The organism is Mycobacteroides chelonae CCUG 47445, from assembly GCF_001632805.1.
GTDB lineage: Bacteria > Actinomycetota > Actinomycetes > Mycobacteriales > Mycobacteriaceae > Mycobacterium > Mycobacterium chelonae.
Genome location: NZ_CP007220.1, coordinates 3,735,680 through 4,653,145, shown reverse-complemented (window position 1 = coordinate 4,653,145; position 917,466 = coordinate 3,735,680). Strand labels below are relative to the sequence as shown.

882 protein-coding genes, 5 tRNA genes, 8 pseudogenes and 3 riboswitches (2 of these 898 only partly in view) are annotated in these 917,466 nt (G+C 64.1%); of the genes and pseudogenes, 520 read left to right on the top strand and 375 right to left on the bottom strand.

What is annotated here, in order from left to right; all coding sequences use genetic code 11:
• Positions 1-1,204, bottom strand: the 5' portion of a protein-coding gene (locus BB28_RS22670; RefSeq protein ID WP_046255154.1) for a M13 family metallopeptidase. It extends 779 nt beyond the left edge of the window; only the first 1,204 of its 1,983 coding nucleotides appear in the window; its start codon is at positions 1,202-1,204; its stop codon lies off the left edge, out of view.
• Between the two features lie 126 nt (positions 1,205-1,330).
• Between BB28_RS22670 and BB28_RS22665 the strand changes: the two genes are divergently transcribed.
• Positions 1,331-1,810, top strand: coding sequence for a hypothetical protein (locus BB28_RS22665; protein WP_046256099.1), 480 nt, complete (start codon positions 1,331-1,333; stop codon positions 1,808-1,810).
• Complete coding sequence (locus BB28_RS22660; RefSeq protein WP_046255153.1) at positions 1,807-2,520, top strand: hypothetical protein; 714 nt, start codon at positions 1,807-1,809, stop codon at positions 2,518-2,520. Before BB28_RS22665 ends, BB28_RS22660 begins: the two co-directional genes overlap by 4 nt.
• On the opposite strand, the gene BB28_RS22655 is transcribed toward BB28_RS22660, so the two are convergent.
• The gene (locus BB28_RS22655; RefSeq protein ID WP_046255152.1) at positions 2,517-2,936 is read right to left on the bottom strand and encodes a CoA-binding protein; all 420 of its coding nucleotides are present in this window, start codon (positions 2,934-2,936) and stop codon (positions 2,517-2,519) included. The two genes, BB28_RS22660 and BB28_RS22655, sit on opposite strands and share 4 nt — an antisense overlap.
• An 80-nt stretch (positions 2,937-3,016) precedes the next feature.
• Here BB28_RS22655 and BB28_RS22650 point away from each other — a divergent pair, with 80 nt between their 5' ends.
• Positions 3,017-4,252 (top strand): GNAT family N-acetyltransferase, encoded by a 1,236-nt coding sequence (locus BB28_RS22650; RefSeq protein WP_046255151.1) that lies wholly within the window; start codon positions 3,017-3,019, stop codon positions 4,250-4,252.
• Here BB28_RS22650 and BB28_RS22645 read toward each other — a convergent pair whose 3' ends face one another.
• From BB28_RS22645 to BB28_RS22635, 3 genes are all read right to left on the bottom strand, one after another.
• Entirely contained in the window at positions 4,253-4,696 is a 444-nt protein-coding gene (locus BB28_RS22645; protein WP_046255150.1) for a CD225/dispanin family protein, read from the bottom strand.
• 109 nt (positions 4,697-4,805) lie between these two features.
• Positions 4,806-5,336: a helix-turn-helix domain-containing protein gene (locus tag BB28_RS22640; protein WP_046255149.1), complete on the bottom strand. Its 531-nt coding sequence runs from the start codon at positions 5,334-5,336 to the stop codon at positions 4,806-4,808.
• The gene (locus BB28_RS22635) at positions 5,333-8,107 is read right to left on the bottom strand and encodes an MMPL family transporter (RefSeq protein WP_046255148.1); all 2,775 of its coding nucleotides are present in this window, start codon (positions 8,105-8,107) and stop codon (positions 5,333-5,335) included. The genes BB28_RS22640 and BB28_RS22635 overlap by 4 nt, the downstream gene beginning before the upstream one ends.
• 353 nt (positions 8,108-8,460) lie before the next feature.
• Between BB28_RS22635 and BB28_RS22630 the strand changes: the two genes are divergently transcribed.
• Positions 8,461-9,207 carry a hemophore-related protein gene (locus BB28_RS22630; RefSeq protein ID WP_046255147.1) on the top strand — a complete coding sequence of 249 codons (747 nt, stop codon included), beginning with the start codon at positions 8,461-8,463 and terminating at the stop codon, positions 9,205-9,207.
• Between the two features lie 84 nt (positions 9,208-9,291).
• On the opposite strand, the gene BB28_RS25655 is transcribed toward BB28_RS22630, so the two are convergent.
• The 5 genes from BB28_RS25655 to BB28_RS22610 form a co-directional block, all read right to left on the bottom strand.
• Positions 9,292-9,417: a hypothetical protein gene (locus tag BB28_RS25655; RefSeq protein WP_046255146.1), complete on the bottom strand. Its 126-nt coding sequence runs from the start codon at positions 9,415-9,417 to the stop codon at positions 9,292-9,294.
• A 77-nt stretch (positions 9,418-9,494) separates the two neighbouring features.
• A complete protein-coding gene (locus BB28_RS22625) occupies positions 9,495-9,896 on the bottom strand; it encodes a DUF3054 domain-containing protein (RefSeq protein WP_046255145.1) in 402 nt (133 codons plus the stop codon).
• A gap of 30 nt (positions 9,897-9,926) precedes the next feature.
• On the bottom strand, positions 9,927-10,466 hold the full coding sequence (locus BB28_RS22620) for a YceI family protein (protein ID WP_046255144.1): 540 nt from the start codon (positions 10,464-10,466) through the stop codon (positions 9,927-9,929).
• Positions 10,467-10,521: 55 nt separating this feature from the next.
• The gene (locus BB28_RS22615; RefSeq protein WP_046255143.1) at positions 10,522-11,730 is read right to left on the bottom strand and encodes a lysylphosphatidylglycerol synthase transmembrane domain-containing protein; all 1,209 of its coding nucleotides are present in this window, start codon (positions 11,728-11,730) and stop codon (positions 10,522-10,524) included.
• Positions 11,731-11,757: 27 nt separating this feature from the next.
• Complete coding sequence (locus tag BB28_RS22610) at positions 11,758-13,281, bottom strand: adenylate/guanylate cyclase domain-containing protein (RefSeq protein ID WP_030097357.1); 1,524 nt, start codon at positions 13,279-13,281, stop codon at positions 11,758-11,760.
• A 142-nt stretch (positions 13,282-13,423) separates the two neighbouring features.
• Here BB28_RS22610 and BB28_RS22605 point away from each other — a divergent pair, with 142 nt between their 5' ends.
• From BB28_RS22605 to BB28_RS22540, 14 genes are all read left to right on the top strand, one after another.
• Complete coding sequence (locus tag BB28_RS22605; protein WP_046255142.1) at positions 13,424-14,302, top strand: alpha/beta fold hydrolase; 879 nt, start codon at positions 13,424-13,426, stop codon at positions 14,300-14,302.
• A 55-nt stretch (positions 14,303-14,357) separates the two neighbouring features.
• A complete protein-coding gene (locus BB28_RS22600) occupies positions 14,358-15,557 on the top strand; it encodes an AI-2E family transporter (protein WP_046255141.1) in 1,200 nt (399 codons plus the stop codon).
• Positions 15,558-15,566: 9 nt separating this feature from the next.
• Positions 15,567-16,742, top strand: a complete 1,176-nt coding sequence (macS, locus tag BB28_RS22595) for a MacS family sensor histidine kinase (RefSeq protein WP_046255140.1) — start codon at positions 15,567-15,569, stop codon at positions 16,740-16,742.
• 41 nt (positions 16,743-16,783) lie between these two features.
• A complete protein-coding gene (locus BB28_RS22590; protein ID WP_046256098.1) occupies positions 16,784-17,416 on the top strand; it encodes a response regulator in 633 nt (210 codons plus the stop codon).
• 493 nt (positions 17,417-17,909) lie between these two features.
• The gene (locus BB28_RS22585; RefSeq protein ID WP_046256097.1) at positions 17,910-18,767 is read left to right on the top strand and encodes an MlaE family ABC transporter permease; all 858 of its coding nucleotides are present in this window, start codon (positions 17,910-17,912) and stop codon (positions 18,765-18,767) included.
• Position 18,768: 1 nt separating this feature from the next.
• The gene (locus BB28_RS22580) at positions 18,769-19,626 is read left to right on the top strand and encodes an MlaE family ABC transporter permease (protein WP_046255139.1); all 858 of its coding nucleotides are present in this window, start codon (positions 18,769-18,771) and stop codon (positions 19,624-19,626) included.
• Entirely contained in the window at positions 19,627-21,195 is a 1,569-nt protein-coding gene (locus tag BB28_RS22575; RefSeq protein ID WP_046255138.1) for an MlaD family protein, read from the top strand.
• Entirely contained in the window at positions 21,192-22,250 is a 1,059-nt protein-coding gene (locus BB28_RS22570; protein ID WP_046255137.1) for an MlaD family protein, read from the top strand. Before BB28_RS22575 ends, BB28_RS22570 begins: the two co-directional genes overlap by 4 nt.
• A complete protein-coding gene (locus tag BB28_RS22565; RefSeq protein ID WP_046255136.1) occupies positions 22,243-23,289 on the top strand; it encodes an MCE family protein in 1,047 nt (348 codons plus the stop codon). The genes BB28_RS22570 and BB28_RS22565 overlap by 8 nt, the downstream gene beginning before the upstream one ends.
• Positions 23,286-24,413 (top strand): MlaD family protein, encoded by a 1,128-nt coding sequence (locus BB28_RS22560; RefSeq protein WP_046255135.1) that lies wholly within the window; start codon positions 23,286-23,288, stop codon positions 24,411-24,413. Before BB28_RS22565 ends, BB28_RS22560 begins: the two co-directional genes overlap by 4 nt.
• Positions 24,413-25,606 (top strand): MlaD family protein, encoded by a 1,194-nt coding sequence (locus tag BB28_RS22555; RefSeq protein WP_046255134.1) that lies wholly within the window; start codon positions 24,413-24,415, stop codon positions 25,604-25,606. The genes BB28_RS22560 and BB28_RS22555 overlap by 1 nt, the downstream gene beginning before the upstream one ends.
• Positions 25,603-26,853 (top strand): MlaD family protein, encoded by a 1,251-nt coding sequence (locus tag BB28_RS22550; RefSeq protein WP_046255133.1) that lies wholly within the window; start codon positions 25,603-25,605, stop codon positions 26,851-26,853. Before BB28_RS22555 ends, BB28_RS22550 begins: the two co-directional genes overlap by 4 nt.
• A gap of 26 nt (positions 26,854-26,879) precedes the next feature.
• A complete protein-coding gene (locus BB28_RS22545; RefSeq protein WP_046255132.1) occupies positions 26,880-27,536 on the top strand; it encodes a TetR/AcrR family transcriptional regulator in 657 nt (218 codons plus the stop codon).
• 86 nt (positions 27,537-27,622) lie between these two features.
• Positions 27,623-29,455, top strand: a complete 1,833-nt coding sequence (locus tag BB28_RS22540; protein WP_419894508.1) for a DUF2339 domain-containing protein — start codon at positions 27,623-27,625, stop codon at positions 29,453-29,455.
• 27 nt (positions 29,456-29,482) lie between these two features.
• Here the strand turns inward: BB28_RS22540 and mmpL3 are convergent, their stop codons facing one another.
• Genes mmpL3 through trmB form a run of 3 tightly spaced genes read right to left on the bottom strand, consistent with a single transcriptional unit; the run spans position 29,483 to position 34,021 of the window.
• Positions 29,483-32,488 carry a trehalose monomycolate exporter MmpL3 gene (gene mmpL3, locus BB28_RS22535; protein ID WP_046255130.1) on the bottom strand — a complete coding sequence of 1,002 codons (3,006 nt, stop codon included), beginning with the start codon at positions 32,486-32,488 and terminating at the stop codon, positions 29,483-29,485.
• 37 nt (positions 32,489-32,525) lie between these two features.
• Positions 32,526-33,191, bottom strand: coding sequence for an NYN domain-containing protein (locus tag BB28_RS22530; protein WP_046256096.1), 666 nt, complete (start codon positions 33,189-33,191; stop codon positions 32,526-32,528).
• A 14-nt stretch (positions 33,192-33,205) separates the two neighbouring features.
• Positions 33,206-34,021, bottom strand: a complete 816-nt coding sequence (gene trmB / locus BB28_RS22525) for a tRNA (guanosine(46)-N7)-methyltransferase TrmB (RefSeq protein ID WP_046255129.1) — start codon at positions 34,019-34,021, stop codon at positions 33,206-33,208.
• Positions 34,022-34,150: 129 nt separating this feature from the next.
• Between trmB and BB28_RS22520 the strand changes: the two genes are divergently transcribed.
• The 5 genes from BB28_RS22520 to BB28_RS22500 all read left to right on the top strand — a co-directional run bounded on the left by BB28_RS22520 (position 34,151) and on the right by BB28_RS22500 (position 39,918).
• Entirely contained in the window at positions 34,151-35,215 is a 1,065-nt protein-coding gene (locus BB28_RS22520) for a hypothetical protein (protein ID WP_046255128.1), read from the top strand.
• Positions 35,212-36,675 carry a hypothetical protein gene (locus BB28_RS22515; RefSeq protein WP_046256095.1) on the top strand — a complete coding sequence of 488 codons (1,464 nt, stop codon included), beginning with the start codon at positions 35,212-35,214 and terminating at the stop codon, positions 36,673-36,675. The genes BB28_RS22520 and BB28_RS22515 overlap by 4 nt, the downstream gene beginning before the upstream one ends.
• 8 nt (positions 36,676-36,683) lie before the next feature.
• Entirely contained in the window at positions 36,684-37,040 is a 357-nt protein-coding gene (locus BB28_RS22510) for a DUF6802 family protein (protein WP_046255127.1), read from the top strand.
• A gap of 176 nt (positions 37,041-37,216) precedes the next feature.
• Positions 37,217-39,037, top strand: a complete 1,821-nt coding sequence (locus BB28_RS22505; RefSeq protein WP_046256094.1) for a phosphoenolpyruvate carboxykinase (GTP) — start codon at positions 37,217-37,219, stop codon at positions 39,035-39,037.
• A 47-nt stretch (positions 39,038-39,084) separates the two neighbouring features.
• Complete coding sequence (locus tag BB28_RS22500; protein WP_046255126.1) at positions 39,085-39,918, top strand: LLM class F420-dependent oxidoreductase; 834 nt, start codon at positions 39,085-39,087, stop codon at positions 39,916-39,918.
• A gap of 58 nt (positions 39,919-39,976) precedes the next feature.
• On the opposite strand, the gene BB28_RS22495 is transcribed toward BB28_RS22500, so the two are convergent.
• Positions 39,977-40,201, bottom strand: a complete 225-nt coding sequence (locus BB28_RS22495) for a hypothetical protein (RefSeq protein ID WP_046255125.1) — start codon at positions 40,199-40,201, stop codon at positions 39,977-39,979.
• Positions 40,202-40,354: 153 nt separating this feature from the next.
• Here BB28_RS22495 and BB28_RS22490 point away from each other — a divergent pair, with 153 nt between their 5' ends.
• Positions 40,355-41,326: a cytochrome c oxidase assembly protein gene (locus tag BB28_RS22490; RefSeq protein ID WP_046256093.1), complete on the top strand. Its 972-nt coding sequence runs from the start codon at positions 40,355-40,357 to the stop codon at positions 41,324-41,326.
• Here BB28_RS22490 and mmsB read toward each other — a convergent pair.
• The 6 genes and pseudogenes from mmsB to BB28_RS22460 form a co-directional block, all read right to left on the bottom strand.
• Positions 41,314-42,225: a 3-hydroxyisobutyrate dehydrogenase gene (gene mmsB, locus BB28_RS22485; RefSeq protein ID WP_046255124.1), complete on the bottom strand. Its 912-nt coding sequence runs from the start codon at positions 42,223-42,225 to the stop codon at positions 41,314-41,316. The genes BB28_RS22490 and mmsB overlap by 13 nt on opposite strands.
• A 15-nt stretch (positions 42,226-42,240) precedes the next feature.
• The gene (locus BB28_RS22480) at positions 42,241-43,587 is read right to left on the bottom strand and encodes an MFS transporter (RefSeq protein ID WP_046255123.1); all 1,347 of its coding nucleotides are present in this window, start codon (positions 43,585-43,587) and stop codon (positions 42,241-42,243) included.
• 76 nt (positions 43,588-43,663) lie between these two features.
• Complete coding sequence (locus BB28_RS22475) at positions 43,664-45,121, bottom strand: aldehyde dehydrogenase (RefSeq protein ID WP_046255122.1); 1,458 nt, start codon at positions 45,119-45,121, stop codon at positions 43,664-43,666.
• Positions 45,118-46,245, bottom strand: coding sequence for an Rv3169 family protein (locus tag BB28_RS22470; RefSeq protein WP_046255121.1), 1,128 nt, complete (start codon positions 46,243-46,245; stop codon positions 45,118-45,120). Before BB28_RS22470 ends, BB28_RS22475 begins: the two co-directional genes overlap by 4 nt.
• Positions 46,242-47,442 (bottom strand): annotated as a pseudogene (locus BB28_RS22465) (phosphotransferase family protein). The gene BB28_RS22470 and the pseudogene BB28_RS22465 overlap by 4 nt, the downstream one beginning before the upstream one ends.
• Positions 47,443-47,485: 43 nt before the next feature.
• On the bottom strand, positions 47,486-48,265 hold the full coding sequence (locus BB28_RS22460; protein WP_046255119.1) for a class I SAM-dependent methyltransferase: 780 nt from the start codon (positions 48,263-48,265) through the stop codon (positions 47,486-47,488).
• Between the two features lie 81 nt (positions 48,266-48,346).
• Here BB28_RS22460 and BB28_RS22455 point away from each other — a divergent pair, with 81 nt between their 5' ends.
• Positions 48,347-49,579 carry a glycosyltransferase family 4 protein gene (locus tag BB28_RS22455; protein WP_109550464.1) on the top strand — a complete coding sequence of 411 codons (1,233 nt, stop codon included), beginning with the start codon at positions 48,347-48,349 and terminating at the stop codon, positions 49,577-49,579.
• On the opposite strand, the gene BB28_RS22450 is transcribed toward BB28_RS22455, so the two are convergent.
• Complete coding sequence (locus BB28_RS22450) at positions 49,580-51,262, bottom strand: MmpA family trehalose lipid delivery protein (RefSeq protein WP_109550465.1); 1,683 nt, start codon at positions 51,260-51,262, stop codon at positions 49,580-49,582.
• A gap of 10 nt (positions 51,263-51,272) precedes the next feature.
• On the bottom strand, positions 51,273-52,454 hold the full coding sequence (pgfA, locus tag BB28_RS22445; RefSeq protein WP_030097323.1) for a cell envelope lipid trafficking protein PgfA: 1,182 nt from the start codon (positions 52,452-52,454) through the stop codon (positions 51,273-51,275).
• 192 nt (positions 52,455-52,646) lie between these two features.
• Here pgfA and BB28_RS24800 point away from each other — a divergent pair.
• A pseudogene (locus BB28_RS24800) lies at positions 52,647-53,795 on the top strand (acyltransferase family protein); the annotation flags it as partial.
• On the opposite strand, the gene BB28_RS22435 reads toward BB28_RS24800, so the two are convergent.
• Positions 53,708-57,952 carry a DUF3367 domain-containing protein gene (locus BB28_RS22435; protein ID WP_046255118.1) on the bottom strand — a complete coding sequence of 1,415 codons (4,245 nt, stop codon included), beginning with the start codon at positions 57,950-57,952 and terminating at the stop codon, positions 53,708-53,710. The pseudogene BB28_RS24800 and the gene BB28_RS22435 sit on opposite strands and share 88 nt — an antisense overlap.
• A gap of 43 nt (positions 57,953-57,995) precedes the next feature.
• On the bottom strand, positions 57,996-58,169 hold the full coding sequence (locus BB28_RS24795) for a DUF2613 domain-containing protein (RefSeq protein WP_005063958.1): 174 nt from the start codon (positions 58,167-58,169) through the stop codon (positions 57,996-57,998).
• Between the two features lie 201 nt (positions 58,170-58,370).
• Here BB28_RS24795 and BB28_RS22430 point away from each other — a divergent pair, with 201 nt between their 5' ends.
• Together BB28_RS22430 and BB28_RS22425 are read left to right on the top strand one after the other, a co-directional pair.
• Positions 58,371-59,420, top strand: a complete 1,050-nt coding sequence (locus tag BB28_RS22430) for an NADase-type glycan-binding domain-containing protein (RefSeq protein ID WP_046255116.1) — start codon at positions 58,371-58,373, stop codon at positions 59,418-59,420.
• Positions 59,421-59,488: 68 nt separating this feature from the next.
• Complete coding sequence (locus tag BB28_RS22425) at positions 59,489-61,168, top strand: sulfatase-like hydrolase/transferase (protein ID WP_046255115.1); 1,680 nt, start codon at positions 59,489-59,491, stop codon at positions 61,166-61,168.
• A 13-nt stretch (positions 61,169-61,181) separates the two neighbouring features.
• Here BB28_RS22425 and BB28_RS22420 read toward each other — a convergent pair whose 3' ends face one another.
• Genes BB28_RS22420 through BB28_RS22400 form a run of 6 tightly spaced genes read right to left on the bottom strand, consistent with a single transcriptional unit; the run spans position 61,182 to position 64,718 of the window.
• On the bottom strand, positions 61,182-61,514 hold the full coding sequence (locus BB28_RS22420; protein ID WP_046255114.1) for a TfoX/Sxy family protein: 333 nt from the start codon (positions 61,512-61,514) through the stop codon (positions 61,182-61,184).
• 49 nt (positions 61,515-61,563) lie between these two features.
• Complete coding sequence (locus BB28_RS22415) at positions 61,564-62,082, bottom strand: YbaB/EbfC family nucleoid-associated protein (protein ID WP_046255113.1); 519 nt, start codon at positions 62,080-62,082, stop codon at positions 61,564-61,566.
• Positions 62,075-62,725 (bottom strand): HEAT repeat domain-containing protein, encoded by a 651-nt coding sequence (locus BB28_RS24790; RefSeq protein WP_075874174.1) that lies wholly within the window; start codon positions 62,723-62,725, stop codon positions 62,075-62,077. The genes BB28_RS22415 and BB28_RS24790 overlap by 8 nt, the downstream gene beginning before the upstream one ends.
• Before the next feature lie 31 nt (positions 62,726-62,756).
• Complete coding sequence (locus tag BB28_RS22410) at positions 62,757-64,106, bottom strand: putative toxin (protein WP_046255112.1); 1,350 nt, start codon at positions 64,104-64,106, stop codon at positions 62,757-62,759.
• A 2-nt stretch (positions 64,107-64,108) separates the two neighbouring features.
• Positions 64,109-64,402: a WXG100 family type VII secretion target gene (locus BB28_RS22405; RefSeq protein WP_046255111.1), complete on the bottom strand. Its 294-nt coding sequence runs from the start codon at positions 64,400-64,402 to the stop codon at positions 64,109-64,111.
• A 10-nt stretch (positions 64,403-64,412) separates the two neighbouring features.
• Complete coding sequence (locus BB28_RS22400; protein ID WP_046255110.1) at positions 64,413-64,718, bottom strand: WXG100 family type VII secretion target; 306 nt, start codon at positions 64,716-64,718, stop codon at positions 64,413-64,415.
• 45 nt (positions 64,719-64,763) lie between these two features.
• Between BB28_RS22400 and BB28_RS22395 the strand changes: the two genes are divergently transcribed.
• On the top strand, positions 64,764-65,213 hold the full coding sequence (locus tag BB28_RS22395) for a hypothetical protein (protein WP_046255109.1): 450 nt from the start codon (positions 64,764-64,766) through the stop codon (positions 65,211-65,213).
• A 12-nt stretch (positions 65,214-65,225) separates the two neighbouring features.
• On the opposite strand, the gene BB28_RS25600 is transcribed toward BB28_RS22395, so the two are convergent.
• Both BB28_RS25600 and BB28_RS22385 read right to left on the bottom strand, forming a co-directional pair.
• Positions 65,226-65,822 (bottom strand): hypothetical protein, encoded by a 597-nt coding sequence (locus BB28_RS25600; protein WP_225421960.1) that lies wholly within the window; start codon positions 65,820-65,822, stop codon positions 65,226-65,228.
• A gap of 9 nt (positions 65,823-65,831) precedes the next feature.
• Positions 65,832-66,074 (bottom strand): hypothetical protein, encoded by a 243-nt coding sequence (locus BB28_RS22385; RefSeq protein ID WP_225421959.1) that lies wholly within the window; start codon positions 66,072-66,074, stop codon positions 65,832-65,834.
• A 446-nt stretch (positions 66,075-66,520) separates the two neighbouring features.
• Here BB28_RS22385 and BB28_RS22380 point away from each other — a divergent pair, with 446 nt between their 5' ends.
• Positions 66,521-67,747: an RNA polymerase sigma factor gene (locus tag BB28_RS22380; RefSeq protein WP_046255108.1), complete on the top strand. Its 1,227-nt coding sequence runs from the start codon at positions 66,521-66,523 to the stop codon at positions 67,745-67,747.
• An 18-nt stretch (positions 67,748-67,765) separates the two neighbouring features.
• The gene (locus BB28_RS22375; protein ID WP_046255107.1) at positions 67,766-68,893 is read left to right on the top strand and encodes a glycoside hydrolase family 3 N-terminal domain-containing protein; all 1,128 of its coding nucleotides are present in this window, start codon (positions 67,766-67,768) and stop codon (positions 68,891-68,893) included.
• Here the strand turns inward: BB28_RS22375 and BB28_RS22370 are convergent.
• Both BB28_RS22370 and BB28_RS22365 read right to left on the bottom strand, forming a co-directional pair.
• Positions 68,890-70,179: a cytochrome P450 gene (locus tag BB28_RS22370; protein ID WP_046255106.1), complete on the bottom strand. Its 1,290-nt coding sequence runs from the start codon at positions 70,177-70,179 to the stop codon at positions 68,890-68,892. The two genes, BB28_RS22375 and BB28_RS22370, sit on opposite strands and share 4 nt — an antisense overlap.
• A 58-nt stretch (positions 70,180-70,237) precedes the next feature.
• Positions 70,238-71,578 (bottom strand): cytochrome P450, encoded by a 1,341-nt coding sequence (locus tag BB28_RS22365; RefSeq protein ID WP_046255105.1) that lies wholly within the window; start codon positions 71,576-71,578, stop codon positions 70,238-70,240.
• A 350-nt stretch (positions 71,579-71,928) separates the two neighbouring features.
• On the opposite strand from BB28_RS22365, the gene BB28_RS22360 reads away from it, so the two are divergent.
• From BB28_RS22360 to BB28_RS22350, 3 genes are all read left to right on the top strand, one after another.
• Positions 71,929-73,779: a fatty acyl-AMP ligase gene (locus tag BB28_RS22360; RefSeq protein WP_046255104.1), complete on the top strand. Its 1,851-nt coding sequence runs from the start codon at positions 71,929-71,931 to the stop codon at positions 73,777-73,779.
• 144 nt (positions 73,780-73,923) lie between these two features.
• Complete coding sequence (locus tag BB28_RS22355; protein ID WP_046255103.1) at positions 73,924-74,280, top strand: YciI family protein; 357 nt, start codon at positions 73,924-73,926, stop codon at positions 74,278-74,280.
• 1 nt (position 74,281) lies between these two features.
• Complete coding sequence (locus BB28_RS22350; protein WP_046255102.1) at positions 74,282-74,644, top strand: YciI family protein; 363 nt, start codon at positions 74,282-74,284, stop codon at positions 74,642-74,644.
• A gap of 2 nt (positions 74,645-74,646) precedes the next feature.
• Here BB28_RS22350 and BB28_RS22345 read toward each other — a convergent pair whose 3' ends face one another.
• Positions 74,647-75,387: a MerR family transcriptional regulator gene (locus tag BB28_RS22345; protein WP_046255101.1), complete on the bottom strand. Its 741-nt coding sequence runs from the start codon at positions 75,385-75,387 to the stop codon at positions 74,647-74,649.
• Between the two features lie 80 nt (positions 75,388-75,467).
• Between BB28_RS22345 and BB28_RS22340 the strand changes: the two genes are divergently transcribed.
• Complete coding sequence (locus BB28_RS22340; protein WP_046255100.1) at positions 75,468-76,358, top strand: metal-dependent hydrolase; 891 nt, start codon at positions 75,468-75,470, stop codon at positions 76,356-76,358.
• Positions 76,355-77,650 carry a cytochrome P450 gene (locus tag BB28_RS22335; protein WP_046255099.1) on the top strand — a complete coding sequence of 432 codons (1,296 nt, stop codon included), beginning with the start codon at positions 76,355-76,357 and terminating at the stop codon, positions 77,648-77,650. Before BB28_RS22340 ends, BB28_RS22335 begins: the two co-directional genes overlap by 4 nt.
• On the opposite strand, the gene BB28_RS22330 is transcribed toward BB28_RS22335, so the two are convergent.
• Complete coding sequence (locus BB28_RS22330) at positions 77,647-78,534, bottom strand: TerC family protein (protein WP_046256088.1); 888 nt, start codon at positions 78,532-78,534, stop codon at positions 77,647-77,649. The two genes, BB28_RS22335 and BB28_RS22330, sit on opposite strands and share 4 nt — an antisense overlap.
• Positions 78,535-78,708: 174 nt before the next feature.
• On the opposite strand from BB28_RS22330, the gene BB28_RS22325 reads away from it, so the two are divergent.
• Positions 78,709-79,326: a TetR/AcrR family transcriptional regulator gene (locus BB28_RS22325; protein ID WP_030097306.1), complete on the top strand. Its 618-nt coding sequence runs from the start codon at positions 78,709-78,711 to the stop codon at positions 79,324-79,326.
• 4 nt (positions 79,327-79,330) lie between these two features.
• On the opposite strand, the gene BB28_RS22320 is transcribed toward BB28_RS22325, so the two are convergent.
• From BB28_RS22320 to BB28_RS22305, 4 genes are all read right to left on the bottom strand, one after another.
• Positions 79,331-81,121 (bottom strand): SulP family inorganic anion transporter, encoded by a 1,791-nt coding sequence (locus tag BB28_RS22320; protein WP_046255098.1) that lies wholly within the window; start codon positions 81,119-81,121, stop codon positions 79,331-79,333.
• The gene (locus BB28_RS22315) at positions 81,122-82,240 is read right to left on the bottom strand and encodes a sulfate ABC transporter substrate-binding protein (RefSeq protein WP_046255097.1); all 1,119 of its coding nucleotides are present in this window, start codon (positions 82,238-82,240) and stop codon (positions 81,122-81,124) included.
• A 234-nt stretch (positions 82,241-82,474) separates the two neighbouring features.
• Entirely contained in the window at positions 82,475-83,317 is an 843-nt protein-coding gene (locus BB28_RS22310; RefSeq protein WP_046255096.1) for a MaoC/PaaZ C-terminal domain-containing protein, read from the bottom strand.
• Positions 83,318-83,319: 2 nt separating this feature from the next.
• Complete coding sequence (locus BB28_RS22305; RefSeq protein WP_046255095.1) at positions 83,320-84,678, bottom strand: 3-oxoacyl-ACP reductase; 1,359 nt, start codon at positions 84,676-84,678, stop codon at positions 83,320-83,322.
• Positions 84,679-84,777: 99 nt separating this feature from the next.
• Between BB28_RS22305 and BB28_RS22300 the strand changes: the two genes are divergently transcribed.
• Positions 84,778-86,103 carry an acetyl-CoA C-acetyltransferase gene (locus tag BB28_RS22300; protein WP_046255094.1) on the top strand — a complete coding sequence of 442 codons (1,326 nt, stop codon included), beginning with the start codon at positions 84,778-84,780 and terminating at the stop codon, positions 86,101-86,103.
• A 227-nt stretch (positions 86,104-86,330) separates the two neighbouring features.
• On the opposite strand, the gene BB28_RS22295 is transcribed toward BB28_RS22300, so the two are convergent.
• Positions 86,331-86,954 carry a TetR/AcrR family transcriptional regulator gene (locus BB28_RS22295; RefSeq protein ID WP_052740330.1) on the bottom strand — a complete coding sequence of 208 codons (624 nt, stop codon included), beginning with the start codon at positions 86,952-86,954 and terminating at the stop codon, positions 86,331-86,333.
• A 78-nt stretch (positions 86,955-87,032) separates the two neighbouring features.
• Between BB28_RS22295 and BB28_RS22290 the strand changes: the two genes are divergently transcribed.
• A complete protein-coding gene (locus tag BB28_RS22290; RefSeq protein ID WP_052740328.1) occupies positions 87,033-88,061 on the top strand; it encodes an oxygenase MpaB family protein in 1,029 nt (342 codons plus the stop codon).
• A complete protein-coding gene (locus BB28_RS22285; protein WP_046255093.1) occupies positions 88,058-89,188 on the top strand; it encodes an NDMA-dependent alcohol dehydrogenase in 1,131 nt (376 codons plus the stop codon). The genes BB28_RS22290 and BB28_RS22285 overlap by 4 nt, the downstream gene beginning before the upstream one ends.
• On the opposite strand, the gene BB28_RS22280 is transcribed toward BB28_RS22285, so the two are convergent.
• A complete protein-coding gene (locus tag BB28_RS22280; protein WP_046256085.1) occupies positions 89,189-90,682 on the bottom strand; it encodes a molybdopterin-dependent oxidoreductase in 1,494 nt (497 codons plus the stop codon). It abuts the gene before it with no gap.
• A 67-nt stretch (positions 90,683-90,749) separates the two neighbouring features.
• On the opposite strand from BB28_RS22280, the gene BB28_RS22275 reads away from it, so the two are divergent.
• On the top strand, positions 90,750-91,190 hold the full coding sequence (locus BB28_RS22275) for a shikimate kinase (RefSeq protein WP_046255092.1): 441 nt from the start codon (positions 90,750-90,752) through the stop codon (positions 91,188-91,190).
• A 12-nt stretch (positions 91,191-91,202) separates the two neighbouring features.
• Here BB28_RS22275 and BB28_RS22270 read toward each other — a convergent pair whose 3' ends face one another.
• From BB28_RS22270 to BB28_RS22260, 3 genes are all read right to left on the bottom strand, one after another.
• Positions 91,203-91,886, bottom strand: coding sequence for a DUF1361 domain-containing protein (locus BB28_RS22270; RefSeq protein ID WP_046255091.1), 684 nt, complete (start codon positions 91,884-91,886; stop codon positions 91,203-91,205).
• 33 nt (positions 91,887-91,919) lie between these two features.
• Positions 91,920-92,873: an alpha/beta hydrolase gene (locus tag BB28_RS22265; RefSeq protein WP_046255090.1), complete on the bottom strand. Its 954-nt coding sequence runs from the start codon at positions 92,871-92,873 to the stop codon at positions 91,920-91,922.
• Positions 92,874-92,967: 94 nt separating this feature from the next.
• Positions 92,968-94,803, bottom strand: coding sequence for an acyl-CoA dehydrogenase (locus BB28_RS22260; RefSeq protein WP_046255089.1), 1,836 nt, complete (start codon positions 94,801-94,803; stop codon positions 92,968-92,970).
• Between the two features lie 270 nt (positions 94,804-95,073).
• Between BB28_RS22260 and BB28_RS22255 the strand changes: the two genes are divergently transcribed.
• Positions 95,074-95,643 carry a DinB family protein gene (locus BB28_RS22255; protein ID WP_046255088.1) on the top strand — a complete coding sequence of 190 codons (570 nt, stop codon included), beginning with the start codon at positions 95,074-95,076 and terminating at the stop codon, positions 95,641-95,643.
• Here BB28_RS22255 and BB28_RS22250 read toward each other — a convergent pair.
• Positions 95,640-97,406 carry a serine/threonine-protein kinase gene (locus tag BB28_RS22250; protein WP_046255087.1) on the bottom strand — a complete coding sequence of 589 codons (1,767 nt, stop codon included), beginning with the start codon at positions 97,404-97,406 and terminating at the stop codon, positions 95,640-95,642. The two genes, BB28_RS22255 and BB28_RS22250, sit on opposite strands and share 4 nt — an antisense overlap.
• A gap of 110 nt (positions 97,407-97,516) precedes the next feature.
• Here BB28_RS22250 and BB28_RS22245 point away from each other — a divergent pair, with 110 nt between their 5' ends.
• Both BB28_RS22245 and BB28_RS22240 read left to right on the top strand, forming a co-directional pair.
• Positions 97,517-98,479: an isopenicillin N synthase family dioxygenase gene (locus tag BB28_RS22245; RefSeq protein WP_046255086.1), complete on the top strand. Its 963-nt coding sequence runs from the start codon at positions 97,517-97,519 to the stop codon at positions 98,477-98,479.
• A gap of 88 nt (positions 98,480-98,567) precedes the next feature.
• On the top strand, positions 98,568-98,888 hold the full coding sequence (locus BB28_RS22240; protein ID WP_046255085.1) for a hypothetical protein: 321 nt from the start codon (positions 98,568-98,570) through the stop codon (positions 98,886-98,888).
• Between the two features lie 57 nt (positions 98,889-98,945).
• Here BB28_RS22240 and BB28_RS22235 read toward each other — a convergent pair whose 3' ends face one another.
• Positions 98,946-99,743, bottom strand: a complete 798-nt coding sequence (locus BB28_RS22235) for a crotonase/enoyl-CoA hydratase family protein (RefSeq protein WP_046255084.1) — start codon at positions 99,741-99,743, stop codon at positions 98,946-98,948.
• 28 nt (positions 99,744-99,771) lie between these two features.
• Here BB28_RS22235 and BB28_RS22230 point away from each other — a divergent pair, with 28 nt between their 5' ends.
• Positions 99,772-100,260 carry a flavin reductase family protein gene (locus tag BB28_RS22230; protein WP_030097287.1) on the top strand — a complete coding sequence of 163 codons (489 nt, stop codon included), beginning with the start codon at positions 99,772-99,774 and terminating at the stop codon, positions 100,258-100,260.
• Here BB28_RS22230 and BB28_RS22225 read toward each other — a convergent pair.
• Complete coding sequence (locus BB28_RS22225; RefSeq protein WP_046255083.1) at positions 100,257-100,691, bottom strand: tautomerase family protein; 435 nt, start codon at positions 100,689-100,691, stop codon at positions 100,257-100,259. The genes BB28_RS22230 and BB28_RS22225 overlap by 4 nt on opposite strands.
• 27 nt (positions 100,692-100,718) lie before the next feature.
• Positions 100,719-101,414: an SDR family oxidoreductase gene (locus BB28_RS22220; protein WP_046255082.1), complete on the bottom strand. Its 696-nt coding sequence runs from the start codon at positions 101,412-101,414 to the stop codon at positions 100,719-100,721.
• 89 nt (positions 101,415-101,503) lie between these two features.
• On the opposite strand from BB28_RS22220, the gene BB28_RS22215 reads away from it, so the two are divergent.
• Positions 101,504-101,971: a winged helix-turn-helix transcriptional regulator gene (locus BB28_RS22215; protein ID WP_046256084.1), complete on the top strand. Its 468-nt coding sequence runs from the start codon at positions 101,504-101,506 to the stop codon at positions 101,969-101,971.
• Positions 101,972-101,975: 4 nt separating this feature from the next.
• Here the strand turns inward: BB28_RS22215 and BB28_RS22210 are convergent, their stop codons facing one another.
• The 9 genes from BB28_RS22210 to BB28_RS22175 form a co-directional block, all read right to left on the bottom strand.
• Positions 101,976-102,272 (bottom strand): ArsR/SmtB family transcription factor, encoded by a 297-nt coding sequence (locus BB28_RS22210; RefSeq protein ID WP_030097283.1) that lies wholly within the window; start codon positions 102,270-102,272, stop codon positions 101,976-101,978.
• Between the two features lie 82 nt (positions 102,273-102,354).
• Complete coding sequence (locus BB28_RS25395; protein ID WP_046255081.1) at positions 102,355-102,510, bottom strand: hypothetical protein; 156 nt, start codon at positions 102,508-102,510, stop codon at positions 102,355-102,357.
• 74 nt (positions 102,511-102,584) lie between these two features.
• Entirely contained in the window at positions 102,585-103,193 is a 609-nt protein-coding gene (locus tag BB28_RS22205; RefSeq protein WP_046255080.1) for an SRPBCC family protein, read from the bottom strand.
• Between the two features lie 23 nt (positions 103,194-103,216).
• Positions 103,217-103,963, bottom strand: a complete 747-nt coding sequence (locus tag BB28_RS22200) for a succinate dehydrogenase/fumarate reductase iron-sulfur subunit (RefSeq protein ID WP_030097281.1) — start codon at positions 103,961-103,963, stop codon at positions 103,217-103,219.
• A gap of 1 nt (position 103,964) precedes the next feature.
• Positions 103,965-105,878 (bottom strand): fumarate reductase/succinate dehydrogenase flavoprotein subunit, encoded by a 1,914-nt coding sequence (locus BB28_RS22195; protein ID WP_046255079.1) that lies wholly within the window; start codon positions 105,876-105,878, stop codon positions 103,965-103,967.
• Positions 105,879-105,923: 45 nt separating this feature from the next.
• Positions 105,924-106,733: a hypothetical protein gene (locus tag BB28_RS22190; RefSeq protein WP_046255078.1), complete on the bottom strand. Its 810-nt coding sequence runs from the start codon at positions 106,731-106,733 to the stop codon at positions 105,924-105,926.
• Positions 106,730-107,002, bottom strand: a complete 273-nt coding sequence (locus BB28_RS22185; protein WP_030097278.1) for a hypothetical protein — start codon at positions 107,000-107,002, stop codon at positions 106,730-106,732. The genes BB28_RS22190 and BB28_RS22185 overlap by 4 nt, the downstream gene beginning before the upstream one ends.
• A gap of 110 nt (positions 107,003-107,112) precedes the next feature.
• Positions 107,113-108,153 carry an isocitrate/isopropylmalate dehydrogenase family protein gene (locus BB28_RS22180; protein ID WP_419894507.1) on the bottom strand — a complete coding sequence of 347 codons (1,041 nt, stop codon included), beginning with the start codon at positions 108,151-108,153 and terminating at the stop codon, positions 107,113-107,115.
• Between the two features lie 8 nt (positions 108,154-108,161).
• Entirely contained in the window at positions 108,162-109,577 is a 1,416-nt protein-coding gene (locus tag BB28_RS22175; protein ID WP_046256083.1) for an NAD-dependent succinate-semialdehyde dehydrogenase, read from the bottom strand.
• A gap of 51 nt (positions 109,578-109,628) precedes the next feature.
• Here BB28_RS22175 and BB28_RS22170 point away from each other — a divergent pair, with 51 nt between their 5' ends.
• Both BB28_RS22170 and BB28_RS22165 read left to right on the top strand, forming a co-directional pair.
• On the top strand, positions 109,629-110,933 hold the full coding sequence (locus BB28_RS22170; RefSeq protein WP_419894532.1) for an aspartate aminotransferase family protein: 1,305 nt from the start codon (positions 109,629-109,631) through the stop codon (positions 110,931-110,933).
• Positions 110,933-111,427, top strand: coding sequence for a DUF3830 family protein (locus BB28_RS22165; RefSeq protein WP_030097274.1), 495 nt, complete (start codon positions 110,933-110,935; stop codon positions 111,425-111,427). Before BB28_RS22170 ends, BB28_RS22165 begins: the two co-directional genes overlap by 1 nt.
• 7 nt (positions 111,428-111,434) lie before the next feature.
• Here BB28_RS22165 and BB28_RS22160 read toward each other — a convergent pair whose 3' ends face one another.
• Together BB28_RS22160 and BB28_RS22155 are read right to left on the bottom strand one after the other, a co-directional pair.
• Positions 111,435-112,826 carry an amidase gene (locus BB28_RS22160; protein WP_046255075.1) on the bottom strand — a complete coding sequence of 464 codons (1,392 nt, stop codon included), beginning with the start codon at positions 112,824-112,826 and terminating at the stop codon, positions 111,435-111,437.
• Positions 112,819-113,736, bottom strand: a complete 918-nt coding sequence (locus BB28_RS22155) for a D-2-hydroxyacid dehydrogenase (protein WP_046255074.1) — start codon at positions 113,734-113,736, stop codon at positions 112,819-112,821. Before BB28_RS22155 ends, BB28_RS22160 begins: the two co-directional genes overlap by 8 nt.
• 139 nt (positions 113,737-113,875) lie before the next feature.
• Here BB28_RS22155 and BB28_RS22150 point away from each other — a divergent pair, with 139 nt between their 5' ends.
• Genes BB28_RS22150 through BB28_RS22135 form a run of 4 tightly spaced genes read left to right on the top strand, consistent with a single transcriptional unit; the run spans position 113,876 to position 116,861 of the window.
• The gene (locus tag BB28_RS22150; protein ID WP_030097271.1) at positions 113,876-114,637 is read left to right on the top strand and encodes a maleate cis-trans isomerase family protein; all 762 of its coding nucleotides are present in this window, start codon (positions 113,876-113,878) and stop codon (positions 114,635-114,637) included.
• Positions 114,630-115,394, top strand: a complete 765-nt coding sequence (locus tag BB28_RS22145) for a maleate cis-trans isomerase family protein (RefSeq protein WP_081252313.1) — start codon at positions 114,630-114,632, stop codon at positions 115,392-115,394. The genes BB28_RS22150 and BB28_RS22145 overlap by 8 nt, the downstream gene beginning before the upstream one ends.
• Positions 115,375-116,067, top strand: coding sequence for a GntR family transcriptional regulator (locus BB28_RS22140; protein ID WP_046255072.1), 693 nt, complete (start codon positions 115,375-115,377; stop codon positions 116,065-116,067). The genes BB28_RS22145 and BB28_RS22140 overlap by 20 nt, the downstream gene beginning before the upstream one ends.
• 29 nt (positions 116,068-116,096) lie before the next feature.
• On the top strand, positions 116,097-116,861 hold the full coding sequence (locus BB28_RS22135; protein ID WP_046255071.1) for an isocitrate lyase/PEP mutase family protein: 765 nt from the start codon (positions 116,097-116,099) through the stop codon (positions 116,859-116,861).
• Here the strand turns inward: BB28_RS22135 and BB28_RS22130 are convergent.
• Complete coding sequence (locus tag BB28_RS22130; RefSeq protein WP_046255070.1) at positions 116,858-117,796, bottom strand: hydrogen peroxide-inducible genes activator; 939 nt, start codon at positions 117,794-117,796, stop codon at positions 116,858-116,860. The genes BB28_RS22135 and BB28_RS22130 overlap by 4 nt on opposite strands.
• 96 nt (positions 117,797-117,892) lie before the next feature.
• Here BB28_RS22130 and BB28_RS22125 point away from each other — a divergent pair, with 96 nt between their 5' ends.
• Complete coding sequence (locus BB28_RS22125) at positions 117,893-118,480, top strand: peroxiredoxin (RefSeq protein ID WP_046255069.1); 588 nt, start codon at positions 117,893-117,895, stop codon at positions 118,478-118,480.
• A gap of 1 nt (position 118,481) precedes the next feature.
• A complete protein-coding gene (locus tag BB28_RS22120) occupies positions 118,482-119,009 on the top strand; it encodes an alkyl hydroperoxide reductase (RefSeq protein WP_046255068.1) in 528 nt (175 codons plus the stop codon).
• Between the two features lie 59 nt (positions 119,010-119,068).
• Here BB28_RS22120 and BB28_RS22115 read toward each other — a convergent pair whose 3' ends face one another.
• The 4 genes from BB28_RS22115 to BB28_RS22100 all read right to left on the bottom strand — a co-directional run bounded on the left by BB28_RS22115 (position 119,069) and on the right by BB28_RS22100 (position 124,526).
• Positions 119,069-119,797, bottom strand: coding sequence for an isochorismatase family protein (locus BB28_RS22115; protein WP_046255067.1), 729 nt, complete (start codon positions 119,795-119,797; stop codon positions 119,069-119,071).
• Positions 119,798-119,884: 87 nt separating this feature from the next.
• Positions 119,885-123,070, bottom strand: coding sequence for a bifunctional cytochrome P450/NADPH--P450 reductase (locus BB28_RS22110; protein ID WP_052740326.1), 3,186 nt, complete (start codon positions 123,068-123,070; stop codon positions 119,885-119,887).
• Between the two features lie 173 nt (positions 123,071-123,243).
• The gene (locus BB28_RS22105) at positions 123,244-123,990 is read right to left on the bottom strand and encodes a cutinase family protein (RefSeq protein WP_046255066.1); all 747 of its coding nucleotides are present in this window, start codon (positions 123,988-123,990) and stop codon (positions 123,244-123,246) included.
• Positions 123,991-124,043: 53 nt separating this feature from the next.
• On the bottom strand, positions 124,044-124,526 hold the full coding sequence (locus BB28_RS22100; RefSeq protein ID WP_046255065.1) for a DUF4383 domain-containing protein: 483 nt from the start codon (positions 124,524-124,526) through the stop codon (positions 124,044-124,046).
• Positions 124,527-124,623: 97 nt separating this feature from the next.
• Between BB28_RS22100 and BB28_RS22095 the strand changes: the two genes are divergently transcribed.
• Both BB28_RS22095 and BB28_RS22090 read left to right on the top strand, forming a co-directional pair.
• Entirely contained in the window at positions 124,624-125,295 is a 672-nt protein-coding gene (locus BB28_RS22095; protein WP_052740409.1) for a TetR/AcrR family transcriptional regulator, read from the top strand.
• A gap of 255 nt (positions 125,296-125,550) precedes the next feature.
• On the top strand, positions 125,551-126,519 hold the full coding sequence (locus BB28_RS22090) for an acyl-ACP desaturase (protein WP_030097259.1): 969 nt from the start codon (positions 125,551-125,553) through the stop codon (positions 126,517-126,519).
• Between the two features lie 27 nt (positions 126,520-126,546).
• Here BB28_RS22090 and BB28_RS22085 read toward each other — a convergent pair whose 3' ends face one another.
• The 3 genes from BB28_RS22085 to BB28_RS22075 all read right to left on the bottom strand — a co-directional run bounded on the left by BB28_RS22085 (position 126,547) and on the right by BB28_RS22075 (position 128,654).
• A complete protein-coding gene (locus BB28_RS22085; RefSeq protein ID WP_046255064.1) occupies positions 126,547-126,975 on the bottom strand; it encodes an Hsp20/alpha crystallin family protein in 429 nt (142 codons plus the stop codon).
• Positions 126,976-127,126: 151 nt separating this feature from the next.
• Positions 127,127-127,588 (bottom strand): MarR family winged helix-turn-helix transcriptional regulator, encoded by a 462-nt coding sequence (locus BB28_RS22080; RefSeq protein WP_046255063.1) that lies wholly within the window; start codon positions 127,586-127,588, stop codon positions 127,127-127,129.
• 382 nt (positions 127,589-127,970) lie between these two features.
• Entirely contained in the window at positions 127,971-128,654 is a 684-nt protein-coding gene (locus BB28_RS22075; protein WP_075874137.1) for an MspA family porin, read from the bottom strand.
• Positions 128,655-129,127: 473 nt separating this feature from the next.
• Between BB28_RS22075 and BB28_RS22070 the strand changes: the two genes are divergently transcribed.
• The 3 genes and pseudogenes from BB28_RS22070 to BB28_RS25740 form a co-directional block, all read left to right on the top strand.
• Entirely contained in the window at positions 129,128-129,787 is a 660-nt protein-coding gene (locus tag BB28_RS22070; RefSeq protein ID WP_046255061.1) for a VC0807 family protein, read from the top strand.
• A 20-nt stretch (positions 129,788-129,807) separates the two neighbouring features.
• Positions 129,808-130,476 carry a VC0807 family protein gene (locus BB28_RS22065; RefSeq protein WP_046255060.1) on the top strand — a complete coding sequence of 223 codons (669 nt, stop codon included), beginning with the start codon at positions 129,808-129,810 and terminating at the stop codon, positions 130,474-130,476.
• A 44-nt stretch (positions 130,477-130,520) separates the two neighbouring features.
• Positions 130,521-131,081 (top strand): annotated as a pseudogene (locus BB28_RS25740) (VC0807 family protein); the annotation flags it as partial.
• A 59-nt stretch (positions 131,082-131,140) separates the two neighbouring features.
• Here the strand turns inward: BB28_RS25740 and BB28_RS22055 are convergent.
• The 10 genes from BB28_RS22055 to BB28_RS22010 all read right to left on the bottom strand — a co-directional run bounded on the left by BB28_RS22055 (position 131,141) and on the right by BB28_RS22010 (position 138,191).
• Positions 131,141-131,692 carry a GNAT family N-acetyltransferase gene (locus tag BB28_RS22055; RefSeq protein WP_064393546.1) on the bottom strand — a complete coding sequence of 184 codons (552 nt, stop codon included), beginning with the start codon at positions 131,690-131,692 and terminating at the stop codon, positions 131,141-131,143.
• An 18-nt stretch (positions 131,693-131,710) separates the two neighbouring features.
• Positions 131,711-132,586 (bottom strand): 5-oxoprolinase subunit C family protein, encoded by an 876-nt coding sequence (locus BB28_RS22050; protein ID WP_046255059.1) that lies wholly within the window; start codon positions 132,584-132,586, stop codon positions 131,711-131,713.
• Positions 132,583-133,218, bottom strand: a complete 636-nt coding sequence (locus BB28_RS22045) for a 5-oxoprolinase subunit B family protein (RefSeq protein WP_046255058.1) — start codon at positions 133,216-133,218, stop codon at positions 132,583-132,585. Before BB28_RS22045 ends, BB28_RS22050 begins: the two co-directional genes overlap by 4 nt.
• Before the next feature lie 39 nt (positions 133,219-133,257).
• Entirely contained in the window at positions 133,258-133,971 is a 714-nt protein-coding gene (locus BB28_RS22040; RefSeq protein ID WP_046255057.1) for a queuosine precursor transporter, read from the bottom strand.
• A 10-nt stretch (positions 133,972-133,981) separates the two neighbouring features.
• Positions 133,982-134,374: a hypothetical protein gene (locus BB28_RS22035; RefSeq protein ID WP_046255056.1), complete on the bottom strand. Its 393-nt coding sequence runs from the start codon at positions 134,372-134,374 to the stop codon at positions 133,982-133,984.
• The gene (locus BB28_RS22030; RefSeq protein WP_081252417.1) at positions 134,374-135,354 is read right to left on the bottom strand and encodes an ABC transporter substrate-binding protein; all 981 of its coding nucleotides are present in this window, start codon (positions 135,352-135,354) and stop codon (positions 134,374-134,376) included. Before BB28_RS22030 ends, BB28_RS22035 begins: the two co-directional genes overlap by 1 nt.
• A 60-nt stretch (positions 135,355-135,414) precedes the next feature.
• Complete coding sequence (locus tag BB28_RS22025; protein WP_191985279.1) at positions 135,415-135,957, bottom strand: TetR/AcrR family transcriptional regulator; 543 nt, start codon at positions 135,955-135,957, stop codon at positions 135,415-135,417.
• Between the two features lie 41 nt (positions 135,958-135,998).
• The gene (locus BB28_RS22020; RefSeq protein ID WP_046255054.1) at positions 135,999-137,066 is read right to left on the bottom strand and encodes an NAD(P)-dependent alcohol dehydrogenase; all 1,068 of its coding nucleotides are present in this window, start codon (positions 137,064-137,066) and stop codon (positions 135,999-136,001) included.
• A complete protein-coding gene (locus BB28_RS22015; protein WP_046255053.1) occupies positions 137,063-137,530 on the bottom strand; it encodes a DUF4334 domain-containing protein in 468 nt (155 codons plus the stop codon). The genes BB28_RS22020 and BB28_RS22015 overlap by 4 nt, the downstream gene beginning before the upstream one ends.
• A 67-nt stretch (positions 137,531-137,597) precedes the next feature.
• Positions 137,598-138,191, bottom strand: a complete 594-nt coding sequence (locus BB28_RS22010; protein WP_081252312.1) for a LysE/ArgO family amino acid transporter — start codon at positions 138,189-138,191, stop codon at positions 137,598-137,600.
• A gap of 71 nt (positions 138,192-138,262) precedes the next feature.
• Between BB28_RS22010 and BB28_RS22005 the strand changes: the two genes are divergently transcribed.
• The gene (locus BB28_RS22005) at positions 138,263-139,138 is read left to right on the top strand and encodes a LysR family transcriptional regulator ArgP (RefSeq protein WP_046255052.1); all 876 of its coding nucleotides are present in this window, start codon (positions 138,263-138,265) and stop codon (positions 139,136-139,138) included.
• Here the strand turns inward: BB28_RS22005 and BB28_RS22000 are convergent.
• Positions 139,135-139,914: an IclR family transcriptional regulator gene (locus BB28_RS22000; RefSeq protein ID WP_046255051.1), complete on the bottom strand. Its 780-nt coding sequence runs from the start codon at positions 139,912-139,914 to the stop codon at positions 139,135-139,137. The two genes, BB28_RS22005 and BB28_RS22000, sit on opposite strands and share 4 nt — an antisense overlap.
• A 142-nt stretch (positions 139,915-140,056) precedes the next feature.
• Here BB28_RS22000 and BB28_RS21995 point away from each other — a divergent pair, with 142 nt between their 5' ends.
• The 4 genes from BB28_RS21995 (at position 140,057) to BB28_RS21980 (ending at position 144,977) form a co-directional block, all read left to right on the top strand.
• Positions 140,057-140,548, top strand: coding sequence for a MaoC family dehydratase (locus tag BB28_RS21995; RefSeq protein ID WP_046256076.1), 492 nt, complete (start codon positions 140,057-140,059; stop codon positions 140,546-140,548).
• Positions 140,545-141,372 carry an HpcH/HpaI aldolase/citrate lyase family protein gene (locus BB28_RS21990; protein WP_046255050.1) on the top strand — a complete coding sequence of 276 codons (828 nt, stop codon included), beginning with the start codon at positions 140,545-140,547 and terminating at the stop codon, positions 141,370-141,372. The genes BB28_RS21995 and BB28_RS21990 overlap by 4 nt, the downstream gene beginning before the upstream one ends.
• A 91-nt stretch (positions 141,373-141,463) precedes the next feature.
• A complete protein-coding gene (locus BB28_RS21985; RefSeq protein WP_046255049.1) occupies positions 141,464-143,104 on the top strand; it encodes an AMP-binding protein in 1,641 nt (546 codons plus the stop codon).
• Complete coding sequence (locus BB28_RS21980; RefSeq protein WP_046255048.1) at positions 143,094-144,977, top strand: acetoacetate--CoA ligase; 1,884 nt, start codon at positions 143,094-143,096, stop codon at positions 144,975-144,977. Before BB28_RS21985 ends, BB28_RS21980 begins: the two co-directional genes overlap by 11 nt.
• Before the next feature lie 17 nt (positions 144,978-144,994).
• On the opposite strand, the gene BB28_RS21975 is transcribed toward BB28_RS21980, so the two are convergent.
• On the bottom strand, positions 144,995-146,050 hold the full coding sequence (locus tag BB28_RS21975) for a ferredoxin--NADP reductase (protein WP_046256075.1): 1,056 nt from the start codon (positions 146,048-146,050) through the stop codon (positions 144,995-144,997).
• A 59-nt stretch (positions 146,051-146,109) separates the two neighbouring features.
• On the opposite strand from BB28_RS21975, the gene BB28_RS21970 reads away from it, so the two are divergent.
• The 4 genes from BB28_RS21970 to BB28_RS21955 are packed head-to-tail and all read left to right on the top strand — an operon-like array spanning position 146,110 to position 150,217.
• The gene (locus BB28_RS21970; RefSeq protein ID WP_052740322.1) at positions 146,110-146,994 is read left to right on the top strand and encodes an SDR family NAD(P)-dependent oxidoreductase; all 885 of its coding nucleotides are present in this window, start codon (positions 146,110-146,112) and stop codon (positions 146,992-146,994) included.
• A gap of 36 nt (positions 146,995-147,030) precedes the next feature.
• A complete protein-coding gene (locus tag BB28_RS21965) occupies positions 147,031-147,951 on the top strand; it encodes a ferritin family protein (RefSeq protein WP_046255047.1) in 921 nt (306 codons plus the stop codon).
• Between the two features lie 11 nt (positions 147,952-147,962).
• Positions 147,963-149,462 (top strand): flavin-containing monooxygenase, encoded by a 1,500-nt coding sequence (locus BB28_RS21960; protein WP_046255046.1) that lies wholly within the window; start codon positions 147,963-147,965, stop codon positions 149,460-149,462.
• Positions 149,459-150,217, top strand: coding sequence for a MerR family transcriptional regulator (locus tag BB28_RS21955; RefSeq protein WP_046255045.1), 759 nt, complete (start codon positions 149,459-149,461; stop codon positions 150,215-150,217). The genes BB28_RS21960 and BB28_RS21955 overlap by 4 nt, the downstream gene beginning before the upstream one ends.
• A gap of 17 nt (positions 150,218-150,234) precedes the next feature.
• Here the strand turns inward: BB28_RS21955 and BB28_RS21950 are convergent, their stop codons facing one another.
• Genes BB28_RS21950 through BB28_RS25170 form a run of 3 tightly spaced genes read right to left on the bottom strand, consistent with a single transcriptional unit; the run spans position 150,235 to position 151,842 of the window.
• On the bottom strand, positions 150,235-150,495 hold the full coding sequence (locus tag BB28_RS21950; protein ID WP_046255044.1) for a cytochrome C oxidase subunit IV family protein: 261 nt from the start codon (positions 150,493-150,495) through the stop codon (positions 150,235-150,237).
• Positions 150,496-150,499: 4 nt separating this feature from the next.
• Positions 150,500-151,093 carry a cytochrome c oxidase subunit 3 gene (locus tag BB28_RS25175; protein WP_046255043.1) on the bottom strand — a complete coding sequence of 198 codons (594 nt, stop codon included), beginning with the start codon at positions 151,091-151,093 and terminating at the stop codon, positions 150,500-150,502.
• Complete coding sequence (locus tag BB28_RS25170; RefSeq protein ID WP_046255042.1) at positions 151,090-151,842, bottom strand: hypothetical protein; 753 nt, start codon at positions 151,840-151,842, stop codon at positions 151,090-151,092. Before BB28_RS25170 ends, BB28_RS25175 begins: the two co-directional genes overlap by 4 nt.
• 533 nt (positions 151,843-152,375) lie before the next feature.
• On the opposite strand from BB28_RS25170, the gene BB28_RS21935 reads away from it, so the two are divergent.
• Positions 152,376-152,771: a hypothetical protein gene (locus BB28_RS21935; protein ID WP_046255041.1), complete on the top strand. Its 396-nt coding sequence runs from the start codon at positions 152,376-152,378 to the stop codon at positions 152,769-152,771.
• On the opposite strand, the gene ligD is transcribed toward BB28_RS21935, so the two are convergent.
• Positions 152,768-153,964: a non-homologous end-joining DNA ligase gene (gene ligD / locus BB28_RS21930; RefSeq protein ID WP_046256073.1), complete on the bottom strand. Its 1,197-nt coding sequence runs from the start codon at positions 153,962-153,964 to the stop codon at positions 152,768-152,770. The genes BB28_RS21935 and ligD overlap by 4 nt on opposite strands.
• Before the next feature lie 121 nt (positions 153,965-154,085).
• On the opposite strand from ligD, the gene fadD2 reads away from it, so the two are divergent.
• From fadD2 to BB28_RS21915, 3 genes are read left to right on the top strand one after another with little or no spacing between them, the layout of a single operon-like run.
• On the top strand, positions 154,086-155,756 hold the full coding sequence (gene fadD2, locus BB28_RS21925; RefSeq protein WP_046255040.1) for a long-chain-fatty-acid--CoA ligase FadD2: 1,671 nt from the start codon (positions 154,086-154,088) through the stop codon (positions 155,754-155,756).
• 3 nt (positions 155,757-155,759) lie between these two features.
• Positions 155,760-157,007 (top strand): saccharopine dehydrogenase family protein, encoded by a 1,248-nt coding sequence (locus BB28_RS21920; RefSeq protein WP_046255039.1) that lies wholly within the window; start codon positions 155,760-155,762, stop codon positions 157,005-157,007.
• Positions 157,008-157,034: 27 nt separating this feature from the next.
• Entirely contained in the window at positions 157,035-157,499 is a 465-nt protein-coding gene (locus BB28_RS21915) for an SRPBCC family protein (protein ID WP_046255038.1), read from the top strand.
• Positions 157,500-157,529: 30 nt separating this feature from the next.
• Here the strand turns inward: BB28_RS21915 and BB28_RS21910 are convergent, their stop codons facing one another.
• The 6 genes from BB28_RS21910 to BB28_RS21885 all read right to left on the bottom strand — a co-directional run bounded on the left by BB28_RS21910 (position 157,530) and on the right by BB28_RS21885 (position 164,238).
• Positions 157,530-158,471, bottom strand: a complete 942-nt coding sequence (locus BB28_RS21910; protein WP_046255037.1) for an alpha/beta fold hydrolase — start codon at positions 158,469-158,471, stop codon at positions 157,530-157,532.
• The gene (locus BB28_RS21905) at positions 158,461-160,644 is read right to left on the bottom strand and encodes an acyl-CoA dehydrogenase family protein (RefSeq protein WP_046255036.1); all 2,184 of its coding nucleotides are present in this window, start codon (positions 160,642-160,644) and stop codon (positions 158,461-158,463) included. Before BB28_RS21905 ends, BB28_RS21910 begins: the two co-directional genes overlap by 11 nt.
• 14 nt (positions 160,645-160,658) lie before the next feature.
• On the bottom strand, positions 160,659-161,510 hold the full coding sequence (locus BB28_RS21900; RefSeq protein WP_046255035.1) for an SDR family oxidoreductase: 852 nt from the start codon (positions 161,508-161,510) through the stop codon (positions 160,659-160,661).
• A gap of 65 nt (positions 161,511-161,575) precedes the next feature.
• Positions 161,576-162,532, bottom strand: a complete 957-nt coding sequence (locus tag BB28_RS21895; protein ID WP_046255034.1) for a 2-hydroxyacid dehydrogenase — start codon at positions 162,530-162,532, stop codon at positions 161,576-161,578.
• On the bottom strand, positions 162,508-163,632 hold the full coding sequence (locus BB28_RS21890; protein ID WP_046255033.1) for an alpha/beta hydrolase: 1,125 nt from the start codon (positions 163,630-163,632) through the stop codon (positions 162,508-162,510). The genes BB28_RS21895 and BB28_RS21890 overlap by 25 nt, the downstream gene beginning before the upstream one ends.
• Positions 163,633-164,238, bottom strand: a complete 606-nt coding sequence (locus BB28_RS21885) for a TetR/AcrR family transcriptional regulator (protein WP_030097221.1) — start codon at positions 164,236-164,238, stop codon at positions 163,633-163,635.
• Positions 164,239-164,353: 115 nt separating this feature from the next.
• On the opposite strand from BB28_RS21885, the gene BB28_RS21880 reads away from it, so the two are divergent.
• Entirely contained in the window at positions 164,354-164,935 is a 582-nt protein-coding gene (locus BB28_RS21880) for a VOC family protein (protein ID WP_046255032.1), read from the top strand.
• Here the strand turns inward: BB28_RS21880 and BB28_RS21875 are convergent.
• Positions 164,925-165,527, bottom strand: a complete 603-nt coding sequence (locus BB28_RS21875; protein WP_046256072.1) for a TetR/AcrR family transcriptional regulator — start codon at positions 165,525-165,527, stop codon at positions 164,925-164,927. The genes BB28_RS21880 and BB28_RS21875 overlap by 11 nt on opposite strands.
• Before the next feature lie 71 nt (positions 165,528-165,598).
• Between BB28_RS21875 and BB28_RS21870 the strand changes: the two genes are divergently transcribed.
• From BB28_RS21870 to BB28_RS21860, 3 genes are all read left to right on the top strand, one after another.
• Positions 165,599-166,534, top strand: coding sequence for an oxygenase MpaB family protein (locus BB28_RS21870; RefSeq protein WP_052740320.1), 936 nt, complete (start codon positions 165,599-165,601; stop codon positions 166,532-166,534).
• Between the two features lie 633 nt (positions 166,535-167,167).
• On the top strand, positions 167,168-168,694 hold the full coding sequence (locus BB28_RS21865) for a sugar transferase (protein WP_225421958.1): 1,527 nt from the start codon (positions 167,168-167,170) through the stop codon (positions 168,692-168,694).
• A 64-nt stretch (positions 168,695-168,758) separates the two neighbouring features.
• Complete coding sequence (locus tag BB28_RS21860) at positions 168,759-169,661, top strand: class I SAM-dependent methyltransferase (protein WP_046255031.1); 903 nt, start codon at positions 168,759-168,761, stop codon at positions 169,659-169,661.
• Here the strand turns inward: BB28_RS21860 and BB28_RS21855 are convergent.
• Positions 169,658-170,842: an alpha/beta hydrolase family protein gene (locus tag BB28_RS21855; RefSeq protein WP_046255030.1), complete on the bottom strand. Its 1,185-nt coding sequence runs from the start codon at positions 170,840-170,842 to the stop codon at positions 169,658-169,660. The two genes, BB28_RS21860 and BB28_RS21855, sit on opposite strands and share 4 nt — an antisense overlap.
• A gap of 261 nt (positions 170,843-171,103) precedes the next feature.
• Between BB28_RS21855 and BB28_RS21850 the strand changes: the two genes are divergently transcribed.
• Positions 171,104-171,514, top strand: coding sequence for a DUF6188 family protein (locus BB28_RS21850; protein ID WP_030097214.1), 411 nt, complete (start codon positions 171,104-171,106; stop codon positions 171,512-171,514).
• A 92-nt stretch (positions 171,515-171,606) separates the two neighbouring features.
• A complete protein-coding gene (locus tag BB28_RS21845) occupies positions 171,607-171,726 on the top strand; it encodes an integrase (RefSeq protein WP_225421957.1) in 120 nt (39 codons plus the stop codon).
• Between the two features lies 1 nt (position 171,727).
• Here BB28_RS21845 and BB28_RS21840 read toward each other — a convergent pair whose 3' ends face one another.
• Entirely contained in the window at positions 171,728-172,198 is a 471-nt protein-coding gene (locus BB28_RS21840) for a very short patch repair endonuclease (protein WP_263854167.1), read from the bottom strand.
• A gap of 116 nt (positions 172,199-172,314) precedes the next feature.
• On the opposite strand from BB28_RS21840, the gene BB28_RS21835 reads away from it, so the two are divergent.
• On the top strand, positions 172,315-173,328 hold the full coding sequence (locus BB28_RS21835) for a DNA cytosine methyltransferase (RefSeq protein WP_046255028.1): 1,014 nt from the start codon (positions 172,315-172,317) through the stop codon (positions 173,326-173,328).
• Here the strand turns inward: BB28_RS21835 and BB28_RS21830 are convergent.
• The 3 genes from BB28_RS21830 to BB28_RS21820 all read right to left on the bottom strand — a co-directional run bounded on the left by BB28_RS21830 (position 173,289) and on the right by BB28_RS21820 (position 175,541).
• The gene (locus BB28_RS21830; RefSeq protein WP_052740318.1) at positions 173,289-174,284 is read right to left on the bottom strand and encodes an HNH endonuclease; all 996 of its coding nucleotides are present in this window, start codon (positions 174,282-174,284) and stop codon (positions 173,289-173,291) included. The genes BB28_RS21835 and BB28_RS21830 overlap by 40 nt on opposite strands.
• Positions 174,285-174,683: 399 nt before the next feature.
• Positions 174,684-174,757: transfer RNA gene (locus BB28_RS21825), tRNA-Gly, on the bottom strand.
• Positions 174,758-174,872: 115 nt separating this feature from the next.
• Positions 174,873-175,541, bottom strand: coding sequence for a TetR/AcrR family transcriptional regulator (locus BB28_RS21820; RefSeq protein ID WP_046255027.1), 669 nt, complete (start codon positions 175,539-175,541; stop codon positions 174,873-174,875).
• 180 nt (positions 175,542-175,721) lie between these two features.
• On the opposite strand from BB28_RS21820, the gene BB28_RS21815 reads away from it, so the two are divergent.
• From BB28_RS21815 to BB28_RS21800, 4 genes are all read left to right on the top strand, one after another.
• Complete coding sequence (locus BB28_RS21815; protein WP_046256068.1) at positions 175,722-176,153, top strand: MmpS family transport accessory protein; 432 nt, start codon at positions 175,722-175,724, stop codon at positions 176,151-176,153.
• The gene (locus BB28_RS21810) at positions 176,150-179,053 is read left to right on the top strand and encodes an MMPL/RND family transporter (protein ID WP_075874138.1); all 2,904 of its coding nucleotides are present in this window, start codon (positions 176,150-176,152) and stop codon (positions 179,051-179,053) included. The genes BB28_RS21815 and BB28_RS21810 overlap by 4 nt, the downstream gene beginning before the upstream one ends.
• A 303-nt stretch (positions 179,054-179,356) precedes the next feature.
• The gene (locus BB28_RS21805; RefSeq protein ID WP_046256066.1) at positions 179,357-180,640 is read left to right on the top strand and encodes a S1C family serine protease; all 1,284 of its coding nucleotides are present in this window, start codon (positions 179,357-179,359) and stop codon (positions 180,638-180,640) included.
• Between the two features lie 56 nt (positions 180,641-180,696).
• The gene (locus BB28_RS21800) at positions 180,697-183,309 is read left to right on the top strand and encodes a winged helix-turn-helix domain-containing protein (protein ID WP_064393545.1); all 2,613 of its coding nucleotides are present in this window, start codon (positions 180,697-180,699) and stop codon (positions 183,307-183,309) included.
• A 20-nt stretch (positions 183,310-183,329) separates the two neighbouring features.
• Here the strand turns inward: BB28_RS21800 and BB28_RS25165 are convergent, their stop codons facing one another.
• From BB28_RS25165 to BB28_RS21785, 3 genes are all read right to left on the bottom strand, one after another.
• On the bottom strand, positions 183,330-185,663 hold the full coding sequence (locus BB28_RS25165) for an alkaline phosphatase family protein (protein ID WP_126315447.1): 2,334 nt from the start codon (positions 185,661-185,663) through the stop codon (positions 183,330-183,332).
• Positions 185,664-185,870: 207 nt separating this feature from the next.
• The gene (locus BB28_RS21790; RefSeq protein ID WP_046255025.1) at positions 185,871-186,326 is read right to left on the bottom strand and encodes a nucleotide triphosphate diphosphatase NUDT15; all 456 of its coding nucleotides are present in this window, start codon (positions 186,324-186,326) and stop codon (positions 185,871-185,873) included.
• A gap of 131 nt (positions 186,327-186,457) precedes the next feature.
• On the bottom strand, positions 186,458-188,965 hold the full coding sequence (locus tag BB28_RS21785; protein WP_046255024.1) for an arylsulfatase: 2,508 nt from the start codon (positions 188,963-188,965) through the stop codon (positions 186,458-186,460).
• A 348-nt stretch (positions 188,966-189,313) separates the two neighbouring features.
• On the opposite strand from BB28_RS21785, the gene BB28_RS21780 reads away from it, so the two are divergent.
• Complete coding sequence (locus BB28_RS21780; protein ID WP_030097203.1) at positions 189,314-189,526, top strand: CsbD family protein; 213 nt, start codon at positions 189,314-189,316, stop codon at positions 189,524-189,526.
• A gap of 25 nt (positions 189,527-189,551) precedes the next feature.
• Here BB28_RS21780 and BB28_RS21775 read toward each other — a convergent pair whose 3' ends face one another.
• Positions 189,552-190,355 (bottom strand): transglutaminase-like domain-containing protein, encoded by an 804-nt coding sequence (locus BB28_RS21775; RefSeq protein ID WP_046255023.1) that lies wholly within the window; start codon positions 190,353-190,355, stop codon positions 189,552-189,554.
• A 130-nt stretch (positions 190,356-190,485) separates the two neighbouring features.
• On the bottom strand, positions 190,486-191,319 hold the full coding sequence (locus tag BB28_RS21770) for a formylglycine-generating enzyme family protein (RefSeq protein ID WP_081252414.1): 834 nt from the start codon (positions 191,317-191,319) through the stop codon (positions 190,486-190,488).
• 223 nt (positions 191,320-191,542) lie between these two features.
• On the opposite strand from BB28_RS21770, the gene BB28_RS24775 reads away from it, so the two are divergent.
• Together BB28_RS24775 and BB28_RS21765 are read left to right on the top strand one after the other, a co-directional pair.
• Complete coding sequence (locus tag BB28_RS24775; protein WP_318278301.1) at positions 191,543-192,112, top strand: WhiB family transcriptional regulator; 570 nt, start codon at positions 191,543-191,545, stop codon at positions 192,110-192,112.
• A gap of 116 nt (positions 192,113-192,228) precedes the next feature.
• The gene (locus BB28_RS21765) at positions 192,229-192,642 is read left to right on the top strand and encodes an MmpS family transport accessory protein (protein ID WP_046255022.1); all 414 of its coding nucleotides are present in this window, start codon (positions 192,229-192,231) and stop codon (positions 192,640-192,642) included.
• Here the strand turns inward: BB28_RS21765 and BB28_RS21760 are convergent.
• A complete protein-coding gene (locus BB28_RS21760) occupies positions 192,632-193,531 on the bottom strand; it encodes an alpha/beta fold hydrolase (protein WP_046255021.1) in 900 nt (299 codons plus the stop codon). The genes BB28_RS21765 and BB28_RS21760 overlap by 11 nt on opposite strands.
• 23 nt (positions 193,532-193,554) lie before the next feature.
• On the opposite strand from BB28_RS21760, the gene BB28_RS21755 reads away from it, so the two are divergent.
• The 5 genes from BB28_RS21755 to BB28_RS21735 all read left to right on the top strand — a co-directional run bounded on the left by BB28_RS21755 (position 193,555) and on the right by BB28_RS21735 (position 198,896).
• A complete protein-coding gene (locus BB28_RS21755; RefSeq protein WP_081252307.1) occupies positions 193,555-194,262 on the top strand; it encodes a L,D-transpeptidase family protein in 708 nt (235 codons plus the stop codon).
• A 43-nt stretch (positions 194,263-194,305) separates the two neighbouring features.
• Complete coding sequence (locus BB28_RS21750) at positions 194,306-194,986, top strand: L,D-transpeptidase family protein (RefSeq protein WP_109550471.1); 681 nt, start codon at positions 194,306-194,308, stop codon at positions 194,984-194,986.
• 52 nt (positions 194,987-195,038) lie between these two features.
• Complete coding sequence (dcd, locus tag BB28_RS21745) at positions 195,039-195,608, top strand: dCTP deaminase (protein ID WP_030097194.1); 570 nt, start codon at positions 195,039-195,041, stop codon at positions 195,606-195,608.
• Positions 195,609-195,724: 116 nt separating this feature from the next.
• The gene (locus BB28_RS21740; RefSeq protein ID WP_046255020.1) at positions 195,725-197,458 is read left to right on the top strand and encodes a DUF7159 family protein; all 1,734 of its coding nucleotides are present in this window, start codon (positions 195,725-195,727) and stop codon (positions 197,456-197,458) included.
• A 97-nt stretch (positions 197,459-197,555) separates the two neighbouring features.
• A complete protein-coding gene (locus tag BB28_RS21735) occupies positions 197,556-198,896 on the top strand; it encodes a UDP-glucose dehydrogenase family protein (RefSeq protein ID WP_046255019.1) in 1,341 nt (446 codons plus the stop codon).
• Positions 198,897-198,909: 13 nt separating this feature from the next.
• Here BB28_RS21735 and BB28_RS21730 read toward each other — a convergent pair whose 3' ends face one another.
• From BB28_RS21730 to BB28_RS21720, 3 genes are read right to left on the bottom strand one after another with little or no spacing between them, the layout of a single operon-like run.
• On the bottom strand, positions 198,910-199,581 hold the full coding sequence (locus BB28_RS21730) for a hypothetical protein (RefSeq protein WP_046255018.1): 672 nt from the start codon (positions 199,579-199,581) through the stop codon (positions 198,910-198,912).
• A 39-nt stretch (positions 199,582-199,620) separates the two neighbouring features.
• On the bottom strand, positions 199,621-200,370 hold the full coding sequence (locus BB28_RS21725; protein WP_064393544.1) for a GAD-like domain-containing protein: 750 nt from the start codon (positions 200,368-200,370) through the stop codon (positions 199,621-199,623).
• Entirely contained in the window at positions 200,363-201,904 is a 1,542-nt protein-coding gene (locus tag BB28_RS21720) for a hypothetical protein (RefSeq protein WP_126315444.1), read from the bottom strand. The genes BB28_RS21725 and BB28_RS21720 overlap by 8 nt, the downstream gene beginning before the upstream one ends.
• 4 nt (positions 201,905-201,908) lie before the next feature.
• On the opposite strand from BB28_RS21720, the gene BB28_RS25160 reads away from it, so the two are divergent.
• Positions 201,909-202,097: a hypothetical protein gene (locus BB28_RS25160; RefSeq protein WP_126315442.1), complete on the top strand. Its 189-nt coding sequence runs from the start codon at positions 201,909-201,911 to the stop codon at positions 202,095-202,097.
• Positions 202,098-202,544: 447 nt separating this feature from the next.
• Here BB28_RS25160 and BB28_RS21715 read toward each other — a convergent pair whose 3' ends face one another.
• The 5 genes from BB28_RS21715 to BB28_RS21695 all read right to left on the bottom strand — a co-directional run bounded on the left by BB28_RS21715 (position 202,545) and on the right by BB28_RS21695 (position 212,089).
• Positions 202,545-202,703 carry a hypothetical protein gene (locus BB28_RS21715; RefSeq protein ID WP_157889446.1) on the bottom strand — a complete coding sequence of 53 codons (159 nt, stop codon included), beginning with the start codon at positions 202,701-202,703 and terminating at the stop codon, positions 202,545-202,547.
• Positions 202,704-203,104: 401 nt separating this feature from the next.
• Entirely contained in the window at positions 203,105-204,415 is a 1,311-nt protein-coding gene (locus BB28_RS21710) for a pyridoxal phosphate-dependent aminotransferase (RefSeq protein ID WP_046255015.1), read from the bottom strand.
• Between the two features lie 7 nt (positions 204,416-204,422).
• Positions 204,423-207,611 (bottom strand): (Fe-S)-binding protein, encoded by a 3,189-nt coding sequence (locus tag BB28_RS21705; RefSeq protein ID WP_075874140.1) that lies wholly within the window; start codon positions 207,609-207,611, stop codon positions 204,423-204,425.
• Positions 207,612-207,773: 162 nt separating this feature from the next.
• Positions 207,774-210,170 carry an isoniazid response ATPase/transcriptional regulator IniR gene (gene iniR / locus BB28_RS21700; RefSeq protein ID WP_052740313.1) on the bottom strand — a complete coding sequence of 799 codons (2,397 nt, stop codon included), beginning with the start codon at positions 210,168-210,170 and terminating at the stop codon, positions 207,774-207,776.
• Between the two features lie 74 nt (positions 210,171-210,244).
• Positions 210,245-212,089 (bottom strand): Hsp70 family protein, encoded by a 1,845-nt coding sequence (locus BB28_RS21695; protein ID WP_046255011.1) that lies wholly within the window; start codon positions 212,087-212,089, stop codon positions 210,245-210,247.
• 180 nt (positions 212,090-212,269) lie between these two features.
• Here BB28_RS21695 and BB28_RS21690 point away from each other — a divergent pair, with 180 nt between their 5' ends.
• Positions 212,270-212,914: an Rv0340 family IniB-related protein gene (locus BB28_RS21690; RefSeq protein ID WP_046255010.1), complete on the top strand. Its 645-nt coding sequence runs from the start codon at positions 212,270-212,272 to the stop codon at positions 212,912-212,914.
• Here BB28_RS21690 and BB28_RS21685 read toward each other — a convergent pair.
• Genes BB28_RS21685 through BB28_RS21665 form a run of 5 tightly spaced genes read right to left on the bottom strand, consistent with a single transcriptional unit; the run spans position 212,911 to position 216,223 of the window.
• Positions 212,911-213,327 (bottom strand): DoxX family protein, encoded by a 417-nt coding sequence (locus BB28_RS21685; RefSeq protein WP_046255009.1) that lies wholly within the window; start codon positions 213,325-213,327, stop codon positions 212,911-212,913. The genes BB28_RS21690 and BB28_RS21685 overlap by 4 nt on opposite strands.
• Positions 213,328-213,355: 28 nt before the next feature.
• Positions 213,356-214,279 carry a M56 family metallopeptidase gene (locus BB28_RS21680; protein ID WP_046255008.1) on the bottom strand — a complete coding sequence of 308 codons (924 nt, stop codon included), beginning with the start codon at positions 214,277-214,279 and terminating at the stop codon, positions 213,356-213,358.
• Complete coding sequence (locus BB28_RS21675; protein ID WP_030097182.1) at positions 214,276-214,638, bottom strand: BlaI/MecI/CopY family transcriptional regulator; 363 nt, start codon at positions 214,636-214,638, stop codon at positions 214,276-214,278. Before BB28_RS21675 ends, BB28_RS21680 begins: the two co-directional genes overlap by 4 nt.
• Positions 214,639-214,655: 17 nt before the next feature.
• Positions 214,656-215,537 carry a cytochrome c biogenesis CcdA family protein gene (locus BB28_RS21670; RefSeq protein ID WP_046255007.1) on the bottom strand — a complete coding sequence of 294 codons (882 nt, stop codon included), beginning with the start codon at positions 215,535-215,537 and terminating at the stop codon, positions 214,656-214,658.
• Entirely contained in the window at positions 215,534-216,223 is a 690-nt protein-coding gene (locus BB28_RS21665) for a DsbA family protein (protein WP_046255006.1), read from the bottom strand. Before BB28_RS21665 ends, BB28_RS21670 begins: the two co-directional genes overlap by 4 nt.
• Before the next feature lie 344 nt (positions 216,224-216,567).
• On the opposite strand from BB28_RS21665, the gene BB28_RS21660 reads away from it, so the two are divergent.
• The 6 genes from BB28_RS21660 to BB28_RS21635 all read left to right on the top strand — a co-directional run bounded on the left by BB28_RS21660 (position 216,568) and on the right by BB28_RS21635 (position 223,065).
• Complete coding sequence (locus BB28_RS21660) at positions 216,568-217,785, top strand: IniB N-terminal domain-containing protein (RefSeq protein WP_046255005.1); 1,218 nt, start codon at positions 216,568-216,570, stop codon at positions 217,783-217,785.
• Positions 217,786-217,911: 126 nt separating this feature from the next.
• Positions 217,912-219,771, top strand: coding sequence for a dynamin family protein (locus BB28_RS21655; protein WP_046255004.1), 1,860 nt, complete (start codon positions 217,912-217,914; stop codon positions 219,769-219,771).
• Positions 219,768-221,270, top strand: a complete 1,503-nt coding sequence (locus BB28_RS21650; protein ID WP_046255003.1) for a dynamin family protein — start codon at positions 219,768-219,770, stop codon at positions 221,268-221,270. The genes BB28_RS21655 and BB28_RS21650 overlap by 4 nt, the downstream gene beginning before the upstream one ends.
• A gap of 4 nt (positions 221,271-221,274) precedes the next feature.
• Positions 221,275-221,931, top strand: coding sequence for a hypothetical protein (locus tag BB28_RS21645; RefSeq protein WP_046255002.1), 657 nt, complete (start codon positions 221,275-221,277; stop codon positions 221,929-221,931).
• Between the two features lie 18 nt (positions 221,932-221,949).
• A complete protein-coding gene (locus BB28_RS21640) occupies positions 221,950-222,603 on the top strand; it encodes a hypothetical protein (protein WP_046255001.1) in 654 nt (217 codons plus the stop codon).
• 78 nt (positions 222,604-222,681) lie between these two features.
• Entirely contained in the window at positions 222,682-223,065 is a 384-nt protein-coding gene (locus tag BB28_RS21635; protein ID WP_046255000.1) for a hypothetical protein, read from the top strand.
• Here the strand turns inward: BB28_RS21635 and BB28_RS21630 are convergent.
• The 3 genes from BB28_RS21630 to BB28_RS21620 are packed head-to-tail and all read right to left on the bottom strand — an operon-like array spanning position 223,059 to position 225,032.
• Positions 223,059-223,541 (bottom strand): hypothetical protein, encoded by a 483-nt coding sequence (locus tag BB28_RS21630; RefSeq protein ID WP_046254999.1) that lies wholly within the window; start codon positions 223,539-223,541, stop codon positions 223,059-223,061. The genes BB28_RS21635 and BB28_RS21630 overlap by 7 nt on opposite strands.
• 57 nt (positions 223,542-223,598) lie before the next feature.
• On the bottom strand, positions 223,599-224,072 hold the full coding sequence (locus BB28_RS24770; protein WP_046254998.1) for a hypothetical protein: 474 nt from the start codon (positions 224,070-224,072) through the stop codon (positions 223,599-223,601).
• Positions 224,073-224,096: 24 nt separating this feature from the next.
• A complete protein-coding gene (locus BB28_RS21620) occupies positions 224,097-225,032 on the bottom strand; it encodes an LLM class F420-dependent oxidoreductase (protein ID WP_046254997.1) in 936 nt (311 codons plus the stop codon).
• A 161-nt stretch (positions 225,033-225,193) separates the two neighbouring features.
• Here BB28_RS21620 and BB28_RS21615 point away from each other — a divergent pair, with 161 nt between their 5' ends.
• Together BB28_RS21615 and BB28_RS21610 are read left to right on the top strand one after the other, a co-directional pair.
• Entirely contained in the window at positions 225,194-225,661 is a 468-nt protein-coding gene (locus tag BB28_RS21615) for a redoxin domain-containing protein (RefSeq protein ID WP_046256059.1), read from the top strand.
• A 15-nt stretch (positions 225,662-225,676) separates the two neighbouring features.
• Positions 225,677-226,528 (top strand): cytochrome c biogenesis CcdA family protein, encoded by an 852-nt coding sequence (locus BB28_RS21610; RefSeq protein ID WP_046254996.1) that lies wholly within the window; start codon positions 225,677-225,679, stop codon positions 226,526-226,528.
• Between the two features lie 2 nt (positions 226,529-226,530).
• Here the strand turns inward: BB28_RS21610 and BB28_RS25155 are convergent, their stop codons facing one another.
• Positions 226,531-226,782 carry a hypothetical protein gene (locus BB28_RS25155; protein ID WP_126315440.1) on the bottom strand — a complete coding sequence of 84 codons (252 nt, stop codon included), beginning with the start codon at positions 226,780-226,782 and terminating at the stop codon, positions 226,531-226,533.
• A gap of 544 nt (positions 226,783-227,326) precedes the next feature.
• On the opposite strand from BB28_RS25155, the gene dnaK reads away from it, so the two are divergent.
• The 4 genes from dnaK to BB28_RS21585 are packed head-to-tail and all read left to right on the top strand — an operon-like array spanning position 227,327 to position 231,503.
• A complete protein-coding gene (gene dnaK, locus BB28_RS21600; RefSeq protein WP_030097167.1) occupies positions 227,327-229,195 on the top strand; it encodes a molecular chaperone DnaK in 1,869 nt (622 codons plus the stop codon).
• Positions 229,192-229,884: a nucleotide exchange factor GrpE gene (grpE, locus tag BB28_RS21595; protein ID WP_046254994.1), complete on the top strand. Its 693-nt coding sequence runs from the start codon at positions 229,192-229,194 to the stop codon at positions 229,882-229,884. The genes dnaK and grpE overlap by 4 nt, the downstream gene beginning before the upstream one ends.
• Positions 229,885-229,929: 45 nt before the next feature.
• Positions 229,930-231,114 (top strand): molecular chaperone DnaJ, encoded by a 1,185-nt coding sequence (dnaJ, locus tag BB28_RS21590; RefSeq protein ID WP_046254993.1) that lies wholly within the window; start codon positions 229,930-229,932, stop codon positions 231,112-231,114.
• Positions 231,111-231,503 (top strand): heat shock protein transcriptional repressor HspR, encoded by a 393-nt coding sequence (locus tag BB28_RS21585; RefSeq protein ID WP_046254992.1) that lies wholly within the window; start codon positions 231,111-231,113, stop codon positions 231,501-231,503. Before dnaJ ends, BB28_RS21585 begins: the two co-directional genes overlap by 4 nt.
• Here the strand turns inward: BB28_RS21585 and BB28_RS21580 are convergent.
• Both BB28_RS21580 and BB28_RS21575 read right to left on the bottom strand, forming a co-directional pair.
• Positions 231,500-232,654: an FAD-binding oxidoreductase gene (locus tag BB28_RS21580; RefSeq protein WP_046254991.1), complete on the bottom strand. Its 1,155-nt coding sequence runs from the start codon at positions 232,652-232,654 to the stop codon at positions 231,500-231,502. The genes BB28_RS21585 and BB28_RS21580 overlap by 4 nt on opposite strands.
• Positions 232,655-232,967: 313 nt before the next feature.
• On the bottom strand, positions 232,968-234,002 hold the full coding sequence (locus tag BB28_RS21575; protein WP_046256058.1) for an ABC transporter permease: 1,035 nt from the start codon (positions 234,000-234,002) through the stop codon (positions 232,968-232,970).
• Positions 234,003-234,099: 97 nt separating this feature from the next.
• Between BB28_RS21575 and BB28_RS21570 the strand changes: the two genes are divergently transcribed.
• The 6 genes from BB28_RS21570 (at position 234,100) to ttfA (ending at position 240,415) form a co-directional block, all read left to right on the top strand.
• Positions 234,100-234,723, top strand: coding sequence for a TetR/AcrR family transcriptional regulator (locus tag BB28_RS21570; RefSeq protein ID WP_046254990.1), 624 nt, complete (start codon positions 234,100-234,102; stop codon positions 234,721-234,723).
• Between the two features lie 72 nt (positions 234,724-234,795).
• Positions 234,796-235,281 (top strand): SRPBCC family protein, encoded by a 486-nt coding sequence (locus BB28_RS21565; RefSeq protein ID WP_225421955.1) that lies wholly within the window; start codon positions 234,796-234,798, stop codon positions 235,279-235,281.
• 59 nt (positions 235,282-235,340) lie between these two features.
• Positions 235,341-235,877, top strand: a complete 537-nt coding sequence (locus tag BB28_RS21560; protein WP_046254989.1) for an SRPBCC family protein — start codon at positions 235,341-235,343, stop codon at positions 235,875-235,877.
• A gap of 39 nt (positions 235,878-235,916) precedes the next feature.
• On the top strand, positions 235,917-236,834 hold the full coding sequence (locus BB28_RS21555) for an SRPBCC family protein (protein ID WP_046254988.1): 918 nt from the start codon (positions 235,917-235,919) through the stop codon (positions 236,832-236,834).
• 141 nt (positions 236,835-236,975) lie between these two features.
• On the top strand, positions 236,976-239,522 hold the full coding sequence (gene clpB, locus BB28_RS21550; protein WP_046254987.1) for an ATP-dependent chaperone ClpB: 2,547 nt from the start codon (positions 236,976-236,978) through the stop codon (positions 239,520-239,522).
• Between the two features lie 158 nt (positions 239,523-239,680).
• Positions 239,681-240,415, top strand: coding sequence for a trehalose monomycolate transport factor TtfA (ttfA, locus tag BB28_RS21545; RefSeq protein ID WP_030097156.1), 735 nt, complete (start codon positions 239,681-239,683; stop codon positions 240,413-240,415).
• Here ttfA and BB28_RS21540 read toward each other — a convergent pair.
• Together BB28_RS21540 and BB28_RS21535 are read right to left on the bottom strand one after the other, a co-directional pair.
• Positions 240,412-243,210, bottom strand: coding sequence for an MMPL/RND family transporter (locus BB28_RS21540; RefSeq protein WP_046254986.1), 2,799 nt, complete (start codon positions 243,208-243,210; stop codon positions 240,412-240,414). The genes ttfA and BB28_RS21540 overlap by 4 nt on opposite strands.
• The gene (locus BB28_RS21535; RefSeq protein WP_046254985.1) at positions 243,210-243,677 is read right to left on the bottom strand and encodes an MmpS family transport accessory protein; all 468 of its coding nucleotides are present in this window, start codon (positions 243,675-243,677) and stop codon (positions 243,210-243,212) included. Before BB28_RS21535 ends, BB28_RS21540 begins: the two co-directional genes overlap by 1 nt.
• Positions 243,678-243,799: 122 nt before the next feature.
• On the opposite strand from BB28_RS21535, the gene BB28_RS21530 reads away from it, so the two are divergent.
• The 6 genes from BB28_RS21530 to BB28_RS21505 are packed head-to-tail and all read left to right on the top strand — an operon-like array spanning position 243,800 to position 248,296.
• Positions 243,800-244,591, top strand: a complete 792-nt coding sequence (locus BB28_RS21530) for an SDR family NAD(P)-dependent oxidoreductase (protein WP_046254984.1) — start codon at positions 243,800-243,802, stop codon at positions 244,589-244,591.
• On the top strand, positions 244,578-245,150 hold the full coding sequence (gene pyrE, locus BB28_RS21525; RefSeq protein ID WP_046254983.1) for an orotate phosphoribosyltransferase: 573 nt from the start codon (positions 244,578-244,580) through the stop codon (positions 245,148-245,150). The genes BB28_RS21530 and pyrE overlap by 14 nt, the downstream gene beginning before the upstream one ends.
• Positions 245,147-246,061 carry a hypothetical protein gene (locus tag BB28_RS21520; RefSeq protein WP_046254982.1) on the top strand — a complete coding sequence of 305 codons (915 nt, stop codon included), beginning with the start codon at positions 245,147-245,149 and terminating at the stop codon, positions 246,059-246,061. Before pyrE ends, BB28_RS21520 begins: the two co-directional genes overlap by 4 nt.
• Entirely contained in the window at positions 246,054-246,737 is a 684-nt protein-coding gene (locus BB28_RS21515) for a TrmH family RNA methyltransferase (protein WP_046254981.1), read from the top strand. Before BB28_RS21520 ends, BB28_RS21515 begins: the two co-directional genes overlap by 8 nt.
• Positions 246,738-246,768: 31 nt before the next feature.
• Positions 246,769-247,866 (top strand): glycoside hydrolase family 76 protein, encoded by a 1,098-nt coding sequence (locus BB28_RS21510; protein WP_046254980.1) that lies wholly within the window; start codon positions 246,769-246,771, stop codon positions 247,864-247,866.
• Position 247,867: 1 nt separating this feature from the next.
• Positions 247,868-248,296, top strand: coding sequence for an acyl-CoA thioesterase (locus BB28_RS21505; protein ID WP_046254979.1), 429 nt, complete (start codon positions 247,868-247,870; stop codon positions 248,294-248,296).
• A gap of 15 nt (positions 248,297-248,311) precedes the next feature.
• Here the strand turns inward: BB28_RS21505 and BB28_RS21500 are convergent, their stop codons facing one another.
• Complete coding sequence (locus tag BB28_RS21500; protein ID WP_046254978.1) at positions 248,312-248,767, bottom strand: hypothetical protein; 456 nt, start codon at positions 248,765-248,767, stop codon at positions 248,312-248,314.
• Between the two features lie 102 nt (positions 248,768-248,869).
• Complete coding sequence (locus BB28_RS21495; RefSeq protein ID WP_046256056.1) at positions 248,870-249,529, bottom strand: DedA family protein; 660 nt, start codon at positions 249,527-249,529, stop codon at positions 248,870-248,872.
• Between the two features lie 119 nt (positions 249,530-249,648).
• Here BB28_RS21495 and fbaA point away from each other — a divergent pair, with 119 nt between their 5' ends.
• From fbaA to BB28_RS21480, 3 genes are all read left to right on the top strand, one after another.
• Entirely contained in the window at positions 249,649-250,707 is a 1,059-nt protein-coding gene (gene fbaA, locus BB28_RS21490) for a class II fructose-bisphosphate aldolase (RefSeq protein WP_263854166.1), read from the top strand.
• Positions 250,708-250,800: 93 nt separating this feature from the next.
• Positions 250,801-251,295 (top strand): hypothetical protein, encoded by a 495-nt coding sequence (locus tag BB28_RS21485; RefSeq protein ID WP_225421954.1) that lies wholly within the window; start codon positions 250,801-250,803, stop codon positions 251,293-251,295.
• A gap of 288 nt (positions 251,296-251,583) precedes the next feature.
• Positions 251,584-261,135 carry a hypothetical protein gene (locus BB28_RS21480; RefSeq protein ID WP_157889445.1) on the top strand — a complete coding sequence of 3,184 codons (9,552 nt, stop codon included), beginning with the start codon at positions 251,584-251,586 and terminating at the stop codon, positions 261,133-261,135.
• Here the strand turns inward: BB28_RS21480 and BB28_RS21475 are convergent.
• Positions 261,132-261,911, bottom strand: coding sequence for an Rv0361 family membrane protein (locus BB28_RS21475; protein WP_030096231.1), 780 nt, complete (start codon positions 261,909-261,911; stop codon positions 261,132-261,134). The genes BB28_RS21480 and BB28_RS21475 overlap by 4 nt on opposite strands.
• 103 nt (positions 261,912-262,014) lie before the next feature.
• Here BB28_RS21475 and BB28_RS21470 point away from each other — a divergent pair, with 103 nt between their 5' ends.
• Complete coding sequence (locus BB28_RS21470) at positions 262,015-262,443, top strand: DUF3151 domain-containing protein (protein ID WP_030096232.1); 429 nt, start codon at positions 262,015-262,017, stop codon at positions 262,441-262,443.
• A 141-nt stretch (positions 262,444-262,584) separates the two neighbouring features.
• Positions 262,585-263,496 carry a cation diffusion facilitator family transporter gene (locus BB28_RS21465; RefSeq protein ID WP_046254976.1) on the top strand — a complete coding sequence of 304 codons (912 nt, stop codon included), beginning with the start codon at positions 262,585-262,587 and terminating at the stop codon, positions 263,494-263,496.
• A gap of 12 nt (positions 263,497-263,508) precedes the next feature.
• On the opposite strand, the gene BB28_RS21460 is transcribed toward BB28_RS21465, so the two are convergent.
• Complete coding sequence (locus BB28_RS21460; protein WP_046254975.1) at positions 263,509-264,273, bottom strand: site-2 protease family protein; 765 nt, start codon at positions 264,271-264,273, stop codon at positions 263,509-263,511.
• 10 nt (positions 264,274-264,283) lie between these two features.
• Positions 264,284-264,955, bottom strand: coding sequence for a diacylglycerol kinase family protein (locus BB28_RS21455; RefSeq protein WP_046254974.1), 672 nt, complete (start codon positions 264,953-264,955; stop codon positions 264,284-264,286).
• Between the two features lie 148 nt (positions 264,956-265,103).
• Between BB28_RS21455 and BB28_RS21450 the strand changes: the two genes are divergently transcribed.
• Positions 265,104-266,399, top strand: a complete 1,296-nt coding sequence (locus tag BB28_RS21450) for an adenylosuccinate synthase (RefSeq protein WP_030096236.1) — start codon at positions 265,104-265,106, stop codon at positions 266,397-266,399.
• Entirely contained in the window at positions 266,396-267,058 is a 663-nt protein-coding gene (locus BB28_RS21445; RefSeq protein ID WP_081252305.1) for a PaaI family thioesterase, read from the top strand. The genes BB28_RS21450 and BB28_RS21445 overlap by 4 nt, the downstream gene beginning before the upstream one ends.
• A gap of 4 nt (positions 267,059-267,062) precedes the next feature.
• Here the strand turns inward: BB28_RS21445 and BB28_RS21440 are convergent, their stop codons facing one another.
• A complete protein-coding gene (locus BB28_RS21440) occupies positions 267,063-268,643 on the bottom strand; it encodes a Na+/H+ antiporter (protein ID WP_046254973.1) in 1,581 nt (526 codons plus the stop codon).
• A gap of 60 nt (positions 268,644-268,703) precedes the next feature.
• Here BB28_RS21440 and BB28_RS24765 point away from each other — a divergent pair, with 60 nt between their 5' ends.
• The 7 genes from BB28_RS24765 to BB28_RS21410 all read left to right on the top strand — a co-directional run bounded on the left by BB28_RS24765 (position 268,704) and on the right by BB28_RS21410 (position 276,109).
• Positions 268,704-269,021, top strand: a complete 318-nt coding sequence (locus BB28_RS24765; protein ID WP_075874142.1) for a UBP-type zinc finger domain-containing protein — start codon at positions 268,704-268,706, stop codon at positions 269,019-269,021.
• A gap of 71 nt (positions 269,022-269,092) precedes the next feature.
• Positions 269,093-270,457: a formate-dependent phosphoribosylglycinamide formyltransferase gene (gene purT, locus BB28_RS21435; protein ID WP_046254972.1), complete on the top strand. Its 1,365-nt coding sequence runs from the start codon at positions 269,093-269,095 to the stop codon at positions 270,455-270,457.
• Positions 270,454-270,903, top strand: coding sequence for an Rv0361 family membrane protein (locus BB28_RS21430; protein WP_046254971.1), 450 nt, complete (start codon positions 270,454-270,456; stop codon positions 270,901-270,903). The genes purT and BB28_RS21430 overlap by 4 nt, the downstream gene beginning before the upstream one ends.
• 11 nt (positions 270,904-270,914) lie before the next feature.
• The gene (locus BB28_RS21425) at positions 270,915-271,340 is read left to right on the top strand and encodes a rhodanese-like domain-containing protein (RefSeq protein ID WP_046254970.1); all 426 of its coding nucleotides are present in this window, start codon (positions 270,915-270,917) and stop codon (positions 271,338-271,340) included.
• Positions 271,337-272,569, top strand: coding sequence for an O-succinylhomoserine sulfhydrylase (locus tag BB28_RS21420; RefSeq protein WP_046254969.1), 1,233 nt, complete (start codon positions 271,337-271,339; stop codon positions 272,567-272,569). Before BB28_RS21425 ends, BB28_RS21420 begins: the two co-directional genes overlap by 4 nt.
• 62 nt (positions 272,570-272,631) lie before the next feature.
• Positions 272,632-273,105, top strand: coding sequence for a hypothetical protein (locus tag BB28_RS21415; protein WP_046254968.1), 474 nt, complete (start codon positions 272,632-272,634; stop codon positions 273,103-273,105).
• Between the two features lie 10 nt (positions 273,106-273,115).
• The gene (locus tag BB28_RS21410; protein WP_046254967.1) at positions 273,116-276,109 is read left to right on the top strand and encodes an MMPL/RND family transporter; all 2,994 of its coding nucleotides are present in this window, start codon (positions 273,116-273,118) and stop codon (positions 276,107-276,109) included.
• Positions 276,110-276,122: 13 nt separating this feature from the next.
• On the opposite strand, the gene BB28_RS21405 is transcribed toward BB28_RS21410, so the two are convergent.
• Positions 276,123-277,625 (bottom strand): carotenoid oxygenase family protein, encoded by a 1,503-nt coding sequence (locus BB28_RS21405; protein WP_046254966.1) that lies wholly within the window; start codon positions 277,623-277,625, stop codon positions 276,123-276,125.
• 97 nt (positions 277,626-277,722) lie between these two features.
• Here BB28_RS21405 and BB28_RS21400 point away from each other — a divergent pair, with 97 nt between their 5' ends.
• A complete protein-coding gene (locus BB28_RS21400; RefSeq protein WP_046254965.1) occupies positions 277,723-278,343 on the top strand; it encodes a TetR/AcrR family transcriptional regulator in 621 nt (206 codons plus the stop codon).
• Here the strand turns inward: BB28_RS21400 and BB28_RS21395 are convergent.
• Entirely contained in the window at positions 278,340-278,735 is a 396-nt protein-coding gene (locus BB28_RS21395; protein WP_046254964.1) for a PPOX class F420-dependent oxidoreductase, read from the bottom strand. The two genes, BB28_RS21400 and BB28_RS21395, sit on opposite strands and share 4 nt — an antisense overlap.
• Before the next feature lie 123 nt (positions 278,736-278,858).
• On the opposite strand from BB28_RS21395, the gene BB28_RS21390 reads away from it, so the two are divergent.
• The 7 genes from BB28_RS21390 (at position 278,859) to BB28_RS21360 (ending at position 285,523) form a co-directional block, all read left to right on the top strand.
• Positions 278,859-279,740: an amino acid ABC transporter permease gene (locus BB28_RS21390; RefSeq protein ID WP_046254963.1), complete on the top strand. Its 882-nt coding sequence runs from the start codon at positions 278,859-278,861 to the stop codon at positions 279,738-279,740.
• A complete protein-coding gene (locus tag BB28_RS21385) occupies positions 279,737-280,498 on the top strand; it encodes an amino acid ABC transporter ATP-binding protein (RefSeq protein WP_046254962.1) in 762 nt (253 codons plus the stop codon). The genes BB28_RS21390 and BB28_RS21385 overlap by 4 nt, the downstream gene beginning before the upstream one ends.
• Complete coding sequence (locus BB28_RS21380) at positions 280,495-281,427, top strand: ABC transporter substrate-binding protein (protein WP_046254961.1); 933 nt, start codon at positions 280,495-280,497, stop codon at positions 281,425-281,427. The genes BB28_RS21385 and BB28_RS21380 overlap by 4 nt, the downstream gene beginning before the upstream one ends.
• A gap of 1 nt (position 281,428) precedes the next feature.
• Positions 281,429-281,917, top strand: coding sequence for a GNAT family N-acetyltransferase (locus BB28_RS21375; protein WP_046254960.1), 489 nt, complete (start codon positions 281,429-281,431; stop codon positions 281,915-281,917).
• 92 nt (positions 281,918-282,009) lie between these two features.
• Positions 282,010-283,050: an LLM class flavin-dependent oxidoreductase gene (locus BB28_RS21370; RefSeq protein ID WP_046256051.1), complete on the top strand. Its 1,041-nt coding sequence runs from the start codon at positions 282,010-282,012 to the stop codon at positions 283,048-283,050.
• Complete coding sequence (locus BB28_RS21365) at positions 283,047-284,159, top strand: LLM class flavin-dependent oxidoreductase (protein WP_046254959.1); 1,113 nt, start codon at positions 283,047-283,049, stop codon at positions 284,157-284,159. Before BB28_RS21370 ends, BB28_RS21365 begins: the two co-directional genes overlap by 4 nt.
• Entirely contained in the window at positions 284,144-285,523 is a 1,380-nt protein-coding gene (locus BB28_RS21360) for an NtaA/DmoA family FMN-dependent monooxygenase (RefSeq protein WP_419894506.1), read from the top strand. Before BB28_RS21365 ends, BB28_RS21360 begins: the two co-directional genes overlap by 16 nt.
• 22 nt (positions 285,524-285,545) lie before the next feature.
• Here the strand turns inward: BB28_RS21360 and BB28_RS21355 are convergent, their stop codons facing one another.
• A complete protein-coding gene (locus BB28_RS21355) occupies positions 285,546-286,277 on the bottom strand; it encodes an MBL fold metallo-hydrolase (protein ID WP_030096255.1) in 732 nt (243 codons plus the stop codon).
• A gap of 85 nt (positions 286,278-286,362) precedes the next feature.
• On the opposite strand from BB28_RS21355, the gene fgd reads away from it, so the two are divergent.
• Genes fgd through BB28_RS21330 form a run of 5 tightly spaced genes read left to right on the top strand, consistent with a single transcriptional unit; the run spans position 286,363 to position 293,979 of the window.
• Entirely contained in the window at positions 286,363-287,376 is a 1,014-nt protein-coding gene (gene fgd / locus BB28_RS21350) for a glucose-6-phosphate dehydrogenase (coenzyme-F420) (RefSeq protein WP_030096256.1), read from the top strand.
• A gap of 28 nt (positions 287,377-287,404) precedes the next feature.
• Positions 287,405-287,755, top strand: coding sequence for a nitroreductase/quinone reductase family protein (locus tag BB28_RS21345; protein ID WP_030096257.1), 351 nt, complete (start codon positions 287,405-287,407; stop codon positions 287,753-287,755).
• 31 nt (positions 287,756-287,786) lie between these two features.
• Positions 287,787-290,780 carry an alpha-mannosidase gene (locus BB28_RS21340; protein WP_046254957.1) on the top strand — a complete coding sequence of 998 codons (2,994 nt, stop codon included), beginning with the start codon at positions 287,787-287,789 and terminating at the stop codon, positions 290,778-290,780.
• Positions 290,777-292,864 (top strand): phosphate acetyltransferase, encoded by a 2,088-nt coding sequence (gene pta / locus BB28_RS21335; RefSeq protein WP_046254956.1) that lies wholly within the window; start codon positions 290,777-290,779, stop codon positions 292,862-292,864. The genes BB28_RS21340 and pta overlap by 4 nt, the downstream gene beginning before the upstream one ends.
• The gene (locus tag BB28_RS21330) at positions 292,861-293,979 is read left to right on the top strand and encodes an acetate kinase (RefSeq protein WP_046254955.1); all 1,119 of its coding nucleotides are present in this window, start codon (positions 292,861-292,863) and stop codon (positions 293,977-293,979) included. The genes pta and BB28_RS21330 overlap by 4 nt, the downstream gene beginning before the upstream one ends.
• Here BB28_RS21330 and BB28_RS21325 read toward each other — a convergent pair.
• The 3 genes from BB28_RS21325 to BB28_RS21315 are packed head-to-tail and all read right to left on the bottom strand — an operon-like array spanning position 293,968 to position 298,558.
• On the bottom strand, positions 293,968-296,250 hold the full coding sequence (locus BB28_RS21325; RefSeq protein ID WP_046256050.1) for a serine/threonine-protein kinase PknG: 2,283 nt from the start codon (positions 296,248-296,250) through the stop codon (positions 293,968-293,970). The two genes, BB28_RS21330 and BB28_RS21325, sit on opposite strands and share 12 nt — an antisense overlap.
• A complete protein-coding gene (locus tag BB28_RS21320; RefSeq protein WP_046254954.1) occupies positions 296,250-297,233 on the bottom strand; it encodes a glutamate ABC transporter substrate-binding protein in 984 nt (327 codons plus the stop codon). The genes BB28_RS21325 and BB28_RS21320 overlap by 1 nt, the downstream gene beginning before the upstream one ends.
• Complete coding sequence (locus BB28_RS21315) at positions 297,230-298,558, bottom strand: hypothetical protein (RefSeq protein ID WP_046254953.1); 1,329 nt, start codon at positions 298,556-298,558, stop codon at positions 297,230-297,232. The genes BB28_RS21320 and BB28_RS21315 overlap by 4 nt, the downstream gene beginning before the upstream one ends.
• A 76-nt stretch (positions 298,559-298,634) precedes the next feature.
• Here BB28_RS21315 and BB28_RS21310 point away from each other — a divergent pair, with 76 nt between their 5' ends.
• Entirely contained in the window at positions 298,635-299,183 is a 549-nt protein-coding gene (locus tag BB28_RS21310) for an NUDIX domain-containing protein (RefSeq protein WP_030096264.1), read from the top strand.
• A gap of 9 nt (positions 299,184-299,192) precedes the next feature.
• Complete coding sequence (locus BB28_RS21305) at positions 299,193-299,564, top strand: hypothetical protein (RefSeq protein ID WP_046254952.1); 372 nt, start codon at positions 299,193-299,195, stop codon at positions 299,562-299,564.
• Between the two features lie 43 nt (positions 299,565-299,607).
• Here the strand turns inward: BB28_RS21305 and thiE are convergent, their stop codons facing one another.
• Complete coding sequence (gene thiE, locus BB28_RS21300) at positions 299,608-300,294, bottom strand: thiamine phosphate synthase (RefSeq protein ID WP_046254951.1); 687 nt, start codon at positions 300,292-300,294, stop codon at positions 299,608-299,610.
• A gap of 24 nt (positions 300,295-300,318) precedes the next feature.
• A riboswitch (TPP riboswitch) is annotated at positions 300,319-300,434 on the top strand.
• Between thiE and thiO the strand changes: the two genes are divergently transcribed.
• The 8 genes from thiO to BB28_RS21260 all read left to right on the top strand — a co-directional run bounded on the left by thiO (position 300,433) and on the right by BB28_RS21260 (position 307,776).
• Entirely contained in the window at positions 300,433-301,494 is a 1,062-nt protein-coding gene (gene thiO / locus BB28_RS21295) for a glycine oxidase ThiO (RefSeq protein WP_046256049.1), read from the top strand. Its footprint overlaps the riboswitch before it by 2 nt.
• A complete protein-coding gene (gene thiS / locus BB28_RS21290) occupies positions 301,491-301,688 on the top strand; it encodes a sulfur carrier protein ThiS (protein WP_046254950.1) in 198 nt (65 codons plus the stop codon). Before thiO ends, thiS begins: the two co-directional genes overlap by 4 nt.
• Before the next feature lie 65 nt (positions 301,689-301,753).
• Positions 301,754-302,476, top strand: a complete 723-nt coding sequence (gene thiG, locus BB28_RS21285; protein WP_046256048.1) for a thiazole synthase — start codon at positions 301,754-301,756, stop codon at positions 302,474-302,476.
• Positions 302,477-302,493: 17 nt separating this feature from the next.
• On the top strand, positions 302,494-303,447 hold the full coding sequence (locus BB28_RS21280; RefSeq protein WP_046254949.1) for an ABC transporter ATP-binding protein: 954 nt from the start codon (positions 302,494-302,496) through the stop codon (positions 303,445-303,447).
• Positions 303,447-304,199: an ABC transporter permease gene (locus BB28_RS21275; RefSeq protein ID WP_046254948.1), complete on the top strand. Its 753-nt coding sequence runs from the start codon at positions 303,447-303,449 to the stop codon at positions 304,197-304,199. Before BB28_RS21280 ends, BB28_RS21275 begins: the two co-directional genes overlap by 1 nt.
• A gap of 18 nt (positions 304,200-304,217) precedes the next feature.
• A complete protein-coding gene (locus BB28_RS21270; RefSeq protein WP_046254947.1) occupies positions 304,218-305,717 on the top strand; it encodes a M28 family metallopeptidase in 1,500 nt (499 codons plus the stop codon).
• Between the two features lie 128 nt (positions 305,718-305,845).
• Positions 305,846-307,342, top strand: a complete 1,497-nt coding sequence (locus BB28_RS21265) for a M28 family metallopeptidase (RefSeq protein ID WP_046254946.1) — start codon at positions 305,846-305,848, stop codon at positions 307,340-307,342.
• A gap of 38 nt (positions 307,343-307,380) precedes the next feature.
• Positions 307,381-307,776, top strand: coding sequence for a hypothetical protein (locus BB28_RS21260; RefSeq protein ID WP_030096274.1), 396 nt, complete (start codon positions 307,381-307,383; stop codon positions 307,774-307,776).
• Between the two features lie 7 nt (positions 307,777-307,783).
• Here BB28_RS21260 and BB28_RS21255 read toward each other — a convergent pair whose 3' ends face one another.
• Positions 307,784-308,500, bottom strand: a complete 717-nt coding sequence (locus tag BB28_RS21255) for an NUDIX hydrolase (RefSeq protein ID WP_046254945.1) — start codon at positions 308,498-308,500, stop codon at positions 307,784-307,786.
• 95 nt (positions 308,501-308,595) lie between these two features.
• Here BB28_RS21255 and BB28_RS21250 point away from each other — a divergent pair, with 95 nt between their 5' ends.
• Entirely contained in the window at positions 308,596-309,546 is a 951-nt protein-coding gene (locus BB28_RS21250; RefSeq protein WP_046254944.1) for a TauD/TfdA dioxygenase family protein, read from the top strand.
• Positions 309,547-309,550: 4 nt separating this feature from the next.
• On the opposite strand, the gene BB28_RS21245 is transcribed toward BB28_RS21250, so the two are convergent.
• The 8 genes from BB28_RS21245 to BB28_RS21210 all read right to left on the bottom strand — a co-directional run bounded on the left by BB28_RS21245 (position 309,551) and on the right by BB28_RS21210 (position 321,430).
• Positions 309,551-311,551 (bottom strand): amidase, encoded by a 2,001-nt coding sequence (locus BB28_RS21245; protein WP_046254943.1) that lies wholly within the window; start codon positions 311,549-311,551, stop codon positions 309,551-309,553.
• 3 nt (positions 311,552-311,554) lie between these two features.
• Complete coding sequence (locus BB28_RS21240; RefSeq protein ID WP_046254942.1) at positions 311,555-312,580, bottom strand: agmatine deiminase family protein; 1,026 nt, start codon at positions 312,578-312,580, stop codon at positions 311,555-311,557.
• Positions 312,581-312,632: 52 nt separating this feature from the next.
• On the bottom strand, positions 312,633-314,087 hold the full coding sequence (locus BB28_RS21235) for an NAD-dependent succinate-semialdehyde dehydrogenase (protein ID WP_046254941.1): 1,455 nt from the start codon (positions 314,085-314,087) through the stop codon (positions 312,633-312,635).
• A complete protein-coding gene (gene gabT, locus BB28_RS21230; RefSeq protein WP_046254940.1) occupies positions 314,087-315,442 on the bottom strand; it encodes a 4-aminobutyrate--2-oxoglutarate transaminase in 1,356 nt (451 codons plus the stop codon). The genes BB28_RS21235 and gabT overlap by 1 nt, the downstream gene beginning before the upstream one ends.
• 136 nt (positions 315,443-315,578) lie before the next feature.
• The gene (locus BB28_RS21225) at positions 315,579-317,153 is read right to left on the bottom strand and encodes an APC family permease (protein WP_371258672.1); all 1,575 of its coding nucleotides are present in this window, start codon (positions 317,151-317,153) and stop codon (positions 315,579-315,581) included.
• Positions 317,146-318,045 carry a universal stress protein gene (locus BB28_RS21220; protein ID WP_046254939.1) on the bottom strand — a complete coding sequence of 300 codons (900 nt, stop codon included), beginning with the start codon at positions 318,043-318,045 and terminating at the stop codon, positions 317,146-317,148. The genes BB28_RS21225 and BB28_RS21220 overlap by 8 nt, the downstream gene beginning before the upstream one ends.
• A 2-nt stretch (positions 318,046-318,047) precedes the next feature.
• On the bottom strand, positions 318,048-319,991 hold the full coding sequence (locus tag BB28_RS21215; RefSeq protein ID WP_046254938.1) for a primary-amine oxidase: 1,944 nt from the start codon (positions 319,989-319,991) through the stop codon (positions 318,048-318,050).
• A gap of 2 nt (positions 319,992-319,993) precedes the next feature.
• Complete coding sequence (locus tag BB28_RS21210) at positions 319,994-321,430, bottom strand: gamma-aminobutyraldehyde dehydrogenase (protein ID WP_046254937.1); 1,437 nt, start codon at positions 321,428-321,430, stop codon at positions 319,994-319,996.
• Between the two features lie 158 nt (positions 321,431-321,588).
• Here BB28_RS21210 and BB28_RS21205 point away from each other — a divergent pair, with 158 nt between their 5' ends.
• The gene (locus BB28_RS21205; protein ID WP_081252304.1) at positions 321,589-323,106 is read left to right on the top strand and encodes a PucR family transcriptional regulator; all 1,518 of its coding nucleotides are present in this window, start codon (positions 321,589-321,591) and stop codon (positions 323,104-323,106) included.
• A gap of 106 nt (positions 323,107-323,212) precedes the next feature.
• Positions 323,213-323,833 carry a TetR/AcrR family transcriptional regulator gene (locus BB28_RS21200; protein WP_030096286.1) on the top strand — a complete coding sequence of 207 codons (621 nt, stop codon included), beginning with the start codon at positions 323,213-323,215 and terminating at the stop codon, positions 323,831-323,833.
• Here the strand turns inward: BB28_RS21200 and BB28_RS21195 are convergent.
• The 3 genes from BB28_RS21195 to thiC form a co-directional block, all read right to left on the bottom strand.
• Positions 323,830-324,474 (bottom strand): alpha/beta hydrolase family protein, encoded by a 645-nt coding sequence (locus BB28_RS21195; protein WP_046254935.1) that lies wholly within the window; start codon positions 324,472-324,474, stop codon positions 323,830-323,832. The genes BB28_RS21200 and BB28_RS21195 overlap by 4 nt on opposite strands.
• Positions 324,471-325,304, bottom strand: a complete 834-nt coding sequence (gene thiD / locus BB28_RS21190) for a bifunctional hydroxymethylpyrimidine kinase/phosphomethylpyrimidine kinase (protein WP_109550477.1) — start codon at positions 325,302-325,304, stop codon at positions 324,471-324,473. The genes BB28_RS21195 and thiD overlap by 4 nt, the downstream gene beginning before the upstream one ends.
• A 2-nt stretch (positions 325,305-325,306) precedes the next feature.
• Positions 325,307-326,938, bottom strand: coding sequence for a phosphomethylpyrimidine synthase ThiC (gene thiC, locus BB28_RS21185; RefSeq protein ID WP_046254934.1), 1,632 nt, complete (start codon positions 326,936-326,938; stop codon positions 325,307-325,309).
• A riboswitch (TPP riboswitch) is annotated at positions 326,929-327,037 on the bottom strand. It overlaps the preceding gene by 10 nt.
• Positions 327,038-327,316: 279 nt before the next feature.
• On the opposite strand from thiC, the gene BB28_RS21180 reads away from it, so the two are divergent.
• From BB28_RS21180 to BB28_RS21170, 3 genes are read left to right on the top strand one after another with little or no spacing between them, the layout of a single operon-like run.
• A complete protein-coding gene (locus BB28_RS21180; RefSeq protein WP_046254933.1) occupies positions 327,317-329,053 on the top strand; it encodes an MFS transporter in 1,737 nt (578 codons plus the stop codon).
• A 53-nt stretch (positions 329,054-329,106) separates the two neighbouring features.
• Positions 329,107-329,799: a DUF5642 family protein gene (locus BB28_RS21175; protein WP_046254932.1), complete on the top strand. Its 693-nt coding sequence runs from the start codon at positions 329,107-329,109 to the stop codon at positions 329,797-329,799.
• 4 nt (positions 329,800-329,803) lie between these two features.
• The gene (locus BB28_RS21170) at positions 329,804-331,078 is read left to right on the top strand and encodes a hypothetical protein (protein ID WP_046254931.1); all 1,275 of its coding nucleotides are present in this window, start codon (positions 329,804-329,806) and stop codon (positions 331,076-331,078) included.
• On the opposite strand, the gene BB28_RS21165 is transcribed toward BB28_RS21170, so the two are convergent.
• The 3 genes from BB28_RS21165 to BB28_RS21155 are packed head-to-tail and all read right to left on the bottom strand — an operon-like array spanning position 331,065 to position 332,847.
• On the bottom strand, positions 331,065-331,559 hold the full coding sequence (locus BB28_RS21165) for a hypothetical protein (RefSeq protein ID WP_126315438.1): 495 nt from the start codon (positions 331,557-331,559) through the stop codon (positions 331,065-331,067). The two genes, BB28_RS21170 and BB28_RS21165, sit on opposite strands and share 14 nt — an antisense overlap.
• A 23-nt stretch (positions 331,560-331,582) precedes the next feature.
• Entirely contained in the window at positions 331,583-332,182 is a 600-nt protein-coding gene (locus BB28_RS21160; protein WP_126315436.1) for a hypothetical protein, read from the bottom strand.
• The gene (locus tag BB28_RS21155; protein WP_046254928.1) at positions 332,179-332,847 is read right to left on the bottom strand and encodes a hypothetical protein; all 669 of its coding nucleotides are present in this window, start codon (positions 332,845-332,847) and stop codon (positions 332,179-332,181) included. Before BB28_RS21155 ends, BB28_RS21160 begins: the two co-directional genes overlap by 4 nt.
• 47 nt (positions 332,848-332,894) lie before the next feature.
• On the opposite strand from BB28_RS21155, the gene BB28_RS21150 reads away from it, so the two are divergent.
• Positions 332,895-334,217, top strand: a complete 1,323-nt coding sequence (locus BB28_RS21150; protein ID WP_046254927.1) for a hypothetical protein — start codon at positions 332,895-332,897, stop codon at positions 334,215-334,217.
• Here BB28_RS21150 and BB28_RS21145 read toward each other — a convergent pair.
• From BB28_RS21145 to BB28_RS21115, 7 genes are all read right to left on the bottom strand, one after another.
• Positions 334,201-334,755: a hypothetical protein gene (locus tag BB28_RS21145; RefSeq protein WP_046254926.1), complete on the bottom strand. Its 555-nt coding sequence runs from the start codon at positions 334,753-334,755 to the stop codon at positions 334,201-334,203. The two genes, BB28_RS21150 and BB28_RS21145, sit on opposite strands and share 17 nt — an antisense overlap.
• Positions 334,752-335,336, bottom strand: a complete 585-nt coding sequence (locus BB28_RS21140) for a hypothetical protein (protein ID WP_046254925.1) — start codon at positions 335,334-335,336, stop codon at positions 334,752-334,754. Before BB28_RS21140 ends, BB28_RS21145 begins: the two co-directional genes overlap by 4 nt.
• Entirely contained in the window at positions 335,336-335,983 is a 648-nt protein-coding gene (locus BB28_RS21135; protein WP_046254924.1) for a hypothetical protein, read from the bottom strand. The genes BB28_RS21140 and BB28_RS21135 overlap by 1 nt, the downstream gene beginning before the upstream one ends.
• 32 nt (positions 335,984-336,015) lie before the next feature.
• Entirely contained in the window at positions 336,016-337,218 is a 1,203-nt protein-coding gene (locus BB28_RS21130) for a DUF7373 family lipoprotein (RefSeq protein WP_225421953.1), read from the bottom strand.
• A gap of 74 nt (positions 337,219-337,292) precedes the next feature.
• A complete protein-coding gene (locus BB28_RS21125; protein ID WP_030096296.1) occupies positions 337,293-338,093 on the bottom strand; it encodes an exodeoxyribonuclease III in 801 nt (266 codons plus the stop codon).
• A gap of 9 nt (positions 338,094-338,102) precedes the next feature.
• Positions 338,103-339,002 carry an N-acetylglutamate synthase, CG3035 family gene (locus BB28_RS21120; RefSeq protein ID WP_046254923.1) on the bottom strand — a complete coding sequence of 300 codons (900 nt, stop codon included), beginning with the start codon at positions 339,000-339,002 and terminating at the stop codon, positions 338,103-338,105.
• Positions 339,003-339,016: 14 nt separating this feature from the next.
• Positions 339,017-339,610, bottom strand: a complete 594-nt coding sequence (locus tag BB28_RS21115) for a peptide deformylase (RefSeq protein ID WP_046254922.1) — start codon at positions 339,608-339,610, stop codon at positions 339,017-339,019.
• Positions 339,611-339,786: 176 nt separating this feature from the next.
• Here BB28_RS21115 and BB28_RS21110 point away from each other — a divergent pair, with 176 nt between their 5' ends.
• From BB28_RS21110 to BB28_RS21095, 4 genes are all read left to right on the top strand, one after another.
• Positions 339,787-340,134, top strand: coding sequence for a DUF3263 domain-containing protein (locus BB28_RS21110; protein WP_030096299.1), 348 nt, complete (start codon positions 339,787-339,789; stop codon positions 340,132-340,134).
• Between the two features lie 61 nt (positions 340,135-340,195).
• Complete coding sequence (locus BB28_RS21105; RefSeq protein ID WP_030096300.1) at positions 340,196-340,660, top strand: LytR C-terminal domain-containing protein; 465 nt, start codon at positions 340,196-340,198, stop codon at positions 340,658-340,660.
• Positions 340,661-340,711: 51 nt separating this feature from the next.
• On the top strand, positions 340,712-341,431 hold the full coding sequence (sodC, locus tag BB28_RS21100; protein ID WP_046254921.1) for a superoxide dismutase[Cu-Zn]: 720 nt from the start codon (positions 340,712-340,714) through the stop codon (positions 341,429-341,431).
• Positions 341,432-341,439: 8 nt separating this feature from the next.
• On the top strand, positions 341,440-342,561 hold the full coding sequence (locus tag BB28_RS21095; RefSeq protein ID WP_046254920.1) for a glutamate--cysteine ligase: 1,122 nt from the start codon (positions 341,440-341,442) through the stop codon (positions 342,559-342,561).
• Here BB28_RS21095 and cysC read toward each other — a convergent pair.
• From cysC to BB28_RS21080, 3 genes are all read right to left on the bottom strand, one after another.
• Positions 342,558-344,459: an adenylyl-sulfate kinase gene (gene cysC / locus BB28_RS21090; RefSeq protein WP_046256044.1), complete on the bottom strand. Its 1,902-nt coding sequence runs from the start codon at positions 344,457-344,459 to the stop codon at positions 342,558-342,560. The genes BB28_RS21095 and cysC overlap by 4 nt on opposite strands.
• Positions 344,460-344,494: 35 nt before the next feature.
• Positions 344,495-345,448 carry a sulfate adenylyltransferase subunit CysD gene (gene cysD, locus BB28_RS21085; protein ID WP_046254919.1) on the bottom strand — a complete coding sequence of 318 codons (954 nt, stop codon included), beginning with the start codon at positions 345,446-345,448 and terminating at the stop codon, positions 344,495-344,497.
• 168 nt (positions 345,449-345,616) lie between these two features.
• A complete protein-coding gene (locus BB28_RS21080; protein WP_046254918.1) occupies positions 345,617-346,540 on the bottom strand; it encodes an IclR family transcriptional regulator in 924 nt (307 codons plus the stop codon).
• A 119-nt stretch (positions 346,541-346,659) separates the two neighbouring features.
• Here BB28_RS21080 and BB28_RS21075 point away from each other — a divergent pair, with 119 nt between their 5' ends.
• The 5 genes and pseudogenes from BB28_RS21075 to dtd all read left to right on the top strand — a co-directional run bounded on the left by BB28_RS21075 (position 346,660) and on the right by dtd (position 350,582).
• On the top strand, positions 346,660-347,832 hold the full coding sequence (locus tag BB28_RS21075; RefSeq protein WP_046254917.1) for a hypothetical protein: 1,173 nt from the start codon (positions 346,660-346,662) through the stop codon (positions 347,830-347,832).
• A complete protein-coding gene (locus BB28_RS21070; RefSeq protein ID WP_046254916.1) occupies positions 347,832-348,617 on the top strand; it encodes an SDR family oxidoreductase in 786 nt (261 codons plus the stop codon). Before BB28_RS21075 ends, BB28_RS21070 begins: the two co-directional genes overlap by 1 nt.
• A 17-nt stretch (positions 348,618-348,634) precedes the next feature.
• Positions 348,635-349,798 carry a sulfotransferase family protein gene (locus tag BB28_RS21065; protein WP_046254915.1) on the top strand — a complete coding sequence of 388 codons (1,164 nt, stop codon included), beginning with the start codon at positions 348,635-348,637 and terminating at the stop codon, positions 349,796-349,798.
• 84 nt (positions 349,799-349,882) lie between these two features.
• Positions 349,883-350,149, top strand: a pseudogene (locus BB28_RS24760) (FAD/NAD(P)-binding protein); the annotation flags it as partial.
• A 1-nt stretch (position 350,150) separates the two neighbouring features.
• Complete coding sequence (gene dtd / locus BB28_RS21060) at positions 350,151-350,582, top strand: D-aminoacyl-tRNA deacylase (RefSeq protein ID WP_046254914.1); 432 nt, start codon at positions 350,151-350,153, stop codon at positions 350,580-350,582.
• 1 nt (position 350,583) lies between these two features.
• Here dtd and BB28_RS21055 read toward each other — a convergent pair whose 3' ends face one another.
• Positions 350,584-351,018 carry a hypothetical protein gene (locus BB28_RS21055; RefSeq protein ID WP_081252303.1) on the bottom strand — a complete coding sequence of 145 codons (435 nt, stop codon included), beginning with the start codon at positions 351,016-351,018 and terminating at the stop codon, positions 350,584-350,586.
• A gap of 61 nt (positions 351,019-351,079) precedes the next feature.
• Positions 351,080-352,282, bottom strand: a complete 1,203-nt coding sequence (locus BB28_RS21050; protein WP_046254912.1) for a 3-ketosteroid-9-alpha-monooxygenase, oxygenase component — start codon at positions 352,280-352,282, stop codon at positions 351,080-351,082.
• A gap of 141 nt (positions 352,283-352,423) precedes the next feature.
• On the opposite strand from BB28_RS21050, the gene BB28_RS21045 reads away from it, so the two are divergent.
• Positions 352,424-352,945 (top strand): gamma carbonic anhydrase family protein, encoded by a 522-nt coding sequence (locus tag BB28_RS21045; protein ID WP_046254911.1) that lies wholly within the window; start codon positions 352,424-352,426, stop codon positions 352,943-352,945.
• Between the two features lie 3 nt (positions 352,946-352,948).
• Here BB28_RS21045 and BB28_RS21040 read toward each other — a convergent pair whose 3' ends face one another.
• Positions 352,949-353,425 carry a nitroreductase family deazaflavin-dependent oxidoreductase gene (locus BB28_RS21040; protein ID WP_046254910.1) on the bottom strand — a complete coding sequence of 159 codons (477 nt, stop codon included), beginning with the start codon at positions 353,423-353,425 and terminating at the stop codon, positions 352,949-352,951.
• A 123-nt stretch (positions 353,426-353,548) separates the two neighbouring features.
• Between BB28_RS21040 and BB28_RS21035 the strand changes: the two genes are divergently transcribed.
• Positions 353,549-354,895 (top strand): FAD-dependent oxidoreductase, encoded by a 1,347-nt coding sequence (locus tag BB28_RS21035; RefSeq protein ID WP_046254909.1) that lies wholly within the window; start codon positions 353,549-353,551, stop codon positions 354,893-354,895.
• Positions 354,896-354,956: 61 nt separating this feature from the next.
• Here BB28_RS21035 and BB28_RS21030 read toward each other — a convergent pair whose 3' ends face one another.
• Genes BB28_RS21030 through BB28_RS21015 form a run of 4 tightly spaced genes read right to left on the bottom strand, consistent with a single transcriptional unit; the run spans position 354,957 to position 358,610 of the window.
• Entirely contained in the window at positions 354,957-355,358 is a 402-nt protein-coding gene (locus BB28_RS21030; RefSeq protein WP_046254908.1) for a nuclear transport factor 2 family protein, read from the bottom strand.
• Positions 355,355-356,551, bottom strand: coding sequence for a thiolase domain-containing protein (locus BB28_RS21025; protein WP_109550479.1), 1,197 nt, complete (start codon positions 356,549-356,551; stop codon positions 355,355-355,357). Before BB28_RS21025 ends, BB28_RS21030 begins: the two co-directional genes overlap by 4 nt.
• A gap of 2 nt (positions 356,552-356,553) precedes the next feature.
• Positions 356,554-357,621, bottom strand: a complete 1,068-nt coding sequence (locus BB28_RS21020) for a thiolase domain-containing protein (RefSeq protein ID WP_046254906.1) — start codon at positions 357,619-357,621, stop codon at positions 356,554-356,556.
• On the bottom strand, positions 357,621-358,610 hold the full coding sequence (locus BB28_RS21015) for a Zn-ribbon domain-containing OB-fold protein (RefSeq protein ID WP_109550480.1): 990 nt from the start codon (positions 358,608-358,610) through the stop codon (positions 357,621-357,623). Before BB28_RS21015 ends, BB28_RS21020 begins: the two co-directional genes overlap by 1 nt.
• 77 nt (positions 358,611-358,687) lie before the next feature.
• Here BB28_RS21015 and BB28_RS21010 point away from each other — a divergent pair, with 77 nt between their 5' ends.
• The gene (locus BB28_RS21010) at positions 358,688-359,719 is read left to right on the top strand and encodes an LLM class F420-dependent oxidoreductase (protein WP_046256042.1); all 1,032 of its coding nucleotides are present in this window, start codon (positions 358,688-358,690) and stop codon (positions 359,717-359,719) included.
• Here BB28_RS21010 and BB28_RS21005 read toward each other — a convergent pair.
• Together BB28_RS21005 and BB28_RS21000 are read right to left on the bottom strand one after the other, a co-directional pair.
• Positions 359,716-360,345: an LON peptidase substrate-binding domain-containing protein gene (locus BB28_RS21005; protein WP_191985242.1), complete on the bottom strand. Its 630-nt coding sequence runs from the start codon at positions 360,343-360,345 to the stop codon at positions 359,716-359,718. The two genes, BB28_RS21010 and BB28_RS21005, sit on opposite strands and share 4 nt — an antisense overlap.
• A 15-nt stretch (positions 360,346-360,360) precedes the next feature.
• Positions 360,361-361,203 (bottom strand): crotonase/enoyl-CoA hydratase family protein, encoded by an 843-nt coding sequence (locus BB28_RS21000; protein ID WP_046254905.1) that lies wholly within the window; start codon positions 361,201-361,203, stop codon positions 360,361-360,363.
• Between the two features lie 53 nt (positions 361,204-361,256).
• On the opposite strand from BB28_RS21000, the gene BB28_RS20995 reads away from it, so the two are divergent.
• Together BB28_RS20995 and BB28_RS20990 are read left to right on the top strand one after the other, a co-directional pair.
• The gene (locus BB28_RS20995) at positions 361,257-362,909 is read left to right on the top strand and encodes an acyl-CoA synthetase (RefSeq protein ID WP_046254904.1); all 1,653 of its coding nucleotides are present in this window, start codon (positions 361,257-361,259) and stop codon (positions 362,907-362,909) included.
• A 3-nt stretch (positions 362,910-362,912) separates the two neighbouring features.
• Positions 362,913-364,028: an NAD(P)H-dependent flavin oxidoreductase gene (locus BB28_RS20990; protein WP_046254903.1), complete on the top strand. Its 1,116-nt coding sequence runs from the start codon at positions 362,913-362,915 to the stop codon at positions 364,026-364,028.
• An 82-nt stretch (positions 364,029-364,110) separates the two neighbouring features.
• Here the strand turns inward: BB28_RS20990 and BB28_RS20985 are convergent, their stop codons facing one another.
• The 4 genes from BB28_RS20985 to BB28_RS20970 all read right to left on the bottom strand — a co-directional run bounded on the left by BB28_RS20985 (position 364,111) and on the right by BB28_RS20970 (position 368,869).
• Positions 364,111-364,968: a DUF559 domain-containing protein gene (locus BB28_RS20985; RefSeq protein ID WP_046254902.1), complete on the bottom strand. Its 858-nt coding sequence runs from the start codon at positions 364,966-364,968 to the stop codon at positions 364,111-364,113.
• 93 nt (positions 364,969-365,061) lie between these two features.
• Entirely contained in the window at positions 365,062-366,567 is a 1,506-nt protein-coding gene (locus BB28_RS20980; protein ID WP_046254901.1) for a long-chain-fatty-acid--CoA ligase, read from the bottom strand.
• Positions 366,568-366,576: 9 nt separating this feature from the next.
• The gene (locus BB28_RS20975) at positions 366,577-367,674 is read right to left on the bottom strand and encodes an acyl-CoA dehydrogenase family protein (RefSeq protein ID WP_046254900.1); all 1,098 of its coding nucleotides are present in this window, start codon (positions 367,672-367,674) and stop codon (positions 366,577-366,579) included.
• A 16-nt stretch (positions 367,675-367,690) separates the two neighbouring features.
• The gene (locus BB28_RS20970) at positions 367,691-368,869 is read right to left on the bottom strand and encodes an acyl-CoA dehydrogenase family protein (protein ID WP_046254899.1); all 1,179 of its coding nucleotides are present in this window, start codon (positions 368,867-368,869) and stop codon (positions 367,691-367,693) included.
• Positions 368,870-369,087: 218 nt separating this feature from the next.
• Here BB28_RS20970 and BB28_RS20965 point away from each other — a divergent pair, with 218 nt between their 5' ends.
• The 12 genes from BB28_RS20965 (at position 369,088) to BB28_RS20910 (ending at position 380,724) form a co-directional block, all read left to right on the top strand.
• Positions 369,088-369,279, top strand: a complete 192-nt coding sequence (locus BB28_RS20965; protein WP_030096329.1) for a ferredoxin — start codon at positions 369,088-369,090, stop codon at positions 369,277-369,279.
• 96 nt (positions 369,280-369,375) lie between these two features.
• The gene (locus BB28_RS20960; protein ID WP_046254898.1) at positions 369,376-370,281 is read left to right on the top strand and encodes a 3-oxoacyl-ACP reductase; all 906 of its coding nucleotides are present in this window, start codon (positions 369,376-369,378) and stop codon (positions 370,279-370,281) included.
• Positions 370,282-370,506: 225 nt separating this feature from the next.
• Positions 370,507-371,274 carry an MlaE family ABC transporter permease gene (locus BB28_RS20955; protein WP_005071300.1) on the top strand — a complete coding sequence of 256 codons (768 nt, stop codon included), beginning with the start codon at positions 370,507-370,509 and terminating at the stop codon, positions 371,272-371,274.
• 53 nt (positions 371,275-371,327) lie between these two features.
• A complete protein-coding gene (locus BB28_RS20950; protein WP_043076719.1) occupies positions 371,328-372,134 on the top strand; it encodes an MlaE family ABC transporter permease in 807 nt (268 codons plus the stop codon).
• 6 nt (positions 372,135-372,140) lie between these two features.
• Complete coding sequence (locus BB28_RS20945) at positions 372,141-373,340, top strand: MCE family protein (protein WP_046254897.1); 1,200 nt, start codon at positions 372,141-372,143, stop codon at positions 373,338-373,340.
• A gap of 2 nt (positions 373,341-373,342) precedes the next feature.
• Entirely contained in the window at positions 373,343-374,377 is a 1,035-nt protein-coding gene (locus BB28_RS20940) for an MCE family protein (RefSeq protein ID WP_046254896.1), read from the top strand.
• Complete coding sequence (locus tag BB28_RS20935) at positions 374,370-375,428, top strand: MCE family protein (protein ID WP_030096334.1); 1,059 nt, start codon at positions 374,370-374,372, stop codon at positions 375,426-375,428. The genes BB28_RS20940 and BB28_RS20935 overlap by 8 nt, the downstream gene beginning before the upstream one ends.
• Positions 375,425-376,831 carry an MCE family protein gene (locus BB28_RS20930; protein ID WP_046254895.1) on the top strand — a complete coding sequence of 469 codons (1,407 nt, stop codon included), beginning with the start codon at positions 375,425-375,427 and terminating at the stop codon, positions 376,829-376,831. The genes BB28_RS20935 and BB28_RS20930 overlap by 4 nt, the downstream gene beginning before the upstream one ends.
• Positions 376,828-378,036, top strand: coding sequence for an MCE family protein (locus tag BB28_RS20925; protein WP_044105039.1), 1,209 nt, complete (start codon positions 376,828-376,830; stop codon positions 378,034-378,036). Before BB28_RS20930 ends, BB28_RS20925 begins: the two co-directional genes overlap by 4 nt.
• Positions 378,036-379,565, top strand: a complete 1,530-nt coding sequence (locus BB28_RS20920; RefSeq protein WP_046254894.1) for an MCE family protein — start codon at positions 378,036-378,038, stop codon at positions 379,563-379,565. Before BB28_RS20925 ends, BB28_RS20920 begins: the two co-directional genes overlap by 1 nt.
• Complete coding sequence (locus BB28_RS20915; protein ID WP_046254893.1) at positions 379,562-380,242, top strand: hypothetical protein; 681 nt, start codon at positions 379,562-379,564, stop codon at positions 380,240-380,242. Before BB28_RS20920 ends, BB28_RS20915 begins: the two co-directional genes overlap by 4 nt.
• Positions 380,221-380,724, top strand: a complete 504-nt coding sequence (locus BB28_RS20910) for a hypothetical protein (RefSeq protein ID WP_046254892.1) — start codon at positions 380,221-380,223, stop codon at positions 380,722-380,724. Before BB28_RS20915 ends, BB28_RS20910 begins: the two co-directional genes overlap by 22 nt.
• Here BB28_RS20910 and BB28_RS20905 read toward each other — a convergent pair.
• The 5 genes from BB28_RS20905 to BB28_RS20890 form a co-directional block, all read right to left on the bottom strand.
• Entirely contained in the window at positions 380,721-382,232 is a 1,512-nt protein-coding gene (locus BB28_RS20905; protein ID WP_046254891.1) for an alpha,alpha-trehalose-phosphate synthase (UDP-forming), read from the bottom strand. The two genes, BB28_RS20910 and BB28_RS20905, sit on opposite strands and share 4 nt — an antisense overlap.
• 10 nt (positions 382,233-382,242) lie before the next feature.
• Positions 382,243-382,407 (bottom strand): hypothetical protein, encoded by a 165-nt coding sequence (locus tag BB28_RS25390; RefSeq protein ID WP_046254890.1) that lies wholly within the window; start codon positions 382,405-382,407, stop codon positions 382,243-382,245.
• Between the two features lie 215 nt (positions 382,408-382,622).
• Positions 382,623-384,353 carry a PE-PPE domain-containing protein gene (locus tag BB28_RS20900; RefSeq protein ID WP_052740308.1) on the bottom strand — a complete coding sequence of 577 codons (1,731 nt, stop codon included), beginning with the start codon at positions 384,351-384,353 and terminating at the stop codon, positions 382,623-382,625.
• Positions 384,354-384,581: 228 nt separating this feature from the next.
• Positions 384,582-385,025 (bottom strand): SRPBCC family protein, encoded by a 444-nt coding sequence (locus BB28_RS20895; RefSeq protein WP_046256039.1) that lies wholly within the window; start codon positions 385,023-385,025, stop codon positions 384,582-384,584.
• 58 nt (positions 385,026-385,083) lie between these two features.
• Positions 385,084-385,422: an ArsR/SmtB family transcription factor gene (locus BB28_RS20890; protein ID WP_046254889.1), complete on the bottom strand. Its 339-nt coding sequence runs from the start codon at positions 385,420-385,422 to the stop codon at positions 385,084-385,086.
• A gap of 202 nt (positions 385,423-385,624) precedes the next feature.
• Between BB28_RS20890 and BB28_RS20885 the strand changes: the two genes are divergently transcribed.
• The 5 genes from BB28_RS20885 (at position 385,625) to BB28_RS20865 (ending at position 390,745) form a co-directional block, all read left to right on the top strand.
• Positions 385,625-386,818: an MFS transporter gene (locus BB28_RS20885; protein WP_046254888.1), complete on the top strand. Its 1,194-nt coding sequence runs from the start codon at positions 385,625-385,627 to the stop codon at positions 386,816-386,818.
• On the top strand, positions 386,815-387,342 hold the full coding sequence (locus BB28_RS20880) for a mycothiol transferase (protein WP_046254887.1): 528 nt from the start codon (positions 386,815-386,817) through the stop codon (positions 387,340-387,342). Before BB28_RS20885 ends, BB28_RS20880 begins: the two co-directional genes overlap by 4 nt.
• 41 nt (positions 387,343-387,383) lie before the next feature.
• Positions 387,384-388,910: an aldehyde dehydrogenase family protein gene (locus BB28_RS20875; protein WP_046254886.1), complete on the top strand. Its 1,527-nt coding sequence runs from the start codon at positions 387,384-387,386 to the stop codon at positions 388,908-388,910.
• Positions 388,911-388,968: 58 nt separating this feature from the next.
• A complete protein-coding gene (ppk2, locus tag BB28_RS20870; RefSeq protein WP_046254885.1) occupies positions 388,969-389,835 on the top strand; it encodes a polyphosphate kinase 2 in 867 nt (288 codons plus the stop codon).
• Positions 389,836-389,908: 73 nt separating this feature from the next.
• Positions 389,909-390,745, top strand: coding sequence for a hypothetical protein (locus tag BB28_RS20865; protein WP_046254884.1), 837 nt, complete (start codon positions 389,909-389,911; stop codon positions 390,743-390,745).
• A gap of 8 nt (positions 390,746-390,753) precedes the next feature.
• Here BB28_RS20865 and BB28_RS20860 read toward each other — a convergent pair whose 3' ends face one another.
• The 3 genes from BB28_RS20860 to BB28_RS20850 form a co-directional block, all read right to left on the bottom strand.
• Complete coding sequence (locus tag BB28_RS20860) at positions 390,754-390,945, bottom strand: hypothetical protein (protein WP_046256038.1); 192 nt, start codon at positions 390,943-390,945, stop codon at positions 390,754-390,756.
• 447 nt (positions 390,946-391,392) lie between these two features.
• Positions 391,393-391,830: a PNPOx family protein gene (locus BB28_RS20855; protein WP_081252301.1), complete on the bottom strand. Its 438-nt coding sequence runs from the start codon at positions 391,828-391,830 to the stop codon at positions 391,393-391,395.
• 59 nt (positions 391,831-391,889) lie between these two features.
• Positions 391,890-393,917: a prolyl oligopeptidase family serine peptidase gene (locus BB28_RS20850; RefSeq protein WP_046254882.1), complete on the bottom strand. Its 2,028-nt coding sequence runs from the start codon at positions 393,915-393,917 to the stop codon at positions 391,890-391,892.
• Positions 393,918-393,995: 78 nt separating this feature from the next.
• On the opposite strand from BB28_RS20850, the gene BB28_RS20845 reads away from it, so the two are divergent.
• From BB28_RS20845 to BB28_RS20825, 5 genes are read left to right on the top strand one after another with little or no spacing between them, the layout of a single operon-like run.
• Positions 393,996-394,274, top strand: coding sequence for a putative holin (locus BB28_RS20845; RefSeq protein WP_030096352.1), 279 nt, complete (start codon positions 393,996-393,998; stop codon positions 394,272-394,274).
• Positions 394,267-395,028: a hypothetical protein gene (locus BB28_RS20840; protein WP_046254880.1), complete on the top strand. Its 762-nt coding sequence runs from the start codon at positions 394,267-394,269 to the stop codon at positions 395,026-395,028. The genes BB28_RS20845 and BB28_RS20840 overlap by 8 nt, the downstream gene beginning before the upstream one ends.
• A gap of 38 nt (positions 395,029-395,066) precedes the next feature.
• The gene (gene lpdA, locus BB28_RS20835) at positions 395,067-396,464 is read left to right on the top strand and encodes a dihydrolipoyl dehydrogenase (protein ID WP_046256037.1); all 1,398 of its coding nucleotides are present in this window, start codon (positions 395,067-395,069) and stop codon (positions 396,462-396,464) included.
• Positions 396,465-396,518: 54 nt separating this feature from the next.
• Positions 396,519-397,658 carry an SMI1/KNR4 family protein gene (locus BB28_RS20830; protein WP_126315434.1) on the top strand — a complete coding sequence of 380 codons (1,140 nt, stop codon included), beginning with the start codon at positions 396,519-396,521 and terminating at the stop codon, positions 397,656-397,658.
• 31 nt (positions 397,659-397,689) lie between these two features.
• Entirely contained in the window at positions 397,690-398,190 is a 501-nt protein-coding gene (locus BB28_RS20825) for a beta-class carbonic anhydrase (RefSeq protein WP_046254879.1), read from the top strand.
• A gap of 3 nt (positions 398,191-398,193) precedes the next feature.
• Here BB28_RS20825 and BB28_RS20820 read toward each other — a convergent pair whose 3' ends face one another.
• The 4 genes from BB28_RS20820 to BB28_RS20805 are packed head-to-tail and all read right to left on the bottom strand — an operon-like array spanning position 398,194 to position 403,498.
• Entirely contained in the window at positions 398,194-399,522 is a 1,329-nt protein-coding gene (locus tag BB28_RS20820; protein WP_046254878.1) for an NtaA/DmoA family FMN-dependent monooxygenase, read from the bottom strand.
• Between the two features lie 9 nt (positions 399,523-399,531).
• Positions 399,532-400,713, bottom strand: a complete 1,182-nt coding sequence (locus BB28_RS20815) for a GNAT family N-acetyltransferase (RefSeq protein WP_046254877.1) — start codon at positions 400,711-400,713, stop codon at positions 399,532-399,534.
• Positions 400,710-401,969, bottom strand: coding sequence for an acyl-CoA dehydrogenase family protein (locus BB28_RS20810; protein WP_052740305.1), 1,260 nt, complete (start codon positions 401,967-401,969; stop codon positions 400,710-400,712). The genes BB28_RS20815 and BB28_RS20810 overlap by 4 nt, the downstream gene beginning before the upstream one ends.
• The gene (locus BB28_RS20805) at positions 401,966-403,498 is read right to left on the bottom strand and encodes an APC family permease (RefSeq protein WP_046254876.1); all 1,533 of its coding nucleotides are present in this window, start codon (positions 403,496-403,498) and stop codon (positions 401,966-401,968) included. Before BB28_RS20805 ends, BB28_RS20810 begins: the two co-directional genes overlap by 4 nt.
• Positions 403,499-403,729: 231 nt before the next feature.
• On the opposite strand from BB28_RS20805, the gene BB28_RS20800 reads away from it, so the two are divergent.
• Together BB28_RS20800 and BB28_RS20795 are read left to right on the top strand one after the other, a co-directional pair.
• Complete coding sequence (locus BB28_RS20800) at positions 403,730-404,149, top strand: MerR family transcriptional regulator (protein ID WP_046254875.1); 420 nt, start codon at positions 403,730-403,732, stop codon at positions 404,147-404,149.
• Between the two features lies 1 nt (position 404,150).
• Entirely contained in the window at positions 404,151-405,140 is a 990-nt protein-coding gene (locus BB28_RS20795) for an aldo/keto reductase (RefSeq protein WP_046254874.1), read from the top strand.
• Here the strand turns inward: BB28_RS20795 and BB28_RS20790 are convergent.
• Positions 405,137-405,670: a carboxymuconolactone decarboxylase family protein gene (locus BB28_RS20790; protein ID WP_046254873.1), complete on the bottom strand. Its 534-nt coding sequence runs from the start codon at positions 405,668-405,670 to the stop codon at positions 405,137-405,139. The two genes, BB28_RS20795 and BB28_RS20790, sit on opposite strands and share 4 nt — an antisense overlap.
• The gene (gene ramB / locus BB28_RS20785; protein WP_030096364.1) at positions 405,667-407,097 is read right to left on the bottom strand and encodes an acetate metabolism transcriptional regulator RamB; all 1,431 of its coding nucleotides are present in this window, start codon (positions 407,095-407,097) and stop codon (positions 405,667-405,669) included. The genes BB28_RS20790 and ramB overlap by 4 nt, the downstream gene beginning before the upstream one ends.
• Positions 407,098-407,631: 534 nt before the next feature.
• Between ramB and BB28_RS20780 the strand changes: the two genes are divergently transcribed.
• Genes BB28_RS20780 through BB28_RS20770 form a run of 3 tightly spaced genes read left to right on the top strand, consistent with a single transcriptional unit; the run spans position 407,632 to position 413,867 of the window.
• Positions 407,632-408,048 (top strand): MmpS family transport accessory protein, encoded by a 417-nt coding sequence (locus BB28_RS20780; protein WP_030096365.1) that lies wholly within the window; start codon positions 407,632-407,634, stop codon positions 408,046-408,048.
• Positions 408,045-410,924 (top strand): MMPL/RND family transporter, encoded by a 2,880-nt coding sequence (locus BB28_RS20775; protein WP_046254872.1) that lies wholly within the window; start codon positions 408,045-408,047, stop codon positions 410,922-410,924. Before BB28_RS20780 ends, BB28_RS20775 begins: the two co-directional genes overlap by 4 nt.
• A gap of 9 nt (positions 410,925-410,933) precedes the next feature.
• Positions 410,934-413,867 carry an MMPL/RND family transporter gene (locus BB28_RS20770; RefSeq protein ID WP_046254871.1) on the top strand — a complete coding sequence of 978 codons (2,934 nt, stop codon included), beginning with the start codon at positions 410,934-410,936 and terminating at the stop codon, positions 413,865-413,867.
• A gap of 95 nt (positions 413,868-413,962) precedes the next feature.
• Here BB28_RS20770 and BB28_RS20765 read toward each other — a convergent pair whose 3' ends face one another.
• Both BB28_RS20765 and rfbA read right to left on the bottom strand, forming a co-directional pair.
• Positions 413,963-414,301 carry a hemophore-related protein gene (locus BB28_RS20765; RefSeq protein ID WP_046254870.1) on the bottom strand — a complete coding sequence of 113 codons (339 nt, stop codon included), beginning with the start codon at positions 414,299-414,301 and terminating at the stop codon, positions 413,963-413,965.
• A 135-nt stretch (positions 414,302-414,436) separates the two neighbouring features.
• Positions 414,437-415,303 (bottom strand): glucose-1-phosphate thymidylyltransferase RfbA, encoded by an 867-nt coding sequence (rfbA, locus tag BB28_RS20760; protein ID WP_046254869.1) that lies wholly within the window; start codon positions 415,301-415,303, stop codon positions 414,437-414,439.
• Positions 415,304-415,768: 465 nt separating this feature from the next.
• On the opposite strand from rfbA, the gene BB28_RS20755 reads away from it, so the two are divergent.
• The 8 genes from BB28_RS20755 (at position 415,769) to BB28_RS20720 (ending at position 424,821) form a co-directional block, all read left to right on the top strand.
• Positions 415,769-417,028, top strand: coding sequence for a glycosyltransferase (locus tag BB28_RS20755; RefSeq protein ID WP_046254868.1), 1,260 nt, complete (start codon positions 415,769-415,771; stop codon positions 417,026-417,028).
• A gap of 140 nt (positions 417,029-417,168) precedes the next feature.
• On the top strand, positions 417,169-418,242 hold the full coding sequence (locus BB28_RS20750; protein ID WP_046256034.1) for an NAD-dependent epimerase/dehydratase family protein: 1,074 nt from the start codon (positions 417,169-417,171) through the stop codon (positions 418,240-418,242).
• Positions 418,243-418,406: 164 nt separating this feature from the next.
• The gene (locus BB28_RS20745; protein ID WP_046254867.1) at positions 418,407-419,534 is read left to right on the top strand and encodes an acyltransferase family protein; all 1,128 of its coding nucleotides are present in this window, start codon (positions 418,407-418,409) and stop codon (positions 419,532-419,534) included.
• 190 nt (positions 419,535-419,724) lie between these two features.
• On the top strand, positions 419,725-420,459 hold the full coding sequence (locus BB28_RS20740; protein ID WP_046254866.1) for a class I SAM-dependent methyltransferase: 735 nt from the start codon (positions 419,725-419,727) through the stop codon (positions 420,457-420,459).
• Between the two features lie 219 nt (positions 420,460-420,678).
• On the top strand, positions 420,679-421,479 hold the full coding sequence (locus BB28_RS20735) for a TylF/MycF/NovP-related O-methyltransferase (protein WP_030096374.1): 801 nt from the start codon (positions 420,679-420,681) through the stop codon (positions 421,477-421,479).
• 49 nt (positions 421,480-421,528) lie between these two features.
• Positions 421,529-422,797, top strand: a complete 1,269-nt coding sequence (locus tag BB28_RS20730; RefSeq protein WP_046254865.1) for a glycosyltransferase — start codon at positions 421,529-421,531, stop codon at positions 422,795-422,797.
• Positions 422,794-423,918, top strand: coding sequence for an acyltransferase family protein (locus BB28_RS20725; RefSeq protein ID WP_046256033.1), 1,125 nt, complete (start codon positions 422,794-422,796; stop codon positions 423,916-423,918). Before BB28_RS20730 ends, BB28_RS20725 begins: the two co-directional genes overlap by 4 nt.
• Before the next feature lie 114 nt (positions 423,919-424,032).
• The gene (locus tag BB28_RS20720) at positions 424,033-424,821 is read left to right on the top strand and encodes a TylF/MycF/NovP-related O-methyltransferase (protein WP_046254864.1); all 789 of its coding nucleotides are present in this window, start codon (positions 424,033-424,035) and stop codon (positions 424,819-424,821) included.
• Positions 424,822-424,824: 3 nt separating this feature from the next.
• Here the strand turns inward: BB28_RS20720 and BB28_RS20715 are convergent, their stop codons facing one another.
• On the bottom strand, positions 424,825-426,084 hold the full coding sequence (locus tag BB28_RS20715; RefSeq protein ID WP_046254863.1) for a glycosyltransferase: 1,260 nt from the start codon (positions 426,082-426,084) through the stop codon (positions 424,825-424,827).
• Positions 426,085-426,264: 180 nt separating this feature from the next.
• On the opposite strand from BB28_RS20715, the gene mtf2 reads away from it, so the two are divergent.
• Complete coding sequence (gene mtf2 / locus BB28_RS20710; protein ID WP_046256032.1) at positions 426,265-427,044, top strand: fatty-acid O-methyltransferase Mtf2; 780 nt, start codon at positions 426,265-426,267, stop codon at positions 427,042-427,044.
• A gap of 61 nt (positions 427,045-427,105) precedes the next feature.
• Positions 427,106-427,351, top strand: a complete 246-nt coding sequence (locus tag BB28_RS20705; RefSeq protein WP_030096380.1) for a hypothetical protein — start codon at positions 427,106-427,108, stop codon at positions 427,349-427,351.
• A gap of 1 nt (position 427,352) precedes the next feature.
• Here the strand turns inward: BB28_RS20705 and BB28_RS20700 are convergent, their stop codons facing one another.
• The gene (locus BB28_RS20700) at positions 427,353-427,550 is read right to left on the bottom strand and encodes a hypothetical protein (RefSeq protein WP_046254862.1); all 198 of its coding nucleotides are present in this window, start codon (positions 427,548-427,550) and stop codon (positions 427,353-427,355) included.
• A 736-nt stretch (positions 427,551-428,286) separates the two neighbouring features.
• On the opposite strand from BB28_RS20700, the gene BB28_RS20695 reads away from it, so the two are divergent.
• The 4 genes from BB28_RS20695 to BB28_RS20680 all read left to right on the top strand — a co-directional run bounded on the left by BB28_RS20695 (position 428,287) and on the right by BB28_RS20680 (position 447,614).
• A complete protein-coding gene (locus BB28_RS20695; protein WP_005062145.1) occupies positions 428,287-428,517 on the top strand; it encodes an MbtH family protein in 231 nt (76 codons plus the stop codon).
• 23 nt (positions 428,518-428,540) lie between these two features.
• A complete protein-coding gene (locus BB28_RS20690; RefSeq protein ID WP_075874145.1) occupies positions 428,541-438,917 on the top strand; it encodes a non-ribosomal peptide synthetase in 10,377 nt (3,458 codons plus the stop codon).
• Positions 438,914-446,644, top strand: a complete 7,731-nt coding sequence (locus BB28_RS20685; RefSeq protein ID WP_046254861.1) for a non-ribosomal peptide synthetase — start codon at positions 438,914-438,916, stop codon at positions 446,642-446,644. The genes BB28_RS20690 and BB28_RS20685 overlap by 4 nt, the downstream gene beginning before the upstream one ends.
• A 166-nt stretch (positions 446,645-446,810) precedes the next feature.
• Positions 446,811-447,614, top strand: a complete 804-nt coding sequence (locus BB28_RS20680) for a GAP family protein (RefSeq protein ID WP_046254860.1) — start codon at positions 446,811-446,813, stop codon at positions 447,612-447,614.
• Between the two features lie 99 nt (positions 447,615-447,713).
• On the opposite strand, the gene BB28_RS20675 is transcribed toward BB28_RS20680, so the two are convergent.
• Positions 447,714-448,607: a CPBP family intramembrane glutamic endopeptidase gene (locus tag BB28_RS20675; protein ID WP_052740304.1), complete on the bottom strand. Its 894-nt coding sequence runs from the start codon at positions 448,605-448,607 to the stop codon at positions 447,714-447,716.
• A 243-nt stretch (positions 448,608-448,850) separates the two neighbouring features.
• Between BB28_RS20675 and BB28_RS20670 the strand changes: the two genes are divergently transcribed.
• The 3 genes from BB28_RS20670 (at position 448,851) to BB28_RS20660 (ending at position 452,206) form a co-directional block, all read left to right on the top strand.
• Complete coding sequence (locus BB28_RS20670; protein ID WP_046256029.1) at positions 448,851-449,615, top strand: acyl-[acyl-carrier-protein] thioesterase; 765 nt, start codon at positions 448,851-448,853, stop codon at positions 449,613-449,615.
• Positions 449,616-449,886: 271 nt separating this feature from the next.
• Entirely contained in the window at positions 449,887-451,179 is a 1,293-nt protein-coding gene (gene aceA / locus BB28_RS20665; protein WP_046254859.1) for an isocitrate lyase, read from the top strand.
• A 157-nt stretch (positions 451,180-451,336) separates the two neighbouring features.
• A complete protein-coding gene (locus BB28_RS20660; protein ID WP_046254858.1) occupies positions 451,337-452,206 on the top strand; it encodes a 3-hydroxybutyryl-CoA dehydrogenase in 870 nt (289 codons plus the stop codon).
• Positions 452,207-452,425: 219 nt separating this feature from the next.
• Here BB28_RS20660 and BB28_RS20655 read toward each other — a convergent pair whose 3' ends face one another.
• Genes BB28_RS20655 through BB28_RS20640 form a run of 4 tightly spaced genes read right to left on the bottom strand, consistent with a single transcriptional unit; the run spans position 452,426 to position 457,402 of the window.
• Positions 452,426-454,408 carry a 5-oxoprolinase/urea amidolyase family protein gene (locus BB28_RS20655; protein ID WP_046256028.1) on the bottom strand — a complete coding sequence of 661 codons (1,983 nt, stop codon included), beginning with the start codon at positions 454,406-454,408 and terminating at the stop codon, positions 452,426-452,428.
• Positions 454,409-454,413: 5 nt separating this feature from the next.
• Complete coding sequence (locus BB28_RS20650; RefSeq protein WP_225421952.1) at positions 454,414-455,022, bottom strand: urea amidolyase associated protein UAAP2; 609 nt, start codon at positions 455,020-455,022, stop codon at positions 454,414-454,416.
• A complete protein-coding gene (locus BB28_RS20645) occupies positions 455,019-455,852 on the bottom strand; it encodes an urea amidolyase associated protein UAAP1 (RefSeq protein ID WP_046254856.1) in 834 nt (277 codons plus the stop codon). The genes BB28_RS20650 and BB28_RS20645 overlap by 4 nt, the downstream gene beginning before the upstream one ends.
• Positions 455,852-457,402, bottom strand: a complete 1,551-nt coding sequence (locus BB28_RS20640) for an amino acid permease (RefSeq protein WP_046254855.1) — start codon at positions 457,400-457,402, stop codon at positions 455,852-455,854. The genes BB28_RS20645 and BB28_RS20640 overlap by 1 nt, the downstream gene beginning before the upstream one ends.
• Before the next feature lie 260 nt (positions 457,403-457,662).
• Between BB28_RS20640 and BB28_RS20635 the strand changes: the two genes are divergently transcribed.
• Both BB28_RS20635 and BB28_RS20630 read left to right on the top strand, forming a co-directional pair.
• Positions 457,663-458,322 (top strand): TetR/AcrR family transcriptional regulator, encoded by a 660-nt coding sequence (locus BB28_RS20635; protein ID WP_046254854.1) that lies wholly within the window; start codon positions 457,663-457,665, stop codon positions 458,320-458,322.
• A gap of 74 nt (positions 458,323-458,396) precedes the next feature.
• A complete protein-coding gene (locus tag BB28_RS20630) occupies positions 458,397-459,266 on the top strand; it encodes a cyclopropane mycolic acid synthase family methyltransferase (RefSeq protein ID WP_046254853.1) in 870 nt (289 codons plus the stop codon).
• A 25-nt stretch (positions 459,267-459,291) separates the two neighbouring features.
• On the opposite strand, the gene BB28_RS20625 is transcribed toward BB28_RS20630, so the two are convergent.
• Both BB28_RS20625 and BB28_RS20620 read right to left on the bottom strand, forming a co-directional pair.
• Positions 459,292-460,131, bottom strand: coding sequence for a polyphosphate kinase 2 family protein (locus BB28_RS20625; RefSeq protein WP_046254852.1), 840 nt, complete (start codon positions 460,129-460,131; stop codon positions 459,292-459,294).
• Between the two features lie 25 nt (positions 460,132-460,156).
• Positions 460,157-460,876 (bottom strand): TetR/AcrR family transcriptional regulator, encoded by a 720-nt coding sequence (locus tag BB28_RS20620; RefSeq protein ID WP_046254851.1) that lies wholly within the window; start codon positions 460,874-460,876, stop codon positions 460,157-460,159.
• 76 nt (positions 460,877-460,952) lie between these two features.
• Between BB28_RS20620 and BB28_RS20615 the strand changes: the two genes are divergently transcribed.
• The 6 genes from BB28_RS20615 (at position 460,953) to BB28_RS20590 (ending at position 465,008) form a co-directional block, all read left to right on the top strand.
• Entirely contained in the window at positions 460,953-462,287 is a 1,335-nt protein-coding gene (locus BB28_RS20615; protein ID WP_046254850.1) for a DUF445 domain-containing protein, read from the top strand.
• Positions 462,288-462,386: 99 nt separating this feature from the next.
• Positions 462,387-462,803, top strand: a complete 417-nt coding sequence (locus BB28_RS20610) for a helix-turn-helix domain-containing protein (RefSeq protein ID WP_030096397.1) — start codon at positions 462,387-462,389, stop codon at positions 462,801-462,803.
• A 32-nt stretch (positions 462,804-462,835) separates the two neighbouring features.
• Positions 462,836-463,486: a hypothetical protein gene (locus BB28_RS20605; RefSeq protein WP_046254849.1), complete on the top strand. Its 651-nt coding sequence runs from the start codon at positions 462,836-462,838 to the stop codon at positions 463,484-463,486.
• 48 nt (positions 463,487-463,534) lie between these two features.
• Positions 463,535-463,813, top strand: coding sequence for a DUF2516 family protein (locus tag BB28_RS20600; RefSeq protein WP_046254848.1), 279 nt, complete (start codon positions 463,535-463,537; stop codon positions 463,811-463,813).
• Positions 463,813-464,190 (top strand): DUF2599 domain-containing protein, encoded by a 378-nt coding sequence (locus tag BB28_RS20595; protein WP_046254847.1) that lies wholly within the window; start codon positions 463,813-463,815, stop codon positions 464,188-464,190. The genes BB28_RS20600 and BB28_RS20595 overlap by 1 nt, the downstream gene beginning before the upstream one ends.
• Before the next feature lie 356 nt (positions 464,191-464,546).
• Entirely contained in the window at positions 464,547-465,008 is a 462-nt protein-coding gene (locus BB28_RS20590) for a transglycosylase family protein (protein WP_030096401.1), read from the top strand.
• A 34-nt stretch (positions 465,009-465,042) separates the two neighbouring features.
• Here BB28_RS20590 and BB28_RS20585 read toward each other — a convergent pair whose 3' ends face one another.
• Positions 465,043-465,861, bottom strand: a complete 819-nt coding sequence (locus BB28_RS20585; protein WP_046254846.1) for an isocitrate lyase/PEP mutase family protein — start codon at positions 465,859-465,861, stop codon at positions 465,043-465,045.
• 18 nt (positions 465,862-465,879) lie between these two features.
• On the opposite strand from BB28_RS20585, the gene deoC reads away from it, so the two are divergent.
• Positions 465,880-466,572 carry a deoxyribose-phosphate aldolase gene (gene deoC / locus BB28_RS20580; RefSeq protein WP_046254845.1) on the top strand — a complete coding sequence of 231 codons (693 nt, stop codon included), beginning with the start codon at positions 465,880-465,882 and terminating at the stop codon, positions 466,570-466,572.
• Here the strand turns inward: deoC and BB28_RS20575 are convergent.
• The 3 genes from BB28_RS20575 to BB28_RS20565 are packed head-to-tail and all read right to left on the bottom strand — an operon-like array spanning position 466,569 to position 469,181.
• Positions 466,569-467,522: an LmeA family phospholipid-binding protein gene (locus tag BB28_RS20575; RefSeq protein ID WP_046254844.1), complete on the bottom strand. Its 954-nt coding sequence runs from the start codon at positions 467,520-467,522 to the stop codon at positions 466,569-466,571. The two genes, deoC and BB28_RS20575, sit on opposite strands and share 4 nt — an antisense overlap.
• A gap of 15 nt (positions 467,523-467,537) precedes the next feature.
• A complete protein-coding gene (locus tag BB28_RS20570; protein WP_046254843.1) occupies positions 467,538-468,326 on the bottom strand; it encodes a carbon-nitrogen hydrolase family protein in 789 nt (262 codons plus the stop codon).
• Between the two features lie 9 nt (positions 468,327-468,335).
• Complete coding sequence (locus tag BB28_RS20565; protein WP_064393539.1) at positions 468,336-469,181, bottom strand: hypothetical protein; 846 nt, start codon at positions 469,179-469,181, stop codon at positions 468,336-468,338.
• A gap of 128 nt (positions 469,182-469,309) precedes the next feature.
• Between BB28_RS20565 and BB28_RS20560 the strand changes: the two genes are divergently transcribed.
• The 3 genes from BB28_RS20560 to BB28_RS20550 are packed head-to-tail and all read left to right on the top strand — an operon-like array spanning position 469,310 to position 472,699.
• The gene (locus BB28_RS20560) at positions 469,310-469,768 is read left to right on the top strand and encodes a lipoprotein LpqH (RefSeq protein ID WP_030096411.1); all 459 of its coding nucleotides are present in this window, start codon (positions 469,310-469,312) and stop codon (positions 469,766-469,768) included.
• Between the two features lie 55 nt (positions 469,769-469,823).
• Positions 469,824-471,509, top strand: a complete 1,686-nt coding sequence (locus BB28_RS20555; protein ID WP_046256026.1) for a hypothetical protein — start codon at positions 469,824-469,826, stop codon at positions 471,507-471,509.
• Positions 471,491-472,699 carry a CHAT domain-containing protein gene (locus BB28_RS20550; protein ID WP_046254842.1) on the top strand — a complete coding sequence of 403 codons (1,209 nt, stop codon included), beginning with the start codon at positions 471,491-471,493 and terminating at the stop codon, positions 472,697-472,699. Before BB28_RS20555 ends, BB28_RS20550 begins: the two co-directional genes overlap by 19 nt.
• A 2-nt stretch (positions 472,700-472,701) precedes the next feature.
• Here the strand turns inward: BB28_RS20550 and BB28_RS20545 are convergent, their stop codons facing one another.
• Positions 472,702-473,139 (bottom strand): hypothetical protein, encoded by a 438-nt coding sequence (locus BB28_RS20545; RefSeq protein WP_046256025.1) that lies wholly within the window; start codon positions 473,137-473,139, stop codon positions 472,702-472,704.
• Between the two features lie 68 nt (positions 473,140-473,207).
• Here BB28_RS20545 and BB28_RS20540 point away from each other — a divergent pair, with 68 nt between their 5' ends.
• Positions 473,208-474,536, top strand: coding sequence for a magnesium transporter CorA family protein (locus BB28_RS20540; protein ID WP_046256024.1), 1,329 nt, complete (start codon positions 473,208-473,210; stop codon positions 474,534-474,536).
• Entirely contained in the window at positions 474,533-475,612 is a 1,080-nt protein-coding gene (locus tag BB28_RS20535; RefSeq protein ID WP_046254841.1) for a hypothetical protein, read from the top strand. Before BB28_RS20540 ends, BB28_RS20535 begins: the two co-directional genes overlap by 4 nt.
• Positions 475,613-475,627: 15 nt before the next feature.
• Here the strand turns inward: BB28_RS20535 and BB28_RS20530 are convergent, their stop codons facing one another.
• Positions 475,628-476,143 carry a DUF2505 domain-containing protein gene (locus BB28_RS20530; protein ID WP_046254840.1) on the bottom strand — a complete coding sequence of 172 codons (516 nt, stop codon included), beginning with the start codon at positions 476,141-476,143 and terminating at the stop codon, positions 475,628-475,630.
• Between the two features lie 10 nt (positions 476,144-476,153).
• Positions 476,154-476,657: a DUF2505 domain-containing protein gene (locus BB28_RS20525; protein WP_046254839.1), complete on the bottom strand. Its 504-nt coding sequence runs from the start codon at positions 476,655-476,657 to the stop codon at positions 476,154-476,156.
• A gap of 26 nt (positions 476,658-476,683) precedes the next feature.
• On the opposite strand from BB28_RS20525, the gene BB28_RS20520 reads away from it, so the two are divergent.
• Positions 476,684-477,775, top strand: a complete 1,092-nt coding sequence (locus tag BB28_RS20520) for a UDP-N-acetylmuramate dehydrogenase (RefSeq protein ID WP_046254838.1) — start codon at positions 476,684-476,686, stop codon at positions 477,773-477,775.
• On the opposite strand, the pseudogene BB28_RS24755 reads toward BB28_RS20520, so the two are convergent.
• Positions 477,683-478,917, bottom strand: a pseudogene (locus tag BB28_RS24755) (MFS transporter); the annotation flags it as partial. The gene BB28_RS20520 and the pseudogene BB28_RS24755 overlap by 93 nt on opposite strands.
• Positions 478,918-479,004: 87 nt before the next feature.
• Here BB28_RS24755 and BB28_RS20515 point away from each other — a divergent pair.
• The 3 genes from BB28_RS20515 to BB28_RS20505 all read left to right on the top strand — a co-directional run bounded on the left by BB28_RS20515 (position 479,005) and on the right by BB28_RS20505 (position 481,403).
• Positions 479,005-479,439, top strand: coding sequence for a winged helix-turn-helix transcriptional regulator (locus BB28_RS20515; RefSeq protein ID WP_046254837.1), 435 nt, complete (start codon positions 479,005-479,007; stop codon positions 479,437-479,439).
• A 56-nt stretch (positions 479,440-479,495) separates the two neighbouring features.
• A complete protein-coding gene (locus BB28_RS20510; protein ID WP_046254836.1) occupies positions 479,496-479,939 on the top strand; it encodes a hypothetical protein in 444 nt (147 codons plus the stop codon).
• Positions 479,940-480,038: 99 nt separating this feature from the next.
• Positions 480,039-481,403, top strand: a complete 1,365-nt coding sequence (locus tag BB28_RS20505; protein WP_046254835.1) for a L,D-transpeptidase — start codon at positions 480,039-480,041, stop codon at positions 481,401-481,403.
• A gap of 49 nt (positions 481,404-481,452) precedes the next feature.
• Here BB28_RS20505 and BB28_RS20500 read toward each other — a convergent pair whose 3' ends face one another.
• The gene (locus BB28_RS20500) at positions 481,453-482,202 is read right to left on the bottom strand and encodes an SDR family NAD(P)-dependent oxidoreductase (RefSeq protein WP_046254834.1); all 750 of its coding nucleotides are present in this window, start codon (positions 482,200-482,202) and stop codon (positions 481,453-481,455) included.
• A 312-nt stretch (positions 482,203-482,514) separates the two neighbouring features.
• Between BB28_RS20500 and BB28_RS20495 the strand changes: the two genes are divergently transcribed.
• The 23 genes from BB28_RS20495 to BB28_RS20385 all read left to right on the top strand — a co-directional run bounded on the left by BB28_RS20495 (position 482,515) and on the right by BB28_RS20385 (position 508,389).
• Positions 482,515-483,753, top strand: coding sequence for an ROK family transcriptional regulator (locus BB28_RS20495; RefSeq protein WP_046254833.1), 1,239 nt, complete (start codon positions 482,515-482,517; stop codon positions 483,751-483,753).
• A 138-nt stretch (positions 483,754-483,891) separates the two neighbouring features.
• Positions 483,892-484,353, top strand: coding sequence for an SRPBCC family protein (locus BB28_RS20490; RefSeq protein ID WP_046254832.1), 462 nt, complete (start codon positions 483,892-483,894; stop codon positions 484,351-484,353).
• Between the two features lie 64 nt (positions 484,354-484,417).
• Positions 484,418-485,749 (top strand): D-inositol-3-phosphate glycosyltransferase, encoded by a 1,332-nt coding sequence (mshA, locus tag BB28_RS20485; protein ID WP_046254831.1) that lies wholly within the window; start codon positions 484,418-484,420, stop codon positions 485,747-485,749.
• Positions 485,746-486,249, top strand: coding sequence for a type III secretion system chaperone family protein (locus BB28_RS20480; RefSeq protein ID WP_046254830.1), 504 nt, complete (start codon positions 485,746-485,748; stop codon positions 486,247-486,249). Before mshA ends, BB28_RS20480 begins: the two co-directional genes overlap by 4 nt.
• Before the next feature lie 77 nt (positions 486,250-486,326).
• Positions 486,327-487,901 (top strand): AMP-binding protein, encoded by a 1,575-nt coding sequence (locus tag BB28_RS20475; protein ID WP_046254829.1) that lies wholly within the window; start codon positions 486,327-486,329, stop codon positions 487,899-487,901.
• Between the two features lie 51 nt (positions 487,902-487,952).
• Positions 487,953-488,507 (top strand): pyridoxamine 5'-phosphate oxidase family protein, encoded by a 555-nt coding sequence (locus BB28_RS20470; protein WP_046254828.1) that lies wholly within the window; start codon positions 487,953-487,955, stop codon positions 488,505-488,507.
• Positions 488,508-488,630: 123 nt separating this feature from the next.
• On the top strand, positions 488,631-489,551 hold the full coding sequence (locus tag BB28_RS20465; protein WP_046254827.1) for an SDR family NAD(P)-dependent oxidoreductase: 921 nt from the start codon (positions 488,631-488,633) through the stop codon (positions 489,549-489,551).
• Positions 489,551-491,590 carry an alpha/beta hydrolase fold domain-containing protein gene (locus BB28_RS20460; RefSeq protein ID WP_046254826.1) on the top strand — a complete coding sequence of 680 codons (2,040 nt, stop codon included), beginning with the start codon at positions 489,551-489,553 and terminating at the stop codon, positions 491,588-491,590. Before BB28_RS20465 ends, BB28_RS20460 begins: the two co-directional genes overlap by 1 nt.
• 12 nt (positions 491,591-491,602) lie before the next feature.
• The gene (locus BB28_RS20455; RefSeq protein WP_046254825.1) at positions 491,603-492,544 is read left to right on the top strand and encodes a reductase; all 942 of its coding nucleotides are present in this window, start codon (positions 491,603-491,605) and stop codon (positions 492,542-492,544) included.
• Complete coding sequence (locus BB28_RS20450) at positions 492,541-494,082, top strand: flavin-containing monooxygenase (protein ID WP_046254824.1); 1,542 nt, start codon at positions 492,541-492,543, stop codon at positions 494,080-494,082. Before BB28_RS20455 ends, BB28_RS20450 begins: the two co-directional genes overlap by 4 nt.
• 132 nt (positions 494,083-494,214) lie before the next feature.
• Positions 494,215-495,543, top strand: a complete 1,329-nt coding sequence (locus BB28_RS20445; protein ID WP_052740302.1) for a phthiocerol/phthiodiolone dimycocerosyl transferase family protein — start codon at positions 494,215-494,217, stop codon at positions 495,541-495,543.
• Between the two features lie 56 nt (positions 495,544-495,599).
• Positions 495,600-496,130: a hypothetical protein gene (locus BB28_RS20440; RefSeq protein ID WP_126315432.1), complete on the top strand. Its 531-nt coding sequence runs from the start codon at positions 495,600-495,602 to the stop codon at positions 496,128-496,130.
• Between the two features lie 43 nt (positions 496,131-496,173).
• The gene (locus BB28_RS20435; RefSeq protein WP_046254822.1) at positions 496,174-496,944 is read left to right on the top strand and encodes a phosphoglyceromutase; all 771 of its coding nucleotides are present in this window, start codon (positions 496,174-496,176) and stop codon (positions 496,942-496,944) included.
• Positions 496,945-497,094: 150 nt separating this feature from the next.
• On the top strand, positions 497,095-498,408 hold the full coding sequence (locus BB28_RS20430; RefSeq protein WP_046254821.1) for a sensor histidine kinase: 1,314 nt from the start codon (positions 497,095-497,097) through the stop codon (positions 498,406-498,408).
• Positions 498,405-499,091: a response regulator transcription factor gene (locus BB28_RS20425; protein ID WP_030096443.1), complete on the top strand. Its 687-nt coding sequence runs from the start codon at positions 498,405-498,407 to the stop codon at positions 499,089-499,091. Before BB28_RS20430 ends, BB28_RS20425 begins: the two co-directional genes overlap by 4 nt.
• A gap of 149 nt (positions 499,092-499,240) precedes the next feature.
• Positions 499,241-500,521 carry a TetR/AcrR family transcriptional regulator gene (locus tag BB28_RS20420; protein WP_046256022.1) on the top strand — a complete coding sequence of 427 codons (1,281 nt, stop codon included), beginning with the start codon at positions 499,241-499,243 and terminating at the stop codon, positions 500,519-500,521.
• Positions 500,522-500,593: 72 nt separating this feature from the next.
• Positions 500,594-501,943 carry an ABC1 kinase family protein gene (locus BB28_RS20415; protein ID WP_046256021.1) on the top strand — a complete coding sequence of 450 codons (1,350 nt, stop codon included), beginning with the start codon at positions 500,594-500,596 and terminating at the stop codon, positions 501,941-501,943.
• A gap of 101 nt (positions 501,944-502,044) precedes the next feature.
• Positions 502,045-503,046 (top strand): alpha/beta hydrolase, encoded by a 1,002-nt coding sequence (locus tag BB28_RS20410; protein ID WP_046254820.1) that lies wholly within the window; start codon positions 502,045-502,047, stop codon positions 503,044-503,046.
• The gene (locus BB28_RS20405; protein ID WP_046254819.1) at positions 503,043-503,900 is read left to right on the top strand and encodes an SDR family NAD(P)-dependent oxidoreductase; all 858 of its coding nucleotides are present in this window, start codon (positions 503,043-503,045) and stop codon (positions 503,898-503,900) included. Before BB28_RS20410 ends, BB28_RS20405 begins: the two co-directional genes overlap by 4 nt.
• A complete protein-coding gene (locus BB28_RS20400; protein WP_046254818.1) occupies positions 503,897-505,447 on the top strand; it encodes a flavin-containing monooxygenase in 1,551 nt (516 codons plus the stop codon). The genes BB28_RS20405 and BB28_RS20400 overlap by 4 nt, the downstream gene beginning before the upstream one ends.
• Positions 505,448-505,622: 175 nt before the next feature.
• Positions 505,623-506,267 (top strand): hypothetical protein, encoded by a 645-nt coding sequence (locus BB28_RS20395; protein ID WP_046256020.1) that lies wholly within the window; start codon positions 505,623-505,625, stop codon positions 506,265-506,267.
• Positions 506,264-507,835: a flavin-containing monooxygenase gene (locus tag BB28_RS20390; protein ID WP_046254817.1), complete on the top strand. Its 1,572-nt coding sequence runs from the start codon at positions 506,264-506,266 to the stop codon at positions 507,833-507,835. The genes BB28_RS20395 and BB28_RS20390 overlap by 4 nt, the downstream gene beginning before the upstream one ends.
• Positions 507,836-507,849: 14 nt before the next feature.
• Positions 507,850-508,389: an SRPBCC family protein gene (locus BB28_RS20385; protein WP_046256019.1), complete on the top strand. Its 540-nt coding sequence runs from the start codon at positions 507,850-507,852 to the stop codon at positions 508,387-508,389.
• Between the two features lie 3 nt (positions 508,390-508,392).
• On the opposite strand, the gene BB28_RS20380 is transcribed toward BB28_RS20385, so the two are convergent.
• From BB28_RS20380 to BB28_RS20330, 11 genes are all read right to left on the bottom strand, one after another.
• Positions 508,393-509,202, bottom strand: a complete 810-nt coding sequence (locus BB28_RS20380) for a hypothetical protein (RefSeq protein WP_046254816.1) — start codon at positions 509,200-509,202, stop codon at positions 508,393-508,395.
• A gap of 3 nt (positions 509,203-509,205) precedes the next feature.
• Positions 509,206-510,012: a hypothetical protein gene (locus BB28_RS20375; RefSeq protein WP_046254815.1), complete on the bottom strand. Its 807-nt coding sequence runs from the start codon at positions 510,010-510,012 to the stop codon at positions 509,206-509,208.
• Complete coding sequence (locus tag BB28_RS20370; protein ID WP_046254814.1) at positions 510,009-511,085, bottom strand: MlaD family protein; 1,077 nt, start codon at positions 511,083-511,085, stop codon at positions 510,009-510,011. The genes BB28_RS20375 and BB28_RS20370 overlap by 4 nt, the downstream gene beginning before the upstream one ends.
• Positions 511,082-512,116, bottom strand: coding sequence for an MlaD family protein (locus BB28_RS20365; protein ID WP_046254813.1), 1,035 nt, complete (start codon positions 512,114-512,116; stop codon positions 511,082-511,084). The genes BB28_RS20370 and BB28_RS20365 overlap by 4 nt, the downstream gene beginning before the upstream one ends.
• Complete coding sequence (locus tag BB28_RS20360; RefSeq protein WP_046254812.1) at positions 512,113-513,360, bottom strand: MlaD family protein; 1,248 nt, start codon at positions 513,358-513,360, stop codon at positions 512,113-512,115. Before BB28_RS20360 ends, BB28_RS20365 begins: the two co-directional genes overlap by 4 nt.
• A gap of 8 nt (positions 513,361-513,368) precedes the next feature.
• A complete protein-coding gene (locus tag BB28_RS20355; RefSeq protein ID WP_046254811.1) occupies positions 513,369-514,391 on the bottom strand; it encodes an MCE family protein in 1,023 nt (340 codons plus the stop codon).
• Positions 514,388-515,401, bottom strand: a complete 1,014-nt coding sequence (locus BB28_RS20350) for an MlaD family protein (RefSeq protein ID WP_046254810.1) — start codon at positions 515,399-515,401, stop codon at positions 514,388-514,390. The genes BB28_RS20355 and BB28_RS20350 overlap by 4 nt, the downstream gene beginning before the upstream one ends.
• Positions 515,398-516,486, bottom strand: a complete 1,089-nt coding sequence (locus BB28_RS20345) for an MlaD family protein (RefSeq protein ID WP_046254809.1) — start codon at positions 516,484-516,486, stop codon at positions 515,398-515,400. The genes BB28_RS20350 and BB28_RS20345 overlap by 4 nt, the downstream gene beginning before the upstream one ends.
• Before the next feature lie 3 nt (positions 516,487-516,489).
• A complete protein-coding gene (locus tag BB28_RS20340; protein WP_030096459.1) occupies positions 516,490-517,368 on the bottom strand; it encodes an ABC transporter permease in 879 nt (292 codons plus the stop codon).
• Between the two features lie 2 nt (positions 517,369-517,370).
• Positions 517,371-518,333 (bottom strand): MlaE family ABC transporter permease, encoded by a 963-nt coding sequence (locus BB28_RS20335; RefSeq protein WP_046254808.1) that lies wholly within the window; start codon positions 518,331-518,333, stop codon positions 517,371-517,373.
• 349 nt (positions 518,334-518,682) lie between these two features.
• Positions 518,683-519,342: a TetR/AcrR family transcriptional regulator gene (locus tag BB28_RS20330; protein ID WP_046254807.1), complete on the bottom strand. Its 660-nt coding sequence runs from the start codon at positions 519,340-519,342 to the stop codon at positions 518,683-518,685.
• Positions 519,343-519,633: 291 nt separating this feature from the next.
• On the opposite strand from BB28_RS20330, the gene BB28_RS20325 reads away from it, so the two are divergent.
• The 8 genes from BB28_RS20325 to BB28_RS20290 all read left to right on the top strand — a co-directional run bounded on the left by BB28_RS20325 (position 519,634) and on the right by BB28_RS20290 (position 528,700).
• Positions 519,634-520,329 carry a TetR/AcrR family transcriptional regulator gene (locus BB28_RS20325; protein ID WP_030096462.1) on the top strand — a complete coding sequence of 232 codons (696 nt, stop codon included), beginning with the start codon at positions 519,634-519,636 and terminating at the stop codon, positions 520,327-520,329.
• A gap of 186 nt (positions 520,330-520,515) precedes the next feature.
• Complete coding sequence (locus BB28_RS20320) at positions 520,516-521,370, top strand: metal-dependent hydrolase (protein ID WP_046254806.1); 855 nt, start codon at positions 520,516-520,518, stop codon at positions 521,368-521,370.
• 29 nt (positions 521,371-521,399) lie between these two features.
• Positions 521,400-522,971: a flavin-containing monooxygenase gene (locus tag BB28_RS20315; RefSeq protein ID WP_046254805.1), complete on the top strand. Its 1,572-nt coding sequence runs from the start codon at positions 521,400-521,402 to the stop codon at positions 522,969-522,971.
• Positions 522,968-523,888 (top strand): SDR family NAD(P)-dependent oxidoreductase, encoded by a 921-nt coding sequence (locus BB28_RS20310; RefSeq protein WP_046254804.1) that lies wholly within the window; start codon positions 522,968-522,970, stop codon positions 523,886-523,888. Before BB28_RS20315 ends, BB28_RS20310 begins: the two co-directional genes overlap by 4 nt.
• A 9-nt stretch (positions 523,889-523,897) precedes the next feature.
• The gene (locus BB28_RS20305; protein WP_046254803.1) at positions 523,898-524,848 is read left to right on the top strand and encodes an SDR family NAD(P)-dependent oxidoreductase; all 951 of its coding nucleotides are present in this window, start codon (positions 523,898-523,900) and stop codon (positions 524,846-524,848) included.
• 4 nt (positions 524,849-524,852) lie between these two features.
• Positions 524,853-525,737: a metal-dependent hydrolase gene (locus BB28_RS20300; RefSeq protein ID WP_046254802.1), complete on the top strand. Its 885-nt coding sequence runs from the start codon at positions 524,853-524,855 to the stop codon at positions 525,735-525,737.
• 53 nt (positions 525,738-525,790) lie between these two features.
• Complete coding sequence (locus BB28_RS20295; protein ID WP_046254801.1) at positions 525,791-526,861, top strand: PDR/VanB family oxidoreductase; 1,071 nt, start codon at positions 525,791-525,793, stop codon at positions 526,859-526,861.
• 15 nt (positions 526,862-526,876) lie between these two features.
• Positions 526,877-528,700, top strand: coding sequence for an SDR family oxidoreductase (locus BB28_RS20290; protein WP_046254800.1), 1,824 nt, complete (start codon positions 526,877-526,879; stop codon positions 528,698-528,700).
• Between the two features lie 14 nt (positions 528,701-528,714).
• On the opposite strand, the gene BB28_RS20285 is transcribed toward BB28_RS20290, so the two are convergent.
• Positions 528,715-529,491 (bottom strand): class I SAM-dependent methyltransferase, encoded by a 777-nt coding sequence (locus tag BB28_RS20285; RefSeq protein WP_225421951.1) that lies wholly within the window; start codon positions 529,489-529,491, stop codon positions 528,715-528,717.
• A gap of 243 nt (positions 529,492-529,734) precedes the next feature.
• Between BB28_RS20285 and BB28_RS20280 the strand changes: the two genes are divergently transcribed.
• The 3 genes from BB28_RS20280 to mca are packed head-to-tail and all read left to right on the top strand — an operon-like array spanning position 529,735 to position 532,742.
• Positions 529,735-531,291 carry a flavin-containing monooxygenase gene (locus BB28_RS20280; RefSeq protein ID WP_046256018.1) on the top strand — a complete coding sequence of 519 codons (1,557 nt, stop codon included), beginning with the start codon at positions 529,735-529,737 and terminating at the stop codon, positions 531,289-531,291.
• Positions 531,281-531,826, top strand: coding sequence for an SRPBCC family protein (locus BB28_RS20275; protein WP_046254798.1), 546 nt, complete (start codon positions 531,281-531,283; stop codon positions 531,824-531,826). Before BB28_RS20280 ends, BB28_RS20275 begins: the two co-directional genes overlap by 11 nt.
• Positions 531,827-531,881: 55 nt before the next feature.
• Complete coding sequence (gene mca, locus BB28_RS20270; protein WP_046254797.1) at positions 531,882-532,742, top strand: mycothiol conjugate amidase Mca; 861 nt, start codon at positions 531,882-531,884, stop codon at positions 532,740-532,742.
• Between the two features lie 4 nt (positions 532,743-532,746).
• On the opposite strand, the gene BB28_RS20265 is transcribed toward mca, so the two are convergent.
• Positions 532,747-533,562 (bottom strand): DUF3109 family protein, encoded by an 816-nt coding sequence (locus BB28_RS20265; protein WP_046254796.1) that lies wholly within the window; start codon positions 533,560-533,562, stop codon positions 532,747-532,749.
• A gap of 34 nt (positions 533,563-533,596) precedes the next feature.
• Between BB28_RS20265 and BB28_RS20260 the strand changes: the two genes are divergently transcribed.
• From BB28_RS20260 to BB28_RS20220, 9 genes are all read left to right on the top strand, one after another.
• A complete protein-coding gene (locus BB28_RS20260) occupies positions 533,597-534,544 on the top strand; it encodes a Ppx/GppA family phosphatase (protein WP_044105077.1) in 948 nt (315 codons plus the stop codon).
• Positions 534,545-534,580: 36 nt separating this feature from the next.
• Positions 534,581-535,849: a membrane protein gene (locus BB28_RS20255; RefSeq protein WP_046254795.1), complete on the top strand. Its 1,269-nt coding sequence runs from the start codon at positions 534,581-534,583 to the stop codon at positions 535,847-535,849.
• A 16-nt stretch (positions 535,850-535,865) separates the two neighbouring features.
• Positions 535,866-536,711, top strand: a complete 846-nt coding sequence (locus BB28_RS20250) for a sugar phosphate isomerase/epimerase family protein (protein WP_046254794.1) — start codon at positions 535,866-535,868, stop codon at positions 536,709-536,711.
• A gap of 5 nt (positions 536,712-536,716) precedes the next feature.
• The gene (locus tag BB28_RS20245; protein WP_081252300.1) at positions 536,717-537,523 is read left to right on the top strand and encodes a thioesterase family protein; all 807 of its coding nucleotides are present in this window, start codon (positions 536,717-536,719) and stop codon (positions 537,521-537,523) included.
• A 29-nt stretch (positions 537,524-537,552) separates the two neighbouring features.
• Positions 537,553-538,008 (top strand): nitroreductase/quinone reductase family protein, encoded by a 456-nt coding sequence (locus BB28_RS20240; protein ID WP_046254792.1) that lies wholly within the window; start codon positions 537,553-537,555, stop codon positions 538,006-538,008.
• A gap of 11 nt (positions 538,009-538,019) precedes the next feature.
• Positions 538,020-538,463, top strand: a complete 444-nt coding sequence (locus BB28_RS20235) for a nitroreductase/quinone reductase family protein (protein ID WP_046254791.1) — start codon at positions 538,020-538,022, stop codon at positions 538,461-538,463.
• A gap of 66 nt (positions 538,464-538,529) precedes the next feature.
• Positions 538,530-539,129 carry a TetR/AcrR family transcriptional regulator gene (locus BB28_RS20230; RefSeq protein ID WP_046254790.1) on the top strand — a complete coding sequence of 200 codons (600 nt, stop codon included), beginning with the start codon at positions 538,530-538,532 and terminating at the stop codon, positions 539,127-539,129.
• On the top strand, positions 539,122-540,483 hold the full coding sequence (locus BB28_RS20225) for a hydroxysqualene dehydroxylase (RefSeq protein WP_225421950.1): 1,362 nt from the start codon (positions 539,122-539,124) through the stop codon (positions 540,481-540,483). Before BB28_RS20230 ends, BB28_RS20225 begins: the two co-directional genes overlap by 8 nt.
• A 68-nt stretch (positions 540,484-540,551) precedes the next feature.
• Complete coding sequence (locus tag BB28_RS20220; RefSeq protein WP_046254789.1) at positions 540,552-541,493, top strand: R2-like ligand-binding oxidase; 942 nt, start codon at positions 540,552-540,554, stop codon at positions 541,491-541,493.
• On the opposite strand, the gene BB28_RS20215 is transcribed toward BB28_RS20220, so the two are convergent.
• Complete coding sequence (locus BB28_RS20215) at positions 541,490-542,734, bottom strand: serine hydrolase domain-containing protein (protein WP_046254788.1); 1,245 nt, start codon at positions 542,732-542,734, stop codon at positions 541,490-541,492. The two genes, BB28_RS20220 and BB28_RS20215, sit on opposite strands and share 4 nt — an antisense overlap.
• A 175-nt stretch (positions 542,735-542,909) precedes the next feature.
• Here BB28_RS20215 and proC point away from each other — a divergent pair, with 175 nt between their 5' ends.
• The 8 genes from proC to BB28_RS20180 all read left to right on the top strand — a co-directional run bounded on the left by proC (position 542,910) and on the right by BB28_RS20180 (position 548,890).
• Positions 542,910-543,797 (top strand): pyrroline-5-carboxylate reductase, encoded by an 888-nt coding sequence (gene proC, locus BB28_RS20210; protein WP_191985241.1) that lies wholly within the window; start codon positions 542,910-542,912, stop codon positions 543,795-543,797.
• A 142-nt stretch (positions 543,798-543,939) separates the two neighbouring features.
• The gene (locus BB28_RS20205; protein ID WP_030096487.1) at positions 543,940-544,200 is read left to right on the top strand and encodes a helix-turn-helix domain-containing protein; all 261 of its coding nucleotides are present in this window, start codon (positions 543,940-543,942) and stop codon (positions 544,198-544,200) included.
• Between the two features lie 197 nt (positions 544,201-544,397).
• Complete coding sequence (locus BB28_RS24750; protein ID WP_003402602.1) at positions 544,398-544,499, top strand: 30S ribosomal protein bS22; 102 nt, start codon at positions 544,398-544,400, stop codon at positions 544,497-544,499.
• A gap of 63 nt (positions 544,500-544,562) precedes the next feature.
• Complete coding sequence (locus tag BB28_RS20200) at positions 544,563-545,627, top strand: SDR family oxidoreductase (RefSeq protein ID WP_030096488.1); 1,065 nt, start codon at positions 544,563-544,565, stop codon at positions 545,625-545,627.
• 22 nt (positions 545,628-545,649) lie between these two features.
• Positions 545,650-546,723, top strand: a complete 1,074-nt coding sequence (locus BB28_RS20195; protein WP_046254786.1) for a lysophospholipid acyltransferase family protein — start codon at positions 545,650-545,652, stop codon at positions 546,721-546,723.
• A 60-nt stretch (positions 546,724-546,783) separates the two neighbouring features.
• Entirely contained in the window at positions 546,784-547,713 is a 930-nt protein-coding gene (locus tag BB28_RS20190) for an NAD(P)H-dependent flavin oxidoreductase (RefSeq protein ID WP_046254785.1), read from the top strand.
• 338 nt (positions 547,714-548,051) lie between these two features.
• A complete protein-coding gene (locus BB28_RS20185) occupies positions 548,052-548,654 on the top strand; it encodes a DUF4352 domain-containing protein (protein ID WP_126315430.1) in 603 nt (200 codons plus the stop codon).
• Positions 548,651-548,890, top strand: coding sequence for a hypothetical protein (locus BB28_RS20180; RefSeq protein WP_052399535.1), 240 nt, complete (start codon positions 548,651-548,653; stop codon positions 548,888-548,890). Before BB28_RS20185 ends, BB28_RS20180 begins: the two co-directional genes overlap by 4 nt.
• 10 nt (positions 548,891-548,900) lie before the next feature.
• Here the strand turns inward: BB28_RS20180 and BB28_RS20175 are convergent, their stop codons facing one another.
• The 3 genes from BB28_RS20175 to BB28_RS20165 are packed head-to-tail and all read right to left on the bottom strand — an operon-like array spanning position 548,901 to position 550,967.
• Positions 548,901-549,182, bottom strand: coding sequence for a hypothetical protein (locus BB28_RS20175; protein ID WP_030096496.1), 282 nt, complete (start codon positions 549,180-549,182; stop codon positions 548,901-548,903).
• Positions 549,179-549,523, bottom strand: coding sequence for a heme-binding protein (locus BB28_RS20170; protein ID WP_030096497.1), 345 nt, complete (start codon positions 549,521-549,523; stop codon positions 549,179-549,181). The genes BB28_RS20175 and BB28_RS20170 overlap by 4 nt, the downstream gene beginning before the upstream one ends.
• Positions 549,524-549,533: 10 nt before the next feature.
• Positions 549,534-550,967: a DUF1254 domain-containing protein gene (locus BB28_RS20165; protein ID WP_046256016.1), complete on the bottom strand. Its 1,434-nt coding sequence runs from the start codon at positions 550,965-550,967 to the stop codon at positions 549,534-549,536.
• Positions 550,968-551,076: 109 nt separating this feature from the next.
• Here BB28_RS20165 and BB28_RS20160 point away from each other — a divergent pair, with 109 nt between their 5' ends.
• Positions 551,077-552,081: an AraC family transcriptional regulator gene (locus BB28_RS20160; RefSeq protein ID WP_046254783.1), complete on the top strand. Its 1,005-nt coding sequence runs from the start codon at positions 551,077-551,079 to the stop codon at positions 552,079-552,081.
• Here the strand turns inward: BB28_RS20160 and BB28_RS20155 are convergent.
• Positions 552,078-552,545 (bottom strand): FAS1-like dehydratase domain-containing protein, encoded by a 468-nt coding sequence (locus BB28_RS20155; RefSeq protein WP_030096500.1) that lies wholly within the window; start codon positions 552,543-552,545, stop codon positions 552,078-552,080. The two genes, BB28_RS20160 and BB28_RS20155, sit on opposite strands and share 4 nt — an antisense overlap.
• An 85-nt stretch (positions 552,546-552,630) precedes the next feature.
• Positions 552,631-553,554: an HAD family hydrolase gene (locus BB28_RS20150; RefSeq protein ID WP_030096501.1), complete on the bottom strand. Its 924-nt coding sequence runs from the start codon at positions 553,552-553,554 to the stop codon at positions 552,631-552,633.
• Positions 553,555-553,651: 97 nt separating this feature from the next.
• On the opposite strand from BB28_RS20150, the gene BB28_RS20145 reads away from it, so the two are divergent.
• From BB28_RS20145 to BB28_RS20095, 11 genes are all read left to right on the top strand, one after another.
• Positions 553,652-553,906, top strand: a complete 255-nt coding sequence (locus BB28_RS20145) for a glutaredoxin family protein (RefSeq protein ID WP_030096502.1) — start codon at positions 553,652-553,654, stop codon at positions 553,904-553,906.
• Between the two features lie 111 nt (positions 553,907-554,017).
• Entirely contained in the window at positions 554,018-555,358 is a 1,341-nt protein-coding gene (locus BB28_RS20140; protein WP_046254782.1) for a glutamyl-tRNA reductase, read from the top strand.
• Entirely contained in the window at positions 555,355-556,278 is a 924-nt protein-coding gene (gene hemC / locus BB28_RS20135; RefSeq protein ID WP_030096504.1) for a hydroxymethylbilane synthase, read from the top strand. The genes BB28_RS20140 and hemC overlap by 4 nt, the downstream gene beginning before the upstream one ends.
• 31 nt (positions 556,279-556,309) lie before the next feature.
• Entirely contained in the window at positions 556,310-557,959 is a 1,650-nt protein-coding gene (locus BB28_RS20130) for a bifunctional uroporphyrinogen-III C-methyltransferase/uroporphyrinogen-III synthase (RefSeq protein WP_030096505.1), read from the top strand.
• Between the two features lie 40 nt (positions 557,960-557,999).
• On the top strand, positions 558,000-558,980 hold the full coding sequence (hemB, locus tag BB28_RS20125) for a porphobilinogen synthase (protein WP_046254781.1): 981 nt from the start codon (positions 558,000-558,002) through the stop codon (positions 558,978-558,980).
• Positions 558,981-559,011: 31 nt separating this feature from the next.
• Positions 559,012-559,491, top strand: coding sequence for a hypothetical protein (locus tag BB28_RS20120; RefSeq protein WP_030096511.1), 480 nt, complete (start codon positions 559,012-559,014; stop codon positions 559,489-559,491).
• 22 nt (positions 559,492-559,513) lie between these two features.
• The gene (locus tag BB28_RS20115) at positions 559,514-559,951 is read left to right on the top strand and encodes a hypothetical protein (protein ID WP_030096512.1); all 438 of its coding nucleotides are present in this window, start codon (positions 559,514-559,516) and stop codon (positions 559,949-559,951) included.
• Positions 559,944-560,462 carry a hypothetical protein gene (locus BB28_RS20110; RefSeq protein ID WP_046254780.1) on the top strand — a complete coding sequence of 173 codons (519 nt, stop codon included), beginning with the start codon at positions 559,944-559,946 and terminating at the stop codon, positions 560,460-560,462. Before BB28_RS20115 ends, BB28_RS20110 begins: the two co-directional genes overlap by 8 nt.
• Before the next feature lie 20 nt (positions 560,463-560,482).
• Positions 560,483-560,725, top strand: coding sequence for a hypothetical protein (locus BB28_RS20105; protein WP_046256015.1), 243 nt, complete (start codon positions 560,483-560,485; stop codon positions 560,723-560,725).
• A gap of 41 nt (positions 560,726-560,766) precedes the next feature.
• A complete protein-coding gene (locus BB28_RS20100) occupies positions 560,767-561,525 on the top strand; it encodes a class I SAM-dependent methyltransferase (protein WP_046254779.1) in 759 nt (252 codons plus the stop codon).
• A 47-nt stretch (positions 561,526-561,572) separates the two neighbouring features.
• Positions 561,573-563,750 (top strand): heavy metal translocating P-type ATPase, encoded by a 2,178-nt coding sequence (locus BB28_RS20095; RefSeq protein WP_046254778.1) that lies wholly within the window; start codon positions 561,573-561,575, stop codon positions 563,748-563,750.
• Between the two features lie 23 nt (positions 563,751-563,773).
• On the opposite strand, the gene BB28_RS20090 is transcribed toward BB28_RS20095, so the two are convergent.
• Positions 563,774-564,553 (bottom strand): sulfite exporter TauE/SafE family protein, encoded by a 780-nt coding sequence (locus BB28_RS20090; RefSeq protein ID WP_030096517.1) that lies wholly within the window; start codon positions 564,551-564,553, stop codon positions 563,774-563,776.
• A gap of 98 nt (positions 564,554-564,651) precedes the next feature.
• On the opposite strand from BB28_RS20090, the gene BB28_RS20085 reads away from it, so the two are divergent.
• The gene (locus BB28_RS20085; RefSeq protein WP_046256014.1) at positions 564,652-566,736 is read left to right on the top strand and encodes a M13 family metallopeptidase; all 2,085 of its coding nucleotides are present in this window, start codon (positions 564,652-564,654) and stop codon (positions 566,734-566,736) included.
• 27 nt (positions 566,737-566,763) lie between these two features.
• Here BB28_RS20085 and BB28_RS20080 read toward each other — a convergent pair whose 3' ends face one another.
• On the bottom strand, positions 566,764-567,135 hold the full coding sequence (locus tag BB28_RS20080) for a nitroreductase family deazaflavin-dependent oxidoreductase (RefSeq protein WP_030096519.1): 372 nt from the start codon (positions 567,133-567,135) through the stop codon (positions 566,764-566,766).
• 21 nt (positions 567,136-567,156) lie between these two features.
• Here BB28_RS20080 and BB28_RS20075 point away from each other — a divergent pair, with 21 nt between their 5' ends.
• From BB28_RS20075 to BB28_RS20040, 8 genes are all read left to right on the top strand, one after another.
• Positions 567,157-567,546, top strand: coding sequence for a nitroreductase family deazaflavin-dependent oxidoreductase (locus tag BB28_RS20075; protein ID WP_046254777.1), 390 nt, complete (start codon positions 567,157-567,159; stop codon positions 567,544-567,546).
• Between the two features lie 52 nt (positions 567,547-567,598).
• Positions 567,599-568,903, top strand: a complete 1,305-nt coding sequence (gene hemL / locus BB28_RS20070; RefSeq protein WP_046256013.1) for a glutamate-1-semialdehyde 2,1-aminomutase — start codon at positions 567,599-567,601, stop codon at positions 568,901-568,903.
• Between the two features lie 9 nt (positions 568,904-568,912).
• Complete coding sequence (locus tag BB28_RS20065) at positions 568,913-569,515, top strand: histidine phosphatase family protein (RefSeq protein WP_046254776.1); 603 nt, start codon at positions 568,913-568,915, stop codon at positions 569,513-569,515.
• Positions 569,516-569,518: 3 nt separating this feature from the next.
• The gene (locus BB28_RS20060) at positions 569,519-570,118 is read left to right on the top strand and encodes a TlpA disulfide reductase family protein (RefSeq protein ID WP_046254775.1); all 600 of its coding nucleotides are present in this window, start codon (positions 569,519-569,521) and stop codon (positions 570,116-570,118) included.
• Positions 570,115-570,906 carry a cytochrome c biogenesis CcdA family protein gene (locus tag BB28_RS20055; RefSeq protein WP_046254774.1) on the top strand — a complete coding sequence of 264 codons (792 nt, stop codon included), beginning with the start codon at positions 570,115-570,117 and terminating at the stop codon, positions 570,904-570,906. The genes BB28_RS20060 and BB28_RS20055 overlap by 4 nt, the downstream gene beginning before the upstream one ends.
• Positions 570,906-572,504: a cytochrome c biogenesis protein ResB gene (resB, locus tag BB28_RS20050; protein WP_109550489.1), complete on the top strand. Its 1,599-nt coding sequence runs from the start codon at positions 570,906-570,908 to the stop codon at positions 572,502-572,504. Before BB28_RS20055 ends, resB begins: the two co-directional genes overlap by 1 nt.
• Positions 572,501-573,460, top strand: a complete 960-nt coding sequence (gene ccsB, locus BB28_RS20045) for a c-type cytochrome biogenesis protein CcsB (protein ID WP_030096526.1) — start codon at positions 572,501-572,503, stop codon at positions 573,458-573,460. Before resB ends, ccsB begins: the two co-directional genes overlap by 4 nt.
• Before the next feature lie 248 nt (positions 573,461-573,708).
• Positions 573,709-575,094 (top strand): MinD/ParA family ATP-binding protein, encoded by a 1,386-nt coding sequence (locus BB28_RS20040; protein ID WP_030096527.1) that lies wholly within the window; start codon positions 573,709-573,711, stop codon positions 575,092-575,094.
• 34 nt (positions 575,095-575,128) lie between these two features.
• Here BB28_RS20040 and BB28_RS25385 read toward each other — a convergent pair whose 3' ends face one another.
• Positions 575,129-575,290 (bottom strand): hypothetical protein, encoded by a 162-nt coding sequence (locus BB28_RS25385; RefSeq protein WP_044105092.1) that lies wholly within the window; start codon positions 575,288-575,290, stop codon positions 575,129-575,131.
• 76 nt (positions 575,291-575,366) lie between these two features.
• Between BB28_RS25385 and BB28_RS20035 the strand changes: the two genes are divergently transcribed.
• Positions 575,367-575,678: a DUF4229 domain-containing protein gene (locus BB28_RS20035; RefSeq protein ID WP_030096528.1), complete on the top strand. Its 312-nt coding sequence runs from the start codon at positions 575,367-575,369 to the stop codon at positions 575,676-575,678.
• A 26-nt stretch (positions 575,679-575,704) separates the two neighbouring features.
• Here the strand turns inward: BB28_RS20035 and BB28_RS20030 are convergent, their stop codons facing one another.
• The 3 genes from BB28_RS20030 to BB28_RS20020 are packed head-to-tail and all read right to left on the bottom strand — an operon-like array spanning position 575,705 to position 579,628.
• Positions 575,705-576,871 carry a hypothetical protein gene (locus BB28_RS20030; protein WP_046256012.1) on the bottom strand — a complete coding sequence of 389 codons (1,167 nt, stop codon included), beginning with the start codon at positions 576,869-576,871 and terminating at the stop codon, positions 575,705-575,707.
• Positions 576,872-576,881: 10 nt separating this feature from the next.
• Entirely contained in the window at positions 576,882-578,141 is a 1,260-nt protein-coding gene (locus tag BB28_RS20025) for a sulfotransferase family protein (RefSeq protein WP_046254772.1), read from the bottom strand.
• A gap of 17 nt (positions 578,142-578,158) precedes the next feature.
• Positions 578,159-579,628 (bottom strand): flavin-containing monooxygenase, encoded by a 1,470-nt coding sequence (locus tag BB28_RS20020; RefSeq protein ID WP_046254771.1) that lies wholly within the window; start codon positions 579,626-579,628, stop codon positions 578,159-578,161.
• A gap of 51 nt (positions 579,629-579,679) precedes the next feature.
• Between BB28_RS20020 and BB28_RS20015 the strand changes: the two genes are divergently transcribed.
• Positions 579,680-580,624, top strand: coding sequence for an SDR family NAD(P)-dependent oxidoreductase (locus tag BB28_RS20015; protein WP_046254770.1), 945 nt, complete (start codon positions 579,680-579,682; stop codon positions 580,622-580,624).
• A gap of 5 nt (positions 580,625-580,629) precedes the next feature.
• On the opposite strand, the gene BB28_RS20010 is transcribed toward BB28_RS20015, so the two are convergent.
• Together BB28_RS20010 and BB28_RS20005 are read right to left on the bottom strand one after the other, a co-directional pair.
• Positions 580,630-582,804: an aminotransferase class III-fold pyridoxal phosphate-dependent enzyme gene (locus tag BB28_RS20010; RefSeq protein ID WP_046254769.1), complete on the bottom strand. Its 2,175-nt coding sequence runs from the start codon at positions 582,802-582,804 to the stop codon at positions 580,630-580,632.
• Complete coding sequence (locus BB28_RS20005) at positions 582,801-584,186, bottom strand: wax ester/triacylglycerol synthase family O-acyltransferase (RefSeq protein ID WP_046254768.1); 1,386 nt, start codon at positions 584,184-584,186, stop codon at positions 582,801-582,803. Before BB28_RS20005 ends, BB28_RS20010 begins: the two co-directional genes overlap by 4 nt.
• 216 nt (positions 584,187-584,402) lie before the next feature.
• Here BB28_RS20005 and BB28_RS20000 point away from each other — a divergent pair, with 216 nt between their 5' ends.
• Positions 584,403-584,876, top strand: coding sequence for a nitroreductase family deazaflavin-dependent oxidoreductase (locus BB28_RS20000; RefSeq protein ID WP_044105277.1), 474 nt, complete (start codon positions 584,403-584,405; stop codon positions 584,874-584,876).
• On the opposite strand, the gene BB28_RS19995 is transcribed toward BB28_RS20000, so the two are convergent.
• Positions 584,863-586,194 carry a cytochrome P450 gene (locus BB28_RS19995; protein WP_030096536.1) on the bottom strand — a complete coding sequence of 444 codons (1,332 nt, stop codon included), beginning with the start codon at positions 586,192-586,194 and terminating at the stop codon, positions 584,863-584,865. The two genes, BB28_RS20000 and BB28_RS19995, sit on opposite strands and share 14 nt — an antisense overlap.
• A gap of 407 nt (positions 586,195-586,601) precedes the next feature.
• On the opposite strand from BB28_RS19995, the gene BB28_RS19990 reads away from it, so the two are divergent.
• The 4 genes from BB28_RS19990 to BB28_RS24745 all read left to right on the top strand — a co-directional run bounded on the left by BB28_RS19990 (position 586,602) and on the right by BB28_RS24745 (position 589,496).
• Positions 586,602-587,774 carry a cytochrome P450 gene (locus BB28_RS19990; protein WP_046254767.1) on the top strand — a complete coding sequence of 391 codons (1,173 nt, stop codon included), beginning with the start codon at positions 586,602-586,604 and terminating at the stop codon, positions 587,772-587,774.
• A gap of 54 nt (positions 587,775-587,828) precedes the next feature.
• On the top strand, positions 587,829-588,050 hold the full coding sequence (locus BB28_RS19985; protein WP_046254766.1) for a sigma-70 RNA polymerase sigma factor region 4 domain-containing protein: 222 nt from the start codon (positions 587,829-587,831) through the stop codon (positions 588,048-588,050).
• Between the two features lie 6 nt (positions 588,051-588,056).
• On the top strand, positions 588,057-588,638 hold the full coding sequence (locus tag BB28_RS19980; protein ID WP_046254765.1) for a Clp protease N-terminal domain-containing protein: 582 nt from the start codon (positions 588,057-588,059) through the stop codon (positions 588,636-588,638).
• Between the two features lie 486 nt (positions 588,639-589,124).
• Complete coding sequence (locus BB28_RS24745; protein ID WP_162269705.1) at positions 589,125-589,496, top strand: hypothetical protein; 372 nt, start codon at positions 589,125-589,127, stop codon at positions 589,494-589,496.
• Positions 589,497-589,516: 20 nt separating this feature from the next.
• On the opposite strand, the gene BB28_RS19975 is transcribed toward BB28_RS24745, so the two are convergent.
• Positions 589,517-590,389 carry a 1,4-dihydroxy-2-naphthoate polyprenyltransferase gene (locus tag BB28_RS19975; RefSeq protein WP_046254763.1) on the bottom strand — a complete coding sequence of 291 codons (873 nt, stop codon included), beginning with the start codon at positions 590,387-590,389 and terminating at the stop codon, positions 589,517-589,519.
• A gap of 36 nt (positions 590,390-590,425) precedes the next feature.
• Positions 590,426-591,043 (bottom strand): superoxide dismutase, encoded by a 618-nt coding sequence (locus BB28_RS19970; protein ID WP_046256011.1) that lies wholly within the window; start codon positions 591,041-591,043, stop codon positions 590,426-590,428.
• Positions 591,044-591,486: 443 nt separating this feature from the next.
• On the opposite strand from BB28_RS19970, the gene BB28_RS19965 reads away from it, so the two are divergent.
• Complete coding sequence (locus BB28_RS19965) at positions 591,487-592,260, top strand: S-methyl-5'-thioadenosine phosphorylase (RefSeq protein ID WP_046256010.1); 774 nt, start codon at positions 591,487-591,489, stop codon at positions 592,258-592,260.
• Here the strand turns inward: BB28_RS19965 and BB28_RS19960 are convergent.
• The gene (locus BB28_RS19960; RefSeq protein ID WP_046254762.1) at positions 592,257-592,754 is read right to left on the bottom strand and encodes a pyridoxamine 5'-phosphate oxidase family protein; all 498 of its coding nucleotides are present in this window, start codon (positions 592,752-592,754) and stop codon (positions 592,257-592,259) included. The two genes, BB28_RS19965 and BB28_RS19960, sit on opposite strands and share 4 nt — an antisense overlap.
• A gap of 52 nt (positions 592,755-592,806) precedes the next feature.
• Here BB28_RS19960 and BB28_RS19955 point away from each other — a divergent pair, with 52 nt between their 5' ends.
• Positions 592,807-593,265: an SRPBCC family protein gene (locus BB28_RS19955; RefSeq protein ID WP_046256009.1), complete on the top strand. Its 459-nt coding sequence runs from the start codon at positions 592,807-592,809 to the stop codon at positions 593,263-593,265.
• Here the strand turns inward: BB28_RS19955 and BB28_RS19950 are convergent, their stop codons facing one another.
• From BB28_RS19950 to BB28_RS19940, 3 genes are read right to left on the bottom strand one after another with little or no spacing between them, the layout of a single operon-like run.
• Positions 593,266-593,784 (bottom strand): cupin domain-containing protein, encoded by a 519-nt coding sequence (locus tag BB28_RS19950; protein WP_046254761.1) that lies wholly within the window; start codon positions 593,782-593,784, stop codon positions 593,266-593,268.
• 33 nt (positions 593,785-593,817) lie between these two features.
• Positions 593,818-594,966, bottom strand: coding sequence for an o-succinylbenzoate--CoA ligase (menE, locus tag BB28_RS19945; protein WP_075874146.1), 1,149 nt, complete (start codon positions 594,964-594,966; stop codon positions 593,818-593,820).
• Positions 594,963-595,304, bottom strand: a complete 342-nt coding sequence (locus BB28_RS19940) for a DUF3349 domain-containing protein (protein WP_030096546.1) — start codon at positions 595,302-595,304, stop codon at positions 594,963-594,965. The genes menE and BB28_RS19940 overlap by 4 nt, the downstream gene beginning before the upstream one ends.
• Before the next feature lie 62 nt (positions 595,305-595,366).
• Here BB28_RS19940 and BB28_RS25595 point away from each other — a divergent pair.
• The 3 genes and pseudogenes from BB28_RS25595 to BB28_RS19930 all read left to right on the top strand — a co-directional run bounded on the left by BB28_RS25595 (position 595,367) and on the right by BB28_RS19930 (position 597,161).
• Positions 595,367-595,581: pseudogene (locus tag BB28_RS25595) on the top strand (hypothetical protein).
• On the top strand, positions 595,566-596,849 hold the full coding sequence (locus BB28_RS19935; RefSeq protein WP_030096547.1) for an inorganic phosphate transporter: 1,284 nt from the start codon (positions 595,566-595,568) through the stop codon (positions 596,847-596,849). The pseudogene BB28_RS25595 and the gene BB28_RS19935 overlap by 16 nt, the downstream one beginning before the upstream one ends.
• Positions 596,850-596,879: 30 nt before the next feature.
• The gene (locus BB28_RS19930) at positions 596,880-597,161 is read left to right on the top strand and encodes a hypothetical protein (RefSeq protein ID WP_030096548.1); all 282 of its coding nucleotides are present in this window, start codon (positions 596,880-596,882) and stop codon (positions 597,159-597,161) included.
• Positions 597,162-597,190: 29 nt separating this feature from the next.
• On the opposite strand, the gene BB28_RS19925 is transcribed toward BB28_RS19930, so the two are convergent.
• Positions 597,191-597,577 carry a VOC family protein gene (locus BB28_RS19925; RefSeq protein ID WP_046254760.1) on the bottom strand — a complete coding sequence of 129 codons (387 nt, stop codon included), beginning with the start codon at positions 597,575-597,577 and terminating at the stop codon, positions 597,191-597,193.
• 28 nt (positions 597,578-597,605) lie between these two features.
• Positions 597,606-598,490 (bottom strand): SDR family oxidoreductase, encoded by an 885-nt coding sequence (locus BB28_RS19920; protein WP_046254759.1) that lies wholly within the window; start codon positions 598,488-598,490, stop codon positions 597,606-597,608.
• Between the two features lie 132 nt (positions 598,491-598,622).
• Between BB28_RS19920 and BB28_RS19915 the strand changes: the two genes are divergently transcribed.
• The 3 genes from BB28_RS19915 to BB28_RS19905 all read left to right on the top strand — a co-directional run bounded on the left by BB28_RS19915 (position 598,623) and on the right by BB28_RS19905 (position 600,743).
• The gene (locus BB28_RS19915) at positions 598,623-599,459 is read left to right on the top strand and encodes an SDR family oxidoreductase (protein ID WP_046254758.1); all 837 of its coding nucleotides are present in this window, start codon (positions 598,623-598,625) and stop codon (positions 599,457-599,459) included.
• Positions 599,460-599,553: 94 nt separating this feature from the next.
• Positions 599,554-600,213, top strand: a complete 660-nt coding sequence (locus tag BB28_RS19910; RefSeq protein ID WP_046254757.1) for a hypothetical protein — start codon at positions 599,554-599,556, stop codon at positions 600,211-600,213.
• Positions 600,210-600,743: a hypothetical protein gene (locus BB28_RS19905; protein ID WP_052740297.1), complete on the top strand. Its 534-nt coding sequence runs from the start codon at positions 600,210-600,212 to the stop codon at positions 600,741-600,743. The genes BB28_RS19910 and BB28_RS19905 overlap by 4 nt, the downstream gene beginning before the upstream one ends.
• 16 nt (positions 600,744-600,759) lie before the next feature.
• Here BB28_RS19905 and BB28_RS19900 read toward each other — a convergent pair whose 3' ends face one another.
• The 4 genes from BB28_RS19900 to BB28_RS19885 all read right to left on the bottom strand — a co-directional run bounded on the left by BB28_RS19900 (position 600,760) and on the right by BB28_RS19885 (position 603,348).
• Complete coding sequence (locus BB28_RS19900) at positions 600,760-601,680, bottom strand: 1,4-dihydroxy-2-naphthoyl-CoA synthase (protein ID WP_046254756.1); 921 nt, start codon at positions 601,678-601,680, stop codon at positions 600,760-600,762.
• A gap of 56 nt (positions 601,681-601,736) precedes the next feature.
• On the bottom strand, positions 601,737-602,426 hold the full coding sequence (locus BB28_RS19895; protein WP_474100044.1) for a hypothetical protein: 690 nt from the start codon (positions 602,424-602,426) through the stop codon (positions 601,737-601,739).
• A 116-nt stretch (positions 602,427-602,542) separates the two neighbouring features.
• Complete coding sequence (locus BB28_RS19890) at positions 602,543-603,001, bottom strand: carboxymuconolactone decarboxylase family protein (protein WP_046254755.1); 459 nt, start codon at positions 602,999-603,001, stop codon at positions 602,543-602,545.
• Positions 602,998-603,348 (bottom strand): GNAT family N-acetyltransferase, encoded by a 351-nt coding sequence (locus BB28_RS19885; protein WP_046254754.1) that lies wholly within the window; start codon positions 603,346-603,348, stop codon positions 602,998-603,000. The genes BB28_RS19890 and BB28_RS19885 overlap by 4 nt, the downstream gene beginning before the upstream one ends.
• 49 nt (positions 603,349-603,397) lie before the next feature.
• On the opposite strand from BB28_RS19885, the gene BB28_RS19880 reads away from it, so the two are divergent.
• Positions 603,398-604,405 (top strand): pirin family protein, encoded by a 1,008-nt coding sequence (locus BB28_RS19880; RefSeq protein ID WP_046256005.1) that lies wholly within the window; start codon positions 603,398-603,400, stop codon positions 604,403-604,405.
• Positions 604,406-605,599 (top strand): GGDEF domain-containing protein, encoded by a 1,194-nt coding sequence (locus BB28_RS19875; protein ID WP_046254753.1) that lies wholly within the window; start codon positions 604,406-604,408, stop codon positions 605,597-605,599.
• On the opposite strand, the gene BB28_RS19870 is transcribed toward BB28_RS19875, so the two are convergent.
• Genes BB28_RS19870 through BB28_RS19860 form a run of 3 tightly spaced genes read right to left on the bottom strand, consistent with a single transcriptional unit; the run spans position 605,596 to position 607,165 of the window.
• Positions 605,596-606,045, bottom strand: coding sequence for a nitroreductase/quinone reductase family protein (locus tag BB28_RS19870; RefSeq protein WP_046254752.1), 450 nt, complete (start codon positions 606,043-606,045; stop codon positions 605,596-605,598). The two genes, BB28_RS19875 and BB28_RS19870, sit on opposite strands and share 4 nt — an antisense overlap.
• Before the next feature lie 32 nt (positions 606,046-606,077).
• Positions 606,078-606,779: a Clp protease N-terminal domain-containing protein gene (locus tag BB28_RS19865; RefSeq protein WP_046254751.1), complete on the bottom strand. Its 702-nt coding sequence runs from the start codon at positions 606,777-606,779 to the stop codon at positions 606,078-606,080.
• 59 nt (positions 606,780-606,838) lie between these two features.
• Positions 606,839-607,165 (bottom strand): hypothetical protein, encoded by a 327-nt coding sequence (locus BB28_RS19860; RefSeq protein WP_046254750.1) that lies wholly within the window; start codon positions 607,163-607,165, stop codon positions 606,839-606,841.
• 138 nt (positions 607,166-607,303) lie between these two features.
• Here BB28_RS19860 and BB28_RS19855 point away from each other — a divergent pair, with 138 nt between their 5' ends.
• The 6 genes from BB28_RS19855 to BB28_RS19830 all read left to right on the top strand — a co-directional run bounded on the left by BB28_RS19855 (position 607,304) and on the right by BB28_RS19830 (position 613,099).
• Positions 607,304-608,272 carry an o-succinylbenzoate synthase gene (locus BB28_RS19855; protein WP_075874147.1) on the top strand — a complete coding sequence of 323 codons (969 nt, stop codon included), beginning with the start codon at positions 607,304-607,306 and terminating at the stop codon, positions 608,270-608,272.
• Between the two features lie 11 nt (positions 608,273-608,283).
• On the top strand, positions 608,284-609,120 hold the full coding sequence (locus BB28_RS19850) for an alpha/beta fold hydrolase (protein ID WP_046254749.1): 837 nt from the start codon (positions 608,284-608,286) through the stop codon (positions 609,118-609,120).
• Positions 609,121-609,132: 12 nt separating this feature from the next.
• Entirely contained in the window at positions 609,133-610,755 is a 1,623-nt protein-coding gene (gene menD, locus BB28_RS19845) for a 2-succinyl-5-enolpyruvyl-6-hydroxy-3-cyclohexene-1-carboxylic-acid synthase (protein WP_046254748.1), read from the top strand.
• Positions 610,752-611,192: a DUF3592 domain-containing protein gene (locus BB28_RS19840; RefSeq protein WP_109550491.1), complete on the top strand. Its 441-nt coding sequence runs from the start codon at positions 610,752-610,754 to the stop codon at positions 611,190-611,192. The genes menD and BB28_RS19840 overlap by 4 nt, the downstream gene beginning before the upstream one ends.
• Positions 611,193-611,253: 61 nt before the next feature.
• Positions 611,254-612,396 (top strand): glycosyltransferase family 4 protein, encoded by a 1,143-nt coding sequence (locus tag BB28_RS19835; RefSeq protein WP_046254747.1) that lies wholly within the window; start codon positions 611,254-611,256, stop codon positions 612,394-612,396.
• Positions 612,397-612,415: 19 nt separating this feature from the next.
• Complete coding sequence (locus BB28_RS19830; RefSeq protein WP_030096568.1) at positions 612,416-613,099, top strand: demethylmenaquinone methyltransferase; 684 nt, start codon at positions 612,416-612,418, stop codon at positions 613,097-613,099.
• A gap of 13 nt (positions 613,100-613,112) precedes the next feature.
• Here BB28_RS19830 and menJ read toward each other — a convergent pair whose 3' ends face one another.
• Positions 613,113-614,342: a menaquinone reductase gene (gene menJ / locus BB28_RS19825; protein ID WP_046254746.1), complete on the bottom strand. Its 1,230-nt coding sequence runs from the start codon at positions 614,340-614,342 to the stop codon at positions 613,113-613,115.
• Between the two features lie 38 nt (positions 614,343-614,380).
• On the opposite strand from menJ, the gene BB28_RS19820 reads away from it, so the two are divergent.
• Positions 614,381-615,367 carry a polyprenyl synthetase family protein gene (locus BB28_RS19820; RefSeq protein WP_046256002.1) on the top strand — a complete coding sequence of 329 codons (987 nt, stop codon included), beginning with the start codon at positions 614,381-614,383 and terminating at the stop codon, positions 615,365-615,367.
• Between the two features lie 67 nt (positions 615,368-615,434).
• Positions 615,435-616,307 carry a zinc metalloprotease HtpX gene (gene htpX / locus BB28_RS19815; RefSeq protein WP_046254745.1) on the top strand — a complete coding sequence of 291 codons (873 nt, stop codon included), beginning with the start codon at positions 615,435-615,437 and terminating at the stop codon, positions 616,305-616,307.
• A 12-nt stretch (positions 616,308-616,319) separates the two neighbouring features.
• Here htpX and BB28_RS19810 read toward each other — a convergent pair whose 3' ends face one another.
• On the bottom strand, positions 616,320-616,856 hold the full coding sequence (locus tag BB28_RS19810) for a TIGR03086 family metal-binding protein (RefSeq protein WP_046254744.1): 537 nt from the start codon (positions 616,854-616,856) through the stop codon (positions 616,320-616,322).
• Positions 616,856-617,296: a PaaI family thioesterase gene (locus tag BB28_RS19805; protein ID WP_046254743.1), complete on the bottom strand. Its 441-nt coding sequence runs from the start codon at positions 617,294-617,296 to the stop codon at positions 616,856-616,858. The genes BB28_RS19810 and BB28_RS19805 overlap by 1 nt, the downstream gene beginning before the upstream one ends.
• A gap of 57 nt (positions 617,297-617,353) precedes the next feature.
• Between BB28_RS19805 and BB28_RS19800 the strand changes: the two genes are divergently transcribed.
• Positions 617,354-617,944 (top strand): TetR/AcrR family transcriptional regulator, encoded by a 591-nt coding sequence (locus BB28_RS19800; RefSeq protein ID WP_046254742.1) that lies wholly within the window; start codon positions 617,354-617,356, stop codon positions 617,942-617,944.
• Between the two features lie 9 nt (positions 617,945-617,953).
• Here BB28_RS19800 and BB28_RS19795 read toward each other — a convergent pair whose 3' ends face one another.
• Positions 617,954-618,319: a DUF4873 domain-containing protein gene (locus BB28_RS19795; RefSeq protein WP_046254741.1), complete on the bottom strand. Its 366-nt coding sequence runs from the start codon at positions 618,317-618,319 to the stop codon at positions 617,954-617,956.
• Between the two features lie 119 nt (positions 618,320-618,438).
• Between BB28_RS19795 and BB28_RS19790 the strand changes: the two genes are divergently transcribed.
• The 7 genes from BB28_RS19790 to BB28_RS19760 all read left to right on the top strand — a co-directional run bounded on the left by BB28_RS19790 (position 618,439) and on the right by BB28_RS19760 (position 625,528).
• Positions 618,439-619,422, top strand: coding sequence for a diiron oxygenase (locus tag BB28_RS19790; RefSeq protein ID WP_046254740.1), 984 nt, complete (start codon positions 618,439-618,441; stop codon positions 619,420-619,422).
• A gap of 91 nt (positions 619,423-619,513) precedes the next feature.
• Entirely contained in the window at positions 619,514-620,497 is a 984-nt protein-coding gene (locus tag BB28_RS19785; RefSeq protein WP_046254739.1) for an AurF N-oxygenase family protein, read from the top strand.
• Between the two features lie 93 nt (positions 620,498-620,590).
• Positions 620,591-622,195 (top strand): flavin-containing monooxygenase, encoded by a 1,605-nt coding sequence (locus tag BB28_RS19780; protein WP_046254738.1) that lies wholly within the window; start codon positions 620,591-620,593, stop codon positions 622,193-622,195.
• A 33-nt stretch (positions 622,196-622,228) separates the two neighbouring features.
• The gene (locus BB28_RS19775) at positions 622,229-623,092 is read left to right on the top strand and encodes an SDR family NAD(P)-dependent oxidoreductase (protein WP_046254737.1); all 864 of its coding nucleotides are present in this window, start codon (positions 622,229-622,231) and stop codon (positions 623,090-623,092) included.
• A gap of 9 nt (positions 623,093-623,101) precedes the next feature.
• Positions 623,102-624,169 carry a ferredoxin--NADP reductase gene (locus BB28_RS19770; protein WP_046254736.1) on the top strand — a complete coding sequence of 356 codons (1,068 nt, stop codon included), beginning with the start codon at positions 623,102-623,104 and terminating at the stop codon, positions 624,167-624,169.
• Between the two features lie 37 nt (positions 624,170-624,206).
• The gene (locus tag BB28_RS19765; RefSeq protein ID WP_046254735.1) at positions 624,207-624,698 is read left to right on the top strand and encodes a hypothetical protein; all 492 of its coding nucleotides are present in this window, start codon (positions 624,207-624,209) and stop codon (positions 624,696-624,698) included.
• Positions 624,699-624,718: 20 nt separating this feature from the next.
• On the top strand, positions 624,719-625,528 hold the full coding sequence (locus tag BB28_RS19760; RefSeq protein WP_046254734.1) for an RsiV family protein: 810 nt from the start codon (positions 624,719-624,721) through the stop codon (positions 625,526-625,528).
• Here BB28_RS19760 and BB28_RS19755 read toward each other — a convergent pair whose 3' ends face one another.
• Complete coding sequence (locus BB28_RS19755; RefSeq protein WP_030096583.1) at positions 625,529-626,551, bottom strand: NAD(P)H-dependent glycerol-3-phosphate dehydrogenase; 1,023 nt, start codon at positions 626,549-626,551, stop codon at positions 625,529-625,531.
• A 34-nt stretch (positions 626,552-626,585) separates the two neighbouring features.
• Between BB28_RS19755 and BB28_RS19750 the strand changes: the two genes are divergently transcribed.
• Positions 626,586-627,635, top strand: coding sequence for a TIGR03617 family F420-dependent LLM class oxidoreductase (locus tag BB28_RS19750; protein ID WP_046254733.1), 1,050 nt, complete (start codon positions 626,586-626,588; stop codon positions 627,633-627,635).
• Here the strand turns inward: BB28_RS19750 and BB28_RS19745 are convergent.
• Positions 627,632-628,279 (bottom strand): LysE family translocator, encoded by a 648-nt coding sequence (locus BB28_RS19745; RefSeq protein ID WP_046254732.1) that lies wholly within the window; start codon positions 628,277-628,279, stop codon positions 627,632-627,634. The two genes, BB28_RS19750 and BB28_RS19745, sit on opposite strands and share 4 nt — an antisense overlap.
• A gap of 12 nt (positions 628,280-628,291) precedes the next feature.
• Entirely contained in the window at positions 628,292-628,783 is a 492-nt protein-coding gene (locus tag BB28_RS19740; RefSeq protein ID WP_030096586.1) for a YajQ family cyclic di-GMP-binding protein, read from the bottom strand.
• 91 nt (positions 628,784-628,874) lie between these two features.
• Here BB28_RS19740 and BB28_RS19735 point away from each other — a divergent pair.
• A tRNA-Tyr gene (locus BB28_RS19735) sits at positions 628,875-628,957 on the top strand.
• Between the two features lie 76 nt (positions 628,958-629,033).
• On the opposite strand, the gene BB28_RS19730 is transcribed toward BB28_RS19735, so the two are convergent.
• The 3 genes from BB28_RS19730 to BB28_RS19720 are packed head-to-tail and all read right to left on the bottom strand — an operon-like array spanning position 629,034 to position 630,726.
• A complete protein-coding gene (locus BB28_RS19730; protein ID WP_046254731.1) occupies positions 629,034-629,891 on the bottom strand; it encodes a metal-dependent hydrolase in 858 nt (285 codons plus the stop codon).
• Positions 629,888-630,262 (bottom strand): 2TM domain-containing protein, encoded by a 375-nt coding sequence (locus tag BB28_RS19725; protein WP_046254730.1) that lies wholly within the window; start codon positions 630,260-630,262, stop codon positions 629,888-629,890. Before BB28_RS19725 ends, BB28_RS19730 begins: the two co-directional genes overlap by 4 nt.
• The gene (locus tag BB28_RS19720; protein ID WP_046254729.1) at positions 630,259-630,726 is read right to left on the bottom strand and encodes a PadR family transcriptional regulator; all 468 of its coding nucleotides are present in this window, start codon (positions 630,724-630,726) and stop codon (positions 630,259-630,261) included. The genes BB28_RS19725 and BB28_RS19720 overlap by 4 nt, the downstream gene beginning before the upstream one ends.
• Before the next feature lie 175 nt (positions 630,727-630,901).
• On the opposite strand from BB28_RS19720, the gene BB28_RS19715 reads away from it, so the two are divergent.
• Positions 630,902-631,153 (top strand): hypothetical protein, encoded by a 252-nt coding sequence (locus BB28_RS19715; RefSeq protein ID WP_199347551.1) that lies wholly within the window; start codon positions 630,902-630,904, stop codon positions 631,151-631,153.
• Between the two features lie 16 nt (positions 631,154-631,169).
• Here the strand turns inward: BB28_RS19715 and BB28_RS19710 are convergent, their stop codons facing one another.
• The 5 genes from BB28_RS19710 to BB28_RS19690 form a co-directional block, all read right to left on the bottom strand.
• Positions 631,170-631,412 (bottom strand): hypothetical protein, encoded by a 243-nt coding sequence (locus tag BB28_RS19710; protein WP_064393538.1) that lies wholly within the window; start codon positions 631,410-631,412, stop codon positions 631,170-631,172.
• Between the two features lie 44 nt (positions 631,413-631,456).
• A complete protein-coding gene (locus tag BB28_RS19705; RefSeq protein ID WP_052740296.1) occupies positions 631,457-632,401 on the bottom strand; it encodes a trypsin-like serine peptidase in 945 nt (314 codons plus the stop codon).
• 120 nt (positions 632,402-632,521) lie between these two features.
• Positions 632,522-633,793, bottom strand: coding sequence for an alpha/beta hydrolase family protein (locus tag BB28_RS19700; RefSeq protein WP_046254727.1), 1,272 nt, complete (start codon positions 633,791-633,793; stop codon positions 632,522-632,524).
• 17 nt (positions 633,794-633,810) lie between these two features.
• Positions 633,811-635,337, bottom strand: coding sequence for a S8 family peptidase (locus BB28_RS19695; protein WP_046254726.1), 1,527 nt, complete (start codon positions 635,335-635,337; stop codon positions 633,811-633,813).
• A gap of 80 nt (positions 635,338-635,417) precedes the next feature.
• Positions 635,418-637,223: a peroxidase family protein gene (locus BB28_RS19690; RefSeq protein WP_046254725.1), complete on the bottom strand. Its 1,806-nt coding sequence runs from the start codon at positions 637,221-637,223 to the stop codon at positions 635,418-635,420.
• Positions 637,224-637,471: 248 nt separating this feature from the next.
• Here BB28_RS19690 and BB28_RS19685 point away from each other — a divergent pair, with 248 nt between their 5' ends.
• Positions 637,472-638,596, top strand: a complete 1,125-nt coding sequence (locus BB28_RS19685; protein WP_046254724.1) for a catalase family protein — start codon at positions 637,472-637,474, stop codon at positions 638,594-638,596.
• Between the two features lie 103 nt (positions 638,597-638,699).
• Complete coding sequence (locus BB28_RS19680; RefSeq protein ID WP_046255999.1) at positions 638,700-641,309, top strand: LuxR C-terminal-related transcriptional regulator; 2,610 nt, start codon at positions 638,700-638,702, stop codon at positions 641,307-641,309.
• A gap of 25 nt (positions 641,310-641,334) precedes the next feature.
• Here BB28_RS19680 and BB28_RS19675 read toward each other — a convergent pair whose 3' ends face one another.
• Complete coding sequence (locus BB28_RS19675; protein WP_052740294.1) at positions 641,335-641,580, bottom strand: hypothetical protein; 246 nt, start codon at positions 641,578-641,580, stop codon at positions 641,335-641,337.
• 276 nt (positions 641,581-641,856) lie between these two features.
• Between BB28_RS19675 and BB28_RS19670 the strand changes: the two genes are divergently transcribed.
• Positions 641,857-643,131, top strand: a complete 1,275-nt coding sequence (locus tag BB28_RS19670; protein WP_046254723.1) for a S8 family serine peptidase — start codon at positions 641,857-641,859, stop codon at positions 643,129-643,131.
• Positions 643,128-643,352, top strand: a complete 225-nt coding sequence (locus BB28_RS19665) for a hypothetical protein (protein WP_044105109.1) — start codon at positions 643,128-643,130, stop codon at positions 643,350-643,352. Before BB28_RS19670 ends, BB28_RS19665 begins: the two co-directional genes overlap by 4 nt.
• 58 nt (positions 643,353-643,410) lie before the next feature.
• Here BB28_RS19665 and BB28_RS19660 read toward each other — a convergent pair whose 3' ends face one another.
• From BB28_RS19660 to BB28_RS19650, 3 genes are all read right to left on the bottom strand, one after another.
• On the bottom strand, positions 643,411-643,842 hold the full coding sequence (locus BB28_RS19660; RefSeq protein WP_064393537.1) for a hypothetical protein: 432 nt from the start codon (positions 643,840-643,842) through the stop codon (positions 643,411-643,413).
• 152 nt (positions 643,843-643,994) lie between these two features.
• A complete protein-coding gene (locus tag BB28_RS19655) occupies positions 643,995-644,852 on the bottom strand; it encodes a universal stress protein (RefSeq protein WP_046254722.1) in 858 nt (285 codons plus the stop codon).
• Between the two features lie 9 nt (positions 644,853-644,861).
• Positions 644,862-645,854 carry an Acg family FMN-binding oxidoreductase gene (locus BB28_RS19650; RefSeq protein WP_046254721.1) on the bottom strand — a complete coding sequence of 331 codons (993 nt, stop codon included), beginning with the start codon at positions 645,852-645,854 and terminating at the stop codon, positions 644,862-644,864.
• 173 nt (positions 645,855-646,027) lie between these two features.
• Between BB28_RS19650 and BB28_RS19645 the strand changes: the two genes are divergently transcribed.
• Positions 646,028-647,587: a bifunctional aminoglycoside phosphotransferase/ATP-binding protein gene (locus BB28_RS19645; RefSeq protein WP_046254720.1), complete on the top strand. Its 1,560-nt coding sequence runs from the start codon at positions 646,028-646,030 to the stop codon at positions 647,585-647,587.
• Positions 647,588-647,613: 26 nt separating this feature from the next.
• Here BB28_RS19645 and BB28_RS19640 read toward each other — a convergent pair whose 3' ends face one another.
• The gene (locus BB28_RS19640; protein WP_046255996.1) at positions 647,614-648,171 is read right to left on the bottom strand and encodes a type 1 glutamine amidotransferase domain-containing protein; all 558 of its coding nucleotides are present in this window, start codon (positions 648,169-648,171) and stop codon (positions 647,614-647,616) included.
• A gap of 285 nt (positions 648,172-648,456) precedes the next feature.
• Here BB28_RS19640 and BB28_RS19635 point away from each other — a divergent pair, with 285 nt between their 5' ends.
• The 7 genes from BB28_RS19635 (at position 648,457) to BB28_RS19605 (ending at position 652,946) form a co-directional block, all read left to right on the top strand.
• Positions 648,457-649,164, top strand: coding sequence for a glycosyltransferase family 2 protein (locus BB28_RS19635; protein WP_046255995.1), 708 nt, complete (start codon positions 648,457-648,459; stop codon positions 649,162-649,164).
• The gene (locus BB28_RS19630) at positions 649,161-650,102 is read left to right on the top strand and encodes an acyl-CoA dehydrogenase family protein (protein WP_046254719.1); all 942 of its coding nucleotides are present in this window, start codon (positions 649,161-649,163) and stop codon (positions 650,100-650,102) included. The genes BB28_RS19635 and BB28_RS19630 overlap by 4 nt, the downstream gene beginning before the upstream one ends.
• Positions 650,099-650,866, top strand: coding sequence for a PIG-L deacetylase family protein (locus tag BB28_RS19625; RefSeq protein WP_046254718.1), 768 nt, complete (start codon positions 650,099-650,101; stop codon positions 650,864-650,866). The genes BB28_RS19630 and BB28_RS19625 overlap by 4 nt, the downstream gene beginning before the upstream one ends.
• Complete coding sequence (locus tag BB28_RS19620; protein WP_419894531.1) at positions 650,863-651,492, top strand: SAM-dependent methyltransferase; 630 nt, start codon at positions 650,863-650,865, stop codon at positions 651,490-651,492. Before BB28_RS19625 ends, BB28_RS19620 begins: the two co-directional genes overlap by 4 nt.
• Positions 651,493-651,613: 121 nt before the next feature.
• Entirely contained in the window at positions 651,614-652,171 is a 558-nt protein-coding gene (locus BB28_RS19615) for a Dps family protein (RefSeq protein ID WP_046254716.1), read from the top strand.
• Between the two features lie 141 nt (positions 652,172-652,312).
• The gene (gene mbp1 / locus BB28_RS19610; protein ID WP_046254715.1) at positions 652,313-652,546 is read left to right on the top strand and encodes a microaggregate-binding protein 1; all 234 of its coding nucleotides are present in this window, start codon (positions 652,313-652,315) and stop codon (positions 652,544-652,546) included.
• Positions 652,547-652,688: 142 nt separating this feature from the next.
• Complete coding sequence (locus BB28_RS19605) at positions 652,689-652,946, top strand: DUF7218 family protein (RefSeq protein WP_046255994.1); 258 nt, start codon at positions 652,689-652,691, stop codon at positions 652,944-652,946.
• Between the two features lie 14 nt (positions 652,947-652,960).
• On the opposite strand, the gene BB28_RS19600 is transcribed toward BB28_RS19605, so the two are convergent.
• On the bottom strand, positions 652,961-654,115 hold the full coding sequence (locus tag BB28_RS19600) for an NAD(P)/FAD-dependent oxidoreductase (protein WP_046254714.1): 1,155 nt from the start codon (positions 654,113-654,115) through the stop codon (positions 652,961-652,963).
• A gap of 127 nt (positions 654,116-654,242) precedes the next feature.
• Here BB28_RS19600 and BB28_RS19595 point away from each other — a divergent pair.
• The 14 genes from BB28_RS19595 (at position 654,243) to BB28_RS19530 (ending at position 661,794) form a co-directional block, all read left to right on the top strand.
• Positions 654,243-654,315 (top strand) — tRNA-Thr (locus BB28_RS19595).
• Positions 654,316-654,353: 38 nt separating this feature from the next.
• Positions 654,354-654,430: transfer RNA gene (locus BB28_RS19590), tRNA-Met, on the top strand.
• A gap of 39 nt (positions 654,431-654,469) precedes the next feature.
• A complete protein-coding gene (gene rpmG / locus BB28_RS19585) occupies positions 654,470-654,637 on the top strand; it encodes a 50S ribosomal protein L33 (RefSeq protein WP_030096611.1) in 168 nt (55 codons plus the stop codon).
• 86 nt (positions 654,638-654,723) lie between these two features.
• Entirely contained in the window at positions 654,724-655,194 is a 471-nt protein-coding gene (gene hadA / locus BB28_RS19580; protein ID WP_046254713.1) for a (3R)-hydroxyacyl-ACP dehydratase subunit HadA, read from the top strand.
• Positions 655,194-655,625: a (3R)-hydroxyacyl-ACP dehydratase subunit HadB gene (gene hadB / locus BB28_RS19575; RefSeq protein ID WP_046254712.1), complete on the top strand. Its 432-nt coding sequence runs from the start codon at positions 655,194-655,196 to the stop codon at positions 655,623-655,625. The genes hadA and hadB overlap by 1 nt, the downstream gene beginning before the upstream one ends.
• Positions 655,626-655,627: 2 nt before the next feature.
• Complete coding sequence (locus tag BB28_RS19570; protein ID WP_046254711.1) at positions 655,628-656,098, top strand: FAS1-like dehydratase domain-containing protein; 471 nt, start codon at positions 655,628-655,630, stop codon at positions 656,096-656,098.
• 169 nt (positions 656,099-656,267) lie between these two features.
• A tRNA-Trp gene (locus BB28_RS19565) sits at positions 656,268-656,340 on the top strand.
• Between the two features lie 47 nt (positions 656,341-656,387).
• A complete protein-coding gene (gene secE, locus BB28_RS19560; RefSeq protein ID WP_046254710.1) occupies positions 656,388-656,798 on the top strand; it encodes a preprotein translocase subunit SecE in 411 nt (136 codons plus the stop codon).
• A gap of 24 nt (positions 656,799-656,822) precedes the next feature.
• Positions 656,823-657,617, top strand: a complete 795-nt coding sequence (nusG, locus tag BB28_RS19555) for a transcription termination/antitermination protein NusG (RefSeq protein WP_046254709.1) — start codon at positions 656,823-656,825, stop codon at positions 657,615-657,617.
• Positions 657,618-657,695: 78 nt separating this feature from the next.
• Positions 657,696-658,124 (top strand): 50S ribosomal protein L11, encoded by a 429-nt coding sequence (gene rplK / locus BB28_RS19550; protein ID WP_030096617.1) that lies wholly within the window; start codon positions 657,696-657,698, stop codon positions 658,122-658,124.
• Positions 658,125-658,268: 144 nt separating this feature from the next.
• The gene (gene rplA / locus BB28_RS19545; protein WP_030096618.1) at positions 658,269-658,979 is read left to right on the top strand and encodes a 50S ribosomal protein L1; all 711 of its coding nucleotides are present in this window, start codon (positions 658,269-658,271) and stop codon (positions 658,977-658,979) included.
• 153 nt (positions 658,980-659,132) lie between these two features.
• Positions 659,133-659,333 (top strand): hypothetical protein, encoded by a 201-nt coding sequence (locus BB28_RS19540; protein WP_046254708.1) that lies wholly within the window; start codon positions 659,133-659,135, stop codon positions 659,331-659,333.
• A gap of 62 nt (positions 659,334-659,395) precedes the next feature.
• Entirely contained in the window at positions 659,396-660,046 is a 651-nt protein-coding gene (locus tag BB28_RS19535; protein ID WP_030096619.1) for a response regulator transcription factor, read from the top strand.
• Positions 660,047-660,090: 44 nt separating this feature from the next.
• Complete coding sequence (locus BB28_RS19530; RefSeq protein WP_046254707.1) at positions 660,091-661,794, top strand: sensor histidine kinase; 1,704 nt, start codon at positions 660,091-660,093, stop codon at positions 661,792-661,794.
• Positions 661,795-661,832: 38 nt separating this feature from the next.
• Here BB28_RS19530 and BB28_RS19525 read toward each other — a convergent pair whose 3' ends face one another.
• From BB28_RS19525 to BB28_RS19490, 8 genes are all read right to left on the bottom strand, one after another.
• Entirely contained in the window at positions 661,833-663,104 is a 1,272-nt protein-coding gene (locus BB28_RS19525) for a PucR family transcriptional regulator (RefSeq protein ID WP_161581977.1), read from the bottom strand.
• Between the two features lie 283 nt (positions 663,105-663,387).
• Entirely contained in the window at positions 663,388-664,197 is an 810-nt protein-coding gene (locus BB28_RS19520; protein WP_085230472.1) for a hypothetical protein, read from the bottom strand.
• Complete coding sequence (locus BB28_RS19515) at positions 664,197-664,889, bottom strand: MspA family porin (protein ID WP_046255992.1); 693 nt, start codon at positions 664,887-664,889, stop codon at positions 664,197-664,199. The genes BB28_RS19520 and BB28_RS19515 overlap by 1 nt, the downstream gene beginning before the upstream one ends.
• A gap of 457 nt (positions 664,890-665,346) precedes the next feature.
• A complete protein-coding gene (locus BB28_RS19510; protein WP_075874148.1) occupies positions 665,347-666,258 on the bottom strand; it encodes a LysR family transcriptional regulator in 912 nt (303 codons plus the stop codon).
• Positions 666,259-666,482: 224 nt separating this feature from the next.
• Entirely contained in the window at positions 666,483-667,694 is a 1,212-nt protein-coding gene (locus BB28_RS19505; RefSeq protein ID WP_046254705.1) for an RNA polymerase sigma factor, read from the bottom strand.
• 6 nt (positions 667,695-667,700) lie between these two features.
• Positions 667,701-668,399, bottom strand: coding sequence for a YciI family protein (locus tag BB28_RS19500; protein WP_046254704.1), 699 nt, complete (start codon positions 668,397-668,399; stop codon positions 667,701-667,703).
• Positions 668,400-668,523: 124 nt separating this feature from the next.
• The gene (locus BB28_RS19495) at positions 668,524-669,402 is read right to left on the bottom strand and encodes a diacylglycerol kinase (RefSeq protein WP_046255990.1); all 879 of its coding nucleotides are present in this window, start codon (positions 669,400-669,402) and stop codon (positions 668,524-668,526) included.
• A gap of 5 nt (positions 669,403-669,407) precedes the next feature.
• Positions 669,408-671,000: an FAD-binding oxidoreductase gene (locus tag BB28_RS19490; protein WP_046254703.1), complete on the bottom strand. Its 1,593-nt coding sequence runs from the start codon at positions 670,998-671,000 to the stop codon at positions 669,408-669,410.
• Positions 671,001-671,063: 63 nt separating this feature from the next.
• On the opposite strand from BB28_RS19490, the gene BB28_RS19485 reads away from it, so the two are divergent.
• Both BB28_RS19485 and BB28_RS19480 read left to right on the top strand, forming a co-directional pair.
• Positions 671,064-671,663, top strand: a complete 600-nt coding sequence (locus BB28_RS19485; protein WP_046254702.1) for a TetR/AcrR family transcriptional regulator — start codon at positions 671,064-671,066, stop codon at positions 671,661-671,663.
• A gap of 20 nt (positions 671,664-671,683) precedes the next feature.
• Complete coding sequence (locus BB28_RS19480; protein ID WP_046254701.1) at positions 671,684-673,129, top strand: glycerol-3-phosphate dehydrogenase/oxidase; 1,446 nt, start codon at positions 671,684-671,686, stop codon at positions 673,127-673,129.
• Here the strand turns inward: BB28_RS19480 and BB28_RS19475 are convergent.
• From BB28_RS19475 to BB28_RS19460, 4 genes are all read right to left on the bottom strand, one after another.
• Positions 673,108-673,968 (bottom strand): cyclopropane mycolic acid synthase family methyltransferase, encoded by an 861-nt coding sequence (locus BB28_RS19475; protein WP_046254700.1) that lies wholly within the window; start codon positions 673,966-673,968, stop codon positions 673,108-673,110. The genes BB28_RS19480 and BB28_RS19475 overlap by 22 nt on opposite strands.
• A 178-nt stretch (positions 673,969-674,146) precedes the next feature.
• Positions 674,147-675,091: an alpha/beta fold hydrolase gene (locus BB28_RS19470; protein WP_046254699.1), complete on the bottom strand. Its 945-nt coding sequence runs from the start codon at positions 675,089-675,091 to the stop codon at positions 674,147-674,149.
• A gap of 1 nt (position 675,092) precedes the next feature.
• Positions 675,093-676,397: an ABC1 kinase family protein gene (locus BB28_RS19465; RefSeq protein ID WP_070933411.1), complete on the bottom strand. Its 1,305-nt coding sequence runs from the start codon at positions 676,395-676,397 to the stop codon at positions 675,093-675,095.
• A 107-nt stretch (positions 676,398-676,504) separates the two neighbouring features.
• Positions 676,505-677,464 (bottom strand): alpha/beta fold hydrolase, encoded by a 960-nt coding sequence (locus BB28_RS19460; RefSeq protein WP_046254697.1) that lies wholly within the window; start codon positions 677,462-677,464, stop codon positions 676,505-676,507.
• Positions 677,465-677,740: 276 nt separating this feature from the next.
• Here BB28_RS19460 and rplJ point away from each other — a divergent pair, with 276 nt between their 5' ends.
• The 3 genes from rplJ (at position 677,741) to BB28_RS19445 (ending at position 679,100) form a co-directional block, all read left to right on the top strand.
• On the top strand, positions 677,741-678,268 hold the full coding sequence (rplJ, locus tag BB28_RS19455; RefSeq protein WP_030096639.1) for a 50S ribosomal protein L10: 528 nt from the start codon (positions 677,741-677,743) through the stop codon (positions 678,266-678,268).
• A 64-nt stretch (positions 678,269-678,332) separates the two neighbouring features.
• Positions 678,333-678,719 (top strand): 50S ribosomal protein L7/L12, encoded by a 387-nt coding sequence (gene rplL, locus BB28_RS19450; protein ID WP_030096640.1) that lies wholly within the window; start codon positions 678,333-678,335, stop codon positions 678,717-678,719.
• An 84-nt stretch (positions 678,720-678,803) separates the two neighbouring features.
• Entirely contained in the window at positions 678,804-679,100 is a 297-nt protein-coding gene (locus tag BB28_RS19445; protein ID WP_046254696.1) for a hypothetical protein, read from the top strand.
• On the opposite strand, the gene BB28_RS19440 is transcribed toward BB28_RS19445, so the two are convergent.
• Positions 679,097-679,852 (bottom strand): TetR/AcrR family transcriptional regulator, encoded by a 756-nt coding sequence (locus tag BB28_RS19440; RefSeq protein ID WP_030096642.1) that lies wholly within the window; start codon positions 679,850-679,852, stop codon positions 679,097-679,099. The two genes, BB28_RS19445 and BB28_RS19440, sit on opposite strands and share 4 nt — an antisense overlap.
• Before the next feature lie 49 nt (positions 679,853-679,901).
• Between BB28_RS19440 and BB28_RS19435 the strand changes: the two genes are divergently transcribed.
• From BB28_RS19435 to BB28_RS19405, 7 genes are all read left to right on the top strand, one after another.
• A complete protein-coding gene (locus BB28_RS19435; RefSeq protein ID WP_046254695.1) occupies positions 679,902-681,395 on the top strand; it encodes a carotenoid oxygenase family protein in 1,494 nt (497 codons plus the stop codon).
• 4 nt (positions 681,396-681,399) lie between these two features.
• On the top strand, positions 681,400-681,951 hold the full coding sequence (locus tag BB28_RS24730; RefSeq protein ID WP_052740288.1) for a nitroreductase family deazaflavin-dependent oxidoreductase: 552 nt from the start codon (positions 681,400-681,402) through the stop codon (positions 681,949-681,951).
• A gap of 52 nt (positions 681,952-682,003) precedes the next feature.
• Positions 682,004-682,600, top strand: a complete 597-nt coding sequence (locus tag BB28_RS19425; RefSeq protein WP_030096645.1) for a DUF4126 domain-containing protein — start codon at positions 682,004-682,006, stop codon at positions 682,598-682,600.
• An 81-nt stretch (positions 682,601-682,681) separates the two neighbouring features.
• The gene (locus tag BB28_RS19420) at positions 682,682-684,052 is read left to right on the top strand and encodes an MFS transporter (RefSeq protein WP_046254694.1); all 1,371 of its coding nucleotides are present in this window, start codon (positions 682,682-682,684) and stop codon (positions 684,050-684,052) included.
• 203 nt (positions 684,053-684,255) lie between these two features.
• The gene (locus BB28_RS19415; protein ID WP_030096647.1) at positions 684,256-685,383 is read left to right on the top strand and encodes an ABC transporter ATP-binding protein; all 1,128 of its coding nucleotides are present in this window, start codon (positions 684,256-684,258) and stop codon (positions 685,381-685,383) included.
• A 461-nt stretch (positions 685,384-685,844) separates the two neighbouring features.
• Entirely contained in the window at positions 685,845-689,360 is a 3,516-nt protein-coding gene (rpoB, locus tag BB28_RS19410) for a DNA-directed RNA polymerase subunit beta (protein WP_109365426.1), read from the top strand.
• A gap of 35 nt (positions 689,361-689,395) precedes the next feature.
• Positions 689,396-693,343, top strand: a complete 3,948-nt coding sequence (locus BB28_RS19405; RefSeq protein ID WP_046254693.1) for a DNA-directed RNA polymerase subunit beta' — start codon at positions 689,396-689,398, stop codon at positions 693,341-693,343.
• Between the two features lie 28 nt (positions 693,344-693,371).
• Here the strand turns inward: BB28_RS19405 and BB28_RS19400 are convergent, their stop codons facing one another.
• Positions 693,372-693,797 (bottom strand): hypothetical protein, encoded by a 426-nt coding sequence (locus BB28_RS19400; RefSeq protein WP_046254692.1) that lies wholly within the window; start codon positions 693,795-693,797, stop codon positions 693,372-693,374.
• Between the two features lie 136 nt (positions 693,798-693,933).
• On the opposite strand from BB28_RS19400, the gene BB28_RS19395 reads away from it, so the two are divergent.
• Positions 693,934-695,337, top strand: a complete 1,404-nt coding sequence (locus BB28_RS19395; RefSeq protein WP_046254691.1) for an amino acid permease — start codon at positions 693,934-693,936, stop codon at positions 695,335-695,337.
• Here BB28_RS19395 and BB28_RS19390 read toward each other — a convergent pair.
• From BB28_RS19390 to BB28_RS19375, 4 genes are read right to left on the bottom strand one after another with little or no spacing between them, the layout of a single operon-like run.
• Positions 695,334-695,624: a DUF1905 domain-containing protein gene (locus BB28_RS19390; protein ID WP_046254690.1), complete on the bottom strand. Its 291-nt coding sequence runs from the start codon at positions 695,622-695,624 to the stop codon at positions 695,334-695,336. The genes BB28_RS19395 and BB28_RS19390 overlap by 4 nt on opposite strands.
• A 5-nt stretch (positions 695,625-695,629) precedes the next feature.
• The gene (locus BB28_RS19385) at positions 695,630-696,115 is read right to left on the bottom strand and encodes an SRPBCC family protein (protein ID WP_046254689.1); all 486 of its coding nucleotides are present in this window, start codon (positions 696,113-696,115) and stop codon (positions 695,630-695,632) included.
• A gap of 3 nt (positions 696,116-696,118) precedes the next feature.
• Positions 696,119-696,475 (bottom strand): ArsR/SmtB family transcription factor, encoded by a 357-nt coding sequence (locus BB28_RS19380; protein ID WP_046254688.1) that lies wholly within the window; start codon positions 696,473-696,475, stop codon positions 696,119-696,121.
• Positions 696,476-696,530: 55 nt separating this feature from the next.
• Complete coding sequence (locus BB28_RS19375) at positions 696,531-697,235, bottom strand: hypothetical protein (protein WP_046254687.1); 705 nt, start codon at positions 697,233-697,235, stop codon at positions 696,531-696,533.
• An 86-nt stretch (positions 697,236-697,321) separates the two neighbouring features.
• Here BB28_RS19375 and BB28_RS19370 point away from each other — a divergent pair, with 86 nt between their 5' ends.
• The 6 genes from BB28_RS19370 to BB28_RS19345 all read left to right on the top strand — a co-directional run bounded on the left by BB28_RS19370 (position 697,322) and on the right by BB28_RS19345 (position 702,549).
• Positions 697,322-698,956 (top strand): acyl-CoA dehydrogenase family protein, encoded by a 1,635-nt coding sequence (locus BB28_RS19370; protein ID WP_046254686.1) that lies wholly within the window; start codon positions 697,322-697,324, stop codon positions 698,954-698,956.
• A 21-nt stretch (positions 698,957-698,977) separates the two neighbouring features.
• Entirely contained in the window at positions 698,978-699,865 is an 888-nt protein-coding gene (locus tag BB28_RS19365) for a crotonase/enoyl-CoA hydratase family protein (protein WP_044105293.1), read from the top strand.
• A 2-nt stretch (positions 699,866-699,867) separates the two neighbouring features.
• Positions 699,868-700,611, top strand: a complete 744-nt coding sequence (locus BB28_RS19360) for a PaaX family transcriptional regulator C-terminal domain-containing protein (RefSeq protein WP_046254685.1) — start codon at positions 699,868-699,870, stop codon at positions 700,609-700,611.
• On the top strand, positions 700,608-701,375 hold the full coding sequence (locus BB28_RS19355) for a crotonase/enoyl-CoA hydratase family protein (protein ID WP_046254684.1): 768 nt from the start codon (positions 700,608-700,610) through the stop codon (positions 701,373-701,375). Before BB28_RS19360 ends, BB28_RS19355 begins: the two co-directional genes overlap by 4 nt.
• A 74-nt stretch (positions 701,376-701,449) precedes the next feature.
• Positions 701,450-702,010, top strand: coding sequence for a DUF3558 family protein (locus BB28_RS19350; protein ID WP_046254683.1), 561 nt, complete (start codon positions 701,450-701,452; stop codon positions 702,008-702,010).
• Complete coding sequence (locus tag BB28_RS19345) at positions 702,007-702,549, top strand: DUF3558 domain-containing protein (protein WP_046254682.1); 543 nt, start codon at positions 702,007-702,009, stop codon at positions 702,547-702,549. The genes BB28_RS19350 and BB28_RS19345 overlap by 4 nt, the downstream gene beginning before the upstream one ends.
• Before the next feature lie 7 nt (positions 702,550-702,556).
• Here BB28_RS19345 and BB28_RS19340 read toward each other — a convergent pair whose 3' ends face one another.
• Positions 702,557-702,997, bottom strand: a complete 441-nt coding sequence (locus tag BB28_RS19340) for a DUF3060 domain-containing protein (protein ID WP_046254681.1) — start codon at positions 702,995-702,997, stop codon at positions 702,557-702,559.
• A 38-nt stretch (positions 702,998-703,035) separates the two neighbouring features.
• On the bottom strand, positions 703,036-703,449 hold the full coding sequence (locus tag BB28_RS19335) for a DUF3060 domain-containing protein (RefSeq protein WP_052740400.1): 414 nt from the start codon (positions 703,447-703,449) through the stop codon (positions 703,036-703,038).
• A gap of 176 nt (positions 703,450-703,625) precedes the next feature.
• Here BB28_RS19335 and BB28_RS19330 point away from each other — a divergent pair, with 176 nt between their 5' ends.
• The 5 genes from BB28_RS19330 to tuf all read left to right on the top strand — a co-directional run bounded on the left by BB28_RS19330 (position 703,626) and on the right by tuf (position 708,847).
• Positions 703,626-704,234, top strand: coding sequence for a TetR/AcrR family transcriptional regulator (locus BB28_RS19330; RefSeq protein ID WP_030096664.1), 609 nt, complete (start codon positions 703,626-703,628; stop codon positions 704,232-704,234).
• Positions 704,235-704,557: 323 nt separating this feature from the next.
• Complete coding sequence (gene rpsL / locus BB28_RS19325) at positions 704,558-704,932, top strand: 30S ribosomal protein S12 (protein WP_003929602.1); 375 nt, start codon at positions 704,558-704,560, stop codon at positions 704,930-704,932.
• Positions 704,932-705,402: a 30S ribosomal protein S7 gene (gene rpsG / locus BB28_RS19320; protein ID WP_030096665.1), complete on the top strand. Its 471-nt coding sequence runs from the start codon at positions 704,932-704,934 to the stop codon at positions 705,400-705,402. The genes rpsL and rpsG overlap by 1 nt, the downstream gene beginning before the upstream one ends.
• A gap of 77 nt (positions 705,403-705,479) precedes the next feature.
• Entirely contained in the window at positions 705,480-707,585 is a 2,106-nt protein-coding gene (gene fusA / locus BB28_RS19315; RefSeq protein ID WP_046254680.1) for an elongation factor G, read from the top strand.
• A 68-nt stretch (positions 707,586-707,653) separates the two neighbouring features.
• The gene (gene tuf, locus BB28_RS19310; protein ID WP_046254679.1) at positions 707,654-708,847 is read left to right on the top strand and encodes an elongation factor Tu; all 1,194 of its coding nucleotides are present in this window, start codon (positions 707,654-707,656) and stop codon (positions 708,845-708,847) included.
• 134 nt (positions 708,848-708,981) lie between these two features.
• Here the strand turns inward: tuf and BB28_RS19305 are convergent, their stop codons facing one another.
• Complete coding sequence (locus BB28_RS19305) at positions 708,982-710,331, bottom strand: oxygenase MpaB family protein (RefSeq protein WP_046254678.1); 1,350 nt, start codon at positions 710,329-710,331, stop codon at positions 708,982-708,984.
• A 96-nt stretch (positions 710,332-710,427) separates the two neighbouring features.
• A complete protein-coding gene (locus tag BB28_RS19300) occupies positions 710,428-711,786 on the bottom strand; it encodes an oxygenase MpaB family protein (protein ID WP_046255987.1) in 1,359 nt (452 codons plus the stop codon).
• 113 nt (positions 711,787-711,899) lie between these two features.
• Between BB28_RS19300 and BB28_RS19295 the strand changes: the two genes are divergently transcribed.
• Together BB28_RS19295 and BB28_RS19290 are read left to right on the top strand one after the other, a co-directional pair.
• A complete protein-coding gene (locus tag BB28_RS19295; RefSeq protein ID WP_064393606.1) occupies positions 711,900-712,700 on the top strand; it encodes a hypothetical protein in 801 nt (266 codons plus the stop codon).
• Positions 712,701-712,859: 159 nt separating this feature from the next.
• Positions 712,860-713,681, top strand: coding sequence for a mycofactocin-coupled SDR family oxidoreductase (locus tag BB28_RS19290; protein ID WP_046254676.1), 822 nt, complete (start codon positions 712,860-712,862; stop codon positions 713,679-713,681).
• A 7-nt stretch (positions 713,682-713,688) separates the two neighbouring features.
• On the opposite strand, the gene BB28_RS19285 is transcribed toward BB28_RS19290, so the two are convergent.
• The 4 genes from BB28_RS19285 to ddaH are packed head-to-tail and all read right to left on the bottom strand — an operon-like array spanning position 713,689 to position 718,166.
• Positions 713,689-714,570 carry a universal stress protein gene (locus BB28_RS19285; RefSeq protein ID WP_046254675.1) on the bottom strand — a complete coding sequence of 294 codons (882 nt, stop codon included), beginning with the start codon at positions 714,568-714,570 and terminating at the stop codon, positions 713,689-713,691.
• A complete protein-coding gene (locus BB28_RS19280; RefSeq protein ID WP_046254674.1) occupies positions 714,567-716,042 on the bottom strand; it encodes an APC family permease in 1,476 nt (491 codons plus the stop codon). Before BB28_RS19280 ends, BB28_RS19285 begins: the two co-directional genes overlap by 4 nt.
• 25 nt (positions 716,043-716,067) lie before the next feature.
• Positions 716,068-717,288 carry an ornithine--oxo-acid transaminase gene (rocD, locus tag BB28_RS19275; protein WP_046255986.1) on the bottom strand — a complete coding sequence of 407 codons (1,221 nt, stop codon included), beginning with the start codon at positions 717,286-717,288 and terminating at the stop codon, positions 716,068-716,070.
• 20 nt (positions 717,289-717,308) lie between these two features.
• Positions 717,309-718,166 (bottom strand): dimethylargininase, encoded by an 858-nt coding sequence (gene ddaH / locus BB28_RS19270; protein WP_109550494.1) that lies wholly within the window; start codon positions 718,164-718,166, stop codon positions 717,309-717,311.
• Positions 718,167-718,301: 135 nt separating this feature from the next.
• Between ddaH and BB28_RS19265 the strand changes: the two genes are divergently transcribed.
• Positions 718,302-718,754 (top strand): Rv2324 family transcriptional regulator, encoded by a 453-nt coding sequence (locus BB28_RS19265; protein ID WP_046254673.1) that lies wholly within the window; start codon positions 718,302-718,304, stop codon positions 718,752-718,754.
• A 56-nt stretch (positions 718,755-718,810) separates the two neighbouring features.
• A complete protein-coding gene (locus tag BB28_RS19260; protein WP_046254672.1) occupies positions 718,811-720,001 on the top strand; it encodes an NAD(P)/FAD-dependent oxidoreductase in 1,191 nt (396 codons plus the stop codon).
• A gap of 26 nt (positions 720,002-720,027) precedes the next feature.
• Here the strand turns inward: BB28_RS19260 and mftR are convergent, their stop codons facing one another.
• On the bottom strand, positions 720,028-720,624 hold the full coding sequence (gene mftR / locus BB28_RS19255) for a mycofactocin system transcriptional regulator (RefSeq protein ID WP_046254671.1): 597 nt from the start codon (positions 720,622-720,624) through the stop codon (positions 720,028-720,030).
• A 103-nt stretch (positions 720,625-720,727) separates the two neighbouring features.
• Between mftR and mftA the strand changes: the two genes are divergently transcribed.
• The 11 genes from mftA to BB28_RS19200 all read left to right on the top strand — a co-directional run bounded on the left by mftA (position 720,728) and on the right by BB28_RS19200 (position 732,582).
• Complete coding sequence (gene mftA, locus BB28_RS19250; protein WP_030096679.1) at positions 720,728-720,832, top strand: mycofactocin precursor MftA; 105 nt, start codon at positions 720,728-720,730, stop codon at positions 720,830-720,832.
• 14 nt (positions 720,833-720,846) lie between these two features.
• Entirely contained in the window at positions 720,847-721,149 is a 303-nt protein-coding gene (mftB, locus tag BB28_RS19245) for a mycofactocin biosynthesis chaperone MftB (protein WP_046254670.1), read from the top strand.
• Positions 721,149-722,363, top strand: coding sequence for a mycofactocin radical SAM maturase (gene mftC, locus BB28_RS19240; RefSeq protein WP_046254669.1), 1,215 nt, complete (start codon positions 721,149-721,151; stop codon positions 722,361-722,363). The genes mftB and mftC overlap by 1 nt, the downstream gene beginning before the upstream one ends.
• A complete protein-coding gene (mftD, locus tag BB28_RS19235) occupies positions 722,364-723,542 on the top strand; it encodes a pre-mycofactocin synthase MftD (RefSeq protein WP_046254668.1) in 1,179 nt (392 codons plus the stop codon).
• A gap of 157 nt (positions 723,543-723,699) precedes the next feature.
• Positions 723,700-724,446: a mycofactocin biosynthesis peptidyl-dipeptidase MftE gene (mftE, locus tag BB28_RS19230; protein WP_046254667.1), complete on the top strand. Its 747-nt coding sequence runs from the start codon at positions 723,700-723,702 to the stop codon at positions 724,444-724,446.
• Entirely contained in the window at positions 724,443-725,891 is a 1,449-nt protein-coding gene (mftF, locus tag BB28_RS19225) for a mycofactocin biosynthesis glycosyltransferase MftF (RefSeq protein ID WP_081252406.1), read from the top strand. Before mftE ends, mftF begins: the two co-directional genes overlap by 4 nt.
• A gap of 8 nt (positions 725,892-725,899) precedes the next feature.
• Positions 725,900-727,315 (top strand): mycofactocin dehydrogenase MftG, encoded by a 1,416-nt coding sequence (mftG, locus tag BB28_RS19220; RefSeq protein ID WP_474100058.1) that lies wholly within the window; start codon positions 725,900-725,902, stop codon positions 727,313-727,315.
• Positions 727,316-727,376: 61 nt separating this feature from the next.
• Complete coding sequence (gene eat, locus BB28_RS19215; RefSeq protein WP_046254666.1) at positions 727,377-728,840, top strand: ethanolamine permease; 1,464 nt, start codon at positions 727,377-727,379, stop codon at positions 728,838-728,840.
• Positions 728,841-728,847: 7 nt separating this feature from the next.
• On the top strand, positions 728,848-730,251 hold the full coding sequence (locus BB28_RS19210) for an ethanolamine ammonia-lyase subunit EutB (protein ID WP_046254665.1): 1,404 nt from the start codon (positions 728,848-728,850) through the stop codon (positions 730,249-730,251).
• Positions 730,248-731,033, top strand: coding sequence for an ethanolamine ammonia-lyase subunit EutC (gene eutC / locus BB28_RS19205; protein ID WP_046254664.1), 786 nt, complete (start codon positions 730,248-730,250; stop codon positions 731,031-731,033). Before BB28_RS19210 ends, eutC begins: the two co-directional genes overlap by 4 nt.
• A gap of 46 nt (positions 731,034-731,079) precedes the next feature.
• Positions 731,080-732,582 (top strand): acetyl-CoA acetyltransferase, encoded by a 1,503-nt coding sequence (locus tag BB28_RS19200; protein WP_046254663.1) that lies wholly within the window; start codon positions 731,080-731,082, stop codon positions 732,580-732,582.
• A 9-nt stretch (positions 732,583-732,591) separates the two neighbouring features.
• Here BB28_RS19200 and BB28_RS19195 read toward each other — a convergent pair whose 3' ends face one another.
• The 3 genes from BB28_RS19195 to BB28_RS19185 all read right to left on the bottom strand — a co-directional run bounded on the left by BB28_RS19195 (position 732,592) and on the right by BB28_RS19185 (position 735,116).
• On the bottom strand, positions 732,592-733,848 hold the full coding sequence (locus BB28_RS19195; RefSeq protein WP_046254662.1) for a cytochrome P450: 1,257 nt from the start codon (positions 733,846-733,848) through the stop codon (positions 732,592-732,594).
• 68 nt (positions 733,849-733,916) lie between these two features.
• Positions 733,917-734,387 (bottom strand): hotdog fold domain-containing protein, encoded by a 471-nt coding sequence (locus tag BB28_RS19190; protein WP_046254661.1) that lies wholly within the window; start codon positions 734,385-734,387, stop codon positions 733,917-733,919.
• Positions 734,388-734,447: 60 nt separating this feature from the next.
• On the bottom strand, positions 734,448-735,116 hold the full coding sequence (locus BB28_RS19185; protein WP_046254660.1) for a pyridoxine/pyridoxamine 5'-phosphate oxidase: 669 nt from the start codon (positions 735,114-735,116) through the stop codon (positions 734,448-734,450).
• Between the two features lie 384 nt (positions 735,117-735,500).
• On the opposite strand from BB28_RS19185, the gene rpsJ reads away from it, so the two are divergent.
• Genes rpsJ through rpsQ form a run of 11 tightly spaced genes read left to right on the top strand, consistent with a single transcriptional unit; the run spans position 735,501 to position 740,840 of the window.
• Entirely contained in the window at positions 735,501-735,806 is a 306-nt protein-coding gene (gene rpsJ, locus BB28_RS19180) for a 30S ribosomal protein S10 (protein WP_003883485.1), read from the top strand.
• A 14-nt stretch (positions 735,807-735,820) separates the two neighbouring features.
• Positions 735,821-736,474 (top strand): 50S ribosomal protein L3, encoded by a 654-nt coding sequence (gene rplC / locus BB28_RS19175; RefSeq protein ID WP_030096693.1) that lies wholly within the window; start codon positions 735,821-735,823, stop codon positions 736,472-736,474.
• Between the two features lie 14 nt (positions 736,475-736,488).
• Positions 736,489-737,130, top strand: coding sequence for a 50S ribosomal protein L4 (gene rplD / locus BB28_RS19170; protein WP_030096694.1), 642 nt, complete (start codon positions 736,489-736,491; stop codon positions 737,128-737,130).
• Entirely contained in the window at positions 737,130-737,432 is a 303-nt protein-coding gene (gene rplW / locus BB28_RS19165) for a 50S ribosomal protein L23 (RefSeq protein WP_005055645.1), read from the top strand. The genes rplD and rplW overlap by 1 nt, the downstream gene beginning before the upstream one ends.
• 26 nt (positions 737,433-737,458) lie before the next feature.
• Positions 737,459-738,295: a 50S ribosomal protein L2 gene (gene rplB / locus BB28_RS19160; RefSeq protein ID WP_030096695.1), complete on the top strand. Its 837-nt coding sequence runs from the start codon at positions 737,459-737,461 to the stop codon at positions 738,293-738,295.
• A gap of 9 nt (positions 738,296-738,304) precedes the next feature.
• Complete coding sequence (gene rpsS, locus BB28_RS19155) at positions 738,305-738,586, top strand: 30S ribosomal protein S19 (RefSeq protein ID WP_030096696.1); 282 nt, start codon at positions 738,305-738,307, stop codon at positions 738,584-738,586.
• Positions 738,586-739,059: a 50S ribosomal protein L22 gene (rplV, locus tag BB28_RS19150; protein ID WP_030096697.1), complete on the top strand. Its 474-nt coding sequence runs from the start codon at positions 738,586-738,588 to the stop codon at positions 739,057-739,059. Before rpsS ends, rplV begins: the two co-directional genes overlap by 1 nt.
• Entirely contained in the window at positions 739,059-739,883 is an 825-nt protein-coding gene (rpsC, locus tag BB28_RS19145) for a 30S ribosomal protein S3 (protein ID WP_046254659.1), read from the top strand. Before rplV ends, rpsC begins: the two co-directional genes overlap by 1 nt.
• Before the next feature lie 2 nt (positions 739,884-739,885).
• A complete protein-coding gene (gene rplP / locus BB28_RS19140) occupies positions 739,886-740,302 on the top strand; it encodes a 50S ribosomal protein L16 (RefSeq protein WP_030096699.1) in 417 nt (138 codons plus the stop codon).
• Positions 740,302-740,538 (top strand): 50S ribosomal protein L29, encoded by a 237-nt coding sequence (gene rpmC / locus BB28_RS19135; RefSeq protein ID WP_046254658.1) that lies wholly within the window; start codon positions 740,302-740,304, stop codon positions 740,536-740,538. The genes rplP and rpmC overlap by 1 nt, the downstream gene beginning before the upstream one ends.
• On the top strand, positions 740,535-740,840 hold the full coding sequence (rpsQ, locus tag BB28_RS19130; RefSeq protein WP_005077598.1) for a 30S ribosomal protein S17: 306 nt from the start codon (positions 740,535-740,537) through the stop codon (positions 740,838-740,840). Before rpmC ends, rpsQ begins: the two co-directional genes overlap by 4 nt.
• Before the next feature lie 128 nt (positions 740,841-740,968).
• Here the strand turns inward: rpsQ and BB28_RS19125 are convergent, their stop codons facing one another.
• The gene (locus BB28_RS19125; RefSeq protein ID WP_046254657.1) at positions 740,969-741,820 is read right to left on the bottom strand and encodes an alpha/beta fold hydrolase; all 852 of its coding nucleotides are present in this window, start codon (positions 741,818-741,820) and stop codon (positions 740,969-740,971) included.
• Positions 741,821-741,993: 173 nt separating this feature from the next.
• On the opposite strand from BB28_RS19125, the gene BB28_RS19120 reads away from it, so the two are divergent.
• From BB28_RS19120 to rplO, 17 genes are all read left to right on the top strand, one after another.
• Positions 741,994-743,001: a cutinase family protein gene (locus BB28_RS19120; protein WP_046254656.1), complete on the top strand. Its 1,008-nt coding sequence runs from the start codon at positions 741,994-741,996 to the stop codon at positions 742,999-743,001.
• Between the two features lie 6 nt (positions 743,002-743,007).
• Positions 743,008-744,351, top strand: coding sequence for an MFS transporter (locus BB28_RS19115; RefSeq protein ID WP_046254655.1), 1,344 nt, complete (start codon positions 743,008-743,010; stop codon positions 744,349-744,351).
• Positions 744,352-744,627: 276 nt separating this feature from the next.
• On the top strand, positions 744,628-744,996 hold the full coding sequence (rplN, locus tag BB28_RS19110; protein ID WP_005055680.1) for a 50S ribosomal protein L14: 369 nt from the start codon (positions 744,628-744,630) through the stop codon (positions 744,994-744,996).
• On the top strand, positions 744,997-745,314 hold the full coding sequence (gene rplX / locus BB28_RS19105) for a 50S ribosomal protein L24 (RefSeq protein ID WP_030096705.1): 318 nt from the start codon (positions 744,997-744,999) through the stop codon (positions 745,312-745,314).
• The gene (gene rplE / locus BB28_RS19100) at positions 745,314-745,895 is read left to right on the top strand and encodes a 50S ribosomal protein L5 (protein WP_046254654.1); all 582 of its coding nucleotides are present in this window, start codon (positions 745,314-745,316) and stop codon (positions 745,893-745,895) included. Before rplX ends, rplE begins: the two co-directional genes overlap by 1 nt.
• Positions 745,895-746,080: a type Z 30S ribosomal protein S14 gene (locus tag BB28_RS19095; protein WP_043076460.1), complete on the top strand. Its 186-nt coding sequence runs from the start codon at positions 745,895-745,897 to the stop codon at positions 746,078-746,080. The genes rplE and BB28_RS19095 overlap by 1 nt, the downstream gene beginning before the upstream one ends.
• Positions 746,081-746,188: 108 nt before the next feature.
• Positions 746,189-747,703 (top strand): carboxylesterase/lipase family protein, encoded by a 1,515-nt coding sequence (locus tag BB28_RS19090; RefSeq protein WP_046255982.1) that lies wholly within the window; start codon positions 746,189-746,191, stop codon positions 747,701-747,703.
• A 48-nt stretch (positions 747,704-747,751) separates the two neighbouring features.
• Positions 747,752-749,767: an acyltransferase family protein gene (locus BB28_RS19085; protein ID WP_052740286.1), complete on the top strand. Its 2,016-nt coding sequence runs from the start codon at positions 747,752-747,754 to the stop codon at positions 749,765-749,767.
• A gap of 412 nt (positions 749,768-750,179) precedes the next feature.
• Positions 750,180-750,719, top strand: coding sequence for a hypothetical protein (locus tag BB28_RS19080; RefSeq protein WP_046255980.1), 540 nt, complete (start codon positions 750,180-750,182; stop codon positions 750,717-750,719).
• Between the two features lie 57 nt (positions 750,720-750,776).
• A complete protein-coding gene (gene gdhA, locus BB28_RS19075; RefSeq protein ID WP_046254653.1) occupies positions 750,777-752,129 on the top strand; it encodes an NADP-specific glutamate dehydrogenase in 1,353 nt (450 codons plus the stop codon).
• 56 nt (positions 752,130-752,185) lie between these two features.
• Positions 752,186-752,677 (top strand): MBOE_33420 family protein, encoded by a 492-nt coding sequence (locus BB28_RS19070; RefSeq protein WP_046254652.1) that lies wholly within the window; start codon positions 752,186-752,188, stop codon positions 752,675-752,677.
• 265 nt (positions 752,678-752,942) lie between these two features.
• Entirely contained in the window at positions 752,943-753,341 is a 399-nt protein-coding gene (gene rpsH, locus BB28_RS19065; RefSeq protein WP_030096712.1) for a 30S ribosomal protein S8, read from the top strand.
• A gap of 15 nt (positions 753,342-753,356) precedes the next feature.
• Entirely contained in the window at positions 753,357-753,896 is a 540-nt protein-coding gene (gene rplF / locus BB28_RS19060; RefSeq protein ID WP_030096713.1) for a 50S ribosomal protein L6, read from the top strand.
• Positions 753,897-753,898: 2 nt separating this feature from the next.
• A complete protein-coding gene (rplR, locus tag BB28_RS19055) occupies positions 753,899-754,306 on the top strand; it encodes a 50S ribosomal protein L18 (RefSeq protein WP_030096714.1) in 408 nt (135 codons plus the stop codon).
• 28 nt (positions 754,307-754,334) lie between these two features.
• Positions 754,335-755,000, top strand: coding sequence for a 30S ribosomal protein S5 (gene rpsE, locus BB28_RS19050; protein WP_030096715.1), 666 nt, complete (start codon positions 754,335-754,337; stop codon positions 754,998-755,000).
• Positions 754,993-755,175: a 50S ribosomal protein L30 gene (gene rpmD / locus BB28_RS19045; protein ID WP_005055719.1), complete on the top strand. Its 183-nt coding sequence runs from the start codon at positions 754,993-754,995 to the stop codon at positions 755,173-755,175. The genes rpsE and rpmD overlap by 8 nt, the downstream gene beginning before the upstream one ends.
• A 3-nt stretch (positions 755,176-755,178) precedes the next feature.
• Positions 755,179-755,619 (top strand): 50S ribosomal protein L15, encoded by a 441-nt coding sequence (gene rplO / locus BB28_RS19040; protein WP_030096716.1) that lies wholly within the window; start codon positions 755,179-755,181, stop codon positions 755,617-755,619.
• Between the two features lie 127 nt (positions 755,620-755,746).
• Here the strand turns inward: rplO and BB28_RS19035 are convergent, their stop codons facing one another.
• From BB28_RS19035 to BB28_RS19025, 3 genes are all read right to left on the bottom strand, one after another.
• Positions 755,747-756,976 carry an EstA family serine hydrolase gene (locus BB28_RS19035; RefSeq protein WP_046254651.1) on the bottom strand — a complete coding sequence of 410 codons (1,230 nt, stop codon included), beginning with the start codon at positions 756,974-756,976 and terminating at the stop codon, positions 755,747-755,749.
• 90 nt (positions 756,977-757,066) lie between these two features.
• Entirely contained in the window at positions 757,067-757,870 is an 804-nt protein-coding gene (locus BB28_RS19030; RefSeq protein WP_046254650.1) for a hypothetical protein, read from the bottom strand.
• A gap of 7 nt (positions 757,871-757,877) precedes the next feature.
• On the bottom strand, positions 757,878-759,458 hold the full coding sequence (locus tag BB28_RS19025; RefSeq protein WP_046254649.1) for a hypothetical protein: 1,581 nt from the start codon (positions 759,456-759,458) through the stop codon (positions 757,878-757,880).
• Between the two features lie 105 nt (positions 759,459-759,563).
• Between BB28_RS19025 and sppA the strand changes: the two genes are divergently transcribed.
• Both sppA and BB28_RS19015 read left to right on the top strand, forming a co-directional pair.
• Positions 759,564-761,315, top strand: a complete 1,752-nt coding sequence (gene sppA / locus BB28_RS19020) for a signal peptide peptidase SppA (protein ID WP_046254648.1) — start codon at positions 759,564-759,566, stop codon at positions 761,313-761,315.
• 83 nt (positions 761,316-761,398) lie between these two features.
• Positions 761,399-762,538 (top strand): AI-2E family transporter, encoded by a 1,140-nt coding sequence (locus BB28_RS19015; RefSeq protein ID WP_046255979.1) that lies wholly within the window; start codon positions 761,399-761,401, stop codon positions 762,536-762,538.
• Here BB28_RS19015 and BB28_RS19010 read toward each other — a convergent pair.
• Positions 762,535-763,452, bottom strand: a complete 918-nt coding sequence (locus tag BB28_RS19010; RefSeq protein WP_046254647.1) for a class I SAM-dependent methyltransferase — start codon at positions 763,450-763,452, stop codon at positions 762,535-762,537. The two genes, BB28_RS19015 and BB28_RS19010, sit on opposite strands and share 4 nt — an antisense overlap.
• Before the next feature lie 163 nt (positions 763,453-763,615).
• Between BB28_RS19010 and BB28_RS19005 the strand changes: the two genes are divergently transcribed.
• The 5 genes from BB28_RS19005 to map all read left to right on the top strand — a co-directional run bounded on the left by BB28_RS19005 (position 763,616) and on the right by map (position 768,564).
• Positions 763,616-764,482 (top strand): hypothetical protein, encoded by an 867-nt coding sequence (locus tag BB28_RS19005; protein ID WP_046255978.1) that lies wholly within the window; start codon positions 763,616-763,618, stop codon positions 764,480-764,482.
• 5 nt (positions 764,483-764,487) lie between these two features.
• A complete protein-coding gene (locus tag BB28_RS19000) occupies positions 764,488-765,744 on the top strand; it encodes an HAD family hydrolase (RefSeq protein WP_046255977.1) in 1,257 nt (418 codons plus the stop codon).
• Between the two features lie 129 nt (positions 765,745-765,873).
• Entirely contained in the window at positions 765,874-767,202 is a 1,329-nt protein-coding gene (gene secY, locus BB28_RS18995) for a preprotein translocase subunit SecY (protein WP_030096726.1), read from the top strand.
• On the top strand, positions 767,199-767,744 hold the full coding sequence (locus BB28_RS18990) for an adenylate kinase (RefSeq protein ID WP_030096727.1): 546 nt from the start codon (positions 767,199-767,201) through the stop codon (positions 767,742-767,744). Before secY ends, BB28_RS18990 begins: the two co-directional genes overlap by 4 nt.
• 25 nt (positions 767,745-767,769) lie before the next feature.
• Positions 767,770-768,564, top strand: a complete 795-nt coding sequence (gene map, locus BB28_RS18985) for a type I methionyl aminopeptidase (RefSeq protein WP_046254646.1) — start codon at positions 767,770-767,772, stop codon at positions 768,562-768,564.
• On the opposite strand, the gene BB28_RS18980 is transcribed toward map, so the two are convergent.
• Genes BB28_RS18980 through BB28_RS18955 form a run of 6 tightly spaced genes read right to left on the bottom strand, consistent with a single transcriptional unit; the run spans position 768,565 to position 774,031 of the window.
• Complete coding sequence (locus BB28_RS18980; RefSeq protein ID WP_046254645.1) at positions 768,565-769,443, bottom strand: DUF4190 domain-containing protein; 879 nt, start codon at positions 769,441-769,443, stop codon at positions 768,565-768,567.
• 45 nt (positions 769,444-769,488) lie between these two features.
• Positions 769,489-770,106 carry a dTDP-4-dehydrorhamnose 3,5-epimerase family protein gene (locus BB28_RS18975; protein WP_046254644.1) on the bottom strand — a complete coding sequence of 206 codons (618 nt, stop codon included), beginning with the start codon at positions 770,104-770,106 and terminating at the stop codon, positions 769,489-769,491.
• A 1-nt stretch (position 770,107) separates the two neighbouring features.
• Positions 770,108-771,103 (bottom strand): dTDP-glucose 4,6-dehydratase, encoded by a 996-nt coding sequence (gene rfbB, locus BB28_RS18970; RefSeq protein WP_046254643.1) that lies wholly within the window; start codon positions 771,101-771,103, stop codon positions 770,108-770,110.
• A 20-nt stretch (positions 771,104-771,123) separates the two neighbouring features.
• On the bottom strand, positions 771,124-771,948 hold the full coding sequence (locus BB28_RS18965) for an LLM class F420-dependent oxidoreductase (RefSeq protein ID WP_046254642.1): 825 nt from the start codon (positions 771,946-771,948) through the stop codon (positions 771,124-771,126).
• A gap of 29 nt (positions 771,949-771,977) precedes the next feature.
• Positions 771,978-773,510 carry a flotillin family protein gene (locus BB28_RS18960; protein WP_046254641.1) on the bottom strand — a complete coding sequence of 511 codons (1,533 nt, stop codon included), beginning with the start codon at positions 773,508-773,510 and terminating at the stop codon, positions 771,978-771,980.
• Positions 773,507-774,031 (bottom strand): NfeD family membrane protein, encoded by a 525-nt coding sequence (locus BB28_RS18955; RefSeq protein WP_046254640.1) that lies wholly within the window; start codon positions 774,029-774,031, stop codon positions 773,507-773,509. The genes BB28_RS18960 and BB28_RS18955 overlap by 4 nt, the downstream gene beginning before the upstream one ends.
• Positions 774,032-774,160: 129 nt before the next feature.
• Between BB28_RS18955 and BB28_RS18950 the strand changes: the two genes are divergently transcribed.
• The 9 genes from BB28_RS18950 to truA all read left to right on the top strand — a co-directional run bounded on the left by BB28_RS18950 (position 774,161) and on the right by truA (position 780,240).
• On the top strand, positions 774,161-775,444 hold the full coding sequence (locus tag BB28_RS18950; protein ID WP_046254639.1) for an FAD-dependent oxidoreductase: 1,284 nt from the start codon (positions 774,161-774,163) through the stop codon (positions 775,442-775,444).
• 205 nt (positions 775,445-775,649) lie between these two features.
• Positions 775,650-775,871: a translation initiation factor IF-1 gene (gene infA / locus BB28_RS18945; RefSeq protein WP_003418601.1), complete on the top strand. Its 222-nt coding sequence runs from the start codon at positions 775,650-775,652 to the stop codon at positions 775,869-775,871.
• Positions 775,872-775,893: 22 nt separating this feature from the next.
• Entirely contained in the window at positions 775,894-776,007 is a 114-nt protein-coding gene (gene rpmJ, locus BB28_RS24720) for a 50S ribosomal protein L36 (RefSeq protein WP_003886927.1), read from the top strand.
• 169 nt (positions 776,008-776,176) lie between these two features.
• Positions 776,177-776,551 (top strand): 30S ribosomal protein S13, encoded by a 375-nt coding sequence (gene rpsM / locus BB28_RS18940; protein ID WP_030096736.1) that lies wholly within the window; start codon positions 776,177-776,179, stop codon positions 776,549-776,551.
• 4 nt (positions 776,552-776,555) lie between these two features.
• Positions 776,556-776,975: a 30S ribosomal protein S11 gene (gene rpsK, locus BB28_RS18935; RefSeq protein WP_030096737.1), complete on the top strand. Its 420-nt coding sequence runs from the start codon at positions 776,556-776,558 to the stop codon at positions 776,973-776,975.
• A gap of 15 nt (positions 776,976-776,990) precedes the next feature.
• Positions 776,991-777,596: a 30S ribosomal protein S4 gene (gene rpsD / locus BB28_RS18930; protein WP_046254638.1), complete on the top strand. Its 606-nt coding sequence runs from the start codon at positions 776,991-776,993 to the stop codon at positions 777,594-777,596.
• A 76-nt stretch (positions 777,597-777,672) separates the two neighbouring features.
• Positions 777,673-778,725 carry a DNA-directed RNA polymerase subunit alpha gene (locus BB28_RS18925; protein ID WP_046254637.1) on the top strand — a complete coding sequence of 351 codons (1,053 nt, stop codon included), beginning with the start codon at positions 777,673-777,675 and terminating at the stop codon, positions 778,723-778,725.
• Between the two features lie 60 nt (positions 778,726-778,785).
• On the top strand, positions 778,786-779,352 hold the full coding sequence (gene rplQ, locus BB28_RS18920; protein ID WP_046254636.1) for a 50S ribosomal protein L17: 567 nt from the start codon (positions 778,786-778,788) through the stop codon (positions 779,350-779,352).
• Positions 779,353-779,355: 3 nt separating this feature from the next.
• On the top strand, positions 779,356-780,240 hold the full coding sequence (gene truA / locus BB28_RS18915) for a tRNA pseudouridine(38-40) synthase TruA (protein ID WP_046254635.1): 885 nt from the start codon (positions 779,356-779,358) through the stop codon (positions 780,238-780,240).
• Here truA and BB28_RS18910 read toward each other — a convergent pair whose 3' ends face one another.
• From BB28_RS18910 to BB28_RS18890, 5 genes are all read right to left on the bottom strand, one after another.
• On the bottom strand, positions 780,241-780,957 hold the full coding sequence (locus BB28_RS18910; protein ID WP_046254634.1) for a cutinase family protein: 717 nt from the start codon (positions 780,955-780,957) through the stop codon (positions 780,241-780,243).
• A gap of 42 nt (positions 780,958-780,999) precedes the next feature.
• Entirely contained in the window at positions 781,000-781,551 is a 552-nt protein-coding gene (locus BB28_RS18905; RefSeq protein ID WP_030096743.1) for a cutinase family protein, read from the bottom strand.
• A gap of 132 nt (positions 781,552-781,683) precedes the next feature.
• A complete protein-coding gene (locus BB28_RS18900; RefSeq protein WP_046254633.1) occupies positions 781,684-782,673 on the bottom strand; it encodes an alpha/beta fold hydrolase in 990 nt (329 codons plus the stop codon).
• A gap of 10 nt (positions 782,674-782,683) precedes the next feature.
• Positions 782,684-783,334 (bottom strand): cutinase family protein, encoded by a 651-nt coding sequence (locus tag BB28_RS18895; RefSeq protein ID WP_162269722.1) that lies wholly within the window; start codon positions 783,332-783,334, stop codon positions 782,684-782,686.
• A 1-nt stretch (position 783,335) separates the two neighbouring features.
• A complete protein-coding gene (locus tag BB28_RS18890) occupies positions 783,336-784,388 on the bottom strand; it encodes an EamA family transporter (RefSeq protein ID WP_046254632.1) in 1,053 nt (350 codons plus the stop codon).
• A 72-nt stretch (positions 784,389-784,460) separates the two neighbouring features.
• On the opposite strand from BB28_RS18890, the gene BB28_RS18885 reads away from it, so the two are divergent.
• Positions 784,461-785,015 (top strand): CGNR zinc finger domain-containing protein, encoded by a 555-nt coding sequence (locus tag BB28_RS18885; protein WP_046254631.1) that lies wholly within the window; start codon positions 784,461-784,463, stop codon positions 785,013-785,015.
• Between the two features lie 13 nt (positions 785,016-785,028).
• Here BB28_RS18885 and eccE read toward each other — a convergent pair whose 3' ends face one another.
• Positions 785,029-786,663, bottom strand: a complete 1,635-nt coding sequence (gene eccE, locus BB28_RS18880) for a type VII secretion protein EccE (RefSeq protein ID WP_046254630.1) — start codon at positions 786,661-786,663, stop codon at positions 785,029-785,031.
• 207 nt (positions 786,664-786,870) lie between these two features.
• Between eccE and eccB the strand changes: the two genes are divergently transcribed.
• Complete coding sequence (gene eccB / locus BB28_RS18875; protein WP_046254629.1) at positions 786,871-788,349, top strand: type VII secretion protein EccB; 1,479 nt, start codon at positions 786,871-786,873, stop codon at positions 788,347-788,349.
• Between the two features lie 18 nt (positions 788,350-788,367).
• Here eccB and mycP read toward each other — a convergent pair whose 3' ends face one another.
• Complete coding sequence (mycP, locus tag BB28_RS18870) at positions 788,368-789,810, bottom strand: type VII secretion-associated serine protease mycosin (protein ID WP_046254628.1); 1,443 nt, start codon at positions 789,808-789,810, stop codon at positions 788,368-788,370.
• Positions 789,807-791,342 (bottom strand): type VII secretion integral membrane protein EccD, encoded by a 1,536-nt coding sequence (eccD, locus tag BB28_RS18865; RefSeq protein ID WP_046254627.1) that lies wholly within the window; start codon positions 791,340-791,342, stop codon positions 789,807-789,809. Before eccD ends, mycP begins: the two co-directional genes overlap by 4 nt.
• A 267-nt stretch (positions 791,343-791,609) precedes the next feature.
• Here eccD and BB28_RS18860 point away from each other — a divergent pair, with 267 nt between their 5' ends.
• From BB28_RS18860 to glmM, 7 genes are all read left to right on the top strand, one after another.
• The gene (locus BB28_RS18860; RefSeq protein WP_046254626.1) at positions 791,610-795,596 is read left to right on the top strand and encodes a type VII secretion protein EccC; all 3,987 of its coding nucleotides are present in this window, start codon (positions 791,610-791,612) and stop codon (positions 795,594-795,596) included.
• Positions 795,593-796,972, top strand: a complete 1,380-nt coding sequence (locus tag BB28_RS18855; protein ID WP_046254625.1) for a type VII secretion-associated protein — start codon at positions 795,593-795,595, stop codon at positions 796,970-796,972. Before BB28_RS18860 ends, BB28_RS18855 begins: the two co-directional genes overlap by 4 nt.
• 142 nt (positions 796,973-797,114) lie before the next feature.
• Positions 797,115-797,393, top strand: a complete 279-nt coding sequence (locus tag BB28_RS18850) for a WXG100 family type VII secretion target (protein WP_046254624.1) — start codon at positions 797,115-797,117, stop codon at positions 797,391-797,393.
• Between the two features lie 49 nt (positions 797,394-797,442).
• Positions 797,443-797,730 carry a WXG100 family type VII secretion target gene (locus BB28_RS18845; protein ID WP_030096755.1) on the top strand — a complete coding sequence of 96 codons (288 nt, stop codon included), beginning with the start codon at positions 797,443-797,445 and terminating at the stop codon, positions 797,728-797,730.
• A 288-nt stretch (positions 797,731-798,018) separates the two neighbouring features.
• On the top strand, positions 798,019-798,462 hold the full coding sequence (gene rplM, locus BB28_RS18840) for a 50S ribosomal protein L13 (protein ID WP_030096756.1): 444 nt from the start codon (positions 798,019-798,021) through the stop codon (positions 798,460-798,462).
• Positions 798,459-798,992, top strand: coding sequence for a 30S ribosomal protein S9 (gene rpsI / locus BB28_RS18835; RefSeq protein ID WP_030096757.1), 534 nt, complete (start codon positions 798,459-798,461; stop codon positions 798,990-798,992). The genes rplM and rpsI overlap by 4 nt, the downstream gene beginning before the upstream one ends.
• 103 nt (positions 798,993-799,095) lie before the next feature.
• Entirely contained in the window at positions 799,096-800,415 is a 1,320-nt protein-coding gene (gene glmM / locus BB28_RS18830) for a phosphoglucosamine mutase (RefSeq protein ID WP_046254623.1), read from the top strand.
• Here glmM and BB28_RS18825 read toward each other — a convergent pair.
• The gene (locus BB28_RS18825) at positions 800,412-801,926 is read right to left on the bottom strand and encodes an alkaline phosphatase D family protein (protein ID WP_046254622.1); all 1,515 of its coding nucleotides are present in this window, start codon (positions 801,924-801,926) and stop codon (positions 800,412-800,414) included. The two genes, glmM and BB28_RS18825, sit on opposite strands and share 4 nt — an antisense overlap.
• Positions 801,927-801,986: 60 nt before the next feature.
• Positions 801,987-803,024 (bottom strand): LLM class F420-dependent oxidoreductase, encoded by a 1,038-nt coding sequence (locus BB28_RS18820; RefSeq protein WP_046254621.1) that lies wholly within the window; start codon positions 803,022-803,024, stop codon positions 801,987-801,989.
• Positions 803,025-803,127: 103 nt separating this feature from the next.
• On the opposite strand from BB28_RS18820, the gene BB28_RS18815 reads away from it, so the two are divergent.
• The 3 genes from BB28_RS18815 to BB28_RS18805 are packed head-to-tail and all read left to right on the top strand — an operon-like array spanning position 803,128 to position 805,263.
• Positions 803,128-803,436: a type VII secretion target gene (locus BB28_RS18815; RefSeq protein ID WP_030096761.1), complete on the top strand. Its 309-nt coding sequence runs from the start codon at positions 803,128-803,130 to the stop codon at positions 803,434-803,436.
• Positions 803,426-805,054: a hypothetical protein gene (locus tag BB28_RS18810; RefSeq protein ID WP_046254620.1), complete on the top strand. Its 1,629-nt coding sequence runs from the start codon at positions 803,426-803,428 to the stop codon at positions 805,052-805,054. The genes BB28_RS18815 and BB28_RS18810 overlap by 11 nt, the downstream gene beginning before the upstream one ends.
• On the top strand, positions 805,051-805,263 hold the full coding sequence (locus tag BB28_RS18805; protein WP_046254619.1) for a hypothetical protein: 213 nt from the start codon (positions 805,051-805,053) through the stop codon (positions 805,261-805,263). Before BB28_RS18810 ends, BB28_RS18805 begins: the two co-directional genes overlap by 4 nt.
• On the opposite strand, the gene BB28_RS18800 is transcribed toward BB28_RS18805, so the two are convergent.
• The gene (locus BB28_RS18800) at positions 805,264-806,130 is read right to left on the bottom strand and encodes a dienelactone hydrolase family protein (protein WP_046254618.1); all 867 of its coding nucleotides are present in this window, start codon (positions 806,128-806,130) and stop codon (positions 805,264-805,266) included. It lies immediately after the preceding gene.
• A 65-nt stretch (positions 806,131-806,195) separates the two neighbouring features.
• On the opposite strand from BB28_RS18800, the gene glmS reads away from it, so the two are divergent.
• The 15 genes from glmS (at position 806,196) to BB28_RS18725 (ending at position 821,417) form a co-directional block, all read left to right on the top strand.
• A complete protein-coding gene (gene glmS, locus BB28_RS18795; protein WP_046254617.1) occupies positions 806,196-808,061 on the top strand; it encodes a glutamine--fructose-6-phosphate transaminase (isomerizing) in 1,866 nt (621 codons plus the stop codon).
• A 117-nt stretch (positions 808,062-808,178) separates the two neighbouring features.
• Positions 808,179-809,612: an NAD(P)H-hydrate dehydratase gene (locus BB28_RS18790; RefSeq protein WP_046254616.1), complete on the top strand. Its 1,434-nt coding sequence runs from the start codon at positions 808,179-808,181 to the stop codon at positions 809,610-809,612.
• 10 nt (positions 809,613-809,622) lie between these two features.
• A complete protein-coding gene (gad, locus tag BB28_RS18785; RefSeq protein WP_046254615.1) occupies positions 809,623-811,041 on the top strand; it encodes a glutamate decarboxylase in 1,419 nt (472 codons plus the stop codon).
• Between the two features lie 49 nt (positions 811,042-811,090).
• The gene (gene alr / locus BB28_RS18780) at positions 811,091-812,284 is read left to right on the top strand and encodes an alanine racemase (protein ID WP_046254614.1); all 1,194 of its coding nucleotides are present in this window, start codon (positions 811,091-811,093) and stop codon (positions 812,282-812,284) included.
• Positions 812,274-813,365, top strand: coding sequence for an alpha/beta fold hydrolase (locus tag BB28_RS18775; RefSeq protein ID WP_046254613.1), 1,092 nt, complete (start codon positions 812,274-812,276; stop codon positions 813,363-813,365). Before alr ends, BB28_RS18775 begins: the two co-directional genes overlap by 11 nt.
• A complete protein-coding gene (gene tsaE, locus BB28_RS18770; RefSeq protein WP_046254612.1) occupies positions 813,362-813,829 on the top strand; it encodes a tRNA (adenosine(37)-N6)-threonylcarbamoyltransferase complex ATPase subunit type 1 TsaE in 468 nt (155 codons plus the stop codon). The genes BB28_RS18775 and tsaE overlap by 4 nt, the downstream gene beginning before the upstream one ends.
• Positions 813,826-814,449, top strand: coding sequence for a tRNA (adenosine(37)-N6)-threonylcarbamoyltransferase complex dimerization subunit type 1 TsaB (gene tsaB / locus BB28_RS18765; RefSeq protein ID WP_046254611.1), 624 nt, complete (start codon positions 813,826-813,828; stop codon positions 814,447-814,449). The genes tsaE and tsaB overlap by 4 nt, the downstream gene beginning before the upstream one ends.
• Entirely contained in the window at positions 814,446-814,913 is a 468-nt protein-coding gene (rimI, locus tag BB28_RS18760) for a ribosomal protein S18-alanine N-acetyltransferase (RefSeq protein WP_046254610.1), read from the top strand. Before tsaB ends, rimI begins: the two co-directional genes overlap by 4 nt.
• A gap of 12 nt (positions 814,914-814,925) precedes the next feature.
• Positions 814,926-815,951, top strand: coding sequence for a tRNA (adenosine(37)-N6)-threonylcarbamoyltransferase complex transferase subunit TsaD (gene tsaD, locus BB28_RS18755; protein WP_046254609.1), 1,026 nt, complete (start codon positions 814,926-814,928; stop codon positions 815,949-815,951).
• Complete coding sequence (locus BB28_RS18750) at positions 815,948-816,418, top strand: nuclear transport factor 2 family protein (RefSeq protein WP_075874150.1); 471 nt, start codon at positions 815,948-815,950, stop codon at positions 816,416-816,418. The genes tsaD and BB28_RS18750 overlap by 4 nt, the downstream gene beginning before the upstream one ends.
• A 182-nt stretch (positions 816,419-816,600) precedes the next feature.
• Positions 816,601-816,900 (top strand): co-chaperone GroES, encoded by a 300-nt coding sequence (gene groES / locus BB28_RS18745; protein WP_005056050.1) that lies wholly within the window; start codon positions 816,601-816,603, stop codon positions 816,898-816,900.
• 106 nt (positions 816,901-817,006) lie between these two features.
• Complete coding sequence (gene groL, locus BB28_RS18740; RefSeq protein WP_046254608.1) at positions 817,007-818,626, top strand: chaperonin GroEL; 1,620 nt, start codon at positions 817,007-817,009, stop codon at positions 818,624-818,626.
• A 140-nt stretch (positions 818,627-818,766) separates the two neighbouring features.
• Entirely contained in the window at positions 818,767-819,081 is a 315-nt protein-coding gene (locus BB28_RS18735) for a hypothetical protein (protein WP_046254607.1), read from the top strand.
• A gap of 87 nt (positions 819,082-819,168) precedes the next feature.
• On the top strand, positions 819,169-820,947 hold the full coding sequence (locus BB28_RS18730; protein WP_126315428.1) for an HNH endonuclease: 1,779 nt from the start codon (positions 819,169-819,171) through the stop codon (positions 820,945-820,947).
• The gene (locus BB28_RS18725) at positions 820,944-821,417 is read left to right on the top strand and encodes a DUF6985 domain-containing protein (RefSeq protein ID WP_046254605.1); all 474 of its coding nucleotides are present in this window, start codon (positions 820,944-820,946) and stop codon (positions 821,415-821,417) included. Before BB28_RS18730 ends, BB28_RS18725 begins: the two co-directional genes overlap by 4 nt.
• Here BB28_RS18725 and BB28_RS18720 read toward each other — a convergent pair.
• The 8 genes from BB28_RS18720 to BB28_RS25850 all read right to left on the bottom strand — a co-directional run bounded on the left by BB28_RS18720 (position 821,414) and on the right by BB28_RS25850 (position 828,745).
• Entirely contained in the window at positions 821,414-821,674 is a 261-nt protein-coding gene (locus BB28_RS18720; protein WP_046254604.1) for a hypothetical protein, read from the bottom strand. The genes BB28_RS18725 and BB28_RS18720 overlap by 4 nt on opposite strands.
• Entirely contained in the window at positions 821,671-822,048 is a 378-nt protein-coding gene (locus BB28_RS18715) for a hypothetical protein (RefSeq protein ID WP_046254603.1), read from the bottom strand. The genes BB28_RS18720 and BB28_RS18715 overlap by 4 nt, the downstream gene beginning before the upstream one ends.
• Positions 822,049-822,803: 755 nt before the next feature.
• Entirely contained in the window at positions 822,804-823,628 is an 825-nt protein-coding gene (locus BB28_RS18710; RefSeq protein ID WP_046254602.1) for a hypothetical protein, read from the bottom strand.
• Between the two features lie 311 nt (positions 823,629-823,939).
• On the bottom strand, positions 823,940-826,096 hold the full coding sequence (locus tag BB28_RS18705) for a phage tail protein (protein WP_052740283.1): 2,157 nt from the start codon (positions 826,094-826,096) through the stop codon (positions 823,940-823,942).
• Between the two features lie 54 nt (positions 826,097-826,150).
• The gene (locus BB28_RS18700; protein WP_046254601.1) at positions 826,151-826,363 is read right to left on the bottom strand and encodes a hypothetical protein; all 213 of its coding nucleotides are present in this window, start codon (positions 826,361-826,363) and stop codon (positions 826,151-826,153) included.
• Positions 826,364-827,303: 940 nt separating this feature from the next.
• A complete protein-coding gene (locus tag BB28_RS18690) occupies positions 827,304-827,696 on the bottom strand; it encodes a hypothetical protein (RefSeq protein WP_046254599.1) in 393 nt (130 codons plus the stop codon).
• Positions 827,693-828,406, bottom strand: coding sequence for a helix-turn-helix domain-containing protein (locus BB28_RS25855; protein ID WP_225422056.1), 714 nt, complete (start codon positions 828,404-828,406; stop codon positions 827,693-827,695). Before BB28_RS25855 ends, BB28_RS18690 begins: the two co-directional genes overlap by 4 nt.
• 120 nt (positions 828,407-828,526) lie before the next feature.
• Positions 828,527-828,745, bottom strand: a complete 219-nt coding sequence (locus tag BB28_RS25850; RefSeq protein ID WP_046255972.1) for a hypothetical protein — start codon at positions 828,743-828,745, stop codon at positions 828,527-828,529.
• 235 nt (positions 828,746-828,980) lie between these two features.
• Here BB28_RS25850 and BB28_RS18680 point away from each other — a divergent pair, with 235 nt between their 5' ends.
• Positions 828,981-829,520: a helix-turn-helix domain-containing protein gene (locus tag BB28_RS18680; RefSeq protein WP_046254598.1), complete on the top strand. Its 540-nt coding sequence runs from the start codon at positions 828,981-828,983 to the stop codon at positions 829,518-829,520.
• Between the two features lie 13 nt (positions 829,521-829,533).
• Here BB28_RS18680 and BB28_RS18675 read toward each other — a convergent pair whose 3' ends face one another.
• Positions 829,534-830,988 (bottom strand): recombinase family protein, encoded by a 1,455-nt coding sequence (locus tag BB28_RS18675; RefSeq protein ID WP_234801011.1) that lies wholly within the window; start codon positions 830,986-830,988, stop codon positions 829,534-829,536.
• Positions 830,989-831,246: 258 nt separating this feature from the next.
• On the opposite strand from BB28_RS18675, the gene BB28_RS18670 reads away from it, so the two are divergent.
• The gene (locus BB28_RS18670; RefSeq protein ID WP_046254596.1) at positions 831,247-831,576 is read left to right on the top strand and encodes a DUF4333 domain-containing protein; all 330 of its coding nucleotides are present in this window, start codon (positions 831,247-831,249) and stop codon (positions 831,574-831,576) included.
• Between the two features lie 68 nt (positions 831,577-831,644).
• Here BB28_RS18670 and BB28_RS18665 read toward each other — a convergent pair whose 3' ends face one another.
• A complete protein-coding gene (locus tag BB28_RS18665) occupies positions 831,645-831,935 on the bottom strand; it encodes a WhiB family transcriptional regulator (RefSeq protein ID WP_030096777.1) in 291 nt (96 codons plus the stop codon).
• A gap of 361 nt (positions 831,936-832,296) precedes the next feature.
• Between BB28_RS18665 and BB28_RS18660 the strand changes: the two genes are divergently transcribed.
• The 3 genes and pseudogenes from BB28_RS18660 (at position 832,297) to BB28_RS18650 (ending at position 835,189) form a co-directional block, all read left to right on the top strand.
• Positions 832,297-833,124 carry a hypothetical protein gene (locus BB28_RS18660; RefSeq protein ID WP_046255971.1) on the top strand — a complete coding sequence of 276 codons (828 nt, stop codon included), beginning with the start codon at positions 832,297-832,299 and terminating at the stop codon, positions 833,122-833,124.
• Positions 833,125-833,213: 89 nt separating this feature from the next.
• Positions 833,214-833,795 carry a sigma-70 family RNA polymerase sigma factor gene (locus BB28_RS18655; protein WP_046254595.1) on the top strand — a complete coding sequence of 194 codons (582 nt, stop codon included), beginning with the start codon at positions 833,214-833,216 and terminating at the stop codon, positions 833,793-833,795.
• Positions 833,788-835,189: pseudogene (locus tag BB28_RS18650) on the top strand (anti-sigma-D factor RsdA). The gene BB28_RS18655 and the pseudogene BB28_RS18650 overlap by 8 nt, the downstream one beginning before the upstream one ends.
• Before the next feature lie 16 nt (positions 835,190-835,205).
• On the opposite strand, the gene BB28_RS18645 reads toward BB28_RS18650, so the two are convergent.
• Positions 835,206-835,610 (bottom strand): DUF5319 domain-containing protein, encoded by a 405-nt coding sequence (locus BB28_RS18645; protein WP_005056069.1) that lies wholly within the window; start codon positions 835,608-835,610, stop codon positions 835,206-835,208.
• A 163-nt stretch (positions 835,611-835,773) separates the two neighbouring features.
• Here BB28_RS18645 and guaB point away from each other — a divergent pair, with 163 nt between their 5' ends.
• From guaB to guaA, 4 genes are all read left to right on the top strand, one after another.
• Positions 835,774-837,309: an IMP dehydrogenase gene (guaB, locus tag BB28_RS18640; RefSeq protein ID WP_030096781.1), complete on the top strand. Its 1,536-nt coding sequence runs from the start codon at positions 835,774-835,776 to the stop codon at positions 837,307-837,309.
• Positions 837,310-837,335: 26 nt separating this feature from the next.
• A complete protein-coding gene (locus BB28_RS18635) occupies positions 837,336-838,472 on the top strand; it encodes a GuaB3 family IMP dehydrogenase-related protein (RefSeq protein ID WP_030096782.1) in 1,137 nt (378 codons plus the stop codon).
• A 92-nt stretch (positions 838,473-838,564) separates the two neighbouring features.
• Positions 838,565-840,322 carry an FAD-dependent oxidoreductase gene (locus BB28_RS18630; RefSeq protein WP_046254594.1) on the top strand — a complete coding sequence of 586 codons (1,758 nt, stop codon included), beginning with the start codon at positions 838,565-838,567 and terminating at the stop codon, positions 840,320-840,322.
• A 45-nt stretch (positions 840,323-840,367) separates the two neighbouring features.
• Complete coding sequence (guaA, locus tag BB28_RS18625) at positions 840,368-841,936, top strand: glutamine-hydrolyzing GMP synthase (protein WP_046254593.1); 1,569 nt, start codon at positions 840,368-840,370, stop codon at positions 841,934-841,936.
• A gap of 5 nt (positions 841,937-841,941) precedes the next feature.
• Here guaA and BB28_RS18620 read toward each other — a convergent pair whose 3' ends face one another.
• A complete protein-coding gene (locus BB28_RS18620; protein ID WP_046254592.1) occupies positions 841,942-842,226 on the bottom strand; it encodes a tetraspanin family protein in 285 nt (94 codons plus the stop codon).
• Complete coding sequence (locus BB28_RS18615; protein WP_046254591.1) at positions 842,219-843,361, bottom strand: PspC domain-containing protein; 1,143 nt, start codon at positions 843,359-843,361, stop codon at positions 842,219-842,221. The genes BB28_RS18620 and BB28_RS18615 overlap by 8 nt, the downstream gene beginning before the upstream one ends.
• 92 nt (positions 843,362-843,453) lie before the next feature.
• Between BB28_RS18615 and BB28_RS18610 the strand changes: the two genes are divergently transcribed.
• From BB28_RS18610 to BB28_RS18595, 4 genes are all read left to right on the top strand, one after another.
• Positions 843,454-844,725 (top strand): ATP-binding protein, encoded by a 1,272-nt coding sequence (locus BB28_RS18610; protein ID WP_225421949.1) that lies wholly within the window; start codon positions 843,454-843,456, stop codon positions 844,723-844,725.
• Positions 844,726-844,727: 2 nt separating this feature from the next.
• Positions 844,728-845,366 carry a response regulator gene (locus BB28_RS18605; RefSeq protein ID WP_191985278.1) on the top strand — a complete coding sequence of 213 codons (639 nt, stop codon included), beginning with the start codon at positions 844,728-844,730 and terminating at the stop codon, positions 845,364-845,366.
• A gap of 173 nt (positions 845,367-845,539) precedes the next feature.
• Entirely contained in the window at positions 845,540-846,274 is a 735-nt protein-coding gene (locus tag BB28_RS18600) for a hypothetical protein (protein ID WP_046255969.1), read from the top strand.
• A gap of 70 nt (positions 846,275-846,344) precedes the next feature.
• On the top strand, positions 846,345-847,865 hold the full coding sequence (locus BB28_RS18595) for a DNA polymerase Y family protein (RefSeq protein WP_419894530.1): 1,521 nt from the start codon (positions 846,345-846,347) through the stop codon (positions 847,863-847,865).
• 14 nt (positions 847,866-847,879) lie between these two features.
• On the opposite strand, the gene BB28_RS18590 is transcribed toward BB28_RS18595, so the two are convergent.
• A complete protein-coding gene (locus BB28_RS18590) occupies positions 847,880-848,911 on the bottom strand; it encodes a nucleoside hydrolase (protein ID WP_030096791.1) in 1,032 nt (343 codons plus the stop codon).
• A 124-nt stretch (positions 848,912-849,035) separates the two neighbouring features.
• Between BB28_RS18590 and BB28_RS18585 the strand changes: the two genes are divergently transcribed.
• Positions 849,036-850,373, top strand: coding sequence for a flavin monoamine oxidase family protein (locus BB28_RS18585; protein ID WP_337251441.1), 1,338 nt, complete (start codon positions 849,036-849,038; stop codon positions 850,371-850,373).
• Here BB28_RS18585 and BB28_RS18580 read toward each other — a convergent pair.
• Positions 850,351-852,363, bottom strand: coding sequence for an SDR family oxidoreductase (locus tag BB28_RS18580; protein WP_046254588.1), 2,013 nt, complete (start codon positions 852,361-852,363; stop codon positions 850,351-850,353). The genes BB28_RS18585 and BB28_RS18580 overlap by 23 nt on opposite strands.
• Positions 852,364-852,492: 129 nt before the next feature.
• Between BB28_RS18580 and BB28_RS18575 the strand changes: the two genes are divergently transcribed.
• Together BB28_RS18575 and BB28_RS18570 are read left to right on the top strand one after the other, a co-directional pair.
• The gene (locus tag BB28_RS18575; protein WP_046254587.1) at positions 852,493-852,855 is read left to right on the top strand and encodes a hypothetical protein; all 363 of its coding nucleotides are present in this window, start codon (positions 852,493-852,495) and stop codon (positions 852,853-852,855) included.
• Between the two features lie 2 nt (positions 852,856-852,857).
• A pseudogene (locus BB28_RS18570) lies at positions 852,858-853,373 on the top strand (PH domain-containing protein); the annotation flags it as partial.
• 192 nt (positions 853,374-853,565) lie between these two features.
• On the opposite strand, the gene BB28_RS18565 reads toward BB28_RS18570, so the two are convergent.
• The 3 genes from BB28_RS18565 to BB28_RS18555 form a co-directional block, all read right to left on the bottom strand.
• Complete coding sequence (locus tag BB28_RS18565; protein ID WP_046254586.1) at positions 853,566-854,543, bottom strand: alpha/beta hydrolase; 978 nt, start codon at positions 854,541-854,543, stop codon at positions 853,566-853,568.
• 187 nt (positions 854,544-854,730) lie between these two features.
• The gene (locus BB28_RS18560; RefSeq protein WP_046254585.1) at positions 854,731-855,330 is read right to left on the bottom strand and encodes a TetR/AcrR family transcriptional regulator; all 600 of its coding nucleotides are present in this window, start codon (positions 855,328-855,330) and stop codon (positions 854,731-854,733) included.
• A 63-nt stretch (positions 855,331-855,393) separates the two neighbouring features.
• On the bottom strand, positions 855,394-856,371 hold the full coding sequence (locus BB28_RS18555) for an alpha/beta hydrolase (protein WP_046255966.1): 978 nt from the start codon (positions 856,369-856,371) through the stop codon (positions 855,394-855,396).
• A 147-nt stretch (positions 856,372-856,518) separates the two neighbouring features.
• Between BB28_RS18555 and BB28_RS18550 the strand changes: the two genes are divergently transcribed.
• Positions 856,519-859,800 carry an error-prone DNA polymerase gene (locus BB28_RS18550; RefSeq protein WP_046254584.1) on the top strand — a complete coding sequence of 1,094 codons (3,282 nt, stop codon included), beginning with the start codon at positions 856,519-856,521 and terminating at the stop codon, positions 859,798-859,800.
• Here the strand turns inward: BB28_RS18550 and BB28_RS18545 are convergent.
• Complete coding sequence (locus tag BB28_RS18545; RefSeq protein WP_046255965.1) at positions 859,797-860,258, bottom strand: tRNA (cytidine(34)-2'-O)-methyltransferase; 462 nt, start codon at positions 860,256-860,258, stop codon at positions 859,797-859,799. The genes BB28_RS18550 and BB28_RS18545 overlap by 4 nt on opposite strands.
• 93 nt (positions 860,259-860,351) lie before the next feature.
• On the opposite strand from BB28_RS18545, the gene BB28_RS18540 reads away from it, so the two are divergent.
• Both BB28_RS18540 and BB28_RS18535 read left to right on the top strand, forming a co-directional pair.
• On the top strand, positions 860,352-860,747 hold the full coding sequence (locus BB28_RS18540; protein WP_046254583.1) for a tautomerase family protein: 396 nt from the start codon (positions 860,352-860,354) through the stop codon (positions 860,745-860,747).
• A gap of 26 nt (positions 860,748-860,773) precedes the next feature.
• Positions 860,774-861,328 (top strand): pentapeptide repeat-containing protein, encoded by a 555-nt coding sequence (locus BB28_RS18535; RefSeq protein WP_046255964.1) that lies wholly within the window; start codon positions 860,774-860,776, stop codon positions 861,326-861,328.
• Positions 861,329-861,341: 13 nt separating this feature from the next.
• Here the strand turns inward: BB28_RS18535 and BB28_RS18530 are convergent, their stop codons facing one another.
• Both BB28_RS18530 and BB28_RS18525 read right to left on the bottom strand, forming a co-directional pair.
• Positions 861,342-863,888, bottom strand: coding sequence for an ATP-binding cassette domain-containing protein (locus tag BB28_RS18530; protein ID WP_046254582.1), 2,547 nt, complete (start codon positions 863,886-863,888; stop codon positions 861,342-861,344).
• Between the two features lie 129 nt (positions 863,889-864,017).
• Positions 864,018-864,611 carry an NAD(P)-dependent oxidoreductase gene (locus BB28_RS18525; protein ID WP_046254581.1) on the bottom strand — a complete coding sequence of 198 codons (594 nt, stop codon included), beginning with the start codon at positions 864,609-864,611 and terminating at the stop codon, positions 864,018-864,020.
• An 87-nt stretch (positions 864,612-864,698) separates the two neighbouring features.
• Here BB28_RS18525 and BB28_RS18520 point away from each other — a divergent pair, with 87 nt between their 5' ends.
• On the top strand, positions 864,699-865,109 hold the full coding sequence (locus tag BB28_RS18520; protein ID WP_109550573.1) for a winged helix-turn-helix transcriptional regulator: 411 nt from the start codon (positions 864,699-864,701) through the stop codon (positions 865,107-865,109).
• Between the two features lie 71 nt (positions 865,110-865,180).
• Here BB28_RS18520 and BB28_RS18515 read toward each other — a convergent pair whose 3' ends face one another.
• Both BB28_RS18515 and BB28_RS18510 read right to left on the bottom strand, forming a co-directional pair.
• The gene (locus tag BB28_RS18515; RefSeq protein ID WP_046254579.1) at positions 865,181-865,498 is read right to left on the bottom strand and encodes a hypothetical protein; all 318 of its coding nucleotides are present in this window, start codon (positions 865,496-865,498) and stop codon (positions 865,181-865,183) included.
• A 10-nt stretch (positions 865,499-865,508) separates the two neighbouring features.
• Positions 865,509-866,687, bottom strand: a complete 1,179-nt coding sequence (locus BB28_RS18510; protein ID WP_046254578.1) for an NADH:flavin oxidoreductase — start codon at positions 866,685-866,687, stop codon at positions 865,509-865,511.
• An 89-nt stretch (positions 866,688-866,776) separates the two neighbouring features.
• On the opposite strand from BB28_RS18510, the gene BB28_RS18505 reads away from it, so the two are divergent.
• The 3 genes from BB28_RS18505 to BB28_RS18495 are packed head-to-tail and all read left to right on the top strand — an operon-like array spanning position 866,777 to position 868,606.
• A complete protein-coding gene (locus BB28_RS18505) occupies positions 866,777-867,427 on the top strand; it encodes a nitroreductase family protein (protein WP_046254577.1) in 651 nt (216 codons plus the stop codon).
• 19 nt (positions 867,428-867,446) lie between these two features.
• Entirely contained in the window at positions 867,447-868,292 is an 846-nt protein-coding gene (locus BB28_RS18500) for a bifunctional methylenetetrahydrofolate dehydrogenase/methenyltetrahydrofolate cyclohydrolase (RefSeq protein WP_046254576.1), read from the top strand.
• Between the two features lie 14 nt (positions 868,293-868,306).
• Positions 868,307-868,606, top strand: coding sequence for a DUF3017 domain-containing protein (locus BB28_RS18495; RefSeq protein ID WP_046254575.1), 300 nt, complete (start codon positions 868,307-868,309; stop codon positions 868,604-868,606).
• A 2-nt stretch (positions 868,607-868,608) separates the two neighbouring features.
• Here the strand turns inward: BB28_RS18495 and BB28_RS18490 are convergent, their stop codons facing one another.
• The 4 genes from BB28_RS18490 to BB28_RS18475 all read right to left on the bottom strand — a co-directional run bounded on the left by BB28_RS18490 (position 868,609) and on the right by BB28_RS18475 (position 872,587).
• Positions 868,609-869,286, bottom strand: a complete 678-nt coding sequence (locus BB28_RS18490) for a hypothetical protein (RefSeq protein WP_046254574.1) — start codon at positions 869,284-869,286, stop codon at positions 868,609-868,611.
• 66 nt (positions 869,287-869,352) lie between these two features.
• Complete coding sequence (locus BB28_RS18485; RefSeq protein ID WP_046254573.1) at positions 869,353-870,087, bottom strand: class I SAM-dependent methyltransferase; 735 nt, start codon at positions 870,085-870,087, stop codon at positions 869,353-869,355.
• A 20-nt stretch (positions 870,088-870,107) separates the two neighbouring features.
• Positions 870,108-871,262, bottom strand: a complete 1,155-nt coding sequence (metX, locus tag BB28_RS18480; RefSeq protein ID WP_046254572.1) for a homoserine O-acetyltransferase MetX — start codon at positions 871,260-871,262, stop codon at positions 870,108-870,110.
• Complete coding sequence (locus tag BB28_RS18475; RefSeq protein WP_046255963.1) at positions 871,259-872,587, bottom strand: bifunctional o-acetylhomoserine/o-acetylserine sulfhydrylase; 1,329 nt, start codon at positions 872,585-872,587, stop codon at positions 871,259-871,261. The genes metX and BB28_RS18475 overlap by 4 nt, the downstream gene beginning before the upstream one ends.
• A 140-nt stretch (positions 872,588-872,727) precedes the next feature.
• Positions 872,728-872,864, bottom strand: a riboswitch (SAM riboswitch).
• Between the two features lie 216 nt (positions 872,865-873,080).
• Between BB28_RS18475 and BB28_RS18470 the strand changes: the two genes are divergently transcribed.
• Positions 873,081-875,318, top strand: a complete 2,238-nt coding sequence (locus BB28_RS18470) for an NADP-dependent isocitrate dehydrogenase (protein WP_046255962.1) — start codon at positions 873,081-873,083, stop codon at positions 875,316-875,318.
• 75 nt (positions 875,319-875,393) lie between these two features.
• Here BB28_RS18470 and BB28_RS18465 read toward each other — a convergent pair whose 3' ends face one another.
• Positions 875,394-876,272, bottom strand: a complete 879-nt coding sequence (locus BB28_RS18465) for an alpha/beta fold hydrolase (RefSeq protein WP_046254571.1) — start codon at positions 876,270-876,272, stop codon at positions 875,394-875,396.
• Positions 876,273-876,384: 112 nt separating this feature from the next.
• Here BB28_RS18465 and BB28_RS18460 point away from each other — a divergent pair, with 112 nt between their 5' ends.
• From BB28_RS18460 to yhjD, 3 genes are read left to right on the top strand one after another with little or no spacing between them, the layout of a single operon-like run.
• Positions 876,385-877,212: an exodeoxyribonuclease III gene (locus BB28_RS18460; RefSeq protein ID WP_046254570.1), complete on the top strand. Its 828-nt coding sequence runs from the start codon at positions 876,385-876,387 to the stop codon at positions 877,210-877,212.
• 60 nt (positions 877,213-877,272) lie between these two features.
• On the top strand, positions 877,273-878,307 hold the full coding sequence (gene trpS, locus BB28_RS18455) for a tryptophan--tRNA ligase (protein WP_046254569.1): 1,035 nt from the start codon (positions 877,273-877,275) through the stop codon (positions 878,305-878,307).
• A 19-nt stretch (positions 878,308-878,326) separates the two neighbouring features.
• Complete coding sequence (yhjD, locus tag BB28_RS18450) at positions 878,327-879,355, top strand: inner membrane protein YhjD (RefSeq protein ID WP_081252289.1); 1,029 nt, start codon at positions 878,327-878,329, stop codon at positions 879,353-879,355.
• A 3-nt stretch (positions 879,356-879,358) separates the two neighbouring features.
• Here yhjD and BB28_RS18445 read toward each other — a convergent pair whose 3' ends face one another.
• Entirely contained in the window at positions 879,359-880,645 is a 1,287-nt protein-coding gene (locus tag BB28_RS18445; protein WP_046255960.1) for a D-alanyl-D-alanine carboxypeptidase family protein, read from the bottom strand.
• 76 nt (positions 880,646-880,721) lie between these two features.
• The gene (locus BB28_RS18440) at positions 880,722-881,732 is read right to left on the bottom strand and encodes an SMP-30/gluconolactonase/LRE family protein (protein WP_046254568.1); all 1,011 of its coding nucleotides are present in this window, start codon (positions 881,730-881,732) and stop codon (positions 880,722-880,724) included.
• A 33-nt stretch (positions 881,733-881,765) separates the two neighbouring features.
• Here BB28_RS18440 and BB28_RS18435 point away from each other — a divergent pair, with 33 nt between their 5' ends.
• Entirely contained in the window at positions 881,766-882,674 is a 909-nt protein-coding gene (locus BB28_RS18435; protein WP_046254567.1) for a sigma-70 family RNA polymerase sigma factor, read from the top strand.
• Here the strand turns inward: BB28_RS18435 and BB28_RS18430 are convergent.
• From BB28_RS18430 to sdhC, 5 genes are all read right to left on the bottom strand, one after another.
• Positions 882,671-883,279 carry a carboxymuconolactone decarboxylase family protein gene (locus BB28_RS18430; protein WP_046254566.1) on the bottom strand — a complete coding sequence of 203 codons (609 nt, stop codon included), beginning with the start codon at positions 883,277-883,279 and terminating at the stop codon, positions 882,671-882,673. The two genes, BB28_RS18435 and BB28_RS18430, sit on opposite strands and share 4 nt — an antisense overlap.
• A gap of 112 nt (positions 883,280-883,391) precedes the next feature.
• The gene (locus tag BB28_RS18425; RefSeq protein WP_046254565.1) at positions 883,392-884,174 is read right to left on the bottom strand and encodes a succinate dehydrogenase iron-sulfur subunit; all 783 of its coding nucleotides are present in this window, start codon (positions 884,172-884,174) and stop codon (positions 883,392-883,394) included.
• A gap of 1 nt (position 884,175) precedes the next feature.
• The gene (gene sdhA, locus BB28_RS18420) at positions 884,176-885,930 is read right to left on the bottom strand and encodes a succinate dehydrogenase flavoprotein subunit (RefSeq protein WP_046254564.1); all 1,755 of its coding nucleotides are present in this window, start codon (positions 885,928-885,930) and stop codon (positions 884,176-884,178) included.
• A gap of 14 nt (positions 885,931-885,944) precedes the next feature.
• On the bottom strand, positions 885,945-886,427 hold the full coding sequence (locus tag BB28_RS18415; protein ID WP_046254563.1) for a succinate dehydrogenase hydrophobic membrane anchor subunit: 483 nt from the start codon (positions 886,425-886,427) through the stop codon (positions 885,945-885,947).
• Positions 886,424-886,762 (bottom strand): succinate dehydrogenase, cytochrome b556 subunit, encoded by a 339-nt coding sequence (gene sdhC / locus BB28_RS18410; RefSeq protein WP_030096828.1) that lies wholly within the window; start codon positions 886,760-886,762, stop codon positions 886,424-886,426. The genes BB28_RS18415 and sdhC overlap by 4 nt, the downstream gene beginning before the upstream one ends.
• A 343-nt stretch (positions 886,763-887,105) precedes the next feature.
• On the opposite strand from sdhC, the gene BB28_RS18405 reads away from it, so the two are divergent.
• Genes BB28_RS18405 through BB28_RS18395 form a run of 3 tightly spaced genes read left to right on the top strand, consistent with a single transcriptional unit; the run spans position 887,106 to position 889,878 of the window.
• Complete coding sequence (locus tag BB28_RS18405) at positions 887,106-887,504, top strand: cytidine deaminase (protein ID WP_046254562.1); 399 nt, start codon at positions 887,106-887,108, stop codon at positions 887,502-887,504.
• Positions 887,504-888,793, top strand: coding sequence for a thymidine phosphorylase (locus BB28_RS18400; RefSeq protein WP_046254561.1), 1,290 nt, complete (start codon positions 887,504-887,506; stop codon positions 888,791-888,793). The genes BB28_RS18405 and BB28_RS18400 overlap by 1 nt, the downstream gene beginning before the upstream one ends.
• Positions 888,790-889,878 (top strand): adenosine deaminase, encoded by a 1,089-nt coding sequence (locus tag BB28_RS18395; protein WP_030096831.1) that lies wholly within the window; start codon positions 888,790-888,792, stop codon positions 889,876-889,878. Before BB28_RS18400 ends, BB28_RS18395 begins: the two co-directional genes overlap by 4 nt.
• Before the next feature lie 26 nt (positions 889,879-889,904).
• Here the strand turns inward: BB28_RS18395 and BB28_RS18390 are convergent, their stop codons facing one another.
• The 3 genes from BB28_RS18390 to BB28_RS18380 form a co-directional block, all read right to left on the bottom strand.
• Positions 889,905-891,230 (bottom strand): hypothetical protein, encoded by a 1,326-nt coding sequence (locus BB28_RS18390; protein ID WP_046254560.1) that lies wholly within the window; start codon positions 891,228-891,230, stop codon positions 889,905-889,907.
• 95 nt (positions 891,231-891,325) lie between these two features.
• Positions 891,326-892,324: a GAF domain-containing protein gene (locus BB28_RS18385; RefSeq protein WP_046254559.1), complete on the bottom strand. Its 999-nt coding sequence runs from the start codon at positions 892,322-892,324 to the stop codon at positions 891,326-891,328.
• A gap of 53 nt (positions 892,325-892,377) precedes the next feature.
• A complete protein-coding gene (locus BB28_RS18380; protein ID WP_046254558.1) occupies positions 892,378-893,352 on the bottom strand; it encodes a GAF domain-containing protein in 975 nt (324 codons plus the stop codon).
• A gap of 367 nt (positions 893,353-893,719) precedes the next feature.
• Between BB28_RS18380 and BB28_RS18375 the strand changes: the two genes are divergently transcribed.
• Positions 893,720-894,463 carry an FkbM family methyltransferase gene (locus BB28_RS18375; RefSeq protein ID WP_109550574.1) on the top strand — a complete coding sequence of 248 codons (744 nt, stop codon included), beginning with the start codon at positions 893,720-893,722 and terminating at the stop codon, positions 894,461-894,463.
• A gap of 10 nt (positions 894,464-894,473) precedes the next feature.
• Here the strand turns inward: BB28_RS18375 and BB28_RS18370 are convergent, their stop codons facing one another.
• From BB28_RS18370 to BB28_RS18355, 4 genes are read right to left on the bottom strand one after another with little or no spacing between them, the layout of a single operon-like run.
• Positions 894,474-894,815 (bottom strand): YbaB/EbfC family nucleoid-associated protein, encoded by a 342-nt coding sequence (locus tag BB28_RS18370; protein WP_046254556.1) that lies wholly within the window; start codon positions 894,813-894,815, stop codon positions 894,474-894,476.
• Complete coding sequence (locus BB28_RS18365; protein WP_191985240.1) at positions 894,815-895,168, bottom strand: hypothetical protein; 354 nt, start codon at positions 895,166-895,168, stop codon at positions 894,815-894,817. The genes BB28_RS18370 and BB28_RS18365 overlap by 1 nt, the downstream gene beginning before the upstream one ends.
• Positions 895,143-896,489 carry a C40 family peptidase gene (locus tag BB28_RS18360; RefSeq protein WP_046254554.1) on the bottom strand — a complete coding sequence of 449 codons (1,347 nt, stop codon included), beginning with the start codon at positions 896,487-896,489 and terminating at the stop codon, positions 895,143-895,145. Before BB28_RS18360 ends, BB28_RS18365 begins: the two co-directional genes overlap by 26 nt.
• A 2-nt stretch (positions 896,490-896,491) precedes the next feature.
• The gene (locus BB28_RS18355; RefSeq protein WP_046254553.1) at positions 896,492-896,818 is read right to left on the bottom strand and encodes a hypothetical protein; all 327 of its coding nucleotides are present in this window, start codon (positions 896,816-896,818) and stop codon (positions 896,492-896,494) included.
• A 292-nt stretch (positions 896,819-897,110) separates the two neighbouring features.
• Here BB28_RS18355 and upp point away from each other — a divergent pair, with 292 nt between their 5' ends.
• Positions 897,111-897,752: a uracil phosphoribosyltransferase gene (gene upp, locus BB28_RS18350; RefSeq protein ID WP_046254552.1), complete on the top strand. Its 642-nt coding sequence runs from the start codon at positions 897,111-897,113 to the stop codon at positions 897,750-897,752.
• Positions 897,753-897,763: 11 nt separating this feature from the next.
• Here upp and BB28_RS18345 read toward each other — a convergent pair whose 3' ends face one another.
• Both BB28_RS18345 and BB28_RS18340 read right to left on the bottom strand, forming a co-directional pair.
• Positions 897,764-899,377 (bottom strand): phospho-sugar mutase, encoded by a 1,614-nt coding sequence (locus BB28_RS18345; RefSeq protein WP_046254551.1) that lies wholly within the window; start codon positions 899,375-899,377, stop codon positions 897,764-897,766.
• The gene (locus tag BB28_RS18340) at positions 899,374-900,246 is read right to left on the bottom strand and encodes a purine-nucleoside phosphorylase (protein WP_081252288.1); all 873 of its coding nucleotides are present in this window, start codon (positions 900,244-900,246) and stop codon (positions 899,374-899,376) included. The genes BB28_RS18345 and BB28_RS18340 overlap by 4 nt, the downstream gene beginning before the upstream one ends.
• 3 nt (positions 900,247-900,249) lie before the next feature.
• On the opposite strand from BB28_RS18340, the gene BB28_RS18335 reads away from it, so the two are divergent.
• Both BB28_RS18335 and BB28_RS18330 read left to right on the top strand, forming a co-directional pair.
• Positions 900,250-901,455, top strand: a complete 1,206-nt coding sequence (locus BB28_RS18335) for a M20 family metallopeptidase (RefSeq protein ID WP_046254549.1) — start codon at positions 900,250-900,252, stop codon at positions 901,453-901,455.
• Entirely contained in the window at positions 901,452-902,636 is a 1,185-nt protein-coding gene (locus BB28_RS18330) for a M20 family metallopeptidase (protein ID WP_046254548.1), read from the top strand. The genes BB28_RS18335 and BB28_RS18330 overlap by 4 nt, the downstream gene beginning before the upstream one ends.
• On the opposite strand, the gene BB28_RS18325 is transcribed toward BB28_RS18330, so the two are convergent.
• Complete coding sequence (locus BB28_RS18325; protein WP_046254547.1) at positions 902,633-903,109, bottom strand: gamma-glutamylcyclotransferase family protein; 477 nt, start codon at positions 903,107-903,109, stop codon at positions 902,633-902,635. The two genes, BB28_RS18330 and BB28_RS18325, sit on opposite strands and share 4 nt — an antisense overlap.
• A gap of 104 nt (positions 903,110-903,213) precedes the next feature.
• Here BB28_RS18325 and BB28_RS18320 point away from each other — a divergent pair, with 104 nt between their 5' ends.
• From BB28_RS18320 to BB28_RS18310, 3 genes are all read left to right on the top strand, one after another.
• On the top strand, positions 903,214-904,629 hold the full coding sequence (locus tag BB28_RS18320) for an NAD(P)H-quinone dehydrogenase (RefSeq protein ID WP_046254546.1): 1,416 nt from the start codon (positions 903,214-903,216) through the stop codon (positions 904,627-904,629).
• A 115-nt stretch (positions 904,630-904,744) separates the two neighbouring features.
• Positions 904,745-906,511 (top strand): glycerol-3-phosphate dehydrogenase/oxidase, encoded by a 1,767-nt coding sequence (locus BB28_RS18315; protein ID WP_046254545.1) that lies wholly within the window; start codon positions 904,745-904,747, stop codon positions 906,509-906,511.
• A 60-nt stretch (positions 906,512-906,571) separates the two neighbouring features.
• Positions 906,572-907,426 carry a pseudouridine synthase gene (locus BB28_RS18310; protein ID WP_191985277.1) on the top strand — a complete coding sequence of 285 codons (855 nt, stop codon included), beginning with the start codon at positions 906,572-906,574 and terminating at the stop codon, positions 907,424-907,426.
• Here BB28_RS18310 and BB28_RS18305 read toward each other — a convergent pair.
• The 5 genes from BB28_RS18305 to BB28_RS18285 are packed head-to-tail and all read right to left on the bottom strand — an operon-like array spanning position 907,415 to position 914,339.
• The gene (locus BB28_RS18305) at positions 907,415-908,086 is read right to left on the bottom strand and encodes a hypothetical protein (protein WP_046254543.1); all 672 of its coding nucleotides are present in this window, start codon (positions 908,084-908,086) and stop codon (positions 907,415-907,417) included. The two genes, BB28_RS18310 and BB28_RS18305, sit on opposite strands and share 12 nt — an antisense overlap.
• The gene (locus BB28_RS18300) at positions 908,083-908,685 is read right to left on the bottom strand and encodes a pyridoxamine 5'-phosphate oxidase family protein (protein ID WP_046254542.1); all 603 of its coding nucleotides are present in this window, start codon (positions 908,683-908,685) and stop codon (positions 908,083-908,085) included. Before BB28_RS18300 ends, BB28_RS18305 begins: the two co-directional genes overlap by 4 nt.
• Entirely contained in the window at positions 908,682-909,071 is a 390-nt protein-coding gene (locus BB28_RS18295) for a VOC family protein (protein ID WP_046254541.1), read from the bottom strand. Before BB28_RS18295 ends, BB28_RS18300 begins: the two co-directional genes overlap by 4 nt.
• A gap of 10 nt (positions 909,072-909,081) precedes the next feature.
• Positions 909,082-913,629: an ATP-dependent helicase gene (locus BB28_RS18290; RefSeq protein ID WP_046254540.1), complete on the bottom strand. Its 4,548-nt coding sequence runs from the start codon at positions 913,627-913,629 to the stop codon at positions 909,082-909,084.
• 29 nt (positions 913,630-913,658) lie between these two features.
• The gene (locus BB28_RS18285) at positions 913,659-914,339 is read right to left on the bottom strand and encodes a TetR/AcrR family transcriptional regulator (RefSeq protein ID WP_046254539.1); all 681 of its coding nucleotides are present in this window, start codon (positions 914,337-914,339) and stop codon (positions 913,659-913,661) included.
• Positions 914,340-914,490: 151 nt separating this feature from the next.
• Between BB28_RS18285 and BB28_RS18280 the strand changes: the two genes are divergently transcribed.
• Complete coding sequence (locus BB28_RS18280) at positions 914,491-915,882, top strand: SDR family NAD(P)-dependent oxidoreductase (RefSeq protein ID WP_046255959.1); 1,392 nt, start codon at positions 914,491-914,493, stop codon at positions 915,880-915,882.
• A 33-nt stretch (positions 915,883-915,915) separates the two neighbouring features.
• Here the strand turns inward: BB28_RS18280 and amaB are convergent, their stop codons facing one another.
• Positions 915,916-917,466, bottom strand: the 3' portion of a protein-coding gene (amaB, locus tag BB28_RS18275; protein ID WP_046254538.1) for an L-piperidine-6-carboxylate dehydrogenase. 9 nt of this gene lie beyond the right edge of the window; 1,551 of the gene's 1,560 nt are visible here — the last part of the coding sequence; its start codon lies beyond the right edge, outside the window; the stop codon is at positions 915,916-915,918.

Sequence of the window (917,466 nt, the reverse complement as noted above, 5' to 3'; positions counted from 1 at the left end):
CGGGGTAGCCGATCTTGGGGGTGAACTTGTCGAGCTTCTGCAGGGCACGTTCACGGGTCTCCGGCGTCATCCACTCCAGGTCGGTGATGCTGACCCGGTAGGCCTCACGCAGGTTGTCGACGAGAACCTCCATGCGCGCCTTGGCGTTCGGCGGGAAGTGGCGCGAGACATAGAGCTGGCCCACGGCCTCGCCGAGTAGTGACTCGACCACCGCGACACCGCGCTTCCAGCGGTCGCGGATCTGCTCGGTACCGGACAACGTGCGTCCGTAGAAGTCAAAGTTCTCTGCCACCAGCGGTTCGGTGAGGTACGCCGCGCGGGCGCAGATGAGTCGCCAGCTTGCCCAGAGCTTCCAATCACTCAACGGCTCCGTGGCCCAGAGGCTCGCGAAGGCGGTCAGGTAGTCGGGCTGTCGCACCACCAGTTCGGTGACTTGGCCGGTGGTGGCGCCCAGCCCGGAGATCCATCCGTCCCAATCGAATCCGGGGGCGGTGTGCTCCAGGTCCGCGAACCGCACCAGGTTGTAGCTCAGCTCGGCATCGCGCCGCTTCACGACGTCCCAGTGTCCTGCGGCGATCTTGGTCTCCAGCGCGAGGATTCGGTCGGCGGTATCGGCGTGGTCACCCTCGCCGTACACGAGCGTGAACATGGCGGCGATATGGGTGCGATACGCCTCGCGCGTCGCCGCGTGCTGCTCTTCCCGGTAGTAGGACTCATCAGGCAGGCCCAGGCCGGACTGGCTGATGTGCAGGAGGTAGCGGGAGGAATCCTTGGCATCGGTGTCCACGTAGCAGCCCACCCCGCTGCCGGCGCCGGCCCGCTGCAACGTACCCATGACAGCGGCCAGTGCGGTGACATCGGCAGCCGAGGTGACCCCCTCCAGCTCCTGATGAAGCGGTGCCAGGCCGACAGCTGCCACGGTCTCGATGTCCATGAAACTCGTGAACAGGTCGCCGATCTTCTGCGCCTCGGTACCTTCGGGTGCACCCGAGTCGGCGGCCTCCGTGATGATGCCGCGCACCTGCTCCTCGGCGCGGTCGAACAGAGTTCGGAACGCTCCGTCGACGGCACGGTCGGCTGGAATGGAGTACTCGGCGAGCCAGCGCCCATTGACGTGGCCGAACAGGTCATCCTGCGGGCGGATGGATTCGTCGCGGTAGCTCAGGTCGATACCGGATTTTGGCAGCACGGATTCTGTCGTCACCCGTCCATGGTGGCATGGGTCGCTAGGGTGAGGCCCGTGAGCAAAGAGGCCCCGGCGACCAGCCAAGGCAGTGCAGACGGACCCGTCGTCTCCCGGTACGGCGTGCTGTCGGCCGTTCTTGGCGCGATCACGGTTGTCGCTCTGGTGCTTTCGGTCTTCATCGTCGCCGGCCATCGCAGCCAAGCGGCCCGCGACCGCTACGACTCCCGCGTGCTTGATACCGCGGTGACCTGGGTCAACACCTTGATCAACATGAAGAAGGGCAATGTCGACTCCAGTGTGCAGATGCTGCAGGACGGTACTGCTGGGCAGCTGAGTGATCATCTGGGGGAGATGCTCGCGGGCGTCGTGAAGCTCGCGCGAACGGTCGATGCCGACGCGGCGGGAGAGATCGATGCGGTGGCCATGGACAGGGTCGGCGCGAGAATTCCCGATGAGGACATCGGCCTGCCTTCCGTGGAGCGGGTGGATCGCGTCATGGTGGTGGCCACGTCCGTGACGCGCGATGCCAATGCCGCCCCGAAGATCAATCAATGGCACCTCCGGCTTGCGGTGTCCAAGGTTGGGGACCAGTTGCTGGTCACTGGTCTGGAGCTGCTGCGATGAGCCGTAATGTACTGCGGGTCATCATCTTTGACCTATTGGTGCCGTTCGTGACGATGCTGGCGATTGTCGAGCTTGGCGTGATACTGCGCTGGCCCACCTGGTGGGTGGTGGTGTGCACGGCATCATGTCTGCTTATCGCTCAAGGGTTGGCCGTGAACGCCTATCTGGCCCGACGTGATTCGGTGACCGTCGGCACCGACGATGACGGACCGGCCCTGCGTACCGGGATCGTCGCACTGGCCACGATTTCGGTGCTGTCGGTTGCGGTCGTGGGATACCGGCATTGGACGATTCCCGACCGCGAGGGGAACGCGGACCGCGCGTCCGTGACCGGCGTCGTCGCGGCGGTGGCCGAGGCGGTGGTGAATTTCGCCCCGGGTAGTCCGGATTCGTACGTGCGCAAGGCCACCGAGCATATGACGGAAGGACAGGGGCAATCCTTCACGCGTGACTTCGACAGGGCTACTGCCGAGCTCAAGGCCAAGGGAATCTCGCAGCAGGGTGAGATCATCTCGGTGGGTATCGAAGCCCTCGGACCCGAAGACGCCGTGACCGCCGCCCTGGTGCGACGCACGAGCGTTGCCGCAAAAACGCAACCCGAAGAGTCGGTGCTGGCGCTGCGGATGACCCTTGCCAAACGTGATGGCCGCTGGCTCGTGGACAACATCGCACCGATCGACCGGATCGGCGCGCGGCCGCCCAGGGGCTAACGCGAACTGATACGAGCGAATTCGATTTCGGTACAGCGGTCCATGACAACCTGCAACCCAGCATCGGTGGCCTTGTTCGCGGCGTCGATATCGACGAGATCGAGCTGGAACCAGAGTGTGCGTGCACCGATGTCGATGGCCTCTTGGGTGATGCCCGCCAATTCCTCGCGGCGGCGGAACACATCGACGAGGTCGGGTGTCTCCGGCAGCGCCGCAAGACTCGGGTAGACCCTCTGACCGTCGAGCTCGGAGATCGTCGGATTCACCAAGAAGATTCGGTAAGGACTGTGTGTGGCCAGATAGCGGTAGACGCCGTGACTCGGCCGGTCGGGATTGGCCGAAACTCCAACGATGGCAATGGTCTTTGTTGCCAGCAGTATCTCGGCGATTGCCGTGTCATCGGGGGCAGTCCACACCGCGGTTCCTTTCCTCCTGACCCGTAGCACGCCGAAAACTCAAGTGACAGGTCCTGGCATGGCACGGTAGACATGGGTATGTGTCTGAGCTGACCCTACGCACCATTCAAGACGAGGACGACTACCAGTCGTACGTGAGCTTCGCGTACTCCGTGTTCCTGCAGGATCCCCAGCAGGATGAGATAGAGGCTAGCCGCAAGTTCACCGAGCTGGACCGGATGATCGGATTCCACAACGGACGCAAGTGGGTGGCGACGGCGGGTGCATACAGCCGTCACGTGGTGCTACCGGGCGGAACGGTCGCACCGGTTGCCGCCATCACCGCGGTCACCGTGGCGCCAACGCATCGGCGCCGCGGGCTGTTGACCACGATGATGCGCCGGCAACTGGAGGACGTCCGCTCGCGCGGTGAGGCCATCGCCATGCTGTTCGCCTCGGAAGCGTTGATCTACGGCCGATTTGGCTATGGAGTCGCGACGGAAGCCGCGGAATTGTCTGGCCGGGTCAAGGAGCTGGCTTTCCGGCCGGATGTGGATCTAGGCGACGGCACCCTGGAGGAGGTAGACGCCGCCACCTTCCTGGCATCGGCGCCGGCTGTGTATGACGACGCCATCGCCGAACTACCCGGCCAAATGTCCCGTACGCCCGAGTGGTGGGCGATTTGGACGCTGGATAACGAGGAACGCCAGAAGGAGTCCGGCAAGATCCGCTTCGTCCTGCATTACGAATCCGATGGAACAGTCAGCGGATTCGCTATCTATCGGCCGAAGCCGGGGTGGGGCGACGCGGGCCCCGACGCGGAGCTGCATGTGCACGAGGTGCTGGGTGCCAACCCGCGCGCGTACGCCCGGACGTGGCGTTACCTGCTGGATATGGATCTGGTGCGCAAGATCAAATACCACGGCGCATCGGTGCATGAGGAGCTGCGTTACCTGGTGGCCAACCACTCGGCCCTGGAATGCACTGTGAGCGATGCGATCCACGTGCGACTGGTTGATGTTGCGAAGGCGCTGTCGCAACGGCGCTACGCCACCGAGGTGGACGTGGTGCTGGAGGTCACCGATGAATTCCTGCCAGAGAATTCGGAACGCTACCGTCTGCGCGGCAGTCTGACTGGTGCGAGCTGCGAAATCACCACGGCGGACGCCGATATCGCGTTGACCGTGCGCGATCTCGGGTCCGCCTACATGGGTGGGGTGAGCCTGCAGGCGTTGGCCAGGGCAGGTTTGGTCAGAGAACTTCGAGCAGGCGCGGTGCAACGGGCCGCCATTGCATTCGGCTGGCCCGTTGCACCTAGTGCACCCGATGACTTCTAACTAGTTGTCGCGACCGGGACGGCCCATCGGGCCTGGGCCGTTCCATCCGTCGTCATCCCAGGTGCGATGCCAGCCGCCGTGGTGCCCCCAACCGCCACCGCCGCCACCATGCGTGTGCCACCAAATGGCGCATGCGATACGGAAGGCGATGAACAGGAACAGCAGTACCAGGCCGGTCAGCAAGGCGATCTTGCCGAGGAGCTTGGCGCGGTCCGAGGATTCCTGCGCGCGGTCGTACTGGCCAGTGAGCCAGTACTGGGTGACGTTCAATGCATTGGTAAATGCGCTGAACGCCAACGGCCAGAAGAAGACAATGGAGGCCACTGCCCAGCCGACATTGGTGGGGGGAGGCTTCGGAGCTCCCGCATGAGCCGTCGGTGCGGGCGGGGGCGCGGCCGTCGAAATGGCGCCGGTAGGTTCGTCGGTTTTCGTCTCGTCGGTCATGGCACGAGGTTAGGCCGATTTCAGGCGGGCTGCCATAACGATCGGACAGCTCTCAGGGAACTGACATTGGTTACGCAGGTACCCGGATGTAACGCGATGTGCCTGGCGGCTATCCGCGGGGACGGGTGCGCCCGAACCGCCGGGCGACCCGGCGCATCCGCACCAGCATCGCGACCGAGGGGCTGGTTGTGCCCGCCAGGTACGAGGAGAGTTCGCCACTTGAAACACCTATGCGGGAAGCAAACTCGGCCTGGCGCAGACCGGATGCCTCGAACAGCAGGTTGATCTCGTTGGCTGCTTCTCGTTGTTCGGCTTCGGCAAGGTTGTCGCGCGCCCGGGTGAGGACTTCTTGCAGCACGGTCGAAATGCCGTAGAGCTCATCGGCGCCCACGACTTCCTCTACCTGGCGTGCGGTTCGTCCGAACGGATCGCGCTTGAGCGCGTGGACGATCGCCTGCCAATCGGAAAGGTCGCCACTTTGCAGGGCATCGAGTATCTCGGAGGTGGTCCAGTGGGTGACCGGCTTGTCACTGCGCCCCGGCTGCTCGGTGTGAGCGGAATTGGAGCCGATGTCACCGGAACCCGAAGGCTCGTCGGGCACTTCGGGTGAGACGGCTGGAGCGTCGCTCGTGACCGTCACCTCGCATCCTCCAACATCGCCACCGCCACGGACAGGCACTGCCTGCGCACCGTGGGGCATTCCATTGAGCCGTCACCGGGCTTCGGGTCAGCGAGCCGTCGCACCAGCTGACTGGAAACCCACCTCTGATTGGACTGTACACAGTAATGCTGATCGAGACCGGCGAGGACCTTTGCCGCGGTCTGCGGTTCCATCAGCGAAGCGAGCCGGGCGAACTCGGTGTAATCGCGTTCGGCGTTGCGGCGCATCAACAACAGTCCTTGCATGCGCAGTGCTTCAGCGTCGGTGGGCACCACACACTTTTGCCCTGTCGGCAGCTTTACCTGGGTGATTTCGACCGGTGTCACCCGTGAGAGGGGGCCTGGCATGGCGACGGTGTCGGCATCGGTTCCGTTTTTGCCGGCCTGCAGTGCCTCCAGCGCCACAGTCAAGTTGTCACGCCAGCGGTCCACGAGCACCGACTGGGCGTCGGGTGCGGTGACGGTGCCGCCATCGGCGAGTCGCTTGAGCCGGGCCGCCGAGACAGCGATGGCGTGGTAATCAATACGCGGTTCCTCGAGCCCGGATCCCTGAAGTCGCAGCGCGCTCTCGGTATGCGGGCCCGGAAGCTCGTCGACACACGGGGTTTCGAAATCCACAGTGGGCAGTACCCGATCCAGCCAACCCGGAAGCCACCAGTTGCGCTGGTTGAACATCGCCATCAGCGCCGGTACCAGCACCAAGCGCACTACCGTCGCATCGACGGCGATGGCCACCGCACACGCGACGCCCAGCTGTGCGACCAACGGCATTCCGGCGAACGCAAATCCGATGAACACCGCGATCATGATCAGCGCCGCGCTGGTGATGGTGCGCGCGCTTGTCCGTACGCCGAACGAGACCGCGTCGGCGCAATCACCGGTGCGCAGATAGCGCTCGCGCACGCGTGCCAGCAGGAAGATCTCGTAGTCCATGGTGAGACCGAAGGTCAGTGCGAGCGCTAACGGCGGGATGCTGCTGTCGATGTTGGCCTTGTGGAAGCCCAGGAATTCCAGCCATCCCCATTGGAAGACGATCACCAGGCTGCCGTAGGCGGCGGCGACCGAGAGCACCGTCATCACCACACCCTTGAGCGCCAGCACCGGTGAACGCAGCGTGGCCAGCAGCATGACGAATGCGAGGACACAGACGAAAGCGAACACTCCCAACAGTGCGTGTTCCACCCTGTTGTCGTAGTCGAACAGCAACGCGGTAGGCCCGCCGACGCTGATATCGGCACCCGAATTCTTGAGTGCGTCGGGCACATTCGTGCGTAGCCAGCTGACGGTGTCGCGGGCGGCGTTTGCCTCGGGGTCTACCGACAGCACTGCCGAGATCAGCGCGTCATGCCCACCCGTGGAAAAGATCGGATCGGTGACCCGCGCGATGTTGGGGGCCTGCGCGATTGTCTCCTTCGCGTTCTCAAGGGCTTGCGCATGCTGAGGATCTTGCGCGTTGCCGTCGAAGGTGAGCAGTATCTGCACCGGTCCGAGCGCACCTGGTCCCATCGCGACGGCCGCAGCGTCGATGCCCCGGCGGATCTCATGCGACGAATCGAATTGGCGCAACATGCTATTGGAGACTTGCATATGCAGGCTCGGTGCGGCCAGTGCGAGCAGGAAAATCGAAGCGCCCAGCGCGGATAGCCAGGGCCTGCGCATGACCTCTTGGGTCCACTTGCGCCAGAATGGAATTGAATGCTTGCGCAGCGGTGAGGCACGCAGGAGTCGGGACTGGTTGGCCGCGGCCTTACCGAAGATGGCGAGCAGCGCGGGCATCAGAGTGGTGGAGCTGAGAACGGCGATCGCGACGACGATGATGGCGCCGGAGGCCATCGATGCCAACGCGGGGGTTCCGATCAAGTAGATGCCCGTAAGTGCGGCGATCACCGTCAGGCCGGAGAATGTGACGGTGAGCCCGGAGGTGGCCATGGCCGCGGCGATCGCCTCCTGCCGGTTCTTCCCCGAGTTCAGCTCCTCGCGGTATCGCATGAGGATGAAAAGGGAGTAGTCCACCGCGACGGCGAGGCCGATCATGGTCACCGTCGGCAGGGCGAATACCGAGATAGTGGTGATGTTCGACAGCGCGAGGACGATCGCGACACTCAATGCGACCGTGCACAGGCCCAGGAGCAGGGGCAGCGAGGCCGCGGCCAGGGAGCCGAATGCGGCGATCAGCACGATCAGGATGACCGGGATGTTCCACTTCTCGGCCTGCTTGATGTCCCCGGCGATCTGTTCGGTCATCGCGGCGCCCAGCGCACCTTGGCCGATGACATAGAGGGATACCCGGCCCCCGGCGATCTGCCCGGGCTCGCCGCCGTGCACACCTATCTTCTTGCGAAGGTCCTTGGCGATGTCGGTCGCGCCGGTGTTATCGAAGCCGATCCGCAGGGTCACGACGAACGGACGATCCGGCTGCGGGGTCAGCTGTGGGGGGATGGGCTCGACCGAAACCTGAGGGATCTGCGCCGCCACCTGCTTGAGGTAGTCGACGGCGGCGGTCATATCGGCGACGGTCGCATCGGGCCGGGGCGCGGCGACCAGCGCCAGCGGGGAGGCGCCGTGATCACGGAACCCGGTCTCCATCGCGTCGTGCACCTTCAGCGACTGTGAACCGGCGACCTCGAAACCACCACCGGTGAGCTTTTCTCCATGACTGGCCACCAGGCCCACCGCGGAGGCAATAAGAATCAGCCAGACAGCGACCGTCAACCACCGATACCTGCGAAGGTAGTCGCTGGTGCGCATCATGACTGACTGCACGATGGTTCCTGTCGTTCGGTGTGACGCACGCAGTCTCCTGTGGCGTGGTCGTGATGCTACAGCAACGCGACCAACCTCGCCCCCTGTCTGTATATATCCCGGCAACCTGCGATGACACGTTTACTAACAACCTGCCTTGGCGAAAAACCAGTGGTGGCTGGACATGCTTTTCGCGCTCCCTGGCAACGTTGTGCTGATCCAAAAATAGGATCTTGAAATTCAGAATCTGGCCGACGATAAAGAGTGGGTAACGCTCTGGTCACTACGCGCGTGCGTGTTTCGAAATGGCGCCGAATTTCGATACGTTGGCTGTAATCCCCCAACCAAGTAGGAGGAATGTCATGTCAGCCACAACCTCGCGGCGCACGGCCTACGGCTTGCTGAGCGCAGGTGTTCTCGCTGGCGGGCTCGCGATGAGCGCCCTGGCACCGATTGCCGCGGCCGAACCAATCCCCCCGGTCCCCGCCCCGGCTCCGGCGGCTCCCGTCGCACCGGCACCCGCCCCGAACGCCGCCGCACCCGCTGCGGCGACGGTGACTCCGGCCACACCCACGCCGGACGGATGCCAGGCCAGCAAGATGACCAAGACCGTCGGCAACGTGGTGCAGAACGCTGCGGGCTACCTGGAGCAGCATCCGGATGTGGACGCGGCCTTCACCGAGATCAAGGCCGCCCCGCAGGACCAGATCGCCGCGAAGACGCAGAGTTATCTGGTGTCGCGGCCTGATGTGGCCGGTTCGCTCGGCGGCATCGCCGCACCGCTCAATGACCTGCGCACCAAGTGCGGTCTGCCCCTGGACCTGGCCCAGGTGGTCAACGGTGGCGGACTGAACCCGGCCGCGATGGGCGTCAACCCCGCGCTGCTGACCGCGCTGTCGCAGAACCCGGCAGCACAGCAGGTGGCGCAGAACCCGGCCGCACAGGCTCTCGTGCAGAACCCGGCAGTGCAGTCCGCGATTCAGAACCAGGCACCGGCTGCCAGCTTCCCGCAGGGCCCCGGTCCCGCGCCCGGACCGGCTCCTGCCGCCACCGCTCCGGCTCCGGCCGGCCCGGTGGGCACAGGTCCCGCCCCCGGTCCGCGCGTCTAAGGGCACATACGTCATTCGAGTGCGAGTCTGGCGCGGATTTCCCTGGAGATATCCGCGCGAGGCTCGCACTCGGTGTTTGGGGGGTTAGTGGGTCAGGGCTTCCGGGCCCGCCGCGGGGGAGATGTCATCGTGGCGGTTGAGATACCGCACCGACAGCAGCACTACGGCATAACCGGCGAGGGGCACCAGCACGGCGGCGAGACCTTCCATACAGCCAGCTTGCGGGGGCGCCGGCCGTGTATCCAAGCGCGTTGACGAGATCCTGACGGCGGCTCGCTATTTATTGATCAGCTGCGGGCTGTTCCGACAAGCCGGTTCGCGATGACGCGCCATCCCAGCAGAAATAGGGCAGTCACCAGCGAGGCGACGATGACAAAGCTGAACGCCACGCCCTGGTTGCTCAGGCGGCGCAAGATCATCCCGAACAGCACCGTGCAGACCCACACCGCGATGCCGGTGTGGGCGACGGATGTCGGACGCGACCAACCACGGCTCAGCAGCCAACCGACTCCGGCGCCCGACAAGAATGGCCACGCCGTCTCCCACACACCCACCAGCGTGATGCCTTCGGCGTGGCTGCGCCGGCCGATGGTGCAGAAGACCAAGACGCCGATGACATCCAGTACCAGGGAGAGCAGTACGGATGTCACCGGCGCTTGGGGCGACGAATTCTCTTGCGCGCTGGGCATTCCCCGACCGTAGCGGGTGCCGTGCGGCGGTCAGTTGGAGGGTGCCTCCGGGTGCCCGGCTTCGATGTTGAAGGTCAGTGTGACCTTCTCGCCAACCAGTCCGGCACCGCCGGTGACGCCGAAGTCGCCGCGGTTGATCTCGGCGCCGGCTTCGAAGCCGGCGACAGCGCCACCCTGTGCTCCGTGGCCGACGCCCTCCAGCGACAGGTTCAGCGAGACCGGCTGGGTGACGCCGTGCAGGGTCAGTTCGCCGTCGACGATGTAGTCGTCACCGTCGGCGCGCACCGAGGTGGACCGGTAGGTGGCGGTGGGGTGGTTGTCGGTGTCGAAGAAGTCGGCCGAACGCAGGTGGCCGTCGCGCTGGTCGTTGCGGGTGTCGACAGAGGCCACGTTGATGGTGGCCGATACCGAGGGAGTGCCGTCCTCGGCGACGGTGATGTCACCGCTGAAGTCGGTAAACGAGCCGCGAACCTTCGAAACGCCCAGGTGGCGTACGGAGAAGCTGATGTCTGAGTGAACCGGGTCGATGGTCCAGGTTCCGGGGGCGAGAACTGGCGTGGTGGTGGTCATGAATGCTCCTCAAAGTTGGGGTAGGACATTCATGCCAACCGGACCACAGTCCGCTTTATTTCGGAGGATCGGAAGAATTTTTTGGAGGGTCGGCGGGACGGGCGTCAGGCCCGGGCTCGGGCTCCTTGGATGGGCTCGGCGTGGCGTCGGGGTCGATCTGGCTCTCGTTGCGGAAGAGGAAGAAGAAGATGACCCAGCCGATCGCGGAGATGAAGATCCAGCTGACCGCTCGGTAGATGAGCATGGCGGAGATCGCGTCGGGCAGGGTCATCCCGGAGGACACCAGACCGGGAACCAGGAAGGCCTCCACCACCAGTAGGCCACCGGGCATGAGTGGGAGCGAACCTGCGGCCCGCGCCGCGGCATAGGCGACCATGACACCGACCAGGGAGGGGCGGCTGCCCACGGCGTAGGCCGCGAAGGCCAGGCACGCCACATCGGCGATCCAGTTGAACAGCGACCAGCCGAACGCCTCGCCGAGGGCTCGCCGGGTCAGCGTCACCGCTTCCATCTGCTTGAGGATCTCGCGCCAGCGCGCCACCCCCATCATCGGCGGCTTACCGCGGACATCGTTGACCCAGCGAAGGACTCGCACGCCGATGCCGTCGAGCATCTCCGGTCGCGATGCGACCGCCTGCGCCAAGAGCAAGATGGCCAACAGTCCGCCGATGCTGAAGATCAGCGAGAACGGGTTGGTTTTGGCACCCAACAGGAACGCCCCGCCCAATCCCAGGATCGCCAAACCCACCGCCTGCAGCACCCCGGACATCACTAACTGCCAGGAGGCCACGACCGGGGTCGCCCCCCAGAGCCGCTGCTGCCGATAGATAAAGGTGGCCGAGAGCACGGGTCCGCCGGGCAACGTGGTGCTCAACGCGTTGCCGGCGTAGAAAGCGGCCTCAGAGCGCCATTGACGTATCTTCACGCCCGCCGAACGCAGCAGCGTGCGCTGGATCTGCGCGAAGCTGTGCATCGAGGCCATCGCCGCGAACGCTGCCGCCAGCACCCACCACGGGTTGGCCGTCTTGAGGCTGCGCCAGGCCGATGCCAGCTGATCAGAGACGAATCCGATTTCCACCGCGAGCACGATGGCGAGGACCACGAGGACCGCCCAGCGGATCCACCAGTACTTTCCCCGCTGCTTGATGACGGGTTGGGGCGCGGTATCCGCTTCGGGATCGTCCGGGCACTGGGCCGGACCGCTTCCTTCGGGCGGCGTACAGCCGCCGTCGAGTGGGTCACGGTCATCGGGCACGGGCACCACAGTAACGGCGCGGACTGGCCACTTCTTTCAGGTTCCCGCAGGCCACGCTAGGTGTGTCGCCCTGGTGCGGCCCCGGAGCAGCACAGAGTCGCCATGATCCCAGTGTTTTTGTTCATCGGGGTCGGCGAAATAGAGCGCATTTGTGGAGGCGAGCAGGCGGCTGGGCCGGTGTTTGGCGAGCTCGGTGAGTCGCGAAGCCTCATTCACCGGGTCGCCGATCACCGAGTACTCATAGCGTTCGGGTGCGCCGACGTTCCCGGCGACCGCCAGTCCGGCCGAGACCCCGATGGCGAATTCGAAGGGATGGGGGAAATCCTCGTTGAGCCGGTCGCGCAGTTCTCGGGCCGCCGCGAGGCAGGCGGTAGTGGCATCCGGGCGGTGCAATGGGGCGCCGAAGACCGATAGTGCTTCGTCGCCGACGAATTTGTTGACGAAGCCGCCGCGGCTGTCGACCACTTCCACCACGATGCGGAAGAAGTCGTTGAGGATGGTGAGTACTTCTTCGGGGTCGCGGTCGGAAGCCATCGACGTCGAACCGATCATGTCGACGAAGAACACTGCGACATAACGGTTCTCGCCGCCGAGGTTGGTACCCAGCTGCAGGGCCTGGCTCGCCACGTCGGCACCCACGTGCTTACCGAATAGTTCGCGCAGCTGACGACGTTCCTCACCCACCTGCATCATCCGGTTGAATCCGGCCTGCAAGACGCCCAGCTCGCTGCCGTCGTAGACGTCGACGCGCGCCTCGAAGTCACCCTGCGCCACATCGCTGATGGCGGTGCGCAGCTGGCGCACCGGGTCGGCCAACTGTCCGGCGGTAAGCAGGGCGAGCCCGTAACTGCCGACCAGGGTGGTCGAGACGATAAGCAGGACGGTAAGGGCAAGGTCGCGCGTGGAGGTCAAGTCCTCCGGCTTCCAGAGGGCCATGCCGCACAACGCGATGATCCCGATGGCCGGCGCCAGTGTGCCGATCCACCAGCTCAGGCGGACTCGGACGAATACAGAGGGGGCGAATCGTCCGTGAAACTCGCTGGCGCTCAACGCTTTGGCTGCGATGGGGCGCAGGATGCGCTCACCGAGTAAGTAGGTGAGGCCGAAGCTGGCCGTCGCCGATTGCACACACCCGATGATGGTGGCCAGAGTCCACTTGGAGTCGTGCATGGCGCCCACCGCGATGAACACTCCCGCGCCGATGGCCCAACCACCGAGGTGCAGTAGCGACTGCTGAAGGGGTGCGGTCAACGCGGTGCGTAACTCCAACGCGGTGGGCGGCCCGCCTCGGCAGTACCAGCGGGCAAGCCGGTGTTCCATGTGCAGTGCCCAGCCCACGCTGGTGACGATCATGACTCCGAACAGAAGCCAGAACAGCGGGGGACCGTTCTCGAAGACCCAGTCGTCGGCCGGCCGTTTGAACGGCATCCAATGGCGCAGAAAGTAGAACAGCAACAGCAGGGTGGCGGCATTGATGCCGACCATCGATGCCACGAACACCGTCCAGCGGGGGCCCAGCACATGCATGGCCCGAAACCATTCGCGCAGCCGTTCCATCACCCAGGTATTCCGATCGGTCTACTTCACTTGTACTCTTATCCGTCCGCTATGACGAAGCATGCCAGTTCTTGCAGGTCTTACGGATGCGTATGCAGAGGCCGCGCTCGCGCCACGGAACCTACTGCGCGGTAGGGTTCGGTTCATGACGCAGCGCAGCATGCCCGTCCTCGAGGGCGTGACCCACGAATATGTGCAAGCCGGGGACGTGAAGATCCACGTCGCCGTAGCCGGACCGCAGGATGGACGACCGGTCGTGTTGTTGCATGGCTGGCCCGAGAACTGGTGGATGTGGCACAAGGTGATTCCCGCCCTGGCCGATGCCGGATACCGGGTGCACGCCATCGATCTTCGTGGCGCCGGGTGGAGCGAGGTCGCTCCGGCGGGCTATGAGAAGGAGCAGTTCGCCTCCGATGTGCTGGCCGCGGCCGATGCACTGGGGCTCGAATCCTTCGATCTGGTCGGACACGACTGGGGTGGCTGGACGGCGCAGCTGGTGGCCCTGAAGGCGCCGTCGCGGATCAAGCGGCTGGCCATCCTCAACATTCCGCCGGTGTGGCAGGAGCCGGGACGCGTCGCCAGGCATGCCCACAAGCTGGCCTATCAGCTCGTGGTGGGAGCTCCCGTCGTCGGACCGCTGTCGCACCTGTCGCCGACCCTGTGGTGGTTCATCCGCCGTAGCGGCATGCCCAAGGAATCGGTGGACTTCTTCCGAGGCTGTTTCCGTGACCGCGACCGCCGGGTGGCCGGATCCAAGATCTACCGGTCGATGGTCGGCAAGGAATTCGCCCGGTTGGCACGCGGCCCATACGACGATCAGAAACTCGCGATGCCGGTCCGGGTGCTGTTCGGGCTCGACGATGTCGCCGTGCACCCGTCGCTGCTTGACGGCTTCAAAGACCACGCCGACGATCTGAACATCACCGAGGTGCCCAACTGTGGTCACTTCATCGTCGACGAGCAGCCCGAGCTCGTCGTGAAGTGGCTGACCGAGGTACTCGCCGAGCCTGCGCCGAAGGGATAGTTGCTGAATTGTTCAGCTCTTCGCGCAAGCGGCTCATCGCGGCTACGCTCGGCGCATGACGCACGCTGACGCAGCCGAGTCGGTTCATCCGTATGTGCGCAAGGGGGCGGCATGGGCTTGGCGCCTGCTGGTGCTGCTTGCCTTCGGGCTCACCTCATTGTGGTTGTTCTGGCATCTCAAGACGATCACCATCCCGTTGCTGCTCGCCCTGATGGGTTCGGCGCTGCTGGTTCCCACGGTCAACTACCTTGAGCGGCATAAGGTTCCGCGTTCGCTGGCGGTCGTCGTGGTCATGCTGACCGGTACGGCGGCGGTCGGCGGGATCCTGACTTTTGTGGTGGACCAGTTCATCAAGGGTTTGCCGGACCTGTCGACACAGCTGACCAACAGCATCGAGTCACTGAAGAACTGGGCGATCCATAGTCGGTTCCACGTCAGTGAGGATCAGATCGGCAAGGCCGGCGATGCTCTGGTCAACGCCATCAAGGACAACCAAGGGAGGGTCACCAGCGGGGCGCTGGCGACGGCGACCACGGTCACCGAGATCATTACCGGTGCGGTGTTGACCTTGTTCACCACCATCTTCTTCCTGTACGGCGGCAAGGAGATCTGGGAGTTCGTCACCCGAATCTTCCCGGCGGCGGTGCGGCCGCGGGTGCGTCGTGCCGGTGTCCTCGGCTTCGGTTCGCTGATCGGCTATGTGCGCGCCACGGTCGCGGTGGCCCTGGTCGATGCCATCGGTATCGGCGTGGGCCTCGCGGCTTTCAGTGTGCCGCTCGCGCTTCCACTGGCCTCGCTGGTTTTCCTGGGTGCATTCATCCCGATCATCGGTGCGGCGATATCCGGGTTTGTGGCGGTATTCATCGCACTCATCACCAAGGGAGCCTTTACCGCGTTGATGATCTTGGTCATCGTGATCGTGGTAATGCAGGTGGAAGGCCATGTGCTGCAACCGCTCATCATGGGCCATGCGGTGCAGATCCACGCGCTGGCGGTGGTGTTGTCGATCGCTGCGGGCGGCGTACTGGGCGGGATCATCGGCGCACTTCTGGCGGTCCCGACCGTTGCGGTGCTCAACACCGCGATCCGGGCCCTCATCGAACCCGAGGATTCCGCCGATCCGTATCTGGTTGAAGGAGAAGAGGAAGCGGAAATCCTCGACCCAGAGATGGTGCCGGACGGGGGCCCGCCCGCGGTCGGCGCCGGTCCAGGCAACGGTGTGCCGGAATTGGGCCCGGCTCCGCCCAAGGACTGACGGACCGTTATGGCATCCGGACACGGAACCGTCCCACGTTGGGTGAGCGGTAACGATCCGACGGCATCGCTGTGGCGTGCCGCGCAGGTGTTCCGACTGGCGAGTTTCGGGTATGCGCTGTTGGCTTCACAGCTGACCTCCTACACCCATTACGACCGGCAAGCACTGAGCTGGGCACTGTACGCAGGCATGGCGATATGGACTGGATTCGCGGCAGTTGCTCTGTCGCGCAACTGGTTCCGTCGCTGGCAGCTGGTGCTCTGTGATCAGGTGGTAGTCATCGCGCTGATGCTTGCCGGGCGGCTGGTAGTCGATGTGCAGTGGTACAGCGGACATCAGACGCTGCCGACCACGCTGTGGGTGGCCAATGCGGTGGTGTCCATGGCGCTGCTGCGCGGGCAGCTCGCCGGCGTCATATCGGGGTTCGTTCTGGCCGCCATCAGCATCGCCGCGCGTGGGCTATCCGTCAGTGCGCTGTGGCTCGATTCCACCATGCCGGCCTTGGTGGTGGTGGGGCTTGCACTTGGCGCCGCATCGACCACTGCGAAGCGCACCTTCCATGAGCTGCGACGCGCGGAGCGTGCGGCCGCAGCGGCCATCGAACGCGAACGGCTCGCACGGCAGGTACACGACGGGGTGCTCCAGGTGCTGTCCTACGTGAAACGGCGAGGCACAGAGATCGGCGGTCCGACAGCGGAACTGGCCACCATCGCAGGCGAGCAGGAAGTGGCGCTCCGGGAGCTGATCTCGGGCGCCACTCAGACGATGTCGGCCGACGACGAACTGGTCGATCTGCGTCCACTGCTGCGTACACAGGCCAGTACCGCGGTCTCGGTCTCGGCGCCGGGCTCTCCGGTGCTCATCGGTCAGCACATGGCCAGCGAGCTGGCGGCCGTGGTGCGTAGCGCGCTGTCCAATGTGGCCTTGCATGCCGGGCCGCAGGCACATGCCTACGTGCTTGTCGAAGATCTCGAGGATTCGGTGGTCGTGACGGTGCGCGACGACGGCAGTGGTATCGCCGACGGCAGGCTGGATCAGGCAGAACGTGAGGGGCGGATGGGGGTATCCCGATCGATTCTGGGTCGGGTAGCTGATCTGGGCGGGGCTGTCCTGCTGGAGACAGCGCCGGGCGCAGGCACCGAATGGGAGATCACGGTGCCCAAGTCGCAGGAGGCGGGGTTGTGACCGAACATCCGGAAAACATTGACAGCGAGCAGATTTCGGTGATGGTTGTCGATGACCATCCCATGTGGCGCGATGGGGTGTCTCGCGACTTGCAGGCTGCGGGGCTGCGGGTTGTGGCCACTGCCGACGGGGTTGCCTCCTCTGGACGGATTGCCGCGACAGTGAGACCCGATGTGGTGCTGATGGATATGCAGCTGACAGACGGTGACGGAGCACAGGCAACCGCCGCAGTACTCGCGGCCTCTCCGGGGAGCCACATCTTGGTGCTGTCGGCTTCGGCTGAACGCGAGGACGTGCTGGAAGCGGTCAAAGCCGGAGCCACGGGGTATCTGGTCAAGAGCGCGTCTGCCACCGAGCTCATCGATGCCGTGAAGGCGACGGCCAAGGGGCAGGCGGTATTCACTCCGGGGCTGGCCGGGCTGGTGCTCGGAGAGTTTCGGCGGATGTCGAGCGCTCCGGCGACCGAGAGCGACGACACGCCGCGGCTCTCCGAACGGGAAACCGAGGTACTGCGTCTGGTGGCGAAGGGCTTGAGCGCCAAGCAGATTGCCACGCGGTTGTCGCTGAGCCACCGAACCGTCGAGAACCATGTGCAGTCAACCCTGCGCAAGCTGCAGTTGGGCAACCGTGTGGAACTCACGCGGTACGCCATCGAACACGGACTGGACGAATAGGGCTCTCCGGCGTTCGTGCTTCCACCGGTTAGTGTCGGCGCGCGCTACTTCAGCAAACATTGACAGATCAGCGCGACTGTGACCTGCGGCTCCCGGACCCGCGTTTATGGCTCAGAACGCAATGATCGAGACCGCACTCCGCGGACGGCCAGCCAAGGATGGCGCGTCCGTTGAGTAGGCCTGTGAGCGGGCACACGTTATGCCAAAAGGGCTTTTCACCAATGTAATTCGGCGCGTTGAACGCGCGCTTCGGGACGGTCCCGGCCGCACATGACCATTACCTGTGACCCACGACACAGTACACCGATCGGTGTGATTTAGGATATTACCAACTGTTAAATTAACGCTTCATCATCTAGCGTCAACGCACATTGGCGCCGCAGCCCTTGGCGCCCAGCGAATATCGGGTCGACGAGGAGTCTGGAATGCGTGGTGCGACGATTCATGCGTCTGGTCCCACTGGACTAGGGGTGGCGCTGCGCCAGTGTCGGCCGTGAGCGGGTCGGAAACCGGAGTCGCTGCGGGAGACGGCGTCGCGGCAATCGAGGACTGGGCGACCGGGTACGTCAGGCGTCACCCGCTGGAATCCTTGAGCACGGTCGGTGAGCAGTTCATGCTGGGCGTGCGCACCATTCAATGGTTCTTTGTCGACCTGTTCACCGGGCAATTCCAATGGCAGGAGTTCGTTCGGCAGGGTGCATTCCAGGCCGCGACGGCCGTAACGCCGGTCATCCTGGTGACACTGCCGATCGGTGTCACGCTGTCGATCCAATTCGCGCTACTTGCAGGCCAAGTGGGTGCGACTTCGTTGGCGGGCGCCGCCAGTGGCATCGCGATCATCCGCCAAGCGGCCTCGCTGGTCGCCGCGGTGCTGATGGCCTCGGCCGTGGGTTCGGCCATTACCGCAGACCTGGGCTCGCGCACCATGCGTGAGGAGACCGACGCCATGGAGGTCATGGGTGTATCGGTGATCCGGCGGCTGGTGGTGCCCCGCTTCGCGGCCGCCATCATGATCGCCGTCGCGCTCACGGCAATCGTCTGCTTCGTCGGGTTTCTCGGCGCGTACCTGTTCAACGTCTACTGGCAGAACGGTGCGCCGGGCAGCTTCGTGTCCACGTTCGCCTCGTTCGCGACGCCCGGCGACATGATTCTGGCGGTTCTGAAGGCGATCATCTACGGCGCCATCGTGGCGGTGGTGGCGTGCCAGAAGGGTTTGTCCACCAAGGGTGGACCCATCGGTGTTGCCAACTCCGTCAACGCAGCGGTCGTGGAATCGATCCTGCTGCTGATGATCGTGAATGTCGCCATCAGCCAGCTGTACATCATGCTCTTCCCGCGGACGGGGCTGTGACATGACGGTATCCAGTTATCTGTCACCACGGTTCCGCCCATTCGTCCTTGTTTACAACAAGATTCGCGCATCTATGGCCCGATTCGGCCACATGGTTGCCTTCTTCTTCAGGGCTTTCGCCGGTGTTCCGGTGGTGCTGCGGCAGTATCGCAAGGAGTTCCTGCGGCACCTGTCCGATATCGCCTGGGGCAATGGCTCGTTAGTGGTGGGTGGAGGAACGGCCGGGGTGGCATTGGTCCTCGGGATCACGGCGGGCGCACTGGTGGCAATCGAGTCATACAACTTCCTGGACCTGCTGGGTCTGGGACCGGCAACCGGCATCATCAGCTCGCTGGCCAGCACACGAGAGCTGGCGCCGATCATGGCGTCGTTGGCGTTCGCGATGCAGGCGGGCTGTCGGTTCACCGCGCAGCTCGGCTCGATGCGGATCGCGGAGGAGATCGACGCGATGGATTCGGTTGCCATTAGACCGATTCCGTTCCTGGTGACCACCCGCCTCATGGCATCGATCATCGCCGTGATCCCGCTGTACGTCGCGTGCCTGGCCGTCAGCTATCTGTCCTGCCAGGTTATGGTGCAGATTCTCAGCGGGAGCTCGGTGGGCTCGTACCTGCACTACTTCGGCATCGGTGTCAGCGGTATCGACGTCGTGTACTCCGTCATCAAGACCGTCGTGTTCGTGTGGTTGGCCTCAACTATCCAGTGCTACTACGGCTTCTACGCAAGCGGCGGCCCTGAGGGCGTCGGTATCGCCGCCGGGCACGCCATGCGTGCAGCCATCACCATCGTGATCGTCGTCAACATGCTGCTCACCATGGCGCTCTGGAGTGTTGACGCCGGCGCGAGGCTGGGTGGCTAGATGCCAAACTCCTTCGAAGTGGACGGCCGGGGGCCATCCGAGAGGCAGCTGCTCACCATGGCCGCTGTCACGCTCATCGCAATTGTGACCCTCACCGCGACCATGCTGCTCAAGTCTGCCGGCCGCCTCGACGATTACCTGCGCGTGGTCGCCGACCTGACGAATGTCGGGGATGGGCTGCCGCAGAAGTCGGACGTGAAGTACCACGGCGTACTGGTCGGCGAGGTAGACGACGTCACCCCGGCCACCGGTAACAAGCCGAACTTCGTACACATCAACCTCAAACCGCAGTACGCCAAGGCAATCCCGGCGACCGCAACCGCCCGCGTGGTGCCAAGCAATGTGTTCGCGGTGTCTTCGGTGCAGCTTGTTGACCGTGGGCCGGGTGCGCCCATCCGTGCTGGAGCTCATATCGCCGAAGACCAAGAGTTGCCCACGGTGCTGTTCCAGACCACCGTGAGCAAGTTGCGTGATGTCCTCAATGCGACCGGCCGTGGTCGCGAGGACAATTCAGTGGGCATCCTCGCGGCGGTGGCCGCCGCTACCGACAGCCGCCGCGTCAAACTACTCACCGGCGGTGCCCAGCTCAACCGGCTGATTACCCAATTGAACGAGGTCGTGGCGACGGACTCGGGCCCTTCGACAATCTCGGCACTTCTCGATGCCACCGAAGGCCTCAAGCAGACTGCGCCCGATCTGTTGGATTCGCTACATCAGGCAGTGAGGCCGATGCAGACGCTCGCCGAAAATCGTGAGCAGCTCACAAGTCTGGTACATGCGGGGCTGACCACGGTGGGCACCACCAAGCAGGCTTTCGATAACCATACCGACCAGTTGATCGGTATCACCACACACATGACGCCCCCGATCGGTGTCTTCGCCACTAATGCCGACAAGTTCGTTCCGATCTTCCGGAACATGAACAAGCTGTCCCGCAACTGGTTTGAGCAGATGTGGGTGGCAGATCGGGACCTGCCGCATATGCCAATCGCGGTGACACTGGCTCCGAGCTACACCTACACGCGTGCGGACTGCCCGCGGTACGGGGACGTGAAGGGGCCAAGCTGTTTCACCGCTCCGGAACAGGTGGTGCGACCGGATCTGCCCGAGACGTTGCTTCCGCAGAACTACAAGGTGCCACCGAATCTGCAACCGCCTCGTGGAACGGTGGTAGGCCCCAACGGAAATCTGGTTGCGGTGGGCCCGCCGTATGTGGTGCCGCCGGGAGGCCCGAATCTGGTGGACCCCAACCCGCCGCTGCCGCCCTGGCACCCCTTTCCGGAGCCGCGCGTTCCGGGCACCCACGATCCCGATGATCTCGAGCCGCCTCCGCCGCCCCAGGCGCCACCGATTCCGCCCGCGCCGGTAGCTCCCGGCGCACACGACAGCGGAGGCGCGCCCATCGTCCCCGCATCGTTCGGCGGGAACGTCGGTCCTGTTGGTAGTCAGCAGGAACGGGATCAGCTCGGCGTGATCACCGGCGGCCTGCGAACTCCTGCCACACAACTGTTGCTTGGCCCCGTGGCCCGCGGGACCGCGGTGTCGTTCGTGAAGGAAGGACCGCAATGAAATTCCGTGGCCCGTTGATCGGGCTGGCGGTCTTCATGACCGTGGCGCTGACACTTGGCTGGCTGGTGTACGCCACGCTGCGCCGCGATGTGGCGGGAAGCACCACGGCGTATTCGGCGGTGTTCACCGATGTCTACGGACTGCGTGACGGTGATGACGTGCGCATGGCGGGGGTCCGAGTAGGCCGCGTGCAGAAGATCGAACTGGTCAACAACGACCAGGCGAGGGTCGACTTCGTGGTCCAGAACGACCAGAAGCTGTACGGCAACACAGTGGCCTCGGTGACCTACCAGAACATCGTGGGTCAGCGTTATCTCGGTTTGGCGCTGGGTAAGTCGGGCGACACCAATGTGCTGCCGGGTGGGTCGACCATCCCGGTGGAGCGCACGGACCCGTCCTTTGATGTGACCACGCTGCTCAACGGTTACGAGCCGCTGTTCAGCACGCTATCGCCCGAGCAAGCCGACAATCTGACCAAGGGCGTCATTCAGTCACTGCAAGGCGATAATGCCTCGATTGTCACGCTGGTTAGCCAAACATCAACTCTGACAAAGACGTTTGCAGGACGTGACCAGGCGCTGGGTAATGCCATCACCAGCCTGAACACCGTCACAGGCAATCTTGCGCAGCAGAACGACAACCTTGACAAGATGCTGACCCAGACAAGGCAGACGGTGTCGGATCTGGATCGCAAGCGGCCCGAGCTGGTGTCCTCGGTGGGCTCGATGGCGCAGTCCATGAGGCGCCTGTCGAAGATCACCGACGAGGTGTACCCCTCGCTTGACGAACTCATTACCCGCCAGCCGGGATTCGGACAGCACGTGGTGAGTATTGAACCGCAATACGCGTTCCTGGGAGCCAACCTGCCGCTCACCCTGAAGGGGCTGTCTCGCTTCTACTCCGAGGGAGCATTCATCAACGTCTACATGTGCGATTTGAACCTCACCGGCTTCTTCCCAGGTCTCAACGACGTGATACCGATCATCGTCAACGCCGCCACGCCCGGAAACGTCGCCCAGCACACCCCACGATGCCGGAACATGGCCAATGGCTGAGCAATCCAGATGGCAGAGGATCAAGAACCGGCCGGTCGAGACGTACAACAAGACCTGGCTCGGATTCATCGCTATCGCGGCAATCGCGGCGTTGGTGGGTGGCATGCTGCTGGTCAAGGCCATGGGCTTGGGCTACACCACCTACACGGCGGAATTCGCGCAGGCCGCCTCGTTGCGTGCGGGTCAGCCGATCACGGTGGCGGGTATCCCCGTCGGGAACGTCACGGCCATGAAACTGGTCGGTGATCATGTTGAAGCCGGGCTCAGCGTCCGAGACGACATCACGTTGGGCAAGGACACCAAAGCTTCGATCCGAGTCACCACCATCCTGGGATCTCGGTACTTGGATCTGCAGCCCAAGGGTGCGGGGGCATTGCCTGGCAAGACAATTGACCTCGCGCATACCGAGGTTCCTTACGACCTGCAGGCCGCGCTGGCCGGGGCGACGAACACCTTTGACCAAGTCGATTTCGACAAGGTGGCTCAGTCACTGAGCATCCTCGGCAAGCAGCTGCAGGGGCTGCCCAACGTGGTACCCGAGGCCATGCAGAACATCCAGTCGCTGTCCTCGGTGATCGCCGAGCGGCGCGATCAATTGGGGACGCTGCTCAAGAGCACCGAAAAGGTGACTAACACCCTGCGTCGCCAGCAGTCCGGCATCGGCGTGCTGATCAACCAGGGACAAGATCTGCTCGGTGAACTCGTGGCCCGCCGCGCCACCTTTCACGCAATGCTGCAGTCATTTACAAACCTCGTTGAGCAGCTCAGCAAGGTCCTGATCAAGGACCGCCCGCAGCTCGACGAGATGCTCAAGACGGCGCGTGGGCTTTCCGACATGTTGGGTAAGCACGACGATCTGCTGCGCAGTCTGTACCCGATTGCGCCGGTCTTGATACGCGGTATCGCCAACTCGACGGGTACCGGCAACGCTATCGACATCAACTTGTCGAATGGCCTGTTGGTCGATTCGTGGATGTGTGCGATCAGTGGGCGCGCCAAGCAATTCGGAATGATCCCGTACTTCAAGGACTGCAAATGATGACAATGGGGGCTAAGCGGAATCGGCTGATCGCGATTGTTGGCACGGTAGTCGTGCTGGCCGCGGCCGTCATCGGCGCGGGTGCGTACTTCGTGAAATCGCAGCTGGATCACATCACGCTGACCGCGCAGTTCGACAACGCCTCAGGCTTGTATGAGTCGAATGTTGTCGCGGTGCTTGGTATGCCGGTGGGACAGATTACGAAGATCACGCCACAATCCGGCTATGTCGAGGTGCAGTTCACGGTGGACAAAGATGTGAAGGTGCCTGCCGATGTTCAGGCAGTCACACTGTCCACCTCGATCCTGACTGACCGTCAAATGGAGCTGTCTCCGCCCTACCGCGGCGGGCCGACTCTCAACGACGGGGACACCATCGGATTGGACCACACCAAGACCCCGGTGGAGTTCGACAAGGTGCTGGGCATGCTGGACCGGCTTTCGTTGTCCCTCAAGGGTGATGGTAAGGGTCAGGGACCGGTGGCCGACATCGTCAACTCGGCCGTCGGTATCGCTGATAACAACGGGGAGAAGATCAAGTCCGGGCTCGGCGAGTTATCCAAGGCGCTGCGCTTGAGTTCCGAAGGTGGAGTGACCACGCGCGAACAGTTGGCCACCATCATCAAGAACGTCAGCTCGCTGTTCGACGCCGCGGCAGCCAACGACGGCAAGTTGCGTGAATTCGCCTCCACTGTCCACCAACTGAGCAAAATGCTCGATGACGAGGCTCTGGGGACCGGGTCCACTGGGCACAAGTTCAACGATCTGGTCAAGCAAGCTGGAGACATTGTCGAGGCCAACCGCGACAACCTCAAACAAACCATCCTCAACTCCAATACTGCGCTCAAAGCGGTGGTGGACAACCAGCGTGAGATCTCTGAGTGGATCGACGTCCAACCGTTGGCATGGGACAACATGTACAACGTCGTGGACCAGGACAACAAGCGGCTGCGTATCCGGTTCATGACCGACCGGCTGCTATTCGAGAGTCAGATGGACAAGGAAATCTGCAACATGATGGGCCTACGTCAATTGGGCTGTGGCACAGGGACGTTACAGGACTATGGCCCCGATTTTGGGCTGACCTACATGCTGGACGGACTCGCGGCGATGGGGCAGAAATGATGGTGGCGCGTAAGGTACTGGCGGCCTCGGCGGTCGCGGCCGTTGCTGTGCTGAGTGGTTGTGCCACTAATGGTCTCGGTGACCTGCCGCTGCCCGCGCCGGGTATCGGCAGTGGCGGATACCGCCTCACGGCGCTGTTCGCCAACGTCCTCAATCTGCCGGACAGTGCGAAGGTCAAACTCGCCGGTGCCGACGTGGGACAGGTCGACGAGATGCACGTGAGCAATTACACGGCGATCACCACGCTGCGCATCTCGGACGGGGTTCGGCTGCCCAAGGGCAGCACCGCCGAATTGCGTTCGGCCACACCACTCGGCGATGTTTTTGTTTCGATCCGGCCCCCAGCGGGGGCACCGTCGGACGGTCCGCTCCTCAAAGACGGTGACACCATCGGTCTGGACTCGACGACCGCCGCCGCTACGGTGGAATCGGTGCTCAGCTCGGCCGCGCTGGCCTCCAACGGGGGCGCCGTGCGCAACCTGACCAATATCGTCAATGGTTTCGGAAAAGCGACCGGTGATCAGGGCCAGGCATTCGGCGATCTGATCAACGACTCCAATCAGCTTCTGGGAAAGTTGAATTCACGCTCAACGGAGATCTCCGACGCCCTCACGGAGACCTCGCAGCTGGCTGACCGGATCGATGCCAAGAACCAGGCTATTACCGATATCGTGACGGCGGCGGGGCCGGCCACGGAGACACTGGCCGCCAATACCGCGCAGCTGTCCGAACTCTTGGTGATGACGGGCGACACCACCAAGCAGTTGCAGAAGTTCCCGTCGATTGCCGGTACCGACACCAGCGGTCGCAGCGTTATCAAGGACGCCAATACCGTTGCGAAGGCATGGAACGACGTGGCGCTGGATCCCGATACCAGCCTCGCTGCCTTCAACCGGATCATGCCCACCGCGATCAAAGCAACCGCCGGAAACTCGCTGTCCCTGACTGCGGGAATAGACCAGTTGGTTCTCGGCTCGATACCCGACGCGGGTTCCCACGCCGACACAGGTCTGCACGGCCCCAAGCGATACAACTGGGCGCAGCTGGTGGGGTCCGTTAAGTACACGCTATGGCGCTTGCAGGAACGCGTCGTCGGCCAGGGTGCGTATGGGCAGGAGGTTCCGGTGCGCCCTAGCCCCACCGAGCCCGGTGTCATCGAGACCATCCCGCCCGTTCCGGGAGGTGGGCGATGATCAACGCGCTTGCCAATGCGCTGGTCGGCGCTGTGCGTGCAGGCCACCGCCAGAAGGCGGCGTTGTCGGGTATAGCTCTGGCGCTGACCATGGTCGTCGCGGTGGTCTATCTGTTCGTAGGCGCGTTGCGCGTCAACCCGTTTGCCTCGACGTATCGGGTGATGGTGCAGCTGCCGGAGTCCGGTGGGTTGCTGCCGAATCAGGATGTGGCGTTGCGGGGGGTCAAGATTGGGACGGTGCAGTCGCTCGAGATTACCCAACAGGGTGTGAATGCGACCGCCGAGATCCAATCCAAGTACCGGATTCCGACCGCGGCAAAAGTCCGCGTGACGGGTTTGTCGGCAGCCGGTGAGCAGTACCTGAACTTCGAGGGCGGGCCCGGTCAGCAGGGCCCGTTTCTGCAGGACGGCAGCGTGATCTCTGAGGGTGCGCAGGTGCCGGTGACGTTGGCCAAGCTGTTGGCCGATGCCGATGGTCTGCTGGCGCAGGTGGATCCCAAGAAGCTTGAGCTCATCAAGAAGGAACTGAGCCTGAGTAAGGAGGGCCCGCGCAAGCTCACCGAGATCATCGACGGCGGCACCTTCTTGTTGAGCACCCTGGATTCGGTGTTGCCCGAGACCACCAGCCTGCTCAAGACCAGCCGGGTGGTGCTCACCTTGGCCGCCGACAAGAACTCGGGCATCAAGGCCACCGCGAACGAGCTGGGCCGCACCCTGCGCGGCGTGGACAAGATGCAAAACGGCTACCGCACCCTCGTCGATCAAACCCCCAAGACCCTGGGCGCCGTCGATGGTCTCTTCGCCGACAACTCCGACACCATGGTCGCGCTCCTGGCCAATCTCGCGTCGACAGCGCAGATGCTGTACGTGCGTACCCCAGCCATTAACGCGTTCTTCCCCAATTACCGGGGCTCGGTGTTCGGTGGCATCGCTGACACCATGCGCGACGGTGGCGTGTGGGCCACGGCGGATCTGTACCCGCGGTACGCCTGTGACTACGGCACTCCCCGAGTACCGCCCTCTTCGGCCGATTTCCCGGAACCGCCTATCTATACGTACTGCGCCAACGACGATCCGGCGGTTCTGATCCGAGGGGCCAAGAACGCTCCTCGCCCCGCGGGAGACGACACCGCCGGGCCTCCTATGGGAGCCGATTTGGGGAAGACCACGGACCCCACTCCTAAGGGGAGGTTCACCATCCCTACACCTCAAGGCGGGCCGACACTACCCATCGCGCCCCCGAGCTGATCCAGGACATGCGGTTGGAGTGATACATGGATGACGAGAACAACGCAACCGCACGGAGAAAGCGTCTGCCCCGGGGCCAGGGTTGGCTGCTGCGACAGCAGATCATCGATACGGCAATGGATCTCATCCGTAGGTCTGGCGAGGCGCGGGCCCCGTCGGCTCGCGAACTGACGCGCGCACTGGGCATCACGGCGCCGTCCTTCTATCGGCATTTTTCGAGCACCGACGAGTTGGCGGACGCGCTGTGCTCCAGGTACTTCGAGCAACTCGGTGAGGCACTGCAGCGGGCAACGTCCAACATCTCGACCGCAGTCGAACGCCTACACACACTCGGCCTGGCCTATGTGCGCTTCGCCGCGCAGAACCCGTTGATGTACCGGTTCGCGACCACCCGACCACCACGGCGTGGTATCGAATCTGACGAGATACTCAACAGTTCAGCCTTTTTGCATCTTCGGGGTGTTGTTCAGGAACTTGTCGACGAGGAACTGTTCCCGCCGGGCAATACCCTGGAACCGGCCTTGCAACTGTGGGCGACCACGCATGGGGTTGCCTCGCTGCTCGTCACGAGGCCGCAACTGCCGTGGGGCGAGCAGGAGTCCTTTGCCTCCCGGACGCTGTACACCGCGTACCTGGGTCATGTGGCGGCGGATGCGCCGGACCGGATGCGTGGCGCTGAGTAGCGCTACCTAACGGCGTGAGAAACCCCTACCCATGGAGGTAGGTCTACGTGTTCACTACGGGACCCGTAGCCGCGACGCTCAGAGGCATGACAGATCCACAGCTGCAGCAGATGACCGCCGCGCTCGATGAGCTGGACGGGCGTGAGCGTGCACTGCGTGCAGAGCTCGATGCGTTGCGGGGCCGAATGGTCGAATGGACTCAGGCCGAATATCTTAAGGCGCAGCGGTATTGGGATGACTACCGACGTTCTCAGGGTGCGCCGCCGCTGGCTGCGCCGGTGCCCGCGATACACGCTGCGGTGGCTGCTCCCGTACCGCCCGTCCAGGCTCCGGTGCCCACCACGCCCCAGCCTCGGGAGCCGTTTTGGACGCGTGAAGGATTCGCCAGTAAGGCCATGGCCCTCGCGGGTGCGGTGGTGACACTCGCGGGCGTGGTGATGCTCCTGGTTCTCGCCGCCAAGAGCGGGTACTTCGGCCCGATACCGCGCCTGGCCTCCGGCGCCGTACTTGCCGCGGGTCTAGTTGCGCTGGGCATCCGGGTGCAATCCAGACCTGGCGGCCGCATCGGTGGTATCGCCACCGCAGCGACAGGATTCGCGGCGGGGTTCTTCGATGTGCTGGCACTCACGGTGATCTATCACCGGATTCCGGTGATCGCGGGACTGGCGCTCGGGCTGACCATCGCGGGCGCGGGCCTGGTGCTGGCGCGGCAGTGGAACTCTCAGCCCTTTGCGGCGGGTGTGGTCGGCGCGATCACAGTGCTGGCGCCCTTCCTCACCAACGGCTTTACCGTTGAACTTGCAGCTTTTGCGCTGGTGCTACTGATCGCGAGTCTGCCCGCCCAGATTGGCCGTAATTGGCCAGTGCTGCATGCTTTTCGGACCGTGGGCGTCAGCTTGACGCTGCTGGGCGCCATTGGTGCCGCGGCAGGCGAGGCGCACCCGCACGTCCTGCTCAGCATGGCGGTGCTGGCACTGTTGGTCACCCTGTTGGGGTCGCTGTGGCTGCTTACCGGGGATGAGGGTGATCTCACCTCGTCGGTGATGATCGCGGTTGCTTGCACACCCGGCCTCTATAGTGCCCTGTTCCTCCCGGTATGGCCGTTGGGCGTGCTGATACCGGTCGGGGTCGCCGCAGTGATGGGTGCGGTGCTGCTGCTGGTAGGTGGCCTTCCGATGCACGCGCGCATCACCATGGCTGCGATGGCGGGGCTGGCGCTGCTGCAGGCATCGGTCCAGGGCACCCGGGACGCCCTGCTGGTGGTGGTGCTGCTGATGCTTGCGCTGTCCCTGTCTGCTCTTGGATATCAACTGAGGGAACGTATCTCGCTGGTACTCGGGCAGGCGTTCGGTGTGCTGGGCGGTGCGGCCTACATCGCGTACGTGCCCCCGGAACTGCTGACCAACTCGGCTAGCGCCGTGCGCGGTGCGGGTCCGCTGTTGATCGTGGCGAGCGTGCTGAGTGCCGCCACGGTCGGCATGGTGATGGCGGCGATGCATCGGGTTGGCTGGGCGAGCCCGCAGTCCGCCCCGGCACGTGGCGTGCTGGCCGGGGTATCGATGCTGTACTCGGGGACCGCAGCGGTCGTGCTCGCCGGTACCGCGCTGCTGGGCAACAACGACGGGTTCCTGCTGGGTCATGGACTGGCGACGGTGTCCTGGATGGTCGTCTCCGTGACGCTGCTGTTGGCGGGCCTGCGGCGCTACCGTGACCAGAGCTGGGTCACCAGAACGGGATTCGTGCTTGCTGCGATGGCCGTTGCCAAGCTGTTCCTCTTCGACCTGGCCACTCTCGACGGCATCGCCCGTATTGGAGCGTTCATCGTCACCGGGCTGCTACTCCTGGGTGGCGGCACGCTGTACGCGCGCGAATACGCAACGCGCGATGAGCAATCCGTTTCGGAGATGCCCGTGAAGTAAATTCCAGCTGCCGGTGGAGGGGCGTCGCTAGATGCGGCGCCCCTCGCGGCGTAGCAGGTCCTGTGCGCTGACACTGCCGCCCCGGCTACGGCGAGTGGCCTCGTCCGCTTCCTGTTGCTGTTGCGGCGTCTGCTTCTGCTCGCGATTCTGCCCGGACGCCGGGAGTGCCTCGGTGGCGTCGGCGGCAGGAGGAGTCTGCTGCGAGGACTGCGGAGGACGCGGAGCCCGGGGCGGTCCCTGCCGCGTGGCATCCGGTGTAGCGATGGGCATCGCGGTCGTCGCATCCTCGCCGGGTGTGCCATTGGCGCGGCTCGGCGATGCCGGCTGCGGCTTGGATACCGGGATAGCGGTGGTTGCTTCACCGGATTCGGCGGCGGTGCCGGAGCCGGGCTGCTTGGGGCCACGCAACTCGCCGAGCCAGGACTCGATCTCACGGTCGGCATTACGGCGGTCCGGGCGGTGCGTTCCCGCAACGCTGCTGCGGGTGGTCGGAGCGTCCGGGCCCGTCGGATTGCCGCCGGGTACGCGCGTGGTGGGCGCGTCGGTAGGCGCAACGTTCTTGCCGGGCACCGACATCCGCGTCGTCGCAGGGGCATCCCCACTGTCATCGCCCGCGAGGTTGACCGGAGTGGTCGGGGGAGCGGGAGGCGGCGGAGTGGGCCGCGCCGGTGCGGACGGATCATGTTGGCGCGGTGTGGGTGTCGAGGGCAACCGGGTGCGCTCGGAGGCAATCTGCAGCTTGGTGGTGCGCGCATTGGACCCGACCGGGGAACTGGCAGCCGCGATGGCCTGCTCGCGTCCGGTCGGACGCTTGCGCTCGTCCGCCAGGGTGACCTCGCCCAGCCCGAGCTTCACCTGGATGCGCTTCATCCAGGCCGGTGCCCACCAGCAGTCGTCGCCGAGCAGCTTCATGACCGCAGGGATGAGCAACATGCGGACCACGGTGGCGTCCAAGATCAAGGCGGCGATGAGACCGAAGGCCAGATACTTCATCATCACCAGATCGGAGAAGGCGAAGCCGCCGGCCACCACGATCAGGATCAACGCGGCCGCGGTGATGATCCGCCCGGTATTGGCGGTACCCACGCGCACGGCCTCGGTGGTCGACAGGCCCTGATGCCGCGCCTCGATCATGCGGGACATCAGGAACACTTCGTAGTCGCTGGAGAGGCCGTAGATGACGACGATGATCAGCACGATGACCGGCGCGGTAAGCGGTGTCGGAGTGAAATTCAGCCACTTGGAGAAGTGCCCGTCGACGAATATCCAGGTCAAGATGCCCATCGTCGACCCCAGGCCGAGGGCGCTCATGACGGCTGCCTTGATGGGCAAAACCAGTGAGCCGAATGCCAGGAACATCAGGATTGTGGTGACGCTGATCAGGATCACGATCACCAGCGGAAGCTTGTCGAACACGGTGTCGATCGAGTCCTGCTCCAGTGCGGGAGTACCGCCGACGTACATCGTGACGCCCTTGGGAACGGACATCGCGCGGAGCTCTTTGACCTTGGCCCCGGCTGTATCACGGTTGATCAGGGCGTTCTGGATGACCTTGACGCTGGCGTCGCCGTCGGTCTTGACGGACTGGCGGCGCTGCCACATCTGGCTCTTGTCTCCGCCGGGTTCGACGAACCCGGGAACCTTCATGGCGTCGGCCCGGATCTGGTTGAGCTGCGAGTCCGTGGCGCCCTTGGTCACGATGGTGATGGTCTCGGTACGGAACCCGGGGAACAGCTTGTCGAAGTCCTCTTGAGCCACGCGTACCGAATTCGTTGGCGGCAAGTACTTTTCACTGAATCCGCCGAGCTTGAGGTTGCCCAGCGGGATGATCAGCAGCAGCATCACGATGACGATCGGGACGGCGAATACCAGCGGACGCTGCATCACGAAGACGACGGTGCGTCCCCAGAAGCCGTTCTCCAGCTCCTCGCGCGACTTGGTGCGGCTGAATCGCTTGATGCTCAGGGCATCGACATGGCGCCCGAGAACACCCAGGCACGCCGGCAGGACGGTGACGGCCAGAATCGCGGCGAGTAGCACCGAGGCGATACCGGCGTAGGTCAGCGACCTCAGGAACTGCTGCGGCACGATCAGCATCGGCATCAGGGCAGCCGCGATCAGCGTGGCCGAGAACATCACGGTGCGACCCGAGGTGATGACGGTGCGCCGGACCGCGGTTTCAGTGTCGTAGCCCTCGGCGATTTCCTCGCGGAAGCGGCTGACGATGAACAGCGAGTAGTCGATGGCGATACCCAGGCCGATGAGCGTGACCACCGGCTGAGCGAAGAAGTGCACCGGCGCGAACAGCGTGATCAGCCGCATGATGCCGAGTGCGCCCGCGATGGTCAGACCGCCGACCATCAGCGGCAGGCCCGCGGCGATCACACCACCGAAGACGAAGAACAGCACGACCGCCATGATCGGGAGCGACAGCACCTCCATGCGCTGCTGGTCGGTACCGATGGTTCCGGTCAGCTCGCTGGCTACGGGCTGCAGGCCGGCCAGCTGGATATCCACGCCGTCGAGCAGGAACTTGTTCTTGGCGGGGTCGTGGTCCTTGTCCGGATCGGACAGGGCTTTGTAGTTGTTGAGGATGGTGTCGTCGTCGTCGCCCTTGAGGCTGACCGAGACGAAGGTGTGTTTACGGTCGTCGGTGACCATCCGTTTGACGGTGGGATCTGTGGTGGTGGGGGCGCGTAACCAGCCGGCCCAGCCGTAGACCTCGTTGGGGTTGTCCTTCTGAAGCTGGTCGAAGTGGTCGATGACCTTCTTCTGGAAAGCGGGATCGTCGACAGTCTTACCCTCGGGGGCTGCGATGACGGCGACGACGTGGGTGGTTCGGTCGCGTCCGAGCGCGTCGTCGGCCATCACGGAGGCCTTCACCGACTCGCTGTTGTCCGCGAAGAAGCCACTCTGCGTCACGTGGTCGCCGAGCGTGATCCCGAAAAGCCCGGAACCCAGGCAGACCGTGACGAACGCGGCAACGACGATGAACCGATACCGGTACACCATTCGGCCCCACCAGGCGAACACAGAATCTCCTAACTAGCGTCTCTCACGCGCTGAGTTTTCACGTCCTCGTCGTCAGCAACGCCGACAAGGGTCGGAATGGCTGCAACCAGGCGCCTTCGTCGGGGAGCGAATCTAGACCCACCCGCGGTAAGGCTCGGGGGAAAACTCCGGGTATGTCCTCGAGATCGACGAACTCCAGAGTATCCGAGGTTAGCGCCCAACTCGCATGTTCGCGAAATCCCAGCACACTGACGGGCACCCCGTCACCGGCGATTTTCTCCATCGGTTCACGGAAAGCCTGACCATCCGCCGAGGCCACAAGCACCCCGGCCAGGCCTTCATCGGACCGCAGCTCAATGTGAGCAAGCATGTCGACGTCGACGTCGCTGTCTTCGTCGATCTTGGGTTTGGCAAATACCGCAAACCCAACATTGCGCAGCGCCTCGACCCATGGGCGCACCACGTCGGCACTTCCCGGCGCGATATTGGTAAACACTGTGGCCTCGGGTTCGACGAGGCAATCGGGGTGATCCGCCGAATAGGCGGCCGTGCGTTCGAGCAGCCAGCGGCCCAGGGCGTCGAACCGTGGCCGGTTCTCCGCAGAGGGGCGGCCGCCGATGATGGCGCCCAGGCCCATGTCGAGGTTGGGTGCGTCCCACACCAGCAGTACTCGCAGCACCCGGCGTCGGTGGGCCGTCTCGTCCACGGTGTTGGGGCGCTCCAAGTCCTCGGCGAGGCTCACAATCGCTCCCAGACGAAGTCGTTGATCGCACTGCCGACCGTGTGCGCTTTCCCCTCGAACTTAGTGGTGGGCCGGTTCACGGAGACGGGAATGCGGGGATCGTCGAGCTCGAGGCGCCGCAGCGTGGATTCGTTGTCGCCCACCTCGGCGATGTGCTGGGCGTAGTCCGCATGGTCGGTGGCCACATGCAGGGTGCCGCCCGGACGGAGACGGTCCGACAGCAGTGCCACGGTGCCCGGCTGGAGCAGCCGCCGTTTGTGATGGCGGGCCTTGGGCCAGGGGTCCGGGAAGAACACCCGCGCTGCGGTCAGCGATGCCGACGGCAGCAGGTACTCCAGCACGTCCAGGGCATCGCCGCGGATCAACCGGATGTTCTCGATGCCCTCACGATCGATCGCCGAGAGCAACTGTGCCAGGCCCTTGCGGTATACCTCCACCGCAAGCACATCGAATTGCGGTTCTTCTAGCGCCATCGCAGCGGTGGATGTGCCTGTGCCACAGCCGATTTCAAGAATCAAGGGCGCATTGCGGCCGAACCAGGCCGCGGGTTCTAGTGGCGGGCAGGTGCCGTCGGTTTCGCGGGCGACGCGACCATAGGCCGGCCAGGATTTATCCCAGGCCTTCTGCTGGCCGTCGGACAGCGATGACCCTCGTGAACGGAAGCTGGATACGCGGCGGGGGTGGTGGTCGCGGCCGTCCGTACCGGCAGTGGAATCGACACCGCCGGTCCCAGGGAGCTCGTCGGTGGCTGTTTCAGATGCCACACAGCCCCGCTCCTGGCCGTCATAACGCATCTTCCCATGGTCACTCATGGGCGGCAGATCCCATAATCCCAGCGCATATTGATACTCAACAGTTGCCTACCAGGGTGGAACCCTCCATCGGATCAGGTGACAATGTGAGCATTTCCGTAGGTGCGATGAGATTGGGTCTGCAAAGCAATGACGCGGGGGTTTGAAGTCTTCCGGGGAGCGCTCGACCGGTTCGTCACGCGTCCTGAGGTTCGCCAGGTGCACGGCGGCCAGCGGATTCACGATCTGGCGGTGAGGTCGGGAGACCCTCTTCGGGTTACCGTCCGGGGCCGGGCAGGTGTGGGCGTCACCAGCGTGATTGGCGCGTTGGGACGCACCCTGCCGGTAGCGGACGGGCCGGGGCATGCGCTCATCGAGGTGCCCATCCCGTCGGAGCCGATCACGGCCGACGTCGACGTGGTGGTCTTCGCGGAGGCGCTCAAGCCCGAGGACCGCGCCGTACTGGAGGCATCCAACGCACCCAAGGTGCTGATTCTCAACAAGGCAGATCTGACCGATCCCGGCGCCGCGCGCGGCCCCTGGACCGCTGCTGTGGAGCGTTGCGCCCAGTACCGCGTCGAGACGCGGGTGCCGACACTGCCGTTATCGGCGCACGTTCCGTTGGCCGATATCGATGAGGGCATGGTCGAGGCCCTCAAACTGATGGTCGGGGACCCCGCGGACACCAGTTCCGTCGATGCCTTCGTCACCGGCACACACCAGGTGCCGGTTCCGATGAGGCAGCGGTTGCTCCACGAGCTGGACCTGTACCCCATGGGGTGTGCGATCGGGGCGCTTCGGCAGGTTCCCACCCTGGCCGCCCCGGGGCTCGCCGCACTGCTGCGCGACCTGTCGGGTGTCGATGCGGTGGTGAACGCGATTCGCGCGGCCATCGCCCAGGGCTGGTACCGCCGAATGCGCACGGTGCTCGCCGAACTCCGCAGGATCGGCGTGACGGGTGTACTGCCGGTGCAGATCGATGCCTTCTTGACCAGTGACGACGTGGTGGTCGCGGCGATGCAGTGTGCGGTGGACGCCGCGACGGCAGCGGGCCTGACGGTGGAGCTGAGCGATCATCCAGAAGACCACCGATACCGCGCCGAACACTGGCAGCGATTCGCCGCCGGACCGGTGAACGCCACATACGCCGCAATGGGCACGGACATTGTGCGGGGATCGTTGCGCTTGTGGCGGCTGGCGGGGGGCCGGGCGTGACAACTCCTACCGACAAGCGGGTCGATGAGCTGGTGCTGGCGGTGGATCCCACACTGGGTCCGCTCGGCGTGCACGTGCACGATGCCGTGATGGTGACCGGCAGCTGGCTGGCCGGCGCGAGCACTCTGGCCACCGAGCTGTCCTCACGCATATCAGGAGTGCGCATCGTCGAGCCTGAGGAGCTGCAGCACGGGCAGGCGCCCTCGGCGGTGGTTTTCGTGTGCAGCGGAACCGCACCGTTGACCCCGTCGGACTGCGGTCTGATTCAGCTGGCCGCCGCCAACACCGATGCGCTCGTCGCGGTGGTTTCCAAGATCGATGTGCACCAGTCCTGGCGCGAGGTCATGAACCGGAATCGGGAGATCCTGGCCGAGCACGACTCGCGGTTCAGCGGTGTCACCTGGCTGGGGGTCTCGACGCGTGGCACGGCAGCGGGGCTCGATGAATTGGTGCGGGCAGTGCGCAAGGTTCGTGAGGAACCTGCGCTGGCCGAGCGCAACCGACTACGTGCCTGGGCGACTCGTCTGCAGGGAATGCTGAATGTGCCGCCGGAGGCGGGGGAGGGTGCACGCGCGGACGAGCTGCGCAATCAGCGGCAGGCGGCGGTACGGCGGACGCGTTCGGGTAAGTCCGAACGGACCTTGGCGTTGCGCAACCGCATCGCGCAGGCACGCATGACGCTGCTGTACTTCGCGCGCAAGCGAGTGGGCTCGGTGGCCGGGGAGCTGCGCGAGGACATCGCGGAACTGAAGCGCCGTGATGTGTCCGGCTTCCGTGATCGGGTGCGGCGGCGGGCGGCCGAGGTGGTGGCCGAAGTGGAACAGGGCACCGAGGAACACCTGGCCGAAATCTCGGCCGAGGTGACCCAACGCTGGGCGGCACCGCGCCCCAGTGCGAATCGTCCGGTGCCGCCCGAAGCGGCCGATCCTTCGGTGCGATCACGTCGGCTGGAGACCCGGATGATGGCGCTGTTCGGGGTGTTCTTCGGGCTGGGCGCGGCATTGACGGTGTCCCGGTTGGTGGCGTACGCGCGCCCCGGCCTGGCGCCGGCGGGATTGGCGGTGGGCCTCATCGCGGGTGCCTGCATCGCGGTGTGGCTGGTCGCGGTGCGGGGTCTCTTACATGATCGGACGGTGCTGGACCGGTGGTTGGGAGACACCACGGGAGAGCTGCGGGCGTACTTGGAGCAGTGGGTCGCTGCGCGGGTGCTTGAGGTGGAGACCAGGCTCAACGCCGATCTGGTCGAGATCGATGAACGCGAGAACGACAAGCTGGCCGCGCGGGTCGGGCAAATCGACTCCGAGCTGCGTGAGGCCGCGATGAACACCGCCCGCGCAACGGCGCTGCGCAACCGCGACCTGCCCTCCGTCCATAAAGCGTTAACGACGGTCACCGAACGGCTGGACGCGATCGCGGGGACGGCCGAGAATAGATCGATAGGCCGCGTGCGCGAGGGTTAGGCAGAGACATGATCGAAGGTTTTGACCAGGGTTTCCATGAGGGCCTTGGTGGGCTAGGTGAAGGGGTGCACGAACCCGGCCATGCGCTCAGCCCCGATCTGCACGTCGATCACCACATGTACCTGCCCACCGACGGCGGTCTGGTGGACCTCGGAACAGACCTCATCGACACCGACCATGACGGTATCGGCGACACCGTCACGCTGCATGAACCGGACGGGTTGTCGGTGGTGTCCGACATCGACGAGGACGGTATCGCCGACAAGGTGACCACGTTCGGGGCGGACGGCACGTATGAGACCTGGGCCCGCGGTGCGGGTGCGCACTGGGAGCTCATCGAGCACGGTCGCGTCGGCGGTAAGTAAATGGGCTGGGGTTGTACTGCGGGGAGTACTGGCCGAAGCCCGCTTGTTATTGATGGATACGTACCAACCCCGTTTCACGCTGAATAGCGCCAGCGCTAACCTCATATATCTAGGTTCCGACCAGCGCCGGTGCGGCAACTGCGTACCTCACCCGGCTCAACGAGGAGATGCTCTCGATGACAGCAGCGACCATTCCCGGTCTTGACAACGCTCCGACGAAACACGCCGGATTGCTCGCTTGGGTCCGCGAGGTCGCTGAGCTGACACAACCTGATCGGGTCGTGTTCGCTGATGGTTCCGATGAAGAGTTCGAGCGCGTTTCTCAGCAACTAGTGGACGCGGGCACCTTCCAGCGGCTCAACCCGGAAAAGCACCCCAACTCTTTCCTGGCGCTGTCGGACCCGTCGGACGTCGCCCGGGTGGAGTCGCGGACGTACATCTGCTCGGAGCGTGAAGAGGACGCCGGTCCCACCAACAACTGGGTGGACCCCACCGAGATGCGCGCGACCATGACCGAGCTGTTCCGGGGCAGCATGCGCGGACGCACCATGTGGGTGGTGCCGTTCTGCATGGGCCCGCTCGGTGCCGAGGACCCCAAGCTGGGTGTGGAGCTCACCGATTCGGAGTACGTCGTTGCCTCCATGCGGGTGATGACGCGCATGGGTGCCGCCGCTCTGGAGAAGCTGGGTGACGACGGGTTCTTCGTCAAGGCGCTGCACTCGATCGGTGCGCCCCTGGAGCCCGGTCAGGAAGACGTGCCGTGGCCGTGCAACGACACCAAGTACATCACCCACTTCCCCGAATCCCGTGAAATCTGGTCGTACGGTTCGGGTTACGGCGGTAACGCGCTGCTTGGCAAGAAGTGCTACTCGCTGCGTATCGCCTCGGCGATGGCCCATGACGAGGGCTGGCTCGCCGAGCACATGCTGATCCTCAAGCTCATCTCGCCGGAGAACAAGGCTTACTACGTGGCCGCGGCCTTCCCGTCGGCCTGCGGTAAGACGAACCTCGCCATGATTCAGCCGACCATCCCAGGTTGGCGCGCAGAGACCCTGGGTGACGACATTGCCTGGATGCGCTTCGGCAAGGACGGCCGCCTGTACGCCGTCAACCCGGAGTTCGGCTTCTTCGGCGTGGCGCCGGGCACCAACTGGAGCTCGAACCCCAACGCCATGAAGACCATCGAGGCCGGCAACACCGTCTTCACCAACGTCGCACGTACCGACGACAACGACGTGTGGTGGGAAGGTCTGGAGGGCGAGCCCGAGCACCTGATCGACTGGAAGGGTCAGGACTGGGTTCTGCGTGAGACCGAGACCAAAGCCGCGCATCCGAATTCGCGTTACTGCACCCCGATGTCGCAGTGCCCGATCCTGGCTCCCGAGTGGGATGACCCGCAGGGTGTGCCGATCTCGGCCATCCTGTTCGGGGGTCGTCGTAAGACGACTGTGCCGCTGGTGACCGAGGCCCGGGACTGGCAGCACGGTGTGTTCATCGGCGGCACACTGGGTTCGGAGCAGACCGCGGCCGCCGAGGGCAAGGTCGGCACCGTGCGCCGCGACCCGATGGCGATGCTGCCGTTCATGGGTTACCACGTAGGTGACTACCTGAACCACTGGATCAACGTGGGCAAGCAGGCCGATGAGTCCAAGCTGCCCAAGGTGTTCTTCGTGAACTGGTTCCGCCGCGGCGACGACGGCCGTTTCCTGTGGCCCGGATTCGGCGAGAACAGCCGGGTGCTCAAGTGGATCGTCGACCGGATCGAGCACCGTGCCAACGGTGTATCCACCCCGATCGGAACCGTCCCGGGCGTCGAGGACCTGGACCTGGCCGGGCTGGACGTCGAGGAGGCCGATGTGGCCGAGGCGCTCGCGGTGAACAACGACGAATGGCTCGCGGAGCTGCCGCTCATTGAAGAGTGGTTCGAGTTCATCGGCGACAAGCTGCCTTCCGGCGTCAAGGATGAGTTCGACGCACTCAAGCAGCGGCTGGGATAGTTCGTATCTGGTCGACACTCCAGGTGAATCCTGCATAGGGTTGTGCAATGCGCTTCGCATTCAAGACATCTCCGCAGAACACCACTTGGGACGACATGCTGGCCATCTGGAAGGTGGCCGACGAGATCGACGTCTTCGAGTCCGGCTGGACCTTTGATCACTTTTATCCGATCTTCTCGGATTCCACCGGGCCGTGCCTGGAGGGCTGGATAACCCTCACCGCGCTCGCACAGGCCACCCGGCGGCTGCGCGTCGGGGTGCTAGTGACCGGTATCCACTATCGGCATCCGGCCGTGCTGGCCAATATGGCCTCGGCGTTGGACATCGTGTCCGGTGGTCGCCTCGAACTCGGTATCGGCGCTGGCTGGAACGAGGAAGAATCCGGCGCCTACGGCATTGAACTGGGCAGCATCAAGGAGCGATTCGACCGGTTCGAAGAGGCCTGCGAGGTGCTCACCGGCCTGCTGAGCCAGGAGACGACGAGCTTTGATGGCACGTTCTATCAGCTCAAAGACGCTCGCAACGAGCCCAAGGGGCCGCAAAAACCACACCCGCCGATCTGCATAGGCGGCAGTGGCGAGAAGCGCACGTTGCGGATCACCGCCAAGTACGCCCAGCACTGGAATTTCGTGGGCGGACCGCCCGAGGAGTTCGCGCGCAAGCGCGATGTGCTGGCCGCGCATTGCGCCGACATCGGCCGGGATCCGGCCGAGATCACGCTTTCGGCCCACATCCGGCTCGGCGAGGATCGCGATTACGCGCGGGTTGTCGATGAGGCAGCCGCGCTAGGGGCCGAGGGGCTCGACGTGGCGATCATCTACCTGCCTCCGCCGTACGACACCGCGGTGCTGGAGCCGTTGGCGGAGGCGTTGCGAGGCTGACGACGAGAAGGCATCTACGCGGCGGCTGGCGTTCGTAGATGCCTTCTCGGTCAACGCTTTAACCGGTCTTGCTCTCCAAAGCCGCCAGCGCGGCAGCGACGGCGATGTACTTGTTGGTGCCCAGCTCGCGCACGGTCGAGATGTTCAGGGCTTCCTTGAGTGCGGCGTCGTGCTTCTCGGTGAGACCAGCGAGAGCAGACGGGGGAGCGTCGAGGACGTCCTTGAGGTCCTTGTTCTCGTAGGCCTTGTCGAGTGCCTTCTCGAGATTGACGGATACAGCCATCGTTCCTCCTCTGGTTTGCCCCGCCCGTGGCGCACCCTAGCTACCAAAGCTGTGAACCAACGCCGTTTGGCTAGCGGCGATCCGAACTGCCGATGAACGGCTGGTTCGACACCCGGATGGCCAGTTCATTCAAATATGCGCATAATGCAATCAATGAACGACGTGAGGTGGCTCAGCGGGCTGACCACAATCCCCGCCGAACCGCCGACAGTCTGGTCGCTGTTCGCCTGGAACCCACCCGCCATTCCGGTGCTTCCCGTTGTCGCGGCGCTGCTGGCCGGGTGGTACCTGTTGAGTGTGCTCCGGCTGCGCCGGATGGGCCGCAGCTGGCCGTGGTGGTCAACCGTGTGCTTCCTGTCCGGGTGCCTGATTCTGGGCGCGGTCATGGGATTGTCGATAGACCGCTACGGATTTCGGTTGTTCAGCGCGTTCATGTTTCAGCAGCTGACGCTGTCGATCCTGGTGCCGCCGTTGTTGGTGCTGGGCTCACCGGGGCGGCTGCTGTTGCGCTCGACGCCGCACCATGGGCCCGGCAGATGGGTACTGGTGGCTGCGCTGGCCGGGTTGCGCAGCCGCGCGGCCGCGATGCTGTTGCATCCCGCCGTCACCATTCCGCTTTTCCTGTTCAGCTACTACGGCTTGTATCTATCCCAGCTGTTCGACACCATTGCCGTTACCTGGTTGGGGCATAACGGGTTAGAGATCTTCTTCTTGGCCAGCGGCCTGCTCTTCGTCATCCCCATCCTGTCCACCGACCCACTGCCGATCCGGCAGACCAACCTCGGCAGGATGTTCGACATCTTCGTGGAAATGCCGTTGCACGTGTTCATCGGCGTCATCCTCATGATGGCGCCCAGGCCGCTGATCGGCATCTTCGCCAATCCGCCCGCCGTCTGGGCCGTCGACCCGGTGAAGGACCAGGCGGTGGCCGGCGCGCTGGCCTGGTCGTACGGTGAGCCGATCGCGCTCGCGACTACCTTGATCTTCGCCATCCGCTGGCGGCGTGAGGAACAGGTCGAAACCGAGGCGCGTGAGGCTGACGACGCCCGGCAAGAAGACGAATTAGCTTCGTACAACCGGTTTTTACAGCAATTACATGAAGAGCGGCCGGGTCACGGCTCGTAACCGCGCGCCGACCCGTCGGGCGTCGCGTACTTGACGATCAGCGAGCAGTCCTTGCCGCCCAGGCCCTCGTCGATGAGCTGCTGGAACTGCTCGGTCACCATGGTCGCGGCGGGTAGCTTCACACCGGTGGCCTCACCGGCGGCCAGCGCCAGGCGTGCATCCTTGTGCGCCAGGTCGACCGTGAAGGTGGCATCGAAGTTCCGGTTTGCGGCGGCGGATTCGATGATGTCCGGCACCGGGTACCAGGTCTGCTGCGCCCAGGAGCGCGCCGAGGACACCGAGCAGATCTCCCAGAAAACCTTGGGATCCAGGCCGAGTCGCTCGGCCAGCTGTGAACCTTCGGAATTGGCCATCATGTCGATGAACAGCATCATGTTGTTGCAGATCTTCGCGGCAACGCCGGCGCCACCGTCACCGGCGTGGATCACCCGACCGGCCATCGGTTTGATGTAATCGGTTGCCGCACCAGAATTTTCCAAATCCCCACCCAGCATGAAGCACAGCGTGCCGGCCTGCGCGCCGCTGATCCCGCCGGACACCGGGGCGTCGACGAATCGGAACCCCCGGCGCTCCGATTCGGCGTGACAGTACCGCGAGGTTTCGATGTCGACGGTTGAACTGTCCACCAGAAGCGTTGATGGCGACGCGTTTTCCCAGATGCCGTAGGGCCCCTCGAACACCGAGCGGACATGTTCACCCTTGGGCAGCATGGTGAACACCACCTCGGCGCCCGCCAGCACCTCGGCGATCTCTTCCACCGCGGTCACACCGTTGGCCGCTGCGGCAGCCAGTGCGTCACCCGAGAGATCGAAACCGCGCACCGTGTGCCCGGCCGCCACCAGATTCGCGGCCATCGGGCCGCCCATGTTCCCCAAACCGATCCAGCCATAGGTCGCCATGGGTCCAACCTAGCGTCAGGCGCGTGCTCTGTCGGCGGCATCCAGTGCATGCAGCGAGCTGCCCTTGGTCTCTGGCAGTGCCCAGACGGCAATGAGCGTGATGGGGGCAACGGCGGCGAGGTATATAGCCACCGGTACCCAGCTGTGGTACTTGCTCAGTAGTGCGGTGCCGATGACCGGGGCCAGTGATCCGGCGAAGATCGAGGTCACCTGGTAGCCCACCGACACCCCCGAATAGCGCATACGAGTGGGGAACATCTCCGCCATGATGGCCGGCTGCCCCGCGAACATCAGCGAGTGCACCAGTAGACCGATCACGATGGCCGCCAGGATCACCCATTCGTCTCGGGTGTCGAACATCGGGAACGCCATGAAGCCCCACCCCGCCGCCAGCAGGGCCCCCAATGCATACGGCGCACGTCGCCCCACGACATCGGTGTACCGGCCCACGATCGGCAGGGTGACCGCTTGAACCGCATGAGCAATTAAGAGCAGCAATAAGATTCGCCTGGTATCCATGTGCAGCTCGATCTTGAGATAGGTGATCGAGAAGGTGACCACCATGTAGTAGAGGATGTTCTCGGCCACCCGCAGCCCCATGGCGGTGAACACCCCGCGCGGATACCGCCGGAACACTTCGACGACGCCGTACGAGCTGGCCTTGTTCTCCTCGATCTCCTTGCGTGCCTCCTGAAAGATCGGCGCATCGGAAATCCGGGTGCGGATGTAGTACCCGATGGCCACGATGATGACCGACAGCCAGAATCCGACACGCCAGCCCCAGGCCAGGAAGGCGGCATCGGAGAGGGTCCACGACAACGTGAGCAGTACCAGAGTGGCCAGCAGATTGCCGAGCGGTACCGCCGCCTGCGGCCAGCTCGACCAGAAGCCGCGTTGCGAGTCGGGGGAGTGCTCGGCCACCAGCAGCACGGCGCCGCCCCATTCCCCGCCGACCGCGAAACCCTGCAGGAATCGCAGCACCACCAGCAGGATCGGGGCCCCGTAGCCGATCTGCGCAAAGGTCGGCAGGCAGCCCATGAGGAAGGTGGACACGCCGACCAGCACGATCGCGATCTGCAAGAGGTGTTTGCGTCCGTAGCGATCCCCGAAGTGCCCGAACACGATTCCGCCGATGGGTCGGGCGACGAACCCTACCGCGTAGGTGAGGAAAGCCTTGATGATGTTGTCGAGGTCATTGCCTCCGGCCTGAACCGCGGGAAAGAAGACCTTGTTGAAGACGAGGGTGGCGGCCGTGGCGTAGAGGAAGAATTCGTACCACTCGACGACGGTGCCGGCCATTGATGCGGCGACCACCTTGCGCAGACCCGTTGGAGCAGCGTCGGCCTCGGCGGTGGTGGACACCGTCGAACCCTAGCGTCGAGCGCGAACCTCACGCGGTTTTCGGGCAAGATTTCCGCGTGAGGCTCGCACGCGATGGCTAGATCGATTCCAGGGTGTACCCCATCGGCAGCAGCACGCTCTTGAGCTCGCAGTACTCCTCGATGCCCTCGGGCCCGTTCTCCCGGCCGATGCCGGACTGCTTGTAGCCGCCGAACGGGCAGCTGGGGTCGAAGGCATACCAGTTGATGCCATAGGTGCCGGTGCGGATCTGCGCGGCGACCTCCAGACCCTTGGGCACGTCGGTGGTCCACACGCTGCCGGCCAGACCGTAGTTGGAGTCGTTGGCGATCTTGATGGCCTCGTCCACCGAATCGTAGGCGATGATCGACAGCACGGGGCCGAAGATTTCCTCCTGCGCGATGGTCATCGAGTTGTCGACATCGGCGAAAATCGTTGGCTGGACGAAGTATCCGCCGTCCAGACCTTCAGGGCGCTTGCCGCCGTAAGCAAGCCGTGCGCCCTCCTCGATGCCCTTGGCGATGTAGCCCTCGACACGGGCGCGCTGCTTCTCGGTGATCAGCGGGCCCACCTGCGTGGCGGGATCGTCGGGCAGGCCGACGCCCATCAGCGAGACCATCCCCACAATGCCGTCGACAACCTCGTCATACCGTGACCGCGGTGCCAGCACCCGGGTTTGGTTGACGCAGCCTTGGCCCGCGTTCATCAGGCCCGCGAACACCAGCATCGGCAAGGCCGACGCCAGGTCGGCATCCTCCAGCACGATGGCCGCCGACTTGCCGCCCAGCTCGAGGGTGACCTTCTTGAGGTTCCTGGCGGCGATCTCGGCGATCTCCTTACCGACGACGGTGCTGCCGGTGAAACTGAACACGTCGACGTCGGGGTTGTTGGTCAGCGCCCGACCGGTTTCGGCCCCACCGGGTACCACCGACAGCACGCCCTCGGGCACGCCCGCGTCGGCGAACACCTCAGCCAGGATGAAGCTTGACAGCGGAGTCTCGGCAGCGGGCTTGAGCACCACCGTGCACCCCGCGAGGAACGCCGGGCCGATCTTGTTGAGCGCCAGGAACAGCGGCACATTCCAGGCCGCGATGGCGGCCACCACGCCGGCGGGCTCCCGGGTTACCACCGTTTGGCCGTAGGCGCCGTTGCGCAGTTCCTTCCACTTCACCGCGTCCGCCGCATTGGCGTAGTACTGGATGGCACCGAAGCCACCCAACCACTGCAATGTTTCGATAACCATAGGAGGAGCGCCGGTCTCGTCGGCGATGGCCTTGCAGATTTCGTCCTTACGGGCCTCCAGCCCGGCAACTGCCTTCTGCAATATCGCCTGGCGCTCGTGCGGAGTCAGCTTGGGCCACGGTCCGTCGTCAAAGGCGCGGCGGGCAGCGCTTACCGCGGCTTCGACGTCGGCGGGCGACGCCAGCGGACACTGGCCCACCTTCTGTCCGGTAGCGGGCGAGATGACCTCGATCACCTGGTCAGTGGCCGGCTCGGTCCATACGCCGCCGATGAAGAGTTTGTCGTAATTCGTCATGAATCGCTGTCTCTTTCCTGATGTGTATCAACGAACCCGGTGAAGCCGGAGGGTTTATGTGGGCCTATGGGCCCGAATTCGAACAGTCCACTGCCGTGGGTCTGGACGCCGTTCTCGACCAGGTGGAACGTCGCGAGATTGTCGACGGGGCAGAGCAGTTTGAGTGTGGCGTCCAGCTCCGCGGTCTTGTACCGCTTGCCCTGCACGACGAGGTCGCCCTGCCACATGCCGTGGCGCCAGTCCGGATCCAGGCCGTATCCGGTACCGAAGCCGAAATAGTGCGGCAGCACTATCTCGGCGGTGATGGTGATGTCACCCAACGTGATTACCGCAGAACTCGCCTCGCGAGTGCCGGGAACCAAGGTGATGTCGTGCGTGATGGGGCCGAGTTCCTCGATCCCCTTCGCCGGATCGCGCCATACCCGGCGTGCACCGCTGACCACCTTGGTTCCGTGCTCGTCCTCCTGGTTGATGAACACAATCGAGTATTCGGGGAACGAGATCACGTTGTAGAGCCAGAAGAAGCCGCCCGCCAGGGTGGCACGCCGCCCGGCGGGCTCACCCTCGCCGACGGGCCGGATGCCCCAGGAGCGGTCCCGGTTGCCCGACCAGTTGACGCCATCGAGTTCGTGGGTGGTGCCATCGACCGTCAATTGGCCTGCCCAGGTACCGGTTTGGGCAAATCGCGAGGTATCGAACATGACACGGCCGAGCTGGCGCTGGTAATGACCCGGCTCCAGGGAGGCCGGTATCTCGCCGGTGTAAGTGATATCGAAGGCGAGGTCGTAGTCGTCTCCGGGTTCCAGGATCACCCGCACCTTCTTCAGGCCTTCGACAACCTCGATGCGATACGGCCCGACCTTAAGATCGGCGCGGTCGTCTCCCAGCGCACGCGACGCGCGGAACACCACGACGTCCTCGCCATTGCGTACGGATGCGAATGCATCGGTGACACCCAGGTTCGGGTAGACGCCCAGCCCGGTGATCAGGTACGGCAGGTCGGCGCGGCCGCCGTGACAGCCGAAGTAGTAGCGGTCGTAGAAGTTTCGGTCCGAGGTGCCGACATGACGGACCACATCGGCGATCTGATGGATCGGGTAATCGTCGAAGGGAGACAGGCTCACGCGGAGACCTCGCTCCAGTATTTTCCGTCCAGCATTTTCTCCAGGGTGACCCTGTGCAGGATCAGGTCATCGGGGTCATTCGGCATCTCTGCCATGCCAAAGGCCATGGCACGCATTTGAATTCGAACCATGATCACGGCATGTTGCAACGCTGCATAGGTGGTGTAGAAGTCCAGGTCACTCGCGTGGTGCCCGGTGAGGGCGGCGTACTCGGCGGCGATGTCTTCGCGCCGGCAGAAGCCGGGCAGCCCGGGGAGGCCCGCGATCTCGGCCAGGTCCTGGAAGAACCTGTGCAGGAAGATGATCCATCCCAGGTCGAGCTCGCGCGGTCCGATGGTGGCCATCTCCCAGTCAAGTAGGGCCACCGGCTCGAAGTCTTGATAGATGACGTTTCCCGGGCGCGAATCTCCCCAGCTGACCGTGTCTGCCGCGCGCAGAGATTCGGTCGGCCAATTCGCCCGCAGCCACTCGAATCCGCGGTCGATAAGCGGGATCGCGGGGCCGTCGCCGCGCACCCACTCATAGAGGTCCCGGGTCCGGCGTACGTGGGCATCCAGGCCTGTCTCGCCCTCGCGGGCGTCGTCGAGGAACGCGAACTCCTCAACGGGGGCGGAGTGAACCCGGGCGATCTGGTCGATGGTGAGCCGCTGCATTTTGCGGCGGTCGGCGTCGGAGGCCTCGGTCACCCAGGATCCGAACGTGTAAGGCATACGGTCGGGCGGGACCTCCCCGTCGACGCGCTTCATGACGAAGAACTCTCCGCCGAGCACGGAGGGGTCGTCGCAGTACCAGAGCACCGGAGGCACCACGGCGCTGGTGTATTGGCCGAGCTTGTCCATCACATCGAACTGGCGGCGCATGTCATAGGTGGGGAACACGGGGCTCGAATCGGGCTGCGGTGCCGTCCTGATCACCAGGCGGTGGGCGGCCCGTTCACCGTTTTCGGTCCACTGTGCATCGGCCAGGATCGTCTCGCTGGACATGCCGTTGGCGCTGGGCAGCTCCGCGTGATCCACACTCAGTGCGGCATCGGATGGCAATTGGACCGCAATCCAATCGGCCAGTGCGCCGCGCAAGGTCTCCGGGTCCCGCTGTGATTCCGCGGGGCGTGCAACGTCCTCATGCGTCGCTGTCTGCTCAGTCAAGGTGTCGTGACTTCCGTTTCATGTCCGCCTCGTTGCGTGACGTACGCAACACTACCGGGCAGTCAGGGGAAGTGGAACCTGTTGCAATTCCTGATTCAGTGGGGGCGCAGCACAAGTACCAAATTGCTCACCAGAACCTCCCGCACAGCGGGAACTTTGGTGATCCACCATGCCCATTTTGGGTGGTAGCGGGGAAATGCGGCGACCAGTGTGCCCGTCTCATGGGCCCATTCGAGACCATCGCGCACCGATACCGCAAAAAGTGACGACCCGTAGTTGTTCTTGGGCGGATGGCCGTGCTTGCGGGTGTACCGCCGGGCGGCGCGGGCGCCGCCGAAGTAATGCGTCAGGCCCATTTCGTGGCCACCGAACGGACCGAGCCAGACGGTGTAGGACAAGACGGCCAGCCCGCCCGGCCGGGTGACTCGCAGCATTTCCGCGCCGAGCCGCCAGGGCTCCGGTACATGTTCGGCGACGTTCGAGGACAGGCAGATGTCGACGCTGTCGTCGGCTATCGGCAGGGCCATTCCGGACGCGCGCAGATAGGCCGCTCGTGGGTCGTGGATGCCCGGGGTTCCCTCGGGGGCCGCATGCATCTCACGGGGGTCAGGCTCGACGCCGACGTACCGCGCTCCGGCGTCGGCGAAGGCCGAGGCGAAGTAGCCCGGTCCACCCCCGACATCCAGCACCGTGCGGCCCCGCAGCCCGGCGTTCGTCTCTTGTCGCCACAAGTCGGTGACCAGGTGAACTGTGTCCTGCGCCACCGTGCCGTAAAACTTCTCTGGCGCACTCTGCTCGAACCGGAAAGAGGATAACAAGCTGGCAGAACGCCGTAGGGTGGCCCTTTGGGCAAACAGGTCAGTGATTTCCGGCACGGGTTCTCGTTCTGCTTGGTCTCCTTATTAGGGGAGACGGAATTTCTGGAGGCCCACCCTAACGGCCTAGGGTGCATAGCGGTGTTGAGCGAAGTGTCAGATCAGCAGGGCCTCCCGCGGGAGGTCCTCATGTTGTGTTGGCGCGATACCGCCCATCCGCAGGGTGGCGGCAGCGAAACCTACCTGCAGCGCATCGGTGCCGAACTGGCCGCATCCGGCGTGAAGGTGACGCTGCGATGCGCCGCCTACCCGGGCGCCCCCCGCCGCGAGGTGGTCAACGGAGTGCACATCTCGCGCGGCGGCGGGCGTTTCACGGTGTATCCGCGGGCGCTGCTGTCGCTGCTGGCCGGCCGCTTAGGCCTGGGGGCACTGCGTGATGTGCGGCCCGATGTCGTCATCGACACCCAGAATGGCATCCCTTTTTTCGCAAGCACCGTGGTCAGTGCGCCCGTTGTTGTACTCGTGCATCACTGCCACCGCGAGCAGTGGCCCGTCGCCGGGCAGCTCATCGGCAGGCTGGGCTGGTGGCTGGAATCGCGGTTGTCTCCGCGGATGCATCGGCGCAACCAATATTTGACGGTCTCGCAACCGTCCGCATCGGACCTGGTGTCGCTGGGTGTAGCGCCCGGGCGGATTGCGGTGGTACGCAACGGTATCGACGAGATTCCGGGTTTGCCGGCAGTCGGTGCGCTGGACGGTGTGCGCAGTGAAACACCACGGGTCGTGGTGCTCTCGCGCCTGGTGCCGCATAAGCAGATCGAACACGCGCTGACCACTCTTGCGCTGCTGCGCGATCACGTCTCAGATGTGCACCTCGATGTGGTCGGGGATGGCTGGTGGATGGATCCGCTGGTGGAACATGCCGCGCGGCTTGGTATTTCCGACTCGGTGACATTTCACGGCTACCTCGGCGAGGAGGCCAAGCACCGGGTACTGCAACGCGCTTGGGTGCACCTGATGCCGTCGCGCAAGGAGGGCTGGGGCCTGGCGGTCACCGAGGCCGCGCAGCACGGCGTTCCCACGATCGGCTACCGCTCCTCCGGTGGGCTCACCGATTCGGTCACCGACGGCATCACCGGCCTGCTGGCCCGCGATCAGGACGAGTTTGTCCGGCACACCGCGACTCTGTTGGCGGATAACAAGCTTCGCTACCGAATGGGCGAGGCGGCGCGAGCTCGCTGTGCCGATCTGTCGTGGCAGCGCAGCGCATCCGGTGTGTGGACCGTGCTCAAGGCGGCAGTTCTCGGCGTCCCGATATCCGGGATTATCGGTGAGGAACCGGTGGCGGCTCCGCAGGTCGAAATCCCCGCCTGATCACGGCGCGCGCCGTCGACCACGCAACCAACTGATCGCGGGGGCGGTGCCCGCGGCCAGCAGTGTTACCCACACCAGGTGCGCCGCGATGACGGTGACGCGCCGACTCGACGATGCTCCGATGGGTGACCACGGCCCGGGTACGCGATAGAGCGCGATGTCACCGTCGCGGTAGACGGGCTCGAGCTGTGTCAGTGTTGCTGACGAAACACCTTGCTCACCAGGAGTTTTCGCCTGCACCACCACCCAGCCGACGCCCTGTGCCGCGAGCTCGCGCGGTGCGGCCCCGGTGCGCAGCAGTTCGGCGACGTGGCGTCCCCGGGCGCCGTCCCCGCGTACGTCGCGCCCATCGACGCGTAGATCTCCACTGCTCACCGTGTCACCGCGGATCCAGCGCGGAAACGGATCCAGTACCGGGATCGCGGACGGGGTCCAGGGAAATTGCCGCACGGTTTCCGCGGGCAGCACCGCCACCGGATGCGGATCGGCGTTGATGCCGGCCGCGACTGCGGCCCACCCGGCCGGATAGGTCACCGATTCGACGCGGCCACCTACCCCCCACGCCAGGTCGGGAAGTGTGAATATCAGTGCGGTGCAAGCTAGCCCGGAAGCCACAAGTTGCGAGGAACGTTCACGCAGCACGGTGACGGCCGCCGCGCCGGCCACCGCGTACCCCGGCACCGCCAATGCCACCCATTTCTGGCCATCACGCAGAATGCCCAGCCCCGGCACTTCGGTGATGAGCCAGGTGGTCAGCGTCAGCCCCGGGCCCGTTGCCAGCAGTGCCGGGATGACCACGGCCGCACCGGCTATGCCGAGTAGCCCGAGCGCTGTCCGGGTGCGCCACAGCACCACTACGCCCACGGCCACCACGAACAGGAGTACTGCCGAGAAGGCCAACGCGAACAGAGTCGTGCGTGAGGCCGGCACCGCGGCCGCGTTCCACATACCGCCCAGCGAGGCCAGGCTTCCGAGCGTGCCCAACCCAGGCTCGGCGCGCGCCGCGAAGGCGTGGACCCCCGCCTCGTCCCCGGCAGGTATGGCGGTTCCGAGCCCCGAAGCCACCAGCCACGGCATCGAGGCCAGCAGCGAGATCGTCGGTACGCCCAGCCGTGACCGCAGGCCCGGCGCTGCCGCAAGCCCGACGATCAGCGCGAGCACTGTTCCGGTGGGTGTCAATCCGGCCAAGGCGATCCAGAATGCCAGCGTGCACCAGGCGCCGACACCGGATCCCGATCGCAGCCGGATTGTCGTCAGTGCAACCCACGGCAGGCACCCGTAGCCGACCAGCAGACTCCAATGTCCTTGCAGAAGTCGTTCGGCCACATAGGGATTCCAGACCGCGATGGTGGCCGCTACCAGCTCTCCGGGGATTCCGGCAGTGGGAACCAGGTGGGCGGACAGACGTGCCGCCCCCCAGCCGGCAAGCCATAAACCCACTGCGAGAAGCATTTTGACAAGGAATCCGCCGTCGACAAGCGTTGTCGCGAGAGCGATGAAGAAGTCCTGTGGAACGGCGCGCGGAGCCGCTTCACCGACCCCCAGGGCCGCATCGGTCAGGTACGAGCGCGGTGTCGAGACGGCGTCGCGGATCAGCAGATAGCCGGGTGCGGCAAGTGGTGCGGTAATCGCCGCTGCCAAGCCCAGTGCGTACAGCGGCGCAATAAGGCCTGTGCGGCGCAAGGCGTCCCGGCTAGAGGTGGTTTCGAGGCGACGGGAACTTGTCGGTGTCGGCCTCGCTGGCGGAGGGTTTCTCCGGGCTCCGGCGGCCGAAGAAGCCGTGATCCACCGTATCCAGACCGGGATCGATCAGCGCGGACTCGGCCCGCAGGCTGAACGAGCCCAGCAGGCCGCCGCCGACGAGCGCCACGACGCCTAGGGCCGCAAAGGTGATGGGCAGGATGTTCGACCAGATGGAAAGGCTGTCGCGGGTATCGCGGGCGGCCTTCACCTGCTTCTCGACGGTTTCGTCGTTCGACTGCACGGTGTAGTCGACCATCGGAACCTCGGGCTTGAGCGCGTCACGCGAGTAGTAGTGCAGCGCATGCTCTTTGCTCTTGACGATGATGCCGCTGACCGGGTCGACCCAGAACTCGCGCTGTGCCGCGTAGTAACGGGTCATGGTGATCTCTTCGTCCTCGCGCTCGGCCTCCACACCCCACTGCACGGCGCGCGCGGTCACCTTGGAGTCCTCGTCCTTGTCGTACAGCGAGGGGTAAGAGACAGGCTCCACCAGCTTGCCGTTGGCGTCGTAGCCGACGTTCTGGGTGAAGTGGTAGGCGGTGAGTCCGTTGACATCTTCTTCGCCGGTGTAGTTGGCGTCGAAGGCGCGCTGGGCGACCACGTCGAAGTACTGGTAGGTCTTCTTCTCGGTATCGAAGGGGAACCGGTAGCTCAACCCTTCGTGCTTGAGCGCGATCGTCGTCGGGGGCGTCTCGTCCTCGATGGCGCGCGGCTTCTGCACGCTGCCGCCGGGGTTGTCATCGCTGGAGATGGCCTCGGCGGAGTGACGATCGACGGTGACGGTGTCGACGGTGGCCAGAATCAATCCGGCGTCGCCCTGCTTGTCGGTCCGTCGCAGGGTGATGCCCGCCTGCAGGCCGACCTTGGTGGCATCGGCGGGGCTGACCGTGCTGATCTGCTCCTGCAGTGCCAGCGGCTTATCCGGGTCGGCGATGAACTTCTGTCCGGACAGCGACGCCGGGTCCAGGGCGCGGCCCTTGCCCTCACTCACCAAAGTGGCGTCCCAGTCGAGCGGAATCTTCGCAAGCCGGTTGCTGGTGTACGTGCTGAGCAACAGCGCGGCGATGATAAGAGCCGAGCCGAGCCCCAGCAGTCCGCACGCTGCGATACGCATCATGACCCCGCGGTTCACAGTCGCCGAACCCTCCTTAACGTGCGGTAACCCTGGTCCCGGCGGTGGCCGGATGACACTGCATGCCCAGGGCAAATCTGTCTGACCCTAACAGCCGCTGCCATCAGGTGGTCATTCGGCGATGTTACGGATTCACCGGTCTCGTTCTGGTCAAACGCCGCCGGATCGACTTAGAACCGTACCCTCGGCGGGGTGACAGCAGCGCACGTATCGGCTCCGGCCGTCCATGCCCGGGGCTTCGTCCCGGCATTGGAGGGCATGCGCGCCTGTGCCGCGATGGGGGTCGTCGTCACACACACCGCATTCCAAACCGGCCACAATGGCGGCGTTGATGGCCGCATCCTGGGCCGCTTTGACCTGGCAGTGGCAGTCTTCTTCGCGCTATCGGGATTTCTGCTGTGGCGGCCACACGCGTTGGCGGCGCACGATGGGCCCGCACCCCAGTCGACCGGGCGGTACTTCGCGTCGCGGTTCGTCCGCATCGTCCCGGCCTACCTGGCCGCCGTCTTCGTCATCCTGTTGCTGCTGCCGGACGCTGCGGGGGCCAACTGGGTGGTCTGGGCCGCCAACCTGACGCTCACTCAGCTGTACGTTCCGCTAACACTCACGGCGGGTCTGACACAGATGTGGAGCCTGGCGGTGGAGGTCGCGTTCTACATCGCGCTGCCTGCCATCGCGCTCATCATGCGGCGGGCACCGCTGCGCTGGCGTGCCCCGGTACTGGTGATGGCCGGAGCCGCCAGCCTCGGGTGGGCGTTCATCCCCTTCCACACCACCGTCGGCATCAATCCGTTGACATGGCCACCGGCCTTCTTCTCATGGTTCGTGGCGGGCATGCTGCTGGCCGAGTGGAGCGCCGCACCGCCCGCCTGGACGCAGCGCCTGGCGCGCCGACGGCTGCTGCTCGCCGTGGTGGCCCTCGTCGCATTCGCAGTGGCCGCGTCCCCATTGGCCGGCCCGGAGGGCCTGACGCAGGCACCACCGCATCAGTACGCCGTCAAGATCGCGATGGGTGCGACGCTGGCTTGGGCGCTGCTGTTGCCGTTGACGCTGGATACCCCGGGCACGCCGCACCGGATACTGGGCAGCCCCCTGATGGTGACACTCGGGCGATGGTCCTATGGCCTGTTCATCTGGCATCTGGCGGCGCTGAACATGGTCTTCACCGTGATCGGTCGCTTTCCGTTCAGCGGTCACTTCCCACTGGTGCTGATTCTGACGTTGATCTTTGGCTTCGCGATGGCCGCTGTCAGTTACGCGCTGGTGGAATCCCCGTCACGCGAGGCATTACGGCGCTTCCAGAAACGGCGCGCTGGCTTTCGGGAAGGGAGCCGCACCGCGGCGAAGGCCACTGTGGCCACGGAGATCAGCGCCAACAGCTGAATCCACCATGAGTGGCCGGTGTAGCCGCCCACCGATCGCCACGGATGTCGTGAGAGAGCCGCCCCGGCCAGCAGAAGCGAGCCGCCCGATATATATGCGCCCGCTGCCGTGAGTACGCGTAGCGGGCAGCGTGTTCCTACCTTGAACGCCAGGGCGGCCAGTCCCACCACGGCTCCGGTGATGCCGCTGATGGCCGTGAGGGCGGCCAGCACCGCGACACCCGCGGCCGGGCCGGAGCCCCAGGGGATCACCTGAGGCAGTGCGGTTTTTCGCCGTACCGGGATCAGGGCCAGCAGCGCCAGAACGGGAAGCAGCGCCAGCCCACCGAAGAGTCCCGCGCGGTACCAGGTGTCGAGGCCGAAGGTCAGCGTGATCGGGCCGCGGACGCCGGCCGGAAGCACCCAGCCCTGCTGCCATCCGTTCACCCGTATTGGGTCGAGCGTGTGTCCTTGTCCGTCGCGGGCCGCCCACCCGGGGTTGATGCTTTCGGGGACTACGAGCACCCGGTCCCGCGGTGACGGATCCGTGGAGACCTCACGCCGTGCCGCATCCCATCTGCCCTTGACTGCCGCTGTTGCGGTGGCGGTGGTCGGTGCCGGGCCCGGTGCGGTGAGCTGGACACCGTCGACGATGAACTGCTGGCGAGGGTTGACGGTGACGTCCTGAGGCCCCGCGCCCGTTTCGATAGGTGTCGTATCGCACGGAGTGGCCTGGATGGCACTGCCGTCCAATAGCTTCCGCACCGTGGTGGTGATGGACATGGGGATGAAACGCCCGGCAAGCGCCAGCACCGGCCCATCCGCGCAACCGATTTTGATCACGCGATTGTCGTTGGTGTTTGCGTCGGCGGGAGCGATCGGCCGACCGCTGGTGTCCAGTGCGACAAGTTCGGCAATACCGGGCGGTTTGTTCTGATCGGTTCCGAGCGCGGTCCGGTCGATGATGTCGGTCCAGTTCATCACCGTGACGGTGATGGTGTCGGTCACGCGCGGATGCAGAGACAGCGTGGAGGTGTCGGCCTTGGGATCGATGGAACGCACCTGCGGACCATCCCCGAGATCGATCGCTACCTGCTTGGGGTGTGCGGGGACCTCGGTGCTACTGGGGCGCAATCGAATACCGCCGACGGCGACAGGCTCGGGAAGTTTGATCACAAGAGAGGGGAGATGCTCGCGAAGTACCGAGTTCTGTGGTGCCGTCCAGGCGGTGCCCGGATCACCGTCGGTCGCCGCATAGGACGAGCCCCGCAGGTCGATCAGGTCGGCACTGCCGGAGGCCGTGGTAGTTCCGGGCTGCGTGATCAAATCGCGCAGCTGCGGCCCGGAGCGGGCCCGTACCCAGAGCGAAGGCGTAAGCGAAACAGGCTGGGGCACAGTCAGTGTACGGATGAAGGTGCCCGGCTCCTCGGGAGAGAGCGAGAGCGTCCCTGCGCAGCGCAGTCTTTCCGGTGACGGCATGCAGCCGGGTCGCCCCTCCAGCGGTGATCCCAGGTCCCAGCCAAGCACCGCGGCTCCCGCGGGCGGCGCGGGAATGATTGCGCTGTGGCGTAAATCGACGGAATGGGCGTATCCGGCGGCATCGTATTGAGTGAGGGACAGCTCGGTGATCCCGAACTGCACACCCGAGGTGCCGTCTTCGGTACCGGTGGCTGTCACCTTGATCCAGTTGGTTTCCCCCGGCCGCAGCGCGATGTCCAGGGGTTTACCCGGCTCGTCGAACCGCACCGACGTGGTGCCGTTGTCGGTCTCGACCTCCAGCCGCCGCACCTGCGCTCCCAATGCGGTGGCGCTCGGTGTCACGGTGAGAATCGCGTTGGTGATAGGCCGATCCAGATCTACTCGGATCCATTGTCCAAGAGCAGCTTCCAGTGAGCTGCTGACCCAGCTTGTCGCGTTGTCACGGTCGATGACGGCCGCCGTGCTGGTGCCGGGTGCCACATTGGGCAGCGCCGTGGAATCCGAGGCGGAACTGGACGCGGTGATGGTTCCGCCGGTCCAGCTTCCGTTGACGAGGGGAACCCCGGTGGCGGGGTAGTCGGGCACCCGGTTGAAGGTGCGGCGTTTGTCCCCGGGTGCGCGGATGGCCGAGGAATGGTCGTCCACGCGCCCGTAGTCGGTCTCGCGAGCCAGCGGAGTGTCGGTGACCATCGCGGGCCCGGGGCGCAGACCCGCCCGCGCGGCGTCGGTGGCCAACAGGGATGGGCCCAGCGGTGGCTGGTTCAGCTGGCGGCGCCGCTCGCCCAGACGCTGCAGGGCCTCGGGCCCGCCCGCTACCCGGGGCATGCTGTCGATGTCCGTGAAATACGGATCTCCGTAGGCCTTTTGCCGGCCCACCGCATAGATCTCGACCGCCGGATATTTTGGGCGTAGGTCGCTATCAGCGACAAAGCCCTCCACGGTCCCGGCCCCGACGGGGTCGCCGAACTGGGCGACCTTGGTCAGTCCGGGGGACCCTTCAATGGCGTGGTGCACCAGGATCGGGCGGGCGGAACGGGACGTATCGGGATCGAGGTCGTTGCGCACCACCAGGTACGAGATGCCCTGCTGCTCCAACGTGTCGGCCAGCCCGTCCGAGGGACGGCCGGCGGCGAACAGCTGCTGCACGGAGTCGATGGCACGAATGGTTTCCGGTGGTGTCAACGGGATAGAATCGCGTACACCCCAAGGGGTTTGGCCCAGAGCCTGCAGGGGTTCGTCGCGGGTGAGGCCCCAGGTCTGGATTGCGAACGGGGCTCCCGGCACCACGAGTGCCCGCCCGCCGTCATCATGATCGGCCAGCCAATGCGCTGTGTCCTGCCAGTACCCGGGGATGGCATCGAAACCGCCGCGGGGCACCAGCCGGCCCGTCCAGGCCAGCGAAGTGCTCGCGGCGAGTGCCACGAACAGCGCGATCGCCAAGGCAACTGCCCGATTGCGCTCCGGGCGTGCCAGCGCGGCGAGCCACTCGCGTACGGGCACGCTCGCCGGCAGCGGTATCCGCGATAACGCATGCGCCAGGCCAAGAATCAGTGGTAGACGAATCAGTGGCTCGAGCTTGTGCACATTGCGCAGCGGTGTGCCGCCATCGTCCAAGAAGAATTGAATCTGCTGGCCCACAGGTGATCCGAGTGCTCCGGTGTATCCGGCCGTCAGCAGCACCAGGCCCACCAGAAGTATCGCGACCAGCCGTCCGCGAGCCGGCATGCCGCGCATGGCCAACCCCGCCATGCCGACGGCGGCGATCATCGCGGTGGCTATGACCATGGCCGACTGGGTGACCAGTGAGGACCCCGCCGTCGCGGTCGGGGCCACGAACGGGGTCCAGCTGTCGGTTCCGCGCAGCACCTCGGTGAGCGAGGTCCACTGCGTGGTGACACCGGAGGATTCGATGAAGTCCAGGAACCGCGGGCTGATCTTGCCGAAGATGAGCAGGGCGGCGATCCACCACGTGGTGGCCAGCGCCAGGCAGGGAATCCACCATGCCGTGAATCGCCACCACGTGCGGTTCGGCCTGTGGGCAAGCCACCAGATGAAGGCCACCCCGCAGGCCAGAGCGGTGGCGACGGCGTTGACCGCACCCATCAGTGCGACCGCGACGGCCGACAATGCCGCGGCCCGGCGTGGAGGCATCCGCCCCTGGAACACCAGAATGACCGGTAACAGCACCCACGGGGCCAGCATCATGGGCAGCGTCTCCGACGAGATGGCGCCCAGGGTCGTCAGTACCCGGGGAGACAGCGCAAAGGCGGTCGCCGCGATGAGCCGGGAGCCGCGGGTACCGATACCCAGCGCCTCGGCGACCCGGATGACACCCCAGAACCCGGCCACGATGAGCAGTGCCCACCAGAGCCGCTGCGTCACCCAGGCCGGCACCCCGAGCAGGTGACCCACCGAGAAGAAGGCGCCGTGGGGGAAGAGGTAGCCGTACGCCTGGTTCTGTGCCTGCCCGAACGGCAGATCGCTGCTCCACAGGTTCAGGGCCCGCGCGGCGAACCGCAGCGGATTGATCGCCAGATCCAGCTTGGTATCCGGAGATATCTGTCCGGGTGATTGAGCGAAGGTCAGCAGTAAAGCGAGTCCCGATGCGACCGCGAGCCACCGCCGGCTCAGCGGGGAAGAATCAAGGCGGTGCGTCACGGTTCAGGAAATGCGGCGCGGCGCTGCCGGGAGCCGCGCGATGTCAGCTCCGGTTGCCGTAATCGGGACGGTTGAGGATTGCCGTCGACGGATCGATGCCGGTCACGACGGGCTTCTTGTCCTGTTCAACCGACAGCGTCAGACCGAACACGGCCGCAGCGCCCAGCAGCAGCCCGATCAGCACGCTCGCGGCGGCTGGCACCACAAATCTGGTCATCGGAGCTCCTCTGGGTCATGCAGATACCAGCGGCCAAAGTAGCACGTCCGAAGATGGTGACGATTCTCCGGCGGACCACGCGGCGGGCCTGCGGATACTCGATCGGGGCGAGTAAGGAACATGGATAACCGTGAATAGACCGGCATGGCGGGCGGCTACCTGTGGACCCCGACGCCCACTCGTGCGGAATAATGGCCGCCCATGACCGGTCCATACAACTACGGACCGGCGCCGGACTACGACGCGGAGTTCGCCGCCGCGCACAACCCGGCGCTACCGCAGGATCAACTGCTGCGGCTGTGGCATACGCGCCCCGATCTGCGCGAGGCCTTGGCGCAGCTGCCCGCGTGCCCACCAGCCCTGGCCGCGCAGGTGCAGTTCTCCGATCCGTGGCGTGATCCCAATGCGCGATCGCATCGCGGGATCATCATGGCCTTCGCGATGCTCGCGGGTCTGCTTGTGATCGTCGGCCTCGGCTACGTCGGATACATGGCGGTGCGTGGGGATGGAACCACCCAGCAGCCGACGCACGGAATGCTGCCGCCGAATGACCCGAAGGTGACGAGCAGCGCTGCGGCGCCGGTCTCCACGGCGCCACCTGCTGCGCCCTCGAGTGCCCTTAAGCCGGTGGATGTGTCCACCAACTGCGTCCAGGCCGAGGACGGCACCGACAGCAACGGGGTGAAATACGTCTACGACCCCGCCAAGGCGTTCGATAACGACCCACTCACCGCGTGGCGGTGCCAGTGGAAGGAACAAGACGGGCAGTCGATCACGGCCAAGTTCGATCATCCGACGCTCATCACCTCGGTGGGTTTGATCCCCGGATACGCCAAGACCGATATCGACGGGTCCGACCGCTTCGCCCAGAACCGCAAGATCACCCGGGTGCGTTGGGAATTCAGCGATGGCAGCTCGGTCAAGCAGCAGGTTCCGGTGAGTCGTGCGCTGGCGAGTATCAAGGTGAATGTGGTGACTGATTCGGTGACCATGGTCATCGAGGCCACCGAACCCGGGGTGTCGATCGTGAACAAGAGCGGCCAGCGGCAGGACGCCTTCAACGGTCTGGTGTCGGTGAGCGAGATCGAGATCATGGGTACCCAGCCCCCGGCGGCCCCCGCCCCGGCACCTGCTCCGGCACCGGCGCCCCTTGCGCCACCGCGTAGCTCGAATGCCGTTCCCGGCGTCCCCGCGACTACGGCTCCGGCGGGCCCGCCGCCGTCGGCGCCGGCCGCTCCCGCGCAGCCGTAGCGCGTCGTACCCAAAACTGGCAGGGTTCTTCACCGTTCATTGCCAGGAATTGCGGTTACGTTGGATCCATGGCCGAGCTCAACCGCAGAACAGTGCTTACCACCGGGGCAGTCGCGGCGGGTGCCGCCGCCGTGGGCTTCGGGGGGTATGAACTGCTCCGCAAGCCGGGGCGTACTGATTCGCCGGCGGCAAGCGGGAACAAGCCGAACATCTTGGTGATCATCGTGGACCAGATGAGGGCCCCGCAGTGGTTCCCCGATATCCAGAAACTCACCAACCTCTTGCCGAGTCTTAGCCGATTGCAAAGGGAAAGCGTTACTTTCGCCTCGCACTACACCGCGTCGAACATGTGCACCCCATCGCGAGGAGCCATGACGACGGGGCTGTATTCGCACCAGACCGGCTGCCTGTTCACCGGCGAAGGGCCCAGTGAATCGAGCCTGGCTCCGCAGTTCCCCACCTGGGGCACCATGCTGCGACAGCAGGGGTACCGCACCTGGTGGTGGGGGAAGTGGCACCTCGGAGACTGGAGCGATACCAATCCCGAAGGTCTTGACGCACACGGTTTCTCGGGTGGAACATTCCCCTCGCCCAATGGGGCTCCCAACCAGGGTTTGCAGAAGGACCCAGGGATCGTCGACCAGTTCGCCGGGTGGTTCGACGCGGAAGCGGGCAAGGGGCCCTGGTGCACCACGGTGTCGCTGGTCAATCCGCACGACATCTGCTGGTGGCCGAGAAAACCTCTTCCAGAAGATGTTCCGCACTGGTTCAATAATGTCCCCGCCAATTTTCAGACGCCCGATGAGCTGCGTCAGCATCGCAAGCCGCAGCTGCAGATCGATTACGCCAATTTCATGTCGCCGATCATGACCGGCGCCGTGCCTTATTCAGGCCCAGACATGGCCCGCCAATGGGCCCGCTGCCTGGACATGTACCTGTGGCTGCAACAGCAGGTGGACGCTCAGATCGGGCGGGTTCTCGACAAGCTGGCATCGCGTCCGGACGTCGACCGCAACACGGTGGTCGTCTTCACCTCCGATCACGGCGAGTACGGGGGCTCACACGGGTTGCGCGGCAAGGGGGCTACCGCCTACGAGGAGTCAATTAGGGTTCCCCTGTACATCCGCGATCCACACGGGGTGCTCACCCCAAAGCCGGGGGACACGCGCACGCAGCTGACCTCCAGCGTCGACCTGGCTCCACTGCTGCTGACCATCGGCTCCGGTGGCAACGGGTGGCGTACCGATCCGCGTTTCTCGTACCTGGCTGCCCGCGCTGATATCGCCAGTATCGCCAAAAACAATGTGGCAGGACGCAAGTGGATTGCACACGTCACCGATGACATGTCGGTAGAAGAGATGACCACGCTGATGAAATCTCCACACACACAGAAGTTGATGGGCGAGATCGCGGCACCCAGTGAGATTCCCACCTCGGCGCCCAGCCACATCGTGGCGGTCCGCACCGCGGAAGCCAAGCTGGCCAACTACTCGTATTGGAAGCCAGGCGGCATGCAGGTCGATAGTACGCGGCCGTCGGATCGCGAATTCTATGATTATTCAACGCTTTCCGGGGAGCAAGAAATCGAGAACCAAGCAGGCCGCGGCGGTAAAGAGGCCGGGCTGCAAGGCATCATCGACAACGAGGTGCTGCCCGAGGTGCAGGCCCCGTTGCCGACCTTCCTGGGGCAGGCACAGGAGCAGGGCCTGGCGGATATGCAGAAGCTGATGGTGCTGCGCGGCGGATAGCAGCCGCCGCGCGTTATTTGGGCGGCAGCGAGCCGGCGTAGACCAGGGCGCGCTTGACCCACGGCTCCAGCTGCCGCCGGGTGCGCACACCCTCTGCCTCGATGCTCAGCCAGCCGGCCATCTCGCGCCCGCCCATCACCATCCGGCTGACGTGAGTCCTGGTCACCAGAGCCTCGGTCTCCGTGGGATCGCAGCGCGCCAAGAGGCCACCTTCGCGTTTCGCGGCTACGGTCATATGTCCGTCCACCAGAAACGCCAGGCCGCCGAACATCCGTTTCTCGGTGACACCCTTGGTCGTGGCGATCACTTCACGGATGCGCTCCACCAGGTCCTCGTCGTAGGCCATGGGCCCATTGTGGCGCGCTGTCGATTTCCGCGCGGTCCGTTCGTTTGTATCAACTTCTCCCAAAAGGGTTCTGATTGAAGCGTTCGTAATGGGCGTCCTCGTCATCAAGTGAGGGACGATGCTGTGGGTGTTGTTGTGCCGGCTGGACAGGGGGTGGCTTCGTCGGCATGTCAAGGCCTGGTGCACGAGATTGCGGCGCTGATGGCTGCCGGGTGAACATTTCGCGGGTTTGGGGGTTAATTGCCTCCGCTGCCTGCTGAAGCTCAACACGTGTCGCGATAAGGCCCTCGAAGAACTGATGGGCGGCATCAGACGCCCTGTACGCGGCCGCCTGGGCGGTCTCGGCGATCAGCGCCCCGAGTCGTCCACGATCCATGCGTGCTGTCGCTTGGTGAAGCTGGATGCCAAGGACCATCCCGCTTGCGTTCACTCGGACGCGGACCATGCGGTCCATGGATTCGGCCTCGGCCTCTATCGCGTCGACTCTGCTTATCTGCGATTCCAGCTCCGCAACTTGGGCGCGCACACGCTCTGCGATTTCTTTGAGGTGATCGGGCCCGTCAGTCATTGGGTAGTCGTTCCATGGCGCGTCGGGCTGCCTTTCGAACCAAAGAATCCGGGTCGTGCACGAGGGGCTCGATGAGATGGCGAACGCCTGGCGCCTTCGCCTGAACGAGTGCTTTGATTGCGAATCCGCGTGCCGGCCCGTTCAGGTATCTGATGAGCAATTGATGGGAGTCGTGCGTTTTCACTTTTCCTAGATATTGAATGACCGGAATGATTGGTGTACCCGCTGGCAGGTCGGGAATGAGCGCAACGATCTTTGAGAATTCTTTTGGTCCGCAGATTAATTTGAGACCTCCGAGAGCCCAATCGATCTGCCGCAATGGTAGGGGCGGCTGATGTTGGACCTGGCTGATAAGAAGGTCAATTGCTTGCTGATTTCCGCGTGCTGCAGGGTCGATTAGGTTGCGAATTAACCCAGATCGGATAATCGAGCGGTGTCCATGGTCTAGTTCCGGCCCGGGTATACGTTCTTCCAAATGAGATAGCCAGTCTATGAAGACAGGAATGGCCTCGGGAATCGTTGCGGGACCGTTCGCGAGCGCATCTAGCGTGTAAGCGCGCACGCCAACCTCTGCAAGGTCGTGCATGATGCGTTTATCAAACCCACGCTCTCCGTGAACATACTGGGGGGGAATATTGTCCATCCAGTCGTCGCCCTGCGGAATGCCGATGTAATTAGAAGTATGCATCATCAAGTTCCTTCCTGACGACTTGAATCTGCCCGTTGTTCACCATCTCTTGGATCTTCGGGTCATTGATCGCGGTGCGATGGTCAACGACAAGGGTCATCGTGTAGCCGTTCTGTCGCGCCCACTCGGCTTCCGCGAGAATCTGTACGCGATCAGGCCTGATCTCGTTGGTGTTCTTAACCTCTATGACCTGCCGGTTTACGTCATCAATCCGATCAGGTACGACCTCGCGTGCCACGGGCCCGGAGCCCGTGTCGACGATGACTCGCACCTCTCGCTTGCGGCCTCTGGGATCGATTCCTGCTCGCCGCTCCCCTTCATCACCAGCGGCCTCGTTCTCTTCCTTCGTGCGATTACGAATGGGGTCCGTTTGCCTGGGAATTCTGTCCAGGAGATTTGACAGAAACTTGGCGTCCGTTGTCGCCAGATTGTTGATGCCCTCGTTAGATTCGGCTGCTTGGTCTACCTTTTGGTTGATTGACTCCATGAGTTTGTCATTGGCTTTAGCGTATTCCCTTTTGTTGAATTCAATTAGTCGGTCAATACCTTTTCGTATTCGATCGCCAAAAGGAAGTCTTCGCGCCAGTACCTTGTCCACTTCATAAGATAGGATAATGTAATGCAGTATCGTAAGGGATTGCTGACCTAATTTCTTCATCTCGGCGGCTTTTGAACCTACGGCTTCGCAGGCTACGCCCAGGTCGGAAGCGACCTCCCCTTTGAGTGCGCCACATACGTTGGCGATTTCAGTGACCATTTCATTGATCTCTGGATAGCCTTTTTGTCGATCATCAGTGAAGATCGTCGTGCAGGCATTCCAAAGGTCGGTTGCTTGCTTCTGGCTGTCGGTGCCGAAGGAACTAAAGGCAGACCCCGCCGCACGAATTCGACTCTCGTCGCAATCAGCCCATTCCTTTTTTACATAGTCGGCAATGAGAGACCAATGGTCTGGTTTGGAGTTGTTTCCGCCGACGGACAGCTGGCTGGGGTGCATGGCGTGGTTGATCTTGCTCCCCGAGGGCGGCGGCGGAGTACGTTCTTGAGGGCCCGTTGGACTCGACTCGTTCTCCGCTCTGGCCTCGTTGAGCCCCGCTTCATGTACCAACTTCGCGAGGACCGTCGCTGCCATCACCCCAAGGGAGCCGACTTCGAACACGTCAGACGCGGATTGGTCATAGCTGGAGCTCCAGCGGGGTCCACCGGTTGCGTAGCCGCCCGCTGATCGAGAGACATTCAGCTTTTGGTCAAGTGCGGTGAAGCGAGCTTCGAAGGAAGTGGCCGCCTCTGAAAGTTTGGCGGCGACGGAGTAGAACCATTCTGGATCGGCCTTTGTCATGGTTACGCCCCCGGGAACATTTCGCGGTTCTTCGTCCTCGCATCGAGGTAGTTGCCGTGCGTGATCTTGATTCTGTCGCGCAGTGCCCCAAGTGATTCAAGATGCTGTGCGAATTTGGTTCGCCACTCAGCGCTTGCTTCCATGAACTTTTCTGCGCCTTGTCCCTCGTACTGAGACAGGACGCCCTCCGCCGTACGCTCGACATTTTTCGCCTGATCGGTGAGCGATTCTATTTGCTTGGTCAGGAAATCGATGTGTTCTTGCATCGCGTCTAAGTCATACGAACGTTCAGCCATATCAACCTCGCTAGCTATCCGTTGAGGCGATGGCCTGCGTGGTCAGCTGTTCCTGATCAGAGTGCAGCTTCGCGGTTTTCAACAACAACTCAGCATGCTCCGACAGCTTGTCCAGGTGGGATGTGAATGTCTTGCGAAGATCGTCCCATGCCGTTGCCGCATCGTTTGCAGCCGAGCCAGTCCATACGCCCTGAAGTGTTTGAGCCCGCCGATGGATTTCGGCAACAGCCGTCTCGATCGTGCGATGATGCTGGCGCAGCTCGCGTGACCCTTGTTCGAGCGCGGTTGTCGACACACGCAGTCGTTGGTCTGCCATGAATCCCCTCCCTGCCCAACCCGCCAACAGCTCAAAGGATGTCCAATGGAATGGAGATCGACAGCATCGCCGCAAGCACAAGACGATGTGGACAAGCTGTTTGGCGATGCTATCAAGTTCGTCGCGGTAGAGCTTGCGCATGCCGATGACTTCGCACCGTTCATGATGGTCATTGGACTGGCTGGTGATGTATCGGTACGACGGTCGGCGATAGCTGCAATGCCGCAGGATGAGACGGGGATCATTGATGGCCTGGAACTGCCCAGCGACAGGCAGCAGCTGCGAGCGCGGGCGGCTGTGCTAGACGTGACTGCCTCGGTTCCTGTGGCAGGAGATGCCATCAAGATCAAACTTGAGCATTCCGAGGGAATCGCTATCGACATGCTTGTGCCTTATCGAATCGATTCGGAGGGTGCGACGATTGACGTGCAAGCTGCGAATGCGGCGCGCGCCGAACTGTTGTTGTGGGCCCCGGATGTTCGTGGGGACGGCTAGCGCACAAGTCATCTATGGGCTGATCTGGAAACCCTGGAACATGACGTCAATGTCGGCGCTGAATAAAGGTACATCGCTAAGCTTCATCTGATTGCGCAGCTGTACGGGGTAATAGTTATCGCCGAAGTGATAGGTCACGTTGAGGTAGTCATACTGTTGACCTCGTTCTTCAACGGTGCCGATCAGCCGGGTGGCCTTTGTGCCGCAGATCTCGAGGGTCTCATCGTGAGTGATCTTTACCGGCCCGACGATATTGGTAAAGCTATTCAGCTGCTCCTGTGCCTGCTCGTAGCTAGAGGCAGGGTCCAGGGACATCAGCATGGTGAGGCTCCTGCTGATTCCGATCGTTTTAACCACCGCAAGCTTGTTATCTGTGCGTGCTGTCGCGGCCGGTTCCCAACCGGGCAGCTTGGGGATGGAAACGGTGAACGGCGCCTTGGGCGTACTTGTCCGCGTATAGGTCTCGCCCGTCACCGCCTGTGCTTGGCATGAATAGGACGTCGGATGTTCCGCGGTGGGTGTGCCGGACTCTGGCTGCGAACACCCGGCGAGTATGAGCGCACCAGAAGTCATGGCACGGAGGATGTTCCGACGGACGTCGTTGTGCATGCGCCGACTCTACGGTCCGATCTGCAGGTTTCGGAAAATCACCTCGACATCGGTCCCGAATAGAGGAACATCGTCTGCGCCCATCTGATTGCGGAGTTGGATTGGATAGAAGACCCCGTTGGCCGGGTACGTGAGGTTCAGATAGTCGAACCGCAGGCCTCGATTTTCGGCAGTGCCGGCGAGTCGTGATGCTTCTAAGCTACAAACATTCACCGTTTCTTCTTGAACGATCGACACTGACGGGTCGAACATAGTCAACTTGCTCAGTTGCGCGGAAGCTTTGTCGCGATCCGGCTCCGGCCGCAGAATTGACAGCGCAACATAACTCTGGGTTGTCCCGATCGTTTTCGTAAGGGCGAGTTGGTTTTCCCTCAATGCAGTCGGAGCTGACCGCCAGCCTGGGAGTTCGGGGATAGAGACGGATAACGGCTGACCATTTGGGCGGAATTGGGTGTAGGCCCGTCCTGTTACGGATCGTGCCTGGCAGGAATACGTGGCGGTGGCTGCTGAGGTTGGTGTGCCTGCAACCTGATCCGTGCATGCCGCGAGCACGAGTGAACCAGCGACGCTCGCATACGTCGCGTATAGCCGCATACTGCCTCTCACAAATCGACTGTACGGGCGCGCGCTGTCGATTTCCGCGGGGTCCGTTCGTGGTGTCTGTAGGACCCACGACACCGGAGAGGCACCATTGACCCGTGGCGCACGACGAGATCGGCCGCATCTTCCGCGAGGAGTACGGCCGCACCGTGGCAACCCTGATCCGCTACTTCGGCAGCATCGATATCGCCGAGGACGCCGTACAGGAAGCGTTCGAGGTGGCCATCGCGAAATGGCCACGGGACGGTATTCCTCCCAATCCGGGTGCGTGGATCACCACCACGGCCCGGAACCGCGGCGTCGACAAATTACGGCGCGACCAGCGGCGCGACGAGTTATCCAGAGAGGCAAGCGTTCTCGAGGAGGAGCAGCCGGAACCGCAGGAGGTGGGTCCGGTGCAGGATGATCGCCTGCGGCTCATCTTCACGTGCTGTCATCCGGCGCTGTCCCCGGAGGCGCAGGTCGCGCTTACCCTGCGGCTGCTCGGCGGACTCACCACTCCCGAAATCGCCCACGCGTATCTGGTGTCCGAATCGACCATGGCCGCGCGCATCACGCGTGCCAAGAAGAAGATCGCGTCGGCGGGTATCCCGTACCGGGTGCCGGGGGACCACGATCTACCGGATCGGCTGTCGTCGGTGCTGGCTGCGCTCTATCTCGTCTACAACGAGGGTTATGCGGCTTCTTCGGGCGCCACGCTCACCCGCACGGACCTCTCCGCCGAGGCGATCAGACTGGCGCGGGTGCTGGCAGATCTCATGCCCGATGAGCCCGAGGTGCTGGGACTGCTGGCCTTGGTGTTGCTTACCGAGGCGCGCCGTCCTGCCCGTACGGATGCCGGCGGGGCGCTGGTATTGCTCGCTGATCAGGACCGCGCTCGGTGGAATCGCGGGATGATCGACGAAGGGCATCAGCTGGTGCGACGTTGCCTCAGACGTAACGCTCCCGGGCCATATCAGATTCAGGCCGCGATCAATGCCGTCCATGACGATGCGCGCTCGGCGGCGCATACCGACTGGGGGCAGATTGTTGCGCTGTATGACCAGCTGACGGTGTTCACCCCCACCAGCGTGGTCGCTCTTAATCGCGCGGTGGCCATTGGTGAGTGCGACGGCCCTCGGGCCGGGCTGGATGCCATCGACCCGTTACGGGAGGACCTGGACGGTTACTACCCACTGCATGCCGCGCGGGCCGATCTGCTCGCCCGGCTCGGCCGGAATCAGGAAGCCGCTGCGGCCTACCGAAAAGCATTGGTATCCACGGACAATGAGGTGTTCCGCGGGTACCTCGGCGACCGGCTGGCCCGGCTGGACACCGGCGCATGACACGATGGCCTCATGAGAATGCGTGCAGGGACAGTACTGACCGGTCTCGTTGTGGTGGCGCTGTCCGCCTGCGGCGGCAACACCTCGGAGCCGTCCAAGGAACCCTCGCCGTCGTCCTCGGGGAAGGCCCCAGTCACCGCAGCGCCCGCCGCTGACCTGGCCTGCCTGAGCACCCGTGACAGGTTGGCGCAGCTGCTCATGGTGGGCGTCAAGGACGCCGACGATGCCCGTGCGCTGGTGCGCGACCACCACGTCGGCGGCATCTTCGTCGGCAGCTGGACCAAGAAGGAGATGCTGACCGACGGCTCCCTGCACGACGTCGTCACCGCCGGACCGATCCCGGCGGCGGTGAGCGTCGATGAGGAGGGCGGGCGGGTGTCTCGCCTCAAAGACCTCATCGGTCCGTCCCCGTCCGCGCGGGAACTGGCCGCCACGCAGACGCCAGAGCAGGTGCAGGCCCTCAGCCAGGAGCGCGGTCAGAAGATGAAGGACCTCGGTATCACCATCGACTTCGCGCCCGATGCAGACGTGACCGACGGCGATCCGGACGGCGCCATCGGCGATCGCTCGTACAGCGGCGACCCGCAGAAGGTCGCCGAATATGCCGAGGCAGCGGTGCGGGGATATCAGGCCAGTGGCGTGCGTGCGGTGGTGAAGCACTTCCCGGGCCATGGCCACGCATCGGGTGACTCGCACACCAATGGCGTGGTAACCCCACCGCTGGAGCAGCTGAAGGACAACGATTTGGTGCCGTATCGCTCGCTGGTAACCAGCGGTGCCGCCGTGATGATCGGCCACATGCAGGTCCCCGGACTGACTGGCGACGACCCATCCAGCCTGAGCCCCGCCGCAGTCGACTTGTTGCGCAAGGGAACCGGCTACGGGGCACCCGCCTATGACGGAGTGATCTTCACCGATGACCTGTCATCGATGGCCGCGATCACCGACCGTTTCCCGATCGAGGAGGCGGTGCTCAAGTCGATCAAGGCCGGAGTCGACTGGGCGCTGTGGGTGAGCACCGAGAAGGTTGGCTCAGTCCTGGACCGCCTCGAATCGGCGTACAACGCAGGCGAACTGAACGGTGACGCGATCAACGCCTCGGTGCGTCGGGTGCTGGCCTTCAAGGGCGTCCCCGCTTGCGGCTAACGTCCCAGCGTCACGGGTAGACGGCGCAGTCCGTGAATACCCATACCGTCGAAGTACTCCGGCTCACCGGCCAGCGCGAGCTCTGGAAAGCGTTCGAAGAGCGATTGCAGCGCGATATGCAGCTCGACCCGTGCCAGCACCTGGCCCAGGCACACGTGAATCCCGGTGCCCAGCGTGATGTTTTCGCGCGCGTTGGGCCGGGTGATGTCGAAGACGTCCGGGTTCTCGAACACGGCAGGGTCGCGATTAGCTCCGCCGAGAAGTAGCAGCGCCGACTGGCCTGCCTCGATGGTGTGTCCCTCGATCTCGACCGTCTCGGTGGCGACGCGGGCCGACCACTGGTTCGAGGTGTCGTAGCGCATGAGTTCTTCGACGGCGTTGGGCCACAGGGTCGGGTCGGCACGTAGCGCCGCCAGCTGGTCGGGGTGGCGCAGCAGCACGAGGATCGCCTTGCCCATCAGATGCGTGGTGGTGACGAATCCCGCGCCCAGGAACACCGCGAAGAACATCTTGAGCTCGAAATGGCTCAGGTCGCTGTTGAGAAGTCCTGTGGCCAGCTCACTTTCGGTGCCTTCGCGGCGTAGACGGGCGACGTGCTTCTCGAGGTATTCGTCGATCTCCCGTAAAGCCGCTGTGCCGTCTTGATATTGGCGCCAGGACGGGGCGGTGGTCGCGATCAGCTGGATCGCACGATTCATCGCGGTGTAGAGCAGCGAGTAATCCTGCGGCGGCACGGCGATCATCTCGCCGATCACGGCGATGGGGATCTTCGCGGTGAAATCGGGGATCAGGTCCGGGTGCGGACGCTGTTTCAGCGCGTCCAGATGACCGTTCGTCACCTCCTGGATACGTCCGCGCAGGGCCTCGATGGCGCGCGGGGTAAACGGGGCAGCGACGAGACGCCGCAGCCGCCCGTGGTCGGGTGGGTCGGTGATCAGAATGGATGGCGGTTCGGCGGGATTGAGCAGCTGCGGGTCGCTCCAGGCCGCCAACCGCTGAATGATCGGTGAGGAGGACCGGTGTTCGGGTTTGAAGGTGACGAACCGGTTGTCGCGGAAGATCGTTCGGACGATCCGCGCGTCCGCGGTGATCCAGCCATCGCCTGCCTGCGACATCCTGCCGCGGCCACGGATCTTGTCGATGATTCCGTAGATGCCCGCAGCCTGGGCGGTGTCGATTCCCAGCTGTGCGACGGGTTCACCGCGGCGGGCAAGCACTTTGAGGTACGCACGGGCCATTCCGTGCGTCACCGCCCAATGGGTGCGCTGTTTGATCCGGTCGTGCATCCGTCCGATCCCCGTGTCGGCTCGCTCGATGCCGAACGGACATCGCGCAGCTTCGAGATTAACTGCTGGCTCGCACCCGGGCACGGCCGAGGTTCACTGGCAGGCTTCCGAAGCCATGCAGATTGACATGCTTGCCGGGGGTGGGATCGGCTGCTAGCGCGAGCTCGGGGAAGCGTTCGAACAACGACTGCAGCGCCACCACACCCTCCATCCGTGCCAGGCTCGCGCCCAGGCAGACATGGACACCACTGCCGAATGCGACGTGTTCGCGTGCGTTGGCGCGGCTCACGTCGAAGACGTCGGGTTCATCGAAAACAGCGGGGTCGCGGTTGGCTCCGCCGAGAAGTAGCACCGCCATCGAGCCGGCAGGCAGTGTGTGGCCGTCGAATTCGACGGTTTCGGTGGCCACCCGGCCAGTGACCTGCACGGGGGAGTCGTAACGCAGGATCTCCTCGACGGCGTTCGGCCAGCCTTCCGGATTCTCCTGCAGGTAGGCCAGCTGTTCGGAGTGACGCAGCAGGGCCACGATGCCATTCCCGATGAGGTTGACCGTCGTTTCGAATCCGGCACCGAGCAGCAGTGCCATGGTGGCCTTGAGTTCGCGGTCGTCCAGATCGCCGTCACGCACGATGCTCGCCAGGATGCCGTCGAGGGTGGGGTCCTGCGCAAGCTCGCGGCGCAGCCGGACCAGGTGAGCGTCGAAGTAGCGGTCGATCTCGATGAGCGCCTGGGTGGCATCGCGATACGCAGACCAAGTCATGCCGATGTCCAGCAGCGCCGCGCCGTGATTGCCCCATTCCAGGAGGAACGGAGCGTCTTCGCGTGGAACACCGAGCATCTCGGCGATGATCGCCACCGGTAATTGCGAGGCATAGTCGTCGAGCAGGTCGGCTCGCTCCTTGCGTTCCAGGTTGTCGAGCAGCTCCAGCGTCACTTCACGGACGCGGTCCTCCAGCCTGCTCACCGCGCGTGGTGTGAAGGCCCTCGACACCAGCTTGCGGAACCGGGTGTGTTCGGGTGGGTCGACGGCCAGCATGGCGGGCGGCTCTACCGGGTTGGGCAGACCGGGCTCGGTCCTGTTGAAGATCCAACGGCTGAGCCCCTGGGGGAGCACCGGGGAGGGAATGTTGTTGGGCGCCATGGTGATGAATCGGTGGTCCCGCAGGATCTCGCGTGTCTGCGCCAGACCGGTGAAGACGAGGCCGGTGGCCCGGGCCGGAGCGATGGGGCCGACGGACCGGATCTGTTCGATGTACCGGTAATGGTTGTCGGCTCGATCCGGGCTGAGGAACAACGCCGCCAAGGGCATTTTGCGCACCTGGGTGAGTAGTCCGACGCGGCTGATGCCGTGCATGGTCACCCACCGCGACCAGTACTTGACCAGATCCCTGGATCGCATGCTTGCCTCCGACGCTGGATGCTATTTGTCACGAGTCTAATAGTGACCGGGCGGGAAGGGAATGCCCGAAAAGGCCGCATTCCGCGCGAAGAGGCGACGGGCAACAGCGCAGGTTCGACCCGGCGCGGTCGCACCCGTCACATCGCTACGCCGGGGTGTCAAAGCACACAGTGAACAATGTGCTTTCAGGCCTTTTTAGACGCGGCGTCCTATTGGGACTTCGAGTACCGTTTGCCACTGGTACGTCACGTACCATCTACGTTCGGTCGGGACCGTAGCAAAGCGTGATGGCTATTCGTTGCTGCTTGTTGTTGTCCGGCTGTCGTAGTTACGGCTACGCGGAGGTTGCGATGAGTGCGCTGGTGTCAGGGTTGCGTGTTGAGGAGTACCTGGACGAGACGGGCGCAATCTCCTTACCGGATGGCTATACCGTCAACCATTATTTGGAGTGTGCCGTCGATGGCGAGCACGACACATTTGCCTACCGCTACGTCGATTTCAGCAGTGACCCGGACGGCGCTCCGTCCGACCTGAACTGGCCCCAACTGCGGGCGCGTTCGCGTGCGGTCGCGGCGAGGCTTCAGCAGGTGACCAAGCCCGGGGATCGGGTCGCGATCTTGGCGCCGCAGGGCCTCGATTACGTCATCGGCTTCTTCGCCGCCATCGAGGCCGGGACCATCGCGGTGCCCCTTTTCGCCCCGGAACTGCCGGGTCACGCCGAGCGGCTCGATGCGGTGCTCACCGATGCCCAACCGACGGTGGTGCTCACCAATGAGGCGGCCGCCGAATCCGTCAGCGGTTTCGTCCGGCGACTGCCGCGCGATCGTCGGCCCCGAGTCTTGGCCGTCGACGGCGTGCCCGACTCGGTGGGCGCGACATATATGAGGGTGACGCCGGATACCGATGACATCGCCTATCTGCAGTACACATCGGGTTCGACGCGAGTGCCCGCCGGCGTCGAGATCACCCATCGCGCGGTGATGACCAACGTGCTGCAGATGGTCATTTCCGTTGGCCTGGATGTGGATGTCCGAGGAGCGAGCTGGCTGCCGCTGTACCACGATATGGGCCTGCTCATGCTCATGTTCCCGCTGTGCGGGGGGCGGATGACGCTCATGTCGCCGATGTCTTTCGTGCGCCGGCCCGGCCGCTGGATCAAGGAACTCGCGGCCGCGTCTCACGTGGGCCGCACCTTTGGCGCCGCCCCCAACTTCGCCTTCGAGCTGGCCGCCGAGCGCGGACTGCCGAAGGATGGCGAAGCCCTGGATCTGAGCAAGGTGGCGGGTCTGATCAACGGTTCCGAGCCGGTCAGCATCGCGTCGATCCGTAAGTTCAATGAGGCCTTCGGTCCCCATGGATTACCGGCCAACGCCATCAAGCCGTCTTATGGTATGGCCGAGGCGACGCTCTTCGTCTCCTCGATCGCCCCCGAAGCCGAGCCATCCGTCATCTATGTGGATCGCGAACAGCTGGGTGCCGGATACGCGGTGCGGGTGGATGCCGCCCATGAGAAGGCGGTGCCACAGGTGTCCTGTGGTCAGATCGCCCGCAGTCAATGGGCGGTGATTGCCGACCCGGCTGCCGGGGCGGAGCTGCCGGACGGACAGGTGGGCGAGATCTGGTTGCACGGCAACAACATTGGTCGCGGATACTGGGGCCGGCCGGAGGAGACGGATTTCTCTTTCCGCAACACGCTGCGGGCGCGCCTGGGAGAGGGCAGCCATGCCACCGGAGCCGAACCGGCCGCTGCCTGGTTCCGTACGGGCGATCTCGGCGTCTACCTCGATGGTGAGCTGTACATCACCGGTCGGGTCAAGGATCTGGTGATCGTCGACGGCCGTAACCACTACCCGCACGACATCGAGGCCACCGTCGAGGATGCCTCTCCGGTGGTGCGGCGCGGATTCGTGGCGGCCTTCTCGGTGCCCACCAACGAACTGCCCGTGGGCGTCGAGGCGGGTGACGGTGCCGGAGAGAGGTTGGTCATCGTCGCCGAACGCGCCGCGGGAGCCGGCCGGGCAGAACCGGGCCCCATTGTTGAGGCGATCCGGGCCGCTGTCTCTCGTCGGCACGCCCTGCCCATCGCCGATGTCCAGCTGGTTCAGGCCGGTGCGATCCCGCGCACCAGCAGTGGAAAGATCGCGCGCCGAGCCTGCCGCCAGGAGTACCTGGACAACAAGCTCGGGACGCACGGCTCGTAGTTCGGCTGCCCGCAGCGAGATCCTCCGCAATTTCTTTTCGACTTATGCGATGAGGTGTCGATTTCGGGCAGGTCTATTCGTAGTGAGGTTGAAGGGAAGCCGACCGGGCGTCCCCATCGCCAGAAGCGGATAGAAAGGACGACCATGAAGCAGTACTTACTCTCGGTCCACAGCTACGCGGAGAACGCGGCCGACTGGAGTGATGAGGATGTGCAGCGGCTGTACGCCCAGACCGGCGCGCTCAACGAGAGAATGAAAGAGGCTGGCGTCTGGGTGTTCGCGAACGGTCTGACCGAACCATCGGATGCGACCGTGGTCCGCAGTGTGGACGGAAAGGTCACCACCACGGACGGCCCCTACCTGGAGACCAAGGAACACCTCGGTGGTTTCTGGATCATCAACGCGCCCGACCTCGACGCGGCGCTGAAGTGGGCTGCGGAGGGGTCGGCGGCATGCGAGGAGCCCGTCGAGGTGCGCCCCTTCCAGGACGAGGAGGCCTGACATGAGCCGCTATCTACTCTCGATTGTTTACCCACCTGATGCGGTGCAGCCCGACGATGCCGCCTTGGAAACCATCGGCGCCGATGTACAGGCCGTCACCCGCCGCATGCAGGAGGCAGGGGTGTGGCTCTTCGCCGCCGGTCTGCAGCCCGCCGCTACCGCGACCATGGTGAGTGCCAACGCCTCTGGGCATACCACCACCGACGGGCCGTACACCGAGACCAAGGAACAGCTCGGCGGCTTCAGCATCATCGAGGTGCCGACCCTGGCCGATGCCCAGCAGTGGGCAGCCGAGGTATCCCGTGCGGTGTGGTGCCCGATCGAGGTTCGTGGCCTGGAGCGGGGTTGCGGCGAGATCGACTGAGACTAGGCCGATGAGGCCGGGCGGTTGCGCTCCAGCACGGCCTCGGCCTCGTCGGCCTGTTGCAGCAGGATCGGGTCGACGGTGTCATCGAGGGCCCGCGCCAATAGTCGCGATGCCAGTGTGACGGTCAATTGTTTTGCCTTCGAAGCATTTTCGGCGATCTTGCCCCAGTCCTCGGACGCATAACCGGACTCGACGAAGGGTTGCCAGACATCGGCCACGTAGGCGCCCAGTAACAGCTGCGCGATCTGGTGTTGCAGCCGGTCGACCTCGCGCAGGGTCTCGGCGATGCGGGACATGGACATGCCCGCGGCGATCAGCAGTTCGATTGCGTCCAGGGTTTCGCAGTCGCGGACCGAGATGGTTTTCGCGTCGACGTCAGACACCAGTCCCAGCTCGGCCAGTGCCAGATCCGCACCGGTGCCGACGCGTGTGATGAGCTCGGCGCGCGGCATCACCACCGGCTCTCCCGTGGCGAATGGGCTGAGGGCTTCGATCACCATCTTGCGCACGCTGTCCTCGGAGCCGCCGCCGGAGTCGATGACCCGGCGAATGACATCGAGCGGAAACCCCTGGGATTTCAAGTTCTTGACGTGATTGATGATCGCGACATGGTCATCGGAGTAGATGCCGACGCGTCCTCGCTTCTCGGGCGGGGGTACCAGCCCGAGTGTCTGCCACTCGCGGATGTTGCGTGCCGTCATGGCCACGCGCTGCGCCAGCTGATCGATAGTCAGGTCCATCAGGGGTAAAGATTACCCCATTGTCCGTTACGGAGATTTCCGTTACGTTTATGTACGGAACGTCAACGGAGAGGATCCCCATGACCGTCACTGCCCAGACGAGCTACCCGAAGACCAGGCGTATCGCCTTTCGCTTCGACGAGTCCGATTCTGGACAACGGTATTTCGCGAACGACGACATTGTCTTCAGTCATGCCGTGGCCTTCCTGTCCGCGGTATTTCCGCCAGGGGAGGACATCTTCGTGCGGTCGGTGCGCCGGTACCGCGAGAAGATCACCGATCCGGACCTGAAGAAACGCGTCGCGGGTTTCATCGGCCAGGAGATGACTCATGGTCTGCATCACCGTGAGCTCAACGAGCAGCTTTCCGAGATGGGATACCCCACGGCGTGGTTCGATTTCCTCCTGGACAGCACCGAACGGACCGAGGACTTCCTCGATGCGCAGTTCCCGGATCCAGACCGGCTCCGCCTCGTGCGCCATCTGCTGCTGGCTTTCACCGCGGGAGCCGAACACTTCACCGCCGTGTTGGCCGAGCACGTACTGAGCCGCCCCGAGCTGCAGGCCATGATGTCGGATCAGGAGATCAAGAACCTGCTGAACTGGCATGCCATCGAGGAACTCGAACACAAATCGGTGGCGTTCGATGTGTATCAGGCCGTCGGTGGCTCTGAGCGCATGCGTATCGGCATGATGCACCTGCTATCCAATATCGCGTTGCCCTTCATCGTGCTGAGCAGCTGGGTATCCATTGCGACGACCGATAGGACCGCCCGCAGGCAGCCAGTGCGGGTGCTACGCGAGACGGTGAGACTGGTGCGGGGACCACTCTTCCGTGGCTTCTACTCCGCCATGAAACCCTACAAGCGCAAGGGATTCCATCCGGACGACATCGACACCAATGCCCTCTTGGTCGAATGGCAAGAAAGGCTCTTCGGCACCGAGGGTGAACTTGTCGGGCACCTGAAATGACCCTGAAGCACGACGCACGTCTTGTCTACACCACCACCAAACCCGTTGTTCGATCACTGATCACCAACGCCGCCACCGAAATGCGGGCCAAGGTTTCCGGTCGCCGGTTTCCGGGCGTGCAGGAGACTGTTTTCGATCCGATGGACCCGGAGACCGCCGCCAATCCATACCCTGGATATCGCATGCTATTGGCGGGTGGCAGGGTGCATTACAACCGAAAACGCAATGCCTTCATCCTATGTCGCTACGAGGACGTGCGTGCGGCGGCTCGCAACGACGCACTGTTGTCCAACCGCGACGGCGTCGTGCGGGCACGGTTCGAAGTTCCGGTGCTGCTGAACATGGACCGGCCCCGGCACACCGAACTACGGCGGAAGGCGCTGCCCGGGTTCACCCGTGGAGCCCTGGAGGGGTGGGCGCCGACGGTAGACCGGATGGCGGCCGAATTGGTGACGGGGCTCCTGAGTGACCCGGGCGCGGATGTCGTTGAGCACCTGGCGGTTCCGTTACCCATGAGGATGATCGCGCACATTCTCGGCATTCCGCCCGAAGATGAGGCGTTCTTCCGGCATTGGTCCAACGAATCGGTGCGAGTGGCCAATGTCGAGTTCAGCCCAAAGGGCTTGCGGCAGGTTCCGGGAACTCTCAACGGTGTTCGGCACCTGCATGACTACTTCATGACTCAGCTCGGCAAGGGGAACCTGCTGGGTTCGGACACCGTGTTGGGCAAGCTCGTCGCGGATGCCGGCGAGGGACAGATCAGCCATGACGAGCTGTTCTATTTCGCGCTGTTGCTCTTGCTGGCAGGCAATGAGACCACCACCAACCTGCTGAGCACCATGTTCTTAACCATGTCGGAGAACCCGGACCAGTTCGAGGTCATCAGGTCCGATCCGCGGCTGCTTGCCGGCGCGGTCGAGGAGCAGCTGCGCTATTCCTCTCCGATTCAGAACTTCTATCGCACTGCGGCGCAGGATTACCCCGTTGAGGACGCGGTGATCCCGGCAGGTGCCCGGGTGGCGTTGTTGTGGGGTGCGGCCAACCGCGATCCGCGCGAGTTCGATGACCCAGATCGCTTTCTCGCGACTCGCCCGGTGGCCCAGCACGTGGCGTTCGGTTCGGGTGTGCATCTGTGTCTGGGGGCAGGGCTGGCCCGCATGGAAGGGCAAGCGGTACTGCGCGAACTGATCAATCGAGTGCGACGCGTAGAGATCGAGGGCACGCCGAGGTGGACCACCAACAGCTCATTGCGTGGCCTGGAGGAGCTGCGGGTTCGGCTCGTGGCGCGTTAGCCGAGTCCGGCCGGGGTATCGCCGCCCTCGCCCGCCACGGGCTTTCGGGATAGTCCGACAGAACCTGCGTCCGGACTCGTCGAGGTAGCCGCGGCGATCGCCACGGACTCGTCGACGTCGGGATAGCTGGGACGCAGGGCAACAGGCCGCTGAGTCGTGTTGTCCTGCTTGGCCTTACGTGCGGCGGCCATCAAGTTGAGGGCCTCGACCAGGATGGCGAACGCCATCGGACCGTAGATCATCGCCTTGTCGATCTTGATGCCGAATCCGTCGGCGATGAGGAACACCCCGATGAGCAGCAGGAAGGACAGCGCGAGCATCTTGACGGTGGGATGGCGGTTGACGAAGGCGAAGACGAACCGCGATGCGAAGAGCATGATCGCGAAGGAGAGCACCACCACGGTGACGATGATGATCATGTTGCTGGTCATGCCCACCGCAGTGATCACCGAGTCGAGTGAGAACACCAGGTCCAGGAGTAGGATCTGCACTAGTACGGACTTGAATGTTGCTGCACCCGTGGATGTTCCGCTCTCTTCGCCGGTTCCTTCGAGTTTGAGATGTATTTCGTGCACGGCCTTGTAGACCAGGAATAGCCCGCCGGCGATCAGGATGAAGTCCTTGATCGAGAATCCCTGGCCGAACAGTTCGAGAACGTCCTCTTTGAGCGTGATGATCCAGCCCGCCAAGAACACCAACCCCACCCGCATCACCATTGCCAGGGTCAGCCCCAGGTTGCGGGCCCGGGCCTGCTGACCGCTGGGCAGCTTGCTGGCCAGGATGGAGATGAAGATGACGTTGTCGATGCCCAGGACCACCTCCAGCACGAACAGGGTCAGAAAGACGGCCACCAGGTCGGGGGTCAGCGCAAGGGTGAAGTCCACGCCGCGCATGGTACGGGGTGGGGGTATCAGCTGGGTGACGTTTGCGCGCCGCCCCCGAGTCGGGCAGATAAACTCTCTTTGGACCCGCAGTTCTGGGGTGTGTGCAATAGTCGAACCACTCAGTAGCTTACTCTGGAGTAAGTTCGCGTTGACGTCCCAACCTCGGAGGCATCCATGGCCGGTGGTACCAAGCGGCTGCCCCGTGCGGTTCGGGAGCAGCAGATGCTGGACGCCGCTGTGCAGGAGTTCGCCCTCAACGGCTTCCGGGACACCTCGATGGACGCCATCGCCGCGGCTGCCAAGATTTCCAAGCCGATGCTCTATCTGTATTACGGCTCCAAAGAAGACCTCTTTGTCGCCTGCTTACGCCGCGAACTCGGCAGGTTCGTCGAGGCGGTGCGTGGAGATATCGACCTCACGAAATCGCCACGAGACGTGTTGAGCACCACCGTCGTATCGTTTCTCAACTACGTCGACACCCACCGGGCTTCGTGGATCGTGATCTACGGACAGGCCACCAGTACGCAGCTGTTCGCCAAGCAAGTACGCGAGGGGCGCGACCGCATCATCGAACTGGTGGCGCGGCTGATCAAGGCCGCTTCACCGGAGATCGACCCCGACACCGATTACGACGCGATGGCCGTGGCCCTCGTCGGCGGTGGGGAGGCTGTCGCCTCCCGGGTGGCGACCGGCGATATCAAGGTCGAAAGCGCCAAGGACACGCTGCTCAACCTCGGTTGGCGCGGTCTGCGTGGTCGTCCGCGCGATGAGCCGGTGGCCAAGCGCGCCTAAGTTCTCACACCAGGTAGTAGAGCTTTTCCTGGTGTGCCGCCGGGTCCGAAGGCGTTTCAGCCAACCGTGTCTGCGCGTACCGCACAGCCTTCAGCGTCGCCGAGAATTCGCGGTCTTCCTCAGGGAACACCTGCTCTGCGGGGAGCCAATCGGTGAAGCCGACGTTCTGCAGCAGCGCGAGCGAATCCGGTCGCACTCCGGCGAGCAGGACGGTGACGCCCAGCTCTTGCTGCTCTCGGATGAAGTGCTCCAAGCGCTCGATGCAGACCACGTCGGGATGACGTACCCGCTTCAACCTCAGGATCACGACCTTCAGATTCTCGTCGCGGATCCGGGCGTGCAGCGCCTCGAGATAGCGGTCGAGTTCGGGTGCCGCGCCGAAGAACAGCTCGCCCTCCAGGTCGTAGATGACGGGGGACGAGGCGCGAACCGAGCTGGCGGCGTCGGCGGGGTTGTCCTGGGGGGTCCGCTCACGGATCACACCCTCGTCCGTGACGATGAGCTCGGCAGCCTTGAGTTTGGCCGCGCGCGGCACGAACAGCAGGATCGAGAGCACCACACCAACCAGCACCGCGGTGTCCAGGTTCACGGCCACGCCGACCACCGCCGTGATGATGACCAGCCCGGCGTCGTACCGCGAGGCCTTCAGCGCATAGGAAAGGCGCCGGAAGTCGACCAGCCGCACCGCGGTGACCAACAACAGGCCGGCCAGTGCCGCCTGCGGGATGTACCGGAGCAGGGGAGCGAACAGTAGTAGCGCGATGGTTACCGTTGCGGCACTGACTATTCCGGAGAACCTGGTCGCCGCACCGGATTGGTAGTTGATGGCCGATCGGGACAACGAACCCGACCCGGGCAGGCTCTGGAAGAAGCCGCCGGCGAGGTTGGCCAGACCCTCGGCGAGGATCTGACGGTTGTAATCGATCTGCTGTCCGGTGTGGTGTGCGATGGCCTTGGCAATCGACAACGCCTCGATCAGACCGATGAATGCAATGGCCAATGCGCCATGCGAAAGCTCGCCGAGGGTACTCACCTGAACCTCGGGGATGTGGAATTCGGGAAGGCTGGCGGGGATCTTGCCGGAGATCTTCACGTCGGTATGTCCGGTGCCGTCCGGCACCGACCAGCCATAGGCGTACGCGATGACCGCCGTCACGATGAGCACCAGCAGCATGTCGATCTGCGGCAGACCATAGCGTTGAACGAGGCGGCGCAGGAGTATCGCCAACACCACCGCCGAGACGCTCAGGACCAACGCGCGGTAGTTCACGGCATCGCCGTGGAACAAGGTGAGCCAGGCGCGCTGCAGCACCTGCATGTGCCCATCTCCCTTGTCCCGCACACCAATAGCATTGGCCAGCTGGCCGATGGCCAGCAGTAGGGCCGCACTTGCCATGAATCCGATGACGACGGACTCGGAGATGTATCGAGTGAGGTCGCCGAGTTTGAAGACGGCGATGAGGATCTGGATGGCACCGACCAGCACGCCCAGCAGGAACAGGGCTTCGAACAGTCCGGTGCGGTTCTCCGGATCCAGGAATGCCAGCGAGCTGAATACCAGCAGTGAGATGGCGCTTGTGGGTCCGTTGATCAGATGCGACGAGGACCCGAAGATCGATGCGATGGCCGTGACGACGATCGCGGAGTAGACACCGTACTTCGGGTCGACCCCGGCGATGAGCGCATAGGCCATGGCTTGGGGCAGGGATATCGCCGCTACCGTCAGGCCGGCGACGATGTCGCGACGGGCCTTGAGCGCGTCGTAGTTCTCGAATACTCCCAGTGCCGAGGGCATCTAGCGTCCTTGTCTGTCGGAGGCGAAGGTGGTGGTGCCCCGGTCGGTGGTGCGCGGGATGGTCTCGTAGATCCCGTTGTCCGAGAAGAACTTCTGTCGTGCGTCATCCCAGCTGGTCGCGATTGCCGTGATGGGGAACAGATTTATCGCGGGCAGCGTATTGCTGTGGCGAGCAAGGATTTCGGGTTTGATCGGACGGTAACCGCGCTGGGCGGCGACCTCCTGTGCCTCATCGGTGAACAGGTACTCCAGATACGCCTTGGCGATCGCGGCACGCTTGGTGTCGTGCAGATTGGCGTCCACCCAGGCGACCGCAGGCTCTGCGCGGATGCTCACCGGCGGATAGACGATCTCGAGTTCGCCCTTGTTGGCGTTCACCTCGTTGATCGCCTCGTTCTCCCACGTCAGGTGCACGTCGCCGAGCCGTTGAACCGAGAATGTGTTGGTGGCACCGCGCGCTCCGCTGTCGAGCGCGGCCACGTTGCGGAACAGCGCCGTGAGGTAGGAACGTGCGTCCGCTTCGGTGCCTCCGCGCGTCACCACAGAGCCCCATGCCGCGAGCACGGAGAGCTGCCCGTTGCCGGAGGTGCGGGGGTTCGGCGTGATGACTGCGACGTTTTCCTTGGCGAGGTCGGGCCAGTCGTGGATATCGCGCGGGTTGCCCTTGCGCACGACGAACACAATGGTCGAGGTGTAGGGGACGGAGTTGTTGGGCAGCCGCTGACGCCAGTTGGGCGCGATCAGTCCGCGCAGGCTCAGTGTGTCCACATCACTGACGGATGCCAGCGACACCACGTCGGCGCGCTGACTGCCATCCAGGACACTGCGGGCCTGCCGTCCCGATCCGCCGTTGGTGCGCTTGATCTCGATCGTCTTGCCGGTCTTGTCCTTGTACTGCTTGGTGAAGGTGCCGTCGAGGACGTTGTAGAGCTCACGCGTCGGGTCGTAGGACACGTTGAGTAGCTGGTCGGTGCTGTGGTCGGGCAGATTCTTGACCACCACCAGGGTGGCCGCCACGAGGACGGCCACCACGCCGAGGATGTTCAACAAAGGGAGCTGTCGCAGCACTGCGCGCCAGTCGACGGATGGCGTTTCTTGCTGATCCTCGTCCGCTGGCACGACGTACTCCTCGAATTTGCTGCAGGAAATGACGAGCGATCGTAACGAGCGGTTCGACGAAGTGCAGCTGTCGAGATCAGCGTGAGTATTACCCGAGGGGGGCCTGGCAACACTTCTTCGCCGAGTGTCGAGTTGTCGGGTCGCCTTCTCGCGATTTCGCGCGGAAAGTCGAGACTCGGCGAACGCAGAAGGCCCGCGACGCTGTACCGGTCGCGGGCCTTCGACGAGGTGCTATCAGAGCGGGGTGATGGTTCCGTTCAGGTGCGGATCACCCTTTTTGGGATTACGAACGGCGATGTCCCAGCCCTTGCCGTCCTTCTCGATCCACACGCCCACCGAGGCGGGCAGCAGAATCGGCTTGCCGAACTTGACGTCGTAACGCACAGCATCGGGGATCTCGCCCTGGATGTTCCCCAGAACTGCTGCGGCGGTGAACATTCCGTGAGCAATTGCCTTCGGGAAGCCCAGTGCCTTCGCGCCGATCGACGAGGTGTGGATCGGGTTGTGGTCCCCACCCACCGATGCGTACCGGCGGATCTGTCCACCGCTGATCCGCAGTGTCGAGTTCGGCGGCGGCAGTTTGACGGCCTTCGGCGGTTCCGACTTAGGCCCGTCGGACAGGCTGGTGCGCTGCTGACGCAGGAACGTCATGGTCTGCTGCCACACGGTGTCGGTGCCGATCGTGATGTCGGTCAGGACGTCCACCAGCAGGCCCTTGCGATGCTCGCGCAGGTTCTCGGTGCGCACCTCGATGTCGACGGTGTCGGTCGCGGTGATGGCGCGGTGCTGGGTGATGTGGTTCTCCAGGTGCACGGTGCCGATGGCCGGGAACGGGAAATCCAATCCCGTCACCAATGCCATGACCGAGGGGAACTGCAGCGCGAACGGATACGTCACCGGCACCTTGTCGGTGAAGCTCAAGCCGGTCACCTTGGCATAGGCGGCGACGTGTGCGGGGTCGATTTGTACACCGTGGGTCCGAACGACCCTGCTGGGCAGGGTGGACGGGCGGGGGATGAACGGCAGTGCACCCACTGCCGCCATCACCATGTTCTGAATCCCGGACGGCTGAGCCATGGCTAGGCCCCCAGCCAGGACTGGCCGCAGACGCGAACCACGTTGCCGGTCACCGCGTTCGAGGCGGGGCTGGCGAAGAAGGCGATGGTCTCGGCGACATCTACCGGCTCTCCACCCTGGTTCAGGGAGTTGATGCGGCGGCCGACCTCACGGTTGGCCAGCGGGATGGCGGCGGTCATCTTGGTCTCGATGAAGCCCGGTGCGACGGCGTTGATGGTGATGCCCTTCTCGGCCAGTGACGGCGCCAGAGCCTGGGTGATGCCGATCATGCCGGCCTTGGTGGCGCCGTAGTTGGTCTGGCCGCGGTTACCGGCGATACCGGCGATGGAGGCCAGGCCGATGATGCGTCCGCCCTCTCCGATGGTGCCGTTGTCGATGAGGCCCTCGGTAAGACGCTGCGGGGCAAGCAGGTTCACGGCGATGACGGAGTCCCAGCGGGCGTCGTCCATGTTGGCCAGCAGCTTGTCGCGGGTGATACCGGCGTTGTTGACCAAGATGTCGGCCTTGCCGCCGTGGTGCTCCTTGAGGTGCGCGGTGATCTGATCGATGGCGTCTTCGGCGGTGACGTCCAGAGCCAGCGAGGTGCCGCCGACCTTCTGGGCGACGGCGGTCAGGTCATCGGACGGCATGTCGATCGCGACGACGGCTGCGCCGTCACGGGCGAACACCTCGGCGATGGTCTCGCCGATACCGCGGGCGGCGCCGGTGACGATGGCGACCTTTCCGGCCAGCGGCTTGTCCCAGTCGGCAGGCGGGGTGGAGTCGTCGGCGCCCACATAGAACACCTGGCCGTCCACGTAGGTCGACTTGGCCGACAGGATGAAGCGGACGGTCGACTCCAGGCCGGTGGCGGCGGTCTTGGCATCAGGGTGCACGTAGACCAGCTGCACGGTGGCGCCGTTGCCGAACTCCTTGGCCAGCGAGCGGGTGAAGCCTTCCAGCGCGCGCTGTGCGATGCGCTCGTCGGTGGTGGCTGCCTTGTCCGGGGTGGTGCCGATGACAAGCAGACGGCCGGACTTGCCGACATTGCGCAGCAGCGGGGTGAAGAACTCGTGCAGTCCCTTGAGCTCGACCGGTGTGGTGATGCCGGTGGCGTCGAAGACCAGGGCGCCGAACTTGTCGGCCCAGCGGCCGCCGAGGTTGTTGGACACCAGGTCGTAGTCCTCGGCCAGCGCGGCGCGCAGCGGCTCGGCGAGGCGGCCCTCGCCGCCGATCAGCACGGGCCCGGCCAGTGCGGGCTGGCCCTTCTTGTAGCGGCGCAGGTTCTCGGGCTGCGGGATACCCAGGCGGCCGGCGAGCAAGTTGCCGGGCCCGGAGTTGACCAGCAGCGCGTACAGGTCGTCAGTGAGCTTGGGGGACATGTGCCGTCCTTCGTAATTGGTCTAGGGTGAATTCGACAAAGAACTTACTCCAGAGTAAGAATGCTCGGTAATCCTGCCCCCTCAACAGTGGAGAGACAAGTGGCAACTAGCTCGGCACGCAAGTCAGACGCTTCGCAAGGTCGCCGCCGCGTCGCGGTTCTCGGTGGTAACCGCATCCCCTTCGCACGTTCGGACGGCGCCTATGCGAACGCCTCCAACCAGGACATGTTGACCGCCGCCATCACCGGCGCGTCCGATCGCTTCAACCTCAAGGGCGAGCGCCTGGGCGCCGTCATCGCCGGTGCGGTGCTCAAGCTGAGCCGTGATTTCAATCTCACCCGCGAATCGGTGTTGGGCAGCCCGCTATCCCCGTACTCGCAGGCGTTCGACCTGCAGCAGGCATGTGGCACGGGTCTGCAGGCGGCCATCGTGGGTGCCGACGGCATTGCGCTGGGCCGTTACGAGTCGGTGTTGGCCGGCGGTGTGGACACCACCTCCGATGCGCCCATCAACTTCGGTGATGATCTTCGCCACACCCTGCTGGCGATCCGTCGCGCCAAGGACAACGTCACCCGGCTCAAGCTGCTGGGCAAGCTGCCCGCCGCGCTCGGCGTCGACATTCCGCAGAACGGGGAGCCGCGCACCGGGCTGTCCATGGGCGAGCACGCTGCCATCACCGCCAAGCAGATGGGCGTCAAGCGCACCGAGCAGGACGCGCTGGCCGCCGCCAGCCACCAGAACATGGCCGCTGCCTACGACCGTGGCTTCTTCGACGACCTGATCAGCCCGTTCCTGGGGCTGTACCGCGACGACAACCTGCGTCCGAACTCGAGCGTGGAGAAGCTGGCGACGTTGAAGCCGGTGTTCGGTGTGAAGCATGGCGACGCCACCATGACCGCGGGTAACTCCACCCCGTTGACCGATGGCGCTTCGGTGGCGCTGCTGTCCAGCGAGGAGTGGGCCGCCGAGCGTGGCATCCCCGTGCTGGCCTACTTCGTCGACGGCGAGACCGCGGCGGTGGATTACATCAACGGTCCCGATGGTCTGCTGATGGCGCCGACCTACGCGGTGCCGCGTCTGCTGGCCCGCAACGGCCTGACCTTGCAGGACTTCGACTTCTACGAGATCCACGAGGCGTTCGCCTCGGTGGTGCTCGCGACACTGCAGGCGTGGGAGTCGGCGGATTACTGCAAGGAGCGCCTCGGCCTCGACAAGCCGTTGGGCGCCATCGACCGATCCAAGCTCAACGTCAACGGCTCGTCGCTGGCGGCCGGGCACCCGTTCGCGGCCACCGGCGGCCGCATCGTGGCCCAGCTGGCCAAGCAGCTCGCCGAGAAGAAGGCTGAGACCGGTAAGCCGGTGCGCGGACTCATCTCGGTCTGCGCCGCGGGCGGCCAGGGCGTGACCGCAATCCTGGAAGCCTGAGCGACCTAAGCACCTCATCGAGACCCCCGGTCATCGGCACTACGCCTGTGACCGGGGGTTTTGTCATTCCCGGAATCTGGTCAAAAAAAGTTTCAAGATTTTTCGGAGAGGCTGTAACGCTCTGGAAGTAGGTGTCGATACATGGGTAGCCTCGCGCCACCGTCCGACCCCCCGACCCGACGGCGGCGCGGGGCTACCTAATTTTTTGGGCAGCCCGGCCGGTACGGCTACGAAGTCAGCAGACCGTATGCCATGCGTTTGAGGCCCACCCGCAGTTGTTGGAGATCGATCGGACTTCGGTCGGTCTGGAAGAACATCAGCGTGGTGGTGATCGCCGAGTTGATGAAGAGCCACGCGATCGTCTCCGCTTCCAGATCAGCGTGGTACTGATCGCGATACTGCTGAACATGCAGGGTCATCATCGTCTGCATCAGTACCGGCATATTCGAGCTGGCCTCGACCTCGCGTGCGAACTCGGGATTCTCGTTGAGATAGCGCAGGGTAGGGGCGTTGTCGGTGGTGAATGCGATCAACATGTCGATGGCGGAGTCCATCATCTGATGCGGTGGCGCCAGTGCGTTGGCCGCCAGCGCTGACCGGACACCCGGCAGCTGTCGGTCAGCGGCGTCCCGGATCGCGGCCATGATGATGTCGTCTTTGGTGCTGAAGTACTGATAGATCGAGCCCTTGCCGATACCCGTGATGGCGGCAATGCGGTTGGTGGTGATCGCCTCCGGGCCTTCGGTGCGCAGCAGCTGCCCGGTCGCCATCACGATTTTTGCGACCAGTTCCCGCGATCGCTGCTGCTGTGGCGCCTTGCGCAGCCGTGAACTGCGATTTTCCGATGCCATGACGGCCCCCAGACGAGACTTATATGCGACCTGGTGTTCACGTTAGCTTCTCGGGTAACGACACAAGGAGGTTTCGTTGTGACTGCACTGGTGGAGTCCCCGGCAACGCAGGGCCCGGTTTCGCGAGATTGGGCGCAGCCGGTGCCCGAGCTGTTCGATCCCCTCGGTGTGACCGCGTCCCTGGGTGGGCAATGGCTGTATCTGCCCGCTGTCGGTGCGGCGTTCATCATGCAGGGCATGCACCCGGTGATCGGGGATGTGACCGATCGGTACTCGGTGGCAGATCGAGACCCGGCGGGCCGGGCCATTCGTTCTTTCGACGCAGTGCAGCAGTGGATCTTCGGGGGTAAGGCCGCGATCGAACAGGGTTACTGGTTACGCACGATGCACAAGCCGCTGCAGATGCAGGGTGAGAGCGGCGGGAGGCAGGGTAAGCACATCAGCGCCCTGGACCCGGAGGCGTACGCCTGGGTGATCGCGACGGCATATGTGGCGGGGCGCCGGGTGACGCCGCGATTCCTGGGACGGGACCTGACCGACGAGGAAGACGAGCAGCTCTTTCAGGACAATCGTCTACTGGCCCGGATCACTCAGGTACCCGAGCGTGGGTATCCCAGAACCCGCGCAGAGTTCTGGGAGTACTACGACCGCATGGTCGGGCAGGTTCTGATCAATCATCCTGCGGTCGCAGAGAATCTGGGGAAACTGGTCGATCCTTTGAGCGGCATCGAGGATTCACTGCTGCTGCGCCGGCTCCCGCGTTGGGTTCCCTCGAGTCTCGTGGTCGCAGCGTTAAAGCCCGTGCTGGCACCGATTTCCCGCGTTTTCTTTGTCCTGACTTTCGGGGCCATGGATCAGCGGGTGCGGGACATTCTCGGCGTCGCCTGGACCCAGCGGGATGAGCGTCTGCTGCGTAGGCTTTTCACCGCCTATCGTGCCGCCGCTCGGGTGCTGCCCGAGCGTGTCACCTATTCGCCGCTTGCCTACCATGCCCGCGAACATCAGCGAGTGATCAACCGGATGCGCGGCCGTGAACTGGCCAATTTCGCAGCGCACGACAAGGGCGAACCATCTGCTGTCCGGCGTGCCCAGCGGGCCAGTGCATGACGTCCTATCGTCGTTCTCACGCCTCGGTGATACGCAGCGTGCCAGGGGAATTCGAGCCCTGCGTGGTAGAGGTGGAAGATCCGCGGCCCGGCGAGATTATGGTCCGGATGGCGGCTGTCGGTCTGTGTCATTCCGACGATCACATCGCTACCGGAGACTTCCCCGTGGAGATGCTACCGATGTGCGGGGGCCACGAGGGTGCCGGCGTTGTGGAGAAGGTGGGCGATGGCACAACGCAATTCGCCGTCGGAGACCACGTGGTGCTGACGTTTCTTCCCGCCTGCGGCCGCTGCCTGTGGTGTTCGCGCGGTATGCAGCAGCTCTGTGATGCCGGTGCCTATGCGCTCACCGGATCCAGATTCGACGACCCCACCAGTTACCGGCTGCGTCTCGACGGGCAGCCGTGTGGGCAGCAGCTGGGGCTCTCGGCGTTCAGCGAGTACACCACCGTCTCGGTCCAGTCCGCGTACAAGGTTCCCCAAGATCTTCCATTGAATCGGTTGTGTCTGTTGGGATGTGCGATGGGCACCGGATGGGGCACCGCCGTCAACGCCGCCGCGGTCAGGCCCGGGCAGACGGTGATCGTGATGGGCCTGGGTGGAGTCGGCGCCGCCGCAGTCCAGGGGGCCGCGCATTCCGGAGCGGCGAATGTTCTGCTGGTCGACCCGGTGGCGTACAAGCGTGAGGCGGCAAAAACATTCGGTGCGACTGAGGTGTTCGCGTCGATGGAGGAGGCAGCCGATCGGGCCCGCTCCTATACCAACGGTCAGGGCGCGGACGCCACCATGATCACGGTGGGCCGGATGGAGCCGGGCGATCTCACGGCCGCCGTGGACTCTATCCGTAAGGGCGGCACGGTGGCGATGACCAGCATGGGCGCCTTCCGTCCCGAGGATGTTTCACTGGATCTGAGCATGGTCACGTTGATGCAGAAGACGATCAAGGGCGTCATCTACGGGAACTGGAGCCCGTTTGAAGCAGTGCCCACCATGCTGGCGCTCTATGCCAGCGGCGAACTCAAGACGGACGAGATGGTGACTCGCACCTATGCTCTTGACGAGATCGCACAGGGCTATCGAGATATGAAGCAGGGTAAGAATATTCGTAGCATTGTGGAGTTCGGGTAGTCAGGCCGCCACCGTCACAAGCCGCTTCGGATATCCCGTCGCCCCATCGGGTACGGGGGACGCGATCTGATCGGTCTGCACCGCTCCGGTGCCGTCGGTGGCCCGTGCCGTGATGATATGTTCACCCGGTGTCGCCTGCCAACCGAACCACCATTGCCGCCAGGTGTCGATCGAGTACTCGGGGGCAAGCGTTGCGGACTGCCAGGGGCCGTCGTCGATCTGTACTTCCACCTTGGTGATGCCCCGGTGCTGGGCCCACGCCGTGCCTGCCACGATCTGAGTACCTGCGCCCAGGCGGCCGCCCGTCCGGGGCGTGTCGATGCGACAGCCTGTCTTGATGGGGCCCCGCTCCGACCAGCCGCGAACGGTCCAGTACGCCCGTGCGGTGTCGAATCGGGTGATTTCCCAGTCGACAACCCACTTGGTCGCGGACACGTAGCCGTACAGCCCGGGCACCACCTGCCGGACCGGGTATCCGTGCTCGACGGGAAGTGGTGTCCCGTTCATCGCAATGGCCAAGATGGCGTCACGGCCGTCGGTGAGTGCATCGAGTGGGGTGCCGGCCGTCCAGCCGTCGGCGCTCTTTGACAACAGCATGTCTGCATCACCGTGGACTCCAACGGATTCCAGGATTGCCTTGATGGGAAAGCCGGTCCACATCGCGTTACCGATCAAATCTCCGCCGATCTCGTTGGAGACGCAGGTCAGGGTGACGGCGCGTTCCGTTGCAGCCATGGCGTTCAGGTCTGCCCATGTCAGGATGCGCGGGCGGTCGACCATGCCGTGAATGCTGAGCTGCCACTCGGCGGTGGTCAGCTGGGGCACCCGCAGCGCCGTGTCGATGCGGTAGAAGTCCGTATTACCGGTGATGTAGGGGGCCGCACCTTTGACGTTGATGCCATCGGGCAGCGGCGGAGCGGGCGCGACGGGTGCGGGCAGTACGGCGTCGCGGCGTTCCTCGGCGACGACGGCACCCTTGCTCCAGCGGTTGCCGAGCCAGTAGGTGCCCGCTGATCCGAGGGCGAAAACCGCTGCTGCTCCGAAGAATTTGCGTCGGTCGGCCGCGTCCTGGCCATCGGCACGGCTCACCAGGGCTCGGAGCACGAGCACTCCGGCCACGGCCGCGATCACTGATGGCCAGATCCAGGTGAACGCCCCGGTCGGCCGGGTTACCGCGGCCAGTGCGCCGACGATACCCAGCGCCGCGATAAGCGCCGAGCCATAGCGGCGTTCTCGCTCCACGAGACCGGCGGTTGCCGCGAGTAGGGCGATGATCGCGGACAGGCACGCGAATAACACGGCTTTGTCGGAGGTGCCGAAGACCCCGATCACCCACTCGCGTATGGCCGCCGGGGTGTGGTCGACGACCATATTCCCGACCGCGAAGAAGGGCGCGGAATCCGGTGCGACGGCTGCGGCAGTGAGTTGTCCGGCCGCCAGTGCGGCGCCTGCGGCGATAAGGCCCGCGATGATCCGTCGTGCTGCCTGCTCCATCGTCACCTCCGTTTGGGGTCCACTCTTCTCCTGCTTTCAACGAGCCGCCACCGCATATGGTTCAGATGTGGCGCGGGTGTTGGTGACGGGCATGTCGGGAACAGGCAAGAGCACGCTGCTGGCGGAGCTGGCGCGTCGCGGATTTCGGACAGTCGACACCGATTACGACGGCTGGACGCTGTCTGACGGAGGCTGGGACGCCGTCAGGATGTCGGCGCTGCTGAGCCGGTATCCGGATGTCGTCGTGTCCGGAACTGTGGACAATCAGGTGGACTTCTACGAGAGCTTCGGCCACGTGGTGCTGCTCAGCGTGCCGCTGGAGGTTGCCATCGCGCGGGTGAGCTCTCGTACCAACAACCCGTACGGGCGGACGGAAGCCGAGAGGGCCGAGATCGCGCTGAACATCGAGGAGGTCGAACCGCTGCTGCGTGAGAGCGCCGCCGTGGAACTGGATGGGTGCCTTCCCGTGTCGGAGCTGGCCGACCGCATCGAGGCGCTGGCGCGATAGTAGAGGTGGCTCTTATGCAGGTGCTTCTGCGAGATCTGCCCTCGCGGATGGCATCTCGGTGCTGGTATCGGGTGGGGACAGCGACCACACGGTCAGGTAGGCCAGTCCGAAGAACGCCGCGACTGCCACGGCCACACCGGTGTGGGCCACAAACGCGAACGGAGAGCTGACCCATTCCAGGGTGCTCGCGGCGACGGCACCGGGACGGTGAATCAGGTCCCAGGAGTTCCAGCGCTGGAAGCGGCCGATCACCACTCCTACGGCGCACAGCCCGACCGAGACGACGACGACTATCCACCCGGTGACAATGCCGAAATCACGCTGAATTCGCCGGTGCACCAACCGCAGTGAGACCACACCGAGGATGATCCCGGTCCAGGCCGCGACGCCGTACTGCAGCACATGACGCCAGAATGCGATGCCGTCGATGAGGTGCACCAGATCGGTGACCAGATACGGTGCGTTGGGCAAGAATGCGAGCCACACCAGGCCAATCGGTATCAGCCAGATCTTGTGCCGGACGGCAGAGAATGCCAGTGCCGCGAAGACGGGCAGCCACGCCAGGAACAGATTCCAGATGAGGAACCGCGTGGGGTAGAACAGGGGAGCCGCCGGATCGGTGACACCGAGCAGGAAGGTCAACAGGCTGGTTGCGACCAGAGAGAGAACCAGCACGGCACGTCGGGCTTCGGTCATGCGTCAAGTTTGCCCGAAGATTGACCGAAGGGGTCAGCCTGCGACCGCGCGGATGAATCCGACCGCCGCCTCTTCGAGTTGCTTCAGTCCGGGATCCTCCAGCGGATAGTGCCCGGCCTGTTCTAGCGGCACCACTGTCACCGGGACCTTGGTGATGGGGTCCAACACCGGCCGACTGAATTCGTAAGGGGTCCATCGGTCTTCGTCGGGCTGGGTGAGGATGATGGGACAGACATCGAAATCGGCGGGCTCGATGGCGGGTGCATAGCTCATGTACTCGGCCAGGAACTTCACGCTGACCCAGTTGGCGGCGGACGTGCGGTCCTTCATGAAGATCTTCATCGCTGCCCGGCTGTTCGCCAGTGTGCTCATCTTCGCGGCCAGCCACATCGGGTAGCGCACTCGCCGGGCCGGTGTCTTGGCGGCGAGCCGCAGAAAAGGCACCCCGACGCGTGCGGTGAGCAGGTCGTGGGCGGTGCCGTCGGCCACCTCACGAACTCGCTGATCCAGGAACGTCATGCCGATGATTCCGCGCACCGTGTCACGCGGCGCCTTGGCCGCGACGTGGTAGGCGAGCATTCCGCCGGCGCTCAGCCCGTACAGCACGATGGGTCGCACGTCGCGACGGCGTTCGTATTCCAGATAGTCGACAACCAGGTCCACCCAGTCGCCGTATCCGGGTACCGAACCCGGCGCCACATCGGTGAGCCCATAGCCGAGGTTGTCGATCGCGATGGTCTCGAAGCCTCTGCCTGCCAACGGCGCACCGAGGATCAGGGACATCTGACGGCCGTTGGTGCCGACGCCGTGCAGTAGCACCACCTTCACCGGTGCCGCGGGATTGGGGTACCGGTCCAGATGCACCTGATTGCCGCGCCAGTCCCAGAACTCCTCATGCGGTGCCGTCGACTCGTCCAGGCGCAGCCGCTCGGGAAGGAGCATCTGGAGGTCTTTCCACGCGTGCTGGTCGCGGTAGTAACGAGGCATACGGCAACCTTAGGTGGGGTCTGATCACGGCGGTACCCCGGAATGCAGAAGGCCCCCTGTTCCCGGAGGAACAAGGGGCCTTTGCGTCAGTGAATCAGAAGGCGGCTTCGTCGAGCTCCATGATGTCGTTGTCGACGTTCTCCAGGATGGCCCGGGTCGAGGTCAGCTGCGGCAGCATGTTCTTGGCGAAGAACGAGGCAACCGCGATCTTGCCCTCGTAGAAGGACTTCTCGGCGCCGGTGGCGCCCGCGTCCAGAGCCTCGATGGCCACGGCAGCCTGACGCTGCAGCAGCCAGCCGATCAGCAGGTCGCCGACGCTCATCAGGAAGCGCACGGAGGCCGTTCCGACCTTGTAGACCTGAGTGATCTCCTGCTGGGCGGCCATCAGGTTCGCGGTCATGGTCGCCGCCATGCCCTGCACGTCCTCCAAAGCCGTTGCGAGCAGCGCACGCTCGGCCTTCAGGCGGCCGTTGCCGGTCTCGCTCTTGACGAACTCTTCGATCTGACCGGAGACGAAGGCCAGCGACTTGCCCTGGTCCTTGACAATCTTGCGGAAGAAGAAGTCCTGGGCCTGGATCGCCGTGGTGCCCTCGTAGAGCGAGTCGATCTTGGCGTCACGGATGTACTGCTCGATCGGGTAGTCCTGCAGGAAGCCGGATCCACCGAAGGTCTGGAGGCTCTCGGTGAGCTTCTCGTAGGCACGCTCGGAGCCCACACCCTTGATGATCGGCAGCAGCAGATCGTTGAGCCGTACCGCTTCCTCGGCCTCCACACCGTTGATGGCCTTGGCGGCCACGGCGTCCTGGAAGGTGGTGGCGTAGAGGTACAGCGCACGCAGACCCTCGGCGTAAGCCTTCTGGGTCATCAGCGAGCGACGCACGTCCGGGTGGTGCGTGATGGTGACGCGGGGAGCGGTCTTGTCGGTCAGCTGCGTCATGTCCGCACCCTGTACGCGGGTCTTGGCGTACTCGAGCGCGTTCAGGTAACCGGTCGACAGAGTCGCGATGGCCTTGGTGCCCACCATCATGCGGGCCTGCTCGATCACGTCGAACATCTGGGCGATGCCGTTGTGCACCTCGCCGACCAGCCAGCCCTTGGCGGGAACGCCGTGCTGGCCCAGGCTCAGCTCACAGGTGGCCGAAACCTTCAGGCCCATCTTGTGCTCGACGTTGGTGACGAAGACGCCGTTGCGCTCGCCCGGCTCGCCGGTCTCGAAGTTGGGGATGAACTTCGGCACGAAGAACAGCGACAGACCCTTGGTACCGGGGCCGGCACCTTCGGGGCGGGCCAGCACCAGATGCATGATGTTCTCGAACATGTCATCGGAGTCAGCCGAGGTGATGAAGCGCTTCACACCGTCGATGTGCCAGGAACCGTCCTCCTGCTTGACGGCCTTGGTGCGACCGGCGCCCACGTCCGAACCGGCGTCAGGCTCGGTGAGCACCATGGTGGCGCCCCAGCCGCGCTCGGCGGCGAATTCGGCCCACTTCTTCTGCTCATCGGTGGCGACGTTGTAGAAGATCTGCGCGAAACCGGCGCCGCCGCTGTACATCCAGACTGCGGGGTTGGCGCCGAGGATCATCTCCTGGATGGCCCACATCAGCGAGCGTGGAACCGGGCTGCCGCCGAGTTCTTCGATCAGGCCGAGGCGATCCCAGCCGGCGTCGGTGACTGCCTTGACGGACTTCTTGAAAGCCTCGGGGATGGCCACCGAGTGGGTCTCCGGGTCGAAGACTGGCGGGTTGCGGTCGCCCTCGGCGAACGAATCGGCCAGTGGCCCCTCGGCGAGGGTACGCATTTCGGAAAGGAACGTGCGAGCGGTCTCTTCGTCCAGCTCGGGGTACTCCTCACCACCGAATACCTGCTGAATGTTGAAGAGCTCGAAGAGGTTGAACTCCAGGTCGCGGACGTTCGACTTGTAGTGGCCCATGTGCGTCATTGCCTTTTCTCGTGGGTCTAACTGGGTCTCGTGGGGCTGTTCTGATATTCGGTTGGGTTCTTACTTCTGATTAAGTTACCCACCGGTAACAACTGAACTATACCGCTGAGTAGCGTGTGACAAAAGTCCTGGCCTTGTGGTTGTTGTCACAATTCGATATCGCAGGTCAGAAGGCATTTTTTACGGTTCTGGGGGAGTGATGTCAGACCGGTGGTGTTGGCTTGTGCGTGCCAGCTCACAGCCCCTGAGAGGAACCCCTGTATGCCTGCCATGCCTCCGCCCGTTTCCACCGAGTTGGACGGACTGATCGAGTACATCGCTGCCCAGCAAGATGCCTTTCGGATCGTCGCCTTCGGCCTGACTGACGATCAGGCGCGTCTGACTCCGACGGCAGGCACCTTGTCGGTCGGTGGGCTCATCAAGCACGTCACCAATATGCAGGCGGGCTGGACAGACAAAATTGTCGCCGCGCCGGATCCGGGAGCTGACCGCCACCGAGCCGATGACGAATTCATCTTGCGTGCGGACGAGACGCTCGCCGGTGTGCTGGCGGCGTACTCAGCCCAGTGCGACGCGACACTTGCCGCGATCAAGGACAAGGGGCTGGACACTCCGGTGCCCGTTCCGTCGGCGCCGTGGTTCCCCAAGGACGTCGACGCGTGGAGTGTGCGGTGGGTGGCCCTGCACCTCATCGAGGAGTTGGCCCGGCACGCCGGCCACGCCGACATCATTCGTGAGTCCGTCGATGGCGCAACGATGTACGAGCTGCTGGCGGCCGCCGAGGGCTGGGAACCCACGGATTGGCTCACACCCTGGTCTCCCGAGAACTAGCGGCCGTAACGCAGGATCCTCATGGCGGTCGCGAAGTTCAGGGCGGTCGCGCTCAGAGAGCCTGCCGCGTCGTTTCGGTTCGACGCACCGCTGGCCAGGATGTACACGAGCAGGCCGCGTACCACATTGAATGACACGTGCTGTCGAATGCTGTTCGCCCCGGAGGGAAACATAAAGCACGATTCCGTTGCGGTGAGCTCTTTTTGGCCATTCTGGACCGGAGCCGGCTCATCGAACTCGAACGAGCATCGCCACGTGGTGCTCGCGCCGGGGATCGTGTACGCGACCGCGTCGCACCGCTTCAATGCGTCAGAGGCGCCGTCCGGGGAGAGGGCATCGGATGCCGGGACAACCCGGATCAGGATCTCTCTCTCGGGCTTCTTGCGATCACGCAGATACAACGTCGAGGTCTCACGGCCTTGGGCGCGTAGTGCCCACACGGGATCAATCGTGTTGCAGCCCACTGGGGTTCCACCAACGATGGTGGCCGCACCGGGCGCCACGGCCGGATTGAACTCGCCCGACCTGAATGTGGGCGATGGGTTCTTCTCCCATCCGTCTGGGTAGTCGAACTGGCCGGGCAGCAAGGTGTCCAGGACGGTATTGGGTTGTCCGGCCAGCGATTCGCCCGGCTTAACCACCGCGGCGGTCGCGCCAGACGAGGGAGTGGGTTTACCTCCGCCGCCATGGCGGGGCCAGATCACTACGGCGACCACCGTCGATGCGGCCACTAGGGCGACGGCGCCGACAATCGCCACAATGCGTCTGTGCTTGACCAATGTTCGCGCGGAGTCTGTCGGTGTTGCGATGTTCTGTGCGAGAAGAGGTGTGGGCTGCGGCGTCACGGTGGATACGGGTTGGGTCACGGTCTGCCGGTGCTGATGCGGGTCGGCCAGAATCTGTTGCGCGGCCTGGGCAAACTCCCCGGCACTTTGATATCGATCGGCGGGATTCTTGGCCATCGCCTTGGCGATCAATGCGTCCATTGACTCGGGCACAGAGGCGAACTGGGAGATGCGGGGCGGCGGCGCCGAGAGGTGTGCATTGATAACCGCGGGTAGCGAGCCCCCGGAGCCAAACGGGGGTTGACCCGTGAGCATCCGAAAGAGCGTGCAGCCCAAGGCATACACATCGGCGCGGCCGTCGACGGCGGCGCCGGACAGCACCTCCGGCGCCGCGTACCCGATCGTGGCGGTCACGTTCCCCGCGGAGGTAACCGAGTTGCTGTCGTCGAGCGCGCGAGTGACACCGAAGTCGCCCAACATGATTCGACGATCGCCCTCGGACAGCAGGATGTTGGCCGGCTTCACATCGCGGTGTACCAGACCGCGGGCATGCAGATAGTCAAGCGCCTTGGCCACCTCGCTGATGATGTGAATGGCGCGGGTGAGCGACATGCGTCCATTCCTCGACTCCGAGTGTGCATCGCTGCCCTGGACGTATTGCATGGCAATCCACAGATCGCCCTCCGGCGTTTCGCCTCGGTTGTGCACCGTGACGATGTTGGGGTGATCCAGAGACGCGGCCAGCGAGGCCTCGCGCATGAATCGTGCCCGGAAATCAGGGTCGCGTGAGGCCTGGGCGTTGAGGATCTTCAGAGCCTCGGGACGTTGCAAATTCGGATTTGCGGCCAGATACACGGTGCCCATGCCGCCGCGACCGAGGACGCGCTCGATCTGGTATCCGGATATGACCGTTCCCGGCGGTAGGTCTCCAGGTTGCTGGTTATCTGGACCCGACGGCGGCATCTCCGATGACGTCATTTCCCCTGTGCGTCCCTCTCGCCCGGCCGTGTGGTCATCGTACTTGTGATATTTCCTCATGGCGGTCAAGACGGTGGTCCCTGCGAGGCCGGGCGGGGGACCATGGGGGCATGGTTGAGCTACCCGTCGTAGACCTTTCCGGCGACCCGGATCGGTTGCGTGCGGTGCTGCGTGAGGTCACCCATGAGGTTGGGTTCTTCTATCTCACCGGCCACGGTGTCTCGCAGCGGCTGGTCGACGAGGTGTTGTCGGCCGCCCACAGGCTTTTCGCGCTGCCCGCAGAGGACAAGGATGCCATTGCCATGGTGCGCAGCCCCCATTTTCGTGGGTTTACCCGGCTGGGCGGAGAGCTGACCGGCGGGCTGACCGATTGGCGTGAGCAGATCGATGTCGGGCCGGAACGTCGGGCGACTGCGCACGGAAAGGATCTCGATTACCTGTGGTTGCAGGGGCCCAACCAGTGGCCGAAGGCGGTGCCCGAACTAAGAGCAGCCCTCACGAGCTGGGATGCGGCCCTGGCTGCGGTGGGGCGAAAGCTACTGCGGGAGTGGGCCATTGCCCTTGGATCTGCAGGTGGGGTGTTCGACGAGGCTTTTGGCTCTGAACCTGCGACCCTGATCAAGGTCATCCGGTACCCGGCCCGCGGCACTACCGACCAGGGAGTTGGTGCACATCGCGATTCCGGTGTGCTCACCTTGCTGCTGGCCGAACCGGACGCCGGCGGGCTGCAGGTCGAGGTGGACGGCACCTGGGTGGAGGCACCGGGGCGTGCGGGCGCATTCATCGTGAACATCGGTGAGCTGCTCGAGCGGGCGAGCGGCGGATATCTGCGTGCGACGCGCCATCGCGTCACGCTGACGGGCAGGCCGCGGATTTCGATCGCCTACTTCTTCAATCCGAGGCTTGACGCGCGTATCCCGACGCTGGATCTCCCGCCGGAACTTCGGGCGCGGACTCGAGGTGCGGCGGCGGACCCGGATGATCCGATCCATGCGACCTACGGCGAGAACGCCTGGAAAAGCCGGCTGCGGGCGCATCCCGATGTGGCGGCCGCGCACGGGCATCTGCGCTAGCGATCTTCGGATTCCCCTCCGCGAACCTTTTGTGCTCGAAATACTCGGATTGTGGCAAACTATTGCCAGATACCGAGGAGGAGGAGCTATGCGGACGGTTTGTTCGGTAGTCGCAGGGGTTGGTGTGGCGGCGGTGCTGGTTTCGGTGTTCGCCTCACCTGTTGCTTCGGCGATGCCGGGGGAGGGCCCGGTTGCGGTTCAGTGTCAGGTCTATGCCAACAACAATTTCGGTCCACCTGGGTTTGGCCCGGGAAGCATGCCGGGTATGGGTTTCGGTATGAAGCAGTGGGCTGGCTCTGTGATCGGTCACGGAAGTAACGAGCCTGAAGCCCGGCAGGATGCGGAGCGCCAGATGTGGGGCCCGTACGGTATGGCGCCTGAGCTCCGTGACTGTGTGCCTGCCGCGTAACGAGCGAAGCAATGATCGCAGGATCAAAGGCCGCATAGGCAACCTTTTATTAGTGGGCTAGATACTGCGGGCCTTGAACTGAGGTTCGGTCTTGTCGATGCCGGCCTTGCGTGCGATGGCGAAGTTGGGTCCGCGCATGAGCCGCAGTTGCAGGCGTCGCTCCAGGCCAAACGCGCGGCGCGGGACCATGGACCATGCCTTGTCGAACAGGGTCTTGGTGGCTGCCACTGAATCGGGGGAGCGCGACAGAATCTGGTCGATGAGTTCGGCGGCGTCGGCCTCGGGGTCGGCGCTCACCTGGGTCACCAGTCCGATTTCCTTGGCGTAGAAACCGTCGAACATCTCACCGGTCATGGTGAGCCGTTTGGCGGTGTCGATTCCGACCAATTGACTCAGCGTGACGCTTCCGGACATATCGGGGATCAGGCCCCACTTGGCTTCCAGGATCGAGAACTCGGCATCGGGTGTGGTGAACCGGAAGTCGGCGGCCAGGGCCAACTGAAGCCCGCCGCCGTAGCAACGGCCGTGGATGACGGCGATCACCGGGATGCGCAACCGGCGCCAGGCCCAGCACGCCTCCTGAAAACCATTGGTACCCAGCCAAGGGAGCGGAATGAAGTTCGCGACGACGCGCGCGGGGTCCTTCCCGGCGGCCGCGAAATCCAGCCCACTAGAAAAGGCGTCCCCCTCACCGGACAACACCACCACACGGATCGAGGTATCTGAGGCAATATGGCGGGCGGCGGCAGTCAGCCCGTTGAGCATGTCGAGGGTGAGTCCGTTGAGCTTCTCGGGCCGGGACAAGGTGACGCGGGCTACCTCGCCGTCGACGCGTAGGGTCACATGTGACGTCATGAAGCAAGACTAGAGGTGACATCCAGTTATGACGAGCGATACCACTTTGGACGCGGCGACGCTGCGCGAGGCATTCGGGCATTTCCCGACCGGCGTGGTTGCCATAGCCGCCGAGATCGGTGGAACGCGAACCGGATTGGCCGCCAGCACGTTTGTGCCGGTGTCCCTGGATCCGCCGCTCGTGGCGTTCTGCGTTCAGAACTCTTCGACGACGTGGCCCAACCTGCGGGTGGCCCCACGTCTGGGTATCAGTGTGCTGGGTGAGGCGCATGACGATGCGGCCCGCACCCTTGCCGCCAAGACCGGCGATCGGTTCGCGGGCCTGGACACCTCGACCACCGAGAGCGGTGCCGTGTTCATCGGCGGCACCACGGCCTGGATCGAGACCTCCATCCAGTCCGAGGTGCCCGCCGGTGACCACGCGATCGTCATCCTCAACATCCACGGATTGACCGTGCACTCCGCGGTGGCTCCGATCGTGTTCCACCGCAGTAAGTTCCGGAAGCTGATTGGCTAGACGGGCGCCGGGTAGGGGCTGCTCCGGTTGGCTTGGGCCCAGTCACGTTCGGCCTCGGAATTCATCGGCGGCGGCACCAGTCCGTTGATCATCCAAAGCTCCTCGCTGGTCTCGTCGATGTGGAACTCCCAGTGCAGGTCCGCCCGGTCCAGATGCGGTGCCAGGACGCGGCCGAGGTGCTGGGTGATGCGCTCGCGGCCGGCCTTGTCGGGCAGGGTTCGCGCGATGTGATCCACGACGATCCGTACGGCGTTCGTGGTTGGTTCCCCGCCGACGTAGAAGTCCGACGGTGAGATCTGTTTGAACACCGTGACCACATAGAACCGCGGAAGCCCCACGGTGACGTAGACCTCCGTGATGCTCGCGGCCAGATCGGCCTTTTCCTTGTCGGAAAACATGTTTGGCGTGTGATAGATGGTCCAGAGGGGCATGTCGATCTTCTCCTGGTGGATGCGAAGTCAGTGGCTGGGACGGTAGGCGAGGTTCTCGACGGGGCCCGATAGTTGGGACTTGACCTGTGCGGTGAGCTCGTCGGTCAACACCTCGTTATCGCCCTTCTCCAGTGCATCGATGATGCGTGCAGCGATCACGCCGGGCGGTGTCTTCGGAACATCCAGGGCGGACACCATGTCGGTGTCGATGAATCCCGCGTGTACGCCCAGTACGTGCGTGTGCTGCGGTTCCAGTTCCAGGCGCAGGGTGTTGGTCACCGACCAGATGGCTGCCTTTGACGCACCGTAGGCGCCGGCTCCGCCGAGCCAGGAGAGCACCGAGTGGATGTTGACGATCGCTCCACCGCCGTTGGCCTTGAGGATTGGCGCGAACGCCCGGATAACCCGTAGCGGGCCGAATACGTTGGTCTGGAACGTCGCATCCACCCGGTCGAGGTCGCCGGTGAGTAGCGAATCAGGATGCAGCACACCGGCGTTGTTGACCACGATCTCGACGTCGGTGAGTTCACGGGCCAGCGCTTGCACCGATGACTCGGAGGCCACCTCGAGCTGTTGGGGAATCACCTGTGCGCGCGGGTCCTCGAACGGTTGGCGGGCGGTGCTGTAGACCTTGCGCGCTCCGCGGTTCAGTACCTCGTCGACGATGGCTGCGCCCAGCCCGCGGCGCCCTCCGGTGACCAGTACAACCTTGTTCTCGACCATCCCTATCTCCTAACTAACGATTCCGTTAGTTAGGAAGCTAGCGGGACTAGCTGAATAACGCAAGCGTTAGTTACAATGGCCTGGTGACCATGGAGTTCGAGCGGCTGCTGCAGGACCGCTCCCACTGGAATACCGATGCGTGTTCGATCGGGAAGGCCCTGGACTTGCTGGGCACCAAGACCGCATTCCTGATCGTCCGCGAATGCTTTTACGGCTCAACCCGGTTCGACGAGTTTTCCGAGCGCATCGGGGTATCCGCCCCGGCGGTATCGCGTGCACTCAAGCAGTTGGAGGCGGCGGGCGTCATCGAGAAGGTGCCCTATCGCGAACCCGGTCAGCGGGAGCGGGACGGGTACGTGCTGACCCGGATGGGCCAGGACCTGCTTCCGGTGCTGCTGTCCCTGCTCAAGTGGGGGGACGAGTACCTGCAAGATGGGCGTAAGCCGCTGGAATTGATCGACAAGAAAACCGGGCGGGAAATCGATGTTCAGGTGACATCTCGCCCGGGCCAGCAGCTGAGTGCCGAAGGCATCGAGGTCAGGTGGGCGGGGCGTTAGACCGCTAGGGCAGGTGTCCTTCGAGTGCGTCCAGGTGCCCGCTCCAGAAGTGCCGGTATGGGTCGATCCACTGGTCGATCTGGACCAGGCCGTCGGCGCGCAGCGCGTAGATCCGGCGTTGTGCATCCGGTCGGGCGTCGACCAGGCCGGCCTCGCGTAGCACGCGAAGATGCCGTGAGACGGTGGGCTGTGTCAGGCCGGGCAGTGTCGCGACAAGTTCTCCAGCGGTCCATTCCCCGCCTGCCAGCGCATCGAGCAGAATCCGGCGGCTGGGCTCTGCGACCGCTTCGAAAACGTCCATACTTGGAGTATTACATCTTATCTATATAGACACAATGCTATATAAAGGGTCGTCACCATCGCACCCCGGCCGCTGATACGGCCTAGGGGCGTTTGGCGAGTTCCTCTTGGTACCCGCGGATGCGATCACGGAGTTCGCGTGCGTCATCGGCGCGATCTTCGCGATCGGCGAGATCGGCGCGCAACGAAAGCTCCTTGATGGCCGTGCGGATATCCGCGACGCTCACAATGTCACCCATATTCCGATGCTGCCCGTCTTGCCCGAATTGGGCATTGGCAACCAACCACAAAGTCCCGCGCGACTACTTGGAGTTCAGCGGCGCCCGATGATCGCGCGGAGCTTACCGATCTGCCACTTGGCCACCGGACGCACGAGTGGTGCGGCCAGGCGCAACGGGAGCCAGCCCACCCATTTAGGGGTGCCGCCCACATGCCAGGTGAGTCGGGTGCCGCCGGTGCCGTTATCTGCCACCTCGAAGATCTCCGCGGCCGAATCCAGAACCAGCGGAACAGAACATGCGGTGATGGTGACACCCAGTATGCGGTTGGGTTCTTTGACGACGATCTGTTCGGCCAACACCCCGAAGGTGTTGACGAATGCGCGCTTGGTGCCCACCTCGCGCAATGCCGTGCCGGCGTAGTCCACACCCTTGGAGAACGGAACCCAGCTCATGAACCGCTCGTCGAGCAGGGCCTTGAACACGCGATCGGGAGGATAGAAGAAGTCGCGCTGGACGGAGACCGCGAAGGAGGCGTCGGAAGCCAGATACTCGTGCAGCTGATCGGCGGCCACGGGGGTGAGGTTGAACCGAGCGGCTGAGATGCCCCCCGCGGCAAGGATAGCCAGCAGTATCAAGCCCGCGACAGCACCTGCGGCCGCCAGGCAGACAACGGTGATGACGATGACGAGCCAGGTTTCCATGCGCTTCTCCTGTGCAAACCTGACTAACGGCGGAACAGCTTGTTACCCAGCCAGACAATCGGGTCGTACTTGCGATCGGCGATCCGCTCCTTCATCGGGATCAGCGCGTTATCGGTGATATGGATGCCCTCAGGACATACCTCGGTGCAGCACTTGGTGATGTTGCAGTAGCCCAAGCCCAGTTCCTCCTGCGCCACCTCGCGCCGGTCGGCGACATCGAGTGGATGCATCTCCAGCTCGGCCACCCGCATCAGATAGCGCGGTCCGGCGAAAGCCTTCTTGTTCTCCTCATGGTCGCGTACCGCATGGCAGGTGTTTTGGCAGAGGAAACATTCGATGCACTTGCGGAACTCCTGTGACCGCTCTACGTCTTCCTGCTGCATCCGGTATTCGCCGGGCTTCAGGCCCTTCGGTGGGGTGAATGATTGGACTTCTCTGGCCTTTTGGTAGTTGAACGACACGTCGGTAACCAGGTCGCGAATCACCGGGAAGGCGCGCAGTGGCGTCACGGTGATGGTCTCGGACTCGTCGAATGTCGACATCCGGGTCATGCACATGAGCCGCGGACGGCCGTTGATCTCCGCCGAGCACGAGCCACACTTGCCGGCCTTGCAGTTCCATCGGACCGCCAGGTCCGAGGCCTGAGTGGCCTGGATTCGGTGGATGATGTCGAGCACGACCTCGCCCTCGCTCACCGGAACGGTGTAGTCGATGAGCTCACCGCCGTCGTCATCGCCTCGCCAGACCTGGAGGTGCGCGTCATAGCTCACGTCAGGACTTCCTTCCTGGGTGCTCTGCCAGTTCTTCGGGCGTGAAGTACTTCTCCAGCTCGCCGATCTCGAACAGTTCCAAAAGATCTGGGCGCAAGGGGAGCTGCGGCTCGGGCGTGACGAGTACATCGGGTACCGCCGGATCTCCGCCGGTGGTGCTGCACACCAGTAGGGTCTTGCGCCAGGTGGCATCCATGTCCGGATGGTCATCGCGGGTGTGCCCGCCTCGGCTCTCGGTGCGCAGCAGCGCCGCCTTGGCCACGCACTCACTGACCAGCAGCATATTGCGCATGTCGATGGCCAGGTGCCAGCCCGGATTGAACTGCCGGTGCCCTTCCACGGCAACGTGTTTGAAGCGCTCCTTGAGCTCGTTCAGCTTGACCAGGGCCTGTTCGACTTCCTCTTCCTTGCGGATGATGCCGACCAGGTCGTTCATGGCCTGCTGCAAGTCGGTGTGCAGTGTGTACGGATTTTCGGCACCCTCGGCAGCGGGGTCTCCGAAGGGTGCCAAAGCGAGTACGGCGGCCTTGTCGACGTCGGCCTCGGAGATCTGCGGACGAGACGTGAGGCCCTTGACGTACTCGGCGGCACCCAGGCCGGCGCGCCGCCCGAACACGAGCAGGTCGGAAAGGGAGTTGCCGCCCAACCGGTTTGACCCGTGCATGCCGCCGGAGCATTCACCGGCCGCGAAGAGACCGGGCACCGTCGCGGCTCCACTGTCGGGATCGACCTCGATACCGCCCATCACGTAGTGACAGGTCGGACCGACTTCCATGTCGTCCTTGGTGATGTCGACCTCGGCGAGTTCCTTGAACTGGTGGTACATCGACGGCAGCCGCCTCTTGATCTCCTCGGTGGGGATGCGTGAAGCGATGTCCAGGTACACGCCGCCGTGCGGGGTGCCGCGACCGGCCTTGACTTCGGAGTTGATGGCCCGGGCGACCTCGTCACGGGGCAGCAGGTCGGGGGTGCGCCGTGCCGAGTCGTTGTCCTTGAGCCATTGGTCGGCTTCTTCCTCGGTCTCGGCGTATTGACCCTTGAACACCGCGGGGATGTAGTCGAACATGAATCGCTTACCCTCGGAGTTCTTGAGCACTCCGCCGTCGCCGCGCACACCTTCGGTGACCAGGATGCCCTTGACCGAGGGTGGCCAGACCATGCCGGTCGGATGGAACTGGATGAACTCCATGTTGATCAGCGTGCCGCCGGCGCGCAGCGCCAGGGCGTGCCCGTCACCGGTGTACTCCCAGGAGTTCGACGACACCTTGAACGACTTGCCAATGCCGCCCGTGGCCAAAACCACTGCGGGAGCCTCGAAGAGGATGAACCGGCCCGATTCGCGCCAGTATCCGAACCCACCGGCGATCCGGTCCCCGTCCAGGAGCAGATCCGTGATGGTGCACTCGGCGAAGATCTTGATACGTGCCTCGTAATCACCGGTTTCGGCAAAGTCTTCCTGCTGTAGCGAGACGATTTTCTGCTGCATGGTGCGGATGATCTCCAGGCCGGTGCGATCACCCACGTGCGCCAGCCGCGGATAGGTGTGGCCGCCGAAGTTGCGCTGGCTGATCCGGCCATCCTTGGTGCGATCGAACAACGCGCCATAGGTTTCCAGTTCCCAGACCCGGTCCGGGGCCTCCTTGGCGTGCAACTCGGCCATCCGCCAGTTATTCAGGAACTTGCCGCCGCGCATGGTGTCACCGAAGTGCACCTGCCAGCTGTCCTTGTCGTTGGCGTTACCCATTGAGGCGGCGCAACCGCCTTCGGCCATCACGGTGTGTGCCTTGCCGAACAGGGATTTACAGACAACCGCGACCTTAAAGCCCTGTTCACGTGCCTCGATGACGGCGCGCAGTCCGGCGCCACCGGCACCGATCACGACTACGTCGTATTGGTGCCGTTCGAGTTCAGCCATTAATTAACCCCAGTTTGTTTGCGAGTATGAATATGAATTTAATTGCTAACCAACGAATCTCAGGTCGGAAATGGTGCCGCTGGCGACCAGCATGACGTACAGGTCGGTGAGGATCAGTGTGCCCAGCGTGATCCAGGCGAACAGCATGTGCCTGGTGTTGAGCTTGCTGACCTGTGTCCAGATCCAATACCGGACAGGGTGTTTGGAGAAGTGCTTGAGCCGCCCGCCGGTGACGTGCCGGCAGGAGTGGCAGGACAGCGTGTACACCCACAGCAGAACCACGTTGGTCACCAAGATCACGTTGCCCAGGCCGAATCCGAAGCCGCCGGTCTTTTCCGAATGGAAGGCGACGATGGCGTCGTAGGTGTTGACGATCGAGATGATCGCCGCGGCGTAAAAGAAGTACCGGTGAATGTTCTGCATGATCAGTGGCAGCTTGGTCTCGCCGGAGTACTTCGCGTGCGGCTCGGCCACCGCGCAGGCGGTCGGCGACTGCCAGACCGAGCGGTAGTAGGCCTTGCGGTAGTAATAGCAGGTCAGCCGGAAGGCGAGCAGAAACGGCAGCGAGATGAAGGCCATGGGAATGAACCACGGCAGATCACCGACCCAATGCCCGAAATGGCTGGCCCCGGGGGCGCAGGCAGTGCTGACGCATGGTGAATAGAACGGCGTCAGATAGTGATACTGCGGCACCCAGTACGCGCTGCCCCAGAAAGCGCGCACAGTGGCATAGATGACGAATGTCGCCAGCCCGAGGTTGGTGAGTAATGGTGCGAGCCACCACTTGTCAGTGCGTAGCGTGCGCTGCTGAATCTGGGCACGCGAAGGCGAGAAGACCCCGGTGGCTTGGCTCATCTGTAGCCACCAACTCCTTCGTCGTCGATATCGCCCCAGAACTCCCGGTCGTATTCGGTGTCGGGGATTTGGATCTTCTCGTTGCTCGCGAGCCGGTGCTCATGAGGCGAGAGGTCCAGATCGGCGGCGTCGATATCCAGCCGCTCTACGTCGTTGACGATGCGGCGCACGGCCGGCAGGTCGCCATAACGAGACTGCAGAGAGTGGACACAGCGGCGCAGGCTGCCAAGTGCTTGGTTGAGCTCGGTGAGCTCCGTCTTCGTCGACATCGGACTCCTTGGGCTGAAGGTGTCGTGGATCACAGGCTACGACAACCATCTTGCCAGGACAGCCGAACGGAAAGTGACACAAGTCACTGATGTCGTCAGTTAATTCAAGATCACCGAGCGGTTTCGGCGATTGCTGTGCCGAGCTGCTCGGTGGTGTCGCTACCTCCGAGATCGGGCGTACGAACGCGACCCTCCTCCAGTACCTGGTCGACGGCGAGACGAATCTTGTTGGCCGCGTCAGGCTCGTTCAGATGGTCGAGAAGCATGGCGCCGGCCAGTATTTGTGCGATGGGGTTGGCGATGCCCTGGCCGGCTATGTCGGGTGCCGAACCGTGCACCGATTCGAACATGGAGATGGCGGTCCGTTCTGGGTTGATGTTTCCGGATGCCGCCAGTCCCAGGCCTCCGGTAACCGCCGCCGCCAAGTCGGAGAGGATGTCGCCGAAGAGGTTGGAGGCAACGATGACGTCCAGGCTGCCGGGATCGCTGATCATCCGGGCGGCAAGAGCGTCGACATGCATCGACACGGACGGAACCTGTGGATACTCGGCCGCCGCCATGTTGAAGATGCTGTCCCAGTAAGGCATTGAATGGATGATGCCGTTGGATTTCGTGGCCGAGCAGACGCGGAATCCGGCAGACGCGGCCAGCTCGAATGCGTACCGGATGATGCGTTCGCACCCGATGCGTGTGAAAACCGATTCCTGTAGGGCGAATTCGTTTTGGTTGCCGCGGTTGTGAATGCCGCCGATCGGCGAGTATTCACCTTCGGTGTTCTCGCGCACGATGACCATAGAGAGTGCGTCGGCAGATACTCCGGCCAGGGGCGAGGCGATACCGGGCAGCAGGCGTACGGGTCGCAGGTTCACGTACTGGTTGAAGGCGCGCCGCAGCGGGATGAGCAGTCCCCATAGCGAGACGTCATCGGGTACGCCCGGATACCCCACGGCGCCAAGCAGAATCGCGTCGAATCCGGCCAGCGTCGCGGGTGCGTCGGCGGGCATCATGGCGCCGGTGTTGGCGTATCTCTGGCAGGAGTAGTCGAATTCGGTCCATTCGATGCGGCCGCCGGTGGCGGCGTCCATCACCTTGACGGCCTCCCTGGTCACGTCGACGCCGATCCCGTCACCCGGAATGGTCGCCACGTTCATCCGGGCGTTCATACGGCCGCGCCGATGTACTTGGTCTCCAGGAACTCCTCGATTCCCGCGAAGCCCCCTTCACGGCCGATCCCGGATTGTTTGACGCCGCCGAAGGGAGCGGCGGGGGTGGACACCACGGGCCGGTTCAGGCCCACCATGCCGGTCTCCAATTGCTCGGAAACCCGCCATCCGCGCCGGGCATCATTGGTGTATAGGTATGCCACCAAACCGAATTCGGAGTCATTGGCACGGGCTATCACTTCCTCCTCGGTGTCGAAGCTCGCTATGGCGGCCACCGGGGCAAAGATTTCGGTTCGCATCATGTCGCTGTCATCGGGCACGTCGGTCAGCAGGGAAGGAGGGTAGAAGTATCCGGCACCGTCAGGTATCTCGCCACCCAATTGCACTGTGGCACCACGCTTCCGAGCGTCCGTGACCAGCCGGTCGGCCTTGGCCACGGCGTCTGGGTCGATCAGTGGGCCGACATCGACACCGGGTTGGGTACCGCGTCCCATATGCAGTGCGCCGAGCTTTGCGGTGAGCGCCTCGGTGAACGCTCCGGCGACACTGCGCTGCACGTAGATCCTGTTGGCAGCGGTACAGGCTTGGCCGATGTTGCGCATCTTGGCGATCAGTGCGCCGGCGGCGGCCTCTTCGGGATCGGCGTCGTCGAACACGATGAACGGTGCGTTTCCGCCCAACTCCATCGAGGTGCGTTTGACGGTAGGTGCGCACTGCGTGAGCAGGTAGCGGCCCACTTCGGTGGATCCGGTGAAGGAGAGCTTGCGCACTCGGGGGTCGGCAAGCAGGGGTGCCATGGTCGGTCCGGGGTCGGCGGTGGTGATCACCGATACCACCCCGTCGGGAACTCCGGCTTCGCGCAGGATGCCGAGTAGGGCGAGCATCGACAGTGGCGTCTGTTCGGCCGGTTTGACCAGACAGGTGCAGCCCGCGGCCAATGCGGGGCCGATCTTTCGGGTGCCCATGGCCAGCGGGAAGTTCCACGGCGTGATCAGCAGGCAGGGGCCCACCGGGCGGTGGGTCACGATCAACCGTGATCCGCCGTCGGGTGCCAGCATCACGCCTCCGTCCTGGCGTACCGCTTCGCCGGCAAACCAACGGAAGAACTCTGCCGCGTAGGTGACCTCGCCGCGTGACTCGGTGAGGGGCTTGCCCATCTCCAGGGTCATGAGCAGGGCCAGGTCTTCGGTGCTCTCGATCATCAGCGTGTAGGCACGCATCAGTATGTCGGCGCGCTGCTGCGGCGAGGTCGAGGCCCAGGAGCGTTGGACGGCAACCGCATTACTCAACGCGGTGAGTGCGGCGCGGCCGTCCATGTTGGCGACATCGGCCAGCACCTCTTCGGTCGCGGGGTCCACGACGGGGAAGGTAGGACCGTGGCGGAGCTGCTGGGAGAGCGCGGCGGCGACCACCGCGCTTTCGGTGGACAGGGGGGTAGACACTGCGCCTGGATGCATGCCACCATGCTAGGGAGATTGTCAACAATCGACAATAGTTCTGAGTATGTCAGTGGAAGGGATGCCGTGACTGCGTTATCGCCCGTGCTCAAGCAGGCCACCTCGGTGGTGGCGGTGCGAGGCCAGGGTTGCTATCTGTATGACGAAAGTGACCGTGAATACCTGGATTTCACTGCGGGTATCGGTGTCGTGAGTACGGGTCACTGCCATCCTCGTGTGGTCGAGGCCGCGCAACGGCAGGTGGCCACGCTCATTCACGGGCAGTACACCACGGTGATGCATCGACCATTGCAGAACCTGGTGCGCCGTCTTGGTGATGTGTTGCCTGCGGATCTGGATTCGTTGTTCTTCGCCAACTCCGGTAGTGAGGCCATCGAGGCCTCCGTGCGGTTGGCGCGGCAGGCCACCGGCCGCCCGAACATCGTTGTGTTCCAAGGTGGATTTCACGGACGTACCCTGGCCGCGGCCACCATGACCACCTCGGGGCCACGATTCTCATCGGGAATCGGCCCCTTGATGGCCGGCGTGTACACGGCTCCTTTCCCGACGGCGTATCGGTATGGCTGGAGCGAGACCGAGGCCACCCGGTTCGCGCTGCAAGAGCTGGACTACCTGCTCGCCACCGCGACGGCACCCAATCAGGTGGCAGCGCTGGTCATCGAACCGGTGTTGGGAGAGGGCGGTTACATCCCCGCCAACACCGAGTTCCTCAACGGCGTCGCCGAACGCGCTCACCAGCACGGCATCCTGCTGGTGGTTGACGAGGTGCAGACCGGATTCGGCCGCACCGGAGAGTATTTCGGCCACCAGCACTTTGGCGTGACGCCAGACATCCTGGTGATGGCCAAGGGAATCGCCAGCGGATTCCCCATCTCAGGTATCGCGGCCTCTGCCGAGCTGATGGGGCGTGCCTGGCCCGGTTCACAGGGCGGCACCTATGGCGCCAATGCCGTTGCCTGTGCGGCTGCGCTTGCGACCCTCGACGTGATCGACGAGGAACGGCTCGTCGAGAACGCTCGGGCGCGGGGCCGGGAGCTTCTCGACGGTGCGCGAAAGATCGCTGCCGAGAGAGGGATTGATGGCGATGTGCGTGGCCTGGGGTTGATGGTAGGTGTGGAGTTCAGTGCGGACGGCCGACCTGCGGCCCAGCTCGCCGCCCGGGCCCAGGCATTAGCGGCCGAGAAGGGGCTGCTCCTGCTGATGTGCGGTCCACATATGAATGTGGTGCGGATGATTCCACCATTGGTAGTGACGGCCGATCAGATATCCGATGCCCTGGGCATCTGGAGCACCGTGTTGGCGGAGCTGTGATGGATCGCTACATATCCATCACGCTGACCAAACGGGGCGTCACCTGCCGCGCCCGGCTGCTCGACGCTGAGGCACCGAGAACTTGTGAAACGGTGTGGAACTCACTACCGGTCGTGGGGCAGGCATACCACGCAAAATATGCGCGCAACGAGGTGTACACCCTGTTGCCGCCATTGCTGCCGGCGCCCGGCCGGGAGAACCCAACCATTACCCCGATCCCCGGGGATGTGTGCTTCTTCGGGTTCGAGCCATGGGAGATCGGTAACCCTGCCTACGGATACGAGCCGGGGTCGGAAGCGCATTCGGCGCAGGGCGCCACCGATCTGGCGATCTTCTATGGCCGGAACAATCTGCTGATCAACGGGGATGCCGGATGGGTGCCCGGGAATGTCTTCGCGACCATCGAAGAGGGTCTGGCCGACATCGCGGCCGCCTGCCAGGATCTGTGGCTCACCGGCGTTCAGGGCGAGCAGTTGGCTTTCGCGCGGGCCTAGTCAGGGACTAACCCGCCAGCACCCGCTCGGCGAAATGGCCGACCGCTAGCACCAGGTCGTCGCTGTGGCGCGGGCCGATGATCTGCATGCCGACCGGCAGCCCCGTCGAGGTTCTGCCTACCGGAATTGACAGGGCTGGCTGCTGAGTCATGTTGAACGGGTATGTGAATGGCGTCCACTGTGCCCACCAGCGCATCCCTGAGTTCGGCGGGACGTCGGCACCCAACGGGAACGCGGGGATCGGCACGGTCGGGGTAATGAGCACGTTGTGGATCTCGTGGAATGCACCCATGATGGCGCCCAGTTGTACACAGGCGTTCCGTGCTCCCAGATATTCGGTGGCGGAGGCGCCGAGGCCGATGTCCCACATCTGGGCAAGCCCCGGATCTATTCCGTCGCGTACCTCGCTGAGACTGCCATAGTTGTTGAGGCTAGCGGCCGCCCCTGCAGCCCATAGGATTTCGAAGGCATCGATGGGATCGGAGAATCCCGGATCTGCGTGGGTCACGGGCAGCCCGGCCTCGTCAAGGGCGTTCACCGCGTTTTCGACCAGCTCGGCGACCTCGGAATCGACGTCGACGTAGCCGAGCGTGGGTGAGTAGGCGATATCCAGGCCGGTCATATCCCGGTAGACCTGCGAGCGGTAGGTGGTGAGGGTGGGCGGCTGCGAGGTGGGATCGCGATGGTCCGGCAGGCTGATGATGTCCATCAGCAGCGCAGCGTCTTCCACCGTGCGAGTTATCGGGCCACCGTGTGCCAGCGGCCCGAAGGGGCTGATCGGGTACATCGGGACCCGGCCGTGCGTGGGTTTGAAACCGACTACGCCGCAGAAGCTGGCGGGTATCCGGATGCTGCCTCCACCGTCGGTGCCGATGGACATCGGGCCCATGCCGGCGGCCACCGCAGCCGCGCTGCCGCCGGAAGACCCGCCTGCCGTGCGGCGCGGGTCGGCCGGGTTATGGGTGATTCCGCGCTGACGGCTATCGGTAACCCCCTTCCAAGCCAGCTCGGGCGTGGTGGTCTTGCCGACCATGACCATGCCGTCGGCCCGGATGCGATGTACAGCGGGGCTATCTGCCTCCCACGGGCCGGCCGGATCGACCAGGCCCGAGCCCCGCAGAGTCGGCCAGTTCTGGGTCAGGAAGACGTCCTTGATGGAGATCGGGACCCCGTCGAGTAGTCCGCGGGTGTAGTGGCCGTGCCATCGCTCCTCGGATTGTGTGGCTGCTGCCAGGGCGGCTTCCTCGTCGACGAGGCAGTAAGCATTGATGGCGCTGTCGGTTTGGGCGATTTTGGACAACACCGCGGCTGTCGCCTCCACCGGAGACAGTTCACCTGAGGTGTACGCGGCCACCAGCTCCAGCGCGGTCATCTCGGTGGGATCGGTGGGTTCATGCATTGCGGCGCATCCTGTCCTTGTCGACGATATTCAGAAGTTCCTCGCCTCGCAGATAGCGGTCGAAGTTGGCGACAAACTGGTCCTGAAGACGGTCGGTCCATCCGTGTACATCGCCACTGTTATGCGGGGTGATGTACGTATTCGGCGTGCGCCACAAAGGATGTCCCACCGGCAGCGGCTCGGGATCGGTGACATCCAATGCGGCCCCGGCAATGGCTCCCTGATTCAGCGCGGATACCAGATCCCACGTGCCCACCAGTTCGCCGCGGCCCACATTGATCAGCCGGGCTGTCGTTGGCATCGCCGAGAGCACGCGCGCGTTGACAATCCCGTGCGTGCGCGCGGTAAGCGGAGCAGCGAGCACCAGATACTCGACATCGGCGACATGGGAAGACAACTCGGCGGATTCGGTTCTGCCGAGAACGGTGACTCGCATGCCCACCGCGTCCAGTAGGGCGGCGATGGCCTGGCCGATCGGTCCGGTACCGAGTACCGCTACGGGCACACCTTCGATGGATTCTGATTCGAAATGGCGCCAGCTCAGCGCGGCCTGGGCGCGTGTGGAACGGCGAATATCCTTGGCGAAGGCCAGGATCTGCGCCAGCACGTACTCGGCGATGGGGCGCTCGAACAGACCGCGAGAGTTGGTGAGTACCACGTCGCTCTCGACGAGTTCATCGAACAGCACCGGATCGGCACCCGTGGCCGCGATCTGTACCCAGCGCAATGAATCTGCGGCGGACCATGTTTCGCGCAGCGCCGAGGAACGAAAGTCGTAGACGAAGAGGATCTCGGCTCCGGGCAGCACCGTGGCGAGTTGGTCCGATTCCACCAGTCGTACCTCGGCGGACGCGGCCACGGGGTCGAGTCGGTCCGGTACCGAACTAGGTGAGTGCTGCACGGCCACCACTGGTCTTCGCGCAAGCTGCTCATCCGCGACAATCGGGCGCGCGCTCACGTTGACACGGTATGGAGATATCGTATGATTGTCAACAATCTGAGTGATCGCTCGGAGCGCGGAGCGATGCTGCGAGTGTTAGGTCTTGCCGGTGGATTTCTCGTCTCTTCCCGATTTCTCGGAGTCGGCTGATCAGCGTGGCATCGGCATCATTGCGCCTTTCGACCTTGCGCTGGAACGTGAGCTGTGGCGCTGGGTTCCGGCCGAGGTGTCACTGCATCTGGCCCGTACTCCCTATGAGCCGGTACCGGTGAGCAGGGCCATGGCCGAGTTGGTCTCCAATACCGCTCACCTGCAGGCGGCCACCCGCGACGTCCTGCACGTCGAGCCGGAAGTCGTTGCATATCTGTGTACTTCGGGCAGCTTCATTCGCGGTGTCGAACACGAGCGGTCGCTGGTTGAGGCCATCATGGCGACCGGCGCCAAGTCTGCCGTCACCACCTCGGGCGCGCTGGCGGAGGCCGTGACCGCCTTGGGTATCGGCCGGATCAGCGTCATCACTCCCTACGACGCCGAGCTGACCGAGCTGCTCGCGAAGTTCCTGGGGGAGTTGGGTGTAACGGTGGTGCGGACAGATCATCTGGGCCTGGGCGGGGGCATCTGGAAGGTCAACTACCGCACTGTCGCCGAGCGGATTCTCGCTGCCGACACCGATGATGCCGAAGCGATCTTTGTCAGCTGTACCAACCTGCGCACCTATGACGTGATCGAGCCGCTGGAACGGCTACTCGGTAAGCCGGTATTGACGGCTAACCAACTGACCATCTGGGCCTGTCTGGACCGGATGAGTCTTCCCATGATGGGGCCCGGTAAGTGGCTCCGCGATGTCTTCGGAGGAGGTTCGAGTGAGTAATACGCGTCCGACGGTGGGATTCATCTACCCCGATCACGCGGCCGAGTCGGACTACCCCCTGGTGGCGCGCCAGCTGGACATGAACTTCCCCGTCGTGCACATCTACGGCACCGATCTGCATGCGGTGCCCGAACTGCTCGATCTGGGCAGTCCGGAGAAGCTCGCCGAGGGTGCTCGACTGCTGCGCCCTCATGAACCGAGTGCTGTGGTGTGGGCGTGCACCTCGGGCAGCTTTGTCTACGGTCCGCAGGGCGCGGCGAATCAAGTGGCGCTCCTGTCCGAATCCAGTGGTACTCCGGCGTCGAGCACCTCCTTCGCCTTCGTCAACGCCGCCGTAGCGCTCGGAATCTCGAAAGTGGCGGTGGCTGCGAGCTACCCGCGCGATATCGCCGAGCTGTTCGTCGCATTTCTGGCCGCGCACGATATTCAGGTCGTGTCGATGGGTGAGGCGGGCATCGACACGGCGGCAGAGGTGGGCAGGCTTACCGCGAGCCAGGTCGACGAGCTGGCAGATGCCCACGACCATCCAGACGCCGAGGCGCTGTTGATTCCCGACACCGCCATGCACACCGTCGCGCACGTCGAGCGGCTCGAATCTCGGCTGGACAAGGTGGTATTGACCGCCAACCAGGTGACGGTGTGGGAAGGTTTGCGATTAATCACGGAGCCGCAGGGCCGGCGACATCCAGTCCCGGAGGTGCCGGTCTTCGGCCTAGGGCGGCTTTTCAGGAGACGACATGACGACGCTGGTACCTGAGGAGTTCGCGCCGCTGGAGCGCCAATCCACCGCGGAACTGATCGCCGAGCGGTTGCGCATCGCGATCATGCGCGGTGTGCTGGCGCCCGGAGCCCAGCTGGGGGAGGCGTCATTGGCCGCGCAGTTCGCGGTCTCCCGTGGACCACTACGCGAAGCCATGCAGCGCCTGGTATCGGAGGGTCTGCTGCGCAGCGAGCGCAACCGCGGCATCTTCGTCATCGAGCTGACCGATGAAGACGTCCATGATGTCTACCGGTCGCGGGCGGCCATCGAACGAGCGGCGTTGGAATGCATCATGTCCGGCGACACCGTCACCGCCTACCGGCGGCTACTCGTGCCGGTGGCGGTGATGACCGAAGCAGCCGTCCGCGGCGACATCGTCGCGGTGACCGACGCCGATCAGGACTTTCACGAGGTGCTGGTGGACTCCTCGGGAAGCCCCCGGCTGCGCCGCGCCATGCGCACCCTGCTGCTGGAGACCCGGATGCTGCTGGGAGAACTGCAGGGCGCCTACCCCGACCTGACGGAACAAGTCCGTGAGCATGAGGTCCTGTGCGCGGCGATCGGCGCCGGTGATGCACCTGCTGCGTATCGATTGATCGAGGAGCACATGCACGATGCGGTCGCGCGCCTCATGGCGCGCCGCGGCTCTGCGGGTGCATCGGTGGAGTAAATCCGCGCGGGACGGGGTTGGATGTAGGCATGACCAACACCTCCGGTGATCTCGCCGCCAAGGCCGCTCTACTGAAGTCACTTCATGTGCCGGGTGACCCGGTCTTCCTGCCGACGGTGTGGGATGCGTGGTCCGCGAAGCTCGCCGCCGATGCCGGTTTCGCGGCGTTGACGGTGGGCTCGCATCCGCTCGCCGATTCGGTGGGCAAGGCCGATGCGGAGGGCATGTCGTTTGAGGATGTGGTGGCGCGGGTCTCGCAGATCACCGCCGCGGTGGACCTGCCGGTGTCCGTGGATATCGAGTCCGGCTATGCGCAGACGCCACGGCGGCTCATTGAGGGACTGATCGAGGCGGGTGCGGTCGGTCTGAACATCGAGGACTCGGTGCATAGCGAAGGCGGCCGGATTCGTGAGCCGCAGGAACATGCCGATCTTGTTGGGGCACTGCGGGTTGCGGCCGATGAGTCGGGCGTGCCGGTGGTTATCAATGCGCGTACTGACCTTCTCCTTCGCCAAATCGGAGACGAGTCGGACCGGGTGGATCGGGCCATCGCGCGGCTCACGCTCGCCGCCGAGGCGGGTGCCGACTCGCTGTACCCGGTAGGCCGCCATGATCCGGATGTGCAGCGACGCTTGACATCTGAGCTGCCGCTTCCGGTGAACGCGATCGCGCTGCCCGATGTGGACGATCCGGCCTCGTTTGGTCCATTGGGCGTCGGGCGGATCAGTTTCGGGCCGTTTCTGCAGCGCGCACTCTCGGCCCGGGCAGAGGAAATCCTCGCCCGCTGGCGTTAGACGGCCTCGGCCAAGACCGGGTGCACGGCCGCGACAAGTTGGGTCAGCAGCTCGGCCAGCCGTCGGTAGGCGTCGTCCCGGCCGCTGATCGCGCGGTACACCAAGCCGATCCGCCGACCCGGTACCGGCGCCGCGAAGGTGGCGGTGGCCAGGCCGCCGCTGGCGGTCTCGGCCGTGACGGCGGTGCCCGGGATGAGCGTGACGCCGAGGCCTCCCTCGACACACTGCACGGCGGTGGCCAGCGAGGCCGCGCGGGTGTGTCCGAGATCGGGCCGCACGCCCGCGAGTTGGCATACCTCCAGAGCCTGATCGCGCAGGCAATGTCCCTCGTCCAGCAACAACAGCGGCATATCCGCTAGATCGGCGGGCTCGACCTTCGTGCTGCCGGCAAGCGGATGTCCGGACGGCAGGGCGAGAACGAAATCTTCCCGGTACATGGGAATCTCCGCCATACCGGGAGTTTGCGCGGGCAGCGCCATGACTGCCACATCCAGGGACCCATCGGCCAGGGATCGCAGCAGCCGTCCGGTCTGGTCCTCGGTGACCCGCAAGGACATCTCCGGGAACTCACGGGACAGTCCGCTGAGCACCATGGGCAGCACATAGGGGGCCACCGTGGGAATCAAGCCGAGTCGCAGCGTCTGCGCAAACGGATCGCGTACCCCGCTTGCAGCCGAGGTAAATTCGTCAACCGCATCCAGCGCGCTGGTGGCCTTCTCCAGTAGCGCCTCGCCCTCCGGAGTGAGCAGCACCTTGCGGGTGTTGCGCTCGACGAGCCGCACACCCAGCCCCTCTTCGAGCATGGACAGGGCCTGTGACAGCGAGGGCTGACTCACGCCGAGCTCGGCGGCGGCGCTTCCGAAGTGCCGCTTTCGTGCGATAGCCACGAAAGCACGCAGGCCGACCAGCGCCGGCTGATAACTACGATCGGACATACCTATCAATATAGTGCCAACAATCACGTTTTGTTTTTGAAAGATTTCCGGCACGATGGTGCCAGTAAGCATTCAGCGAATACGTGAAGGAGAATCGTGACTCTGCGGACCATCGGCGATGAATTCCCGGCCTACAACCTGACTGCGGTCATCGGCGGCGATCTGTCGAAGGTGAACGCCCAGCAGCCTGACGACTACTTCACCACCGTCACCAGCGACGACCACCCCGGCAAGTGGCGTGTGATCTTCTTCTGGCCGAAGGATTTCACCTTCGTGTGCCCGACCGAGATCGCTGCCTTTGGCCGTCTGAACGACGAGTTCGCCGATCGCGACACCCAGGTGCTGGGTGCGTCGGTGGACAACGAGTTCGTGCACTTCCAGTGGCGGGCACAGCATGAGGACCTCAAGACCCTGCCGTTCCCGATCCTCAGCGATCTCAAGCGTGAGCTGGCCGAGGCGTCCGGCGTACTGAACTCCGATGGTGTGGCCGACCGCGCCACCTTCATCGTCGACCCCGACAACATCATTCAGTTCGTCTCCGTCACCGCGGGTTCGGTGGGCCGCAACGTCGACGAGGTGCTCCGCGTGCTCGACGCGCTGCAGTCCGATGAGCTGTGCGCCTGCAACTGGCGCAAGGGTGACCCGACGATCGATGCGGGCGAGCTGATGAGCGCGGGCGTCTGACATGGGTGTTGACAACCTGAAAGAGGCGCTGCCCGAGTACGCCAAGGATCTCAAGCTCAACCTGGGTACGGTCGCCCGTGGCACCGTACTGTCGCCGGCCCAGCTTTGGGGCACTCTCGTCGCGACAGCGGCGGCTACCCGGAACGACCAGGTGTTCAAGGAGATTCGCGAAGAGGCTGCCACCGTGCTGTCGCCCGAGGCGCTGGATGCCGCACTCGGCGCGGCCTCGATCATGGCGATGACCAACGTGTTCTACCGCGGGCGGGGCTTCCTCGACGGCGCCTATGACGACCTGCGCCCGGGTCTGCGGATGAACATCATCGGTAATCCCGGCGTCGACAAGGCGGAGTTCGAATTGTGGTCCTTCGCGGTGTCGACCATCAACGGCTGTCACTTCTGCGTCGGCTCGCACGAGAAGGTGCTGCGTGAGGCCGGATTGACCCGCGAGCAGATTCTCGAGGCGCTCAAGATCGCGGCGATCGTCTCGGGCGTCGCCCAGGCGCTGGCCACCGTGCCCGCGCTGGTCTAGGCACAAGACATAAGGCCGCTTGCGTGTGACGCAAGCGGCCTTTGTCGTGCCGTCAGCTGTTACGAGTTATCAAGTGCCGCTATCGCTGACCGGGTGGTCAGTATTTTGGCGGTCCGCTCCGCGCACCAGGCGAGTGCCTGGTTGTGCCCCGTAGCGGTGTAGTCCGCCACGGCATCGGAGACGACGAATGCCTGAATGTCGTTCTGGACCGCGTCGGCGGATGTCACGGTGATTCCGGAGAAGGCGTAGACGCCGACGATGATCAGCTGATCGCGGTTGGTGTTACGCAGAATGTCCAGAAGTTCAGAGCGGAAGAACTCGCTGTACTTCCATTTCGTCAGCACGGTATCTGTCGTCATCGGCGCTATGGGATCGACAATCGCGCGCTCGGCGTCGTCGTCTGGCATGCCCGGCCCATAGAGCTGACCGAAGAGTCCGCGCTGCTCCGGTGTCATGCCGCCGGGCTGCGCTGAGTAGAGCACGGGCACACCGTGGGCGTGCGCGACGTCAAGCAGGCTCTTAATGTTCTTCAGCACGGTGGCGATGGGATCGGCTTGTGGCGCATATGCCTTCACGAAGTAATGCTGCATATCGTGGACCAGCAGCACGGCGCGGTCCGTTTCCAGGGTCCACGGCGCGCTTTTCGCAGGCACTTCAATGGTGCTGAACGGGTAGGCAATTGACCCGGTGGGGCGAACGTCGGCAGTGGCACTCCCGGCTGTCGAGAGGCCCAGCGCGACGGCAGGCAATGCCACGGAGCTGGAACGGAGAAAGGTGCGTCTGCGCATCGGTTCACTCCCGCTTGAAGAATCAGGGACCTTCAAGAAACACTACGTGCCGCTGAGGCCGGGCTTCGCGGCGCGGGACCGTAAGCCTCACTCCGTCCAGACGTCCTCCACGTAGCGATCGGCCTCCACCAGGCCGGTAAGCCAGTTCCGCGCCTGAGGTTCGGTGGCGCCGGTGTGCTTTCGATAGATATCCAAGAATGCCTCTCGGACGGCTGGGGCCATCTTGCCGCCGTCGCCACAGACATACACATGCGTGTGTTTGGCCGGGTCGCCGAGCAGATCCCAGACGTCGTCCGCGTCGGCGGCAATCCGGTCTTGTACATACTTGATGCCGTTCTCGGATGCGCGAGAGAACGCCGGGCGCATGTGGACCACGCCCGACTGTTCGGCGGCCGCGAACTCGTCCCGGAACAGATAGTCGACTTCCGGATGCCGGACGCCGAAGAAGCAGAGTGCCGGAGCATACGGCTCGCCGGCGCGCTGTGCGGCCAGCCGGTCACCGACAAATCCCCGGAACGGTGCGACCCCGGTACCGGCACTGACCAAGATGACATTGCGGGCGGGGTCGGCCCCGGCACGAAACGCCTGCCGGGCCTGGTCGACCCGTGCCCGGATCTGTTGTCCTGGTGCGATGTTGGCGAGATAGTTGGAGGCCACTCCTTGATAATCTCCGAACCCGGATCGGGCGGGAGCATCGAGCACGCTGACCACCAGCTCGACGATCCCCGGGCTCTGCCGGGCCGAGGACGCTATCGAGTAGTGCCGTGGCGTCATCGGCTCGAACAATTCAAGAAGTTCGGCGCGAGACAGTGTGGTGGCGGGAAACTCCATGAGACACCCCGCGATACCGAGCGAGCGCGTCTCCGGATGCTCGGCGAGCGCCTCCAGTGCGGATCGCTCAGGTGGGCAGGGGTTCGCCGCGGCCAACCGGAGTAGCTGCGTTCTGGTGGCCGGCTTACGCAATTCGAGGAAGTGGGTCAGTAGCTCGCGCACGCTTACTTCGCGGTCCAGCGCAATGGCCCGGCGGCTGTTGCGCCGGGCGTTGATGGAGATGCGCCGGTCCAAGATGAGGCCGAGTGACTCTCCGGCTTTGTCCACGACTTCAGGCTGGTTGTCGGCGAGGACGGTGAGGTGGTCCCCGGTGTGGTACTCGACGTTGGCGGGCAATGCCACACGTACCAGGCGCTTGGCCTGTCCCAGTGGGTTGTTGGCGCCGACCAATTCCCGGTTCTCCAGAACGGTCATGGGTATCACCTCGAACCGGGCATCGATCGCCGCCGTCACCGGCCCGTCGATGGCGCGGAGTTCGTAGAGGGGACCCTCGAGGGTGCCGGTGGGGGTATCCGCACCGGCAACTGTGCCCAACGAAGTCCAGAGTGCTTGCGAGAAGGACTCGACGCTGCCTGCGAAATCACCGGAAGTGTCTGCCTCGCAACGGGAAACAATTGGCGTGCCACCGAGCGTGGCGAGGCGTTCATCGATTTTTCGAGGCACCGCCTGGTACGTCTCGGCCCAGTTCCGGTCCCCGACGCCGAGTACCGCGTAGCGCAGTGTGCCGTCCGCGCGTGCTTCTGCGCCATCGAGCCAGGTGAGAAACTGCCGGGCATCGTCAGTCGGTTGACCGTTGTATGAGGAGGCGACGACGACCATGGCGCCCTCGCTGGGCAGCGCGTGTGTCGCTTCGTTCAGCGGGGCGACAGTCGTCTGGTAGCCGAGATCGGAAGCTTCCTCGGCCAGTTGGTGTGCCAGTGCTCGACAGGTACCCAGGTTTGAGCCATGAAAGACGGTCAGCGCGGATCCCGGTGCGGCGGTGACCGACGGTAGCGGCGACTCCTGCTGTGTGACGGTGGTCGCGGCTGCCGATTCATGCTGGCGGTCTTGGGAAGTGCGTCGTGCCACGCTCATCCGAAAGCCCACCGGTTTCCTGATGAGATCACTATGGGTTCGCAACTGGTAGTGCTCGGAATCGATGAAGCGGTATCTGTGTACCAGTGTCGCTAGGGCCATCGTCGCCTCGTGCAGCGCGAACTGCCGTCCGATGCAGGATCGGGCTCCGGTGCCGAAAGGTTTGAACAGGTTCACCGGTCGCTTGGCAGATCGTTCCGGCGAGAACCGGTCTGGGTCGAAAGTCTCCACGTTGTCGCCCCATTCCGGCTGACGGTGCAGCGCGGTCGTGAGGACAGTGACGACTTCACCCTTGCGCACCGGGTAGCGCCCGGCGAGCAGGGTGTCTTCTGTTGCCATTCGGTCGAATTCACGGACCGGGGGCGAAAGCCTGAGTGTCTCGTCCACGATTTGACGGATGTAGCGGAGCTTGCCGATTTCGTCGAACGTGGGGGTGTGCTCGTCTCCTGGCCCGAACAGCGCGTCCACCTCGGCCTGAGCCCGGTGAAGCACGGCAGGGTTTTTGACCAGGCTGTAGAGCGCCGTCGGCATCACTGTGGAGGTGGTGTCCTGTCCGGCGATCAAGAACGTCAGGACCTGAGAATGAACGCTGCTCAGCTCCAGTGCCGGGGTCTGCGGGGTGCCGGGCGCGAGCATGAGTCCGAGCAGGTTCTCGTGCTCGTCCGCACCGTCGTCGTGCCGGGCGATGAGCTCATCGATGAAGGTGTGCAGCTTCTGCTGTTCGGCCGCGAACAGGTCGCTGTTCTCGCCTCCGGGAGCCAGCATCTGGTGCAGTGCGACGGCGAAGCTCGCCGGAATAGCCGCAAGTCCCTCCCGCTGGTAAGAGTCGAACCTCGCCCCGAACCCGGCCAGCCCGACCGTATCCATGGCGAGCTTGCCCAGATCCTCGGCCACGTCCACAAGATGCTCGCCGGCGCTCGCGTCCCACCGGGCAAGGAGCTGACGATTGATATCGAGCATGGCCGGGTGGTAGTTGCGCAGACCGCTGAAGCTGAAGCCGGGCAACAGAACATCGTGGGCCTTCTGCCAGTTCGGCTCGCCCGGGTAGGCGGTGAACAATCCATCGCCCGCGAGTGGACGGAATCGGTCCAGCCGGTCGGTGATGCCCTTGATGAACCGGCTCTCGTCGCATAGCTCCTCGACCAGTGCCAGCGAGCAGGCATACAGCCGGCGCGAAACCCCGAAATCGGCATAGAAGAGCGGTCCGAACTCCTCGACGAGGAGATCTGCGGGCAGCGCATAGGGGCGGCCCGGCACCGGGCCGGGTGGCAGTGGTCTTCCGTCGGCGCAGGGGATGCCTTCGATCTCCGGTGGACGTGCGGGTGAGGTGTACTCGCCCGGCTCCACCACGCGAATATCGCTGCTCATGCGCTCGTCACCCTCCGCTCCTGCCGCTGTAGTCATTTGTCTACAGCATGGCCATCCACGACTGTACACATGTGGCTACAACCCACGCAATGTCGTGGTTGGGGTGGTTTGATTGTTCTGCGTCGGGCCGTCCCTGCATGCCGGAACCGGCGAAACGGGGCGCCTGCCTCCTGTTACGCGCTGGGCGCGCAAGTGGTGGAGGCGCCCGATGGCTCGCCGCCCGGGCAGCGATTCCCCAGTGCTGCGACCAGGCGCTGGACCACGGTCTCGGCCGCGCCGTCGGTGAGTTTGTCCTTCGCGTAGGTGGTGTGCGAGACGATGTCCCCGCCCTGCGGGTCGCAGAAGAAGTCACCCGGATTGCAGACGTCAATCACCTTGTGCAGCAGGTCTTCACGGATCGCAAGGTTGGCATCGACGCCGGGCGGTCGAATGTTCTTGGGATCACCGAACAGCACAATGGAGACGATGCGCTGCTCGAGCCCGGCAGGCAGGGGATTGGTGAAGGTGTAGGTGCCCGGCGGCGTGCTGCCCAGCAGCACATCTACCACCGCCGCGCCCTGTGCATAACCCCCGACGACGAATTTCATCTTCGGGCAGTCGGCGGCGGTCTTCTGGATGTGCTTGCTCAGATCGTCCGAGCCCTTGCCGGCCTGGATGAAATCGATACTTGCGGGGTAGTCCACGCCGTAGGTGGAGATGGTCATCCCCTTGGCACCCTGCAGTTGCTTCTTCACGGCATCGGTGAATGACTTGCCAACATCGCCGAGGCCCGCGGGCTCGTTGGTGCCGCGCGCAAAGGCCAGGTCAATGTCAGCGCAGCTTGAGGCGTGCGCCGTCTGCGGGGATTGCAGGCCGTACCCGCCGAGCAGAATCAAGAAGGCAGTGGCGGCCGCTGCCGCGCGGCATATCGCAGTTCGCACGGCTTTCAAAATACCGACCGGCTCGATTGCCCGCCCAGTGCGACGGAGGGCGCCTAGGAGGCCGGGACGGCCTGGGCTACGGGTGACTTGTTCCCACTGATCACGCCGTAGGCGGCGATCAGGGCCAGGATCAGCCCCTCGGAGCCGTGGACCCAGTTGCCGACGGTGTCGACGGCCATCACGCTGCACACGGTCATGCCGCCACCGATGCACACCGCCACCATTGCCCAGTAGACCAGCGCCACCGCGGCCGCATAACGGATGGCGTTAGTGCGAGTCCGGGCGCCAATCAGTAGCGCAATACCGGTGGCCAGGTGGAATAGCGCATGCCAGCCATTGACACCCACGGGGATGACGCCGAACGCATAGAACGACGCCGTGTACATCTCGTGCGTGGAGCGCAGCGGAAAGTCGTGGTTGATCATCAGCCCGATGGGCCCCTGTGGAGTGAACCAAACACCCATGAGGAAGGTGAGGAACTGAACGCGGCTTGCGCATACGTCCTGGATGTAGCGAGAAAACGCAGCTCGAGACATGTGTACTCCTCAGGCAGAGATTGTGAGACAATTTTCATATCTTTGTTTCTGAAGTATGGTCGGCATCCGGAGGAGTGACAAGGAGCGCGCGACGCAAGTGACTGAGGACACACTGCTCAATACGCTGGCCTCGGCCGATCCTGCCGCGCTGCGCCTGCCCGATGATGTCGACGAACTCACCGAGCGGGTACTGGCGGCCGCCTTCGAACAGATCGCGGTGGTGGGCTGGCGCCGATCGACGGTTGACGACGTGGCCAAGCGCGCTGGGCTGAGCCGTGCGACGGTCTACCGGCGATTTCCGAACAAGAGGGCCCTGACCGAAGCGGTGGTGTACGCGGAGTTACGTAAGTACATGAGCGGGGTGTCCGCCCGTGTTGAGGGTCGAACGATGACGCTGGCCGATCGGATGGCTGAAAGCTCTTCCTACACTGTTGAATTCATCCTCGATCACCCGCTCCTGCGGAGGTTGTTGGAAACCGAGCCGGACTCGATATTGCCCGCGCTCACCACAGAAGCCGGCCCTCTGATCGGGGCATTCCGTGAGTTTTGCGCGAGCCTTTGGAAGAGCGAGATCTATGGTGAGGCAGAGGTTTCTGGGCAGATCTTGGCTCACTTGCGTACGGTCGCCGAGTTGCACATACGTATTGCCCTGTCCTTGATTCTTACGAGGCAGACCGCCATTGGGCTCGAGACCGAGGAACAGGCGCGCCGGTTCGCACTGGATTACCTGGCCCCGATGTTGGACTCGGGCGGCGATTCCTCGGCGTGAGGGCGATGCGACACGGCCGAGTTAGTGATGTTGCTCTCATCGGGTTATGGTGCAGCGAAGCCGGTTCGAATATCGGGTCTGTAGTAAGCCGTTGCCCAGCTGTGGGGGACGAAACAGGCATGGTGACCCGTCCGGCGGTGTGGTCGGGGTGGAAGTTGCAGGCAATCAGTCGTGGCTGACATGCGCCTTAAAGCATTGCTCAGATAAGTTACCCTGTGCGTGGGCTCGGGGTTCCAACGCGAAGGACAAGGTGAAATGTCAAGAGAGTTGACCGACCTTGAGATGCTCAGCGAGTTGGAACCCGTTGCTGAAGCCAACCTTAACCGTCATTTGTCGGTGGCCACGGAGTGGCATCCGCACGACTACGTTCCCTGGGAACGCGGTCGTAATTTTGCGCAGATGGGCGGCGACGACTGGGACCCGGAGCAGTCACAGCTGAGCGAGGTTGCCAAGGCGGCGATGATCACCAACCTGCTTACCGAGGACAACCTGCCGTCCTACCACCGTCAGGCGGCCCAGTACTTCGGTCTCGATGGTGCCTGGGGAACCTGGGTGGGGCGTTGGACTGCCGAGGAGAACCGGCACGGCATCGTCATTCGCGACTACCTGGTTGTGACGCGGGGTGTAGATCCGGTGGCGTTGGAGCGGGCGCGCATGGAACACATGACCGCAGGCTTTAACCCCACCGACGAGGAAGAGTCGGTACACAAGACTGATTTCCTGCTCTCGGTCGCGTACACCACCTTGCAGGAACTGGCTACCCGCGTCAGTCACCGCAACACCGGCAAGGTGTGCGACGACCCCGTCGCGGACCGGATGCTGCAACGTGTCGCCGCCGACGAGAACTTGCACATGATCTTCTATCGCAATATGTGCAGTGCCGCACTGGATCTCGTGCCAGATCAGGCGTTGGAGGCGATTGCCGCGGTAATCGAGAACTTCCGCATGCCCGGACAGGGCATGCCGAACTTCCGCCGTAATGGTGTGCTGATGGCCAAACACGGCATTTACGACCCCCGCCAGCATCTCGAAGAGGTTGTCACGCCGAATCTACGGAAGTGGCGGATCTTCGATCGCAGTGATTTCAGTGCCAAGGGAGAGCAGCGACGCGAGCAGCTCGCCGCGTACGTGGAAGACCTTAAGCGCCAAGTCATTAAGTTCGAAGAGCAGCGCGACCGCATGCTGGCCCGTGAGGCGAAGAAAAGGGAAGCCCGCGCCGGATAGTGCGGACTTCCCTTCTCGGCCTGCCGATTACTTGGTGATCTCGATCTTCTGCGCCTCGGCGTTTGCGTAGGCGCCGGCGACCTTGACGGTCAGCACGCCGGCGTCGTAGCTCGCCGAGATCGCATCACCCGTCACATGGGTGGGCAATGTGAAGGTGCGACGGAACGTGCCGTAGCGGACCTCGCGCAGTACGCGTCCTTCCGTTTGTTCGGCGCGTGCATCGCGACGCTCACCGGATACCACCAACTTGCCGCGCTCGACCTCGACCGTGACGTCTTGGTCGACGTCGACGCCGGGTAAGTCCAGACGGACCAGTGCGTCTGCGCCGTCCTTGACCACTTCAGCTGACGGAACGAAACCAGGGGTGGGCCAGCTGGTGGCCGGGCCGAAGGACTGACGCACCAGCGCGTCGAACTCGGCGAACGGGCTGCGGCGTGTCCAAACCAGATTGCTCATAGCGTGTCTCCTTCTACGGGGCCGGAGTCTCAACCGGCCGTCACACGTACAAACTTGAGTGACTCGCGCTAAAGTTCCGATTTCCGTACGCCCAGGGTGAACAGGTCCTAGGTGGCACGCGGAATATAGGTGAGTCCGTGGGCCGCGCTAGTCACTCCGCGGGGAGGTTGGCCAGGATTGCCTGTGAGGACTGTGCGATGCTCTCCAGCTGATCGCTGGAGAGCGAATCGATAAACCATTGGCGCACATCCTGGTAATGCCTGGGAATGGCGCCGAGGATTGTCCCTTGTCCTTCTGGGGTTAGAGCGATGAGCACACCCCTGCCGTCGGAGTCGATGGCCAGTTTCTCAACGAGTCCCCGTGAAACCATGCGCGATATCTGCTTGGACAGTCGACTCTTTTGCCATCCGAGGTTGTCGCGCAGATTGCTGAAGCGAATGCGCTCTTCGGGAGCGTCGAGCAGCTCCATGAGGACCGCGAAATCAGGTTCTGATAACCCGTTTCGCCGGATGAGTTCGCGCTCGAGATGGCTGAATAGCTTGTGGTGTAACAAGACAAGGCCACGCCATGCCCGCTCTTCGTTCTCGTCCATGCCCAGAAGTGAGTTTTTCATCAATGACACCGGCTTTCTACGGCAGATTAGTCGGCGTTGGGTTGAGCACGTCGGCGGCGATCTGCACTCCTGAGATGCCGCTGGGGGCTTGGGTGCGCCCTCCGGGGGTCGGGCTGAGGGTATCTGCAGACGTCGAAACCCCGGATCTCGCAGCGGGAATCAGTGGAATGCCGATGGCGGCGGGGTAGCCGGGAGGGCCGTATTGGAGAGGTCCTATGATTGGCGGCGCTGGCGGAGCGATTGGAGGATCTGCCTGCGCGACAATAGAATTCGATATTGCGCCGAGAAGTGTCACGGCGCCGATGATCAGCTGCCGCAGTGGGCGGTGGCGGAGTGCTGGCATTGTTCTCATCTCAACTTTTCATGATCGATGGATGGCAATTTACCGCAGGACGAACGGGTCGCCGTAGACGGAGAGCTGGGTTTGTTGAATATCGGTTGCGACGGCGAGGGTCGCGTACGAGCGGATTGTTACTGGCCCACCGCAGGCATCTACTTTCAGGTGTACATCTTGCATATCAAGGCGCCCAATCTTTTTGGTGATGGGCATGCTGCCCATGGGCAGGGTGGTGATCACCCCCGGCTGCAAGTTGGTCTGCAAGAAGCCCCCGATTGAGCCGCTTCCCCCGGCTTGGATTCCAGGCTGTGCGCTGATGTTGGTGCCCAGCGAGCCGCCGAGCTGGCCGGTGCCTCCGATCTGGAGGCCCTGAGACACATCAATTTGGCAGCCGACTTGATATCCGGCCGTGAAGTTGGCCGCTGAGACTGGATTCCCACCAGTCCCTCCAATGGTCGCCTCAGCCGACAGTGTCACAAACGCTTCTCGCGAATTCTGGGCACTCGCGAGGTTGGGCACCGCATTGATCGACTCGCCAGACAGGGCAAGGGCCAGATTCCAGCCATCGACAGTGGTTCGTTGGCTGGATTGCGGCGCCATGCCGGTGATGTCGGCACGTGCGATTGCGGGTGTAGCGGCGATGAGTGCGGTCCCCAGGAGCGTGAGAGTGACCGCTCGGACTTCTATAGCAAATTTTCTAGCACCGGATTTTCGTGCGGAGTCGACCATGCGAGATGCTCCTTGTGTGTGGTGTATCGACTGTGGAGATGAAGTGTGTGGCGGGCGGGGATCGGCGGCCACAGGTCTGTTACCGATCGCCGCCCTGGTGTGCGGACCTAGCGTAACCAGAAATAAGTTTCCATGTCAACAAAATCTATTTACAGTCGTGACGTGCATGAATAATCTTGCGCACGCCGAGAAGTCGGGCCCCTTTTCGCGATGTTCGGCGCCATGTCTGATGCATACGCCTCGCCTGCCGGAGTCGGTCCGGTCATAATTGTTGACATGGAAACAACATGTGAGTATCGTGTGTGCCGTACGTTCGGGCGGGCGATCGTGTTGTGCGTTAGCCGCGTCTAGCAGCTATCTACCTAGCGGGGGTGCTGCTTGTATCCTTCTGCCGCGAAACGAGATGCGACGAGCCGATAACCCGCCGCAGGTAATGCGGTGGATTTCCCAGTTTCGCCGGGTACCCTCGCCGCGTGCCCGAGCAGCCCGCAGAGAATCAGAAGGCATCAGCGCGCGTCGTGCTCCGGCACGTCCTTGCCAGCGCCGGGCCATCCCTCGGCACCTACTACCTGCTGCGCGCGTTTGGGCAGCCCGAGATTGACGCGTTGATCGCGGCCACGGTGGTTGCCGCGATTCAGGTGTTGGTCAAGGTGATCAAGAACCGCAAGTTCGACGTTTTGTCGGGCTTCCTGATGTTCAACTTCGGGCTCAGTCTGGTCATCGCGCTCGTCACCTCCGATGCGCGTATGGCTCAGGTGTCCAACACCATTCCTGGCATCCTGCTATCGCTGTTCCTCGTCGGAAGTGCGCTCATCGGCAAGCCCCTCACCGAGCTGATGATCGCGAAGGCTCGTCCCGGACGGATCGAAGAGATTGCGGCCGAACACCATTGGACCCAGGAAAGCTTCCGTTCGTATCACCGGATGCATGTCCACGTGAGTTTGTGGTGTGGTGTCATCAGCTTGTTGCTGTCGGCAATATCGATCGTCATCATCTACAGCTTCTCGGTTGACATCGCCCAGGCGGTCAACCAAATCTTCTCCCTGGTGACCACAATGGGGCTGATCATCGGCATCATTGTGGTTATCCGGCGCTACCTCCAGCGCATGACGTACGACTCGCCCGCAGCTTGACGACCGGATACAGTCGCGCGGTGTCCCTGTCCACCGAGCAGCCCGAAACCGAGAGCGGGATCTCGCCCCGTCAGCTCTTGATCGAGGGGCTGCTCAATGTCGGACCCGCGCTATGCGCCTACTTCGGACTGCGCCTGGCAGGCTTCTCGGAGCTGCACGCGCTCATGGCCGCGACTGCGGTATCGGCCACTCAGGCGTTGGTGAAGATGGCCTGGAAGCGGACCCTGGATCCGGTCTCACTGCTGGTGGTGCCCATCTTTGGTGTCAGCCTCATCATGGCGTGGCTCACCCGCGACCCACGGTTGTCGCAGGTCACCAACGAGGTGCCGGGCATGTTGCTGGCCACCTATTTCCTGGTCAGCGCCCTCATCGGTAAACCACTGACGGAGCTGCTGGTCACCAAACTGTGGCCCGGCGGCGTGGAGAAACTGGCCGAAGAACAGGGTTGGACCGATGAGGACCAACGCTCGTACCACCGCCTGCATGTGCTTGTCAGCTTCTGGTGCGGGATCTTCAGCCTGCTGTTCTGTGCCCTGATGGTGGTGATCATCTACAGCTTCTCCGTCGACGTGGTTCAGGCGGTGAACCCGGTGGTATCGATGCTCACCACGGGGGGACTGATCGTGGGCGTTGTCGTTGCGATCCGGGTGTACCTGCGCCGTAAGGAACGCGCCGTCTCCGGCCGGTAGTCCCGCTTTCTCAGGCTCTCTTAGATTGCGTCGGTACCGTCGCTGTGGTGAGTGGGTTGGGTAAGGGTGCAGGGAAATTCACACTCGGACACGCTTTGGTCAGTGCCGCGCTCGGCCTGGGAACGTATTACGGGATGCGCCTGCTGGGTGCCTCGGAGTTGCATGCCCTCATGGCCGCGGCGGTCGTCTCGGCGTTGCGCGTTATCTATACGGCAGTACGAGACAGGCGCTTCGACATCGTCGCGGGATTCATCATGCTGATGCACGGCGCGACGCTAGTGGTCGCGCTGCTGACCAACTCACCGCAGCTGGCTCAACTCACCCACGTGGTGCCGGTGGTGTTGTTCGGCCTGTTCTATATCGGGAGCTGCTTGACCAAGCGACCGCTCACCGAAGTCATCATCGACCTGATCCGTCCGGGTTGGGTGGCTCGTCATCACTGGGGCGATGCGGACTTGCGCGCCTATCACCGGATGCATGTGCGGCTCTGTGTGATTGTCGGCTCGCTGGAGTTGGTACAGGCTGCCGCGATGGCGGGAATCATCCTGCGGTATCCGGTGGACATCGCGCAGGTGGTCAACGGCCTACTGGCGACGGCCGGCAGTGCTGCGCGGCTGGCGTTTGTGATCGCGGTGATCTGGGTGTTCCTGCGTCGCCGCGGTCATCACCAGGCGTCGCCGCCGCGCCAGTCACAGGTCAGCGAGCCGGAGGGATCAACCCCGGAACTCATCGGCAGTACGTGCACGCCCTCATCCTCGGTGGGCACAATGCCGTCTGCCGTACCAACGGGAGTGGTTCCGAGCCAGGGGACCCAGCCGCGCGCCCGATAGAACGGCGCGACCTCGTCATCGGCGCTTAACGCGCCCAGCTCGTATGCGCCACGTAAGACCTGTTCGGCCGCGTCCATAATTGCGCGCCCGAGCCCGTGGCCGCGCCAGTCGCTATCTACCGCAACGCCTTCCACGTACCCGGTGCGTAGTGCCCGGCCTTGATGCAGTAGTCGGCGCTGGATGACCGCGGCGTGGGCGATCAGTGTGCCGTGGTACCAGATGAGCGCATGCATACCGCCCATGCAGTGTTCCCAGTCTTCCTCGGTGAACTCACCCTCAAACGCTTCGATCAGTAATTCCCGTGCCGCGTAGCGTGTTTCACTATCCAGGTCAGCGGTGTGGATGAGTCGCGCGGTATGGGTCCGGATGACGGGGACTGTCGGCATCGTAGACACGGGATGCTCCTAGCTGAGGCGCGGTCTTGACCAGCGGAACCGAACGGTTTGTCCTGGCCGCACCTGGGCGGCCAGATCCACGTCCTGATCGGTGATCACTCCGATGACCGGATAGCCTCCGGTCACCGGATGGTCAGGGCCCAGGATAACGGGCTGGCCGCCGGGTGGCACCTGGATTGCACCGCGGATCACGCCCTCGCTCGGCAGCTGCCTCGCTGGGTCGCATAGCTCTAGGGGCTTACCGATGAGCCGGGTGCCTACCCGGTCGCTGCGATCGGAGACGACCCAGCTTCCGTGTGTCAGCTCGTCGGGATCGACGAACCAGTCGTCACGCGGGCCGGGCACCACCTTGAGCTCGACGATGTCATCGGACATGGTGGCCACCGGTGCTTGCTCGATCTCCGGGAAGGAAGGGGACCGTGGTCCGACCGGCAGCCTGTCCCCGGCGCGCAGCGGCTTGGGGCCGATGCCAGACAGGATGTCGAAGCTGCGCGAGCCCATCACCGGCGCCACGCTGACTCCACCGCGCACGGCTACGTAGCTGCGCAGGCCACTGAGCGGTGCGCCGAGTGACACCACATCGCCGCTTTGAACTTGGGTAATGCTGTTGGTGCCGAAGGGAATTCCATTGACGGACGGATCGGTGTCGGCACCGGTAACCGCCACCACCGCATCACCGCCGGAGACCCGAAATGACATGCCACCCAGCGTCACCTCGATGGTCGCCAGGTGGTCGGGGTTCGCCACTAACCGGTTGGCCAGCGAATGTGACTTGCGATCTGCTGCCCCGGAGCGGCCGACCCCCATGGCTGCCTTGCCGACGCGGCCGAGGTCCTGGATCAGGGCGAGGGGGCCGGTGCGCATGATCTCGAGGGTGGGTCTCATGCGGTCACCTCGTGAAACTTGACCCGAGTTCCGGGCGTGAGTAGCGCTGGTGGGTTGCGGTCGAGGTCCCAGATGACGGCGTCGGTGTGGCCGATCAGTTGCCAGCCGCCGGGGGATTCACGCGGGTATATCCCGCTGAACTCGCCGGCGAGTGCGACGGCACCGGCAGGTACTTTGGTGCGCGGGTCGGCGCGGCGCGGTATGGCCAGACGTGTGTCCCCGCCCACGAGGTACGCGAATCCCGGTGCGAATCCGCAGAATCCGACCGTCCACACCGTTCCGGTATGTGCCGCGATGACGCCATCCACACCGAGGCCCGTGTGCTCGGCAACCTCTTCAAGATCGAGACCGTCGTACCGCACCGGGATGGTTATCGGTGGCGACGCGGTGCTCTCCGCCGTACCCCACGGTGTCGTGCGTTGTGTCAGCCGGTGGCGCACTATGGCCTGGTCGGCTGGGCTGTCGAGCTTGAGAAGTACGGTGCGGGACGCGGGAACGATGTCGGTGACGCCGTCGATAGGGTCGGCATTCAGCGCCGACGTCCACGCCAGCACTTCCTGCACGGATGTGCACTCGAGCAACAACGCCCGATCCCCGTGATCCCGCACCTTCAAATCCGTTGCGGTACTCATACTTCGACGGTACTCCCGTGGGCACGCCTAGGGGCGCATTTATCCGGCCTGTGTATAAGTCGGCTCGTGCTTCTTGATGTAGGCGATCACGCGATAGGTAATCGGCAGCATCACGATCTCCACCACGGACTTGAAGATCCAGCCCAGCGCCGTGTATGTCGCCAACTGCCCGAAGGTGTGAATGCCCAGCGCGGTGGCGGCGATGGAACAGAACACCAGTGAATCGGCGAACTCACCGATAACCGTCGAGCCCACCAGCCGCGCCCACAGGTGGCGTTCCTTGGAACGTTTCTTCATGCGCACCACCACGAGTGCGTTAAGTGTTTGTCCAACAAGGTATCCCGCGAGCCCTGCCACCATGAGCGTGGTGATGCTGGTGACGATGGTGGAAAAGGCCTCTTGGTTGGGATAGAAGTCGGCGGGCGGCAGGATCTTGGCCGTCCACAACACCAGGCATGCCAGGAGCTCCATCGCGAACCCGAGCAGGATCACCCGGTTGGTGGCGCGATACCCGTAGACCTCACTGAGCACATCGCCGATCACATAGCTCAGCGGGAACAGCACAAACGCCCCGTCGGTGATCAGCGACCAATCGCCGACCACCGGGCCAAAGCCAATTGCCTTGGTGGCAGCCACGTTCGAGATGAGTACGACTCCGACAAAGACAGCCGACAGCAGCGGATAGTAGCTGCGGCCCACCTGGGCGAAGACCACAGGATCCTGGGAGCTTGTCTCGACCTCGCTTGTCGCCATTCCGCGAAGTCTAGGGTGCGTGCGTGCAGTGCGGCGCGGGTGGATTTGTCGCGCAGGGCGGAGGGCGGTTGGGCATGGTGGCGGCCGAGTAGATCAACAATGCCGCTGACGCGAGATACACGACAAAGCAGACGGTGAAGGCGCGGAGCCATTGTGCGCGGGGGAGCGCCAACGGCAAGGTGCCTGAGGCCAGCAGTCCGCAGGGCAGGGCGAGCACCATTCCGATGATCAGCCCGTAGCCGTGCGGGTCGGCGAACGGATTCGACGACAGCCGGGTCGACAACACCATGTATGCACCCAGTGCGAAGACACCAAGAGCTATGGCGCCCACGATGCCGCCGACTACGCGAATCACAACATCAGCCCAATACGGCTGGGCCGGTCGGGCGGGTGGGTAGTTCATCACCCCAGTACTCGGGCCAGCTGGGGGACCAGGTTGTCCGCCACGTAGGTCAGACTCAGCGGCGAGCTGAAGTTGATGGCGCCGGCCAACTCCTTGCTGGTGAAAATGCTGCGGTTCAGCAGCGAGGAGCCCAGCTTGGTGATCACCGGATCTGCCTGCAGTGCGGTGCTCTGCTCATCGGATTCGGTGCTCCACAGCAGCACATCGGCCTGCCCGAGCACGCTGGCAAGCTGATCCGCCGGAAGATGGGCAAGCTGGTCGGCCTTGCCGTAGCTCTCCAACTCGGTGGGAATGACCAACCCGAGAGTGCTGAGGAATCCGGTGCGCGGTCCGGATCGGTACGCGATGGCCTGTCCGTCGAGCAGTTCACCCTGCAGGTAGATGACCTTCTTATCCTTGAAGCTGGGGTGCGCGGACGTGGCCGAAGCGAATCTGCTGTCGACGGCCTGCATCACGGCGTCCATCTCCGACGGCTTGAACACGGCCTGCCCGATGGCCTTGGCCTGGTCCTTCCACGGCTCGAAGAACGCGTACTTACCCGACTGCGCGATGGTCGGTGCGATACCGGACAACTTGTTGTAGCTGTCCTGATCCAGCCCGGCGTTGGTGGCCAGGATGAGGTCGGGTTTCAGGGATGCGATCTTGTCGACCATCAGGCCGTCGGTAAGGGTGAGCACCTCGGGTGTGGCCGCGCCCAGGCGATCGGTGGCCCACGGCCAGGTGGCGAAGGGGAATCCGCCGTACCACTCGGTGACCGCGATAGGGACGATGCCCAGCGCCAGCAGGTAGTCATGCTCGGTGTACCCGGCACTGACGATGCGCTGTGGCGGAGTCTTGACTTCGGTGGTGCCGAACGCGTGCTTGATGACGGCGACGCCGTTGCGCTCGGAGGTGGGAGGAGAGTCCTTGGTGCAGGCAGCCAGCGCGGTGCCCGCGGCGAGCGTGGCACCGGCAGCGAGAAACCCGCGGCGGGTCAATATCGCGGACGGCACATATCGAGAGTAGCTGGCACATGCACTCAGGGGGTGCGGCGATGTTCGTTAACGGGCCACCAGCCGGCGTGCCGCCTCGGCGGCTGCGGTGCGGCGGTCCGCGAGCACGTCGTCGCCGAGCGGTTCGCCGACAATCCGGTCGATACCGAATCCGCTAGCCGCCATCGAGTAGGCGATATCGATCAGCATCATGAGCAGACATGTCGGGTCCCACGCCGGGTCGATGAGCCCGCACTGCTGGCCCCGGCGCACCTCGTCGAGTTTCGCCTGGAAGATGCGGCGCAGTACGTGGTTGTCGAACATTCCGTCGGGGGCTTCCAGCTCGATCCAGCGCTGCAACCGTGCGCCCTGGGGGTCGGCGACGATGTTGTCGAAGAGGCCCGCGACGTAGCCCGGCACATCGTCGGCGCGCAGCGGCACCTTGTATGGCGCATCATTGATCCATTGCGCCACAACGGCTTCAAACAGCTGCTCCTTGCTCTCAAAGTAGCTGTACAGCCGTTCCTTACTTGCGTTCGCATTGGTGGCAATTCGGTTGAGCCGCGCGCCGGCGAAGCCGTACTCGGTGAACTCGGCCTTGGCGGCCGCCATGATCCGGTCGTGGGTGGCCTGCCCGGCCGCTCGCATGGCGCTCACCAGAGCAGCACCGGTTTGATCGCGATTCCCGATCGCGCGTCCGCGACGGCTCGATCGATATCACGCGCCGGGTAGGTGCGTATCAGCGATTCGATCGGGAAGCGGCCCTGCGCGTGCATCCTCAGCAGTTCCGGAATGAACTCCAGAGGATTCGCGTCGCCCTCGATGCATCCGCGGATCACCTTGCCGCCGAACATCAGATCGGTGAGATCGATTGTTCCGCGCGAGGCGCCCAGCCCGACCAGAACCAGTACGCCGCGCTGCCGCAGCAAGCCGAGCGCGGTGGCGATGACATCGGGGTTGGCCGTGGTGTCCAGGGCATGGGTGGCCCCGCGTGCGATGGTCGTCACGTCCTGGGTTGTGGGGTCGACGGTATGGGTCGCGCCCAATTCGACGGCCTTGTCTCGTCGTGAGGCGACAGGGTCCACGGCGATGATCGTCTGCACGCCGACCGCCTTGGCGGCCATCACCGCGGCGAGGCCGACACCGCCCGCGCCGAACACCACGAGGCGCGAATCTGTTTCAGGTGTAAGCACATTGAGCACCGCACCGGCACCGGTCTGCAGGCCGCAGCCCAGGGGCGCGGCGGTCGTGAGGTCCGTGGAGGGGTCCACCACGACGGTGTTGTCGGCGGTGGCGAGTGCGTATTGGGCGAAGCTTGACTGTCCGAAGAACGAGCCGAACAGTGCGTTCCCGTTCTGGGACAGTGTCGTCGTACCGTCGAGCCGGGTACCCGAGAGGTTGAGCCGGGCGGCGCGGGAGCAGTAGGCCCGCTCACCCGCATCGCACTGCCGGCACTGGCCGCAGCTGCGGTAGCTCAACACCACACGGTCTCCTGGCCGGATGCCGGTGACCTCAGGGCCTACCGCCTGGACGACCCCCGCACCCTCATGGCCCAGCACCGCCGGGATCGGTACCTGTGATGTGAAGGTCAGGTCGGTGTGGCACACGCCGGTGGCGTGAATCTTGACGAGCACCTCATCGGAGCGCGGCTCCTCGAGTTCGACGTCTTCGAGTGTGAATGAAGAATCGGCCGATCGGCTCAGGGCTGCAGTGACTTTCACTGATCGCGTTCGAGGATGAAGTAGAGGTAGTTGCCGCTGGCGCGCTGACGCTTGCCGTTCATGATGCCCATCAGTGTGTTCTCGTCGACCCACTTGAAGTGATCAAAAGTGGGCTGTCCGTCGTACACCATGGTGCCGGTGACCTCTCCGCGGAACTCGATATCCCACAGGGTTGCACCACCCAGACTCAAATCGTTGTTGGAGAACAACTTTCCGTCGTCGTCGTAACAGACGATCGGCTCTACGTCGTTGATGGATGTGAAGATCTTGCCGTACCAGCGGGCGGCGGCCAGCTGGCCGTTCATCTTGTGTCCGGTGTGGAACTCGTCGCCCTTCCAGCTGCCGAGCATGTCTTCGGGTCGGACGGTGTCGAGCGCGGCCCAAATCTCGTCGAGGTCGGCGGGACTGACGTCCCGGTGGCCTCGAAGTTCGGCGAAGCGGGTGCGGGCTTTGTCGACATCCATTGTCTCTCCCAAGTCAGTTGGTTCGGGAAGGACGCTAACACCGAACCAAATGGTTCGGCAAGGGTGATCAGGCGACCAATGAGAGGCCCAGCGCGATCATCACGACGGCGATGACGGCGTCGAGTGCACGCCAGGTTCCCGGACGCTGGAACAGCCCCGCGAGATACCGGGCGCCGAAGCCGAGCCCGACGAACCAGACGACACTTGCGATCAGGGCGCCCGCGCCGAACAGCCAGCGTGCGTCTTGGTGTGCGTTGGCGAGTGAGCCGAGCAGCACCACGGTGTCGAGATAGACGTGCGGATTCAGGAAGGTGATGGCCAGTGCGGTCATCAGCACCGCGCCGAGGCGTGCCGGATTGGATTCGGCGGGAACCAGAGTGCCGGGCCGTAATGCGCGGCGGGCGGCCAATAACCCGTAGCAGATGAGAAACGCGGCACCGCCCACCTTGGCCACGGTGAGCAGACTCGGCGTGGCCGCGATCAGGCCACCGAGGCCACCGATGCCCGCGGCGATGAGCAGAAAGTCGCCGGTGATGCACACGGCGACCACCGGCAGCACGTATTCACTGCGAATCCCTTGTCTGAGCACGAAGGCGTTCTGGGCGCCGATGGCGGCAATGAGGGACATTCCGGTCAGAAAGCCGAGGAAGAGGACGGTCACAACATCGACGCTAAGGCGAGAAAACGATGTAGTATAGCTAATGATTCTTACTCTGCATTAGAGTTCCTAATGTGAGTTTGAACTCGCAGCAGTTGGTCGCCTTCGCTGCCGTCATCGAGGAGGGCAGCTTCGATGCCGCTGCCCGGCGGCTCGTCATCACCCCCTCGGCGGTAAGTCAACGCGTCAAGGCCCTGGAGCAATCTGTGGGCCAGGTGCTGGTTCGCCGCGAGAAGCCTTGTGTGGCAACCGATGCGGGCGCATCGCTGATGCGGCTGGCAGCCCAGGTCGGTACCCTGGAGCGTGAGGCGCTGCGCGAGATGGGAGTCGATGGATCCCCGATACGGGTCGCGATCGCGGTAAACGCCGACTCATTCGAAACCTGGATGGGGTCGGTGTTGGCGCGAATCCCCGACGGTGTGCTCATCGACATCCGCGTTGAGGACCAGGACCATTCGGCAGAGCTCCTCCGGGCGGGAGTCGTGATGGCGGCGGTGACCACAGAACCGAAACCCATCGCCGGATGTCGCTCCGAACCGCTTGGCTCCATGCGGTACTTCGGTATGGCGTCACCGGGGTACGTCGCGCGTTACCTTCCCAGCGGGCTGCTCGGCTCTGGGATCGAGGCCGTGCGGCGGGCACCGATGATGCGGTGGGACAGGCGTGATGCTCTCCAGGACCAGTTCTTGCGCAAGCTCTTTCGTCGCGATGTTGCTGTCCCGGAGCACTACGTGCCCACGACGAGTGGAAACACCGAGGCGCTGCGGGTGGGGCTGGGTTGGGGGATGATGCTCGAGCAGTTGGATCACGGAGGCCTCGTCGATCTGGCGCCGGGGCGGTATCTCGATGTGCCGTTGTATTGGCAGCACTGGAAATTCGAATCCTCGACATTGCATGCGATCACCTCCGCGGTCCGCGAGTCGTCCTCGGTTCTGCGTCGCGGACCCTAGCGGCGTACGGCACGGCTGAGCCGATGCGCGTGCCGCAGCAAGAGCTGTCCGAGCACCGGCTGACGTTCGGCGTTGAACCGTGCCTCGATGCCGGTCAAGGTGAGCGCACCGATGGGGTTGTGGTTGGCGTCGAACACGGCGGCGGCCATGCCCCAGGACCCCTCGACCAACTGGCCGGGGTTGAGGGACCAGCCGGCTTGTCGGGTGGCGCCGATACGCTCCCAGACGGCATCGATGCTAAAACCGTTGCCCCACTCCGACTGTAGGTCGGCTCTGTTCAAGTAGGCGTGGATCGCGTCGTCCGGAAGGTAAGCCAGGACGGCCATTCCGGATGAGACGATTCCGAGCGGGAAACGGGCGCCCTCGTACAGCACGTGTGACCGGATCGGGAAATCGCCGTCCTCGCTGAGCAACACGACGGTGTGATCGCCGCGGCGTAGTGAGAAGAACGCGCTCTCGCCGGTTTCCCGTGCCAGTGCCGCCACGTCGGCGGCAGCCTTCTCCGTGATGTTGTACCGGGGAGCTGAAGTAGCGCCGAGCACGTAGATCTCTGGGCCCAGGAACCACTGGCCGGAGCGGGTATCGCGCTCCACCAGCCCCTCGGTGGCGAGCGATTCCAGCAGCCGGTGCGCGGTGGCCCGCGGGATGTCGGTGCGGCGAGCGAGTTCTGTGGTGCTGACGCCCGTTCCGGTATCTGCCGAGACGGCGCGCAGCAGGGCCGCGGTGCGGCGTACCACGCTGGGTGCCTCGGTCACCTGCTCACGATACGTGTCCATTGAGTGGACGTTCAAGCCCAAGTGTGTTCATCGGGTGAGAACTTTCTGCGCCATCCTTGCCGTACAACTGGGTTTTCATCCAAAGTGTCGGTGCGCCCGGTGTGCCAGCAAGTGGACGCCCGGGTTGGGCTTGGAGGTGGTTGTGGGCGACAAACAGATCGTCGAGCAGCGCGGTCTGTGGTTCGAGGAATTCGAGCCCGATGTGCTGTACGTGCACCGACCGGGGCGGACGATCACCGAGGCCGACAACGTTCTGTTCACCACGCTGACCATGAACACCCAGGCATTGCATCTCGATGCGGCGTTCTCGGAGGCACTGCCGCCGTTCAATCAGCGGCTGGTGAACTCGATGTTCACTCTCTCGACGTTGGTTGGGTTGTCGGTCGCCCAACTGACTCAGGGCACCATCGTCGGGAATCTGGGCTTCTCCGACATCGCCTTTCCCAAGCCGCTGTTCCACGGTGACACGCTGTATGCGGAGTCAGAGGTGATCGACAAGCGCGAATCCAAGAGCCGTCCGGGTGAGGGCATTGTCGCCTTCGCGCACACCGGCAGAAATCAGCACGGCGACGTGGTGGCAACGGCTTCGCGAAAGACCATGGTGCGCAAGCGGCCCGGACGGCAGCAGCCATGACATTTCTTGATGCCGGGCCGGGCTGGCTCTTCTGCCCGGCTGATCGCCCCGAACGCTTCGAAAAGGCCGCCGCAGCAGCAGATGTGGTGATTCTCGATCTTGAGGACGGGGTTGCGGCCGCCGATCGTTCTGCCGCCCGCGACGCCCTGATCAGTACCCCGCTGGATCCCGGTCGCACCGTGGTCCGTCTCAACCCGGCCAACACCGCCGATCACGGGCTGGACGTCGAGGCGCTCGCCCGGACCGAGTACACCACCGTAATGCTGGCCAAGAGTGAACACGCGGATCACGTCGCGGCGCTGGCACCGTTACGTGTGGTGGTTCTCGTCGAGACTCCACTGGGAGCCCTCAATGTCGCGGAATTGGTACGGCCCGAGAACGTTGTCGCGGCGATGTGGGGTGCCGAGGATCTCTTTGCCGCGACGTGGGGCACCAACAACCGTTGGCCCGACGGCCGCTATCGCGATGTGGCGCAGCATGTGCGCTCGCAAACCTTATTGGCGGCAAAGGCATTTGGCCGGATGGCTCTTGATTCGGTGTACCTCGACATCACGGGGCTCGAAGGTCTGCGCGCGGAAGCAGATGACGCCGTGGCCGTCGGATTCGATGCCAAGGTGGCGATCCATCCCACGCAGGTAGGCGTCATTCGCGCGGCGTACCGGCCGGCCGCCGAGCGGGTGCGTTGGGCGCACGGTGTGCTTGAGCAGGCGGACCGGGAACGCGGTGTCTTCCAGTTCGAGGGCGCCATGGTTGATGCGCCGGTTCTCCGGCGGGCGGAGCGAATCATCCAACTGAACACGGCGACTGGCCGGAGGCCCGGGTGAGAAGCGCCCGGCGACGACGCACGGAAACGCCAGGTGCAGGCTGGGATGAGTCGTTACATTCGAGTTCGGTCTATGTGGTGAAAGCGAGACGATGAAGTCCTATGACGCCGGGTCGTCGACGTCCCCGATCATCGAGGAGACGATTGGGGAGAACTTCGAACGCATCGCCGGCGCCTATCCCGATGTGGAGGCTCTCGTCGATGTCGCGGGTGGACGCAGATGGACATACCGGGAGCTCGACGCCGACATCAATCGCGTTGCACGCGGCCTGATGTCACTCGGAATCGCGGCAGGGGACCGGGTGGGGATCTGGGCGCCGAACTGTCCCGAATGGGTTCTGGTGCAGTACGCGACCGCAAAGATCGGCGCGATACTGGTCAACATCAATCCGGCCTACCGAACCCATGAGCTGGCCTATGCCCTCAATCAGTCGGGTGTTCGCACGCTGGTCTGCGCCACGGCGTTCAAGTCCTCCGATTACGTCACGATGGTGGAACAGGTGCGCCCGGAGGTGCCCTCGCTGCTGGACGTGTTGTTCATCGGCACCTCCGGCTGGGCGGATCTGATTACGGGAGCAGGGCGGGTTTCCGAGGAGGCAGTGCGAATCCGGATGTCGCAGCTGTCCAACACCGATCCCATCAACATCCAGTACACCTCGGGAACAACGGGTTATCCGAAGGGTGCGACGCTGTCGCACCGCAACGTGGTCAACAACGGATACTTCGTGACCGAGTCGATTCACCTGAAAGCCGGCGATCGGCTGTGCGTCCCGGTGCCCTTCTATCACTGCTTTGGAATGGTCATGGGCAATCTCGGATGCACGACGCACGGCGCCACCATCGTGGTCCCGTCGCCGGGATTCGATGCGGCGCGCACGCTCGAGGCGATCGAACGTGAGCGTTGTGTGGGGGTGTACGGGGTGCCCACCATGTTCATCGCCATGCTTAACCAGCCCGATGTCACGCGGCGCGACCTGTCCTCATTGCGGACGGGAGTCATGGCGGGTTCGGTGTGTCCCGTCGACGTGATGAAACGGTGCATAGACGATCTGCACATGGCAGAGGTGGCGATCGCATATGGCATGACCGAGACATCACCCGTCTCCTGCCAGACGCTCTTCGATGACGACCTCGATCGCCGCACCGCGACAGTCGGGCGTGCGCACCCGCATGTTGAGATCAAGGTTGTGGACCCAGGGACCGGGGAAACGGTGGAGCGCGGGCACTCTGGTGAGCTGTGCACACGCGGCTACTCGGTGATGCTCGGTTACTGGAACAACGACGAGTACACCCGTGAGGTGATTGACGCCGACGGATGGATGCATAGCGGGGACCTGGCAGTGATGCGAGAGGATGGCTACTGCACCATCATTGGGCGAATCAAGGACATGGTGATCCGTGGTGGCGAAAACATCTATCCGCGCGAGATCGAAGAGTTTCTGCTCACCCATCCCGACATCGAGGACGTCCAGGTCGTCGGGGTGCCCGACGAGAAGTACGGCGAAGAATTGTGCGCGTGGGTACGGATGCGGACGGACCGTACGGCCTTGGATGTCGCCGCTGTACGCGCCTTCGCCACGGGACGCCTTGCCCACTACAAGATTCCGCGCTACGTGCACGTGGTCGAGAGCTTTCCCATGACCGTGACCGGGAAAGTGCGCAAGGTTGATATGCGGGCGCAGGCGATCGAACTTCTGGGGTTGCGCGAGCCGGGCCGGGCGCATGGGGAGTGACGCATACGAGCGGTTCGTCGACCAGGTCTCGCAACGGTACGGGCTGTCACTGAAGGACTATGCCGAGGTGTGGCGCTGGTCCGTTGATTCCGTGCCACAGTTTTGGCGCGCATTGTGGGAGTTCTTCGATGTTCCGGGACGCGGGCTGCGTGACGGTGATGACGGCGTGCTGTCCGGTTCGGTGATGCCGGGGGCGCAATGGTTTCCGGGCACCGAGCTCAACTATGTGAGCCCGATGCTGCGTCACGCACATCTCGTTGGGGACGCCATCGTGGGCGTGGATGAGGCGGGCGGGCGCATCGCGATCAGCTGGGGTGAGCTGCCCGGCAGGATCGGTGCGGTGGCCGCAGAGCTGCGTCGGCTGGGGGTCGGCCGCGGTGATTGTGTGGCCGCGTACCTGCCGGATGTGCCCGATGCGATGGTCGCCTTCCTGGCCACCGCGGCGGTGGGTGCCGTATGGGCGGGATGCGGCCAGGACTACGCCCCCGAAGGGGCGGCGGCACGGCTCGGTCAGCTCAATCCCAAGGTGCTCATCTCCGGCCCCGGATACCAGTACAACGGTCGCTGGATGGACAAGGCAGCCGACACCGCCGAACTGCATCGCCTGTTGCCCGGCACCCCGGCGCTGATGGTCGAATTACCTATGGGCAGCCAAGATCCCGTGGTCGAAATGGTGCCATTCGATCATCCGATCTGGGTCTTGTTCAGCTCGGGCACCACCGGCAAGCCCAAGGGGATTGTGCACGGCCACGGAGGCATGCTGCTGGAGCATCTCAAGGGGGTGGGGCTGCACTGCGATCTGGGCCCGGGCGAGGTGTTCTTCTGGCAGACGGCGTTGTCGTGGATGATGTGGAACTTCCGGTTGAGCGGGCTGCTGGTCGGCGCCACCGTGGTCTGTTACAGCGGACATCCGCTGTATCCCAACACGGATCGGCTGTGGGAGCTGCTGGGTACCGAAGCGGTGAGCTACTTCGGGACCAGTCCCGGACACCTGCAGGCAGCCAAGAAGGCGAAACTGGAGCCGTCGGCCGAGCATGACCTCAGTGCACTGAAGACTTTGGGAAGCAGCGGATCTCCGCTCTCGCCGGACCTGTTCGATTGGGTGGGTTCGCATGTCGGGGTCACGGTGTCGTCCCTGTCGGGAGGTACCGACGTGTGCACCGCCTTCGCCGGCGGTACCCCGGGAGTGCCCGCGCATCCCGGCGAGTTGCCCGCCCGCTACCTGGGGGTGGACCTGCACAGTTGGTCACCCGATCGCCGGTCCCTCGTCGGTGAGGTAGGCGAAATGGTGATCCTGCAACCCATGCCCTGCATGCCCATCCGATTCTGGGATGATCCCGATGGATCACGTTATCGGGCTGCCTATTTCGAGCATGAATGGGCCGATGGCCCACACCCCGGGGTCTGGCGCCATGGTGACTGGGTCACCGTCACCGAGCACGGATCGCTGGTCATCCATGGACGCAGTGACGCCACCCTGAACCGCAACGGAATCCGGATGGGCTCGGCGGACATCTACGAGGTCGTGGAGTCCATGGACGAGATCGCGGAGGCATTCGTCCTCGGTGTCGACGGGCCCGGTGGCGCGTATTGGATGCCGCTGTTCGTCACGATGGCGCCGGGGCACACCTTCGATGCCGACCTGGGTGCCCGGATCGCGCGGGAGATCCGGGCCCGGTTGTCGCCGCGGCATGTCCCCGACGAGGTGATCGAGGCGCCGGGAATCCCGCACACCCGAACCGGCAAGAAGCTCGAGGTCCCCATCTGTGGTGTGCTCGCCGGACGCGTTGACGTGTCATTGGATCCGCGTTCGATCGACAATCCCCATCTGGTCGACTGGTACCGGGAGCAGGGGAGCGGTCACCGCTGGTAGCGGCACCAAAGCTTCTGCTAGCGGTCGAAGGCGATGGTCAATGTGTCCGACTGCGGCAGTGACTGGCACGCCAGCCGCACGCCGTGGCGGATCTCGTGGTCGTCGAGGATGTCGTTGACCTGCATGGTTACTTCACCCTCGCGAAGGGTGTAGGAGCAACCACCGCAGTTCCCCTCGCGGCAGACGTAGGGCGCATCGATGCCGAGGCCGAGGAGCACATCCAGAAGGATCTGTGTTTTCGGCCAGCTGATCTGGTGGGTGTCGCCCTCGATCTCGACGGTGGCGCTCACCGCATCGGGATCGGTCGGTGCGGTCGCGACAACTGGTGCCGCGGCGAAGGCATCGGTGCTCAGCGACACGAAGACCTCACGATGGATGTTCTCTCGGGCCAGTCCGGTATCGCCTAGTGCGGCCGCCGCTACATCCATGAAAGGGGCTGGGCCACAGAGATATGCGGCAGTGCCGGGGACTGGGGTGGGCAGCAGCGCGCGCAGGCCGTCCGGGGTCGGCAGACCGGCCTCCGCCTCGATCCAGTGCACGATCGCCAGGCGGCTCCCGTATTTCGACTGCAGTGCCGCCAGCTCGGCCTCGAAGATCACCGATTCGCGGTCTCGGTTGGCGTAGACAAGGACCGCATTCTGTACGGAGTGGGAGAGCACCGTCCGGATCATGGACATGATCGGCGTGATGCCGCTGCCCGCGGCCACGAACACCGGAACTGCCACGGTGTCACGCATGGTGAATGCCCCTGCAGGGCGCAGTGATTCGAGCGTCATTCCGGCGCGAGCGTTATCGCACAGCCAGTTCGAGGCATGGCCGCCGGATGTGCGTTTGACGGTGACCTTCAGATGTTCGTCGAGGCCGGGTGCGCTCGAGAGCGAGTAGCACCGAGATACGGAGTCCGTGCCGGCCGGTACGCGCAGCGTGAGGAACTGTCCGGATTTGTAGGCGAAGTCTGCCCGGGCGTCGTGCGGCGCGGCGAACACGATGGAGACCGCATCGGGAGTTTCGGCGATGACTTCGAGCACCTCCAGTGCGTATGCGCTGGGGGCGGTGGACGCGTGCGTCGTCATGCGAGTTCCTTCCGGAGTGGTGTACGCCTCATTGTCATCATGCACTGTGCCATTGACAAATGGCACAGTTGCTGTTGTTCTATTTCCTCATGGGGCTCCTTGACGTCTTCAGACGCCCGCCGATCTCTGTGAACTCAAAGGCAGTGGTCACCGGCGCGGGCAGTGGTATCGGGCGTGCTTTCGCTCTTGAACTGGCCCGCCGTGGCGGTCACGTGATCTGCGCGGACATCAACGCCGAACGGGTCGCGGAGACCGTGGCCGAGATAGACCGGCTGTCTGCGGGCTGCGCACATGCGGTGACCTGCGATGTCTCATCGCGAGATGAGGTGGAGAAGCTGGTCTTCGAGGCGCAGGAGGTGTTCGCGGGGCCGCCCACGCTGGTGATCAACAATGCGGGCGTCGGAATCGGCGGTAAGCCGGTCGGCGAGATCGGCATGGACGACTGGAAGTGGGCGCTGGGTATCAACCTGTGGGGCGTCATCTACGGCTGCGAACTGTTCACGCCATTGCTCCGTGCGGCCGGCCGCGGCGGAATCATCAACGTCGCCTCCGCTGCGGGGTTCGCGGCAGGTCCCTCGATGGCCTCGTACAACGTGTCCAAGGCCGGGGTCATGTCTCTGTCGGAAACCCTCGCTGCCGAGCTGAGCGGCACCGATATCAACGTGACCGTGCTGTGCCCCACCGTCGTCAAAACGAACATCTTCAAGGACGCTCGCCTCACCGGGGTGGAGATCGGCACCTCGGGCTTGGTCGACCGGCTCATCGAGCTCACCGGTTTTTCCCCGGAGAGGGTGGCTGTGAGCACCCTCGACGCACATGACCAGGGCCGCCTGTATGTGGTCCCGCAGTTCGACGCGAAGGTCATCTGGCACTTCAAACGGCATTTCCCCGTGCTACACGCGCGCGTCGCGGGCTTGCTTGGCCGCCTTCTTCCCACTCGCTGAACTTCGTATTTACCTGACTGAAAGGAAAAACGTTCCATGTCAATGGATCTCGACAACATGCTGCAGATGATCAAAGACAAGCAATGGTCCCTGGCCGACATTGACTGGGAAGCGCCGGGTGCCGAGCTGATCGAGCCCGAGCTACATGCCAAGCTCAAGCCGTTCATCGCGGATCTGATGTGGATCGAGAACGTCGGCGCACGCGGATTCGCGGCGCTGGCCAAGAAGGCGCCGAATCCCACTCTCAAGAGCATTTACGAGCACTTCCACGCCGAAGAGCAGAAGCACGCCAACGCCGAACTCGCGCTGATGCGCCGGTGGGGCATGCTCGAGAACGACGAAATCCCTTCCCCGAGTATCAATGTGCAATTGGTGATCAACTGGCTCGACAAGTACTCCGACGGGATGTCACTGTCGTTCCTGGGGACGGTCATCCCCATGCTTGAGGTTGCCCTGGATGGTGCACTGATCAAGTTCATCACCGACGAGGTCAAGGATCCGATCGCGCAGGAGGCGTTCAAGCGGATCAACTCCGACGAATCACGGCATCTTGCAGTGGATTTCGAGGTCATGGACATCCTCGGTCATGCCAAGATGCGCAAGATGCTCATCGAGTTCGTCGGCGGCTGGCTCAAGCCCAGCCTGCTGATCGGTGTGCTGAGCTATGTGCCGCTGCTCAACAAGATGCGCGACAACATCGTGGCGATGGGTGTCGACGAGGAGCGTCTCTACGGTGCGATGAAACGGTACAAGAGCGTGGGCGAGCGTAACGAGAATGTCCGGCGGCTGCCGAACTACCGCATCATCTCCTGGCATGCGATGAAGGTGATCAACCGCAAGTCCAAGTACCACATCACCGCCGACTTGCTCGTCAAATTGACCGGCAGAATTCCCATGCGGTTGGTGGAGAACAAGCCCACCTGGTCCCAGGAACTCACCTACGAACCCGTCGCCTGAAAGCAGCCAGCATGAACATCTCCGTAGCCATCATCGGCGCCGGCTTTGCCGGCATCGGTGCAGCGATCCGCCTGAAAGACAAGGGAATCACCGACTTCGCGATCTTCGAACGCGGAGACACGGTGGGTGGCACCTGGCGTGACAACACCTACCCCGGGGCGGCGTGCGACATCCCTTCCCGGTTGTACTCCTACAGTTTCGCTCCGAATGCCGAGTGGTCGCACACGTACTCCGGTAGCGGCGAAATCCTGGGCTACATCGATCAAATGGTCGAGTCGTCGGCACTCACACCGTATATCCGCTTCGGCCACAATGTCCTCGGGCTCACTTACGACGAGGCCGCGGGGGAGTGGACCGTCGAGATCGAGGGCCAGGACCCGGTGCGCGCCCGCACCGTCATCATGGCCTCCGGCCCGTTGGCAAATGTGAGCTTCCCGGCCATTCCGGGTCTTGAGAGCTACGAGGGCCACAAGATCCACAGCGCGCGTTGGGATCATGATTACGATTTCACCGGCAAGCGGGTGGCCGTCGTCGGCACGGGTGCCAGCGCCGTCCAGATCATCCCGGAACTGGTGAAGTCCGCCGAGATGGTGAAGGTATTCCAACGCACGCCCGGCTGGGTGCTGCCGCGGATCAACCGCGCTACCGGTAGTCGGCTCAAGCAGCTGTACCGCAACTGGCCACTGAGTCAGCGGCTGGCGCGTGCCGCGTGGTTCTGGGGGCATGAGTCGGTGGCCATGGGTGTCGTGTGGGATACACCCTTCACTCGGGTAGTCGAGGCGGTCAGCTCAGCGCACCGTCGCGTGCAGGTGAAGGATCCGTGGTTGCGCAGACAGCTGAAGCCTGATTTCTCGGCCGGGTGCAAGCGCCTCTTGATGACCAGTGACTACTACCCCGCGCTGCAGGCAGAGAACTGCAAGCTGGTCACCTGGCCCATCGCCAGGTTGGCTCCGAAGGGCATCCGCACCGTCGAGGGTATTGAGCACCAGTTCGACTGCATCGTCTTCGCAACGGGTTTCGACGTGTGCAAGGCCGGGACGCCCTTCCCGGTCACCGGGATTGACGGACGGGACCTGGCCACCGAGTGGTCAGGAGGGGCGTATGCCTTCCGCAGCGTGGCGGTGTCGGGCTATCCCAATCTGTTCCTTACCTTCGGGCCCAATTCGGGTCCGGGGCACAGTTCGGCGCTGGTGTACATGGAGGCGCAGATCAACTACATCACCGACGCGATTGCCGCGGTGGTCAACAACGGTTGGAAATCGGTGGAGCCCCGCCCCGAGATCCAGGAGAGCTACAACCAGGACATCCAGCGGCGCCTGCAATCCACCACCTGGAACTCGGGCTGCCAGAGCTGGTACCTGACGGATGACGGCTTCAACGCGACGATGTTCCCCGGATTCGCCACGCAGTACGTCAACCAACTCAAGAGATTCGACCTGCAGGACTATAAAATCACTGTCTCGAACACCAGTGATGAACTGATACTGACAGGGCCAGCTTCGAAACCATGACCGAGTACCGGATCGACGACCTCGCGCGGGCATCGGGGACGACGACCCGGAACATCCGTGGTTATCAAGAACGAGGGCTCCTGCCCCGGCCGCTGCGCCGGGGCAGGACAGCCATCTACAACGATTGGCATCTGCGCCAGTTGAGGGCGATTAACCGCCTGCTCAGCGAGGGTTTCACGCTCAAACACATCACGAAGTTCCTCAGTGGGCTGCAGCGTGGCGCTCAGCTCGCCGATGTGCTTGATCTGTCGGATCTCGAGGGTCTGCTCGAGAAGCGGTTCTCCAATGCTGCCCAGGGAAATCTCTCGTTGAGAGAGCTCGAGGAGACACTCGGCCCGATCGATTCGGCGGCCCTTGCGCGTCTGCTCGAAGCCGGGCTGATCGAGCCTGTTGACGGCTCGGATTCGTATCTCGTCACCGATCTCGACACCATTGACAACTTCGCGGCTTTGATCTCCCTCGGAATGCGAGTGACCGACCTAGCCGACATTCACGTGAGGACCAACGAGAAGCTCGACGACGCCGCACGGGTGCTCATCGGTGCCGCGCGCGATGAGGTGGCACGTCAACGTGGGCCCGGTTGGGTCCCCTCCACCGACGACGAACTCGCTTGGGCAACAGAACTTATCGGGACGATGCGCCGTGCCGCGACGCATACCTCGCACGCCGCGATGAACCGTGCGCTCGATGATGCGCTGCGCGCGGAGATGGACCTGTACCGGGAGCAGGCACAGCTGCCCACCGATCCTTCGTAGGAGCCGGAAGTCTTCGGCTACAGATAGAAGAAGCCGAGCAGGATCGCCAGGATGGATGCGACGTATCCGCCGAAGAGGAACCGCAGCACCCATGGAGCTTCGCGCAGCTCCATGAAGTAGTTCCCTACTAGCCAGATCTTGACGAAAGTGATGGCGACGATCACCGGTGAGATGTTGTAGCCGTGCCCCTTTTCGGCATCGAGCAGTAGTGAAATACATGTTGCCGCAACAAGAACGAGAAATATCAGCGTCGCCTTGCGACTGTATGTGAGATTCATGTGCCTATGCCAGATAGAGAAGTGAGAAGAGCCCGATCCACAAAAGATCGATGAGATGCCAGAAACAAGAGCCGCCCTCGAGGAGTCGGATGTCCGAACTGGCTGCGGCGCCGCGTGATGCATACGCCATTGCCCCGAGTATGGCCGTGGCAACAATGGTGTGAACCAGATGGATTCCCGTGAAGACGAAGTAAACCATGAAGAAATGGCTGGTCATCGGACTCAAGCCTTGGCTTGTAACCTCATGGTATTCAATCAATTTCACGATGATGAAGCAGACGCCGGTGCCTGCGGCCGCTAGGTAAAAGCGAGCCGCATGTGTTGATCCGTTTCGCGCCTTCTCCAGGCCGAGTACCACGAGCAGTGAGCCGCTCAGCAGCAGAACAGTATTGAGTGCCCCGAGGCCAAGGTTCAACGATGATTGCCCGGAGGTGAACGTCTCTGCTTCGGATGATCGATAGTGTGCGATGACGGCAAAGAATGCCGCGAAGACGATCATGTCGCCGAACAGAAACACCCAGAGCCCGGGCTCTCCGGGGACGTGCGGCTCTCGCCGGCCGGTCGTGGTTCGCTTGCCGGTTGTTAGATTTCCCGTCATGAGGCCGTTGGGTGGAATTGCTCTCGGTAGGTGGAAACCCCTGTCTGGGCGCGATAGTCGGATAGAAGGGCCTGCGCGAGCGCCACGAACATCCCTGCCTGGAAGATCGCGGTGGCGGCCGCCGGGATGTACAGGCCGACGAGCCCGTCGTACGCAAATGGCCCGTCCTTGAAGAAAATGATCAGGACTGATCCGGCGAACAGAAGTCCACACCAGAGGAGGAGATAGGCCGACCAGCGTGGCAACGGCTCGTTGCCGGGTTCGGCGCGCAGGATCGCTATCGCCATGAGCGTGAACAGGACGGTGAACACGGCCCAGGTGAAGAGGAAAATGAACCACCCCAGGTCGTTGAGTGCCTGGGTGATCTGCGGTTCGATTTGTTCGGGGCGGAAAGCGGCCACCGACCACGCGATGAACGGAAGAATCAGGAGAAAGAGCGCGATCGGCATGAGTACCAACGATGCGTAGGTAAACACCGGGGTGCCTCTTTCCGCTCGGTGTAGCCGGGCGAGTACCACCCCCAGTGGCAGTGCAAAGAGCGGCAGGAAGAACAGAGCCACGATGCACCCGAGCCGTATGTGATTCTTGTTCCCCACATAGAACGCCGCCAGCTGTTCGGCGCTCCAGGCCGGGCTGGGTGCGGGTAATACAAAGCGCGCCAAAAGGATCCATCCGACGACGAACGCCAGTGTGAATCCGCCGATTCCGATGGCGGTGAATACGGCCTGTGTGCGGACGTTTGATGACATGTGGGCAGACTCCTCAATACGTGAGCAGAAGGTTCCAGGGCGCAGCGATTGCCGGCGAGCGAGGATTTCCGGGTGCGGTCTCGCTGTGCTCAGGCTCGGGAACGACGAGAAGCGATCACGGATATCCGCACCGATCCGAGGTTGAACTCAAGGTCGGACGACACCAGGCGTGTTGTGTAGAGCCAACTCTGGAACCGATGGCGAGGCCGATGAAGAGCGGATGCACGGCTCAATGCGCACCTCCTTGTGCGTCTGTCGGTGCGTGCGGGTCGCTGCACCGAACGCATTTACGGTAGATGGGTAATCGTAAATTGAATAGTCGGTAATATCGGGTATCACACCCCTGTCCGGTGTGTGACGCCAGTCACATAACGGGCGGGCTTCTCGCGCCAGGGCGTCCGGGAGTGCGCATCCGGGGCGGGTATTGCGCGCCAAGGCAATCGGGATTAGTATACCGATCAGTCTACTTATGTAGTACAGTAAATGCGTTGTACGGCAACGTATTGCGGATATGACTCAATGAGGAGAATTCCATGCCTGCACAAGTGGCCAAGCGCCCGAGCCTTCTGAAGCTGTTCATTCTGGGGCGCAGTACCGTCGCATCCGGAAGCCTCTTTGCTCCGTACCTGTTTGCGCGGCTTTTCCGCATGCAGATCGCGGGTACACCCGCCGTGTTCGCGATGCGGATGTTCGGAATCCGCAACGCGGTACTGGCGCTGGGCCTGGCGCGCCTGGATGTGTTCACCGTACCCAGGACATTCCTTGGCCTCAATGTGGTGGTTGACGCTGTCGACGCGGTGGCGATTGCCGCGGCCGGGCGTCGGGGTGAAATCAGTAAGTTGACTTCGGCTCTCGGCACCACAGTGGCGTTATCGGCCGTGGTGTTGGGTGCCGCCTCGTTGGCTGCGCAGCCGGCGCAGCAGGGCTAGTTCCAGGGCGAATAGTCGGCGATCAATTCTTCCTGTTGGGGCCGTTGTGCCTCCGGGACATGGATAAGGTTGATCCGTACTCGGTACCAGACTGAGCTGGGGCCGCGCATGCCGTCGATCAGAACATCCTGCGGCTCAAGGATTTTTGCCGTTTCGGGATACCGGGATGTCCATTGTTCGAATGCCGCCTCGGCCTCCGGCTTGGTCTTCGTTCGCGCAATCTCGATGAGCGGCATGATCGACTGACGCCGACCGTCCCGGGAAGCACCTTTCGGGGCCTTTTCGGCAGGGCCCAGCTCGGCGGCCAACTCCAGCAGCTGATCTAGCGCGCCAGAGGCATCGTCCATGTCCCGCCACGGATCACCGATCTCGGAGAATCGTTCGCGCACGGTGTGCAGCGTGAACTCCGAAGGGCGACAACGCGCGACCTCGTCCCAGCGCAGCGGCGTCGACACCCGGGCATCGGGGGTGGCACGTACGGAGTACGCCGATGCCACCGTGCGGTCCTTGGCGTTCTGGTTGAAGTCGACGAACACCCCGTGGCGTTCCTCCTTCCACCACCGGCTGGTCGCCAATTCCGGGGCGCGGCGCTCCACCTCGCGGGCCACCGTCTCGGCGGCCAGGCGCAGCTCCCGGAACGTCCATCTCGGCGCGATGGGCGCGTAGATATGAAAGCCGCGCGAGCCGGAGGTCTTCGGCCATGCCGTCAGCCCATGGTCTTCGAGAACCTCGCGCACGACGAACGCGACGTCGAGGATCTGGCTCCATGGCACCCCTGGGACGGGGTCCAGGTCAATGCGCAGCTCGTCAGGATGATCGAGATCGTCTGCACGCACCGGGTGCGGATTGAGATCCACACACCCCAGGTTGACCACCCACGCCAACGACGCCGCATCGGTGACGACGGCCTCTCGGGCGGAGGTCCCGCGCGCATAGTGCAGCTCCGCGGAGGCGATCCAGTCGGGCCGCTTCTCGGGCACCCTTTTCTGGAACACCGCCTCCTGTGAGATGCCCTTGACGAACCGCTTCAGAATCATCGGCCGGTTACGCACTCCGCGCAGTGCCCCTTCGGCGACATCCAGGTAGTAATGCACCAGGTCGCCCTTGGTGATGCCCGCTGTGTTCTCACCCGGGGGAAAGACCACCTTGTCGGGGTGCGTGATGGTGACCTCGCGCCCCGCGACCTGCAGCACGATGTCTGCCATGGCGTCATCGTAGGGCTGCAGACCGACTTTCCCGGGCGTAGTTGGTGACGGGCCCCCGACCGACCGGTTGGCTGTGCCGCTGAGAGGGAGGTCACATAGGCTGTCGATCATGTCGATCATCGCCGAACGGCCGCTCTTCTCGAAACTTCAGACTCTTGCGAAGCGCGGTGGCGCTGAGCTGCATTATCTCCGCAAGGTCATCGAGGCGGGCATGCTCAAACTCGATCCGCCCAACGTGCTCGCGGCGATCGTCCGCGACTTCTACCGGTTCGGTGAGATCGGCGCGGTACCGGGCTTCGGCGCGCACCGCAGCCCGGCTCGGACCGCCATCATCGACGACGAGGGCTCGATCACCTACGCCGAGCTCAACGACGCCGTCAATGCCCTGGCGCACGGACTGAACCGTCTCGGTATCAAGGGCGGCGACGGCGTGGCCATCCTGGCGCGTAACCACCGCTGGTTCATCATCGCGAACTACGCCGCACACCGCGCCGGTGCCCGGGTGATCCTGCTCAATACCGATTTCTCTGGGCCGCAGACCAAGGAGGTCGCCGAGCGTGAAGGCGCCCGTGTCCTGATCTACGACGCCGAATATGCCGAGTTCCTGGACGGCTACAGTCCCGAGCTGGGCCGGATCATGGCCTTGCCGACCAACCCGGAGAACCCGGATCAACCCGCCTCTGACGACGAGACCATCGCCTCGGTCATCAAACGCAACAGCACCTCTGCCGCGCCGCGCCCCTCGAAGTACTCGTCGTTGGTGATCCTGACCAGTGGCACCACCGGCACGCCGAAGGGAGCGCCGCGCAAGCTGGCGCTGACCCTGGCGCCGGTCGGCGGCATGTTTTCGCATGTGCCGTTCCGATCTGGCGAGGTGACATCGGTGCCCGCCCCGATGTTCCACGCCCTGGGATACCTGCATCAGAGCCTGGCGCTCACCCTGGGCTGCACCCTGATCCTGCATCGCAAGTTCAAGCCGGAGAACGTGCTCTCCGATATCGAGAAGTATCGGGTGACCGCCGTCGTGGTCGTTCCGGTGATGCTCAACCGCATCTTGAACGCCATTGACGAGGCCGCGAGCAAGCCCGACTTGTCTTCCCTGCGTATCGTTTTCGTGTCGGGATCACAGTTGGGTGGCGAGCTGGCCTCCCGCGCGCTGGACACGCTGGGGCCGGTTATCTACAACCTGTACGGCTCCACCGAGGTCGCCTTCGCCACCATCGCGCGGCCCCAGGATCTGGCCATCAATCCATCCACAGTGGGCCCTGTTGTCAAGGGCGCCACCGTGAAAATCCTTGATGACGAAGGAAAGCCGGTCTCGCAGGGCATCGTCGGGCGGATCTTCGTAAGCAACGCAATTCCGTTCGACGGCTACACCGGCGGCGGGCACAAGCAGATCATCGACGGACTGATGTCCAGTGGTGACGTCGGCTACTTCGACGAGCATGGGCTGCTCTATGTCTCCGGACGTGATGACGAGATGATCGTCTCGGGTGGCGAGAACGTGTTCCCGGCAGAGGTCGAAGACCTCATCAGCGGACACCCAGAGGTCATCGAGGCGACCGCATTGGGAGTCGACGATCCGGACTGGGGTGCACGGTTGCGTGCGTTCGTGGTCCGCCACCCCGAATCGACGGTGGATGCCGACGGCATCCGTGCGTACGTGCGCGACAACCTGGCCCGATACAAGGTGCCACGTGACGTTGTCTTCCTGGATATCTTGCCGCGCAACCCCTCCGGCAAGATCCTCAAGCGCCAGCTGCGCGACTTGGAGGTATAGCCGATGTCCCGGGAATACGACATCGTTCTCTACGGAGCGACGGGATACGTCGGCAGACTTACCGCGCAGTACCTGGCGGGACGCGTCGAGGCCACTGGCGCACGGATCGCACTGGCGGGACGAAACACCGAAAAGCTTGCCGCCGTGCGTGATGAGTGTGGACCGGCGGTGCGAGACTGGCCGTTGATCGAGGCCGATGCCACGCGACCGGCCACGCTGGCGGCCATGGCGGCTTCTGCTCAGGTGGTTGTCACCACCGTCGGGCCGTACACGAAATATGGACTGCCGTTGGTGGCCGCGTGTGCCGAGGCGGGAACCGACTACGCGGACCTGACCGGTGAGGTCAACTTCGTGCGGGAGAGCATCGACGTCTACGGCAAGCAGGCCGCCGACACTGGCGCCAGAATCGTTCACTGCTGCGGATTCGATTCCATCCCATCGGATCTGAGCGTGTATGCGCTGTACCGGCAGGCTCAGGAAGACGGTACCGGCGAGCTGCTCGAGACAACCTATGTGCTGAGCAAGTTCCGCGGCGGTGTCAGCGGTGGCACGGCCGCATCCATGGTCGAGGTAATGGAGGCGAGTGCCGAGGATCCGGAGGTGCGCCGCAACTCTCAGGACCCCTACTCGCTGAGCCCGGACCGCCCCGCCGAACCGGAAGTGGGGCGCCAACGTGAATTCCAGACGCTCCGTGGTGAATCCGTGGCGCCGGAATTGGCGGGCAAGTGGCTGGGAGCCTTCTTTATGGGACCGGTCAACACCCGGATTGTGCGACGTAGCAACGCATTGTTGGACTGGGGTTATGGAACCCGGATACGTTATCGCGAGGTGATGAGCCTGGGAAGTTCGGTGGTCGCGCCGATCGCCGCGGCCGCCGTCACCGGATTCCTGACGGCCGGCTTCGGGCTGGGGACGCGGGTCCGCATGCCGAAATTTGTTGCGCAGCGTCTACTTCCGAAGCCAGGCTCGGGCCCCAGCGAGCGTACCCGGAACAAGGGTCACTACCGCGTCGAGACGTACACGACCACAACCCAGGGTGTGCGGTACCGCGCGGTCATCGCGCAGGAGGGCGACCCCGGATATAAGGCGACCGCCGTGCTCCTGGGTGAAAGTGGCCTGACTCTGGCGCTCGATCGCAGCGAATTGCCGGACAGACTTGGGGTTTTGACGCCTGCGGCCGCCATGGGAGATCCATTGCTGAAGCGGCTGCGGGTGGCCCAGGGCGTGACGGTCGAAGTCGAACGGCTCTAGTTCTCCGGTAAACGAAGGAGTGGGTGTATGTCGGTATCAGTGGTAGAGGCGGGGCCCCAGCAGGTGCGTCGCTCGGTCGAAGTGTCTGCTCCGGCATCGGAGTTGTTCGGTATCGTCGCCGATCCGCGACGCCACCACGAACTGGACGGGTCGGGAACTGTCGGCCAGAACATCCGCACGCCTGATCATCTCGAGGTTGGTTCGCGCTTTTCCACCGGCATGCGGATGTTCGGGCTTCCTTACCGCATCACCAGCACCGTGACGGAGCTCGAACCCGACAGGGTCATCGAATGGCGGCATCCGCTGGGCCACAAGTGGCGGTGGGAATTTGATGCCCTATCGCCAACCAGTACCCGTGTCACGGAGACGTTCGACTTCCGTAATGCCGGTGCGATACAGACCCTGCTGAACTACAAACTGCCTGGCTTCATCAAGGCAAACGCCAGCGGGATCGAGGGCACACTGACGCGACTTCAGGGCCGCTACAGCTAGCAGGCAAACGGCCTGCCGCCGGGACGCCGATTACCCGGCAGATTCCTTGGCAGCCCGGGTGGTCGGCGCGTGAGCTATCGCCTCGAGCACCGTGACGATCTCGTTGACAACCTCGCTGGCGCGCTCGTTGGGCAGCATGTGGCCCGAGCCCGGGTAGGTGCGCAGCTCGTTGGTCTCCAGCGCCGCGGCAATGATGCGGGAATCGCCTGCCGGAGTGAGGAAGTCGCGGGCACCCGCCAACACCGCGGCGGGCTTGCCACGGAAGGCGCTCAGGCCTTCGGTCAGGTCCTCGTGCAGCACCATGCTTTCGGCGGCATCCTTGTAGCTGCGCGGGGTGCCGGAGCGGATTTGGTCCCACACTCGGCTCACGTCGTACGGCCGTGGGTCACGCCCGAACACCAACGTCGAAATGATGGGGCGCATGAGATAGCCCTGCTGGAGGAACCAGCCCTGCGCCACCACACCCAGGATCACCGCCTTGACGACTTCGAACACCGGCGGGACGACCCGGAGCCGGTGCAGCAGCCGGCCCGCCGAGGTGGCGACGAAGACCGCGCCGGATATCCGCCGCGCGACCAGGTCCGGGTGATACTCACCGAGGCCCATCATGGTCATGCCGCCCATCGAGTGACCGACGATCACGATCTGTCCGCTCGGGATTTCGGCATTGATGAAGTCGGCTGCATCCGTGGCCAGTTGGGGAACGTTCACCGAGCCTTGGGGTGCCGGATCGGACTGACCGTGGCCCCGGTGATCCAGTGCGACGATGCGCAGTTCGGGATTGCGCTCGTGCAGCGGACCCGCCACATCGTCCCAGGCCTCGCGGTTCTGGGTCCAGCCGTGCAGGAACAGCACGGTGACGGGCGCCGTGCGGTTCCCGGTATCTGAGAACCCGATTCGGGTGCCGTCAGCAGCGGTGAAAAAGTCCTCATGCTGACGCCACGCGGTTTCGGTCGCGGTATTACGGGTCACGCGGTAGTCCTAACAGTCGCTCGGCAATGATGTTTAGCTGCACTTCGGAGGTGCCACCGTAGATGGTGGTGGCACGGCTAGCTAGAAGATAGTCGGCCCAGCGACCTTGTTCCTGCTCGGAATCGCCGATAGCGCCGTCCGGTCCGAAATGGTTCACCACGAACTCGGCATATCCCTGCCCGGTACGCATGCCCAGCAGCTTGGACACGGCCGCCGACGGCATCGGGTCGCCGCCGGCCAGAGTGAGGAGCGTGGAGCGCAGATTCAGCAGCTTCACCCCATGCCCTTCGGCGATGAGTTGGCCCGCCCGGTCGCGTGCGACCTCGCTGAGCTCGTGCTCGCCGATGAAGGACACCAGGTCGTCGAGGCTGGCCAGGAACGGCAGGTCGGAGCTGCCGATCGAAACCCGTTCCGCGGTCAGGGTGTTGCGGCTTACCTCCCAGCCACGGTCGACCTCGCCGACCACCAGCTCATCGGGTACGAACACATCGTCGATGAAGACCTCGTTGAACAGTGCGCCACCGGTCATCTCGCGCAGCGGCCGAACGGTGACACCCTCACTCTTCATGTCGACCAGGAAGTACGTGATGCCATTGTGTTTGGGAGCGTTGGGGTCGGTCCGGGCCAGGCAGGCACCCCAGTCGGCGAACTGGGCCACCGAGGTCCAGATCTTCTGGCCGGTGAGGCGCCAGCCGCCGTCCACCTTGACTGCCTTGGTGGACAGACCCGCGAGATCGGACCCGGCGCCGGGCTCGGAGAACAGCTGGCACCACATCATTTCGCCCCGGAACGTGGGAGGCAGGAACCGCTGCTTCTGCTCCTCGGTGCCATACGCGACGATGGACGGCACCAGCCAGGTCGCGATGCCGAGCTGGGGCCGGCGCACCTTTCCGGTGAGGAATTCCTGCGAGATGATCACCTGCTCGATGGGTGACGCGGCGCGCCCCCAAGGCGTCGGCAGGTAGGGCAGTACCCATCCGCCTTCGGCGATAGCGGTGTTGCGCTTCCCGGACGGGATTTCCTTGAGGGCGGCGACCTCGGCACGAATCTCCTGGCGCAGCGCCTCGGTTTCCGGTGCCAGGTCGATATCTACCTTGCGCAGGCCGTGCTCGACGGCGGTGCGCACCACTGTCGTGGGCGCACTGCCGGAACGCCCCAGGGCAGCAATGAGACCCAGCGCTCTGCGGTAGTAGATGTGGGCATCGTGCTCCCAGGTGTAGCCGATGCCGCCGTGTACCTGAATGCAGTCCTGCGCGCACTGCTGGGCGGCCGCCGGTGCCAGTGTCGCCGCCGCGGCGGCCGCGAACTCCACAATGCCGGCGGTCTCGTCCTCATCGTCAAGGGCGCGTGCGGCGTCCCACACCGCAGCGGTCGCACGTTCGGTGACGGCGGCCATGGTGGCGCACTTGTGTTTGATGCCCTGGAACTGCCCGATGGGGCGGCCGAATTGCTCACGCACCTTGGCGTATTCGGAGGCGATGTCGGTGGCCCAGCGGGCCACGCCGACGGCCTCGGCCGACACAATCGTGGAGATGATGCTGGTGGCCCGGGCGTCGGTGAGGTTGGTCAGCACGCGATCGGCGGGTACCTGGACCGCGGAGGCCGTCACATGGGCGACCGGTCGCAGCCGGTCCACGCTCTGCTGCGGTGCGAGGGTGACGTCATCGGCGCTCAGAACCACCCACACTCGATCGGCACCGACCGAAACCGGGGCCACCACATAGGCCGCTGATGCCGCCGTCAGTACCGAACGAGCCTGCCCATCGACGGTGAGGCCGTCGCCGGAGGCCGTACCGTTGAACGACGACGTGGAGGCGAAGGTGGCGATGGACGCGCCGGAGGCCAGGTCGCCCAGCAGCGGGTGCTCGGGATCGTGGCCGCTGATCAGCGCGCTCGCGATCACCGACGGGACGAATGGCCCGGGCACGGCGCCCCGCCCGAACTCGGCCACCACAATCGCCAGCTCCAGTGCGCCGAATCCCTGGCCGCCAACGGATTCGGCGAGGTGTACGGAGGTAAGACCCTGATCGGCAGCGGCCTTCCAGAACGGGGGAGGCCACGGCAGAGGCGTTTCGAGGGTCTCGTGCAGCAGCTCGGAGGGCACCACACGTTCGACGAACGCGTGCGCCGAATCTGCAAGTGCTACATGCTCACTGTTGATGGCGATAGGCATTGGTTGCTTCCTAACTAGTCGGCGCTGGGCTCGCTGTGGCTGGCGCGGTTCTCGTATGCGGCACGCGCCGACGTGCCATGGGCGTCGAGCATGAAGTGGTCCATCCCCAGCGATCGCGCGGCGGGACCGTACAGCGCCCGGGGCAGCATGGCCGTTGTCCGCAGCAGCGGGCCCAGTTTCTTGGGCACCATGACGGGGAACTTGCCTTTTCGTACGGCCTTGAGCACACCGGCGGCAATGTCTTCGGGCTGAACGATTCCCAGTAGCCAGTGTTCTTCGAGACCGGCCACCAGCTCGGTGTTGACGACGCCGGGCATCACGCAGACGACGGAGATGTTGTCGTCCTTGAGTTCGAGGGTCAGCGACTCACAGAGACCGACCACGGCCCATTTCGTCGCGCAATACGTGGCGAGACCGGGCACGCCCATCTTGCCCGCCGCCGACGCGATGTTGACGATCACGCCGCCACCACGCGGTTTCATCCGCGCGATGGCGAGCTGGCTGCCCCACATGACGCCGCGCACGTTGATATCCAGCTGACGTTGGATGGATTCCAGCGACTCTTCCCCGAACGGTGTGATCGGCATGATGCCCGCGTTGTTCACGATCACATCGACGGGCCCCACGGTGGCCGCGATGGTGTCTAAGAAGGCTTCGAAGCTGCCGTAATCGGTGACGTCGAGTGGCAGGCCGATGGTGCCGTTACCGATCTCCGCCGCGGTGTTCTCACACAACTTCTTGTCGATATCGCCGATCGCCACCTTCGCGCCTTCTGCGGCGAACGCCGTGGCGATGGCCCGGCCGATTCCGCGTGCTCCGCCGGTGATGGCGACGACCTTGCCCGCGAGCTGTACAGCTGTTCCCATTCGTCCTCCCACGCCATTGTGGTTCGTTTACGAATACTCTCTAGTGTAAATCTCCGGGCGCTAGCCTAGCGCACGCGGTCAGCTAGCGGCAGTCCCTCATGTATACGCCGGCAGTTGTCTATGGCGTGCTCCAGATAGCGCGTCATGGTGTCTGCGGTGAACCATGTGACGTGTGGTGTGAGCACCACATTGGGCAGGGTCAGCAAGGGGTTGTCCGGCGAGATCGGTTCCTGTGCAAAGACATCCAGTCCCGCCGTCCCCAGGGGGCCTTGTCGCAGCGCGTCGATCAGTGCCGTCTCGTCGACGACTGCGCCGCGTGAGGTGTTCACCAGGACCGATCCGGGTTTCATCCGGGCCAGGGCCGCGGCGTCGAGGAGGCCAGCGCTGGCCTCGGTCAGCGGGAGATGCAGCGACACGATATGGCTGCTGGTCAACAGGTCATCCAGGCTGCGCCAGCCCGCGGAACCGTCGTCGCGGGTGCTGGTGTGCAAGACACGGGCGCCCATCGCCAGCAGGATCTGTTCCAGCGTCTTGGCGATGTTGCCGTATCCCACCAATCCGACTGTGCAGGAGCCGATATCGCGCACAGTGTCGCCCAGGGACTGATCGGTGGGCCACCCGCGACCAGCGCGGATGTCCCGGTCCAGTCGCGGCAGTTGCCGCAGTGCGGCGAGCATGAGCAATAGCGCGCCCTCGGCGACCGAGGGCGCGTTCGCGCCCGGCATGTTGGCGACGGCCACCCCCTGCGCGGACGCGGCATCTAGCGCGATGGTGTTCACCCCCGCACCGAACTTGTGGATCAGCCGCAACCGTGCGCCCTTCGCGACGTCATCGGCAGAGAGCGGCCGAAGCACATGCCACAGCACCTCGGCATGCGGTAGCTCGGCGTAGAAGGTGTCGTCATCGTCCTCGGCGCAGAAGCGCACGTCAAGCCAATCGGCGTGCGGTGCAAGCTGTTCGCGGACGCGTGGGCCGCCCGGAAAGTGGGCGAGGACCTTTACTCCCACCGCTTGCTTGCCCACTCTGCAATCGTATCTGCCTGCTCCTGGCGGGCTCCGGGGTTCTGGAAGTAGTGGTCGGCGTCGACGGAGGCTTGGGACTTATCGGTCGAGCCCAGTGCGTCGTAGATGTGTTGAGCATCCGACGGAAAGACCCCGGTATCGCCGTCGGCGTTGATGACCAGGGCAGGAACGGTGACATCGGCAAGATGTGGTTCGGCCCGGGTCTGCGCGTGCGACAAGCTCCACATGCCGAGCCAGTTTTTCAGTGTGGTGGCACAACCGATTCCGAAAGTAGAGCGGTTGGCCTTTACCGGCACACCTGCGTAGCAGAGGTTGGCCGGGCGTTTGGTGGGCTCCAGGGTGGGATCGACCATGCGAGGGTCTGCCCAGGTCCGGTGCACGGTGAAGGCGCGGTCGCTGAAACCGTCGGCGCGCACGCGGGCGAGTTCGTCGAGCGCCCATGCGGTGATCCGGTGGTTACGCGCCACCTGTCCTTCGCGGTACTTGGTGACGAAAGCGGGGGAGTAGGCCGGGCCGTTGTCCTCGTTGAACAGGTCCAGGGCCGGGTCGGTGGAAGTCGGGTCGCTTTCATCGATGACCGAGGCGTCCATCCAGTCGGTCAGCACGTCGGGTCGGCCCAGGTGTGCGGCGCTGGCGACGTAGCCCGATGCTGCGGGTAGCGTGTCCAGTCCCTCCGCGGGACGCATGCCCTCCAGGGGTGTCACCTTGGGAGCCACCGCTTGCGACTGATACGCCGCCATGAGCGAGCCGCCTCCGGAATTTCCCAGCAGCAGCACGGTTTCCACGCCCGCCTGCTCCTGTAGCCAGCGCACGCCCACGCCGATGTCCACCAGGGCGTGGTCGAGCAGGAAGTGGCTTTCGAACCCCCGGAATCGGGTGTTCCAGCCCAGGAAACCGTATCCGTGCCGCGCCAGGTATTCGGCGATGTAGTGCTCCGAGAAGTCGATCTGATAGTGGGTGGCGATGAAGGCGATCTTGGGCCGGGTACCCGCGGCCCGGTGGTACAGCCCCTGGCATGGATGTCCGCCGGCGCCGTTGCGCCCCGCGGTGGGCGATGGCAGCCCGACAAACTCTCGCTCGACGGTCACTTCGGTGGGCATTCAGCAGACCTCCTTGGAATAGATGGCGCGATAACAGATTCCGGCCAGGGTGTCGATGCAGGCATCGTCGTCGACGGTGGCGGCATTGCCCTGGCTGAGCTGGTTGTAGGCGAACTGGTTCATCATCGAGACAATGGCGCTGGCCATGAGGTGCGGATCATTGCCGGGGCTGTATCCGTCGCGCTGTGCGCGTTTGATGGTGGTGGTCAGGAAATCGATGGGCTCGGAACACATCTGATTCCAGAACTCGGCGAATTCGGCGTTGATCATGGCCAGCTGCGACACGCTGATCATCTCGGCGAGCTGGTGGCGCCAGGTGAGCCAGTGCGCGGTGGCGATATCTCGCGCGCGCTGCTTGTTGGAGCGCCCGTGCCCGATGACCGCAGATACCCGTTCCTGCGCCTCGGTGCGAAATCGCATGGCCCACTGCGCGACCATCGCCTCTTTGGAGTCGTAGTAGTTGTAGAACGAGGCCGTGGACCGCCCCGCCTCGGTGGCGATATCGGCAACGGTGGTGGCGAGTATTCCCTTGCGGGCTATGACAGTTCGGGCGGCCTCATCGATCGCGGCCTGGGTTTGACGGCCTCGCACGGTGGGTTGGACCACGACGTCCCTTTCTCGCCGAATGAGTATTGACCCGTTTCTGAATCTGATGTTAGATTCAGATTAGCGTAAAGCGCAAGACAGTCATGCGGTCGGATCAAGGAGGCTCCCCGTGACGATGATCAAACCGAACAACCCCAACTCCGAGTTCGAGTTCGGCGGGTTCAACCATGTGGCGCTTGTGTGTTCGGACATGGCGCGCACCGTGGATTTCTACACCAACGTGCTGGGCATGCCGCTCATCAAGTCGCTCGATCTGCCCATGGGGCAGGGGCAGCACTTCTTCTTCGATGCCGGGGGTGGCGACAGCCTGGCATTCTTCTGGTTCAAGGACGCGCCGGACGGTGTCCCGGGCATCTCGGCTCCGCCCGCCATTCCGGGAATCGGCGACATCGTGAGCGCCGTGAGCTCCATGAACCACATCTCGTTGCATGTTCCCGCCGAGAAGTTCGATGAGTACCGCGTCAAGCTCAAGTCCAAGGGCGTACGGGTGGGGCCCATTCTCAATCATGACGAGAGCGAGTTTCAGGTATCCAGGGAGCTGCACCCGGGCGTTTACGTGCGGTCGTTCTACTTCCTTGATCCCGATGGAATTACTTTGGAATTCGCGTGCTGGACAAAGGAATTTACTGCTGCGGATGTGGCTGTCGCGCCGAAGACGGCCGCCGAGCGCACTCCGAGGGAGGTCGCTACCGCCTGATCGGCTCGAGGAGCCGGGTCAGAATGGCGATGAGTTCGTCCGAGCTCAGCTTCAGCTGGCCGGATACCCAGGCCGCGAGCGTCTGGCCGACGCCACCGACGGCGAAATACGCTGCGGCACGCATCGATTCATCGTTGGGTAGCTGATACGTCTTGTTCAAGTGCTGACCGGAGAGCGTCGTAAATAGCTGCTCTGCTGCGCTACGGCGTTGTGCGATTACCGAATTGGCCGGATTGCTACCGAAGAGCAGGTGGCCGATTCGGGGATCGGCGGCGATGACGTGCACGATGTTGGCGATACCCGCCGCGGTCTTCTTACGCAGCGGTGCGGCGTCCACGGCCTTCTGGGTCGAGGTGGCGACCTCACCGATCACGCCGTCGTACACCTGCGCCGTGAGCTCGTCCAGATCGGTGAAGTTTTCGTAGAAGTACCGGGCGACCACGCCGGCCTGTTTGCACACGCCGCGGACCGTCACATTCGGTACGGGACCGGACGTCAACAGATCGAGGCCCGCCTCCAGGAGCCGGTTCCGACGCTCGGCCTGGCGATCAGGGGCTTGCACGCCCCCATAGACCCGCGATGACGTCACCAGTACATCTTGACAGGTGGCACCCCGTTGGAAGATATTTGAGAACAATCGTTCGCAGATTGAAGGGGTCAACGGTGACAATCGAGCGGGTGTCTGAAGTGGACGAATCGACCGTCGGCGACGGAGGTCCGGGTACCCGGAGTCGTCGCGACGAGCCGGTGCCACCGGCTGCGCGCCTCTCGCCGGGGTGGTCGTGGCGGCGCCAGCCCACCATGGTCGACAACATGATGGGGCTGGCTCTACTGGCAGGCCCGGCCAACATCGTCATGCAGTTGGCGCGCCCCGGTGTGGGATACGGCGTCGTCGACAGCAAGGTTGAGAGCGGGCGCGCCGATCTGCACCCCGTCAAGCGGGCGCGCACCACGTTCACCTACCTGGCGGTGGCCACCATGGGCAGCCCCGAGCAGAAGGCGGCATTTCGCAAGGCCACCAATCGATCGCATGCGCAGGTGCGATCGGCTCCCGGAGACGCCGTGCAGTACAACGCCTTCGACCCGGACTTGCAGAAGTGGGTGGCGATCTGTCTCTACAAGGGATTCGTCGATGTGTACGAAACCTTTGTGGGTCCGATGACGCACGATATGGCCGAGCGGTGCCTGCAAGAAGGCGCCGTCATGGGAACCACGCTGCAGATGCCGCTGGCGATGTGGCCGAAGTCGTGTGCGGAGTTCGACGCGTACTGGCAGCAGTCCCTGGATCAGGTTCATATCGATGATCACGTCCGGCCTTATCTGTACCGGATCGTGTCGGCGTCGATTGCGGTTCCACGGTTCATGCGAAGGCCGGTGGGTGCCTTCTCGAGACTCATCTCGACGGGATTCTTGCCGCAGCGGTTCCGGGACGAGATGAGGCTGCCCTGGAGCCCGGCACGCCAGCGAATCTTCGGCGCTGTCGTCACGCTCCTTGGCCTCGCCAATCGCCTGCTGCCCAATGCGCTGCGTCGTTTCCCCTTCAACGCCCTGATGATCGACCTCAACTGGAGAATTCGCACCGGTCGCGATCTGGTCTGATCAATCGTCGAGCTAACATGCGGATCTTGTTAGCGGCGCCTCCTGAGCCCCATCTTCTTCGTGACCATGTGGTTAAGAGTGTTACCCAAATTTATTGAATTCGACGTCTAGTTATGAGCAAAACTGTCCGCGTGCTCGGTGTGTGGGCTGGTGGGCGCGGATGCACGCTGCGCGGAGGGCTCGGGTTGTGACAGATGTGTTGCACCGCCATTGACAGAAGTGGATCTAGTCATTGCTGGATCTACAAGGGGTGCCTCACGCCGTGAGTTAACAATGTACGCAGCGAACTTTACGGCGGGTGATCAAATCCGCCGTTTACGCAGTACAAAGCCAAAAGTGCGGGATCTTGATCGTGCGTGATCTGTACGCCCCGCACATTTGCCTCATCGCCATAGTGACGCTGGCCACAATTGCGGAAGCGGGTGGCTTTGGTGTTGCCAGATGGTGCCCCAATAGTTAGATTTCCCCCGGTACGAAAACTGGTAACGGACGTTTCCTTTCTAGGGGCGCGAAATACCGGTCGTTTGCACGAGGGTTCTCATCGTCGGGTTGTGCCGAGACTTCCACGCCCGACGGCTCTTGAAACGAGCACTTTTGTATTTGCTGTTGGGGCTGTTCTGAGAGGACACGCGCGTGGTCGCGGTGAACGAGGGCTCGTCTGCAACGACCCGGCTGAGGGGCCGGATCGGCAGCGTGCGGCGCCCCCGTCGGTCCCCATCGGCAGTCGGTCAGACCTCCGCGGGGCACCGCGCAGCGAGGTGGGGCGAGCAGTACAGCCGGTGGCTGCTGATCTCCGATACCGCCATCGTCGCGGGTGCCGGCTGGACCTGGGTCGAACTGCGTAACGCGACGAATCCGATGACTCCCGCCGAGCTGTGGATCCGGATTGGCTTTTTCTGCTACTGGGCGCTGCTGCTCGGTGTGTACCGCAGCAGGGATCTGCACCTCATGGGCAGCGGCGGCGAGGAGTACCAGCGGGTGCTGCGCGCGACATTCCACATGTTCGGTCTCTTCGCCATTGTCAGCGTGCTGTTCAAGTTCAACGTCTCGCGTTTCGCGCTGGGGATGGCGCTCATCGTGGGGATCGTGTTCCTGCTGCTCAATCGGAAGATCAGCCGGACCTGGCTCAACCGGCAGCGTGCACGCGGTAAGCAGATCTTCAGGGTGGTGGTACTCGGCGGGGATGCCGCGGCGCTCAACCTTGCCGAGGCCTTCGGGCGTGACACCGCGCTCGGATACCGCGTGGTGGGTGTGTGCGTCCCCGGATATCTGGGTGCGCCGGGCCAGAACATCGAGGTCATCGACCGGGTCATCCCCATCCTGGGTTCGGAGAACCGGATCGTCGCGGCAGTGCTGGAGGCCGGTGCGGACACGGTGGCGGTGACGGCCACCGAACAGCTTGGCCCGGAGAAGATGCGGGAGCTCGCCTGGCGTCTCAGCGAGATCGGCGTCAATCTGCTGGTAGCGCCGGGTGTGTTCGATGTCGACCAGCCTCGGGTCCGGGTGCGGCCCGCCGGGTCGGTGCCGCTGATTCATCTCGCCGAGCCGCAGTACGAGGGTGCGTCCCGGCTGCACAAGGTCCTCTTCGACCGGGTCGGCGCGCTCCTGCTCATCATCGGATTCAGCCCGATCCTGCTGGCCTGCGCCCTTGCGGTGAAGTTGGAATCACGCGGACCGGTGTTCTACTCGGCCGAGCGCATCGGCGTGCGGTCCAAGCCCTTCCGCATGATCAAGTTCCGGTCCATGGTGGCGAACGCAGACCAGATGGTGGCGGCGCTGCTGGCACAAAATGACGGCGCCGGACCGCTTTTCAAGATGCGCGAAGATCCGCGGGTCACCGTGGTGGGCAGATTCTTGCGCCGTACCAGCCTCGATGAACTGCCCCAGCTGATCAATGTGCTGCGCGGAGAGATGAGCCTGGTGGGCCCCCGGCCGCCGCTGCGGCGTGAGGTCGAGGAGTACACCGACGTCATCAAGCGCAGGCTGCTGGTCAAGCCCGGGATGACCGGTCTGTGGCAGGTCAGCGGGCGCTCCGACCTGCCGTGGGATGAGGCAGTACGGCTGGATCTGTCCTATGTCGAGAACTGGTCCATGGTCTCCGACGTATCGATCCTGTGGCGCACGTTCCGCGCGGTGGCACGTAGCGACGGCGCCTACTAGCGCGCCATCCGCGCGCCCACGCATGTCAACCTAGTTGTCACAGTCGCGGAGTATTGTCGCGACCATGCGTACCGATCGTGACAATTGGGACATCAACACCAGCGTCGGCTCCACTGCGCTGTTCGTGGCAGCCAGCCGTGCGCTCGAGGCCACGAAACCCGCGCCGCTGGCAGTCGATCAGTACGCGGAGGTGTTCTGTCGCGCCGCCGGTGGGGAATGGGCCGATCTGGTCGCCGGGGGCTTACCCGAACACCCTTTGCGTTCAGAGGAATTCGGACAGTACTTCGTGAGTTTTCAAGGCGCGCGCACCCGCTACTTCGATAGTTACTTCGGCAGGGCGATCGAGGCCGGCGTCAAACAGGTGGTAATCCTGGCTGCGGGGCTGGACTCGCGCGCCTATCGACTCGACTGGGCGCCGGGTACCACCATCTTCGAGTTGGACCAGCCGCTCGTGCATCAGTTCAAGCGCGAGGTGCTCGCCGAGCATGGCGCCGAATCCAAGGCATCTCGGCAGGAGATCTCGATCGACCTGCGCGAGGACTGGGGTAAAGCACTACAGGACAAGGGCTTCGATCCATCGGTGCCGTCGGCGTGGATTGTCGAAGGGCTGTTGATCTACCTGCCGGCCGACGCGCAGGAGCGACTTTTCGAATCCATTGATCAGCTGGCCGCCCCGGGCAGCTTTGTGGGCATCGAGCAGATGACGACGTACGCCGATGTGGTCTTCGACATGCTGGTCGCCGACGCCAACGAAAGCGGCGACCAGGCGAATTCGGACTTCTTCTCGCTGATCTACAACGAGCAGCGCAGCGAAGCGTCCACCTGGTTCCATTGCCATGGTTGGGATTCCGTGCGTACCGAGCTGCTGGACTACCTGAATGTCTCGGGCCGTGCCGTGCCGGAGCCGAGCCAACCCGCGTGGTACATGTTCAACTCGATCAGCCTGGTATCGGCAGTGAAGGGTTAAATATTCAGATGCCGATCCAGGAATCCGGTCATGCGGCGCAGGTAGTCGCCCTGGTTCACGTGCAGGATGTGATTTCCGGGGAACCAGTGCAGCGCACAGCGATCCCAGTGTTCCCACAGCATCTCGGCCTGCTCCGGGGGCGCTAGGCGATCGCCGAGGCCGGTGATGATGAGGCGCTGCTCCTTGGGCACGACCGGTTGATAGGTGAGGGGTGATGAGTAGGAGAGCGCGCCGTCCAGCTGGTTCTGATCGAGATGGCCCAGCTTGGCGGCCAGCTTGATCGTCGGTTCGGCCGGAACCCAGCCGTGCAGAAGCGATTTCACATCGACCACGGGAACATTGGGGATGGTGACATCAATTCGGCGCTCCACGGTGGAGATCAATCCGGTGGTGTAGCCGCCCAGCGACAATCCCGTCAGCCCGATCCGCTCCACGCCGGTGCCGCGCAGATAGTTCACGAAAATCCGGAAGTCATGCACGGCCTGGCACATCGACTCTGAGAAGCCGGTGAACCCGTGGCTGAAGTACCCGGCTCCGCTGAACGGTGAATACTTCTCGGCGCGCCGTCCGTGAAAAGGCAAGGTGTACAACAAGATGTCGTAACCGTTGCGGAAGAACCAGGGAAGCGCGAAGAACACCCCATTGAGCAGATACGGCGACCCGAAGAACCCGTGAATCACGCACAGGGTGGGGCGTGGACCGTCGTCGTGGCGCCAGTGCTGGGCGCGCGCGATGCTGTTGTGCGGGAAGCGTTGCCAGTAGTCCCGCAGAGCAGGATTGCGTGCCACGTAAGGGCTTTCGAAGTCCAGGTTTTCGACGTTGCCCTTGGCCAGGGCCTGCGCGAGCGGCCCCGCGGGGCGCGAGAACACCACGGGTGTGGTCTCCGGTGCCGGGAAGGAAAGGTCCGCATCGCCCACCGCGGCAAGCTCGCCGTAAAAGGCCAGGTTGTCACGCTCACGCGCGACGAATTCCCTGTCGATGATGAGGCTCGGGGCCACGACTCCCATGACAGACAGGGCGCCGACGGTGCGTAGGGCCACGTCGGTGAGTGCGGAGGTTTCGACCATGGCGCGTTCGCGAAAGGTCAGGTCACCGCTGCGGGGCAGTTGAGGGCGTGCGGTGGGCGCGGCTCGCGGGGTGATCCGCGGCTGATCTATGGGTTCCGATAGCTCCGCTGTCATGGGTGTCCCTTTCGCCCCCTGTGCTAGCCACGCTGCTAGCTCATAGCGAATGCTAGGGCACCCAAGCGAAATTCGTCCGGCAACGACGGTGACGCCGCAGGCTTGGCGGGAGTCGGGAAACGGCGAGAAAGCCAAGCAAAACAGTGTGCTGCTCAGGTCTGCGGGCAGCACAAATACCGTTTACGTTTCGACTAGTTTCGACAATAAAACTTGTGCCGTCAACCCCTTGTGCTAGCTGAGGGGCGGGTTCAGAGTGAAGGTATGTCCGAAGCATGGATTGAGGGCTTGCCGGTCCAGCGGATCATGTTCCGTGACGGATTGGTAATCAGCCTGGGTGACTACAACGAGGTGGTTATCGCCGTGCCGATGTGGCTCACGCTTCCCCCTGCGGGGCGGTGGCCACGGGAAATTGTTTGCGTCGATCCGAAAGCGATCCTGGATGAGGAGCGTCCGCTCTTCAGCATCTCGGGTGCAACGTGCACCGAGGCCAGGTGGAACGACAAGGGCGATTTGCACATGGAGTTCTCCGATGACCACGCGATCGACGTGCCACACCACGACTTTGACACGGCGTGGGAGATCTATGGCAAGTACCACGGGTATGTAGCCAGTCTTCCGCGCGGCAAGGTCCGCGTGGTGCGCCACGATGTGCCGGAGGAAGCCGGGGCCTAACCGGTTTCGTCGCGATCGAACCAGACGGTGGGCATCCGGCCCATCCACATCGCCGCGCTCATGGGGCACCGGGATGTCAAGATGAACTGACCGTGTACGCGTACCTGATCAACACGGACGACAACTCGGGCAGCATGGCCGCGCTCGGCGCGCTATCCGCCCCGGCGGCGAAGCCAAGTTATGGCGCGAATGTGATCCCGCTGCACGGATAGGTCACGGCGGGGCGCCCGCTTCGCGGAGTGCATCGCACACCGCGGACACTGCGTCGCCGATAGCGACGTGCTCCCACAGGCGGATGACAGTCCATCCCGCCTCGGTCAATATTTGTGTCTGCTCAACATCTCTTTGGGCGTTCTTCGCCAGCTTTGGTAGCCAGTAGGAGTTGTTGGACTTCGGGGGCCGGCCGTGTTCGGGGCACCCGTGCCAGAAGCAGCCGTCGAGGAACACCGCCACCCGGTGCCTCGTAAACGCAACGTCGGGTCTGATGATGCGACCCTCCGCGCGAACCGCGTAGTCCTTTCGGAACCTCAGCCCGCGCGCGTGGAGCGCGCTCCGCAGGAGTAGTTCGGGCCGCGTATCCGTGCGGCGGATGGCGGCCATGTTGCGAGACCGCGCTGGTGACGGTGTTGCGGCGTTCGGTTCCGCGCGCGGTCCCGGCGCGTCATTATCGGCTCCAACCGGCACAAGCCGTACGGTACTGCTTGAGAACTTGTCCCCGTTGTCGGCCACCCCGAGTAGTATCGAACACATGTTCGATAAGCGGGATGCAAAAGCGGGGTATGGAAGGAGCAAGTCGACCAATGGGACGTCGCAAAGCCGCCGACGGCAACGACGCGATTGAGGGCGCTCGGCCGTACCGAGTCGCCAGCTTCTTCGCCGGTATCGGCGGATTCGATTTGGGTTTCGAGCACGGGGGGATCGAGACCGTCTGGCAGTGCGAAAAGAAGTCGTTCTGCCTCGACATCCTCGCCAAACATTGGCCCGACGTTCCTCGGGCTGACGACATCACAAAGGTGGTTGCTGATGACATCCCCGAAGCGGAAATCTGGGCGGGCGGCTTTCCCTGCCAAGACGTCAGCCTCGCCCGAATGGGCCCTCGCAGTGGACTTAGAGGAAAGCAATCAGGGCTCTTCTACGACTTTGCAGAGCTTATTGGCGCGCGTCGCCCCGAAATTGTCATCCTCGAAAACGTTGCGGCACTCCTCTCTTCCCACGACGGAAGAGATTTCGCAGTCATCGTTCGGACGTTGGCCGACTTCGGGTATGGCGTGGCGTGGCGAGTACTTGACAGTCGCTACTTCGGCATCCCCCAAAGTCGCTCTCGAGTCTTCATTGTCGGATCTCTTGGAAACCCGGAGACCGCCGGCTCGATACTTTTTGAGCCCGAATGCGGCGACCGGGATGATGAGGCGCGCCGACCGGATGGGACGAAACCTGTTTCCCCCTTTGCGGTCCGCGTTGGAAATCCTAAGCAAGGGTATGTAAAGAAGCTGGCTCATTGCCTTTACGCGGAGTCCGCTCGCCACACCGGGACGGACTGGTCACGCAACTACGTATCGTACCCCGAGGGTGCAGTCAGGCGACTAACGCCTCTGGAAACCGAGCGGCTGCAAGGCTTTCCGGACAACTGGACGATGCCAACTCATGAGATGCCCAACCAGGACACGCTTGAGTCTGCGCGGTACCATGCCTGCGGCAACGCAGTTTCGGTGCCTGTTGCGGAGTGGCTGGGTCACCGAATCGTCGCCGCGCTGAGTGCGCAGCGTGCGGAATCTCAGACGTCGGCTTTAAAGGTGACGCCGAGGTCAGCGTAAAGGCGCTGTAGGTAGGCGGCGCAGGGGCGGTGCTTAGGTTCTTCGGGCAGCCACTCGTCGGGAATCCGTTCTCCATCGGCACCCAGGCGGGTCATGCTCATGGGATCGACTAAGTCGGCCAAGCTGGTAAAGCGGACGTAATAGTCGTCGCCTTCCTTCGTAGGCATGAGAATTCCGGCGTCGAAGGCCCAGTGATGGAGCTTGCAAAGGGCGATGCCGTTCTGCACTACGTCTAGATCGTGCTGGCTCCATGCGAGAATGTGAGCCGCGTCGATGCCTGACCGAACGCCGTGAATTCCTCCAAACAGCGCTCCGCAGAAGGCGCATCGATTTCGGTATGCGGCGCGCACTTCGGCACTGAATTTGCGGCCGGATGCACCCCGGATTTTGGCCAGGCGGTACTGGTGCGCGGACCGTGCGCTGACTTCGGGTGCGTCCTCGCCCAGTTCATCTGGTGGCGGCAGCGTTGGGCCGACCGGGGGAGTGATGCTCGTCAATCGCTCAAGGGCAGGCAGCGGATCGCCACCGAGCGTGTAGTTGGAGCCCGGAGTGTCGGCGACTGCTTCGCAGATGTGTCTCACGGTGGTGGTGAACTGAACGCGCACGACCTCGCCGCTGGCCATGAAGTCCTGGTGACTCTTAACGAGGGTTTGCAGATTCTGCGGCAGTACAGCAGCTTTGGTGTACACAGTCGCGATCCGCGCCCATCGAGCGGCGACGCCTATTTCATCTCTATGGCCTTGGTTCTCGACCGCGACGAAAGATGGGACGAACGTCACGAGGTCGGTGACGCCAGTAAATTCGCTGTCTGCACCGAAGCCAATCTCGGTAATGCTGTAATCCTTGGCGCGGATGATCGGTTCGGTCGCTGGAGTCGTCTTGAACGTCCGGGCAGGGTCGGGCAGTAGCAGCATCGGCGCAACAATTCGGCCGATCTGGATCGGCGGAGTAAGCATCGAGCGGAGCCGGGGTTTGCCACTGTCTCCCGGATCGAGCCAGAGACCCGTATCTCGCACAATCCCGTCTGGCCATCGCATGCTGAACGTCCACGCCTCTAGGCTGCTGGCGCTATAACCCGAGTGGTTTCCGACGACTTCGTACTCGCCTCGGCCGGTGGACGCTGACGTCGCCGCCGAGTTCGACCCCGAGGTGCGGAAGCCAATGTGCAAGCCGACGATCCCTGTGCTGAGTCCCGAACAGCTACTTGTTCGCGATGAGATGCCAGTATCCCACCTCGGTGCGGCATGTCTACGGATTGCGAAAGAGCCGTGTCCCGGCAGGAGGCATACGCCGCCGGTGTACGGGACCGTCCGCGTTAAAGGAGCGGCTGCTGGGCGAGAATGCCCTGGTCAGAGTGGAGCCGATGACGGGAATCGAACCCGCGTATTCAGCTTGGGAAGCTGATGTTCTGCCATTGAACTACATCGGCGGAGAGTGATCTGTCCGGCAGAACCGGTAGTACCTCTCGGCGTGTGAGCTTACATGTGAGGCCGGTGCTTGGTCCGCGCCATCACCACCTTGGGCCGTGCGACGCGGACAGGCGATCAGGAACCGCGCTTGACCAGAGCGCCGGTGATGAGTCGGGCCAGCATGGTTTCCAGGTCGGCGTCGAAGTTCAAATGAATCTCTGCCAGTTCAGGTTCAGCCTCGATGGCCGCGATCGCGCTGGCAGACGGCCGGGCGTACATCCACAGCGCGGCACTGGTCACCACGGTAGATAGGGACACACTCTGTGCATCGTCCCCGAGTTCGGGGATAAAGCTGCGGATGGCCTCGCTGAACTGGGAGATGCTGGCGTGTGCCGATCGCCGGAAACACAGCAGCGTCGCGTCTGCGACATTGTGCTCCAGCACGCCCGGCTGTGCGGTCATCAGGTCACACAGCACGGCGTGCTGCCGCAGTGAACGGCTGAGCAGTGCGGCCAGATGGTCGGCACGTTCCTGCGCCGAGCCGGAGTGCGTGTCGCCAGAGAGCTCCGCCACAATCTCGCCGACCCAGCAGCGCAGTGAGGCATCGAGAAGTTCCAGGAGCACGGCCTCGCGTGACTCGAAGTAGCGCACCATCGCCGACTTTGCCAAACCAGTACGGCGGCTCAGTTCATTCAGGCTGATCTGGCTGACCGGCATGTTGCTGAGCATCGACGACGCCGTCTCCAAGATGGCTTGCCGACGGACCTCGCGCTGCTCCTCGTTACGGGCGCGCCGGAAGGTCATGGCCCGATTTTAGTGTCCGGCCAGCTTCCTCATAGTGAACCGGCGGTCTATTACCGTGATACGGTCCTGCCGTAATAGACCGGCGGTACGCAATGTGGCGGCGCCGGCTCTCGGTAGTTGGGTCTCATCGGCAGGAACCTGCGGTCCTGGGCAGGGCAGAAGCAGAAGGGGATATGCGCGGTGTACCGACTGTTGAAGCGGTTTTGGATTCCGCTGCTGCTGGTGATTGTCGTCGGGATCGGTGGATACGCGATTACGCAGATCCGCAGCTCGGCGACTCCGCGCCCGCCCAAGCCGGGTGAGGGGTCGGGCATCACCGCCAACTTCAACCCCAAGCACATCACCTACGAGATCGTCGGGACGGGCGGCACCGCGAATCTCAACTACCTCGATGAGAACGGGCAGCCCCATCTCATCGAAAATGCCCCACTGCCTTGGTCATTCACGATCGTGACAACCATGCCGTCCATGTCGGCCAACATCGTCGCGCAAGGCGATCGCAACGTCAGCGGTCTTGGGTGCCGCGTGACGGTCGACGGTGGCGTGCGCGACGACCGAACCAGCACAGACAAAGTCAAACCGTTCATCTACTGCTTGGTGAAATCCGTATGAGCAACGCGCACGCGAAACCACACCGGCCGTTCGTCGGCCACATGATCCGGATCTTCTCGCTGCCGATCATCTTGTTCTGGGTCGGGCTGGCGATCATCCTGGGCACGGTCACGCCCTCACTGAACGAAGTGGCAGCCACCAGATCGGTGCCGCTGAGCCCGCAAAACTCGGAGTCGTACCAGGGGATGCTGAACATCGGCAAGGTGTTTCAGCAGTACGACTCGGACTCTTCGGCGATGGTCGTCCTGGAAGGCGACGACAAACTCGGCGACTCCGCGCACAAGTACTACGACGAGATCGTCGCCAAGCTCAAGGCCGATCACGAGCACGTGCAGAACGTCCAGGACTTCTGGAGTGATCCGTTGACCGCAGCGGGCTCGCAGAGCGTGGACGGTAAAGCCGCGTACGTGCAGATCTTCCTCAACGGATCGCAGGGCACCAGCGCGAGCTATGAATCTGTCGCTGCGGTGCGCGAGATCGTCAGCTCCGTGCCCGCGCCGCAGGGCATCAAGGCTCATATCGCCGGCACCTCCGTGCTGAACGCCGACACTCAGGTTGCCGGTCACCAAAGCATGGCGACCATGGAATTGGTGTCGGTGGGCGTGATCGTCGTGATGATCTTGTTCATCTACCGCTCCATCGTCACCATGCTCATATCCATGGTCATTATTGGCCTGGAATTATTTGCGGCACAAGGTGTTACGGCAACTGCCGGATACTTGAACGTCATCGGGCTGACCCCGTACGCGGTAAGCATGGTGACAATGCTGGCGCTCGCGGCCGGCACTGACTACGTGATCTTCCTATTCGGCCGGTACCACGAGGAGCGGTCGAAAGGCCTCAGCCGCGAAGACGCGTATTACGTTGCCTATCACGGTGTCTCGCACGTCATTCTGGGCTCCGGTCTGACGATCGTCGGCGCGTGCATGTGCCTGACCATGACCACGCTGCCCTACTTCCAAAGCATGGCCCTGCCGTGCGCGATCTCGGTGCTGGTGATCGTGCTCGCGGCGCTGACATTGGCGCCCGCCGTGCTGACGGTGGCCTCGAAGTTCGGGCTGTTGGAACCCAGGGGCAAGCTCTCCACCACGGGGTGGCGCAAGGTCGGTACCGCGGTAGTGCGCTGGCCCATCCCCATCATCGTGATGACCAGCATGATTGCGATCATCGGCTTCGTCAGCCTGATGACCTACGTGCCGCAGTACAACGATCAGAAATTCACGCCCGCCGATATGCCGGCCAACCGCGCGATGGACGTGGCGGACCGGCACTTCTCGCAGGCCCGTATGAACCCGGAACTGCTGATGCTGGAGGCCGACCACGATCTGCGCACCCCGGCCGACATGCTCGTCATCGACAGGGTGGCCAAGGGCATCGTCCATATGCGCGGTATCGAACGGGTGCAGACGATCACCCGTCCGCTCGGCGCCCCCATTGAGCACAGCTCGATCCCGTTCCTCATGGGCGCGCAGAACGCGGGCACGCTGCAGACCGCAAAGTTCAACAATGACAGCTCGGCCCAGATGCTGGAGCAGGCCGACGAGTTGAGTAAGACGCTCTCCAGCATGGAGCGGATGTACAGCCTCATGCAGGAGCTCACGGGCACCATGCACAGCATGGTGGGCCGGACTCACGAGATGGTGGCAACCATCCAGCAGATGCGCGACAACCTGGCCAATTTCGATGACTTCTTCCGGCCGCTGCGCAACTACTTCTATTGGGAGAAGCATTGCTTTGACATCCCGGTCTGCCAGTCGCTGCGATCGATCTTTGATGTTTTGGACAGTGTGGACGTGCTCGCCGACCAAATGAGTGGTCTGGTCACCGATATGGATCGCATGGATCAGCTGATGCCGCAGATGCTGCCGGTCCTGAGAACGACCATCGATTCGATGAGCCGTATGCGCGATTTCATGCTCGCCATGCACAGCACCCAGGCGGGCACCCAGGCCCAGCAGCAGGAGATGGCCAAGGGCGCCACGGAAATTGGCCTGTACTTCGACCAAGCCAAGAACGACGACTTCTTCTATCTACCGCCGGACGTGTTCACCAACCCGGACTTCAAACGCGGCCTCAAAATGTTCGTCTCCCCGGACGGCAAGGCGGTTCGCTTCATCATCACCCACCAGGGCGACCCGGCGTCGGTCGAAGGCATTGAACACGTCCGTGACATCAAAGGTGTTGTCGCCGATGCGGTGAAGGGCACGCCGCTGTCCAATGCGAAGGTTTCGTTGGCCGGCACCGCATCGATGTACGCCGATATGCAGGACGGTGTAGCCGTCGATCTGGCCATCGCAATCATCGCCTCGATGATCCTGATCTTTGCGATCATGGTGCTGATCACGCGCAGCGTGGTGGCCGCCCTGGTCATCGTCGGTACTGTGGCCGCGTCCCTGGGCACCGCGTGTGGCCTGTCAGTGCTGTTGTGGCAGGACATCCTTGGGCTCGGTGTGCAGTGGATCGTCATCCCCTTATCGATGGTGATCCTGCTCGCGGTGGGTTCGGACTACAACCTGTTGGTGGTCTCGCGGCTCAAGGAGGAAATCCACGCCGGGCTGCACACGGGCATGATCCGCGGCATGGGCGCCACCGGTCGCGTCGTCACCGCCGCGGGCATGGTGTTCGCGTTCACCATGATGTCCATGATCGTCAGCGATCTGCGGGTGGTTGGCCAACTCGGTATGACCATCGGTATCGGCCTGATTGTCGACACCCTGATCGTGCGCGCATTCATGACGCCCGCCATCGCGGCGGCACTGGGCCGGTGGTTCTGGTGGCCGATCAACGTCTTTGAGATTGTCCGGCGCGGCCGCCAGCAGCACGCCTCGGAACCGGCGACGGCGCCCCTCGCGGTGGTGGATGCGGGCCAGCAACCGCCTTCTGCTCCCACCACCTCCTGAAAAGTCTTGGCTAGCATCGAGGAAATTCTCAGCCTGGCCTCAGTGGATGCAGGCACTGTGACAGTGCGAACCAGAGGCGGACAGTGCCCTGACTGCATCGTGAGGAAGAAGGACATATCGATGAACTACCAGCCTGGGCATCCGCCGTACGGAACCGAATTCCCATTGGGCCAGCACGGCTATCGCCAGGTGCACGGTCCATCCACCGACACCCGGACACGCTACGCGTATGGCGAGACGTTCCCGGACCGTGCCGAACTGGCGCCGAACCCGCTGCGCCGGAAACGTCTTCGCGCTGTCGGGCTGACCGCCGGCGCCGTTGTGGTGGCCATCGCCGCCAGCGCCACCACGGCCGTCGTCGTGGTGAACCAGTCCGGACATCCCGCCCCCGTAGCGCAGGTATCGAGCCCGGGTGTCGCCGGAAAACCTTCCCTGCCAACAGGTTCAATACTCGGACAGCCCGGTGCTGCGGCCCCGGTCGGCTCGGTTGAACAGGTGTCGGCCAAAGTGCTGCCCAGCGTGGTGCAACTGAAGATTCAAAGCGGGCAGCAGGGCGAGGAAGGCTCCGGCATCGTCCTGAGTTCTGACGGACTGATCCTGACCAACAATCACGTCGTGGCCGCCGCGGCGGCGACGTCGAGCAGCGGCGATCTGGCGCCCTCGGCCCCATCGCGCCGGGGACCGCTCACCAACCTTCCGCCCGGCATCCTTCCCGGCGAACAGCTGCCGGGCGACTATCAGGATGGTCGTGACGGGCAGGTGCCCAACGGCCACGACCGGCGCAGCACCCGGCCGTCCGCCCACTCCGGCGACGGCGTCAAGGCAACCGTGACCCTGGCCGATGGCCGTACGGTGCCGTTCACCGTCGTCGGCACCGACCCCGACGATGACCTGGCCGTGGTCCGGGCCCAGGGTGTCTCCGACCTCACCCCGATCTCCATCGGTTCCTCGAAAGATCTGAAGGTTGGCCAGAACGTCGTCGCCATCGGTTCACCCCTGGGCCTGAAAGGGACAGTGACAACCGGCATCATCAGCGCGCTCGGTCGCCCGGTCAGCACCGGTGACGACCAGAGCGGACAGCATTCGGTGATGAGTGCCATCCAAACGGATGCGGCCATCAACCCCGGCAACTCCGGTGGCGCACTCGTGGACATGAACGGTGACCTCATCGGTGTGAACTCGGCGATCGCTTCGCTGTCCGGCGGCCAAGACTCACAGGGCGGCGGACAGGCCGGCTCGATCGGCCTGGGCTTCGCCATCCCGGTGGATCAAGCCAAGCGCATCGCCGACGAGCTGGTCTCCACCGGCACCGTGCGGCATGCCTCGTTGGGTGTTCAGCTGGGCTCCGGTGACGACATGCCTGGCGCGGTCGTGGCGGGTGTGGTCAGTGGCAGCGCGGCGGCGACGGCCGGCCTGCCCAAGGGCGCCGTGATCACCAAGGTCGACAACCAGGTGATCGACGGTCCCGAGGCGCTGGTGGCCGCGGTGCGGTCCAAGGCGCCCGGCGACGCGGTCACACTCACCTACGCGGACCAGTCGGGAACATCGCGCACGGTCCAGGTCACCCTCGGGCAATCGGCAACGTGAGAGCGCCGAACCCGGGTGGCTAACGGGGCCACCCGGGTTCCGGCGACAATGAACGGATGGCTGGCCGCGACGACCTGACTGCGGTCGGGGAGCCCACCGGATCCACGGCGTGGAGTCCTGCGCCGTGGTTTCTGGCCACGCCACCGTCATCGAGCCCGGGAATGATTGCCCGTTCGGCCGTGCACCATGCTCTTGACCTGCACGTTGAGCAGTCCAGGGCCGTCGTGGTGCTTGCGCCGTCCGGCTTCGGCAAGACGGTCGCCGTAGGGCAATGGGCCGCAGCGCGGCGACAACAGCAGCCGGGTTCGGTCGGCTGGCTGACGGTGACGGAGCAGGCAGCAGACTTTCCCGAGCTGATCCGCGGCATCATGACGGCGCTGCGGCACGCCGCAGATGACGGTGACGACGCCCAGGTCCGGCGCGCCCTGGCGACCGCCTTCGAGCTGCCGTCTCCGGGACTGGTGTTCACCGCCCTGTCGACGATCCAGATGCCCGGCCCGGTCACGGTCGTGCTCGACGACTTCCAGAAGGCCATCGGCGTCACGCAGTCCGCGGAGTTCGTCGAGTTCATCGAGCACGGGCCGTCCTGGCTGCGATTGATTCTGATCACCACGGAGGCGCCGGAAGCCTTGCTCACCCGGCTGCGGGTACACGGTCAGGTGGCGGTGGTCGCGGCGGGCGAATTGGCTTTCACGGCTGAGGATGTGCATTCGGCCGCCGGTCATCTACGCAGGCAGGACCTCTCGGCCGGAGCTGCCGAACGCATCGCGCACAGCACCGGGGGCTGGCCCGCAGCCGTGCGGCTGGCGCTCCTGGATGACGAAATACCCAGTACTCCTGATGATCTGGATCTCAGCGAGTACATCCGTGCCGCCGTTCTGGGGCGGCTGCGCCCGGAGCTTGCCGACTTCGTGCTGGCCGCCACGGTATGCACGCGGGTGGATGAACGCTTGGCCGCCGCTCTCTCCGGGCGCGCCGATGCCGCGGGGCTGCTCGCCGAATGTGCGACGTCCGGACTGTTCATCGAACGATTCGGATCTGGTGAAGAGGCTATCTACCAATGGCATTCGATGTTCGCGCACGGCTGTGGCGAAGTGCTGCGGCAGTCGGACCCAGCGCGATGGAGCGCCTTGAATCTGCTGGCCGCACGCGCGCTGCGGGACCGCTATCCGTTGGATGCCGTTGAGCATGCCGTTCGCGGTGCAGACGGGCGGTTGGCCGCGGAGACGATCACCGACCACTGGCTCGAACTGCTGTTAGAGGCCAGATCTGTGGCGCTGGAGAGTGCGTGCATCCAGGTGGCCGAGGCGTTCGGCGAGACGGCCGACATTGCGATGGTGCGTTCCTGTTGCCGCGAGGTCGCCGGTGATCGCCTTGGCGCGCAGCTGCATTTCGACCGTGCGCAGGACCTGGCGCACGATCACGTCGAGTCTCGGCGCGTGCGCCTTGTCGCGAATCTGAGCCGCATCCTGATCTCCGACGACCACAGCACCATGGCGGGCGCCGTCGACGCGGTGTCCGAGGCTCTTACCGATCGGACACTGGTGCCCGACCGCGTGTATGCCTGCGCACTGTTCCTGGTGGGCTGGGCCGAAACCCGGTTGCGGCGCGACGTCGGCCACTCGATGCGACTGCTGGAGTCGGCGGCACAGGAGTGCCGTGCGCTGGGTCTGGCGACGGTCGCGGACAGGGCCACGGAGAGCCTGGCCTTCGCGTATGTCCACGCCGGACAGTTCGGCCGCGCCCAGCAGTCGCTGAGCATGGCAGAGGTTCCCTGGCTCTCTCACGAAGGCGGCGGGATATCCTGTTTCACAACGGGATTCATACAACTGTGGCAGGGCGAGCTGGTCGGCGCGCTCGAGGATTTCACCGTGGTGGATGCTGCGGTGGGGGAGGGCTATCCGAACATCGGGCGCATGATGTTGGTGTTCAGTGCCGCAGCGCTGTGGAACCAGGGGTGCGCTTTGTCCCTCCCGCAACTGGAGGCGGTGGCCACACGCATCGGCGAGGGAGACAACAGGGCCCTGCCGATTGGCAGTTTCCGTACAGCCGCGCTCGCGAGGATCGCCGAGATCCGGGGACACAACCACGAGGCCTTACGGCTGGCGGCAAGGCTCGTCGATGTGACGCCACTGCCGACCGCCTCTGCGATGGTTGCGGGTATATGCCGACGGCTTGGAGACGCCGATCTGGCACAAGCCCTGGCCGACAATGCACGTGGCGAGTCAGTGGCTCCCTACACGCGTGCCTACGCGGCTCTGGTGGGCGCCTTACTGGCGTGGGATCGCAGCGACAACAACGAGGCCCACCAGCTGCTGGAGGAGTCGCTTGCGCTGGCGGCCTCCGAATCCGTGCGTTACCCGTTCCTGGACAACGCCGATCAGTCGTGCCGTGAGCTGTTGGGGGCACACAGCTCGCGGACCGCGTATCCGGACTTTCTTGCCGATTGTCTGTTGGCCTGCGAGACAGGCACATCGGAGAACCCCGCCGCAGCACTTACCTCACGGGAGCGAGAAGTGTTGGCGTACCTGCGGACTCCGATGACCGCGGCGGAGATCGCCGCGAAGCTCTCGGTGTCCGTCAACACCCTCAAGACACATCAGCGATCCATTTACCAGAAACTGCAGGTATCGAACCGCCGCGAAGCCATCGGCATCGCGCCGCACTGACGCTGCGGTGCAACACCTGATCACAGGGCCGGCAGCACCTGCTGGGGGAGGCTGCGGTCATTGTCACCGGGCGCCGCGTCGACGACTCCCGCACCCGTGAGGCGGTTGACCGCCGTGACCACCGCGTTGGTGACCGCGGTGAGTCCCTGGTTGAAAGCCCCCAATGCCCAACTCGTGGCGCTGGCCAGTGGCGAGAACACGGGCACTCCGGAGGAGCCCACCGCGTCAAGCTGCCGTCGTACCCCATTGACACCATCGACGATTCCGTCGAGCAGCGGGCCGGCGGGCAGGCTGATCACCGAACGGATTCCGAGCCGCAGCCGGGTGAGCAGGTCCGGATAGTGGTTGGCGTTGACCATGTCGCTGATCGCCGTCTTGCGGTTAGTCGGGGTACTGGCGTGGTCGGCGAGCGACCGCAGGTCGGTGCCGTCGGAGTCGGGAAGCGACGGCACTCCCAGTAGCCCCAGGGCGGTCGGGGTGATGTCGTCGATCCCGAACGCCGGATTGATCTGGCCGGGTTTGAAGCCAGGGCCGCGGGCGATCACAAAGGTGGATGTCTCGTTGGGAGACTGGAATCCATGCCCTACACCCAATTCTGGACGGTGTCCGTGATCGGTCACCACCAGCACCGTCCACTTCTCGCCGGTCGCTGCTTCCCGGGCCCGGACCGCGTCCATGATGGTGCCGACGTTGGCGTCTGTGCGTTCGAGTGCGTCGATGTACTGCTGAGATCCGCCGCCGTAGAGGTGGCCGGCGTGGTCCACCTGGTCTAGATGGGTGAAGAGAAAGTCGGGGCCGTCCTTCTGGATTGACTTGGCGACACTGGCAGAGGTTTGCGCATCGAGTTGGCTTTCGGAATCGTCACCGGCGATAGCGGGTGTGCGGACAACCTGGTCGGCGCCGATACCACCCTGCGCAATCTTCTCCAGCACGTTCCAGTCTGCTATCGATGCGGTTTTGAGTTCCGGTTTGGCCCTTTCGATCTGGGTGTACACCGAGGGGAATCGGGTGAAGTCGTTGGTGATGCCGTTGTTGGTCACGCCATGTTTGCTGTCCCATACGCCGGTCAGGATCGTCGTCCATGAGTCCGCGGAGATGGTGGTATGCCCGGCGATACTTGACACGCCAGTGGTTCCCTCTTGCATCAACTCGTGGAAGTTGGGTGTCTGCGCGTCAAGAATCTTGCTCATGTTGGTGCCGTCAACACCGATCACCAGCACCTTGTTCACGGGTTCCTGAGTCACGGTGTCGCCGGCGCTTTCACCGCGCTTACGGGTGTTGACAGAGGTCGACGTGACGGAGCTGGTACCACCGGTGGGTGCCGGTGGATTGACTGGCACCGGAACGGGCGCGGGCGCCGGGGGTGCCAGCGGGGCGACCGGCGCGGGGAGGGCAGGTGCCACCGCCGTCGAGACGGGAGCCCGTGGCGTTAAAGCTATTGGCGCCAGTGCTACTTCGGGTGCGGCTGACTGGCGTCGTGGCAACTCCACTGTTGCCAGGTGCTGTGGTGCGACCGTATCGGTGAGGGTTGCTGTCGGCGCGCTTCGGGGGATGCTGACCGTAGCAGTGGTCTTGTTGATCAGCTCGCTATCCGCTGCGGTGTGAAGTGGCGTAGTGACGGCAGGATCAGTGCTTCGGGCGGAAGTTCTTTTGCCCGCCGGTGGTGTCTGTGTGTTAGGGGCGCCAGCGGCGGAGAGAAGTGATTCCGGTGCGGCGGTCTTGGTTCGAGGAAGTTGCGCCTCAAGTGCTTTCGGGTCGCTGGTCGCCGTGTCGTGACCTGACAGAGTCTGCGTGGGCGCCTTGGGTCCGTCGACTGGTTTGGTCCCGGTGGTTGCGTCGTGAGTCGGTTCGGACGCCGTCGTATGACCGGCATCTGTGTGCGGTTCGCGGGCGACGCTAGTTGCGCCCGCGGTACTCGGTTTCGCGCTGGTGAGAGTGTTGGCCCGCGGCGCCTGTGCGACATCGGGTTTATCGCTTGTGGCTGCGGCATTCCCAGACGACGGGGCACTGGGGGATTTCTGCTGCGCAGCGGCAGAGCTGCCAGGGCTGCCTGCACTGGATGAATCTGCCGCCTCGCGCGGATTGCGAGGGGTGACCGAGCGTTGTGAGTCCTTGGAGGACTTGGTGTTGACGGAATCTGTGGCTGTGGAACCAGCACCGGCGCGAGCAGTGGATTCACCCGAAGACGTCGCGCCCGAACCAGATTTCGCTCCGCTGGCCGACTCTGCCCCATGAACTCCGGCGCCGTCGCCGGAAGGCGCGGCCTGCGCAGCACTCGCGCCCACCAGGCATCCCGCCGCAATCAGCAGCGCTCCTGCGCTTGTCCGCAATAGCAATGTGCCCAAGTCGATCACCGGATACTCCAAACCACTCGGAAATCAAGAAGCTGTGCAATCGGATCACGGAAGTAGATAGCGACGATCGAACAAATGAGGGGAGTGGGTTTGGCCGCTAAGCGAAGTCGCGGTGAAGATTTGGCTGTATGCGCAACGGAATGCCGATGGGCGTAGTCGCGCAGCATGAATTCGTTGTGAGTTTAAGCAGCCTGTACTTTGGCGCTGTCATGCATACGGGTTGGTGACCAACAGCTCGCGTAGACGCGTGTACGTGGGTGAGGCCAGCAGATCAGTCCACACGCCGAATAGCGGCGTGGGCAGTCCTGCTTCTAGTGCACACCAACGCTGTTCAACGAATTTGTCAGGTTCCCTGCAGATCGGTTCGCCGGATTCCCAACGCGAAACGACCCACACCGTCAGAGAACACAAACCTTCAGGATGGACAGTTGTCGTGGCGCCGACGGCATGAGGATCGGCGATCCTCATGCCGGTTTCCTCCCAGACCTCGCGAATGGCTGCCGATTCCGGGCTCTCGCCCCGCTCGATCCAGCCACCTGGCACGGACCACGTGCCCGCACCGTGTGCGCCCCGTCGCCGACCCATCAGAAACCGGCCGTCTTTGACGACGAAGCAGCCCACACCGGGGTGCGGCCGGTCGCATATCTCAGGGATACGAGTCATCTGTCCCCCTCTCGGTGTACTGATATTGGTTTTCGCACACCGATTATCGGGGAATGGCGCCACCGGGCTCGGACTGGCCAGCTTCCCGATGGCCGGCCCGAGCCCGGCGGCATTTCACCCCGCGTACGAGCTCAGTCCCGCGCCCACGCTGCCTGTGCTTCCTTCTCCAGGTCGATGAAGGTCTCCTCGCTGACGTCGATCGCGACACCCTTGATGGTGCCCCCCGTGAAGGTCCCGGGGTGGGCGTACAGCTGCGAGACGTTGTCTCCGCTGTCGAAGCCGACACACAAGCCGTCGCCCGCCAGGGTGAACTTGCCCACCTGGGCCCGCATCGGGCCGTTGGCAACCGGCTTACCGTCGATGAACAGCGTTGTCGTTCCCAGGGATTCGCCGTACTGGCCCTTGTCCTTGCGGACGAATTCCATGCCCAGGGTGCGTTTCCCGGGAGACACAGGCGGTGAGACGAACACCTGCTCCGGCTTGAGCCCCAGGAAGTTGTAGACGTAGTGGAGCTTCCCGTCCTTGAGGAAAAGGGCATGTCCACCGAACCGCGAGCCGTGCGCGAAGATCACACCCTGTGAATCCTTGGTGGTCTCCACGTCGGCGATGATCTTGTAAGACCGGCCGCGGATACTGACCGCCACGCCCTCGGGCACGGGTGCGGTGTCGGGGTAGTAGATGTAGCGGTTGCGCTTGGGTTCGGTCGACGGCCGTTCGATGGTGAGCAGTTCGGTGGCCGATCGGTCATCGAGGGGCAGTACGAAGTTCTTGTCTGCTTCGTCGAACCACGCCGCGATCAACCCCTTGAGCTTGTCGGGGTACTTATCGGCCAGATTCGTTGACTCGGAGCGGTCTTCGTCGACGTGGTACAGCTCCCACTTGTCCTGGTCGAAGTGGCCCTTACCGCTGATCGGTGCATGCAGGGCCGCGGCCTTCCAGCCGTCCTCCCAGATTCCGCGGGTACCCAGCATGGCGTAGTACTGGCGCTTCTTGGTGGTGGGGGCATCGGCCTTCTCGAAGCTGTACCGCATCGAGACACCATTCACCGGATACTGCGTGACGCCGCGGTAGGTCTCCGGCATCTGCAGGCCCGTCACGTCGAGAATGGTGGGCACGATATCGGTGACGTGGTGGTACTGGTGGCGTACCTGGCCCTTGTCCTTGATGCCCTTGGGCCAGTGGATCACCAGCGGATCGCACGTGCCGCCCGAGAACTGCGAGTAGCGCTTGAACATCTGGAACGGCGTGGAGAAGGCCACCGCCCACCCGGTGGGGTAGTGGTTATAGGTGTCGGGGCTGCCCAACTTGTCCAGGTACTGCATGTTCTCGGACAGCTCATCGGGATAGCCGTTGAAGAATTTGTTCTCGTTCACCGAGCCGTTGGGGGAGCCCTCGCCGGAGGCGCCGTTGTCCGCGCAGTAGAACACGATGGTGTTGTCCAGCTGGCCGGTCTGTTCCAGGTAGTCGACGATCCGGCCGACCTGGGCATCGGTGTACTCGGAGAACCCGGCATACACCTCGGCCATCCGGGAGAAGAGGCGCTTCTCGTCGGCATTCAGGGTGTTCCACGGCCGCACGGAGTCTGCCTCGTTGGCGACCTCTGCGGGCATCGGGTTGAGCGGGGTGAGCTTGGTGTCCTTCGGGATGACACCCTTCTCGATCATGCGGGCCAGCACCCATTCGCGGTAGGCCTCGTAGCCGTCATCGAACTTGCCCTTGTACTTCTCGGTGTACTCGGCGGGGCTGTGATGGGGAGCGTGGTTGGCGCCGGGGCAGAACCACAGGTACCAGGGCTTGGACGGGTTGGTGGCCCGCTGATCCCGCAGCATCCGAAGGGCCTGATCGGCAAGGTCTTTGGACAGGTGATAGCCCTCTTCAGGGGTGTACGGCGGCTCGATGAACCGGTTGTCCTCGACCAGGTCGGGATACCAGTTGTTGGTCTCGCCGCCCAGGAACCCGTAGTAGCGGTCGAAGCCCTTCTGCAGGGGCCACTCGGACCGGCTACCGCCACCGGCGACGTCTTCTTCGGGCACATTGTGGTTCTTGCCCACCCAGAATGTGCTGTACCCGTTGTCCTGCAGCACCTGCCCGATGGTGGCGCACTCGGCGGGCAGCCGGCCCGCGGCGCCGGGAAATCCGTTGGAGGCCTCGGTGATCGACGCCGAACGGTTCACGTGATGATTGCGGCCGGTCAGCAGGCAGGACCGCGTCGGCGAACACAGCGCCGTGGTGTGCCATTGCGAGTACCGCAGCCCGTTATCGGCGAGGCGCTGCATCACCGGCATGTTGATACGTCCGCCGAATGGCGACCAGGCCGCCAGCCCGGTGTCGTCGTACAACACCACCAGGATGTTGGGCGCACCCTCCGGTGCGCGCTTCAATTCGTACGGAGTCCAGTCGGGTGTGGAGTCGCGCACGTCGAGGGCGATCTTCCCGTGGAAGTCCTCATTGGTCGGCCCGGTTCCCGGTGTACCGGCACCCGTCGCATGATCGGAGCCCTCAAACCCCTTGATCGCGGCGGTCGCCGCGGCGGCACCGACACCGGCGGCCGCGATACCACCCAGAATCGAACGCCGCGAGAGGCCTCCGCGTTTGTTGTTCTCGGTGGATTCGGCGCTGTCCCCGTTATTGGGTTCCATGTGTAGTCCTCTCGAGGCGAAGAATCTGGGTCTGCAGTGGCGTCACCGCGGCGCTATTCATCAACGTGATTCATTGTGTCTCGCCAAGATCCGGAAACGGAGGGTGATCGCGAAGATGGGCGTGAATATATGAATAGACATGCTTGCATCGACGCTAATGACAGGGGCGGAGGTGAGCATCACCCTTTTCGGGTGATTCTTCGGGGCAGTGCCGTGAAGGAACTCATCGCAGCGGAGGGAATCCGTGGGTACTGTCGAAGATGGCGTTGACGACAACTGCCGGAAGTCGATGTGATGAACCTTCCGCCCGCTCCTGCAGCGGCCGGAATACAGAAAGGTTTGAAACACATGGGAATTGCTGACGACGCAAAGAACACGGCCGAGGACCTCAAGGGCCGTGCCAAGGAAGCCGTTGGAGCTGCCACCGGCGATGAGGACCTGAAGGCCGAGGGCCAGCTTGATCAGGGGATAGCCGCGGTCAAGGAAAAGCTGACTGAAGCCGCGGACAAGCTCAAGGAAGGCGTGGACGCCGTCAAGGACAAGTTGACCGGGAACTCCTAGCCGTCGTCAGCTCATCTCCCTGTGGTCATCGCAGGGAGATGAGCTGATCGACAGGATCCTGAGGTAACTCACCGTCGACCACCGCGGACACGAACGTTCCATTCAGCACGATCTGCCCCCCGTGGTTGTCGAGGAACGCCGTGTCGGCGGCGTCGCGTCCGGTGGTGATACGCACCATCGTTTGTCGCGGCGCCAGGCAGGTAGCGTCCACCACACGCCAGCGATTGTCGACGACGGCCTCGGCTACGGCGTGGAAGTCCATCGGATCACAGCCGGGTGCGTACACCGCGACCAGCCGGGCGGGCACCTTGACGGCCCGAAGCAATGCCACCACCAGGTGCGCGTAGTCGCGGCAGACGCCGGCGGCCGCTAGCAGGGTATCGACGGCACCGTCGATGGGATCGCTGGATCCCGGTGAATACGTCAACCGTGAGCCGACCCAGGACGAGACCTTCTCCAGCAGAACCGTGGGTTCGGTGTGTTCACCGAATTCGGTTGCCGCGAAACCGTAAAACTTGTCGGCTTCGGCGTAGCGGCTCGGGCGCAAGTACGTCGACAGATCTGCGGCTTCGACCGGAACTTCGTCCGCCTGTCCGAGAATGGTTGCCTCATAGGTGACTTGGAGGTTGCCCTGCCCGACGTAGAGCCGATGGATACGGTTGCCGTGCTCGCCCGCGACCTCCTGGGCCTCGACCGGTTGTCCATTCAGCTCCAGCGACATGGTTTCCGTCACCTGCGCGCCGGGAAGCGGCGACACAGCGATCTGGAACTCCAAGGTTGACGGCGCCAAGATGTCTACGTCGAGTTGGGCTCGAACGTCACGTTTCATACAGATCCTCCGACAAGTCAATACCGCCACGTGCGTTGCCGTGGCGCGGAATCAGTCTGACATCGGAACCATGTATGTGCTTGCCGTCCCCATCACGGGCGCGCCGGTGGGTGTCACGACCGGGTGAGAGTTATGACCGGCTCTTCACGCAGCGGAATCCGATATGGGTGGTCGCGCTGTCCTGTGACTGGGGGGAGCGCGCTGCCGGGCGATAGCGGTGGCAGTACTCGGGCGCGCAGAGATGCGAGCCGCCCTTGAGAGCCTGTATCACCGCCGGGTCGGGATTTTCGGAGGGACTGCAGCATGATGGGGGCGCTTCGGCGCCCGGTTCGAAGCGCGTGGACGTCCATTCCCACACATTGCCGATCATGTCCAGAAGACCAAAGTCATTGGGCGGGAAGGTGCCGACGGGGGAGGTGCCGTGCCAGCCCAGCGCGCCGTCGCTACGGTACGGGAATCTGCCCTGCCACGTATTGGCCATCAGTTGGCCCCCGGGTGACACCTCGTCGCCCCAGGTATAGATCGTCGTGCTGCCACCGCGCGCGGCGTACTCCCATTCGGCCTCAGTGGGCAGCCGCCTGCCCGCCCAGCGGGCATAAGCCGCTGCATCGGTGTAGGCGACCTGCACAACGGGATGATCTGGGGCGCCGTCGATATCGCTGTCCGGCCCGAATGGCTGCCGCCAGCAAGCGCCGGGAACCCAGTCCCACCACTGTTGCCAGTCGTGCAGGTTCACCGGTCCGCCGGTGGCCCGGAACACCATCGCGCCGGGGACCAGGTCGTCGGGAGAGGCGCCCGGGTACAGCGCCGGGTCGGGTGCTTTCTCGGCCACCGTGACGTAGCCGGTCTCGGCGACGAAATCGGCGAACTGGGCATTGGTGACCGGGTGGCGCTCGATGGCGAAAGCATCGACCGACGCGGTGCGCTCCGGCCGCTCCTCCGGGTAGAAGTTGTTGCAGCCCATGAAAAATGGCCCGCCCGGCAATTCCACCAACTCAGTCAGCGGCCCGTCGACTCGATCCACCGGCGAGTCCTCCTTCTCGAGACGTCGCAGATGGCCGACCCTACCCACTAGGGCCTAGGTCACTTCCCGCGCCCGGCGTTATCGCCTGCGCCGGAAGATCACCCGAAAAGGATGATGGCGCGGAACCGATCGCTTCCTATCGTCGCAAGGGTGAAGGTCGGAGATGTCCGACCGCGCTGGGCCTTGCTCGGAGATCGGGCCTCAACCGGCTGGTGGTCCGGACGCGGCAACCGTTGATTGCCCGGCGTATCGAGAACGAAAGCTGGTTATGCAATCACCACCGCCAGATATCCATGATGCGCATTGGCAAACGTACGGTCGATGTCGGCACGCCTCCGTGGACCCGGAGCTGTTCTTCCCATGCGATCGCGAGCTCAGATCCGTGCGCCGTATGCGCGAACAACAGGCGAAAAGCATCTGCCGTCGATGTCCCGTTGCCGCGGTCTGTCTCACCTACGCGCTGCAGACGCGCCAGCCCTACGGAATTTGGGGTGGTGCCACGGAAACTGAACGCCGGCGTGGACAGCGCCCCAAACCGCCACCCGTGATGAGCCCTGAACGTGCGCAGCTCGCGGCGGGATACCAAGCCGGCGCCAGTATCCGCGACCTGGCTACCGCGTCCGGGGCCCCGTACTCCGCGGTCAGGAGAATCCTTCTTGCCGCCGGCGTCACCCTGCGTCCCTGTTGCGGGGCCGATCCCCCAATCGACTCGCCTCACCGTTCGGGCGCTTGACGATTTGCTGACGTAGTCGGGCGGAAGCCCCTGGATCGCGGCCTCAGCAGACACCCAGAAAATCCCTGTAGCCTGCCTAACGATCTGTAAACCTAACTGACATCTCGAGGTGTTCCATGACCGTCCGTCAACTACTTGCCGCGTCTGTCGTGGCCTCAGCCTGCGCGCTTAGCTTCCCGGCGGCGGCACACGCGGATGACAAGACGGTGACCTACGAAGTCACTTCCTCCACCGCGACTACGGCGAATGTGCAGTACTGGGACGGCACCGAGATGCAGCCCGCCGACGGTGTCACCCTGCCCTGGAAGGTCGACGCGCCCGTCGGCGATTTGTCTCGTGGCGCCAAGACGCCCAACCACGCGGAGATCAAGGCCGACTGGCGTTCCACCGCGACCCCAGACGCAGCGGTGACAGTGCGCATCTACCTGAACGACAAGGTGGTGTGCCAGAGCACGACCGGCACCGGAGAGGCCGACTGTAACTACGCGACCTTCTCCTCGTACCTGGACACGGCCCCGCCTAAGTCGTGACCCGATCGATGTGTGCGAGAAAGTGCGTGAGCACCGCCTCGGGCGCCTCGATCTGTGGCCAATGGCCGATGTTGTCGTCGAGCAGCACCACGTCGGGGTCGTGAATGACCTCGAGGTAGCGCTCGGCCATATGCAACCCGGAGTTCGGGTCGATCGGTCCGTCGATCATCCGCATCGGCACGGCGGTTTCACGCATGGCCCGCACCCATCGACTCCGGTTGTCATAGCGGTCGTTGATGAACCGGCCCACCTGATGGGTGACGCGAGCGCCGTCGTTGTACTCCAACACCTGCTGAAACAAAGAGAGCAGTCGTGGTGACGGTTTGGTGTCCGGACCGAACATCTCGCTGACGGCGGCATCCAGGATCCGGCGCGACAGCGGGGTGCCCTGGAACCGGCTCACCAAGTCGCCCAACGGTGTTCGAGACATCAAGGTCTGGGCGATACGGGGCCGGTAGGCCTCGATGAAGAGCCCGCCGTTGAGCCAGGTGACCGAGTCGATGGGCACCCGGCCGCGAGACTGCTCTTCGAACTCGAAGCGCGCCAACAACTCCTGGCCGACCGAGTTGCCCAGATCATGGGTGAGCAGGTGCATTCGCTCGATACCCAGATAGGACAGCAGCGCCTCGTGCATATCGGCGTGATCGAGAACTGAATATCCGTACTGAACGGGTTTGTCGGAGAAGCCCATCCCGATCATGTCCGGCGCGATGACCGTGAACCGCTGCACCAGCGTGGGCCAGATCAGTGCCCAATCCCACGAGTTGAAGGGATACCCGTGTACGAGTAACAGGGGAGGCCCACTGCCCTCAACGCGGTAGAAGATGTCGAAACCCAGGTAATCGAAGTAATGCCCGGCGACTTTCCATTCTTCGAGCTCGGCGTCCATGGCCGAACTATACCGATCGGTCCGTGGCGCAACCGTGTCCCAACCTTGAAGGATTCGAGAACAACATCAGCGAGGATGGTCTCGTGTTCCGTCTTGTGACGCTGCTGTGTGCGGCGATACTCGCCCTGGCGACCTCAACATCTGCTGCCGCGGAACCCTTCGTGCCCTGGTTCGCCCAGTCCGTCGGCAACGCGACCCAGGTGGTCGCGGTCAACGGCGCCGGCGGCTCGAAAGCCAAGATCGACGTGTTCCAGCGCAGCGGCAACGAATGGAAAGCCGTATCCACCGGGATTCCCGCTCACGTGGGCTCGGCCGGATTCATCGACAAGGCACGCGAGGGAGCCTCGGCCACCCCCAACGGCGTCTACTCACTGGACTGGGCCTTTGGCACCGCAGCGCCGCCCCCGAGCGGGCTGCGTTACCTCCAAATCGGGCCCAACGACTGGTGGGACGGTGATAGCAACAGCCCCACCTACAACACGCATCAGCAGTGCGCCAAGGCCGAGTGCCCGTTCAACACCGCGCAGAGCGAGAACCTGCCGATACCGCAGTACAAGCACGCCATCGTCATGGGTGTGAACAAGGACCGGGTTCCCGGCGGTGGTTCGGCCTTCTTCGTACACAGCACCGACGGCGGACCGACCGCGGGCTGCGTATCCCTCGACGACGGGATGCTCGTGCAGTTGATCGGCTGGCTGCGGCCCGGTGCGGTCATTGCCATTAAGGGTTAGTTACTAACAGGCGGTTTTCAGGTTTGACCCGCACCATGGATGAGTGCGCCCGATCCGCCTGCTGCCGCTGAGCGTTGTGCTGCTGGCCGGCGGGTGCGGCACCGCCCCCGAGGTGCATCCGGTCGCTGTGGTTCCGGCTGCCGCGGCACAGGCCACGCCGCCGCCATGGTTTTCCGAATCTGTCGGCACCGCAACACAAGTGGTATCGGTGCAGGGGACCGGTGGCGCCAAGGCCGTCATCGGCATCTGGCAGCGCTCGGGCAATACCTGGGAACCGGTCGAACAGAACGTGCCCTCCGATGTCGGTGCGGCCGGATTCGCGGCCACCGCCAGCGACGACAATCCGGCGACCCCCACCGGGGTCTTCAGCTTGGACTACGCCTTTGGCACCGAACCGTCGGTGGCGCACGGCCTGAACTATCTACAGGTGGATGCCGACGACTGGTGGGACGGCGATCCCGCCAGCCCGGGTTACAACTCTCACCAACGGTGCGCGCAATCCGCATGCCCGTTCGACACGTCGCTGAGTGAAGAGCTGGACGGATACCCCCGCGCGATCGTCATGGGCGTCAACAAATCACGCACACCCGGCGGCGGGTCGGCATTCTTCGTGCACGCCTCTGACGGTGGGCCCTCCGCCGGATGCGTGACACTCGACGATGCCGCGCTGGTACGACTCATCGGTTGGCTGCGGCCAGGAGCTGTCATCGCCATCACGGGGTAGCCGCATCCGCCCGAGCCCCTGCGTTCCGGCAGCTCCTCGGTAGGCTCGTCGCGTGCTGCTGTCCGATCGCGATATTCGCGCCGAGCTCGACGCCGGGCGTCTTGGCATCGAGCCCCTTGATCCAGCCCTCATCCAGCCGTCGAGCATCGATGTTCGGCTCGACAGCCTGTTCCGGGTGTTCAACAACACCCGCTACACGCATATCGACCCCAAACAACGCCAGGACGAGCTGACCAGCCTGGTGGAGCCGGACGAGGGTGAGCCGTTTGTGCTGCATCCCGGCGAGTTCGTGCTCGGGTCCACGCTGGAGGTCTGCTCGCTACCCGACGACCTTGCCGGACGGTTGGAAGGGAAGTCCTCGTTGGGGCGGCTGGGCCTGTTGACCCACTCCACCGCCGGATTCATCGACCCCGGCTTTTCCGGGCACATCACCCTGGAGCTTTCGAACGTCGCCAACCTGCCCATCACGTTGTGGCCGGGCATGAAGATCGGGCAGCTGTGTCTGCTGCGCCTGACATCGCCGGCCGAGCACCCCTACGGAAGTGCCGGGGTAGGGTCGAAGTACCAGGGGCAGCGCGGTCCGACCCCGTCGCGCTCCTACCAGAACTTCATCAACCCCTAGCTGGGGTAACGGGGAAACGCGCCGCACCGATACACAATCGGCAACAACTCGAACTTTTTGACGGCCTTGGCGCGTTTGTTCGGGTGACCGTCTCGATATGTAGCGGAGGATCTGACGTGGACGTCGTACTTGGTGTCTCGATGACACCGACGACTGCCCGGCTGGTGTTGGTCGAGGGCGCGGGTGCCGACGGCAGGATCGTCGACACCGACACCATCATCGTCTCCGACGGCGAAGGCACCGCCTCCGAACAGGTTCTTTCCGCGATCGTCGGTACCCGCGACGGGATGCTCGACGGCGGCCACCACCTGGTGTCCACCGGCGTGGTGTGGAGCGATCACGCCGAAGCCGCCGCGCTACGCGATTCCCTGGCCAGCCGCGGGATCGACGGTGTCGAATTCTTCTCCGCACTGCACGCCGGAGGCGCGCTGGCCAAGGCCGCCAGCAATGTCACCGGATACGACAAGTCGGCGCTGCTGGTGATCGAGCCGGAGAACGCGACGCTGGCGGTGGTCGACTCCGCCGACGGATCGATCGTCGGTCTGGCCAGCGAGCCGCTCATCACCGGAGTCACCCCCGGGGTACTGGCGAGCCTGGTGAACCCGCTCAAGGGCCACGACAACGCGCCCGACGGGGTGTTCCTGCTGGGCCTGGGCACCGATGTCTCCGACCTCACCGACCCTCTCGGCGAGGCGATCGCCCTGCCGGTGAACTCCCCGGACCAGCCCGAGCTGGCATTGGCCCGCGGCGCCGCGCTGGCGTCGGCGCAGGAACCGGATTTCGAGGCCAGCACCGCGCTGCTGGGACAGGCCTACTCGCTCGAGGGCCCCACAGGGACCGGCTTCGCGCACCCCGACGCCGTCACCGAGAGTGCCGACGAGTTCGGGGACGCCAAGACCGAACTGAGCGAATACGACGACCTTGATGACCAGCCCGCCGAACGCAAACCGTTCCTGCTGGTGGGGGCGCCGCTGCTGCTGGTCTTCGGCATCTGCTCGATAGCGCTGGCCGTCTCGCTGACCGTAACGGTGCGTTCCACGGTGGATCAGGGCCCGTCCTCACCGGACCGTGCGGTGGTGCAGAACCCGGTGCAGAATCCGCTGCCGCCTGAGGCGCCCAAACAAGCCCCGCCGCCGGTGGCCGAGGCGCCGGCGCCTGTCGCACCCGCGCCGGTGCAGCAAGTGGTGGCACCGCAGCGCAACCCCGTGCCGGCGGCAGCGAAGCCCGCCGCCCCTGCACCCGTGCAGCCCGCACCTGTACAGCCCGCACCCCAGGCCCCGGCGCCCGCGCCGGAGGCGCCCCCGCCACCTGCCGCACCAGCACCCGAGGAACCCGCGCCGGTAGCACCCCCACCGGCCATCGTGCCGGTGCCGATTCCGCTCTTCCCGCCTGTGTGGGAACAGCCGAGGCGCCAGGAGAATCCGTGGTGGGCACCCCCACGTAACCGGCCGACCTACACGCCGCCGGAGTACACCCCGACGTGGACACCGCCCGCTCAGACGCAGCAGCCGCCCATCATCTCGATTCCGGGCCTGCCTCCCATTGGCGGTGGAAACTCCGACGGCGGATCCCGTGGCGGCTCGCGCGGTGGCTCGGACGGCGGATCAGGTCGCGGTGGTTGGGGCGACAGCGGCTCGCGCGGCGGCTCCGATAACTCGCGTGGTGGCTCCGATAATGGGTCCTCACGCGGCGGCTGGGGCGATCAAGGCGGGTCTCGTGGTGGATGGGGCGACAGCGGCAGTTCTCGTGGCGGGTGGGGTGACAGCGGCGGCTCCCGCGGAGGTGGATCGGGCAGCGGATCCGGCGGCGGCTCCAACTCGGGTTTTCCCTGGCAGTTTGGCGGCCATTAATCCGTAATTCACAGTGCTTTTCGCCGTACATCCGGCGTTAGGACACCGATGGTGCGGCGTATCCAGGTTGCTAACCCTGGAGGCCTATATAGGCAGTATGAGATGCACCGTTTTCGGAACCGGATACCTCGGCGCCACCCATGCGGCCTGCATGGCCGAGCTTGGCCACGAGGTGCTCGGCATTGACATCGACCCAGGTAAGGTCGCCAAACTCTCTGGCGGCGACATTCCGTTCTACGAACCCGGCCTTCGAAAGATCTTGCAGAGCAACATCGCATCGGGTCGGCTGCGTTTCACCACGAGCTATGCCGAGGCCGCGGAATTCGCCGATGTGCATTTTCTGGGCGTCGGTACGCCGCAGAAGAAGGGTGAATACGGCGCGGACCTGAGCCACGTCCACTCGGTGATCGACACCCTGGTGCCACTACTGACCCAGTCGGCGGTCATCATCGGCAAGTCGACCGTTCCCGTGGGCACCGCACGCGAACTTGGTCAGCGAGCAGCTGGATTCGCGGCCGAAGGCGTCGATGTCGAGGTGGCCTGGAACCCCGAGTTCCTGCGCGAAGGCTATGCCGTCAAGGACACCCTGCATCCGGACCGCATCGTGCTGGGTGTGCAGCAGAGTTCTGACCGCGCCGAGAAGCTGGTTCGCGAACTGTACGGGCCGATCCTCGACGAGGAGGTTCCCTTCCTGGTCACCGATCTGGAAACCGCCGAGCTGGTGAAGGTTTCGGCCAACGCCTTCCTGGCCACCAAGATCTCGTTCATCAACGCCATCTCCGAGGTGTGCGAGGCGGTGGGTGCCGACGTCACCACACTGGCCGACGCGCTGGGGTACGACCCGCGCATCGGGCGGCGATTCCTCAACGCGGGCTTGGGTTTCGGTGGCGGATGCCTGCCCAAGGACATCCGGGCCTTCATGGCCCGCGCGGGCGAGCTGGGGGCCAGCCACGCCCTGACCTTCCTGCGTGAGGTCGACAGCATCAACATGCGCCGGCGCACCCGGATGGTGGAGCTCGCCACCAAGGCCTGCGGCGGATCGCTGCTCGGTGCCAATATCGCGGTGCTGGGTGCGGCCTTCAAACCCGAATCCGATGACGTCCGCGACTCACCCGCGCTGAATGTCGCGGGGCTGCTGCAGCTCAACGGTGCCGCGGTCAATGTGTATGACCCCAAGGCCCTGGACAACTCGCGCCGGCTGTTCCCGACGCTGAACTACGCCACCTCGGTGGTGGAGGCCGCCGACCGTGCCGACGCCGTGCTGCTGCTCACCGAATGGCAGGAGTTCGTCGACTTCGACCCGGACGAGCTGGCCAAGGTTGTGCGCACCAAAGTCATTGTGGACGGGCGCAATTGCCTGGACGCCGCCAAATGGGTCAACGCCGGATGGCGGGTGTTCTGTCTAGGCAAGCGCGTGGAAGAGCTAGCCCACGCCTGACCGGCGCGGGATATCACCCTTTACGGAATAGTCGCCTCCACCATTTCGCCTTGTGGGCCGACGACATGCCGATGTGCATGGTGTTAGGTGAAAAATGTTGCGTACGTACGAGCTGGGCATCTACTAGATTCAGCTTTTCCTGAATCCGCTGCATGGAGATCAGTTCCCAAGAAGGCAGTGTGCCTGGAGACGTGCGGCGCGGATAACGTTGCGGTGTGGTCGATCCTGCCGCCAGTGACACATGCTTTCGCCAGGGCATCCGGCGCCGGGGCTTACCTGCCGGTTTCCATTTCGCGGGTCTGGCGGTGTCAAACGCATCGAGCAGGGCGTCAGTAGCCGCGGCCAGAGTGGTGAGCGCGTCTGCGCTGAACAGTGCCCGCACTGCAGACGTGTCGGGACGATCGATCCTGACCGCCAATCGTTGTTCGGCCATGCTGGCAGCACCGATTCTGGCGGCAGCTTCATGCACGCCGAAGCCACGGTCAAAGAAGGTCGGACCGGGGCAGTTCACAACTAGCCAGTCGATGAGATGGAAAACGTGTGAAGCACGTCCAATACCTCGGTTCGGGCCTCGGGACGTTGAGCCGGCGACGGTGGCGTGTTGGAGCGCATCGAACAGACGAAGAAAATCATCTTCGTCGAGGTCGATGACTGCGCCGTCATGGAAGGCCTTCACCAACTCCATCACGTGTTCCCTGTCGGACTGCCCGGTGATAGCGAGGGGCTAATACGTCCGCCAGCCACCGTTGATCGGCTTGGGGGTTGCTGATGTGCTAGCCGAGTCCGACCAGAAGGCCTTGATGCTTACTGGCGCGTCGGGATCCTGGGTTTTCAACCAGGCCACGAACGCTTCCCTATCGGCTATCGCAGCACGCAGCAACGCCATGTGCGCGTGAATCTCGAACAGATGGGTGTTTTCCGGGACGACCGGCCCGCCGAGCACAATGCCGGGGGCGAATCCATAGACCTGGTCGAACTGCAGCGGCCCGAGACGCTTGGAGACACGATCAAACATGTACTCCTCACTATTGTCCAGAAAATCGAACCGATCCTTCTTCGCTGTCGCGAAGAAAGCTGTCAGTAACCCGTCAGTGTCTCTGGAAGGATCCATCAGCGATCCGAAGAATGCGGTTCCGTCAGCTGGGTCGAGGATGAGAGTGATGCCGTAGCCGGGTGTCCAGAACCAGACCTTGCCGAAGGCGCTGCGGGCGAAGGGTATGAATTGCGCGTCTGGAGGCAGTTGCGGATGTTGAAGGCCATCAAGGAGGATTTCGGTGGTTGTGGCCCACTCCATTGGGTCAATCAGCCAAATGACGCCGTCGCCAAACCCGGAGAACCCGAATTCCTGCCAGTAGGAAATCAGTGCGTTAGGCACTAGGCCTGTAAAGGTGTTGACATGCGTGTCGGTGCACGCTGGTCCTTGTACCGCTAACGGGAGCTTGGACAGGAAGTATTCGAAACTCTCGTCAGGCATTAGTAGCGGGCCTTTCGAGTTTGACGTTCAGGACCGCATTCGGGTCTTGGGTTTTCAGCCAGGCGATGAACGCGTCTTTTTCTTGTTTCGTCAGGGTAGCAAGGGCATTGTTGACCTGCCAGTCCCCGTAGGTGTAGGCATCCGGCGACCCCCCAATGGCCATGTCGGGGTTATGCAGCACCGGCTGTGGGATCAGTCCAGACTCTTTCGGGAACTGCTGAAGGGCATAATCTTGCGCCAGCTTCGCGGCTTCCGCGACGCCGTACCCGGCGCCAACAAGATCGTTCTGTGCCCGAATTTCCAACTCGTCCCGCAGCTTGTTGCGCAATTCGGTAGTTACTGGTCGGGGGTTAGTGGTGTTGTCGAGTGCCTGCTGCACGGTTTGTGTGTTGAATCCGTGTTGCCACAGATCAGCCTGGCGCGTCACTTCCGGAGCGTGCGCCGCATCGAGTTTCTCGGTGAACTGAGGTAGATCCAGGCTGTACTGGCTAGTGCGCGGTAGCTGGTCGGCGGGGACACCGTGCTGGGCGGCGATGTTAGCCAGATTCTGCTCGCCTTTGGCCCACTCCTGCGCGTCAAGGGCCGCACGGTGGATGCTGCGTGCCTCGTTGGCGATGTTGTTGGACAGGTCTTGGTCGCTTTGCGCCAGTTGCATGCCCTCTGCCAGGTTCTGCAGGGTGCGGGCATTGATGCTGGCTTCCTGAGACTTGATCGTCAATGCGCGCGCGTCGAGCTGGGTCTTGGCCAGATTGTGGGCAATGACGCGGGCATTGAACGCCGCCTGCCGAGTTGCGAGCGCGGCACCCTCGGCGTTGTAAGGACCATTGAGCGGCCACACTTTGAACAGCCACGATGTCGCGTTATGGGCCGTGATGGCCGCAGTGAGCGCCGCATTCTCCTGCTGTATCGGGCCGTTCTCGGTATTGAGTGCGGTGGCATCTTTGTTGTACTGATCGACCGCAGCCTGGAACTGCTGCTTCTCGGTTTCGAGAGTCTGCTGTTTTTGCTTGAGGGTCGTCTTGTCGGTCTCGATCTTTGTCTTCGCCGCACGGAACTCGGCGGCCCTTGCACTGGAAGCGCCGGGATCGGGCGCTGGGAGCGCATCACCGGCACTTCGTACAGACAGCCGTCGCGGGACGTCGTCGACTTCCTGGGCCATGGAACTTGCTGTTGCTTCTGCCGCACCGCGGGTCTCGACCGCGCCCGCTGCAAATGTTTCGGTGGCCCCCAGGGAGCGTGCGGCTAGAGGGGCGCTGTTCGCGGGTTCTTGGGTGACGGTATCTCCGCTGGCGTCACCGCGTTTACGCACGTCAGCCAGTGCCGAAGTGATCGAGCCTGTCGCACCAGGCGCTGTGGGCGCATTGGCGGGCACCACCGGCACGGGTACAGGTGCGGGCAGCGGGCGTACCGGGACTGAGGGGACCGACGCTGGCGGCGCCAGCGGATCCGCCGTCGCCTTCAGGGTTTCAGCCCGCGCGGCCACGTTGTCTTGAGTTCGGATCTGCAGGGTCGCCAGGTGGTCAGGAACCTTCACGTTCGTGACTGCTGCAGCGTCGGGTGCGGGGTGGCTGATCCGGACGGTCGAGGTCACACCAGGCTCGACAGCTTTAGCGGTGCTCTGCTTGCCCGAGTCCTTGCCGCCGGAAATTCCGTTGGACGTCGTGGCATTGGCATCTGCGCGGGCCGACGACGTATCAGACTTGTGTTTGGACGCTGACGCGCTGTGAGCATCGGTTGTGTCGGTGCTCTTTGTTGGCGAATCGGTTGCAGCCGTGACGCTGAGTCCGCTGCGCGCAGCTTGGCCGTCGGGTTGTGGTTTCGCCTCATGAGAAGCCCCAACGGGACTTTGAGAAGTCGACTGGCTGCTCGAGGGATTGGATTGGCCGGAGGTAGCGGGTTTGGGGTCGGTGAGTGCTCGCGTCTTCTTGGCAGGCGCCGCGTCACCAACAGTGCTGTGACCCGTGGCAGCGGCTGAGTCTGCCGGGCGTGACGCCGCAGGCTTCGGCGCCGTTCCCGCTGAACGAGCGGAAGCATCGGTGCTGCTGGGAGAGTCCACTCCGGCATGACTGCCCGCTTCACGCTGTCCGGTAGACGAAACCCCGGTAGCCCCCGAGGCCTTGCTCTCGGCTCCGCCGGATGTCTTGGTTGTGCTCGATGAGGCGGCACCAGACGTTTTAGACGCCGACTCCGATGAGCCACCATGTGAACTGCCCGAATCGGAACTGTGCGTGCCGCCCCCGCCAGTTGGTTCCGCGGAAGCTATCGCCACCAAATCCGATACCGCAACCGAGCCAGCCGCCACCAAAAAACCCGCTGTCAATGCGTTCACGCAAAAACGACAAGTATTCATACAAGTCACCCCTCAAATCCACAATGCGCAGATAAGCGCATTGTGGGCCGCCGCCCTGAGTAATTCTCCCGCCGCATCAAACGCTGTGAAATACCCTATTCACTCGCGCGGACGAAAGTTATCAACTGGAGTGCCTATGCGCAATACCTATCCCTATGCACGAATCGGCATACCGTGAATGTTCATATTGTCTATAAATATTCTCGGTATTCAACTAAATTGCTAGCAATGCATTTTAATGTGTTCTTGTTGAAGTAAGCACTCGTGATTGGTTTGCCGGGGTAGGAATGCCGCCGTGCGGGAACGAACCCCCGACACGTCGTGTTGCGGCGATTCCGTCTCGCATATGTTCGCCACAAACGGGCGTGTCGAGGACGGGTGCGCCTACTGGCGGTAGCTCACCAGGAAGTTACCGAGCCGCTCGATAGCGACCGCAAGGTCGCGGGCCCACGGCAGCGTGACGATCCGAAGATGATCGGGCTCAGGCCAATTGAAGCCCGTGCCCTGCGTGAGCAGGATCTTCTCGTTGAGCAGCAGATCCAGGACCAGCTGGTCGTCATCGTGGATCTCGTGCACCTCGGGGTCCAGCCGCGGGAAGGCGTACAGCGCACCCTTCGGCTTCACGCAGGAGACGCCGGGAATCTCGTTGAGCTTGGTCCAGGCCACATCGCGCTGCTCCAGGAGCCGACCGCCCGGCAGCACCAGATCGTCGATGCTTTGATGCCCGCCAAGGGCAACCTGAATCGCATGCTGCGCAGGAACATTCGGGCACAGACGCATGTTGGCCAGCAGATTGACGCCCTCCAGCAGGCTGGCGGCGTGATCCTTGGGGCCGGTGATGGCCAGCCATGCCGATCGGTAGCCCGCCACCCGGTAGGCCTTGGACAGGCCATTGAAGGTGAAACACAACAGGTCCGGGGCCAGCGAGGCGACGCTGATGTGCTCGGCGTCGTCGTAGAGGATCTTGTCGTAGATCTCGTCGGCCAGCAGCAGCAGCTGATGCTTGCGTGCCAGTTCCACCATCTTGGTGAGGATTTCGCGCGTATACACCGCGCCGGTGGGGTTGTTCGGATTGATGATGACCAGGGCCTTGGTGCGCTCGGTGATCTTGGATTCCAGATCCTCGATGTCCGGCATCCAGCCGTTGGTCTCGTCGCACAGGTAATGCACCGCGGTGCCCCCGGCCAGCGATGTCGCGGCGGTCCAGAGCGGATAGTCGGGCGCAGGGATGAGCACCTGATCGCCGTTGTCGAGCAGCGCCTGGGTGGTCATGGTGATGAGCTCGGATACCCCGTTGCCCAGGTAGACGTCGTCCACGTCCAGGTACGGGAATCCGTCGACCAGTTCGTAGCGAGTCACCACCGCCCGCCGCGCGGGCAGGATGCCCTTGGAGTCCGAGTACCCCTGCGCGTAGGGGAGCGCCTGGATGATGTCGCGCATGATGACATCGGGCGCCTCGAAACCGAACGGTGCCGGGTTGCCGATATTGAGCTTGAGGATGCGGTGCCCCTCGGCCTCCAGCCGGGCGGCGTGCGCGTGTACCGGACCCCTGATTTCGTACAGGACGTCTTGCAGCTTGGTGGACTGAGCAAAGACCCGTTGATGCTGCCGCGGGGAAAGACCGGGCACGCGCGGGGGCACGTCAGTCGGCAAGTTATCGGTACTCACGGTCTCAATGGTGGCATTGCTGTCCAGCCAATATCTAATTTCGGCGGCCTGGACGGCGTGCTCCCGGGGCCATGCCCAGGCCCTTCACCGGTGGTTCCGGGGCCGTGCGAGCCTCGGTGGTCTCTTCCACCGCCTCTTCCGTGGGCTCGGGTTCGGCCGGTGCGACGGGTTCCGGCGTGGCCGCGGGCTGCTCAGGTTCTGCTGCTGCGGGACTAGCTGCGGCAGGGGCCGCCTTCTTGGCGCCGGGACGTCGTGTACCGGCGGCAATGCCGAGACCCTTGACGGGAGGCTCTGGAGCTGCGGGAGCTGCCGGTGCCGCTGGTGCGGAAGGTACTTCTGCTTCTGCCTCAGGCTCAGGCTCAGGCTCAGGCTCAGGCGTGGGCGCAGGCGCAGCCGCGGGGGCTGCCTTCTTGGCGCCGGGGCGCTTGGCCCCGCTCGCCATGCCCAAACCCTTGACGGGAGGCACGGGGGTGGCAGGTGCCGCCGGTGCTGCTGCCTCCGGCTCGGAGGCCACCGGAGCAGCCTCGGCAGCAGGGGCCGAGGTCGCCTTTTTGGCGCCCGGACGTTTGGCGCCGGTTGCCATGCCCAGTCCCTTGACCGGTGGTGCGGCCGCAGCGGGAGCTGCGGGTGCAGCCGGTGCTTCGGTAGCGGCTTCGGCGGCGGGAGCCGCGGCTTTCTTGGCTCCGGGGCGCTTGGCGCCACCCGCCATGCCCAACCCCTTGACCGGGGGTGCGGCTGCGGCGGGAGCTGCGGACGCTTCGGAGCTGGCTTCGGCAGCAGGGGCCGAGGTCGCCTTTTTGGCGCCCGGACGTTTGGCGCCACCCGCCATGCCCAGTCCCTTGACGGGTGCTGCGGGTGCAGCCGGTGTTTCGGTAGCGGCTTCGGCGGCGGGAGCCGCGGCTTTCTTGGCTCCGGGGCGCTTCGCACCGCCGGCCATTCCCAGACCCGTGATGGGCTTGGCATCGGCCGCAGGCGCTGCCGCCGTGGCCTCGGCTGCCGGTGCTTCCTCCTCGGCGACAACAGGTTCGGGCTCCGCTGCCTGGGCGGCAGCCTTCTCGGCCGCCGCGGCAGCGGCAGTGCCCTTGGCGGGCAATGCCTTCCGCATATCATCGGTACGGCCCACGGATTCGAGCAGCAACTGCGCGACGTCGACGACCTCCACGGCAGCGGAATCGTCGCGGGCCGTCACACCGTCGGTCAGCATCACGCGGCAGAACGGGCAGCCCGTCGCGATCTTGGATGCAGGTGTGGCAAGGGCCTCGTCGACGCGGTCGATATTGATGCGCTTACCCAGCTGCTCTTCCATCCACATGCGGGCGCCACCGGCGCCACAGCACATGGAACGCTCTCCGTGCCTTGGCATTTCGGTGAGTGCGGCACCCGAGGCGCCGATCAGCTCACGCGGCGCGGTGTACACCTTGTTGTGACGGCCCAGGTAGCACGGGTCGTGGTAGGTGACGTCTTGTGAAACCGGTGCGACGGGAACCAGCTTCTTATCGCGCACCAGGCGGTTGAGTAGCTGCGTGTGGTGCACCACCTGGTAGTCGCCACCGACCTGTGGGTACTCGTTGCCGAGTGCGTTGAAGCAGTGCGCGCAGGTCACCACGATCTTGCGCTGCTTTTGTTCCACGCCCTCGAACACTGAATTGAGCAGCTCGATGTTCTGCATGGCCAGCTGCTGGAACAGAAACTCGTTACCCGCGCGGCGGGCGGAGTCACCCGTGCAGGTCTCGTCGGCGCCCAGCACCAGGAACTTGGTTCCGGCGAGCGCGAGCAGCTCGGCGACGGCCTTGGTGGTCTTCTTCGCGCGGTCCTCGTAGGCACCCGCGCAACCCACCCAGAACAGGTACTCGAAGTCGGCGAAGCTGTCCACGTCCTGGCCGAACACCGGGATGTCGAAGTCGACCTCCTCGATCCAGTTGAGGCGGTCCTTGGAGTTCTGGCCCCACGGGTTGCCCTTGTTCTCCAGGTTCTTGAACAGGCCCGCGAGCTCGCCGGGGAACTCCGACTCGATGAGCACCTGGTAGCGGCGCATGTCGATGATGTGGTCGACGTGCTCGATGTCGACGGGGCACTGTTCGACGCAGGCGCCACAGGTGGTGCAGCTCCACAGCACCTCGTGGTCGATGACGGCACCCTCGCCGCCGACCAGCTGACGCTCGCCCTCGGCGACCTCGGCCTCACTCAGCTTGGACTTGTCCTCACCGGCCAGCAGGTAGGGCGCCTTGGCGTAGGTGTGGTCGCGCAGGGAGGTGATCAGCAGCTTGGGGGACAACGGCTTGCCGGTGTTCCAGGCGGGGCACTGGCTCTGGCAGCGACCGCACTCGGTGCACGTCGTGATGTCCAGCAGGTCTTTCCAGCTGAAGTCCTCGACCTTGCCGGCGCCGAAGGCGTCGACGTCCGGATCGGCGCTCTCCATCTCCAGGACCTTGCCGCCGGACATCATCGGCTTGGCCGCGCCCAGCGCGACGCTGCCGTCTGCGTTGCGCTTGAAGTAGATGTTGAAGAAGGCCGCGAACCGGTGCCAGGCCACACCCCAGACGAGGTTGCGACCGACGAGGAGTAGGAACAGTCCGCCGAAGAACATGACAGACAGTGAGAAAGCCGACACCAGCAAGGGGCTCTCAGGCAGGAGCTTCGCGAGCTGCGAGCTGACCGGGTCCGAATAGGGGTTGGTGTGGTGATAAGTCGCGATCTTGGCGGACTTCACCAGCAGCATGCCCAGACCCTCGCTGAGCACGACCATTTCGATGGTGTACGCCGCGATGAAGTTGGAGCCCCCGAATCGGGACAACCGTTCGGGCTTGCGCGGATGGTTGAGCTGCCGGATGACGATCATCGTCACGATGCCGATGATCGTGCCGACACCGAGGAACTCGATCCAGAGTTCCCACGCAAAACTGGCGCCAAAGAAAGGCCAGTGGAATTCGGGATTGAAGGTCTGGCCGTACGACTCGAAATAGTGCAGGAAGCCGCCCAGGAAGCCGACCATCACCAGCCAGTGCGCCCAGCCGACGGTGCGGAACTTGTTCATCCTGGTGTGCGCGACAACCTCGACGATGACCGTCTTGACGCGCGGGACGATCGGACGCCAGCGGGTGCCGTCTGGTTGTCCGGAGAGGATGACGCGGAGCATCTTGACGACGCCACCAAAGAACGAGCCCCAGGCGATCAGGCTGTAGGTGACGCCGATGATTCCGAGAATGAGCGTCGCGGTACTCACGGTGGTGCTGACCTCCCGGTCCCGAGAAGTTACTCGTCAGTAACAAGTGTAATGTTACTTGCGGGTAACTTGTGTCCGATGCGAGGTCATCGTCGCATTGACAGGGTCGAAAGTCCTAGTCAGGCTTACCTAACCCGCCGTACAGGGTGAACTTTGTCGCATTTATGGGGTCAAGATCGACCGCAACATCGAGAACATGTCGGAGCGTGATTCGGCCCCGAGGCGACGGCGAATGCGGGCGACGTGATGCTCGACGGTCTTCGCCGAAATGAACAGCTGCGCACCGATATCGCGATAGGGAAGGCCGCGTAGCAGCAGCTCGGCGACCTCGCGCTCGCGATCTGACAGACGCGTGGATGTTGGCGAGTGGGCGGCCGAGGACGGTGCCGCGGCCGGGTCGGGGCTGTCGGTGTTGGCCGTCGGCGTCCGCAGATCGCGGGCGAGTGCGAGCATCGCGGCGGCCACCTTCGGGTCGTTCGCGTGCAGCGCGGCCTGGCTGGCCAAGCGGGTCGCATCCCAGCCGAGGCCGGTATCGGCCAGCATCCTCGCGGCGCCGTCGACCTCGGTCCCGTCCACCTGGTTGGCGAGCACCCGCAGCCACGTGCGCCCGGCCGTCGCCAGGGTGCGTGCGTACGGGCTGACTCCCGCGGCCGCGGCGAGCGCCTGCCCGTGCGGGGCGAGATTCTCCGGAGAGTTGGTCAGGATCGCGGCATGCACGCCGGCCCATCGCAGGGAGGCAGACCAGGCGATGGGATCGCCGAGCTGCGCCAGAACCGCGAATGCGCGGTCGACATGATGCGTGACGGCATCCAGGGTGCGCAGCCGTGCCGCGGCCACCCAGAGCTCGCCAACCGGAAGCAACGTGTAGAGGTCGATCGAATACGCCGACAACGCATCCATGGAGGCCTGCCAATGCTGGCGTAGCGGACCGGTGTCGCCGTGGCGCCGGGCGATGCCGGTCCGTAGCGATTCGGCGAACAGGCGATCGCGCCGGGAGAGCTCGGCGTCGGCCTCAGGTAGCCATTGCGCGGCACCGGTCAGATCACCGGACAGCATGGCAATCCAGGCGGCGAGCAGACGATGTCGCACCGCGAAGACGTCATGGGGCAGGTCGTTGCGGATCGCACCGGCGAGAACGCCCCGGGCCCGCGCCGTCTCACCGCTGTGCAGCATGGTCAACGCGGCCAGGGCGATGGTGCTGTCAGGGGTGAAGGAAGATGTCGAGGGCTGCTGTGTGACGGCCTGACCGAGCAGGGACAGCGCCTCGTGGCCACGGCCCTCAACAGAAGCGATGACCCCCTGGGCGGCATTTCGCGTCGCGGTGGCCGATGTCGTAGGCGGCGCTCCCAGGTTGTCGTCCAACACTTTCCGTGCACTGGTCAACTGGCCGATGCCCACGAAAACCGGCGCAGCGGACAGGGCCGTTAGGCCGTCCAGGCCGGTACCCAGCCAGTCGTACAACGCGACCGCCTGACCGGAGTCCCCGTTGTGGCACGCGATGGCCGCCGCAATACGCACGGCTGCCGCGCGATGTCCTGGATCGGTGGCGTTAAGCACCTCATCGGCCTGAGCGGCAGCCGCGGCCAGGTCACCCGCGCGCGCCAGCGACTCGGCTAGCGGCACCCTGATCGGGCCCGGCTCGGCGCCCGCGGTCAGGGCGGCGCGATACAGGTCTGCCGCGGTGAGGGGGTCGGATTCGGTTGCAGCCCACTCAGCTAGCAGCCCGGCGATCTGCGTATCGCGCAATCCGTGGGCTACCAGGGCCAGAGCCAGGTCGGTGGATACCGAACCGATGTCGAGCTGCGTGCGCAACAGCGATCGTTCGAGGTCGAGGTGCCGCGCCGCACCGAGCAGTCGTGTGGCGCAGCCGTGCACTCTGGCCGCGAAGGCGATCTGTCCGGGGGAGGGCACCAGCCCGCTTCCCAGAGCCTCATCGACCGGATCTCCGGCGTCGGAAAGTGCAAGCGCCGCAGCGATATCTGAGGCCCCGATGCCGGGGTCCAGGGACATCAGCAGCACGGTGGCCTGAGCCGACGGCGAGAGGCGGCGCAGTTGTTCGTCGATGCGGGAATCGATCGCACGCAGTGCCAATTCGAGTGAATCCGCTTCGTCCAGGCGATCCACGGCCGCTGCCACCAGTGCCAGCACCCCGCCGGTGGCGGTCGCGATCTCATCGGCGAAGGCTGCTGAGCGAGCCGAAAGCCTGGCGATATCACCCTTGTCGACGGGACCTAGTGCGATGGTGGGTGATTCGCGCTCCAAGGACTGAAACAGTGCACGTAGCGCAGGCTGGCGCCGGGGTGTCGCGGCCACTACCACGATGGCCGTCGGATCGTTCTCCACGACGCCACGCAGGGTGTCGAGCTGTGGGCCGGTCAGCGAGTCGGCGTCGTCGATGACGAATGGGCCCACGCTTTTTCCGGCCGTTGTCTCGGGGACATGGTTGACCGGTGCAGGGCCCGTGGTGCTCAGGACGTCTCGAACCCGCGCCAGGATCGACGTCTTTCCGCTACCGGCGGTGCCGCTGACAAGCACCTTCGTCGCACCGCCCGCGGACAACGCCTGCGTGATCGTCGTTACCGCCGAGGCGATTCCGTCGAATGTCCCGGAGAGTCCGTTTTCCCGAGGGGCGTTCAGTTGCGCGGACCGATCGGGATCGGCGGCAACCCCGGGATCGTGATCATGGGGCGCGACGTGGACGTGGAGGCGGGTTGTGTGGTCGTTGTCGTCGGCTGGGTCGTCGTCGTGGTTGGTGGCGTCGTCGTGGTGGTCGGCGGGGTCGTGGTGGTCGTTGTCGTCGTTGTGGTGGTGGTTGTTGTGGTCGTCGGGGGTGTGGTTGTGGTCGTCGGTGGTGGCGGCGGAGGTGGCTCCGGTGAGGGCGGCGGCGGTTGCACCGACTGCGTCACGGTGTGGGTCTGCGGTGGTGGCGGCGGTTCGGGCGACGGTGGCGGCTCGACCGGGGCATCGCCTGTGCTCGGCACCACGCTCACGCTCGGTGTGGTCGGGGCGGGGGCCGGTGACTCACTACTGGTCAGCGACACCATCATTCCGGTAAAGGCGATGCCGGCCACCGCGGCCGCTGCGATGAACCACACCAGCGGACGGCGGTACCACGGCAGCGGCGGGTAGTCGTCGTAATCGTCCTCGGCCGCGTACGGTTCGTGGCTGAACTGAAGCTCGGGGCGGGCGGTGGTGGGTTCGGCCGGGCCGTGGTACTCGTCATCGAGGTCAACCGTGTATCCGGTGCTGTATCCGCTCTGGTAGCCGGTCTCTTGCAGCGGAGCCAGGTCGGGGGCCGAATCATCTTGGGACCAAGCCAATTCCGGCGCATCGCTGGCAGCCGCGGCTACCGGAGCGGCGAAGGTTCCGGTACCGGTGGGTGCTGGGCGCATCATGGTGGCATCGCCCGCCGGTTGCTCGACCGGCCGCATCGCGGTGGCGTCTTGCGGCGGCAGATCGGGGCGGGTCGCCAGCAAGGCCACGCCCTGCGCGGCCGCAAGCTGTGGCTGGGGGCCGGTGATGACCGGTACTCGCATCCGCTCGGAAAGTTGTTGGGTGACAAGAGGAATGTTGGCACCGCCACCCACCGAGGCGATCGCGTTGATGTTCGCCGGATGAATACCGTTGCGTTCCACGGTGTCCTGAATGGCGTTGATCAAGTTGGAGAGCGGGCCGCGCAGGTGGTCCTCGAGTTCGGCGCGGGTGAGCCGAACGTCGGTGGTGATTCCGGGAAGCGCCACCGGTACCGAGGTCGCGGTCTCGCCGGAGAGCCGCTCCTTGGCCAACCGGCACTGATCGCGCAGTCTGGTCAGCGCGCCGACCGACGTGGTGCCCTCGGGATCCTGGTTCAGGTCGGTGAGGACCTGCGTCAGGAGCATCTGGTCAATCTGCTGGCCGGAGAACTCGACAAATCGGACGGTCTGCCCGATCTGCTGGAATCCCCGTGCCGCATCGGCCAGGGTGATGCTGGTGCCCGAGCCGCCGAGATCGCACACCACCACGACGCCGCGGTCGGGTACGCCCGGCCCCGCGGCCAGCGACTCGAGGGCAGCGCGCGCGTCGGGGATCAACTTGAGCTGCCGACCGCCCGGAGCGAGCGCGGGAACGCGGTCGATCGCGTCCCGGAGCGTGGCGACGGTCTGCGGGCTCCAATGCGCGGGGACCGAGGCGGACAACGCCGGAGGCGCGGTGAATTCGGCAGCGGAGGCCGCGTCGGCGATCAGTACGCGCATGGCTTCGGTGAGTGCCCATTCGGCCCGGTGAACCGATCCGTCCGCCGCCACGATGCCGACGGGGTCGCCGACCCTGCCGACGAATCCGGTGAGCGTCAACCCTGGATGGCTCGGTACCCCAACCTCGGGTGGACCGTCCTCATGCAGGGTGAGGATCGAACTGCGCACCACGGGTTGGCTCTGCGGGTCGTCGGGGGTCGCGACCAGTTGAGTGGCGCCGATCGACAGTCCCAGTGCGTTGGCCATACCTATCCGTTCGTTTTGCGGCGCTGTGGCGTTTCACCCCGCAGCCCAACAGTAGGGGATGACGGTCGTCACACCCCCTAATGACGACACATCCCCTAACGCGCGTCCCCCAATGGGCGCTGGTGGGAAACGGGTCGCGCCCCGTAGCCGAGGTTCTCGGTGGCTCCTACCATCGCAGACATGGGCAATAACCTGTTGGATTTCGTCATGGCACTGGTCCGTGACCAGGACATGGCTGCGCAATACGCGGCCAATCCCGAACAAGTCATTGCCGATGCGCACCTGGACGGGGTCCAGCCCGCAGATGTCTCCGCGCTAATCCCGGTGGTCAGCGAGTCGATACCGGCGGCGCTGGGAACACAGGCCTCGCAGTTCGCAGCGAACCCGGCAGCCGCCGATCTGACGCATGCGGTGCATACGGCAATTCCTGCCGACAACATCTGGGCAAGTGGTGCGGCGACCAGTGCCTTCGCGGCGTTCGATTCGCCGTTCACCGCGCCGACGCATGATCCGAGCCTGGATGCGGGTCTGCACGCTGCGACCAATGCGGTATCGGACCTGAGCGTTCGTCAGGACGCGATCACCGTTCCCGACCAGTTCGGTCCACCGGTCGACAGCGCGGTCGCCGCGATCGACCAGTTCCAGGCTCCGTTGCACGCATCCCCGTCCGGGTTGGACGCAGCCGGGTTCGAGCCCCAGCATTTCGGTTCCGAACTGGGCGCCGGCGGTTCCGGCGATGCGGGTCTGCAGGATCCGTTCTTCGATCATGGAGACCTTGGACATCAGGCCGGAATCGATCACGATCCCGGAATCGACCAGTTCTAGCGCTGCGCGCGCACACGGTCGAGCGATAGCCGGGTGTCATCTGCCACCAGGGCCAGGAGCAGGAACCCCCAGCAGAATGTGGCCGCGAAGGCTCCACCGTTTTGCATGGGCTCCCAGTGCACCGGCAGGTGTTCGAAGAAGTATGCGTACGCCATCATTCCCGCCGCGAGAACTGCGGACACTCGTGTCCACAATCCCACTGTCAGCAGGACGCCGAGTGTCAGCTCGAACACGCCCGCCCACCAGTACGGCCAGTTGAGGAATGGCTCGGGATGTCCGGAACCGGTAGGTGATCCGCTCCACCAGCCGAAGATTTTCTGGGTCCCCTCCAAAAGTAAGATGACGCCGAACACCAGGCGGGCGCCGGTGGGAATGGCCCAATGCGCGATCTGACCGGCGCGCTGAATGTTCATGAACTCTCCTCGTCGATCCGACCGGGTCTTAGAACGTGCAATACGCCCTGAACAGCGCCACCAATACCGCACCGGCAAGGGCCGTCGGAAGTAAAGCGAAGCCGAGCATCAGTCGGCGGCGTCCTATCGACGCACGGCAGGTAGGTCCTTGGGCCCGCAGCCAGATGAGTCGCACCGCCACCGACTCACTGGACATGTTCAGCGCACCACGCACGGCCACGCCAGACTTGCTCATGGCCAGTAGTGCGGCGTGCACGGTACGCGGACCATGAGCCCGCGCCGCCGCATCATCGGCTGCCAGCTCCACCATCAGCCGCACCATTCCTGGTGCACGGCGCATCAACGGCAGTATCGGAAGTGCCGCCGCCGCGATATCGGCACACAACACGGCCACGTGGTGCCTGCCGCGAATGTGCGCCAATTCATGCTCGATCACTGCCGCGCACTGTTTTTCGCCGAGGCGGCGGATGCCATGAGTGGCGACCACTGCCCCGTGAGCACCCCCGAGGCTGTAAGCGATCGGCCGCGGATCGTCGATCCAATGGACTTGTCCGGAGCGACACGTTGCCGCCCGCAGCATCCAGAAGTGGCGGGCGCGGAGTCGCCGCGCGGAGCGCAGGCACCGAATTGCCACAAATCCGACTCGAGCCAGGATGCTCAGCGGCAGTAGTGATATCCCAAGCTGAACAAGGGTTCCGAAGGATGAGTGCGGGATGGTTCCGCTCAGGCACCCGCCTACCAGCGTGGTGACGCCGCGGCTGTCCAGTATGTGAGGAAAAAGCAGCAACATCGCGGACAAGGCCGTGAGTACGAGGAAGGCCATCAGCGCTCCGAGCCACGCCGCCAGCGCAGCGGCCGGCAGCAAGGTAGGACGCACGGTCGGCCGCAGACATGCCGGTCCAGCGACACCAATGAGGGCTGCACTTGCCATCATCACCAGGGCGACGGTCATGTCAGGCCGCCCCGGCGCAGGATTCTGCGCAGCACCGTGGATTCCTCCGGGGAGGCTGATCCGGCGAAGTGCAAAAGCACCCCTTCGGCATCGCCGCTGGCGGCCAGGACTTCCCGGACCATTTGTGCTGCTACGGCTTCGCGGGTTTGCGCCGCTCGGTAGCGGAACGCCCGACCAACCTTTTCGCGGGTGACGTGCCCTTTGTTGTGCAGGTTGTCGAGGACCGTCATAACTGTCGTGTACGCCAAGGGGCGGTCCAGTCGATCCAGGACATCACGGACAGTCACCGGCTCGGCCACGGACCAGAGCACCTCCATGATTGTCGACTCCCGCTCACCGAGGCCGAACATGTCACGCACGCGTTGTCTCCTTCTGGCTAGACGCGGTCATCGGCGTCCTCTCTCGTTCTGTCACGTTGCCTTCGGGCCCCGCGCACCGCGGTGGCGCGGGGATACAGCAGACGCATCAGGACTACGACGAATGCAGCGCAGGCGATCCCGAGTCCCACGGCCGCGTTCGGCAGATGCGAGGTGAGATCTTGCAGCCTCGCTTGCATGTCGAATTGAGTATCGCTGCCGGTGATCCCACCGAGTGCAGCCGTCCCGTCGGTGGCCACAAAAAATATGCCGATCACGATGAACATCCCACCGGAGAGCAGGTTCGTGGTGTGGGTTCGCAGCCGTCCGATCCGGATCTCGGTGCCGCGCACCCAGCGTCGGTCAGCCAGCCTCAACCGTCCCCAGACGAATGCCAGTACGAACAAGGGCGCCGCCATTCCCAGTGAGTACAGCGCCATGAGCAGAGCGCCATAGACCGGGCTGGAGCCGATGGCGGCCACCGTCAACACACTCCCGAGTATTGGCCCGGAGCAGAACCCCGCGAGCGCGTAGACGGTGCCGAGCATCAGCACCGACAGGCCCGAGGACAGATCGAGGCGAGCCGCCACCCGCGCTGCCGGGCCGATGCGGAAACCGAATCCGGCGATGATCGCCACACCGAGCGCGATCATCAGCAGGCCTCCCACCGTTGTCACCTGGGGACGGTATTCGGTGAGTAGCGCGCCGATGGCGCCTACGCCCGCTCCTAACGGCACCAGCACGGTGAGCATGCCCAGGTAGAAGAGCCCGGTCCTGCGCAGTAGCAGGCCGGCTCGGTCGAACGAGTACGCGAAGAACGACGGCAGGAGCATCGCCGAGCACGGGCTGACCAGCGTCAGAAGCCCACCGAGTAGAGCGCCGAGTACCCCGACATCGATCACCGCTGAGCCTGTTCGATGACCGATACGAAGACGTCCATGGGCTGCGCACCCACCACCGGCTGATCGTTGATCACGAAGACGGGCGTCGAGGCCGCGCCGATCGCAACAGCTTCCTGAATATCTTGTTGTACGGCAGGCAGTAGCCGATCGCCCGCGACCGCTGCCTGGAACCGGGCCAGGTCCGGCACCCCAGCTTCGCGAGCTCGTTCGAGGAGGACCTCGTCAGTCAGCTCGGCGTGGCCGCGATCCGGTGCGTGCCGATACACGGCCCGGTTGAATTCCCAGAACCGGCCTTGTTCCGCTGCTGCTCTGCCGGCCTTGGCGGCCTGCACTGATTGCGCCCCGAAGATCGGGAGATCACGCCATTCGATGCGCAGCTTCCCGGTGTTGACGTACCGCTCGACGAGCTGCGGTTCGGTATCCCGGCTGAATTTCGCGCAGAAAGGGCAGCGGTAATCCGAGTAGATGACCAGCACTACCGGCGCATCGATTGGGCCAAGTGCCATCGGATCATTCGTGTGCAGCCGAGCCAGGCTGTTGTGGTGGGCGGTGGCCGCCGGTGAGCCGACCGATGCGGTGCTCTTGCCGCTGTGATCGAAGAACAGGTACGTGGCCAGCACGACAATCACGACGCCCAAGATTCCGGCGATCCAGATATCACGCTGACGGTTCTCGCTTCGCCGCACGGTTTCCCTCTTCCGATCTACTATCCGACTTAGTATTTAACTACTAAGAAAGATAGTAGATAAATACTAAGGACGATAGTATTTAGAACGTCTCTGCTGGTCAGCGCGTTGTGGCCGTCCAGCCGCCGGCGGTGGTAACCGGGCGATGGTGTGGCAATGAGTGGCCCGAGAGCCTGGCCCCTAGCAGCCCCCTAATCCCCTAATGGGGATGACTGCGGACCCCCATGGGGGATTGGCCGAGAAGGGGAAGTTCTCCCGTTTCCAGGGCACTTGCAGGTTCGTAGGTTTGTATTCAGTTCGACCGGACAGACCCGGTTGACTCCGATCCCCCAAGGAGACCTCAAATGTCCATTATCGACTTCATCCTCAACCTCTTCCGCGACCCCGTGCAGGCCGCAAGCTACGTCGCCGACCCGCAGACCTCGCTGGCCAACGCCGGGCTGTCGGCCGTCACCGCCGCACAGGTGGGTGCGGTCATGCCGGTCGTCGCCGAATCGGTGGCCTCCAACTACGGCTACCAGTCGCAGTGGGTCAACACCGGCAACCCGATGAACGACCTGTCGGGCAACCTGCAGAACTACTACGCCGCACAGCCCGATGCCCCGAGCATCCTGTCGCCGTCTCTGCTGAGCCCCCGGGACAACTTCAGCCCCCGCAACAACGACTTCATGAGCCACAACGACACCGAGTTCGCGAGCCACAACCCGATCGCGAGCGGTAACCAGGTCATGAGCCCGAGCGGCAACGTCGACAGCTTCAACCGTGGCCCGCTACTGGACCTGAACTTCGGCGACCTGCAGTTCGGTAACCGCGACACCAACGCCATCGGTGACGGCGCGGTGGCCGTGGGCGGAAGCAACTCCGGACCCATCGCCTCCGGCAAGGGATCCACCGCGGTCAACGGCGATGTGCGCGATAGCAACATCATCAACGCCGACCACGGCAGCAAGGTCGGCGTGGACCAGAGCCAGACCCGGGTCGGCGGCGACTACACCAACGTCAGCGGGCACGGCTCGGCCGGTATCGACAAGAGCGTGACCGTCGTCGACGACCACTCGCAGCGCAACACCACCAACATCAACGATTCGTTCAACACCGATCGCTCGACGAACATCGGCTCGGGTAACACCACCCACACCGATATCGCCTCGCACAACCAGGTGAAGACACAGACCGATATTGGCTCGCACAACCAGACGAGCACCAGCACCAACACCGATATCGCGTCGCACAACAAGGTGAACACCGACATCGCGTCCAACAACCAGGCGCACACCGGCACCTCGCTGAGCAACTCGCACACCAACGCGATCAACGACTCGCTGAACACCTCGCACTCCGCATCCAGCAGCACCGCGGTGAGCAACTCGCACAGCAGCGCCATCAACGATTCCTTGAGCAGCCCGCTGGGCGCTTCGCACAGCTCCTCGATGAACGAGTCGTTCAACTCCTCGTTGGGCTCGCATGGCGCGGCTGGTACCGGATTCGAAGCCCAGGCACAGGCCCAGGGTCACGCGTCGGTCGCCGACCACACCACCCTTCCGGGAACCGAGCACCACTAGTCCCCGGGCGCGATGCCCCGCACCAGTAATGGTGCGGGGCATCGGCGTGGACGCCGGATTGAACTGTGCCTGCCAGAAGAAATGGCACAGTAATGAGGAATTTCAAGCCAGAAGGGTTAGGGAACCGTGTCGGACACCGCGCAGGACGGCCAGCAGCAGCTGGCGCTCGTCAACGAGCTGCTGGGGCATGTGCGCAAGATCGCGGGCGAGAACGATCGGGGCGATCTGATCGACCGCCTGGACCGGGTGGACAGCCTTCTGGTGGACCGCCCGCTGCGCGTGGTGGTGGCGGGACAGCTCAAACAGGGCAAGAGTCAGCTGGTGAACTCGCTACTCAACATGCCGGTCGCGCGGGTGGGCGATGACGAAACCACCTCGGTGACAACCGTTATCAGCTACGGCGAGCAGCCGTCGGCGGCCCTGGTGGTTGCCCCCGCCGAACAATATGACGGTGGGGGGCTGGCCGGAGAACCCGAGATCATCCCGATTCCGGTGGCCGATATCGGCAAAGACCTCAAGCGTGCACCGCAGGCACAGGGCCGAGAGGTGCTGCGGGTGGAAATCAAGGTTGCCAGCCCGATGCTTAAAAGTGGCTTGTGCCTGGTGGATACGCCCGGTGTCGGCGGATTCGGTCAGCCGCACCTGTCGAGCACCCTCGGGCTGCTGCCGGATGCCGATGTCATGCTCATGGTCAGCGATCTCAGTTCCGAATTCACCGAACCCGAACTGGTTTTCATCCAGCAGGCACTCGACCTGTGCCCCGTCGCGGCCATTGTCAACACCAAGACGGATCTGTACCCGCACTGGCGTGAGGTGGTGGCCGCCAACTCCGCGCATCTGCACCAGGCCAAGATCACCGTGCCCGCCATCACGGTGTCGTCGGCGCTGCGTTCGCATGCATTGCAGCTCAACGACAAGGAACTCAATGCGGAGTCCAACTTCCCCGCATTGGTGACATTCCTCAGTAATGCCATCGCGGACCACCAGGCCAGCTCGCGACAGCAGGCGGTGGCCGAGATCGGTTCGGCATCGGAGCATCTCACGCTTACTTTGGACGCCGAGCTCAGCGCTCTGCAGGATCCGCAGAGCCGTGATGAGCTCACCTCGGATCTGGAAAGGCGTAAGCGTGAGGCCGAGGAGGCGCTGGCTCATACCGCACTGTGGCAGCAGGTTCTCGGCGATGGCATCTCCGACGTGTCGACCGATGTCGAGCACGATCTGCAATCACGATTCCGGCGGATCCTGCAGCGGACCGAAGAGGTGATCGACCGTACCGATCCCACCAAGAACTGGGCCGAGGTCGGCGCCAAACTCGAGCAGGCCGTGGCCAACTCGGTGGGAAACAACTTCGTCTGGGCACATCAGCGGGCGATGCACCTGGCCGCTCAGGTGGCCGAGACCTTCGCCACCGCCGGTATGGACTCGGTGAAGATGCCCCGGCTGCGGGCCAGTGAGATGGGCGCAGATCTGAGTGATCTGAAGTCGCTTTCTAAGCTGGAAGCCAAGCCGATCAAGTTGGGGCACAAGGCCATCACCGGGCTGCGTGGTTCCTACGGCGGTGTCATCATGTTCGGCATGCTGACCACCGTCGCGGGGCTCGGGATGTTCAACCTGATCTCGTTGGGGGCCGGTGCGATGCTCGGAAAGAAGACGTACAACGAGGACATGGAGAACCGGATGCTGCGCATCCGGGGTGAGGCCAAGACGAACGTCCGCCGCTTCCTCGACGACGTGTCGTTTGTGGTGCTCAAGGAATCACGCGACCGGCTGCGTCTGGTGCAGCGCCAGCTCCGGGATCATTTCCGAGATATCGCCAACCAGACCACGCGCTCGCTCAACGAATCGTTACAGGCGGCCATCGCATCGGCGCGGCTGGAGGCCGAGGATCGCGATGCGCGTACCCGCGAGGTGGAGCGTCAATTGCATATCCTGCGCCAGGTCAACACGCATATCGACGGACTGGAAGGGCTGCGTCCGTCCGCATGAGCACCATCGAGCAGGCCCGCGCCATCATCGGTGAGGCCATGCGTGCCTACCAGCGTGATCCGCGGTACGCGCGGATCGCGGAGCCTCATGACGAGCTGAGCCGCATTGCCGCCCGGCTTGACGAACCGATCCGAGTCGCCGTCGCCGGAACTCTCAACGCCGGCAAGTCAACGCTGGTCAATGCACTTGTCGGAGAAGACATTGCACCTACCGATGCCACCGAGGCCACCCGGATCGTGGCGTGGTTCCGTCATGGCGCCGCTCCGCAGGTCACGGCCAATCTGTTCAGCGGCGTACGCCAGGACATCCCGATCCGTCGTGACGGCGGCCTTTCCTTCGAACTCGACAGGCTGGACCCGGCTTCGGTGTCGGACCTCGATGTTCACTGGCCCGCACCGGAATTGAATGAGATCACCCTGATAGACACCCCGGGGACTTCGTCGTTGTCCACCGAGGTCTCAGAGCGCAGCCTGGCGCTGCTGGTGCCCGAGGACGGAGTACCACGGGTGGACGCGGTGATATTCCTGCTGCGCAGCCTGAACGCCGCCGATATCGGCTTGCTCACCCAGATCGGCAAGCTTGTGGGTGGAGAGCGCGGGGGAGCTGTCGGCGTAATTGGCGTCGTATCGCGTGCCGACGAGATCGGGGTGGGCCGGCTCGATGCGATGCTGTCCGCGCGCGAGGTGTCCGCCCGGTTCGCCGGCGAGATGGAACGCACCGGGATCTGTCAGGCCGTCGTGCCGGTCGCCGGGCTGCTGGCGCTGACCGCCCGCACACTGAGGCAAGCGGAGTTCGTCGCGCTGCAGAAGCTCGCAGAAGTGGACCCGCAGGTGCTGGCCAAGGCGCTGCTGTCCGTGGATAGGTTTGTGCGCGAAGATGATTCACTTCCGGTTGATCCACAGACCCGTGCCGCACTGCTACATCGGTTCGGGATGTTCGGTATCCGGATCGCGGTGGCCGTCATCCGGGTCGCAGGCACCTCCGAGATCACCGCCACCGGGCTGGCCGAGGAGCTCCTCGAACGCAGTGGACTGGTGGAACTGCACAACATCATCGCCAACCAATTCGGTCAGCGTGCAGGCGTCCTGAAATCTCATACCGCGCTGCTCTCGGCCCGTCAGGTGCTGACGTCCTACCCGGTCCAGGGCGGCCGCCCAGTGATCGACGACATCGACCCACTGCTCGCTGACACTCACGCCTTCGATGAACTACGGCTGTTGGCGGAGTTGTCCTCGCGAACCACCACGCTCACCGAACACGAGACGGTGCTCATCCGCAGGCTGCTGGGAGCCTCCGGCACGGAGGCGGCCGCCCGCCTGGGTCTGGACGAGACCCGCCCGGATCCGCGGCGTGCCGCGCTGGACGCGGTGGGACGCTGGCGGGCGCGGGCGGCGTATCCACTCAATGATCCGTTCACCAGCCGGCTGTGTTTAGCGGCTGCCCGCAGTGCCGAAGGCATACTCACCCAGTTGTCTGCGCACGAGCGCCCGGCATACTGAGCAGATGATGATGCGCCTGTCTGCCGCGACCGTGATCCTTGTGGCCGGATTCGGCACGGCGACGGCAACGGCGGATCCCACTCCCAATCCGGCCGGGCCCGCCCCGAGGCCGGTGCCCGCCAGCGTGTGGATCAGCCCCGGTGAGATCCCCATGAACGGCGAATATCACTGGTCAGCGGCCAACCCGACCGCGACAGGCAGGGCGTCCTTCCTCAGCATGCGGCTCTGTGGCGCCACGTCGACGGACGTCCTTCCGCCGGCCTCGGCCATCGCCACCCAGGCTGCGTCGGGCGTCGCGGCATCCGTGGTGCAGGCGGCGGGACAGTGGCCCGAAGGAAACACCGATGGGGCCGCGGCCTTCCAGAGTGGTATTCGATCTCAGCTCAACTACTGCCCGGGAGTAGGCGATGTCATCAGCGTCGACCTGCGCCCGGCACCCTCGTGGTACGGCTTCGCGGCGACCCTGCTGGTCGGCAAGGAGCGCGACAACCCCACGAGCGAGGTGCACATCTACAACGTGGTACCGCCGGAGTCGGGCACCGTTTCCGAGCTTGCGGTCACCGTGCCCCGCACCGGCCGCGAGCCCTCGCCATGGAAGCCCGTCGATGACGCGACGGTTCTGCGCGCCCTTGCCCAGCCGCTGTGCAAGGGCTCCTGCTAGCGAGGGATTTCTGTGACGATGCGCGGGTGGCGGCGGGCAATTCCGGCGATCGCTGTGATCGCCTGCCTGGGCACCGCGGCTCCAGCCGCCGCGGATCCGAAGCCTGTGCCCGACACCGTGTGGATCAACCCGCGGGACGTTCCCATGGATCACGTCTCACACTGGGCTCCCTTGTCGCGCAACGCAACGTCGGTTGACCGCCCGGCCTTCTGGTCGGCGAATCTCTGCTTCTCGTTAGGAGAGAGTCTGCCGCAATCGCCCGAATCTGCTTCCTCGACAGTCACTTCGGATGATTCCGGGTGGACGGCGGTGGAGGTGATCGCACACTGGCCCGGCGACACCTCGGTGACAGACCAGTACGCGTCGACCGTGTATCGGTCGCTGCGTGCACGGCTGGATCACTGCTTCAACGCCGTTGGCGCCCAGGTCAACGTGGTCGACCTACCCAATGGTCATGCGGCCACGGTGACGCTGCCGGCGCAAGGTGGCAAGCAGCCGCAGTACCGGCTGTATGTCGTGGAGCCGCCCGGTACCGGAACAGTGGCCGAGCTGACCGTCACCAACGCCGTCACGGGTGCTGTCGGTTCGCCCTGGGTAGAGGCCGATGAGCAGCAGGTTCTGCGCAATGTGGCGACACCGATCTGCCGCACCGCCAAGAGCGCAGCCTGCTGAAATTCACGTCCAGTTTTTTGTCGCTTCGGATACCGAATCACCATCATTGCGTGCCCTTGACGGCGTAGCGTCCCCGGTATGCACGGACGCGGAGTCCTTTCAGGCGTATGCGGTATCGCGACGATCATCGCGATGGCCGTCCTGCTCACACCGGTGTCTATTCAAGTCGACACGGGCGGTGCCACCCAGTCGGTGACCTGCGGTATGCCCGTGGGGCCCCGGCTTACCCGGAGCGCGGAGCTGGACAAGATGAGTTCCGGTGCGAATCAGTCGACCAACTACCACGACCAGTGCGCCGCCAAGCTCGATACGCGTCGACTCTGGGCGATCCCGATCGGTGTGCTGTCCTTCGTGGTTGCGCTGTGCGCAGCAGGTCACCTGTGGAACGAGGCCTCACCCGAAAAACCCGGCAGGACCCGTCAGGGAGTCACAGGTCCGCCGGGAATCCGAATGGCTCACTGACCGCCAACGGGCACTTGGACGTTGCCGCCGCCGGGAATCGGGATCACCACTGAGCGTCCGGTGGTGGTGGTCGGCGGGTTGGTCGTCGTGGTAGTCGTCGGCTGAGTGGTCGTGGTGGTTGTCGTATCCGTGGTGGTGGTCGTGGTCGTCGGCGCAGTGGTCGTCGTTTCGGCGCTCTGACTCGGCGACTCGGAGACGGTCTCGGTCACCGTGGAGTTGCCGCCGGTGGTGCTACCGGAGCCGCCATGCCCCTCGTGGCCGCCGGAGTTGGCCGGTGCCGAACTGCTGGTCGTCGAGGATGTCACCGAGGTGGTGCTCCCGGCGGGAGCAGGCTTGTCGCTTCGGGTAATCACGAAGGCGATGATCACCGCAATGACCGCCACCGCGGCTCCTGCCAGGGCAATGAGCACGGCCGGCTGCTTGTACCAGGGGTTGGGTCCATCAGGTCCCTGATCGTGGTACTGCTCGTTGTACATCGTCGGGTCTTCTGGCGGCTCCGGGTAGGACATGATCCGGAGCGTAACCCAACTCCCTTAGAGCCCCGGTATTTGCGGGATCTGTGGAATAGGCGGGATTTGTGGGATCTGCGGAATCGGCGGAATAGCTGGCGGTGAGGGGATCGCGGGGGCCTGCCACTGGTACGTCGTCGAGGTCGGGGTGTCGTAGTACGTGGGCTCGGAGGTCGGCGCGGGCGGCACTGGCTCCTGCGTCGATTCGATGGTCGTGGTCTCGGTGGTCGTCGACGACGATTCAGGTGAAGGCTCAGTGGTGGTGGTACTCGGCGTCGGCGATGTCGTCGTCAGCGGTGTGTTGTCGTTGACCACGCGCTTATCCGTGGACAACACGATGGTCATGAGCACCGCGACGATCGCGATGATGGCAGCGATGGTGCCGACGATCGCCGGCCCCGTTCGATACCAGGGCGTCGGCTTCTCGCTCTCCCCGATCATCCCCGAGAAGTAGCTCTCGTCGTCGTCGGGAGCGTTCGGTGTCTCGTGCTCACTCATCGCGCGGAGCCTAACCGAAGAATGTCAGCCGAACTGCGGGATTACCGTCGAAGCGAAGAACTCCAGGTGATCCAGATCGCGTATGTCGAGTAGTTGCGCGTAGACCCGCTGGACCCCGGCGTCGATGTAGGTGCCCAGCTTGTCCGCCACCGCGTCGGGAGTGCCCGCGAGCGGGCTGTTCTCGGTGATCTCGTCCACCTCGCGGCGGGCATTGGCCGCGCGGCGCGCGATATCGGTATCCGTATCGCCGACGCACAACGCGAAGGCCGCCGAGTAGATCATCGAATCTGCTGGCCGCCCAGCGACTTCGACCGCCTGCGCCACTCGTGCGTACTGGCCGGTGACGACATCGACGGGCTGAAACGGCACGTTGAACTCGGCGGCAAAACGGGCGGCGAGTGCCGGAGTGCGCTTGGCGCCGAGCCCGCCGATCACGATCGGCGGATGCGGCTCCTGCACAGGTTTGGGCAGCGCGGGGGAGTCGGTCACCGTGTAGTGCTTGCCCGCATAGGAGTAGGTGTCGCCGGTGGGTGTGGACCACAGGCCGGTGAGGATGTCGAGCTGCTCTTCCAGCCGATCGAACCGCTCGCCCAGCGGCGGGAAGGGAATGGCGTACGCCTCGTGCTCCTCGCTGAACCACCCGGCGCCCAGGCCGAGATCGACTCTGCCGCTGCTCATCTCGTCGACCTGCGCAACAGTGATGGCAAGCGGTCCCGGATGGCGGAAGGTAGCCGAGGTGACCAGAGTGCCCAGCCGGATGCTGGTGGTCTCCCGGGCGATGGCTCCCAGTGTCACCCAGGTGTCGGTGGGGCCGGGCAGCCCGTCGGCACCGCCCATCGCCAGGTAGTGATCGGACCGGAAGAACGCGGAGAATCCCAGTTCTTCGGCGGCCTGCGCCACCCGCAGCTGATCGGAGTAGGTGGCGCCCTGCTGCGGTTCAACGAATACCCGGAAGTCCATGACTGCCAGCGTACGTAAGGCCGCACACCCGAGCGCGGGCGCGTTGCGTCGATGGTTACGGTGGGTGAGCGAGATGAGCGTGAGTTGATGAGAATGCGGCGAAACGAGGGAAAGTGATATCACGCGTTGCGGTTTCGGCTATCGCGGTACTGGCTCTGGGTATGGGGCTGGCCGGTTGCTCTGGCACCGACAAGAACGACACCGCCACGGCTGGCTCGTCGTCGTCGCAGTCCTCACGATTGCTGAACTTCAGCGCCAAGACCATCGATGGCGCCGACTTCGCGGGCAGCAGTCTGACGGGTAAGAAGGCGGTGCTGTGGTTTTGGGCGCCGTGGTGCCCGACCTGTCAGAAGGAAGCCCCCGATCTGCAGCGGGCGGCCACTGCGCATCCGGACGTCACTTTTGTGGGCGTGGCGGCGCAGGATCAGGTGTCCGCGATGCGGGACTTCGTGACCAAATACGGCCTCACCTTTGTTCAGCTGGCTGATACCGATGCCGCGGTGTGGGCGCTGTATGACGTCACCCATCAACCGGCGTTTGCGTTCCTGGGATCTGACGGCAATGCCCAGGTGGTCAAGAGCCCGCTGTCAGGACCAGAACTCGACAAGAGAATCGGGCAGCTGCATTGATGCTGCGGTATTGGCGTGATTGATACCGCAGCACTGACTTTCGCGCTGGGAGCGGGGTTGGTGGCCGCACTTAATCCGTGCGGCTTCGCCTTTCTCCCGGGTTATCTCGGGCTGGTGATCGCCGGTAGTGACGGCACCGCATCGAGGCTGACCGCGGTGGCGCGGGCAGCGACCGCGACGGTGGCGATGGCCGCCGGTTTCCTGACGGTGTTCGGGATTTTCGGGCTGGTGATCTCGCCGGTGGTCGCCTCGGCCGGCCGCTACATGCCCTTCGCCACCGTGGTCATCGGTGTCGCGCTGGTAGCCCTGTCCCTCTGGCTGTTGTCCGGGCGTGAGCTCACCGTGGTGCTGCCCAGGGTTTCCGGCGGCGCGCCCACTGCCTCGCTGTTGTCCATGTACGGCTACGGGCTGACCTACGCGGTGGCATCACTGTCCTGCACCGTCGGCCCGTTTTTGGCGGTCATCAGCACCACCTTCAAACAGGGGTCCATCGTCTCGGGGGTGCTGGCCTTCGTCGCGTACGGGGCGGGAATGGCCGCGACGGTCGGCGTCGCGGCATTAGCCGTTGCGCTGCTGGGAAATTCGGTGCAGGCCACCATGCGGAAGGTCTTGCCGTATGTGGGCCGCATCGCCGGGGTGATCGTGCTGCTGACCGGGCTGTACGTCACCTACTACGGCTATTACGAGATTCGGCTGAACTTCGGTGACGGCAGCGCCGACGATCCGGTGATCAATGCGGCGAGCAAGGTGCAGACCTGGCTGGTGAACGTGGTGGACGAGACCGGCGTGTGGCCGCTGGTGGGCGGCATCGCGCTCATTGTGGTTGTCGCGGCGGCGAGTTCGTACGCCGTGCGCAGACGGCGCTGACCTCAGCCGGCCGGCGGAGCTGGGCAGTGGTTGCTTTGTTGCAATTGGCTGACCAGGCCCGTCAGTGTGTCTTGCTGGGCGGACGCCTGATCGAGATCCTGCTCTTGCGAGGCGGACATGGGGTGCCAGGTCCCGTCCTCATCGGACACGGTGACTAGTTGGTACTGATTCTGCAGGTCGTTGATCGTGCTGGTCAGATTGCGCAACGGAACGTCAAGAGCACTGATGCGGGCGTTAGCGTTCACCTGGTTCATGTAGCTCACCCCGTGAGTGAGTTGCGTGATGTCGTACCTTCTGAGGCCGCGAGGCTGAAGGCCCGCACCGATGTCATCGTTAAGGCTTTCAGCGATCTGCCCTAATGCTGTGCACACGGGCTGGGATGGCGCGGGGTCATCAGCCCACGCGCTCGGTGTCAGCACACCTCCTGCGATACCAGCCAAGATGACAGAAGCCGCGACAGTCCTTCGGGAAACCATGGCCCGCCTCTCACTGGAAGATTTGTTCTCTCACCGAATCAAGCTAGTGAGGAATTCTGGGAACGAACTGAGGATCTGCGCGCTCGCCTGTTTCGGGATCGAGGGTGGCACTGCACCGGCATTTCATGGGGACCACCTGCATCGATGCGTCGTGGGTGCCGGTGAGCGGGTACCGGGAACAAATGTCGGGGGTGGTCCGTTGACCAGTATGTCGAACTTGAGTCATGTAGGCTCAACTATGGCTTGACGAAAAGATCCGGACGAGGCAAACTTGAGCGGATCTCACTGAAGGCATTGAGGTAACCAACAGGAGGAATGAACTATGGCTCGTGCGGTCGGAATCGACCTCGGGACCACCAACTCCGTTGTCGCCGTCCTCGAAGGCGGCGACCCGGTAGTTGTCGCGAACTCGGAAGGCTCTCGCACCACCCCGTCCGTCGTTGCGTTCGCGCGCAATGGCGAGGTGCTGGTCGGGCAGCCCGCCAAGAACCAGGCGGTGACCAACGTCGACCGGACCATCCGGTCGGTCAAGCGTCACATGGGCACCGATTGGTCCGTTGAAATCGACGGAAAGAACTACACCCCCCAGGAGATCAGCGCCCGCACGCTGCAGAAGCTGAAGCGCGACGCCGAGGCCTACCTGGGTGAAGACATCGAGGACGCCGTCATCACCGTGCCGGCGTACTTCAACGACGCACAGCGTCAGGCGACCAAGGAAGCCGGCCAGATCGCCGGTCTAAACGTCCTGCGCATCGTCAACGAGCCGACCGCGGCCGCGCTGGCCTACGGCCTGGACAAGGGCGAGAAGGAACAGACCATTCTGGTCTTCGACCTCGGTGGTGGCACCTTCGATGTGTCGCTGCTGGAAATCGGCGACGGCGTCGTGGAGGTCCGTGCGACTTCCGGCGACAACCACCTCGGTGGTGACGACTGGGACGAGCGCATCGTGACCTGGCTCGTCGACAAGTTCAAGGCCAGCGCCGGTATCGACCTGACCAAGGACAAGATGGCCATGCAGCGTCTGCGTGAGGCTGCCGAGAAGGCGAAGATCGAGCTGTCCAGCTCGCAGTCGACCTCGATCAACCTGCCGTACATCACTGTTGACGCGGACAAGAACCCGTTGTTCCTCGACGAGCAGCTGACGCGTGCCGAATTCCAGAAGATCACTCAGGATCTGCTGGACCGCACCCGCAAGCCGTTCCAGTCGGTCATCAAGGATGCCGGTGTCTCCGTGGCCGACATCGATCACGTGGTGCTGGTGGGTGGTTCCACCCGTATGCCCGCGGTCACCGATCTGGTCAAGGAGCTGACCGGCGGTAAGGAGCCCAACAAGGGTGTCAACCCCGACGAGGTTGTCGCCGTGGGCGCCGCACTGCAGGCCGGCGTGCTCAAGGGCGAGGTGAAAGACGTTCTGTTGCTTGACGTCACCCCGCTGTCCCTCGGTATCGAGACCAAGGGTGGCGTGATGACCAAGCTCATCGAGCGCAACACCACCATCCCCACCAAGCGGTCCGAGACCTTCACCACGGCAGACGACAACCAGCCGTCGGTGCAGATCCAGGTGTACCAGGGCGAGCGCGAGATCGCTTCGCACAACAAGCTCCTGGGCTCCTTCGAGCTGACCGGTATCCCGCCGGCTCCGCGCGGTGTGCCGCAGATCGAGGTCACCTTCGACATCGATGCCAACGGCATCGTGCACGTGACCGCGAAGGACAAGGGCACCGGCAAGGAGAACACGATCAAGATCCAGGAAGGCTCCGGCCTCTCCAAGGAAGAGATCGACCGGATGATCAAGGACGCCGAGGCGCACGCCGACGAGGACAAGAAGCGTCGCGAAGAGGCCGATGTCCGCAACCAGGCCGAGTCGCTGGTCTACCAGACGGAGAAGTTCGTCAAGGAGCAGCGTGAGCCCGCCGAGGGCACCGAGAAGGTCGTCTCCGACGAGACGCTCTCCAAGGTGGACGACGCCATCGCCGATGCCAAGAAGGCACTGGAAGGCACCGATATCGGCGCCATCAAGGAAGCGATGGAGAAGCTCGGCGAGCAGTCGCAGGCACTGGGTCAGGCCATCTACGAGGCCGCAGCCGCCAAGGCCGGGGCTGAAGGCGCCGGAGCCGAAGGTGGCGCTGGCGCTGCCGACAGCGATGTCGTGGATGCCGAGGTCGTCGACGAGGAGAAGGACAGCAAGTGACCTCGTCAGGTGGGCAAGATCGGGATGAAGAACGCGAACCGGTGACCGTTACCGATAAGCGCCGGATCGATCCCAACACCGGCGCGGTTCGCGAAGAGGCGAAGGTGGCTGAAAAGCCAGCCACCGCAGCGGAACCGGGTGCTTCGGCACCCGGGTCCGCGGCCTCCGGGGGCGAGTCGGATGCGGATGCCAAGGTGGCCGAACTGACGGCCGACCTGCAGCGTGCGCACGCCGACTTCGCCAACTACCGCAAGCGGGTGGAACGGGACCGGCAGGCCGTCATCGATTCGGCCAAGGCATCCGTGGTGGCTCAGCTTCTGGGCGTGCTCGACGATCTCGACCGCGCGCGCGAGCACGGCGACCTGGAATCAGGTCCGCTGCGCAGTGTTTCGGACAAGCTGTCCGCGGCCCTCGAGGGGCTGGGATTGGCGACATTCGGTGCCGAAGGGGACGACTTCGATCCCTCGCTGCATGAGGCTGTTCAGCACGACGGCCAGGACGGCCATCCCGTGCTGGCGGCGGTGCTGCGCAAGGGCTACAAGATGGGCGATCGGGTGCTCCGTACTGCGATGGTCGTGGTAACCGACGGAAGTCCCAGTGATCCGGCAAGCCCCGAAGGCGGCGACACGGCTCAGCAGGAACCCGAAACAACGGGTGCCGAAACGCAATCCAAGACAGAATCAGAGTAAGAACTGCATAGCAATACCCGATGGACGCGAAGGAGGTGATGTCGGGTGACGCAACGTGAATGGGTCGAGAAGGACTTCTACAAGGAGCTCGGCCTCGCCTCCACCGCGAGCCAGGACGAGATCAAGAAGGCCGCACGCAAGCTGCTGGCCGAAAATCACCCGGACAGAAACCCGGGAAATCAGGCCGCCGAAGACCGTTACAAGGCCGTCAGCGAGGCCAAGGATGTGCTGTCAGACCCGGCCAAGCGCAAGGAGTACGACGAGACCCGTCGGCTCTTCGCCGGTGGCGGTTTCGGACGGCGCTTCGGCGACAACGGATTTGGTGGCGGCGGGGGATTCAGCGGCGGCACCAACAGCGCCGAGTTCAACCTGAATGACCTCTTCGGTAACGCCGACACCTCTGGTGGCGGCGGAATCGGCGATCTTTTCGGCGGTCTGTTCGGGCAGCGTGCGCAGCCGCGTGCCAGCCGCCCGCGCCGCGGCAACGATCTGGAAACCGAGACCCAGCTGGACTTCGTCGAAGCATGCAAGGGCGTATCGGTTCCGCTGCGGCTCACCAGCCCCGCCCCGTGCACCACCTGCCACGGCAGTGGCGCCCGCCCGGGCACCAGCCCGAAGGTTTGTGGCTCCTGTAATGGCAGCGGCGTCATCAATCGCAACCAGGGTGCGTTCGGATTCTCCGAACCGTGCGCCGATTGCCGTGGCACGGGCTCGATCATCGAGAACCCTTGCACCGACTGCCAGGGAACGGGCGTCACCACCCGAACCCGCACCATCACCGTGCGGATCCCGCCGGGAGTAGACGACGGACAACGGATTCGGCTGGCCGGACAGGGTGAGGCCGGACTGCGCGGCGCCCCTTCGGGCGATCTGTACGTCACCGTGCACGTGCGGCCCGACAAGGTGTTCAGCCGCGACGGGGACGACCTGCTGCTCACCGTTCCGGTGAGCTTTACCGAATTAGCTTTGGGTGCCACGGTTTCCGTGCCGACACTGGAAGGTCGCGTCGGGGTGAAGGTGCCCGCGGGTACCTCCGACGGGCGCATCCTGCGGGTGCGTGGACGCGGCATTCCGAAGCGTGCGGGCGGTAACGGCGACCTGCTGGTCACCGTCAAGGTGGCAGTGCCCTCGAAGCTGGAAGACAGTGCGCTGGAGGCATTGCAGCGCTATCAGGTAGCCGAGAAGGCCAGCGGATTTGATCCGCGCGCCGGCTGGGCGGGTGCACGATGACGCCCCGCCGTCAGCCGGAGCGAGGTGCTCGCACTTTTCTGATCTCCGTGGCCGCCGAGCTCGCCGGAATGCACGCGCAGACCCTGCGAACTTATGACCGGCTAGGGCTGGTCATCCCCGAACGCACCAGTGGTGGCGGTCGGCGCTACTCCCAGCGTGATGTGGACCTGCTGCGCGAGGTGCAGCGGCTGTCGCAAGATGAGGGCGTCAATCTCGCTGGTATCAAACGCGTTATCGAGCTGAGCAATCAGGTGGAGGCTTTGCAGGCCAAGGTCGCAGAGCTCACGGCCGAGGTGGCCCAGTTGCGCGCGGCGACCGCGGGTCGTGAGGTCGCAATCATCCCCAAGAGCACCGCGGTCGTCGTCTGGCAGCCGCGTCAACAACGCTAGAGCGGGTCGTGCTGGATTCTGGAGGCGTCGGCCCCCTTTGAGACGAGTGCCTCTTTGGTGGCCTGGATCATCGATGCCGAGCCGCCGAGCAGAATCTGGCGATCACCCCAGCCGCCGTAGGCCGTCACCACCTCGGAGAGCAATCCCGTCTGGCGGACGTGCAGGCCCCGGGGCGGTGTCGGATCGTGGTATTCGTTGGCCCAGTCCGGGTTTCGGGGGTACTCGGACACTGGTGTGACCGACAGCCACGGATTCGTCGAGGCGATATGCCACAGGGTCCACAGGTCGTAGAGTTCCTGCGGATAGCGTGCCCCGTAGAACAGGTGAACCCGCGGATTCTCGGCCCATTGCGACAGCTCCATGATGAGACACCGCAGCGGTGCGATGCCGGTGCTGCCCGCGACCATCAGCACATCTCCACCGTTGCGGTTCACCGACAGCGCGCCCAATGGCGGCGAAATTCGCCAGGTGTCACCGACTTTCGTCTTGTTGACCATGTCACCGCTGACAAGCCCGCCGGGTACGGCCTTGACGTGAAATTCGATGTAGCCCTCAGGGTCCGGCGGAATCGCCAAGCTCAGATAGCGCCAATTCCGGGGGCTCTGCGGCACCTGGACATGTACGTACTGTCCACAGTGGTAGTCCATGGGTGCGTTGAGTTTCAGCCGGATCAACGCAAGATCCCGTGAGGTGCGGTGGTATTCGATGACCTTCCCGTCCCACCAGGGCTGGCCGCTGTCCGAGGCGGCGGCGCTGCGCATCACCTCGACCATCACCGTGTAGACCTCGGTGGCGGTGGCCTCCATCCGCTGGTCCCAGATCGGTTGCAGCACCTCGCGTGTGGCGTCCAATAGGGCCTGGCGCATGGTGCCGTACTGGCTCTCGGTGGCCCCGAACTTCCGATGATCGCGGCCTAGCTGCGCCAGGAAATTGACCAGGCCCTCGGTGCGGTAGGCCGCCATCTCCCAGAGCACGAACTGCAGCGCCTGACGGAAGTGTTCGCGCGGTGTCGACATGTCGGCAGGGAAGAGGTCGCCGACGGTGGGGTCGACGGCGAACCAGCGGCTGTAGAAGCTTCGGACAAGTTTGTCTCCCGATAGCTCGACCCCGCCGACCAAGTCGTGCAGTGCTTCGACGTCCTCAAGCCCCACGAGCTTCCGTTGCCTCGCCTTTCCTGGTCCTGCCCACCGAGAGGCCAGTCTAGGAGGGAAGTTTGTGGACCGTCTGGGACTGCGCGAGGTCAGATGGGGAAGCGGGGGATTCGCGGGCCGCATATTCGTGTGCTGAAAAACTATCAGGTCCAATTGTCTGCACTACAGGCGCATGTCTGCAGATTGAATACTTTTGCCGAGTGTTACGACGGCGGCGTGGGGGGAATCACCGAGGACCTTCTGGGCCGATCGAGTGCGAGCCTGACGCGGGTGTTGGGCTCGAAAACCGCGTCAGGTTCGCACTCGACAGTTGTCAGACCAGCTCCGGTTTACGAAGTTCTGCCACGTTCGCGCCGCGCACCATCGCACGCTGCCGAGCCCCGTCGAGCGCCAGCATCGCGACACCGAGGCCCACCCAGCAGCACAGGATCAGGATCACTCCGGCCGAACCCGCCCCGTCGAAGTAGGCCATGGACCGCAGCAGCGTGCCGTTGGCCCCGGGGGGCAGGAATTGCCCAAGTAGACCAAGGCCTTTGGGTAGGAACTCGGGTGCACTGGTCAACCCCGAGAGCGGATTCCCGATCAACACGGCGACCGCCGCTCCCAATCCGATTCCGGGATATCCCAGCAGGGCGCCAAGGCCGGTGATGCTCAATGACATCGCCATCATGCCCAGTGTGAGGCCGGCGGTCACTCCCCAGAAGTTTTCGGTGATGACTCCCAGCCACGAATCCAGGATGACGCAGATGGTGAGTGCCGCCAGGAATGAGAACCCGACGGCGGTGGCCGCTTTGAGCCAGGTTCTGCCGGGAAACAACAATGTGAGAGCGACCGCCGGAAGCAGTCCGCCCAAGGTCATGGGCAGGGCCGCCGCGGCCAGGCCGATCCCGCGCGAATCCGAGGATGGCAGTGGAGCGAGGTCCTTGATGGACACCGCCATCCCGCTCTGCCTACCGATTTGTTGACCGATACCGGTCAGTGCTTGGGCGACGGCAGGACTGCCGCCCGTCGCGATCACGACGGTCGGTGCCGGGGGCATGAGGACGAATCCGCCATAGACGGAGCGGTTTTTGGTCGCTTCCTCGAGTTTGGTTTGACTCGGGTAGTGGGTGACGGCGAACGCGCCGGGTGAGGCACCCGCCAGTCGCTCGGTGAGCATGGCCACCTGCGCCGCCGATCCAGTGACGCCGATCGGCACGTCCCGCGGTGCGGTGCGTGCCGAGGGCCAGGCGAAGGCGATGAAGATGACGCCGAGCGCGCACGTCAGCAGGACGGCAACGGATGTGGCCCGCGCCCAGTCCGGCACTTGGTGATGAGCGCCTGGTTGGAGTTCGTGTTGGCCCGTCATGTCACCCTCCATTTCATTGAGTGTTGAATTAATTGAGATGAGAGTAGATCGCACGGTGCCTTTTTTCAACACTTGTGGAAAATTGGTACTGTAGAGCATGGCAACCAGCACGAATACCGCCCGACGGGGCCGGCGCCGTGGGGAAGCGGTCTCGCGAGAGCATGTGCTCGACGTTGCGAAGCGCTCATTCGCCGAGCGTGGCTATGAGAAGACGACCATCAGGGGTGTTGCCCGCGACGCGGGTATCGATCCGTCCATGGTCGTGTACCTCTTCGGATCGAAGGATGAGCTGTTTCGTCAGTCGATCCAGCTGGTGATCGACCCCAACGAGCTGGTGCTCGCTATTCGCGATGGCGAGGGCACGGTCGGTCAACGCTTTGTCAACGCGTACCTGTCGATATGGGAACAGGCAGGCACGGTCGACACGATGCTTGCGATCCTGCAGTCGGCCACCACCAACGACGATGCGCATCGCGCGTTTCGGGATTTCATGCAGAACTACGTGTTGGCGGCGATCAGCGAGGAACTGGGTGGGGGGCCAGAGGTGCGGACGCGATTCGCGCTGGCGGCCACCTCAATGGTTGGGACCGCGCTGCTGCGATACGCGCTCAAGATCGATCCATTGGTCGCGTTGACCAGGGAGCAGATGGTCGCCATATTGGCCCCGACCGTTGATCGGTATCTCACGGCCGATGCTTCCGAATTAGGTTTGCTTAGCTAACCGATCTAATTACGGCAGTCGCCCAGGTTCACGGAGTACAAAGGTCTCACCACCAACAATGGAGTGTGTGCCGTGGGCGATCTCGATGATCGGCTGGATGCCGTCGCCGATTTCTTCTATCCGCACGCTCCCGAACGCGTATGGAACGTCTTGGTCGACCCCGATGCCATGGGAGATTGGTTCGTCGAACAGGTTGGGTTCCGCGCGGTGGAAGGTATGCGGTTCCGGCTCACGGATCTTCCGATGCCCATTGCCAACTATTCCGGGGACATCGCGTGCGAAGTCTTGGTGGCTATTCGCAACGAAATGCTGGCAATTTCCTGGTGGGATACGAAATCGTCAGACCCGGTGGCCTGGCGAACCGCGTGGACGTTGTGCGAGGTTCCTGGCGGCACCGTGGTCACCGTGAGCCGACCGGCATTCAGTAGCGATGACCCTGCTGTGCGCAGGATGGCTGCTCTTTCCGATCGGTTCTGGCCGACGGCGATGGCCAAGCTCGGACGCCTGATCGATCGTGCAGCGACCACCCCGGTCGACGGGGGCTCCGTTGAGCTCTAGTCGGGTGAGTTTGCCTGGCTAACAGATGCGAACACGGCGGTAACCCAGATTGGTGGGGTATGAAAGATAACCCCATCAACCTGGAGAGTGCCGTGCTCGACGACGCGAACGACATCGCCACCATTCTTCTCGACCATTTCTATCCGCATCCGCCCGCGCGGGTGTGGAGCGTGATGGCGTGCCCAGACGCCATGGAGGAATGGCTGATGGACCCGGTTGGATTTCGGCCCCAGGTCGGAACCCGTTTCCGTTTCAAGGCGTTCCCCCTGCCCATGGCCGACTTCTCGGGCGCGCTGTCCTGCGAGGTCCTCGCGGCTACCCCGAACAGGGTGCTGTCGATCCGCTGGTGGGATATGAAATCGTCCACGCAGAGGGTGTCGACGGTGACGTGGACGCTGCACGAGGTTCCGGGCGGCACCATGGTCACGTTCCGGCACGAAGGGTTCGATCTCAGCGATTCCGCGTCGCGTATCTACCGGAAGATCTCCGAGCTTGGTTGGCCCGGCACGATGGGCCGGCTCGGGCGATGTATCGACACCGCATCGCGCGCCGGGAATCAGCCTCCGTGCCGTTTGGTCACCGATGTATCCGCCTGATCGTCCGCACACATCACGCATCTGCGGTATCCCAGGGGTATGACCGCCTCGCGGGACGACCTGACATCGGTGACGGTCGGGCAGTTCTTCCCATATCCAGCCGAGCAGGTCTGGCTTGCCATCACCTCGGCCGCTTCGGTTTCAGACTGGACCACCGAGGTCGACAGGGATGCGGTCGAGGCGGGCAGGTCGTTCTCATTCACCACCTTTCCGATGCCCGAGGTGAATTTCGGTGGCCGCGGGAACTGTGAGTTCACCGACGTCGTACCCGGTGAACGCATGGTCTACAGATTCACCACACCGGAGGACTCCTGGGATCTGCGGGTTACGTGGACGCTTCACCCCGAGCCCGGAGGAACGCGATTACTGGTCGTGCACACCGGATTTGACCTCGCCAACCCCGCGCATGTGAGACTTCGCGCGCTCGTTCGGGATTTATGGGCGTTGGTCATGTCACGTATCGAAGAGCTCTTGGCCTTCCCCGAGTCCGGCGCGGATCCGCCGCCCGACGATGCGACGGCCTTCAGTTTGGGCGAGTTCTATCGCCATCCGCCGCGCACGGTTTGGCAGGTGGTCACCTCGAAGGAGTTCGTGGGCGACCTGGTGAACGACCACGATTTGGTGTCGGTGGAAGCCGGGAGCCGGCTGGTCATCAGCACCTATGCGATTCCGCTCGTCGGATTCGCCGGACGGGTCGAGATGGAGTTCCTGGAGGTGCACGAGCCCGAGCTCATCGACAGCACCTTCGAGATTCCGATCCTGGGTGGAATCACCACGCTGCGGATGACCTGGCGACTGATTCCCAGGGATGGCGGTACTCAGCTCTGGTTCACGCTGAGCGGGTTCGATCCCCAGTCGCCGCTCAATCGCCAGCTGCGGTCGGTTCTGCGTGGCGGAGCGCTTCCCGTGTTGTCGCGTGTCGGCGAGCTGCTCGAGGGGCGCGGCGACCGCGTGTGATCTCCGATTCGGTTCGGAGCACCCCGGGGTGTGATGAGCTAGACACGGCACCGCGAAAATTCTCAAAGTTGAGCGGAACAGACTCAAGGTTGGCTGCGTTGGAACTACTGACAAGCATTTCTCTCAACCCATGGAGGTGTTGTGGACTCGTTCAATCCGACCACGAAAACCCAGGCCGCGCTGACTGCTGCCCTCCAGGCAGCGACCACAGCAGGCAACCCCGAAATACGTCCCGCCCACCTGCTGGTGGCGCTGCTGAGCCAGACCGATGGCATCGCCGCACCCCTGCTGCAGGCTGTGGGCGTAGACCCCGCGACCGTTCGCAATGAGGCGCAGGCTATCGCCGATCGGCTTCCTCAGGTCAGCAACGCCAGCGCCAACCCGCAGCTTTCGCGCGATTCCATCGCCGCGATCACCACGGCGCAGCAGCTCGCCACCGAGCTCAATGACGACTACGTATCCACCGAGCACCTGCTCGTCGGCTTGGCCACCGGTGATTCCGATATCGCCAAGCTGCTCGCCAACAACGGTGCCACCCCGAACGCGTTGCGCGAGGCCTTTGTTCAGGTGCGTGGCAGTGGCCGGGTGACCAGCCCCGAGCCCGAGTCGACGTTCCAGGCGTTGGAGAAGTACTCCACCGACCTGACCGCCCGTGCCCGCGAGGGAAAGCTCGACCCGGTGATCGGTCGCGACACCGAGATTCGCCGCGTCGTGCAGGTGCTCAGCCGTCGGACCAAGAACAATCCGGTGTTGATCGGTGAGCCCGGCGTCGGTAAGACCGCCATCGTGGAGGGGCTGGCGCAGCGCATCGTGGCCGGCGATGTGCCCGAAAGCCTGCGCGGCAAGACCGTTGTCTCCTTGGATCTCGGATCCATGGTCGCGGGCGCCAAGTACCGAGGTGAGTTCGAGGAACGTCTCAAGGCTGTCCTCGACGAGATCAAGAACTCTGCGGGACAGCTGATTACGTTCATCGACGAGCTGCACACCATCGTCGGTGCGGGTGCCACGGGTGAGTCGGCGATGGACGCCGGCAACATGATCAAGCCCATGCTGGCGCGCGGCGAGCTGCGCCTGGTCGGCGCCACCACACTCGACGAGTACCGCAAGTACATCGAGAAGGACGCCGCCCTGGAGCGCCGGTTCCAGCAGGTGCTGGTGGGGGAGCCTTCGGTGGAGGACACCGTCGGCATCCTGCGCGGCATCAAGGAGCGCTACGAGGTTCACCACGGCGTGCGGATCACCGACTCTGCGCTGGTGGCCGCAGCCACCCTCTCCGACCGGTACATCACCTCTCGATTCCTGCCCGATAAGGCCATCGACCTGGTCGACGAGGCCGCATCGCGTCTGCGCATGGAAATCGATTCGCGCCCTGTGGAAATCGATGAGGTCGAGCGTGTCGTGCGTCGTCTCGAGATCGAAGAGATGGCGCTGTCCAAGGAAGACGACGAGGCCTCCAAGCAGCGTCTGGTGAAGCTGCGCGAGGAGCTGGCCGACAAGAAGGAACGGCTCGCCGAGTTGACTGCTCGGTGGCAGAACGAGAAGAACGCCATCGACGTGGTCCGCGAACTCAAGGAGCAATTGGAAACCCTCAAGGGTGAATCCGATCGCGCCGAGCGAGACGGCGACCTCGGCAAGGTCGCGGAGCTGCGCTACGGGCGCATCCCCGATCTGGAGAAGCAGCTGGAGGCCGCGCTGCCCGGAGCCCAGGCACGCGAAAGCGTCATGCTCAAGGAAGAGGTCGGGCCCGACGACGTCGCCGACGTGGTGTCGGCCTGGACCGGTATTCCGGCCGGGCGGCTCATGGAGGGCGAGACCGCCAAGCTGCTGCGCATGGAAGACGTGCTGGGCGCGCGGGTCGTGGGCCAGGCCAAGGCCGTCGAGGCGGTTTCCGATGCGGTGCGCCGTGCCCGGGCCGGTGTCGCCGACCCCAACCGGCCCACCGGTTCGTTCCTGTTCCTGGGGCCCACCGGTGTCGGCAAGACCGAGCTCGCCAAGGCGCTCGCGGACTTCCTGTTCGACGACGAGCACGCCATGGTGCGCATCGACATGTCTGAATACGGCGAAAAGCACTCCGTGGCAAGGCTTGTCGGTGCCCCGCCCGGATATGTCGGATATGACGCCGGTGGTCAGCTGACCGAGGCGGTGCGGCGGCGCCCGTACACAGTGGTGCTTTTCGACGAGGTCGAGAAGGCGCACCCGGACGTGTTCGACGTGCTGCTGCAGGTGCTCGACGAGGGACGGCTCACCGACGGCCAGGGCCGCACGGTGGACTTCCGGAACACCATCTTGATCCTTACCTCCAACCTGGGTGCCGGTGGCTCCGAGGAGCAGGTGATGGCGGCGGTGCGCGCCAAGTTCAAGCCGGAGTTCATCAACCGGCTCGACGACGTGCTCATCTTCGAGCCGCTCAACCCCGAGGAGCTGGTGCGGATCGTCGACATCCAGTTGGCGCAGCTGCAGAAGCGGCTCGCCCAGCGGCGGTTGACGCTCGAGGTGTCCGAGCCCGCCAAGAATTGGCTGGCCCAACGCGGATTCGATCCGATCTACGGGGCGCGTCCGTTGCGTCGCCTGGTACAGCAGGCCATCGGCGACAAGCTGGCCAAACAGCTGTTGGCCGGTGAGGTGCACGACGGTGACGTGGTTCCGGTGAACGTCAGCGCCGACGGCGACTCGCTCACTCTGGGATAAGTAGCTGTCGAGTGTCGACTTATCGCGGTGTCCATGGGGACTTTCCCGCGATAAGTCGACACTCGCTGCTGTCTGGGCTCATCACGGAGCGGTAACTCTGGGTCACGATCCGAGCGCTGTGCGCAGCAGTTTGGCCGGTACCGGTTAGGCTGTCGCGGATGGCTCTACTCTGGTTCACGCTGTCCGCACTGTGCTTCGTCTGTGCGGCCGTGCTGCTGTATGTCGATATCGGACGCCGCCGCAGTCGCGGACATCGCCGAAAGGCCTGGGCGCGATCCCACGGCTTCGACTACATGTCGCAGGACAAAGAGATCGTCAAGCGCTGGAACCGCGGCGTGATGTCGAGCGCGGGATCGGCCGCGGCCGCCAATGTGGTCCTCGGACAGATCCGCGGCGAGGCCGTTTACGTCTTCGACCTGGAGGACGTCGCGACCATCATCGCGCTGCACCGCAAGGTCGGCACCAACGTCATGGTGGACCTGCGACTCAAGGTCATGCAGGAGCCCCGCGAAGCCGATATCTGGCTGCTCGGCGCCATCGGCCCGCGCATGGTGTACTCCACCAACCTGGACGCCGCCCGTCGGGCCTGTGACCGGCGCATGGTCACCTTCGCCCACACCGCGACCGAGACCGCGGAGGTGTTGTGGAATGAACAGCACTGGACGCTGGCCGCGCTACCCATCAACAGCAACCGTGAGCAGTGGGACGAGGGCCTCAAGGCCGTCCGCCAGTTCAACGACCTGCTACGGGTGCTGCCTCCCTCCGGGGAATCGGCACCCTCGCCCATCCAGGCCGCCGAGCGCCCCAGCCGGCCTGTCGGTAGCAGTTCCGCCCCCGCCGTAGATCGGCAGCCCGCTCCCGTGGGTCAGGGCGGCCAGCCGCTCGGCCACTAGGAACGCCGCCAGAGCTGGCTCATCGGCAGCGGCCACCAGAACTTCTTGTCGAGAATCACCGCGAGGGTCGGCACCGTGAAGGTGCGCACCACGAACGTATCGATGATCAAGCCCAACCCGATCGTCGAACCCATCTGCGCGATGTTGATCAGACTCGACCCCATCATGGCGAACTGCGTCATCGCGAACACCAGGCCCGCCGTGGTCACCACTCCGCCGGTGCCGGCGATGGCACGGATGACCCCCGTGCGGATACCGGCGCTCATCTCTTCCTTGAAGCGCGACGCGACCAGCAGGTTGTAGTCGGCCCCCACCGATATCAGAATCGCGAAGACCGCCACCGGCACCGACCAGTGCAGCTGAATGCCGAGCACGTGCTGCCAGATCACCAGGGCCAGCCCGAGGGTTGAGGCAAAGGACACCAGCACCGAGCCGATGACGATCAGCGAGGCCACCAAACCGCGCAGCAGCAGCAGTACCACTGTGAAGATCACCGTCAGGCAGCCGATCATGATCAGCTTCTCGTCGCGATCGAGCATCACCCGCATATCGCCGATGAGCGCGGCCGGGCCGGCGATCTCGATCACGCTGCCTTCCAGGCGGGTGCCCTTGAGGGCGTACTTCATCTCATGGGCCAGATCCCGGACGCGCTGGATGCCTTCGTCTCCGTAGCTGCTGCCGCTGCCGATGACGATCATGCGGGTGGTGGTGCCGTCTTCGGAGAACATCATCTTCAGGTACGGCTTGAATCGCGGGTCCGAGAGCATTTGCGCGGGGAAGTAGAAGTAGTCCCCGGTGCCGGCGCTGCTTCGGCCGAGGTCCTGCATGAGCGAGGTCATGGTGTCGATCTGCGACATCATCTGCGTCATCTGCTCATTGGTCTCGGTCATCAGATCCTGCATCGAGGACATGGATTCGAGCATGCGTGGCATCGTCCGCGCGGCCTGGGTCAAACCTCCGGTCATGGAACCCGATGTGCTGACGAGGCTGCGCATCTGGTCGGTGACGCTGGACATGTTCTCGAAGTTCGACAAGGTTGATTGCGCACCCACGCACATCGGGTCGGCGGCGCAGTTGGGTTGCGCACGTACTGCCTCGCGGACGGGACCCATTGCCGAATTTAGCTGTGACTTAAGCTGATTCAGGCTGGACTGGATGGGCTGTGCGGCGGCACTGAATTGCTTGGCGCCCTGCTGCGCGGTCCGCAAGGTGCCTTGCAGGCCCTGGAGCGTGGACATCATCGAGTTCATGTCGTCGGTCATGGCGTGCATCCGCTGCTGCCGTTGCTCCATCACAATCTTGTTCTGCGACATCATCGTTCCGGCCATCCCCACGCTGTACATGAGCGAGGTTTGATCCATCGGCGTGCCGGTGGGCCGGGTGATCCACTGCACCGATGCCACGCTGTCCAGCTTGGTGATCTGCTGTGCGGCCTTCTCCAGGAGCCCGATGTTGGCCGAGGTACGCAGGTCTTCGGGAGCCCGGATCAAAATCATGTCGGGGTTCATCTGCCCTGCGGGAAAGTGCTCCTGAATCGCGTGCATACCGGCCGCACTGGGCATGTCCTTGGGGATGAACTGCAGTTCGTCATAGTTGAAGGAGGCGGTGGGGATCACCATCATGAGCAGGATCAAGGCGGCGAAGGTCGTGACGAATATCGGTCTGGGCCAACGTGCCACGCGAATACCGACCCGGCGCCACAGCCGAGTCGATCGGACGGTCGAGCGGGGCTCGAACCAGCCGAATCGGCGTGCCCCGATGAGTAGTGCGCCGGGCGTCACGGTCACCGCGGACAGCACGGTGAAGATCATGGTGATGGCCCCCGGTATGCCCATCGATTTCATCATGTCCAGTTGCGCGAATGACATGCAGGACAACGCACCCGCGACGGTCAGCCCGGACGCGATCACCACCGGTGCCACGCCCCGGTAACTGGCGCGGAACGCGTCGTCGACGCTGAGGCCGGCACGTCGACCTTCCTGATAGCGGCCGATGAAAAAGATGGAGTAGTCGGTGCCGGCGCCCAGCGCCAGCGCACCCATCAATGCATTGGTCATCATGGATGTGGGAATCAGCCCCGCCAAGGTGAGGAAGCTGGCGATCGGGGTCGCGATACCGACGGCAACACCCACGGTGATCAGCGGCAGGAACGCGACCACGAGTGAGCGGTAGACCAAGAGCAGCAGACCACCCACGAGCACCAGCGAGAGTCCTCCGATGATCACGACATCCCGCATCATCGTGTTGATCTGGTCGGCGGCGGCCTGACTTGTTCCGGTGGCATAGATCGTGGTTCCCGGCGGCTTCTCGATGTCATCGATGATGTGCTGCACGGCCTTGGCCGATTCCATGGCCTTGGGGCCGCCGATCTCCCCGGCCAGCTGCAGCTGCGCCAGTGCCACCTTCTTATCGGGGCTCTCCGATGCGGTGGCGAACTGTGGATCGGACCACATGTCCATGCCCGGTTCCACGTGCGCGGTATCGGCCCGCAGCTTTTTCATCAGTTCGGCACGGAACTGACGGTCGTGCTCGGTGAACGGTTGATCCTTGACGACAACCACCGCGGCGGTGTTGTTCGATTCGGACTCCCCGAAGGCCTTGGCCATGTGTTTGAGCGCCGCCGCCGATTGCGTGTTGGTCGGCATCATGGGACTGCCGTGGGTAAGGGCCAGTTCTTCGAGGTTCGGCGCCGAGGCCATCAGGCCGCCGGCCACCATCATCAGGAGCCCGATGACCACGACGGCGTGCCTGCTGATGATGCCGGCGAAGCGTCCGAATAGGGGACTGTCGTGCATCAGTGACCACCTTGTGGGTCGAGTTTCTGGAAGGCGACGAGGTTGCAGCTCACCGAGGGCGTGCGACCGGTGTCGGTCTTCTCGTCGGCCACCTTGCCGTCCACGGTGATGCGGCAGGTGACGGTGTTGGTCGATATCGCCGTGACACCTGCCGCGAATGCCAAGTCGCTGGTGGTCAGGCTGGTGCGCCACGGCGCGGGGCCGTTGAAGAGCTTGGATTGGCCCTTTTCGTCGAGGTAGGAGACCGTGACGGGACGGCCTTCGCTGGACACCTCGTACGTCACCGTCTTGGGTTGGCTCAGCGACATGGCGCTCACCGCTTGTGTGGTCGGGGTGACCTCGGGTGTCGGCAGTGCAACCTTTGGCGCGGTGGTTATGTAGGTGCCCGCGGCGACCCACAACACGGCGAGTACCGGGTAAATCCAGCGCTGACGCTCGATGAGCCACACCACCAGCCGGTCAAACATTTCGCGATGCTAGCAACGCTTGCTCCCGCAAGCGGCAGTTTCCGGACAATTTGTACCAGTAACATTTAGTACCGGTTATACGGCGGGTTGAGGTGCGCGGCCAGCCGGTACGCTGACCAACCATGGCAGCCACGAATTCCGTGCGCCCCGTGGCGCTGGTCACCGGCCCCACCTCGGGCCTGGGGGGTGGTTTCGCCCGTAAGTACGCCTCACTCGGATACGACGTGGTGCTCGTCGCCCGCGACGAGCAGCGCCTGAGCGCCCTCGCCGACGAACTCACCTGCCGGTATGGCGTGCACGCGGAGGTACTGTCCGCCGACCTCGCCGATGCCGCCGATCGCGCGAAGGTCGCCGAGCGCATCGCTGCCGGAATATCGGTGTTGATCAACAACGCCGGATTCGCGACCGCCGGCGAGTTCTGGACGGCGGCGCCCGAGCTGTTGCACTCGCAACTGGACGTCAATGTCACCGCGGTCATGGAGCTCACCCGTGCGGCCCTTCCGTCGATGGTCGCGGCGGGCGCCGGCACCGTCATCAACGTGGCGAGCGTGGCGGGCCTGGTTTCCGGGCGCGGGTCGACGTACTCGGCCTCCAAGGCCTGGGTGGTTTCCTTCACCGAGGGATTGGCAAATGGGTTGTTGGGCACCGGAGTTGGTATGCACGTGTTGTGCCCGGGATTCATCCACACCGAGTTTCACGAGCGGGCCGGAATCGAGATGGGCACCATCCCGGAATTCATGTGGCTCCAGGTCGACGATGTGGTCAACGCATGTCTGCAGGACATTGCGGCAGGTAAGGTGCTCAGCGTTCCGGGCATCCAGTACAAGGCGATCACCTCGGTAACACGGGTAATACCAAGAGGTTTGGTGCGGAAATTCAATAGTGTGGTAGGACGGGGTCGTGGCAGAACTTGATTTAGGACCGGATCTCAATGCGGCCGAGCGTGATGAGTTGGCGGCCCTGGTCCGCGATATCGCGGTGGTGCACGGCAAGGTGACGTTGTCGTCGGGCAAGGAAGCCGACTACTACGTCGATCTGCGCCGCGCCACCTTGCATCACCGGGCGGGCGCCCTGATCGGTCGGCTGGTGCGCGAGCTGACCAATGACTGGGACTACGCCGGTGTCGGCGGACTCACCCTGGGAGCCGATCCCGTCGCGACGGCTGTCATGCATGCCCCGGGACGGCCCATCGACGCGTTCGTTGTGCGCAAGTCAGTGAAAGCTCATGGCATGCAACGGCTTATCGAGGGATTTGAGGTGACCGGGCAGCGGGTGCTGGTGGTCGAAGACACCAGCACCACTGGTGGGTCCGCACTCACGGCCGTGCAGGCGGTCCGCGAGGCCGGAGGCGAGGTGATCGGGGTGGCCACCGTCGTGGACCGTGATACCGGCGCCGCCGAGGCGATTCGCGCCGAAGGTGTTCCCTATCGGTACGTGCTGGGACTGGCGGATCTCGGCCTGGCCGGATCGTGACCTTCCGTCGGGCCCTCGCCGCGCTGGTCGCCGGGGTCCTGGTCTTGACGGGCTGCTCGAAAGACCTTGAGAAGGAACTGGTTTACGGCGCACCGACTGCCAAGGTCGGTGAGACGCAGAGCCTGCTGGGCTGGAATCTCAGCGTCGCGAACCTGCGGTTCCAGAACGGGTATGTGCTGGTCGATATCACGGGGGCGGCCGCGAAACCGGAGGAGAAGCCCGCCGCTGCCGGTGATCTGCGTTTCGGGCTGTACGGGTCGTTGGCGCATCCATTGGAGGTGCCGGCCCTGGGCAGTTGCCGCGACGTGGCCGACCTTTCCGTGCATCCGCTGACCGCGACCCCCTCGGCGGGCGCCGCGACCGGCCTCACCGGCACGGTGTGCCTGGGGCCGATGCAGAACCAGAGCGCGGTACGGGGGGTGTACGCGTACTCGGCCAAGGACCGCATCGCCGGGTCCACCGTGGCGTACCCGGTGGCCTACCCGATGGGACTGCTGCCCACGCCGCAGAACGACTCCGGTCTGGTGATCGTCACCAAGAGCATGGAGGCCTGGCGGGCCAGCGGGCAGCAGATCAGCCAGGTGGACCTGGGCGATCCGAATGCATTCAACGGCAACGGATTCTCGCTGCTGGGTCTGAGTATTTCGGGAGTCGCGGCACGCTACCGGGACGAGTCGGCGGCGCGTGGTGGACCGCTCATGGTGACCGTGGCGCCGACATTGCCTGGGGAGGGGCTGGCGCGCAGCTGCGCCCTCTACGGGGCATCCGTGCTGGTGCTACCGGACGCATCCCTGGATGCCGTGCAGATGCAGCCGTCGTTATGTCTGCAGGGCGAGATCAACGCCGCGGTGCTCGCCGGCACCCTCTCGGTGATCGGCACCCACGCCGCGGTGTGGACGACTCGTGAGTGAGGCTCCCAAGGCTCGCGGGGATGAGCCGGCCGAGCCGTCTTTGTGGGGCGCCACCGGCAATGGCGTGGGACCGTGGGCGGACGAACGGGGCCTGCCGCTGCCGACAGACCCGCGCTACGACCCGGAGCTGTTGCGCGATGGTGATGCCCGCAATGTGGTTGATGCCTATCGTTATTGGCGCCGGGAGGCAATCGTCGCCGATATCGACACGCGGCGCCATCGACTGCACATCGCTATCGAGAATTTCGAGAACGATGCCAACATCGGCACGGTGGTGCGCACGGCCAACGCGTTCGCGGTGCACACCGTGCACATTGTCGGCCGGCGCCGCTGGAACCGGCGCGGCGCCATGGTCACCGATCGCTACCAGCGTCTGATGCACCATGACAGCACCGAGCAGCTTCTGGAGTACGCGAAGCTGACCGGCCTGACGGTGGTGGCCGTCGACAACGTCCCGGGATCGGTGCCCCTGGAGACCGCGGTGTTGCCCGCAGACTGCTTGATGGTGTTCGGACAGGAGGGTCCGGGTGTCACCGATGTATCGAAAGTCGGTGCGGTGATGACGGTTTCGATCGCACAATTCGGGTCTACCCGCAGCATCAACGCCGGGGTCGCCGCGGGTGTGGCCATGCATGCCTGGATCCGCCAGCACGCCGACCCGACCAAGGCGTGGTAGCCCGGGGCGGGCCACCCCTAGTATCAAGTGCATGGATGTGCTGTGGGCCAACCGCGCCAGTAGCGCCGAAGCCGCAATCACCGCCAGACACTTCTCGCCACTGTGGCACCTGCCGCGCATGCGCCTGGGCATCGTGACCTGGCCGCCCGCGCCGGGCGCTACCTGGTTCAAGAACTGGCACTACTGGTGGCAGGCGCATCTGCAGGACTGCCTGATCGATGCGCAGCTGCGCGACCCGCGCCCGGACCGGCTCAAGTACATCGCGGATATGCAACGCGCACACCGCTTCCGCAACGTCTTCATGTGGACCAACCAGTACTACGACGACATGGCCTGGTTGGCACTGGCCATGCAGCGCGCATCTGAGCTGTTGGGTCTGGAGCGTCCGCGTGCGCTCAACCGGCTGCGCCAGCAGTTCCTCGATGCCTGGATGCCGCAGTACGGCGGCGGCATACCGTGGCGCAAACAGGACAAGTTCTTCAACACCCCAGCCAACGGCCCGGCGGCAATCGTGTTGGCGCGCACCGGAAGAGTGTGGCGGGCCGAGGTGATGTCCGACTGGATCGACAACACCCTCGTCGACCCCGAATCGCATCTGGTAATCGACGGCATCCAGGAGGACGGCACCCTGGAACGGGCTACCTACACCTATTGCCAGGGTGTGGTGCTGGGGCTGGAGACCGAGCTTGCCGTGCGGACCGGGGAGTCCCGGCATGCCGAGCGTGTGCATCGGCTTGTGCACGCGGTCAAGGATCACATGACGGCCGAAGGCGTGATTCGTGGTAGCGGTGGCGGAGATGGCGGGCTCTTCAACGGCATTCTGGCTCGTTATCTGGCGTTGGTGGTCACCACGCTGCCGGAGAACTCCCCGCGGGACACCGATGCCCGAGCCGTCGCCCGTGACATCCTGCTGACCTCGGCCGAGGCCGCCTGGACCAACCGGCTGACAGTGGAAGACCTTCCGCTGTTCGGTGCGGATTGGACGCGCACGGCCGCGTTGCCGACCGTGCAGTCCCAGGCGTCGCAGTTCATCGCCGGTGCGGTCAATCCGTCGAAGGTCCCCGAGCGTGATCTGTCGGTGCAGCTGTCCGGGTGGATGCTCCTCGAGGCCGCGCACGTGGTGGCCTGACATGGCGCGTGAGGATTTCAGCTTCTTTCATCCTTTGCGCGTGCGGTGGGCCGAGGTCGATATGCAGGGCGTCGTCTTCAACGCCCACTATCTGGCGTTTTTCGACGCCGCGCTCACCGAATACTGGGCCGCGTTGACCGGTGCGCGTAATGCCGAGGGCGACGGGATCTTTGAGCACATGTACGTGGTGAGGTCGGTCATCGATTATCACGCGCCCGCCCGCTTCGACGACGTCCTCGACATCGGGGTGCGCATCGCCCGGATGGGGACGGCGAGCATGACCTGTCACTTCGAAATACACCGCGGCGGAGAACATCTCATCACCGGCGAGACGGTGTACGTGCACGCGATCGACGGCACCTCCACCCCGTTCCCGGATGATTTTCGGGGCAAGGTGGCCGCGTTCGAGACGACGCCGGTGCGTGCCTAGTTGAGACGGGCCTTATCAGGGTTCGTCGAGGTGCCCCTCGTTGCGGGCATGGCATACCTTCCACGAGCCATCGACCTTCTCGGTGTGATAGACCAGGTTGATCCCGTTGCCGCCCGGATCCTGGGGGTGGTGCTCGGAAGTCAACTGGGCCAGCAGGTCGACCTGACCGGGCGGTGATCCCAGCTCCACAGGGCGCAAGACCTCTATGTGTGCCAACCCGATGCGGTCGCGCTGAGACTGCATGACCTGGCGGACCTGTTCGTCGGTGCCCGCGGAGGTGGCGGCGGCAAGGCGACCGCACACCGTGGCACGCATCAGGGGCACGTCGACATTGTTGGTTGCGTTTATGTACGTCTGCACAGCCTCCGACGCACCCGCGACATCCGCCGGTGCGGGCTCGGCGCCGGCGGGCGCCGCAAAGCCCCAACCCATCAGCGCGATCGCCGTCAGATAACTGTTGATCTTCCCCACAGCGCGACATTAGCGTAGTTTGCTATCGCGCACACCTGGGCACATTCACCCGTATTTAGCGGGTAGCCGTGGATCTGGCTGGCGAGTTGTTTCGAGTGCGTACTAAGCCTCGGGAGCGGCCTCCGGCTGCTTCGCGGCCTTACGGCGGCGCATCCATTCGAAGAACATCGGGGCCACCGAGACCAGCACGATCAGGATGAAGATGGGTTCGAGCAGCTTCTGAATGATCTCGAACTGACCCAACCAGTAGCCCAGCAGCGTGAGACCGACGCCCCAGACGACCGCGCCCAGGATGTTGTACAGGGCGAAGATCGGGTAGCTCATCTTGGCCGCGCCTGCCGTGATCGGCGCCAGGGTGCGCACGATCGGAACGAACCGGGCGATCACGATGGCAAACGGGCCGCGCTTCTCGAAGAAGGCGTGCGCTTCCTCGAGGTACTTCTGCTTCAGGAAGCGGGCATCGGGCTTGAACATCGACGTGCCGATGCCGCGACCAATCCAGTAGCCGACCTGACCGCCCAGGATGGCGGCGATGGGAATGAAGACCAGCAGCTGCCACAGCTGGAAATTGGCCTGCGGGGCACCGTCCGCGGCGGCGGCTGCGGTACCGGCCGCCAGCATCCCTGCCACGAACAACAAGGAATCACCGGGTAGCACCGGAAACAGCACGCCCGACTCCACGAAGATCACTACCAGCAACCCGAGCAGCGCGAGGGTTCCGAAGTGGCCGAGTAATTTGACCGGATCCAGGAAATCCGGCATGAGTGCCAGGGTGGTGACGGATCCGGGTGCTGCCAGCAAGTTCACGGCGCCAACAGTACCGTCGATATCTGTCGTAAACCTGGCTGCCTTATGGTGAGGGGCGAATCCGCAGAGCTGACATGGAGGTCGTCGAAGTGCCCATCGCCACGCCCGAGGTCTACGCCGAAATGCTGGACCGGGCCAAGGAGCATTCCTTTGCCTTCCCGGCCATCAACTGCACCTCATCGGAAACCATCAACGCCGCGATCAAAGGTTTCGCCGACGCGGGTAGCGACGGCATCATCCAGTTCTCCACCGGTGGTGCGGAATTCGGTTCGGGTCTGGGCATCAAGGACATGGTGACCGGCGCGGTCGCGCTCGCCGAGTTCGCGCACGTGGTCGCCGCCAAGTACGGCATCACCGTCGCCCTGCACACCGATCACTGCCCCAAGGACAAGCTGGACAGCTTTGTGCGTCCGCTCATCGCCATCTCTCAGGAGCGGGTGGTCGCCGGGCAGAACCCGCTGTTCCAGTCCCATATGTGGGACGGCTCGGCGGTGCCGATCGGCGAGAACCTCGAGATCGCGCAGGAACTGCTGGCGGCGACCGCGAAGGCGCACATCATCCTCGAGGTGGAGATCGGTGTGGTCGGCGGTGAAGAAGACGGCGTCGAGGCCGAGATCAACGAGAAGCTCTACACCTCGTCGGAGGACTTCGAGAAGACCGTCGAGGCACTTGGTGTCGGCGAGAACGGCCGGTATCTCCTGGCCGCGACCTTCGGCAACGTGCACGGTGTGTACAAGCCCGGAAACGTGAAGCTCAAGCCGGAGGTGCTGGCCGAGGGGCAGCGCGTTGCCTCGGCCAAACTTGGTCTGGCAGAGGGCTCCAAGCCGTTCGACTTCGTGTTCCACGGCGGGTCGGGCTCGCTGAAGTCCGAGATCGAGGACTCGCTGCGCTACGGCGTCGTGAAGATGAATGTCGACACCGATACCCAGTACGCATTCACCCGGCCGATCGCCGGGCACATGTTCGCCAACTATGACGGTGTGCTCAAGATCGACGGCGAGGTGGGCAACAAGAAGACCTACGACCCGCGCAGCTACCTGAAGAAGGCCGAGGCCAACATGACTGAGCGTGTCATCGAGGCCTGCAACGACCTGAAGTCGGCGGGCCGGTCGGTCTCGGCCGGATTGGCCTAGTCGCCTCCGGTCGTTCCCGTTCTCCTGTCAGCGGCCAACAACTGGTGGGAGACTTCCTCCCGCGGGTGATCACGTCCGCGGGAAGAGGGAGTCGTGGCGGATCTCTGGCGGAAAGTTCTGGTGGTCCTTGAGCGGTCGGCGGGAGTGGCGGCCCTGGTCGCACTCGTGCTGGCGGTGACGGCGTTGGTGCTGGTCCTATCCCGTGGGCGGGCACCGGCTCAAGCTGATTACACGGCGGCGCAGCGGGCCGATGCGAAGACGCAGGCGTGTGCCAGCGCGAGTTTGGTTCGTAACGCTGTCATGCTGAACACCAACCGGGCGCTTCCCGAGAACGCCGGCGTGGTGGGGACGCTGGCCAGCGCTGCCAACGCACGGATCGCACTTTTCAACGGCGGACAGTATCTGCTGGCGCGGCTGGACCCTGCGACGCCGCCCGATCTTGCGGCGAGCATTCGGGACTTCGGCAACGCGCTCATGGACGTGGGTGCGGCGGCTATTGCTGAGACACCGAACACCGACCCGAAGCAGGCGCAGCGGCTGAGCAAGGCCGACGAGCTGAGCAAGCACATCGTCGAACTCTGCAAGTAGTCCTTATCTGACACGTGTGCAGTGATCATGCTGTTCGCGCCGTTCATATTTCGCTACACATGTTCGTTTTCGCGATATTTCTGGGACCTCGAATCCCAGTGGGGTGTTGTGTGGCTACGGCACTACAGCCTTAGTAGACACGGTTGTCAATTGTCCATTACCTGACTCGGAAGTCAGGTAATTGGCAAATTCCTTGAAGTTTCACTAAATCAGGCATTTATACGTTCTTAAATGCATGTTTAAGATTTTCTCAGGTTACTTTTCCGATTCTCAGCGCATTTTTGCTCCATGACGTCTAATCTCGCCGTTACCGGCTCACATCGGCGTGTGCCGGATGGTCAGGCAAGTGAGGCAGTCATGCAGGCGTCGCGATCCCAAACTGTCCTCGCAATATTTGCGACAGCGGTCCTTCTCGCGGGTGGCAGTAGTTCGGTCTCCAAGTCGCTCATCGAGAAGCAGCGATTACTCTTCAGCGGCGACACCAGCCTGACGGCCTACTCCGGATCCCTGCCCGCGGTGGCTGTGACACCAAACTCGGCCCCGACCTCTGAAGCGCAGGGTTATGCGGACACCGCGGCCGGCGCCGCCGCAGTGGCCGACCTGATGGCCAAGGCCGCCGCCGATGCGGCCGCTCGCGCGGCACTGCGTAAGGCCGAAGCAGACAAGGCGGCAGCCGAGGCCGCAGCCAATCCGGCGGTCGCGGAGAAGCAAGCGCAGGCCGCGGCGGCCGCTGCCGCGGCAGAACAGGCGCGCCATGACGCCGACGATGCGGCGCGGGCGGCACTGGACGCACAGGCGGTTCTCGAAGCCGCGGCTGCTAATCAGAGCGCCGCGCAGGCGGCTGCGGCGGCCAACGAGAAGGCCTACCAGGATGCGAAGGCCGCCGCCGATGCCGCCGCTGCTCAGCAGCAGGCTGCCGATGCGGCGAAAGCCGCCGCGGAGCAGGCATTCGCCGATGCGCAGAGTCATGCTGCGGTGGGGGACAAGGCGTATCAAGATGCCAAGGCGGCACTCGACGCCGCCAGCGCTGCGCAGCGGGCTGCCGATGCGGCCAGGGCCGCTGCCGATGCTGCACTGGCCGAGGCGCAGAGCAAGGCCGCAGCCAACGACAAAGCCTTGTCTGACGCTACCGCCGCCCAGGCAGCGGCGGACAAGGCGGCCGCAGATGCGTTGGCGGCCAAGACCACTGCCGACACCGAGCGTGCCAACGCCGACAAGATCGCGTCGGATGCGGCTGCTGCCAAGGATGCTGCGGCGTCGAAGGCTGCGGATGCGGCCAGGGCTGCTGCGGATGCGGCGGCGGCGAAGACGGCTGCGGAGCAGGCTTTTGCTAATGCGCAGAGTCATGCTGCGGTGGGGGATAAGGCGTATCAGGATGCCAAGGCTGCGTTGGATGCGGCCACTGCCGATAAGGCGGCCAAGGATGCCGCCAAGACCGCCGCCGACGCGGCCCGCGCCGAGGCCGACAGGGTCGCGCAAGCAGCGGCCGCCGCGGCAACCGAGGCGGCTGGAAAGGCGGCCGCGGCGCAGCAGGCCGCCATTGACGCGGCCGCACAGAAGACGGCTGCCGACGCCGCGCTGGCGGATGCCTCTAGGGCCGCCGCCGATGCCGCAGCCGCGAAAGACGCTGCCGCGTCCAAGGCCGCGGATGCCGCGAAGGCATCGGCGGATGCATTGGCCGCCAAGACAGCTGCCGATGCGGTAGTGACCGACGCGCAGGGCAAGGTTGCCGCCAGTGAGAAGGCCCTGGCTGACGCCAGCGCGGCCAAGGTCGCCGCCGATGCCGATAAGGCCGCCAAGGATGCGGCTAAGACTGCCGCGGATGCCGCCTTGGCGGATGCCTCGAGGGCCGCTACCGATGCCGCCGCTGCCAAGGATGCTGCCGCGTCGAAGGCCGCCGATGCGGCCAGGGTCGCTGCGGATGCGTTGGCGGCCAAGACCGCCGCGGATGCCGCCTCCACGGATGCGCAGACCAAGGCCACCGCCGCCGCGGCGGCCTCGACTGATGCTACTGCCGCCAAGGCCACCGCCGATAAGGCCGCTGCGGATGCGTTGGCGGCCAAGACCACTGCCGATCAGGTGGCCACACAAGCGAAGTCGGCCGCTGATGCGGCCGCCGCTGACAAGGCAGCGAAGGACGCCGCGCAGGCCGCCGCCGATGCCGATAAGGCCGCCAAGGATGCGGCGAAGACTGCCGCGGAAGCGGCGTTGACGGATGCTTCGAAGGCGGCGTCGGATGCGGCTGCTGCCAAGGATGCTGCGGCGTCGAAGGCTGCGGATGCGGCCAGGGCTGCTGCGGATGCGGCGGCGGCGAAGACGGCTGCGGAGCAGGCTTTTGCTAATGCGCAGAGTCATGCTGCGGTGGGGGATAAGGCGTATCAGGATGCCAAGGCTGCGTTGGATGCGGCCACTGCCGATAAGGCGGCCAAGGATGCCGCCAAGACCGCCGCCGACACCGCGCTGACAGATGCACAGGCCAGGGTCGCCGCCAGCGAAAGCGCCTTGACCGCGGCCACCGCTGCGAAGGTGGCGGCTGATCAGGTGGCTGCGGATGCGTTGGCTGCGAAGACTGCTGCGGATGGGGCGGCGGCGCAGGCAAAGTCGGTTTCGGATGCGGCGAATGCGGATAAGGCTGCTAAGGATGCTGCGAAGGTGGCGGCTGATCAGGTGGCGGCGGATGCGTTGGCTGCGAAGACTGCTGCGGATCAGGCGGCGGCGCAGGCGAAGTCGGTTTCGGATGCGGCGAATGCGGATAAGGCTGCTAAGGATGCTGCGAAGGTGGCGGCTGATCAGGTGGCGGCGGATGCGTTGGCTGCGAAGACTGCTGCGGATCAGGCGGCGGCGCAGGCGAAGTCGGTTTCGGATGCGGCGAATGCGGATAAGGCTGCCAAGGATGCCGCCAAGGCCGCGGCCGATCAAGCTGCCGCTAATGCTGCTTCGGCCAAGACGGCGGCCGATGCCGCGCTGACGACCGCCCAGACCAATGCCACCGCAAGCAATCAAGCGTTGGCCGATGCCACCGCGGCCAAGACAGCCGCCGATACTGACAAGGCGGCCAAGGATGCCGCTAAGACCGCGGCGGATCAGGCCGCAGCACAGGCAGATACGGCAGCTCGAGCGGCTGCGGATGCCGCAGTGGCGGCGGGCCAACGGGCAATAGATGCGGGCAAGGCGGCGAGTGACGCCGCCGCTGCCAAGGCTGTCGCCGATGGTGTGCTGGCCGATGCCGGCCGGGCGGCCTCAGATGCCGCCGCTGCCAAGACCCTTGCCGATCAAAAAGACGCCGCTGCGGCGCAGGCCTCGGCGGATGCGTTGGCTGCGAAGACTGCTGCGGATCAGGCGGCGGCGCAGGCGAAGTCGGTTTCGGATGCGGCGAATGCGGATAAGGCTGCCAAGGATGCCGCCAAGGCCGCGGCCGATCAGGCTGCCGCTAATGCTGCCGCTGCGAAGACTGCTGCGGATCAGGCAGCAGCGCAGGCCAAGACGGCGTCGGATGCGGCGAATGCGGATAAGGCTGCTAAGGATGCTGCGAAGGTGGCGGCTGATCAGGTGGCGGCGGATGCGTTGGCTGCGAAGACTGCTGCGGATCAGGCGGCGGCGCAGGCCAAGACGGCGTCGGATGCGGCGAATGCGGATAAGGCTGCCAAGGATGCCGCCAAGGCTGCGGCGGATCAGGCTGCTGCTAATGCTGCTTCGGCCAAGACGGCGGCCGATACTGCGCTGACGACCGCCCAGACCAATGCCACCGCAAGTAATCAGGCGGTGTCGGATGCTCAGACAGCACTCACCGCGGCCAACACCGCCAAACAGAACGCCGACGCGGCGAAGACCGCTGCGGATCAGGCGGCGGCGCAGGCCAAGACGGCGTCGGATGCGGCGAATGCGGATAAGGCTGCCAAGGATGCCGCCAAGGCTGCGGCGGATCAGGCTGCTGCTAATGCTGCTTCGGCCAAGACGGCGGCCGATACTGCGCTGACGACCGCCCAGACCAATGCCACCGCAAGTAATCAGGCGGTGTCGGATGCTCAGACAGCACTCACCGCGGCCAACACCGCCAAACAGAACGCCGACGCCGCAAAGGTGAATGCGGACAAGGCGTTAAGCGATGCACAGAAGGTCGTCGACGCCATCCAGAAGGTCAAGGACGACGCTACCGCCGCGGCCGCGACGGCCCAGAGTACGCAGACCGCTTATCAAAACGCTCACGCAGCCACGGTTGCGGCGCAGCAGCAGCGCGATCAGGCGCAGGCAGACGTCACCTACTACACAACCAACCTCGTCGGTATCGCCGCCAACCTGGCATCCCTGGGCACCCTCCTGGCCGGCGCCCAGCAGCGGCTCACGGCAGGCAATGCGGCAGTGACGCAGGCTCAGGCCACCGAAGCGACCGCCAAGACCGCCGCCGATAACGCCGCTGCCGCCAAGACCGTTGCCGATGCCGCGGCGGCGACGGCCATCAGCCAGGAGCCCGCGGCGATCGCGGCGCGCAATACGGCACAGACCAACGCGAACACCGCGAACAACAACGTCACAGCCGCAGCGCAACAGGTCAGCACCGCGCAGCAGGCCGTCACCACCACCGCTGCGGCCAAGGTAGTGACCGACCAGGCATTGACCGACGCAACGAATGCCGCTGCTGCCGCGGCGGCCGCCAAGACGGTAGCGGATCAGAATGCTGCGGCGGCGCAGACGGCTGCGGATGCGGCTGCGGCGGTGAAGGTCACCACGGATAAGGCGTTGGCCGATGCGAACAAGGCCGCCAGCGACGCGGCGGCGGCCAAGACCCTCGCCGATCAGAAGGTCGTAGACGCCCAGCAAGTTGTCACCGATACCACTGCGGCCAAGGTGGTGACGGATAAGGCGTTGGCCGATGCGAACAAGGCTGCCGGTGATGCGGCTGCGGCCAAGACGGTTGCGGATCAGAATGCTGCGGCGGCGCAGACGGCTGCGGATGCGGCTGCGGCGGTGAAGGTCACCACGGATAAGGCGTTGGCCGATGCGAACAAGGCTGCCAGTGATGCGGCGGCGGCCAAGAGCACAGCGGACCAAGCGGCTGCCGACGCTGCTACTGCCGTCACCAATGCTGATGCCGCCAAGGCCGCCGCCGATCAGGCTTCGGCGAATGCCGCCACGGCGGCCACGGCCGCAGCAGACGCGGCCTCCGTGGCCGCTCAAAACGCCACCGATGCCAAGGCCGCTGCACAGGCCGCCGCTGCGGCCAAGTCGACGGCGGACGCGGCATTGGGTGATGCGCAGACCAAGGCCGCGGCCGCCGCCACGGCGTTGACCGACGCCGCCAAGGCTGCCAGCGACGCCGCGGCAACCGCGAGCGATGCCGCCGACAAGGCCGTCGCCGCCAAGACAGTCGCGGATGCGGCTGCGGCGGTGAAGGCCGCTGCGGACACCGCGCTGGCGGATGCCGATAAGGCGGCGGCGGATGCCGCGGCGGCCAAGGCGGTTGCCGATCAGAAGGCGGCAGATGCCAGGGCTGCGGCGGACGCCGCCACCACCGACAAGGCGGCAGCCGAGGGGGTGCTGGCAGATGCGGACAGGGCCGCGGCGGATGCGGCCGCTGCCAAGGTGGCTGCCGATCAGAAGGCCGCCGACGCGCGTACGGCATCGGATGCTGCTGCCGCGGCGAAGGCAGCTGCGGATGGGGCATTGGCAGACGCCGATAAGGCCGCTCTCGATGCCGCTGCCGCCGCCAGGGATGCTGCCGACAAGTCCACCGCCGCACAGGCCGCCGACGACGCGGCGGCAGCGGTCAAGTCTGCGGCGGATACGGCATTGGCCGATGCGGGTAAGACCGCCACCGACGCGACGACGAGCGCCAACGACGCCGCCGACAAGGCAACCGCTGCCAAGACAGCCGCCGATGCTGCTGCGGCCATCAAGTCTGCGGCGGATACGGCATTGGCCGATGCGGGTAAGGCTGCCGCTGATGCCGCTGCCGCTACCACCGCTGCGGACCAGAAGGCCACTGACGCGGCTGCCGCCGCCGATGCTGCCGCTGCGGCAAAGATAGCCGCCGACAAGGTGTTCACCGATACTTCGAAGGCTGCCGCCGACGCCGCTGCCGCTGCCAGTGATGCCGCTGACAAGTCCGCAGCCGCGCAGGCCGCCGATGACGCGGCGGGCGTGGCAAAGTCCGCGGCGGACAAGGCGGTCGCGGACGCCGGTAAGGCTGTCTCGGATGCGGGCGCGGCCAAGGCCGCCGCGGATCAGGCGGCGGCGCAGGCCAAGTCGGCCTCCGATGCGGCTGCTGCGGCGAAGGCCAGTGCCGATCAGGCGCTGACGGATGCAAACAAGGGCGCGACTGACGCGGGCACCGCTGCCCAGGATGCCGCGGACAAGGCCGCTCTTGCCATCCAGGCCGCCGTCGATGCGACATCCGCAAAGGAGGCAGCCGACCAGAAGGCAACGGATGCGGCCAAGGTTGCATCGGATGCGTTGGCGGCCAAGGCTGCTGCCGATCAGAAGGCGGCCGAGGCCAAGTCGGCCTCCGATGCGGCCGCTGCGGCGAAGGTGGCTGCGGACGGAGCCTTGGCGGCTGCGGACAGTGCTGTTCAAGGTGCGGTTTCCGCGTCGGATGCGGCGGGTGTACAGGCCGGGCAGGCGGCGCAGGCTGCTGCGGCCGCGCAAGCCGCGAAGGCAGCCGCCGATCAGGCCTTGGCCGCGGCCGATCAAGCGGCCAAGGACGCCCTGTCGACATCCGATGCGGCGAATCAGGCATCGGCAGATGCCGCCAAGGCTGCCGCCGACGCCGCGGCCGCCAAGAGTGCCGCCGATCAGAAGGCCGCCGATGCGGCAAAGGCAGCTTCCGATGCGGCCGGTATCAAGGACGCTGCTGACCAGAATGCGGCCGCTGCCAAGGCTGCCGCCGATGCTGCCGCCGCGGCGAAGTCCGCTACCGATGGCGCGCTGGCCGGCGCGGACCAGGCCGCCAAGGATGCCGCTGCGGCGAAAGAAGCTGCAGATCAACAGCTTTCCGGTGCCACCACATCGGCCGACGCGGCTGCTGCGGCCAAGGCGGCCGCGGACAAGGCCCTGGCAGATGCCAGCGCGGCAGCGAAGGCCGCCACGGATGCCGCCACGAATGCCGGCGACAAGGCAGCCCAGGACGCCAAGGCCGCGGCCGATGCTCAGGCAGCCAAGGCTGCTGCCGACAAGGCACTGGCAGATGCGGCCAAGGCCGCTCAGGATGCTCAGGCGGCCAAGGACGCTGCGGCGGCCAAGGCCACTCAGACCGCGGATGCGGTGCAGACGGCGACCGATGCGGCGGTCGCCGCGAAGGCTGCTGCCGAGCAGGCAGTCGGTGATCAGAAGGCCGTCATCGACGCGGCAACTCAAGCAGGGGTGGACAAGGCCGCCGTCGATAAGGCCGCGGCTGACGCGCTGCGGTCCGCGGAAGCCGCCGCCGCATCCGCCGAGCGTGCTGCCAACGCCGCCAAGGTGTTCGCCGAAGCTCAGGCTGCCGCTGATCGTGACCGCGCCGCGGCGGATCAGGCGTTGAAGGACAAGGACGCTTCGGCGCAGGCGGCGGCAGCCGACTCCGCCAAGGCCGCCGCGGATCGCGCTGCCGCTGCCACTCTCGAGGCGGCAAGTGCTTCCGATGCGGCAGCGGTCCAGGCCGCCGAGGGGCAGGCGGCGTTCCAGAAGTTGGCGGCCGAGAAGGCTGCCGCGGACCGGGCGGCGATGGACAAGTCCGCGGAGGAAGCTAAGCAGCGCCTCAATATCATTGCCGCGGATTGCCGCCCGATCTTCGCCGAGGCTGCGGCTGCGGCTCAGACCGATCCGAAGGCTCAGGCGGACCAGAAGGTCCAATCCACCGAGATCCAGGTCGGTGCCGCCGCGCAGTTGGCGCAGGCGCGTGACACCCAGCAGTCATCCGCTGAGCGTGCGGTGACAGACAAGACCGCGGCCGCGGCGAGTGCGGGCGCCGTGGCGGGCAGTGCGGTGTCCGACGCATCGGCTGCTCGCGCCAAGGCCGTCGAGACCGCGCAACGGGCCGCGGCCACGCAGACCGCATTGGATACCGCATTGACCACGGGGGCACCGGCGCCCGAGGTCGCCGAGGCACAGACCGCAGCCCGGATCGCCGCGGAACAGGCCGATGAGGCCGAGCGTGCGGCACAGGCCGCCGAGGCGCTGGCCGCGCAGGCTACGGCCGCCGCACAGACGGCCGCGGGAGACCGGGCGGCCGCGGAGGCGGCCGCCAAGGCCGCCGCCGACCAGGCGGCAGCGGCGCGAGCAGATGCGCAGAAGGCCGCTGACGAGCTCGCTGCGGCACAACAGAAGGCCGACGGCTACGCGGCGGCCAAGGCGGCCGCTGACAAGGCCGCTGCGGATTACGCCGCCGCTGCTGCGAAGGACCGGCTCGCGTCCGCGAAGTCGGCTGAGGAAAAGGCAATCGCCGAACGTGCTTATGCCGATTGCGTTTCGGGGATGGCGGGCAAGTGCGGAGCCACCAATGTCGGCAACGGGGGCTCGGCATGGAACCTGTTCGGCGGACGCCCGCTGTTCGGACCGGGTGGGTTGATCATCGGTGACGGTTCACCCAACGCGGCCGGTGTGTACACCCAGCGCCCGCTGTTCGGACCGGGCGGCCTGATCATCGGTGACGGTGGCCTCGGCCAGGATGGCGGTCTGCTGATCGGCAACGGCGGCAAGGGATTACCCGGTCAAAAGGGTGGCAACGGCGGTCTGCTGTTCGGTAACGGCGGCGCCGGCGGTGACGGACTGCCCGGGCAGAAGGGTGGCGACGGCGGTAACGCCGGTCTGATCGGCACCGGCGGTGCGGGCGGTAAGGGCGGCGACGCATCCGCGACGGCCGATGGCAAGACCGGTGTCGGCGGTGCGGGCGGTAACGGTGGCAAGGGCGGCGCACTGGCGGGTGACGGTGGTGCCGGCGGCAAGGGCGGAGAGGGCAGTAACTTCTTCACCGGAACGTCGACCGGCGGTGCCGGTGGTGACGGCGGCAGTGCGGGCATGCTCGGGAATGGTGGCGCGGGCGGCCAAGGTGGCACCTCGAATTCGTTTGATACCAGGGCATCCGAACCGGGAACCGGTGGTAATGGCGGTGCCGGCGGTAGCGGCGGCCTGGTCGCGGGCAGCGGCGGCGCTGGTGGTGCCGGTGGCGAGGCCAAGACAACCTATGGGGAGACCACGGGCGGTACCGGTGGCACCGGCGGAGCCTCGGGTGGTCTTACCGGTGATGGCGGTTCCGGTGGCACCGGCGGTGCTTCGTCGAGCCTGGGCGGCAGCGCGGTTGGCGGCGATGGCGGCAATGGCGCGAGTTCGCACGCCGTCGTCGGTAATGGCGGCAGCGGAGGGGCCGGAGGCAAGGCCGAGACCTCCAGCGGGCTCGTGAAGACCGGACCGGCCACGGGAGGTAAGGGCGGCACCGGCGGAAGTTCGGGTGTCATCGGCAATGGCGGTGGCGGCGGCGCCGGAGGCGATGCGAACGGCGATGGCACCAAGAGCACCACAAAAACTGGTGGGGTGGGCGGCAAGGGCGGTGCATTCGGTAAGGACGGTCGTGCAGGTGCCGATGGTTCCGCCACGACAGGATCCGACACCGGATCCCATACCAACGCTACGGGCTCGCGTGCCAGTGATGGTGGCGCCAACAAGTCCACGCCGGCAGGATCTGCGCGCGCGGGTACCTCATCGCACGGGACGAAGAAGCAGTCTGGTGGCGAAGGTGGGGACAGCGCGGGTGAGACGGGCGCCGGTTCGTCTAGCGGCTCCACCTCGTCTAGCGGTTCGAGCTCGTCCTCGTCCTCCGGTGGTTCGTCCTCGTCCGGTGGCGGCGGCTCGTCCTCGGGCTCGGGGAGTTAGTCGGACTGGCAGATCTTCCATTCCTTGTCGCGGAACTGCAGATCGAAGCTGCGCGATGAGCGGGTCTGCGGTGCGAACGCCATGAAAGAGGTGACATTGGCTTCGGCGTGCTCGCCGTTGACCACCACCTCGTCGATGCTGGCTACCACGGGGTACTGCTTGGCGGCGGCCACCTTCTGATAGGTCTGGGACCATTCGGCATCGGGGTAGCGGACGTAGCCGTCGCGGGTCTCGCCGCAGGTGATGGCGCGCAGCGCCGCCAGATTGCCGGTTTGGATGGCGTTGTCGTAGTTCTGAATGCTGTTGCGTACCAACTCTTCTTGCGATGCCTTCGGTGCGCTGGTACGCGAGATGATGACGGCCGCGAGCACGATCACCGCGGCCAGCGCGGCGACGACGAGTGTCAGCGCGATCACCCAGCCCCAGCTGCGCTTCTCTTCTTTGCGTGGTGCGATCGTCTCCGGGGTCGCGATCTTGGGGCGCGCCTGGGTCGCCAGTGGCTGGATCATCTCGGTCTTCGGATCGTCGCCGACGGGCGCGATCATCTCGGTCTTGTTGGCGTCGAAGCCCGGTGCCGTGTAGCGCGGAACGTCCGGTTTTGCCGGAGGCATCACGACGGTCTGCGCATCGTCGAGCGGGGGGACCGGGCCGGTATCGGCGGTATCGGATATCTCCGGGGTGTGCGCGGCGCCTTCCGGCTGCTCGGCAGAGTCCACAGGCTCGTCGCCCTGTGAGTCGGGCTTGGCCTCGGAATTTCCACCGGTGGGGTTCGCCATGCGTTTCGTTCCTTATCCGTGCTTAGCGCTCTTTCGCGCAGGCGCGATCGACCGCGCCCACCCTATCGCGATCGCGGGATCGGGTTGGCGTCAGAATGGCTGCATGAGTCCAATGCATGATCTGCTGGGTCCCGAGCCTGTGCTGCTACCCGGAGACGCCGAGGCCGAGTCGGCCCTGATCGAGGGCCGGGATCCTGCCGCGGTCGCGGCGGCGTACCCCTCCGCGTCGATCGCCTGGGCCGAACTGGCGGAGAACGCGCTGGACGGTGACGGCTCGGTCGGCAGCATCATCACCGCCTACGCATTCGCGCGTACCGGGTATCACCGGGGCCTGGACCAGTTGCGACGGAACGGATGGAAGGGCTTTGGGCCGGTGCCCTACTCGCATGAGCCCAACCGTGGCTTCCTGCGTGCGGTGGCCGCCCTGGCGCGCGCCGCCCAGCTGATCGGCGAGAGCCACGAATTCGCGCGGTGCTGCGATCTGCTCGACGACTGCGATCCGGCCGCTCGCCCCGCGCTACTTACTTCCTGACGTCGACACGCCGTCTTGTGGCGGCAATGTGCGATACGAGTTCGCCACCGCGCGGCGTGTCGGCGAAGCGCGGCGGGCGGAATGACCCATTGGCCTATGCGAACTTTTGCATATAAGTTCGAGAGGTCGAGAGGAGTCACAGTGGGAGCCGGTCACGATCACGGGCATGTAGGCAATCCGGCCGACGCCCGGGTGGGACGAATGTGGGTCTCGCTGGGCATCGTCGGCTCCTTCTTCGTGCTCGAGCTTGTCGTCGCCTTGCTGATCAACTCGCTGGCCCTGCTGGCCGATGCGGGCCACATGCTCACCGATCTGGTCGGGCTCATCATGGGGCTCAGCGCCATCCTGTTGGCGCGCCGCGGCAGTACCTCGGCGGCACGGACTTATGGATGGCACCGGGCAGAGGTGCTCACCGCGATCGTCAACGCGGCGCTGCTCACCGGCATCGCGGCGTTCGTCATGTACGAAGCGGTGGAGCGTCTCACCGGTGGCGCACCCCCGGAAGTGCCGGGTCTGCCGATGATGGTGGTCGCGCTGGCCGGGCTGGCCGCCAATGTCGTGGTGATCTGGCTGCTGCGCTCGCACGCGGAAAGCAGTCTCGCGGTGCGCGGCGCCTACATGGAGGTGCTGGCCGATGCCGTCGGCAGCGTCGGGGTACTCGTAGCGGCGATCATCACCCTGACCACCGGCTGGCGATACGCCGACATTGTGGTCGGTGTCCTGATTTCGCTGTGGATCCTGCCGCGCGCGTTCTCGCTGGCGCGGGCCGCGCTGCGCATCCTGACGGAGACCTCGCCCAAGCACATCGACGTCGACGAGCTGCGTGCCGCGTTACTGGCGGTGGATGGCGTGAGCAGCGTGCACGACCTGCATGTGTGGACCCTGGTGCCCGGTAAGGACATGGCCACCGCGCACCTGACCAGCACGGCCGACGCAGCGCAGGTGCTGGCGGCGGCACGGTCCGTACTGGCCGAGCGTGGTCTTCCTCATGCCACCATCCAGGTGGAACCCCCTGAGGCGCAGGAGCATTGCGAGGAACACGCCAACTGGTAGCGGCCGGTCCGGCTAGAGCAGCTTGCCCCAGAAGCGGAACAGCCAGCCGCCGATACGGGAGAGATCGGGGTCGACGCCCAATGACGCGACGATCCAGTAGACCGCATCGAAGAATGCCCGGTTGATCGGCGGCGACATCAACAGCACGAACAGGATCAGGAATCCGAACGTCTTGGCGTTGGCAAGCGTGCGTTGCGTTTTCGGGCTCAAGTGCGGCTCGAGTGCGCCGTAGCCGTCCAAACCCGGCACGGGCAATAGGTTGAGCACCACCGCCGTCACCTGGAGGAAACCGAGGTAGGCCATCGCCGCCCAGAACACCACATGGTCGCGATCGGCGAAAAGTGCTGTCGTCCCCAGAATCAGTACCGCGAGTGCGGCATTGGCGCTCGGCCCGGCCAGGCTCACCTGGGTGCGCTGCCGGTTGGTCATCCCGGCGGTGTGCACGTACACCGCGCCGCCGGGAAGCCCGATGCCGCCGAGTGCGATGAACACCAGCGGCAGCACCATCGAGAGCACGGGATCGGTGTACTGCAGCGGGTTCAACGTCAGGTATCCGCGTGCCTGGGTGTCGCCGAAACGCCAAGCCGTGTACGCGTGTCCGAACTCGTGCAGGCACAGGGACACCACCCAGCCGGTGAACACGAAGACGAACACCCCGCCGCGGGCCAGCGGCTCGGTGGAATTGCCGCCGAGCCACGCCAGCACCGCCCCGGCAACGGTGAGTGCGACGAGCGCGAGAAAGACCGGGCTGGGACGGACGGACTGGGAGGTCTTCACCGGTGCGAAGCTACCGGACGAGCAACCAGCCCTGCTGGTGCCGATAGAACGTGGACCGGGTGACGGGACGAGCGCCCGCGACACCGTCACGGACCACGACGGCACCGTCGGTTCCCAGCTGAGCCGCCCGTCCGGTCACCCAGCGGCGGGGCAGGAGGCGCGCTCGGCCCCGGACTCCGGCTCGCAGGCCCGGCAGCGCTTCGATGGGTTCGATATCGACGGCGGCGATGCCCTCGAACAGCAGGGTGTCATCGACCGTGGCCTCGCCGGTGACCGCTTCGCCGTCGGTGCCCTGCCATGAGGCGCGCCCGGCGAGGGCGGTGCCGGTGTCGTCCCGGATGAGTGGCACCCGGTGTGCGCGGCCCGTGCGGGCCCGGCGGGCCGCGCCGATCCCGATCCGATAGGTCCGGCGTGCGCGTGAACGGCGATCCGGCACGAAACCCAACTCCACGTCCAGTCTTTCGGCACGCATCAGCCGGGTTAGCACCTGCCCCAGATCACCGTCTCCACCGACCACGATGAGCCGGAGCGTGCCGTCCGGAAGCGCATCCAGGAGTGTGCGCACCGCGTCGGATCCCTCGACCCGGTCCACGGGGAGGTCACGCAGAATGCGGGGCAGTCGGCGGGTGCCGAACAGCAAAACCCGCGCCGCCGCCGTTTCGGTGACGCTCGGGGTACTCACCAGCGACCTCCTTCGTCGGTCCGAATACGTACAAAGCCCGTGGCCTGCGATACAGTGGCTCACCGGCTGAACAACATTTTGCACGCGCAGCGCTGCGCCGCGATGGCCCGCGGTGGGGGCTGCCAACAGGGAAGCGCAGAGAACGCACATGCCGGCAATAGTCCTGATCGGCGCCCAGTGGGGCGACGAGGGGAAAGGCAAGGCAACCGACCTGCTCGGTGGCTCGGTTCAATGGGTAGTCCGCTACCAGGGCGGTAACAACGCCGGACACACCGTGGTGTTACCCAACGGGGAGAACTTCGCCTTGCACCTCATCCCGTCGGGGATCCTCACCCCGGGGGTGACGAACGTCATCGGCAACGGGGTCGTCGTCGATCCGGGCGTGCTCTTGACCGAGCTCGCGGGTCTGGAGCAGCGGGGTATCGACACCTCGGGTCTCATCTTGTCCGCCGACGCGCATCTGCTGATGCCGTACCACGTCGCGATCGACAAGGTGACCGAAAGGTACCTGGGATCCAAGAAGATTGGCACCACCGGCCGCGGTATCGGCCCCTGCTATCAGGACAAGGTGGCGCGCATCGGGATCCGGGTCGCCGATGTTCTCGACGAGGAATCTCTGCGTCAAAAGGTTCATGCCGCACTGGAATTCAAAAACCAGGTGCTGGTCAAGATCTACAACCGCAAGGCGCTCGACCCGGATCAGGTTGTCGACGGCGTGCTGGAGCAGGCCGAGGGATTCAAGCATCGCATTGCCGACGCGCGTCTTGAGCTCAACCAGGCTCTGGAACGCGGTGAGACGGTGCTGCTGGAAGGATCGCAGGGCACGCTGCTCGATGTCGATCACGGCACCTATCCCTTTGTGACGTCCTCGAATCCGACCGCAGGCGGCGCCTCGGTGGGGTCCGGTATCGGGCCCACCCGGATCACCACCGTGCTCGGGATTCTCAAGGCGTACACCACCCGCGTCGGTTCGGGTCCGTTCCCCACCGAGCTGTTCGACGAGCACGGCGCCTACCTGGCCAAGACGGGCGGCGAGGTGGGCGTTACCACCGGGCGCGCCCGCCGCTGCGGGTGGTTCGACGCCGTCATCGCCCGGTACGCCACCCGGGTCAACGGCATCACCGACTACTTCCTGACCAAGCTGGACGTGCTGTCGAGCCTGCAGACCGTCCCGATCTGTGTCGGGTACGAGGTGGATGGCAAGCGCACCAACGAAATGCCGATGACCCAGAGCGAGATCTACCGCGCCACACCGGTTTACGAAGAGCTTCCGGGTTGGTGGGAGGACATTTCCACGGCTCGCGAGTTCAGCGACCTGCCCGCCAAGGCGCAGGACTACGTGTTGCGTCTCGAAGAGCTCGCCGGTGCGCCGATGTCATGCATCGGCGTTGGGCCGGGCCGCGATCAGACGATTGTGCGGCGGGACATACTCTCGAAGTCATGACTGCCGACGGGGACAGACTCGCCGCACTGCATGAAGAGATGAATCGGGCCATCCGTGAAATCCGTGGCGGGGGTTTTCCCCAGTACTCGCCGTCTTCGGTGGGGCCCGGATTCGGGCGGTTCCTGACCGCCATGCGGCGGCTGCAGGATCTCGCGGTGTCGGCCGATATGGACGATCCTCGCTGGGACGAGGCGGCCGATCTCACCGAGAAGCTCGTCGAGCTGATGGACCCGTACCAGGCGCCCGAGGGTGTCGGACCTGCCAATCGGGTCGCCGACGAGCCCGCCAACGGGCACCTGTTGCTGCCGCCGTGGTTCATCGACAAGGCCGGACCGGACGGTATCGAGGCGCATGGTGACTTCCCGCGGTTCTACCTCGGCGGTAATGGCGCCGTACACGGCGGCATCCTGCCGCTGCTGTTCGACCATCTCTTCGGGATGACGGTGATCATGGCGGGCCGCACCATCAGCCGTACGGCCTTCCTGCACGTCAACTACCGCCAGGTAGTGCCGGTCGGTGTGCCCCTGACGGCCAGCAGCCGCATCGACGAGGTGGATCGCCGCAAGGCGTTCGTCTCGGCGGAGCTCTATGACGCCGCCGGGACGGTGCTGGCCGATGCCAATGGGCTGATGGTGCAGCTGCTGCCCGGCCAGCCGTGACGGGCTACCTGTCGGCCTGATTCATGGTGGCCTCTTCGAGGTCCAGTCCACGCAACACGGTGCGCAGCACCTCGTCGTCGATATTGCCCGCATCGCGTTCGGCGATGAACACTTCACGCTCCTTCTCGAGCATCTCCAGGCGCAGGTTCCGGAATGCGGCCATCGGGCTCTCACCGGCATCCTCATCGCTGCGTCCGAGGCGCTCCCAGGCCGCGTTGCGGCGCCGGGTGTTCCAGTGCCGCAGGATCTCCGCGGCCCGGCTGCGCACGTTGGTGTCCTCGATGCCGTCGTTGTCATCCAGGAGTTCCTCGAGACGATCGGCCGCCGCGCGGGCAGCCTTGTCCTGGGCGGCGGCCTCGGCCAGGGCGTCCTTGCGTTCATCGTCGCTCTGCACGCCCAGCACCCTGATCACCCACGGCAACGTAAGGCCGTGCAGCAGAAGGGTTCCCACCACCACCACAAAGGTGAGGAACACGATGTGCGGATGCCCGGGCAGTGGCTCGCCGGTGACGGTGGACAGCGGCACCGCGAAGGCCATCGCCAGCGACACCACACCTCGCATCCCGGCCCACGCCACCACAAAGACCCCACGTGCCGACGGGCGTTGGCCGGGCGGACGCATATAGGCGAAGGCGAAGACGAACACGATGCGTACCACGATGACGGTGGCCAGCACCGCGATCGACGACAGCGCGATGGTCTGGAACGACAGGCCGCGTAGTCCCTCGATGACCTTGGGCAGCTGCAACCCGATGAGCAGGAACGCGAAGGATTCGAGCAGCAGCTGCACGGCCTTCCACACCGCATCGTCCTGTAGCCGGGTGGCGTATCCGGCATGGACCGAGCGGTGTCCCAGCATCAGGCCGGCGACCACCACCGCGATCACGCCGGAGCCGTGTATCTCCTCAGCGAGCAGGTAGGCGAAGAACGGCACCACCAGGCCGATGGCGCTCTCGGACAGCGGATCGTCGAGCTTGCAGCGGATGATGTTGACCAATTTCCCGATGACAACCCCGACGAGCACCCCACCGACGGCCGCGAGCGCAAAGATCTTGAGCCCGTCGGCCACGGTGGCGCCGAGCCCGATCGCCGCGGCGATCGCGACCCGGTAGGCGGTGAGTGCGGTGGCGTCGTTGAGCAGACTCTCGCCGCCCAGCAGCGTCATGATGTTGCGCGGCAGGCCCAGGCGGCGGCCGATGGCGGTGGCCGATACCGCATCGGGCGGTGCCACGATGGCGCCGAGCACCATCGCGCCGGCCAGCGGCAGCTCGGGAACCGCATAGAACGCCACGAAGCCCACCGCGACCGTGGTGACCAGCGGAAGCACCACGGCCAGGCTGCTGACCGCCCGCACGTTCTTGCGCAGGTTGACGTAGGAGCTCTCCAGCGCCGTGGTGTAGAGCAGCGGCGGCAGAATCACGAACAGCACCAGGTCCGGGTCCATCTCGATGGACGGCAGGCCGGGGATGGCGGTGGCCGCCAAACCCGCCACGACCAGTACCAACGGGGTGGGAAGCCCGAATCGCCGGGAAATCGCTGCCAGGACGAGGGCGGCCGTGAGTACTGCCAGCAGTGAAACGTTCACCTTCGTATTCTGTGCGGAGAGTGGTCCTGGCACCTAAGCGGGCACGTTGAGAGGGCAAATATGAAGCGGCTGTTCCGGCGCGGATCTGCCGCGCCCGCGTCGACACCGGGGCAGGGCCCCTGTCCGGAGCTGGTGGCCGCCACCGGGCCCGACCCTGAAGCCCGGACCCCCGGGCGTTGCGAGGACTGCGCCGCACTGGGCGAGCAGGTCTGGGCCCATTTGCGGATGTGCCTGGAATGCGGCCGGGTGAGCTGCTGCGATTCCAGTCCCCACCAGCACGCCACCGCACATTTTCACGCCTCGGGGCACCCGGTGATGCGTTCCCATGAGCCCGGTGAGGATTGGCGCTGGTGTTATATCCACAGCACTCTCGGTTGAGGATGTGTGGCAATCTGGCACGCTAGGCACGGTCCAACAGGGCAACAGACCGACCGGAAGGCGTAAAAGACATCGTGGTGACGCAGGAGGGTTCGCCCCCCAGCGAGCAAGGGTCGACGGCGTCAACTGACACCGTGGAGCCCGGGCCCGCCGAGACGGCGCCGGTGACCGAGGACGCCATCCGTGCCACCAACGGCGCGAAGGTGCCCAAATCCGCCAAGGCTGCGAAGCCCACTGTCGAGACCGCAGCGTCAGCCGGCGACGTACCGGAGCCTGCTGCGCCCAACCGCACCACGGTGATGCTGCTGGGTTCGGGTGAACTCGCCAGAGAATTGGCCATCTCCTTCCAGCGCCTGGGCGCTGAGGTCGTTGTGGTGGACACCGGCACGCCCGGGCCCGCCCAGGACGCGGCGGACCGTTCGATGCGCGCGTCGATCGGTGAGTCGGAGACGTTGTTCGAGCTCGTCGAGAAGGAACGGCCCCGGTTCGTGGTGCCGCTGGTGGAGACCGCTTCGGTCGACGCGCTTGAGAAACTGGCCGACGGCAAGGTCACCCAGGTCATTCCGACCGCCAAGGCCGTGCGACTGGCGGGCGATCGCGAGGCGATGCGGCGGATGGCGGCCGAGGAACTCGGCTTGCCCACGCCCGCCTACTGGTTCGCGAACTCGGTGGAGGAGCTGCACAAGATTCTCGAAACCGCGGGTTTCCCGGTAGTGGTGCGCCCGGTCTCGGCCGCCTACGGCCAGGGCGAATCGGTGGTGCTGCGGGAGAGCGACGCGGAACCGGCATGGGATCAGGCCGTGGCGGCGAACATCGGTGATATCCGGCGGGTGCTGGTGGAAACCGTGGTGGAGATCGACTACGAGATCACGCTGCTGACGGTGCGCACGGCCGGGGTCGGCGGTGCGACCAGACTGTATTTCTGCGAGCCCATCGCACACCGGCAGAGCGGCACCGACGCGATGCAGATGTGGCAGCCGCAGCCGCTGAGTCAGGCGGCGCTCGAGTTGGCGCGGTCGATTGCCGCTCGCGCGGTCAATGCCCTTGGTGGGCACGGTGTCTACGGTGTCGAGCTGTTCGTCCGCGGCGACGAGGTCTACTTCTGCGATGTGAGTGCGCGGCCCTACGACTCCGGGCTGGTGACGGTGCGATCGCAGCGGTTGTCCGAATTCGATATGCACGCACGCGCGGTGCTGGGGGTACCGATCGACACCATTTTGGTGTCGCCGGCGGCCGCCGAGCTGGTCTACGGCGACGGCCAGGGTCCGTCGCCGCGGCAGCTCGATGAGGCGTTGCAGATACCTGAGAGCGATCTTCGGGTGTTCGGGCATTCGGAGATCCACCGGCGCCGCCGGGTTGGGCTGGCATTGGCCACCGCGCCCAATACCGCGCTGGCGATGAGCCGCGCGCATCAGGTCGCCAGGCATCTGCGGTGACGCCCGAGGAGCAGGTGGAATCCGAGGATCGCGGGAGTATCGGCCCCTTCATCGCCGGGGCGGTGATCTTTGGAATCGTGGTGATCGGTATCGCGGTATCGACGTTCTTCCGGTCGGGTGACGGTCTCACCGAAGAGGGCCGGGTAGGGCAGTCGGTCATCGCGCAGAACGATGCGCTGCAGCGACATGCCTATGCCGACTATGTGGCCGGCAGCTGCCGAGCCATCGTCAGCCCGGAACAGAATGTGATTGCCGCGCAGGACAAATCCGAGGCGGCACGCGGAAACCGGTACGTGGACGACGTCAAGGACGTCAAGATCACCGGGGATACCGCCACCGCCTCGGTGACTTATCACTACATGAAATCCGAAGACACCAAGCTCACCGCGGACGTCTCCTTCGTCAAGGAAGACGGCTCGTGGAGGGTGTGCAGCCAGTACCAATAGACTGGCTCTTCGTGGGCTACGCAGGAGATATCACCCCGGAGGCGGCGTGGGCGCTGCTGAAGGACAACCCAGAGGCCGTTCTTGTCGATGTGCGCACGTCGGCGGAGTGGAAGTGGGTCGGGATTCCCGACCTCACCGAGCTCGGTCGCGATGTTGTGTACATCGAGTGGGTGCGCTCGAACGGTGAACGCAATGAGCAGTTCCTGGAGGAGCTGGCAGCCGCGGGCGTGACCGGGCCGTCCCAGGGGGACGACCGTCCGGTGATCTTCCTGTGCCGGTCCGGTAACCGGTCGATCGGCTCGGCGGAACTGGCCACCGAGGCGGGAATCGCCCCGTCCTACAACGTGCTTGACGGGTTCGAGGGCAACCTGGATGAGAACGGGCACCGTGGCGGAGTCGGATGGCGTGCCATCGGTCTGCCCTGGCGGCAGTCATGAACCAGACTCCTGACGGCGTTCCCTCGGTCCGCATACCCAAGGCGCTGCCCGACGGCGTGAGCCAGGCGACCATCGGCGTGCGTGGTGGACTGCTGCGCTCCGAGTTCGAGGAGACCGCCGAGGCGATGTACCTGACCTCCGGGTACGTCTACGAGAGCGCGGCCGCTGCGGAACGCGCCTTCACCGGCGAGGTCGATCGGTATGTGTACTCCCGCTACGGCAACCCCACGATCTCCATGTTCGAGGAGCGGTTGCGGCTCATCGAGGGTGCCGAGGCGGCATTTGCGACGGCGACAGGCATGTCGGCCGTCTTCACCGCGCTGGGTGCGTTACTCGGTGCCGGTGACAGGCTTGTCGCTGCCCGGAGCCTGTTCGGGTCCTGTTTTGTGGTCTGTAACGAGATCCTGCCGCGCTGGGGTGTGGAGACCGTGTTCGTCGACGGTGAGGACCTCTCCCAGTGGGAGGAGGCGCTGTCCGTTCCTACGCAGGCGGTCTTCTTCGAAACCCCTTCCAACCCAATGCAATCACTCGTCGACATCGAGGCGGTGTGCCAGCTGGCTCATGCCGCGGGCGCAAAGGTGGTGCTGGACAACGTTTTTGCTACACCGCTGTTGCAGCAGGGTATTCCGCTGGGCGCCGATGTGGTGGTCTATTCCGGCACCAAGCACATCGACGGGCAGGGTCGAGTGCTCGGCGGCGCCATCCTGGGTGAGACCGAATACATCGAGGGACCGGTCAAGACGCTGATGCGGCACACCGGGCCGGCGCTGAGCCCCTTCAATGCCTGGACGCTTGTGAAAGGCCTTGAAACACTGGATCTTCGAGTGCGGCACGCCAACGAATCCGCCTCCAAGATCGCGCAGTTCCTGGAACAGCATCCCGCGGTGCGCTGGGTGCGATACCCGTTCCTGCCTAGCCATCCTCAGCACGAACTGGCCAAGCGGCAGATGCGCGGCGGCGGTACCGTCGTCACCTTCGAGCTGGACGCCGACGGCGACGCGGGCAAGCAGCGTGCCTTCGAGGTGCTCGACGGCACCTCGCTCATCGACATCTCGAACAACCTGGGTGACTCCAAGTCGCTCATCACCCATCCCGCCACCACCACCCATCGGGCGATGGGCCCGGAGGGGCGCGCGGCGATCGGGCTCTCCGATGGCGTGGTGCGTTTGTCGGTCGGGCTGGAGTCCACCGAGGACCTCATCGCGGATCTGGAACGGGCACTCGGCTAATTCGGGCTAGCTTTAGTTAGCAGGGGCTAGCACTAACGGCGAAGCCTTTGTAGTATCCCGTCATGACGCAACGAAGCGTTCATGTCGCGGTATTGGTGTTTGCCGCCGTGATGATGTCGCAGGCCCTGAGCGCTTGCTCGATGTCCGATTTCGTGGGTGGTGCCGTAGAGCGCACCACATATCCGCCGGTCACGCCGATTCCGCCGCCCCCGCCCGGCGTAAACGTTCTGCCCCCAGACTTTCCGCGTGATATCCCGGTCATCAAAGGCACATATCGCCAGGACGCCGAGGGCAGTTCTCGGACCTTGGCGGTCAGCGGCGTGGACGCCTCAGCGGTCGCCGCGGCGGGCAAGCTCCTGACCGATGCGGGATTCGAACATCAAACCGTGGTGGGCCAGGACGCCTACCTCAACAGCCGATACACCGTGCTGGTGGTCGGCGACGACCTCGGTGGAACCTTCACCCTGCGCTACACCGTCATGCCGATGACCGGCGTGCCGGGCATGCCCAGTGTCACCTTTCCGCCGTTGATCTGAGGAGCCCAGGATGTCGCACCAATACAGTCCGGCGTTCGAACGGGCCGGGCGTTTCGTGGCCAAGCACGCAAAGCTGGTGATACTGGCGTGGATAGCGGTCGCTGTTCTGGTCAATGCCGCGTGGCCGCAGCTGGAGCGGGTCGCCAACGAACACTCGGTCAGTCCACTGCCGACGGGCGAAGTGAGTCCGGCGTTGGCATCGATGAAAGAGATGGGAAAGGCATTCGGCCGTCCCGGAATCGATAACGCTGTCATCATCGTCATGCACAGCGACAAGGGATTTGACGCCGAGTCGCAGGCTCGGTACTCCGCGCTGATCGACCGGCTGGGCGCGAACAAGGAGTACGTCACCTTCGTGCAGGATCAGCTGGGCGATCCGCGGATGCGCAGTAACCCGGTGGCGCGCAAGCAGGTTCTCAGCGAGGACGGCACCACGTGGTACGCGATGGCGGGTTTGGCCGGGGACCTTGGTACTCCGTTGGCGCAGAGGGCATATCGCTCGGTTGACGATTTGGTGAGACAGACCTTCGCGGGATCGGCCACCACCGCCAACATCACCGGCGCGGCAGGCACCATCACCGATATGGGCAACGCCGCATTGGGTGATCTGCCCAAGATCGGCGCGGTGACCGTGGTCGTCATCGGCCTCATCTTGTTGTTGGTCTTCCGATCGTGGTTCACCGCGATGCTGCCGCTGCTGGTGATGGGGATGAGTCTGCTCATCGCACGTGGAGTGATCGCCGGACTTGCCGATCGGGGCCTGGTCCCGGTGTCCTCGGTGTCTGCCGGACTGATGATGGCCGTGCTGATGGGGGCCAGCGTCAACTACACGGTGTTCCTGGTGAGTCGGTACCACGAGCGAATTCGCGCGGGGGAGGCGCCGCCGGATGCGCTGGCGCATGCCTGTGGCTCGATGACCAGGGTCATCCTGGCGACGGCTGCCACGGTGGCGATCGCCAACATCGCGCAGTTGACCGCCAAGCTGGCCTTCCTCGCGGCGGCCGGTCCGGCCGTGTCCATGGGGGTGATCGTCGCGTTCTTCGTGGTCACCACGCTGCTACCGGCGACGCTGAGTCTGGCCGCCCAGCGCGGGTTGGGGCTGCCCGGGCCGGACCGGGCCGGCGTGTACTGGCACCGCATGGGAGTGAACATTGTGCGGCACCCCTGGCCCGTTTTCGGCGCGGCGATCGTGATCCTGTTGGCGGCAGCGTCCTTCGTGCCCTTCATGCGGCCCAGCTTCGATATGTCGCGGGTGCTGCCGGATTCGGCCCAGTCGAACCAGGGTATGCGGATACTCAATGCCCACTTTCCTGCCAATTCGGTGATGCCGCAGTATCTCCTGATACAGGCGCCATCGGATCTGCGTAATCCGCGCGCGCTGGCCGATCTTGACCAGATGGCTGAGCGCATCTCTCAACTTCCGGGAGTCGGGAAGGTCGTCGGCATCACCCGTCCCGATGGCAACAAGCTCACTCAGGCCACATTGGCATGGCAGATCGGATACATGGGAACGCAGATCGACAAGACGGGTGGACAGGTCAACGCCGACCTGCGGCCGCAGCTCGAGCGGATGTCCAAGCTCGCCGACGTCATGTCGGCCATGACCAACGAGCTGGGTGACGGGGACCTGGCCCGGATGCAGCAGATGATGCCGCAAATGTTGTCGATGGCCAAAGAGGTTGACGGGCAGCTGGATCGGTATCAGTCGCTGATATCGCAGATGGGCACGGTGGCGGGGATGGTGGATCAGCTCGCCACGATGGGCCCCTCGGTCGAGGCGACCTTCTCGACGCTCGACGCCGGGGCGTCGTTGACCCAGACGCTGGCCGAATCCCCCTTCTGCCCGGTACAACCCGATTGTGTGAAGCTGCGCGATCAGCTCATCGAGCTACGCGACAAGGGGCCGCTGTCGTCGGCGGAAAACCTGCGCGAGTCGGTGCGGGCGGTCACCGGTGGAAAGACGATCACCCAGCTGCTGGGCGATATGAACAATCAGTTCAAGCAGATTCGCGGGCTACTCGCGAAGTTGCCCGAGATGGAACGCAAGTTTGAACGCATCTCCGGCTACTTCCGGCAGCTTCAGGGATTGGGTGTCGACATGAACTCCGTCAAGACGATGGGCGTGCGGATCCGCGACCTGAATACGCAACTCGAGGACACCGTCCGGTCCATGGGCGAGGCGGCCGTAACCCTGCAGACCATTGGCAAGGATTCCAATTCCCCTGCCGCATCCGGGTTCTCCGTGCCGGGTGTGATGTTGCAGAATCCCGGATTCAAGGAGCTGAGTTCGGCGTTTCTGCAGGACGATGGGCGTACCGCGATGTATCTGGTTCAGTCACCGCTGAATCCCTATGGGCCCGAAGCGATGCAGCTGAGCCGCGATATGGAGCGCGTCGGCAGCGAGGCGACTCCCAACACCGCGCTGGCCGGTGCCACGGTGTCGGTGGGCGGTTTTCCCGCCATCAACGCCGACCTGAAGAAGGCCTACGACAGCGATCTCCGCGAGATCATCGTCGTCACTCTCCTGATCATCTTTCTGGTGATGTGCCTGCTGCTGCGGGCGGTAATCGCGCCGCTGTACCTGTTGGGCACGGTGCTCCTCACCTATGTCGCCTCACTGGGCATCGGCGTGCTGGTGTTCCAGGTTCTCCTTGGGCAACAGCTGGATTGGGCGGTCCCGGCCATGACATTCGTGCTGATTGTGGCCGTCGGTGCCGACTACAACATGTTGTTCATCTCACGCCTGCGGGAGGAGAGTGCCCGGGGCATGCGGCTTGGCATCATCCGGACCGTGCGTCAGACCGGGTCGGTGATCACCTCGGCCGGTCTGGTGTTCGCCGCCAGCCTCTTGGGCATGATGGTTGGCTCGGTCAATCAGATGGTGCAGATGGGGTTCATCATCGGTGTGGGCATCCTGCTGGACACCTTCATTGTCAGGACGCTGATGGTGCCCACCTTGGCTCAGGCCTTCGGCAAGCTGAGCTGGTGGCCCTCCAAGGCGTGACAGGGTATCGGTGTTAGGCCACCAGGTTCGGATGCGGTAGCGGTGCAAACGGGTTGGCCACCCGCCGGGTGAAGGTGCCGTGGAACCCTATCGGCAGGTGGTGCGTCAGGTGGGCCACCGCCAGTGGGCCCTGCTCGACATCACGCGCATCGAGAATGACTAGCTGTGAACGGTTTTCGACCAGGTCATGGTTGACCGCGAGCAGCCAGCCATCATCTTGTGCCGAGTCTTTGTCGCGCGGCACAAAGAGGGGTTCGCAGACCGAGGCCTTCCCGAAATCGCAGTGTGTCATGGTGCCGGTGCGATGGTCGAACTTGAAGATGCCGTTGTAGTGGCCCTGGCGCTCCAGCGTGCCTGCGGTATAGGTGATCTGATGATTGCGGGTGGATTGCCGCCAGTCATATTGCGGGAATTCAATTTTCGCGGACTGTGACACCACTTCCTCGGTGATCTTGCCGCTGGGCGAGATGCGGAATCTGACCAGGTGGCTGTCCGGCCATTCGCGGACCACCAGATGGTGGTGAGGATTTGGGTGGTCCTTCGGCCCCATCGCGGCATGCAGTGATCGCCGTAGAAACTCGAGGCTCTCGTATCTGACGAACTCGACCACCGCGTCTGCGCCGTCCTGGAAGGCGTTGGTGACATGGATGTGGGTCTGCGGCGCGTGTTCGATGACGATCGGTTTGGATCCGTCGCGGGGCACCAGGATGAACTTGGTGCTGCCATTGGTCAGCTGGTACTCGAGGCTCTCGTCGAAACGCTTGCCACGCAGCAGCTGACCGATGTTGGGGCGGATCGGGTCGAGCACGAAAACCAGATACTTCTCGGTGAGTGCGAAATCGTGGTTCCAGCCCATGTCCCACAGGGTCACCGAATTGATCTGCGAGAGTTGACCGCTGGGGCTCACCCGATAGCAGCGCAGTCGTGGCGTGGGAAAGACATCCAGGCCGAAGTTGAACATCTCGCCGGTGACAGGGTCCCATTTCGGGTGTGCCGAGAAGGCGCCGACGTACCCGAGCTTGCCCTTGAAGTCGTTGGTGCCCAGCGTCTCCAGGGTGTCGGGGTCCAGTCGATGTGGTGGCCCGCCTTCCCAGAGTGCCAGCATTTCCCCGGCCAGTGACACGATATTGGTGTTCGCGGTGTTCGCCGGCACGTGGAGGTTGGCCAGTAGTTTTCCGGGCACCTGGGTGGTGATCCCGGGTCTGCGCATCGGCCCCTGCAATCCGTCCCGGAATTGTTGGGTGCGCACATACCGGTTGGTGAAGCGGACCGAGGAACCGTCCAGGATGAATCGGGACACCATGCCGTCGGCGTCGAACATCGTCCGCAGGACGGTGGTGCCCACCTCGAACTTGCCGGGACCGATGCGGAACAGCGTGCCGGTCAGCGCTGGCGGCAAGGTGCCGTCGATATCGGTGACCTGGTAGTCGTGTTCGTGCAGCTGGGACTCGAAGGGGCGGGAAATGAGCTCCTCAAAGTCCGTGTCGGGGGCGGAATGCTCGGGTGCAAGTGTCATGAAATCTCCTAGACCGCGTTGTCGGGCAGTTTCTGATGACGGGTGTCCTCAACATTAGCGAGTAGGTTGCCTATGTCAAGACGAAGGGCGTTTCAGCGTGACGAACGGTCAGACTCACCGCACGTACGGTGGTAAGACGCGAGAGCAGCGCCAAGACGAGCGGCGCGTGGCGCTGGTGCGGGCGGGTCGCGAGCTATGGGCCGATGGCGGGCTGCCCGCGGTCACCGTGCGGGGAGTCTGTGCGCGGACGCGGCTGACCGATCGGTACTTCTACGAGCAGTTCTCGGCGATCGGCGATCTGGTTCTGCAGATCGTGGACGACGTGTTCACCGAACTGTTCGCGGCCATGACAGCGGCGGGTCGAGTGGCCGGCGACCAGCCGCATGTACAGCTGACGGCCGGGCTTACGGCCTACCTCGAGCACTCCGTCGGGGACCCGGCGGTGCTGCGCATTCTGACCTCCGACCTCGCGGGATTTCCCGGCCTGGCCGCCAAGCGCCGAAGCCTTCAGAACCGTGTGGCGCGCGGGATACTCCTGACCATCGCACCCGAGGTGTCCCAGCCGGAGCCGGCGCTGCTGGAGGCGGCCGTGTTCGGCGTCGGCGGTGTGACCCTCCTCATGGAGGACTGGCTTGCCGACGAAAATAGGTGCAGTGCAGCAGAACTGGGGGCCAGGGCCACCGATATGTGCATGCGCCTGCTGGGGCCGTTGGCCTAGCCGTGACTTAAGAACTTGGTGGGCCGCAGGTAGAGGATGACGCGGTCTGCCTCATCGCCGGTGCTCTTCCCGGCCCAGGGTGCCTGGTACAGGTGCGCCAACTCCTGGATGAACGACCCCGTTGGGTCATCGTCGATTTGGTCGATGGTGCCCCGCACCTCCAGGTACCGGTAGGGGTTGGTGGGGTCCAGGATCGAGAAGGCGACCCGCGGTTCGGTCTGAACATTGCGGAACTTGGCCCGCTTGTTGGTGTGGGTGAACCGCACCCGCTCGCCGTCCCAGCTGAACCACATCGGACTGGACTGTGCGGAACCATCGCCACCGACCGTGGCCAGGTGGCCGTAGAGCCGTTGTTCCAGGAGATCTTCGAAGCCTGCGGGGATTTCTGGCATGGCTTATTTGAACATTCTGACGGCGCGGATTCTTCCCCGGTCGGACATGACGGATAGCGGCCGTTCGATTCGCCGGGAGCCAAAGACTGTTGTGCACTGGTCGGTGTTCCTAGGTTCGACCGCATGACATCGGCACCCGCTGCGCCGCCGCGCGCTCGGGCATCTGAGGAGTCTGGCGAGCCGGTGCTGCGGGTCCGGCGCCGGCCACGTCCGGGCAACTGGATCCTCTCGGCCGTGGCATTGCTGTTCGTGGCGATGTTCGTGCACGGTCTGGTGCGCAACCCGGGGTGGGACTGGCCGACATTTGCGCGGTACTTCACCGCCAAATCGGTACTGGCGGCGCTATGGCTGACGATCAGGTTGACGATTTACGGCACTGTGCTCGGGTTTGTGCTGGGTGTGGCGCTGGCGGCGGCACGACTGTCCAAGAACCCGGTCTTGCAGGCGATCTCGTGGACGTACGTGTGGATTTTTCGATCCATACCGCTGATCGTGCAGCTGCTGTTCTGGTTCAACATCGCCTACCTGTACGACAGCATCAGTTTCGGGATTCCTTTCGGGCCGAGCCTGATCACCGTCGATACCAACGAGCTGCTGAGCGGGCTGACCGCCGCGGTCATCGGATTGACTCTGCACCAGGGTGCCTACTTCGCTGAGATCATCCGTGGCGGCATCCTGTCCGTCGATGAGGGCCAATTGGAAGCTGCTGCAGCCCTGGGGATTCCCCGGCGCCGCCAGTTCTTCCGGATCGTGCTACCCCAGGCCATGCGGTCGGTCATGCCCAACGCCGCCAATGAGGTGATCAGTCTGGTGAAGGGCACGTCCATTGTGTCCACCATGGCCATCGCCGATCTCTTCTATCAGGTGCAGGTCATCTTCGGGCGTAACGGGCGGGTGGTGCCACTGCTCATGGTGGCCACGGTCTGGTACATCGTGATCACGTCGGTACTGACCGTCGTGCAGTATTACATCGAGCGGCATTACGCCCGGGGCGCACATCGATGAGCACCATCGAGGTGCGCGGTGTGCACAAGTCCTACGGCCAGGTGGTGGCACTGCGCGATGTGAATCTGACTGTGCAACAAGGGGAGGTGACGGTCATTATCGGGCCGTCGGGCTCCGGGAAGTCGACACTGCTGCGCACCCTGAACCACCTGGAGAAGGTGGATGGCGGGACAATCCGCATCGACGGCGAGCTCATTGGGTACCGGCAGCGCGGTTCGGTGCTCTACGAGCTCTCGGAACGAGCCATTCTGCGGCAGCGTTCGCAGGTGGGCTTCGTGTTCCAGAACTTCAACCTGTTCCCGCATTTGACGGTGCTGGAGAATGTGATCGAGGCGCCGCTGGCGGTGCGGCGGGCGCCGCGCGCCGAGCTGGTGGCCGAGGCGACGAGGCTGCTGGAACGGGTCGGCGTCGCCGACAAGGTGGCCGAGTATCCGCGCCGGCTATCCGGTGGTCAACAACAGCGGGTGGCCATCGCGCGCGCTTTGGCGTTGCAACCCAAAGTTATTCTCTTCGACGAGCCCACCTCCGCACTGGATCCGGAGCTGGTTACCGAGGTGCTTGACGTGATCCGCCAGCTCGCCAGTGACGGCGCCACCCTGGTGATCGTGACGCACGAGATCGGCCTTGCCCGGGAGATCGCCGACACCGTGGTCTTCATGGATCGAGGCGCCATCGTCGAGCAGGGGCCGCCCGAACAGCTGCTGGACAACCCGTCACATCCGCGCACCGCGGGCTTCCTGTCCAAGGTGCTGGCGTGAGACGTCTTATCGCGTTGTGCTGTGCCGCGCTGGTTGTCCTCACCGGTTGTGGCGCGGGCGCGGAGCCGGAGGTGTCGTCGGCCTTCAATCTGAGTCCGGACCAAGACCGGGTGCGCGTGGCCACGGTGGATACGATCGCGGCCGAGGTGCCCGAAGCCATCCGCAGGCGCGGCACGCTGATTGTCACCGGGGACGCTAATTCCGCACCACCACTGCGCTTTTACGCCGATGACGACAAGACGATGATCGGGATTGAAACGGATTTCGCCTACCTGGTGGCGGACATTCTGGGATTGCGTGTAGATCTGCGTTCGGCGGATTGGGCGCAGAACTTCGTCAAGGTGGATTCGGGCGAGGTCGACGCGTTCATCTCGAATGTGACGGTGACCGAGGAACGCAAGGACAAGTTCGACTTCGCGACCTACCGTTTGGACAACGTCGCCTTCGAGGTGCGTCGGTCGTTGGACTGGAAGGTCAAGGGAGCCAGGGATATCGCCGGCAAGACCATCGGCGTCGGGTCGGGCACCAACCAGGAGGCACTGCTGGTGCAATGGAACGAACAGAACGTCGCGGCTGGTCTTCCCGCCGCCGATCTGAAGTACTTCCAGCAGACCACCGGCTACTACCTGGCATTGGCATCGGGTCGCATCGACGCGTATGTGGGCCCCAATCCGACAGCGGTGTTTCACTCCCAGGCGACCGGACAGACCAAGCTGGTCGGCACATTCTCCGGGGCGGGGGAGGCGCTGCAGGGGGAGATCGCGGTCCTGATCAAGAAGGACAATGGGCTGGTTCGGGCCGTCGCGGACGCCATCAACCACGCCATAGCCGACGGCACGTATCGTAAGGTGTTGCAGCGCTGGGGATTGGAGAACGAGGCGGTCGCCAAGTCGAAGATCAACCCCCGCGGACTACCCAGGCAAGGATGACATGACGGCGTGTGAGGATCTGCTGCAGTTTGTGACGGTGGAGCAGCAGGATCCGCTGGCCGCCCCGCTGCTGGCCGAGCTGGCGGTGGAGTACAGCACCCGATACGGCGGGACCCTGGATGAGCACCACGAGTTCCTGGTCAACTACCCGGCTGCGCACTTCACGGCTCCCGACGGTGGTCTGCTGATCGGGGTCCAGGGCGGTGCCGCCGTGACCGGTGGCGCCTTTCAGCGATATGACGCCGACACCGCTGAACTCAAACGCATCTGGACGTCCAGCGCCCACCGCCGTCAGGGTCTGGCGGGGCGCACCCTGGCTGCATTGGAACAGGAGATTCGCAGCCGCGGGTATCGGCGCATCTACCTCACCACCGGTCCCCGCCAGCCCGAGGCCAAGGCGCTGTATCTGTCTGCGGGGTACCAGCCGCTTTATGACCAGACGCTGTCCGCGGACGAGGTCGGTATCCATCCGTTCGAGAAGGACCTGTAGGCGGCCCTGGCTGGGCACAGAGAACCGAACGGCTTTTCCTTCAAGGTGAGATAAACGCCTTCGTCACGCGGTTCGTGGACGTTGAACATGCCGTGACGACACTGCTCGGATTGGCTCTGGACGGGTACGGATGGCATCCGAGCGCGGATCAGCACGCCGGCAGCCCCTTGACCGGAAAGTACTGGACCGAGCAGGTCCAGCACGCCGAACACGGGCTGCTGGATTTCGTGACGTTCGAAGACTCATTCGCCCGCACTCCCGGCGGACGCCTGGACGCGATACTGACCGCCGCACGCGTAGCCCCGGTGACCACACGTATCGGGCTCATCCCCGTTGCACCGGCCACCCACAATGAGCCCTTTCACCTCTCCAAGTCGATCGCCACCCTCGACATCGTGTCCGGTGGCCGCGCCGGCTGGCAGGTGACCATCGCCGATACCGAGGATGAGGCCGACGTTTTCGGCCGCACGAAGGTGCTCTCGCTGCATGAACTGCTGGAGGAGGCCGCCGACTCCGTGGAGGTGGTACGGCGGTTGTGGGACAGCTGGGAGGACGATGCCGAGGTCCGAGATCTGGCGACGGGGCGGTTCATCGACAGGGACAAGCTGCATTACACCGACTTCGAGGGCCGTTTCTTCTCGGTGAAGGGTCCGTCCATCACGCCCAGATCCCCGCAGGGGCAGTCGGTGGTCGCGGCACTCGCCCGCAGCCGTCCCGGACAGGCATTCGCCGCGAAGAACGCCGACCTCGTCTTCGTCACCCCGCATGACGCCGCCTCTGCCGCCGAGATACCCGCCCGCCTGCACAATACGGCAGGTCACCGCACCATCAAGGTGCTCGCGGATTTAGTGGTCTCCTTCGGCCGGGAGGACGAGTTCCACTCGGATGCAGCCATATTCACCGGTCAGGCACCGGAGTTGGCCGATCTGATCGCCCAATGGCACGAGTGGGGTATCGACGGTGTGCGCCTGCGACCCGCGATCAACGCGCTCGACATTCCCGTCATAGTTGACGAACTCGTGCCGCTTCTTCAGGCCCACCACGGGTTCCGCACCGAGTATGAAAACGGAACCCTGCGCGCACGGCTCGGCCTGCCTACCGCCACCAACCGCTACGCAAGGAAGTCGGCATGAACGTCCCACTCTCGGTTCTCGACCTGTCCCCGGTCAGCGAAGGATCCGATGCCACGACGGCACTGCGTAATTCGATCGACCTGGCCCAACACGCCGAGCAATGGGGATACCGCCGCTACTGGCTCGCCGAGCACCACTTCGTCGCGGTCGCGAGCACCGTTCCCGCGCTGGTCATCGCGCATATCGCTGCGGCTACCCGTCGGATCCGGGTGGGTGCCGGTGCCGTCCAGGTTGCCTCGACCACGGCCGCCGCGGTGGTGGAGAGTTTCGGGATCCTCGATGCGCTCTATCCGGGGCGTATCGATCTAGGACTCGGGCGCACGGGCCATCGCATCAGAGACCGGCTTGCCGGAAATGAGCAGAAGCCCGAACCTGCCCCGGCCCATGAGGTGGATGGGTTGTTCATTCCGCAGGCGCCGACGGAGTTCGGCATCAAGGACAACCCGAAGCTGCGGGCCACCGTCGCTACCCTGCAGCAGCCGGGCGCACAGATCGCCGATTTCGATCAGCAGGTGTCCGATATCCAGGCGTTTCTTGACGGTACCTATGTCAGTCCGGAAGGTGTTGCGCTGCATATCCGTCCGGGTGAGGGCGCCGATCTGCCGCTGTGGCTGTTCGGTTCCAGCAAGGGTGAATCGGCTCAGGTGGCGGCCCGGCGCGGTCTGCCCTTCGTGGCGAACTACCACGTCACCCCCTGGTCCACCCTGGAGGCCGTTGAGGCGTACCGCGAGGCGTTCCAGCCCTCCCCGGCGTTGGCCGAGCCGTACGTCATCGTCTCGGCGGACGCCGTAGCCGCCGAGGACGAGCAGACCGCGCGTCATCTCACCAGCACCTTTGGCCGTTGGGTGCACTCGATCCGATCGGGGCATGGCGCCATTGCGTATCCCGACCCCGATGCTGCACAACCACTTACCGATGAGGAGCGTCGCCATTCGGAAGATCGGGTCGCCACCCAGTTCGTCGGCGACGCTGGCCAGGTCGCCGAGCGGCTCGACACCCTGGCCAGGGTCACCGGTGCCGACGAACTGGTGATCACCTCCATCACCCACCGGCACGAAGACCGGCGCAGGTCCTATGAACTCATTGCCAAGGAATGGGGGCTGATCTGATGAGCACCCCATCGGATCCGATTCAGGTTCGGGAAGGCAAGGACCGCAAGCCCATTCACCTGGCTGCGCATTTTCCGGGCGTCAACAACACCACGGTGTGGTCCGATCCCGCCTCGGGAAGTCAGATCGACTTTTCCTCTTTTGTGCATCTGGCCCGTACTGCTGAGCGTGGACTGTTCGATTTCTTCTTCCTTGCCGAGGGGCTGCGACTGCGTGAGCACCGTGGCCGAATCCATGACCTCGACGTGGTGGGCCGACCCGATACGTTCACGGTGCTGGCCGCCCTCGGCGCCGTCACCGAACGGCTTGGGTTGGTAGGCACCATCAACACCACCTTCAACGAACCCTTCAATGTGGCAAGGCAATTCGCTTCTCTGGACCATCTCTCGGACGGGCGGGCCGGCTGGAACATGGTCACCTCGTCCGACGCCTTCACCGGTGAGAACTTCCGGCGTGGCGGCTTCCTGGACCACGCCGACCGGTACCACCGGGCCGAGGAGTTCATCTCCGTGGCACGCAAGTTCTGGGACAGCTGGGACGAAGCGGGTGAGCCGCGGCTGGTCAACCATCGGGGCGCGCAGTTCACCGTCCGTGGTGTGCCCACCGCGCCGGCATCTCCGCAGCGGCATCCGGTGCTGCTGCAGGCCGGGGATTCGGCCGACGGGCGCGACTTCGGCGCTAAGCATGCCGACGCGCTGTTCACCATCCACTCCTCGATTCCCGCGGGGCAGAAGTACTACGCCGACGTCAAGGCCCGTGCGGTCGCCCACGGCCGAAACCCGGATCAGCTCAAGGTTTTTCCTGGAGTTACCTACGTCCTGGGTGACACTGAGCAGGAGGCCATCGAGAAGGCCGCCTACATCAGGGACCAGCAGGTGGGCCCGCAGACGGCCCTTGCCTATCTGGAACAGGTCTGGGGCCGCGACCTGTCCGGATACGACCCGGATGGTCCCTTGCCGGATGTCGAGCCCACCGGAGACGACTCGATAACCCGGGGGAAGGCGCGCCACGGCGACCCGCGGGAGATCGCCGCGAAGTACCGGGAGATCGCGGAGGCCAAGAACCTGTCGATCCGCGAGCTGATCAAGGAGGTCACCTCGCGCCAGCAGTTCATCGGTACCCCGGCTCAGGTCGCGGCGGAGGTCGACCGGTACATCCAGGCCGATGCCTGCGATGGATTCATCCTGGTCCCGCACTTGACTCCGGCCGGCCTCGATGACTTTGTGGATACCGTGGTACCGCTGCTGCAGGAACGCGGTGCCTTCCGCAGCGAGTACGAACACGAGACACTGCGCGAACACCTGGGACTCGACCCCATCTCTGGCTCGAGTGTCGACTTTCCGCGCGAAACCGCGAGTGCGTAGCGCGATAAGCCGACATTCGGCGCTAGGTGCGCAGGGCGATCTCGACCGCGTCGCGCAGTGACCCCGTCCACGCCGGGCCATGCCCCGGAGCCAGCACATCGGCGTCCACTTCGGCCAGAGCCTGCGCACTGCGACGTGCCTGTTCCATGTCCTTGGTGAACGGAGTGGGCAGCAGCTGCGGTCCCGAACGGCTCGCGATCGGGTGCCCGGTGATGATGGCGTCTCCGACCACCAGCACGTGACCGGCGACCAGGAACGAGCAGTGACCTCCGGAATGACCGGGGGTCGGGATGGGAACGGGTGCACCCGGTAGATCCGCGAGTTCGGGACCGAGCGGAGCCGCCGTCGGAATGCCGTCACGGACCCCGGCTCCCAGCCGCATCGCGTGGATGACCCACGGCAGCCACCCGGGCCGCCACAGGTTCAGTACCACCTTGAAGGGCTCGGCCTGATCCACGTAGTCGCGCCGCACATTGCCCAGCTCTGCGTTGTGGGCATAAACCGGGACACCGTGTTCGGCGGCCCACCAGATCGCCGTCCCCATGTGGTCGATGTGCCCGTGCGTGAGCACCACGGCGCGCACGTCCTGTGGCTTGTGTCCCAGCGCCGCAATGGATTTCAAGACGTCATCGCGATCGCCCGGGTAGCCGGAGTCGAACAGTGCGACTCCCGAATCATCCGATGCGATCACCCAGTTGACCGCCTCTCCGTTGACCACATGCACGGCGTCGCTGACCTGGGTGATCTCGACCATGAAATAGAGAGTAATGAGTCCTTGGTTAGGGTGGTTGGAGAACTTGCGATGAGCGGTAAGCACCCTTGAGGCGAGGAGCGCGCGGATGGCACGGGAACTGAAGCTGGGATACAAGGCATCGGCGGAGCAGTTCGCGCCGCGTGAGCTCGTCGAGTTGGCGGTCGCCACCGAGTCGCACGGTTTCGACAGTGCGACCGTGAGCGACCATTTCCAGCCGTGGCGATACAACGGCGGTCATGCGCCGTTCTCGCTGGCCTGGATGACGGCCGTCGGCGAGCGCACCCAGCGCCTGCAGCTCGGCACCTCGGTGCTGACCCCCACCTTCCGGTACAACCCGGCCGTCACCGCACAGGCCTTCGCCACCATGGGGTGTCTGTACCCGGGCCGCATCTTCCTAGGTGTCGGCACCGGTGAGGCGCTCAACGAGATCGCCACCGGTTTCATCGGTGAATGGCCGGAGTTCAAGGAGCGCTTCGCGCGGCTGCGCGAGTCGGTCCGGCTCATGCGTGAACTGTGGACCGGTGAGCGCGTTGATTTTGAGGGCGATTACTACCGCACCCAGGGCGCCGCCATCTACGACGTGCCCGAGGGCGGCATCCCGGTCTACATCGCCGCCGGCGGCGCCGTCGTCGCCAAGTACGCGGGACGTGCCGGCGACGGATTCATCTGCACCTCCGGCAAGGGTGAGGAGCTGTACAAGGACAAGCTCATCCCCGCCGTCAAGGAGGGTGCGGCACTGGCCGAGCGCAACTTCGACGACATCGATCGGATGATCGAGATCAAGATCTCCTACGACCCCGATCCGGAGAAGGCGCTGGAGAACACCCGCTTCTGGGCGCCGTTGTCGCTGACTCCCGAGCAAAAGCACAGCATCCACGACCCCATCGAGATGGAGCGTGCCGCCGACGAGCTGCCCATCGAGCAGGTGGCCAAGCGCTGGATCGTCGCCTCCGACCCGGACGAGGCGGTCGCCAAGGTCGCCGATTATGTGGGGTGGGGCCTGAACCACCTGGTGTTCCACGCACCCGGACACGACCAGAAGCGGTTCCTGGAGCTGTTCAAGAACGATCTTGAACCTCGTCTCCGTAAGCTGGGATGAGCGCTTACGCGAAGACCGTTAGGTACAGATGAGTTCCCTAGTTCGTCGCTTTATCGATGCGGTCAACACCGTGCCGGTGATGGCATTGAACGTGCCCGGACTGCGCAGCTTGGCGGGCCGGTACTTCACCGTGGTCACCTACACCGGCCGCCGATCCGGGCAGATCTTCAGCACGCCGGTGAACTACTGGCGCTCGGGAGACGACATCGTGATCTGGGTCGGCATTCCCGAAAGCAAGAAGTGGTGGCGCAACTTCCTCGGGGAGGGCAGGCCGCTGCAGCTCCGGCTCAACGGAGTTGATGTGCCCGGTTACGGAATCGCACGAAAAGACGACAGCGGCCGTGTGACGGTCACTGTTCGTCTTGGCGAGAGCTCCTAGAGCGAAGTCGGCGAGCCGATAGGGTCAGGTCATGCATGACGACCGGCGAATTGTTGAGGACCGCATTCGGCGCTTCGTCGATAAGCGGCTGAACTGCGCCATCTACGTCGATGCGGCGCCGCTGACGCTGACGGCGTGGAACGCGCCAGGGGAGCCGGTGCCGTTCGCTGAGGCGGCAGCCCAGGAATTCACCGAGATCACTCCCGGGACGCCCTGGGGGCCACCCTGGTCGACGATGTGGCTGCACGTGACGGGAACCATTCCGGAGCGGTGGCGCGGCCGGTCCGAGGGTGCCCCGGAGATGAGGGTCGAACTCGGCTTCACCGGTGGGCCGGGCTTCAACGCCGAGGGGTTGGTGTACCGGCCCGACGGCACCGTGGTGAAGGGCATCGCGCCGCGCAACGCGTTCGTGCCCATCGACGATCCGGATGCCCCGGTGGACTTCTACATCGAGGCCGCCGCCAACCCGGACATCGGCAAGCACTTCTGGTCGCCAATGCCATTGGGAGACAAGGCTACTTCCGGTGATGAGGCGCTGTATCGGCTGGGTGGTATCGATCTTGCGCTGCGCGACCTGAACCTGTGGGGGCTACAGCAGGACATCGCCACCCTGGACGGGCTGATGCATACGCTCCCCGAGGATCTGCCGCGCCGCCATGAGATTCTGCGTGCGCTGGAACGCATGGTGGACACGGTGGATCCCGAGGATCTCGCGGGTACCGCGGCCGCCGGACGTGCCGAACTCGCCGAGGTGCTGGCGCGCCCCGCATACGCCAGTGCCCATCGGATCACCGCCGTCGGACACGCTCATATCGACTCGGCGTGGCTGTGGCCGGTGCGTGAGACGGTCCGTAAGTGTGCACGAACCTTCTCGAACATGGTCGACCTGATGGACCGGCATCCGGACTTCCGGTTCGCCTGCTCTTCGGCGCAGCAGTACGCGTGGATCAAGGACAAGTACCCCACTCTGTTCGCCCGTATCAAAGAGAAAGTCGCTGCGGGACAGTTCATTCCAGTGGGTGGCATGTGGGTCGAGGCCGATACGAACATGCCCGGCGCGGAGGCGATGGCCCGCCAGTTCGTGGCGGGCAAGCAGTTCTTCCTCGACGAGTTCGGGATCGATACCCCGGAGGTGTGGCTGCCCGACTCGTTCGGTTACTCGGCGGCGATGCCCCAGATCGTCACCGCTGCCGGATCGGAATACTTTTTGACACAGAAGATTTCGTGGAACTCGGTCAACCGGATGCCGCACCACACCTTCATCTGGGAAGGGATCGACGGCACCGGGGTATTCACGCATTTCCCGCCCGTCGACACCTACAACTCCGATCTGGGCGGCGGCGACCTCGCGCATGCGCAGCGCAACTACCGCGACTCCGGGGCGGGCACCATGTCGCTGGTGCCCTTCGGCTACGGAGACGGGGGCGGCGGCCCCACCCGCGAAATGCTGGCCTACGCCACGCGCAAGCGGTCGCTGGAAGGCTCACCGACAGTGGCCCTGGGTACCCCAGCGGAGTTTTTTGCCGCCGCCCAAGCCGAGTACGCCAACCCGCCGCGCTGGTCCGGTGAGCTCTACCTGGAGCTGCACCGCGGCACGTACACCTCACAGGCCAACACCAAGCAGGGCAACCGACGCAGCGAGCACTTGCTGCGTGAGGCCGAGCTGTGGGCGGCGACGGCAGCGGTGCACGCCGGATACGAGTACCCGTACGACGAGCTGGAGGAGATCTGGAAGCTGGTGCTACTGCAGCAGTTCCACGACATCCTGCCCGGTAGCTCCATCGCCTGGGTGCACCGGGACGCCGAACGGAACTACGCGTCGATCGCGACCAGGCTGGAAGCCATCATCGAATCTGCGACACGGACCCTGGCGGGCCAGGGCGACCGCAGGCTGGCCTTCAATGCCGCGCCGCACGATCGCGACGGGGTACCCGCGCTGGGCGCCGTCGTCGCCGATCAGCCCACGTCCGTCACTCCCGTGACGAATGACGGAGGGTTCCTGCTGGACAACGGTGTTCTGGCGGCCACCTTCGATGCTGACGGTCTGTTGGTCTCCCTCATCGATGCTGCCAGCGGCCGGGAGGCCATGGCGGCACCGGGGAACCTGCTGCAGTTGCATCGCGATACACCGAACCAGTGGGACGCCTGGGATGTCGACGGCTTCTACCGGAACACCGTCACCAATCTGACGTCGGCGAGCTCGGTTGCCGCCGTGGACGGTGCGCTGGTGATCGAGCGTGAATTCGGCAATTCGCATCTTGTGCAAAGCATCACGCTGCAGGATGGCTCGCCCGCACTGGACATCGAGATCGATATCGACTGGCACGAGTCCGAGAAGCTGCTCAAATTGGCGTTCCCGTTCGACGTGCAGGCCGACCGATCGGCGTCGGAAACCCAGTTCGGCCATGTGTATCGGCCCACGCACGCCAACACCTCGTGGGACGAAGCCAAGTTCGAGATCTGTGCGCACCGCTGGGTGCATGTGGGCGAATCCGGATACGGCGTGGCGGTGGCCAACGATTCGACCTATGGACACGACATCAGTAGACGTGGCACCACCACCGTGGTGCGGATGTCCCTTTTGCGTGCTCCGCTCTTCCCGGATCCCGATTGCGATCAGGGGCGTCACCGATTGAGGTTCTCGGTGCGGCCCGGCGCGACGATCGGCGACGCCGTCGAGCAGGGGTACCGGCGCAACCTTGACACCAGGGTCGTCGAGGGCGCCGCAGCGAGCATCGAACCTCTTATCAGCCTGGATAACCCGGCCGTCGTCGTGGAATCGGTGAAGCTGGCCAACGACCGCAGTGGTGATCTGATCGTCCGGCTGTATGAGTCGCGCGGTGGACGGGCCGATGTGAGCATCCATGCGGATTTCAGCCACGACGGGGTGGCCGTGACCGATCTTCTGGAACGGCCGATCGAGTATCCAGATGCGATCAAACTCCTGGTCAACGATATTCAACTGACATTGCGTCCGTTCAAGATTCTGACGCTGCGATTCACTCGTGTAGGAAGGCGTGCATGACCGAGGCTAGAGGATTGAAGGCGTCCAGTATCTACATTGCCTCACCCGAAGGTGATACCGGAAAGTCCACCGTCGCACTGGGTGTGATGCATCGGCTGGCCGCGTCGGTGGCACGCGTGGGTGTGTTCCGCCCCATCGCGCGCTCCGGGGAGAGTGTGGACTACATCCTGGAACTGCTACTGGAGCAGAGCACCGCAGACATCGCCTATGAGGATTGTCTCGGCGTCTCGTACCACGATCTCCATCAGGATCCAGATGCGGCGATCGCCCAGATCGTCGACAGGTACCACGCGCTCGCCGAGCGCTGTGACGCTGTGGTGATCGTCGGCAGCGACTACACCGATGTCGCAAGTCCCAGCGAGCTGAGTACCAACGCCCGCATCGCGGTCAATCTCGGCGCCCCGGTTCTGTTGACCATCAAGGGATTCGATCGAACGCCGGACGAGGTGGCGGCCCTTGCCGAGGTCTGTCTCGGCGAGCTCAAGGTGCAGCGTGCACACACCGCCGCCATTGTGGCCAACCGGTGTAATCCCGATCAGCTGGACGAGGTGCGCCAGGCGTTGTCGCGTTTCGACAAGCCGGCCTGGGTGCTGCCCGAGGTGCCGCTGCTGGTCTCGCCCTCGGTAGAAGAGCTCATGAAAGCGGTGAAGGGCTCCTTGGTCAGCGGCGACGAGGCACTGCTGTCCCGCGAGGCCACCAGCTTCATGGTGGCAGGCATGACGGCCGAGCACTGTTTGGAGCGCCTGCAAGAGGGGCAGGCCGTCATCTTCCCCGCCGACCGATCCGATGTGCTGCTGGCGGTGGCGAGTGCGCATGTGGCGGAAGGATTTCCATCGCTGTCCGCGATCATCCTCAACGGCGGACTCAAGCTGCACCCGCGGATCGCCGACCTGGTGGACGGGATCGGGCTGCGGTTGCCGATCATCGAGACGGATTCGGGCACGTTCGAGACCGCGAGCGCCGCGGCGCATGCCCGGGGCCGTGTCACGGTGGCCTCGGCCCGCAAGATCGACACCGCGCTGGCGCTGATGGATCGGTATGTCGATGGCGCGGATCTCATCGCGCAGTTGGCCATTCCGATCCCATCAGTCACCACGCCGCAGATGTTCGAGTATCAGCTGCTGGATCGGGCGCGGGACAACCGTAAGCGCATCGTGCTCCCGGAGGGCGACGACGACAGGATCCTCAAGGCGGCCGGCCGACTGCTGCAGCGCCAGGTCGCAGATCTGACAATCCTGGGTGAAGAGGCGGAAATTCGTTCCCGCGCAGCAGAGCTGGGCGTGGACATCTCGAATGCACTGGTGGTCAGCCCCAAGACCAGTGAGCTCGCCGAGCAGTTCGCGGGCCAGTACTTCGAGCTGCGCAAGCACAAGGGCATGACTCCTGATCGTGCACGCGAGATCATGCGCAACGTCTCGTACTTCGGCACCATGCTGGTGTACAACGACATCGTCGACGGCATGGTGTCGGGCGCGGCACACACCACCGCGCACACGATTAGGCCGGCGTTCGAAATCATAAGGACGACGTCCGGTGTTTCTACAGTGTCCAGCATCTTCCTGATGTGCCTGGCCGACCGGGTATTGGCCTATGGCGACTGCGCCATCGTGCCCGACCCCACCTCTGAGCAGCTGGCCGATATCGCCATCTCCTCGGCGCGCACCGCGGCCCAGTTCGGCATCGACCCGCGGGTCGCGATGCTGTCCTACTCGACAGGAAACTCGGGTAGCGGTGCCGAGGTGGAAAAGGTGCGTATCGCAACCGAATTGGTTCGTACCAGGCAGCCCGAGCTGTTGGTCGAGGGTCCCATCCAGTACGACGCGGCGGTGGAGCCCTCGGTGGCGGCCACCAAGATGCCCGACTCCCTGGTCGCCGGACGTGCGACGGTACTGATCTTCCCGGACCTCAACACCGGGAACAACACCTATAAGGCGGTGCAGCGCAGTGCCGGAGCCATCGCCATCGGTCCCGTGCTGCAGGGCTTGCGCAAACCCATCAACGATCTCTCCCGCGGCGCTCTGGTGGAGGACATCGTCAACACGGTCGCGATCACCGCGATCCAGGCCCAGGACCTGACCCGATGAGCGCGGTGCTGGTCCTGAACTGCGGCTCGTCTTCGGTGAAATATCAGCTCATCGAACCGGATTCGGGCCGGGTGGATGCCCACGGGCTGGTGGAGCGCATCGGTGAAGAGCCGGTCCGCAATCACGAAGAGGCACTGCGGCTGGTCTTCGACTCCATCAACACCGACGACGTGGTGGTGGTGGGCCATCGTGTGGTGCACGGCGGACAGAAGTTCCACGAGCCGACGGTGCTCGACGACGCCGTGGTCGCGCAGATCGCGGAGCTGTCCTCGCTGGCGCCCCTACACAACCCGGCCGGTGTGCAGGGCATCGAGGTGGCCCGGCGCCTGCTGCCCGACGTGCCACAGGTGGCGGTGTTCGACACCGCGTTCTTCTACAGCCTGCCGCCAGCGGCGGCCACCTATGCGCTGGATCGCGAGGTCGCCGAGCGATACGGTGTGCGGCGCTACGGATTCCACGGCACCTCGCATCAATACGTGTCACAGCAGGCCGCCGGCTATCTGGGGCGCGGGTACGCCGACATCAACCAGATCGTCCTGCACCTCGGCAACGGCGCATCGGCGTCGGCGATCCTGCATGGCCGCGCGGTGGAGACCTCGATGGGCCTCACTCCGCTGGAGGGTCTTGTGATGGGCACCCGCACCGGCGATATCGACGCCGGCATTGTGTTCCATCTGGCGCGCCACGGCATGAGCATCGATGAGATCGACACGGTGTTCAATCGCCGTTCCGGCATGCTCGGCCTCTGCGGGGCCAACGATTTTCGTGAAATTCATCGGCTGATCGAGGCGGGAGACGCATCGGCGCAGCTTGCGTACAACGTGTATGTGCACCGGCTGCGCAAGTACATTGGCGCCTACATCGCGACATTGGGTGGCGCCGATGTCATCTCCTTCACCGCCGGGGCGGGCGAGAACGACGCAGTGCTGCGTGCCGATGCCATGGCCGGACTCGAAGTGCTCGGCATAGAGATCGATCCGGAACGAAACCTGGTGAGATCCAGCGAAATTCGCCGCATCTCCACCGATGCTTCACGGGTGGCGGTGCTGGTGGTGCCCACTAACGAGGAACTGGCCATCGCCAGGGCGGCGGTGGGGGCGGCTCTAAAGCAGTGATGTCGGCCGGGTGGCGTTGGCCAGATCGACCAGTGCATAACGGTGGGCGCGCTCGGTGGCCCGGCGGGCCAACGCCCGCAGACTCCGCTCAACACCTTGGCGCAGGCCGCGTTTGGTGAACGGGACACCCAGGATGTGGTGTCCGGTCGAATGATTGGTCTTGATCCAGTCCAGGGCGGTCCCGAGCACCAGCGCACGGATCTGCAGCACGCGCGGTTCCGTCTCGGGTAGTGCTTCCACCCTGCGGGCCGCCTCGCGGATGTCGTCCTCGGTGACCTCGGTGAGCGTACGACCCGAAAGCAGCGTGACGGCACTGGTCAGGCGCGCGGTGGTGAAATGGCGCGACGTGGGGGGCACGTTGTCGAGCATGCGCACCGCCTCGGCTCGCTCCCCGCGGGAGGCCAGGGTGCGAGCCAACCCGTATCCCGCGGAGATGACGCTGTTGTCGGTGGACCAGACGGTGCGGTAGAAGTCGAGGTTCTTCTCGTCATTGCCCAGTTCGGCGGTGGCGGCAAGTGCCATCTTGGGGGCGATCTCACCGGGCAAGAAGTCCAGAACCGCGGTGAAATGCTTTGTAGCTTGGTCGTAGTCACCGTTGAGAAGGGCCGCCATGCCGCGGTACCAGGTCAGTCGCCACGGGGTGCCTACCCGGTCCTCGAGCTGATCCAGCTTGCTGTTGGCCTTGGCGACATCGCCCAGATCGAGGAGCGCGCGCGCCTCCATCAGGGGCAGCTCCATCGATTCGGTCAGATCCACGCCGTCGGCGTCGATTCGGCCCAGGCGGGCGGCCTTCAAGGATTCGAGGGTCTGTATCGGCTGGCTCAGCACGGTCGCCTGCAGGATGGCGGCACCCACGTCGGTGGGGTCGAGAAGCGGAACCTGAAGAGCTGTCACGATATCCGGCGCCGTCAGGCTCGGCGGGTGAGCCAGTCCGTCGACGTAGACGTCGGTGTGGGCTACCAGCAGGTCAACCCCGAAGGTGGACCGGGACGGGCTGAACAGGGTGGACATACCCGGGCGTGGTGTGCCCGAGTCCAGCGCCACCACCTCGCGCAGGACTCCCACCAGCTGAGTGGCCATCTCCTCGGCGCTGCCGAATCGAGCGGTGGGATCGGGATCGATGGCCCGGCGCAAAAGTCGGTGATACGAGTCGTACTTGGCGAGCACCGGATCCTCGTTCGGCAACCCGTCCTTGTATCGGCCCTTGCGGGTTGGCATGCGCAGGGTCAGCGCCGCGAGGGTGCGCCCCACCGTGTAGATGTCCGACGCGACAGTGGGTCCGGTCCTGGAGATTTCGGGTGCCTGGTAGCCGGGAGTTCCGTACAGGTTGCCGTAGGCGTTGACCGCGGCCACCGCGCCCAGGTCGATGAGTTTGAGCTGCTCCTCGGTGACCATGATGTTCTCGGGCTTGAGGTCGTTGTAGGTGAGCCCAACCGAGTGCAGAAAGCCCAGTGCGGGAAGAATTTCCAGCATGTAGGCAATGGCCTGTGCGACGGGCAGGGCCTTGCCCTTGGGCTGTTTGAGCGAGGTGCCGCCGACGTACTCCATCACGATGTATCCGACCGGATTCCCGTGCTGGTCGGGGTGTTCGACGAAGTTGAAGATCTTCACGATCGAGGGGTGCGCCACCTCGGCGAGGAATCGCCGCTCGGCCATCGCGATGTTCTGTGCTTCGGCGTCACCGGAATGCACCAGCCCCTTGAGCACCACCGGACGGTCGTTGACGTTGCGGTCCACCGCGAGGTAGATCCATCCCAGACCGCCGTGGGCGATGCAGCCCTTGATGGCGTACTGCCCGGCAATCACATCGCCGGGATTCAGCTGCGGCAAAAAGGAAAAGGTGGACCCGCAGGCCGGGCAGGTGCCCTCGCTGCAGGCGGGGCCATCCTCCGTGGAGCGGCCCACCGGTTTACCGCAGTTCCAGCAGAATCGCTTGGACTCTTCGACGACCGGATTGGTCATCAAGGCGGCCAGTGGATCGATTTCCGGAACGCGCGGGATCTCGACCAGGCCGCCACCGAGCCGGCGGGTGGGGGAGAGCCGCACTCGTGTGGTGGTGGCGCGGACCTCTGGCTGTGTGGTGGGTTGGGTGGTGGGCTGGGTGAAATCGGGAGCGCGGAACACGGCCTGGGTAGCCATGGGGCGCATCGTGGACGCGGAGTCCGCATCCAGGTCCGCCAGGGATGCGGGCCGCGTGCCCGGACCTTCGCCTTCGTCCGCGTCGTCGACGAGATCCTCTGGGTCCTCCAGGCTGTCGGGATCTTTACTCATCAGTCCCGGTACTTTGCGCTCGGAGGTGCGGGTGCGGGCCCCAGCACGCTCAGCCATTTGCGGTACAAGGCATTCCAGGTGCCGTCGCGCCGGACGCGTTCCAGGGTGCGATTGACGTACCGGACCAGATCGGTGTTCTCGAGCTTCATGCCGATTCCGTACGGCTCATCGCTCATATTGGGCCCGATGATGTGCAGGTACGGATCCTGGGACATTAGGCCGGCGAGTATCGAGTCGTCGGTGCTCACCGCGTCGACCTGGCGTTGTTGCAGTGCCACAAGGCAATCCGCCCACGTCACCACCGACATGATCACCGGCGGCGGGGTGATCTGCGAGAGCCGGTTCAGGGAAGTGGTGCCGCGCGCGGCGCACACCCGTCTGCCGGAGAGGTCCTGTGCGTTGGTGATGCCCGAATCCCTGCTGGTCAGAATCCGTTGGTAGGTCATCAGATAGACGGTCGAGAAATTGACCTCCTTGCGCCGTGCGCAGGTGATGGTCATGGTCTTCACCACGATGTCGACGGTCGAGTTCTTCAATGCCGCGATGCGATCCGCCGAGGACAGAATCCGGTACTCCACCCGCTCGGGGGTGCCGAAGATGTCGCGAGAGATCTCCCCGGCGATATCGACATCGAATCCGGTCAGTTCGCCGGTGATCGGGTCGCGGAAGCTGAACAAGTTGCTTCCGATGTCCAGCCCGACGATGAGCCGGCCACGCCTGCGGATCGCCGCGACCGCGTCATCGTTGGCGGCCCGGTCGTTGGTGGGCCGCAGACTAGCGGTGGGATCGCACGAGGTGTCGACCTTGGTCAGCGGCGCGAGGTTGGGTTCCTGTTCGGTCATCTCGGCAGGGGTCGGCCTCGGCACGGTGAGCTGTGGCAGCGGAGTGGAGTTCTCGGGCGTCGAGCATCCGGCCAGCACGGTGGCGGTGACCGCCAACGCAGCAAGCCTGCGTGCCGTGCCCTGCGTCGCTGTTCTCATCATCGGTACTCGCTCAGCCTCGGCCACAGACCGACCCCCACGCATATCGCGCCACCCACCGAGAGGATCAACGCGCCCGCGGAGGACAAGGTCAACGCACGTTCGGCATTGAGAACACCCGAGCGGAGTTGGCGACGGCTGTCCTGAACGCCGTTGCGCAGCGCCGCATCGAGGCTGTCGAATGCCGGTGTCGAGTCCGATTCACTGCTGCCCAGCGCCACCTGGGTGGCAGCCTGGTAGTTGCCGACACCGATGTAGGCGTTGATCCGGTCATCGGCCTGCCGCCATCTGGTGAGTAGCTGCTGCGCCCGTTCCAGGTCCGCGCGGGCGATGGCATCCGGGTTGGTCAGGTACTCGCCGATCTTTCGTTCCATCTCGTCGATGCGGTCGTAGTACGACTTCTTGCGCACGCTCTCATCACCACGGCGGATCAGTGCCAGTGTCTCGTCGGCGCGGGCCTGCTGAGCCGAGATGACGAGTTGGGTGATGGTTTTCAGCGAGTGGGCGCCACCATTGCGCGCGTCGGTGCCCAGCGAGGCGGAGACGGCCAATGCGATGCCCACCCAAACCACCATAAGCAGTAGGGCCGCGCCCCCCGCCAGCATGCCGGGATTGATGAGGCGTCGCGTCTGCTTGGACAACCAGCGATGGCCGAGGACCCCACCGATCATGGTGGCCAGCACGATGAGGATCACCGGGAAGGGCACCCGGGTGGATGCGCTGGTCTCCTGATCGACGCGGTTGGACGTTTCCTCGTAGAGACGCTGCGCGTCGGGCAGGATCGTGTGCTGCATCAGCGCGGAGGCCTCGCTCAGGTACGAGGCGCCGACGGGATTGCTGGCCCGATTGTTGGTGCGCGCGGTCTCGACGAGTCCGGTGTAAACGGACAGCTCGGCGTTGATCCGGCTCAGCAGCTCCTGCATCGGCCGGTCGGTGAGACCGCTGGACGCGGCGACGAGTGCGGTCGAGGCATCGGTGATGGCCTGCTCGTACCGCTCGCGGACGCCCTGTGGTTCGGTGCCCGCGATGAACGCGGTGGTCGCCGCGGCATCGGCGACCGACAGGGTGCTGTACAGCTGTCCGGCGGAGTACGCCAGCGGTTCGGTGTGGTTGAGCACTGTACTCAGGGCGAGTTGCCGGTTCTGCACGCTCGCCGAAGTGGCCACCGCGGACAGCACGCCGGCGGTGGCCAGGACGATACCGAGCATCAGAATCTTGCCGGGAGTGGACTTAAGGAACCACCACCACGGATGAGCCGGCACGACGGGTGTTGTCGCGCCGACGGGCTCGGTCGACGGGTGTGCTAACCGCGTCGTCCCGACAGTCACCTCTTACCTTCCTCTCCCGGCCTTAATGGGAAGTCTAAGAGCATATTTAGTCTTTGGTGGCTCTACTGTGGACTCTGTGCGTGGCGACGGTGACGGATGGGTTGTCGCTGACACGGGTGCGCGATTCTGGGGGCGGTTCGGTGCAGCGGGTTTGCTGTTGCGCGCACCGCTGGCGAGTGGACAGCCTGCGGTGCTGCTACAGCACCGGGCCTGGTGGAGCCATCAGGGTGGTACCTGGGCGTTGCCCGGCGGGGCGCGGGACAGCCATGAGTCTGCCGAGCAGGCAGCGGTCCGGGAGGCAGCCGAGGAAGCGGGAATCGAGCCGGGCGCCATGACCATCCGCTCCTCGGTGGTGACCAAACGCATTGACGGCCAGGCGCACTGGACGTACACGACGGTTGTTGCCGATGCCCCCGAGTTGTTGCCCACCGAGGCCAATCACGAGAGCACCGAGCTGCGATGGGTGCCCGAGGAAAAGATCGAGGGAATGCGGTTGCATCCCGGGTTCAAGTCGGCGTGGCCGCTGCTGCGGGTGGTCGCGACGCTGCAGGGGACATCGAATGGTTTCTCCGGGCCCGGCACCGTCGAGCTTGAGCCCGGGCGCTTCGCCTGGCAACTGCCGTAGCGTTCGGTTATGCGTACCGGATTTCTCCTGATGCTGGCCGTGATCACGAGCGTGCTGATGGGAGCCTGCAGCTCGGAGAAAGCGGAGAGCGGGCCGGGCGAGCGCAACGAGGTGGTGGCGACCGCGCTTGCTCGTGTCGAAGCCGACCTGGGTAAACCCGTCAAACTCGACGTGACGACGTTCAAGAGCGCTGACGACTGGGCACTGATCGACGGTCAGCTGCAGGACACCGGTGGCCCCGACCCCACGCGGTATGAGGGCCTGCTCAGAAAGACCGGCCCGAAGTGGACCATTCTCGAGAGCGTGATCGGGCCTACCGATGCGCAATGGGCGGGCTGGAAGGCGAAGTATCCGGAGGCTCCGGCGCAGATCTGGCCCTGAGACGTACGCCGAGCGCATACCGGGTGCAGCAGATCTGCGTGGTTTACGTGCGTGCGGTATGCGCTGGGTGAACTAGCTCGCGAAGGGACGCTGCCGCCGCACCGGGATCGACCGACGCGGTGATCGCCCGCACCACGACAATCCGCGATGCTCCGGCCGCGACCACCTCGGGCACCCGCGCCTCGTCGATACCGCCGATAGCGAACCAGGGCTTGGCAGTTCCGAGGGCGGCGGCCGTGCTGACAAGCCCGAGGCCGGCCGCGGTGCGGCCCGGTTTGGTGGGCGTCGGCCAGCACGGCCCGCAGCAGAAGTAGTCGACCTCGGTATCGAGGGCCGCCTGGCGGGCTTGAACAGCGTCATGTGTGGACCGGCCGATCAGCACATCCGGACCGACGATCTCCCTGGCGACCGTAAGAGGCAGGTCGTCCTGGCCGAGATGCAGGATGTCGGCCCCCGCCACGCGGGCGATATCGGCACGGTCGTTGACCGCGAACAAGGCACCGTGACGTGCGGCGGCGGCACCGAGAACAGCCAGGTACTCCAGTTCTTCGGTGGGCTCAAGCCGGCCGAACTGCTGCTCACCGACTGAACCCTTGTCGCGCAGCTGCACGATGTCGACCCCGCCGTCAAGGGCGGCATCCACGAATTCGGCGAGATCGCCGCGCTCGCGGCGCGCGTCGGTACAGAGATAGAGGTGGGCAGACCCAAGCCGGGCCGAACGCGGGTGCATAGTCGAAGACGCTAGCGTTGTAGATGTAAGTAACGCGGGAGCCCCGGGATGAGCGGGCTGAGAGTGGGCCAACGAATCCAGCCCTGACCGTCCGACCTGATCCGGGTCATGCCGGCGAAGGGAGTGACTCCGATTGTGATGTCGTCTCAACCAGGCTCTGTCGCCGTCATCGGCGGCGGGGTCATCGGGCTTTCCGTGGCCCGTGAAGCTGCCCGCCGCGGCTGGCAGGTCACCGTCCACGACGACGGCCGAAAGGGCCCGTCCTGGGTGGCGGGCGGCATGCTTGCGCCCTACAGCGAGGCCTGGCCGGGTGAGGATGACCTGCTGGATCTGGGTATCGAATCGCTCGGGATCTGGCGCGACGGCTTCCTCGACGAGGACGCGGCAGGCGCGGTGATCACCGCGCGGGGGTCACTCACCGTGGCCGTCGACACGGCCGATGTCGGCGAGCTGAGGACCATGGCGGACTGGCTGGCCGGGCGCGGTCATACCGTTTCCGCGACCACCAATGCCCGGGATATCGAGCCGCTGCTGGCGCAGAACATCCGTCGCGGATTTACCGCGCCCGAAGAACTCGCCGTCGACAATCGTGCGGTGTTGCATGTGTTGGCCACCGAATGTGAGGCGCTCGGCGTGCGTAAGGGCCCTGCGGTTGCCCACGTCGAAGACGCATCTGCCGATCAGATCGTGATCGCGAACGGGGTGCAGGCGGCGACACTCGCGAATCTGCCGATTCGTCCGGTGAAGGGCGAGGTGTTGAGGCTGCGACGGCGCCCCGGCGCGATGCCCCCGCCCTCGAACGTGATCCGGGCGCGCGTACACGGACGCCATGTCTACCTGGTGCCCCGACACGACGGTGTCGTCGTGGGCGCCACGCAGTACGAGCATGGCCACGACACCGCGCCTGCCGTGGCAGGCGTGCGGGACCTGCTCGACGACGCGTGTGCAGTGCTGCCCTGTCTGGGGGAGTACGAATTCGCCGAATGCGCGGCGGGTCTACGCCCGATGACCGATGACAATCTGCCCATGGTGGGCAGGATCGACGATCGGACTCTCGTGGCCGCCGGTCATGGCCGCTCGGGGTTTCTCCTCGCGCCGTGGACGGCGAAGACGATCGGGGTGGTGCTTGACGGAGGCGAGTCGCCGAATGCCGTCGATCCCCGCCGGTTTGAGAAGGCACATAGTCAGGAGGCCCGATGAACATTCAGGTAAATGGTGATGCGCGCAAGGTCACCGAGGGTGCCAACATCTGGCAGCTGCTCGACCAACTGGGCTTTCCCGAGTGCGGTATCGCGGTGGCTATCAACCACACCGTCGTGCCCAAATCCGATTGGGACACCACCGTTTCCGACGGTGCGCTGGTCGAAGTCGTCACCGCGGTGCAAGGGGGGTAGGCGCCGTGGCTAGTGCAGACGAACCGCTGTGTATCGCGGGCCGCTCATTCGGTTCGCGGCTCATCATGGGGACCGGTGGTGCCGCGAATCTCTCGATTCTGGAACGGGCACTGCTGGCCTCCGGTACCGAGCTGACCACCGTCGCGATCCGGCGGGTGGATGCCTCCGGGGGCACCGGAGTGCTGGATCTGCTCAAGCGACTCGACATCATGCCGTTGCCCAACACCGCGGGATGTCGCGGTTCTGCCGAGGCCGTGCTGACCGCGCAACTGGCCCGTGAGGCGCTGGAGACCAACTGGATCAAGTTGGAGGTGATCGCCGACGAACGGACGCTTCTTCCCGATGCCGTGGAGTTGGTGCGTGCGGCCGAGCAACTCGTCGACGACGGGTTCGTGGTACTGCCCTACACGACCGACGATCCGGTGCTGGCCCGCAGATTGGAAGACGTGGGATGCGTCGCGGTGATGCCACTCGGAGCTCCCATCGGTACCGGGTTGGGCATCACCAACACACATAACATCGAGATGATTGTGGCGGCCGCCGGAGTGCCGGTGATCCTGGACGCGGGAATCGGCACCGCCAGCGATGCCGCGCTCGCGATGGAACTCGGCTGCGATGCCGTGCTGCTCGCGACGGCCGTGACCCGCGCCGCCGATCCCGAACGCATGGCCGCGGCCATGTCAGCAGCCGTAACTGCCGGGCACCTCGCTCGTCACGCCGGCCGCATACCCCGTCGATTTTGGGCGCAGGCCTCCAGCCCGGCACCGGACGGACCCGCATTGCAATAGCTGGCATAGTGGGCCGCATGATCGAACTGCGGTCGCTGACCAAGGTCTATGGGCAGACCCCGGCGGTCGATGACCTCTCGGTAACCATCGAGCCGGGCGTCGTGACCGGGTTCCTGGGACCCAACGGGGCAGGTAAGTCAACGACGTTGCGCATGATCGTCGGGCTGGCTCGCCCGACGTCCGGGACTGCGACCATCGGCGGCAAGCAGTATCACGAGATCGACCATCCGCTGCGCGAGGTTGGGGCGCTGCTGGATCCCAAGCAGTTTCACCCCAATCGGACGGCGCGTAACCACCTGAGGTGGATCGCCGCCGCCAATGACATTCCTTCCCGGCGGGTGGACGAAGTGCTGGAGATGGTCGGGCTGACCGACGTGGCCGGTCGTCATGCGGGCACCTTCTCCCTGGGTATGTCGCAGCGGCTGGGCATTGCCGTCGCACTGCTCGGCGATCCCCAGGTGTTGCTGTTCGATGAACCGGTCAACGGCCTGGACCCCGAAGGCATTCATTGGATTCGGACCCTGATGCAGAGCCTGGCCGCGCAGGGCCGCACGGTGCTGGTCTCCAGTCACCTGCTCTCCGAAATGGCCAACACGGCAGACCAATTGGTGGTCATCGGCCGCGGTCGGCTTATCGCGGCGACATCCATGCATGAGTTCGTCAGTCGGGCCGGCGCCGATGTGGTGCGGGTGCGCAGCCCTCAACTCGAGGCCCTGCGCACGGCGGCGGAGGAAAGTGGCTTCTCGGTGCACGTTTCGGAACACGGTGGAGAGGCAAGCGTGCTGGAGATCAGCGGTGCTCTTATCGAACAGGTCGGCGAGCTTGCCGCACGTCGTGGCGTCACCTTGTACGAACTTTCCCCGCAACGGGTTTCGTTGGAGGACGCGTACCTGTCGCTGACCGATGATGCCGTGCAGTACCGCAGCCAGGTCTCTGCGGACGCAGTTGCGGACGCGGAGGGTGTTCGCTGATGGGTGTTATCGCGGCCGAGCGGATCAAGGTATCCACCTCGCGTTCTGCGGTGTGGTGCAGCCTGCTTGCCCTGGCCTTGGGGTTGGGATTAGCGGGCCTGCAGGGCGGATCGGCCTCTGTGTACGCGCCGATCACCCCTGGTGACGCCGCGGGCGGTGCGACCGTCGTGGGGGTGCCGCTGCTGATGGTGCTCGCCGCGATGACGGTGACCAATGAGAATCGAACCGCAATGGTGCGAACCACCTTTCAGGCCTCGCCCAACAGGTTGTCGGTAATCGGTGCCAAGGCCCTGGTCGCGGGGGTCTGGGTGGCAGTGGTCACCGCGGTCACCACGCTGACCTCGATCGTGTTGGTGCGCGCCATGGCCGGACCCGTGGCGGGTGCGAACTTGATGCTCGACAGCGCCGGCGTGTGGAACACGATTGGTTCGGTGAGCGTGTACGCGTTCTTGTGTGCCGTACTCGCGGTGGCGGTGGGTGTGTTGCTGAAGCACACCGCGGGTGCTGTTGCGGTGCTGCTGTTGTGGCCGACGGTGCTCGAGTTGATGCTGGGCTGGCTCACTGATGCCGGAAAGGCGTTGCAGCCCTTCCTTCCTTTCGCGAACGCAATCAGGTTTACCGGTGTGCCGTGGTACACCTCCGACGGTGTGCGCTTCGTTTGGGGTACCACCGGCTCTCTCATCTACTTTGCTACCGTGGTTGTCATCACGCTCGCTGCGGCCCTGGTCGTCGTGCAGCGACGCGACGTCTAAGTCGGACAAGGGAGAACCATGGGGACCAAGCGGGTTGTGTGTGCGGTTGCGGTGTCGGCGGTATGCGCACTGGCGACAGCGACGGCGTGCGATCGGGATGGCGGCGACGCACCCCGCTCGGTGCCGCAGGCAGGCTCCGCGGAGGCGGTTGGTTTCGCGCATTCACTGCACGAGAAGGTGACCGTCGACAACGTCGTGAAGCACCTCTCGGAGCTTCAGGAGATCGCAGACAAGAACAACAACACTCGGGCGGTGGGCACCCCTGGCTTCGATCAGAGTGTCGACTACGTGGTAAAAGCGCTGAAAGACAAGGGATTCGACGTACAGACGCCCGAGTTCGACTTCAAGTACTTCCAGGCCAAATCGTTGGATCTGATGGTCGGTCCCAAGAAGATCGACGCCGCAGTGCTGTCGTACTCACCGGGCGGTCAGGTTCAGGGACGGCTGGTAGCGGCCCGTGCGGAAGAATCGCCGGGCTGCACCGCCGAGGATTACGACGGTTTGGATGTCAAGGGCGCCGTGGTCCTGGTCGACCGTGGATCGTGCCCGTTCGCCGAGAAGGAGAGGGCTGCCGCCGAGCGCGGCGCGGTCGGCCTGATCGTCGCGGACAATGTCGACGAGAGCAAGGCGGGCGGCACCCTCGGTGAGGACGCCACCCCGAAGATTCCGGTGGTCGGTGTCACGAAGTCGGCTGGAGCGGATCTGCGCGCGCATCCCGACCAGGTGGTCCTCAAGGTCGATGCGGAGACCAAGGACATCAAGGCACGCAATGTGATCGCGCAGACCAAGACGGGTGCCACCACGGATGTCGTGATGGCAGGTGCGCACCTCGACAGCGTTCCGGAAGGGCCGGGCATCAACGACAACGGCACCGGTACCGCGGCGGTTCTGGAGACCGCGCTGCAGCTGGGGCCGAACCCGGACGTGAAAAACGCGGTGAGGTTTGCGTTCTGGGGTGCGGAGGAGGAGGGGCTGATCGGCTCCACGGACTACGTCAAATCCCTGGACGTGGATGCGCTGAAAAACATTGCCCTGTATCTGAATTACGACATGCTCGGTTCGCCGAACGCCGCGTACCTCACCTATGACGGCGACCTGTCCGAAGAAGCCGACCCGAACGAGATACCGGTGCGTATCCCGGAGGGTTCGGCCGGTATCGAGCGGACCGAGGTCGCCTACCTTGCCGATCAGGGCAAGAAGGCACACGACACCGAATACGACGGCCGTTCGGACTACGACGCATTCAGTAGGGCGGGCATCCCGACCGGCGGCATCTTCTCTGGGGCCGAGGAGAAGATGTCGGCCGATGAGGCGCGGGACTGGGGCGGCAAGGCGGGCCAGCCCTTCGATCCGAACTACCACCAGGCGGGCGACAACCTGGCGAACGTGAACAAGGACGCGCTCAAGATCAACGCGGGCGGAGTCGCGTACACCATCGGCTTGTACGCGCAGAGCATCGACGGGCGCAACGGTGTGCCCATTCGCGAGGACCGTACCCGGCATAAGCTGAAGGACTAACGGCGGTAACAGGTTCGTTGCAACGTTCCGAAAGGCCTTGGGAACCAACGTTGGTGCGGTAGCGTGTGCGATTGCTCGATTCGCACAACTCCACCGGGGTTCCAAGAGGTTTCATTGAGGTTTGTTTGATGGCGTTGTTTCGGGGACTGGCGCGTGGTTGCTCCCTGCTTGCGATTGCGGCGGTGGCGAGCTGCTGCGCCAGCCCGACTCCACCGGGTGCCGGTGCACCGGCGGCACCGAATCCGAATCTGGCAGCCGACCTTGCGCGTTCGGTGACGGTGGACGCGATGATGGTGCACCTGCAACAGCTGCAGCAGGCGGCGGACGCCCACGGCGGGAACCGTGCCGAGGGCACGCCCGGCTACGACGCCAGCGCCGACTACGTGACAAAGGTATTGAAAGATCGTGGTTTCGAGGTACAGGCCCCGGAGCTGTCCAGACTGAAGGTACTCACCGAGGGCAAGCCGCTCGTCGACATCGGCGGTCGCCCGTACGCGGTGGATCAGGCTTCCTATTTCGCCCAGACCCCCAAGGGCGGTCTCAAGGCCAACGTCATCCGGCCATCGGGTAAGGCCGGTGGTTGTGCCGCGGCCGATTACGGCACCCTCAAGCTCGACGGTCAGATCGCGGTGGTCGACGGCGCCGGGTGTTCGGTGGTCGACAAGCACAATGTCGCCAAGGAAAAGGGCGCGGCGGCGGTGCTGGTGGTGATGCAGGCCGGTGCCGGTGAGGGCCTTTTCACGCCCAATTACTATGAGCAGCTGTCCATTCCGGTCGGGATCGTCGATTCGGGAGTCGACACGCTGCTGCGCCGTAATTCGTCACCGATAAACCTCGTGCTGGACATGAACATCGCGAAGGTGCGCTCACGCAGCATCATCGCGCAGACCGCAACGGGTGACCCCGCGAATGTGGTGCTCGCCGGAGCGCACCTGGACAGTGTGGCCAAGGGCCCGGGCATCAACGACAACGGAACGGGTGTGGCTGCGGTCTTGGAGAGCGCGCTGCAGCTTGGCCCCAAGCCGGTGATCAACAACGCCGTCAGGTTCGCCTTCTGGGCTGCCGAAGAGGACGGGCTGGCCGGGTCGATCGAGTACGCCAAGGGTCGCAACGCCGACGAGCTCAATGACATCGCGCTGTACCTGAACTTCGACATGCTCGGTTCGCCCAATGCCGGGTACTTCGTGCTCGATGGTGACCAGTCGGCCACTAAACCCGACCCGAACCGGCCGCCGTTGGACATTCCGGAGGGGTCGGCGGGTATCGAACGGACCTTCGCTGGATACCTCAACCTGGCGGGCAAGCGACCGGCGGCCGAGGAGTTCAACGGTAGATCCGATTACGGGCCATTCCTGGCTGCCAATATTCCGGTGGGCGGAATCAGCTCGGGTGCGCTGGACAGAATGAGCGGTCCGGAAGCCAAGATGTGGCAGGGACGTGCGGGTCAACCATTTGACCCCAACTACCACGGCCCCAAGGACAACCTCGCGAACGTCGGCAAGGAGGCGCTGGGGATCAACGGTCCGGCGGTGGCCTTTGCCGTCGGCACGTATGCGCTGTCCACCACCGGGCCGAACGGCGTACCGGAGCGCAAAGTTCGGCGACACTCTCCGCGGGATCGCTGAGGCGGCTAGCATCCCAGCGCATGCGAAGAATTCTTGTGCTGCTGGTAGCTCTGGCATCCAGTGCCATGATCGGGCTGCCGTCTTCTCCGGTCGTTCATGCCGATCCCGGGGTGAAAATGACCTACCGCGTGACAGCGCAGGACCCGGGGAGCAATCGTCAGGTGGTCATCTCCTACCGCACCGGTAAGGGGGAGAAGGCGGAGAAGTACACCTGGCTCGATCCCTTCGTGCCCTGGACGCACGACATATCGATGACGGCTCGCGAAGCGCAGGTGAGCATATTCAGTGACCAGGGCGGCAACTACCTCGGTGAGATCCTGCGCGACGGCAATGTGATCGCGTCGAACTCGGTGTACCTGGACCCGGGTTGGGTGGCGGAGCAGAGCGCGCCCTATGGGACGCCGACGGTGCTGGCGCGCGCCAACGTGTCCTAGGCCCCGGTTATCGCCAGGCGAAGACCGGCTGCTCCAGCTCGTCGACGCGGTCACCGCGGCCTTCCAGGCAGAGCCATCTGACCTGTAATAGGACGGCTCCGGTCGGGGCGTGGATGAGGTCATTGCCCAGCGGGATCTGCACCACCGGGCGTGGGCTCTCCGGAATGTTGATGTAGCGCGGCGAATCCTCACGCTGGAGTTGGTGCAATCCCACGCGGTAGGCCGCCACCACCTCGTCGGGTGAGGGGTGCATCTCGAGGCGGCCGCCGCCCCACACCACCACCGGGGTTATCACGTATCCCGATCGTGTCGGGTAGTCGTCGAGCAGTCCAAGCACCGTCGAATCGGGCAGCGCCACCCCCAGTTCCTCGTCCAGTTCACGCAGCGCGGCCTGTACCGCGTCCTCACCCGGATCCAATCGTCCACCGGGCAGTGCCCATTGCGCGGCATGGGAGTTGAGGCGAGAGGTTCTGCGGCATAACAGGAATGCCGCTCCACCGGAGACATCGACCATCCTGCCGTCCAGCCCCTGCTCGGGGATCTCGCGACCGCCAATCCACTCGTCCACCGGTGCCGGGTCGATGCGGTCTTCCCCCAGATCCGAATCGACCAGCACTACGGCCACCGCAGCACGGCGTTTCTCCGGATCATCGACAGTCCGGCGGTCATGGCCCGCCAGGTATTGGTGAATCCGGTCCCGCAGTTCCTCGTCGTACGCGATCACCGTTCGACCATATCTGCCGTCGTAGACGTCGGTCCTTTCGAATCGACTTGGCTCTATCCCTGGGCATACGGCGCCGGGATTGTTGAGATTCGGGGGTGAGTGACAACGAAACACGACGTATCTATCGTGACGCCGGGATCACCGTCGAAAAGCTCGGCGAACACATCGGTGCCCGGGTCGACGGTGTGCGGCTCGGCGCCGATGTTCCGGCCGACCGCGCCGAGGCAATCCGCGTCGCGCTGGCCGTTAACAAGGTGCTGGTGTTTACCGGACAACACCACCTGGACGACGCCGGACAGTACGCATTCGCCAGTCTGCTCGGGGAGCCGACGCTGCCGCACCCCACGGTGACCTCTCACGGCAGTGAGCTGCTCAACCTCGAAGGGGCCGCCAACGGTTGGCACACCGACGTCACGTTCGTCGACCGCATCCCGAAGGCGTCGGTCCTGCGGCCGGTGACCTTGCCGTCCTATGGGGGCGCCACCACCTGGGCATCGACGGTTGCGGCGTACGAACAGCTGCCCGCACCGTTGCGCGCGCTTGCCGACGACCTGTGGGCCACCCACACCAACCTGTATGACTACGTGGGCGCGGGCGCATCGGGCGGGGTGAGCGCCGAGCGCCGTGCCGCGTATTACAGCGAGTTCACCAGCTCTCTGTATGAAACGTTGCATCCGGTGGTGCGGGTGCACCCGGAGACCGGTGAGCGCAGCCTGCTACTGGGGCAGTTCGTCAAGAGCTTCCCGGAGTTTCACGGCGCTGAGTTCGCGGCACTGTTCCAGCTGCTGCAGTCACGCATTACCAAGCTGGAGAACACCTTCCGATGGAACTGGCGGCTGGGTGACGTTGCCATCTGGGACAACCGGGCCACCCAGCATTACGGAATCGCCGACTTCGGCGACCAGCAGCGCGAGCTCCATCGCGTCACGTTGGCCGGCGATGTGCCGGTGGACATCCACGGTCGGACAAGTCAGATCCTCACTGGCGATGCCAGCCACTACTCCGGGATCGAGAGTCCGCGACGGTTGGAGCTGTTCGCCGCCTGATGCGTCAGGCGATGCCGCAAGCGGTCGTCCATGCTCCCGCGGTTCGGCCGTCGTGGGTGCGGACCAACGCCACGATCAAGGAGCCGTAGGCATCGCGCCAGACCGAATGGCGCGGCCGAGATGCCGCGGCACGCAGAGTCGTTGCGGCGGTGAAAGTATTGCTGCCTTGGGTGAGCGTGAGTTCATCGCCGTCGACGTACAGTCTGGCATCGGCGACGGGATGCGTACCTTCGACGGCGACGGTGATAGCGACGGCGCAGTCGCCGTCGCCGAGGTCTGACTCTTCGACGGTGATGACGCACCGTGGCGCGATACCGCCGGCGGCGGCTGCGGTCGGCAATCCGATAGGCGTCAGGGCCGGTGTCCGCGGCGGCGTGGTGCGCCGGTCCCGAGTGGCTTCGACGGCGGAGGCCAGACGCAGTAACCGGACATCGTCGTGGCCGCGACCGAGGATCGTGAGCCCGACAGGCATCCCAATATCGTCCAGAGCGCCCATCGGTACGGTGACCGAAGGGATTCCGAGGTGCCGCGGCACGAGGTTGCCGTTGGCGACCCACGTGCCGTTGCGCCAGGCCGTGTCGGCCGACGCCGGATTGACATCGGCATCCGAGCGGCCGATGTCGGCGACTGCGGGATGGATGACGGCGTCGAGGCCGAGCGCGTCCATCCACGCCTCAAGGTCGATGCGGCGCGTCGCCTCCAGTCCGGCGATGCCGTCGGCGATCAAGGGGATCTGTTCCAGCTCGGCGACACCGGCGGCGGCGCGGGCCGGATACTCGCCGAGATCGACCTCCAGGTCGAGTTGATGACGGTCATACTGATCGGGCAATGCGCCAGGCGGCGGCGGAAAGATCAGCGTGCCGTCGACGTCACGCACATGCGACAACTCGGGATCGCCGTTGACCTGTAGGAATTCTTCCCAGCCCCAGATGGAAAGGTCCCACAATTCGCGCTCGTCGTATCCGGACGGAATGAGTCCACGATCCAGCATCGTTGCCGCGCCTTCGTAATTGGTGACGACAGGGAAGTCCACTTCGAGCACCTCGGCACCTGCCGCACGTAGGTCGTCCGCGATGCGTCGCCACAGGTCGACAACGCTTGGACGGGTCTGCACCGGCCGGTCTCCGGTGGTGTCACCGATGTACATCCGTGGCACACCCAGCCTGGTGCCACGCAGGGTGGCGGCGGTGGAATCACTCAGTGCGCTGTAGCTTGTGGGCCGCAATGTCGATGCGGGCGGGATCTCGACCCACTTCTGGCGACGCCAGAAGTCGCCGCGCTGGTCCGGGTCGTCGGCGACGATGACGTCCAGGAGCGCCAGCAGGTCGGCGACGCTGCGGGTATGCGGAACGACGACGTCCATCGTGGGCACGAGCGGCCAGTTACCGCGAACCGAGATCACGCCGCGCGAAGGGCAGTAGGCCACCAGCGCGTTACACGAGGCCGGCGCGCGGCCAGAGCTCCACGTCTCCTCGCCGAGTCCGAACGCGCCAAAGCTGGCGGCCGTCGCGGTACCCGATCCATTGGAGGATCCCGAGCCAAACGCCGACGTCAGATAGTCACTGTTGTAGGGACTTTCAGCGCGACCGTAAACGCCGCGCTGCATGCCGCCGTTCGCCATGGGCGGCATGTTGGTGAGCCCGAGCAGCACCGCTCCTGCGGTACGAAGTTGTGCGATGGTGAACGCATCGCGCTGGGCGATGAGCCGGGCGAAGGCCGGAGATCCGGCCGCCACCGGCAGTCCCTTCGCGGCGTATGAATCCTTGGCGGTGTACGGGATGCCGTCGAGCGGGCCAAGTGTGGCACCGGCCGCGCGACGCGCATCGGACTCGGCGGCGGCGGTGAACGCCTGCGGGTCCAGGACGGGTACGGCGTTGAGGGTGATCCCACCGCGGTCGTAGGCGGCGATCCGGCGCAGATACTCTGCGACCAGGGCGACTGACGTCGTTTCCCCGGCGGCGAGTGCGGCCTGCAGATCGGCGATGCTCGCCTCGACGACATCCATTGCCTAAACCTTTGGCTGTTGCTGGGTGATGCAGTGAATACCGCCGCCACCGACCAGGATTGGCCGCGCATCGACCAGTATCACCTCGCGGCCGGGATAGGCGTCGGCGATGATCTCCGCTGCCTGCGAGTCGGCCTCCGCCTCGTCGTAACCGCACAGGATCACGCCATCGCCGGTGACAAGGTGATTGATGTAGCTCCAGTCGACAAACCCGTCCGCGTCCCGCAGTGTCGCGGGTGCCGGCAGATCGACGATGTCGAACGCGTCACCGCGGGCATCGACCGCATCGGCGAGCGCGGCGCGGAGTTGTGCGGACACTTCGTAATCGGGATGGTCAGGATTGGTTTGTGCATGCAGTAAGACGGTGCCGGGTGAGGGCAGCGTCGCGACCATGTCGACGTGCCCCTTGGTGCCCAGGGGCTCGTAGTCGCGCGTGAGTCCGCGTGGTAGCCACACGGCATGCTCAACGCCCAGGGTGCGGGCCAGCTCGGCTTCGACGCGGCTGCGGTCGGCATGCGGATTGCGCAGCGGATCAAGCAACACGGTCTCCGTCAGCAGCACGGTGCCACCACCGTCGACATGGATGGCGCCACCCTCGTTGACCAGCAACGACGATACGAGGGTCGCGCCGGCGGCAGCAGCGATCGTGCGTCCGATCTCGCGATCGTGCGACCAGGCCTGCGGCGTTGACGACCCCCAGCCGTTGAAAATCCAGTCGACGGCACCCAGCTCGCCGGTGACGTCGTCGACGACGAACGTGGGTCCGATATCGCGCATCCAAAAGTCGTCGAGCGGGGCGACCAACAGCTCGATATCCGACGACAACATTCGGCGGGCGTGTTCGTGCTGGCCAGGGTCTACCACCATCGTCACCGGAGTGAAGGCGAGCACCGCATGCGCTACCGCCGTCCAGGCCTGATAGCCGGCCTCCAGTGCGGCGTTATCGTCGCCGAAGGTGAGGCCGGGCTTCGGGAACGCCATCCAGATCCGCTCGTGTGGTTCGGTTTCCGCCGGCATCCGCCATGCCATGTGTGCCTCTCGGGTTGCACCGGTGTGAGAAATTCCGGCTAGGTCGCGGCATCTAAGGCAGCGCTATGTATTTCGTTTCGAGGTATTCCTCGATACCTTCGCTGCCGGCTTCGCGGCCGATGCCAGATTCCTTGATCCCACCGAACGGTGCGGCCACGTCGGAGATCACACCACGGTTGACGCCGATCATTCCCGACTCGACAGACTCTGAAACACGCAGCGCGCGATCCAGATTGGTGGTGTACACGTATGCGGCGAGTCCGTATTCGGTGTCGTTGGCCGCGGCCACTCCCGCGTCTTCCCCGTCGAACCCGGTGATCGCGGCCACCGGGCCGAACACCTCTTCACGGAGAATTCTTGCGTTCGAGGGCACATCGGTGAGCACGGTCGGCGGATAGAAGTAACCCTCTCCGTCGGCGATCGTGCCACCGGTGGTGATGACGGCTCCCTTGCTGACGGCGTCTTGCACCAACTCGTCGACCGAGGCGCGCTGCTTGGCGGTGATGAGCGGGCCCACCTGTACGCCGCTTTGGTCGCCGGGGCCGATGGTGAGGGCACCCATGCGGGCGGTGAGCTTCTCGGTGAATTCAGCGCGCACCGCGTTGTCGACATGAAAGCGGTTGGCCGCGGTGCATGCCTCGCCGATGTTGCGCATCTTGGCTGCCATCGCGCCGTCGACCGCGGCGTCCACGTCTGCATCGTCGAACACCACGAATGGGGCGTTGCCGCCGAGCTCCATCGACGAACGTAAAACCCTTGTGGCGCACTGTGACAGCAGCACCTTGCCGACGGCGGTAGAGCCGGTGAAGGTCAACTTGCGCAGTCTGGAGTCCTCGATCAGCGGGCCGGTCAGGCCGGAGGCGCTGGTGGTGGGAAGGATCGACAGCACGCCGGCAGGCAGCCCGGCATCGGCGAACACCTGGCCCAGCAGCAGCATGGTCAGCGGCGTCTCGGCGGCGGGCTTGACGATCATGGTGCATCCGGCGGCGAACGCCGGGCCTATCTTGCGGGTTCCCATAGCCAGCGGGAAGTTCCAGGGGGTGATCGCCAGAGCCGGACCGATGGGCTGCTTGGCCACCAGGATCCGGCCGGTGCCGGTCGGCGACGAGGTGTACCGGCCGTTGATGCGCACCGCCTCTTCGGAGAACCAGCGCAGGAACTCTCCGCCGTAGGCGACCTCGCCCTGGCTCTCTGCCAGCGGCTTACCCATTTCCAGGGTCATGGCCAGTGCGAAATCATCACGCCGCTCCATGACCAATTCCCAGGCGCGCCGCAGAATTTCGGCCCGTTCACGGGGCGCGGTCGCGGCCCAGGAGGGTTGCGCAGCCACAGCCTCATCGAGTGCGGTGGCACCGTCGGCTGTCGATGCGTCGGCCACGGTGGTCAGCACCGCGCCGTCGGCCGGGTTGTGCACGGGGAACCGGGCGCCCGAGGACGATGGCACCTGCTTCCCGCCGATCCACAGATCGGTGGGAATGGCATCGATCAGGGCTGAGTGATCAGTCACTAGTGGCTCGCCTTCTCGCGGATGATGTCGGCGAGGACGGTGATGCCCTCGTCCAGTAGATCGTCCCCGATGACCAACGGGGGCAGCAAGCGGATGACGTTTCCGAAGGTTCCGCAGGTCAGGATCAGAACACCTCGGGAGAGGGCCTCGGCGGCAATGGCTTTGGTGAGGGTCGCGTCAGGTTCTCCGGGGTTGCCGGTGCCGGGTTTGACGATCTCGATGGCCAACATGGCCCCGCGACCGCGTACCTCGCCGATGACGTCGACCTCCTCGGCAAGCGCGCTCAGCCGCGACACCACCGAGGTTTCGATGGCCCGGGCTCGGGCCGGCAGGTCGAGCTCACGCATGACGCCCAGTGCGGCGATGGCCGCCGCGCAGGTCACCGGGTTGCCGCCGTAGGTTCCGCCCAGTCCTCCGGTGTACACCGCGTCCATGAGGTCGGCGCGCCCGGTGACGGCGGACAGCGGCATGCCACCGGCGATGCCCTTGGCCATGGTGACGATGTCGGGAACGATGCCGTCGTGCTCGGAGGCGAACCAGGCTCCGGTGCGGGCGAATCCGGTCTGCACCTCGTCGGCGATGAAGACGACGCCGTGGTCCCGCGCCCACGCGGTGAGCGTGGACAGGAATCCGGGTGCGGGCACGATGAATCCACCCTCACCCTGGATGGGCTCGATGATGATCGCGGCCAGCGATTGCGCACCGATCTGGGTTTCGATGCGGGAGATCGCCCGCCGTGCCGCTTCCTCGCCGGACAGACCCGGCTCGTCACGCAGCGGGTAGGAGGCCGGCATCCGGTAGACCTCGGGTGCGAAGGGCCCGAACTGCGACTTGTAGGGCATCGACTTGGCGGTCAGCGCCATCGTCAGGTTGGTGCGGCCGTGATAGGCGTTGTCGAAGGCAACGACCGCCGGACGGCCGGTGGCCAGCCGCGCCACCTTGATCGCGTTCTCCACGGCTTCGGCGCCGGAGTTGAACAGTGCGGTGCGCTTCTCGTGATCGCCGGGAGTCAGGGCGTTGAGGAGCTCGGCGACCTGCACGTATCCCTCGTAGGGCGTCACCATGAAACAGGTGTGGGTGAAGTGAGCGGCCTGGTCGGCGATGGCGGCGGCGACGGCGGGGTGGGAGGCGCCCACGGTGGTGACCGCGATACCCGCCCCGAGGTCGATGAAGGAGTTGCCATCGGCGTCGACGATCACGCCACCATCGGCATCAACGGCGTAGACCGGCGCGGTCGAGCCGACCCCGGCGGATACCGCCGTGCGACGGCGCTCAGCCAGGGCACTGGAACGCGGCCCGGGCAGGGGCGTCACGATGTTGCGCTTCTGTGCGAGGCGGTAGGCGATGTCGGTCATGGCACTTCCTGTCGTCGATCCGGCGATCTCAGTGTGTCGCCGTGGAGTGCATCTGGGAATGGACGATTTGTCCACCGATGGTTCTTGGATACGCCGTTCTGGCGCGAATGGCCACCCGCATCGACGACATGGCCGCCTATTCGACGAGCGGAGCGGTGTCGCGAGTGAGGGTGCGTCCCTGGAAGAAGTCCGGACTCTTGACGCGCATGATCAGCATGAGCACCGCCCCGAACGCCAGAATGCCGAAGCCCAGATAGAACACCAGGCCGATGCCGCCGATCGAGGCGCCGCTGCCGGTCTTCTCCGGATCCATGCTCTCGCGCACAGAAATGACGAATACCGCTGCCAGCATGAGCCCGCCCAGGAGCGGAAAGAGGAACTTGTACACCACGTTGTGGGCATTCTGGAAAAGCTCAGTGCGGAAGTACCACACACAAGCGAAGGCGGTAATGCCGTAGTACCAGCAGATCATGATGCCAAGGGCCGCAATGGTATCCAGCAGGGTGCGGTCCGATAGCAGGCTGACGACGGTGTAGAAAACGGCCGTCACCGCGCCGGCCACGATGGTGCTGAAGGTAGGTGTCAGGAACCGTGGGCTGACATCGGCGAACTTTTTCGGAAATGCGCCGTAGGTGCCCATCGCGAGCATGGTGCGGGCGGCGGGCAGCGAGGTGGTCTGCAGGCTCGCCACCGCGGAGGCGAATATCGCGAGCAGCAACAGCGGGCCGAACCAGCTGCCCAGCACCGGGTTGGCCAGGGCGCCAAAGACGTTGTCTTTGTTCTCCTCATTCGCAAGACCCAGATCCGTGTCGCCCACGCCCGCGAACATCATCACCGCGACAGCCACCAGGAGGTAGGTGAGCAGGATCGACAGCACGCACAACAGTCCGGCGCGGCCGGGCACCTTGGTCGGGTCCTTACATTCTTCGCCGAGCGTCAGACATGTGTCCCAACCCCAGAACGCGAAGATCGATCCAATGAGCCCAATGACAAAGGCGCTCAGGGTTAGTCCGGTCAGTGGATTGAACCAGTCCAGGTCGAAATCGAGATGTCCGGCCATGCTGGGTGCTTTCGCGATGGCGACGACGGCGAAGATCACCAGCACGATCATCTGGAACCCGACGAGAACATATTGAACCTTCTCGCTGGTGGTGATTCCGCGGCTGGAGATATAGGTGGCGATCGCCAGCAGCGCCACGGTCGAGATGATGTTGACGGCCTTATTGTTGGCGAGCTCGCCGATTGTCTGATTGTGGGAGACGGCGCCGAGGAACTGGTACCCGTACTGCACCCCGATAGACGCCAGATTGGACAGCACGATGATGGTGGCGATCACCATGCCCCAGCCGCACATCCAGCCGATGTAGGGGCCAAATGCCTTGGTGGACCAGGTGAACGAGGCGCCGCAGTCGGGTGCTCGCGAATTCAGTTCCCGGTAGGCGTATGCGGTCAGGAACATCGGGATGAAACCGGCGATGAGGATCGCCGGCATCTTCAGGCCGACGGCGGCGACGATCAGGCCGATGCTGGCCGTAAGTGTGTATCCGGGCGCGACTGTGGAGATGCCGAGGACAGCGCCGGTGAAGGTTCCGATGCGCCCGGCGGCCAGCCCTTTGGAGATGAGGCCCTCGGTCTGCTCGGCCTGTTCCAGCTCGGTGCGGGCAACACTTTCAGTGCCAGATGGTCTTCCCGCAAGCGGATCATCAATCACGATTGGCCTCTTCCTTGGGGATCACGACCATGGGCACCTGCAGCACCCGAAGCATCTTGGCGGCCGTCGATCCAAGGAAGAGGCGCCGTGGCTGCGCAAGGCGGCTGGAACCCACCATGATGATGTCGCCCTCGTGCCAGTCGAGCTTATTCACGGCGGCTTCGATCGTGGGTCCTTCGGCGACGATTGAGGTGACCGGGAAATCTGGGGGGAGAATCAGTTTGGCGGTCTCGAGGGATTGTCGGGCATGGATGGCAGCACGTTCACGTGCCGACTGGTCATCGTCACCGCCGGGGATCGGATCGAATGACACCAGGGACACCAGCCGCAGCGGTGCTTTCGCACGCTGGCAGGCCTGCAACGCGGTGTCCAGTAGCACGTGTGCGCCGGGCCGGGTTCCCATGGCGCACGTGACTTCCCGAACGCGGAGATTCTTCTGGTAGCGCGCACCACGCGGCGAGATCACCAAAGGTATGGGGGAGGAGTGCACGAGTTCGTTGACCACCGACCCAAGGGAGAGACTGCCGACCAGCCCGCCGCCAGAGCCACCGACCACGATGGCTTCGGCGCCCAGGGCCTCGCTTTGGGCGATGAGACCCTCGGCGATCGACTCGTGAAAGCTGATATGTGTCTCGACGGTGAGATCGTCGGGAATGGTGGACTCGGCGTGCTTGAGCCAGTGAGTGGCGTTCTCGGACAAGATGTCTTGACGCTCTTGCTGTGGCAGGGGTGCCAGGATGGGTCGGTCCAGCGGCAGCACCATGCACAGATCGAGATGCGCCCCCAGAGAGCGCGCGATCTGTGCGCCGACGGCGAGCGCGTCGTCGCCGCCCGGAGTGGCCAGGTATGCAACGGCGATCCGTTTGGCACCTCTCGTGGCGGCATCGTTCACGGCTAGGCCTCCTCGTGTCCTGATGTGTGACAGCTCTTCGGCGGATTGGGTGCGACATCGAGTGAGGGGTTGCGGTCGAAGAATCCGACCGGCTTGAGCCAGAAGTTCACGGTGTCGACGGGCATGATCGGCCAGTCTTCAGGACGGGTGATGTGATGGATACCGAATACGTACCACAGCACCACATCGGTGTTTTCGATGGAGCGGTTGTTCTCCGTCCAGGCGGGCAGGCCGTGGTCTTCCTTGCTCTGGGTGACGAATTCTCCTGCGGGCCAGCGCTCATCGGGTGAGTTTGGCGTCACCCAGAGGGTGTGCTCGATGGCACGGCAACGTGCCAGCACCGGGGAGGACGGGTCGAACATCGCCGGGATGGCCGCCCCGGGCACCAATTTGTACGCCGGTGCGGTACCGATGCCGTTGCGGGTGTTGTCGTTGACGACCTTCCAGGCGCGCTGAGTCTGCCAGCAGAAGTCCTGTTTGCCTTCCGATTCGGTGCGCAACGGGGTGTTGCGCTGCCGCAGGGACAGCCCGTATGGATTGGCGGGCCCGACGGGCTCGATCTCGGTTTCGCTGGCGTAGACGGTGTTTTCGGTGCCATCGATATCCAGGTCGAGTCTCGCGACAAGGAAGTGCTGGTGGTACGGCGCGTACGTCCGGTTGTCGACCAGGGTTCCATGCGGATGCGCCGCGCCCTCGGCGAAGTTGCTCACCACCATGATTCCCGTTGCACGGACCTCACATTCGATGTTCCCGTCCTGATAGAACCGCCAGTACGTGAGGTATTCATAGTTGGCGACGGTGACGTGGAAGGACACCGTGAGCCGACGCATACGGCGCACCTCGGCGCCGTGATCGTGATCGACGTGCTTCCACAGGACTGCGTTGTCCTCTTCGTGAATACAGATCGCGTTCTTGATCGTGTACGGCTCGCCCTTGCTGTTGTGCAGCACCGCATCGAGGTAGCGAATTTCGCCGAGGCAATCGCACCCGAGTTCCAGCGAGGTGGTCATGAAGCCGATGCCCCACTCACCGATATCGAAAGCTGTTCGTCGGTAGTGATCCTCGCAGTGGTCCCGATACGGCACCATCATCTCGGCGAAGGACATGCGGTTGGCGACCGACCGCACCCTTCCGTTGTCGTTGTAGGTCACCGCATGCAGTGTCATGCCTTCGCGGTAGTTGAAGCCGACCCGCAGGGACCAGTTCTGCCACTGAAGTTTGTTTCCCTCGATGGTGAAGGACGTGCCCTCGGGCTGAGTGATGTGCAGTGGTTGCAGCGACTCCCGGGTGCTCTGCTGACGCAGTCGTTCCGGTATGTGCCGGGGCACATATTCGCCCATCATCTCGGGTCGCGGTACGGAGAAGGTGTCCTCGATCTCCAGCAGCTCCATGCTGTTCATATCGATGATGCAGTGGAATCCGTTGACGGGGCCGGCATAGGGATTGGCGCCCGCACTGGAACGCACCCAGGTGTCCGACCATCCGAGGCGCCTGCCCTTGTATTTTTCGGGCATGACGGCATCGCCGTAGGTCCAGGTGTCCATAAACACCAGGTCCATGTCGGTGATGCCGCGTTGTGCCAGTGCGGCGATGACCTCGGGGTGGCGACGAAGTGCGGCGTCCGCCTCTTCCCATTCATCGACCGTGAAGTTCGGTTGTACCCCGGGAATGTGCTCCCAGGACAGCACTTCGCCGGACGTCAGCGACACGACTGCCTTGTAGGTGGCGTTGCGTGAGGTGTCCAGGCAGGTGGCAAGTGCCCGACGATCAGGCCGGGTGCCGGTGTTGTCGAAGGCGGCGATATCGGCCTTCGAGGGTTCGGCAAGCTCGATGGAGGTGTATCGCCAGTGGTTTCCGACGTCATATGTCTGCGCCAGAATCTTTGCGACCGTGGTGAATTCCTCCGCCGCGAGGGGATCAAGGGGGTGGAAGGTGTCGGTTGCCATTGCTAGTGCGCGCTCATCACGTGTTTGATCCGGGTGTAGTCCTCCACGCCGTAGGCCGAGAGGTCCTTGCCGTAGCCGGAGTACTTGAACCCGCCGTGCGGCATCTCGGCGACCAGTGGAATATGGCAATTGACCCAGACACAACCGAAATCTAGCTCACGCGTGAATTTCTCGGCGGTTTCGTGATCCTTGGTCCACACACTGGATGCCAGTGCGTAACGCACTCCGTTGGCCAGCCGGACGGCTTCGTCCGCGTCGTCAAACGATTGGACGGTCAAGATCGGCCCGAAGGTCTCTTCCTGGACGATCGAGTCGTCCTGGCGCACACCGGTGACGATGGTGGGCTCAATGAAGAAGCCCTTGTCGCCCCAACGTTTTCCGCCGGTCACGACCGTCGCGTGTGCCGGCAGGTTATCGAGTTTCTTGGTGACCGCGGTGAAGTGGTTGATGTTGTTCATGGGCCCGTAGAAGCTGTCGGCGTCATCGGGCAGGCCCGGCCGCAATGTCTGTGCCGCGGAGTTGAGGGCGCTGACGAACTTGTCATGGATCGACCGGTGCACGATCACCCGGGTGGCGGCCGTGCAGTCCTGGCCGGCGTTGAAGAAGGCGGCCTGTGCGATACCGGTGGCCGCCTTGTCGATATCGACGTCACCGAACACCACGACCGGGGCCTTGCCGCCGAGTTCGAGGTGGCTGCGCTTGAGCTGTTCGGCTGCCGAGGCCGCGACGGCGATGCCGGCCCGCACCGACCCCGTGATGGACACCAAGCCGATCGCGGGATGACTCACCAATTCGGAGCCGGTGGTCGCGGTACCCAACACAACGTTGAAGACGCCGTCGGGCAAGATCCCCTTCGTCAGCCGGGCCAGCACCAGTGTGCTTTCCGGAGTGGTGTCACTGGGCTTGAGCACTATGGTGTTGCCGGCTGCCAGCGCGGGGCCGATCTTCCAGATTGCCATCATGAACGGGTAGTTCCACGGGGTCACCTGTCCGACAACCCCGATCGGCTCGCGCCGAACATAGGAGGTGAACCCCTCCATGTACTCGCCGGCAGATTTACCTTCGACAAGTCGCGCGGCTCCCGCGAAGAACCGGAGCTGGTCGGCGCTCACGGTCACCTCTTCGGCAGCGATGACCGCCTTCGGCTGACCGGTGTTTCGGCATTGGGCCTCGACGATCTCGTCGATATGCGCCTCGATCGCGTCGGCGAGTTTGAGCAGCGCCTGCTGCCGGACGCTCGGTGTGGTCTTGCCCCAGGTGGCGAAGGCACGTTCGGCGGCGCTCACCGCCGCGTTCACGTCGTCGGCGGTGGACACGGGGGCGCGGCCCACCACCGACTCATCGACCGGGTTGATCAGATCGATGGGCTCGGTAGATTTCAGGGATAAAGAATCGACGAACTGGCCGTCAATGTAGTTCTGCAGTATCGAGTCCGGCATGTTGCACGTCCATCCGTCGAGGGAATCCGTCTAAGCACGTCAAGAAAGCACGCAGACAACCAGTGTGCGACAGGACACATCCTTGATCATCCGACAATTCGGGGAATCTTGGCGGTGTTTTTCACCATTCTGTACAGTCCCGTGAGGTGACTGTTCCGGTGCGTTGGGTGTTGGATCAGCCGGACCTGAAACTCACCTTGAAGGGCGGCGCCGCAGGTCTGGGGCGCGAGGTCAATTTGGCGCTCACCACAGAACTCGCCGACCCCGCCCAATGGCTATCCGGTGGCGAGCTGGTGCTCACCACCGGGATCGGTCTGCCCACGAGGGCGCCGGAACGGCTGGGCTACCTGCGGGCGCTGGATGAAAATGGTGTCGCCGCATTGGGATTCGGTATCGGTCTGACGTTTGACGAGGTGCCGGGGGAGTTGGTGGCTGCCGCCGACGAGCTGGGTATGCCGTTGTTGGAGGTGCCCCTGCGCACCCCCTTCGCCGCAGTGGTCAAGGCGGTGAGCACGCACATCGCCGAACTGGAGTACGACGGCGTGCTGCGCGCATCGCGGGCCCAGCCCCGGATCACCCGCGCAATCGTCAACGGAGGTGTGCAGGCGGTCACGGCGGAGCTCGGGCGGTCGCTGCGTGCGAATGTCGTGGTGCTGGACTCGGGTGGCACGGTGATCGCCAGTCATCCACGCAATCTGGATGTCGCGACGATCAATCTCGTCCGCGGCGCATTGACCCCGGGCGCATCGGCCGTCGCCCAACAACTGGGCCCGGAAGTTGCCGTTGCGCAACAGACGATAGGTGTGGGCGGTACGTCCTACGGAGTGTTGGCCGTTGTCAGTAAGACGCCCTTGACCTTCGTGGATCAGGTGCTGCTGGGGCACGCAAACTCCTTGTTGGCCTTGGATTTCGATAAGCCGTCGCGGCTGCAGGACGTGCAGCGGCAGTTGAATGGGCAGGCCCTGGGGCTGCTGCTCGGCGATGAACGGAACCTGGAACCGGTATGGGCGCAACTGGCGCAGGCGGCCGACGGGCGCGGGCGGATCCGGGCGTTGGTGGTGGATGCCGAATCACAGGCGGCGCTGCGGCGGGTGCAGTCCGCGGTCACCCGTGCCATGGAGGCGGCGGGCTACCCGGTCTTTGCGCACGCCGCCGAGTGCCGCCTCATCGTCGTCCTGCCGGGAGCGGAGACCGCCGAATTCACCCGAAAATTGTTCACCGACGTGGATGGGCGCACGCGTAAGGGGCTGCGAGCCGGGTTGAGTGGAGCGCACGCGGTGGGGCGGCTAGGTGATGCGGTACAGAACGCGAAGCTCGCCGCGTCGGTGGCCGAGCGCGGTGGTACACCGCTGGAGTTCACCTCGCTCGCCGGCAGCGCGCTGCTGTCCTTCGGCGCGAGTCGTGAGGTGCTGATCGCCGTTGCCAATGCGACGTTGGCACCCATCGTCGAGCACGACGCCAGCCACGGTACCGACCTGATGGTGTCCCTGCGGGCCTATCTGGAGGCGAACGGCCATTGGGAATCGGCGGCTGCTGCGGTCGGCGTACACCGCCATACGCTGCGCAAACGTATCGAGACGGTACAAGCGCTGCTGGTCTGTGACCTCGATATCGCGCGGGTACGCGCGGAGCTGCTGCTGGCGATGCTGGCGGGAACACCGAACGCCGGGATCTGAAACAGGACCGCGAAATCGCAGTGCGCAGGCCTGCGGTAGTGCTACCTTATTTAGAACAGGTTCCAGTTTCGGGGTTATTTATGCAGGTGAAAAGATCGTGAGCGCCATGGTTGAAGTGTCACCGGTGCGGCCAGCCGCCATGCCGTCGACCCGGCGCCAACATGAGCAGTACAAGCGCATGCTCGACGCGGCCGAAGAACTCGCCATGACGCGCGAGCTCGACCACGTCCAGATGCACGACGTCGCCAAGCACGCCAACGTTGCCATCGGCACGTTGTATCGCTACTTCCCGACGAAGCGGCATCTGTTCGTGTCGGCACTCGTCCGGGAATCGGAACGACTTGTCGGCCGCATTCCCGTCTCTCCGGACGGGAAGGAAACGGCGGCCGATCGGGTGGGCGAAGCGTTGGTACGCGCGCTGCGCGGCCTGACACGGCGCCGCATGCTGGCGATCGCGATGATTCGGTCCTCGAACTCGGCGTCGCTGGCCGAGGTGCCGGACCTGATGCAGGTCGAGAAGCGATTCCATGAGCTGATTTCCGAGGTGGCCGGTCTTTCCGATCCGTCCGAAGAGGATGAGGCCGTGATCAGGCTGCTGGTGCACCAGTGGTTCGGCTGTATTCAGGTGTGCCTCAACGGTGGTCTCACCGTGGCGCAGGCCGAGGCCGACCTGCGGAGAGCGGCGCAGTTGCTGACATGCGACTGGCGTACGGTCGGCGAGGGTTAGGTTCCGTCAGTTCGCTTCAGAACCGTCAGTGCCGCGTCGATCGCGAGGGCCGGGACGTCGATTGTCTTGGACCCCAAGTCATGACGCGCGCCGGTGATCTCCACGATCGTCGCTCCGCCCGGTATCAGGGCCGACGCCGCCTTGATTTCGGCGATGGTGCCGAACGCATCCGAGGTGCCATGGGTGAACACCGTCGGAACCGCGATGCCGGGCAGATGTTCGGTGCGAAGCCGATCGGGCTTACCGGGCGGATGCAGGGGGTAGGAGAACAACGTCAGGACGTCGATGATCGGCCCCTTTTCCGATACGAGCATCGAGGTCTGGCGTCCGCCATACGAATGACCGCCGGCCAGGAGCGGGCCATCCACCATGGCGCGCGCCTTGTCGATCACCTCGGCGATGCCCGCGCGGTCCTTGTCGGCCGATGAGGCCGAGGGCGGACCGCTGGGCCGGTTGCGTCGGAAGGGCATATCGAAACGTAGTGCCAGCCAGCCGCGTTCGGCCCACGCCGTACACAACAAGCGCAGCATGGGGGAGTGGCAGCTACCGCCGGCCCCGTGGGTGAGCACCACGGCGCCATGCGGCTGCCCGTCGGGGTGATGTGCAATTCCGGCGATATCCGGAAGTTCCTCGGTGCTCACGCGTTGAGTCTAAAGAGGGCCGATACCGGTCCGTGGCCTCGGCCAAGCGGATATGCGGCTCGCAGGCACTCGGTGATCCAACGTTTCCCGAATGCCACCGCCTCGACTACGGAAAAACCATGGGCCAGTGCGCAACTGATAGATGCGGCGAGGGTGTCGCCGGCGCCGTGATCGTGGCCGGTGTCTACCCGCTCGACGGGGAAGTAGTGAAACTCGGTGCCGTCGAAGAGCAGGTCGGTGCTGGTATCACTGGATCGAAGGTGCCCGCCCTTCACCAGCGCCCACTGGGGGCCGAGAGCATGCAGTTTTCGCGCCGCTTCCCTTTGCGATTCCTCGTCGACTACATCGACGTCCACCAGCAGGCGTACCTCGTCCAGATTGGGAGTGACGAGGGTTGCCAACGGAAATAGCTGTGTGCGTAGGGCATCCAGTGCACTGGGGTGCAGCAGCGGATCGCCGTGCATGGACGCGCACACCGGATCGACGACCAGGGGCACGTTAGGCGCCAGCTGCGACCATGCCTGCGCGATGGCCTCGATGATCGGTGCGGAGGCCAGCATCCCGGTCTTGGCCGCCTGGATGCCGATATCGGTGATGACCGCGTCCATCTGCGCTGCCACCACCTGTGCCGGAATCTCGTGAAAGTCCCTGACACCCACCGAGTTCTGCACGGTCACCGCGGTGACCGCCACGCATCCGTGCACGCCGAGCAGCGCCATGGTGCGCATATCGGCTTGGATACCCGCCCCGCCCCCGGAGTCGGACCCGGCGATGGTCATCGCACGCACCGGGGTAACGCCCGGCTCCGGGAGGGGCAAGAAGGCGTTCATGCTCACGCGATCGGCAGATAGACCCGGTTGCCGTGTTCGGCGAACTCCGCCGACTTCTCCTCCATGCCGCGTGCCAGCATCGCGTCGATGTCCTCCTGGGTCTCCAGACCGTTCTGGGCCGCGAACTCCCGGATATCGGCGGTGATGCGCATCGAGCAGAACTTCGGGCCGCACATGGAGCAGAAGTGTGCGGTCTTGGCGGGCTCGGCGGGCAGCGTCTCGTCGTGGAATTCGCGGGCGGTGTCCGGATCGAGTGACAGATTGAACTGGTCATCCCAGCGGAACTCGAAGCGCGCCTTGGATAATGCGTTATCGCGCAGCTGTGCACGCGGATGCCCCTTGGCGAGGTCGGCGGCGTGGGCGGCGATCTTATAGGCGATCACGCCGTCCTTGACGTCCTTGCGGTCGGGCAGCCCCAGGTGCTCCTTGGGGGTGACGTAGCACAGCATTGCGGTACCGGCCTGGGCGATGATCGCGGCGCCGATGGCCGAGGTGATGTGGTCGTAGGCCGGGGCGATATCAGTGGCCAGCGGACCCAGCGTGTAGAACGGAGCCTCCTCGCAGAGCTCCTCCTCAAGCTTCACGTTCTCGACGATCTTGTGCATCGGAACGTGGCCGGGGCCCTCGATCATCACCTGCACGCCATGGGATTTGGCGATCTTGGTCAGTTCGCCGAGGGTGCGCAGCTCGGCGAACTGCGCCTCATCGTTGGCGTCGGCGATGGACCCCGGGCGCAGACCGTCGCCGAGCGAGAAGGTCACGTCGTAGCGGGCCAGGATCTCGCACAGCTCCTCGAAATGGGTGTACAGGAACGATTCCCGGTGATGTGCCAGGCACCAGGCGGCCATGATCGAGCCGCCGCGCGAGACGATGCCGGTGACACGCTTGGCGGTCAGTGGCACGTAGCGCAGTAGCACTCCGGCATGCACGGTCATGTAGTCCACGCCCTGCTCGGCCTGCTCGATCACGGTGTCGCGGTACAGCTCCCAGGTGAGGGCGGCCGGGTCGCCGTTGGTCTTCTCCAGCGCCTGGTAGATCGGCACCGTGCCCACCGGAACGGGCGAGTTGCGCAGGATCCATTCGCGGGTCTGATGGATGTCCTTGCCGGTGGACAGGTCCATGATGTTGTCGGCGCCCCAGCGGATCGCCCAGACCATCTTCTCGACCTCCTCGGCGATGGAGGAGGTGACGGCCGAGTTGCCGATGTTGGCGTTGATCTTCACGCCGAAGGCCTTGCCGATGATCATCGGCTCGATCTCGGGATGCTTGTGGTTGGCCGGGATCACCGCGCGGCCCATCGCGACCTCGCTGCGCACCAGCTCGGCGGGGACACCCTCGCGGACGGCGATGAACTCCATCTCGGCGGTGATCTCACCGGCGCGGGCACGCTGCAGCTGCGTACCGCGATCGGTCACGATCCCGGCACGCGGCGGCAGACCCTTCTGCAGATCGATGACGGCATTGGTGTCGGTGTACGGACCAGAGGTGTCATACAGGTCTAGATGCTCACCATTGGTCAGGTTGACGCGTCGCTGCGGCACCCGCAGGCCGCTATCGAGCTCTTGGTAAATCTTCTCGCTGCCCTGGATGGGGCCCGTGGTAACGGTCTCGGGGGTACGTGATTGGTCAGGCATTTCTTCCTCCCTACGCCGGCATTACCCGGTCAGGTTCATACGGTCGACGGCCCTAGCCGTCCTCTCAGCGCACTGGTGTGCGCTCCCGTGTCTTTTGTTTGGGGCTGTTCGTTGACGAACACTGGCCACGCTACTCGGTGAGCCACTGATTTCTCCGTCGAGTGCGAGCCTCACCCGGATTTCCGGCCAGATTTACGCGTCAGGCTCGCGCTCGAACCGCATGAGGCATGCGCCCGAAGCCCGATCTGACAGACGAGGGCTCGAAAGTTTTGGGAATATAGTTTCCCTTGCTAAAGTTGTGCACGGTGGTGTCCACAGACGGCCGGGCTGGGATGCTCCGCTGGCCGCGTCGGGGAGAAGCGCGCAACAAGGGTGACGATGACTGACTTGATGACACGGACCGACGAAACAGCTGCGGACATCGAGACCGCGCGGCGACGGCTCCGGGTGGACCGCGACCATCCGCACTACAAGTGGGTGGCGCTGTCCAACACCACGCTGGGTGTGCTGCTGGCGACCATTAACTCGTCGATCGTCCTGATCTCGCTTCCGGCCATATTCCGCGGCATCGGTCTGAACCCGCTGGCTGCCGGGAACGTGAGCTATCTGCTCTGGATGCTCATGGGTTATCTGTTGGCCTCCGCGGTGTTGGTCGTCTTGTTCGGTCGCCTCGGCGACATGTACGGGCGGGTCCGGATATACAACATGGGCTTCGTCGTCTTCACCGTTGCGGCGGTAGTGCTCTCGTTCGATCCCTTCCACTACGGCGGCGGTGCGGTCTGGCTCATCGCTTGGCGCGTGGTGCAAGGGGTGGGTGGGGCCATGCTGATGGCCAACTCGTCGGCCATCCTGACCGATGCCTTCCCCTCCACACAGCGCGGTCTGGCGCTGGGCATCAACCAGGTGGCCGCGGTGGCCGGGTCCTTCCTAGGGCTGTTGATCGGAGGCGTGCTCTCCGAATGGGATTGGCGCGCCATCTTCTGGGTAGGGGTTCCGCTGGGCTTGCTGGGCACCGTGTGGTCGTACCGGTCGCTCGTCGAGATCGACCAACCCACGCCGGGAAAGCTGGACTGGGCCGGAACCGTGACCGTCGCGCTGGGGCTGACTGTGCTGCTCACCGGCATTACGTATGGCATTCAGCCGTACGGCAATTCAAATACCGGATGGGGCAACCCGCTGGTCTACGGATCGTTGATCGCCGGTGTCGCTCTGCTGGTGCTGTTCTGTGTGATCGAGTCTCGGGTGGCCGACCCGATGCTGGATATGCGCTTGTTCAAGAACCGCGCGTTCGGCCTGGGGAACCTGGCCAATCTACTGGCGTCGGTGGGTCGTGGCGGTCTGCAGTTCATGCTTATCATCTGGCTGCAGGGCATCTGGTTGCCATTGCGCGGATATAGCTATGAATCGACCCCGCTGTGGGCGGGAATCTTCCTGCTGCCCATGACACTTGGCTTCCTGTTGGCCGGCCCGGTGGCCGGTGTGCTCTCGGACCGCTATGGCGCCCGGCCGTTCGCCACCGGCGGCATGGTGCTGTCGGCGGTGACGTTCCTGGCGCTCATCGCCATTCCGGTGAACTTCAATTACTGGGCCTTCGCGGCGCTCATCTTTCTCAACGGGTTGGGATCGGCCATCTTCACCGCACCCAACACCGCGGCCATCATGTCCAGCGTCCCGGCGCATCAGCGCGGCGCCGCCTCGGGTGTGCGCGGCACGTTCTTCAACGCGGGCAACTCGCTGTCCATTGGAATCTTCTTCTCGCTCATGATCGTCGGGCTGTCCGCCACCATGCCCTCCGCGATGCAGTCGGGCTTGACCGCGCAGGGCGTGCCCGCCGCCACCGCTGCCGAGGTGTCCAATATGCCGCCCGTGGGCAGCCTGTTCGCGGCGTTCCTCGGCTATAACCCGATCAGTGAATTGCTCGCTCCGTCAGGTGCTCTGGAGCAGCCAGGGGTCAACGCGGCCGAGTTGACCGGGCAGTCGTTCTTCCCGAATCTCATCACCGAACCCTTCCATGCCGGTCTGGTGGTGGTGTTCGTCGCCGCCGCGCTGATGATGGCGATCGCGGCTCTGGCCTCGCTGGGTGCCGGTGGCAGATATGCGCACGAAGACCAATGACTCGTGCTTGAATCTTTCTGGCAAAAGGTTTGCCAGAAACGAGGGGGCGCTAAATGGATCGCGGAAGAGCGTGGATAGTTGGGGGCATCGCTGTCGGTGCGCTGGTGGTGTCGTGTTCGAAGGGCGGCGATGACGCGCCGCCACCCAGCCCGGTGCACCCCGTCGACATCACCGCTGTCGGCAAGCTGCAGGACCAATTCCCCCCAGGTTTCACGGTGCAGCGGTTGCCGCGCTCGGTGCTGACCAAGGACAAGCTCGATCAAATGAACGGTGGCATGGATGCCGCGACCTTCGATCCGCCGGAATGCGCGGAATCGATCATGGGCCGCATCCCCAAGATGGTAGGCGCCACCATGGAAATGATAAATGGAGTCACCACTGAGGCCGTGGCACCGGGCCTGCCGCTGCCGAAGATGATCAACGTGATCGCGACGGAATCCCCCACACCCGTGTCCTTGGAGTCTTTCTACAAGGAGGGCTGCGAAAACTCCACGATGGTCATCCCGGACAAGGTGGAGGGCACCGTCGAGACCATCGAGACACCCGATATCGACGGGTTGAAGGTGCATGGCACGCGATCGGTGATCAAACCGCTTACTTCCGGTCCGGGGGTCTCCTTCGAACAGGTTATGTATGAGATCGATCTCGATGACCACCATGGGCTGAAGGTGCAGGGTGTGGGCTACTCCGATGTCAGTGCGCTGCAGGCGCTGTTGGTAAAGGCCGTCAAGGCGGTCAGGGGCTAGGCCCGTGTTGGACACCCTGAAACGCACGGCGGCGCTGTGGTGGCGGCGGTGGCCGTGGCTAGTCGCCATCTACCTCGTCGGCTGGCTGTTGGGGTACGGCGCCTTGCAGCTGGCGATCGTGGTCAGCGTGCATGTCGGCGGATTCTGGGGCGACCTGTTGGTTCCCGTGGTGGTCTTTGTGCGGGTCTGTACCTGTGTGTTGATGATCTGGGTGCTGAGTGGGGAGAACCTGCGCGACTCCGGCGATGCGGGCGGCCCGTGGGCGTTTCTGAATCGGCTCTCTCCCGCTGTTCTCCCGGTGCTGGCGCTGCTCGCGGTGTGGAAACTGCCGGTGGCGGACATGGACCGCTACCAGGCCGCTAAAATCGACGCTGCCAGCTTCTCTCAGCAGGGCGCGTTGATGTCAGCTGACGAGCTCAACAAGTTCATCTTCACCACGGACTGGCGCATGTACACGGTCATCGCCATCGCGTTCATCGCGAGGTTTGTGCTGACACGACTGCGAGATTGGTTGCCGGCGTGGACGCAGTTGATTGCCGCATATCTTGAGGTGACCTGGATCGCGTTGTTGTTCTTTGCCTCAGGTGTGAAACTTTTCGGCACGCCACAATGGATTTCAGAGCGACAGATCGTCGTTTGGTACAACGACCAGAAGGCTGCGGCGTTCAGGCATCTGGGCGTTGTTGGCGCCGTCCAGGAGTGGGTGGTCGACAACGTGCTTGCACTCCTCCCAGTGATCCTGCTTCCTCTCACCTGGTTGGCCATCACGGCGCTGGTCCTCCCGAACACGCTCAGTCCCACCTGGATTACGGCAAGCCAGGCGGCGGTGGGAGAGACGATGAGCGATCGCATCGTCGCGCGCTCGGCCCAGGCGGCGAGCAGAATGCGGGCCTGGTGGATTCGTGTGCCCGCTGTGCTGCAATCCCGTGGCACGGAGTTCGGCCGAAACATGTTGGGTATTGCGGAAAAGCTCGGTGGCACAGCGCGCTTGGTGCTTCACTCGGGTGTCACCACGGTCGCGTTCTACATCCTGGCGTTCATGGGTCTGGTTTTTCTCTTCCCGAGCGACACCTTCTACGACACCAACATATCGGACGGGTTGGTTTGGCGTGCAGTGGTTTCCTTAATTGGCCCGCACGATCTGTTCTTCTGGATCAACTATGACGTAATTATTCGCGCGGTGATCGGCGCGGTCGTGGACCCGTTACGGTTTTGTCTGATGGTGGCGATGTACCAGCATTGCGTGGAGCGGGCGCGGCAGAGCGTCAACGCACCATGAATCTGACCGTGCGACTTCCTTCGATATTGGTGAAGGTGATATTGACTGCGCTGATCTGAGCATCGTCAGGAACCACCATGGCGCCGACCCAGGTGCCAGCACCCTCGCAGATGTTGGCCATCGGCATCTGCTTTATCCACTTGGACACGGAAGTAGGCAAATCGAACGAGCTTTCGGCCCACATCCGGTCCCTGGTGTCCCAGAAGGTGAAAAAACACTGGCGCATGGTGGTGTCGGTCTGGTGCTTGGGGCGAGCCGTACGGTCGAACTGGATAGCTTCCACGCGTGTGCCTGCGGGAAGTGCCTCGGTGACCGGCGGTTTTATCCTGCGCACACTCCAGTCCACATCATTCAGATTGACCGAGCTTCCATAGGGCACAACGATTTTCGGGATAAGATCACTGCCCGCGCCGGTCCGGTGGGCACGTGCGGCAATGGGGAGCAGCGCGGTGCCTGCGACGACGATGAGGATCAGTGCCAACCAGTTGGAACGCAGCCAAGCCATCATTTCGACACCGCCGGAGACGTTACGGCGAGGTAGTCCTTGTGCTGTATGTCGTCCACCTGGATGGGGATGTTGAGTTGAGAGTCCAGCACTGCGTGATACTCGACGCGGCTCCCGATGGCCACCGCATGGTAGTTCTCAATACGCAGCGCCATCGAGTCGGACAACTTTGCCGCCTCGAAGATGATCTGTTTACGGTTTTTGACTCCCGGGTGAGCATTGAGTTCGGCACCAGCAGTTGCCTTGGGGGACAGGATATTTCCGTCCATCAGCAGGTATGGCCGGAACAAACTGGTTCCTACCACCGCTTGATACTCAAGCTCGACGACGACCCAATTGCCCTTTGTGCTCTCGACCACGGACTCGGGCGTCGTTCCGTTCCTCAGATATGTGTAGGCAACCGTAGGTGCCGCATACACGTTGAGAACTCGGACGTCGAGATTGCGGCCAGTCGATTCATTGGCCGAAACATCGCCGACCGGGAACGGCCCATATGATTCGGACCTCGTGGGAATATGGGTGTACAACGCAGCGGCGAGAACCAGCATCGCGACCGCCGAGGCCGCACCCAGCGCTCGAATCATCTTCTGCCTAGTCATTTCTTGTCGCAACTCTCGGCACTGGCCCGCAGATCGCCGTAGCCACCGTCGGGCGCCACCCGCCAAAGATAGGCAGGTGCGCCAGTTTTGGTGGTCGCCAGTTCCGTATTGTGCATCTGGATGTGAAACTCGTTGCCGGAAGACGACTTCGGCACAGTCCAGATGATGGTGTACTCCGCGCTCTTGCCTGGTGAGATGGCATCGTCGTTGGTCAGCGGCCCCTGCTCGGCGAAGATGCCCGCGTAGTTTGACGAAGTGGGCGGACTCATCAACTCGAAGATGTTGTTGGGGGTGTTTCGATAGTTGGGTTTGCGAAGGGGCACATCGAACGGCACGGTGCGCGTGGAGGTGTTCTCGATGCTGGCGTTCAAGGCGATTACCTGACCAGTCCTCACGATCTTGACCACGGCAGCGGCGGTCCGGGGGACTTGCGATGGATCGCACACCGCGCGCAGAGAGTGCGGCGTGATGACGAGTGGGCCGTTCTCGTAGGGGGTCCCGAAGGAGATACGCGTGCCGATGTCGGCCTGATTCAGGCCTCCGAACGCGGCTGTCACCACCAAGACTGCGATGACGGCGGCGCGCCGCAGATGCGCCAGCGAGAACCGATCAAGCCGTTGCCAACGCTGTTTGGTGGTCTCTGCTGCTGCCCCGTCCCCGCCCATGGGCAAAGCATATGTGCTTGGCTGGCCTAGCTGACTACTATTTGCCTATGGCAGCGTGGGGGATGAGCGGTCCGGTGGATCTGCTGCGCCGCACCGGGTTCTTGTGGTGGCGCTGCTGGCCGCGGCTCATCGGAGTTTGGCTCGTCGGCTGGCTCGCCCGGCATTGGCTGATCAAACTGGCCGTCTACGTGGGCGTGCACTTCGGTGGATTCTGGGGCGACTTGATCATGCCGTTGGCGGCCTTGGCCAGACTCGGCACGTACATCCTGATGTTCTTGGTCATACGCGGGGAGACGAACCTCCCCCATGAGAACACCGATGGCCAGTCGCGGTATCAGGCCTTTGTGGGCATCGTGCTCAGGACGATCCTTCCGGTGTTCGTGCTCTTCGCGGCGTGGCGGCTCATTCTGGCCGACTATGCGTTGTACCTGGGGTCATTGAACGCCGACCTCTCCTACGCGGCCTACTCCGGCGGCGCCCCTGAGAGGACGTTGACGCAGGCCCAGGAGTTCATGACTCCCAGCGACTGGCGGGCATATCTGGCGATACTGATCGCGTTCGTCGCCCGTGGCGCTTTGACGAGGTATTCCGAGAAGCTCCCTGCCTGGACCCAGCTGGTGGCCGTCTACCTGCAGGCTCTGTGGGTGGTGCTGCTGCTTAACGCTGCGTCGAATCGGCTTGTGGGAAGCCCGAAATGGGTATCCGAGCGCAAGGTCATCGTCTGGTACTCCGAGCAGAAGGAGCGGTTTCTCGCGCACTTCAGCCTCCTCGGTCAGGTGTGGAAGTGGATCACCGATGCAGTAGGGCCGACCGTGTTGGCGGTGTTGTTGGCGGTGACGTGGATTGCCATCGTGGGAACCGTCTATGCCGCTCGGCCGCAAACCACGTGGGCCGGCGCCAGCCAAGCGGCGTTCGGTGAACTTCAGGGCTCCCGCGTTACCGATGTGGCAAGTCGGACCGGCCTCGCTGCGAAGGAACGTTGGCAGCGGCTGCCGGTCATCGTCCAGACACGTGCGTCCGAAATCTTCCGAAGCCTGCTGGGTATAGCCGACCAACTGCGAGACACTCTGCGGCTCACATTGCATTCCGGACCAGTGACGTTGTGTTTCTTCGTCTTTGTATTCATGGGGACCGTGGTCTTGGATCCCAACGGCGCCTACTTCAACGTCTACGTGACCGACGGGTACATGTGGCGCGGCGTGGCCATGCTGCTGGGGCCGCATGAGTGGATCTGGTGGGCGTCGTATCGCGAGTCCATCCGGACAGCGATTGGCGCGCTGATCGATCCGCTTCGGGTATGTCTTGTGGTGGCGATGTACTGGCATTGTGTGGAAAGAGCCTCGCGGCCGTCGGTCACGACGGAGGTATGAACCGCACGTAGCGGTATTTTTTCGCGCTTCCTTTTTCGGGTGCGAACTCGACGTCCACCGCGGTGATGTCGGCGTCCTCCGGCACCACCATGACGACGGCGAATGAGCCGGCGGTATTGCAGGTGTCATACCCCTGCTTCCGGGTCCAATCCGACACCGAGACCGGCAGTGTTCCTGCCTGTCCATACCAGTGTCGATAGTTCTGGTCGACCAATGTGGCGCGACACATCGCCCATCCCTCATCGAGCGCGGCCGGCTTCCCGTCCCTGGATCGGTCGAATGCGTACGCCGCAAAACGTGTTCCGGGCGGCTGTGGAGAGTCGTACTTGGAGTACGCGGGAGTAGGCATGTCCAGAGCACGCATCCGCCACAGCACGCCATCGATCTTGACCGTGGCCCCGGCGGGCACCGTGGCGGCGGGGATATCGGTCCCAAGGTTCTCTTTCCACGAGGGATAGCCCACCGTGATGCCGAAGATGAGCACTCCGACAACGATCAGTACCACTCCAATGATGTTGCGCTGCAGCCAATTTCTCATGGAACGACCTGCTCGTTCACGAGTGTCAGCACTGGCCGCTCTTGAATCATTTCGGGTGGAATGACGATCAGGAGTTGTGAGTCGACCCAGCCCTGCATCATGCGAAAGTCGTTATCCGGGAAGATGATCGCGAGAAGGTTGAGCGACTTGGGAGGCTCTGGGGCGTCAAAAACCCATGTCTTCCGCGCGCTGACACCTGGTTGCCCGGAGGCCTTAGTGGCGGCGAAGTTCTCCCGGTCGATGTTGCGGTGGTCGGCCTCGAGCTGCAAATCGATCCTGTCGGGGGTGCGGACAGTCTCATAGGAGAGATCGATCGCGATGTAGCGCCCCTTGGTCTGGTAGGTGTCGACGCTGGAGTCGCTGACCGAAGACTTCACGCGGACTTCAGGCGCCGAGAACACTCGATGTACGGTCACCGACAGATTGCGGCCCGCGGTGGGTGCCGGCGCGGTGCCGTGCACCAGGAGCGGCGCGTACGAGTCGGTGCGTTTCGGCACATTCATGTACAGGTAGGCCGAGCCTGCGAGCAGCAGGGCGCAAACAACGACCTGGACTGCCATGATGGCCCGATTTCGCCGCATCACTCGCACCTGCCGATGGTGGTGCGAAGCTCGCCGTAATGACCCGTGGCGCCCCAGGTGGTGACGGTATTGGCAACCCCGGCGGCTCGTTCGAAGTCGGACATCTTGATGGTGACGTCATCGCCGGGGTGCGCTTTGCCGAACGGGAATCCCCAAACGACGATCACGTCCTGGACCTTTCCCGGTTGGAGGACCGATACCAGGCCGTAGGGCCCATAGGCGCCCTCATCTCGAACGTCGTCGCCGACCAGACTGAATACGGCATTGTTACTCGGCTTGAGGTCGTGCAACACCACCCCGGACGAGTCGGCGGTGTTCTCCACTGTCGCGAACAGGCCCACGAGCTGGCGCTCCTTAGCGGCCTTCTGCAACAACAACTGGTTGCGGGTCGGCAGGCGTGCGGGGTCACAGATCTCGGCGACACGATGCGGTGTGATCGTGTAGACGCCGTTCGAATACGAGGACCCCAGCGCTACCGGCGTCATCGGCTCAGCCGTTTCCAATCCGCCGAAAGCCGCCGTCGTCGCCAATACCGCGACGATCGCGACCTGGTGCAATCGTTTCAGCGAATAGCGATCCAGGAACCTGCGATTCTCCGGCTCGTTGGATTCGTTGACGGGATCGTCCCCACCCATGCGCAGAAGCATACGGTGAGAGGGTCGTCCGTAGCTGATTTCTGTTAGCTAAGCCGGTTCCGCTGATCCTGGACCCGTTGACCGATCACGGACAGGGCGCCCTGTACCCATGCGACATACCGTCCTTGCTGGAACAGGCAGGTCAAGAGCGGGTCGTTGTCCGTCCCCGATTTGTACTGCAGGCATTCGGCGTTCGGCACGGTGGACGGCGTGCTCGGCGGGCCGTAATCCTTCCTGTCCAGTAACTCGGGTCGCAGTGCGTCCAGTAGACGTTTGGCGCCCGTCTCATCGCCCGCGCGTGTCACTCGAGTGCTGTCGGCGACGATGAACCGGTCGACGCCGGTCTCGCGATAGATCTCAAGCCAGGCCGGGATGTCGGTGTGAAACAGCGCCGCACCGCGCGCGTCGAATACGGCGCCGCTACCGCTCGGGTTGAACGAGGTCTTGTCGGTGGCGAGCTTGAGCAAGGATCCGTCGGGGTCGAAAGGCGATGTGAGCGAGCTTAATTGGTCAACCGGTGTGGGCGTGAAGTGCTCCAGTTCCTGGAGTTGCCGGGTGAGGTAGCGGGACAGGATTTCCACGCTCTCGACGTCTGGTTGCTGGCTGACGTCAACCCGCACCACGAGTCGCCCCCGTTGGAGATACGCCACAGTTTCCGCGTAGACGGACTGGCCGTAGTTCTTGTGTGTGGCGTAGGCCTTGGCGGCCGGAAAGCCTGGAATCTCCACGGTCTCTACGCGTTTGGATTCGCTGGGGTCCAGTTGGTTTCGGAGGCTGAACAGGGCTTCCGTCGCCGCAGCCGCGGACGCGTCGTCTTTGAACAGCCGGATCTTGATTCCCAGTAGGGCGGTGGCGTCGTTGTTCGGCGTAACCGGCTCGCGCGAGAGGCTCATGCCGGTCACGTATCCGTAGTCGAGCAGCTCGTCAGAGTTATCCCGCCGATAGAGCAGAGTCGGCCAACCCGGGCTGTTGAATCGGCCGTCGATGATCGTCGGCGCCACGATCGACCCGGAGAGCCGGATCGCCTCGTAAAAAAGATGTTTGAGCTTGACGTCTCCGATGTTGCCGGTCGGAGGCGGCAGCGGAACAGTGGGCCGCGGTTTCGCCGTCGCGCTGGTGGTGGTTGACGGCGTCGGTCCCATCGGTGTTTCTCCGTTGGTCACGATCTCGATGCCGTTGGGCGGCGACGTACAGGCGGCCATGGTGAGCATCAGAGCGATCACCAACGCGTGGAACCGGCGCATCATGCGCTACCCCCTCGATCAGTAGTTCTCTGAGGGTAGCGCGGGGAGGATTTGCTGCGGGAAACTTCGCGCCGGTGTCAGTCCAGATCGACGACGACCGGAGCGTGGTCGCTCGCGCCCTTGCCCTTGCGTTCCTCACGGTCGATATGGGCGTCGCCCACCCGTTTGGCGAATTCCGGTGAGCCGAGGACGAAGTCGATGCGCATCCCGCGCTTCTTGGGGAAGCTCAGTTGCGTGTAATCCCAGTAGGTGTACACGCCCGGACCGGGAGTGAACGGCCGCACCACATCGGCGAATCCGGCGTCGTTCATCGCGGTGAACGCGGTGCGCTCGGGCTCGGACACGTGGGTGCTGCCCTCGTAGGCCTCGACGCTCCAGATGTCGTCGTCGGTGGGTGCGATGTTCCAGTCACCCACCAGCGCCACCTGTGCCGCGGGATCGGCTGCGAGCCAGCCGGCGGCCTCGTCACGTAGAGCAGAGAGCCACCGCAGCTTGTACTGGTAATGCGGATCCTGCAGCGTCCGGCCGTTCGGGACGTAGAGGCTCCATACCCGCACTCCGTTGCAGGTGGCGCCCAGCGCTCGGGCCTCGGCGGCTTCCTCGACATCCGCGCCGGACGCCCACCCGGGCTGACCCTCGAATCCGACGGTCACATCGTCCAGCCCGACTCGTGAGGCGATGGCCACTCCGTTCCACTGGCTCAGTCCCACGTGTGCCACCTCGTACCCGGCATCGGTGAACGCCTGCATGGGGAACTGCTTGTCGGAGCACTTGGTCTCCTGCATCGCGAGCACATCGGTGCCGGAGCGTTCCAGCCAGGAGATCACCCTGTCGGCACGGGCGCGGATGGAGTTCACATTCCAGGTGGCCAATCGCATGACGTCACCCTACTTTTCGATGCTGACAGCCTCGATACGTGCATACCGGTATCGGTGTTGTTCGGTAAAACCCAAGCTCGGGTACAGCGCGAGCGCCGCCGTGTTCTCCGCCCGTACCTGGACGTATGCGCGGCGCGCGCCCTGCGCGGCCCCCCAGCCCAGCAGTACCTCACACACCTGTCGGGCAAGCCCCCGGCGTCGATGGGTCTCGGCCACCCGTACCGCGGAGATGCCGAGCCAGCCCTCGGTGACGGCGCCGCGCGCGATGGCCACGGCGGGACCGTCACCGGCGACGGACGCGAAGCCCAGTTTCCCGTCGATCACCGCGGTCAGCACCGGCACCGTCAGGGGGTGGCTATCTCCGTGCAGGGCAAGCCAATCCGGCGGTGGTGCCGGAGGTAGGGGCGGGCCATCCGACCCGGCCAGATCACGCACCATCACCACGGTTTCCTCGCTCGTCACCAGTGTCTCGGGTGGATGCACCAACCGGTCGGGCAGGCACAACAGGGTGGGTAGCTGGTGTGCGGAGTACCAGGCACCCACATCGCCGAGCGACCGAGGGGATGCCGAATGCTCCAGTGGGACAGCAGAGTTGCCGCGATGTGTGTACCCGCCCGCGGCCCGCACGAACCAGCCGTCCACCCAAGCGTGTTCGATACCCGGCCAGGCGAAGGCCGCTGCTCGCTGCGCGGATCTGATGTCCCGGTTCAGCACCGGAACTGGGGGCAATACGCGCACTGAGACGATATCGAGGGGCGAAATATCCACCACCGCACCGGATTTATGTACTACGCGTACCGCCGGATGTGTTGCCGTTAGTTCGCCGACGGTATCGGTGAACGGGGGCACCGAGCCAGCAGGCCGTTGGCTGCGGATGGCGACCCGCGTACCGAGTTCGGGCAGGTCCACGGTGCAGGGTCGCTCTAGTGCCCGAAGGGATCGGCGACTTGGCCTGGTGTCCAACTCAATCCGGGTACGCCCCAACCGTTGGATTTGACGGCACGCTTAGCGGCTCGGGCATTGCGCCCGATCAGCATGTCGATATAGAGGAATCCGTCGAGGTGTCCTGTTTCGTGCTGCAGCATGCGCGCGAACAGATCGTTGCCCTCCAGGGTGATCTCCTTGCCGTCGGCGTCCAGGCCGGTGACCCGCGCCCAGTCCGCGCGTCCGGTGGGGAAGGACTCGCCGGGTACCGACAGGCAGCCCTCTTCGTCGTCATCGGGGTCGGGCATCGTCTCGGGGATGGCGGAGGTTTCCAGGACCGGGTTGATCACCACGCCGCGATGGCGGGTTCCGCCGCCGCGGGTGTCGGCGCAGTCGTAGACGAACAGGCGCAGGGGCACGCCGATCTGGTTGGCGGCGAGCCCGACGCCGTTGGCGGCGTCCATGGTCTCGTACATGTTCGCGATCAGCTCGGGCAGATCGTCGGGTAGCGAACCGTCAGGACCGACCGGAACGGGCTCGGTAGGCGTGTGCAGCACCGGGTCGCCGACAATGCGGATGGGAACAATAGCCACGGAAGGCAAGCTATCGGCTTGGTATTGAGAGCCGACGCGCGGGGTTGGCTAGCCGGAGTTGCGGTTTGAGCGTGGTTAAATATCGCCGAACCACAGTGTTGTTATTTTCAGTGTTGCAGTGAACGCGATCGATCAAGAGACAGACGACAAACGCCCCGGTTGGGTCAGGAGCTTTTATGGACGGCGCCCAGGCGCGAGCTGAGCAGTCGAAGGCTGCGAATGCTGGTCAGGATTCGCCTGCCGTCGGCTCGGACGGAGTCGAGATCGCTGCTGGTCTGAGCCGGCGCGAGCACGACATCCTGGCCTTTGAACGGCAGTGGTGGAAGTACGCGGGTTCCAAGGAAGACGCCATCAAGGAGCTCTTCGGCATGTCGGCCACCCGCTACTACCAGGTATTGAATGCGCTGGTAGATCGTCAAGAGGCCCTGGCTGCCGACCCGATGCTGGTTAAACGTCTCCGTCGGCTGCGTGCGAGTCGCCAGAAGGCCCGTGCCGCGCGTCGCCTGGGGTTTGAGGTCACATAGCTGTCTCGGAGCGGCCGGCTGAATAGGTGCTGGCGCCCTCGGACCGTAGAGTGGATTCACAATGAACGAACGCGTACCCGATTCTCATGGCCTGCCGCTTCGCGCCATGGTGATGGTGCTGCTGTTTCTCGGAGTGATTTTCCTGCTCGTCGGGTTCAACGCTCTCGGATCGGACAAGTCCGCGTCATCGGACTCGACGTCCACATCGGTCAGCGCCGCCGCAGCCCCCAAGTCGACGACACCGCCGCCCGCGCCGAAGCCGGAGGTTCGTGTGTACAACACCACCTCGGTGCCCGACCTGGCGCGGGGTGCCGCCGACCAGGTCACGGCCGCAGGCTGGAAGGTAGCCGAAGTGGGCAACCTGCCGATGCCCGAGGTGAACGTCACGACCGTCTTCTTCGGTAAGACCGCCGGAGAAGAAGAAGCTGCCCACGAAATCGCCAAGGTGCTCGGTGTTCAGGCCGCACCGCGTGCACCCGAGCTCGTGGAACAGCCGCCGGGTGTCGTTGTCGCTGTCGCCATCTGACCGATCTGACGGATCGGCACTGCGAGTGCTACAGGCCGTAGGAGAGATGGCATGATGAGGCCCATGGTTAAGCCCGCCGTTGTCGCCGCCGGAACCCTTGCTGCCGTTGCTTTGTCCCTGAGCGGATGCTCCCCGGATCAGCCCGCCAGCACCACTCCGGGCACCACACCTCCGGTGTGGACCGGTTCCACCGCGCCGTCGGCCGCGGGCGAGCACGGCGGACACGGGGGAGGCGAGCGGCCGATCCCTTCGGGAGAGAAGCTCAATGCCACGCTCAAGCTTGCCGACGGCACTCCGGTGGCGTCCGCGGAGTTCGTTTTCCAGGACGGGCACGCCATCATCACCGTGAAGACCACCGAGAACGGCAAGCTCACCCCGGGTTTCCATGGACTGCACATTCACTCTTTCAAGAAGTGCGATCCCAACTCGACCGCGCCGGCCGGCGGCACCCCGGGTGATTTCCTCTCCGCAGGCGGGCATTTCAACGTTCCCGGTTACACCGGTCATCCGTCCAGCGGCGACCTGGTGTCGCTGAACATTCTCAAGGACGGCTCTGGTGAGCTGGTTACCACCGCAGACTCGTTCACCAAGGATGATCTGACTGCTGGCAATGGCACTTCGATCATCATCCACGAGAAGGCCGACAACTTCGCCAACATTCCTCCCGAGCGCTACACCCAGGCCAACGGCACGGCAGGCCCCGACGACACCACCAAGTCGACGGGTGATGCGGGCAAGCGTGTGGCCTGCGGTCTCATCGACGCGGGCTAGCCGCCAGAGTGGCCCGCCCGATCGAATTTCGCGGGTCACCGCGACCCACGCTGGGGGTTGAGTGGGAATTTGCGCTCGTCGACGCCCAGAGCAGAGACCTCACCAACGAGGCCTCCGCCGTACTGAAAGTGATTGGCGAGACACCGCATGTGCACAAGGAGCTGCTGCGTAACACCATCGAGGTGGTGACGGGCATCTGCGGGACGGTCGCCGAGGCGATGGATGACCTGCAGACGACCCTCGCTACCGTGCGACCGACCGTGCAGTCGATGGGCATGGAGCTGTTTTGCGCCGGAACGCATCCCTTCGCCCGGTGGTCGGCGCAGCAGCTCACCGATGCGCCGCGATACGACGAGCTGATTGCCCGCACTCAATGGTGGGGACGTCAGATGCTGATCTGGGGTGTGCACGTGCACGTCGGCATCTCCTCCAAGCACAAGGTGATGCCGATCGTCACCTCGATGCTCAACTACTACCCGCACCTTTTGGCTCTGTCTGCGTCGTCCCCGATGTGGGAGGGGCAGGACACCGGATACGCCAGTAATCGGGCCATGATGTTTCAGCAGTTGCCCACCGCCGGTCTGCCATTCCACTTTCAGACCTGGGAGCAGTTCGAGGGCTTTGTCGACGATCAGATGAAGACTGGAATCATCGACCAACTCAACGAAATCCGTTGGGATATCCGGCCTTCACCGGCGCTGGGCACCGTCGAGGTCCGGATCTTCGACGGGATCTCCAACGTCGCCGAACTCGAGGCCTTGGTGGCACTGACGCACTGTCTGGTGGTGGACCTGGACCGCAAGCTGGAGGCGGGGGAGTCGTTGCCCACGATGCCGCCCTGGCATGTTCAGGAAAACAAGTGGCGCAGTGCGCGTTACGGGCTCGATGCGGTCATCATCCTGGATGAGGACAGCAATGAGAGATTGGTGACCGAGGACCTCGACGATCTGCTGACTCGGCTGCAACCCATCGCGCGGCTGTTGGAATGCGAGACCGAGCTGGCTGCCGTGGAGGATATCTACCGCCATGGCGGGTCTTATCAGCGTCAGCGGCGGGTGGCCGAAGAGCATGACGGCGACTTGGGTGCGGTCGTGGACTCGGTGGTCAACGAATTGGAAACCGAGCGCTAGACCGACAACCAGTACTCCAGGATCGCGGCCGCCTGCTGTTCTGGATTGCCTTCCTGTGGGCGCAACACCAGCTCGGCACTTACCGGGGCCTCGTAGGGTGCGTTGACTCCGGTGAAATCGCTGATCTCCCCGGCGCGGGCCTTGGCGTACATGCCCTTCGGGTCGCGCTGCTCGCAGATCTCCACGGGAGTGTCGACGAACACCTCGACGAACGGCAACCCAGCCTTTTCGTGTTGGGCCCGGATTTTGTCCCGATCGGCCTGATACGGACTGATGAGCGCGGCCACTGCGACCACCCCAGAGTCGGAGAGAATCTGGGCGACTGCGCCCACGCGGCGTACGTTTTCGGCGCGGTCGGCCGCTGAGAATCCGAGGTCCGCATTGAGGCCGTGCCGCAGATTGTCGCCATCGAGCCGGTAGGCGGGGATACCCATCGCCACCAGTCGCCGCTCCAATTCAACTGCGACGGTGGACTTTCCGGATGCAGAGAGCCCGGTGATCCATATTGTCCCGCCCTTGGTGGAGCGTTCCTCGCGAGAAATCGCGGACGAGTGCCATATCACCTTGGACTGGTGCAGGGTCGGGCCGGAGATCATGCCGGCGGCGACCGTGTTGTTGGTGGCCTCGTCGACCAGGATGAAGCTGCCGGTGGTCCGGTTGCGTCGGTAGGGATCGAACATGATCGGTCGCTGCAGTCGCAGCTGCACCCGTCCGATCTCATTGAGCTTCAGTTCTTTTGCTTCCTGATCCCGGTGCAGGCTGTTCACGTCGAGCCGGTAGTCGAGGCCGGCAACGGCGGCCTTCACGGTCGAGTTGGCGTGCTGCATCACGAATCGCGATCCCTCGGAGAGGGTAGACACATCGGTGAACCAGCACACCATGGCATCGATCTGGCCGCCTACCAGTGGCCGGTTGTTCGGTCGGCAGAGCATGTCGCCCCGGCCCAGGTCGAGCTGGTCGGCAAGTTGTACGCTTACCGCGCTTCCGGCGAAGGCCTCATCCACGACCGCGCCGCCCGGCCCCCAGATCGCGGATACCGTTGAGGTGAAACCTGATGGCAACGCGACGATCTCGTCGCCAGGTTTGAATACGCCGCTGGCAACGGTTCCGGCCACGGCCCGGAAGTCGTGTAGGTCGGTGATGTGCTCGGCGCCCGGCGCCGCCGCACCGCCCTGGGGGCGGATGACGTACTGGATGGGAAAGCGCGCGTCGATCAGATTGCGGTCCGACGAAATATGTACCTGCTCAATATGATGCAACAACGACGGACCCTCGTACCACGGAGTATTCGTGGACCGGGTGACGATGTTGTCGCCCAGGAGTGCGGACACTGGAATGACGGTGAGGTCATGCAGCTCCAGTTTGGTGGCGAATCTGCGGAATTCCTCTTTGATTTCGTCGAAACGCTGAGGTGACCAGTCGACCAGGTCCATCTTGTTGATGCACAGCACCACGTGCTCGACACCGAGCAGCGAGGTGATGAACGCGTGCCGGCGCGTCTGTTGCGTCAGCCCGTTGCGCGCATCGACCAGAATGATTGCCAGGTCTGCGGTCGAGGCGCCGGTCACCATGTTGCGGGTGTACTGTTCATGCCCTGGGGTGTCTGCAATGATGAATTTGCGTGCGGGCGTGGAGAAGTAGCGGTGCGCGACATCGATGGTGATGCCCTGCTCACGCTCGGCCCGCAGCCCGTCGGTGAGTAGCGCCAGGTTGGTATGCGTCTCGCCCTTGGCCTTGCTGCTGGCTTCCACGGCGGCCAGCTGATCGGCGAAGATCGACTTCGAGTCGTACAGCAGGCGGCCGATCAGGGTGGACTTGCCGTCGTCAACGCTGCCTGCCGTGGCGATGCGGATGAGCTCCTGGGCAGGTTCGGTGGTTTCGATGGTCTGCAGGCTCATCAGCTGTGCTTGTTGTTCTTCGCGCGAGCGGCTCATCAGAAGTACCCTTCCTTCTTGCGGTCTTCCATGCCGGCTTCGGAGATCCGGTCATCGGCGCGGGTGGCACCCCGCTCGGTGATGCGGGTTGCCGCAACCTCTTCCACTACCGCGCTGGGAGTTGAGGCGACAGATTCGACGGCGCCCGTGCACGTCGCGTCACCGATCGTGCGGAACCGAACCGACTTCTCGACGAGTTCCTCGCCCGGCTGCAGGGTGAGGAATCTAGTCTCCGCCAACAGCATTCCGTCGCGTTCCACCACATTGCGTTTGTGTGCGTAATACAGCGGAGGCAGCGTGATGTCCTCCGATTCGATGTACTGCCAGATATCCAGCTCGGTCCAGTTGGACAGCGGGAATACCCGGATGTGTTCACCCTTGCGGTGGCGACCGTTGTAGATGTTCCAGAGTTCCGGGCGCTGAGCCCGTGGATCCCATTGGCCGAACTCATCACGGAAGCTGAATACTCGCTCCTTGGCGCGGGCCTTTTCCTCGTCGCGGCGCGCGCCGCCGAACACGGCGTCGAAGCGATGCTCGTTGATGCTGCGCAACAACGTCGCGGTCTGTAGACGGTTACGCGTGGCCCCCGGTCCGGTCTCCTCGACGACGGCACCCGAGTCGATGTCGTCCTGCACACTGCCGATTTCCAGCCGCAGGTTGTAGCGGCCGACCGTCTCGTCGCGGAAAGCGATGACCTCGTCGAAGTTGTGCCCGGTGTCGATATGCATGACGGGGAAGGGCAGTGGCGCTGGCCAGAATGCCTTGGCCGCGACGTGGAGCATGACCACGGAATCCTTGCCGCCGGAGAAGAGCAGCACGGGTCTTTCGAAGGTCGCCGCAACTTCGCGGAAGATGTAGACGGCCTCGGCTTCCAGGGCGTTCAAGTGCGATAACTCGTATGACTCGGCGGGTGATGAGCCTCTGGGGCGAAGAACATCGGGCGATGTCGGCATGCGATTACTCCATTCGGTCCAAATATGTACCGTATCGGTTCGTATTCGGTCCAGCCCAGATTAGAACGTGTTCTCGTTGGGTGTCAATGGGATGCGGTGACCACACCGCCGAGTGTGGGCGGTGCTGCGCACACTCGGCGGAGGGGAGGACGATGAGAAACGGTGGAGCTAGGCGGGCTTGATGCCGCCGATGTGTTCGGTGATTCCGTCGGCGGTGTGTACCAGAGCCTTGGCGCGCACGGTGATCTCCGCATCGGTGAGGTCGTCGCCGATGTAGAGGCTCGCGACCATTGCCTGCTTGCCGTTGTGGTCGTAGACCGGCGCTGACATGACGTTTACCCGGTGGCGTACTTTCGCCCCCGAGCCGACTGTGTAGTTCTCGCTGCGCAGGTAGACCCGCTCGCCGATTCCCGACACGATCTCGCCGAGGAGGGCGCGCAGCTCGTTGGGGATGTCACCGGGAACTCCGGCCATGAGTGAGTACAGCTGCCGTCCGGCGGGGGTCAGCAGTTCGACGAGATAGCCGTCGGTCCGGCATTCCTGGATCACCTTGCGCAGCCGTTCATCTGCGGTACGGCCGGGCGCGGTCGGGTCCTTGCCCAGCCAGGAGGCGATGGTTTCGTCGGTGTCCCAGAGCACAAACATCAGGCCCACGGGTGGAGTGAACGGATAACTCTGGCCTACCTCGACCCGGACCGGATGGTCGGGGTCGCTGACCACTTCCAGCACCGTGACCCGATCGCTGACAACAGCGGACAACGCCGCGGTATGTCCGAATTCTCGGGTAAGCATGAGTAATTGATCGCGGCTCGCCGGCTTGGCGCGCAGCGATTCCTGGGCGGCTCTGCCGACACGGATGAGCGCCGGGCCCAGGCTGTACGTCTTGTCACGGTCATCCCGGATGAGATACCCGGACTCGGCCAGGGTGGTCACGATGCCCAGGCAGGTCGGCTTACTCAGTCCCAACCGGCGCGCCAATTCGGACAGTCCGAAGCGCTCGGTGCGGTGTCGTGCCAGGAAATCGAGTACGGCCATCACACGTTCGGCAGGGGGCGATGTCCTGCCTGCCCCATTGTCCCGTTCCTCGACCACCGGCGAAACCTCCTGTGCCCCTGCGTAGATCCGGACATTCTTGACGTACCTGGCGGGGCGCTCTAATGTCTGGAGGGATTCTACCACTGCGGTACATATTTGTACCAGTCAGGAGCGCCATGTACAGCGAGGCATTCACCGCCGCGATCGCGGAAGCCGAGGAGCTGATTGTCGCCGCGCCCCACATCGACACCGAGGCCGACCTGCTTGAGGGGCTTCAGTATCTGGCGCAGGGGATTGCGGCCTGTACGCACATGGCGTTTCATACCGACCGCGATCACCCATTCCTTCTTTCTGGCACGGGGCCATTCACGAAAATGGGATTGGACAACCCCGACACTCTCTACTTCGGCGCGCGGGTCAATGGCGAGTTCGAGTATGTGGTCACCGGAACACGGGGCACCACTGCGGATTTGAGCTTCCAGGTGCTCGGCGGTGGTGATTACACCGACAAGAACGTGCCGGGAAGCGCCATCGCCTTCGACGATCGCGAAATTCATATCGAGAGCGACGGCAGCTTCGAAGTCCGTTTCGGTCCAGGGCCGGCAAGTGAGTCGCGACCCAACTACTTCACCCTCGGTCCGGGGCCGGCGCAGCTGGTCATGCGTGAGGTGTACAGCGACTGGCGTGCGCAGCGCGGCACCCTCGCCATCGCGCGGGTGGACACCGCGGGCACCGCACCGGCCCCCCTGACCAAGGGGCAGATCGAAAAGCGTTACGCCAGTGCTGGTAAGCAGCTGGTGAACCGGGTCAAGACCTGGCTGCAATTCCCCAAATGGTTCTACGACAATCTGCCTGTCAACACCATGACCGAGCCGCGACTCACGCCCGGCGGTCTGGCCACGCAGTTCTCCTCGGTGGGGCACTATGACCTGGCCGACGATCAGGCGATGATCATCACCGTCCCCAAATCCGATGCGCCGTATCAGGGTTTTCAGCTCGGAAGCCTGTGGTACATCTCGCTCGATTACATCAACCATCAGACCTCGCTGAACTCCAGCCAGGCTCAGGTTGACCCGGATGGCAACATTCGGATGGTGGTGAGTAATGCCAATCCTGGTGTCACCAACTGGATTGAGACGCTGGGGCATCGCCGTGCATACCTTCAGTTCCGGTGGCAGCGGGCCGATCGCCCGCTTACGGCCGCCGACGGCCCGACGGTCGAGGTGGTCGCGATCGGTGATGTTCCCGCGAAACTGCCGCATTACGCACTGAATCAGATCAACGCGGAGGGCTGGCGCGGTCGGATCGCCGAGCGTCAGATAGCCATCGGGACAAGGATGTTGGGCTGATGAGTCTCCTTGACTTTGACGGCAAGGTTGTCGTGGTGTCCGGTATCGGCCCAGGGTTGGGCGGCGCACTGGCCACCAAGTTCGCCGCGGCCGGTGCCGATGTCGTCCTCGCGGCACGTACCCAGTCGCGCCTCGAAGAGGCGGCCGAACAGATCACCGCGACCGGGCGCAAGGCCCTTGCGGTGGCCACAGATATCACCGATGAGTCCAGTGTCGCCAACCTCGTCGAACGTGCCACCGAAACATTCGGAAGCATCGACGTCCTTGTCAACAACGCCTTTAGCATTCCCTCGATGAAGTCTTTGGAGAAGACGGACTATCAGCATATTCGCGATAGCGTCGAACTCACGGTGGTCGGTACGCTGAGACTGACGCAGGGCTTTGCGGGTGCGCTCGCCCGATCGAACGGGGCGGTGGTCAACATCAACTCGATGGTCATCCGGCACTCGCAGATCCGTTACGGCAGTTACAAAATCGCCAAGTCCGCGCTGCTGGCCATGTCACAGTCGTTGGCCACAGAATTGGGGCCACTGGGAGTTCGGGTGAACTCGGTGGTACCCGGATACATGTGGGGTGAGAACCTCAAGGGCTACTTCGAGCATCAGGCCAAGAAGTACGGCGGCACCGTCGAGCAGATCTACGAATACACGGCCGCGAACTCCGATCTCAAACGGCTTCCGACCACCGAGGAAGTGGCCAACGCCGTGCTGTTCCTTGCGTCCAACCTGGCGAGCGGAATCACCGGCCAGGCCCTCGATGTCAACTGCGGCGAGTTCCACGCTTAGCCACAAGGAGAATCCACATGAGTCTTGAATCAAACACAGAGCGCACCAGCGTCGGCACCGTCGACGATTTGCACGAGTCGGCCACCCGGCTGATCGGACTGAACGACTTCGGGGACGGGGCCGTCGACAACTACCGTGAAGCGCTTGGGGTGCTGCTCGACTCGTATCACAGTGAAGCCGGGCTGACCCCGTTGGGCTCCAAGATGTCTCGGGTATTCCTGCGTGGTGCGTTGGGCGCACGGTTGCTCAGCGAAGCGGCATTCAAGGCGCACCCCGACCATGCGCAGGTCGCCATCGATCGACCCATCTTTGTCACCGGACTACCGCGCACGGGCACCACCGCGCTGCACCGCCTGCTCAACGCTGATCCGATGCATCAGGGGCTGGAGATGTGGCTGGCCGACTTCCCGCAGCCTCGACCGGCGCGCGATACCTGGGATGCCAATCCGGTGTACCAACAGTTGGAGGAGCAGTTCTCCAAGCACCACGTGGAGAACCCGGAATTTATGGGGCTGCATTACATGTCGGCCACCGAGGTCGAGGAATGCTGGCAGCTTCTGCGGCAGTCGGTGCACTCGGTTTCGTATGAATGTCTTGCGCACGTGCCCTCCTACGCACAGTGGTTGTCGCAGCAGGACTGGACCCCGGCCTACCGCCGTTATCGGGCCAACTTGCAGCTGATCGGTCTCAATGACATCGAAAAGCGTTGGGTGCTCAAGAATCCGAGTCATCTTTTTGCCCTTGATGCGCTCATGGAGGTGTACCCGGATGCATTGGTCATCCAGACGCACCGCCCCGCCGAGACCATCATTGCCTCGGTCTGCTCGCTCAACGAGCATGCGACGGCAGGCTGGTCGGAGACCTTTGTCGGCGCCACTCTCGGCGCTGATCAGCTGGATACCTGGGCTCGTGGCCTGGAGTCGTTCAAGTCCGCGCGCACCAAGTACGACGAGGCGCAATTCTGCGATGTCGACTACTTCGACTTCATCTCCGATCCGATCGGCACCGTTGAATCCATTTACCGGCACTTTGGATTGGAGCTGTCGGCGTCCGCTCTGGTGGAGATGCAGAAGATGAACGATGAGAGTCAAAAGGGCCCGCGCGCACCCAAGCATGTCTACTCGCTTGCCGACTATGGGCTGAGTAAGGAAGCGGTGATGGAGCGGTTCGCGGGGCTGTGACCCGCATCGCCGTAGTAGGCGCCGGCGCGGCGGGAACGCTTGTCGCCCTGCATCTACTGCGGCGCGAGACCATCGGGACACTGCGTGCGCGCGGTGATCAATTGCACCGGGCCGCAATACGATCTCACCGCCGGTGCCGATCGGTTGTGGAACCAACTCCTTGCCGACGGACTGGCGCGACCCGGCCCACTGAACCTCGGGTTGGATACCGATACTGATGGAAGGCTGCTACCTGGCGTGGTGCCCATGTGGGCAATAGGGCCATTGCGGCGTGGAAACCTCTGGGAAACAACGTCATTCGTGGAGATTAGGGCACAGGCGGAAAAACTGGCAGCGCTGATAGGGTCGTAGCGTGCGTGTTCTGGTGCAGCGGGTCACTTCGGCAGCCGTGTCCGTCGACGGGCAGGTGGTTGGTGCGATCCGCCCCGAAGGTCAGGGACTGTTGGCTTTGGTGGGTGTCACCCACGACGACGATGCCGACAAGGCCGCTCAACTCGCAGAAAAACTGTGGCAGCTGCGCATTCTCGATGATGAGAAGTCTGCTGCCGACCTAGGTGCCCCGGTACTGGTGGTCAGTCAATTCACGTTGTATGCCAACACGAAGAAGGGGCGTCGTCCGGCGTGGAACGCGGCGGCACCCGCAAGCGTCGCCGAACCGATCGTGACGGCATTCGCCGACGCCCTGCGCAGCCTCGGCGCGCACGTGGAAGACGGCGTGTTCGGAGCACACATGAGCGTTGAACTGATCAATGACGGTCCGGTGACCGTGCTGCTGGAGCTTTAGGTCAGCCGTCTCCGGGAGGCGGAGCCGTGCAGATCGGGTCGAGGCAACCCTCGGCCACGGCATGCGCGATGCTGTCAGATAGACGCGGGCACCCGCGCACCCGCGCGGTGTTGGTGCCCTCCTCGCGCATCTGCGCGAAGAACGCGCATCGCCCTGCGGCCGCGGCATTCCATTGCACGGCAGTGTGATTGACGCCGAGTTTCTTCACCATCACCGAGCCATGGCAGAACCGGCAGTCGACCTCCTGTAAGCCGGAGGTCAGATACCGCTGTTTGTCGTCCTCGGTTGCCTCATGTAGGCGTGCGGCGCGTTCTGGATCGTGCTCGAAGGCCGGCGCCTTCGACCAGTGTCCGTTCGGTCGCCCCGTCGGCAGATGGTCGTGGTCGTCCCCATGGGCGCCGTGCAGTGCCAGCATTGACTGCGCCAGGTCCTCCACCGGTGGTGGGCTGGTGTTCTTCTCAGTCAAGGATGACCCTGCCGAAACTTCAGTCATGGCACTAGCTTTGCGTCGCCTCAGCAGGAGATTCGACCTCGGCTTGAGATTCTGCAGAAGCCTTCTCTTCGGCTTGGCGTTTGAGGTTTTCGTCGACCTCGCCGTGCCAGAATTCGTTGGCCTTGGTGGTGTCGATTTCGAGTTCGAATCGGTCGGTCATCTCCGGAGTGACGTCGGCCTTGTCGACATAGAACTGTGAGTACCAGCGGCGCATCTGGTAGACGGCGCCGTCTTCTTCGACGAGCAGCGGGTTGTCAATGCGGGTTTTGTTCTTCCAGATCACGACGTCTTGCAGGAAGCCTTGTCCGACACCCTTGGTCATCGCGCGTGAGAGCTTGCCGGTCATTTTCTCGTCCATGCCTTCGGGCTTTTGGACGATGACACCGTATTGCAGCACAAAGGAATTCTGATCGATCGGGTAGTGGCAGTTGATCAGGATTGACTCGGCTTTGTAGCCGCCGTAGTTGTTGTGCAGCCAGTTGATCATGAATGAGGGCCCGAAGTAGGAGGCTTCTGAGTCCAGGATCTGCTCGCCGGTGTACTGCGAGGAACCGCCCAGGGTGACATCCGGACGTCCGACGGTGCGCAGATATTGGGAGGCGATGTGTCCTTCGAAAACGTTCTTGAAGAAGGTCGGGAAGCCGAAGTGGATGTAGTAGAAGTGCGCCATATCGGTGACGTTGTCGACGATTTCGCGGCAGTTGGAGCCCTCGATGACGATGGTGTTCCAGTCCCAGGTGGTCCAGCCGTCGTCGTGGTACTCGGGAACCTCCGGGATTGCAACGTCCTCGGTGGGGCCGTTGCCCTCGGCGTCATGCCAGACGAACAGCAGACCGCTTTTGATGTCGGTGGTCCAAGCGCGGGTGCGGGCCAGCTTCGGGGTGCGCTTGGCGTAGGGGACGAGCTTGCATTTGCCGTCGCCGCCCCAGCGCCAGTCGTGGAACGGGCAGGCCACGTTGTCGCCCTTGATGCTGCCCTGGGACAGATCCCCGCCCATGTGACGGCAGTAGGCATCAAGGACTTTGAGCTCTCCCTGGGAGTCGGCGAAAACCACCAACTTGGTGCCGAACGCATCGATCGCATGGGGCTCACCGTCGCGGAAACTCTCGGCAACACCCAAGCAATGCCAACCACGGGCATAACGCGTCGGAAGCTCACCAGTGTCGATCTCGCGAACGCCGGTTCCTGCTGCGGTATCTGTGCTCATGGCGGGGCTGCCTCCAAGTGTTTCAATGCTGGCCGCTCGGGCGACCATCTTCAACTAGAACAGGTTACAGTTTTGACCCCCCGGGGCGCAAGAAATGTGCCTGCCACAAGCGGAAATAGTGGCCTTGGCTAGGGTCTGCGCATGCCTTTGTACTCACTCGACGGAAAAAGCCCGAGCGTCCACCCGGAGGCGTTCGTCGCGCCGACCGCCTGTCTTATCGGAGACGTCACGGTGGAAGCCGGTGCTTCGATCTGGTTCAACACGGTTCTTCGTGCCGATTACGCGCCGATTGTCATTCGTGCGGGCGCCAACATTCAGGACGGGTCGGTGCTGCACAGCGACCCGGGGATGCCGGTCGATATCGGCGAGGGTGCCACCGTGGCCCACATGTGCCTGGTGCACAGCTGCACCGTGGGCGATGGCGCCCTGATCGGAAATCACGCGACCGTGCTCGACGGCGCCTCCATCGGTTCGCGCAGCATGGTGGCGGCGGGTTCGTTGGTGCTCGGCGGCGCCCAGATTCCGGAGGACGTGCTGGTGATGGGATCGCCCGCCAAGGTCAAGGGCCCTGTTGCGGGTACTCCGGCGGAGTTCCTCACCAAGGGTGTTCCGGCCGCGTACCAGGCACTCGGGCAGCGCTACCTGGCCGGTTTGGACACCTAACCGCTACGGCCTGCTCAGCTGCAGGCAGTCGGGCACGTTGAACACCCGCTGCATCCGCAATTCCTTGGCGGGCAGCTGGGCACGCACCTGGGCGGTGTGGACCACGCGTGGGTCGGTAAGGCGCAGAGTTTCCCCGGCCCGGACCAATTCGGCGCCGCCCCGCGCGATGACATTGCGGACCCAGTCGGCGTTCGCGCCGTACGGCAAGAGGATGAGCACGGTGTTCTCGTGTGTGTCGAAGGCCTCGACCGGGGTCTCGTAGGCACGTCCGCTGTTCCTGCCGGTGTGGTGGATGACCGCTGTTGATGTGGATGCGGTACCGGCGGTTGTCATCACCCTCGGGTTGGTGACGGCGCGATTGAACCGGCGGATCGCGTTGAGTATCGCGGGGATCTGCATCCGGATACCGGCTACGAGCAGTGCGAATAGGGCGAGCGGAACCGCCACGACTACGCCGATGAGGATGAGCGCGATGAGCACGCGTTCAGGCTACTGAGATGCGATCGGGAGTGTGACCAGGATCTCTGGACGTGCGTCCCACTTTCTTCGGAATTCTTTTTAGGCTTGCCTTACCTAATCAATGTCCGAATCAAAGGGGATGGCATGAGGAAGATCCGAGTCGCGGTTATCGGCGCAGGTCCGGCCGGTATCTACGCCGCCGACATCCTCACCAAGGAGTACGAGCAGGCGCAGGTCGATGTGTTCGATCGGCTGCCTGCGCCCTATGGCTTGGTGCGTTACGGCGTGGCTCCCGATCATCCCCGCATCAAGGAGATCATCAAGGCGCTGCGCCGGGTGCTCTCGCGCGACGAGATTCGGTTCATCGGCAATGTCCACTACGGCACCGACATCAAGCTCTCGGATCTGCGGCGCTTCTATGACGCGGTGATCTTCTCGACTGGCGCGCGCGCCGACCGTGACCTCGACATCCCCGGTATCGACCTTCCGGAAAGCTATGGCGCCGCCGACTTCGTCTCCTGGTACGACGGTCATCCCGACGTGCCACGTGACTGGCCGCTGACGGCCAAGAGCGTTGCGGTGCTGGGAGCCGGAAATGTGGCCCTGGATATCGCGCGCATGCTGGCCAAGCCCGCCGACGAACAGCTCAGCACCGAGATCCCCGCCAACGTCTATCAGGGTCTGGCGCTCAACCAGGCCACCGACGTGCACGTCTTCGCACGGCGTGGTCCGGCGCAGATCAAGTTCAGCCCCATGGAGTTTCGCGAGCTGTCCCACTCGCCGAGTGTGGATGTCATCGTGCACCCAGAGGGATTTGAGATCGACGAGGGCAGCCAGCAGGCCATCAATTCCAGTAAGGCCACCAAGCTCGTCGTCGACACCATGATGAAGTACCTCGACACCGAGCCCACCGGCGCGCCGCACCGCATCCACATCCACCTGTGCCAGTCGCCCGCGGCCGTGCTGGGGATCGATCGGGTCGAAGCCCTGCGCACCGAGCGCACCGAACTCATCGGCAACGGAACTGTCAGGGGAACAGGCGAATACACCGACTGGCCGGTGCAGGCGGTCTACCGCGCGGTCGGCTACATCTCCTCGCACCTGGCGGATCTGCCGTTCGACCACCACGCCGGGGTTGTCCCGCACGACGCCGGGCGGGTGCTCGATATCGACGGAATCCCGGTCGAATCGACCTACGTCACGGGCTGGGTCAAGCGCGGGCCTGTGGGCTTGATCGGACACACCAAATCTGACGCCGCCGAGACGATTTCCAGCCTGCTGGCAGACCTCCCGGGTATTCAACCCGCCGAAATCTCCGACCCCGATGCGATTTTCGCGCATCTACGGGGAAGCGGGATTGACTACACCACGTGGGAGGAGTGGGAACGGCTCGATGCTCACGAGGTAGCCCTCGGCGAGGAACAGGGTCGCGAACGCATCAAAGTGGTACCGCGCGAGGAGATGATCAGCGCCGGTCGCCAGGCCTCTTAGCGCGAAGACATAAAGGCCCCCGTCGCTGCGAGCGCGGGGGTCTTTATGTGGTTCGGCGGAGTCAGACCTTCTTGGCGGTCCCCGCCACCTTCTCGAACTCCCAGTACGCGCGCAACACGACGAGCTTGCCCTCGTCATTGGCCTCGTAGGTGAACACACCCTCGGCCGTCATCTGGTAGCCGTTCATCGTGGTGACGATCCGGCCCACGTTGGCCTGATGTGTGCCGCAGTCATAGGTGGCGTCGAAGATGAAATCCAGGTTCTCGGTGGGGGCAATGATGTTGTCCCAGAAAGCCCCAATGGCCTCCTTGCCGCGATGCCCCTTGCCCTCGGGATCGAACGGCGACGGACCCACCGGATCCTGCACTACGCCGTCGTCGGCGAAGTTGTCGACCCAGGCCTGCTTGTCGCGGGCTTCGACGGCCGCACGGGAACGCTTGCCCGCTTCATCGGCGAGGCTCATGCCTTACTCCCATTCCCTGCGGGCTTTTCGCTTCCCACGACCCACATCGAGTAGTACTGCGAACCGCCGCCGTAGGCGTGGCCCAATGCCTTCTTGGCGCCCGGCACCTGATGGTCACCGGCCTTGCCCATCACCTGGATGGCAGCCTCCGCGAACCGGATGAGGCCCGAGGCCCCAATCGGATTCGAGGAGAGCACACCGCCGGAGGCGTTGACGGGGATCCGGCCACCAATGGCGGTCTCGCCGGCCTGGGTCAGCTTCCAGCCCTCACCCTCGGCCGCGAATCCCAGGTTCTCCAGCCACATCGGCTCGAACCACGAGAACGGGACGTAGATCTCTGCGGCGTCGATCTCGTCGATCGGGCTGGTGATTCCCGCGTCACGCCACAACGCCGCCGCGGCGTCGCGTCCTGCCTGCGGGTTCACCCGGTCGCGTCCGGTGTAGTCGAGCGGCTCGGTACGTAGCGCGGTGGCATGCACCCAAGCGACCGTATGGCCGTCGGCGATACGGTCGTCCGCGGTTTGTTCGTCTCCCACCACGATTGCGCATGCGCCGTCCGAGGACGGGCAGGTCTCGTCGAAGCGGATCGGGTCCCACAACATCGGAGAGGCCATCACCTTCTCGACGGTGATATCGGGCTGGTGAAGGTGCGCCAGCGGGTTCTTCGCCGCGTTGAGCCGGTCCTTGACCGCGACGATTGCTCCGGTGTCCAGCGGAGCCTTGGAACGTTCGATGTATGCGCGCACATGTGGGGCGAAGTAGCCGCCCGCGCCGGCGCCCACGGGCACCGAGAACGGCACCGGAATCGACAACGCCCACATGGCATTCGACTCGGACTGCTTCTCCCAGGCCAGCGCCAGCACGCGGCGGTACTTGCCCGACTGCACCAGGCTGGCCGCGACCACGCCGGTGGAGCCACCGACCGAACCGGCGGTGTGTACCCGGATCATGGGCTTTCCGGTCGCGCCGATCGCGTCCGCCATGAAGAGCTCGGGCATCATGACGCCCTCGAAGAAGTCGGGGGCCTTACCCACGACGACGGCGTCGATATCGTCCCAGCCGACACCCGCGTCGGTCATTGCCCGGTCGATCGCTTCGCGGACAAGACCATTCATGGATACGTCGTGGCGCTTGGCTACGTACTTGGTCTGCCCGGTGCCGATCACGGCAGCGAGGTTTTTTGATGCACCCACGATTACTTACCCTCCAGCACCGCGACGAGGTTCTGCTGAAGTACGGGCCCGCTGGTCGCGTGGGCCAGCACCCTTCCTGCCGAACCATTCCAGATATGTTGTGCGGCAAAGCCGATCCGCTCCAGTCCGGCCGAGAACATCGGGTTGGCCACCAGGGTGCCGCCCGAAGGGTTCACGGTCGTGGAGTCCTTGAGGCCAATGGCGTCGGCGAGGATCAGCTGCTGATGGCTGAACGGCGCGTACAACTCGGCCACCTCGATGGAACAGGTGTCGCCGCCGGTCGCGGCGGCCGCGGAGGCGGCTGTGGATGGCGAGGTGGTCAGATCTCGGGCACCGAGTATCGGTGTCTCGATCCGATGTTCGAATCCGGTAATCCACGCCGGGTTTTCGCGCAGCTCGCGGGCGCGGTCACCGGAGGCCAGCACCATGATCGAGGCGCCATCGGATATCGGTGCGATGTCGTGCTTGTGCAGTGGGTCGGCGAAGTATTCGCGCGCCAGCAGCTCGTCGACGCTCGAGGCCGGGGCCTCGGAGTCGACGCGCTGGGCGCGGCCGAGGGCGTCGAGGGCAACCTGCGCCATCTGCTCCTTCGTCCACTTTCCCGAGTCCAGACCGACCCGCGCCTGCAGCGCCGCCAACGACACCGAATCGGGCCATAGCGGGGCGACGGTGTACGGATCGGTCTGCAGGGCAAGGGCTCTGCGTAGGGTGCCGGCAGACGACTTCCCGAATCCGTAGACGAGTGCGGTCTCCACCTGCCCGGTGAGGATCTTGATGTAGGCCTCGTACAGCGCCCACGCCGCGTCCATCTCCACATGAGACTCGTTGATCGGCGGCACCGCACCGATCGAGTCGATCGCCGAGATGAACGAGAAGGCGCGCCCGGCCAGGTAATCAGATGATCCCGAGCACCAGAAGCCGATATCGGACTTGGTGATTCCGAGGTCGGCGTAGATCTCCCGGAAACAGGGCACCAGCATCTCGACACCGTTGGTGGTGCCCTCGGTGCTGCGTACGTGAGGGGAGTGGGCGAAGCCCACAACTGCTACTGCGGGGGCAGCGGAACTCATCAGATCCGGTCCTTGTAGGTCTCGTAGTCGGCGTCGGGTTCACCGGTGGGGCGGAAGTACTGGATGTTGTCTATCCCGTATCCCCACTCCTCCTTGGGCTTCCACACGGCCTCGACCCGCATGCCCATGCGGACGTCCGCCGGATCGATGTCGTAGACGAGGTGCAGGAACGGAATGTCGGCACCGTCGAGCAACACATATGCGGCCACATACGGCGGCTTGATGCGCTGCCCGGGGAACGGGATGTTGATGATCGCGAAGGTGGTGACGACGCCCTTGTCGGCCACTTCCACCAGGTCTGAGGTGGGCTCACCGGTCAGGGGATCGGCACCACGAGCCGGGAAGTACACGCGTCCACCCGCGCCGGTGCGGCCGCCGAGCAGCTTGCCCTCGGCCAGAGCGCGTAGATAGGCGCTCTCCTCCGGTGAAGTGATGTGCTGAACTTCCAGCCGGATGGGGGTGACCTGCATGGTCACCGGCTCCTGATCCGGCGCGGGCGCGGGCACGTCGATCGGACGGTCTCCGAGCGCGAAGTAGGCGATGTCGGTGATCGCGCCGACGGTCTCATCGGCCCATACCGCGTGCACGCGGGCACCGGTCTCGATACCGGCGGAGCCCGCAGCTCCTACGTCGACGGCGTGCAGCAGCGCGGTGTCGGCACCGTCGAGCTTGATGAGTGCCCAGGCGAACGGTGTGGCCAGCGGTTGGCCCTCGAGCGGCTCCGGCTGCCAGGACCACGACTGCACCGTGCCCACGCTCGACACCGGCACCACCTCGGTCAGGGGTGCGTAGGTCACCGGGTCGTACTCGGCCGCCGGTACGTGAACCCGGCCGTCGCTGCCGCGGGTGCCGACAATCTGCCGATCGCGCAGGGCGGTGAAGAACTTGGAGAGGGTCGGTCCCACCGAACGGGTGTAATCAAAAGACAGTTCGAGGGGTGCCGTCAGGAGGGGCAATTGCCCGGTTGTGCTGCTTTGGCTGACTGTCACACCTCCGAGTAGAACAAGTTCTAGTTTTTTTCGCAAGGGTGGTGGTCGCGGCATATCCCGCCGGTTACAGTCGGGCCATGAAATTCGGATTGCAGCTGGGGTACTGGTCGGCCTCCCCGCCGGAGAACGCGCCCGAACTGGTGGCCGCCGCCGAGGAGGGCGGGTTCGACGCCGTCTTCACGGCCGAGGCCTGGGGTTCCGACGCGTACACCCCGTTGGCCTGGTGGGGATCGGACACCAGCCGAATCAGGTTGGGTACCTCGGTGATTCAGCTCTCGGCGCGAACGCCCACGGCCTGTGCCATGGCGGCCCTGACGCTGGATCACCTCTCCGGTGGCCGCCACATCCTGGGGCTGGGCGTGTCCGGGCCCCAGGTGGTGGAAGGCTGGTACGGACAACCGTTCCCCAAACCCCTGGCCCGCACCCGCGAGTACATCGACATCATCAGGCAGGTATTGGCCCGCGAGGCGCCCGTACGCAGCGACGGCCCGCACTATCCGCTGCCGCTGACCGGGGACAAGGCCACCGGGCTCGGCAAACCGCTCAAGCCGATCGTGCACCCGCTGCGCGCCGATATCCCCATCTTCCTCGGCGCCGAGGGCCCGAAGAATGTGGCGTTGACCGCTGAGATCGCCGACGGCTGGCTGCCCATGTTCTACGCGCCGCGGCTCGCCGACATGTATAACGAATGGCTCGACGAGGGCTTCTCGCGTCCCGGCGCCCGGCGCAGCCGCAAGGACTTCGAGATCGCCGCCACCGCGCAGGTCATCGTCACCGACGATCGCCGCTCGGTGCTCGATCAGCTGAAGCCGTTCTCCGCCTTGTATATCGGGGGCATGGGTGCGGTTGAACTCAACTTCCACGCCGAGGTGTATCGGCGCATGGGCTACGGCGAGGTGGTTGATGAGGTCACCGAGCTGTTCCGCACCAACCGCAAGGACAAGGCGGCCGAAGTGATTCCGGATGAGTTGGTGCTCGACACCACCATCGTCGGAACCGAGGCCGAGGTACGCGAGCAGATCAAGACGTGGGAGGCCGCGGGGGTCACCATGCTGGTGGTCGGTTGCCGCAGTGTGGCGCACGTCAAACAGTTGGCGGCGCTGACTTAAGCCTCGCGGAAGTCGAGCATCGCGGTGACGGTGTCGACGGCCTCATTCAGTGCGTGAACCCGCGCCTCCAACGTCGGCGCTGCCAGCACGGCGTGCCGATCGGCCTGACCCATCGGCACTCGAGATGCCAACGCGTACAGCCGCTTTTCGGCGCCGCTGGGCAGCCCGGTGGCGATGGACCACCGGCGGGGGAGGCGCACCTGTTGTGCGGTCGCGACCCGGCGCAGCAGGTTCTCGATACGTGCCTGCACTTCGTTGAGGGCACTCAACGGCAGCACCCGCTCATCGAGTTCGTCGGGCCACGGTTCGGTCTCGGCGCGCGGATACGGATCATCGTCGAGCCACCGGGTGATGCGGATTCGATACGCACCCTCGCAACGCAACGCGAAGCGCTCCGCGCCGAGGGACTCGCAGTCCAGGACGCGGACCGCGGTGCCGACGTCGTGCCGGATATCTCCGCCGCCGACCTCTCGGCCGCGAGCGATCAGAACGGTGCCGAAGGTGCGATCGGCGGCCATCACGTCCCGGACCAGGGCGACGTAGCGTGGCTCGAAGATGCGCAGCGGTAAAGGCTCGCCCGGCAGTAATACCGACTGCAGCGGGAACATGGGCGTCACGCCGCCCACACTATGCGTGGTGGCTCAGGTGCCGGTGAAGTTGGGGGCGCGCTTCTCGGCGAAGGCGCGGGGGCCTTCCTTGGCGTCGTTACTGGTGAAGACCCCGATGCCGACCTTGGTGTCGGCCTTGAACGCCTCGTTCTCGTGCAGGCCTTCCGAATCGCGGATGGTCTTGAGGACTGCCTGGACCGCCAGGGGCCCGTTCGCGGCGATCATGTTCGCGAGCTCCAGGGCTTTGTCCAGGGCCTGGCCGTCGGGGACGACGTGGCCGATGAGCCCGATGTCCTTGGCCTCCGGGGCCTTGATGTGCCGTCCGGTAAGCAGGATGTCGCAGGCCACCGTGTACGGGATCTGACGGGGGAGGCGCACTGCCGACCCGCCCATCGGGTACAAGCTCCACTTCACCTCGGAGACACCGAATTTGGCGCTCTCACCCGCGACTCGGATATCGGTAGCCTGCAGGATTTCGGTGCCGCCGGCGATCGCGGGACCCTCGACGGCTGCGATCAGCGGCTTGGTCAGGCGCCGGCCCTTGAGCAGACCGGGGATGACGGACGGGTCGTAGCTGCCATCGGAGAACTGGTCGCCCGGGGCGCGCTTGTTCATCGCCTTGAGGTCCGCTCCGGCGCAGAAGTACCCGCCCGCGCCGGTGAGGATGCAGACGCGAACCTCGGGATCGTTGTCGACGCGGTCCCAGGCCTGCGTCATGATCTCCAGCATTTCCCCGGACAGGGCGTTGCGTGCGTGCGGACGATTCATCGTCACGACGAGGACATGATCGCGGAGTTCCACCAGGGCGTGCGGGGCGTCCTGCTCGGTCACGGTGTGCGATGAGCCGCTTGCGCGAAGAGCGTCAGCTTCGGTCATTGAGGTCCTCCAAGATGCCGGGGCTTGTCTAAAAATGTAACACGTTCTAATTTATGGACATGGCCCTTAACATTGCCGACCTCATTGAGCATGCAATCGACACTATGCCCGATCGTGTTGCCATCATTTCCGGTGACCGAAAGCTGACGTACGCAGAGCTTGAGGAGCAGTCCAACCGGTTAGGGCATTATCTGCAGAGCCGGGGCGTGGGCCCGGGCGACAAGGTGGGCCTGTACTGCCGCAACGGCATCGAGATCGTCGTGGCGCTGACGGCCATCGTCAAGATCCGCGCGATCTCGGTCAACGTGAATTACCGGTACGTCGAGGCCGAGCTGCACTACCTGTTCGAGAACTCCGATATGGCGGCCCTGGTGCATGAGCGTCGGTATGCGGACAAGGTCGCGAACGTCCTGCCGAGCACCCCGAACGTCAAGACCGCGATTGTCGTCGAGGATGGAACCGACCTCGACTACTCGCCGTACGGCGGCGTCGCGTTCGCAGACGCGCTAGCGCAGGGATCTCCGGAACGTGATTTCGCCGAGCGCAGTCCCGATGACATCTTCCTGATCTACACCGGTGGCACCACCGGCTTCCCCAAGGGGGTGATGTGGCGGCACGAGGACATCTACCGCTCGCTGTTCGGTGGCATCAACTACGTCACCGGCGAGTACATCGAGGGTGAGTGGGACCTGGCCAAGCAGGGAGCCGAGGCCGCTCCATTCATCGGTTTCCCGATCCCACCGATGATCCACGGCGCCACCCAGGCCGCGACCTTCATGGCCCTGTTCCAGGGGCGCACCACGGTGCTCGCGCCCGAGTTCAACCCCGAAGAGGTGTGGGAACTCATCGAGAAGCACAAGATCAACATGCTGTTCTTCGCCGGCGACGCGATCGGGCGACCGCTGATCGACGCGTTGGATACCGAGGTGGGCCGCGCCCGCGATCTGTCCTCGCTGTGGGTGTTGGCCAGCAGTGCCGCACTGTTCTCGCAGACGGTCAAGGAGCGGTACCTGGAGCTGCTGCCCAACCGGGTGATCACCGATGCGATCGGCGCCTCCGAGACCGGTACCGGAGGGTTGTCCACCGTTACCAAGGGGCAGATGCATCCGGGTGGCCCGACCGTGAAGATTAGTTCCACCACAACGGTTCTCGACGAGGAAGGCAATCCGATCCAGCCCGGTTCCGGGGTGCGGGGTCTTATCGCCAAGAGTGGCCACATCCCGGTCGGATACTTCAAGGACGAGAAGAAGACCGCCGAGACGTTCAAGACGTTCAACGGTGTGCGGTACGCGATCCCCGGTGACTGGGCGACCGTCGAAGCCGACGGCACCGTCACCATGCTGGGTCGCGGATCGGTGTCGATCAACACCGGCGGCGAGAAGGTGTTCCCCGAGGAAGTCGAGAGCGTCCTGAAGGGCCATCCCGCCGTGTTCGACGCGGTTGTCGTCGGTGTGCCCGACGAGAAGTGGGGCCAGCATGTGGGTGCCGTCGTCGCGGTGCGTCCCGGCGTGGAGCTCACCTTCGAAGACCTGGATACCCATGCGCGCAAGGAGATTGCCGGATACAAGGTGCCGCGCAGCGTCTGGATTGTGGACACCGTCAAGCGCAATCCTGCGGGCAAGGCCGACTACCGCTGGGCCAAGGAGGTCTCGGAAACCGAGAAGGTGGACCTCGTGAACACCAAGCACGTCAACACGGGAGCGTGAGCCATGCACACCGACCTTTGTGAGCGGTTCGGAATCCGTTATCCGATATTCGGTTTCACGCCGTCGGAGAAGGTCGCCGCGGCCATCACCCGCGCGGGCGGGATGGGTGTGCTGGGGTGTGTCCGCTTCAACGATCCCGACGAGTTGGACGCCATTCTGAACTGGATGGATGAGAACACCGACGGCAAGCCTTACGGTGTCGACATCGTGATGCCTGCCAAGGTGCCCACGGAGGGCACCGCGGTGGACATCGACAAACTGATTCCACAGGGGCACAAGGACTTCGTCGAGAAGACTCTTGCCGGCCTGGGCGTGCCCCCGCTGCCGGGTGAACGTGAGTCGGCGGGGGTGTTGGGCTGGCTGCATTCGGTGGCCCGCTCGCATGTGGAGGTCGCACTCAAGCATCCGATCAAGCTGATCGCCAATGCGCTCGGCTCCCCGCCCAAGGACGTCATCGACCAGGCGCACGAGCATGGCGTGCCGGTCGCCGCGCTGGCGGGTAAGGCCGAGCACGCCAAGCGGCATGTCGAGAACGGTGTCGATATCGTTGTGGCCCAAGGCTATGAGGCCGGTGGGCATACCGGAGATGTGGCATCCATGGTGCTCTGGCCCGAGATCGTGGATGCCCTCGACGGCAGCGCGCCGGTGCTGGCGGCCGGCGGTATCGGTAGCGGCAGGCAGGCCGCGGCAGCCCTGGCGCTTGGCGCCTCGGGTGTGTGGACCGGCTCCATCTGGCTGACCGCCGCCGAGTATGACCTTGGAACCGTCACCGCCGGTGGCGATTCCGTGGTGCAGCAGGCGCTACTGAAGGCGACCTCCAGCGACACCGTGCGCACCCGCATCTACACCGGAAAGCCCGCGCGACTGCTGAAGACCAAGTGGACTCAGGCCTGGGATGCCGAGGATGCGCCGACACCGCTGCCGATGCCGTTACAGAACATCCTGGTCAGCGGGGCGCACGAGCGGATGAATCGTGCGCATGACCCGGAGACTGTCTGCTTCCCTGCGGGGCAGATCGTCGGGCGGATGAACGAGATTCGGCCTACCGCCGAGATCGTGGCCGACTTGGTGGCAGGTTTCGAGAGCACTGTCGACAGGCTGAACCAGATCCGCGGCTAGCTCTGCCCGCCACCCTCCTAGCCGCCGAGTGTGCGGATAGTGTCGAATATCGGCGAGATTTCCACCGGATCCGCACACTCGACTACGCGGCCAGTGCAGTGAATGCTTCCGCGACCCTGGAGACGATCGTTCCCGCACGATGGCGCACCATGTCGGAGCTCACGCGAACGATGCGCCATCCTTCGTCCGCCAGTTCCTTGGCACGATCGATATCGCGGGACCGTTGACCCGCGTCCGTCCAATGCTGGGCGCCGTCGAACTCGATACCCACTTTATGGTCCTTCCACCCCATGTCGAGGCGCGCGACGAAGTCGCCGAAGCGGTTACGTACAACGAGTTGAGTCTGTGGAGCTGCGAAGCCTGCCCGCACCACGATGAGTCTGGTGCGTGTCTCCCAGGGTGACTCGGCGCCGCCGTCGACCAGATCGAGGACATGAGCGAGCCTTGTCAGACCTCTGGCACCTCGGTGATGTGCCACCACGGTTTCGATATCGGTGACGGAGGTTCCGGTGGCGTTCATCAAGGCGTCGAGACGTTCCACTGCCAGGTCAGTTGCGTTGCGCCGCCCAATGTCGAACGCGGTGCGTGCGGCTGTGGTTACGGGTAGTCCATCGATGACCGTCTGCTCGTCGCGAAGCAGACGGTCGCTCCATACCGAGATCCCCCGCGGAGCACGACGATTGGTATGGATGAGCTCGACGGGACCGCTATGTGGCAGCCACTTTGTGCCATGGACGGCTGCCGCTGATATGCCGGCGAGCACGCCATGGCGCCTCGACCATAGCCATGCCGCCTCGGCGCGCTTGAGCGGTGTGACGTCGGCATCCGTCGGCACATATACAGCGGGGTACAGCGCGGTGAATCCGCGGAGGGCGTACCCAGTGACCAGACGATTCGCGAGCGCCTCATCCCTGATGAATGGCCACGGTACGTCCCCCATGATGGCAGCCTTGCACCGACCACCGACAGTCTCTCGAGTGTGCGGATAGTGTCGAATATCGGCGAGATTTCGACCGGATCCGCACACTGGGCGTCAGGGTTGAACGTAGGTGCTCCCGGAGAGCCGCCACAGCGGGTCGCTGGTTTCCAACGCCTCGGCCGATAGCTGCCGCTTGATCACCTTGAATGTCGCGGTACGGGGGAGATCGGCGCTTATCCGGACGAATGACGGCCACTGCTTGGGCCCGAGATCTTCTTGTGCGGAGAGGAACTCGCCCAGCTTCGATGCCTCGAACCCGTTACTCACGATCAGTGCCGCCATGACACGATCTCCGACGGTGGGATCCGGAATGCCATAGATGGCAACCTCGGTGATATCCGGATGGCGCAGTAGCACTCGCTCGATGGGGGCGGTGCCCAGGTTCTCGCCGTCGACGCGCAGCCAATCGCCCAGGCGTCCGGCGAAGTACACGAACCCGTTTTCGTCGGCGTAGGCGAGATCGCCGCTGCGGTACTTACCCTCGACCATGCGCTCGGCATCGGCCGCTTCGTTCTTGTAGTAACCAGTGAATCGTCCGGGTCCGGTCACATTCACCAGCTCACCGGTGGCTTCCGCGGCATTGACCACCTTGCCGCTCTGATCGAAAACCGCAGGAGGGCAAGGCTGCCCGGTCCGGACATCCAGAATCTGAACGTCGGGAGTCAGGGGGCCTATCGCACCTGGCGGCGTCCCCGGCGCCCAACCCAGCGCCACCCCGCCCTCGGTCGACCCGAATCCGTCCACCACAAAGGCGCCGAATCGCTTGGCGAATCGGTCGGTATCGCCGGCTGCCGCCTCGTTGCCGTACATGAACTTCAAGGGGTTCTCGGCGTCATCGGGCTGTTCCGGTGTCGCCAGCACGTACGACATCGGCTTGCCGACGTAGTTGGCATACGTCGCCCCGTACGTGCGGATGTCGTCGAGGAAGCCCGAGGCGGAGAACCTGCGGCGCAACGCAATCGACGCGCCGGCGGCGACGGCCACCGACCAGCCCGCGAGCACCGCATTGGAATGGAACAGCGGCATCGAGAGATAACAGACATCCGCGGGACCGAGGCCAAAACGTGAGGACAGCATGACCCCCGCGGAGGCCACCTTGGCATGAGTGATCTGGACGGCCTTGGGGTCGCCGCTGGTGCCCGAGGTGAAGATGAGCATGAACAGTTCATCCGGTCGCACATCGGCGATCTCGATCAGCGGATGTTGTTGGTCAACAACGGTTTCGGACTCGTCCGTGATGATGAACTGGCAGTCGGCGAGCTCGACATCACGCTGCAATGCCGATCCGCGCCGGGTCGAATTCAAGCCCACCAGTACCAGACCGCCTAGTGCGGCCGCGGAGAGAAGGCGCGCGAACCCGGGGGTGTTTTCCAGGATCACACCGACGTGCGGTGGCTTTGACGGGTCCAAGCGGGCGCGCAACACCGATGCCAGGCGGCGGCTTTCGGCCACGTGTTCACGCCATGGCGTGAACGAACCCTCGAAGTGCAGCCCCCGGTCCTCAACATCGGCGAGGTTCGCCAGCAGCTGTGTGACCGTTGCGTTCTCCGGCGTGCTCACAACCAGATACTAGGCAGGTGTATCGGCGAGTTCGCGGCCGATGCGGCGCAGCTGCTCTGTCGCGCTGCCCGAGGCGAACTCGCCGTGCTTGGCGGCCAGGAAGTAGCGGTGCACCGGATGGTCCTCGTCGATACCCACGCCGCCGTGCACGTGGACCGCGGTGTGCGCGACGCGGTGGCCGGCATCGGAGGCCCAGAACTTCGCCGTGGCGACCTCGACATCGGCAGGGAGATCCTCCGAGACGCGCCATGCTGCCTGCCACAGGGTGAGGCGCAGACCCTTGACGTCGATGTACCCGTCGGCCAGTCGCTGAGCCACCGCCTGGAAGCCACCGATCGGCTTACCGAACTGCTCGCGGGTGCGCGCGTAGTCGGCGGTGAGCTCCAGCGCCCGCTCCAGCACGCCGAGTTGATAGGCACTGTGCCCCAAAGATTCCCGCAGCCGCAGCCACTCCACAACCTCGACGCCACCGACCTTGCGGTCGGCCGGAACGGGAACCTCGGAGAGAATCAGCTCAGCGGAGCTGTCTTTGCCGGTGGTGTGCAAGGTTTCTTGAGTGACGCCGGCATCGTCGGCAGCCACGAGAAAGACCGCGACACCGTTTTCGGTCTCGGCGGGTACCAGATACGCATCGGCCTCGACCCCGAAAGGCACCAGGACCCGATTGCCGGTCAGCACGTAACCGGCACCCTCAGCCCGGGCGGCGACGGGCCCCTCGCCCGGTTCGCCGTCGAGCGCGATGGTTAGCACCTTCTTACCGGCGACAGCCGGTGCGGCCCAATTATTCTGCAGTGCTTCGGAACCGAACGCGGCGAGCGCTCCGGCCGCCAGCACCACAGACTCCAGGTATGGAACCGCGGCGAGTTCGCGGCCCAGTTCAACGAGAATCGACGACTGCTCCAGCACGCCGAATCCGCCGCCGCTCAACGATTCGGGGGCCGCTGTCGAGAGGATGTCGGCCTCGACGAGCTTGGTCCACAGCTGCCAGTCGAATCGGCTGTCCTGTTTATCGAGCTCCTTCTGGCGCTCCGGGGTGCTGATCGCCGACGCGATGGTGCGGGTCAGGCCGGCAAGGTCGGTCTGTGCCTCGGTCAGGGAGAAATCCATTGCAGTGCAGTCCCTTCTAGCGTGTTGCCGCAGGCTGGCCGAGTGCGGTCATCGCGATGATGTCGCGCTGAACCTCGTTGGTGCCGCCGCCGAATGTGAGGATCAAGCAGGCCCGGTGCATCCGCTCGACGCGTCCGCGCAGCTGCGCACCGGGGGAGTCCTGACGCAGTGTCGCCGCCGTACCGAGTACCTCCATGAGAAGGCGGTAGGCCTCGGTGGCCAACTCGGTGCCGAAGACCTTCGTGGCGGAGGCATCTGCGGGGGAGGGAGCGGCATCGGTGGTGGAGGCCAGCTCCCAGTTGATCAGCTTGAGGTATTCGACCTTGGCATGCACGCGCGCCAGGTTCAGCTGAACCCATTCGGCGTCGATGATCCGGCCGCCTGGGCCCTTGGTGTTCTGCGCCCACTCGCGTACCTCGCGCAGTGCGGTGATGATCGGCGCCGAGGAAACCAGAGCGACCCGCTCGTGATTGAGCTGATTGGTCACCAGCTTCCAGCCCGCGTTCTCCTCACCGACTCGGCTCGTCACCGGGACACGCACGTCCTGGTAGTAGGTGGCGCTGGTGCCGGGCCCGGCCATGGTGCGGACCTTGGTGTAGGAGAAGCCCTCCGCAGTGGTGGGCACGATGAGCATGGAGATACCGCGATGCTTCTTTACTTCCGTGTTGGTGCGCACTGCCAGCCAGATGTAGTCGGCGTATTCGATGAGGCTGGTCCACATCTTCTGGCCGTTGACGATGTAGTCATCGCCGTCGCGAACTGCCGAGGTGCGCAGTGAGGCGAGGTCGGTACCGGCGCCCGGCTCGGAGTATCCGATCGAGAAGTGCAGCTTGCCCGCCGCGATCTTCGGCAGGAAGAACTTCTTCTGTTCGTCGGTGCCGAAGTGCATGATCGTCGGCGCGACGCTGTTGATGGTCAGGAACGGTACGGGGGCGCCGGCGATTGCGGCCTCGTCGGTGAAGATCAGCTGGTCCATCACCGAGCGGTCCTGGCCACCGAATTCCTTGGGCCAGCCCAGAGCGAGCCAGCCGTCGGCACCCATCTGTTCCACGGTCTCGCGGTAGACGTTGCCGCTGCCGTACTCACCCTGATTCGACGCCAAGGCCTCGCGCCGCTCCGGGGTCAGCAGTTTGTCGAAGTACGCGCGTAGCTCGCGGCGCAGCTCTTCCTGCTCGGGCGTGTAGGCGATATGCATGTGTGACCTCCGCTGCCGTGGCCCTCAGGTGTGACCCACGTTGACACAAGAGTTGTAACACGTTCTAGTCTAGGGAGTCCAGACGCGGCGCCACGACACAAACTCAGCCCAGAGATCCTGGAGTTACCAGGGTTGTGTCGTGGATCACGTGTCGTAGTCTGGCGATACAGCCCAGCTAGACGACGGAGTCGGCTCATGGAGCCGGAAAGAGGTTTCCAATGCGTGTCGGTGTAATTCCTGACCGTTGTGAAGGCAACTTGGTGTGTCTCGGGATCGCTCCAGAGGTGTTCGACGTCGATGACGACGACTATGTCGTCATCCTGCAGGAGGAAGTACCGGCCGATCAGGAAGATCTGGTCGAACAGGCGATCGCGGAGTGCCCGCGCGCCGCTTTGATTCGCAAAGACTAGAGGCATTCGTAAATCGCCCGGCCTGCTTCGCCTTCGACGAAGCGGTGCCGGCGTGATCGGGGTGCGTCGAATGCATGGGACTGAAGGGAAAACACTATGAGCGCGATTGCTGATGCCGACCTGAGTGGCCGCGTCGCCATTGTCACCGGAGCTGCGGCGGGACTCGGCCGCGCCGAGGCAATCGGCCTGGCCCGGTCCGGAGCGACCGTCATCGTCAACGACATCGCGCCGGCCCTGGAGGGCAGCGATGTGCTCGACGAGATCGCCGCGGTGGGTTCCAAGGGGGTGACCGTCGCCGGTGACATCGGTGAGCGCGCTACCGCCGACGAGTTGATCTCCACCGCCGAATCGCTCGGTGGGCTGCACGTCGTGGTCAACAACGCCGGCATCACCCGGGACCGGATGCTCTTCAACATGTCGGACGAGGAGTTCGACGCCGTCATCCACGTGCACCTGCGCGGCCACTTCCTGCTGACCCGCAACGCCGCCACCTACTGGCGCGGTGCGTCGAAGGCGGCCGGTGCCCCCGTCTACGGCCGCCTTATCAATACGTCGTCTGAGGCCGGTCTCCTCGGGCCGGAGGGGCAGGCCAACTACGGCGCCGCCAAGGCCGGTATCACGGCGCTGACGCTGTCGGCCGCACGCGCCCTCGGTCGCTACGGAGTGCGGGCCAACGCCATCGCCCCACGTGCCCGTACCGCGATGACTGCCGATGTCTTTGGCGACGCGCCCGAGGACTCGATCGATCCGCTGTCTCCCGAGCATGTCGTGACATTGGTGCGGTACCTGGCCTCGCCCGCCGCCGAGCAGGTGAGCGGTCAACTCTTCATCGTGTACGGACCCACCGTGACGTTGTTGGCAGCGCCTACAGTGGAGGCGAAGTTCACTGCGGAGTCGGATGCGTGGGATCCGTCAGCATTGAATTCGGCGCTGGCCGATTTCTTTGCTGGACATGACCCCAAGCGAACGTTCTCGGCGACCGCACTGATGTCTGAAGGTTAACGAGCGTTACGGTACGGGGCACGGCCAAGATTAGAACCGGTTCTAAATATCGCATCAAAATCCCAGCGCAAAGTGGACGCTGCGTGCGATTTGCCTGCCCAATGATGAATTGACACTAAGAATTTTTTCTCGTTAATATGATGCGCCTCACAGCGTGGTAGGTACACGTCGATCGTTAACCGGGTGGTCGGGTAGAGGCAACGATGTGTGAGACAGGAGCGAAGGTTGAAGCAGCAGCTCGCGGCGCCCGCACGCGCCGTCGGCGGCTTCGTCTCCATGTCGTTGGCCACGTTCCGCAACATCTTCCGCCGCCCCTTCCAGGGCCAGGAATTCCTGGATCAAACCTGGTTCATCGCACGGGTCTCGTTGCTGCCGACGCTCCTGGTTGCCATCCCCTTCACGGTGCTGGTGGCCTTTACGCTCAACATCCTGCTGCGTGAGATCGGCGCGGCCGATCTGTCGGGTGCTGCCACGGCCTTCGGCACCGTGACGCAGCTCGGCCCGGTCGTCACGGTGCTCGTCGTGGCGGGTGCCGGTGCCACGGCGATCTGCGCCGACCTGGGCGCGCGCACCATTCGCGAGGAAATCGACGCGATGCAGGTGCTGGGCATCGACCCGATCCAGCGACTGGTCGTGCCGCGGGTGCTCGCCTCGACCTTCGTCGCGCTGCTGCTGAACGGTCTGGTGTGCGCCATCGGCATGGTCGGCGGGTATGTGTTCTCGGTGTTCCTGCAGGGCGTCAACCCCGGTGCCTTCATCAACGGCCTCACGGTGCTCACCGGTCTGGGCGAGTTGATGATCTCCGAGGTCAAGGCCTTCCTATTCGGCATCTTCGCGGGCCTTGTCGGCTGTTATCGCGGACTCACCGTCAAAGGTGGACCCAAGGGCGTCGGCGATGCGGTCAATGAGACCGTCGTCTACGCCTTCATTTGTTTGTTCGTCATCAACGTGGTCATGACGGCAATCGGCGTGCGGGTCCTGGTGAAACACTAGTGACCGGACCGTATCTTTCGACGCACACCGTGACCTCCTATACCGTCCGGTATATGCGTGGTCTGGGACGCTCGTTCGACAAATTCGGCGAGCAGGCACTTTTCTACGCCCAGTCGCTGAGTTACATCCCCGCAGCGTTGACGAAGTACCGCAAGGAAACCATCCGGGTACTCGCCGAGATCACCATGGGTACCGGGGCCCTGGTGATGATCGGCGGAACCGTGGGCGTCGCGGTATTTCTGACCCTGGCCTCCGGCGGGGTCATCGCGGTGCAGGGCTATTCGTCGCTGGGCAACATCGGCATCGAAGCACTCACCGGCTTCTTGTCCGCCTTCCTCAATGTGCGCATCGTCGCTCCGGTGGTGGCGGGTATCGCGATGGCGGCCACCATCGGTGCCGGAACAACCGCCCAGCTCGGCGCGATGCGTGTGGCCGAGGAAATCGACGCGCTGGAAACCATGGCGGTCCATGCGGTTTCGTATCTGGTGTCCACTCGCTTGGTGGCCGGGCTGATCGCCATCATCCCGCTCTATTCGTTGTCGGTGCTGGCGGCGTTCTTCGCATCCCGCGCGACCACGGTCATGATCAACGGGCAGTCCCCGGGCGTGTACGACCACTACTTCAACACCTTCTTGGTGCCCACCGATTTGTTGTGGTCATTCCTGCAGGCGATCGTCATGTCCGTCGTGGTGATGCTGGTGCACACCAGCTATGGATTCAATGCCTCCGGCGGGCCAGTGGGCGTGGGCGTCGCGGTCGGCCAGGCGGTACGCACGTCCCTCATCGTGGTTGTGCTTGTCACCTTGTTCATCTCACTCGCCGTCTATGGCGGGTCCGGCAACTTCAATCTCTCGGGCTAGGGCCACATGTCAGGAGAATCGTCGCGCCGGTCCGTCCGGCTAGCCGGCACGGTGCTCGCTGCCGTGCTGGTGGCGCTGACTGTGCTGACCTACCTGGCGTACAACGACGCCTTCGCCGATACCAAGCCCATCACCGTCGTCTCGCCCCGTGCGGGTCTGGTGATGGAGGAGGGCGGCAAGGTCAAGTTCCACGGGCTGCAGATCGGCAAGGTCAAGTCGATCACCTATGCCAATGACCAGGCCAAGCTGCAGCTTGCGGTCAACGCCAAGGACCTGCGGCTGATTCCCTCGAACGCCACTGTCCGCATTGCGGGTACCACCATCTTCGGCGCGAAATCCGTGGAGTTTCTTGCCCCGCAACAGCCGTCGGACTCGTCGCTGAGGCCGGGCGCGACGGTGACCGCCGAGGCGGTGGCCCTTGAGGTCAACACCGTTTTCGAGAACCTGACCCGGCTGCTCGGCAAGATCGATCCTGTCAACCTCAATGCCACCCTGACCGCCGTTGGCGAAGGGCTGCGCGGCAACGGGGACAACTTCGGGCAGGGGCTCGTCGAGCTCGACCAGTACCTGGATCAGCTGAATCCCAAACTTCCCACGCTGCAACAGGATTTCCAGAAGGCCGGACAGGTGGGGCAGATCTATGGCGATGCCGCGCCGAACATCGTGCGCATCCTCGACAATCTGCCCACGCTGAGCCGCACTGTCGTGGATCAACAGCAGGACCTCAAGGCGGCGCTGCTTGCGGCAATTGGGCTGGGTAACAACGGATACGAAACCCTGGCCCCCGCGGAGAAGGACCTCACCGCGGCGCTGCAACGGCTGCGCGCTCCCACTACGCTGCTTGGCAGGTATTCACCGGAAATCCCGTGCACGCTGCAGGCCATCTCCAAGGCGCTGGTGACCTTCACCCCGCTCATCGGCGGTGTACGGCCGGGTTTGTTCCTGAGCAACAGCTTCCCGCTGGGTGCGCCGGTGTACACCTATCCGGACAGCCTGCCCATCGTGAACGGCTCCGGTGGCCCGAATTGCCGTGGCCTACCGAATATTCCGACGAAGGCGCAGAACGGGTCATGGTACCGATCGCCCTTCCTGGTGACCGATAACGCGTACATCCCGTACAAGCCACTGGAAGAGCTGCAAGTCAACGCTCCGGACACCCTGCAGTACCTCTACAACGGTGCCTTCGCGAAGCGAAGTGAGTTCTAGCGATGAACACAGGGACGCGACTCAAAGTTATCGTCTTCACCGTGGTGATGCTGTTGGTGGCGGCGGGGCTGATCATCACCTTCGGTGAGTTCCGATTCGGTTCCGGCAAGCGGTATCACGCGACGTTCACGACGGCGTCGGACCTGCGGTCCGGGCAGAAGGTACGCATCGCCGGTGTACCGGTCGGCCGCGTCAAGGACGTATCTCTCACGAAGGACAACAATGTCGAGGTCACTTTTGACGTCGACTCGAAATATCAGCTCTACAGCTCCAGTCGGGCGATCATCAGATACGAGAATCTGGTCGGAGACCGGTACCTGGAGATCACGTCGGGCCCCGGAGAATTACGCAAGCTGCCCGACGGCGGAACGTTGGACAAAGAGCACACTCAGCCCGCTCTTGATCTGGATGCGCTGCTCGGTGGACTTCGGCCCGTGCTCAAGGGATTCGACGCCGCGAAGGTCAACGAGATCAGCAACGCGTTCATCCAGATCCTGCAGGGACAGGGCGGGACGCTCTCCCAATTGTTGGGCGATACGTCTTCGTTCACTTCGGGCTTGGCAGAACGCGATCAGCTGATCGGCGATGTGATCAATCACCTCAACGAAGTGCTTGGCACCATCGACTCGAAGAGCAGCCAGTTCTCATCGAGTGTCGATCAGCTGCAGCAGCTCGTCTCCGGCCTGGCGCAACAGCGTGACGTGGTCGCCGGAGCGCTACCGCCGCTTGCGTCGACGGCCTCGTCGCTGGAATCGGTGCTCAAGGACACCCGCCCGTACATCAAGGGCACCATCGAACAGACTCGCCAGCTGGCTACGCGGATGGACGAGCGTAAGGCCGATATCAACGTCGTTGTGGAGAACCTCGCCGAAAACTATCTACGGCTCAACGCTCTTGGTGCCTACGGATCGTTTTTCAACATCTACTACTGCTCCATCCGGATCAAGGTCAACGGACCCGTCGGAACCGACTGGCTGATCCCGTTCGGTGGACCGCCCGACCCGTCGAAGGGCAGGTGTTCCTTCAAAAATGAGTGACATCCAAGAGAAAGATCCGGTACGCACCGGAATCTTCGGTATCGCTGTGGTGGCGATGCTGGTACTCGTCGCGTTCGGCTACACGGGTCTGCCGTTTTGGCCGCAGGGCAAGCAGTACACCGGATTCTTCGCGGACTCTGGGGGCCTGGAGCCTGGCGGCAATGTCTTCGTCTCGGGTATCAAGGTGGGCCAGGTCAAGGATGTATCCCTGGCGGGCAACCAAGTTCGCGTGGACTTCACTGTCGATCGTTCCATCCGCCTGGGCGACCAGTCGCTGGCGGCGATCAGAACCACCACTGTGTTGGGTGAGAAGTCGCTGTCGGTGACGCCGGCTGGGGCAGGTCGTATCACCGAGATTCCGTTGGGCCGCACCAGAACTCCATACACACTGAACAGTGCGCTGAGTGACTTGGGCGCATCGGCGGGCGGAATAGACAAGGCGCAGCTCGACCAGTCGTTACAGGTCATTACCGACGCGATGCGTGATGCCACCCCGCAGCTGCGCGGTGCCCTGGACGGTGTCGCTTCGCTCTCGCGCACGCTCAACGCCCGCGACGCCGCCCTCGAACAGCTGTTGAGCCGTGCCAAGTCTGTCAGCGGGATTCTTTCCGAGCGTGCCGGGCAGGTGAACAAGCTTGTCACCGATGGCAATCAACTGTTCGCGGCGCTCGACGAACGGCGTTTGGCGATCGCCGAGCTGATCAATCGTGTGCAGGGACTGTCCCAGCAGATCAGTGGATTCGTGGCCGACAATCGCCAGGAATTCCGGCCCACCATGGAGAAGCTGAACCTCGTGCTCGATGATCTGCTGGACCGCAAGGCGCATATCAGTGAGGCGCTCAAGCGTCTGCCGGGATACGGCACGGCGCTCGGCGAGGTCGTCTCCTCCGGGCCCGGCTTCCACGTCAACGTCTATGGCTTCCCGCCCGCCACGCTGACGGCCGTCATGTTCGACACCTACTTCCAGCCCGGCAAGCTGCCTGCCAGTCTCTCGGACTACCTGAATGGTCTGATCGGCGAACGCCAAGTCATGAGGCCGAAATCGCCATGACAACACCGGAGAACCGTCTCAGACCCTGGATCCAGAAGGGCGTCTTCGCGATGCTCGCGGTGGCCCTCGTGGGCGGCCTGCTGTACTGGGTGTGGCCCAGCCGCGGAACCCACAAGATCATCGGCCATTTCGCCTCAGCCGTGGGGCTGTACCCGGGTGATGACGTTCGCATCCTCGGTGTGAAGGCAGGGCGTATCACCGCCGTCGAGCCGCGCGAGGGTGACGTGAAGGTCACCATGGAACTCCCGGACAAGTTCAAGGTGCCCGAAGGTGCACAGGCGATCATCATGGCGCCAAACCTGGTGACCGCCAGGTTTGTTCAGCTGACCCCGGCGTATACGGAGGGGCAGGCTCTCGCCGACGGCGCGTCGTTGGGGCTGGACAAGACCGCCGTCCCGATCGAATGGGACGAGGTCAAGACCGAGCTGGCCAAGCTCAGTGACAGCCTGGGGCCGCAGGGTGAATCCAAGGGGCCGGTCAGTGATTTCATCAACCAGGCGGCGAGCACCTTCGACGGCAACGGCGACTCGTTCCGCAATGCGGTGCGCGAACTTTCGCAGGCGGCCGGACGGCTCGGTGATTCCCGCACGGACCTGTTCGGCACCATCAAGAACCTGCAGGTGCTGGTGGATGCGTTGGCGAACTCCAACGAACAGATAGTGCAGTTCAGCACCCATCTGGCATCGGTGTCGAAGGTGCTGGCTGCCAGCACCGAGAACCTCGGTGCCACCTTGGGCGCACTCAACCAGGCCCTCACCGATGTGCGAGGTTTCTTGGGAGACACCAACTCTGCGCTCGTCGACTCGGTGAACAAGCTGAGCGATTTCGTGAAGATCTTCTCGGACCAGAGCGATGACGTCGAGCAGATCCTGCACGTTGCGCCGAACGGTCTGGCCAACTTCTACAACATCTACAACCCCGCGGCGGGCACGTTGAACGGCATGCTCTCGATTCCGAACCTGGCCAACCCGGTGCAGTTCATTTGTGGTGGTGTTTTCGAGACCGGCACCAAGACCGAGTATTTGAAGCGAGCCGAGATCTGCCGTGAACGGATGGGTCCCGTGTTGCGCCGCGCGACATTCAACTACGCCCCGATCCTGCTGCACCCGATCAACCAGATCTCGGCGTACAAGGGGCAGATCATCTACGACACCCCCGAGACGGAGGCGAAGTCCGAGGCGCCCCGCGAGGATCTGGTGTGGGTTCGGCCCAACGGCGCACCGCCGCCACCGAAGCCGTCACCACAGGACCTCAGTGCGTTGATGCTCGGGCCCGAGGAAGTCAATGCGCCGCCACCTCCGGGCACGGAGCTGCGTCCCGCCGAGCCGGGGCCGGTGCCGCCGGGATTCCCCGCGGCTGCGGATGAGCCGGCACCACCTGCTGTTCCTGGAGGGCCGCGATGAGCCGTCTGAGTTCAACGCTCTTCGCGCGAGGCTCTCATCGCACCCTGCGCGGCGTGGCGATCGGTGTCGGTGTCGCCGTGGTGGCGAGCGGGTGCCAGTTCAACGGGCTCAACTCGCTGAACCTGCCCGGGACCGCGGGACACGGATCGCGGTCCTACACCATCACCGTTGAGCTGCCCGATGTCACCACGCTGCCGCAGAACTCCCCGGTCATGGTGGATGACGTGACGGTGGGCAGCGTGTCGGGCATCGATGCATACCAAAAGCCCGACGGCTCTTGGTATGCCGGAGTCAAGGTGTCCCTGGGGCCCGAGGTGCAACTGCCGGCCAACGCGGTCGCCAAGGTCGCGCAGACCAGCCTGCTGGGCTCGCAGCACATCGAGCTGGCCGCCCCCACCGGAGAGCCGGCAGTGGGCAGGCTGACCGGTGGCGCCACGATTCCGCTGAGCCGTACCGGCAAATACCCCAGCACCGAAGAGGTGCTCTCCGCACTTTCTGTCGTGGTCAACAAGGGCAATCTCGGTGCGATACAAGACATCACCGACGAGACCTACAACCTGTTCAAGGGACGTACCGGCAACCTGACCCAGGTGCTGCCCAAACTCGCCACGCTGATCTCCTCGCTGAACGCTCAGCGGGACGACATCATCTCGGCCATGCAGGGCATCGACAAGTTTTCCCGAGTTCTAGCCGAACACAAGGAAAGCCTTGGGCGTGCGATCGATTCAATCGAACCCGCGCTGAAGGTGCTCAACGAGAATCGTGCCAACATCATCGAGGCGTTCCGCTCGGTGGGCAACCTCGCGAAGATCACCGACCGGGTGCTCCGAACCACCAAGGAAGACCTCGTCGCCGACCTCAAGGGGTTGTACCCGGTGGTGCGGGCACTGGCCGAGAACCGCGATGTGTTGATCGACAGCCTGGACCTACTGCCCACGTTCCCGTTCAGCACCAAGTACCTGCGGAACGCGGTGCGCGGCGACTACCTGAATGTCTTCGTGACGTTCGACCTGACGGCGCGGCGTCTGGGTGAAACGCTTTTCACCACATCGTTCTTCGACCCGAACATGCAGCATTTCAACGATGTGGTGAATCCACCGGAATGGCTCATCGGATCCATGGCGAACCTGAACGGCAAGGAGACCAGCCCGTTCGATTTGCCTGCGCCCGCAGCCCCGGCCGCCCCACAGGGAGGTGGTCGCTGATGGAACGGCTGATCAAGATTCAGCTGATGATTTTCGCGGCCGTCACAGTGATCAGTGTTGCGCTGATGGCGATCTTCTACCTGAGGGTGCCGACCGCGCTCGGCATCGGAAAACATGATGTGAAGGCGCAGTTCGTTGCTTCGGGCGGCCTGTATCAGAACGCGAACGTCACCTACCGTGGCGTGCAGATCGGGCGGGTCACCGATGTCGCGCTGACTCCCGAGGGCGTCACCGCCAGCATGCGGCTCAACAACGACGTCAAGGTGCCCGGCAATGTGCGGGCCGTGGTCAAGAGCGTCTCCGCCATCGGCGAGCAGTACGTAGATCTAGTGCCGCCCCCCACGGGTGCTGCCGGAAGCCTCCGGCAGGGCGACGTGATCGGTATCGATCGCACCGCCATCCCCACCGATGTGTCCACCCTGCTGCGCCAGGCAGACGGGCTGGTCAACACCGTCGCGGACACCCGGCTCCGGGAGGTGCTGTCCGAGGCGTTCAAGGCCTTCAACGGATCCGGTCAGGAACTTTCCCGGCTGATCGACTCGTCGCGTCTGCTGATCCAGGAGGCCAACGCCGACTACGGCAGCACCACCAAGCTGATCGATCAGGTGGGGCCACTGCTGGATGCCCAGATTCGTAGCGGTGACAACATCCGCGGATCTGTCTCCAGCCTGGCGGCATTGACCGAACATTTCGCCAAGGCCGACCCGCAGCTGCGGCAGTTCCTCAAGGTGGCACCGGGTGCCGCCGAGGAAGCCTCCGAGCTGTTCGCGGGTATTCGCCCGTCGTTCCCCGTGCTCGCGGCGAGCCTGGCCAATCTGGGGCGTGTTGGCGTCATCTACAACAAGTCCATCGAGCAGTCGTTGGTGATCCTGCCCGCGTTGTTCTCTGCGCTGTTGACCGTCGCCGGTGGTGCCCCGATGGACGAGGGCGCGAAGCTGGACTTCCGGCTGAACCTGGGTGACCCGCCGCCATGCCTGACCGGTTTCGTCCCGGCACCGCTGATGCGTACGCCGGCCGATGAGACCCTGCGTGAGCTGCCCAGGGACATGTACTGCAAGACCGCCCAGAACGATCCCAGCGCGGTACGCGGCGCGCGCAACTACCCATGCCAGGAGTTCCCCGGAAAGCGGGCACCGACCATTCAGCTGTGCCGCGACCCACGCGGATATGTGCCGGTTGGCAGTAACCCGTGGCGTGGCCCGCCCGCACCCTACGGAACCCCGGTGGAAGATCCGCGGAACATCCTGCCGCCCAACAAATTTCCGAACATACCGCCGGGTGCCGAGCCTGATCCGGGTACTCCGACGCTGCCGCCGCCACCTCCACCGGCTCCAGAGGCCCCGCCGGCCGGTGGTGACGTGATGCCGGTAGCAGCGAAATCGGAGCCGATGGCGGCACGTGCCTATGATCCGAAGAATGGTGTGTTCCTCGATGCCAACAATCAGCCGAGTGTGTACGCGCCCGCGCTCGATCGCGGTAGTGAGGCGGAGACGTGGGCGGATTTGATGCTGGGGCCGAAGCCGGCATGACCCAAGACGAGTCGAAAGCCACGTCGCAGACAACGCGGCGGCGGGCAGCCCGGCCGGCGGGCCCCACGAGTGAGACAAGTGCCGAGCCCATCAGTGTGTCCTTGGGCCGCACCGAGATCCGGTCGAAACCCGAACCGTCCGTTTCCGATTCCCGTCGACAGGGAAACGCGCGCGCTGTGGCGTGGGTGGCATCGGTGCTGGCAGTGGTGCTGATTGGCGCATTGGGAGTGGCACTGGCGCTCATGGGTCGTGCCCAGCACCGCGATGACGTGCGGGCCGCGCGCGACCAGCATTTCGTCGACACTGCCGTGCAGACGGTGACGAACATGATGACCTACAGCCCGGACAGCATCGACAAGAACGTCGACCAGTTCGTCAACAGCACCAGCGGACCGCTGCGGGGCACCTTCAACCCCGACAACACCGCCAATCTCAAAGCGCTGTACCACCAAACCGGCACCAGTTCGGAGGTGGTGATCAAGAAGGCGAGCCTGGAGAGCGTCGACGAGGTGAGTAAGAAGGCCTCGATACTCATCTCCGCGCGTGTAACCCTCACCAACGCCGACTCGGGGGTCAACGAGCCCTCCAAGTCGTATCGCATGCGGATGATCGTCGCCGAGGATCAGCAGGGCAACATGACCGCATATGACCTGCGATGGCCGGACGGACAGAGCTGATGCGCTGGTTGACAAGAACTTTCGTCGCGGTGGTGGTGCTGGCCGTGATCGGGTTGTCTGCCATCGCCGGCGGCATGTACTGGCACCGGGTCGACACCATCGCCAGTCGGGCTGCGGGACAGACGCTGATCAAGCAGGCCGGCAAGCAGGTGGGAAGCATCTTCGGATACGACTATCAGACCGTCGAGCGCAGCCTCGACGAACAGTACGCGGGGCTGACTCCCGAGTACCGGCGTGAGTTCGAAGACAAGGCCAACCGCGAGATCATCCCGCAGGCCAAGCAGCGCAAGATCGTCAGCCAGACCAGTATCGTGGGCACCGGAATCATTGCCGCGCATAGGGACTCGGCGCAGGTGGTGGTGTACATGAATCGCACCATCACGGACCAGTCGCGCACTCCGGTGTACGACTCGTCGTCGATTCAGGTGGATTACACGCGCGCAGGAGACAAGTGGTTGATCTCCTACATCACGCCGCTTTAAAGGGGCTCGCCGCCCAGCACGGCCGGCTGTTCCGGCGCGATCGAATCGCCGGTGGCCGGTGTGGCCAGCGCCTCCAGGAATGCGCGCGCCCATCGATCCACGTCATGCGCCAGTACCTGGCGGCGCAGCGCCCGCATACGGCGGCGCCCTTCCTCAGGGGTCTGGTTGAGCGCCGACTCGATTCCGTCCTTCACGCCGTCGATATCGTGCGGATTGACCAGATAAGACTGGCGTAGTTCCGCTGCGGCACCGGTGAATTCGGAAAGTACGAGCGAACCGCCCAAATCGCTGCGGCAGGCCACGTACTCCTTTGCCACCAGGTTCATGCCGTCGCGCAGGGGAGTCACCAACATGACATCCGCGGCGACGAAGAAGGCGATGAGATCTTCGCGCGGTACCGGCCGATGCAAGTAATGCACCACCGGATGGCCGACCTCGCCGAACTCGCCGTTGATGTGACCGACCTGCTGCTCCACATCGCCGCGCATCTTCTTGTAGCTCTCGACGCGTTCGCGGCTGGGGGTGGCGAGCTGGACGAACACCGTATCGCGGCTGCTGGCTCTACCTTCGGCGAGTAGTTCTTCATAGGCGCGTAGCCGGATGTCGATGCCCTTGGTGTAGTCGAGTCTGTCGACGCCCAGCAGTATTTTGCGCGGACCGCCGAGCTCGGCGCGAATCTCCTTGGCGCGCTGGCGAATCTGCTTGCTACGAGACACGCTATCGAGCTCCGCCGAGTCGATTGAGATGGGGAAGGCGCCCACCTTCACGGTGCGGAAGCCCACCCGAATTTCACCGAACCGCGAGCGCACGCCGATCGATGCTCGAGACGTGCTGGCGCCCACCAATCTTCGCGCCAAGTACATGAAGTTCTGGGCGCCGCCCGCCAAGTGGAACCCGATGAGATCGGCGCCCAGCAGGCCATCGACGATCTCGGTGCGCCAGGGCATCTGCATGAACAGCTCGACGGGCGGGAACGGTATGTGCAGGAAGAAGCCGATAGTTAGGTCGGGGCGCAGCATGCGGAGCATTTTGGGCACCAGCTGCAGCTGATAGTCCTGCACCCAGATGGTGGCGCCCTCCGCGGCGACTGCCGCCGTCGCCTCCGCGAACTTGCGGTTCACATCGACGTACGCCTGCCACCATTCTCGGTGGTACTCAGGCTTGACGATCACATCGTGATAGAGCGGCCACAGGGTGGCGTTGGAGAAGCCCTCGTAGTACTCGGCGACCTCCTCGGTGGAGAGGCGCACAGAGTAGAGGACCATTCCGTCCTCGGAGACCGGCTCGACGTCGGTGTCTGGGACACCCGGCCAGCCCACCCAGGCGCCGCGACGCTTACGCAGCAGCGGCTCCATCGCGGTAACCAGCCCACCCGGGCTGCGCTTCCATGTGGTGGAGCCGTCAGGCAGCTTCACCAGGTCAATGGGGAGCCGATTGGCGACGACGACAAAGTCGGAGGTGCCGGTGACAGCCTCTACCGGCGATCGCTCATCCGATCGAGGTGTCATGAGTTACGGACTACGCGTCGACCTTGGTTGGCCCGATGCCGAGCATCGCGAGGAGCATGCGGCACTCGTCGGCATCGTTGGCGTAGGCGGCGACGACGCGCTGCGCCTGGTGGGCGGTTTCATCGGCCAGCGGCTCGAAGTCGTCGTCCGTGGCCGGTTCGGTCTTGGCTGGCATTCACCCAGTCTAGGCGACGCAGTGCCAGGCGCCCACATGAGGAATCCGCACACCACCCTGAGGGGTTGCTGCTGACGTGCCGTCGATGCAGGGTGATCCCGCACTTTTGGGCCCCAATGCTCCGGCATGCGCCGCCCAGTCCTGGCACGTTGACTTCGTTCCGGGCGAGAACGCGGAGGTTTTGATCTGGCTGATTTCGTGGTGCGGCGGTCGGGTCAGGCCGCGTTGCTCCCGGAATGGCTGTCCCCGGATTTGGCGTGATCGCCCGAGTTCACGTGGTCACTTGGGCCGGTGTGGGCACCGGGTTCGGCGGCCCTGTTTCCGGTACCTCCGGTTTCCTTGCTGGGGGCACCACCGGTGCCGGTGACGCTGGGTGCCTTGCTGGCGCCCAGGCCCGGTATCGACTTGAGGCTTTCTCTGATCGACGGAAGTTTCGGATTCTTTGGTGTCGTTCCGGGTCGTGACGCGGGAAGCCGTGGAAGGCGCAGGGTTGGCTTCGTTGTGTCTTTCGACATGTCGATGTCCTTGACGGAAGTGACGGCGGGCTTACCCTGGTCCGGCTTCTCACCGGGCGTGGCCTCGGGTTTGGTTTCCGCTTTTGTCTCGGTCTGCACGGTAGGCACTGTGCTTGCGCTGACCGCTATTGCGGTGGGGTCGGGGAGCTTGGCCGGCGCGGAGGGAGCGGTCGGCCCGGAAGTGGTCAGGGTGAGGACTGGTTCCTTGGGTGTTTCGGGTGCGGGCGGCTGGGCCACGGGCGGCGTGGCCCTTGTGGAATCGGCCTGGGGAGCAGGGGCACTGGCGGGTTTGTCGACCGGTGCGGGTGGCTTGGGCGCCGCCGCCCCGGGCAGTCCGTTCTGGAAGTTCTCGGTGCCTTCCTCGATGGCCCCAGGCAGCTTCTTGAGTGCATCGACGATGTTTTTCGTTGGGGTGAAGAGGCTGAACGGTTTTATGGTGCCCGGGCCGGTCTCGCGGTCGTAGGCCATGTCGATGAACACCCGCAGGGTGGGCTCGATGGCATCGAGCACGAAGGAAGCGCCTATCGGGTTGGTGAGATCGCGCAGCGGTTGCAGCAGCGGGAGATGTTCGGTGTGCACGACGTAGTAGGTGGATGTGGAGCCGTTCACGTTGGTGACCACCGTCTTGGTCGTGCCGTCTTCGTAGTGGTACGTGGTTGTGTTGCCGTCGAGCTGGGTCTGGTCGGCAACGGCGTTCGCGTTGTCGTACTTGTCCAGATCGGTGCCGTCATAGAACTGGTCGGGATGTGTGTACGGAAATGCCACAAGGGCGTTGGCGATGGCCAGCGGGTTGAAGTACGCCGGGAAGTCGCCGATCGTGTCGTATTCGTTGGTGATGTCCGTGGTGGTGAAGATGTCCGGCTTCGCGGGCTGGGTCGAGTAGATATCCATGAACGGAATCCAGATACCGGGGAAGCGAGCCAGAACGCCCCCATTGGGCTTGTAGGCGTTGGAGATCAAGACGAATTGGATATCCGGGTTTCCGTTGGGGCCGTACTGCTCTTCGAGGTCTTTGCGTGACTCGTTGACGACTACCGCGCCGAGCGAGTAGCCGATGATGACCTTCTGCCCCGGATGGGTCGCGATCTCCTGGGCCAGTACCGTGTGCCCCGCAGTCACAGACTGTCGAAAGGTCTTGTCCCGCAGGCCATCGACGGGCCACATCGTCCCCGGATAGGAAACGGGGACGTACGTGTCGGAAGAGGAGTCGTAGAAGCCGTCGAGGCCGCCGAGCTTGGCGGGAATGTTCGCACCCGCGCCGTCGCCGCGGCCGCCGACTCCGATGACATAGGACGCGAGCGTCGAGGCGATGGTTCGCGACTCTATGGCGACCGGTGTCAGCACGGTGCATGTCGCCGCCACCGCGGCGGCGGTGGCCACCGAGCGCTTGAGCGAGCGACGTTTCCCCAAAACCGAATGCTGCGCAGCCATCAGGACCCCTCCTGTGCTTTCGGCGCCATTGCCGAATGCGGTGGCATGAGAGTAAATAGGGCAAAGCTTTTACGCCATACCTGGAAGGGGGTGGACCGGCCGAGTCGAGCATATTCCCCACTGCACTTGTAGTGCCTGGTCAACGTTTAATTTGGACGCGGGATCGTATTCAAATTAGCTGGCTTGCCCGTGCTGTGGTGGAGGAGATTCAGCAAATTCTGTGAACGCTCAGCCGAGTATCGTCGCGTACCCGTCATTGAGGTTTTGCCAGTTGTGAGTCATGGCATCGAGGCCAACCACGCGGCCGCGTGGTGTCCCGTCGACGGCGAGGGTGAGAGTGTCCAAGCAGATATGCCAACCGCCGGCATTTCCCGACGCGTTACCCCGATCGGACATCGAGTGCTCGAGGGTCAGTCGACATCCCTTCTCTGTGGGCTCGATTCGCCAGCGCAGGGTGTCGTCCGGGCCCCAGCGGTGGATCAGTTCGTGTGGCGGGTTCGCGGTGAGTACCTCACCGTCGAGTACCGGATCTGCGGAGGTCTCCTGGACCCGTGCCGCTCCCACCGAGTCCAGTGGGCGATCGGGTACCGCGGGTGACCACTGACGTAACTTGTCGGGGTCGACGAGCCACTGCCACACCTTCTCCGGTGAGTGGTTCAACTCTCTGGACATGGTCAGGACCCACCTGCCATCGTGGTCGTCGCATGGCGTGAGGGTGGCATCCAGGGGATTAGTCACGGTTGTCGTCCTTCGTGTTGTCATGACCGCCGACCTCGCTGTCGATGAGATGGGTGAGGCGATCGAACGCGTTGGCCCACTTGCGGTGATAGGGCGTTACCCAGGCCAGTACGGCGGGCAGGGGATCGTCGGCCAGGTGGTAGACGCGGCGTTTCCCGGCGACCTCCACTCGAACCGTGCCGGCCTCACGCAGGACACCGAGGTGCTTGGACACCAGCGACTGTGAAACGTCGAGTCGTTCGATCAGCGTGGAGACATCGGCCGCTCCTTGGCGCAGGGTGTCGATGATCCTGCGCCGAGTCGGGTCGGCGATCACCATGAAGGCGTCCATGAGTTCATATCACCACAGCATCATATGAATTTCAAGAGATATATTAGACGGAGGCGATGTGGCGCTGTTGCGGCCCGCCGTGGTCATGATCAGTAGTGTGGTCAACAGGTACCGGTGAGTGCTGCTCGCCGAGGTCGCGGTGGGGGCGTGATCGCCGGCTCAACGCCGAGGTGAGGACTATTTCTTGACGAAACCGCTGCGTATGCGGATTGCCGTTATCGGTGTATTCGCATCGTTCGGGCTCGTGGTGGCCACCTGGGCTGTGCACCTGCCGACCATGAAGCAGGCCACGGGGATGTCCTCGACGGCGCTGGGCCTGGTGGTGCTGGTCCTGGGTGGCGGCGCGCTGGTGGGCATGCTGATCAGCGGTGTGCTCGTCGACCGATTCGGCAGCGGGCCCATTGCCGTTGCCGGTGGCGCCGCGATGGCTCTCGGCGTCAATATCCCGCTATCGGCCACGAATGCGTGGATCGCCGGAGCTGGCGCCTTCCTGTGTGGCGTCGCCGTCGGCGTCACCGATGTCGCGATGAACGCTGCCGCGGTCGACGTGGAGCGTTTCTATGGGCGGCCGATCATGGCCTCATTCCACGGGGTGTTCTCCGTCGGCAATGTGGTGGGTGCCGGCATCGGAACCGTCGCGTTTGCCGTGCACGTACCGGTGTTCGTCACCGTCCTCGGTGTCACCGTGCTGTGCCTGGCGGTGCTGGGATCGTCGGCCAGTGTGCTGTTGAAGGACAAGCTGCGCGCCGGCGAGGCCGAAGCGCCGGACACCGTGCCGTACACGCTGCCGCCCGCGGTCACCTGCCGCCGGGGCCAGGTCTTTCTCCTCGGCGTATTGGCCATGCTGCTGATGCTCTCGGAAGGGTCGGCGACGGACTGGAGCAGTCTGCACGCACAGGAGCACCTGGGCGCCTCCCATTCATGGGGTGCGTTCACCTTCGGCGTGTTCATGGCGGCGATGACGGTGGGCCGGTTCACCGTCGACAAGCTCGTCGAACGAGTTGGCCGGGTACTGGTCCTGCGCTGGGGCTGTGCGCTGGCCGCGGTCGGTCTGCTGACCGTCATCGCGTCTCCGGCGCTGCCTCTCACCATGGCGGGCTGGGCGGCCGTGGGCCTCGGGCTTGCCGGTGGCGTCCCGCAGGTATTCACCGTGGCGGGCAACATCGACGAACAACACGAGGGCCGGGTGCTGTCGTGGGTGGTCGGGACCGGCTATGTCGCGGTGCTGGGTGGGCCGGCCCTTATCGGTTGGCTTGCCGATGCGTTGTCCCTCAACACCGCCTTGCTGCTGCCCATCTTCGCGGTGCTGGTCTGTGGCTGTGCGGCAGGTGCGCTGACGATGAGCGCGCCTGCGACCAAGACGGCGCCCAAGTCCGGGCGTACCGTCAAACCGTGACGGACTTCGAGGCAGCCGCGTCTGCGCGGGAACTGTTGCGTGACAGCTTTACCCGGATCATCGAACACGTCGGCGAGGTGACCGGTGGTCTTGCGGATACGGCGGTGACCTATCGGCCCACGCCTGACGCGAACAGCATCGCCTGGCTCATTTGGCATTCGGCGCGCTGTCAGGACGTGCAGATCTGTGCCATCACGGGTGCCGAGCCGGTGTGGACGGCCCGCGGCTGGGAGCCGAGATTCGGCCTCGACCTGCCCGCCGACTCCAACGGATACGGGCACACGCCCGAGGATGTGGCCAAGGTGATCGCGACGGTCGACCTGCTCAGTGGCTACTACCGGGACGTGCACGAAATGACACTGCGGTATGTCGACACCCTGACCGATACCGAACTTGCGCGTGTCGTCGATCAGCACTGGGATCCGCCGGTCACCGCGAGTGTCCGGTTGGTCAGCATCGTCGACGACTGTGCCCAGCATCTGGGTCAAGCCGCCTACCTGCGCGGGATGATTCCAACCAACTAGTGGGGATGGCGACGTGGGTCCCCGCGTGCCAGACTCCTCTAATGACAACGACGTCTGAAAACCTCGCCACCGCCCACAGCGCCGCCCGCGACGTGCGCAATCCCGCGAACGGGCAGGTCGTCGGGCAGGTGAACTGGACCGATCCGGCGGATATCCCCGTGATCACCGCACAACTGGCGAAGGCGCAGCCGTCGTGGGAGCGACTCGGGCCTGAGGGGCGCGGCAAGGTACTGGCCCGCTTCGCGCAGTGGCTGACCGACAACACGCCGCGTATCGAGGCCCAGTTGATCGCGGAGACCGGTAAGTCAAAAATCGACGCGGGCATCGAGATTCCGTCGATTCTCGCGATCATCGCGTACTACGCGCCTCGTGCGGCGGAATTCTTAGCACCCGAGACGAGGCCAGCCTCGTCCATCGCCATGAACACCAAGAAGATCACCCTGCATCAGCGGCCCCGTAAGGTCGTAGGGGTCATCTCGCCATGGAATTATCCTGTGGCACTTGGATACTGGGATGTGATCCCGGCCTTGTTGGCGGGCTGTTCGGTGCTGCTCAAGCCTTCCGAACGCACGCCGCTGTCCGATGAACTCATCGCACGCGGCTGGGAGGCAATCGGAGCGCCGCCCGTGTTCGAGATCGTCCACGGCGCCCGCGAGGTCGGCGAGGCACTGATCGACAACGTCGACTTCATCCAGTTCACCGGATCGACGGCCACCGGCAAGAAGATCATGGAGCGCGCCGCACGCCGCCTCACCCCGGTCAGCCTGGAACTCGGCGGCAAGGACCCGATGCTGGTGCTCTCGGATGCCGACGTCAAACGTGCCGCACACGCAGCGGTGTGGGGCAGCATGTTCAACGCCGGTCAGACCTGCGTATCCGTCGAGCGGGTGTACGTCCATGACTCGATCTATGAGCAGTTTGTGGACCTGGTGGTCGATGAGGTGCGCGGCCTGGAGATCGGCGCCGGGATGGATCACAGCGTCGGCGCCATGATCGACGAGAATCAGCTCGAGGTCGTGGATCAGCATGTGCGCCAAGCGGTTGCATCGGGTGCTCGGGCACTCACCGGCGGCGCGCGGGTCCCGGGCGGCGGTACCTTCTACGCTCCGACCGTGCTGGTCGACGTGGACCACTCCATGGACTGCATGCGGGAGGAGACCTTTGGTCCCACGCTGCCGATCATGCGGTTCTCCGAGGAATCCACAGCCATCGCGCTGGCGAACGACAGCGAGTACGGGCTGTCTGCCAGCGTCTGGACCAAGGACCGAAGGCGCGCCGAACGCATTGCGCTGCAACTTGATTGCGGCACCGTCAACATCAACGACGTGATCATGAACCTGTCCTGTCTCACCGCGCCGCACGGTGGATGGAAGGGTTCGGGGATGGGCTCGCGCTTCGGTGGCGCCAGCGGTCTGCTCAAGTACTGCCGTACGGAGGCCATCGTCGACACCCGGGTGACGCTGCCCAGTGAGCCGCTGTGGTACAGCGGACCGAGCTGGCTGGCCCCGGTGGCGCTCAAGAGCCTGACCAAGCTCTCGAACAAGGCGCTGCGCCCCTTCCGTCGCTGACACCTCACGTTCACTCGTCGGCCACCCTGGCGACGGTTGCCGGGGTTAGTTTCCGCTGGTGACCGAGACCATTACCGCCGCTGCGCAGGGCTACACCGTCGACGACGAAGACGATGACGATCCGGTACTCATCGCGCCCGACGGCGTCGCGGTGGACACCTGGCGAGAGAACTACCCGTACGACGAGCGGATGAGCCGCCATCAGTACGAGCTGGAGAAGCGGCTGCTGCAGATCGAGCTGCTCAAGCTGCAGAACTGGAGCAAGCGCACCGGCGCCCGGCACGTCATCCTCTTCGAGGGGCGCGATGCGGCCGGGAAGGGCGGCACCATCAAGCGGTTCATGGAGCACCTCAACCCGCGTGGTGCTCGCGTGGTCGCGCTGGAGAAGCCGACCGAACGGGAACGCACCCAGTGGTACTTCCAGCGGTATGTTCCGCATCTGCCGGCTGCCGGCGAGATGGTGTTCTTCGACCGCTCCTGGTACAACCGTGCCGGTGTCGAGCGCGTCATGGGATTTTGTTCCGACGAGCAGCATTCCGAATTCATCCACCAGGCACCGCTTTTCGAGCAGATGTTGGTCAACGACGGCATCAGCCTGACCAAACTGTGGTTCTCGGTGTCCTCCGCCGAGCAGCGCACCCGCTTTGCCATCCGGCAGGTTGATCCGGTGCGCCAGTGGAAACTCTCGCCCATGGATCTGGCCTCCCTGGACAAGTGGGATGCCTACACCAGGGCCAAGGAAGAGATGTTCTCGCTCACCGACACCGATCACGCGCCGTGGATCGTGGTGAAGAGCAACGACAAGAAGCGGGCCCGAGTCAGCGCGATGCGGCACGTTCTGGGCAAGTTCGACTACGACGACAAGGATGTCGACGTTGTTGGTCAGGCCGATCCACTGATCCTGGGGCGCGCGCTCACGGACTAGATTTCCGCCGCCGGCCGCCGGTTCCAGATCCCGAAGTCGCCTCGTTTCGGACGGCCGGACTAACCTGGGCTCGATGCGATTCCTGTTCGCGGTCCTGCTGTGGCTGCTGACCACTGCCGCGCTGGCTCTGACGGTGACGGCGGCCTGGACACAGTCCCGGATTGTCGACGAGAACGGCTATGTGGCGTTGACCGCGCCGGCGGCTGACGACCCGAGGGTGCAGCGGGCGATTGCCGGGGAACTCACCACCCAGATCGTGTCGCTGGGAAAGAAGCAGGGCTCGCGCGTCAACGAGACCCAGGTCGCGGAGTTGACTGCCGCGTACACCGGTGGCCCGCAGTTCGCTGCGGACTTCGCTTCGGTGAATCGGATGGCGCACCAGTGGTTGTTCACGAACTCGAACTCGGCGCAACGGGATTCGCAGGGCAGCTGGCAGATTGATGTGGCGCCCATGATCAAGAGCCTGGTTCCGCAGGGGCTTTCCATCAAGGCGCCGGAGACACTGAAGGTCTCGGTCACCGACGACAACCTGGCAGGTCTGACGCCGGGTCGTTTGGTGCCGGTGGCGCGCTTCGGTCAGCTCGCCGTGTGGATATCTTTCGGTTTGACCCTTGTTCTCGCGGGCCTGACTCAGCTGGCGGTCCGTAGCCGCGCCAAGGGCCTTGTCGGACTTGGAATTTCGGCACTACTCGTGGGCGCGGCCGGGTGGGCGGGACTGGAGATCGGCCGGCGCTACCTGGATCGGCCATTGAACCGGGTCAACGACAACCTTCGCGATGTTGCCGACAGCCTGGTCACCCAGGCGGTCGGCAATGCCCACCACTGGCTGAGCCTCACGATGGCAGCCGGTGGCCTGGTAATCGTGGTGGGTGTGGTGTCGGGGCTAGTGGGCGGTCTGTTGCGGCGCTGACGTGAACGTCAGGCAGCGTGTGCGTCGCGGATGCGCTGCACGTCATGCTCCACGCAGCCGACACGTTCGGCGGCGTCACTGACGGACAGCCGACGATCCAGCAGGATGTCTAGCTCGGTGGGCGAAAACTCTGGCTCGGTATCCCACGGAGCACGGTCCCACCCGTTCTCACTCAAGCCGATGAACAAGTCGTTTCTCATCGTGCACCTCACGGCAATCTGGCTCCAACTACCGACCATCAGGAAGCGCTGCAATGCGCCCACGTCGTGTCGGTCAATAACTATGGCCCGCCAGGCAACTTTGCCAAGGCCAATAAATCAGCTAGCTACCAAGCTAGCCGAGCACACCTAACGGCAACAACCCGCGACGGTCACGGATCGGTCTCGATTTCGGTAACGGCACCCGATGGCACGGTTCTATCCCTCAATTTTCCACTGCCTCTGAACTGGGAAATTAAGAATCGAATCGCATAGTGCTTGCAGTAGTTAGCACCTGTGAGCTGCAGTTTTGTGATCGGTTCGGGTGGCGGCCGACGAGGCGGAAAACCTATCGAGCAAACTGCATACGTATCGATGTGTGATTCGCTGATGCTCGTGTGGCCGGGTGGCGTGATTTGCGAGACTGTCGCCATCGTTAAGTGACGTGGGTCATGACAGGCGCACGGTCACCATGCTTTCGGTGGCGGCGGCCCGGTCGATATCGGACTGGTTGAGGCTGCCGTCCGCGTTGCGTCGCACGTTGTGGTACTTGGCATCGCGCGGCACTCTCTGCAGCAGGTCGGCCAGTGGTCCGGCGATCTGGGGGCCGGTGGACAACTCGGCAGTGCCATCGAGCCGCTTGCCGCGCACCAATGCGGTGACGGGACGCCCGTCGCGCAGGTTCTTGGCCCACGCCCTGTCGGTGAAGACCGTCAGCACATCGCCGTCGCGAATGTAAGTGGCGGCCACGTTGTATTCCTTGCCGCTCTTGCGTCCGGTGAAGGTGAACAACGCGATGTTGCCGCTGAGCACGGGGTGCAGCGGACTGCGGAGCAGGCCCCTGACCATCTTGTTGACCCATGGTGGAACGGTGTTGGATTCGCTCATGCAGCCATTGTCTGCTCCGCCCACCGCGGCCACATCGGGGATCGCCCTGAGATTTCGGGTCAGGGTGCGAGCTGGCGCCAGAGGAACTCGATGGCCAACGCCGTCTTGAAGGCCGACTGGTCGTTATTGGCCGCACCGCCGTGGCCACCCTCGATGTTCTCGTAATACCAGACCGGTTGCCCGGCCTCGTGGAGGGCGGCGGTCATCTTGCGTGCATGCCCCGGGTGGACGCGGTCGTCGCGGGTCGAGGTGGTCACCAGAACGGGCGGATAGTGCTTCTCAGGCGAAATATTCTGGTATGGAGAGTATTTGGAGATAAACTCCCAATCATCGGGATTGTCCGGATCGCCGTACTCGGCCACCCAGGAGGCGCCGGCCAGTAGTAGGTGGTAACGCCGCATGTCCAGCAGTGGCACCTGGCACACCAGCGCGCCGAACAACTCCGGGTATGCGGTGAGCATCACACCCATCAAGAGGCCGCCGTTGCTGCCTCCCTGTGCACCCAACTGCGCCGCGGTGGTGATGCCCCGCGCCACCAAATCCCTTGCGACACAGGCGAAGTCTTCATACGCCAGATGACGTCCTTCTCGCATTGCCTGGGTGTGCCATACCGGGCCGTACTCTCCGCCTCCGCGAATGTTGGCCAGCACGTAGGTGCCGCCGCGAGACAGCCACAGCTTGCCCAGCACGCCGTCATAGCCGGGAGTCCTGGAGACCTCGAAACCGCCGTATCCGCCGAGCAGGGTGGGTCCCGCTCCGGTGGATCCGCTGGGGCGCACGACGAAGTAAGGAATTGCGGTCCCGTCGTCGGACCGTGCGAAGTGCTGGGCCACGTCAAAGGAGCTGCCGTCGAAGAAGGGCGGTGCCGATTTGATGGGGGATACCGAGGCCCCCGCGGTGCCTGCTGTGCCGTGTAGCAGTGTGGACGGCTGGGTGAAACCCGATGTGTCAAGGAATATCTCATCGCCGAGGTCGTCGATCGCGACGATCTGGGTGGTGGCGTTGGACGGCACACCGCTTAGTGGTTCGGAGTCCCAGCTGCCCGGGGTGAACACCATGATCTCGCTAACCACGTCGCGCAGGATCACGACGGTAAGCCGTTCCCGGGTCCACGCGTAGTGGTGCAGGCTCGCATGCTCATCGGGAATGAATACCGGGGTGACGGTGCGGTCCCCGGCGAGGAAGTCGGCATACCGAGCGGCCAGCAGGGTCCCGGCGGAATGTTCGGCGCCGTCCAACTGCCACGGCGACTTGAGTTCGATCAGGAGCCATTCGCGGTGCACCGACACCGAGGCATCGGTGGGGACGTCGATATGCAGCAGCTCGCCGTCGACACTCAGCTCGTGTACTTCGGAATTGAAGAAGTCGGTGGCCCGGCTGATCAGGGTGCGTTCGAAGCCGGGGGTGTCGTCAAAGCTCGCGCCTACCATCACGTCCGAGGATTCGCCGCTGAAAACCAGTTCCGCGTCATCGAGGGACTGTCCGCGCTTCCAGCGCTTGACCAGACGGGGATATCCCGAATCCGTGAGACTGTCGGGCCCGAAATCGGTGCCTACGAACACGGTGTCGGCGTCGATCCAACCGATCTGAGTCTTGGCCTCGGGCAACACGAAACCGTCCGTCACGAACTGTCGTGTTTGCAGATCGAATTCGCGTACCACCACGGCATCGGATCCGCCGCGCGACAAACTCACCAGCGCCCGGTTGAACTCGGGGCGTAGTGCCGTGGCACCCGCCCAGACCCAGTTCTCATCCTCGCTGACCGCCAGGGCGTCGAGATCGATGATGACGTCCCATTCGGGTTCATCGAGACGGTATTGATCCAAAGTGGTTCGCCGCCAAAGGCCACGAGCGTTGTTGGCATCGCGTCGGAAGTTATAGAGGAATTCGCCTCGCCGACGCACATACGGGATTTGTGCGTCGGTATTGAGAATGGCCAGCGCCTCGGCCCGCATTTCGTCAAAACGTGCACCGGAAAACTCGCCGGTTGTTATCGCGTTGTGTTCGCGTACCCAGTTCAGCGGCTCGTCGCCGCCGATGTCTTCGAGCCAGAGATGTGGGTCCAGGGAGCGGCGCGCCGACGTCATTTGAGCCAGTGTGCCAGTGATCGCAGTATGGTCGAAGGTGGCCCGGGGGCGGACAGAACACCGAGCAGGAGTTTTCTCGTGATACCACTGCCACGCGCGCAGGTTGTAGCCAGCGCGATGCTGCTGGGGATAGCAGTTGGACTTGTCGCTGGGATGTCTAGCGTGTTCATCGCGCACGAACCAGTGCGGCCCGACCTCTTCATCGGCGTTGTTGTCGCGGTACCGAGCCTGATCGGTTTCTTCATCTTGATCGCATCCACGCGTAAATGGATGACGGCCGCGGCGGCATTCGTGCTGGCGATTTCTCCCGGGTGGTTCGGGATTCTTGCGGCGATACAGGTGATTCACAGTGTCTGACAAAAATGCAGAAAACACCGTCGAAAAGACGAGCGCTGAAGCCGAGTTTGTGGACGACACGGAGAAGCCGAGCATCGTCGAGGGCGACCTGGCCGATCCGCTGGCCGTGCCGATCGATGGCGGTAGGACCAGAGACGGATTGGATACCGCGACCTTCACCGCGTTCTCGGCGTTCAAGGATGACGAAGACCTGGTGACCACCGGCCGCATCGACACCGATGCGTTGCCGCTGACCGCAGCATTCGACGTCGCTGGCGACCGCACCGGCGCGATGCCGGTCACGTCGGCCGAATCGATGACGCCCGATCCCTACACCGGCGCGGTTCCGGTGCCCGCCGACGAACCGGCGAAGCCGGTACGGGTGCCCGCCGAGCGGGAACCCGCCTTCCTGAAGCGCTGGGTATTGCTGTTGCTGTTGCTGGCGGTGTGGATTCCCGCCGGCGCGGTCGGACTGCTGCTGTACCAGCACTGGTTCGAGACGCTGTTGCCGAACGACCGGACGGTCGCGGTCACCTACGTGCTGATCTGGGTGTTTGTCTGCGTGGTGGTCGCGCTGCTGTTGGCCATGGTCGAACCGCTCCCCATAGTGGTCGCCCTCGCTTTTGCCGTGTTGACGGCGCCCGCGATCTCGGTGGCGGCTGCCGGTGTGAAGTACGGCTATGTGGCGTGCACCGCACCTTCAGTGCCCGGAGTTCAGTCACTGTGTCCGGAACCGCTGCGCAGTTGGGGCATTCAGTATCGAGACCGGGCTTGACGCTCCCCGCCTGACATCGTCCTACTAGGGTGGAGTTCGTGACTGCACACTATGACGTCGTCGTTCTCGGAGCCGGTCCCGGTGGCTATGTCGCGGCTATTCGCGCAGCCCAGTTGGGCCTGACCACAGCCATCGTTGAGGAGAAGTATTGGGGCGGAGTCTGCCTCAATGTCGGGTGTATCCCGTCCAAGGCGCTGCTGCGTAATGCGGAGCTGGCCCACATTTTCACCAAGGAAGCCAAGACATTCGGCATCAGCGGTGAGGCCACGTTCGATTTCGGTGCCGCGTTCGACCGCAGCCGTAAGGTCGCCGAGGGGCGTGTGGCCGGTGTGCACTTCCTGATGAAGAAGAACAAGATCACCGAATATGAAGGCGTGGGTACCTTCACCGACGCCAACACCTTGGCGGTCAAGAAGGCTGACGGTGCCACCGAGACGCTGACCTTCTCCAATGTGATCATCGCCACCGGTAGCAGTGTGCGGCTCGTGCCCGGGACCTCGCTCTCGGAGAACGTGGTCACCTACGAGAAGCAGATCATGACCCGCGAGCTGCCCGGATCGATCATCATCGCGGGCGCCGGGGCCATCGGTATGGAGTTCGCATACGTCCTCAAGAACTACGGCGTGGACGTCACCATCGTCGAATTCCTGCCGCGCGCGCTGCCCAACGAGGACGCCGAGGTGTCCAAGGAGATCGAGAAGCAGTACAAGAAGCTGGGCGTGAAGATCCTGACGGGCACCAAGGTCGAGTCGATCACCGACAATGGCTCGCAGGTCACGGTCAAGGTCAGCAAGGACGGGCAGGAGAGCGAGCTCGTCGCCGACAAGGTGTTGCAAGCCATCGGATTTGCGCCGAACGTCGAGGGCTTTGGCCTGGACACGACGGGTGTCGCGCTGACCGACCGCGGCGCGATCGCCATTGACGAGCGGATGCGCACCAACGTGCCGCACATCTACGCGATCGGTGACGTCACCTCCAAGCTGCAGCTGGCTCACGTCGCCGAGGCGCAGGCTGTTGTCGCCGCCGAAACAATCGCCGGTGCAGAAACATTGGAGCTGGGCGACTACCGGATGATGCCGCGGGCGACCTTCTGCCAGCCCCAGGTTGCCAGCTTCGGGCTCACCGAGGAGCAGGCCCGCGCCGAGGGATACGATGTCAAGGTCGCGAAGTTCCCCTTCACCGCGAATGGCAAGGCGCATGGCCTCGCCGATCCGACCGGATTCGTGAAGCTGATCGCCGATGCCAAGTACGGCGAATTGATCGGCGGGCACCTGATCGGTCCTGACGTTTCCGAGCTTCTGCCCGAGCTGACGCTCGCGCAGAAATGGGATCTGACCGTCAACGAGCTGACTCGTAACGTGCACACCCACCCGACGCTGTCCGAGGCGCTGCAGGAGGCGTTCCATGGACTTGCCGGGCACATGATCAACTTCTGATCCGGCACGGGCCGGGGGGCCCGTCGTAATCTGCTGGCTGGTAGAGGGGGAAACGTGGCGGAACCAGTTGGAATGCACGCTTGGCGTCAACTACTCGACGCAATGATCGACAATAAGCGGCGGCATGCCTCGGTGGACGACGGACTGTATCCGGTGACCCACCCAAATCCTGGTGCCACTGAGGAACAACTTCACGCTACCGAGGAACGGCTCGGCCATCCGTTAGATCCGCAGTACCGTGAGTTCCTCGGTGTGGCTGATGGCTGGGAGAGCTATCACTTCAGTACGAACTTGTTGGGCACCAGCGATATTGGTGTCGGCGATCGTTGGGATGAGACCGCTCGCACCATCGCGCAATGGTTTGATGAGACAGATACCGCCGATGACCTGGGTGTCGGCAACGATTCGACCCAGTTCGTGCCGATCGCCGACACCGGCAACGGCTATGCGGGCTGCCTCTATCTGTACACCGGGCAGTCCGACGAAGCACGAGCGGGAAGTGTGTTCCGGCTCGACATCGATTCGCGGACGATGTGGCCGGACCTGTACTCGTATCTGCATCACGAGAATCTTGAGCAGGGCATGTACCTGGCCGAGCAGGAGATGGGCCCCCATGCCCGAACCTGGGGGCGCGATATCCGCTCGTCACCACCGACGATGGCCGAGATCGTCGCGAAGCTCGCTGAACTGACGGCGCTTGTCGAGTCCGTGACTCCAGCGCAGCGCCGTCCCGGCGCCAGTCAGTCCGAATTGAACTTGCTGACAGCGCATCTCGGTGCTGCGTTGGATTCCGAACACCAGGAACTCTTGGCAGTCACTAACGGATTGACCAGCAGCTACATCGGCGAGGTGTTGTCCATCGGACAGATTCTTGACGGGAGTCGTTGGCGGGAAGGAATTCTCAGCGCGCAGGAATTCCATGACGAACTCGAACGTCAAAGTGTGGCCATGTTCGGACCTCGAACGCGCGAGCGACTGTCGGTGCTCCAGATCGTGGGTTCGAGCTCTGCCGTGCCCTTCGCTGTTGCGCCCGGCGAGCTACTTGCTGTCGGCTTGGACGGCGAGGTCCGCGGGTTGGTTCGCGATGCGATGTCTGAGTTGAACGGAGGTTGGCATCCGCCGTACGGCTGCGTCCGTGAGTACTTGTTGAGGGTGTGCGATCACATCTGGGATCAGACCGCTCGTAACCGTTGACCATGTAATTGCTCGAGCGTAGCTTCACGCCATGTCGACCACTGACGAGCTGCTGAACAATGCGCGGGCCTACGCGGCGCACTTCGACAAGGGTGATCTGCCCCTGCCGCCGGGCCGCAAGGTCGCGGTTGTGGCGTGCATGGATGCACGCCTGAATCCGTATGGTCTGCTCGGCCTTCACGAAGGTGACGCACACGTCATCCGCAATGCGGGCGGGGTGATCACCGAGGATGAGATCCGGTCATTGGCCATCTCGCAGCGGCTGCTGGGAACCGAAGAGATCATTCTCATCCACCACACCGATTGCGGCATGCTGACCTTCACCGACGACGCCTTCAAACGTTCGATTCAGGACGAGACCGGTATCAAACCGCCGTGGTCGGCCGAGGCGTTCACCGATCTGGACGAAGACGTCCGCCAGTCCGTGGCACGGATCAAGGCCAACCCGTTTGTCCCGCGCAAGGGCAGCGTGCGCGGATTCATCTACGACGTCAAGGACGGAACGCTGCGAGAGGTCGCCGCTGAGAATTAGCGCTCAGGCAAGCAGAGCGGGTGTACGCACCGGGGCGGGCCAGGGCAAGGCCAGGTGGTCGCGCAGTGTGGCTCCGGTGTATTCGGCGCGGAAGAGGCCCCGGCGCACCAAGATTGGCACCACCTGTTCGGTGAACAGTTCAAACTGGCCGGGCAGCCCCGAAGTGCTCAGAATGAATCCATCGGCCGCACCTTCGGTGAACCACAGTTCGATCTGATCGGCCACCTGTTCCGCGGAACCGACAAAGCGAGTGCCAAACGCGTTCAGGGTACGGTAGAGGAACTCGCGAACTGTTGGATTGCCCACGGTGGCAAGGTGTTTGTATCCGGCGAGTGCGGTTTGATGAGTCTCGGTGCTGTCCGGGAACGCGGACGCGGGCACGGGACCGTCCAGGTCGGCGCCGATGACGTTGACATCCACTTCGAGGAGCCATCCCGCCTGATATTCGGGGATGAAGTGTTCATAGACAGTGCTTTCCGTGGCATGCGCTTCGGCCTCGGTGGAACCGACAACGACGCCGAGTGACGGAGTGACCAAGGGCAGCGAGGACCGTCCGGAGGCGCGGGCTTCGTCGTGGAGCTGTCGATAGAAGCTCTTCGCTCGGTCGATATCAGTCTGCCCGGTGAAGACAACTTCAGCATTTTTGGCGGCGAACGCTCTACCTGTAGTGGAAGATCCGGCCTGAAAGATCACCGGCTGCCCCTGCCGGGAGGGTGTGACGCCCAGTGGGCCCTTGACCTTGTGGAACTCACCGTCGTGATTGGTCACGTGAATTTTGTTGACATCGTTGTAGATTCCGGTCGCGCGGTCCTCGATGACGGTGTCCGCCTCCAGGGAATGCCAGAGTGCCCTCACGACCTGGAGAGTTTCCTCCGCCAAACGGTAGCGCTCATCGTGCGGGAGGAAGCCACGATCACCGAAGTTGGCGGCTGCCGCCTGCGCGAAGCTCGTCACCAGGTTCCACCCGGCGCGTCCCGCGCTGAGGTGGTCCAGCGATAGTAGTTGGCGCGCTAGGTGATACGGCGGTTGAAAGGTCGATGATCCGGTGACGACCAGGCCGAGGCGTTCGGTGACGGCGGCCAGGTATGAGGTGGCAGTGAGTGGTTCGAAGTCCTCGGTGGACTTGTGCGCCCAGGTGGCTTCCGGGCCGAAGTTGAGGCCGTCGGCGAAGAAGATGGCATCGAACTTGGCCGCCTCGGCTGCTTTCGCGGTGGCGACCAGGGTATCGAGCTGATTCGCGGGACCGTTCCGCACGCCGGGAAGTCGCCACGCGCCGCCCGAGCGCACATTGCCGAAGGCAAGGAGGTGAAGTTGGCGAAGACCATCAGTCACAGTGCGCTCCTAGAAGTTGGTGCCGGCGAAAGGCTTTGCACCGGTAGAGAACAGGGCATCAGCCGAGGTGATCGCCCCCGTTGACTGCGCGGACACCAGTCCGGCGCGAGCCAGTTGCGTCCACGAATTTCCACCGAGATACACCGAACCGAGGACAGCGATATCGAGTGACACATCGGGGGTGTGTTGGGTACGCCGAACCTTGTCCGCCCCCACCGCGAACCGCGCCGAGTTGTGTGGCAACAGGTCGTCGTGTACCTCGATCACCACCGGTGCCTTGTCCGCATAGGTGCGCGCTGCCAATGCCGCCTCGACATCGACAAGCCGTAGCCAGGTCTCGTCGCGGACGCCGGTGAGCGTCACCGAGCGGGGATCGGTCACCAGGTGGGGGAGCGGGTCATCGACGGGGCGCGGGCCGAGCTCGATGACATCGACAAGGTCCAGATCCAACAGGTGACCGACCAGCGCGCGGTAGGCGTCATCGCTATGCACGACAAGATCGTCGACGGATATGGTGCGTGCATTACTGGCGAACCACTCGGCGGTGTCATGCGGGCGGTATCTCACGTAGCCGTCCGGATGAGTGACCACGTATGGCTTGCCCGGGGCCGACGCATCGATCAGCTCGTGTAGTCGCCACCATTGCGGTGGGCGTGCCACGGCCCCGGTCCATGCCGCACGATCGTAGATCGCGGCGAGCACCTCAGGTGACGCTGCCGCGTCGAGCAGCGTGATCGGACCGGAATCGATGGGGCTGTGTGGCCGGGCCCGTCGCCGCTGAATGCGATAGGTTGCGCTGCTGGTCGCCACCCCGTAGCCGAAGCGTCGGTATATCACCGCTTCGGAGGCGCGCAGGCTGGCGACTACCGCGCCTCGTCCCGCGATATCGGTGAGCTGTCGCGAGACCAACGTAGTGAGGATTCCGCGCCGGGTGTGGGTGGGTAGTACGCCGATATGTGTGACGGCCGCGTGTGGAACCCGCGAACCGCCGGGGACAGTCAGCCAGCTGGTGTAGGAATCGGCCCCGCCGACAAGCTCGGTGCCGTCGAACGCTCCCAAATACCGCCCGGGTTCTAGCAATCCGTCGATCGCGAGATCACCCAGGGGTGGCAGCCCAACCATGGCCCGCCAGAACACCGTGAAGGCACGCTCACGCTCCTCGGAGGTCTGGAGGAAGCGGATATCCGTCACGATCGCTTGCCCTGTGTCGTCTCGGCGAGGCCTCCCAGCCCGTTGAGGCTGCGCGGTGACGGCCACTCACCGGTCAACAGATATCGGCCGATCTCGCGTTGCCGGTAGGGCAGCGGATCGTGAGTGGTGTGCGTGCGGGCGTTGCGCCAATAGATATCCAGTCCAACGGAATTCGCCGTCGAGCGGGCCCCTGTGGCCTGGAAGATGTTGTGCGTCACATCCAAGGCTACCTCGGTGGCGATGGACTTGGCCTGGTCGACGCGAATCGCCAGCGCACCCCACCGGTCCGCTGACAGTTCGTGTCCGGACGCCAGGGTCTGTTCGAACTCTCGTGTCACCGCATCGGCCAGGGCGATCCCGGCGGCCACCCCTGCGGACAGACGCCCCAGCAGCTGCTGGTGGTACGGGTCCTCGGTGACCTCCGTGGAATGCGCTTCGGGCCATGGACGGCCCTTGTCCCTGATGTAGGTGACGCCGGCGGAGAGTGCGCCCTCGGCGATCCCGAGATAGAGGTGGACGAAGATCAACTGGCTGAACAATGCCCGCAGTCCGTCGCGGAGCTCGCGGCGGTCACCGTACTCCTCGAGACCGGTGAGCACCTCGTCGTGGCGTAGCAGCACATTGTCGAATTCGACGCTGCCGCTTGCGGTGAGCCGCTGCCCGAGGTTGTCCCAATCGTCGTTGAACCGCAGGCCTTCCCGGTCGCGGGGGATGATCGCGTTGATCGGCTCCTGTTCGTAGAACAGCACGGTGATCAGGTCGGCCACCGCGACCCCGGTCGCAAAGGTGCGCTTGCCGTTGACCAGGTATCCCTGCGCTGTCGGGGTTACCGTGATGCCCGGATCTCGTGGATTGCTGACACTGCCCTGGAACCAGCCGTGCTCGCCGACTCCGCGCGCGATGTGTTCACGTTGGGCCGCAGACCCGAGGATATGGGTCCACACGCCGTTGGAGTAGTGGTAGACCAGCAGCTGGCCGATGGACCCGTCGGCTGCCGCGATGATCCGGCTGAGTTGCAGCGCCTGCGTCAGACTTCCTCCGGCACCACCGAATTCGTGGGCCGTGGCGAAGGACAGTAGCCCGTGCTCGCGCAACAGTCCGATCTCGGCGATGGGGTTCTGGTTGGCACGATCTCTTTCCAGCGCGGTAGCTGCCAGTTCCTCGGCGACGCGTCGGGCGACCCGCGTCCACGCGGCGAATTCAGTGTCGCCAACTCCCAGGTAGGCGCGGGTGGGCGAGGAGGCGACGGTGGTCATTTGACGAGAACTCCTGAATCGGCGGTTTTGGGTTCGACGGCCGGTTCCTCATGCAGCACTTCGAGGATGCCGAGCTCGGTCAGCCGTTCCTTCTCGGAATCGGAAAGTGTTTGGATGGAACCGATCCGGGCTGCGACTTCGGGTCGCCGGGCTCGCAAGAACCAGTAGCGCAGCAGCCCGGCCAGCAGTATGGCGCCGAAGATGAGCGGCAGGATGTTGAACGGAAAAGCGGGGACCGGGTAGAAATTGCTGAAGATCACATACCCGATGGCCAGGGTGGCCGCTATCGACACCGCCAGCCGCGCGGGCGTGAGTGCTCTGATGCGGTACAGCCAGATCGGGGTGGCCACCACCACCAGCAGATAGCTGGTGAGAAAGCCCCAGTTGGCCACGTAGTTTCCGTACACGTCGAACACCAAGCGGCCTACCGAGCTGAGGGTGGCGGTGATGGAGAAGGCTGCCGCGATGATGCCGATGAGGAAGATGCCGGCGACGGGGGTCTTGTAGACCGGGTGGACCCTGGCGAGTGTCGCTGGAAGCGCTCCCTCGTGGGCCAGGGTGAACAGCCCGCGCGCCGCTGAGTTGATGACGGCGGTGACGAACACGATGAACGCGATGGTCACCGCCAGGCTAATCGGGTAGATCGACCATGCCACACCGGAATTCGTAGCGACCTGGGGGAGTATCGCGCTGTCGCCGTCGATGTTCCGGAATTGCAGGATCTGCGGGTATGTGGCCAGGATGTAGAGGACGCCGATGATCAGCACCACGCGCAGCAGGGAGCGGGCAATGGTGCGGTGCGCGTCGCGTGATTCGGCGCCGAGGGACGCGACGCTCTCGAATCCCGCGTACGCACCGACCGCGGTGACCGCCGCGATGAAGGTGGTGCTATTACCCAAGTTGGACAGCGACCACTGCTCGGTGTCGATGCGCCAGCCGTAGCTGACATACGAGGCCACAATGATGATCAAGATCAGTGCGGTGGCGATGATTTCGAAGACGAGCTCATATTTCGCGGAGATGGAGACACCGCGGTAGGGCAGATAGACGGCGACCGCGACGACGACGGCGACCAGCGTGAGTTTGAAGAGTGTTGCCTCCGAGCGGATTCCGATTGCGTCAAGGAAGTATTCGAAGTACAGCACGCCGCCGAGAGTGCCGGTGGTCGCGAAGGTGATGTATCCGATGAGCAGGCTGAATCCGGCGGCATACGCGGCACCGGGGCCCAATCCATTGCCGGCATACGTGCCGAGCGACCCCGAGGACACGGTCCGTTTGGCTTGAAAGCTGATGGTGGTGGCGATCAGAATCACCGCCACCAGGCCGATCACCGCGGCCCAGGCGGCACCCTTGCCGGCCGCTACGAACAGGGAAAACGGTACCGTTGCGACCGCGACACTGGGGGCTGCCGCTGCCAATCCCTGTGCGAAGACGCCCCAGGACCCGACGGCGTCGCGCTCGAGGCCGTGAGATTCGGCGTTCTGAAGGGATCTGCCGTTGACGGTGAGCTGATGGGCGGAAGCGGACATGCGGAGAAACCTTCGTTTGGCGGGAGGTGAGCTGAAACAGGCAGCGCGCAAACGAAATCGCGCGCCTACCTACAGTCCTCGGCCAAGCGCATGCTCCGATGGTGAGGCGGCATCCGGGACGTGTCAACGGCCCCCGTGGCGCCGTCGCCGGTACCAGCGCGGACTTTCGTGGCGCGCTGCGCAGAATCTTCACTTGACCTGGAGTTGACTCCAGGTTCTACCGTGGCTTTTGTGACCACAAGTGAGCCGCAGAACGAGGGGTTCCCCATCTCGTACGTCGCCGAACGAACCGGCCTGTCGATCGATGCGCTGCGCTGGTTCGAACGGGAGGGGCTGTTTCCCCGGGTAGCCAGGGACGCCGGGGGCCGCCGTCGCTTCCGCAACGATGACATCGAACGTGTCGAGCTGATGCTGCGGCTGCGCCGCACGGGTATGCCGGTGCGGGATATGCGGCGGTTCATCGAGTTGTTGTCGGGCGGCGCGGAGACACACGCCGAGCGTCTGGAACTGCTGTTCGCGCAGCGTGTCCGAATCCTGGCCACGATGGAGCGGCTCACCGAGGACCTCGCGGTCGTCGATTTCAAGGTTGCGCACTACACGGAGTCGGTCAATGACGCCTCGGCTCAACCCGCCGGAGGAAAGAAGAACTGACATGAAGTACACGCAGCTCGGTGAGCTATCGGTGTCAAGGATCGGCCTGGGCGCCATGTCGATGTCGTCGGGGTATCAACCTTTGGCCGCGGAAAGTGGTCCGGATGCCACTCGGTCCATCCAGGCCATCCATCGCGCGCTCGATCTGGGCGTCAGCCTGATCGACACCGCCGAAATCTACGGCCCTTACACCAACGAGGAACTGGTGGGTAAGGCCATCGCAGACCGTCGCGACGAGGTAGTGCTGGCGACGAAGTTCGGACTGATTTCGCATGCCACCGGTGCGACGTTCCAGCCCGACAGCTCGCCTGCGAATATCGCTGTCGCGGTGGAAGGATCGTTGCGTCGACTGGGAATCGATCACATCGACCTCTATTACCAACATCGAGTCGATCCCACGGTGCCGATCGAAGAGGTGGTCGGCGCGGTGGCCGAATTGGTGGCGCAGGGCAAGATTCGCCACATAGGGTTGTCGGAAGCTTCGGCGGCCACCATCCGCCGCGCGCATGCGGTACATCCGATCGCGGCGGTCCAGTCGGAATACTCGTTGTGGACGCGGGATGTGGAGTCCGCGGTGCTGCCGACTCTGCGGGAGTTGGGAATCGGTCTGGTGCCCTACTCGCCATTGGGCCGTGGATTCCTGACGGGATCAATACAATCCGCGGATCAGTTGGCAGAGGGCGATTTCCGAAAGAACCTGCCGAGATTCAGCCAGCAGAACCTCGAACGAAACCGCGCGATCGTCGGCGCCGTCGAAGCCGTCGCGGCCGAGACGGGGGAGACGGCGGCTCAGATCGCGCTGGCCTGGCTGTTGTCTCGCGGCGAGGGCATTGTGCCGATCCCCGGGACCACGAAGGCCGCACGCGTCGAAGAGAACACGGCAGCCGTGGATGTGGTCCTCTCCGATGCGCAGTTATCGCAGTTGGAGACGGTCGCGCCCGCGGAGGGCGAGCGCTACCACGAGGATCTGATGGCCTTGCTCGATGACTAGAGGTCCAGCGGGATGCGCAACGACGACATGGTCGCGGCCAGGCCGTCGTACTGCGTGACGAGTAGGCAAAAGCCGATGAGCTGGCGGCGATCCAGGTACTTGGAGAGCCCTTCCCATGCTTCATCGGAAAGTGTTCTGGTGGTGAGTATTTCGTCGACGCCGGTGATGAGGGCGCGCTCCTTGTCGGAGAGTCCCTCGGCCTCGGCCCCCGCGAAGATGCGCTCTTGATATGCGGGATCGATCCCGGCGGACTTGGCGATGCGCGTGTGGTGCTGCAGCTCGTACGCGCATTCGCGCACGTGCGCCACGCGCAGGATCACCACCTCGGTGTCACGGGTGGACAGCTTGGTGCCGCGCAGGATGGCGCCGGAATACGCCAGCCACGGCCAGAACCGGGTGCCCGTCTGTCCGAGTGTGGTCGCCAGGTGCATCTGCGGTGCGCTGATCGCGCGTGCCATCCCCTTGGCAATCACCCAGTTGATCGGTCCGAGTTCGCGTAGACCACCTGGTGGGATGCGACCATCGCTCATTGTCGGGCTCCTTCTTGCTGGACAAGGTATGGCGACACCGTACTGCGATGCTCGTCGAGGTCCAGAGCCCGCCCGAGTGCGGGGAAGGCGCGCTGGGGGCAGTTGTCACGTTCGCAGACCCGACAACCCACGCCGATGGGTGTCGTCGCGCCCTCGGAGGACAGATCCAGGCCCTGCGAATAGACCAGCCGATGCGCGTGCCGTAACTCGCATCCGAGCCCGATCGCGAATGTCTTACCCGGCTGTCCATACCGTGACGCACGCCGTTCGACGGTGCGTGCCACCCAGAGGTAGTTGCGCCCGTCGGGCATCTGCGCCACCTGCACCAGGATCTTGCCCGGGTTGCCGAAGGTCTCGTATACGTTCCACAGCGGACAGGTACCGCCGCTGGAGGAGAAGTGAAATCCGGTGGCTGACTGACGTTTCGACATGTTTCCGGCACGATCAACCCGGACGAATGAGAACGGGACCCCGCGCATCGACGGACGCTGCAGGGTCGACAGCCGGTGGCAGATGGTCTCGTAGCTCACCGAGTAGAACGCCGACAGCCGCTCGATGTCGTACTGGAAGTCCTCGGCCACCCCGTGGAACTGTCGGTAGGGCAGCACCGTGGCGGCGGCGAAGTAGTTGGCCAGCCCCAGCCGTGCCAGTTTGCGCGATTCCTCGGAGGTGAACTTGCCGTCGTCGACCATGGTGTCGATGAGATCGCCGTACTCCAGGTACGCCAGCTCGGCGGCCAGTTTGAAAACCTGCTGACCCCCGGAGAGGTGGTTGCTGATCTCCAGCGTCTTGGACACCGGGTCGTACTTGTGCAGGACGCTGTCGCCGAGATCGATGCGCCGGGCGATCTGCACGCCATGCACCTCGGTGATGCGGTCGGCGATCTCTCTGGCTAGGTCCGCTCGGTGCATGCGCATCCGAACCGTCAGGTCCTCGGCCGCGGTGTCGAGCTCGTGGAGATAGTTGTGCCGCTGATAGAAGTAGTCGCGCACCTCCTCGTGCGGCATGGTGATCGAACCGCTGCCGCTGCCGTCGGTGTACCGGTCCTCGGTGGCCGCGGCCAACTGTGTGGTGGTAATCCGGTAGCGCCGATGCAGATTGACCATGGCGCGTGCCAAGGCGGGGTGTCCGGCGACTACGTCGGCGATCTCGGCGGGATCGACGTCGATGTCCAGGTCCTTGTCCTGCACCACCTCGCGCAGCTCGGCGATGAGGCGGCTGTCGTCCTGGGAGGAGAAGAACGTCGCGTCGACGCCGAACACTTCGGTGATACGCAGGAGCACCGCGACGGTCAGGGGGCGGACGTCATGCTCGATCTGGTTGAGGTAGCTCGGGGAGATCTCCAGCATCTGGGCAAGTGCAGCTTGGCTGAACCCGCGTTCGCTGCGGAGTTGACGAAGGCGCCCTCCAACGTACGTCTTGGACACGCTGACCAGCGTACGCGCCTTGCGAACTTCTCCTTCGCAGTCTTGGCAAGGTGTGGATAGGCCCAGGATGCGCCCGGGATCGCGATGTGCGAGCCGGATGCTGACGAGCAATCAAGCTGGTTTGCTTTCTGGGCCCAACCGGGAGGGGGTCACCGGCGAACATGGCCGGCTGAGCTGTCTCTCGCTATGACCGGCGCCACTGTGGCCGCTGGTTCGGCCGCGAGGTCACAAAGGGGGGTCTCAGCTGCTGATTAGCCATCCGTTCACCCATTCGTAGGAATTGGAGAATCGGGCGATCGTGGTTGCCCATGGCGGTATGCAGTAAATCTGTACACGTCCGTATCCAAAATAGCGTGCTACTCATTGCATATCGGGTGTGCAACGGGTACATACGCGACTCTCATGCATGGTCTAATCTTTAACGGCCGGGGAGCGCCGCTGAGGTGTTCCGCGTTTTGCAATTGGGATGTGCATGTCCGAGCATGGTGCCGGATGCGGAGATAGACGAGGAGGGTTACGATTCTTCGGCTTTTGATGCGTCTGTGGATTCCGCTACTGGTGCTCGCGGTAATTGGCGCCGGCGGTTTTACGGTGTCGCGGCTTCACGGTGTATTCGGTTCCGAGAACCGTCCGTCATATGCCGATACGAATGTCAGTGACGCCAAATCGTTTGATCCCAAGAAGATGTCGTATGAGGTTTTCGGATCGCCGGGGAATGTGGCCGATATCAGCTATTTCGATGTCAATGGCGATCCGCTGTTCATTCAGAAAATCCCATTGCCATGGTCGGTGAAATTTGAGATCGGTAAGACGACAGCGGTGGGAAGCATCATGGCGCAGGGGGATGGTCGCAGTATCGGGTGCCGCATCATCGTGGACGATGAGGTTAAGTCCGAGAAGGTGACAAATCAGACCAATGCCTTTACCTCATGCCTGCTGAAGGCCGCATGAGCGAGAGCGACGGCAAAGGTCAATCACACCGACCGATAATGGCGACCATTATCCGCAAGGGTGCGGTATTCATTATCCTGGGCTGGCTCGCGATCACTGTCCTGCTGACCGTCAAGGTGCCGCCGCTGGAGATCGTCGAAAGGGAGCATTCGGTCTCCCTCAGCCCGCCGGACGCACCCTCCGTCAAAGCAATGACGCAGATGGGGAAGGTTTTCCAGGAATCTAATTCCGAGAGCGTCGCGGTGATCGTGCTCGAGGGAGAGAACCCTCTCGGCGACGATGCGCACAAGTATTACGACGCCGTCGTCCGTCAATTGAAGGACGATCCGAAACATGTTCAGCATATCCAGGACTTCTGGGGTGACCCGCTAACCGCCGGCGCGGCCCAGAGTGCCGATGGCAAAGCCGCCTACGTGCAATTGAATCTCACCGGGCGTTTTGGCCAGGCTGATGCGAACGAATCAGTGGAAGCCGTTCAGAAGATCGTCAAAGACACTCCGGGGCTGCCGCCGGGGGTCAAGACCTATGTCACGGGTCCCGCCGCCGTCGTCTCCGATATGTCGGAGAGCGGAAACCGGACGGTCATCCTCATCACCTTGGTGAGTGTTGGCGTGATTTTCCTGATGCTGCTCCTGCTCTACCGGTCATTCATCACGGTCATCATCTTGCTGTTCACCGTCGGCATCGAGCTGCAGGTTGCGCGAGGACTGGTCGCGTTCCTCGGTATGCACGGGATCGTGGGTCTTACCACCTTCGTGGTCAACCTGCTGGTGTCTGTGGGCATCGCCGCAGGTACGGACTATGGAATCTTCTTCACCGGGCGTTATCAGGAGGCGCGTCAGGCGGGCGAGGATCGCCAGACCGCCTACTACACCGCCTACCGCGGAGTGGCCAAGGTTGTGCTGGCATCCGGCCTGACCATCGCCGGTGCGATCGCGTGTCTGCATTTCACCCGGCTGCCGTACTTCAAGCCGCTGGGTATCCCGGGCGCGGTCGGAATCCTGGTCGCGGTGGCGGTTGCGCTCACCCTGGTTCCGGCGTGCATCGCCGCGGGTAGCCGCTTCGGGCTGTTCGATCCCAAGCGGCAGGTGACCACGCGCCGCTGGCGGCGGCTGGGTACCGCGATCGTGCGTTGGCCCGGACCGATCCTCGCCGGGACGGTGGCGATCTCACTCATCGGTCTTTTGACACTGCCGGGATACAACCCCAGCTACACCGACGCGAAGTACATACCCAAGGACATCCCCGCGGTCCAGGGACTCGTTGCCGCCTCACGGCACTTCCCGGAATCGAAGATGTCTACGCCCGACATTCTGTTGGTCGAGGCCAATCACGACATGCGTAACTCGGCTGATCTGCTGGTGCTGAACAGGTTGGCCAAGGCCGTCTTCGCGGTCCCCGGCATCGCCAACGTGCAGTCCATCACGCGCCCCGAGGGAACCCAGATCGAGCACTCCTCAGTGCCGTTCATGCTCAGCATGTCGAATGCGAGCCAGCGGTTGAGCCTGCCGTTCCAGCGTGCGCGCATGGACGACATGCTCAAGCAGGCCGATGACATGGGAACGACGATCGCGCTCATGCAGCGCATGTTCGACCTGATGAAACAGATGGTGGCGACGACTCACCGGATGGTCAGCACCACGCATGATCTTCAGAAAGATATGTCGACGCTGCGCGACCACATCGAGAACTTCGAAGACTTCTGGCGACCGATCCGTAACTACTTCTATTGGGAGAAGCACTGCTTCGACATTCCCATCTGCTGGTCGATCAGGTCGATCTTCGATGCGCTCGACGGCGTCGATCAGGTGACCGACAAGATGCAGACTCTGGTGGGCGACCTCGACGAGCTGGACAGGCTGATGCCGCAGCTGCTCGAGCAGTTCCCCATCATGATCGACACCATGAAGAGCACCCGCGAATCGATGCTGACGATGCACAGCACGATGTCCGGCATCTTCGCCCAGATGGATGAATCCACCGAGAACTCGACGGCCATGGGCAAGGCGTTCGACGCCTCAAAGAACGATGACTCCTTCTATCTGCCGCCGGATGTGCTGAACAACAAGGACTTCAAGCGGGTCATGAAGATCTTCATGTCGCCCGATGGCAAGTCGACGCGCATGCTCATCTCTCAGCGTGGAGATCCCGCGACACCCGAAGGCATTGCGCGGGTGGATCCGATCAAGACCGCCGCGGAGGAAGCACTCAAGGGAACTCCGCTGGAACACGCGAAGATCTCTCTGGCGGGTACGGCGGCGGGTGTCAGTGAGCTGGTCGACGGATCAAAATACGACCTCTTGATCGCAGGGGTCGCTGCCCTGTGCCTCATTTTCATCATCATGTTGTTGATGACGCGAAGCTTGGTGGCCGCGCTGGTGATCGTCGGGACCGTGGCGTTGTCGCTGGGTGCGTCATTCGGTTTGTCTGTGCTTGTCTGGCAACACATTTGCGGCATCCAGATCAACTGGGTGGTGTTGGCCATGTCGGTCATCGTGCTGCTGGCGGTGGGCTCTGACTACAACCTGCTGCTCGTCTCGCGCATGAAAGAGGAGTTGGGCGCCGGCCTCAATACGGGCATCATCCGGGCGATGGGCGGTACCGGCAAGGTGGTGACCGCTGCCGGGCTGGTCTTCGCCGCGACGATGGGCTCCATGATCGTCAGCGACCTGCTCACCCTGGGGCAGGTGGGCACCACGATCGGTTTGGGTCTGTTGTTCGACACCTTGATCGTGCGAGCGTTCATGACCCCGGCCATTGCCGCGCTCCTGGGCCGGTGGTTCTGGTGGCCACTGCAGGTGTCGCCCCGGCCGGTCGGTGCGGTGCACGGGTGGAAGGGACCGCGCCTCGTCCGTTCCGTGCTGCAGAGGAACTAGCGGCGGCGCATGAGTACCGAGCAGTCGCGCCCGTTCATCGCGCGAACCATACGAAACCTGTCGCCCCTGATCATCCTGGGCTGGCTGGCGCTAATTCTGTATACGACGCTGGCATCGGTCAATTGGGACTTGACCAAGGCGATTCCGGCATTGGAGAACGTTGCAGAAGAGCGGTCGGTATCGCTGATGCCGCAGGATGCGCCGGCCGTCAAGGCCATCATGCGCATGGGCAAGGACTTCAACGAATCGAACTCTGACAGCTCCGCGATGATCGTGCTCGAGGGGAAGGACCCGCTCGGCGAGGACGCGCACACGTACTACGCCGGACTGATCCGCGAGCTGCGGAACGATCCCAAACACGTAGAGCACGTGCAGGATCTGTGGGGCGATCGGCTGACATCCTCGAGTGTGCAGAGTCCCGATGAAAAGGCTGCATACGTGCAGCTGAATCTCGTCGGCAATCAGGGCACCGCGATGGGTGACGAATCAGTGGCCGCGATCCGCGAAATCGTCAATCGGACACTGCCTTCGGCGCCCACCGATGTGAAGGTCTACGTGGCCGGTGCGGCGCCGCTCGCTTCGGACATGCAGCATGCCGGCAACAAATCGATTTTGAAGATCACCGCGGTCACCGTGGTCATCATCTTCACGCTGCTGTTGATCCTCTATCGCTCTGTTGTCACCGTGATCCTGCTGCTGATCATGGTGGGTGTCGAATTGGCCGCGGCCAGAGGCATTGTGGCGTTCCTCGGCTACCACGATGTTTTTGTGTTGTCGACATTCGCCGTCAACATGCTGGTCTTCTTGAGCATCGCCGCAGGCACCGATTACGGGATCTTCTTCTTCGGTCGCTATCAAGAGGCACGCCAGGCCGGTGAGGACCGGGAAACGGCCTACTACACCACATATCGCAGTGTTGCTCCCGTCGTCCTGGCTTCCGGACTGACCATCGCCGGGGCCATTCTGTGCCTACATTTCACGCGGCTGCCCTATTTCCAGACCATGGGAATCCCCTGTGCCATCGGAATGCTGACGGCCGTCGCGGTCGCGGTCACCCTGGTACCCGCGGGGATTGCGGTGGCCAGCCGATTCGGACTGCTTGAACCCAAGCGCAAGCTGCGGGTTCAGCGGTGGCGTGGGCTGGGTACGGCCATTGTCCGCTGGCCCGCACCCATCCTGGTCGCCTCACTGGCAGTGGCACTGGTCGGGTTGTCCACGCTGCCGGGATACAAGACGAGCTACAACGACCGGCTGTACATCTCCGGGGATATCCCGGCCAATCAGGGATTCGCTGCCGCGCAACGTCACTTCTCCGAGTCGCGACTGACGCCCGATGTGTTGTTGATCGAAACCGACCGGGATCTTCGGAACCCGGCCGACTTCCTGGTGTTGAACAAGGTGGCGAAGGCCATTTTCAAGGTGCGCGGAGTCTCACGGGTACAGGGGATCACCCGGCCCGAGGGAACTCCGATCGCCAACACATCGGTGCCCTTCCTGCTCAGCTTGCAAAGCGCCGGCCAGGTGCAGGCGACCCGCTTCCAGAAGAAGCGCATCGCCGACATGCAAAAGCAGGCCGACGACATGTCGAAGATGATCGCGACGATGCAGCACACATACCTCGTGATGAAGCAGATGTCCGAGACCACGCACCGCATGACGGGCCACACCCATGAGGTGCAGCAGCTCACCGACGACTTGCGGGGCAGTATCGCGCTGTTCGATGACTTCCTTCGACCGATACGCAACTATTTCTATTGGGAGAAGCACTGTTTCGACATCCCAATCTGCTTCTCGCTTCGATCGATCTTCGATGCGTTGGACGCGGTCGACGCGCTCGATGACGGGCTGATGGTTCTGGTCAGGGACATGGATCAGCTGGACGCCATCATGCCGCAGCTGCTTGTCCAGTTCCCTCAGATGATCTCGGTCATGCAGAGCATGCGCACCTCGGTGCTCACCATGTACGCCACCATGTCCGGGCAGTTCGCTTCGATGGACGAATCCACCAATGACGTGATGGCCATGGGGCAGGCATTCGATGCCTCCAAGAACGACGACTCGTTCTTCCTGCCTCCAGAGGTGTTCAAGAACCCGGACTTCCAGCGTGCGATGAGTTCGTTCCTGTCGCCGGATGGAAAGACGGTGCGGTTCATCATCTCCCATAACGGTGATCCGATGTCGCCGGAGGGCATCACGCGGATCGAGCAGATTCGGAATGCGGCGGAAGAGGCACTCAAGGGAACGCCACTGGTGGGAGGCAAGATCTATCTGGCCGGCGCCGCATCGACGGCAAAGGACTGGAAAGACGGCTCCACGTACGACCTGCTGATCGCGGGCATCGCGGCGATCTGCCTGGTTTTCATCATCATGCTCATCACCACCCGAAGCTTCATCGCGGCCTTGGTGATCGTCGGTACGGTGGCCCTCTCCTTGGGCGCGTCCTTTGGCATGTCCGTGCTGCTGTGGCAGTACATCCTTGGCATCAATCTGCACTGGATGGTGCTGGCGATGTCCGTGATCATCCTTTTGGCGGTCGGATCCGATTACAACCTGCTGCTGGTGTCTCGTATGAAAGAGGAGCTGGGTGCGGGGCTGAACACGGGCATCATCCGGGCGATGGGCGGCACCGGAAAGGTCGTCACCTCAGCCGGATTGGTGTTCGCGGCCACTATGGCCTCGATGGTGGTCAGTGATCTGCAGATCATCGGTCAGATCGGAACCACGATCGGGCTGGGCCTGTTGTTCGACACGTTGATCGTCCGCTCGTTTATGACGCCGGCGATCGCGGCCCTCCTGGGCCGATGGTTCTGGTGGCCGCAGCGAGTGCGTCCGCGTCCGCCGAGTGCGCTGCTCGCGCCGGTGGGCGCGCGCCCGGCGGCGCCTGCCCCGGGCCGCCTCGACGATGACGAGCCGACCACGGAACTACCGAAATTCAACGACTAATCACGTTGTCGTTCAACTAATTCTGTGCCTGATGCGGCGCATACGCAAAAGGCCGGGTGCGAGTTCACCTCGGCCCGGCCCTTGCGTATGAAGACTCAGTACTTGTGGCAGCTGCGCACCATCTGCTGGAAGACGGGGATAACGTACTCGATCCCCTGATTGCCCCTCACCTGGTTGATCATGGTGATCCGCTTGTCTTTCGGCGCACCGAGGAACTCTCGCATGAACTGCTGGTTGGGTGGCGACGCGTCGAAGTACTCCGCGGCCATCGGGTTCTCCGCGTGTAGTGCCGCGTTCGCCTGATCGTACGTACAGGTGCTATTCACCATCTCGTCTGTAACGGGGTCGGCAGATGCGAGCCCTGCGCCGGCGCTCAACGCCAGCGTGGCACCGCCTACCACCGCCGCAATCTTCGTCAATGACTTTTTGTTCATGTTCTCAATTGCCTCCTCGTACCGACCACATCAACTTTACGTATTCACGGGAACTCAAGGCCCAGGGTGTTCTCAGACCCATGACTATTTATACGTCTCACCGTCCATTGCGTTACCGACGACCAGAAGATCGGGTTATTTCCGCTGCAAGAGCTCAAGTAGGTAACTTCCGTATCCAGACTTGAGCAGCTCCTGAGCACGCGCAGCGAGCTGGTCGTCATTGATGAAACCTGCGCGCCACGCAATTTCTTCCGGTACGCCTATCTTCAGGCCCTGTCGGCGTTCGATGGTGCGCACGTAGTCGCTCGCGTCCAGCAGTGAATCGAAGGTGCCCGTATCCAGCCACGCGGTTCCACGCGGTAGCACTTCGACAGAAAGACGTCCCTGGTCCAGATAGGTCTGGTTGACCTCGGTGATCTCGTACTCACCCCGAGCCGACTTCTTCAGCGAGCGCGCGATCTCGATGACGTCGTTGTCATAGAAGTACAGACCGGGCACCGCATAGTGGGATTTGGGCGTCGCGGGCTTTTCTTCCAGGGACAATGGGACGCCCGCGGCGTCGAACTCCACCACGCCGTATGCCGACGGGTTGGCCACCCAGTACGCGAAAATGGCTCCACCGCTGATGTTCTCGAACCGGCGCAGACTCGTGCCCAACCCGGGCCCGTAGAAGACGTTGTCACCCAGGGCGAGCATCGCCGTGTCGGTGCCGATATGCGAGGCTCCGATCACGAACGCCTGCGCGAGGCCCTCGGGCTTGGGCTGGACCGCGTAGGTGAGGTTGATGCCGAATGCCGAGCCGTCTCCGAGGAGTCGCTCGAATGCCGGGGCGTCCGAGGGGGTGGTGATCACCAGAATGTCCCGAACCCCGGCCATGATCAGCGTGGAGAGCGGGTAGTAGACCAGCGGTTTGTCGTACACCGGTAGCAGCTGCTTGCTGACACCCGTCGTTATCGGATGCAGGCGCGTGCCCGAACCGCCCGCGAGAATGATGCCGCGCATGTGTGCTCCTACTCGACGACAATGCGAGTTCGGTTGCGGCGGGGACAATTTGTACGTTGTCGTGGCGCAACCCGTAGGTCACCCTATCGCGTATCTAGGTGGAATGCCGACGGAATCAAACGCCGGCAGTGGGCATGCAGGTCGCTTTGGTGAACGGTGTGTAGCGACAAAGTATGTCAAGGTGGATCCGGCGCGCCCGCAGTCGCATATGGATATCGTGCGATCTGCCGAACCTGGGCCGGCCGGTATTGCATTGCCGCATTCCCGCGCGACAGCGATTTCACGTGTGGCAGCCCGGGAAGCGGAATTCTTTCGGCTGTAGCTGAATTGATGTTCTGAAATTTGGAGACGGATGTATGCCCATCCTTGTGAGGCTATCCGGGAAGCACAAGATCGGTAATAATGACCGGCAACACCGACGGCCATTCTGCGAGTACCTAACATATCGGGGAGGTCGACACCGTCATGAAATTTGCCATGGCAAGTTATGGCACGCGCGGCGATATCGAACCTGCCGTTGCTGTCGGACGAGAACTGCAGCGCAGAGGCCATGAAGTGCGCATGGCGGTGCCGCCAGACTTGATCGGCTTCGCCGAGTCTGTCGGGCTCTCGGCAGTTCCCTACGGCGTCCAGGTGGGGCCCCAGCTTGATGAGTATCGCGACTTGTGGATGTCGTGGACCCGTCATTTTTGGAGGGTTCAGGATTTGGTCGCGTTGTGTCAGCAGGCACTGAAACTGGTCACCGAACAGTGGTCGGAAATGAGTAAGGCCCTTGTGTCGGTGGCCGAGGGGGCGGATCTTCTGTCGACCAGTGTGGGCTATGAGGAGCCGGCCGCCAATGTTGCCGAGTTCTACGGAATCCCACTGGTTGCCTTACACACCATGCCGTGGCGCCCCAATGGTCAGCTCTTTCCCGTCCTACCGCCGCCGGTGACCCGCACAGCGATGACCGCCTACGACTGGTTGACCTGGCGTGTGACCAAGAGGGCGGAGGATGCGCAACGGCGCGAGCTGGGATTGCCGAAGGCGACAAGCCCGTCGCCGCGTCGGATCGGGCAGCGTGGGTCGCTGGAAATCCAGGCCTACGACCGCATTTGCTTCCGCGGGCTGGCAGATGAGTGGGCGAAGTACGGCGAGCGCAGGCCTTTCGTGGGGGCGCTGACCATGGAGTTGACCACCGCGGCCGATGACGAGGTCATGTCCTGGATTGCCGCCGGTCCGCCGCCTATCTGTTTCGCTTCGGGAAGCATTCCGGTTGAATCTCCGGCGGAGACCGTCGAGATGATCGGTTCAGCATGCGCGGAATTGGGGGAGCGCGCGTTGGTATGCGCCGGCGCCACCGACTTCGGCGACGTACGGCCACCCGAGCACGTCAAGGTGGTCGGCGTGGTGAACTATGCGGCAGTCTTTCCGGTGAGTCGGGCGATTGTTCACCACGGTGGGTCGGGCACCACGGCTGCGAGCCTACGCGCCGGAGTGCCTACCTTGATCCTGTGGACCGTTGGTGATCAGCCATTCTGGGGAAATCAGCTCAAGCGCATGAAAGTGGGCGCCTCTCGGCGCTTTTCGACCACTTCCTGGGACACCTTGGTCTCAGACCTGCGGGAGATCCTCAGCCCGGACTATGCGGTTCGGGCTCGGGAGATCGCTCCGCACATGTCCAAGCCGTACGAGAGTGTCGGCAAGGCAGCCGACCTGTTGGAGGAGCGGGCTGCTCGTGTTTAGGTCAGTTGTCATCGTGGGTCAGTCCATGCGGGAAGAACCCCGCGCGATGTCATCTGGACCATCGATATCATTGACCTGGAACGCATTACCGGTGCGTGCCGGTTACCTGGCTGGTCCGTAAAGAACGGGAGGAATCGGCTTTGTCGACATCTGTACTCATCTCTGGTGGAGCGGGATTCATTGGATCCGCACTATCCAACCGCCTCGTGCAGGCGGGATACGACGTCGCGGTGATGGACGTCTTACATCCTCAGGTGCATGCCAGGGGCCGGGACATCGACCTCCCGCCATCGGTGCGGCTGTTCACGGGCGACGTGACCCATGCCCCTGACTGGGATGCCGTGCTGCGGTTGTTCGAACCCTCGCAGGTTGTCCATTTAGCTGCGGAGACGGGTACCGCGCAGTCGCTTTCGGAAGCGACGCGTCACGGCTCGGTCAATGTGGTGGGTACCACCCAACTCCTTGATGCCCTGAGCCGTGCGGCATTTGTGCCCGACCAGCTGGTACTTGCATCATCGCGCGCGGTGTATGGCGAAGGTGCCTGGCAGTCCGGTACGGAAGTCTTCTACCCGCGCCCGCGCAGCCATGCCCAGCTACTTGCCGGCCGGTGGGATCCGAAGGGTCCCACCGGTGAGTCTTCGGAGCCGCTCGCCAGCTGCGCCAGTAGGACCGAGCCCCGGCCCACCAATATCTATGCGGGCACAAAACTCGCCCAGGAACATCTGTTGGCTTCCTGGGCTGCCGCCCATGACACCAACCTCAGCGTTCTGCGTCTGCAGAATGTGTATGGGCCCGGCCAGTCACTGACAAACTCGTACACCGGAATCGTCACGCTCTTCGCGCGTCTGGCGCGCGAGAAGCAGTCCTTGGAGGTGTACGAGGATGGACGGATAGTTCGCGATTTCGTTTTTATCGACGATGTTGTCGATGCGCTCTTTGCCGCGGTACACACACCCGCAGTCGAGCGACGCACTCTCGACATCGGTTCTGGCACTGCGACAACCATTCATGAGTTGGCCCGTAAGGTCGCCGAAATCTGTGCGGCACCCGAACCCACCGTTGTCGGAAAGTTTCGGGATGGCGATGTGCGCGCCGCGAGTTGTGACGTCGAGCCGGCAATCGAGCAGCTCGCGTGGAGCCCGAAGTGGACGCTCGAGGACGGCCTGCACGCACTTCTGGAATGGATCGACAAGGACTGCCCGAATCGCTTTTGAGCAAATCGCCGCCCCGCTGTGATCTGGTGACGAGAAACCCTGTCGTGAACATGAATCATCAGTTGTGACAATGTTTTCCAACTACATGTGGAAACACCGGAAAGCCTGATCTCGAACTGAGATGACGATACGATGACGCTTCCGGCGAAGAGTGGTGGAGGCGCATGAAGCTCGGTTCTGTATTCGATCCGCGAAACAACGCGCTGAACGCATGTCGGCTCGCCCTGGCGACAGAGGTAATCCTTTTTCACTCGTTTCCGCTTACTGGTCACGTAGTGGAATCCAAGGCGATACTTCAACTGCTGTTTTCGGTAGGAGTTGACGGATTCTTTGCTCTTTCGGGATTTCTGATCACTGCTAGTTGGCTCCGTAATCCCAGCTCGCGCGACTACTTCATCGCGCGAGCCCTGCGCATCCTGCCCGGGTACTACGTGGTACTGGCGGTAACGGCGTTTGTCATCGCTCCGCTCAGCGTTGCGATCCAGGGCGGATCGGCCGCGAGGCTGCTGTTCTCCAGTGCGCCGATCGAATACATGTTGAAGAACAGCGCGCTGATTCAGCTCCAGTTCGACGTGGGTGGGACGCCGCGCGATATCCCGTATCCGGGAATCTGGAACGCGTCCCTGTGGTCGCTCGTATTCGAAGTGATGTGCTACATCGCCGTAGCGGGGCTGGGGCTACTGGGGCTCGCCAGCCGTCGCTGGACCGCACCGGTGATACTGATATTGGCAACGATTGCGGCCATTCTCCTGCCGCCGCTGACCTTCCCGGGGCTATGGACAATTCCGCAGCTCGCGGTGCGCAGTGCCATCATGTTTTCCGCCGGTGCACTGCTGTATCAGTGGCGAGATGTGATTCCGGCCCGGTGGTCGCTTGTGTCGGTGAGCGTGGTGATTGTGCTGGCATCGGGCATGCTGCCCGACTACCGCGTCATCGGTGCTCTTCCGCTTGCCTACGCCGTCGTCGTTTCGGGTGTCCTGATCAAGAACAAGCGCATGAACATCCAGACGGACCTGTCATACGGTGTCTATATCTATGCCTCGCCGACGCAGCAGTTCTTAGCTGTCGCGGGCCTTGCCAGCCTGAATCCGTTTGTTTTCTTTGTTGTTTCGGCGGGTGCAACGCTGGTGCCCGCCGCGTTCAGTTGGTTCCTGGTCGAGAAGCGTGCCCTCGCGCTCAAGTCGCGCCTTAAACGCAAGCATGCCGATCAGGCGGCGACGCGCGCGGGGCCTGCGGGTTCGGATAGCCCCGCGCCGCGAGAACGGGCACTATCGCCGCGCGAGGACAGTTAGCGCACAGGTGTCGCCATGGATATGTCGGTAGGCTGATTCGCATGGCATTTCGGGATTCTGAGAATGGGCGATGTTTTTCGAACATCAAAGGACAGCAAAGGATCTCGTGACCATGCCGCTCTTCCGTCTGGCACTGCAGGGCAAACCTCCGTTTGTTGCGCGACGTTATCCGTACGGGTCCCGCCGTCGAATGCTCGGTGCGCTGGGTCCGGACCTGGCCAGGACGGTCTCGATGCGCGCCGACGACTCGGCACCGGCGGATACCCCCATCGGGAGAATCTTCGAGAACACCGACAACGTCCACAAGCTGCGTCATTACCTGCCCATCTACCAGCGCGCTCTCACGGGGATCGAGCGAATGCTCGAGATCGGGGTGGACCGGGGCGGATCCCTACAGATGTGGCGGGAACACCTGCCACGGGCCACCATTGTGGGTCTGGACATCAGCCCCAAGTCTGCGCAGCACGACGACCCGGGGCGTGATATCCACGTGCGGATCGGTGACCAGACCGATCCGCACTTCCTCGGGACGGTGGTCGAGGAGTTCGGCCCGTTCGACGCCGTCCTCGATGATGGTGGCCACACCCCGAAGCAGATGATCGGGTCATTCAGGTATCTGTTTCCGCGCCTGCGGCCCGGCGGTGTCTATATCGTCGAGGATGTCTGTGCGAACTACTGGACGATCTATCGTGACCAGCGTCAATCGTTCATCGATTTCACCAAATGGCTGATGGACGCGATGCATGCTCATTATATGGAGATGAGCTCGGTCTACCAGATCATGGAGGACCATCCCAAGCGGCTTGAGACAGTCGAGGTGCCGTTCGCGGCCACCATCATCGACCGGATCGAGGTGTTCGACTCCGTAGTCGTGATTCACCGCGCAGAAGAGTCGAAGCGGCTACCCCGTGCCGTGTTCCGATGAGGCTGAATATTAATGAAGGGTGGCAGGATCTGCGATCGCCAGCGTGCCGCAGATATTTGGCGACATTCGTTCATAAGAATTCTTGACAGATTCTGCTGAAAATGCAGCCCCTACAAGGGGAGTAGCCCGGTCCGAAACGTGTCGACGGAGTCGCGCAGACGGCTATTGTTAGCGCTGGGACGGGACACCAGCATTTCGAGATAGGGGCAGTTCTTGACCGTGACCGATTACGACACTCGATCCGCTTATCTGGGTCTGCTTCGGCAGGACCTCACCAGATACGGAGTTGATGAACTTGTGCCAGTGGGTTGGAACTGGCTGCACCGCCCCTTTTTCAAATTTGGCGACTACGTGCTTGTGCGCAAGCGTCCGTTCGACGCGCACAAGCGCGACTTGGGCCTGGATTGGCCGGCGGATGCGCTGACGATGATCGGTATGCAGCGACTCACCAGCTTGCAGCAGTGCGTCGAGACGGTGCTTGCCGATGACGTGCCAGGCGACCTGGTCGAATGCGGTGTATGGCGCGGTGGTGCGTCCATCCTGATGCGCGGGGTTCTGGCCGCGTACGGGGATACCACGCGGAACGTGTGGCTTTGCGATTCGTTCGAGGGCGTACCTCCGCCGGACACCGCGCATTACAAGGCGGACAAGGGCGACAGGCTGCACCTTGCGGCACCCATCCTGGCGGTAACCGAAAAGAATGTCAGGGCCAATTTCCAGCGCTATGGATTGTTGGACGATCAGGTTCGATTTGTTCCAGGCTGGTTCAAAGACACGCTGCATGATGCCCCGATTCAACAAATCGCTGTATTGCGGCTTGATGGTGACCTCTATGAATCCACAATCCAGGCGCTCGACGGGCTTTACGAACGTTTGTCTCCCGGAGGCTTTTGCATCATCGACGACTACCATGCGCTCGACTCGTGCAAACAGGCCGTCACCGATTACCGCACGAAGCACGGGATAACCGCCGAGATCAAGGAAATTGACGGAACCGGCGTGTTCTGGCGTAAGGAATGACGGCGGCCCGACTCCGCTGAACCGCGATACCCGAAAGGCGTTAGAGGCGATGAAGTTTGTGCTGGCGAGCTACGGAACCCGGGGTGATATCGAGCCCTCCGTTGTCGTGGCTCGTGAGTTACAGCGCAGGGGACACGATGTGGTCATGGCTGTGCCGCCCGACCTGATCGGCTTCACGGAGTCGGCTGGTCTGGAGACTGTTTCCTACGGGTTGGATACGAAGACCTGGCTGGACGTTTATCGCAATTTCTGGACGTTCTTCTTCCACACCTTCTGGAAGGTGGGGGAGATTCGCACGATGTGGCGTCAGATGTGGGAGCTCAGCGACGAATGCTGGGCGCAGATGAACACCACGCTGATGTCCGCGGCCCAGGACGCCGATGTGTTGTTCGCGGGACAGAGTTACCAGGAGCCCGCTGCGAATGTCGCTGAATACCATGACATCCCATTGGTCACGCTTCATCACATCCCGATGCGGCCCAATGGTCAGCTTGTCACCATCCTGCCGTCCCGGTTGGGGCGTACGGCAATGACGGCGTTCGATTGGGTGGCCTGGCGTCTGAATAAGAAGGTGGAGGACACGCAGCGGCGTGAGCTCCGCTTACCGAAGGCCTCACGGCCGTCGCCTCAGCGAATCGCCGAGCGCGGCTCCCTGGAGATCCAGGGCTATGACGAGGTCTGTTTCCCCGGCCTGGCCGAAGAGTGGAAGGAATGGGATGGTTTGCGGCCGTTCGTCGGATCGCTGACCATGGCGTTGACCGCCGAGGCCGATAGCGACGTCGCCTCATGGATCGCTGCCGGGACGCCGCCAATTTTCTTCGGATTTGGCAGTATGCCGGTCGAATCCCCCACTGCCGCACTCGAAATGATCGGCTCGGCGTGTGCGGAGCTGGGAGAGCGGGCCTTGATAGGCGCGGGATGGACCGACTTCAGCGATGCGCAGCTTCCCGACCACGTGAAGGTCGTGGGAGCAGTCAACTATGCGACGGTCTTTCCGGCCTGCCGGGCGGTCGTGCATCACGGGGGTTCCGGCACAACCGCGGCAAGCCTGCGCGCCGGGGTCCCCACATTGATCTTGTCGATGGATGCCAATCAGACGCTTTGGGGTGGACAGATAAAGAAGCTGAAAGTGGGTACCACGCGGCGTTTTTCGACCACCACGCGAGAATCTCTGATTGCGGATCTGCGCCAGATTCTGGCACCGGACTACGTTGACCGGGCTCGCGAGCTCGCCAACGGAATGACCACACCGGGTGAGAGCGCGGAGGCCGCCGCTGATGCCATGGAGCAGTTCGCTCGCTCAAGGTGTTCCGCGTGAGTGGGCCGGAGGGGCCGAGGCCAGCGAGAAACTCGACGCTCGGCCAGGTATTCGACCCGAGAAACAATGCGCTCAACGCATGGCGGTTGATCCTGGCGGTCAGCGTCATCTTCTGGCACTCCTGGCCGCTGACCGGTCGAACGATCACCTATCGCCCATTCGAGCAACTCATCGAGCAGGTCGGCGTCGACGGCTTCTTTGCGATATCGGGCTTTCTCATCACCGCGAGTTGGCTGCGCAAACCCAAGCTTCGTGATTTCGCGATTGCCCGTGGCCTTCGCATCTTCCCGGGGCTGTGGGTGTGTCTACTGATCATCGCGTTCGTCATCGCCCCCATCAGTGTCCTCATCCAGGGCGGCTCGGTCTCGGCGTTGTTCTCGTCGCACAAGCCGGTCGAGTACGTCATCAATAATGGTCTGCTGAACGTGTACTACGCCGGTGTCGATGGCACCCCGCGCGGTGTCCCATGGCCGGGCGTATGGAACGGGTCAATCTGGACGCTTGTCTTCGAGATGATCTGCTACATCGCGGTGGCGGTGCTGGGCGTCGTCGGACTCCTGAAGCGGCGATGGGTTGTTCCCGCAGCCTTCGTGCTATTCCTTTGTGCCACGGCGTATCTCTCGTACCCGGTCTTCGCGGCGACTTCTATCGCGCAGATGGTGGCACGGTTCGCTGTCATGTTCGCGGCAGGAGCCCTGCTGAACCAGTACAAAGACGTCATTCCTGCGCGCTGGTCGCTCGTTGCGGTGAGCGTCGTGATCGTGCTGGCTTCCGGACTGTTGGAGAACTATCGGGATATCGCGGCTTTGCCGTTGGCGTATGCGGTCATCGTTTCGGGATCGCTCATTCACAATCCACGACTGAACCTGCGCAACGACCTGTCCTACGGTACGTACATCTATGCCTATCCCGTGCAACAGCTACTGGTCGTCATGGGACTGGGTAGTCTGAATCTGTTGCTGTTCTTCGCTATTGCCACTGCGGCCACCGTGCCGCTAGCGGCCTTCAGTTGGTTTGTGGTGGAAAAGCAAGCGATCTCGCTGAAGTCTCGACTGAACCGAAAACGTCCCGCAGAGGTAGACACCGCGCCAGCGGCGCCGGTGGAGCGCGATGCGGTGTGAGGGTCGGATACGGCATCGATCAGCTTGTGAGCCATAGCTATTCGACTTGATTGAATCGATTCGCCACGCGCTTTTCTCATCTCCAACCTGACGGCGGATGCTATCGTTTCCGCTGTGGCAGATGAGCTAACGCTCCGTACCCGTATTTGGCTGTGGGCGGTTCGCAAGGAATATTGGCTTGCGCGCACGCTCCTGCCCAACGTCTATTCGAACGATGCGCTGATTTGTTTCAACAATCACGCATTCCTCGATGATCCGGCGTTCCAGCGCGCATATCAGCGCGGTGTCCGCGCGCTCGGTGGCACCGACTGGTATCAGTGGCATTGGCGCGTTCACGTCGGGCTGTGGGCGGCTGCCAGCGCGAGCAAGGTGAAGGGCGACTTCGTCGAATGTGGCGTCAGCTACGGCTTTTTAAGCAGCGCCATCATGGAGTACCTCGATTGGGATCGACTGGGGAAGACCTTTTATCTCCTCGACACCTTCGCCGGACTCGACCCGCGCTTCGTCAGCGCGGGTGAACGCGACTCGGGGGCGCTCGAGAAGAGCGAGGAACTCGTACGGAACGGCATGTACGTGAGTTCCGTGGACAGCGTCAAGGCGAACTTTGCGCAGTGGAAGAACCAGCGCGTCATCGCTGGTGCAGTTCCTGAAACGCTTGAGGAAGTTCACGCCGATGCGGTGGCGTTCCTGCATATCGACATGAACTGCGCACCACCCGAAGTCGCGACACTGCGATACTTCTGGCCGCGACTTTCACCGGGAGCATTTGTGCTCCTGGACGACTACGCGAACCGCGGTCGCGACGAGCAGCGTATTGCCATGGATGAGGTGGCGCGCGAGTTGGGCGTATACATCGTGGCCTTGCCCACCGGCCAGGGTCTGATTATCAAACCACCGCAGTAGGGGTCATTTCTTACTTGCCTTACCGCGGGCGGCGGCCTCGAAGAGATCTGCGGCCTTGGAGACGCTATCCTCAGGGCTTGTCATTCGCGTGGCCAACTCGCGGGCGGCTGCCGCGTACTCGGGCGCCAGGATACGACGCAGATCAGCCACCAGTGTTTTTCGATTGGTCGCCGAGAACCGGCGAGCAGCACCGACTTTCAGCCTGCCGAGCTGGTTTCCCCAGTACGGCTGATCGGCTGTGCTCCACAGAATCAGGGTCGGGGTGCCGGCTCGCAGGCTGGCGGCCGTGGTGCCCGAACCTCCGTGATGAACAACAGCTCGGCTGGCGGCGAAGACGGCAGAGTAGTTGACGGCGCCCACGACCTTGACATGGTCGGGCTGGAGGATGTCACCGAAATTGGTACCGCCAGCGCAGACCAGCGCCCGCTCACCCAGTTCCGCACATGCAGAACCGATCATCTCGATGGTGTCGGCCGGTGATTCGAGCGGAATGCTGCCGGTGGCGAAGCAGATCGGCGGTTTCCCCGCGGCGATCCAGGATGCCACCTCATGGTCGGCCGCGGTAGATAACCCCATCGTGAGGGCTCCGACGAAAGGCCGCTTGCCATTCCATTTCGCCCACTCATTGGCCAGCCCGGGAACAGAGACCGCGTCATAGGCTTGTATTTCGATGGCTGCGCTGCGGGCGATCCGGCGTGGCGAGGGGCCGGTGGCCCTGGGTAAGCCGAGCTCGCGTCGCTGCGTGTCCTCGGCGTTCTTCGTGGCGCGCCACAGCAGCCATTCGGAGAGCATGCCGCCCGATCGTACGAGCGGTGCCGGAAGCATCGGAAGCAGTTGACCGTTGGGACGCATCGGGAAGTGGTGCAGCATCATCAGGGGGATGCCGAAATACTCGGCCACGTTGGCGGCCGATTGCTCGAAGTTGAGTCCCGTCGACAACAGATCAGCTCCGTCTGTCACCGCGGCGAGCGTCGCGCTGGTGTCGCTCCAGTATCGGGCAATAGGCGCCCACAGCTCACGCAGCGTACCGACGGGGTTGCGTACCAACTGAGTCCAGAAATTCCGGAGGAACTCGTCCTGTAGGAAATCCTGTAGTTCCGGGCCGTAGGGAACCGCGGCCAGTCCAGCCGACTCCGCGAAGGTAACGAGGTCGGGGGGAACTGCCACGCAGACGTCGTGTCCTCTGCGGGTCAGCTCGCATCCGACGCTGACGGAGGGCTCGACGTCGCCGCGAGTGCCGTAGCACGCCAGCGCAAACTTCATTCCGTTCCTGGCCCTTCAGTCGTTGTCGCGTTGGTGGACCGAATAACTGGGTCATTATCTCTGGTTCTCCAACTGTCGCAAGGCAGTTCGGAGTTCGATAAGCCAGCCTGAAACTCAGAACTCTGCCATAATTCGCCTATGGTGCGCAGTCATCCGGTTCGGAAGTCGCGAGATTGGGTCATCTTCAAGCTGAACGCTCAGTTCACTCAGGCGGTGCAGAAGTTCATCTACCGGCATGCCACCCGTAAGCTCGAAACAGAGAACGTCGTGTTCCTCAATTACGGCTACGAAGAGGATCCGGCGATGGATGTCCCGTTGTCGGCGTCCGATGAGCCCGATCGGTATTCCATCCAGCTCTACCACAGCACCGCTACCCAGACCGAGCTCGACGGTAGGCGGGTGCTGGAGGTCGGTTGTGGCCACGGCGGCGGAGCTTCCTACCTCGTACGCACATTGCATCCGACGTCCTATACGGGACTGGATCTCAATCCAGACGGGATCGAGTTCTGTCGCAAACGGCACAATCTTCCGGGCCTGGAGTTCACGCACGGAGATGCGCAGAACCTGCCATTTACCGATCAGTCCTTCGATGCGGTGATCAATATCGAGTCGTCGCATCTATATCCCCAATTTCCGGTGTTTCTCGCCGAGGTGGCGCGTGTGCTCCGCCCGGGCGGACATTTTCTTTACGCAGACGCGCGCAGTGCTCAGGATGTCGCTGGGTGGAAGGTGGCACTCGCGAACGCGCCGCTACGGATGGTGTCCGAGCGGGGGATCAATGTCGAGGTCCGGCGCGGGATGGAGAAGAACTTGGAGCGCTGGCGGTACGTGATCGATCGCGCCACGCCCAGACTCTTGCGCGGGATGGTTCGCAGGTTTGCGCCGGCCCAGCGTGCCTACGAGGACCTACGGAGCGGGGGAGCTGTGGAGTATCGGATGTACAGCTTCACCAAGGCATAGGCAGTACGGCAGATTCGTCTTCCGACAAGGATTTTCATCGTCGAGTGGGTATAGTCGAAGCATGAACGTCGTCGAGTCGATAGAGCGCGGTCTGGACTGGCTCGCGACGCCCAGGCAGTTACCCGGGCGCCTGGAGATGGAGACTCGGCGGGGGAAGCGCCTGGAGCTGGAGGTCGTTTCCGTCGCGATCCGGCTGCCGATCCTCAACGGTGCCGTTGTGCGGCTACCGGTGTTCGTCATGCTGATGCCGGCCGGATCCTCGCCCATCGAGGGAACGCAAGCCCGTCCCGAGCACCTTGACGACTGAACTATTTCGGTAGCAGGCCCACCATGGGCCGGGCCTTCACGGTCCGCATGAAAATATCGCCTTCGCGGGCGCTCTCATCGTTGGTCAAAGCGGTCTCACGGGCCGCTTCCGCACACTTTTGACGATGTGCGACGAGGAACGCTGTGAGGATGCTGTGCTCGGTGTAATCGGTGCGGGTATGGATGATCTTTGCGGCCACAGGATATTTCTGGAGGTGCGCGCATAACAATGTTTTTCGTGGAATTTGTTGTGGCGCCGACAGGAGCCGCTGAGGTGGCCAAACCGCCATGGATATCTTCGGTATTTCTTATAGACGAGAACTTAATTCGTAGTGGTTTGTCACCACATTTACTTCCAGGTACCCGATACTCCGTCACATTCTGTTGCTAGGACGGCTTCTGTCCCATCAGTTCTCGGCTGAATCAGAATTCAGGTCGCGGCGAGTTCATTCGATACGCACCCGGTTGTAACACTCTTGGTGCAGCGCGCAATGTAACGGAATGGCCCGACCTGTTACCTGAACTCGAAAAACATCCAAATATTGAGCTGTGGGCTACTTCTTCAAGTTACTTGATTAAGACACGCAGCAAGCCTCAATATTAGGTAACGTGTGTCTCCAGTTCTAGTATCATACTTTGCTGGACGATGGGCCAACCGATGGTGACTTGATTGCTCTCGCCGACGGCCTCACGCTCGCCTCACGTGGCGTGCTCAGACTTGGTATACTCATATGCGCGTTCATCGCAACAACTAGAGACCTATCTAACCATACTTGACCTGGATAAATACATTCATACCGATATTGTGGCTAATTAGTTGCGGTAGTAAGCAACGATGTGTCAAAGTTGCGAAGATTAGAACTTTGTGAAACCCGCTACGCCGCTATAAATTCAGCCGTATGTTTGCGATGTCCACCGAAGCAACCTGGAGAAAGCGTGAGCATCAATCCATTCGATGATGACAAGGGAAGCTTTTTCGTCTTGGTCAACGACGAGGAGCAGCACAGCCTATGGCCGGCTTTCGCTGACGTGCCTGATGGCTGGCGGGTTGTATTCGGTGAAGCGGACCGTGCCGCCTGCCTGGAGTACATCGAACAAAACTGGACCGATATCCGGCCGAAGAGCCTGCGCGAGAGATTGGCGCAGGGTGGGGGTCTTGGGCGCTGAACCTTCGGAGAGGGGGTAGGCGAATGTTGGAGTCTGAAGACGGGGCATTACCGCTTTCGCGCGGACAATTGGATATCTGGCTTTCCCAGGAAAGCGGTCTCGTCGGTGCGGAGTGGCAGCTCGGCCTTTTGGTTCGAATCGAAGGAAAAGTAGAACGAGTTCTACTTGAGCAAGCCGTCCGTCAGGCAATCAATGAAGCTGAGCCTGCGCGGGCCGCCTTCCTTGAGGTCAATGGTCAGATCGTTCAGAGGGCGATTGACCATTCGGAACTCGTATTGGACTTCCATGACGTGCGTGATTCAGAAGATCCTGTCGAGCACGCTCGCCAGATCGCCTCATCGATCCAACGCACATTGATGCCTTTGACCGACCAACTGCTGAAATTCGCGTTGATCCGAACGGCGGACGATCAGTACTACATGTTCGGGCTGTGCCATCACATCAACCTGGACGGCTTGGGCATGGCGATCGTGAGTCGCCGAATCGCATCGATCTACTCCGCACTGGTCGCGGGGGATCCGGTTCCCGACGCCTACTTCGGCACCCTGCAGGATCTGGTCGATCTGGAGGCGGAGTACGAAGCCTCCACCGACTACACAGAGGATCGGGAGTACTGGAGCCGTAACCTTCCGCCGGACAGCGGCCTCGATCCCCGCCCGCCGCATGCTCATGAGGGCCATGAGGGCTACACACCGACAGCGTCGGTTCAGATCGATGACACCGTAGTCGGCGAAATCAAAGACTTGACAAAGGCTTTGCGTGTTCGCCGGTACTCGGTTATCACAGCGGCCTGTGCGTTGTTGGTCCGCGGATGGTCCACGAGCGGGTCGGAAGTGGCGCTGGACTTCCCGGTCAGCCGCCGTGTTCGTCCCGAGTCGAAGACGCTTCCGGGCATGCTGGCCGGCGTGGTGCCGCTGGTACTCAGTGCCCCGCCGGAGTCCACGGTCGCCGAATTCTGCCAGCACGTTGATGTGCGCATTCGCGAACTGCTCAAGCATCAACGATTCCCGGCACATGTTCTGGACGGCGGCGAATTCGGTCTCCGGGGCCCCCGGCAGGCGGGAAACCGCGTCGCCATCAACTTCATCCCCATGAGACTCACGTTGGACCTCGCCGGTGTGCCCGCCACGGCGACGTACACCAACCACGGCCCCATGGGGCACTTCGGACTCTTCTTTATCGGAGCCAGTGACCAACTGCTCCTGAGCACCTCGGGCGACGGACTGCCGTTCTCGAAATTCGGAGTGCCGAATCTCACGGAGCGGTTGCAGCGGCTCTTATCGGAGATGGCGGCCGACCCTGATCGGCGGCTCTCCTCGCTGAATTCCCTGGTCAACGACGAGCTCACGAGCTTGGCTGAGGTTGGTAACCGTGCGGTTCTCGCGGGACCGGTTGCCTCGCGTGTATCGATTCCCGAACTGTTCTTCTCTCAGGTGGCCGCCGATCCCGAGGCCCCGGCGCTGACCTTCGGTGAGCGCACTCTGACGTACCGTGAGCTGGACGAGGCCGCCAATGCGCTGTCGGGTCAGCTTGTATCGCAAGGCGTGGGTCCCGGCGACCGTGTGGTCCTGCTGTCGGACCGCTCTGCTCAGGCGGTCATCGGCATACTCGCCGTATTGAAGGCCGGGGCGGCATATCTGCCTATCGACCCCGCGGTACCGGCGTCGCGGCTCGAGTTCATCGTCGGAGATGCGGCGCCGGCCGCGGCGATCACCACAGCCGGACTCCGGGCGCGACTGGACGGTTTCGATCTGCCGATCATCGACCTCGACGCCTCCGCTGCCGGAACGGAGCCCACGGCTCCCGCGTCTGGTGCTCGACCAGATGACATCGCGTACATCATCTACACCTCGGGAACCACGGGAGCGCCCAAAGGCGTGGCCGTCACCCATCACAACGTCACCCAGCTGATGTCGTCGCTGGATGCCGGCCTACCAAACCCTGGCGTATGGCCGCTGTGCCATTCTCTGGCATTCGACGTTTCGGTATGGGAGATCTGGGGCCCGCTGCTGCGCGGTGGCCGGCTCGTGGTCGTCCCCGAATCGATCACGGGCTCACCGGCGGAATTCCACGACGTGCTGGTCGCCGAACAGGTCACCGTACTTACGCAGACTCCGTCGGCTGTGGCCATGCTTTCCCCGGAGGGCCTGGAGTCCACGGCGCTCGCGGTGGTCGGGGAGGCGTGCCCGGCCTCGGTCGTCGAGCGGTGGGCTCCCGGGCGGGTGATGATCAACGCGTACGGTCCGACCGAGACCACGATGTGTGTGGCGATCAGCGCGCCGCTGGTGGCAGGGGCGCCGGACTCCGCCGTTCCCATTGGCGCGCCGGTACCCGGCGCGGCGCTCTTCGTATTGGACACCTGGATGCAACCGGTGCCTGCCGGCGTCGTCGGAGAACTGTATGTGGCCGGTGAAGGTGTCGCCTGCGGATACATCGGTCGCTCCGACCTGACGGCCTCCCGATTTGTGGCCTGCCCCTTCGGGCAGCCCGGTACCCGCATGTATCGCACCGGGGACCTGGTCTCGTGGGGAGACGACGGACAACTGCAGTATCTGGGCCGGGCGGATGAGCAGGTCAAGATTCGCGGATACCGTATTGAACTCGGTGAAGTTCAAGCGGCGTTGAGCGCACTCGACGGAGTGGACCATGCCGCCGCGATCGTCCGTGAGGACCGGCCCGGGGACAAACGTCTCGTTGGCTATGTCACCGGGACCGTCGACCCTGCCGAAGTGCGTAGCACCTTGGCCAAACGCCTTCCGCCCTACATGGTTCCCGCCGCGGTGGTGGTGCTTGAGGCATTGCCGTTGACGTCCAACAACAAATTGGACACCCGCGCATTGCCGACTCCCGAATATGGCGGACTGGGGGCCGACTACCGCGCCCCCGGCACCGCCGTCGAGGAAATTCTGGTCGGCGTCTACGCCCAGGTGCTCGGTGTCGATCGTGTCGGCGTTGATGACTCGTTCTTCGATCTGGGCGGTGACAGCATCCTCTCGATGCAGGTGGTCGCGCGCGCCCGGGCGGCGGGTGTGCTGTGCCGGCCGCGCGATGTGTTCATCGAACAGACGGTGTCGCGGCTGGCCGCCGTCGTCGAAATCTCCGGTGGCGAAGCCGATGTGGTGGACGAGGGACTAGGTCCCGTAGAAGTCACGCCGATCATGCATTGGCTGCGCGGCGCGCAGGATTCGGCGGGCGCGATCGACGAGTTCAACCAGACACTTGTGGTTCAGGCACCCGCGGCCGTGTCCGAGGACGACGTGGTTGTGGTGTTGCAGGCATTGCTGGATCGCCACCCCACCCTGCGGCTGCGTGCCACGGACAACGCTGGTGAATGGTCGCTGCTTGTCCCGGAGGTGGGGGCGATAGACGCCCGCGACTGCCTACGTGTCATCGACGCGTTATCGGGTGAAACGTTGGTGGCGGCACGTTCTCGACTGAACCCGGCCACCGGAGCGATGCTCAGCGCGGCGTGGGTTCCCGACACCAAGCAGCTGGTGCTGGTGATTCACCACCTGGCCATCGACGGTGTTTCATGGCGAATTCTGTTGGAAGACTTGAATATCGCGTGGGCGCAGCACCACAGTGGAGCCGATGTGGTGCTGCCGGTCGGTGGAACATCGTTTGCCCGCTGGTCTTCACTGCTCTCCGAACACGCGCGGTCCACGGAAGTGGTGGCGCAGGCCGATGCGTGGAAGGAGGTGCTGACCGCACCCGCACACGTGCCCGCGGTTCAGCCAACTACCGACACGTACGCCAACGCCGGACGTCTGTCCTTGTCATTGGATGCCGAGACCACTCGGCATCTGCTGGGTGAGGTGCCCGCGGCGTTTCATGCTGGGGTGCAAGACATTCTGCTCATCGCCTTCGGGCTGGCCTGGAACGAGTTCCTGGGCGCCGGGGGCGCGCCGATCGCGTTCGACATCGAGGGGCACGGGCGTCAGGAAGAAATCGGTGAAGCCGTGCACCGCCGCATCGACCTGTCGCGCACCGTCGGCTGGTTCACCACCAAATACCCGGCGTCATTGGCGGTAGGGGAGCTGTCGTGGGCGCAGGTGACAGCGGGCGAGTCGGCCCTCAGTCACGTGATCAAGGCGGCCAAGGAGCAGTTGCGCGCGCTGCCGGATGGGCTGACCTATGGTTTGCTGCGTTACCTGAACACCGACATCGGGCTGGACGGGTCGGAGCCGACAATCGGGTTCAACTATCTCGGGCGTCTGGGTGCGGGAGCGGCCGAGCTCTCCGAGGACTTCTGGCGGATAGACCACGAGAGCCTATCGCTGACCGATGTGGCTGCGGCCATCTCGATGCCATTGGCCCACTCGGTGGAGCTCAACGCGGGGATTGTCGAGACAAATTCGGACGCCGAGTCCGGACCCGAGCTTCGGGCCAATTGGACTTGGGCGCCTTCGGCTTTGGATGATGCACAGGCCGCGCGTCTCAGTAGGTTGTGGTTCGAGGCTCTCAGCGGGATCTGCGCTCATGTGCGTTCCGGCGGAGGCGGCCTGACCCCGTCTGATCTGGCGCCTGCGCGCCTGACTCAGCAGCAGATTGACGCGTTGGTGCAGCAGTATGAAGTCACCGACGTGCTGCCGCTTACCCCGCTGCAACAAGGACTGCTGTTCCAGGCGGGATTTGCTGAAGCCACCGGAGATTCCGCCGAGGACGACGTCTACTCGGTGCAGTTGGGTCTCACGGTCACCGGTCCCCTGAACGCGAGCCGCTTGCGTGATGCGGTGTACGCGGTGGTGAAACGCCACCCGAATCTGGCCGCCCGCTTCAGCGAGGAGTATGGGGAGCCGGTACAGATCATCCCCGCGGAGCCTGTGATCGCTTGGCAGCATGCCGAATTGGTTGGCGATGTGGATCAGCAAGTCGAGCAGCTGTGTGCGGCCGAACGTGCGGCGGTCTGCCAGATTTTCACCGAGCCGGTCTTTCGGGCGACGCTCATCTCCGGGCTCGGTGGCCCCGCGGAAAGCAGGCATCGGCTGGTGCTGACCGCTCACCACATCGTGATCGATGGCTGGTCGCTGCCGATCCTGCTGCAGGAGATATTCGGTGCCTACTACGGGCAGCGTCTACCGTCGCCTGCGCCGTACCGAAACTTCGTCACTTGGTTGGCAGCACAGGATCGCGTTGCTGCGCAACGAGCATGGGGCGTGGCACTCGACGGTTTCGAAACCCCGACGCTGGTTGGTTCGCTCGCCTCATCAGGTCGCAGGGGCTCGGAGTCGTATCGGTTGTCGGAGCAGATATCCCGCGCACTGTCCGAGTTGGCGCGTGCGCAGCGCACCACCGTGAACACGGTGCTGCAGGCCGCGTGGGCTCAGGTGCTGACCTGGTTGACCGGGCAGCACGACGTCGCATTCGGCACTGCGGTGTCCGGCAGGCCCAGCGACCTCGTCGGTGCCGAATCGATGGTCGGATTGTTGATCAACACGGTGCCGGTGCGTGCAAACATCAACGCGGCCACCACCGTTGCAGATCTACTGGACCAGTTGCAACGTGCCCACAACGACACCGTCGAGCACGAGCACCTGGCGCTCAACGAGATTCACCATGCGGTCGGCCTCGACAGGCTCTTCGACACGCTGTTCGTGTACGAGAATTACCCGATCGACGTCGGCGCGCAGCTGGGCGTGCAGGAGTTGGCCATCACCGACTTCAGTAGCCGCGAATACAACCATTATCCGTTGTCGGTTGTGGCCATGCCGGGCCATGAGCTGGGCTTGCGGGTCGAATTCGATACCGATGTATTCGAATTGGCGGCGATCGAGATCATCGTTGACAGGTTCCGTCAGGTACTGACGGCCATGATCGCGGACCCGGCCACCCGGTTGTCTTCGATCGACCTGCTCGACGCCGGTGAGCATGACCGGTTGGATACGTGGGGTAACCGCGCGGTGTTGACCCGCCCGGAACTGGCATTGACGTCGATCCCGGAACTCTTTGCCGCACAGGTGATGCGGGCACCGGAAGCAATCGCGATCACCTGTGGTGAACGTTCCTGGAGCTATGGCGAATTGGACGCGACCGCCAACAGGCTGGCGAATCATCTGGTCAGCCGTGGCGCCGGCCCGGGTGAGCGGGTGGCACTGTTGCTCCCTCGTACCGGAGAGGCGATCGCGGCGATCTTGGCCGTACTGAAGACCGGGGCGGCATATCTACCGATCGATCCCGCACATCCGGATTCCCGGGTCGAATTCGTACTGGGCGATGCGGCGCCGATCGCCGCGGTCACGACGGCGGACCTGCTGCCGCGTCTAGGCGCGTCCGGGATACCTGCCGTCGATATCAACGATCCCGCCGTGGATCGACAGTCGGACGTGGCATTGCCCGTTCCCGCTGTCGACGACATCGCGTACATCATCTACACCTCGGGAACCACCGGAGCACCCAAGGGCGTGGCGGTTACCCATCGCAACGTCGCACAGCTGTTGGAATCGCTTGACGCAGAACTGGATCTGGGTCAGGTCTGGACGCAATGCCACTCCCTGGCCTTCGACTACTCGGTATGGGAAATCTGGGGCGCGCTGCTGTACGGGGGCCGGCTGCTCATCGTGCCCGACGCGGTTGTCCGTTCCCCAGAAGATCTGCACGCCATGCTTGTCAGTGAACAAGTCAGCGTCCTGAGTCAAACTCCTTCGGCCTTCTACGCGTTGCAGACCGCCGATGCGATGCAACCCGAGGTGGGACAGCAGCTCAAGCTGCAGACGGTGGTCTTCGGCGGCGAGGCACTTGAACCGCAGCGTCTTTCACCCTGGTTTGACAGTCATCCGGGGCTTCCGCGGATGATCAACATGTACGGCATCACCGAGACGACGGTGCACGCATCGTTCCGCGAGATCGGGAGCGGAGACGTCGATAGCACCAGCAGCCCGATCGGCGTGCCGCTGGAGCATCTGGCCTTCTTCGTGCTGGATGGCTGGCTCCGGCAGGTACCGGTGGGCGTGGTCGGTGAGCTGTACGTGGCAGGGTCCGGCCAGGCGAGTGGATACCTGGGGCGTTCGGACCTGACGACAACACGTTTCGTCGCATGCCCGTTCGGGGCGCCCGGCTCGCGGATGTACCGCACCGGCGACCTGGTGCAGTGGGGCGAAGACGGTCAGCTGCGGTATGTGGGACGCGCCGACAAGCAGGTGAAGATCCGTGGGTACCGCATCGAACTGGGTGAGGTACACGCGGCACTGGCCCGTGTGGAAGGCGTAGATCAGGCAGCGGTGATCGCGCGCGAGGACCGCCCTGGCGATAAGCGGCTGGTGGGTTACATCACCGAATCAACCAAGGGGACCCTGGATCCCGCTGCGGTGCGCGCGGTGCTGGCCGAGCGACTGCCCGCCTACATGGTTCCGGCGGCCGTCGTGGTCCTGGGCGCCATGCCGTTGACAGTCAACGGCAAGCTCGACACTCGGGCGCTACCGGCGCCGGAGTATCAGGACGCCGACCACTATCGGGCTCCCGAGGATGCTGTCGAGGAGATCCTGGCCGGCATCTATGCGCAAGTGCTCGGTGTCGAACAGATCGGCGTCGACGATTCATTCTTCGACCTTGGCGGAGACAGCATTTCGTCGATGCAGGTGGTTGCCCGTGCGCGCGCCGCCGGTCTGCTGCTGCGGCCGCGTGACATCTTCGTCGAGCAGACCGTATCGCGGCTGGCTCAGGTCGCAGTGTTCGCCGATGGCGAGACGGCTGTTGTCGACGCGGGCACAGGTCCGGTCGTGGCCACGCCGATCATCCGCTGGCTGCATGGGCTCGGCGGCAAGGTCGACGAGTTCAACCAGACCGTGGTGCTGCAGGCCCCCGAAGGAGTGGCCGACGACGACGTGGTCACCGTGCTGCAAGCCCTGTTGGATCGACACGCCACCTTGAGGCTTCGCGCCGAAGACAGCGATGGCGAATGGTCGCTCCTGGTTCCGGAGACAGGGACGGTAGACGCACGCGAGTGCCTGCTCGCCGTGGACGTTCTTACCGACGAGGCGCTGCGTCAGGCGCGGTCGCGGCTGAACCCTGCCAGCGGTTCGATGCTGAGTGCACTGTGGGAGCGCGGCAGCAGTCGGCTGGTCCTCATCGTTCACCACCTGGCGGTGGATGCGGTGTCATGGCGCATCTTGTTGGAAGACCTCAACATTGGTTGGGCACAGCATCACGGCGGACAGCCGGTGGAACTGCCGCCGGGAGGAACATCATTTGCCCGGTGGGCGACACTGCTCGACCAGCACGCACGCGCCGCCGACGTGGTGGCGTTGGCCGACGCCTGGCGCCAGGTAGAGGCGATTCCGGCCGCGTTGCCGGCGGCGCATCCCACGATGGATACCTATGCCAGCGCGGGACAGTTGTCGGTATCGCTGGACGCCGATCTCACCAGGGAACTGCTGGGAGAGGTGCCCGCGGCGTACCACGCCGGGGTCCAGGACATCCTGTTGATCGCTTTCGCCCTGGCATGGAACGAGTTCCTCGGCTCGAACGGAGCCCCGATCGGCATCGACGTCGAGGGCCACGGTCGGCAGGAAGAGTTCGCAGGCGATGCGGATCTGTCCCGCACCGTCGGCTGGTTCACCAGTAAGTACCCGGTCTCGTTGGCAGTGGGTGAGCTGTCCTGGGCACACGTGGTGGCCGGTAACTCGGCACTGGCCCCAATCATCAAGGACGCCAAGGAACAACTGCGTGCGTTGCCCGACGGACTGACCTACGGACTCTTGCGGTATCTGAACCCCGACGCCGGTGTCGGGGGACCGGACCCGGCTATCGGGTTCAACTACCTGGGCCGCCTTGGCGCCGGTGGTGCGGATCTCTCCGAGGACCTCTGGCGGATAGACCCGGATGGGGTGTCGATCACGGCTGCGGCGACGTCCGTCCCGACTCCGTTGGGGCACACCGTCGAACTCAATGCCGGCGTGATGGAAGGTGCTGGGCCCGACTCGGGTCGCCTGCACGCGACGTGGACGTGGGCGCTTTCGGCGTTGAGTCACGACCAGGTTGACCGGATCAGCCGGCTCTGGTTCGACGCGTTGGCCGGGATCTGCTCGCATGTGCGTTCCGGTGGTGGCGGACTGACTCCGTCCGATGTCGCTCCGGCGCGACTGAGTCAGTCACAGATCGACCAGCTGCACGAGCAGTATCAGATCGCCGATGTGCTGCCACTGACGCCGCTGCAGCAGGGACTGTTGTTCCACTCCAATCTGGCACCGGAAGCGATGGACGGCAGTGACGATCTGTACGCGGTGCAGCTCGATGTCGCCCTGAGCGGCCCGCTCGATCCGAAGCGGCTCCAGGAGGCCGTGCACACCGCTATCACGCGGCGCCCGAACGTTGTTGCCACCTTCTACGAGGAATTCGGCGAACCGATACAGCTCATTCCCGCTGCTCCCGAACTCGCGTGGCAATACATCGAGTTCGACGCGGACGGTGGCCTGGACGTCGAGCAACAGGTCGACCGGCTCTCCGCCGCAGAGCGGGCAGCGGTCTGCGACCTCGCCGGACAACCGGCCTTCCGGGCCGCACTGGCCCGAACCGGGGAGGACCAGTACCGGTTTGTGCTGACCAATCACCACATCGTGCTCGATGGGTGGTCCAAGCCGATCCTGCTGCAAGAGATCTTCGCCAGTTACTTCGGCGAGCGGCTTCCGGCGCCGGTGTCGTACCGCCGGTTCGTCACCTGGCTGGCCGCACAAGACAACAGCAGCGCGCGGTCGGCCTGGCGTGACGTGTTCGAAGGTTTCGAGACCCCGACACTTGTCGGTCCGCCCGGCCGAATAGTGCTGGGTCGGCGTGGGGTGGAGTCCTTCGAGGTGTCCGCCGAGACCACGCAGGCACTCGGTGAGCTCGCACGCTCCTGCCGCACCACGGTCAGTACGGTGTTGCAGGCCGCATGGGCTCAGCTGCTGATGTGGCTCACGGGCCAAAACGATGTCGCGTTCGGTACTGCGGTGTCCGGCAGGCCCAGCGACCTCGTCGGCGCCGAATCGATGGTCGGATTGTTGATCAACACCGTGCCGGTCCGCGCGACCATCACGCCGACCACCACCATCGCCGACCTGTTGAACCAACTGCAGGGCGCCTACGGAGACACGCTGGAACATCAGCATCTGGCGCTCAACGAGATTCACCATGCCGTCGGACACGATCAGCTGTTCGACACCATGTTCGTTTACGAGAACTACCCGATCGACACGGCTGCACTATCGCGTGTGCACGAGTTGTCCATCACCGGGTTCAGTAATCGTGAGTACAACCACTACCCGCTCGCGGTGCAAGCCACACCGGGCCACGAGCTGGGACTCCGCGTCGAATTTGACACTGACGTCTTCAACGCCGTCCGAATTGGAAAGTTGGTCAAGAGGTTCCAGCGTGTGCTGGAGGCCATGACATCCGATGTCAAAGGGAACAAGAAGGAGCCCGCATGAGCGCCGATCCCACCCGGACTTTGTTGTCGATGGATCTTCTCGACGACGACGATCACGACCGACTCGACGAATGGGGTAACCGCGCGGTGCTCACCGAGCCCACCGCCGAACCCGTCGCGATCCCGGTGCTGTTCGCTGTCCAGGTGGAGCGCGCGCCGGAGACCGTCGCGCTGGTGTGCGGGGACAGGTCCTGGACCTATCGCGATCTGGATCAGGTCACCAACCGCATTGCCCATCTGTTGGCGGGCAATGGAGCCGGCCCGGGAGAGGTTGTGGGGCTACTGGTTCCGCGCTCGGGCGAGGCGATCATCGGGCTGTTGGCGGTGCTGAAGACGGGTGCTGCCTATCTGCCCATCGACCCTGCCCATCCCGACGAGCGCATCAAGTTCATGGTGTCGGATGCCGAACCGGTTGCGGTTCTCACCACGGCCGACTTGAACTCGCGATTCGATGGACTCGATGTACGGGTCACTGAGATCGACGATCCCTTGATCGACGGTCAGCCGAGTTCCGCGCTCCCCGCCCCGGAGCCCGATGACCTCGCGTACATGACCTATACCTCGGGCACGACTGGGGTTCCCAAAGCGGTTGCGGTCACCCACCACAACGTCACCCAGTTGGTAGACGCGGTGCGCGCCGATCTACCGGCCGGACCCGGCCAGGTGTGGTCGCAATGGCATTCATTGGTCTTCGACGTTTCGGTGTGGGAGATCTGGGGTGCGCTACTGCACGGCGGCCGCCTGGTGGTAGTCCCGGAATCGATCGCGTCCTCACCGGATGAGCTGCACGAGCTGTTGATCAGCGAGAAGGTCAGCGTCCTGTGCCAGACACCTTCGGCCGCAGGGATGTTGTCGCCTGAGCGGTTGGAGTCGACGACGCTCATCGTCGCCGGTGAAGCCTGCCCGACCGAACTGGTGGATCGATGGGCCACCAGCGGACGAACGATGATCAACGCCTATGGCCCGACCGAGGCCACGATCTACGCGGCGATGAGTGGACCGCTGAGGCCGGGTTCGGATGTGGCACCGATCGGTTCGCCGGTGCCCGGGGCGGCGCTGTTCGTGTTGGACAAGTGGCTGCGGCCCGCGCCGGAGGGGGTGGTCGGTGAACTTTACGTCGCAGGCAACGGCGTCGCGCCCGGCTACGCGCATCGCTCCGGACTGACCGCATCGCGGTTCCTCGCCTGCCCATTCGGTGGGCCGGGCTCGCGGATGTATCGCACCGGAGATTTGGTGCAGTGGGGTGAGGACGGCCAGCTGCAGTATCTGGGCCGCGCCGATGAGCAGGTGAAGATCCGCGGGTATCGCATCGAGCTTGGTGAGATTCAGGCGGCACTGGCCCGCCTGGATGGAGTCGAGCAGGCGGTGGTGATCGCCCGCGAGGACCGTCCCGGCGACAAGCGCCTTGTCGGCTACATCATGGGGAGCGCCGACCCGGTCGAGGCTCGCACCGCACTGGCCGAAAGGCTCCCGGCGTACATGGTTCCGGCCGCAGTGGTGGTGCTGGAGACGCTGCCCCTGACGGTGAACGGCAAGCTGGACAAGCGTGCTCTTCCCGCACCCGAATACCGCAGTGTCGGTACGGATTACCGTGCACCGACCGGACCTGTCGAGAAGATCTTGGCCGATATCTACGCCCAGGTTCTCGGAGTCGATCGCGTGGGCGTCGACGAGTCGTTCTTCGATCTCGGTGGCGACAGCATCCTGTCGATGCAGGTGGTGTCGCGGGCGCGGGCGGCCGGGGTGGTGTGCCGGCCCCGCGACATCTTCGTCGAACAGACCGTCAGTGGGGTAGCGGCGGTGGCCGTGCTCTCGGACGGCCAGTCCGGAGTCGTCGACGAGGGCATCGGCCCGGTGTCGGCTACGCCGATCATGCACTGGTTGCACGGCGTACAAGGTCCCACCGACCAGTTCAATCAGACGATCGTGCTGCAGGCCCCGGCCGGGGTGACCGAGGACGATGTCGTCGTCGTGCTGCAGGCGCTGCTGGACCGGCATGCCACTCTGCGGTTGCGTGCCGAGGACAGCGATGCCCCCGATACCGACGTGTGGTCGCTGACCGTCCCGGAGAAGGGGGCGGTGAACGCGCGTGATTGCCTGCGTGTCGCCGAGACCTTGTCGGATGCGGAGTTGGTGGCGGCCCGCGCGCAGCTGAATCCGGCCACGGGCGCTGAGCTGAGTGCGGTCTGGGTCCCCGAGACCCGGCAGCTGGCCCTGATGATTCACCACCTGGCCGTTGACGGTGTGTCGTGGCGAATTCTCTTGGAAGACTTGAACATCGCCTGGGCGCAGCACCATGGCGGGCAACCGGTGGAGTTGCCGACCGGCGGGACCTCGTTCGCCCGCTGGTCGTCGCTGCTCAACGAGCACGCGCATTCCGCCGAGGTGCTCGCAACGGCCGACACCTGGCGAGAGGTGACCGCGGTTCCCGCGCCATTACCTGCCGTGCTGCCCGAGCTGGACACCTACGCCACTGCCAAGACGTTGTCGGTATCGCTGGACGCGGAGACCACCCGCGAGTTGCTCAGTGAGGTCCCGGCGGCGTTTCACGCTGGGGTGCAAGACATTCTGCTGATCGCATTCGGGCTGGCGTGGAACGAATTCCTGGATTCGAATGTGGCTTCGGTCGGCATCGGCGTCGAGGGTCATGGGCGTCACGAAGAGCTGGCAGACGATGTCGATCTGTCGCGTACCGTCGGCTGGTTCACCACCAAGTACCCGGTGGCGTTGAGCGTACGGGGTCTGTCCTGGCAGGAAGTTGCCGGTGGAGCTGCCGAATTGGGGCCAATCGTCAAGGGCGCCAAGGAACAACTGCGCGCACTTCCCGATCCGTTGACCTATGGACTGCTGCGCTACCTGAACCGCGATGTGGATCTGGCCGCGCCGGAGCCGGTCATCGGGTTCAACTACCTCGGGCGCCTCGGTGCCGGGGCAGCGGATCTCGGGGACGACCTGTGGCGGATCAACGAGGACAGCTTGACCTCGACCAGCGTGGCGTCCTCGGTGTCGATGCCGCTGATGTACACGGTGGATCTCAATGCCGGAATCGTGGAGGGTGGACTCGGTGACGAATCCGGCGCGCATCTGCGGGCCGGGTGGACATGGGCGCCCTCGTCGGTCACCGAGCCTCAGGTGCAGCGGCTGAGTCAGCTGTGGTTCGAGGCACTCGCCGGAATCTGCGCGTATGTCCGCAACGGCGGCGGCGGATTGACCCCGTCCGATATCGCGCCCGCACAGTTGAGCCAACAGCAGATCGATGAGCTGCACGAGCAGCACAACATCGTTGACGTGCTCCCGCTGACACCGATCCAGCAGGGTCTGCTCTTCCACACCACGTTCGCCCGTGCGGCCGGCGTACTGGAAGACGAGGCAGCCGGAGTCGACTTCTATGCGGTACAGCTCGACATCACGGTGACCGGTCTGGTCGACCAGCTCAGGCTCCGCGACGCGGTGCACTCAGTGGTGCGCCGTCACCCCAACCTGGCGGCCCGGTTCTGCACTCAGTTCGGAGATCCGGTACAGGTGATTCTTGCGGATCCGGTCATCGCATGGCGATACCTGGACCTTCGCGGGGACGATCTGACTCCCGACGAAGAGATTCAGCGGCTCTGCGCCGCTGAGCGTGCCGCGGTCTGCGACCTTGCCGATCGACCGACGTTGCGCGCGGCGCTGATTCGCACTCAGGGGAACAAGCACCGGTTCGTGCTGACGTTCCACCACGTCGTCATCGACGGCTGGTCGTTGCCAATCCTGTTGCAGGAGATCTTCGCGAGCTACTTCGGGCATCGGCTCCCGGCGCCGTCCTCGTACCGCAATTTCGTGAGCTGGCTGGCAGAACAGGATCGTGACGCAGCACGCTCGGCGTGGGGCACGGTGCTGGAGGGCTTCGACACTCCCACGCTCGTCGCTCCGCCCGCGCCTCCGGGTGCCAGAGGCATCGAGTCCTATCGGGTGTCGGCCGAGACCACGCAGGCCCTCGCCGATCTCGCGCGGTCGCAGCACACCACGATCAGCACGGTGTTGCAGGCCGCCTGGGCACAACTACTCATGGTGGTGACCGGACAGCACGACGTCGCATTCGGTACGGCGGTTTCGGGCCGGCCCGCAGAGCTGGCCGGATCCGACTCGATCGTGGGTCTGCTCATCAACACGGTGCCGGTGCGGGCGCGCGCCACCGCGACCACCACAGTCTCAGAGCTGTTGGCGCAGTTGCAGAGTGCTCACAACGACACCATCGAGCATGAGCATCTGGCCCTCAACGAGATTCACCACATCGCGGGCCACGAGCAATTGTTCGACACCCTCTTCCTGTACGAGAGCTATCCGATCGACACCAGCGCGTTCACGGGTGTGCAGGAGTTGGCGATCACCGAGTTCGTCACGCGCGAGTACAACCACTACCCGCTGTCGGTGATGGCGTTACCCGGTCACGAGTTGGGAATTCGCGTCGAATTCGACACCGACAAGTTCGACGCGACCCAAATCGAGGCCGTATTCGAGCGGTTCGAGCGGGTGCTGACGTCGATGGTTGCCGATGCCTCGCAACGGCTCTCGTCGCTGGATGTGCTGAAGACCAGTGAGCACCAACAGCTTGACGGCTGGGGCAATCGCAAGGTGCTGGCGCGGGGGCCGGAGCCGGTGCTGTCCATCCCGGAGTCGTTCGCCGAGCAGGTCAATAGTGCCCCGGAGGCGGTGGCGCTGACGTTCGAGGGCCGCTCCACCACCTACGGCGAGCTGGACGAGGCCGCAACGAGATTGGCGAATCTGCTGGCGATCTACGGCGCCGGTCCGGGTGAGTCGGTGGCGCTCCTGATGCCCCGCTCCGACGACGCGATCGTGGCGATCCTCGCGATTCTCAAGACCGGAGCGTCCTATCTGCCGATCGATCCCTCGGTGCCGGATACGCGATTGGAGTTCATGCTGTCCGACGCCGTGCCGGTCGCGGCTGTCACGACTGCCGAGCTACGCGCACGGTTCGATGGATCCGGAGTCTCCGTCGTCCAGTTCGATGATGCCGAGGACGACCCCACCGGCGCCATTTACGGCCATACGCCTCTGCTCACCCCGGCACCCGATGACATCGCGTACACGATTTACACGTCGGGAACGACCGGTGTCCCCAAGGGTGTGGCCATCGCGCACTCCAATGTGACCCAAGCACTTAAGTTCCCGCTCACTCACATGCCCACCGGGCCCGGTGAGGTGTGGACGCAGGCCGGGTCGCTTGTCTTCGACATCACCGTGTGGGAGATCTTTGGCGCACTGCTGCACGGTGGCCGGTTGGTGATCGTTCCGGATTCGGTGGTTCGGTCCCCGGACGATTTCCGCGATCTGCTGATCCGGGAGAAGGTCACCGTCCTGTTCCAAACCCCCTCGGCGGTCGGAATGTTGTCCCCGGAGGGTCTGGACAACATGACATTGGTTGTCGCGGGCGAAGCCTGCCCCACCGAAGTGGTGGACAAGTGGGCACCCGGCCGGGTGATGATCAACGGCTACGGCCCGACCGAGACCACCATCTATGCCACGTTCGGCGAGTTGATCGCCGGATCGGGCGTGGTGCCGATCGGTGTTCCGGTGCCCGACGCCGCGCTGTTTGTCCTGGACCGGTGGATGCGTCCGGTGCCGCCGGGTGTGGTCGGCGAATTGTATGTGGCCGGACTTGGCGTTGGTATCGGTTATGTCGGCCGCGCGGCGCTGACCGCATCGCGGTTCACGGCATGCCCGTTCGGGGAGCCAGGGGCGCGCATGTATCGCACCGGGGACCTGGTCTCGTGGGGAGACGACGGACAACTGCAGTATCTGGGCCGCGCCGATGAGCAGGTCAAGATTCGCGGTTTCCGCATCGAGCTCGGTGAGATCCAGGCCGCCCTGGCCGACCTGGACGGGGTGGAGCAGGCGGCAGTGATCGCCCGCGAGGACCGCCCCGGAGACAAGCGCCTGGTCGGGTACTTCATCGGGGCCGGCGAGCCCGCCCAACTACGCAGCTCCTTGGCCAAGCGACTGCCGCCCTACATGGTCCCGGCCGCGGTGGTACGGCTGGAGGCGTTGCCACTCACCGTCAACGGCAAGCTCGACAAGCGTGCCCTTCCGATACCTGAGTACGACGACAGGGCCCGTTACCGCGCGCCCGCCAATGCGACTGAGGAGGCGGTCGCCGGCATCTACGCCCAGGTGCTGGGTGTCGAGCGGGTGGGGACCGACGATTCGTTCTTTGATCTGGGTGGCGACTCGATCTCCGCGATGCGCGTGGTTGCCGCGATCAACACGTCGCTCGATGCGCAGCTTGCGGTGCGGACTCTGTTCGAGTCACCGTCGGTGCGCAGCCTCAGTGTGTATCTGGACGGCGCCGCAAGCTCCGGAGTCAGTGGGCCGACCTATGCATCCGTACACGGACCCGGCGCCTTGGAGGTGCGGGCCAGCGACCTCACGTTGGACAAGTTCATCGACGAGGCGACGCTGCAGGCGGCTCCGGCACTGCCCCGTGCCAACGCGCGTCCGCGGACGGTGCTGCTGACCGGGGCCACCGGTTTCCTGGGGCGCTACCTCGTGCTGCAATGGCTCAAGGAGCTGGAAGATGTTGATGGCACGCTGATTTGCCTCGTGCGTGCCAAGTCTGACGAAGATGCTCGACGTCGTCTCGACAAGACCTTCGACAGCGGAGACGCCGAACTCATCCGGGTTTACGAAGCGCTCGCCGCCGACCGTCTCCAGGTAATTGCCGGTGACAAGGCCGAGCCTGGCCTCGGTCTGGATGACGAGACCTGGCAACGGCTGTCCGGGACCGTCGACCTGATCGTCGATTCCGCGGCGCTGGTCAATAGCGTTCTGCCTTACAGCGAGTTGTTCGGACCCAACGTGGTTGGCACGGCGGAGCTGATCCGGTTCGCGTTGACCTCGAAGCTCAAGCCGTACACGTTTGTGTCGACGGCAGACGTCGGGCGCGAGATCGAGAAGTCGACCTTTGTCGAGGACGCCGATATCCGGCTCATCAGCGCCATTCGTCCTTCCGACGGGAGCTACGCCAACGGGTATGGCAACAGCAAGTGGGCGGGCGAGGTGCTGCTCCGCGAGGCCCACGAGCAGGTTGGCTTGCCGGTCACGGTGTTCCGCTCGGGCATGATCATGGTCGGCACCAGTTACGCGGGCCAGGTGAATGCCTCCGATACGGTCGCCCGAATGGTGCTGAGCGTTGTCGCCACCGGTGTTGCGCCACATTCCGTCTACCGGCTGACCGACGAAGGCGATCGTCAACGGGCGCACTTCGACGGACTTCCTGTGGAATTCGTTGCCGAGGCGATCACGACGCTGGGAGGACAGCCGGCGGGCTCGTCTACCGGAGCGGTCACCGGATTCGAGACGTATCACGTGATGAATCCACATGACGACGGCATCGGAATCGACGAGTACGTCGATTGGTTGATCGAGGCCGGCCACCCGATTGAACGCATCAGCGATTTCAGTGAATGGGTGGCGCGCTTCGAGGCCGGCCTGCACGCTTTGCCGGATCATCAACGCCAAGGCTCTGTGTTGCAGATGCTGAAAATCTTGCAGGATCACGGCTGGGATGGTCAGCCGCCGGATCCCTCGCGGGGGTCCATGGCACCGGCCGACCGATTCCAGGCCGCGGTGCGAGATGCCAAGATCGGTTCCGGTCACGACATTCCGCAAGTCTCGGCGCCAATCATCGCCAAATATGCGACCGACTTGCGATTGCATGGATTGCTTTAGCGTGCGAGAAATGGTCGGGGTCGTAACGCGCGTTGATTCATGATGGCTAAGTTATTTGGACTGTGTACTGCCGGAATGATTAGCGGTCTCATAAGTGTATCCAGCATGATTCATCGCATTTCGGCTGGCACTGCCATTCGCGAGCAAACAGAGTAGGGTTACCGATATGTGGCGCGAACTGTTGGGGTTGGCATTTTTGATGTCACTCAATCCGGTGCTGCTCGGCCTGATTTTGGTGGTCATATCGCGACCTCGACCGGTGCAGAACCTTCTGGCCTTCTGGGTTGGCGCACTGATCGTGAATGTGCCGTCCTTCCTTGTCGCGCTTTTCGCACTGCATCTCGTCCCGAGTTTTGCGTCCTTCGCGAAGAACCTTGCGACGGCGGACCCGGGCTCGTCGGTCAAGCCTTTGCAGCTGGGCACCGGTGTGCTGTGCATTGTGCTGGCCGTAGTGATCGCGGTGCGGCTTCGGTCGCGCAAGCGAGAGAATCAGCCTGTGGCCGCCGGCGGGGGCGGAGATTCGTCGGTTTTGGTCCTCGATCCAGAGACGCCGACCGCCGAACCCCAGTCTGTCGGCCGCATCAGAAGTGCCATCGCCGTTGTGGTGTCGAAGTTCCGGCGTCTTTTTCACCATGGCAAGGGCGCCTGGGAGAACGGGGCGCTGTGGGTCGCCCTGGTCCTCGGTATCGGATACATGCCGCCGCCTCCGCTGGTGCTGCTCGTCGACACCATCATCGTCGGCTCGGGAACCTCAATGGGTACGCAGATTCTGGCTGCCATCGTTTTCGTCTTCGCGATGCTCGCCGTTTTCGAGGTGGCACTCATCAGTTACGTGATCGCTCCGGCGAGGACTCAAGCCGTTCTGGAACCGGTTCACAATTGGGCGCTTGCCCACCGACAACTGGTGCTGCTCATCCTTTTCGCGGTGGTCGGGGTCTGGCAGGTACTTACCGGCGTAGGCATCGTCTAGCTGCGCGGTCAGCAGGGCAACTACGACAACGCTTTTCGAGTCGCCGCCGGACTCTGCGTCATTGCGGCGGTGATGTGTCTTTGCGTGCGGGAACGATCATCAGCTGATGAGCATGTCGAGGTAGATCAGGTTGACGGCGATGTGAATGGCTATCGGAGCCCAGATGTTTCGATATCGGCTCCATAGATAGCCCTGCATCACGCCGAATGTTCCCTGGACCGCCACGATGGTCGCAAGGTCCACGGCCAAGGTGGTGGCGTGGACGTGTGAGGCGAGGTGCATGCCGGCAAAGAGCACCGACGCGGTGGCGATGGCCGGCCAGCGGCCCACCAATGACTCCAAGCGGGTCTGTACAAAGCCCCGGTAGAACACCTCCTCGAGCACGCCCGCGGTCAGCAATGTGATGAGCGATGCCACCGCCACGGTGACGGGATCAGGCAGGCTGGACAGGGAGCTGGCGGGCGGTGCGAGGGGGCCCAGTCGGGCGAGTGTGATCCACGCGACGACCGGAACGATCGGCGTCAGCATGCGAGTGCGGTCCAGGCGGGGGCTCCACCGAGCCCGGGGGCCGTCCCCGCGCAGCATCCGAAAGGCCAACAGGGGGATCACCAGAAGCATCAGCACCTTGACGGAGCTGTACACGGCATCGCGCGGTATCCCGGCGGACGTCGCCGTGATGACCAGGGCGGGAAACGCGAGGGCCGCTCCCACCAATACCCATACCTCACGGATGAGGCGCCGCCGATCGATGTCGGCAAGCGGGTCGATCGCCGGCAGATGCTGCGGTACCAGGCGCGTGAGCAGCAGCACGATCAGTGTTGAGGCCAGCGGCATCCAGAGCGGATAGGAGCCGGCCGCTTCATCCGAGGAGAATCGGACCAGGGTGTGGCCGGTGATGGCGAGTCCACCGATGGCGATGACGAACAGCAGGCCCGCGGCTGCGAGAAGACCTCGGCCGACCCGGTTGTTACGTTCCGGCCGCGTGGCTACCACCAGGTGATCGTATGGCCCAGCGGAGAGCTTGCCGCGTGAGCGAGCCTTGAAGCATGCGAGATCGTTTGGCCCTCAACCGAATACGCTGTGACACGCCGTCGATGTTTGACCGGTTTCGACTGTGGGACGATGGATTGCGAAGAATGCGCGGTTGACGCAGTCTCCGTCGTGCCGGGAGTCGGCGTGACCTCGCGAAAGGACCGAACCGTGAGCGTGGAAGCCAGCACCGGCCTCGACAAGGACATGATGCCGGTTCCGCACGCGCATCCGCACGTCTACGAGGGGCGTTGGCCCGTTCGCATCGCCGACGTCGACTCCGGCGGGCGTCTACGGCTTGATGGAGCCGCTCGGCATATCCAGGACATCGGCCAAGATCACCTTCGCGGCGTGGAGGCGGAGGACAGCCACCCGCACTGGATAGTCCGCCGCACCATGATCGACGTGATCAGGCCGATTGAGTTCAAGGAGGCGCTGTGGCTGCGCCGCTGGTGTTCGGCCACCTCCAATCGGTGGTGCCAAATGCGGGTGCGGCTGGATGGCAGAGCGGGCGGCCTTATCGAGTCCGAGGCGTTCTGGATTCACGTCAGCCGCGAGACCCAGGGGCCGGCCCGTATCGAAGACGACTTCCTGGCCACCGTCGCGTCCACCACGGAGGTGGACCGATTGCGGTGGAAGCCCTACAACAAACCCGGTAACCGTGAGACCGCGACCGATGTCCGGGATTTCCCGGTGCGTTTCACCGACATGGACCTGTTCGACCACATGAATAACTCCGTTTACTGGAGCATCGTGGAGGATCACCTCTCGCGGAATCCGGAGCTGCTGTCGGGTCCCTATCGGGTCAGCCTCGAGCATGACTCCGCGGTTTCGCTGGGAGACAAGCTCGAAATCATCACCAACGTCTACGAGGACGGAACCGAGCTCGGCGTCCCCGGTCGCAGTGTTACAACGCTCACATATGTCGTTGGCGACGAAGTGAAGGCTCTCGCATCGATATTCGCTCGATAACTAGACGCGGCGTCGATGGTTAAACAGTACGAGCGTTCTGAACAGGGGATTGTTGGTTACCGATCGGTAGCAACAGTACGGGCGTACGATTAGCCGCTTCGCAAGGTTAGCAAAAGCCCGTTAATACCTAGCGAAAATTGGCATTGGGAACGGGTGGACCTGCGCATATGGTCTGTGACATCGTCGTAACAGTCAACGCAGTGAACATGCCTGGGCGTTAACAATCTGTCTGCGACAGCCAAACGCCAGGGCAAGTAACAGAGGAGCACCAATGTCGAATGTCGGCAAGCCGCGCACCGCGGCCGAAATCCAGCAGGACTGGGACACCAACCCCCGCTGGAAGGGCATCACCCGCGACTACACCGCCGCCCAGGTCGAAGAGCTGCAGGGCAGCGTCGTCGAGGAGAACACCCTGGCCCGCCGTGGCGCAGAAATCCTGTGGGAAGGCGTCACCAAGGGTGACGACTCGTACATCAACGCGCTGGGTGCGCTGACCGGCAATATGGCCGTGCAGCAGGTCCGTGCCGGCCTCAAGGCCATCTACCTGTCCGGCTGGCAGGTCGCCGGCGACGCCAACCTCTCGGGCCACACCTACCCGGACCAGAGCCTGTACCCGGCCAACTCGGTGCCGGCCGTCGTGCGCCGCATCAACAACGCACTGCTGCGTGCCGACGAGATCGCCCGCGTCGAGGGTGACACCAGCGTCGACAACTGGCTGGTGCCGATCGTCGCCGACGGTGAGGCCGGTTTCGGTGGCGCGCTGAACGTCTACGAGCTGCAGAAGGCCATGATCGCCGCGGGTGCCGCCGGTACCCACTGGGAGGACCAGCTGGCCTCGGAGAAGAAGTGCGGCCACCTCGGTGGCAAGGTGCTGATCCCCACCCAGCAGCACATCCGCACCCTGACCTCGGCGCGCCTTGCGGCCGACGTGTCCAACACCCCGACCGTCGTCATCGCCCGTACCGATGCCGAGGCCGCCACCCTGATCACCTCGGATGTCGACGACCGCGACAAGCCGTTCGTCACCGGTGAGCGCACCTCCGAGGGCTTCTACAACGTGCAGAAGGGCATCGAGCCCTGTATCGCGCGTGCCAAGGCCTATGCCCCGTACGCCGACCTGATCTGGATGGAAACCGGTGTGCCGGACCTGGCGGTCGCCCGCAAGTTCGCCGAGGCCGTCAAGGCCGAGTTCCCGGATCAGCTGCTGTCCTACAACTGCAGCCCGTCCTTCAACTGGAAGCAGGCTCTGGACGACGCCACCATCGCCAAGTTCCAGAAGGAGCTGGGGGCCATGGGCTTCAAGTTCCAGTTCATCACCCTGGCCGGCTTCCACGCCCTGAACTACTCGATGTTCGACCTGGCGCACGGCTACGCCCGCGAGGGCATGACCGCCTACGTCGATCTGCAGGAGCGCGAGTTCGCGGCCGAGGCCCGTGGCTACACCGCCACCAAGCACCAGCGTGAGGTCGGCGCCGGTTACTTCGACCGGATCGCCACCACCGTGGACCCGAACACCTCGACCGCGGCGCTGAAGGGCTCGACCGAAGAGGGTCAGTTCCACTAAGCAGAGCCGAGCTCTAGCCGGGCAAATGCGCCCACGTCAAGACTCTCGGTGTGACCCACTGAGTTGACAGCACAGGCCCCGCCCACGTATCCCGTTGGGCGGGGCCTGTGTGCTGGAAAGTCAAAACTAACAACGATGTTCAGGGAGTAGCACGAAGATGACGGATGGAATCACGCGCGTAGGAGTTATCGGCGCCGGGCAGATGGGCGCGGGTATCGCCGAGGTGTCGGCACGTGCCGGTGTCGACGTCCTGGTGTTCGAGACCACCGAGGCGCTGACGACTGCCGGTCGCGACCGCATCACCAAGTCGCTGGACCGCGGCGTCTCTGCGGGGAAGATCACCGAGCGCGAGCGCGATGCCGCCGTCGCCAACCTGAAGTTCACCACCGACCTGGCCGATTTCTCCGATCGTCAGCTGGTCATCGAGGCGGTCATCGAGGACGAGTCCATCAAATCCTCGATCTTCGCCAAGCTCGACGAGGTGATCACCGATCCCGATGCGGTTCTCGCGTCGAACACCTCCAGCATCCCGATCATGAAGATCGCTGCGGCGACCAAGAACCCGGGCCGCGTGCTGGGTCTTCACTTCTTCAACCCGGTGCCGGTGCTGCCACTCGTCGAGCTCATCTCGACGCTGGTGACCACGCCCGAGGCGGCTGCGCGCACCGAGGCCTTCGCCAGCGAGGTGCTGGGTAAGCAGGTTGTCCGTGCTGCCGACCGCTCCGGTTTCGTGGTCAACTTCCTGCTGGTTCCCTACCTGTTGGCGGCCATCCGGATGGCCGAATCTGGTTTTGCCACAGTCGAAGACATCGACAAGGCTGTCGTGGCGGGTCTCTCGCACCCGATGGGACCGCTGCGCCTCTCGGACCTGGTGGGCCTGGATACCCTCAAACTCATCGCCGATTCGATGTACGACGAGTACAAGGAGCCGCTGTATGCGGCCCCGCCGCTGTTGCTCCGGATGGTCGAGGCCGGGCGCCTTGGCAAGAAGAGCGGCATCGGGTTCTACGAGTACAAGGCCAAGTAAGCCACCCCACTGCGCGAGGGCGCACCGTACGCACAGATCTCAGCCCGATCGTGTGCGAACGGTGCGCCCTCGCCGTGTGTGGCGAAAGCCGCTACTTTCGGCCCCTGGAAATGTCGGTGTGCCCATTTCTCTTGACCAAGATCGCCCGGGGTGGTTAATTCAGACAGCAAAGTGACACGCCCCGGTATTCGCGAGCGAGGGGTTCGGGGCGCTCACTTGCTAGACCCGGGCGAATTCGCCCGCAGTGCTCCATGCTTCGCGCTCGGCCGCGTATGCCGAGCGCTGGTGATCGCGGAACTCGCCTATTGACGTCGCGTTTTGGGCAAGGAACGTTGAGTATTCCGCCATGGAAAACAAACCGTCGGTGATCGTGACGCCGCCGGTGCCGCGCCCGGTGGCAAGCTCATCACGCAGTTCGAGCAGCTCCTCGGAGCTCACCGGGTACCAGCTGATCTGGTCGAAGAACCGCAGCAGCCACGGAGTCCCCGGTTCGAACGCGCCGGCATTGTCCGGGTGCCGATGGTTCCAGATCTGCACGGTCCGCCCCACCAGCTGATATCCACCGGGTCCCTCCATGCCGTAGATGCACAGATACGCCCCGCCGATGCCGACGGCGTTCTCGGGGGTCCAGGTACGCGCCGGGTTGTACTTGGTGGTCACCAGGCGATGCCGGGGATCGACGGGGGTAGCCACGGGTGCCCCCAGGTAAACATCGCCGAGGCCCAGTACTAGATATGAGGCGTCGTACACCGTGCGATACACGTCATCGACGCTGTCCAGGCCATTGATGCGCCTGATGAATTCGATGTTCCATGGCATCCACGGGGCATCCGCGCGCACGCCCAGGCGATAGCGCTCCATGGCATCGCGGGCCGAGGGGTCGTCCCACGACAGAGGCATGGCGACCCGGCGGCTGGGCACTACTAGCTCGTCAGAGGCGGGCAGATGCTCGTCGATATCGTCCAGCAGCCCCAGCACTTTGCCCATGGGCAGCTTGTCGGGATCGAAGTGCACCTGCAGCGAACGGATGCCCGGTGTCAGATCGACGATGCCGTTGGTGTGGGTGTCCTCGAGTCGCTGATGCAATGCGTGGACACGCGCGCGTAAGGCCAAATCCAGTGTGATGTCGCCATATTCGACCAAAATGTTGTCATCGCCGCTGCGCCGGTACGTCATATCGGGTGCGTCCTCACGCGCCGGACGGTAGGCCAGTACGCCGTCGTCGCCGTCGCCACGAGTGGAGAACACCGAGGGCCAGTGCCCACGCCGATCGATACCGATCGAGCGCAGCGACGCGCTACGGGAGGCTTCGATTCTGACGAATCGAAGGGTATCGCCCGCGCGCAGCTGACCTAGCTTCCACCGGTCGGCCGAAACCACCGTGACCGGGCAGACAAACCCGCCGAGGCTGGGGCCATCGGGGCCGAGCAAGATGGGGGTGTCGCCGGTGAAGTCCAGGGCGCCAATGGAATACGCATTGTCATGGATGTTTGACGGATGCAGGCCTGCCTCGCCGCCGTCGGTGCGCGCCCATTGGGGTTTGGGGCCGATGAGGCGCACCCCGGTGCGGTCGGAGTTGAAGTGGACCTCGTAGTCGGTCGACAGCAGCTCGTCGATATCGCTGCGGGTGAAGAAGTCGGGTGCGCCGTGCGGCCCCTCGGTGACCGCGAGCTCCCAGTGATGGCCGATGGCCGGTTGCGCGTCACCGGGAATGCACTGCGGTTCGGTGCCGTCGGAGTGCCCCAGCGGGAGGGCGTCTCCGGCAGCCAGGGCACGTCCCGCCGGACCGCCGAACCCACCGAGGGTGAAGGTGGCTGCGCTGCCCAGGAAGTGCGGAACCTGGATGCCTCCGGCAATCAGCACGTAGATCCGCATCCCGGTGTCGGAGGCGGCACCCACGGCGAGCGTGCCGCCAGCGGGAACGGTGACGGCACGCCACTGGGGCACCGGCTTGCCGTTCACGGTGACCAGTGCCGGTGCCCCGGTTACGCAGACGAGTGTGTCCTCGGTGAAATGCAGGGTGGGACCGGCGAGTGTCGCCTCCAGCCCCGGGGCGCCCTCGGAGTTGCCGACGGCCTTGTTGCCGAGCCGGAACGACAGATCGTCCATCGGGCCGGATGGTGGCACACCCACCTGCCAGTACCCGGTGCGTCCGGGCCAGTCCTGCACCGTCGTGAGCATGCCCGGTGCGGTGACCGTCATGATGCTCATACGGTCTCCACCACCATTCGGACCGGGGTGGGATCGAATCCGTTGCACGGGTTGTTGATCTGCGGGCAGTTCGATACCAGCACCAGGGTGTCCACCTCGGCCCGGAGCTTGATCTTCTTTCCGGGTGCTGAAAGGCCGTCGACAATCCCGAGTGTCCCGTCCTCATCCACCGGGACGTTCATATAGAAGTTGATGTTGGACACCAGGTCTCGTTTACCCAGACCCCACTTGGCGCCTTCCAGCAGAAAATTCTCCACGCACGCGTGCTGGTGTTTGGTGTGGTGGCCGTAACGCAGGGTGTTCGATTCCTGCGAGCATGCCCCACCAATGGTGTCGTGGCTGCCGACTTCGTCTTCCACGATGGTCATCAGCGGGCTACCGTCTTCTGCGCGCAACACTGTTCCACTGCGCAGGAACAGGTTTGACTGTGCTGCGATGGTCGTCTGTGCCGAGTAACGCACGGCGGTGTCAGCCGCCGAGTACAAGAGTGTGTCGACGGCCTGGTTGCCCTTCAGGTCGATGATCGTGAGTACATCCCCGGCGGCGACGACAGCGCTCCACGGGGCACGGGCAGGGACGACTTCGTCGAGAACCGGGTTTGTCACAGCATTTCTCCGTTCTGGGCGGCGGCCCAGGCGTCTTCGGTGTTGAGCACCGCACGTTGGTATTCCGGATCGTTGTTGGGCAGGTCGACCAACTCATCGAGCGCGGGCCAGGCCAAAACCTGGGCGGGCCCGGTGTCGAAGGTCTGCGACGGATCGAGCGGGTGGGCGGTGTTCGCCAGCAGGACGATCACCGGCAGGTGGATCAGCAGATCCACCGCAGCCCCCGGGCCGGCGGTGCCGACGCTGTGTAGTGCGCCATCGGCGCCCGCACGTACTCCGTGGAAGAACGACACCGACGGACCGATGTCACGCGGAGCCAGCCCATGCTTTGCGGCGGCCAATGTGAACAGCTCACGCCCCGCGGGGCTCTTCGAATAGAGATCGCCCGCACCATATTTGGCGGCATTCGCGGTCAGCGTGCTGGTTCCGCAGAAGGTGTCGTGATGTCCGGAGCTGTCGGCGACGATGGTGGCCAGCACCCGGCCCTGATCCGAGAGCAGGGGATGCCCGGTGCCGAGATAAGCCTGCCACGGCACCTTGACGGTGTCGGCGACGTTGAGCCGCTCCCAGGGGGCATCGGCGCGCAGCAGCACCACGCTCACGCACGCCGAGCCGGTGACGTCGGTGAGCCGGAGCCGAGTGCCGCGCCCGAGCACCTTGCCGGCGTACCGGCCGCCGGGGATGGTCTCAGCCCAGGTGAGCGTGAGCGGGTCGACATCCTCGGGTGTCCAGGGCCAGTTCGAGGCGGGCAGTACCGGCATCGCGTCGGTGATCTGGCCTGCCTGTGCGCGGGCGTGGTCCCGTGCTCCCTTGGTGGTAGCGGTCGTCATCAGGAGAGCTCCTCGGTGGTGGAATCGGCACGTCGCGGATAGGCCGCGATCCCGGCGATGAGCACCGCGGCGATACAGATCGGAGCTATCCACACCAGATAGGGGTGTGTGCCGGTCGGGTCGAAAACGGCCGCGCGCGGCCAGGACAGGTTGAGCACCATGAAGGCGCCGTAGCAGACGGCAAGGATGTTGATCGGGAGCCCGAATCGTCCGAGAGAGAAGAGCTTTCGTCCGTCGGCATCGGTCTGCCCCACATTCGCGTCCCACTTGCTGCCGCCGATGCCCAAGCGGCGCAACAATAACGGAGTGGTGACCATCAGGTAGGCCAGGTAGATCAGTGCGATACAGACGCTGCAGAGGCTCGTGAACAGCGCGGCATTGCCGAAATTGACCACCAGGATCAACACACAGCACACCCCGACCACCACCGCTGGCGCGATGGGTGTGCCGGTTCGTGGGTTCACGTGCGAGAGCACGGAGGAGAACGGCAGCTTGCCGTCGCGGGCCATCGAGAACATCAAGCGTGAGGCCGCGGTCTGGATGGCCAGGGTGCAGACAAACACCGCGATGGCCACGTCGACGAGCAGCAGGGTGCCGAACGGGGAGGCCAGCTTGCTGTCCAATACATAAGGTAGGCCGCCGGTGGCGAGTTGGCCGTCGGTCAGGCTGGGGGCGGCCATCAGGGCGCCCAGAATCATCAGCGCCCCGCCGATCGCCGACACCACGATCGCGGACAGGATGGTGCGCGGGGCGACCCGGCGCGGGTTCCGGGTTTCCTCGGCGAGCTCACTGGCCGAGCCGAATCCGACAAGCACATAGGCGGCCATGAGCCCTGCTGCCAGGAATGCCCACGGATATCCGCTGCCCGCCTCGCCGGTGTGTAGCACCACGCTCGGACCGCGTTCGGCGCTGGCGAAGAGCATGCCCACCACGGCGACCACACCGACGATCTCGCAGGTGACGCCGATGGAGTTGATGCGGGACATCCAGTTGACCCCGACGGCGTTGATCGCCGTGGTCGCGACCAGAAGCAGCGATCCCAACAACACGGCGTTCGAGGCGCCGCTGACACTGGTCAACGAGGAGTCCGTGCCGATGAGCTGAAAACCGCTCCAGATCGTCGGTAGGACCACCTGCAGTGCGATGGCCGCCGCCGATGCGGTCACGATCTGGGCGATGATCATGAACCAGCCCGCGAACCAGCCCACCACGGCACCGCCGAGCCGACGGGCCCATTGATAGATGGCCCCGGAGATGGGGTAGCGCGCCGCGAGCTCGGCGAAATTGAGCGCCACCATGTACTGCCCGGCGAAGACGATCGGCCAGGTCCAGAAGAAGGCCGGGCCGCCGAAGCTGAACCCGAATGCGAACAGCTGGAAGATCGTCGTCAAGATCGAGACGAACGAGAATCCGGCTGCGAAGGATGCGAATTTGCCAAGGCTCCGGTGTAGCTGAGGTTTGTAGCCGAATGCGGCAAGGTCGTCGGAGTCGGAGCCGGCGATGCTCGCCGCGGACCGGGCCGCGGATTCGGTGGCCGTCGGGGCGTTCATGGGCACTCCCAAGTCGGTCCTCGGGCACCGTTTTGTGCGCCCTGTGTGGTTGGAAAACCCACATCTATGTGGGAAGAAATATCTGTCATGCGATAGGTAAGTAAGTCTGACGGGCGCCCGGTACGCATGGGTGACAGCGCCGTTTCGGAACATGGGCGCGGTGTAACATTGTCGTTTCACAGATGTCGCAGCGATGACGAAACGCTCACCACCCGATGGAATGAGGGCGTTGCCGAGCGGTACATGGAAGGGTCGGCACAATGTCAGGACGACCGCGGCGCATCAGTCCTATTCGCGAAGGAAAAACCACCCGCGACGAGATTCTCGATGCCTCGGCCGAGTTGTTCACCACCGATGGGTTCGCGGCAACCACCACCCGGCGCATCGCCGAGTCGGTGGGTGTGCAGCAGGCCTCGCTGTATTACCACTTCAAGACCAAGGACGACATCCTCGATGCGCTGCTGGCGATGACGATCGACCAGCCCCTGCACTACGCGGGGCTGATCGCCGATCGCCCGGAGCCGCCGGTCGTGCGTCTGTACGCACTGGCGTTGGCCGATGCCGCCCAGCTGGCGGCGAGCCGATGGAACCTGGGTGCGCTCTATCTACTGCCCGATCTGCGTGCCGATCGATTCGCGGTGTTCCGGCGCAAGCGAGACCAGCTCCGCACGCACTATCAGGATCTGGCGGCGGCGGCCGGCCGCGCGGACATGATCCGTGACGGGGTGGAGCGGCTACCTTTCAGGCTCGTCGAGTCGGTAATCATGCTTCGTGCCGACGGTGATTCGATCTCTCCGGAGGCATTGGCGGACGCGACCTTGCGCGTTCTGGGGGTCACAGAGGATGCTCAAGAGGTAGAGGGGGCGGCCAGGGCGCTGTTGGGGCAGTTGGACTGGCCGGTGGCCGTTCCTAAGAGGTAGGCACAGTTGACCGTGCTAGGGTGCCGTCCAGTACAGAGTAGCCAAAATGTGATGGGAATTAGGTGCTGTAGTAAATGTCCGATCTGAAGCCGTACTACGAGGAATCTCAGTCCATATACGACATTTCGGACGAATTTTATGGCCTTTTCCTTGACGAAGAAACCATGGGCTACACCTGTGCGTACTTCGAGCGCGACGACCTGACTCTCGCCGAGGCGCAGCTGGCCAAGTTCGACCTGGCGCTGGGCAAGCTCAACCTTGAGCCCGGGATGACGCTGCTGGACATCGGCTGTGGCTGGGGTGCCTGCCTAGAGCGCGCCATGCGTAAGTTCGACGTCAACGTCGTCGGTATCACGCTGAGCAAGAACCAGAGCGAGTACAGCCGTACGCGCCTGGCGAAGGTGGCGGCGGAAACCGGACGTACCGCCGAGATTCGCATGCAGGGTTGGGAAGAATTCAACGATAAAGTCGATCGAATTGTGACGATCGGCGCATTCGAGGCATTCAAGCAGGAGCGCTACCCGATCTTCTTCGAACGCGCATATGACATTCTTCCCAATGACGGTCGAATGCTTCTGCATACCATTCTGGCGCACACCCAGAAATTCTTCCGGGAAAATGGAATTCCGCTCACCATTAGTGACCTGAAATTCATGAAATTCATCGGCGAGGAGATCTTCCCCGGCGGGCAGTTGCCGGCCGTTGAGGACATCGAGAAGCTAGCTGCTGACTCCGGGTTCAACTTGGAGCGCGTGCATTTGCTGCAGCCGCATTATGCGAAGACCTTGGATATCTGGGCACAGAATCTTGAACAGCGCCGCGAGGAAGCCATCAGGATTCAGTCTCAAGAGGTTTACGACCGCTTCATGCGGTACCTGACCGGTTGCGCGGACTTCTTCCGTCGCGGTATCACCAACGTCGGTCAGTTCACCCTCGTCAAATAGCGAGACTTAACAGGGCAACGCCGTCTCACGCTTGCGTGAGGCGGCGTTTCTGTTCCTCAATGTCGAAATCAGCGGGCGGCCACGAGAGATTGAGGCTATCCAGTGTTTCGTCGAGCAGTGCGGTCACCGCGAGCCTGCTGAACCACTTGCGGTCGCAGGGAATGATGTGCCAGGGCGCGTACTCGGTGCTGGTCTGTTCCAGCACCGCTTGATAGGCCTCCTGGTAGGCGGGCCAGAACGCGCGTTCGTCGATGTCGTTGGGATTGAACTTCCAGTACTTGTCCGGACGGTCCAGGCGCTCGGCTAGGCGTTTCTTCTGTTCGTCGAGCGATACGACCAGTGCGACCTTGAGGATCGTCGTGCCGGCCTCCGTCAGTTCCTTCTCGAAGGCGTTGATCTCGTCGTAGCGGGCGCCCCAGACCGTCGGAGGCACCAGGTCGTGGACCCGCACCACCAGGACGTCTTCATAGTGCGAACGGTCGAAGACACCAAGCTGCCCACCCGCGGGCAGTGCGTTGCGAATCCGCCACAGGTAGTGGTGCTTACGCTCTTCCTCGGTGGGCACCCCGAAGCTCGCATGTTCAATTCCCTGTGGATCAACTTGCCCGACAACATGTTTGACGATGCCCCCCTTGCCGGAGGTGTCCATGCCCTGCAGGACCAGCAGCACCGACCGATGGTCTCCGCTGCGCCCGTTGGCGTACAGCATCTCTTGCAGCAGCCCCAGGCGTTCGGACAGTTCCGCCTGCAGCGCCTCGCCGTCCTCTCGCGCGCCGTCGAACCCCGGTGTGGAACGGGTATCGACGTCGGCGAAGTTCAGGCCGGACCGGTAACGCAGAGCGGACGTGTCGATCTTGAGGGTCATGCCCTGTGACCCTAGTGAGGTCGGCTTACGCCGGGTGGGTTTGACGCGTTTGTAGCGCGGGAGGGACCGGTGACGGATGGGGCATGTCGACGAACGTCTCGCGAGATCCCCCTACACCCACGATGCCCAGCACCGCGTTCCAGGAGATCATCGTCAGGTAGTCGATGAGCTCATCGGAGCTCATCCGCGGGTGCGACATCCACGAGTGAGTGGCCAATTGGACGCCGCCCACGATCATGTACGCCCACGGCTCCACACCATGAGTGTCCATCGACGCTTCAGACATCTGGCGACGCAGCGATAGGGCGAGCATGCGCGCGATGATGCGCTCGGAGTCGGCGATGGCCTTGCTGCGGCTGGTGGAGCTGTTGGCCATGACGAACGGATAGATCTCCGGCTCGGCGGCCACGGTCTCGACATATACCTTGATCACGGTCCGGGTCAGGTCGTAGCCGTCGAGGCGGGCAGTCAGTGCCGTAGCCATCTTGGGGATGAGCGTGGTCTGCGCGAACCGGGTCATCACGGCGGTCGTCAGATCGTTCTTGTCCACGAAGTACCGGTAGAGCACCGTCTTGGAGACACCGATGTCGGAGGCGATCTCATCCATGCTGATATCGCGTCCCCGGTGCCTGATGGCATCGAGAGTGCCGTCCACGAGCTCGGTACGTCGTTCGACCTTGTGCTTATGCCAGCGGCGCTTGCGACCATCAGTCTTGATAGCCGCAGGCTGCGTTTTACTTGCCACGGTTATCGCCACATTCCCATAGTTATCTGTAACCGATACTACTTGACGGCCCCCTCGGGGATGCGTAACGCGCTCGATACCGGATGATGGAGGCGTGGCAGGCAAGCACAGCGATCAGCCGCGCACGCGGAAAGCATCCGGCGGTGTCTTCGCGATGGGCAATTCGGCCGTCGACGAGCAGCGCCGGAAACAGCTTCGCCGAATGAAAGCCGTGGCCACGGGATTCCTGGTGGGAGCCACCGTGTTGTTTCTGGCGTGCCGTTGGTGGCAGTCGGTGGGCGCGCCGGGCTGGGTGGGTTATGTCGGAGCGGCCGCAGAGGCGGGTATGGTCGGCGCGCTTGCCGACTGGTTTGCTGTAACCGCATTGTTCCGGCATCCGCTTGGGCTAAAAATCCCGCACACCGCGATCATCAAACGCAAGAAGGATCAGCTGGGCGAGGGGCTCGGAAACTTCGTCCGGGAAAACTTCATGTCGCCGGCTGTCATCACCGCAAAGGTGCGCGATGCGCAGATCGCGGGACGGCTGGGTAAATGGATGAGCGACCGGTCGCATGCCGAGCGTGTCGCGGCCGAGGCCTCTACCGTGCTTCGGGTCGGCGCGCAGATGCTGCGCGACGAGGATGTGCAGCAGACCATCGACAGCGTGATCGTGCGCCGGATCGCCGAACCCAAATGGGGGCCGCCGGTGGGACGCGTGCTCTCGACGGTGCTCAAGGAGGACCGCCACGCGCCGGTCATCCAGCTGCTGTGCGATCGGGCCTTCGAGTGGGCATTGGGTGCCAGCGACACCATTGATCGAGTGGTGGTGCGTGACTCGCCCAGCTGGACCCCCAAATTCGTCGACCACTTCGTGGGTGACCGCATTTACCGGGAGCTGGTCGACTTCACGGATAAGGTGCGTCGCAATCCCGACCACGACCTGCGCCAATCCGTGAACAGGCTGTTGTACGACTTCGCCGACGACCTGCAGCACGATGACCTGACCATCGCCAAGGCCGAGGCGATCAAGGCCCGGTTGATGGCACGCGCCGAAGTCCAGAACGCGGCGGCCACCGCCTGGTCCGCCGCCAAGAAGATGATCACCGAGTCGGTGGATGATCCGTCCAGCGAGCTACGTACCCGGATCGCTGACACCGTGGTGCGGATCGGGGAGACGCTGCGCGACGACGAGTCCGTACGCGACAAGGTGGACGGTTGGGTCGAGCGTGCGGCCCGGCATCTGGTGGATCAGTACGGCGCGGAGATAACGGCCGTCATCACCGAGACGATCGAGCGATGGGATGCCGAGGAGGCCAGTCGCCGGATTGAATTGCATGTCGGCCGTGACCTGCAGTTCATTCGTATCAACGGCACAGTGGTGGGTTCGCTGGCAGGTTTGGTGATCTACACCGTCGCGCAGGTGCTCTTCTAAAAAGGCCCTGACCCGGCTATTCCCGTCCGGGAGTGACTTGGCCCACATTGCTAACAGAAGTGCTTGCAATAGCTAGCACTGCAGCTTACCGTGGTTCTTATGTCGCAGGAATCAGACCTCGCCACCGCTGTGAGCAACGCCGCTTCCGATATCGGAGGCTTCATCCGCGCACAGCGTGAGGCCGCGCAGGTCTCCGTGCGTCAGCTGGCCGAGAAGGCTGGCGTGAGTAACCCGTACCTCAGTCAGATCGAACGCGGACTGCGCCGTCCGTCGGCCGAGGTGCTCAATCAAATCGCAAAGGCGCTAAGGGTTTCGGCGGAGGTGTTATACGTGCGTGCGGGCATTTTGGATCGTAGTGATGCCAGCCCGGTACGGGACGCCATCATTGCCGATACCTTCATCACCGAGCGGCAGAAGCAGGTGTTGTTGGACGTCTACAGCTCTTTCGTTCAGCAAAACGCTGAAGCAAATTCGGATCTGGCTCAGTCCGACCCCGAGTCCCCTGGCGACAACTGAATAACTTTCCCCATCCCCGAAAGGAATCTGGCATGACCAAGAAGAACACCTCGTTCGACGACCTGAAAACCCCGTTCTACGTAGCCGTCGGCGCTGGTGACCTTGCCCTGGCCGCCGTCGCCGATGTGGTCGTCAAGCTGCGCGAGCGTGCCGAGGAAGCTGCTTCTGAGGCCGGTGCCCGCGTGGACGAGACCCGTGACCGGCTGCGTGAGCTGTCGGCCGAGCTGCCCACCGACGTCAACGAACTGCGCGACCGGTTCACCCCCGAAGAGCTGCGCAAGGTCGCCGAGGCCTACTTGCAGGTGGCGACCGATATCTACAACAACCTCGCCGAGCGTGGCGAAGAGGCCATCGAGCGTCTCCGCAGCACCCCCGGTATCGAGGAGAACGTGACTCGCGCTGAGGGTCTGGTCGGAAACTACGCCGAGCTGACCGAGCAGGCGCTGGGCACCGTGGCCAGCCAGACCCGCGCTGTCGGTGAGCGTGCCGCCAAGCTGGTCGGCATCGACCTGTCGAGCAAGTCCGCTCCGGCCACCAAGGCCGCGCCCGCCAAGAAGGCTCCGGCCAAGAAGGCGGCGCCCGCCAAGAAGGCCGCCCCCGCCAAGGCTGCTGCCAAGAAGGCCGCGCCCGCCAAGAAGGCTCCGGCCAAGAAGGCTGCGACCCGCACCATCACCCAGAAGTAGGCACTTCCAGCTCCGACAGCCACCCGATCAGCCACGTAGGCTGATCGGGTGGCTTTCACTTTTCATGTCTTCGCGCTGATTTCCCTCGTCGCTCTTGTCGCGGCGATCGTCGCGCTGGTTCATGCCGCGATTCAGCCGGCGGATGCGTTCGTGGCCGCGGAAAAGCAGACCAAGACCACCTGGATAGTCATTCTTGCCGGAGCGGCCGTGCTCACCCTGATTCCGGGGTTGGAGCTGTTGACCGCTGGGATCGCCGCGGTGGGCGCCGGGGTGTACTTCGTGGATGTTCGGCCCCGTGTGCTTGAGGTGCAGGGCAAGTCGCGGTAATGCGTGCGGTCGCGGCCCTGGTTGTGATGGCCGTGCTGCTGGCCGTGAATGTGGTACCCGTGGCTGCTGCCGAGCCCGCGCTTATTGACCACGTGTCCTGGGGTGCAACATCTTTGGGTCGCACACTGCGTGTCTATCCAACGCCGCTCGGGCGCACGTACGAGGCGCCCGATGGTGCCGATATCGCCTGGGCCGAGGTCCTCGCGCTGGCCCCCGACGCGCAATCGCCGGGTATGCGGATGCAGTTCGACTGCCATTGGTATGGACGGGTGTTCATTCTGAACAAGCCGAGCTGGAACCTGGAACCCTGGCGGCCGCAGGTGGACGAGGCATTGATGACGGTGTCGCAGTGCAACCCCGGCGGACCTGAGATCTAGGTCCTGTCTGCGCCGGCTCCCGGCACCATGATTCGCCGCTCCGGCGGGGGCTTCGTGGCGCGCCGCGTGAAGCTAGGCAAATTGCAGTGTGACGTGAATCAATTGTGTCCGTGAATTACATATGTGTAATTCACGCGAGACCGGTGGTTTATCTCGGTGTTATTGGTGGAAGTAAGAATTCACTAAAGCCTCAGGCAGCCCAATGGCAACTTTTCTTACCATTCTCCGCTTGCGTAACGCACACCTCGTGAGTAACGATTACAACAGTGATCACAATCTGATCACGACCGGAGTGGCAGGTGGTACATCACGCATCACGTGATCTCTCCGGGGACAGAGGATCGGGGTGCAGTGACATGAAGGTCGTCATGGACCGCGCACGATGGGTGCGCGACAGGCGTGCGGTATGTCTGATCATGAATGTGCTTTTTGCGATGTCGCTGTCCATGACCGCGAGTGTCGCGTCGGCCGACTCTGTGAATTGGGACGCGATTGCCGAATGCGAATCCGGCGGAAACTGGTCGGCAAATACCGGCAATGGTTTCTATGGTGGCCTGCAATTCAAGCCGTCCACGTGGGCATCTCATGGTGGTGTGGGCAATCCCGCCGATGCTTCCCGTGAACAGCAGATTGCCGTGGCCGAGAGTGTTTTGCAATCGCAAGGCCTTGGCGCGTGGCCGGAATGTGGCGGTGGCGGCAGCGGCCCGATGACCGGTGGGCGAGCGGGATGCCAATTGGTCCCCGGCGGCAGCATCTTCGGGATCGTCAATTTCCGGCAGATGTGCAGTGGTGTCGTAGGGCTGATTCCCGCGGGCTAGGCGCGTATCTGGCTGAGCACGTGCACCGAGAGGTTTACGGAAACAGGGCGTTGGCTTGCAGATAGGGGATGGCTCGGTTCGCAAATCCGAAGGTGCCATGCTGGGCGATTTCCCGTGCTCCGTCGACAAACGCCCCGAGTGCCGCGCGTGCCATCGCGGACCCGAGGCTGATCCGGCGCACCCCCCACTGGGCGATCTCGTCAACCGAATGGTTGAGCACGAATCCCGCGGCCAACAGATTGACCGGGCGATCCACCTCCGCGCATGCCGCGCGGACCGCATCTGCGTCCGGCAGGCCCGGTGCGTACACCACGTCGGCACCGGCATCGGCGTACGCCTGCAGTCGTGTGATGGTGTCAGCCAGGTCTGCCCGGCCATACAGAAAGTTCTCGGCACGGGCGGTGAGCGTGAACGGAAAGGGCAGATCGCGCACCGTGTGCGCTGCCGCCGTGATGCGATCCACCGCCTCGGCGAGCGGGAAGATCGGGGCGTCCGGAATCCCGGTGGCATCCTCGATGGACCCGCCGACCAACCCCGAGGCCGCCGCTTCGCGGATCGTCATAGCGATGTCCCCGATGGTGGGGCCGCCGTTCTCCAGGTCTGCCGAAACCGGCAGATGCGTGGCCGCCGCGATGTGGGACGCGTTGGCCAGCGTCTCGGCCTGGCTGACCAGGTTGGCGCCGTCCTGCCGTCCGAGGGAGAAGGCCAACCCGGCACTGGTGGTGGCCAGCGCGGGGAAGCCGTAACCGGTGAGGATCCGGGCCGACCCGGCATCCCACGGGTTGGGGACCACGAATATCCCGGACTGGTGAAGGGCAGCGAACACGACCGCACGCTCATGCTGGGAGGTCATGTATGGGACGCTACGCCCATGACGGATTCGGTAGGCACACCGGCGGTTTGGCCCACGCGCGGGGAGGTGGCCGCACGCATCGACCACACCCTGCTCAAACCCGAAGCGACACCCGAGAACGTGCGAGCCCTCATCGCCGAGGCCGCCGATCTCGGAGTGCTCGCCGTATGCGTTTCGCCTTCGATGCTGCCGGTGGAGGCTCCCGGGCTGATTGTTGCGGCGGTCGCGGGATTTCCGTCGGGAAAACATCTTTCGTCCGTCAAGGCGCATGAGGCGGCCCTTGCCGTGGCCGCGGGTGCAACGGAGATCGACATGGTGATCGACGTCGGCGCCGCGGTCGCAGGCGATTTCGCCGCGGTACAGGCCGATATCGAGGCAGTCCGGCGTGCGATCCCGTCGGCGACTCTCAAGGTCATCATCGAATCCGCGGCCCTGCTGGAACATGGCGGTGCCGAGGCCGTCCGCCAGGCAAGCCGGGTGAGTGAGGCCGCCGGCGCCGATTTCGTGAAGACCTCCACCGGATTTCACCCGGCGGGCGGAGCCTCGGTGGAGGCCGTGCGAATCATGGCCGAGACGGTCGGCGGCCGGCTCGAGGTCAAGGCGAGTGGCGGTATCCGCACGGCGCAGGATGCCGCGGCCATGCTCCAGGCCGGCGCGACCCGGCTCGGTCTATCGGGTAGCCGCGCCGTCTTGGACGGCTTTCTGCACTAGAACGACAGGTTCTGCAGGCAGGGGTTCTCGACCGGCTTCATCGGCTGATTGGTGCTCGACAGTTTCACCGTGATGCCGTCGTTGGTGACCTTGACCTCTTGGGCCTTGAGCCCCATCGGGTATTGGCCGCCGACGAGTCCCTTCGAGAAGGTGTCGAGCGCCGGCTGGATGATCTCGCGCGGCAGCCCGATAAACGCGGAGACGTTCTCGGACTGCAGCGTCACCATGCCGTCCTTGATGACCGGCTTGGTGGTGATCTGGGCCAGCCCTCCGGCAGCGCTCAGCGTCACCTCACCGGTGGATTCGTTGGTGGTCGCATCGCCCACCAACGAGCCGAGCATTCCCGGCACGAGGTCACGGGCGCTCTCGGTGATGCCGGCGGTCGGCCAGGACACTTCCACGTCGAGGCGACCGATCGTGCCGAGCGAGTCCGCCGTCTTCTTCAGCGAAATATCACGCACCGTGATGGCGACGGACATCTTCTTGGCCTGTGCGATCTGGTTGCCCGCGGTCTTGATCGTGAGTTTGTCGATGTGATTGCCGAGGTATTGCACAACGAGCGGCATCGGGCCGAACGACGCGGTCGCGCCGTCCTGCACCAGGCACGAGGTGGCGGCGTTCACCTCACTGCTGGTCCGCTGGCGTGCGTAGAGCTCGATACCGAGGACGGCAGCCACGAACACGGCGACGACGATGACCGCGATGAGTACCAGCGACCTGTAGTCGCGACCCTTCTCGGGTTCGGCGGGCTGCGGCGGCGCCTCTGCGGATGGCGGTTCGACCGGCGGCGGTGCCACTGGGCTCTGCTGGGTTGGCAGCTGCTCCGGCGGCGGGGTCGGTGCGTGCTCCTGCTGCGCGGGCGGAACCTGCTGGGACGGCGGTTGCCACGGCGAAGGCTCGGGAGGTGTCGATCCAGGTGGTCCGAGCGGCGGCTGAGGCGGTGTCGTCACCCGCGCGATTGTGCCCTATTCGACTGAGGACGGGTTAAGGACGGGCAAGATCTTGCGGGTCTCGGCAACCGCGTCCAGGTTCAAATCCGCGACGATGAGCTCAGGTTCCGGACCCGCCTGTGCGATGAGTTCGCCGGTGGGTGAGGCCAGCAGACTGCCGCCGATCCCTGTCGGTGAACCGCTGGCCGGTGCCTCCAGAGCGGGCAGGGCTTGGTCGGATGCGGCGATGAAGCATGTCGAATCGGCCGCCCGCGCCCGTGCCAGCAGCGTCCATTGATCCCATTTTCCGGTCCCGGCAGCCCAGGACGCGCTGACCGTGATCACTTGCGCGCCGCGTCGTGCCAGGTCGGTGTAGAGGGCGGGGAAGCGGATGTCGTAGCACGTGGTCAGTCCGACGGTGACGCCGTCGACCGTGATGAGCACAGGGTTGTCCCCGGGCGCGACGGTCGCCGACTCACGGAAGCCGAACGCGTCGTAGAGATGGATCTTGTCGTAGTGGGTGTCCACGCCGGGGCCGGTGGCCAGCAGCGTGTTGTGGACGCGTCCGTCCGAGGCGGGGGTGAACATCCCGACGACGACGGTCAGTCCCGCCTCCTGCGCGATCGTGCGGACTCCGTCTGCCCAGGGGCCGTTCACTGGCTGCGCGACGGGGCGCAGGGGTACACCGAATCGGCACATGGTGGCTTCCGGGAAGACGACCAGTGTGGCGCCCTGTTCGGCGGCGTCACGCACCCTGGCCGCGACGGTGGCCAGGTTCTCGGTGGGATCGGCGCTGCTGGTGATCTGCGCCAACACTATCCGCATAATTCCAGCCTAGCTGGACGGGCCAGCCAGTGGCGCGACGGCTGCCCACGGTGTCGTCAAGATGCAATCACGAACCTGTCGGCGTTGTGGCTCGACAGGAAAACCGTTGTCGCGCAGTGATTTCAGCATCATTCGCCAACGGACTCGGGGGCCGAACACGCCGTGCGGTGCTGCCGACGCCCAACAGCGGTCGGCCGCGGCGAGTAGATCGTGGATGGGCTGGCCCGGAACGTTTTGGTGAATAAGGGCTTTCGGTAGTCGCTCGGCCAGATCGGATGGCTTGTCGATATCGAAGGGATCGCAGGCCAGCGTGAGTGTTCGCGGTCCGGACGCGTCGAGCAGTAGCCAGGCGCAGCGGCGGCCGAGCTCGTCGCAGGTGCCCTCGATGATGAGCCCGCCGGGAGCCAGCCGCGCCGCCATCGTGGTCCAGGCCTGCGCCACCTCCGATTCCGGGTACTGGCGCAACACGTTGAAAGCACGCACCAGAACCGGTGTGTGGCCTGCCAACTCGAATCCGCCGAGACCGAAATGGACCCCGTCACGCGGGGGAACCACCCGTGCCGGATCGATCTCCAGCCCCACCACCCGGACATCCTTGCGAACCGTCCGCAGCCGTGAGGCCAGCTCCAGGGTGGTGGTGGGCATGGCGCCGTATCCCAGATCGACCACCAGGGGGTCGGCGGCACCGGCCAGCACCGCCTGCACCTCGGGGTGATGGACCAGCCAGCGGTCACTGCGGCGCAGCCGGTTGATCCCGGTGGTGCCACGGGTGATGGCCCCCTGTGGGCGGGTGGTGGGAGAAGACCCAGGGCGGGTGGGCGAGGACCCAGGTCGGGGGGTGGGGGAGGGTGCCACGTCTCCATGGTGCCTGGACGGCTGCTGCCTGCGGTAATCGGGATTTCTTGGGATCGGTAGCGGATGGGCCCGCCTTCACTTGAGCCATGACGGAGCCATCGGGGCGACGGACGATGAAGGGACAGATGATGAATCGAGTGATCGTGGGTGCCATGGGACTTCTCGCCGCCGGTGCGGTGGTGGTGGGCTGCTCGACCGACAAGCCGGGTGGATCGCAGGTCAGCTCGGGCAGCAACGCCGAGGTCAAGGTAGACGGCAAGGACCTGGCCGGCCTCGACCTCAAGTCGGTGACATGCGTCAAGCAGGGCGGCAAGATCAACGTGGCCAGTGGCGCCGTCAACGGCCAGCAGGGTCTGGGTGTGGTGATGACCGACGAGGCGCCGCCCAAGGTGCAGTCGCTGGGATTGGTGTACGACGGTGCCGCGCTCGCGGTGAGCAGCGGGATGGGCGCCAGCGTCGGCTCGGCCGATGTCAAGGTCGACGGAAAGACGTACACCATCACGGGCGAAGCGTCGGGTGCCGACGTCAAGAACCCGATGGCCGGGATGATCACCAAGCCGTTCACCATCAAGGTGAGCTGCGGCTGACATCTCGACTGCGGCGGGCGTGCACAGCACGCCCGCCGCTTTTTACTATTCGGAGGTGACGATCATCGGTGACCTGGAGCGGGCCCGTCACCTGGCGCTGGCGGCCAAGGAAGAGGCCGCCAAGGAGATCTTGTTGTCACTGCTGGCCCAGGCCGAGGAGGCCGGCCGCGACGATCTGGCATGCGAGGTGTTGGCCCAGCTTGCCGAGGTCTATCTGGTGCGTACCGCCTACGACGGCGTGACGGAAGGTATACGGCGGATTCGTGAGTGTCTGTCCTCCTACGCGGAAATTCGATCGGGGCGGCGCCCCGATCTGGCCGCGCGGGTCACCATGTCCGAGGCAGAGATCGACCACCTGATCTGTCGCTACACCCGGCGTGCCGCGTTCCTCGCCGCCGGATTGGCGGCGGCCAACGGTGATCACGACGGTGCCGCGGCGAGCCTGGACACTCTGATCGAGACGCCCGGGGACTTCGAGGATTTGGCGCTCGAACAGCGCGGCCTGATCTGCTACGCCAGAATCTTGATGGCCAGGGGTTTGTGCGACGACGATATGTATGCGGACTCGGTGCCGATATGGGCCGTACTCCTCGACCAGCTCGAGGAATACGCGGGTGCGGGTGACCCCGAGTCCGATCATCTGTTTGTCAACGGAGCGTTGTCGTATGGCCGGTTCTGCGTCGAGACCGGCCGGCTTGATGAGGCGCAGCCGTGGCTGCGGCGCGCCGAGGCGCGCGCTAGCGCGCGGGATTGGCAGTTGGCCGCTGCCCGTGCGCAGTTGGAGCGTGCCGCGGCGCGGTGGGCGGATGGCGATATCGCCGAAACCCAGACGTTGGTTCACCAGGCATACCCGGCGATTGCCGAGCATGTACGGGCGCATGATGTGTCCCGTAGTTGGCTGTATTTCGGCTTGATCAGATTCCGGATGGGAGCGCTGGACGAGGCCGACGAATGCTGGGGGCATGCCGAGCGGCATTGGCGCGAGATCGAAAAGCCACTGCACATTCACCGAATCCTGCTGCAGCGCAGCTGGATCTCCATTCTTCGCGGTGACTTCGCCGTGGCGGTCGAGAAGGTGGCGCAGGCCAGGGAACTGCTGGACTCGCATCCACGGCACAGCTGGCTGCAATATGCCCGGCTCGACGATCAGCTGGGCAATATCTGGCGCGCCGACGCGCTTGCCGATCTTGGTCTCGACCCCGCTACCGGAGCGGTGTCCGGTGATGTGGAGGATCCCGGCTACCGGCGCGCGATGTCCAAGCTGCAACAGGCCGCAGACCTGAAGGTACCTGCGGCGCTGGCTGTCGACGCGGTGCGCTACGCCATCCCCGATGCGGGCGCGCGGATGCGCTGGGCCAGGTGTGTGTCCGCGCCGCTACTGGCGGGCGCCTTCGCTGTGGCGAAGGAATGGGACAATGCCGTTCTGCTCACCGAGTTGATTGAATATCACAGTGCCCGAGGGGCCTTCACTGCTGAGCTGAGTGAGAAGCGGGCAGGTTCGGCGGCCGGTGCCTGGGCCGCGACGGCCACTGCGGCGGTTCCCGTCGAGGGTGATCTGGCGCTGGTGGCCGCGGCTGCGCCGGTGCAGGCGGATGGTGGGCTCACCCGCCTCGGGCCGCTGCCACCGATGCGGATGGATCCCGCCGGTGATCAGATCATGAGCAGCTATCGGGAACTGGCCTGGCAGCGGTATGGCCGCGAGGTCACCGCCGCCGATGACGAATGGTCGACCTGGCCGTGACCGACACCTTGGTTCTGCGATTCGCCGATCTCGGCATCGCCACCTACGCGAGCCTGCGCGTGGTGGGAGATCCGTCCCGGACGGTCACCTGGGTCATCGAGCAGCAGACCCTGGAAATTGCCTGTGGGGCGCTCTTTTCGGCGCTCCCGGATCCGTCTGAGTCCGAGAGTGCGCTCCTGGCCATCGAGCGGGCCCTGACTGCGGGAGCTTTTGCAAGGCCTGATGCCGAACTCGACCTGGCCCGCGCGTTGGGGTCCCAGCTGGTGGCCGCCGACGGCTGGAAGCTGTTGTCCGAGTATGTGTCATCTCCGCGTGCGGTGCTGTTTGTGACACCCAGCCCACGGTTGTCTCGGGTGCCCTGGGGGCAGTTAGCTATGCCGGGCGCAGACGGTTTCCGGCTGATGGAGCTGGTCGACGTGCTGATGGCGGTGCCGCCCAATATCGTGCATGCGCCACGGCAGCCGGCGCGGTGGCGCGATCGCCACAACGGTCCGGTGGTGCTCCTGCTTGACCCGCGAGTTCCCGGGCAGCGCCCGGATTCAACGTTGGGTTCGGTGCTGGGCCGTCCCTCGCCGGAGGCGGCACTGACCCGCCATTTCGGCGAGTTGATGGACGCCTACCAGGTGCTGCCCGCGGTCGGTGCACCCGTGGAACTGTTCCGCCGGAACGATATCGACCGCCACCGGCTTGCGGAGATGTGTGCGCAGCACCCGGCCAGAATGCTGTACGTCGGTCATGCCAGCGCGGCGGAGGGCGCCGTCGGCCACGCCGAGCGGGCGGCCCTGCATTTGGCCGAGGAGCACCCGCTGACCGCAGCCGACATGATGGCCGCGCGGCTTTCGATTCCGCCGCGAGTGGCGCTGTTGGCTTGTTCGTCGGGCAGCGATTACCGCTTCGATGAGGCGACGGGGCTTGCCGCCGCGATGATCCTGGGTGGGGCGGAGTTGGTGACCGCGACCCTGTGGTCACTGCCGACAGCAGCTGCCTACAGCCAGTTCTCCACGCACACAACAGATCCCATGGCCGAAACGGTCGCAGAGGTGGACCGTGCGCATTGCGAAGAGGACGCCGGCCGCGCGGTGAATCGTTGGCAGCGAGTTCAGCTGCGGCGCTGGCGCGACGGCGACCATGCGGCGAGCCCGCTGCATTGGGCGGCGGTGGTCAGTTTCGCCGTGGACGGTGCCCGCTGAAATCAGCCGGCGTGCACCCGGACCGCGATGATGCTGTGGTCACCCGGCCGGTAGTACGCGTCGACGATGCTGCCGGGCGCCATCTTCGGCAGCGTGGCGGCAGGTATCACCGCCGTCTCACGTGCCGGGAACTGGCCACCGTCCGGCCGCGTCACCATGAGGTCCAGTTGCACCTCACGGCCCGCGCCGGTGGCATTCATCCCGGTGACGACTCCGCGGGAGCGGGTGCCCTGGGCGATCACCGCGCGCTGCGCCCCGGTCAACAGCCGCTTGCGGATCAGCAAGTGGTCGAATTCGGCGGCGAATTCCTCGATCGTGACGAGTCGTTCGTCGGCCTCTTCGTCCGGATGCGCCGACGTGTTCCGGTGACCGGACAGCAACGCCGCGCATCCACCGAAGACTCTGGCAATGGTGGGAAACAGTCCTGTGTTCATGTCGATAGCGTCGGCCCGCCCGGCTGCTACCGAACCCAACTTTTGGTCGGCAGACAACGATTACCCTTGTGACGGTGAGCATCGGGTCGGCAACATCCGAGGCCGCCGTCGCGGTGCAGTCGGCGGTGCCGCGGCGTGCCGTCATCGACCGGGCCTGGCGTGCGATCGGCTCCGGCGTCGAGGTGCTCAGCACCGACGATGGCGGGCCGCTGCGCCGGACCGTGAAACGAATCCTGGACCCGCTGGTCCTGCGGTTGCGTAGCAATGCGGCCTTTTCCGCGCCGGTGCTAGGGGCGGAGGTGGCCGCGGCCATGCATGCCTTGATCGTGGGGCATGGCCCGCAGTTGCGGGCCACCGCAGACTGGTTCGTGATGCTCAAGGCCGAGCGGCGCCGGCAGCGCATCACGACAGGCAACGCTCAAGAGCTGTACTTCCCGGTGTGTTTCGAATTGGCCGTCACCAAAGGTGTTCCGCAGGTTGCGGATCGGCACACGGTGACGGAGATTCTGCACGACCTGCATCGCGACCGGGACCGGACGGCGATCGAGGTACTCAACCGTCACGTCGAGGACCCGGATGTGGTGGCCCGGCTCGCCAGGTTGCGGGACCGGAGCTGGCGCGATGTGCGGCCGGACGACAGCATCACGGGACCGTTCTTCACGGGCCTCACCACGGTGCTCGGCGCGGCCGACAGTCATGGCGAGATGTCGGCGCGCCAGCGGGTGTGGGCGGCCCTGATTGCCGATGCCACCCCATACAACCTGGGCGCCAGCGCGCATGGCGACGCTTCCGCCCTGCCGTGGTCCATTGTCGACATCGGGTTGAGTTCCGCTGAGCCGCAACGGCCCCCGGTCATCGACGGAGAAACCGAGGGCGCCCGTCCGATGGATCGCAGCGTTGTTGACCGGGTACGGGCCACGCTGCGCCGGGCGCTGGATCGCGACGAGCTGCCCGATGTTCCCTTGCTGTGTGCCGAGGAGGTCGACCGAGCCTGCGCCCCATGGGGTCTGCTGAGCGAGGATAAGCAGGCCGCCCTGCTGGCCGGCGTCGAGGTGGCCACGGACCTTCGGCCACTGGGCGATTCGGTGGCGACGCGCTACGAGTTGTCCGGACGCGTCCAGGCTCGGCTCGCGAAAGAGGCCTACGTCATGCATGCCCGGCGCTACCTTGCCGCCGGTGACGCCATCCACCCCCGACAGCGCCAGGTCATCGACGACCTGACCGCATTCGCACGGCCCTACCTGAGCAGGTTGTGGGCCCGGTTGCATGGTCGCGATGTCTGGCAGGAATCCTGCGGTGACGTCGATGATCTCCGGTCGCTGCTGGAAGGGGTGGCACGCTCGGTGAGCCTGGACCACCGGCAGCGGATAAAAGCCATGCTGGAATTGCAGGTCGCCGGATGAAACTGATCAATGAATCAGGTTTGTGGACAACAGGTCCTGTGCCTGCATCGGTTCCGGCGGTCGCCGTTCTCGAGGTCAGTGGTGCGGTGTTGTCGTGGCCGATCGAAGCCCCCTCGGATCCGCCCGTGATCAGCTTCACGGATGCGGAGCGGGCCGACTGGATGTGGAGGGTCCTCGGCGAGGCCGGGCATGTCGCGGTCGTCGAGGCTCTGCGCGATCGTGATCCCACCGAGGTGATCGAGCTGTCGTCGGTGTCGATGCTGCCGGGGTCTACGGATGCCTTGCGGCGGTTGGCCTTGGGACATTGGCTCCGGAGATGGTGGCCAGCCAGTCGCCGTGACGGCATCGCCGTACTGGACCGGTCGGTGCTCGACGCCGAGCTCGCGGTGCTGACTGTGGCGGCCGAGGATTACTTCACCGACGACACCTTGGACGCCGATGTCGCTGGGCTGTTGGCACCGCATGGCGCGGCACTGGGTTCTTATCCTGACCCACGAGTGGATGTCCTCGCGGCACGGTGTCGCGAACTGGCCGATGAGATTGGGCTCCAGTGGGATTCACCGGACATCGGGGCCGCGCGGCGCGAGGACTATGCGTTGGCCGCCGGCTCTGGTGACGAGCCCAGGCCCCCCGGCACGGTCGCCTTCGGCAGCGTGACGATCGCCTGGTCGGACGTGCCGCCGGGGATTTTCGATGCGGCCGAGCAGAATCTCGATTGGGCAGTCGTCACCGGGGATGCGGCGGTGACTGCCCGGGTGCGGGCGGCGATATCCGGCCCGGAATCGTCCGAAGGTATTCCGGTCTCGTTGCACTGCGGCGTGTTTCATGCGGCCGGTGTGCTGGATGCCGATGGCTGCGCGGTGCTGCCGGTCTTCGACGCCCAGGGGCGGCCCGCCGGAGAGGTGCCGGCCTGGAATGCCGACTGGTCGGCGATGCGAGTGAGCGTGGGCGCCGGTGGCGCGGGTGAGCCCAGCCGGTTACGCGAACGGGTGCGGGCCTTCGCCCGCTCCCGACTGGCCAGGCCTGCCGATGATGCGTTCCTCGCCGAGCTGCTGGCCGCCGAGTCGGACTACTGAGACCCACATCGCGATCTAGTGGTGCTTGGAGATCCAGTCGGTGATGAAACCTTCTTCCACCCGGAACAGGTCGTTCACGTGGTACAGGATCAAGTCTTCGAGCCTGCCCCCGATGAACGGGATGTACACCTTGCACGTGCTGGAGAGCCTCAGCTCAGAACCGTGATCGGTATCGGAGAGCCTGCACACTCCGGTGAAGGAGCCCGGTCCGGCGGGAACCGAGGCACCGTAGCTGCCCAGCGAGAATCCCTTGTTTTGATCAAACGGCTCGAAATGCTGCACCCGGGTGATCACCATGTCGGTGAGCATCACCTTCTGTGCGATCGGTGGCAGATAGATGCGGGGCAGATTCTGCTTGAGCACCACGTCGATACCGCGATCGGTCACGGTGAGGGTGTGAATCTCGGAGACGGGGGTGAGCCATCCGTACGCCGACATCAAGGTTTCCCAGTAGTCCCGGCTGGCAAAGTCCTGATAGATCTTCTCGGCCGGAGCCGGAAAATTCACCGTGAAGACCGAACGCCTGGACATCGGACCCAGGTTAGCCGTGGCTGGCGATCCATTCGGAGGTGAATCGCTGTTCGGCAGTGAGCAGGTCCATGAGCTTTCCGCCGACGAAGCCCTCGATTTTGCCGCCTACCAGGGGGATCTTGACTTCGACGCCGACCTTCAGATCAAGTCGTGAGCCCTTGGCTCCCGGCTGTAACCGCGCGGTGCCCGACAGGGTGACGGGTGCACCCGGGATCGAGCCCACCACGGTGCCCTCGGATGTGCCGTCTGCGATGGCACCCCACTTCTCGGTGCGGACGATGTGCAGGTCACCTCGGTGAAACTGCGAGACGATGCCGGGCAGCCGGTCGCTGCGCAACACCTGGGTGGTGACGATCTCGAGGGCGCCGTTCTCAGATTTCAGGGAATCCAGGGTTGCCGTATCTGCGCCGGAACCGGCCAGACGCTCATTCCAGTAGGCCTCGTCGGCGAAGGCCGCGTGAACTTGCTCGACGGTTGCCGCGTACTCCACTGACAGGTCAAATGAGCGGGCCATGGGTGGCAAGGCTACCGTTACGGCCCGTGAGGTTGGCACGAGCAACGCGCGCGCAGATCGAGGATCTTGGTGCCGTTGTCGCCGAGGATGCCCCGCTCGCCTCGCTGACGACGTTGCGGCTGGGGCCGGTGGCCGCCGCGCTCATTCGATGCGAGAGCGCAGCACAGTTGACCGGCACACTCGCCGCGCTCGATGGCCTTCCCACTCTGCTGCTGGCGGGCGGCTCGAACCTGGTTTTGGCCGACGATCTTCCGGACCTGACCGTGGTGCACATCGCCGCGGCTGGTGTTGAGGTGGATGGGCCGCTACTGCGCGCGGATGCGGGGACCAACTGGGACGAGTTGGTGGCGCTGTCGCTGCAGGCCGGTCTGGGGGGACTGGAATGTCTCTCGGGAATCCCGGGAACCGCCGGTGCCACGCCGGTACAGAATGTCGGCGCCTATGGCGTCGAGGTGGCCTCGCTGCTGCGCAGGGTTCGGGTGCTGGACCGGGCGACCGGCCAGGTGCGCTGGTACGAGCCCGGCGAGCTGGGGTTCGGCTATCGCACCAGCATTCTCAAGGGCACCGATGCGCGCGTGGTGCTGGAGGTCGAATTCGGGTTGTCCACCGATGGACTGAGCTCGCCGATCCGTTACCCGGAGCTGGCCAAGGAGCTCGGGGCAGAGCCGGGGGAGCGCATCGATGCGATAGCGGTACGCGAGGCGGTACTGGGCCTGCGTCGCCGTAAGGGCATGGTGCTCGACGACTCCGATCAAGACACCTGGAGTGTCGGGTCATTCTTCACCAACCCTGTTGTGGCTGAGGGAGATCTGGACGAAATTGGGGCACGCGTGCGTGAACGGCTGGGGCCCGATATCGCATTTCCGCAGTATCCGGCCCCTGACGGAGTGAAGCTCTCGGCGGGTTGGCTGGTGGAGCGGGCCGGGTTCGTGAAGGGCTATCCGGATGAACGGTCGACGGTGCGGGTGTCGACGAAACATGCACTGGCACTGACGCATCGCGGAGGTGGGAGCACCGCTGACTTGCTGGGGCTGGCCCGGACCGTCCGCGACGGAGTCCTGGATGCCTTCGGGGTGAGGCTGGTTCCCGAGCCGGTGCTGGTGGGCTGCAAGCTGTAACTTCCGATCCAATAGGCAAGTGCGCCAACGTTGATGATGGCACCGAGCAGGCAGACTCCGGACCATCCGTGGGCGGAGTACATCCAGGTCGACGTGATGGCGCCGATAGCGCTGCCGATGGAATAGAACGTCATGTAGGCGGCGGTGAGACGACCATGAAGTTCGGTCTCCAGCCGATAGATGAGGCTTTGGTTCGCCACGTGCACCGACTGCAGGCCGAAGTCGATGATCACGACCGCTATGGCGAGCCCGAGCAGCGTCCAGCGCAGGGTCGCCGCGAATGCCCATGCCGCCAGCATCAATGACAGGCCCGCGCCTGTCACCCGGTTTGCCCAGCCCCTGTCGCACCATGACCCGGCCTTGAAGGCACCCAGTGCGCCCGCGGCGCCGGCCAGCCCGAACAACCCGACTTCGCTATGCGACAAGTGATACGGCGCAGTGATGAGTGGTAACACCATGGGCGTCAAGAGCACGGTGATGGCGGCGAAAATGAGCATCGCGAGGATGGCCCGAGAGCGCAGCACCGGCTCGCTGTGCAGCAGCCGCATGGTGGAGAGCAGCAGTCGGCGGTAGGGCAGCCCGTGGTGTGGGCGCGTGGATCGCGGCAGGGTGCGTTGCAACAGTGCGGCCGTGGCGACCGCAGCGAGGGCGGCTGCCACATAAACCGAGCGCCAGCCGAAGAGATCGGATAGCACGCCGGATACTGTGCGTGCCAAGAGAATTCCGCTGATTATCCCGCCGGTTACCACCCCGACCGCCCATCCCTGGCGTTCCGGGGCGGCATGCACGGCGGTATAGGTGACCATCACCTGCGTCACCACGGCGAGTGCGCCCAGCGCGGTGACACTGGCCAGGAATGTCCACGCGTTCGGCGATATTGCGGTGGCGCACAGCGATGCGCTCAGCAGGACGGTTTGCCCGATGATGAGTCGGCGTTGGTCGACGATATCCCCGAGGGGTACGACCAGCAGCAGGCCGATGGCATACCCGATCTGGGTGAGTGTCAGCACGATACCGACGTGCGCTGTGGGCATGGAGAATTGCGCGCCGATGGTGTCGAGGAGCGGTTGTGAGAAGTAGATAGTGGCCACTGCGAGGCCACTGGCAAGCGAGAACAACACGATGACGGGTCTGGTCAGCACATGCGCCCCTGGGTAGAGTTGGTTTCACTTCGCAACCGTTGAAGCGTGGCATGAATGGTTGCATATTGCAACCAAAGGAGGGCCTCGATGGTGGGACGCGCCAGTCACGCGGATTCGAGCTGCACCTTGGCCAGGCCGTTGGGTGAGGTCGGGGACGGCTGGTCGCTGCTGATCGTTCGTGACGCGTTCGACGGCTTGCGCAGATTCGGTGAGTTTCAGAAGAGTCTTGGGCTCGCGAAGAACATCCTGGCGTCTCGGCTGGCGACATTGGTGGACAACGGCATCCTCGAGGTCGTTCCGGCCGGGGCGCGCCATGAGTACCAACTGACCGATAAGGGCCGCGGGCTTTTCCCCGTCTTGGTGGCACTGCGACAGTGGAGCGACGAGTTCTGTTTCGCCCCTGGAGAACCACGTGCCTGTCTGGTGGATCGCGAGGCATCGCGGCCGGTGCAACGCTTTGAGCTGCGTGCGGCGGACGGCCGGGCACTGACTCCGGAAGATACGGCCGTGCTCGAGGTTTAGTTCTGACTCGGCCAGAATCGTTTACCGTTCGAATGTCCCGTAACGAAGGAGCGGCCATGCGAAACGGATTCCTGGTGCTATTGGTGTGGGCCGGTCTGCTGATGGCTCCCCTGGCGGCGGCCGACCCCGGCGCCATTGCGGTGGATCCGGGATCCCCGGAAGCAGCGACGATCCTGGCGCCGGCGCTCGCGGACGTGACGGCCCAGCTCGGCAAGCCGGTACGCCTCGACGTGCGCAGCCTCAAGGCTGCCGACGGCTGGGCCTTTCTGTGGTCTGCCATGCAGGAACCCGACGGCAACCCCATCGACTACACCGGCACCCCCTTTGCCGAAGCGGCGGCCAACGGCGGTAAGTCCAAGAAATACGTAGCGCTGCTGCATCGCGACGAGCAGGGCTGGACGCTCGTCGACAAGCGGGTCGGCCCGAGCGATGTCGCCTGGGCCGGGTGGAGTGCGCAGTACGGCGCGCCCGCGGCGATCTTCGATATCCCGGTCTACTAGCCGCGGCGCGGGCCAAAACCGCATGTCCCGCCCGATCCAACGTGTGATCCTGGTCGGGCTGGGCGAAGCTGTCCGCAGCGGCCCGTATCGTGGGGTGTCGTGAAGTACCCCAGGCCGGATATCCGTGATGCGTTGACGCGGCGGCGCGCGCTCACGATGTTGGGTCTGACGGTGCCCGCTGTTGCTGCGGCCTGCACGACCGTCGGCCCGAATGCGCCGCAAGATGCCCCGTCACCGGGAGCGGTCCTGACCTTCTTGCCGGATGACAAGGCCAAGGAGGTCAACCCGACTGCGCCGGTCAGCGTGACCGTGGCCAACGGGTGGTTCCAGGACGTGAAGTTGGTCAACGCCGACGGCAAGGTCGTCGCCGGGGCCCTCAGCCGCGACCAGACGAGGTTCCGGACCACCGAGCCCCTGGGGTTCGACGTCACGTACACCTGGAAGGGTTCGGCGGTAGGCCTGGACGGTAAGGCCGTCGCCGTGTCCGGCTCGTTCACCACCTTGGTGCCGACGGCGAAGGTCAACGGTCAGTTCCAACTCGCCGATGGGCAGACGGTGGGGATCGCGGCTCCGGTGATCATCCAGTTCGACGCACACATCGCAGACAAGGCCGCGGCGGAGAAGTCGCTGAGCATCACGTGCGATCCGCCCACCGAAGGTGGTTGGGCCTGGCTGCCCGATGAGCAGCAAGGCTCACGGGTGCATTGGCGATCACGTGAGTACTTCAAGGCCGGCACCAAGGTGGCGGTTAAGGCCAATCTCTATGGAATTCCCCTGGGGGACGGGGCATTTGGCAATGAGGACATGTCCCTGGACTTCAGCGTGGGGCGCCGCCAGATTGTCTACGCCGATGCGCCGAGTCACCGCATCCGGGTGACCACCGACGCGGGCACTATCTTGGACCTGCCGTGCAGCTATGGCGAGGCGGACCTGCCGCGTAACGTCACCCGCAGCGGGATTCACGTCGTCACCGAGAAGTACGAGGATTTCTGGATGTCCAACCCGGCCGCCGGGTACACCAACGTTCACGAGCGTTTCGCGGTCCGGATTTCCAACAATGGCGAGTTCATTCACGCCAACCCCAACACCGTTGGCCAGCAGGGCAGCACCAATGTCACGAACGGTTGCATCAACTTGTCGCTGGGGGATGCCGAGTCGTACTTCCGCACCGCCATCTATGGCGATCCCGTTGAGGTGACCGGTACTTCGATCGAGCTGTCGTACGCCGACGGCGATCTGTGGGACTGGGTAGTGGACTGGCCGACCTGGCAATCGATGTCGGCGCTGCCCCCGAACCCCAAGGAACGGACGATCACCACCACGCCGTCTACCTCGTCCATCCCGACCACCGTTCCGCTCACGCCGTCGGGCGCGCCGACACTCTCCGGGACGCCCACCTCAGCCCCGTTGACCCCGTCCGGAGCGCCGTCGCTGTCCGGTACGCCGACGACCACGCCCCGCTAGTCGCTCGGATCTGTTTGTCGAAGAAGAGGATTGGCGCTCTTCTGCATGTTCAGTCGCGTGTCGCCCTGCGGGTCGAGGAGGCCTGATCCCGCGGTTTGACGACGATCTGGTCCAGGTTGACGTGCGAGGGCCGCGACGCCACGAACGCGATGATCTCGGCAACGTCCTCGGCAATCAGCGGAGTGATGCCCCGGTAGACGGCATCGGCCCGGTCCTGGTCGCCGTCGAAACGCACCACCGAGAATTCGGTTTCCACCGCACCCGGAGCGACCTCGGTGAGCCGCACCGGCTTTCCCAGGAGTTCACCGCGCAGTGTGCGGTGCAGCGCGGCCTGCGCGTGCTTGGCCGAGGTGTATCCGCTGCCGCCGTCGTACACATCCAGCGCGGCGATGGAGGTGACGGTGACGATCAGTCCGTCGCCGGAAGCGATCAGTTTGGGCAGCAGGGCGCGAGTCACCTGCAGGGTGCCCACCACATTGGTCTCCCACATCCAGCGCCAGTGCTCCAGATCCGCGTCCAGCACCGATTCCAGGCCCCACGCACCGCCGGCGTTATTGACCAGCACATCCACCCGATCCAGGCTCTGTGCAAGGGCGGCAACCGAATCGGCGTCGGTGACATCGAGCACAACCGCGGTGCCCCCGATTTCCCCGGCCAGTGCGCTGACGCGGTCTTCGCGCCGAGCCGCAACGACGACATGAAAGCCAAGGGCTGCAAGTGATTTCGCGGTTGCTGCACCGATTCCGGAGCTGGCGCCGGTAACGACCGCGACCCGGCCGTCGAACGTGGGATTGGTCATGGACGCCACTGTAGTCAGGGAGCGGCAATGGGCCGCTAGTAGGACATTGCCTCGTAGGGATGCTAAATTGCGCCTGTGTCCATCAAGCGCGCCGCCGAACCCCGGGTCACTTTCGTGATCGCGGGTATTGGTTCTCGGCTGCCGCTGGCTCGCGAGCTGTGTTGTCGCTGCGTCTGTCGCTGCGCCTAGTTTCTGCACGTCTTTCTTGACGTCCCGGGTGCGGTATCGCCCCAGTTCACAACACCATTAGCCATCAGTAGCCCGCGTTTCAGTCTTCGTCTGAACCCGGCCCCCCGCCAAAGGACCCTTCTCATGACTTCTCCGGTTCGCCGACCAGTTTCCCGCCACCAGATTCACCCGCCCGCCCTGTACATCGGCGATAGCGCCGCGTCCTCTGTGTTCCGTGCCGCACGTGTGCGCGGACCCGTGGCTCGCGATGCGATTGCGCAGGTCACAGGCCTTTCCATTGCTACCGTCAACCGGCAGGTGACGGCCCTGCTAGACGCCGGGCTGCTGCGTGAACGTGCCGATCTGGCGGTCTCCGGCGCCATCGGCCGTCCCCGGGTGCCGGTGGAGCTCAACCATGAACCCTTCTTGACGCTCGGTATTCACATCGGTGCCCGCGCCACCAGCATCGTGGCCACCGACCTGTTCGGACGGACCCTGGATGTGGTGGAAACCCCCACGCCAAACGGTCCGCAGGGTGCCGCGCTGGCTTCGCTGGCCGGAAGTGCGCAGCGGTACCTGGCCCGCTGGCACCGGCGTCGCCCGCTGTGGATCGGGGTAGCCACCGGTGGTGTGGTCGACGGACCGGCCGGGACGGTTGATCACCCCCGTCTGGGCTGGACCGAGGCTCCCGTCGGTCGGGTCTTCGCCGACACGCTGGGTCTGCCGGTATCGGTGGCCTCGCACGTGGATGCGATGGCGGGCGCAGAGCTGCTGCTGGGGCTGCGGCGTTTCGCGGCGCGTTCCCTGACGAGCCTGTACGTATATGCCCGTGAGACAGTCGGTTTCGCGCTGGCCATCGACGGGCGGGTGCACAGCCCGTCCAGCGGTCCGGGCACTATTGCGGCGCTGCCGGTTGATTCCGAGTTACTCGGCGGCACCGGCAAGTTGGAGACCACCGTGAGTGACGAGGCAGTGTTGGCCGCCGCACGCAGGCTGCGCATCGTGCCCGCAGGTGACGGTGTGTCGGTGAGCGCGGTATACAAGGCCGCGCGTGGCGGCAATGACTCTGCGCGGCAACTGCTTTCCGAACGTGGTCGGGTGCTGGGGCAGTCGGTGGCGTTGCTGCGCGACATCCTGAACCCCGACGAGGTGATCGTCGGTGGGCAGGCCTTCACCGAATACCCCGAGGTGATGAACGACGTCGAAACCGCCTTCCTGGATCGATCGACGTTGTCCAAGCGCGATATTCGTGTGACGGCGTTCGGTAACCGGGTCCAGGAGGCCGGTGCCGGTGTGGTGTCCCTGGGAGGATTGTTCGCCGATCCGCTGGGTGCCATGCGACGGGCATCGGCCCGGCGCTCGGAGACCTCGGCACTGGCCTAGGGCTCGTCATGCGCCGGGAGTGACGCTATGGCGGGAATTCCCGTGGTTTTCCGCCATAGCCTCACAGATGCGATGTGGTTGCTGGGATTTTGGCCGCGAAGCCACGACTCGGGGCCAAAAGGTGATAGGCATGTGCGCATGACGCATATCCACCACGTGTCCTCCGCGAAGGTGCCGATGGCATACGCCTTCGACTACATCAGTGATGCGCACCATCTGGCGGAGTGGATGTTCGGGATCGAGCACGTTCGTTTTGTGAATGACGTGCCACGGGGGCTCGGAGCGAAATACGACATCGCCATCAACCTCGGTGCCACGCTCCGGTCGACGATCGAGGTGACGGGGTGGGACCCCGACACCCTGTTCACCACCGAGTCGCGCTCCGGGATCGACAACCAGATCGAATGCCGGTTCCGGCCGATATCCGATGACGAAACCGAGCTAGAGATCAACATCGACTACCGGCTGCCGGGCGGGCTCGCCGGGCGTGCGCTGGGCAAGGTCATCTCGCCGTTCATTTCGCTGGCCATCACGCATTCGGATGAGAAGCTGCGCAAGATCCTGGAAGAGGGATACCGCCAGAAGATCGCTACGCGTTGAGGCTCAAGTCGCTGGTAGGAGTGCTGCGCGCCGATAGCTTGTGCGCAAGTGACAAGATGGCAGTGTGCTTAGTGGCGATGAGTTCGCGCGCCGGGCGGTTTCGGCGCTGAAGCCGCGCCGCATCGCCGTCCTATCCGTACATACCTCGCCACTGGCCCAGCCGGGCACGGGCGATGCCGGCGGCATGAACGTCTACGTGCTGCAAACGGCCCTGCAACTGGCGCGCCGGGGTGTCGCCGTCGACATCTTCACCCGGGCCACCGCCTCCTCCGATGAGCCGGTGGTATCCGTCGCCGACGGGGTGACGGTGCGCAATATCGTCGCGGGCCCGTTCGAGGGCCTGGACAAGTACGACCTGCCCACCCAGCTGTGCGCGTTCACCGCTGGGGTGTTGCGCGCCGAGGCGGTCCACGAGCCCGGCTACTACAACCTGGTTCACTCGCACTACTGGCTTTCCGGCCAGGCGGGCTGGCTGGCCCGGGACCGGTGGGGCGTTCCATTGGTTCACACCGCGCATACGCTCGCCGCGGTGAAGAATCGGACGCTCGCCGAGGGAGACCGTCCGGAGCCCGCGTTGCGTGCGGTGGGGGAGCAGCAGGTGGTGGATGAGGCCGACCGGCTCATCGTCAACACCAAAGATGAAGCCGAGCAGCTGGTTTCGATACATGCTGCAGACCCCGGCCGCATCGATATCGTGCATCCCGGTGTTGACTTGGACGTGTTCACGCCCGGAGACAAGGCGGCGGCACGCGCCGAGCTCGGCCTGCGAGCCGATGAACAGATCGTCGCCTTTGTCGGAAGAATTCAGCCGCTCAAGGCTCCCGACCTGCTAGTACGTGCGGCCCAGCAGCTGCCAGGGGTACGAGTTCTCATCGTCGGTGGGCCCTCCGGCAGCGGCCTGGACGAGCCCACGGCGTTGCAGGATCTCGCCGCGGATCTCGGCATCGCGGACCGTGTCACCTTCCTGCCGCCGCAGTCGAGAGAGCGGCTTGCCCAGGTGTATCGGGCGGCCGATATCGTTGCGGTGCCCAGCTATTCGGAATCATTTGGCCTAGTGGCGATCGAGGCTCAAGCGTGTGGCACCCCGGTGGTGGCGGCCGACGTGGGAGGCCTTCCGGTAGCCGTCGCGGATCAACGCACCGGTCTGCTGGTTCCGACGCATCGCACCAAGGACTGGGCGGATGCCATCGGGAACTTGTTGGCGCGTAATGGTTCCGAGCTCAGCCAGGCGGCCGCTGCGCACGCCGCGGGCTTCTCCTGGTCCAGCACCGCCGACGCCCTGCTGGCCAGCTATAGCCGCGCCATCGCTGATTACCGCGCACCACAAAGGCCCGCAACGCAGCGTGCGCCGCGTGCGCGATTCCGGTCGCGCCGGTTGTCCGGGTTGCGGCGATGACCACTGCGGGCGAGGCCTACGCCACCATCGTGCGGACGCTGGTAGACCGGGAGGTCGCCTTTACCGAGCACCACGGGCCGGACGGCAAACCGGCGTTGATCGTGGAGCTGCCGGGCGAACGCAAGCAGAAGATCACCACGATGCTCAGCCCGGGTGAGCATGCCGTGCGCGTCGAGGTGTTCGTTTGTCGCCGACCCGACGAGAACACCGAGGGCGTTTACCGCTACCTGCTCAAACGCAACCGCCGCTTGTACGCCGTCGCGTACACGATCGACAACATGGGCGACATCTACCTGGTGGGTCGGCTGCCGCTGCCTGCGGTTACCCCGGATGAGATCGACAGGTTGCTCGGACAGGTGCTGGAAGCCGTGGACAACGACTTCAATATCTTGCTGGAGTTGGGATTCAAGACGTCCATTCAGAAGGAATGGGCGTGGCGTACTTCGCGGGGCGAGTCGTTGAAGAACCTCGAGGCCTTCGAGCATCTCATCGAGGATTGACCGTCGTCGGACAGAAGTGGCCCGAAGACGCAAGGACCATCAGCACGGACTAGACGCGGCGTGCAAGACTGTCCGGCGTGACGTTTCGTAGCCCTCTGCCCGACGTTTCCATTCCCGACTGCTCGGTCTACGAGTACGTATTCGGGGACACAGGCGTAGACGACAGTCGTGTCGCGCTTATCGACGGGCTTTCCGGTGCGCAGACCACCTTTGGCGAGTTGCGGTCGCAGGTCGACGCCACCGCGGCGGGTTTAGCCGCCCGCGGGTTCGGCCTCGGCGATGTCGCAGCGGTCTTCCTGCCGAACTGCTCGACGTTCGCGGTGGTGTTGCACGGCATCTTGCGTGCGGGTGGTACCGCCAGCACCGTCAACGTGTTGTATACCGCCGAGGAACTGGCCAAGCAGCTCATCGATTCCAAGGCGCAGCTTGTCTTCACGGTGTCGCCACTGCTGTCGCGCGCGTTGGAGGCCGCGGAGATCGCGGGCATTGATGCTGCCAACGTGATCACCATCGACCCCGTCGAGGGGCGTCTCTCGCTGGCCGACATCGTGCGGCCCGATCTGGCGCCGCCGGAGGTTTCGTTTGACCCGGCAACGCATTTGGCAGTGCTGCCGTATTCCTCGGGAACCACCGGCAAGGCCAAGGGCGTCATGCTCACCCACTACAATCTGGTCGCCAACATCGCGCAGGCCAAACACCTGTACGGAGTGGAGCAAGGCGACCGGGTGCTGGCCGTCCTTCCGTTCTTCCACATCTACGGCCTGGTCGTACTGCTCAACGTGCAGCTCAAGCTGGGCGCCGAGCTGGTGATTCTGCCGCGCTTCGAGCTCGATACCTTCCTGGGTTCTATCGCCAACTACCGCGTGGACCACGTCTTCGTGGCGCCGCCGGTGGCGGTGGTGCTGGCCAAGCATCCGGATGTCGATAAGCACGACGTTTCCTGCTTGCGGTCGGTGTTCTCCGGCGCCGCTCCGTTGGACGAACAGCTGGGCAATGCCGTTGCCGCACGACTCAATTGCCGCGTCAGCCAGGGTTATGGCATGACCGAGTTGAGCCCTGTCAGCCATCTCATCCCGCCGGGCCGGCCCGATATTCCGCTGAACTCGGTGGGTATTCCGGTGCCGAACACCGAGAACAAGCTCATCGACACCGAGACCGGTGCGGAGATCGATGTACCGGCCGAAGGCGAGAGTGCCCCCGGCGAGCTGCTGGTACGGGGCCCCAATGTGATGGCCGGTTACCTCGGCAACGAGGAGGCCACCGCGGCGACAATCGAGCCCGACGGCTTCCTGCACACCGGAGATATCGCTGTCGTGCGCGCCGACGGAGTGGTGACGATCGTCGACCGGCTCAAGGAGCTCATCAAGTACAAGGGCTACCAGGTGCCGCCCGCGGAATTGGAGGCGCTGCTGCTGTCCCACCCGGGCATCGGCGACGCCGCCGTGATCGGCGTTCCCGACCCTTCCAGTGGTGAGATTCCCAAGGCGTTTGTCGTGCGCACCGATTCCGACCTCACCGATGAGGCGGTCATGGCCTTCGTCGAGCAGAAAGTCGCTCCGCACAAGCGGATTCGGCAGGTGGAGTTCATCGACGCTATCCCCAAGAGCGCGGCGGGCAAGATCCTGCGCAAGGACCTGCGCGCGCGTATCTGACCTGCGAAATCCGCTGGCGGATTCTCAGACTCGAGTGGCACCCTGGACCGCATGGGTCATGTGTACGACGAGATCGACGACAAGCTCGCTCGGTGGCTGACCGAGCAGCCGGTGTTCTTCGTGGGCACCGCGCCCTCCGGCCCGGACGGGCATGTCAACGTCTCCCCCAAGGGCATGGCCGGGACCTTCGCGGTGCTCGGTCCGCACCGGGTGGGCTACCTGGACTACTTCGGTAGCGGTGCGGAGACCATCGCGCACGTGCGGGACAACGGGCGCATCGTGCTCATGTTCTGCTCGTTCGACAAGCGCTGCCGCATCATCAGGCTCCATGGCACCGCGCGTGTGGTGCAGTTCAACGAGCCTGAGTACCCGGAACTTCGCAGCCACTTCACCCAGGAACTCGAAAAGGGTGCGCGTTCAATCATTTTGGTTGATGTCGCCCGGGTGGCCGATTCGTGCGGCTATTCGGTTCCGCTGATGGACTTCGTGGGGCATCGCGACGTGTACGAGAAGCACATCGAGAAGGTGCCCGAGGAGAAGATGACTCTGGAGAGCGCGCTGGAGAAAAACGGCAGCTCGATCGATGGCCTGACTGCTCTGCGATAGTCTGCGCGCGGTACGACTAACCCGACATTAATCTCGCCGGACCCTTGACAAGCAGTCGGGTGTGACAGACGCTTGGTTTACGTTTACCAGTGATGCGTAAGCGACAAGCGAAGGGTGATGCCAATGACGGCACCCGACGCGGGAGCCTACCCGCGCCGACGTCCAAAGGTCAGCTACGGGGCCAGCGCAGTGGTGACGGGCGCGGGCAGCGGTATCGGCAGAGGGTTCGCAGAGGCCATCGTGGCCCGTGGAGGCCGGGTGGTGTGCGCCGACATCAACCTGGCCCGCGCGCAGGAGACCGCCGACCAGCTCGGGCGGATCAGCGCGCACCCGGTCGCCTGTGATGTCAGCTCGTACGACGAGATTGTCAGGCTGGCCGATGTCGCGACCGACTGGCTGGGGTGCGCCCCGGATCTGGTGATCAACAATGCGGGGATTGGAACCGGCGGTAAACCCATCGGTGAGGTGTCGATGGACGACTGGAACGCCACCATCGGCATCAACATGTGGGGAATGATCTACGGCTGCCAGGTCTTCACGCCCCTGCTGCGTGAACAGGGATTCGGCGGCATCATCAACGTGTCGTCGGCCGCCAGCTTCGCGGCCGCGCCACTGATGGGTCCCTATAACGTCAGCAAGGCCGCCGTGCTCTCGCTGTCGGAGACGCTGCGTGCCGAGCTGGCCGGTAGCGGAGTGCGCGTGACCGTGCTGTGCCCCACGGCGGTCAAAACCAACATCCTGGACAGCGCGCGCATCCCCGGGTCACTGAGCAACCTCGCGAGCACCGCATTCAAATGGGTTGGGGTATCGCCGGAATGGATCGCTAAGACCACCCTCAACGCGCACGACCGGGGGCGGCTCTATGTGGTGCCGCAGCCCGATGCCAAACTCATCTGGGCTATGAAACGACATGCGCCCGTGCCCTATTCGTGGGGTGCGGGAATCATCTCGCGACTGGGCCGATTGCTTCCCGATGACACCGAGCCGCGCGAGTTATGGGATAGCGCCTACGAACAGGAGTCCTCGGTCAAGGTGGTGCGGTGATGTCCGGCCCGGTACTGCCGGTCGTCATCGTGGGCGCCGGATACACCGGTTTGGGCACCGCGGTGGGCCTGCAGGAGGCAGGGATCACCGGCTTCACCGTGCTCGACCGCGCCCGCCCGGAACCGGGGAGCTGGCGTGACGACACCATTGCCCTGTTCGGGCTCGGTTCCCAGGTGACGTTTGGCAGCGAGGTCACCCGGATCGCGCTTGACGATGACGTATGGATCGTGGATTTAGAAGGCGGACAACGTGTCACCGCACATACGGTGGTGCTGGCCACCGGGTCGGTGGGGGGTAGTCCGGACATCCCGGGACTCGACGGGTACACCGGAAAGGTCCTCGATGCCGCCAAGGTCGGTGACGGTGCGGGGCTCGCTGGGCTGCGGGTCGCGGTGGTGGGCAACAGTGCCGCCGCCGCGTCGATTCTGCCGGTAGTGGTGCGAAATGCTGCCAGTGTCAAACTTTTTCAGAGCTCACCCGATTGGATACTGCCCCGGCCGAGTGGCCGGATCGGGCAACTTCTGGACCGCACGCTACGCGACGAGACACGCCAGGCCTGGTTCTCGGGTAGACGGCCCAAATCGCGCGGGCTGCTCGAAGTGGTGGCCCAGCGCAACCTACGCCGGCGCGTGCCGGACCCCTGGATTCGGCGTCAGCTGACGCCGTTAAGGCTCACCGGTCGCCCCAACGTCGTGGTGACCGATGAGTTCCTTACCGCATTGCAGGCGCGCAACTGCAAGCTGGTTACCTGGCCGATTGCGCGGTTCAGCAGCGGGGGTATCCGCACCGCCGAAGGCATCGACCACCAATGCGATGCGGTTGTTTTCGCGTCCAGCCCGGATGCGGGCTCGAGCACCGAGAGGGTGTCGGTGCTGGGGACGCGGCGTCGGAAGCTGAAGCAGGCGGGCAGCATCCCGACCACGGTGGCCGGTTTCCCGAACTTGTTCATCGCCGATCCGCCGACGACCGAACCGAGTCGCGACAGTGCGCGCAAGACGCAGGCACGGATCAACGCGGTAGTCGGCGGAGTGTCGCTCGCATTGCGCTCGCTGGACGCCACCGGAGCCGTGGTTGCCGAGGCCTCACGGCGCACCAAGGCCACCGCAGCGCTCACCGCCATAGGATTGCGGCCAGTGCTGTCCCGAGCCCGCCTGGACAAAACGGGTAAGCCGGGCGTGCTGCTGGCCCGGCAGATCGTCTCGACCATCATGGCGATCGGTGGATCGATGCCCCGCGGTACCGAGGTGGCTCGATTGAGGGATCCGCTACGGGGAGAATGGGTTCGGGCAGGCGCGGCACTCAGCGCCGATGATCCCGGTCCGGTCATCTTGTACGTCCACGGCAGCGGCTACGTTATCTGCTCGGCGAAAACTCACCGTTCGATGGTCGCGCGCCTCTCGGAGGCGACGGGGCTGCCGGCCTTCACCGTCGACTACCGGCTGGCACCCGAACATGTCTTCCCGGCTGCTGCCGACGATGTCCGGGCCGCCTATGACTGGTTACTGGAACGTGGCCACGCTGCCCAGGACATTGTGGTCGCCGGTGATTCGGCGGGTGGCCATCTCGCGGTGGACCTGCTCATCGAGAATCACCGGCTGGGTGTGCCCCAGCCGGGCGCGATGGCATTGTTCTCGCCCCTGCTGGACCTGACGCTCGGGCTGGCCGCCGAACGCGAAAAGACGCAGCCCGACCCTGTCATCACCGCGGCTGCCGCCAAACACCTGGTGGACAAATACACCCATGCTGAGCCCGCGGATTCGCCACGCTTACGCCTGAGCTTTCCGCCCGGTATCTCGTTGCCGCCCACTCTTATTCAGGCAGGTGGAGTCGAGTTTCTGGCCGCCGACGCACAGCAGCTGGCACACATGATCGAGCAGGCCGGCGGGCAGTGCGATCTGCAGGTCTGGCCCGGCCAGATCCATGTTTTCCAGGCGTTGCCCCGGTTGATTCCGGAGGCCAACCCGGCGTTGAGCGAGGCGGCCCGATTCATCACCGGGGTGCTGACCCATCAGCCGTCACGCACGGCCCGGACCGCATAGGAAGGACGAGAGATGGCCATTGTTCTGGAAGACATGCTGCAGACCATCAAGGACAAACAGTGGGCCCTGGCCGATGTGGACTGGGATGCACCCGGTGCCGAGCAGATCACCGATGAGCAGCGTCCCAAGCTGAAGGCCTTCATGGCCGATCTGGTGTGGATCGAGAACATCGGTGCGCGCGGCTTTTCGGCGTTGGCCAAAAAAGCCCCCAACGAGACGCTCGCGGAGATCTATCGATACTTCCATGCCGAAGAGCAAAAGCACGCGAATGCCGAGCTGGCATTGATGCGGCGCTGGGGCATGCTCGAGCAGGATGAAGTGCCCGTCCCCAATGTGAACGTGCGCTTGGCCATTGAATGGCTGGACCGCTACTCGGACGGGCTGTCGCTGACCGTGTTGGGCACCATCATCCCGTTACTGGAAGTGGCCCTGGATGGCGCGCTGCTGAAATTCCTGCTGGAGGAGGTCAACGACCCGATCTGCCACCAGGCCTTCCGGCATATCAATTCCGACGAATCACGCCATTTGGCAGTCGATTTCCATGTGTTGGACATGATGGGTCAGGGCAATCTGCGCCGCGTCATCATCGAGAATGTCGCTACCGTGCTCAACCCGTCGCTGCTCATGGGTCTGCTCCTGGGGCTCGGCACCGGGATCCCGCTGATCAACCGGATCAAGGGCAATCTGATTGGCATGGGCCTGCGTGAGCAGCGCCTGTACGACGCGATGGAGCGGTTCGTCAACGTCGGCAGCCGTGGCAAGGGCACGCGATTGCTGGTGTACCAGGTACTGCGGCTTGGTGCGGCGATGATCACCAATGCGCAGAACCCTCTGCACGGCCCGTATCACGCGGTGGCCAACACCATGGTCAAGCTGTCCGACTATTACCCCAAGCGCTGGCTTGCCGAACAGCCGAGCTGGTCCAAGGAACTTACCTACGAGGTCAGCGCATGAGCGACCAACCTGATCACTATGTCGCCGTCATCGGTGCCGGGCTGGCCGGATTCGGTATCGGGTTGGAGCTGCGCCGGCGCGGTATCGACGACTTCGTCATCTACGAGCGTATGGACGGCGTCGGCGGTACCTGGCGCCAGAACGTCTACCCGGGTATCGGAGTAGACATTCCGGCACAGGCCTACCAGTTTCGTCATGCTCTGAACCCGGATTGGACCAGGTTCTACGCCAAGGGCGGAGAGGTGCTCAGCTACATCGAGCGGCTGTACCGGGAAAACGACGTGCAGCGTTTCGTCAGATTTGGCAGCGATGTCGGTGCGCGCACCTGGGACGAGGCCGCGAAGTTGTGGCGGCTTCGGGTCAATGGGCAGGAGGTGACGGCCAGATTCGTCGTCGTCGCGGCGGGCCCATTTCCCGAGCCCAAACCGGCAGAACTGAAGGGGCTTGACGACTTCCGCGGCACCGTCCTGCGTTCGGCGGCCTGGGACCACAGCGTGGACCTGAAGGGCAAGCGTGTCGCCATCATCGGCACCGGGGCCAGTGCTGTGCAGATCATTCCGGAGATCGCACGTGAAGTCGGCCATCTCGACGTCTATCAGCGGACCCCGATCTGGGTCTTCCCCAAGATCGACCCGAGCATGCCGGCGCCGGTGCGGGCACTGTTCCGCCGGATACCGAGGACTCAGCGGTTGCTTCAGGAGGGCCTGGAATTCATCGTGGGCGGTGCGCTTGTCTACGGGGTGCTCAATGCCGGTCGCCTGGGCAACACCCCAGGGGCGCTGCGTTGGCTGCTCGGTAATGTCTCGTACCGGCTGCAGGTGCCCGATAAGGAGTTACGGGCCAGGCTGACCCCCGACTACGACTTCGGGTGTAAGCGCCCCGCCACCTCCAACACCTATCTGCCGACCTTCAACCGGGCGAACGTGGAGCTGGTTACCGATCCGATCGACACCATCACCGCCGACGGCGTTCGTACTGCCGCGGGCGTGGAACGAGAGATCGACGCCTTGATCCTCGCCACCGGATTCCGGTTGTTCTTCGACCCGCAGGTGTATCGGGATCGGCCGGTGATCGGTCGGGGCGGCTTCGATCTCGCCGAGTTCTATCAGAATCACCCGCCGCAGAGTTATCACGGCTTCTCCATACCGGGATTGCCCAACAGTTTCAACGTCTTTGGGCAATACGGCTGGACCGGTGGCACGTACCACAGCGTGGTCGACACCGCCGCAATCCATATCGGGCGGGTCATCGGCGAGGCCCAACGGCTCGGGGCCACCGACGTCGAGGTGCGTGCCGACGCGGCCGACGCGTGGACCAGGGATGCGCGGTCGCGCTACACGTACTCGCTGTTCCAGACCGGTAATTGCACCACTGCCAACAGCTACTACTTCGACCACAACGGCGAATCCGCGTACATCAGGCCTCAGACGACGCAGGCCGCACGCCGGTCGTCGCAGGCGTTCCCGCTCGATGACTATGCCTTCGCGGGTCAGGTAGGACCCGCCCGGACGGTCGCGGCGGCGGCAATCGCCGAGTAGCGGACATCGCGGGCATGGGGTTGACGCCCTGACCTGCGTTGATGCCGCGGTACGTGGCAAGATGATAAGTATCGGGTACTTTCAGTATCGATAACTTTGTGTATCGAGTACCTGGCTTGTCAAAGGAGCTTCATGCCCGAGCTGTTGCCCCCGCGTGTTCTCGCGCCTTCGGAGTCGTTATTCGTCGTCTCGGGTGCCACGGTTGCTCAACATTGCTACGGCACGGGTGTGCTGGAGGATGCCGCGCTCGAGGGGGCTCTCGGCGACCTCGTGGACATGTACCCAGTGTTGGGTGGTCGAATCCATGTGTCGCGCAGAGGTTTTGAACTCCGATTTACGGGTGGTGAACGTCCGGTCGCCGTGTTCGGCGATGTCAGTGATGCCGCTGTCGAAGACTATGTCCTGACCGGTAAGTCGGCGTTACCTGTTGGGCAGGTCTGCGCGCTGCGCGTGTACCGGTCGGGCGAGAAGTTCCGCATGACGTTGCTCTTGCATCACGCCATCGCCGATGCCGACGCGGCTCTGGCATACCTGCATGACCTGTGGAGTCTCTACACGGGGCGAACGCGCGCAGTCAACGGCATCAGCGGGTTGGTCGGTGCGCCGCCGCATCCCATTCCGGCGAGCTCGGAGACTCTGCTGCGAGCGCGCGGCTACACCGAATCGCCGTCCCGGCAGATGATGGACCTTCGTCCCGCGTACCGCGGGCCCGAATGGGTCTGGACCGCGTTCCGGCCACGCCGTGCCCAACGGGCGCGTGTTCACCTGTCGGTGGAGCAGACCGATCGACTCCTTGAGGTAGGGCGTGCGCACGGGGTCACGCTCAACGGACTCATCAGCGCTGCGCTGGTGCTCGCCGAGCGCGAGATATCAGGGAAAAGTCAACTACCCGTGGCAGTTTCCTCATTTGTGAATCTGCGCTCCCGGATCGACCCGCCGGTCGCTGCTACGGAGGGCACCAATGTGCTGGGCATTGCCGAGACGATCCTCGAGGTGGACCGAGGCAGCGACGCGCTCGAGCTTGCCCGTCACGTCACCACGGATATCCGCGAGGGGTTGCGAACCACCCGCATTCACCAAACGGCATTTGTCCGTGGCGATTTCCGGCGGGCGCTGTCGCTGGCCAGACGGTACTTCCTTCTGGTGCCCATGGGAGGTTTGGTCCCCACCTTCACCGCCATCCAGATCACCAACTGGGGGCGCGTGGCGGACTTCACAACACCAGACGGGGTGGATATCAACGATTTCCGTTGCGGTGTCGAGCTTCATGCCGTGAGCGCGTTCATCGCGACACGGGGCATCGCGATGGTTGAGGGACGCATCTACTTCATCACCAGCTACAACGGGCGTCTGAGTATCGACTTCACCAAGCTCGTGGCCGGCAAGAACACCGCGCGGCGAATTGAGCAGATACTGCAGTCCGAGATCGAGAAGTTAATTCCGGTAAAGGTTTTCGACTGAATCGTCAAACACGCATCCCGTGGCCAGTGGTCTCGATGATTGCAGGAGGTGCCGAAGTGAAGTCGCTCTTCGACTCGTCTGGCTGGGGCCGCGAGCAGATGGGATTCACCGATGACGCCGAACTCTTCGAGATCGCGGCGGCAGCGGTGGGCACCGCCGCGTCCGCGGGCCTCTCGCCCCGGGCTGTCACCGCGGTGTTTTTCGCCTGCGATACCGGAATGGACGGCGGCGACCCCGTCTACATCCAGCACGTCCAGTTCTTTGAAGCGACCATCGCCGAGGAGGTCCTCCTGGACATGGTCGTTCAGGAACTCGGCGCTGCACCGCCCGCACATCTCGATGACCCCGCCGCGCGGACGGTGAACATGTTGTCCGCGGCAATGAGGGTCCCGGAGCCGCCGTCGGCCAGGTGGTCGGGCGCGGTGGTGGCACTTCATGTCGCAAACGCGCTCAACGTGCTGCGCGTCCGCGTAGGGGTGGTGCGCGACCCCGTCGCATGCCGATACTCCGCGCGCGAACTCGTGACCAACGCGTCCGCGGTGGTTCGAGACATGCGCTGCGCCGATCTGAACAGGGGACTGGGTTGATACGTCGGGAGCAGCTGGGCAGCCACATGAGAGACTGGCGCTCATGAGCGGCGAGACCTCCAATCAGGCAAGCGGAGCCACCCTTATCCTGCTGCGCCACGGTGAGAGCCAGTGGAATGCGAAGAACCTGTTCACCGGCTGGGTCGACGTCGACCTGACCGAAAAGGGCAGATCAGAGGCCCAGCGCGGTGGCGAGCTGTTGGCTCAGCAGGGGCTGCTGCCGGACATCCTGTTCACCTCGCTGCTGCGCCGCGCGATCAACACCGCGCATTTGGCCCTCGACACCGCTGATCGGCTCTGGATCCCGGTAGTACGGGACTGGCGCCTCAACGAGCGGCACTACGGTGCGCTGCAGGGTCTGGACAAGGCCGAAACCAAGGCCAAGTACGGCGAGGACCAGTTCATGGCCTGGCGCCGCAGCTACGACACCCCGCCGCCACCCATCGAGCGGGGCAGCCACTACAGCCAGGATCAGGACCCTCGCTACGCCGATATCGGCGGCGGACCGCTCACCGAATGCCTGGCCGATGTGGTGGCGCGATTCGTGCCGTACTACGAGGAGGCCATTGTGCCGGAACTTCGTGCGGGTAAGACGGTTCTGGTTGCCGCCCACGGTAATTCGCTACGGGCCCTGGTGAAGTACCTCGACGGGATCTCCGATGAGGAGATCGTGGGACTGAACATCCCCACGGGTATTCCGTTGCGGTACGACCTTGACGAGAACCTCAAACCGATCACGGCAGGTGGGGTTTACCTGGATCCGGAGGCAGCTGCCGCCGGAGCCGCAGCGGTAGCCAATCAGGGCGCTAAATAGCCTTCCTGGTGAGCCTGACCCACCAAAACTTCGCCAATCGGCGAATATTCGGTGAACTCACGCCTAACACCTGTGCGGGAATGTGTGACTTGCTCGGCATTTAGCCGCACGCTGCTGGGGTGACGTTCACCGAATGCGTACGCTTTTCGCGTGACCGCCTCATCGGGCTCTCTGGTTGTGATCGTGACGATCGCAGCCGTCGTGGCGCTTGCTGCGGGTGCGGTGCTGGGCGCGTGGTACTCGCGCCGCTCTTCGACCCACCGCGCGGTCCGGAAAGGTTCGCAGGTAGCCCAGAGCGGTTTGACCGTTTCCCAGATGCTCGAGCGCATTGTCGCCATCTCACCGACCGGAATTGTCGTCGTCGACAAACACCAGGACGTCGTCCTGGTCAATGCCCGTGCGCGGGAGCTGGGCCTGGTACGCGACCGCCAGCTCGACGAGCAGGCATGGACCGCCGCCCAACGGACGCTGGCCACCGGTGAGGCCGTCGAAGTGGATCTGACCACCAAGCCGAAGGCGCCGGGTCGCGCGGGGTTCTCGCTGCGCGGGCATGTGCGCAGGCTCTCCGATGCCGATCCGCGCTGGGCCGTCATCTATGTCGACGACGACTCCGAGCATGTCCGCATGGAGGCCACCCGCCGCGATTTCGTGGCCAATGTCAGTCATGAGCTCAAGACGCCTGTCGGCGCGATGGGCGTGCTCGCCGAGGCACTACTGGAATCCTCGGACGAACCCGAGACCGTGCAGCATTTCGGCGAGCAGGTTCTCGCGGAGTCTCGCCGCCTGGGCAACATGGTTACCGAACTCATCGCGCTCTCCCGGCTGCAGGGTGCCGAGAAACTTCCCGATCTGGAGGTCGTCGACGTCGACTTCGTGGTGTCCGAAGCGTTGAGCCGGTCCAAGGTGGCCGCCGAGAATGCCGATATCGCGGTCACCACGGACGCGCCCAGCGGTTTCGAGGTGCGCGGTGACCCCACGCTGCTCATCACCGCGATCAGCAATCTGGTGGCCAACGCCATTGCCTACTCGCCGCACGGATCGCCGGTGTCGATCAGCCGCCGGCGCCGGGGCGACAAGATCGAGATTGCCGTCACCGACCGTGGCATCGGGATCGCCAAGGAACATCAGGAACGCGTCTTTGAACGGTTCTTCCGGGTCGACAAGGCGCGCTCCCGCGACACCGGCGGCACCGGGTTGGGTCTGGCGATCGTCAAGCATGTGGCTGCCAATCACAACGGCGCCATCAAGCTATGGAGCCAGCCCGGCACCGGGTCGACCTTCACGCTGTCCCTCCCGGTGTATGAGGAAGAGGATGACGTGATCGAGGAATCCGCAGACGGCCCGCAAGCAGATCAACCCACCCCCCGCAAAGACGCGACCAACCAAGCCCCGCCGCACGCACCAACCAGCCGCTTACGCGAGGAGCGTCAAGCGACTACACGAGAGGAACATGTACGTCGATGACCAGTGTCTTGATTGTTGAGGACGAAGACTCGCTGGCCGATCCACTGGCCTTCCTACTGCGCAAGGAGGGCTTCGAGGCGACCATCGTCAACGACGGGCCCTCAGCGCTCGCCGAATTCGAACGTGCCGGTGCCGACATCGTGCTGCTGGACCTGATGCTGCCCGGAATGAGCGGTACCGATGTGTGCAAGCAGCTGCGCGCCAAGTCCAGCGTTCCGGTGATCATGGTGACCGCACGCGACAGTGAGATCGACAAGGTCGTCGGGCTGGAGCTTGGGGCCGACGACTACGTGACCAAGCCGTACTCAGCGCGCGAGCTCATCGCCCGCATTCGCGCCGTGTTGCGCCGCGGATCGGATTCCGAAGAGACCACCGCGGGCGATGGCGTCTTGGAGGCCGGCCCGGTCCGCATGGATGTCGATCGGCACACGGTGTCGGTGAACGGGGAAGCGATCACCCTGCCGCTCAAGGAGTTCGACCTGCTCGAATACCTGATCCGGAACAGCGGGCGGGTACTTACCCGCGGTCAGTTGATCGACCGTGTGTGGGGTGCCGACTATGTCGGCGACACCAAGACACTTGACGTACACGTCAAGCGGCTGCGCTCCAAGATCGAGTCGGATCCGGCCAATCCGGTGCACCTGGTGACGGTGCGCGGCCTGGGCTACAAGCTGGAGGGCTGACCGCTCACCGCAGGGGCCATCACGTACGTGTTTAGACTTTGACGGCATCGAGGCGTTCGTAATTGTGGGACGCTCCGGTTTCGGTTCGGTCAGACACGTCGATGGAGCAGCGAGTGGCGCAGGATCCGCCTCGCCGAGGACGCCCCCCGGTGTCCGGGCTTGCCGACAAACGCCGTCAGCAGATAGTCGACGCGGCCTTTTCGGCCTTCACCGAAAACGGCTATGAGCAGACCAGCATGTCCGATATAGCGGGCCGTGCCGGCATGGGACAAGGCACTGTCTACCGATACGTTGACAGCAAGCGCGAGGTTCTCGACCTGGTCTTCGACTATGCCGTAGAACGCCTCGTCGACACCCTGGCGCTCGACGACTTTCTCGAGGTAGTCGGCGGAACCGGCGGCATCGAAGAACGAAACGACATCATCATGGAGGGCGGGCGCCGCCTCTACGCGCTGGTGGATCAGGAGCCTGCGCTGCTCAAACTTCTGACCGTCCAGTCGGCCGCCGCCGACAAGGAGCTCAAGCAGCGAGTCCTCGGTATCCAGTCGATGCTCGACTCCTACGTGCAGCGGGGCCTGGACGGCGGCCGCCGTGCCGGATGGCTGGCCGAGGACGCACAGAACCACGCCGTGCTCGCACGGCTCTTGCCGGCCCTGGTGCTGCCCGGTTTTCTGCTCGCCCAAAGCCGGCACGATAACCCCGGTACCCGAGAACGTTTCGTGAGTACCGCTTCGCAGATCGCCGAAAGCGGCATTTTGCGTGAGGGCGTGATCCTGGAGTCGAGCGCGGGGCACAGCGCGTCGGAAACCGTTGATTCCGTGCATGTTCCGGTGCCTGTCGCGGCCGATCGCCGCAATGAGCTGCTCGATGCGGCGCTCGGCTGCTTTCTGTCCGATGGATATCACGCTGTCGGGGTGAACGAGATTGTCGAGCGACTCGGGGTCAGCCACGGCACGTTCTACAACTACTACCAGAACAAACGCGACCTGCTCGATGCGCTGATGGTTCGTGAGTTCTCGGCCATGGAGCCCGTCCTGTCGCGGCCGGTTGGCCGTCTGGATGCCCGTCAGGACATCGAAAACGCTCTCGCGCAAGGATTTACAAACGCGTTGGAGGCGGTGGCCGAAAGGCTGCCCGCATTGATCTTCGTGTGCACGGAAGCGGCCGGAGTGGATCCGGAGGCACTGCAGTCGATCATTCAGTTCTTCCGCTTCGCCTCGGTGCGTAGTGAGCAGTCCGTGTATTCGATGATCGGTGCCGACCGGATAAACCCGTCGATCGATACCGAGTTCCTCGGCCAGGCCTTTGTGTCCTTGCTGGTCGGCGCCGTCACCCTCGTCGTCGATGACGACGGCCGGACCGACCGTATCGATGAGTACGCGCGGGCCATCACGCACTTTTTGCTTTATGGTCTGAATCCAGCGCCCTAGGTCGGTGCGGCAATGAAGGAGCATCCCATCGGCGAACCAGTTGACAACGAGGCCAACGCAACTCGAGCTGGCGTGCCGCTGCGTGCGAAGAGGGCGGCGGCGCTGGGCAAGGTTGTCGCCGGTCACGCCGTCCGCTCGGCGATAACGACGGCGATGAAACCGGTCTCGGCGGACGTTGCGGCCCGGCGGGACGCCGATATTCTGCGGTTCGCCGACGACTTGGTGGCCGTCGCGGGCTCGATGAAGGGCGCCGCGCAAAAACTTGGCCAGCTGCTTTCTGTGGTGGACGTGGGTATCACATCCAAATCGGCCAGAGACGAGTTCACCGCCCGGCTTGCACCCCTGTTCGACAATGCCCCAAGGATTCCCGACGAGACGATGCACGGGGCGCTGGAACGTGAGCTGGGTGAGCTGCGTGCCCGGATCGTGAGCCTCGACCCGGGTGCCATCGCCTCGGCCTCGATCGGCCAGGTGTACCGCGGCCAACTTGACGACGGACGGATGGTCGCGGTCAAGATCCAGTACCCGGATATCGCGTCCAAGGTCCGCGCGGATCTGAAGAATCTGCAGCTGGTCACCAAGCTGGCGGCGAAGAAGATGCCCGCGAGCAACACCCAGGCCATCGTCGCGGAGGTACAGCGGCAGATGATCAAGGAAGTGGATTACCGGGCCGAGCTAGCCCACCACCAGCGGATTTTCGATACGTTCCAGGGGCATCCGGCATGGCGCATCCCCGAACCGATCGCGCAATTGTGCACCGAGCACGTCCTGGTGACCGAGTACCTCGACGGTATGGCCTTCGACGGCCTCGCCGAACAGGATCAGCCGGTGCGGAACCTGGTGGGGGAGGCGATCTATCGCTTCTACTGCGGTGAGATGTACCGAACCGGATTCTTCTGCGCGGATCCACATCCCGGCAACATCATGCTGCTTCCCGATGGGCGGGTCGGTTTCGTGGACTTCGGACTGTGCATGGATATGGATTACGAGGACGCCGAGGTGCAGCGCAGGGTGTTTCGGGCGCTGCTCTCCGGGGATGATGACCAGGCGTTCGAGCTTGCGGTGGCCGCGGGATTCCTGGCAGACCCGGAGGCCATGGAGCGAAGCGCCGCCACCGAGTACATCCGCGCGGTCAGTAGCTGGCATCTCGGAGACGGGATCTTGCGGATGACGCCGGATATCGCGCGGCGTTCGGTTGCCGATGCCGTATTGCCCTCGTCCAGGTTCTACGACGGCATCCGCAACCAGCGTCTCGTGGAGACGCATGCGATGGCGCGGCGCACCGAAATGTGTGTGGCCGCACTCCTCGGCAGGCTCGGCGCAGAGGCGCCCTGGTCGGCGATTGCGCGCGAGTATCTCGGCATGGCCGACACCGCCACCCCCATGGGGCAGGCCATAGAAAGCTGGGCTCAGCAGCGATAACAGTCATCTCGGGGTAGGTGGGAATGCCGTCTTGTATTTTTGTGAATGGCATGTCAGTCTATAAAACACCTACCCGTGTTCGAGATCACCGAGGAGCGCCGATGACGGCCAATGTGGTGCCGCTACATCCGGAGCGTCTGGAGCTCACTCGCTCCGAGCGAGGCTCTCTGACGGTTCTGTTGCGATTAGGACGGTTGGCCATCCGCCTCTTCGCGTATCCGGTGATTGCACTGTGGGCGCGCTTTCCGCATTTGCCGTGGCCGTACCGAGTCATCGACCTCGCGGCGATCGTGCTGCGGCCCGTTCGGGGAGTGCGTCGTGTCCGGGTGCGACTCACGCACTGCGAAGCCGAGCTCATGTCTGCCGGAGGCGGTTCGTCACACGGTGCCATGCTCTTTCTGCATGGCGGGGCATTTGTCGTCGGCGGACTGAACACGCACCGCAGGCTGGTCTCGCGCATTGTCACGAGCGCGGGCGTCACGTCGCTTGCCGTCAACTACCGCAAGCTGCCCGGGCACTCGGTCTCCTCGGCGGTCGAGGACGCACTCGACGGGTACCGGTACCTCATCGACATGGGCTACCAGCCCTCGGAGATCGTCATCGCCGGCGATTCCGCGGGTGGATTCCTTGCTCTGGCCGCCAGTCTGATCGCGCAGCGTCGCGGACTGGAATCACCCGGCGCTCTCGTGTGCATTTCACCTCTGGTGCAACGTGACCCGGCAGGAAAGCTGGTGCTGGCCGCGCAATCTAACGACCCGTTGTTCCCGCGGGCGGCGTTGATAGCCATGGAGCGCCTCATGATGTCGGGGGAGACGGCTACCGCTGGGCTCAGGGTCCTCGACAGTTTTGTCGAGGGCGCCGCGGCCACGCTGGCTTGCCTACCGCCAACACTTCTTCAGGTGGGCAGTGACGAGATCCTGCGCCCTGACGCCGAATTCGCGGCTGCTCGGCTCGCCGAGGCCGGAGTGCCTGTCGAACTGCAGATATGGAGGAATCAAGTGCACGATTTCCAGATCGCCGCGGATGTGCTCCCCGATGCGAGGGCGGCCGTGGGGGAGATCTCGGCATTCGTCAGGGCTCATGTTGGACGGCGGGACGCATGAAATTCACCGAGATTCAGATCGACGGCGCCGTCGCGTTGGTCACCGGCGGCGCGCGCGGTATCGGGCTGTCTATCGCACAGCGGCTGGCGCGTGCGGGCGCTCGGGTGGTCATCGCGGACCTCGACGGTGACGCCGCTGTTTTGGCGGCGCGGGAGATTGGTTCGGATGCAAGAGGTTTCGCGCTGGACGTAGGCGAGTCCGATGACTATCGGCGTGTTGTCGCCGAGGTTGAGGACACCGTCGGGCCCATCGATATCGTGGTGAACAACGCGGGCATCATGCCAGTGGGGCCGCTGCTGGAAGAGTCCCGGGGAGTGGCCGAGGCGACGATGCGCGTCAACTTCTGGAGCCACTACATCTCCTATCAGGTGCTCGCCCCGCGGATGATCGCGAGGGGCAGAGGACATTTCATCAACGTGACATCGGCGGCGGGAGCCATTCACTCACCGGGCCTGGCCAGTTACGTCGCCTCGAAGCATGCCGCCACCGGGTTCGCGCGCAGCGCCCGCGAGGAGCTGGTCGGTACCGGCGTGACTATCTCGACGGTCATGCCGGCGGCGGTCCGTACCCAGCTCGTCGACGGTATTCCGTTCAAGTGGTGGGAGAAACTGGGCATCATTCCTCCCGGCTGGGTGGCCCGCGATGCGGTCGGGACCGTGCGCAATCGGCCGGCGGTGGTCGGATCCCCGAGGGGTACGGTCCTCGCGCTGCGGTTACAGCATCTGATTCCCGAGTGGCTGTGGCTGTTGGGCCGCCGGGTCGTGAATGCGGACAGGACGGTCGGACCCGTGGACCGGAGCGCCCGTAGCGAGTATGACGGCCGAATCGACCGACAGGTCGAGGCGACGATATGAGTACCCCCGAGCACGAGACCGTCATCATCGGCGCCGGGATCGGTGGGCTGGGTGCCGCCATCGGATTGAAGCGTGCCGGCCTCACCGATTTCGTCATCCTGGAGCGGTCCGCGGGCATCGGTGGCACCTGGTACAACAACCACTATCCCGATGTGGCAGTGGATGTCCCGGGAATCGTGTACCAGTTCTCCTTCGCGAAAAACCCCAACTGGTCCCGTACTTTTCCCAAAGGCCGGGAAGTGCAGCAATACATCGCCGGGCTGGTCGACCAGTACCGCCTCAACGACCACCTGCGGTTGGGGCACGAGGTCATGAAACGGGTATGGGACGAGGACAACCACCTGTGGCACCTCACCCTCGCCGATGGCCGGGTCATCACGTCCAGGTTCGTCATCACCGCGGTCGGCGCATTTGTCGAGCCGAAGGTGCCTGATATCCCGGGCCTAGATTCCTTCGCGGGCAAGGTGATCCAGACACAGAACTGGGACCACGACTTCGATCTGCAGGGTAAACGGGTGGCGGTGATCGGCACCGGCGCAACCTCGGTTCAGCTCATTCCGCAGATGGCGCGGGTGGCCTCCCATGTGGACGTCTACCAGCGCCGGGCGATCTGGGTTTTCGCCAAGCCCGACTTCCCGATACCGCGTATCGCACGCTGGGCGTTGAAGTACGTACCGGGCCTGCAATCCCTGATCCGGGGGATCGCCGCCGCCGCGGTGGAAGTCGGCCTGGTAGCGATCACGGTATACGGCAAGCAGATTGCGCCGATAACCCTCATCCCGAACTGGGCCTGCCGGGCATTTCTGTTCAGCCAGGTCCGCGATCGCGAGTTGCGCAAGAAGCTGACACCTCAGTATGGATTCGGGTGCAAGCGCCCGAGTGTCTCGAACATCTACTACCGCACCTTCACCCAGTCCCATGTCGACCTGGTGACCGATCCGATCGCCAAGATCACCCCGGCGGGGATCGTCACGGCGGACGGCGCGCACCGCGATATCGACGTCCTGGTTCTGGCCACCGGGTTCGAGATGTCGCAGAGCCCCGAGGTCTACCGCGCCCGCCCCGTCAAGGGGCGCAATGGCTTTGATCTGGCCGAATACTACGAGAACAATCGTGCCAGGGCGTATGAGGGTGTCACCATGCCCCAACTGCCCAACACCTTCATGGTTTTCGGGCCGTTCGCGTGGAGCGGCAGCTCGTGGCATGTGATGGTGGAAAACGCGACGCGCATCGCCGTGCGGGTTATCACCGAAGCACGCAAGCGTGGCGCCACCGCCTTCGCGGTAACCGAAGACGCCAACAACCGGTTCTTCGATTTCATCGCGCCCAAGGCGGAATCGACGCTCATGCACGGGCGGGCGTGTGTCAACGCCAACTCCTATTACATCGACCGACATGGCGACTTCTCGTTCCTGCGCCCCACCACGGCGTACCAGTCGACGCGTGCGAGTAAACGCTTTCCGCTCGATGACTTTCGCTTCGACCGATTGCCGGTGGCGGGTGATCGCGCCCCTGTGGCCGAAACCACTGCCGTGCAGGTGAACTAGCCAAGCCTTCGAGAAGGAGACCCGTGTCCATGCCGCTTTTGATGGGTAACGCTGCGATGTCCAATAGGGCGGCCCGTTGAGGGGGAACCAACGTCACGCCGTGGCGGCGTCGGAGGGGGTCCGGGCCGGACTGGCGCGATTAGACCAGTCCGACCCGGGCCATGCGGCGGATCTGATGTGGCAATGGCTCGATGAACTGGGCAAGGCAGGGGACCTCGCAGCATTAGAGGCGGTCTTCCTGATGGGGACCCCGCTGGAGGGCGCAGACGGCCTGACGCAGGCCAGGTACCTGGCCAGTCCGTACGGCCGACTGGTCGATTCGCTGTTGCGATGGGGTCTCGGACGCTGGTGGCAGGGGCATCGGTTCTTCGACGGTGGCCGGTGCGGAATCTCGAACACGCACCGCGAGTTCCGTTGGGTGTGGCGCCTGATGTTCCCCGGCTATCCGCGCCCTGCGGGGTGCCGTGGGGAGGAGGTATTCGATTTCCGCACCGTGATCATCGAGGACTCGAAGACGCCGGGGCACTGGATTACCCTGCTGGACTGGCATCTTCCGCCGGGAAAGATGAATCGTGTCGTCACCGCCGCCGCGCTGCCCCTGGTGCGGTGGTTCGTGTGGGACCTCACCCGCAGCGAGTTGGTTGCCCTGGCAGGCGGGCGCGTCATCCTGGCCAGGATCCCGGTGCGGATTCCCTTCGGACGCCGGTGGCGGACCACAACGTTCTACATGCACAAATGGGCGACCGGAGGCCCGCCGCTTTCAACGCCGGAATTGTCAGTGAATAGTCCGTATCGGACATCGAGTGAGGAGTCCTCATGACCACATCAGTTCCCGATCATCACGTCGTCGTGATCGGTGCGGGTATCGGCGGCTTGTGCGCCGGGGTGCGCTTGCAGCAGGCGGGTATCGAGGACTTCGTGATCCTCGACCGGGCCGCGGACTTGGGCGGGACCTGGCGCGACAATGTGTATCCGGGGATCGCCGTCGACATTCCGTCGGTGATTTACCAGTTTCCGTTCTTCCGAAATCCTAAGTGGTCTCGAGTTTTTGCGCCCGGATCCGAGGTGCAGGCCTACCACCAGCAGGTCGCCGAACGGTTCAATCTGCGGCCGCACTTCCGTTTCGGCATCGACGTTCGCAACGAGGAGTGGGATGAGGAGAACCACTGGTGGCGCCTGAATCTCGCTGACGGCTCGCTGATCACCGCGCGGTTCGTGATCTCGGCGATCGGTCCCTTCTTCGATCCGAAGCAGCCCGGCATCAAGGGGCTCGAGAACTTCTCCGGTACCCGCGTGACGCCCGTACAGTGGCTGCCGGAGCACGACGTGCGGGGCAAGCGTGTGGCGGTGATAGGCACCGGGGCGACCGGCGTCCAATTGTGCGGTGCCATCGCCGACGAGACCGAATCGCTCGTGGTGTTCCAGCGGACACCCGTCTACTGCATCCCCAAACCCGACTTCCGGATCCCGGTGATTGCCCAATGGGCGCTTCGTATCCCCGGATTGTTCTCGTTGATTGAGTGGGGGGCCCTGCTCGGTGGGAGCCTGGGTCTGTGGTTCCTGATTCACACCCCGGGCGCGGTGATGCGGCCGCTGATGCGGTGGTTCGATGCCGCCGGGCGTGCACTGTACGGGGCGTACCTGCGTGCGGTGGTGAAGGATAGGCAGGCCGCACAGGACCTTCTCCCGTACTTCGGGCCGCTGGGGAACCGGCCAACTCTCAACTCCGCCTTTCCGCGGGTCTTCAACAAGCCGCACTGCTCACTGGTCACCACGCCTATCGCCGAGGTCGTTCCCGAGGGAGTCAAGACCTCGGACGGGACAGTGTATGAGGCAGATTTCCTCATCACGGCAACAGGTTTCGATCTGTTCTCCGAACCCGCCTCCTACAAGCGAGGGCGGGTGACCGGCGCGGGTGGCCGTGACCTGGGCGACTTCTTCAATAGTCGCGGTATGCAGGCGTACGAGAGCGTCTCGATCACCGGCTTCCCCAACCGCTGGATCATCGTCGGCCCCTACTCCTGGACCGGCAACGGCGGCTGGCATGGGCTGGCGGATACGGCCGTCACTCACATCGTCCGGGCCATCTCTCTGGCGGGAGAACGTGGTGCCAGCCGTATGGAAGTGCGCCAGGAGGCACTGGACCGTTTCCACCAACTCATGCTGCGCAACGGGCGGAACCTGAAGTACTACTTCACGGAACTCAATCGAGGTGTGCGGTCGTACTGGAAGAACGCCGACGATGATGTACCGCTGTTGCGCCCGACCACGACCCTGCAGGCCCGTCGGGCGGCGAAGAAGTTCCCGGCCGATGACTACGAGTACGCGCAACAGAATCAAAGTGTCGATTCCACTGTGGTCCTCAATGATTCACAGGTGGTGGTCTGAGGGTGGGATGGCCGATGCTCGCCCCCAAGTATCGGATCCCGATGTCGACGGACGATTCCGCGTTCGAATCGGCAGCGATCGTGCTGCGCACCTCCCACACCTTCGATGCGCCACGTGGGCAGGTGTGGGCGGCGCTGGACAGTGACCATGCCTGGTCATGGCTGCCCTTCGGGTGCGGTGTGCGCTATGACGAACCGTGCCGGCGAGTGGGTATGGAGCGAGAGATGGGCACCGTGTCGGCACCGTGGCGGTTCCTGTGGATCCAGCGAGAGAGATTCTGGCGGTACGAGGCTCCGCATCGGCTCACCTACTCGGCGGTGGCGGGAACCTGGCCCCTGTTGCAGCTATGGGCCGAGGATTACGTGCTGACCAGCACTTCCGACGGCTGCACCGTCGATTGGACGGTGGCGATAACCCCGCGTTTTGTTTCCGGGTTGCCCTTGCGCTGGCTCCAACCCCTGCTGCGGGTGGTCTTCGCGTGGGGTTTCCGGCCGGGTATGCGGTCGCTTATCGCGCTGCTGGAAGACACGGACGTATCCCGGGATGCGGTGTAAGGCTTAGCGGCCCTGCACCCTTCTGTTGGTTTCGACGCGCTCGGCATCCGGCCAAATCGACTTGGCCGCAGGGGAATCACAGAACACCGGCGAATCCTGCCAGTCCATGTCGATGGCGCCCAGGCCGGACTGCTTGTGCACCATGCAGCTTGCGGTGAGCACCTTGCGGGTATTCAGGTCGACCTCTTCGGCAGTCATCGTCAACGTGATGATGTGGGTGTAGCCGGCCGCGGTGGGTAGGTAGAAATCCAGATCGCGGCTGGAGAACGCACCGCTGTTGACCACGATGTACCCGTCGCCACTGGGATAGATGGCCTGTCCGAACATCTGGACTCGCTCGAAGTGGGTGGTGTTCTTCTCAGCCCGCCAGACGGAAAATCGAGTGTTGACAGCACCATTCATGACCCGGGTAGAGATCGGAATGATCATCTCGTCGCGGCCGTCTCCGTCGATGTCCTGCAGCCCGGCCGGTGAGGGGCTTGATGGCTCCAATAGCTCGTTCACTTCTTGCAGCCTGTTCCCGGCGGCGTCCTTGATGGTTACCCGGGCCGACAGCGGCGGGTAGTCCGGTGCGTCCTTGTTGTCGGGGTGCGGGCGCCAATACTCGACATCGAAGGTAATCCCGCTGCCGTCGGCCGCAGACAGCCGGCAATCTGTATGTGCCTTAGGACTATCCGGGACGATCGTGGTGGCCCTGCTCGGGCACGGCGGCAAAGCAGCCCGTGCCACGGCCACGGGATGGACCGTCTGCGCCGAAACCAGTAGGGCGGCAGCAGCTATACCCGCGCCCAGACCACCTATGTGCCGGGACATTGCCTACTTCTGACCGGGGAGCGTGGGCAGCGGCGGGAGGGCCGGCGCGGGCGCCTTACCGGGCGCGGGTGCCGTCTCGTCGGGAAGCAGCTTCTGGTCGCCGGGGTGCATGATGGTGCCGGTCGAGTTGGCGTTCTTGGGGCCGATATCGGTCACCTGCCAGCTGTCGCCATCCTTCTTGACCGTGATCTGCAGAACCAGTGTGGTTGCCCGCGGTTCCGGGTTCTGGACGTTCCGGGTGGTCTGTCGGGTGGTGACCACCACCTGGTAGATGCCGTTCTGCTGGGCAACGGCATCCGCGGCGATGATCTCGCCCTTGGACGTCACCTGGGCCTGCAGCATGATGGCCTTGAGCAGCTTCTCGGCATCGTTGTACTTGTTCTTCAGCGGTTCTGCCGCGTTCTCTTTGACGTTCTTGAAGAAGCCGTCGGGGTCTTCGAAGCTATAGGTGAGCGATTTCATCGCGTACGTCGACGCCGCGTCGGTGGCCGCGGTGCGTTCGGTGTCGCCGGCGCGGGTGGCGGCGAGGGCATCGGACAACTTCTGATACTGCCAGCCGCCGAGGACCGCGCCCACTATTCCCAACGCGAGCAGACCGAAGGTGATCCACTTCCAGATATTGGGACCGCTATCGCTTTCGGCCGGATCCGTTTCTTGTTCAACGACCTTGGCCCGCTTTACCCGCTTGAGCTTCGGTTCCGCGACAGATTCGGTCTCGGCGGAATCGGTGGTGGACTTCGTCTCCGATTCCGCTAGCTCATCGGGATCTGCGTCATCGAGGGTGAGTGTGCGATCGTCGATGTCGGTCATGATCCGGGCCTTCCTGCTGTTGCCGTTTGTGGTGCCGATGTGGGTTTGGGTGCCGGTGGTGTGGCAGCCGGCCGCGATGGCTGAGCTGATCCCGGCTGCGGTGTGTCGGGCTGGGGCCATTCGGGCACCCCGAGATGGATGCGTAGTCCGCCTTGGTTGTTGAAGGTGGAGTCCCAGAAGTCCAGCCAGTGCCCGGCGTCCAGCTTGACGTCGCGCAGCGGGGCGACGATGGGTTCGAGGACCGTCGCGAATTCCGACATCGGTTCGGACAGTGCGTTGATGTAGTCGAAGAGCTTTTCCACCAGATCCGTCAGGGGCTTCCCATCGCCCAGGCCCGCTTCGACGAGCGGTTCGAGCTTTTCGATGACCTTCACCAGGGACGCCAGGCCTTCGAGGCTGCCCGGGATGGTCTTGGCGGACTGCTTCAAGATGTCGCCGGCCCGGATCTCACCGAGCCCGTTGGTCAGGGTCGATGTGTTGCCGATGACCTCGGCCAGGTAATGCTTGTCATCCTTCACCATCTGCGCGAACAGCCGTGCCGTGGTGGCCAACTGATCGATGGTCTTGGTGTTGTCCACGAATCCGGCCGCCACATTGTTGAGCGTGATTTCCAGGTCGTCGGCGTTCATGGCCTGCATCAGTGCGTTGCCCTTTTGCAGGAGATCACTCACGGTGTAGACCGGTGCTGCCTTCGACGCCGGGATCACGGCGCCGTCGCTGTAGTAAGGGGGTTCGATGCGAGCAGGTTTGAACTCCACGTATTGCTCTCCCGCGGCCGAGAGATTCTGGACGCTCACCTTGCTGTCGACGGGAATGGGGTAGCCGCTGTCGAGGGCCATCGAAATCGCCAACCCTGACGTGGTCGCCTGAATGTTGGTGACCCGGCCGACTTTGATGCCCCGGAGGGTGACCTGGGAGGTGGACATCAGCCCGCCGGAGCTTTCCAGCATGAGCGTCATGTGATTGGTCTTGTTGGTGGAGGCGATGTCCAGGACACCGAACGCCATGTAGACGGCGCCCACCAGAGAAATGATCGAGAGCACCGCGAGAGTGAGTAGGACATTGAGCCTCATCGCACCAGCCCCATCGTCTGCATGTTCCGGATGACCGAATCGGCGCGTTCCCCGGGGCTGACTCCCAATGTGCCATCGGGAGTTTGGATGTCGGTCACGGTGTACTTGGGGCCGCCATCCTTGAAGAACGGGATGATCCGGTCACGGATGGTTCGGACCATCTTGTCGCCGAGCACCGGAATGGTGGTGTCGGCGGTCGAGGCGCTGTGGATGAACGGCGTGAGATAGGACAGGATCTGCATGAGGTTCGGGTAGTCCAGGATCTGGGCGATCTGTCGTCCGAACTCGGCACCATTGATGATCAGATCACTAAGACTCAGCACGACTTTGGCCAACGAGGGCAACTTGCTCGGTCCCTCGGTAAGGAGCCGTCGGTACGTTCCCTTGTTGGCGCGGAAGGACTCGCTGACGGCTTGCATATTGGTCAGGATCTTGTTGAGGGTGTCCTGATTGTTGGACAGGTCATTGATGATTCCGGCCAGCGCGCGGTGGATGCGGTCAAGCTCCTCGGGCGGAGGGAAGGAACTGTTCATGTTCGCGACGGTGGTCTGCATCGTGTTGAGGCTGCCCCCGCCGATGAGGTTCGACATGGATCGCATGAGATCTTCGACGTTGGCCGCCGGCACGGTGTTGGCCAGGGCGATGGTGTCGCCATCCTGCAGATGTGTCGGGGCCGGATCGGTGGGCGAGATCATGGCGATGTAGATGTCGCCGAGCACGGTGGCCTGCCGGAGTTCGGCCTTGACGTTTCGCGGGAACTTCGCGCCGCCGTCGATATCTACATATACGACGGGGGTTGTGCCCTTGAGTTCCACCCGATCCAACAGGCCCACCTGCACGCCACCCGCGTCGACCTTCGCCCGTCCGGGCAGATTGAGCACGCTGGAGAATTCGATCTTGAGGCGGTAGGTGTTCTTCGGTATGTACGCGCCGGGCATCGGCATCTTGGTGGGATCCAACGCCTCCGTGGAACACGCCGGGACCACCGCGAATGCCGCGGCGAACAGGACGATCAGTACACGTCGAATCATGACAGTGCCGCCCCCATGATCAGATTCGTCAAACCGAGGGTCACGGGATCCGAGGCGGTGCCCGGTGCACAAGCCGCCTGGGAACCGGGGGTGTTGCGGTCGCGCAGGTTCTGGCAGATGGCGCTGGCCTGCTCGGGCGAGATGGCAACGCGCGGAGGAACATAGGTGACACCGTGGGTCTTCGTGTTCGGCAGGTAGATGTCGTCGGCCAGCCAATTGATCACCGGTGGCAGGGTGTTGAAGAACGTGAGGATATGCGGGGTGTAGGCGTTGAGGATGTCACGTATCCAGGGCACCAGCTTGTCGAAGACGTTCTTGTAAAGCCGGCCGGCGGCGCGCTGCACCATGCCGTTCAGCGTCGGAAGGAGCGTGGTCAGGTAGTCGAGGCCGACCGAGAAGTTCTCCGAAATGCCTTCGATCAGGCGGGCGGTATCGGGTAGGGAGGCGACCACACCCGCGAACTCGTTCCAATATTGCAACCAGTTCGAGGTGACGATGGCGCTGTTCTCAAATAGCTGCCGGTAGTCGGCGTCGGCCTTGTAGGGATCGCCCACCATCGTGGTGAGGCTGTTGAGCATCTCCTTGAACCCGGGGCCGACGCCGTCGAGCGATCGAGCTGCCCCCTTGAGAGTTTTGTTAAGTGCCTGCACGCCAGGCGAGTTCGCCGGGTCCTGGCCAGGCGCTGCTTGCATCAGGGTATCGGCGAGTTCGCCTATGGCGGAGAACGACTCGGTGACGGTCACCGGAGTTCTGGTGTTCTCTGTCGAGATGCATTGATCACCGGCGAATTTGGGTCCCTCGCTCCATGAGCGGGTGAGTTCGATACTGCGGTTGGTGATCACCGACTGTGAATAGCTGGCTGCGCCGACATCGGCGGGCAGCTCCATGTCTTGTGGAATGTCGAAGTCGACCTCGACGTGGTCGGGCTTGTTGGTGACGGCTGTCACGGTGCCGATCTCGACACCGAGAAGCAGGACCTTGTTGCCCTTGTACAACCCGGATCCGTCGCGGAAATTCGCGCAGAGCGCTCGAGTGTCGTCCAGGAACGGGATATGGGCGTTCCCCAGGTACGGCATCACCATGTTTTTGACAGCGGGAAACACAGTGCGCGCGCCGAAGATCCCGGCAACCGCCACCACCGCGACAAGTACCACGCCGACGGCGCTCACCAGACCCGCGCGTGCGGCGGGACGCATACCCGCAAGACGGGTCCGAATGCTGCTGACAAATGCTGGCTGTGTCATCAAGGGCCTCAACAGAACCTGAAGAAGTGCGGTAGGCAGACGTCTTGCCCGGGGATCACCCGGTCGTTCTCGTTGATGGTGATGCCGTTGCCGCTGAGCATGGGCAGGACAATCCCAACGAGTTGGCCCCATTGTTCGGCGGCCTTGCCGAGCTTCTCGGGGTATTTGGTGAGAGTGTCGACGATGTCGTCGAGGCCGTTGAGCATGGGCTCGTAATCGCGTGCGTACGCCGTGAAGAACCGATTGAAGAGCCGGAAGAGGTCCCTCAGCAGTACGAACACCTCGATCAGGTCAGTCGTCGACTTGCTGTATTTGGCACCGAGTTTGGACAGCATGGTGACGATGGTGGCGAGCTGTTCCTTGCCCGTCTTGAAGGCCCGCAGATACTCATTGGCGTAGTTCAGCGTGGCGTGAAAATCCTCGGTGGTGGGCTCAAGCGCTTTGATGAGTGCTTGCGACGACTGAAAGAAGTCGCGTAAACCATTGGGGTACTTGTCGACTGCGTTCGCCACTTCCATCAGGCTGTCGTGGATGACCTTGGCGTCCACCTTCTTCACCACGGGTGTGAACTTCTGGAACAACTCGTTGATCTCGAAGGGGACACTGGTGCGCTCGGGCGGAATGGGTGTGTTGCCCAGCGGCGTGCTGCCTTCCGGGTAGAGGGCCAGATAGTGCCCGCCCAGTGGAGTGAGCATGCGAATGTCAGCACGGGACTCGGATCCGACCGGGACCGAATGATCCACCGTAAAGACGGCCTTTACCAGTGATTTATCGATGCTGACGGTCGATACCTTGCCCACCGAAATCCCGGCGATGCGCACGTCGTCGCCGGCGCGCAGCCCTCCGGAAGCCCGCAGATGCAGTGCGTAGGTCTTCATGCCGCTGGTGTTGACGAAAGCGACGCCTGTTGCGGCCAGCACCGAGGCGATGACCAGGACCCCGATCAGCCCGTTGCGGCGATTACGCTTGGCTGCCTCGTGCTCGTCGAGGATCGGATTGTTTCGAGTGAAGATCTTCTTGAAGAAGCTCATTTACACACCACCAGATCCTGGTTGGCGAAGGACACTTCACCGATACCGGGCATTTTGACGATCCCGTTCTTACACTCGAATGCGGTGGGGGGCGCTGTTTTCTCCTCGATCAAGGCGTCACGCATGCCCTGTACCAGGTCTGGTATCAGCGATAGCCCGGCCATGATGGTCGGTGTCCCCGGTGTGGTGCGGCTGGCCACGTCGTACAAGGGCAACTGTGCGCCATCCACCGTGTTCTCGATGTACCGCAGCATGCTGACCGATCTGCGCAGCACCGGCAGTGCGTCCGCGCCTGCCCTGTTGAACTCGTCGGCCTGCTTCTCGAACGGTGCCAGCACATCGTTGAGGTCGTTGATCAAGTAGAACAGTTGATCTGAGGTGCCGCCCAGTTCCTTGGAGACATCACCCAGATTGGTGATGATGGCCTGTAGAGCGGCCTGACGATCGACCGAAAGCTTAAGCACGGCATCGATATCCCGCAGGATCGGCCCGATGCCACGCTGGTCGCCCTGGATGAGCTGCAGGATGTTCTCGGTCAACCGGTTGAACTGTGCGGGGTCGAGTGTTTCGAATATGGGGCGAAAACCATTGAACAGCTTGGCAATATCGAAGGAGGGAATGGTCTGGCCGAGCGGTATCGTCGCGCCGGCCGCCAGCGGTGCACTAGGTGTCGGCGCTTGCGCGATCTCGACGTACCGCTGACCGACCAGGGACTGGTACCGGATTGCCACCGTAGTGTTCTGGTAGAGCGGATGATCCGTCAGCACGTTGAACGTGACCCGTGCGTTCTTGCCGTCCAGGTGAATCTTTTCGACCTTGCCGACCTGTACGCCGGAGATGCGCACATCGTTGCCGATGATGAGCCCGGAGGCATCGGTGAACAGCGCGTCGAAGCGGCGGACCGGACCGTTCACCGGGGTGCGCAGGGCATTCACGATGATCAGGGTCAGCACCACTGCCACCGCGAGAATCGCGGTGAGGCCCGTCATGAGAAGCGCAATCCGTTTCATCGCTGCCCTCCAGCCGACGGTCCGGGGGCGGGGCCAACGGCGGCGGCCGCGTTGGCAGCCTGCCCTTCAGGCACCATCGGCAACGCCGCGCCGAGCCCGGGGGCGGTATCCATGATCAGCTGCACGTTCAGGCGCACCTTGCCGTTGTCGACGGGGAATGCGGCAGTGGTGCGATCGAACAGACCGTTGAGCCGGTCGTACGCCGGAGCCAGGCTGCCCAGGAAATAGGTATAGGGGACAGCGAGATCCATGATCGATCGAATCAGCGGAACGAGCCAGTCGTTGTTCGTGTGCAGTCCGTCGCCTGCCACTTTCAGCAGATCCGACAGGGAGTCGAGTGCGGCGGTCGCCCGCTCGGTGTTGCCCGGACCCACCATGAAGTTGAGGCTGTCCAGCAATTTGTTGGTAGATCCGATCACGGGGACGAACTCGTTGGTCCCTTCGATCAATGAGGCCATCACATCCAGTGTTTTGGAGAAGGGCACCTTCTGGGTATCGGCGATCATCGCGAACAGGTCCCAGAATGACTTCACGACCGGACCGGTCAGATCGGCATGGCGCTCGAACGTCGCGATGATCGCATTGAATTCGCGGGTGTCCAGGATCGCGCCCAGGCGCTGACCCATTCGGAGGAATCCCGTGATGGACGCGGCCTGGACATCGCTGCTGATCTCCAGCACGCCCCCGGGTTTCAGCGGTTCGCCGACGCCGCTGCTGACGAGTTCGACGGCGGCGGTGCCGAAGATGTTCGATGACGTGAACTGCGCCTTGGTATCTGACGTAAGTGCCTTGGCCTGTCGGCCGTCGAGGATCACGGTCATCCGTTGCTTGTTGTATCCGGTGGTCTGCAGTGACTTGACCTGCCCGATGTTGTAACCGCGGTACTTCACCTCGCCGCCGGGGCCCATGCCCTCGCCGATGGTGTTGGTGATGAGCGTGAGCTCGAATGGTTGTCCGTAGCTGCCGATTCCGGACTGATACAGCGAGTAGCCACCTGCGGCTACGACCAGTGCCAGGGCAAGCCCGCGCAACTTGAGCGCCCCGGGGCCTGCGGCCCGTCCGCTCGGATCTTTATAGATGGCCACCCATTACCCCGATATCTGAATTCCAGGATTGTTGCCCCAGAAGAGCAACGTGAGGAGCATGTCGAAAAGGACGATCGCGACCAGGGAGGCTCGGATGGCGCGACCCGAGGCCATCCCAACCCCCTCGGGACCGCCGCCTGCGTAATAGCCCTGATAGCACTGGATAGCGATGATGATGACGACGAACACCACGGCCTTGATCACCGAATAGAGCACGTCTATCGGATGGACGAATGAGTCGAAGTAATGCTTGTACACGCCCTGTGACTGATTGTGGACGAAGAACACCATGAAGGCGCAGGAGCCGTAGGCCAGCAGCAAGGTCAGTACATACAGCGGGACGATGATGATGACGCCGGCGATCACTCGGGTGGTGACCACGAACGGAATGGATCTGATGCCCTGAGCTTCCAGCGCGTCGATCTCCTCGGAAATACGCATGGCGCCGATCTCGGCGGTCATCCGGCATCCCGCCTGTGCGGCGAATCCGATGGCGGCGATCATCGGTGCCATTTCCCGGGTGTTCACGTAGGCGGAGATGAATCCGGTGAGAGATCCCATGCCCACCATGTCCAGGGTCGAAAAGCCAACGATCCCAACAGATGCGCCCACCGCGATGCCCATGAAGACAAGCACGCCGATGACCCCGCCGCCGACGATGATCGAGCCGTTGCCCCAGGTCATATCGACGAGCAGGACACCGGTTTGTCGTCGATAACGCTTGAGGGTCTGCGGTATTGCGGCCAGCACCAGGCCGACGAACGTGATCTGGTGGCCGAGGTGTTCGGCGGAGCCGCCTGCCCCCTTGGTGAAGTTCCAGATCGACCTGGCGGCTGCGGGAAGTTCGTCGGGGAAGTACCGGGCCGGACGGGACGTCGCCATTCTCAGCCCACCTTCGACGGCATGAACATCGCGACGATCTGGGTGATCACGGTGTTGAGCACCATGACGGTGACCACGCCGATCACCACGGTGGCGTTGACGGCATCGGCGACACCTCGTGCGCCGCCCTTGGCCTCCAGGCCGCGCTGGCAGGCCACGAGGATGACCACGACACCGAACAGCCAGGTCTTGAGAACCGCGACGGTGACGTCGTTGACGTTGGCGAACGCGGCGAACGAAGACAGGTAGCTGCCGGGCGTGCCGCCTTGAAAACCCACGTTGACCAGGTAACCGGCGAAGATGCCGACGAAGATGATGAAGATGCACAACAGCGGTGACACGAAGAGAATCGCCGCCAGTCGCGGGGTTACCAGGCGCTGGACGGGATTGACACCCATGACCCGCATGGCGTCGACCTCTTCGCGGATGCTTCTGGCACCGAGGTCGGTGGCGACGGCCGAACCCGCCGCTCCACCCAGGAGTAGGGCGGCGACGATGGGTGCGCCCTGCTGGATCACGCCCAGGCCACCGGCCGCACCGGAGATGGACGAGGCACCGACCTGCGAGATGATGCTGCCTGCCTGAACTGCGACGATCACACCGAACGGAATCGACACCAGGATCGCCGGAACGACCGTGACCGTCAGGATGAACCAGGACTGGATCACGGTGTCCTGCCACGGATGGCGCAGCCGGACGATGTCGCTGATAAGAAACGCGAAAGATTGCGCCACCAGATCGACATAACGTCCGAGCGTTTTCAGCATCGAATCGGTCTGGGAGATCACATATTCAGCGGGGCGCCGGACGATTCCAGGGGCCCGATCGAGTAGCTGGAACGCTCCGCCGGAGGGAGATTCGGGCCCGCCGTCCACGCTCGATTTGCTGTCGGATCCACCATCGCAGTCTTCGAACCAGTCCACCGGAGCGGACTCTGCCCGCGTCTCGGCCACTACTTGACTCACGGCTGAGTTCAACAGTGGCTCCTTTGGCTTCTCATTTCGGGCCCGACCTCGGCGAACAGCCCGCCTAATGGACAACTGTGTAACAGTAGGTATCTAGTACCCCACATCACAGTCGGTGGCTTAGTGTGGTGTAGGTCATGGTCCATGTCAAGCGCGGGGTTGCCGCGATCGTCAGGTCGTAGCGTGTGCCCGCGCACGCGGGCGTGCCCTGCATCCCGGTTGGGGCGCAGTCATGACGAGGCTGTCGGAGGTCCCCCGACCCGGTCCTCTAGCAATTCACTGGTTCAGTGGTCAGTTTATTGGCTAGGGCAGAGGCTAGCGGAGGTTCCAGATCTTGGGACGCGAATTGTCAAGAATTTGCGAGTGCGGGGGGAATGGTCGTGATCGACCGCACCAGCTCGATAAACGAGTCGATGTATGTCTCGCGCGCATCGCCTGCGAGCTCGCCCCGGACGGCCTTGAGAGTGGCCGCCATCGACAACCCGGTGATGGCATGCGCCAGGAAGGTGGCGTCGACGGCCGAGGTGATGGTGCCGTCGGCGCGGGCCTGCTCGATGATGGTGATGTTGACGGACTCGATGAGGTCGAGGATGCCGAACATGCGCTTGGTCATCGCCGAGTCGAGCAAGCCCTCACGCAGGATGACCTGCATAATCTCTGGGCTGTTGTCCAGCATGTCGAACAGGCGGGTGAATACCGTGCGCAGATGCTGTTCAAAGTCGCCCGCGTTGCCCGACAGGTCGCTGGTGTCATTCACCGCGGCGAGCGTTCTCTGGAAGTAACTGTCGATCACCGCGTCCAGCGCATCGCGTTTGGTATCGAAATACAGATAGAACGTGCCCCGGCCGACGCCGGCGCGCTGGGTGATGTCGGTGATGCTGGCCTTGTGGTAGCCCTTCTCGGCGAACTCCAGTGCGGCCGCCTCGGTCAGGGTGCGCTGGCGTTCGCGTGCACGCTGTGGGTTCGGCGGGCGGCCCGGTCCTCGCCGGTCTCCGTTGGTGCTGGCCACGCGAACACAGTAACCACTCCTGGCAAATATTTTGGTAAATGCACTAACTTGCCGTCTCGCATTCGGGCGCAGTCACAACCAGCTTCATTAGCTGAACTCTATGTCGGATAAATATACCGAGGTGGGGTAGAGATGGTCTATACCTTCATCTAGGGTGCACGATCTCGTTGCGGTAGCCGCATTATTTGCTGGCGGTTTGCCGAGGGTCACTTGTCACGATCGGTCATGGCGAAGATCGGTCCTCCTACGTGGTGCTATGCGCCTCGGACGCCCAGCTATTCGGTCTACGATGTGGGCGTGTCAACGCAGGTGTATCCCGATCGCGGCCTTCCTGAGCTGACTGGTGATGCGCGCGTCGACCGGTGGCGTGAGCACCGTGCGAAGGTTCGCGCGGAATTGGTCGAAGCCACCCTGAACGCGATCGACGAACTCGGTCCCGACCTCTCGATCGACGACGTCCTGAAGTCCGCCGGGATCTCCCGGCCCAAGCTGTATCGCTTCTTCACCGACAAAGAAGCCCTCTTCGCCGCGGTGGCGATGCGCGTTCAGGAATTGGTTGTCGAGCGATTGGTCTCGAACATCGACTTGTCCGTCAGTCTGCTGGAACTTTTCCGCTCCGGGCTGGCCGGCTATGTCGACCTCGTCGATGAGCGGCCCAACCTCGTGCGGTTTCTGCTGAGCGTTCAGTATGCGAATGCGACGTCGCTCATCGAGAGTGGGCGCCCGTTGTCCGATGCCATTGCCCAGCTGGTGGGGTCGGTCTTCAGCTCCCGTGGCGGCAACGCCGATCACATCGAGTACGTGATCGACGCGATGCTGGCCTCCACCGGTATCGCCGTACTGCGCTGGTTCGATGAGCCGGTCATCAGCAAGGAGACCCTCGTCGACGAGCTGGTGGTTTACGTGTGGGGTGGGCTCGCGGCATCGGCCAAGGCCCGTGGCGTCGAGCTGAATCCGGACGAACCCGTCCTCGTACCTGCCGAATAGCTTCCGGCCCTGTTCCAGGGCGCGTTCTTGTGTTCTCCTGCTGGGCCGATCGCTGATCGGCCCAGCGTTGTGTCGCACCCATTTCATCCGCCGTGGCGTATTGCGCCCCATGCCGCCGCCGTCCTATGGTGTACTCCAGGTAGTACTTTGAGTACTAGTAACTTACCGTCACAAGGGAGTGATGACATGGTGAGCCCAGCTGCGGCGTACCCCAAGACTCGGCGGATCAGATTTCGTTTCGGCGATGACGGCAATGCCCATAAGTACTTCGTGGAAGACGACATCGTGTACAGCCACTTCGTCGCGGGACTTTCCGGAGGCTTCCCGCCGGGGGAAGAGGGATTCATCCGTTCGGTGCGCAAGTTCTCTGACCAGATCACCGATCCAGTGCTCAAGAAGCGTGTCGCGGGATTCATCGGGCAGGAGTCGGTACACGGGCAAGAGCATCGCCGGGTCAACGAGAAGCTGGTCGAAATGGGCTATCCCATCGCCTGGTGGGATTCGCAGAAGCAGATTGACCGGTTGATCAGGTTCGAGAACATGCTCCCCGCCCACGCGCATCTGGCGTTCACGGCGATGGCCGAGCACATGACCGCGATCCTCGCCGAGCGGCTGCTGGGAAGCGATGAGGTGCAGGCCATTCCGGGTGATCCCGAGGTCTGGCATCTGCTGAACTGGCACGCTTTGGAGGAACTGGAACACAAGTCGGTGGCCTTCGATGTGTATCGGGCGGTTGGCGGTACCGAGACGATGAGGATCGGGCTCACGCTGGCCGCGATGACCATCGTCCCGCCGCTGACACTCGGCATCCTGGCGGGATCACTGCTGTCCGATCCGGTCGCGCGGCGTCAACCGCTTCGACTGCTGAAAGAAGCGCGCGGACTTTTCGGCGGGCCCTTGTTCAAGGGAATTCTGGGCGACGTCCGCAAGTATCTGCGACCGGGCTTTCATCCCGACGACATCAACACCGATGAACTGCTGGATCGTTGGCAGAAAGAGCTTTTCGGCACTGAGGGCATTCTCGTCGACCATCTCAAGTAACCCGCGACACGTCAAAGGAGACGCGCACGGTGAGCACTGCCGCACGGCATTCAACGACGGCTGAACTGACACAACCTGATCACGAGGTAGCGGTGATCGGAGCCGGATTCGGTGGAATTGGAACCGGTATTGCGTTGCAACGCAAAGGTATCCACGATTTCGTCATCATCGACAAATGGGACCAGGTGGGCGGTACCTGGCATGCGAACACCTATCCCGGGGTCGCGGTGGACATCCCGTCGGTGGTGTACAGCTTCTCCTATGAACAACGTGGCGATTGGTCGCGGCTGTTCGCGCCGGGGGACGAGCTACAGCACTACGCCGATTTCATGGTGGACAAGTACGGACTACGCGAGAAGCTGCGATTAGGGACCAGCATCATCCGCGCGGAGTTTGACGAGCGAAACAGCTTGTGGAGATTGACTACTGACGGCGGAAAGGCGATTACCGCCAGATACTGCGTGATGGCGGTCGGTGGCTTGGAGCGCCCGAAGATGCCCGACATTCCGGGAGTCGATGACTTCGCCGGAACGCTTCTGCATACCGCGCTGTGGGATCACGATGTGGCGCTTGAGGGTAAACGCGTCGCGGTGATAGGAACCGGGGCGACCTCCTTGCAGTTGGTTCCGGCCATCGTCGACGACACCAGCCATCTCACTGTCTTCCAGCGCACACCAATCTGGGTGGGGCCGAAATTCGATCTCGAAATCGGTTCTCTTGGGCGGATGGTGCTGGGAAATAGGCGGATACGTTCCGCCATACGATCGGTGGCGACAGTCGGCATCGAACTAGCGATGAGCGGTCAGGTGGCCGGCCCGGCATGGCTGATCAACGCGGTTCGCCGTGCCGGCGAGGCGCCGATGCGGCGCTGGATGCGCGAGCAGGTCCATGATCCCGTCATCAGGGAGAAGTTGATCCCCCAGTACGGGTTGGGTTGCAAGCGTCCGTCGATGTCCAATGAGTACCTCAAGACGTTCAACCGGAATGACGTCAGTTTGATCACCGAATCGATCGAATGCGTGACACCCACCGGGGTGCGTACGGTGGACGGTGTTGAGCACGACGTCGACGTGCTGATCTGCGCGACGGGATTCAAGCTGTGGGACAAGGGTTCTGTGCCACCGTTCCCCGTCCTCGGGCGACACGGACGGAATCTCGGCGACTTCTGGGACAAGCACCGTTTCCAGTCTTACCAAGGGGTTTCAGTGCCCGGGTACCCCAATATGTTCTCCATCACCGGGCCGTATGGATTTGTCCTGGGGTCCTACCTGTGGATGATCGAGGCAACATCGGCACACTTGGCGCGGGCCATCGCCGAGACCAAGCGCCGTGGGGCCACCGTATGCGAGATCCGGCAGGAGGCCCATGACGAGTACTTCCAGAAGTGCCTGAAGCGGCAGGAGAAGAATTTCCTGTTCACCGATGTGTGCGCCGGTTCGAATACGTACTACCTGGATCAGAACGGCGACTCGCCATTCCGGCCGACGACGCACGGTGAGATGTACTGGCAAAACCGGCATTACAACCTCGACGTATATCGCTATTCAACAGGCTCTGTGGTTCCCGAGATCGTGGCATCGACCGTGGGCGAGAGTGCATGAGAAACAATCCGCTGGAACCCCGGTTGGTGGTGGTGACCGGTGCGGGGAGCGGCATTGGGCGAGCCACCGCCATCCGATTCGCCAAACGCGGTGCTTACGTGGTGGTTACTGATCTGGATCTGGACACCGCGAATGAGACAGTGGATCTGATCCACGAGGAGGGGCGCAACGCGTCGGCTGTGCAGCTCGATGTCACCGACCCCGCTCACTGGGAGGACGTCGCCCGCTATGTATCGATCGAGCACGGCGTGGCGGACGTGCTGGTGAACAACGCTGGAATTGTGGTCAGCGGCCCGTTCCTGAAGCTGAGCGCCGCGGACTGGGACAAACAGCTGTCCGTGAATCTGATGGGTGTGGTGCACGGGTGCCGGGTCTTCGGTGAGCAGATGGTCGCGCGTGGGGGAGGCCACATCGTCAACATTGCCTCGGCGGCGTCGTACACGCCGACCGCGGTGATGGCACCGTATTCGGTGTCTAAGGCAGGGGTGAAGATGCTCACCGAATGCCTGCGGCTTGAATTGGGGCCCAAGGGTGTTGGTGTGAGCGCGGTGTGCCCCGGATTCATCAACACCAATATCGGTCTGCACGGCACCATGGTGGGCGTCGACCAGGAAATCGTTGACGCAAGCCAGCGCAGCATGCAGCGAATGCGCGATGTCACGGAGAAGCTGCCGTGGGCGCCGATGAGCCCCAACCTCGTCGCGCGGGCCGTGACCCGTGCGGTCCGTCTGGATCTCGCGGTGGTTCCGGTGAAGCTCGAATCGTGGTTGGGGTACTTTCTGTCGCGGGCGTTCCCGGCCGTGAACAGGCGACTGATGGCTCCGTTCGGTATCGACAGATTCGAGCGTCTGGGTGAGCGCGCGGCGGCCAAACACACTGAGCGTCAGGCTCCGATTCTTGTCGAGAGCGTGCGGTAGGAGACCAAGGTGAAACTCAACAAACTCGAGCCCCAGCTGGTGGTGGTGACCGGTGCAGGCAGCGGAATCGGCCGGGCCACCGCCATTCGATTCGCCAAACACGGTGCCCACGTAGTCGTTTCCGATATGAATCTTGACTCTGCTCAAGCCACCACGGCCATGATCCGGGCCGACGGCAACACGGCATCGGCGGTGCAGTTGGACGTTACCGATCCGGTTCAGTGGGAAACATTCGCGCGGGATGTACTCGCCGACCACGGCGTGGCCGACGTGCTGGTGAACAACGCCGGAATCGCCTTGGGCGGAGCATTTCTCAAACTCAGCCCAGCCGACTGGGACCGGTTGCTCTCGGTGAATCTCATGGGGGTGGTGCATGGGTGCCGGGTCTTCGGCGAGCAGATGGTCGAACGCGGCAGCGGGCATATCGTCAACATCGCCTCGGCAGCGGCCTTCACGCCCACGCCGGTGATGGCTCCATACTCGGTGTCCAAGGCTGGGGTGAAGATGCTCACCGAATGTCTTCGCCTGGAACTTGGTCCGAAAGGCGTTGGTGTCAGCGCAATTTGCCCAGGATTCATCAACACCAATATCGGAATCAACGGGATAACTGTGGGCGTGGACCAAGCCATGGTCGATCGGGGTAAGGAAATCATGCTCCGCGTGCAGGAGTTCGCGGCCAGCCTGCCGTTTTCCCCGATGAGCCCCGACCTGGTGGCGCGCGCCGTTCTGCGCGCGGTGAAGTACGACCTTGCGGTGGTGCCGGTGCGCACCGAGGCATGGCTCGGGTATGTCCTGGGTCGAGTGGCGCCGGGAATCAACCGCCGTACCACCCAGGCGTTCTCGATCGAGCGAGCCGAGCGATGGGGAGCCTGGGCGCTGGGCAAGCTGGATGATCTGAATCTGCTTCCGCGCCAAGGTGGCGTCGAGGAGGCTCGAAAGCCCACGGCAGCAAGGAGGTAGACAGATGAACGACACATCAGACATCGGCGACGTGGCGCTGCATGCCCGTAACGTCACGTTCGATTTCTCGAACTCCCCGTTGCAATGGATCCCGGAAGAGCCGGTGGCCTCACACGCACTGTCCGCGCTCAACTTCATGTTGCCTGCCGGCGAGCTGTTCTTTGTCGAGGTGTTCGGCCGGGCGCTGCCGCATATCAAGGATGACAAGCTGCGTGAAGAGGTCATCGGTTTTATCGGTCAGGAGCAGCTGCACTCCGACACACACGACAAAGCGCTGCTGCAGTACTTCGGGCAGCACGGTATCGATGCACAGCCGCTGCACGACCTGACCGACCGCGTGCTCGACACCTTCAAACAGCAGTTGGATCGGCTTCCGGCGAAGGTGCGATATCGCGTGATGGTGGAAGGCATCGCCATCATTGCGGGCATCGAGCACCTCACCGCCACCGCGGGAGACTGGCTACTCAACTTCGACTTCGAGAGTTACGGTGCGGACCCGGTGATCACCGACATGTTCCGCTGGCACGGTGCGGAGGAAGTCGAACACCGCAGTGTGGCTTGGGATCTTGCTCGGCATCTTGGGGTCGGACGCCCCCGGATGCTGGCGTATTTCATCGGCTCCTGTGCGACAATCCCCGTGGGTCTCGTTGTGCTCAGCTGGCTGCTGGCACGTGCCGATCCGGACCTGCCGAAGGTGAGCCTGGCGCGGTGGCTACGCGAGACGAACCGGGCGATGAAGCGCGGGGCCACGCTGAAATGGAGTGTCCTGGGGGAGGGGTTCCGGAGCTTTCTGCGGCCCGGATTCACTCCGGAATCGATCGGGGACACCGCACAGGCGGTCGCGTATCTTGCCAAGTCTCCGGCGGCCAAAGCCGCGGCCGCGGCATGACGCGGGCACTCCCGGTGGCGGCCCCGACGGGTCGCCACCCTCTGGGCTGGGGCATGAAGGTTCTTGATGTCGTGGGGCCGCCCGCCGTCGCGGCATTGGGTAAGACGCTGCCCGCCGTGCTGCGGCTGAGCCCGCTGTTGGGCCCCGTGCGTCAACCCACATGGGTGAACCGCTCACTGAATCTGGTTGTCCGGGAACGTTCGGTAGTCGCCGCCGACCAGGACGTGGTGGCTTTCACGCTGGCCGCCGTGGCTGGAGGAGAACTGCCGAGGTGGCGGCCGGGCGCACATCTGGATGTCACCTTGCCTTCGGGGGCTGTGCGTCAGTACTCGTTATGCGGCGACCCGAGTGACCGGTACCGGTACCGGATAGCGGTCCGACGCATACCCGAAGGCAAGGGGGGATCAATCGAGCTGCACGACGTGGTGCGCGTCGGTGACGTGCTCGGCGTCAAGGGGCCGCGAAACGCCTTCCCGCTGGCCACTACCGGTCACCTGAACGCCGGGGTCCGCCAGTTCCATTTCGTAGCAGGCGGCATCGGCATCACACCGATTCTGCCCATGCTGGCGGCCGCCACAGAGCGTGGGCTGCCCTGGACGATGACCTACGCCGGGCGGAGTAAGGAGTCCATACCGTTCCGCGACGAGCTCGCCCGATACGGCGAGCGGATCACCATCCGTACCGACGACGAGGACGGGATGCCGACGGCGGCCGATCTGCTGCCGCCATTGCATCCCGATCTGGCGGTGTATTGCTGCGGTCCCGGCCCCATGCTGAAGGTGATTCGCGATGCGGTCGCTGAGTACCCGGGCGCAGAACTGCATTTCGAGCGATTCTCGGCTCCGCCGATCGAGAATGGGGTGCCATTCCAGGTGCAGCTGGGCGGGGGCGGCCCGGTGCTGGATGTCGGGCCGCAGAACAGTGCACTGGATGCGGTTCTCGCGGCCCGGCCCGGCACACCGTACTCGTGCAGGCAGGGCTTCTGCGGCACCTGCAAAGTCAAGGTGCTCGCGGGGAACCCCGATCATCGCGACACCCTCTTGACCGAAACTCAGCGCGCCGAAGGCCAGATGCTCTTATGTGTGTCTCGTGCCGACGGCGGGCGACTGGTACTGGACATCTAAGAACGGAGACATGGGATGACTCTCACGACAGAGCGCGCCGACGGAGTGACGAACGACGTCGTCACCGAGCACGTGGTGCGCAACGGGGATATCGACGTCGCGTACTTCATTCAGGGCAACCCTGATGGGGAAACCTTGCTGCTGGTGCACGGATGGCCCGATTCGCATCATCTCTGGGACGGTGTCACGCCGCTGCTCAGGGACCGCTTCCGGGTGGTTGCCATTGACAATCGCGGTGCGGGAAAGAGCACCAACCCCAAGAGCTTCCGTGACTTCCGGCTCGCCGAGATGGCCAGCGACTACGTCGCGGTCGCGGATACGGTAAGTCCCGACAAGCCCGTCCATGTCCTGGGCCACGACTGGGGCAGTGTCGCGATGTGGGAAGCCATTTGCAATCCCGACCTGGAACACCGGTTCTCCTCGTTCACCTCCGTGTCCGGACCCTCTGCGCATCACATGAGCCGGTGGGTGCGCTCGCGACTCGGCAGTCCCACTCCGAAGAATGTGGCGCTTGCCCTCGGGCAGATTGGCTCGTTGCTGTACATGTTCGGATCCATGACCCCCGTCATTCCCAATGTTCTGCTCAAGCTCACCATGAACGAAAACCGTTGGCGTGCTGGACTGTCCGTCGCCGAAGGTGCACCTGTCGAGCAAATTCACCTCGGGCCGACGTTCATGAGCGATATCACCAGGACATTGCGTGTCTACCGGGCCAACGCGCTACCGGCGATGCTGCACCCGCAGGACCGGCACACCGGTGTGCCCGTCCAGGTGATTGTCGGCACCCGTGATCCCGCGGTGCGTCAGTCGAACTACGACGACGAGCTCAAATGGAACCAGCGGACATGGCGGCGGGTAGTCGACGGTGGCCATTGGCTGCCGTTCTCGCACCCGAATGTGCTCGCCACGGCGGCTGTCGAACTCATCGACGCGGTATCGGGCAAGGAGCCCGACCGCGCATTACGAAGGGCAGAAATGGGTAAGAGCCGCAAGCCGTTCGAAGACCAGCTGGTGGTCATCACCGGAGGGGGCAGTGGTATCGGCAGGGAGACCGCCCTCGAATTCGCCCGACAGGGTGCCGAGGTGGTGCTCTCGGACGTGAACCTCGACGGTGCCAACGAGACCGTCACGCTCATCGAAGAGGCCGGCGGTGTGGCGCACGCCTACCGGCTCAATGTCGCGGACGAGGATGCTGTCAACGCGCACGCGGAGGAGGTAGTCAAGCGGCACGGTGTGCCCGACGTCCTGGTAAACAATGCCGGAGTCGGTGCCGCGGGCGGCTTCCTCGACACACCCTCGGAGGAGTTCCGCCGTGTTATCGAGATCAACCTGTTCGGAGTGGTGAACGGCAGCCGGGCGTTTGGCGCGAAGATGGCCGAACGCGGACTCGGCGGGCACATCGTCAACCTTTCCAGCATGGCTGCCTACAGCCCGCAGAAGGCCTTCACCGCGTACTCAACGAGCAAGTCCGCTGTGTTCATGTTCTCGGATTGCCTGCGCGCCGACCTCGCCGCGAACAATATCGGTGTCACCACCATCTGCCCCGGCGTGGTACACACCAATATTGTTGCCAACACCAAGATTTCGGGCGTGGATGCCGAAGAAGAGGCGCGGATGCAACAGGCTGGTGACAAGGCCTACGCGATGCGTCGCTACGGCCCCGAGAAGGTGGCGCGCCAGATCGTGAACGCGGTACGTAAGAACAAGCAGGTTGTGCCCGTGACACCCGAGGCCCGGCTGCAGTATCTCAACAACCGGCTGGCGCCGGGCCTTACCCGCTACTTCGCGTCCAAGGCGGGTATGACCGACCTCATCAAGCTGGTGCCCAACAAGAAGTAGATAGCGATCCGCCGTCAGGTCGCGATGCGCAGCGCGGCCTCACGGCGGGCGCGGATGAATTGTCCCTGGCCGGTGAGTGTTTGGTCGATATCGGTCCACCCCTGAGCACGTAGCCAGCCGGTGACTTCTTCGCGACCGAACGCGCGGAAGCCGCCGATGCGCATGGCTCCGGTAACGCCCGGTAGCGATGCCGCCGGGGTGCGCAGAGATGTGAAGATCACGATCTGGCCGGCTGGTCCCGCGACTCGGCACAGTTCTCGCACGGCCTGTTCAGGATTCGGGATGAGGTAGAGCGCGGCGAGGCACACCACGGTGTCAAATGTCGCGTCGGCGAAGGGAAGTGCGTGGGCGCTCCCACGGATGTAGTCGATGTGTTCGGCCGAGTTGTCGCGCACTGCCCGCCGCAGCATGGGGCCTGACAGGTCCAGGCCGATACACGCGCCATCGTCCCCGAGCTGTGCGGCGAGTTCGCGGGTGTACAGACCGGGACCGCATGCGACATCGAGGATCTTCAGATCGCCGCGCCCGGCGATCTCGCCCATCAATGCGGTGTGGGCCTTGAGGGTGCTCTTGCCGCCATAACTGAATCCACGGGTGAACATCGGCCGCCAGGCGCGCTCGTAGATCGCCGCCAGCAGCCGGCTCTGCATGAACCGGTTGGCCAGGGACACCGGCTCGTCGTCCTCGGGGCCGAGCACGTCGAGATAGCCGTGCTCGCGCGTGGGGGAGTGTGTGATCCGGGTGGGATCCACGAACGTCTCGGCGAGCGTCGGATCTGGCTGGTTGCCCACGGTCCCTCCAGTGCACATCGGTTGATTCAAAATTAGTGAAACGGATAGTACTGGATACTCCGGGTCACGCATAGGCCTGTGATGTGCGAGTTTGCGCAGCACCATGCGATCGGCGGGACTTGTTATTTAGTGAATGGCATGTCAGTCTATTAAATATGTGAGCGGGGGACGGGTGGGGAAGAGCCGTGCGTACGCCGCAAGTAATGGAAGGAACGTGCCGTGAAACGAACCGTGGATCCCACCATGGGTCTGCATGACGAACCCGACTACGAAGTCGCGATCATCGGCGCCGGGCTGGGTGGCATCTGTGCGGCCATCAAGTTGCTCGAGATGGGTATCGAGGACTTCGTCATCATCGACCGGGACGAAGATTTCGGTGGCACGTGGCTGCGCAACACCTACCCCGGTGTGGGTGCCGACATCCCGACCGTCGCCTATCAGTTCACCTTCGCGCCTAAGGGGGACTGGCAGCGATTCTTCGCCACCGGCGCCGAAATACAGCAGTACGCACTGGATTTGGTCGTCGAGCACGGATTGCGCGCCCACGCGAGGTTCGGTACGTGTGTCGAACGAGAGGCATTCGACGAAGAGAGCCACCTTTGGCAGGTGCATACCGCTGACGGCGAGGTCATCTCGTCGCGGTTCCTGATCAGCGCGATAGGCGCCTACATCAACCCGCGAACGGCCCCGGACATCCCAGGGCTGGACACCTTCGCGGGTGCGATCCAGGTGCCGTCCCGCTGGCAACACGATGTGGACATGCGCGGCAAGCGGGTCGGAATTGTGGGCGTGGGAAGTTCCACCGTGCAGATAGCACCGGCCATTGCCGGCGAGGTGGAGCACCTCGACGTGTATCAGCGGACGCCGCAGTGGTACTTCCCGAAGCCAGACTTCCGGATGCCGCGCCCACTGCAGCGGCTGTTGGCAGGACGCAGGTTCGCCAACACGGTCAACGGGATTGCCTTGGCGGGCATAGAACTTGGCTTGCGGGTTCTGATCTACACTCCCAAGCCGTTGTTCCGGGTGGGCGCAGCGATCTTCGACAAGGTGGCGCTCTGGGCGTATCGCGGCTGGCTCCGGCACAAAGTGAATGATCCAGAGGTGCGCGAGCAGCTGCGGCCACGGTTCGGAGCGGGGTGTACTCGTGGCACGCTGGGGGCGGACTACCTACCGACCTTCAACCGGCCGAACGTGACATTGGTATCGAATGGTATCGAGCGGATCACTCCGACGGGCATCGTCGACAAGGCGGGTGTTGAACGCCCCGTTGACATTCTGGTGCTGGCCACCGGATACGAGATGTTCTCCGATCCCGAAACCTACCGGGTGGGAACCGTATTGGGCACCAAGGGATTCGACCTCGCCGAGTTCTACCGTGACAACGGGCTACAGGCGTATCAAAGCACGTCGGTGCCGGGTCTTCCGAACCGTTTCATGCTGGTGGGTCCGTACTCCTGGACCGGCACCAGCTTCCACTACATCCTGGAGAACTCGATGCGTCATATCGGGGCCGTCATCCAACTCGCTCGCGCCAAACGAGCCACCTGGGTCGAGGTCACCCAGGAGGCGCTGGACGACTTCCAGACAAGCATCGCTCGCAGTGGCGCCAACTTGAATCGGTACTTCACGGTGAACTGCGCGGGGTCCAACAGCTATTTCATCAACTCGCAGGGTGACACCCCCTATGTGCGTCCGTGGACGGTCCTGCAGTCCTACCGACGTAGTGTCCAATTCCCTTCGGGGGCTTATGAATTCAGACGGATTAACAGCCCTGTGAAGGAGATCGAACATGCGGTTTGACGCAGTCCCCATCCCGGTCGACGGGGTCGAGGAGTTCTTCGCCACCGCGCCGTTCGTGACCCGGGTACGGCGCACTTTCGACGCGCCACCCGAGGACGTATGGAGGGTGGTGTCGGGCGACCGGATGTGGTCGTGGCTGCCGTCTGTCTGGGGCTGCCGGTATCCGCAGGACATCACACCAACCGCCGGCACCGTGCGGGACTTTCAGATGTACATCCACTCCTGGATGGTGTTCGCCCAACACGAGCAGATCATTCACTTCGACGCCCCCCGCGTCATGCGATACACGGCGCTGGACGCCACCTTGCCGGTGTTCGGGTCGTGGTGCGAGGAGTATCGCGTGGTTCCCGAGTCCGATCCCGGCAAGGCCACCGTCGACTGGACACTGGCCTGTGCGCCGAGGTACCTCACGAACATTCCGGGATCGCATATCGCGATTCGCCCAGTTGCCGCGATCCTCAAGCCCATCTTCTGGTTCGGCCTGGGCGGGCTCGCCCGTGAGCTGCCGGTGCGCGGCCCACAGCGCACCGGCTGAACCGCAGCCCCAACCGGGCAGGTGCACCGCAGGCGCATTGTGGTCCACTGACACCATGCGGTTGATGGCGGTGCACGCCCACCCCGACGACGAGTCGAGCCGAGGCGCGGCCACTCTGGCCAAGTACGCGGCCGAGGGGCACGAGGTGCTGGTCGTGACGGCCACCGGTGGCGAGCGCGGCGACATTCTCAACCCGGCGATGAACCTGCCGGGTAACCACGAGAACCTGTCGGATGTGCGTCGTGAGGAAATGGCGCTCGCGGCAAAAACCCTTGGTGTTGAACATCACTGGCTGGGCTTCATGGACTCGGGCCTGCAACTCGACCCGAGTCTGTTACCCGGGGACGGATTCGCCCGGGTGCCACTGGCCGAATCGGTGCCCCGCCTTGTCGAGGTGATCAGGCGCTTCCGGCCGGACGTGATGATCACCTACAACGAGTGCGGCGGCTACCCGCACCCCGACCACATTCGCTGTCACCAGCTCGCCGTCGCCGCCTATGAGGCGTGTGAAGAGGTGCGCAAGCTCTACTACTTCCACGAGATCGTCCGGGTGACACCGGCAATGGTGAAGCTCGCGGGACGAGTGGAGCGGATTATCAGCCGACGCAGATCTGATGCAGCGCCCAAGGATCCCCGAGTGGGAGATGTCGCGGTCCCCGGTTGGGTGCGGCGCGTGAGCTCGGTGACCAGACGGCTGCGAGGGCGCCGGGTAACCACCGAAGTCTCCTGCGCCGAATACTTCCCCGTACGCGATAAGGCCCTAAGGGCGCACGCATCGCAAGTCGATCCCAGCGGACCGTTCTTCCTGGTGCCCTGGACCTGGCGGCAACAGTTATGGCCGACGGAGAAATTCGAGCTCGCGCACACCCGCGTCTCGACGAGCGCGCCCGAGACCGACCTCTTCGCCGGCCTGTAAGGCACTAGTGGGGTGCTGCGGCCACGGTTGCGGGGTGCACCGCGATCAGTCCCAGACCTCTGCGGCGCTTGCACATCGCGGCCAGCTCCGCGTAGGCCTTCTCGCCCAATAGCTCGGTCAGTTCCGGGGCGTACGACTGCCATACCTGCTTCTTGCCGACATGTGCGGCCGGGTCTCCGGTGCAGTACCAGTGCAGGTCTGCGCCACCCTCACCCCAGCCGCGACGGTCGTATTCGGTAATCGTCGTCTTCAGGATCTGCGAACCGTCCGGCCGGTCCACCCAGGCCTGCGTCCGCCGGATCGGCAGCTGCCAGCACACCTCGGGCTTCATCGTCAGCGGCTCGACACCCAGCTTGATGGCCTTGGAATGCAGGGCGCATCCGATGCCGCCCGCGAAGCCGGGGCGGTTCAGAAAAATGCACGCACCCTTGTACTTGCGTGTGCGCCATTGCTTTTCCCCGTCGAGCTCGTCCTTCTCCAGGTAGCCCTTGCGGCCCAGCCCCTTCTCCCGGAATTGCCAGTCCTCATCGGTGAGCTGTTTCGCCGAGTCGTCCAGCTTCGCCCGATCGTCGGCATCGGACAGAAACGCCCCGTGCGAGCAGCAACCATCGTCGGGCCGTCCGGCAACCGTGCCTTGGCAGGCCGGAGTGCCGAACACACAGGTCCAATGTGATAGCAGCCAGGTCATGTCGGCCTTGATCAAATGCTCAGGATTCTCCGGGTCGTAGAACTCCACCCACTCGCGGGCGAAGTCGAGCTCCACCTCCTGGCCGTCGAGGGAGGCGTCACGTCCAAAGGGCTGTTTTGGCAGCGTCGTCACAGATGTAAACGGTAGACCCACTAACGTGTGCTGCGTGCGATTAGGCGTGCTGGATGTCGGCAGCAACACGGTGCACCTGTTGGTGGTTGATGCCCGACGGGGTGGGCACCCCACACCCATGAGCTCCACCAAGGCGGCACTGCGTCTGGCGGAGGCCATCGATGAGTCCGGCAAGCTCACCCGCAAGGGCTCCGACAGCCTGGTGCACACCATCCAGGAGTTCTCCAAGATTGCCCGCAGCTCCGGCTGCGCGGAGATCATGGCGTTCGCCACGTCGGCCGTTCGGGACGCCACCAACTCCGATGAGGTGCTGACACGTGTCAAGAAGGAAACCGGCGTGGATCTCGCCGTTCTCTCCGGTGTCAACGAGTCGCGGCTGACCTTCCTGGCCGTGCGGCGCTGGTACGGCTGGAGCGCTGGGCGCATCATCAACCTCGATATCGGAGGTGGCTCGCTGGAGCTGTCCTGCGGTGTCGACGAAGAACCAGACATCGCGTTGTCTCTGCCTCTGGGGGCCGGACGGTTGACACGAGAGTGGTTGGCCGAAGATCCGCCGGGACGTCGCCGCGTCGCTATGCTGCGTGACTGGCTGGAATCGGAACTGGTGGACGCTGCCAAACAGGTGGCGGCGGCAGGGGTGCCCGACCTGGCCGTAGCGTCCTCGAAAACGTTCCGGTCGCTTGCGCGACTCACCGGTGCTGCACCTTCCGGCGCAGGACCACGAGTTAAGAGGACACTTACAGCAAGCGGACTGCGTCAGTTGATCGCGTTCATCTCGCGAATGACTACCGCAGACCGTGCAGAGTTGGAGGGAGTCAGTGTCGACAGGGCGCCTCAGATCGTCGCCGGAGCACTCGTCGCGGAGGCAAGCATGCGTGCTCTGTCGTTAGAGGCGGTCGACATCTGCCCGTGGGCTCTGCGCGAAGGGCTAATTCTGCGCAAGCTGGATAGCGAAGCCGATGGCACTGCACTCGTTGACTGACCCCGTCCCGCTTAGCCTCGGACGGTAGGAGAGGACATGACCGACTCAGACGACACGCAGCGGCCGGTATCAGTTGCCGAGCTGCTGGCGCGCAATGGTGCCGCCGACGGCAAGATCAGCGGCCATCGCCGCCGGATGCGCGGCAATGCCGACGCCATCCCGGTGGCCGAGTTGACCGGTGAGATCCCCGTCATCCGTGACAAGAAGGGTGGCCGCGCGCGCCCCAACCCGGCGCCGTCGCCTGCTCCGGAAACGGCGGCGCCGCCCGAGTCCCCTAAGGCACCTGAGGCGGGAGCGCGTTCCTACCTGCGTTCCAACGAGGATGCGTTGTTCGGCGGCGACAGCATGGCCGATGAGGCCGCCCGTCGCGGCACCACGGCCGCACCGGCCCCGGCGCCCGCTCAGCCTTCCTCGATGGAATCACCGCTTCGGAGCATCTTCCCGCCGACCCCCACACCAGTCGCCCGGCCGGGAGAACCGCGCAAGTCCATCGACTTCAACGACGCGACCGGCGTCATCTCCCCGGTTACCGCCGAGCCGCCCAAGTCCGAACCGGCACCGGCGCCGGCGGCGGTCGCGCCCGCCGTACCCGCAGCGCCACCGGCTCCCGAGATTCCGGTCCCGCCGGTGTCTCGCCCGGAGCCCGAGTCCGTCACACCCGAACCAGTCGCGCCCGAGCCGGAACCTGAGCCCGCGGCCGTCGCACAGCCGGAACCCGAACCGGAGCCCGTCACACCGGAGCCGGAACCCTCTCCCGAGCCGGAGGCCGTGCACTACGCGGAGTATGAGGCGGAGTACGAGGACGAGTACGAGGACGACGAGTACGGCAGGGCCGTCGAGTGGACGTCGCACGATGCCGAGCAGGACGTCGAGGACGACGAATTCGAAGATCAGGAAGACGACTATCAGCTGGAGCACGAGCTCCAGGAGCTTGTCGGCGCGCACGGTGACCCGTCCGAGCCCGAGGTCAGTCAGCTCGCCGCGGTCGACACCGACAAATCCAAGGCTGAGGCCAAGGCCGACCGCCGGGAGAAGATCAAGACCTACCTGCAAGGCAGCTGGATTGCCGCGCAGTACCTGCTGGCGGCCGCCGCGGGCGCGGGCCTGTTCTTCGTATTCCGGGAACTGTGGAGCTGGAACCAGGGCTTCGCGTTGCTCCTGGGCGTGTTGTTCATCGCAATTCTGGTCGCGTCGCTGTGGGTGATCCGCAAGACGGTCGATCTGGCCAGCATCCTGATCGCGATCGTGGTGGGAGCCCTGATCGCGTTCGGCCCCCTCGTGCTCATGCTGCAAGCGGTTGATTAGGTAGCGTTATCCAACCGTGCGCCCTGCGATCAAGGTTGGTCTGTCAACGGCCTCGGTGTATCCACTTAAAACCGAAGCAGCATTCGAGTACGCGGCCCGGCTCGGGTACGACGGTGTCGAGCTCATGGTGTGGGCCGAGGCGGTGAGTCAGGACGTCGGCGCCGTCGCGAAACTCTCCCGCAAGTACGACATGCCGGTGTTATCCGTGCATGCCCCGTGCCTACTGGTGTCACAGCGCGTCTGGGGTGCCAACCCGATTCCCAAGCTGGAACGCAGCGTGCGGGCCGCCGAAAAACTGGGTGCACAGACCGTCGTCGTACATCCGCCATTTCGGTGGCAGCGCCGGTACGCCGAAGGCTTCGCCGAACAGGTTGCATCGCTAGAGGACTCGAGCGATGTGCACGTCGCGGTGGAGAACATGTTCCCGTTGCGGGCCGACCGTCTGTTCGGTGCCGGGCAGACATCGGTGGAGCGCATGAAGCGCCGCGGTGGCAGGCCCGGAATCGGAGTATCCGCCTTCGCGCCGTCATTCGATCCGACCGATGCCAATCACGCGCACTACACCCTTGACCTGTCCCACACCGCAACCGCCGGGACCGATGCGGTGGACATGATGCGCCGGATGGGATCTGGGCTCACGCATCTGCATCTCGCCGATGGCACTGGCGCCTCGGTCGACGAACATCTGGTGCCCGGCAAGGGAACTCAGCCAGTTGCGCAAGTGTGCCGGGAGCTGGCAGCCGGTGACTTCACCGGGCAGGTGGTGCTCGAGGTGCACACCTCGGCCGCACGCACCGAGGACCAGCGCGAGGCGATTCTGAGGGAGTCGCTGGAGTTCGCCAGAACCCATCTGGTGCGATAGGCGGCGTGGTTAACGCTCCCTTCGCGCAAGCAATGGCCCTCACGCCCGCAGGCGACGGCCTGTTTGACGCGCACCTGAATGACACCTGGACCATCGGACCCAAGCTGCACGGCGGCGTCATGCTTGCGTTGCTTGCCGGTGCGGCGCGCGAGACGCTCGGCGAGAGCGAGCCCATCGCCGTGAGCGCAAGCTACCTGTTCGCGCCCTCGCCCGGTGACATGCAGGTGCGCACATCGGTGCGTAAGCGGGGACGGCAGATCTCGCTCGTCGATGCCGAACTTGTCCAGGATGGCCGCACCGCGGTGCATGCCGTGGTCACCCTGGGCACGCCCGAGCAGCATGTGGGCCCGCTGTTGACGGCTCTGCCACCCGCGCTCACCCAGCTGCCGGCCGAACCGCCGCCGGGGGTGGCCCCGATCGCCGAGGGCCACCCGATGGGGGAGATCTTCCACCTGTTCGGCGGATTCGACGTTCGCCCCTCACTGCGGTCGATGAGCGACCTGAGCGAGCGGGGGAAGCCCGAGATCGTGCTGTGGGCCCGCCCCCGCGATATGGCGCCCGACGGCCTGTTCGCGTTGGTGTGCGGCGACATCTCGGTACCGGTGACGTTCCCGCTGGGGCGTTTCGGGTGGGCGCCCACCGTGCAGCTGACCACATATCTGCGCACGCTGCCTTCGGATGGCTGGTTGCGAGTGTTGTGCAGCACCAACCAGATCGGCCAGCATTGGTTTGACTCCGAACACACGGTCATCGACTCCGAAGGTGCTCTGGTGGTGCAGTCTCGCCAGCTGGCCATGGTGCCGGTAAACTGATCGGGCTACTCGACTGGAGGGTGCCGACCATGGGTGACAAGCAGAAGACGCCTGACTGGGCCGCCGAAGGCGGCGCATGGGTGCTCGAGAACGGGCACCGCGCCCTGTTGAAGCTGACCGGTGGCCGCTGGCCGCACAAGCTCGGATTCATGCCCACGCTGGAACTGCACACCATCGGGCGTAAGTCCGGTGAACGTCGCTCCTCGTTGTTGAGCTCGCCCATCTTCACGCCGGAGCGGATTGTCGTGATCGCCTCGCTCGGCGGGGCCTCGCACAATCCCGCGTGGTACCTGAATCTCGTCGCCAATCCGAACGTCGAGATCACCGTGCGCGGACAGACCAAGCCGTACATCGCACGCACCGCCTCGGCGCAGGAGAAGGCCGAGTTATGGCCGGAGATCACCCGAGGATTCGGCAACCCGTACGCGGGATATCAGCGCAGCACCACCCGGGATATCCCGGTGGTCATCTGTGAACCGGCTTAAGGAGTATTTCTGTGAGCACACAACCTGATTGGGCCATCCGGATCGGCGCCTGGTTCCTGGAGAACGGACACCGGGCGGTTCTCGCGCTGACCGGCGGCAGGTATCCCAAGAAGGTGCTGGGAATGCAGCCGGTGGAGCTGTACACCATCGGCAGTAAGACGGGACAGCGCCGCGGCACGCTGCTGACCGCGCCGATCTACGAACCCGGCAAGGTGGTGTTGGTGGCCTCCTACGGTGGAGGGTCCGAAAACCCGGCCTGGTACAAGAACCTGGTGGCCAACCCGGCCGTCGAGATCGCGGTGGACGATGTCGCGCGTCCGTTCACGGCGCACACCGCCTCGCCCGAAGAGAAGGCCGCGCTGTGGCCGACGATCGTCAAGGCCAACCCCGGCTATGCGGGATATCAGAAGAACACCGATCGGGATATTCCGGTCATCATCTGCGTACCTGCCTAACCGCCGCGGGTCGGCCCGCGAAAACGACCATTGACGGGTTGGACATTTTTTCATATTGTGTCCAACATGAAGGTGGCGACGTCCGATAACCCCCGCGAGGACATCCCCGAGCCCATCGTGGCCGCAGTCGCCATGACGTTGGTTCGATCGGGCATGCAGCGGTTCAACCTGTCCGCGGCGGCCGAGCAGGCGGGGGTATCCCGGAGCACCCTGTACAACTGGTTCGGCGGCAAGCAGGCCGCCATCGACACCGCATTCGGTTATCTCGCAGACGCATTCATCGAATTCTTCGCAGCGGCAGTGGGTGCGGAGACCACACTGGTCGATCAGGTCGCGGCTGCCGCCGCGGGAATCTGCGAGCACCGCCGATGGACGGATCATCTCGCCCTGCACACCACCGATCTGCTGGACCTCATCCTGGACGAACACGGTGAGGACCTGATGGCGCGCTCGGTCGCGTTCTGGACGCCGCGCATACGGGAAGCGCAGGAGCGCAAGGAGATTCCCGCGCGCATCGTCCCGGAGGAGGCTGCCGAGTGGATCATCAGAACCCTGATGAGCATCGAAGTGCTGCCACCCATCGTGATCGATCTGTCGGACCCGGCGGCCGTGCGCCGTTACTTCGCCGACTACATCACGCACGGATTGGGTGCCACGCGTGATTGACACTTCCCGGCACTGTGTGGTGATCGGCGCCGGGGTGGCGGGGCTTGCCTCGGCGGTGTGGATGGCTGAGGCCGGGTTCCGGGTGACCCTGTTGGAACGTCGAGCCACCCTCGGTGGGCGCACCCATTCCATCGAGATACCTCAGGTCGACGACGTCGCCGATAACGGTGTCCACGTCATGTCCGGCTCGATGGAAGAGCTGTTGCGTTACCTCGAAACCATCGGGGCACGAGATCTTTTGGCCGCCGAGTCCGGAACCTATGCGCGCCGGCTGCTGCCCGGGGGAGAGGTGGACGATACCTCGCTGTTCCGCACATTCGCGTGGCTGCCCGCGGCGAGTATCGGGGACCGGCTTCGGGTATGGCGGGCTTATCTGCGGATCGTCAGGGATTGTGTTCGCCCACCAGATGACCTGGATGCCATCACCGCGCGAGAGTGGCTCGACCGCATCGGGATGCCCAAGGTCGCGCGTGATACCTGGATTGACTTCTTGATCATCGGCGCGCACAACGAGAAGCCGGATTTGATCTCCGCCAGCGCATTCCGGAATCTGCTGGTCACCATGGCCCGTCGGGGGCGCGGGGCGGCACGCAATGGAACATTGTTGTACTCCACGGTCGACTTCACCTCGCTGTTCGTCACCGGTGCCGAGAAGGTGCTCGCCAATCACGGTTGTGAGGTACGGGGCCGCGCCGGAGTGAAATCAATCATGTTGCACGGCAATGCTGTTTCTGGTGTATCGCTGACCGATGGTGAGTTCATACCGGCCGATGCGGTGATCTGTGCGGTTCCGCCGTGGGCCGTGGAGGGTTTGCTTGACGCCGTCCCCGGCCACGAGCAGTTGTACAGTGCGGCAGCCAAGCTCGTTCCCGCCCCGCTGGTGAGCGTCTACCTGTACCTCAACAAGTCGCTCGGGCTGACGACCATCCTTGATGCTCTCGTGGGTGGTGAGGGCGTGGTCGAGCAGGTCTTCGATCGGCAGAAGATGGTGGGATACGACGGTAGCGAACGTGGGTTGTACTCGTACGAAATCACGGTCAGCGCCGCGTACGCACTGAACTCGCTGTCCTCGAGCAGCGAGATCATCGAGACGTGTATGCGCTTCCTGCGCAATTACTATCCGGCCGCGCGCGATGCCGAATTGGTGCACGCCAAGGTGGTGCGGATGCCGCGTGCCACCTACAGCGAGCGTCCGGGAACGGCGGGTGCCCGTCCGCCGCAGCGCACCAGTGTGCGCGGGCTGGCGCTGGCAGGTGACTGGACCGCGACCGACTTCCCCTCGACCATCGGTGGGGCAGCGCAGAGCGCGGAATTGGCCACTCGTGTGATTCTTGACCAGACCCCAGTGGGCTAGCCTCTTGATTGTGAGCTGCCTCACATTCAAGATGGTCACTAGGTCAACGTCGACACTAGGAGGCCCTCATGACGCGGACACATTACGGATCGCTACGCAAGGGAGGCCTCAACTGGGATTCCTTGCCGCTCAAGCTATTCGTCGGCGGAAACGCGAAATTTTGGGATCCGGCCGATATCGACTTCTCGCGCGACCGGGCGGACTGGGACGCGCTCACCGATCGGGAACGTGACTATGCGACCCGGCTGTGCGCGCAGTTCATCGCGGGCGAGGAATCGGTGACCCAGGACATCCAGCCGTTCATGACGGCCATGCGCGCCGAGGGGCGACTCGGTGACGAGATGTACTTGACGCAGTTCGCTTTTGAAGAGGCAAAGCACACACAGGTCTTCAGGCTCTGGCTTGATGCAGTCGGCGTCAGCGACGACCTGCACGGATACCTCGACGACCTTCCGGCCTACCGTGAGATCTTCTTCGATGAGCTTCCCGATGCCTTGGGCACGCTGGCCGCCGACCCGTCGCCTGCGGCCCAGGTACGCGCCTCGGTGACCTATAACCACGTGGTCGAGGGCATGCTGGCGCTCACGGGATACTTTGCATGGCACAAGATTTGCGTTGACCGCGGCATTCTTCCCGGTATGCAGGAGCTGATCCGCCGGATCGGTGACGACGAGCGCCGGCACATGGCCTGGGGCACCTTCACCTGCCGGCGCCACGTGGCCGCCGACGACGCCAACTGGTCGGTCTTCGAGGCCCGCATGAACGAACTCATCCCGATTGCGTTGCGTCTCACCGAGGAAGGCTTCGGACTGTACGGCGCCGACACCCCGTTCGGGCTCGTGCTGGACGAGTTCATGCAGTATTCCGCCGACAAGGGGATGCGTCGGTTCGGGACCATCAGCAGCGCGCGTGGCCGTCCGCTCGGTGAGATCGACCTCGATTATTCGCCGCTGCAACTGGAAGACACGTTCGCGGCGGAGGATCGTGAGGCGCTTGCGGCCACGGCCTAGCGCGCACTCCGCACTGTCGCCGCCCACAACCGGGGGAACGCCACATTGTGCAGCGGGTTGGGAAGTATCAGATGGTTGTGTGCCAGCCCAACAGCTATGTGGCGGTTCGGGTCCGCCCATCCGGTGGAGCCGCCGGCCCCCATATGCCCGAAACCTCCCGCCAAGCCCGGCGCGGGGATGCAGTGATAGCCGAGTTCCCAGATATCGCGGGCGACCGCGACATTGGGCCTGATCCCGCGTCCGCCGGCCAGTTCGGCGGTCTTGTCCGCTGACAGCAGCTGCCGTCCGTCCACACTTCCCCGATTGCTCAGCGCGCCGTAGAGCTTGGCCAGGGCCGGGGCGGTACAGATGGCGTTGCCCGCGCCCATCTGGGTGTCGTACAGCGGAGCGGTTGCATGCCCGTCGTCGGCCACGATCCGTTCGGCCCCGGGCACGTGGATCGCTCCGGTTGCCCCCCGTGCGCCCGGCAGGGCGTCCACCACGCGTGCCCCGATGGACAGGCCACGAGAAAGAAATGGCGTCTTCACGGCCTTATCGAGCTGCGCATAGATCCCTGCGGGGATCGTCGGTGAATCGACGGGCGGGCGCCCCAGATGAATGCCGTCCACTCCGAGGACTTCCGCGAGTTCGGTGCGATAGAGCGTGCGCATGTCCTTACCGGTGATCGCACGCCCGAGGCCGGCCAAGAGCCAGCCATAACTCATCGCGTGATAGGCGGCCTTGCCGTAGTAGCGCCCGACAGGCGCGGCGGCGAGTCGCTGCTCCATCAGTTCGTGGTCGAGAAGTTCCTCCGGGGTGGAGGCGATCCGGGCCAGCGCGGCCAGCCCCGACTTGTGGGCCAGGACATCTCGCACCGTGACCGACTCCTTGCCGTTGGCGGCGAATTCCGGCCAGTAGCGGGCGACCGGGGCGTCGTAGGCCAGCAGCCCTCGGTCGGCCAGGCGATGGATGACGGTAGCGGTCACCCCCTTGGAGGCCGAGTACACGATCGGCGCGGTATCGCGGGTCCACGGCACACCGGGACGCGCCTCACCGGCCCAGATGTCGAGCACGGGTTCGCCGTCGACATAGGCGCAGAGCGCGCCACCCCCGGTACGGCCGACATACATCGATGCGAACTTGCGGACCACCCGGTCGAACTCGGGTTGCGCCCAGCCCTGTACCCCGTCCGGTAGACCGGTGCCCCAGGATTCCGGTGCGAAAACGGGGGCGGTCTGCGCGCGACGCTGCGGTTGTGACATATGTAACTTGTAGTCCGGTTATCCCACTGTGCGCCACCATCTGCGCGCAGGTCTGCGAATAGTCACAAATCGGCGCGAATGTGCATATCGCCGCCTACATATCGCCCCGGCACCTTGCTCTGGAGCTCAGAAAGCCGTTTCCGGGTGCGCTAATGGGTCTGCCATGCTGGTCGCCATGTCCAGAATCGCAATCATCGGTGGCGGCAATATCGGCGAAGCACTTATCTCCGGGCTGCTGAGGGCCGGACGGCAGGCCAAGGACATCGTCGTGTCCGAGAAGGTCCCCGCCCGCGCGAAGGCTCTGGCCGAGGCGTATTCCATCCGCGTCAGCGAGGTGGCCGACGCCGTCGAAGGCGCCGATTTCATCGTGGTGGCGGTCAAACCGTCCGATGTCGAGAGCGCGACCAGCGAGATCGCCGCGGCGCTGGCGAAACTGGACGCCGAAGGCAGTGATCGGGAGACCGAGCAGGTGCTGGTCTCGGTGGCCGCGGGAGTGTCCGCGAGCTTCTTCGAATCCAAGCTGGCCGCCGGGGCTCCGGTGGTGCGGGTGATGCCCAATGCCCCGATGCTTGTCGGCGCCGGGGTCAGCGCTGTCGCCAAGGGCCGATTCGCGACCGACGAGCAGCTCAGTGCCGTCGCCGAGCTGCTGGAGTCGGTGGGCAGCGTCATCAAGGTGGCCGAATCCCAGATGGACACCGTCACCGCGCTGTCCGGATCTGGGCCGGCCTACTTCTTCCTGCTCGTCGAGGCGCTGGTCGATGCGGGGGTTGCCTCGGGTCTCACGCGGCCCGTCGCTACCGATCTGGTCATCCAGACCATGGCCGGATCCGCCGCGATGCTGCTCGAACGGGCCGAGACGGACGAAAATCGGGCCCCCGGACTGCAGACCCGCACGGAGGTCGATACGACCGCCGCGGAGCTCCGCGCCACGATTACCTCGCCGGGTGGTACTACCGCCGCTGCGCTGCGCGAACTGGAACGTGGAGGTTTGCGAGCAAGCGTCTATGCCGCCGTTGAAGCCGCAAAAACACGCTCCGAGCAGCTCGGAATCACATCAGAGTAATTTAACCAAATCTTGATCAATTAGCCCACACGGGTATCAGTAACCCCACTGGTCCCGCTATTCTCCTTCTAGCACGTGCGTGTCCGTACCGCCGATGGGGAAGATTGGCGGCACGACACGTGCCTAGGGAAATGGGTATGCGATGACGTCAATCAACGGGCCATCCGCACGCGACGGGGCCGGCGCCAAGCCGGGCCGGGACGCGGCGGCTGCTGGCCAATCCGGCAAGGCTCAGTTCCTTACGGTCGCCGAGGTCGCTGCGCTGATGCGCGTGAGCAAGATGACCGTCTACCGGCTGGTGCACAACGGCGAGCTGCCCGCGGTGCGGGTCGGCCGGTCGTTCCGTGTGCACGCCAAGGCGGTCAACGATCTGCTGCAGGCCTCCTACTTCGACGCCGGATAAGGCCCCTCGAAGCGGGAGATGCCCCCTGGCGGGCTGCCGGTTCTGCCGGTTTCCTGACCTGAGGCCGCAGCAGGTAGAGTCATGCGGCACCCTGGCGTAAGCCTTTTTGGGGTTAGGGCGCCTTGTGTACGGCTGGGAAAAAGCCGCTGTGCACGCGTCCACGGTAAAGACGATTTCAAAGTAGTTAGCAGGAGTTCATGGGTTCAGTTATCAAGAAGCGGCGTAAGCGTATGTCCAAGAAGAAGCACCGCAAGCTGCTTCGCCGCACTCGGGTTCAGCGCAGAAAACTCGGTAAGTAAACCTTGCGTTAGTGGGCATCCACTCGGGATGCCCATTGGTGCCGTGATGGATAGGCTTCGTCCGTGAGCACCGGTGAGACCAATCTGCATTACCCACGGGTGGTGCTGGTCACCGGAGCCAGTCGATTCCTCGGGGGTTATCTGGCTGCGCGTCTGGTGCAGAACCCGATGATCAACCGCGTCATCGCGGTAGACGCTGTCGCCCCAAGCAAGGACCTGCTGCGCAGGATGGGCCGGGCCGAGTTCGTGCGGGCCGATATCCGCAACCCGTTCATCGCGAAGGTCATCCGCAACGGCGAGGTCGACACGGTGGTGCACACCGCGTCGGCCTCGTTCTCGCCGCGTTCGGGTGGGCGCGCCGCGCTCAAGGAATTGAACGTGATGGGTGCGATGCAGCTGTTCGCGGCGTGCCAGAAGGCGCCCACCGTGCAGCGCGTTGTCGTCAAATCCACCGCACAGGTCTATGGAGCCGGTCCCCGGGATCCGGTGATGTTCACCGAGGAGATGGGTGCGCGCCGTCCACCGTCCGACGGGTTCGCGCGGGACAGTATCGATATCGAGAGCTATGCCCGCGGTCTGGCCCGGCGGCGCCCCGATGTGGCGGTGACGATTCTGCGGTTGGCCAACCTGATCGGCCCGGGTATGGACACCGCGTTGGCGCGCTATCTGGCGGGCCCCCTGGTCCCCACCGTGTTTGGACGTGACGCCCGCCTGCAGCTGCTGCATGAACAAGATGCGCTGGGCGCGCTTGAGCGCGCCACCATGGCAGGTAAGGCGGGCACCTTCAACATCGCGGCCGACGGCATGATGATGATGTCGCAGGCGGTTCGCCGTTCCGGACAACTCGGCATCCCGGTGCCTTCGTTTGCGGTGGCGGGAATCGCGTCGTTCACCAAGGGCACCCGGTATACCGAGCTGAGTTCCGAACAGCGTGACTGGCTGGCCTATGGACGCGCGATCGACAACACCCGTATGAAGGTCGAACTCGGATATCAGCCCAAGTGGACGACCGTTGGGGCCTTTGGCGACTACGTTCGGGGACGCGGGATCACTCCAGTAATCGAGCCGGAGTGGGTACGCTCATTGGGAGATCGCGCGGTGGCTCTCGCGCAGAAGATCAGTTCGTAGGCATAGGGCGGAGGTGAGAAGCATGGCAGGCGACACAAAGGCGAAAGTCATTCAACTGCAGGTTAATTCGGAACGCCATGCTGCACGTGCTCGCCGGGCCGAGGCGCGGGCCGATGCCGGCCGGCGGCATCCGTCATCGTTGACCAACGATGCGCCGACTGGAGATTCCGCGGATACCGCCGCAGTCATCCACGACCTCAACGAGATTCGTGCGGCACAGGGCAACGCCCCTCTGGGCGATGAAGAGTCGCTGACTGCCCTCGCGGCCAACATTGCCGCCGTCGCTGAGTTCATTCGCCGCCGAGTCGGCGGCGACTACAGCGTCGACGATTTCGGATTCGACGAGCACCTCAACGAATCGCTGCTACTTCCTTTGCTCAGGCCACTGTTCAACCGATGGTTCAGGGTGGACGTGACCGGGGTCGAGAACATTCCCGCGACCGGCGGGGCGTTGGTTGTGGCTAACCATGCGGGTGTGCTGCCGCTCGACGGGCTGATGCTCTCGGTGGCCGTGCACGACCGGTGCCCCGGCAACCGCACCCTGCGCAACCTGGCCGCCGACATGGTGTTCGATGCACCGTTCCTGGGACAGTTGGCGCGAAAGGCGGGTCATACGCTGGCGTGCACCGCCGATGCGCACCGGCTACTGTCCGCGGGCGAGCTGACCGCCGTGTTCCCCGAGGGATACAAGGGACTGGGCAAGCCGTTCAAGGATCGCTACAAACTGCAGAGATTCGGCCGTGGAGGATTCGTCGCGGCAGCCATTCGTACCGGAGCGCCGATCATCCCGTGCTCGATCGTCGGTTCCGAGGAGATCTACCCGATGATCGCCGATCTGAAGGTGATCGCCCGGCTGTTCGGTCTGCCCTACTTCCCGGTGACCCCGCTGTTCCCGGCGGCCGGTCCCGTCGGGTTGGTGCCGCTGCCGTCCAAGTGGCATATCGAGTTCGGTACCCCCATCCCGACGGACGGGTTCGACGAGGCGGCCGCTGACGACCCGATGGTGACATTCGAGGTCACCGACCAGGTCCGCGAGACCATCCAGCAGACGCTGTACCGGCTGCTCGCGGGTCGTCGCAACATGTTCTTCGGCTAGGTCTTCCCTCGACGCCGATACGCCGTGTACTGGCGGTTTCGTATCGCATAAGTTCGATGCGTGATCACAAACCGGGTGACCGAGATGCTGGGTGTCGAGCGACCGATCGTGCAGGCCCCGATGGGCTGGATCGCGCGATCCCAGCTGGCCAGCGCGGTCTGCGAAGCCGGCGGGCTCGGCATCATCGAAACAAGCTCCGGCGAGCTCGATGCCATCAAGGACGAGATTCGCCTCATGCGTCAGCTCACCGACAAACCATTCGGGGTGAACATCGCACAGGCCTTCGTGCGAGACCCGTCCATCGCGCAGTTTGTGGTCGATCAGGGCGTGACGTTCGTGACCACCAGCGCGGGCGACCCCAACAAGTACACCCGGATTCTCAAGGACAACGGGCTCACCGTCTTTCATGTCGTCCCCACGCTGGCGGCCGCCCTCAAGGCCGTCGACGCGGGAGTGGACGGCCTGGTGGTGGAAGGCGTCGAGGGCGGCGGTTTCAAGGATCCCAAGGGTGCATCGACCATGGTGTTGCTGCCACTGGTGCGCTCGCATGTCGACGTTCCGATCATTGCCGCCGGCGGTATCTGTGACGGAGCATCCATGGCCGCGGCTTTCGCGCTCGGCGCCGAGGGTGTGCAGATGGGTACCCGGATGATGTCGGCCGCCGAGTCACCCATCCACGGCAACTGGAAGGCGGCAGTGGTCGCCGCGCGCGAGACCGACACTGTGCTACTGAACCGGCTGACCAAGCCTGGTCTGCGCGCCTTGCGTAGCGAGCGCACCGAAGAGATGGAACGGCGGGATCTGGTGTCGCTCATGGAGACCGGGAATCCACTGGACCTCTACTTCGGGGGCGACATGGACACCTTTGTGCCGCTCGGCGGGCAGGTGGCCGGGCGCATCGGTGCGGTCGAGTCCGTGCGGGACATTCTCGACACCACCATGGACGAGTTCACCGCGGTGATCGGCAAGCTCGCAGCTCAGTACGGCTGACGAGGATTTTGCGCCGAGTGGGACGGCCCCGTCGTTGCCGCCTGCGGTCCTGAGTCTCGTCGGAGATCCAGCCGCTAACAAGCTCGCCTGTGCGGTGCCCACGCTGTTCCCTTGCTGCCATCCGCGCACGTCGTGGCAGCGGGCTGGCCGGACAGCCCTCGGATCAGCAAAGCGGAAATGGCCTGAACCTTCATGTTGACGGCCTTTCCTCGCAAACGGTTGACCCGTGTCTGTAACGAATGTGCCGACGTGCCGATAGGCCCTATTGATGTTAGCCTTTAGTCAATCGCGGGGGCGCTTAACTGTTGTACCGCTACCCCGAATTGAGGATTAGTATTGTGACTCAACCTTCGCTGGAGGGTGAGGGTGGTCTTGCCCACTTTTACCGAGGTGGCGATTTTCCTGCAGCGCCAATGCTGTTCGGTGGCGTTATCGCGACATTCATTGTGGTTGCCACGCTCTTGGGGCTCGACGACAGTAGGAACATCAGCATCCCTCGATCGATGCCGGTCAGTGACGTTGCTTCGGTGACGCCCGAAGCGGCCGGCCTCGGGCATGAGGGACGGTCCGGTCAGTTAGCCATTGCCGTGACCGATGTGACGACGTATCTGGTCGCGGGCGATCCCGGGCTGCCCCAGACTGCGCAAGGTGGCCATGTTCTGGTCGGTGTGCGTGTGATCAACGACGGTGTTGATCGCCAGCGGTTCGAGCCGGCGATTCAGCAACTTGTCGCCGGTGATCAAACCGTGGGTGCGGACCAGAGCGCCTCTCAACCCGTGCTCGGTGCGGACATCGATCCCGGCGGCAGCATCGTGGCGTCCATCGCGTTCGACGTCCCCGAGGGCGTCGAGCCGTCGGCGATCATCCTCCGGGACTCGCCGGCGGCCTCGGGCACTCAGCTGAGTTTGGCCGATATGGGCAATAGCGGCCTGGCACAGTGAGCGTGGATCTGAAGCCGGAGGCAGTGTGGGAGGTACTGCCCGACGAGCTCAAATCGGCGCTGCGTCGACGGGCCGCCGAACCATTGAATGACGACTTGCTGCTGAAGTGTCACCGCGCGGCCGAAGATAACGAACTGCCGATCTTCTGGCGACCCGACCCGGCCGCCGATTTCCGGCGGCATCGATTGCACCCGGCTCTTGTCGACTACATCGCCAGCCTCGGAAAAGACCGCTAGCCGCTGACCGTCAGGGGTTGCAGCCGCCCGCGCTGACCCAGCGGCCGTTGTAGCCCACGCACGCGTGGACGTTGGGTGCCGGGGGCGGGGGTGGAGGATCGTCCGGCAAGGGTGCGTAGTCCTCGGGCGGGGGTGCGTATCGCTGCACGGTGTCGGCGACGTTCATACAGCCGCTCACCGAGACTCGGCGCCCGCCGCCCACACAGACATCGGCGTTGGCCGTCGGCGGCGCAATGGGTAGCAGCCCCGCGAAGACCACCGCGGCGGTTATCGCGACCGTGCCGCGCCTCATGGCTGCCGCTCCTGTGGCAGCTGGCAGCGCTCGCGGAAATCGACCACGGGCTGGCGGATGGAGCGCAGATCGTTCTCGGCCTCCGGGTTGGTGCTGAAGTAGGCCTTCACCGCGCTCTGCATCTCGCTGTGCGGCTTGCCCGCAAGGCTTGTGAAGAAGTCGTTGACCTCCGGGTGGGTGAACAGATAACTCGAGGTGGACGCGGCGACGCCCGCCGAGACCCCGGCGAGGTCGGCCGCCGTGCAGTTCGGCGGCCGCTCGGGTTCGGCATTCGCGGCCGCCGCGCTGAACAGTGCTGCGGCGCCCAGAGCTGTAAATAGGCTTGTGACAACGAGTTTCATGGACATCTCCTTACGGGACTTGTTGTACGGCGGGTGGTTTCCAGGTGCCGTCAATGATCGACGGCGGCGTTTCCTTCGGCCAGTACAGGCGGAGCATGAGGTTGAACTTAGCCTCGGGTGCGGGGAGCCAGTTCGACTCCTTTCCTGGTCCGGGATTGTCGTGTTGCAGATACAAATCCACCGATCCGTCGGGGTTGGTCGCGAAGTTGTTGCGCTGACTCAGCGTGTACCGGTCCAGTGGGTTGTCGACGAAGAACATTCCCGCGTCGTACATCGTCAGTGACCAGAACCCCTCGGCAGGTGGTAGTTGATCCTTGTCGAAGTGCAGCACGTACTTACGTGACCCGTCATACGGTTTCCCGGCGTTATCGACCTCCGAGGTGGGATAGACGGCATCCTCGGGCCGGTTTGCGCCCAGCCCGATTGCGCTGACCGTTGCGCGCTGTAGGTACTCGGTGCCGTATACGCCGGTCTTGGTGGTGAACACCCACCCGTTGATGTTCTCGCCGGCGTCCTTGAAGTGCGCCATGATCTTGCCGAATGCCTCCTTGGGCACCGATTGCAGGGCGCTGACGGTGTCGGCGCCGAGCTTGTCGATGTCGAAGGGCTTTCCGGCCTCGATGCCGATCTTGGCCATCTTCTCCACGATCGGTTTGTCGGCCTCGGTGGGCGGATTGTCTTTCATCAGGGTCGCCAGCATGTCGAAGTACGCCTTGGTGCTCAGATTGTTGACCTGGTCACGGACGGGCGTTTTCATATCGATGCTCGGGTCCACGGTGCCGACGGGCGGGGTGTACTGCTTGCCGTACGAACTCAACGGCACCAGCGACATTTCGTCCTGCATCTTATGGACGGCGGCGTAATCCTCCGGGGTTCCGGTGCAGTAGATGCGACCCAGTAGCCACACGATCGACGTTGGTGACTTGTATTCCTTGACCCCTTGGGGCAGTTCGCCTTTCCAGCCAGGGCCGGTGATGGCGTAAGTCTGGGGGCCGGTGCCCGTCGTGCGTTTGCCAGGTATCTCGAAGACATTCGTGTACCCGTCCAGCATGGGGAGCAGGTAATAGCGGTCGTGGGCATCGGGCAGGCTCACGATCCACGGTTCCTTGCCGACGTCGAGGAACGCGTTCGTGTAGAGGGTGTCGGCATTAGGTGCGGTGACATCTCGAAAGGCCGCGTTGGGATACTCGCGCATCCGCATGAGCTGTCCCATTGGGGCGCGGGGAGATTCGACCTTCTCCACGTTGGTCATCACGCGGCGGGTCATCTCCATGGTGACAAGGGCATAGCCATAGATGTATGCGTCCATGGCGATGGACTTGGCTTCATCGGTGGAAAGCTTCTGGGAACCAGACTCTTTCGAGCAGCTGGTAAGTCCCGCCGCCAATGCGACGGTGCTCATCACGACCAATAATTTGGTCCACTGCGTACACCAAACCTTCACGGGCTCACCCTCTCCTGTTGTGACGATCTTGCTCGCCGAACGTTGATCGTGCAGCACATCCCACCTGCTTGTCTTGACATTGGAAGACAAATATTTGACAGTTTGAGACATGTCGGTGATCCGCGGTTCGGCGCTCACCAACTATCACCAGCTGGTGGCCGAACTCGGCGGGGACGGCAGCGAACTGCTTGCCAGAGCGCGGGTTTCACCCGTAGACGCCGGCTCATACGAGCGGTTCATCTCCCTGCGCAACGGTGCTCGCGCACTGGAGGAAACTGCGGCGGCCCTGAACGCGCCGGACTTCGGCCGCCGACTGGCCCGGCGGCAGGGCATCGAGATCCTGGGGCCGGTGGGTTTGGCGGCGCGTACGGCGGCCACAGTTGCCGACGCCTTCGCGATTCTCGAAAAGTTCATGGGCGCATACTGTCCGGCGATAGGCGCGCGGGTCATAGAGCATCGGGATCCGTCGCTGTGCAGGTTCGAGTTCGAGTATCTCCTGACCCCCGCCCCTCCGCAGGCGCAGGCAGTCGAACTGTCGTTGGGTGTCACACTGCGGGTGTTGCATCACTTCCTGGGCGGGAGCTATCGGCCTGTTTCCGTTCATCTACCGCACCAGGCACTGACCCCGGCCGCGGGGTATCAGCGGTATTTCGGCTGTCCACCGTTCTTCTGTGAGCCTGTCGGCGGTTTCACCCTGCGGGCCACCGACATGCAGAAGTCGTTGCCCAAAGACCATCTTGCCCACCAGACCGCCGTCGACTACCTGACGGGCACTCAGGCCAACCGCAAACCGGATTCCAGTCAGCTGGCGCGTGTCCTCATCCGGCAGCTGCTCCCGACCGGGGCGATTGGTTTGGGGGACATCGCCTTACATCTCGGGGTGCACCCGAAGGCGCTGCAACGGCGACTGGGAGCCGAGGGCACGACCTTCGCCGAGCTTGTCGACCAAACCCGTCGGGAAGCTGCCGAGCGACTGCTGTCCGATACCGATTTGAGTCTCGATCATCTGAGCAGGCAGCTCGGCTATGCCGAGCAGAGCGTGTTCACCCGAAGCTGCAAGCGCTGGTTCGGGACAACCCCGAGTACCTACCGGCAGGACCGTCGAGGCCGCTAAGCCTTGCGATGTGAGGCGATGTTCGCGGCCATGGAAGCCGCGTCGGTTTCGTGTCCCTCGGCCTCGCCGATCATGGTCACGATGCTCGTCGCGACGGGTTCGCCGTCGGCATCGGTCACCTCGGCCCGAACTTCGGCCGTCACCATGCCGTGCGACTCCAGCACACTGTCCAGGTAGCTGTCGAAGTACAGCCGGTCGCCTGCCTTGATGGGGCGGTGGAACTTGAGCTTCTGGTCGCGGTGCAACACGCGCGCCACGTTGATGGGCAGATCCATCTCGGTGAATATCTTGTGTTGCACGCGCCGGCCCGCGACCGCCAGGAAGGTGATGGGAGCCACGACGCCCGAGTTCACCTCGCACTCGTCCTTGATGGCCGTGGCGAATTCACGCATCTTCTCGCGGCCGACCTCGAAGTAATCGGGGTAGCGGTAGTGCGTTCCGACGATGTCTTGGCGGATGGCCATGCATTAACCCATTTCGCTGCAGGTCAGGTACGAATCTAGACAGTTCAAGCGGCGCTGAGCCTATCAGCAGCGGTAATGCCGATCATTACTTCTCACGACGGGCCAGTGCGGCCGCGAGGGCTCCACCCGCGGCCCCGAGCAGCACCGCCGAGGGCACGCCGATTCGGGCCGCCTTGCGCGCGGTTCGGAAGTCGCGGACTTCCCACCCCCGCCGTCGTGCCACGTCCCGCAGCTCCGCATCGGGATTGATGGCCACCGCGGTTCCCACCAGGGAGAGCATCGGCACATCGTTGATGCTGTCGCTGTAGGCGGTGCAGCGCTTGAGATTCAACCCATTGCGGATGGCCAGGTTGCGCACGGCCCGCGCCTTGCCCGGCCCGTGCAGGATGTCGCCCACCAGCCGGCCGGTGAACACCCCGTCCACCGATTCTGCGACGGTGCCCAGCGCCCCGGTGAGGCCCAGCCGCCGGGCGATGGTCTCGGCCAGCTCCTTGGGAGTGGCCGTGACGAGCCACACCTGTTGGCCGGCATCGAGGTGCATCTGGGTCAGCGCCCTGGTGCCGGGCCAGATCTTGTCGGCGAGCGTCTCGTCGTAGATCTCCTCGCTGAGTGTGACGAGTTCGTCGACACTGCGGCCCTCGATGAAAGAGAGCGCCTTCTGCCGACCGGCCGCGACATCGTCGGAGTTCTCCCGGCCGGTCAGCCGGAACTTCGCCTGCGCCCAGACGAACTGAAGCATGTCCGAGTACTGGAAATAGTCGCGCTGCGCCAGGCCGCGGCCGAAGTGCACCAGCGAGGAGCCATGCACCAGGGTGTTGTCGACATCGAAGAACGCGGCGGCGGTCAGATCGGCGGGCGGCGGACCCGTGGGCTGCTCGGTGGCCGCCGCGGCGTCTGCCTCGGCGAAGGAGGCGGCGCGTGCGACGTCTTCGGCGAATGCCTCGGCCAGCAGCTGTTCCTCCGCGGGGCCTTCGGTAGGGGGGTCGCCGTTGATCTGGGGGCTGGTCATGACCGGCTTAACCGCCCTTCCTGTCCGCCGTTTCCAATGCCGTTTAACCCTACTGAGGGTGGCGGGAACTCGGGGGACCCGGTGGCAGAATTGACATATGACGTCACTAACGCTGCTGACACGCGTGGGGTGCTCTGCCTGCGAACGTGCGCAGCGTGAATTGGCGGCCCTGGCCGACGAGTTCGGGGTCCCGCTCACCGTCACCGATGTGGATGAGGCCGCGATCACAGATTCGTCTTTGCGCGCGGAGTTCGGCGACCGGCTTCCGGTGGTGCTGCTGGACGGTCAGGAGCACAGCTATTGGGAAGTAGACGAGCCTCGGCTCCGGGCGGACCTGAAACGTGACCGATAACAGGCTGTTTGGATTTTGCCCAGTGGCCATTTTCGGGCTACCGTGCATGAAGTTCGAGCCTCACCAAAAGCAAGGGAGCTGGACAGTGAGATGTCAGCGGAGTGACCTGCGGTGAGTGTCCTGCTGTTCGGAGCCTCGCACCGTAGCGCGCCTGTGCCGGTGCTGGAGAAGCTGGCGATTGGCGAGGCCGATCAGCCCAAGATCATCGAACACATTCTGCAATCCCCCCTGGTCACAGAGGTCATGGTGCTCTCGACCTGCAACCGGGTCGAGGTATATGCCGTGGTTGAGGCCTTCCACGGCGGCCTGACTGTCATCGGTGAGGCGATCGCCCGCCACGCCGGCATGGGCATGAACGAGCTCACCAAATACGCCTACGTCCGGTACAGCGAGGCCGCCGTCGAGCACCTGTTCGCGGTGGCCAGCGGCCTGGATTCCATGGTGATCGGCGAGCAGCAGGTGTTGGGCCAGGTGCGCAATGCGTATGCCACCGCCGAAACGCATCAAGCGGTGGGCCGGGTGCTGCATGAGCTGTCTCAAAGCGCGCTGCGGGTGGGCAAGCGAGTGCATTCGGAGACCGGTATCGACGCAGCCGGCGCCTCGGTGGTGTCGGTGGCCCTGAATCTGGCGGACGGCAAGCTCGACGGTCTGCCGGGGCGCACCGCTGCCGTTGTCGGGGCCGGTTCGATGGGCTCATTGGCGACCGCGCAGCTGATTCGTGCCGGGATCGACAACCTCTGGGTGGTGAACCGCAGTGCCGAGCGTGCGCAACGGCTCGCCGCGACCGCGCGCGAGGCGGGCGTGAACGCGCAGGCGATCACCCTGGACCATCTTGACCAGGCGCTGGCGCAAGCCGATGTGGTGGTTTCCTGTACCGGAGCGGTCCGGCCGGTGATCACACTGGCCGATGTCCACCGCGCTCTGGGTGGTGGACGTCAACTCGTGTTCTGCGATCTGGGTATGCCGCGCGACGTCGATCCGACGGTGGCCGGGCTGCCCGGCGTCGTCGTGGTGGACATGGAGCGCATCCAGCGTGAGCCCACTGCGCGCGCGGCCGCCGACGATGCGGGCGCTGCTCGTCAGATCGTCAACGACGAGGTGGCCCGATATCTGACCGGTGAGCGGATGGCGGAGGTCACCCCGACAGTCACCGCGTTGCGCCAGCGGGCCGCTGAGGTGGTGGAGGCCGAACTGCTGCGGCTGGATGGCCGGCTGCCGAGCCTGGCGGGGGCCGAGCGGGACGAGGTCGCCAAGACAGTTCGCCGAGTCGTCGACAAGCTGTTGCACGCTCCCACGGTGCGGGTGAAGCAGCTGGCGTCGGCGCCCGGTGGCGACAGTTATGCCGAGGCGTTGCGCGAGCTGTTCGAGCTCGATCCGCACACCGTCGAGGCGGTGGCCACGGCCGGCGAATTACCGCTCGCCACAAAGGAATTACACGAAGAGAGCCGATGATCCGAATTGGTACCCGCGGCAGTCTGTTAGCGACGACTCAAGCCGGGGTTATCCGGGATGCGCTGCGCGCCAAAGGGCACGAGGCAGAGCTGGTAATCGTGACGACGGCGGGGGACCAGTCGTCGGCACCTGTCGAGCAAATCGGTGTGGGGGTCTTCACGGCCGCTCTGCGCGAGGCCATCGCCGATAACGTCGTCGATGTTGCCGTGCATTCCTACAAGGATTTGCCAACGGCCGCCGACCCGCGCTTCGTCATAGCCGCCATTCCGCCTCGTGAGGACTACCGGGATGCCCTGGTGGCCCGTGACGGACTGGTGCTGGGGGAGTTGCCGGCGGGCTCGGTGATCGGTACCTCGTCTCCGCGACGGGCCGCGCAGCTTAGAGCACTGGGTCTCGGTTTGGAAATTCGCCCCCTAAGAGGCAACCTGGATACCAGGTTGAGCAGGGTCTCCAACGGTGATCTTGATGCTGTGGTAGTCGCCCGGGCGGGTTTGGCCCGAATCGGACGTCTGGACCGCATCACCGAGACACTGGAACCGGTGCAGATGTTGCCCGCACCGGCTCAAGGAGCGCTGGCGGTGGAGTGCCGCAGCGAGGCCACCGATCTGGTGGCTGTGCTGGCGGAACTCGATCACACCGACTCGCGCGCCGCGGTGACTGCCGAAAGGGCTCTGCTTGCCGAGCTGGAGGCGGGTTGTACCGCACCGGTCGGCGCGATCGCTGAGGTGGTCGAGTCGATTGATGAGGATGGCCGCGTCTTCGACGAACTGTCGTTGCGCGGATGTGCGGCGGCGCTGGACGGATCTGACGTGATTCGGGCCTCTGGGATTGGCACCCCCGAGCAGGCCGCAGAGCTCGGGCTCGCGGTCGCGAGGGAACTGCTCGATCTCGGTGCGCGAGCACTGATGACAGCTGAATAGGCGGCGCAAACCGCCGATATGGGAGGCAGTAGTGACCCGAGGGCGCAAGAAGCCAGGGCGCATCCTGTTCGTTGGTTCCGGGCCGGGAGATCCTGGTCTGCTGACGGTCCGCGCACGCGCGGTACTCACAGGTGCCACCGTCGCGTTCACCGACCCCGATGTGCCGCAGGCGGTACTCGATCTCGTCGGGTCCGCGGTCGAGCTTCCTGAACCCGCGCCGGTCAAACCCACGACCGGTACCGACGACGCGCCCACGTCGAGTGACGTCGAGGCCGCTGTCGAGCCGCCGCTGACCATCGACATTCGCCCCGCGCTGGGTGATCCCGCCGATGTTGCCAAGACCCTGGTCGCCGAGGCCAAGAACGGTGTGGATGTCGTGCGGCTGGTCGCCGGCGATCCGCTCTCGATCGATTCGGTGCTCGCTGAGGTCACCGCGGTCACCCGTACTCAGGTCGCCTTCGAGATTCTGCCCGGGCTGTCGTCGAGCACCGCGGTGCCCGCCTACGCCGGTCTACCGCCGGGATCCGCACACACCGTCGCCGATGTGCGCGGTGACGTGGACTGGGCGGCGCTGGCCGCTGCTCCGGGCCCGCTGATCCTGCATGCCACCCCGACACATGTGCCCGACGCCGCCAAGGCGCTCATCGAGCACGGTTTGTCCGATCAGACCCTGGTCGCGGTCACCGCGCAGGGCACCACCTGCGCACAGCGCACCGTGGAGACCACGCTGGCCTCGCTGATCGACGGCGTGCCGGTGGATGCCAATGACCCGCACGGCCCGATGACCGGTGCCCTGGTGCTGACGATCGGCCGTGTGGTCGGTGGCCGCTCCAAGCTGAACTGGTGGGAGAGTCGTGCGCTGTACGGCTGGACCGTGCTGGTACCGCGCACCAAAGATCAGGCCGGCGAGATGAGCGAGAAGCTCGTCGGATACGGAGCCCTGCCGGTCGAGGTGCCCACCATCGCCGTGGAGCCGCCGCGCAGCCCAGCCCAAATGGAGAGGGCCGTCAAGGGTCTGGTCGATGGCCGGTACCAGTGGGTGGTCTTCACCTCCACCAATGCGGTGCGTGCGGTGTGGGAGAAGTTCGCCGAGTTCGGTCTGGACGCCCGCGCCTTCTCCGGTGTGAAGATCGCATGCGTGGGGCAGGCGACCGCCGACAAGGTGCGCGCCTTTGGTATCAACCCCGAGCTGGTGCCCGAAGGAGAGCAGTCCTCGCTGGGCCTGCTCGATGAGTTCCCGCCCTATGACGACGTTTTCGACCCGGTGAACCGGGTGCTGCTGCCTCGCGCCGATATCGCCACCGAAACTCTCGCCGAGGGGCTGCGGGAGCGCGGGTGGGAAATCGACGACGTGACCGCGTACCGCACCGTGCGTGCGGCGCCACCGGCAGCGCAGACCCGCGAGATGATCAAGACCGGTGGATTCGACGCCGTGTGCTTCACCTCGAGCTCGACGGTGCGCAATCTGGTGGGTATCGCCGGGAAGCCGCATGCGCGCACCATCGTGGCCTGCATCGGACCGAAAACCGCGGAGACCGCAATCGAATTCGGGCTGCGGGTGGACGTGCAGCCGGAGACCGCCGCCGTCGGCCCGCTGGTCGAGGCCCTCGCCGAGCATGCCGCGCGGTTGCGCACCGAGGGCGCGCTGCCGCCGCCGCGTAAGAAGAGCCGTCGGCGCTAGTAGCGGAGAGATAGCGGGAGAAGCAGCGGAGGTCGTTACTGTGCCTTTTCCTTACCAGCGTCCGCGTCGGCTGAGGTCCACCCCGGCGATCCGTCGGCTGGTGGCCGAGACGACGCTGGCACCGCGGCAGTTGGTGCTGCCGATGTTCGTGGCCGACGGCGTTGCCGAGTCGCGCCCCATTGCGTCCATGCCGGGTGTGGTGCAGCACAGCATCGAATCCTTGCGGCGGGCCGCCGAGGACGCGGTGAAGGCCGGTGTCGGCGGACTCATGTTGTTCGGGGTTCCCGAGGAGAAGGACAAGGACGCCACCGGTAGCGCCGGGCTGGATCCGCAGGGCATCCTCAACCGGGCACTGTCGACCCTGGCCGCCGACCTCGGCGACTCCACGGTGCTGATGGCCGATACCTGCCTCGACGAGTTCACTGATCATGGCCACTGCGGGGTGCTGGATACCGCGGGCCGGGTGGACAATGACGTGACACTCAGGCAGTACGCGGATATGGCCGTAGCACAGGCGAATTCGGGTGCGCGTGTGGTGGGTCCGAGCGGCATGATGGACGGTCAGGTGGCCGCCATTCGCGACGGTCTGGACGCCGCCGGGCACACCGACGTCATCATTTTGGCGTATGCGGCCAAGTACGCTTCGGCGTTCTATGGGCCGTTCCGCGAGGCGGTGGGCTCGTCACTGCAGGGAGACCGGCGCACCTACCAGCAGGACGTGGCGAACGGCCGGGAAGCCCTACGCGAGGCCGAGCTCGATGTCGAGGAGGGCGCCGACATCCTCATGGTGAAACCGGCAATGGCCTATCTCGATGTGCTCCGGCAGGTGGCCGACGCATCGCCGGTGCCGGTGGCTGCATACCAGGTCTCGGGTGAGTATTCGATGATCTGTGCTGCGGCTCAGAACAATTGGATCGACTTGCAGGCCATGGCATTGGAGACGTTGACCTCGATCCGGCGCGCGGGGGCTGACATCGTGCTGACCTACTGGGCTGCGGACGCCGCAGGCTGGCTGGAGTAGACGTCTTGTCCTTCTCCACTACCGTGGTCGCGTGACGTATCCCGATCCGCACCAACCCGGCGGATTGGCTGGACAACCCCCGGGCGGTCCGGCCAAGCCGCGGCCCGATGACATCGACACCGGCTGCTGGCTGTGGCTGGCCGCGCTGCCGTTGATGATCGTGAGCTACATGGCCGCAAACGTCGGTCAATGGCAGCAGGACCCGGAGGTGCGTAAGGCGGCCCCGCTCTGGACGGTGTACGCCTTCAACGGGTTCATCGTCGTTGTGGTGGGGTCTCTCGTGGTCACCGGGATCTTCCTCATGCGCGCGGGGTATCGGCTGGCCCGCACCTTCCTCACCGGAGGTGCGGTGGGATCGGTGGTGTTCACCGCCACCCGGTTGATTGACCTGGAAGGTGTGCCGGCGATTGTGCAGGCGCTCTCGGGCATCACCGCGTCCGTATTGATCTGTGGCGGCCTGTTTCTGCTGCATCGTGAGGACTCCACCGCGTACCTGACAAGGCAGCGCTAAACACCCCCGATACGCTGCCTGAATGACATCCGAACAACCGCGCCCACGCATCGTCGATGTGGCGTTCTGGTTCTGGGTGGTGTCGTCGGCGGCCCTGTTCCTGAACGGTCTGGCCGGGGTGACTCAGCGCTATGACGCGGTGCGGGCGGCCGCGAAGCCGGATCTGACCGACGCCGACGTACGAAATCTCGTCACGTACTTCCGGGCGTGGGGTGTGTTGTGCATCCTGCTGGCGGCCGGCATCGCATTTCTGGCCGGGCGGACCAGGCAGGGTGACAAGCGCTATCGCCGGGCGCTGATCACGCTCTCGGTGGTCTCGGTGCTCGGTGCCATTGCGATGGCCAGCTCCGGTTCGGTGGGCCCGCTGCTGCTCATCGCCGCCCTATCGCTGATAGTGGCCAATGTGCTGATCATCAGGCCGACCGCACAGAGCTGGTTCGACGGGGGTGAAGATGGCTGACGTGGCCGACGCTGAACCGCGTCTGTTCTATGAGCCCGGTGGTCGGTGGCGGTGGCTGTTGCTCGGTCCCTTCGCCGGGTTGATCATGTTCGGCCTGCAAGTGTGGGGCAAGGGTGGCTTCAGTCCGGTCATGCCGTTGATCACGGCGGCCATCGTGGCCTTCTTTATCGCGCTGCAGATTTACGCCGCGCGGGTGCACGCCACGGTGGAGCTGACACCCACCGAACTTCGTCAGGGTGGCGAGACGCTGGCGGTCAGCCAGATCAAGTGGCTGTATCCCGACGCCGACCGTCACGTATGGGAGGAATCGCGTCCACTGGGCGAGCTGACGGGCGTGCCAAAGGGGCGCAAACCTGTCGGACTGCGCCTGACCGGGGGGCGTCGTGCGCAGGCCTGGGCCAAGAAACATGAGGAGCTGCGGAGCGCGCTCACCACCTTGGTGCCTGCGCCGCCGGCAGGCATGGATCTGGGTGATGATCCGGAAATCGATACCGAGAGTGAGCAGTGGTGAAGTTTGGGAAGCGCGTAGCACTGGATCTGGCCATCGCGGCGGTGGCGATGGTGCTCGCAATGTGGGCGGCGGTGGCCGCGCGCATACCCACCGAGGTCGCGCCCATCGCCAAGGGCGAGCCAACGTTGTACTTCACCGCCCTGGACGGCGCGTGCGTGGCGCGGGCGCTCGTGCTCACCGCGGTGGCCGGGGTGTTCCTGGTTTCTGCGGTGTCGCGGGGTGTGCGGGCCCGTCGTGACGCTGGCCGGACTATTCACAGCTAATTCTAATATCAGGTCACCTGATATCGAGATAGTCTGGTGTCATGACACCAACCGTTGATATCGACCTGATGCCGCGTGCTGGTTTCGGCGCGCGCTTGTGGGACCGCAAGCTGCAGACGGACCGGCTGGAGTACCTGGACCGCGACGATGTCCCGGCGAAGAAACGCGCCGTCGTGGAGGCGCTTGACCTCCTCGGCGAGAAGAAGGGGCTGCACAGGTGGAATGCGGAGCAGGCGGCCGGATTTCTGGTCGGTATCGACAGTCCGCGCGTGCTCGAGCTCGGCGCCGCCCATGGCGGGCTCTCTCGTGAACTGCTGAAGTTACGTCCTGACGCCTCGATCACGGTGACGGATATCGAGCCCTCCTCTGTCGCGGGTATCGCGGCGTCGGATCTGGGTTCGGACTCTCGGGTGACCGTGCGCGCCATGGATGCGACAGCTATCGATGCGCCGGACGGTGCGTTCGATCTGGTGGTGTTCGCGCTGTCGTTTCATCATCTGCCGCCGTCGCTTGCCGCCAAGGTCTTCGCAGAGGGCACCCGGGTCGGACGCACGCTCTTGATCATCGACTTGCTGCGCTTGCCGGCTCCACTGCTGGCGCCGTCATATCTCTTCGTGGCGGCGGTGGGATGGGTGCGCCCGGTCCTGCACGACGGCGCGATCAGCCAGCTGCGCGCCTATGGCCCGAGGGCGTTGCGTAGCCTGGCTGCACACGCGGATCCGTCGATAGTTGTCGAACTCCGCGCCAGAGTTCAGCTGCCGATGCCACTGCAGATCGTGGTGGCGCGGCGCGACTTGTAGTGCAGGTCACCCTATCGTTTAGTACCCCCTAGGGGTATGATTTAGGCATGGAGTTCACTGACACGGGCATGGAGACCACCGATCTGCGGCTGCATGGCATGACGTGTGCCTCATGCGCGTCCCGTGTGGAGAAGGGACTTAACAAGCTCGAGGGCGTGACCGCGCGCGTGAATCTGGCGCTGGAGAGTGCCCGGGTCGAGCACGACGGTTCGATCGCCGATGAGGACTTGGTCAAGGCTGTCGAGTCTGTGGGTTACAAGGCCCAGGTGGTCGGCGGCTCACGCAGCGGCCCTCAGCGGAGCGGTCACGAGCATCACGGCGCCGATCCGCACGATCACATGAACCACGACGTGCCCGACAATCAGCTCAAGACGCGGCTGCTCGGCTCGCTGCTATTGGCCATCCCGGTGGTTGCCATCTCGATGGTGATGCCCTGGCATTTCTCCGGCTGGGAGATTGTGGTCGCGGCGCTGACTACACCGATCCTGCTGTGGGGCGGCTACCCGTTCCACCGTGCCGCGTTCGTCAACGCACGCCACGGCGCCTCGACGATGGACACCCTGGTGTCACTGGGAACCATCGCGGCGTACGTGTGGTCGCTGTGGGTGCTGTTCGCGAGCGCCGGGCATACCCACGGGGATGTCCACGTTTACTTCGAGGTCGTCGCGGCGGTCACCGTGTTCCTGCTCGCGGGCAGGTTCGCCGAGTCACGCGCCAAGCGCTCGGCAGGCTCGGCGCTGCGGGCGCTGCTATCCCTAGGTGCCAAGGATGTCGCGGTGTTGCGTGGCGGGCACGAGACGCGCATCCCCGTCGAGCAATTGGCGGTGGGCGACGAATTCATCGTGCGCCCGGGGGAGCGCGTCGCGACTGACGGCGTAGTGGTCGACGGTCACTCGGCCTTGGATACCGCCACCATGACGGGTGAGTCCGTACCTGTAGAGGTCGGCGCGGGAGACCTGGTGGTCGGTGGCTACGTCAACACTCACGGGCGGATTGTCGTACGCGCCAACAAGGTGGGCGCCGACACACAGCTGGCCCGAATGGCGCAGCTGGTGTCGGAGGCGCAAACCGGTAAGGCGCAGGTGCAGCGGCTCGCTGATCGGGTGTCGTCGGTGTTCGTGCCCGTCGTACTCGGAATCGCGGCGTTGACGTTCGTCGGCTGGGTGGCTCAGGGCTACCCGCTGTCGTCGGCCTTCACCGCGGCCGTCGCGGTGCTGATCATCGCGTGCCCGTGTGCACTCGGATTGGCCACGCCCACAGCGATTCTGGTGGGTACCGGGCGTGGGGCGCAGCTGGGTGTGCTGATCAAGGGTCCGGAGGTGCTGGAGAACGTCAAGAGCATCGACACCGTGGTACTCGACAAGACAGGCACCGTGACCACCGGCGTGATGAGCGTTGTGGCCGTGCGCCGCAACATCGGGTCAGGTGTTTCCGACGCCGACGAGATCCTGCGTATCGCCGCCTCGGTGGAATCGGCTTCCGAGCATCCGGTGGCCAGGGCCATCGTGGATGCGGCGCGGACGCGTGGGCTCGCGCTGTCCCCGGTGACCGGATTCCGTAACGAGCCCGGCATCGGTGTCACCGGTGTCGTCGATGGTCAAGAGGTTTCGATCGAGGCTATCGCGGGTCAGAACACCACCGCGGCGATCATCTGGGGTGGCCTGCGCCGGGGTGAGATCGAGGTGGCGGACACGGTGAAACCGTCGAGCCGGCAGGCCATCGACGAACTCAAGGCCATGGGTATTACTCCGGTGCTGCTGACGGGCGACAACGCGGAGGTGGCCGCCCGTGTCGCCGAGGAAGTCGGTATCGCCGCGAGCGATGTCATCGCGGGAGTCAAACCCACCGAGAAGGCGGATGTCGTCAAGCGTCTGCAGGCCGAGGGCAAGAAGGTCGCAATGGTGGGCGACGGGGTCAACGACTCCGCCGCACTGGCCACAGCCGATATCGGGATGGCCATGGGTACCGGCACCGATGCCGCGATCGAGGCCAGCGATGTGACCCTGGTGCGCGGTGACCTAACCACGGTGCCGACGGCACTGCGGCTGTCGCGCAAGACACTCGGCACCATCAAGGCCAATCTGTTCTGGGCCTTCGCCTACAACACCGCTGCTATTCCGCTCGCGGCTCTGGGCCTGCTCAACCCGATGATCGCGGGTGCGGCGATGGCGATGTCATCGGTCTTCGTGGTGCTGAACAGCCTGCGGCTGCGAACCTTCCGCTGAGGTAGCCGACATCCGCGGCAAGGTCAGAAGAGCAGGCGCCACAAGCCGATCAGACCCACCGCCACGATGACCACCCGCAGCGCACCCGGGGAGAGTTTGCGCCCCCAGCGCGCGCCGGCGAGTCCACCCACGAACGAGCCCGCCGCGATGATCCCGGCCGCCGTCCAGCTCACCCGGTCAAAGGCGACGATCGTGTATGCAAGAGCGGCAACGATATTGGTGATCATGGCCAGCACGTTCTTGGCCGCGTTCATCCGCTGCATGGATTCGGGTAGCAGTGCGCCCATCACCGCGATCTGCATGATGCCTTGGGCTGCGGTGAAGTACCCGCCGTAGATCCCGACGAGGAAGTTTCCTCCGGTGAGTGCGGCCATGCGACCCGGAGGGACATGATCTGCGCTGAGGCCCTGTGCCTCGGAACGCCGACGCGCCCAGGCCTGAATACGGGGGCCGACCACCACCAACACCAGCGCCAGGATCAGTAGCACGGGCACGATGGTGACGAACGTCTTCTCGGGGAGATGCAGCAGCAGGAACGACCCGATGAGCGCACCGATCAGCACGGCCGGTATCTGCCATTTGAGCCGGGGCCATTGTCCGGTCAGCTCGCGGCGATACCCCCACACGCCGGTCATGCTGCCGACGGTCAGTCCGATGGCATTCGACATCGTCGCCACCACGGGCGGGTAGCCGAACGCGATGAGAGTGGGGAAGGTGATGAGGGTGCCGGACCCGGCGACCACGTTGATCGCACCGGCGCCGAACGCGGCGAGCGCGACGAGAAGCATCTCCTGCACCGGCACTCGTGCCAGCGTACGACCGTTAGCCAGTCGAACCAATTCCCGCTCTCCGTGAAACCCGCCACAGTGTGAGGCTCGACGTAGCGGCTTAGATGGGCAAAATGGTGGGCATGCCTTTGAGTCGATCCGCCGGTGTGGCGGCGTTAGTGCTGGTGCTGTCCATTTCCGGGTGTACCCATGACCAGCGCACCGCCCCGGTGGCATCGAACGCCCCGATTCCGACATTCGACAACGCGCAGCTGAGCATGCGTTTTGCCGCGTGCAGTGATCTCAACGGGTTTGTGAACGCGAAGTGGGCCGAAGACGCCACCATCCCCGCTGACAAGTCCAGCTACGGCAGTTTCGACATGCTGGCCGACGAGTCACGCAAGGTTCAGCGCGAGATCGTCGAGGGTGCGGTCTCGGGACTGGGTACCGCTGATCATGAGTCGGTCAACTATCAAGTCGGGCTTCTGTACCGTGCCGCCACCGACGACGCGAAGCTCGACGCAGCGGGATATGACCCCATCCGGCCGACGCTCGCCGCGATCGATCAGATCGCATCGCCTGAAGAACTCGCGGCCTTTCTGGCTGCCGACAGCGCCACCGGACAGCATCTGGTTTTCGATTTCACTGCCGGTGCCGACTATGCCAATGCCACCGAACAGATCGGCTATGCGCGGGCCGACGCGCTGGGCATGCCGGCCAAGGATTACTACACCGATCCGAAGTACGCATCGGTCTTCGATGCCTACCGCACCTATATCGCGTCGACGTTCGAATTGATCGGCGCGGACCAGGCGGCCGCCAAGGCCCGGGCCGAACAGGTGGCCGCCCTCGAATCGGCGCTGGCCGCAGCGACGTTGAGCCCTGTGCAACAACGTGATCCGGCTAACCAGTACAAGTTGGTAACCGTGGCCCAGGCCGATGCGGTGACGCCGCACTTCGAATGGGGCGCTTACCTGAAGGCGCACGGCGCCCCGGAGGCCAGGGCTTTCTCGCTGGCCGAGACCGAGTTCTTTACGACGTTTGACCGGCTACTGTCCACCACCGATCTGGACACCTGGAAGTCGTACCTGACGTTTCATGCGGTACACAGATCCGCTGCCGCCTTGTCAACGGCATTCCGCGACAACGCTTTCAAGTACAAATCGGCGCTGACCGGAACCACCGCGCAAAAACAGCGCTGGGAGCAGGGGTTAGAAGCGGTCAACACACTGGTGGGGCCGGCGCTGGGGCAGTTGTACGTCGATCGCATGTTCAGCGATCGTGCGAAGCGCTCGGCGACCGAGATGGTGGGCAATGTCAAGGAGGCGTTGCGTAAGCGAATCGAGGCCGTCGACTGGATGAGCCCGCAGACCAAGCTGGCCGCAAAGGGTAAGTGGGACAAGCTGATCCTCAAGGTGGGCTTCCCCGACAAGGATCGGGACTTCTCGAAACTGAAGCTGACCGGCGACAACTTCTATACCGACCGGGCCGCGGCGTTGAAGTTCAACCACGACTTCGACATGGCCAAGATCGGTCACCCGACCGATCGGTCGCTGTGGGGGATGACACCGCAGACGGTCAACGCGCAGTACGACCCCACCGAGAACAGCATCACCATCCCCGCCGCGATTCTGCAGGCGCCCTTCTACGACCCGAAGGGTGATCCGGCGTTCAACTACGGCGGTATCGGTGCCGTGATCGGACACGAGTTCACCCACGCGTTCGACGACGAGGGCAGCCAATTCGACGGTGAGGGCAACCGGGTCAATTGGTGGACGCCGAACGACCGTGAGGAGTTCGAGAAGCGTGCCAACCGGCTGGTGGAGCAGTTCAATGCCTACGCGCCGATTCCGGGGCGCCCCGACCTGCATGTGGACGGGAAGCTCACGTTGGGGGAGAACATCGCGGACCTCGGCGGTGTCAACACCGCTTATGACGCGCTGGTCGCGGAGCTGGCCAAGAAGGGCGGCGGCGACAAGATCAACGGCATCGTCGGGTTCAACGACACGCAGCGGTTCTTCCTGAATTACGCGCGGATCTGGCGGGACAAGCAGCGTCCGGAGGCCGCGATCACTCAGCTCGCTGCCGATCCGCATTCACCGCCGGCGTTGCGCATCAACGGCGTGGTGCCCAACGTCGCGCCGTTCGCCACTGATTTCGGTTGCCTGGCAGGCGATCCCATGGTGAATCCGCCGGACAAGTTCGTGAAGATCTGGTAGACGCAGGTCTATCCGCGCAGAGAAGAGCTAGGCGTAGGTCAGCAGCACGGCCTGATCGAACGGAAGCTTCCCGAATGCGCGGCTCTTGACCAGTGCCGCCGCCTCATCCCGGCTGACCACCCGCGGATTGACGACGTCGTGGGTCTTCCCACGGCGCACGATCTTGCCGCCGCCGGCCGCATTGAGGTTCTTCAGCCAGTCCCGGTCCGGGCCATAGGTCAGCAGAATGGCCACGCCGTCGGGAGTCTTGAAGGCGGTGACGGGCGTCCGGAACTCCTTGCCCGACTTGCGGCCCTTGTGCTCGATGATGGCGAAGCTCGGGGCCCAGCCCGCCCACAGCCGCTGGACGGGGTTGGTGACGTATTTGTTGAAGCGCGCGACCGATTGCGGTATCTGCATACCACCATCAAACTGTGATCCATGGCATACCTCAAGCCCCCTTGGTTCGTGCGCAAGGTTTTCAACCGGGTGGCGATGGCCGCCAATATCGGCGAGACGCTCACGATCACCAAGCGGGTCAGCGGGGAGCCCCAGCAGATCCCGGTGGCGACCGTGGATGTCGAGGGAGTCAAGTACCTGGTGTCCACCCGTGGCGAGAGTCAATGGGTCAAGAACATCAGGGCCAACCCGCAGGTGACACTCACGGTCAAGGGCGCTACCACGGCATACACGGCTACCGAGGTCCCGGTCGCCGACCGTGCACCCATCATCGCCGCCTACAAGCCCAAGGCCGGGAAGGTGGTGGACGGCTATTTCGCCCAGCTGCCCGACGACGCCGATCACCCCACTTTTGCGCTGAGACCTGCCTGATCCACTACACCCTGTAGTGGACGATTTGGCGCCAGCTGAGACACTGGATGCCGTGCCTGACGAGACAGCCAACTCCGCACGTCTGTTCGCCGACGCCTCGGCCGTTATCCCAGGTGGAGTGAACTCGCCGGTGCGTGCCTTCGCGGCGGTCGGGGGTGTCCCGCGGTTCATCAAATCCGGCGCCGGATGCTGGCTCACTGATGTCGACGACAACCGGTACGTGGACCTGGTCTGCTCCTGGGGTCCGCTGATCCTCGGCCACGCACACCCCGCTGTGGTGGAGGCCGTGCAACGGGCCGCCAAGGACGGGCTGTCCTACGGCGCACCCGTCGAGGGGGAGATCGAGCTCGCGCGCGAACTCATCGATCGCGTGCAGCCGGTGGAAAAGGTGCGTCTGGTCAACTCCGGAACCGAGGCCACCATGAGTGCGGTGCGCCTGGCTCGCGGATTCACCGGACGGCCCAAGATCGTCAAGTTCGCCGGTTGTTACCACGGGCATGTGGACGCCCTGCTGGCCGATGCTGGCTCCGGGGTGGCCACCCTGGGCCTGCCCTCCTCGCCCGGTGTCACCGGCGCCTCCGCGGCCGACACCATCGTGCTGCCGTACAACGACATTGGTGCCGTGGCTCGCACCTTCGCCGAACAAGGTGATCAGATCGCCGCTGTCATCACCGAGGCGGCCGCCGGCAACATGGGCACCGTCGCGCCCGCACCGGATTTCAACACCGGACTGCGGCGCATCACCGAAAACCATGGCGCGCTGCTCATCATGGACGAGGTCATGACGGGATTCCGCGTCAGCCGTTCGGGCTGGTTCGGCATCGACCAGGTCGCCGGGGATCTGGTGACGTTCGGCAAGGTGATGAGCGGTGGCATGCCCGCCGCAGCGTTCGGTGGCCGTGCCGACATCATGGAGCGCCTGGCCCCGTTGGGGCCGGTGTATCAGGCGGGCACGTTGTCCGGCAATCCGATCGCTGTTGCCGCCGGGCTGGCCTCTTTGCGTGCGGCAGATGTGAAAGCCTATGAAACGCTTGATCGTAACGCCGATGCACTCATCGCACTGATTACCGCGGCGCTGGATGCCGAGGGGGTGGCGCACCAGATCGGCCGCGCCGGCAACATGTTCAGCCTCTTCTTCGGCGCCGAGCCGGTGCATGACTTCGAGAGCGCCAAGGCCACCGACACCTGGCGCTATCCCGCATTTTTCCATGCACTGCTGAGCCGCGATGTGTACGCGCCGCCGAGCGCGTTCGAGACCTGGTTCGTTTCCACCGCCCTCGATGACGAGGCGTTCGACCGTATTGCCGACGCTTTGCCCGCCGCTGCCCGTGCCGCGGCCTCTGTCGAGGAGAGGTAAGGAATTTCGATGAGCCGCACCACTGTTCATTTGATGCGCCATGGCGAGGTACACAACCCGGAGGGCATTCTGTACGGCCGGCTGCCCAACTTTCGGTTGTCGGACAAAGGTCAGGGACAAGCCGCGAAGGTGGCAGAATCACTGCAGGGCAACAAGATTGCAGCGGTGATCGCTTCGCCGCTACTGCGTGCTCAGCAGACTGCCACACCCATCGCCGAGGCGCACGGACTCACCATCGTGACCGACGACGATCTCATCGAGGCGGGCAACTCCTTTGAGGGTATGAAGGTATCGGTGGGTGACGGCGCTTTGCGGGACCCCCGGAATTGGTGGAAGCTGCGCGACCCGTTCACCCCGTCCTGGGGAGAGCCATACGCCGACATCGCGTTCCGGATGTCGGCGGCGATCGACCGCGCGCGCAGTCGCGCCGCGGGCGCTGAGGTGGTCTGCGTGAGCCATCAGTTGCCGGTGTGGACCGCCCGTCAGCATCTGCTCGGTAAGCGACTGTGGCACGACCCTCGTAAGCGTCAGTGCAACGTCGCCTCACTCACCTCGCTGGTGTTCGACGGCGATGAGTTGGTCGATGTCGTGTATTCGGAACCGGCGGGGTAGCTCGTGCGACGTGTGGTCGCGGCGCTGGCCGCGCTGATTCTGCTCATCACCGGGTGCTCTACCGGTGATGACGCGGTGGCGCGCGGTGGGCAGTTTCAATTCGTCTCACCGGGCGGTAAGACCGATATTTTCTACGATCCGCCCGACGCGCGTCAGGCGCCCGGAGCCATCGAGGGGCCGAACCTGCTGGACCCCACAAAGACGCTGTCGCTCAAGGATTTCGTCAACAAGGTCGTTGTCATCAACGTGTGGGGGCAATGGTGTGGACCCTGCCGCTCGGAGTTCTCCGCGTTGGAAGACGTGTACAGGGCCACGCACGCACAGGGTGTCGAGTTCCTGGGGATCAACGTCCGGGACAACGAGATCACCAAGGCGCAGGATTTCGTGACCGACCGCAAGGTGCCGTACCCGTCCATTTACGACCCGTCGATGCGCACACTCATCGCGTTCGGCAGGAAGTTCCCCACGGGAGCCATTCCCGCCACCCTGATTCTGGACCGTCAGCACCGGGTGGCGGCGGTGTTCCTGCGTGAGTTGTTGACGCAGGACCTACAGCCTGCGGTGGAGCGGATCGCGAAAGAACCCGCAGGGGCTACGAAGTGATCCTCGCCGACGCCGGCTCCGCTTTCCAGGATGCGGCCACCAGTGGACCCCTGCTGCTGGCGCTGGGTGCCTGCGCGCTGGCGGGTCTGGTGTCGTTCGCCTCGCCGTGCGTGATCCCACTCGTGCCCGGATATCTGTCCTACCTGGCCGCCGTGGTGGGCGCCGACGACAGACCAGAGAGCGGAGCCGGTACTCGATCTCATCGGTTGCGCGTCACGGGTTCGGCATTGCTGTTCGTCGCCGGATTCACCGCGGTGTTCCTGCTCGGGACGGTCGCCGTGATGGGTATGACCACCACGCTGATAACCAATCAGATGCTGCTGCAACGCATCGGGGGAGTAATCACCATCGCGATGGGTCTGGTGTTCATCGGTCTGGTGCCCGCGCTGCAGCGTGATTTCCGGTTCACACCGCGCCGCATCTCCACCGTGGCCGGAGCGCCGTTGCTTGGTGCGGTGTTCGCCCTTGGGTGGACGCCATGCCTGGGGCCGACTCTCACCGGTGTGGTCGCGGTGGCCTCGGCCACCGAGGGCGCTGACGTGGCTCGCGGGATCACGCTGGTGATCGCCTACTGCCTGGGGCTGGGAATCCCGTTCCTGCTGCTGGCCTTTGGCTCGGCCCGTGCGGTGCGCGGCATGGACTGGCTGCGACGGCACACCCGGACCATCCAGATCATCGGCGGTATCGCGCTGCTGGCGGTAGGGGTCGCGCTGGTTACCGGCGTGTGGGCCGATTTCGTTGCCTGGGTTCGTGATTCATTCGTTTCCGACGCGAGGTTGCCCATCTAGTGATGATCGCGAAGCGTCTTCTTGCCTATGTGCGCAACACCTGGCGCGGCCTGACCTCGATGGGTACGGCGCTGGCGCTGTTGGTGCTGCTCGCGCTTGGCGCGATACCCGGTGCGATGCTGCCGCAACGCGCGCTGAACCAGGCCAAGGTTGACGAATACCTGGCAGAGCATTCGACCATCGGCCCGTGGCTGGATCGTGTGCAGGCCTTCGACGTGTTCTCCAGCTTCTGGTTCACGGCGATCTACGTGCTGCTGTTTGTCTCGCTGGTGGGATGCATCATTCCCCGCACCGTCGAGCACGCCAAGGCCCTTCGCGCGCAGCCGGTTCCCGTGCCCCGGAACCTGGGACGGCTGCCCAAGCATCAGGAAAGGCTGGTGCGGGCCGACCGGTCCGATGTCGCGTCGACCATCGAGGGCCGGCTCCGGGGCTGGCGCAGAGTCACCCAGGAAAGAGACGGGATCACCGAGATTTCGGCAGAGAAGGGCTATCTGCGCGAGTTCGGGAACTTGGTCTTTCACCTTTCCCTCGTCGGCCTGCTGGTCGCGTTCGCGGTCGGCAAGCTTTTCGGATACGAGGGCAATGTCATTGTCATCGCCAACAACGGTCCGGGATTCTGCTCGTCATCGCCGGCGGCCTTCGACTCGTTCCGGGCGGGCAACACCGTCGACGGCACCAACCTGGACCCCATATGCGTCAAGGTCAAAGACTTCAAGGCCACATATCTTGCTTCCGGGCAGGCGCATTCGTTCGAATCGCACATCGAGTACCAGGCCGGGGACGATCTCCAGAACAACGTGTGGCGGCCGGAGCGGCTGGCCATGAACCATCCGCTGCGTGTCAACGGCAACCGCGTGTACCTGCTCGGCTACGGATACGCCCCCACGTTCACGGTGACCTTCCCGGACGGGCGCAAGCGCAGCGAGACCATCCAGTGGCGACCGGACGACCCCACCACCCTGCTGTCGTCCGGAGCCGTGCGCATCGATCCGCCGGCGGGCACCTATCCGGACCCCAACGTGCGTCGCAAGAATCAGATCGCCATCCAGGGTTTGTTCGCGCCCACAGAACAACTGCACGGCACCCTGCTCTCGTCGAGCTTCCCCGAGATGCGCAAGCCCGCTGTGGCCATCAACATTTACCGCGGAGACACCGGGCTGGATTCGGGTCGCGCGCAGTCGATCTTCGAGCTCGACCCCCGCATGATCGAACAGAAGCGTCTCAATCAGGTGGCACGCGCGAATCTGCTGCCGGGACAGTCGGTCAAGCTCAACGACGGCACCATCGTCAAGTTCGACGGCGCCGTCAACTTCGTGAACCTGCAGGTGTCGCGCGACCCCGCCCAACTGTGGGTTCTGGTCTTCGCGCTGACCATGATGGCGGGCCTGGTGGTCTCGCTCGTCATCAAGCGCCGTCGAGTCTGGGCGCGGCTGACCCCGGGCGCCACCGCAGGTACGGTAAATGTCGAGCTGGGAGGGCTGGCGCGCACCGACAGCTCCGGCTGGGGCGACGAATTCGAGCGGTTGTGCGACCGCTGCCTTGAGGATCTGCCTGTCGCTAGGGCCGGGAACGGCCACAAGGATGAGGATGCCGAATGAATTCGACCAATATCGACGTAGATCTGGCCAGGTTCTCCGACTACGCCTTCACCTCGGCGATCGTGGTGATGGTCGGTGCGCTGGTGCTGTTGGCCATCGAGCTGGCCTACCGGCAGAGCAACAAGACCGCGCAACGGGAGCTCGTCAGCTCCGGCGGCGAGGTGGTGTCCGCCGACGAGAATCAGCCGGGCCTGGTGGTGCCGAAGGGCAAGCGCCCCCTGGGTGAGAGGGTCGGCGGCGCCGGGCAGGCGCTGGTGTACCTGGGCATTGGATTGTTGTTGGTCTGCATCGTGCTGCGCGGTGTGGCCACCACCCGGGTGCCGTGGGGCAACATGTACGAGTTCATCAACCTGACGTGTGCGTGCGGCCTGGTCACCGCGGCTGTGGTGCTCCGTAAACGCTACGACCGCGCGCTGTGGGTCTTCGTGCTGATTCCGGTGCTGATTTTGCTGACGGTGTCCGGCCGGTACCTGTACACCTACGCCGCGCCGGTGATGCCCGCGCTGCAGTCCTACTGGCTGCCCATCCACGTGTCGGTGGTCAGTCTCGGGTCGGGTGTGTTCCTGGTGGCCGGGGTGGCGAGCATCCTGTTCCTGGTCAAGATGTACTTCCCGGACAACACCCTGGTGCAGCGGCTTCCCGATGCCCAGTCGCTGGACCGGCTGGCCTACCGGACGACCATCTTCGGATTCCCCATCTTCGGGTTTGGCGTGATTTTCGGTGCCATCTGGGCCGAGGAGGCGTGGGGGCGGTTCTGGGCCTGGGACCCCAAGGAGACCGTGTCCTTCATCGCGTGGGTCATCTATGCCGCCTACCTGCACGCACGGTCCACTGCCGGGTGGCGGGACCGGAAGGCAGCGTGGATCAACGTGGCCGGATTCGTGGCCATGGTGTTCAACCTCTTCTTCGTCAACCTGGTCACTGTCGGTCTTCACTCGTACGCTGGGGTGAGCTAGGGGGGTCCGCGGGAACTGTTCCGCCAGATCGGTTCATCACACCTGCGATAGGGTGCGATGCTGAGTCCTTCTGAACAGTTGCTCCGGGCTCTCCGTGTCCGACCTGCACGTCCAACCAATGCATTGGGGGATCGATGTCTGACTATCCCGCGCACCGCGCGCCGGATGGACCGTCGCCTTACGCCGACGAGGCGCAGGGTGGACCGACGGCCCCGCCCTGGGCAGCGCAGGAGCCCGCGCAGCCGGTGATGTACGGCCAGAGCGCGCCACAGCAGCCCCATGAGATGACTCAACAGTTCCAAGCGGTCCCGTATCAGGATCCGTTCGCACCACAGCAGGACATCGCGGGCCTCGGCCACGATCCCTCGGTGCCATCGCTCAACACTCTCGGTGGTTCGTTCGCGCCACTGGACTTCACGCCGTCCGGTGGACAGGAAAACCCCGATCCCACCGCGATCGGCGCGGCCGGATCGTCGGGCGGCTTCCGGGCCGACAACCGATTCAGTGATTCGGGTGAGTCGCCCGCGCAGTCGACGCCCTTCACGGCGGATCGCTGGGCCAGTGATACCCCTGCCTCGGGTATTCCTCAGCAAGCTCAGCAGCCTCCCCTCGGTGGTTCTCGCTACTACACCCCGGTGGGTGGCCAGCAGACCGGTATCGGTGGCCAGATTCGGCCCGAGTTACCGCCTTCCTCGCGCGACTTGTCCACCTCCGCGCTGCTGCGCCCCCATAAACCGGCGCCGTCCGCGGGTTGGCGCAAGACCGTCTACCGGGCGTCGTTCGGGACGATCAACCTCGGCGAGGGCACCAAGAAGACCGAGGAAAACGACCTCGTCGCTCAGGTGAACCAGCCGTTGCAGGGCTGCTACAAGATCGCGTTGCTGAGCCTTAAGGGAGGCGTCGGTAAGACCACCGTCACCGCGACCCTCGGCGCGACCTTCGCCTCCATTCGCGGTGACCGCGTCATCGCCGTCGACGCGAACCCGGACCGCGGCACACTGAGCCAGAAGGTGCCGCTGGAGACGCCGGCGACGGTGCGTCACCTGCTGCGGGACGCCAATTCGATCCAGCGCTACAGCGATGTCCGCAGTTACACCTCGCAGGGGCCGAGCCGCCTGGAGGTGCTCGCATCCGAAAGTGACCCGGCGGTCTCCGAGGCGTTCAGCGCCGAGGATTACGCACGCACACTGGAGATTCTTGAGCGCTTCTACAGCGTGGTGCTCACGGACTGCGGTACCGGACTTATGCACTCCGCGATGTCCTCGGTGCTGGAACAGGCCGACACTCTCGTGGTCATCAGCTCCGGCTCGGTCGACGGTGCCCGTAGCGCCTCGGCCACCCTGGACTGGCTCGATGCGCATGGGCATCGCGAGCTGGTGCGCCGCTCCGTTGCGGTGATCAACGCGGTGCGTCCGCGTTCGGGCAAGGTCGATATGCAGAAGGTCGTTGATCACTTCTCGCGGCGGTGCCGTGCTGTGCGGTTGGTGCCGTTCGATCCACACCTGGAAGAGGGCGCCGAGATCAGCCTGGACCGGTTGCGGCCCGCGACGCGTCGTTCGCTCATCGAGCTGGCCGCCGTGGTGGCGCAAGGGTTCACCGGGACACAGCGCCAGCAGCAGACGTTCCAGGGCTAGTCACTGGAATTGTGCGGCGACGGGCCGCGCAGCGTCAGTGCTCGGACGGGCCGTCCTTGCTGATGCGCCAGAGGAAGTCCGGGTCGTCGTCGGGGCCGGTCACGCGGGTCTGCGGACGGGCGGGCACCGATTGGCTGATCCGCCATCCGGCGTAGATCAGCGCACCGAGTACGACCGCGATGAGCACGTAATACACAAGAGCCTCCTGAACAACTACCTCCGAATATACGCGCGGCCAAGGTCGGCGTACGGCGCAGCGATAGGGTGGTGACGTGGCTGAACGGTCGCCGGGGAGCCGGCTCGCTATCGATATCGCGGTGTACACCCTGGCGCGGTTGGGGCTCGCGGTCATCCTGACGCTCGTCATCTTCTGGGTGGCCCGGCTCATCGGGTACGAGGACTTCCCCCTGGCCATCGCGATCCTGTTCGCGCTGATCATCGCGCTGCCGTTGGGCATGGCGGTATTCGCGCCACTGCGTCGCCGGGTGACTGCCAGCATCGCCGTGGTCGACGAGCGGCGCCGGGCCGACCGTGCGGATCTGCAGGCGCGGCTGCGCGGAGAAAAGCCGAAGGACTCCTCTTAGAGACACCGGGCAGGCAGGGTGGAGGGTCATCCCAACATCCGCGCCGCCACCGCTGTCTGTCGTGCGGCGATGCGGGTGCGCCATTGCCGCTCCGATATTGCGCCATCTGCGTAGAACGGCAAGGTAGCCGGGAGGCGGTCAAAATCCACCACTTCGGCGCGGGGGCCGTCTTCGTCGAGGATGGGACGGTCCGTCCGCTGCCAGCGGAACTTCAGGAACCCGCGCCGGTGTCCCACGGTCTCGATCCAGTTGGCGATACCGGGGTTCTGGTCGCTGATCACCAGCCGGATCATGCCGTCGGGGTCCACATGCGATTGCTCCGCGTTCAGGGACGTCTGATGGTTGGTGTAGTCCAGCGATACGTACCACATGCTGCCTACCTGAAAACCTTGGTACGGCGCCTCGGATTTCGGCACGGTCACGACGAGAGCCTGGTGAGGTTCGAGTTCGAAGTAGCCCACCGACGAGAACTGCGTGGCCAGCCCTCCCGGAGTGATGCGCGGTGGTTCGAAGACGTTGGCGGGGTTGTTCATGTAGAACCACTGGGGAAACTGCAGCCACGTCTTTACCCGGTTCACCAAGTGCAGCCCGGCACCCATGTATCTGCCGGCGATGAAGTCCTTGGTGAGGGGAACCGCCCCCGAGCCGATGGTGTCGGCACGGCTGATCACCACTGTCCCCCGTTTTTCGGACCAGTCGTTGTACGCCTCCCGGACGATCAGCTGCGCAGGACGCGCCGCAATGGGGATGTGTCTGTGGCAGTGCGCGATTGGCGTCGCACCGATGCTCACCCGATAGCTGCCGTCCTCGGCGATTACCAGGTCGCGATCATCGAAGGCGGTGACGCTGCCCGGCACTCCGGTGTCGGTGTAGTCGCTGTCCAGCAGCTGGAAGTTGAGGTCCACAGTGCTGCCGCGAGTACCGCTGAGCACGTAGTCGTGGCGTCCGTCGACCTGTGTGGCGAAGTATAGAAAATCCGGATTATCGAGCCCCATCTTGGTGAATGGCCCTGTGCCGCTGAGCAACATCGGATGCTCTGCACTGAAGTTGAAGACCAGATGCAAAGAGGCGGCGATACTCCCGGCGAGGTAGTCGAGGCCCTCAAGGAGGTCCGATTCCGATTCAATATGAGGCGCGGTGGTGACCAGCCGCTCGGCTTCGGCGATCGCATCGGTGAAAGGCTGTGTCACCACGCCGTCGAAATCATAGGCGCTCACGCACGCCACCACTTTCGCGCTCGATCGAGAAGTGCGCTACGTACCGTTGGTATGCGTCGTCCACTTCTTCTGTCGTCAGTCCGAATTGTTCAAGACTGTATCGGTGCTCACCGTGCTTGTGCTGTCTGTTCGTGCGCAACGACGTCTGCATGGCCGCGACCGCCGCATCAGAGAGCGGGCGCCCGGCAGCGTCATGGATACGCTGCACCGACCTCATCGGATCATTCAGTAGCTCAGGGTAATTGATGTCTACAAACGATTCAGGATGGTTGCCGCGAACGGTGATCGCGCGGTCGATGATCTGTGCGTTCTTGCCGAGCCAGTACCGGGAGAGTCGATGATGGTCCACGTGGTCGCTGAACAATGCCTGGTAGTGCGCCAGCATGCTTGACGACGAAGCCGTGGTCTGTGCCGGATCCCGATGTGTCCAGACCACCACTGCATCCGGGTAGACCCGCAGTAGTACGTCTAGATGTTCAAGGTGCGCGGGAGTTTTGAGTACCCATCGGCCCCGGGGTTGCTGCCACTGAAGCACCTGCAAAAGCAGTCGATGCAGCTCGTATGCGGGTTGCATGTCTTGGGTGGCAAGCCAGCTCGCGTACGACGGTACATGGAACATCACCTCCGGCATCTGGCTGTGCAGCGCGAAATCGAGCAGCAGCACATCCTCCTCGGGGGCCTCCGCCTCTACCGAATGGATGGCGAAAAACTGCGGTGCCAGATACCGCAACGAGGCCTCGTCCTTGGCGGCCTTGGCTATTCGCAGATTGGCGGCGCCGGTGGGCTCGTCCGGGTGGGGTAGCGGCTGGGCGCCCTCCCATGACCTCATCGATCCTGCTGCGGGGTCGGCAGCGAGCAGCCTGTGCAGCAGGGTGGTTCCGGTGCGCTGAAGGCCGACGATGACTATCGGCGGCTCAACCCGCAGCTCCGCTATCTCGGGATGTTTCCTGATCAGCTCTCGCAAGCGCAGACGCGTGGTGAGCATCCCGACGAGGCGCACTTGCACCATCTTTCGGCCCAGAAAACTGAGCTCCGCGTCGCCGCACAGCGAAGCCGCGAGAACGTCCAGTGCGGTGTCGAGATAGTCGTCGGGTATCCACGGCAGTCCGGCGGCACGGCTTGCCGCGGCCCGTAGGTGTTGGGGGTCCAGCCGCGGAGCCGCCCCGATCCTGGCCAGCGGTCGTCCGGCGTGATTGAGCATGCGGATCGGCCACGGACGGGTGACTCGGAACGCCGGTGTCGTCATTGCCTGGCCCAATTATCCTATTGCGCAGCGCTTTGTGAGAATCGGAGGTTGTCGTCCTGGACCGGTTGCGCACGCGCCATCCACATGTCCCGGTAGTAGTTCATGCTCAGCCGCCAGGGCGGTCGCGATCCCTGGCGTGGCAGGTCGGACAGCACACGTTCCACATAGCCCGGGCGATATCCCGTGAACGGCTCCAGGGACACCGAATCGTCGTCGAGATGCGGTGTCACCGAGGAGATTCGGTGGGAGTAGAGATAGTCGAGCAGCCTGCTGACATACCGTGACACGATGTCTGCCTTGAGCGTGTAGCTCGCGGCCTGATATCCGACGGTGAAGGCGAAATTCGGCACGCCGTCGAGCATCATCCCCTTGTAGCAGACGGTGCTGCTGAAGTCGATGGGCTCGTCGTCGCGGTAGAACTCGATACCGCCGAACAGCCGCATATGGAATCCGGTGGCCGCCACCACGACGTCGGCGGACACCTGCTCACCAGAGGTGAGGATGAGCCCGGTCTCGGTGAACCTTTCGATCTCCCCGGTCACCATGCTGAGGTCGCCGCGTCCGATCGATTCGAACAGGTTTCCGTCGAGGATCAGGCACAGCCGGTTGTCCCAGATCTTGTAACGCGGCCGGAAATGGGTATCGCTGTCATAGCCTGGCGGGAGTTCGCGTTTCGCACGGTCGATGATGGCCTCACCCATACGTTCTGGAACCCGACGGGCGAGATAGAGGGAAAGTGTCATCAGAGAGATGTTCTTGGCGCGAATGATCTGTAGCGCCAGACTGTCGGGGAGACAGCGCAAGAGCAGGTTGGCGAAGCGATCACGCTGCGGGCGGCTCACGACGTAGCTCGGGGAGCGTTGCACCACGCTGACATGGCGGGCTTCCTCGGCCAGTCGCGGTGCGAGGGTCATGGCGGTCGCTCCGCTGCCGATGAGGGCGACCCTCTTGTCTTTCAGGATGATATCCTCGGGCCACTCCTGGGGATGCACCACCGGGCCGTGGAAGTCTTCGATGCCGGAAAACTCCGGCAGGTATCCGCCGTCGTAGCGGTAATAGCCGGTGCACACCATCAGAAACGAACAAGTCATGGTTCGTGGACCGTCCGGGGTGTCGACTGTCAGCGTCCACTTGGCGGTCTCCGACGACCATCGCGCCTCGCGTACCCCGTGATTGAATCGGATGAGCCGCTCGAGATTCTCCTTGGCGACTACGTCTTTCAGATACCGCAGGATGGTGTCACCGTCCACGATCGCGTCCCGCCCGGTCCACGGCGCGAAGGAGAAACTGAGTGTGTACATGTCCGAGTCGCAGCGCACGCCCGGGTAACGGAACAGGCTCCACGTGCCACCTATCTCCGAACGGCTCTCCAGCACTGCGACGTTCAATGATGGGCAATGATTGGCGAAATGCCATGCCGCGCTGATTCCGGCGATACCGGCACCCACGACGAGGACGTCGACAGCTTGCTCGTGTTCGAAGCTCACTTGGGTCTCCCTGCCTGATTCGAGATGATTATGGCCGTATATTCCTGAACTATGCGGCGAACCGGCGATAGATCGCTCGTCCTGACGGGTGCCACGTCCGGGCTTGGGTCAACACTTGCGCAGCTCCTCTCGGTCTCCGGCTCGTATCGGCTGATCATGTTGTGTCGCAATGAAAGGCGCCGAGCCGAGTTGATCGGCCGTTTCGGGACAGATGACGTGCACTACGTGGTGTGCGATCTGGCGGTGCTGGAGAGTGTTCGGGAGGCAGCGGCCGAGCTCAACAATGCGGTGCGCGCCGGAGACCTCGGGCCGATCGGTTCGGTGGTGCTCAACGCCGGGATCCATCCGGGGCGTCGACCGGGATCTGCATACGGGGGTCTCGACAGCACCATGGTCACCAATCTGATAGCGCCGCATCTGCTCCTGGCGTTGTTGTCGCCGTCCCTGGACGCCAAGGCGCGAGTTGTGTTTGTGGGTTCCGGCGCTCACGATCGTCGGCGTTGGTGGACCGGGCTCCCCGAACCCTCCGGTCTTCCGCTGGCCCAGGCGTGTCTGCCCGGTGCGCTTGGCGGGCCGCAGGCGTATGTGACCAGTAAGAGGGGCACGGTGGAACTGTGCCGCGCCTACTCCGAGCGAGTTCCGGACGACTACGCGGTGCTCTCCTACGACCCGGGGATCATGCCGGCCACCGGCATCACCAGGAATATGAATGGCTTGTCCCGCTGGCTGTTCCGCACGATTCTCACCAGATTCGAGAATTCGGAGGGCTTCAGCACGCCCGAGCGGTCTGCCGATTGGCTGCATGAATTTCTGACGCGCGGCGACACCGCGCCCGGTCTCGCTTACGCGAAGATTGACCGCTATCTGCCATGGCCCACCGCGAGTTCGATAGAGGCCGCACGGGCGCTGTATCACGAGACCAATGAAATCGCCGGCATCACTGCCGGTTTGGTGGCCCCATGGTGGTTTGGGGCCGGCCACCCGCCATCCGACTGAGTCGCTCACGTTGCCCGGTCCAACCTGGCGCCCCGAGCCGGGATCGAGCCGAGTACTAGCCGCCGGAGCTGTCTTTTCACCATGAAGGTGGTAAGACCCGCGAGACAGCGCACCAGAGTTGCGTACACCGTGACCGGAGTGACGCCGTCGAATCCACGTTCCAGTCGCTCGACGGCCTCGGCCATTGTCCCTGAGGGAGGGAACAGAGGCGGGAAGAAGCGGCCGCGTCCCAGGATCACCTTGCAGCGGCGCAGAATCAGGTCTTCCATGGCCTGGCCCAGTAATTCCCCCATCAGGCCGTTCTCCTGGAATGGGAAGTACCGTGGATCGACGATGAGGCGCAGATGCGTGCCGTAGCCCTCCACCGACTGATACAGCGGCGACCTGTCTGCCAGACGGCGTAAGCCCTCGACGAGGGTGGCGCGTTCAGCTCGGCGCTGGGTGTGCAGTTCGGGGGTGTCGACACTACGCAGAGCGTGCCAGGCGATGTGCGCGCCGAGGTTGTTTCGGTACCGGCCCTGTAGATCGGATACGGCACGGGCATTTGTTTCGCGCGCAGCGTCCACTACCGTCGATGTCGCCAGCGCTGCCGCCATGGGAAACATCATGTCCGACAGAGGTTTGGCGATGGTGACGATGTCCACCACCCCGGGCATCCAGGTTTGTTGGAGCAGGAATGTCTCGGCGCTGCGCCACACGCCGGTGAGCACCTCGTCGATGCCGACGAGAAAGCCGCGACGTTGCCTGGCATCGGCAATTATGCGTAGCAACTCGGGAGGTATCGCGCGGCAGGACATCCCTTGGATCAGTTCACACCACACCAGACCCACATCCGGATGCTCCAGGGCCTGGGCGAGGTCCTGGGCCGCCTGGGCGCCGAAGGGATCGATGAATACCACGTCCGGGTAGTACGGTTCGAACGCACCGTCGATGCTGGCAGAACGCTGCGGTCCGTAGCGACTGACATTGAGGGTAGAGATGGTCTTGCCGGAGAAGTTGCCTCGGAAAGTGACGATGCGCGGTTTGTCGGGGCGTGCGAGCCGTGCCAGGCACAAGGCGGCCTCTACACTCGTGGCCCCGCTGACCGCTGGCAGTACCTCGTCGAAACCGCTTATTTCACACAATAACTCGGATAATAGCGCGGTATAGTCCGAGTGCTCGTCGTGGTCTGCGAGTAGCTGCGCGAGATCCGGGGGATTGTGCCCGCGTAGGTTGGCGCCGTTACCCAGTGCGCAGTCAAGCAGTGTTGTCCCGTCCCGCAACAGGATCCGCGCGCCATCGGCTTCCGAGAAGTCGAAATCGAGACCGAAGGCCTCCATCAGATTGGCTGCGGATGGGTTAGAGAACCGGCGGAAATGGTCGTTACGTACCTGCCGTGATGTATGGATGTCGGCGAGAACCGTTTCCTGGAGATCGCTGACATGACCATGGCGGCGCAGGGTTTCGATCACCAGTGTCAAGGCAGTGGCATTCGCGGCGAATGTCGATGTCTGTGCCATGGCGTCCAGCGGGTTGTTCCAGACGCCATACGTTTCTTGTGACATGGAGTAGGAGCCGAATGGGGCCTGGAAATCGGTGAGGTTCTCGCCGAAGACGAACACATCACCGTCTGGGGGTCTGTTGGCATCGGCGACACCCAGGGAACGGCTCTCCGCTATTACCCGGATTATGTTGTGGCGCTGTGCTGTCGACAGTAGGTCAGCGGTATCGCCATCAGGATCGAGGACCACGAGTCCTGACCATGCCCGTGTTGGAAGCTCCGCCAGCGCCTCTGCGGGGGAGGACACGAACCTCACATGGCGGGTCATCCCCTTGCCCGCGCCTTCACCGAGCGGATCGAAGTACCGCCGCAGCCTTTCGTCGCGGTCCGCAACCAGAACCCAGCTCTCGCGGAGTCGATCGCCGGTCACCTTGCTGGTGTGGCGGATCAATCGAATGGCCCCCGACAATGCCTCTTCCAGCGAGTTACCGAAATAGGTTACGTAATCCGTACCAGTAGAGAGTAATTCACTGATGAGATACCCCGCCTGCGCGCTCTCTGCTGTGATCGCCAGCCCCGCGACGAGAATGTTGGGGCGTTTGGATCTGTTGAGTTCGATCAGTGTGCCGATTGTGTCCTGGGTTGCGGCACGGTACCTATCGGCGTTCAGTGCGGTCTCTGCCCCTCCCTGGCCGCTCATTTGGACATGGCCTCGGCGGTATCCAGGGCCTCCGACAATTCGGAGAGCGCTTCTTTGTACCCAGCGGCGATGTCGGCGAGCGCAGGGATTATCTCGGGGCACGCGATCAGGCCCACGTTGAGCCGGTCGTCGTGAGAGGCAACCGTGACGAACAGCGCACCGCCGTCGAAGGGTGCGCCGAACGGATAGAAACCGGCCACTTTCGCTCCGGCGAAGTACAGATCTGTGTGGCGCCCACCAATATTCGACAACACGAGGTTCTGCATCACCTTGTGCCGATCAGACATCCGCAGACGGGAGTACGCGCGGAACAACAGACCCCAGTACCGTGCGCTGAAGTCGAACCAGTCGTGGATTCGTCCGGGGCCCAGTGCCTCGGCATGCACCTTGGCGGCGTCGGTGATGGAGGCGATCTCTCGCGCTCGCTGCACAGGGTCGTCGGTGCGGGTCTGCAGGCTTGTCAGCAGGCCAGTGGTGCGGTTGCGGCCGTGCTGGCCGGGCTTATCGTGCACCGAGACCGGGACGAAGGCGCGCAGCGGTTGGTCCGGGAGTTCATCGCGTTCGATGAGGTACTTGCGTATCACGGTCGCGGTCAGCGCCAGCATGACGTCGTTCAGCTTCACATCCAGCCTTCTTTTCACCCGCAGCACATCGGCGATCGGAAGGCTTATCCATGCCAGGTTGCGATTGGAGGTCAGCGTGGTGTTGAACGAAGTGCGTGGCGCCGACATGGGCTCGGGGACTCCGGGCGGAAGCTCCGGGGCATCCCCCCGGCGGCGTGACCTGATGTTCTCGGCAAGCATCTTGGCCATCTTGACCGGCTTACCGGCCAGGGTGCGTAAGCCACCCAGCATGAGGGTGAGGGGCTCGATCGGCCCGGCATCGCGGACTACCGCCAACTCGGTGGCGTCATTGCCGCACAGCTGGCCCAGCTGCGAGTTACCCCGAACGCCATCGAGACTCGCGTTGTGGCGCTTGATCAGAATCGCCACGTTGCCATTGCTCATGCCCTCCAACACCCAGATTTCCCACAGCGGGTACCGCTGATCGAGGGGGAGTGAGGCGATTTCGGAGCAACGCTGGGCGAGCTGCGCGTCGGTGCCGGGCGACGGGAGCACGACACGGTGCACATGGCGATCCAGGTCGAATGAGCTGTCGGCAACCCAAAAGGGATGTCCGAGGTTGTACCAGGGGTCGTGGGCTCTCTCGGTATAGGTGGGAATCTCGGCGACTCGCGAACTCAGCCAGTCCCTGACCGCTCCAAAGCTGTAACCGTCCGCCATGGTTGATGTGTCGAGGATGACGACACCGTAACCCTGGTGATAGTGCGTGGGTGTCTCAAGGTAGAGGAAGCTCGCATCGTATCCGGTGAGCTGTTCCATCTCGGTTCTTCCTATCGTTCGGGAGCGGAATTCGCTTCGGTCACAACGTTCTCGGGATTTTTGATCACCGGTTTCAGATCAGGGTTATCGATCAGATTCAGCTTGCCGCGCCATCGTCGAGCGCTATCGTCATGGCATTGTTCGGGTACCTGGACCGGGGAGGTTGACATCGACACATCGGCGGAGGCATGGCAGGAGCGGGGCGGGCTCGTGGGGGTGATCCGCAAGGCGGTGCTGTCAGTGGGGCACCACAATCTGGCGGCGCCGATCCGGCGGTCTTCTGTCATCGCGGACCGGGTGCTGTACCGGCTCGCGGGTGGGCGGTGGACCATCACCGCCGTCTCGCGGATTCCGTCATTGACCTTGTTGGTTACCAATGGCCGCGGCGAGGAAGTCGTTGTGCCCCTGCAGTACTTGATGATCGACGGGGCGGTGTATGTGGTTGGCACTAACTGGTCACGGCCGAACCATCCACTCTGGTCGTCATGGCTGATGAAACGGCCCGCATGCCGAGTGAACATCGGTGGTAGCGAGCGGGCTTGTATGGCCGAACCTTTACAAGGGGCCGACCGCGACGTGATCTGGGCCCGTATCTTGCAGCTGTCGCCGTACCACGCCGACGTCGAGCGCAAGTCGCAACGCCAGCCTCGTGTCTTCAGATTGAACGACTTCATCGTCAGCGTGAACTAACCACGCGGACAGCGAACTTCGGGGACGGAGAGCTCGACGATATCCGGTTGGAGAGCCGGTAAGACGGGGAGCTGGGTTCCAAGGTGCGGCGATGGATGATGCGCGCAAGCATCAGCTGCATCAACGATTCGGCCAGCCCCTTGCCCACACACATGTGCGGCCCGCGCCCAAAGGGGGAATAGGCACCGGGTGTGCGGTTAGGACCCACCGAGTCTCCATAGCGGTCGACGTCGAATCTCATCGGGTCGGGGTAGAACTCACTGAGGAAGTGCGGGACGGTGGTACCGACAAACACCCCTTCACCACGTCTGATGCGGTGTCCGTGGAACTCGAAATCCTGCGCTGCCACGCGAATGATGAAGGAGGCTATGGGGTGTAGCCGCATCGCCTCCATCACGGCACCGTGTAGTACTGGGGTCGCGTGGAACAAGCCGTCATGGGTGATGTCGCCCGCGGCGAACATGGCGTCCACTTCGTGCTGGATCCTGGCTAGGACCGTCGGGTGTTTGAGGATCAGATAGAGCGCGTATGTTGCTGTTGCCGAGGTTGTTTCAACTCCCGCGAAGTAGGGCAAGACCGAGTGGAACAGCATATTGCGCTGGTTGGTTGCTTCGGGATCATTGGCACAGGATTCGAGGATGTCGTCCAATAGGGCGGACCGGGACGGTCCTTCGCCCGCTTGAGTACGCCGCGCCAGGGCAATGGCCGACTGTGCCACGCTGACCATGCGTGACCGTGCGTTGACGTAGCGCGGCAGGCGCAGCATGAACTTCGGAATATGTTGCACTGGCGCGATCTTCAGGATGTCGCGGGTTACGAGCGCGATATCTTCGATGTCGTTGTCGGTCGGACGGACGCCGCCTACGAACGTGCCGACCTGTGCGATGGACAGCTTCTGCATTGCCGGGAGGACCGGTACCGACTGCCCCGGCTTCCAATGCTTGTCGACGGCATCGTCGATCACGTCGACGGCCTCCGCGTACCGGCCGGCGATGGCCTCCCGCGAATAGCCGCGCTGTAGGAGCGTGCGCCACTGTTTGTGCTGGGGTCCGTCCACGGCGACCAATGAGTCTCTGCCGCCGAACTGCTCCTCGACGAAGCGCCACGAGCTGCCGACCGTCAGGCACTCGCGCCCTTCCTTACTGCTCATGAAGGTGGCGGCGTCGGCTCCGGCCAGCACCGTGTACGTCTGATAGGGCGTCTTGACGGTGAAGACCGGGCCATGTCGCAGATACTTCTCGAACAGGTAGAAGGTGGGATCCAACATCAACCCAACGGTGTCTCCCAACCTGGGCAGCCTGGACAACATCCGGGCCACGCGCAGGCCCGGCGGGCTGACATAGGTCGTGGCCGACTCGGCGCACGGAACGCTGGCCGCTTGTGTCAATTTCCACCCCCAAGGTGTTTGACCGGATGAACGATCAAAGGCCTGTTTCTCGAACAAGTTCTCACACTAGAACGTGTCCTAATTTCTGTCCGGGCAATCGATAACCCTGATATGTCCAGGCTTCAGGCGAGACGGGATCATCGCCACATCTCGCATGTGGGCAATGTGTTGAAATCTGTTGGAGCTGCTATTAAAAGGAAATATGTATGCAGGCATAGATGTGTAGCAAATTTTGACGGTTTTCCGAATTTTGAGAACCTGGCCATGATGGGTCGCTTATGATGCCTGGGGTAATTGACTAGAGGTTCTATTTTTTGATCCCGGGGGTCAGTAATTTCATGGAACCGCCGCAGCTGCCCTTCGCGCGTGAGGGATTGTTCACGCCGGCACCCCTGCAGCGGGAGCTGCAGTGTGTGGGGAACGTGCACCGTGTGACCACCGCCGTTGGAGACCCCGCCTGGCTGGTCACCGGACATGCGGCAGTGCGGCAGCTGTTCGATGACGATCGGGTGGGCCGGTCACACCCCGCGCCCGATACCGCTGCCCGGTCCGGCAAATCAGCGTTCTTCGGCGGGCCGATTGGAAACTATGAGACCGAACGTGACGACCACGCGCGGGGGCGACGGCTCATGCAACCGCATTTCACGCCAAAGCAGATGCGGGCGTTGGAAAGTCGTGTGTCCGACTTGTCCACCGAACTGCTAGACGCGATGATCGACCAGGGTCCGCCCGCGGATTTGTACACCGCTATCGCCCAGCCGCTGCCGATGATGGTGTTGTGCGAACTGCTCGGTGTGCCCTACGCGGATAGGGCCGAGTTTCGTGAATGGACCACGGCCGCATCGAATACCCGTGATCGGAGCCTGTCTGAGTGGGGGATGGGCCAGCTTTTCGTGTACGGGTTACAACTGGTTACCCGTAAGCGCGAGGATCCCGGCGATGACGTGATCTCCCGTCTCTGTGCTGTGGACGGTGTCGCCGACCACGAGATCGCCTCGCAATCGATGGCGTTGCTTCTCGGTGGGCACGAGACCACCGTCGTCCAGCTCGGTCTGGCCACACTGCTGTTGCTGGCCAATCCCGAACAGTGGGCTTTGCTTGTGGCACAGCCGGACCTGATTGCCAATGCCGTGGAAGAGACATTGCGCGCCTCGCGTACGGGCGGCGGCGAGATACCGCGATACGCGCGTGAAGATCTCGACCTCGATGGGGTGCATATCAGTGCCGGAGACCTCCTCTTGCTAGATGTCGGTGCGGCCAATCACGATCAGGCCGTATTCGGCGGCCCGGACCGGCTGGATGTCACCCGGCATACCGCGGCTCATGTCACGTTCGGGTACGGCGCGCGGTATTGCGTGGGTGCACCGCTGGCCCGGTTGCAGCTGGCCACGGTGCTCGGGCAGCTGGTCGAGCGGCTGCCTGGGCTGTATCTGCGTAAGGACGTCTCGGAACTGACGATGCGGTCCGACCTGCTGACCGGAGGCCTGTTCGAGTTGCCCGTCGGCTGGTAGGCCATCTGTCAACTTTCCTTGACACCTCATGTTTGTCAATCTATCTTGACAAACATGAGCGATCTTCCGTCGGCCGATCTGGACGACGCCGTCAGTAGTACTGATCCGGCCGTGGGTCTGAGAGCTGTCCAGGCGTTGCGGCGCTTGTGTGAACGACTCGAAGCAATTCACGTCACCAATGCACGCAACCAGGGCTGGAGCTGGCAGGCGATCGCCGAGGCTCTCGAAGTAAGCCGTCAGGCAGTGCATCAGAAATACAACCGCGCGAGGAAGTGAGCAGCCATGTTCGAGAAGTTCCAGAAATCGGCCAAGGTCGCCGTGGTGCTGTCGCAAGAGGAGGCCCGCGAGATGGACGAGTCGCGCATCGGCGCCGAGCATGTCCTGGTCGGCGTGCTGGATAGTGCGGGTGGACCTCTTCTGGACCTGCTGGGTGGGTATGGGCTGACCGCTGACGCCGTGCGCGACCGGCTGCGGGCCGGCTCGCAGGAGCCGCCGCTGGACGACGAGGACGCCCAGGCACTCAAGGCCATTGGCATCGATTTGTCGCAGGTGCGTGACAGTGTGTCGAAAGTCTTCGGCCCGCAAGCCTTCGAGAAGGCATTTGAGAAATCGGGGCGCCGCAAGGGGCGTGCCCGCGGGTGGCGCCCCTTTGGGATGATCCCCTTCAACTCCTCGGCCAAGAAGTGCTTGGAGCTGGCGTTGCGGGAAGCCATTGCGCACAAAGACAATTGGATCGGATGTGAGCACATGGTGCTGGGCATTCTGCGGGGTGGTGACCCGGTGGCTCTGGCCGTGATCACCGAGCGCGTGCCCGCCGATGAGCTGCGGCAGGCAGTGGTCGGACTGCTCGATCGGGCCGCCTAGCGCCACGAGGGTATTGGCCCCGGGGCGTCGGGCATCGCGTTTGCGGAGACATGACGTTGGGCCGCTGTGGGAGCGTTCGGTTTGTGATGTGCGAGGCATGTACCGGTCGGCCATGACGCGGGTAACTCGGCCACTATCACTGAGACGTCTCATGGTCAATAGCCCGTTCGCCGCGGTCTCTCGTCGGGATCTACAGATATCGGTGACCCCGCCGCCTTACCGTCATCGTGCGATGTCTTATGCCCAGGTAGTGGACGGTCGTAACCACATGGCGGGGTGCATACCCCTACCGGGGTAAGGGTTTGGCGACACTTTAACTTCAGATTGAGTCAAAGTGAACGGCAGGTGTACTGTGGATGACATACAAGCGGCGCCTAACGTTTTTCGTTGTTAGTGGTTTCCCGGGGGCCGCACCTGAATATGCGGACCTACGGAGTCACCATGTATGCACTTACCAAGACAAGAAACGTTGTTTGTTGTACGGCGTTGTTAGCCCTCCCGCTGTTGGGACTCGGGGCGCCGGGCGTCAGTGTTCTGCGCGAGCCGGCGGTGGGACAGACGCTCGCGGGACCTGCCGATCCGGTAACGCCAATCCCCGGACCGGGTGTGGGCGACGGTTCACGCTGGTCATTTACCAATCAGCAGCCCGGCAGGGATGGCAACACCGGCTGGGGAACGCTTCCGCACGGCCAGGGACATGCGTGCCAAAACAGCTGGGTGTTCTGCGATGCCACCGGTAACCCGAATCGCTCAGATCTGCCCCCGGGCCTCACCCAGGGCGGCGGATGGGTAAGCGCGCCGGACCACACCGGTGTGACCTGCCAAAACACCGGTGTTGTCTGTAAGAACTTCTCCTAAGACGTCACGGACCGGAAGGGCTAGCTCAGCCAGGTCAGGGCCGAGGCGGTGAGAATCGCCCATCCGAGCATGGCAAGACCGGTGTCACGCAATGTCGGGATCAGCTCCGGCCCTTGCGCTTTGGTGACGACTGGGCGGGCGGCCTTGACCATGAGGGGCAACATCACGAGCCCCAGCAGGTGCCACGGGTGGCCAATGCCCAGGCCGATGCTGACCAGAACCGGAACGGCGAGCAGTGCCGGGAACAGGATCCGGGTGCGCGCATCGCCCAATCGGACGGCCAGCGTGATCTTGCCGGATTCGCGATCGGTGGGGATATCGCGCAGATTGTTGGCCACCAATACGGCGCTGGAGAAGCTGCCGATTGCCACCGCCAGTGCCAGGCCGGTGCGGCTGATCGTCAAGGTCTGTACGTATTCGGTGCCCAGCACGGCCACTAGGCCGAAGAATATGAAGACGGCGATTTCGCCAAACCCGCTGTATCCGTAGGGCTTCGAACCCCCGGTGTAGAACCAGGCGCCCGCGACGCACGCTGCGCCGACCGCTACCAGCCACCAGGCGGTGGTGATGGACAGCGCCAATCCCGCGGCGGCGCCCAGAGCCAGGAACGCGATGGCGACGGCCTTGACTGCCGACGGCGATGCCAGCCGGGAGCCGACCAGCCGTAATGGTCCCACCCGGTCGTCATCGGTTCCGCGAATTCCGTCCGAGTAGTCATTGGCGAAGTTGACGCCGATGATCATGCTTACCGATACGGCCAGGGCCAGCAGCGCTTTCCACCAGACGGGGCTGCCGGCTGCCGCGGCGGCGCCTGTGCCCGCGATGACCGGTGCCAGCGCGTTGGGCCAGGTACGGGGACGGGAACCTTCGATCCACTGCGCGATGCTGGCCATGCGGCCGATCCTGCCATGGCCGCGCCCGATTACCCGCTACGGGAAGATGAGTCCTGCCGTCTTCGATAGTGCCGCCGAGAAACGAGCCTGGACGTCTGCCCAGTTCACCACGTTCCAGAAGGCCTTGATGTAGTCGGTCTTCACGTTCTTGTACTGCAGGTAGTAGGCATGCTCGAAGACGTCTAAGCCGAGAAGGGGAATCGTGCCGAACGGCACGTTGGCTTGTTGGTCGTACATCTGGAACGTCAGGAGTCTCTTACCGAGGGTGTCGTATCCGAGCCATGCCCAGCCTGACCCCTGAACGCCATTGGCCGCTGCGGAGAACTGGTCGCGGAACTTGTCGAAGCTGCCGAACTGCTGATCGATAGCGGCTGCCAGGTCACCCTGTGGTTTGTCACCGCCATTCGGAGAGAGGTTCTTCCACCAGATCGAGTGGTTCACGTGGCCGCCGAGATTGAAGGCCAGATTCTTTTCCAGCAGCACGATTGCGGCGTTGTCGGCCTTCTGGCGGGCTTCGGCAAGCTGCTCCACGGCGTCGTTGGCGCCCTTGACGTAGGCGGCGTGATGTTTGTCGTGGTGCAGTTGGTTGATTTCGCCGGAGATATGCGGCTCCAGGGCCGAGTAATCCCAGTCGAGATTCGGCAATGTATACACGCTGGTCTTCTCCTCTTCCTGAGGCGCTTCTCCCCGGGGTTCATCGGCGCATGATGCGAGCGTGAGGGCTCCCGCGGCCGACGCGGTCATTATCAGGAATTGTCTTCGATGTAGTTGATGCCCAATCGAATTCACTCCTCCACGGTAGACGTGGTGGGGGATGCGTCAAGGTCGCCGGCGCGAGTCTGGCAGAACGGCATAATTCACCGAAAAACCTGAGTTTCTATCAGCAATTCTCATCTACGCCGTGCCACCGCCGGGAACGGTGACATTCTTTACATCATTGGGAGACAGCAACATTCAGTCTATTGCTTGGTGTCGTTGACAAAATTATTGCCCAGATTTGTCGGGAACTGTTGCAGGCATTTTGGCGACCAATTGTTTGAGGGGTATGCCACGCACCCAATTGGCCGCTGGCCGGGGTGTTGCACGACAATGACGGCATGCTCGCGGTGATAGGTGGAAGCGGTTTCTATTCGTTCTTCGACAAACCGGTGCGGACCGTCACCCCGACGACACCGTACGGTCAGCCCAGCGCGCCCATCACGGTCGGGCTGGTGGGAGAGCGTGAGGTGGCGTTTCTGCCACGGCACGGCAGTCGCCACGAGTTCTCGCCACATACCGTGCCCTACCGCGCCAATATGTGGGCGCTGCGCGCTCTCGGTGTGCGCCGGGTTTTCGCGCCGTGCGCGGTGGGCAGTCTCACCCCTGATCTGGGCCCTGGCGCCATCGTGGTACCCGATCAGCTGGTCGATCGCACCAGCGGGCGCGAGCAGACCTTCTTCGACAGCGGCGGTATCCACGTGGAATTCGCCGACCCGTACTGCCCGGGGTTGCGTGCTGTATCGCTGCAACCCGAGGCTGTGGACGGCGGCACGATGGTGGTGGTGCAGGGGCCGCGGTTCTCGACTCGAGCCGAAAGCCGCTGGTACGCCTCGCAGGGTTTCACCCTGGTCAACATGACGGGATACCCCGAGGCGGTGCTGGCTCGAGAACTCGAAATCTGCTATGCCGCAATCGCCTTGGTCACCGATCTGGACGCCGGAATTGAACACGGGCAAGGGGTGCGCGCGGTAGACGTGTTCGCCGAGTTCGAACGCAACATCGGCGGGTTTAAGGATTTGGTGCGCGCTGCCGTCACCGCGACCGAATCCGTCGACACCTGTGGGCACTGCCGTGCGCATGACGGTGTCAAGCTGCCGATCGAGCTTCCCTAGCGGGCATAACGCGTTTGTCCGTGTGGGTTCTTGGTGAAGGACAGCACCTTAGACGGCGTCACGGTATATACGACCGCGAACTGGTCGCCCTCGCCGAAGCCGCCCTCGCTCGGCGTGAATTTCCAATCCTCGCCGTACTTTTCGAGATAGGCGTCCGCGAGACCCTGCAGTGCGGCGGCATCGGTGACGCGTTCGGCCGCCCCCTCGACCACGACGTCGTGCCCGTCATTCCACGTGTTGACACCGGTCGCGATGGCCACGGTGCGGTTCGCGTCGAGATTACGGGCCTTCTGTTCGGTGGGGCCCGTGCAGAACACGAACGATTCGTCCCGCCACAGGCCCACGAGCGGAGTCATATGGGGGCTGCCGTCGGCGCGCACGGTAGTGATCCAGTACAGCTCGGCGGCGGCAAGCAGCGCCGATACGTCGCTCCACGCGGGTGCGGCCGCGCCGGGCTCGCTGAACCGCTGGTCGAAATGAGGGGTAAGGGTCATGCTCATACAGACCCGGCCCGGCACCTGGATTCATCGCGGGTACCGTAACGCCATGCGTGATTCGGTCACCGTGCACATGGCGGCTCCTGCGGACAAGATCTGGGGCCTGGTCAGCGACATTACTAACACCGGCAGGTTCAGTCCCGAGACATTTGAGGCCGAGTGGCTCGACGGAGCCAGTGCTCCTGCGGTCGGGGTGCGTTTCCGCGGCCATGTGAAGCGCAACCAGAAGGGACCCGTCTATTGGACGGTGTGCCGCATCGTCGAGTGTGACCGCGATCGTTCGTTTGGTTTCGCGGTGCTCTTGCCGAACGGTAAGACGGTGAACACCTGGCGGTATCAGTTCGAGTCGGCCGGTGACGGTACCGACGTCACCGAATCCTTCGAACTGACTCCCTCCTTGCCGGTGCGGATCTACTGGGCACTGTTGGGTTGGGCGCGGGGCCGTACGAATCGCAACGGCATGCGGGAGACCTTGAATCGGATCAAGGCGGTCGCCGAGGCCGGGTGACTAGGGGGCATCCAGCGCCGAGAGGCCGCGTCCCGCAGACCACACCGCGCTTTTTACAAAGTGGTTGTCGTAGGTCTGCTGTGATGCCCGCAGCTCGCTGATATCGGCCTGGCCGTGCACGATTCGGTCCAGCAGCCGGAAATAGTCGAAGCGCTGGACCCCGGGGGAGAGGACCGTGAAGATGTTGGCATCGCTGTCTGCGGTAGCGCCGAACGCGTGCGGCATCAGCTGCGGAACCAACAGCGTGTCACCCTGTTCCAGAACCTCGATGCGATCGCCCGCCAGGATTTCCAGCCGCCCTGACACCAGATAGAACAGCTCGGTGGAGCGGGTGTGGAAGTGCGGTGCCGCGCCGTCGGCGCCCTTGGGCAGGTAGATGTTCAGGACGCTGACCGCCCCACCGGTCGCGTCGGAATCCATCACCAATCCGGTCGCGTTTCCGGGTGCGGTGCTGAGGATCTCGCGATCGCTGTGCCGCACCAGAGGCGCGGAGCCTGGCACAAACTCCTCACGTGTCATGGGACAACGCTATGAACTCAAGTGAGCTTGAGGTCAAGAGAAGCGTTTGACGAGGGCGCGGCGGTCGAGTTTCCCGATCCCGCGCCGGGGCAGTTCGTCGAGGAGATGCAGTTCGCGTGGGGCGGCGGTGTCGTCGAGAGCCGCGGCGACATGCGCCCGCAGATCCTCCAGCGTCGGAGTGCCCGCCGGTGACGCCACGACCGCCACGGCGACGTGCTGGCCGAGCCGATCATCGGGTACACCGAACACCGCACATTCGGCGACCAGCGGATGAGTGGCCAGGGCTGCCTCTACCACCTGCGGAACCACGGTGAGCCCGCCGGTGCTGATGGCCTCATCCAGTCGGCCCAGTACCCGCAGCCGGCCATCGTGGAGCTCGCCGAAGTCATCGGTGTGGAACCATCCGGGCTCCGAGAATGCCTTGTGGCTCGCGATATTTCGATAGCCCGACGCCACGGTGGCACCACCGAGGCTGATCTGGCCCTCCGTCCCGATGCGCACCTGGACTCCGCGAAGGGCCACCCCGTCGTACACGCATCCGCCGCAGGTTTCGCTCATGCCGTAGGTCCGGATCACCGGGACACGTGCCTGCGCCGCCCGGATGGCGACGGGCGCGGGCAGCGGGCCACCGCCCAGCAGGACCGCGTCAAAGGATGCGAGCACCTCGGATGAGGCGGGGTCTTCCAATGCCTTGGCCAGCTGTATTGCCACCAGGGAGATGTATCGACGGGTTCCGGTCATCTCGGCGGCGGCGCGCACGAAGTCGGGTAGCGAAAAGCCCGTCGAGACGTCGAGGACCACGGGTTCGGTTCCGGCCTGGATGCTGCGCAGCAACACCTGCATTCCGGCGATGTGATGGGGTGGCAGCGCCAGTAGCCATTGGCCGGTCCCGCCCAGGCGGGCGTGTGTTGCGGCGCCACTGGCGGTCAGCGCGTCTCCGGTGAGCATGGCGCCCTTGGGTTTTCCGGTGGTGCCGGAGGTTGACACCACCACCGCCACATCCTCGGCGATCGGTTCGTCGGCGGCGAGTTCGGAGGCGAGGAAATGTGCCTGATCGGCGTCATCGGCAGGTACGGGCAGCACCGCGTCGCCGCGACCGTCCAGCAGTTCCGCCAGGCGGGGGAGCAGGCCGAGCATGGTCTGCCCGCTGGGTACGGGCAGGGCGCGCAGTAGCCGGGTCACGCCGGGTGGTCGGTGGCCTGACCGGAGCCCGGTTCGTCACGATGGTCCGCGGGCTCGCGCGGATCATCCAGGGGCCAGCCCTTTTTCGCCAGTCGCTCGCGGACGCGCTCGATGTCGTCGCTGGTGGGCAGCTCATCGGTGACCTGGGTGATGAGCACGGCGATATCGATGTTGTCGAAGTCGCCGCGGGCCATCAGTTCGCGGGCCACGGTCTTGACCTCGTCATTACTCAACCTGCGGCCCAGCAGTGCCAACAGCGGGACATAGTCGGGCGGCGGGACACCTTCGGGGTATCCCGCCCGAAGCCAGGTGACGATCTTGCTCAGAAATGCGTTCACGGCCTCAAACTCCTGTACGGACGGGCGGCCGTCCTCTTCGTATCGACTTGGTACGGATCGTAGTGCTGTTGGTTGGTGTTGTCGCCAGGCAAAACTAGCCGCAATCAGCCAGGAGGCCCGCGCGCAGTTCGAACAGTCAGCACCCGGAAGGTTAACGGAATGTGAACTCCTTGCGGGAAATATCAAACTGGCCGGTCAGCGCACGAACTTGGTCGTCCATCAGCTGGTCAAAGTCAAGGCCTTTACCCCAGAATTAGCGCCATGGACGCAACCATGATCATTCTGGTGCTGTTGATCGCAACGGCACTGGCCTTCGACTTCACCAACGGGTTTCATGACACCGGTAACGCCATGGCGACGTCCATCGCAACGGGTGCCCTCAAGCCCAAGACTGCGGTTCTGCTTGCTGGCGTCCTGAACCTTGTCGGCGCCTTCCTCTCTGTCGAGGTCGCCGTCACGGTGACCACCTCGGTTATCAAGGTGCAAGACAGCAAGACAGGTCATCTGCTGCCCAACATCACCCCGTCCATGGGCCTGACGATCATCTTCGCGGGCCTCATCGGCGGCATCCTGTGGAACCTGCTGACCTGGCTCTTCGGTATCCCGTCCAGCTCGTCGCACGCGCTCTTCGGTGGCCTTATCGGTGCCGCCCTCGCCGCCATCGGTCTCTCGGGCGTGAAGTGGGACGGCATCCTGCAGAAGGTCATCATCCCTGCGTTCGCCGCCCCCCTCATCGCGGGTCTGGTCGCGGCCGCCGGCACCTGGCTGGTCTACCGCATCACCCGCAACGTGGTGAAGAAGCGTCGCGAAGAGGGCTTCCGCTGGGGCCAGATCGCCACCGCTTCCCTGGTTGCGCTCTCGCACGGAACCAACGACGCGCAGAAGACCATGGGTGTCATCGCGCTGGCGCTCATCACCACCGGCCACCTGAGCGGAAACGTCAAGGAGACCGGCCTGCCGTTCTGGATCATCGCCAGCTGCGCCATCGCGATCGGCCTCGGGACCTACCTCGGTGGATGGCGTGTCATCCGGACCCTGGGCAAGGGTCTCGTCGAGATCGAATCGCCTCAGGGTCTGGCTGCCGAAGCGTCCTCGGCCGCGATCATCCTGAGCTCCAGCGCCGCCGGTATGGCCCTGTCCACCACACACGTGGCCACCGGTTCCATCCTGGGTAGTGGTGTCGGCAAGCCCGGTGCCGAGGTGCGCTGGGCCGTAGCCGGCCGCATGGTGCTGGCCTGGCTGGTCACCTTGCCCGCCGCCGGTATCGTCGGCGCGCTGTCCTACTGGCTCTCCAAGGGCGTCGGCGATCTCACCACGCCGATGGTCGGCGACCTGATCATCTTCGCCCTGCTGGTCGGGCTCTCCGGTTACATGTGGTGGCGTGCCCAGCAGGAGAAGGTCGACTCGAGCAACGTCAACGCCGATTGGGACGACTCCACCAACTCGGTGGTGCCCGCCGATGTCCGCGAGGCCAAGACCGAAGCGTCCGGCGAGAGCAAGGATGCCTCGAAGAAGGACTCCGCCAACGACACGGCCTCGGTCTAACCCAACCCCAGCGAAAAGAAGGAATCCTCCATGAACTACTTGGAAGCCATCGGCAAGGTGCTCGTTGTTGGGTTGGTCCTCGGTGCGGGTCTGCCCGCGTTGTTCGCGGCAGGCCTGGTCGCCTACTCCTCGGGTGCCGGCGGCGCCAATGACGACGGCACGGTCACCGCACCCAACCCGGCCGTGAAGTTCCTGGGGCTGGCGCTCTTCACTTTGGTGGGAGCGGTTGTCGTGCTCGCGCTGTTGTGGATCACCCGGACGACGATCATCCACCACACGGGCATCGACTTCTTTCCGTTCGTCAAGAAGTAGCGAGACCAACCAAAGACACCCGGCGGAAGCTACCGCCGGGTGTCTTTGCGTAATGGGTGGTCCGGTGGGATCTGCACGAAGATCAGCGTGACACCGTCAGGTGCCGCCACATGCATTTCATGCAAACCCCACGGCTCTTGCTGTGCGGCACGGCTTATCGAGGCACCGCGGCTCTCCAGCTCGGTCTGCGTCGCATACACGTCGCGTACCTGGAGCCAGAGGGCACCCGGAAATGCGGTGAGGGGGCCGTCGGCGCGGCCGTGCCCGGCGATCTCGATGAGGGACTGTCCGGCGAAAAACACCATGCCGGCTCCGTAGTCGCGTGCGATGGCGAGCCCCAGGGTGTCCCGGTAGAACGCCAGCGTCGCGTCATAGTCCTTAGGCCGCAACAAAATTCGGCTGGACAATATCTCCATACCCGTGTGTATCACGGGCGCCGGGATATTAAAGGGTTTCGCGCCCCGACATTGCCACCTTTGTCACCAGGCTGGGGGCCACTGCGTTGGTGGCGGCCGACATCACCGAAATTCGCGGGGCGATACGCACCGGCCGGGTACGGACCGCCAGCACCATCCACTCCGCGGCCTCCGCGGAGGTCAGCGCCGCTGCGTTGGTGTATGCCTCGGTCGGCGCGATCATCGGGGTACGCACCAAGGGGAAGTAGAGCGTGCTGGTGTGCACGTTGTACTTGCCGTATTCGGCATCCACGATGCGGCTCACCGTCGAGAGCGCGGCCTTGGAGGCGTTGTACACCGCGAACTGCGGCACCACGTCCGTGAGCACTCCCCAGGTCGCGACGTTGATGATGTGGCCGCTGCGACGTTCGACCATGCCGGGTGCGAACCCGCGGATCAGCCGCAGGGGCGAGAAGTAGTTGAGCTGCATGGTCCGCTCGGCGTCATGCCAGCGATCCAGAGACTCGTAGGTCTTGCGCCGGATGGAGCGACCGGCGTTGTTGACCAGGATGTCGATGCCGCCGTGGCGCTCGTTCACGGTCTGCACCAGCTTGTCGATGGCGTCCAGGTCGGACAGGTCGCATGCGATGGCATCCGCGGTGCCGCCGGCGGCGGTGATGCGCGCGGCGACCTCGTTCAGCAGGTCTTCACGCCGCGCCACCACGATGACCTTGGCGCCGAGCTTGCCGAATTGGTATGCGGCCTCCTCGCCGATACCCGAGGATGCGCCGGTGATGAGGACGCGCTTGTCCTTGACCGAGACACCGTAGTTTGCGTCGAACTTCGCCCGAATGAGCGATGGGCTGGGGAAAGGCTGCATCAGGGCGCGCGCAAAGGCGGTGTTGAGTCGCTTGCTCACCGAGTTCTTACTCACGAGTAAGAACTGTATGCCCCTTGCGATGAGTGCGAAATGCCGGGCCTGGGTGACTTAGGTCTCGAAGGTATGCCTTACCGGCGGTGTCCTACGCTGGCCTCACTCATCCCCTATGACGACAAGGACGTGGCTATGGGATCGCTGGCAGGTAAGACCATCATCATGTCGGGAGGCAGCCGCGGCATTGGGCTGGCGATCGCACTGCGGGCCGCGCGTGACGGTGCGAATGTCGCGATCATGGCGAAGACGGCCGAGCCGCATCCGAAGCTTCCCGGCACCATCTACACCGCCGCCGAAGAGATCGAGGCCGCCGGAGGTCAGGCGCTGGCGATCCTCGGCGACGTCCGTGACGACGAGGTGGTCGCCTCGGCCGTGGCCCAGACGGTCGAGCGTTTCGGTGGGATCGACATTGTGGTCAACAATGCCAGTGCCTTGAATCTGGCTCCCTCGGAATCGATTTCGATGAAGGCCTATGACCTGATGCAGGACATCAACGCCCGGGGCGCCTTCTCGCTGTCGAAGTCGGCGATCGGTGCGCTCAAGGAGGCGGACAACCCGCACATCCTGACCCTGTCGCCGCCGATCACGCTGGAACCCAAGTGGTTCGATCAGACCACGACCGCGTACACGATCTCGAAGTTCTCCATGAGCCTGGTGGCCATCGGGCTGGCGCATGAACTGCGTGAGTACGGCATCGCGTCGAACTCGCTGTGGCCCCGCACCACGATCGATACCGCCGCTATCCGCAACATCCTCGGCGCAGAGCTGGTGGCGCGCTGTCGCTCGGCCGAGATCATGGCCGACGCCGCGTACGAGATCCTGATCAAGCCCAGCCGCGAGGTGACCGGAAACAGCTTCATCGACGACGAGGTGCTCACCGAGGCCGGCGTCACCGACTTCTCGAAGTACCGCCAATGCGCCGAAGAGGACCTCGAACTCGACTTCTGGATGGAGCGCGCCGGGCGGTAACCGCCCGGAGAATCGAGTAGTCGGTTACTCGCGCTCTCCCTGCGACGGTGCGGCGACGATTGCCCCACGCAGTTCGTATAGAGGGGTATTCGCGATGTGTAAGACCGAGCCTCGGCGGTGGACGGATCTGTTCCAGCCGCGCATCATGCTGCCCATCGCTGTCGCGATTGCCGCGCTAGCCGCTGGGCCATTTGTTCGCAGTCCTCTGCTGCTGGGTGTGCTGGGGTTTGTCGGATTACTGGCGTTGACGCTGGCGCTGTTTCCCGCGATCAAACAGGTGGAATTCGGTCTGCCGTCCGGGTTGCGGATAACTGCCGACCTCACCCGGCGGGAAGAAGAGCTGGCGCGGACATTTGAGATCCAAAAACCGATCTTCGAAGAGTGCGCGAGCCTGCTGTGCGATGACCCGGATGTCGGCAAGCGATTGATGGAAACGGCCATCGCCCAAGCGACCCTCAAGTGGCGCGGGCCGGTGCATCAGTCGATCCAGATCTTCACGTTGTGCTGGTTTGTGCACGCGCTGATGGCGCATTCGCGGCTCACGCTGACCGGGCGTCCCGCCGCCGGGCCAAACCCGTTGTCCCAGTTGACGCAGGTTCAGCGGGTGGCCGCGGTGCTCAGTGCCTTCGCCGACGTCGGCATCGATGATCTTTCGGACATGCTCGGGTTGACGCCCTCGCAGGTGCAGGCTGAACTCCGGGTTGCCGACGGCGTGCTCGCACCGATTGCCTACGCCCGGGGGTCGGACCGATGAACGATCCGGCCGTTCGCGGGCTGCTGCGTTCCGTCGCGCGTGATCGGCGAGCGGTACATGTCGACGTTCCCCGATCGGTGGCGACCGGAATCGGACAGCTGCGAGGCCAGATCCTGACGTGGTACCTGGTGGCCGGGGCGGTGGCGATCGTGATCGGCACCGGCGCGGTGGGTGCCCGCGTCGCGCTCGCCCAGTCGGCGGGCGGGGGGAGTGATGCGCCTACGCCGGTAGTCAATTCGGTCTCCACCACACCAACGGCGGCGCCGGTGACTGTCACCGCGACGGAAACCGGTACCTCGACCAGGACGGTGACGGAGACGGTGACCTCCCACTCGACGGCAACCGTGACGGCGACATCTACCACCACCGAGACGGCGACAACGACCACCACCGAGACAACTACGGAAACGGTGCCGACTACCGTCACCAATACGACGACCGTCACCGTCCCTACGACGGTCACGTCCACGACGACAGTCACGGTCGCGGCGCCGTCGTCGGGCGGTCGCTGCAGGCCCAACCCGTGCTGAGCTGGGCCCGCGGGTCTTAGTAGTGCCAGGGGTAGGGCGACCAGTCCGGCTTGCGCTTCTCCAGGAATGAGTCACGGCCCTCGACCGCCTCATCGGTCATGTAGGCCAATCGTGTTGCCTCACCGGCGAACAGCTGCTGCCCGACCAGCCCGTCATCGGTGAGGTTGAAGGCGTACTTGAGCATTCGTTGTGCCTGGGGCGACTTCTCGTTGATGGCGGCGGTCCACTCCAGCGCGACCGTCTCCAGGTGTTCGTGGTCAACGACCTCGTTGACGGCGCCCATGTGATGTATCTGTTCGGCCGTGTAGGGGCGGCCCAGGAAGAAGATCTCACGGGCGAATTTCTGCCCGACCATCTTGGCCAGGTAGGCGCTGCCGTAGCCACCGTCGAAGCTGCCCACATCGGCGTCGGTCTGCTTGAAGCGCGCGTGTTCGCGGCTGGCCAAGGTCAGGTCGCACACCACGTGCAGGCTGTGTCCACCACCGGCGGCCCACCCATTCACCAAGGCGATCACCACCTTTGGCATAAAGCGGATGAGGCGCTGCACCTCCAGAATATGCAGGCGGCCCGCCCGGCCCGGGTCCACAGTCTCGGCGGTCTCGCCCCCGGCGTACTGGTAGCCGGTGCGGCCCCGGATGCGCTGATCGCCGCCGGAGCAGAATGCCCAGCCGCCGTCCTTGGGGCTGGGGCCGTTCCCGGTGAGAAGCACCGCCCCGACATCGGAGGTCATCCGGGCGTGGTCCAGGGTTCGGTAGAGCTCATCGACGGTGTGCGGCCGGAAGGCATTGCGCACCTCGGGCCGGTCGAACGCGATCCGGACGGTCCCTTGGCTGACGTGCCGGTGATAGGTGATGTCGGTCAGATCCTCGAATCCCGCCACCGGCTGCCAGCGAGTCGGGTCAAAGGGATTGGCGGTCTGCCCGTCGTCTTGGGTCATGGCTCCGACTCTAGAGGCCGCCCGATGTGCGGCCGGTCGACGCTACCCGTGAACTGCTACGCCGAGGACTGTGCCGACGAGGATGTCGTCCACTGGGTAAACAGGCCCGGCGGGGGCTGCTGGCACCAGGCCCACTTGCCACCCTCCTTGCGAAACTGGTTCGGCTTGGTCTGGGTTTGGGTAGCGGCACCGCCAAAGCTGTAGGTCGCGGTGATGTCTCCGGTGGCGCTGTCGCCGATGATCTTGATGTTGTCGATCGCGAACTTCTCGACGGTGGTGTTCTCGCGGATCACCTGCAGCACGGTCGCGGCATAAGCGAACTGGTCGCGTCCGACGATCGCCTTGACCAGGGTGGCGCGCTCGCTGCTTCCCGCACTCGGGAATCGTTGTGCCACACTGCTGGACAAGGTGGAAGTGTCGCCGTACATCAAGGCTTCCTCGGCGCCCTGCCACGAGTTGATCGAGGGCACGAGCTTCTCGTCCGCGGTGCGGCTGGACACCTGGTAGCGCGGGCAGGTCAGGGCATTACCGGCGTCCAGATCGAGGCTGCCGAGGGCCTTGCCCAGCTGGGCGGTGACTTGACGGATCTGGTCTTGGTCGCTGACCTGTGAGGTCGCGGGCGGCGGCGGGGGAGTCTCCGAGGGTTTGGTGAGCGTCTTGTAGACAGTGCACCCGGACAGAGCGGTAGCCAGCGTCGCGGCGACCACTATCGCGCGCGCTGACTTGCGGAAACGTGTGGCACGCACCTGAGGCATCGTCGAATACCTTCCCCGTGAGATATGTCAATGGCCAGATCATTAGCCTGGCGTAAGAAATCTAACTCATGGTGGCTCGGTTGTATTCCCGCGCCAGGAGCCGGGGATCAGCGCCGCTTGATCGGGTGGCGGCTCAGAATCGAGATCCGATTGAACGTGTTGATCATGATGGCCGACCAGACCAGCACTGATACCTGATCGTCGGAGAGATGCTCCCGCGCGGCGGCGTACTGCTCATCGGTGAGGTGGCCTGCGGTGACCTCCGTCACGGCTTCGGCGATCGTCAGGGCCGCGCGCTCGACATCGGTGAACAACTCGGCCTCCTGCCACACCGGCAGTACTGCGATCCGCTGAGCTGACTCACCTTCCTCGAGTGCGACCCGGGTGTGCAGATCGAGACAGAACAGGCAGCGATTGAGTTGGGATACGCGAATATTGACCAATTCCAGCGTTGTTCGCGAGAGCCCGGCCTCGGTGGCCTGGACGCGGAGTTCGGCGGCGGCTTTGGTCAGCCCCTGGTAGACGGACGGAGTCTGCTTGTCGATGTAGACGCGCTTCGCGGTCATCCCTGGCGGGCCTCGACCGCGGCCAGTGCCTCCGGTGTCACCGGGTCGACGATGTCGTCGAACTCATGGTGCTTGCCGACGAATTTCCGGACGTACGGGCACACCGGCACGATCCTGCGCCCGGTGGACCGTGTGGATTTCAGGGCCGACTCAACGAGTGTCCCGGCGAGGCCGCGGCCGCCGAACTTCTCGTCGATCTCCGTGTGATAGAAAATCCGCACCTTCGTGCCGCTCAGCGCGGTATCCAGGTATTCGGTGAAGCCCGCGCGTTCGTCGTCTGCCGTTATCTCGAATCGGTGGTTATCGGGTGCGTCGGCGACCGTGGTGGTGGATTCGGATCCGTCCATGGTGACCAACTATGCCGCACGCACCGTGAGTTCGGCCGATGATGAGGACATGAGCAATACCGAGACAGCCCCGACGGAGACCCGCTGCGAGGGTGGGCCGTGCCCGCGGGATGGACGTGGCCGTCCGGTGGTCGAAATACTCACTCCCCGAGAGGTTCCTCTCGGGGGGCCACGTGCGATGACGGTGCTGCGGACCCTGCCTCAGGCCGGGAGATCGCTGATCGGCGCCTGGTGCTTCGCCGACCACTACGGACCCGATGACATCGCGCAGTCCGGCGGCATGGATGTGGCGCCCCATCCGCATACCGGACTGCAGACGGTCAGCTGGCTGTTCGCCGGAGAGATCGAGCATCGCGATAGCAACGGAGTGCACGCGATGGTGCGGCCGGGGGAGCTCAACCTGATGACGGGTGGGCGCGGCATCTGCCACTCGGAGGTGTCGACGGCCCCCACCACCACGCTGCACGGCGTACAGCTATGGGTCGCGTTGCCCGATGAATCCCGGGACGCGGCACGGGATTTTCAGCATTACGCGCCCGATGCGGTCGCCGTGGGTGGGGTCAGTCTGCGTGTGTTTTTGGGGACCCTGGCGGGGCAGGTATCGCCGGTGCGCACTGCCACGCCGTTACTTGGTGCCGAACTGACATTGCAACCGCGCAGCCTGGTGCGATTCGACGTCGATCCCGGTTTTGAGCACGGGCTGCTGGTGGACACCGAGGCGGTGGAGTTGTCCGGAACCAGGTTGTCGCGGGGCGAGCTCGGATACGTCGGTACCGGCGTCGATCAGCTCACCGTGCTCAACCCGACCGATGCGGTAGCGCGGGCGATCCTGTTGGGCGGCAAGCCGTTCGGTGAGCAGATCGTGATGTGGTGGAACTTCGTCGGCCGTGATCACGACGAGATCGCGGGGTTTCGCGAGGAGTGGCAGACCGAGTCCGAGCGCTTCGGGCAGGTGCAGGGATATGAGGGTGCGGTGCCTCGTTTGCCTGCTCCACCACTGCCGACCGTGCGGATGGTCCCGAGGCGCAACGCGCCGACCGCCAACCCGGGAATTTAGATGCCGCTGAACAGAATTGTCTCGTACGTCCGTGCCACGGCCTGGATGAGTTTTCTGCTCCAGTGGTGGACGGAGCCGGTCCCGACGGGCTGGTTACGGGCCTTCCTGCGGGAACGCAAGCTCGATCGGACCGTTCGCAACCTCATCGGTGGGTATGCGTTGATCTTCGCGGCGATCTGCGTGGCGGTGCAGTTCAGCGACACCGGGCCCCGAAGCACGGTGGGCCGCGCCATCGTTGTGGTGTGCGCCCTCGGTGCGCTGGGTTGGGCGGTGCGCTGGGTCGTAGGGCCGTGGCCGTCCCTGCGTGAAGCGGTCGCGTTTGTCGCCTTCGCCGACGTCGGAATCGCGCTGGCCTGCTGGCAGGACTCCGATCCATTGGCGGGCTTGGTGGGGACGGTGCTCTTCACGCCGGTCGGCGCGTATGTCAGTTTCTTCCTGGGGAACCGGCTGCTGCTGGCGCACGTGGCGTGGTGTGGCCCGGTGATCTTCGCGCTGTCGCTGCGTCTGCTCGCCGAGGGCACCGTTGGTGCGGCGATGACCGCGGTGGTGAAGGTGACCAGCATGCTGCTGGTCGTGGTGTTGATACCCATGGTCATCCAGTTCGGAATCGCGGTGGTGCGCTTGGATGCGCTGGCGGCACAGCGAGATCCACTCACCGGATTACTCAACCGGCGAGGCATCTACGGTGAGTGGCAGCGTCTACATGGTGGGTTGATGCGCGTGCACGGGTTGGAAGGTGACCGGGTGGTCGCGGCCGCGATCGTCGATATCGACCGCTTCAAGTCGATCAACGATCAGTACGGCCACGGAACAGGCGACCGGGTGCTGGTCGACCTGGCCAACGCATTCGTCGGCGAATCGATTCGCGGAAACACGGTGGGGCGCTCGGGTGGTGAGGAGTTCATCGTCGTGACGATCTGTCCAGCGCATGCCGTCGTCGATTTCGCCACCCGGCTCAGGGAAGCGGTGAAGGCGTCCGAGCCGGCGGGCATAACGGTGACTGCGAGTGTGGGTGTCGCGGCGCAGCCGGTCGCCAGCGTGGCGGCGACGGCATCACGGGAGGCGATCGATGTGCTGACCGCCTGTGCCGATCGTGCGATGTACGAGGCGAAGCGCAATGGCGGCAATCAATCCCGGATCCTTCATCCGGAATATGACTCCGACGATCACTACTTGTGGCAGTCGGGCGCCTAGCCTTCCAGCGGATCGAACCGGAAGACGGCGGCAATCCCGGCGAGAGCCTCGAACTCATCGGGCGTGCCCTCCTTGACCAGCCCGGCGTTTCTGATAAAGCCGACTCCGGTGGGCACCTCGATCGGAAACGCGCGCAGCACCGGTCGGGAATCCTCAGGCGAGAGCTCGACGATCCGTACTCGCTGGGTGTGGCGGCCCTGTGTCAGGGTGCCCTCTTTGGCCTTGCGTGCGTTGGTAATCCATGACGATCCGGGAACTCCGCCGACGGCATAGCGCTGGCCGCCGAGTGTGAACGGGGTGATGGGAGTCGACCGGGGCTTGCCCGATTTGGCGCCGGGCACGGTGAGGACCACCATCGGCAATTTGAGGCCTATCTTGTGCCCGCCGATGACGACCTTGTTGAAGTATCTGAGCCATTTGGGAACGGGTTTGATGTCAACTGGCATGACATTACGGTACGCCTCTGGGGTCGTGCTGACTAGAGGGTTCTACCGTGCGAAATGTCGCCGAGCAGGCGGTTCACCTGCTCTTCGGCCACCACTGCGTTGAGGCCCAGATCGCAGAGCTTTCGGGAGATTTCCGTGTGGCCGGACAGGATCGCCAGCAGCAGGTGCTCGGTACCGATGTAGTTGTGGCCCAGTCGAAGCGCGGTGTGCAACGTGGCTTCCAGCGCCTCCTGTGCGTCACCGTCGAATTCTGCAGTGGGCAGTTTTGGGGCAACGGTCTGGTAGTCGGGTACTGCCCGCTCGGGAATCCCCAGGGCCTCGATGGTTATTCCTGACTGCGAGACGATAAGTGCGGCTAGTCCTTTCGGGTCACTTACGGTTCCGGCCAGAAGGTGCTCGACGGTGATCGGTGTGCCATCGGTGAGCGCGAATCCTGCTGCTGCCACGACTGATCGCCGGGCCCGATCGGTGAAGCGGGAGAACATCCGTACCGATGGCACGAAGCGCTTCTGCGCCGCCTGCTTGGAGACGCCCATGCTGGACCCGATTTCACTCCAGGAGGCGCCAGAGCGTCGGGCCTGGTCTACGAAATGTCCGATCAGGGCATCGGCATGATCGGAGAGCCGTCCGGCCAGCAACATCGCATCGGACAGGCGGTCCAAGGCGGTGCCGTCGGGATGAATCCCGCGCACCGACTCGATCAAGTTGTCGAGAGAGAGGGAGAAGTCGGCCATGCGTCAACCTTAGGTTGACGGTATCGCACTGTCAACTGAAAGTTGACCAGTTGGTGGCCTTAACTGGCGCGCGGGCCGAACCGCCGCCGTGCCGCGTGGACGGCTCCGATCGAGCGGCCCAAGCGCGCCGCGACCTGTGCCGCAGTGGTTGACGCGTCCAGCGCCTTGTCGATTTCCTCGGTGGTCCAGGGCTTCTGCCAGTTCAACGGATGATTCCCGGCGTCGGCGAAGTAGCGTTGGGTGCGCCGGGTGGCCCGTTGGTTGATCTGCTCCCAGCGCTCGCGTTCTGAGTCACCGATCCGCTGCAGTCGCTGCGACTCCGCCGTGGAGCAGCCTGCGCACCGGCAGCCCGATTGGAATCCCGCGAGACCGTGAACCGTCAGCATCTGCTCTCCTTTTGCCTATCCACCGATGTGGGCAGATTTGCACCCGGCTATGGCGTGGCTCTAGAAGCCAAAGTCACTTTCGCGACCCAGCCAGGGCTTCTCGCTGGACGTTCTGAATTGCATGCGACGATCGCAGGTGTGGAGCTGCCCGCGTTAGACGATGTGCTGGACCGGCTGCACGTCGTCGCCCTGCCCATGCGGGTCCGATTCCGCGGCATCACCACCCGTGAGGTGGCGTTGATCGACGGCCCTGCGGGCTGGGGTGAGTTTGGTGCCTTTCCCGAATATCAGCCGCCTGAGGCCTCAGCCTGGTTGGCCGCGGCGATCGAGGCCGCCTACCGCGAGCTTCCGGAGCCGCGGCGCACCCGAATTCCGGTCAACGCCACCGTGCCCGCGGTGGCCGCCGCGGCGGTGCCCGAGGTGCTGGCTCGTTTCCCGGGCGCCCGCACCGCCAAGGTCAAGGTGGCCGAGCCCGGGCAGTCGCTGGATGACGACATCGCGCGTGTCGAGGCGGTCCGCGCGCAGATCCCCACCGTGCGGGTGGACGCCAACGCGGGATGGACTGTCGAGCAGGCCGTTGAGGCACTGACGGCACTGACCCGCGCGGGCGCTCTGGAGTACGCCGAACAACCCTGCGCCACCGTCGAGGAACTGGCCCAGGTGCGTCGGCGGCTCCCGGATGTGCCGATTGCGGCCGACGAGAGCATCAGGCGTGCAAGCGATCCGATGCGTGTTGCGCAGGCTTGCGCGGCCGATATCGCGGTGCTGAAGGTGGCCCCGCTCGGCGGGGTGGCCGCGCTGCTGGATATCGCCTCGCGGATCGGTATGCCCGCTGTGATTTCCAGCGCCCTGGATAGCGCGGTCGGTATCGGTATCGGTTTGCGTGCGGCCGCGGCACTGCCGGTGCTCGAGCATGCCTGCGGACTGGGAACCGGGGGATTCTTTGTCGAGGATGTGGCGCAGGCGCCGACGCCCGAGGACGGTTACCTACCGGTGTCGTCGTTCACACCTGACCCGGATCGGCTGGCGACACTCGCCGCCGCCGCAGACCGCCGCGACTGGTGGCGGCGCCGTGTGGCCGACTGCTACCCGCTGCTGAACCGGTAGGTTCTCTCAACGTGCCTCTCGCGAACATCAACGGCATCCAGATCAGTTACGACGATCGTGGGCCCCTGGCGCTCGGCGCCTCCGGTGATCCCGTCGTCTTCATCTCCGGACGCGGTGGTGCGGGGCGCAGCTGGCACCTGCACCAGGTACCGGCATTCCGTGCCGCAGGTTATCGCACCATCACCTTCAACAACCGGGGAATACCGCCGACCACCGAGTGCGCCGACGGTTTCACCCTGCAGGACATGGTGGCCGACGCCGCGGCGCTCATCGAGAGCCTCGGCGCGGCTCCGGCCCGGTTGGTCGGGTTCTCCATGGGTGCGCTCATCGCCCAGGAACTCGCGCTCACCCGTCCGGACCTGGTGACCGCAGCCGTGTTCATGGGAACGCGGGGGCGCGAGGACTCCACCCGATCGTTCTTCCGCAAGGCCGAGCTCGAACTGTCCGCATCGGGTGTGCAGGTGCCGGCGGCATATCAGGCGGCCATGCGTCTGCTGTTGAACTTCTCGCCGAAGACCCTCAACAACGATGCCGCGATCAAGGACTGGATCGACATGTTCACGCTGTGGCCGGAGCCGACCTCGGGTGGCATCGATCACCAGCGCAGTGCCATCCCCGGCCCCGACCGGCCCGGCGCGTACGCAGATATCACGGTTCCGTCGCTGGTCATAGGATTCAGTGACGATATGACCCTGCCGCCGTACCTCGGCAGGGAGGTTGCCGACGCCATCCCCGGCGGCACCTACGTCGAGATTGCCGATGCCGGGCACCTGGGCTTCATCGAACGCCCGGACGAGGTCAACCGCGTAATCCTGGAGTTCTTTGCGAGCGCCTCACAGGCGGTATGACACCCTGATGGCATGAACCCGTCGACCGCACAGGCCCATGCCGTCGTCGACGAGCTGATCCGCGGTGGCGTCCGCGATGTCGTGCTGTGTCCGGGGTCGCGCAACGCACCCCTGGCCTTCGCATTGCACGATGCGGATAAGGCCGGTCGGTTGCGTCTGCATGTGCGTATCGACGAGCGCACCGCGGGCTTCCTGGCCGTCGGTCTGGCGGCGGCCAGCGGTGCTCCGGTGCCGGTGGCGATGACGTCCGGCACGGCAGTAGCCAATCTGGGGCCCGCGGTAGTGGAGGCCAATTACGCACGCATTCCGCTGATCGTGCTGTCCGCCAACCGCCCCTACGAACTGCTCGGCACCGGCGCCAATCAGACAATGGAGCAGCTCGGCTACTTCGGCACCCAGGTTCGCGCCGCGATCAGCATCGGTCTGGCCGAAGAGGGCTCGGAGAAGCTTGAGGCGCAGAACCCGCACTGGCGTTCGGCGACCTGTCGAGTGTTGGCTGCCGCCAAGGGATCGCGCACTGCCAATGCGGGCCCGGTGCAGTTCGACATTCCGTTGCGCGAACCGCTTGTGCCCGATCGCGACGGGGGAGCGATACCCGCGGGCCGCCCCGGCGGGATGCCGTGGACCTACACCCCGGACGTGACGTTCGACGAGCCCGTCGAGATCGACCTGACCCCCGACACCGTAGTGATCGCGGGGCATGGCGCGGCCGCTCACCCCAACCTGTCGATGTTGCCGACCGTGGCCGAACCTACTGCGCCCCAACCCGACAACCCTGTGCATCCACTGGCGCTGACCTTGTTGCATCCGCAGCAGGTGATCATGCTGGGACGGCCGACTCTGCACCGTCAGGTGTCATCATTATTGGCGGACAATAGAATTCCGGTTTACGCGTTGACCACCGGCCCGCGCTGGCCCGATGTGTCCGGCAACTCGCAGGCCACCGGTACCCGGGCTGTCACGTCCGGAAATCCGGATGCCGCGTGGTTGCAACGGTGCGCACACGCGCACCAGAAGGCGCTCGACGCGGTGCGCGCACAACTGGGCACTCATCCGCTGACCACCGGTTTGCATGTGGCGGCCAAGGTGTGTGGGTCATTGCGCGACGGCGACCAGCTGGTGCTCGGCGCCTCCAACCCGGTACGCGATGCCGCGCTGGTCCCGTGGGGTGCCAGAGATGTTCGGGTGCGCTCCAATCGTGGGGTCGCCGGTATCGACGGCACGGTGTCCACCGCGATCGGTGCGGCGTTGGCGCACAAGGGGGGTCGTACCGTGGCCCTGATCGGGGACCTCACCTTCGTGCACGACAGCTCGGGGCTGCTGATCGGCCCCACCGAGCCGCGCCCCGAGAACTTGACCATCGTGGTCTCAAATGACAACGGCGGCGGCATTTTCGAACTGCTGGAGCAGGGCGATCCGCGATTCGGCGACGTGTCCTCCCGCATCTTCGGAACCCCGCACGATGTCGACATCGCGGCCCTGTGCCGGGCCTACCACGTGGATTCGCAATCCATCTCCGTGGAGGAGCTCGGCCCCGCGCTGGACGAACCGGCCGGTGGTATCAGGGTTCTGGAGGTCAAGGCCGACCGCTCCACCCTGCGTGAACTGCACGCCGCCATCAGGGCTGCTTTGTGAACCGACGCTCCCGTGTCATCAAGAGGGTCCGGATCGGGGTGCTGATACTGGCCGGGCTGATGACCCTGCAGTCACTGCTACTGGTCGCGGGCGCCTGGCGAAACGACAAGGCCATCGAACGGGACATGGGTGTCGCGCTGGCCGAGGTGCTCAGCGCCGGGCCGCGGCGATCCACCATCGAGTTCGTCACGCCCGAACGAGTCACGTACCGACCGGAATTGGGCGTTCTCTACCCGTCCGAACTCAGCCCGGGCATGCGCATCTATGTCGAGTATGACAAATCCAACCCGGATTTGGTTCGCGTACAAGGGCGTAACGCCTCATTGTCGATAGTCCCGGCCGGGTCCATCATCGTTGTGGTGTGGGCGGTCGCTGGAACGGTGCTACTGGGGCTTGCGTGGATGCGGCGTCGAAGTGCGGCGCCCGTTCACGCTTAAGTTTGCGTGACGTATGCCTGGGGGCAACCTAACTGCCAGGTGACGCTGACATGCTGTCTACGTGCGCATCGCGATCGTCGCCGAGTCGTTCTTGCCGAACGTCAACGGAGTTTCCAACTCGGTGCTGCGGGTGCTGGAGCACCTCCGCCGCACCGGGCATCAGGCCGCCGTCATCGCACCGGACACTCCCCGTGGACAGGCCCCCGCCGGTACCGAGTACGACGGAGTGTCCGTGCACCGAGTGCCGGCCGTCATGTTTCCGAAGGTGAGCACCTTGCCGCTAGGCGTGCCTCAGCCACGCATGGTGCGGATCCTTCGTGATTTCGCGCCCGACGTGGTGCACCTGGCCTCACCCTTCGTCCTGGGATACGGCGGGTTACGTGCTGCCCAGCATCTGGACATCCCCACCGTCGCGGTCTACCAGACCGATGTGGCGGGCTTCGCCGACAGCTACGGCGCCGGCTTCGCCGCTCGTGCGGCCTGGCGCTGGACCAAGCATCTGCACGGCCGTGCCGACCGCACCTTGGCCCCGTCGTCCTCTGCTATGGAAGATCTTGCCGCGCACGGAATACCGCGAGTGTTTCGGTGGTCACGCGGTGTCGACATCGAACGCTTCGCGCCCTCGGCGCGTGATGAGGATCTGCGCCACTCCTGGTCGCCTGAGGGTAAGCCGATCATCGGGTTCGTCGGGCGTCTCGCTCCCGAGAAACATGTGGAACGTCTGGCGGTGCTGGCTCAGCGCGATGACCTGCAGCTCGTCATCGTGGGTGGGGGCGTAGAGCGTGACGCACTCGAAAAGCTGATGCCCACAGCAATATTCACCGGCGAACTGACCGGATCGGCGCTGTCGCGGGCATACGCCAGTCTCGATGTCTTCATTCACCCGGGCGAGCACGAAACGTTCTGTCAGGCGGTGCAGGAGGCGCTGGCCAGCGGGGTCCCGGCCATCGCTCCGGATGCCGGTGGACCACGTGACCTGGTGATCCCGGGACGCAACGGAATGCTGCTGCCGGTGGCCGATTTCGAGGCGCGGCTGGGAATGGCCGTCGATCATCTGGTGCAGCCGGCGACCCGCAGCCGATTCTCGGCGGCCGCCCGCCGGGGAGTGCTGTCACGCACCTGGCCCGCCATCTGCGACGAGCTGCTTGAGCACTACGCCGCCGCGGCGGGCACCACCCTGGGCCGCGGCATCATGACGGCCTAGTGCGCTGTACCGTCACGGTATGAACCGCGCCACCCTGGAGAAGGACCCGCACGAGGTCGCGTCCATGTTCGATGCGGTGGCCAAGCGATACGACATCACCAATACCGTGCTGTCCTTCGGTCGTGACCGCGCCTGGCGCCGCGCCACCCGCGAATCGCTGAAACTGAAGCCAGGGGACAAGGTGCTCGACATCGCCGCGGGCACCGCCGTCTCGACGGCAGAGCTCACCCAGTCCGGCGCCTGGTGTGTGGCGGCGGATTTCTCGGTCGGCATGCTCAAGGCCGGTGCGCATCGCACTGTGCCCAAGGTGGCTGGAGATGCGACCCGGCTACCGTTCGCGGATCACTCGTTCGATGCGGTCACCATCAGCTTCGGTCTGCGCAACGTCGTCGATCACGTCGAGGGACTGCGGGAGATGGCGCGCGTCACCAAACCCGGTGGCCGCCTTGCGGTGTGTGAATTCTCGACTCCGGTCAACCGGCCGTTCCGCACCCTGTACATGGAGTATTTGATGAAGACGCTGCCCTCGGTGGCGCGCGCTGTCAGCAGCAATCCCGACGCGTACGTGTATCTGGCCGAATCGATCCGGGCCTGGCCCGATCAGGAGGCGCTGGCGCAGCAGATCATCTCGGCCGGATGGTCGAATGTGCGGTGGCGCAACCTCACTGGCGGCATCGTCGCCCTGCATGTGGCCACCCTCTGACTGCAGGCGGACATCAGCTGAACGGCGGGCGCGAATCGATGCGGCGTGAGCCGCCACCGGCCACCCGCCAGGCACGCGCCACCGCGTCTTGGTCTTCATCGGTCACCAGGTTTCCCATGAGCCGCACCGCGACTCGCATCAGCGCCTGAGAACGCATGCCGACCGGGCCCATGATGGGCAGGAAGCGCGGCAGGGTCAGCAGCGCCGCGAGCCGTCGCGCGATCGAGAACGACCGGCCATACCGGTCCCTGAGTAGCTCCGGCCACAGCTGTGCGTAGTCGTCGGCGTCGAGCACCTCGGCGGCCAGATGACCGGTCTCCAGCCCGTAATCGATGCCTTCGCCGTTGAGCGGGTTGACGCACGCCGCGGCGTCGCCGATGAGCATCCAGTTGGGGCCCGCGACGCCGGACACCGCACCGCCCATCGGCAGCAGTGCCGAGGCGATGGAGTGCAGGCGGCCACTGAGCCCGAAGTCTTCGCGCCGCAGCTCGGTGTAGTACTCGATGAGCGGACGCAGCGCGGCATCGGCGGGGCGCTTGGAGGTGGCGAGGGCGCCGACGCCGATGTTGATCTGCCCGCCACCCAGCGGGAAGATCCAGCCGTACCCGGGGAGCACCTCGCCCTCGGGTGAGCGCAGCTCCAGGTGCGAGGTCATCCATTCCTCGTCGCCGCGTGCCGACTCGATGTACGCGCGACCCGCGACGGCATACACGGTGTCCTTGTGCCACTCACGTCCCAGGACTTTTCCCAGAGGGGAGCGCACACCGTCGGCGACGATGACGGCCTTGCAAGCGATCTCGCCGGGGCCGTTGTTGTCGAGCACCCGTACCGAGGTGACCCGGCCCGCCGAGTCGCGTTCGACGTCAACAGCCTTGGTGGATTCGGCCATCTTGGCCCCGGAATCCACGGCCACCTGCCTGATCTTGTCGTCCAGTTCGGTGCGGCGCACCGCGCTGCCGGTGCCGCCGAAAGATGGCCCAGGCCAGGGCACTTCGATATTGCCGCCAAATCCATGCAGGCGCAGACCCTGGTATCGGATGTGCTCGTCGAGCCATGGTTTCAGCCCCAGCAGCTCCAGTTGTTCGACGGCCCGCGGGGTCAGCCCGTCGCCGCAGGTCTTGTCTCGGGGGAACACCGCCGAATCGACCAGGACCACCTCACGCCCGGAGCGTGCCGCCCATGCCGCGGCCGCCGATCCGGCTGGTCCGGCACCGACGACGACCAGGTCCGCTGACGTCTGCACCCTCCCAGTATGTTGGACCGGTGAGTAACTCGACCACGGTGGCCGGAGTTGACCTCGGTGATCCCGTATTCGCCGCGAAGGTGCGCGACCATTTGGCCGCGATCGAAACCCTCATCGTGACCGAGCTTGGGCAGTCGGACCCACTGTTGACGGAGTCGGTGCTGCACCTTTTCCACGCAGGCGGTAAGCGCTTCCGCCCGTTGTTCACGGTGCTCGCCGCCCAGACCGGACCCGATCCGGACAACGACGAGGTGATCCTCGCCGGCGCGGTGTGCGAGCTCATTCACCTGGCCACGCTGTACCACGACGACGTCATGGACGAGGCGCAGAAGCGTCGTGGCGTACCCAGCGCCAACGCTCGCTGGGGTAACAACGTCGCCATTCTCGCCGGGGACTATCTGCTGGCCACGGCCTCGCGGCTGGTCTCCCGGTTGGGGCCCACCGCGGTGCGGATCGTCGCCGAGACCTTCGCCGAACTGGTGACGGGCCAGATGCGGGAGACCGCCGGGGTGCCGGAGGGCGGTGACGAGACCGAGCACTACCTCAAGGTGATCCACGAGAAGACCGGGTCACTGATCGCGGCGACCGGGCGCTTTGGCGGCATGACCTCCCGGTGCGATGACGAGCAGATCGAGCGGCTGAGCCGCTTGGGTGCCATCGTCGGGACCGCATTCCAGATCTCCGATGACATCATCGACATCGAGAGCCTCACCGACGAGTCCGGTAAGACGCCCGGCACCGACCTGCGCGAGGGGGTGCACACGCTGCCGATGCTGTACGCCCTGCGCGATACCGGGCCGGAGGCCGATCGGCTGCGTGTCCTGCTGGCCGCGCCGATCACCGACGATGCCGAGGTGGAAGAGGCGTTGACGCTGCTGCGGGGATCGAACGGGCTGGTTCAGGCAAAGTCGGTGGTTCTGGATTACGCCGATCGCGCCAAGGCCGAGCTGGTCGAGCTGCCTCCCGGTGCTGCGCGCGACGCGTTGGGCGTGCTCATCGAATACACCGTTCGTCGTCACGGCTGAGCTCGCGGAACCCGAGCGCCCCCTGCTTCGTTAGCTTGGGTGAACCGAGTAGACGGAAGGGAAGCTCATGTCGACGGCAGGACCGAGCCACGCCAACGGACTGAAGACAGTGCTCCTGCTGGGCGGCATGTCGGCGATGATCGTGTTCATCGGCTCGCTGTTCCACAGCAAGAGCATCCTGCTGCTGGCTGTTCTGTTTGCCGTGGGCATGAATGCGTACGTGTACTTCAAGAGCGACACCCTGGCGTTGCGTGCCATGCACGCCCAGCCGGTGACGGAGTTGCAGCAGCCCGCGATGTACCGGATCGTGCGGGAGCTGGCGACCGTTGCGCGCCAGCCGATGCCCAGGCTGTACATCAGCGATACGAATGCGCCCAACGCCTTTGCGACGGGCCGCAATCCGCGTAATGCGGCGGTCTGCTGCACGACAGGCATCATCGATCTGCTCTCCGAGCGTGAGCTGCGCGCGGTGCTGGGCCATGAGCTCTCGCATGTCTACAACCGCGACATCCTGATTTCGAGTGTGGCGGGTGCGCTCGCGGCAGTCATCTCAGGGCTGGCCAATATGGCGATGTTCATGAACTTCTTCGGTGGTGGCGGCGAAGACCGCCCGAATCCCTTTGCGCTTTTCCTGGTTTCGATGCTGGGGCCGGTTGCTGCCACGGTGGTGAAAATGGCGGTGTCCCGTTCACGTGAGTATCAGGCCGACCAGTCTGGCGCCGAACTGACCGGAGATCCGCTGGCCCTGGCATCGGCCCTGCGCAAGATCTCCGGCGGGGTGCAGGCCGCACCGTTGCCACCGGAGCCGCAGCTGGCCAGCCAGTCGCACCTGATGATCGCCAACCCGTTCCGGGCCGGCGACCGGGTGGCATCGCTCTTCTCGACACACCCGCCGATGGCTGATCGCATCGCGCGCCTTGAGGATATGGCCCGCTTTTAAACGGCCGAACGGCTACTGAACCGTGCGTCCGGTCTGCGCGGCCAACCGGTCGAGTACGGGCGCATCCACGGCGACGGGCTGTGGGGTACCGAACTTCCCTGACCGTGCGAATGCTCCGGCAAGCTTCTCGACGAACCCCAGCGCATTCTCGACGAGGTCGGTGGGTAGGTCCGCGGGAACGCCGGTGGACTGGGCCAGGTCCCAGCCGTGGGTCAGCAGGTCGGCCATCCGAATCTGGAGCTGGTTGTCGCCGCTCGTGTGGGCGAACGGGCCGGGATAGGTCTGCTCGAGCACCCCAGGGCGTGCCAGCGTCTCGCTCAATGCCGATACCGACAGCTGATACGCCGCGGCGGGATCTTCGTCGGCGCTGCCACTGGGCCCGCCGAAGCGCTCGGACAGTGAATAGTTCACGTCGATCAGGTGGTCGACCAACTGGCGCAGGTTCCACTCGGCACACGGGGTCGGCTCATTCCATTGCTCCGGTCGTATCGCCGTGATGAGTGTCCCAACGGCCAACGAGGCCCGCAGAAAGTCCTCGGCGGCACTCATTAGCGATACACCATTACCGTGGTGGTCCCGTGCGCCACCAGCCGTCCCTGGGAGTCGATAACCTTGCCCTCGGCGGTCGCGACCCTGCGGCCTGGGTGCAAGACCGTGCCTGTCGCGATCAGCTTTTCGCCGTCGGTAGCGACGGTACGGACATAGTTGACCTTGAGTTCGAGTGTCCCGTAACCGATTCCGGCCTCGAGCGTGGAGTGCACGGCACAACCCATGACGGAGTCGAGCAGTGTCGCGCAGATTCCGCCGTGCAAGGTGCCGAGGGGATTGGCGAACTCAGGCCGGGTGACCACGCTGAACGCGACGGAACCGAAGCTGATTTCTTCCAGCTGCATCCCGAGTAGCCGGGAAATGGGTGGCGTCGCCTCCGGCGTTCCTCCCATGCTTTTCAGCAGTTCGAGTCCGGACAGGTTCTCGATTTCGATGGTCATACCGCACCTTCCGCGTAGACTGATTGGTCCATATCGACGGTAGCAGGCTATGGACCGATCGGTCCATTTGAGGAGGATGCTGAGGTGACACCGGGTCCACGGCAGCGGCTGATCGATAACGCGATCGCGATGATGCGCGAACGCGGGGTGCATGGCACCGGCCTCGCTGATCTGCTTAAACGCAGCGGTACGGCCCGGAACTCCATTTATCAGCACTTCCCGGAAGGGAAGGGTGAACTCATCGCGGAGGCTGAGCGGGAGGCCTCAGCGCAGGCCAACGCCTTCCTCGGCGCGCTGCGGGTGCGTGGCGATGCCGAGTACGTCCTCGCCAAATTCATCAAATGGTGGACCAATCAGCTGCAGACTCACGACTTCAACACCGGATGCCCTCATGCGGCGGCCGCACTCGCGGGTCCGGGGGAGGAACAGATCCGCACTGCGGCCCACGATGCGTTCCTGGTGATGCGGGCTCAGATAGAGGGTTCATTGCGGGACTCGGGTGTGGTCGACGGCGCAGAAGGCGTGGCATCGCTGATTGTCAGCGCGATCGAGGGTGCGCTGTTGCAGGCGCGGGCCGCGCGCTCGGTGGAACCATTGCACGAGGCCGAGCGCGAACTCGTCGCGCTGATTCGTGCTCGACGGCAGTAGTGAAAACCCTTACTCCGGTTCGACTTCCGAGAGATCGGTGGCGACGTGGAAGGGCGGGGTGCTCTTTCCGATCACCCGATACCGATTCCACGGGTCGGGGTCGCCGATGAAGGCGTCCCGTGCGCTATGCGTGGTGCGGATCGTGGCATTCACGCGTGCCTCGTCTCCGACGGCCGCGGTCAGCTGTTCGTTCGGCCGGATGCGTCCGATCCATCGGTAGATGCCGTCGATCGGCTCGCTGTACCCCTTGAGCTCTAGCTCTACCGGGATCTCGACACCACGAACGGTCACCGTCGCCTCGCCGATGTAGTCCGAATCATCATGCGGGCTATGGCTGAAGACGCTATTGGTGTCGTCCTGTCGGGGAAGGGTCATGACTCTCCTCTTGACAACCGGGATACCGCCCCGGCAAGCTCGCTGACATATGCGTAACAAAGAGTACCCGATACTATTTAATACGGGTACTAAACCTTGGGTGATCAGAGGACAGCAACGTGACGTCCAGTAGTTACAAAGACATCAACTACACCGACTACGAGTTCAGCCAGGCCACCACGGTGGATGGAGGCGTTCCTACGCGTCGTCGGCGGGTGGGCGATCGCCTCAAGACGGCGCGCCGATTGCTCTTCGAGGCCACAGAGCTGAGTTACGACCCCGAGCTGGACATCGACTGGGATGCACCGCTGAGCTCAGGGATGCATTGGCTTGCGTCCCATCGGGTTTCGCTCTACGGCACCCCCGAGTGGGGTGCGCTGTCGGTGGAGCAGCGTGACGAACTGGCGCGCCAGGAGCTGGTCAGTCTGCTGAGTTTTGTCGTGGATGCGCAGGGTGCGTTGGCGTCACTGATGTTCCGGGATGTCATTGAGGGCAACACGCTGGCCGATGACTACACCCGCTTTCTGCTGGCCAGCGTTCGTGATATCAGCCGCAACGCGACCATGGTCGGACGGCTGATCAACAAGACGGGGTTGGAGCTTGCACCCGCGCCGATGGCCGTGCAGCGACTGCAGCGGTTCTTCGTGCCACTCATTCCGCATGGTCCTCTCGGCCGCGGATTCATCCTCTTGCTGCACAGGTTGATTCATCAGCTGATGAGTGAGCTCGAGGCTGACGAGCAGGCGCAGCCCGTGGTTCGGCAGGTCGCAAAGATCTGTGTTCTGGTCGGCCGCCGTCAGCTCGAGTTCGCCGAGGATGAGCTGTACCGCGCGGTGGATGCCCGGAGGTATCTGCCCGCCGCCCCGGCCGATATCTCGGTTGCGCTGTTGACGGTGTTGGCGACCTCGCTGATCGTGCGTCCGCAGGTGTACCGCAGCGTGGGCCTGACCGAGCGGGCCGGCCGCAGGGCGGCGGCGCGGAGCGAGAACAGTCGCCACCGCAATCAGGTGTTGTTGCGGCGATACCTCGACATTGCTCAGGACGCAGGAATGTTCACGACCAGCGCTGCGAGGTCGATTCTCGGAGGTCGCGGGCTTTTATGACCCCGCTCGGGGATTGACAAACCAGGGTGCAACGTTAAGACTCAAAGTAACGGGTACTGAAAGTAATGCATAAAATTGGAGGGCGGGATCAATGACGACCATCGACCAACCAACCGCACTGCACGAGGCCGGCGCCTCGTCGGTACGGGGCAAGTCCGTGGGCGACCGGCAGAAGACGGCGCAGCGGTTGCTGCGTTCGGCCGCGGAGCGTGCCTACGACGGCGAAGTCGACATCGATTGGGACGCGCCGATCGTGCCCGGGTTGTATTGGGCCACGCCGCGCCGGACGTCGCTGTACGGCACCAAGCTGTGGGACAAGCTGACCGAGGAACAGCGCATCGAACTGACGCGTCATGAGCTCGGCTCCGTGCTCAGCTTCGGCATCTACGTAGAGACCGGCCTGAGCGCCATGCTGTGGCGGCAGGTTGTCGAGCAGAACGGGGGAGCGACCGATCACGGCCGTTACGCGCTGACCGAGATCAGCGAGGAAGCTCGGCACTCCACCATGTTCGGTCGTCTCGTGAACAAGCTCGGCATCGAGCCGTACACCTATCCCAAGTTCGCGACGCGCGTCATTCGGCTCCTTGGTCTGGTGCCCCTCGGTCCCTCGGGTCTGGGGGGACTGCTGCTGGTCGAAGAGGTGCTCGACCGCGCGCAGCGCGAAACGATGATGGACGAGACGGTGCAGCCGCACGCCCGTCAGCTCATGAAGATCCATGTGCTGGAGGAGGCGCGGCATATCACCTATGCGCGTGAGGAACTGGTGCGTCAGATCTCCGAGCGGGGCCCGGTCTCCAACGCGTTCCACCGCGCGGTCTTCGCCCTTTCGGTGATCGGCATCTATCCGGTGCTGTTCAACCCGAAGGCGTACCGGTCGGTGGGTATTCATCCCCTGCGCGGCTTGTATGCCTTCCTGACGTCACCGAATTACCGCGAGAACGCGACATGGGTATCGGAGCCGCTGATGCGCTTCATGCACGAGATCGGTTTCCTGGATGGCAAATTCACCGGGCGACTGTTGCGGATGTCGCGGGCGATGCCCGACGACATCCTGGCCGAGATCAAGTCGCGATAAGCGCGACAGCAGAACTGGCTCGTTGCCGGTGGCAATGAGCCAGTTCTGCCGTGCCAAGGGTCCACCTTCGAAAACAGAAAGCGATTGCGCCACATGACTGTCACCGATGCACCGTCCGAAGAACAGCAGCCTGACACTGTGATCGACAGCGGCTCTGCCGATCCCATCCGGGTCCGTGCGCTGATAGTCGGCACCGGTTTCTCGGGTATCGGTGCTGCGATCGCGCTGCAGAAGATGGGGGTGCCGTTCGTCATTCTGGAAAAGGCCGGTGAAATGGGTGGCACCTGGCGCGACAACACCTATCCCGGTGCGGCGTGCGATGTGCCGACGCACCTCTACTCCTTCTCGTTCGAGCCGCGGTCGAACTGGGATCAACTCTTTTCCAGGCAGCCCGAGATCTTCGACTATCTCAAGGAAGTCGCCGCCAAGTACGGCTTGTATCGGCATGTCACCTTCAACACACGCGTCACTCGCGGGTATTGGGATGAGAGTGAGTACCGCTGGCATGTGTTCACCGAGAGTGGGCAGGAGTACATCTGCCAGTTCCTCATCTCGGGGGTCGGCGCCTTGCACATTCCGAGCATCCCGGAGATCGACGGCCTCGACCGATTCGAGGGGCCGGTCTTCCATTCCGCGCAGTGGAACCACGACTTCGACCTCACCGGCAAGAGGGTCGCCGTCATCGGAACGGGTGCCAGCGCTATTCAGTTCGTCCCCGAGATCGTCGGCAAGGTAGGCGAGCTGAAACTCTTTCAGCGCACTCCGCCGTGGGTGCTGCCGCGCAGCAATGTCGAATTCGGGCCGGCGGCCAAGCGGGCCTTTGCGAGCATCCCGGGCCTGCGGGCGTTGTTCCGCAGCGGCATGTACTTCGGCGCCGAGGCCGGCGCATACGCGATGAACCGGCGCCCGGCCTTGCTGAAAGGCGTTGAGCTGCTGGGTCGTGCGTACATCAAGAGCCAGATCTCGGATCCGGACGTACGCCGGAAGGTCACACCGGATTACCGGGCCGGGTGCAAACGACTGTTGGGCTCGGCCACGTACTACAAGGCGATCGAGAACCCGAAGACGGAACTGGTCACCGAGTCCATCACGCGGGTGACCGCCGACGGCGTTGTCACCGGCGACGGAGTCGAGCGCAAGGTCGACGCCATCATCTTCGGCACCGGTTTCCACGTCACCGACTCGTACAAGTACCTGGATCTGAAGGGCCAGAACGGCGAGGACCTCGGCGACCGTTGGTCGGCAGAGGGTGTCACCGCTCATCGCGGCATCACGATCGCCGGCATGCCCAACCTGTTCTTCCTCCTGGGCCCCAACACCGGGCTGGGCCACAACTCGATCGTGTTCATGATCGAGTCGCAGATCCATTACGTCACCGAGGCCATCAAACACGTTGATGAGGCCTACGCCCAGGCGATTGTGCCTACCCGCGAAGCCCAGGACCGGTTCAACGCCGAGGTTCAGCGCAAGCTGCAGGGCTCGGTCTGGAACAACGGCGGTTGCCAGAGCTGGTACCTGGACGAGCACGGCAAGAACCGGACGTTGTGGTCCGGATTCACCTTCGAATACTGGTCGCAGACAAGGAAAGTCGATCCCACCGAGTATGAATTCGAAGGCGCGGTACGCCCGGCTGTGCGCAAGACCATTCCCCTCGCGGAGGGTCCCCGGCAGACCTCGCCAAGCTTGTCCGCACGCTAGGCCGCCACTTCCGTCCAAAAGAAGCGAGAAACGATGAAGAACTTCGACAACAAGGTCGCCGTCATCACCGGTGCCGGTTCGGGTATCGGCCGCAGCCTGGCCTTGAATCTGGCCCAGCGCGGTGCGCGGTTGGCGCTCTCGGATGTCGACACCGCGGGCGTGGCCGACACCGCCGGGCGTTGCGAGAAGGCCGGCGCGACCGCCATCCCCTTTGAACTCGACGTCGCCGACCGGGCCGCCGTGTACGCCCATGCGGCCGACGTCAAGAACGAGTTCGGTCAGGTCAACCTGGTGTTCAACAACGCCGGGGTGGCACTGTCCGCCGACGTCAAAGACATGGAATGGGACGACTTTGACTGGTTGATGAACATCAACTTCTGGGGTGTTGCGCACGGCACCAAGGCCTTCCTGCCGCATCTCATCGAATCGGGCGATGGCCACATCATCAATGTGTCGTCGGTGTTTGGATTCATGGGCATTCCATCTCAGAGTGCCTATAACGCAGCGAAATTCGCCGTTCGTGGCTTCACCGAGGCGCTGCGTCAGGAGATCCGGGCGGCCAAGTACCCCGTGGGAGTCACCTGTGTGCACCCCGGCGGGATCAAGACCAATATCGCCTCGAGCGCGCGCGGTATCCCGGAGGGAGTCGACCGGGAAACCGTCCGAAAGGGCTTCCAGCTCGCGGCGATCACCCGGCCGGACTCGGCGGCGCGGATCATTCTGCGGGGTGTCGAGAAGAATCGGCCCCGCGTGTTGATCGGTCCCGATGCTCGGGTGTTCGACGCGATACCGCGCATCATCGGCCCGCGTTACGGGGATCTGATGGCGCCGTTCTACGGATTCGGCAAGTACGGGCCGGGCAAGAAGATCGCGGCCCGTTTCGGTATCGAGCTCTAGGCGCCGTCGATGACAGACACCGTCACACCGGATGCACCCAAGGTGACTGGCAATCCCCATGTTCATTCACTGGAGGTCGTCGAGATCATCAGAGAGACGGGGGATGCGGTTTCCCTGGTTTTCGAAGTGCCCGATGCCCTCGTCGAGGCATTCCGGTACCGACCCGGGCAATTCCTCACGCTGAAAATCCCCAGTGAACAAACGGGTTCGGTGGCCCGCTGCTACTCGCTGTCCAGCTCACCGCATCTCGATGACGACCTCGTCGTCACCATCAAACGCACGGACGGCGGATACGCGTCGAACTGGTTGTGCGACAACGTCGTCGTGGGTGATCACATCACCGTGCTCACCCCGTCCGGGGTCTTCGTTCCGCGGTCGCTGGACGGCGACTTCTTGCTGATCGCGGCCGGCAGCGGCATTACCCCCATGCTGTCCATCGCCAAGTCGGTGCTGCTGGGTGGTGCCGGAACGGTCTACTTGTTCTACGCGAACAGGGATGAGCAGAGCGTCATCTTCGGTGCCGAGATCGACGACATCATGGTGGAGTTCCCGGACCGGCTGCGGGTGGTGCACTGGCTCGAATCCGAGCGCGGATTGCCCACCCGTGACGCCATGGCCGAGCTGTTCGCGGCCTACACCCGGTACGGCACCTACATCTGTGGCCCGGCGCCGTTCATGGACGGGGCACGCGCCGCGTTGTCGGCCGTCGGGATGCCGGCCAGCCACATTCACGTCGAGCTCTACCAGTCGCTGACCGGCGACCCGTTCGCCGACATCGTGGTCCCCCAGGGTGGCGGGGACACCGCGGAGGCGACCGTGGAACTCGACGGTACACAAGTCACCATCGAGTGGCCCAGGAACACCCCGCTGCTCGATGTGCTGCTCGCCCAGGGCCTCGATGCGCCGTACTCATGCCGCGAGGGTGCCTGCAGCGCGTGTGCCTGCACGGTGCGCCGCGGCGAGGTACGGATGCTTCGCAACGACACCCTGGTCGATGCCGACCTGGCGATGGGGCTGACGCTGGCCTGTCAGGCCGTTCCGGTCACCGGCAGCGTCGATATTGTCTTTGACCAGTAGACGCGAGATTGCGCGCGATCTTGGATATGGTCACGGGATGCGTACCCTGCCGATCCTTGGCGCTGTGACCAGCGCGATTGCCGCCTTGATGCTGGCGGGCGTGGCGTCCGCCGACCCGGACACCCCGAATCCTCTTGACCCGTCTGGGCTTCCGAACGTCAACGGGCTCACTCCGGTGTCACCGCTGGAGTACAGCGTCTTGGCGGACACGGCATACGGCTTCACCATTCCCGGTGGGATCTCCTGCATGATCAAGCGCGCCGATGCCAGCTATGGCTGCAGCGGCCCGCTGCCCGGGGCGCCCAATGGAGCGAACCTCGTCAGCGGCAGTAACGCCCCCGGTTTCGCCAGCACCGACCGGCCGATCTACGGCCTCGGCGGTGATGTGTTCAAGCCCCTGGCGCCGGGGCATCGCCTGAGCTACCGCGAGGTCAGCTGCGGCTTGGACGGTGGCGGCACCTTGACCTGTGTCAACAACCGCTGGCAGAACGGCTTCGTGGTCGGTCCGGGCGGCAGCTACACCACCTAGCCGCTGGTTAGATTGGTTGCATGCGTCTCGGGAACCTGCTGATCGCCGTCCTGTGCGGCATCGTCCTTGTTGGCTGCGATAGGGGAGAAGCACCCACGGACGCCCCCGCTCCGGAATCCACCAGTGCGTCAGCATCCGCCGCGGCCCCCACCGCGACCGTTGATCCCGCCGGCGAGCCCGCATGCCCCAAACATGGCGGTCGCTGGGACCCCGCTCAGGGCTGCGTCATCGACGAGGTCACCCCACAGGCCACCCAACACCTGCTCATCCCCGTCCAATGGGATTCGTCCTTCCCCGAGCTGCAGAAAGCGACCGACGAGTTGGTGGCGGATATCCGCGCTAATTTCCGCAAGTCCCTCGGGCGTGCGGGGGCCCCGCCCGAGGGCAAGCCGTGGGCGCTCCAGGTCAGTTTCGAGGCGTATCAGGGCAAGGGTGTGCATCCCTCCGACAGTGTGCGGTTCTCGATCAGTGAGTCACTCGGCGGCTATCACCCGGGATTCGCGTTTCGCACGCTGGCCTTCGACCGCGTCACCAAACAGCCGATCACCATCGGATCTCTGTTGATCGACCCAGCGACGGCATTGCCCAAGATCTCTGCGCTGGTTCGTGCCGATCTGCGCGCGCAGCTCGGCGGTGTGGGAACCGAATTCGTCGATACCGGAACAGTTCCGGAGCCAGGGAATTTCACAGAATTTTCGCTGGACGGCGATGCGCTGCTGTTCTCGTTCGAGCCATACCGGGTGGCGGCGTACGCCGAGGGGCCGATGCAGAGCCGGGTGGCGCTATCCGAGCTGCGCGATGTGGTGAAGCCCGAGTACCTGCCCGCCTGATCAGAATCCGGTGCCGTGCACCTCGTGGCCGGGAGTGGCCGCCATGAGTCCGCGGTAGGCCTGCTCCACCGTGGAGCCGTGGTTGATCACTCCGTCGACCTCACGGGCGATGGGCATCTGGATGCCGTACTCATCGGCGAGGGTCATCACCACGGAGGACGCCTTCACGCCCTCGGCCACCTGATTCATCGATTCGATGATCTCGTCGATGGTCTTGCCCTTGCCGATCTCCTCGCCCACGTGCCGGTTGCGGCTGCTGGCACTCGTGCAGGTGACGATGAGGTCGCCCAGGCCCGCCAGGCCAGGAAACGTCTCGGGGTTACCGCCCATGGCCACACCGAGTTTGGTCATTTCCCGCAGTGCCCGCGCGATCACCATGGCGCGGGTGTTCTCGCCGATCCCGATCGCGTAACCCATGCCGCTGGCGATGGCGAAGACGTTCTTGAGTGCGCCCGCCATCTCCACACCCACCACGTCGTTGGTGCTGTACACGCGGAACCGTGACGTGCGGAACAGCTCGCCCAGACGCGCTGCCTGATGCTGATCGGGCATCGCGACCACACCAGCGGCCGCGTACCCGCGCGCCACCTCCTTGGCGATGTTGGGCCCGGCCAGGATGCCCGCCGGGTGTCCGGGCAGCACTTCCTCGATGATCTGCGACATCCGCATCCGCGAGCCCTGCTCGAGGCCCTTGACCAGCGACACGATCGGCACCCACGGACGCAAGGATTGCCCGATCTCGGTGAGCACCTCGCGGAAGCTGTGCGAGGGAACGCCCATGATCACCACGTCGGCCTGCTCGATGGCCTCGTGCAGATCCGAGGTGGCGCGCAGGCTCTCGGTCAGCTCGACCTCGTCGCTCAGATATCGCGAATTGCGGTGCCGTTCATTGATATCCGCCACTGTCTCCGGGGAACGGGCCCACTGCAGGGTGGGACTGCGGCGCGCCACAATCGAGGCCACCGTGGTGCCCCAGGATCCGCCCCCGAGGACGACGACTTGTGGTTCACGAAGTGCTGCCATGCCCGCCAGGGTATGGGCCCGATGCGCCGCGAATATGGACTTCGGCAATATGAGTGCGGTGTTGATCGATGTGACGCTCACGACCGGGCTGACCACCATGGCCGCCGATGCCGCCGAAGCCGAGGGGGCCGGATACGCGGGTATCTGGACATTCGAGGGCGCGCACGACCCGTTTCTGCCGCTGCTGCTGGCCGCCGAGCACACGAAGGATGTCACCCTGGGGACCTCCATCGCGGTCGCGTTCGCGCGAAATCCGATGCTGTTGGCCAATATTGGCTGGGATCTGCAGGCGTACTCGGGCGGCCGATTCATCCTCGGGCTCGGCACGCAGATCAAACCGCACATCACCCGTAGGTTCGGCATGCCATGGAGCAGTCCCGCGGCGAGGATGCGTGACATGGTGCTGGCCGTACGCGCCATCTGGCAGTCGTGGCAGGAACGTGGGCGGCTGGACTATCGCGGCGAGTTCTACCAGAACACCCTCATGACGCCGATGTTCATGCCCGATCCCGCCGAGGTGAGCGCCTTTGGCCCGCCACCGATCTGGTTGGCCGGTGTCGGTAGCGGGATGACCGAGGTTGCGGGCGAGGTGGCCGACGGATTTCTGTCGCACCCGTTCTGTACACCCGACTACCTCGCGCAGATCACCGTGCCGACGCTGGCGCGTGGCGCGCAGAAGTCCGGAAAGACGCTCGCCGACATTCAGATCCACCACTCGCCGATGATCATCATCGGGCGCGACGACACCGAGCTGGCGAGTGCGCGGGCGGCGGTGCGCAAGCAGCTCGCCTTCTATGGGTCCACACCCGCCTACTGGCCGATCCTGGAACTGCACGGGCGCTCAGAGGTTGGCCCGAAACTCAAAGAGCTGTCCAAACAGGGCGAATGGGATGCGATGACCGATCTGATCGACGACGAGTTCGTCGATACCGCGGCGATCACCGTGACCGACCCCGCGCAGGGCGCGCGCCAATTGCGGGACCGCTACGGCGATCTGGTGCACCGGTTGGGTTTCAACACCCCGTACCGGCCCGATCGTGCACTGCTGGCTGGGCTGCTGACCGCCTCTGCAGAGGCTCGCTAGGCGTGGGTACCTGAGATCGCCACCCCGGCCCCCAGACCAACGATCATGAAGCCGCCCGCACCGCCCATTGCCTCCAGTCGCCTGGGTGAACGGGCGAACCAATTGCGCGCGGTGCTGGCCAGCAGTGCCCACAGGCTGTCCGAGACAAGAGCTATCGCGATAAACACGATGCCGAAGAGGAAGATCTGGGTCGGCACCGAGCCCGCGGCAGGATCGGCGAACTGCGGCAGCACCGCGGCGAAGAACAGCGCCGTCTTCGGGTTGGTCAGGCCGACGATGAAGCCCTGCCGGAAGACGTGTCGTTGTCCCGCCGCGGGCCGTTCTGCGTTCAATGCCTCGTTAAGCGACTTGCGGTTCCGAATCGCCTGTACGCCAAGGTAGATCAGATAAGCCGCGCCAACCAGCTTCACCGCCGTCAGCGCCCAGGAGGAGGCGGTCAGCAGGGCGCCCAGTCCGGCCGTCGCCGGCGCCACGAACACCGCGGTGCCCGCCGTATTGCCCAGCACGCTCAGCAGGCCGGCGCGGCGGCCCAGGCTGAGCGAGCGGCCAACGGAAAACAGCACGCTCGGCCCCGGAATCACGATGAGGGCGTACGCGACGAGCGCGAAGCCAATCAGGTGCGATGGCGAGACAACGGGGATCACCGGACCATCGTCTTACCGGTAGTTCACGAACTGCAAGGCAATATCCAGGTCCGAGCCCTTCAGCAGTGCCTGGACGGCCTGCAGATCATCGCGCTTCTTGCTCGATACGCGGATCTCTTCGCCCTGCACCTGTGACTTGACCCCCTTGGGGCCCTCGTCGCGGATGATCTTGTTGATCTTCTTCGCGTTCTCGGTGTCGATGCCCTGCTTGAGGGTCCCGGTGAGCCGGTAGGTCTTGCCGCTGGGCTGCGGGTCGCCCGCATCGAAGGCCTTCATGCTGATATCCCGGCGGATCAGCTTTTCCTTGAAGACGTCCACGGCCGCCTTCAGACGCTCCTCGGTGGAGCTGATCAGCTCGATGGTCTCGTCACCTTTCCAGGCGATAGTGGTGTCGGTCCCACGGAAGTCGAATCGTGTGGTCAGCTCCTTGGCCGCCTGATTGAGCGCATTGTCGACCTCCTGACGGTCGATCTTGCTCACGATGTCGAATGATGAATCCGCCATGACTGCTCCCTCTTTCTGGTCTTCGTATGTTCCGTATCCAGTCGGTTTGCGTTGGCACGACCCTATCGTTGTATCCTGCATCGTCTGATAAGGCGGGTTGCCCGAGCGGCCAATGGGAGCGGACTGTAAATCCGTCGGCTTACGCCTACGCAGGTTCGAATCCTGCACCCGCCACAGCACTCAGGCCCCCTTTCGAGGGGGCCTGAGGTTTTTTCAAGGGGGATGCGCAGATCGCGCCTGGGGTATCGGCTCAGCGCAGATGGCCGGCCAGCTGACCCTGCTCGCCGAAGAGTTCGGTGTTCCAGCGTTCGACGAGGTCGGTGTTGTCGAATTCGTCCGGGTGGAAACCGGGGCGGTTGTAGGCCCGGACGCGGTCGAGTACGTCCCGGGTCACGAAGGGTGAATGCCGCAGCTCGGTAAGGCTTCTGAACAACCTGAGGGGGTTGTACGTCGCTCTGTCGAGAAGCAGTGACATCAGGGTGTCCAGGAGCGTCCCACAGAGGAACACCGTCGTGATCAGTCGCATGGCCCACGTGCGCATGCGTTCGGTGCCCCCGACTGATCGATAGACGTCGAAGGCCACGGCGCGATGTTCGGACTCCTCCAGCGCATGCCAGAGGAGCATCGAGCGGACCTCGCCCTCGCCCAGCAGATCTTGGGCACGCTGATCGGTCAGCAGGGTCTCGGCGAGCGTTGCGGTGTAATGCTCCAGGGCCGCTGTCATGGCGAGGTTGAAGCGAGGCGGCAGGTATCGCGTGTAGAGACTCATCCCTCGCTTGGTCAGCCGGTCGACGATGCCCGTGGGATAACCCATCTGCTGCAGTCGCTCGTTGAGTTCGCGATGCTCGCGCCCATGTGTCACCTCCTGGCCGATGAACCCGGCCACCTGCTTTTTCAGCGCGGGATCGGTGATCTGGTCGGAGAAGTGTTTGACGGACCGGATGAAGTAGTCCTCCCCTTCGGGGAATACCGCGGAGAGCATCGCGATGATGTGGCTCATCACCAGATCGCCCTGTACGTAGTGGCGATTCAGTGAACCGGTTGGATACCGGAACGTGATGCGCCTTGTCTTGATGGGCCGGGTGGCTTGGCCAATGGGTGTGTTCATTGCGGCTCCTGAGTGGGTGTTTCACGGTTAGCTCGGTTGACGCCCTCGGTGGGCCAGGGCTCGGGATCGGTGTCGGGACGATGACGCCAGATGGAGCTGGCGACGACGTAGTGCGCGATGAGGGCGATTCCCCAGCCCAACAGCGGGTAGATGAACCAGGGGTATGCCGTGCCATGGTCGAACTGCCAGGTAAGCGCCCAGATGGCGACGAGCAGGACCTGCACAGCGACATAGGTGCTGGCGTGGATCCGGAAGGCAGTTCGATTCATCTGTCCGATCCATGCCCGGCGTTTTCGATCGAGCCGTCGCTGCTCCTCGTCGGCCCGGCGTTCGGCACGTTCCACTGCTCGTTCAAAGGCGTCATCGCTCACTGCTTGGCTCCTCTCCTGCGATCGTCAACTCGGGCAAGGCCAGTAATCTCCAGGGCGGCCTGGTCGAGGATCTTTTCCACCGCGGCGGGATCTACCCGGCCCGCCGACGGCATGATCCGCGCGGAGAACCGAGCGAGGATCTTCTCGAATGAGTCGCCGCGGCCGAACCGTGCGCCGGTGCGCAGTTCCACGCCCGCCAGCACGTCGGCTCTGCTGGTCAGTGCCCGCTCGCCCTCGGCCGACGTGCGGTACACCGTCCGGCCCTCGCGTGTCTGGCCGGTCAGGAGGCCTTCGGCGGCCAGTGCTTCGACTGCGGGATACACGGTGCCGGGCGATGGTTGGTAGCCACCGGCGCCGAAGAGTCGTGATAGTTCGGACATCAGTTCGTAGCCGTGCATGGGCCGCTGCGCCAGCAGCGCCAGGAGCACGAGTGGCAGCTCGCCATGACGGAAGAAACGTGCCATGACCGTGCCTCCTCTCCGCACCTACGAAACTATTACGAAAGTAGTATCGAAACTATTACGAAGTCAATGGCCCGGTGGATGGTTCGCCAAGGAGGCACTACATCTGTTGTGGTTCATTTCCCGATCTGCCCCGCGCCGGCGCGAACAGTTACGGAAATGGTGCGACCATGCCCGCATGGCGGAAGACGCGGCGGTGGCGCAGGCTCGGGTCCTGCTGCGGTCGCTGTATGAGCACGTGGACTATGTGTCGCAACAGATCGACAAGGCCGAGCGGCAGATCGACCGCCACGCGAATCTTGCTGCCCCACGCCATCATCGGCGCTTGCGTGCCATGCGCAAGGAACTTGACGAGGCGCATCGTCTCATCAGCGGCCTGCACGGTTGTTACCCGGCCACGCGTGCGACATCGCGCGAGACGTCGTACTGATCGGCGCCGGGACGGTCTAGCCGGCGGTCACCGTCAGCTGATCTTGTCCCTCGGCGATATGGGCCGTGGCATGAAAGGTCTTCCCGGTGTGCGACACAAGAAATCGATAGTCACCGACCACCGGTGCGGAGATGACCACCTCGCCCCAATCGTCGGCCACCATGGCAATATCGTGGACCTCGCCGGGCGCCGAGTCGATGCTGATCACAGCACCGGCCATCGGACGCCCGGCGGAGTCTCGAAACGAGATGCCGACCACGTATCCTCCTGTGTCCGGATTCTCTGATTACCTGAAAAGCCTTGTCACATACCGCCACTCTTCCACGTCGACATGTTGTTGAAGACGGCACTGTTGATCCGGGTGGCCGAGTTGCCCGAGTTGGCGCCGTTGGTGTGAATGCCGACGCCGTAACGGTTGCCGTTCTGCAACACCCACACCGGTGAACCGCTCTGACCGCCCGTGGTGTCGATGTCGTAGGTGATGACGCGGTCGGAGACTGACTTGGTGCGTTGCGCCATGAACCACTGCTCGCCGTTCTTCTCGCCGGGATACCCGGACAGGTTCAGCGCGGCGGCCTTCAGGAAATCGTCATTGCGGGTGGCGAAACCGAAGTATCCCGTCTGATCGCCCGGACGTGACGACGACGGCAGGATGATGGCGCCATAGTCGTTGTCGCGATTCTGATTCTGGGTCCAGCCGGTGACACTGCGGAAGGCGGTACCTACGTGAGTGCCGAACGGGCGGACACCGGCATTGCGCCCGGGGATCACCTGGATCGAGCGCACCCAGCCGCCATCGGCATGCATGTAGACGCAGTGTCCGGCCGTCATCACGGTGCGGGGAGCGATCAGCCAGCCCGTTCCGACATAGGTGCGGTTGTTGGCGGAGGTGATGATCAGGTGGCAGATCGCACGCCAGGGGAACGTGGTGGTGTTGCCGACCCGAACGCGATCATCGGTACCGATGATTACCTCGGCGCTGTTGGCCAACTCGGGATAACTGCCCAGAATGGCGTCCAGTGGTGCGAGTTCCGACTCGTCGGTGCTCAACCCGTCGACCGAACCCAGTTCACTGACTGTGGATTCACCGTGTGCTTGTGTTGCGGCGTTGGTGGTTTCGGTGTCGGCGTTACTCGCTTGTGCCGACGGCAATTCGTGTTCGGTGACAGCGGCCGCACCCGCGGCCCCTGAAATTTCGTACTCGGTTTCGGACGGCTTGTGATTCGTCGACTTGACTGCGGTGGCCATTTTTGTCTCCCTGCATAGGGTGTGAGTTCGAGCTAGGACGTGTTCATCCTGTTCGGTACCGGAGCTTGATTCATGCGTAGTGGGGTACTCGATCTCACACTGCGGGAGCAGTTTTCGTGTTCAGTTCTGAGAGGCGCGCGCGGCGGAGACGATAGCCCACGCCACCTCCGGATGCTTGATATCGCTGTGCGCACCGCTGAACTGGGATTGGCTGGCGTCGTCGATGACCTTGTTGGCGTCAAGCCGGTAGAAATGCCCGCGCTGGAAGTCGTACGGCTTACCGGCCTCGGCAAGCTCGAGTGGCGTCGCGGCCGGGTCCTGCTGGTACCCGTCGTGACCCATTGCCCCCCAGCGGAACCAGGGGTCCTGTCCGGCTTGGCTGTCCTGCCGAGCAAGCATGCTGGCCGCCGGGTACCACCAGCCGACCGCGCGATCGGCGGCGGTGTATGTCGACAGCAGCGGCCCGTCCACACGCTCTTCGAGCCCGGCGAGGCCGCCGGGTCCGCGGCCCGGGTCGAAGAGCAGCTTGCGGTTGAAGGTGAAGTGGGAGAAGGCGCCCTGGATCAGGGTGAGCGACTTGACGGGGCTGGTGCCGGTTGTCGGAAGCCCTGCCAGCGCGTAGGAGACCAGTCGCGCCCCGAAACTGTGTCCGATGAGGTGAATACGGGGCGGGCCGTCGGGGCCTGACAGTGCGGCCAGCAGCGGACCGAGGCCGCGCTGGCCGACAACTCCGGCCCGGTTCTTCATCTCGTAATAGCTCATCGTGCGCAGAATCTCGCGAGCCCCCGACCACAGCGCGGCGAAGGGATTGCCAAGTCCCTGTGCGGCACTCGTCGATTTCGGTGCCATGGCAGAGGCTTGCCCGAACACCGCGAGCGGATCGCCCTTCACGATGTCGGACTCGCCGCTGTCTTCCTGTGACTGGGCGGGGGTGGTGACCAGTCCGGCGGCCAAGGTGTGGAACTCGATGAGCTTGGCGGACTGCTGCGGTTTCTCGTCGAGCAGCTCGCCCATCTTTTTCAGTTGCGCGGCCTGGCCGGGGAAGCGTGGCGTGAGCGCCGCGGCCAGCTCCGCGCCCGTGGAAGGTACGGGCGGCGCGCTATCGGGGCTGTCGTCGGGCAGCAGCACCGACGGCCAGTTGATTCCCGCGACGGCCACACCGTCGGTATCGCCGCCGAGCTGATCGGCGATCAACGAGAACATCGCGGTGTAGAGCTGGCGCGCGGAAGCCACACTGTTGTTCCATCCGTGTGACATCAGGAACAGATCGGTGATACCACCGGCTGCGACTGCGGCCGGCAGACCGCCATCGCCGTCACCGGTGGCGTCGTTGAGTGAGCCGTCCGCGTTGAAATCCGGTTCGTAGTAGGGCAATCCTTTGATCGTTGTCATGATGTACTCGCTTGTCTCTAGGTGTTGGATAGTGCACGCATCAGGTCGACAAGCCCCGCGCCCTGAAAGAACTCGTGGCGCCCCAAGTCGACGGCCGACTTCAGGAAGATGTCCTTGACCTCTTGTGGTTTACCCACGAACTCCGTGCGCGCCGACAAGAACGCGGCGATCGCACCCGACACATGTGCGGCGGCCATCGAGGTCCCGCTGTCTTCGATGTAGTTGGCGGCACCCTCGGTGCCGTCGTCCTTCAACAGGTCAATGCCCTTGGCCATGAGACCGGTTGCCGCAGAGGTGATCCGCTCACCAGGGGCCACCAGGTCGGGTTTGCGTCGGCCATCGAGAGTGGGCCCCTTGGAGGAGTCGAAGGTGACACCGCTGGTATGCGGCCGGTACCGGTGGACCGAGCCGACGGTGATGGCGGTGGCAGCATTGCCGGGGTCGGTGATGGTGGAGAGCTGACCGTAGACATCGGCTGTCGTTCCCATGATCGCGGCGCCCACACCGGCCGCCGCGGTGCCGGCCCCGAGGTTTCCGGCACTCACGACGCAGACCACCCCTGACCCGGTGAGCAGATCGAGCTCGCGGCACAGCGGGCTCTGGCCCGCCGCGTAATCCCTTGGCATCCATCCGCATCCCAGCGACAGATTCACGCCGTGGATCTGTAGATCGTTGCCGTAGCTGTTGATCTCGCGTACGTAGTTGAGGGCGTCGATGAGCACGCTCGACAGGGTCTTGCCGTCGTCGTCGAGGACCTTGAGACTCACCAGGTTGGCGTGCGGCGCCACCCCGGACAGCCGCGACCCCTGCGCCAACACTCGCGGGACCCATTCCGGCAACCCCTCGGCAGTTGGTTGAGTGGATGCGATCCGGATGAGCTTCGGGTCGGTGGGGGATTCGCCCGCGATGATGCCTGCCACATGGGTGCCGTGTCCGTAGACATCGACGAGCGGCCCCTTCGAGGCCTCCGGGGAAAGCGTGAAATCTTTGTGCAGCGGCATCACGGAATCCGCGGTGAGGGTGCCGTTGGCGGCGAAATGGGGATGCTCGGCATCGATTCCCGAATCCAGCACGGCCCAAACGACTCCGGTCCCGCCGGAGCCATAGGTGCGGATCGCCGCATCGGCCTTGATCGTGGTGAGTGAGCGGTCCAGATGCGCCTCCACCACCAGATCCGGCCACACCCGCCGGATCAGCTGCAGCGCTTGTTGTGCGCTCTTGGCGGTAGGGGACTTGGCCCCACCACGGACCAGGCGCTGGATTTCGTCGGGGGTGAGCATGCACCGCACATAGTGGCGGCCGACGGGCGTTGGTGTGGGCGGCTCGTCGCGCAGTACCCGATGGAACATATGCAGGAATTGGTCGCGCACGTCATCGGGGTCGACACCCGCGCCGACGAGAAGCTCGATCAGCACCATCCTGCGGTCGTCATCGTCGGTGACCAAGGCGTTGGCCTCGGCCGGCAGTGCCGTCTGCGGATCGGCCAGGACCATCGGGCTGATGACCGATGGCCGCTTGGGTCCGCGTGGCACGGGGCTAGTCATCGCACACCGAAGGCATGAATCCGGTGGAACTCATCTGACGATTGTGAACCCAAACGTCCTTGTCGGTCATGAGTATTCGCCTACTTGGTCGATCCGCTGGCCCACGCGGGCGTCCACGGTGCGAAAGGATTCGCCACGCCGTCCAGGGCGGCATCCAGGGATGGGAAGTGACGGAGCAGCACCGACCGCATCGAGTTGTCCCTGACCCACGCGATGCCTTCTGGGGTGTAGATCTCGGGCCGGAAGTCGGACGTGAAGAATCTGTCGCTCTCCAACCGGCGGGACGCCATCAGCACGAAGATCCGAAAAGCGGTGTCGCTGAACCCAAATCCCTTCGGTTTGGGCTCCGCGTACAGCCCGACCATCAGATCCACTCGCTCGACATCGCCGTATATGGCCGCGAGCTCCTTAGCCACCACGGGGTCGTCGGTGAGCTCGCCGAACGAAGACACCGGCCGCAGCCGCAGCATCCGCCGGAACTCGTTGTAACGGGGCACGCCCCGTTCACGGACCCGAAGAACGTCGATGGCGGCGAGGTCCAGAATGGATCCGTCCGGCCGCTCCAGACGTTGCAGATGACGCGGGAAGTTATGCAGAGTCAGCGCGCCCGGATTGGCACGGCCGAACGAATAAATGATGTTCTCTATCGACGTCTCGCTGAAGCGGGTTCGCACATGTTGTACGGCCAGATCCGGCAATTCGTGTTCGGCGATCACGGAATCATCGGAGGCCGACCGCAGCACGAAACGATCGGGAATTAGCGGGTGCATGCGGTACACCGCGACAAATTCTTCGGTCAGCGAATATGGCACGTTATGCAGACTTGTGGGGGAGCCGGGTATACCGCGCAGCAGAGCGTTATGTGGCTGGCGCCGAAATAGGTTGCCTAGGCGCTCGCCCAGAATGCCGGACCAGTTGGAGTTCATCGCGAATACCGTGGTGGGGTGCCCGATTATGGCGGGAGTCCAGTCGATCGTGTGGATTTTCGCCATCAGCGCTGTGTTGACTAGGCGGGCCTTGTCGTACAGCTCCTGGTCGGACATTTCCGGATGACAGGCAGCCAGATGCTCGCAGATCGCGTTATGTTCCCGCATGAACAGCGAATGCAGGATGGCCAGGCCGACCCAGAAGTTCACGGCCGTCTCTGATGTGCTGGCCAGCGCCTCGACATCAGCAGGCGGCAGGCCTTGCCCGTCCAGCCGTAGCGTGCCCCCGGCGCCGGTACGCAGTGCATCGGCGATGGCGCGGGTGCCACCGTAGACCTGCGATCCGTCCCACCAATGGGTGTCCTGCGTGACGAACGTCGGGGGGCCGGACGCATCGGGGCATGGGTCGGGTGCGGTGCGGCGTATCTGCATCGGCCGTTGTGGCCACGGATCGTTCCCGTCGAGCGGAACCGTCCATGGCTCGGCTTCGACGGTGTTATGGCTGAACCAGTCGTGGACCTCGAATTGGATCCATGCCGCGGCCAGCACGTTCAGCGTCGTCGCCGGGATGAACTCGTCGCGGGTCAGCAGCCTGCGGCTGATCAGCCGCGGGTTCGGGTCCAGGAGTTGTTCGGAGGACTCGGGGAAGGTTTGGGCAAGGGGCGCGTTACGCCCAAACCTGCTGCCCACCGACCCCATCAGGGGGTGTTCGAGGTTGTTGTAGGTGCCGTCCAACGTCCGGGCAGCGCGGTACGCGGCGTTCTCCGGTGGCGGTGATCCACCCGGCGCCCGCCCCGTATCGAACAGATTGTCGGCGCGCAGCGCGTTACGGAGCCCGATGAGTACTGCGATGCCGAATGCCGTGGGCAGGCGTGACCACCCGACCGACCGATCAATTCGTGTTGCGAGCCACGAGGCCAATGTGGTGGCTGATGTGGCGGGTCCACTCTTTTTCGCCATACCGTAATGCTGACAAATTCTGACGAGTCAGAACGTGAGTATTGCGCTACTCGATCCCCACGAAATCGGATTTCCGATCGCACCGGGAATACCTCGTCAATTCACGCACATCGGGGCCGGCCGCAGCGCAGGATTGAGTAGTCGTGTACTCATGCGCGGCACCTCCGGCATTCACGACACTGAGAACGTCACCGTGTCCGATGGATATCGACCGTCCCGGACCACTAATACGGGAGGATTGGACCGCGATGGGCGCCACTGATGAATCGCTCGAAGCGACGCGTACCTACCTTCGGTACAACGAGAACATGGACGTGGCACCTCCCGGTGAGGAGGAAGCCATCGACAAAATCGTCAAGGTGCTGCACACGAACAACCAGCGGGCCTTCCGGAAGTATCGGCATGCCGTCCGTGATGCGCATGCGAAGAGCCACGGCATCTTGCGCGGTGAGCTGACGGTCTATCCGGATCTACCGCCGCACCTACGCCAAGGCATGTTCGCAACTCCCGGTAGTTATCCGATCATCTCCAGGTTGTCCACCACGTCCGGTCTGCTGCGCAGCGACCGGATCCGGGGCGTGCGGGGCCTGGGCATCAAGGTCCTGGGTGTGGCAGGTTCGCGGACTCTGCCCGATGACGAGGCCACCACCCAGGATTTCGTGTTGGTCACCCACCGCGAGTTCCTCTTCGCCGACGCGAAAGCATATCTACGGCGGGGGATGCCCACGGCCTGGTTGCTGGCGCGGCTGCCGGACACCGCGCTGAGGCTGGGCAGCAACCTTCTGGGCGGGGTGGCGAAACTTCTTCCACGCGTGGGACTCTCACTGCCGGAATCGGTGGCCGTGTTCGTTCGGCCCAACACCCACATCCTCGGTGACACGTTCTACTCCTCGGCGCCGCTGCGGTACGGAGACTATGTGGCCAAGCTCAGTTACGTACCGCTGTCGAAGTCCGTGCGGGACCTCGAAGGGGTACTTCTGCCGGACGACATCGCCGACGACGAGTTCCGCCACCTGGTATCAGAGTTCTTCCGGCACAACAGTGCTGAGTACGAACTGAGGGCGCAACTGTGCACCGACGAGAAGACCATGCCCCTGGAGGATGCCACCGTCGCGTGGCCGGAAGGGGACTCCCCGCACCGGGGGATCGCCAAAATCGTCTTCCCCGTGCAAGATTCATATGGTGACAAGAGGCGGGTGTTCGGCGACGACGTACTGTCCTTCAATTCATGGCGCGCCTTGGCCGCGCATCGGCCATTGGGGTCGATCAACAGGTTGAAACTTCGGGTTTACGAGGCCTCCAGCAACTTTCGGCATGAGAAGAACGGTGTGTCGCGGATGGAGCCGGCCGGGGTTCAGGATCTACCGGACTGAGATGGTTGCGATGACACGTGCGATCACCAAACCAGCCGCACCGGAGAAACCGGCCCCCGGACTGGCCCACGCAAACCGCCGTCGCGATCTAAACTCTTTCTCCATGTCGGGGAGCTGGCAGTTGCTCGACCGCCCAAACGAATTCGAGGCCGTCCGCGCGACGCTGTCGGACAGCCTGTCGTGCGGTGTGGTGCTGGTCGGGTCGGCGGGAGTGGGCAAGACCACCCTCGCGCGCACGGTCACCGACTCGCTGGAATGCCAGGTTCGCTGGGTGGCGTGCACCGAGTCGTCGCGGAACATTCCGCTGGGCGTGTTCGCTCACTGGATACAGACAACCGGATCGCGTGACCCGGCTGCGCTCATTGCTGCGGCGCGGGAATCCATTGTCGCGACGCCACATCCGATCATCGGGATCGACGATGCTCATCTGCTGGATGATCTGTCGGCGACTCTGCTGCATCAGATCGCGGTCGGCCATGCGGGCCGGCTGGTGGCCACCGTGCGTAGCGGCGAGCCCGTTCCGGATGCGGTCACCGCATTGTGGAAAGACGATTACCTGCGCCGGTTCGAACTCGAGGCGTTCACCAAGCAGCAGAGTGTCGCCCTCGTGGAATCGGTGCTCGGCGGAGCCCTCGAAGGGCTGAGCGCCGACGTGATGTGGGAGTCATCCGGTGGAAATCCGCTGTTCCTGCGACATCTGGTGGAAGGGGCCGTCGAGGCCGGATCCCTCACCGCCGTCAACGGCGTGTGGCAACTGCGCGGTAACACGGTTGTCCCGTCGGGGCTGGCCGCACTGCTCGGAGATCGCCTTGAACAGTTGGATGGCGACGTACTCAACGTGCTGAAACTACTGTCCTTGTGTGAACCGCTCAATCTCGACACATTGTGCGAGATCGCCGGTGGCGATGCTCTGGATGGTGCCGAGCTCAGCGGCTTCGTCCGTGTCGAAGCCGACGGCCGGCGGATGAATGTGCGGTTCAGCCATCCCATGCTGGGCGAGGTGATCCGGCGCAGAGTGGGCACCGCATCGGCCCGGCGTCTGCGCGGTCAGCTGGTGCGGGCACTCCGGGAGCGTGACATCGACTCGGCTGCCAAGCGCATCCGGCTTGCGCAGTTGTCGGTCGGCAGCGACGAGGCCACCGACCCGGCCCTCCTGGTCTCCGCCGCGAAGGACGCGGTGTATCTGTCCAACCTGCCGGTGGGTGAGCATCTGGCGCGCTGCGCGGTGGAACGTGACGGAGGGCTGCGCGCGGCCGAGGTGCTCTCGCGCGCTCTGCTGTGGCAGGGTCGGCCCGAGGAAGCCGAGCAGGTGCTCGCGGAGTTCGATCCGGACCAGCTCGATGAACTCTCGCTGGTCCTGTGGGGCCTTCCGCTGGTGTCCATCGCGTTCTGGTCGATGGGCGATGTGCGGCGTGCACACGAGCTGATGGCACTGCTGCGTGAACGGGTGCAGCATCCCGCGCTGAAACTGGTCGTCGACGCGACGGGGGCGGCGTTGGCCGTGCACGAGAACCAGTTCGACGAGGGGCTGGCGGCGGCGACGCTGGTGCTGTCGGATCCGGAGGCTCCCCGGCAGGCGGTGGAATTCGCGGCGTTCGGTATCGGGCTCGCGCTGCCCGTCGCTGGCCGCGGCGACGAGTTCGAGCCGATCGCCGCGAGGTGCCGCGCGCAGAAAAGATCCACCGACGGCATGATCGCGGTGATGGTGCGTTACTGCGACGTACTGGCACTCGTCTACACGGGGCAGCTCCGGCTGGCCGACCGCCGGGTCACGGAATACACCGAATTCTCCTCGGCCGGACAGTTTCTGGCGTGGGCAATAGCGCGCATCATGGCCGGCCTGGTTGCCGTGCACCGCGGCGCCTTCCCGACGGCGATATCGTCCATCGAACAGGCGCTGGCCGCGCTCAATGCCGAGAAGCCACTGCCCTGGCAGCTGCCCGCACGGCTATTGCTGGCCCGCGCCTACGCCGCACTCGGCAAGGTCGAAGATGCCGAGCGCGTGCTGACCGAATCCGGAGAACACTCAGGACAGTTCGTCGCACTGCACGACCCCCAGCTGCTGATCGCGAAATCCTGGCTTGCCGCCGCGCGCGGTGCAGACCGATCGGCGGTCGACATCGCCCGGCGCGCGGCCGACGCCGCACACACCGCGGGCCAATACGCGGTGGAGGCCGAGGCTCTGCACCATGCGGCGCGGTTCGGTGACCGGACCGTGGGTCGCCGCCTCGGGTCGCTCGTCCCACGCGTGCATGGTCCGCTGGTGCAGCTGTATGCGTGGCACGCAGTCGCCGTCGGTGCCTCCGATGCCACGGCGCTGGATGTGGTGAGTGGTGAGTTCGAGAACGCGGGCCTGCTGCTCTCGGCCGCGGATGCCGCAGCACAGGCGGTGGCGTTACGCGGTCGCGATGGAGACCGGAGCAAGAGCGCCGAATCCGCTGCGCGTGCACTGCGGATCGCAGGTCAATGCGGTGGTGCGGCCACGCCCGCGATCCGGGCCGCCGCGCGCCCGCTGCCGGTCACCGCACGTGAACGTGAGATCGCGGCGCTCATCGGGGAGGGGTTGTGCAACCGCGAGATCGCCGAGCGCCTCACGCTGTCGGTGCGGACCATCGAAGGCCACATCTACCGAGCGTGCATCAAACTCGATGTCGCAGACCGTGATCAGCTTGCCAAGATCGTGTGGAGCGACCTGGCGAACCCGCAGGAATAGGCGGCTGCCCACTGCCCGCGGTGGTTCATTCGTCCGTGGTGTTCTCCGAATCCGGTGGCTGCAGAACGGTGCGTTCGTGCACCAAGTACCCGGATGCGACGGAGAAGAGGACGGTGATGGCCGAGCCGACGTCTCCGGGTATCTCGACATTGAACTTGCCGAGGACGAAGACCAGCACGACCGAGATGGCGCCGGCGGTGCCACTGGCCGCAACCTTGGTCGTGGGTATCGGTGACGGCTGCCGGATTGCTTGTCGTTCAAGCGTTGTCATGATCGGCTCCCTTGGGTGATGGGTCTGCTGAAACGGTAGGGCTCGCGGGCCGGTACCCGCACGAGTAGCGGGCTACTTCGTTCCTGGCGGGCGATGAGATGACGCGCTGCGGCCTCGCCGGGGCGGCACAGACCGCGCCCAAATGCAGGTAGTGGATCACTCGTTCGAAATCGCGCGACGCTGCCGACCATTGCTGGTAGCCGAGCTAGTGCGTCTATCTGCCGTTGGGCGTCTGCGGCTTCCCATCACGTACGTCAGGAAAGGACGGACCTGGAAATGACTAACACCGACCCGCAGATCTACACAGGAAGACAAGTGGTTGTCTTCGCACCGGCAACGGCGCGCGGAAACAACGTCACCACCCTCGCAGGTATCGCGGGGATCTCGAACATCGCACACAGCCGCGATTTTGAGAATCAAGCGATGGATATCAGCGCCGTCGTCGACGCCGATGCCACGGTGTTCGACGAGCTCGGTCTGGCCGTCGTGGATTCCGACCCGGAGCAGACCATGGCGCTTCAGGCCGCGGCGTCGGCCGGCGGCACGGTGTTATCGGTGGAACCGGAGCTGATCCATCACGCACTTACGGTCACCTCCGCCGAATACCTCAGCGGCTACCAGCATGGTGTCTCCGACCTCTTCGCGCGGTTGCAGGCCGACACCGCGACCGTCGAAGAGCTCGCCGCTGCCTACGCCGATAATGACTCGTCGACGTGGGGTCTGCAGGCCACGAGAACAGACACGAGTTCAAAGACCGGCCGCGGGGTTCGGGTGGCGGTGCTGGACACGGGCTTCGACGCCGCACATCCGGACTTCAAGAAGCGTCACGTGACCATGCAGTCGTTCATCGACGGCGAGAGCGCCGACGATGGGCATGGGCACGGCACACACTGCATCGGTACCTCGTGTGGACCGCGCTCTCCGCGGGGGAGTCGTCGTTATGGAGCAGCGACCGAGGCCGAGATCTTCGCGGGCAAGGTGCTGAGTAACGCCGGGTCGGGGGCCGACGGCGGTATTCTCGCGGGCATCAACTGGGCGGTGGCCAACAACTGCGCCGTCATCTCGATGTCGTTGGGCGCCAACGTCGATAAGACGTCCCTCGCCTATGAGACGGTGGGTCAGCGTGCGCTGGACCGCGGTTCGCTGATCATCGCCGCGGCGGGGAACAACGCCAACCGCAGGATCGGAAACTACGGCTTCGTCGGCGTGCCCGCGAACAGCCGGTCGATCATGGCCATCGCCGCGGTGGATTCGTCCTTGAACCCGGGCTGGTTCTCGGCGCGTTCGAGCACCAAGACGAAGGCGGCCGGCCGCATCGACCTCGCCGGACCGGGTGTCGATGTGTACTCCTCGTGGCCGATGCCGAAGCGCTACAACTCGATCAGCGGAACCAGCATGGCCACGCCCCATGTGTCCGGTATCGCGGCGCTCTGGTGCGAGGCCACGGGGCTCACCGGCCGGCAGCTCTGGGCGGTGCTGTTGCAGCACGCGACACCGCTCAACGTTCCGGCCGTGGATGTGGGTGCCGGGCTAGTACAGGCCCCACAGTGACGGCGCAGCGGGTCACCGTGACGATCGAAGAGCGTGATTTCGACGGCACGGTGGCCGCGTTGCGGGCCGCCGGCATGGCCGGTATGCAGGTGCACCGCGAGATCGGCGTGGTATCCGGTGATATCGCGAATGCCGCTGCGCTGGTGGATATCCCCGGAGTAATGGTGGTGGAACCCGAGGGGCGGACGCATATCGCCCCGCCCAATGCGGGTATCCAGTAACGGGTCACCTAAGCCAGTGGGGGCGGTGCGACAGCGCACCGCCCCCACTGGGTGTCTATTAGCCGGCCAGCCGGCGTGCGCCCAGCGCACCGACGCCGCGGTGGGTGACACGGCGGATCAGTGCCCGGCGCTGGGCGCCGATCGATACCGGGATGGCACTGACGGTGGCAGGCCCCGGGCGGGCGTCATCACATTCCAGATAGGTCGCGGCAACACCGGGAAGGGCCCGCAGATGTTCGGCGAGCCGCTCGAACTCGGGGCAGGCAGGCGCGGTGACCACGAAGATGGACCGCAGCTCGGGCGGTACACCCGCGGCGTTGGCGTGAAGGGGTGCAACCGTGTGCCCGGCCACCCGAATGGCCTCGAAAATCGGTGTGGCCGAGTTGATTGCACCCGGATGCTCACGAAGGTCGTGTGCAGGGCCGGCCTCAACCAGGATGAGCAGGCTGACGTCCGGCGAGACGCTGTACGGGGCAGTTCGCGTAATCATTTCGACTCCTCCCGGCACGGGATGTGTGGCTCGGTTTCGTTGTGTAAAAGCGGTACACAACGATCCTGATCCGACACGGTCCCGATGACGCGAGTAGCGAGGTACCCCATACGAAGGCATCACGCGTGGTGGGCATCACCCGATGGTGCTGTCTACAGCAGCCGCTGACGCGCGGCAACGAGCACCGAACAGTGTGTCCGGCCCAGCACGCCGCATCCATTGGGGCCGACCAACTCCTGCACGTGTGCCGCATCGCCGGCTCCGAGAACCACCAGCTGTACGGAATGCCCGTGGCGTTCCAGGTAATCCAGCGTGCCGCCCACTGGATCGAGTACACGGATGTCCAGGTCGGAGTGCCGCACCCGTATCGGCGCTAGGCGTCGCTCCAGCAGGACGGCCGCCACCTGACGGTCGCCGCGTGCCAAGGTGGCGACCCGATGCCCGAAGAGAGGCATCGGGCGATGGCGCAGCAGGACGCGCATCGGTGCGCGGCGCAGCCGTGCCTCGTGCGCCGCGAGTTCCAACGAGGCCACCGACTCGTGGGTCTCGTCGACCTCCACCACCACTGAGGGCTCCGCACCGGCCGGTACCTGGCCATCACGGATCACCGCGACCGGGCAGCGCACCGACCGGAGAACTTCCGCAGCCGTGGATCCGACTTTCCTGGTGTCGGAACCGCTGATGCCGATCGCGCCCACGCACAACATGAGGGCGTTGCGTGAGGCGTCCAGCAGCACGTCCGCTACCCGTCCGTGCCGGATATCGGCGTGAACCTTCACTGGCTTTCGCGTCGACCCGATCTCGCGGACGGCATGCCGTAGCGCCATCCCGGCGGTGCTTGGCTCGTTGTCGAACTCCGGGAACTCCGGCTGGGGAGCCACGTGGACTAGGCGCAGCGGTACGTCACGGTGCAGTGCCTCATCGACCGCCCATAACGCGGCCCGAACCGCGGATCGTGAACCATCGATGCCGACGACCACCGCGGACTGGGGGGTGGGGATCTCGTTCATGGCACTGCCCTAGCCGCGGATCTCGAACACATCGGCAAGCGATCGCCGGGGCGTCGGGGGCGGGACGCGACCGAAGGTCGGAGCCAGGCCAACCCGGATCAATGCCTGCGGGTGCGCTCGCCCGATGGTGGCGCCGACGACCTCGCGACTGGCGGTCAGTTCCAGCATGTGCGTGATGGTGCAGGTCGCCATCCCGGCCAGGGTCGCTTCCAGCAGCACCTCGGATAGCAGCTCGCCGCAGCGCAGCAGGTGTTTTGGGGTGTCCCTTGCGGTGGACAGCGCCAGGACCTTGGCCCGATCTTCCTGCAGGCCGGGCCGTGTGGTCCGTTCTGAGACGACCGGGAAGGTGCGGCCGATGTCGACGTGATCGCTCTCGCCGGCCGACACCAGCGCACTGCGCGGAATACCTTCTCTCAGCGTGAACGATGCTGTCCACCAATCGAGTTCGTTTTGATAGGCCGAATCGTAGATACGCAGGGCATCGCTGAGTGCCGACGCCTCGGCCAATCTCGGCCGCATCGCATCGTCGATCACATCCAGGATCACCGCCCGATCGGAGATCACCGAGTTCAACATCCGGGCGAACTGCGACCAGTTCGGCGGCGACTCGAACGGAAGGCGATCGGTGCGGCGCTGCAGGATCGCATCCGCACGTCGACGATCACCCACCACCACGACAGATCTGGGCAAGAACGTGATGGCCGCGAGATGGTCGGGGTTGTCGGGGTTGGGGATCCGTTCCACCCGTGCCATCCAGCCCGCCGAGGCCATCGCTACCCGGAAATGGTCCAGAGCCGCACCGCAGCTGATGATCGCTTCGCGGCCCCTGTCGTCAGTTCTGTTCACGCAGCGCGAGCGGTCCAGGTACAGGTGCAAGTCACCGGCCCCGGAGCCCGGGTCGACGATCCAGCGCCATGGCTGAGTGTTATGCAAAGACGGTGCACGGCAAGCAAGTTGGATCGCAGTCTGGACTACGTCGATGTGAACCATCGTCTTGGGCATGTCGGGCTCCGCTCACTGGTGGTGATATCGACTCTCGGTGACACATCCGGGCGCGGACAGGGCATTTGGTCACCGGCCACGGACCCGAAGTCCCCGGGTATGTGGCCCAGGGAACGCGGAGTGGGCCCTGGTGGGGGAGAACTGGTGACTTCCGACCCACAGATCAGGGGCACATGGCCGGATATCCGCGTCTCGCACCCGGCAACGATGAAGTCATGCGCGCAATGCGATCGACCGCCAGCCCCACGTACGTCGGTGCCGAGATCCGTGAAACACACACGGGTATCGTCATTTTGGCTGGAGGGCGGGCATACAAACTCAAGAAACCCGTGGTCACCAACCTCCTCGACTTCAGCACCCTGGAGCTTCGCGAAAGGGCTTGTGCCCGTGAGGTGGCGCTCAACAGCCGCATCTCAAGTGACAGCTACATCGGCGTCTCGCACCTCACCGATCCCGAGGGCGGGCCGGGCGAACCGGTCGTGGTGATGCGGCGCTACCCGGATGCCGCGCGATTGTCGGCGATGGCCAAGGCGGGCCGGGTCACCAAGTCGCATCTGGATGCGGTCGCGGAGGTGCTGGCGGCGTTCCATAAGCGGGCCGATCGCAGCCCGTCGATCGACGAAGCCGGTGCGCTTGACGCTGTCGTCGATCGCTGGGAGGACACGCTGACCTCGTTGGAGAAGTACGTCGGAACCGTGCTCGCCGCGGACGACGTGCGCATGGTCCGGACGCTCGCGACACAGTTCATCTCCGGACGGGCGGTGCTGTTCGCACAGCGCATCGCCGACCGCAGGATCATCGACGGGCACGGCGATCTGATGGCCAGTGACGTCTTCTGCCTGCCCGATGGTCCGGTGATGCTCGATTGTCTGGAATTCGACGACCGGCTGCGGCACGCGGACAGCCTCGACGATGCCGCATTCCTGGCCATGGATCTGGAATTCCTGGGGCGGCGGGATCTGGGCGAATATTTCATGAATCGCTACGTGGAACTATCCGCCGATCCCGCACCGGAGCCGCTGCGGCACTTCTATATCGCCTATCGATCCTTGGTCCGTGCCAAGGTGGATTGCACCCGGTTCGCCCAGGGGCAGCGCGCGGCCCTGGGCCGGGCCACCAAGCATGTGTCGATGGCGCTGAGTCACCTGAGCGCGGCAACGGTTCGGCTTGTGCTGGTCGGCGGCGGGCCGGGCACAGGTAAGAGCACCTTGGCGCGTCGGATATCGGAAGATATTGGTGCTCAGATCATCTCCACCGATGAGGTGCGCCATCAGTTGCATCGTCTGGGCGTGATATCCGGCGGCAAGGGCGTGTTCGACGCGGGGCTGTACTCCCCGGAGAACGTGGCCGCCGTCTATGACGCTGTGCTCCGCAGAGCGCGGGTATGCCTGGCCGGCGGGCACACCGTCATCCTGGACGCGACCTGGCGCAATCCGCGCCACCGGCTGCGCGCGCATCAGCTCGCGTATGAAGCCGGAGCGCCGATGGTGGAGTTCTTGTGCATGGCGCCGCTGGTCACCGCCCAACATCGGGTGGCGGCCCGTCACGACGGAGTGTCGGACGCCAGCGGTGATATCGCGGCGGCGTTGAGTTCTGAGTTCGTCGGTGTGGACAACGGGTGGGGCGAGGCACACGTGATCGATACGCGCCTACCGCTGGACCGCTCGACGGCCGAGGCCGAGGAACGGTGCCGGCAGGCGCTATACGCCCCCGTGCCGTGTCACCCGCGGTAGCGTAGGCCGCCCGTCACTGATCTCGATCATCGTCTGGCGCTGGCGGCGGCGACGTTGTCCACGATGGCCCGACAGAACGCGGGCAGGTCCTCCGGGGAACGACTGGTGATGAGGTTGTGGTCGATGACCAACTCCTCATCCAGGACATGGGCCCCGGCATTGCGCAGGTCCGTGCGGATACTGCGGTACGACGTGACCGTTCGTCCTTGCAATACACCTGCCTCGGCAAGGGTCCACGGCCCGTGGCAGATCGCGGCCACGGGCTTGCCGGATCGCACAAACGCACGCACGAAATCCACCGCATCCGCATCGGCGCGCAGTTTGTCGGGGTTGACGGTGCCCCCGGGAAGCACCAGTGCGTCGTAGTCGTCCACAGATGCCGTGCCGACCTCGCGGTCGACGTGCAGCGTCCCGGCCGGCGCTAGATCGTGGTCACGGGCGGCAATCTCACCCGATCTGATCGAAAGCACTACCACGGTGCCACCAGCATCCACGATCGAGTTACGTGGTTCCTCCAGCTCGACACGCTCGACTCCGTCGGCGGCCAGTATCGCGATCGTCCGATCCTGAAGAACAGCGGACATCGTCGTGTTCCTTTCGTTGGGCATCACGTTCGTGTACCCGGTTTGCGCTTGTTCATGCACGAACTGGGGATTTCACCGTGTCGGCAGGCGGACAACGCTGGCATGCATGAACCGCGTCAGAACGGGTACACCACCGGGGAGACGGTCGGAGGGGTGAGGCCCTGCCTGGTCTTGTCGATTCAGCCTACGAGGAGAAGTAATGTCCGTCATCGCATTTCAGGACCGGCTGTGTCGGTAACCGTGCCACTGGATCGTTCGGGGTTGGGCGAGCAGCCGCGCCGTGCTGTGGCATACGAGCGGGCGGTCGTGGTGGTGCCCGCGCACAATGAAGTCGACAATCTACCGAGCTGCCTGAGTGCCGTGGTGACGGCGGCGGCGTGCGTCCCGGTGCCGACCCTGACGGTGGTCGTTCTGGACGACTGCGATGACGAAAGCATACGTTTGGCGGGGAAGTACGGATCCGATGTGCATTTCATCGAGGTCCAGGCCCGTAATGTCGGGGCGGCCAGAGCGGCGGGCTTCTCGTATGCGCGGACGGTGTGCGCGGTAGCGGCTTCGGCGGAGCATCGGGTGTGGTATGCCACCACCGACGCCGACAGCCGGGTTGATGCCGATTGGCTGGTGCGCCAGACAGATTCGGGAGCGGACATGGTGCTCGGTGTTGTTCGCGTGGGGAACTGGCGGCAGACACCAGCAGGTGTGGTGCGCCGCTATCTGAATGCGTACCGCGCGAAGCGTAAGCCGGACGGCCATGGTCATGTGCACGGTGCGAACATGGGTTTTCGCGCCGACAACTATTGGAAAGAAGGCGGATTCGCAGCCATCGGCAGCGGAGAGGACGTCGACCTTGTCCGGCGATTCGAACTGAGGAACTACCGGATACACCGCGATGAGGCGCTATCGGTCGAGACGTCAGCCCGCCGCGTCGGAAGAGCCCCCGAGGGATTCGCGGCGTATCTGCGGTCCATCTCACGGCGCGAGGGTGCGGGATGACGGCCGATCTCGTGCGCCGGTGGCTGCACGCCGGTGAGTTAGCACTTCCGATGCCAGGAGCCGGACATACCGCCGCACGATGGTGGAAGCTTGCCGCGCTGACTCAACACGACGTGACCGCGGGACGGCTAGCCGAAGCGCACTGTGATGCCGTGGCGATCCTGTGTGAACTTGACGGCCCTGTTCCCGGCCCGACACAGCTGTGGGGCGTCTGGGCGGCTGAGGCGCCGAACACGATGGTCACCGCCGCGCAGCGGGACGGTGACTGCGTGCTGGATGGGACGAAGGCTTGGTGTTCGGGTGCGGGTTCGTGCACGCACGCTCTGATCACCGCCAGACGTGAGGACAACACGCGGGGACTCTATGCCGTTGACATGAGCCAGCCGGAAGCGACTGTGCTGCCGCAGATTTGGCAGAACGCGGGAATGCGGGAAAGCGACACGCGTTCAGTGCAATTAAGTGGCGCAATCGGGGTACCCGTTGGGAAGCCCGGGCAGTACCTGGATAGGCCGGGTTTCTGGCACGGCGCCATAGGTGTGGCGGCCTGCTGGCTCGGCGGGGCACGCGGTGTGGCCGCACCCCTCTACCGGGCGGTCGCCGAAGGGCATCGCGGGTCTTCCGGTGATCCCCACGCACAAGCTCACCTCGGTGCGGTGGATGCCGCGCTCGCTGCCGCCGAGGCCATTCTCATGACGGCCGCCGCCTATGTCGATGCCGAACCTCGCAGCGAACGCACCGAACTCATCGCACGCCGCGTCAGAGCTGTTGTGGAACATGCTGTGGACCAGGCGATCGTGCGTACCGGCCGCGCGTTGGGGCCCGGGCCCTTGGCGCTCGATGCCAGGCATGCCCAACACGTTGCCGATCTCACCATGTACATCCGGCAGAGCCATGCCGAGCGGGATCTCGCGGCCTTGGGCAGGGCGGTGGCCAGATGAGCGTCGCCAACGCCGGCAACTGTGCGCGGCTTGCCGAACGGCCGATATCGGCCGGCGGTACGTCCCTTGCGCAGTGGCTCGCGTGGCCGCGTGAATTCCCGATCCTGGATCTGGATGAGTGCCCGTTCCTGATCCTGGTCGCGCCGCATCCCGACGACGAGACATTGGGATTCGGCTGCACGGCATCCATGTTGCGCGCACGGGGAGTCGATGTCGTCGTCGTGTCGGTGAGCGATGGCGGCGGCGAGTATCCGGACCTGTCGCCCACCGAACGCCGTTGGCTGGAAAGGGATCGCCATGCCGAATTGCTCTGCGCTACGAATGTTCTTGGTCTCGACCCTCCGGTAAGACTCGGTTTGGCCGATGGTGCGATTTCCGAAAGGGAAGAGGAAATGAGCGGCCTCCTCGCCGAGATTCTCGATGCCGCGCCACCCGGGGCCTGGTGCGCTGCCACGTGGCGTGGCGATGGTCACCCGGACCACGAGGCCGTCGGGCGCGCGTCTGCCTCCGCCGCGCGCCGCACCGGTGCGCTACTACTGGAGTACCCGGTCTGGATGTGGCATTGGGCCGTACCGGGCGACAACGCGGTGCCATGGCACCGAATGTGCACGACACCTCGTGACCGCGCAGCATGTGGATTAAAACGGCAGGCTACCAACGTGTTCCAGACACAGCTGCGTCCTCGGCGGCCGGATACGGAGGCGATATTGCCGTCACACGTCGTGAATCGGCTCCTCACCCTTGGTGAGGCGGTGTTTCGCTGATGGGGCGGGTACCGGACAACTTCTTCAACGAGATGTACGCCATATCCGACGACCCGTGGCAGCTCGCACAGCGTTGGTATGAACAGAGGAAGTACGCGATCACCATGGCGATGCTGCCCCGGCTGCGCTATCGCCATGTCTTCGAACCCGGATGTTCCATGGGGGTACTCACCGAGCAGTTGGCGGCACGTTGCGAATGGGTCACCGCGATCGACTTAGTGGGTTCGGCGCTCGAATCCGCGCGTGCGCGTATCGCTCGGCGTGGCCTCTCGGATCGGGTGAGTTTTCATCGGCAGTCATTGGATTCACGCTGGCCTGCAGAAGATTTCGATCTAGTGGTGCTGTCAGAGGTTGCCTACTACCTCGACGCCGCCATGCTGCGTGACGTGCTGGACCGTGAGCTAGGGCAGATGCGGGAAGGAACGACGATCCTGGCCGCGCATTGGCGACATGCGGTGGCCGAATATCCGTTGACGGGCGATGAGGCGAATCGACTGATCGGTGCAACAGTCGGGCTGCACCATGCCGCCGGTTACCGTGACGACGATGTCGCCATCGATGTGTTCGTAATTGGACAGGTGCCGTCGGTCGCGGCGGCGACCGGGGTGCCGGGAGCGGGCTCGTAGTCGCCATCGATGCTGACGGGCCGGACCCGGTCCTCGACGAGAAAGATCGGTGCGGGGCTTGTTTGGTTCTGGCATCCGGTGGGTAGTCCTGTTCTGACGCCACATAGCGAAGGAGCTGATTATGACCACGTTCACTATCCCTGGGCTTTCCGATGCGCAGGGTAGGAAGATCGCCGATCTGCTGCAAACACAGCTCAGCACCTATAACGACTTGCATCTCACTCTGAAACATGTGCACTGGAATGTAGTGGGCCCCAACTTCATCGGGGTGCACGAGATGCTGGATCCGCAGGTCGAGCTGGTGCGTGGCTACGCCGATGAAGTCGCCGAACGTATCGCCGCGTTGGGCCGGTCCCCGCAAGGCACGCCCGGTGCCATTCTGAAAGACCGTACCTGGGACGACTATTCGGTGGGCCGCGACACGGTGCAGGCGCATTTGGCGGCACTGAACTTGGTATACGACGGTGTGATTGCGGACACCCGCACCGCGATCAAGACGCTCGATGATCTGGACCTCGTGTCGCAGGACATGCTGATTGGCCATGCCGGCGAACTCGAGAAGTTCCAGTGGTTCGTGCGTGCGCACCTGGAGAACTCCGGCGGTCAGCTGGCCGGTGGAGACGCGAGTACCGAGAAGAAGGCTGCGGCGCAGGCCAAGAAAAAGGCGCCGGTCAAGTGACGGGCGTGGACGGTACTGCCCGTATGTGTTGAAGGTTACTTCCCTTGCGGTTTAAGGGCACTGGATATGGGAAGCCCGCAAGTGGGGGTGGTGAGTACCGGCAGCCGCGTGTGTACGTGGTGACACGAGGAAAGGAAATGTATGTCTGACAAGAGTGGTCCCGAAGAAGGTATCGAGGGCGTCGTTGAGGGCGCAAAGGGCAAGTTCAAGGAAGTCGCCGGTGCGGTAACGGGCCGCGACGACCTCAAGCGTGAAGGCCAGGCGCAGCAGGACAAGGCTGATGCCCAGCGTGAGGCTGCGAAGAAGGAAGCGGAGGCCGAAGCGGCGCGTAAAGCCGCGGATGCCAATGAGGCACGCGAAGAAGCCCAGCGGTAGCCGATCGACTGCGGCCCGTCCCCAGTGCAGGGGACGGGCCGCTGTACGGCGTGCGCTCCCGGGTGCAGCCGGGAGCAGGTTTAGGACTTCCCGTGAGGGGGAATCGCCTACCGGACATGGTTCTACTACGGAGGTGAATGTTGTGCCGAACTCGTCGATCAAGAACGAGAAGATGTACAAGGAACTACGGAAACAGGGCGATTCCAAGGAGAAGTCGGCCAGGATCTCCAATGCGGCCGCTGCCCGTGGGAGCTCGGCGGTAGGGCGTAAGGGCGGTAAGTCGGGTTCCTACGATGACTGGACCGTGGCAGAGCTTCGCAAGCGCGCCAAGGAACTTGGATTGTCGGGCTATTCGCGGCTGGCCAAGAGCGAACTGATTGGCGAGCTGCGCAACCATTGAGCCGCGTGGTGAGATCAACGGGCGTCCGTTGGTGCGGGCCGACCCTCGGCGATGAGTTTTCTGCCGAGTTCGTAATCGTCGTCAGCGTTATAGGTAAGCACCCCGACCGTCGCGGCGTCGGCTTCATACCAAACCGTGAACCCCTCGGGGCTACTGATCATCCGGCTGTCTTCGTAGCCGCCGCCCCAGGCGTGGTACTTCACCGTGGCCTCGCCAATGGTGGTCCAGAACCCCGGTACCGCATCCCATGCGGCAGCATGGCCCGCAGCGCAGGCTCCCGCAACCGAGCCCTGGTCGATCGCGTCCTGCCAGTGCTCGACCGTCAGATATCGCTCGGCGATGGCGTGCCATGCACGGGCGACATCTCCGGCGGCGTAGACGCCGCTCGCGGACGTGCGCATATCGGAGCCAACGACGATTCGCGAATCTTCTACCCGTATACCGGCTTTAGCGGCGAGACTGCTTTGTGGTGTGACACCCGTGGCGGCCAGAGTGAGATCGCCATCGATGGTGACACCGCTGTTGAGCCTTACGCCCTCCCCGGTGATTTCTTCGACCTCCACCCCGCCGATGTAACGCACTCCTGTCGCGGTCACTAGGTCGCGCAGGCGCTCACCGGCCTCTCTGCCAAGCCGCGCCTCTTGTGGAAGGGATTCGGGGGCAACCAAAGTCACCGACACACCGCGTAGCGCCAGGGATGCCGCGGCTTCGCAGCCGATGAACCCGGCGCCGACAACGACCGCGGAGTCGGCGGTGTCCGCTGCGTCCCGCAGCACGGTGGCGTCGGTCAATGAGCGCAACAGCAGGGCGTGGTGCCCACCCGGTACCGACAAGGGGGAGGGTGCCGCGCCGGACGCAAGGATGAGGCTGCGGAAGTCATAGCGCTGCGCGCCCGCGTAGACGGCACGGTCATCGACGTCGATGCGGTCTATCGCGGTACTGCTGATGAGTTCGATCGCGCGCTCGTCGTACCACGATGGGGGATGCAGGACGACGTCATCTGTCTGTCTCCGCAGATACTGCTTGCTCAGCGGCGGGCGTTCATAGGGGGAGTCGGGGTCTGTGGTGAGTATCTGCACCGGTGCGCTCGCGTTGTGCTCGCGGAATGATTCCGCTGCCGCGACGCCTGCCGGACCACTGCCGGCGATGATCAGGCCTGGTTCACTCATGGCCCCCGGATACCCGCATTGGTGTCTCTCACACCGGTGATGCGCGACCGAAAGCAGACGGGTCCGTGCCCCGGTAGAGCCGTTTTGGTTCCGCCGACGTCAACGGGTACCCTCGTGAGGGCTTTATGCCCCCTTAGCTCAGTCGGTAGAGCGTTTCCATGGTAAGGAAAAGGTCAACGGTTCGATTCCGTTAGGGGGCTCGGTAGACGGCAGGCGGCAACGCCGGCTTTGTCTGCGGGGCGGTGTAGCTCAGCTGGTTAGAGCGCACGACTCATAATCGTGAGGTCGGGAGATCGAGCCTCCCCACCGCTACCACCCGAACATAGAGACAACGAACGAAAGAGGGCAACTGCAGTGGCCTCCAGCACAGACGTCCGGCCCAAGGTCACCTTGGCATGTGAGACGTGCAAGCACCGTAACTACATCACCAAGAAGAACCGGCGTAACGACCCTGACCGGCTGGAACTGAAGAAGTTCTGCCCGAACTGCGGATCGCACCAGCCTCACAAAGAGTCGCGCTAGCCGGTGGTTTTCGTGTCGCTGAAACGCGACACGAATAGGCAAGCCTTACTTGGTATCGATCAACATCAGTAGGTAGGTTCCGCCACGTGGCTTTATCGCAAGATCTTGTCGGAACTCACTACCGATACCCCGACCACTATGTGGTCGAGCGGGAGAAGATTCGCGAGCACGCCGACGCGGTGAAGAGCGGTCACCCCGCTCATCACGAAGAGTCCGTCGCCGCGGCTCTTGGCTACGGCTCGTTGGTCGCTACGCCGACTTTCCTCTGCATCTTCGGATACACCGCTCAGGCGGCCTTCTTCGAGCATGCGAACATCGGGATCAAGGACGAGAAGATCGTCCAGGTCGATCAGGAACTCAGAATCCTGCGCCCGATCACGGCCGGAGACAAGCTGTTTTGCGATGTGTACCTCGACTCGATCCGGCGCTCGTTCGGTGCCGACATCATCGTCACCAAGAGCCTCATCACCAATGACAAGGGTGAGCTGGTGCAGGAGCTGATCACGACTCTTGCCGGGCGCACTGCAGAAGACGGAGAAGAAGGCGGGTTCAACTGATGGCATTGCGTGAATTCAGTTCGGTCAACGTGGGAGATCAGCTGCCGGAGAAGATGATTCCGCTGACCCGGCAGGATCTTGTGAATTACGCCGGCGTTTCCGGCGACCTCAACCCCATCCACTGGGACGACGAGACCGCCAAGCTGGTGGGACTCGAGGACGGCGCCATCGCCCACGGCATGCTGACCATGGGCCTGGGTGGCGGTTACGTCACCGAGTGGATCGGCGACCCGGCGGCGGTGACCGAATACAACGTGCGTTTCACCAGCTTCGTCACCGTCCCCAATGACGGTGTGGGCGCGGAGATCGTCTTCAACGGTCGCGTGAAGTCGGTCGACGAGGACACCAAGTCGGTCACCATCGCGCTGACCGCCACCACCAACGGCAAGAAGATCTTCGGACGCGCTATCGCGACTGCGACGCTGGCGTAGTCATGGCGCTCCAACTCGATATCGTCGGAATGACGCATAAGTACTCCAGGACCTACGTGGTGGGACGGGAGAAAATCCGCGAGTTCGCACAGTCGGTCAAGGCTGTGGATCCGGCCAGCCTCGACCCGAACGCGGCGGCCGAACTCGGACACGGCGGTCTCATCGCGCCCCTGGCCTTCCCGGCAGTGATGGCGCTGCTGGTGCAGAAGGAGTTCTTCCGCACCTATGACGTCGGCATGGACACCATGCAGATCGTGCATTCCGAGCAGAAGTTCGTGTACCACAAGCCCATCACCGAGGGTGATGAGTTGTCGTGCGACTTCCAGGTCGACTCCCACAAGGAGGCCTTCGGCGTGGACATCGTGACCACCCGCAACATCGTGCGCGATCAGAATGGCGAGCTGGTCATGGAGGCCTTCACCACCCTGATGGGCCGTGACTCGGACCGGATGGCCGATATCAAGCTCCTCTGAGAAAGGTCCCCACCCGTCTGCGAGCAGATCGGTGGGCAATTTCAGTCTGAGGATGGCCTCGGGGTACACTCAAGATTCGGGGTTTTCCCACCACAACGCGCCTGTCGGGTACTCGGGAGGCGCGTGTGTTGTGTGAGGGCCCCGGCCACCAGGTTGGCGTGCCAGCCATAGGGGTGTAGCTCAACTGGCAGAGCAGCGGTCTCCAAAACCGCAGGTTGCAGGTTCAAGTCCTGTCACCCCTGCAACACCCTGGAGTAAGCACTAGGGAAACAGAGAGGTACGGAAGGGCATGAGCGACGAGCTAGACGAGTCCGGAGTCGACAGCGACCGGGCCGTCACCTCGACCAAGCCGCTGCGCCCGACGGGTAAGCGGACCCGCCGTGCTGACGTCTCGACCGCGGCTACGGAGCTCACCGAATCCGGTGGCTCCGAGACCGGTGAGGTCAAGAAGAAGGCTGCGAAGAACAGTCGGAAACCGGCCGCCAAGAAGGACAAGACGGGACCTTCGCGCAATCCGCTCGTCCAGCTTTGGGTGTTCCTCAAGCAGGTTGTGGCCGAGCTGCGCAAGGTCATCTGGCCGAACCGCAAGCAGATGGTCAGCTACACCTCGGTGGTGCTGGTCTTCCTGGTGTTCATGGTCACCCTGATCGGTGTGATCGACCTGGGCCTGGCCCGGCTGGTCATGCTGGTGTTCGGGTAGTAGAGAGACGAGAGAGGACAAACGGTGACGACCTTCGATGGCGACGCTGCGAGCGAGCCAGAAGACACCGCTGATACCGCCGTATCGGTCGACGTGGTCGACGAGAGCACCGAGGCCGAGGAATCGGCCCAGGAGCCAACCGAGTCGTCTTCGGATGCGCCGGTTGCCGAGGCAGTGGCCGATGAGGACGCCGACCCGGCCGTCACGTTGAAGGCTCAGCTGCGCCGCGAGCCGGGCGAGTGGTACGTCGTTCACTCGTACGCCGGATACGAGAACAAGGTCAAGGCGAACCTGCAGACCCGTGTGCAGAACCTGGACGTCGGCGACTACATCTTCCAGATCGAGGTGCCCACCGAAGAGGTCACCGAGATCAAGAACGGCCAGCGCAAGCAGGTCAACCGCAAGGTGCTGCCCGGCTACATCCTGGTCCGGATGGAACTGAACGACGAATCTTGGGGTGCTGTCCGCAACACCCCCGGTGTCACCGGGTTTGTCGGTGCCACCTCGCGTCCGTCGCCGCTGGCCCTCGACGACGTGGTGAAGTTCCTGCTGCCGCAGACTCCCGCCAAGAAGCCTGCCAAGGGCTCGGCGACCGAGACCGCAGCCGCTGCCGCCGAGACCGGTGGCCTGGAGCGTCCGGTCATCGAGGTCGACTTCGAGGTCGGCGAGTCGGTCACCGTCACCGATGGTCCGTTCGCGACGCTGCCCGCCAGCATCAGCGAGGTCAACGCCGAACAGCAGCGCCTCAAGGTGCTGGTGTCCATCTTCGGCCGCGAGACCCCGGTCGAGCTCAACTTCACCCAGGTGGAGAAGCTCTAAAAAGACTTCGGACCGCATGCCGGTTCGCAGAGCCCGTACGAAAACGTGCGGGTACGGAAGGAAAGTAGGAAGACCCCAATGGCCCCGAAGAAAAAGGTCGTCGGGCTGATCAAGCTGCAGATCAAGGCCGGCGAAGCCAACCCCGCGCCTCCGGTCGGTCCCGCGCTCGGTCAGCACGGCGTCAACATCATGGAGTTCTGCAAGGCGTACAACGCCGCGACGGATTCGCAGCGCGGAAACGTCATCCCCGTGGAGATCAGTGTCTACGAGGACCGCAGCTTCACCTTCGCACTCAAGACCCCTCCCGCCGCCAAGCTGCTGTTGAAGGCTGCCGGTGTGCCCAAGGGTTCCGGTGAGCCGCACAAGACCAAGGTCGCCAAGGTGACGTGGGATCAGGTGCGCGAGATCGCCGAGACGAAGAAGGAAGACCTCAACGCCAACGACATCGACGCCGCCGCCAAGATCATTGCCGGCACCGCGCGCTCGATGGGCATCACCGTCGAATAGCACCGAATAACCACCCGCCGAATGTCGACCTTTCGCGAAGAAGTACGAGTAATCAGCGCAGAAAGTCGACAGTCGACACCAGAAGTCCAGTGGTAAGGCCCGCTTCGGCCTGCACGACCACGACCAACAATTGATTGGATACCAATGAGCAAGAACAGCAAGGCATATCGCGAGGCCGCCGAGAAGGTGGACCGCGAGAAGCTGTACAGCCCTCTGGAAGCCGCAAAGCTGGCCAAGGAGACCTCGTCCAAGAAGTACGACGCCACTGTTGAGGTCGCGATGCGCCTCGGTGTCGACCCCCGCAAGGCTGACCAGATGGTCCGCGGCACCGTGAACCTTCCGCACGGTACCGGTAAGACCGCTCGCGTCATCGTCTTCGCGGTGGGCGACAAGGCCGAAGCGGCTGCCGCCGCCGGCGCCGACGTTGTCGGTAGCGACGACCTGATCGAGCGGATTCAGGGCGGCTGGGTGGATTTCGACGCCGCCATCGCCACCCCGGACCAGATGGCCAAGGTCGGCCGCATCGCTCGTGTCCTGGGCCCGCGCGGTTTGATGCCGAACCCCAAGACCGGCACCGTGACCCCGGACGTGGCCAAGGCCGTCACCGACATCAAGGGCGGAAAGATCAACTTCCGCGTCGACAAGCACTCCAACCTTCACCTGATCATCGGCAAGGCCTCGTTCGATGCCGAGAAGCTGGCGGAGAACTACGGTGCCGTGCTGGATGAGATCCTGCGTGCCAAGCCGTCGTCGGCCAAGGGCCGCTACCTGAAGAAGGTTGTGGTCACCACCACGACGGGCCCCGGCATCCAGGTCGATCCGAGCGTGACCCGGAACTTCCTCGAGGTCCAGTAGCCTCCAACGCGCATTAGCTGCACAAAACCCCCGTTTCCCCTTCATGCCGAGGGAGGAAATGGGGGTTTTGTCGTGAGTAGGGACCAAAGACCGTAGCGGCCCAGATCCTTCCCGTCCTACCGTGAAACAACGGGTACGACGGGAAGGAATGCCATGTCGGTGCGCTCTATCCCATTTCAGGACAGCGTGAGCGTCGGAACGCTGGTTCAGGCGGCAGCACTGTTCAGCAGCAAGCTGCCCACGTCCTCGGGTTCACGGCGCGCCCCGGGTACGGTGTCGGCCCGTCATCTGCTGGACGCGATATCGCACAGCGACAAGAACATCGGCGATATCTACGTGGGTGGACTGCGATGATGCCGCTGCTGGATTCCGTCGCCGGTGCCACACTGGGTGCAGCGGGTGGAAGGGAAACGGACATGATCACGGTGTTCCTGGTCGACGACCATGAGGTGGTGCGCCGCGGTCTGGCTGACCTGCTCGAAGAGGAAGAGGACTTCTCGGTAATCGGGCAGGCGTCCTCGGTGGCCGAGGCGATGGCGCGCATCCCGGCACTTCAACCAGACATCGCGGTGCTGGACATTCGTCTTCCCGATGGTAACGGGGTCGAGCTGTGTCGCGAGTTGCGTTCCAAGCTACCGAATCTCAACTGTTTGATGCTCACCTCATTCACCGACGAACACGCCATGCTCGACGCGATCATGGCGGGTGCCGGCGGCTACGTCATCAAGGACATCAAGGGGATGGAGCTGATCTCCGCGGTCCGCACCGTAGGTGCGGGGCGCTCGCTGCTGGACAACCGGGCCGCCGCCGCGTTGATGAACAAGCTGCGGGCGGCGGCGGACAACCCGTCGCCGTTGGCCGGGCTCACCGCGCAGGAGCGCACGTTGTTGGAACTGATCGGGGAGGGGCTCACTAACCGTCAGATCGCGGAACGAATGTTCTTGGCGGAGAAGACGGTCAAGAATTACGTCTCACGTCTGCTCACCAAACTGGACCTTGAACGCCGCACGCAGGTTGCCGTGCTGGCCACCAAGCTCGCACGTGACAACCAGGGCCTGCACGGCTGACGGGTTCGTGTTCACCGGGGAGCAAGGTGTGCGAGAGTTGAACTGTGGTCGAGGATGTTGGTGCGCAACCCAATCGGGTGACGGCCGAGCTTGCCCATTTGCAACTGCGTGAATTGCTCGCTGAAGTGCAGGGGCGAATCGAGCAGATAGTCGATGGCACGCGAGGCCGCATGGATGCCCTCCTCGACGCCGTCATGGCCGTCAGCTCGGGGCTGGAGCTGGACGCGACTCTGCGGGAAATTGTCTGCGCGGCATCGGAGCTCGTCAGTGCCCGGTACGGAGCACTCGGCGTGGTGGGATCGGACGAGAAGCTTGCCGAGTTCGTCTACGAGGGCATCGATGAGGCCACCCGCGAGCTGATCGGACCGCTGCCTACCGGTCACGGTGTGCTCGGCGTGGTGATCGACGAGGCCAAGCCGCTGCGCCTGCGGGATATCGCGGCACACCCGGCCTCTGTCGGTTTCCCGGCGAACCACCCGCCCATGCGGACCTTTCTGGGTGTGCCCGTGCAGGTGCGCGGTGAGATATTCGGTCGGCTCTACCTCACCGAAAAGCTCGACGGGCAGGAGTTCACCGAGGACGACGAGGTGGTGGTGCGCGCGCTCGCCGGAGCGGCGGGGATCGCGATCGAGAACGCCCGCCTCTATCAGCACGCGCGCCGCCGTGAGCAATGGCAGCGTGCCACCGCCCACATCACCGCCGAACTGCTCGGCGGTGCGGAACCGGGCAAGGCGCTGCACCTGGTGGCCGCCAATGCCGCTCTGCTCGCCGAGGCAGACTTCGCGTTCATCGCACTCCCAGTCGGCGCGAGCGACGACGTCGTCGAGCTGGTGGTGTCGGTGTGCATCGGCGAGGGTGCAGAGGTGCTGTGCGAGAAGGTTATCCCTATCGACGGTTCCACCTCGGGGAGCACCTTTGTCGATCACGAGCCACGGAATGTAGGCCGGCTCGCGGTTGACCTTGCTGAGGGCACCGACCTGGCATTCGGGCCGGCGCTGGTCCTCCCACTCGGTGGCGGGGAGTCGACGGCGGGTGTGTTGATTCTGCTGCGCACCGTCAGCTCGGTGGCCTTTGACGAGGAGCAGCTCGACATGGCGGCCTCCTTCGCGGGGCAGGCCGCGCTGGCGCTGGAACAGGCCGAGGTCCGCCTGGCCAAACACGAACTCGACGTGCTGGCCGACCGCGATCGTATTGCCCGTGACCTGCACGACCACGTCATTCAGCGATTGTTCGCGGTCGGTCTCGCGATGCAGAGCACGCATCGCCGATCTGCGGATCCGGCGGTGGCGGCTCGTCTGGCCGACCATATCGACCAGCTGCACGAGGTGATTCAGGAGATCCGGACCGCGATCTTCGATCTGCACACCAATGACGAATCCTTGCGTGCCACATTGCGTTCCACCATCAACGAGCTCACGGCCGATTCCGGCCTGCGGGTATCGGTGCGCATGAGTGGGCCCCTGGACGTCGTGCCCGCGAGTACCTCGGGAGATGCCGAGGCGGTGGTGCGTGAGGCGGTGAGCAATGTGGTCCGGCATGCGCGCGCTAAGGAGTTGTCGGTGACGGTTTCGGTGGACGATGAGTTGGTTGTGCAGGTGGTGGATGACGGCATCGGGATCCCGGAGGTGGTTGCCCGCAGCGGCCTGAGCGGGCTTGCCAATCGGGCCGCGGAATCGGGTGGCACGTTCAGCGTCTTGGCGATGGACACCGGCGGTACTCGGTTGGTGTGGTCGGCGCCGCTGCCGTAGCGGTAGCCTTTCCCAGTGCATTGTCGGGGACCAGATATTTATCCGACGGCTTCTGCGGACTCTCCAAAAACGTTGGAAATCTCCAGAGCCAGACCAACTTTGATGACATTCCCCTCCAAAGGGGTGGGAAGCAGTGTGCGTATCTTGTCGAGTCGATTGACGATCGTGTTCCGATGTGCGTAGAGGGCTTCGGCAGTGCGTGCGATGTTCGAGCCGACACGCAGATACGTTCGCAAGGTGTCGCGCAACTCATTGCTGGCGGTGCTTAAACTTCCCAAGTTACGTATGACGAAGTCCCGCGCCATCGTTTCGTTGCCTGCGATGAGTGAAATCATTTCCAGTTCACGGTAACTGGCGACCTGAACATGCCGAGAAAGTCGGCACATCAACCGTTGTGCGGCCAACGCATCGACATGAGTGCCCCGGAAGCCGGACAGGCCGTCTGCCTGCGTGCCGACCGCCATTCTTACTCCGCGAATACATCTCAGCTCGCTGCGCAATGTATCTACATCTATATCGCCGGTCACCGAAAGCCATATCCAACGGGCCGTCGCGCCTGCGGGCACCACCAGCATTCGAGCCCCGCCCGACACACGTGCGAGTGCCTTCGTCGCGGGGTCGAACAGGTCGTATCGCCGTGTTTCAGACCACATGGCCACTGCTGCGTGCGGGCCGTCGATGTCATAGTCGAGTGGACCCTCAACCTTGATTGGCTCGTCGACTTGCGTACCGCTGAGCAGGTGCTTGATTGTCCTGATGCGTTGCGCCTCTCCGAGGCTGGAAATTCGGCTCTTTTCCAGATCCACCACGGTGTTCAAGCTATTCGCGACGTCATCGCAGTAGGTGAAGATCGATCGCGTGACGGCGTTCAGGTACTCACGAAGTTCATCGGGATTGGTGGTGAGTTCAAACGCTAGATTGGACCACACGCTCAGGTTTGCCCTCTTGCCCGCCTCGAGTATTTCCCGGACGGCGGGCTCCCATCCGTAGCTCGCGATATCGCGAGCTAGATCGATGCTTCCCGGCCCGCGGATGGGCGAGACACGTGCCCCGGGGTATCGCGTATTGGCGTAGACCCAGTGGTTGATGTTCAGCCGGACGTGTGCACGAACACCGCTGGCCAGATGCGGGTGTTGTTGAAGCATGGGTCGTGCCGCCCTCAACGTCGCCACTTCGACGGGGCAATAGAACTTCTGCGGGTTCTCCAGATATTTGCGAATGGCACATTTGATTAGTTGCCGGATCCGCTTGTGCGGGGGCTCCCATAGGTGATTATCTGCGCCGGTATCCGCCAAATAGTTCAGGCTCACGATCATGCTCTGTATGTCCCAACATTTTGACGCCTTTGGTATTTTTCCTGTTAAATACCGAATTTGATGCGTCTTGGATGTGTGCCCATGCTTGCTGTCGACCGAAATTCACGGTACTGCCGCGTGGTGGAGCAGTGCAAACCGAGGCGGTGTGAGGACGTCGTTGTGTCCAAGAAGGCAATAGCTGGCGAATATTATTCGCGATAGCGCAACGATGGTGATATCTCTACCGGCGACATGCTGTCGTGCCAGTTGGCCGGAGGCGCGACAGCATGCCGGAAATCTAGGGGGCAGGGTGGTAGCTGAATGAGATCTCGGTCGATTGTGCGTCCGCGTCGATGGTGAGTTCGTTCAGTGGCGAGAGACTCACGTCGACGGGGAGGGTGCCCCCATTGCCGTTCTTGGCGGTGGGGGCGGACAAGCTCCCGATTGTGCCCGACCCCTGGTCGTTCGACTTGATCGTCGTGGTTTGGCCCTCCGCCTGACCATGTGTTCCGGCGGGCAGTTTCAGGAAGAAGTCGTAGTTCGACGGGGCATTGAGGTTCTTGCGGTGGATGTAGAAATCTGCACCGCCATCCGGCAGTGGCGAGACGGTGTAGTCGGTGTCATTGGAGCGGTATGTGCCAACCCCGTTCGGTCCCCACTCGGCGGCCGTAAGGAGCATTTCATCGGGGAGGTGCACCACCACATCCTTGCCGGGCTGGTTGGTTCTCACGAAGATTCCGTTCCGTGCCCACACGGGGAAAGTCGCCTGAGTGCGAGGTTGGCTGTCCAGCAGCGGTTTACCGTTACCCGGGCCCATCTCGACGGGCACCGATGATGCGATGCGTGCGCCGCCAATCGGATTCACCCTGGCGGGTCCGTCCGGCTGGGCGTCAGTTGGTGGCGAGACCACAAGAGTCGGCTGGCCTCCCTGGCTACCCGGCGTCGCAACGACGACTATTGGAGCCGATCCGGCGACCGATGGGTTGGGTGCGGGTGCGATGGGGTCGGCCGAGGCAGTGGCGGTGCGCGCGATGATCGCCCCGCTGACAGCCACCGTGCACGCGATACGCATCCATTGATTGCTGCAGCTTCTGTATACGGAATTCATCAGAGATCCTTCGGGTCGCCGTAGATGGTCTGGGTGTTATTGCCGCGCGCGGTGCGGATCTTGATGGTGGCGTACGACTGAATCTTCACCTGGCCGCCGCAGCCATCGGCCTCGAGATTCTGATTGTTGAACTCGGAGACAACATTGGTGTCCCGCAAGTTGATTCGGTCGATGGGAACTTGCGCCAGGCCGCCGGGCTTGAGGAGTACGCGCAGGTTGCCGCCGATGCCGACACCCTGAGTCGCGATGGCGCCACCGAACGGGCCCGGCCCGCCGCCGAACTCCGTTAGTGTTGCGCCGCCGGCAATTCCGCCGCCCAGCTCGACTCCTGGCGAGGAATCGGTGCGGCATCCGACAAAGTAGCCGGACTCGAGCTGACCGTCTTGAATCGCGCTCGACCCACTGCCGGTGATGTTGGCCTCGGCCCTGAGGCTTACTCGGGCCTGCCACGAGTTGGACGCACCGGCGAGATTGTCTATGTGGTCGATGATTTCGTTTGACAAGGTGATATCGACCGTCCAGCCGTCCGCGGTGATGTACTGCTGCTGTTTGAATGGCATGACTTGGGGGTCGGCCAGGGCGTGGGGCCCGCCGGTCAGGAAGAAGGCCGTCGTCAGTGCCGCGACCGTAGTGAGCTGTCGGCCAGACGTCAGGCCTCGTGGCCGGGGTCGTGCGACATCGTGATTCTTCATCATGTCCTCTTCTCCTGACCGCCCCCCTGCGGGCGGCTGTTTAATCCGTGGTTCGTCCTGAGGCGGCGTGCCTTGAACGGTGTGTCGCGGCATTGAGACGACGACTAAAACGGCATTCGTGCAAAAGGCGCAGGAATTCTCTGTACCCAGCGCACACTTATATGGAAGAACTGCTTCTAAGCCGAACTAAAGTGAGTACCCTGGCTCCAATCGGGTAAATAGCCAAATGCCGAGTATTTATCCACAGGATTTAAGGCGACGCTGCCAATGTCGCAAAGAATGCCAGCAGGCGAGGTGGCTGCCAAGGTGTAAATTAACCAGATATTGTTGAGCAGATGTGCGTTGCGCCCAGTGCGGCATCATGACTTGTTGATGGCGTCGTCCTTGTGCAATTTTCACAAATCGCCGGTGAGTGATGTGCAAAAGAGTGCAGGATGGCGGCAGCGGGGATGGGCGCCTAGCGAAACAGGGCGATGGCGGTGTCTACCGCATCGCGCGCAACGGGGTCGTTCTTGATGAGCTCGGTATTCCACACCAGACAAGTAGCCAATGTGAAATCGAGGTCGCTGATGGGTAGGCAGACCGTCTCTGCCCAGCTGTAGGGGTTTTCGTCGGCGGTTGAAGCCATCGGAACCACATCGAACGCATCGCCGTTGGCGATCGCGGCACTGGCGGCGACGAGATTCCCCGGCGCGAGGTGCGCCAGTCTGAGGGTGCCGGAAGATTGCAGCGCAGCCTCGACTGATCGCCGGTATTCCGTTTCGGTGTCTCGCCGATCGCCGATGTAGGCGTGATCGAGTAACTCGGAGACCGTAATCGTGGCGCGTGATCCGAAGACGGCTTTGGAGAGCACCGCTGCCACCTGCGTTTGTTGGACAACCAGGCTGGCTAGAAGGGGGGATGCAGCAGCAGCTGGCCGCACGAATCCGAACCCGAGGTCCTGGTTGAGTACAGCGGTGATTATCGCGCTGCTTCCCCCGGGCCATTTGGCTAGCGTGAATCGATCGATATTGACCTTCTGGAGGCGCTCCAGTTTCGCGATGAGGACAGAAGGAAGCCAAGGCGGGATACCGTAGGCAACTGTCCGTCTAACTCTTGATTCGTCGAGAACGGCCTCCGGCAGTCTTTCAAACTGATCAAGGATCTTCTTGGCGGCCGGGAGTAGGCTGGCGCCGGCAGGCGTGAGTGTCACGCTCCGCGTGTCGCGGATGAATAGCTGGGTGTTCAGAAGCCTTTCCATGTCTCGGATCCGGCGGCTAAGCGGTGAGGTGGAAACATGGAGATCGCGCGCGGCCTGAGTGAAATTTAGTCTCGCTGCGACTGCCACAAAGCAGCGCAGGTCTTGTATCTCTAAGTCGCGCAAATCCACGGGACAATGATATATGAGCCTGCAAGGCAGGCGGCTGCTCAGATGTTTTCTTAATGTGCGAGTGTTTCCGTTTGAGCTATACAGTATGTCCGAAGTGGGCATACTGGCCGTAGGTGATTTGCACTCCGCATGATATTTCCTTACGTATATCGGCGGAATTTCTAGTAGATCGGCGATCCGATAATTTGAGATTCAAACAATAGAGAAATTGAACCGAACTATCGCTAACATTCGGCGATCCTCCGTTGCAGGAATGCCCGTCCCTGATCGGAGCCATTGGCCGCCAAGGCTGTTCGGTACCATTCGACCGCTTCGGCGTTGCGGCCGGCGCGGCGAAGCAGATCGGCGCGGACGGTGGCCGCCAGATTCGATCGCGCCAAGCGTGGATCGTGGGCGACCTTCTCCAGTGCGGCCAGTCCCGCGTCGGGGGTGTCGCGTAAGCCGATGGCCAACGCCCGATTTACCAGCACCACAGGTGATCCCGTCATCTGGGCGAGCCGGTCGTACGCCTGGCAGATGGTGTGCCAATCGGTTTCCTCCCAGGAGGGCGCGGTGGCGTGCAGGGCGGCGATCACCGCCTGCGGTAGATAGGGGCCGGTCGAGCCCGCGGCCTGCCGTAACTGGCTCAATCCACGGGCGATGCGCTCACTATCCCATCGGGTACGGTCCTGTTCCTCCAGGGGCACCAGCGCGCCGTCGCGATCCATGCGTTCCAGGCGTCGTGAATCATGAAGCAGTACCAGTGCGGCCAGTGCGTTGGCCTCTTTTTCCTGCGGCATGAGCTTGCTCAGCTCGCCGGCCAGCCGTGCCCCCTCGTCGCAGAGCTCGTCGCGAATCGCTGACGGCCCGCCCGTGGACCAGTAGCCCTCGGTGAAGACCGAATAGATGCAGCTGAGTACATGCGGGGTGCGTTCGGGCAGCAGCTCGGCGGGCGGCACCCGTAGGGGAATGTTCGCCGTGCGAATCTTGGCCTTGGCGCGGGTGATCCGCTGACCAATCGCGGCCTCGCTGTGCAGGAGTGCCCGGGCGATCTCGGCGACCGTCAGCCCCGACACCAGCCGCAGCGTGAGGGCCAACTGGGAGACTCGCTCGAGCGCGGGATGGGCGCAGGTGAACATCATCCGCAGTTCGTCATCGTGCACGTGCTGGGGATCGGAGACGTCGGTGCGGGCGGTGATGTCGTCGACCACGGCGGCCAATTCCTTTCCCGGACGCAGTGTCTCGCGCCGTAACCGGTCGCGCGCCCTGTTCCGTGCCACCGTGAGCAACCACCCGCCCGGATTGTCGGGTACACCGTCGCGTGGCCAGGTGCGCACAGCATCAGTGCATGCTTCCTGAACGGCGTCCTCGGCGACGGTGAGGTCTCCCGACCACCGTGCGATGGCGGCGACCGTTGGCCCCCACTCCCGCCGAAAGACGCCGTTCAGGCCGGTCATTCGGTGCTAGAAACCCGAGACGCCGGTGAGCTGCCGCAAGTGCACCGCCGATGCCGGCAGCTGCGAGGCCAGCTGGATGGCCTGGTCGCGGTCATCGGTGGTGAGCACGTAGAAACCGTTCGCGATCTCGGTTCCCTCGATGTACGGGCCGTCGGTGAGCACAGTCTCTCCATCGCGCACCCGGACCGTGGTGGCCGTGGACGGGGGATGCAGCGGTCCTGCGATCTTGATGTACCCACTTGCCTTCTCGCCGAACACCCCATGCTTGGCCGCCACGGTCTCCCATTCCGGGCTGCCCGGCACATGTGCGCGTTCTCCGGGCTCCAACAGCAGTGCGAGCCAACTCGTGGACCCCTGCCCTCCGAATTCCTGGGAGCAATGGACCAGCGGCCATACTTCCACCGCGCCCCGCTTGGCCTCCGGGATGTCCCGGGCCAGGGCAAGGGCGTCGTCGAGATTGTCCGCCTCCAATACGTAGTAGCCGTTTGCGACCTCGGCCCCCTCGGCGAACGGACCGTCGGTGATGACGGGGGCATCGGGTCCGCCGGTGATCCGGACGCTGTCGGCTTCGGGATACAGTGCATCGCCTGCGCGGATGACTGATGCTGCCTTGGCCTGAAAGTTCAAGTAATCCGTCAGTTCCTGCGCAGCCTCGTCGGGGGTGCGTTCCTGCTGGGGACCTATGAGTAGCGCGAGGTAATGCATGGTGGAGCCCTCCGTCGGTATCGGTGAGCGGAACTCTGCGATCCACTCTCTACCTGTCTGACGAACCGCGCATCACCGATCAGACACCTCACGGGAAAAAAATCTTCCGGATTCGGCGCAACGGTTAGGCGAAGACGGTCAGGGCTCCGGGAACCACATCGATATCGATCGGCAGGGGCGCCACCGGATCGCCGTCGGCATAGGCGGTGATGTCGGCGGCGGACAGCCGGACTCTCCGCGACCGGAAGGTACTGACCTCGGGCAGATCGACATGGGTGCCCTTGTAGACCGTGGGGGAGAGCCGCAGCAGGCGCAGCCGTCCGCCCGCGGCCACCACGGTCACATCCAGCAGCCCGTCGTCCAAAATGGCATGGGGACAGATGCGCATTCCGCCGCCATACGAGGTTCCGTTTCCGACCGCGACCAGGGTGACATCGGTCTCGATCACCTGATCATCCAATTCGATACGGAACGGTAGCGGCCGCAGCTTCGCCGCTTCCAACGCCATGGCGATGTCATAACGGCGACGGCCACGGGGCCAGCTCATCCGATTGGCACGATCATTGACCAACGAGTCGAATCCCGATGCCACCACGGTGGCGAACCAGGTTGTGTGTCCGTTGTATTGCACGCGCCCGCAGTCGATCACCCGGGTGTTGCCGGACGCGATCACGTCGGCGGCGGCAATCGGGTCGCCCAGCGGGATGTCCAGCATGCGGGCGCAATCATTTCCGGTGCCGATGGGGATTACGCCCAGCGCCACCGGGGTGGATGCGACCGCCTGCAGCGCGATGCTCACCAGCCCGTCTCCGCCCGCGGCGACGATCCCGCGGGCGCCCGTGCGGGCGGCTTCCTGGGCAAGTGCGTGCGATTCCGATGCCGACGACGCGGCGTGATGCGTCACCGTCAGCCCGCGCGCTCGCAGATGCGCGATGGCAGCCTCGGCTGCCTGCGCTGCGCCGTGGCCGGCTGCTGGATTCGTCAGGACGGTGAGGTGGGTCATCGGCATTACTCGCTGACAGGAATAAGCTTGCCGGGGTTGAGAATTCCCCGCGGATCGACGGTTCGCTTCACCGCCTGCAGTATCTCGATACCGAGCTCGCCGACCTCATCGACAAGCCACGGCTGATGATCGCGCCCTACCGCGTGATGGTGGGTGATGGTGCCACCCGCGGCGACGATGGCGTCACCCGCGGCCTTCTTGGCCTTGCCCCATTGGGTCATCGGATCCTCGGCGGCCGCGCACACCACGGTGAAGTAGAGCGAGGCGCCGGTGCGATAGGTGTGCGAAATATGGCACAACGCCAATGGTGGGGTGCCTTGGGCGCCAAGGGCTTCAGACAGTGCCGTGGTGACCGCCGTACGCAGGGTAGTGAGGTTCCGCCATGAGGTCGCGGTCTCCAACGTCTCCACCACCGCGCCGGCGTCGATGAGGGCATCGCGCAGGTACGGTGCATCGAAACGGCCGTGATCCCAGGCCTTGCCGGGCTCGTCGCCGAGCGCGGTGCCACCGGCGGCGGTGAGAACGGCCGCCACTTCGGCCGAGCGGGCCGCGACATGTCCCTGGGTGCCCTCGACAGTGGTGATCGCCAGCACTCCGGTGGCAGGGTTCTTCCCGCCGATGTCCTTGGCCAGCGCGAGATTGAGTCCGCTTTCGGCTTCATCGGACAGCCGCAGCACGGTGGGCGCGGCATCGGACTGGACCAGCGTGCGCAGCGCCTGAGCCCCGGCATCGAAGGAGGGGAAGGACCAGCCCTGGTACCAGGTGTCCTCGGGAAGCCGATGCACGCGCACCGTCACCTCGGTGATGATGCCGAGGGCACCTTCCGATCCCAGGAAGAGCTGCCGCAGGTCGGGGCCGGCTGCCGACGCGGGCGCCCTGCCCAGCTCCAGATCACCGCGCGGGGTGGCGATCCGGACCGCGTCCACCATCGCGTCGAAGCGCCCGTATCCGCTGGAGGCCTGCCCGGAGGAGCGGGTGGCGGCGAAACCGCCAATGCTCGCGAACCGGAAGCTCTGGGGGAAGTGCCCAAGTGAGAAGCCCTTGGCGCCAAGGAGTTCCTCGGCTTCCGGGCCTGTCGTTCCCGGCAGCAGCACGGCGGTTCCGGATTCCTCGTCGAGGGAGACCAGGCCGGACATCCTTCGCAGATCCACGGCGATGACCGCGGTGAATCCGCCGCGCTCGGGGTCCAGCCCGCCGACCACGCTGGTGCCGCCGCCGAACGGTACGACCGCGATGTCCCGCTCGTCGCACAGCGTGAGGAGAGCGCGGACCTCCTCATGTGATGCCGGGTAGACGATGGCGTCCGGGGCTTCCTGGACGTCGGTGGAGCGTCGGCGCAACAGGTCCGGGGTGCTCTTGCCGCCCGCATGTCGCAACCGGGCGCCGTGATCGGTGCGTACATGCTCCGTGCCGAGCAGTTCGGACAGAGCGCCCAGCTGTTCTTTTGTGAGTGAGCCGGGGGACAACGTGACGGTCGACTCGTCGCGGCTGACCGGATCCCGTTCGGGAATGCCCAGCGCCGACGCCAAGAGCGCCTTCACCTGAGGTGAGAGAGTCTGTCGTTTTTCGGCCACGCCCCAGGCGTCCCACTCCATCATGCGTTACAGTATTACATACGATGGCAAGTTGTAACGCAGGTTTCTGGGAGAGGGTGAGGTGACATGACGGTCGAGACCACTGATATCGCCGGGGTCGCGGAGATACCGGCGGATGCCGTCACCGAACGCATCCTGGATGCGGCGTTGTCGTGCGTCACCGAGTTCGGAGTGCGCCGCACCACGCTGGTCGAGGTCGCCAAACGCGCCGGTGTCAGCCGTCCGTCGGTGTATCGGCGCTGGCCCGATGTGCGCTCCCTGGTGGCCGACCTGCTGACGCGGGAAATGGCGTCGATCCTTCCCGCGACCGGACAGGGGCACGCACGCGATCGCCTGGTCCAGTCGGTGACAGGACTGGTCACCCAGGTACGCGAGCATTCGATTTTCGCGGCGATCCTGCGATCGGACCCCGAACTTCTCCTGACCTACATCGTGCGGCGACTGGGGACCAGCCAGCGTGCGCTCATCGGCTGGACAGCGATGCTCATCGCCGACGGCCAGGGCGACGGATCGATTCGTGGCGGGGCCCCGGAGCAGATGGCGGCGATGGTGCTGCTCATCGGCCAATCGGTTCTCCAGTCGGCGCGCATCGTCACCGACATCATGTCGCCGGACGAGCTGGTGCACGAATTGGCCACTGCCATCGACGGATATCTCAAGGTTTGATCTGCCCCTTAGGAGAATTCATGACAACCCAGCTCAACAGCACGCGGCGCGGCGCTGATCTTGCGGCGCTGGCCGGTGGCGCTCCGGTTGACGTCCTCGTCATCGGCGGCGGTATCACCGGCGTCGGGGTGGCACTCGACGCGGCGAGCCGAGGACTGCGGGTCACCCTGGTCGAAAAGCATGACTTGGCTTTCGGGACAAGCAGATTCAGCTCGAAGCTGGTGCACGGCGGATTGCGCTACCTCGCTTCGGGCCAGGTGGGCATCGCGCGGGAGAGCGCGATTGAGCGGCACATCCTCATGACGCGTACCGCTCCACATCTCATTCACCCTCTCGCGCAAGTTGTTCCGTTGCACCCGGCGGTGAGCATGTTCAGCCGCACACTGGTGCGGGTGGGATTCGTGGCGGGAGACGGGCTACGTAAACTCGCGCACACCTCGGCCGATGTACTGCCGCGCTCACGCGCCATCGATGCGGGTGAAGTGATTCGCCGTGCCCCAACGGTGCGGCGCAATGGGCTTCGCGGTGGCCTGATGGCCTTCGACGGCCAGCTCGTCGACGATGCGCGGTTAGTGGTGTCGATCGCGCGCACAGCGGCGGGACTGGGCGCCCGGATCCTCACCCGTGTCTCCGCCGAGGAGGTCACCGGAGACGGTGCGGTGCTTCGCGACGAGCTGACCGGCAATACCGTCCGGGTGCAGGCTGGTTTGGTTATCAACGCCGCCGGGGTGTGGGCCGGCCAAGTCGATCATGGCATCAAGCTGCGTCCTAGCCGTGGCACGCACCTGGTCTTCCGGGCTGCCAGCTTCGGCGGACTTACCGCGGCCCTGACTGTTCCGGTGCCCGGCACGATCAATCGTTTCGTGTTCGCGCTGCCGGCCATCCACGATCGGGTGTATCTCGGTCTCACCGATGAACCGGCACCCGGACCGATACCGGATGTGGCCGAACCCTCTGCGTCCGAAGAGCAGTTCCTCCTCGATACCGTGAACACGGTGCTGCAGACCTCACTGTCCGAATCCGATGTGGTGGGACGTTTTGCGGGGCTGCGGCCCCTGCTTGACGGGGATGATTCCGCGACCGCCGACCTGTCCCGTAAGCACGCGGTCCGGGTATCGGATTCGGGTGTGGTCAGCGTGGTGGGCGGCAAGCTGACCACCTATCGCAAGATGGCTCAGGACGCGTTGGACGCGGGCCTGGAACGCCGGCCGCTGGCGGCTTCGGAGTGTGTGACACAGAACCTGGCGGTGGTCGATGATTGGCCGGGCTCCGTTGGTGCCCAGTTGATTAGCGGTGTCGGCATCACCCGCGAACAAGTCGAATTCGCGCTCACCCATGAGGGCGCGCTCGACACCGATGACATTCTTGATCGTCGTACCCGTATCGGGCTCGTGCCCGCCGACAAGGAACTGGCAGCCGGCGCGGTCCAGGGTCTCGTCGACTCCTACTTCTCGCAGGTGAACTGAACGACGTCGATCCAGCCTTCCCGGAAGGCATCGGCACAGCCCGTCAGGTATTTGATATATCGATCGTAAACCTCTTGGGACTGAAGGGAAATCGCTTCGTCCTTATGCGCTACGAGGTTCTCGGCCCAGCAGTCCAGGGTGCGCGCATAGTGCGGTTGCAGGCACTGGTGGCGCGTTATGTGGAAGTCTGCCAGCGCGGCGTGCTGATCCACCATCGGGACGGAAGGTAAACGGCCACCGGGGAATATCTCGGTCATCATGAAGTGCATGAATCGGACCCGCGACATCAGGAGCGGAATGCCCATGCGCTTCAGTTCCTCGGGGTGATAACTGACGATGGTGTGCAGCAACATCTTTCCGTCATCCGGCAGTATCCGGTGCGCCATCGAGAAGAAGCTGTCATACCGCTCGTGGCCGAAATGCTCGAAGGCCCCGATGCTGACTATCCGGTCTACGGTGCCGTCGAACTCCTCCCACCCGGCCAGTCGCACCTCATGGGTACGCGAACTCTCGACGGAGTCGAGAAGGTTGGTGACATGCGTAAATTGATTCTTGCTGAGGGTGAGGCCGATGACGTTGACGTCGTAGTGTTCGAGAGCGCGCCTCAGGGTGGAACCCCAACCGCAGCCCACGTCCAGCAGGGTCATCCCGGGCTCCAAGCCCAACTTTCCGAGTGCGAGGTCGATCTTGGCCTGCTGTGCCTGCTCGAGCGTCAGGGTCTCAGGCTCGAAATATGCGCAGCTGTAGGTTCGGCTGGGGTCGAGAAACAGTGCGAAGAAGTCGTCGGACAGGTCGTAATGCGCTTGTACATCGGAGAATTTTGGGGTCAATTTAGACATAGGGCGACCTCCCATGAGGATGGCGCGATGCCCCGAGCGGCGCGCGAGCGATTGGTGGACGTTGGTGCTGGCTGATGTCCCGTGCCGAGGCTAGAGCAAGATTGTTGCAGGTACAAGGGAAATGGACATATTTAGCAAGGGGTTTGATCTGCGCGAGATCGTTCCCTACGGGTGCTAATTAGCGACCCGCCGCCTCAGATTCCGTCTCGTCCTGCGCCGGTTCCGATCGGGCGAAGTTCTCGGTGAGCTTGGCGATGACGCGGCCCCACAGTGGTTCGGGCAGATCGTGGCCCATTCCGTCGATCAGCGCCAAACGTGCGCCGGGAATGGCCCGGGCGATGGCACGCGCGCCCGACGGACGCATCAGCTTGTCGGCCCTGCCGTGCAAAACCAGTGCGGGGGAGGTGATTCGGTTGTCGAAAGGTGCCAGGTTGCCGGTTCCCATGATCGCGGCGAACTGCCGGGCGAACCCCTTGGGGTAGTAGCTGCGATCGTAGTACTCGGCAGCGTGCAGATATGACTTCGCTTGAGACTGGCGGTATTTCGGGCTGCCGATGGTCCGGCCCACCTGCACGCTGTTGGCGATGATCTCCTCGCGGGTGGCGCCGGCCGGCGGGGGTTTCAGCAACGCCATCAGCTGGCGTGGCCCGGGCGGGGGCAGGAAGGGCTGGTTGTTGCTCGACATGATGATGGTGACCGTTTGCGTCCGGTCGGGATGCTCGGCGGCGAAGACCTGGGCGATCATGCCGCCCATCGAGGCGCCCACGATGTGTGCCTGTTCGATACTGAGGTGATCGAGCAGACCGGCGGCGTCCGCCGCCATATCCACCAAGGTGTAGGCAGTATCGGTGATCTTCACGCCGGCAAGGAATTTCGCCATGGTCGGAATGAGTGCACCGCCCCCGGCACGCACCCCGTCCAGCTTGGTGGACAGACCGCAGTCGCGATTGTCGAAGCGAATGACACGGTAACCCTGGCCGGCGAGCTGCTGGCAGAATTCGGTACGCCAGAAGACCATCTGCGCGCCGATGCCCATGATGAGCAGTACCGCGGGGTCGGCCGGATTGCCGAACTCCTCGAAACACAGTTCGATATCGCCGACCTTGGCGGTGCTGGCTGTCATCTCAGATATCTCCCTCGCGGTTGTGCTCACGGCTGATATCGACAATGAAATTGCCGAAGTAGCCCTTGAGTTCCGGGTCTTCCATCATCTGCCAGCGTGGGGCCAGCAGCTTCATGTATCGCTCGACGTACAGGAATTGCTTGCCGATGAGCACCAACTCACGGGGAAGCTTCACGTCGTACTGCTCGGCGAGTGCCGACAGTTGCTTGCCGATCTCCGAATATGACATGTCGCCAAGGGATTTCATCGTGAGCGGGGTAGTGAAGGCCTGGATGTCCCGGGTGCCTTTGTCGGCGTCGCCGGGATTGCCGACGGCGCCCAACAGCACCACGATCTTGCCCGCGGCGCGATGATCCTTCTTGACCAGCAGCGCGTGAATCAGCTCGCGCAACAGCCAGCGGGTCCGTGGGTCGATGAAGCCGACGATGCCGAAGTCCAGGAACACGATCCGGCCCTCGTCGTCCACCAGAAGATTTCCCGCATGCAGGTCGCCATGGAACAAGCCCTGACGCAGTCCGGACTCGAACACCGAGAACAACAGCGACTTCACCAGTTCGGTGCCGTCGAATCCCGCCTTCCGAATGGCCGGGGCGTCGTCGATGCGGATGCCGTGCACCCGCTCCATGGTGAGCACTCTGGAGGTTGTGTAATGCCAGTGCACATCCGGCACCCGGATGTTCTTGCCGAGCGACGAGGTGTGCAGGTGCTCCACCCAGGTCTGCATGGCCTGGCCCTCGGCGAGGAAGTCCAGCTCCTCGGACAGGTTTCCGGAGAAATCGTCTACCACATCGCGGGCCGAGAGCATCCGGCCAACCTTGCCCAGTTCCAGCAGCGCCGCGCCGCGTTTCATGATCTGCAGGTCGGCGGCCACCCGGCGCCGGATTCCCGGGCGCTGGATCTTGACCACCACGTCCTCACCGGAATGCAGTGTCGCGTAATGCACCTGGGCGATCGACGCGGATGCGAACGGTTCGGTGTCAAAGCTGGCGAAGAGCTTTTCGGGTTCATCTCCGAGCTCGGAGATGATGAGTTCACGGACCTGGACGGAATCGGCGGGTGGCACGCGGTCCAGCAGCCCGCGGAATTCACGAGAGAGTGGCTCGCCGAACGCGCCCGGGCTGGACGCGATGATCTGGCCGAGCTTGACGTACGTGGGGCCGAGGTCGGAGAAGGTCTGCGGAAGCTCGGCGATGAGCTTCTGCTCGAGGCTGCCCTTTTTGGTGATCTTGCCTAGTACTCGCCCCGCGGTGCGGGCGACCTGCCAGCCGGTCGTGCCCAGCCGCGCGGCCTCGGAGAGCAACGCCACGCGCCCAAGCGGCGCAACCTGACGTCCACGGCCTTCACCTACGCTCCGGCCGGAACGTTCTTGGGCAGTCATGAAATGCAAGTGTGCCGCATCATGCCCGTGCGGCCCTAGTCAGTCCTGCACGCGGTCCCCCGCGAGGGACGGGCGGCCTGGTCGAAAGTTGCCAACAACTCCGAGGTCACCGGCTCCCACACGGGCTCGGGCAGATCGTGGCCCATGCCGTCGATGAGCGCGAATCGTGAGTTCCTGATGTTCTTGGCCACCACCCGGCCGTTCTGGTACGGCACCAGCGGGTCGTTTCGGCCATGGATTACCACCGTTGGCGCGGTGATGGCCCGCGTGAAGCGCAGCAGGCTGCCGGTGCCCAAAATGGCGTCGAATTGGCGCACGGTGCCCACCTTGTAGTCACTGCGGGCCCTGTGGGCGAGGATGCGCCGCCGCAGCTCCTCGCGGGAGGGCAGGTTGTCGGGCCCGTTGTAGACGATGCCGTTGTTCACCTCGAACTCGAGCCATTCCTCGGCAGTCGCGTTCTTACCGGGGGCGGTCATGGCCGTTTTGATCAATTCCCAGGACGGCAATCGGGAGAACGGGCGGCCGGTCGCCGAATAGATGATGCCGACGGAATTGACGCGCTCGGGGTACGTGCCCGCGAAGACCTGCACGATCATTCCGCCCATCGAGGCGCCAGCGATATGCACCGTGTCCAGCTCAAGGTGGTCGACGAGGGTGCGGACATCCTCGGCCATGTCGATAAGGGTGTACGGCACCGCACTGCCCAGGCCAAAGGCATAGCGCACGACCCGGCGCTGAACCGATCCCGGCGCCTTGTGGCCATCGAGTTTCGTCGACAGCCCGCAGTCGCGATTGTCGAAGCGGATGACCCGATAGCCACGGTCGAGGAGCTGCCGGCAGAATCCGTCCGGCCACATCGGGAGCTGCGCCGCTACTCCCATCACCAGGATCACCGCCGGATCGGCGGGGTTCCCCAGGTCTTCGTAGAAGAGCTCGATATCGCCGTTACGTGCGATGCCTGTTCGGGTGGGGACTTCGGAGGACAGCGGCACCATTCCTGGATACCACGCCGTTTTGGATGATCGCCCTCATCTGCGGTAATCTGGCCCAGCTCCACCGAAGACCGTCGGTCACCTCTTACGAGGTTGAAGGTCCAGGACTCGTCCTGGCGGCCCACGCAGGAGGACGAGGTTAAACCCACGGACCAAAAGTCTGCGGATTTTCACGCCCCGACCTGTCTGCGTCGGGGCGTTCGTCATTTCAGACACCTTCTCGATCTTGGACCGTCTTGTCTTGGGTGCAGCGACCGAAACGAGATGAGGAGGCAATACATGGCCAAGACTGAAAAGGTCACCGCCGTTGCCGAGATCACCGAGCAGTTCAAGGATTCGACTGCGACCGTGATCACCGAGTACCGCGGCCTGTCGGTGTCCGCTCTGGCCACCCTGCGTCGCTCTCTCGGAGCTTCCGCCACCTACTCCGTCGCCAAGAACACGCTGGTCAAGCGTGCGGCTTCGGAGGCTGGCGTGGAGGGCCTGGACGAACTGTTCACCGGCCCAACGGCAATCGCGTTCATCAAGGGCGAGCCCGTGGACGCTGCGAAGGCCATCAAGACCTTCGCGAAAGACAACAAGGCCCTGATCATCAAGGGCGGCTACATGGATGGCCGCGCTTTGTCAGTTGCCGAGGTTGAGCGCATCGCCGATCTGGAATCGCGCGAGGTGCTGCTGGCCAAGCTGGCCGGCGCAATGAAGGGCAACCTGGCCAAGGCCGCCGGGCTGTTCAACGCCCCGGCGTCCCAGGTTGCGCGCCTGGCCGCCGCCCTGCAGGAAAAGAAGGCCAGCGAAGAGGCAGCGTAAGAGCGCCCCTTCGATACGCCAGTACCAACCAAACCTGTTGTAAATCAAGGAAGGAACCAACATCATGGCAAAGCTGAGCACCGAGGAACTGATCGATGCTTTCAAGGAGCTGACGCTGCTTGAGCTGTCCGAGTTCGTCAAGACCTTCGAAGAGGTCTTCGAGGTCACCGCTGCCGCTCCGGTCGCCGTTGCCGCCGCCGGTGGCGCTGCCCCGGCCGCCGAGGCTGCCGAAGAGCAGAGCGAGTTCGACGTCATCCTGGAGAGCGCCGGCGACAAGAAGATCGGCGTTATCAAGGTTGTGCGCGAGATCGTCTCCGGCCTGGGTCTGAAGGAAGCCAAGGACCTGGTCGACAGCGCCCCCAAGCCGCTGCTCGAGAAGGTTGCCAAGGAGGCCGCCGACGACGCCAAGGCCAAGCTCGAGGCCGCCGGCGCGACGATCACCGTCAAGTAGTTCGCAGTACGTTTCGAATCCCGGCCCCTGGGAGTCTTCGGACTTCCAGGGGCCGGTTTCGTTTTCAACCCGCACACTCGGGGGGTGGCCATCTACCTGTTGATCGCCCTGGGTGCTCTGTTGCTGCTCCTGCTGGTGGTTCGTGCCCGGCGTCGACGTGCGCCGGAGGTGGCCGGACCCGCAGCACGAACGAAGACGCGCACCGATGACGAACTGCGCAGGCAACTGCTGGTGCGTCTGGCCCGGGATATGCGCGCTCCAGCCGCAAGGGCCGTCCGCACCGTGGCAGCGCTGCGGGATATCACAGCGCCGTTTCCGGCGGCGCCCGCAATCCCTACGGCCGAGGGGGAACCGGATGAGGTGTCCTGGGCGCCCCTCTAGATCAGCGCGGCAATCCGGGTGGCGGCGGTAGTGGCCGAACTGTTCACCTGTTCGGGGGAGTCGCCCAGCGCGATAAGCAGATCCGTGGTCATGGAGCCCAGCACCGGGCCAACGGCCTCACCGTTCTCGCCCCAGAACCCGGCCAGCTCCAGCATGACGAACCCGTGCATGACGGTCCAGAACTTGGCCGCGGTCGCGGCGACCTTCGCGGCATCGTCGGGGGAGCCGTCGATCCGGCCCGCGGCCATCGAACGTTGCACACTGCGATAGAGCTGCGTGGCGCTGGCGTGCTGTGGCGTCAGGTGCACGGTGTTGAACATGTTCCGGCTGGGCGCGTTGATGCCGTGCGCGCTGGTGACGCCGAACATCAGCCGGTACATGTGGGGGTGGTCGATGGCGAACTGGCGGTAGACCATGCCCGTCACCATGAAATCGGCGATGGGGTCGTCGGTCTGGGGTACGTCGGCCTGCGCACCGGAAAACTGACGTAGACCTTCCTCGGCCACCTCCGCGATGAGCTCGCGCATGCCGCCGAAGTAGGTGTAGACCGCCATGGTGGAGGTGCCCGCGGCCGCGGCGATCTTGCGAGTCTGCAGTGCATCGGGCCCCTGTTCGTTCAGAAGCCGTACGGCCGCTGCGACGAGATCGACCCGGGGATTGCGGGCGACGGCCCGGTCGTTTCCCTGACTGTTTCGCGGAATGGATGAGCTCATTGTCTTGCCATGTTCGCACAACCGGAGTAGGTTCACCATAACGGCGTAATAACAATGTTATGCCAGCCAGTCAGCCCTGGAGGACACGATGACCGCCACAGTCCAGCCCACCACCACGGAGAGCGTGTATCTGACCGGAGTCTGGGAACCGGTTCAGCAGGAAGTGACCAGTACCGACCTATTGGTCGAGGGGACCATTCCGGACTATCTGGACGGGCGCTACCTGCGCAACGGCCCCAACCCCGCCGCCGAGGTGGACCCCGCGACCTATCACCTGTTCAGCGGCGATGCGATGGTGCACGGCCTATCGCTCCGGGATGGGAAGGCGCAGTGGTATCGCAACCGCTGGGTGCGTACCGCGGCGGTACGCAAGGCTCTCGGTGAGCCGACGGTCGCTGCCGGCAGCTCGGCCGGCACATCGTTGATCGGGCCCAACACCAATGCGCTCAGTCATGCGGGCCGCACGCTGGCGTTGGTGGAGGGCGGTATCGCCAACTACGAGCTCAGCGACGAGCTCGACACAGTGGGGCCCTGTGACTTCCAGGGGACTCTGCATGGGGGCTACACCGCGCACCCGAAGATCGATCCCGACACCGGCGAAATGCATGCGGTGTCATACTCTTTCGCCCGCGGTAACACCGTTCAATACTCGGTCATCGATACCTCGGGACGGGCCCGCCGTACGGTCGACGTCAAAGTCCAGGGTTCCCCGATGATGCACGACTTCACGCTCACCGAGAAGTACGTCGTCTTCTACGACCTGCCGGTCACCCTCGATACCGCGATGATCACCAAATCGGTACCGATGCCGCCGATTCTGCGTAAGCCCGCCCAGTTGGTCATGCAATCCCTGATAGGCAAGGTCAAGATCCCGGGTCCGATCGCGGCCAGGGCAAGTCAGCTGTCCGGTAAGTCTCCATCCATTCCCTACTCGTGGAATCCCAAGTACCCAGCCAGAATTGGTGTGATGCCGCGTGAGGGTGGCAATGCGGACGTGCGCTGGTTCGAGATCGAGCCGTGCTACGTCTTCCACCCGCTCAACGGGTACTCCGAGATGCGTGACGGTCAGGAAGTTGTGGTGATCGATTTGGTCCGCTATGACTCCATGTTCTCGGCCGATGTACTCGGCCCCAGCGATGCGCGAGGCCTGCTTGACCGTTGGGTCATCAACTTGACCAAGGGCACCGTCACTATGGAACGCCGAGATGACCGCCATCTCGAGTTCCCCCGCATCAACGAGGAGCTGACCGGCAAGAAGCACCGCTACGGATACCTGCCCTGCATCGCGGGGGCATTCGAGTCCGACGGCAAGGTAGACGGCAGCCTGGTCAAGTTCGATTACCAGACGGGCACCGACAGCCGGACCACCCTTGATTCGCTTGCGGTGGGTGAGATGTCGTTTGTGCCGAATCCGTCGGGAACCGCCGAGGACGACGGTGTGCTCGTCGGGTTTGGTCTGAGCGCCGGGACGTCGCAGGGCAAGTTCGTGGTCCTGGACGCACAGACGCTGGAACTCGCGGCGACGGTCGACCTGCCGCAGCGTGTTCCGGCGGGCTTCCACGGCAACTGGGCTCCCCGCTGAGATCATGGACGGCCCGCTGCCGGAGTCGTTGCGCTACACGGACGGACGGTACGTCTTCGAGCGAAGGCCGGGGCTGGACACGACCAAGGCGCCGCTGGCTGAGCGCCGCCGATTCGCCGGTGCGTTACATGCGATGCACCGGCCATGGTTCGCGATCCGAGTGCCGCGCGGAGTCGGCGTACTGACCACCATCGGAAGAAAATCGGGGAGTCCACGCGTCACCTATGTCAAAGCGGTGCGCGACGGGAACAGGGCCTACTTGGCTGCGATTACCGGCCGGCACACCCTGTGGGTCAAGAACATTCAGGCCAACCCGTCGGTGAGTCTGGGGCTCACCGACGGGACGTACACCGGATCCGCTCGGGTGATAGCGCCCGGCGATCCGGTGTACGAGGCGGCTCGCGAGCGATTCTGTGGTGTCGTACACCCCTTCGACTACCTCGAGAATGTGTTTCACCGCAAGGGGTTGCCCTCGCGCCGCAGGATTGTCGAATTGCACCGCGCCTGGTTCGAGGGCGGGACGCCACTGGTGGTCGATCTCGACACACGAGCGTGACGGCACGGGGGAAATCGCACCTGAAACCGCGTGACGGCGTCACACTCGTGACATGGAGATCACCTCGGCCATCAGTGCCATCCTCGGGGCATTTGGGCTGTCGGGTGCTGCCGGGCTGAATGCCTGGCTGCCGCTGCTCGCGGTGGGCGCCGCCGACAGGCTCGGGTGGATCGAACTCGGCCCCTCGTATGGCTGGCTGTCCTCCACCCCGGCGCTCATCGTCCTCGCGGTGATCTTTGTGCTCGATCTCATAGGCGACAAGATTCCGGCCCTGGACTCGGTCCTGCATGCGGTCGGCACGTTCATCGCGCCGGCGTCGGGGGCCATTTTGTTCACCGCCGAGACAAGTCTTTCCTCGCATCTGCCACCGGCGGTGGCCGCGATTCTCGGGGCCATCACCGCCGGCAGCGTCCACGCCAGCCGGACAGTCGCACGCCCTTTCGTCACCGGCACCACTGCGGGAGTGGGGAATCCACTGGTCTCGACCGCCGAGGACGGTACCTCGCTGGTCTTGACCATCCTCGCGCTCGCACTGCCCATTCTCGCGTTTGTCGTGGTGCTGGTGCTCATGGTCGCGCTCGGCTGGTTGACCTTCCGGGCGATTCGATGGGCGCGCGGCAAGCGCAGAACCGGCACCGCCAGCCCGTAGGTAGCCCTTGCGATAACGGCTATCGCAGGACGAATGTGGCTGGGGCTCATAGAGTGATGGGGACGAGAGAATGAAGGTGACATGAATCTGGCCGTTCGGCACGTCTTTATCGCTTGCGCCGCACTACTCGTAGCGCGGCTGACCATGCTGGACCACGGTCTGGCGGCGGTGTGGGGAGTAGACCGGGGTGACGATGCCCTCGGCACGATCGAGTGGGCGACCGTCGCGGGTGACGTCGTGGCAGTGGTGACATTGCTTGTGTTCGCCCGACTGGGCAATCACATTCGCCCGACGACCTTCCTGGCGGCGGGCCTGGTGATCCTTGGGCTGTCGACAGCCGGATCGTTGATACCGGGGTCGGCGACGCTACTTGCCTGGGTGATGCTGGTTTCGGCACTGGGTGCGGGTCTGACCATGGTGGCGTCCATGCTGATCGTCCTACATTCGACCCCCAGAAAGGGCCGGGGCCTGTCCCTGGGCTTCTGGGTGGCGATGTACCCGGTGGCGATGCTGGCGGGCGAGGTCCTGGACATCAACTCACCGCAGAACTGGCGCCCGATCACCTACGGAATTCTTGCGGCAACCGTCGTGGTGCAGATCGTGGTGCTCACCCAGCCGCACCGTGAGTTCGTCGGCACCTTCGACACCTTCGACCTTGTCGGCGCCCTGCTGTGGCTGGTCGGGGTGTCCGCGCTGGCCTGGCTGCTGATCGACGAGGCGTCGCCGGTGCGCGCGGTAATCCTCGCGATCATCGCGTTGGCAGCCTTCGGTGCGCTCTTCGCGCAGACCCGCCGCCGCGGCTCGGCGGCCTTGATCGCGGCCGAGGTGCTCACCCGGCCGGTGGTACTGGCAGCACTGCTGGCGATCACCGTGCTCACGTTCCTGGTGCGGTTCGCCGACTTCGACCACGCGGCGATGTGGTGGTCGCTCGATCGTGAGCAGGCGCCTTCGGATACGCCGGCGTTCGCACTCTTTGCCTCCGGACTGGTCTTGGCGCCGGCTGCCGGATATCTCATCGATACGGGCAAGCGCACCCTCATCGCGGCTCTGGGCGTGGCACTGCTGGTGGCCGGAGTGGTGGCGATCGTGATCGAACTACGGTCCGCGACCACCGAGGGTGGATTGGTGCTGGGCCTGCTGCTGTCGGGGGCCGGCATCGCGACGCTGGCCGTCTATCTTTTCTACGCGGTCTTCCACGGGGTCTCGCCGGTGCAGCTGACGGTTGTCGGAGGCTTGGCCGTCACGGCATCCGCGCTGGGGGTCGTTCTCGGTGAGTTCGTTCGGCAGCGTGCGGAGATCGATCTGCTGACCGGATATGGCCTCACCCATCCGAGCGTCTTCGCCGATATCGTCGGGCTGATCGTCGTGCTCATCGCCCTGCTGGCTGGGGCGCTGCTCATCGTGGAGCGTCGGCGCCATGGTGTGCCGGATAGGGAGTCCGCGGACAAGTAGTCGGCAAGGCCTCGAGGACGGACTCGCGCGTGTTTCCGGCGCAGCGCGTACTAAACGCGTAGTGGCTGGTTATCACAGTTAGCCAGTCGGCGGACTCGTATGGACGCAAACGCGATGCAGCTCCTGGGCATACGCTAAAGTGATCCGAACCACAGCCTGGCCGGGTTGGTGGCGAAGTGTGCGTGTTGCGGAAGGATCGCCTGGTGGGTGCAGAAGTCTCCGTCGAGGGTTTGACCAAGTCCTTTGGTTCACAACGAATCTGGGGGAACGTCAGCCTGTCCCTGCCGCCGGGTGAGGTCAGCGTGCTGCTGGGGCCCTCCGGTACCGGCAAGTCCGTCTTCCTGAAGTCGCTGATCGGTCTGCTGCGCCCCGAGCAGGGCGCCATCTACATCGACGGCACCAACATCATGGAGTGCTCGTCCAAGGAGCTCTACGAGATCCGCAAGTTGTTCGGCGTGATGTTCCAGGACGGCGCGCTGTTCGGCTCGATGAACCTGTACGACAACACCGCCTTCCCCTTGCGTGAGCACACCAAGAAGAAGGAATCCGAGATCCGCGACATCGTCATGCAGAAGCTTGACGTCGTGGGTCTCACCGGTCACGAGACCAAGTTCCCCGGTGAGATCTCCGGCGGTATGCGCAAACGTGCCGGCCTGGCCCGCTCGCTGGTGCTGGACCCGCAGATCATCCTCTGTGACGAGCCGGACTCCGGCTTGGACCCGGTGCGTACCGCCTACCTGTCGCAGCTGCTCATCGACATCAATGCGCAGATCGACGCCACGATCCTGATCGTGACGCACAACATCAACATCGCCCGCACGGTGCCGGACAACATGGGCATGCTGTACCGCCGTGAGCTCGTCATGTTCGGCCCCCGTGAGGTGCTGTTGACCAGCGATGAGCCGGTGATCAAGCAGTTCCTGAACGGCCGTCGTATCGGTCCGATCGGTATGTCCGAGGAAAAGGACGAGGCCACCATGGCCGAGGAGCAGGCGCACCTGGACGCCGGACACCACGACGGTGGTGTCGAGGAGATCGAAGGCGTGCCGCCGCAGATCCAGGCCACCCCGGGTATGCCCGAGCGGGCGGCGGTCGGTCGCCGCCAGGCGCGGGTGCGCGAGATCATGCACCAGTTGCCGCCGAATGCTCAGGCCGCGATCCAGGACAGCTTCGCCGGGACCCACCAGTACGCCGTGCACAACTTCGGCGACGAACCCACCCGCGCCACCACCGCGACGCTGGCGCCCCCGCATGCCGAAGAGCCCACTCAGAGCATCAACACGAGCGACGACGACGCTCCCACGGGCCAGATCCCGCCCGTACGCGGGTAGTAGCGACCCGGCGAATGCCGGGTTGATCGAGTGAGTGCTCGCCGTTGAGCGGGGGAGAGCGCGACGGCCACATCGTGGTGGTGCGTGGCAGGCCGCTCATGTGACACCGCCGTCGTTGCCGAAGGCATACCGCATGCAGGTCATTGCGGTCTTTTGCCTGCGCCCGGTATGCGCTCGGCGTTGCGGAGAAAGAAACGCCGAAAATACTGGCGCTATCTCTTGACGGGCGGCGTGCGACGAGTCACTCTGTTTGGCAGCACGGACGTATGCGAATGCAGTGAGGCCGCCAGCCAGCACTGATCCGCGTAATTGACCGGGCAGTTGAAGGCTGCGCGATAGTACGCTATTGTTAGACGTTGCGCTGGCTGCCTCCTGCCCACCTTCCCTCGCCACGACGGTGTTGATTCGTGTTGTGATCGATCGGGTGTGTGTTTGGTCGTTGCTTGCGCAAAACATCGCAGATGCGCGGCAACACTGGAGGACCGATCTTGGCAGTCTCTCGCCAGACTAAGACCGATAACGCAACTACTAACTCCGTACCTGGGGCCCCTAGCCGACTTTCCTTCGCCAAGCTGCGTGAACCGCTCGCGGTTCCCGGCCTGCTGGATGTGCAGACGGATTCCTTTGAATGGCTGGTTGGCTCACCCCGGTGGCGTGAAGTTGCAACTGCTCGCGGTGAGGTGAACCCGACCGGCGGCCTTGAGGAGATCCTCACGGAGCTTTCGCCGATCGAGGACTTCTCGGGCTCGATGTCGCTGTCTTTCAGCGACCCGCGCTTCGACGAGGTCAAGGCGCCCGTCGACGAGTGCAAAGACAAGGACATGACGTACGCGGCTCCGCTGTTCGTCACGGCCGAGTTCATCAACAACAACACCGGCGAGATCAAGAGCCAGACGGTCTTCATGGGTGATTTCCCGATGATGACCGAGATGGGCACCTTCATCATCAACGGCACCGAGCGCGTGGTCGTGTCGCAGCTCGTCCGTTCGCCGGGTGTCTACTTCGACGAGAACATCGATAAGTCGACCGAGAAGACCCTGCACAGCGTCAAGGTCATCCCCGGCCGTGGTGCATGGCTCGAGTTCGATGTCGACAAGCGCGACACCGTGGGTGTGCGCATCGATCGCAAGCGTCGTCAGCCCGTCACCGTGCTGCTGAAGGCACTCGGCTGGACCAACGAGCAGATCGTCGAGCGTTTCGGGTTCTCCGAGATCATGATGGGGACCCTGGAGAAGGACAACATCGCCGGTCCCGACGAGGCGCTGCTGGACATCTACCGCAAGCTGCGTCCGGGCGAGCCGCCGACCAAGGAGTCCGCGCAGGCCCTGCTGGAGAACCTGTTCTTCAAGGAGAAGCGTTACGACCTGGCCCGCGTGGGTCGGTACAAGGTGAACAAGAAGCTGGGTCTTGGCGGTGCCAACCCGGCTCTGGTGACTGCCACCACGCTCACCGAGGAAGACGTCGTCGCCACCATCGAGTACCTGGTGCGTCTGCACGAGGGCCAGACCACGATGACCGCCCCCGGCGGCCTCGAGGTCCCCGTCGAGGTCGACGACATCGATCACTTCGGTAACCGTCGTCTGCGTACTGTCGGCGAGCTGATCCAGAACCAGATCCGGGTCGGCCTGTCGCGTATGGAGCGCGTCGTGCGCGAGCGCATGACCACTCAGGACGTCGAGGCGATCACTCCGCAGACCCTGATCAACATCCGTCCCGTCGTGGCGGCGATCAAGGAGTTCTTCGGAACCAGCCAGCTGTCGCAGTTCATGGACCAGAACAACCCGCTGTCGGGTCTGACCCACAAGCGTCGTCTGTCGGCGCTGGGCCCCGGTGGTCTGACTCGTGACCGCGCCGGCCTTGAGGTCCGCGACGTGCACCCCTCGCACTACGGCCGCATGTGCCCGATCGAGACCCCGGAAGGCCCGAACATCGGTCTGATCGGTTCGCTGTCGGTGTACGCGCGGGTCAACCCGTTCGGCTTCATCGAGACGCCGTACCGCAAGGTGTCCGAGGGTGTCGTCACCGACGAGATCCACTACCTGACCGCCGACGAAGAGGACCGCCACGTGGTGGCGCAGGCCAACTCGCCTGTGGATGCCGACGGCCGCTTCACCGAGGACAAGATCCTGGTCCGCCGTAAGGGTGGCGAGGTCGAGTTCGTCTCGGCGACCGAGGTGGACTACATGGACGTCTCGCCGCGCCAGATGGTGTCGGTCGCGACCGCCATGATCCCGTTCCTCGAGCACGACGACGCCAACCGTGCCCTCATGGGTGCCAACATGCAGCGCCAGGCGGTTCCGCTGGTGCGCAGCGAGGCCCCGCTGGTCGGTACCGGTATGGAGCTGCGTGCCGCCATCGACGCCGGCGACGTCGTCGTCGCGGAGAAGGCCGGTGTCATCGAAGAGGTGTCCGCCGACTACGTCACCGTGATGGCCGACGACGGCACCCGCCAGAGCTACCGGTTGCGCAAGTTCGCCCGTTCCAACCACGGCACCTGCGCCAACCAGAAGCCCATCGTGGACGAAGGCCAGCGGGTCGAGGTCGGTCAGGTCATCGCCGACGGTCCTTGCACCGAGAACGGCGAAATGGCCCTCGGTAAGAACCTGCTCGTGGCTGTCATGCCGTGGGAAGGCCACAACTACGAGGACGCCATCATCCTGTCCAACCGTCTGGTGGAAGAGGACGTGCTCACCTCGATTCACATCGAAGAGCACGAAATCGATGCGCGCGACACCAAGCTGGGCGCTGAGGAGATCACCCGGGACATCCCGAACGTCTCCGATGAGGTGCTGGCAGATCTCGACGAGCGCGGCATCGTTCGCATCGGCGCCGAGGTCCGCGACGGCGACATCCTCGTCGGCAAGGTCACCCCGAAGGGTGAAACCGAGCTGACCCCCGAGGAGCGCCTGCTGCGTGCCATCTTCGGTGAGAAGGCCCGCGAGGTTCGCGACACCTCCCTCAAGGTGCCGCACGGTGAGTCCGGCAAGGTCATCGGCATCCGCGTCTTCTCGCGTGATGACGACGACGACCTGCCCGCCGGCGTGAACGAGCTCGTTCGCGTGTACGTCGCGCAGAAGCGCAAGATCTCCGACGGTGACAAGCTGGCCGGACGCCACGGCAACAAGGGCGTCATCGGCAAGATCCTGCCCGTCGAGGACATGCCGTTCCTGCCCGATGGCACCCCGGTGGACATCATCCTGAACACCCACGGTGTGCCGCGTCGTATGAACATCGGCCAGATCCTGGAGACCCACCTGGGGTGGGTGGCCAAGACCGGCTGGAACATCGAGGGCAACCCCGAGTGGGCGCAGAACCTCCCCGAGGATCTGCAGTCGGCCCCGGCCGACACCCGCACGGCCACCCCGGTGTTCGACGGCGCCCGCGAGGAGGAGCTGACCGGACTGCTGTCCTCGACGCTGCCCAACCGGGACGGCGAGGTCATGGTGGACGGTGACGGCAAGGCACGGCTGTTCGACGGCCGTAGCGGTGAGCCGTTCCCGTACCCGGTGACCGTCGGCTACATGTACATCCTGAAGCTGCACCACTTGGTCGACGACAAGATTCACGCGCGTTCGACCGGGCCGTACTCGATGATCACCCAGCAGCCGCTCGGTGGTAAGGCACAGTTCGGTGGTCAGCGATTCGGTGAGATGGAGTGCTGGGCCATGCAGGCCTACGGTGCGGCGTACACGCTGCAGGAGCTGTTGACCATCAAGTCCGACGACACCGTCGGTCGCGTGAAGGTCTACGAGGCGATCGTCAAGGGCGAGAACATCCCCGAGCCGGGTATCCCGGAGTCGTTCAAGGTTCTGCTCAAGGAACTCCAGTCGCTGTGCCTGAACGTGGAGGTGCTGTCCAAGGACGGCGCCGCCATCGAAATGCGCGACGGCGACGACGAGGACCTGGAGCGCGCTGCCGCGAACCTGGGAATCAACTTGTCCCGCAACGAATCTGCGTCCATTGAGGACTTCGCCTAACCGATTTCTATCCCGCAAGGGGAAAGGGAGTTTACGTGCTGGACGTCAACTTCTTCGATGAACTCCGTATCGGCCTCGCGTCGGCGGATGACATCCGTAACTGGTCCTTCGGCGAAGTCAAGAAGCCGGAGACCATCAACTACCGCACGCTCAAGCCCGAGAAGGACGGCCTGTTCTGCGAGAAGATCTTCGGACCTACTCGCGACTGGGAGTGCTACTGCGGCAAGTACAAGCGCGTGCGCTTCAAGGGCATCATCTGTGAGCGCTGCGGCGTCGAGGTGACTCGCGCCAAGGTGCGCCGTGAGCGGATGGGCCACATCGAACTGGCCGCCCCGGTCACGCACATCTGGTACTTCAAGGGTGTTCCGTCGCGTCTCGGATACCTGCTCGACCTGGCGCCGAAGGATCTGGAAAAGATCATCTACTTCGCCGCTTACGTCATCACCGCCGTCGACGACGAGCTGCGTCACAACGAGCTCTCGACGCTCGAGGCCGAGATGGAGGTCGAGAAGAAGGCCGTCGCCGATCAGCGCGACGCCGACCTGGAGGCCCGCGCCCAGAAGCTCGAGGCCGACCTGGCCGAGCTCGAGGCCGAGGGTGCCAAATCCGATGTGCGCCGCAAGGTGCGCGACGGTGGCGAGCGCGAGATGCGTCAGCTGCGCGATCGGTCCCAGCGTGAGCTGGACCGGCTCGACGAGATCTGGACCACCTTCACCAAGCTGGCTCCCAAGCAGCTGATCGTGGACGAGGTGCTCTACCGCGAGCTGGTGGACCGTTACGGCGAGTACTTCACCGGTGCCATGGGTGCCGAGGCCGTGCAGAAGCTCATTCAGACCTTCGATCTCGATGCCGAGGCCGAGAACCTGCGCGAGACCATCCGCAGCGGCAAGGGACAGAAGAAGCTTCGTGCCCTCAAGCGCCTGAAGGTGGTGGCTGCGTTCCAAAACTCCACCAACAGCCCCGGCGGCATGGTGCTCGACGCGGTACCGGTGATCCCGCCGGAGCTGCGTCCGATGGTTCAGCTCGACGGTGGCCGTTTCGCGACCTCCGACCTCAACGACCTGTACCGCCGCGTGATCAACCGCAACAACCGCCTCAAGCGACTGATCGATCTGGGTGCGCCCGAGATCATCGTCAACAACGAGAAGCGGATGCTGCAGGAGTCCGTGGATGCGCTGTTCGACAACGGCCGTCGTGGACGTCCGGTCACCGGACCGGGTAACCGTCCGCTGAAGTCGCTGTCGGATCTGCTCGAGGGTAAGCAGGGTCGGTTCCGCCAGAACCTGCTCGGTAAGCGCGTCGACTACTCGGGCCGTTCGGTCATCGTGGTCGGCCCGCAGCTCAAGCTGCACCAGTGCGGTCTGCCCAAGCTGATGGCTCTGGAGCTGTTCAAGCCGTTCGTGATGAAGCGACTGGTCGACCTGAACCACGCGCAGAACATCAAGAGCGCCAAGCGCATGGTGGAGCGTCAGCGCGCTCAGGTGTGGGATGTCCTCGAAGAGGTCATCGCCGAGCACCCGGTGCTGCTGAACCGCGCACCAACGCTGCACCGCCTGGGTATCCAGGCCTTCGAGCCGCAGCTGGTGGAAGGCAAGGCAATTCAGCTGCACCCGCTGGTGTGTGAGGCGTTCAACGCCGACTTCGACGGTGACCAGATGGCCGTGCACCTGCCGCTGTCGGCGGAGGCGCAGGCAGAGGCTCGCATCCTGATGCTGTCCTCGAACAACATCCTGTCGCCCGCGTCGGGCCGCCCGCTGGCCATGCCGCGTCTGGACATGGTGACCGGTCTGTACTTCCTGACCACCGAGGTCCCCGGCGATACCGGTGCGCATGCCCCGGCCGCCAAGGACCAGCCGGAGACAGGTGTGTACAGCTCGCCCGCCGAGGCCATCATGGCCCTGGACCGTGGCGCGCTGAGCGTGCGTGCACCGATCCGGGTACGGCTGACGCAGCAGCGTCCGCCGGCCGAGGTTGAGGCCGAGCTGTTCGAAAATGGTTGGCAGCCAGGCGATGCCTGGGTCGCCGAGACCACGCTGGGCCGCGTGCTGTTCAACGAACTGCTGCCCCACGGGTACCCGTTCGTGAACAAGCAGATGCACAAGAAGGTGCAGTCGGCGATCATCAACGATCTCGCCGAGCGGTTCCCGATGATCGTGGTTGCTCAGACCGTCGACAAGCTCAAGGACGCCGGTTTCCACTGGGCCACGCGCTCGGGTGTCACGGTCTCGATGGCCGACGTGCTGGTGCCGCCGCAGAAGGCGGAGATCCTGGACCGCTACGAGAAGGAAGCGGAGCGGATCGAAAAGCAGTACCAGCGTGGTGCTTTGAACAACCAGGAGCGTCGCGACGCGCTGGTCAAGATCTGGCAGGAAGCCACCGACGAGGTCGGTAAGGCGCTGGAGGAGCACTACCCGGCTGACAACCCGATCACCTTGCTGCCCAAGTCCGGCGCGACCGGAAACATGACCCAGGTGCGCAACCTGGCGGGCATGAAGGGTCTGGTGACCAACCCGAAGGGTGAGTACATCCCGCGGCCGATCAAGTCCTCGTTCCGTGAGGGCCTGACCGTTCTGGAGTACTTCATCAACACGCACGGTGCCCGTAAGGGTCTGGCGGACACCGCGCTTCGTACCGCTGACTCGGGTTACCTGACCCGTCGTCTGGTGGACGTCTCGCAGGACGTCATCGTCCGCGAGCACGACTGCGGTACCGAGCGTGGCATCAACGTGACCATCGCCGAGAAGCAGGACGACGGCACGCTGATCCGCGACGCGCACATCGAAACCTCTGCGTACGCACGGACTCTCGCCGCTGACGCGGTGGATGCCGATGGCAACGTGCTGGTGGAGCGTGGACACGACCTGGGTGACCCGGCGATCGAGAAGCTTCTCGCCGCGGGTGTCACCACGGTCAAGGTGCGGTCGGTGCTCACCTGCACCACCGGTACCGGGGTCTGCGCGATGTGCTACGGCCGCTCGATGGCAACCGGCAAGCTCGTCGACATCGGTGAGGCGGCGGGCATCGTGGCCGCACAGTCCATCGGTGAGCCCGGTACCCAGCTGACCATGCGTACCTTCCACCAGGGTGGCGTCGGTGACGACATCACCGGTGGTCTGCCGCGTGTCACCGAGCTGTTCGAGGCGCGAGTTCCTAAGGGCAAGGCACCAATTGCCGATGTCACCGGACGGGTTCGCCTGGAAGAGGGCGAGCGCTTCTACAAGATCACCATCATCCCGGATGACGGTGGCGAGGAAGTTGTCTACGACAAGCTCTCCAAGCGTCAGCGCCTGCGTGTCTTCAAGCACGAGGATGGTTCGGAGCGTCCGCTGGCCGATGGCGACCACGTCGAGGTCGGACAGCAGCTCATGGAGGGTGCGGCCGATCCGCACGAGGTGCTCCGCGTCATGGGGCCGCGTCAGGTGCAGGTGCACCTGGTCAACGAGGTCCAGGAGGTGTACCGCAGCCAGGGTGTGTCGATCCACGACAAGCACATCGAGGTCATCGTGCGCCAGATGCTGCGTCGCGTGACGATCATCGACTCGGGCGCAACGGAATTCCTGCCCGGCTCGCTCACCGAGCGTGGCGAGTTCGAGACCGCGAACCGTCGCGTGGTGGCCGAGGGCAACGAGCCCGCGGCCGGCCGTCCGGTGCTGATGGGTATCACCAAGGCATCGCTGGCCACCGATTCGTGGCTGTCGGCGGCGTCCTTCCAGGAGACCACTCGCGTGCTGACCGATGCGGCTATCAACTGCCGCAGCGACAGACTGAATGGTCTGAAGGAGAACGTCATCATCGGTAAGTTGATCCCGGCTGGTACCGGTATCAACCGTTACCGCAATATCTCGGTGCAGCCGACCGAAGAGGCGCGGGCCGCCGCGTACACGATCCCGTCGTACGAGGATCAGTACTACAGCCCCGACTTCGGTTCCAACACCGGTGCTGCGGTGCCGCTGGACGACTACGGATACAGCGACTACCGCTAGATCGCAAGCAGGAGAAAGGCCCCCGGGGTTACACCCCGGGGGCCTTTCCCTTTCGCCTCGCGGCGATCCACGCGCGCCGCAAGGCACTCCCGGCCACGACAACGAGAACCACGGGTGCGATGAGCCATTCGAGGAACGCGTCGATCGCGATGATCGGGCCGAGTACCGGGCACTGGTCGCGGAACTCTGCATAGAAGTACCCCTGCACCGCGGTGAGAGTCGCCAGGCTTACCCAAAAGAGCGCCCAGGATCGACTGACCGCGAGCCCCGGGCCGTTCGAATTGCACACGCCGAACGTGGTGATGCCCATCAGGACAGCCACAATGGTTGCGGTGCCGTAGACGATCCACCAGCGACACACGTCCAGACCGAGTTGTCCGGCGACGATCATGAACGGAAGTACCGCGGCGAATATCGGTAATGCCACGCGTCCGATGAACTGTTGGTTGAGCATGCCAGAAGCCTATGTACGTAAGAGAAGTCGGTTCAGCGCATAAATACCTAGCCAGGCCACGCAATTCCACGCGAGTTGTGGACGGTGTGTCCGGGTTTCCCGTGCAATAACTGTCTGCTCACGCAATGATGTTCCGATGACCGTTGCCAATTCCGAATCCGAGACGCCCGACGCCGGTTACTCACGCGGCCTATCCGCACGCACGGTGCAGATGATCGCAATCGGCGGTGCGATCGGCACCGGCCTGTTCTATGGCGCCGGTGGTGCCATAGAGAAGGCTGGTCCGGCGCTCATCTTGGCGTACCTGGTGGCAGGTCTGGCCATCTTCGTGATCATGCGGGCACTCGGTGAACTGCTGGTCTATCGGCCGGTGTCGGGCAGCATCTCCGAGTACGCCGAAGAGTTCATGGGGCGCTTCGCCGGATTCGCCAACGGTTGGACGTACTGGGCGGTGTGGGCCACTACATGTATGGCGGAGATTACCGTCGCCGGGGTCTACATCCAGCGGTGGTGGCCCGGCATCCCGCAGTGGGTCACCGCTCTGGCTGTTCTGCTGATCCTGTTCGCGGCCAACCTGATATCGGTGAAGATCTTCGGCGAGGCCGAGTTCTGGTTCTCGATGATCAAGGTGACGGCGATCGTCGGCATGATCATCATCGGTATCGGTGTACTGCTTCCCATTGCGGGCCTTGGACCGGAATCGGGCCCCACCGTCGCCAATCTGTGGAACGACGGCGGGTTCTTCCCGACCGGATTCAGCCAAGCGCTATTGAGCTTGCAGATCGTTGTGTTCGCCTACGTCGGTGTTGAGCTCGTGGGTGTGACGGCAGGGGAAGCCGAGAACCCGAAAGTCACCCTGCGCAAGGCGATTAACACCCTTCCGTTCCGCATCGGGCTCTTCTACGTGGGTGCGCTGATCGTCATCCTGTCGATTCAGGGCTGGCGGAACTACCACAAGGGCGAGAGCCCCTTCGTCGCCGTATTCGAGTACCTGAACATTCCGCAGGCGGCGAACATCGTGAACTTCATCTTGCTGACGGCCGCCCTGTCCTCCTGCAACTCGGGCATCTACTCCACGGGCAGGATGGTGCGCAGCCTGGCGCAACGTGGCGATGCCCCGGTGGGTCTGCAGTCGCTGAGCTCACGGCACGTCCCGATGTTGGCCATCTGCTTCTCCGCACTGGCCATGGGCATTGGCGTATTCGTCAACTGGCTGTCGCCGGACAAGGCGTTCGCCTACATCACGTCGGTATCGACCATCGGCATCATCTTCGTGTGGGGCTCGATCCTAGTGTCCCACTTGATTTACCGGAAGCGGGTCGCGGCCGGCGAGCTGCCTGCCTCAGATTACCGGCTGCCGGGTGCGCCGGTGACGAACATCTTGGCGCTGGCGTTCCTTGCACTGGTCGTGGTGCTGCTGTTCTTCACGGAGGACGGCCGAACCGCGATCCTGGTGGGCCTGGTGTGGTTCGCGATCGTGGTGCTCGGATACTTCGTACACCACGGAGAGCCGGCACAGCGCGAGAAACAAGACGCCTAAGCGCGGTCGGTATCGAGCCTTACCTCGACACGCACCGTGTCCCCGGGCCCCTTGCCCAGCTGTTTCTGAATGTCCTTGCGCACCCCGAGCAGGTGTCTGCCGCCGTACGGTGCCAGCGAGCCTGTGTAGGTCACCGAGCCGTCGAACATGGCGCGCACCGGCACCCTGGCCTTGACGCCGAAGGTGTCGACGGCGGAGAACGGGAACTCGACGTAGGCGCCGGGGCCCTCGGGTTGCTGGATCGTCGCCTCGAAGGTGATGGCGCCGGGGTCGCGGTAGTGCACCATGGCGCTTACGAACCGACGAGGTCGTCGATCTGGTTGATCGCCGACGATGCACCTTCGATGACGCCCATGTCCAGTACGTGTTGCAGTGCCTCGGCAGTCTCAAACGTGCTGACGTAGGTCGCCAGGGTGCGGCCGTCCTTTTCGACGAAGGTGTAGAGGTTCGTCGAGACCGGCATGTTGTCAACCGGATTCAGTTCTTCGTCAGAGAAGCCATCCCTGAACGCGAAGCTGTTCGGTTCATCGATTGCCGTGAGCTCCCACCAGCCCGCATACCGTGCGCCATCCGGTCCGGTCATGTAGTAGTTCACACGGCCGCCCGGCGTGAAGTTGTGGTCGACGAACGTGGCTGGATAGCTTGGTGGGCCCCATACCTTTTCGAGTTGACGCGGGTCGGCGTAGATCTGCCAGATCCTGCTGATCGGTGCTTCGAACTCCGCGTCGATGGTGATGGTCAGGGTATCGATATCGTGAGTGACGTTGGTGACGGGCATGATTCAGTCCTTACCTGGTGTCTCGAGCGTCGGTGATGGGTATGCAATGAGCTCGTCGATGCGGGCGATCCTGCCGCGCCAGAACTGCTCAAGCTCGGTGAGCATGGTGCCGACCGAACGAACTGCTTCCATATCGCCGCTGGCCAGCTGTTCGCGGCCGTTGCGCCTTTTTGTCAGCAGCCCGGACTTCTCCAGCACGGCGACGTGCTTTTGCACTGCGGCGAAACTCATGTCGTAGTTCGCCGCAAGTGTCGAGACCGAGTGCTCGCCGGCCAACACTCGCCGCAGGATGTCGCGTCGGGTGCGGTCGGAGAGTGCATGGAACATGGCGTCCGCCCTGTCCTCATCCGAGTCGGTCACGAACTCCAATTTACAACCATTTGGTTGTATGTCAAGGGTGTGATGGCGGCGGGTGTCACGAGAACGGTCGAATCACGTCATATCGACTGGTGGCTACGGTGTCAATATTGGTATGGGCTCCAAAGGCTTTGACGCTCTCCAGCATGGCCATCGCACGTTGGCTCAGCTGTTGTTGATCCGTGGCGCCGTACCAGGCCAGTGGGTCGGTGAGGGCTGCCGGAGGGAACTGTTCGAAGACGACTGCCGAGATCGCGGGTGCGTCGGCGGTGACGGCGCGTACGACCAGGTTCTGTTCGTAGCCGATGGTCGACTGCAGCTCGAGTGCGTTGTGGGTATGCACACCCTGCCACTGCTGGCGCCAGGTGTCGAAGGGCATATCGGCGGGCCTGCGCAGCAATGCGATGTTAGTGAAACCTGTTGACCGCGATCCCGGTTCGGGCTCAGGAGCTGGCAGCGGCACCGACTCCGTCACCAGATATCCGTGCGCATTGGCCGATGCTGCGGCGAGGATTGTCTCGATCTCCCGTATCGCCGGACCGTATGACTGCTGAACCCACACGCTGACGGCGGCGGCGAAGGGCGGGTCCAGGGTTACCAGACGCAGGCTCGCGGCACGCACTGCGGCGTCATGCACACACACGGTCATGCCGTGCACGCCTGTGGCCCGGATTTTGTCGACAACGGTCGTGCGTAGCTGCTCGGACCACTCATCGGTGGCGGCGTCGGATGGTTGGCGCAGTACGAAGACGACCTTCTCCACGCTCTTCTTTCTAGCGCACGAGAGGCCCACGGAACGGCATGTGAACAGATCTTGTGCGATTGTCGCAGAAATGTAACACTGCATGCATGGCCGATACGCATGTCGTCACCAACCAGGTCCCCGCCCTGCGCGACTACAACGCCGCGACCAGTCCCGTGCTGATGGAAGCCCTCATTCGAGAAGGCGGTCAGTGGGGTGTCGACGAGGTTGTCGAGGTCGGTGCTCTCAACGGCGCCGACCGCATGCAGCGCGCCGGCGAGTTGGCGAACCGGAACCGTCCGGTGCTGCACACTCACGACCGTTGGGGTCATCGCGTCGACGAAATCGAGTTCGACCCGGCATATCACGAGCTCATGCGGGAAGCAGTCGCTCACGGACTACATGGGGCACCGTGGGCAGACGACCGGCCGGGCGCCCACGTCGTGCGCGCCGCGAAGACCGGCGTATGGACTGCCGATCCAGGCCACATGTGTCCCATCTCGATGACCTACGCAGTGATACCGGCTCTGCGTGCCAATCCCGAGCTGGCGGCCATCTACGAGCCGCTGTTGTCCAGTCGCGTCTACGACCCGGTGCTTTCGGTACCCACCACCAAGGCGGGGCTGACCGCGGGTATGTCCATGACCGAGAAGCAGGGCGGCTCGGATGTGCGCGCAGGCACCACCACGGCCACGTCGAACGCCGATGGCAGCTACACGCTGGTGGGGCACAAGTGGTTCACCTCGGCGCCGATGTGCGATGTGTTCCTGGTGCTCGCCCAGGCGCCCGGCGGCCTGTCATGTTTCTTCCTGCCGCGGATACTGCCGGATGGCACCCGCAACCGGATGCGGTTGCAGCGCTTGAAGGACAAGCTCGGCAACCATTCCAACGCATCCTCGGAGGTCGAGTACGACGACGCCACGGCATGGCTCGTCGGTGAGGAAGGCAAGGGCGTCAAGACCATCATCGAGATGGTGAACATGACCCGGCTGGACTGCACCCTGGGATCGGCCACCAGCATGCGCGCCGGTGTGGCGCTGGCCATGCACCATGCTCAGCATCGGAAGGCCTTCGGTGAGTACCTCATCGATCAGCCACTCATGCGCAACGTGCTCGCGGACCTCGCCATCGAAGCGGAGGCCGCCACCATGGTCGCGATGCGGATGGCGGGTGCCACGGACCGCGCCACCCGCGGTGACGAGACCGAGTCCCTGTTACGCCGTATCGGCTTGGCCGCCAGCAAGTATTGGGTGTGTAAGCGGGCGACCCCACATGCCGGTGAGGCGATGGAATGTCTGGGTGGCAACGGGTACGTCGAGGATTCAGGACTGCCGCGTCTTTATCGTGAAGCACCGCTGATGGGAATCTGGGAAGGCTCGGGGAACGTCAGCGCCCTGGACACGTTGCGCGCCATGGCCACCAAGCCCGAATGCATCGAGGTGCTGTTCAAGGAGCTTGCGCTCGCCCAGGGCCAGGACGAACGGCTGGACCGTCATATCAACGGATTGCATTCGCAGCTCGGTGATCTGGACTCGGTCACCTACCGTGCCCGCAAAGTCGCCGAGGACATCTGCCTCGCGCTGCAGGGGGCGCTGCTGGTCCGCCATGGTCATCCGGCGGTCGCACAGGCATTCCTGGCGACCCGGCTTGCCGGTGACTGGGGTGGTGCGTTCGGCACGCTCCCCACCGGACTGGACCTTTCGCCCATCCTGGAGCGGGCGACCGTCAAGTCGGGTAGCTAGCCGGTGGACACACTCAAGACGATGACCTACGAGGTCACCGACCGCGTCGCGCGCATTACCTTTAACCGGCCCGAACAGGGCAACGCCATCATTGCCGAGACCCCACTGGAACTGGCGGCACTTGTGGAGCGTGCCGACCTGGATCCGCAGGTTCACGTCATCCTGGTGTCGGGCAGGGGAGACGGATTCTGCGGGGGCTTCGACCTCAGTGCCTATGCTGAGGCGAACGATGAAGGCACGGCGCAGTATTCAGGCACCGCACTAGATGGTGAGGTGCAGCTGCGCAACCACTTGCCGAACATCAACTGGGACCCCATGCTCGACTACCAGATGATGAGCCGGTTCACCCGCGGCTTCTCCTCGCTGTTGCACGCCAACAAGCCGACCGTGGTGAAGGTGCACGGGTATTGCGTGGCCGGTGGTACCGACATCGCCTTGCATGCCGACCAGTTGATCGTCGCTGCCGATGCCAAGATCGGGTACCCGCCCACCCGGGTATGGGGTGTACCGGCCACCGGGCTGTGGGCGCACAAGCTCGGCGATCAGCGGGCGAAACGCCTTATGCTGACCGGAGATTGTCTGTCGGGTAAGCAGGCATACGAGTGGGGTTTGGCGGTCGAGGCGCCGGAGCCCGATGATCTGGACGAGCGCACCGAGCGATTGGTGGCGCGGATCGCCGCAATGCCGTTGAACCAGTTGATGATGGTCAAGCTCGCATGCAACTCCGTGCTCATCAACCAGGGCATTGCCAATAGCGCCATGGTGGGCACCGTCTTCGACGGTATATCCCGGCACACCGCGGAGGCCCACGCGTTCACGTTCGATGCCATGACGAACGGTTACCGGCAAGCGGTCCGGCATCGTGACGAGCCCTTCGGTGATTACGGCCGCAGGCCCACCGATCTGTAGCGATGACTAACCCGGTCGAGCATCACCCGATGACCGCGCGTTCGGTCATCCTGAGCCTGCTACTGGGCGCACACCCCGCGGAGCTATCTGTGCGCGAAATACGTTCACTGACAACCTTATTCGGAATCAGTGATACCACGGTAAGGGTGGCGCTGACTCGGATGGTCTCCGCGGGAGATCTTGCGCGAACCGACTCGGGATATCGGCTCGCCGAGCGGCTACAGGCCCGTCAGCTGCGGCAGGACGAGGCCTGCGATCCGCATCGACGCCCCTGGAACGGAGACTGGACACAGCTGGTGATCACCAGCGTGGGGCGCGATGCGCGTGACCGCAATGACCTGCGAACCACGTTGCGGCAAAGCCGTTTCGGAGAACTACGCGAGGGTGTGTGGCTGCGTCCGGACAATCTCGACATCGAGCTGTCGCCGTCGGTGACCAACCACGTCTGGGTGTTGCAGACCCGGACCGCGACCCCCGAGGCGTTGTCCGCTCAGCTGTGGGATCTGCCCGGGTGGTCGCTCTATGCGACTTCCCTGTTGCGGTGGTGGGATCAGGCCGAGGCAATTCCTGCGCGATTTGTGCTGGCTGCGGCGATGGTGCGGCACCTGCTCGCCGACCCGGTGCTGCCGGATGAGTTGTTGCCGACGGGCTGGCCGGCCGACGAAATACGTTCCCGTTACCGGGAGTTCAAGGATGAACTGGTGGCGCTGCGCGACAACGCCGAGACGGAGGAGGCTTCCCTGTGAGTGAGAATGCTGTTCGCGTGGAGAAGGCAGGATCGGTGACCACGGTCATTCTCAACCGTCCGCACGCGCGTAACGCCGTTGATGGCCCGACCGCCGCGGCGCTGCTCGCGGCGTTCGCCGAGTTCGACGCCGACCCGGCGGCGTCCGTGGCGGTGCTCTGGGGTGACGGCGGAACATTCTGTGCCGGAGCAGATCTCAAGGCAATGGGCACCGATCGTGGAAATGAACTGCACCCGCATGGCCCCGGTCCGATGGGCCCGTCACGGCTGCGGTTGTCCAAGCCGGTGATCGCTGCGATATCGGGGCATGCCGTCGCCGGTGGTATCGAGCTCGCGTTGTGGTGTGACCTTCGGGTGGTCGAGGAGGACGCCGTCCTGGGGGTGTTCTGCAGGCGCTGGGGCGTGCCGCTCATCGATGGCGGGACGATCAGATTGCCGCGGTTGATCGGGCACTCGCGTGCCATGGACCTCATCCTCACCGGGCGTCCCGTTGCCGCACCAGAGGCTCTGGAGATCGGCCTGGCCAATCGCGTGGTACCTCGTGGGCGGGCCCGCGCGGCCGCGGAGGCGTTGGCGGCGGAGATCGCGGCATTCCCTCAGCAATGTGTGCGGGCAGACCGCGATTCGGCGATCGCGCAGTGGGGGACGGCCGAGGACGCGGCATTGGACAACGAGTTCGGCAGCATCGAGCGGGTGGCGGCCGAGGCGCTGGAGGGAGCCGGCCGGTTCGCCGCGGGTGCCGGCCGCCACGGCGCCGGGGTCTGAGCTGTCTGAGCGGGGGTCGGTAGTAGTGCCGACACACTCAGACTTCAGCGAGACCCGCGGGATACGGACGTACTGTGGACACCGTGAGTGTGCGGATGGTTCCGGTATCGGCCCTGGTTGTTGCCGCGGTGGTGCTGGCTGGCTGCTCACCCCGGTCCTCCGGCGGTGACGACGACGGCGGATCTCCCGATGTGCAGGTGACCACGGTTCCCGAGGTGAACAATGGGCCCGGTAAGGGTTTCAAACTCGGCGACTGCGGTGGCATGACTGATGCGGAAGTCACTGCAGCGGTGGGTAACCCAGCGCTCAAGCGTGATGTGGACAGCCTGCTGGGCTGCCGGTGGTCCACCGGCCCGGGAACGGGAGACACGTCCTTGTCGCTGTACTGGTATCGGGGCAGCTCGGCGCAGAAGGAGGCGTCGGTCGCGCGAAACCTCGGACACACGGTGGAATCGGTGACCACCAAGTCCTATCCCGGTTACCGCGTGAGCAATGTCGGGTTGTGTGAGCTGTCTGCGGGATCCGGGCCTGATTTCCTGCATTGGTCCCTGCAATCGGGGGACGTCAAAAACGACCCGTGCAAAGCCGTCGAGACCCTGATGGACTCACTGCTCAGCAAGGTAGGCAAGCAATGAAAAGGATTGTCGGCGCGCTTGCCGCAGCGGCGCTGCTCCTCGTCGGCCCCACCGGGTGTGCGCGCACCGTCGACGGTTCCGCCGTCGCTCCGGGAGAGTCGCTGAACTCCAACGAGCGAGGCGAGAACGACAAGCTGGACCCCTATGGATTCGCCAACGGCCAGTGTGGTCCGCTCGATGAGAAGACGATCGTGGAGACCGTCAAGGCTGCCCAGATCTACCAGAATTTCTTTGGGGCACTGTGCTATTGGGTCGCAGCCGATGATGCGGGAAATCTCATCGACCTCTTGTACGCGTACTACGAGGGTGGTGACGTCGACCGCGATCGCACGTCTGCCGACGGCATGGGGCAAAAGACCGCCGACATTACGATCAACGGCCGCAAGGGGTTCACCAGCACGGGTCCCGGTGGGGGCTGTGGGGTAACGGTTCCGGCCGGTACCGGTTCGTTGACCTGGTGGGTTCAGTACCGCAAGGGGGGCGATAGTTGCGCGGCGGCTCGCCAACTAGTCGAACACATCGTGCAGACGGTGTTGTGAGTGGTGGCTAGGAAACCTTCTGAATGGTGTTGTTGCTTCCGTAGTTGTTGACCTTGGGCTCGCCCGTCTTGTAGGTCAGCTTGTTCCCGTAGCCGGTGACCGTCACTTCGGTCTTCAGCTCCTCGAACGTGACGGTGTTCGAGAAACCCGAGACGGTGACCTTGTCGCAGGTGCCGGTGATGGTGAGTGTGTTGTTGGCGCCCGTGATGTTCAGGCGCTTGCCCTCGTCGCAGGCGGCGGTCGTGGTTTGGCCGAAGTACCCGATCACCGTCTCATCCCCGATATCGACCTTGGCAGAGGTCGGTGTGGAGGGGCTGGACGCGGCCGAAGTGGACGGGGGAGTCCAGGTGCCGGGTGTCGGATTGCTCGAACCCGGTTTGATGGCACCGCAGCCTGTCAGCCCGAGGGCGACCAGAGCCAGGGCCAGGACCACATGATGGCGGGACATGACGTCGATTATCCGGAGTTTTGGATGACGGCAGGGGATCAGCCGGGAATGCGGTCGATGAAATTCATCATGCCCAGCTCACGCCCGCGATCGATGACCGCCGGTTCACCGGACTTGTAGAGGACCTTCTGGTTGAAGCCGTAGACAGTGATGTCGTTGACCACGTTGTCGGCGATGATCGTGTTGGAGGACCCCTGCACCGAGATGGCGTAGCAGCTGCCCAGAGCGGTGATGACGTTCTGCGACCCGTTCACAAAGACGGTCGAATCGCTGCAATCGATGGTGGTCACGAGCCCGTACTGGGTGATGTGGGTGTCCCCGTTTTTCACCAGGCGAATGTTGTCCGCGAGGTCCGAACGCCCCGCTGGCGAGCTCGTCAACGCGGCGATGCCGGCGGTCACCAGCACGGCGACCAGCGCTCGCTGCCCCACAGAAACTAGAACGTGTGTCATTTCAGCGTCCAGGTCACCCGATGAGAATAAGCCACCACGCGCCACGACAGACTCGATGGGCTGACAAACACAAAGGTGACGATGGGGGAGATAGGGTCATAGCAGGCCATCTGCTCCACCAGGCCGCACCAAAGAGCACTGCACTAGAACGACTCACCCCAGAAGGTGGACCACACGTGACGACCGAGCCCGCAACCGCGCACCGCAGAAACCCTGCGCGGGCAACACGGCTCAACCGCGACACGGTCATCAACGCCGCCTTGTCCTTCTTGGATCGGGCCGGCTGGGATGCACTGACGATCAACGCGTTGGCCGTCGAGCTCGGCACGAAGGGGCCGTCGCTCTATAACCACGTGGACAGCCTCGACGATCTGCGCCACGAGGTGCGCGACCGGGTGCTGGCCGAGATCGTGGGCATGCTGCATACCGTGAGCTCCGGGCGCACCAGCGAGGATGCGATCCTGGCGATGGCCGGCGCATACCGCAGTTACGCGCACCACCACCCCGGTAGATATGCCGCGCTGACCCGGATGCCGTTCCTGGACGCCGTGAACCGTCCGACCATCGACGCACGCGAACTGGCCAAGCCCGCGACCGAGGCCATCGGCGTCTATGGACTCAACGAGGACACCGCCTTCCATGCGGGCGTTGAGCTGTGGGCCGCGATGCACGGCTTCGTCATGTTGGAGATGACGGGCTTCATGGCGGGCATCGAGATGGACCCCGATATCGCGTTTACGGAGATGGTGCACCGCTTTGCGTCGGGTCTTGCCGAGCGCAAGTAGGCAAGTTGCCCGCGCATCGGTGAGTTGTCGATGACCTGCGCTTTGTCGCTGGTAGGCGAGTTTGTCTCACCGTGATCAGCCCTGGTATGGTAGGGCGCTGTGCCTGGCCGATGGCCACCACTGGGTTACCCAGCGGGGGTCAGATAGGGCGCCAGGTCAATTCGCATGCCCAGAGGGTGAAGGAGTTTTTCTTCGCGGCCGCGGTGCGTGCGACACGCCCGGCCTCGGGATACCGATACGGGCGAAAACCGCAGGACAACAGGGCCTTCATATGGGCTCGCAGTGCTAGAGCCCAGTAGTAGCTAGAGACAGAAAGCCGGTACATGCCAACCATCAACCAGCTGGTCCGTAAGGGTCGCCGGGACAAGATCGCCAAGGTGAAGACCGCGGCCCTTAAGGGCAGCCCGCAGCGCCGTGGCGTGTGCACCCGCGTCTACACCACCACCCCGAAGAAGCCGAACTCGGCGCTGCGGAAGGTGGCCCGTGTGCGGCTGACCAGCGCGGTGGAGGTCACCGCTTACATCCCGGGTGAGGGCCACAACCTGCAGGAGCACTCGATGGTGCTCGTGCGTGGTGGTCGTGTGAAGGACCTCCCCGGTGTGCGCTACAAGATCATCCGCGGCTCGCTGGACACCCAGGGAGTCAAGAACCGCAAGCAGGCTCGCAGCCGCTACGGCGCCAAGAAGGAGAAGAGCTAATGCCGCGTAAGGGACCCGCGCCGTCGCGCCCCCTGGTCAACGACCCGGTTTACAGTTCGCAGCTGGTGACCCAGCTGGTCAACAAGGTGCTGCTCGATGGCAAGAAGTCCATCGCCGAGCGCATCGTTTACGGCGCCCTGGAGCAGGCCCGGGACAAGACCGGCACCGATCCGGTCGTCACCCTGAAGCGCGCCATGGACAACGTGAAGCCCGCCCTCGAGGTGCGCAGCCGCCGCGTCGGTGGTGCCACCTACCAGGTGCCGGTCGAGGTGCGTCCCGATCGCTCCACCACCCTGGCCCTGCGCTGGCTGGTGAGCTTCTCGCGTGCTCGTCGCGAGAAGACCATGGTCGAGCGGCTTGCCAATGAGATCCTGGACGCCAGCAATGGCCTGGGCGCATCGGTGAAGCGCCGCGAGGATGTCCACAAGATGGCCGAGGCCAACCGGGCGTTCGCGCACTACCGCTGGTGATCTGACGGGCCTCACTTCACGGCGAGGCCCGCCCAGTTCCTCCATCCCCAATTCGAAGCGAAAGAGCGGAAACTTCTGTGGCACAGGAAGTGCTGACCGACCTGAACAAGGTCCGCAACTTCGGCATCATGGCCCACATCGATGCCGGCAAGACCACCACGACTGAACGCATCCTCTTCTACACCGGTATCACGTACAAGATCGGTGAGGTCCACGACGGCGCAGCCACCATGGACTGGATGGAGCAGGAGCAGGAGCGCGGCATCACCATCACGTCGGCCGCGACGACCGCTTACTGGAAAGAAAACCAGCTCAACATCATCGACACCCCCGGGCACGTCGACTTCACCGTTGAGGTGGAGCGCAACCTGCGCGTCCTCGACGGTGCCGTCGCGGTGTTCGATGGTAAAGAGGGCGTGGAGCCGCAGTCCGAGCAGGTGTGGCGTCAGGCCGACCGCTACGACGTTCCGCGCATCTGTTTCGTCAACAAGATGGACAAGCTGGGCGCCGACTTCTACTTCACGGTGAAGACCATCGAGGATCGCCTCGGTGCGCGTGCGCTGCCCATTCAGCTGCCGATCGGTGCCGAGAACGACTTCGAGGGCATCGTCGATCTGGTCGAGATGAACGCCAAGGTGTGGCGTGGCGAGACCAAGATGGGCGAGCAGTACGAGGTCGTGGAGATCCCCGCGGACCTGAAGGACAAGGCCGACGAGTACCGGGCCGCGCTGCTCGAAGCCGTCGCCGAGACCGACGAAGAGCTGCTGGAGAAGTACCTGGGCGGCGAAGAGCTGACGATCGATGAGATCAAGGCTGCGATCCGCAAGCTCACCATCAACTCCGAGGCGTACCCGGTGTTGTGCGGTAGCGCGTTCAAGAACAAGGGCGTGCAGCCCATGCTCGACGCGGTGATCGACTACCTCCCGACCCCGCTGGACGTCGGTGCCACCACCGGCCATGTGCCGGGCAAGGAAGAAGAGCTCATCACGCGTGAGCCCAACACCGACGAGCCGTTCAGCGCGTTGGCGTTCAAGGTGGCCACCCACCCGTTCTTCGGCAAGCTGATCTACATCCGTGTGTACTCGGGCAAGGTCGACTCGGGCAGCCAGGTGGTGAACTCCACCAAGGGCAAGAAGGAGCGTCTGGGCAAGCTGTTCCAGATGCACTCCAACAAGGAGAACCCGGTCGAGTCCGCGTCCGCGGGTCACATCTATGCCGCGATCGGACTCAAGGACACCACCACCGGTGACACCTTGTGCGATCCGAACAACCAGATCGTGCTGGAGTCGATGACCTTCCCGGATCCGGTTATCCAGGTGGCCATCGAGCCGAAGACCAAGAGCGACCAGGAAAAGCTGGGTACCGCGATCCAGAAGCTGGCCGAAGAGGATCCGACCTTCAAGGTCAAGCTGGACCAGGAAACCGGCCAGACGATCATCGGTGGCATGGGCGAGCTTCACCTGGACATCCTGGTGGACCGCATGCGCCGCGAGTTCAAGGTCGAGGCGAACGTCGGTAAGCCGCAGGTGGCCTACCGCGAGACGATCCGCAAGAAGGTCGAGAACGTCGAATTCACCCACAAGAAGCAGACAGGTGGATCGGGCCAGTTCGCGAAGGTGATCATCAGCCTCGAGCCGCTGGTGGATGCCGAGGACGGCGCCACCTACGAGTTCTCGAACAAGGTCACCGGTGGACGCGTTCCGCGCGAGTACATCCCGTCGGTGGATGCCGGTGCGCAGGACGCCATGCAGTACGGCATCCTGGCCGGCTACCCGCTGGTGAACATCAAGGTCACCTTGCTCGACGGTGCGTACCACGACGTTGACTCGTCGGAAATGGCGTTCAAGATCGCCGGTTCGCAGGCTCTGAAGAAGGCCGCTCAGTCGGCCCAGCCGGTCATCCTCGAGCCGATCATGGCTGTCGAGGTCACCACCCCCGAGGACTACATGGGTGATGTGATTGGCGACCTGAACTCCCGCCGTGGCCAGATCCAGGCTATGGAGGAGCGCAGCGGTGCTCGTGTCGTCAAGGCGCAGGTTCCGCTGTCGGAGATGTTCGGTTATGTCGGCGACCTTCGGTCGAAGACCCAGGGCCGGGCTAACTACTCCATGGTGTTTGACTCGTACGCCGAAGTTCCGGCGAACGTGTCGAAGGAGATCATCGCGAAGGCAACGGGCGAATAGTCCGCCGGAGCACCGCGCCCCCGGCGCAACACTGTAAGTAACAACAACAAGAGTCCAGGAGGACACAAGTGGCGAAGGCGAAGTTCGAGCGGACGAAGCCGCACGTCAACATCGGGACCATCGGTCACGTTGACCACGGCAAGACCACTCTCACTGCAGCGATCACCAAGGTGCTGCATGACAAGTACCCCGATTTGAACGAGGCGTCGGCCTTCGACCAGATCGACAACGCTCCCGAAGAGAAGGCTCGTGGTATCACGATCAACATCTCGCACGTGGAGTACCAGACCGAGAAGCGTCACTACGCACACGTGGACGCCCCCGGTCACGCTGACTACATCAAGAACATGATCACCGGTGCCGCCCAGATGGACGGCGCGATCCTGGTGGTCGCCGCGACGGACGGCCCCATGCCGCAGACTCGCGAGCACGTGCTGCTCGCCCGTCAGGTCGGTGTGCCCTACATCCTGGTCGCGCTGAACAAGTCCGACATGGTGGACGACGAGGAGCTCCTCGAGCTCGTCGAGATGGAAGTTCGCGAGCTGCTGAGCAGCCAGGAGTTCGACGGCGACAACGCTCCCGTGGTGCGTGTCTCGGCGCTCAAGGCGCTCGAGGGCGACGCCGAGTGGGGCAAGACCGTTGCCGATCTGATGGATGCGGTTGACGAGTCGATCCCGGACCCGGTTCGCGAGACCGACAAGCCGTTCCTGATGCCCGTCGAGGACGTGTTCACCATCACCGGTCGTGGCACCGTGGTGACCGGTCGTGTCGAGCGTGGCGTGATCAACGTGAACGAGGACGTCGAGATCGTCGGCATCAAGGACACCACCACCAAGACGACCGTCACCGGTGTTGAGATGTTCCGCAAGCTGCTCGATCAGGGCCAGGCCGGCGACAACGTCGGTCTGCTGGTCCGTGGTGTGAAGCGTGAGGACGTCGAGCGTGGCCAGGTTGTGGTCAAGCCCGGCACCACCACCCCGCACACCGAGTTCGAGGGCAGCGTCTACATCCTGTCCAAGGACGAGGGCGGCCGCCACACGCCGTTCTTCAACAACTACCGTCCGCAGTTCTACTTCCGTACCACTGACGTGACCGGTGTTGTGACGCTGCCCGAGGGCACCGAGATGGTGATGCCCGGTGACAACACCGACATCTCCGTCAAGCTGATCCAGCCGGTGGCCATGGACGAGGGTCTGCGTTTCGCCATCCGTGAGGGCGGTCGTACCGTCGGCGCGGGTCGCGTTACCAAGATCCTCAAGTGATCTAAAGACGCCAAGAAAACGGCGCTCACCCTTCGGGGTGGGCGCCGTTTTCGTTGTCGGCCCGTGGCGAGTGTCGACTTGTTGCGCCGTTTTCCCGCGTTTTCGCGCGATAAGTCGACACTCGCGGGGATCGGTTAGCGGGCGAAGGCGTGCCCGGACGTGTTGTTGTCGTGCATCGTGTACGTCGAGGCCACCTTGGCCCGTTTCTCGATCAACTCCGAGAAAAGGTTGTTCACCGCACTGGGATTGGGGTTGAACGCATCCAACTGTCGGCGCATCAGGCCGATTCCGGGCAGTCGATCGAGAACCGCGGAGGCGTTGGCGTTGACCGTGGCTGCCGTACTGAACAGCCAGCCCGACAGGCGGTGGTTGATCCCTTCGAAGGTTGTGCCCTGGAAGAATTCGTCCATTGCCGCCGGTCCCATCAGCATGCTGCCGGGGCCCGCGAGCACTTCAGCGAACATGCGCCGGACGGGTCCGGTCCGCGCTCCGGATATGCCGGTGGCCAATGCTTCGATCAGCTCGACGCGCCAACGCGAGGCATCCCCGGAACGGGCCAGCAGGTAATCCAGATTGCGCATGGCATCGATGCCGGTGCGCGGCAGCAGGTCTTCGGTGACGCCGAACATCAGTGCCCACCGCAGCAGGTAATGCCATACGTCATCGATTTCCCTTAGCGTGCAAGATCTTCCGAGTCGGTAGTCGACAAGGAGTGCTCCAAGCATCGCCTCGATGAACCCGCACATGGATGCGTTGGAGATGGGCGCGCCGTATTCGGCGAAGTTGTCTTCGCCCCAGGCGCTACGCAGACCTCGCCGGGCCAGTGCGTGCACCAGACGAACGCGCATCGTCAGCTTGATCTGTTCAGAGCCGGGTACCAACCCGTCACGGTCGAAGATCATGGAGAAGAACCGATTCGTCTCTGCCAGCCGTTGGGCACTCTGATAACGGAACCGGCCGGTGGCCCCGGTGGCTGCCGACACATCGGAGTTCATGACGGTGTCGAATACCGCGAAAGTCGCCATGACCGCGGTGGTTGCGGTGGTCACTTGGCGTGCCCGCAGCCGGCCCCGTTCCGCCTTGGCCGGATCCCACCACTGCGGCACGCGGTAGGCATCCGCGAACAGTGCGCGCAACGCCTCGGGAGGATCATCCAGGCTGTCGACGCCATGCTCGACGGCTTGTTCGAACAGTGCCCGGGCCTGCGCGGACCCGAGCTGGTGAAACAGCTCGGCGACGGCGTCCATGGGCTCGTCGCCCTGCCACATGTGATCGTCGAACAGGCGGGTCGCCGGGGTGGGGGTCACCTCGTCCTCGACGTCGAACCAGGGGTCGAACAAATAGTGTCGGCAGTGGCGCCAGATCCACCCGAATTCGTTCTTGCCCTCGGGGATTGGGCGTAGGTCCATGTCCGGACGGAAGTAGTAGTCGAACGGGTGCTGATCGCCAGACAGTGGTGTGTCGACCACGGTGAGTTCGGGCATCCGGGCGCCTCCTGGGTGTTGACGTCGACATCATTGACAACGTGCATTGTCAATATTAGGCCGTGTGGGGAGAGCTCACAAGAGCTGACAGTGTGGCTAGCTGGCGAAGGCGTGCCCGGAGGTGTTGGTGTCGTGCATCGTGTAGGTGGAGCTGACCTTGTGGAGCTTTTCGAGAACGTCGAAGGCTGGGTTGATGAGAAGGCTTGGGTTCGGTATCAGCCGTCCGTACGTGATGCGGCGGACCCAGTTGATTCCTGGTACTCGATCGCGGATGGCGGCGGTATGTCCGCCGGCTGTCGCGACGGCTTTGACGATCGTGCCTGGGAGCCGATGGGGTATCCGTTCGAACTGGGTGTCGCGTAGGAACTCGTCCATCGCTTGCGATCCCATGAGAACCGAACCGGGACCACCAATGACGGTCGAGTACAGCAGGTCTCCTATTCGGTTCTGGAACCCGCCGGTGGTCAGCGACGACAGGACTTCCACAAGTTCCACTCGCCACTTCGATGCTTCGCCGGATCGTGCCAGCAGGTAGTCGAGGTTGTGCATAGCCTCGATGCCGGACTTGGGGCACAACGTCTCTGTCACGCCGAATAGCAACGCCCATCGAGACATGTAGTGCCACACATCATCGATCTCCTTGAGTGTGCACGGTCGGCCGAATCGTTGGTCGAGCACCAATCCACCCAACGCCCCGGCCTCGATGAATCCGCACATTGATGAGTTGGGAATCGGCGCCCCGAACCTCGCATAGTTGTCTGGACCCCATGCGGATCGAAGGCCCTTGCGGGCCAGCGAATGTACAAGCCGCACGCGTAGGGTCAGCTTCATCTGTGGTGAACCGGGCTGCATGGCATCCCGATCGAAGAGGGTGGCGAAGAACCTGCCGGTCTCGATCTGTCGTTGCGGGCCCTGATCGCGGAATCTTCCGGTGGCGCCTGTCGATGTCGAAACATCGGAGTTCATGACGGTGTCGAATACGCCGAATGTCGCCATGATGAGGAAGGTGGGGACAGTGGTCCGATACAGCCGTTGTCGTCCACGCTCCGCCTTGGCGGGGTCCCACCATTCGGGCACGCGGTATGCGTCCTCCAGAAGAGCGCGCAGTTCATTCGGCGGGTCGTCCAGGGAATCGATGCCATCGGTGATGGCCTGCTCGAACAGGGGGCGTGCGCGTGCCGAACCCATGCGCTCGAACATGGCCACCACGGCATCCATCAGTTCGTCGCCCTGCCACATGTGGTCGTCGAACAGTCGCGTCAGTGGCGTGGGGGTGACGTCGTCTTCGACGTCGAACCAGTTGTCGAACAGCACGTGTCGGCAGTGGCGCCAGATCCAGCCGAACTCGTTCTTGCCCTCGGGAATTGGGCGTAGATCCATGCCCGGTCGATGGTAGTAGTCGTACGGATGAGGATCGCGGGCCGAGGGGCTATCGACGGCGGTGAGCTTGGGCATGGTGAATGCCTCCTGTTCGGCAATGTCGGCATCGTTGACAACATGTATTGCCAATATTAGAGGCTGGCTGGATCCCGCACAAGATGCCGCGCAGGTGGAGGATGATGAGCGCCATGAACGTGGTCGGACGCTTTCTGAAAATCCTGGCCTTCTCGTTGATCTGCGGGATCGTCGGGCCGATATTCATCGTGATGTATTACGTGATCGACCAACCCGCGACGAGTTGGATGCTGTATAGCGGCGTCGGTATCACCATCGGGATCGTCGTGTTGGCGTTCGTGTTGACGTTGGTCTTCACTCGGACCGATGAGGCGCGCAAGCTGTTGGAGGCCAACGGTATTCTCGCGCTTGCCGACGTAGTGGCGGCCAATGAGACCGGCATGAGGGTTAACGATCAGCCGGTCATCAAGCTGACGCTTCAGGTGCACGGGGAAGGGGTCAGTCCGTTCCGTGCCGAGACGAGGACGCGGGTGTCGGTGCTGCAGGTACCTGCCCTCTCGCGCGGCAAGCTCGTTGTGCTCGTGGCGCCCGGCACCGAGCAGTTTCAGATCGATTGGCAGCGCACCGCGTTACTCAGCGGTCAGGTGCCGGCCAAATTCACCAGCTCGTCGCAGGGCCGCGAGTACGACCTGACCGGGCAGGCCGGTCCGCTCTTCGAGATCATGAAGGTTCTCAAGGCCAATGGTATTGGCACCGATGGGGTGGTGGACATCCGTTCTAATCCGGTTGTCCGCCAACAGATTGACGCCATTCTGCGCAAGACAGAGGGGGCTGAGCGGGCCTCGTCGGCCGACCCCGGCCCCGGCGGCTCGGTATCCGACCGGCTTGCCGAGCTCGATCGGTTGAAGCTGGCATCGCTGGTGTCCGAAGCGGAGTACAACACCAAACGCGCGGAGATCCTCGGCGATCTCTAGGCCGACGGCGCGGCCCAGGGGCAATGGCGCGCGCCTCGATCGCCTTGCGGTGGTTCGCCCTTCCTGATGGCAGTGTTCATATTGTCCGCTGAGCGGTCCTCAATCTGGAACACGTTCTAGTGCTGCTGCTAGCCTGGCTTCAATTGCAAAGGAGCAGACATGGCGGATCAGCCCTTGGCTGGAAAAGTGGCCTTCGTAACCGGTGCGGCTCGTGGGCAGGGGCGGCAGCACGCCGTCCGGCTGGCCCAGGCGGGCGCGGACATTGTTGCGATCGACGCGTGTGCCCCCGTGTCGGAGTATGCGGGGTACGAGGCCGCGACACCGGAAGACCTCAAGGAAACGGTGCGGCTCGTTGAGGCTGCCGGGCGCAAGATCATCGCCGAGCAGGCCGATGTCCGCAACGGTGCGGCCCTGCAGAGTGTGGTCGAGGAGGCCGTTGCCCAGTTCGGGCACATTGACGTCCTCATCGCAAATGCCGGAGTGCTCAGCTGGGGCCGGTTGTGGGAGATGCCCGACCAGCAGTGGGAAGACGTCATCGACACCAACCTCACCGGCACCTGGAAGACCGTGAAAGCCGTTGTGCCGACGATGATCGAGGCCGGCAACGGCGGTTCGATCGTGATCGTCAGCTCGGTGTCCGGACTCAAGGGCACTCCGGGTAACGGCGCCTATGTCGCCTCGAAGTTCGGCCTGACCGGACTCACCAAGTCGTTGACGATTGAACTGGCCGAGTACGGCATCCGGGTCAACTCGATCCATCCGTACGGGGTGACCACGCCGATGATCACCGGCGACGCCATGATGAAACTGCTGGCCGAACACCCCAATTACCTGCCGAGCATTGCGCCGATGCCGTTGTCGCCCACCAAGATGCTGGAGCCTGATGAGATCTCCGATGTGGTGGTGTGGCTGGCGGGCGATGCTTCGGGCACGTTGGCCGGTGCTCAGGTGCCCGTCGACAAGGGGCACCTGACCTACTGAGACGGCTCTAGCCCGGCATCACCACGACGGGCACCGGGCTGTGCCTGACGATCTTGGTTGCGCGGGACCCCAGGAAGACGCGGGCAACCGTGCTGTGGGGGCGGCTGCCGAGCACCAATAGCTCGCCGTCGAGCCACTCGGCATTGTCCAGGGCGTCATCCCAACTGTCGCCGGTGACGACCTTCAACTCGACCTCGGATTCGATCACTCCGTCCTGACGTAGGCCGGCCAGCGCCTCTTCGGACTGGGCGACCCAGCTGGCGAGCACCGCGTCCTCGGCTTCGGGGCCCACCCCAGCCGTCAGCATGGTGCGGCCGCGCACGGCGAAGGTGACCACGCGCAGCGGCGCGTGCAGACGCTGTGTCAGCCGAACCGCTTGGTGTACAACGTCAACCGCATCCTCTGTGCCTGGGTATCCGCAGGTGACTCGGCTGACCGTGCCGGCCTTCGAACCGCGGTAACCGCGGGGGCTGATGGCCAGTGGGACGGGGGAGGAGTGCAACAGCCGATCCCCGGTCGAGCCCAGCACCACTTGCCCAAGGCGTCCTTCCGAGGCGGAGCCGACGACGAGTACATCCGCGTCGGACGCCTCCACCGCTTCCAGCAGCCCGCCGGATACCGAGCGATGAGCCACGTTGTGGAATGTGACATCGATTCCGGCGCTGATCTTTTCGAGATACGCAGCGGCCTCGGACTTCGAATCGTCGGAAAGTTTCTGAGCCCATTGCGCGTACTCGGCGTCGATCTTGGCTTTCGACAGTGTGGTCCACGGCTTCGGCACCACGGTGGTGACCGTCAGGGAGGTCTCGAGAACGCGGGCAGATTCGACAGCCAGGTGCAGGGCGCCCTTGCCGCCCTTGCCCGAGAGATATCCGACGACGACGGTCATACCGGTTCCTTCTCGGGCAGTTCGGCCGGGTCGTTGGGTACGTCGTTCAACGCGCTGTGGTGCCGTCCCCACGCCAGATAGAACACCAGCACCACGGCAACCCAGGACCCGAAGGCGATCCAGGTGACCCAGGGCAAGCTGAACAGGATGTAACCGCAGGCAATCACGGACAGAACCGGTGTGACCGGGTAGCCGGGAACACGGAAGGCGCGCGGCAGCTCGGGTTCTCGGATCCGGAGGATGATGACGCCGATCGACACCACGATGAAGGCGGTCAGGGTGCCGATCGACACCATGTTCGCGAGGCTGTTCAGCGGTACGAATGCGGCCATGAGGCCCACGACGATCGCGACGATGATGGTGTTGTTCACCGGTGTCAGCGTGCGGGGATTGACCTGCGCGAAGATCGAGGGCAGCAGGCCGTCGCGGCCGATGGCGAACAGGATGCGGGTCTGGCCGTACATCGAGACCAGGGTGATCGAGAAGATCGAAATGACCGCGCCGACCGCGAGGAAGGTACTGGCAGAGGTACTTCCGGTGACCTTGTCCAGAATCAGGGCCAGGCCGGCGGACTGCCCTTCGAACTCCCGCCACGGCTGCGCGCCGAGTGCGGCAAGGGCGACCACGAGGTAGAAGGCGGTGACGATGAGGAGTGCGGCGATGAGCGCGCGCGGCATCGTGCGTTGCGGGTCCTTCACTTCCTCGCCGGCGGTGGACACCGTGTCCAACCCGACGTAGGTGAAGAAGATCGTTCCGGCTGCGGCACCGATGCCGCTGACGCCGAACGGCGCGAAGTCGGAGAAGTTGCCCGCCTGAAACGCGGTGAACGCGATGATCGCGAAGACAGTAAGAACGGCGAGTTTGAGCAGCACCATGACCGTGTTCACGAGTGCGGACTCGCTGGTGCCACGGATGAGCAGGATCGCGCACATGATGATCAGGACCACGGCCGGCAGGTTTAGCCAGGCGTGCGGCACTCCCGGATCGACGTTGTCCCAGGGGGCGGCGCTGATCGCGTGCGGCAGATGCGATCCGAAGACGTTGACCAGAAGCTTGTCGAGGTACTGGCTCCAGCCCACCGCGACCGCGGCCGCTGATACGCCGTACTCCAGCAGCAGACAGGCGGCCACCACCATCGCTGCCAGCTCGCCCAGAGTGGTGTAGGCGTAGGAGAACGAGGAACCCGATACCGGTACCGCGGAGGCCAACTCGGCATAACAGAGCGCTGCCAGTCCTGCGGCGAGACCGGCGACCAGGAACGAGGCCATCACCGCGGGGCCTGCCTTGGGCACGGATTCGGCCAAGATGAAGAAGATTCCGGTGCCCACCGTGGCGCCGACGCCGATCATGGTGAGTTGGAATGTCCCCATCGATTGCCTCAGATGCCCGCCGGCGCCGTGGGCAGTGGGAGCCCCCGACGTAGGACGGCGCCGCAGCAACTGCTGGGCAAGGCTGGGTGACGAGGGTGCCATTGCGCCTCCTGGGGCCGGGCGAAACCTACCGGCTTTTGGCCAGCGCATCAGCGAACTGGTCTATTGCCCAATCGATTTCGTCCTCGGTGATGACAAGGGGTGGTGCAAACCGGAGAGTCGCGCCATGCGTGTCCTTCACTAAGACGCCACACTCTGCCATGCGCAGACTGATTTGTCTTCCGGTTGCCAGATTCGGATCGATGTCGACCCCGGCCCACAGTCCCAGTGAACGCACCTCGGTGACGCCATGGCCGATCAGGGCATCCAGGCGTCGTCGCAGATGCCCACCGAGAACCGCCGCACGCCGCGGGAACTCACCACGCTCGAGGATTGCCACGACTGTCGATCCGATGGCTGCGGCCAACGGATTTCCACCGAAGGTGGAGCCGTGCTCGCCTGGATGCAGCACGCCAAGCACATCGACGTCGGCGACCACGGCAGAGACCGGGACCACGCCACCGCCCAGCGCCTTGCCCAGTAGGTAGACGTCCGGGACCACGTTCCAGTGATCACAGGCGAACATCTTGCCGGTGCGCGCGAGCCCGGCCTGGATCTCGTCGGCGATGAACAGCACATGGTTCTCGGTGCACAGTGCGCGGACCGCCGGCAGGTAGTCGTCGGGCGGAATGATGATGCCGGCCTCGCCCTGAACCGGTTCGAGGAGGACGGCGACGGTGTTGTCGTCGATCGCCCGTGCCAGTGCGGCGATGTCGCCGAACGGCACCATGCGGAAGCCGGGTGTGAACGGGCCAAATCCGCCGCGCGCCGTCTCGTCGGAGGAGAAACTTACGATGCTGATGGTCCGGCCGTGGAAGTTGTTGTGAGCCACCACGATGTTGGCCTGTCCGGCGGGCACTCCCTTGACGTCGGTGCCCCATTTACGGGCGACCTTGATGCCACTTTCCACCGCCTCGGCCCCGGTGTTCATCGGCAGCACCATGCCCTTACCGCAGAGGCGGGCGAGGTCGCGACAGAACCTGCCGAGACGATCCGAATGAAATGCCCGGCTTACCAGGGTCACCGTGTCGAGCTGAGCGTGGGCGGCCGCGAGAATCTCGGGGTTGCCGTGGCCGAAGTTCACCGCCGAGTAGGCGGCCAGACAATCCAGATAGCGCTTGCCGTCCACGTCTTCGATCCACGCGCCCTCGGCGCGGTGAGCGACGACCGGTAGCGGCGCATAGTTGTGTGCGCCGTACTGCTCGGCCAACTCGATGTATTCGGCGCTCTTATATGAGTCGGGTGACATGCCGGGGGCCTCCGTGACGGTCACGAGTGCAGCTCCAGCGTGCAGCATTTCACCGAACCGCCACCCTTGAGAAGCTCGGAGAGATCGATACCGATCGGTTCGAATCCCGCGGTGCGGAGTTGTTCGGCGAATCCGGTCGCGGTGGCGGGCAGCATGACGTGGCGACCGTCGGATACCGCATTCATCCCGAGCACGTAGGCGTCGGTGGAGCTGGCGATGATCGCGTTGGGATACATGAACTGCAACCGGGCTTGCGAGGCATCACTGAACGCCTGCGGATAGTACGCCACGGTCTGCGGATCCAGTACGGCCAGCGCGGTATCCAGGTGATAGAAACGCGGATCGACGAGCTCCAGTGTTACGACGGGAATGTCGAGCATTCGTGCCACTTCCACGTGAGACCGGACGTCGGTGCGGAAACCCGTACCGGCCAACATGACATCGCCCGCCAGCAGGAAGTCGCCTTGGCCCTCGTTGGTGTACCGGGTGTGCATGGCGCGCAGTCCGTGCACACGCATCCATTCGGCGTGTGCGGCGGATTCGCCGGCGCGCTCGGGGTGGGTGAACCGTGCGACAACGGCGTTGCCCCGCAGCACGACTCCGCCGTTGGCTGCGTAGACCATGTCCGGTAGGCCGGCCACGGGAGGCAGGATGTCCACCGTATGGCCGAGGCGTTCGTAGGTGGCGCGCAACGTATTCCACTGGGCGGTGGCCAAACTCGGATCGACCGGATTGGATATGTCCATCCAGGGATTGATCGCGTACTCGACGGTGTAGTACGTCGGCGGCACCATCACGTAGTGACGCGTCGTCGGTGTTCTGTCTGGTTGTTGGATGGGGGAGCCGGCCGGGTGTCCACCCTCGTGCACAACGGTCATGCGCTGAGCGTAGGAGAGGTGATTGCCGCAATCAATCACTATGCGTTGTCTAGATGGCCGCGATTCATTGCGTCAAGATCGTAAATTTGGCATTCTATTGCAGGACGGGGTGGGATAGCCGGAGGAGGAACGTGAATGGCCGAGCTCGATGCCACCGATGAGCGGATCGTGACGCTGTTGATGCGCAACGCTCGAGCGACGTTCGCCGAGATCGGTGAGGAGGTCAACTTGTCGGCCCCGGCGGTCAAGCGCCGTGTCGACCGGCTGGTTGCGACGGGGGTGATCAAGGGGTTCACCACCGTGGTGGATCGCGCGGCCGTCGGATGGAACACCGAGGCCTACGTACAGGTTTACTGCCAGGGCACCATCACGCCGGAAGCCTTGCGGGGGGCGTGGATCGACATTCCCGAGGTTGTCAGTGCCGCGACGGTGACCGGAACCTCCGATGCGATGTTGCGGGTGCTGGCACGCGATATTCAGCACCTCGAGCGTGCGTTGGAACGCATCCGTGCCAGTGGGGACATCGACCGCACCGAGAGCATCGTGGTGCTTTTCAACCTGGTGGACCGCGCGCAGGTCCAGGGGTAAGAGGTAGGGGCGATAGGCCTGACATCGCTCGTGTCCAGTCGTGTAAGAAGAAACCCATGAGCGATGCGGATCGAGGGGTACTGATCATCGGCGGCGGACTGGGGGCGGTACGAACCGCCGAACAGTTACGCCGCGCCGAGTTCTCCGGACCGATCACCATCGTGAGCAGCGAGGCGCACTTGCCCTACGATCGTCCGCCGCTGTCCAAGGACGTCCTGCGGGACGCGGAGAAGACAATCGATGCGGTAGTGCTCAAACCGCGAGAGTTTTACGACGAGAAGCAGATTGAACTGCGACTCGGTGCCAAGGTGGTCGCGCTGGACCCTGCTGCCCGGACGGCCACGCTGGATGACGGCAGCACCCTGGAGTACGGAGAGGTTGTCATCGCGACCGGCCTCGTTCCCCGGCGTATCGCTGCCTTCCCCGAGCTGGACGGCATCCACGTCCTGCGCACCGCCGATGACAGCTTCGCGCTGCGAGGCGACGCTGAGAAGGCGCGGCGAGCGGTGGTGGTCGGGGCCGGATTTATCGGGTGTGAGGTCGCGTCCACATTGCGTGCCAACGGAGTTGACGTGGTTCTGGTCGAACCGCAACCCGCTCCGCTGCTGGCGGCGATCGGACAGCAGCTCGGCGACCTGGTTGCCCGGCTGCATCGCAACGAGGGCGTAGACGTTCGGGTAGGAGTCGGCGTAGACGCGGTCGAGGGCGACGGGCGGGTTCAGTCCGTCACCTTGTCCGACGGCACGCGGCTGGACTCCGATCTCGTCGTGCTGGGTATCGGGAGCCGGCCCGCCACGGACTGGTTGGACGGGTCGGGTGTCGAGGTCAACAACGGCGTGGTGTGCGACGCGGTGGGCCGTACCGGCACCCCGCATGTCTGGGCGTTGGGCGATGTCGCCGCGTGGGCGGATGCTGACGGCCGCCCCAACCGGGTGGAGCACTGGAGCAATGTCGCCGACCAAGTCCGCGCGCTCGTACCCGCCTTACTCGGTCAGGAACCAGCGGCCAACGCTGCTGCCGTGCCGTACTTTTGGAGCGATCAGTACGACGTGAAGATTCAGTCGCTCGGACATCTCGGCGACTCGGATACCGTGCATCTCATTTCCGATGACGGCCGCAAATTCCTGGCCTATCTGGAGCGCGACGGTGTGCTCACCGGCGTCGTCGGCTGCGGGATGGCCGGCCCGGTGATGAAGATGCGGGCCAAGATCGCCGCGGGAACGCCCATCGCCGACGTGCTGGAGTAGCGCCTGTTTCCTTACTGCCCGCGAGCTCAGCCCAGCCCGCGCAGGCCCACCTCTGCGGCATCGAGGCCCCTGCCGATCAGTGTGGTGAGCGTGGCGGACTCGTCGGCGAGCCATTGTTCGTAAGCGGCGAGTGCCACTCCGAGCAGCGTCCAGGCAACGGTCTGCGGTAAGAGGGTGCCGGGATCGGTGCCGGTGCGGGTTGCCACGAACTGCGCGATGACATCACGCCAGCCCGTGTACATCAGCATCGAGTACGCCTGTAACGCAGGGACTTCCAAGATCAGCCGCATCCGCATGCGGTGGCGCGGGGTCTCATCGGCCGGAAAGTCGTTGAATGTCAGCAATGCCTGGCGCAGGGCAGTGCTGATATCGACCGTGTCCGGCGTCTTCTCCAGCAGTGCGCGCATCACCTCAAGGTGGGAGTCGAAGTCTCCCCACACGATTGCATTCTTGGAGCTGTAGTACCGAAACACCGTACGCCGGGCGATACCGGCCGCTGCGGCGATGTCGTCGACGCTCACGTCGTCGAAGTTGCGCTGCGCGAACAGTGCCATGGCAACTGCCGTGATCTCATCCCGGGTTGTCGAAGGGCGCCGTCCCACGCGCGCCGGCTGCGCACTCATGCCGAGAACTGTGCCATTTCCTGCCACCCTCTTCCCTTTCTGCACTCGATGCCATTATTATCGTGATCGTTGCCACAGTCCAGACTCACAAGGGAGTGAACAGATGGCCGAGCCCACCACTGTCGCCGGACAGACCACCGACACCGAGTTGGTACAGGAATCGCTGGTCGAAGAGGTGTCGATCGACGGGATGTGCGGCGTCTACTGAGACGCCCCACCTCGATGAGCGCCATGATTGACGAGGCGCCCGCCGGTTTCGATTGGACCCGGCCCTGGCAGTTGCACCCCCAGGTGTCGTTGCGCCCGGAGCCGTTTGGGGCGCTGCTCTATCACTTCGGCACCCGCAAGCTGTCCTTCCTGAAAAATCGCACCCTGCTGCAGATCGTGCAATCACTTCCCGACCACACCAGCGCTGAGAATGCTTGGCGTGCCGCCGGTGTCGAAGACAGCCAGGCCGCTGCGTACCAGCGGGCCCTGGCCGTGCTGGCGGATTCGACGATGATCGTGACCCGAGAGGACGCTTGATGAGCGCTCCCGCTGTACCCCGCCTGGTGGATCAGTTCGAACAGGGACTGGATGCTCCCATCTGCCTCACCTGGGAACTGACCTATGCCTGCAACCTGTCCTGTGTGCACTGCCTGTCATCTTCGGGCAAGCGTGATCCGCGCGAGCTGTCCACCGCACAGTGCAAGGGCATCATCGACGAGCTCGAACGCATGCAGGTGTTCTATGTGAACATCGGTGGCGGGGAACCCACTGTGCGCTCAGACTTTTGGGAGCTCGTCGACTATGCGACCGAGCACCATGTGGGGGTTAAGTTCTCGACCAATGGCGTACGCATCACCGAGGAGGTGGCGGCGCGGCTGGCCGCGAGCGATTACGTCGATGTGCAGATCTCGCTGGACGGTGCGACCGCAGAGGTGAACGACGCCGTGCGCGGCGCGGGATCGTTCGCCATGGCGGTGCGTGCGCTGGAGAATCTGGCCGCCGCCGGCTTCAAGGACGCCAAGATCTCGGTGGTGGTCACCCGTCACAACGTGGACCAACTCGACGAGTTCGCGGATCTGGCTGCACAATACGGTGCAACTCTGCGGATTACACGGTTGCGGCCTTCCGGGCGCGGTGCCGATGTGTGGGACGAACTGCACCCCACCCCGGCGCAGCAGCGTCAGTTGTACGACTGGCTGGTGCTCAATGGTGAGCGCGTGCTCACGGGTGATTCCTTCTTCCATCTGTCGGCTTACGGTGATGGCTCCGGCGGTTTGCCAGGCCTGAACATGTGTGGTGCTGGCCGGGTGGTGTGTCTGATCGATCCGGTAGGCGATGTCTACGCATGCCCATTCGCCATCCACGACCGGTTCATGGCCGGAAATGTGGTGTCCGATGGTGGATTTGATGAGGTGTGGAAGCACTCACGGTTGTTCAACGAGTTACGCGAGCCGCAGTCCGCGGGTGCGTGCGGCAGCTGCGGGCATTACGACAGCTGCCGGGGTGGCTGTATGGCGGCGAAGTTCTTCACCGGGTTGCCGATGGATGGGCCCGACCCGGAATGCGTACAGGGCTATGGCGAGGCGGCCCTGGCCGCAGATCGCATCGTGCCCAAACCCAGTGGAGACCATTCGCATTCGAAGGGCAGGCGCGGTCCGGCCTCGGGCCCTGTTGCGCTGACCCTGACACGCCGGCCTCCCTCGCGCGCATGCGACGAGAACCCTCTTTCCAACGTACGAGCAGGACGGTAGATGGCGCGCAACACATGGTTCGAGACGGTCGCGATTGCCCAGCAGCGGGCCAAGAAGCGGCTGCCGAAGTCCGTCTACAGCTCGCTGATCTCGGCCAGTGAGAAGGGACTGACGGTCAGCGACAACGTCGAGGCGTTCGGGGAACTTGGATTCGAGCCCCACGTCGTCGGCATTCAGCCGGACCGTGAACTGTCGACAACAGTTTTGGGACAAGAGATTTCACTGCCAGTGATGATTTCGCCGACCGGCGTTCAGGCGGTGGACCCCGATGGCGAGGTGGCCGTGGCGCGGGCGGCAGCCGCGCGTGGAACCGCCATGGGGTTGTCATCCTTCGCGAGCAAGCCCATCGAGGACGTGGTGGCTGCCAATCCGAAGACGCACTTTCAGATCTACTGGCTGGGCGGACGCGACGATGTGGCTCAGCGCATTCAGCGCGCGAAAGACGCTGGAGCCGTTGGGCTCATCGCCACCTTGGACTGGAGCTTCTCGCACGGTCGCGACTGGGGGAGCCCGTCCATACCCGAGAAGATGAACCTGCGATCGATGATCCGGCTGGCGCCGGAAGTGGTGACCAAGCCCGGCTGGCTGTGGTCGTTCGGCAAGGGCATGAACATCCCGGACCTGCGGGTGCCGAACCAGGCAGCCCGCGGCGAGGCCGGTCCGCCGTTCTTCGACGCTTACGGGCAGTGGATGGGAACCCCGGCGCCCACCTGGGACGACGTTCAGTGGATGCGTGAGCAGTGGGACGGTCCGTTCATGCTCAAGGGTGTGATGCGCATCGATGACGCCAAACGTGCCGTAGATTGCGGTGTTTCGGCGATCTCGGTGTCCAATCACGGTGGTAACAACCTCGACGGAACACCTGCGTCGATCCGCGCATTGCCGGGCATCGCAGCCGCCGTCGGTGGTGACATCGAGGTGCTGCTCGATGGTGGCATCCGGCGGGGCAGCGACGTCGTCAAGGCGTTGGCCCTCGGTGCGCGCGCGGTGATGATCGGGCGGGCGTATCTCTGGGGCCTCGCGGCGGCCGGCCAGGCCGGTGTCGAGAACGTCCTGGACATCATGCGCGGCGGCATCGACTCGGCGCTGATGGGACTTGGCAAAAAATCTGTGCACGAACTATCGCCAGATGATCTTTTGATCCCCGAGGGATTTGCCCGGGGCCTCGGGCGGCACTAGTTCAGCGCAGCGCGAATCGAACACGGCGATGGCCGCATCGATGTGGCGGCAGGGACTGGCGTGACAATCGGTGCGAAATAGCGCCTAGCGCATAAGCCGACGGCCAGCAAGGATGTAAAGACCTCGATCGTGTGCGCCAACTTTGGATGCATTTGACGTGAATTCGGCCTACCATCGGCGGGTGGCTGTTCCGACTGTCTTGAGCACCGCCATCTCTCCGGAGCTCGCAGACGAGGCCATTACGCTGTTCACTCCGCTCGGCTCAACCGAACAACACGGGCCGCACTTGCCGCTGGACACCGACACCCGCATTGCCAACGCTGTGGCTACCGCTGCAGCCGGGGAGCTGGCCGGCGATACGGGTGACGGTCGGACCGCTCTCGCCCCGGCCATCGCGTACGGATCCAGCGGAGAACATCAATCCTTCGCTGGAACGATCTCGATCGGGACGGAGGCGCTGACTCAGGTCCTCGTTGAGTACGCCCGGTCGGCCACACAGTGGTGCCGACGCATCGTCTTCGTGAACGGTCACGGCGGAAATATCGAGGCGACGGTCTCCGCAGTGCGACTGCTGCGTTCCGAGGGGCGCGATATCGCATGGTGGGCGTGTGTGGTCGAAGGCGGCGACGCTCATGCCGGACACGTGGAAACGTCTCTGCTGCTGCATATTTCACCGGATGACGTGCGTCGTGAGGACGTGCTCGCCGGAAATTCGGCACCACTGCGCGAACTGATGGCGCCCATGCGCGCGGGCGGAGTAGCGGCGGTGAGCGCTATCGGTGTGCTCGGAGATCCGACCACCGCCAGCAGCCAGGAAGGCGCACGGATGCTCGCGACGATGACTCGACAATGCGCCGACGCGGTGCGCCGTTGGACACCTGGCGCGGACGGGCGGCTGGTATGACCACCAGTGACGAGCCGGCGCAGGGCGTGTCTGCACCGCACGGACGGTTACCCGACGGATTCGCGGTACAGGTGGATCGACGCGTTCGCGTTCTCGATGAGGGCTCGGCGCTACTGGGTGGCTCGCCAACCCGGCTGCTGCGATTGGCTCCGGCCGCGCGGACCCTGCTTTCCGGCGGACGGCTCGAGGTCCGTGACGCGACCAGTGCGCAGCTTGCCCGGACGCTGCTGGATGCGACTGTCGCTCACCCCCGGCCAACGGGTGGACCCGGATATCGAGACGTAACCGTCGTTATTCCCTGCCTTAACAATGGATTTGGTCTTCGCCGGCTGTTACGGGCGTTGCGCGGAATGCGGGTGATCGTCATCGACGACGGTTCCGCCATTCCGATCCTGGAGCGCGATCTGGAGGGCATGCACTGTGACGTGAAGGTGGTACGTCACGACGAGAGCCAGGGCCCGGCGGCGGCCCGCAATACCGGGCTGAAGCTGGCGACCACGGATTTCGTCGCCTTCCTTGACTCTGACGTGGTGCCCAGGCGCGGCTGGCTGGAGGCGCTGCTGGGGCATTTCAGTGATCCGGCGGTTGCTCTGGTCGCTCCCCGGATTGTTGGATTGGTCTTGAGTGACAACGCAATTGCTCGCTATGAGGCGGTCAGGTCCTCGTTGGACCTTGGCCTTCGCGAGGCGCCCGTCGTTCCGTACGGCCCGGTGTCGTATGTCCCCAGTGCGGCGATCGTGGTTCGCCGGGCCGCGATAGACGAGATCGGTGGGTTCGACGAATCGCTGCGATGCGGTGAAGACGTGGATCTGTGCTGGCGGCTGATCGAGGCAGGGTCTCGGCTTCGGTACGAACCGGTGTCCCATGTGGCTCATGATCATCGATTGACACTTCGAGAGTGGTTCGCGCGCAAAGCATTTTATGGAATGAGTGCTGCGCCGCTGTCGACGCGTCACCCCGACAAAGTGGCGCCGATGGTCATCTCGCGATGGACACTGCTGGTGTGGATTCTGGCGGCGGTGGGTTCGGGGATGGGTTACCTGGCCGCGGCGGGCATGGCCGCGCTCGCGGCCGGGCGTGTCGCGCGGACATTGCGGGGAGTGGACACCCCGCCACGCGACGTCCTTCGGGTGGCCACCCAGGGCGTGGGCGGTGCCGCGTTGCAGATCGCGTCCGCGTTGTGCCGCCATTACTGGCCGTTGGCGTTGGTGGCCGCCGCATTGTCGCGGCGCAGTCGCCAAGTGCTCGTGGTGGCCGCCATCGTTGACGGCGTGGTGGATTGGATGAAGCGCAACGACAACTCGGCCTCTCCCGATGATCGCATCGGTCTGCTCGAGTACGTATTGCTGAAGCGTCTTGACGACATCGCCTACGGGATCGGCTTGTGGTCGGGGATCGTGCAGGAGCGCGATCTCGGTGCGCTTCGACCGGAATTACGGCCCTGAGTCGGTCGATCCACGCGGATGTGCTCATTGTGGGCGCGGGCAGCGCGGGTTCGATTCTGGCTAGCCGCCTTTCCGAAGACCCGTCGTTTCGTGTGGTGCTCGTCGAGGCCGGGCCGGCCTCGTCCGCGGACGAGGACGGTGTGCGCGATGGGTACCGTCTGCCGATCGGCCCGGACAGTCCGATAGCCACCTACTACTGGGCCACGTTGACATCTACCGGTGATCAGGCCGAGTTGGTGCGCGGATCGGTGGTGGGCGGCTCCGGCGCGATCAACGGCGGCTACTTCGTGCGGGGCCGGCCCGCGGATTTCGATGGATGGTCGGTACCGGGGTGGGCCTGGGTGGATGTGCGTGATGACTTTCGCGCGATGGAGACCGATCGCGACTTTCGGGATGATCCGCTACACGGCGCATCGGGACCCATACCGATCGGGCGCAGGCACGAACAGAGCACCGCGGGAAGGGAACTGGCGGATCTCGCCATCAAGGCCGGCTATCCGGCGGTGGCAGACCTCAACGGCAAGGCCGGTGTCGGGGTGGGATTGGTGCCGCTCAACATCGACAGCGGCATGCGGATTGGTCCGGCGCGTGCCTATCTGGAGGGAGCGGGCTGGCGGCCCAATCTCGCGGTGTACTCCGGTACTCGTGTGTTGCAGGTGCTGTGTGGTGGCGGGCGTGCCACCGGGGTGCGGGTGGCGGTGGGGAGCTCGGTGCGGACTCTGACCGCTGATCGAATCATATTGAGCGCGGGTGCGATTGAGAGCGCCAAGCTGCTACTGCTCTCTGGGCTGGGGCCGGCCGATGACCTGCGCGCGGTGGGAGTCGAGCCCATTGCTGACCTACCCGGTGTGGGGACCCGCGTGATGGACCACGCGGAGTGGGTGCTCGACACCGGCGATGGTGGGCAGCCTGGCTATCCCGTACTGGACACCGTATTACACACCGACCGTCAGATGGGCCTTGAGATACGGCCGTATACAACAGGATTCGCCGCCATGGCAGGTGCGCAGGTGAATGGTGCCGATGCCAGGCAGATCGGCGTGGCATTGATGACGCCGAGGAGTAGGGGGCGAGTCGAATTACGTTCGACCGATCCCGCAGTGCCGGTGTACATCGACTTGAGGTATGACAGTGAGACCGCAGATATGGATCGCTTGCGGGACGGAGTGCGTCTGGTGTCCGAGCTGTACGGTCGGCGGTTCGGTGGTCCGCGGTGGTCCACATCGCAACATCTGTGTGCAACTGCCCCCATGGGTAATGATGAGGACAAGTACGCGGTCGTCGACAAGTACTGTCGTGTCAGGGGAATTGATGGGCTCTTCGTCATCGACGGGTCGATCATGCCGACCATTCCGAGCCGCGGACCGGCGGCCACGATTGCGATGATCGGGCATCGAGCGGCCCAGTTTGTTGCGTGGTCGTAACGAGGGTGCGAATCTTGGCGTCTACCGCACACGAGCACGCCATCGGTCGCACAATTGGACGATGTCAACTCCCGATGACACCGTCAGCCCACATCCGGAGGCCGCGCATGACCATGCGGGTGTCCAATCGCATCTCGAGGGCGCCGACTATCTCGCGCGGCGGCAGCTGAGGTCGGGGACGGCCGGCTGGGTGCTGCTGGCCGGGCTCGGCGTGAGCTATGTGATCTCGGGCGATTACGCGGGCTGGAACACCGGCCTGAGCAAGGGAGGTTTCGGTGGCATGGCCATCGCGGCGGTCGTCATCGCCGCGATGTATCTGTCGATGGTGCTCAGCATGGCAGAGATGTCGTCGGCGCTACCCACCGCGGGCGGTGGTTACACCTTCGCCCGGCGTGCCCTGGGCCCGTGGGGTGGATTCGCAACCGGGACGGCAATTCTCATTGAGTACGCGATAGCTCCGGCCGCCATTGCCACCTTCATCGGAAGTTACGTCCAATCACTGCATCTGTTCGGGCTCAAGGATGGATGGTGGATTTACCTGGCTGTGTACGCGATTTTCATAGGGATCCATCTCAGTGGTGCGGGCGAGGCGCTCAGGACGATGTTCATCATCACCGGGATCGCGCTCGTAGGCCTGATCACCTTTGCGATCGGCGCCGTCGGTCGATTCGACGCGAACAACCTGACCAACATTCCTGTCGATGAAACAGCAACGGGTGCATCGGCATTCCTGCCCTACGGGTATTTGGGAATCTGGGCGGCGGTGCCGTTCGCGATCTGGTTGTTCCTGGCGATCGAGGGCGTGCCGCTCGCGGCCGAGGAAGCCCGAGATCCCGCGAAGAACATCCCACGCGGCATCGTGATGGCGATGCTGGTGCTTGTTGTCACCGGGACGGTCGTGCTGTTCCTGGTGCCCGGTGCGGGCGGTGCCGAGGCGATGGGACAGTCGGGTAATCCCTTGGTCGAGGCGCTGGGCACCACTACGGTGGCCAAGGCGGTCAACTACATCGGGCTGGCCGGCCTCATCGCCAGCTTCTTCTCGATCGTGTACGCCTACAGCCGGCAGACCTTTGCGTTGTCCCGTGCCGGTTATCTGCCGACCCGGCTGTCGGTCACGAACAGCCGGAAGGCTCCCGTGCTGGCATTGATCGTGCCAGGAATCATCGGATTCCTCTTGTCGCTCAGTGGTAAAGGCGCAATGTTGCTCAACATGGCGGTTTTCGGTGCGGCGCTGAGCTATGTGCTGATGATGGTGAGCCACATCGTGCTGCGTGTTCGCGAGCCTGAGATGCAGCGGCCCTATCGAACCCCTGGCGGTATCGCCACCAGCGGGTTCGCACTGGTGATCGCGTGTGCGGCGGTAGTGGCTACTTTCATTGTCGATACCACCGCCGCTTTTGCCACGTTCGGGGTGTTCATCCTGTTTATGGCGTACTTTGGGCTGTATAGCCGACACCACTTGGTCGCAAACTCCCCGGACGAAGAGTTCGCGGCGCTTGCAGAAGCCGAGAACGAATTGAAATAGGCACATTATGAGCACTTTTCGTCACACCGCAGGGCCGATTACTTACCAGTTCGGATCGCTCGCCGAGGTTCTCGCGAAGGCCTCGCCGCCTCGATCCGGCGACGAGCTCGCGGGCTGCGCGGCACAGTCGGATGCCGAACGGGCAGCCGCACGCTGGGCGCTTGCCGAGGTCCCGCTGACGACGTTCCTCTCCGAGGAGGTCGTCCCGTACGACACCGACGAGGTCACCCGGCTCATCATCGACAGCCATGATGTGGAGGCCTTTGCCGTCATCTCACACCTCACCGTCGGCGATTTCCGTGACTGGCTACTGGAGACGATCACCAAACCGCATGGGGCACAGTCGCTCAAAGATGTCTCCGCTGGGCTGACCCCTGAGATGGTGGCAGCCGTCAGCAAGCTGATGCGCAACCAGGACCTCATCGCCGTCGGAGCCGCGGTGCGTAACCACAGCGCCTTCCGCACCACCATCGGTCTACCGGGCACCTTGGCGACCCGATTGCAGCCCAACCATCCCACCGACGACGCCCGGGGTATCGCCGCCGCCACCCTCGACGGCCTGCTGCTGGGGTGCGGTGATGCCGTCATCGGTATCAACCCCGCGACAGATTCCCCGCATGCCGCGGCCGATCTGCTGCGCCTCATCGATGACATCCGATTGCGATTCGATATCCCCACACAATCGTGTGTGCTCGCACACGTGACCACCACGATGGAACTCATCGAACGAAATCTACCGGTGGACTTGGTATTCCAGTCGATTGCCGGGACCGAAGGGGCCAACGAGAGCTTCGGGGTCAACCTTGCACTGCTGCGTGAGGCGAACGAGGCCGGGCGTTCGTTGGGGCGCGGCAGTGTGGGCAACAATGTCATGTATCTGGAGACGGGTCAGGGATCGGCGCTCTCTGCCGGAGCCCATATCGGGGTGGGCGGCGTTGCCGTTGATCAGCAGACACTGGAGGCCAGGGCCTACGCCGTGGCGCGCGAGGTGGAGCCGCTCCTGGTCAATACCGTCGTGGGATTCATTGGGCCGGAATATCTTTACGACGGCAAGCAGATCATCCGGGCCGGCCTGGAGGATCACTTCTGTGGCAAGCTGCTGGGACTTCCGATGGGGGTGGACGTCTGCTACACCAATCACGCCGAGGCCGATTCAGATGACATGGATGTGCTGCTGACGGTGCTCACCGCCGCGGGGGTTGCGTTTGTCATCGCCGTGCCCGGAGCCGATGACGTCATGCTGGGATATCAGAGCCTGTCATTCCACGATGCGCTGTTCGCGCGCCGTACATTCGGCCTGCGACCGGCGCCGGAGTTCAACGAATGGCTTGAGCGCATGGGGATGCTGGAGCGTGACGGTGGGCTTCGTGAAATCGCGGTCAGCGACTCGCCGTTGCGGGCGCTGCTATGAGCGATATCACGAATAACGTTACTGCACACGATATTTGGGATACGCTACGTCTATCCACACAGTCCCGAATCGGGTTGGGGCGTAGCGGTGATGCGTTGCCCACCACTCGAGTGCTGGAGTTCGGGACCGCGCACGCCGCTGCCCGGGACGCAGTGCACACGCCCCTGGATGCGTGCGCACTCGCCGGACGTATCGATGGGCTCGGGTTGGGTACACCGTTGCTGGTGACCAGCCGGGCCGGCGATCGATCCGAGTACCTGCGCCGCCCCGACCTGGGGCGGGCGCCCGCCGATGGCGCACTGGATGTGCTCTCCGATGCCAACGCCGATATCGGCATCGTGCTGGCCGACGGTCTATCGCCGAGAGCCCTCGACGACCACGGGGTGCAGCTATTACAGGCGCTGCACCAGCGGCTTCGCGGGTACTCGATCGCGCCACTCGTCATCGCGACGCAGGCGCGGGTGGCGCTGGGGGATCACATTGGTGCCGCGCTGGGCGTCGACACGGTGCTGGTGCTCATCGGCGAACGCCCGGGGTTGTCGGTGGCCGACAGCGTCGGGATCTACCTCACACACAATCCCATGGTGGGATGCACTGATGCACAACGTAATTGTGTATCCAATATTCATCCTCCGGAGGGCCTGGGTTATGACCAGGCGGCGCAGGTCGTCGCCGCTCTGGTGGCGGGGGCGCGGGAGATCGGCCGTTCCGGTGTTGACCTCAAGGACATGACGGGCGCAGGTAACCAGATCGAGGGGGCCGGTCCGGCATTGCCCACGTAGCGGGAGGCCCTCCGGGGCCAACCGGGTGGTTGGTTACCATCGGCTGATGGCCCTCGACCCTCGCACGCCGGTCCTCGTCGGTACCGGACAGGTCAACCAGCGGACAGACGCCGACAGCCCGTTCTCCGAGATCCCCGAGCCCATCGATCTCATGGAGCGAGCGGCCCGGCTGGCCGCCGAGGACGCAGGTGCGCCGGACCTGCTCACAGCCGTCGACACGGTGTCGGTGGCGAACATCTTCTCGTGGAAGTACCGCGACCCCGGCGCGCTCCTCGGCGAACGTCTGGGTGCGGCGCCCAAGCGCACGTTCTACACCGGTCCCAGCGGCAACTCGCCGCAGCTGTTGGTCAACCACGCGGCTGCCGACATTCTGGCCGGGGACGCTGATGTGGTTCTCATCGGTGGGGCCGAGATGTGGCGTTCACGCAACAAGATGATGGCCACGGGAGTGCAACCGTCGTGGACGACTCAAGACGAATCCATCGCCGAACCAACCATTCTCGGCGGCCGGATGGATCAGGTGGGCGGCGCCGAGACCACCATCGGCCTCATCTCTCCCGGACATGTGTACCCACTGTTCGAGCAGGCGATCCGGGTTGCCAATGGCGTGTCCATCGCGGAACATCGGACCGCTATCTCTCAACTATGGCAGCGGTTCAACGCGGTAGCGGTGCACAACGCACACGCCTGGTCCAACGATGCGTACACCGCCGAGGAGATTGCCACTCCCGGCCCTGACAACCGGTGGATCAGTTCCCCGTACACCAAGCTGATGAACTCCAACAATATGGTCGAGCAGGGCGCGGTGCTGCTGCTGACCTCCGTGGAAACAGCGAGGCGTCTCCGAATTCCGGAGGACCGCTGGATATTTCCGCTCGCGGGCAGCCAGGCCAACGACACCTTCGCACTCAGTGAGCGCGATGAGCTGCACCGCTCTCCGGCCATCCGCCTCGCGGGAAGGCGTGCGTTCGACATCGCCGGGCTGAGTACCGACGACGTGGACCTGATCGACATCTACTCATGTTTCCCCTCGGCGGTGCAGGTTGCGGCCACCGAGTTGGGGCTGGCGCTCGACGATCCCGCGCGGCCGCTGACGGTCACCGGTGGGCTTACGTTCGCCGGTGGTCCCTGGTGCAACTACGTCACACACTCCATCGCCACCATGGCAGAACGGCTCCGCGAACTCCCGGGCGCGAAGGGGCTGATCACGGCCAACGGCGGATACCTGACCAAACACGCGTTCGGAATCTACGGAACCGAGCCGCCCGCATCCGGGTTCAGGTACGAGGACGTGCAGTCAGAGGTCGATCAGGAGCCTAAAACCGAGGCGGCCGACGGGTATTCGGGCGCGGCGACCGTCGAGGCCTGGACCGTGAACTACGGGCGAGACGGGTCCCCATTCCAGACATTCGTGAGCATCCGCACACCCACGGGGGCGCGTACCTTCGCCAAGATCGAAGACCGGGAAGCGGCGGCACAGATCGCGGATACCGATATCGCAGGCGCCTCAATCGAAGTCGCGGCGGACGGTTCCGCCCGACTCAGCTAGGACCGGCCGTCACCGCAAGCTGTAGCGGATGGGCAAGTGCTTGATGCCCCCGACGAATATGGTCGACATCCGCTCGACATCTCCGTCGATCTCGATGGATTCCAGCCGGGGCAGTAGTGCCGAGAAGAAACTGTTGACCTCCATCCGCGCCAGCGCGGCACCCAGGCAGAAGTGCACACCGAATCCGAACGCCAAGTGTTTGTTCGGATCTCGACCCACATCGAAGGTGAACGGATTACCGAAGGTGTCTTCGTCGCGGTTACCCGAGGGGTAAGAGAGCAGCACCGAATCACCCTCGGCGATGGAGACACCACGAATCTCGGTATCGGCCGTCGCGGTGCGCATGAACTCCTTGACCGGTGTCACCCATCGGATCATCTCGTCGACCGCCAACGGCATGAGATCGGGATTCTCGCGCAGCCGTGCCAACTGGTCCGGATGCTGCAGCAGTGCTTCGAGCCCACCGGCGATGGTGGCGCTGGTGGTGTCGTGCCCGGCGGTGGCGATGATCGTGTAGTACGAGGCGGTGTCGACGTCGCTGAGCAGCTCACCGTCCACCTTCGCGTTGGCGATCGTCGATGCCAGGTCATCGGTGGGGTTCTCGCGGCGAGATGCGGTCAGACCGCTGAAGTATCCGAAAAAATCCAGCAGGGCCAGCAGCTGCTCCTCCGGAGTGGCGCCGCGCTGGAATTCGGTGTCGTCACCACCGAAGAGTTCCTGGGTGAGTTTGAGCATCCGGTCGAAGTCCGATTCGGGAATGCCGAGCAGCGACATGATGACGTACAGCGGGAAGTGCACCGCGACATCCTGTGCGAAATCGCAGGTACCGCCGGCCTCCAGCAGTTTGTTCACGTATCGGGCGGCGAGTTCATCGGTGCGGAGTTTCATGTCCCGCATGGCCTTCGGCCGGAACCAGTCGGCTCCGATGGCGCGCAGCACACGATGCTTGGGATCGTCGATATGGACCAGGGTCTTGAGCTCGATCCCCATGGCTGCCTGCTTGTCCAGCTCGGCCTCTTGCTCGAGGTTCATCAGCAGCGGACGCGGTTCGTTGATCCAGAGCGTGTTATCGCGCTCGACGTCCATGATGTCGTCGTGCTTGGTGACCGCCCAGAACGGTCGATAGTTGTCGGTGACGACTCTCGCCACGGGTTGTTCACGCCGTAACAGGGTCAGCGCGTCGTGCAGGCGGGGCTCGTCGGCATAGGCGGTCGGATCGGCCAATACTCGGCCGGCTTCCTCGATTTCAGACAGTGCGGTGGCCATAGCCGGAGTGTGCGCGCGGCACACCATAGATTTGTCTATAACGGCAAAAATTTGGCCGCCGAAGGTGTTTAGGCGGGGGTCACCCAGGTGGTGATCTCTGCCTTCACCACTTCCTTGCCATCACGATCGGTGATGCTGATCGGCACCACCACATCGGTGCCTTCGGTAATCGAGGCGAAGTCCAGGCCCTCCAGCTTGGCGATCGCCCGCAGCGAGGTGGTGGCCTTACCGAGGTACTGCACATTCATCGCCTTGGGAATCCACCGATGCGAGGACGGGGTGGTTGCCTCCATCAACATGCCCATCGCGACCTCGGCCAGGTTGCATGCGGCGATCGCGTGGAATGTCTTGAGATGGTTGTAGACGAAGTACCACTTGGGAGCGGTCACCTCGCAGTAGCCGGGCTCCATCCGGTGCACATGCGGCACCACGGAGGCGAAGTAGGGGACACGGGCCATCATGGCAGCGGAGAACAGGGCGGAGCCGCCGGGCTTGTTCTGCAGACGCTGCCAGGCCTTATAGGTCGGAGATGCACTCACAGCACGTACCTTACTTGAAAGTAAGATGACTGCGAACTCGGCTGCCGATTCCTACTCGATTCACGGCCAGAGCCGTGTGCGCTCCCATCCGTCGTCAGTGCATTGGTAACTCAGCCGCAGGTGCTTCCGATCGGGGGAGCCCTGCCAGAACTCCACCTGCGTGGGCCGTACCGAGTAAGACACCCACTCGACCGGCACCAGCTCCGGGTCGTCCGCCAACTTTCGGTGGGCCTTTTCAAGCTCGGCGTCGATTTCCGCGGTGTCCGCCAGCGGCTGGCTCTGTCGCAGCGTCAATGCCATTGCCCGGGATCCGATGGGCCTACCCAGGAAGTCGGCAGCGCTCGCCTGCGCACCGTCGTCGACAACCGTGCCCACTACTCGAACCTGCCGCACCACCGCGGGCCAGTGGAAGGTCAGCGCGGCGACAGGATGCGACGACAGATCGCGGCCCTTCTGGCTCACCGAGCTCGCCGCGAAATGCCAGCCGTTCTCGTCGATGGCCTTCACGATCAGCACCCGGGCGCGCGGTGCACCCTGCGCATCGACCGTCGAGATCGTCATCGCGTGCGGCTCGGGAACGCCTGCCTGCACCGCTTGCTCGATCCATTCGGCGAACAAGGGGAGCGGTTCATCAGGGGCGTCGTCGATATTGAACGGTGGTGCACTGCCGGAGAGGACGGGCAGTGCCCGCAGAAATGAACGCCCTCCGTCGGCATCTGACCAGCGCACGTCGCGACCTCCTCAACGGATCTTGTACCAGCGTTCCAGACGTCCCCGGATTCGCAGGTCAGGGGCTCGCAGTTGCCGCTGCCGGGTGGGTGCGCCAGGGATTTGGCCGCAGCCGCGGGATAAGGCATACTGTTCGGGTTGCCGTGAACCGGTTGCAGTGCCTTGGGTCGCCCATGGTGCGCTGCGAACGGGGACGGCGAACCACAAGCGCCCTTACGGGCGCGTCGGCCCAGTCCAAGCGACGAGAATTTTCGACGTGGACGACTGTGCGCGAGGGCGACACGCCCGACCGCGGGGGTCGGTGAACTACGACAGGTAAACAGCGGCGGTATCGGGTGGTGCGCTTCGGCGCGCTCCGGACCAGTGATAGTAGAGGTAGGAAGCGTGGCGGGACAGAAGATCCGCATCAGGCTCAAGGCCTACGACCATGAGGCTATTGATGCCTCTGCGCGCAAGATTGTTGAGACGGTGACCCGTACCGGCGCGAGTGTCGTTGGACCTGTGCCGCTGCCAACCGAGAAGAACGTGTATTGCGTTATCCGGTCGCCGCACAAGTACAAGGATTCGCGCGAGCACTTCGAGATGCGCACCCACAAGCGGCTCATCGACATCCTCGACCCGACGCCGAAGACGGTTGACGCGCTCATGCGCATCGACCTGCCGGCCAGCGTCGACGTGAACATCCAGTAGGAGAACCAGAAACCATGGCAAGAAAAGGAATTCTGGGCACCAAGCTGGGTATGACACAGGTGTTCGACGACAACAACCGGGTTGTCCCGGTGACCGTCGTCAAGGCCGGACCCAATGTGGTGACCCGCATCCGCACCCCCGAGCAGGACGGCTATAGCGCCGTTCAGCTGGCTTTCGGTGAGATCAGCCCGCGCAAGGTGACCAAGCCGGTCACCGGTCAGTTCGCTGCCGCGGGTATCAACCCCCGTCGCCATCTGGCCGAGCTGCGTCTGGACGACGAGGCCGCTGCCGCCGAGTACGAGGTCGGTCAGGAGCTGACCGCCGAGATCTTCAGTGACGGCGCGTACGTGGACGTCACCGGAACCTCGAAGGGCAAGGGCTTCGCCGGAACCATGAAGCGTCACGGCTTCAGTGGTCAGGGCGCAAGCCACGGTGCACAGGCCGTGCACCGTCGTCCCGGCTCGATCGGTGGCTGCGCCACCCCGGGTCGTGTCTTCAAGGGCACGCGGATGTCCGGACGTATGGGTAGCGATCGCGTCACCACGCAGAACCTGGTGGTGCACAAGGTTGATGCTGAGAACGGCGTACTGCTGATCAAGGGTGCCATCCCCGGACGTAAGGGTGGCCTGGTTGTGGTCCGCACCGCTGTCAAGCGAGGTGAGAAGTAGTGTCTGAGGATTTTTTGAAGATCGCAGTCAAGGCTCCGGGTGGCAAGACGGACGGCTCCATCGAGCTGCCGGCCGAATTGTTCGACGCCCCAGCCAATATCGCGCTGCTGCACCAGGTGGTGACCGCTCAGCTGGCCGCAGGCCGTCAGGGCACCCACTCCACCAAGACGCGTGGCCTGGTGTCCGGTGGTGGCAAGAAGCCTTACCGCCAGAAGGGAACCGGCCGTGCCCGTCAGGGTTCGACCCGCGCCCCGCAGTTCACCGGTGGTGGCATCGTCCACGGCCCGCAGCCGCGTGACTACAGCCAGCGCACGCCCAAGAAGATGATCGCTGCCGCCCTGCGCGGTGCGCTGTCTGACCGGGCTCGCAACGGCCGGATCCACGCGATCACCGAACTGGTTGCCGGACAAGAGCCCTCGACCAAGAGCGCCAAGTCGTTCCTGGCCGAGATCAGCGACCGCAAGCAGGTACTGGTGGTGCTGGGCCGCGACGATCTGACTTCGGTCAAGAGCGTCCGGAACCTGCCGAACGTGCATGTGCTGGCCTACGACCAGCTCAATACCTATGACGTGCTGAAGGCCGATGACGTGGTGTTCAGCGTCGAGGCCCTCAACGGCTTCATCAACGCCAAGAAGAAAGAGGAGGTGTCGGCCTGATGGCAACCATCGCTGACCCCCGCGACATCATCCTGGCCCCGGTGATCTCGGAGAAGTCGTACTCGTTGATCGAAGACAACGTGTACACCTTCATCGTCCACCCGGACTCGAACAAGACGCAGATCAAGATCGCCATCGAGCAGATCTTCAGCGTCAAGGTCTCCTCGGTGAACACCGCCAACCGGCAGGGCAAGCGCAAGCGCACCCGCACCGGTTTCGGACAGCGCAAGAGCACCAAGCGCGCCATCGTCACCCTGGCACCGGGTAGCAAGCCGATCGACCTGTTTGGAGCCCCCGCGTAGTCGGGGAGTAGAGGACTAGAGAAGACATGGCTATTCGCAAGTACAAGCCGACGACCCCCGGTCGCCGCGGCTCGAGCGTCGCCGATTTCTCGGAGATCACTCGCTCGACTCCCGAGAAGTCGCTGGTTCGCCCGCTGCACGGCACCGGTGGCCGTAACGCCCACGGCCGCATCACCACTCGTCACAAGGGTGGTGGCCACAAGCGTGCCTACCGGTTGATTGATTTCCGTCGCCACGACAAGGACGGCGTCAACGCCAAGGTCGCGCACATCGAGTACGACCCCAACCGCACCGCGCGTATCGCGCTGCTGCACTTTCTGGACGGCGAGAAGCGTTACATCATCGCGCCGGTCGGGCTGTCGCAGGGTGACGTGGTGGAGTCGGGCGCCAACGCCGACATCAAGCCGGGTAACAACCTGCCGCTGCGCAACATCCCGACGGGTACCACCGTGCACGCCGTCGAGCTGCGTCCCGGTGGTGGAGCCAAGATGGCCCGCTCTGCCGGTGCCGGTATCCAGCTGCTGGGTAAGGAAGGCGCTTACGCATCCCTGCGTATGCCCAGCGGTGAGATCCGCCGTGTCGACGTGCGCTGCCGCGCCACCGTCGGCGAGGTCGGCAACGCCGAGCAGGCCAACATCAACTGGGGTAAGGCCGGCCGTATGCGGTGGAAGGGCAAGCGCCCCACCGTCCGTGGTGTCGTGATGAACCCGGTCGACCACCCGCACGGTGGTGGTGAAGGTAAGACCTCCGGTGGTCGTCACCCGGTGAGCCCGTGGGGCAAGCCCGAAGGCCGCACCCGCAAGCCCAACAAGGCGAGCGACAAGCTCATCGTCCGTCGCCGGCGCACCGGCAAGAAGCGCTAGGAGTAAGCGATGCCACGCAGCCTCAAGAAGGGCCCGTTCATCGACGACCATCTGCTCAAGAAGGTCGACGTACAGAACGAGAAGAACACCAAGCAGGTCATCAAGACCTGGTCGCGTCGGTCGACCATCATCCCCGACTTCATCGGCCACACCTTCGCGGTGCACGACGGGCGCAAGCACGTCCCCGTCTTCGTCACCGAAGCAATGGTCGGTCACAAGCTGGGTGAGTTCGCCCCGACGCGGACCTTCAAGGGTCACATCAAGGACGACCGAAAGAGCAAGCGGCGCTAATGACTACAACGACTGAATACCCATCGGCCAAGGCCGTTGCACGGTTCGTGCGGGTCTCGCCGACCAAGGCACGCCGGGTCATCGACCTGGTGCGCGGCAAGTCGGTAACCGACGCCATCGACATCCTGCGGTGGGCACCGCAGGCAGCCAGCGAGCCGGTTTCCAAGGTCATCGCGAGCGCTGCTGCCAACGCGCAGAACAACGACGGACTGGATCCCTCCACCCTTGTGGTGACGGAGATCTTCGCCGACGAAGGCCCGACCGCTAAGCGCATCCGTCCCCGCGCGCAGGGTCGTGCATTCCGGATCCGCAAGCGCACCAGCCACATCACCGTGGTGGTGGAGAGCCGTCCCAAGTCCGAGAAGGGTGGTAAGGGCGGAACCTCACAGGCCGCCGCTCGCGCCCGCCGGGCCGAGGGCTCGAAGGCTGCCGCCAACAAGACCACCGCTGAGGCGAAGGGAGGCTCGCGCTAGTGGGCCAGAAGATCAATCCGCACGGTTTCCGGCTCGGTATCACCACCGACTGGAAGTCCCGCTGGTACGCCGACAAGCAGTACGCGGACTACGTGAAGGAAGACGTGGCGATCCGCCGCCTCCTGGCCACTGGCCTGGAGCGCGCCGGCATTGCCAAGGTGGAGATCGAGCGCACCCGTGACCGGGTTCGCGTTGACATCCACACCGCACGTCCCGGCATCGTCATCGGCCGTCGTGGCACCGAGGCCGACCGCATCCGCGCCGACCTGGAGAAGCTGACCAAGAAGCAGGTGCAGCTGAACATCCTCGAGGTGAAGAACCCCGAGGCCGAGGCTCAGCTGGTTGCCCAGGGTGTCGCCGAGCAGCTTTCGAATCGTGTGGCATTCCGCCGCGCGATGCGCAAGGCCATCCAGTCGGCCATGCGTCAGCCGAACGTCAAGGGCATCCGGGTGCAGTGCTCCGGCCGCCTCGGCGGTGCTGAGATGAGCCGCTCGGAGTTCTACCGCGAAGGTCGGGTGCCGCTACACACGCTGCGCGCCGATATCGACTACGGCCTGTACGAAGCCAAGACCACCTTCGGCCGCATCGGTGTGAAGGTCTGGATCTACAAGGGCGACATCGTCGGTGGCAAGCGCGAGCTCGCCGCCTCGGTGGCCGCGCCTGCCGGTGACCGTCCCCGCCGTGAGCGTCCGGCCGGTGCCCGTCCGCGTCGTAGTGGCGCTTCGGGTACCACCGCGACGAGCACCGAGGCCGGCCGTGCCGCCGCAGAGACCCCTGCCTCGGACGGAGCTAGCGCTCCGTCCGCAGAAACCACGGAGAGCTAAACATGCTGATTCCCCGTAAGGTCAAGCACCGCAAGCAGCATCACCCGAAGAAGAAGGGCACCGCCTCGGGCGGTACCACTGTCGCCTTCGGTGACTACGGCATTCAGGCGCTGGGCCATGCATACATCACGAACCGGCAGATCGAGTCCGCTCGTATCGCCATCAACCGGCACATCAAGCGTGGCGGCAAGGTGTGGATCAACATCTTCCCCGACCGTCCGCTGACCAAGAAGCCCGCCGAAACCCGCATGGGTTCCGGTAAGGGTTCGCCGGAGTGGTGGGTTGCGAACGTCAAGCCCGGTCGCGTTCTGTTCGAGTTGAGCTACCCGAACGAGGAGACCGCGCGCGAAGCGTTGACGCGCGCGATCCACAAGCTGCCGATCAAGGCGCGCATCATCACACGAGAGGAGCAGTTCTGATGGCAGTGGGAATTTCCGCTGGCGAACTGCGGGAAAGCACCGAGGAAGAGCTGATCACCAAGCTGCGTGAGTCGAAGGAAGAGCTGTTCAACCTGCGCTTCCAGATGGCCACCGGCCAGCTCGCCAACAACCGTCGGCTGCGTGCGGTGCGCGGGGAGATCGCGCGCATCTACACGGTGATGCGTGAGCGCGAGCTCGGATTGGCCGCAGGACCCGATAGCGAGGACAGCAAGTGAGCGACACCAAGAAGGCCGCAGGCCCCAAGCACACCCCGGCCACCGAGCAGCCGCGCGGCCGTCGTAAGACCGCCATCGGCTATGTCGTGTCGGACAAGATGCAGAAGACCATCGTGGTCGAGCTCGAGTCCCGCAACCGGCACTCGCTGTACGGCAAGATCATTCGCACCACGTCGAAGGTCAAGGCCCACGACGAGAACGGTGACGCCGGTGTCGGCGACCGCGTCTCGCTGATGGAGACCCGTCCGACGTCGGCCACCAAGCGGTGGCGCCTCGTCGAGGTGCTCGAGAAGGCCAAGTAGTCAGATACGCACAAAGCGCGCCGTTCCCGAAAGGGGCGGCGCGCTTTTGCGTTGGGGAGCCTGCGCCGAGTGCATACCGCACGCAGGTGAATCCGGCGATGTGTCTGCGTGCGGTATGCGTTCGACGACTAGCGCCGCAGGAAGTCCACGACCGTCTGCTCGAAGGCCTGCTTGGCTTCGATCATCACCCAGTGGCCGCTGTTGGGGAAGATGTGCAACTCGGCGTTGGGGATGAGCCGCATCGGCACGATCGCCATGTCCGGCGGGCTGACCCTGTCGTCGCGGCCCCAGGTGAGCAGTGTCGGGCACTTGATCTTGTGCATCATCGCCCAGTACGGTGCGATGTCGGCGTTCGCGAGGAACTGCTGTTGCATCGCAAAGGCTTTGGAGCCGTACATCAGCTGCGCGGTTTTATGCGCGTCCGGGTTGATCGCCGCTTCCCAACGCTCCTCGATGAGTTCCTCGGTGACCACGGCGGGATTCCACACCATCGAATTGAGCCAGCGGACCAACTTGTCGCGATCGGGGTTATCGGTGAACTCCTGCAGCAGGCGCAGGCCCTCACTGGGGCTCGGGCTGAAGATGTTCGGGCCCACGCCGCCGATGGTGACGAGTTTGGTGATGCGATCGGGGTGCTTGATCGCCAGATTGATGCCGACGACTCCACCCATGGAGTTCCCGACAATGGCGGCGGATTCGATGCCGAGGCCGTCCATGAACCGGATCACCGAGGAGCCGGCCGTCAAGACCGGGTGCCCCTGCACGGCGTCGCTGACGCCGAACCCGGGGAACTCCAAGACATAGGTGTGGAAATGCTTCGCGAAAACCTCGAGGTTCCCGCGGTAATTACGCCATCCGGTTACGCCGGGCCCGGAGCCGTGCAGCAGGATCAGCGGCTCGCCCTCCCCGGCCTCGTGGTAGCGCAGCACACCCTCATCGGTGGCCAGTTCCTTCTTGGTGCCCTCGTATGTCACGTCCACGACATAAGAGTAGAACGTGTTTCAGTTTCCGGTGACGGCGGTGCCCGCTGAGCGGGTAATTCGCGCACGGGCCCTCCGGACGCGGATCAGGTGTGAGTAAGGGCCCGGTAAGAGTCATTTCGGATGGCCCCAACCTCTGTAAATGTGCGGGCCGACCTGTCTACGCTGGACGAATGAACCGATACGTCAAGCGTGGATCGGTCGGGGTTTCGATGTTCGCGGTATCCGCGGCAGCCGCCGCGGTGCTCACCGCACAAACGGAGAGCTCTCCCACCGCCAGAGCGGCGGGCTGTCCGGATGTGGATGTGTCCTTCGCGCGCGGGACCAACGATTCGCCGGGCCTCGGCGATGTCGGCAAGGCCGTCACCGACGAGATCGTCGAGCGGCTCCCGGGCAAGAGTGTCGACATCTATGCGGTCAATTACCCGGCCAGTTTCGATTGGGTCCGTGCCGGCGATGGCGCCAACGACATGAGCTTCCACGTCCAGGAAGTCGCGCGAAACTGCCCGAACACTCAGTTCGTGCTGGGCGGTTTCTCTCAGGGCGCAGCCGTCGTCGATGTGCTGTTCGGCAAGAACGGAACAGGGCTCACCTTCAACAACCCGCTCCCGGCAGACCTCGAAAAGCGCATCCCCGCAATCGTATTGATCGGGAATCCGAAAAATTGGCAGGTTGCCGGCATGAATCTGGACCTGGAGATCCGGGACGATCTGCGTAGCAAGGTCATCGACATCTGCAACCCCGGTGACGGGATCTGTGATCCGGCCGGCGGCGGACTCGGCCCGCACATGCAGTACAAGTCCGACGGATCGGCCGACCGGGCCGCCGACTTCGTCGTCGGCCGGCTCAACGCGGTGGCCGCCGGCAGTAGCGCCACGACTCCGAGCAGCAGTTCGACGAGCGGCCCGGCGTCGACCTCCAAGAGTGCCAATCCGTTGAGCGCGACGACCTCGCCCGCGGTCACGACGCCATCGCCCACCACATCGGCACCGCAGCCCTCATCGTCCACACCGAAGCCAGTGGCGGCATCGCCGACGCGCAAGGCGCCGGCGTGGATGATGCCGTCGACCGACGGCCCGGCAGCCGACGCTCCCGCCGCGGTGGCGTCGACCAGCAGCATCACCGCGCCCGATCCTGCCCGGCACGGCCCTCCGCCGGGTCCGGCGTCCGGTGGTCAGTAAGCCTGCATGACCGTTTCGACCACCAACACGCCAACTCCATCGGGCCGGGCCGACACGCGCCGCGCCATCTGGAACACCATCAGAGGATCCTCCGGGAATCTCGTCGAGTGGTACGACGTCTACGTCTACACCGTCTTCGCGATGTACTTCGAGAAGCAGTTCTTCGATGAGACCGACGAGAACTCGACGGTCTACGTCTACGCGATCTTCGCGGTCACCTTCATCACCCGGCCCCTGGGATCGTGGTTCTTCGGCAGGTTCGCCGACCGGCACGGTCGCCGTGCCGCGCTGACCATCAGCGTCTCGCTGATGGCGGCGTGCTCCATGGTGATCGCCCTGGTGCCTTCGCGTACCAGCATCGGAATGGCCGCACCGATCGTGCTGATCCTGTGCAGACTCGTCCAGGGCTTCGCGACGGGAGGCGAGTACGGCACCTCGGCCACCTACATGTCCGAGGCGGCCACCCGTGAGCGGCGCGGGTTCTTCTCATCGTTCCAGTACGTGACATTGGTGGGCGGCCATGTGCTTGCCCAGTTCACGCTGCTGATCATTCTGACCGTCTTCGACAAGGATCAGGTTCACGAATTCGGTTGGCGCATAGCCTTCGCCGTCGGAGGTGTGGCCGCGATCGTCGTGTACTGGTTGCGGCGCACCATGGACGAATCGCTCAGCGAGGAGCAGCTGGCGGCCATCAAGGCCGGTGCCGACACCAGCTCCGGGTCGATGCGCGAGCTGCTCACCCGGTACTGGAAACCGCTGCTGCTGTGCTTCCTCATCACCATGGGCGGCACCCTCGCGTTCTACACGTACAGCGTCAACGCACCGGCAATCGTCAAGACCGCCTACAAGGACCAGGCCATGACTGCCACCTGGATCAATCTGGCGGGGCTGATCTTCCTCATGCTGCTGCAACCCATCGGCGGACTCATCAGCGACAAAGTGGGCCGCAAGCCGCTGCTGCTGTGGTTCGGTTTTGGGGGAGTGGCCTACACGTATGTCCTCATCACCTATCTGCCGCAGACGCGGTCGCCGATCGCATCATTTCTGTTGGTCGCCGGGGCGTACGTCATCCTGACCGGATACACCTCGATCAATGCGCTGGTGAAATCCGAGCTCTTTCCGTCTCATGTGCGCGCGCTCGGGGTAGGGGTGGGCTACGCGCTGGCGAATTCGGTGTTCGGTGGGACAGCGCCACTGATCTATCAGGCGCTCAAGGAGCACGGTCAGGTGCCGCTGTTCATCGCCTACGTCACGGTGTGTATCGCGATATCGCTGGTGGTGTACCTGGTCTTACTGAAGAACAAGGGCGATACCTATCTGGACCGCGAGCAGGGCTCGGCGTTTTCCTGACGTCGAGACCGAGGTTGTGGCGAGAATGTGCGAGACGAATCCGCCAGAACCAAGGTTTCGGTGAGGGGAGCGGGTCCAGTGGCTCGGATTTGTATCCGACCTGCGGGTTCACCTACACTAGGGCGGTTGTCTTGTGGGTGCTTTGCGCCCCGGGGCAGGTAGGCATTCCCACCAGGTGAAAACCCGGGGATGGCGCGTGCCCTGAAGACAACATGACCGCGTGTGTCGGGTCGGAATCCGGCACACATCCACTTCCAGGTCACGTAGGAGAGACCAGTGATTCAGCAGGAGTCACGGCTGAAGGTCGCCGACAACACCGGTGCCAAGGAAATCTTGTGCATCCGCGTGCTCGGTGGCTCGTCGCGACGCTATGCCGGGATCGGGGACATCATTGTGGCGACCGTCAAGGACGCCATCCCCGGAGGCACCGTCAAGCGTGGTGACGTCGTCAAGGCCGTCGTAGTCCGTACCGTCAAAGAGCGTCGCCGCCCGGATGGCAGCTACATCAAGTTCGATGAGAACGCCGCCGTCATCATCAAGGCCGACAATGACCCGCGTGGTACCCGCATCTTCGGGCCCGTCGGTCGCGAGCTTCGCGACAAGAAGTTCATGAAGATCGTTTCGCTCGCCCCGGAGGTGCTGTAAATGAAGGTGCACAAGGGCGACACCGTTCTCGTCATCGCAGGCAAGGACAAGGGCGCCAAGGGCAAGGTCATCGCGGCCTACCCGGAGCGCAACCGTGTCCTCGTCGAGGGCGTGAACCGTATCAAGAAGCACACCGCACAGTCGGCGAATGAGCGTGGCGCGCAGTCCGGTGGGATTGTCACCCAGGAGGCCGCCATCCACGTGTCGAACGTGATGGTGATCGACTCCGACGGCAAGCCCACTCGTATCGGCTACCGCATCGACGAAGAGACCGGCAAGAAGGTCCGCATCTCCCGCCGCAACGGGAAGGACATCTGATGACCACTACCGAAAACGCTCAGCCCCGTCTGAAGACTCGCTACCGCGAAGAGATCAAGACCGCGCTGAACGACGAGTTCAAGTACGCCAACGTGATGCAGATCCCGGGCGTCGTGAAGGTTGTCGTCAACATGGGTGTCGGCGACGCTGCGCGTGACGCCAAGCTCATCAACGGCGCCGTCACCGACCTGGCCGCGATCACCGGCCAGAAGCCGGAGATCCGCAAGGCGCGCAAGTCCATCGCACAGTTCAAGCTGCGTGAAGGCATGCCGATCGGTGCCCGCGTCACGCTGCGCGGCGACCGCATGTGGGAGTTCCTGGACCGCCTCGTGTCCATCGCACTGCCGCGTATCCGCGATTTCCGCGGCCTGTCGCCCAAGCAGTTCGACGGCAAGGGCAACTACACCTTCGGTCTCACCGAGCAGTCGATGTTCCACGAGATCGACGTGGACTCCATCGACCGCCCGCGGGGCATGGACATCACCGTCGTCACCTCGGCGACCAACGACGACGAGGGGCGGGCGCTGCTGCGGCAACTCGGTTTCCCCTTCAAAGAACTTGAGCAGGGAGCGAAGAAGTAATGGCGAAGACTGCGCTGGTCAATAAGGCCAACAAGAAGCCGAAGTTCGCGGTACGTGCATACACCCGGTGCAACCGGTGTGGACGCCCGCACGCCGTGTTCCGCAAGTTCGGCCTGTGCCGAATCTGCCTGCGGGAGATGGCGCATGCCGGCGAGCTGCCAGGCATCCGCAAGAGCAGCTGGTAAATCTCTGATCAATAGGCCGGGACTCGACGAGTCCCGGCCTATTGTCGTCTCTCCAGCGGTCTGGGCCTTCAGGCCATTACGCTTGCGCCCGTGCCCGAGAAGCGAGACATGACGCGGTTGCTATTGGCTGTGCTGGTGCTCTTGGCAGCCGTCGTGGCATGCAGTCCCACCACAGCCGCGGACCCGACGATCGTCAACATCCGTGCGGGCGCGGTGCGCGGACACATCGACGACGAGGTGCGTGTCTTCACCGCTATTCCGTACGCGGCGCCGCCGGTCGGCCCGCGCCGGTTCACCGAGCCAGAACCCGTCGAACCGTGGTCGGACACCCGCGATGCGACCGGCCCGGGCGTCGAATGCCCGCAGCCGGGGGCCGAGAGCGATCTCACCCAGAGCGAGGACTGCCTGGTTCTCAACGTCACGATGCCGCGGCACACCGAGGGGAAGGTGCCGGTGCTGGTGTGGATTCACGGCGGCGCCTTCATTGCCGGCAACGGTGTCGGCTACAACGCGCGAAAACTGGCCGCCCAGGGCGGGATAGCCGTCGTCACCATCAATTACCGGCTGGGGACGCTGGGGTTCTTGGCCGCACCGGGCCTGTCCGATGTAATCGGCAACTACGGGTTGCTGGATCAGGAGGCGGCGCTGCGCTGGGTGCGTGACAACATCGCCGCGTTCGGTGGTGATCCCGGTCAGGTAACCATCGGCGGTCAATCGGCGGGCGGCGTATCGGTATGCGATCTGATGGTGGCGCCGAAGGCCTCCGGGCTGTTCCGGTCGGCCATCATGGAGAGCGCCCCGTGCCAGGCGCAGGCCCCCGTCTCGTCCGCCGTCCGTGACAGCACCGCCTATGCGGCCGACGTGGGTTGCCCGGCCGGGCCCGGTGCCGCCAGCTGCTTGCGCGCATTATCGGTTGACGCGCTGCGGGATTCGCCGCAGTTCACCGGGATCGGACTGCCGGTGAGCCCGGTGACCGGGACACCGGAGCTTCCGGCGCCGCCACTGGACGCATTCACCAGCGGCCTGTCGTCTCCCGTCCCCGTCCTCATCGGCAGTAATGCCAACGAAGCTACGGTGTTCGAGGCCCAGCAGTATCAGCACAAGCCCGTGCCCGGCACCGACGAGTATCAACGTGCGCTGGAAAGCAAGTACGCCGACCGCGCCACCGAACTCGGACGGCGATACCCCTTGTCTGCGTACGGCGGGAACGTGCTCGCCGCGCTCGCGGCGATCGACACCGACAACAGCTACGCGTGCCCGACCCTCGATATGGCCGAGGCGCTGGTCAGGAAGGCGCCGGTATACGCCTACGAATTCGCTGACCCCGCCGCACCGGTAGAGCAGCAGTATCAAGGCGCACCGTTGCCGTTGGGAGCCTCGCACGGTTCGGAATTGGGTTACCTGTTCGACCTGTCCAGACCGCTGAGTCAGGAATCGGCGGCCCTGTCCACGCAAATGATCACCTACTGGGCACAGTTCGTGAAGACCGGGAATCCGAACGGCAGCGGTCAGCCGGAATGGCCCAAATATGCGCCCGGAGGTGCGTTCCTGCGTCTGGCGCCACCGGCGCCCACGCCGATGGCGGGCTTCGCCGACAACCATCAGTGCGGTTACTGGCGGTAGCCGTCGCTGTAGGCCGATCTGGGAACGGTCGTCATCTAGACTCAGCCGGTGGTTGACCGCCGGCGAGATATTCAAGGTTTGCGGGCGGTAGCCGTTCTGCTCGTGGTCGTCTATCACAGCGGCCTGCCGATTCCCGGTGGATTCATCGGCGTCGATGTCTTCTTCGTCATCTCCGGATTTGTGATCACCCGGCTGCTGCTGCGCGAGACCGACCGGGCAGGCCGCATCGATCTGCGTCGCTTCTATGCGCGCCGGGTACGCCGTCTGCTACCCGCGCTTGCCCTGTTGATTGTCGTGGTGCTGCCGATCGCCGCAGTCATCCAAAGTCCGCTGGGGTCAATGCAGGTCGCGGCACGAACGGCCGCCGCCGCAGCCTTGTTCGTCTCGAACGCGGTGCTTTTCCTGGAGCCCTCCGGATACTTCGCGGCGCCGGCGGCGATGAATCCGTTCCTGCACACCTGGTCGCTTGCGGTCGAGGAGCAGTTCTATCTCATCTTCCCGGCCATGATGGCGTTGGCCGCCTACGTGGCGACACGTCGGCGGGCAAGTCGGTTGGCTGTCACATTCTCGCTGCTTCTGGCGCTGTCGGTGGCATCGCTGCTGCTCGCGATCTACCTGACCGCCAGCGATGGTTTCCCGTTCCACGCGCACAATGCGGCCTTCTCGTTCTACAGCTCGCCCACGCGCGCATGGGAATTCGGCGTCGGTGCGCTGATCGCATTGGGGGAGAGCCGGATACGCCGATGGGATGCTCGAGCGGCGCTACCGATAGCGGCGCTCGGCGCGGCCGGCGTCACCTGGGGTGCCGTTGCGATATCCGCGGCAGATCCCTTTCCGGGAATCAATGCGCTGGTCCCGGTGCTGGGCTCGGGCCTGCTGATCATCGCTGGGACCGTACCGTCGCGCCAGCCCGTCGGCTGGCTGCTGTCGTCGGCGCCGATGCAGTGGATCGGGGATCTGTCCTACAGCTGGTACCTGTGGCACTGGCCGCTGATCGTTTTCGCCAACAATCTGCTCGGCGCCGAGCATCGCTGGCTGGTGCCCTGCGTGGGCGTGCTCTCGTTGCTTCCGGCCTGGTTGTCCAAACGGTATGTCGAAGACCCGATCCGGACGGGACGGAAACTGGCCGATCTTCGCGCACCGCGACTCGCGGCGGCGTCGGTCGGCGTGGCGGTCTTCGTTTCGGCCGTGACATTCGGTGCCGCGCAGATAGCCACGCCTGCGATTCGTGACGCGCGTGCGCAGCGGGCAGCCCATCTGGATGTCGGCAGAGGGTGCGTCGGCAACATGCCGGATGCCGAAAAGACCCGTCTGGATTGCCTGTGGCCCCAAGGCGCGGATGTCGATTCGCGGTCGGTCGTCCTCGTCGGCGATTCCAATGCCGGACAGTTCGCCGAGGCGCTCGTCCCGGCGGCGACACAGCAAAACCGGACGATGCTTCTCGCGACAAACGCCGCCTGCCCTTTCGTCGAGCTCGTGCTGGATCCTTCGCCGCCCGGCTGCACCGACTTCGTACAGCGTTGGACGAGTGCGTTGGCAGACGTCCAGCCGGGCCTGGTGGTGATCGCCTCCGCCTCCAGTGACTACTTCCTCGCTGATCAACATGTGCGGTTCCGGCTTCCGGATACGCAGCAATGGATCACTGATGACGCCGGTAAGGGCCGGTTGTGGCAGCTGGGCATGGCCGCAGTGTTACAGAAACTGTCGGCGGCGCGTGTCCCCGTCGTGGTGGTGCATACCTTGCCGCACTTCGTGAACTGGGACCTGTACAAGTGCCCGGGGTACGAGGTCTGGCTGTCGCCCTCCCGGTGCGGTCGTTCGGAGGCGTTGGCAGAGGTTCAGCGCCAGCAGAACACGGCCGCAGCCGCCGAGCAGCGTGCCGCCGAAGGGCTCGTCGGGGTGTCCACCATCGACCTGGGGCCGGTGGTCTGTCCGGATGGCGTATGTCGCACGAATATCGATTCTCGATGGGTGGCGCGCGACGGCGGACACATCACCGTGGGCGAAGCTCAGCGGCTGCAGCCGGAATTCGCGCGTCTCATCGCTGAGCGCGCCCGCCCGTGAGTCGACACGCGCGCCGTTACCGGTGGTGTCCCGGCACACCCTCGGCGGCTCATCAGATTCTGGCTCAGCAACCTTGGCTGCTGTGCCAGCGGGTTCCGGTGAGTCGGCGCGCGCGTCCCTGCCGATTCCGGAGCGGGCAGTCGGACACTTTGCTATCGATTCAGCGCCTGGGGTGTGCCAGCAGGCCGGGAACGTTCCAGGGCTGTGGCCTGTGCTGGAGTTCTCTGCGCAGTGTTGCGCATCTCGCAACGAATGACTGAGTTAGCGGCGGCGGTCCGGCTGGTATACCTTTGTGAGGCCACATTGCTGATAGTCCGGCAGTGGCTCGACAAACTCGCTGATCTGGAGGGTTGGTTAGCGAGAGGGGTCGAAGAAATCATGTCTGAGCAAATTTTGACGAATGGACACACCGATGCAGGTCTCGCAGGGTCGACGAGAAATCAGCAAGGCGCGGTTGCGCACCACCGGCGTCGCGGCGCTCACAGCGCTGGCGCTTGTGGCGCTTCCCGGTGTGGCAAGCGCGGATCCCGGGGTGCTGCAGTCCACTGATCAGCTGGGTCTGCGGTTCGAGACGAGCAGCACACCCCAGCCCGAAGGGGCAACAACCACCGTCACGGTGCGTGCTGCGGACGGGAAGGTCGTGCAGACGATCTCCGAGCCCTTCAAGGGCTTTCTCGGCAACGCCGATGTCGAGCTGCTCGACATCGGCCAGGACGGGCGTGACGATCTGCTGGTTCAGGTGGATGCGCGCGTCAAAGACGGAAAATGGGCGATCTGGCACGCGGTGGGCACCAACCCCAAGTTGTCGCGTGTCGGCGTGGTCGACGGGCATCCTGAGTCTGCCGGACCGGGCCTGATCAGGGCGCAGACCGAACAGGGCACGCTCTTCTATGTCATCAAGGGCAATGCCCTGGCGGTCGCACCCGCACCCGCACCCGCACCCGCGGCCTAGCGTCGCGGTCTTATGCCGCGTGGTTAGCCAAATGCGCTGTGGTGCACTCTATTAGGTATGCCTGACGCTCTGCACCCCGTCTTCCAGCCGCGTTTCCAGACCGTCCTCGCACGTAACGCCGGGGAGGCGGAATTTCAGCAGGCTGTCTACGAGGTGATGGCCAGTCTTACCCCGTTGGTCGGCAAGACACCGGACTATGACCGCTGGTCGATTCTGGAACGCATCTGCGAGCCGGAGCGGCAGATCATCTTTCGGGTCCCATGGATCAGGGACGACGGCGCCGTCGAGATCAACCGCGGCTACCGGGTGGAGTTCAACTCCGCGCTGGGCCCGTACAAGGGCGGTCTGCGTTTCCATCCGAGCGTGAACCTGTCGATCGTCAAGTTCCTCGGCTTCGAGCAGATGTTCAAGAATGCGCTCACCGGGCTCCCGATCGGCGGCGGCAAGGGTGGATCCGATTTCGATCCCAAGGGCCGTTCCGACGCCGAGATCATGCGCTTCTGTCAATCCTTCATGACCGAGCTGTACCGGCACATCGGCGAATACACGGACGTGCCGGCCGGTGATATCGGCGTGGGCCAGCGCGAGATCGGGTACCTGTTCGGGCAGTACAAGCGCATCACCAATCGCTACGAATCCGGCGTGCTGACCGGTAAGGGGCTGCCCTGGGGCGGATCTCAGGTGCGTACCGAGGCCACCGGTTACGGCGTCGTGCTTTTCGCCCAAGAGATGCTCGCGACACGTGCGCAATCTCTGGACGGCAAGACGGTCGTCGTGTCCGGCGCGGGCAATGTCGCGATTTACGCCGTCGAGAAGGCCCAGCAGCTGGGCGCAAAGGTCATCGCCTGTTCCGACAGCGACGGCTACCTCGTCGACGAACGAGGCCTGAATCTCGAACTCCTCAAGGAGATCAAGGAGGTCCGGCGGGGCCGGCTCTCCGAGTACGTCGAGGAGCATGGCGGCGGCGCGCGCCAGGTCACCGACGGCACCATCTGGGAAGTGCCCTGCCAGGTCGCGCTGCCATGCGCCACGCAGAACGAACTCGACGGCAAGGACGCCCGCAGGCTCATCGAAAACGGCGTGCAGCTGGTCGCCGAGGGCGCCAACATGCCGTGCACTCCCGAGGCGGTGAAGTCCTTCCTGGACGCGGCGGTGCTCTACGCCCCCGGCAAGGCGTCCAACGCTGGCGGAGTGGCCACCAGCGCGCTGGAAATGCAGCAGAACGCCAGCCGTGACTCGTGGTCGTTCGAGCAGACCGAAAGCCGCCTGCAGTCGATCATGCGGTCCATCCACAGCACCTGCGTGGAAACGGCGGATCACTACGGCGACCCCGGGAACTATGTGACGGGCGCCAACCTCGCCGGATACACACGCGTCGCCGACGCCATGGTCGCCCTCGGCGTCATCTGAGGATCTTGTTCGATCGTTCGGCTTCGGATGCGCATCCGCTGTGTTATCAGTGACATATGCGCAGCTGGGGCGCGTTTGCGCTCGTGGTCGTCACGGCATTCTCCGGTGCTGCGGTGGCGCGCGCCGACCGGCCCGAACCGGTGCCGCTGTACGGCACGTACGACACCTACCTGGACCATTCGCGGCAGACGTTCGAGGGCAGGCCCGACGCCTCAGAGCCCTCGACCCAGGCGGCGAGCTTCACCACCACCTGCGGCGCGCAGGGTTGCGTAGCGCATTGGTTGCGGCTGGCCGAGCTCGCCGACAATCCCCATGCGCCCGCACTGTTCGACTACCGATGGGACGGCGATCGATGGGAATCGGCCTCGGACTATCCGTTCCACTGCAGTGACGGCCGCGCGGTGATCGCGGCCCGGTCCGACTTCCTGGTGCCGAACGGCGATGGCAGCTTTTCCGGCGAGCGCACGTTCACCGTGGGTGCGCCGGGATGCCCCGACGACGGACCGGGCACCTACTGGCTGCCGTTCACGCTGACGCCGACCGGCTGACCTGCCGCCGTCACCGATTTGGTCGGAACGTCCAGGTCACCTACACTTGACCGGTTGCCTGGGCTGTGTTTCGCCCATGGCCGGTCGGTATGTGCTTTCAGACTCCATGGATCGCACTAGCGATGCACGACCCCTGACCGAACCCGGTCAGATACGGAAGATTACTTCGCAGTAGGCCCACCACGGGATGTACCAGGCCCTTTACGGGAACCGGTACGAGCGTGCTGTATGGGAACCGCGGCGAGAAAGGTTGATGGACTCTGTCATGACTATGACTGATCCGATCGCAGACTTTCTGACACGTCTGCGCAATGCCAACTCGGCATACCACGATGAGGTGACCCTGCCGCACTCGAAGATCAAGGCCAACATCGCCGAGATCCTCAAGCGCGAGGGCTACATCACCGATTACCGCACCGAGGATGCCCGCGTGGGCAAGAGCCTGGTTGTCTCGCTCAAGTACGGCCCTAGCCGTGAGCGAAGCATCGCCGGACTGCGCCGCGTGTCGAAGCCCGGTCTGCGTGTATACGCAAAATCCACCAATCTGCCCAAGGTTCTCGGTGGCCTCGGCGTGGCGATCATCTCCACGTCCACTGGCCTGCTCACCGACCGCCAGGCGGCCCGACAGGGCGTGGGCGGCGAAGTCCTCGCGTACGTCTGGTAGGGGAGGACTAGAAACATGTCGCGTATTGGAAAGCAGCCAGTGCTGGTTCCCGCCGGAGTGGACGTCAACATCGACGGCCAGAACATCTCCGTCAAGGGTTCCAAGGGCACTCTGGAACTGACAGTGAGCGAGCCGATTGCGGTTTCGCGCAACGACGATGGCGCCATCGTGGTGACCCGTCCCGATGACGAGCGGCGCAACCGCTCGCTGCACGGGTTGTCCCGCACCCTGATCGCCAACCTGGTGACCGGTGTGACGCAGGGTTACACCACCAAGATGGAGATCTTCGGCGTGGGTTACCGCGTCGTCGCCAAGGGATCGAACCTGGAGTTCGCGCTCGGTTACAGCCACCCGGTGCTGATCGAGGCGCCTGAGGGCATCACGTTCGCGGTCGAGACCCCCACCAAGTTCTCGGTCAGCGGAATCGACAAGCAGAAGGTTGGCCAGATCTCGGCCAACATCCGCCGCCTGCGTCGCCCCGACCCCTACAAGGGCAAGGGCATTCGCTACGAGGGTGAGCAGATCCGCCGCAAGGTCGGAAAGACAGGTAAGTGACCATGGCTCAAACGAAGACAGAAGCGAAGCAGCACGAGCCCGTCGGCAAGAGTGTCTCGGAGGTGCGCCGCACCTCGCGTCTGCGCCGCCACGCACGTCTGCGCAAGAAGGTGTCCGGCACGGACGCACGGCCACGTCTGGTCGTCAACCGTTCGGCCCGCCACATCCACGTGCAGCTGGTCAACGATCTCACCGGCACCACCCTGGCGGCGGCCTCGTCCATCGAGCCCGATGTGCAGGCAGTGGACGGCGACAAGAAGGCGCGCAGTGCTCGGGTCGGTCAGCTGATCGCCGAGCGTGCGAAGGCTGCTGGCGTGGACACCGTGGTGTTCGACCGCGGTGGCTACACCTACGGTGGCCGGATCGCCGCACTCGCAGACGCCGCCCGCGAGAACGGGCTGGTGTTCTGATGTTCGTGACTTTCAACGGAAGGAATGCATGATGGCGCAGCGCAATTCGGGCGCTCCCGACAATGCGGGCGGCGCCAACGAGGGTCGCGACGGCGGCCGTGGACGCCGTGACAACCGCGACGACCGTCGTGGTGGGCGTGACAACGCCGAGAAGAGCAACTACCTGGAGCGCGTGGTCACCATCAACCGCGTCTCCAAGGTCGTCAAGGGTGGTCGCCGGTTCAGCTTCACCGCACTGGTGATTGTCGGAGACGGCAACGGTCTGGTGGGCGTTGGCTACGGCAAGGCCAAGGAAGTTCCGGCCGCCATCGCCAAGGGTGTGGACGAGGCTCGCAAGAACTTCTTCCGCGTTCCGCTCATCGGTGGCACCATCGTCCACCCGGTTCAGGGCGAGGATTCCGCCGGTGTCGTCATGCTGCGTCCGGCCTCGGCCGGTACCGGTGTGATCGCCGGTGGCGCTGCCCGCGCGGTGCTGGAATGCGCCGGCGTGCACGACATCCTGGCCAAGTCGCTGGGTAGCGACAACGCCATCAACGTGGTGCACGCAACCGTCGCGGCGCTCAAGCAGCTGCAGCGCCCCGAAGAGGTTGCGGCCCGGCGTGGTCTGCCCATCGAGGACGTGGCGCCGGCCGGCATGCTCCGGGCCCGCGCCGAGTTCGCAGCTGCGGCAGCACAGGGAGGCAGCCATGGCTGACGTGAAGATCACCCAGGTGCGCAGCACCATCGGAGCCCGATGGAAGCAGCGCGAAAGTCTGAAGACACTGGGTCTGCGCAAGATTCGTCAGACCGTTGTCCGCGAGGACAACGCGCAGACCCGCGGCCTGCTCCAGGTGGTTCGCCACCTGGTCACCGTCGAGGATGTGAAGTAAGCAATGACCATCAAACTGCATCACCTACGCCCGGCCCCGGGCTCCAAGACCGAGCGCACCCGCGTCGGCCGTGGTGAAGGGTCCAAGGGTAAGACCGCGGGTCGCGGTACCAAGGGCACCAAGGCACGTAAGAACGTGCCGGTGACTTTCGAGGGTGGGCAGATGCCCATCCACATGCGGCTCCCGAAGCTCAAGGGCTTCAAGAACCGCTTCCGCACCGAATACCAGGTGGTGAACGTGGCCGACATCGAGCGGCTGTTCCCCGAGGGTGGCGACGTCACCATCGAGGCCCTGGTTGCCAAGGGTGCGGTGCGCAAGAACGAGCTGGTGAAGGTGCTCGGCAACGGAGACCTCAAGGTCAAGGTGTCGGTGACTGCCAACAAGTTCAGCGACTCGGCTCGCGAGAAGATCACCGCCGCAGGCGGATCGGTCAACGAGGCCTAGTAACCGCTTTCCGGAAAGGGCGTCCACCTTCGGGTGGGCGCCCTTTCTGCTTCGCCGAGCGCATACCAGGAGCAGAGCTATCGCGTGAACTGCCTGCGTGCGGTATGCACTCGGCGAAGCGGAGGGCTCATGTCTGCGGACGTGTGCCCAGCACATCCCGAAACAGTGCTTGGCGTAGCGCGAGTTCGCGGGGGTCGCTGAACAGGTGAAAGCCCAGTCGATTCATCACGTAGGCGAATCCGACACCGGTGTCGGGGTCGGCAAAGCCGAACGATCCACCGAGTCCGGGGGTTCCGAACGCCTTCCTGGACGACCCAAAGATGCAGTCCCGGAACGGTTTGCAGTACCCCAGCGAGAACACCGAGTCGACATGCAGCACCTTGTCGCGGATACCTCTGCTGGGAGGTACGGCGGGCTCTGTCACCGTTTCGAGAGTGGCCGGTGTCAGACCGAGTTCGGCCCCGCCGGTTGCCGCGCAACCGTATGCGCGCGCCACCGAGCGGGCCGAGCCGATCCCATTGGCGGCGGGCATCTCGACGGTGCGCACCTTCTCTTGGTTGAAGTCGGTCATCGCGTCGATATCGTTGGGCAGGTTGGCACTTCGGCCGGTCAGGCCGCGGGGGTTCAGAAGGCCCAGTACGAATCGTGGCGGCATGGTGTTGAGGTGCAGCAGTGCTTCCTGCCGCTTCCAGCCATGTAGTTCGGCCACCCGGCCGCGGTCCACCGAGGCGGGTAATCCGATGTGCAGATCCAGGCCGAGAGGAGCGGCGACCTCGTCGGCGAAGAACCGTCCAATGGTGCGGCCAGCAGGGTCGGTGCGACGGATGAGCTCGGATTCGTACCACCCCAGGGTGAGTGCGTGGTAGCCATGACGGGTGCCCGGTGGCCACGCTGGTCTTTGGGCGGCAAGCACTGCGGAGACCTTGATCGGGTCGGTCAGGTCTGCCAGCTTCAGCGGCGCGTCGAGTGCGGGCAATCCTGCCTGGTGAGACAGCAGTTGACGCACCGTGACATCGGCCTTGCCGGCCTGCGCGAACTCCGGCCAGTAGTCCGCGACTTTTGCGTCGTAGTCGATCATCCCGCGTGATGCGGCGACGGAAACAGCAAGGGATGCAACGCCTTTGGTAGTGGAAAACATGTTGACTATGGTGTCTTCGCGCCACGGGTCCGTGGTGAGGCCGTTGCGGTAGCCACCCCAGAGGTCGACGACCTTCACGCCGTCGCGGTAGACCGAGAATGCGGCACCGATCTCGTCTCCGCGCGCGAAATTGGCGCGGAATGCGTCGGCGATCTTGCCGTACCCTTCATCGACATCGCCGCCGATCAGAGCAGGTGACACCGTCATCTTGAGCGTCATCCGATAGTCATACCATCGGGCATGCAGGCCGGACGCTGATTCAGCCGTCTAGGTCAGGATCATCTCCGAACCCGCGTTGGTTACGTCCGGTTAGCGCTTCCGGTAGATGTCGGCCACCCAGGCCTGTTTGCAGAATCGCTCCTGCGCGGAGGGCGGGTCCACGCCCGCGTCTGTCAGGGACTGGTTGGTCTTCTCGGCTTGCCCCGGGGGGACGTCGTCGTAGTTGAAGGAACACAGTGTGTTTCCGTTGGTGTACCAGGTGCGGGCGGGATCGGCGGGATCCGGCCAGTCCGCTGCCTGTACGAAGAGCGAGCCGAGTCCCACGACTTTGTCGTCGACGAACCGGTAGAGGGAAACCCTGCCCGATCCGGCCCCGGTACTGGCGTAGAACGCGGTGAAATGTTCATCGGTAGTCCGGAAATCCGGATAGCCGATCACCTGTCCTGCGTGAGCGAACTTCCCCGAATCTTTGTTGGCCCGCCACACATTCAGGACATCGCCATCGGAGCCGACGGTGTCCACCACGATCAGCTCATCGCGGCCGTCGCGATCCAGGTCGGCGAGAAGCGGGGGAGTTCGTTCCGGTTTGTTGACGGGAACCGTAAAGGTCTGCCGCTCAGTTCCGTTGGGTTCGTACACCTTGACGGTAATGGGCGGCGTGCCCAGCACCTCGAATGTCAGCTTCGCCGAATCCCTGGACCGCAGCACGCAGTCCAGCGCCGGGTCTGGGTCGGGTTCGACCGCCTGTGGCTTGATCGACGAGCACAGCGGTAGAGAGTCGAGCCGGCTCGGTGCCGGGCTCGTTGGTGTTCCGGAGCGATGGATGCCGCCATGTGTACACGCGGCGAGGGTTAGCCCTGCGGCGAGAAGTGCGGTGGCGTGCCACTTTGTCATGCGGACCTCATCGTGTGCCCTGCCGGTACAGCGTGGGTACCCACGGCTGCAGGCAGAAATGTTCTGCGGCACTGGCCGGGTCGACACCGGCGGCGCGCAACGCATCCATCCGCGCCCCAAGCGCTCCCGGGGGGTCATCGGACACGTTCATCGCACATTTGACGTTGGCGTTCAGGCGCCATTTCGGATCGTCGAGCGGCTTGTTGTCGACGCGTCTTTCGGTGTCCAGTAGCGCCAATACCGCCAGCTTGCTGTCCACGAACCGGAAGAGCGCGGCAACCCCGGCGTCATTGCCGTTGCGCGAGAAGATTCCGATGAATCGATCGGATGTCATCCAGAATCTCGGGACGCCGAAAATCGTTCCGGTCATGTCGAATTGATCGGAGTTGGGCCGCGACCGCCACACATCCATAAGATCGCCCGCCGGGTCGCCGGTTGCCCTGACCACCAGCAGCTCCTCGCGCTTGTCCTGATCCAGGTCCTGCAGGAACGGCATGCGCTGCTGGAAGATCGAATTGGGGACGCGAATGGATTGCAGCTGTGCACCACTGCCGTTGAACACCCGGATGGTTCCCGTGGGAGTGCCCAACACCTCGAAGATCACCCCGCTGCCGTCCGAGGTGCGAATTGTGCAGTCCAGCGCCGGATCCGGTTGTGGATTTCCGGGTTGGGCCGCGACGGTGTCGCAGGCCGGCAATCCGGCCAATCGTCCAGCGTTCTGATCGGCGGGCGGCGGCGCATGCTTGGCGGTGGCGATGGTGGTAGCCATCAGCTGATCCAGCAGGCCCGCGTCGACCGGATCGGTGCCTTCCACCTCGAACACGACCGAGCGCACCCTGGCGAGCAGGACGCGTTGTCCGCGCACCCCCGACGACTGTTTATCGGCGGAGACGTCATCAAGGTCGGTGCTGGCGCTGGTGTAGACGTAGGTCTGCACTCCGTCGACGATCGGTCCGGGCGCGAAGGTGTCGGTGACGTGCCGATTACGCACCTCCGGCTTGGCGAATGTCGGAAACGCCCTGTCGTACTGGCCGCATTTCTTGATCCAGTCGGTGGTCAGTGCGAATACGTCGGCGTTTTCACGTTCACGATTCACCGTGACGACGATGCGGCCACCGGCTGGATCTGTTTCGTGCAGCGTCGATGCCGCGTAGTAGAGGTTCCAGTCCGAGCCGTCCGGGGTCCTCGAGAAGGATTTACCGAACGGTGTGTAGAGGCATTCGGGCGGCCGGGTTTCACCGTCCGTCTGGCCATGCATGCCCAGCCCGGAGCCGTCATCGGCGGCGATGTCCGGTGCGCGAGTGTCCCCTTGTCCGGGGAAGTCCGCGGCCACGGGCAGTAGACCGGCAAGCTCGGCATTGTTCCGCCCACCCAGATCGGTGTGGTTGGGGTGAAACTTGCCGCGATACTCGGGAAACAAACCCGGATAGCTGCGGGCGGGGGCGGCTGTCGTCGATGACGTCGATTGCGATGGGGTGAGTTCGCGTGACCCGGACGTATCGATACACCCGGATACCGTGGTGACCGCGAGTACCGCAGCGACCTGAGCCAACAGTTTCTTGGCCGTTGTCTTCTGTGCACGTGTCATCGTTGCCCCTCCGCCAGCGAATGGTTCAGACCCTACGCGCCGAGCAGAACGGCAGCACGGATTTGTAGCCGGGAGCGTTGCCGCATTCGTCGGTACGCTCAAGGCATGTTCGCGTTTACCACGCCCACGGACGTCAACGACCTGCTGGCCAAGGTCGACACCGCACGTCACCGGGGAGTACCCCGGGACTGCATCCTGGAACTCGATCTACTCGAGGTGCCGCCGGAAACCGCCAACTTCGATCCACTCGGCCTGGTCTTCTCCGGGGCGAGCAGGCCGCTGTCGCTGCGACACACCATTGCCGCCATCCACCGTGCAATCGACGATCCGCGGGTGGCCGGTCTCATCGCCCGGGTGCAGATTCCGCCCGCCGCCGCCGGAGCCGTCCAAGAGCTCCGGGCCGCCATCGAGGCCTTCAGCGCGGTCAAGCCGAGCGTGGCGTGGTCCGAAACCTACCCGGGCACCCTGGCCTACTACTTGGCGTCGGCCTTCGGGGAGGTGTGGATGCAACCTTCCGGCACCGTGGGACTCATCGGATTCGCGGCCAGCGGAACCTTCCTGCGCGGTGCTCTCGACAAGGCCGGGGTTGAGGCGCAGTTCCTCACGCGCGGTCAGTACAAATCGGCGGCCAACCTGTTCACCGAGGATGGCTACACCGAGGCGCAGCGGGAAGCCGATGGGCGGCTGCTGGAAAGTCTGTCCGAACAGGTTCGCGACGGTGTCGCGGCATCGCGCAAGCTCGACCCGTCCGAGGTGGACGCCTTGGCAGACCGGGCGCCGCTGCGGCGCACCGATGCGGTGACCGCGGGCCTGGTCGACCGCATCGGATATCGCGATGAGGCGTACGCGCGCATCGGTGAATTGACCGGTGTGCACGCCGATAAGGAACCCCCGCTGCTGTATCTGGCGCGCTATGCCCGCGCCACCCGGCCACAGGTGCCGAGCCTGCCCGCCCTGCCCGGGCGCCCGTCGCGCCGGACTATTGGCGTGGTCACCCTGGCGGGACCGATCGTGAGTGGCCGCAGCGGGCCCCGGCTCTTCCCGCCGGGCCCGGCCAGCGGGGGTGATGTGATCGCCGAGGCGCTGCGCGACGCGGTGGCCGACGATTCGGTGGCCGCCATCGTGTTGCGTGTGGATAGCCCCGGCGGCTCGGTCAACGGCTCGGAAACCATTTGGCGAGAAGTGATCCGGGCCCGTGAGGCGGGCAAGCCGGTGGTGGCGTCCATGGGTGCGGTCGCCGGATCCGGCGGTTACTACGTGGCCATGGGTGCCGACGCGATACTCGCCAACCCGGGCACCATCACCGGATCCATCGGAGTGATCACCGGAAAGTTCATCACCCGGGGGCTCAAGGAGAAGCTCGGAGTCGCCTCGGACACCTTGCGCACCAACGCCAACGCTGATGCGTGGTCGAGTAACGAACCGTTCACCGATGAGCAGCGTGATCTCGTCGAGGCCGAGATCGACATGCATTATGACGATTTCGTGCAGCGGGTCGCCGACGGGCGCAACCTCAGTGTCGACGCCGTGAAGGCGGTTGCGCAGGGCAGGATCTGGTCAGGTAGGGATGCGCTGGCGCACGGCCTGGTCGATGAGCTCGGCGGGTTCCGCGACGCGGTGGACAAGGCCAAGAAGCTCGCGGGCATAGCTGCCGACGACGACGTGCGGATCGCGAGCTTCCCGAGTTCACCGCTGACGGCGATGCTGCGGCAGCGGGCGTCCTCGCAGCCCGCGGCCGCCGCCGTCACCGATGCGGTGTTCGGCCGGGTGGCGCAACTGGCCCTGGAGACGGTGCAGCGCGCCCAGCGATCCATTGGCGGCGCCCAGACCATGATGTTGGGCGACTACCGCTTCTAGTCGCACCGCACCAGCATGTTTCGCCGGGACGGGGCTGACACCGGCTAACGTGTCGAGTGCAGCTGCCGGCGGAAGGGCGTGGTGTGAACACCGAACTGACCGTATTTCAGAGACGTGTGCTCGCCGTCCTCACCGCGGTGGGTATTGCGGTGGGTATCTATTTTCTGCGCGGCTATTTCATCCTGATCGTCGTCGCTGCGGTAGCGGCATATTTGTTCACGCCGGTGTACCGACGCCTGGGCCGGCGATTCGGCGCGGGTGCGGCCGCGACCCTCACGCTGCTGTGCGCGCTGGGATCGGTGGTGGTCCCGGTCGGTGCGCTGGTTTACGTTGCGACCGTACAGATCACCCGCATGGTCGACAGTGTCTCCAACTGGGTGGACGACACCGATATGACCGCACTCGGGCAACGGGCGTTCGCGGTGGTCAACGACGTCTTGGCCCGGATCCCATTCGTGCACGTGCAGTTGACCCCGGACAGCCTGCGGCAGTCGATCGCATCTTTGGCGGAGAACGTCGGGCAAGGCGTACTGCAGGTGCTGCAGAGCGCGGTCGGCAGCGTCGCATCGGCGGTCGCGGCGTGCATCATCTTCCTGTACGTGTTCGTCTCACTCCTGGTCAAGCAGGACAAGGTGCTTACCCTGCTGCGGCAGCTCAATCCGCTGGGGGAGGAGATCACCGATCTGTACCTCGACAAGATCGGCGCCATGGTGCGCGGAACGGTCAAGGGTCAGTTTGTGATTGCGATGGCGCAGGGTGTCGCGGGTGCCGCGTCGATCTATGTCGCCGGGTTCCGGCAGGGTTTCTTCTTCTTCGCGATACTGCTGACCGCGTTGTCGATCATCCCGCTCGGGGGCGGCATCGTGACGATTCCGTTCGGTATCGGCATGATTCTCTTCGGCCATCCGGTCGGCGGACTGTTCGTCATCGCCTGGCACCTGTTGGTGGTCTCGAACATCGACAATGTGCTGCGCCCGTTCCTGGTACCGCGCGGAGCACGTCTGGATCCCGCCCTGATGCTCCTGGCGGTCTTCTCGGGTATCGCGGCCTTCGGCTTCTGGGGAATCGTGCTGGGCCCGGTCCTGATGATCGTCATCGTGACCACGATCGATGTGTATCTGGCTGTCTATAAAGGGGTTCCGTTCGAGAACTCCGATACCGACGAGCCCGCGGAGCCGAGGCGGACCTGGTGGAAATGGCTGCGTTCGCGCGTGGCGAGCTAGCCCAGGGTCGCGTCGACGTACACGATGTTCGGGAATATGGTGCGCAGTAAGGGGTTCGGCGGCTCCAGGTTGAGCCGTGCGTACAGTGCCTCGTTCTCCTCGGTGACCACTGACCATCCGTGCTCGGCCAGCCAGTCCGCCGCCATTTGACGCTCTTCGGCGTAGACGAGCGACTCCATATCCAAATCCAGTGTGTCTCCCGCGAATTGACGAGTCAGCTCGCGTGCCTTGGAAAAGTCGGCGGTCTCCAGGCCAGGCACCTGCTCACACACGAGGCGGCTGCCCGGCGCGCTGAGCTCGGTGATCGACGCGAACAACCGATCCTGCGCCTCCGGCGGCAGATAGATCAGCAGTCCCTCGGCAGACCACACCGTCGGCTGCCCGGGGTCAAAGCCCGCCGCCTTCAAGGCCGACGGCCAATCGTCACGCAGGTCGATCGCCACAGTCCGGCGCTCGGCGCTGGGCGAGGCTCCCAGTGCTGCCAGGTTGTCGGTCTTGAACGCGATCACATCCGGCTGATCGAGCTCGTACACCGTGGTGCCCGCCGGCCAATTCAGGCGGTAGGCCCGGGTGTCGAGTCCGGACGCCAGGATGACGGCCTGGCGCACTCCCGCCGCTGTGGCGGACTCGAAGGCGGTGTCGTAGTACCAGGTGCGACTTGCCATTCCGTTGGCCATGCCGTCCACGGTGATGCCCAGCTGCACCAGACCGGCCATCTGCTCGGGGTCGAAATCACCCGAGGCCAGCTTGGCGAAATACTCGATGCCGACGGCGCGCACCAGCGGCTCCGCGTAGGGATCGTTGATCAGCGCATCGGGTACGCGACTGGCCAGCGCACGCTGCGCTGCGACCATCGTCGCCGTCGCCCCGACACTTGAGGCCAAGTCCCAGCTGTCGTCATCGGTCCGCGTCATCGAGGCTCCTTAGAGGTTGTCGGGGTGCCCCGACCATAGTGCGCCGCAGTCCGGGATTGCGCACCCCTGGGTCCGTGGCCTGCGCAAATTCGGTTGCATGCGACCCGGGGCGAGGTGTTTGCTGTTCCGGCACAGTGGCTGGCCGAGACATCAGGAGGTGAATGTGGCCGATACAGCGGTGCGGCCACACGCGGCCGCGACACCGGACAGCGTGACGAAGCTGCACCGGCACTCCGTGATGCTCGACGGAAAGTCCTACACGATTATCACGCTGCGCGCCGACGTCGATGTGCGCTTCTCCACCAACCGGTTTCATGAAACTTGGCACGTGTTATCCGATGAGCCCGGCGCCAAGATGCTGGCACGGCTGCTGTGGGGTCTGGCCTATCAGCGGCAACCCGGCACGCTGGTGCTCATCGACCGCGCGCATCTCGATCCGAATCCGTTCGATGCTGAGCCCGCGGACCCGATTGTGCTGCTGCCGTCGCATCTGACCGTGCTCACCCGGCAGGCGGCCAGGGCATTGCGTCGGCGGCCGCCGACCACGCCCGACGGAACCGTGCGCTGGCGCACCCATGGACTCGACAGCCGGGCCGCCGAATTCCGGGCGTGGCGGCAGATGCCCGCCGGGCAACGGGAGTACCCCTACACGCCGGCACCCACCGGGTGGGAGAGCGCCGAACGAATCGGCGGAGTACTGGTGTTGGCGGGCGGGCCGCAGACATTGCGACAGTGGGCCACCTACGCCGAACTGATGCGCATTACGGAGCCGTGGCACACGGACTATGAGTATCTGGCCGACCGGGACGGCGAGATACAGATCTTCCTGAACTATCGCCGCGAGGTCGCCATCGCGAAACAGGCGCGAGCCGACGTTCTGTCGGCGCCGTATCCGGCCGACATCGAGCAACTGCGAGAACGCATTTGGCAGCGGGCCGCGCAGATTCGGTCTCACCACGCGGGAAATACCGGTGAACGTTCGGTGACCAGCCCCGAATCACGGACGCGCGGTGGTAATTTCGGCCGGTGAATGCCATGAGGTGGATTGCTGCCGTCGTATTGTCTATTGCGGCATGCAATGTGGGCACTCCCGCCGCGTCCGCGGCACCGGGATGTCGCCAGCTGGACCCCACCTTGCCCTGGTACGGCGAGGTCAGGGAACGGCTACAGGCCGCGATCGACGCCAACAGCACCTGCACCGGGACCTGGAAACGTCCCACCAAGGCGGTCGCGCTTTTCGACTGGGACAACACCGAAGTCAAGAACGACATCTCCGACGCGACCCTCGCCTGGATGCTGCGGCACGACAAGATCCGCCAACCCGAGGACTGGCACTCCACCAGCCGCCACATCACCGAGGTCGCGACCACCGCACTGCGTGAGGCATGTGGCACCACAACCCCCACCGGCCGGCCGCTGCCCACCTCGACCAACGCGGCATGCGCCGACGAGATCCTGGCGATCCGCGAAGGCAAGACCCATGACGAACAGGAAGCCTTCACCGGATACAACCAGCGCTGGAGCAATGGTGCCTACGTGTGGACAGTCGCACTGACCGCCGGCTACACCGCCGACGAGGTCGCCCAATTCGCGCAGGCGGCCAAGCGCGAGAACCTGGATGCGCCGATCGGAGCCACTCAGACCATCGGCACCACCACCGTGCCGGGGTATGTGCGGGTCTATCCGCAGATCAAGGACCTCATTGCCACCCTGCAGGCCCACGGCGTCAGCACCTGGGTGATCTCGGCGTCCTCGGAGGTGGTCGCCAAGGTGTGGTCACCGGAAATCGGGATTCCGACAAACCAGGTGATCGGAGTGCGCAGCGTCTATGACGCCAGCGGAAGGCAGACACCGCACGTCAAGGGCTGTGGCGGACAACCCGATGGTGCCGACACGGTGATCACTTACGTCGATGGCAAACGCTGCTGGGCCAACCAGGTGGTCTTCGGTGTGCAGGGACCCGCCGCCTTCGAGCCCTACGACGTCGACAAACGGCAGATTCTTGCCGCCGGGGACTCGACCACCGACGTCACCTTCGTCGACGACGCCACCGCCGCTCACCTCGTCATCAACCGGAACAAGACCGAACTCATGTGCCGGGCCTATGACAACGCCGACGGCAAATGGTTGATCAATCCGATGTTTATCGACCCCTATCCGCAGCGTATGGAGCCGTACCTGTGCGCGACAGACGGCCGGACCAACCCGGATGGCAGTACGGGGCCGCTGCTGCGTACCGATGGCACCGTCATCCCCGACCAGAAGGACACCGTCTTCTCCACCGGTATGTAGCGAACTGTTAGTCTCGTATCCGGCCCGGGCGTGCCCTGACGGCCGCCGAAACGGTTACCCAACGCTGGGATCACCAGCTGATTCATCTAGCAGATCACATGGCGAGCTGCAGGATGCGCAGGAGGATGTGTGCTTTCCGCTTTTGTCTCTGCTCTCAGGACAGCTGACCTGAGGCGGAAGATCCTCTTCACGATCGGGATCGTGATCATTTACCGGCTGGGTGCGACCCTGCCGTCTCCCGGCGTGAACTACGCCAACGTCAAGTACTGCGTCGAACAGGTCAGCAGTGGCGACTCGGCGCAGATCTACTCGCTGATCAACCTTTTCTCGGGTGGCGCGCTGCTGCAGCTGTCGGTTTTCGCGGTCGGCGTCATGCCGTACATCACCGCCAGCATCATCGTTCAGCTGCTCACCGTGGTCATTCCCCGGTTCGAGCAGCTGCGCAAGGAAGGCCAGTCCGGCCAGGCCAAGATGACGCAGTACACCCGCTACCTGTCGGTCGCGCTGGCGCTGCTGCAGTCCACCTCGATCGTCGCGCTGGGTGCCAGCGGAAACCTGCTGCAGGGCTGTGACCGCAAGGACGAGATCGTTTCGGACCAGTCGATCTTCTCGCTGAGCGTGATGGTTCTGGTCATGACCGCCGGATCCACCTTGGTGATGTGGCTCGGTGAGATGGTCACCGAACGCGGAGTCGGCAACGGTATGTCGCTGCTGATCTTCGCCGGCATCGCTGCCCGGATTCCCGCCGAGGGCAAGACCATCCTCGACAGCCGCGGCGGTGTCACCTTCGCCGCCGTATGCGTGGCGGCGCTCCTCATCGTGGTCGGTGTCGTGTTCGTCGAACAGGGCCAGCGCCGCATTCCCGTCCAGTACGCCAAGCGCATGGTCGGTCGGCGTATGTACGGCGGTACCTCCACCTACTTGCCGCTGAAGGTCAACCAGGCCGGCGTTATCCCGGTCATCTTCGCCTCCTCACTGTTGTACATCCCGGGCCTGATCACTCAGCTCGTGCGCAGCGGCGGGAAGGACAAGACCGGCTGGTGGGATCGATTCGTCAGCACCTACCTGACCGATCCCAGCAACTACTGGTACATCGCGATTTACTTCACGCTGATCGTGTTCTTCACGTTCTTCTACGTGTCGATCACCTTCAACCCCGACGAGCGTGCCGACGAGATGAACAAGTTCGGTGGCTTCATCCCCGGTATCCGCCCCGGCCGTGCGACCGCTGACTACCTGCGCTATGTGCTCAACCGCATCACGTGGCCGGGCTCGATCTACCTGGGTGTCATTGCGATCTTGCCGAACCTATTCCTGCAGATCGGGAACTCCGGTGGTATGCAGAACCTGCCATTTGGTGGAACTGCGGTACTGATCATGATCGGCGTCGGCCTCGATACCGTGAAGCAGATCGAAAGCCAGTTGATGCAGCGTAACTACGAAGGGTTCCTGAAGTGAGAGTGGTGTTACTCGGCCCGCCCGGGGCAGGCAAAGGCACGCAGGCGCAACTGATTTCGGAGAAGTTCGGCATTCCGCAGATCTCCACCGGCGACCTGTTCCGGTCGAATATCAGCGAAGGCACCGAGCTGGGAATCCAGGCCAAGCAGTACCTGGACGCCGGCGACCTGGTGCCCAGCGAGGTCACCAACAAGATGGTCGAAGCGCGCCTCGACGAGGCCGACGCCGCCGACGGCTTCATCCTCGACGGGTTCCCGCGCACCGTGGACCAGGCTGATGCACTGGCCGCGATGGAAGAGGCCCGCGGGGTCAAGATCGACGCCGTGCTGGAGTTCCGGGTGCCGGTGGAAGAGCTGGTGCAGCGGCTGCTGGGCCGCGGCCGCGCCGACGACACCGAGGACATCATCCGCAACCGGCTCAACGTGTACCGCGCCGAGACCGCACCACTGCTGGAGTACTACCAGAGCGTGCTGCAGACCATCGATGCCGTGGGCACCGTGGACGAAGTGTTCGCGCGGACATCGCAGGCTCTGGGCCGGTAGCAGGCGAGTCAGTAGTGGGACGTTAGTGGGTCTCTTCGGCCGCAAGAAGACGGTGGAGCAGCGCACCGCCGGAGAACTCGATGCCATGGCCGCCGCGGGCGCCATCGTGGGCGCCGCATTGGTCGCCGTGCGTGATGCCGCGAAGCCGGGCGTTTCGACGCTGGAGCTGGACCGGGTCGCCGAATCGGTGATCCGGGATGCCGGCGCGGTGCCGTCGTTCCTGGGGTATCACGGATTCCCGGCTTCGATCTGCTCCTCGGTCAATGATCAAGTGGTCCACGGAATACCCTCGGCGACAGCGGTCTTGGCGGACGGTGACCTGGTCTCCATCGACTGTGGCGCGATCCTGGACGGATGGCACGGGGATTCTGCGTGGACCTTTGCGGTGGGCACGGTCATCCCCGTCGACGAGGCGCTGTCGGAAGCCACCCGCCTGTCCATGGAGGCCGGTATCGCGGCGATGATTCCGGGAAATCGGCTCACCGACGTGTCCCACGCTATCGAGCTGGGCACCCGGGCGGCCGAGAAGCAGTTTGACCGGGCATTCGGAATCGTGGATGGCTACGGCGGCCACGGTATCGGTCGCTCGATGCATCTTGACCCGTTCCTGCCCAATGAGGGAGCCCCCGGCAAGGGGCCACTCCTCGCCGTGGGGTCGGTGCTCGCCATTGAACCGATGCTCACGCTGGGCACCACTCAGACCCGGGTGCTGGCCGACGATTGGACCGTCGTCACCACCGACGGATCGCGGGCCGCGCACTGGGAGCACACGGTGGCCGTCACCGAGGACGGCCCCCGCATCCTGACGCCGCGCCCGTAGCTACTTGCCCTTGATGGACGCCGTGCGCTCCGTGGTGAAGACGGCCACGCAGGCGATCGAGTGGTCACCCTGCGCCCACGAACGTTTGGTGGGGTACAGGTAGGTGATCTCGACCCCGTCGTCCTCGAATGCGCTGGGGGAGTAGCTTTCCAGCGCGGTGCTGCAGCCCTCGTTACCCTTCTCGTCCAGCACGGACTGTGGGGGCACGGAGGTCCCGGACAGCGGCAGCAGTGCGTACACCTCTGCCTTGTGCGGCTGCGCACACGGAATCGCCTTGGTTGTCGTGTAGAAGTCTTTGTCGCCCAGATCGGCCACGCAGTCACCTACGCGCAATTGGGTGACGTCCATATCGCCGGACTGGGTGACGTGTCCGGAATCGTCACGCTTGGGCTTGTCGTTGATGCCCGCCGCGATGACGACAATCGACGCGATCACCCACAGAGAGCCGAGCGCGATGCCCGCGATGGCCAACCCGCGGCCGTTCTGGCCGGTTCGTTTGATCTGGTTCAGGCCCAGGATGCCGAAGATGATGCCCAGGATTCCGCCGAGGCAGGGGATGATGCCGAAGATCAGTGCCGTGATGGCAAATCCATTGGTGCTCCGTGCACTTTCCACGGGGGGATAGGCGCCCGCCGCGGGATAGCCATAGGGTGCCGACGGGTATCCCGGCGGTGGCGGTGGGTACCCACCAGCCGGGTTCGCCTGGGGATAGGGCGGATAAGGCTCGACACCCGCGGGCCCGGCCGGGGGAACGGGTGGATATCCACCCATTGGTGGTGGTCCGACCGGCGGGTACCCGGGGCCTGTCGGAGTCGGATACGGCGGAAACTCCGGTGGTCCGGGATCCGAGGGCGGCGGACCCGAAGGCGGTTGCGTCATGTACGGACTTTAGCAAACACGCGGTGGCGTGGGAAGATTCGCTGATCAGTCGGAGAGATCTGCCAGGAAGGCCTGCACCTCGGATGCGATAGGTAGCAGACCTGACTCCTGAGCATCGATTAATGATGGTGCAGCACTGTCCTTTTCGGAGACAACTAGAGAAAGCTCGGTGCCATCGGGTCGGCTGGTAGGCCACTGGATCGCGATCGTGGGATCCAGCGGATTGATGCCATGTTCGCGGCCCGGGGCATACCCGGCGGAGCACAGGTAAACGACCGTGGAGGCATCCTCAAGCGCGAGGAACCCGTGGCCGACACCCTCCGGCACGTAGACCGCGCGGCGGTCTCGGGGGTCCAGCAGCACAGCGTCCCACGCGCCGAATGTCGGTGAACCAACACGGATATCGACCACCACGTCATATACGGAACCGGTCAGACAGGTGACGTATTTGGCTTGCCCGGGTGGCACGTCGGCGAAGTGGATCCCGCGCAGCGAACCGGCCGCCGATACCGAGCAGTTGGCCTGCTGTAGATCGAACGGGTGGCCGATGGCCTCGGCAAGTGCTGCGCCCTTGAATAATTCGAGGAACACTCCACGGCTGTCATGATGCTGCACCGGAGTGATCTCGAAGGCACCGGGCACCGATAACTCGCGAATCTGCACTTCACTGCCCCTGTTTCGCGTAGCGGGCTTCCACAGCATCCTTGATGGGACGCCACCAATCCTCGTTGTCCTGATACCACGAGATTGTTTCGGCCAACCCACTGGTGAAGTCGAGATGTTTTGGCTTCCAGCCCAATTCATCTCGCAGCGGAGTGGGATCAATGGCGTAGCGCAGGTCGTGGCCCGCGCGGTCGGTGACATGATCGAAGTCGTCCGGCGACTTGCCCATGAGTTCGAGAATGGTGCGCAACACCGACAGGTTGTCTCGTTCTCCGTCGGCCCCGATGAGATAGGTGCGTCCGATGGCGCCGTCCTCGATGATGCGCCACACCGCACTGTTGTGATCGTCGACGTGGATCCAGTCCCGGACATTGGCCCCGGCCCCGTACAGGCGCGGGCGGCGGCCCGTCAGGATGTTGGTGATCTGCCGTGGAATGAACTTCTCCACATGCTGATACGGCCCGTAGTTGTTGGAACAGTTGGAGATCGTCGCGCGCACTCCAAACGATCTCATCCAGGCGCGCACCAGCAGATCCGCCGAGGCCTTGGTCGCCGAGTACGGGCTCGACGGGTTGTATGGGGTGGTGTCGGTGAACCGATTCGGGTCATCGAGCTCGAGATCGCCGAACACCTCGTCGGTGGAGATGTGGTGCAGCCGCACATCATGGCGGCGCACTGCTTCCAGCAATGTGTAGGTGCCAATGATGTTGCTGTGCAAGAACGGTGACGGGTCCGCGAGCGAGTTGTCGTTGTGCGTTTCTGCGGCGAAATGCACCACCACATCGTGGGCGGCGACCAGCCGATCCACCGTCTCGGCATCGCAGATATCGCCCTGTACCAGCTCGACCGATGCGGTGACCGGAGTCAACGACTCGCGGGTACCGGCGTAAGTCAGCGCGTCGAGAACGGTCACCGAGACATCGGGGCGCTCACGGACGGTCGCATGTACGAAGTTGGCTCCGATGAAACCGGCGCCGCCGGTCACCAAGATTCGCATGCACTAACCCTAGTGGGGGATTACCGAAGCGTGTCCGCCAACGAGGTCAATGTGTCGACCAACCCCTTATCGCCCAGGACCTGAATGAGTACCTGGTCTGCGCCGGCGTCGAGGTGTTCGTGCAATCGTGCGGCGATTTCCTCGGCCGTTCCGTGCGCCACCACGGCGTCGATGAAGGCGTCACTTCCCGGCGAGGTGACGTCCTCGTCGCTGAAACCAAGTCTCTTCCAGTTATTTACGTAGTTGCTCAACTGAAGATAGAAATCGACGGTGCGGCGGCCGATCTCGCGTGCGCTCTGTGCGTCGGTGCTGAGCACCACCTTGTGCTCGGGGATGAGCAGCGCGTCCGGGCCGATGATCTCCCGGGCTTCCCGGGTGTGCTCGGGCGTCGTCAGATAGGGGTGTGCGCCCGCGGTGCGATCCGCCGAGAGCTTGAGCACCTTGGGGCCGAGCGCGGCCAATGCCCGGCGCTGCTTGGGTACGCCCGCGGCATCCAGCCCGTCGAGGTACTCGACAAGGGCGTCGTACGGCTTGCGGTACTCGGCCGAGGCCTCCGGATGCCCGGCACCCACGCCCAGGAGGAACCGCCCCGGATAGGCGGCCTCGATCCGGTGGAACGAGGCCGCTATCTCCTCGACCGGGGAGGTCCAGATGTTCACGATGCCGCTGGCGACCGTGAGATTCTCGGTCGCCTCCAACAGCGGCTCTACGTACGCGAGATCCGAGGTGAACACACCCCCGATCCACACCGATCCGTAGCCGAGATCCTCGATGGCCTTGGCCTGCTCCGGTGTGACCGGACCGCCGTTCCATATTCCATACCGGTTGAGGTTCGATTCGCCCATGTCGCGTCCCAACTTCGCAGGAGGTGTCGCTATTCCTCCACTGATCCTTCCGGATGCGCCGCGGGTCCTTCCGGATGCGCCGCGGGCGCGGGGGCAGGGGGCGTGGATTCTTTGACCTGCTGGGTGCGGTTCAGTAGGTCGGCCACATCGATGCCTGAAACCTTGAGGCTCTCAATCACTTTCGCTACTGCCTGCGGACTCACTCCTAGAAGGGTGCCTAGCGCGTCCTGGGCATCACCGGAGCCGCCGATGATGGACAGCCTTTCAATCTCGCCGATCGGTTTTGACGCGGCCTCGGTTGCCTGCACCACCGACGCGAGGATGTCCGGCAGTGTGAGCAGTCGCGCGGCCTCCGGCGTGTAGGCATTGAGTGCCGCGGCGACCTCCTTCTTACCGTCGGCCTCGGCCAGCAGCTTGGCCTTGATGCCGTCCGCTTCGGCGATCAGCTTGGCCTTGGTGCCGTCGGCGGCAGCCTGCTGCTCGATACGGAAGGCGTCCGCGGCTGCCTTGCGGGCGTCAGCTTCCGCGGAACCCTTCTGCCGCTCGGCTTCGGCATCAGCCTGCGCCTTCAGGATCGCGGCCTGCCGACTGCCTTCCGCGATCGCGATGTCGGCCTGCCGGCGCGCCTCGGCCGGGGCTATGACGTCGGCCTGCAACGCGGCCTGGGCCTGCTCGGTACGACGCTGCTCCACCTCGGTGCGGGCCTGCATGCGCGCGGCTTCCGCCTGCTCGCGGGCGATACCCACGTCCTTTTCGGCCCGGGCCTGGGCCAACGGGCCCGCCTGATCTGCCTGGGCGTTCTCCGCCTCCGTCTGCGCGCGCAGACGGGCCAGTTCCACATCGCGCTTCTGGTTGGCTGAGGCGATCGCGGTATCGGCCTCAGCCTGCGCGATGGAGCCGGCCTGCCGGGCTTGAGCCGATTGAATCTGCGCGTCCCGCTCGGCCTGGGCAGTGCCGACCGTCGCATCGCGACGCACCTCGGCGATACGGCGCTGGCCGAGCGACTCCAGGTACCCATTGCGGTCGGAGATGCCCGCGATCTTCAGGACATCGACCTCCATGCCGATGCGGGCTAGATCGCCGCCGGCCTCCTCGACGACGCTGCGCGCCAGCGAGTCGCGATTGGAGTTCAGGTCCTCGACGGTCATCGTGGCGGTGATGCCACGCAGGCTACCGGCCAGGATCTCGTTGATCTGCCGCTGCAACTCGCTGAGATCGGCGGTGAGGAAGCGCTGGACGGCGGTCTGCACCGCCTCGTCGTTCGAGCCGATGCGCACCAGCCCTACGGCCTCGACGTTGACCGGAACACCGTTGTTGGACAACGCATTCTGCAGGTTGATGTTCACGTTGAACGGTTCGAGCGACATGATGTCCACCCGTTCGATGCCGGGCATCTTGAAACGGGCGCCACCGCGCACCACCTTGGGCTGACCACGGCCCGTGAACACCGCGACCTCGTTCGGCGGCACCTTGATGTAGTTGCGTACGTAGACCAGCGGCAGCGCCACGAAAAGCACCAGCGCCGCAATGGCGATGGCGACGATGATCAGAAGTGAGCTCATGCGGGGTCCTTAGAGGTTTGATGTGGAATGCCGACTACATGCAGGTATTCGTGGTCCACGTCAGCGATGTAGACCGCGGCGTTCTTGGCCAGCCCGTTGGGTTCGTCGGTGATCGCGCGCGAGCGCACCCGATTGCCGTCGGCGTCGGTGAACGCGACTTCGCCCCAGCCGCCGCCGGAAGGCACCTCCAGGGTGATGGTGCCGAGCCTTCCGATGTAGGACGCGCGCCCCGAATGCGAGTTCGCCTGCTGGCGTCGCAGATACGTCAGGAAAAGTTGCAGGATCGACACCAGCGCAACCGCGCACACGGCTGCGATGATTGCTGTCGGCAGTGTTGCGATGCCCAGGGCCGAGCCGATGAATCCGCCGGCACCCGCACCCGTCAGGGCGGCGGAAATCGAGGTCAGGCTCAGAAACGGCATCCCGTCGCCATGGCCGATGTCGGTGAGCAGCAGCGCCGAGAGCACTGCGATTCCACCGACCGTGAAGGCCGCCAGATATCCAACTGTCAGACCGTCCACTCGACCCCCTCCCCGTTGCCGACGCCGATGTTCGCCACTACCGACATAGGTACCACGTATCCGCCCCGCTGGCTATGTGTTGCCGGGCTGAACAGGCGCTCGCGTGCCCCGGCGCGGTACCGTCATTGGGTGCCTCACCTAGCGGCAGTGTCGGCGGACGCGCATCGGGACATTACCGATGACGCCGTCGTGATCGTCGGCGGCGGCCCAGTGGGGTTGCTGGCTGCCACGTTATTGGCGCGCCGGGGAATTCGCGTTGTTGTGCTGGAGGCGGCGGGCTCGAAAGATCGCCAGCGCCACCGGAACTGTGCGACATTCGTCGGACACTCGACATTGCGGCGATACGACCGGGTAGCACCCGAATTGGGTGCCCGTCTGCGCCAGTCCGCGCTCGCGGTCCATGGCGTACAGACCTTCTACCAGGGCCGCCCAGTGTTCGTCATGTCCTCGTATGCACCCTCGCGGATACCGGGTCCGTGGAACCCCGCGGCATGGGGAATGAGCTTGTCGCAGCGCACCATTGAAGACGAGAGCCTGGCCGAGGCGCTGAATTTGGGAGTGGAGTATCACTCCGGGATTGCCGTCACCGACATCAGCACCGACCACACCGGCGCTCGGTTGACGCTTTCTAGCGGCGATCGGCTACGCGCGAGCTATGTCATTGCCGCCGACGGTTCCAGGTCGGCCGTTCGGCAGGCGCTGGGCATCGGCATGTCCGAGCGCCCGCCGTCGCCCCCTTCTGCGGTGATCGACGTCGAACCGCATCCTGACGGTGTCACGCTCGATCTGCCGGTGCAGATCCAGTACCACCATCCCGATCTGGGCGGACGTCACGCCATCCGGCTGCCCTACCCGGACGGTCTGCGCCTTGATGTTCAGTTCCTGCCCCACGATGAGGCCACACCATCAACTGAACTGGTGCGTTCCTGGGTCACGGCGCTCACCGGTGATATCTGGTACGCCGACCACATCAGGTCGGTCGAGGTGCATCACACCGTGCAGGGCGTGGCGAGCAGCTACACCGACGTGAATCGTCGAGTGCTGCTCGCGGGTGAGGCCGCCCATCAGTTCGCCCCGCTGGGGGGCCGCAGCCTCAACTCGGGCGTGGCCGACGCCGCCGCGGCCGCCGAGGCCATCGCCGAGGCGCTGGGGGAGCCCAGCGATCTCGCCGCCGCCTGGCTGGCGATCAATCGCAGCGCTCGCGAGCGGCGCCGCTCGGGTGTGCGTAACCGGATACTGTCCGTCCGGGCACAGCGAGTCCTGGATGGTTCGGACGTATCGATGCGGGCCAGGCGGACAATGGCTGCCAAATCCGCACCCCATATCTGGATCGCCGGCGCCTGGCTGACAGCGGGTCTGGTGCGACCCACGGCGATTCCACATATCAGCAGGTCGGGAGTCACCTGGTCGTAAGACCTCCGGACGGTTCTGACGGCCCGTTCGCCGGTTTGGTTTGGGGGCGTTACGCGGGTATCCTTGACCAACGGTGCGGCTTACGTGCCGACTGTCTGCGTGCCCTGTCCTGGATTTTCCTGTCACCGGCTCACGTTCGAGGTCGGTGAGTGTTGCCGTGTCATGCCGGCGATAGCCGGAGCAGGCAATAAGAATCGCGGAGGATATGGCTAAGAAAGACGGAGCCATCGAGGTCGAGGGCCGGGTGGTCGAACCCCTGCCCAATGCGATGTTTCGCATTGAGCTGGAGAACGGACACAAGGTGCTTGCCCACATCAGCGGCAAGATGCGGCAGCACTACATCCGCATCCTGCCTGAGGACAGAGTGGTAGTGGAGTTATCTCCCTATGACCTGTCCCGCGGTCGGATCGTTTACCGGTACAAGTAACGACAAGAACAGGATTGGGAACGTGAAGGTCAACCCGAGCGTCAAGCCGATCTGCGACAAGTGCCGCGTCATTCGCCGGCACGGGCGGGTCATGGTGATCTGCCAGGACCCTCGCCACAAGCAGAGGCAGGGCTAGTCAGAACGTCCGCAAGGACCTGGCTGACCAACTACATAACTGAATGATGACCTCCCAGAACCACTGACCGGGTACGCCGGACAGACACCCCCGGAACGAAGGCCGGGGCCCCAACCTAGAGGGGACGGACTGGGATCAGACCTTCGTTGAATGAAAGAGGAACTGCCGCATGGCACGTCTCGTAGGCGTCGACCTACCGCGCGATAAGCGTATGGAAATCGCGCTCACTTATATCTATGGCATCGGCCGGACCCGCTCCAAGGAGATCCTGGCCGCCACGGGCATCAGCCCCGAACAGCGCAGCAAGGACCTGACCGATGATCAGGTGACACAGCTGCGTGAATACATCGAAGCCTCTCTCAAGGTGGAGGGTGACCTGCGCCGCGAGGTTCAGGCCGACATCCGCCGCAAGATCGAGATCGGCTGCTACCAGGGCCTGCGCCACCGTCGCGGCCTGCCGGTGCGCGGTCAGCGGACCAAGACCAACGCGCGTACCCGCAAGGGCCCGAAGCGCACCATCGCCGGCAAGAAGAAGGCTAGGTAACCCCGTGGCACCACCGAAGAAGGGCGCCGGTTCCGGGCCCAAGAAGGCGCAGAAGACCCGTCGCCGGGAAAAGAAGAACATCCCGCTCGGCGCAGCGCACATCAAGAGCACGTTCAACAACACCATCGTCTCGATCACCGACCCGCAGGGCAACGTGATCGCGTGGGCGTCCTCCGGCCACGTCGGCTTCAAGGGCTCGCGTAAGTCGACCCCGTTCGCCGCACAGCTTGCCGCCGAGAACGCAGCCCGCAAGGCGCAGGAGCACGGCGTCAAGAAGGTCGACGTGTTCGTCAAGGGTCCCGGCTCCGGCCGTGAGACCGCCATCCGCTCGCTGCAGGCCGCCGGCCTCGAAGTGGGCGCGATTTCCGATGTCACTCCGCAGCCGCACAACGGTTGCCGTCCGCCCAAGCGGCGCCGGGTCTAAGGGAGGCTTGAACTAATGGCTCGTTATACCGGACCCGTCACTCGCAAGTCCCGTCGTCTAGGTGTCGACCTCGTCGGTGGCTCCAGCGCGTACGAGAAGCGTCCTTACCCTCCCGGCCAGCACGGCCGCGCGCGGATCAAGGAGAGCGAATACCGTCAGCAGCTGCAGGAGAAGCAGAAGGCCCGCTTCACCTACGGCGTCATGGAGAAGCAGTTCCGCCGCTACTACGCCGAGGCCGTGCGGTCCTCCGGCAAGACCGGTGAGCAGCTGCTGCAGATCCTGGAGACCCGTCTGGACAACGTCGTGTACCGGGCCGGCCTGGCCCGTACCCGCCGGATGGCCCGCCAGCTGGTGTCGCACGGTCACTTCACGGTCAACAACGTGAAGGTCGATGTGCCCAGCTACCGGGTGTCGCAGTACGACATCATCGACGTCAAGGAAAAGTCGCTGAACACCTTGCCGTTCGAGGTCGCACGCGAGACCGCCGGCGAGCGGCCCATCCCGGGCTGGCTGCAGGTTGTCGGCGAGCGTCAGCGCATTCTGGTGCACCAGCTCCCCGAGCGTGCGCAGATCGATGTGCCGCTCACCGAGCAGCTGATCGTCGAGTTCTACTCGAAGTAAGAAGTCGGGCCGCCCAACCGGGCTGCCTCCACTGACCGGCATCAAATAGCGGGTGCCGAGAAGGAGATAGAAAAGAATGCTGATTTCTCAGCGACCCACCCTGTCCGAAGAATCGCTGGCCGAGAACCGGTCGCGCTTCGTCATCGAGCCCCTGGAGCCGGGATTCGGCTACACCCTGGGCAACTCGCTGCGGCGCACCCTGCTGTCGTCCATCCCGGGCGCGGCCGTCACCAGCATCCGCATCGACGGTGTGCTGCACGAGTTCACCACCGTTCCCGGGGTGAAGGAAGACGTCACCGACATCATCCTGAACCTCAAGAGCCTCGTGGTGTCCTCGGAGGAGGACGAGCCGGTCACCATGTACCTGCGCAAGCAGGGACCGGGTGCCGTCACCGCCGGTGACATCGTTCCGCCCGCCGGCGTGACCGTGCACAACCCCGACATGCACATCGCGACCCTGAACGACAAGGGCAAGCTGGAGATCGAGCTCGTCGTCGAGCGCGGTCGCGGCTACGTCCCGGCCGTGCAGAACAAGGCCTCGGGTGCCGAGATCGGTCGTATCCCCGTCGATTCCATCTACTCGCCGGTGCTCAAGGTCACGTACAACGTCGACGCCACCCGTGTCGAGCAGCGCACCGACTTCGACAAGCTGGTGCTGGATGTCGAGACCAAGAACTCGATCACCCCGCGTGACGCCCTGGCCTCGGCTGGCAAGACGCTGGTTGAGCTGTTCGGTCTGGCACGTGAACTCAACGTCGAGGCCGAGGGCATCGAGATCGGGCCGTCGCCGGCCGAGGCAGACCACATCGCCTCGTTCGCGCTGCCCATCGAGGACCTGGACCTGACCGTCCGGTCGTACAACTGCCTCAAGCGCGAGGGTGTGCACACCGTCGGCGAGCTGGTTGCCCGCACCGAGTCGGATCTGCTGGACATCCGCAACTTCGGTCAGAAGTCCATCGACGAGGTGAAGATCAAGCTGCATCAGCTCGGCCTGTCACTCAAGGACAGCCCGACCAGCTTCGATCCGTCCGAGGTCGCCGGATACGACGTTGCCACCGGCACATGGTCGGACACCGGCTCGTACGACTTCGATGGCGATCAGGACTTCGCCGAAACCGAACAGCTCTAAACACAATCCGTCCCGGTCCTACCTGATACGGGGGCCGGCCCCGAATAGGAGATAGTCGCAATGCCAAAGCCCACCAAGGGTGCCCGTCTCGGCGGGTCGTCTTCGCACCAGAAGGCGCTGCTGGCCAACCTGGCCACCGCGCTGTTCGAGCACGGCCGGATCAAGACCACCGAGACCAAGGCCCGCGTGCTGCGGCCCTACGCCGAGAAGCTGATCACCCACGCCAAGAAGGGTGGTCTGCACAACCGGCGCGAGGTGCTCAAGAAGATCCGCGACAAGGACGTCATCCACGCCCTTTTCGAGGAGATCGGTCCGTTCTACGCCGATCGCAATGGTGGCTACACCCGCATCATCAAGGTCGAGAACCGTAAGGGCGACAACGCGCCCATGGCGGTCATCGAGCTGGTGAAGGAGAAGACGGTCACCTCTGAGGCCGACCGCGCTCGCCGGGTCGCTTCGACCAAGAAGGCCGAAGAGGCCAAGGTCGAGGAGACTCCTGCTGAGGATGTCGCCGAGGTCGAGACCGACACTGCAGACGATGCGGCTGCCGAGGCGGAAGGCGCGGCGGATGCCGCAGCCGACACGGCTGAGGCTCCCGAGGCCGAGGACGCAGACAAGAAGGAATGACCTTTGGTCACACCTGAGAACCAGCCCGCTACCGGAGACGGTGGCGGGCTGGTTCGTTTACGGCTCGATATTGCCTATGACGGAACCGATTTCGCGGGATGGGCCACTCAAGTCAACCAACGTACGGTCGCCGGGGTGCTGGGTGAGGCATTCACGACCATCGTGGGGGAGCCGGTCTCGCTGTACGCCGCCGGGCGCACCGACGCGGGCGTACATGCCACGGGCCAGGTAGCGCATCTCGACATCCCGCATGCTCGGCTCCCAGAAATCCTCGGTAGATCCCGCTCCGCGGATGCGCCTGAGTTCGGCAGGCTGATCCGGCGGCTGTCGCGTTTCCTGCCCAAAGACGTGCGCGTGCTCGATATACGGCGTGCCCCCGAGCATTTCGACGCGCGGTTCTCGGCCCTGCGGCGGCACTACGAATATCGGTTCTCCACGGCGCCGTTCGGAGTGCTGCCTCTAGAGCGGCACGATGTCGTCGGATGGCACCGCCCGCTGGACGTCGGGGCCATGGCCGAGGCTTCGCAGAAACTATTGGGGCTGAATGATTTCGCGGCCTTCTGCCGCCATCGTGACGGCGCCACAACGATCCGTGAATTGCAGCGGTTCGACTGGACGGTCGATGGACATCAGGTGTCCGCGCACGTGAGTGCCGACGCGTTCTGCTGGTCGATGGTGCGGTCGTTGGTGGGTGCGGTGCTGGTAGTGGGGGAGGGCAGACGGCCGGTGCAGTGGTGCGCGGACCTGCTCAAGAAGGAAAGGCGTTCAAGCGATTTCGCGGCTGCGCCGGCGCGTGGTCTGACACTGGTCGGTGTGGACTATCCGCCCGATGACGAGATGGCGGCTCGCGTGTTGATCACGCGTGATGTTCGAGTCCGGAAGGACTGACTACTCGCTGGGCTCGGCTTCGCCGTGGCGGTTGAGTTTCGAGGCAACGAAAGCCGCGGCCTCAGCGGGAAGTCCGGTGCGTTCATACGAGGTGTGGGCGTCCCAGCTGTTGTTGGGACCGGCCATGCAGATCGGGTCTCCTTGATTGCAGAGATCGATTGCCCGCGAGCCGAATACGCCGGCGATACCGCTCAGCGGGCCGCCCGTACGGTGGGTGGCGTTGCCGAACGTCGCGATAGCCGCGATGCGGTCGCCTACTGCGGGAGGTAGGGGACGGTTGAACCCGATGCCCACGTTCGGAACACCGATGATCGTGTCGATTACCTCCGCACCCATCGAGTACCCGCCGATGACGAGCTTGGTCCGGGGGCAACTGGCTGCCACAGCTTGCAGGTGATTGCTCAGATCATTGGCCCCGCCGCCGGCCGAAAAGATGCCGGCGTCGTAGTTGACGGGGTAGACGTTCATGCTGGCCCCGGTCGCCTCGATGCGCGGGGTCAGGGAGTCCACGAACTCACCGCCTACGCGGCCCAACCCGACTGGCTCCTTGCGACCCCGTGCAAATGAGACGTCTACGTCTGAACACGGATCTGCCGACGCGTGAGGCACCGCATAGACAAGCCCGACAACATTCACCGCCGACAGCGCGAACACCGTCAGGGCGACAAGATAACTCAGGACAACGCCGACCCTCGTGCCCCGCTGATGCGTGGTCACACCACGATGCTACGGGTCAGCGAGGTCTTGTGTGCCCTTTCTCTAGAGCTTGCCCGCCACGAAAGACGCAGCCTGAGCGGGCAGATTTGTCTGCTCGTAGGTCTGGTGCGCGGTCCACGAGCGGCCGCCCTCCTGGCAGACCGGGTCGCCGGGATTGCACTGATCGATCCACCGCCCGGCGAGGGGACCGGTCATGCCACCGCCGCGCCGGTCGATGTTTCCGAAGGTCGCGATTCCCCTGATCCGGCCGGCGACGTCCGGCGGCGGGTTGTTGGCGACGTCGTCCACGACGGTCGCGCCCATCGAGTATCCGCCGATCACCAGCTTGGTGTTCGGGCAGGATGATGCGACGTCGCTGAGGTGTGCGCGCAGGTCATCGGCACCTTCTCCGGTGGAGAGCAGTCCGGCGCTGTAGTTGACGGGGTAGACGTTCATGCTGCCGACCTTGGGGCCGAGGGCGTCAACGAACGCCTGACCCACCCGGCCGAGGCCGGGCGGCTCATCACGGCCGCGAGCGAAGGAGACATCCACGGCGGCGCACGGGTCGGCGGTCGCGGTCACCGGCTGCGAGATGGTCACCAGGCTGATGAACATGAGCAGAGCGGCGAGCGGAAATCCCCACCGGCGGACGTGCGCGATTGCAGGTGAAACAGCACTGTACGTCGTCACACGGGAATGCTACGGGTAAGTCAATCTAGTTGTCATATCGGTGCGGTATGGGCCATGTCACCTGGGCGGAAGCGACCCCAGGAACTCAATCATCGCGGTGTTGACCGCGTCAGGCCGCTCCATCTGCACGAAGTGTCCGGCCCCCTCGACGATCAGCACCGACCGCAAACCGGGAACGAGATCGGCCATGGCCGTCATGGGGTCGCGGCCGAGCATTTCCAGGACCGGATCAGCCGATCCGGCGATGAAGGTCACCGGTACGCCGATGGGTCTGTCGTGCAGGTGCTCATTCTGGGACCACACCAGATCCTCGGCCCGGTACCAGTTGAGGCCACCAGTGAATCCCGTGCGCGTGAATTCGGCTGCGTAGTAGTCGAGATCTTGCTCGGAAAGCCAATTCCATGGCAGGGGAGGGGGACTCGGAAGGACATCTAGGTAGCCGTTACGTTTGTCGCCCACGCGTGCCGGGTGGTCCCAACAATCCAGATAGCGATTTGCCCCGCTGAGAGCGTGGAACAGCGTGGCCAGGAATGTCTTTGGCTGCGCATCCAGCTCGGACTCTGCCACGCCCGGCTCCTGGAAGTACTCCAGATGTGTGAAGTGCTGAGAGGCAAGGTAATTGAATCCAACGCTCGGTGTTACCGGGAGTCGCCGGGTGCGCGGTACCGACAGCTGGATCAGTGCGCGAACTCGATCCCCCGCCCAGGCGGGCATGTCCCACACCAGATGTGCCCCGAAATCGTGTCCGGAGAACACCGCATCGTGCAGATCCAGCGCGTCCAACAGGCCGACGAGGTCGTTGACCGTGGTGTTGCGGTCATAGGCGGTTACGTCCCGCGGTGCCGTGGTGCGTCCATATCCGCGCATATCCGGCGCGATGGCCCGATATCCGGCCGCAGACAGCGCGGCCAGCTGGTGGCGCCAGGTGTACCAAAGCCCGGGAAAACCATGGCACAGAACAACCGGCGGTCCTTCGCCCTGTTCGGCCACGTGCATGTCGATTCCATTGACCGACAGCTGGCGGTGGGTGATCTGGGAAACAGTCACCCAGGCGAGGCTAGTTCACCCGGGCGGCAGCGAAGTCCGCAGCCTGCGCAAAGAGTGCCGGTGGGTATGTGGTGTGGGACTTCCAGCTCTCGTTGTCGCCCGCCATGCAGACCGGGTCGCCGTCATTGCACAGGTCAAGGACGCGATCGGAGTAGGCGCCCGCGAGGTTCTGGATCGGGGCGAAGCGGTTGACGATGTTGCCGAAGGTGACGATCGCCCGAATGCGGTCACCGACCTCTGGGGGAACCGGATTGGTGAAGTTGAAGAAGTCCCCGATCGAGACGGGACCCTGGAATCCCAACGCGGTGTCGACGACGCCGGCGCCGAGGGAGTAACCGCCCACCACCAGCTTGGTGTTGGGGCATGAGTTGGCCACCGATTGCAGGTGGGCGCTCAGGTCGTTCGCTCCGCCGCTGACGTCGGTGTTGGCGTCGTACCGGACCGCGTACACGCCAACGTCTTTGACGCGGTTGCGCAGCGCGCTGATGAATCCGTCGCCGATGTTTCCGACGCCTGGCGGCTGGGAACGCCCGCGGGCGAAGGAAACCTCGACGTTGGGACAGGCCGCCGAAGCGGTGGCGGGGAGGATGACCGCGAGACCCGTGGTCATCATGATTGCCGCAACCGAAACAACCGCCGCGCGTGCGGCGGCGGCGAACAACTTACTGGCTGGGCGTGGATTCGGCTGTAGCGTCACACACTGAGGTTACGGATAATTCGCTGTCACTGCCATGTGATTTCAATCCCGCAGGTAAAGAAGCTGAGAGCCCGGCTGCGCTGGATTCGGCATCCGCCGAGGTATCCGCGCCCTGATGTGCCAGAACCAGTCCTGCGAGAATGACCGCGGCGCCCACGTATTGGATGGGTGCGATGGTTTCCCCGAGCAGCACCCATCCCGCAATCACCGCGCACAGTACTTCGGTGAGCGCGATCAACGACGCATAGCTCGGCTTGAGTCGGGCAATGGCGGCGATGCCAGTGAGATAGGCGATCGCGGTGGTGACCACTCCGAGAATGAGGATGGGCACGTAGACCGGTGCATGCCAACCGGCGACCTGTACGTCCTGGGTGGAAAAGGTCATCGGCATGATCCCGGTCAGCCCGAAGCCGCCGACCGCGATGGTGCCGACGAGTAGGCCGCTGGTGGTCAGCGTGATCGGTTGCAGCCCTTGCGCCTTGCCGCCCGCCCGGTGTGACGAGATGAAGTAGTACGCGGCGCAGACCGCGGCTCCCAATCCCCACAGCACCCCCACCGGCTCTACGCGGGATCCGCTGAAGATGTTGAGTACCAACAGCATCCCCGCCAATGCGAGGGCAGCGCCGGCAAGCACCCGGGTGTGCGGACGGTGTCGGGTGGACAGCCAGGTCCAGGCGATAACCAGGATGGGGCTCAGGAACTCCAGGAGCATCGCCACGCCGACCGACATGTGCCTGACGGCGCCGAAGTAGCAGAACTGGGCCCCGGCCACGGGAATGATCCCATACAGCACAACGACTTTAGTGTGGCGCCTGGCCTCGGAGAACCATCCGGGCGCTGCGATGCAAGCGGCCACGACCATGACTGCGGCACCGGTGGCCAGGCGCGCGGTGACGACGGCGGTCAGGGACCAGCCTGCCGCCATGAGTGACTTGGCGAAGGGACCGGAAAACCCGAAGGTGGCGGCCGAGGCGAGGGCGAGGATCACGCCCGCCCGGAAAGTGGCCCTGTCGTTCACCGCACCTCCCGCGTGTCATGAGTAAAATCGAATACGGTCATGACGGTATAAGTGAAGGATGTCAGGTGTCAAATGCTTTTCACTCATGACACGGAGCAGGGGCTGAAATCGGCGGCTGAGCTGATCAACACCGCCCGCAACGATCGGGAACTGCTCCCTGATCCGGACGCATTGCCGCCGCTGTTGGATCGGTACGGCTGGACCGGCAGACGTGACGGTGATGAGGCCGAGCTGCAGGCCGTGAAGACGCTACGGACCCGGTTGGGTGATATCTGGGCGCATATCAACGACGAGGAGTACGTGGTCCGGCAGGTCAACGCCTTGCTGGCCGATACCCACGCCTCGCCGTGGCTCACCCGGCATGTCGAGGAACCCGATTGGCACCTGCACATGGCGGCCAGTGACGCGCCGCTCGCGGACCGCCTGGGTGCCGAGACCGCCATGGTGTTCGCGGATCTGGTGCGCACCGGCGAACAGCGGCGTTTGAAGACCTGTGCCGCCCCGGACTGTGATGCCGTCCTGATCGACTTGTCACGCAACAGATCCAGGATGTTCTGTGACACCGGAAACTGCGGTAACCGGCAGCATGTGGCCGCCTACCGGGAACGTATGCGGGACGAGCTTTGAAGCCGCGAAACTTCTACTGTGCGAAAGCCTGTATCGGTCGGCCCAGGTAGGCCAACTCATCGCTGACCGTCACGAGGCGGACCTGAATGGTCTCGCCACCGGCGGTCAAGAGGATGTGGTCGCCGTAGCCGTTGGGCTGGTCGATGATGACATCCGGCCGGGCTGGAAGCGCGTCGTATTCGCTGCTGATGATGTGCAGTGCCGTGCAGTTGCTGGGTAGTGCGGTCGGCTGCATGCCATCCACCACGGCCAGGGTGCATCGGGGGTCGATAAAGCCTGGGCCACTCGCGAATTGGATGCGGTTGGCGTCGCCGATCGAGGTCACCATGACATCCCACATATGGGGACGGTCGGTGTAGACGACCACAAGCGCTCCGATCGCCACCGCTCTGAGCACCACCTGCTGGCATACGTAGAGTTCGGCGCGGACCACCACGGTATGGACGCCCTGTCCGGACAACCGTGCGGCGATCGCGCGGCCGGACATATCCGAGCCGATCAATTGTCCGCAGCCCGACGTCGGCAGATGAATGCCGTCGAGCTCCTCGTTGCTCATCTCGATGCTGCGGGTCAGGTACTCCAACCCGATGGCCCCCACGGGAAGTCCGGCGAAGAACGCGTCGCGCTGGCTCCCGTTCAGTGAGGTCATTCCCGTGGAATGGCGTATCGGAAGTTGTTCGTCGGTTGCCCACCGCACCAGTGCGCCAACCGATGTGCGGCCCTTCGCGGCCGGGCGCAACCGAACCGTCACGGTGGTCTCCAGCGTGGGCCGAGCCCACAGTCCCGTGAGAGTGGCATCGGTGATGTACCACGGGTCAATTCCCATGGCGACGTTGTAGGAGTCGATGAGCATGAGCCCACCCCACTCCTCGTGCATGGGTGCGCCCGCGTACTGCCGGAGCATTTCGGCGCTGATCCGGTGAATCTGGCCCGCCTGCAGGATGGTGCTGGCGCAATGGGCCGCCGCCAATGCCCGGCGGACCCGTGCGGTGGCGATGACGGCACATCGTTCCGCGCCGCGCCGGCTGCCTCCCCGGCGGAAGACCGCGTCGACGTTCGCGCCGGGGTCGAATCTCAGTACGACCCAGACGGTGCGGATGGCGACGGCAGGTAGCGGGCCCACCAGCCGGTCGTACCCGCCGCGCAGGACCGTGCCCTGTGCGGTGCGTTGGCCGTTGCTGATGACGTCGATGCTCTCCAGCTCGATGTCGTTCTGGTGCATGCACTCCCGCAGCACGCGCAGGGGCACCAGTGAGTCGGTGGCGCAGTGGTCCGGGGTGATGACGGAGGGGTGGCGTTGGGTTGCGCTGACTTCCAGCACCGTGATGAGTTTGCCGTTCTCCCAACGAGTTCCGGTCCAGCTGTCCTGGCTGCTGGGGGTGTCGGCGATGCTGCCCGAGCTTCGGTAGGTGCGGCCCGTCAGATACTTGAATCCGGTAACTGCCCAATGCCTGACCGTCTGACCGCCCCAACGGCCGAGGACGAGTGCCAAGGACACGATCGCGATCAACAACGCGGCCCACCACGGCCAGCCGAACAGCAACGAGACCAGGACCGCGGCGAGGATCAGCAGCTGCGAGATCACCATGATCTGGATGGGCATCGTGGCCCGACGCACCTGTTCCGGAGCCGCCCCGCTCGAGGTCACCGTTCCCCCTTCTGTCCCACCGTCATGCCGCGCCGACCCGACTCGGGCATCGCGGTTGCCACCCGCAACCTATCGTGGTTGCCCAGTATTGCAATAGGCTGCATGGCCGTGTGGCCGGTACGTAGGATCTGACAAGATCCGGGGGCAGGCCTAGAGGCATCGCTAGGTCGTAGATCCGAGTTTCGCAGACTTCCTGGAGGGGGGACGATGGCGCGACAACCGACAACCCGGCTGCAGGTCAGCGGGTACCGGTTCCTGGTGCGGCGTATGGAGCACGCACTGGTTCGCCGTGACGTCCGGATGATCCACGACCCAATGCGGTCGCAGTCCAGTTCGCTCATGGTCGGCATCGTGCTGGCCACCGTTGTCGTTGCCGGTTGTGCGATCTTGGCGTTCTTTCGGCCCAACATGCCGCTGGGCGACCAGCCCATCGTCATGGCCAAGGACACCGGTGCCGTCTACGTCCGTATCCAGGACACACTTCACCCCGCGCTCAATTTGGCGTCGGCCCGGTTGATCTCCGGGAACAACGAGAATCCCAAGCCGGTCAAGGACTCGGAGCTAGCCAAGGCGCGTCGCGGCCCGCTTGTCGGGATTCCCGGTGCGCCGGCCTCCATTCCGGGGCCGCTGACCGGCGACGACACCATCTGGACGGTGTGCGATGTCGCGACGCCCCCGCCTAGCTCCACCGTCACCTCCACGGTGATCGCGGGCAAGGTGACCCTCGAGAACGGCAACGAGGAGATGCCCAAGGACAGGTACGCCCTGGTGACCGTGAACAGCCAGATGTACCTGCTCTATGACGGCAAGCGCGCGGCGGTGGACCTGACCAACCCCGCGGTGACCCGCGCACTGCGTCTGGAAGGTGTGACACCCCGGCCGATATCGATGAACGTGCTCAACGCCATTCCCGAGGTTCCGGCCATCGCTCCGCCGCCCATCCCCGATGCCGGAGGGCCTTCGCCCATCACCACCGGTGGTGTTCGCGTGGGGTCGGTCATCAAGATGAGCCGGGCGGACTCTGCCGAGTACTACGTGGTGCTCTCGGGTGGGGTGCAACGCGTCAACGAGGTCACCGCCGATCTGATCCGGTTCTCCGACTCTCAGGGCGCGCAAGACATCGTCTCCGTCGCCCCGGATGTGATTTCGGGACACCAGAGCCTCAATGTGCTTGCGGTACAGACATTTCCGGACCGTGCCGGAAAGATTGTGGATGTCCCGGAGAAGTCGGTGCTGTGCAGCAGCTGGAAGCCCGGTCAGGAGAAGACGCAGGAACACGCCTCGACCAAGCTTTTGATGGGTAACTCGCTGCCGTTGAAGACCGATCAGGCACCGGTGGTCCTGGCGCAGGCCGACAAGGAGGGCCCCAACCTCGACACCGCCTACATTCCGCCCGCGCGTAGCGCATTCGTGCGGTCCACCGGCCTGGGTGGCGATACCGGGCGTGCCGAGTCTCTCTATCTCATCCTCGATACCGGCGTGCGTTTCGGCATCGGGAATCTGGAGGCCGCCAAATCTTTGGGGCTCACGGTTGAGCCCGTTCCGGCCCCGTGGCCGGTCGTCGGGCTGCTGCCACCGGGGCCTCGACTGAGCAAGGAAGACGCACTCGTCGTGCACGACGGAATGCCGCCGGACAAGACAGGTTTGGCGATCAATCCGTCGACATCGAGCACACCGCCTGCTTAAAGGAGCGTGCCACCGCCGCTATTCGGTGGAGTTGTCCCGGCCCTGCCGCAACTTGCGAACCGGCGCGAGCATCGCCAGCGCCGCGGCGAGAAATGCCGCGCAGACCGCTATTCCGATCAGAGCGACACGGCGTGGCCGTGGGTCGGGCGGCGCGGGTGCGGGCGGCAGCTGCAGCTTCTTGGCCGCGTTGGCCCGGGCCAGATCGCTGGTGGTGCCCAGGTCGTCGCTGACCGCGGCCAGCGCGTCCACCACGCCGTAGCCCAGATAAGGGTCCCAGCCGCCGGGCGGGCGGTGTGCCGTGTTCTTGATGCGGTCCATCACCTCGCGCGCGCTGAGCTGAGGGAAGCGTGAACGCACCAGCGCGACAACGCCACTAACCACCGGCGCGGAGAAGCTGGTGCCCTGAATGGGTACCGGACCCTGCTCGCCCATGTAGGCGTTGGTCAGCGCGTCACGGTTGGGGTCCAGCGAAACGATGTCTTCACCGGGCGCCGAGACATCGACCCAGGGGCCGCCGAGACTGAACTTCGAGGGCTGCCCGTCCGGGCCGATCGAGCCCACTGTCAGGACGAGGTCGTTGTACCAAGCCGGACTCACCGTTTCCAGGACGGCATCCCAGTCCGGGGTGTTGGGCCGCGCCGGATCCGGTGGCGGGTTCTGGTTCTTGCACTGGCCGTCGCCGACATTTCCCGCGGCGACGACCACTACGACGTTCTTGACGTCCACGGCGTATTGCAGGGCAGCGCCCAGCGGTCGGTCATCCAGGAATTGTTTGGCGGAGGCGCACGCCACCTCGGAGATGTTGATGACGGTGGCGCCGAGGTCGGCCGCGGTGCGCACCGCCATGGCCAGGGTGTCGACGTTTCCGACGCCGCTGATCTTCGAGGGATCGTCCCTGTCGCCCCCGCCGCCCTTGTTCTTCACCGCGAACTTGGCGCTGGACTGGCGAATGGTGATGAGACTGACGTCGGGTGCGATACCGCTAAACGCGCTCGCCCCCGTGGGATCCGGTGCAGCGGCGATGATTCCGGCCACGATGGTGCCGTGCGCATCGCAGTCCTGGGTGCCGTTGCCGCCCTCGAAGACGTAGTCGCCGCCCGGGATCAGTGGTGGCAGCCGCGGGCTGCGCGCCACACCGGTGTCGATCACCGCGACCGTCTGGCCGGCGCCGCGCGACAGCTGCCACACCAACGGCAGATCCAGCCCGCGCTGCTGGGTGGGCACCTTGTTGAGGTCGCGCTTGGGGTCAATGCCGGGGAATCGGCACAGTTCCTTCTGCTCCGTGGGCTCGATGGGAGCGGCGGGACGCGGGCCGGGAAGCATGCTCGGATCGACGGGAAGTGGAGCGAAGGCACGTGCGGTCGCCAGCATGTGCATCGAACCGGTCGCCAGCTGCGATGCCATCGCCAACATCACAACGGCTGCAGCGGTGGCGACGCGGCGGGCCACGCCCAGGTTCATGGCAGGTTCAATCCCCGCACGGCGCTGTACACGCCACACACCCAGACCGCGATCGGAACGATCAGCGATAGCGCGATGTATTCGATGATCTCCACCGTGCGGCGGGCGACCGGTGAGTACTTGCGAGCGGACACCAGGAAGCCGAGGGCGATGGCCGAACCGGCCGCGATCGCCGCAAACACGGTGGTGAACACCGCCGCCGTCGGGTACGCGACCGCGATGAATGCGAAGGCCGCTGCCGGAATGGCCAAGCCGCCCAGGTTGATCGCGACCGTCTGTGCGAGGTCGGCGTGCGAGCGTGCCCGAAGCATCATCGCCAGCGCGATCAATCCGGCGAGCACCACACCACTGAATCGGTGCGCACCGGTGGGGTGATGATCACCGGCTCCGGGGAAGGTCAGCGCCGCCAGCATGGCGCCCACCGCGGTGACGGCGGATGTGCCGCACACCAATCCGGTCAGTACGGCGTGCGCCCGCAGCGCCTTCTCACGAAGATCGGGCAGCGGCGGCAGTGCCGTGGCGTCCTCGACGTCATCACCCTCGGTATCGAGTCCGTCGAGACCTTCGATGGCTTCGATCGGCGCCGTCGAATGTTCGGGACGTGAGGGTGCGCCCTGCGTGGGCACCGGGGGAAGCGGTAGTCGGGCGAGCGCCATGGCCACACGCGGCGACAGTGCCACCGCGCAGATGCCGACCGAGCCGAGCGCAGCGCCGAGGCTGTAGATCGGAGGCTCGAAAAGCACGTAACCCAGGGCCGCACCGAACCCGAGTAGAGATGCCGAAGCGACCGCGACAAGGGACATCGTCCCGGTGCCGGTCGCACGCATGGCGAGGACGGATACGACCATCGCCACCATGAGTGCCAGCATCACGTGTGGGGCGCCATACTTTCCCGGTACGAACAGCGCTCCGGCCACCGCCGAGAAGCCGACGGCGCAATGGCTCAGCATCACCGAGGCCAGGGAATCGTCATAGACCCGATTCGCGAACACCGCGGCGGTGATGGCCACCAATGCGATCGCCACGGCGATGATGGGAAGAAGCAGGCCGGGATTTGTGGCTCCGGCGCGTAACAGCGCCGTCGCACCGAGCACCGCGGCCAGGCCGCACGCGGACGCGCCGAGTATCCGGGCAGCGGTCCGGCTCCACGGATGCGCCGACACGGTCCGGAAGGTAGAGACAGCAAGGAAGACGTCGTCGAACAGCGGATCCGGTGCGGCCACATCGGACGCGGTGAGAATCAGTTGATCACCATCGCGGACCTCCAGCTCCCCAAGGGTGCTGGACATCTGCAGCGGTGGCTGACCGGGCCGGGACAAACGCCAGTGCGTTTCCACGGCGTCCTCCGGGCTGGTCAGCTCGGGGACGCCTACATGTTGGTTGATGATGTCGACGATCGAGCCGACCAAAAGGGCCAGCGGAACACTCGTCGGCAGCGCCAGGTCGACCTGGGTGCGCTCAGCCTGGATGGAAACGCGGCACAGTTCGAGTACCGCCGAACGTTGCTCGGCGCCCGACTGCGCATGTGTCATGCTGTGCCCCCTACCTGCCCCCACGGTCATTGATCTTTGCGCATGCACACTAGCCGAACGCTGCTGAGCGCCGCCAGCGGTTCGATGCATCCGGGCGAACGCCAACCACGCGACCAGCGGCTGCAGCGATCTTGTGAGCGAATTCGTTGCGGCGCCGGATATAACGGCCCTATCCTGTAGCCCGCCGTGGGCTGGGCGGTAGCGTGGGTGCCACAGATTGCCACGAGATGTGACGCGGGGGAACCGGAGGGCCAGGGTGAGCACGGGGTGAACACCACAATATTCATTCGTCGGCCTCGGCTTGCGGTGCCTCGTGTCCCGGGCGGCGAGGTCAATGTGCAGCCGCCGCCGGAGATTCCGCGGCCGGTCCCGTCGCCGATCATCGCGAAGATCATGCCGCTGGTCATGGTCGTGGCAATGGTGGGCATGATCGCCTTCTTCGTCACCTCGGGAAGCTTCGGTGGTGGGGCAGGCGGCGGGATGATGCGCAGCCCGATGTTCATGCTGTTCCCGATCATGATGATGGTTTCGATGGTCAGCATGGTGTCCAACAGCGGCGGCAAGGGAGCCAAGACCAGTGAGATCAACGAGGATCGCAAGGATTACCTGCGGTACCTCGAAGTGGTGCGCAAGAACGTCACCGATACCGGTGCGGCCCAGCGCAAGGCCCTGCTCTGGAACAACCCGGACCCCGCCGCGTTGTGGACATTGGCCGGTGGCCGCCGCATGTGGGAGCGGCGTCCCGGAGACAGCGACTACTGCCATGTGCGTGTCGGAGTAGGGGATCAGCGTCTGGCGGCCCAGTTGGTGGCGCCGGAGATCGGCCCGGTCGAGGAGCTGGAGCCGGTCGCGTCAGTGGCGCTGCGGCGATTCGTGCGGACGCACTCGCTGGTGCCCGAGCTGCCTATCGCGTTGAACCTGAGAGGTTTTGCGGCCGTCACCATCGACGGTTCGCCGGAGGTGGCGCGAGGCATGTTGCGCGCCATGATCTGCCAGCTCGCGATGTTCCACGGGCCCGACCAGTTCTTGGTGGCGGCGGTGGTCAATCGGCATGCCGCCCCACACTGGGACTGGCTCAAATGGCTTCCGCACTCTCAGCATCCGAGCGCCTTCGACGGCGTCGGCTCATCTCGGCTCGTCTACCACTCACTGGGTGAGGTCGAGGAATCGTTGGCGTCGCTGATCACCGAGCGGGAACGGTTCTCGCGGACCGCGCAGCCTTCCCCCGACCGGCCGCAGATCCTCATCATCGTCGACAGCGGCACGCTGATCGGGTCCGAACGCCTCATTGTCGACCACGGCATCGATTCGGTGACCCTGGTCGAGATCGGCACCAGGGTGGATCCGCTCGCGGCCCGTCGCGGTATGCAACTGGAGCTGACCGAACGCGGGTTGGGTGCCAAAGGCAACGTCGGGTCCGAGGTCTTCGCCCACCCGGATCACCTCACCGTTACCGAGGCGATGGCGTGTGCGCGCCGCCTGGCGCCCTATCGGGTGCTGACGGGCAGCGGCGACGAGGTTCAGATCCAGACCGAGGTCAGCACGCGCTGGTCCGACATCGTGGGCATCGGTGATCCCGGGCTGCTTAACCCGGAAGTAGTGTGGCGCAACAGGGTTGGCCGAGACAGGCTGCGGGTTCCGATCGGTATCGCGGTCGACGGCACTCCGATGGAGCTGGATATCAAGGAAGCCGCCGAGAACGGCATGGGTCCACACGGGCTCTGCATCGGTGCGACCGGTTCGGGTAAGTCGGAGTTCCTGCGCACGTTGACACTCGGCATGATCGCGACCCATTCGCCGGATGCGCTCAACCTCGTGCTCGTCGACTTCAAGGGTGGAGCGACATTCCTCGGTCTGGATCGAGCGCAGCACGTCGCGGCGATCATCACCAACCTTGCCGAAGAGGCGAACCTGGTGTCCCGCATGAAGGACGCTCTCGCAGGCGAGATGAACCGGCGCCAGGAGCTGTTGCGCGCCGCGGGCAACTTCGCCAATGTCACCGAGTACGAGCGTGCCCGCGCCGCCGGTGCGTCCCTCGCCCCATTGCCGGCACTGTTCATCATCGTCGACGAGTTCTCCGAGTTGCTGAGTCAGCACCCGGATTTCGCGGAGTTGTTCGTCGCAATCGGCCGTCTGGGCCGGTCGCTACATGTGCATCTGTTGCTCGCTTCGCAGCGTCTGGACGAGGGTCGTCTGCGCGGGCTGGAATCGCACCTGTCTTATCGACTCTGCTTGAAGACGTTCTCTGCCAACGAATCGCGTGCCGCCATCGGCGTGCCGGACGCCTATCATCTGCCCAACACCCCTGGTTCCTGCTACCTCAAGGACGATTCGGGCGAGTTGACGCGATTCCAGACCTCCTACGTCTCGGGCGCATATGTGCCGTACGGACCGGCGCGTCGGGCCGTCTCCTCGGGAGGCGGAGGTGCGGCGCCGCGCCTCTTTACCGCTGCGCCGGTGGCGCTGCAGATGCGTCCGGTGGAAGTGGTCGAAGATGACACTCCGGCCGCGTCCGAAGGGGCACCAGGAAGGTCGGTCATCGACACGATCCTCGATCGCGTTGAGGGGCATGGCAATCCGGCTCACGAGGTGTGGCTTCCGCCATTGGATGATTCGCCCACGCTGGGCGACCTGATTCCTCGTCACGGTCGCGCCGGTTTCGACGCGGTGGGCAGCCTGACCGTTCCGATCGGAATCGTGGACCGGCCGTACGAGCAGCGCCGCGACCCGTACATCGTCGACCTGTCCGCCGCGGCGGGCAACGTCGCTATTGTCGGTGCACCCCAGTCCGGGAAGTCGATGGCTATCCGCACCCTGGTGACCTCGCTCGCGGTGACACACAGTCCCGCGCAGGTGCAGTTCTACTGCCTGGACTTCGGTGGTGGCACGCTCACGTCGTTGGCGCAGCTGCCGCATGTCGGTTCGGTGGCCAGCCGCCTGGAATCAGATCTGATCCGGCGGACTTTCGCCGAAATGCTGACGATCGTCAGATCGCGTGAGAATGCCTTCCGCGCCTATGGAATTGACTCGATGGCCGAGTACCGGCGGCGCAAGGGTGCCGGTGACCCACAGCTTGCGAATGATCCTTTCGGCGACGTGTTCTTCATCATCGATGGCTGGTCCACCGTGCGTCAGGAGTTCGAGGCCCTCGAGCCACAGGTCACCGCGCTTGCGGCGCAGGGGCTCGGTTTCGGTGTGCACACGGTGGTCACGGCGTCGCGCTGGGCCGAGATCCGCCCGGCCCTGAAGGACCAAATCGGCACGCGCGTCGAGCTTCGTCTCGGTGATCCGCTCGACTCGGACTTCGACCGCAAGCTGGCACAGCTCGTGCCTGATGGCAGGCCGGGCCGGGGTATCACCCGCGACCGTCGGCACATGCTCATCGGATTGCCACGCGTCGACAGCGTCTCGTCGAATCAGGACCTTGGTGAGGCGATCAGTGCGGCCGCGGCGAGCATGCGCCAACGCAGTTCGGCAGAAGCGCCGAAGGTTCGCATGCTGCCGCACAAGATCGATTACGCCGCGCTGGTTCCGCAGGCACCTCAAAACGATCAGCCGAACCTGCGCATCCTCGTCGGTATCAACGAAACCGAGCTGGCTCCGACGTTCCTGGAGTTCGGCGAGCAGCCGCACATGATGATCTTCGGCGACAGCGAGTGCGGCAAGACCGGCTTGTTGCGCACCATGTGCCGCGAGATCGTCCGTACCACCACTCCGGAGCAGGTGCAGCTGTTCATCGTGGACTATCGGCGCACCTTGCTCGGTGTCGTCGAGACTGAGCATCTAGCCAAGTACGCGATGTCGAGCAATACCCTGGTCGATGAGGTGCCCGCGTTGATCGAGCTCCTCAAGTCGCGCATGCCGGGACCCGATGTGACTCAACAGGAATTGCGGGACAGGTCATGGTGGTCCGGCCCGGAGATCTACATCCTGGTCGACGACTATGACCTGGTGGCGCTGGCAAGCGGAAACCCGCTGCTGCCGCTGGCGGAGTACCTACCGCACTCGAAGGACATCGGCCTGCACGTTGTGATCGCACGCCGCACCAGCGGTGCCTCGCGGGCGATGTTCGAGCCGATGATGGCGCGCATGAAGGACTTGTCCTGCATCGGTTTACAGATGAGTGGCAACAGAGACGAGGGTGTGTTGTTGGGGACGGTCAGACCGAGTGAGCAGCCTGCGGGCCGCGGCACTCTGGTCATGCGCTCGGGCGGCCAACAACTGATCCAAGTGGCCTGGAGCGATCCGCAGTGATTCTGGATCGCGACCCGCAGATAGGGACGCGGGTAGCGATCGAAGTGACCGAGACCGCAGTCCGGGCGCGAACCGACGCCGGCATCCGCGAGGCCGGGCATTCCGATGTTCGGTCGGCGGTCGCAGCACTCGACGACGAGATGGCCCTGTTGCCAGGTCGCGTGGTTCCGTCCCGTGCGCTCTGGGCAGCCCTGTTCGAGTCGTTGCTCACTGATCAGAATGCTCCGGTTCGCCTCGATTCGATGCAGCTGATCCATCCGACGGCGTGGAGTCCTGGACGGCGCACCGTGCTGTCGAATGCCGCGCGGATGATGGCCGCGACACTGACCGTGCGGTCGCGCGCCATCGCTCTGGCCGAGCGCGGTGTGCGCGCCGATCTGTCGGGGCGCTCCCTGGTGGTGGTCGAGGTGTCACCCGGTGAGGTCGCCGTCACCGTCGTGGCGCACGGCTCTGCCGGTGAGCCGGAGGCGACGGTTCGGCATCTCGAAGAACGGTCCTGGGAGACCAAGAACGCCGCAGATGTTGCACGCGCCGTGGCGCGTGCCGTCGAGGAGGTGGCCCGCGGCGAACCGACAGGAGTCGCCGCGATCCTCGTCGACTCGGCCGATAGCGACATGGGTGAGGCGATCGTCGACGCGGTCGATCGGATCGGCTTGACTCCCGGGGTATCGCAGGTCGCCGGGGATTCGGTGTTCCGCGATGTCGGTCAGGCTCCACGGGCGCTGGCGTTCATCGATGAGCCGGCAGAGGAGCCCATTGTGGCCAGAAGGCCCGAATGGACACCCGCGTCGCCCGCAAGATCCACGCCGCGGCTTCCCGCGTGGTGGCCGCTTGCCGCGATTGGCCTGGCCGCGGCCGTGGTTGTCACCGGTGTTGTCTTGACTGTGGCCTCCGCGCGCGAGCGGCACCCGTCGCCCACGGCACCCGTCGCGGCGACATCGCTGCTGGTAGAGGGGCATGTGCAGTTCATGGTGCCCGCCGAGTGGGCGGTACGGCGCATCCCTGCGGGCGGTTCCGGTTCAGCGCGGGTCGAGGTGATCTCACCCGAGGACCCTGAGGCGGTCGTGCATGTGACCCAGGTGCGGGTGAAGTCGACAGAAACCTTGGCCTCAACAGCGGAGACGCTGCGAGTTGCCATGACGAAGGAGCCGCCGGGGGTGTTCACCGATTTCAAGGCCGACGACCGCAAGGCGGACCGGCCGGCGGTCACCTACACCGAGGTTCGCGAGGGCCATGACATCGCGTGGACAGTGCTTCTGGATGATGACCTGAGAATGGGAGTTGGCTGCCAGTTCAAGAAGAATAGCTACATTGATGTCGAACAGGCTTGTGATCTGGCGATCCGAACCGCACATGCGGTAAAGTCGGGTAACTAGCAAGATTGCTGAAAAAAACTTTGAAAAAGATGGAACCGATCTGGCGGTCAGGCCATCGTATGTAGTTGTAAGGACAAAACCGGCCAGAAACCGGAAGTCACACCCGTGACTGGCCGGGCCTGGGGACAAGGGAGGAACTGAAGTGGCTGTTTTTCAGAATGACCTGGCGTTGCTCGATTCCACTGCCAAGAAGATTGACGGCAAGTACCAGGAGTTCACCGCGATGCAGTCCCAGCTGCGGGACCGCGTAGCGGTGGGTACCAGCACCTGGCAGGGGCAGGCGCGGCATGCCTTCGACGAGGCGATGGCTCGTTTCGATCAGGAGATGGGCGACATCCAGAAGGTGCTCGTCGGGATCCACGACACCATGGAGTCGAACAAGCGTCGCATCCAGGAGATGGACGAGGGCCAGACCTTCTAAGCGTCTCGTAATAGTCATCAAAGACATCACATAGCAAAGGGGATTGACCATGCAGATTACTTACAACCACGGCGAGATCGATGCGCTGGTTGCCGATGTCAAGGGCATCATCAACAAGTTCCAGGCCGGCCTGGAGGAACTGCAGCACGACATCCAGCCCCTGGTCCAGCAAGCTGAGGGCCAGGAAGCGACTGCTTACCAGGAGTACCAGAAGGCTTGGCACCAGTCCGCTGAGGACCTCAACCAGATCCTGACTCAGCTCAACTCCAAGGTTGACCAGGGTAACCAGGATGCGCAGCACACCGACCAGAGCGCTGCGGGCGCCTGGCACGGCTAAATCGCCGACGGTTTGTTCAAGACCCTGTGGGGCCTTGGTGGGGGAGAGCCACCAAGGCCCCACAGTTTTTTCTTGGGGGTGTCGGGGCTGCCCACAAGGCGGGCTCGGCCGCGTTTTGACCTGCGGTGACGTGGCCCGGTAAGCTGCTCCGTTGGCGTGCGGTATGTCTTCGCACACGAGGCTCGGGTCACCACTGGTCGCCGAGATCAACCTCCACCGTCCGCCATGACCAGCGCTCCGAACGGCAACAGCCGTCCGGGGATCCACCCGAGTAGACAAGGAAAGACTGTGCCTACCTACACGCCGAAGGCGGGTGACATCACCACGAGCTGGTATGTCATCGACGCCACGGATGTAGTGCTCGGCCGTCTTGCCGTTCAAGCAGCCACCCTGCTGCGCGGCAAGCACAAGCCGACCTACGCCCCGCATGCTGATGGTGGCGATTTCGTCGTCATCATCAACGCAGAGAAGATTGCCCTCAGCGGCAAGAAGCTCACCGACAAGTTCGCCTACCGTCACTCGGGCTTCCCGGGCGGTCTGCGCAAGCGCAGCATCGGCGAGCAGCTGGAGAAGTTCCCCACTCGCACGGTGGAGAAGGCAATCATCGGCATGCTGCCTAAGAACAAGCTTGGCCGCCAGATCGAGCGCAAGCTGAAGGTGTACGCAGGTCCCGAGCACCCGCACGCCGCGCAGCAGCCGATCCCGTTCGAGATTAAGCAGGTGGCTCAGTGACCGATATCGCCGAAGAGCAGACCCCCGAAGAGAACGCGGACATCGCAGTGGACGGCGGCGACCAGGCGGTCGTCGAGGTCGTTGTTGAGGATTCCGCCGAAGAGACTGCCGTCAAGGCCGCTCCTCGCGGGCCCGTCGTCATCGACAAGCCCATCCAGACCGTTGGCCGCCGTAAGGAGGCCGTCGTCCGCGTGCGCCTCGTCCCCGGTACCGGCAAGTTCCACCTGGATGGCCGCACTCTGGAGGAGTACTTCCCGAACAAGGTGCACCAGCAGCTCATCAAGGCGCCGCTGGTCTCCGTCAACCGTGTGGACAGCGTGGACATCTACGCTCACCTGTCCGGTGGCGGCCCTTCGGGTCAGGCGGGCGCGCTGCGTCTCGCCATCGCCCGTGCGCTCATCATCGTGGAGCCCGAGGACCGTCCGGTGCTGAAGAAGGCCGGCTTCCTCACTCGTGACCCGCGTGCGATCGAGCGTAAGAAGTACGGTCTCAAGAAGGCCCGTAAGGCGCCTCAGTACTCGAAGCGCTGATCGACCCTGTTCGTCCGCGTATTGCGCCGGCACACAACCTGTGTGTCGGCGCAATCGCGTTATTGGGCCAGTTTGGTATGACTGGTTATGGAAGGTTTACTGCATGGGCTCACTATTCGGCACTGACGGTGTGCGTGGTGTCGCGAATGCCGAGCTGACAGCCGAGCTTGCGGTCGCGCTGGGCTCGGCCGCGGCGCGGTCGTTGGCCAGTGGTCACGCCATCGCGGTCGTGGGCCGAGATCCGCGCGCCAGTGGTGAGATGTTGGAGGCTGCGGTTGTTGCGGGCATCGCGGCTGAAGGCGTCGACGTACTGCGCGTCGGTGTGCTGCCCACCCCGGCGGTGGCATACCTGACGGGTGCCTACGGAGCGGCCTTCGGCGTCATGATCTCGGCCTCCCATAACCCCATGCCCGACAACGGCATCAAGATCTTCGGCGCCGGTGGACACAAGCTTGATGACTCCGCCGAGGATGCCATCGAGGCGCAGCTGGATACTCCTGCGGCACGTCCGACCGGGGCGGGCATCGGTCGTGTGCGCGACGCCGTGGACGCCCTCGACCGGTATCTGCATCATGTTCACAATGCCGCCACTCATCCGCTGAGCGGAGTCACCGTGGTGGTCGACTGTGCGCACGGCGCGGCCTCCGACGCGGCGCCCTTGGCCTACCGCGCCGCCGGCGCCCACGTGATAGACATCAATGCCGACCCCGACGGGCTCAATATCAACGACGGTTGTGGGTCAACGCATCTCGGTCCACTGCAGGCCGCCGTGAAGGCCCACGACGCCCACCTCGGGCTTGCGCATGACGGCGACGCCGACAGATGTCTTGCGGTAGATGCGGACGGGAACGTCATCGATGGCGACGCCATCATGGTCGTGCTCGCCGCGGCGATGGCGGAAGCCGGTGAGCTGACCGACAACACGCTGGTCACCACGGTGATGAGCAATCAGGGATTGCATATCGCCATGCGTTCGGCGGGCATCGACGTCAAGGTGACCGGCGTCGGCGACCGCTATGTGCTGGAGGAGTTGCGCGCGGGCCAATTCGCCCTGGGCGGTGAGCAATCCGGTCATATCGTGTTGCCCTCACTGGCCACCACCGGAGACGGCATCGTCACCGGCCTGCGTCTCATGTCCCGGATGGCTCAAACAGGTAAGTCGTTGGCCGATCTTGCGTCCGCGATGCGCAGCCTGCCGCAAACGCTGATCAACGTGCCGGTCTCGGACAAGCACACGGTGGCGAAGGCGCCCGAGGTGCTTGCGGCCGTCGCCGCTGTGGAGTCTGAGCTTGCGGGCAATGGCCGAATCCTGTTGCGTCCTTCCGGAACCGAGCAACTCGTTCGTGTCATGGTGGAGGCCGACGAGCAGTCGACCGCACAGCGCCTCGCCGAACGGGTGGCCGAGGTGGTCGGCGCGATCTAGGTGCGCGCCAGGCCGCGGGTGTATAGCGCGGAACCCGCGGCGTCGCACAGTGTGACGGTGAGATCGCCGCTTGCGCCGTCTATATCGATCTGCCCGAAATGCTGGTAACCGTCCAGCGGTGACTGCTGATCCGGCGGTGCCGCGTGGACGTAATCCGCACGCGGTCCGAAGGTTCCGTCGAGTGGCTTCTCCTGGCCGGCGCCGGCATGTAGTGGACCTGACACAAACTCCCAGAACGGGTCGAAGTCTGTGAAGGCGGCACGCGCAGGCGAGTATTCATGCGCTGCGGTGTAGTGCACGTCGGCGGTCAGCCACACCACATTGCGGACCTGTCGCGCTTTCAGTTGCGAGAGGATGTGTGCCAGTTCGGTTTCTCGCCCAAGAGGTGGGCCGTTATCGCCGTTGGCGACGGCCTCGAAGTTCGTCTTGCCGTCGGGTACCACCAGCGCAAGCGGCAGGTCATTGGCGACTATCTTCCATACGGCCTTGGATGAAGCCATGGCGTTGATCAGCCATTCGGTTTGGCGGGCGCCGAAGATGGCGCCACGCTGCTGCCGGTTGGTGGAGTTGGGATCCTTGTAGCTGCGCATGTCGAGAATGAATACGTCCAATAGCGGACCGTATGAGACTCGTTGGTACACAAGGCCATCAACGGCCTCGCGGCGTTCGGTCGGTTGCCATTCATGGAATGCCCGGTGCCCGTGTTGTGCGAGCACATCGACTCGCTTTTCGGTGTACTTGTCGTTCTCCAGAACCTCGCCGGGATACCAGTTGTTGAGCACTTCGTGGTCATCCCACTGCACGAGTTGCGGAACGTGCGCGTTGAAGTATCGGTAGTTGGCGTCGGTGAGGTTGTACGCGTGTTGTCCTCGGTACTGGTCGAGTGTCTGTGCCACAGCGCTTTTCGCCTCGGATACCTCGTTGCGCCATATCCGCCCGTCGGGCAAGGTCAGTGTTTCCTGGATCGGAACATCCGCGTACACCGTGTCCCCGCTGTGCAGGAAGAACTGCGGATTACGGTCCGCCATGGTGCGGAAGATCCTCATCCCGCCGATGTCTGGATTGATGCCGAACCCTTGTCCCGCCACATCGCCGGACCAGATCAGTCGCACATTTCGTGCGTCGGTCGGCGCTGTCCGGAAGACGCCGGTAACAGGCTCACTCAAGGCTCCATCGGAGTCCAGTGTCACCCGGTAGTGCACCTCGGTGTCCGCGGGCAGGCCGGTGAGGCGCAACCGGCCGGTCCCGTCAGACTCTGGCGTGAGCACCGGGCCGGTGAAACGCCGCACCTCCGAGAAGCTTTCGGTGGCAGCTGTTTCGACGAGCATGGTGGCCGGACGATCCGACCGCGCCCAGATCAACGCCCCGTCAGAGCGAGGGAATCCGCTTGCCACTCCATGCGTCAGTCTCGGGCGAGTCGTCACCAACGCGGGCCCGCATGCCGCCGCCGGAGCAACAGCGAGCCCAAGTAGGGCGGCACGCAGGACCGTGCGGCGCGGAATGGCTGTCATCCCACCACCTTCGGGGTGGCAGGCGAACGTACGCCGAACGCTACGCGAACGGCGTACGAATCACAGCAGCTCGCGCAGAGCCTCGACATGCTTGATCCGGCCTGCCGCATCGGCGGCGAGCGGGGCGACATTGAGAGTCGTCACACCTGCCTCCTTGAAGGCCGCAACCCGTTCGGCGACAAAACTCTTGGGCCCGATGAGCGAGATGTTCCTGACCAGCTCGTCAGGCACCGCGTCGGTCGCCTCGGCCTTCTTGCCCGCCAGGTAAAGCTCCTGGATGGTGTCGGCTTCCTTGCCGAAACCGTATGCGGTCGCGAGGTTGTGGTAGAAGTTCTTGCCCTTGGCGCCCATGCCGCCGATGTAGAGCGCCAGGCTCGGCTTGACGAATCCGTACAGCGCTTCGACGTCGTCGCCGATCGCGAGTGCGGGCCCGGCGTAGACCTCGAGATCGCCGAGTGAGGGGTCGCGCTTGGCCTTGCCTTCGGCCAGGGCGGCACCCCACACGTCATTGGCCTTCTCGGGAAGGAAGAAGATGGGCTGCCAGCCCTCGGCGATCTCGGCGGTCAGTGCCACGTTCTTGGGGCCAAGAGCGGCGATGAGTACCGGAACGCGGTCGCGCACTGGGTGATTGATCAGCTTCAGCGCCTTGCCCAAGCCGGTGCCCTGTTCGGGAGGCAGTGGCACGGTGAAGTACTTGCCTTCGAACTCCAGGCGTTCCCGACGCCACACCTTGCGGCAGATCTCGACGGTTTCACGAGTACGGCCCAGGGGAGCGTCGTACTTCACGCCGTGGAATCCCTCGATGACCTGCGGACCCGAGGCGCCGATGCCCAGGACGAACCGACCGTTGGAGACGTAGTCCAGGCCGGCCGCCGTCATGGCCAGCAAGGTGGGGGTTCGGGTGTACAGCTGGAAGATCCCCGACGCGAGCTTTACGGTGGACGTCTTGGCAGCGAGAAACCCGAGCTGGCTCGCGGCGTCATACGAGTAGGCCTCGGCGACGAACGCGATGTCCAACCCGACTTTCTCCAGCTCAGCGAGCTCGTCAACGACTTCGGTGAATCCGCCGGCATAGCTCAGCGTGGTTCCAATGCGCATGCGGCGACCCTACCCGACCAAGCGGTTGAACGGGAAGACGCATGATCCACAGATCAGTGAAAAAAGATGGAACCGGAAGTGGCATGTACCCGTCGTAGTCAATATGGGAGAAACCTCGATCAACGTCGCTGGTGTCCGGGGGGTCGCTGGAGAGTTCGACAGCGTGGCAGAAGAGCTGCAAAAAGCCATTCAGCAGCTGCGTGGGTTGTCTTTCGGTGGGGCATCGGCCGGTCGGTGGCACACGGCCAAGGGCGACGCGGTCAGGGATGGACTGCGCGAGGTGGTTACTCACCTCGAGAACTGGCAGCGCACCAACACCGCGATCGCCGAACAGCTCCGCGCGACCGCGCAACGTTATGCCGATCGGGATGCCAAGAACAAGGCAAGGGTGGCTGCAGCCAATGGCCGGTAAGTACGACATCGAGTCGCTGCGCAGCGAGGGCATCCAGGCGATCGCGAACTCGCAGAACTACACGACCACCGCGATCCGGGGAAACGGTAAGTCGCCGGTCACGATCACCAACCCGGACCTCACCGCCAACGAGCGTCAGCTGTTCGATTGGTACGACATGGACGCCGGCATGGATCTGAACAAGCTCGGTGCGGATCTTGAGCTGTTCAAGAGCGCGGTGACCACCATGAAGTCCGCCGCCGAGCGTCAGCACGGACAACTGCAGCAGCTCATGGGAATGTGGGAAGGCAAAGGCTCGGAGGCTGCGAATCAGTTCTTGCGGACGCACAACTCCACCGCTGACGCGGTGACCAAGGAATTCGGGCAGGTATCCACGGGTCTGGACGGGCTGCGCGAAACGCTGTGGACCATCGTCGATCTCAAGAAGCAGGCATCGACCATGGTCGATGGGTTGGTGACCGATCGTGCGTCCTTTGACAGTGCCGTCGCCACCTACAAGACGGGTACCGGCGACAGGTCGGTGGCCGACGAGACCAACGCCACGAAGATCGGCCCGCACGTCCAGCAGAACATCGAGGGCAAGTGGCTTCCCGCCATGAAGGCGGCATGGGGCAAGGGCGGCGAGGCGTACGACACCTTCACCAGCGCGCTGAAGCAGGAGCTGCCCGCGGAGTTCAAGAACCCGCCCGGCCAGCTCGGACCGGAGTACGACTCGGACACCGAGTCCCCGCAGAACTCCACGGACAAGGACAAGAACAAAGGCGGCAAGCAGGAGCCAGGTGCTGCCGGGGGCGGCCAGAGCAGCGGTGACAGCGGGTCCGCCAGCGGCGGCGCGGGCGGTGGGATGCAGGGCACGGCGACTCCGGCCTCCGCGATGGGTAGTCAGGGCGGGCAGATGGCTGGCGGTGGGCAACAGGGTGCCGGCCAGGGGCAAGGGCAGCAGGGCATGGACCCGAGCCAGATTGTCAGCGGGTTGACCGGGGCCATGACTGGCGCGCTCGGATCCATCGGCCAGGCGGCCAGCGGCATTGTCAGCGCCATTACCGAGGGCCTCTCCAGCATCCCGTTCGACCAGTTGGGGCATGGTGGTGAGCCCGATACGGGCGACGAGAAACTCGAGGACAAGATCGACGGGAAGGCCGACGAGGCCGCCGACAAGAAGGACCCGGACGCCAAGATGGCGGCGGCCAAGGATGCGGCGATCCAGGAAGCCCGCTCGGACGCGGGCGCGACGTTCGCCACAGATGGCAAGCCGATGCAGGGCCCGGGAGTTCAGCTGGCGGGAGCAGGTGGTGTGGAAGCCGCTCCGGCCCCGGCGGGTCAGACCACCCCGGGCGCACCGCTCGGGACCACGACGCCGCCGGGAGGTGCGGTTCCGCCGTCCACCGGTGGCCTGTCCGCCGCGCAGCCCGCCGGATCGATGTCGCCGGTAAACCCACCGCCGGTCCACACACAGCAGCCGAACGCGGCCCAGCATCCCGAGCCCGCGCAACAGCCCTCACCAGTGCCCTCGGTAGGGCCCAGCAACCGGCAGGCTCAGCCTCAGGCCGCAGGGACGGATGCCGGGGAGACGCCGTGTGAAATCGCCGCCGATGAACTGCCTAAGGCTGGGCGATGATCGACATCACCGACGCCCTCGCGGGCATCGTCTCGGATTTCGAGAGCACCCTAGATCAGCTGCGGGATGACGCCGACGCAGCACGCAGCGACGTAATGCTCGATGAGCCCGCAAAGGCCACGGAACTTCAGATGCCCATGCAGATCCATATGACCGAATCCGACTTCGATGAGGACGACATCTACCGCTGGCAGCGGTGGAGGCGCTGACTACCTCAGCAGCGATTGCACGCGATCGATGTGGCTGATCTCCAGCGCAGCGGCGTCAGGCAGCGAGGTGTTCGGTAGTTCAGCGGCCGGGTCCGCGAAGTCGCGGTAGCGCTTGTCGCCGGCAAGTTGGAACAGCAGATATCCGGTCAACAGGGCACGTGTGTTGCGTTGGGTCGCCCGGCTCGATCCGCCGAGTCCGACAAACCTACGCAGCCAGCTGTGTTCTGGTAGTCCGCTGGACTTCGCCTTCGCGATATTCCGCAGCTCGGCACCCGACCACGCCTGCGAGAGCGCCAGGGCATTCGATCGCAGCGATTGAGCGTCGTCTGTGCTCGTCACAACAAGGCCGGGGATGGTCAACGCGGCGGCACTGTTCTCCACGGGCGGCTGCGTCGCGCTGGGAAACAGTGCGACGACGGCCTTGGCGCCCCCCGGCCGGTTCTTCTTGTCCACCAGCGCTGAGGACCGCGTGGCCGCGAACACCGCCGCCGAGGCCCCCAACCCATGACCGGCCAGCGCGAGCTTGGTCGGATGCACGCTGATCTTGCCGTCGCCGAGGCGCACCCGGGTCACGATCTCGAGTGTCGTGGCCAAGTCGGCGGCGAGATTCAGGTGTGACGGGATCAACCCCTTCTCGGTGTCCGGGGCGGCCGCGACGATTCCCCAGGAGGCGAGATGCTCCAGGGTCGCTCGGTACTTGTTCGTACCGGTCAGCCAGTCGTGTCCAAACGCCACCGCAGGCAGATTGAAGCCGGAATCCGGTGTGTAGACGACGCCGCTCACCCCGGCGAAGGCCAGGTCGCCACGCAGAACCTTGTGCGGACCACGACGGGTCAGGGCTTTGAATAGCGTGCGGGTACTCGCCATGGCATGACCGTAGCTGATCGTTGTCGTTACGGACCGCAGCGGGAACTGAACTACCCTGGTGGGCTATGTGCGGAATCGTCGGGTACGTCGGCCACCGGGACGCCCTTGGTGTCGTCCTCGAGGCGCTGCGGCGGCTCGAGTACCGGGGCTATGACTCGGCGGGGGTTGCGCTGGCCGACGGCAGCGGCGGGCTGCTGGTGCAGCGCAAGGCGGGGCGGCTGGCCAACCTGGAATCCGCGATCGCGGAATCGGACGAATCCTTCGGCGCGACCACCGGCATGGGGCACACCCGCTGGGCCACCCACGGCGCCCCTACCGACCGCAACGCTCACCCGCATCGGGATGCGACCGGCAAGGTCGCGGTGGTCCATAACGGGATCATCGAGAACTTCCCCGCATTGCGCGCCGAGCTGGAGGCCGCCGGAGTCGAATTCGCCAGCGACACCGACTCCGAGGTGGCCGTGCATCTGGTGGCGCGCCAGTACGAATCCGGAGACACCGCCGGCGACTTCGTGGCCTCGGTGCAGTCCGTGGTGCGGCGGCTGGAGGGTCACTTCACCCTCGTCTTCTCCCACGCCGACGACCCGGGCACGATCGTGGCCGCGCGCCGGTCCACCCCGCTGGTCGTGGGTATCGGCGACGGCGAGATGTTCCTCGGGTCCGACGTCGCCGCATTCATCGAATACACCAGGGAAGCTGTCGAACTGGGACAGGACCAGGTTGTCGTCATCACCGCGGACGGCTACCGCATCACCGATTTCGCGGGTAACGACGACGCCGATAATGCGCGGGTCTTCACCATCGACTGGGACCTGTCGGCCGCGGAAAAGGGCGGCTATGAGTACTTCATGCTCAAGGAGATCGCCGAACAGCCGGCTGCGGTGTCCGACACCTTGTTGGGGCACTTCGATCTTGGCCGGATAATTCTCGATGAGCAGCGGCTCTCCGATCAGGAACTGCGCGATATCGACAAGGTGTTCGTCGTGGCCTGCGGTACGGCATTCCATTCGGGCCTGCTGGCCAAGTACGCCATCGAGCATTGGACGCGGCTGCCCGTGGAGATCGAGCTCGCGAGCGAATTCCGCTACCGCGACCCGGTTTTGGATCGCAGCACGCTCGTCGTCGCCATTTCGCAATCGGGTGAGACCGCGGACACTCTGGAAGCGGTGCGGCACGCCAAGGAGCAGAAGGCCAAGGTGCTGGCCGTCTGCAATACCAACGGTTCGCAGATTCCCCGTGAATGCGATGCGGTGCTCTACACGCGGGCCGGACCGGAGATCGGTGTCGCCGCGACGAAGACATTCCTGGCCCAGGTGACCGCCAATTACATTGTGGGCCTGGCCTTGGCGCAGGCTCGCGGGACCAAATACCCCGACGAGGTGGCTCGTGAGTACCACGAGCTGGAGGCCATGCCGGAGTTGATCGAGCGTGTCATCGCCGCCATGGATCCGGTCGCCGAGCTCGCGCGGCAGTACGCGCAGTCCTCCAGCATCCTGTTCCTGGGGCGCCATGTCGGATACCCGGTGGCGCTGGAGGGTGCGCTCAAGCTCAAGGAGCTGGCGTACATGCACGCCGAGGGATTCGCGGCCGGAGAGCTCAAACACGGGCCGATCGCGCTGATCGAAGAGGGGCTGCCGGTCATCGTGGTGATGCCGTCGCCCAAGGGCATGGGGTTGCTGCATTCGAAGCTGCTCAGCAACATTCGTGAGATTCAGGCGCGCGGGGCGCGCACGATCGTGATCGCCGAAGAGGGCGACGAGACGATCCGGCCGTACGCGGACCACCTCATCGAGATTCCGGCGGTGTCGACGTTGTACCAGCCGTTGCTCTCCACGATTCCGATGCAGGTGTTCGCTGCGGCGGTGGCGCAGGCCCGGGGATACGACGTGGATAAACCGCGGAACCTGGCCAAGTCGGTAACCGTCGAATAGCGGCGTCTACTCCTGTGGCGCGCCAACGCGGCGTCGCCGACCCTGCGGCGTACCGTCTGCATCGCACACCCACCAGTTCCTCGACGGCGAAGAGGGAGCGAGGGGAGTCCACGATTCATGAAGTACTACTACAGCGCCGGGCAGATTCGGGAAGCCGAGGCACCGCTGCTGGCCGCCCTGCCCGAGGGGGCCTTGATGCGGCGTGCGGCATACGGATTGGCCACCATCGTTGCTGACGAGTTGTCGCGGCGGGCCGGCGTGGTAGTCGGGCGGCGTGTGTGCGCGATTGTCGGTTCCGGAGACAACGGGGGAGACGCCTTGTGGGCGTTGACCTTCCTGCGCCGACGTGGCGTATCGGCCAGTGCGGTGCTGCTGAATCCCGCGCGGGCCCACCGCGCGGGCCTTGCCGCCTTCCGGAAAGCTGGCGGTCGGGTGGTGTCTGCGGTGCCCGGCGACACCGATCTCGTGCTGGACGGCGTCGTAGGAATTTCCGGGACCGGCCCGCTGCGGCCGGGAGCCGCCGAGATCGCCGAACAGATCAATGTCGAGGGTATTCCGGTGATCGCCGTGGACATCCCCAGTGGAGTGGACGTGCACACCGGCACAATGGAAGGAGCGGCCTTCAGGGCCGCGGTCACGGTGACGTTCGGTGGCTACAAACCCGTTCATGCTCTTGGTGATTGCGGTGAGGTCCGGTTGGTCGACATCGGGCTTGACTTGCCCGCCACGACGATCCGGGAACTCGACGCCCATGATGTGGCCCTCGCGTGGCCCATTCCCGGACCGGCCGATGACAAGTACACGCAAGGCGTGACGGGTGTGCTGGCGGGATCGCACACCTATCCCGGCGCCGCCATCTTGTGTGCGGGTGCGGCCGTGGCCGCGACGGCGGGGATGGTTCGATACGCCGGATCGGCTGCCGCCGAGGTGGTTTCGCATTGGCCGGAAGTGATTGCCACTCAGACGGAAGAGGCGGCCGGCCGGGTACAGGCCTGGGTGATCGGTCCAGGATATGGAACCGGTGAGCGCCAGACGCGAACCCTGCGGCGGGTACTTTCGGGCGGTCTGCCGGTACTGGTCGATGCCGATGCCCTGACGATCCTCGCCGAGCACCCCGAGCTGGCTGATCTCGTAGCAGCGCGCGACGCCCCCACGATCCTGACCCCGCATGCCGGTGAGTACCGCAGGCTCGCAGGTGAACCTCCGGGCCCCGATCGGGTTGGCGCCGCGCGGTCGTTGGCGCTGCGGCTGGGCGCCACGGTGCTCCTCAAGGGCAACATCACAGTCATCGCACAGCCGGACGGAACCGCGTACGTAAACAAGGCGCACGGGTCATGGGCGGCGACGGCGGGCTCGGGCGATGTGCTCTCGGGCGTGATCGGTGCGCTGCTGGCCTCCGGAGTTCCCGCCGACAAGGCCGCGGCCATGGGGGCCTACGTGCACGCCCGCGCGGCGTCTGCCGCCGCGGCAGATCCCGGCCCGGGTAAAGCTCCCATTTCGGCTTCCCGTCTTCTTGGGCATCTACGTTGGGCGGTCGCCGAAATAGGGTGAGAATCGGCTTATGTCGAATCCCCGCGATCAGTTCAGCCTTTCGGCGCACGCCGGAAAGATCAACGCCTCGTCCTTTAGCCCCGCCTATACCGGCCGGTTGTCGACCGCGCTCATCCCGGCCTTACGCCTTCCCGACGAGCCGATGGATCCGCAGGCCGCTTACCGGTTCATTCACGACGAACTGATGCTCGACGGCAGTTCGCGGCTGAACCTGGCCACCTTCGTCACGACCTGGATGGATCCCGAGGCCGAGAAGCTGATGGCCGAGACCTTCGACAAGAACATGATCGACAAGGACGAGTACCCGGCGACCGCCGCGATCGAGTCGCGGTGCGTGGCCATGGTGGCCGATCTGTTCCACGCCGATGACCTATCTGCCGAGGATCCGTCATCGGCGATCGGGGTATCGACCATAGGGTCCAGTGAGGCGGTGATGCTCGCCGGGCTGGCCCTCAAGTGGCGCTGGCGCGCCAAAGTCGGTGACGGCTGGAAGGGGCGCACACCGAACCTGGTGATGGGGTCCAACGTGCAGGTGGTGTGGGAGAAATTCTGCCGGTACTTCGACGTTGAGCCGCGGTACCTCCCGATGGCGAAGGACCGGTACGTCATCACTCCCGAGCAGGTGCTCGATGCGGTGGACGAGGACAGCATCGGGGTGGTGGGCATCCTGGGCACCACCTTCACCGGTGAGCTGGAGCCGATCGCTGAGATCTGTGCGGCACTGGACACTTTGGCGGCCACGCCCGGCAAGCCGGATGTGCCGGTACACGTGGACGCCGCCAGCGGCGGTTTCGTGGTGCCGTTCCTGCACTCCGAACTGCACTGGGACTTCCGGCTGCCCCGGGTGGTGTCGATCAACGTCAGTGGGCACAAGTACGGCCTGACCTATCCGGGAATCGGCTTCGTGGTGTGGCGAAGCAAGGAGCACCTGCCCGAAGACCTGGTGTTCCGGGTCAACTACCTCGGCGGAGATATGCCGACGTTCACCCTCAACTTCTCCCGCCCGGGTAATCAGGTGGTCGGGCAGTACTACAACTTCCTGCGGTTGGGGCGGGCCGGTTACGCGCAGGTGATGCGCTCTTTGTCAGAGACCGCCCGCTGGTTCGGTGACGAGCTGAACAAGAGCGAGCACTTCGAGGTGATCACCGACGGTTCGGCGATTCCGGTGGTGTCGTTCCGGCTCAAGGGCGACCGCCCGTACACGGAGTTCGACATCTCGCATTCGTTGCGAGCCTTTGGCTGGCAGGTGCCGGCCTACACGATGCCCGAGGACGTCACCGATGTCGCGGTGCTGCGGGTGGTGGTGCGTGAAGGGTTCTCGGGTGATCTTGCCCGTGCGCTGCGCGATGACCTCATCACCGTGTTGAAGGGGCTTGACGAGCTGAAACCGAACGGACACTTCGACGCGGTGCAGCCGTTCGCGCACTGATACGGCGGGCTGGAGCGCAGCGACTCGGGGATCTGACGCGGATGGGACAATAGAGCCGGTGACGACAACTTCGACGACAACGGACGGCCTCCCGCCGAACACGGGTGAGACGACCGCACAGGCGGTCGTCGACCTGGGTGCCATTGCGCACAACGTCCGGTTGCTGCGTGAGTACGCCGGCGAGGCCCGGCTCATGGTCGTCGTCAAGGCCGATGGCTACGGGCACGGAGCTCTGCCGGTGGCACGTGCCGCGCTCGCCGCCGGGGCCGACGAGCTCGGCGTCGCCACCATCAGTGAGGCGCTGCAGGTCCGCGCGGGTGGGATCGACGCGCCGCTGCTCGCCTGGCTGCATGCCCCGGGCGCGGACTACGCCGCTGCGCTGAAGGCCGATGTCCAGGTTGCGGTGTCCTCGCTCGATCAGCTCAGCGAGCTGCTTGACGCGGCACAGTCCACGGGGCGTCAGGCGATCACGACCGTCAAGGTGGATACCGGGCTCAATCGCAATGGGGTACCGGCCGAGTACACCCGTGACCTTTTCGAAGCGTTGGCGAAGGCGCAGGCCGAGCAGTCAATCCGGATGCGCGGCATCATGTCTCATTTCGCGTACGCCGATCAGCTCGGTAATCCCACCATCGACATGCAGAAAGGGCGGTTCGACGAGGCGCTCGGGTTGGCACGTGACCTGGGGTTGCGTTACGAGGTGGCACACCTGTCGAATTCGGCGGCCACGCTGACTCGTCCCGATGTCCGATATGACATGGTGCGCGCGGGCATTGCGCTGTACGGCATCAACCCGATGCCCGGTGAGATACAGACCGGTCTGATTCCGGCGATGTCGCTCACGTGTGCGGTGTCGTCGGTGAAGCCGGTACGGGCCGGTGAAGGGGTGTCGTACGGACACGTATGGACGGCTCCGCGCGATACCAACGCGGCGCTCATCGGGATCGGCTACGCCGATGGCGTGGTCCGTGGATTGGGTAACCGCTTCGAGGTGGCCATCGGAGGGCGCCGGTACCCGAACATCGGCCGTGTCTGCATGGACCAGTTCGTGGTCGACGTGGGCGACAACGAGGCCGGGGTGCGGGCCGGCGATGTCGCAACGCTTTTTGGTTCGGGTGTGGCGGGGGAGCCCACCGCCCAGGAATGGGCGGAGCTGCTCGACACCATCGCCTACGAGGTGGTCACCTGCCCTCGCGGCAGGGTGGTGCGAACGTACCGGGATTCCAGGACCGTTGAGCAGTAAGTCGAACGCCTGGCTGGCCGGCGTGGCGGGGCTCGGTGCGGTGGTGACGGTGGCCGGTGTCGGCACCGCGCGCTCGATCGGTAGACGCAGGTTCGACGATCCCTACCGCGATGAGGATTTCGACCTCTTGGAGACCGACCGCGGCAGCATCGTGATGACCGACGACGGTGTGCCGCTGGCGGTTCGGGAGGTGGGTCCATCGAACGCGCCGCTGACCGTCGTGTTCGTACACGGTTTCTGTCTGCAGATGGCGTCCTTTCATTTCCAGCGCCGCGAGCTCGCGAGCCGCTGGGGAGACAACGTCCGCATGGTCTTCTATGACCAACGCGGACACGGGCGCTCGGGTCTGCCGGCTCCCAAGTCATGCACCATCCGTCAGCTCGGCGATGATCTCGAATCGGTGCTGCGGGTGTTGGTACCCCGGGGTAATGCTGTCCTGGTGGGGCATTCGATGGGCGGCATGACCATCCTTGCCCACGCCGGACGTCATCCCGAGCAGTATGGCCGCAGGATTGTCGGGGTCGGGTTGATCGCCAGTGCGGCCGAAGGTCTTTCGCACACCGCTATCGGTGAGGGGTTGCGCAATCCGGCATTGCGGGTGCTGCGCACGGCCGTTCACTACGCGCCGCGACCCGCTCACCACGGCCGCGGCGCGGTCAAGTCGCTCGTCGGTCCGGTGCTGCAGGCCGCCTCGTACGGAGGTCAACGGGTGAGCCCGACGCTGGTGAGGTTCAGTGAGCGCATGATTCATCAGACACCCGTCACGACCATCGTGGATTTTCTGCGGGCGCTCGAAGAGCACGACGAGACGGCGGCACTGCCGACCATCGCGCCGCTGCCGAGCCTGGTGGTATGCGGTGATACCGACATGCTCACCCCGCTGGTTCAATCGGAGTCCATGGCAGCGCAATTGGGGTCGAGCGGACACAACGAGTTGATCCTGGTGCGCGAATCGGGGCATCTGGTGCAACTGGAACATCCCGGAATCGTCAACGACGGCATCGATCGTCTTGTCAGGCGCTCAACCCCAACACTTTTCGCTGCCATCAAACAACGTCTGCGTGATCGGACCGGACTGTGATCGATGAGTCGGGACGCATCGCGTTGCCCACGCTGCAGGACACACTGGATTTCGGGGCACGGGTCGGGCGTGACCTCGCCGCAGGGGACGTCGTCGTGCTCGATGGTCCGCTGGGGGCGGGAAAGACCGCACTGACCAAGGGAATTGCGTTGGGCATGGATGTCGACGGCCCCATCACCTCGCCGTCATATGTGCTGGCCCGCGTCCACGAGGCGCGGCGTCCGGGTGCACCGGCACTGGTGCATGTGGACGTCTACCGGCTGCTGGAACATCACGGTGCCGACCTGCTCGGCGAGCTCGACTCGCTGGATCTCGATACCGACCTGGACGACTCGGTGGTCGTCGTGGAGTGGGGCGAGGGGCTGGCGGAGCGGTTGTCGGAACACCATCTGGATATCCGGCTGCAACGTGCACCCGACTCCGATGAACGCACCGCGACCTGGCATTGGAGCCGTAAGCCGTGAGCGTGATACTTGCCCTGGACACCGCCACCCCTGCGATCACGGCGGGGCTTGTGAGGCGGGCACCGGATGGATCGGTGCAGGCCTTGTCCGAACGAATCACCATGGGTGCCAAGGGGCATGCCGAGGCGCTTACCCCCAATATCGGGGCGGCATGTGCCGAGGCCGGGGTCGCGGTCGGTGAACTCGACGCGATTGTGGTGGGTTGCGGTCCGGGTCCGTTCACCGGACTGCGTGTCGGGATGGCGACCGCCGCGGCGATGGGTCTGGCGCTGGATATCCCGGTGTATCCGGTATGCACACTCGACGCGATCGGCTATGACACCACCGGCAGCGTGCTCGTCGTCACCGACGCGCGCCGGCGTGAGGTGTACTGGGCCGGCTACCGCGACGGAACACGCATCGGCGGCCCGGCCGTCGACGCGCCCGCGGACGTCTCGGTGCAGGGCTACGCCCTGGTGGCTGGATCACCAGATCACACAGTGCTTTTCGATCTCCCGGTGCTTGACCGTCAGTTCCCGTCGCCGTCGCGGCTGGTACAGGTGGTCGACTGGGGCCAGTCTCCGGGTCCCCTGACGCCGCTGTATTTGCGTCGCCCCGATGCCAAAGAACCTCGTCGATGACGGTCGAGCTGAAGCCTCTTCGCCGGCGCGACACCCGTCGGTGCGCCGAACTTGAGGCGATTCTGTTCGCAGGTGATGACCCGTGGCCGGAGTCGGCCTTTCGCGCGGAGCTCGCGTCCCCTCACATCCACTACCTGGCGGCCAGGGACGGGCACACGCTGGTGGGATACGGCGGCATCTCCCGGTTGGGACATCACGAACCGGAGTACGAGATTCACACCATCGGCGTGGATCCCGCCTACCAGAAACAGGGCATCGGACGGCGTCTGTTGCACGAGCTGCTCGCGCATGCCGATCGCGATCCGGGGCCGGTGTTCCTGGAGGTGCGCACCGACAACGTGGCCGCGATCGCGCTGTACCACGGCACCGGATTCGAGACCGTCGGCGTGCGCAAGCGGTATTACCCGGGCAGTGGGGCCGATGCGTTCACCATGAAACGCCCTGCGCAGGGCATTGTGAAATAGGCTGGTGCGGCCATGACAGTCATCCTCGCCATCGAAAGCTCCTGCGACGAAACCGGAGTGGGTATCGCCGAGCTGACCCCCGACGGGTCGGTGGTGTTGTTGGCCGATGAGGTGGCTTCCAGCGTCGACGAGCACGCACGTTTCGGCGGGGTGGTGCCGGAGATCGCGTCCCGCGCGCATCTGGAGGCACTTGGCGTTACCGCCAGGCGCGCGCTGGACATTGCCGGCGTGCAGAAGCCCGACGTGATCGCCGCGACCATCGGTCCTGGTCTTGCGGGTGCGCTTCTGGTCGGGGTATCGGCCGCCAAGGGGCTGGCATTGGCCTGGGGTGTGCCCTTCTATGGGGTGAACCATCTGGGCGGGCACATTGCCGCCGACGTCTACGAGAACGGGCCGCTGCCCGAATGCGTGGCGCTGTTGGTCTCGGGCGGGCACACCAGCCTGCTGCATGTGCGCTCGCTGGCCGAGCCCATCGAGGAGCTCGGTGCCACGGTGGATGATGCCGCCGGTGAGGCCTACGACAAGGTCGCGCGGTTACTCGGCCTGGGGTATCCGGGCGGCAGGGTGCTCGACGAGCTTGCGCAACAAGGAGATTCATCGGCTGTTCCCTTTCCGCGCGGGATGATGAGGCCGCAGGATGCCCGGCACAGTTTCAGTTTCTCGGGGCTCAAGACGGCGGTCGCGCGGTATGTGGAGAAAACTCCCGACTTCGTGCCCGCCGATGTCGCCGCGGGCTTTCAGGAGTCGGTCGCCGACGTGTTGACCATGAAGGCGGTGCGCGCGGCGACGGACCTGGGGGTTTCGACGCTGCTGATCGCCGGTGGTGTGGCCGCCAACTCGCGGGTGCGCGTACTTGCCGAGCAGCGGTGCGCCGAGGCCGGTCTGACGCTTCGGGTGCCACCGCTGCGGTTATGTACCGACAACGGCGCCATGATCGCTTCCTTCGCGGCGCATCTGGTGGCTGCGGGCGCCGAGCCCTCCTCACTGCAGGCGGCCGCGGATCCGGGGCTGCCGGTGGTGAAGGGGCAGGTGCGGTGACGGCCCCCAGCGACAGCGTCGCCGACCGCCTTGCCATCACGGATCTGTTGTATCGATATGCCGAGCTGATGGACGCCGGGGACTTCGACAGAGTCGGGGAGCTCCTCGGCCGTGGCTCTTTCGGCGGCGAGCAGGGCAGTGTTTCCGGCGCCTCAGCCATTACCAAGCTGTTCTTCACCACCACCCGTCGCTACCGCGAGACCGGGGGCACCCCGCGCACCAGGCATCTGGTGCTCAATCCGATCGTCGAGGTCGCAGACGACCGCACCGCCTCGGCGCGGTCTACGTTTTGCGTGGTGCAGGCCACCGAGCAGCTGCCGCTGCAGCCGATCGTCGTGGGCCGATACCGGGACACGTTCGGCCGTGACGAGCACGGGTGGTACTTCAGCTCGCGCCGGGTGGATGTGGAGATGATCGGCGACGTGTCGGCCCACCTGCTCATGGATCCGGGGACCCTGAGCGGGTAACGACAACCCAGCCTTGAGTGCTAGCACTCTCATGTATAGAGTGCTAGATGGCGATCGGTTGACGTCGTGTCGGCACCCGCGACGACGGCGCGGCACTCATCCGGCCGCCGAAGCATCTGTTGACAATCCAGGCTCATGGGCATCAGGCCCACCGAGCCACCCTGAGAGGGAAAGGGATCACTGTGGCCGTGAACATCAAGCCACTCGAGGACAAGATCCTCGTACAGGCCAATGAGGCCGAGACCACGACCGCTTCCGGTCTGGTCATCCCGGACACCGCCAAGGAGAAGCCGCAAGAAGGCACCGTCGTCGCAGTTGGCCCCGGCCGCTGGGATGAGGATGGCGAGAAGCGGATCCCCCTGGACGTGTCCGAGGGTGACGTCGTCATCTACAGCAAGTACGGCGGCACCGAGATCAAGTACAACGGCGAGGAGTACTTGATTCTGTCGGCTCGCGACGTGCTGGCTGTCGTTAGCAAGTAACACCGTGTGACCGCCCCGGAAACCACCTGCGTTGCAGGCGTTTTCCGGGGCGTCACGCGTTTTACCCATTCCTGTCGGTGCTGAATCAGCCGAATAGAGAGAACACATGAGCAAGCTGATCGAATTCAATGAGACCGCGCGCCGCGCCCTGGAAGCCGGGGTCAACAAGCTGGCCGACGCGGTCAAGGTCACGCTCGGTCCCCGTGGTCGGCACGTGGTGCTGGCCAAGGCATTCGGCGGTCCCGCCGTGACCAACGACGGCGTCACCATCGCCCGTGACATCGACCTGGAAGACCCCTTCGAAAACCTGGGTGCCCAGCTGGTCAAGTCGGTGGCGACCAAGACCAACGACGTCGCCGGTGACGGCACTACCACCGCCACGGTGCTGGCCCAGGCACTGGTCAAGGCCGGTCTGCGCAATGTGGCCGCTGGTGCCAACCCGATTGCGCTCGGCGCCGGTATCGCCCGCGCGGCGGACGCGGTGTCCGAGCGTCTGCTGACGGTGGCCGCACCGGTATCCGGTGAGCACGCCATCGCACAGGTGGCCACGGTCTCCTCGCGCGATCCGGAGATCGGCGAGCTGGTCGGCGAGGCCATGACCAAGGTTGGCGGCGACGGTGTGGTCAGTGTCGAGGAATCGTCGACCATCAACACCGAGCTGGTCATCACCGACGGTGTGCAGTTCGACAAGGGCTACCTGTCGCAGTACTTCGTGACCGACTTCGACGAGCAGAAGGCGATCCTGGAAGACGCGCTGGTGCTGCTGCACCGCGACAAGATCAGCTCGCTGCCCGACCTGCTGCCGCTGCTGGAGCTGGTGGCCAAGGAGGGCAAGCCGCTGCTGATCGTGGCCGAGGACGTGGAGGGTGAGCCGCTGTCCACTCTGGTCGTCAATGCGATCCGCAAGACCCTCAAGGCCGTCGCGGTAAAGGCGCCGTTCTTCGGCGACCGCCGCAAGGCGTTCCTGGAGGACCTGGCGATCGTCACCAACGCTCAGGTAGTCAACCCCGATGTGGGTCTGTCGCTGCGCGAGGCCGGTATAGAGGTGCTTGGCACCGCACGCCGCATTGTGGTGAGCAAGGACGAGACGGTCATCGTCGAGGGCGGCGGCACCGAGGACGCCATCAAGGCGCGTGTCGCTCAGCTGAAGGCGGAGATCGAGACCACCGACTCGGACTGGGACCGCGAGAAGCTGCAGGAGCGCCTGGCCAAGCTGGCCGGCGGCGTCGCGGTGATCAAGGTGGGCGCTGCCACCGACACCGCGCTCAAGGAGCGCAAGCACCGTGTCGAGGACGCCGTCTCGGCGGCCAAGGCCGCCGTGGAGGAGGGCATCGTCGCCGGTGGCGGTAGTGCCCTGGTGCAGGCTCGTTCGGCGCTGGACGGTTTGCGTGTCGAGCTCAAGGGTGACGAGGCCAAGGGCGTCGACGTGTTCGAGGCCGCGCTGTCCGCACCGCTCTTCTGGATCGCCGCCAATGCGGGGCTGGACGGAGCCGTCGTGGTGAGCAAGGTGGCCGAGCTGGACGCGGGGCATGGCTTCAACGCGGCCACGCTCGAGTACGGCGACCTGATCGCCGATGGTGTCATCGATCCGGTGAAGGTGACCCGTTCGGCCGTCATCAACGCGGCGTCCGCCGCACGGATGATCCTGACCACCGAGACCTCAATTGTCGAGAAAGTAAGCCACGAAGACGACCACGGACATGGTCACCACGGCCACGCTCACTAGGCTATGGGCGCGAGACACCCCCGGCTCAGGTCGGGGGTGTGTTCGTATTTGAACGTTTCAGCTAAGCCAGAACTACAAGCGCAGTGTAGGCTTCCGGCAAACAGGGGTGACGGTCGTCACCCAGTGTTGGGAGGTTGATCGTGGGCGGGGTGCTCAAGGCCGATTTGGCTGCGTTGGACAGGCTCGGTAAGCAGATCGACAGCGTTAGGGGCGATTTGCGTAGCGACATCGCACCCGGTGCGTCCTCACCTGGTGCAAGCCCTGCTCTGGCAGCTTTGCAGCGGTTGGCGACTGAGACCCTGCCGAATGCGGGGAACGCTTTTGTGGGGTGGATGGGTGCGTTCAACGATGTGCGGGGCGCGTTCTTATCGGGTGTGATCGAAACCGAGGAACACGGCATGGCCGTGATGCGTTCGATTGGCAACATGTCTCAGCATCCGACACCGCGCGGCTAAGGGTCTGCGGTGTCGGGGCCAACGAAGTCGGTCATTCTCGGGATCACGGCGGGCTCGTATCGGCCTCTGTTGGATGCCGTGCACGCGATGGCGACGAAGTACGAACAGCACGTCTCCACGTTCAAGAGCTATGTTGAGAAGCCTGGTGGCACGGCGTGGGAGGGGCAGACCGCCGAAGCAGGCCAGGCCAATGCCGGTGATGGCTGGAAAGTCGCGGCCCGGATTCAGGACTTAGACACCAAGTTTCAAACAACTGCTGGCATGGCGGTGGATCACACGATTGTGCCGGAGTTGATCAACTGCCAGCACATGATTCACAACGCTGAGTCCCAGCGCGATAAAGGTGTCACGCTCACCGAGGATCTGGTGATGGGCTACAACCCGCCACCTGGGATAAGTGAGAAGCTGGCTGAGGAGAATGCCCAACTCGTCAAGGTCAGGGGCGAGGAGCTTAAGGAATCGGCCCGTAAGTGGTATGAGGCTGAGCAAGAGGTTAAGCGCTTAGCCGAAGGTGTGATGCGCGATATTGAGAACGAAGTCAACGGTGCGGCAGGCACTTTCGACATCGGTAAGGCTGTCAAAGACAACGCGCCACGTAAGCCCGAGGGGCAGCAGGACGCCAACTTTTACAAACAGTGGTATCCCAAGAAGACTGATCCGGCCTCTGCTGATCCGGGCGTGGGGACGCTTGCGGACTCGGTGGACCGCATCAAGAATCCACCGACATCCCCGGCTGCTGCCACCGCCCTGGTTGATCCGAATGCCCCGCAGTACGGCCCGTTCGCTAAGGACACTATCGACAAGACCAAGGTGGGTGGCCTCGGCGAAAGCGTCACCTACCTGAATCGCAATGACAAGCCACCCGAGGAACACAAGCCATCGGCCGCTGAGCGGTTCAAGACGAACATTTCTGAGGGCATTGACAAGGGTGTCGATAAGTTGGTTGCGCCGTTCACTGACCTGCGGGACCGTTTGGGGTTGGGGGACAAGGGTTTTTGGGAGGCTAACGAAGAGGCCGGTAAGCGTGAATGGGAGTCTTTCAAGCATCAGATGACTACCCCGCCGATTGTCGATACGGCGGAAGGTATCAAGCACAACATCGAGAACCCCGGCCAGTACGTCGGGGAAAGGCTGGTCGATGGTGGGGCGCTAATGGCAGGTGGTCCCGAAGGACTGTTGCCTCGCGCTGGACTCGAAGAGGCCGCCGTCGCGCGCCTGGGAGCGCACCCCGACCTTCCGGCCCCCGGTGCGCTTCACGACACACCGGCACCCGCACACACCGAACTACCAAGCGGTCCAACTCATCACGACCCCGTTGTGGAACACCCTGCGCCCAGCGGAGACCACACACCGTCGATAGACCACGATAGCCCTTCCCACGTGGAGATTGGGCCTATAGAGCATCCGCTTACTGACGGCGGGGGCTCCACGTACAAGGAACGCATCGACCAGACGCCCATCAATAACGGGCATTGGACAGGTGAACGTGGTGAATCTCAATGGATTTCACAGAACCCCGACGTTAATCACTATCTACACGAGTCGGGTGTAGATGGCATCCACTACAGCAATGGACAGCCCGATTTCGGACCAGTTGCCAAGGGGCAGGTTGATATACCGGATATGTCCACCAACCGTAACGCCAACTTCAGGGCAGCTGACGAAGCCCTTGGCCACGAATGGGGAATGACACGCAAAGAGGTTGAGCGGTGGCGTATTCAGAACGACTACAGTTGGCATGAAGAACCGAACCTGAAGACGATGCAACTAGTACCGACTATAGTTAACGGCAGGCTCGGCCACGTAGGCGGCATTGGCGAACTTAACCGAGGGGCAGTTCCCCCAGTAGGAGGCGATGGACCGTGATCGATCCTGTACTCGGTGAGATCGCTTACACCAGCTCGGTCGGATGGGCAGGCACCTACACCTACCCGTTTCTTGGAACAGACGTGACGGTTGCCCTCGAACTCGGAGGCGATGAGGGTGAGCCGGTTGACCCTATCCAACGCGACGCAGTGCAGAGGTTTACCGAGAACAAGGCCAGCCTGTCAGCACAGGCCGATAGCGCCATATTTGCCTATTACAACGAGCGTCTTCCTGAGCTGCGTGAGCAGTTCGGAGACAACGCAGACAGCCTTATGCCGGTACTCACGGACCCATCGGACCTAGCGCGGCTAGTAAAGCCGACTGCCTTCTTCGTTCGCGAGCCTGTGGTATCAGACGACCGGGTAATCGGATTGCTATCCACGTGCACATGGGACCCCGGGCACGGTTTGGCCGTGAAGATCGTCAACGAGAAGATCGTTGAAGTCGGCCCTCAGGACATCGTTCTCTAGCCTGCCAGCATCGCCCGGTACCAGCTGGCGACGGTAAGTCCAGCGGCGTGCATGACAGCCGGGGCGTGTTCCCGTGCTACGCCTTGGATCTCTAGATGGATGCTGAGGTTTTCTTGGTAGTCGGCTATGCCGGTGGGTATTCCGTGGTCTGCGTAGCGCCATGCGTCGAAGGTGCGTAGGGCCTCTGGGAGGCGTTGGGCTAGGACTTCGGGGTTGTTCGATGTGGCGCGGGTTCCGCGTCGTTTACCGGCTCTCATGCTCCCCACCTTGCGGCTGCGCCTTTCCTGCCGATCTGACTCCGGCTCATCCTGTCGTCTCCGTCGTCCACTCGTATGGACTTGAGCATCGACAAGAGCAGCTGTTGGTTGCGTTGCAGATCGGACATTTCGGGCATAGAGACGAGTTGGCCGTTGTAGCCGGGGATACGGGTGTCGGCACCGGCCTTGCCGATCAACGTCCGTAGTCGCTTGATCTCGTCGGCTAGGTAGCACGCTTCCTCGATCACCATTCCGGTTTCGGGGCAGTCTGTGAAGTCTCCGGCGGTGTGAAGTTCGCGCCAGAGTCGCCTACCTCGTGACTTGAGGCCCGTTGGTGGCCTCGGAATCGTCGGGATTTCGTCGTATTCGGGCATGTTTCACCTCGTTTCTGGTCGTTTCTGACCTGGGGTTTAGTTGGAGCTAGAGTGTGAATATGTGCGTTGACGTGCGGTGACGCCGTATCGGCGCTGTTTGGAAAAATGGGGCTATGCCTAGGCATCCGATCTGTCATCCGCATTACCAACCGATCGGGAAGGCGGGGAGAGGGAGGTGCCCGTGGGGTAGATCACGAATCATGTTGCATTGCAACGTCACTCGTGTGTACGGTCGTGTCATGTCCAAATCGATTGCAGCCCTTGCCCTAGCCGCTCTAGTCACGTTCCCTGTGTACGCACACACCTCTCCTGTGCACAGTGAGTACGCACTCAGTACCACTGTCACATCCCCGCGTGGTGACGACAACGGAGACGGGTTGATAGACGAGGACGAGTCCGGATGGGACTGTGCCACAATGGGTAACCGTATCTGTGGACCTAGCGCCAACTAGCCCTGACTCTAAGGACCCCGGCTTGTGAGTGCCGGGGGTTCTCTCGTCACGCAGTGCGTTCTAGTAGGTCTCGCGCTTTCAGATACTCAGTCCATGCGTCACTCACTGCGACCGCAGCCGCCCATACCTGGGCGCTGAGTTGGGTCCGGTCGGTGTTGCGGCACAACGCTTCCACCTGTGTCAGCTCATCGGCAAGCTGATAGCACATAAGGCGGCAATACCCACGTCCCCGTTCCTTGGGCCGACCACAACCCACGCGCTTACATTTGCGAGAGGGACGACGATTACGACGTGGTGCGCCCATCATCGGTAGTTCATCTGAGTGACCGGGGCGAGTCCCTGTGAGGAACCAGCGAGCGAAGCACGGATGGCTTGCGCCTCTTTGACCGTGGACAGATTCAACGCGTATCCGCACAAAACAGGAATCACGTGCGGCATCAACGGGCCATACGCCCTTGCTCCGGTATTTCCCGCATCCGCGCTCACCATGATCTGTGCCGCGTTACTCGCAGCACTCATACTGCCCGGTGTGCCGAGAACGCAACTCGTAAACAGGTTTGTGCCTTGAGCGTCAACCCCTCTGGGGCCAACCTCGGAGTCCTGGAGAACCGCTAGACGGCCAAACAGTCCCCACAAGTTGCCAAGGGGACCCGCAGCGCTGCGCCACAACTCAACCGCCTTACCTTGGGCCTCCGTCAAAGTGAGCATGCTGGCCTGGCCTGCGAAGTCGGGCAAGTCCTGGGCCACATCGTTGAGCCGATTCTCGTCAACGACGGCGTTGTACTTATCAACGATCTCAGCTTCCCAACCCTCTACAGCGTCCGACACGGCGTCATACAGTCGATGCGCTGCAATACCTACCAGGTTGTCCCCGTTGATATTCAGCGTGAACGCTTCGAACGCTGCTTTGTTGAATGCTTTGAGGGTGCTGTCCCACTTGGATGCTGGGCATGTACGCAACTCGGCCTGAGCGCTCTGGAGAGTCTCCGTCGCGTTACGCGATGCCCCGAGCACCGACTCGTAGGTTTTCAACTCATCCTCGACAGAGTCGGGAACGGTCACGCCTTGCTTTCGCAGACTGCGAATGAGGTTGACTTCTTTGTTTCCGAGTGTGATCTGTGCTGCCATGTCTTCTCCTGGTGATATAAAGGAACCCCGTGCCACATCGACACGGGGCTAGTGAAATTAGTTGGTACTGAGAGCTATCGGGCTATCCGATATGCAGTTCCATAAAGTCGGCGAAGGTGGCAGGGTCACGCGATGGACTGGCAGGTGCGGATGCACCACCTTGCCCCTGAGACCTATCCACGGCTGCGGATACCACCACTTCCTCGGGTGTTGGTTCACCCGCTGACTGGATGAACCGGGCGAACGAATCGCCCTGGCGACTCGCTGCCCACGCCGAGAAGTAGTCTGCTAATCCGTTGTTAGTCAATTGCTTACGCTCCATTCCATTGAAGGGCCTGCCTGTTCAATTGGTTGGTTTTGACGCGTATCGCGTCATCGATGTTCGACACGTTAAACGTGAACGAATTGCCCATGAGGCCCTGCGCCCAGCCGAGTCCTTGCTCTGCGATGGTGGAGAACGCTCCTCCGCCGATACCTACGTCGGACTTGAACTGGTCGAAGTTCGCCTTCGCGAAGTTGGCTCCGATGTCAACGCCCTTCTTACCGAAGTCAGCGATGTTCCCGAACTCGTCGGTTACTCCGCTCACCAGATCCTTAGCAGCACTGACCATCCCGTTCTTCTTGCTGGCCAGTCCGTCGATGAACCCTTGACCGGTGTGTCCACCGAGATCAGCCATAACCCGTGAGGGGGAATGGATACCGAGGAAGCTTTTAACGGCTCCGGTGACAGCGGAGCCAAGCTCTCGTGCCTTGGTGACGGCTCCGGTGATCATCGAACCGATACCGTTGATGAATCCCTGTACCAGATCCCTACCGGCGTCGAACAGCAGAGTTCCGAGGTTGCCTAGAGCTGCCTTGATCTTGCCGGGTAGCTCACTGACGTAGGTCGTGACTTGGTTGACGCCATCGGACACCGAGGCAACCCACTCGGAAACCTTCGTGATCACCGAGGCGATAGCACCGACCATCGCGTTGATTGCTCCGACTACCTTGCCTGCGACGGCAACGGCCAATCCGAGTACCGCGCCTGTAGCCGCGATGAGCAGGCTCACGAGGGGCTGAGCCGCTGTCATGAAGCTGGTGACAGCGGGCACCATCGATACGAATCCCTGCACCAGCTGAGGGAGTAGCGGGGCAATCTGCTGGATAGCCGTCGTGAGCAGCTGACCGACGTTCTGTGCCATCACTCCCAACGCCTGCACTAACTGGGGAATTACCGGCTGTAGTGCTTCGAATGCCGGTAGTAGCGCGGAGTTGAGCGCGGAGGCTACGTTGGCCAGCACCGGCCCTAGCTGATCCAGCACGCCTGTTACGAGTGGTCCGAGCAGTTTGTGGAATGCCTGTATGGCCGGAGTAAGCGCTGTGAAGATCGGAGCCAGATTCTTGCCGAGGGAACCGATTACATCTGCGATTACTCCGGAGAACGATGTAAGTCCGGGCATCATCGCTGTGAACAGATCACCGATTCCGTTGACCATGTTCGACAGCGGGCCACCGAGGGAGCCCATTGCCTGAACCCCGACCTCCATGATGCGGGTGAACTGCGTCAGCAGTGATCCGAGAACTTGCGACATTCCTTGCATGGCACCGTTAAACGCACCGTTAGATGTGATCCGGTTGGCCATGTCGTCAAATTGGCCGGCAAAAGTCCCCAGCACACCATTCAGAAGTCCAAACTGTTGTGCCCCAGCCGATCCCAGTGTCAGGAACGATTGGGCGAACGTGTTCACGGTCGGCTGTAGGCCGGATAGGAATGCTCCGGTTTGGCCGAGGATGGTTTGGATCTGACCTATTCCCTGACCGGAGGTCAGTGCGTCGGTGACGCCTTGGAACATGTCCGACATGCCGCCCGCCACACTCTGCATGCCTGATTGCAGAACGGGGAACACGGCTCGGAGTTGATCGAACATCGGCGTGAGCCGCTGCTCGAATACCCCTGAGACACTGGTTTTTAGCGCGGAGAACTCCGGTATCAGTTGCTTGGCTGCGGTCTTAATCCCGTCCATGCCAAGCGCTATCGCGCCGATACCGACACCAGCACCTAGGGCCAGCGACGGCAGACCGGCTAGCAGGCCGGACACCAGTCCGACAGCGGGTGCGGCAGCGGCCATGACAGCGGCGACGATCGCGCCGTTGCGGCCAAGTCCTGCCATCGCACTAGATGCTGATCCGGCGCTCTCGCCCAGCCCTGCTATCGACTTGGAGAAGCCAGCGCCGAACAGCTGAGACTTATCTACATCGACACCGACCTTCAGGTCACGGACTTGTGCTTGCGCCTTGGCGAGCGTCGCACGAAGTTTGGTAACGATAGAGTTCGGATCGAAGTCCAAACCGACGTTGATATCGGCCTTCTCGGACTTCTCTACCTCTTCCAACTGCTCTTTGAGCCGCTGTCGAAACTTGTTGGTATTCGGGACAACCCGGACGGAGACCCGCCCGACTTCCTTACCGTCTGCACTATCGGCCATCGGCGGTTATCTCCTAACTGGCGGACCTGGAGTGAATAGGGACTTGTTGGGCTGTCAGGCAACGCCGTTGGATGGCATTGCGACCGGCTTGTACCGCCGGTTGAACAGCTCACGGCGACGATCTAGGTCGCCCTCGTGCCACGGGGTATCTCCGGCAGCTTCGATCGCGTCGTTGTACCGGTGCTTGGATTCGCAGTACCGCTGAAACTTCGCTTCTCGGCGTTCGTCGGCGGTTTGTCTCCACAACGGCTTGCGGGTGTCGGTCATGTGTCCTCCTCAGGGCATGAAAAAACCCGCTCAGCGCGACGCTGGCGGGTGATTACGGGTGAATAGGGTTACGCCTTTCGGAACTCGCGTGTACGCGGCCACTGGGCGACAGGGCGGTCAAAGTGTCGTGGGTGAACCCAGACCTCTCGGATCGCGTTGGCCCATCGGGGCTCGCCGCCTACATCAACCAACTCGGATGAGTAGTCAATGGCCAGGTCACGAACGGGTACCCGGATTACTCGCTCTAGGCCAACCAGTTCGAAGAACTCTTTAAGTTCTTCGTAGACAACAGAATTGGCGGTATCGATGTTCGGATGGTGAACTAGGTCTAGGCGGTCGGCGTCGCCTACGGCGATGAATCGGCCATGTTCGATGAGCTGTACCCAGGTTGGCTCTGAGGAGCTATAGGTCGATAACACGCTCACGCAGCTGACAACCCGATTGTGTTGTTGTACTTCCCGGTGTCGTAGAGCCGGATGAGCTGAGCGACAACTTCAGATGGTTCGACGGGTACTCCGTCGTTCTCGAATCTCACTCCGGCAGTGACAAATACGTCTACAACGTCCAACGCTGCACGTTGGGCAGTACGTCGATCACGTCGGCACTGTCTGCAATACCCTTGCGAGTCTCGCGATTCAGGCGTGAGCGTGGGGTGGCCCTTCGGGCACTCAGTGGCTACTCGGTTGGCCACGATTTCTCCTCTCCATGTCGTCATGGGTTAGGTCAAATAGAAAATGCCCCGACCACCGGGGGAAGGTTCAGTGGTCAGGGCATCATCGGGACTAGCACAGGGGGAGCGTCATTCCCCCAGGAGGACAGAAGATCTCACCCCGTGCGCTAGCGAGTACGCACCATCGCGGGGAAGTGGACGTGATGCGTACAGCTCTTGGGAGGATTTACCTCTCTACCCTGTAGTACATGGGGGTAACAGAGGTACTGGTCAGGGGGTGTCGTCCTCGAACCAATCCATCAGCTCGCGGTCGTCTTCGTCGGGGTGTTGGTAGATCACCGGCTGGCCGTTGCTCTCCCTCGGCGGTACACCCTGCCTCGGCGGGGTGATACCGATCTGGATGAACTGGGCATCCCGTCTCGCGTTCCGCTCCCTGCGAAGTCTTGCCATGGAATGCCTAGCGCGGTCTCCACCGGCCTGGCGGCACGGCGGGCACAGCTTGGGGTAACTTCCCCCGCCTACATCGGGCTTGCGGCCCGTCACCAGGTGCCCGCACCGCGTGCACTTGCCGTAGTAGATCCTCATCCCCCAGAACTGGACCACACAACCGTGCTTCGTGGTCCATGCGCTGACCTTATTCGTCAGATCACTATTCTCTGTCATCGGATTAATTCCCCGGTAATTTCGTCTTTGTACACGGCGAAAGGATCGCCAGACTTTGGCAGTGGCTTATTCGATGGCCAAGGAATAGCTAGCGCCAGTTGGTTCGCTTCCCATTCGGGAGTTCCGTGTAAGAGAAATCTTGGAACTCCCCATGGATCTTCCTTGCCGCTAGATGCGGCAGTTCCTATAACTTCCACCTCCACCGGGAGGTGGTGACCCTCAGGGGAACCACCGACAAGGTTCTCTTCATGCTTCGGGTCTTGTACCCGAAGCTCTAAAGGATCTGTTCCATGATCTGATACTAGGATCTGATTAGTGTCGGCCAGCGCCGACATATATGTGTCGTCTACCGGCGACATATGTGTGTCGGCTGGGGACGAACTATGTGCGTGCGGAGCATCGGGTACCAACGCGTATCGGGAGTACTTCCGGGCGTAGCCGCTGCCCTTCTCAACCTCCCGAATCCATCCACGCTCTATGAGTGAGCGCACAGCCTCGGATGCGGTAGTGCGTGTTATGCACGCCTCTTCTGCAATTCTCTCCGACCCTGGATAGGAGTCTTCTCCGGCCTCATTTGAATGGTTGAAAATCGACAATATAACCCGAAATTCAGACAGTGTGAATTTGTGTCCATTAGTGCGTTTCAGCCATTCCAATTTAGAGAACTTGCGGTTATCGACTAGCGTCACGCCGAATGCCCTCCAAGGCATTAATTTCGTCACGGAGCCGCACAAGCTCCGCAGCATCCATCAACAGGAACCGGGACCGGCTCGCCGTAGGCGTCACCCGGTAGTTCACCTTCTGGGCCTTACGGTCCCACTGTTTCTCGATCATCGAACCCATACCGACGCCTCCGCACGTCCGAACATCATCGTTGTGTCAGGTACTACTTCACACGCGGCCAACGAGAGCCCGTGCTCCGCAATGAACTCGCGAATCACTACGTGGGACGGGTCATCGTCCCGAACCAACGGAGAGCGGTAAACCTCTATCCGTTCGGTGTCCCCGTGGGCATAGAGCCACAGGGGCTCATCTATCTCAAGAGTCACTGACTCAAGTGTCTGCAAACTAATCCCCCTTGTGGCGGTGTGTATTTGAGCGCGGCTCGCTCTCGTCTCCCCACGGGCAAGGTACCTCAGGGGAGTATGCGGGCTTTCACCTGCCCGCTGGGTCTCTATTCGATTTTCAAGGCTCTGATCATGATCGACATTAGATTGACAGACATATGTCTGTCAAGCAGTTGTCGAACCGACAGGTGTTGGGACAGCCGTATATAATCGGCGCATGGCAAAGAAGGGGAACCGGCGAATACCAAAAGTGGGCGTCTACCAGGAACTAGGACCATGGCAAGTGGCCTTCTTCTGGCCGGATGACGATGACCAGGGAGGCCCTACAACCGTCACCATCAAGCCGACCGACGATGCGACCGACGAAGAACTAATCGGCGGGTTGTCATCGACATGGCTACGTCAGATTGACTTCCGCGCTGCACGCGAAAAGTGGTTAGACGCAAAGAAATTCTTCGATACACCTGACGAGATGCACAACCTCCGCACGGAGCAACTCCAGAGGGTGCTAGGACGCGAAGGCGTGTCAGATGGCTACCTGGCGAATCTCGCAGACGCATACGTACATCTGGTCAGGTCGGGCGAGCGGTCGGTAGCGGTCAAGTTGGCAGATATGACCGGCAGATCCTCGGACACCATCAAGCAACACCTACACCGGGCACGCAAGGCTGGGATGCTCACCACTGTGCCGGGAAAGGCTGGAGGCCAACTCACTCAAAAGGCTCTCGACGCCATACGTGAAGCCAATCGGGCGTAGCGCATGGCAAGGATTACAAGCCATCCGCGCCGACTGTTGCACCCTCGTCGTCATCCATCGTCTTCAGTCGTTCTATCGCCTCAATCGCAGACTTCCCGAGCTTGAGTTGCTCCTCAAACTTCTTGAGATCACCCCAGTCCAGGCCCCAGGAGATGGCACCGGATGAATTGTCATACGTCATACGGACATTCATTGACCGAAGCCATACGTTCCGGCTTTCGGTGTCCTGGTTGCTCCACCAGTTCGCGAAGATCTCACCCGTAGGTCTCCAGACCCACCCGGAGGGCCTGACGGCCTCTGACGACAACGCGGCCTGCCTGACGGCTAATGTCTCGATTCGGGTGTCTAGTGCGCTTCTCTGCGGAGTTCCAACCTTGTAAGGCCCTGTCCCCACCAGCCCCGTGAGATCCTCCAACATCTCATTGATATCCGATAACTCCGCCGAGTGATCAGACCCGGTGTCCCAAACGCGTTCTAGCCGTTCGGAATCCCCGAAGAGATCGAGAAGATTCTCGTTTAACGCCTCGTCTGCTAGATCCATACGGAATGTGAGGTTTTCACAACTCTTACTCCGGGCGTTGCTGGAGCATCGGTAACGGGGGCTCTTGCTGTGACTACCACCGTTGAACTGGTAGGCGGGCTGTTGGCACACACCGCAATACAGCACGCGCAGTAGTAGAGAGGAGCTTCGTTTGGTTGGCTGCCCACGCCTGGACCTGCTCTCAAGTTCCACCTTTACCCGGTCGAATACCTCTCGGCTGAGTATCGGCTCGGCTCGGATGATGGGGGAGCCGTCGTCGTTTCTCAATGGCTTGAAGTCGGATATGACGTATCCGAGCATCGCCTCACTGGTCAGGGAGCGCTTGAGCGGCGTTACGTTCCACTCTGCCTTGCCCTTGGGAGTGGGGATGCCCCGACTGGTCAAATCATGGGCTATCCGCTGGAGTGGCTCTCCCGTGAGTACTCGTGCCACCACTTCGTTGACCAACTCGACTTGTTCTGGGTCCGGGACTAGACGCCATTCGCCGCTGGCATTACTGGAGACATATCCCCACGGTGGTTGTCCACCACGCCACCTTCCGGCGCGGATGTTGTGCCGAGCGGCTGAGGAGTTTCGTTCCCGGATGGCTTCCAATTCCATTTCGGCTACAGTGCCGATCAGCGCGATAAGCACCGGGGCGAACGGGGTAGTCATATCGAAATGAGGTTCGGTGGCCGAGACCACCAACTTGCCGTTGTCCTCAGCCCAGTGGACCAACTTTTGGAGGTGTCGCAGAGATCGGGTCAGTCGGTCTACTCGATACACAACGATGACATCGAACGGCTCTACCTCGTTGGCTAGCCAACGGGAGGTGTTCGGTCTGCGCTTTCTGTCAAACGGGTCTACCGATCCGGACACGTCGAGATCCTCGGCATGGCCGACCACCTCATACCCACGGTCATTACATAGACCCTGGCAAATCTCCATCTGGCGCTCAGGGCTGGTAGTAGCCTCGGTGACACGTGAAAGCCTGGTCACTATGAGGGCGCGGTTGGTCCCATTTTCCATGGCTGTAATCTTGCACTACCGAGACCGCAATTGTCGATAAGCCGGCCGAGGAAGCAGATCACGGGCACGGCCACCACGGCCACGCCCACTAGATAGCGCTACGAAAACACCCCCGGCCTACGAGGACCCGGGGGTGTTTTCGTCTGTCGGAGGTTTACTGAACAGATGGCTACTCAGATGTCACGACTGACGGCGGTTGCGCTGGCCGGGCTGTTGCTCTCGGGCTGCGAGGCGAACTTCAGCCTGGGTTCGTCGTCCCCTGAGCTCGCCAAGGCGAGGCTGGAGCAGGGGCTCAAGGACGGAATCAAGGACAAGACCGGGGTCGCGCTCACCAGTGCCTCGTGTGACGGGCCGCTGAAGGGTGAGAAGGGTGCAACGCAGCGGTGCGCGGTCGTCGACGGAGAGGGAAAAACCATCGGCGTCACGGTCACCGCGACCGCGGTAGAGGGATCGCAGATTTCGTTCAACTGGAAGGTCGACGACCAGTCGGCGGGTTCCTCCGCCTAGGTCGATCTCCGCAAACGTTGGGCCCCCGCCGCCATCTGGTCGCGGGGGCCCAACGCGTGCTGTACGTATTACGCGGAGCGACGTATCCCGCGGCGCAGGATCAATTCGCGCTCGGACTCCGAAAGTCCACCCCAGATTCCGTAGGGCTCGGCGACGGCCAGCGCATGTGCGCGGCACTGCACCAGCACCGGGCATGCCCGGCACATCTCCTTGGCCTTCATCTCGCGTTGTGCGCGGGCGCGGCCGCGTTCACCGTCGGGATGAAAGAACACTGACGAATCGACCCCTCGGCAAAGGCCCTTCATCTGCCAATCCCAAATATCTGCGTTGGGCCCAGGCAATTGCTGTGGCTGCGGCATGTGGTTAACCCTCTCGCTGCGCGCGCAGTCGACCTGCGCGTGAGTGAAGTAGCACCAGACGTGTCGCCGATGACAAGCGGTGTACACAAAGTAGGTGCGCGGTCGAAATCCAGTCAATAGGCGATGATCATGGCAACATCACGTCATTAGGTCCAGAATTAACATCACGTTCATCGTCTTTGCTCTTCGTTGGTACGTAACGCTCGCTCACCTGCGTGGTCAGCTCGTTTTGGCCGTGGGTTTTCCGTTTCCTTAACGCGGCGTTCGGCAACTGTTTACGCCATCCGTTGACGTGGATTTAACATCCGCTGCATCAACTGTTAACTCCATTTCTTGGGGAATTGGTACCGTGACCGCGCCCATGGTGACTTCCCGATCGTCCGCAGCCGCCGCGCTTACCGCCGCAGCCTTCGGTCCGCTTCCAGCAATCTGGCCACTGCCTCCCGCCGCCACGCCCGAGGATGTCTGGCTGCGTGCCGTGGCACTCGGGGGAGCCGGACGCTATGCCGCCGCGCATGCGGAGCTGAACGCCATCGCGGTGTCTCGGCCCGGCGGCTTGGCCTCGCGCACGCTGAGCACACGCGCATCCCTCGTGCGTCAGCTCGGGTGGCACGCACAGGCGCGTGGGTTGGACGGCCGAGCGTTGGCGATGGCCGATGCTGATGCGGAGGCTCGATCCGATGCGCTCATCGGGTTGGCGGCCGATGCGCTGGGACTGGCGCGGTTCCCGCTTGCTCAGTCTTTACTGGATCAGGCTGAGTCGTTGTCTGCGCACGGTGATGTTCGTTGGCCGTGGCGCCTGCCTTTGCGGCTGGCCTGGGTGCGCGCCGAGCTGGCGATGGTCTCCGGCGATGGTGCGCGATCGCTACGGTACGCCCGTACCGCCGAACGTCTCGCGCTCGACGTGCCTTCGGTAAGACACCAGGTCAAGACGGCGATGGTGCTGGCGGCAGCCCTCAGCAGTGCTGGTGATTTCGACGAGTCCGCGGCCGTCGCCGCCCGCGGATTGCAGGCCGCAACGGCGAATGCACTGGTGCCGCTGCGCTGGGCGCTGGCGGCGATGTTGGCGAGTCTGCCCGCCTCCGGGGAGGCAGGGCAAAGCCGTGAAGACCTTGTTGCTGTTCGCCGCGACTGTGCTGCCTGGATAGCCCATGCGGGCGGCCGTTGGCGTCTCGAGGAGGTGGACTAAATGCGTTCCCTCTCTGCAGCCAACGCTATTGTCCTAGGTAACAGCACCACCACGGTGCATCACACGTAACGCTGGGGAATGCGCAGTCGATGACAAGTACGGAGAGCGGGCTCGACGACGTCGTTGCTGCTGCCGTCAAAGGCGATCGCGACGCGCTCTCTGAGGTACTTAGTGCCATCCGGCCCGTCGTGGTGCGATATTGCCGCGCGCGGGTCGGCACTGCGGAAAGAAGTGGTCTCTCCGCGGACGATGTTGCGCAGGAGGTGTGTCTCGCGGTGATCGCAGCGCTGCCTCGCTATCAGGATCAGGGACGCCCGTTCCTGGCTTTTGTGTACGGCATTGCCGCGCACAAGGTGGCCGATGCGCATCGTGCGATGGCTCGAGACAAGTCCGATCCGGCTGAGAGCCTTCCGGAACAGTTCGACCGTCATGCGGGGCCCGAGCAGGAGGCGTTGAACTCCGAGTCGGCGCGACGGATGCAGGCCCTGCTGGAAGTGCTGCCCGAGAAACAGCGCGAGATCCTGATCCTTCGGGTCGTCGTCGGTCTGTCGGCGGAAGAGACCGCCGATGCGGTGGGTAGTAGTGCGGGCGCGGTGCGGGTGGCGCAGCACCGGGCGTTGCAGAGACTGAAGGCAGAGATGACGCGGGCGGGCGGTGATCACCGTGGCTGATGGACGCGGATGGTTCCCCGGCGGCCAGGGCTGGCAGGAGAACGAGGGTCCCGAGGACCTCGCGGCACTGCGGCGCACCAACCGGATGATCGATGCCATCGCGGCAGATCTGCCGGTGGCGACTTCCGATTCCGACGAGTACGCCGTGGCGATGATGTTGGCGGCGTGGCGCGAGGATGTTGGGCGCGAACCGATGCCGGCCAAACCCACTCTGGGGCAGGCGCGTAACGCGCTGCGTGAGCGTGGTGGCCGTTCGCGGCTGCTGGCCACGACGGTGGGTTCGGCCGCCGCCGTCACCTTGCTCTTCGGCGGATTCGGTGCGGCGGTTTACCAATCGCATCCCGGTGACGCCTTGTATGGGCTGCGTACCTCGTTGTTCGGTGCGGGCCCGACAGTGCGCACCGATCCTGTGGTGCTGTCGGCGCAGACCGAACTCGCCCAGGTGGAAAAGCTTATTTCCCAAGGTGATTGGGAAGGCGCGCAGCAGCAGCTCGGGGTGGCCGCCGCGCGTGTCAACGAGGTCGGCGATGCCCAGCAGAAGGCCGAACTGGCCAGCCGGGTGCAGCAGGCGGAGGTCAGGATCGACGCCAAGGACCCTGTGGCGACGGTGCCGCCGGAGATGGCGACCGAGACTCCGCGAATCATGCTGTCACCGCCGGTGATTGCGGCCACCACGACCTCGACCACTTCTCCGACGTCGGTATCGACCTCGGCGTCGGATACGACGTCCACGTCCACGACGCCGTCCACATCCACGTCGGAGACGACCGCCACCACCTCGGCGCCGACGGAGACCACCAGCTCTCCCGGTTCGACATCGACGAGCACTTCCGGCTCCGCTGGCTCCACGTCGACCTCGACACCGTCGATATCGACATCAACGGCTACGTCGACCCCGTCCATCGTGACGGAGACAACGACGGCGCCCTCGACGCCCGTGACGTCCACGTCCGTCCCCCGGGGTGACGACGTCGGTGCCGAGCGTGACGGTCAGCACCGTGGTGCCGTCGACGGCGTCGATCGTGACCGCCCCGACGACTCCTGGCGGGGTGACCATCGTCACCACCCCGCGCGGAGCCGCCGACACTCCAGTCATCACCGCGCCGACGACGATTCAGGCGCCGTCGCCGATCACTCGCACCCCGGACAACCCGGTGCCGATCTTCCAGGCACCCGTGAATAACCCCGGCTCCATCAACAGCCCGGGCTCGATCAATAGCCCGGGCTCCGGAAGCATCAATGGGTTCCCCGGCGGTGGCGGAAGCGCGGGCTCGGGTGCGGACGGTCCGTCGCGGCATGCGCCGCCGATGACCTCGGCGCCGGTGGCGCCGGCCAATCCCGGGGGTGGGTCGTCAAGCCACGGCGGCGGCTCGGGCACGAGCGCCGGCGAGTAAGCCGAAAGCGGCTAAATCAGCGGAATCCGTCGCGGTCCGTCGCTGCTTCGTTGAGTGAGGCATCTGCGTATCCGCGGCAATAATCCCAGGTCACATAGGCCTCGGGCTCGGGATCGAAGGCAGGTTCGTGCGGACGGACGGTTCCGTCGACGAGCAGCTGCAGCAGATTCGCGCGGAGCATGTCCCAGTCGTGATAGTGGTCCTGCTGGCACTCGTCACAGCAAACGACTAGCCCGCGAATTCCCTTGTGGGCGAGTAGTGCCTCGTAGACCGCGAGATCCGCGAGATCTTCCTCGACCGCGATTCGCTCCTGCGGGTCCAGCGGCTGGCCCGGCTCGATCGCATCGAGCGCGGCCGACGGATCATGGGGATCGTCGGCGAAGGGGTCAGGTGGCAATCCCGGCGGAAAGTGGTCGCGCACACTCTTAGAGTACGCAATTCGCGGGTTCGCGCGCCAGCTCACCTGGGGCATGTCCGGGGATATCGAGAACGAGGCGAGCCGATAGGATGGTCATAATCCGCTCTATTGCGCATCCATTGCGCACTGGGGATGTATACGACGGCTATCTGGCATGGAGGCTTGAATGACCATTGCGGCAGGGTCCGTCCACACCGGCGGCGACGATCCGCACAAGGTCGCCATGCTCGGTCTGACCTTCGATGATGTGCTGTTGCTGCCCGCGGCATCGGATGTGTTGCCGAACGGTGCGGACACCTCGTCTCAGCTGACCAAGCGGATCAGGCTCAATGTCCCGCTGGTCAGCTCGGCGATGGACACCGTGACCGAGGCCCGGATGGCCATCGCCATGGCGCGTGCCGGCGGGATGGGCGTGCTGCACCGCAACCTGTCGCTGGAGGATCAAGCCGGCCAGGTCGAGACCGTCAAGCGGTCCGAGGCCGGCATGGTGACCAACCCGGTGACCTGCTCGCCCGAGAACACCCTGGCCGAGGTCGACGCGCTGTGTGCGCGGTTCCGGATTTCCGGTCTGCCGGTGGTGAATCCTCAGGGCGCGCTCGTGGGGATCATCACCAACCGGGACATGCGGTTCGAGGCCGATCTGTCCAAGCCGGTCGCCGAGGTGATGACCAAGCCGCCGCTGATCACCGCGCGCCAGGGAGTGACCGCTGACGCTGCGCTGGGGCTGTTGCGGCGCAACAAGATCGAGAAGCTTCCCATCGTCGACGGCGACGGCCGCCTGACCGGACTCATCACGGTCAAGGATTTCGCGAAGACCGAGCAGCATCCCAATGCCACCAAGGACAGCGACGGACGGCTTCTGGTCGGCGCCGCGGTCGGTGTGGGCGATGACGCCTGGACGCGGGCCATGGCGCTCGTGGACGCGGGTGTCGATGTGCTGATCGTGGACACCGCGCACGCGCACAACCGCAAGGTGCTGGACATGGTGGGCAAGCTCAAAGCCGAGGTGGGCGAGCGCGTCGACGTGGTCGGCGGGAACGTCGCGACCCGGTCGGGTGCGGCGGCGCTCATCGAAGCGGGCGCCGACGCGGTGAAGGTCGGCGTGGGTCCGGGCTCCATCTGCACTACCCGTGTGGTGGCCGGTGTCGGTGCACCGCAGATCACCGCGATCCTGGAGGCCTCGGCGGTCTGCCACCTGGCCGGTGTTCCGGTGATCGCCGACGGCGGCATGCAGTATTCGGGTGATATCGCCAAGGCGCTTGCCGCCGGTGCGTCCACGACGATGCTCGGGTCTCTGCTGGCGGGCACCGCCGAGTCGCCTGGTGAACTGATCTTCGTCAACGGCAAGCAGTTCAAGAGCTACCGCGGCATGGGGTCCATGGGGGCCATGCAGGGACGCGGTGCGGCCGGGAACACCGGGCGGAGCTACTCGAAGGACCGCTACTTCCAGGACGACGTGTTGTCCGAAGACAAGCTGGTGCCCGAGGGCATCGAGGGCCGGGTTCCGTTCCGCGGCCCGCTGTCGACGGTCATGCATCAGTTGACGGGCGGCCTGCGTGCCGCCATGGGGTACACCGGGGCGTCGAGCATCGAAGAGCTGCAGCGCGCTCAGTTTGTACAGATCACCGCGGCCGGGCTCAAGGAGAGCCATCCGCATGACATCACCATGACGGCCGAAGCGCCGAACTACTACGTGCGTTAACAGTCGGCACCGCAAAGGAAGTCAACATGCGTGACCTCGTCGAAATCGGCATGGGCAGAACAGCTCGTCGTACCTATGAACTCGATGACGTAAACATTGTCCCGTCGCGCCGCACGCGTTCCTCGCAGGACGTGTCGACGGCGTGGCAGCTCGATGCCTACCGCTTCGAGATTCCGGTGGTGGCGCACCCGACCGACGCGCTGGTTTCGCCGCAATTCGCCATAGAACTCGGGCGGGCCGGCGGGCTGGGTGTCATCAACGGTGAGGGATTGTGGGGCCGACACGCCGATGTCGAGGCCCGCATCGCCGAAGTGGTCGAGGTCGCCCAGAAGGAGCCGGAACCTTCCGCCGCGATTCGGCTGTTGCAGCAGTTGCATTCGGCGCCAATCGATCCCGAGCTGCTGGCGACAGCCATCGCCGAAGTCCGCGGTGCCGGAGTGACCACCGCCGTGCGGGTGAGCCCGCAGAATGCGCAGCTGCTCACCCCGCACTTGATCTCTGCCGGTATCGACCTGCTGGTCATCCACGGCACCATCGTGTCGGCCGAGCGGGTGGCCCGTGACGGCGAGCCACTCAACCTGAAAACCTTTATCTCCGAGCTGGATATCCCCGTCGTCGCCGGTGGCGTTATCGACCACCGCACGGCGCTGCATCTGATGCGCACGGGTGCTGCCGGTGTCATCGTCGGGTACGGGCAGACCGCGGGTGCGACGACCAGCGGAGAGGTGTTGGGCATCAGTGTCGCGATGGCGACCGCCATCGCCGACGCCGCTGCAGCCCGCCGTGAGTATCTCGACGAGACGGGCGGCCGGTACGTGCATGTGCTGGCCGACGGCGACATCCACACCTCGGGTGACCTCGCGAAGTCCATCGCCTGCGGTGCCGATGCCGTCGTACTGGGGACGCCGCTGGCCGCCGCCCAGGAGGCCGCCGGTGACGGGTGGTTCTGGCCGAATGCTGCCGCGCATCCCTCGCTGCCTCGTGGCGCACTGCTGCAGGTGGCGGTGGGGGAGCGGCCGCCGCTGAGCGAGGTGCTCGTCGGGCCTTCCGATGACCCGTTTGGCACGTTGAATCTTGTTGGTGGGCTCCGTCGTTCGATGGCGAAGTCCGGATACTGCGATCTGAAGGAATTTCAGAAGGTCGGGCTGACCGTCAACTCTTAGACATGTGTCTACTTAGGGTGACCTAATTTACATTACCCCCCTCGTTGTATTCCATACTGGGCAGTAACGTGACCATGCGGAGGTAGCCAACGATGTCATCACCGGCAGCAGTCCCTGTGAAAGCTGAAGCAGATACCGACTTTGACGTCCTCATTGTCGGATCCGGATTCGGCGGGAGCGTCACCGCCATGCGATTGACCGAAAAGGGTTACCGCGTGGGCGTCCTGGAGGCCGGCCGCCGGTTCTCGGACGAGGAATTCGCCGAGACGTCGTGGAATCTGCGCAAGTTCCTCTGGGCGCCGATGTTCAAGTGCTTCGGGATTCAGCGGATCCACCTGCTGAGCAACTGCATGATCCTGGCGGGTGCCGGGGTGGGCGGTGGATCGCTGAACTACGCCAACACCCTGTACGTGCCGCCGGAGCCGTTCTTCAGCGATCCACAGTGGCGGGGCATCACCGACTGGCGTTCCGAGCTCTCGCCGCACTACGAGCAGGCGCAGCGGATGCTCGGTGTGGTGAAGAACCCCACCTTCACCGACGCGGATCGGCTCATCAAGGAAGTCGCCGACGACATGGGCGCCGGTGACACCTTCGTCGCCACCCCGGTGGGTGTGTACTTCGGGCCCGAAGGCGCCAAGGCGCCCGGAGTCAAGGTGGCCGATCCCTACTTCGGCGGTGCCGGGCCCGACCGCGTGGGCTGCACCGAGTGCGGTTCCTGCATGACCGGTTGCCGGGTCGGAGCCAAGAACACCCTCGTCAAGAACTATCTGGGACTGGCCGAATCCTCTGGCGCCCAGGTCATTCCGCTCACCACTGTCACCGCTGTCGAGGAGGGCGCCGACGGAATATGGCGAGTCTCCACCAAGACCACCGGTCGCTGGATGCGCAAGCGACGCAAGACCTACACGGCCAAGTATGTGGTGCTTGCGGCCGGGACCTGGGGCACCCAGAACCTGCTGTTCAAGATGAAGGACAAGGGCCTGCTGCCCCGGCTGTCACAGCGCCTGGGCGTGCTGACCCGGACCAACTCCGAATCCATCGTCGGTGCAGGCCGATTGGAGTACAAGGACGATTTGGACCTCACCCATGGAGTGGCCATCACGTCGTCGTTCCACCCGACCAGCGACACGCATATCGAGCCGGTGCGCTACGGCAAGGGTTCCAACGCGATGGGTCTACTGCAGACCCTGATGACCGACGGAGACGGCGAGAAGTCGCGGTGGCGTCAGCTCATCGAGGCCGCCCGTGCCGATCCGAGGGGCACCTTGCGCATGCTCAACGTGACGCAGTGGAGCGAGCGCACCGTGATCGCCCTCGTCATGCAGCACCTGGACAACTCGATCACCACCTTCACCAAGAAGACGCTGTTCTGGCGGCGCCTTGACAGCAAGCAGGGCCACGGCGAGCCCAACCCCACCTGGATTCCCGCGGGCAACGAGGCCACCAGGCGACTGGCCGCCAAGATCGACGGTGTGGCCGGTGGCACCTGGGGCGAGCTGTTCAACATCCCGCTGACCGCGCACTTCCTGGGTGGGGCCGTGATCGGAACGAGCCCGGAGGACGGTGTCATCGATCCGTATCACCGCGTGTACGGCTACCCGACCATGTACGTCGTGGACGGTGCGGCCATCTCGGCCAACTTGGGCGTCAACCCATCGCTGAGCATCACCGCACAGGCCGAGAGAGCGGCGTCGTTGTGGCCCAATAAGGGCGAGACGGATCTGCGGCCGGAGCAGGGTCTGCCGTATCAGCGGATGGCGGCGGTTCCCCCGTCGCACCCCGTCGTCCCGGCAGGTGCGCCCGGTGCATTGCGGAGTCTGCCGATCGAACCCGTGCGGTCGGTCAGCTAGTCCCCCGCAAGCGGGAAGTAGCCCCAGCGCCACTAAGCTAAGCCGGTGGCGCAAACGGAGCAGCATGGCGACCGACCGGTTCTGGTCATTGACTTCGGGGCACAGTACGCGCAGCTGATCGCGCGGCGCGTGCGTGAGGCGCGGGTGTTCTCCGAGGTGATCCCGCACTCGGCGAGCATCGATGAGATCAAGGAACGCAACCCTCGGGCCATCGTGCTGTCCGGTGGTCCATCGAGCGTCTACGAAGAGGGTGCACCTCAACTCGACCCCGCCGTATTCGACTTGGATGTTCCGGTTTTCGGTATCTGCTACGGCTTTCAGGCCATGGCGCAGGTGCTCGGCGGAACCGTCGCACACACCGGCACCAGCGAGTACGGCCGCACCGAGCTGAAGGTCGTGGGCGGAGACCTGCATGAGGGCCTGCCCGGCCTTCAGCCCGTGTGGATGAGCCACGGCGATGCGGTAACCGAAGCACCCCAAGGTTTTACCGTGGTCGCCAGCAGCGAAGGTGCTCCCGTGGCGGCTTTCGAGGATCGGGCACGGCGTCTGGCCGGGGTGCAGTACCACCCAGAGGTGCTGCATTCGCCGCACGGACAGCAGGTGCTCAGCCGCTTTCTGCATGAGTTCGCGGGCATCGAATCGGCATGGACGGCAGCCAATATCGCCGAATCGCTGGTCGAGCAGGTGCGCACGCAGATCGGAGACGGGCGTGCGCTGTGCGGGCTGTCCGGCGGGGTGGACTCAGCGGTGGCGGCGGCCCTGGTGCAACGCGCCATCGGCGACCGCCTGACCTGTGTGTTCGTTGACCATGGGCTGCTACGCAGCGGTGAGCGGGCGCAGGTGGAGCACGACTTCGTGGCGGCTACGGGCGCCAAGCTGGTGACTGTCGATGTCGCGGAAAAGTTCCTGGGTGAGCTTGCCGGTGTCAGTGACCCGGAGACCAAGCGCAAGATCATTGGCCGTGAATTCATCCGGGCGTTCGAGGGCGCCGTCTCCGATGCGATCGGCAACTCGGAGGATGGCATCGAGTTCCTGGTGCAGGGCACGCTGTACCCCGATGTCGTCGAATCCGGGGGCGGCAGTGGCACTGCCAACATCAAGAGCCACCACAACGTGGGCGGGCTCCCCGAAGATCTGACCTTCACCCTGGTGGAGCCGCTGCGGCTGCTGTTCAAGGACGAGGTCCGCGCGGTAGGCCGTGAACTGGGTCTGCCCGAGGAAATCGTTGGCCGCCAACCATTCCCGGGGCCCGGGCTGGCCATCAGGATCGTCGGTGAGGTTACCTCCGATCGGTTGGACACCCTGCGCCGTGCCGATGCCATTGCGCGCGAGGAACTTACCGCCGCTGGTCAGGACCGCAACATCTGGCAGTGCCCGGTGGTGCTGTTGGCCGATGTGCGCTCGGTTGGGGTGCAGGGCGACGGACGCACCTATGGGCATCCGATCGTATTGCGGCCGGTGTCCAGTGAGGACGCGATGACCGCTGACTGGACCCGCCTGCCTTATGAGGTGCTGGAGCGGATTTCGACGCGAATCACCAACGAGGTTCCCGAGGTGAACCGGGTAGTGCTGGATATCACCAGCAAGCCGCCCGGCACCATTGAATGGGAGTGAGCTACCTAGGTTCGGTTACGGCGGGTTGGAACCGCCACCAGCGCAACGCCGATGGCGATCGCCACGGCAATCGCCATCCAGCCGAGCAGGTTGCTGTGCACTAGCGCTCCGAAGTCCTGGCCGGTCAAAGCCCAGCCTCCGACGAGCAGGGCGACCAGCCCGGACAGTGCCAGCAAGATGGATGGTCTGCCCTTCTCGTCGGTGTCGGCCTCCGGGGTAGTCGTCACGGGATTTTCCGCGGTGAGCTCATTGTCGGTGCCGGTCGTTGGTTCGTCGATGTTCTCAGACACGTTGCACCTCAATGCTTCCTACATTTGCCGTTGCGTTGATTGTCAGTACGGGGCCGACACCCTTGGGTGAGGGCAGGCAATCGAAGCTGCCCATGCCCACCTCGCACGAGGTGCGTACATTCATCGAAGGGGGAACGAGTACCTGGATATCGCCCATCCCGACGTCGAGGTAGACCGTTTTATCGTTGGTGAGCGTGACCTGTGTGAGGTCAAGGGTGATCGTGCCGACGCCGACCTCGTAGTACTCCTCGATATCGGAAGCCTCTGTGACACGGTAATTTTGGTCGCCGACGTTGAGTGACACCTCGAGCGGACCGATCGAGGATGCTACGACGACGAACCCGGCCAGCGGTATCGCCAGAAAGAGCAGTGAGTAGCCGCTGCGAAGCCATGCACCCACCAGTAAGCCGACCCCGAGGACGACCAGTGCCGCTGCCGCGACCACGACGGGTGTCACCCAGTTGGCGCCCAGCAGTCCGATGGCCACGAGCAGAGCACTGACGATGAGTGCCGCGCCGATGGTTACCTTGGGTACGGGCGACTTGGGCTTGGCCGGAGGCGCCGGCAGGGGAGCCGGATCGGGTAGATCCCAGGCGAAAGGGGCCGCCCGCAGTGGATCCCAGTTGGGTGGGGGAGGCGGTAAGAGAGGGCTGGTGGCCGCGGTATGGCTGTTCGGTTCGCCATCTTCGGCCGGGCCGGGCTGCGTCGTCGAACTCGCCGGAGGTGGTGGGGTTTCGGTCTGGCGCTGATAGAGCAGATACCAGCCCCCGAGCAGGACAACGGCACTGACGAATCCCCAGGGATCGCGGTCGGGGTCGATGAAGGGTCCGCCGACAAGCAGCAGGACGATGATCCAGAAGACCATCTTCACCTTGGACTCGTGGTACGGAGTGGTGTAGCGGGCGGTGGGCATCAGCAGCCAGCACGCCACATACATGATGGCGCCTGCCCCGCCGAAAATTGTTGTGACCACGAAGATTACGCGCACTAGCAGCGGGTCCACGTTGTACCGGTAGCCGATTCCCGCGGCAACACCCGCCAGCTTGCCGTGCCCGGGCAGCCGCAACGGCCGGGTGCGCCACATGTCTCCGAGCGTGGAGGACGGCGTCCGTTTGGTGGTGGTATCCGTGTCCATGACAGCTATGTTGCCCAGTCGCGGGCATGTCCGCCATCAGGATTCACCCTGATCTTTGCAAGGCGGGGGTTCAGGGATAAGCCCGATGCCCTATGGAGCTTTGCCATGGCAGTATCGCAGAGGTGAGTCCCACGTTTCGGAATGCCTTCGCCAGCGGGAATCGGCTGACTGCCGCCCCGCCCTTGCGTCGGCGTACCGGTGGCCGGGTAATCGCCGGGGTCGCCGGGGGGCTCGCCGATCATCTCGACGTTCCGGTGTTTCGGGTGCGGTTGGCCTTCGCAGTGCTTGGCGCGGCCAGCGGAATGGGCATCGCGGCGTACGGGCTGCTGTGGCTGCTGATGCCGCCGGGCGACGACGTTGCCGCTGTCAGCGCAACGGACCGCAGGCGGGCGACGGGGTTATTGCTGTTGAGTCTTGCCGCGCTGATCATCTTGATGTCGACGGTCAGTGGTTCGACGGCGGCACTGGTTTTCCCCATCGTGCTGGCACTGGTGGGGCTCGCCGTGGTGTGGCGCGAATTCGATTCGCAGGGGCCGAGTTCGGCCGTGCTGGGGGAGTCGGGCAAATCGTCGCTATTGACCTTGGTTCGGGTTATTGCCGGTGCCGCACTGGTCTTCGGCGGGATCGCCGTGGTGGTCTTGCGCAATGTGGATCTGTCCTCGCTGCGTGACTCGTTGGTGGCGATCGCGGCCACCCTGGTGGGCGCAATGCTGCTGACGGTGCCCTTGTGGTTGCGGTTGTGGCGTGCCCTCGGTGCCGAGCGTGCCGCGCGCATCCGTACCGAAGAGCGTGAAGAGATCGCCTCGCATCTCCACGATTCGGTGCTGCAGACGCTGGCGCTGATCCAGAAGCGGACAGATAACCCCAGCGAGGTGCTACGGCTGGCTCGCAGCCAGGAACGCGAATTGCGCAGCTGGTTGTTCTCCGCGGGGGTGTCCTCGGACTCGTCCCTGGCGCAGGAGCTACGTACCGTGGCCGGAGAGGTGGAGGATGCGCATACCGTGGTGGTCAATTCGGTGATCGTCGGTGATGCCGACCTATCTCTGGAGCCCGAGACCAGACGAGCGCTGATCGGGGCAACCCGCGAGGCACTCGTCAATGCTGCCAAACATTCCGGGCAATCGGATATCAACCTGTATGCCGAGGTGGAACCCGGCCAGATCAGTGTGTTCGTCAGGGATCGGGGCAAGGGGTTTGATCTGGAGGCGGTGCCACAGGATCGGCAGGGCATCGTGCGCTCCATCAAAGCCAGGGTGATGCGCCGGGGTGGGCAGGTGCAGATCAAGTCGGAGATCGGCAAGGGCACCGAGGTGCGAATTACCATGCCGTACAAGCTCTACGACGTCGACGAGAAAGAAGAGTGATGCTGCGGGTATTCCTGGTCGACGATCACGGGGTGTTCCGGTCCGGGGTGCGGGCGGAGCTGGCCGGTGAATCGGATATCGAGATCGTGGGCGAGGCCGGTTCGGTTGTCGAGGCGGTCGCCGGAATACGTTCCAGTGCACCGGATGTGGTGTTGCTCGATGTGCACATGCCCTCCGGCGGAGGGGTCGCCGTCATCAACGGAGTCGGCGGCTCGGGACCAGTCTTTCTTGCGCTCAGTGTGTCGGATGCCGCCGAGGATGTCATCGCGGTGATTCGTGCGGGAGCCAGAGGCTATGTCACCAAGACGATTTCGGGAAGTGAACTCGCCGAGGCCGTGCGCCGGGTGGCCGGTGGGGATGCGGTGTTCAGCCCGCGGCTTGCCGGATTCGTGCTCGATTCGTTCACCGGGCGGTCGAATACCCCGGAGCCGGCACTGGATCCGGAGCTGGATTCGTTGACCCCACGCGAGCTTGAGGTGCTGCGGCTCCTTGCCCGCGGATACACCTACCGGGAAATTGCCGAGGATCTGGTGATCTCGGTCAAGACGGTGGAGACGCACGCTTCTAATGTGCTGCGTAAGACTCAGCAGTCCAATCGCAACGCGTTGACCCGCTGGGCGCACACCCGCCAGCTCGACTAGGTCTCGTCGACACCGCGCCCCATGGCGGGTATGTGCGATACGAATCCGCCACGACACGGTGTGTCGGCAGAGCGGCCCAGTTCCTACCTCCTGCCTTGACGGTTGTCGGTGGCGAGGTGTTTACTCCAGTCATCGAACATATGTTCTAGTCGAGTGTGTCTGGAGGTGCGGTTGTGACGGCAGTGGCGGCCGCCGACGAGATGCTGGTGAACCGTGCTGACCAGCTACAAAAGCTCCGGCAGCAGATGGCTGCGATATCGGGAAAGGTTGGCGGAGACAGGTCATCGGCGGGGCGGTTTCACGAGGCGTTACCGGATGCTCAATCTTTGCTGCCGGTGTCCGATGCGCTGGCCAGCTCGATAGGTCACGTGTTGCGGCGCGGCACGGTCGCGGTGGCCAGCGGGGCCCGGTCGTTGCCCTTGGATGTGGTGGCTTCGGTGACCGCGGCGGGCGGGTACGCCGCGATTGTGGGTATGCCGGAGGTGAGTGTGCTGGCGGCGGTGGAAAAGGGAGCGGACCTGAGCCGTTTGGCGCTGATTCCTCGCCCGGGTCTGAGTGCGGTGGAGGTGGCCTCGGTGCTTATGGACGGGATGGATCTGGTGGTGCTGGGTCTGGGGGGACGAAAGGTGACCTCGACGTCGGCGCGCGCGATGGTGGCCCGGGCGCACAGCAACGGATGCACGCTGTTGGTTGCCGATGGGGACTGGGAAGGCGCCGCGGTGCGGTTGCAGGCCCGGGTAACCGGCTATGACGGGGTGTCCGCCTGTGGCCTGGGCCGAATTCGTGGCGTGCGGACGACGGTCCGGGCAACGGGGCGTAGGGCGCCCAGAGCCGCCGGGGCGGCGGCGTCCAGCTCAAGAGCTGCCGGGGAGGTGTGTGGCAGCCGTGGCTCGATCAGGTCCGCCTAAACGACAGCGTAAAGCTCCACGGGTGCTGGCGATTTGGTGCCCGGATTGGCCGGCGGTGGCCGCCGCGGCGATGGCCGACCTTCCTGCCACCCGGCCCGTGGCGGTGACCCTGGCCAACAGGGTCACCGCGTGCACGGCCGCCGCGCGGGCGCTGGGAGTCCGCCGGGGTATGCGCCGCCGCGAGTCCCAGGCCCGTTGTCCACAGCTGCATATCGCGGTGGCCGATGTCGATCGCGATGCGCGGTTTTTCGAGCCGATGATCGCCGCGGTGGATGACTTGGTGCCGGGGGCCGAGATTTTGCGCCCGGGGCTGATGGCGCTTCCGGTGGCCGGTGCGGCCCGGTACTTCGGCAGCGAGCAGACCGCGGCCGAGCGGCTGGCCGATGCGGTGTCGGTGGCCGGGGCCGAATGTCAGGTGGGCATCGCCGATCAGATGTCCACGGCGGTGTACGCCGCGCGGCATGCGGCACTGGTACCGCCCAGTGGGGATGCGGAGTTCCTGGCGTCCTTGTCCATCAAAGAGATGGCTGCCGAACCCAGCCTGTGCCATCCGCAGCGTGAAGACTTGGTTGATCTGCTGTGGCGCATGGGAATACGCACCATGGGTGCCTTCGCGGAACTAGCGCGGTCCGATGTCGCCTCACGGTTCGACGATGACGCGGTACAGGCGCACCGCCATGCGCGAGCTGAATCGCAGCGTCCTCCCTCGGGGCATGCGGTCCCGGCGGAGCTGGGAGTCGCGCTGCCGTGCGATCCGCCGATCGACCGGGTGGATGCGGCGGCTTTCGCGGGACGCACGCTGGCGATGAGCCTGCATGAGGTGCTGTCCTCGGCAGGAGTGGCCTGCTCCCGGTTGGCCATTCACGCGGTGACGGTGGACGGCCAGGAGCTGTCGCGGGTGTGGCGGTGTGCCGAGCCGCTCACCGAGGAGGCGACGGCCGACCGGGTCCGCTGGCAGCTTGACGGCTGGCTTGCCCGGCGCCGGTCTCTGGATGGGCCGGTGGCGATGTTGCGGTTGGAGCCGGTCGAAGTGGTGGCCGCCGAAGCGCTGCAGTTGACGTTGTGGGGAGCGGTGGGCGCCGAGGAGCGCCAGCGGGCCCGCCGCGCATTGACACGAGTTCAGGATCTGTTGGGAGAGGAGTCGGTACAGGTGGGAGTGGTCAGCGGTGGGCGGGGCCCAGCCGAACGAATTACTTTGGTGCCCTTAGGGGATGAGTTGCGCCCGCGGGCCGATCCTGATGCGCCGTGGCCCGGGAGGCTGCCCGATCCGGCTCCTGCGGTGCTGCTCGGTGAGGATGGCGAACCGGTGGAGCTGTTGGATGTCGATGGAGCACCGGTGACGGTGACCGGGCGGGGAATGTTCTCGGGGGAACCGGCCAGGGTCCGGCGGGGCGATGGCCGTTGGGAGTTGAGTTGGTGGGCAGGGCCATGGCCGATCGATGAGCGATGGTGGGAGGAACGGGAACCGACTCCTACCCGGGCATCGGTGGCCGCTCGGGCCCAAGTGCTGCTGGAAGGCAAGGGCGGTGGTCAGGCGCTGCTCCTGCATTTTCGGCGGCAGCGGTGGTATGTGGAGGGCGTTTATGAATGACGGCCTCGCCGGAATTAGCGCGCGCCGTCAAACCTTCGCGCGAAGACGCTGACTCGTTCGATGAATCGCTCGAAGAACACCTCGGGGTTGGTTTCCACCGCGATCTGCGCGTTGGGTTTCTGGCCCCACTGCCCCTTCCAGTCCGCGATGGTCATGGCGCGGGTCAGATCACCGGTCAGCTCGACATCGACAGTAGCGGAGCGGGTTTGGACCAGTGATGGCTCCAGCGCGACTGCGGCGGCGAACGGATCGTGCATGTGCGCCAAGAAGCCTTCGTCTTGCTTCATGTGGAACTCGAAATAGAAACGCACGGCATCTTCGATGAACCGCAGCAGCGAGTTGTTCGCCGACGAACGGCTGGATGGAAGATCGAGCACCGACAGGGGGGTGGTGGTGGCGCCCGCGGCCTCGGCCAGTCTGATCAGATGTTCCGGTGTCATGGCGATGGTCTCGGTGAGATTCAGGCCGCACACGATCGGAAGTTCTTGTACGCCAGCTGCTCCCCAGGCGGCGTACACCTCTGCCGTCGCACCCGGGTCGACTACGACATTCCATTCCGCCACCGGTGTGGTGTTACCCGGGTAGTCGAAGGAGCCGCCCATGATCACGAGCCGTTTGAGGAGTTTGGGCAACTCGGGTTCGGTGCGCAGGGCCAGCGCCAGGTTGGTGAGCGGGCCGGTCGCCAGGCCCACCAGCTCACCGGGGTGTGCGCGTGCCGCCCGCACCCAGGCCTCGGCCGCGTCGTAATCGGTGAGTGTGCGGGTGGAATCCGGCAGTGCGGCATACCCGAGGCCGGTGGGTCCGTGGGTGTCTTCGGCGGTGCGCAGTGCCGCGCTCAACGGCTCGGCGACGCCCTTGGACACCGGGATCTGCGGGGCCTTGCATAGCTCCAGCAGGCCCAGGTTGTTCGCGCAAACATGGTCCACCGAGACATTGCCCGCAGTAGAGGCGATGCCGACAATCTCTACATCCTCGCTAGCGAGGAGAAAGATCAATCCCAGTGCGTCATCGACTCCGGTATCAACGTCGGCAAAAACGGGAACCATGGACGTCAACCTACCGTCAGTTAGCTCCGTGTACGGATACGACAAGCGGTAGAGCACCGGTAATCATCAAAGTCATACGACTGACTGAATCTGCGGCTAGTATTGCTTTCAGGGCGTCCGGTCTATCGCCGGGCGGTCGGTCAGGAAGGAGTGTGGGATGCATCAGGACGAGTTACCGCAGACGACCACTGTGGCGGTCGTGGGTGCCGGGCTGTCGGGTCTGACGGCTGCCCGCGCACTGCACCGGCAGGGCGTCGACGTGATCGTGCTGGAGGCGGCGGAGCGTCTCGGTGGGCGGGTCATGGGAGAGACCACGGTGCTGGGCTCACGGCTGGACTTGGGCGGCCAGTGGATTGGCCATGATCACCACCGCGTCATGGGACTTGCCGCCGAACTCGGCCTTACTCAGTTCCCCATGCACACGGGTCCGCTGCCCGCGGTGATCGACGGACCCCGCCGCGTGAAGATCCCGTCCCTACTGCCGAGCGTGCTCATTCTCACCGGCCTGGAGGTGTTCTCGCGTCTCAGGACGCCGAAGCGCTGGCACGCGACCAGCGCGGCCGAATGGCTGCGCAAGGTGCCCGGCCGCACCACCCGGCGGCTGCTTGAGGTCATCGCGTTGATCTCCTGGACGGCGGACCTGGACCGGATGCCCATCCCCGCGATGATCTCGATGATCCGGCATCAAGGTGGTCTGCGGACCATGCTGTCGACCAAGGGCGGCGCGCAAGACTCCCTACTCGTCGAAGGGGCGGGTGCGCTTGTGGAAAGCCTGGCCGCCGAACTGGGTGCCCGAGTGAAGCTGGGACACCGCGTTACCTCGGTCAGCCGGAATGAACACGGAGTCACCCTCGACACAGCCTCGGGTCAGGTGCACGCCACGAAGGTCATTGTCACCGCGCCGCCGCCCACGGCGGCCCGCATCACCTTCAGCCCGCAGCTTCCGGCCGAGCGTGTCCAGATGCAGCAGAACATGTACATGGGGTCGGTGTACAAGGCGATCGCCGTGTACGAGAAGCCTTTCTGGCGAGAGCGATCCGGCGGCGAGTTCATGGTTCTCGACGGCCCGGGCCGGGCAGTCTTCGATACCACCGCTCCGGGCGGGCCGGGCCACCTGTGCGTGCTTGTCGCCGGTCCCGAGGCGCGTGAACTTGATGGGCTCGACACCGCTGGCCGTCGCCGCGCGGTGCTCGGCTCACTCTCCGAGCACGTCGGTCCGGAGGTTCTCGAACCGGCAGGCTGGCACGAGAAGTCCTGGCACCTCGACGAACATGCCGGAGGCGGATACATGGCCTTGCCCGATATCGGTTTCACCGAACAGTTGCCGCTCCCGTCGGCGCCCCTGGGCGATATTCATTGGGCGGGTACCGAAACGGCGCACGACCACCCGGGCTACCTGGATGGCGCCATCGAGGCGGGCACCCGGGCGGCCCGGGAGGTCACCAATGCACTCCGGGAATGAGGCGTACCGCCCTCATCACGGGGCCCGGAATACGCAGCTTTGACACGGCCGCAACGCGTTTGGCGGCCCTGGGGCGGCGGCGCGAGGTCGACACATCCTGGCGTTCGTCGACCGGCTCAAGGCCGCGAGCGGCCCGAGAATCGGGATATGCCAGATACATCTGGTGCATGATCCGGCGGGTCAACTTCGGTGTCATGTACCTGCCGATGTCGGCGTAGGTGCCCATCGGATGATCGATGCGGGTCGGCTTTTCGACGAGACCGCGAATCACCATGGCAGCGGCGTGTTCTGGGGTGAGTCCCGGCACCACATTCAGTTTGTGAGAAGGCTGAATCATCGGCGTCTTCACCAATGGCATATGGATATTGGTGAAAGTGATGTGATCCGACACCGTCTCGGTCGCGACCACATCGGAGAAGGCATCCAGTGCCGCCTTGGTGGGGATGTACGACGCGTACTTGGGATTACGGGTCTGCACACCGGCCGTCGAGACGTTGACGACGTGGCCGAATTTCCTTTCCCGCCAATGGGGGAGAAGCGCCAGCACCAGCCGCACGGCGCCAAAGTAGTTGATCGCCATGACCCGCTCGTAGTCATGGAACCGATCGACCGTGTTTATCGCCGAGCGGCGTATGGAGCGACCGGCGTTGTTCACCAAGTAGTCCACATGCCCGAACTGGCCGAGGATGCTCTTGACCGTGTCGTCCACGGCCGAGTAGTCGGTCAGATCGCAGCGGAACGAATACGCCTGCCCGCCGTCCTCACGGATCTCCGCGACCAGGCTGTCGAGTGCCTCGGCATCACGCGCCACCGCGAAAACGGTGCCGCCGCGCTGGGCGACGGCGATGGCCGCGGCCCGTCCGATACCGCTGGATGCCCCGGTGATGATGACGTGCCGGCCCACCAATGGCCCGGCGGGATCGTCGCGGCGGTATCGCTCGGGGTCGAGGTTCTTGCGCCAGTACTGGTAGAGCTTGCCGGCGTAGCTGCCGAATGAGGGAACCGTAATTCCACTGGGGCGCAGGGCTTCCTGTGTGGATTCGGAGACGAAGGTGGGCATGATCTCGGTGATGTCAATGACCTCGGGCGGGATACCGAGTTGGGTGACCACCATGTTGCGCCAGACCTTGAGCGTGCCGCGCGCATTCAGGAACGGGGTGGCGATGGCGTGGGGAAGCGACCCGCGCACGGGCGGCAGGCCCGCGGCAGGGGCAATGCCGGAGTAGATGTCCCGCAGGTAGGTCACCTCGGGGTTGGTCAGGTGGAAGGCCTGCCCGTCGCGGCCCTCCTGGTGCATCAGCTCGACGGTCGCATCGACGACGTAGTCGACCGGAACGATGTTGGAGCGTCCCGCCTTGGGCAGCATCATCGGGGTGAACCGGGGCAGCCGCGCGAGCTTGGCCAGAATTCCGAAGAAGTAGTACGGACCGTCGATCTTGTCCATCTCGCCGGTCTTGGAATCGCCGACAACGACGGCGGGCCGGTAGATCCGGTAGCGCAGACCGGGTTCCGAGCGCACGAGCAGTTCGGCCTCGAACTTGGTCTGGTGATACGGCGTCGGCAGGTCCTGGTTGACGTCGAAGTCTTCTTCGGTGAACTCGCCCTGATAACTTCCCGCGACCGCGATGGAGGAGATGTGGTGCAGGGTGGCGCCGGTGCGTTTGGCCAGTCCGATGACCGACCGCGTGCCCTCGACGTTCGCGGCGCGCTGTGCCTTGTCGTCCACGGTGATGTCATAGATCGCGGCACAGTGCACGATGTGATCGGCGGTGACCGGATCTCCCTCGGTGGGCAGGCCGAGATCGGGCTGGGTGAGGTCACCCACCAGCGGCTGTACGCGGTCATCCCATTGTTCGGCGAGCTTTTCGAACCGTGACAGGGACTCGCGCCGCACCAAAACGGCGACTTCCGCATTGCGCTGGGTCTCCAGGATTCGGGTCACAATCCGCCGTCCGATGAATCCGGTGCCGCCGGTGACGATGTATTTCACGTGCTACCCCTGAGACTGTTAGGCCGCTTATCGGCCCGTTTGGAGTCATCGTTGCCGTTTCGGGGTGTTTCGTCAACGATGTGTGACAAGTTCGTCATTGGGGAGTTAGCCATGGGGGATACTCCAGGAATGTCACGCGTTCGGGTGTTCCATGCTGCGCGCACCGCCGGCAATGCTGCCTGGTGGACGTTCGTGGTAGCCGCCTTGGTGAACAGGGGGTTGAACCTGCGGGGCTGGGATTACGGGTGGACTGCCTATACCCCGCTCACCGACGGCATGCCACGCCGCTACGCCGACTATGTGCCGTTCAATCCAGCTGCCGTGCAGCTGGTGGGCGTGCCGTTCCTTTCGTTGTGCCTGATCGCCTATGCGTTCGGTGGGCTCGACCGTACGATCGCCTGGTCGCCGACCGCGGTGCTGGTGTTCGTGCTTGCGGCCATTGCGATACGGCAGATATGGATGCGCCGGTTCGCTCCGGCAGTGGGGGAGTAGCGGTGATCGACACGGCCCCTACGGCTTCCGTGCTGCCGGTGGGAGTCGGTGCCAGCAGGTCGGCTCCCGTGCTCTGGGCCATCCAGTACGCATTGGTATGCAGTCCGCTGGTTGTCGTGGTGGCGGCGGTGTGGGCGCTGACAGCGCAGCCGGCCTACGCCAGCACCCCACTGGAGCATGTGGCGGGGGTGTTGGGGCTGCTGTGCATCTCCTGCGCGCTGGCGTGGGTGGTGCTTCGGCCACTGCAGCGTTACCGCGCATATCGGTGGGGTGTCCTGGACGACAAGGTGCTGTACATCGCATCGAAGACGTTGTGGTTCAGATCTTTCTGGGTTATCCCGTTTGCCCTGGTGCGAACGGTGGAACTGCGACAAGACTCGCTATCGCGTGTCTTGGGGTTGGCGATGGTGGTGGTGCGCGCAGATCAGGGCGAGCTACGGATCGTGGGCCTGGACGCGGCGACCGCCCACGACGTCGTCGAGAAGCTGTTCGGGCTGGTGGATGAGGCTTCGGTCTACCGGGTCGCCGATCAGATCCAGGTCATCGCTGGTCTGAAGGAACCGTTGCCGGAATCCATCCAGAGTGAGCAGTCGGAGCGGGGCGGGCCTAGTGGCCCGCCCCGCCTTCTGCCGCGCAACAGGAGCGCCTGAATTCGTTTGCGGCCCTGCAAATTCAGACTCGCGGTGGCTCCCTTCGGAGTGCAGAATTACTCAGGCTCCGTGGTCGCGGAACCAGTTGGCAGCGGCGCCCACTGTGCGGTCGACGACATCGGGTGTGTCGTAGTAGTCCGAGTGGAACACGTCGTTATCCCAGACCAACTTCTTGTCTGTGGTAGCAATCGACTCGAAGTGCCGCTTGGCGGAAATCGGGCTCAAGCAGTAGTCGCCGTGGAAGACAATCGCGGGCTTCTGGAGCTTCGCGACGCCGGGAACGGTGGAATATCCGAAGTGGTCCAGGTCGCTCATGATGGCGTAGCGGTTTTCAAAGCCCTTCAATGTCCACGGCCCATACCAAGCCCACACTGCCGGGCCAGGCAGTCCCGCCCGGGAGCCCACCGTGGGATCGGCGAGATCGGGTGAGACCAGCGGCTGGTAGATGACTTCCCCGGTCGTTTCGTAGAGCTCCTTGGCTTCACGTGCCCGTTGCAGACGCTCCGATAGCAGCGCCTCCAGTTGCTCCCGTGGTGGTAGGGAAGCCTCGTCGAACGGGTTGGCTGCGACCCCGGCGGTGACGGGAAACAGGTCGGCGTCTGCGTCACGGAAGTAGCCGGTCACACAGGCGACCGCTGTGATTCTGTCGTCGTAAGAGGCCACATCGAGCAGTTCGGGACCACCCTGGCAAATCCCCAGTGCGAAAACGCGCGATGCGTCTACATCGGGTCTATTCACCAGGTAGTCGAGAGCCGAGACCACATCCTCGTTCTTCATCACCGGGTTCTCAAGCCTACGCGGCTCGCCGCTCGACTCGCCGACCGTGCGCGGGTCGAAAGCGAGCGAAACGAAACCCTCGTCGGCTAGCCGGGTCGAGTACTGCGTGGGAGCTTGCTCCTTCTCGAACGAGTACGGTCCGAGCGTCACCACTACAGGAAACGGGCCGTCCCCCTCGGGGCGGTACAAATCGCCCACCAGGGTTTCCCCGTGAGAGGGAAAGGTGACCTTTTCGACTGTGTAGTTGCCATGCTGAGCCACTGTGGCGTTCCTCCAAATTCTCTTGCCCGATCGTTACGAGCAATCGCCCGCATCGCGATACTATCTAGTTAGTTACATACGCGCGACCTGACAGTCGACGTCACGTGATTTGGTAGCCGGGCGACGTGAATCGTGTTCGGCAGGACGGTCGAAGAGCCCGGCTAGCCGCGTCTGTATCGCGCGTCAGTCATCGTCCCGCGATGTCGATGAGGGCCTCGACGGTCGCGATGAGTACGGCACGGTGGGTGGCCAGACGCTGGGGAGAGAATGGTTCGGAATCCGCGAGACCGCGCAGGGCGGGCGACGCACCGAACCATGCGGTCGTCAGTCCAAGGATGAGGGCCAAGATGTCGGCTGGCTGTACACGTCCTGAAAGGGAACGTGTTTCAGCGATTGCTTTGATTTTGGCGGCGTAAGCCGCGGTTTCGGCTGGGCCAGCGACAGGCCGTTCCAGCTGCGCCCAGGTGGCAAGTCGCAGATGCTCGGGGTGGTCGACCATGTGGTCGAACAGTGCACCCGCGTAGCCGGACAGGTCCTCGGGAGTGAACGGGACAGCCTCGGACATCTGCTGAATAGAGTGGGCAACCACGATGTCGAACAACGTCTCTTTGTTGGTGTAGTAGACGTAGATCAGGCGCTTGTTAGCCTCCGCGGCGGCGCCGATCCTATCGACACGCGCGCCGGCCAGGCCGTGTTCGGCGAACTCCGCGTAAGCGGCATCGAGTAGCCGCTTCTTAGTCGCAGAGGCGTCGGGCGGCATGTCATGAGCGTAGAGGTAGATCGCCATGGATTTCGGCAGCGCCTCGGCTGGGCAGTGGTTCTGTCTTCGCCCAGCCGAGGCGCCCCCCGTTTAGGCCAGGTGGCTGTTGAACCAGTCTGCGATATGGCCGACAGTGCGGTCGACGATGTCGGGCTGGTCGTAGTACTGGAAGTGGTTGGTGCCGTTCTCCCAGATGAGTTTCTTGTCGGTGGTGGGGATCGACTCGAAGTGGCGCCGCGCCGCCGCCGGATTCATGCAGCTATCGGAGTGGATGACCAGAGCGGGCTTTTCGAGCCTGGCGACTCCGGGCGCGGTGGTGTAGTCGAAGTGGTCGAGGTCGCTCATGATGGCGTAGCGATTTTCCCAGCCCTTGAGCGTCCACGATCCATACCAGCTCCACACCAGCGGGCCGGGCAGTCCGGCCTCGGCCCCGGTGACCGGGTCACCCAGGTTGGGAGAGACCAGAGGTGCGTAGACGACCTCACCCGTCTCCTCATACTGTGTCTTGGCCTTACGCGCTCGTTCGAGCCGAGATTCAAGGAGTGTTTCGAGCTGCTCGGTGGTCGGCGCGGTCGCCGCGTCGAATGGGTTTTCGCTGACACCGGCGGCGATCATGAACAGGTCGGTTTCGCGGTCGCGGTAGTAACCGGTTACCGAGGCAACGGCCTTGATCCGGCCGTCGTAGGAGGCGATGTCGAGCATCTCAGGGCCGCCTTGACAGACACCGGCCCCGAAGATGCGCGATGCATCGACGTCATCGCGGGTGAGTAGATAGTCGATGGCTGCTACCGCGTCTTCATTCTTCATCTTCGGGTTCTCAAGGCGGCGGGGAGTGCCGCCGCTTTCGCCCACTGTGCGGGGATCGAACGCCAGCGCCAGGAATCCCTCGTCGGCCAATCGGGTGGCGTAGTGGATTGGTGCCTGTTCTTTCTCGAATGAATAGGGACCGAGCAGGACGACGGCGGGGAAGGGGCCGTCGCCGTGCGGGCGGTGAACGACACCGACGATGTCCTCGTCATGCGAGGGGAAGGTGACCTTTTCGGGGGTGTAGTTGCCGTGGTGTGGCATTCGCTTCTCCGGGTTCTTGGTGGGGTGTTTGGCGCTATTGAGCGTGCTATGGCCACCAGCATACATCTTATGTATCCAGTTAGTTACCTTGCTGGAGTCGCATTTGCCGATGGTGAAATTCGAACAAATGTTCGATACACTGTTGGGGTGGGCTGGTCACCGGGTCCGCCAACCTGGGCGGAAATGGAGAGGGTGCTTGATGGGCGCCTCAAACCCCACGCCCCGCCGGGTGACGGTGGGGATAGCCCGGCGTGGAGCCGAAAGCGGCCGCCCTATGAGCCGCCCCCGCGGGAACGCGGGCGGTCTGCGGTGCCCTACGCGGAACTGCACGCGCATTCGGCATTCAGCTTTCTCGACGGCGCCAGCCTGCCGGAGGAGATGGCGCAGGAGGCCGCACGCCTGGATCTCAGGGCGCTGGCCATCACCGACCACGACGGTTTCTACGGGGTCGTCCGGTTCGCGGAAGCCGCGAAGGAACTCGGCTTACCCACCGTGTTCGGTGCGGAATTATCCCTTGGCGGGCAGGGAAACACGGAGGATTCGGTGCATCTACTGGTGCTGGCCCGTGGTCAGGAGGGTTATCGGAGGTTGTCGCGGCAGATGGCTGCCGCGCACCTGTCGGGCGGAACGCCCAAAGATCGAAAGGGTAAGCCACGCTACGACCTTGATGTTCTCGCCGAGGCGGCCGGAGGGCACTGGCACATTCTGACCGGGTGCCGTAAGGGGCATGTGCGGCGGGCGCTTGCCGACGGCGGTCCTGCTGCGGCCGAGAAGGCGCTGGCAGATCTGGTGCACCGATTTGGTGCCGATCGCGTCAGCATCGAGCTCAGTAGGCACGGCCACCCGGACGAAGATGAACGCAACGCGGATCTCGCCGCGCTGGCCCCGCGGTTCGGTGTCGGCGTCATCGCCACCACGGCAGCGCATTTCGCCACACCCGAGAGAGGTCGCCTGGCCATGGCGATGGCGGCGGTGCGTGCGCGTAAGGGTCTCGATGACGCGGCGGGCTGGCTGGACCCGGTAGGCGGGGCGCATCTGCGTTCCGGGGACGAGATGGCGCGGCTGTTCTCTCACTGCCCGGAGGTAGTGACAGCGGCCGCCGAGCTGGGGGAGGCGTGTGCCTTCGATCTGCGACTCATCGCCCCACAGTTGCCGCCGTTCGACGTCCCGTCCGGCCATACCGAGGACAGCTGGTTGCGGCATCTGGCCCTCGAAGGCGCCGCGCGTCGATACGGCTCCCGGGCGGGGGCGCAGAAGGCCTACGCCCAAATCGAGCGCGAGCTGGAAATTATTGCGCAGCTGAACTTTCCGGGCTATTTCCTGGTGGTGCACGACATCACCCAGTTCTGCCGTCGCAGTGAAATCCTGTGTCAAGGGCGCGGCTCCGCCGCCAACTCGGCGGTCTGCTACGCGCTCGGGGTCACCAATGTCGACCCGGTGGCCAATGGTCTTTTATTCGAACGGTTCCTGTCGCCTGCTCGCGATGGACCGCCGGACATCGACATCGATATCGAATCGGACGAACGGGAACAGGCCATCCAATACGTCTACAACAAATACGGCCGCGAGTATGCGGCGCAGGTGGCCAATGTGATCACCTACCGTGGCCGAATGGCCGTGCGGGACATGGCCAAGGCTCTGGGGTTTGCGCAGGGGCAGCAGGACGCCTGGAGTAAGCAGCTCGGGCACTGGGGCGGCTTGGCCGATGCGGCGGAGGTTGACGGCATTCCGTCGCAGGTGATCGACCTGGCACAGCAGATCAAGAATTTCCCCCGGCACATGGGCATCCACTCCGGCGGCATGGTCATCTGTGATCGCCCGCTGGCCGATGTGGTGCCCGTCGAATGGGCACGTATGGAGAACCGTAGCGTGCTGCAGTGGGACAAGGATGATTGTGCGGCAGTTGGTTTGGTGAAATTCGATCTACTCGGTCTGGGCATGCTCTCGGCGCTGCACTATTGCATCGACCTGGTCCGCGAGCACAAGGGCATCGAGGTGGACCTGGCTCATATCGATCTCTCCGAGGCTGCTGTCTACGAGATGCTGGCCCGTGCGGATTCGGTAGGAGTCTTCCAGGTGGAGTCGCGTGCCCAAATGGCCACGCTGCCCCGCCTGAAACCCACGTGTTTCTACGACCTGGTGGTGGAGGTGGCCCTGATCCGGCCCGGACCCATCCAGGGTGGCTCGGTACATCCGTATATCCGGCGATACAACAAGATTGACAAAGATTGGCAACATGACCATCCCTCGATGGCGGCTGCGTTGGATAAAACTCTGGGAGTGCCGCTGTTTCAGGAACAGCTGATGCAACTCGCCGTCGATGTCGCCGGGTTCAGCCCCGCCGAATCCGATCAGCTGCGCCGGGCCATGGGATCCAAGCGGTCGCCGGAACGGATGGAAAGGCTGCGCAGCAGATTCTATGAGGGCATGCGGAATCTGCATGACATCACTGGAGATCTGGCCGACCGCATCTACGAAAAGCTCTATGCCTTTGCCAATTTCGGCTTTCCGGAAAGCCACGCGCAGAGCTTCGCTTCGTTGGTGTTCTATTCGTCTTGGTTCAAGCTGCATCATCCGGCCGCATTCTGCGCGGCGCTGCTGCGTGCACAGCCCATGGGTTTCTATTCGCCGCAGTCCCTGGTGGCCGATGCTCGTCGGCACGGTGTCACCGTGCACGGTCCCGATGTGAATGCCAGCCTGTCCTATGCGACGTTGGAGAATGCCGGCCTGGAGGTGCGGATCGGGCTGGGCGCCGTCCGCCACATCGGAAGCGACCTGGCTCACGCAATTGTCGAGGAACGAAAAACGCATGGCCCGTTCGCTTCTCTGCTCGATCTGACCGGTCGCATCCAATTGAGCACGGCACAGGTCGAGGCGCTGGCCACTGGAGGGGCGCTGGGTTGCTTTGGCATGTCCCGGCGTGAGGCGCTGTGGGTTGCGGGTGCGGCCGCTGCGCAACGCCCCGACCGGTTACCCGGAGTCGGGGTGTCCTCCCGGGTTCCGGTGCTGCCGCCGATGGGAGAGGTGACTCAGGCCGCTGCCGATGTGTGGGCTACCGGAGTCACCCCCGACGCGTATCCCACCCAGTTCCTGAGGAAACAGCTCGACGAGCTGGGTGTTGTTCCGGCCAAGGGGCTCTTCGATGTGCCGGACGGGTCACGGGTGTTGGTGGCAGGGGCGGTTACCCATCGTCAGCGGCCTGCCACCGCGGCCGGGGTCACGTTCATCAATCTTGAGGACGAGACGGGGATGGTGAATGTGGTGTGCTCGGTGGGGCTGTGGGCGAGGTATCGCAAGCTGGCGGTGACCGCGCAGGCACTGATCATTCGTGGCCAGGTGCAGAATGCCAGCGGAGCCATCACCGTGGTGGCCGATCAGCTGCGACCACTGGACCTGCGTATCCGATCTGCCTCGCGGGACTTCCGTTAGACGCTGCCTTCGAAACCATGCTGACGCCAGGCCTCATATGCGGCGATGGCTGCGGCATTGGACAGGTTGAGTGATCTGCGGCCGGGGAGTAGCGGGATGCGCACCTTCTCGGTGATGTGTGGATCGGCCAGTACCTCGGCATCCAGTCCGGTGGGCTCGGGGCCGAAAAGCAGCACATCACCCGGCTGATAGGCGATGTCGGTATAGCTGACGCTCGCATGAGCGGTGAAGGCATAGACCCGTTGCGGCTGCATCGATTCCCAAGCAGCAGAAAGATTCTCGTGGACCGTCACCGAGGCCATATCGTGATAGTCCAGACCGGCTCGGCGCACCTTCGCCTCCGACAGGTCGAATAACGGCTGCACCAGATGCAGCTCGCACCCGGTGCCCGCCACCATCCGGATCGCGTTCCCGGTGTTGGGGGCGATCCGGGGCTCGTGAAACATGATGCGAAACACCCCACTATCTTGCTGCAGCTCCTGTCGGGCCCGGCAGCGGCTCACCAAGAAATCCACTGGGTTGTGCGACGGCACCGTGTGATGATCCACGGCATGCCCAGTTCAGTAGTCGAGGTCCGTCGGCGATACATCGAGGCCGAAGAGGTGGCGATCATCGATGCGGTCCACGGCGCGCTGGTCTCTGCCTTTCAGATACCGGAAGGGGACAAGCATGTACGCCTTGTCGTGCATGAACCCCACAGGTTTTCGCACGCGCCAAACCTGGCCCGGCCGGAGCTGTACACCTTTGTTTCCATCGACTGCTTCGCGGGCCGATCGATAGGGACGAAACGAAACCTCTATGCCGAGATTGTGAAACGGCTTTCCTTGCTGGGGATACCGCCGGATCACGTCACCATTGTGCTGCGGGAGAGTGCGACGGAGAATTGGGGAATCCGTGGAGGTCAGGCGGCCTGCGATATCGACCTGGGTTTCGATGTGAACGTCTGACGGACCCGCCCGGCATGATGTCAGTCATGGCCGAGCACTGGACTGACCGTGAGATCACCGGAGAGACCTTCTACGACGAGGACTTTCGTGAACTGCGCACCGAGCGCGTGGTCTTCACCGAGTGCGACTTCAGCGGCGCCAATCTCACCGAATCGCTGCATATCGGCTCTGCCTTCCGGAACTGCACCTTCCGCCGCACATCGCTATGGCATTCGGAGTTCCGCCAGTGCAGCCTGCTGGGCTCCACTCTCACCGACTGCCGGGTGCGTCCGTCGAAGTTCACCGAGACCGACTTCACGCTGTCCTCGCTCGGCGGCCTCGATCTGCGTGAAATGGACCTGTCGGACTGCCGTTTCCGGGAGGCCAACCTGGTGGGCACCGATATGCGCAAGGCCAATCTGCACGGCGCCGACTTCACCGGTGCCCGCACGCAGAATCTCAAACTCGACGGCGCCGACCTGCGTGGTGCCCGCATTGACCCGACGTTGTGGACCACCGCAACCCTGACGGCTGCGAAAGTCGATCTGCCACAGGCTGTCGCGTATGCCGCAGGGCACGGACTGGACGTGCACGGCGGCTAGGGCGACAGAGGACCTAGCCCTTGAGGCGGATGCGCCAGCGTACGAACCCGGCCATCACCAGCGCGAGTAGCGCCAGGATGCCCATGTCGAACAGCCAGGTTCCGGCATCGTGATTCCACAGCTCGTCCTGCGGTCCCACCGGCACCAGCTTGCGCAGATCGGTGGTGGAGGCCGTGGCTGCGAAGCCCCAACGCGAGGGGAACAGGAACGAGAACTGTTCCAGCCCCGCACGTCCCGTCACCGGGATGAGTCCACCGCTGAAGACGATCTGCGTCATGGTGGCGATCACCAGCATCGGCATCACCTGCTCGGCCGAGGTGGCCAGTGAGGACAGCACCAGGCCCAGCACGGTGGCCGCGCATGCGGTGGCGGCAACGGCGACCCACAGCTCGAAATTCGCGTTCCCGAGCAGCACCGCGCCCTGCGTCGGTCCACCGCGGACGATCACGATGACGGCCGTCATGATCGCGGACTGCACGATGGCGGCTCCGCAGTAGGTGATGATCTTGGCGAGCAGATATGCGGTGGCCGACAGGCCCACCGCCTGCTCACGGCGGAAGATCACCCGTTCACCGATCAGGTCACGGATGGTCAGCGCCAGACCCAGGAAGCTGGCTCCGAGGTTCGTCAGCGCCAGCAGCAGTCCGGGTTCGTTCGGATTGTCGGGTAACGCCACATTGAAACCGGCACTGCCGGGTACCGACAGCACCAATCCGGCAAGGACGAACGGCAGCAGCGCCAGGAAGATGAAGTAGCCGCGGTCGGCCAGGATCAGCCGTCCCTGACGGCGTGCCACTGTGGAAACCTGCCGCAGCAGGCTCGTCTTCGGAGGTTTGCCGAGGTCGCCGGGCTGTACCGGGGCGGTGACGGGTTTGCTCGCAGCGGGATGCCGGGCCAGATAGGCCTGGTGCACGCCGTCCGGGTCGGCCGCGGCATTGGCGAAGATGTCGGCCCAGTCGGTGGTGCCCATCTCCTGGTTGATGCTGCGTGGAGGTCCGCAGTACGCGGTCTTGCCACCGGGGGCCAGCAGCAGCACCTGGTCGCAGTAACTCAGATAGGTCAGCGAGTGCGTCACCACCACCACGACGCGGCCGGCGTCGGCGAGCTGTCGCATCAGGCTCATCACCTGACGGTCCAGCGCCGGATCCAGGCCCGAGGTGGGCTCGTCCAGGATCAGCAGAGACGGACCGGTCAACAGCTCCATGGCCACCGAGGCGCGCTTACGCTGACCGCCGGAGAGCTTGTCGACGCGGGTCTCGGCGTGCTTGGTCATCTCGAGTTCCTCGAGAACCCGGGACACGACCTGTTCGCGGTCTTCCTTGGTGGTATCCGGGGGCAGTCGCAGCTCGGCGGCGTAATGCAGTGCCTGGCTTACTGTCAGCTGCGGGTGCACCACATCGTCCTGTGGCACCATGCCGATGCGGTTTCGCATGACGGCGTACTCGGCGTGCACCCCGTGACCCTCGAAGGACACCTTGCCCGCCGACGGTTGGGTGTTGCCGACGATCAGCCGGGCCAGGGTGGACTTGCCGGCACCCGAGGGGCCGATGACCGCGGTGAGCGATCCGGGGCCTGCGGAGAAGCTGATGTTGTCGAGCAGCTTCTTGCCGCCCTCGACGGTGAAGTCGATGCCCTGCACCTCAAGCCCGCCGACGCGGGCGGCCGTCGTCGGTTTGACCAGCGTGCCGTCTTGAACGACGAGGTCGACGTTACCGATGGTGACGGTGTCACCCTCGCGCACCGTTGCCTGTTCAACCTGGACACCGTTGACGAAGGTGCCGTTGATGGTGTGCAGGTCCTGGATTTCCAGGCCACCGGCAGACGGAAGCAACAAGGCGTGGTGCCGCGAGGCCAGCACGTCGTTGACGACGATCGTGTTGTCGGGTGCGCGACCGACGGTGATGGCACCGGGTGACGGTTTAGGCGCGCCGCCGATGCCGAGCGCGCGCATCGCACGGGTGCCGAACGGTTCGACCGGCTCGTGGGCGTAAGCGGCGGGGGGCACCGGGGTGGGCTCCGACGGATACTGCTGACGAGGGCGGGTGGGCCCGGACGTTCCATAGGTTTGGGGCCCCGAGGGGGGTGCGCCGTACGGGTGCTGCTGGCTCGGCGGCTGCCCATAGGTCTGCGGAGCGGATTGGTAGCCGCCGGTGGGGTAGTGCTGCTGAGTGCCGGTATAGGGGGCTGGCTGCAGACCCGAGGCCGGACCACGCATGGTGGGGGGAGCGATTCCCAGCTGCGTTTCGCTGCCGAGACCGCCGAGGGCGAACGTCAGCCGCGGTCCGCCCGGGTCACCGAGGTTGACCACGGTGTCATCGCGCACCTCGACCCAACCGACCTGACGGCCGTTGACGAAGATGCCGTTGAGGCTGCGTTGGTCCTCGGCGATCCATTTACCGTCGACGAACCTGATTATCAGGTGAATACGCGACACCAACGGGTGCGTGATGCGTACATCGGCGTGGATATCGCGGCCGATATGAATGTCGTGCCCGGGTGCGAACTTTCGTTCGTCACCATCGAATACCACCGTAAGAGTGGGTGCTTCGCGACCAGTCATCGCTATCGACTGTATCGGTTCACAGCGAGTGGTCAGTCTTCCCGCGCCGGAGGTTCACAGGCTCTAGACGAGAGTCGTGCCCGTGAACGGCACCACCCATGCATGCTGATCCGGTGTCGGCGCACGGCCTCAATTGGCGACTGTGAATCGCTTGCGCCGGTGTGCCGGGTGTTCGAGTTCGTCGGCTACTGCGACGGCGAAATCCTCGGCTGAGATGGCCCGGCCCGCCGGGGAATCGCCTGCGACCCGGTAGGACCCTGTGCGTTCTCCTGGTTCGATGACCGGTGCCGGGGAAAGGTACACCCACTCCACGTCCTGTCCAGTTCGTTCGAGCATCTCCAATGCGGCAGCGTGAGTCAGCGCTTCGGCGCGGTAGGACTCGGGAAAATCAGGTGAGTCGACTAGGCGTTCTCCGTTGACGCGGAGTGTGCCCGCGCCTCCAACGACGAACAGCCGCGTGCCGTGAACATGCGCGGCGGCTGTGGTGATTGCGTCGATGAATTCGCTGTGCGGGTCTCCGGAGCGGCTCGGTCCTATCGCAGATACAACGGCATCATGCCCGGCAGCGACTGCCGCCACCAGTGCGCCGTCGGTGAGCGTGCCTGCCGTGGCGTCGTCACCACCGTGGCGACTGTATCCGACCACCTCGTGCCCACGGCTGCGCAGCTCGGCGGCGATGCGTGAGCCGACCATTCCGGTCACGCCGAATATTGCGATCTTCATGGGGCAAGTCCCTTCTTCGATTCCTGAGAATGCCCCAAAGGTATCCAGTGGTAATCTGGTACCTCAAAGTAACTAATGGAGTTTCTAGTGTCCGTCTCGTCACAGCCCATGGATGACTGGTTGGGAAACCTATTCGATCCGGACTGCCCCACCCGGATCGTGCTGGACAGGATCGGCGACAAGTGGACGGTGCTGGTGGTCGCGATCCTTTCCGACGGGCCCTTACGGTTCACGGTCCTACGGGATCGCATCGGTGGCGTCACCGGCAAGGTGCTGACTTCTACCTTGCGTTCGATGCTCCGTGACGGGATGGTGAAGCGGACGGCGTACGCCACCGTCCCACCGAAAGTGGAATACGAGCTGACAGAGTTGGGACTTTCCCTGCGTGAGCCCATCGATCAATTGCGGGCTTGGGCGGAGTGCAATGTGGCTCACATCGTGCGCAACCGGGAAGTCCATGACGGAGACTTGATGTCAACTGACCTGACATCACGGTGAGTGTTAGGTGCTTCCCGACCTGACGCCGTGCTCGGTCTGATCGCAGCGCCCCGGCCGCTATCAACTTGAAGTCACAGGTTATTCAGCAGAAACAGCGTTCTGAAGAGGACGGACACGCACAGCGCGGGCCAGTACCAAATGTGCCAATGTCGCCAGTGCCCGATGCCCATGGCAATCGGCGCGGCCACGCACGTGAACAGGGTCAGCAGCGACCAGACGAACACCGCGGCTGCCGCGTCGGCCTGTTCGGGTGCGGCGCCGCTGAAGGCGAGCGGGAAGATCGAGGCGAACGCGACGACGCCTGCCGCCGCGGTCACCAGCACCCACAGCAGCCAGCTGATGACGGACTCGGCAGTTCCCGGTCTCTGGTGTTCGGGCGCCGCCGTCATGGCAGCGATGCTATGTGAGCACGCAGTGGGTTCTGCTGAAAATCGTGGCCATGCACTGATTGCAGTGGGTGCATCGGGAATGGGTGGCCCGGTCGGCCGCCACCCGATTCACCAGATCTGGGTCGGCCAGCAGTGCGCGCCCCATGGCCACGAAATCGAAGCCCTCCGCCATCGCCAGGTCCATGGTGTCGCCGCCGGCGATTCCGCCCAAGAGAATCAGGGGCATGTCCAGTTCGGCGCGAAACCGGCGGGCGTCGTCCAGCAGAAACGCGTCGCGGTAGGGATAGGACCGGAAGAACTTCTTTCCGGTGAGCCGTACGCCCCAACCCATGGGTTTGGGGAAGCCGTTGGCGAGCTCACGGATCGGCACGTCGCCGCGGAACAAGTACATGGGGTTGACCAGAGAGGATCCCGCAGTCAGTTCCAGGGCATCGAGTCCGCCGTCCTCCTGCAGCCATTTCGCGGTTTGCAGCGACTCCTCGATCGGGATGCCGCCGCGGATGCCGTCAGTCATGGTGAGTTTCGCGGTCACCGCCAGCCGATCGCCGGCCACCTTCCGCACCGCTTGCACCACCGCGCGCGCCACCTTGGCGCGGTTGGCCAGCGATCCGCCGTACTCATCGCTGCGCCTATTGAATAGCGGGCTCAGGAAGGAGCTCACGAAATAGCCATGGCCCAAGTGGATTTCAACGGCATCGAAACCGGCCTCGATGGCCAGCCGGGCCGCGTTCGCGTGCGCGGCAATCACGCCCTCGATATCGGAAGTGCTGGCCCGGCGGGCGAATTTCATGCCCAACGGGTTGAAGAACCGGATCGGGGACAGGGCACGTGAGCCGTTCGATCGCGCATTGGCCACTGGACCGGCATGGCCGATCTGCGCCGAGACGGCGGCGCCGGTGGCGTGGATGGCATCGGTGAGGCGCCGCAGCCCGGGCAAGGCCTCTTCACGCATCCAGACCTGGCCGTATTCGGTGCGTCCCTCGGGAGCGACGGCGCAATAGGCGACCGTTGTCATGCCGACCCCGCCGAGTGCGGGTCTGCGGTGATACTCGATGAGCTCGTCGGTGACGAAAGCATCCGGGGAGGCGGCCTCGAACGTGGCGGCCTTGATTGTCCGGTTGCGCAGCGTGATGGGGCCGAGTCGCGCGGGCGCCAACACGTCGGGAACTCCAGCGGCGTCACTGCCCATGAGCGGCAGATTACGCCGCGACCACGGACCGCGAATTCTGGATGTGGACTCCTAATTTTCGGTAAGGCCGGTGGAGGTACGTTCGTCGTATGACCTCCCTGAATCTGTCAGCCGATGAAGTTCTGACCACCACCCGTTCGGTGCGCAAGCGCCTTGATTTCGACAAGCCCGTCGAACGCGCGGTTGTCGAGGAATGTCTGAACATCGCGCTGCAGGCACCGACCGGCTCCAACCATCAGGGCTGGCACTGGGTCATCGTGGCGGACGCCGACAAGAAGAAGGCGATCGCCGACATCTACCGCGAAGGCTGGAACAAGTACGCCAAGGGCGCGGGCGCCACCTACGCCGAGGGCGATACCGGGGCCGAGCGTAAGGAAAAGGTTGTGGACTCGGCCGGCTACCTCGCCGAGAACTTCGAGCGGGCGCCGCTGTTCCTCATTCCCTGCATCGAGGGACGCCTCGACAATCTGCCGGTGGTCGGTGCGGCGTCGTCGTGGGGATCGCTGCTTCCTGCGGTGTGGAGCTTCATGCTCGCCGCCCGTAACCGTGGTTTGGGATCGGCCTGGACGACATTGCACCTGATGGACGATGGCGAGAAGCGCACCGCCGACATCCTGGGCATCCCCTTCGACAAGATCACCCAGGGCGGGCTGTTCCCCATCGCGTACACCGTCGGCACCGACTTCCGGCCCGCCAAGCGCCAGCCAGTCGCCGACGTCCTGCACTGGGACACTTGGTGAGGGCTGGAATACTAGCCGTGTGACGGCGACTCGACTTGATGGCAAGGCCACCCGCGACGAGATCTTTGTGGAGCTGGCCACTCGTGCCGCGGCGCTGACCGCGGCGGGCAAGACTCCAGGACTGGGAACCATCCTGGTGGGGGACGACCCGGGTTCGCACGCCTATGTTCGCGGCAAGCACGCCGACTGCGCCAAGGTGGGCATCAACTCGATCCGCCGCGATCTGCCCGCAGATATCGATCAAGCCACGCTGTGCGCCACCATCGACGAGCTGAACGCCAACCCGGACTGCACCGGCTACATCGTGCAGCTGCCGCTGCCCAAGCACCTCGATGAGAACGAGGCGCTGGAGCGCATCGACCCCGATAAGGACGCCGACGGGCTGCACCCGACGAACCTGGGGCGGCTGGTGCTGGGTAAGGAAGCGCCGCTTCCGTGCACGCCGCGAGGCATCGTCTATCTCCTGCGTCGCTATGACGTCAAGCTCGACGGCGCGCACGTGGTGGTGATCGGTCGCGGCGTTACGGTGGGCCGTCCCCTCGGGCTGCTGCTCACCCGCCGCTCCGAGAACGCGACAGTCACCCTGTGTCACACCGGAACCCGTGACCTGGCCGCGTTGACCCGGCAGGCGGACATCATCGTCGCCGCTGCCGGCGTGCCGCATATGGTGACGGCGGACATGGTCAAGCCGGGTGCCGCGGTGATCGATGTGGGCGTGAGCCGGGTCGACGACAAGCTGACCGGCGACGTGGCCCAGGACGTCTGGGATGTCGCCGGGTACGTCTCGCCCAACCCGGGCGGAGTCGGACCCTTGACCCGGGCCTTCTTGCTTAGCAACGTGATCGAGCGAGCGGAACGGTCGTGACGACTACCCGGGACATGTTCGGGGCGGCCCTTGATGCCGTCCGCCGCTTCGCCCGTGAGCAGTGGCCGATTCTGGTGGTATCGGCGGTCTTTCTGGTGGCGTTGGGTTTGGTGATGGCGGATCGCTGGCGCCGCGGTGCCTTGGTCGTGGGGATCGCCGTGGGAGTGGCCGCGGCGCTGCGGCTGGTGCTGACCGATGACACCGCGGGCTTGTTGGCGGTGCGCGGCAAGACCTTTGACGTCGGCGCTCTCAGTGCCGTCGCTGCGGTGATGGTCTACCTGGCGTTGACGATCGACCCGTTGGGCACCGGATAGGCCTACTTGAGCAGTTGCACCGAGCGCGCGATGGCATCGGCCTGCTCGCCGAAGAACTGCTCCGAGGGTTCTCCACTGGGGCTGCCGGTATTGCTGGTGGCGATCTGCCAACGTTGATCACCTTGGCCGACGAACGCCACATAGATCTTGGGCGTGATGGTAGCCGGTGGCTTGCCCTCTGCGGCCGGGCGCTTTTCCAGCTCCAGGCTTGCCGAGGCTCCGGGCAGGTTGGGGCCGTCCCATGAGTCTCGTTTATCCGCAGTGACTTTCGACTTACGGCTCTTGACGAAGTCGCTCACCGCGTCGGCGTTCGACGATTCGAGCCAGCCCTTTACTTCGGGGGCGGCTGTGTTCTCGTCCGAAGCCGTCAACTTGCGGATGCGCACGTACTGCGCGAATTCCGTTGACTCCCACTTGGGCCGGACCTGGAAGGTCACTTGTCCCTTGTTGTCGTGCACTCCGTCGGCGAAGGCCACCCAGTCATGCGGGAGGGTGACGTAGATGCCGAGTTCGGGGATGAACTGCCGAGTGTGTCGTTCGGTGGGGGCGCTGCTGGCGCTGGATTCGGACTGATTCTTGGTGTCCGAAGGTGACCCCGCCGATCCACAGCCGGCGAGTGCCGGGGTCAGGAATGTGGTGGTGACAAAGAGGGCTGCCAGCAGGCGGCGATCCGTACGCACGGGTACACCGTAGCGGCACGCGGCCTATTCGTCTCTGTGAATTGGGGCACCCGATTCACAGATCTTCTACTGGTTGAGCGTCGCCCGGATACTCACGGTGACGTACGGCAACCCCAGGCCTGTCGACTGGGCAAGCGCAGGATGGGTGGACAGCAGTTCCCGAACCTGCTGCAGCGTCTTCTTCCGGGCGGCTTCGGGGGCGGTGATGCAGTAGCTGCGTGAGGCCACCATGTCCAGAAGTGCCTGAGGGGTAAGGTAACTCGTCCATTCGACCTGGTGTCGTTGCTGCCCGGTGAACGGCGCGGGCAGGCTGACCGTGTGGTTGAAGGGATCGTCCTCGCTGCCGATAATCTTGCCGAGGTCGGCTACCCAGCCCAGGCGCTCATCGCGCGTGTTCCACACCAGCCCCAGCCGCCCGCCCGGGCGCAGTACGCGAGCGACCTCGGGAATGGCGCGTTCGGGATCCACCCAATGCCAGGCCTGCGCCACGAGTACCGCATCCACGCTGTTGTCGGGTAACGGAATCTCCTCGGCGGTGCCCAGTAGTGCGGGGGTTTCGGGAAGCGAATTGCTCAGTACCTCAAGCATTTCGGCGAGCGGATCCACCGCGATCACGTTGAGCCCGCGTTCCACCAGGCGGGTGGTGAGTTTCCCGGTACCGGCGCCCAGATCCAGGACGTCGTGCACTCCGTCGGGCAGCAGCCAGTCGATGGCTTCGGGAGGGTAGGACGGGCGGCCCCGTTCGTAGGCGGCGGCCTGTGAACCGAACGAAAGCGATGGCTCTGCTTGTGCGTCCGGCATTCGCGCTCCTCGGATTCCGTTTACGAAGCCTGTGCTGACTTGGCCAGGGCGAGTGTCTCCCGAACCAGCTCGCTCACCGCGTCGAACTCGATGAGGAACGCGTCGTGGCCATGCAGCGATTCGACCACCCGCAAGCCGGTACAACCGGGAAGCAGGTCGGCTAATTCCTCCTGCAGGCGCAGCGGGTACAGCCGATCGGACGTGATACCGCCGACGACGACGGGGACAGGGCAGCCGCGCAGCGCCTTCTCGACACCGCCACGGTTCCGGCCGACGTCGTGCCGGTTGAGCGCCTCGGTCAGGATGACGTAGCTTCCGGCGTCGAAGCGCCGGACGAACTTGTTGCCCTGATGCTCCAGGTAGCTCTGCACCGCGTATCGGCCGTCGGCCCACGGATCCTCGGGACCGTCCGGGCCGACCTGGGGATCGTTACCGAACCGGGTGTCCAGTTCGACCTCTCCGCGGTAGGTCAGGTGCGCGATGCGCCGGGCGAGGTTCAGTCCCTTCTCCGGGCTGCGTCCACTGTCGTGGTAGTCGCCGCCCTGCCAGTCGGGATCGGACCGAATGGCGGCGATCTGCGTGCTCTGGGTGCCGATCTGATCGCCGGTTGCGCGTGCACCAACCGCCAGCACCAGCGCTGCACGCACCGAATCCGGCTGCATGACGGCCCATTCCAGTGCGCGTGCACCGCCCATCGAACCGCCGACGACGGCAGCGACCTCGGTGATGCCGAGTTGTGCGAGTGCGGCGATGTCGGCGTTCACCTGGTCACGTATCGACACCTCGGGGAATCGTGAGCCCCAGGGCTTTCCATCGGCGGCAGGGGAAGTCGGGCCGGTGCTACCCCGGCAGCCACCCAGCACGTTGGTGGCGATGGCGCACCATTGGTCGGTGTCGATCGCCGCGCCCGGACCGATGATTCCTTCCCACCAGCCGCCGGTGATGTGGTCGGGCCCCGCGGAGCCGACCACGTGGGAGTCGGCGGTCAGTGCGTGGCAGACAAAGACCACATTGTCGCGATGGGGCGAGAGCTCTCCCCAGCTCTGTACCGCGATGGTCGCGTCGTCGATGACAGCACCGCTTTCCAGCGTGATCGAACCTATTGAGACATAGGTGATCTCGTCACCCTGGGGGAGGGCGACGTTCGGAGCCGGAAGCTGCTGTTCGATGGTCACGATGATGCCACCGCCGCAGGTTGTTTGAGCCGCCGTACGGCGGCGAATCCGGTGTCCAGATCGGACAGGATGTCGTCGATGCCTTCAATGCCGACCGCCAACCGCACCAGGCCGGGTGTGACGCCGGAGGCCACCTGTTCGGCGGGCGCCAGCTGTGCGTGTGTCGTCGTGGCGGGGTGAATGACCAGCGATCGCACATCGCCGATGTTGGCCACCTGGCTGTGCAGTGTCAGGGAATCGATGAAGGTGGTTGCCGCCTCGACTCCTCCGTCCAGTTCGAATGCGAGTACTGCACCGGCACCCTTGGGGGCCAATGACTTCGCGCGTTCGTGCCAGGGGGAGGTGGGTAGCCCGGCGTAGTTGACCCCGGTGACCTCCGGCTGGGCGGCGAGGTACTCGGCCACCCGCTGCGCATTTTCGACGTGGCGTTGCACCCGCAGGCTCAACGTCTCCAGTCCCTGCGCGATGAGGAAGGCGTTGAACGGGGAGATGGCGGGCCCGAGGTCGCGCAACAGCTGAACACGCGCCTTGAGTGCGTAGGCCGGTGCGCCCAGATCGGCGAACACCACGCCGTGGTAGCTCGGGTCCGGCGTGGTGAATCCGGGGTGGCGGCCCTGGGTCCAATCGAAGGTGCCGCCGTCGATGATCACGCCACCGATCGCATTGCCGTGTCCGCCAAGGTATTTGGTGGCTGAGTGCACCACGATGTCGGCGCCGTGGGCCAGCGGCTGGATCAGATAGGGAGTGGCGACGGTGTTGTCGACGATGAGGGGGACGCCCGCTTCGTGCGCGATCTTCGAGATGCCCGGAATGTCGAGAATGTCGTTCTTGGGGTTGGAGATCGATTCGGCGAAGAGTGCCTTGGTCTGTGGTGTGATGGCGCGGCGCCAGGAGTCGAGGTCGTCGGGATCCTCAACGAAGGTGGTCGAGATCCCCAGGCGCGGCAACGTGTAGTGCAACAGGTTGTACGTGCCGCCATACAGACGCGGGCTCGACACGATGTTGTCACCGGCCTGCGCGATGTTGATGATGGCCAATGTCGCTGCCGCCTGCCCGGAGGCCAGCAGCAGCGCCGCCACGCCGCCTTCGAGGGCAGCGATGCGCTCCTCGACGACATTCTGAGTCGGGTTACCGATACGGGTGTAAATGTTGCCCTCTTCGGACAGCCCGAACAGCGCGGCCGCGTGCGCGGTGTCGTTGAAGACATAGGACGTGGTCTGGTAGATCGGCAGGGCCCGGGCGTTGGTCGCCGGGTCGGCGGTCTGGCCCGCGTGGATCTGCTTGGTCTCAAACGCCCATCGGGCGGTGGGATCGATATCGGTCATGGGAACCTCCTGGGTGGACGGTGCGGGGCTGGCGGTTAGGGCATGCGACAGCGACAACACCGACAACAGGAATGCAGGGATTCACCCCCGGGTGACGAACGCTTCATCGGGCCAACCTGTCTTCTCGGGGCCCGTCATCGGACCCGCGCTTGCCGTGTGGCCGACTGTCCTTTCACAACCCAGTCGGCTACTCAACCTGGTCATCACCCGGGGCACCCCACCGCGGTTGGAGGGTTGCCGACCAGCGAGCCGGGGCTTGACGCTGGTACTCATGACCGCTTAAAAGCGTATCGCAATGCACCGAATGGTTGCCACCAGGTATGCAAGGCGCGGCTCGACGGTGTCTGCGGGCCGCGATGGGAGCGCGATCACAGCCCGTCCGCCCGCCTAGGCTCGGAAGCGACGTGATACTGAATAGGTCATCCGTGTGACCCACGGGATGCCTGAGATTTTGACCGACCAACAAGTCCGATCAACGATGCCGGGAGTGACCATGAGTGCGCAGCAGCCGACCATCATCTACACGCTGACAGACGAGGCGCCGCTGCTTGCGACGTACTCCTTCTTGCCGATCATCCGGGCCTTCGCGGGCCCCGCCGGTATCGACGTCCAAACCAGCGATATCTCCGTTGCCGCACGCATCCTCTCCGAGTTCGCCGAGTATCTCCCCGAGGATCAGCGCGTCCCGGACAACCTGGCCGAGCTGGGCCGCCTGACGCAGCTGCCCGAGACGAACATCATCAAGTTGCCGAACATCAGCGCATCGGTGCCGCAGCTACTGGCCGCCATCAAGGAACTGCAGGGCAAGGGCTACAAACTGCCTGATTATCCCGGGGATCCGAAGAACGACGAAGAGAAGGCCATTGTGGCGCGGTACACCAAGTGTCTTGGTAGTGCCGTGAACCCCATTCTGCGTGAAGGCAACTCGGACCGGCGTGCCCCCAAGGCGGTCAAGGAGTACGCCCGCAAGCACCCGCACAGCATGGGGGAGTGGTCGCAGGCCTCGCGCACCCACGTCGCCACCATGAAGGAGGGCGATTTCTATCACGGCGAGAAGTCGCTCACCCTGGATAGCGACCGCAAGGTCAAGATGGTCCTGACCACTAAGAGCGGCGAAACCGTCGTGCTCAAGCCCGAGGTCAAGCTGCGCAAGGGCGACATCATCGACAGCATGTTCATGAGTAAGCAGGCGCTCTGCGATTTTTACGAGGAGCAGATCGAGGACGCCTACAAGACCGGCGTGATGCTGTCACTGCATGTCAAGGCCACCATGATGCGGGTCAGTCACCCGATCGTCTTCGGCCATGCGGTCAAGATCTTCTACAAGGACGCCTTCGAGAAGCACCAGCAGCTGTTCGACGAGCTGGGCGTCAACGTCAACAACGGACTGTCCGACCTGTACAGCAAGATCGAGGCCCTGCCGGCATCGCAGCACGAAGAAATCATTCGTGACCTGCACGCCTGCCACGAGCACCGCCCCGAGCTGGCCATGGTGGACTCGGCCAAGGGCATCTCGAACTTCCATTCGCCCAGCGACGTGATCGTCGACGCCTCGATGCCCGCGATGATCCGGGCCGGCGGCAAGATGTACGGCGCGGACGGCAAGCTCAAGGACACCAAGGCCGTCAACCCGGAGTCGACCTTCTCCCGGATTTACCAGGAGATGATCAACTTCGTGAAGACCCACGGCCAGTTCGATCCGACCACCATGGGCACCGTTCCCAACGTGGGTCTCATGGCACAGAAGGCCGAGGAGTACGGCAGCCACGACAAGACCTTCGAGATCGCCGAGGCCGGCGTCGCCGACATCGTCGACATCGACACCGGCGAGGTGCTGCTGAGCCAGAACGTGGACGAGGGCGACATCTGGCGCATGCCGGTTGTCACCGACGCCGCTATCCAGGACTGGGTCAAGCTCGCCGTCACCCGGGGGCGCGAGTCCGGGATGAACGTGGTGTTCTGGCTGGACACCGAGCGTCCGCACGAGGTGGAACTGCGTAAGAAGGTCAAGGAATACCTGCAGGACCACGACACCGAGGGCCTCAAGATCCAGGTTGTGCCGCAGGTGTGGGCCATGCGCTACACCCTGGAACGGCTGATCCGCGGCAAGGACACCATCGCCGCCACCGGCAACATCCTGCGCGATTACCTGACGGACCTGTTCCCGATCCTGGAGCTGGGCACCAGCGCCAAGATGCTCTCCATCGTGCCGTTGATGGCAGGCGGTGGACTGTACGAGACCGGTGCCGGCGGTTCGGCCCCCAAGCACGTGAGTCAGCTGGTCGAGGAGAATCACCTGCGCTGGGATTCGCTCGGTGAGTTCCTCGCGCTGGCCGTCAGCCTGGAGGACCTGGGCATCAAGACCGGGAACCCGCGGGCCAAGATTCTGGCCACGACGCTGGACGCGGCGACCGGGAAGCTGCTGGAGAACGACAAGAGCCCGTCGCGCAAGGCCGGGGAGCTCGACAACCGTGGCAGCCAGTTCTACCTGGCCCTGTACTGGGCGGCCGAGCTTGCCGCTCAGACCGAGGACGTCGAGCTGGCCGAGCTGTTCGCGCCGCTGGCCAAGCAGCTGGTCGAGAACGAGGACGAGATCGTCGCCGAGCTTGCCGCCGTGCAGGGCAGCCCGGCCGATATCGGCGGCTACTACGCGCCGGACCCCGACAAGACCGCCGCGGTGATGCGGCCGAGCCAGACCTTCAACGCCGTACTGGCATCCGTCGAGGTATAGCTCTCCGCGTCGAGTGTGAAACCTGGGCGGCGAATCAGTCGAAACTCCGCCACAGGTTCACACTCGACGTGATCTCTAGCCGGCGTCGGAGGCCGCGCTGCGCTTGGCGGCGACCAATGGATCGATCAGGTCGGTGATGACCTCGGTGACCTGACCGGGAGCCTCGAGCATGGGCACGTGACCCATGCCCGCCAGGGTGATCCGTCGTGCATCGGTGGGCAGGCCCTGGCCGATGAGCTTGCCGAACCGGCCCGGGGGCACGATCTCGTCCTTCTCGCACAACACCAGCTGTGCCGGTACCGAGATGGTGTTCAGGTGCTGCAGACCCGGCGCAGGCAAGATCGACGTCAACGACGCGAAGTATGCCGGGCAGTGCGTGATGTCCTCAAAGATGCTGTGGAAGTCCGGCAGGCTCAGTGCCTCGGTCTCGCCGCACAGGGTGCGGGCGGTGGCGAACTTGACGAACGGCAGGCCCGCTGCGCGACGGCCCACGAGCCGCGAGAACGCCAGCCAGGGGAGCATGGCGGCGAACTTCACCACGATCTCGGCCTTCAACAGCGAGTATTTGGTCCAGCCACCCGCGGGGGCGATGGCGGTGACGCTGCGGGCGCGGCCACGCTGCGCCAGCCCCAGGGCGATCCAGCCGCCCAGCGAGTTGCCCACCAGATGCGCTGTTTCCCAGCCCTTTTGGTCCATGATCTGTTCGAGCTGGTCCAGGTATACGTCGACCGACCGCTGCGAGAACGGCGGCAGCTTGGGCATCGGCCCACCGCCGTTGTGTCCGGGGTAGGTGGGTGCGAACACCTCATATCCGGCATCGGCGAGCTGCTCGGCGACGGTCTCCCACACCGACTGCGACAGCATGAAGGGATGCAGCAGCAGAACCGGTTCGCCCTCGCCCATCTCGATCGGTGCCCGCCTGCTCGACGGCTTCGACAATATGGCTTCCAGCATGCGGTCCTCCTAGTGCGCCAACATCTGTGTTGACATTACTGTCTGTTGCGTCAACTTACCGTGCCCCGTGGTGCCCATCACTGTCAGACCTCTCGACTATCGTCGGCGACCGATGAGCACCGAGAAGATCACCGTCACCACCATCAACGTCAACGGCATTCGCGCCGCGGTCAAAGAGCGGTCCACGGAGAACCGGGGGCTGTTGCCCTGGTTGGAGCAGACGACCGCCGACATCGTGTGTCTGCAAGAGGTGCGTGCCGAGAACGAGCAACTTCAGGAGGCGCTGGCGCCGGCGCTGGCCGCGGGGTGGCACGTGGTGAACGCCTCGTCGAGCGTGAAGGGCCGCAACGGCGTGGGGATTCTCAGTCGCATCCCGGCCGCCTCGACCAAGGTCACACTCGACGCCGATGGCGGCGAGTTCGATGAAGCCGGCCGCTATCTGGAGGCCCAGATCGGCGATCTCACGGTGGCGAGCATCTACCTGCCCACCGGGGAAGCGGGCACGGCGCGCCAGGACGAGAAGGAACGTTTCATGGCGGCGGTAGGCGCCAGGATGGCCAAACTGGTGGCCAATGGGCGTGACACGGTGATCTGCGGTGATTGGAACATCGGGCATACCGAGCGAGACATCAAGGCGTGGAAGGCGAATCAGAAGAAGGCCGGGTTCCTGCCGGAGGAGCGGGCCTGGGTCGGCTCGCTGCTCGAGGCCGGATGGGTCGATACCTTCCGGTTGCTGCACCCCGATGCCGACGGACCGTACAGCTGGTGGTCGTGGCGGGGTAAGGCCTTCGACAATGACGCCGGCTGGCGCATCGACTATCACCTGGCCACCGCTGATCTCGGTCAGCGTGCCCACTCGGCGCGGGTCGAGCGCGCCGATGCCTACGCACTGCGCTGGTCCGACCATGCGCCGGTGACGGTCGAGTACCGGCTGCACTAGCCGATTGAGCGGTCTGCTCGGGTAAATCGTTTTGACCGGTCATGCCAGGATGGACGCACTATGACTGCCGACAGGACTGCTGAAACCGCAGCCCGGGGACGCCTGTTCTCCGGGATTCAACCCACCGCCGATTCTCTCCATCTCGGAAATATGCTGGGCGCGGTGCAGCAGTGGGTGCGGTTGCAGCACGAATACGAGGCGCTGTTCTGTGTCGTTGACCTGCATGCCATCACGGTCGCGCAGGACCCCGAGGAGCTACGCCGACGCACCCGCGCAGTGGTTGCCCAGTACGTGGCGCTGGGTGTCGACCCGGCCGAGAGCGCGATCTTCGTGCAGAGCCATGTCCCGGCGCACACCGAATTGGCTTGGGTGCTGGGATGTTTGACCGGCTACGGCGAAGCGTCCCGGATGACGCAGTTCAAGGACAAGTCCGCCAAGCAGGGAAATGACGCCACCACCGTCGGTCTGTTCACCTATCCGGTGTTGATGGCCGCCGACATCCTGCTGTACCAGACGAATGTGGTGCCGGTGGGCGATGATCAGCGTCAGCATCTCGAGCTGACTCGCGATGTGGCGCAGCGGTTCAATGGACGCTATGGCCAGACGTTCGTGCTGCCGGAGACATTCGTGCCCAAGAACGCGGCGCGGATCTACGACCTGCAGGACCCGACGGTGAAGATGAGCAAGTCCGCTTCGACACCCGCCGGGTTGATCAACCTGCTCGACGATCCGGCGGTTTCGGCCAAGAAGATCAAGTCGGCGCAGACCGACAGTGACCGGGAGATTCGTTTTGACCGGGAAGCCAAGCCGGGTGTCTCGAACCTGCTGAGCATCCAGTCCGCGCTCACCGGCGCCGATATCGGCACACTCGTCGACGGCTATGCCGGGCGGGGTTACGGCGACCTGAAGAAGGACACCGCCGAGGCGCTTGTCGAGTTCGTCACGCCGGTGCGTGACCGGACAAATGAGCTGCTCACCGATACCGCGGCGCTTGACGACATCTTGGCGGCGGGTGCGACGCGCGCCCGGGAGCTGGCAGAGAAAACTCTCACCGAGGTCTATGACCGGATAGGGTTTGTCCGGCCCGCGAGGTAGCGAACAGTAGAGGCGGTGAGTGGTGGCCGAAGACGATAAGCCCGGGATTCTCGACCGCTATCGCGCAAGGTTTCCCTGGTTCGACCACGTCATGCGCATGCAGGAGCGCTATCAAAAGGTCAACGGCAACTTCTACGCCGCTGGAATCACGTATTTCACGGTATTTGCGCTGTTTCCGCTGATGATGGTCGGATTCGCGGTCATGGGCTTCGTCTTGTCCAGGCGACCGGACACGATTGCGGAGTTACGGGGCCGGATCAGCGGGGCCATCTCCGGCGAGGTGGGCAATCAGCTAATCAATCTGATGGATACCGCGATTGCCTCGCGTACCAGCCTGGGCATCGCGGGTCTTGCGACCGCGGCCTGGGCCGGGCTGGGGTGGATGGCCAACGTGCGGGCGGCGCTGAGCGCCATGTGGGAGCAGCCCAACGACTCCGACGGGTTCGTGCGGGGCAAGCTCTCAGATTTGGTGGCATTGGGCTCGACGTTCGTGGCGCTGGCTCTCACCATCGCGGTCACCGTTATCGGTAATGAGAAAACGATCCTGCGGATACTTGGCTGGTTCGGGCTGCATGACATCTCCATACCCGCAGTGCTGCTCAAGGTCGTCACCATCGCCATAGCGACCGTGTTGTCGTGGGCGTTGTTCACGTGGATGATCTCGCGGCTACCGAGGGAGCGGCTGCCGTTCTCCAGTGCGGTGCGCGCCGGTCTCATCGCGGCGATCGGCTTCGAGCTGTTCAAACAGGTCGCGTCGATCTATCTGAGCGTGATCATGCATGGTCCTGCGGGCTCCACGTTCGGCCCGGTGCTGGGCATCATGGTGTTCGCGTACATCACTGCCCGTCTGCTGTTGTATGCCACCGCGTGGGCGGCCACCTCCGATGAGAACCGGCCCTTTATGTATGTGCCGCCGCCCGAGCCGGTGGTCATCACCACGCGGATCGAGACCGTCGAGCGGCCCTCGAAGCTGGGTGTCGTGGCCGCCTTCGGCGCTGGAGCACTCGGTGCCCTGGGTATTTCGTGGCTAGGCCGCGGCGGCGATTAGGGCTTAGGCCTGGCGGCGGTTGAGTGATCGCGCCGCCAGGATGAGACCGAAGACGATCATCGCGCCGATGATCGTCACACCCACCCGGACCGGGACGCTGTTGACCGCATCCGCGGTCAGGCCCGCGGCTTGTGGCGTGGCCGCGTTGTCGGCATGCGGCTTGGTCAGCAGCGAAGGGTCGGGATCGACGAGCTTGCCGATCGAGGCATCGCGCGGCGTCGAGAACCCATAGTCGAGCAGATGGGCGGCCTGCTCCCACGGCGCGATCGGAAGACGCGTACCCCGCAACATGGTGACCACCAACCGGCGGCCGTCGCGCTCGGCGGCGCCGACAAAGGTCTGTTGCGCGTCGTCGGTGTATCCGGTCTTCCCGCCGAGCGCGCCCGGGTAGTTGTAGAGCAGCCGGTTATCGTTCGTCATCTCGTAGGACGGATGATCATCGGGCTCACCGGGTTTGGCGGGATGGCCGGGGAAGGTCGCCTTCGGAGCCGACACCAGATCGGCGAAGGTGGGGTCTGCGAACGCGTACTTGTAGAACAAACCCAGGTCGTAGGCCGAGGTGCTCATGCCGGGACCGTCGAGACCGGAGGGAGTGGCAACCCGCGTATCCCGTGCGCCGAGTTTCTGCGCCATGTCGTTGATCTTGCCGACGGTCTCGGCCATGCCACCGAGCTGGACGGCCAGCGCGTGTGCGGCGTCGTTGCCCGAGTTCATGAGCAGACCGGTGAGCAGCTGCCGGACGGTGTAGGTGCCGCCGACGTCGACACCGACCCTGGTGCCCTCGCTGTTCGCGTCGTCTTGGGTGCCCACCACGGCCTGGTTGAGGTTCAGGTTGTTGATGGCCTCCATGGCGACTAGCACCTTGATGACACTGGCGGGCCGGTGCCGGGCGTGGGGGTCCTTGGCCGCCACCACGTTTCCCGTGTTCAGGTCGGCGATGAGCCAGGATTCCGCAGAGACATCATTGGGGACGGGCCCGGTGCCGTTAGGGGTGATCACATCGCAGCTTCCGAGCATCTCGCCGCCGATGGGCTTGGCGGGCACCGGGAGTGGCGCGGGCGGATCACCACCGGCCTTGGGGACCTCGGAGGTGTCGACTGCCGGTGGCGTGACGACCCTGTAGGGACATCCGCTGGTATCCGGCGGCGTGAATCCAGGCTCGGCAGTAGCCAACGGTGTGCTCAGGGGGAGGGCGGCGACGATCAGCCCGGCGGCAGTGGCCGCAGCGAAGCGCGTCGCGGCTGCTCGCAGCGACGGGCGGCGATCGGGCGCAGGAATCCAGGTGGTCATCGCCTTGCCACAGTAAGTGACCACCGCCCTGAACTGGGGGATGTTACGCCTGTGTCGGATGTGACTTCTCGGTCGACTACCCCGACGGTGCGATATCGGCCAGGTTGATATGACCGACCGCCGACGATCCGATGCAGCCCACCCAGAGACGGCCGCCGGACTCCACAACACCGGTCGTGGTCTGCAGCAGTGGGTCGCGGCCACGGATGTTCGCCACCGCGGCCCCGGTGTCCGGATTGAACGCGACAACCCAGGCGTCGGCCGCGACGGCAGGCTGAATCGACTCCGGAAGCTGCCAGAGGAGTTTGCGCAGCAGTGGTGCGCGCGGCACGAGCGTTTCCAGCGCGGCATTGCGCGGCCCCGCCATCGCGACCCAGATCCGGCCATCGGAGCCGGTGCTGATGTTGTCCGGCAGGCACGGCAATTCCTCGACGAGCCTGGAGGTCTGTCCCTGCGCAGAACCCGACAGCGCGATCGTGCTCAGGCGCCGGCCAATGGTTTCGGCGTACACCAAGCGGGACTCGTCGGCGGTCAGGGTGACGCCGTTGGTGAAGTACAACCCGTCGGCGATGGTGGTGACGGTGCCGTCGACGTCGCGGCGGAACACCCTGCCGGTGCCGCGGCCCTCGATGGCGGCGGCCCGATACTCCTCGAAGGGGAAACGTGCCGTTGACTCGCTGAAATAGATTGTCCCATCGGATGCTTCGGTCACATTCGAGCAGAAGATGAGTGGGGGGCCGTCGACCTTGGTGACAAGTGGCTCGACATCTCCGGAATCCGGATCGAGGGCCAACAGCTTGTCGCGGCTGCAGATAAGCACGCGTCCATCGCGCGCGATATGCAGGCCCAGGGGTGGGTGCTCGGTGGTCGCGACGTGTGTCACCTCGGCACCGTCGGGCGAGATGCGGAGCATCTTTCCGTCCACCACACCCGTCCAGATGTTTCCCGCGGCATCGGCCACGACATCCTCGGGTCCATGACCCGGGAGCGGCACCACCGTGAGCGGGGGTAGGGACTGCGGGTTCAGGGATAGCGCCCGCACCCCGGGCGGCTGCCAGCGGACGGGGTCAATCGACGGCTTGGCCATGGGCTCACCTTATGGCAGGCCTAGGCTCAAGAGGTGGCAGTTCCGGTTCGTGATCGCACCGACGAGTTCGAGGCGCTGCGCCCTCGATTGCAGGCGGTGGCCTACCGACTCACCGGCAGCGTCGCGGACGCCGAGGACATCGTCCAGGACGCATGGTTGCGCCTGCACTCCACGACCGTCGAGATCGAGGACCTCGTGGCGTGGCTGACTACCGTGGTATCCCGGCTCGGCCTGGATCGGCTGCGGTCGGCCGTCTATCGCAGGGAAACCTATGTGGGGGAGTGGCTTCCGGAACCGGTGGTCACCGGCCTGGACGGCAATGATCCGCTGGCCGTGCTGGTGGCCAGTGAGGACGCGCGCTATGCGGCGATGGTGGTGCTGGACCGTCTGGCACCCGATCAGCGCGTGGCCTTCGTCCTGCACGACGGATTCTCCGTGCCCTTCAAGCAGATTGCCGAGATCCTCGGCATCAACGACGCGGCCGCGCGTCAACTCGCCACGCGTGCGCGTCGGACGGTGAGTGCGACGCCGGAGCCGGTGGCCGATGCCGAGCACAATGAGGTGGTCGGCCAGTTACTCGAGGCCCTCATGTCCGGCAGCGTGGAAGCCGTTGTCCGACTGCTGCATCCGGACGTGACGATGACAGGGGATTCCGATGGCAAGGCACCGACCGCGGTGCGGGTCATCCGCGGCCCCAACAAGGTGGCGCGTTTCCTGCTCGGATTGCTGGACCGTTACGGCCCACAGATGATCCAGGCCATCAATCCGGCGTTGGTGAACGGACAGTTCGGCATGTACCTGACCGCGACAGACACCGACCCGGATTTCAGGCCGGTACTGCCCCGGGTCAGCGGATACACCGTGCGGGACGGCAAGGTGCTGGCGGTCTGGGATGTGAGCAATCCCGACAAGTTCAGCGGCACGCCGTTGCGCAGCGGCTAGGCGTCCGCTGTGTCCTCGATGGCCCACGGAACCCGGCAGGCGTCGCCGGAATTGAAGCCCTGCTCGGTGATTCCGAGGGCGGCGTACGTCCGGGCGCGCATGTTTTCGACGCCGACCTGGTAGGTCAGCTCAATCACCCCGGTGTCACCGAACCGCCGACGTAGATCCTCGACCTGCTCGTCGGTGATGTCATGCGGATTGCCGGTCATCGCATCGGCATAGGCGATGGCGGCGCGCTCGTCGTCGGTGTACAGCGCGGAGGTCGCATAGTCGTCGATGGCCTTGAGCCGCTCGACGTCCAAGCCGTCGAGCCGCTGCAGCATGGAGCCGAAGTCGACGCACCATGAGCAACCCACCGTGCGGGCGGTCCAGAACACCGCGAGTTCTCGCACGCTGGCCGGCAGAACCTTGGATGCGCTGCCCAGCATCTGCTCGTGCATCGCGGCGGCCACCATCAGCTTGCGGTGGTGGGCAAGCACCGTAAACGGTTCGGGCACTTGGCCGTATCGCCGCTTGGCGACCTTGTACATGATGCGTGTGAGCAAGGAGGCTTGTTGCGGGGGGACGGGATTGATACGGGTTGTTTTGCGTGATTGTGCAGTCATATCCGTATGACGAGGCAGCCCTCAGATGTGTGACAGGCCCGGCCCGGCATAGAAAAAACCGCCGGGCGCGAGCATGGGCGCTCACACCCGGCGGTGCAGACTGATCGATCGGTTAGCGCGCGAACATCAGTGCGCGCTTGACCTCCTGGATCGCCTTGGTGACCTCGATACCGCGCGGGCAGGCGTCGGTGCAGTTGAACGTGGTGCGGCAGCGCCACACCCCGTCCACGTCGTTGAGGATGTCCAGGCGCTCGGCGGCGGCCTCGTCGCGGCTGTCGAAGATGAACCGGTGCGCATTCACGATCGCCGCGGGACCGAAGTAGCTTCCGTCGCTCCAGAACACCGGGCAGCTGGTGGTGCAGCAGGCACACAGGATGCACTTGGTGGTGTCATCGAAGCGCGCGCGGTCGGTCTGGCTCTGGATGTGCTCACGCGTCGGCTGGTTGCCGCTGGTGATCATGTACGGCTTCACGGCGCGGAATGCGTCGAAGAAGGGCTCCATGTTGACCACCAGGTCCTTTTCCACAGGCAGACCGCGGATCGGCTCGATGGTGATGGTGAGCATCTTCTTGGGCTTCTTGGGCAGCAGATCCCGCATCAGCACCTTGCAGGCGAGCCGGTTGACGCCGTTGATGCGCATGGCATCCGAACCGCACACGCCGTGCGCGCAGGAGCGGCGGAAGGTCAGCGTGCCGTCCAGGTAACCCTTCACGTACAGCAGCAGGTTCAGCAGCCGGTCCGTCGGCAGGCACGGCACGCGGAAGCTCTGCCACCCGGCGGCGTCCGGATCCTCGGGGTTGAAGCGCTGAATCTTGAGCTCGACGATGACCGCGCCCTCGGGGACCGGCGGCAGCGGCGGGTCGCCGGCTTCGGCTTTCTCGATAACCGCAGTCATCTCAGTACTTCCGTTCCATCGGCTCGTACCGGGTCTGGACAACGGGCTTGTAGTCCAGCCGGATATCGGACAGCAGCTCGGCACCCTGCTTGTACGCCATGGTGTGTCGCATGTAGTTGGTGTCGTCCCGGTTCGGGTAGTCCTCGCGAGCGTGGCCGCCGCGGGACTCCTTGCGGTTGAGCGCACCGACCACGGTCACCTCGGCGAGTTCGAGCAGGAAGCCCAGCTCGATGGCCTCGAGCAGGTCGCTGTTGTAGCGCTTGCCCTTGTCGTGCACCGTGATTCGGCTGTACCGCTCCTTGAGCCGGTGGATGTCCTGCAGCGCCTGCTTGAGCGTCTCTTCGGTGCGGAACACCGCGGCATTGTTGTCCATCGACTGCTGCAGCTCGGTGCGGATGTCGGCCACGCGCTCGTCGCCGTGCTCGGAAAGCACGTCCGCCACCCACTTGGTGACCATCGTGGCCGGGTTCTCCGGCAGTTCGACGAAGTCGTGAGCGTCGGCGTACTCGGCTGCGGCGATACCCGCCCGGCGGCCGAACACGTTGATGTCCAGCAGCGAGTTGGTGCCCAGCCGGTTGGCGCCGTGCACCGAGACACAGGCGCACTCGCCTGCGGCGTACAGCCCGGGAACCACGTTGTCGTTGTCGCGCAGCACCTGTCCCTTGATGTTGGTCGGGATGCCGCCCATCACGTAGTGACAGGTGGGGTACACCGGAACCAGTTCGGTGACCGGGTCGACACCCAGGTAGGTACGGGCGAATTCGGTGATATCCGGCAGCTTGGCTTCCAGCACGTCGGCACCGAGGTGACGCACGTCGATGTAGACGTAGTCCTTGTTCGGGCCCGCGCCGCGGCCCTCCAGCACCTCGAGAACCATTGAGCGCGCGACGATGTCGCGAGGCGCCAGGTCGACGATGGTGGGGGCGTAGCGCTCCATGAACCGCTCGCCGTCGGCGTTGAGCAGACGACCGCCCTCACCGCGCACGGCTTCGGAGATCAAGATGCCCAGACCGGCAAGGCCTGTCGGGTGGAACTGGTGGAACTCCATGTCCTCCAACGGAAGTCCCTTGCGGAACACAATGCCCAGGCCGTCGCCGGTCAGGGTGTGTGCGTTGGAGGTGGTCTTGTACATGCGGCCCGAACCGCCGGTGGCGAAAACGATTGCCTTGGCGTGGAACACATGGATGTCGCCGGTCGCGAGCTCGTAGGCGACCACGCCGGTGGCCACCGGGCCGTTGGGCGTCTCGGTGAGTACGACATCCAGTGCGTAGAACTCGTTGAAGAACTCGACGTCGTGCTTGACGCAGTTTTGGTACAGCGTCTGCAGGATCATGTGCCCGGTGCGGTCGGCGGCGTAGCAGGCCCGGCGCACCGGCGCCTTACCGTGGTCGCGAGTGTGGCCACCGAAGCGGCGCTGGTCGATTCGACCCTGGGGTGTCCGGTTGAACGGCATGCCCATCTTCTCGAGGTCGAGGACGGCGTCGATCGCCTCCTTGCACATGATCTCCACGGCGTCCTGGTCGGCGAGATAGTCGCCGCCCTTGACGGTGTCGAAGGTGTGCCACTCCCAGTTGTCTTCCTCGACGTTGGCCAGCGCGGCGCACATGCCGCCCTGGGCGGCGCCGGTGTGACTGCGTGTCGGGTACAGCTTGGTCAGTACCGCCGTACGAACGCGAGGTCCGGCCTCCACCGCGGCACGCATACCCGCGCCACCCGCGCCGACGATGACGACGTCGTACCGATGTTCCTGAATCATTGTGGAAATCGCCCCTAACCGATGTTCGGGTTGAAGGTCAGCAGGACGTACGTGCCGAGCACAACCGTAAAGATTATCGACAGTGCCAGCAGGCAATTGAGCCAGAACCGGGTCGAATCCTTGCGGGTGTAGTCGGCGATGATCGTGCGCATGCCGTTGCCGCCGTGCAGCTGAGCCAGCCACAGCATCGTCAGGTCCCAGGTCTGCCAGAACGGGCTCGCCCAGCGTTGCGCCACGAAGTTGAAGTCGAGGCGGTACACGCCGTTGTCCCACATCAGCATGATGAACAGGTGGCCCAGGGCCAGAAAGATCAGGACGATGCCCGACAGACGCATGAAGATCCACGCGTACTTCTCGAAGTTGGGCATACCCGATGCCCGCCGGGGTGCACGTGGGTTGTCCAGTGCGGCAGGGCGGTCGTAGTTGCGCTCCATGACGGGAGCGAGGCGGCCATTGGCGCGCGCGCTCGCGTTCGGACCGGTCTGAGGTGTTGTCATAGGAAACGCTCCGCCATGTGCATGAGAATCCGGGTTACCGCGGGAACCATCACCACAAACCAGACGCCGCCGATGATCCACAGCATGAGCCGCTGATAACGCGGGCCCTTGGACCAGAAATCGACGAGGATTACCCGGACACCGTTGAGTGCGTGGTAGAGCACCGCCGCGACTAGGCCGAGTTCCATCAACCCGACGATCGGGGTCTTATAGGTCTCGATCACCGAGTTGTACGACTCAGGGCTCACCCGTACGAGTGCGGTATCCAAGACGTGAACAAAAAGGAAGAAGAAAATCGTGGCACCGGTAATGCGATGCAGGACCCAGGACCACATTCCTGGATCACCACGGTATAGCGATCGCTTGAGGCGATTACCTTCACGGCCAGATGTGGCCGTATCGGGCGTCGCAGTCGTCACGTGGGCCTCCAACACCAATGGTGGACTGGGGCCAAACGGCGCGGTAAATGGGGGCGTCCATGACGCGCAACCGATGGCCCAACGGTGGTCGGCGAACCGTCATCCGAACTCTAAACCCATCCCGAGGTGGCGCCGAAATCGCGTGAGCGCGAAAAAGCGCCGAAATGCACCGTACTCCAAAGTAAGTTAGGTAAACCTTGCACGAGCAAATGATGAGCCGACGCGACTCTCATGGGGTCGACAGGGAGGATTCCCGATCATGTTGATCGACTGGAATGAATTGCGGGACAAGGCATATGCGATAACCAAGCACGCGTACGCGCCCTATTCGAAGTATCCGGTGGGTGCGGCCGCGCTCGTCGACGACGGTCGGGTCGTCGTCGGCTGCAATGTGGAGAATGTCTCATATGGGCTAGGTCTCTGTGCGGAGTGTTCTGTGGTGTGCGCCCTGGCCTCCACCGGTGGAGGCCGGCTGGTCGCGCTGTCCTGTGTCGATTCGCGTGGTGAGGCCCTGATGCCCTGCGGCCGGTGCCGCCAGCTACTTCTCGAACACGGCGGCCCTGACCTGCTGATCGATCACTCGGACGCGCCACGACGGCTCGCGGAGCTGCTCCCGGAGGCTTTCGGCCCCGATGACCTGGAACGAGGCCGGATCTGATGGCAAACATGTACGCGTTCGATATGCCGTCGATCATCGCCGCCAAGCGTGATGGCGGGGAACTGAGTCCGGGAGCCATCGACTGGCTGATCGGCGAGTACACCCGTAACGCCATCGGTGAGGAGCAGGTCGCGGCGCTGCTGATGGCGATCTATCTGCAGGGGATGAACGCTGCCGAGACGACGGCATGGACCGCGGCGATTCTGTCCTCCGGTGAGCGATTGGACCTGTCCGGTCTGTCTCGCCCGACCGTAGACAAACACTCCACCGGTGGCGTGGGGGACAAGATCAGCCTGCCGTTGGTTGCCGTCGTGGCTGCCTGCGGGGCGGCGGTACCTCAGCTGTCCGGACGAGGTCTCGGGCACACCGGCGGCACCCTGGACAAGCTTGAGTCCATCGCGGGCATCCGGGTCGACCTCACCAACGAGGAGATACGTCAGCAGCTTTCCGATGTCGGGGCGGTGATCTGTGCGGCCGGGGCCTCATTGGCGCCCGCCGATCGAAAGCTGTACGCGCTGCGCGACATCACCGGCACTGTGGAATCGATACCGCTCATCGCCGGGTCGATCATGAGTAAGAAGCTGGCCGAGGGCACCGCCGCGCTGGTCCTCGATGTCAAGGTGGGCGCGGGGGCATTCATGAAGTCCGAGCAGCAAGCGCGCGAATTGGCCTCGGCGATGGTCGATCTGGGCGCCGCGCACGGGGTCGCCACCAGTGCGCTGCTTACCGCGATGGATACCCCGCTCGGGGCCACCGCGGGAAACGCGGTCGAGGTGCAGGAATCACTTGACGTGCTGGCGGGGGGAGGGCCCGATGACGTGGTCGCCCTCACGGTGGCTCTGGCCCGCGAGATGCTTGCCGCTGCCGGTATCGACGGCAAGGACCCTGCCGCGACGTTGACCGATGGCACCGCAATGGACGTGTTCCGGGCGATGATCAGTGCGCAAGGCGGGGATCTCTTGGTGCCGTTGCCGGTCGGCCAGTGCCAGGAGACTGTGCTCGCTCCGTCCAGTGGTGTGGTGCATCACATCGATGCGATGCCGGTTGGGGTCGCCGCGTGGCGGCTCGGGGCCGGGCGCAGCCGTCCCGGAGAGTCGGTACAACATGGCGCGGGCGTGCGTATTCACCGGCGCCCGGGTGAGCCGGTGGTCGCCGGCGAACCGCTGTTCACGCTGTACACCGATACCCCCGAACGGGTGCCCGCAGCGCTCAACGCGCTGGAAGGTGGATGGGGTATCGGTGAGGCGCCCCCCGCCGCCGGACTCATCATCGATAGACTTCCGGTGTGACGGCCGAACTTGATTTGGTGTCAATCACCCAGGCTCCCAAGGCGCTTCTGCATGACCATCTCGACGGGGGGCTGCGACCCGGCACCGTCCTGGACCTAGCCCGGGAATCTGGGTACGAGAGCCTGCCTGCCGAGGACGAGAGTGCCCTGGCTTCGTGGTTCCGTACCGCCGCGGACAGTGGGTCTCTGGAGCAATACCTGGAGACCTTCGCGCACACCGTCGGTGTGATGCAGACGGCGGCGGCGCTGCACCGCGTGGCTGCCGAGTGCGTGGAGGACCTCGCGGCCGATGGCGTGGTGTACGCCGAGGTGCGCTTCGCCCCTGAGCTGCATATCGATGCTGGCCTGACTCTCGATGACGTCATGGACGCCGTGCTGGCCGGTTTCGCCGACGGGGAACGGCAGGCGAGCGCGGCCGGCAAGCGTATCAAGGTGCGCACCCTGGTCACCGCGATGCGGCACGCCGCACGGTCGCGGGAGATCGCCGAGCTGGCCGTGAAGTTCCGCGATCGGGGTGCCGTCGGGTTCGATATCGCCGGAGCCGAGGCGGGTTATCCGCCGAGCCGCCACCTCGATGCCTTCGAGTACATGCGTAATGCCAACGCCCGGTTCACCATCCACGCTGGTGAGGGATTTGGATTGCCCTCGATCCACGAGGCGATCGCCTTCTGTGGTGCCGACCGGCTGGGCCACGGTGTGCGCATCGTCGACGATATCGACATCGATCCGGACGGCACGGCGCATCTCGGCCGGCTGTCTTCACTCCTGCGTGACACCCGCGTGCCGTTGGAGCTGTGCCCGAGCTCGAATGTGCAGACGGGAGCGGTCGCCAGCATTGCCGACCATCCCTTCGACCTGCTGGCGCGGTTGCGATTCCGGGTGACCGTGAATACCGATAACCGGCTGATGAGCGATACCTCGATGAGCCGCGAGATGCTGCGCCTCGTCGAGACGTTCGGGTATGGCTGGAGTGATCTTCAGCGATTCACCATCAACGCGATGAAATCAGCCTTTATCCCGTTCGATGAACGGCTGGCGATCATCGATGACGTGATCAAACCCGGATACGCGGTCCTGATCGGTTAACCGTCACGGGTCCGGCCAGCCGCGCACTACTCGCGGCGCAGCCGCGCTTCCAGCGCGCGCTCCAGCGTCCGCCAGCTCTCGGCCGCATCGGCGAAGGGGCCCTTCGGCTCGTCGTGCTTATCCGGTTCGAGCAGATGCCCGACCAGCTTGCCCAGCGCGGTGTCACTATCCAGTTCGGCGTCGACGCTGTCATCCTCGGAATACTCGGCGACATCGGTCAGCAGCTCCACCGCCAGCTCGAGCTGATCCCGGTCCACTTCGTCGATGCCGTCTTCCAGGTCATCGGCGAGGCCGGTGAACACGTAGATGTTGTCGTCGGTGATGTCGATCCGCAGCGAGCCATCCGTGGCGGCGGTACGGATGTCGTCATAGGTGCTCAGGTCGGACAGGTCGTGATCGTGCTCGTCGGCCAGATACCGGGCCAGCGCCCGCTCGGAACCGAACACACTGATTCTTCCGTTGCGTCCCAGGAAGATCGGCTCGTCGTTGAGGTAGCAGCGCAGTGTGTAGAACGTTCCCGAGTTGGTGATCATCTGGATCGGGTCGATGCCGACTTCCAGCCAGAAGTCCTCGTCGCCGCCCAGAACCGGGGCGTCCTCGTCTTCGGAGTCCTCGTCGTCGGTGTCTTCGTCGTCGGACTCGTCGTCGGTGTCTTCGTCGTCGGAGCTCTCGGTGTTCGAGTCGGATTCCTCGTCGAGCAGTTCCAGCTCGTCGTCATCCTCGATGTCGTCCTCGTTGTCGACGGCATTTTCCGCGGCAGCAAGCAGCTCGGCATCTGCGGCGGCGGAGAGTTCCTCATCGACGTCCGGGGTGGCGGCGATCTCGTCGATGGCGTCGACCACCGAGTCCCAGGACTTGCCGACGATGGCACCGATCTGGTTCCACCGCTTCAATCCGTCTTTACCGGTGAAGCTTTCGGCCCCGCCCGACAGCGTGCCCAACACGGGGTTGCCGTTGATGAGCTTGTTGATGGGTGCCAACTCGCAGACCGCGCCGATGGAGGCCACGATCGCCAGCGTGGCGCGCAGCGTGTCGACGGCGTCCTCGCTCGGCTTGTCGGCTACCAGCTCCGGCACCCCGATCAGATCGAAGCGATTGTCGTCGTCGGGCTCGAGTTCGTCGGCCGACAGTGCACCCAGCGTTGACCACGCGGGGTGATCGACCAGATCGTTGTCGTTGTCGGTCCGCACGAAGGCCACCAGATCGGCCACCGACTCGAACACGTACAGATCGTCGTCCTTGCCGAGAAACGCCTCCCACTCGTCTCCGGCGTCGCGCCACCGCGGGGCCCACAGGGTGACCACGTCACCCTCCGTGAGCCCGAGTTCGATGGGAACGATGTCAGCAGCCATGCGGCAAGCCTAGCCAGAACGGCTGAGTTGAGCGAAAGACCCACCGCGAGAACCGGCACACGCGCGGCGAACAGAGCTGCTCGGGCCCCGGCGGTCTACGACTGGGCATTCGGCCGCGGCGCGGCCGTCAGGGTGACAAGGGCCGCAAAAGCATTGTCACGCAATGCGAATCTTGTGGCCGAGGCGTGCAGTCGCAGCCACCCGCCGGAGACAGCGCGCACCCGGAGCACCCCGGTGGTCGACCCCGTCCGCAGCTCCTCGCGCATGTTTCTCGCCACCGCGGCGTCCTCGGGATGGATGCTTTCGGGCCGATCGGGGTCGTAGCGCCATGCCAGGTCGGGGTAGGGCGTGTCGATCCATTTGAGGACGGCGAAGGTGTCGACGTTGATCAGCACCCGATGCGCTCCGGGGATCACGACCGCGTCCAGGATCTGCTGTGCCAATCCCACCCGAGGTTCGGCGGGACTGTTCTCCACCCGTGTGCACACGATCCTGTTGATGCGCGCCACGTTCCCTGTCGCGCCGGTTTCCTTGGCTGCCCGCCCGGCGTAGTGGACTTGAAGGGTGTTTCCCTGGTGGTCGGCGGCCAGGCATGTTCCGCAGAACGTCGACTCGAGTTCGGGGTTCACGGCGTTGGCCATCAACTCGATGTTGTGCGGACTCGGCAAGACGGGGGCAAGGCCTTCGGCAATGGCTTGTTTCTCGGATCTGTTCTGTGGGTCGACACCCATCACGTCGAAGTACCCCTCGGTGAGCGTTGTGACCGAGGTGTCCAGATCGCCCAGGCATGCTCCCGCAACAGGGCGCGGCGGCGGCTCGAGGTCTGCCGGTCCAAACCACACCTGGACGCCGTGAACATGCACCTGTCCCATCGCTATCGGGTGTACGCGCACGATGCGATCCCGAGCCGGAGTGAGGGCCTCTGCGGGATCACCCGTGCGACGGCATTCGGCGATCGCCGCCTCGATCAATGGGCGGTGCCGGTTGCGGCCCAGCACCGATTCGAGCCGAGTCATATTGCGGGCCTGCAATCCGATAGCTATGACCGTGGGCACCTCACTCAGGGTCTCTAGCAGCATCCAATCGCCGGCCATGCCGGGATGTTAGCAATTTTTGAGCGAAGATCCGGTGCGTGCGTCCGGCCTCGCTACCGGCGCCGATGGGTGATGAGTGCGACGGTCGCATTCTCGTTGAGCCGTACTAGTTGGGTTGAGCAGTGCAGCGGTTCCCAGCTGTCGTCGTGGCAGCGGAACCGGATTACCGCCTCGGTCGCACCAAACACGGCGTTATCGATCATGAAGTTCAGATTCACCTGGTCGTCCGGGTGAATCTTGGGGCGACCCAACGGGTCGAATTCCCAATGCCATTCCGGGGCAGGAGGATCGATCCACTTGATCAATTTCCTCGAAGCAATCATGACCAACGCGCGATACATGCCGGGTTCGGCGGTGGCCTCGAGGATCTGCTGTTCCAGCAGCGGGACCGGCGGTGCCGGCTGGCCGACTCGCAGGTTGATCGCGCGTCCCAGACGCTCGGGGACGCCCTGCCGATTGGTTTCCAGAACCAATCGGCTGGCGAAATGGCACAGGGTGGGATTGCCCTCGCTGTCCACACCGGGCCAGGTGGCGCTGTAGGTCATGCCTTCGGTCGCCGTCACGATGAGCCCCAGCACATCTGTTTCGCCCGGATTGGGCGCCAGGTAGCGATAGAGCTCGGGCATGCTGATGCGGGCATGCGGCTCGGTGGCAGCCATTCCCATGGCCAGGGCGGCACCGTCACTGATGTGGAGGGCGCCGGTATCGGCGTTGAGGACCACCGCACCGCCCTCGCGCGGGGGATCGGATGAGGGCGGTGCTGCTCCCGTCCATAGCCAGACCCCGTGCACGCGGCCGTCGGGCATGGCGATCGGCCGGATGTCGATCACCGAATCGGAATCGGGCGGCCCGATGCTCGCGGCCTTGTTTGCCTTTGTCGCCGCGGTGATGACGCGGCGAATCAGACCGAGATTTCGATTACGGCGCAGGAACGCGCTGAGCGGAATCATGTTCCGCGGCTGACTGCCGGAGGCGATGACGGTGGGCTCGTCGCCGAGTGTTTCCAGTAGAAGCCACTCGCGTGCCACCTCCGGATGTTATCAGCGGAGCACGTGCCGGTGATCGATCAGCGCTCGGTGTGGAACAGGGCCGCGAGTATTCCGAAAAGGTTGCGCTGGGCAGGTCAGACGCGATATTTTCTGCTGGCTCCCGCGATCGGCGGGCTAAGTGCGGACCCTGTCTCTTCGGGCCGCGCCCGCAGCGTGGATGCGCCCTGTGTGGCGGCTGTTCGGCCGGTCACAGACGTGCATTTTTTGGTCGCCGCGAGCACCTACCGGTGCACATATGAGGGGTCGGTAGGTGTGACGGTGAACCCCGGCGCCTCATCAGGTCGGGGACTCGTGATTCCTTGGCGCAGATCCGCCTTCGCCTTTCGGCTAATGTGCCCACGTGAGCATGCCGGCGCTGAGAATGGCGCAAACCTATCTGCCGTTTCTGCGGCCGCTCAAGTTCGGTGCGTACAACATGGGCACTCGACTGTTCGGGTGGCGCATCGATCCCGAATTCCACCTGCTGGGCCGCTTGGGACCCATCGCGGAGGCGGTGGATATCGGTGGCAACTGGGGGCAGAGCATCTGTGCGCTGCAGCGCACGGCGGCGCCGGAACGGATCGTTAGTTTCGAGCCCAATGCCGTTCTAGCTCAGCGACTTAGACGCCGATATGAAAGCAAGACCGTAACCGTGCACGCCTGCGGACTCTCCGACGCGGACGGTACCTTCGATCTGTTCATTCCCCGGTATCGGAACTTCGTCTACGACGGTCTGGCCTCCCTCGATGAGAAGGAGGCGCGCGGCTGGCTTAACCCGGACACCCTGGCGGGGTTCGACGCATCCAAACTGACGATCGAGCGCCATCCCGTACAGGTTCGGCGGCTGGACGACTTTGGCCTGGATCCTCAGGTGATCAAGATCGATGTGCAGGGTCTGGAGGCCGCGGTCATTCGTGGTGGGCTGGCCACGATCGCCGCGTCACGCCCGGTGATGATCATCGAGACGCCGTCGGACGAGGTGGTGTCCCTGCTGCAGCCCGCCGGGCTGAGGCCGTACGCCTATCGCGACGGACGGCTCAGCCAAGACTGGCGGGACGCCAAAAATACGGTCTTCCTGACCGATTCACAGCGAGACCGCGCGGGTCTGTAGCCCGAAACGGTTACGGCTGCGGATTCTTCAGGTCCACCAAGAGCTGTGCTAGCACGCGTTCACGGTGATCGAAAGCCTGACCCGCGGCCGCAGCGGCAGTGGCCACCACGATCTGCCCGACGATCTTGGGAGACAGTTTGGTGACCGAGTCGTCGAGTCGGAGGTTGGTCAGCGCGCCGTTGCCGTTGGCTTCCGCCTCCACATGGCCCTGCGCCGAACGTGCCCATCCGCGAAGGTCTTTGAGCTCTTCGACAGCACTGTTCAGGATGTGGCCGCCGGCGCGGGCCCTCGTCATGGTCTCCTGATACTGCTGTTCGAGCGCCTTGAAGAAGTTGAGGTCTGGCTCCGTCATCAGGATCTCCGTTCCATCTGCTCTTCGGATTGGCGCAATTCCAAGTCGGCGACCTGGGCAGGTGTCGCCAGGCCGATCTTGTCCAGGAGATAGTCGGGGATGCCGGTCTCGGCAAGCTCCTCGCGCCGTGCTGCGCCGCAGCGCGCAGCACCGAGTTCGCACAGGTTCTTGATCTCCTGTGCGAGTGCCGACGCGCCGCGACTGAGCATGTCGGGTTCGATGTGAACCTCAAGCGGCAGCCCGAATTCTGAGACTTTGACCCGCAGCGTGCGAGCACGATTGGTCATATCGATGCTCGCACGCGGCTCGGGCCGCGGCACTCCTGAGCTAGGAAGTGGGTCGGTAGAATCCATGGAATCCCTGCCCGGCGTTGGTGGTGCGGATCGGGGAGATCTGCACCGGGTCACCGGCCTCGACCATCATGCCGTTGCCGATCACCATGGCGACGTGGCCATCCCACACCGCGAGGTCACCCGGCATGACAGATCCCTGATCGACTCGGACACCCACACCCTGCTCCTGCGCGAGGCGGGGGATGTCGACGCCGGACTCGCCGTAGGCCCACTGGGTCAAGCCACTGCAGTCCAGGCCGACGCCAGGCTTGGTACCACCCCACTCGTAGGGCACGCCAACCTGGCTGAGCGCCTTGCGCACGGCTTCGGCCGCGGCGGCGTTCGGGGCCTGACTGGTGCTGCCGTCGGGCAGGAACAGCTGCGCGCCCTTGCCCATGCTGCGCGGGTCAAGCAGCATCTTGGCCGCATTGGCGTTAGAACTCCCCAATCCGCTGCTGGTTCCACCGGCGGTGGAGGAGGCGTGGCCGCCACTCGCACCGAAGGGATTGGCCAGGGCACCGGCGGCGATACCGCTCATGTTGGAGCCACCGGCCAGCGCACTGGCAGAACCGCTGCCGCCGCCACCGAGCATTCCGCTCAGGGCCTGCGGGATCTGGCCGAGGCCCTGACCCATCGAGCTCATGGTCTGGGTGACGCCGCTCGCGACGCCGGACATCGCCTGAGTTCCGGCCTGGAGGCCGCCCTGCATGGCCGACATCGCGGGCTGGACGCTCCCGGACGCGGGGGTGGAGGGGTTGCCCATATCGGCACCAGCCATGCCGGTTAGTTCGCCGGCCTGTCCGGCCAGCTCTCCTTCAAGCTGTGCGGTGTGCTCGGCGACTCGGGCTGTGCATCGGCTGGCGGCTTCCGCCAACTCTGCGGCAACACCCGGAACCCAGAGCAATGGTGTCAACGCCTCGGACGTGTGCTGGAACTCCTGGAGGGCTTCACCGATCAGAGCGCTGGCCCGGCCGGTGGACTCCGACGCCTGCCCGACATTGGCGCCCATGGCGCCGCTGCGGGTGGCCATGCTGCTGAGCGCCTGGCCGGCCATGCCGGCGAACTGCCCCAGAGCCTGGGCCGCCGCACCGGCGAAGGTGCCGATGAGCTGGCTTCCCGCCTGCATGCCCTGCTGCATGACCTGCTGCATGACCTGCATGCCACCCTCCAGCATCTTGCTGGGGTCCTGGCCCTCTTTGAACTGGCCGTTACCGACGGTGCCGGCCATGTCCATGGCCGGCCCGATCAGCCCTGCGGAAAAGGGGTTGTTCTCGAAGCTCGGGTAGTCCGTGTTGACAGCCTCGGACAAACGACTGGGCGAGATTGGACTTGTCTCAACCATGGTTACGCCTCGATTCCCTCGACGGTGGCGCTGATGTTCTGACCGATGTTGTCGTCATCGTCGTCGTAGCCCTTGCTCGCCACATTGGTGGTGACACCGGACTCGGTGACGCCCATGGCGAGCTGACCGACGTCCAGCCCCTGCTTGGCGGAGGTCGCGGCGAATGCGCCCAGGTAGTGCGCGCCAATCGGACCGAAGATCGGCGCTAGCGCGGCGACCGGAAAGATGCTGACCGCGGTGCCCACCGCCGCGAGCGTTCCGCCCATCCCCAACTGGACTCCGCCAACGCCACGCAGAATGTCTGTGTCGGCTGCTAATCCGTCTGCCATGTCCCCTCCATCTCTCCGGTGGTTCGGCTACCGCCTATTTTCGGGCAGTTTTCGCCTTGTACTTGGATACGACGGGGGTGGTCGCGATTCGGTTCCATCTTTCTCAAACTTTTTGAAAGATTTTTTGGCAACGTGGCCACCCCGTTGTATTACCTGCTCAGCATAGCTGGCTTGGCTTTGCCAGGAACGATAAGGAGGCGCAGAGCCGTACTGTGCCGAAAGTGACGCCCATCACATGTCCCCCACCTCTGGGATCGGCGGGATCGAAGCTTGCTGCTCTAGGGTCTGGAGCATGCATGTGCACGTAGTCGAGCACCCGCTGGCCGCGGCCCGGTTGACCACCCTTCGCGACGCGGGCACGGACAACGCGGCCTTCCGCACTGCGCTGCGGGATCTCACCCTGATGCTGGTCTATGAGGCGACCCGCTCGGCACCGGTCGAGTCCGCCGCGGTGCACACACCCGTCGCGGTGACGACGGGGTTCCGTTTGGCCAATCCGCCGTTGCTGGTCCCGGTCCTGCGTGCGGGGTTGGGGATGGTGGATCAGGCACATGCCCTCATCCCCGAGGCGCGGGTCGGGTTCGTCGGCATGGCGCGCGACGAGCAGACCTGGCAACCCACCCCCTATCTGGAATCTCTTCCGGCCGACTTGTCGACACAACCGGTGTTCATCCTGGATCCGATGCTGGCCACCGGTGGTTCGATGGTCCATACGCTCGATCTGTTGCATTCCCGCGGTGCCACCGACATCACGATGTTGTGTGTGGTCGCGGCACCGCAGGGAGTCGAGGCGGTCCGGGAGGGCGTTGCGCGCTACGGCCCGTCGACATCCGCGCGGTTATTCACCGCCACCATCGACGAGGGTCTGAACGATGCCGCATACATCGTGCCGGGCCTGGGCGACGCCGGTGATCGTCAGTTCGGTCCCAGATAAGTCGGGCCGAGCTAGATGTTGCGGGCGTACGCCTCCAGCTCGGAGACCACCACGCCCGCCCAGATCCGCGCGACGGTCGCATCGGTGATGACCGGCTCGCGGACTTCGATGTAGCACTTGACCTTTGGTTCAGTGCCCGAGGGGCGGATCACCAGTCGAATGGACGACCCCCCGATTTCGCCGGACAGTATCACCGCGTCGGTGCGCTGCTGACCCCGTCGTTCCAGTAGGTCCTCGACGGTGATCGGGAAGCCGGACAGCGCGGTGGGCAGGTTCGCCCGCAGGCGCGTCATCATCGCCGTGATGTCGGCGAGGGAGTCCATGCGCAGGGAGACCTGCGAGGTGACATGGATACCGTGCCTGATCGCCAGGTTCTCGAGCTTTTCCTCCACGCTCGATCCGAGCTCACGCAGATGTGTCACGAGGTCGCATGCGAGCACCGCCGCGGAGATACCGTCCTTGTCCCGAACGGCGGCGGGATCCACGCAATGCCCAATGGCTTCCTCGTACGCGTAGACCAGGTCGAAATCTGCCGCTCGGACAAGCCATTTGAAGCCGGTGAGAGTTTCCACGTGCCGCGCGCCGAGTGATGCCGCGATGCGCGCGAGCATGCGGGAGGAGACCACAGTGCTGGCGACCACTGGCGGAGTGGGCGATGGTGGCTGCGTTGAGAGGATGTAATCACCAAGCAGCCAACCGGTTTCATCGCCGGACAGCATGCGCCAACCGGTCGTGGTGGGAATTCCGATGGCGCAGCGGTCGGCGTCCGGGTCCAGCGCGACGGCCAGATCCGCATCGATCTCGGCGGCCCGGGTCAGTACCGCGTCAGCGGCTCCCGGCTCTTCGGGATTCGGAAAGGCGACTGTCGGAAAGTCCGGATCCGGCTGGAACTGCTCGTCCACCACGTGAATATCGTTGATACCCGCAGCATTCAGCACGGCTATGGCGGTGGCGCCGCCGACTCCATGCAATGCGGTGAGGGCGATGCGGACACTGCCGGAGCCCCGCCGCACCGTGGCGGCACGCTGGACGTAGGCATCCACCAAGGTGTCATCGGCGGGGGTGACGGGGGTACGGGGAATCTGATCTGCGAAAGGCGCTGCCTTTGTTGTTGATTCGATATCGCGATCGGTTGGGGAGATGATCTGAGCACCCCCTGACCAGTACACCTTGTAGCCGTTGTCGGCGGGAGGGTTGTGGGATGCGGTGATCTGGATGCCTGCTGCCGCATCCAGATGCCGTACCGCGAACGCCAGCACCGGAGTGGGCAGTGGGCGGGGGAGCAGCACGACCTTGAACCCCTCGGCAGCAAGGACTTCCGCCGCGCCCTGTGCGAACTGCTCGGATCCGTGTCGCGCATCGCGGCCCACCACCACGGTCGAGCCGCCGAGGCACCGATCCTTGAGAACCTTGGCCAGTGCGTAAGTGGTGCGCAACACCACCGCCAGGTTCATGCCGTTCGGGCCGCCCCGGACGGCGCCGCGCAGACCCGCCGTGCCGAACACCAATGGCTCCGAGAATCGTTGCGCGAGCTCCTCCTCGGAGCAGGCGCGCAGCTCGGCTGCCGTCTCGGGGTCGGGGTCATGGTCGATCCAGTCCTGGATCGTCTGCGCCGCTACGGTCATAACCGGCCAATCACCGAGCTGAGAAGTTGTCCCATGCGGGTGGCCGACGCGCGCCCGGCGGCTAGTACCTCGTCATGGTTGAGGGACTCTCCCGTCATGCCGGCCGCGAGATTGGTTACCAGTGACACCCCCAGCACCTCGGCACCGGCCGCGCGGGCCGCGATGGTCTCGTGGACCGTCGACATGCCCACCAGGTCCGCCCCCAACGTGCGCAGCATGCGGATCTCCGCGGGGGTCTCATAATGCGGGCCGGGAAGGCCCGCGTACACCCCCTCGACGAGGCTGTCATCGATTTCGCGTGCGAGTGCCCGTAATCGTGGTGTGTACGCATCGACAAGGTCGACGAACTGCGCGCCCACCAACGGTGAGCGGGCCGTGAGGTTGAGGTGGTCGCTGATCAGCACCGGCTGACCCACCGTGTACTCGTCGCGCAATCCTCCGGCGGCGTTGGTGAGCACGATGGTGCGGGCACCGGCGGCGCAGGCGGTGCGCACCGGGTGCACGACGTGGCGCAGGTCGTGGCCCTCGTACGCGTGGATCCGACCCAGCAGGACCAGCATCCGCTCGCTGCTGTCGCCAATAGGCACCGACAGCACCGAGCCACCGTGTCCGGCTGCGCTCGGTGGGCTGAATCCGGGCAGGTCCGCCATCGGGATGGTGGTGGCGGGGGCACCGAGCGCCGCGGCCGCCGGAGCCCAGCCGGACCCAAGAACCACCGCGACGGGGTGGGACGCGACGCCGGTGCGCGCGGCGATCTCCGCCGCGGCGCGCGCTGCCTCGTCGGCGGGAGTCTCGTCGGTGCTGTTGCCTCTTCGCCCAAGCGGCTCATCGGTCACAGCTACGCAGCCTAACCATGATGGGATACTCATCTAATGCCCTTGAGCACCGGAGCGTCGTCCGCCGCGCATGCCCAGGCCGCTTGCACGGTCGTGGACGCCGCGGCAACGGATCTGGTGGCGTTATCGCACGATATTCACGGCGAACCGGAGCTGGCCTTCCACGAGGTTCGCAGTGCCGTGAAGACCCAGCGGCTGCTGGCCGAGCGCGGATTCGAGATTGTGACCGGTCAGGGCGGTTTGGACACCGCATTCCGTGCCACATTCGGGGATGGTCCGCTGGTTATCGGTGTTTGCGCCGAGTACGACGCGCTGCCCGGCATCGGTCATGCGTGCGGGCACAACATCATCGCCGCCTCCGCGGTGGGCACCGGGCTGGGGCTCGCGGAGGTTGCCGACGCACTCGGACTCACCGTGGTGGTTATCGGTACTCCGGCAGAGGAATACGGGGGCGGCAAGGCGCTGCTGCTCAAGGCGGGTGCTTTCGACGACATCGCGGCCGCGGTGATGCTGCACCCCGGGCCGATCGATATTGCCGGAGCGCGGTCACTCGCGCTGACCGACGTGATGGTCACCTATCACGGCAAGGAGTCACACGCGGCGGTCGCGCCGCACCTGGGAATCAACGCCGCCGATGCGGTGACGGTGGCTCAGGTCTCGATCGGTCTGTTGCGTCAGCATCTGTCACCCGGACAGCTGATCCACGGCATCGTCACGGAGGGGGGAGAGGCGGCCAACATCATTCCGGCTCGTGCGGCGATGCAGTACACGATGCGCGCCGTCGAATCGTCCTCCCTGCGTGAGCTGGAGGAGAAGGTGTACGCCTGCTTCGCCGCCGGTGCGGTGGCCACCGGCTGCAGCCACGAACTGGTCGAATCGTCGCCCCCGTACCTGGAGCTGACACCGGACCCGTGGCTGGTGGGAGTGTTCCGCGAGGAGATGGAGTCCTTCGGCCGCACGCCGGTGCCCGCCGAGTTCGAGGCAGCGGTGCCCCTGGGCAGCACCGATATGGGCAACGTGACGCAAGTGCTGCCCGGTATCCACCCGGTCATTGGCATCGATTCGGGCGGAGCAGTCATTCATCAGCCCGATTTCGAAAAGGCGGCCAGGGAACCTGGCGCCGACCGGGCTGTGGTTGAAGGAGCGAAGATGTTGGCGCGCACCGTGATACGGCTTGCTGAAGATGAGACAGAGCGATCCAGGGTGCTGGATCGGTTGGCGCGCAGGACGGTGACGGTGTGAGCGAATCCCTGTCCGCCGTCGCGGAGCATTGGCTCGCGGAGAACTCCGAGACGCTGATCCGCTGGCGCCGCCACATTCATGCGCATCCGGAACTGGCGCGCCAGGAGCATGCCACCACCGAGTATGTGGCCGCGCGGCTGGCCGAGGCCGGACTCAACCCGAAGGTGCTGCCCGGCGGCACGGGAATCACCTGCGACTTCGGGCCCGAGGACGGTCCGCGGGTGGCATTGCGCGCGGATATGGATGCCCTGCCGATGCAGGAACGCACCGGCGCGCCCTACTCCTCGACCGTGCCCAATGTCGCGCACGCCTGCGGGCATGACGCACATACCGCCATCCTGCTGGGTGCGGCCATGGCCCTCAATTCGGCGCCCTCGCTGCCCTCGGGCGTGCGTCTCATCTTCCAGCCCGCCGAAGAGGTCATGCCGGGCGGCGCCATCGACGTGGTGGCCACCGGGGCGATGGCCGGTGTGACGAGAATTTTTGCGCTGCACTGTGATCCGCGCCTGGAGGTGGGTAAGGTGGCAATCCGCGCGGGGGCAATCACCTCGGCCGCGGACACCGTAGAAGTCACGCTGCATTCTCCGGGAGGGCATACCTCGCGGCCGCATCTGACGGCCGACCTGGTGTACGGGCTCGGCACCGTCATCACCGGATTGCCGGGAATGTTGAGTCGCCGGATCGATCCGCGCGCCGGCACCGTCATGGTGTGGGGAGCCGTCAACGCAGGGCAGGCGGCCAACGCCATTCCGCAGATCGGCTCGCTGGCGGGCACGGTGCGCACCGGCAGCCGCGATGTGTGGATCACCTTGGAGGACACCGTCCGCGATGTGATCGAGGGATTGCTGGCTCCGCTGCGTATCGACTACACACTCAACTACCGTCGTGGTGTTCCACCCGTCATCAACGAGTCCGACTCGACACATATTTTCGTGCGGGCCATCGAGGACATCGGGCTGGATGCACTCGCGGAGACCACGCAGTCCGGTGGTGGTGAGGACTTCTCCTGGTACTTGGAGGAGGTGCCCGGTGCGATGGCGCGGCTGGGGGTGTGGTCAGGATCGGGCCCGCAGCTCGATATCCACCAACCCAACTTCGATATCGATGAACGGGCTCTGGGCATCGGCGTTCGGACGCTGGTGAACCTTGTCGAACAGAGTGCCGCGCAGGGTTCCGTCTAGCTCGTTCCCGGCCCGATATTGCGTGAGGCGCGGGTGCGTAAACCGTGCACGTAATCGTCTGGCGCTCCTGCGATTTCCGCCGCGTCGGCCATCACGCCCAGGTATCGGGCCGACGGTAGTCCACCCTCGTAGGCGTTGACGACGTAGAGCCAGGCCAATACCGGGTCGATGGTCGTGTCGGAAGACTCGCGGTCGATCCGGCAGCGAATCTTGGTATGGATGCCGAGTTCGGAACCTTCCCAGCGATCAAGGTTCTTCTCGTCGGCCCCGGTCATGTCGTAGAGCACAACAAAGACCTTCGAGTGGGGGTCTTGCACGACGGTGGCCAGCGCGCCCTCCCAGCCGATGTCCTCGCCACCGAAGGTCAGCCGCCAGCCGTGCAGCCAGCCGGTGCCCGCCATGGGGGAGTGCGGCGCACGCTGCAACATCTGCTCGGGATGCATGTTGGAGCCATAGGCGGCGTAGAGCGGCACGGGGGCAAGCCTAGTGGTCATGTGTCGTAGATGACGGCAGGGATGGTGGCAAGTTCCCTCATCGTGGCAAGCCGGGGCGGTTCGGTCCTTGTAGGTTTGATGCCGTGGCGACGCGCATCGTGATCATTGGTGGAGGACCAGCGGGATACGAGGCGGCACTCGTGGCCGCGGCCCATGAGCGAAGCACCACCGAGGTGACGGTGATCGACTCGGACGGCATCGGTGGCGCCTGCGTGCTCTTCGATTGTGTGCCGTCCAAGACGTTCATCGCGTCCACGGGTGTGCGTACCGACCTGCGGCGCGCGCCCAACCTGGGGTTTGACATCGACGTGGAGCACGCCAAGATCTCGCTCCCGCAGATCCACAGCCGTGTGAAGCGCCTCGCCGCCGAGCAATCGGCCGATATCGCCGCGCGGTTGCGCAACGCCGGGGTGCGGCTGATCTCCGGACGTGCCGAGCTGGTCGATCACGTGGTCGGAATGGCATATCACCGGGTCAAGGCCACCGCCGCGGACGGAAGCAGCACCATTCTGGAAGCCGATGTGGTGCTCATCGCCACCGGCGCCAGCCCGCGGGTGCTGTCCCATGCGCGTCCCGACGGTGAACGGATCCTTACCTGGCGTCAGCTCTACGACCTGGAGGAATTGCCCGAACACCTGATCGTGGTCGGATCGGGTGTGACGGGTGCGGAGTTCGTCCACGCCTACACCGAGCTGGGAGTTCAGGTGACGGTGGTGGCCAGCCGGGACCGTGTGCTGCCGCACGAGGACGAGGAAGCCGCCCTGGTCCTGGAGGACACGCTGGCCGAACGCGGTGTGACGCTCATCAAGAATGCCCGCGCCGATGCGGTGACCCGCACCGGGACGGGTGTCCGCGTGGCGATGGCCGACGGCCGGGCGGTCGATGGCAGCCACGTGCTCATGACCGTGGGGTCGATTCCCAACACCGCGGGTCTGGGCCTCGAGCGGGTCGGGATCAGCCTCGGCGCCGGCGGTTATCTGACCGTGGACCGGGTGTCGCGCACCTCGGTGGCCGGCATTTACGCCGCGGGCGACTGCACGGGTCTGCTACCGCTTGCCTCGGTGGCCGCCATGCAGGGCCGCATTGCCATGTATCACGCCCTTGGCGACGCGGTACAGCCCATCAGGTTGAAAACCGTTGCCGCTGCAGTGTTTACCCGTCCGGAGATCGCCGCGGTGGGGGTGTCCCAGGCGGCCATCGACAATGGTGAGATTCCGGCGCGGACGGTCACACTGCCCTTGAACACCAACCCACGAGCCAAGATGTCGGGTCTCAAGCGTGGTTTCGTGAAGATCTTCTGCCGCCCGGCCACCGGTGTGGTGATCGGCGGTGTCGTGGTGGCCTCGAATGCCTCCGAGCTGATCCTGCCCATCGCGATCGCGGTGCAGAACCTGCTGTCGGTGAACGACCTGGCGCAGACCTTGTCGGTGTACCCGTCGTTGTCCGGTTCGGTAACGGAGGCGGCGCGCCAGCTGATCGCCCACGATGACCTGGACTGACCTCGGGCGACATGCGCCACAGCGGCGTACATCACAGACGAGAGCGCTACCGTCCGGTAACGTGGGTTTCTGGAAGGACTCCGGGGCCCGGTAGTGGGCGTGGAAGGGAGCAGTCGTGAGTGACGCAACCAGCCCATCGGCGGGTGGACCCACATACACGTTCCTTGGACCACAGGCCCGTTCGCTGAACTGGGAGCGCCTGGGATCCGAGCAGTTCGATGTCATCGTGATCGGCGGGGGTGTGGTCGGCGCCGGATCGGCTCTGGATGCCGCCACGCGCGGGCTGAAGGTGGCGTTGGTCGAGGCGCGTGACTTCGCGGCCGGGACATCGAGCCGCTCCTCGAAGATGTTCCACGGCGGCCTGCGCTACCTCGAGCAGCTCGAATTCGGGTTGGTTCAGGAGGCATTGCGCGAGCGGGAGTTATCGCTCTCGACATTGGCACCTCATCTGGTCAAGCCGCTGCCGTTCTTGTTCCCGCTGACCAATCGGTGGTGGGAACGTCCCTACATTGCCGCCGGGATCTTCTTGTATGACCAGATGGGCGGCGCGAAATCTGTTCCCGCCCAGAAGCATCTCACCCGCGCCGGTGCGCTGCGGCTGGCGCCGGGGCTGAAGCGCAACTCGCTCATCGGAGGTATCCGCTACTACGACACCGTGGTCGACGACGCTCGGCACACCATGAATGTGGCCCGGACGGCGGCACACTACGGGGCCGTGGTCAGGACATCCACTCAGGTGGTCTCGCTGCTGCGTGAGGGTGATCGCGTCACCGGCGTGGTGGTGCGGGACACCGAGAACGGCGCCGAAACCGAGGTTCGCGGGCATGTTGTCGTCAATGCCACCGGGGTGTGGACCGATGAGATTCAGGCGCTGTCGCGCACCCGTGGCCGGTTCCGGGTTACGGCCTCCAAGGGTGTGCACATCGTGGTGCCACGGGACAGAATCGTCAGCGAGGTGGCGATCATCCTGCGGACCGAAAAGTCGGTGCTGTTCGTCATCCCGTGGGGTAACCACTGGATCATCGGGACCACCGACACCGAATGGAATCTGGACCTGGCGCACCCGGCGGCCACCAAAGTCGATATCGACTACATCCTGGACAAGGTGAACACGGTGTTGGCAACACCGTTGACGCACAACGATATCGATGGTGTCTACGCGGGATTGCGGCCGCTGCTGGCCGGTGAGGATGATGACACATCCAAGCTCTCCCGCGAGCACGCCGTGGCGGTCGCCGCTCCGGGGCTCGTGGCCATTGCTGGTGGCAAGTACACGACGTATCGCGTGATGGCCTCCGATGCCATTGACATGGCAAGCGAATTCGTGCCGGCGCGGGTGGCGCCCTCGATCACCGAGAAGGTTCCGCTGCTGGGCGCCGACGGGTACTTCGCGCTGATCAATCAGACCGAACACGTCGGAGAGACCTACGGGCTGCATCCGTACCGGGTTCGGCATCTGTTGGACCGATACGGTTCGCTGATCGGCGAGGTGCTGGCTTGTGCGGGATCCGATCACAGCCTGTTGCAGCCGATCGCGAAGGCGCCGATGTATTTGAGGGTGGAGGCGCTCTACGCGGTGGCGGCCGAGGGTGCCTTGCACCTGGAGGACATCCTCGCCCGGCGCATGCGCATTGCCATCGAGTACCCGCATCGTGGTGTCGACTGTGCCCAGGAGGTCGCCGAGCTGGTGGCTCCGGTGCTTGGCTGGTCCGCGGAAGACATTGTGCGTGAGGTGGATACCTACCGTGCGCGGGTCGACGCCGAGGTACGTTCGCAACGTCAGCCCGATGATGCGTCGGCGGATGCGTTGCGGGTGGCCGCACCCGAGGCGCGGTCGTTCATCGTCGAACCGGTGACCGACGTATTGTCGCCGTCCAAGTAAGACGCGCTGTAGGTTGCGCTGGTGAGCCCCAGAAGAAGGGCTCCTGAGCCGCCGCTACCGGTGCGAGACGGCTTGGGGCCGGTGCGAATCCGAATTCGGACGAGTGGCCGTGTTCTTGATGAGCTGGTAGCCCGATTCGGTTCGGGCGCCGCCGACAAGGTGAGCAGTGGCGAGGTTGTCGACGCCGCGGGTGTGCCGATCACCACGGATACGTGCCTGCGTTCGGGATCGGTGGTGTACACGTATCGCGACGTGGCGCTGGAGGTTCCCGTACCCTTCGCCGTCGATGTATTGCATTGGGACGAAAACGTTCTGGTGGTCGACAAGCCGCACTTCCTCTCGACGATGCCGCGCGGGCGGCATGTCGCCGAGACGGCGCTGGTACGTCTGCGCAGGACGCTTGATCTGCCGGAACTGGCACCCGCGCATCGCCTGGACCGGCTCACCGCGGGGGTGCTGCTGTTCACGGTGCGCCGCGAGGTCCGATCCGCGTATCAATCACTCTTTGCGCAGCGGCAGGTCGTCAAGATCTATGAGGCCTTGGCCCCCGTCGATCCCGGAGTGGCTCTGCCGGTCACGTTGCGGAGCAGGATCATCAAGCGGCGCAGTATCCTTCAGGCGGTCGAGGAACCGGGGCCGGCGAACGCCGAGACCCATATCGAGCTGGTCGATCACGATGGTCCGACAGGCAGATATCGCCTGACTCCGAGCACCGGGCAGACCCATCAGCTGCGGGTCCATCTGAACAGCCTGGGCATCCCGATCATCAACGATCCGCTCTATCCGGACGTGTGCGAGGTGGCGTCGGACGATTTCGCGCATCCGTTGCAACTCCTGGCGCGCTCTTTGGCGTTTCGTGACCCGTTGACGGGCAGGCAAGTCCGGTACGAGTCGACGAGGACGCTAGGGCAGTGACGCGCGGAGATGTTCGGCGTAGTCCCGCAGATAGCGGCCCGGTAGATCTCTGGCGTCGTCGAGGTACTCGCGCAACAGCGTCTCGTCACCGACGTATTCACTCAGACATTCCAAGCAGCCGATCTTGTGATGTTCTTCGTCGATCGTGCGCCAGGAATTTTCGATCAGCGCCCGGATGCCGGGATATCCACCCTGGGCCAGGGATATGAGGGCCAGGCGTTTGGTGTACTCGTCGGTGCTGTCGTAGAAGACCAGCAGCACGGTTTCGGTATCCGCGTTGAGCGGCCCCAGCTTTCGGATGGAAGCCGCGAATTGGTATCGCGCGTCGTCGTATTCGGTGCCCTTGATGGTTGCGGCCAGCCGGGCGAGTATCAGGAAGTCTTCTCGCTCAAGGATACCGAGGTTGGACAAGGCGGGGGTGTTCGACAGCCACGCGATCATCCGGCCGATGTCCCAGCCACGAGCGATGAGGTAAAGCAGGGCCGTCAGCTCATCCTGGTTGAGCCGACCGATACCTCCGGTGACGAGTAGATCGCGGAAATGGGCTTCGACGTGCTTCCAGTGCGGATATCCGATCTCGTTGCCGGGATATTCCTCTAGCCAGTGCTTGAACCGTGTCGCGTGGGTCCGTAGCACCCGATCAGCGGCGAGGGGCGTCACTGCGGTGTGGCTTCGAGGTCGGCAATCCGCGCGCGTAGACGCTCGATTTCGGCGGTGAGTTCGGTCTCCCTGGCGGCAGCCTTCTCCTGATAGGCCTTGCCGAGATCGGACAGATACTGCTGGTCATAGCGGGGAATGATGCTGCGAGAGCAATTCCAGTCGAATGCCTCCACCATCACTTCGATCTCGCGGCGGGTGTCGTCGTGCACGGTGCCGCGGCCAAAAACCTTGAGGCGCTGCTTGCGCGGGTAATCGACGAAGAACATCGCCAGCCGATTGTAGGCGGCGAGGTTTCCGAGTGTCACGAATTGGTTGTTGCCCGGAAGATCGACGAACCGCACGGTGTTTCCGCCGAGATGACGCACGAATCCCGCCGGACCGCTGCGGTATTGCAAATAGGGCCATCCCGTCGGGGTCACCGTGCCCAGACAGAACTGAGTCGCGTCGGCGATCATCCGTAACTCCCGTGATCCCAGATCGTCGGGGCCGTCATCCGGGCGTTCCAGGTGTGTGCCGTAGGCGACGTAGCTGCCGTTGACTCGCTGGCGTTCGATCGCATCCGTGCCAAAGGCAATGTAGTGATAGTGGTTGTTGCTCATGGGTATACCGCGATCTCGATGAGGTTTCCATCGGGGTCCCTGCAGTAGTGCGATGTCATCTCGCCCAGCGCACCGATCTTCGTCACCGGCCCCTGCTCGATGTCTACCCCGCATGTCGCGAGATGCTCGCGAACCTCGGTGGGCGAGGCATCGGTGATGAAGCACAGATCATCGGACCCGGCCGCTGCGGCCAGGCCGGTGAACCACTCCTCCTGGGTCGCGGTGACTGGCCGCAGGTTGATCTTCTGAGTGCCGAATGTCAGAGCCGTGCGGCCGGCAGGGCCGAAAGTCTCCCGAGCCATACCGAGGACGCGCTGATACCAGGCCGCGGTGGCGTCCACGTCGGTGCAGTTGATCACAACGTGGTCGAACCGTGTCACCTTCATCGCTGTCTCCTCATCGGCGCACTCTCAGTCCCTTCGGCGTCCGCGCGAAACCGGCCTCCAGTAAGGCCGTACTCACGGCGGACTCTCCGATGTCGAAAACCGATCTGCCATCGATTTTTTCGACTACTAGACCGTCGAGCCCACCGGCGCGTATCAAATCCATCGTGCCCAACGCTGCGGCGTGCAGCATCGTGGGGTCGATCACGAAGCTGAGCAGCGACTTTCCGCCCCTTTCGATGTAGAGCACCAGATGGCCATCGACGAGTGCCACGAGCGCCCCGGCCTTGCGGCCCGGCCGATGACCGGATTCGGAGGCGGCCCGTGGCCACGCCAGGGCGGCGCCATATGGGTTGGCGGGGTCGGTTGCCGCCAACACCGTCGCCCGATGCGGTGTGCGTTCGTCATCGACCGTGTCGAGGTACTCGCGCAGCCTGTCGACGGTCGAGGGAGAGGCGAACTGCGCACCCCCAAGTGATTCGACGAAATAGCCCCGGCGGCAGCGCCCGTTGTCCTCAAACGTCGACAACACCTTGTACAGCCAGGCGAAACCGCCCGCGACTCCCTCGGCGACGACGCTGCCCTTGGTCACCACGCCGTACCGCCCGAGCAGCAACTCGGCCTGTGTGTGTGAACGTTCGGTCCCGTCGGCAAGCCTCTCCGGCAGCAATGACCACCGGCCGGCGACCGCGGGATCGACCGGCGCTGCGGCGGGGATTGGCGTGTAGGCCCGCAGCCTCGGAGCTCGCCGGTTCCGGTGCGTCGTACGCGATGTGGCGGCGGTGCCCAGGAGTGCTCGCAGCGGCGCAAAGGTGTCACCCGTCACCTGTCCCGCCCACACCAAATCCCATAACGCCGTGCGTGTCGCCCTCTCGCCGAACTGACGGAAAAAGAATGCACCGCCGGCGGCGAGACCATCGAGAATCGCGCGGTGCGCCTCGTCCAGAACCACCGAATCCGGTGCGGCCAGTGTGGCTGGCGCGACCCCGCTCGGATGCAAGGCGACCCAGCCGTCCTGCGCGGTGATCGAGCCGTGTCCGGACCACACCGCCTCTCCGGAGGCGAGCAGCTCATCGAGCATCTGGGGCGAGTAATCGCGGACCCGGCGCGCCAGAATCAGTGGCTCCCATGCAGATGCGGGTATCGGTACCCCGGCCAGCTGGTCGATGACGGTGGCGACTCCGTCGACGCCGCGCAGGCTGGAATCGAGGTACTGCCAATCGGGCAGAAACCGTGCGAATGCCGATGTGCTGACGGGCTCGACCTGCGCACGCAGCGCAGCCAGGGATCGTCGGCGCAGAATCCGGAGGACCTCGGCATCGCACCACTGTTCAGAATCTGTTGCTTCGGAAGTGAATTCGCCACGTACCAACTGGCCGCGGGCGGCCAACGCCGCCAGGGCGTCGGCGGCGACACGAACACCGATACCAAAGCGTTCGGCAGCCTGCCCTGTGGTGAAGGGGCCGTGTGTCCTGGCGTATCGGCCCAACAGCTCCCCGAGCGGATCGGCGGTCGCGTCGGTGAAGGCCGCGGGCACACCCGGTGGCACCGGCACCCCGAGAGCGTCACGCAGCCGTGCCGCATCCTCGACGGCCGCCCACCAGGCGCGCTGCCCGTAGTGCGTCTCGATCACCCGGCGCGCGGCGACGAGCCCACGCAGCCAGTCGGCCCCTGCGCCGGAGCAGCGGGCGCTGACCTCTTCGGTGGTGATGGGGCCCAGGAGCCGGAACAGATCGGCGAGGCCCTCGGTGTCGCGGGCCTTGCGTTCCTCGGCGAGGTGCTGCAGTTGCTTCTCGGTCGTCTCGATGACCGCCGGGTCGAGCAGCTCGCGCAGTTCTACCCGCCCCATGAGTTCGGCGAGCAGACCGGTGTCCAGCGATAGGGCTGCGGCACGTCGCTCTGCCAGGGGGCGATCCTCGTCGTACATGAATCCGCCGATATAGCTGAACAGTTGAGCGGCCGCGAAGGGAGAAGGTACCTCGGTCTGTACCTCGACGATACGGATCCGGCGCTGCTCGATACCCGACATCAACCGCACCAGGGTTCCGATGTCGTAAACGTCCTGCAGGCATTCACGTAACGCCTCAAGCACCATCGGGAAATCGGAGTGCTTGCGCGCGACATCGAGTAGTTGCGCGGCGCGCTGGCGTTGCTGCCACAGCGGTGATCGGCGCCCGGGAGTTCGGCGAGGAAGGAGTAGAGCGCGCGCGGCGCATTTGCGGAACCGGGCCGCGAACAGTGCCGACCCGCCGACCTCCCGCGTCACGATCGCCTCGATCTCCGCGGCATCGAAGACGAAAAGACTTGCCCCGGGCGGATTGTCATCGGTATCGGGGAGTCGCACCACGATGCCGTCGTCGGTGGCCGTGGGTGACTCGCTGACGCCGTAGCGCTGTTGGAGCCGATCGGAGACGGCGAGCGCCAATGGGCCGTTGACCCGCAGTCCGTACGGCGAGTGCAGCACGATGCGCCAGTCGCCGAGTTCGTCGCGGAACCTTTCGACGATCAGCGTGGTGTCGGTGGGGACGGCGCCTGTCGACTGCAGCTGGTCGGCGAGCAGCTTTCGCAGATTGCCGATCGCGAAGTCGTCGAATCCCATATCAGCACAACGCTTGTCGAATTCGGCGTTACCCGCTGCGGCCAGCTCGCCGGTCAGGTGCCCCAGGGCCATGCCCAGCTCGGCGGGTCGCCCCACCGCGTCGCCGCGCCAGAACGGCAACCTGCCCGGTTGGCCGAAGGCCGGGACCACTATCACCCGTTCGTGGGTGATCTCGGTGATGCGCCAGCTGGTGGCCCCCAAGGAGATCACGTCCCCCGGGCGTGACTCGTACACCATTTCCTCGTCGAGTTCACCCACCCGAGAGGGCTTCTCGCCCTCGGCGCCGGCGTACATGTACACCGTGAATAGGCCGCGATCGGGAATGGCGCCCCCGGACGTGACCGCCAGCCGTTGCGCGCCGGGCCGTCCGGTGAGCGTTCCCGCGTCTCTGTCGTAGACGACGCGCGGACGCAGCTCGGCGAAATCGGTGGACGGGTACTTGCCGCTGAGCAAGTCGAGCACGGCGTCAAACGCGCTGCGCGGCAGGGAGGTGAAGGAGGCGCTGCGTCTGACCACGTCGAACCAGGTCTCGACGTCCAGCGGATCCAGCGCACATGCGGCCACGGTGTGTTGCGCCAGGATGTCCAGCGGATTGGCGGGCACCTGCAGGGTTTCGATATCACCGTCGAGCATGCGCCGCACCGTGACCGCGCAGCCCAGCAGATCGTTGCGGTGCTTCGGGAAAAGAACACCTCTGGAGGTCTCGCCGACTTGGTGTCCGGCCCTGCCGATGCGTTGCAGTCCGCTGGCCACCGATGGTGGCGCCTCCACCTGAACCACCAGATCCACGGCACCCATATCGATTCCGAGTTCGAGGCTGCTGGTGGCCACTACGCATCTGAGCCGGCCGGTCTTGAGGTCCTCTTCGATGTTCGCGCGCTGCTCCTTGCTGACCGAGCCATGATGCGCCCGGGCCAGCAAGGGGGCGGCACCGTAGGTCTGCCCGCTGCCCATGACGTGCGCCGGGGGCCCTCCTGGTACGCCGGGATTGGCCACCGGGGTGAGATCCACCCCCAGGCGCTCAGCGTGAATCTCGTTGAACCGGGCGGTGAGCCGCTCGGCGAGGCGCCGCGAATTGGCAAAGATGATGCTCGAGCGGTGCGCCTCGATGAGGTCGACGATGCGCTGCTCGACATGGGGCCAAATCGTGTTGGTGCCCGCGTTGGAGGCCTCGGCGTCGGGATAGGTGTCGGGGGCGCTCATATCCGAAACGGGCACCACCACCGACAGGTCAAAGGTCTTCGGGCTGGCGGGGGCGACGACGTTGGCCGGGGCGCGACCGGACAGGAAGCGGGCGACCTCGGCCGCGGGTTTCACCGTTGCCGACAGGCCAATGCGCTGTGCCGGCCGGGAAAGACGCTCGTCCAGCCGTTCAAGTGAGAGCGCGAGGTGCGCACCGCGTTTCGTTCCGGCCACCGCGTGAACCTCATCCACGATGACGGTGGTGACCGTTTCCAATGTCTCGCGTGCGGCGGAGGTCAGCATCAGGAACAGTGACTCGGGGGTGGTGATGAGGATGTCCGGGGGAGAGGAGATCAGCGCACGGCGGCGTTGCGCGGGGGTGTCGCCCGAGCGCACCCCGATAGTGATGGAGGGCTCGGCCAGGCCCATCCGCTGTGCGGTGCGGGCAATCCCGGCAAGGGGGGCGCGCAGGTTCCGCTCGACATCGACGGCGAGCGCCTTGAGCGGTGAGATGTACAGGACCCGGGTTCCGCGCCGAGCCGGAGCCGCACCGCCGGCGACGCTCAGCTCGGGATTGGCACCGGCCAGGGTGTCGATGGCCCACAGAAACGCCGCGAGGGTTTTTCCGGACCCGGTGGGGGCGATGACGAGGGTGTTGTCGCCCTTGGCGATGGACTGCCATGCACCGGACTGCGCCTGGGTGGGAGCCGGAAATGATTCGGCGAACCATTCCCGGGTAGGTGCCGAGAACCGGGCGAGTGGACCGGACTCGCTGCTCATCGGATCATCGTGCCAACAGGGGCCGACAATTAATCGGCACCCATGAGGTCCACCACTGCTTTCGGGATGTTCGGCACCCGCCGCACGGCGTCGATCATGGCGTGCGCGGAGGTATCGGCCAGCCAGTCGACGTCCAGATCCGGATTGATGGCACGTTGACGTGCCAGTTCCTGGTTGAAGGTCAGCCAGGCCCGGATGACCACGCGCAGGGTGGTGACAAGATCCGGGGTCAATTCGTCGCCGGCGACATGTTCGACGACGGCCATGATGCGATCGGTCTGCTTGTCGTATTCCTGCTGCTCTATAGCCGCGACGGTGGGATCGGCAGAATCGATCATCCGGAACACGGTCACCGGCGCGTAGGGATGCTCCTCCTGGTAGTGCAGGTACACCAGAAGGGTCCGCCGGAGCCGCTCGAAACCCGACAGAGTCGGATCCATGTCCAGCGAAATGGTGGCGTCGTAGAGCCTGTCGTACTCAGCCTGCATCACCGCGGTGTAGAAGGAGCGCTTGTCGGGAAAGTAGCGGTATAGCAGCGCTCGTGACACGCCCGCCTGCTCAGCTACCTCGTCCATGCGGACGTCGTCATAGTGACGTTCGCCGAATAGTTGCGTACCGAACTCCAGTAGCTCGGCACGTCGGTCCTCAGGGGTGAGCCGCCGACGGGGCGATGAGCCGCTCGGGCGAACTGCATCGGAGTCGTCGGTCATCCAGCAGATTTTACTAGGCAGCAGGGTCGTGGTTGGCCCGATCGGTGCGCACGGACGAGGGGCTGACGGGCTTCATCAGATCTGCTATTACGAGAACTGCTGGCCCTCTCACTACACTGCGTCGGTGGCTAAGCACATCGACCCCGACGACATGGCCATCTTTGGGCGTGTCCTGGATCAGGCTGCCGCGCTTGCACCCGATCATCCCGATTCGATTGCCGTGCAACGCGGCGTCGCGAAACTGTTCAAAATTCTCAAGAGGCAGCGCCGCCGCCAGGCGCGCCAGGCGGAGCTGGAAGCCGACCGTGCGGTGATCGGGGCCACCGCGACCGGATCGGCCGATCGGATCGATGACGAGACGGCCGGCCTGCCGCTGCGTGGTGGGGACGCGGTCGGGACGCTGCGGCGTCCCCAGCATTGCTACATCTGCAAGGTGAGATACACCGAGATCGATGCATTCCACCACCAACTGTGTCCGGATTGTGCGCCTGCCAATAGGTCCCGGCGTGATCAGCGCACGGACCTGACCGGGCGACGGGCCGTGCTGACGGGTGGCCGCGCCAAGATCGGCATGTACATCGCCCTGATGTTGTTGCGCGACGGTGCCAGCCTCACGATCACTACCCGATTCCCGCGCGACGCGGCGCGCAGATTCGCCCAGCTGCCCGATGCGGCGAGTTGGCTCGACCGGCTGAGCATCGTGGGTATCGACCTGCGTGATCCGGCGCAGGTGGCTCGTTTCGCCGATGAAGTTGCCGCGCAGGGACCGTTGGACATTCTGATCAACAATGCCGCCCAGACGGTCCGTCGCAGCCCGGGCTCCTACACGTCCTTGGTTGACGCAGAACAGGCGCCTCTCAGCGGCGCCGCTGCACGTGTTCCGATTACGGCGATGGGGGATTCCAGCGAGTTGCATCCCCATACTCTGGCGCTGGGGGAGGGTTCCGAGGCCGCCGCACACTCACTGGTGTCGTTGGCCTTGACCGCCGGTTCGGCCACCCCGGACCGGATCGTCGACGGCACCGCCGTCGACGCCGGTGGGCTGTTGCCCGACCTCGTCGACACCAACAGCTGGGTGCAGACGGTCGACCAGATCGACCCGCTGGAACTGCTTGAGGTGCAACTGTGTAACAGCGTGGCGCCGTTCATTCTGTTGTCCCGGCTCCGTCCCGCACTGCGGGCGTCGACGGCCCGGCGCAAGTACGTGGTGAACGTATCTGCGATGGAGGGCAACTTCTCGCGGGGTTACAAGGGGCCGGGGCATCCGCACACGAACATGGCGAAGGCCGCGTTGAACATGCTGACCAGGACCAGTGCGGGTGCGCTTTTTTCCGAGGGCATCCTGATGACTGCGGTCGACACCGGCTGGATCACCGATGAGCGTCCGCACACCAGCAAGATGCGGCTGGCGCAGGAAGGATTCCGTGCGCCGCTGGATTTGGTGGACGGTGCGGCCCGGGTTTACGACCCGATTGTGCAGGGGGAGCGTGGCGTCGATCTGTACGGCTGCTTCCTGAAGGACTTCCAGCCGCACCCCTGGTAGTCCATCCGCTTCTCGTCCGATCAGCCCGTCCGATTAGCCGAAGTGCACCCCTTGAGCCAACGGCAGCTCGGTGGAGTAGTTGACGGTGTTCGTGGCACGCCGCATGTATGCCTTCCATGAGTCGGAGCCGGACTCGCGGCCACCGCCCGTCTCCTTCTCTCCGCCGAACGCTCCGCCGATCTCGGCGCCCGAGGTGCCGATGTTGACGTTCGCGATTCCACAGTCGGATCCGTCGGCGGCCAGGAAACGCTCGGCCTCGCGCATGTCCAGGGTGAAGATAGCCGAGGAAAGGCCCTGGGGCACCGCGTTGTTCAGTGCGATCGCCTCGTCGAGGGTGTCGTAGCCGAGCACGTACAGAATCGGGGCGAAGGTCTCCCGGTGCACGACGTCACCCTGTTCGGGCATCCGCACCACGGCGGGGGTGACGTAGTAGGCGCCGTCACCCAGCTCTCGACGTTCGCCGCCGATGACCGTTCCGCCCTGTGCGCGTGCGGTTTCCAGTGCGTCCTGCATGTCGCGGAACGACTTCTCGTTGATCAGTGGACCTATGAGGGTCTGCTCGGTGAATGGATCGCCGACCGGAAGCTGGCCGTAGGCATTGACGATGCGGTCGACCAGTGCGTCAGCGACCGAGTGGTGAACGATCAACCGCCGCAGGGTGGTACAGCGCTGGCCCGCGGTGCCCGCGGCCGAGAACACGATTCCGCGCACCGCAAGATCCAGGTCCGCCGAGGGCGTCACGATGGCCGCGTTGTTACCGCCCAGCTCGAGCAGCGACCGGCCGAAGCGGGCGGCCACCCGCGGGCCCACCTGTTGGCCCATCCGCACCGACCCTGTCGCACTCACCAACGCGACGCGGGGATCGTCGACGAGTTGCTCGCCGACCTCACGGCCGCCCTGGATCAGTCGGCTCACCTCCGGCGGCGCCCCCACGTCGGCGGCCGCACGGTCCAGAAGTGCCTGGCAGGCGACGGCAGTCAGCGGTGTCAACTCGGATGGCTTCCACACCACGGTGTCACCGCAGACAAGGGCGATCGCGGTGTTCCACGACCACACGGCCACCGGGAAGTTGAACGCGGAAATGACTCCGACCACGCCCAGTGGATGCCAGGACTCCATGAGGCGATGCCCGGCACGCTCGGAGGCCATCGTCTTGCCGTATAGCTGCCGGGACAGCCCGACCGCGAATTGGCAGATGTCGATCATCTCCTGGACCTCGCCGAGTGCCTCCGAGACAATCTTTCCGGCCTCGATGGTCACCAATTCGGCCAGATCCTTCTTGTGCTCCGTCAGCAGCTCGCCGAGACGGGCTATCAAGGCGCCGCGCACGGGCGCCGGGGTGGTGCGCCATTGTGAAAATGCCTGGGCAGCTTCGGTGATGGCGCTATCGACGTCCTCCGTCGAGCTGGCCGCGAGCGTGAACAGCGTGTCGCCGGTGATGGGGGTACGAACCGTGACGCCGCCATCTGTTCCCGCTTCCGTGCTCAGTTCTACGTCCGCGCCGATCCAGCGCAGCGCGTTCTGAGCCCGCGCGCGCAATTCGTCGGCGGACGGCAGCACCTCGGGGGACGTGGTAGGCAGTGT

Excerpts from the sequence above, each read along its gene's own strand:
- BB28_RS21730 (WP_046255018.1), bottom strand. The coding sequence starts at position 199,581 with ATGGAGTTGGTGAAGGCCTTCCATGACGGCGCAGTCATCGACCTCGAC.
- BB28_RS21800 (WP_064393545.1), top strand. The coding sequence starts at position 180,697 with ATGGCTGGCCGCGACGACCTGACTGCGGTCGGGGAGCCCACCGGATCC.
- BB28_RS18360 (WP_046254554.1), bottom strand. The coding sequence starts at position 896,489 with ATGGTTGAGACAAGTCCAATCTCGCCCAGTCGTTTGTCCGAGGCTGTC.
- BB28_RS18820 (WP_046254621.1), bottom strand. The coding sequence starts at position 803,024 with ATGCGCATTGGAACCACGCTGAGCTATGCCGGCGGATTCACCGAAGTC.
- BB28_RS20780 (WP_030096365.1), top strand. The coding sequence starts at position 407,632 with ATGCGTCTGTGGATTCCGCTACTGGTGCTCGCGGTAATTGGCGCCGGC.
- BB28_RS21560 (WP_046254989.1), top strand. The coding sequence starts at position 235,341 with ATGAAAGATAACCCCATCAACCTGGAGAGTGCCGTGCTCGACGACGCG.
- macS (WP_046255140.1), top strand. The coding sequence starts at position 15,567 with ATGGCATCCGGACACGGAACCGTCCCACGTTGGGTGAGCGGTAACGAT.
- BB28_RS18370 (WP_046254556.1), bottom strand. The coding sequence starts at position 894,815 with ATGACGGAGCCAGACCTCAACTTCTTCAAGGCGCTCGAACAGCAGTAT.
- BB28_RS20365 (WP_046254813.1), bottom strand. The coding sequence starts at position 512,116 with ATGATTCGACGTGTACTGATCGTCCTGTTCGCCGCGGCATTCGCGGTG.
- BB28_RS21770 (WP_081252414.1), bottom strand. The coding sequence starts at position 191,319 with ATGGGCTGCAACAACTTCTACCCGGAGGAGCGGCCGGAGCGCACCGCG.
- BB28_RS22110 (WP_052740326.1), bottom strand. The coding sequence starts at position 123,070 with ATGAGCAGCGATATTCGCGTGGTGGAGCCGGGCGAGTACACCTCACCC.
- BB28_RS19285 (WP_046254675.1), bottom strand. The coding sequence starts at position 714,570 with ATGACCGTCGTCGTCGGATATCTCTCGGGCAAGGGCGGCAAGGGCGCC.
- BB28_RS24730 (WP_052740288.1), top strand. The coding sequence starts at position 681,400 with ATGGACGGCCCGCTGCCGGAGTCGTTGCGCTACACGGACGGACGGTAC.
- BB28_RS19335 (WP_052740400.1), bottom strand. The coding sequence starts at position 703,449 with ATGACACACGTTCTAGTTTCTGTGGGGCAGCGAGCGCTGGTCGCCGTG.
- BB28_RS22350 (WP_046255102.1), top strand. The coding sequence starts at position 74,282 with ATGAGCCGCTATCTACTCTCGATTGTTTACCCACCTGATGCGGTGCAG.
- BB28_RS21305 (WP_046254952.1), top strand. The coding sequence starts at position 299,193 with ATGCGTACCGGATTTCTCCTGATGCTGGCCGTGATCACGAGCGTGCTG.
- BB28_RS20960 (WP_046254898.1), top strand. The coding sequence starts at position 369,376 with ATGAGCGCGATTGCTGATGCCGACCTGAGTGGCCGCGTCGCCATTGTC.
- BB28_RS18415 (WP_046254563.1), bottom strand. The coding sequence starts at position 886,427 with ATGACAACACCTCAGACCGGTCCGAACGCGAGCGCGCGCGCCAATGGC.
- BB28_RS20790 (WP_046254873.1), bottom strand. The coding sequence starts at position 405,670 with ATGAGCGATGGTCGCATCCCACCAGGTGGTCTACGCGAACTCGGACCG.
- BB28_RS21765 (WP_046255022.1), top strand. The coding sequence starts at position 192,229 with ATGACCGTCCGTCAACTACTTGCCGCGTCTGTCGTGGCCTCAGCCTGC.
- BB28_RS22240 (WP_046255085.1), top strand. The coding sequence starts at position 98,568 with ATGCGGACGGTTTGTTCGGTAGTCGCAGGGGTTGGTGTGGCGGCGGTG.
- BB28_RS20865 (WP_046254884.1), top strand. The coding sequence starts at position 389,909 with ATGCGATTCCTGTTCGCGGTCCTGCTGTGGCTGCTGACCACTGCCGCG.
- BB28_RS21980 (WP_046255048.1), top strand. The coding sequence starts at position 143,094 with ATGGGGAGTGACGCATACGAGCGGTTCGTCGACCAGGTCTCGCAACGG.
- BB28_RS21635 (WP_046255000.1), top strand. The coding sequence starts at position 222,682 with ATGCACGGACGCGGAGTCCTTTCAGGCGTATGCGGTATCGCGACGATC.
- BB28_RS21420 (WP_046254969.1), top strand. The coding sequence starts at position 271,337 with ATGAACCAGACTCCTGACGGCGTTCCCTCGGTCCGCATACCCAAGGCG.
- mycP (WP_046254628.1), bottom strand. The coding sequence starts at position 789,810 with ATGAACCTGGGCGTGGCCCGCCGCGTCGCCACCGCTGCAGCCGTTGTG.
- BB28_RS21965 (WP_046255047.1), top strand. The coding sequence starts at position 147,031 with ATGTCAATGGATCTCGACAACATGCTGCAGATGATCAAAGACAAGCAA.
- BB28_RS22660 (WP_046255153.1), top strand. The coding sequence starts at position 1,807 with ATGAGCCGTAATGTACTGCGGGTCATCATCTTTGACCTATTGGTGCCG.
- BB28_RS22365 (WP_046255105.1), bottom strand. The coding sequence starts at position 71,578 with ATGCGATCCAGGGATCTGGTCAAGTACTGGTCGCGGTGGGTGACCATG.
- BB28_RS20765 (WP_046254870.1), bottom strand. The coding sequence starts at position 414,301 with ATGAACAAAAAGTCATTGACGAAGATTGCGGCGGTGGTAGGCGGTGCC.
- BB28_RS22335 (WP_046255099.1), top strand. The coding sequence starts at position 76,355 with ATGACCCTGAAGCACGACGCACGTCTTGTCTACACCACCACCAAACCC.
- BB28_RS19210 (WP_046254665.1), top strand. The coding sequence starts at position 728,848 with ATGAGCACTTTTCGTCACACCGCAGGGCCGATTACTTACCAGTTCGGA.
- BB28_RS20630 (WP_046254853.1), top strand. The coding sequence starts at position 458,397 with ATGTCCGATCTGAAGCCGTACTACGAGGAATCTCAGTCCATATACGAC.
- BB28_RS22305 (WP_046255095.1), bottom strand. The coding sequence starts at position 84,678 with ATGTCCCCCAAGCTCACTGACGACCTGTACGCGCTGCTGGTCAACTCC.
- BB28_RS19685 (WP_046254724.1), top strand. The coding sequence starts at position 637,472 with ATGGGCGCCACTGATGAATCGCTCGAAGCGACGCGTACCTACCTTCGG.
- BB28_RS20110 (WP_046254780.1), top strand. The coding sequence starts at position 559,944 with ATGGCTGACGTGGCCGACGCTGAACCGCGTCTGTTCTATGAGCCCGGT.
- BB28_RS19930 (WP_030096548.1), top strand. The coding sequence starts at position 596,880 with ATGAACTACTTGGAAGCCATCGGCAAGGTGCTCGTTGTTGGGTTGGTC.
- BB28_RS20450 (WP_046254824.1), top strand. The coding sequence starts at position 492,541 with ATGAGCGACCAACCTGATCACTATGTCGCCGTCATCGGTGCCGGGCTG.
- BB28_RS25175 (WP_046255043.1), bottom strand. The coding sequence starts at position 151,093 with ATGACGGGAAATCTAACAACCGGCAAGCGAACCACGACCGGCCGGCGA.
- BB28_RS20925 (WP_044105039.1), top strand. The coding sequence starts at position 376,828 with ATGAGCCGTCTGAGTTCAACGCTCTTCGCGCGAGGCTCTCATCGCACC.
- BB28_RS19925 (WP_046254760.1), bottom strand. The coding sequence starts at position 597,577 with ATGGAGATATTGTCCAGCCGAATTTTGTTGCGGCCTAAGGACTATGAC.
- BB28_RS18340 (WP_081252288.1), bottom strand. The coding sequence starts at position 900,246 with ATGAGTATCCCATCATGGTTAGGCTGCGTAGCTGTGACCGATGAGCCG.
- BB28_RS19295 (WP_064393606.1), top strand. The coding sequence starts at position 711,900 with ATGAACGTGGTCGGACGCTTTCTGAAAATCCTGGCCTTCTCGTTGATC.
- BB28_RS21180 (WP_046254933.1), top strand. The coding sequence starts at position 327,317 with ATGACTGACTTGATGACACGGACCGACGAAACAGCTGCGGACATCGAG.
- BB28_RS20510 (WP_046254836.1), top strand. The coding sequence starts at position 479,496 with ATGCGAAACGGATTCCTGGTGCTATTGGTGTGGGCCGGTCTGCTGATG.
- BB28_RS20610 (WP_030096397.1), top strand. The coding sequence starts at position 462,387 with ATGTCGCAGGAATCAGACCTCGCCACCGCTGTGAGCAACGCCGCTTCC.
- BB28_RS21125 (WP_030096296.1), bottom strand. The coding sequence starts at position 338,093 with ATGCGATTGGCCACCTGGAATGTGAACTCCATCCGCGCCCGTGCCGAC.
- BB28_RS22560 (WP_046255135.1), top strand. The coding sequence starts at position 23,286 with ATGATGACAATGGGGGCTAAGCGGAATCGGCTGATCGCGATTGTTGGC.
- BB28_RS25390 (WP_046254890.1), bottom strand. The coding sequence starts at position 382,407 with ATGCCAGCCAAGACCGAACCGGCCACGGACGACGACTTCGAGCCGCTG.
- BB28_RS20040 (WP_030096527.1), top strand. The coding sequence starts at position 573,709 with ATGTACGGCCAGAGCGCGCCACAGCAGCCCCATGAGATGACTCAACAG.
- BB28_RS20530 (WP_046254840.1), bottom strand. The coding sequence starts at position 476,143 with ATGTCCAGGCGTTCGGTCTTCACGGTGAATTTTCCGGCTCCGGCCGAG.
- BB28_RS19645 (WP_046254720.1), top strand. The coding sequence starts at position 646,028 with ATGGCCGGATATCCGCGTCTCGCACCCGGCAACGATGAAGTCATGCGC.
- BB28_RS22055 (WP_064393546.1), bottom strand. The coding sequence starts at position 131,692 with ATGCCGACAGTCCCCGTCATCCGGACCCATACCGCGCGACTCATCCAC.
- BB28_RS20930 (WP_046254895.1), top strand. The coding sequence starts at position 375,425 with ATGACAACACCGGAGAACCGTCTCAGACCCTGGATCCAGAAGGGCGTC.
- BB28_RS20660 (WP_046254858.1), top strand. The coding sequence starts at position 451,337 with ATGACGGATGGAATCACGCGCGTAGGAGTTATCGGCGCCGGGCAGATG.
- BB28_RS22385 (WP_225421959.1), bottom strand. The coding sequence starts at position 66,074 with ATGTTCGACCCGTCAGTGTCGATCGTTCAAGAAGAAACGGTGAATGTT.
- BB28_RS22510 (WP_046255127.1), top strand. The coding sequence starts at position 36,684 with ATGATCGAAGGTTTTGACCAGGGTTTCCATGAGGGCCTTGGTGGGCTA.
- BB28_RS20370 (WP_046254814.1), bottom strand. The coding sequence starts at position 511,085 with ATGAGGCTCAATGTCCTACTCACTCTCGCGGTGCTCTCGATCATTTCT.
- BB28_RS20900 (WP_052740308.1), bottom strand. The coding sequence starts at position 384,353 with ATGGCTGCGCAGCATTCGGTTTTGGGGAAACGTCGCTCGCTCAAGCGC.
- BB28_RS20560 (WP_030096411.1), top strand. The coding sequence starts at position 469,310 with ATGAATCGAGTGATCGTGGGTGCCATGGGACTTCTCGCCGCCGGTGCG.
- BB28_RS20490 (WP_046254832.1), top strand. The coding sequence starts at position 483,892 with ATGACGCATATCCACCACGTGTCCTCCGCGAAGGTGCCGATGGCATAC.
- BB28_RS22565 (WP_046255136.1), top strand. The coding sequence starts at position 22,243 with ATGGCTGAGCAATCCAGATGGCAGAGGATCAAGAACCGGCCGGTCGAG.
- BB28_RS21070 (WP_046254916.1), top strand. The coding sequence starts at position 347,832 with ATGAGTCTCCTTGACTTTGACGGCAAGGTTGTCGTGGTGTCCGGTATC.
- trmB (WP_046255129.1), bottom strand. The coding sequence starts at position 34,021 with ATGAGTGACCATGGGAAGATGCGTTATGACGGCCAGGAGCGGGGCTGT.
- BB28_RS18630 (WP_046254594.1), top strand. The coding sequence starts at position 838,565 with ATGTCATCACCGGCAGCAGTCCCTGTGAAAGCTGAAGCAGATACCGAC.
- BB28_RS18335 (WP_046254549.1), top strand. The coding sequence starts at position 900,250 with ATGCCCTTGAGCACCGGAGCGTCGTCCGCCGCGCATGCCCAGGCCGCT.
- BB28_RS22165 (WP_030097274.1), top strand. The coding sequence starts at position 110,933 with ATGGATCGCTACATATCCATCACGCTGACCAAACGGGGCGTCACCTGC.
- BB28_RS20625 (WP_046254852.1), bottom strand. The coding sequence starts at position 460,131 with ATGACCCTCAAGATCGACACGTCCGCTCTGCGTTACCGGTCCGGCCTG.
- BB28_RS20655 (WP_046256028.1), bottom strand. The coding sequence starts at position 454,408 with ATGACGGTCACCGCACCGGGCATGCTCACGACGGTGCAGGACTGGCCC.
- BB28_RS18845 (WP_030096755.1), top strand. The coding sequence starts at position 797,443 with ATGCAGATTACTTACAACCACGGCGAGATCGATGCGCTGGTTGCCGAT.
- BB28_RS20255 (WP_046254795.1), top strand. The coding sequence starts at position 534,581 with ATGACCGACTCAGACGACACGCAGCGGCCGGTATCAGTTGCCGAGCTG.
- BB28_RS21585 (WP_046254992.1), top strand. The coding sequence starts at position 231,111 with ATGACGCCCCGCCGTCAGCCGGAGCGAGGTGCTCGCACTTTTCTGATC.
- BB28_RS19730 (WP_046254731.1), bottom strand. The coding sequence starts at position 629,891 with ATGAACACACCCATTGGCCAAGCCACCCGGCCCATCAAGACAAGGCGC.
- BB28_RS20990 (WP_046254903.1), top strand. The coding sequence starts at position 362,913 with ATGCACACCGACCTTTGTGAGCGGTTCGGAATCCGTTATCCGATATTC.
- BB28_RS19905 (WP_052740297.1), top strand. The coding sequence starts at position 600,210 with ATGAACGATCCGGCCGTTCGCGGGCTGCTGCGTTCCGTCGCGCGTGAT.
- BB28_RS22575 (WP_046255138.1), top strand. The coding sequence starts at position 19,627 with ATGCCAAACTCCTTCGAAGTGGACGGCCGGGGGCCATCCGAGAGGCAG.
- BB28_RS19400 (WP_046254692.1), bottom strand. The coding sequence starts at position 693,797 with ATGCTCAACCAACAGTTCATCGGACGCGTGGCATTACCGATATTCGCC.
- BB28_RS20595 (WP_046254847.1), top strand. The coding sequence starts at position 463,813 with ATGCGTGCGGTCGCGGCCCTGGTTGTGATGGCCGTGCTGCTGGCCGTG.
- BB28_RS18715 (WP_046254603.1), bottom strand. The coding sequence starts at position 822,048 with ATGCCCGAATACGACGAAATCCCGACGATTCCGAGGCCACCAACGGGC.
- BB28_RS20215 (WP_046254788.1), bottom strand. The coding sequence starts at position 542,734 with ATGTCACAACCGCAGCGTCGCGCGCAGACCGCCCCCGTTTTCGCACCG.
- BB28_RS22270 (WP_046255091.1), bottom strand. The coding sequence starts at position 91,886 with ATGACCGAAGCCCGACGTGCCGTGCTGGTTCTCTCTCTGGTCGCAACC.
- eccD (WP_046254627.1), bottom strand. The coding sequence starts at position 791,342 with ATGACACATGCGCAGTCGGGCGCCGAGCAACGTTCGGCGGTACTCGAA.
- BB28_RS22635 (WP_046255148.1), bottom strand. The coding sequence starts at position 8,107 with ATGATGCGCACCAGCGACTACCTTCGCAGGTATCGGTGGTTGACGGTC.
- BB28_RS19500 (WP_046254704.1), bottom strand. The coding sequence starts at position 668,399 with ATGCATTACCTCGCGCTACTCATAGGTCCCCAGCAGGAACGCACCCCC.
- BB28_RS18355 (WP_046254553.1), bottom strand. The coding sequence starts at position 896,818 with ATGGCAGACGGATTAGCAGCCGACACAGACATTCTGCGTGGCGTTGGC.
- BB28_RS19260 (WP_046254672.1), top strand. The coding sequence starts at position 718,811 with ATGAGCGATGCGGATCGAGGGGTACTGATCATCGGCGGCGGACTGGGG.
- aceA (WP_046254859.1), top strand. The coding sequence starts at position 449,887 with ATGTCGAATGTCGGCAAGCCGCGCACCGCGGCCGAAATCCAGCAGGAC.
- BB28_RS19625 (WP_046254718.1), top strand. The coding sequence starts at position 650,099 with ATGAGCGTCGCCAACGCCGGCAACTGTGCGCGGCTTGCCGAACGGCCG.
- BB28_RS18515 (WP_046254579.1), bottom strand. The coding sequence starts at position 865,498 with ATGACGGCGGCGCCCGAACACCAGAGACCGGGAACTGCCGAGTCCGTC.
- BB28_RS20975 (WP_046254900.1), bottom strand. The coding sequence starts at position 367,674 with ATGGATTTCTCCCTGACCGAGGCACAGACCGACCTTGCCGGCCTGACC.
- BB28_RS18675 (WP_234801011.1), bottom strand. The coding sequence starts at position 830,988 with ATGGAGATTTGCCAGGGTCTATGTAATGACCGTGGGTATGAGGTGGTC.
- BB28_RS22015 (WP_046255053.1), bottom strand. The coding sequence starts at position 137,530 with ATGGATGTCGACAAAGCCCGCACCCGCTTCGCCGAACTTCGAGGCCAC.
- BB28_RS21860 (WP_046255031.1), top strand. The coding sequence starts at position 168,759 with ATGCGTACCGATCGTGACAATTGGGACATCAACACCAGCGTCGGCTCC.
- BB28_RS19290 (WP_046254676.1), top strand. The coding sequence starts at position 712,860 with ATGGCGGATCAGCCCTTGGCTGGAAAAGTGGCCTTCGTAACCGGTGCG.
- BB28_RS21240 (WP_046254942.1), bottom strand. The coding sequence starts at position 312,580 with ATGGCATGGCGGATGCCGGCGGAAACCGAACCACACGAGCGGATCTGG.
- BB28_RS18670 (WP_046254596.1), top strand. The coding sequence starts at position 831,247 with ATGTCACGACTGACGGCGGTTGCGCTGGCCGGGCTGTTGCTCTCGGGC.
- BB28_RS21960 (WP_046255046.1), top strand. The coding sequence starts at position 147,963 with ATGAACATCTCCGTAGCCATCATCGGCGCCGGCTTTGCCGGCATCGGT.
- BB28_RS21075 (WP_046254917.1), top strand. The coding sequence starts at position 346,660 with ATGTACAGCGAGGCATTCACCGCCGCGATCGCGGAAGCCGAGGAGCTG.
- BB28_RS19775 (WP_046254737.1), top strand. The coding sequence starts at position 622,229 with ATGAAGAACTTCGACAACAAGGTCGCCGTCATCACCGGTGCCGGTTCG.
- BB28_RS21130 (WP_225421953.1), bottom strand. The coding sequence starts at position 337,218 with ATGATGCGCCGGTTCCACGCGTTGGTGATCGCTCTGATGCTCACCATG.
- BB28_RS21645 (WP_046255002.1), top strand. The coding sequence starts at position 221,275 with ATGATGATGCGCCTGTCTGCCGCGACCGTGATCCTTGTGGCCGGATTC.
- BB28_RS20150 (WP_030096501.1), bottom strand. The coding sequence starts at position 553,554 with ATGACCAGCCCCCAGATCAACGGCGACCCCCCTACCGAAGGCCCCGCG.
- BB28_RS21935 (WP_046255041.1), top strand. The coding sequence starts at position 152,376 with ATGCCTGCACAAGTGGCCAAGCGCCCGAGCCTTCTGAAGCTGTTCATT.
- BB28_RS20280 (WP_046256018.1), top strand. The coding sequence starts at position 529,735 with ATGGGTCTGCATGACGAACCCGACTACGAAGTCGCGATCATCGGCGCC.
- BB28_RS19870 (WP_046254752.1), bottom strand. The coding sequence starts at position 606,045 with ATGCCAGTTGACATCAAACCCGTTCCCAAATGGCTCAGATACTTCAAC.
- BB28_RS22310 (WP_046255096.1), bottom strand. The coding sequence starts at position 83,317 with ATGGCTCAGCCGTCCGGGATTCAGAACATGGTGATGGCGGCAGTGGGT.
- BB28_RS19520 (WP_085230472.1), bottom strand. The coding sequence starts at position 664,197 with ATGAATTCCGTATACAGAAGCTGCAGCAATCAATGGATGCGTATCGCG.
- BB28_RS22245 (WP_046255086.1), top strand. The coding sequence starts at position 97,517 with ATGGTTGAGCTACCCGTCGTAGACCTTTCCGGCGACCCGGATCGGTTG.
- BB28_RS18510 (WP_046254578.1), bottom strand. The coding sequence starts at position 866,687 with ATGGGCAGTGACGCCGCTGGAGTTCCCGACGTGTTGGCGCCCGCGCGA.
- BB28_RS22140 (WP_046255072.1), top strand. The coding sequence starts at position 115,375 with ATGACGACGCTGGTACCTGAGGAGTTCGCGCCGCTGGAGCGCCAATCC.
- thiS (WP_046254950.1), top strand. The coding sequence starts at position 301,491 with ATGAACATTCAGGTAAATGGTGATGCGCGCAAGGTCACCGAGGGTGCC.
- BB28_RS22265 (WP_046255090.1), bottom strand. The coding sequence starts at position 92,873 with ATGCCTCGTTACTACCGCGACCAGCACGCGTGGAAAGACCTCCAGATG.
- BB28_RS21695 (WP_046255011.1), bottom strand. The coding sequence starts at position 212,089 with ATGGCCAACGCACTGGGACTGTCGATCGGCGCCACTCAACTGGTCGCG.
- BB28_RS20240 (WP_046254792.1), top strand. The coding sequence starts at position 537,553 with ATGGGTGACAAGCAGAAGACGCCTGACTGGGCCGCCGAAGGCGGCGCA.
- rplQ (WP_046254636.1), top strand. The coding sequence starts at position 778,786 with ATGCCAAAGCCCACCAAGGGTGCCCGTCTCGGCGGGTCGTCTTCGCAC.
- BB28_RS21365 (WP_046254959.1), top strand. The coding sequence starts at position 283,047 with ATGAACGTCCCACTCTCGGTTCTCGACCTGTCCCCGGTCAGCGAAGGA.
- BB28_RS20460 (WP_046254826.1), top strand. The coding sequence starts at position 489,551 with ATGTCCGGCCCGGTACTGCCGGTCGTCATCGTGGGCGCCGGATACACC.
- BB28_RS18805 (WP_046254619.1), top strand. The coding sequence starts at position 805,051 with ATGATCGACATCACCGACGCCCTCGCGGGCATCGTCTCGGATTTCGAG.
- BB28_RS18460 (WP_046254570.1), top strand. The coding sequence starts at position 876,385 with ATGAGCACCGAGAAGATCACCGTCACCACCATCAACGTCAACGGCATT.
- BB28_RS20730 (WP_046254865.1), top strand. The coding sequence starts at position 421,529 with ATGAAGTTTGTGCTGGCGAGCTACGGAACCCGGGGTGATATCGAGCCC.
- rplJ (WP_030096639.1), top strand. The coding sequence starts at position 677,741 with ATGGCCAAGACTGAAAAGGTCACCGCCGTTGCCGAGATCACCGAGCAG.
- rpmC (WP_046254658.1), top strand. The coding sequence starts at position 740,302 with ATGGCAGTGGGAATTTCCGCTGGCGAACTGCGGGAAAGCACCGAGGAA.
- BB28_RS19345 (WP_046254682.1), top strand. The coding sequence starts at position 702,007 with ATGAAAAGGATTGTCGGCGCGCTTGCCGCAGCGGCGCTGCTCCTCGTC.
- rpoB (WP_109365426.1), top strand. The coding sequence starts at position 685,845 with ATGCGCGGCAACACTGGAGGACCGATCTTGGCAGTCTCTCGCCAGACT.
- BB28_RS21275 (WP_046254948.1), top strand. The coding sequence starts at position 303,447 with ATGGGTGTTATCGCGGCCGAGCGGATCAAGGTATCCACCTCGCGTTCT.
- BB28_RS22505 (WP_046256094.1), top strand. The coding sequence starts at position 37,217 with ATGACAGCAGCGACCATTCCCGGTCTTGACAACGCTCCGACGAAACAC.
- BB28_RS19900 (WP_046254756.1), bottom strand. The coding sequence starts at position 601,680 with ATGACCCAAGACGACGGGCAGACCGCCAATCCCTTTGACCCGACTCGC.
- BB28_RS24765 (WP_075874142.1), top strand. The coding sequence starts at position 268,704 with ATGAAGCGGCTGTTCCGGCGCGGATCTGCCGCGCCCGCGTCGACACCG.
- BB28_RS18485 (WP_046254573.1), bottom strand. The coding sequence starts at position 870,087 with ATGCCGGACGCACAAGCAGAGCCATCGCTTTCGTTCGGTTCACAGGCC.
- BB28_RS19750 (WP_046254733.1), top strand. The coding sequence starts at position 626,586 with ATGGACTTCGGCAATATGAGTGCGGTGTTGATCGATGTGACGCTCACG.
- upp (WP_046254552.1), top strand. The coding sequence starts at position 897,111 with ATGCATGTGCACGTAGTCGAGCACCCGCTGGCCGCGGCCCGGTTGACC.
- eccB (WP_046254629.1), top strand. The coding sequence starts at position 786,871 with ATGGCGCGACAACCGACAACCCGGCTGCAGGTCAGCGGGTACCGGTTC.
- BB28_RS18665 (WP_030096777.1), bottom strand. The coding sequence starts at position 831,935 with ATGCCGCAGCCACAGCAATTGCCTGGGCCCAACGCAGATATTTGGGAT.
- BB28_RS20985 (WP_046254902.1), bottom strand. The coding sequence starts at position 364,968 with ATGGGGGACGTACCGTGGCCATTCATCAGGGATGAGGCGCTCGCGAAT.
- BB28_RS21355 (WP_030096255.1), bottom strand. The coding sequence starts at position 286,277 with ATGGTCGAGATCACCCAGGTCAGCGACGCCGTGCATGTGGTCAACGGA.
- BB28_RS19265 (WP_046254673.1), top strand. The coding sequence starts at position 718,302 with ATGGCCGAGCTCGATGCCACCGATGAGCGGATCGTGACGCTGTTGATG.
- BB28_RS20890 (WP_046254889.1), bottom strand. The coding sequence starts at position 385,422 with ATGGACGCCTTCATGGTGATCGCCGACCCGACTCGGCGCAGGATCATC.
- BB28_RS20965 (WP_030096329.1), top strand. The coding sequence starts at position 369,088 with ATGCGTGTCGGTGTAATTCCTGACCGTTGTGAAGGCAACTTGGTGTGT.
- BB28_RS22370 (WP_046255106.1), bottom strand. The coding sequence starts at position 70,179 with ATGCACGACCGGATCAAACAGCGCACCCATTGGGCGGTGACGCACGGA.
- BB28_RS22205 (WP_046255080.1), bottom strand. The coding sequence starts at position 103,193 with ATGGAAACCTGGCTCGTCATCGTCATCACCGTTGTCTGCCTGGCGGCC.
- BB28_RS19460 (WP_046254697.1), bottom strand. The coding sequence starts at position 677,464 with ATGGTGCCGCTGTCCTCCGAAGTCCCCACCCGAACAGGCATCGCACGT.
- fadD2 (WP_046255040.1), top strand. The coding sequence starts at position 154,086 with ATGTCGATCATCGCCGAACGGCCGCTCTTCTCGAAACTTCAGACTCTT.
- BB28_RS22160 (WP_046255075.1), bottom strand. The coding sequence starts at position 112,826 with ATGCATGAACCCACCGATCCCACCGAGATGACCGCGCTGGAGCTGGTG.
- BB28_RS19395 (WP_046254691.1), top strand. The coding sequence starts at position 693,934 with ATGACCGTTGCCAATTCCGAATCCGAGACGCCCGACGCCGGTTACTCA.
- BB28_RS19960 (WP_046254762.1), bottom strand. The coding sequence starts at position 592,754 with ATGACCCTTACCCCTCATTTCGACCAGCGGTTCAGCGAGCCCGGCGCG.
- BB28_RS19860 (WP_046254750.1), bottom strand. The coding sequence starts at position 607,165 with ATGCTGACGGTTCACGGTCTCGCGGGATTCCAATCGGGCTGCCGGTGC.
- BB28_RS19470 (WP_046254699.1), bottom strand. The coding sequence starts at position 675,091 with ATGACAGCCAGCACCGCCAAGGTCGGCGATATCGAACTGTGTTTCGAG.
- BB28_RS21920 (WP_046255039.1), top strand. The coding sequence starts at position 155,760 with ATGTCCCGGGAATACGACATCGTTCTCTACGGAGCGACGGGATACGTC.
- BB28_RS20910 (WP_046254892.1), top strand. The coding sequence starts at position 380,221 with ATGGCCGGACGGACAGAGCTGATGCGCTGGTTGACAAGAACTTTCGTC.
- BB28_RS18505 (WP_046254577.1), top strand. The coding sequence starts at position 866,777 with ATGACCTCCCTGAATCTGTCAGCCGATGAAGTTCTGACCACCACCCGT.
- BB28_RS20405 (WP_046254819.1), top strand. The coding sequence starts at position 503,043 with ATGAAATTCACCGAGATTCAGATCGACGGCGCCGTCGCGTTGGTCACC.
- BB28_RS20410 (WP_046254820.1), top strand. The coding sequence starts at position 502,045 with ATGACGGCCAATGTGGTGCCGCTACATCCGGAGCGTCTGGAGCTCACT.
- BB28_RS18285 (WP_046254539.1), bottom strand. The coding sequence starts at position 914,339 with ATGACCGACGACTCCGATGCAGTTCGCCCGAGCGGCTCATCGCCCCGT.
- trpS (WP_046254569.1), top strand. The coding sequence starts at position 877,273 with ATGACTGCCGACAGGACTGCTGAAACCGCAGCCCGGGGACGCCTGTTC.
- BB28_RS20585 (WP_046254846.1), bottom strand. The coding sequence starts at position 465,861 with ATGACCTCCCAGCATGAGCGTGCGGTCGTGTTCGCTGCCCTTCACCAG.
- BB28_RS19780 (WP_046254738.1), top strand. The coding sequence starts at position 620,591 with ATGACTGTCACCGATGCACCGTCCGAAGAACAGCAGCCTGACACTGTG.
- BB28_RS21660 (WP_046255005.1), top strand. The coding sequence starts at position 216,568 with ATGTCCATTATCGACTTCATCCTCAACCTCTTCCGCGACCCCGTGCAG.
- BB28_RS19875 (WP_046254753.1), top strand. The coding sequence starts at position 604,406 with ATGCCGCTGAACAGAATTGTCTCGTACGTCCGTGCCACGGCCTGGATG.
- BB28_RS20605 (WP_046254849.1), top strand. The coding sequence starts at position 462,836 with ATGACCAAGAAGAACACCTCGTTCGACGACCTGAAAACCCCGTTCTAC.
- glmS (WP_046254617.1), top strand. The coding sequence starts at position 806,196 with ATGTGCGGAATCGTCGGGTACGTCGGCCACCGGGACGCCCTTGGTGTC.
- BB28_RS19990 (WP_046254767.1), top strand. The coding sequence starts at position 586,602 with ATGGAACCGCCGCAGCTGCCCTTCGCGCGTGAGGGATTGTTCACGCCG.
- BB28_RS20570 (WP_046254843.1), bottom strand. The coding sequence starts at position 468,326 with ATGCGGATAGTGTTGGCGCAGATCACCAGCAGCGCCGATCCCACCGAG.
- BB28_RS18980 (WP_046254645.1), bottom strand. The coding sequence starts at position 769,443 with ATGACGCAACCGCCTTCGGGTCCGCCGCCCTCGGATCCCGGACCACCG.
- BB28_RS20100 (WP_046254779.1), top strand. The coding sequence starts at position 560,767 with ATGACACCAACCGTTGATATCGACCTGATGCCGCGTGCTGGTTTCGGC.
- gad (WP_046254615.1), top strand. The coding sequence starts at position 809,623 with ATGTCGAATCCCCGCGATCAGTTCAGCCTTTCGGCGCACGCCGGAAAG.
- BB28_RS19300 (WP_046255987.1), bottom strand. The coding sequence starts at position 711,786 with ATGCCCAAGCTCACCGCCGTCGATAGCCCCTCGGCCCGCGATCCTCAT.
- BB28_RS20300 (WP_046254802.1), top strand. The coding sequence starts at position 524,853 with ATGAACGACACATCAGACATCGGCGACGTGGCGCTGCATGCCCGTAAC.
- BB28_RS20075 (WP_046254777.1), top strand. The coding sequence starts at position 567,157 with ATGGCATACCTCAAGCCCCCTTGGTTCGTGCGCAAGGTTTTCAACCGG.
- BB28_RS19010 (WP_046254647.1), bottom strand. The coding sequence starts at position 763,452 with ATGACGCGGACCGATGACGACAGCTGGGACTTGGCCTCAAGTGTCGGG.
- ttfA (WP_030097156.1), top strand. The coding sequence starts at position 239,681 with ATGGCTCTACTCTGGTTCACGCTGTCCGCACTGTGCTTCGTCTGTGCG.
- BB28_RS20145 (WP_030096502.1), top strand. The coding sequence starts at position 553,652 with ATGACGTCACTAACGCTGCTGACACGCGTGGGGTGCTCTGCCTGCGAA.
- BB28_RS19755 (WP_030096583.1), bottom strand. The coding sequence starts at position 626,551 with ATGGCAGCACTTCGTGAACCACAAGTCGTCGTCCTCGGGGGCGGATCC.
- BB28_RS18525 (WP_046254581.1), bottom strand. The coding sequence starts at position 864,611 with ATGAAGATCGCAATATTCGGCGTGACCGGAATGGTCGGCTCACGCATC.
- BB28_RS20230 (WP_046254790.1), top strand. The coding sequence starts at position 538,530 with ATGAAGGTGGCGACGTCCGATAACCCCCGCGAGGACATCCCCGAGCCC.
- BB28_RS21000 (WP_046254905.1), bottom strand. The coding sequence starts at position 361,203 with ATGACCGAAGCTGACGCTCTTCGCGCAAGCGGCTCATCGCACACCGTG.
- BB28_RS22050 (WP_046255059.1), bottom strand. The coding sequence starts at position 132,586 with ATGAGACCCACCCTCGAGATCATGCGCACCGGCCCCCTCGCCCTGATC.
- BB28_RS18595 (WP_419894530.1), top strand. The coding sequence starts at position 846,345 with ATGGCCGACCTTCCTGCCACCCGGCCCGTGGCGGTGACCCTGGCCAAC.
- BB28_RS21505 (WP_046254979.1), top strand. The coding sequence starts at position 247,868 with ATGGCGCGTGAGGATTTCAGCTTCTTTCATCCTTTGCGCGTGCGGTGG.
- BB28_RS22405 (WP_046255111.1), bottom strand. The coding sequence starts at position 64,402 with ATGGCTGAACGTTCGTATGACTTAGACGCGATGCAAGAACACATCGAT.
- BB28_RS21245 (WP_046254943.1), bottom strand. The coding sequence starts at position 311,551 with ATGGATGTCGTCGAGGCGAGCATCGCCGATCTGCAGGCCGCACTCGCC.
- mmsB (WP_046255124.1), bottom strand. The coding sequence starts at position 42,225 with ATGGCGACCTATGGCTGGATCGGTTTGGGGAACATGGGCGGCCCGATG.
- BB28_RS19080 (WP_046255980.1), top strand. The coding sequence starts at position 750,180 with ATGCAGGTCTCGCAGGGTCGACGAGAAATCAGCAAGGCGCGGTTGCGC.
- rplA (WP_030096618.1), top strand. The coding sequence starts at position 658,269 with ATGAGCAAGAACAGCAAGGCATATCGCGAGGCCGCCGAGAAGGTGGAC.
- BB28_RS20755 (WP_046254868.1), top strand. The coding sequence starts at position 415,769 with ATGAAATTTGCCATGGCAAGTTATGGCACGCGCGGCGATATCGAACCT.
- BB28_RS22500 (WP_046255126.1), top strand. The coding sequence starts at position 39,085 with ATGCGCTTCGCATTCAAGACATCTCCGCAGAACACCACTTGGGACGAC.
- secE (WP_046254710.1), top strand. The coding sequence starts at position 656,388 with ATGAGCGACGAGCTAGACGAGTCCGGAGTCGACAGCGACCGGGCCGTC.
- BB28_RS20205 (WP_030096487.1), top strand. The coding sequence starts at position 543,940 with ATGACGTCAATCAACGGGCCATCCGCACGCGACGGGGCCGGCGCCAAG.
- rplK (WP_030096617.1), top strand. The coding sequence starts at position 657,696 with ATGGCCCCGAAGAAAAAGGTCGTCGGGCTGATCAAGCTGCAGATCAAG.
- BB28_RS25655 (WP_046255146.1), bottom strand. The coding sequence starts at position 9,417 with ATGGAAGGTCTCGCCGCCGTGCTGGTGCCCCTCGCCGGTTATGCCGTA.
- BB28_RS20855 (WP_081252301.1), bottom strand. The coding sequence starts at position 391,830 with ATGAGCGAATCCAACACCGTTCCACCATGGGTCAACAAGATGGTCAGG.
- mbp1 (WP_046254715.1), top strand. The coding sequence starts at position 652,313 with ATGTCTGACAAGAGTGGTCCCGAAGAAGGTATCGAGGGCGTCGTTGAG.
- BB28_RS20740 (WP_046254866.1), top strand. The coding sequence starts at position 419,725 with ATGCTCGGTGCGCTGGGTCCGGACCTGGCCAGGACGGTCTCGATGCGC.
- sdhC (WP_030096828.1), bottom strand. The coding sequence starts at position 886,762 with ATGTGGTCCTGGGTCCTGCATCGCATTACCGGTGCCACGATTTTCTTC.
- BB28_RS19950 (WP_046254761.1), bottom strand. The coding sequence starts at position 593,784 with ATGACACGTGAGGAGTTTGTGCCAGGCTCCGCGCCTCTGGTGCGGCAC.
- eutC (WP_046254664.1), top strand. The coding sequence starts at position 730,248 with ATGAGCGATATCACGAATAACGTTACTGCACACGATATTTGGGATACG.
- BB28_RS18290 (WP_046254540.1), bottom strand. The coding sequence starts at position 913,629 with ATGAGCAGCGAGTCCGGTCCACTCGCCCGGTTCTCGGCACCTACCCGG.
- BB28_RS19805 (WP_046254743.1), bottom strand. The coding sequence starts at position 617,296 with ATGACCATCGAAATCGAGAACCTGTCCGGACTCGAACTGCTGAAAAGC.
- BB28_RS20885 (WP_046254888.1), top strand. The coding sequence starts at position 385,625 with ATGCGGATTGCCGTTATCGGTGTATTCGCATCGTTCGGGCTCGTGGTG.
- BB28_RS18635 (WP_030096782.1), top strand. The coding sequence starts at position 837,336 with ATGCGTGACCTCGTCGAAATCGGCATGGGCAGAACAGCTCGTCGTACC.
- mca (WP_046254797.1), top strand. The coding sequence starts at position 531,882 with ATGCGGTTGATGGCGGTGCACGCCCACCCCGACGACGAGTCGAGCCGA.
- BB28_RS22360 (WP_046255104.1), top strand. The coding sequence starts at position 71,929 with ATGAGTGCGCTGGTGTCAGGGTTGCGTGTTGAGGAGTACCTGGACGAG.
- BB28_RS19890 (WP_046254755.1), bottom strand. The coding sequence starts at position 603,001 with ATGACCGCGAAGCGCGTCTACATCGACAAGCAGACTCCGTCCGTCTAC.
- pta (WP_046254956.1), top strand. The coding sequence starts at position 290,777 with ATGACCGAGGCTAGAGGATTGAAGGCGTCCAGTATCTACATTGCCTCA.
- mftA (WP_030096679.1), top strand. The coding sequence starts at position 720,728 with ATGGCCGAGCCCACCACTGTCGCCGGACAGACCACCGACACCGAGTTG.
- BB28_RS21265 (WP_046254946.1), top strand. The coding sequence starts at position 305,846 with ATGGCGTTGTTTCGGGGACTGGCGCGTGGTTGCTCCCTGCTTGCGATT.
- BB28_RS19475 (WP_046254700.1), bottom strand. The coding sequence starts at position 673,968 with ATGTCTAAATTGACCCCAAAATTCTCCGATGTACAAGCGCATTACGAC.
- BB28_RS21640 (WP_046255001.1), top strand. The coding sequence starts at position 221,950 with ATGCGCGGGTGGCGGCGGGCAATTCCGGCGATCGCTGTGATCGCCTGC.
- BB28_RS22255 (WP_046255088.1), top strand. The coding sequence starts at position 95,074 with ATGCCTGCCATGCCTCCGCCCGTTTCCACCGAGTTGGACGGACTGATC.
- BB28_RS22395 (WP_046255109.1), top strand. The coding sequence starts at position 64,764 with ATGGAATGGAGATCGACAGCATCGCCGCAAGCACAAGACGATGTGGAC.
- BB28_RS20500 (WP_046254834.1), bottom strand. The coding sequence starts at position 482,202 with ATGACCAATCCCACGTTCGACGGCCGGGTCGCGGTCGTTACCGGCGCC.
- BB28_RS19650 (WP_046254721.1), bottom strand. The coding sequence starts at position 645,854 with ATGCCCAAGACGATGGTTCACATCGACGTAGTCCAGACTGCGATCCAA.
- BB28_RS18790 (WP_046254616.1), top strand. The coding sequence starts at position 808,179 with ATGAAGTACTACTACAGCGCCGGGCAGATTCGGGAAGCCGAGGCACCG.
- BB28_RS22605 (WP_046255142.1), top strand. The coding sequence starts at position 13,424 with ATGACGCAGCGCAGCATGCCCGTCCTCGAGGGCGTGACCCACGAATAT.
- BB28_RS19670 (WP_046254723.1), top strand. The coding sequence starts at position 641,857 with ATGACTAACACCGACCCGCAGATCTACACAGGAAGACAAGTGGTTGTC.
- BB28_RS20860 (WP_046256038.1), bottom strand. The coding sequence starts at position 390,945 with ATGAGAAACGACTTGTTCATCGGCTTGAGTGAGAACGGGTGGGACCGT.
- BB28_RS19865 (WP_046254751.1), bottom strand. The coding sequence starts at position 606,779 with ATGGCCGACTTCTCCCTCTCTCTCGACAACTTGATCGAGTCGGTGCGC.
- rplC (WP_030096693.1), top strand. The coding sequence starts at position 735,821 with ATGGCAAGAAAAGGAATTCTGGGCACCAAGCTGGGTATGACACAGGTG.
- BB28_RS24790 (WP_075874174.1), bottom strand. The coding sequence starts at position 62,725 with ATGGACAATATTCCCCCCCAGTATGTTCACGGAGAGCGTGGGTTTGAT.
- BB28_RS21360 (WP_419894506.1), top strand. The coding sequence starts at position 284,144 with ATGGGGGCTGATCTGATGAGCACCCCATCGGATCCGATTCAGGTTCGG.
- BB28_RS22325 (WP_030097306.1), top strand. The coding sequence starts at position 78,709 with ATGGCCGGTGGTACCAAGCGGCTGCCCCGTGCGGTTCGGGAGCAGCAG.
- BB28_RS20155 (WP_030096500.1), bottom strand. The coding sequence starts at position 552,545 with ATGGCCATCCGCCAAGACATCGTCGGAACGCACTACCGCTACCCCGAT.
- BB28_RS19570 (WP_046254711.1), top strand. The coding sequence starts at position 655,628 with ATGGCGCTCCAACTCGATATCGTCGGAATGACGCATAAGTACTCCAGG.
- BB28_RS20825 (WP_046254879.1), top strand. The coding sequence starts at position 397,690 with ATGTCGACCACTGACGAGCTGCTGAACAATGCGCGGGCCTACGCGGCG.
- BB28_RS21200 (WP_030096286.1), top strand. The coding sequence starts at position 323,213 with ATGGTTGAAGTGTCACCGGTGCGGCCAGCCGCCATGCCGTCGACCCGG.
- BB28_RS21110 (WP_030096299.1), top strand. The coding sequence starts at position 339,787 with ATGGACGGCGCCCAGGCGCGAGCTGAGCAGTCGAAGGCTGCGAATGCT.
- BB28_RS21855 (WP_046255030.1), bottom strand. The coding sequence starts at position 170,842 with ATGACAGCGGAGCTATCGGAACCCATAGATCAGCCGCGGATCACCCCG.
- BB28_RS20670 (WP_046256029.1), top strand. The coding sequence starts at position 448,851 with ATGATGCCGGTTCCGCACGCGCATCCGCACGTCTACGAGGGGCGTTGG.
- BB28_RS21010 (WP_046256042.1), top strand. The coding sequence starts at position 358,688 with ATGAAATTCGGATTGCAGCTGGGGTACTGGTCGGCCTCCCCGCCGGAG.
- BB28_RS18295 (WP_046254541.1), bottom strand. The coding sequence starts at position 909,071 with ATGAAGGTGACACGGTTCGACCACGTTGTGATCAACTGCACCGACGTG.
- BB28_RS18390 (WP_046254560.1), bottom strand. The coding sequence starts at position 891,230 with ATGGCTGCTGACATCGTTCCCATCGAACTCGGGCTCACGGAGGGTGAC.
- BB28_RS19630 (WP_046254719.1), top strand. The coding sequence starts at position 649,161 with ATGACGGCCGATCTCGTGCGCCGGTGGCTGCACGCCGGTGAGTTAGCA.
- BB28_RS20495 (WP_046254833.1), top strand. The coding sequence starts at position 482,515 with ATGACTTCTCCGGTTCGCCGACCAGTTTCCCGCCACCAGATTCACCCG.
- BB28_RS22550 (WP_046255133.1), top strand. The coding sequence starts at position 25,603 with ATGATCAACGCGCTTGCCAATGCGCTGGTCGGCGCTGTGCGTGCAGGC.
- BB28_RS19655 (WP_046254722.1), bottom strand. The coding sequence starts at position 644,852 with ATGAACGAGATCCCCACCCCCCAGTCCGCGGTGGTCGTCGGCATCGAT.
- BB28_RS21395 (WP_046254964.1), bottom strand. The coding sequence starts at position 278,735 with ATGCCAGAAATCCCCGCAGGCTTCGAAGATCTCCTGGAACAACGGCTC.
- BB28_RS20945 (WP_046254897.1), top strand. The coding sequence starts at position 372,141 with ATGTCAGGAGAATCGTCGCGCCGGTCCGTCCGGCTAGCCGGCACGGTG.
- cysD (WP_046254919.1), bottom strand. The coding sequence starts at position 345,448 with ATGCCGACATCGCCCGATGTTCTTCGCCCCAGAGGCTCATCACCCGCC.
- BB28_RS20590 (WP_030096401.1), top strand. The coding sequence starts at position 464,547 with ATGAAGGTCGTCATGGACCGCGCACGATGGGTGCGCGACAGGCGTGCG.
- BB28_RS18885 (WP_046254631.1), top strand. The coding sequence starts at position 784,461 with ATGCTTTTCACTCATGACACGGAGCAGGGGCTGAAATCGGCGGCTGAG.
- BB28_RS20715 (WP_046254863.1), bottom strand. The coding sequence starts at position 426,084 with ATGAAGTTTGCGCTGGCGTGCTACGGCACTCGCGGCGACGTCGAGCCC.
- BB28_RS19480 (WP_046254701.1), top strand. The coding sequence starts at position 671,684 with ATGACAACCCAGCTCAACAGCACGCGGCGCGGCGCTGATCTTGCGGCG.
- BB28_RS19720 (WP_046254729.1), bottom strand. The coding sequence starts at position 630,726 with ATGGCACGTTTCTTCCGTCATGGCGAGCTGCCACTCGTGCTCCTGGCG.
- BB28_RS22545 (WP_046255132.1), top strand. The coding sequence starts at position 26,880 with ATGGATGACGAGAACAACGCAACCGCACGGAGAAAGCGTCTGCCCCGG.
- menD (WP_046254748.1), top strand. The coding sequence starts at position 609,133 with ATGAACCCGTCGACCGCACAGGCCCATGCCGTCGTCGACGAGCTGATC.
- BB28_RS19385 (WP_046254689.1), bottom strand. The coding sequence starts at position 696,115 with ATGCCCGTCACCAACGTCACTCACGATATCGATACCCTGACCATCACC.
- BB28_RS19615 (WP_046254716.1), top strand. The coding sequence starts at position 651,614 with ATGACCACGTTCACTATCCCTGGGCTTTCCGATGCGCAGGGTAGGAAG.
- BB28_RS21065 (WP_046254915.1), top strand. The coding sequence starts at position 348,635 with ATGAGTCTTGAATCAAACACAGAGCGCACCAGCGTCGGCACCGTCGAC.
- BB28_RS22085 (WP_046255064.1), bottom strand. The coding sequence starts at position 126,975 with ATGAGCAATCTGGTTTGGACACGCCGCAGCCCGTTCGCCGAGTTCGAC.
- BB28_RS21415 (WP_046254968.1), top strand. The coding sequence starts at position 272,632 with ATGACGCAACGAAGCGTTCATGTCGCGGTATTGGTGTTTGCCGCCGTG.
- thiG (WP_046256048.1), top strand. The coding sequence starts at position 301,754 with ATGGGGACCGGTGGTGCCGCGAATCTCTCGATTCTGGAACGGGCACTG.
- fgd (WP_030096256.1), top strand. The coding sequence starts at position 286,363 with ATGGCACGGGAACTGAAGCTGGGATACAAGGCATCGGCGGAGCAGTTC.
- thiO (WP_046256049.1), top strand. The coding sequence starts at position 300,433 with ATGTCGTCTCAACCAGGCTCTGTCGCCGTCATCGGCGGCGGGGTCATC.
- BB28_RS18470 (WP_046255962.1), top strand. The coding sequence starts at position 873,081 with ATGAGTGCGCAGCAGCCGACCATCATCTACACGCTGACAGACGAGGCG.
- BB28_RS22490 (WP_046256093.1), top strand. The coding sequence starts at position 40,355 with ATGAACGACGTGAGGTGGCTCAGCGGGCTGACCACAATCCCCGCCGAA.
- BB28_RS18660 (WP_046255971.1), top strand. The coding sequence starts at position 832,297 with ATGGTGACTTCCCGATCGTCCGCAGCCGCCGCGCTTACCGCCGCAGCC.
- BB28_RS20680 (WP_046254860.1), top strand. The coding sequence starts at position 446,811 with ATGTGGCGCGAACTGTTGGGGTTGGCATTTTTGATGTCACTCAATCCG.
- BB28_RS19305 (WP_046254678.1), bottom strand. The coding sequence starts at position 710,331 with ATGCCCGAACTCACCGTGGTCGACACACCACTGTCTGGCGATCAGCAC.
- BB28_RS21540 (WP_046254986.1), bottom strand. The coding sequence starts at position 243,210 with ATGCACGACAGTCCCCTATTCGGACGCTTCGCCGGCATCATCAGCAGG.
- rpmD (WP_005055719.1), top strand. The coding sequence starts at position 754,993 with ATGGCTGACGTGAAGATCACCCAGGTGCGCAGCACCATCGGAGCCCGA.
- BB28_RS19390 (WP_046254690.1), bottom strand. The coding sequence starts at position 695,624 with ATGGTGCACTACCGCGACCCCGGCGCCATCACCTTCGAGGCGACGATC.
- BB28_RS18425 (WP_046254565.1), bottom strand. The coding sequence starts at position 884,174 with ATGACTGCGGTTATCGAGAAAGCCGAAGCCGGCGACCCGCCGCTGCCG.
- BB28_RS19830 (WP_030096568.1), top strand. The coding sequence starts at position 612,416 with ATGAACCGCGCCACCCTGGAGAAGGACCCGCACGAGGTCGCGTCCATG.
- BB28_RS19365 (WP_044105293.1), top strand. The coding sequence starts at position 698,978 with ATGACCTACGAGGTCACCGACCGCGTCGCGCGCATTACCTTTAACCGG.
- BB28_RS20360 (WP_046254812.1), bottom strand. The coding sequence starts at position 513,360 with ATGACACAGCCAGCATTTGTCAGCAGCATTCGGACCCGTCTTGCGGGT.
- BB28_RS21790 (WP_046255025.1), bottom strand. The coding sequence starts at position 186,326 with ATGACTCGTATCCCTGAGATATGCGACCGGCCGCACCCCGGTGTGGGC.
- BB28_RS18710 (WP_046254602.1), bottom strand. The coding sequence starts at position 823,628 with ATGGCAGCACAGATCACACTCGGAAACAAAGAAGTCAACCTCATTCGC.
- BB28_RS18365 (WP_191985240.1), bottom strand. The coding sequence starts at position 895,168 with ATGGATTCTACCGACCCACTTCCTAGCTCAGGAGTGCCGCGGCCCGAG.
- BB28_RS21880 (WP_046255032.1), top strand. The coding sequence starts at position 164,354 with ATGATCAAACCGAACAACCCCAACTCCGAGTTCGAGTTCGGCGGGTTC.
- BB28_RS18495 (WP_046254575.1), top strand. The coding sequence starts at position 868,307 with ATGTTCGGGGCGGCCCTTGATGCCGTCCGCCGCTTCGCCCGTGAGCAG.
- BB28_RS21535 (WP_046254985.1), bottom strand. The coding sequence starts at position 243,677 with ATGTTTGACCGGCTGGTGGTGTGGCTCATCGAGCGTCAGCGCTGGATT.
- BB28_RS20745 (WP_046254867.1), top strand. The coding sequence starts at position 418,407 with ATGAAGCTCGGTTCTGTATTCGATCCGCGAAACAACGCGCTGAACGCA.
- BB28_RS22420 (WP_046255114.1), bottom strand. The coding sequence starts at position 61,514 with ATGGCCTACGACGAGGACCTGGTGGAGCGCATCCGTGAAGTGATCGCC.
- BB28_RS19025 (WP_046254649.1), bottom strand. The coding sequence starts at position 759,458 with ATGACACGTGCACAGAAGACAACGGCCAAGAAACTGTTGGCTCAGGTC.
- BB28_RS22355 (WP_046255103.1), top strand. The coding sequence starts at position 73,924 with ATGAAGCAGTACTTACTCTCGGTCCACAGCTACGCGGAGAACGCGGCC.
- BB28_RS18475 (WP_046255963.1), bottom strand. The coding sequence starts at position 872,587 with ATGACCGATATCGATCCCACCGCCCGATGGGCGTTTGAGACCAAGCAG.
- mftD (WP_046254668.1), top strand. The coding sequence starts at position 722,364 with ATGGCGCGCAACACATGGTTCGAGACGGTCGCGATTGCCCAGCAGCGG.
- BB28_RS20065 (WP_046254776.1), top strand. The coding sequence starts at position 568,913 with ATGAGCCGCACCACTGTTCATTTGATGCGCCATGGCGAGGTACACAAC.
- BB28_RS21630 (WP_046254999.1), bottom strand. The coding sequence starts at position 223,541 with ATGTACAACGAGCAGTACCACGATCAGGGACCTGATGGACCCAACCCC.
- BB28_RS21990 (WP_046255050.1), top strand. The coding sequence starts at position 140,545 with ATGACATTTCTTGATGCCGGGCCGGGCTGGCTCTTCTGCCCGGCTGAT.
- rpsD (WP_046254638.1), top strand. The coding sequence starts at position 776,991 with ATGGCTCGTTATACCGGACCCGTCACTCGCAAGTCCCGTCGTCTAGGT.
- BB28_RS20950 (WP_043076719.1), top strand. The coding sequence starts at position 371,328 with ATGCGTGGTCTGGGACGCTCGTTCGACAAATTCGGCGAGCAGGCACTT.
- BB28_RS18655 (WP_046254595.1), top strand. The coding sequence starts at position 833,214 with ATGACAAGTACGGAGAGCGGGCTCGACGACGTCGTTGCTGCTGCCGTC.
- BB28_RS19360 (WP_046254685.1), top strand. The coding sequence starts at position 699,868 with ATGACTAACCCGGTCGAGCATCACCCGATGACCGCGCGTTCGGTCATC.
- BB28_RS19770 (WP_046254736.1), top strand. The coding sequence starts at position 623,102 with ATGACAGACACCGTCACACCGGATGCACCCAAGGTGACTGGCAATCCC.
- BB28_RS22425 (WP_046255115.1), top strand. The coding sequence starts at position 59,489 with ATGGCCGAGCTCAACCGCAGAACAGTGCTTACCACCGGGGCAGTCGCG.
- BB28_RS21900 (WP_046255035.1), bottom strand. The coding sequence starts at position 161,510 with ATGGGAACAGCTGTACAGCTCGCGGGCAAGGTCGTCGCCATCACCGGC.
- rplR (WP_030096714.1), top strand. The coding sequence starts at position 753,899 with ATGGCTCAAACGAAGACAGAAGCGAAGCAGCACGAGCCCGTCGGCAAG.
- BB28_RS21320 (WP_046254954.1), bottom strand. The coding sequence starts at position 297,233 with ATGATGAGAACAGCGACGCAGGGCACGGCACGCAGGCTTGCTGCGTTG.
- BB28_RS21985 (WP_046255049.1), top strand. The coding sequence starts at position 141,464 with ATGAAGTCCTATGACGCCGGGTCGTCGACGTCCCCGATCATCGAGGAG.
- BB28_RS22620 (WP_046255144.1), bottom strand. The coding sequence starts at position 10,466 with ATGACCACCACCACGCCAGTTCTCGCCCCCGGAACCTGGACCATCGAC.
- dnaK (WP_030097167.1), top strand. The coding sequence starts at position 227,327 with ATGGCTCGTGCGGTCGGAATCGACCTCGGGACCACCAACTCCGTTGTC.
- rimI (WP_046254610.1), top strand. The coding sequence starts at position 814,446 with ATGACGGTCGAGCTGAAGCCTCTTCGCCGGCGCGACACCCGTCGGTGC.
- BB28_RS22625 (WP_046255145.1), bottom strand. The coding sequence starts at position 9,896 with ATGCCCAGCGCGCAAGAGAATTCGTCGCCCCAAGCGCCGGTGACATCC.
- BB28_RS20320 (WP_046254806.1), top strand. The coding sequence starts at position 520,516 with ATGGTGAGCCCAGCTGCGGCGTACCCCAAGACTCGGCGGATCAGATTT.
- ccsB (WP_030096526.1), top strand. The coding sequence starts at position 572,501 with ATGAATTCGACCAATATCGACGTAGATCTGGCCAGGTTCTCCGACTAC.
- deoC (WP_046254845.1), top strand. The coding sequence starts at position 465,880 with ATGACGGATTCGGTAGGCACACCGGCGGTTTGGCCCACGCGCGGGGAG.
- BB28_RS20390 (WP_046254817.1), top strand. The coding sequence starts at position 506,264 with ATGACCACATCAGTTCCCGATCATCACGTCGTCGTGATCGGTGCGGGT.
- BB28_RS21150 (WP_046254927.1), top strand. The coding sequence starts at position 332,895 with ATGGCAGCGTGGGGGATGAGCGGTCCGGTGGATCTGCTGCGCCGCACC.
- BB28_RS22180 (WP_419894507.1), bottom strand. The coding sequence starts at position 108,153 with ATGAACGTGGCGACCATTCCGGGTGACGGGATCGGCGTCGACGTGACC.
- BB28_RS18705 (WP_052740283.1), bottom strand. The coding sequence starts at position 826,096 with ATGGCCGATAGTGCAGACGGTAAGGAAGTCGGGCGGGTCTCCGTCCGG.
- BB28_RS21975 (WP_046256075.1), bottom strand. The coding sequence starts at position 146,050 with ATGACGACGCACGCGTCCACCGCCCCCAGCGCATACGCACTGGAGGTG.
- BB28_RS20455 (WP_046254825.1), top strand. The coding sequence starts at position 491,603 with ATGGCCATTGTTCTGGAAGACATGCTGCAGACCATCAAGGACAAACAG.
- BB28_RS18445 (WP_046255960.1), bottom strand. The coding sequence starts at position 880,645 with ATGACCACCTGGATTCCTGCGCCCGATCGCCGCCCGTCGCTGCGAGCA.
- BB28_RS19435 (WP_046254695.1), top strand. The coding sequence starts at position 679,902 with ATGACCGCCACAGTCCAGCCCACCACCACGGAGAGCGTGTATCTGACC.
- BB28_RS21570 (WP_046254990.1), top strand. The coding sequence starts at position 234,100 with ATGGCAACCAGCACGAATACCGCCCGACGGGGCCGGCGCCGTGGGGAA.
- BB28_RS22580 (WP_046255139.1), top strand. The coding sequence starts at position 18,769 with ATGACGGTATCCAGTTATCTGTCACCACGGTTCCGCCCATTCGTCCTT.
- BB28_RS22475 (WP_046255122.1), bottom strand. The coding sequence starts at position 45,121 with ATGACGAATTACGACAAACTCTTCATCGGCGGCGTATGGACCGAGCCG.
- BB28_RS19705 (WP_052740296.1), bottom strand. The coding sequence starts at position 632,401 with ATGGCCACCGCAGTCAAGTCGACGAATCACAAGCCGTCCGAAACCGAG.
- BB28_RS21340 (WP_046254957.1), top strand. The coding sequence starts at position 287,787 with ATGCATGACGACCGGCGAATTGTTGAGGACCGCATTCGGCGCTTCGTC.
- BB28_RS20535 (WP_046254841.1), top strand. The coding sequence starts at position 474,533 with ATGAAACTGATCAATGAATCAGGTTTGTGGACAACAGGTCCTGTGCCT.
- BB28_RS22340 (WP_046255100.1), top strand. The coding sequence starts at position 75,468 with ATGACCGTCACTGCCCAGACGAGCTACCCGAAGACCAGGCGTATCGCC.
- BB28_RS18560 (WP_046254585.1), bottom strand. The coding sequence starts at position 855,330 with ATGGCGATCTACCTCTACGCTCATGACATGCCGCCCGACGCCTCTGCG.
- BB28_RS19965 (WP_046256010.1), top strand. The coding sequence starts at position 591,487 with ATGCTCGCGGTGATAGGTGGAAGCGGTTTCTATTCGTTCTTCGACAAA.
- BB28_RS18540 (WP_046254583.1), top strand. The coding sequence starts at position 860,352 with ATGCCCAGTTCAGTAGTCGAGGTCCGTCGGCGATACATCGAGGCCGAA.
- BB28_RS22190 (WP_046255078.1), bottom strand. The coding sequence starts at position 106,733 with ATGAGCCAAGCCACCGGGGTCTTCTCGCCTTCGCGTGCCCAGATTCAG.
- rpsH (WP_030096712.1), top strand. The coding sequence starts at position 752,943 with ATGACTATGACTGATCCGATCGCAGACTTTCTGACACGTCTGCGCAAT.
- mftB (WP_046254670.1), top strand. The coding sequence starts at position 720,847 with ATGAGCGCCATGATTGACGAGGCGCCCGCCGGTTTCGATTGGACCCGG.
- BB28_RS21780 (WP_030097203.1), top strand. The coding sequence starts at position 189,314 with ATGGGAATTGCTGACGACGCAAAGAACACGGCCGAGGACCTCAAGGGC.
- BB28_RS22035 (WP_046255056.1), bottom strand. The coding sequence starts at position 134,374 with ATGAACTACCCACCCGCCCGACCGGCCCAGCCGTATTGGGCTGATGTT.
- BB28_RS19700 (WP_046254727.1), bottom strand. The coding sequence starts at position 633,793 with ATGACAACGATCAAAGGATTGCCCTACTACGAACCGGATTTCAACGCG.
- BB28_RS21905 (WP_046255036.1), bottom strand. The coding sequence starts at position 160,644 with ATGCCTATCGCCATCAACAGTGAGCATGTAGCACTTGCAGATTCGGCG.
- BB28_RS22295 (WP_052740330.1), bottom strand. The coding sequence starts at position 86,954 with ATGGCATCGGAAAATCGCAGTTCACGGCTGCGCAAGGCGCCACAGCAG.
- BB28_RS18535 (WP_046255964.1), top strand. The coding sequence starts at position 860,774 with ATGGCCGAGCACTGGACTGACCGTGAGATCACCGGAGAGACCTTCTAC.
- BB28_RS21835 (WP_046255028.1), top strand. The coding sequence starts at position 172,315 with ATGGGACGTCGCAAAGCCGCCGACGGCAACGACGCGATTGAGGGCGCT.
- BB28_RS20425 (WP_030096443.1), top strand. The coding sequence starts at position 498,405 with ATGACCAGTGTCTTGATTGTTGAGGACGAAGACTCGCTGGCCGATCCA.
- BB28_RS24750 (WP_003402602.1), top strand. The coding sequence starts at position 544,398 with ATGGGTTCAGTTATCAAGAAGCGGCGTAAGCGTATGTCCAAGAAGAAG.
- BB28_RS20375 (WP_046254815.1), bottom strand. The coding sequence starts at position 510,012 with ATGACCGACATCGACGATCGCACACTCACCCTCGATGACGCAGATCCC.
- BB28_RS22400 (WP_046255110.1), bottom strand. The coding sequence starts at position 64,718 with ATGGCAGACCAACGACTGCGTGTGTCGACAACCGCGCTCGAACAAGGG.
- BB28_RS22630 (WP_046255147.1), top strand. The coding sequence starts at position 8,461 with ATGTCAGCCACAACCTCGCGGCGCACGGCCTACGGCTTGCTGAGCGCA.
- BB28_RS22555 (WP_046255134.1), top strand. The coding sequence starts at position 24,413 with ATGGTGGCGCGTAAGGTACTGGCGGCCTCGGCGGTCGCGGCCGTTGCT.
- sdhA (WP_046254564.1), bottom strand. The coding sequence starts at position 885,930 with ATGATTCAGGAACATCGGTACGACGTCGTCATCGTCGGCGCGGGTGGC.
- BB28_RS18680 (WP_046254598.1), top strand. The coding sequence starts at position 828,981 with ATGGCAAAGAAGGGGAACCGGCGAATACCAAAAGTGGGCGTCTACCAG.
- BB28_RS19985 (WP_046254766.1), top strand. The coding sequence starts at position 587,829 with ATGAGCGATCTTCCGTCGGCCGATCTGGACGACGCCGTCAGTAGTACT.
- BB28_RS20380 (WP_046254816.1), bottom strand. The coding sequence starts at position 509,202 with ATGTCCCGGCACATAGGTGGTCTGGGCGCGGGTATAGCTGCTGCCGCC.
- BB28_RS18815 (WP_030096761.1), top strand. The coding sequence starts at position 803,128 with ATGGGAGAAACCTCGATCAACGTCGCTGGTGTCCGGGGGGTCGCTGGA.
- BB28_RS22410 (WP_046255112.1), bottom strand. The coding sequence starts at position 64,106 with ATGACAAAGGCCGATCCAGAATGGTTCTACTCCGTCGCCGCCAAACTT.
- BB28_RS20920 (WP_046254894.1), top strand. The coding sequence starts at position 378,036 with ATGGAACGGCTGATCAAGATTCAGCTGATGATTTTCGCGGCCGTCACA.
- BB28_RS21345 (WP_030096257.1), top strand. The coding sequence starts at position 287,405 with ATGAGTTCCCTAGTTCGTCGCTTTATCGATGCGGTCAACACCGTGCCG.
- BB28_RS22075 (WP_075874137.1), bottom strand. The coding sequence starts at position 128,654 with ATGGTCGACTCCGCACGAAAATCCGGTGCTAGAAAATTTGCTATAGAA.
- tsaD (WP_046254609.1), top strand. The coding sequence starts at position 814,926 with ATGACAGTCATCCTCGCCATCGAAAGCTCCTGCGACGAAACCGGAGTG.
- BB28_RS22345 (WP_046255101.1), bottom strand. The coding sequence starts at position 75,387 with ATGGACCTGACTATCGATCAGCTGGCGCAGCGCGTGGCCATGACGGCA.
- BB28_RS22000 (WP_046255051.1), bottom strand. The coding sequence starts at position 139,914 with ATGGACACGTATCGTGAGCAGGTGACCGAGGCACCCAGCGTGGTACGC.
- rfbA (WP_046254869.1), bottom strand. The coding sequence starts at position 415,303 with ATGCGCGGCATCATTCTCGCGGGCGGTTCGGGCACGCGCCTGCATCCG.
- BB28_RS20395 (WP_046256020.1), top strand. The coding sequence starts at position 505,623 with ATGTGGCAATGGCTCGATGAACTGGGCAAGGCAGGGGACCTCGCAGCA.
- BB28_RS22090 (WP_030097259.1), top strand. The coding sequence starts at position 125,551 with ATGTCAAGAGAGTTGACCGACCTTGAGATGCTCAGCGAGTTGGAACCC.
- BB28_RS22285 (WP_046255093.1), top strand. The coding sequence starts at position 88,058 with ATGACGTCCTATCGTCGTTCTCACGCCTCGGTGATACGCAGCGTGCCA.
- BB28_RS19765 (WP_046254735.1), top strand. The coding sequence starts at position 624,207 with ATGCGTACCCTGCCGATCCTTGGCGCTGTGACCAGCGCGATTGCCGCC.
- BB28_RS20355 (WP_046254811.1), bottom strand. The coding sequence starts at position 514,391 with ATGAGCTTCTTCAAGAAGATCTTCACTCGAAACAATCCGATCCTCGAC.
- BB28_RS20515 (WP_046254837.1), top strand. The coding sequence starts at position 479,005 with ATGGTGGGACGCGCCAGTCACGCGGATTCGAGCTGCACCTTGGCCAGG.
- rplO (WP_030096716.1), top strand. The coding sequence starts at position 755,179 with ATGACCATCAAACTGCATCACCTACGCCCGGCCCCGGGCTCCAAGACC.
- BB28_RS20015 (WP_046254770.1), top strand. The coding sequence starts at position 579,680 with ATGCGGCGAACCGGCGATAGATCGCTCGTCCTGACGGGTGCCACGTCC.
- rplW (WP_005055645.1), top strand. The coding sequence starts at position 737,130 with ATGGCAACCATCGCTGACCCCCGCGACATCATCCTGGCCCCGGTGATC.
- BB28_RS18960 (WP_046254641.1), bottom strand. The coding sequence starts at position 773,510 with ATGAGCTCACTTCTGATCATCGTCGCCATCGCCATTGCGGCGCTGGTG.
- BB28_RS18810 (WP_046254620.1), top strand. The coding sequence starts at position 803,426 with ATGGCCGGTAAGTACGACATCGAGTCGCTGCGCAGCGAGGGCATCCAG.
- BB28_RS18905 (WP_030096743.1), bottom strand. The coding sequence starts at position 781,551 with ATGTTCATCAGCCTGGTGACCATCTCGCAGCCGGTGACCGCGACCGCC.
- BB28_RS21155 (WP_046254928.1), bottom strand. The coding sequence starts at position 332,847 with ATGGGCGGGGACGGGGCAGCAGCAGAGACCACCAAACAGCGTTGGCAA.
- BB28_RS20220 (WP_046254789.1), top strand. The coding sequence starts at position 540,552 with ATGACGCGGACACATTACGGATCGCTACGCAAGGGAGGCCTCAACTGG.
- mftF (WP_081252406.1), top strand. The coding sequence starts at position 724,443 with ATGACCACCAGTGACGAGCCGGCGCAGGGCGTGTCTGCACCGCACGGA.
- BB28_RS20025 (WP_046254772.1), bottom strand. The coding sequence starts at position 578,141 with ATGACGACACCGGCGTTCCGAGTCACCCGTCCGTGGCCGATCCGCATG.
- BB28_RS21785 (WP_046255024.1), bottom strand. The coding sequence starts at position 188,965 with ATGGAACCCAATAACGGGGACAGCGCCGAATCCACCGAGAACAACAAA.
- rpsM (WP_030096736.1), top strand. The coding sequence starts at position 776,177 with ATGGCACGTCTCGTAGGCGTCGACCTACCGCGCGATAAGCGTATGGAA.
- BB28_RS24770 (WP_046254998.1), bottom strand. The coding sequence starts at position 224,072 with ATGAGTGAGCACGAGACACCGAACGCTCCCGACGACGACGAGAGCTAC.
- BB28_RS20400 (WP_046254818.1), top strand. The coding sequence starts at position 503,897 with ATGAGTACCCCCGAGCACGAGACCGTCATCATCGGCGCCGGGATCGGT.
- BB28_RS20685 (WP_046254861.1), top strand. The coding sequence starts at position 438,914 with ATGAGCGCCGATCCCACCCGGACTTTGTTGTCGATGGATCTTCTCGAC.
- BB28_RS20810 (WP_052740305.1), bottom strand. The coding sequence starts at position 401,969 with ATGACCACCGTCGCCTCCTCGCCCACCCGCGCCTACCTGGGAGTTGGC.
- BB28_RS18280 (WP_046255959.1), top strand. The coding sequence starts at position 914,491 with ATGGCCATCTTTGGGCGTGTCCTGGATCAGGCTGCCGCGCTTGCACCC.
- BB28_RS19505 (WP_046254705.1), bottom strand. The coding sequence starts at position 667,694 with ATGACCGGCCTGAACGGCGTCTTTCGGCGGGAGTGGGGGCCAACGGTC.
- BB28_RS22415 (WP_046255113.1), bottom strand. The coding sequence starts at position 62,082 with ATGACTGACGGGCCCGATCACCTCAAAGAAATCGCAGAGCGTGTGCGC.
- BB28_RS19740 (WP_030096586.1), bottom strand. The coding sequence starts at position 628,783 with ATGGCGGATTCATCATTCGACATCGTGAGCAAGATCGACCGTCAGGAG.
- BB28_RS18720 (WP_046254604.1), bottom strand. The coding sequence starts at position 821,674 with ATGAGAGCCGGTAAACGACGCGGAACCCGCGCCACATCGAACAACCCC.
- BB28_RS18345 (WP_046254551.1), bottom strand. The coding sequence starts at position 899,377 with ATGACCGTAGCGGCGCAGACGATCCAGGACTGGATCGACCATGACCCC.
- BB28_RS21495 (WP_046256056.1), bottom strand. The coding sequence starts at position 249,529 with ATGCCGGATTTCCTGGATCCGGTCAAATTACTCGGCCACTTCGGAACC.
- BB28_RS21270 (WP_046254947.1), top strand. The coding sequence starts at position 304,218 with ATGGGGACCAAGCGGGTTGTGTGTGCGGTTGCGGTGTCGGCGGTATGC.
- BB28_RS22120 (WP_046255068.1), top strand. The coding sequence starts at position 118,482 with ATGGGTGTTGACAACCTGAAAGAGGCGCTGCCCGAGTACGCCAAGGAT.
- BB28_RS22195 (WP_046255079.1), bottom strand. The coding sequence starts at position 105,878 with ATGGCTGAACTCGAACGGCACCAATACGACGTAGTCGTGATCGGTGCC.
- BB28_RS21330 (WP_046254955.1), top strand. The coding sequence starts at position 292,861 with ATGAGCGCGGTGCTGGTCCTGAACTGCGGCTCGTCTTCGGTGAAATAT.
- BB28_RS20465 (WP_046254827.1), top strand. The coding sequence starts at position 488,631 with ATGACGGCACCCGACGCGGGAGCCTACCCGCGCCGACGTCCAAAGGTC.
- BB28_RS19280 (WP_046254674.1), bottom strand. The coding sequence starts at position 716,042 with ATGGCACCCTCGTCACCCAGCCTTGCCCAGCAGTTGCTGCGGCGCCGT.
- BB28_RS18690 (WP_046254599.1), bottom strand. The coding sequence starts at position 827,696 with ATGACAGAGAATAGTGATCTGACGAATAAGGTCAGCGCATGGACCACG.
- rpsG (WP_030096665.1), top strand. The coding sequence starts at position 704,932 with ATGCCGCGTAAGGGACCCGCGCCGTCGCGCCCCCTGGTCAACGACCCG.
- mftC (WP_046254669.1), top strand. The coding sequence starts at position 721,149 with ATGAGCGCTCCCGCTGTACCCCGCCTGGTGGATCAGTTCGAACAGGGA.
- BB28_RS22230 (WP_030097287.1), top strand. The coding sequence starts at position 99,772 with ATGACGAGCGATACCACTTTGGACGCGGCGACGCTGCGCGAGGCATTC.
- BB28_RS22100 (WP_046255065.1), bottom strand. The coding sequence starts at position 124,526 with ATGTCTCGAGCTGCGTTTTCTCGCTACATCCAGGACGTATGCGCAAGC.
- BB28_RS20795 (WP_046254874.1), top strand. The coding sequence starts at position 404,151 with ATGAAGTACACGCAGCTCGGTGAGCTATCGGTGTCAAGGATCGGCCTG.
- BB28_RS22495 (WP_046255125.1), bottom strand. The coding sequence starts at position 40,201 with ATGGCTGTATCCGTCAATCTCGAGAAGGCACTCGACAAGGCCTACGAG.
- glmM (WP_046254623.1), top strand. The coding sequence starts at position 799,096 with ATGGGCTCACTATTCGGCACTGACGGTGTGCGTGGTGTCGCGAATGCC.
- BB28_RS21480 (WP_157889445.1), top strand. The coding sequence starts at position 251,584 with ATGACGTCTAATCTCGCCGTTACCGGCTCACATCGGCGTGTGCCGGAT.
- BB28_RS19035 (WP_046254651.1), bottom strand. The coding sequence starts at position 756,976 with ATGACGCTCAAGATGACGGTGTCACCTGCTCTGATCGGCGGCGATGTC.
- BB28_RS21530 (WP_046254984.1), top strand. The coding sequence starts at position 243,800 with ATGGCAGCCACGAATTCCGTGCGCCCCGTGGCGCTGGTCACCGGCCCC.
- BB28_RS21510 (WP_046254980.1), top strand. The coding sequence starts at position 246,769 with ATGGATGTGCTGTGGGCCAACCGCGCCAGTAGCGCCGAAGCCGCAATC.
- infA (WP_003418601.1), top strand. The coding sequence starts at position 775,650 with ATGGCTAAGAAAGACGGAGCCATCGAGGTCGAGGGCCGGGTGGTCGAA.
- BB28_RS19000 (WP_046255977.1), top strand. The coding sequence starts at position 764,488 with ATGAGGTGGATTGCTGCCGTCGTATTGTCTATTGCGGCATGCAATGTG.
- BB28_RS19540 (WP_046254708.1), top strand. The coding sequence starts at position 659,133 with ATGTCGGTGCGCTCTATCCCATTTCAGGACAGCGTGAGCGTCGGAACG.
- BB28_RS19195 (WP_046254662.1), bottom strand. The coding sequence starts at position 733,848 with ATGGCCACCGCACTGTCTGAAATCGAGGAAGCCGGCCGAGTATTGGCC.
- BB28_RS18300 (WP_046254542.1), bottom strand. The coding sequence starts at position 908,685 with ATGAGCAACAACCACTATCACTACATTGCCTTTGGCACGGATGCGATC.
- BB28_RS20085 (WP_046256014.1), top strand. The coding sequence starts at position 564,652 with ATGGTGGGCATGCCTTTGAGTCGATCCGCCGGTGTGGCGGCGTTAGTG.
- BB28_RS18465 (WP_046254571.1), bottom strand. The coding sequence starts at position 876,272 with ATGCTGGAAGCCATATTGTCGAAGCCGTCGAGCAGGCGGGCACCGATC.
- rfbB (WP_046254643.1), bottom strand. The coding sequence starts at position 771,103 with ATGCGAATCTTGGTGACCGGCGGCGCCGGTTTCATCGGAGCCAACTTC.
- BB28_RS22115 (WP_046255067.1), bottom strand. The coding sequence starts at position 119,797 with ATGCGCAGACGCACCTTTCTCCGTTCCAGCTCCGTGGCATTGCCTGCC.
- BB28_RS19030 (WP_046254650.1), bottom strand. The coding sequence starts at position 757,870 with ATGACAAAGTGGCACGCCACCGCACTTCTCGCCGCAGGGCTAACCCTC.
- BB28_RS21915 (WP_046255038.1), top strand. The coding sequence starts at position 157,035 with ATGTCGGTATCAGTGGTAGAGGCGGGGCCCCAGCAGGTGCGTCGCTCG.
- BB28_RS22025 (WP_191985279.1), bottom strand. The coding sequence starts at position 135,957 with ATGGCGGCCGCCAAGGCCGAGTTCACCGAGTACGGCTTCGCCGGCGCG.
- BB28_RS21810 (WP_075874138.1), top strand. The coding sequence starts at position 176,150 with ATGAGCAACGCGCACGCGAAACCACACCGGCCGTTCGTCGGCCACATG.
- BB28_RS20770 (WP_046254871.1), top strand. The coding sequence starts at position 410,934 with ATGAGTACCGAGCAGTCGCGCCCGTTCATCGCGCGAACCATACGAAAC.
- BB28_RS19915 (WP_046254758.1), top strand. The coding sequence starts at position 598,623 with ATGGGATCGCTGGCAGGTAAGACCATCATCATGTCGGGAGGCAGCCGC.
- ddaH (WP_109550494.1), bottom strand. The coding sequence starts at position 718,166 with ATGACCGTTGTGCACGAGGGTGGACACCCGGCCGGCTCCCCCATCCAA.
- BB28_RS21145 (WP_046254926.1), bottom strand. The coding sequence starts at position 334,755 with ATGAGAAATTGGCTGCAGCGCAACATCATTGGAGTGGTACTGATCGTT.
- BB28_RS21050 (WP_046254912.1), bottom strand. The coding sequence starts at position 352,282 with ATGAGCACAGATACCGCAGCAGGAACCGGCGTTCGCGAGATCGACACT.
- BB28_RS18375 (WP_109550574.1), top strand. The coding sequence starts at position 893,720 with ATGCCGGCGCTGAGAATGGCGCAAACCTATCTGCCGTTTCTGCGGCCG.
- BB28_RS21575 (WP_046256058.1), bottom strand. The coding sequence starts at position 234,002 with ATGACGGGCCAACACGAACTCCAACCAGGCGCTCATCACCAAGTGCCG.
- BB28_RS21405 (WP_046254966.1), bottom strand. The coding sequence starts at position 277,625 with ATGACACTTGCACCCGAGCATTCCGCCCCCGACACGGACTTTGAGGAG.
- BB28_RS20005 (WP_046254768.1), bottom strand. The coding sequence starts at position 584,186 with ATGGAACAGCTCACCGGATACGATGCGAGCTTCCTCTACCTTGAGACA.
- BB28_RS20470 (WP_046254828.1), top strand. The coding sequence starts at position 487,953 with ATGGGTCATGTGTACGACGAGATCGACGACAAGCTCGCTCGGTGGCTG.
- BB28_RS21175 (WP_046254932.1), top strand. The coding sequence starts at position 329,107 with ATGGATCGCGGAAGAGCGTGGATAGTTGGGGGCATCGCTGTCGGTGCG.
- BB28_RS21950 (WP_046255044.1), bottom strand. The coding sequence starts at position 150,495 with ATGAATCTCACATACAGTCGCAAGGCGACGCTGATATTTCTCGTTCTT.
- thiD (WP_109550477.1), bottom strand. The coding sequence starts at position 325,304 with ATGAACGCCTTCTTGCCCCTCCCGGAGCCGGGCGTTACCCCGGTGCGT.
- gdhA (WP_046254653.1), top strand. The coding sequence starts at position 750,777 with ATGCCTGACGCTCTGCACCCCGTCTTCCAGCCGCGTTTCCAGACCGTC.
- rocD (WP_046255986.1), bottom strand. The coding sequence starts at position 717,288 with ATGTCACCCGACTCATATAAGAGCGCCGAATACATCGAGTTGGCCGAG.
- BB28_RS20645 (WP_046254856.1), bottom strand. The coding sequence starts at position 455,852 with ATGACGACCGCTACCACCAAGGGAGCACGGGACCACGCCCGCGCACAG.
- BB28_RS20010 (WP_046254769.1), bottom strand. The coding sequence starts at position 582,804 with ATGAGCGGCCAGGGAGGGGCAGAGACCGCACTGAACGCCGATAGGTAC.
- BB28_RS20690 (WP_075874145.1), top strand. The coding sequence starts at position 428,541 with ATGTTGGAGTCTGAAGACGGGGCATTACCGCTTTCGCGCGGACAATTG.
- eat (WP_046254666.1), top strand. The coding sequence starts at position 727,377 with ATGTCAACTCCCGATGACACCGTCAGCCCACATCCGGAGGCCGCGCAT.
- BB28_RS21970 (WP_052740322.1), top strand. The coding sequence starts at position 146,110 with ATGGCACAGTTGCTGTTGTTCTATTTCCTCATGGGGCTCCTTGACGTC.
- BB28_RS19535 (WP_030096619.1), top strand. The coding sequence starts at position 659,396 with ATGATCACGGTGTTCCTGGTCGACGACCATGAGGTGGTGCGCCGCGGT.
- BB28_RS22250 (WP_046255087.1), bottom strand. The coding sequence starts at position 97,406 with ATGACGTCATCGGAGATGCCGCCGTCGGGTCCAGATAACCAGCAACCT.
- BB28_RS21470 (WP_030096232.1), top strand. The coding sequence starts at position 262,015 with ATGAGTCCAATGCATGATCTGCTGGGTCCCGAGCCTGTGCTGCTACCC.
- BB28_RS21830 (WP_052740318.1), bottom strand. The coding sequence starts at position 174,284 with ATGCTTACTCCGCCGATCCAGATCGGCCGAATTGTTGCGCCGATGCTG.
- BB28_RS21105 (WP_030096300.1), top strand. The coding sequence starts at position 340,196 with ATGAACGAACGCGTACCCGATTCTCATGGCCTGCCGCTTCGCGCCATG.
- BB28_RS20170 (WP_030096497.1), bottom strand. The coding sequence starts at position 549,523 with ATGAAACTCGTTGTCACAAGCCTATTTACAGCTCTGGGCGCCGCAGCA.
- BB28_RS19785 (WP_046254739.1), top strand. The coding sequence starts at position 619,514 with ATGACGACCATCGACCAACCAACCGCACTGCACGAGGCCGGCGCCTCG.
- BB28_RS22170 (WP_419894532.1), top strand. The coding sequence starts at position 109,629 with ATGCTAGGGAGATTGTCAACAATCGACAATAGTTCTGAGTATGTCAGT.
- BB28_RS20895 (WP_046256039.1), bottom strand. The coding sequence starts at position 385,025 with ATGTCCAGAGAGTTGAACCACTCACCGGAGAAGGTGTGGCAGTGGCTC.
- mftR (WP_046254671.1), bottom strand. The coding sequence starts at position 720,624 with ATGAGTGCGCAGCCGGCGCGCGTGGGACGGCGCCCTTCGACAACCCGG.
- rplB (WP_030096695.1), top strand. The coding sequence starts at position 737,459 with ATGGCTATTCGCAAGTACAAGCCGACGACCCCCGGTCGCCGCGGCTCG.
- BB28_RS20640 (WP_046254855.1), bottom strand. The coding sequence starts at position 457,402 with ATGAACGCCCCGACGGCCACCGAATCCGCGGCCCGGTCCGCGGCGAGC.
- BB28_RS22320 (WP_046255098.1), bottom strand. The coding sequence starts at position 81,121 with ATGCCCTCGGCACTGGGAGTATTCGAGAACTACGACGCGCTCAAGGCC.
- BB28_RS20435 (WP_046254822.1), top strand. The coding sequence starts at position 496,174 with ATGAGCGGCGAGACCTCCAATCAGGCAAGCGGAGCCACCCTTATCCTG.
- BB28_RS20940 (WP_046254896.1), top strand. The coding sequence starts at position 373,343 with ATGAACACAGGGACGCGACTCAAAGTTATCGTCTTCACCGTGGTGATG.
- BB28_RS19485 (WP_046254702.1), top strand. The coding sequence starts at position 671,064 with ATGACGGTCGAGACCACTGATATCGCCGGGGTCGCGGAGATACCGGCG.
- BB28_RS19880 (WP_046256005.1), top strand. The coding sequence starts at position 603,398 with ATGAGCAATACCGAGACAGCCCCGACGGAGACCCGCTGCGAGGGTGGG.
- BB28_RS19810 (WP_046254744.1), bottom strand. The coding sequence starts at position 616,856 with ATGAGTGCCGCCGAGGACTTTCTGCGGGCCTCGTTGGCCGTTGGGACA.
- BB28_RS19120 (WP_046254656.1), top strand. The coding sequence starts at position 741,994 with ATGAACCGATACGTCAAGCGTGGATCGGTCGGGGTTTCGATGTTCGCG.
- BB28_RS19340 (WP_046254681.1), bottom strand. The coding sequence starts at position 702,997 with ATGTCCCGCCATCATGTGGTCCTGGCCCTGGCTCTGGTCGCCCTCGGG.
- BB28_RS21555 (WP_046254988.1), top strand. The coding sequence starts at position 235,917 with ATGACCGCCTCGCGGGACGACCTGACATCGGTGACGGTCGGGCAGTTC.
- rpsE (WP_030096715.1), top strand. The coding sequence starts at position 754,335 with ATGATGGCGCAGCGCAATTCGGGCGCTCCCGACAATGCGGGCGGCGCC.
- BB28_RS22600 (WP_046255141.1), top strand. The coding sequence starts at position 14,358 with ATGACGCACGCTGACGCAGCCGAGTCGGTTCATCCGTATGTGCGCAAG.
- BB28_RS20915 (WP_046254893.1), top strand. The coding sequence starts at position 379,562 with ATGACCCAAGACGAGTCGAAAGCCACGTCGCAGACAACGCGGCGGCGG.
- BB28_RS19640 (WP_046255996.1), bottom strand. The coding sequence starts at position 648,171 with ATGTCCGCTGTTCTTCAGGATCGGACGATCGCGATACTGGCCGCCGAC.
- BB28_RS19690 (WP_046254725.1), bottom strand. The coding sequence starts at position 637,223 with ATGGCGAAAAAGAGTGGACCCGCCACATCAGCCACCACATTGGCCTCG.
- BB28_RS20875 (WP_046254886.1), top strand. The coding sequence starts at position 387,384 with ATGACAACGACGTCTGAAAACCTCGCCACCGCCCACAGCGCCGCCCGC.
- rplP (WP_030096699.1), top strand. The coding sequence starts at position 739,886 with ATGCTGATTCCCCGTAAGGTCAAGCACCGCAAGCAGCATCACCCGAAG.
- rpsS (WP_030096696.1), top strand. The coding sequence starts at position 738,305 with ATGCCACGCAGCCTCAAGAAGGGCCCGTTCATCGACGACCATCTGCTC.
- BB28_RS22130 (WP_046255070.1), bottom strand. The coding sequence starts at position 117,796 with ATGTCCGATCGTAGTTATCAGCCGGCGCTGGTCGGCCTGCGTGCTTTC.
- BB28_RS22375 (WP_046255107.1), top strand. The coding sequence starts at position 67,766 with ATGCGTGCAGGGACAGTACTGACCGGTCTCGTTGTGGTGGCGCTGTCC.
- BB28_RS19070 (WP_046254652.1), top strand. The coding sequence starts at position 752,186 with ATGCGCAGCTGGGGCGCGTTTGCGCTCGTGGTCGTCACGGCATTCTCC.
- BB28_RS25395 (WP_046255081.1), bottom strand. The coding sequence starts at position 102,510 with ATGGGTGACATTGTGAGCGTCGCGGATATCCGCACGGCCATCAAGGAG.
- BB28_RS19425 (WP_030096645.1), top strand. The coding sequence starts at position 682,004 with ATGGAGATCACCTCGGCCATCAGTGCCATCCTCGGGGCATTTGGGCTG.
- BB28_RS21690 (WP_046255010.1), top strand. The coding sequence starts at position 212,270 with ATGGGCAATAACCTGTTGGATTTCGTCATGGCACTGGTCCGTGACCAG.
- BB28_RS24795 (WP_005063958.1), bottom strand. The coding sequence starts at position 58,169 with ATGACCAGATTTGTGGTGCCAGCCGCCGCGAGCGTGCTGATCGGGCTG.
- BB28_RS21215 (WP_046254938.1), bottom strand. The coding sequence starts at position 319,991 with ATGGCAACCGACACCTTCCACCCCCTTGATCCCCTCGCGGCGGAGGAA.
- BB28_RS24775 (WP_318278301.1), top strand. The coding sequence starts at position 191,543 with ATGTCCGACCGCGCTGGGCCTTGCTCGGAGATCGGGCCTCAACCGGCT.
- BB28_RS18590 (WP_030096791.1), bottom strand. The coding sequence starts at position 848,911 with ATGGTTCCCGTTTTTGCCGACGTTGATACCGGAGTCGATGACGCACTG.
- BB28_RS22135 (WP_046255071.1), top strand. The coding sequence starts at position 116,097 with ATGACCAACACCTCCGGTGATCTCGCCGCCAAGGCCGCTCTACTGAAG.
- BB28_RS22540 (WP_419894508.1), top strand. The coding sequence starts at position 27,623 with ATGACAGATCCACAGCTGCAGCAGATGACCGCCGCGCTCGATGAGCTG.
- BB28_RS18825 (WP_046254622.1), bottom strand. The coding sequence starts at position 801,926 with ATGACAGCCATTCCGCGCCGCACGGTCCTGCGTGCCGCCCTACTTGGG.
- thiE (WP_046254951.1), bottom strand. The coding sequence starts at position 300,294 with ATGCACCCGCGTTCGGCCCGGCTTGGGTCTGCCCACCTCTATCTCTGT.
- rpsL (WP_003929602.1), top strand. The coding sequence starts at position 704,558 with ATGCCAACCATCAACCAGCTGGTCCGTAAGGGTCGCCGGGACAAGATC.
- BB28_RS19095 (WP_043076460.1), top strand. The coding sequence starts at position 745,895 with ATGGCGAAGACTGCGCTGGTCAATAAGGCCAACAAGAAGCCGAAGTTC.
- BB28_RS21375 (WP_046254960.1), top strand. The coding sequence starts at position 281,429 with ATGACGGCGTGTGAGGATCTGCTGCAGTTTGTGACGGTGGAGCAGCAG.
- BB28_RS20340 (WP_030096459.1), bottom strand. The coding sequence starts at position 517,368 with ATGGCGACGTCCCGTCCGGCCCGGTACTTCCCCGACGAACTTCCCGCA.
- BB28_RS19760 (WP_046254734.1), top strand. The coding sequence starts at position 624,719 with ATGCGTCTCGGGAACCTGCTGATCGCCGTCCTGTGCGGCATCGTCCTT.
- BB28_RS22210 (WP_030097283.1), bottom strand. The coding sequence starts at position 102,272 with ATGGACGTTTTCGAAGCGGTCGCAGAGCCCAGCCGCCGGATTCTGCTC.
- BB28_RS19200 (WP_046254663.1), top strand. The coding sequence starts at position 731,080 with ATGGCCCTCGACCCTCGCACGCCGGTCCTCGTCGGTACCGGACAGGTC.
- BB28_RS21615 (WP_046256059.1), top strand. The coding sequence starts at position 225,194 with ATGGGGCTGGCCGGTTGCTCTGGCACCGACAAGAACGACACCGCCACG.
- BB28_RS21725 (WP_064393544.1), bottom strand. The coding sequence starts at position 200,370 with ATGCCTGACGAGAGTTTCGAATACTTCCTGTCCAAGCTCCCGTTAGCG.
- BB28_RS19495 (WP_046255990.1), bottom strand. The coding sequence starts at position 669,402 with ATGACCCACCTCACCGTCCTGACGAATCCAGCAGCCGGCCACGGCGCA.
- rplF (WP_030096713.1), top strand. The coding sequence starts at position 753,357 with ATGTCGCGTATTGGAAAGCAGCCAGTGCTGGTTCCCGCCGGAGTGGAC.
- BB28_RS22570 (WP_046255137.1), top strand. The coding sequence starts at position 21,192 with ATGAAATTCCGTGGCCCGTTGATCGGGCTGGCGGTCTTCATGACCGTG.
- BB28_RS19675 (WP_052740294.1), bottom strand. The coding sequence starts at position 641,580 with ATGACAACGCTTGAACGACAAGCAATCCGGCAGCCGTCACCGATACCC.
- BB28_RS20550 (WP_046254842.1), top strand. The coding sequence starts at position 471,491 with ATGGTCGACCTGGCCGTGACCGACACCTTGGTTCTGCGATTCGCCGAT.
- BB28_RS21020 (WP_046254906.1), bottom strand. The coding sequence starts at position 357,621 with ATGAGTTCCGCTGCCCCCGCAGTAGCAGTTGTGGGCTTCGCCCACTCC.
- BB28_RS21450 (WP_030096236.1), top strand. The coding sequence starts at position 265,104 with ATGCCGGCAATAGTCCTGATCGGCGCCCAGTGGGGCGACGAGGGGAAA.
- BB28_RS21620 (WP_046254997.1), bottom strand. The coding sequence starts at position 225,032 with ATGGACTTCCGGGTATTCGTTGAACCGCAGCAGGGCGCCACCTACTCC.
- BB28_RS20350 (WP_046254810.1), bottom strand. The coding sequence starts at position 515,401 with ATGAAACGGATTGCGCTTCTCATGACGGGCCTCACCGCGATTCTCGCG.
- BB28_RS20970 (WP_046254899.1), bottom strand. The coding sequence starts at position 368,869 with ATGCATATCGCCTACACGCCCGAGCAGGAAGAGCTGCGCCGCGAGCTA.
- BB28_RS18430 (WP_046254566.1), bottom strand. The coding sequence starts at position 883,279 with ATGACTGCACAATCACGCAAAACAACCCGTATCAATCCCGTCCCCCCG.
- fbaA (WP_263854166.1), top strand. The coding sequence starts at position 249,649 with ATGGAGGTCGTCGAAGTGCCCATCGCCACGCCCGAGGTCTACGCCGAA.
- BB28_RS18575 (WP_046254587.1), top strand. The coding sequence starts at position 852,493 with ATGTCACGCGTTCGGGTGTTCCATGCTGCGCGCACCGCCGGCAATGCT.
- BB28_RS20525 (WP_046254839.1), bottom strand. The coding sequence starts at position 476,657 with ATGGCCCGCTCATTTGACCTGTCAGTGGAGTACGCGGCAACCGTCGAG.
- BB28_RS22280 (WP_046256085.1), bottom strand. The coding sequence starts at position 90,682 with ATGGAGCAGGCAGCACGACGGATCATCGCGGGCCTTATCGCCGCAGGC.
- BB28_RS20705 (WP_030096380.1), top strand. The coding sequence starts at position 427,106 with ATGAACGTCGTCGAGTCGATAGAGCGCGGTCTGGACTGGCTCGCGACG.
- BB28_RS18615 (WP_046254591.1), bottom strand. The coding sequence starts at position 843,361 with ATGGACACGGATACCACCACCAAACGGACGCCGTCCTCCACGCTCGGA.
- BB28_RS22260 (WP_046255089.1), bottom strand. The coding sequence starts at position 94,803 with ATGGGCCACTACAAGTCGAACGTCCGCGACCTGGAGTTCAACCTCTTC.
- BB28_RS20295 (WP_046254801.1), top strand. The coding sequence starts at position 525,791 with ATGAAGGTTCTTGATGTCGTGGGGCCGCCCGCCGTCGCGGCATTGGGT.
- BB28_RS22185 (WP_030097278.1), bottom strand. The coding sequence starts at position 107,002 with ATGTCGACGAAGACGGAGCTCACCGAGCTCAACCAAGCACTTGGCAGC.
- BB28_RS19370 (WP_046254686.1), top strand. The coding sequence starts at position 697,322 with ATGGCCGATACGCATGTCGTCACCAACCAGGTCCCCGCCCTGCGCGAC.
- BB28_RS21325 (WP_046256050.1), bottom strand. The coding sequence starts at position 296,250 with ATGAGTAAAGATCCCGACAGCCTGGAGGACCCAGAGGATCTCGTCGAC.
- hadB (WP_046254712.1), top strand. The coding sequence starts at position 655,194 with ATGGCATTGCGTGAATTCAGTTCGGTCAACGTGGGAGATCAGCTGCCG.
- BB28_RS22225 (WP_046255083.1), bottom strand. The coding sequence starts at position 100,691 with ATGCCCCTCTGGACCATCTATCACACGCCAAACATGTTTTCCGACAAG.
- BB28_RS20310 (WP_046254804.1), top strand. The coding sequence starts at position 522,968 with ATGAGAAACAATCCGCTGGAACCCCGGTTGGTGGTGGTGACCGGTGCG.
- proC (WP_191985241.1), top strand. The coding sequence starts at position 542,910 with ATGTCCAGAATCGCAATCATCGGTGGCGGCAATATCGGCGAAGCACTT.
- BB28_RS21760 (WP_046255021.1), bottom strand. The coding sequence starts at position 193,531 with ATGGACGCCGAGCTCGAAGAATGGAAAGTCGCCGGGCATTACTTCGAT.
- BB28_RS21140 (WP_046254925.1), bottom strand. The coding sequence starts at position 335,336 with ATGCGGCGAAATCGGGCCATCATGGCAGTCCAGGTCGTTGTTTGCGCC.
- BB28_RS20480 (WP_046254830.1), top strand. The coding sequence starts at position 485,746 with ATGACCACTGCGGGCGAGGCCTACGCCACCATCGTGCGGACGCTGGTA.
- BB28_RS22040 (WP_046255057.1), bottom strand. The coding sequence starts at position 133,971 with ATGGCGACAAGCGAGGTCGAGACAAGCTCCCAGGATCCTGTGGTCTTC.
- BB28_RS19980 (WP_046254765.1), top strand. The coding sequence starts at position 588,057 with ATGTTCGAGAAGTTCCAGAAATCGGCCAAGGTCGCCGTGGTGCTGTCG.
- BB28_RS21820 (WP_046255027.1), bottom strand. The coding sequence starts at position 175,541 with ATGACCTTCCGGCGCGCCCGTAACGAGGAGCAGCGCGAGGTCCGTCGG.
- BB28_RS18700 (WP_046254601.1), bottom strand. The coding sequence starts at position 826,363 with ATGACCGACACCCGCAAGCCGTTGTGGAGACAAACCGCCGACGAACGC.
- BB28_RS20805 (WP_046254876.1), bottom strand. The coding sequence starts at position 403,498 with ATGTCCGCTTCCGCCCATCAGCTCACCGTCAACGGCAGATCCCTTCAG.
- BB28_RS21030 (WP_046254908.1), bottom strand. The coding sequence starts at position 355,358 with ATGAGCCTCGCCGATGAAGCGGGCAAGCGTTCCCGTGCGGCCGTCGAA.
- guaB (WP_030096781.1), top strand. The coding sequence starts at position 835,774 with ATGACCATTGCGGCAGGGTCCGTCCACACCGGCGGCGACGATCCGCAC.
- rplV (WP_030096697.1), top strand. The coding sequence starts at position 738,586 with ATGACTACAACGACTGAATACCCATCGGCCAAGGCCGTTGCACGGTTC.
- BB28_RS21850 (WP_030097214.1), top strand. The coding sequence starts at position 171,104 with ATGTCCGAAGCATGGATTGAGGGCTTGCCGGTCCAGCGGATCATGTTC.
- BB28_RS21410 (WP_046254967.1), top strand. The coding sequence starts at position 273,116 with ATGTCGCACCAATACAGTCCGGCGTTCGAACGGGCCGGGCGTTTCGTG.
- BB28_RS20195 (WP_046254786.1), top strand. The coding sequence starts at position 545,650 with ATGGCAGGCGACACAAAGGCGAAAGTCATTCAACTGCAGGTTAATTCG.
- BB28_RS22080 (WP_046255063.1), bottom strand. The coding sequence starts at position 127,588 with ATGAAAAACTCACTTCTGGGCATGGACGAGAACGAAGAGCGGGCATGG.
- BB28_RS21775 (WP_046255023.1), bottom strand. The coding sequence starts at position 190,355 with ATGAAACGTGACGTTCGAGCCCAACTCGACGTAGACATCTTGGCGCCG.
- BB28_RS19695 (WP_046254726.1), bottom strand. The coding sequence starts at position 635,337 with ATGACTAGCCCCGTGCCACGCGGACCCAAGCGGCCATCGGTCATCAGC.
- BB28_RS21680 (WP_046255008.1), bottom strand. The coding sequence starts at position 214,279 with ATGACCGTCGCCCTGGTGATGATGGCAAGTGCAGCCCTCATTGGTGTC.
- groL (WP_046254608.1), top strand. The coding sequence starts at position 817,007 with ATGAGCAAGCTGATCGAATTCAATGAGACCGCGCGCCGCGCCCTGGAA.
- BB28_RS20080 (WP_030096519.1), bottom strand. The coding sequence starts at position 567,135 with ATGCAGATACCGCAATCGGTCGCGCGCTTCAACAAATACGTCACCAAC.
- sodC (WP_046254921.1), top strand. The coding sequence starts at position 340,712 with ATGATGAGGCCCATGGTTAAGCCCGCCGTTGTCGCCGCCGGAACCCTT.
- BB28_RS19910 (WP_046254757.1), top strand. The coding sequence starts at position 599,554 with ATGTGTAAGACCGAGCCTCGGCGGTGGACGGATCTGTTCCAGCCGCGC.
- BB28_RS20275 (WP_046254798.1), top strand. The coding sequence starts at position 531,281 with ATGCGGTTTGACGCAGTCCCCATCCCGGTCGACGGGGTCGAGGAGTTC.
- BB28_RS22215 (WP_046256084.1), top strand. The coding sequence starts at position 101,504 with ATGGAGTTCGAGCGGCTGCTGCAGGACCGCTCCCACTGGAATACCGAT.
- BB28_RS19115 (WP_046254655.1), top strand. The coding sequence starts at position 743,008 with ATGACCGTTTCGACCACCAACACGCCAACTCCATCGGGCCGGGCCGAC.
- BB28_RS22590 (WP_046256098.1), top strand. The coding sequence starts at position 16,784 with ATGGTTGTCGATGACCATCCCATGTGGCGCGATGGGGTGTCTCGCGAC.
- BB28_RS21280 (WP_046254949.1), top strand. The coding sequence starts at position 302,494 with ATGATCGAACTGCGGTCGCTGACCAAGGTCTATGGGCAGACCCCGGCG.
- BB28_RS25170 (WP_046255042.1), bottom strand. The coding sequence starts at position 151,842 with ATGTCATCAAACGTCCGCACACAGGCCGTATTCACCGCCATCGGAATC.
- BB28_RS21045 (WP_046254911.1), top strand. The coding sequence starts at position 352,424 with ATGCCTTTGTACTCACTCGACGGAAAAAGCCCGAGCGTCCACCCGGAG.
- BB28_RS20905 (WP_046254891.1), bottom strand. The coding sequence starts at position 382,232 with ATGACACCTCGATCGGATGAGCGATCGCCGGTAGAGGCTGTCACCGGC.
- BB28_RS21735 (WP_046255019.1), top strand. The coding sequence starts at position 197,556 with ATGAGATGCACCGTTTTCGGAACCGGATACCTCGGCGCCACCCATGCG.
- BB28_RS21160 (WP_126315436.1), bottom strand. The coding sequence starts at position 332,182 with ATGACTAGGCAGAAGATGATTCGAGCGCTGGGTGCGGCCTCGGCGGTC.
- BB28_RS18400 (WP_046254561.1), top strand. The coding sequence starts at position 887,504 with ATGGCAAACATGTACGCGTTCGATATGCCGTCGATCATCGCCGCCAAG.
- BB28_RS20995 (WP_046254904.1), top strand. The coding sequence starts at position 361,257 with ATGGACATGGCCCTTAACATTGCCGACCTCATTGAGCATGCAATCGAC.
- BB28_RS21955 (WP_046255045.1), top strand. The coding sequence starts at position 149,459 with ATGACCGAGTACCGGATCGACGACCTCGCGCGGGCATCGGGGACGACG.
- BB28_RS20850 (WP_046254882.1), bottom strand. The coding sequence starts at position 393,917 with ATGACGTCGGCGCGCCGCTCCCTGGACCCACATCTCTGGCTCGAAGAC.
- BB28_RS20775 (WP_046254872.1), top strand. The coding sequence starts at position 408,045 with ATGAGCGAGAGCGACGGCAAAGGTCAATCACACCGACCGATAATGGCG.
- BB28_RS19935 (WP_030096547.1), top strand. The coding sequence starts at position 595,566 with ATGGACGCAACCATGATCATTCTGGTGCTGTTGATCGCAACGGCACTG.
- BB28_RS19490 (WP_046254703.1), bottom strand. The coding sequence starts at position 671,000 with ATGATGGAGTGGGACGCCTGGGGCGTGGCCGAAAAACGACAGACTCTC.
- BB28_RS19680 (WP_046255999.1), top strand. The coding sequence starts at position 638,700 with ATGTCGGGGAGCTGGCAGTTGCTCGACCGCCCAAACGAATTCGAGGCC.
- BB28_RS19420 (WP_046254694.1), top strand. The coding sequence starts at position 682,682 with ATGAATCTGGCCGTTCGGCACGTCTTTATCGCTTGCGCCGCACTACTC.
- BB28_RS19885 (WP_046254754.1), bottom strand. The coding sequence starts at position 603,348 with ATGGACGGATCCGAATCCACCACCACGGTCGCCGACGCACCCGATAAC.
- htpX (WP_046254745.1), top strand. The coding sequence starts at position 615,435 with ATGTCGACGGCAGGACCGAGCCACGCCAACGGACTGAAGACAGTGCTC.
- BB28_RS22045 (WP_046255058.1), bottom strand. The coding sequence starts at position 133,218 with ATGAGTACCGCAACGGATTTGAAGGTGCGGGATCACGGGGATCGGGCG.
- gabT (WP_046254940.1), bottom strand. The coding sequence starts at position 315,442 with ATGACCGACATCGCCTACCGCCTCGCACAGAAGCGCAACATCGTGACG.
- BB28_RS19515 (WP_046255992.1), bottom strand. The coding sequence starts at position 664,889 with ATGAAGAATCACGATGTCGCACGACCCCGGCCACGAGGCCTGACGTCT.
- BB28_RS19440 (WP_030096642.1), bottom strand. The coding sequence starts at position 679,852 with ATGGTGAACCTACTCCGGTTGTGCGAACATGGCAAGACAATGAGCTCA.
- BB28_RS20445 (WP_052740302.1), top strand. The coding sequence starts at position 494,215 with ATGCCCGAGCTGTTGCCCCCGCGTGTTCTCGCGCCTTCGGAGTCGTTA.
- BB28_RS19955 (WP_046256009.1), top strand. The coding sequence starts at position 592,807 with ATGCGTGATTCGGTCACCGTGCACATGGCGGCTCCTGCGGACAAGATC.
- BB28_RS18965 (WP_046254642.1), bottom strand. The coding sequence starts at position 771,948 with ATGGGCGAATCGAACCTCAACCGGTATGGAATATGGAACGGCGGTCCG.
- sppA (WP_046254648.1), top strand. The coding sequence starts at position 759,564 with ATGTTCGCGTTTACCACGCCCACGGACGTCAACGACCTGCTGGCCAAG.
- BB28_RS20385 (WP_046256019.1), top strand. The coding sequence starts at position 507,850 with ATGCTCGCCCCCAAGTATCGGATCCCGATGTCGACGGACGATTCCGCG.
- BB28_RS18405 (WP_046254562.1), top strand. The coding sequence starts at position 887,106 with ATGTTGATCGACTGGAATGAATTGCGGGACAAGGCATATGCGATAACC.
- BB28_RS21890 (WP_046255033.1), bottom strand. The coding sequence starts at position 163,632 with ATGCCCACCGAAGTGACCGTCGAGCGAGAGTTTGTCGGGCTGCCATCG.
- BB28_RS21035 (WP_046254909.1), top strand. The coding sequence starts at position 353,549 with ATGAGGAAGATCCGAGTCGCGGTTATCGGCGCAGGTCCGGCCGGTATC.
- rplE (WP_046254654.1), top strand. The coding sequence starts at position 745,314 with ATGACCACTACCGAAAACGCTCAGCCCCGTCTGAAGACTCGCTACCGC.
- BB28_RS18555 (WP_046255966.1), bottom strand. The coding sequence starts at position 856,371 with ATGCCACACCACGGCAACTACACCCCCGAAAAGGTCACCTTCCCCTCG.
- BB28_RS18385 (WP_046254559.1), bottom strand. The coding sequence starts at position 892,324 with ATGGCCGGCGATTGGATGCTGCTAGAGACCCTGAGTGAGGTGCCCACG.
- hemC (WP_030096504.1), top strand. The coding sequence starts at position 555,355 with ATGATCCGAATTGGTACCCGCGGCAGTCTGTTAGCGACGACTCAAGCC.
- BB28_RS20635 (WP_046254854.1), top strand. The coding sequence starts at position 457,663 with ATGTCAGGACGACCGCGGCGCATCAGTCCTATTCGCGAAGGAAAAACC.
- BB28_RS21210 (WP_046254937.1), bottom strand. The coding sequence starts at position 321,430 with ATGCCGGACTCGATACTGCAGAACTACATTGACGGCCAGTTCGTCGAT.
- BB28_RS21475 (WP_030096231.1), bottom strand. The coding sequence starts at position 261,911 with ATGGCGAACCCCACCGGTGGAAATTCCGAGGCCAAGCCCGACTCACAG.
- BB28_RS21135 (WP_046254924.1), bottom strand. The coding sequence starts at position 335,983 with ATGCTTCTGCGCATGGGTGGGGACGATCCCGTCAACGAATCCAACGAG.
- BB28_RS18440 (WP_046254568.1), bottom strand. The coding sequence starts at position 881,732 with ATGGCCAAGCCGTCGATTGACCCCGTCCGCTGGCAGCCGCCCGGGGTG.
- BB28_RS25600 (WP_225421960.1), bottom strand. The coding sequence starts at position 65,822 with ATGCACAACGACGTCCGTCGGAACATCCTCCGTGCCATGACTTCTGGT.
- thiC (WP_046254934.1), bottom strand. The coding sequence starts at position 326,938 with ATGCCTGACCAATCACGTACCCCCGAGACCGTTACCACGGGCCCCATC.
- BB28_RS22645 (WP_046255150.1), bottom strand. The coding sequence starts at position 4,696 with ATGACCGACGAGACGAAAACCGACGAACCTACCGGCGCCATTTCGACG.
- BB28_RS21445 (WP_081252305.1), top strand. The coding sequence starts at position 266,396 with ATGACTGCCGACGGGGACAGACTCGCCGCACTGCATGAAGAGATGAAT.
- BB28_RS19795 (WP_046254741.1), bottom strand. The coding sequence starts at position 618,319 with ATGACCCTTCCCCGACAGGACGACACCAATAGCGTCTTCAGCCATAGC.
- BB28_RS21385 (WP_046254962.1), top strand. The coding sequence starts at position 279,737 with ATGAGCACCATCGAGGTGCGCGGTGTGCACAAGTCCTACGGCCAGGTG.
- BB28_RS18530 (WP_046254582.1), bottom strand. The coding sequence starts at position 863,888 with ATGACTGGTCGCGAAGCACCCACTCTTACGGTGGTATTCGATGGTGAC.
- BB28_RS20935 (WP_030096334.1), top strand. The coding sequence starts at position 374,370 with ATGAGTGACATCCAAGAGAAAGATCCGGTACGCACCGGAATCTTCGGT.
- cysC (WP_046256044.1), bottom strand. The coding sequence starts at position 344,459 with ATGAGCCTGCAGACCATCGAAACCACCGAACCTGCCCAGGAGCTCATC.
- BB28_RS21685 (WP_046255009.1), bottom strand. The coding sequence starts at position 213,327 with ATGAACATTCAGCGCGCCGGTCAGATCGCGCATTGGGCCATTCCCACC.
- BB28_RS19600 (WP_046254714.1), bottom strand. The coding sequence starts at position 654,115 with ATGAGTGAACCAGGCCTGATCATCGCCGGCAGTGGTCCGGCAGGCGTC.
- BB28_RS22220 (WP_046255082.1), bottom strand. The coding sequence starts at position 101,414 with ATGGTCGAGAACAAGGTTGTACTGGTCACCGGAGGGCGCCGCGGGCTG.
- BB28_RS25855 (WP_225422056.1), bottom strand. The coding sequence starts at position 828,406 with ATGCCTTGGAGGGCATTCGGCGTGACGCTAGTCGATAACCGCAAGTTC.
- BB28_RS20115 (WP_030096512.1), top strand. The coding sequence starts at position 559,514 with ATGACATCCGAACAACCGCGCCCACGCATCGTCGATGTGGCGTTCTGG.
- rplX (WP_030096705.1), top strand. The coding sequence starts at position 744,997 with ATGAAGGTGCACAAGGGCGACACCGTTCTCGTCATCGCAGGCAAGGAC.
- BB28_RS18800 (WP_046254618.1), bottom strand. The coding sequence starts at position 806,130 with ATGGCGAGTACCCGCACGCTATTCAAAGCCCTGACCCGTCGTGGTCCG.
- BB28_RS18730 (WP_126315428.1), top strand. The coding sequence starts at position 819,169 with ATGGCGACGAAGTACGAACAGCACGTCTCCACGTTCAAGAGCTATGTT.
- BB28_RS19090 (WP_046255982.1), top strand. The coding sequence starts at position 746,189 with ATGACGCGGTTGCTATTGGCTGTGCTGGTGCTCTTGGCAGCCGTCGTG.
- BB28_RS19975 (WP_046254763.1), bottom strand. The coding sequence starts at position 590,389 with ATGGCCAGCATCGCGCAGTGGATCGAAGGTTCCCGTCCCCGTACCTGG.
- BB28_RS20160 (WP_046254783.1), top strand. The coding sequence starts at position 551,077 with ATGTCGGTGATCCGCGGTTCGGCGCTCACCAACTATCACCAGCTGGTG.
- rplL (WP_030096640.1), top strand. The coding sequence starts at position 678,333 with ATGGCAAAGCTGAGCACCGAGGAACTGATCGATGCTTTCAAGGAGCTG.
- BB28_RS20095 (WP_046254778.1), top strand. The coding sequence starts at position 561,573 with ATGGAGTTCACTGACACGGGCATGGAGACCACCGATCTGCGGCTGCAT.
- BB28_RS20290 (WP_046254800.1), top strand. The coding sequence starts at position 526,877 with ATGACTCTCACGACAGAGCGCGCCGACGGAGTGACGAACGACGTCGTC.
- BB28_RS18925 (WP_046254637.1), top strand. The coding sequence starts at position 777,673 with ATGCTGATTTCTCAGCGACCCACCCTGTCCGAAGAATCGCTGGCCGAG.
- BB28_RS18610 (WP_225421949.1), top strand. The coding sequence starts at position 843,454 with ATGGAGCTTTGCCATGGCAGTATCGCAGAGGTGAGTCCCACGTTTCGG.
- BB28_RS21390 (WP_046254963.1), top strand. The coding sequence starts at position 278,859 with ATGACATCGGCACCCGCTGCGCCGCCGCGCGCTCGGGCATCTGAGGAG.
- BB28_RS19715 (WP_199347551.1), top strand. The coding sequence starts at position 630,902 with ATGGCGGAAGACGCGGCGGTGGCGCAGGCTCGGGTCCTGCTGCGGTCG.
- BB28_RS22520 (WP_046255128.1), top strand. The coding sequence starts at position 34,151 with ATGACGCGGGGGTTTGAAGTCTTCCGGGGAGCGCTCGACCGGTTCGTC.
- BB28_RS25155 (WP_126315440.1), bottom strand. The coding sequence starts at position 226,782 with ATGAACCAGGTGAACGCTAACGCCCGCATCAGTGCTCTTGACGTTCCG.
- BB28_RS22430 (WP_046255116.1), top strand. The coding sequence starts at position 58,371 with ATGACCGGTCCATACAACTACGGACCGGCGCCGGACTACGACGCGGAG.
- BB28_RS20175 (WP_030096496.1), bottom strand. The coding sequence starts at position 549,182 with ATGAGGCGCGGCACGGTCGCGATAACCGCCGCGGTGGTCTTCGCGGGG.
- BB28_RS22235 (WP_046255084.1), bottom strand. The coding sequence starts at position 99,743 with ATGACGTCACATGTGACCCTACGCGTCGACGGCGAGGTAGCCCGCGTC.
- BB28_RS21650 (WP_046255003.1), top strand. The coding sequence starts at position 219,768 with ATGAGCACCATCGAGCAGGCCCGCGCCATCATCGGTGAGGCCATGCGT.
- BB28_RS19660 (WP_064393537.1), bottom strand. The coding sequence starts at position 643,842 with ATGATTACGCGAACTGCCCCGTACAGCGTCTCGCCGGACGTCAGCCTG.